Origin of the sequence: Pseudomonas sp. D3-10, from assembly GCF_051132175.1 — a bacterium.
Taxonomy (GTDB): domain Bacteria; phylum Pseudomonadota; class Gammaproteobacteria; order Pseudomonadales; family Pseudomonadaceae; genus Aquipseudomonas.
In genome coordinates this window covers 3,192,537-4,115,282 of sequence record NZ_CP071668.1, presented here as the reverse complement: position 1 = coordinate 4,115,282, position 922,746 = coordinate 3,192,537, and the positions used below count along the sequence as shown (strand labels likewise).

Here is a 922,746-nt window from a genome sequence, read left to right as displayed (position 1 = left end):
TGACGGTCAAAAGGTACATGTCCCGGGGCCGAAGATGGACGTGCTCGGGGCGTCCGGGAAGAATCAGTGCCAGGCCGGCGACAAAAGTAATCATGCTTGACCAGAGGAACGATGGCAGGTCGCCGGTGCGCTCGTAGACCAGCAACGTGGCCATCGGCACGACCATGAAGATCGCCAGGGTGATCAGGAAGATGCCGATGATGAAACCAATGATCCGCAGGGTCGGCAACGCCATGAAGTCCGCTCGGTCTGAAAGAGGAAAGGGCGCCATTCTACCTGCGACAAGCGGCGTGTAAACCGGCGTCCGGCGTTGCCTGTCTCTGAATTCGGGCTAACGGATTGACGGAACAGCCACTAGAATAGCCGAACATTTTTCCAGGAGGTCGCCGATGCAGGCTTTAGATGCTTTGCTCAACCGTGTTTCCGTGCCACGCCTGGTGGACCCGGCGCCCACGCCGCAACAGCGCGAAGTCATGTTCGCGGCCGCGATGCGCGCGCCCGACCATGGCCAGTTGCGCCCGTGGCGGTTCCTGACGGTGGAGGGGCAGGCACGCCATCGCATGGGCGAGCTGTTGGCCGAAGCAGCGCGCTTCAATGATCCGCTGGTGCCCGAAGCCGTCGTGGAGAAAGCCCTCAACGGCCCGCTACGGGCGCCGCTGGTGGTGGTAGTGATTGCGCGGTTGCAAGACCATTTCAAGATTCCAAAGCCTGAACAATTGCTGGCGGCAGGCTGCGCGGCACACGGCATTCTGCTGGCCGCTTATGCACAAGGGATAGGCGGCGTGTGGCGTACGGGTGAGCTGGCTTACTCGCCGCATGTGGCCCGGGGCCTGGGGCTTGAAGACGGCGAGGAGGTGATTGGTTTCCTTTACCTTGGGACGCCGCAGAAAGAGGCGCGCACGGCACCACAGGAAGATATCGGGCGGTTTGTCCGGGCCTGGACGGGGGAATAACTTCTCAAGGGCGGCGGATGACTCGAGGCTGTTTGGATCCATCGTGGCGAGGGAGCTTGCTCCCGCTGGGCGGCGAAGCCGCCCCAAAGTGTCGAGCAGAGACAGCCTGACAATCTTAAGCTTCTACTTTAGGGCTGCTGCGCAGCCCAGCGGGAGCAAGCTCCCTCGCCACGAGACCAGCGGCGACAGAAAGCTACCTGCAAACATCCGCAATCGCCACCGCCAGCGCATCCAGGCGCGTCGCATCGATGCCGGCCACGTTGGCCCGGCCGGTGCCGACCATATAGACGCTGTGGCGCTCGCGCAGCTGCTTGACCTGTCCCGGTGTCAGGCCGGTGTAGGAAAACATCCCGCGTTGCACGCCGATATGGGCAAAGCGCTCACGCAAGCCATGGGGTTCGAGCGCTTCCAGCAGGCCGCTGCGCAGTTGCGCGATGCGCAGGCGCATGGCTTCCACTTCGTCGGCCCATAAACCCTTGAGTTCCGGATTGCCAAGGATCGTCGCCACCACCGCCGCGCCATGATCCGGTGGCGTCGACCACAGGTTGCGGGCGATGTTGGCCAGTTGGCTGCGAATGTCCACCAGCTTTTCGGCATCGCGGGCGCAGACAATCAGCGCACCGGTGCGGTCACGGTACAGGCCGAAGTTTTTCGAGCATGAGCTGGTGACCAGCACTTCGGGCAACGCTTCGGCAAACAACCGCACGGCCCAGGCGTCCTGCTCCAGCCCATCGCCAAAGCCTTGGTAGGCGAAGTCGATCAACGGCAGCAGGTCGCGGTTGCGCACCACATCCAGCACTTGGCGCCATTGGTCGTGGGACAGGTCGAAGCCGGTCGGGTTGTGGCAGCACGCATGCAACAGCACCACATCGCCCTTCGGCACTTGGCCCAGCGTTGCCAGCATGGCCTCGAAATCCAGGCGATTGTCAGTGCCCACATAAGGGTAATGACTGGCCTTGACCCCCGCGGTGGCGAAGATGGTTTCATGGATCGGCCAGGTCGGGTTGCTCAACCACACGCCACGGCCCGGCAGGCATTGGGCAATGAAATCGGCACTCAAGCGCAGGGCGCCGGTGCCGCCCGGGGTCTGGGTGGCGCCGGCGCGCTGGTCGGCGATCAGCGGTGAGCCCGCCCCCAGAACCAGTGCATTGATCAACTGGCCGAACGCGGCGTCGCCATGACCGCCGATGTAAGTCTTGGTGACCTGGCGATCCACCAGCCGCTGCTCGGCCTGTTTCACCGACTGCAGAATCGGCGTCAGACCCTGGGCGTCCTTGTAGACGCCAACGCCCAGGTCGAACTTGCCAGGGTTGCTGTCCGCCCCGTAGGCCTCCATCAGGCCCAGGATCGGGTCGCCGGGCACGCGGCCGATGGCATCGAAATGCATTACTTGCGGCCCCCGGCGGTTTTGGCAACTTCATCGGTGCGGGCGGCCATGATGAAGTCGTTGCGGTGCAGGCCCTTGATCGAATGGCTCCACCAGGTGACGGTGACTTTGCCCCACTCGGTGAGCAGGCCCGGGTGATGACCTTCGGCCTCGGAGATCTCGCCGACGGCGTTGGTGAACGCTAGGGCGTGCTTGAAATTCTTGAACAGGAAGACCTTTTCCAGCTGCATCACGCCGTCGCGCACTTCGATGTTCCAGTCGGGAATCTGCTTGATCAGTACTGGAAGTTCTTCGTCGCTGACCTGTGGGGCATCGGCGCGGCAGGCTTCGCAATGGGCTTGGTTCAAAGTGGTCATGGTGGGTTCCCGGATCGGATATTTGGAAAACGTCGATGCAGCCACGCTAAAGCAAAGTCGCGAGGCGCAACAGACTCAATTGGAATCAAAACCAGCGGTTCACGCGGCTTTCGGTGGAAATTTCGGTGCGTGCAGGCCCAGTTCCCGCCCGCGCTTGACCATGCCCATGATGTCCTCGTGGGCCAGGTCGAACAGGCGCTTGAGCTCGGGCAGCACGAAATACACCGGCTGCAGGATGTCGATGCGATAAGGCGTACGCATGGCTTCCAGCGGGTCGAAGGCTTGATGCTCCGGCTCGTCTGACAGGCAGTACACGGTTTCCTTGGGCGACGAGAGAATGCCGCCGCCGTAGATGCGCCGGCCTTGCGGCGTCTGCACCAGGCCGAATTCGATGGTCATCCAATACAGACGCGCCAGGTAGACGCGTTCTTCCTTAGAGGCCTGTAGGCCGAGTTTGCCGTAGGTGTGGGTAAATTCAGCAAACCAGGGATTGGTCAGCAGAGGGCAGTGACCAAAGATCTCGTGGAAAATGTCCGGCTCTTGCAAGTAGTCCAGTTCTTCACGGGTACGAATAAAGGTCGCCACCGGAAACTGCTTGCTGGCGAGCAACTCGAAAAAGGTCTGGAAAGGGATTAGCGCGGGCACCCGGGCGACCTGCCAGCCCGTGGTCTCGCCCAGCACTTTGTTGACTTCGTCCAGCTGCGGGATGCGGTCATGGGGCAGCCCCAGCTTGTCGATACCGTCCAGGTACTCCTGGCACGCACGACCTTCGATGACTTTCAGCTGGCGGGTGATCAGCGTGTTCCACACTGCGTGTTCTTCAGCGGTGTAGTGGATAAAACCTTGCGCATCGGGCTCGCGGGCCACGTATTGCGTCTGCTTCATGCTGCTCTCCTGCTGATATCCCTCAAGGGGAAGATTTGTTTGTTGTTATCTCCAGCGATGCATAAGGGATAACCCAAACCAGGGGCAGGCGCAGCAGGGCTAGCTGGCCGAACAACCGCCAGTAACGCACAAAATGTAAAGTTTCCGTTACGTATTCTGGCGAGTCTCGGTGTTGTAGGTATTTTCGGCTGGGAAAGGTCCTCAAACTGTCACATAATCTTGACGGCTATTTGCGCCGCAGCGCAGAAAACTGTGGCGAGGAGCTAGCTCCCGCTGGGCTGCGCAGCAGCCCCAAAAAAACAGGGCCGCTTCGCGCCCCAGCGGGAGCAAGCTCCCTCGCCACAATGAATCAAACAAACCTTAAGTGAACAGCATCGGGCCTCTCATGCGTATCAAAGTCCATTGCCAGAACCGCATCGGCATCCTGCGGGACATTCTCAATCTGCTGGTGGAATACGGCATCAACGTCGCCCGGGGCGAGGTCGGTGGCGAGCATGGCAATGCGATCTACCTGCACTGCCCGAACCTGATCAACATCCAGTTCCAGGCGTTGCGTCCGAAGTTCGAAGGCATCGCCGGGGTGTTCGGCGTCAAGCGCGTAGGGCTGATGCCGAGCGAGCGTCGGCACATGGAGCTCAATGCCTTGCTTGGCGCCTTGGAGTTTCCGGTGTTGTCCATCGACATGGGCGGCTCCATCGTCGCGGCCAACCGGGCGGCGGCGCAGTTGCTCGGGGTGCGGGTCGACGAGGTGCCGGGGATTCCCTTGTCCCGCTACGCCGAGGACTTCGACCTGCCGGAACTGGTGCGCGCCAACCAATCTCGGATCAATGGCCTGCGGGTCAAGGTCAAGGGCGATGTGTTCCTGGCGGACATCGCGCCGCTGCAATCGGAGCACGACGACAGCGAGGCGATGGCCGGCGCGGTGCTGACCTTGCACCGCGCCGACCGGGTAGGCGAGCGCATCTATAACGTGCGCAAGCAGGAACTGCGCGGCTTCGACAGTATTTTCCAGAGTTCGAAGGTAATGGCGGCGGTGGTCCGCGAGGCCCGGCGCATGGCGCCGCTGGACGCGCCGCTATTGATAGAAGGCGAAACCGGAACCGGCAAGGAATTGCTGGCCCGTGCCTGTCACCTGGCAAGCCCACGGGGGCAATCGCCGTTGATGGCGCTCAACTGCGCCGGATTACCGGAGTCCATGGCCGAGACTGAACTGTTCGGCTACGGGCCCGGCGCCTTCGAAGGGGCGCGGGCCGAAGGCAAGCTCGGGCTGCTGGAGCTGACGGCGGGCGGTACGCTGTTTCTCGACGGTGTCGGAGAAATGAGTCCGCGCCTGCAGGTGAAATTGCTGCGTTTCCTACAGGACGGTTGCTTCCGCCGCGTAGGCAGTGACGAAGAGGTCTACCTGGATGTCAGGGTAATCTGCGCGACCCAGGTCGATTTATCCGAACTCTGTGCCCGGGGAGAATTCCGTCAAGATTTGTACCATCGCCTGAATGTGCTTTCTCTGCACATCCCGCCGCTGCGCGAATGCCTCGACGGGCTGGCCCCGCTGGTCGAGCATTTCCTCGACCAGGCCAGTCGCCAGATTGGCTGCCCACTGCCAAGACTGGCCCCAGCGGCGATGGACCGGCTCAGTCACTACCACTGGCCAGGCAATGTCCGGCAACTGGAAAACGTGCTGTTCCAGGCCGTTTCCCTATGCGACGGCGGGAAGGTCAAGGCCGAACACATTCGCCTGCCGGACTACGGCGTGCGCCAACCCCTCGGTGACTTTTCCCTCGACGGAGGGCTGGACGAGATCGTCGGCCGTTTCGAGAAGGCCGTGCTCGAGCGCCTGTATTCCGAACACCCGAGCAGCCGGCAACTGGGCAAGCGGCTGGGGGTTTCCCATACGACGATTGCCAATAAGTTGCGTGAGTATGAGGTGGGCAAAGAACCCGGCGTGTGATGATAGACGCTTCGTGGCGAGGGAGCTGCTCCCGCTCGGTTGCGTAGCAATCGCCAAAAGTGTGGGGCCGCTACGCCCGAGGCGTCGGACCGGCCCAGCGGGAGCAAGCTCCCTCGCCACGGGCGTCTATTTGATCAGGTTAGGCGGACACTTGCCGTAAGCGGCACGACACCGCCGGTTTTTCGTCTTCGATACGTTTCCATAATCCCTTTCAATTCCGCCAAGCCCTTTATTTACCGGCCCCACCAGCGTCAGAAATAAGTTGGTCTGCAATTTGCTTAAGGCTGTGCAACACAGCAGTGGGCGGCAAACGTCCGGCATGCAGAGGAACGACAGTGGACAAGTACCTTTATGTGGCAATGACCGGCGCCAGCCAGAACGCACTGGCGCAACGGGCCCATGCCAACAACCTGGCGAACATCTCCACCAATGGTTTTCAGAAAGACCTGGAGCAGGCACGTTCGATGCCGGTGTTCGGCGACAGCTTTCCGGCGCGGGCGTTTGCCATGTCCGAGCGGCCTGCCACTGACTTCACCCCGGGAGCGCTGGTTGAAACCGGTCGCGACCTGGACGTGGCGGTCAGCGGGCCGGGCTGGATGGCCGTGCAGAATCCCGACGGCGGTGAAAGCTACGTGCGTACCGGCAGCCTCAACGTTGACGCCTTGGGTGTGCTGCGGGCCGGCAACGGCATGCCGGTAATGGGCAATGGCGGTCCGATCGCCGTGCCACCAGAGCAGAAAATCGAAATCGGGCAGGACGGCACCATCAGCATTCGCGCCATGGGCGAAGGCCCGCGGGTGATGGCTGAGGTGGACCGAATCAAACTGGTCAACCCTGACCTCAAGAACATGACCAAGGGCCTCGACGGCTCGATCCGTACCAAGGATGGCCAGCCCGCGCCCATCGATGCCAACGTACAACTGGTGTCGGGCTTCCAGGAAGCGAGCAACGTCAATGCCGTGGATGAAATGACTTCGGTGCTGGCCCTGGCCAAGCAGTTCGAGCTTCACGTCAAGATGATGAACACCGCCAAAGAAGGCGATGAGGCCATGGCTCGGGTCTTGCAGATCTAATCACTAATTACAGCGCTGCGCCGAAAAACAGGCGTGAGAGGAGAATCGAATGCTTCCGGCTCTTTGGGTTGCCAAAACAGGTCTGTCCGCCCAGGACACAAACCTGTCCACCATTTCCAACAACCTGGCGAACGTCTCGACCACGGGTTTCAAACGTGATCGCGCCGAATTCCAGGACCTGCTCTACCAGGTAAAACGCCAGCCAGGCGCCCAGTCGACCCAGGACAGCGAATTGCCGTCGGGCCTGCAAGTGGGTACTGGTGTGCGCATCGTCGGCACCCAGAAAAACTTCAACGCCGGCAGCCTGCAGACCACCGAACAGCCGCTGGACATGGCCATCGACGGTCGCGGTTTCTTCCAGATCCTGCAGCCGGACGGCACCACGTCCTACACCCGTGACGGTACCTTCCACCTCGATTCCAATGGCCAGATCGTCAACGCCAGTGGTTTCGCCCTGGAGCCGGCCATCATCATCCCGAACGATGCCCAGACCTTCACCGTGGGCCGCGACGGCACCGTGTCCATCACCGTGGCGGGCAACCCGGCCTCCCAGGTGATCGGCAACCTGCAGACCGCCGACTTCATCAACCCGGCCGGCCTGCAAGCGGTGGGTAACAACCTGTTCATGGAAACCGCTGCCAGCGGCGCGCCACAAGTCGGCACGCCTGGCCTGAACGGCTTCGGCACCACGCTGCAGAACACCCTGGAAACGTCGAACGTGAGCACCGTTGAGGAGATGGTCAACATGATCACCACCCAGCGCGCCTACGAGATGAACTCCAAAGTGATCTCCACCGCCGACCAGATGCTCTCGTTCGTCACGCAGAACCTGTAATCGCGTCGCAACATTCGTCATCACGTAGACAGGGCGGCTCCAGGGTCGCCTGCAACACCAAGAGGTAGGGTCATGAATCGCTTCGTATCTGTTCTGGCATTGAGTGGGATCACCGCATTGGCGGGCTGTGTCGCGCCAACGCCAAGGCCCAATGACCCGTACTACGCTCCGGTGTTGCCGCGCACACCGTTGCCGGCGGCGGCCAATAACGGTTCGATCTACCAGGCCGGTTTCGAGCAGAACCTGTACAGCGATCGCAAGGCTTTCCGGGTCGGTGACATCATCACCATCACCCTGAACGAGCGGACCCAGGCCAGCAAGAACGCCAACTCGCAGATCGACAAGACCAGCGAGACCAGCGTCGGCCTGACATCGCTGTTCGGCTCGGGCCTGACCACCAACAATCCGATCGGCAGCAACGATCTCAGCCTCAACGCCGGCTATGGCGCCGACCGTGCCACCAAGGGCGACAGCAAGTCGGGACAGAGCAACAGCCTGACCGGTTCGATCACCGTGACGGTGGCCGACGTCCTGCCCAACGGCATCATCGTCGTACGGGGTGAAAAGTGGCTGACGCTCAACACCGGTGACGAACTGGTACGCATCGCCGGCATGGTTCGGGCCGATGACATCGCCACCGATAACACCGTTTCGTCCACTCGCGTGGCCGATGCGCGCATCACCTATTCGGGCACTGGTGCCTTTGCCGATGCGAGTCAGCCAGGTTGGTTCGACCGCTTCTTCCTCAGCCCGAAGTTCCCTTTCTAGGTGATCAAGTTGAATCTTAAACAGCTGTTGATCGGTGCCCTGGTGATGTCGGCAGCCTTCAGCGCTCAAGCCGAGCGCCTGAAGGACATCGCCAGTATTTCCGGCGTGCGTTCCAACCAGTTGATCGGCTACGGCCTGGTCGTTGGCCTCAATGGCACCGGTGACCAGACCACACAGACACCGTTCACCCTGCAGACCTTCAACAACATGCTGTCGCAGTTCGGCATCAAGGTGCCGGCGGGCTCCGGCAACGTGCAGTTGAAAAACGTAGCGGCGGTGTCGGTCAGTGCCGATCTGCCGGCCTTCGCCAAGCCCGGCCAGCAGGTGGACATCACCGTTTCGTCCATCGGTAACTCCAAGAGCTTGCGCGGCGGCACCTTGTTGCTGACCCCGCTCAAGGGTATCGACGGCAACGTCTACGCCATCGCCCAGGGCAACCTGGTGGTGGGCGGTTTCGATGCCGAAGGGCGCGACGGTTCGAAGATCACCGTCAACGTTCCGTCGGCCGGGCGCATCCCTGGCGGCGCGTCGGTAGAACGTGCGGTGCCGAGCGGTTTCAACCAGGGCAACAGCCTGACGCTGAACCTCAATCGTTCCGACTTCACCACGGCCAAGCGCATCGTCGACAAGATCAATGACATGCTCGGCCCAGGCGTGGCCCAGGCCATCGACGGCGGTTCGATCCGCGTCACCGCGCCACTGGATCCGAGCCAGCGGGTCGACTACCTGTCGATCCTGGAAAACCTCGAAGTCGACCCGGGCCAGGCGGTGGCGAAAGTCATCATCAACTCGCGCACCGGCACTATCGTGATTGGCCAGAACGTCAAGGTTTCGCCAGCCGCCGTGACCCACGGCAGCCTGACCGTGACCATCACCGAAGACCCGATCGTCAGCCAGCCGGGCCCATTGTCCAACGGCCAGACCGCCGTGGTCCCGCGTTCACGGGTCAATGCCGAGCAGGAAGCCAAGCCGATGTTCAAGTTCGGTCCGGGCACGACCCTGGATGAAATCGTCCGGGCGGTGAACCAGGTCGGCGCGGCACCGGGCGACCTGATGGCGATTCTCGAAGCCTTGAAGCAGGCCGGCGCGTTGCAAGCCGACCTGATCGTGATTTAAGGAAAGCGGTCATGGTGGATATGCGCAAAGGCGCCTTGATCAGTGGGGATTCAGCGTCCTATTCGGACCTCAATCGCCTCAATCAGCTCAAGGTCGGCGACAAGAACAGCGAAGGCAACCTGCGCAAAGTGGCGCAGGAGTTCGAGTCGCTGTTCCTCGGCGAAATGCTCAAGTCCATGCGTTCGGCCACCGAGGCCCTGGGCAAGGACAATCCGATGAACACGCCGGAAGCCAAGCAATACCAGGAGATGTACGACCAGCAGTTGGCCGTTTCCATGTCCCGCGAGGGCGGCGGTATCGGCCTGGCTGACGTGCTGCTGCGCCAGATGTCGAAGAACAAACCGCTGGCCTCGGGCGAGGCGGCCACCTTATCGGCCGCCAAGCAGCAAGAGGCGCTGGACAAGGCCAAGGCGCCAGTACCCACGCCTGTGGCGGCCGGAACGCTGCCCGACGGGCCGTTGTCGCGCAGCAACGGCCAGCGCCCACTCTGGGCGTCGCGTGCCGTGAGCGCGCCGCAAGGTGCCGAGGGCATTCACCGTAACGACATGGAATTGATCAACCAGCGCCGCCTGGCCCTGCCACCGAAACTCGCCGACCGCTTGCTCGCGGGGTTGGTGCCTTCGGCATCGGTCAAGCCTGAAGCGATGGCGCAGAACGTCTTGCCTGATCGCGCCATTGCCGCCGTCAAGCCAGCTTCCGGTGAGCTGGCCAACGGTGACTGGCTGGCCGCGCTCAAGGCTGCCGAGCCCAAAGGCGACATGCAAGTCTATGGCCGCGCCGTGGCCCAGCCACCGCTGGCACCGGCGCGCAAGGCCTTCCGCGATGCCGATGAATTCGTCAACGCCATGCTGCCAATGGCCAAGGAAGCAGCGGACCGTATCGGCGTCGACCCTCGTTACCTGGTGGCCCAGGCTGCTCTCGAAACCGGTTGGGGCAAATCGGTGATGCGCCAGCCCGATGGCAGCAGCAGCCACAACCTGTTCGGCATCAAGGCCAGCGCGAACTGGAAGGGCGATTCGGCGCGGGCGATCACCAGCGAATTCCGCAATGGCGAGATGGTCAAGGAGACGGCCGAGTTCCGTTCCTACGCCTCGTACCGTGACAGTTTCCATGACCTGGTCAATCTGCTGCAAAGCAACAGTCGCTATCAAGCTGTGCTGAAGTCGGCCGATAACCCGGAACAGTTTGTACGCGAGTTGCAGAAGGCCGGTTACGCCACCGACCCGAACTACGCCAGCAAGATTTCGAACATAGCCCGGCAGATGACGAGTTACCAAAACTACGCTTCGGCTGGTGCCACCACGACTTTATAAGGTCTGAACCATGAGTTTGCTCAATATCGGGATGTCGGGTCTGTCCGCAAGCCAGACCGCACTGGTGACCACGGGTAACAACATCGCCAACGTCGATACCGCAGGGTATTCGCGTCAGCAGACCGTGCAGACCACCAAGGCGTCGAACCAGTACGGCAACGTGTTCATCGGCTCCGGCACGACCCTGGCGGACGTACGCCGGGTCTACAACTCCTATCTTGAAGCACAACTGAAGACCACCACCTCGCTCAACAGCGATGCGGCGGCCTACCAGGGGCAGATCACACCGCTTGATTCCCTGCTGTCGGACAGCGGCACTGGCCTCAACGGCGCGCTGACCAAGTTCTTCGCCTCGGTGCAGAACGTCAACGCCAAGCCGGGCGACGACGCCTCTCGCCAGTTGCTGCTCAGCGATGCACAGGCCTTGAGCAACCGTTTCAATTCGGTAGCCAGCCAGTTGACGGCGCAGAGCGAGAACATCAACGGCAACCTGTCGAACATGGTCGAGCAGATCAACAGCCTGGCCACCACCGTCGCCCAGTTGAACAAGAAAATCGCCGAAGTCTCCAACGCCGGCGGCGCGCCGAACGACCTGCTCGATGCCCGCAGCGAGACCATTCGCCAGCTGTCCACCTTCACCGGCACTCAGGTCGTGGAGAACGGCAGCAGCCTGGACATCTACCTGGGATCCGGCCAGCCACTGGTCATGGGCAATATCACCAATAAACTGGAAGCGGTGCCGGACAAGAACGACCCCGGTCGCATTGGCATCCAGCTCAACAGCGGCTCCAGCGTCATGGACATCACCCAGGTGATGACCGGCGGTGAAATCGGTGGCCTGATGCGCTACCGCAGCACCGTCCTCGACCCGGCCATGAACGAGCTGGGCCGTGTGGCGCTGGTCGTCGCCGACCAGATGAACAGCATCCAGGCCTCGGGTATCGACAAGAACGGCGCATTCGGTTCCAACCTGTTCAGCAGCATCAACAGTGCGGCGCAGATGAGCCAGCGCAGCGTTGCCTCGCTGGGCAACAGCGCCGGGTCCGGCAACTTCAACGTGTCGATCGAAGACACGGGCAAGCTGACCACCAACGACTACAAGATCACCTTCACCAGCGCCACCGACTACACCGTCCAGCGTCTGCCCGATAACACGCCGATGGGTGCGTTCAACACCGCGACCACGCCGGCACCGGTGGTCGATGGTTTCTCGCTGACCTTCGCCAACGGCACCGCGGCCGTCGGTGACTCGTTCAAGATCACCCCGACCCGCAACGCCGCGGGCAGCATCAAGACCGAGATGACCGACTCCAAGCGGCTGGCGATTGCCGCGCCGCTGGGCGCCGCCATCACGCCGGGCGGCAGCGGCACGCTGACCATTCCGGCCAGCGGCCAGCCGACCATGACCACCAAGCTGGACATCTACGACGAAGCCACTACCAGCATCATCCAGAACGGCATCAAGAATTCGATGCCGGTCAAAGTGGTGTTTGGCGCGACTTCGGCCGATGGAACCAGCCAGGCTTATCAGTTGCTCGATGCCCAGGGCGGTACGATCAGCGCCGGTACGATCAAGCCAGGCCAGAGCAATACCCTGAGCCTGAGCGTTCCGCTCAAGGACGCCACCGGCGCCCCGATCATGGATTCGTCCGTACCGCCGGTGCAGCGTACCGTCACGTTCGATATGTCCATCGCCGGCGCGCCGTCCGACGGTGCCGGCATCGATATAAGCCTCAGTCAGCCTGGTAGCCTTGATAACCGTAACGGTACCGTGCTCGCTGGCTTGCAGACCGCCAAAACCGTGGATACCGGTTCGGCCAGCAAGGGCATTTCCTTGAACGATGCCTACGGAAAACTGGTGGAAGGCGTCGGTGCCAAGGCCGCCCAAGGCAAGCTGGACAGCGCCGCCACCGGCGCGATCCTGGACAACGCCAAGAATGCCCGCGACTCGCTATCGGGCGTCGACCTGGATGAAGAGACCGGCAACCTGGTCAAGTTCCAGCAGTACTACACCGCGTCTTCGCAGATCATCAAGGCTGCGCAGGAAATCTTCAGCACATTGATCAACAGTCTTTAAGGAGCCGTAGCCCATGCGCATTTCTACTTCTCAGTTTTACGAAAGCACGGCTGCGAACTACCAGAAGAACTTCGCCAACGTGGTCAAGACCAGCGAAGAGGCCAGCAGCCTGGTGCGCGTGAACACCGCCGCCGATGATCCGGTGGGCGCTTCGCGTCTGCTGCAATTGGGTACCCAGGCTTCGATGCTGGCCCAGTACGAAACCAACGCCAACACCATCAAGGCCACCCTGGGTACCACCGAAGCGGTGATGACCAGCATCGGCAACGTGCTGCAGCGCGCCAAGGAACTGGCTGTCGGTGCCGGTAACGCCGGTTACACCGACGCTGACCGTCAGGCCAACGCTTCGGAGCTGGCGCAGATCGAAGAACAGTTGCTGAGCCTGATGAACAGCAAGGACGAAAACGGAAAGTACATCTTCTCCGGTTCCAAGGGTGACACCGTCCCGTTCTCCCGCAACACCGATGGTAGCTACAGCTACAACGGCGACCAGGTGACGCTCGACCTGCCGGTCGGTGACACCATGTCGATGGCCACCAACAGCACCGGCTGGGAAGTGTTCCAGCAAGCCGTCAACACCAGCCGCAGCCAGGTCACTCGGACCGCGCCGCCGGTGGATGACGGGCGCGTGGTCTTGTCCGACGGCCAGGTTTCCTCCAGCGTTAGCTATAACAGCAAGTTCCGCAGCGGCGAGCCGTACACCGTGGAGTTCACCAGCGGCACGCAACTGAGAATCACCGACTCGCTCGGCAATGACGTGACCGCCGAAGCGAGCCAGGGCGGCGCGTTCGACCCTAACAGCAAGAGCGGGCAGGCGGTCCAGTTCCGTGGTGTGGAGCTGACCCTGAACATCAATCTGCAAACGGGCGATGTCCCTGGCACGGTGTTGCCAGGCCATACCTTCACCCTGGCTGCCAAGCCGGACACCTTTGTTCCGATGCGCAGTCCTGGCAACCCGACCGCGGTGCAAGTCACCGGCAGCGAAATCACCGATCCGGTGGCCTACCACGCTAGTTTCCCTACGGGGGCGGCCGTGTTGAAGTTCACCAGCGCCACCGATTTCGACCTTTACGCAGCGCCGCTGACCGCTAACAGCCAACCCGTGTCCAGCGGCACCCTGGCCGGTAACGTAGCCACCGCTTCGGGCGTGAGCTTCACCCTGGACGGCACGCCAGCCGCAGATGATCAGTTCAGCATCGCGGTCAACACCCACGAAACCCAGAACATCCTGGACACCGTGAATCAGCTGAAAACCGCGTTGAACACACCGACCAACAACGATCCGATAGCGTTGCAGAAACTGCAGGCTTCGCTCGCGTCCGGCATCGGCAACCTGGCAAGCGGCACCGATCAATTGTCCAGCGCCCTGAGTTCCGTGGGTGGTCGTGGTGCCGCTCTGGACACCCAGAGCGACACCAACCAGAGCTTGATGCTGGCCAATAAACAGACCCAATCGTCGATCCGTGACTCCGATTCGGCCGAGGTATTAACCCGCCTGACATTGCAACAGACCATGCTGCAAGCCTCGCAACTGGCGTTCAGCAAGATCGCCCAGTTGGGTCTGTTCAACAAGATCTGAGCCGGTATCGACCGAGCCGCCAACCGTCTTTTTTTAAGCGGTTCCGGGGCTCCGGCCTGAAAAGGCCGGGGCCCGCCGCTCGAGAGTTTAAACCGTGAAGTCACTTCCCCTCGTCAGCATCGTCATTCCTGCCTACAACCCGCGGTTCTTTGACCAGGCACTGCTCAGTGCGTTGGCCCAGACCTACGAAAACGTTGAAATCATCGTTTGCGACGATTCGCCTGACGATGAGATTCGCAACATAGTCGCGTCATTCAAACAGCCGGCCCATCCGGTCCGCTATCTGAAAAATCCTCAACGGCTAGGACTGCCGGGCAATCTGTTGCGTTGTGTCGATGAGGCGCAGGGCGAGTTCATCAAGGTCTTGTGCGATGACGATCGTCTATTCGCACCGAGCATTGCGATGCAGGCCCAGGCGTTGATGGATCATGCTGACGTGAGCGTGGTGTTCGCGCTGCGGCTGTTGTGCGACGCAGGCAACTTCATCTTGCCGCCCCGGGTGGATAACTGCCGCTTCTCGCCAAATGACGCCTTGCTCAAAGGCGACGACATGCTGGCAATTTTCGAGAGCACGCCAACCAACTTCATCGGCAATTTCAGTTCCACCCTGATGCGCCGCGCCGATGTGCTGGAATTGTTGCCTGCGTTGATCCAGGACGGTGCCGGTTTTGTCGCGGTGCTCGACTTCGCCTTGTTTGTTTGCCTGATGCGGCGCGGCAATCTGATTGCCTTGAATACCGTGTTGAGTATCGAGCGCCTCTACCCGGAGCGTTTGAGCAAGACCCCGGAAATGCTCAAGGCAGCAAAGACAGAGTGGGAATGGCTGGCGCAGATGCTTGTCGCGCGCAGCGGTGAAGCGGCGCCGGCTTCTGGTTGGGTGCGCTGCATTGATCTGGACAAGATCACCGATGAACCTCACGCCTGGCAGGAGCTCTGCGTAACCCGCGTATTGGGCAACCGCAATACCGTCGTGAATGGTCGAGTCGGGGCGCAAAGCGATAGTTATGCCGACTTCTATCGGGAATGGCTGGCCGTCCGCCGGTTCAGTGAGGTAGAACGACGCGTCATGCCCGCGCGCATCGATAGTTGGCCGTTTCGGCCGAACATCGTGCATTTGGTCATCGACGCGCTCGGCGATGCGGGGTCGCTTGAGGCGACGCTACGCAGCATCAAGGGCCAGCTGTATTCAGCCCAGGCCGTAGTGGTGCTTTCCGATGCTCCTTGCGAAGCGGATGAACGGGTTCTGCAGTTGCCTTACCAGGCGGATTGGCCGAGTCAGCTTAATGCCATCGTTCCACAGCTGGAAGGCGCCCATTGGTTCTACGTGCTGCGCGCGGGCGACGTGCTGCGCGATTCAGCGTTGTTGATCCTGGCCGAGCGCGTTGCCGGGAGGCCGGGCATCCTTTGCGTCTACAGCGATGAAGGCGCTTTGGTGGACGGCGAGTCCTTCGAGCCAGTGTTCAAGCCGGATTTCAACCTGGACCTGATGCGCGCCTATCCCTATGTCGGTCGGACCTTGGCTTTCGAGCGTGAACGATTCATGGCCCTCGGTGGTTTTGAACCGGATCACGGTGAACTGGCGCCCCACGATCTGCTCTGGCGCCTGGTGGAAGAGGCTGGCCCTCAGACCATCGAACACATCGCGGAAATCCAGGTTGAGTCGGTCCTGAGCTTCGCCCAATGGTTGTCGCTGCCCGAGGTGATCGAGGGCAACGCCCGGTTGGTTGGCGCGCATCTGGAGCGTATCGGCATCGATCATGAGATTTCCCCGGACACCTTGCCGTTGATCAACCGCATCAGCTACCGACACGGCGAGCGCCCGCTGGTATCGATCATCATGCGTACCGGTGACTCGCTCGCCGCCTTGCAGCGTTGCGCCGAGAGCCTGATCGAACGTACGGCCTACACCCATTATGAAATTCTGATTGTTGACAGCGGCGTCCGGGACCCGGCAATGCTCGACTGGCTGGATAACATGTCGCAGTTGGGTGCGAGCATGTTGCGCGTATTGCGATACGCCGGTGATGACAGCGATGCAGCGGTGCGCAATTTTGCTGCAGGTCAGGCCCGGGGCGACTATTTGCTGTTGCTCAGTCCGCAAACGGTCATTTGTGAAAATGACTGGTTGGACGAGATGGTCAATCATGCCCAGCGTCCTGAGGTAGCGGTGGTGGGTGCGAGAATACTCAGTCCTCAAGGCACGGTTGTCGGCGGCGGGCAAGTTCTTGGGTTGGCTGGGCCGGTGGGCACGCCGTTCTACGGTGAATCCGCGGCTTCGCGCGGCTACATGCAGCGTTTGCATACGACGCAGAACTGGAGTTCGGTAAGCAGCGATTGCTTGATGGTGCGCAAGCAGGTATTCGATGAACTCGGCTGCCTGGATGCGTCCTTAACCTTCGGCCTCAGCGATGTCGATCTGTGCCTGCGCGCAGGAAAAATTGGCTACCTGGTTGTCTGGACGCCCTACGCCACGGTCATGAAAGTCGACCTGCCGTCGACCGCTGTCCAGCCTGAAGAAACCACGTTGGTGGAGCGCGAGCGCGAAATCTTCTATCGCAAATGGCTGCCGCAGATCGCCCAGGATCCAGGCTACAACCCTGCGCTGAGCCTCGGGGCGTCCAGCTTCAGCCTGGAACCTTCGCTGCGCAACAATTGGAACCCGTTCTGCCGCCGCGCCCTGCCATTGATACTTGGCTTGCCGGTCAACGCCACCGCGGTTGGGCATTATCGCGTCACGGCCCCGTTGGCCGAATTGGAGGCCGCCGGCCGGGTAATCGCTCGGGTCGCCTACGAGTCGCCTCCTACCGTCGAGATTGAGCGCCTGTCGCCGGATACGATCGTATTGCAGGGGCGCTACAGCGAAGGGGCCGCCGGCGATATTCTCAGAATGAAAAAATACTCCGGTGCCTTGCGGATTTTCGAACTCGACGATTACGTCATCCAGGCACCCAAGAAAAACACGCATGCGCGCAACAAGCCGGCCAATATCGAACAGATGCTGCGCGAAGGAATCGGGCTGTGTGATCGTGTGGTGGTGACGACACCTTCGCTCGCTGATGCCTTGTCCAGCATGCACAATGAAATTCGTATCGTGCCTAACATGTTGCCACCTGAGCCGTGGGCAAAGCTGACCAGCCGGCGCGGCACGTCCTCCAAGCCTCGGGTAGGTTGGGGGGGAGGAACCAGCCACAGCGGTGATCTGGAAATCATTGCGGACGTGGTTCGCGAGTTGGCAAACGAAGTGGAATGGGTGTTCTTCGGTATGTGCCCGGATGCACTGCGTCCGTATATTCATGAGTTCCACAGCTCGGTCGGCTTGAACACCTACCCATTCAAGCTGGCCAGCCTGAATCTCGACTTGGCACTGGCTCCCCTGGAGTTCCACATTTTCAACGACTGCAAGAGCAACCTGCGCTTGCTGGAATACGGTGCCTGTGGCTACCCGGTCATCTGCACCGACACCAAGGCCTACGACGGTTTTCTGCCCTGCACCAAAGTGCGCAGCAACAGCACTGAGGAGTGGGTTGAAGCGATCCGCATGCACCTGGCCGATCCGGACGCGAGTTACCGCATGGGTGACGAACTGCGCGAAGCGGTGCTGCGGGACTACATGCTCAACGGCAAGAACCTGCAGCATTGGTTGTGGGGGTGGTTGCCGGATTGAACGTTGCCTGTGCAGCGTTGACACTCGTGGAGAGGGAGCTGGCTCCCTCGCCATAAAGGCCGCATACGGTCGTCTTTTCGCCTTCCTTCCCCTGAAACCGCCTCAACAGAGCTGGCGCGTTTCCTGCAAGCCCCCCCTCATATCGCCATAAAACGAGCGCTCGCGGCCTTTCGCAGCGCCCAAATCGGCATTGAAGGTGTAATCCCCGCGTCCGCAAAGCGAAACAACGCTTGGTCGAGCCCGGTGATGAACAAGAGGGGAGACGATGAAGGCAGTTATCTTGGCAGGTGGTCTCGGCACGCGGATCAGCGAGGAGTCGCACCTCAAGCCCAAGCCGATGATCGAGATCGGTGGCAAGCCAATTCTTTGGCACATCATGAAGCAGTATTCCGCCCATGGAATCCACGACTTCGTGATCTGCCTGGGCTACAAGGGCTATGCCATCAAGGATTTCTTCGCCAACTACTTCTTGCACACCTCTGACGTTACCTTCGACATGTGCAACAACCGCATGGACGTTCACCAGAACTACAGTGAACCGTGGCGTGTGACCTTGATCGACACTGGCGATGACACCATGACCGGTGGGCGACTGCGTCGGGCGGCGCGTTACCTGGAGAATGAAGAGGCGTTCTGCTTCACCTATGGCGACGGTGTGTCGGATCTCAATATTGGCGCGCTGGTGGATTTTCATTTGTCCCACGGCAAGCTTGCCACGGTGACAGCCGTCCAGCCGCCTGGACGTTACGGTGCGCTGGAGCGCAACGGCGATTCTGTCCTCGGGTTTACCGAAAAACCGCGAGGCGATGGCGGTTGGATCAATGGCGGATTCTTCGTGCTTTCGCCCAAGGTGTTGCCTTATATCGCTGACGATCAGACCTCATGGGAGGCCGAACCGCTGGCGACGCTGGCAGCGCAGGAGCAACTCAACGCTTTCCAGCACGACGGTTTCTGGCATCCGATGGACACCTTGCGGGACAAGAACCACCTCGAAGCCCTGTGGCAAAGCGGCGAGGCCCCATGGAAGCAATGGTCTTGAACCCTGAGTTCTGGCGTGGCAAGCGCGTACTGGTCACAGGCCATACCGGCTTCAAGGGCAGTTGGCTGACGCTGTGGCTGCAAAGCCTCGGGGCCAAGGTCAGTGGTTTTTCCCTCGACCCCGCCACCCAGCCGAACCTGTTCGAGTTGGCCCGAGTGAGCGAGGGCATCGATGACCGGCGCGGTGACTTGCGCGACCTCGGCGCCTTGCTGGAACTGCTGGCCGACGTGCAGCCGGAGATCGTCCTGCACCTCGCCGCTCAGCCGCTGGTGCGCGAAGGTTACCGGGACCCATTGGGCACGTATTCCAGCAACGTCATGGGCACTCTCAACCTGCTGGAAGCGGTTCGCCAGGTGGGTGGCGTCAAGGCATGTGTACTGGTTACCACCGACAAGGTCTACGCCAATCAGGAATGGTTATGGCCCTACCGCGAAAACGAGCCTTTGGGCGGTCACGATCCTTATAGCAGCAGCAAGGCCTGCTGCGAATTGCTGGCGCAGTCTTATGCCGCCTCATTCTTTTCGGCTGAGCGCTATGCCGAGCATGGCCTTGCTCTGGCCACGGCGCGGGCCGGCAATGTGCTGGGCGGCGGTGATTTCGCTCCCGAGCGCCTGATTCCCGACGTGCTTAAAGCCTGGTCGGCAGACGAGCCGGTGACGCTGCGTTATCCACAGGCCGTTCGTCCGTGGCAGCACGCCCTGGAACCGTTGGCCGGATACCTATTATTGGCTGAGTGCCTTTATCAGCAGGGACCAGAGTTCGCCGGTGCCTGGAACTTCGGCCCGGGTGAAACCGACATGTGCAGCGTCGGCGAGGTCGTCCAGCTGTTGGCCGAGCGCTGGCCGCAAGCGCCCGGCCTGCGCATCGAGCCGAGCGACTTACATGAGGCCGGCCTGTTGCGCCTGGACAGCAGTCGCGCCCGGCAGCTGCTTGGCTGGCAGCCGCGCTGGTCGTTGCAACAATGCCTGGCCCAGACCCTGGATTGGCACTTGGCATGGCAGGACGGCGATGATATGCGTCAAGTCAGCCTCGGCCAACTGAACCTGTATCGAGGGGCGTTGTGAGCGAGTTTTCCTTGATGGCGTTGCCGCTGGCTGGTCTGTTCAGCGTTCAGCACAAACGCTTCGAAGACCAGCGCGGGCATTTCGCCCGGCTGTTCTGCGAAGGTAGCCTGAGCGCATTTGGCCAGCCATTTCATATCCGCCAGATCAACCATTCCTGCACTCGTGAGCGCGGTAGCGTGCGTGGGTTGCATTATCAGAACGCGGCGCAGCCGGAAGCCAAGTTGATCACCTGCCTGCGTGGCGAAGTCTGGGATGTAGCCGTGGATCTGCGTCCCGATTCCGAGACGTTTTTGCATTGGCATGCCGAGCACTTGAAGGCTGGCGATGGCCGCAGCCTGTTGATCCCGGCCGGGTTTGCCCATGGGTTCCAGACCCTGACCGAAGACGCCGAGCTGCTTTACTTGCACAGTGCCGACTACGCTCCCGAGCACGAGGGCGGCCTGTCGGTGAATGATCCGCGGCTGGCGATTGCTTGGCCGCTGCCTGTCAATAATCTGTCGAGCCGGGACAGCAACCATCCCTTGCTCGACGAGCGTTTCGCTGGAGTGCGTCTATGAACTGTCGAGGTTGCGGAACTGCCCTGGCTTTGCCTTTGATCGATCTTGGTACTTCGCCGCCATCCAACGCCTATGTGCGGGCCGACCAACTGGATCAGGCCGAGCAGTGGATGCCGCTCAAGGTCGCGGTGTGCCAGCAATGCTGGTTGGTGCAGACCGAGGACTACACCCGCGCGGACACATTGTTCGACGCTGAGTACGCCTATTTCAGTTCGTTCTCCAGCACCTGGCTGGCCCACGCCGAGCGCTACGTTGCCGAGATGGTGGAGCGCTTCGAATTGAGTGCAGACAGTCGCGTGGTGGAAATTGCCGCCAATGATGGCTACCTGTTGCAGTACGTGGCCAAGCGCGGTATTCCCTGCCTGGGCGTCGAGCCGACGCGCAGCACCGCCGAGGCGGCTCGTGCCAAAGGCCTGGTGATCCGCGAGTTGTTCTTTGGTCGCGAAACGGCCACGCAACTGATCGGCGAAGGCTGGGCAGCGGATTTGATGGCGGCCAACAACGTGTTGGCCCACGTGCCGGACATCAACGATTTCCTCGCCGGCTTCGCCACACTGCTCAAGCCAACCGGCGTCGCCACGTTCGAGTTTCCGCAACTGCTGACATTGATGGCCGGGCAGCAATTCGACACGCTGTACCACGAGCATTTTTCCTACTTGTCGCTGACCTCCGTGCAAACCCTGTGCGAGCGCAACGGGCTGGAAGTATTCGATGTTGGCCGGTTGTCGACCCATGGCGGTTCGTTGCGAGTCTTCGTCCAGCGTGCCGACGGAGTGCGGCGTTCGATCCAGTCCTCGGTGCAGCAACAATTGCAGGCCGAACAGGAGGCTGGCGTGAAGACCGCCGCGTACTACGCCACCCTGGCGCCGGCTGCCGAAGCGATCAAGCATGGCTTGCTGCGTTTCCTTTTGCAGGCCAAGGCCGACGGCAAGCGTGTGGTGGGCTACGGCGCAGCGGCCAAGGGCAATACATTGCTGAATTATGCGGGGGTCAGGCCCGACCTGCTGGCATGGGTAGCCGATGCCAATCCACACAAACAAGGTAAATACTTGCCGGGCAGTCGCATTCCCATAGTGGCGCCTGAGCGTATTGCCGCCGAGAAGCCTGATTACATTCTCGTCCTGCCTTGGAACCTGCTGAGCGAAGTCAGCCAGCAGTTGGAAGAGGTGCGTGGGTGGGGTGGCCGATTTGTAGTCGCCGTACCTGAGTTGACGCTCCTATGAAGGTGTTGGTGACGGGGGCAACCGGATTTGTGGGTCGACATCTCGTCGAAGCTCTGCTCGCGCGTGGTTGCCAGGTTCGGGCCGTTGCGCGTCGGGTCGAGCCGGCCGAGGCGCTGCCCTGGTTCGACAGTGTTGAATTCGTCGCGGCCGATGTCCATTCCAATGAGCTGGACGTCGCTGCATTGGTCAAGGGTGTCGATGCCTTGGCGCACCTGGCGTGGCCGGGATTGCCGAATTACCAGGCCCTCCTTCATTTCGAACATAACCTGATGGCCGATTATCAGTTCATCAAACAGGTAGTCGTGGCGGGGGTGGGACAGGTGCTGGTCACGGGTACCTGTTTTGAATATGGCCTGCAGAGCGGGCCGCTTGACGAGAAGACTGCGCCACAACCGTCCAACCCTTACGGCTTGGCAAAAAATACCTTGCGCCTGTTTCTTGAACACCTGCAACGCGAGCATTCGTTTACGTTGCAGTGGGTACGCTTGTTCTATTTGCACGGCATCGGTCAGAACCCCAACAGCCTGCTCGCGGCGCTGGACCGGGCCATCGATGCCCAAGCGCCGGTATTCGATATGTCGGGTGGCGAGCAGTTGCGCGATTACCTGGCCATCGAAACAGCGAGTGCTTATATGGCGGGTCTGCTGTCGCGGCGCGAATTCAATGGTGTCGTCAATTGCTCAAGTGGCGAACCGGTGTCGGTTCGCGCACTGGTAGAAGCACGCCTGCGCGAGCGTGGCGCGGCCATTCGCCTGAACTTGGGCCATTATCCCTATCCGACCCACGAACCCATGGCGTTCTGGGGCGTGGCCGAACGTTTGCAAACCTTGTTGGGAGCCGAACATGACGCGTGAGCTGTACCGGGCCGCCGGCCTTCCGGTTCTGCAGAACCGTACCTTCGCCGATGAGCAGTCGGCCAGAGCCTCGGCGAGTGCCGACATGGTGTTGGTTCAGGACGACGTGAGCGGGTTGGTTTTCAACCAAGCGTTCGATGCGGACAAGCTCAGCTATGACAGCGACTACCAGAATGAACAGGCCCACTCCGGTCAGTTCCAGAGGCATCTCGCTGACGTGGAAGGCATCATCGCCAGGCATTTCAGCGGTCAGGACTTGATCGAGGTCGGTTGCGGCAAAGGCTATTTCCTGGAACTGCTCAAGGAACGTGGTTATGCGATCACGGGTATCGACCCTGCCTATGAGGGCGACAACGCCGACGTGATCAAGGCGCCGTTCACTCGCGATCTGGGCCTGTCGGCCGACGCGGTCGTGCTACGTCACGTGCTGGAGCATATTCAGGATCCGGTGGCTTTCCTTGCAGAAATCTCAGCGGCCAACCAGGGCGGACAGATTTACATTGAAGTGCCGTGCCTGGACTGGATCCTGGAGCATCGTGCCTGGTTCGACCTGTTCTATGAGCACGTGAACTATTTCCGCCTCGATGACCTGCGCCGGATGTTTGGCACGGTGCATGAGGCCGGGCACCTGTTCGGCGGTCAGTACCTGTACATCGTTGCCGATCTGGCCACGTTGCGCCTGGAGCCGGAGCAACCCGTTCCAGCCTTGCAAATGCCAGACGAATTCACCGCCAGCCTCAGTCGCGCCGTGCAGATCGTTCAGGCCGCGCCGCAACAAGGCTCGGCGATCTGGGGGGCATCCTCCAAAGGGGTGATCTACTCGCTATTCCTGCAACGAGCCGGTGTAGCGGTGGACTGCGTGGTGGATATCAACCCGGCCAAGCAGGGGCGATATCTGCCGCTGTCGGGCGCCCGGGTGTCTTCGCCGCAAGAAGCCATGAATGCATTGCCCGAAGGCGCCAACCTGTTCGTAATGAATTCCAATTACCTCGAAGAGATCAAGCGGATGACCGGTGGGCGCTACGTCTACCACGCCGTTGACAGCGCTTCGTTCCAATAACCGCGAGATTCGAAAAATGACTGACAACACTATCCATACAGCTTTCGAAGCCCAATGCCAGACCGAAATCGCCGGGCAAGGCCAAGATCAGAAACTCGTCGGCTTGGCCAAGGAGTTTTTCAACGAGTCGGCCCGCCACAAGTACAGCTACCATTTTTCATGGATGGGCCGGCCAATCATCCAACTGCCGCAGGACATGATGGCCATGCAGGAACTGATCTGGCAGATCAAGCCTGACCTGATCATCGAATGCGGTATCGCCCACGGCGGTTCGATCATCTATTACGCTTCGTTGCTGGAGTTGCAAGGCCACGGCGAAGTATTGGGCATCGACCTGGATATCCGCCCGCACAACCGTGAAGCCATCGAGAGCCATCCGATGAGCAAGCGCATCTCGATGATCGAGGGTTCGAGCATCGATCCGGCCATTGCCGAGCAGGTCCATGCAGCGGCCAAAGGCAAGAAAGTTATTCTGGTACTCGACTCCAACCACACCCATGACCATGTCCTCGAAGAACTGCGCCTGTACGCGCCGCTGGTTTCGGTGGGCAGCTACTGCGTGGTGATGGACACGGTGGTGGAAGACATGCCGGCGGACTTCTTCCCGGATCGCCCATGGGGCCCGGGCGACAACCCGAAAACCGCTGTGTGGAAATACCTCGAAGAAAACGACCGCTTCGAAATCGACCAGCAACTGCAGAACAAGCTGCTGATCACCGTTGCGCCGGATGGTTATCTGCGTCGGGTTCGTTAATCCATCCGTTTCAAGTCATTGGCGTCTGGCAGGTTGTGGGGACTAGGAAATATGCAGGTTCGAAATATGCTTCAAAACAACGTGGCACCGCTGAGCGAGCGGTTCACCGTGGTAGTCATCTCCCACAACCGCAGCGCATTTCTGCGCCGCACATTGCATTACTACAGCAGCTATCCGTGTTCGGTACTGGTATTGGACTCGTCGGTGGAGCGCGATGATCGGATCGCCGAGGATTTTCCGTCGGTCGATTACCGCCACTTGCCCCAGTTCACCTACAAAGGGCTTCAGGAAAAATTGACCTACGGTGTCAACCAGGTCAAAACGCCTTATATGGTGTTCGCCGCCGACGACGATTTCCTGCTGCATGATGCCTTGACCGAATCGGTTGAGTTTCTCGAAGCCAACCCCGACTACGGCCTTTGCCACGGCTACGGCATCATGTATTTGTCCTGCGCAACAGAAGTCTGCTACTTCCGTCGTGACCGCAAGGTGCATGAGGACTACGACAGCGAACTGGCCGAGGACCGTGTGATCCGTTTCATGGATCAATTCCTGCCGCCGTTCTACGCCGTGACCCGCACTGACTTGCTGCAACAGTGGTACGGCATGTTGCCGCCTGGCACCAGTTTCGAGTGGCAGGAGATCGGCCATACCTTTTACTTGCTGGCTTGTGCCAAGGCGCGGATCCTGCCGATTCCGTTCGCCGTGCGCGAACTCAACTACGGCGGTTCCGAACACAACACCAACGTCCTGACGGTGTTGAGTTACAAAGACGCCAAAAGCGTCGCCGAGCGTGAGCAGTTCGCCGAGTTCCTGGCATCGGTGCCGACCCAGCTCAGCGAGCAGGCTCCGGAACGCATCAAGCAGATTGCCCTGGACAGTTTTGCGGCCATGGCCGACTGCCTGCAGCAAGGGCGTTCGCTCAAGGGCACGCAGATTATCCGCTCGGCCTGGTTGGAGGCCGGTGGTGAGCCGGTTCGTTCGTTTGGCCCACAGCAATTTGTTGAAATGCCTTTCTACAATCAACGGGTCTTCGATCTTCTGACTCACTTTGAATTCCTGCTGCATGCCATGCCAGCCGGCCGCCTTCAGCTTCAACAATTGGAAGGCATTCTGCTGCGTCAGCATGAGCTGATGCGTGTGCAACCAAACGATAACGAGCGCACCCTACGCAGCCGTCTGTGGGAAGCCCAAGGCCTGTACGCGTTCAACCGCACCGTGATCAAGCGCCTGGCCGAGTCGTTGAAAAGCAGCGATGAGCCTGATGAGGCAGTGAAACTGCAGGCCTGGGCCGAGCGCCTGGACTCGGTGCCGGGTCAGCAAGAGCGCCGGTTACTGGAAAACATGCACTCCGGCCGTTTGTTAAATTGGCTTGAGGCGCGTAATCCAGATGCGCAGCAGCTCAAGTCCATCGCGGCGCACCTGGCCGAGCATCAAGGCGGCCCGCGGTTCGGCATCTTGTTGCTGGACCTGGACGCTGACATGTTCAAGCTGCAGGCTACCTTCGACAGCCTGGTCAACGGTCATAGCAAGGCGTTCAACGTGGTGGTCTTCACCACCGGCGACCTGCCGGCGACCACCACCGTGCGCGACACCGTGCACTTCGTCAAAGTCAGCACTGGCAATTATGTCGAGCGCATCAACCAGATCATCGGGCAGTCCTCCGCCGACTGGATGGTACTGGCCGAGGCTGGCGACCAGTTCACCGAAAGCGGTCTGCTGCGCGCCAGTCTTGAACTGATCGGCGCTGATGGCGTGCGTGCCGTGGCCATGGACGAAATCCAGCGTAAGGCCGACGGCAGCCTGGTCGATGTGTTCCGTCCTGGCGTCAATCTTGACTTCCTGCAATCGGTGCCTTCGCTGATGGCGCGGCATTGGCTGATTCGTCGTGACGTGCTGGTACAGGCACGCGGTTTTACGCCTGAATACACCCAGGCGTTGGAGTTGGACGTGTTGTTGCGTCTGATCGAAGAGGCGGGGCTTGCCGGCCTGGCGCATCTGTCCGAGCCGTTGCTGATCTGCAATGCCCCGGCGCAAGAGGAAAATGCCCAGGAGCGTCAAGTACTGACGCGCCACTTGGCGGCCCGGGGTTATCGTGCCCAGGTCACCTCGGCGCAACCGCTGACCTATCAAATCGACTACCAGCATGCCGAGCGGCCGTTGGTATCGATCATTCTCGAAAGCCGGGACAACTTCGAACAGATTCAACAGGCGCTGGTCAGCGTGCTGCAGCGTACCCGTTATCATCGCCATGAAATCCTGATCGCAGATAATCATAGCCAGTCCGAAGCAATGGCCCAGTGGCTCGACAGCCTGGAAGGCAAAGGCGATCGGATCCGTATCCTGCGCAGCGATCGGCGCTTGAGTGCGTCGGCTCTGTACAACTGGGCGAGCGCCCAGGCGAAGGGTGAATACCTGGTGCTGTTGTCGGCCGAGGTGCAAGTGATCAACGCCAACTGGCTCGACAGCTTGCTCAACCAGGCCCAGCGACCGGAAGTGGGGATCGTCGGCAGCAAACAGATGGATATTCGCGGCATCACCACCCAGGCTGGCCTGGTGCTCAAGCCCGATGGCCAGGTGGCCTCGGTGTTCGTTGGTGAACGCAAGGACGCCAAGGGTTATCTCAATGGCCATCAGGCGGAACAGAACTACTCTGCGGTGTCCGGCGTTTGCCTGATGATCCGTAAGGATTTGTTCGAAGCCGTAGGCGGCCTGGACGAAGAACATTTCGCCGAGGCCTTTGCCGACGTCGACCTTTGTCTGAAAGTAGCTGACGCAGGCTATCTCACGGTCTGGACACCCCAGGCGCAGATGCTGCACGCCGGTACGGTTTCCGCGGCACCCGAGGCGGTGATTGCCTTGCGCGACAAGTGGCAGGCACGCTTCCAACATGACGCGGCCCGTAATCCGAACCTGGCCTTGACCGACACCGGTTTTGCGTTGGGCACCGCCACGGCTGTCGACTGGGCCCGGTTGCTCGCATAAGCCTGCCAGGCAAAAGGAATCAGGTATGTTCAACGGTAAATCGATTTTCATCTCAGGCGGTACCGGTTCGTTCGGGCGCAATTTTATCCGCCGGTTGCTCGAGCAATACCAGCCCAAGCGCGTGGTGGTGTTTTCCCGAGACGAACTCAAGCAGTACGAGATGCAACAAACCTTCAATGCTCCGTGCATGCGTTATTTCCTGGGGGACGTGCGCGACGCCGATCGCCTGCGCCAGGCCATGCGCGGGATTGATTACGTGGTGCATGCGGCGGCGCTCAAACAGGTGCCGGCGGCGGAATACAATCCCACCGAATGCATTCGTACCAACGTCAATGGCGCAGAAAACATCATCGCTGCGGCCATCGACAATGGCGTGAAAAAGGTCGTTGCGCTGTCCACCGACAAAGCGGCCAGCCCGATCAATCTGTACGGCGCGACCAAATTGCTGTCGGACAAACTGTTCGTCGCCGCCAACAATATCGCGGGTGAACAGCAGACCCGCTTCGCCGTGGTGCGCTATGGCAACGTTGCGGGCTCGCGGGGCTCGGTGGTGCCGTTCTTTAGCAAGCTTATTGCCGAGGGGGCCACGGAGTTGCCGATCACCGATGAGCGCATGACCCGCTTCTGGATCACCCTCGATCACGGCGTGCAGTTTGTGCTCGACAGTTTCGCCCGCATGCATGGCGGTGAAGTGTTCGTGCCGAAGATCCCGTCGATTCGCATCGTCGACTTGGCGTCGGGCATGGCCAGGCATCTGCCTCATAAGAACGTGGGCATCCGGCCCGGTGAAAAGCTGCACGAGTTAATGGTGCCGCTGGACGACGCGCGCATGACCATCGAGTTCACCGATCACTATACGATCCAGCCATCGATTCGCTTCACCAGCGTGGACGTGGATTTCGCTATGGACAATTTGGGCGAACGAGGCACGCCAGTTGCGGAAGACTTCGAGTATCGCTCTGACACCAATCCACACTTTTTGTCGGTGGAGCAGATCGCCGATCTGCACGCCCGGCTGTCGGTATGATTCCCTACGGTCGGCAAAGCCTCGATCAAGCTGACATCGATGCCGTCGTCGCCGTGTTGCAGTCCGATTGGCTGACGCAAGGGCCTGCGATCGAGCGTTTTGAACAGGCCATGGCGCGCCGCTGCCAGGCCGGCCATGCCGTGGCGGTGTGCAACGCGACCGCTGCGCTGCACATCGCTTGCCTGGCGGCGGGGCTTGGGCCGGGGGATCGTTTGTGGACCACACCCAATACCTTCCTGGCCTCGGCCAACTGCGGCCGATATTGCGGCGCGCAGGTGGATTTCGTCGATATCGATCCGCTGACCTGGAACCTGGATGCCGTTGCCCTGGCCGCAAAGCTTGAAAAAGCCGAGCGTGATGGGACCCTGCCCAACGTGTTGGTGGCGGTAGCGTTCTCCGGGCAAAGCTGTGACATGCGTGAAGTGGCTCGCTTGTCCGAGCGCTACGGGTTCACGGTCATTGAAGATGCCTCTCACGCGGTGGGCGCGTCTTATGCCGGCAGGCCGGTGGGGTGTGGCGAATTTGCGGACATGACGGTGTTCAGTTTCCACCCAGTGAAAATTATTACCAGCGCCGAAGGTGGGATGGTCTTGACCAATCGCCCGGAGCTGGCGCAGCGCCTGCGACGTCTGCGCAGCCATGGGATGACCCGTGACGCTGAACAGATGAGCGAGCCCAGCCATGGGCCTTGGTACTACCAGCAGGTGGAGTTGGGATTCAATTACCGGATCACGGATCTCCAAGCTGCCCTGGGGCTTTCCCAGTTGGATAAGCTTGAACGTTTCATCGCCCGCCGTCGTGCACTGGCGGCGCGCTATAACCGCTTGCTGAATGGTTTGCCACTGACCTTGCCCGGTTTGCAACCCGAGGCCGAATCGGCTTGGCATTTGTATGTAGTGCGCTTGCGGCTCGACGAGATATCCCTGGATCATCGCCAGATCTTCGAAGGCTTGCGTGCGGCAGGGATCGGCGTGAACCTGCACTACATACCGGTTCACCTGCAGCCGTATTACCGCGAACTGGGATTTGCCCCTGGAGACTATCCACAGGCTGAGCGTTTTTACGCCGAGGCCATCAGCTTGCCGATGTTTCCTTCACTCAGTGATGAACAGCAGGACTATGTGATGGGGCAACTGCAACGATTGCTTGAGGAGTAACGACGCGTGAGCGCAATCGCGATCATTCCCGCCCGTGGCGGCAGCAAGCGCATTCCTCGCAAGAACCTGAAGCCGTTCGATGGCGTGCCCATGATTGCCCGCTCGATTCGCACGGCGTTGGACTCGGGACTTTTCAACGGGGTGATTGTCAGTACCGATGACGAAGAAATTGCTGAATTGGCGATGGCTCATGGTGCGCAAGTGCCGTTCTTGCGACCAGCCGCGCTGGCGGATGATTTCACCGGGACGGCGGCGGTGATGGTTCACGCCCTGGGTGAGCTACGTGAGCGCTCGTTCGATTTCGCCTGTTGCATCTACGCCACGGCGCCGCTGTTGCAAGCGCGGTTTTTACGTGAGGGCATTGACTTGCTGCGCGGCCATCCGGACAAGTCGTTCGCGTTTTCCGTGAGCATTTTCGGTTTTCCCGTACAGCGCGCCTTGACGTTGGATGAGCAGGGCGCGTTGACCCCACTGTATCCGCAATTTCGCGATACGCGCTCCCAGGACCTGGCTGAAGCTTTCCAGGACGCCGGCCAATTCTATTGGGGGCGTCGGGACGCCTGGTTGCGTGGCGATACGTTGTTTTCGTCGAAAAGCCTGCCGGTTGTGCTGCCTCGTCATCTGGTGCAAGACATCGACACAGCCGAGGACTGGAAGCGCGCCGAGTATCTCTACGCCGCTTTGAGAGCGGGCGGTGAATTGCAATGAGAGTGCTGATTCGCGCCGATGCTTCGCCAATCATCGGCAGCGGGCACATTGCCCGTTGCCTGACCCTGGCGCGAGCCCTGCGCGAGCAAGGCGTGCACGTCGCGTTTGCTTGTCGGCTGCTTGTTGGGCATCGTCTGCACGCTCTGACGGCCGAGGGCTTCGAAACGTTCGCCCTGCCGGACCTTTATCGCGGGGAAGATCCGCAACAGGCCATCGAATCGTTGCTGCCCTGGCAAGCGGATATCGATGCGTTGGAACAAGCGTTGGCCGAGCGGCCCGGCTTCGACTGGGTCATTGTTGACCACTATGGTCTGGATCAACGTTGGCAGACTGCGGCCCGGCGCTTCGCGCCTCGGATCATGGCATTGGATGACCTGGCGACTCGGACTTACAGCGCTGACCTCTTGCTCAATCAGAATCTGTCCGGCACGCAAGCTGCGTATGAAGGATTGTTGCCTGAGCATTGCCGGACGCTGCTGGGACCGCGTTACGCGTTGTTGCGCGATGAGTTTCGTTGCGGGGCGATTGAGATAAAAAAGAAGGTCAGGCGCGTACTCGTCAATTTCGGCGGTTTCGATGCGGCGATGCAGACCCATCACGCAATGCTGGCGCTGGTGGCTTACCCCGAGCTGGAAGTGGATTTTGTCGCCGGTGCGGACAACCCGGCCTGGGCTCGGATGCAACGGATGGCGGCGAGCCGACCCCACTGGCGATTGCACAGCTTCGTCAGCGATTTTCATCAGCTCATGCTGGAGGCCGATCTGTTCATCGGGGCCGGTGGCGGAACCAGTTGGGAGCGGGCCGCCATGGGGTTGCCCACGATCTGTATCGCGGTATCGAACAACCAGCAGGCCAACAGCGATGTCATGGCGACGTTCGGTGCCCATGTCTATCTCGGGTGCAGAGAAAGCGTCACCGTTGAACAGTTGCGCCAGGCTATCGGCTTTGTCGTGGATAACCAGGGGTTGCGTCAGAGTCTTGCGCAGCACTCCCGGCAATTGGTCGATGGCCTGGGTGCCTTGCGCGTAGCCGTTGCACTGGCTGGTGCCTTGCTGCGGGTTCGTCCGGCCACGCGAGCCGACGCCCGTTTGCTTTTCGAGGGGCGTAATGCCGAGGTCGTGCGCCGCGTATCGCTGGATCAGTCGCCCGTCGACTGGGATCGTCATTGCCAATGGCTGCAAGCCAGTCTGGTCAATCCACAGCGCTTGTTGTTGGTTGGCGAAGCGTCCGACGGACCCGTCGGTGTATTGCGTTATGACCTGCAAGGCAGCGAAGCGCTGGTATCGATTTATTTGTTCAAGAACCGCCTGGGGTTGGGGTGGGGCAGGGCATTGCTGGCCCGTGGTGAGGCGTTTGCTACCGTCCATTGGCCGCAACTGCGCAGCTTTACCGCTCAGATCCTGCCCGCTAACCAAGCGTCTCTGGCGTTGTTCCGCCAGGCAGGTTTCAGTCAGGGCACATGCGTGTTTACCCGCGTATTGAAGGAAGAAATTCATGAGTAGTTTCAAGATCGGTCAGCGCAGCATCGGGGCTGACGCGCCGCCTTTCATCATTGCCGAGATGAGCGGCAACCATAACCAATCCCTGGAGGTGGCCTTGCAGATCGTCGAAGCCGCTGCCCGAGCCGGTGCTCACGCTTTGAAGCTGCAGACCTACACCGCCGATACCATGACGTTAGATCTGAGCGAAGGGGAGTTCTTCATCAGGGACCCCAGCAGCCTTTGGGCTGGAACATCCCTTTATGATTTGTACGAAAAAGCTCATACGCCGTGGGAATGGCACGCGCCGATTTTTGCCCGGGCCAAGGCGCTGGGGATGCTAGCGTTCTCGACCCCGTTCGACGAAACGGCGGTGGACTTCCTGGAAAGCCTGGATGTGCCGGCCTACAAGATCGCCAGTTTCGAAAACACTGACTTGCCTCTGATTCGCCGGGTCGCTGCCACCGGCAAGCCGTTGATTATCTCCACCGGCATGGCCAGCATCGCCGAACTCGACGAAACCGTGCGTGCCGCGCGCCAGGCTGGTTGCAAGGATTTGGTGCTGCTCAAGTGCACCAGCACCTACCCGGCGACGCCGGCCAATAGCAACGTGCGCACCATCCCTCATCTGCGGGAGTTGTTCGGCTGTGAGGTAGGTTTGTCGGACCACTCCATGGGCGTCGGGGTATCCGTGGCCGCGGTGGCGCTGGGGGCGACCGTCGTGGAAAAGCATTTCACCCTTGACCGTGCCGCTGGCGGCGTGGACGCCAGTTTCTCCCTGGAACCGGCAGAGCTGGCAGCGCTGGTGATCGAAACCGAGCGCGCCTGGCAGGCCATGGGACAGGTGCGCTATGGCGTGACCGAGGCCGAGCAGAAATCGCTGGTCTATCGTCGTTCGCTGTACGCTACGCAGGACATGGCCACCGGCGAAGTGTTCACGTCGCAGAACGTCCGGGCCATCCGTCCGGGGCTCGGGTTGGCGCCCAAACATCTGGATTCCTTAATGGGTCGTCGTGCCCGCCAGGCAATCAAGCGTGGCACGGCGCTGTCCTGGTCATTGGTTGAATAGCTTCTCAATGGGCTTATTCGGCAATTTAGCGTGACCTGCGAGTCATAACGCGCATCTTCACTGTATTGTATTGACCGGGAAGATGGCGCCTGGCCCTTATCAGGACCGGTGATAGCCCTTTACACTTCCCGTTTGTCGGCGCCCCTCGATTCCTTGCGAGCGGTGGTATTGGGCTGTTTTTGATTGGGAAGCCGTAATGATTGGCATAAAAAGCATTGCGAGCTACGTTCCTGTAGCCGGCGTGGACAATTACGCACAAGGTGCAAAATTTGAAAAGGATGAAGAGTTCATCCTCGGCAAGATCGGTTCCGCCTTCTTGCCACGCAAGGATGACGGCCAGGAAACCTCGGATCTGTGCGTCGAAGCGGCCAATGCGCTGTTTGCCAATAATCCCGATCTGAAGCGCGAATCCATTGACGTGCTGATCGTCGTCACCCAGAACGGCGATGAAGAAGGCTTGCCCCACACGGCGGCTATCGTCCAGGACAAGCTCGGCCTGCCCACCAGCGTAGCGGCGTTCGATATATCCCTGGGTTGCTCGGGTTATGTCTATGGCATCTACGCCATCAAGGGCTTCATGGAAGCCGCTGGCCTGAAGAATGGCCTGTTGGTAACCGCCGACCCATACTCGAAAATCGTCGACCCGGAAGATCGCAACACCACGATGCTGTTCGGTGATGCCGCCACGGCGACGTGGATGGGCGAGGATGCGCCGTGGCAACTGGGCAAGGCCAAGTTTGGTACGGACGGTTCCGGTGCGCCGCACCTGAAGGTCAGCGACGGCGTGTTTTTCATGAACGGTCGCCAGGTGTTCAACTTCGCCTTGCTCAAGGTGCCGGCTCATTTGCATGAGCTGCTCGCCGATTCCGATCTGCAACCCAGTGACATCGATGCGTTCTGCATTCATCAAGGCAGCGCCGCAATCGTCGATGCCGTGGCGCGGCGTTTCGAAGGCGAGCCGGAGAAGTTCATCAAGGACATGGTCGAGACCGGCAACACCGTGTCGTCGAGTATTCCGTTGCTGCTCGAAAAGCACGTGCTCGATTCCGACTGGAAACGGGTCGCGTTGAGTGGCTTTGGCGTAGGTCTGTCATGGGGGTCGGCGATCATCTATCGCCCGTGAATCTATAAAACCCAGGCACAAAAATAGCGTCCAAGGTGTAATCTTGGACGCTATTTTTTTGCCTGACGCGAAGGCGAGACACCATGAGCGAGTTCTTCGAGCGCAATCTCCAGATCATCCAGCAGCGTTGGCCGGCCCTGGCCGAGCGCTTGCTGCTGGAAGACGTGGGTAGATTGCAAGCTGATCTGGTGGAGGGCATTGGTTCGACCCTGAGTATCAATGGAATCCAACTGACCAGCCGACATGACCGTCTTGCCGAGGCGGAGCTGCAAGCCGCCAGTCTGCCTTTGGACGCTTGCGTCGTGCACGTCTACGGAACCGGGCTGGGCGACCTGCAAAACCGTTTGCTGGAACGGGCAGGGCTCGAGCGGTTGTATGTTCATGTGCTCAATGGCGCGGTGTTTGCGTTGGTATTGCAGGTGCTGGATCAGATGCCATGGCTTGCCGATCCCAGGGTGGTATTGCTCTACGCGGGAGATCTGACGGAAATCCAGCTGCCATTCTTCGCACTCCCCGCCGAGCTGGTACTGGCCGATGATTACAGTGCCAAGATTCGCGATCGGTTGATCAGTGAAGTTCATCTGGACTTCACCAACCGAACGTTCGACCCCAAGGCTCCCGAGGTCGTCGAGCGGCTGCAATCGACGTTCAATCTTGTACAGGGCGACCGCGATGTTGCCGAGCTGTTCGGCGCATTCCAGGGGCGTGAGGTGTTCGTCGTTGCCACCGGCCCGAGCCTTGAGCACCATTTCGACAGGCTGCGCCGCGTGAGCGAGCGAGCTGAGCGACCGTTGTTGATTTGTGTCGATACGGCTTACCGACCGTTGATCAATCACGGCATCCGTCCTGATGTCGTGGTCAGCATCGACCAGCGTATCTCGGGGCGTCATCTTCCGCCTGAGCAAACCGAAGGCATTGCCCTGGTTTATCTGCCCATGGCCGACCCCTTAGTGATTCAGGCATGGCGGGGGCCGCGCTACGCCGGTTATTCCTCCAGTCCCGTCTACCGCCAGATGCGTGAGCGACTCTGCCGGGCCGAACTTCATGTGGGCGGGAGCGTGATTCATCCAGCGGTCGATTTAGCGGTGCAAATGGGCGCTGCGCAAATCACGCTGTTTGGTGCCGATTTTGCCTTCCCCCATGACAAGACTCACGCAGGATGGGGCGATGGCGATTTGGGGCCGCAGTTGGGGGCGTCAAGGCATTGGGTGCTCGATGGGCATGGACGGCGCGTCAAGACCCAGCTCAACTTTCGCAGCTACCTCTGTGAACTGGAGCGTTTCATTGCCAGGCACCCCAACGTACGCTTCTTCAACAGCAGTCGGGACGGGGCGATGATCGTCGGCACCGATTTCCATCCGGAGTACGTGCAATGACCACGCTTGATGAGGCACTCATTGATGGCCGCGCATGCGCGCGCCTGTTTCGACTAGGGCGGGATGTTGAGGCGGGGTTGGCGATGGTCACGCTGATCGAGTCGGCGCAGCCCCTGGTCGAACGGATGCCAGGCGATGTCGTCTCGTCGTGGAACGCGCTGCTTGCCCTGATGCTCGATGATCAACAGGCGCAGAATTGGATTTCGCTGGCCGATTATCTTGAGTACGAGTGGGTCCAGCTGCTGACCGCTGGTCACTCCATCTAGCTACTTTTCGCAGCTTCCCCGCTGTCAAGCGCTTCCAGCGACGTCAGCGGCGTTTCCCTGACGCCATTTTTTCACCCTTGAATCGCAGCCAAGTCCTTGATTTACGAGGGGTGGCACCCTGATGGCAAAATTTTTGAAAAATCTGCTAAAGCAAGTTCCGAATACGACGATAACTATTACGAAGGTTCTCTAGGCCACACCCGGCGGTTGCCAGGGCCGGAAGCCGCAGTACCCAACCAACGAGGAATTCGTCATGGCTTTAACAGTAAACACCAACGTCACATCGTTGAACGTTCAGAAGAACCTGAACCGGGCTTCCGATGCTCTCTCCACTTCGATGACTCGTCTGTCCTCCGGCCTGAAAATCAACAGCGCTAAAGACGACGCCGCCGGCCTGCAGATCGCTACCCGTATGACTTCGCAAATCCGCGGTCAGACTGTTGCGATCAAGAACGCCAACGATGGTATCTCCATCGCTCAGACCGCTGAAGGCGCTCTGCAGGAATCCACCAACATTCTGCAGCGTATGCGTGAACTGGCCGTACAGGCACGAAACGACTCCAACGGTACTGCTGACCGTGTGGCTCTGAACAAAGAATTTGCTCAGATGTCCGACGAGCTGACTCGTATCGCCGAATCGACCAACCTGAACGGTAAGAATCTGATCGATGGTACTGCTGGCACCATGACCTTCCAGGTCGGTTCCAACACTGGCGCTACCAACCAGATCACTTTGACTCTGGACAGTGGCTTCGATGCTGCAACTCTGAGTGTTGATTCTGCTGCAATCGCGATCACTGGTAACAGTAGCGCCACTGCTGAAGCAAGCACCGCTGCTGCAATCGACGCGATCGACGCTGCTCTGGCAACTATCAACGCCAGCCGTGCTGACCTCGGTGCTGCACAAAACCGTCTGACCAGCACCATCTCCAACCTGCAGAACGTGAACGAAAACGCCGCCGCTGCACTGGGTCGCGTACAAGACACCGACTTCGCTGCTGAAACTGCCCAGCTGACCAAGCAGCAGACTCTGCAGCAAGCTTCCACTTCGGTTCTGGCCCAGGCTAACCAACTGCCGTCCGCTGTACTGAAGCTGCTTCAGTAATAGTCGGATGAGTTTTAGCGGGGGAGTGCGCTTGCGTACTCTCTCGCTTTTTCCGTTCAAGAGGTGATGGACATGGATATGAGCGTGAAGCTGAACTTGTCTTATCCGGCGGCGAAACCGGCGCCTAGTGTGGCCGATAAGCCGGTGGAGAAGCCTCGGGCCGAGATGGCTGTGGTAGCTCCGGTCAAAGAAGTCCCTAAGGATGCTGCTGCCGAGCAGGACAAACTCAAGAAAGCCGTTCAGGAAATCGAGAAGTTCGTTCAGTCGGTCAAGCGTAACCTGGAGTTCTCTATCGATGAGCCTTCAGGCAAAGTAGTGGTCAAAGTAATCGCCAGTGGTTCCGGTGAAGTGATTCGCCAGATCCCGAACGAAGAAGTTCTGAAACTGGCCAACAGTTTGAATGATGCAAACAGCTTGTTGTTCAGCGCTGAAGCCTGACAACCGGCACGAATTCTGTTGTTATGTTCTTTTGGACGTTGTAAAGGTCAAAAGGCCGGCGACACACTGAAGGGAGTCCCACATGGCAAGTCCAATTCTACCTGGCTTGGGTTTAGGCTCTGGCCTTGATACCACTGCTATCGTCAAGGCACTGGTTGATTCTGACAAAGCGGCCAAGCAAGGTCAGATTGATCGTGCCACCAAGATCAATACGGCCAATATTTCGGGGATCGGCACCCTGAAGTCGCTGTTGGCTACCTTCCAATCCACGCTGAAAAGCCTGGGCAGCACGACTACGCCTCAATTTACCGGGGTTTCCGCGACTTCGGCCAACACCAGCGCGTTGACGGTGACAGCCGGCAACTCGGCGGTTAGCGGCACTTACACGGTAAACGTTACTCAGTTGGCAACCTCGTCGAAAGTTGCGACGGCTGCTTTCGCCGGTGGTGCTTCCAGTGCTGTGGAGACCGGTACGCTGACCATCAGTCAAGGAGACACGGATTACACCCTTGATATACCTGCTGATTCGACGCTGCAGTCGGTTCGGGACGCCATCAACAGTAAGTACTCGTCCAGCGGTCTGACCGCCAACATCGTGACCGACAGCTTTGGTTCACGCCTGGTGGTCGGCTCGACTAAAACCGGTGCGGGTAACGATATCTCCCTCAGCGGCATTGCCAGCCTCGCAGCTGATGGCTCCGTAGCCATGGCCTCATCACCCACCGCGACTTCTTCGGGGTCGCTGGGGTTTGCCAAGGACGCTATTTTCACTGTTGACGGCTTGGCAATGACCAGCCCGACCAACAAGCTGGATAACGTGGTCTCGGGCTTGAGCATGACGTTACTCGTCGAGGACACTGGCCCGACAGTCGTTACTGTCGCTACCAACGCCGACGGCCTTAAAGCTTCGATCCAGAAGTTCGTCGACGCTTATAATGCTGTTGCTAAGGCCGTGACGTCCCTGACCAAGCCGACCACAGATGCTGAGGGTAACTCGGTTCCAGCGGCCTTGACCGGTGACTCGTTGCCTCGCTCGCTTTTGGCGGCCATTCGCGCGCCTTTGTCTGAGACCGGGGCAGGTGACAAGCTGACGGTTCTTTCTCAGTTGGGAATCACCACCAATCAGACGACCGGGGCTCTGGATTTCGACAGTGGGAAATTCACCTCTGCGTTGAATGACAAACAGTTGGGTGGGGAGATCCAGACACTGTTTGTAGGTGAGAATGGCCTGCTTGAGCGCATGGATAACGCCATCAAGCCGTACACTGAAGGCAAAACGGGTGTGGGCGGTATCGGGGGCTCAGAGGCTATCCTGACTACTCGCTCCAAGAACCTCGACATCATCAAGACGAAGCTGTTCGAAGATCAGCAGGCTCTTGATCGCCGCATCGAAACCCTCACCGCCGTACTGACCAAAAAGTACAACGACATGGATACCCTCGTCGGCAAGCTGAAAGCCACTGCCAGTAACATCACCTCGATGTTTGAAGCGATGACGGCCCAACAGAAGAACAGCTGATTTTCGACCGATACAAAAAGCCCGGCAGCGTTTTGACAACGCTCCGGGCTTTCGGCTTTTCGGTCTAAAGTTTTTTGACACAGCGTCGATACGCTGTTTATACGAACCGAAGTTTTTGATGAGGTAGAACATGAATCCGATGTTAGCCCTTCGCCAATACCAGAAGATTGGCGCCCAGGCGCAAACCTCCGAAGCAAGTCCCCATCGTCTCGTGCAGATGCTCATGGAAGGTGGGTTGGACCGTATCGCCCAGGCCAAGGGCGCTATGGAGCGCAAGGACATAGCCAACAAAGGCGTACTGATCAGTAAGGCCATCGGTATCGTGGGTGGCCTGCGTGAAGGCTTGGATCTGGAAAACCAGGCCGAGTCGGTAGCCGAGTTGGATGCTCTTTACACCTACATGATGAAACGTCTCGCCGAAGCCAACGCCAAGACCGATCCGAAGATCCTCGACGAAGTCGCTGATCTACTGCGCACGGTCAAGGAAGGCTGGGACGGTATCGCGCCACCTGGCCCGCAATTCTGAGGAATAAGCTCATGAGTCTTGTCTTGCAGCGCATAGAACAAACCCGAGATGCCCTGGTTGATGCCCTGGCTGAGCGCAATTGGGAGGCCATCGGTCAATTGGATCTGGCGTGCCGTTCCTGCATGGAAGACGTCATGGGCGAGTCCGAGGTGGACGAGGCGGCGTTGCGTAACAACCTGGAAGAGTTGCTTGGCGTGTATCGGCAGTTGCTGGATGCCGCGACGGGGGAGCGTCAGGCGCTAGTGAACGAAATGTCGCAGATTCATCAGTCACAGAATGCGGCGAAGGTTTACAACCTGTTCGGATGATTTAATTTTCATTTAATCCGAACAAAGTGCGCCATAAATTTGACTGTGCACGATTTTTTGACTTAACTAGTGGCTGTTTACAGATTTCAGGCGTCTACAGGCATGACAAGTCTGCAAGCGTCTAGCTTGCCCCCAAATTCGGGCACTGAGTTGACTAGGGAAGTTGCTATTGCATGTGGCGTGAAACCAAAATTCTCCTGATCGATGACGATAGCGTCCGCCGCCGCGACCTGGCGGTGATCCTTAATTTTCTCGGCGAAGAAAATTTACCCTGCGGCAGCCATGACTGGCAGCAGGCTGTCGGCTCATTGTCGTCCAGCCGTGAAGTCATTTGCGTCCTTATCGGGACCGTAAATGCCCCCGCATCGCTTTTGGGCTTGCTAAAGACACTCTCAACCTGGGATGAGTTCCTTCCCGTTTTGCTGATGGGCGAAAATTCTTCCCTAGACCTGCCGGAAGACCAGCGCCGCCGGGTACTTTCCACCTTGGAAATGCCGCCCAGCTACAGCAAATTGCTTGATTCGCTGCACCGTGCCCAGGTTTATCGCGAAATGTATGACCAGGCCCGTGAACGCGGCCGGCATCGTGAACCCAATCTTTTCCGCAGCCTTGTCGGCACCAGCCGTGCGATCCAGCACGTGCGCCAGATGATGCAGCAGGTGGCCGACACCGACGCCAGCGTGCTGATCCTGGGCGAGTCCGGCACCGGCAAGGAAGTGGTCGCGCGCAACCTGCATTACCATTCCAAGCGCCGCGAAGCGCCGTTCGTGCCGGTCAACTGCGGGGCGATCCCAGCCGAGTTGCTGGAAAGCGAATTGTTCGGCCACGAGAAGGGCGCCTTCACCGGCGCAATTACCAGTCGCGCCGGGCGTTTCGAATTGGCTAACGGCGGCACGCTGTTCCTCGATGAAATCGGCGACATGCCGCTGCCGATGCAGGTCAAGCTGCTGCGCGTGCTGCAAGAGCGCACCTTTGAACGCGTGGGCAGCAACAAGACCCAGAGCGTCGACGTGCGGATCATCGCCGCGACTCACAAGAATCTGGAAAGCATGATCGAGGTCGGCAGTTTCCGCGAGGATCTCTATTACCGCCTCAACGTATTCCCGATCGAAATGGCGCCGCTGCGTGAGCGGGTCGAAGACATCCCGCTGCTGATGAACGAATTGATCTCGCGCATGGAGCATGAGAAGCGCGGTTCGATCCGCTTCAACTCCGCGGCGATCATGTCCCTCTGCCGCCATGGCTGGCCGGGCAACGTCCGCGAGTTGGCCAACCTAGTGGAGCGCATGGCGATCATGCACCCCTACGGCGTGATCGGCGTGGCCGAGTTGCCGAAGAAGTTCCGCTACGTCGACGACGAAGACGAGCAGATGGTCGACAGCTTGCGCAGCGACTTGGAAGAGCGCGTAGCGATCAATGGCCATACGCCGGACTTCACCAGTAACGCCATGCTGCCGCCGGAAGGCCTGGATCTGAAGGATTATCTGGGAGGCCTGGAGCAGGGCCTCATCCAGCAGGCACTCGACGATGCCAACGGCATCGTCGCCCGCGCGGCGGAACGCCTGCGCATCCGTCGCACGACACTGGTGGAAAAAATGCGCAAGTACGGCATGAGCCGTCGCGAAGGCGATGAACAGGCGGATGATTGACGCCTGTTTTACAACCGCCTGATTTCTGGGCGGTTTTTTTTCGGCACGGGTATTGCTACTGCCCTCGCAACGTTCCGTTTAACTGACGGTCAGCCAAGCGAGAGAGCACGATGACCCAAGCCGCCCTGATGTCTCCTGTCCCTGAGCCGGGACTCATGCCGTCCGCCGAGCAGGCTAGCCGGCTTGGACTTGAGCAGGCGTTTTCGCTGTTTAACCAGGTCTCCAGCCAGTTATCCGACTCCTACAGCCTGCTCGAAGCCCGGGTCACCGAGCTCAAGGGTGAGCTGGCGGTGGTCAGCGCTCAGCGCATGCAGGAGTTGGCGGAAAAAGAACGCCTGGCCAATCGGCTGCAAAACCTCCTCGACCTCTTGCCTGGCGGCGTCATTGTCATTGATGAGCACGGTTTCGTGCGCGAAGCCAACCCGGCAGCGTGCGAGCTGCTCGGCCTGCCATTGGAGGGCGAGCTGTGGCGGCATGTGATTGCCCGCTGCTTCGCTCCTCGCGAAGATGACGGCCATGAGATTTCCCTCAAGGACGGTCGACGCCTTTCTATCTCGACCCGTTCGCTTGACGCCGAGCCCGGGCAGTTGGTGCTGCTCAACGACCTGACTGAAACCCGTCACCTGCAAGATCAGCTGGCTCGCCACGAGCGGCTGTCTTCCCTTGGGCGGATGGTGGCGTCGCTGGCCCATCAGATCCGTACGCCGCTGTCCGCCGCGTTGCTCTACGCCAGTCATTTGACTGAACAGCAACTGCCGATGGATACCCAGCAGCGCTTCGCCGGCCGCCTGAAGGAACGCTTGCATGAGCTGGAGCACCAGGTCCGCGACATGCTGGTGTTCGCCCGCGGCGAATTGCCGTTGACCGACCGCGTGACGCCCAAGGCGTTGCTGCAATCCTTGCAGGCCGCAGCGTCGACCCACGTACAGGGTTTGCCGATCCGCTGGCAGTGTGACAGCCGCGCGGGCGAAGTCCTGTGCAACCGCGACACGCTGGTGGGCGCGGTATTGAACCTGATTGAAAACGCGATCCAGGCGGGCGACGGCGACGTTCGCCTGAAAGTCCACCTATACACCCGTGGCAGCACGTTGCGCCTGTGTGTCAGCGACAACGGCAGCGGCATCGATCCAGCCGTGTTGACCCGCCTGGGTGAGCCTTTTTTCACCACCAAGACCACCGGGACGGGCCTCGGTCTGACCGTGGTCAAGGCCGTGGCGCGGGCCCATCAGGGTGAATTGCAGTTGCGCTCGCGGCCGGGGCGCGGCACGTGTGCGCTGGTCCTCCTGCCGCTGTTTTCCAGTGTGCCAAGGGTGGAGTGAAGGCAATGGCAATCAAGGTTTTGCTGGTGGAGGACGATCGTGCCCTGCGCGAGGCGCTCGCCGATACACTGCTGTTGGCCGGGCATGATCATGCCGTCGTCGGTTCGGCGGAGGAGGCGTTGTTGGCGGTCGCCCGTGAGCCGTTCAGCCTGGTGGTCAGCGACGTCAATATGCCGGGCATGGACGGCCATCAGTTGCTCGGTTTACTGCGGGCGCGCCAGCCTCAATTGCCAGTCCTGTTGATGACGGCCCACGGTGCGGTCGAACGAGCAGTGGATGCCATGCGCCAGGGGGCGGCGGACTATCTGGTCAAGCCGTTCGAGCCCAAGGCGCTGCTGGACCTGGTGGCGCGCCATGCCCTGGGAAGCCTTGCCGTTGAAGGTGAAGGCCCGGTGGCGATCGAGCCAGCCAGTGCGCAGCTGCTGGAATTGGCCGCGCGGGTGGCACGCAGCGATTCAACCGTATTGATTTCCGGTGAGTCCGGTACGGGCAAGGAAGTCTTGGCCCGTTATATTCACCAGCAGTCCCGTCGCGCCAGCGAGCCGTTCATTGCCATCAACTGCGCGGCGATTCCCGACAACATGCTCGAAGCAACATTGTTCGGCCACGAAAAGGGTTCGTTCACCGGCGCCATCGCGGCCCAGGCTGGCAAGTTCGAACAGGCGGATGGCGGCACCATCCTGCTGGATGAAATCTCTGAGATGCCCCTGGGCCTGCAGGCAAAATTGCTGCGGGTGTTGCAGGAGCGAGAAGTGGAGCGGGTCGGCGCGCGCAAGCCCATCAGCCTGGACATCCGGGTGGTCGCGACGACCAACCGCGACCTGGCGGGCGAAGTGGCGGCGGGGCGTTTCCGGGAAGACCTTTATTACCGGCTGTCGGTTTTTCCGTTGGCCTGGCGTCCGTTACGCGAGCGCACCGCCGATATCCTGCCGCTGGCCGAGCGTCTGCTGGCCAAGCACGTCAATAAAATGAAGCACGCAACGGCGCGCCTGTCCGCCGAGGCACAGGCTTGCCTGATCGGGTATCCCTGGCCCGGTAACGTCCGGGAACTGGATAACGCGATCCAGCGGGCGCTGATCCTGCAGCAGGGCGGCTTGATCCAGCCCGAGGATTTCTGCCTGGCCGGTCCGGTGGCTTGTGCGCCTTTGCCGGTACCGCCGCTGGCGCCGGTAGTGCCTCCGGTCGAGGTAGCCGAATCAGCCGGTGCGTTGGAGGACGATCTGCGTCGTCGCGAATTCCAGATGATCATCGACACCCTGCGCGCCGAGCGCGGCCGTCGCAAGGAAGCGGCCGAACGCCTCGGCATCAGTCCCCGAACCCTGCGCTACAAGTTGGCGCAAATGCGTGATGCCGGGATGGATGTGGAGGCTTACCTTTTCGCCAGTTGAATCATTGATCCAAGCAGTTGCACCTCTAAATCTGTGGGAGCGAGCCCTGCTCGCGAAGGCGGTGATTCAGGCGATGTAGATGTTGACTGACAGACCGCTATCGCGAGCAGGCTCGCTCCCACATGAGTCCGGATGAGCTCGCGCATGCATTTGTTTTTTACGGCCATCGAGCTGGCACCCTTGTTGCTAACACCTACGTACCCGCTGAGTAAGTGTCAAAAAAATGCGGGCCGCCAGAGAGAATAGACCATGAGCCAAGGTATTGAATTTAATCGATTGATGTTGGACATGCGGTCCATGCAAATGGACGCCATGGCCCAGCCGAAATCGGTAGCGGTCCCCCAGGTGGGTGGCAGCAGCTTTTCCGACATGCTCGGTCAGGCCGTCAATAAAGTGAACGATACCCAGCAGGCTTCGAACCAGTTGGCCAGTGCTTTCGAGATTGGTAAAAGTGGCGTCGACCTGACGGATGTAATGATCTCTTCGCAGAAAGCCAGTGTCTCGTTTCAGGCGTTGACCCAGGTACGTAACAAACTGGTTCAAGCCTACCAAGACATCATGCAGATGCCGGTCTAAGGAAACTATTGAGTCATGGCAGAAGCAGCCGTTGATAACGTTCCAGCCAAGGCCACTCCGGTAGACGGCAAACCGCCGTTGTTCGGTCTGTCTTTCCTGGAAAACCTCTCCGAGATGACCATGCTGCGTCAGGTTGGCCTGTTGGTCGGCCTGGCTGCCAGCGTGGCGATTGGTTTCGCCGTCGTGTTGTGGTCCCAGCAGCCAGACTACCGTCCGTTGTACGGTAGCCTGGAAGGCATGGACGCCAAGCAGGTCATGGAAACCCTGGCTTCTGCCGACATTCCCTACACCGTTGAACCCAATTCTGGCGCCTTGCTGGTCAAGGCCGACGACGTGGCGCGCGCGCGCCTCAAGCTCGCTGCCGCTGGCGTGACACCGACCGATGGCAACATCGGTTTCGAGATTCTGGACAAGGACCAGGGCCTGGGCACCAGCCAGTTCATGGAAGCGACTCGTTATCGTCGCGGCCTGGAAGGCGAACTGGCGCGCACCATCTCCAGCCTCAACAACGTCAAGGCTGCCCGTGTGCACTTGGCGATCCCGAAAAGCTCGGTGTTCGTGCGCGATGAGCGCAAGCCGAGTGCTTCGGTACTGGTTGAACTGTATTCCGGCCGCTCCCTGGAGCCAGGCCAAGTCGTTGCCATCATCAACCTGGTGGCGACCAGCGTTCCCGAACTGAGCAAGTCGCAAATCACCGTGGTCGACCAGAAGGGCAACCTGCTGTCCGACCAGGCGGAAAACTCCGAACTGACCATGGCCGGCAAGCAATACGATTACAGCCGCCGCATGGAAGGCATGTTCACCCAGCGGGTGCATAACATCCTGCAACCTATCCTGGGCAATGGCCGCTACAAGGCCGAAGTCTCGGCGGACGTGGATTTCAGTGCGGTCGAATCGACCTCCGAGCAATTCAACCCGGATCAACCCGCGTTGCGCAGCGAGCAGTCGGTGAACGAACAGCGTACCGCCAGCAATGGACCGCAAGGCGTGCCGGGTGCCCTGAGCAACCAGCCGCCGTCGCCGGCCAGCGCGCCGCAAACCACCGGTGGCGCCACCGCCGCCGCGGGCATGGTGCAGCCCGGCCAGCCGCTGATCGATGCCAACGGCCAACAGATCATGGACCCGGCCACCGGCCAGCCGATGCTTGCGCCGTACCCGGCCGACAAGCGTCAACAATCCACCAAGAACTTCGAGCTCGACCGTTCCATCAGCCACACCAAGCAGCAGCAGGGCCGTTTGAATCGCCTGTCGGTCGCCGTCGTCGTGGACGATCAGGTCAAGATCAACCCGGCCAACGGCGAAACCAGCCGCGCGCCGTGGAGCGCCGACGAATTGGCGCGCTTCACTCGCCTGGTGCAGGACGCCGTTGGTTTCGACGCCAGCCGTGGCGACAGCGTCAGCGTGATCAACGTGCCGTTCTCCCTGGAGCGCGGTGAAGAAATCGCCGACATTCCGTTTTATTCGCAACCCTGGTTCTGGGATGTGGTCAAGCAAGTATTGGGTGTGTTGTTCATCCTGATACTGGTATTCGGCGTGTTGCGCCCGGTGCTGAACAACATCACCGGTGGCGGCAAGAACAAGCAGTTGGCAGGCTTGGGCGATGTAGAGCTGGGAGGCATGGGCGGCCTGGATGGCGAATTGGCCAACGATCGCGTCAGCCTCGGCGGGCCGCAGAGCATCCTGCTGCCAAGCCCGAGCGAAGGCTACGACGCTCAGTTGAACGCCATCAAGAGTCTGGTGGCAGAAGATCCGGGTCGTGTGGCCCAGGTCGTGAAAGAGTGGATTAACGCAGATGAGTGATAATCGAGCCGCTGTTGCCAAATTGTCCCGGGTCGACAAAGCCGCGATCCTGCTGCTGTCCCTGGGTTCGACCGACGCCGCCCAAGTGCTGCGTCACATGGGGCCCAAAGAGGTCCAGCGCGTTGGCGTGGCCATGGCCCAGATGGGCAATGTCCATCGCGAGCAGGTCGAGCAGGTCATGAGCGAGTTCGTCGACATCGTCGGCGACCAGACCAGCCTGGGCGTCGGTTCCGACGACTACGTGCGCAAGATGCTCACCCAGGCCCTGGGCGAGGACAAGGCCAACGGCCTGATCGACCGGATTCTGCTGGGTGGCAACACCAGCGGCCTGGACAGCCTCAAGTGGATGGAGCCGCGCGCGGTTGCCGACGTGATCCGTTACGAACACCCCCAGATCCAGGCGATCGTGGTGGCGTACCTCGACCCGGACCAGGCCGGCGAAGTGCTGGGCAACTTCGACCATAAGGTTCGCCTCGATATCATCCTGCGTGTGTCGTCGTTGAACACCGTGCAGCCGGCGGCCCTGAAAGAACTGAACCAGATTCTCGAGAAGCAGTTCTCGGGCAACTCCAATGCCTCGCGCACCACCTTGGGCGGTATCAAACGCGCGGCGGACATCATGAACTTCCTCGACAGTTCGATCGAAGGTCAACTGATGGACTCGATTCGCGAAGTCGACGAAGACCTGTCCGGTCAGATCGAAGACCTCATGTTCGTGTTCAACAACCTGGCCGATGTCGACGATCGTGGTATCCAGGCTCTGTTGCGCGAAGTGTCCTCCGACGTTCTGGTCCTGGCCCTCAAGGGTTCGGACGAAGGCGTCAAGGAGAAGATCTTCAAGAACATGTCCAAACGAGCGGCCGAACTGTTGCGCGACGACCTCGAGGCCAAGGGCCCGGTGCGCGTCAGCGACGTGGAAACCGCACAGAAGGAAATCCTCACCATCGCCCGCCGTATGGCCGAAGCCGGAGAAATCGTGCTCGGTGGCAAGGGCGGCGAAGAGATGATCTAAGGTCGTTATGTCTGCCAAGAGTGATGATGCACCCAGCGACCTGATCCGCGCCCGGGACGTCGGAGGTTTCGACGTCTGGTCGCTGCCCAGTTTCGACCCCTTCGTGCCCGAGCCCGAGCCGGAGCCGGTGGAAGAACTGCCGGAGATGGAGGAGGTGCCGCTGGAGGAAGTCCAGCCACTGACCCTCGAAGAAGTCGAGAGCATTCGTCAGGAGGCCTACAACGAAGGCTTCGCCATTGGCGAGAAAGAAGGTTTCCACAGCACGACGATCAAGGTTCGCCAGGAAGCCGACGTGGCGCTGACGGCGAAGCTGCGTGCGTTGGAATCACTGATGCTCAATCTGTTCGAGCCCATCGCCGAGCAGGACACCCAGATCGAAAAGTCATTGGTCGGGCTGGTGCAGCACATCACCCGCCAAGTGATCCAGCGCGAGCTGGCGATCGATTCGAGCCAGATCGAACACGTCATGCGCGAAGCCCTCAAGCTGCTGCCGCTGGGCGTGGGCAACGTGCGGCTGTACATCAATCCTCAGGACTTCGAACTGGTGAAGGCCCTGCGCGAGCGCCACGAGGAAACCTGGCGCATCGTCGAGGACGAGTCCCTGCTGCCGGGCGGTTGCCGCGTAGAAACCGAGCACAGCCGCATCGACGCGACAATCGAGACGCGCATCAGCCAGATCATGGCGAAACTCTTTGACCAACTGCACGAACAGGCCCTGCATCCGGCTCCGGCCGACCTCAGCCTGGATCTGCCGGACGAACCCAAGGCCGCTGTCATCGTCGATCCGGACGGTGACGAACCGCTTGTTGGCGCAACGGACAGCCGCGATGCGCCTTGAGCGAACCAGCTTTGGCAAGCGCCTGGGCAGCTACGCCGAGGCCACCGAACTGGCCGGCCAACCGATCCTGGAAGGTCGCCTGCTGCGTATGGTCGGCCTGACCCTTGAGGCGGAAGGCTTGCGTGCCGCCATGGGCAGTCGTTGCCTGGTGATCAACGATGACAGTTATCACCCGGTGCAGGTCGAAGCCGAGGTCATGGGTTTCTCCGGCAGCAAGGTATTCCTGATGCCGGTGGGCAGTGTCGCCGGCATCGCCCCGGGTGCCCGCGTGGTACCGCTGGCCGATACCGGTCGCCTGCCCATGGGCATGAGCATGCTCGGCCGGGTGCTGGATGGCGCTGGACGGGCCCTGGACGGCAAGGGCGGTATGAAGGCTGAAGATTGGGTGCCGATGGATGGCCCGACGATCAACCCGCTCAAGCGCGACCCCATCAGCGTACCGCTGGACGTGGGCATTCGTTGCATCAACGGTTTGTTGACGGTTGGACGCGGCCAGCGCCTGGGCCTGTTCGCCGGTACTGGTGTGGGCAAGAGTGTGCTGCTGGGCATGATGACCCGCTTTACCGAAGCCGACATCATCGTGGTGGGCTTGATCGGCGAGCGGGGTCGCGAGGTGAAGGAATTCATCGAGCACATCCTCGGCGAAGAAGGGCTCAAACGTTCCGTGGTGGTGGCTTCGCCGGCGGACGATGCGCCATTGATGCGCCTGCGTGCCGCCATGTACTGCACGCGTATCGCTGAATATTTCCGCGACAAGGGCAAGAATGTCCTGTTGCTGATGGACTCACTGACCCGTTTCGCCCAGGCCCAGCGGGAAATCGCCCTGGCCATCGGCGAACCTCCGGCGACCAAAGGGTATCCGCCTTCAGTCTTCGCCAAGCTGCCGAAATTGGTGGAACGCGCCGGAAACGCGGAGAAGGGCGGTGGCTCCATCACCGCGTTCTACACCGTGCTGTCCGAGGGCGACGACCAACAGGATCCGATCGCCGACTCGGCCCGTGGTGTGCTCGACGGCCATATCGTATTGTCCCGGCGTCTGGCGGAAGAAGGACATTACCCCGCCATCGACATCGAAGCGTCGATCAGCCGGGTCATGCCATCGGTGATCAGCCCCGAGCACATGAAGCGGGCGCAACAGTTCAAGCAGTACTGGTCCCGTTACCAGCAGAGTCGCGACCTGATCAGCGTAGGTGCCTATGTGCCTGGCGGCGATCGCGAAACCGACACGGCCATCAACCTCTATCCGGCCATGGCGGTGTATCTGCGCCAGGCGCTGAATGACAGCATCGGCATGGGCGCCAGCGAAGCGCACCTGCAAACCATTTTCGCCCCAGTCTCCGGCACGTAACCGATCATGGCCACGAGTCGTGCGGCGCGCCTGGCACCGGTGGTGGACATGGCGGAAAAGGCTGAGAAAACCGCTGTACAGCGGTTGGCGTATTTCCAGGGGCAAGTGGCTGTTGCTGAAAGCAAGCTGGCTGACCTGGAGAATTTTCGTCTGGAATACCAGGAACAGTGGATTGCCCGTGGCAGTCACGGCGTTTCCGGACAGTGGTTGTTGGGTTACCAGGGGTTCCTGGCGCAATTGGGCACCGCCATCGATCAGCAGCGCCAAAGCCTGGTCTGGCACCAGAACAATCTCGAGAAGGCTCGCCAGAGTTGGCAGGAAGCGTTCGCCCGAGTCGAGGGGCTGCGCAAACTGGTACAGCGTTACATCGACGAGGCGCGGCAATTGGAGGATAAGCGTGAGCAGAAACTGCTGGATGAATTGTCCCAGCGCTTGCCGCGCCAGGACCCGTATTGATATTGGCGGTAGAGTTTTGTCGGGCAGGCGATTTGAAACCTTGCTCAGACCTCTACCAGGTGCTAAACCTTGTACACGTATGTCCACGACAAGGAAGTGAATATGTCTGTCGTTACCGAAGTATCTCCTGATGGGCAAAAACTGACGATCTCGATCAAGGGCCGCTTCGATTTTGGCCGGCATCAGGAGTTTCGTGAGTCCTATGAAAAACTCAACACGAAACCCGAGTCCATCGTGGTGGATCTGAAAGAGGCCACTTACCTAGATAGCTCTGCCTTGGGCATGCTCCTGCTGTTGCGTGACCATGCCGGTGGCGACGAATCGGATATCCGCGTCGTCAACAGCAGCAGCGACGTCAAGAAAATCCTCGCGATTTCCAATTTCGACAAGCTGTTCGATATCAGTTGATCGCCATGCAATCGTCGCCGGAGCCGCTGACGATCCTGATTGCCGAAGACAGTGCCGCCGACCGACTGCTGTTGTCGACCATTGTCCGTCGCCAGGGGCACCACGTGCTCACCGCTGCCGATGGCGCCGAGGCGGTCGACGTCTATCTGGAGCAGCGTCCTCATCTTGTGCTGATGGACGCGATGATGCCGGTCATGGATGGCTTCGAAGCGGCGCAAAAAATCAAGCAATTGGCCGGGGATCAGTTGGTCCCGATCATTTTCCTCACCTCATTGACCGAAAGCGAAGGGCTCGCCCGATGCCTTGAGGTCGGTGGGGATGACTTCCTGGCGAAACCCTATAACCAAGTCATCCTGGCTGCGAAAATCAAGGCCATGGACCGCTTGCGTCGGTTGCAGGCCACGGTGGTCGAGCAGCGCGACCAGATCGCCCGACACCACGATTACCTTCTCAATGAGCAGCGGGTCGCCAAGGCCGTGTTCGACAAGATTGCCCACTCCGGTTGCCTGAGCGCGCCGAATATCCGTTATCTGCAATCACCTTATGCCTTGTTCAACGGCGACTTGCTGCTGGCCGCGTTCAACCCGGCCGGCGACATGCATATCCTGCTCGGCGATTTTACCGGGCACGGCCTGCCGGCGGCGGTCGGCGCGATGCCGCTGGCGGAAGTGTTCTACGGGATGACTGCCAAAGGTTATGGCCTGGCGCAGATCCTGCGGGAGATGAATGCCAAGCTCAAGCGCATCCTGCCGGTGGATATGTTCTGTTGCGCGACGCTGTTAAGCATGAGTTTCCAGCGCTGCACCGTCGAGGTCTGGAATGGCGGCATGCCTGACGGGTATCTGCACGACAGCCTCAGTGGCGTGCGCACGCCGTTGCCGGCGCGGCACTTGCCGCTGGGTGTGCTGACGCCCCAGTTGTTCGACGATCGCACCGAGGTCCACTCGCTGTCGGTGGGTGATCGGGTCTTCCTGTTGTCCGACGGAGTGATAGAAACCAGCGACCACGATGATCAACCGTTTGGCGTGGAGCGGTTGCAGCAGGTGTTCTCGGCCAACCGCGAACCCGACCGTCTCTTCGAGGATATCCAGCAAGCCTTGCGGGATTTTCGCGGTGAGGCCCGTGATGACTTCAGCATGGTCGAGGTGCGGCTGGTCGCGCCGACGCAACTCAACCCGCCGCCACCGGTCTATTCCGATAGTGGCCAGTCCAGTCCGCTGGATTGGTCGTTGAGTTTCGAATTCCGCGCGCAAACACTCAAGCGCTTCAACCCGATGCCTTACCTGCTGCAATTATTGTTGGAGGTCCACGGGCTCAGGGCGCAGAGTGGAGCCCTATACAACGTGTTGTCGGAGCTTTATTCCAACGCCCTGGAACACGGGGTGCTGGGGCTCGACTCCAGCCTGAAGCGTGATGCGACCGGTTTTGCTCGTTACTATCAGGAGCGCGGCGCGCGTCTGGACAAGCTGGACGATGGTCACGTGCGGGTGCATCTGCACGTCACGCCCCAGGGCGACGGTGGCAGACTAATCATTGAAGTCGAAGACAGCGGAAAGGGCTTCGATGTCGCCAAGGTGTTGGCGCGGCCGCTGGACCGGGATCGATTGTCGGGGCGCGGCGTGAGCCTGGTGCGCCAACTCTGTCATCAGGCCTCCTGGTCCGACGATGGTCGTAGTGCGCGCGTGGAGTTTTTCTGGGAGGCTCTGTCATAATCGGGGCCATTCTTGATCAGGGAGCGAACAAGTGAACGAAATTCATCTGGATCTCGACGTGCTGAGCACGTTGAAGGAAGTCATGGAGGACGGGTATCCGGAGCTGTTGGATACTTTCCTCAAGGATTCCGAAGCCCGCCTTCGTGTACTGCACGAGGCGAGGGACGCGCAAATGCTCAGTGCTACTGCCCATAGTTTCAAGGGCAGCAGCAGCAATATGGGCGCCATTCGCCTGGCCGAGCTGTGTGGTGAGCTGGAGCAGCGTGCCAAGGAGCCGTCGCTGCACGGTATCGAGAGCCTGGTCAATGAAATCGATAGCGAATTCGCTCACGTTCGTACGCTTTGTCGAGAAGAGCGCGAAAGCTTTCACTGCTGAAGCATCCCGTTTGCTTCATTGGCCCGTCCCTTGCATTGCCCTGTCTCAACTGCATCTATGATTCCAGTGCAGCGGAGACCATCTTATGCCCGTTACACCCAACACACTGCTCCAGGCCACCGCCCAGGCCAAGCCGCAGGCCGCCGTCAATCCACTGGCAGCAGGTCCGGACGCCGAGAACAGAGCCTCCAGCTTCGCCCAGGTCTTCGCCAAGCAGGCACCCGTCAAATCACCGGCGGTGCCTGAGCCATCGGCAAAACCGGTGCGCGACAAGACCGCCGACAATGCCGCCAAGAAGGACGCGGGCAGCGATACTGCCGCTCCGGAGCCGGCGGTTGCCGATAGCGGCAAACCCTTGCCCGCCGACAAGCCGACCACTGCCGGCAGCAAGACGGCGGATGATGCCGACAGCGATGCGCCAGAAACGCCGGTAGCGGATGCCGCGCCTGTCGATCCGACGCTGGACCCTGCGTTGTTGCCGGGCACCGTTATTCCAGAGGGCGTCGCTGAGGCGCAGCCTGCCGTGGTGCCTACGATCGAGGCCCAAGTCACTGCGGCGGTAGCGGCTCCCGTTGCCCCGAGTGTGGCGGCCAATGCCTCGGCGCCGGTGACGGACCCGGAGTTCGACCCGCAGGCCGATCCGCTCGACGCACTACCGGCGTTGCGGTTGGCGATGGAGCAGAGCGGCCACGTGTCCGCTTCCAGCCAGGCGCAGTCCAAGACCGCTGCGCCGGCGTCTCTCGATGGTGAGCCGACTTCGGCCCAGACGTTCGCCGCCGGTATGGCGAGCATGCTCACCGTGCAAGCCGACCAGGACAGCACCGGTGCCGGCAGCCAGGGGGGTGACAAGGCGTTCAGTGGCCTGATCAGCGAAGGCCTCAAGGATCTGACGGCCGCTTCCAGCGATACGCGCGTGGATGACTTTGCCAACCGCCTGGCGGCACTGACCCAGGCCGCCACACCGAAAACCGCCAACGCGGTGCCGGTCAATCAGCCCATCGCCATGAACCAGGGCGGCTGGACCGAGGAGGTGGTCAACCGGGTGATGTACTTGTCGAGCGCCAATCTCAAGGCGGCCGACATCCAGTTGCAACCTGCCGAGCTCGGACGCCTGGATATTCGGGTGAACATGATTCCAGACCAGCAGACCCAGGTGACCTTCATGAGCGCCCACTCAGGCGTGCGCGAAGCCCTCGAAGGCCAGATGCATCGTCTGCGTGACAGTTTCGCCCAGCAGGGAATGGGGCAGGTCGACGTCAGCGTGTCGGATCAATCCCGTGGCTCGCAGAACCAGGATCAACAGGCCCAGCAGCAAGCCCAGGCTGGACGCACCACGTCCTCCGGCGGCCGAGTTGACTCGCTGGATGAAGAGGTGCCGGCCAGCGTTGCCGAAGTGGCGGCCAGCACCACCAGCGTCATTGGCACCAGCGCGGTCGATTATTACGCCTGATTCAACGCATTAACCTTGTGGGAGCGAGCTGGCTCGCGATAACGATGGATCATTCACCTGCAACGGTGGCTGAAAAACCGGCGTCGCGAGCAAGCTCGCTCCCATAATGGTTTAGGGTGTTCTCGAAATTGCGTCGACCATCGTTTCTCTTCTGGCATAACACTTGCTCCAGCCTAGCCATGCAACAGCGAACCCCCGATTAACGACGGATTATTGGCATGGCGAAGAGCGAAGCAGCAGCTGTAAAAGACCCCGCAACCAAAGGCAAACTCAAGATGATCATCCTGATCGTGGTGGGCTTGCTCCTGGCCGTGGGCGTGTCCGTGGGGGCGACCTGGTATTTCATGCACAACGCCCAGAGCAAGCCGGCCGAGGCGGTGGAAGCTGCTCCGGTGGGCAAGCAGCCAGCGGTTTTCGAGCCGATGGCCCCGGCCTTCGTCGCCAACTACACCCAGAACGGTCGTCAGCGCTACATGCAGGTGAGCATTACCTTGCTGGGGCGCAACCAGGCCGACCTGGAAGCGTTGCGTGTACACATGCCGCTGATTCGCAATAATCTGGTGATGCTGTTTTCCGGACAGAGTTTCGACACCCTGGCCACTCCGGTGGGCCAGGAAATGCTGCGTCAGAAAGCCACGGCCAGCGTGCAGGAAGTGGCCCAGAAAGAACTCGGCAAAGTGGTGATCGAACAGTTGCTCTTCACTAACTTCGTATTGCAGTAGGAACACGACATGGCCGTGCAGGACTTGTTGTCCCAGGACGAAATCGACGCGCTGTTGCACGGTGTCGACGACGGCCTGGTGCAGACCGAAAACGCTGCTGAACCGGGCAGCGTCAAAAGCTACGACCTGACCAGCCAGGATCGCATCGTTCGTGGACGCATGCCGACCCTGGAAATGATCAACGAGCGTTTCGCCCGATACACCCGCATCAGTATGTTCAACATGCTGCGCCGCTCGGCCGACGTGGCCGTGGGTGGCGTGCAGGTGATGAAATTCGGCGAATACGTGCATTCGCTGTACGTGCCCACCAGCCTCAATCTGGTGAAGATCAAGCCGCTGCGTGGCACGGCATTGTTCATCCTCGACGCCAAGCTGGTGTTCAAGTTGGTGGACAACTTCTTCGGCGGCGACGGTCGTCACGCCAAGATCGAAGGTCGCGAATTCACACCGACCGAACTGCGTGTCGTGCGCATGGTGCTGGAGCAGGCTTTCGTCGATTTGAAGGAAGCCTGGCAGGCGATCATGGAAGTGAATTTCGAGTACATCAACTCGGAAGTGAACCCGGCGATGGCCAACATCGTCGGCCCAAGCGAAGCGATTGTCGTCTCGACGTTCCACATCGAGCTCGATGGGGGTGGCGGCGACCTGCACGTGACCATGCCGTATTCGATGATCGAGCCGGTGCGTGAAATGCTCGACGCCGGTTTCCAGTCGGACCTCGACGACCAGGACGAGCGTTGGATCAACGCCTTGCGCCAGGACGTGCTGGATGTCGACGTGCCGATCGGCGCGACGGTCGCCCGGCGCCAGCTACGATTGCGGGACATCCTGCACATGCAGCCGGGGGATATCATCCCCGTCGAAATGCCGGAAGACATGATCATGCGCGCCAATGGCGTGCCGGCCTTCAAGGTCAAGATGGGCTCTCACAAAGGCAACCTGGCGTTGCAGGTGATCGAGCCGATCGAACGCCGCTGAGCGGTGTCAACTTCTTAAGTTTTGGTTTTTAACCGATTTTTGCCCGCCGAGGAAACATGATGGCTGACGATATGAATACCCAGGATGACCAGGCGCTGGCCGATGAGTGGGCTGCGGCCCTGGAAGAAACCGGCGATGCCGGGCAGGCAGACATCGATGCATTGCTGGCGGCTGACACAGGCAACCATGGGTCCAACCGCTTGCAAATGGAAGAATTCGGCAGCGTGCCGAAAAGCAACGAACAAGTGACGCTCGACGGTCCCAACCTGGACGTGATCCTCGACATCCCGGTGTCGATTTCCATGGAAGTGGGCAGCACCGACATCAACATCCGCAACTTGCTGCAGCTCAACCAAGGCTCGGTGATCGAGCTGGATCGCCTGGCCGGTGAGCCGCTGGATGTGTTGGTCAACGGCACCCTGATCGCCCATGGCGAAGTGGTTGTGGTCAACGAGAAGTTCGGCATTCGCCTGACGGACGTGATCAGCCCGAGCGAACGCATCAAGAAGCTGCGCTGAATGAAAGGCTTTCTCGCCGCAGCCCTGATGCTGCCGTTCAGTGTTCTGGCAGCCGAGCCGGTGGCCACGGCTGCCGTTGCGCCGGCGAGTGGCAGCGGCATGGCCGGGCAACTGGCGCAACTGGTGCTGGGCCTGCTGGTGGTGCTCGGGTTGATTTTCTTCCTGGCGTGGATGCTGCGACGCGTTCAGCAGGCGGGGCCTGCCGGCAAAGGGCAGGTCATCGACATTGTCGGTTCCCGCGCGCTGGGGCCACGGGATCGGCTGGTGCTGGTGCAGGTCGGCACCGAGCAGATCCTGCTCGGCCTGAGTCCTGGCAGCATCACTGCGCTGCATGTCCTGAAGGAACCGGTGCAGGTGCCGGTCACGGAGCAGGCCACGCCCGAGTTTGCCCAACGGCTCATGGAACTGCTGGGAAAAGACCAAAAGGATAAAAAGTAATGCCGTTGCGCATTCTCTTGGCGTTGGCCCTGATGCTGGCCGCGCCGTTGGCGTTCTCCGCCGACCCGCTGTCGATCCCTGCGATCACCTTGGGCACCAACGCCGAAGGGGCACAGGAATACTCGGTCAGCTTGCAGATCCTGCTGATCATGACCGCGCTGAGTTTCATCCCGGCGTTCGTCATGCTGATGACCAGTTTCACCCGGATCATCATCGTCTTTTCGATCTTGCGCCAGGCCCTTGGCCTGCAACAGACGCCGTCGAACCAGATCCTCACCGGCATGGCGCTGTTCCTGACCATGTTCATCATGGCGCCGGTGTTCGACCGGGTGAACCAGGACGCGCTGCAACCCTATCTGGCGGAAACCCTCAGCGCCCAGGATGCCGTGGCCAGGGCCCAGGTGCCGATCAAGGATTTCATGCTCGCCCAGACCCGCAGCAGCGACCTGGAGCTGTTCATGCGCCTGTCCAAACGCACCGACATTGCCAGCCCCGACCAGGCGCCATTGACCATCCTGGTGCCGGCGTTCGTGACCTCCGAGCTCAAGACCGCCTTCCAGATCGGTTTCATGATATTCATCCCGTTCCTGATCATCGACCTGGTGGTCGCCAGTATCCTCATGGCCATGGGCATGATGATGTTGTCGCCGCTGATCATTTCGCTGCCATTCAAGATCATGCTGTTCGTGCTGGTGGATGGCTGGGCGTTGATCATCGGCACCCTGGCGGGCAGTTTCGGCGGTGTTTAGACCTCTCACGCGGGTAGCACGATATGACGCCTGAAGTAGCGGTAGACCTGTTCCGCGAGGCCCTCTGGCTGACCACCATGATGGTGGCCATCCTGGTGATCCCGAGCCTGCTGGTTGGCTTGCTCGTGGCGATGTTCCAGGCCGCCACGCAGATCAACGAGCAGACCCTGAGTTTCCTGCCGCGCCTGCTGGTGATGCTGGTAACGCTGATCGTCGCCGGCCCCTGGCTGGTGCAAACCTTCATGGAATACATCCTGCAGTTGTACGGCAGTATTCCGCAGTTGATCGGCTGACGATGTCGATGCTCGCGCTGACGGATACCCAGATCAGTACCTGGGTGGCGTCGTTCATCCTGCCGTTGTTTCGTGTCACGGCCGTGCTGATGAGCATGCCGGTCTTCGGCACGACCTTGGTGCCGGGTCGTGTGCGCCTGTATTTCGCCCTGGCGATTACGGTGGTCATCGCCCCCGGGCTGCCGCCCATGCCGCCGGTCAATGCCCTGGACCTCACCGCGTTGATGCTGGTGGCCGAACAGATCCTCATAGGCGCCTTGCTGGGCTTTTCGCTGCAGTTGTTTTTCCAGGCATTCGTGGTGGCCGGGCAAATCATCTCGATCCAGATGGGCATGGCGTTCGCCTCGATGATCGACCCCACCAACGGCGTGAACACTGCCGTTATCGGGCAGTTCCTGACGATGCTGGTGACGTTGCTGTTCCTCGCCATGAACGGGCATCTGGTGGTGTTCGAAGTATTGACGGAGAGCTTCACCACATTGCCGGTAGGCAGCGCGATGCTGGTCAATCATTTCTGGGACATTGCCAGCAAGCTTGGCTGGGTCCTCGGCGCGGCGATGGTACTGGTGTTGCCGGCGATTACCGCGCTGCTGGTGGTCAACATCGCCTTCGGCGTGATGACCCGGGCGGCGCCGCAGTTGAACATCTTTTCCATCGGCTTCCCGCTGACCCTGGTGCTGGGCATGGTGATTTTCTGGGTCAGCCTGGGGGACATTCTCAATCAGTATCAGCCGTTGGCCACCCAGGCCTTGCAGCTGTTACGCGACATGGCACAGGCGCGCTGAACCATGGCCGAGAGCGAAAGCGGTCAGGATAAAACAGAAGACCCCACCGAGAAACGCAAGAAGCAATCCCGGGAAAAGGGCGAGATTGCCCGTTCCAAGGAGCTCAACACCCTGGCGATCATGCTCGCCGGTGCCGGTGGCTTGCTGATTTACGGTGGCGGACTGGCGTTGGATCTGCTGGAAATCATGCGGTTGAATTTTTCCTTGCCTCGCGAGGTATTGCTCACGCCGGGCGCTATGACGCAGTACCTGTTGCATTCGGGCAAGATCGCGATGCTTGCAATGCAACCGGTGCTCATTTTTCTGCTGTTGGCGGCTTTCATCGGCCCGATTTCCCTGGGCGGATGGCTGTTCGCCGCCGGTAGCCTGGCACCGAAGTTCAGCCGGATGAATCCGGCCGCCGGTATCAAGCGCATGTTTTCCACCACGGCGTTGATGGAACTGCTCAAGGCTTTCGGAAAATTTCTCCTGGTGTTGTTCGTCGCGCTGGCGGTGTTGCAGGCCGATATCGACGATCTGCTGCGCATTGCCCATGAGCCGCTGGAGCAAGCCATCATCCATAGCGTGCAGTTGGTCGGCTGGAGCACCTTGTGGATGGCTTGCGGGCTGATCCTCATCGCCGCCATCGACGTGCCGATCCAGCTCTACCAGAGCAAGCAGAAATTGATGATGACCAAGCAGGAGGTGCGCGACGAGTACAAGGACTCGGAGGGCAAGCCGGAGGTCAAGCAGCGGATCCGCCAGTTGCAGCGCGAGGTTTCCCAGCGGCGGATGATGGCGGCGATTCCCGACGCCGACGTGGTCATCACCAACCCGACTCACTATGCCGTCGCGCTCAAGTACGATCCCGACAAGGGCAATGCGCCGGTCCTGCTGGCCAAGGGCAGCGATTTCCTGGCGTTGAAGATTCGCGAGATCGCCGTCGCCAACGAAGTGATGCTGCTCGAATCTCCGGCATTGGCGCGGTCGATCTACTACTCCACCGAGCTTGACCAGGAAATCCCGGGAGGCTTGTACCTCGCCGTCGCCCAGGTGCTGGCCTACGTCTACCAGATCCGCCAGCACCGCGCCGGCAAGGGCAAGCGGCCAGAACCGCTCAAGGACCTGCCCATCCCGCCGGATTTGCGCCGCGATTCCTGATTCCTGATGATGCGAAGCCTTTGTGGGAGCGAGCCTGCTCGCGAATGCGATAGCTCAGTCGCTACAAATGTTGACTGACAATCCGCAATCGCGAGCAGGCTCGCTCCCACAGGGTTGATGTGCGCCAGGCCGCTCTATTTCAACCTCCCGCAAAAGTTGGAAAGCTTCTTGCAATACCCCGCCTGCGCCCCTTCCGGGCGTCAAAAGTTTGCTTCCAGGAACGGGGAATATTGGTGGATCGCTCTCAGTTACTCAGCACCGCTCGCAGCAACGTCGTAGACCTCAGCAGGGGCAATCTGGGCGTGCCGCTGTTGCTGCTGGTCCTGCTCGCCATGATGATGCTGCCGGTACCGCCGTTCCTGCTGGACGTGTTCTTCACGTTCAACCTCGCCTTGTCGATCGTGGTGCTGTTGGTGTGCGTATACGCCCTGCGCCCATTGGACTTCGCCGTCTTCCCGACCATCCTGCTGGTGGCGACGCTGTTGCGCCTGGCGCTGAACGTGGCGTCCACCCGGGTGGTGATGATTCACGGTCACGAGGGGCACCAGGCCGCCGGTAAGGTGATCCAGGCCTTCGGCGAAGTGGTGATCGGCGGCAACTACGTGGTCGGTATCGTGGTCTTTGCCATCTTGATGATCATTAACTTCGTCGTGGTGACCAAGGGCGCCGGGCGGATTTCCGAGGTGAGCGCGCGTTTCACCCTCGACGCGATGCCTGGCAAGCAGATGGCGATCGACGCCGACCTCAATGCCGGCTTGATCGACCAGAGCCAGGCCAAGCTGCGCCGTCTCGAAGTAGCCCAGGAAGCCGAGTTCTACGGGTCCATGGACGGTGCCAGTAAGTTTGTCCGCGGTGACGCCATCGCCGGCCTGCTGATCCTGTTCATCAACCTGATTGGCGGCATGGCCGTCGGTATCTTCCAGCACGGCATGGCTTTCGGCGACGCCGGCAAGGTCTACGCGTTGCTGACCATCGGTGACGGTTTGGTGGCGCAATTGCCATCACTGTTGTTATCCACAGCGGCGGCGATCATGGTGACCCGTGCTTCGGGCTCCGAAGACATGGGCAAGCAGATCAATCGCCAGATGTTCGCGTCGCCCAAGGCCCTGGCCGTGGCGGCCGGCCTGATGGCGGTGATGGGCCTCGTGCCGGGAATGCCGCATTTTTCTTTCCTGAGCATGGCGGCCTTGGCCGCGGGTGGCGCGTACCTGTTCTGGAAGAAGCAGAACGTGCAGAAGGTCCAGGCGCTGGAAGAGGTCAAGCGCCAGCAGGAACTGCTGCCGTCGCCAGCGCGTGCCATGGAAACCAAGGAATTGGGTTGGGATGATGTGACGCCGATCGACATGATCGGCCTGGAAGTCGGCTACCGCTTGATTCCATTGGTCGATCGCAACCAGGGCGGCCAATTGCTGGCGCGGATCAAGGGCGTGCGCAAGAAGCTGTCCCAGGATCTGGGCTTCCTCATGCCCACCGTCCACATTCGCGACAACCTCGATCTGGCGCCGAGCGCCTATCGCCTGACGCTCATGGGCGTGATCCTGGCGGAAGCCGAGATCTACCCGGACCGCGAGCTGGCGATCAACCCAGGGCAGGTCTACGGTTCGCTCAACGGCATTACCGCCAAGGATCCGGCTTTCGGCCTGGAAGCGGTGTGGATCGAAATCAGCCAGCGGGCCCAGGCCCAGTCCCTCGGTTATACCGTGGTGGACGCGAGCACGGTCGTGGCGACCCACTTGAACCAGATTCTCTACAAGCATTCCAGCGAGCTGATCGGTCACGAAGAAGTCCAGCAACTGCTGCAAGTACTGGCCAAAGGCTCGCCGAAACTGGCTGAAGAATTGGTGCCGGGCGTGGTTTCGTTGTCCCAATTGCTCAAGGTGTTGCAGGCGCTGCTGGCCGAACAGGTTCCGGTGCGCGACATACGCAGCATTGCCGAAGCGATCGCCAACAACGCTTCGAAGAGTCAAGATACCGCCGCTCTGGTGGCTGCGGTGCGGGTCGGCGTATCCCGCGCAATCGTCCAAAGCATTGTAGGCACTGAGTCTGAGCTGCCTGTGATCACTCTGGAACCAAGGTTGGAACAGATATTGCTCAATAGTCTGCAGAAGGCAGGACAAGGCTCGGAAGAGGGTGTTCTGCTGGAGCCAAGCATGGCCGAGAAGCTGCAGCGTTCGCTGATCGAAGCAGCCCAGCGGCAAGAGATGCAAGGCCAACCGGTGATCCTGCTGGTGGCCGGTCCGATACGCGCGATGCTTTCGCGGTTCGGGCGCCTCGCGGTCCCGGGGCTGCATGTGCTGGCGTACCAGGAAATACCGGACAACAAGCAAGTGACCATCGTTGCGACAGTAGGGCCCAACGGCTGAGGTAGTGGTTTATGCAAGTGAAGCGTTTTTTCGCCGCCGATATGCGTCAGGCCATGAAACTGGTTCGTGACGAGCTGGGCGCTGAAGCAGCCATCATCGGCAACCGTCGTATCGCCGGCGGTGTCGAGCTGACGGCAGCCCTGGACTACAAATTGTCGGCGCTGGCCCCTCGCGTTCCGAACATGGAGCTCGAGGACGAGCTGCGCAAAACTCAGTCGCGCATCGCCAGCGCCCAGGCCGAGTTGAGCCTGCGCAGCAGCGAAGGCTCGGCCAGCGCGGGCACCAATCGTCAATTGTTCGCCGGCCAGCCACTGACCGCAGGCCTGCCGCTGACCGCTGCCGAACCGCTGATCGAGCCGACGCCGGCCGAACCGCGTCGTCCGGCACCGGCACCCGTTGCCGCAGCCGCGGGCGTTGATCCCCGTGCCCTGGACTCGATGCGCTTCGAACTCAACAGCCTGCGCGAGCTGATGGAAGTCCAGCTCGGCTCGCTGGCCTGGAACCAACTGCAAGGCAGCCGTCCGGCCCAGGCCAACCTGTGGCGTCGCCTGCAACGCATTGGCCTGTCCGGCCCGCTGGCGCGCGACCTGCTGGCATTGATCAGCGACATCGACGAGCCTCGCCAGGCCTGGCGCATGCTACTTGCGCACCTGGCGCGGATGATCGCCACGCCGGAAGTCGAGCCACTGGAAGAGGGCGGAGTAATCGCCATGGTCGGCCCGGCCGGCATGGGCAAGACCACCACTCTGGCCAAGCTCGCGGCCCGTTATGTACTCAAGTACGGCGCCCAGAGTATCGCCCTCGTGAGCATGGACAGTTTCCGCATCGGTGCCCAGGAGCAACTCAAGACCTTGGGCCGGATCCTCAATGTGTCGGTGACCCATGTGGATCCGGGCCAGTCCCTGGCCCAGGCGCTGGAACCGCTGATGCGCAAGCGCGTCGTACTGATCGACACCGCCGGCCTGCAAGCCAGCGATCCGGCCCTGCGCATGCAGCTGGAAAGCCTGGCCGGGCGTGGCATCAAGTCAAAAAATTATCTCGTGTTGGCAACCACCAGCCAGAAACAGGTTCTAACCGCCGCATACCACAGTTACAAACGCTGCGGGCTGGCCGGCTGCATCCTGACTAAGCTGGACGAAACGGCAAGCCTGGGCGAGGTGTTGAGCCTGGCGATCGGTCATGAACTACCGGTGGCCTACCTGACCGACGGGCCGCGGATCCCGGATGATTTGCATCTGCCGCGCCGTCATCAACTGGTCAGTCGTGCCGTGAGTGTGCAAATGCAGGAAGAACCCAGCGAAGAAGCCATGGCTGACATGTTCGCTGATATCTACCACAGCCCGACCAAGCAGGTTGGCTGAGGTATTCATGAATATTTTTTGTACCTACATCGATGGTCTGCCATGCATTGTTCCGTATGTGAACGCGCAGCCAGTAATGTGGCCTCCGTCTAAGTAAGACAAGGTAAAGAACGAACATGGGCAGCATGCATCCCGTACAGGTGATCGCGGTGACCGGCGGCAAAGGTGGCGTCGGGAAGACTAACGTGTCAGTGAACTTGTCCCTGGCTCTGGCAGAGCTTGGCCGACGGGTCATGCTGCTGGACGCCGACCTGGGCCTGGCGAACGTCGACGTGCTGCTGGGGCTCACACCCAAGCGCACGCTGGCGGACGTGATCGAAGGGCGCTGTGAATTGCGCGACGTGCTGTTGCAAGGCCCCGGCGGGATTCGCATCGTGCCGGCCGCCTCCGGCACCCAGAGCATGGTTCACCTGACCCCGGCGCAGCACGCCGGCCTGATCCAGGCCTTCAGCGACATCGGTGACAACCTCGATGTGCTGGTGATCGACACGGCTGCCGGTATCGGTGACTCGGTGGTCAGTTTCGTGCGCGCCGCCCAGGAAGTGTTGCTGGTGGTCTGCGACGAACCGACGTCGATCACCGACGCCTACGCGCTGATCAAACTGCTTAACCGCGACTATGGCATGAACCGCTTTCGCGTCCTGGCCAACATGGCCCAAAGCCCACAGGAAGGACGCAACCTGTTCGCCAAGTTGACCAAGGTCACGGATCGCTTCCTGGACGTCGCCCTGCAATACGTCGGCGCAGTGCCTTACGACGAAAGCGTACGCAAGGCTGTCCAGAAGCAACGTGCCGTTTATGAAGCTTTTCCTCGTTCCAAATGCGCCCTGGCGTTCAAGGCGATCGCCCAGAAGGTCGACACCTGGCCGCTGCCGGCCAACCCACGTGGGCATCTGGAATTTTTCGTCGAGCGTCTCGTGCAACAAACAGCAGGGCCCGTGTTATGACAGCCAGCGGTTACAACCATCTCTACAAAAAATCGGCACGGGACGCCCAGTACGAATTGATCGAGCGTTACGCGCCACTGGTCAAGCGCATCGCCTACCACTTGCTGGCGCGTTTGCCGGCCAGTGTCCAGGTCGAGGACTTGATCCAGGCGGGCATGATCGGCCTGCTCGAAGTGTCGAACAAATACGACGCGAGCAAGGGCGCCAGTTTCGAGACATACGCCGGTATCCGTATCCGCGGGGCGATGCTCGATGAGGTCCGCAAGGGCGACTGGGCGCCGCGTTCGGTGCATCGCAACACCCGCATGGTCAGCGACGCGATTCGTGCGATTGAAGCGAAAACCGGGCGAGACGCTAAAGATCACGAGGTTGCGGCCGAACTCCAGTTGAGTCTCGATGATTATTACGGGATTTTGAACGATACCTTGGGCAGTCGCCTGTTCAGTTTCGACGACCTGTTGCAGGACGGCGAACACGAAGGGCTGCACGAGGACGGCGCGAGTGCTCACATGGAGCCGTCGCGCGACCTGGAAGATGAACGTTTCCAGAGCGCCCTGGCGGATGCGATTGCCAATTTGCCGGAGCGTGAGCGACTGGTCTTGGCGCTGTACTACGACGAAGAGCTGAACCTCAAGGAAATCGGTGAAGTCCTGGGGGTCAGCGAATCGCGGGTCAGCCAGTTACATAGCCAGTGCGCGGCCCGCTTGCGGGGGCGTTTGGGGGAGTGGCGAGCGCGCTGACGAGCAGTGTGGGGACGCTGCGAGCGGGGCTGGCATGGCGTATGCCGGGCCAGTCTCCATCCGTTGTGCTCCATACCGTTGTCGAGTGTTGTGCCGGATTGATTGAAATGGCGCGTCCAGGTGCTGGGCGCGTTTAAGACTGCTTGGAGGTCGAATTGGACAAGAACATGAAAATCCTCATCGTTGATGACTTCTCAACGATGCGGCGGATCATAAAAAACCTGTTGCGTGACCTCGGGTTCACCAACACGGTCGAGGCCGACGATGGCACAACCGCCATTCCGGTCCTCAACAGCGGGAGCATCGACTTTCTGGTGACTGACTGGAACATGCCTGGCATGACCGGTATCGACTTGCTGCGCCACGTGCGCGCCGACGAAAAACTCAAGCACCTCCCGGTGCTGATGGTCACTGCCGAAGCCAAGCGCGAGCAGATCATCGAAGCGGCCCAGGCCGGTGTGAACGGCTATGTGGTCAAACCCTTCACGGCCCAGGCGTTGAAAGAGAAGATCGAAAAAATCTTCGAACGCATCGGTTAACGGCGCCACGGGGGAGCTATGGACAACGAATCTTCAATGGGCGATTTCGAATCGACCCTGAAAAAACATGCCCGCGAACTGGTAGACAGCCTTGAAAAGGGCCGCTTCGGCGATGCGGTTCAAATGATTCATGAGCTCAACCAGACCCGTGATCGCGGTCTGTACCAGGAAGTCGGCAAGCTCACCCGTGAACTGCACAGCGCGATCGTCAATTTCCAGATCGATCCGAACATGCCGCAGGCCGAGGAAGTCTCGCAGATCACCGACGCCACCGAGCGCCTGGGTTATGTGGTCAAGCTGACCGAAGCCGCAGCGAACCGCACCATGGACCTGGTGGAAAGCGCAACGCCCCTGGTCAACGGCCTGAGCGAGGAAGCCCAGGCGTTGAGCACCGATTGGGGACGGTTCATGCGTCGCGAAGTCGGCGCCGAGGAGTTCCGGGAGCTGGCCCGTCGGGTTGACGGTTTCCTGGCGCGCAGCAGCGCCGAGAATCGCGCCGTGGCCAGCAACCTCAACGACATTCTGCTGGCCCAGGACTATCAAGACCTGACCGGCCAGGTGATCAAGCGTGTGACCCAACTGGTCACCGAAGTGGAAAGCAACCTGCTCAAACTGGTGCTGATGGCTAGCCAGGTCGACCGCTTTGCAGGTATCGAACACGACCGTGAAGCGATGCTTGCCGAAAAAGATCCACAAAAACATCTCTCTCAGGGTGAAGGTCCGCAGATTCATGCCGATAAAAGAGAAGACGTTGTGTCCGGTCAGGACGATGTGGACGATTTGCTGTCCAGCCTTGGATTCTAAGTTTTAGCCCTATTTTAGGAGCAGCCATTAATGAGCTTCGGCGCCGATGAAGAGATCCTTCAGGATTTCCTGGTTGAGGCCGGCGAGATTCTAGAGCAACTATCCGAACAGCTGGTCGAGCTGGAAAGCCGACCTGATGATGCGGATCTGCTCAATGCAATTTTTCGCGGTTTCCACACTGTAAAAGGAGGCGCCGGCTTCCTCCAGCTTAATGAGCTGGTGGAGTGCTGCCACATTGCCGAGAACGTGTTCGACATCCTGCGCAAGGGTGAGCGTCGCGTCGACTCGGAACTGATGGACGTGGTGCTCGAGGCCCTGGATGCGGTCAACAGCATGTTCAGCGAAGTGCGCGAGCGCTCGCCGATCACCCCGGCCACCCCCGAGCTGCTCGCCGCGCTGTCGCGCCTGGCCGAGCCGCAGTCGGCTGACGAGGCCATGCCCGTTGCCGAGCCTGTGGTCGAAGAACCGGTTGCGCAAGAATCGGGCGACATCACCGATCATGAATTCGAATCGCTGCTGGACTCGCTGAACGCCGTCAAGGCCGAAGCCGAGGCTCCGGCCGCGCCCGCTGCGCCAGCCGCCGATGCCGCTGCCAGCGATGAAATTACCGACGATGAGTTCGAATCGCTGCTCGACCAACTGCACGGCAAGGGCCAGTTCGCCCCCGATGCGGTCGTAGCGCCGGCGGCCCCGGCTGCGCCAAAGGCAGCGGGGGATGACTCCGACATTACCGACGACGAATTCGAAGCCTTGCTCGACCAGTTGCATGGCAAGGGCAACTTTGCCGTCGACGCGTTGGATTCGGCCATCGCTTCGGCGCCGACCCCGGCCAAACCAGTGGCAGCGGCAGCCGGAAGCGACTTGATCAGCGACCACGAATTCGAATCGCTGCTCGACGAGCTGCATGGCAAGGGCAAGTTCAGCGAAGTCGGCACGGCCGCCGCCGCGCCTGCCGCTGCCGCCACGGCTGCACCCGCCGCCAAGGCCGCGCCGAAGCCGGCCGCCAAGGCGCCGGAACCGAAAGCCGAAACCCCGAAGCCTGCCGCCGCAGCGGCGCCAGCCCCGGCTCGCGCGCCTTCTGCCGCGCCCGCCGAAAAACCGGCGAGCGAAGCCGAGACCACCGTTCGCGTCGACACCGCGCGGCTGGATGAGATCATGAACATGGTCGGCGAACTGGTGCTGGTGCGTAACCGGCTGGTGCGCCTGGGCCTCAACAGCCAGGACGAAGCCATGTCCAAGGCCGTGTCGAACCTCGACGTGGTCACGGCTGACCTGCAAACCGCGGTCATGAAGACCCGGATGCAGCCGATCAAGAAAGTTTTCGGGCGCTTCCCGCGCCTGGTTCGCGACCTGGCTCGCCAGCTCAAGAAAGAAATCAACCTGGAACTGGTGGGTGAAGAGACCGACCTCGACAAGAACCTTGTCGAGGCCCTGGCCGACCCGCTGGTCCACTTGGTGCGCAACGCGGTCGACCACGGCATCGAGTCGCCGGAAGAGCGCGAAGCGTCAGGCAAGGTCCGCAGCGGCAAGGTGATCCTGGCCGCCGAGCAGGAAGGCGACCATATCCTGCTGTCGATCTCCGACGACGGCAAGGGCATGGACCCGAACGTGCTCCGATCCATTGCGGTGAAACGCGGTGTGATGGACAAGGACGCGGCCGATCGCCTGAGCGACACCGAGTGCTACAACCTGATCTTCGCCCCGGGCTTCTCGACCAAGACCGAGATTTCCGATGTGTCGGGTCGTGGCGTGGGCATGGACGTGGTGAAAACCAAGATTTCCCAGCTCAACGGTTCGATCAACATTTACTCGACCAAGGGCCAGGGCTCGAAGATCGTCATCAAGGTCCCGTTGACCTTGGCGATCATGCCGACCCTGATGGTGATGCTGGGCAACCAGGCGTTCGCCTTCCCGCTGGTCAACGTCAACGAGATTTTCCACCTCGACCTGTCGCGCACCAACGTCGTCGATGGCCAGGAAGTGGTCATCGTACGGGACAAGGCACTGCCGCTGTTCTACCTCAAGCGCTGGCTGGTCAGCTCTGCCGCTCATGTGGAGCAGGGCGAAGGCCATGTGGTGATCCTTTCGGTGGGCACCCAGCGGATCGGCTTCGTCGTCGACCAGTTGGTGGGCCAGGAAGAAGTGGTCATCAAGCCGTTGGGCAAGATGCTCCAGGGCACCCCGGGCATGTCCGGCGCCACCATCACCGGCGACGGCCGCATCGCGTTGATCCTCGATGTGCCTAGCATGCTCAAGCGCTACGCCGCTCGGCGTATTTGATTCTGGAGGGGCGCGGCCCGACGCCGCGCCTTGTCTAACGGAGTGTTTATGGTAGTTAAAGTCCTGGTGGTGGACGATTCGGGGTTTTTCCGCCGCCGCGTCTCGGAAATTCTTTCAGCGGACACGAGCATTCAGGTCGTCGGTACGGCGACCAATGGCAAAGAGGCGATCGATCAGGCCCTGGCGCTCAAGCCGGACGTGATCACCATGGACTACGAGATGCCGATGATGGACGGCATCACGGCAGTGCGGCATATCATGCAACGCTGTCCGACCCCGGTTTTGATGTTCTCGTCCCTGACCCATGAAGGCGCCCGAGTCACCCTCGATGCGCTGGATGCCGGGGCGGTGGACTTCCTGCCAAAGAACTTTGAAGACATCTCGCGCAACCCGGACAAGGTCCGCCAGTTGCTATGTGAGAAGGTCCACAGTATTTCCCGCAGTAACCGCCGCGTCAGTGCCTACAGCGCACCGGCGTCAGTGCCGGCTGCTGCGCCAGCACCAACGCCTGCGCCTTCTGCGTCGAGCAGCTTCAGTTCGGCGCCGGTTCGCAGTGCTCCTGCGCCGGCGCCCGCTCGCCCGGTGCCCGCCAGCCCGTCGTCGCCAGCGCCCAAGCGCAAGGCCTACAAACTGGTCGCCATCGGCACGTCCACGGGCGGCCCGGTTGCGCTGCAACGGGTCTTGACCCAGCTGCCAGCGAACTTCCCGGCCCCGATCGTGTTGATCCAGCACATGCCCGCCGCGTTCACCAAGGCGTTCGCCGAACGTTTGGACAAACTGTGCCGCATCAGCGTCAAGGAAGCCGAGGATGGCGACATCCTCCGTCCAGGCCTGGCGCTGCTGGCACCGGGTGGCAAGCAGATGATGATCGACGGCCGTGGCGCGGTGAAAATCCTGCCGGGCGATGAGCGCTTGAACTACAAGCCTTGCGTAGACATCACCTTCGGTTCCGCGGCGAAATCCTACGGCGACAAAGTTCTGGCGGTGGTGCTCACCGGCATGGGTGCCGATGGCCGCGAGGGTGCGCGCCTGCTCAAGCAGGGCGGCAGTGCGATCTGGGCCCAGGACGAGGCCAGTTGCGTGATCTACGGCATGCCCATGGCAATCGTCAAGGCCGACCTGGCTGACGCGGTCTACAGCCTGGACGACATGGGTAAACATCTGATCGAGGCGTGCCTGTAATGGATGTGCTCAGTCTGATCGGCATCATCATGGCGTTCGTCGCCATCATTGGTGGCAATTACCTGGAAGGCGGTCATCTCGGTGCGCTGGCCAACGGCCCGGCCGCGTTGATCGTGATCGGTGGCACTGTAGGCGCTGCGCTGTTGCAGTCGCCGATGAGCGCCTTCAAGCGCGCCATGCAGGTCCTGGTGTGGATTCTGTTTCCACCTCGGGTCGACCTGGCCGGCGGCATCGACCGCGTGGTCAACTGGAGCCTGACCGCCCGCAAGGAAGGCCTGCTTGGGCTGGAAGGGGTGGCCGATGCCGAACCCGACAGCTACTCGCGCAAGGGCCTTCAATTGCTGGTGGACGGCGCCGAACCCGAAGCGATTCGCAGCATCCTGGAGGTGGATTTCTACACCCAGGAAAGCCGCGACATCGAAGCGGCCAAGGTGTTCGAGAGCATGGGGGGCTACGCGCCGACCATCGGTATCATCGGTGCTGTCATGGGTTTGATCCATGTGATGGGCAATTTGGCCGATCCGTCGCAACTGGGCAGCGGCATTGCCGTGGCATTCGTTGCCACCATCTACGGCGTGGCGAGCGCCAACCTGGTGCTGCTGCCGATCGCGGCCAAGCTCAAATCCATTGCGTTGCGCCAGTCGCGCTACCGCGAAATGCTGCTGGAAGGGATCCTGTCGATTGCCGAAGGCGAGAACCCGCGTTCCATCGAGTTGAAGCTCCAGGGCTTCATGGACTGATGGGGGAAATGGCAGATGGCGCGTCGCAGACATCGTGAAGAACACGTCAACCATGAACGCTGGCTGGTTTCCTATGCCGACTTCATCACGCTGCTGTTCGCCTTTTTTGTGGTCATGTATTCGATCTCTTCGGTGAACGAAGGCAAGTACAAGGTCATTTCCGAAGCGTTGATCGGCGTCTTTACCGATTCGGACCGCGCCCTCAAGCCGATTCCCATCGGCGAAGAGCGTCCGAAGACGACGACCCCGGCCAAGCCGCTGGTCAAGGACAGCGAACAGGTCGACGCCGGCATTGCCGGTGGCAGCGATCCGTTGAAGAGCATTGCCGATGACATCAGTTCGGCGTTCGGCGACCTGATCAGTTCCAACCAGATGACCGTGCGTGGCAACGAGTTGTGGGTCGAGATCGAACTCAACTCCAGCCTGCTGTTCGGCAGCGGCGATGCCATGCCCAGCGACATGGCGTTCAACATCATCGATAAAGTGGCGGCGATCCTGAGACCGTTCGACAACCCTATCCACGTCGAAGGTTTCACCGACGACCAGCCGATCCGCACCGCGCAGTACCCCACCAACTGGGAATTGTCGTCGGCCCGTTCGGCAAGCATCGTGCGCATGCTCGCCATGCAGGGTGTCAACCCGGGCCGCCTGGCGTCGGTGGGGTATGGCGAATTCCAGCCGGTGGCCAATAACGCCACGGCCGAGGGGCGCGCACGCAATCGACGGGTGGTGCTGGTGGTTTCGCGCAACCTCGATGTGCGTCGCAGCCTGACCGGTACCGGCACCGCCAACGCAAAGCCCGATGCGGCATTGAAGCGGGCTGGCACACAAACTGCACCGACCCCGGTCAAGTCGCCGGATAGACAGAACGCCGTCAATTCTCCGTCACCGGCTTTATAACCGAGCTATTTCTCGGTCGAGCCCGTCTCGACCGGGAGGAACGATCCGAATGAGAGTCTGGGCAGTCGCCAATCAAAAAGGTGGTGTGGGCAAAACCACATCCTCCATCGCTTTAGCCGGTTTGCTGGCCGAGGCCGGCAAGCGCGTGGTCATCGTCGATCTGGACCCCCATGGCTCGATGACCAGTTACTTCGGCTACGATCCCGATAGCCTGGAACACAGCAACTACGATTTGTTCCTGCACAAGGGCAGCGTGCCCGAAGGCTTGCCGGGGCAGTTGCTGCTGTCCACCAGCGACGAGCGGATCTCCTTGCTGCCGTCGAGCACCGCCCTGGCCACCTTGGAGCGCCAATCGCCCGGCCAGAGCGGCCTGGGCCTGGTGATCGCCAAGAGTCTGGCGCAGCTGTGGCAGGATTTCGATTACGCGATCATCGACAGCCCGCCGTTGCTGGGCCTGCTGATGGTCAATGCCTTGGCCGCCAGCCAGCAATTGGTCATTCCTGTGCAGACCGAACACCTCGCGGTGAAGGGCCTGGAGCGCATGGTCAACACCCTGGCGATGGTCAACCGTTCACGCAAGCAGTCGCTGGCATTCAATATCGTGCCGACCCTGTTCGACCGTCGTACCCAGGCGTCCCTCGGCACCTTGCGAGTGCTGCGCGACATGTACCCGGACGACATCTGGCAAGGCTACATCCCGGTGGACACCCGTTTGCGCGACGCCAGCCGCGCCGGCGTGACACCGTCGCAATTCGATGGCAAAAGCCGTGGTGTACTGGCCTATCGCGCGCTTCTCAAGCACCTGCTGGCCCAGCAGCTCGTTGCGCAGCAGGTGGCTTGAGTTGATGAAGTTCTCCTTAGACGTTGTGCTTGCTTGCGGGCGCTCAAGTCCTGCCGTATCCATGCCGATAACCTTTTCAAGTGGCGCACAGTTCCCATGAACCGCCCCATCAAGACAACTTCGCGTCCCCAATTGGCCCTGCAGTCCTATCTGGATGGGCTGTTGCAGGAAGCGACCGATGAATTGCCAGCGCAGCCGAGCGCGTTCCAGGCGTTGCCCGAGCCTGTCGAAGCCGAACCCGCGCTCGACGAGTTCCAGGCCGCCGTGCTCGAGGAGCAGGCCCGTGATGCACAGGCTTCAGCGATTGTGACAGCGGTGGAAGCGCCGTTCGTCAAGCCGCAGTTGGCGGTGATGGAAGCACCCGCACCGATCCTGGCGCCGGTCTCCACCGTCGCGCCATTGTTGCAGGGGTTGGTGACGCCGGTAGTGGAAATCCACATGCCGCCGAGCAACACGCCGCCGCCGGCGCCGGGCGATGATCGCCCGGCGTGGGCCGCCGAGCCGTTCGAGTGCTTGTTGTTCGATGTGGCCGGTTTGACGCTGGCGGTGCCGCTGGTGTGCCTGGGATCGATCTACTCCCTGGCCGGGCAGGAATTGACGCCGTTGTTTGGCCAACCGGAGTGGTTCCTCGGAATCCTGCCGAGCCAGGCCGGCAACCTGAAAGTGCTGGACACCGCGCGCTGGGTCATGCCGGATCGTTATCGCGATGATTTTCGCCAGGGCCTGCAGTACGTGATTTCTGTGCAGGGCTACGAATGGGGATTGGCGGTGCATCAGGTCAGCCGTTCGCTGCGCCTGGACCCGAACGAGATCAAGTGGCGCAGCCATCGAGGGCAACGGCCATGGCTGGCCGGTACGGTGATCGAACACATGTGCGCCTTGCTGGACGTTTCCGAACTGGCGGAGCTGATCGCCAGCGGCGGGGCAAAACACCTGGACGGCGCCAAGCCGGTCCGGAAACCGAAATAAGACAACCGGCGGCGCAGGGCGACGCCGGACAGAACACACACCGCCACAGGCGGTTTTTCGAGGGGTCAGGGTATGAATGATAAGGCGTCGTCTCTCAAGGGTTCCGAAGATCCGATCTTGCAATGGGTGACTTTCAAGCTCGATAACGAAACCTACGGCATCAACGTGATGCGCGTGCAGGAAGTGCTGCGCTACACCGAGATCGCCCCGGTCCCGGGTGCGCCAAGCTACGTGCTGGGCATCATCAACCTGCGTGGTAACGTCGTGACCGTGATCGACACCCGTCAGCGTTTCGGCTTGAACTCCACCGAGGTCAACGACAACACCCGTATCGTGATCATCGAGGCGGACAAGCAAGTGGTCGGTATCCTGGTCGACAGCGTTGCTGAAGTGGTTTACTTGCGTCAGTCGGAAATCGAAACCGCGCCTAACGTCGGTAACGAGGAATCGGCCAAGTTCATCCAGGGCGTCTGCAACAAGAACAACGAGTTGCTGATCCTGGTCGAACTGGAAAAAATGATGAGCGAAGAAGAGTGGTCGGAACTGGAGAGTATCTGATTTGATTCTTGAGGTAGCAGTCATTGTCCTGTTCCTTTTCTGGGCAGGCACGCTGGCGATGTTTTTGTCCTACATACGTGGCCAGCGGGAAATCGCCGCTCAACAGGCCCAGGGCGATGCGCTGCGCGATCAGCGCATCCGGGACCTGGCCAAGCGTGTCGACGACTATCAGAACGGCACCGTGCGCATGGGCGAAGCGCTCCATGAGCTGCGTGCCGTCGTCGCGCCATTGCCGGACAAACTGGCGCAACTGGAACAGCGCGACCCCTCCAGCCTGTCCTTTGCCCAAGCCGCCCGGCTGGTCGGCATGGGCGCCAGCATCGACGAACTGACCCAGGCGTGCGGCCTGACCCAGGCCGAAGCCGAATTGATGAGCAAGTTGCACAAGGGCGGCTGATATCTATCCATCCCCCAGAACCCATGCGGGAGCGAGCTTGCTCGCGATAGCGGTGTGACAGTCAGCAAATAGGTTGTATGACCGCCATCGCGAGCAGGCTCGCTCCCACAGGTTTTTCTGGCGTTCAGAAATAATCATTCCAGCCCGGTCCCCGTGGCGAGGGAGCTTGCTCGCGCTGGGTCGCGCAGCGGCCCCAGGTTTTTACGACTGCTTCGCAGCCGAGCGGGAGCAAGCTCCCTCGCCACGGATAGCGTCGTCGCTAGTCGCTGATCATTCCCGCGTTCCGTGACCTCTGTGTGGGAGCGAGCTTGCTCGCGATAGCGGTGTGACAGTCAGCAAATATGCTGAATGTATGACCGCCATCGCGAGCAGGCTCGCTCCCACAGGTTTTTCTGGCGTTCAGAAATAATCATTCCAGCCCAGCCACCGTGGCGAGGGAGCTTGCTCCCGCTGGGTCGCGCAGCGGCCCCAGCTTTTACGACTGCTTAGCAGCCGAGCGGGAGCAAGCTCCCTCGCCACGGATAGCGTCGTCGCTGATCGCTGATCATTCCCGCGTTCCGTGACCTCTGTGTGGGAGCGAGCTTGCTCGCGATAGCGGTGTGACAGTCAGCAAATATGCTGAGTGTATGACCGCCATCGCGAGCAGGCTCGCTCCCACAGGTTTTTTCTGGCGTTCAGAAATAATCATTCCAGCCCGGTCCCCGTGGCGAGGGAGCTTGCTCCCGCTGGGTCGCGCAGCGGCCCCAGCTTTTACGACTGCTTAGCAGCCGAGCGGGAGCAAGCTCCCTCGCCACGGGGTAGCGCCTTCAGCGATTAGTAATCATCCCCACGCTCCGTCACGTCTTTCTCGATGTTTTGCGCATGCGGGTCGAAGCCCTGGGGAAATTTGCCCTTCAGGTTCCAGGCAAACGCAATGATCTCGGCAATCGTGCGGTACAACTCTTCCGGAATGCTGTCGCCCAGCTCCAGCCGTGCCAGCAACTTCACCAGTTCAGCATTTTCGTAGATCGGTACTTCGCTCTCGCGGGCGATGCGCAGGATTTCCTCGGCCAGGGCTTCGTCGCCCTTGGCGGTGAGGGTGGGGGCGTGGTGGCCGTCGTACTTGAGGGCGATGGCCTGGCGGGGTTCGGTGTGGGTTGTCATGCGGTTTCGTCCACCCAGCGTTGTTCCAGCCGGGTCTTGGGTCCTTGGGGCGGGGTGCCGAGGTGGCAGTCGAGGTCGCCGACATTCAACCCGCACGTCACAAGGCGCTCGCGCAATGCGGTCAGGTTCATTTCGATCAGGCCCGCGGTGTACGCTCGTTCTGCCCACAGCTGACTGGACAGGCTGCCACTGAGCAACTGGGCCTGGATCTGCAGCGGCCCCAGCGGTTCCATGTCGAAGGCCAGCTCGACCCGCCAGAGCTGCTGTTTCGGTTCGGTTTGTTCGCGGCGTTCGTCCGGTTGTTCCCGGGCGGCGGTTTCCTCGCGCTGGAACTTGACCTGCAACGGCACGATGTCCTGCAGGTTGCGCATCGGAATCTCCAGTTGCCAAGTGCTCATCAACCGGCCGTCATCGGTCAGCCCGGTTTGCTCCAGGCTGGACAGCTGATGGCTTTGCAGGCGTGACACGGCGGCGGCTGCCAGGCGCAGCAGATGCTCCAGGTCACCTTCTTCATCCTGACCTTTCAATAATCTGGCGGGCAGCGGAAAGCCGGTGGGTTGTGGCTTGGCGCTGACCTGGCCGAGCATCCCCAGGGCGCTGCGCACGAAGCTGGGCAATGCCTGGGCCAGGGTGTTGGCGGCGATGACCGCGGAGAGGTTGGTGGAAGCGGGCAGGGCGGGTGTCAGTTGGGCGATCAGTTTCAGCAGGTCGCCTTTCATGTCCGGGGCCAGGCTTGGCGGTTGGCCGGCCAGCAGCTTGCTTTCCAGGAACACGCCGCTGGCGACCATGGCTTGGGCCAGGCCCTTGGGAGTGCTCAGTTGTTGTACGTCCGGCAGGCCAGCCAGCAGGCGTGTCACCGCCGCGCGCAGTTCGGGGCCGGCGTCATCGCTGGCGGGAAGGTTTTGCAGGGCGGTGAGCAGGCTGTCCAGCGAGCCCTGGCGGCTCACTTGCGTCACCAATTGCTGGCTCACCGCCAATTGCTCCTGGCGATTGCTCAAGGGCAAGAATTTCAATGTCTGAGCATCCTGTACCTGGGCGCTCAACAGCATGCCGATGCGCAGCGGCTGCGGGCTGTCAATGTCCAGGGTGCTGCCGGCCTGGGCGGTGTTGAGCAGGCTTACCAGCGAGCGATACACCGCCGGTTGCCCGGGCTGTTGCGGCAAGGCCTGGCTGGTCAGCACTTTGCCCTGCAACAAAGTGCCCACGGGCAATTGCGCGGTGTCGATCCGGGTCAGGGCGGCGACGCTGGAGGCGAGGGCCTGCTGCACGGTAATCGCCAGGTTGCTGGCCGAAGGCTGAGTCACGGCCAGGCTGGTGCCCTGGGGCAGCGGCTGGGTGCTGGTGGCTTGTACGGTGGCCTGCCGGCCGCTCTCCAGCGTGACCTTGAGCAGCAGTTGGAAAGCCTGGTCCGCCTGCTTGAGCGACAGCACCTCGGCCTTGGCGGTCTGGCCCGGACCGATCAATCCCTCGGCCGGTGCCAGCAGCTTGAGCAACTCGCCCGTGACCGCCGGCATACGTGTCGTTGCCGTGGGCTGGGGCAGCGGCGGGATGTTCATGTCGCCTGTCATCTGCGGTATTACCTTGGGGAAATCAGCGCTCTTGAGAGAAGAACTTCACATGTATAATGCCGCCCGCCTTCCAGAGAGTGGCAAAACCTTGCAATTGTTTGACGCAGCTCTGTGGATCGGGCCGTCAATGCATCTATGCTGCATCACTTTAACGGCTGCCGCACTGCCGACTTGAACCGTATAAGGCTCGTGATCCCTTGACCAGTCCTCTCCTGCAAACCGTCGGCCTCGCCTGTGAGCGAGATCTGCGACTGCTTTTCGAAAATCTCGAATTGAGACTCTCGCCTGGCGATATGGTACAGATCAGTGGCCCCAACGGCAGTGGCAAGACCAGCCTGTTGCGCCTGCTGGCCGGGTTGATGCAGCCCACCGCCGGCGAGATCCTGCTCAACGGCCAGCCGCTGCACAGCCAGCGTAGCGAACTGGCACGCAACCTGCTCTGGATCGGCCATGCCGCCGGCATCAAGGACCTGCTGACCCCCGAAGAGAACCTGAGTTGGCTCTGCGCGTTGCATCGTCCTGCTGGGCTCGAGGCGATCTGGCGGGCATTGGCGGCGGTGGGATTGAAAGGTTTCGAGGACGTTCCGAGCCATACCCTGTCGGCCGGCCAGCAGCGCCGCGTGGCCCTGGCCCGGCTGTACCTGGACAGCCCGCCACTGTGGATCCTCGACGAGCCGTTCACCGCTCTGGACAAGCAGGGCGTGGCGCAACTTGAAGAACACCTGGCCGGCCATTGCGAAAACGGCGGCATGGTGTTGCTCACCACGCACCACACCTTGGCCCGAATACCCTTCGGTTATCGCAGCATCGACCTGGGGAACTGGGCGGTATGAGTGTCTTTGGCTTGTTGCTCGCCCGTGAGGCGCGCCTGTTGTTCCGTCGTCCGGCCGAACTGGCCAACCCGTTGGTATTCTTCGCAATCGTCATCGCCTTGTTCCCGCTTGCGGTCGGCCCGGAGACTCAATTGTTGCAAACGTTGTCGCCTGGACTGGTCTGGGTGGCAGCGCTTTTATCGGTCCTGCTCTCGCTGGACGGGCTTTTCCGCAGTGATTTCGAGGACGGATCCCTGGAACAGTGGGTCCTTTCGTCGCACCCCCTGGCCCTTCTGGTTTTGGCCAAGGTACTGGCACACTGGGTTTTTTCCGGCCTGGCGCTGGTGCTGCTCTCGCCGTTGATGGCGATGATGCTGGGCTTGCCCGCGGCCTGCATGCCGGTGCTGCTGTTGTCGCTGTTGCTGGGCACGCCGGTGCTGAGCCTGCTCGGCGCGGTAGGCGCGGCGCTGACTGTGGGGCTCAAGCGCGGAGGCTTGTTGCTGGCCCTGCTGATTCTGCCGCTGTACATACCGGTATTGATCCTTGGAAGTGGCGCCTTGCAAGCGGCACTGCAAGGCATGCCGGCAACCGGTTATCTGCTGTGGCTTGGGAGCCTGACCGCCCTGGCGATAACCCTGACACCCTTTGCAATAGCCGCTGGCCTGAAGATCAGCGTCGGCGAATAATAATGAGGCCTGGTCAGGAGTTGACCACTTCCCAGGAAGTAAAGGCCGCCCCAGCGGTTCGCGATAGCGAGCCGCAACCGTGATGGAATCTGCAATGAACTGGACCTGGTTTCACAAGCTCGGCTCACCCAAGTGGTTCTACGGCATCAGTGGCAAAATGCTGCCCTGGTTGAGCATCGCCGCCCTGTTGCTGATCGGCATCGGCGTGGTCTGGGGCCTGGCCTTCGCGCCGCCGGACTATCAGCAAGGCAACAGCTTCCGCATTATCTATATCCATGTCCCGACGGCGATGCTGGCCCAGTCGATCTACGTGATGCTGGCGGTATGCGGCGTGGTCGGGCTGGTGTGGAAAATGAAACTGGCCGACGTAGCCCTGCAATGCGCCGCGCCCATCGGCGCCTGGATGACCGCCGTGGCGCTGGTCACCGGGGCCATCTGGGGCAAGCCGACCTGGGGTTCGTGGTGGGTCTGGGATGCACGACTGACGTCGATGCTGATCCTGCTGTTCCTGTACTTCGGTCTTATTGCGCTGGGCAACGCCATCAGCAATCGTGACAGCGCCGCCAAGGCCTGCGCGGTGCTGGCGATCGTCGGGGTGATCAACATTCCGATCATCAAGTACTCGGTGGAGTGGTGGAACACCCTGCACCAGGGCGCGACCTTCACCCTCACTGAAAAACCGGCGATGCCGGTGGAGATGTGGCTGCCGCTGTTGCTGACCGCGCTGGGGTTCTATTGCTTCTTCGGCGCGGTGCTGCTGCTGCGCATGCGCCTGGAAGTGCTCAAGCGTGAGTCCCGGGCCAGCTGGGTGAAAGCCGAAGTACAGAACAGCCTGGAGGCCGCTCGATGAGTTTCGCGTCATTCGGCGATTTCCTCGCCATGGGCCATCACGGCTTGTATGTCTGGTCAGCCTACGGCATCTGCCTGGCGGTGCTGGCTCTCAACGTGGCGGCGCCGATCCTGGCCCGCAAGCGGTATCTGCAACAAGAGGCGCGTCGTCTGCGCCGGGAGAATGGTCAGTGAATCCGCTGCGCAAAAAACGTCTTGTCATCATTCTGGCGATCCTGGTCGGCGTCGGCGCGGCGGTCGGCCTGGCCCTGAGCGCCCTGCAGCAGAACATCAACCTGTTCTATACCCCGACGCAGATTGCCAGCGGAGAGGCGCCCAAGGACACTCGCATCCGCGCCGGCGGCATGGTGGAGCAGGGGTCGCTGGTGCGTTCCGGCGATTCGCTGGACGTGAGGTTCAACGTCACCGACTTCAACAAGACCGTGACCATCACCTACCGCGGCATTCTCCCTGACCTGTTCCGCGAAGGGCAGGGCATCGTCGCCCTGGGCAAGCTCAATGCAGACGGCGTGGTGGTGGCCGACGAAGTGCTGGCCAAGCACGACGAGAAGTACATGCCGCCGGAAGTGACCAAGGCCCTGAAAGACAGCGGCCAATCGGCGCCCGCGCCCGCGAAGGAGGGTTGATAAGATGACCACCGGTATCTTCATCCCCGAGCTGGGCCATCTGGCGATGATCCTGGCCCTGTGTTTCTCCCTGGTGCAGGCCGTGGTTCCATTGCTCGGCGCCTGGCGTGGTGACCGTCTGTGGATGAGCCTCGCCCAGCCAGCGGCATGGGGACAGTTCGCGTTCATGCTGTTTGCCTTCGCCTGCCTGACCTACGCGTTCATGGCCGACGACTTTTCCGTTGAGTACGTCGCCAGCAACTCCAACAGCGCCTTGCCCTGGTACTACAAGTTCAGCGCGGTGTGGGGCGCCCACGAAGGTTCGTTGTTGCTCTGGGCCTTGATCCTCGCCGGCTGGACCTTTGCCGTGTCGGTGTTCTCTCGGCAATTGCCCCAGGTGATGCTGGCCCGGGTATTGGCGGTGATGGGCATCATCAGCACCGGTTTCCTGCTGTTTTTGATCGTCACGTCCAACCCGTTCGAGCGCATCCTGCCCCAGGTGCCGACCGACGGTCGCGACCTGAACCCGTTGCTCCAGGACATAGGCCTGATTGTCCATCCGCCGATGCTGTACATGGGGTACGTCGGTTTTTCCGTGGCCTTCGCGTTTGCCATCGCCGCGTTGCTCGGTGGTCGCCTCGATGCCGCTTGGGCTCGCTGGTCGCGCCCATGGACCATTGTTGCCTGGGCCTTTCTCGGCATCGGCATCACCCTCGGCTCGTGGTGGGCCTACTATGAACTCGGCTGGGGCGGCTGGTGGTTCTGGGACCCGGTGGAAAACGCCTCGTTCATGCCATGGCTCGTCGGCACGGCCCTGATCCATTCCCTGGCGGTCACGGAAAAGCGCGGGGTATTCAAGAGCTGGACGGTCCTGCTGGCCATCGCGGCATTCTCCTTGAGCCTGCTGGGAACCTTCCTCGTGCGTTCCGGCGTGCTGACGTCGGTGCATGCCTTCGCCTCGGACCCGGAGCGTGGCGTGTTCATCCTGATGTTCCTGATGGTCGTGGTCGGCGGTTCGCTGACGCTGTTCGCCCTGCGCGCGCCGGTGGTCAAGAGCCAGGTCGGCTTCAACCTCTGGTCCCGGGAAACCCTGCTGTTGGGCAACAACCTGGTGCTGGTGGTGGCGGCGTCGATGATCCTGCTGGGCACGCTGTACCCGCTGGTGCTCGATGCGTTGTCCGGCGCCAAGCTGTCGGTTGGCCCGCCGTATTTCAACGCATTGTTCATACCGCTGATGGCGATCCTCATGTTGGTGATGGCCGTCGGCGTGCTGGTGCGCTGGAAAGACACGCCGGTCAAATGGCTGATGGGCATGCTGACACCGGTGCTGTTGGGCACGGCTGCCCTGGCCGTGGTGGCCGGGATCGCCTACGGCGACTTCAACTGGGCCGTGTTGGCGACCTTCGTCCTGGCCGCCTGGGTGTTGCTGGCCGGCGTTCGGGACGTCTTCGACAAGACCCGTCACAAAGGCCTGATCAAGGGCCTGCCAACTCTGACCCGCAGTTATTGGGGCATGCAACTCGCCCACCTGGGCATCGCCGTTTGCGCCCTGGGCGTGGTGCTGTCCAGCCAGAACAGTGCCGAACGTGACCTGCGACTGTCGCCAGGCGAATCCATGGACCTGGGTGGCTACCAGTTCGTCTTCGAGGGCGCCAAGCATTTCGAAGGGCCTAACTTCACCTCCGACAAGGGCACCGTGCGGGTCCTTCGCAACGGCCAGGAAATTACCGTGCTGCACCCGGAGAAACGCCTCTACACCGTGCAGAACTCGGTGATGACCGAAGCCGGGATCGATGCTGGTTTCACCCGTGATCTCTATGTCGCGCTGGGCGAATCCCTGGGCGATGGCGCCTGGGCGGTGCGCGTCCACGTCAAGCCGTTCGTGCGCTGGATCTGGTTCGGTGGCTTGCTGACCGGCCTGGGCGGAGTCCTGGCGGCGCTGGATCGTCGTTATCGCGTCAAAGTGAAGACCCGGGTGCGTGAAGCGCTGGGCGTGACAGGAGCCACTGCATGAAACGTTGGTTGATGGTATTGCCGCTGGCGCTGTTCCTGATGGTTGCGGTGTTCCTCTACCGGGGGCTGTTCTTGAATCCGTCGGAGTTGCCCTCGGCGCTGATCGGCAAGCCGTTCCCGGAATTTTCCCTGCCCTCGGTACAAGGCGACAGGACCCTGACCCACGCCGACCTGCAGGGCAAGCCGGCGTTGGTCAACGTGTGGGGTACCTGGTGCATTTCCTGCCGGGTCGAGCATCCGGTGTTGAACAAGCTGGCCCAGAATGGCGTGGTGATCTACGGCGTCAACTACAAGGACGTCAACGCCGACGCCTTGAAATGGCTGGCTGAATTCCACAACCCATATCAGCTCGATATACGCGACGAGGAGGGCACCCTCGGCCTGAACCTGGGTGTGTACGGCGCGCCGGAAACCTTCTTCATCGACGCCAAGGGCATCATCCGCGACAAGTTCGTCGGTGTGATCGACGAACAGGTCTGGCGCGAAAAACTGGCTGGCAAATACCAGGCCCTGGTGGATGAGGCCAAGCCATGAAGCGCTGGTTAGCCGCCGCGGTCCTCGGCTTGAGTCTGTCGGGTGTGACCCATGCCGCCATCGATACCTATGAATTCGCCAATGACGCCGAGCGCGAGCGGTTTCGCGAGCTGACCAAGGAGTTGCGCTGCCCCAAATGTCAGAATCAGGACATCGCCGATTCCAACGCGCCGATCGCGACCGATTTGCGCAAGGAAATCTTCCGGATGCTCGGCGAGGGCAAGGACAACCAGCAAATCATCGATTTCATGGTGGATCGCTACGGTGAGTTCGTGCGCTACAACCCGGCCCTGTCTTCCAAGACCGCGCTGCTCTGGTTCGGCCCCGCCGGGCTGCTGCTGGGTGGTTTCGTGGTGATCGCGGTGATCGTGCGCCGCCGTCGGGTGCAGCGCAGCGCCGCCCCGGATACGCTTTCTGTCGAAGAGCGCCAGCGCCTCGACCAACTGTTGGATAAAACCAAGCATGATTGATTTCTGGCTCGCCGCAGGTCTGCTTCTCCTGGTCGCCCTGAGTTTTCTGTTGATCCCCGTGTTACGTGGCCGTCGCGCCCAATTGGAAGAAGATCGCACCGCGCTGAACGTGGCGCTGTATCAGGAACGGGTTGCCGAACTGCAGGCCGAGCGGGAAGAGGGCGTGCTCAACGCGTCCCAACTGGACACCGGGCGCGCCGAGGCCGCCCGAGAATTGCTGGCTGATACCGAAGGCGCCGATGCGCCGCGTGAATCACGCCTGGGCAAGCCGTTGCCGCTTCTCGCCGCTGTGCTGGTGCCGGTGTTGGGCCTGGCGTTGTACCTGCATTTCGGTGCCATCGACAAAGTCGAACTGACCCGCGAATTCGCCCAGGCGCCGCAGTCCATGGAGGAGATGACCCTGCGCCTGGAGCGTGCGGTGGCGGCACAACCGGATTCCGCCGAGGGCTTGTATTTCCTCGGTCGGACCTACATGGCGCAGGATAGGCCGGCGGACGCGGCGAAGATTTTCGAACGCACCGTGGCGGTCGCGGGTCGCCAACCGGAGCTGTTGGGCCAATGGGCGCAGGCGCAGTACTTTGCCGATGGCAAGAAATGGTCGGATAAAGTCCAGGCCCTGACCGACGAAGCGCTGAAGCTCGACCCCAAGGAAGTGACCAGCCTTGGCCTGTTGGGCATCGCCGCGTTTGAAGGCGAGCGTTATCAGGAAGCGATCGATTATTGGGAACGCTTGCTGGCGCAATTGCCTGAAGGCGATAGATCCCGCGAAGCGTTGCAGGGCGGCATCACCCGGGCCACCGAGAAGCTCCAGGCCAGTGGGGGCAAGCTCGCCCAGGCGCCGACGGCCAAGGCCGTGGCACTGCTCAAGGTTCGCGTCGACCTGGCTCCGGCGCTCAAGGCGAAGGTGCAGCCGGGCGACAGCGTGTTCATTTTCGCCCGCGCCGTTTCCGGCCCGCCGGCGCCGCTGGCGGCCAAGCGCCTGACCGTCGCCGACCTGCCCGCCAGCGTCGAGTTGGGCGACGCGGACGCAATGATGCCGCAGCTGAAACTGTCGAACTTCCCCGAAGTCCAACTGGTGGCGCGTATATCCCGGGCCGGTCAACCGACCGCCGGCGAGTGGATCGGTCGCAGCCAGCCCTTGGCGAGCAGTACCACCGCACCGCAGCAATTGACCATCGACAGTCCGGACCAATGACAGGAACTCGCCCCATGACCGCCATCGCTCGTATCACACTGCTCACGCTCGTCCTGGGCCTGAGCGCTTGTGCGGTCCAGCGTCCGCCCGAACCTTCGGCGCCGCTGCCGCCCATACCGCCGTCGACACCGACCACCAAGCCAGCACCGTCGACCGCCCCCGGCAAACCGGTGACCCCGAACAAACCGGCCAAGCCAGTGCCTCGTACCTCCGCCAGTTTCGCGCCCCCACCCGGCGGCAACAGCCATTGGGATGCCAAGCTCGGGGTCTATGTGCTGGATGATCAGACCAATACCTTCTACCGCCAGCGCACCTACTATCGCTGGAACAATGGCTGGAGCCGTTCCGTCAGCCCGAACGGGCCGTGGGAAGACACCACCATCGAAGGCGTGCCGGCTGGGCTCGGACGCAAATTCAACTAAAAAACCATGGCGAGGGAGCTTGCTCCCTCGCCACAAAGGCTGCGTGTGTCGTCAGACAGTTGAAGGTTCGACCTGTCATCCCCAGCGTCGTAGAATGCGCGCCTTTGCGAGCCTCACTGGCCAACCGCGTATTTATCGGAGCACCTGACCATGACGACCACCCCGACCGGCGATTACCTTGAAACCCTCTACGAAGGCTATGGCCAGCGTTTTCGCATGGACAAGCTGCTGCATGAAGTGCGCACCGAGCACCAGCACCTGGTGATTTTCGAAAACCCGCGCATGGGCCGGGTCATGGCCCTGGACGGCGTGATCCAGACCACCGAAGCCGATGAATATATCTACCACGAGATGTTGACCCACGTGCCGATCCTGGCCCATGGCGCGGTCAAGCGCGTGCTGATCATTGGCGGTGGTGACGGCGGCATGCTGCGGGAAGTGACCAAGCATGTGGGCATCGAGCACATCACCATGGTGGAGATCGACGGCACGGTGGTGGACATGTGCAAGGAGTTTTTGCCGAACCATTCCAAGGGCGCCTATGACGATCCGCGCCTGAACCTGGTGATTGACGATGGCATGCGTTTCGTTGCCACGACCCAGGAAAAATTCGACGTCATCATTTCCGACTCCACCGACCCGATCGGTCCGGGCGAAGTACTGTTCTCGGAGAATTTCTACCAGGCATGCCACCGCTGCCTCAATGAAGGCGGGATCCTGGTCACTCAGAACGGCACGCCGTTCATGCAGTTGGGCGAAGTCCAGACCACCGCCGGGCGCTTGCACGGCCTGTTCGCCGACTGGCATTTCTACCAGGCCGCCGTGCCGACCTATATCGGCGGCGCCATGACCTTTGCCTGGGGTTCGACCAACGCCGCTTACCGCAAGCTCTCCCGCGAAACCCTGCGCGAGCGCTTTACCGGCAGCGGTATCGTGACGCGCTACTACAACCCCGAGATTCATATCGGTGCGTTCGCCATGCCGCAATACGTGCTGCAGGCGATCAACAAGCCGAGCAACGACTGACGTCAGCGACAGTCTGCTCCTGTGGCGAGAGAGCAAGCTCCCTCGCCACTAGGCGCTGGCCCTTTTGTGTTGCCAAATATTCAATCAACAAAATTTTCACGAAACCTTGCAGACAATCCCACGCGCTTTTATTGCGGCGGTTATTAATGGCAATGCCATGACCGTTCGTGCAAGATTTGCGCTTTCGCGCAAGCCCCGGCCTTGAATGGCTCAACAGAGGGCGCGCTGTTGTTCCTACTTTCGACCCCACTTCCAATAGGTCCTAAAACGACATGGCAATCCCGGACGCCCTGAGTCAGCAGCGCACCACGCATCGCCTGCTGCAACCGACCGTCAAATCGCACCTGGCCTACACGCTGCTCTGTGCCCTGGTGATGATGATCATGCTCAGCCTGCTACGCGTGGCGTTGCTGGTCTACAACCGCCAGATGATCCTCGATACCCCAGCCTCGACCTTCGTGGAAGCTTTTATCAATGGGCTGCGTTTCGACTTGCGCCTGGTCGTCTATCTCTGCATTCCGCTGCTGCTGGCATTGTTCAGCGCGCGGGCCATGGCGGCACGTGGGTTCTTTCGTTTCTGGCTGACGGTCACCTCCAGCATCGCGCTGTTCCTGGGCTTGATGGAGATGGACTTCTACCGTGAGTTTCACCAGCGCCTCAACGGCCTGGTCTTCCAGTACGTGAAGGAAGACCCCAAAACCGTGGCGAGCATGCTCTGGTATGGTTTTCCCGTGGTTCGTTACCTGCTGGCCTGGGTGGGCGGCACCATCATCCTGAGCCTGGCGTTCAAGGGCGCCGATCGTGCCACACGGCCGCGTGGGCCTTTCAGTGGCGGCAGCATCGGCACGCGCCAGATCGCGCCGTGGTATGGCCGTGTCGCCGTGTTCCTGGTTTGCCTGCTGGTGGCCGTGGCCGCTGCGCGTGGCACCCTGCGCCAAGGGCCACCGCTGCGTTGGGGTGACGTCTACACCACTGATTCCAACTTCGCCAACCAGTTGGGTCTCAACGGCACGCTGTCGCTGGTGGCAGCGGCGAAGAGCCGGATGTCCGAAGACCGTGACAACATCTGGAAAGCCACTCTTGAGCAGCCGCTGGCGCAGCAGACCGTGCGCGACATGCTGGTGATGGCCGACGACAAGCTGGTGGACGCCGAGACGGCCGCCGTGCGTCGCGACTACACGCCGCCTGCCGACAAGACGCTGCCGATCAAGAACGTCGTCGTGATCCTGATGGAAAGCATGGCCGGTCATTCCGTGGGCGCCCTTGGCGCGCCGGGCAACATCACGCCTTACCTGGACAAGCTGTCCAAGGAGGGCCTGCTGTTCGACCGCTTCTTCTCCAATGGCACGCACACCCACCAAGGTATGTTCGCCACCATGGCCTGCTTCCCGAACCTGCCAGGTTTCGAATACCTGATGCAGACGCCGGAAGGCAGTCACAAGCTGTCGGGCTTGCCGCAGCTGCTCAGCGCCCGTGAATATGACGACGTGTATGTCTATAACGGCGACTTCGCCTGGGACAACCAGTCGGGCTTCTTCAGCAGCCAGGGCATGACCACGTTCATCGGCCGTAACGACTTCGTGAACCCAGTGTTCTCCGATCCAACCTGGGGCGTGTCGGACCAGGACATGTTCGACCGTGGCCTGATCGAGCTCAAGGCACGGGAGAATGGCAAGCCGTTCTATGCGTTGTTGCAAACCCTGTCCAACCACACGCCCTACGCACTGCCAACGCCGTTGCCGGTGGAGCGCGTGACTGACCGTGGCAGCCTGAACGAACACCTGACCGCCATGCGTTACTCCGATTGGGCGCTGGGCCAGTTCTTCGAGAAGGCCCGCAAAGAGCCTTACTTCAAGGAAACCCTGTTCGTGGTGGTCGGCGACCATGGTTTTGGCAACGAGCGCCAGATCACCGAAATGGACCTGGGCCGCTTCAACGTGCCGATGCTGCTGATCGGACCGGGCGTGCAGGAGAAGTTTGGCCAGCGCAATCACACCGTGGGCACCCAGGTCGATATCGTCCCGACCATCATGGGCCGCCTCGGCGGGGAAGTGCGCAATCAATGTTGGGGCCGTGACCTGCTGAACCTGCCGCAAGGCGATACCGGTTTCGGCGTGATCAAGCCGTCCGGTAGCGAGCAGACCACGGCGATCATTCGCGACGACAAGATCCTGGTGCTGCCAAAAGAGAAAGAAATGGCGCCCAAGATGTATCGCTATGAACTCGGTGCGAACCCGCGGGCAGAAGTCATTCCGGATGCACCGGAAACTGCCGAGATGAAACTCAAGCTTGAATCGTTCCTGCAAACCGCGACAAAGAGTTTGTTGGATAACACCGCCGGCGTTATCGACGGCAAGCCGGACTGATAACCGGTGAATAAAAAAGAGGCCTTGAAGGCCTCTTTTTTTTGCGCTTGGGGATCTATATCTTGCCAAGTAACAGCAGGATCAACAGCACCACCAATACTACGCCGATGATACCGGACGGGCCGTAACCCCAACTTCTGGAGTGCGGGAAGACCGGAAGGCCACCGATCAGCAGGAGGATCAGGATGATGATAAGTATAGTGCCCATTGTTGATTTCCTTATTGGTCAGTTCTGGAGTGATGAAACTTTCAACTGCCAGCGCGCATGCATTAAATCCGGGCGGCTTATAAGCTCCGACCGTAACGTCCTGTAAAAAATTCAAAGTTTTTTGTCGTCGCCATTGCGCGCGGGTTGACGCCATCTCTTGCCAAGGTTTCAAACCCATCAACTGTCATGGTTTGCCCTCGCCATTCAGCAAGATGATGGAACGTGGGTCGGGCCGGCTCCTTCGCTACACTCGGCCCATCTCTCCCGGAACAACAAGGCTGTTTCCCTATGCAAAATCGCATGATGATCACCGGTGCTGGCTCTGGCCTGGGTCGCGAAATCGCGCTGCGCTGGGCCCGCGAAGGCTGGCGCCTGGCCTTGTCTGACGTCAGTGAACCGGGCCTGCAGGAAACCCTCAGGCTGGTTCGCGAAGCGGGCGGCGACGGCTTTGTGCAACGTTGCGACGTGCGTGACTACAGCCAGCTCACCGCGTTTGCCCAGGCTTGCGAAGAAAAACTTGGCGGCATCGACATCATCGTCAACAACGCTGGCGTGGCGTCGGGTGGATTCTTCAGCGAACTGTCCCTCGAGGATTGGGACTGGCAGATCGCGATCAACCTGATGGGGGTGGTCAAGGGCTGCAAGGCGTTCCTGCCACTGCTGGAAAAAAGCCGTGGCAAAATCATCAACATCGCCTCCATGGCGGCCCTGATGCAAGGCCCGGCCATGAGCAACTACAACGTGGCCAAGGCCGGCGTGGTGGCGTTGTCGGAAAGCCTGCTGATCGAACTGGCGCAGCAGGAAATCGGTGTGCACGTGGTCTGCCCGTCGTTCTTCCAGACCAACCTGCTGGACTCGTTCCGCGGGCCGACTCCCGCCATGAAAGCCCAGGTCGGTAAATTGCTGGAGAGCTCGCCGATCAGTGCCGCTGACATCGCCGACTACATCTACCAGCACGTTGCCGAGGGCCAGTTCATGATCCTGCCCCACGAACAGGGGCGCGCGGCCTGGACGTTGAAGCAGAAAAACCCACAGCTGCTCTACGACGAAATGACCGCCATGGCAGACAAAATGCGCGCCAAGGCGCGACACTCCCCAAGTTGACCTGCCTTCCCGGCATCCATCAGGATGGCGCCTCGTGCCCTCCTGATGGACCGCTCCATGCTCAATTACCTATGGTTTTTCCTTGCCGCGCTCTTTGAAATCGCCGGGTGCTATGCCTTCTGGATGTGGTTGCGCCAGGGCAAGAGCGCCTGGTGGATCGCGCCGGCGTTACTCAGCCTGACATTGTTCGCCCTGTTGCTGACTCGTATCGAAGCCACGTATGCCGGTCGCGCCTATGCCGCCTATGGTGGGATCTATATCGTCGCGTCCATCGGCTGGCTGGCGGTCATCGAGCGCGCGCGGCCGCTGGCTTCCGACTGGATCGGCGTGGCGCTCTGTGTAATGGGGGCGGGAATAATTCTCTTCGGGCCGCGATTCACGGGACCTTGATCGGCTTCGATAAACGTTTTTTGCAGGACATTTCCTTCAGTTACAAGGATCCCGATGTGTAGGGGAATACTGAATTCGCGCCGGTATCTTGTGCATGGAAAACAGGCCGGGCATGGTCAAGGTCCAGACACTCTTAAGGACAAGAACCATGCTCGTATTAAGCCGCGCAGTGGGCGAGTTGATTTCCATCGGTGACAATATTTCCGTGCGCGTGCTGTCGGTCAGCGGCAGCACCGTGCGTTTCGGCGTGGAGGCGCCTCGACACGTCGAAGTGCATCGTTCCGAAATCTACGACAAGATTCAGAGAAAAAAGGCCCAGGCGGCACGCAAGGCCTGTTCAATCGAATAGATGCTTGGGCACGTCGTGCTTGAGCATCAATTGGCATTGTTCGCTTTCCGGATCGAAGACAATCATTGCCTGGCCTTTGGTCAGGGCCTGGCGGACCCGCAGGACGCGGGTTTCCAAAGGCGTGTCGTCGCCATTGTCGGTCCCGTCACGGGTGACGAAATCCTCGATCAGGCGGGTGAGGGTGTCGACTTCGAGTTGGTCGTGGGGGATCAGCATGATAGGGCTCCGCTAAATATTGGGCGGATGCTACGGCGGATGAGCTGTGGCGGCTAGCCCGGGGTTTCTCATGTCTGCTCTGGCTTCATCGCGAGCAAGCTCGCTCCCACAGGGCCTCAGTGCATTGAAGTCTGTCGTGGGAGCGAGCGTGTTCTTGATGGAATTGTGAGCATGTGGGATCAGCTATCGGAACGCTGCCCAATCAGGCTGTCCACAGAAGGCACCCGGGTGTCGCTTTCCATTTGTGCATCGTGTTCGATCTGATGGCTGAAGCGGTCCAGTGAACCCTGGGCCGGTTGCGCATCGCTGGCAAACACCGGCGGGCTGAGGATGTAGGCGCCGAGCAGACGGCTGAGAGCCGCCAGACTGTCGATGTGGGTGCGTTCGTAGCCATGGGTGGCGTCGCAGCCGAAAGCGAGCAGGGCGGTGCGGATGTCGTGGCCGGCGGTGATCGCGGAATGGGCGTCACTGAAGTAGTAGCGAAACAGGTCACGGCGCGCCGGCAGTTCGTTTTCCTTGGCCAGTTTCAATAAGTGCCGCGACAGATGGTAGTCGTAAGGGCCGCCGGAATCCTGCATCGCCACGCTTACGGCGTGTTCGCTGGAGTGCTGGCCCGGCGCGACCGGTGCGATGTCGATCCCGACGAACTCACTGACGTCCCAGGGCAGCGCGGCGGCCGCGCCGCTGCCGGTCTCCTCGGTGATGGTGAACAGCGGATGGCAATCGATCAGCAGCTCTTCGCCGCTGTCGACGATGGCCTTCAGCGCCGCCAACAACGCGGCGACCCCGGCCTTGTCATCCAGGTGACGGGCGCTGATATGGCCGCTTTCGGTGAATTCGGGCAAGGGATCGAAGGCCACGTAGTCGCCGATGCCCACGCCCAGGGTCTCGCAATCGGCGCGGGTGGCGCAGTAGGCATCCAGGCGCAGTTCGATGTGGTCCCAACTGATGGGCATTTCATCCACGGCGGTATTGAACGCGTGACCGGACGCCATCAACGGCAGGACGCTGCCGCGAATCACGCCCGTATCGGTAAACAGGCTGACCCGGCTGCCCTCGGCAAACCGGCTCGACCAGCAACCCACGGGCGCCAGTGTCAGGCGACCGTTGTCCTTGATGGCCCGGACCGAGGCGCCAATGGTGTCCAGGTGCGCCGACACTGCGCGGTCGGGGCTGCTCTTGCGGCCCTTGAGGGTGGCGCGGATGGTGCCGCGCCGGGTCATTTCGAAAGGAATGGCAAGCTCTTCGAGGCGCTCGGCGACGTAACGGACAATGGTGTCGGTGAAACCGGTAGGGCTGGGAATGGCGAGCATTTCCAGCAAGACTTTCTGCAGGTATTCGAGATTCGGTTCGGGAATCTTACTGATCATGGAAACTCCTCGCGAAATATTGGAACGAGAGACCCGTGGCGAGGGAGCTTGCTCCCGCTCGACTGCGAAGCAGTCGCCTTGAGCTCAAATCGGAGCACTAAGTGAGTCAGCGGGGCCGCCTCGCGCTAGTGGCCGGCCCGGCCCAGCGGGAGCAAGCTCCCTGGCCACAGAAATCTCAGACCACCGCTTGGCTATGGGGAAACAACAAGTCCACAAAACGCTCTGCGGTGGGTTGCGGTTCGTGATTGGCCAGCCCGGCGCGTTCGTTGGCTTCGATGAACACGTATTCCGGTTGATCAGCCGCCGGGACGAGCAGGTCCAGGCCGACCATCGGGATGTCCAGGGCCCGTGCTGCACGAACCGCCGCATCGGCCAGGGTCGGATGGAGGATGGCGGTCACGTCCTCCAGGACGCCACCGGTATGCAGGTTCGCCGTGCGCCGTACGAACAGATGCTCACCCTTGGGCAGCACGCTGTCGTAGGCATAACCGGCCGCGCTCAAGGTGCGCTCGGTTTCGGCATCCATCGGGATCTTGCTCTCACCGCCGGTAGCGGCCTGGCGCCGTCGGCTCTGGGCTTCGATGAGCGCGCCGATGGTGTGCTGCCCGTCGCCGATTACCTCGGCCGGGCGACGGATTGCCGCGGCCACCACTTCAAAACCGATCACGAGGATTCGCAAGTCCAACCCTTCGTGGAAGCTTTCTAGCAATACCCGGCTGTCAAACCGCCGGGCAGCTTCGATGGCGGCCTGTACTTCTTCGATCGTGCGCAGGTCCACCGCCACGCCTTGGCCCTGTTCGCCGTCCAACGGCTTCACGACCACCCGTTCATGCTCATCGAGAAACGCCAGGTTGTCGTCGGCATTGCCCGCCAGCTGTTGGGCCGGCAGGTTCAGGCCAGCGTTTTTCAGCACTTTGTGGGTCAGGCTCTTGTTCTGGCAGAGCGTCATGCTGATTGCGCTGGTCAGGTCGCTCAGCGATTCCCGGCAGCGAATCCGGCGGCTGCCGTGCATCAGGGTGAACAGGCCGGCCTCGGCGTCGTCCACTTGCACTTCGATGCCGCGACGATGCGCTTCCTCGACGATGATCCGCGCATAGGGGTTGAATTGCGCCTCGGGGCCGGGCCCAAGGAACAACGGCTGGTTGATGCCATTCTTGCGCTTGATGGCGAAGGTCTGGAGGCTGCGGAAACCGAGTTTGGCATAGAGGTTTTTCGCCATCCGATTATCGTGCAGTACCGACAGGTCGAGGTAGCTCAAGCCCCGGCTCATGAAATGCTCGATGAGGTGGCGCACCAGCACCTCGCCAACGCCGGGGCGTGAACACTGTGGGTCCACCGCCAGGCACCAGAGACTGCTGCCGTTTTCTGGATCGTTGAAAGCTTTCTGGTGATTGAGGCCCATCACGCTGCCAATCACCGCGCCGGTGTCGTCGTCCTCGGCCAGCCAGTAGACCGGGCCACCTTGATGGCGCGGTGTCAATCGCTCCGGGTCGATGGGCAGCATGCCGCGAGCCTGGTACAGCTGGTTGATGGCCTGCCAGTCGCTGTCGTTCTGGGCGCGGCGGATCCGGAAACCGCGGAATACTCGCGTGGCTTGTCGGTAATCGCTGAACCACAGGCGCAGGGTGTCGGACGGATCGAGAAACAGGTGCGCCGGCTCCAGCCCCAGCACTTGCTGGGGCGCGGCGACGTACAGGGCGATGTCCCGTTCGCCGGGTTGTTCGTTGAGCAGTTCCTGGGCCAGGGTCGCCGGGTCCGGGAACGTATGGCCGATCAGCAGCCGGCCCCAGCCGCAATGCACGGCGATGGGGGCGGCATTGAGTTCGCTGCCGTCTTCGGCCAGGCGTGCCTGCAAGCGTTCGTAGGACGGCGGTTGGCCGCGCAAGAGTCGTTGGTTGTGGAGGGTGGAATGGGGTTTCATCGGTCAGATTCCTTGCTCGCTGAGCCACAGGTTCAGCGCTGCCAATTGCCACAGCCGCGAACCGCGCAACGGCGTCAGCTGGCCGTTGGGGTCGGTCAGCAGGCGATCAAGCATGGTCGGGTTGAACAGGCCGCGATCCTGGCTCGGATCCAGCAGCAGTTCACGGACCCAGGCCAGGGTGTTGCCTTCAAGGTGCTTGAGGCCCGGCACCGGGAAATAGCCTTTCTTGCGGTCGATGACCTCGCTCGGGATCACCCGGCGTGCCGCTTCCTTGAGCACGTGCTTGCCGCCCTCGGGGAGCTTGAATTTGGCCGGCACCCGAGCGGAAAGCTCCACCAGACGGTAGTCGAGGAACGGTGTGCGTGCTTCCAGGCCCCAGGCCATGGTCATGTTGTCGACGCGCTTGACCGGGTCGTCCACCAGCATCACCGTGCTGTCCAGGCGCAAGGCCTTGTCGACGGCGGCATCGGCGCCCGGCTGGTCGAAGTGCTCCTTGACGAAGTCTCCGGCGGCATCGTTGGCCGTCAGCCATTTGGGTTGAACGGTGGCGGCATACTCCTCGTAAGTGCGGTCGAAGAACGCCGCGCGATAGGCCGCATACGGGTCGCTGGCGCCATCCACTTGCGGATACCAATGGTAACCGGCGAACAACTCATCGGCGCCCTGGCCGCTCTGAACCACTTTGCAGTGCTTGGCCACTTCCCGCGAGAGCAGGTAGAAGGCGATGCAGTCGTGGCTCACCATCGGTTCACTCATGGCGCGGAACGCGGCGGGCAACTGTTCAATGATTTCTTTTTCGTCGATGCGCAACTGATGGTGGCGGGTGCCGTAGTGCTTGGCGATCAGGTCTGAATATTGAAACTCGTCGCCGCGCTCACCGCCGGCGTCCTGGAAGCCGATGGAGAAGGTGGACAGGTCGTCAACGCCGACTTCGCGCAGCAGGCCCACGAGCATGCTCGAGTCCACGCCGCCCGACAGCAGCACGCCGACATCGACGGCGGCGCGCTGGCGGATGGCGACCGCTTCGCGGGTGCTGTCCAATACACGCTCGATCCAGTCTTCCAGGTTGAGGTTCTGCTCGTCGGGCCGGGGACCGTAGGGCAGCGTCCACCAGGTTTTCTGCTCAGTGCTGCCATCCGCCTCGACACGCATCCAAGTGGCCGGGGGCAACTTCTCGATACCAGCCAGCAAGGTGCGAGGCGCCGGGACGACCGCGTGGAAATTGAGGTAGTGATTCAGCGCGACCGGGTCGAGCACCGGGTTGATGTCGCCGCCCTTGAGCAATGCCGGCAATGCCGAGGCGAAGCGCAGGCGCTGGCCGGTGCGAGACAGGTACAGCGGCTTCACGCCGAGACGGTCACGGGCGATGAACAGCCGCTTGGCGTCGCGCTCCCAGATGGCGAAGGCGAACATGCCGTTGAGCTTGGGCAGCAGAGCTTCGCCCCAGGCGTGATAGCCCTTGAGCAGCACTTCGGTGTCGCCGCCCGAATGAAAGGCGTAGCCCAGGCCTTCGAGTTCGGCCCGCAATTCCGGGTAGTTGTAGATCGCGCCGTTGAACGCCAGTGACAGGCCCAGTTGATTGTCGATCATCGGCTGGGCCGAGCCGTCGGACAGGTCCATGATTTTCAGGCGTCGATGGCCAAGGGCAATTGGGCCCTGGCTATGAAAGCCCCACGCGTCGGGGCCGCGAGGGGCCAAGTGATGGGTGATGCGCTCTACGGCCGCAAGGTCCGCAGGGTGTTGATCGAAACGTAACTCACCAGCTAATCCGCACATAAGTCCTTACCGGTTTTTCCGTTGGGGAGGGGTCAAGCCATACACGCCAAAAGGGCGGGTACTCTGAAACTGACCGGAGGGATGGCTGTGAGTTTTATATCGATGCGTTATAAGCCGACGGATGGAGGCTGTGGGTCTTGCGACATTTGTCCAGGAAAAACTAGACCTTGTGGGAGCGAGCCTGCTCGCGAAGGCGGTGGTTCAGCCAACTTCTAAGCCGGTTGAACCACCGCTTTCGCGAGCAGGCTCGCTCCCACAGGAGAATGTGGCGAATCGTCAAAGTCCGTCAGGCCTTGCCCCGAATCAACGCCCGTAACGCAAATCGGTTGGGATGACAGGCCTCGGCCACGCTTCGCGGCAGGGGCAGCGGTTCGTTCTCCAGCCACGCGGCGATCAGCTCGCCCGACAGCGGCGCGGTGATCAGGCCTCGGGAGCCGTGGCCGCTGTTGACGTACAGGCCGTCGAGCCAGGGGCAGGGGGCGTCGGGCACTTGACGGGCGTCCTTGGCCAGAACCGAATACGCCTCGATGAAGGCGGAGTGATCGGCCAGTGGCCCGACGATTGGCAGGTAGTCCGGGCTGGTACAGCGAAACGCCGCGCGGCCTTCCAGTTGCGCTGGGTCCAGCGCTTTGGCGTTGAGCCGGTCTACCAGGTCCACGGAAATATCTTCGAGCATCTTAAGGTTGCCGGCATGCTCGGCGGCGGTGGGGGTCAGGTCGTCGCTGTGAAAATCGAAACTGGCGCCCAACGTGTGCTCGCCCATTCGCGGCGGCGCCACGTAGCCTTCGGCACAGACCACCGTTGCCAGGCGCTGGCTGCGGGTGGTTTGCGGCAGGCGAGTGATCTGCCCGCGAATGCGCTTGAGGGGCAGCTCGGCGGCAGGCTCGAAACGTTTGATCTCGGCCGCGCTGGCGAGGATCGCCACCGGTGCGCTGGCCACGCAACGTTCGCCGTCCCAGGCCTGCCATTGGCCGTCGACACGCCGCAGTTCCAACACTTCATGGTGTGGCTGCAAGGTAATCGCCGGGTTCGAAGCCTGCCAGCGACACAGCGCTGGCGGATGCACCCAGCCGCCCTCGGGATAAAACAGGCCCCCGCTGGGCAAACCAATGCCGGCTTGCGCCTCGGCCTCATCGCGATCAAGCACCTTCAACAGACTGCCCGCAAAGGCCTCGGCCAAGCGCGCCTGGCGCTCGGCTTCCTTGGCATCGAAGGCCAATTGCAGGACACCGCAGCCGTCCCAGTCGAGGCTGCGCTGCAGGTGTTCGAGCACGCGCCGCGTGTAGCCGAAACCGCTGAGGATCATCTGCGACAGCGCCGTGCCGTGGGCCGACAGCTTGAGGTACAGCACGCCCTGGGGATTACCGGACGCTTCCTCGGCCAACCCAGCGTGACGCTCCAGCAAGGTCACGTGCCAGCCACGGGCCGCGAGGCTGGCCGCGCTGGCGCAACCGGCCAGTCCGCCGCCGATGACCAAGGCCCGCCGCTCGCCGGTATGCGGTGCGGGCCGGGCGTACCAGGGCTTGATCGGCGCGGGTGACGGCGTCTGCTCCGGCCAACCGAGGAACACGCCGCGAAGAATCTCCCATTTATGGCCGATGCCTGGCGTGCGCTTCATCTTGAAACCCGCCGCGTTCAACCGGCGCCGCACCCAGCCGGTGCTGGTGAAGGTGCTGAGGGTAGCCCCCGGCGCGGCCAGTCGCGCCAGCTCGGCGAACAGCTCGGCGCTCCACATCTCGGGGTTTTTCGCCGGGGCGAAACCGTCGAGGAACCAGGCGTCGATCCGCCCATCCAGTTGCGGCAATTGCTCCAGGGCATCGCCAATCAACAACGTCAGGGTGACCCGGCCGCTCGCCAGGGTCAGGCGCTGGAAACCTGGGTGGATCGCCATGTACTGCCCGAGCAATTGATCGGCCTGGACTTTGAGCGCGGGCCATAAGGCCAGGGCCCGGCGCAGGTCCTCGGGGCTCAGGGGAAACTTCTCGACGCTGACAAAATGCAGCCGTGCCCCGGCCGGTGCGCATTGCTCGAACAACTGCCAGGCGCAGAGGAAATTCAACCCGGTACCAAACCCGGTTTCACCGATCACCAGCCGCCCGCCCTCCGCCAGCCCGGCGAAACGCTCGGCGAGGTTGTTCTGTTGCAAGAACACGTAGCGGGTTTCTTCCAGGCCCGACTGGTCCGAGAAATAGACATCGTTGAACACCCGGGAGCGGGGGCGACCCTGGTCGTCCCAGTCGAGTTGGGCGTGGTGTTGAATGGGCGTCATGACGGGCTCGGCGAAAATGAAGGCGCCATTCTAGCCGATCGGCAAGGCGTTGCTTGATCCAAGGCAAGGGTGCCCGCATCCGGAAGGAATCTGCTGCGCAGGCGCGCATCCAATCCGCTAGTCTTGCCCCATTCCTTGAAGGAGCTGCCCATGTTCGAGTCCGCCGAAATCGGTCACGTCGTTGATAAAGAAACCTATGAGGCTGAAGTCCCGGCACTGCGCGAAGCGTTGCTCGAAGCGCAATACGAGCTGCACCAGCAGGGGCGTTTCCCGGTCATCGTACTGATCAACGGCATCGAAGGCGCGGGTAAGGGCGAGACGGTGAAGTTGCTCAACGAGTGGATGGATCCGCGATTGATCGAGGTCCGCACCTTCGACCAGCAGACTGACGAGGAGCTGGCGCGGCCGCCGGCCTGGCGCTATTGGCGGATGCTGCCGGCCAAGGGGCGCATGGGGATTTTTTTCGGTAATTGGTACAGCCAGATGCTGCAAGGGCGGGTCCACGGCGAGTTCAAGGACCCGCGGCTCGACCAAGGGATCAACGGTGCCGAACGCCTGGAGAAAATGCTCTGCGATGAGGGCGCGCTGATCTTCAAGTTCTGGTTTCACCTGTCCAAGAAACAGATGAAGGCCCGCCTCAAAAGCCTCAAGGACGATCCGCTGCACAGCTGGCGCATCAGCCCGCTGGACTGGCAGCAGTCGAAGACCTACGACAAGTTCGTCAAGTACGGCGAGCGCGTGCTGCGCCGCACCAGTCGCGATTACGCGCCGTGGCATGTGATCGAAGGGGTGGATGCCTGTTACCGCAGCCTTGCGGTCGGACGCATCTTGCTCGAAGGCTTGCGCCAGGCCCTGGATCGGCCGAAGGTCAAGGCGGCCAAGGTCAACGTGGCGCCGTTGCCAGCGCTGGATGACCAGGTGACCTTGATCGATAGCCTGGACATGACGCTACGTCTGGACAAGGCCGACTACGAAGAACAGTTGATCACCGAGCAGGCCCGCTTCGCCGGCCTGCTGCGCGACAAGCGCATGCGCCGGCATGCCCTGGTGGCCGTGTTCGAAGGCAACGACGCGGCGGGCAAGGGCGGTGCCATCCGCCGGGTCGCGGCGGCGCTCGATCCGCGCCAGTACAGCATCGTGCCGATTGCCGCGCCCACTGAGGAAGAACGTGCCCACCCCTACATGTGGCGGTTCTGGCGACATATTCCGGCCCGGGGCAAGTTCACCATGTTCGATCGCTCCTGGTACGGCCGGGTGTTGGTGGAGCGGGTCGAAGGCTTTTGCAGCCGTGCCGACTGGCTGCGAGCCTACGGTGAGATCAACGATTTCGAGGAACAGTTGGCCGATGCCGGCGTGGTGGTGGTGAAGTTCTGGCTGGCGATCGACAAGGAAACGCAGCTGGAGCGCTTCCAGGAGCGGGAGGAAATCCCCTTCAAGCGCTTCAAGATCACCGAGGACGACTGGCGCAACCGGGACAAGTGGGACGCCTATCGTTCGGCGGTCTGCGACATGGTCGATCGCACCAGCACCGAGATCGCTCCTTGGACGCTGGTGGAGGCCAATGACAAGCGCTGGGCCCGGGTCAAGGTGTTGCGCACGCTCAATGACGCGCTGGAGGCCGCGTTCGAGCGTTCCGCCAGGCAAGCGCGGAAAAAGAACTAGCACGATGGGCACGCATACGCGGGGTGAATGATTGTCGCGTTCGGTTATGCGGTGGATTTATCCTCGAATCCACTCTTAACCGATAACAACAATGAGGTGCCGCCATGCGTGAAGTGGTGATCGTCGACAGCGTACGGACCGGATTGGCCAAGTCCTTTCGCGGCAAGTTCAACATGACCCGTCCGGACGACATGGCGGCGCATTGCGTCAATGCGTTGCTGGCGCGTAACGACATCGACCCGGCCAGTGTCGAGGATTGCATCGTCGGCGCCGGTTCCAACGAAGGCGCCCAAGGCTTCAACATCGGGCGTAACGTGGCGGTGCTCTCGCAACTGGGCATCGGCACCGCCGGGATGACCCTTAACCGTTTCTGCTCCTCGGGCCTGCAAGCCATCGCGATTGCCGCCAACCAGATCGCCTCGGGTTGCAGCGAGATCATCGTCGCCGGCGGCGTCGAATCCATCAGCCTGACGATGAAGAGCGTCAACACCGACAACCTGATCAACCCATTGCTCAAGGAACAGGTGCCGGGAATCTACTTCCCCATGGGTCAGACTGCCGAGGTCGTCGCGCGCCGTTATCAGGTGAGCCGCGAGGCGCAGGACCGCTACGCCTTGCAGAGCCAGCAGCGCACGGCCCGGGCCCAGGCCGAAGGGCTGTTCAACGATGAAATCGTGCCGATGACGGTCAAGTACCGGGTCGAGGACAAGAACACCGGCGCGGTTCAGATTCTGGACGGTGTGGTTGACCGCGATGACTGCAACCGCCCCGATACCACCTACGAAAGCCTGGCCGGCTTGAAGCCGGTGTTTGCCGAGGACGGTTCGGTGACGGCGGGCAACTCTTCCCAACTGTCCGATGGCGCCTCGATGACGCTGGTGATGAGCCTGGAAAAAGCCCTGGCCCTGGGGCTCAAACCCAAGGCGTTTTTCCGCGGCTTTACCGTCGCCGGTTGCGAGCCGGACGAGATGGGCATCGGCCCGGTGTTCTCGGTGCCCAGGTTGCTCAAGGCCAAGGGGCTACAGATTGGCGACATCGATCTGTGGGAGCTCAACGAAGCGTTTGCCTCCCAATGCCTCTACAGTCGCAACCGGTTGGAAATCGATAACGAGAAATACAACGTCAACGGCGGCTCGATTTCCATCGGTCACCCGTTCGGCATGACCGGCTCGCGGCAAGTGGGGCATCTGGTGCGGGAGTTGCAACGGCGCAACCTGCGCTATGGCGTCGTGACCATGTGCGTGGGCGGCGGGATGGGGGCGACGGGGTTGTTCGAGGCGGTGCGATAAGCGCCGCCTCAGGAGCTTCGTGGCGAGGGCGCTTGCTCCCACTCGGCTGCGAAGCAGTTGCCCCTTTTTACTGGGTATGAACCATAGAAGGGCCGCTTTGCGGCCCAGCGGGAGCAAGCTCCCTCGCCACGGGAGCTGCAAACTGTTCAGCCACCTTGGGCAACTTCTGCATCCGTTGGATGTATGCCGCAATCTCCTGCTCCGCCGCCTCACGAGTTTCGAACGGACCTTCCTGGGTGCCTTCGCGCGTATTGAAATAAAATTCGCCATTCACCCGGCAGATCCGGTCACTGCGGAATACTGTCTTGGGGGCGTCTGTATCGTTTGCGCGCGTTCCTGGCATTTCGGGTCTCCATGGGGGCTGCGTGGTTGTCTCAATTGAGCATATGTGGTGTCGCAGGTTTGCGCCTGTCCAGCCGATCGACGGCTAGCGACCCGTACAATTGCGTCGGCGCCAAATGCCCGATTGTGCCTGTGCCACCGATCGATCCGAGCCTAGAATGGGCGTTCATATCGAGGGCTTCGAGGGTTGCATGCACATATCGTCCGGTCGCTGGGTCTACGGGCTTCTTCTGGCTTTGTTGACCGCCCTGTTGTGGGGAATCCTGCCGATCAAGCTCAAGCAAGTGCTGCAAGTGATGGATCCGGTGACGGTGACCTGGTTTCGGCTGATGGTGTCCGGCGGGTTGCTCTTCGTGTACCTGGCGGCGACACGGCGCCTGCCCAGCCGCAAGGTGCTTGGCCCGCGTGGCGGCTGGCTGGTGGTGATGGCGGTGTTGGGGCTGGTGGGTAACTACGTCCTGTACCTGATGGGCCTGAACCGCCTGAGTCCCGGTACGGCGCAACTGGTGGTGCAGATGGGCCCGATCATGCTGCTGGTCGCCAGTCTGTTTGTATTCAAGGAGCGTTTCAGCGTGGGGCAGGGCATTGGCCTGCTGGTGTTGCTGATTGGTTTTGCGCTGTTCTTCAACCAGCGTCTCACCGAGTTGCTGACGTCGTTGAGCGACTACACCGCCGGGGTTTTGCTGGTGCTGTCTGCGTCGACGGTCTGGACGTTTTATGCCCTGGGCCAGAAGCAACTGTTGACGGTCTGGAATTCATTGCAAGTGATGATGGTGATCTACCTGTTCTGCGCGTTGTTGCTCACGCCTTGGGTTCATCCGCTGGAGGCGTTGCAACTGACCCCATTGCAGGGCTGGCTGTTGCTCGCCTGTTGCCTCAACACGTTGATTGCTTATGGTGCGTTTGCCGAGGCGCTGGCCCATTGGGAAGCCTCGCGGGTCAGCGCGACCCTGGCGATCACGCCGCTGGTGACGTTCGCCGCCGTGGCGATGGCCGCCTGGTGGTGGCCCGAGTATGTCCATGCCGAACAGATCAACGTTTTGGGGTATGGCGGGGCGGTGTTGGTCGTGCTGGGGTCCGCGCTGGTGGCGTTGGGACCATCGCTCATCGCCGGGCTCAGGGCCCGGCGCGAGCGTTTGGCGGTGGGTCGCTAGATCGCTGAGGGAGCGTAGGTGGGTGTCATGTATGGTGATGTCGAGCCTGCTGGCGCCATCGCGAGCAGGCTCGCTCCCACATGGGTTCGTCTGTGGACTCGACATCAAGGCCCACACCGGCCCCTGTGGGAGCGAGCCTGCTCGCGATGGCGGCCTTCAGGACAACAAACTCAACCCTGCCCACCGGCCTCCAGCATGTTCTCCGGCCGGACCCAGGCCTCGAACTCCTCATCGGTCAGGTACCCCAGCTGCAACGCGGCCTCCCGCAGGGTCAGCCCCTCGCTGTAGGCTTTCTTGGCGATTTCCGCCGACTTGTCGTAGCCGATGTGCGGGTTCAGCGCCGTCACCAGCATCAATCCGCGTTCCAGGTGCGCCGCCATCTGCTCGGCATCCGGTTCGAGGCCGGCGATGCAATGCTGTTGGAAGTTGCTGCAGCCATCGGCCAGCAGGCGGATCGATTGCAGCAGGTTGTGGATGATCACCGGCTTGAACACGTTCAGCTGCAAGTGACCCTGGCTGGCGGCGAAACCGATGGCCACGTCGTTGCCCAGGACTTGGCAGGCGAGCATCGACAAGGCTTCGCACTGGGTCGGGTTGACCTTGCCAGGCATGATGGAACTGCCCGGCTCGTTGGCCGGCAATTTCACCTCGGCAAACCCCGCTCGCGGCCCGGAACCCAGCAGGCGAAGGTCGTTGGCGATTTTCATCAGGGTCACGGCCAGGGTCTTCAGCGCGCCGGACAATGTGGTCAGCGGCTCATGGCCCGCCAGCGCAGCGAACTTGTTCGGCGCGGTAACGAAGGGCAAGCCGGACAACGCCGCCAACTCAGCGGCAATCGCTTCGCCAAAACCATGGGGGGAATTGAGCCCTGTGCCCACCGCCGTGCCGCCCTGGGCCAGCTCGCAGACGGCCGGCAAGGCGGCGCGGATCGCTCGTTCGGCATAATCGAGTTGGGCGATGAACGCGGACAGTTCCTGGCCGAACGTGATCGGCGTGGCGTCCATCATGTGGGTACGGCCGGTCTTGACCAGCTTCATATGGCGCGCCGCCAGTTCCGCGAGACCACCCGACAACTCGCTGATGGCCGGCAGCAATTGCTGGTAGACGGCTTGGGCGGCGGCGATGTGCATCGCGGTGGGGAAGCAGTCGTTGGAACTCTGGGAACGGTTGACGTGGTCGTTGGGGTGAACCGGGCTCTTGCCGCCTCGCGGGTTGCCCGCCAGCTCATTGGCGCGCCCGGCGATGACCTCGTTGACGTTCATGTTGCTCTGGGTCCCGCTGCCGGTCTGCCAGACCACCAGAGGAAACTGGTCGTCATGCTGGCCGGCCAGCACCTCGTCGGCGGCCTGCTCGATCAGGCGGGCGATGTCGGCGGGCAGGTCACCGTTGCGGTCGTTGACCCGCGCGGCGGCTTTTTTGACCAGCGCCAAAGCGTGCAACACCGACAGCGGCATGCGTTCGTTGCCGATGGCAAAGTTGATCATGGAGCGCTGTGTCTGTGCGCCCCAATAGGCTTCATCCGGGACTTCAACCTGGCCAAGGCTGTCGGTTTCAATACGGCTCATCGGGTCAAACTCCTGTAGGTCTGAATGCGCAGTTTAGGCCCTGGTGGGCGCCAGCGGTTCCCTCAATCACCCCTCAATCTAGGAGCGCGCGGTTCTGTCCGTCAATCGGCCCCGCCAAGGGTCGGGGTTGAGCCCCGGCGTTTATTAGGCGCAGAATGGTCGCCCTTGGGGTTTTACCTCGCCTGTTAGAAAAGGAAACTCGATGACCCGTCTTCGTGCCATCTGTACCGCCGTTGCTCTGGTGTGTGCCAGCGGCCCTGTCTTCGCCGATACCGCCAGCCACAACGCCAGTGCCGAAGCGTTCCTGACCCTGGCGCATGCCGACAAGCTGGGTACCCCCGTCTACATGCAAGTACAGCAGATGTTTGCCCAGCGCTTCGAGCAGACCAAAGCTCCCGAGTCGAAAAAGGCCACGCTGGAAACCTACCAGGCCAAGGCCAATGCCGCGCTGGACCAGGCCATCGGCTGGAACAAGCTCAAGCCGGACATGGTCAAGCTCTACACCAGCAACTTCAGCGAATCGGAGCTCAAGGAACTTGTGTCCTTCTATCAGTCTCCCCTGGGCAAGAAAGTCCTGGAAAAAATGCCCCAGCTGACCCAGCAATCGGCGCAACTGACCCAGGCCAAGCTGGAAAGCGCGGTGCCGGTGGTCAACAAGCTGCTGGCGGACATGACCGCCGAGCTCGAGCCGAAAGCCGCTGCCCCGGCCAAGAAAAAGCCATAAGCGGAGCCCTGGCATGAGCATGCAACAACGCATTGAATCGACCCTTGGGCTTCTGCAGCCCGAGCACTTGCAAGTGCTGGACGAAAGCCACATGCACAGCCGTGGGTTGCAGACCCACTTCAAGGCGGTCGTGGTCAGCCGACAGTTCGAGGGGCTCAATCGGGTCAAGCGTCACCAGATGGTCTACGGCACGCTGGGCGAATTGATGGGCGAATTCCATGCACTGGCGCTGCACACCTACACGCCGCAAGAATGGGCCGAGATCGACGCGGCCCCGGCTTCGCCGACCTGTGCCGGAGGCAGCAAGCACTGATTGTCATGGGTGAAGTAGCTTGTTGTGGCGAGGGGATTCATCCCCGCTGGCCTGCGAAGCAGGCCCATCCGGAAGGAAGCCTGGCGCCTGCTTCGCAGCCGAGCGGGGATAAATCCCCTCGCCACAGGGCAGTGTCCGGCCTTGCAATTGCAGCCCTGCAATACATATGTTTTTGCTAGAATCCGCACCGCGCCGCTTACCCGGCGCGTTTTTTTTCGCATCCGGTTCACCCTTTGCGAGGGTAGCCACCTGGAGAAATACCCATGACACCACCCATTGTCGTGGCGGCACTGTATAAGTTCGTCACCCTGGAAGATTACGTCGAGCTGCGCGAGCCCCTGCTCAAGGCGATGCTCGACAACGGCATCAAAGGCACGTTGTTGATCGCCGAGGAAGGCATCAATGGCACCGTTTCCGGCACCCGCGAAGGGATTGACGGATTGATGGCCTGGCTCAAGAACGACCCGCGCATGGATGATATCGACCACAAGGAGTCGTACTGCGACGAGCAGCCGTTCTACCGCACCAAGGTCAAGCTCAAGAAAGAAATCGTCACCCTCGGCGTCGACGGCGTGGACCCGAACAAGCAGGTTGGCACCTATGTCGAGCCGCAAGACTGGAACGCCTTGATCAGCGATCCGGAAGTCCTGCTGATCGACACGCGCAATGACTACGAAGTGGCCATCGGCACCTTCGAAGGCGCCATCGATCCCAAGACCACCAGCTTCCGAGAGTTCCCCGACTACATCAAAGCCCACTTCGACCCAACCCGGCACAAGAAAGTGGCGATGTTCTGCACCGGTGGCATTCGTTGTGAAAAAGCGTCGAGCTATATGCTTGGCCAAGGTTTCGACGAGGTCTATCACCTCAAGGGCGGCATCCTGAAATACCTTGAAGAGGTGCCCCAGGAAGAAACCAAATGGCGCGGCGACTGCTTTGTATTCGATAACCGCGTGACCGTGCGCCACGATCTCAGCGAAGGCGACTACGATCAATGTCATGCATGCCGTACGCCGGTGAGCGTTGAAGATCGCGCCTCCGAGCACTACGTGCCCGGGATCAGTTGCCCGCACTGCTGGGACAAGCTGAGCGAGAAGACCCGCCGCAGCGCCATCGACCGGCAAAAGCAGATCGAACTGGCCAAGGCCCGCAACATGCCGCACCCGATCGGCTACAACTACAAGCAAACACCTTCCGAGGCTTGAGCCATGGCGTCGCGCCTGCTGTATGTGATGGACCCGATGTGTTCCTGGTGCTGGGGCTTCGCGCCGGTGGCCGAGGCGTTGGCCGAGCAGGCGCAGGCCGCGGGCGTGGAATTGCACCTGGTGGTGGGCGGCTTGCGCACTGGCAGCGGTTCGGCCTTGGAGCCGACGACTCGGCGCTACATCTTGGAACACTGGCAGGCGGTCACCCAGGCCACCGGCCAGCCGTTCAAGCTCGAGGGTGCGCTACCGGACGGTTTTGTCTATGACACCGAGCCCGCTTGCCGCGCGCTGGTGACGGCCCGCAGCCTGGCGCCGGACATGGCCTGGACGCTGATGAAGCTGATCCAGCAGGCTTTTTATGCGCAGGGTCGCGACGTGACTCACGCCAGCGTCCTGGTGGAACTGGCGGAGCAGGCCGGGCTGCCTCGCATCGAGTTTGCCGCCGCCTTCGATCGCGCCGATCAGCATGCCGCCACGGCCGCTGATTTCACTTGGGTACAAGACCTGGGCATCGCCGGGTTCCCCACGCTGCTGGCCGAACGGGACGGCCAATTGGCCTTGCTGACCAACGGCTACCAACCTTTGGATCAGTTGGCCCCGCTGCTGGGCCGCTGGTTGGAGCGCGCGGCCTGTGCCTGACCTGCCCGGTGATGGCGTATCCGCCACGCGGCGCATCGATCGGTTGAGCTGGGCGGAAATCCGTCGCCTGGCCCTCAAGCACAAGAAAGCCCTGTGGATCGCCAACGGCGTTGCCGTGCTGGCGACGCTGTGCAGCGTACCAATCCCGTTGTTGCTGCCGTTACTGGTGGACGAAGTCCTGCTGGGTCACGGCGACGCGGCATTGAAGGTCATGAATCATGCGCTGCCGGCGGCCTGGCAGAGTGCGGCCGGCTACATTGGGTTGATGCTGCTCGTGACGTTGGCACTGCGTTGCGGCGCATTGCTGTTCAACGTCTTGCAGGCCCGTTTATTCGCCAGCCTGGCCAAGGACATCGTCTATCGCATCCGTATCCGGCTGATTGAACGCCTCAAACGCATTTCCCTCGGCGAATACGAAAGCCTGGGCAGCGGCACCGTGACCACCCATCTGGTCACCGACCTGGACACTCTCGACAAGTTCGTCGGCGAAACCCTCAGCCGGTTCCTGGTGGCCATGCTGACCCTGGTGGGCACCGCCGGGATCCTGATGTGGATGCACTGGAAGCTGGCGCTGCTGATCCTGTTGTTCAATCCGTTGGTGATCTACGCCACGGTGCAGCTGGGCAAGCGGGTCAAGCACCTGAAGAAGCTGGAAAACGACAGCACCTCGCGTTTCACCCAGGCGCTGACTGAAACCCTGGATGCCATCCAGGAAGTACGCGCCGGTAACCGCCAGGGATTTTTCCTCGGACGATTGGGGATGCGTGCCCGGGATGTCCGGGACTACGCGGTGAATTCACAATGGAAAACCGACGCCTCGAACCGTGCCAGTGGCCTGCTGTTCCAGTTCGGCATCGACATTTTCCGCGCCGCGGCCATGCTCACCGTGTTGTTTTCGGACCTGTCCGTGGGCCAGATGCTCGCGGTGTTCAGCTACTTGTGGTTCATGATTGGCCCAGTCGAGCAACTGCTGAACCTGCAATACGCCTATTACGCGGCGTCCGGCGCCTTGAATCGCATCAACGAATTGCTGGCCCGCGCCGATGAGCCTCAGTACGACGGTGGCGTCGACCCATTCAAAGGGCGGGACACGGTAGGCATCGACATTCAGGGGCTCAGTTTTGGCTACGGCGAGGAGCGGGTGCTCGATCAGATGAACCTGTCCATCTCGCCGGGGGAAAAGGTCGCAATCGTCGGGGCCAGCGGTGGCGGAAAAAGCACCCTGGTGCAACTGCTGTTGGGGCTCTATACGCCACAGGCCGGCAGTATTCGGTTCGGGGGCGCGAGCCAACAGGAAATCGGCCTGGAAACCATCCGGGAAAATGTCGCGGTGGTGCTTCAGCACCCGGCGCTGTTCAACGACACGGTGCGGGCCAATTTGTCCATGGGTCGCGACTGCAGCGATGAGGATTGCTGGCGAGCACTGGCGATCGCCCAGCTCGAATCGACAGTGCGGGCGCTGCCCATGGGGCTGGAGAGTGTCGTGGGTCGATCCGGGGTGAGGTTGTCGGGCGGGCAGCGTCAGCGACTGGCGATTGCGCGCATGGTCCTGGCCGATCCCCGGGTGGTGATTCTCGATGAAGCCACATCGGCGCTGGACGCCGCCACCGAATATAACCTGCACCAGGCATTGGCGAAGTTCCTGCACGGGCGCACCACCTTGATCATCGCCCACCGATTATCGGCGGTGAAACAGGCCGACCGGGTATTGGTATTCGACGGCGGGCAAATCGCCGAAGACGGCGACCATCTGCAACTGATTGCCGAGGGTGGTTTGTACGCTCGACTCTATGGTCACTTGCAACAAATACAGCGACCTTGAGTTTCCTTTGCTTTTCTGTGCTTAGTATCGGAAAAAAATCAGCCAGAGCCCCCGATTCGTCCGAATCTCCACCCCAAGCCAAGCGATCCCGTGATCCATTCGTTCGAAGGATCGAAAACTAGCCTAGGCTGTGGAATCTGGAGCGGAATTCTCGCGGGTGCTCATTGGCAATGCTTGTGCAAGGGACCTCATGAAGCAAAAGCGGACTCTCGGAACGCCACGATTGTTGGGCATTGTCTGGCCCTTTATTGCCGTTGTGCTATTTCAAGCATTGCTTGGCGGCGTCAGCCTGTATGTCTTGTCTGCGGTACGCGGATATGTGGCGGGGGAAAGTCTTTGGTCCAAGGGCCAGAAAGACGCCATTTATTACCTGAATTTGTATGCCGACAGCCGTGACGAATCGATTTTCCGCAAATACCAACAGGCCATCGCCGTGCCTGAGGGCGGCCATGACCTTCGCGTGGCCCTCGACCGCCAACCGCCGGACCTGGAAGCGGCGCGGGCCGGGATCCTCCAGGGCGGGAACCATCCGGACGACGTTTCCAGCCTGATCTGGCTGTACCTCAACTTTCGCCACTTCAGTTATCTGGAAGAAGCCATCGACCTCTGGACAGTGGGCGATGGCTACCTCACCGAGCTGGATAATGTCGCGCGACAAATGCATCGCAGCATCACGGCGGGGGAGGCGACGGAAAACGACGTGCGAGGCTGGAAAGCGCAGATTTTCGCGATCAACGATTCGGTGACGCCGGCCGCCAAGGCTTTCAGCGATGCGCTGGGCGAGGGGTCGCGGTTCATCCTGCGCCTGTTGCTCGTGACCAACTTCGCCACTGCCCTGGGGCTGATCGTGCTGGCGCTGTTGCGCACGCATAAATTGCTGGCCCAGCGACAAGTCTTCGCCAACGCGCTGCAGTTAGAGAAGGAGCGGGCGCAGATCACCCTGCAATCGATCGGCGACGGGGTGATCACCACCGACGTTGAAGGCGCCATTGCCTACATGAACCCCGCGGCCGAAGCGATGACGCACTGGAAAGCCGAGCATGCGGCGGGGCTGCCCCTGGCGGCGCTGTTCAATCTGCTCGACGACAATGCCCAGACCGAGGGGCTGACATTGATCGAGCATATCCTCAGCGGGCGGCTTGGCGGCGGCAGCGAACATTCCAAGCTGATCCAGAGGCTGGACGGCAGCACCGTGTCGGTCACGCTGGTCGGTGCGCCGATCCGCCACGCGGGCAAGGTCAGCGGCGCGGTGCTGGTGTTGCACGACATGACCCAGGAGCGGCAGTACATCGCCAACCTGTCCTGGCAGGCCACGCACGATGCATTGACCGGCCTGGCGAACCGTCGCGAATTCGAATACCGCCTCGAACAGGCCCTGCATAACCTCACTCGGCAAGTGGGCCGCCACGCCTTGATGTTTCTCGACCTGGATCAGTTCAAGCTGGTCAACGACACGTGCGGTCATGCCGCGGGTGACGAGTTGCTGCGCCATATTTGCGCGCTGCTGCAATCGGGGTTGCGGGAAAACGATACATTGGCCCGGCTGGGCGGGGATGAGTTCGGCATCTTGTTGGAAAACTGTTCGCCGGACGCGGCGGAAAAAATTGCCGAAGGTCTGCGCCAGACCGTACAGAACCTGCATTTTGTATGGAAAGGTCGGCCATTCGTGACCACCGTGAGCATTGGCCTCGTGCACATCGCCCAGAGTCCGACCACGCTGGAGGCGTCCCTGCGGGCCGCGGACATGGCGTGCTACATGGCCAAGGAAAAAGGGCGCAACCGGGTCCAGGTCTACCATGCCGACGATTCGGAACTGTCCCTGCGTTTCGGCGAGATGGCCTGGGTCCAGCGCCTGCATATGGCCCTGGAAGAAAATCGCTTCTGTCTCTACGCCCAGGAAATTGCCGCATTGGGTCCCGGTGACCATGGCGGCGGTCACATTGAAATCCTGTTGCGCCTGCATGACGAGGCGGGCCGGATGATCCTGCCGGACAGTTTCATCCCGGCGGCGGAACGTTATGGCCTGATGACTTCGCTGGACCGTTGGGTAGTGGAGAATGTTTTCAGGATCATTCGCCAGTGCCTGAACGAATCAAGGCGGGGTCCGTTGGCAATGTGTGCGATTAATCTGTCAGGCACGACTATAGGAGATCAGGCATTCCTGGACTTCCTGCGTAAACAGTTTGAGACGTACGCCATCCCACCAGAAATGATTTGTTTTGAAATTACCGAGACCAGTGCAATTTCCAATCTGGGCAGTGCGATCCGCTTTATCAATGAACTCAAAGGCTTGGGTTGTTACTTTTCCCTGGATGACTTTTGTGCCGGAATGTCTTCATTCGCTTACTTGAAACATTTACCTGTAGACTTCCTGAAGATCGATGGGAGTTTCGTAAAGGATATGCTGGACGACCCAATTAACCGGGCAATGGTCGAAGTGATCAATCATATCGGCCACGTCATGGGTAAGCGTACGATTGCCGAGTTCGTAGAAACGGTACAGATCGAACAGGCATTGCTTGAGATTGGCGTGGATTACGCTCAGGGGTATGTTATCGAGCGTCCACAAATGTTTACCTGTGACACATTGCAGTGCAGGCCGGCCAGGCCCCAGCCGTTGTTATTCAAGGCCCCCGGCACGTTCCGCTGAAACTCTTGTTGGTCCGCAAAAAATCACAATCAAAAGGAGCCCGACAGTGATCGACACATTCAACCGAACAGGCCCGCTCATGGACGCTAGTAGCTATCCGAAATGGGCACAGCAGCTCATTACAGATTGCAGCGAGAGCAAGCGCCGGGTTGTCGAACACGAGCTGTATCAACGCATGCGTGACAACAAGCTCAGCGCCAAGACCATGCGCCACTACCTCATTGGTGGTTGGCCGGTCGTTGAACAGTTCGCTTTATACATGGCACAGAATCTCACCAAGACCCGCTTTGCCCGCCACCCTGGCGAGGACATGGCGCGTCGCTGGCTGATGCGCAACATTCGTGTCGAACTCAATCACGCCGACTACTGGGTGAACTGGAGCGCCGCCCATGGTGTGACGCTCGAGGATCTCCAGGCACAGCAGGTGCCGCCCGAGCTGCACGCACTGAGCCATTGGTGCTGGCACACCAGCTCGGCGGACTCGCTGATCGTGGCGATCGCGGCGACCAACTACGCCATCGAGGGCGCGACCGGGGAATGGTCGGCGCTGGTCTGCTCCAATGGCGTCTACGCATCGGCCTTCGCCGAGGAAGACCGCAAGCGGGCCATGAAATGGCTGAAGATGCATGCCCAGTATGACGATGCCCACCCTTGGGAAGCGCTGGAAATCATCTGCACACTGGCGGGCATGAACCCGAGCAAGGCGCTGCAGGTGGAGCTGCGGCAGGCCGTTTGCAAGAGCTACGACTACATGTATCTGTTCCTGGAACGATGCATGCAGCTGGAGCAATCGGGCGTAGCCGAGAAGACCCCGCCCAGCCGCGAGCGCCTGGCGTTGGCGGGTAGCTGACACCCGATAGCTTGACCCTCCTGTGGGAGCGGGCTTGCTCGCGAAAGCGGTCTGAACCGTCAACCTTGTGTTGAATGTTCCGGCCCCTTCGCGAGCAAGCTCGCTCCCACAATGGTTTTGTGGGGATCGAAAATCTGATGTACACCGCCAATCCCCTGTGGGAGCGACCTTGCTCGCGATGGCGGGCTGGCAGTTAACCTTGCGTTGGCAGACCCGGCCCCTTCGCGAGCAGGCTCGCTCCCACAGTGGCTTTGTGGTGAGTGAAGATCTTATGTACACCGCCAATCCCCTGTGGGAGCGAGCTTGCTCGCGATGGCGGGCTGGCAGTTAACCGTTGGCAGGCCCGGCCCCTTCGCGAGCAGGCTCGCTCCCACAGTGGCTTTGTGGTGAGTGAAGATCTTATGTACGCCGCCAATCCCTTGTGGGAGCCTGCTCGCGATGGCGGTCTGGCAGTTAACCTTGCGTTGACAGGCCCGGCCCCTTCGCGAGCAGGCTCGCTCCCACAGTGGTTTTGTGGTGAGTGAAGATCTTATGTACACCGCCAATCCCTTGTGGGAGCGAGCTTGCTCGCGATGGCGGTCTGGCAGTTAACCTGAGTTGGCAGGCCCGGCCCGTTCGCGAGCAGGCTCGCTCCCACAGTGGTTTTGTGGTGAGTGAAGATCTTATGTACACCGCCAATCCCCTGTGGGAGCGAGCTTGCTCGCGATGGCGGTCTGGCAGTTAATCTTGTATTGGCAGACCCGGCCCCTTCGCGAGCAGGCTCGCTCCCACAGTGGTTTTGTGGTGAGTGAAGATCTTATGTACACCGCCAATCCCCTGTGGGAGCGAGCCTGCTCGCGATGGCGGTGTGTCGGCGTCGAGCAGATGGGGCTTCAGCCCGCCATCGTCAACCGGTTTCTGCCCTCGCGCTTGGCTACATACAGCGCACTGTCGGCTCGGCGCAAGAGGCTTTCGGCCGACTCGCCCGGCAGCAATGTCGCGCAGCCGAGGCTGACGGTCAGTTCAATCCTCGTCCCGCCGGCGAAATAATCCTGGGTCTGGGCGGCATAACGCAGCCGTTCGCCGACCATGGCCGCGGCATCCCGGCTGGTGTTGGCCAGCAGGATCAGGAACTCTTCCCCGCCAAACCGGAACACCATGTCGACATTGCGCAGATGGCTCTTGATCGAGTCAGCGACGGCCCTGAGCACTTCATCGCCGACACCATGCCCATGGGTGTCGTTGATCCGCTTGAAATGATCGATGTCCAGCATCAACAGCGACAGTGGCTGCATGTGGCGCCGGGCCATGTCGATCTCACGTTCCAGCGTCTGGTCCATCGCGATGCGGTTGCCGGTGCCGGTCAGCGGATCGCGTAGGGCGCTTTGGGTGGCGGCGCGGTAGAGCAAGGCGTTGCGCAGCGGAAAAAACAGCGAAGACAGTGTCGATTCCAGATCGCTCTGTTCCGACTCGGTAAAGCGCTGATTGCGGCGGAACACCAGCTCACCCAGATGTTCGCCCTCATGGCTGAGGTTGTAGCTGAGGTTGTGGTGTCCGCGTTGGCCGAATTCCATACGCAGGTCGCTGGGCTTGTGCTGATACGCCAGCGCGTCCAAGGGCACCAGCCGTTGCACTTCGCGGAAGAACAAGCCAAGGATCCGTTGCGGTTCCAGGCTGGTCTGCAACTGTTGACCAAGTTGTTGGCGCAGCTGGGACAGGCTGACGGGCCGCGCCACGAGTGGAGACGGCTGGGCCAGGCCCAGGCGCTGCAACTTGGCGCTATCAAAGTCGATCGCGTTGGTCTGTGTGGGCGTTTTCATATGGCGTGAGCCCCTGAACTTTATCGATCCTGACCGGCGGGGGTGAGGTGGCCCTAGGCTACGCGTCGTACTGATCCATCAGTCCCGAAGGACACTGAGTTGAGTTTAGTCCGCTTTATCTGGCAGGCATAAACCCTTCGCAATGTTCGCTACTCGCCGGACACGGCGTGTTTAAAAGGGTTAGAGCGAAACTCGTGCCATTCAGTTCACCTTGATAAAAACCACTATTGAATCAAGGCGTTGATGACTGACGGTGGTCGTAATGCGAGCAAGCGGCGGCAACGGCTTGGCGTTTCGGTTGGGTGGCGCATCGAGGAAGGGTGCGTCGCGACGGTAAACCGCCGCGACGCGGATGGCTGTCACTGCGCGTTGAGCGCCTGGCCATTGACGCCCTGGCTGTCAGGTCCCATGAGGTACAGGTAGACCGGCATGATTTCTTCGGGTGTCGGATTGTTGAGCGGATTTTCTCCCGGGTAGGCCTGGGCCCGCATGCTGGTGCGGGTGGCGCCGGGATTGATGCTGTTGGAACGCACTGGCGCTACGGTGTCGACTTCGTCAGCGAGAGTTTGCATCAGCCCCTCGGTGGCGAACTTGGACACGCCATAAGCGCCCCAATACGCCCGGCCTTTGCGTCCGACGCTGCTGGAAGTGAACACCACGGAGGCATCCCTGGACAATTTGAGCAGCGGCAACAACGTGCTGGTGAGCATGAACATGGCGTTGACGTTCACTTGCATCACGCGCATGAAATTCTCGCCGGAAAGCTGCTCCAGCGGCGTGCGCGGACCAATGATCGAGGCGTTGTGCAGCAGCCCGTCGAGGTGACCGAACTCGGCCTCGATCATGGCGGCCAGCTCATCGTATTGATGGGGCAGGGCAGTTTCGAGGTTGAAGGGAATCACCGCTGGTTGCGGATGGCCGGCCGCTTCGATTTCGTCATAGACCTGGGTCAGGTTGGCCTCGGTCTTGCCCAGCAACAGCACGGTGGCGCCATGGGCGGCATAAGCCTTGGCGGCAGCGGCGCCGATCCCGCGGCCGGCGCCGGTGACGAGAATGATGCGGCCTTCGAGCAGGTCGGGGCGGGCGGAGTAATCAAACATAAAGAAACCTCAACAATTGAAAGCTGCGCGGAACCTGCGGCAAGTGAGCTGTTGTGGCGAGGGAGCTCGCTCCCGCTCGGTGACGCAGTCGCCGCCGGTTGACTCAGGGACCGCTTCCCGGTCCAGCGGGAGCAAGCTCCCTCGCCACAAGAGCGGGCCTCAGATCAGCAACTGCACAACGCGTTATCCAGCACTTCACGCAGGGCCAGGGGATGGTCGATCACCACATCCGCGCCCCAGTGCTTGGGATTGTCGTCTGGATGGATATAGCCATAAGTGACCGCACAGGTCTTGGTGCCAGCGCCGCGGCCCGACTCGATATCGCGTAGGTCATCACCCACGAACAGCACGCTGGCCGGATCCAGGTCGAGCATCTTGCAGGCCAGGGTCAACGGTTCGGGATCCGGCTTGCTGTTTTTCACATGGTCGGGGCAGATCAACACTTTCGAGCGCTCGGCCAGGCCCAGCTGCTGCATGATCGGCTCGGCAAAACGTACCGGTTTGTTGGTGACCACGCCCCAGATAAGGTTGGCCGCCTCGATGTCGGCCAGCACTTCGGCCATGCCGTCGAACAGGTGACTGTGAACCGCGCACCCTTTGAGGTAACGGTCGAGGAATTCCTGGCGCAGTTCTTCGAAGCCCGGCGATTCGGGGTCCATCGAGAACGTCGCCGCGACCATCGCCCGGGCACCGCCGGAAATTTCGTCGCGGATGTGCTGGGTGTTCATCGGCGGCAAGCCACGGTCGGCGCGCATGGCCTGGCAGATGGCGATGAAGTCGGGCGCGGTGTCGAGCAGCGTGCCGTCCATGTCGAAGAGAACCGCTTTGAGACGCATCGACTTATTCCTCGCGCAGGGTCTGGATCATGTAGTTGACGTCAACGTCGGCGGCCAGCTTGTAGTGCTTGGTCAGCGGGTTGTAGGTCAGGCCGATGATGTCCTTGACGGTCAACCCGGCCATGCGGCTCCAGGCGCCGAGCTCGGAAGGACGGATGAATTTCTTGAAGTCGTGGGTGCCACGCGGCAGCAGCTTCATGATGTATTCGGCGCCGATGATGGCAAACAGGTAGGCCTTCGGGTTGCGGTTGATCGTGGAGAAGAACACCTGGCCGCCGGGCTTGACCATCTGGAAGCAGGCGTGGATGACCGACGAAGGGTCCGGCACGTGCTCGAGCATCTCCAGGCAGGTGACCACGTCGAACTGGCCGGGCATTTCCTCGGCCAGGGCTTCGGCGGTGATCTGCCGATATTCCACGCTGACGCCGGACTCAAGCTGATGCAATTGCGCAACCGCCAGCGGCGCCTCGCCCATGTCGATGCCCATGACAGTGGCGCCACGCAGGGCCATGGCTTCGCTGAGGATGCCGCCGCCACAACCGACGTCGAGGACTTTCTTGCCCGCGAGGCTGACGCGCTCGTCGATCCAGTTGACCCGCAGCGGGTTGATGTCGTGCAGCGGTTTGAATTCGCTCTCGCGGTCCCACCAGCGATGGGCCAGGGCTTCGAACTTGGCGATTTCGGCGTGGTCGACGTTGCTCATGTGAAGATCCTCGAAAAACTTGAAAAATCAGTGACCCCCGAGCCTTGGCTCAAAGGGCGTGCTATTCGTCCTGGCCGCTCACCCGCCGGCCCCAGGCCTGGGCCGTGGCAGTCAGTTGCGACTCGTCCATGCGAGTCAGGCGACCTTCCTCCAGCAATTGTTTTCCGGCCACCCACAGGTGTTTGACGCAATGCCGGCCCGTGGCGTAGATCAACTGCGAAACCGGGTCGTAGATCGGTTGTTGCGCCAGCCCGGACAGGTCGAAGGCCACCAGGTCGGCGGCCTTGCCGACTTCCAGTGAACCGACCGTCGCTTCGATGCCCAGTGCCCGGGCGCCGTTGAGCGTGGCCATGCGCAGCGCACGGTGGGCGTCCAGGGCGGTGGCCGAGCCCGCAACGGCCTTCGCCAGCAGGGCGGCGGTGCGGGTTTCGCCCAGCAGGTCCAGGTCATTGTTGCTCGCCGCACCGTCGGTGCCGACCGCGACGTTGACGCCAGCCTGCCACAGGCGCTCCACCGGGCAGAAGCCGCTGGCCAGCTTCAGATTGGACTCCGGACAATGGATCACGCTGCAGTTGTGTTCTACCAGCAGGGCCTGGTCCTCGTCGCTGACCTGGGTCATGTGCACCGCCTGGAAGCGTGGCCCCAACAGGCCAAGCCGCGCCAGTCGGGCCATCGGCCGCTCGCCGGTATTATCCACAGCCTGCTGCACTTCGAAGGCGGTTTCGTGAACATGCATGTGGATGGCCGCGTCCAGTTCTTCGGCGATCACCCGGATCTTCTCCAGGTTGTCGTCGCCCACGGTGTATGGCGCATGCGGGCCGAATGCGACTTTGATCCTCGGGTGGTGCTTGAGGTCGCCGAATAATTCGATGCCCTGACGAATGGCGTCGTCGGCGTTGGCGGCGCCGGGGATCGGAAAGTCGAGAATGGGAATGGCTATTTGCGCGCGGATGCCGCTGTTATGGACGCGGTCGCTGGCGACCTTGGGGTAGAAGTACATGTCCGAAAAGCAGGTGATGCCGCCCTGGATCTGCTCGGCGATCGCCAGGTCGGTGCCGTCGCGGACGAAATCCTCATCGACCCATTTGCCCTCGGCGGGCCAGATGTGCTGTTCGAGCCAGGTCATCAGCGGCAGGTCATCGGCCAGGCCGCGGAACAGCGTCATCGCCGCGTGACCGTGGGCGTTGACCAGGCCCGGGCTGAGCAGCATGCCGGGCAATTCGCGGACTTCAGCGGCGTCGCACCTCATGGCTTCGGCCCGTGGCCCGATGAACACGATGCAACCGTCGCGAATGCCCAGGCCATGATCCTTGAGCACGACACCGGCGGGTTCGACAGGCACCAACCAGGTCGGCAGCAATAATAAGTCGAGCGCAACGGCAGGCTTGGGCATCGTGGAACGGTTCCATGAGTTATAAAGGAGGCGAAGTATACCCGAGCGTCTTCGCGGAGGGATCGCTATAATCGGCGGCTTTTGTTTCTGAGTGCGGGGTGAAGGATGCGCAATCGACTGTTGGCTGCGGAGAAGGTGAAGGCCATCGATTGGCGTGATGGCGCTCTTTATCTGCTCGATCAGCGTGTTTTACCGTTCGAGGAGAACTGGATCGGCTACACCAGTGCGGCCGGCGTGGCCGAGGCCATCCGTTCGATGGTAGTGCGCGGCGCGCCGGCCATCGGCATCAGTGCCGCCTATGGCGTGGTGCTGGCGGCGCGGGCGCGGTTGGCCGAGGGCGGTGACTGGCAAGATGCGCTGGAAGCGGATTTCGCCTTGCTGGCCGATTCCCGGCCGACGGCGGTCAATCTGTTCTGGGCGCTTGACCGCATGCGCGACCGCTTGGCGCGCCTCAAAGAGCATGCCGATCCACTGGCGGCCCTGGAGGCCGAAGCCATGGCGATCCACGAAAGCGATCGGGAGGCCAACCTGACCATGGCCCAGCTCGGCGTCGACCTGATTCGCAAGCATCAGGGCAACGCCCAGGCCATCCTGACCCACTGCAACACCGGCGCCCTTGCCACCGGCGGCTTCGGTACCGCGCTCGGGGTGATTCGCGGTGCATTCCTTGAAGGCATGGTCGAGCGGGTCTACGCCGACGAAACCCGCCCATGGCTTCAGGGTTCGCGGTTGACCGCGTGGGAACTGGCGAACGAAGGCATTCCGGTGACCCTCAACGCCGACTCCGCTGCCGCCCACATCATGAAGACCAAAGGTGTGACCTGGGTGATCGTCGGCGCCGACCGCATCACCGCCAATGGCGACGTGGCGAACAAGATCGGCACCTATCAATTGGCAGTCTGCGCCATGCACCACGGTGTGCGCTTCATGGTGGTGGCGCCGAGCTCGACCATCGACATGAACCTGGCCAGCGGTGAAGACATTCCCATCGAAGAGCGTGACGGCCGCGAATTGCTGGAAGTTGGCGGCAATCGGGTCGGGGCCGATGCCGACGCCTTCAATCCGGTTTTCGACGTGACCCCGGCAGACCTGATCGACGCTATCGTGACGGAGAAAGGCATTGTTGAGCGGCCAGATGCGGCGAAGATGGCCCAACTGATGTGTCGCAAGCGGTTGCACTAAGGGCTTCGGCGCCTGAGCTGGCCCCATCGCGAGCAGGCTCGCTCCCACATTGGATGGCGTACGTTGCCCTGTGGGAGCGAGCCTGCTCGCGATGGGGCCGGCAAAGCCTGAAAAAACAGCCAAATCCGGCCACCAATCGCCATTCCCAGCGCCTCTGAGCTTCTCTCGTCCCTTTTCAGCCTGTCATCGGTCAACTAACTACGCACCATGCGCATCTGGGGGATAGGTGCGTGGCGGCTCTTGTGATAACATCCGGCGGTTTCCAAGGCTGCCTCGCGAGGTGGCCTTTACTGCGCAGATCCATGGCATAACTCGTTGATTTGTCGTAAGTCGCTGCTCGGCATTTGTCCTGCAGCGGCGAGCTTCGTTCGTCCCATCTGGACGTGACGAGGTTTCACCAGAAAAAGGAATCAGGCTTCTCATGGGCGAACTGGCCAAAGAAATCCTCCCGGTCAATATCGAAGACGAGCTGAAACAGTCCTACCTCGACTACGCAATGAGCGTGATCGTCGGGCGGGCGCTGCCGGATGCGCGCGATGGCTTGAAGCCCGTGCACCGGCGCGTGCTGTTCGCGATGAGCGAGCTGGGCAACGACTTCAACAAGCCGTACAAGAAATCCGCCCGTGTCGTCGGCGACGTGATCGGTAAGTATCACCCCCACGGCGACACTGCCGTGTACGACACCATCGTGCGGATGGCGCAGCCGTTCTCCCTGCGCTACCTGCTGGTGGATGGCCAGGGCAACTTCGGTTCGGTGGACGGCGACAACGCCGCGGCCATGCGATACACCGAAGTGCGCATGACCAAGCTGGCCCACGAGCTGCTGGCCGACCTGCACAAGGAAACCGTGGACTGGGTGCCGAACTACGACGGCACCGAGATGATCCCGGCGGTCATGCCGACCCGTATCCCGAACCTGCTCGTCAACGGCTCCAGCGGTATCGCCGTGGGCATGGCGACCAACATCCCGCCGCACAACCTCGGCGAAGTCATCGACGGTTGCCTGGCCCTCATCGACAACCCGGAACTGTCCGTCGATGAGCTGATGCAGTACATCCCCGGCCCGGATTTCCCGACCGCCGCGATCATCAACGGTCGCGCCGGCATCATCGAGGCCTATCGCACCGGTCGTGGCCGCATCTACATGCGCGCCCGTTCCACCGTCGAGGACATCGACAAGGTCGGCGGTCGCCAGCAGATCGTCATCACCGAACTGCCGTACCAACTGAACAAGGCTCGCCTGATCGAGAAGATCGCCGAGCTGGTGAAAGAGAAGAAACTCGAAGGCATCACCGAACTGCGTGACGAGTCCGACAAGGACGGCATGCGCGTCGTGATCGAGCTGCGCCGTGGCGAAGTGCCCGAGGTGATCCTCAACAACCTATACGCCCAGACCCAGCTGCAAAGCGTGTTCGGCATCAACATCGTCGCGTTGATCGACGGCCGACCGCGGATCCTGAACCTCAAGGACCTGCTGGAAGCCTTCGTCCGTCACCGCCGCGAAGTGGTTACCCGCCGTACCGTGTTCGAGCTGCGCAAGGCGCGCGAGCGCGGCCATATCCTCGAAGGCCAGGCCGTTGCCCTGTCGAACATCGACCCGGTGATCGCCTTGATCAAGGCCTCGCCAACGCCGTCGGAAGCCAAGGAAGCGCTGGTCAGCACCCCTTGGGAATCCAGTGCTGTAGTGGCGATGGTCGAACGCGCCGGTGCCGATTCGTGCCGTCCGGAAAACCTAGATCCGCAATACGGCCTGCGCGAAGGCAAGTACTTCCTGTCCCCGGAGCAGGCGCAAGCCATCCTGGAACTGCGCCTGCACCGCCTGACCGGTCTGGAGCACGAGAAGCTGCTGGCCGAATACCAGGAAATCCTCAACCAGATCGGCGAGCTGATCCGCATCCTCAACAGCGCCACGCGCCTGATGGAAGTGATCCGCGAAGAACTGGAAGTGATCCGCGCCGAATACGGCGACGTGCGCCGCACCGAAATCCTCGATGCGCGCCTGGACCTGACCCTGGGGGACATGATCCCGGAAGAAGAGCGCGTGGTGACCATTTCCCACGGAGGCTATGCCAAGACCCAACCGTTGGCCGCCTACCAGGCCCAGCGTCGTGGCGGCAAAGGCAAATCTGCTACCGGCGTCAAGGACGAGGACTACATCGCACACCTGCTGGTCGCCAACAGCCACACTACGCTGCTGCTGTTCTCCAGCAAGGGCAAGGTGTACTGGCTCAAGACCTACGAAATTCCCGAAGCATCCCGCGCTGCCCGTGGTCGTCCGCTGGTCAACCTGTTGCCGCTGGACGACGGTGAATACATCACCACCATGCTGCCGGTGGAGGAATACACCGAAGGTCACTACATCTTCATGGCAACCGCCAATGGCACCGTGAAGAAGACCCCGCTGGAATCCTTCAGCCGCCAGCGCAGCGTCGGCCTGATCGCCCTGGAGCTGGACGAGGGCGACGTGCTGATTTCCGCCGCCATCACCGACGGCGAACGCGAAGTCATGCTGTTCTCCGACGGCGGCAAGGTCACGCGCTTCAAGGAATCCGATGTCCGCGCCATGGGCCGTACCGCCCGTGGTGTGCGCGGCATGCGTCTGCCGGAAGGGCAAAAGCTGATTTCCATGCTGATCCCCGAAGAAGGCAGCCAGATCCTCACCGCATCCGAGCGTGGCTACGGCAAGCGTACCGCCATCAGCGAGTTCCCCGAGTACAAGCGTGGCGGCCAGGGCGTGATCGCCATGGTCAGCAACGAGCGTAACGGTCGCCTGGTTGGCGCGGTCCAGGTGCTCGACGGCGAGGAGATCATGCTGATTTCCGACCAAGGCACGTTGGTGCGTACGCGGGTCGACGAAGTCTCCAGCCTGGGTCGTAACACCCAGGGCGTGACGCTGATCAAGCTGGCCAAAGACGAAAAACTGGTCGGCCTTGAGCGCGTCCAGGAGCCTTCGGAAGTCGAAGGCGAAGAGCTGGAAGGCGAGGACGGCGTGGCGTTCGATGGCGCCCTCGGTGCCGATATTGACGACGTCGTCGGCGACCAACCGCTCGATGCTGCCGCAGACGAAGAAGAGCCGCAGGACTAAGCGAGCACGCAGGGGGCGGATGAAAATTCGCCCCCTTGTTGTTTGTTCCGTTTGAAAATTTGCGACACTGCGCAATCCCTATGGGGACTGCCCCTCTCTTGAGGCTTGTTTGATTCATTGTGGTGAGGGAGCTTGCTCCCGCTGGGCCGGCTGGCGCTCCAGTGCGCAGCGGCCCCTATTTTTTGTGAGCGCTTCGCATTCAAGCGGGAGCAAGCTCCCTTGCCACTGATTCAGCCATGTCTTGACTAAGCGGTAGCCCTGTAACGGCGGTGTGCGGACCAAAAGATTTATGTGACCACCAGATCAGAGCGAGATTGGATGTGAGCAAGAGAGCCTATAACTTCTGTGCCGGCCCGGCGGCGCTTCCCGAAGCGGTCCTGAAGCGTGCCCAGGGCGAACTTCTCGACTGGCATGGCAAGGGCCTGTCGGTCATGGAGATGAGCCATCGCAGCGATGAATTCGTGTCCATCGCCACCAAGGCCGAGCAGGACCTGCGTGATCTGCTGAACATCCCGTCCAACTATAAAGTGCTGTTCCTGCAGGGCGGCGCCAGCCAGCAGTTCGCCCAGATTGCGCTGAACCTGCTGCCGGAAAACGGCTCGGCTGACTACATCGACACCGGTATCTGGTCGCAGAAGGCCATCGAAGAAGCGTCGCGCTACGGTCACGTCAACGTGGCGGCCACCGCCAAGCCCTACGACTATTTCGCGATACCCGGCCAGAACGAGTGGAAGCTGTCCAAGGACGCGGCGTACGTCCACTACGCGCCGAACGAAACCATTGGTGGCCTGGAATTCAACTGGGTCCCGGAAACCGGTGACGTGCCGCTGGTGGCCGACATGTCCTCCGACATCCTTTCGCGTCCAGTGGACATCTCCCGTTTCGGCATGATTTACGCCGGCGCCCAGAAGAACATCGGCCCGAGCGGCATTCTGGTCGCGATCATCCGCGAAGACCTGCTCGGTCGCGCCCGCTCTCTGTGCCCGACCATGCTCAACTACAAGGTCGCGGCGGACAACGGCTCGATGTACAACACCCCGCCGACCCTGGCCTGGTACCTGTCAGGCCTGGTCTTCGAGTGGCTGAAAGAGCAGGGCGGTGTCGAGGCTATCGGCAAGCTCAACGAAGTGAAGCAGCGCACGCTGTATGACTTCATCGATGCCAGCGGCCTCTACAGCAACCCGATCAACAAGTCTGATCGCTCCTGGATGAACGTGCCGTTCCGCCTGGCGGATGATCGTCTCGACAAGCCGTTCCTGGCCGGCGCCGACGAGCGTGGCCTGCTGAACCTCAAGGGCCACCGCTCGGTCGGCGGCATGCGCGCCTCCATCTACAACGCCGTGGACATCAACGCAGTCAACGCGCTGATTGCCTACATGGCGGAGTTCGAGAAGGAACACGGCTGATGTCTGAGCAAGAACTCAAGGCGCTGCGCCTGCGCATCGATGCCCTGGATGAGAAAGTCCTGGAGTTGATCAGCGAGCGCGCACGCTGTGCCCAGGAAGTTGCCCGTGTAAAAATGGCGTCCCTGGCCGAAGGCGAAGTGCCGGTGTTCTACCGGCCGGAGCGCGAAGCCCAAGTGCTCAAGCGTGTCATGGAGCGCAACAAGGGGCCGTTGGGCAACGAAGAGATGGCGCGCTTGTTCCGCGAAATCATGTCCTCGTGCCTGGCTCTCGAACAGCCGCTGAAAGTCGCTTACCTGGGCCCGGAGGGCACCTTCACCCAGGCAGCGGCCATGAAGCATTTCGGTCACGCCGTGATCAGCAGGCCGATGGCGGCCATCGACGAAGTCTTCCGCGAAGTGGCGGCCGGTGCCGTGAATTTCGGCGTGGTGCCGGTGGAGAACTCCACCGAAGGTGCGGTCAACCACACCCTGGACAGCTTCCTTGAGCACGACATGGTGATCTGCGGCGAAGTCGAGCTGCGCATTCACCATCACCTGCTGGTGGGTGAGAACACCAAGACCGACAGCATCAGCCGGATCTACTCCCACGCACAGTCCCTGGCCCAGTGCCGCAAGTGGCTGGACGCCCATTACCCGAACGTCGAGCGCGTGGCGGTATCGAGCAATGCCGAGGCGGCCAAGCGGGTCAAGGGTGAGTGGAACTCGGCGGCGATCGCCGGCGACATGGCGGCAGGCCTTTACGAGCTGACGCGCCTGGCCGAGAAAATCGAGGACCGTCCGGACAACTCCACCCGGTTCCTGATGATCGGTAACCAGGAAGTTCCGCCGACCGGCGACGACAAGACCTCGATCATTGTCTCCATGAGCAACAAGCCGGGGGCACTTCATGAGCTGTTGGTGCCGTTCCATGACAACGGCATCGATCTGACGCGGATCGAGACTCGCCCTTCGCGCAGTGGTAAATGGACCTACGTGTTCTTCATCGATTTCGTCGGCCACCACCGCGATCCGCTGGTGAAAGGTGTGCTGGAGAAAATCAGTCAGGAAGCAGTGGCACTCAAGGTGCTGGGTTCCTACCCCAAGGCAGTTCTTTAAGGGCGGATAGCAAATGAGTGGCAACTTCCTCGCCCTGGCCCAGCCAGGCGTTCAACAACTTTCGCCCTACGTTCCAGGCAAGCCTGTGGACGAACTGGCCCGCGAGCTGAATCTTGACCCGGCCAGCATCGTCAAGTTGGCGAGCAACGAAAATCCGCTGGGCGCGAGCCCCAAGGCACTCGCGGCAATTCGCGACGAACTGGCCGAGCTGACGCGCTACCCCGATGGCAACGGCTTCGCCTTGAAAAGCCTGCTGGCCGAGCGCTGCGGCGTCGAGCTGAACCAGGTGACCCTGGGTAACGGCTCCAACGACATTCTCGAGCTGGTCGCCCGCGCGTACCTGGCGCCGGGCCTCAATGCCGTGTTCAGTGAACATGCGTTCGCGGTCTACCCGATTGCCACCCAGGCCGTCGGTGCCGATGCCCGTGTCGTTCCAGCCAAGGCTTGGGGGCACGACCTGCCCGCCATGCTCGCCGCCATCGACGCCAATACCCGCGTAGTCTTCATCGCCAACCCGAACAACCCGACCGGCACCTGGTTCGACGCCCAAGCCTTGGACGACTTCCTGCAGGACGTGCCCGAGCACGTCCTGGTGGTGCTGGACGAGGCCTACATCGAATACGCCGAAGGCAGTGACTTGCCCGATGGGTTGGATTTCCTCGCCGCCTACCCGAACCTGCTGGTGTCGCGCACCTTCTCCAAGGCTTATGGCCTGGCGTCGCTTCGGGTTGGCTACGGCTTGTCCACTGCGGTGGTGGCCGATGTGCTGAACCGCGTGCGCCAACCATTCAACGTCAACAGCTTCGCCCTGGCTGCCGCTTGCGCCGCATTGCAGGACGAAGCCTACCTGGCGCAAAGCCGTCGCTTGAACGAAGCTGGCATGCAGCAACTGGAAGCGGGCTTGCGTGAGTTGGGTCTGGGCTGGATTCCTTCCAAGGGCAACTTCATTTGTGTGGACGTTGGACGCGTCGCGGCGCCGGTCTATCAAGGCTTGCTGCGCGAAGGCGTGATCGTGCGTCCGGTGGCCAACTACGGCATGCCGAATCACCTGCGGGTCACCGTTGGCCTGCCGGCGGAAAACAGCCGTTTCCTGGAGGCGCTGAGCAAGGTCCTGGCTCGTGGTTGATGTCACCTTGCTGCAACCTGCGACACCTATGATCGGTCGCCTGGTGGTGGTCGGCCTGGGGTTGATTGGCGGTTCGTTCGCCAAGGGCCTGCGTGAAAGCGGGCTGTGCCAGGAAGTCGTGGGCGTCGATCTTGACCCGCATTCACGCAAGCTAGCGGTAGAGCTGGGCGTGGTGGACCGCTGTGAAGACGATTTGCAGGTCGCTTGCCAGGGCGCGGATGTGATCCAGCTGGCGGTGCCGATCCTGGCCATGGAGAAACTGCTGGCCCGATTGGCCGGCATGGAGCTCGGGCAAGCGATTCTCACCGACGTCGGCAGTGCCAAGGGCAATGTTGTGCGGGCGGCGACCGAGGCGTTTGGCGGCGTGCCGGCGCGTTTCGTGCCCGGTCACCCGATCGCCGGCTCCGAACAGAGCGGGGTGGAGGCTTCCAATGCCGAGCTGTTCCGTCGGCACAAGGTCATCCTGACGCCGTTGGATCAGACGGACCCGGCGGCGCTGGCGGTGGTGGATCGCCTGTGGCGCGAGTTGGGTGCCGATGTCGAGCACATGCAGGTCCAGCGACACGACGAAGTATTGGCCGCCACCAGCCATTTGCCGCATCTGCTGGCGTTCGGTCTGGTGGATTCATTGGCCAAACGCAATGAAAATCTTGAGATCTTCCGTTACGCTGCCGGCGGTTTCCGCGATTTCACGAGAATCGCGGGTAGCGACCCGGTCATGTGGCATGACATCTTCCTCGCCAACCGTGAAGCTGTCCTACGCACACTCGATACATTTCGCAGCGACCTCGACGCCTTGCGCGACGCGGTCGATGCAGGGGACGGGCACCAATTGCTGGGCGTTTTCACACGTGCCAGGGTGGCCCGCGAGCATTTCAGTAAAATCCTGGCCCGTCGGGCCTATGTGGACGCTATGAACTCCAACGATCTGATTTTCCTGGCACAACCTGGTGGCTCCCTCAGTGGGCGGATTCGTGTACCGGGCGATAAATCGATTTCCCACCGTTCGATCATGCTCGGCTCGCTGGCCGAGGGCGTGACCGAGGTGGAAGGTTTCCTCGAGGGCGAAGACGCTCTGGCGACGCTGCAAGCGTTTCGCGACATGGGCGTGGTCATCGAAGGTCCGCACCACGGCCGCGTGACGATTCATGGTGTCGGCCTGCACGGCCTCAAGCCTGCGCCGGGCCCGATCTACCTGGGCAACTCCGGCACCTCGATGCGCCTGTTGTCCGGCCTGCTGGCCGCCCAGGACTTCGACAGCACCCTGACCGGCGATGCCTCGCTGTCCAAGCGCCCGATGAACCGTGTTGCCAACCCGTTGCGGGAAATGGGCGCGGTGATCGAGACCGCTGCCGAGGGCCGTCCACCCATGACCATTCGTGGTGGCAACAAGCTCAAGGGCCTGACCTACACCATGCCGATGGCCAGTGCCCAGGTGAAATCCTGCCTGCTGCTGGCGGGCCTCTACGCCGAAGGCAAGACGACGGTCACCGAGCCGGCTCCGACCCGCGACCACACCGAACGCATGCTGCGTGGCTTCGGCTACCCGGTCACGGTCGACGGCGCCACGGCGTCTGTTGAATCCGGCAACAAACTGACCGCGACCCACATCGAAGTGCCTGGCGATATCTCTTCGTCGGCGTTCTTCCTGGTGGCGGCCTCGATCGCCGAAGGCTCCGACCTGGTGCTGGAGCATGTCGGCATCAACCCGACCCGTACCGGCGTGATCGACATCCTGCGCCTCATGGGCGCCGACATTACCCTGGAGAACCAGCGTGAAGTGGGCGGCGAACCGGTTGCGGACTTGCGCGTACGAGCGGCTAAACTCAAGGGCATCGAGATTCCGGAAGCGCTGGTTCCCCTGGCGATTGACGAGTTCCCGGTGCTGTTCGTGGCGGCCGCCTGCGCGGAAGGCCGCACTGTGCTCACTGGCGCCGAAGAGCTGCGGGTCAAGGAATCGGATCGCATCCAGGTGATGGCGGACGGCCTGCTCGCGCTCGGCGTCAAATGTGAGCCGACCCCGGATGGCATTATCATCGACGGCGGCCAGATTGGTGGCGGCGAGGTCCATGGGCACGGTGATCACCGTATCGCCATGGCCTTCAGTGTTGCGTCCCTGCGCGCCAGCGCGCCGATCCGCATCCATGATTGCGCCAACGTCGCCACGTCGTTCCCGAACTTCCTGGCGTTGTGCGCGCAGGTCGGTATTCGAGTAGCACAAGAGGCACAGTCGTGAACATCAAGGCACCGGTCATCACCATCGATGGCCCAAGCGGATCGGGCAAGGGCACCATCGCCGGCATGCTGGCCAAGCAACTGGGCTGGAATCTGCTCGATTCCGGTGCCCTGTATCGCTTGCTGGCCTTCGCCGCGGCCAACCATGGCGTCGATCTGACCAACGAAGAGCTGCTCAAGGCCCTTGCCGCCCATCTGGACGTGCAGTTCATCGCGGCCACCGATGGCCAGTTGCAGCGGATCATCCTCGAAGGTGATGAAGTCAGTGATGTCATCCGCACCGAAAGCGTTGGCGCCGGGGCTTCCCAGGTCGCCGCGCTGCCGGCGGTGCGCGAAGCGTTGCTGCAACGCCAGCGGGCTTTCCAGGAGCCGCCTGGGCTGGTGGCGGACGGCCGGGACATGGGCACGGTGGTGTTCACCGATGCGCCGCTGAAGATTTTCCTGACCGCCAGCGCGGAGGAGCGGGCTCGCCGCCGATATTTGCAGTTGAAGGGTAAAGGCGAGGATGTTAGTCTGTCGAGTCTGCTAGATGAGATCCGTGCACGCGACGAGCGTGATACCCAGCGCGCAGTGGCCCCGCTAAAGCCGGCGGCCGATGCGATACAGCTGGATTCCACGGAGTTGTCCATCGATCAGGTGTTGCAACGCATCATGAGTGAAATCGCGCTTCGCGATATCGCCGGGTGACCAGGAAGCTCCGCAGGGGACCAGTCATAGTCCTGCGGTGCTTCTTATATATGAAACTAACCCACATCGTCTGGGGTGTGGAGATGGGCGTTTACTTCGCCCTAATCAACAGGAATTAAAATGAGCGAAAGCTTTGCGGAACTCTTTGAAGAAAGCTTGAAAACCCTGAACCTTCAGGCAGGCTCCATCATCACCGGCGTTATCGTTGATATCGATTACCAGGCTCGCTGGGTAACCGTTCACGCTGGTCTGAAGTCTGAAGCGCTGATCCCGCTTGAGCAGTTCTACAACGACGCTGGCGAACTGAATATCAACGTTGGTGACGAAGTTCACGTGGCGTTGGATTCGGTTGAAGATGGCTTCGGTGAAACCAAACTGTCCCGTGAAAAAGCCAAGCGTGCTGAATGCTGGATCGTTCTGGAAGCGGCCTTCGCAGCTGAGGAAGTGGTCAAGGGCGTTATCAACGGTAAGGTTAAAGGCGGCTTCACTGTCGACGTTAACGGCATCCGTGCGTTCCTGCCAGGTTCCCTGGTTGACGTTCGTCCAGTGCGCGACACCACGCACCTGGAAGGCAAAGAGCTGGAATTCAAGGTCATCAAGCTGGACCAGAAGCGCAACAACGTTGTCGTTTCCCGTCGCAGTGTCCTGGAAGCCGAGAACTCCGCCGAGCGTGAAGCTCTGCTGGAATCGCTGCAGGAAGGCCAGCAGGTCAAGGGTATCGTCAAAAATCTCACCGATTACGGCGCATTCGTCGATCTGGGTGGCGTCGATGGCCTGCTGCACATCACCGACATGGCCTGGAAGCGTATCAAGCATCCTTCGGAAATCGTCAACGTTGGCGACGAGATCGATGTCAAGGTTCTGAAGTACGATCGCGAGCGCAATCGTGTTTCCCTGGGCCTCAAGCAGCTGGGTGAAGATCCATGGGTCGCTATCAAAGCCCGTTACCCAGAAGGCACCCGCGTCACCGCCCGTGTTACCAACCTCACCGACTACGGCTGCTTCGCTGAGCTGGAAGAAGGCGTTGAAGGCCTGGTACACGTTTCCGAAATGGACTGGACCAACAAGAACATCCACCCTTCGAAAGTCGTACAAGTCGGCGACGAAGTGGAAGTCATGGTTCTGGACATCGACGAAGAGCGTCGTCGTATCTCCCTCGGCATCAAGCAGTGCAAGTCCAACCCATGGGAAGACTTCTCTGGCCAGTTCAACAAGGGCGATAAAATCTCCGGCACCATCAAGTCGATCACCGATTTCGGTATCTTCATTGGTCTGGACGGCGGCATCGACGGCCTGGTTCACCTGTCCGACATCTCCTGGAACGAAGTGGGCGAAGAAGCCGTACGCCGTTTCAAGAAGGGCGACGAGCTGGACACCGTTATCCTGTCGGTTGACCCAGAGCGCGAGCGCATCTCCCTGGGTATCAAGCAACTGGAAAGCGATCCGTTCTCCGAGTACGTTCAAGAGAACGACAAAGGCGCAATCGTTAAGGGCATCGTGAAAGAAGTTGACGCCAAAGGCGCCATCATCACCCTGGCCGACGATATCGAAGCGACTCTGAAAGCCTCCGAAATCAGCCGTGACCGCGTTGAAGACGCGCGCAACGTCCTGAAGGAAGGCGAAGAAGTAGAAGCCAAGATCATCAGCGTTGACCGCAAGAGCCGCGTAATCCAGCTCTCCATCAAGTCGAAAGACGACGCTGAAGAGAAAGAAGCAATCCAGAGCCTGCGCGACAAGCCAGCTACTGACATTGCTGCTGGTCCTACCACTCTGGGCGACCTGCTGCGTGCACAGATGGAAAAACAGAACTGAGTTCTGTCAGACCATAAAAAAAGGGCGACTTCGGTCGCCCTTTTTTGTGCCTGCGATTTCTGGTTTGCCAAGGCAATGCAGGGTTGCCCCAGGCGTTCCTCTCGAAGCGTTGCGAAACCAAACGGCCAGCATGGGTGTCTCTTCTATGACACAGCTGGAAAAATTCGGGACAGGGATGCGTCCCTCTAACGAAGGATCTGAATGAATAAGCTCGTTCTGATGTTGGTTGTTCTGCTGCTGGCAGGCTGCGCCACGAGCGCCAAGATCCACGCCGTGCGAGGTGTCAGCGGTATCGAGATCGATTGCTCAGGGCTGGGCTCCGGCTGGGAGAAGTGCCATAAGCGCGCAGCCAAGGAGTGCAAGGGGGCAGGCTACAAGGTGATCACTCGATCCGATGATGCAAAGGACCAGGATCAATACCCCTTTGGCTTCAATCCGGCGGGTTACCTGACTCGCACCATGCTGGTCATGTGCCGCTAACCTGGAAAATATTTTCAGTCTGCGCCAAAAAGGGGCGATCAGGGGGCGCTGAAGATATGTCAAGAGTTGGGCTGTTCAAAATCCTCCGGGCATGCTAAAACCTTTGAAGCGATTTTCCTAGCTGCTTGAAAAAGAAGGGAAAAACATGACGAAGTCGGAGTTGATCGAACGAATTGTCACCCATCAAGGGCTGCTCTCATCCAAGGATGTAGAGCTGGCCATCAAGACCATGCTTGAACAAATGTCCCAATGCCTGGCGACCGGAGATCGTATCGAAATCCGCGGGTTCGGCAGTTTCTCCCTGCACTACCGCGCCCCACGTGTGGGTCGCAACCCAAAAACAGGTCAATCTGTCAGCCTCGATGGAAAATTCGTACCTCATTTCAAGCCGGGCAAGGAGCTCCGAGACCGGGTGAACGAGGAAGAGGGTGACGAGGTCTGAATCGACCCCAAAAAAAGAGGTCTCCATGCGGAACTTTAAGCGCCTTGCGCTTGTCGTACTTGCGGTGCTCGTGGCTTCGGCTATCGTACTGTTCGTGCTTGAAAACAATCAGCCTGTCGCGCTGTTGTTCCTGGGATGGTCGGCGCCGCAACTTCCTGTTTCGGTTTTTGTGTTGCTCGCGCTCCTCTCTGGAATGATGATTGGCCCCTTATTGGCGTGGATCGCCGGGAGAGGTCGGCGGCTGAAATAAATGGATGTGTGAGCCCAGTAGTCTCGTAGTAAGGATCACTGCCGCAAATTTCTGACTTTGGGTATGTTGCATTTGTTTAAGTTTAATAAAAAGACCGCTGTGTCCGTCGGGGACTTGCCCGCCTTACCTTTTAATGCGACCCGTGTGTCTGCAAGCGCAAAGCTAAAAAAAGGGAGCGAGGCTATCCATGCAAGATAATCGTATTGCAACGCGCGACGACGATGAAATCGACCTGATCGCCCTCGCTCGCGGGCTTTGGGCTCAAAAATGGCTGATCCTCGCCATTACTCTTCTGGTCACTGCTGGCGCTGCTGCTTACGCGTTCCTCAGCAAACCTGTCTATGAAGCAAAGCTTTTTATCATGCCGCCGACTCAGAATGAGATCGCTGAGTTGAACTATGGGCGTGGGAAAAGTACGGAGCTGGAAACTTATACCATCAAGCATGTTTACGATGTTTTTGCTCGTAACTTGCAGGGTGAGTCGCTTCGTCAGACTTTTTTTAATGAGGTTTATCTTCCTTCGCTTGATGAGTCGCAACGAGAGGGGGCTCTTGATCGTTTGTATGAGCGGTTCTCTCGACAGCTGGTCGTCAAAGGGCCTGGGAAGGATACGCCAGATCGTTTCTCCGTCACTGTGCAAATCGGCGACCCGGTGAAGGCTACCGAGTGGGCCAAGGCTTACGTAGCCCGCGCCAGTGAGGCTGCCGAGGCAGAGCTCGTCAAGAACGTGACGACTGAAGCTTCGGTGAGAGCGCGCAATCTGGAGCAGCGTATTGTCAGCTTGCGCGAGACTGCTCAGCGGATACGTGAGGACAGGATTCAGCAATTGCGGGAAGCGTTGAAAATTGCCGAGGCGATTGGATTGACTACGCCGACTGTTAACTCTTCTGCTGCGGTGGATATTACCGTTGATACCGGTAGCAAGATGGATTATCAGCGTGGTAGCAAAGCTTTGGCTGCTGAGATCAAAACGTTGGGGTCCAGAACCTCAGATGACGCGTTTATAGAAGATCTGCGGACGTTGCAGATGCGGTATAACTTTTATCGTAAGTTGAATGTTGATCCTGAGCTTATTTCGGTTTATCGGCAGGATGGTAGTGTTGAGGTGCCGGGGGATCCAGTTAAGCCTAAAAAATTGCTTATTATATTTTTAGGACTGGCGGCGGGTTTAATATTAGGTGGGTTTGCTGGGTTGGCTCGAGATATTTGGACGCGTGATTCACTTAAAGCGAAAGGTATCGGGTGAGTTCGGCTCATCTGTCTATGAGCGATTCTTGAAATTTGACCTGTTGTCGGTGGGAATCGGCGATAACAGGTTTTTGGTCTTTTTCAATAGCGGCTAGGGAGCTGATAAGTACTTGTAAAGGATCGCTTGGTTGCATAGCGTCCTTCAGCCGCAAGGCTGTATCTGGTATGGTGACGTCAGATTGGATTTGGCAAGGCAACCTTTTAAAATTGAGGCTTGACGCCTTGCTTGCTGCAAGAGCGGCCAATCGAGATATGCCAGGGATACTAAATTTGGAGTTTTTGATGTGAAGACATTGTGTATTTTTGGCACTCGTCCAGAGGCGATCAAGATGGCTCCCCTCGCGATTGCTCTCGCGGCAGATGTGCGCTTCGAGGCCAAGGTTTGTGTTACGGGCCAGCATCGTGAAATGCTAGATCAGGTCTTGGGTCTATTTTCCATTGAGCCCGACTATGACCTGAATATCATGAAGGCCGGTCAGGATCTGACAGATATTACCACTTCAATTCTGTTAGGGATGAAAGCCATACTAGAAGACTTCCGGCCTGACGTCGTTCTAGTTCATGGCGACACCGCTACCACATTTGCCGCCAGCCTTGCCGCATACTATCAGCAGATATCCGTGGCTCACGTTGAGGCTGGTTTGCGCACCGGTAATCTTTATTCGCCATGGCCTGAGGAAGGTAATCGCAAATTAACCGGTGCTTTGGCCAATATACATTTTGCACCTACGGTAACCTCTAAAGAAAACTTACTGCGCGAAGGTATTAGCTCCGACAAGATCGTGGTAACTGGTAATACGGTTATAGACGCGTTGCTGGACGTTGTGAACCGTATTGACCAGAACGAGAGTCTTAGGGCAACCGCCGCGGCTCCAGCTGCGCTTCTTGATCCTGAACGCAGGATGATTTTGGTTACAGGCCATCGACGCGAGAATTTTGGTGATGGCTTTGAGCGGATCTGCCAGGCACTGACTGAAATTGCCCTAACTCATCCGAACGTAGACATCGTTTACCCCGTGCATCTCAATCCAAACGTGCGCGAACCCGTTAATAGGCTATTGGCGGGATTGAATAACGTTCATCTGATCGAGCCGTTAGAATACCTACCTTTTGTTTATATGATGAGCCGTTCATATATCATACTGACAGATTCAGGAGGTATCCAAGAGGAAGCTCCCTCCTTGGGTAAGCCAGTGCTTGTCATGCGAGACACTACTGAGCGGCCCGAAGCTGTCGCCGCTGGAACGGTAAGGTTGGTGGGTACTCAAACGGTTCGTCTTGTCGAAGAGGTTCAGCGGCTCCTGGAAGATCCCGACGCCTACGCCAGCATGAGTTACGCCCATAATCCTTACGGAGAGGGTGATGCATGCCAGCGTATCCTAGAGGCGTTGCTCACCTTACATAAATAAGGGAGTCTTTCGTCATTCGGGTGCCGCAGCGTCTCCATAAGACTATACCTGCCGAACGTGCCCTGTTAGCTTAGTTCAAGTCGCTCTAAGGACCATCATGTCGTATCAAACTATCTCAGTCGTCGGCCTCGGCTATATTGGGCTTCCTACTGCTGCCGTATTCGCTTCGCGCAGGAAGCAGGTCATTGGCGTGGACGTCAATTCGGATACGGTCGCGGTCATTAATAAAGGCAATATCCACATTGTCGAACCCGATCTTGACATGGTGGTACACGCTGCGGTGACTAGTGGTTATCTTCGTGCTACGACGATACCAGAGCCTGCAGATGCATTTCTGATCGCTGTTCCTACGCCCTTTAATAATGACCACACGCCAGACCTCGGGTACATTGAGTCTGCAAGCAAGGCCATCGCGCCGGTACTGAAAAAAGGCGACCTGGTAATTCTCGAATCCACCTCGCCTGTGGGCGCGACTGAGCAGATGTCGGCATGGCTGGCGCTTGAACGGCCTGATTTGAGCTTCCCACAAGACTGCGGTGAAGAGTCCGATATTCGTATCGCCCATTGCCCCGAACGCGTACTGCCTGGTCACGTTCTACGTGAGCTGGTGCAGAATGACCGGGTGATTGGTGGCATGACTCCAAAGTGCTCTCAGGCAGCAGCGTCGCTCTATCAAACATTCGTTGAGGGCGAGTGTGTCATCACCAACGCCCGAACGGCGGAGATGTGCAAACTGACCGAAAACAGCTTTCGCGATACCAATATTGCGTTTGCCAACGAGCTGTCCATGATATGCGACCAGCTGGACATTAATGTCTGGGAATTGATTCGTCTGGCTAATCGCCATCCGCGGGTCAATATTCTTCAGCCTGGCCCCGGCGTCGGCGGGCACTGCATCGCCGTTGATCCTTGGTTTATCGTCAGCAAGACACCCGACATTGCTCGTTTGATTCGGACCGCACGCGAGGTCAACGACAGCAAGCCCGAATGGGTTTTGGAAAAGACCAAGCTGGCGGTTGCCGAGTTTCTTCAGGCAAACCCACACAAGACGGCCCTCGACGTGAAAATTGCCTGTCTGGGCTTAGCGTTCAAACCTGATATTGATGACTTGCGCGAGAGCCCTGCGGTTGCTATTACGCAGAATATTCTTGCCATTCACCCAGGTCCGGTGGTTGCGGTAGAACCCAATATCGAGGCGTTGCCGAAGCAACTGGCAGGTCAGCTCAAGTTGGTGACTATCGACTCGGCAATTACCGATGCCGATGTAATAGTCCTTCTGGTGGATCACAACGCTTTCAAGGCAATTCCATCCAGTATCCTGACTTCTCATAAGGTCGTTGATACGCGTGGCGTCTGGTCTGCATGAATGTGAACTGGCCGGTTCGCCTGCCAAGACAGCATTTATTCAGATAGACAACAGTGCGTGGAGAGGGGTAACAGGTGACAATGCTAAAATCTGCCCCTTTCCTAAGCACTTGCCTGGCTCCTTCAAGGAAGCTTCTGTATGAAATCGGCTAATTCCAACTCGAAGGTTCGAATTATCATTGCATGTGATCGCCTGCTCGTAAGATGCCGAAAGCCCATAGGATTAAACCGTGCGTCTTAACTCACATCTGACGAACGGTTTGGCGTTGGTGGCCATACAGGGCGCCAACGCTTTGTTTCCGCTGTTGGTATTTCCTTTTTTGCTCACTGTATTGGGCAAAGATGCTTTTGCTGAACTTGTTGTGGCAGAAGCCATGGCATTCTATGTATTGACGGTCTGTCTTTACAGTTTCGACACCAGCGGCGTCCAATCTATAGTCGAGGCCAGGCAACACGGCGGCTTGATTGCCGAAGCGGAATGTTTTTTCAATATCCTCGGTACCCGTATTGCGTTGTTTATTGTCTCGGCAGTACCAATGGCAATAGCCTACTACATCCTGGCGGATGGAAGTTTGTCGGTTATGCTGGCATGGTTGTGTTTTGTACTGGGTATGATTCTTCAATGCAATTACTATTTTCAAGCCATCGAAAGCAACACGCTCTTGGCGGCTTTTGTATTGGCTTCACGTTTTTCTGCCGTGCTGGCAATCTATTTGATTGTTGATGATGCTGCAGACGTATTGACTGCATCATTGATACTCGCCGGTAGCTTTCTGACTTCCGGCCTCGCAGCGTTCATTTTTTTACTTCGGTATTTCGGCGTAAGCGGCATGAGGTCAGCCAGTGTTGGCGGAATGTTCAGCTTTCTTCGTGAGGGGCGTCATCTATTCTTTGGCAATGTGTCCGTGGCTCTATTCCGAGGTGCGAATGTCTTGATTCTGGCTGGCGTTTCCAATAATGCTGCGGTATCAGTCTATGCTGTGGTGGAAAAAATCATCAAAAGTATCCAGGCGTTAGCGCGTCCGCTCAATCAGCTATTCATACCCAAGGCCGTTAAGACTTGGTCGGTGTTGCCGGTTGAGCAAAAAACCTATTCGCATGCCTTTGAAGTCATCTGGAAAAACACCCGCATTCAGATCTATCTCATGTTCATTGCGCTGCCCTTCGGTATGCTCGCGATCTACGCAGGTCGCGCTTTAGGGTATTTGCCAGGGTTTAGCAACGAGGCACTTGTCCTTGTTCTGTTCATGGCGCCAGCGGTTATTTTCGGCGTTGCCAACGCAATGTTCGGAGCCGTTGGGCTGACTTTGATCGGTGCGCAGTCCTATTTCGCGAAAGCGGTATTTACGGTAGGCGTGTCCACTTTTCTATGTTCGATGGCTGCGTGCTATTATTTTGATGCTCATGGTGCTGCGGTCGCTTTTGTTTTTGCGGAGATGTCATTGCTTGTAGCATTTTTATGGAAATACAAACGGAACAAAAAAAATGGATGATTTTTGGATATATAAATTTATTAATTTTTTTCTATCCGTCTTTTTTTTGATTGGGGCATGGAGTTCAAAGAAAGCGTTCAGTGTCTGGTTGAATCCAGTATCTATATTTTCACTTTTTTGGTTTTTTTACACTGCGTTCCCGCTGGTGGTCGCCTTCGAAGCCCCCGTTAATCCACTGGCGATTGTATATATTCTGTTTTTCTGTCTAAGTTTTTCGTTGTCCGGTTATATGTTTCCTTGGCGTGTGGCATTGGCGCGTAATGAAAATAAACCTAATGCGGCCTACTACTTCAATCGGCCGTTGATGGTTGCTGCATTTTATGGGGCGGCGGGTTTCGCTGTTTTGATGAATTTTCTTGGTGTCTTGCAGCAGGGGATTTCAATTGATCAGTTAATAAGTAACCCTATCGCTGTGGGCGGTATTTACGCTGGAAAGCGTTATTCGGGTGAGATTGTATCTAATGTGTTTTCACAGTTAGGACTTCAGAGTAGTTATTATGCTGCGGTGTTCGGAGGGCTGATATATGGTTCCCGTGGGTCAGTAAAGGGCAAGAAAAAATTTTTAGTATTGGCATTTTTGCCAGCACTGCTTGTGATGTTTTTGCAAAGTGCGAAGGGGCTTTTTTTCTTTTCTATTTTTCTTTTTCTTGGCGGGTTGTTGGTAACTCGGCTATATAATAAAAATTACACGTTGATAAATTATTCCGGGCTCCGCGTTTTATCGATGTACGGGTTGCTTGTTTTTCCGGTAGTGCTGGCCTCGTTTTTGTCTAGAGGGATTTACGAGCTTGACGATACATCGCTAATACTCAATCGTCTTAGGTACTATCTTGTAACTTATTCTTCTGTGCATCTGCCGGCGTTTTCAGACTGGTTTTCTGAGCGTTATTTGAATGAGTCATCAATGACTTATAGGCATGACTTCTTAACGATGGGTTTTTATACATTTATGTCATTTTTTCATTTGGCAGGGGATGAGCGTGGTCTTCCCATGGGTATATATGATGAGTTTTACACTTATGGGGATTACGTGAAGGGTAACTTGTTTACAGTTTTTCGTGGTCTTATCAATGATTTTGGTTTGTTTGGAAGTTTTGTGTTTGCATTTGTTGTTGGTGTTTTTTGTAATTTAAGCTATTGGCGGCTTCTGACTTGCCGTAATAGTGCTTATGGAATTATGTTTTTTATATATTTTGTGGCGATTAGTTATCAGACTTACATTATTAGCTCGCTGAGCTGGTTGACTGTTCCTCTGGTTTTCCTGGTGCAGTGGTTTTTGTTGTTCGTTTTAATGAGAGTCGGTTTTGTTGATCGAGGTCTAAATTGAAAGTTTGTATTGTTCCGGTTTGCTACAATGCTCACGAAGATGCGTTACGTTTTTTGGCGTCCGCTGAACTTGCGTTTCGTGCATTCCCTGGTCTCGTTCTTGATGTCGTTCTGGCGGATAATTCGACGGTTCAACCAACGATAGACATGGCTACCCAGAAGTACTCATATTCGTTCAAGTACCTGAAAAACGACAATGTCGGTTATTTTCCTGCGTTCAATAAGGCACTTGCCAGTCTATCGCAAGGCGTTGAAGACTATGATTTCGTTATCGTATGCAACGTTGATCTCGTTGTAGCCGAGGATTTTTTTACGGTCCTTCTGTCCCATTCGGTGGGCGCTGAAACGGGACTGATTGCGCCAGGTATTTTTTCCGACAAAGACGGCCGCGACTTGAACCCAAAAATGATGAGTCGCCCCTCCGCCCGCAAAATCAACTTCATGCGCTTGGTATGCTCTAACGTGGTGTTATTCCGCTGGTATCATAAGTTGGTGCGTATGCGCGAACAAACCCGCTCCCGCGCGCAACAGCGTGATCGTGGAGCCGTGGCCATCAGTCAACCGCAGCCTCGCATGTACGGCGCTCATGGCTCGTTCATGATTTTTACCCGACGTTACTTTACCAAGGGCGCAGACGTTGCCTACCCTCGATTCCTGTTTGGCGAGGAAGGGTTTGTTGCCGAGCAGTTGCGCAGGCATGGTTTGAGCATCGAGCATGTCCCCAGCGTGCGGGTTTTTGACAAGGAGCACGCCTCGACGTCTCAGGTGAGATTGGACTTCATCTGTGCCGAGCACAAGAAATCGTACGACTATTTTTATACGCATTTTTTAAAGGACAGGTCCTAGCATCATGGCTAATACAGGATTGGTTAAAAAAGTCTTTGCCTTGTCGCCACATGTGGAAATGCTCGCTCGACGTTTGTATTGGCGGAACGTGCAGCGCCTGGCCGGCAAGGTCAAAAAAAGTGCCAAGAAGAAACATCTCGTCGAAGAACAGGACGTCAAGCCTTTCGATTATCCTGCGCTTAAACGTTATCTCGGCGATTGCGGTGTGACGCGGGGTTCTCTGCTGGTGGTGCATTCTGCCTTCGCCCCCTTGAAGGGACGCGTGGCCGGGCCAGATGAAGTGATTGATTTTTTTCTCCAGCTTCTTGGTCCCGAAGGGACTTTGGCAATGCCCGCGATGCCGTTGTTCACCAACGCTCGCTCGGTGGAGGAGTATCTTTCGCCTAAGCCCGATGAAAATGTCTATACCTATAACGTGCAGAAATCGCGAATAAAAACCGGGATTTTGCCCACCGCGTTGCACAAGCGGGAAAGTTCGGTAAGAAGCCGCCATCCAATCAATACCATGGTTGCCATCGGTCAGCTCGCAACAACACTCATGGATGGAAACCTAGAGGGCAGTTCGCCGCTTGCCTGTGGTGTCAATTCTTCTTGGAAACGTTGTGTCGAACAGGACGCGTTGATAATCGGCTTGGGCACTGATCTGACCCACAGCCTCACCATGATTCATGTGGCAGAAGATGTAAAAGACACACAATGGCCCGTCAAAGACTGGTATGTAGAGAAAAATTTTGTCATCAAGGATGGTGACTTTGAGGAAACCCGTGTGTTGCGGGAACGGGCGCCTCGCTGGGGAGCATTGCACTTCGGGGAGCGGACTTTGTGCAAGGACCTTATGGCGACCGGTCTGCTCAAGTCCGCAACTATTGATGGGATTATTGTCGAGGTGCTTTCGGCCAAGGCATTGATCGAGTTTCTCGATGCTAGAAACCGTTCTGGTTATCCTTATTTCTGGGTGGGCTCATGAAATCGGAAGCTGTTCTGCCCAAACTGAAGCCTTTATTTTTGGATGATAAGGGACGGCTCGTGCTGGGCAAGGCTAATACGCTCTATCGGCGCACCGTCGATGGCGAGCTTGAGCGACTGGTCTCGGTGCCTGAGTCACGTAAGCGACGCCTCCTGGCCATGTCTCGCTGGGCTTTTCGTCTGGCGCGCTTGGGCTTTGGGACGGGCGCATTTTTTCAAGGACTGTATTTTTTTTCTTATGGCGCCAGGCTCTATAGCTATTGTCCGGAAGGAGCCCTGTTAAGTTGCGAATTTTCTTTCCGAGTCGGTCGAGGGCCGTTGAGCTTTACGGTTGTCGAAGGGGTTCAAGGCGTTGAGGATGGAATCTACTTTGGTGAATATTTCGGAAATCGTCAGCGCGAACCGGTCCATGTTTATAAACGTGATAAAAATAGCAGTTGGGATGTAATTTATTCTTTTGCTGACGGCGAAATTAATCACATACATGGCCTGGTAGCGGATCCGCGCCGTAACTGCATCTGGTTGTTGGCCGGGGATTTTGAACATTCCGCCAGCATATGGATGGTCAAGCAGGATTTTAAAGACGTACAGCCCATACTTCGAGGGGAACAGGCGTATCGTGCCTGTGTCGCGTTCCCGACAGAACAGGGGCTGTTGTATGCAACAGATACGCAGATTAATCGCAACGCTATTAGATTGTTGGCATGCGCCGACGGCGAATGGCGTTCCGATTCGTTGCTGGAAATAAATGGTTCTTGCATTTACGGCTGCCAGTTGCGTGACTATTTCGTCTTTTCGACGGCTACCGAGCCTTCTGATAAAAAATCCAATCCCGTCCTGGCGCTGTTGGACCGCCGGCCTGGTCCCGGAATAATTGAAAATAAGTCAGATGTCCTGGTAGTCAGCAAAACGGACCTGTCTTGCAGTGTGTTGTTTTCTAAAACTAAAGATTTTTTGCCTTATCGGCTTTTTCAGTTTGGTGCAATTCTTTTTCCTCACGGCGTGGCACGTGACAATACCCTGTTCGCTTATTCTATCGGTAACAGGGTAAATGATCTTTCTACCGAAGTTTACAACTTGGGTTCTGAGTAATATTTTGCGTTGAGGGTGATATGAAGCAGATTCTTCAAGATATGGCCAAAGGCGGCACAACCGTAACGGTTGCCCCCGCGCCGCAGGTCTCACGTGAACACGTGATCATCAACAGCAGCGTTTCGCTTATATCAGCGGGTACCGAGCGGATGTTGGTCGGGTTCGGTAAGGCATCCTATTTGGACAAAGCCCGTCAGCAGCCAGAAAAGGTCAGGATGGTGTTGGAAAAGGTCAAGACTGACGGCCTGATGACCACCATTGAAGCGGTGCAGTCCAAGCTTGCTCAGCCACTGCCTCTTGGCTACTGCAACGTAGGTGTCGTCGCTGAGGTTGGCGCTGGCGTGGAAGGTTTCAAGGCGGGAGATCGCGTGGTCTCCAATGGTCCTCATGCTGATGTTGTTAAAGTCGCTAAAAATCTTTGCGCCCGGATTCCCGATACGGTCGACGATGAGTCGGCGGCGTTCGTGGTGGTAGCGAGTATTGGCTTGCAAGGGATCCGCCTGGCGCAACCGACATTGGGCGAAGCTTTCGTAGTGACTGGCGTGGGCCTGATTGGCTTGCTCACTGTGCAGTTGCTGCGGGCGCATGGGTGTCGTGTACTGGCGATCGACTTTGACGAAGCGAAACTTGAGCTCGCCCGAAAGTATGGCGCGCAGGTTTGCAACCCGGGTAAGGGGGAAGACCCGGTGGCTGCAGGTATGGCCTTCAGTCGCGGTCAGGGGGTTGATGGAGTCATTATTACCGCCTCGACCAAATCCACCGACCCGGTGACCCAGGCCGCGCGAATGAGCCGTAAGCGTGGGCGAATCATTCTGGTCGGGGTGACCGGGCTGGAACTCAATCGCGCTGATTTCTACGAAAAGGAGCTGAGTTTCCAGGTGTCCTGTTCTTATGGACCTGGGCGCTATGATCCTGAATATGAAGAACAGGGACGGGATTACCCGTTGGGTTTTGTGCGCTGGACACAGCAGCGTAACTTTGAAGCCGTGTTAGACATGCTTGACAGCGGGCAATTGGAAGTCAAGTCGTTGATTACCCACCGCTTTGCATTCGAGGACGCACCTGACGCTTATGCTGCTCTGACGGATGACAAGTCAGGCCTCGGTATGCTGCTGTTGTATGCAGCCCAAGCTGAAGCGCGTGCTGTGCGCGAGGTACCGCTTTCTGGTTCCGCTACGTTTGATTCCCAGCGTCCGGTCATGGGATTCATTGGTGCTGGCAACTATGCCTCTCGGGTACTGATTCCTGCATTCAAGGCAGCCGGTGCGCAGCTCCATACGATCGTCACGGCAGGTGGCATCAATAGTGTCATCCATGGTGAAAAGGCTGGTTTCGCTCAGGCGTCGACTGACATGGACAAGATGTTGGTGGATCCGGCGATCAACACTATTGCGATTGTGACTCGGCATGACAGTCATGCGCGGTTCGTTTCCAAGGCGCTGTTGGCTGGCAAGCACGTATTCGTCGAAAAACCTTTGGCCATTACGATGCCCGAATTGGAGGAGGTGCGGACGGCCTACCAAACAGTTCATCAGCAAGGAAATGGTCCGCAATTAATGGTTGGCTTCAACCGCCGCTTCGCACCTCAGGTGCAGAAGATCAAGAGCCTGTTAGAAACGGTGAAAGCGCCTAAGACCTTCATCATGACCATGAATGCCGGAGCCATTCCTTCCAGCCATTGGACTCAGGAGATCGCCACGGGTGGCGGCCGAATTATCGGCGAGGCCTGTCACTTCATTGACCTAATGCGCTATTTGGCTGGTTCTCCAATCGTTTCCATCCAGGCTCGGCGAATGGGAGATTCCCCGGCCGTTGAAGTGTGCGAGGACAAAGCGTCCATCACACTGGGTTTTGAGGACGGTTCATTCGGGACCATCTTGTATCTTGCAAACGGCGCCAGCAGTTTCCCGAAAGAGCGTGTTGAGGTGTTCACCGCCGGCAGAGTGTTGCAACTGGATAATTTCCGTAAATTGAAAGGTTTCGGTTGGCCAGGCTTCAGCAAGTTCAATTTGTGGAAGCAGGACAAGGGGCAACGACAATGTGCGGGCGCATTTTTGCAAGCCATCGAAAAAGGAACGAAGTCGGTTATTCCATTCGAAGAGGTTATGGAGGTTGCGCAGGTATCCATTGAAGTGGCAGCGCTCCTGCGCAACCAGAAGAATTGATCGCCACAATGACATTTCAAAAGGCCAGCCGCTTTATCCATACCCTCCGCTACCTCGCGTTGAGGCAGGTGGTGTTTCGTCTCTACTACCGTTTTGCTCGGGTGCGGCCACGTGAGTACCATGGTGTCAGCTCCAGAGCTTGGTCAGTTGGCTGGTCCGCGCCGCAATGGAGTGAATTGTCGACTCAGGATGGCATTGCGTTTACCTTTCTCGGTGTAAAGGGCCAGGTACGTGATCCCGCAGATTGGCGGGCGGGGCACTACGGTAAGCTCTGGCTCTACAACCTGCATTACCTAGATGACTTGAACGCGAAAAATATAGATACAACGCCGGCTCTTGCTGAGACGCTCGTTCGGAGCTGGACTCAAGCCAATCCTCCGATTTCGGGTGATGGTTGGGAGCCCTATCCGCTTTCGTTGCGCATAGTCAACCTCGTCAAATGGTTTGCTCGTACTGAATCCTTGGCAGGCGCTCGATTGGATAGTTTGGCCACCCAGGCAGATGCACTGTCCCAGCAGCTGGAATATCACATTCTAGGGAACCATCTATTCGCTAACGGCAAGGCTCTTGTGTTTGTCGGCGCTTATCTATCGGGCGCCAAGGCGGACGAATGGCTGGCCAAGGGATTGAAGGTACTTGATGAGGAAGTTGCTGAGCAGTTTTTGCAGGATGGAGGACACTTTGAACTTTCACCCATGTACCACGCGACGCTTCTGTGGGATATGTGTGATCTGGTCAATCTTGCTCAACGCTCGGGGTTGCCTGACCTGACCCAGCGTTTGCCACGCTGGCAAGCGGTGATTAGTCGAGGCTTGGATTGGCTGCGCAGCATGTTACACCCCGATGGCAAGATTGGCTTTTTCAACGATGCGGCATTCGGAGTTGCCCCCGATTTCGTGCATATCGAGGAGTACGCAGCGCGCCTTGGCATCTCTGTTGGCCCGGACGCACCGGATCGCGTCGTTTTCCTTAATTCCGCCACTGGCTATGCCGTTGTGACGCCCAAGACAGGGGTGAAGGCGTTGCTTGACCTGGCTCAGGTCGGTCCCGATTATCAACCCGGCCACGCACACGCCGATACACTGAGCTTCGAGCTCAGCGTCTTTGGGCAGCGTCTGGTTGTCAATTCGGGGACATCACAGTATGGGGAAGGTGCCGAACGCCAACGGCAGCGTAGCACCAGCGCTCACAGCACAGTAGAAGTCGCTGGACAGGACTCTTCCGAGGTCTGGGCCGGGTTTCGTGTTGCCAGGCGCGCAAGACCTGCTATCGAGCGCCTCGACCTACAGGACGGCGTTTCCTGCATCCAGGCCAGTCATAACGGTTACCAGCGTCTGAGCAGCAGTCTCCTTCATCGTCGTACTTGGACTTTTAGCGAAGAAGGGCTGGAGATGATCGATCAGGTTACAAGCGATCAGTTCGTCGCGGTCGCTCGTCTTTACATTCATCCTGATGTTTTGTTGTCTCAGGACGCCTCCTGTTTCGTTGCCGACATGGGGACAGGCAAAAAGGTGGTAATCGAGCTATCTGGCGCCGACCAAGTGCGCGTGGTTGCTTCGACTTGGCACCCTGGATTCGGTTGCTCAATAGCCAATCAGTGCATTGAAGCGACATTTAGCGGGCGTCCGCTGACCACGCACATACGTTGGAGTTGATTTTGAAAGTATTGCTGTTGAGTTTTTACTACCAACCTGACTTGTCAGCGGGGTCGTTTCGCACCACGGCGCTGGTGAAGGCGTTGCTTGAAACCCTACCAGAGGATGCCAGCGTCGAGGTCATAACCACTCAGCCGAATCGCTACAGCAGCTTTTCACTTGAGGCGCCGCTGCTTGAACAACACCCAAGGTTGACGATCCGACGCATCGCGTTGTCGGAGCACAACAGTGGGATGGTTGATCAATCGAAGGCTTTCTTTGGTTATCTCAAAGCTGTTTTAAAAATGACCCGTCATCAGCATTATGATGTTGTCTATGCGACGTCGTCGCGCCTGATGACTGCCTCGCTGGGCGCACTGGTGGCCAAACGGGTTGGATGTCCGCTCTATCTGGATATCCGGGATATTTTCGTCGACACCATCAAAGACGTGTTGCCGGCGAAGGTGACATGGTTGCTCAAACCATTGTTTTCCATCATCGAACGCCTGACCATCAACGCTGCAACTCGTGTCAATGTGGTTTCCGCGGGTTTTTTGCCATATTTCAAGAGCCGTTATCCCCGGGGCCAATTTGTCGTTTTTACCAATGGAATCGATGATGAATTCATCGAGGCTCAGCCCTCGGAAGTGAAACCAAGTGGGCAGGGGGAGCTGACAGTCCTTTATGCGGGTAACATAGGCGAAGGACAGGGGCTTCACACAATTATTCCGCACGTTGCCCAACGTTTTGAAGGGCGCCTGAAATTCCGCTGTATCGGTGATGGTGGGCGCCGGACACAACTGCAAAGCGCGATCGAGTCCGGCGCGTGTAAAAATGTTGAAATAACTCCGCCTATTCGCCGTGACGCACTCATCGCAGCGTATCAGGATTCGGATGTGCTGTTTCTTCATTTAAATGACTACGATGCTTTTCGCAAGGTCCTGCCTTCGAAGCTTTTCGAATATGCTGCCCTGGGCAAACCGATCTGGGCTGGGGTGGCTGGCTACTCGGCCGAATTTGTTCGTGAGCATGTGCCTAATGCCGCAGTGTTCAGTCCCTGTAATGTTGAGCAAGCTGTTACAGCGTTCGAGTCATTAAGCATGGTGACCGCGCCTCGACAGGAATTTGTCGAGCGCTTTGCCCGGCAGAAAATCATGCAGGCGCTGGCGCAAGATATTGTGTTGTTGGAAGGCGCGGGAAGAACGTCAAAATGAACGTGTTTTTGACCGGAATTACCGGGTTCGTCGGGCATGCAACGTCTAGACGATTGATGCAAGCGGGTCACCGGGTAAGCGCAGCCTTGCGCGATCCTAATACAGCTTTGGTACAAGGTATTGAGCCGGTGATCTTCGATGACATGGCCACTTATGACTGGGCTCCCTCGCTCGACGGCCAGTCGGTGGTAGTGCACTGCGCCGCACGGGTGCACGTGATGAACGAGCAGTCGGTCGATCCGTTAAGCGAGTTTCGCAAAGTCAACGTGGAAGGAACGCTCAATTTAGCCAGGCATGCGGCTGCTCGCGGGGTTAAACGCTTCATTTTTATCAGTTCGATCAAAGTTAATGGTGAGGAGACACAGCCAGGTAGGCCTTACACGGCCGACGATATTCCTGAGCCTATTGATCCATACGGCTTTTCCAAGGCGGAAGCGGAACAAGGCCTGCGAGAGATTGCCGCGGCGACCGGGATGGAGGTGGTAATTATCCGTCCGGTATTGATCTACGGCCCGGGAGTTAAGGCAAATTTCCTGAATATGGTGCGCTGGTTGGATAAAGGTGTTCCGTTACCCTTTGGTTCAATTTATAACAACCGAAGCTTGGTAGCACTGGATAACCTTATTGATTTAATAATCAAGACTCTTGACCATCCAGCGGCTGCCAATCAAACATTTTTGGTCAGCGATGGAGAGGATCTTTCCACCTCCACATTATTGCGCCGTATGGCAAGCGCGTTGGGACGTCCTGCACGCCTCCTGTCCGTACCTAGCGCGTGTTTATATTTTGCTGCCAATCTGTTGGGCAAGAAAGCACTTGCCCAACGGCTATGTGGTTCTCTGCAGGTGGATATTAGTAAAACTCGCTCCCTCCTTCAGTGGGAGCCGCCCCTTTCAGTGGACGCCGCGCTGAAACTCGTTGCTGAACAATATAGGGAAAGTAAAAAATAATGACTCTCTGGTGGCTGATTCCTGTCGTTCTATTGTTATCTTTTTTGTTGACTGCCGGTTTGCGACGATACGCCCTCGCCAGTAATATCATTGATATTCCCAATGCCCGAAGTTCTCATACAGTTCCGACCCCTCGTGGGGGAGGCGTCGCGATTGTTCTCGCGTTTCTTTTGGCCTTGCCAATATTGGGGTGGGCGCAGCTCGTTGCCCTTGACGTGTTGATCGCAGTCGGAGGGGCAGGAGCCGTAACTGCAGTTATTGGGTTTATGGATGATCATGGCCACGTTGCCGCACGCTGGCGTTTACTGGGGCATTTCTGTGCGGGGGCTTGGGCGTTGTTCTGGTTGGGAGGCTTGCCCCAATTCAGTATCTTCGCGATAACCGTTGACTTGGGCTGGGTTGGCAGCATTCTGGCAGCCTTTTATTTGGTATGGATGCTCAATTTATATAATTTTATGGATGGTATCGACGGTATCGCTAGCATCGAGGCCATTTGTACTTGTTTAGGGGCTTGTTTGATTTACTGGCTGACGGGGATCCAAGAACTGGCTTGGCTTCCTCTGTTGCTTGCAATGGCCGTTTTGGGATTTTTATTTTGGAACTTCCCACCGGCCAAGATTTTCATGGGGGACGCCGGAAGCGGTTTTCTAGGCATCACGTTGGGCGTCTTGTCCATCCAGGCAGCAGGTACTTCATCGCAACTGCTTTGGGCTTGGTTGATTCTGCTAGGCGTATTTATTGTGGACGCATCTCTCACTTTGACGCGTCGTCTACTACGTGGCGAAAAAGTTTACCAGGCACATCGCAGTCATGCTTATCAATTCGCATCCCGGCGATTTGGTAAACATTTGCCGGTGACCCTGGGCGTTGCAGCTATCAATCTGTTCTGGCTATTACCCCTTGCGCTGTGCACGCTGCTATTTCAAGTCGATGGCTCTTGGATGCTTATCCTTGCCTATGTGCCATTGATCCTTCTGGCGGTCAAGTTTAATGGCGGGGGCGTGGAGCTTGCAGGTTCTGGTGCATAGCCTGATGAGACTATGCCGGAAAACAGATGACGCAAGCGGCGCTAGGAAAATCTTGCGCTGTCTGTCCGAATGCGGGGGCTGAAAGTGCTGGGGCGGACGCGATTGTCTGGTAGCTGACGTGATTTAAAAGTACAGGGCAATCCCTAAAAATCTCACGAAGACTGTCCTGTGCTTGAAAAAATCAGATATTATTGCCGCTTATTGTCTTGAAAAAGTGTGCTCAAGTGGAAATTATAGGTGCATTCGCTGCGTTAATAGCAATTTTGGTCGCGTTGTTGTCGACTAGTTTGTTCTTGGACAAGCTGACGGTTTTTTCCTCCCATGGTCGATTTGTAACGCTCGACGGTTTGCGTGGGTATCTTGCATTTTTTGTATTTCTTCATCATTCCTATATATGGCACAACTACATACATTCTAATGTTTGGGCGTTGCCCGCTTCTAGGCTTTTTGTACACTTCGGCCAAATTGGCGTTGCATTATTCTTCATGATCACGGGTTTTCTTTTTTTTAATAAATTACTAGAAGGGCGCGCGCGCGGTATTGATTGGCTCCGCTTGTATGTTTCTCGATTTTTGAGGTTGGCACCACTCTATCTAATTTCCATGGTTGTATTGTTTTTGATTGTATGGGCCCTTACCAGAAATGAGCCGGCGCAACCGATCGGGAAAATTATGGTAGATGGATTGAAATGGATAGGTTTTAGAATTTTGGGTGCGCCTGATTTGAATGGTCTATTAGGTACTAGGTATATCCATGCGGGAGTGACTTGGACGTTACCCTATGAGTGGTTCTTTTATTTTTTTCTTCCTTTTGTTGGACTAATTGTGGGGAGTCGTCCGCCCATTAAATATTTGTGTTTGGCGGCAATCGCATTGTACGTATTCGATGCATACGGTTATAGTCGGAGTTTCGGCTGGCTATTTTTGGGAGGGATGGGTGCAGCTGTTTTAGTTCGTTATGAATGGTTCACTTCTTTTGCTGCTTCAAAATTTGCAACATGTCTGATAGTTGGATGTCTTGCTTGGACCGTGAGTAATTATCCAACAATTTATGATGGCGGTGTGCCAAGGCTGCTGCTGATAGCAGCTTTTTGTCTGATTTCGGGGGGTAATAGCATATTTGGTTTGCTCAAGCTTAAAGTTTCACGTGCTATGGGCGAAATGGCCTATAGTATCTACCTGCTTCATGGTGTCCTATTGTTTGTGGTTTTTAGATTTGTATTCAGTGGCGCCAGTGCTAATGAGTTAACTCCTCTCCAGTATTGGGGGGTTATTGTGCTGACTACTCCTGTTTTGATGGTTATCTGTGGTTTGACTTTTAGATTTATTGAGCGACCTGCAATGACAAGCGTTGACACGCTGACCCACTGGATAAGGGCGCAGAAAAAGGAGCGATTGGACCGTGAAGAGCTTAATTGATTTAGCTGAAGTATGACTGAGTTGCCTAGCAATGATGATGCTGTTTCTATTCTGGCGCACGCCTATTTATCGCTAAAGGGCACCTATGTAATAGGCGTCTCTTAAAAAAAATGAATCGAATATTTGGCTGTGAAAAATCAGATAGTCAGACGCTTCTGACGATAAGTGTGCGGTATCCCAAGCCGTGGGTACAGGGCCGTTTTTTGTGTTCAAATAAGTTAGGCAGCCTTGTTCGGTGCATAACGTTTTTCTAACGGATATGAAGTTTACTCGATATTCTTGGCTTATTTTTCTGATGCCATCGTCAGTTTTCTCGATGTTAACTAAATATTTTTTTTCTCTTTCGGGGATCGGGGTGTTATTTAATAGCGAGTTTTTTAGAAGAATATCGGTGAGTGTCCTATCCCAAATAGGCGTAGGACCGAAGACGGTGATTTTTTTGACACCTGCGGCCTGTAGGAATTCTAACGTACTCCTCAATGACTCCCAGTTATACCTTGACCAGCGAGCGGAAAGAATGACCTCGCCAGGTTGATTGTGAACAATCCAATCTGCCACGAAGTCATTGATGTCTTTACAGTTTTTCCTATCATTAATATCGACCCCGATAAATGGAGGGCAGCCACTAGCTGTGAACTGCGTAATTCCTTTGTTCTCTGGCAGGTTTTTTAGGATGCCAGGGTACAAGTGGGCCGCATGTGAGTCTCCCCAAAGCAGTATGCTCTGGGCAGCATCTATCGCTGGGTCGCTGCAGGTGTTAAAAGCTTTATAAGTCTGCTCGGGGCGTATGAAACATTGTCCATCTCGGTATTCGTTGAGAGAGAACTTATACCTAGCCAAGTCTGATGCTTTTGCTGGGAAACGGTTTGGGTAACCGTCAGCCTTATTAATTATGAAGCTGAGCGAGCCGACAAAAATAATAGGAATAAGTGATGCGTAGAATGCCCGGTTGAGCTTGCTTGGCAGGAATGTAAGTCTTGCTCTTCTCTCGATCAGCCTATACGAGATTTCGGCTAGAGTTAGTGTCAAAAGAATGCCCGCGATTGTGGCGAGGATTGAATTTTGAGGGTTTATAATTCTTATGGAGACCGACAAGGGCCAATGCCATAAATAAATAGAGTAAGAGCGTTCGCCAATGTATTGAATAAGTTTGCCTGAGGTCCAGTACGAATTAGTGTTTGAATAGATGATCATGGCTGCAGCAAGGACAGGGAGGGCTGTTATGATGCCAGGCCATGCTAAAGAGGCGTTTAACAGAGTTGCGGAAAAAATAATTATCAAAAATCCGGTAGTTGCCGGTCTCTTGAGTTCTTTTTTTTCGTGAGATCCAAGAAAATATACTAGGCTTCCTGCTAGCATTTCCCAGGATCGAGGAAATGTCGAATAGAAAGCTGCATCTGGGTTTGAATTCGCAACGTAAACGCAATAAATAAACGATGCGACACATGCGGCACACGTGGCTAGGAGCTGCCAGGTTCTAGTTTTTTGAAAAAATCTAATGGTACTCATGAATAGAGGAAATATAATATAGAACTGCCACTCCACGGATAAGGACCATGTGTGAAGAAGCAGTTTTTGGTTGGAGTTTGTCTCAAAGTAACCACTTTGTTCAAGAAACAAGTTGTTCGAATAGAAGCCTAGTGCCGCGATGACCTGATCGGCAAGTTCGTTATATTGCGCCGGTGATAGATAGAACCAACCTGTAGCTATTGTAATGGCGCACAGCGCTAACAAGGCGGGGAGTATTCTTCTCGCCCTGGCAAGATAAAAGCCGATTATTTCTTTTGGGAGGGCTCGGGCCGAGCTGTTATCTAATTTTTTGGTGAGTATTCCTGCCATTAAGAATCCCGATATTACGAAAAATATATCTACGCCTATAAAACCGCCGCTGAACATAGGGACATTAAAGTGATATAGAACAACCAGCATGACTGCCCACGCGCGGAGGCCATTTATGTCTTTTCTGAATGTCATTTAGAGTATTTTGCCTATTGTTTTTATCTTAATCTGCTAAATAGAAAATTTATCAGTCTGTGGTCATAAGTGCTTTTGGTGATGGCTTACGTGTGAAAATCTTATGATAATTAGTACACAATGAAAATTCGCTGCCAAGACGCTGTGTTTCAATTATAGCTTGGTCAGCGAGGGATGTGGTTTACCTCGCTCGACTGTCTTTCTAGCCCAACAGCACCCATTAAATTAACACTTGGCAATGCTGAAAACCGGCCGAATTAGGTCTATTCTGCCACGCAAGCTGCTTTGATCAATCAGAAATACTGGCGATTGGGCATCAAGAACAGACCGTGGCCAGGAATAGGGCTCCTCTCTTGCTGGAAGTCAAAACGGCGCCACGTGAGTATGATAGAAGGCAGGAGAATATGGTGGTTTCGCTCTGACGCATCGATTTGCATTGGCTTCATCAGTTGAGTCATGTAGACGGCCCGAAAAATCTCTCGCCAATAGATGAGGCCGATACCTTTTCGGGGGCGGTTCTGACGTGGGCCGAGCCCAAGTTAACGTAGATTCAGAAATGGATATTGTTTTAAGGAGCTAGCGAAGGTGCACGAAGGGGTTATGAGCAAATTTAGAACAGTGTTACTGGGATTGCCGAGACGCCACAAGCGCGTGATCCAGCTGGCCACGGACGTTGCACTCGTCTGGGTCGCCCTATGGCTGGCGTTTGTCGTTCGCCTGGGCGTCGAGGCATTGGCCAGCCCAATCGAAACGCATCTGTGGCTCTTCGCATCGGCTCCACTGGTCGCCATTCCAATCTTCATCCGCTTCGGCATGTACCGCGCAGTCATGCGTTATTTCGGCAACGACGCACTGATCACCATCTGCAAAGCGGTCAGCCTTTCCGCCTTACTGCTGGCCTTGGTGGTGTATTGGTACAGCAACCACAAAACGGTAGTTCCGCGCTCCATCATCTTCAATTACTGGTGGTTGAGCCTCATCATGATTGGCGGTTTACGCCTGATGATGCGCCAATACTTCCTGGGCGACTGGTTCACCGCGGCCCAGCATGTGCCCTTTACCAATCGAGACGACGGCCTGCCCAAGGTCGCTATCTACGGCGCCGGCGCGGCAGGCAACCAACTTGTCGCCGCATTGCGCATGGGGCGGGTGATGCGACCCGTTGCGTTCATAGACGATGACAGCAGCATCGCCGACCGTGTCATCGCAGGGCTCCAAGTCTATGAACCCAACCACATTCAAAAAATGATAGACGCGACTGGCGCCCAGGAAATACTGCTCGCTATTCCTTCATCATCACGCGGCCGCCGTCGAGAAATCCTGACCCTGCTCGAAGGCTTCCCACTGCACGTGCGCAGCGTTCCGGGGTTTATGGATCTGGCCAGTGGTCGGGTCAAAGTGGATGACATCCAGGAAGTGGACATCGCTGACCTTCTGGGTCGTGATCCCGTGCCGGCACAGCCTGATCTGCTAGCGCATTGCATTACAGGCCAGTCGGTCCTGGTGACCGGTGCCGGCGGTTCGATCGGTTCTGAGCTCTGTCGACAGATCCTGGCGCTAAAACCCACCACATTGCTGCTTTTCGAGCACAGCGAATTTAATCTCTACAGCATTCTTTCCGAGCTTGAGCCACGAATCGCTCGGGAATCTCTGTCTGTTCGCCTGTTGCCGATCTTGGGGTCGGTTCGCAACCAAGAGAAACTGCTTGATGTGATGAAGACCTGGAATGTTGACACGGTCTACCATGCAGCGGCCTATAAGCATGTGCCCATGGTTGAGCACAACATCGCCGAAGGTGTCTTGAACAATGTAATCGGGACACTGAATACCGCGCAGGCTGCATTGCAGGCGGGTGTATCGAACTTTGTCCTGATCTCGACCGACAAGGCCGTACGCCCGACCAATGTAATGGGCAGCACGAAGCGGCTCGCTGAGCTGACGCTGCAGGCGTTGAGTCGCGAATTGGCCCCGGTGCTGTTCGGTGATCAGGCCAATGTGTCCCGGGTTAACAAGACACGCTTCACCATGGTCCGCTTCGGTAACGTATTGGGCTCATCCGGATCGGTTATTCCGCTGTTCCATAAACAGATCAAATCCGGCGGGCCGTTGACCGTTACCCACCCAAAGATAACGCGTTACTTCATGACCATTCCAGAGGCCGCGCAACTTGTGATCCAAGCAGGATCCATGGGCTTGGGAGGGGATGTGTTCGTGCTGGACATGGGCGAGCCGGTGAAGATTGTCGAGCTGGCTGAGAAGATGATTCACTTGTCCGGACTGAGCGTTCGCTCTGAAAAGAATCCTCACGGTGATATCGCGATCAAGTTCACCGGCCTGCGCCCCGGCGAGAAGCTTTATGAGGAACTGCTGATTGGCGACAACGTGGTCGCGACCCAGCATCCAATGATCATGAGCGCCAATGAAGACTTCCTGCCTTGGGATGTCCTCAAGCTAAGGCTGGCAGACTTGCTGACGGCCATCGAAGAAGATGATTACGCCCGAGTTCGCCAGTTGCTTCGCGACACCGTCAGCGGCTACGCCCCGGACGGCGAAATTGTCGACTGGATCTACCAGCAGCGTCACCTTGAGCCTTGATTGTTACACACCTCGTAACGTACACATTTTTGACAGCTCACCACCATCGCCTAAGTTTGAGAAGCAGCTTCGGAAAAGCTGCTTCTCTCAACGATGTCATGGAGCGTCACCTATGCGTACAGGCTATTTCTACTCGCTGATTTTTGCCTTCCTCACCAGCGCCTCGATTGCTGTTATTGCGGCTCCAACGGTCAAGCCGGAGTCGGTTGCTTCGCCGCAGACGGTGGAGCAGCCAGCGAGAACGCAAGGCGCCAAGGTGGATTTGAACGGGGCGGATGCCGCAACTTTGCAGCGCGAGCTCTCAGGGATAGGCAAGGGCAAGGCTGAGGCGATTGTTGCCTATCGGGAGAGCAATGGGCCTTTTTCGTCGGTGGACGAACTGCTTGAAGTCAAGGGCATCGGCAAGGCGATTCTCGATAGGAATCGTGACAAGCTGGAGGTGAATTGAGGGTTGTTTAAGGGAGGCCAGTCGAATGACTGGCCTTTTTGCCATTCAACGGATGTGCTTCTTGGTTGATCGGCGAAGCTTTACCGTTGTTGGCACAAATACTGATTAGTTAACGCCAACCGATTGTTCAACAATCCAAGGCCCCACCAATGACCAGCCCCCTTTCCCTAGCCGACCAAATCACCCTCGAACTTCGCGCCGACATCATCGGCGGTCGCCTCATCCCAGGCACGGCGCTGGTGGAAAACAACCTGGTCTGCGCCTACAACGCATCTCGCAACACTATCCGCGAAGCGTTACACCGCCTCGGCCAGGAAGGCCTTGCCCGTTACGTGCGTAACAAAGGGGTAACGGTTCGCAGGTTGGGTGTCGATGATGTGCGGGATTTGTTCAAGGTCCGCCGTACCCTGGAGCTGCGGGCCATTCTGAGCAGCAATCCACTGAGCGAATATCAAGCCGACCACATGCTCGAAGCCCTGGAGGCCGCTGAGCTGGCTCGGGATCGCGAAGATTGGCGAGCGGTGGGCACCCACAGTCTGGCCTTTCATCAGCACATCGTGGGACTGATGCGCAGTCCGTTGTTCGATGAGTTTTTTACCAACGTGGTCGCGCAACTACGCTTGGTGTTTTGTTCCGCTCCCGACGAAGCGCGCTTTCAGGCGCCGTGGCTTGCCCGTGACCGGCAGATCCATGACTGGCTCGCGGAAGGTGACAAGCCTGCTGCTCACGACGAGCTGAGCATTTATCTCGACGATTCCGAGCAGTTGCTTCTGCACCTGCTGACTCCCGCCAACACTCACTGATCAAAGGACCTGCGCCATGTACAAAGACTACCCAGCCGCCTACCAGGTCAGCAAAGGCTCCGCCCTCCAAGTGGACAAACCCTTCTACGACCGCATCCGCACCCAGCAGAACAAACGCACCCTGATCGAGCAGTTCGAAGTCCCAATCCGCACCGGCCGCGCCTGGCATGTGCCGGCCGGTCATGTCTTTCGCGTGACAACCCCGGTCGGTCCGCAAGTCGGGGATTTCAACGTCTGGAACGCCCACGATCCACGTGAACGGTTGTGGGCGGCGCGGACGCGGCAGCTGCAGGGCGCTCATGTCAGCACCTATGATCGGTTGTGGTCGAACCTGCCATTTCTGCGGCCTTTGGTAACGATCACCGATGACAGCTTGGCCAACTACGGTATCGACGAACACGGCGGGCGTTTGCATGATTTGCTGGGGACGCGATGTGACCCGTACGTGAACAAGATGCTGACCGGCGAAGATTTCCATCATCACTGCCACTCGAACCTGACGCGTGCGGTGTTGCCCCATGGTTTGACCGAGTTCGATGTGCATGACGTGTTGAACATCTTCCAGTGCACCGGGCTGAATCATGACGACATGTATTTCATGAAAGCCTGTCCGGCGCAGAAGGGCGATTACTTGGAGTTCTTTGCCGAGATTGATTTGTTGTGTGCGCTGTCGACTTGCCCTGGTGGGGATCTGTCGCTGGCGATGTGGGGGCCGGAGGCGCAGGATCCTTTAAGCGTTTGTCGTCCGCTGGGAGTGGAGATTTATCGGTTGGAGGATTCGTTGCTGCAGGGCTGGAGTCAGCCGGAGCTGGCGGCTTACAAAGGGCTGCATGGGTTGCATATTGCCAAGGCGGATTGGGAGAACTAAATACCGCAACGGCGCGAGCGGCTCTTGTGGCGAGGGAGCTTGCTCCCGCTGGGCTGCGGAGCGCCCCCAGATGCGTTGAACACAATAGAACTGCCACACCGGGTCAGCAGGGGGTGGGGGCGCTTCGCGCCCCAGCGGGAGCAAGCTCCCTCGCCACGAAAAGCGGGTCAGCGATCCTTCGCTTCTTTCGCATCCATCTCGGCATTGCGCTCGGCAACACGTTTGCGCTGTTCGTCCGTCAGCTCGACCTTGTTGGCGGTGTCGCGCAGCATCATCAGACCACCCACGATCGAGCCGATGGCGACGATCAGGATTAACCAGGCATACCAGGGCATAGGGCTCTCCTTGAGGGGACAGTGGCCGGGCGAAAATTTCGCTGGCCATTGCCTCTACCACTTATGAGCGAAGACGGTTCGCAGTGGTTCCATACTACGCCGGTTATGCCGGGTACACCTTATAGCCCGGTCAACATCGCATCAGCCGGGGCATCGGCACGCAACTGTGCGGTCAGCACGAAATACACGAAGCCCATCGCCATGAAGCCGAGGAAGATCAACCCGATCAGGGCGTTGAACCAGGCCATTGCCACCAGGCACACCACCGCCAGGGCCAAGGCGATGCCCGGCACGATCGGGTAGCCCGGCGCGCGGAAGGTGCGTTCCAGGTTGGGCTCGGTTTTGCGCAGTTTGAATAGGCTGAGCATGCTCATGATGTACATGACGATGGCGCCGAACACGGCCATGGTGATCATCGCGGCGGTGAGGGTCATGCCGCCGAGGTTGATCAGGCCGTCGCTGTAGATGGCGGCGATGCCGATCACGCCGCCGGCGATGATGGCGCGGTGCGGGGTCTGGAAACGCGACAGTTTGGCGAGGGAGGCGGGCAGGTAGCCGGCGCGGGCCAGGGCGAAGAATTGGCGGGAGTAGCCGAGGATGATGCCGTGGAAGCTCGCCACCAGGCCGAACAGGCCGATCCAGACGAGCATGTGCAACCAGCCGGAGCTTTCGCCGACCACGGTTTTCATGGCTTGGGGCAGCGGGTCGTTGATGTTGGAGAGGGTGCGCCAATCACCGACGCCACCGGCGAAGAACATCACGCCCATGGCCAGCACTACCAGGGTCAGGATGCCGCTGATGTAGGCCTTGGGAATCGTGCGTTTTGGGTCCTTGGCTTCTTCGGCGGCCATGGCCGCGCCTTCGATGGCGAGGAAAAACCAGATCGCGAAGGGGATCGCCGCGAACATCCCGGCGATGGCCGGTGCGCCGAACACGTCGGAACCGGCCCAGCCGTTCAGGGCGAAACTGCTGAAGCTGAACGCTGGCGCGACCACGCCCATGAACACCAGCAGCTCGGCGACCGCGAGTACGCAGACGACCAGTTCGAAGGTCGCCGCCAATTTCACCCCGAGGATGTTCAGGCCCATGAATACGATATAGGCACCGACGGCGGCGTGTTTCGGATCGAGCGCCGGGAATTGCACGTTCAGGTAGGCGCCGATGGCGAGCGCGATGGCGGGTGGAGCGAAGACGAATTCGATCAAGGTTGCCAGCCCAGCGATCAAGCCGCCTTTCTCGCCAAAGGCCCGACGGCTGTAGGCGAACGGTCCGCCGGCATGGGGGATGGCGGTGGTCAGTTCGGTGAAACTGAAAATGAAGCAGGTGTACATGGCCGCAACCATGAACGATGTCACCAGAAAGCCCAGCGTGCCGGCCACGCCCCAGCCGTAGCTCCAGCCGAAGTACTCGCCGGAAATCACCAGGCCGACGGCGATACCCCATAAATGCAGGGTGCCAAGCGTGGGTTTGAGTTGTGTGTTCATTGGTGGCTCCCCTCGATAAGTAGCAAAAGCGCTGGGGGAGGGCAGTGCAGTGGGCGTGCCAGTATGGTTCAGGCGGTCGTAATGGAGAAAATGGTGTCGTATCGGGGATGTTCGCGGCTGGATAGGCTGGGTTTGTGCCCCAGTTCGGAGCGCTGGTGCCTGGGTAGGCCTCATCGCGAGCAAGCTCGCTCCCACAGGGGGATCTTCAGTGGGTCCGAATTTTTGTTCCCAACCCGAGCAATACGGGAGAGAGCTTGCTCGCGATGAGGCCCGCCCGGGCAACCATGAAGCCGATTTTTACAATTTCTTTATCCCCCCACCCAACCCTCGATCTCGCACCTTTACACCCTCCCTACCGACAATCTCTCCACACACGGCACGACGCCGTACCACGGAGAAATCCCATGAGTGTTCTGGACGGGGTGTCGCTGCTGTTGGCAGTGGCGCTGTTCATTTATCTGTTGGTTGCGCTGTTGCGCGCGGACCGGGGTTAGGAGCGGTTATGCACGGCTATGACTACGGGCTGATCCTTGGCTTTTTTGCGCTGGTGCTGATTCCGGCACCGTTCCTGGGGCGGTTCTACTATCGGGTGATGGAAGGCCAGCGCACCTGGCTTTCACCGGTGTTTGGTCCGGTGGAGAGGTGTTGTTACAAGGTGGCCGGTGTCGATCCGACCACCGAGCAGAGTTGGCAGAAGTACACCTTGGCCTTGCTCGCCTTCAACCTGGCGGGTTTCGCTTTGTTGTTCGCGGTTCTGTTGTTGCAAGGGCATTTGCCACTCAACACCGAAAACCTGCCCGGCATGGAATGGACCCAGGCCTTCAACACGGCGGTCAGTTTCATGACCAACACCAACTGGCAGTCCTACAGCGGTGAGGCGTCCCTCAGTTACTTGAGCCAGATGATCGGCCTGACGGTGCAGAACTTCGTCAGCGCCGCCACTGGCCTGGCTGTGCTGGTGGCGTTGTGTCGTGGGATCGGGCGCAAGTCCGCCACGACGCTCGGCAATTTCTGGGTCGACCTGACCCGCGCCACGCTCTACGGATTGTTGCCGCTGTGCCTGGTACTGGCGCTGTTTCTGGTGTGGCAGGGCGTGCCGCAGACCTTCGCGCATTACATACATGGCGTGACGATGCAGGGCGTGGATCAAGTGATCCCGCTCGGGCCGGCGGCCAGCCAGATTGCAATCAAGCAATTGGGCACCAATGGCGGCGGTTTCTTCGGCGTCAACTCGGCGCACCCGTTCGAGAACCCGACGGCCTGGACCAATCTGTTCGAAGTCGCGTCGATCATCCTGATTCCGGCGGCGCTGGTGTTCACCTTCGGCCACTACGTCAAGGACCTGCGCCAGAGCCGGGCGATCATCGCCTGCATGCTTGCGCTGTTCCTGATCGGCGGCGCGACGTCGCTGTGGGCCGAGTACCAACCCAATCCAGCCCTCGACAACGCCGCGGTTGAGCAAGCCGCGCCGCTGGAAGGCAAGGAGGCGCGCTTCGGCACCACTGCCACGGTGCTTTGGTCAGTGACGACCACGGCGGCGTCCAACGGCTCGGTCAACGCCATGCACGACAGCCTCAACCCCCTCAGCGGCATGGTGGCGCTGATGAACATGATGGTCGGCGAGGTGGTCTTCGGCGGCGTCGGGGCCGGGCTCTACGGGATGTTGCTGAATGTGCTGATTGCGGTGTTCCTCGCCGGGTTGATGATTGGTCGCACGCCCGAATACCTGGGCAAGAAGCTCGGTGCCCGGGAAGTGCAATTGCTGGTGGTAACGCTGCTGGTGATGCCCGTGAGCGTGCTGGTGCTCGGCGCTATTGCCGCAAGCCTGCCCGGCCCTGCGGCGGCGGTGAGCAACCCTGGCGCCCACGGTTTCAGCCAATTGCTCTATGCCTACACCTCGGCGGGGGCCAACAACGGTTCTGCTTTCGCCGGTTTTGGCGCCAACACGCCGTTTCACAATCTGATGCTGGGCCTGGGCATGTTGATTGGCCGTTTCGGCTACATCCTGCCGGTGCTGGCGTTGGCCGGTAGCCTGGCGATGAAAAAGCCCGCCCCTGTCGGCCAGAACAGCTTTCCCACCCACGGCCCGCTGTTCGTAACGTTGCTGACCGTGACCATCCTGTTGGTCGGCGGCCTGACCTTCCTGCCAACCCTGGCCCTGGGCCCGATCGCCGAACACCTGAGCCTGGGTTTCTGAGGATTTGAGATGAACATGCCGATGAGCAAGACCGTCGTCGCCAAGGCGCCGGAGCAACCGAAAACCAATCTGTCGGCGCTGTGGCGGCCTGCGTTGGTGCAAGCTTTCGTCAAGCTTGATCCACGCCAGTTGCACCGTGCGCCAGTGATGCTGGTGGTGGAACTCACCGCGATCCTCACCACTGTGCTGTGCCTGATTCCCGACAGCACCGTGCCGACTTTCGTAGCCGCGCAGATTGCCCTGTGGCTGTGGTTCACCGTGTTGTTTGCCAACTTCGCCGAAGCCTTGGCCGAAGGGCGCGGCAAGGCTCGCGCCGACAGCCTCAAGGCTGGCAGTGAAGGCTTGAGTGCCCGCCGCCAGACGGCGAACGGTTTCGAGGTGATACCCGCCACACGCCTGCGCAAAGGCGATGTCGTGCGCGTTGCGGCGGGGGAGATGATCCCCGGCGACGGCGAAGTGATCGAAGGCATCGCGGCGGTCAATGAAGCGGCGATCACCGGGGAGTCGGCGCCGGTCATTCGCGAATCGGGCGGGGATCGCTCGGCGGTTACCGGCAATACGCGGCTGGTCTCCGATTGGTTGTTGGTGCGCATCACCAGCAATCCCGGCGAATCCACCCTGGATCGCATGATCGCCCTGGTGGAAGGCGCCAAACGCCAGAAAACCCCGAACGAAGTGGCGCTGGATATCTTGCTGATTGGTCTGACGCTGATCTTCCTGCTGGTGGTGGTGACGTTGCAGCCGTTCGCCCATTTCGCCAACGGCAGCCTGCCGCTGGTGTTCCTGGTGGCGCTGTTGGTGACGTTGATCCCCACTACCATCGGCGGCTTGCTGTCGGCTATCGGCATCGCCGGGATGGATCGCCTGGTACGCCTGAACGTCATCGCCAAGTCCGGCCGCGCCGTGGAAGCAGCGGGGGATGTGCACGTGTTGATGCTGGACAAGACCGGCACCATCACGTTTGGTAACCGTCGTTGCGCAGCGGTCTATGCCGCCCCGGGCGTAAGCGCCAAGGAGCTGGCCGAAGGCGCGTTGTTCGCCTCGTTGGCCGACGATACGGCCGAGGGCAAGTCCATCGTCGAATACCTGCGTGGGTTGCATCCTCAGGCTGAACCCGCCGCGCAGTTGCTGACAGCCGTGCCATTCAGTGCCGAAACACGCTTGTCCGGCGTGGATTATCAGGGGCGCGTGTATCGCAAGGGCGCGGTGGATTCGCTGCTGACTTTCACTGGCTTGCCCCGTGATGGACTGCCCACCGCATTGGGCCGGGAAGTCGACAAGATCGCCCAGAGCGGCGGCACGCCGTTGCTGGTCTGCGTGGACGGAAAATTGCTCGGCGCCATTCACCTCAAGGACGTGGTCAAGCCCGGCATCCGCGAGCGCTTTGCCGAGCTGCGCAAACTGGGGATCCGCACCGTGATGGTCACGGGCGACAACCCGCTGACCGCTGCCGCGATTGCCGCCGAAGCCGGCGTGGATGATGTGCTGGCCGAGGCCACGCCGGAGAAAAAACTGGCGCGCATTCGCCATGAGCAGAACGATGGTCGACTCGTCGCCATGTGTGGCGACGGTGCCAACGACGCTCCGGCCCTGGCCCAGGCCGATGTAGGCATGGCGATGAACGACGGCACCCAGGCCGCGCGCGAGGCGGCCAACATGGTCGACCTCGACAGCGATCCGACCAAGTTGCTGGACGTGGTGCAGATCGGCAAGGAACTGCTGGTGACCCGGGGCGCGCTCACCACGTTTTCCATCGCCAATGATATCGCCAAGTACTTCGCCATCCTGCCGGCGCTGTTCGCCTCCATCTATCCGCAGCTCGGCGTATTGAACGTCATGCATTTGCAGAGCCCGCAAAGCGCGATCCTGTCGGCCATCGTCTTCAACGCCCTGATCATCGTCGTGTTGATCCCCCTGGCCCTGCGCGGCGTGCGAGTGCAAGCCGCGAGCGCGGCGGCCTTGCTGCGCCGCAACCTGCTGATCTACGGCCTGGGCGGGATCGCGGTGCCGTTCGTGGGGATCAAGGCGATCGATCTGTTGGTGACGGGATTGGGGTTGGTTTGAGCCTGAAGACATCCATCAACTGAGGATTTAGCAATGTTCACCTTGATTCGCCCGGCCTTGAGCCTGTTGCTGCTGATGACCTTGATCACTGGCATCGCTTACCCACTCATCGTCACCGGCGTGGCGCAAATCGCTTTCCCGGACCAGGCCAACGGCAGCCTGGTCCATGATGCCGGCGGCAAGGTCCGTGGCTCCCGGCTGATCGCCCAGGATTTCGTCGGCGATGAGTGGTTTCACCCGCGGCCCTCGGCAGGCGCGTTTGCGACGGTGGCCAGTGGCGCGAGCAACTTTTCGCCGAGCAACCCGGCACTGGCCACGCGGGTGATCGATGGCGCCCAGAAGCTGCAAGTGCCCGGCCAGGGACCGGTGCCCCTGGCGCTGCTGACCACTTCCGGCAGCGGGTTGGACCCGCACTTGCCTCCGGCCGCGATTGCCTATCAACTGACGCGTGTCGCGGCGGCCAGGAATGTGCCAGTGTCGAGGTTGCAGCAGTTGCTCAATGACAACATCGAGCAGCCGTTGGTGGGACCGTCGGTGGTAAATGTGCTGGCGCTGAACATGGCCCTGGAAAAACTGTAGAAACCTGTGGGAGCGAGCTTGCTCGCGATAGCGGTGGGTCAGTCAATGACAGTGACGGCTGAACGACCGCCATCGCGAGCAAGCTCGCTCCCACAGAGGCTAAATTCCATCCCTGAAACAAGAGACATAGCATGAGCGACTCCGGCCGCGCCGATGCACTGCTAGCCAATCTGCCCCGCCACGACCGTGGCCGCCTCAAGGTTTTCCTCGGCGCCGCGCCGGGCGTGGGCAAGACCTACGCCATGCTGCAAGCGGCTCACGCCCGGCTGCGCCAAGGCACGAACGTCGTCGCCGGCGTGGTCGAGACCCACGGGCGCGCCGAGACCGAAGCGCTGTTGAATGGCCTGCTGCAGCAGCCGCTGGTGCGTTCGGAATATCGCGGCGTGGTGCTCGAGGAAATGGACCTCGACGGCCTTTTGTCGTCTCGCCCGAGCCTGGTGTTGGTGGATGAACTGGCCCACAGCAACGCGCCCGGCAGCCGGCATGCCAAGCGCTGGCAAGACATCCAGGAGTTATTGGCGGCAGACATCGATGTCTACACCACGGTGAATGTCCAGCATTTGGAAAGTCTCAACGATCAGGTGCGCGGCATAACCGGCGTGCAGGTGCGCGAGACGTTGCCGGACTGGGTGTTGCAGGAAGCCGACGAGTTGCTGCTGATCGACCTGCCGCCGCGCGAGCTGCTGGAGCGCCTGCGCGACGGCAAGGTTTATGTGCCGGAGCAGGCGCGGGCAGCCATCGATGCGTTTTTTACCCAGACCAATCTCACCGCGCTGCGCGAGCTGGCCATGCAGACCGCGGCGGCGCAAGTGGACGACGATCTGGCGCAAGGTTATCGGCAACTGGGCCAGGCGGCGCCGGCGGTGCGCGGTCGGTTGCTGGTGGGCGTGGACGGCGACTTGCAGGCCGAACGGTTGGTGCGCCACGCCAGCCGCGTCGCCCAGCGCCGGCATCTGCCGTGGAGCGTGGTGCATGTGGATAACGGCGGGGCGCGGGACGAGTCGTCGCGCCAACGTCTGCAGAACGCCCAGCAATTGGCCGAGCGCCTGGGAGGGGAAGTGGTGTCGCTGCGCGCCGGGGAGGTCGCGCGGACGTTGATCCAGCACGCCATGCAACGCCGCGCCACGTTGCTGTTGGTGGGGCAGTCCCGCCGGCGTCTGCGGCGGCGATGGTTTGGCGGTGGCCTGGCCTCACGCCTTTTGCGCAACGCCCGTGGCCTGGAAATCAACGTGTTGGACAGCGATGAATCGCCACCGCCCACGCGCTTGGCCCCGAGCACCCTCGCCACCGGTTTCGACTATGCCCTGGCGCTCGCGGCGACAGGGGCGGCCAGTGCCTTGGCCTGGGGAATCTCAGGGTTGCTGGCGCTGCCGAATATTTCCCTGGTGTTTCTGATGGCGGTGTTGCTGGTGGCGGTGCGCAGCAGCCTCGGCCCGGCCCTGGCCTGTGCGGCGCTGTCATTCCTGGCCTACGATTTTCTGTTTATCCCGCCCAATTTTTCCCTGACGATCCAGCGCGAAGAGGACGTGCTGACGCTGGCATTTTTCCTACTGATGGCCGCCCTGACGGGCAATCTCGCGGCCCGCCAGCGCCGTCAACTACAAGCGCTGCGCGACACCCAGCAGGAAACCGGTGAACAGCTCGACCTGTCGCGCAAGCTGACTGCCGCCACGGATCGCCAGGCCGTGATCAGCGCCGCCGTGCAACACCTCGACAGCGAGGACGATTTGCAGCTGTGCCTGCTCAACCGCGACGGCGGGCATGGTTGGAAGGTCGAGACCGCCGAGCCGTTGACCTTCACCGAGGCCGAGCGCGCTGCCGCCGACTGGTCCTGGCAACACGACCAACCGGCCGGTGCCGGCACCGCGACGTTGCCGTCCGGGCGCTGGTGGTGGTGGCCCTTGTCCAGCGAGGGCGCTCCGCTGGGCCTGCTGGGCGTCTGCCCGAAAGACGGCAAGCCGTTGAGCGGCCATCGTCGACGCTTGTTGGCGGCCCTCAGCCAGCCGCTGGCCCAGGCGCTGGCCCGGGCGCAACTGGCACAGGATCTGGAAGCAGCGCGCCTGCACGGCGAAACCGAACAGTTGCGCAGTGCCTTGCTCGCGTCTGTCTCCCATGATCTGCGCACACCGCTGACGTCCATGCGCGGCAGCATCGACAGTCTGTTGGCGCTGGGCGAGGCGATCCCGCTGCAGGACCGTCGCGAGCTGCTGGAAGGCACCCGCGACGAGGCCGAGCGCCTGGACCGTTATATCCAGAATCTGCTCGACATGACCCGGCTCGGCCATGGCGCGCTGAAGCTGGCGCGCGATTGGGTGTCACCCGCCGACATCGTCGCCAGTGCGTTGAACCGTCTGCGGGCCGTGCTGGCGCCGTTGGCGGTCGATGTCCAGGTGGCGGTCGGCTTGCCGTTGCTGTATGTCCACGCCGCGCTGATCGAACAGGCCCTGGTCAATGTGCTGGAGAACGCCGCGCGGTTTTCCCCGGCCCATGGACGGCTGCTGCTCAACGCCGAGGCGACGGCCGACGAAATCCTGTTCGCCGTGGCGGATGAAGGGCCGGGCATTCCCGAGCAAGAGCGGGAAAAGATTTTCGACATGTTCTACACCGCTGCGCGCGGTGATCGAGGCGGGCAGGGCACCGGGCTCGGATTGGCGATCTGCCAGGGCATGGTCGGTGCCCACGGTGGGCGGATCAGCGTCGGCGACGGCCTCGACGGCCGTGGCACCTGCATCACTTTGCACTTGCCCTTGCAGGCACAACCAGGCATGGACGATGAAGCCTGACCGGCGCTGCGTTATGCTCTCGCCACTTGATTGGATGAATGGACCCCATGAGCCAGAGCGCGACCCTTTTGGTCATCGATGACGAACCGCAGATCCGCAAATTCCTGCGCATCAGCCTGGCCTCGCAAGGCTACAAGGTGCTCGAAGCCGAGACGGGAGCCGAGGGCCTGGCCCAGGCGGCGTTGAACAAACCCGACCTGTTGGTGCTCGACCTCGGCCTGCCGGACATGGACGGCCAGCAAGTGTTGCGAGAGTTTCGCCAGTGGTCGGCGGTGCCGGTGCTGGTCCTCTCGGTGCGGGCCAGCGAGGCGCAGAAAGTCGAGGCGCTGGACAACGGCGCCAATGACTACGTGACCAAGCCTTTTGGCATCCAGGAATTCCTTGCCCGCGTGCGTGCGTTGCTGCGCCAGGCGCCGCCAGGCGAGGCACCGCCGGCGGCGCTGACGTTCGGCCCGCTGACGGTGGACCTGGCGTATCGCCGGGTCCTGCTGAACGGCGCCGAAGTGGCCCTCACCCGCAAGGAGTACGCGGTGCTGGCGCAACTGGCGCGACATCCGGGGCGGGTCATCACCCAGCAACAACTGCTCAAGGACATCTGGGGCCCGACCCACGTTGAGGACAGCCACTACCTGCGCATCGTGGTCGGTCACCTGCGCCAGAAACTGGCCGACGACCCGACCCGGCCTCGGTTTATCGTGACTGAAGCGGGGGTGGGGTATCGGTTGTTGGAGGGTGGGCTTGATCACCGTTGAGATCTAAGGCCAGGCGCTGTCGTGGCGAGGGAGCTTGCTCCCGCTGGGCTGCGAAGCAGCCCTAAAAACCTGAGCATGGGGTGTGTCAGGCAAAAATCATATCTGAAGTTTTCGGGGCCGCTTCGCTGCCCAGCGGGAGCAAGCTCCCTCGCCACGGGAGCTCTGCGATCCTTCAATTCTGCTCACTCTCATACCGATCCAACGTATCCCGGGCGATCTCCCGCCCCAACGCGATCAGTTCCGGCGCCTTGTAGAACTCGAAGAACCGGCACACCCGTTTCGGCACGTTGATCAGCACGTCCGGCGGGTAACCGGCGATTTTGTACTGGGCCAGGGAGGTCTGCATTACTTCGAAACTCTGGTTGATCAAATCCAGCAAGGACGCGGGCCCGACGTTATCGATGATGAACGAGCCGGTGGCGGATCTTGGCGCACCGTCGCTCTCTGGCGCGGCGGCCGGTTGCTGGCCTTCCGGCTCGGCGGATTCGATCCACGGGTTGATATCGGCGGCCTCGGCCTTCAGCGCTTCCTGCTCCAGCAGCAACAGCTGCTCGGCCTGTTTGCGGCGAAATGGCAGCCGTGAGCCCAGGGAGCTGACCAGGGTATCGAAGCGACGCCGGAACGCGGCGGGGCGCTGGATCACTGGCAGCCGATATTGCTTCTGGTTGGTGGCGTTGAGGTTGACCGCAATGATCAGGTCGCAATGGCTCGACACCACTGGCACGATCGGCAGCGGGTTGAGCAGCCCGCCGTCCACCAGCATGCGGTTGCCTTGCATCACCGGGGTGAACAGGCTGGGAATGGCCGCCGAGGCGCGCATCGCCTGGTGCAGGCAACCTTCCTGGAACCAGATTTCCTGCTGGTTGGTCAGGTCGGTGGCGACAGCCGTATAAGGAATGCGCAGGTCTTCGATGTTGAGTTCGCCGACAATTTTGCGGATTTGCCCGAAGACTTTTTCTCCGCGAATCGCCCCGAGACGAAAGCTGACGTCCACCAGCCTCAGCACATCCAGGTAGTCGAGGCTTTCGATCCAGTTGCGGTAATCCTCGAGCTTGCCGGCGGCGTAGATTCCGCCCACGACGGCGCCCATGGAGCAGCCGGCGATGCAGGCAATGTCGTAGCCGCGCCGTTCGATTTCCTCGATCACTCCGATATGGGCATAGCCCCGGGCGCCGCCCGAGCCCAATACCAATGCGACACGTTTTGTCATGAGCCGGCCTCTTATCGAACAGACGTCAACAATGCACTCATCGACGGCCCGGCTCAAATCGTTGTGGCGCAGGTGTCGTTTTTTGACACGCCGCGACGGCATTTGCGTATTCTCGTCCACACTTGAATATAGCGGTGGCGCCGAGGCACTTTTTCCCGGCGAAACCGTCTTACCAGCACGACTGTTGAACTGACTTGAGGTGTTATCGATGAAAGCCCGGATCTGCCTGCCCCTGGTGGCATCCCTGATGGTTCTGGCCCTGGCCGGTTGTGCCGGCAAGACCGCGTACCGCGACAGTTGTGGCAGCCAACTCGACAGCGCCTGGCGCGAACTGGACCTGGCCAAGGCCGAAGGTTTTGCCGGTACGGTCAGCTACTCCAAGGCCCTGTCGCTGCTGACCGGCGCCAAGACCCAGCAGCAATTCGAAGCCTTCGAAGGCTGCACTCAAAAAGCCGAGAAGGCCCGCTTCTACATTCGCGAATCCCGCGCAGGACGATAAACACAGCGGCGAGCTACAAGCTGCAAGCTGTAAGTGGAAGCGAAACTGTTTTCCCTTGCGGCCTGTAGCTCGAAACTCGAAGCTGCGTACGGAGTACGCCCGATGATTGATCGGCTGGTGGCCCGGATACTGGGCCTGGAAGTCCGCCTGTTGGCCTGCCAGGCCCGCTTGAATGCCCAAACCGACAGCGAAGCACTGCATGACCTGCGAACCACGGTCCGCCGGTTGCGCAGCCTGCTTCGTCCGTTGCGTGGATTGCCCGGTGTCGAACAGCTGGAAACGGCCGCGTCGGCAGTAGGAACCCTGACTACGCCCTTGCGCGACCGCGAGGTGCTGGCGGCGTATCTGCAAAAGCACGGCAAGACCGACGCGGCGCAGCGGCGCCAGGTGCAAATGGCCGAAGCCTATCCTGCCGTGGCCAGCAGCCCGGAATTGGCGCAGCTGCTGATGATTCTCGACGCGTTCCCACGCTTCATCCGCGCTGCCCAGCGCCAGGGCCTGCTTGCCGGGCTGCGCAAGCGCATCGAAAAACGCCTCGACAAACAATGGAAAAAACTCGGCGAAGCCTTGCGCGACCCCGCCCATGACCGTCACCGGTTGCGCCTGTTGATCAAGCGCGTGCGCTACGCCATCGAAGCCTATCCTGAACTCGATCGCTTGCCGGAAACGGCCATGCCACGGCTGAAGGCTGCCCAAGGCGCCCTGGGGGATTGGCATGATTGCTGGCAATGGCTGGCGCGGGCCGAGCATGAAGCCGATTTGCAAGCCTGTGTGCCGGTTTGGCAGGTCACCATGGAAAAGGCCGAGGCCAAGTCCGACCGCGTGCTGGATAAACTCATCGCCAGTTGTTTCGATAAATCCTGAGGCTACCCAAAACCTCTGGGGCCATCCGGGGTGGATTCAAGCCCCACGGCTTTTCTGTCAGTCTCTTTGGCCGGAATGAGCGCTGTGTCGCTTGCCCGCGCTGGTTAAGATTCCTTCATCTTTTTCCGCTGCTCTCGAGGTCGACATGCGCTTCTCCGATTTGATCGATGCCGTGCGCCATCAGCCAGGCGCCGTTGTGATCCCTCCTGAATGGGGCCAGGGACGGGCCAGTTTTGGCGGGCTGGTGGCGGCGCTGCAATACGAGGCGATGAGGGCCCAGGTCCCGGCGGATCGCCCGGTGCGTTCGTTGGCGATCACCTTTGTCGGCCCCGTCGCGCCCGACGTCCCCGTCAGTTTTCAAGTGCAGGTGTTGCGTGAAGGCAAGGCGGTCAGCCAGGTCCTGGGGCGTGCGGTACAGAACGGTGAAGTGGTGACCGTGGTGCAAGGCAGCTTTGGCGCGTCGCGATCTTCAACCGTGTCGGTGCAGGCTGACCCCGCGCCTGAATTCAAGGATGTCGAGCAATGCCAGGAGTTGCCCTACATCAAGGGCGCTACTCCTGAGTTCATGCGCCACTTGGCGATGCGCTGGAGCGTGGGCGGGCTGCCATTCACCGGCAATAAATCCCGCAGCATGGGCGGTTGGGTACGTTTGCGCGGCGATGTGAAGGAACAACCCCTGGACGAAGGGCATATCCTGGCGCTTGTGGATGCCTGGCCACCGGCGCTGTTACCGCACCTCACCCAGATGGCCCCGGGCAGTACGCTGACCTGGACGATCGAGTTCGTCCAGCCGTTGCTGGAACTCACGACGTTGGATTGGTGCCAGTATTTGGCTGAGATCGAACACGCCCAGGATGGCTATGGCCATGTCGCGGCGAAATTCTGGAGTGCCGATGGGCGGCTGATCGCCATGAGCCGGCAGACAGTGACCATTTTCGGCTGAGACGTTTCGGCGATTCAGCGGCGGTGGCGCTCCCGCCAGGCGCGCCACCATCCACCGCTTAGAAAAAATCGTGGGAAGGTCAGGAATTGTTCCACCAGCAGGCGCGACATCGCGTCCTTGCGATCACTGAAAGGCCTCCGACGCTTGTGTCTCCAGGCTATGGCCATGGCGTTGCAGCCCGAGTGCGGCAAGCAAGCCGATCACACCGATGGCGACATCCCCCAGGCTCAGGCTGAACACGCCGCAGACAATCAGCAAAAACGCGACGATGAACAACGGCACCGCGATCAGGTGCAGGACCAGATTGGTCGGGTGGCGATGATTGTCAGGGTAGGCGCGCCATTGCCAGGCCGGAAGGTTGGGGTGACGTTTGCCCATGATGCTGTTCCTTGAGTCCGTTTAAACCGAATAAACGAAGGATAGGTCGGGCCGGGCGGGGCGGCGAATCGCGGTTGGCTATCGTGGCGATAGGTGGCGATAGCCATAAGCCTTCTGGACGAGGGGTTCAAAGCTTCAACTGCCCAATCGCCTTGTTCAATTGCCCCGCCAGCGTCGCCAGTTCAGCACTGGTGGCGGCGGAGTCCACCGTCTGGCGCACGGTGTCTTCGGTTACGTCGCGAATACCCAGCACCGCTCTGTTCATCTCCTCGGCGACGTGGCTTTGTTGCTCGGCAGCGACGGCGATCTGGGTATTGCTCTCGCGCATCTGCGCCACCGCCTCGGTGATCTGCGCCAACGCCTCGCCGGCTGCGCAAGCCTGCTGTACGCAGTCATCGGCCTTGTGCGAACTTTCCTGCATGAACTCCACCGCATCCCGGGTGACCGCCTGCAGCGCCGACACCATCGTGGTGATCTCGTCCGTAGAGGTTTGGACCCGCCTGGCGAGGTTGCGGACCTCATCGGCCACCACCGCAAAGCCTCGCCCCATGTCACCGGCCCGCGCCGCTTCGATGGCGGCGTTCAGGGCCAGCAGGTTGGTTTGCTCGGCGATGCTGTGGATGACACCGACCACGCCGTTGATTTTCTGGCTGTCTTCGGCCAGGCGCTGGATCATCTCGGCTGTCTGCTGCACGCCGGTGGACAGGCCGGTAATCGATTGCTGGACACGGCTGACCACCTCGCGGCCGTTGCCGGCGAGGGTGTCGGTGGTTTTCGACAGATCACGGGTGGCGCCAGCATGCTGGGCGATGTGATAAACCGTCGCGGACATCTCGTTGATCGCCGTGGCGGCCTGGTCGGTCTCGCTCTGTTGGCCGAGCATGCCGTGGCGCACCTCGTTCATGCTCGACGCCAGCCGAGCGGCCCCGTTGTCCAACTGCCGCGCGGTGCTGGCGACGGTGTCGACCACCCGTTGGTAACCCGCCTGCATCGCGTTGAACGCGGCGGCCATCTGGCCCACCTCGTCGCGGCAGGCCAAGGGCACGCGGGCAGAAAGGTCACCGGTTTTTTCCACGTGCAGCATCACGTCTTTCAACGTGTCGAGCTGACTGAGCAGGAAGCGGATCAACAGTTGCGAGGCACCCAGCATTGCCAGCATCAACACCATCACCGCCACGGCGTATTGGCTGAAGCGTTCGGCAAAGACCAGACCCAGGCTCACCCCTCGGACCTGCTGTTCCAAATGCATGGCATAGAGCACCAACAGCAAGGTTGTGGCGAATGCGACCGCATTGACCGCCCAGAATTTGTATTTAAGCGAGATATTGCTAAGCCAGGCACCCATGGTAGGTCTTCTCTGATAGCGGAAACAGTTTCGGCAAGGTGCCAGTATTCTGCTGCTATCCAGGGGGCGGGGTTTTGATGTGCGTCAACAGATGCTAAAGAGCCCTTGACCAAGAGCCCTGGGGAGCGAGCTTGCTCGCTCCCCAGGGCCTTTCGGCTCATTCGGAAAGGTTCGGCAACCCAAAAAACGCCCGGGCGCAGGCGGTGGTGTGGGCTGCCAGGTCTTCCTGGGTTTCACCGCGGTGCAGGGCAACTTCGCGAAGGACGTCCGTCAGATACGCCGGCTCGTTGCGACCGTTCTTGGGCTTGGGCCGCAGGGTACGCGGCAGTAAATACGGGGCGTCGCTTTCGAGCATGAGCCGACCGCGTGGGATTTCCCGCATCAATGGATGCAGGTGGGTGCCCCGGCGCTCATCGCAGATCCACCCGGTGATTCCGATGTGCAGGTCCAGATCGAGGTAGCGGAACAGCGCTTTTTGCTCGCCCGTAAAACAATGCACCACCGCGGCGGGCAATCGGTCACGAAAGCCTTGTAGAATTTCCAGCAGACGCTGGTCGGCGTCGCGCTCGTGGAGAAACACCGGCAATTGCAACTCCATCGCAAGGGCCAGGTGTTCTTCCAGGACCTTTTCCTGCTGTGGGCGGGGCGAGAAGTCCCGGTTGAAATCCAATCCGCATTCCCCCACCGCGCGGACGCGGTCTTGCTTGAGCAGATCCTTCAGGTGTCGTGCGCTGTCGGTCGTCCAGTCGCTGGCGCTGTGGGGATGGATGCCGGCAGTGGAAAACAGCCGTTGCCCCTCTTCGTCGAGGTGCTGGCAGAGTTCAAGGGCCTGCTCGCTGCCTTCGATGCTGGTACCGGTCAAGACCAGTTGGCAGACGCCCGCTTCATAAGCGCGCTCGAGCACCGCCTGGTGTTTGTCGGCAAAACTGGGGTTGGTCAGGTTGACGCCGATATCGATGAGTTGCATGGTGCTACCTCGGCCCAAAGGCCGCAAAGCATATCAGAGCTGTAGATTTATAAAAAAAGCCAAGAACTACAACGAGTTGCGGCTGTCTGTTGAGGCCACGAGACCGGTTGGGGTGGTGCGAATGCCATCGCTGTGCCAGTCTTTCGCACTTTTCAGCGCCCCAAGGTGCTCTGTTTTGCCAGTCGGTCCCGTTCCCTGGGATGGCTCGGCACTGTCCTTCCGGAGAGTGGATGGCACGTCCCCAGGTATTGCTTGTGCTGTGTTGTTCGCTGTTTTTGCCGATGCCGGCCGAAGCGCGGCTGCCCGGACCGCTGCAAGCCGTGGCGCCGGGAACCGTCCGGGACCTGGCGCAGATCCGGGACAGCCGGGTGCTGAAAGTCCTGGTCAATCAGAGCCGCAACAGTTCCGGCGAAGTCCAGGGACAGCCCATTGGCGTCGAATATCACCGGTTGCGGGCGTTCGAGCAATACCTCAACGGACATGCCCGGGACGGCCAGGAAATTACCCTCAAGATCATTCCCAAGGCCAAGGATCAACTGCTTGGCGCGTTGCAACGTGGCGAGGGCGACCTGGTCGCTCCCGGCGAACTGCTTGAGCCGCAACCGGGCCAGGCGGTCAGCGCCAGTGATCCGATCCGCAGCGACGTGCCGTGGCTGCTGGTGGGCATCAAGGGGGAGAAGCGATATACCCGCGTCGAACAATTGTCTGGCAAGACCCTGGCCCTGCCCACTGGCAGCGCGGCGGGGGATGCCGTCAGCCAGATCAATCAGAAGCTTGCGTTGCTCAAGTTGCCGGCGGTGAAAATCGAGTGGGTCGATCCCACCCTGGCGGTGGAGGATGTGCTGGAGATGGTCCAGGGCGGGATCTTCCACCTGACCATTGTCGAACAGCCGATCGCAGAACGTTGGGGCAAGATCTTGCCCAAGCTGCGCTTCGACCGCCAATTGCTCATCGGCGAGCCGAGCGATGAGTTCTGGTTCGTGCGTCGTGACGCCGCGATGCTGCGGGCGAGCATCGATCGATTCCTCGTCACCTACAAGGCACCGTCAAACGAGGACGCTGCGTTTCTGCGGATCTACCGTCGCTTGTACCAGGTCCATTATCCGTTGGCCCGGGCCAATCGCCAGCGCCTGGAGAAGCTGCGGCCGGTGCTGCAAAAGCACGCCCAGGCTCAAGGCATGGACTGGCTCAACCTGGCGGCCCTGGCCTTCAAGGAGTCGGCCCTGCAACCCAACGCGCGCAGCGGCAGCGGCCCGACGGGCCTGATGCAGATCACTCCGTCCGCGGCCCAGCGGGTCGGGGTCAATGACATCCGCAACCTCGATGGCAATGTGCAGGCTGGCGCCAAGTACCTGGCCATGATCCGCCGCAAGTTTTTCGCCAGCCCCAAACTCAACGAGCGAGAGCGCATGGCGTTCGTCCTGGCGGCCTACAACATGGGACCCGAGCGGGTGCAAGGGATGCGCGCCGAGGCCCGGCGACGGGGATTGAACCCGAACCAGTGGTTTTTCCAGGTGGAGCGAATCGCCATGGAGCAGGTGGGGATGGGCGCAGTCAGCTACGTTAATAGTGTGAACAAATACTATCTGGCGTTTGACCGGGACCGAGAGTCGCTGGAGTCCCAGGAACGAAAGGTGGTCCTGCGAAAATAATCAAATAACCTGATCGTTATGGCGGAGTTTTTGCGCTAGTTAGATAAGGTTATTCGATTAATATGGCGTCCAACCACACATCACCAAGGAATGATCCATGAGCACTCTCATCAACAAAGTACTGTTCTCCCGTGCTGGCTACGGCCTGACTGTCCTGCGCATCGTCGTCGGTATCATCTTCACTGCCCACGGTGGGCAAAAGCTGTTCGGTCTGTTTGGCGGTTATGGTTTGGCGGGGACGGCGCAGTGGATGGAAAGCATTGGCCTGGCTCCCGGTTACTTGATGGCGACGTTGGCGGGCGGTACCGAGTTCTTTGCCGGCCTGGCGCTGATCATCGGCCTTCTGGCGCGCCCTGCGGCGCTGGGTCTGGCGATTCTGTCGCTGGTGGCGATTTTCTCGGTGCATATCGGCAATGGTCTGTTCATGGCCAACAATGGCTACGAGTTTGGCCTGGCCCTGCTGGCGGGTAGCATCGCCGTGCTGATTGAAGGTGCTGGCAAGCTTTCCGCCGACAACGCCATCGCCCGCTGACCCCTTGCTTGAGTCGTCGAGGCCCGTCCAGTACGGGCCTTTTTTGTGCTCGTCGATTCTTGACACTGGCCGGTCAGCTTCTCTAGGATGCCGCTCATGCGCCGATTTAAACAGCTACTTGCGGGGCGCCAGGTGACTTCCGGTCACCGATAGAAGCCAGGACAACAGGGCTTCGAAATACCGCTAAAGCGCTGGTTCGGTGTTGCCTCTCACCTGCCATGCAGACTTTTGAGGCAGAGACACGACACAATGAACGCATCCAGCCCCCTCGTACGTCTTGCGCCAATCACGGCGAACCTTCTCCAACGCAATCCGAAAATTCTCCTGGGCGGTACCCACCAGCCAACGCTGCTGCGTTATCTGGACGGCTGGCCGCGACGCAACCATGGGCCTGCTGCCTTCCTGATCCAATTTGTCGAAGACGGCGAGTCCCTGGCGCGTTTTGCCAATGACAGCTTCGACCTCGCCGTGATCCAGTCCCCCACCCGGGCGGACGCTGCCGAAACGATCCGGCAGCTGACCCGTGTGGCCAGGCAGGGACTGATCACCCGCCGTTAAGGTCCCCTTTGGCCAGGCCCCGGAACTGGTTGGCGTGCATGCAGTTGAGCACAATGCTGCTTCGCGTCGACCAGTCGGTATTGATGATGTGAAAGCGTTGGATATAGCTATTGATGTCTTGGGACGCGAACCATTCGTCAACTTTGTCGCTGAAATCATCCGGGACGAAGAAGCCTGTATATTTCGCGCATTGGATGGAGCGAAGCGCGTAGGGCCTTTTAGGCTGTGAACTGGCATCGTCCATGAATTTTTTCAGCGTTGAAGTGCTTATATAGTCCTCGCCGGACCATTGGTGCTCGACCCCGGGCCAGTAACCATCCCCGCCACGCCTGTTATAGGAAATGACGATATTCTTTCCTGGCATGCGCTGCCATAGTTCCTGAAGCGTCATATAGCTCTGAGCGTAGTGGATCAGTCGATGTCCGATCGTCTGGTCAATCAGGTCGTGAAGTTCGTTATGTGCCGCATCGGTAAAATTCTTGAACTGATGAAAGTTCAAAACGATGATTTCCTTCCCTCGGGCTGGGTTCGCATAAAACGCGTTGAGCACGTCAAGGACATCACCGGCCACGGTACGGCCCGACGAGGTCAGGTGATAAAGCTGGAAGCGACGCGGGTGCCCGGCAGGCTGGTCGGCGAACAGCTCAACGCGCAGGTCGAGTACGCGAAACCCACGGTTGATCTGATCGCGGATTGGAACGTCTTGGGTGATTTCAAACGGAAACTGCATCTTCGGCGCTTCTCTGTCAGAGCCTGAATCATGGGTGCCGGGAGAATTAGTTCATCGATGCGAAGTTTATAAATTTGCGGTGTGTGGTTCATCCATCGATCACTGAAGTTCGGGTCCATGTTATTCATCCTTGAATATGTACAGATAATAAAAAAGTGCGCTCTCGGCGCACTTTCAATTTCCCGGATGAACCTGTTGATGTCAAATAACAAGTTGCTTGTCGTTGTGCCGCGATATGTCCGCGGATTAATTTTCTTTGGTTTTTACAGGTATTCGATGTGGGTTATATATATAAGTTGCTCGCCGGCAGGCGTTTGGACTCGGGCTTCGGCATCCAGGGCCTTGCCGATCAATGCCCGGGCCAGCGGCGAGTCGATGCTGATCAGGTTCTGTTTCAAATCCAGCTCATCGGGCCCGACGATGCGATAGCGGGACTCGTTGCCTTCTTCATCTTCCACGGTGACCCAGGCGCCGAAATAAACCTTGTTTGGGTCGCTGGGCTTTTCACTGACGACCTTGAGCGCTTCGAGGCGCTTGGTGAGGAAGCGCACGCGACTGTCGATTTCCCGCAGCATCTTCTTGCCGTAAGTGTATTCGGCGTTTTCCGAACGATCGCCCTGGGCCGCCGCCTCGCTGACCGATTGGGTCACCTGGGGACGGCGCACGTGCCAGAGTTCGTGGAGTTCAGCGCGCATCCGCGCCTCACCTTCGGGGGTGATCAGCGCGGTGCCGGCGGTGCGGGGAGGGCGATAGCGACTCATGGCAACTTCTTGTGATAGCGAAGCCGGAAGTCTATCAACCCTCGCGCAACACTGTCAGCGGGCTGGCGTTGAGCGCTCGGCGGGTACCAAATACGCCCGCTGCACCGATCAGCAAAGCGCCCACCAATGGCAGCACCAGCAGCCATGGATGCGGATGCCATGGCAGGTCGAATGCGTACCGGTAAAGCACCAGGCTCACCAACTCCGAGCCCAGGGCGGCCAGCAAGCCGCTGACCGCGCCCAGCAAACCGAACTCGATGCGCCGGGCCTTGGTCAGCAGTGGCCGCTCGGCACCGAGGGCGCGTAGCAATGCGCCTTGGCGAATCCTCTCATCGAGCGTGGCTTGCAAGCCTGAGAACAGCACGGCCATCCCCGCCGCGAGCACGAACAGCAGCACATATTCCACGGCCAGCGTCACCTGGGCGAGGATGCTGCGCAGTTGTTCGAGCAGGGCTTCCACCTGCAGGATCGTCACGGCGGGGAACGCCCGTGACAGGTCGACAATCTGCTGGTCGTGACCGGCTGCCAGATAGAAGCTGGTGAGGTAGGTGGCCGGAAGATCCTTCAAGGTGCCGGGCTGGAAAATCATGAAGAAGTTTGGCTGGAAATTGTCCCAATTGATTTCCCGCAGGCTGGTGACCTTCGCCTCCCGGTTGAGACCCCCGACATTGAACACCAGGCGGTCGCCCAGCTTGATCTTGAGGTTTTCGGCCACCTTGCCTTCCACCGACACTCCTGGAATATCGTCCGGTGGCTGTTGAGGCCACCAGTTTCCGGCGGTCACCACATTGCCCGCAGGCAGATCCGCGGCCCAGGTCAGGCTCAGGTCGCGCTGCAGCGCGCGGTCGCCCGCCGAGTCTTTGGTCACGAATTCCTTGGCCGGCTCGCCGTTGATGCTGATGAGCCGCCCCGGTACCACGGGATACAGCGGGGCCGACTGCGCGGACAGTTCCATCAGCTTGTCGGCGAACGCCTGTTTGTCGTTGGGCAGGATGTTCAGGGCGAAATAGTTCGGAGCGTTCTTGGGCAGCTGGTTTTGCCAGGTATCCAACAACTCGCCGCGCAGCAACGCAATCAATGCCATGGACAACAGGATCAGGCCGAATGCCAGGGCCTGGCCCGCCGCGGCCAGCGGGTGGCGCAGCAACTGGCCGAGCCCCAGGCGCCAGGGCAGCGAGGCGCGGGCCAGCATCCGACGCAGGCTCTGCAATGCCAGCAGCAGCAGGCCACCAAGGACCAGCGCGGCAATCACGCCGCCACCGAGCAGGGCAAACGTGAGCACCAGGTCCAGGCTCAGGCGCCACATGATCAGCCCAAGGGCACCCAATGCGGCGCCGTAGACCACCCAGGTACTGGAGGGGATCGGCAGCATGTCCCGGCGCAGTACGCGCAGCGGCGGGACCCGGCCCAGTGCAGCCAACGGCGGCAAGGCGAACCCCGCCAGCGCCACCAACCCGGTGCCGATCCCGGCGATCGCCGGCAACAGGCCGCCTGGCGGCACGGTGGTCGGCAACAGGTCATGCAGCAAGGCGAACAGGCCCAGTTGGGCGATCCAGCCAAGGAGGGCGCCGCTGATACTGGCCAGCAGGCCCAGCACTGTCAATTGCAGGCTGAACAGCACCATGGCTTCCCGGCGCGACAGGCCGAGACAACGCAACAGCGCGCTGGCGTCGAAGCGCCGGGTGGCGAAGCGGTTGGCGGAGAGGGCGACGGCCACGCCGGACAGCAGCACCGCCACCAGGCTGGCCATGTTCAGGTAGCGCTCGGCCTTGCCCAGGGCGCCTCCGATCTGCCGGTTGCCATCGCGGGCATCCTGCAGACGCTGGTTGGGTTCCAGGCCTGGCTTGACCAGGTCGCGGTAGGTTTGCAGTGCCGGGGCCGGGCCTCGCCACAGGTCGCGATAGCTGACGCGGCTGCCCGGTTGCACCACGCCCGTGGCGTCCAGATCCTTGAGATTGATCATGACTCGCGGTGTAAGGCTGTAGAAGTTGCCGGCGCGATCCGGTTCGTAGGTCAGCACCCGGCTCAGGCGAAGGGTCTTGTTGCCGACATCGATGCTGTCACCGATCTTCAGGTCCAGGGCGGTCAGCAGCCGCGCCTCCACCCAGGCCTCACCCGGGGCTGGACGTCCGCCTGTTTCCTCCTGTGCAAGGGGCGCGGGGGCGCTTTTCAGTTCGCCGCGCAAGGGGTAGATGTCATCGGCTGCCTTGACGCTGGACAGCTGGATACCGTTGTCGGTGGCAACGACACTGGAAAACTCCACCACGCGGGCATGTTCCAGGCCCAGTTCGGTGCCGCTGCGAATCTGTTCCGGGCGGGCGGGGGAGCTGCCTTCGAGCAGCAGGTCGGCGCCGAGGAACTCGGTGGCGCGCATCATCATCGCGCCGTTGAGCCGGGCGCCGAAGTAGCCGATGGCGGTGCTTGCCGCCACGGCCACCAGCAAGGCGAAGAACAGCACGCGCAGCTCGCCGGCGCGGGCGTCGCGCAGCAACTGGCGAATGGCAAGACTGAACAGGCGCAGCAGGGGCAAGCGTGCCATCAAGGCTCCAGGGGCGCGACCATCTGGCCGGCTTCAAGTCGGATCAGGCGCCGGCAGCGATGGGCCAGGCGTTCGTCGTGGGTGACCAGCACCAGGGTCGTACCGCGTTCCTTGTTCAGCTCGAACAGCAGGTCGCTGATGCGTTCACCAGTGTGGCTGTCGAGGTTGCCGGTAGGCTCGTCGGCAAACAGAACGTCGGGTTCGGCGGCAAAGGCGCGGGCGATCGCAACGCGCTGTTGTTCGCCGCCGGAGAGCTGGCGTGGCGAGTGAGTCAACCGCTGGCCGAGCCCGACCCGTTGCAGCAGTTGCGTGGCGCGCTCCCGGGCGTCCTTGCGGCCGTCCAGTTCCAGCGGCAGCATAACGTTCTCCAGCGCGTTGAGGCTGTCGAGCAGCTGGAAAGACTGGAAGACGAAGCCGACATGTTCGGCGCGAACCCGTGCCCGCTGATCCTCGTCCAATGCGCTGAGGGCTTGGCCGGCGAGGGTCACTTCGCCCTTGCTGGGCAGGTCGAGCCCGGCCAGCAGGCCGAGCAGCGTCGACTTGCCGGAACCGGACGCGCCGACGATGGCCAGGCTGTCGCCCTTGTTCAGTTCCAGGCTGAGTTCGTGCAGGATGGTCAGTTCACCTTCCGCGCTGGGAACCACTTTGCTAAGGTCCGTCGCGGTGAGAATGCTTGAGCCCATGGAGAATCCGATGCGTGTGTGGTTTTTGAGTGCCGGCCTGGCCTTGATGTGCATGGTCCAGAACGCAGCGGCGGGTACAGTCCTGATCGTTGGCGATAGTATCAGCGCGGCTTTCGGCCTGGATACCCGGCAAGGCTGGGTGTCGTTGCTAGAACAACGGCTCAAGGCCGAGGGTTTCGACGATAAAGTGGTCAATGCCTCGATCAGTGGCGACACCAGTGCAGGTGGCCTGGCGCGCCTGCCGACGCTGCTTGCGGCCCATAAGCCGGAGGTGGTGGTTCTGGAGTTGGGAGGCAACGATGGGCTGCGCGGACAGCCGCCAACACAATTGCAACAAAACCTTGCAGCGATGATCGAGAGCTCTCGCGCCAGCGGTGCGAAGGTGATCTTGCTGGGCATGCAGTTGCCGCCCAACTATGGGCGGCGCTACACCGAGGCTTTCGCGAAGGTCTACACCACCTTGGCCGAGGAGAAGAAGGTGCCGCTGGTGCCGTTTTTTCTCAAGGATGTGGGAGGTGTCCCAGGGATGATGCAAGGCGACGGGTTGCACCCGTCCGTCGCGGCTCAGGGCAAGTTGCTGGAAAATGTCTGGCCGACGCTGAAACCGCTGCTTTGACGCTTTTCTACAGGCGGTGTTTCGGCTAATGTGGCGCCCCCGATTTGGAGCCCCCGATGCCGCGTCCCGCCTGGTCCCTGTTTGCCTACCAACTGATCGAGCCTGACGAGCAGCTGGATCTGTTCGCCTGCCAGGAAGTACGGGTGCACCTGGTGACCCGGCAGTTGGAACTGGGCGGATCGGCCGACCGGACCCTGTGCGGCAGCCTGTTGCCGGCCCAGCCACGTTGGTCCGGGGTCGATCGCAGGATTTTCCAGGATCACCGCCTGTGTTCCTTGTGCCGGGCGATCCTGGAGTCGCAGAAACGCGGCACCTCGCCAATCTGGCCGGAGTTGCGGTTCGAGTTGTGATCCTTCTGGCCCAGAGTATCGCTTTTGTGGGAGCGAGCTTGCTCGCGATAGGGCCGGCACAGTCCCATACAGTGCAGGCAGGCCCACCGCCAATCGCGAGCAAGCTCGCTCCCACAGGGTTTCAGTTGATCCCCCGGCATGCTGCGCATCGGACACTCCGGTGCCGCTCTCCCCGAAATAACGGGGGGCAGTGTACAATCGCCGTTTCGATACCCCTTGTTCGATCTGCGAAGGATTTCCCGGATGTTGCCGCGCTTGCCTGCCGTCGCCCGCTGCCTGTCTCTTGCCGCCCTGTGTATGGCTGGTCCCGTTGCTGCGTTGGAGTTGCCCCTGCCCCCACCGGGCGAAGACATCGTCGGCCAGGTGCAGGTCATCAAGGCCAAATACGAAGATACCTTCGCTGACCTGGGCACCACCTATGACTTGGGCTATACCGAGATGGTGGCGGCCAACCCCGGGGTCGATCCGTGGTTGCCGGGGGCTGGCACCGAGATTGTCCTGCCGACCCGTTTCATTCTTCCTCCGGGCCCGCGCGAAGGCATCGTGATCAATCTCGCCGAATATCGCCTCTACTATTTCCCCAAGGGTCGGAACGTGGTTTATACGTTCCCGCTGGGGATTGGCCGCGAAGGTTGGGGTTCGCCCATTGCGCACACCAGCATCATCGCCAAGACGCCTAACCCGACCTGGACGCCTCCGGCCTCGATCAAGGCCGAACACGCCGCTGATGGCGACCCGCTGCCGAATGTCGTGCCGGCCGGTCCTGACAATCCATTGGGCCCGTTCAAGTTCACCCTGGGTACGCCGGGCTACCTGATCCATGGATCGAACAAGAAGTTTGGCATTGGCATGCGTACCAGCCACGGCTGTTTCCGTATGTTCAACAACAACGTCCTGGAGATGGCCGGCATGGTGCCGGTGGGCACTTCGGTACGAATCATCAACGATCCGTACAAGTTGGGCCTCAGTGGCGGCAAGGTTTACCTGGAAGCCCATACGCCCCTGGACGACAAGGGCAACCCGTCCGTGGTGGACAAGCACACCGCGGTCATCAATGCGATGCTCAAGCGTGAGGACATCACCAGCAACTTGCGCATGAACTGGGACGTGGTGCGTGACGTGGTAGCTGCCGAAGATGGCCTGCCGGTGGAAATTGCAGTGCCAAGTGCATCGGCCCCGATGGTCTCGAGCGCACCGGTCGACATGCCCCAGTAACTGTCCTGAAGCAAACCGCCGACTTCTTGCGACCTCGGCGGTTTTTTTGCCTTGCAAAAACTCAGGGCAATAAAAAAGCCGACCCAGTAACAGGTCGGCTCGATAACAATCCCGAAGGACTATTACTTGCGGCTAGCTTTTTCCAGCATGCGCAGAGCACGCTCGTTAGCTTCGTCAGCAGTCTGTTGTGCTTTTTGAGCAGCAGCCAGAGCTTCATCAGCTTTACGGTAGGCTTCGTCTGCACGAGCTTGGGCGCGAGCTGCTGCGTCTTCGGTAGCAGTCAGACGGGCTTCGGTTTCTTTCGATGCGCTGCTGCAACCGGTAGCCAGAACTGCGGCCAGGGCCAGAGCAGAGAATTTCAGAACGTTGTTCATCGTGTTCCCCTTCAAGGACTTTCTATTTAATGACTGTCTCCCCAGAGTGAGGAGTTAGCCGGCGTACATACTACTCATTACTTGTAGTAAGTAAACTGACGTAGCGCAAGAAGCAAAAAAATTGTAGGCGGTGATTCTTTTTCAAGCAACTTTTCTGAGTGCTGTTTAAAAAACGCACAGCCCAACCTCCGGAATGGAGCGCGGCGGTGAAGAAAAGTTCCGCTGGGCAGACCAACTCATTGCAGAGCGCTAAAGTCGCTGTTTATTGATTCTCCTAGACTTTTGCTCATTTTTTGCGCAACCGCCGGCACATCTTTTATTGGTAACGGCGGTGACTTTAACAATCGGCGCTCGTCTCAAGACTCAACAACTGGCGATGTTCAGCTATTGCGCCTTGATCGACTACAGGGTGAGCGTGACGCTCAATCGATAAACCCACCGGGGTTTATCCCTTCAGTGACAGGCGTGCCTTGAGCATTTGCGTCATTGGTGCCTACTATTCACGACGTGCTCGGGTTTGAGCGATTGATTTTTTGCGCTCGGTGACCAAGCAGGCACGGGGTGGCGTAGATGTTCCTTCGCCGGAAAAACATCGGTAAGGTAGGGGTCGGCATTCAGACCCGCGAGGAGTAGTGATGAGCGAGGCGGTTACCATCCACCATGACCAGGCTGGTCATCAGTTCGAGACCATTGTGGACGGTCATCGTGCCTATCTGACCTACATGGACCTGGGCAAGCAGACCCTGGATATCTATCGCACGTTCGTGCCCAACGCGTTGCGTGGCAGGGGAATCGCGGCGAAGCTGACTGAAGCGGCCCTGCAGTACGCCGAGGAAATGGGCTACACGGTGATCCCGTCCTGCTCCTATGTGGAGCGATACATGGAGCGTCACCAGCGGCACGCGGCGAAGCTCTGACACCCAACGGTTCCCCAAAAAAACGCCGGGCTGAAAAGCCCGGCGTTTTTTTATGCTGGTGTTTTATCTGTCGAAGCGATCGATCAGCTGCGCTGACGCTTTGGCAGCACGTCCTTGAGTTTGGCGTGCATGCTGCGCAAGGTTTTCTCGGTGGTGCCCCAGTCGATGCAGGCGTCGGTGATGGAGACGCCGTACTGCAAATCGGCGAGGTCTTTCGGGATCGCCTGGCAGCCCCAGTTCAAATGACTTTCCACCATCAGGCCGATGATTGATTGGTTGCCTTCCAGGATCTGGTTGGCAACGTTTTCCATCACCAGCGGCTGCAGCGCCGGGTCCTTGTTGGAGTTGGCGTGGCTGCAATCGACCATGATGTTCGGCTTGACCTTGGCCTTGTCCAGCGCCTGCTCACACAGGGCGACACTGACCGAATCATAGTTCGGCTTGCCGTTGCCGCCGCGCAATACCACGTGGCCGTAGGCGTTGCCCTTGGTGGTGACGATCGAGACGCCACCTTCCTGGTTGATGCCCAGGAAACGGTGCGGGCTGGAAACCGACTGCAAGGCGTTGATCGCCACGGTCAGGCCGCCGTCGGTGCCGTTCTTGAAGCCGACCGCCGAGGACAGGCCGGAGGCCATTTCCCGGTGGGTCTGGGATTCGGTGGTGCGTGCGCCGATGGCCGACCAACTGATCAGGTCCTGCAAATATTGCGGAGAGATCGGGTCCAGGGCTTCGGTGGCGGTGGGCAGGCCCATTTCGGCCAGGTCCAGCAGCAATTGGCGACCGATGTGCAGGCCGTCCTGGATCTTGAAGGAGTCGTCCAGGTACGGGTCGTTGATCAGGCCCTTCCAGCCAACGGTCGTACGAGGCTTCTCGAAATACACCCGCATTACCAGGTACAAGGTGTCGGAAACTTCCGCGGCGAGTACCTTCAGGCGCTCGGCGTATTCGTGGGCAGCCTTGATATCGTGGATCGAGCAAGGCCCGATGACCACGAACAGGCGATGGTCGGTGCCGTCGAGAATGTTGCGGATGACTTCCCGGCCCTTGGTCACGGTGCGCAGGGCAGCGTCGCTCAGGGGGATATCGCGCTTGAGCTGGTCAGGCGTGATGAGGGTCTCGTTGGAGGCGACGTTTAGGTCATTGATCGGTAAATCAGCCATCGTGTTACTCGTCAGGTCACGGGTGCCGGCCGCCAGCGATCCCCGCGCGGCGGTGCACAGCGAAGTTAAGCGCGTCGGGGAGCCGAACCTTAGCGCGTTCGGAGGTGGCTCGACAATGGGCAGGGGCCGCTTTAATTGCGGCGGGCAGGGTCCTCGCCACGAAGCGTGGGTCCTGTGTAATGATGCGCGGGGATTGTCAGAGAGGGGGAGTTGCATGACGCAGGCAGGCGCTAGACCCGGGAGCGGCAGGATCGGCATGATCGGCACCGGGGCGATCGGTGGGTTTTACGGTGTGATGCTGGCCCGGGCCGGTCACGACGTTCACTTCTTGTTGCGCAGCGAATTTGCCGCCGTCGCCGAGGGCGGCCTGCGGATCGACAGCGATGTCCATGGCACGCTGAGCCTCGATCCGGTCCAGGCGTACCGCTCGGCTGAGCAGATGCCGCCTTGTGAGTGGCTGCTGGTGGGCGCCAAGACCACCAGCAATGCCGACCTGGCACCGGCGATCATCCAGGCGGCCGCCGATGGGGCGAAAATCCTGTTGCTGCAGAACGGCCTCGATGTCGAAGACGATCTGCGGCCGTTGTTGCCCGATTCGCTGCACCTGTTGGGTGGCCTGTGCCTGATCTGCGTGAATCGTGTCGGCCCGGGCGTCATCGCTCACCAGGCGCTCGGTGCGGTCAACATCGGCTATCACAGTGGTCCCTGCCAGGACCAGGCTGAGCGTATGGCGATCGTCGAAGAGGCGGCGGGTCTGTTCCGTGACGCCGGCATCGACTCCCAGGCGATGCCCGACCTGCAACAGGCTCGTTGGCAGAAGCTGGTGTGGAACGTACCGTATAACGGCCTGTCGGTGCTGCTGGGCGCCAGCACCTCGCCGTTGATGGCGAATGATCACAGTCGCGGGCTGATCCAGGCGCTCATGGGCGAGGTGGTACGCGGTGCGCAGGCCTGCGGCCATCAGATCGCGCCTGGGTATGCGGATTATCTGTTCACGATGACCGAAAAAATGCCCGACTATTGGCCGAGCATGTATCACGATTACGCCCATAAACGGCCGCTGGAGCTGGAGGCAATCTACGCCCGGCCATTGGCGGCGGCCAAGGCGGCAGGCTGCGAGCTGCCGAAGATCGAAGCGTTGCATCAGGCGCTGGCGTTCCTGGATCGCCGCAACCGTTGACAGGCGAAAGGGGGCAACATGGCAAATAACATCGATGACAAGCTGGTGCTGGCGATTTCATCGCGGGCCTTGTTCGATTTGAGCGAAAGCCACAAGGTCTATCTGTCGAGTGGCGTCGAGGCCTATCGGCAATACCAGATCGAGCATGAAGACGAGGTCCTGGAGCCGGGGGACGCCTTCGCCCTGGTGCAGAAACTGCTCAACCTCAACGAGCACCTTGGGCGCGCCCGTGTCGAAGTCATCCTGGTGTCGCGAAACAGCGCCGATACCGGCCTGCGGGTATTCAACTCGATCCACCATTATGGCTTGGCGATTTCCCGCGCCGCATTCGTTGGGGGCCGCAGTCCATACCCTTATCTGAAGGCCTTCGGCTGCGACCTGTTTTTGTCCACCCATGCCGAAGACGTGCGCAGCGCCCTGGACGCGGGGTTTGCGGCCGCGACAATTCTGTCGGGGGGCGCCAGCCGTGCCGCCAGCGAGGAATTGCGCATTGCTTTCGACGGTGATGCGGTGCTGTTTTCCGACGAGTCGGAACGCGTCTATCAGAGCGGTGGCCTGGAAGCCTTCCAGGCCAGTGAGCGCCAGGCCGCGCGCGAGCCGCTGCGAGGGGGGCCATTCAAGGGCTTCCTGGCGGCGCTCAATGCGCTGCAACGCGAGTTTCCCGAGGATGCTTGCCCGATCCGCACGGCATTGGTGACGGCCCGTTCGGCGCCGGCCCACGAACGGGTCATTCGCACGTTGCGCGAATGGGATATCCGCCTCGACGAGTCGCTGTTCCTGGGCGGCTTGACCAAGTCGGCCTTTCTCGAGGCTTTTGCCGCCGACGTGTTTTTCGACGACCAGACCGGACATTGCGAGCTTGCCCGGGAAGTGGTCGCCACCGGGCACGTGCCCCATGGCATCAGTAACGAAGTGAAGCTCTGACCACCCGTTGCGGGGAGCGTCACGCCGCACGTCGCACTCCTCGGGGCGCTGCTAAGCTGAATCAATCTCCGCCATTCAGGCATTCGAGGAGGTCACATGATTCGTTCGATGCTGTACGCCACAGACCTGGGCCTTTATGCCCCTTATGTGATGCAGCATGCCTTGGCGTTGGCACGGACGTTTGAAGCCGAGTTGTATGTAGTGCATGCGGTGGAACCGATGGGGCTGTTCGCCGAGTCGGTGTTGCAAAGCTACCTCGACGAGCACGCGCTGAACGAATTTCATCGCCAGGGTCTGAATACGGTGATGGCCAATATCGAGCAGCGGGTACTCGACAATTTTCGCGAGGAACTGGGGGAGGGGCAGCAGGACTTGAAGCTGATCAAGTCGGTGAGGGTATTCCAGGGTGATCCTTCCCAGGTCATTCTCGAGCAGGCCGCGAAACTCTCCGTCGATTTGTTGATCGTAGGCAGTCATTGCCAGGGGGCGAATGGCGAGACCCCTTTGGGGAGGACCGCCGCACGGGTATTGCAGTTATCCCGGGTGCCGGTCTACCTGGTGCCGCTGGTGCAGCGCCGGCGCCACGGGGAGACCTAAGGCTAAATGATGGCTTTTTATAAAAAGTTCTAGATTTATTAATACAACCATTCATATAGTTATATGCCGTCGCTGATGCCCGTCGCATCCAACTGCTTTGAGGGATACATATGAAGCTTCAACAATTGCGCTACATCTGGGAAGTGGCGCACCACGACCTCAACGTTTCCGCTACCGCCCAAAGCCTCTACACGTCGCAACCTGGCATCAGCAAGCAGATCCGCCTGTTGGAAGACGAACTGGGCGTCGAAGTCTTCGCCCGCAGCGGCAAGCACCTGACCCGTGTCACCCCGGCCGGTGAGCGCATCATCACCACGGCTGGCGAGATCCTGCGCAAGGTCGAAAGCATCAAGCAGATCGCCCAGGAATTTTCCAACGAGAAGAAAGGCACCCTGTCCATCGCGACCACGCACACCCAGGCCCGTTATGCGCTGCCGCCGGTGATCAGCAATTTCATCAAGCAATATCCGGACGTGGCGCTGCACATGCACCAGGGTTCGCCGATGCAGATCGCCGAAATGGCCGCCGATGGCACCGTGGACTTCGCCATCGCCACCGAAGCCCTGGAGTTGTTCGGCGACCTGGTGATGATGCCGTGCTATCGCTGGAACCGCTGCGTGGTGGTGCCCCAGGGCCATCCGTTGACCAAGCTGCCGAAGCTGACCCTCGAAGCCTTGGCCGAATACCCGATCGTGACCTACGTGTTCGGCTTCACCGGCCGTTCGAAACTCGACGAAGCCTTCAGCCATCGTGGCCTGACGCCGAAGGTGGTGTTCACCGCCGCCGACGCCGACGTGATCAAGACTTATGTACGCCTCGGCCTGGGTGTGGGGATCGTGGCGAAGATGGCCGTCGATACCAAGCTCGACAATGACCTGGTGGTGTTGGATGCCAGCGAGCTGTTCGAATCCAGCGTGACCAAGATCGGCTTCCGTCGTGGCACCTTCCTGCGTGGCTTCATGTGCGATTTCATCGAGAAATTCGCGCCGCACCTCACTCGGGAGGTGATGGCCAAGGCCATCCAGTGCCACAACAAGCAGGAACTCGAAGAGCTGTTCGACGGCGTCGAATTGCCGGTGCACTAAGCTGGATTAAATCGCCTCGGTGACAGCGAACTGTTGCCGGGCGCCCGCCACGACGATCTCCACTTCATCCCCTTCGAATTTGCCCAGCAGGCCTCGGCCCAGCGGCGAGCGAGGGGTGATGACGGTGATCGGCTGACCCACCAGCGACACCTTCAGCCCCGCTGCATCCGGCCCCAGGAACAGCCACTGTTGGCGGCCATCTTCATCTTCCAGTCCGATCAAGGTGCCGACCTGGATGCCGCGTTGCCCATCGTAAGGCCTTAGCGCCAGGTTCTGGCAGAGGGCGAGGGCCTGGCGGATTTCCTCTACGCGCCTGGCCTGCCCCGCGGCAAGGTAGGACGCTTCGAGACCAAGGGTGTCGTACTTGTTTTCGGCGATGTTTTCCTCGTGCGTCGCGGTTTCATAAGCGGTTTGCGCGGCTCGCTCGGCGACGTCGAGGTCAACCTTGAGCTTGTCGAGGATCAATTGGTGAACGGTCTGCTTGTTCATGATCACTCGCAAAATTGCAGGACATTGGCGCGGCTTTTCTCGCTGGGCGCGTTCTGGTCCTGTTGCAGCCAGAACTGGCATTTGGGGTTGGACAGGTTGCGAGTATTGTTGCGCACCTGTTCCAACGCCTGGCGCTGCTCGTTCTTCTGCAGATTTTGCTGGTACTGCTCGAACATCGGGGTGGGCGGCTCGGGCGCCGGTTGCACCGCTGGCGGTTGCGCCAGTTGATGGACCGCGGCGGCCACCGGGGCCAGTTGTTCATCGAACAGGAACCTGGACAGCAACCAGCCCGTCAGAACGATGGCGACAAACCCCAGCCACAGGCCCAGGGCAATACTGACGGTCAATCGCAGGGCTGTGAGGCGCGGGGCGGGGGGATGATCAGGCATGACTGCTTCCTGGCAGGGGCATGGATAGGCGCTGATTGTCGCATGAAGATTAATCGCCGTCGGCCCTTCTGCAATACGGGGCCAATGCGGGACAATCAGGCTTTGCCACAGGGAGTCGGGAATGACCGTGCGCTGGGATATTTTTTGCACCGTCGTGGATAACTTTGGCGACATCGGCGTCACGTGGCGCCTGGCCCGGCAATTGGTGGCCGAGCATCGATGCGCGGTGCGGCTTTGGGTCGATGACCTGCGTGCTTTCGAGCGGCTGTGCCCCGAGATCGACGTCGGCCTTTGTGAACAATGGCAGCAGGGTGTACAGGTCCGACACTGGCCCACGCAATGGTGCGACACCGACGCGGCGGACGTTGTGATAGCAGCCTTCGCCTGCCAATTGCCCAGTGCCTATATGGACGCGATGGCCGAACGCGAGGTGACGCCGTTATGGATGAACCTCGACTACTTGAGCGCCGAAGACTGGGTCATCGGTTGCCATGGCCTGCCGTCGGTCAAGTACAAGCATGTGCAGAAATATTTCTTTTTTCCTGGTTTCCAAGAGGGAACGGGGGGCTTGCTGCGTGAGGCCGGCCTGCTGGAGCATCGTCGGCTGTTTCAACAGGATGACGTGGCGCAGCGAAATTTCCTGCATGGATTGGGCGTCGTGCGGGAACCCGGGGCGCGCCTGATCTCGCTGTTCGCCTATGAGAACGCCGGACTGGCGAGCTGGTTCGAGGCGATGGCGACCGATGCGCGCGCATCCCATGTATTGGTTCCCGAAGGCCGGGTCCTGGGCGATGTGGCGCGCTGGCTGGGCGTGGATGGCTTGGAGTCCGGCGCGCTGCATCGCCGCGGCGCCCTGACGGTGCAGGTGCTGCCCTTTATTAGGCAGGATGATTACGACCGGCTCCTGTGGTGCTGCGATTTCAACGCGGTGCGTGGCGAAGACTCGTTCGTACGTGCGCAATGGGCCGGGCTGCCGTTGCTCTGGCACATCTACCAGCAGGAAGAAGATGTCCATCTGGAAAAGCTCGAAGCGTTTCTCGCGTTGTACACCCAAGGTCTTTCGGCTTCGGCGGAAAAAGCGATCAGCGGTCTTTGGCGGGCCTGGAATGCCGGCCAGGACATGGCCGAGCACTGGAAAGCCACTGGCGAAGCGCGGCGTGAACTGGCCGAACACGCCCAGGCATGGTGCCTGGAACAGGCCTCGCGAGCCGATCTCGCCACGGCGCTGGTGAAGTTTTACCGAAATTGGATATGATACGCGGCCTAGATTTTTGTAAATCCCATCCAAATTCGGATATTCGCAATGAAAACTGGTAAAGAACTCAAACCCGGTACCGTGATTCGTATCGACAACGATCCTTGGCTGGTTCAGAAAGCTGAATTCACCAAGTCGGGTCGTAACAGCGCGATCATGAAGACCAAGCTGAAAAACCTGCTGACCGGCTACAAGACCGAAACCGTCTACGGTGCGGACGACAAGCTGGACGACGTGATCCTGGACCGTAAAGAAGCGACCCTGTCCTTCATCAGCGGCGACTCCTACACGTTCATGGACACCACTGACTACACCATGTACGAACTGAACGCCGAAGACATCGAAAGCGTTCTGCCATTCGTTGAAGAAGGCATGACCGACGTCTGCGAAGCCGTATTCTTCGAAGGCCGCCTGGTTTCCGTAGAACTGCCGACCACCATCGTGCGTCAGGTTGACTACACCGAAGGCTCCGCTCGCGGTGATACTTCCGGCAAGGTGATGAAGCCTGCCAAACTGAAGAACGGTACCGAGCTGTCGGTTGCTGACTTCATCGAAATCGGCGACATGATCGAGATCGATACCCGCGAAGGCGGTTCCTACAAAGGCCGCGCTAAATAAGCGAAGTCTTTTGTACGAAAAAGCCCGACCATTGAGTCGGGCTTTTTCATTCTTGCTCCCAGGGGCCCTGTTACTTCAGGTGTTCCTTGAGTTCTTGGGACGCTTGCAACATCGCCGAGCGCACCGCTGGCACCTGGCTCACGACGTTGAGCAAGCCATAGTCGTGGATCATGCCGTTGTAACGGACAGTCGTGACTGGCACGCCGGCCGCGTCCAGTTTGCGGGCGTAGGCTTCGCCTTCGTCGCGCAGTACGTCAGCCTCGGCAGTCTGCACCAGCGCGGGCGGCAGGCCCTTGAGCTGCGCGGTGGTTGCCCGCAATGGCGACGCATAGATCTCGTTGCGCTGCCCGGCATCGGTGGTGTAGTTGTCCCAGAACCACTTCATCATGTTCTTGCTGAGGAAATGCCCTTCGGCGAACTGGTTGTAGGACGCCGTCTCGAAATTGGCATCGGTCACCGGCCATAACAGCGCTTGGAAGCGGATCGCCGGGGTGCCCTTGTCCTTGGCCATCAGCGCCACGACCGCAGCCATGTTACCGCCAACGCTGTTGCCCGCTACCGCCAGGCGCTTGCCATCGACATTGATTTCCTTACCGTGCTCGGCCACCCACTTGGTTGCGGCATAAGCCTGGTTGATCGCCACCGGGTAACGCGCTTCGGGTGAAGGCGTGTAGTTGACAAACACCGCGACGGCGCCCGAACCCGCCACCAGGTCGCGAACCAGGCGTTCATGGGTTGGGAAGTCCCCCAGCACCCAGCCTCCGCCGTGGAAGAACATGAACACGGGCAGCTCACCCTTGATACCGGCCGGACGAACGATGGTCAGGCTGATCGATTGTCCATCGACCTTGATGGTTTTCTCGCTGACATCGGCCTTGGGCAGCGTCAACTTCACACCGGCCTGGGCGCCGACCAGTACTGCGCGGGCGTCTTTGGGCGACAACTGCTCCAGCGGCTTGCCGGTGCCGGCGTTCAGCGCGTCGAGGAAGGCCTGGGTGTTGTGTTCGACGATGCCGTCGGCGAAAGCGTTGCTAACGCTCAGGGCGAGAAGGGTGCCGGTAAGGGTTTTGCTGACAGTGTTCATGTGCATCTCCTTAAATTCAGGTTCGAGGGGCGAAGATCAAACGGTCACGTGCAGGCGCACATCAACGTTGCCGCGGGTGGCGTTGGAGTAAGGGCACACCTGGTGCGCGGCATCGACGAGGCTCTGGGCGTCGGCCTGGTCGAGGCCCGGCAGGCTGATGTGCAGGTCGATGTCGAGACCGAAACCACCAGGAATCTGGCCGATGCCAACATGGGCAGAGATAGAGGCGTCGTCTGGGATCTTGCGTTTGGTCTGGCTGGCGACGAATTTCAGCGCGCCGATGAAGCAGGCCGAGTAACCGGCGGCGAACAGTTGTTCAGGGTTGGTCGCCGCACCGCCTGCGCCGCCGAGTTCTTTTGGCGTGGCGAGTTTGACGTCGAGAATGTTGTCGCTGGAGATAGCACGGCCGTCACGGCCGCCGGTGGAAGTTGCGATTGCGGTGTAGAGCGTTTTCATGGTGGGCGCCTCGTTTTCAGGTTGGTTGTTTGCGCTAAATGTTTGCGCGCTAAGTAGGTGTGGAGAGAATCTATAGCGCTAATAATTTGCGCGCAAGATAAATTTTTACGGAGAATATGAATTGGCAAGCCGGAAATGGCTGGAGGGGCTGTTCTAGAGCGGTTCGATGGGGTTGAAAATTTTTCGATGCGGGGGGGTTGACGGGAAGGGCGGAAGGTCAAGAGGAGGGGTATTGGATTCGCCGGCGCTTTCGCGAGCAGGCTCGGTCCCACATAGAGCCGGCGGTGTTCCTGAAGTTACAGGCTGTCTTGCAAGTGCCCACGCAACTGCTGGAGATCATGCTGCAGTTTCTTCAGTTGCTCCAACGTCTGGCCGCTGGCGGCGAGGATGCATTGGGGGATGTCGAGGGCCTTTTTCTGCAAGGCGCGGCCTTGCTCGGTGAGCTCGACGATCACCACGCGCTCGTCCTCACGGCTGCGGGTGCGGCTCAATAGGCCCTCGGCCTCCAGGCGCTTGAGCAATGGTGTCAGGGAGCCCGGGTCAGTGAGCAGGCGGGTGCTGATTTCACCGACGGTCAAACCGTCTTTTTCCCACAGCACCATCATCGCCAGATACTGCGGATAGGTCAGGCCCAGGGCTTGGAGCAGTGGCTTGTACACCTTGGTCATCAACAGCGATGTCGAGTGCAGGGCGAAACAGACCTGGTTGTCCAGCAAAAGGGCTTCGCAAGGGTCGGGGGTGTCGCGTTGGGTGCTCATGGCAAAACCTTTCGTCAAAGATGATTACGAATCTAGCGGACGAATCTTTAATGCACCAGATAATTCTGACGACTTGATCAGGTGTTGCGTTTCCTCGGTCTCGGCAACTGCGTAGGATAGGCGCCCTGATTAAGGGGAGAGTGGTCTGTGATCGAGGTCGTGCTGTATTTGCTGTTGGGCGCCGCGTTGGGCACCTTGGGGGGATTGTTCGGCATCGGTGGCGGGCTGATTGCGATACCGGTGCTGGGCGTATGGTTCGGCCTGGACCAGCAGATTGCCCAGGGCACGGCATTGGTGATGGTGGTGCCTAACGTCATGCTGGCGCTGTGGCGTTATCACCAGCGCAATCGCATCGAGTTGCGTCATGTCCTGCCGTTGGCGTCCATGGGATTCTGCTTCGCCTGGCTCGGCTCTATCTGGGCCGTGGGCATTGACGCCGAAAGCATGCGCATCGGCTTCGTGGTGTTCTTGGTTGTTTTGGCTGCATACAACCTTATCCGAATGTTCACCACTACGGCGCCCGCTTCGGCGCAGATGCGCCACGGTTGGCCATGGCTCGGTGTGTTGGGTGCGGCTTCAGGGACGATGGGTGGCCTGTTTGGTGTGGGTGGGGCCGTTGTCGCAACGCCGTTCCTCACCAGTGTGTTCGGCACGACTCAGGTAGTTGCCCAGGGCCTGTCGCTGTCGTTGGCCTTGCCCAGTACCGGCGTGACCCTTGTCACTTATGCGTTTCATCATGAAGTGGACTGGTGGATCGGCGTGCCGCTGGCAGTCGGTGGGCTGATGAGCATCAGCTGGGGCGTGAAGGTCGCCCACGCCTTGCCGGAGCGACTGTTGCGTGGGCTGTTCTGCGGTTTCCTGGTGCTGTGCGCCGTACTGCTCATCTTTAAAGTTTGAAGCCTTCCACGATGTGTTCGGCCAGGCATTCGGTGATCGGCGACGGATTGTGCAGGTTGCGGATCAGCATGATGCTGGCCTCGGGCAGCTCCGGCAGGTTCTCGGCCTCGCCGAGGACGCGCATGTCAGGGGTCAGCAGGCTTTCCAGTTGCGCAGTGATTGCCAGGCCCGCGCCTACCACTGCCATGATCGCCGACAAGCTCGAGCTGTTATAGGCCACGCGGTAATCGCGTCCCATGGCGTCCAGCGCATTGCAGGCCCACTGCCGGCAGAAGCAATCGCTGTTGAACATAGCCAGCGGCAGGGGCGTTTGCTCATGGGTGTTGAAGCACGCCGCTTCGGCCCAGACAAAACGTTCCTTGCGCAGCAACTGGCCTATTTCATCCCCAGGCTTGCGAGTGACGATGGACAGGTCCAGGTCCTGGCGCAGCAGCAATTGCTTGGATGATTCGCAATGCACCTCGATTTCGATCAGCGGATAGAACTGGGCGAAGCGCTGCAGGATGCCTGGCAAAAAGCGCATCACATAATCGTCCGGTGTGCCGATGCGGACCGTGCCGACCATATGGGGTTCGCGCAGGGTATTGAACACTTCGCTGTGCAACTTGAGGATGCGCCGGGCATAACCCAGCAACACCTGGCCCTCGGCGGTGAGCTTTACTTGTCGCCCGTCGCGCTCGAACAGTCGACGCTGCAACACGTCTTCCTCCAGCCGCTTCATCTGCATGCTGACCGCGGATTGCGTACGGTTGACCAATTCCCCGGCACGGGTAAAACCACCCTGATCGGCGATGGCGACAAAGGTCCGCAGCACTTCCGTATCGATGCTCGGGTAACTCGACAATGGATCAATCTCCGAGATGTATTGCATAAGAAACATTCGTTGGATTGATCTTAGCCTTGGCGCGAGACTTGAGCTACCCCCAACGGAGGACATGACGATGAAAGGTCAGAAAGGGTATGTATCGATAGACAAACACTCATTCCACCGGTTTTCCCTCAGCGATCTGCTGCACAAGTTTAGCCGCTGGTATGAATTGCACCATGAACGTGAATTGCTTGCCGGCCTGAGCGACGAGGCGCTCAAGGACATCGGCGTCAGCCGTGCCGACGTGGAAAAAGAAGTGGTCCGGCCATTCTGGGATGACCCAATGCACAAATGAGCCATCCTTCCCTACACAAACCGCTTAGTGGTGAGGTAGGTTGCGAGCAGACAAGGAGATCTCCATGCCCGCGACTCTGTCCTTTACCCTCAAACAGGCCCGGCGTCTGGCGTTGGCCGCCCAAGGATTCAATGGGCGGTTACCGTCGGCGCCGGTCCAACCCTCCCGCCTCAACCGCCTGATCGAACGCCTTGGCGTCCTGCAGATCGATTCAGTCAACGCGTTGGTGCGCTCGCATTACCTCCCGCTGTTCTCCCGCCTCGGTCATTACAATCGCGATTTGCTCGATCAAGCTGCCTGGAGCCAGGGGCGTCGTCGCACGTTGTTCGAATATTGGGGGCATGAGGCTTCGCTGCTGCCGATGAGGATGTATCCGTCGATGCGCTGGCGCATGGCCCGGGCGGCGCGCGGCGAAGGTATTTATCAACAATTGGCGCGTTTCGGCCGCGAGCAGCAAGACGTGATCGGTCGAGTCCTGCAATCTGTTCGGGACCAGGGCGCGATTGGCGCGGGCAGCTTGTCCACGCGCCAGGAAAAGGCTGGGCCGTGGTGGGACTGGAGCGCGGAGAAGCATGCGCTGGAGTGGCTGTTCGCGGCGGGCGAGGTGACGGTGGCGGGGCGCCGTGGCTTCGAGCGCCTCTATGATTTGCCGGAGCGGGTCTTGCCGGCCTCGATCCTGCAGCAACCGCTGCCGGACGAAGCCCAGGCCCAGCGCACACTGCTGATCCATGCCGCCGAAGCCTTGGGGGTTGGCACCGAGAAGGATCTGCGTGACTACTTTCGCTTGAGCCCGGCGGACGCCCGCGAGCGGCTGGCTGAACTGGAAGAGGCCGGAGCACTGCTGCGCTGTCAGGTCCAGGGTTGGAAACAGCCGGCCTGGTGTCGCCCCCTTGTGAAAATTCCACGCAAGGTTGCCGCCAGTGCGCTGCTGTCACCGTTCGATTCGCTGGTCTGGGAGCGCAATCGCACCGAGCGGCTGTTTGATTTTCGCTATCGCCTGGAGATCTACACGCCGGTACACAAGCGGGTGTATGGCTATTACGTCCTGCCGTTTCTACACAACGAGCGAATTGCCGCCCGGGTTGATTTGCGGGCGGAGCGGGCTTTGGGGCAATTGGCCGTGCATGCCGTGCACGAAGAGGTGCCCGGGATGGACGAGGAGGGCATGCTGGCGCTGGCGGCGAATCTGTGGAGCATGGCCCGGTGGTTGGGGTTGGAGCGGGTTCAACTCAATTGCCAGCGGGAGGGTGGGGTTCGGTTGGCGGTGGCATTGGCTGAAATTACCAGTGACTGAGCTGGCCCCCTTCGCGAGCAGGCTCGCTCCCACAGGGATTTGCGGTGACTACAGCCTTTGTGACACAGCAAATCCAATGTGGGAGCGAGCCTGCTCGCGAGGCGATTGAACCGGTGAAGAAGGACCTACAGACTCACCGCCGAACCTGCTTCAAGGTCTCGGCAATCAAGAACGCCAACTCCAGCGACTGGTCAGCATTCATCCGCGGATCGCAGTGGGTGTGGTAGCGGTCCGACAGGCCGTCCTCGGTGATCGGGCGCGCGCCGCCGATGCATTCGGTGACGTTCTGCCCGGTCATCTCGATGTGGATACCGCCGGCGTAAGTCCCTTCGGCTTCATGGACCTGGAAGAATTGCTTCACTTCGCCAAGGATCTGCGCAAAGTCCCGGGTCTTGTAGCCGCTGCTGGCCTTGATGGTGTTGCCGTGCATCGGATCGGAGCTCCACAGCACCTGCTTGCCTTCACGCTGTACGGCGCGCAGCAGTTGCGGCAGGTGATCGCCAACCTTGTTGGCGCCCATGCGCGCGATCAGGTTCAGTCGGCCCGGGTCATTGTCCGGGTTGAGGACATCGATCAGGCGAATCAGGTCGTCAGGGTTCATGCTGGGGCCGACCTTGACGCCGATCGGGTTGTTCACCCCGCGCAGAAACTCGACGTGGGCGCCGTCCAGCTGACGGGTGCGGTCGCCGATCCACAGCATGTGGGCCGAGCAGTCGTAATAGTCATTGGTCAGGCTGTCGCGGCGCACGAAGGCTTCTTCGTAGTTGAGCAGCAACGCCTCGTGGGCGGTGAAAAAACTGGTTTCACGCAGTTGTGGCGAGCTGTCCATGCCGCAGGCGCGCATGAAGGCCAGGGTTTCGTCGATGCGGTCGGCCAGGTGGCTGTATTTTTCCGCCAGGGCCGAGTTGGCGATGAAATCCAGGTTCCATTTGTGCACCTGGTGCAAATCGGCAAAGCCGCCCTGGGCGAACGCACGCAGCAGGTTCAGCGTGGCGGTGGACTGGTGGTAGGACTGCAGCAACCGCTCCGGATCCGGTACACGACTTTGCTCGTCGAAGCCGATGCCATTGACGATGTCACCCCGGTAGGCCGGCAGCGTTACGCCGTCGATGGTTTCATCATTGGCGGAGCGTGGCTTGGCGAACTGGCCGGCCATGCGCCCGACCTTCACCACCGGGCAACCGGCGGCGAACGTCATCACGATCGCCATCTGCAGCAGCACTTTGAAGGTGTCGCGGATCTTGGCGGCGGAGAATTCGACGAAGCTTTCCGCACAGTCACCGCCCTGCAACAGAAAGGCCCGGCCCTGGGTGACTTCGGCGAACTGACGGCGCAACTCCCGGGCTTCACCGGCAAACACCAGTGGCGGATAGCTGGCCAGGGTCTGCTCGACGCGTTGCAGATGCGCCGCGTCAGGGTATCGGGGTTGCTGCTGGATCGGCAGGGCGCGCCAGCTGTCAGGGCTCCAGGGTTGGCTCATCATGATCTCTAGGTGATTTACGCTCGGGCGCTCATGTTATCAGCAAATTAGTGCGTGACCTGCTCCGCTTGCTTCGCGGACAATCGCGCCTTCGCCCCGTATGGGCAGGCCCATGGCCGCCCGGCAACATCAGGAGATGAAATGACAGAGGAGCGCGTCGAGCATTTGCTCGCCGAGGTGCACGACGAGTTCGGCATGATTCGCGTGTTCGAAGTGGCCGACTACCGGTTTCTCGAGTTCGGCGATGCCATCGAGCAGAGCTGCGTGTTCACGGCCGATCCCAGCTGGCTCGAATACGACTACACTCGCGCCATGCTCATCGGTGCGTTGTGTCACGAGCAGCCGGAAAGCGCGCTCTTCCTGGGATTGGGCGCAGGAACCTTGACCCAGGCCTGCCTCAAGTTTCTGCCGCTGGAAGATGTCGAGGCGATCGAGCTGCGCCCCGAGGTGCCGCGCCTGGCCATCGAATACCTGGGGCTGGATGACGATCCGCGCTTGTACATCCGCGTCGGCGATGCCCTGGAACTGCTTGAAACGGCGGAGCCGGCCGATCTGATTTTTGTCGACCTCTATACCGATGTCGGCCCCGGCGTAGGCCATCTGGCGTGGGGTTTTCTGGAAAACTGCCAGAAGCGCCTCAACCCGGGCGGCTGGCTAGTGATCAATCAATGGGCAACCGATGACGGCAAGCCCCTGGGCGCGGCATTGTTGCGTGGCCTGTACCACCGACACTATTGGGAATTGCCGGTGAAGGAGGGCAACGTGATCCTGATCGTGCCGGCGGACCTGGACCAGGCGCTGGACATGCAAGGCTTGGTTGCCCGGGCCGAAGGGCTGGCGCCACGATTGGGGTATTCGTTGCAATCGCTGATCAAGGCCATCCGCCCGGCGACGTGATCAGAACTGCAAGGGCTTTTGTGGCGAGGGAGCTTGCTCCCGCTCGGCTGCGAAGCAGACGCCTGGGTCAGTAGTCTGGAATCGATGGGGCCGCTTCGCGACCCAGCGGGAGCAAGCTCCCTCGCCACAGGGGAACGCCAGCGCAAGTGAACCGTTTTAGCCGGCTGCCCCAAGGCTTTTGGTCGCGAGCCCTACAACAGTGTTTCAGTAAAAAAAGCTCCCTTTTTGGGCGAATTCCGGTATAGTGCGCGCCGGCCTTTAGCCGGGCCGCGTCAAGGTAGCGCAATATTCCGAAGCCAGCTTCGGTTGCATGTCCGCACAACGGATGCTTCCGCGACGTTCTTTTTCATTCATTCGTTTTCGCAAATCCCCGCCGACAAAGCTGCCAGGGCGACTCTTGAGTCTCAACACGGCATGCGCAGCTTTGGAGCATGGGTCTTTGCGGATGCACTTAGAGGCAGACCCATGACCCAGGAAATCGGCGGCTTCGCCGCTCTTGAACTTCATCCCAATATTGTCGCTGCAGTAGTCGCTACCGGCTATGAAGAGCCTTCGGCCATTCAGCAGCAGTCGATCCCGATCATTCTCGCCGGTCACGATATGATTGGTCAGGCGCAAACAGGTACGGGTAAAACCGCCGCGTTCGCACTGCCGATCCTGCACCGCATTGATCCGTCCAAGCGCGAGCCGCAAGCTCTGATCCTGGCCCCAACTCGTGAGTTGGCGCTACAAGTTGCAACCGCTTTCGAAACCTACGCCAAGCAAATGCCAGGCGTGACTGTTGTGGCTGTCTACGGCGGCGCGCCGATGGGCCCACAACTGAAAGCAATCCGTAATGGCGCACAGATCGTTGTCGCCACCCCGGGCCGTCTGTGCGACCACCTGCGTCGCGACGAAAAAGTCCTCGCCACCGTGAACCACCTGGTTCTCGACGAAGCGGACGAAATGCTCAAGCTGGGCTTCATGGACGACCTGGAAGTCATCTTCAAGGCCATGCCTGAGACTCGCCAGACCGTCCTGTTCTCGGCCACCTTGCCACAATCGATCCGTGCCATCGCCGAACGCCATCTGCGCGATCCGAAGCACGTGAAGATCCAGAGCAAGACCCAGACCGTCACCGCGATCGAGCAGGCACACCTGCTGGTTCACGCCGACCAGAAGACTTCCGCCGTTCTCAGCCTGCTGGAAGTCGAAGACTTCGACGCCCTGATCATGTTCGTGCGCACCAAGCAAGCGACCCTGGACCTGGCCAGCGCCCTGGAAGCCAAAGGCTACAAAGCCGCCGCGCTGAACGGTGACATTGCCCAGAACCAGCGTGAGCGCGTGATCGACTCCCTCAAGGATGGCCGCCTGGACATCGTTGTGGCGACCGACGTCGCGGCCCGTGGCCTGGACGTTCCGCGTATCACCCACGTGTTCAACGTCGACATGCCGTACGATCCGGAGTCCTACGTACACCGTATCGGTCGTACCGGCCGTGCCGGTCGCGAAGGCCGTGCGTTATTGTTGGTCACCCCGCGTGAGCGCCGCATGCTGCAAGTGATCGAGCGTGTGACGGGTCAGAAGGTCGCTGAGGTCCGCCTGCCGGACGCCCAGGCCGTTCTCGATGCCCGCATCAAGAAACTGACCAACAGCCTGTCGCCGCTGGTGGCTGACGCCGAATCGACCCACGGTGATCTGCTCGATCGCCTGACCGCCGACATCGGTTGCACCCCACGTGCCCTGGCCGCTGCCCTGTTGCGCAAGGCCACCAACGGCCAAGCGCTGAACCTGGCTGCAATCGAGAAGGAACGCCCACTGGTGCCGAACAACGCACCGCGTGGCGACCGTCCTGAGCGCAGTGGCGATCGTCCGGACCGTGGTGATCGCGAGCGTCGTGCACCGATCCCGTTGGCCGAAGGCCGTGCTCGCTGCCGTACCGCGCTGGGTGCTCGTGACGGCATTGCCGCCAAGAACCTGCTGGGCGCGATCCTCAACGAGGGTGGCTTGGCTCGCGAAGCCATCGGTCGTATCCAGGTGCGTGACAGCTTCAGCCTGGTGGAACTGCCGGAAGATGGTTTGGAGAAGTTGCTGACCAAGCTCAAGGACACCCGCGTGGCCGGCAAGCAGCTCAAGCTGCGTCGCTACCGCGAGGATTGATCGACCTACGGGTTGATTGATCGAGCACGAAAAAATCCCCGACTGGTTCGGGGATTTTTTTGCCTGTCGTTTGGCGCTTTTCAATGCGAGCGGCGGGGAGGCCAATCGCGAGCAAGCTTGCTCCCACAGGGGGTTTTTGAGCGCCGAAGACCCAATGTGGGAGCGAGCCTGCTCGCGAATGGAGCGACTCGGTTTTCGATCAGTCGAACCGATAAATGTCCATCCCCAGCGTCCCCATGGTAAATCCAGCATGGGCAACGCTGAACGTACCACCGGCTCCGCGGGCGAAATACAGCGGCAACAAATGCTCGTCGCTGGGGTGGCTGCGCACGGCATGGGGAGCCTGGCGGCGGTAGTCATGCAGTGCCGTCTCGTCGTTCGACGCCAGCCTGGCAACCATCCAGTCGCGAAACGCCTTGGCCCACGGCTCGATGCTGTCGGGGCCGGCGTTCCAATCCAGGTCCCGCAGGTTGTGGGTGATGCTCCCGGAGCCGATCACCAGCACGCCTTGTTCCCGCAGGCTCGCCAATGCGCGGCCCACCCGCGTTTGCAGTGTTGGCCCCTGACGGCTAGGCAAAGAGACCTGTACCACCGCAATATCCGCCTCGGGATACATCAGTGACAGCGGCACCCAGACGCCATGGTCGGCGGGCCGTCCCGTGTCGAGGCGTGCCGGCAGCTGCGTGGCGTTGAGCAGGTCGGCGACCTGTGTTGCCAACCGAGGATCGCCTGGGGCGGGATATTGCACCTTGTACAGGTCGGGTGGAAAACCACCGAAATCATGCCAGGTGCGTGGCCGTGGGTTGGCGCTGACCAGCAGCTCATCACTCTCCCAATGAGCTGAGACAACGACGATGGCCTTGGGCCTGGGCAACTGCGCGGCAAGGCGAGTCAGGGCCGGACCGCTTTCGCCGGGCTCCAGGGCAAGCATGGGGGAGCCATGGGAGATAAACAGGCTGGGCAGCATCGACGGGCTCCTGAGGGTTAAGATGTGTCATCTTTTGTCAGGTCAATGATCGAAATCTAATACAAGTTTTAAGCTGTTTTGATCGAATTTATGGAGCGAACCCCATGGACCCCGAGTTTTGGCACAAGCGTTGGTCAACCAACCAGATCGGCTTTCATCTGCCTGAAGTGAACCCTTACCTGCGGCGTTTCTGGCCTCAGTTGGGGTTGCCTGAAGAGACGCGAGTGTTGGTGCCCTTGTGCGGCAAGACGCTGGATCTGCTGTGGTTGGCGCAACAAGGTTTTTCCGTACGGGGGATTGAGCTGTCGGAAAAAGCCGTCACTGATTTCTTCCAGGAACATCAGCTCCAGCCGAACGTGAGTGAGGAGGGCGCCTTCAAGATATTTCGTGCCGGCGCCATTGAAATCCGTTGCGGTGATTTCTTTGCGTTGACGCCTTTGGACGTAGCCGATTGCGCGACGTTGTATGACCGCGCTGCATTGATCGCCTTGCCCGAGCCGATGCGTGAGCGGTATGCGGCCCATCTGCAGAGCATAATGCCGGACTGTGTCGGGCTGGTGATCACGCTGGATTACAACCAGGACGAGATGCCTGGACCTCCGTTTTCGGTAGGGCATGACGAGGTGCAGCGGTTGCTGGGTGGGGCTTGGGAGTTGCAGGTCTTGCACGAACAGGATGTGCTGGGCGAGAGTTGGAAGTTCTTGCAGGCGGGCGTAAAGCGGCTGGATGAGCGGGTATATCTGGTATCCAGTCGTGGGGTGCATTCAATGACCCCATCGTTGAAAAGTCCGCCCCCGCGCTTGGAATAGCAAAAAAAAGCCCGCACTGCTGCGGGCTTCTTTTTGAGGCTCTAGCGATCAACCACGGCGACGCAGTGCGTCAATCCGCTCTTCCAGCGGCGGGTGGCTCATGAACATGCGGGCCAGGCCCTGCTTGATGCCACCGTTGATGCCAAAGGCATTCAGGGTGTCGGGCATGTGCACTGGCAAACCTTGCTCGGCGCGCAGGCGCTGCAGGGCGCCGATCATGGCGCTGGTGCCGGCCAGGCGGGCGCCGGCGTCATCGGCGCGGAACTCGCGTTTGCGCGAAAACCACATGACGATCGCACTGGCGAGGATACCCAGCACCAGCTCGGCGAAAATGGTCGCCACGTAGTAGGCGATGCCTTGGCCTTCTTCGTTCTTGAAGATCACCTTGTCGACAAAGTTGCCGATGATGCGGGCAAAGAACATCACGAAGGTGTTCACCACGCCCTGGATCAGCGCCAAGGTCACCATGTCACCGTTTGCCACGTGGCCGATCTCGTGAGCCAGCACCGCCTTGACTTCATCCGGTGAGAACCGCTCGAGCAAGCCCTGGCTTACCGCCACCAGTGCATCATTCTTGTTCCAACCGGTCGCGAAGGCGTTGGCCTCGTAGGCCGGGAATATCCCGACTTCGGGCATCTTGATACCGGCTTCGCGAGACAGTTGCTCGACGGTCTGCAGCAGCCATTGTTCGTGGCGAGTGCGCGGCTGGCTGATGATCTGGGTACCGGTGCTCATCTTCGCCATCCATTTGGAAATGAACAGCGAGAACAGGGAACCGGCGAAACCGAACACCGCACAGAAGATCAGCAGCTGATTGAGGTTGAGGTCAACCCCGTTGGCCGCCATGAACCCGTTGAAGCCGAAAAGGCTCAGGGTGATGCTGGCAATCAGCACGACCGCCAGGTTAGTGGCCAAAAACAGCAGGATGCGCATCATGGTGGTAGCAATCTCCTCATGCTAAAGATGTAGCGTTATGCGGGGTATATAAGGTGCTGCCGCAGGCTATTCAACTCGCCTACTATTTCAAACTGTGTCCTACACGCGTCCTAAATGTTTGAAAGACTTTTCTGAAAGTGATCGTGGAATCGAGATTTGTCGCCCTTGCCCCGTGAACGTTGAGTTTCCTCTTCCTAAGGTCGCTGGTTTCCCAGTGTAGAAGGCCTGCCGGCGCGCAAAGATCGGATATGTTGCTGAATCAGACAGCGTGCGAGGCGAGGGGCCTCGCACGCTGACCGGGCTACTGGCGGTAGGACTTTAGGAAATTGCCGATGCGTCCGATGGCCTGGTCCAGGTCATCGACTCGCGGCAGGGTCACGACACGGAAATGATCCGGCCATGGCCAGTTGAACGCCGTGCCCTGGACGACCAGCAGCTTTTCGGAAAGCAGCAGGTCGAGGACGAATTTCTCGTCGTTGTGGATCGGGCAGATTTTCGGGTCGATGCGCGGGAACGCATACAAGGCGCCCATCGGCTTGACGCAGCTGACGCCTGGGATGTTGTTGAGCAGTTCCCAGGTGCGGTTGCGTTGTTCCAACAACCGGCCCTGGGGCAAGACCAGGTCGTTGATGCTCTGGTAGCCGCCCAATGCCGTCTGGATGGCGTGTTGGCTCGGCACGTTGGCGCACAGGCGCATGTTGGCCAGCATGTCGATGCCTTCGATGTAGCTCTGGGCGTGATGCTTGGGCCCGGAGATGGCGATCCAGCCGGAGCGGAAGCCGGCGACGCGATAGGACTTCGACAAGCCGTTGAAGGTCAGGCAGAGGAGATCCGGCGCCAGGGACGCGGTGCAGACGTGCACGGCATCGTCGTACAGGATCTTGTCGTAGATCTCGTCGGAAAACACTACCAGGTTGTGCTGACGGGCCAGTTCCAGCATGCCCAGCAGCACTTCTCTGGAATAGACGGCGCCGGTGGGGTTGTTCGGGTTGATGATCACCAGGGCCTTGGTGTTCGGGGTGATCTTGGCCTTGATGTCCGCCAGGTCAGGGAACCAGTTCGCCTGCTCGTCGCACAGGTAATGCACCGGGTTGCCGCCGGACAGGCTCACGGCAGCGGTCCACAACGGATAGTCCGGCGCCGGCACCAGGACTTCGTCGCCGTTGTTGAGCAAGGCTTGCATGGACATGACGATCAGCTCGGACACGCCGTTGCCCAGGTAGATGTCCTCGATGCCGATGCCTTCGACCTGCTTCTGCTGGTAGTACTGCATCACGGCCTTGCGCGCACTGAACAGACCTTTGGAGTCGCTGTAGCCCTGTGCGGTCGGCAGGTTGCGGATGACGTCCTGGAGGATTTCATCGGGGGCTTCGAAACCAAAGGGCGCCGGGTTGCCGATGTTCAGCTTGAGGATGCGGTGGCCTTCCTCTTCCAGGCGTTTGGCGTGCTTGAGCACCGGGCCGCGAATGTCGTAGCAGACGTTGGCGAGCTTGTTCGATTTGCTGACCTGCATGGCGATGTGTTCCCGAAAATGAACGATCCAGGCGGCGTGTGAACTACCGTACTGGGGATCCTGCGTCTGTGCCCGGGCCGGACGCGGTAGATGCGCCACAATCCATTTGAATGCGCATGACGTGGCTGCCAGACTGGCGCCTGACGAGGCGCAATCATACGTGCCGCCCGATCTGCGGAAAAGCGTCGGATCGGGCTTTTTCAATTGCCGAGGTAGGACGATGGAAAAGTTGCAGAAAACCCTTGAAGAGTGGCGTGAAATGCTCGACCCGGAGCAATACAACGTCTGTAGGCTCAAAGGCACCGAGCGACCGTTCTCCGGCAAATACAACGGGACCAAGACCGACGGTGTTTACCACTGCATCTGCTGCAACGAGCCGTTGTTCGATTCGATGACCAAGTTCGATTCCGGCTGTGGCTGGCCGAGTTTCTATGCGCCCATCGAAGGCAGCGCGGTGGTGGAAGTGCGGGATGTCAGCCATGGCATGATCCGCACCGAGGTGGTCTGCGCCAAATGCGACGCGCACCTGGGGCACGTCTTCCCCGACGGCCCGCCGCCCACCGGCCTGCGTTATTGCATCAACTCGGTGTGCCTGGATCTCGTGCCTCGGGAGTAAACGTTCTACGCGGTCCTTGTGGCGAGGGAGCTTGCTCCCGCTGGGTGGCGCAGCCGCCCCAACGCTGTTTGCCAGACGGACCGCGTCAGCTGGGTTTACGACGGCTGCGCCGCCGAGCGGGAGAAAGCGCCCTCGCCACAACACCCATGGCTCATCACAACAGTCACAGCAGCATCATGATCCATGAGGTGTTCCGAGAATTAAATTGCACGCAATTTAATTGGTCGCTATCTTCATTCTCCCAACCTCTTCAGGAGCTGCCCTCATGACCGACAATCTGCTAAGCATCCCGTGCACGACCATCAAGGGCGAGCAAAAGACCCTGGCCGATTTTTCCGGCAAGGCCGTGTTGGTGGTCAATACCGCCAGCCAATGTGGTTTCACACCGCAGTACAAGGGGCTCGAGGCGTTGTGGCAGTCCTACAAGGACCGGGGGCTGGTGGTGCTGGGTTTTCCCTGCAATCAGTTCGGCAAGCAGGAGCCAGGCAACGAGGGGGCGATTTCTGAGTTTTGCGAGCTCAATTTCGGCGTGAGCTTTCCATTGTTCAAGAAGGTCGAGGTCAACGGTGCCAATGCCCATCCGTTGTTCGTGCAGCTCAAGCAGCGGGCACCGGGGGTGCTGGGGTCCAAGGGCATCAAATGGAATTTCACCAAGTTCCTGATCGGCAAGGACGGCCAAGTGGTAAAGCGCTTTGCCCCGACCACCAAGCCCCAAGACCTCACCGCCGAGATCGAAGCCCTGCTCAAATGAATGATCTGTCAGTCGATTCGCTGAAGCTCGACAGCCAGTTGTGCTTCAAGTTGTACGCCGCGTCGCGGGCGGTGATTCGGGGTTACAAACCGATGTTGGATCAGCTTGGCCTGACCTATCCGCAATACCTGGCGATGCTCGTACTGTGGGAATGGCAGGTGAGCCCGCCGGAGCAACCGACCGTCAAAGCCCTGGGCGAACGCTTGCTGCTTGATTCCGGCACGCTGACGCCGTTGCTCAAGCGCCTGGAACAACTGGAGCTGGTCCAGCGGCAACGATCGGCACGTGATGAACGCGAAGTGCATTTGAGCCTGTCGGAGCGCGGGCGGACCTTGCGTGAGCAGGTCGGCCCGCTCAAGGCTCGCTTGCTGTGTGACAGCGGTATTGATCTGGATCGCGTGGGAGAGCTGCGTGACGGCCTCGATCATTTGTTGGCCCAGATCAAAGCGCTGACGTAGTGGGCACCCATTGATCCAGCAATGCGGCCAGTTCTTCGCGACGGAACGGCTTGGATAAATAGTCGCTCATGCCGGCGGCCCGACAGCGCTCACGTTCCTCGGGCATGGCGTTGGCGGTCAGCGCGACAATCGGCAGGTCGGGCCAGCGCCCGCTGCGGCGGATCTGCCGGCTGGCTTCGTAGCCGTCCATGACCGGCATGTTGCAGTCCATCAGGACCAGGTCGAATTCCCGCTGTTCGAGCTGATCCAGGCCCTCGGCGCCGTGGGCCGCGACAACCACTTCACAACCCAGTTTGACCAGCATGCCCTTGGCCACCAGCTGGTTGACGGGGTTGTCTTCCACCAACAAGACACGAGCACGCAGGGTGGGCGGCAATGCGTCGATCTGCGCCTCATTGATCGTGGTCGCCTCGCTTTGCAAGGCGCGACGCAGGACCTGATAAAGCGCATGGCGCGCCAGCGGCCGGGCCTGTTGCAGCAATGGGGCGAGGGCGCTCGCTTCTTCGCTGGGCATGAAACTGCCATAGGCGGTAACCAGCAGAATGGTGGCGTCGAAGGTCGGCCGCAGGTTGAACAGGCATTCCGGGCAATCGGTGATCAGGATGTCGGGCTTGAGCCCCAGCAGCCCGTCATCCACGGAACGTTGGACATAATCCAATCCCCAGGCGGGTAGCAACATGCCCAGCAGTTCGGCCAGCCCGCTGTTCGCGGTGGTGATGGCCACGACGTTGCCATGCAAGCGTACGACGGGGACGGCAGGGGTGTGGCAAGGCAACGGCAGGTCGGCACAGAACTGGCTGCCGAAGCCGGCCTCGGAACTGATCGTGAGCCGGCCCTGCATGGCTTCGCAGAGGTTGTAGGTCAATGCCAGCCCCAGCCCGGTGCCGCCGAACTGGCGGGTAATGCCTGCGCCGGCCTGGGTGAACGGCTGAAGGATCCGCGCCTGGGCCTCCTGGGGGATGCCGATGCCCGTGTCGCAGACCTCGATCCGCACGCCGCCCTCATACTGGCTCAAGCGCACATCGACCCGGCCGAAGCGGGTGAACTTCAATGCGTTGGACAGCAGGTTGCTGACGATCTGGCGGACGCGGGTCGGGTCGCCCAGTACCTGCGCGGGAAACTGCGGCTCGATCAGGCACGCCAGTTCGACGCTCGGGGCGGCATTTTGTGAAAGCAGGTTGGCGGTGTCTTCGACCAGGGAACCCAGGTCGAACGGGATGCGTTCGAGCTCCAGCTGGCCGGCATCGAACTTGGACAAGTCGAGGATATCGTTCAGCAACTCGACCAGCACTTTGCCCGAGTCGTGGGCGATCGACAGCTGTTGCTGCTGTTCAGCGGTCAGTGGGCCATCCAGGGACAGGGCGATCATACCGAGCAGGCCATTGAGTGGCGTGCGGATCTCATGGCTCATGTTGGCGAGGAATGCAGAACGGGTGTCGGCCATGTCCAAGGCGGTACGCCGGGCGACCTCCAGTTCTTCGTTGGACTGGCTGAGGCGGGCATTGATGGCCTTGAGTTCGGCGGTGCGCGCCGAAACGATATTTTCCAATTGCGCCAGGTAATCGGTGAGGCGGTTTTCAGCCGTGCGTCGCTGCTGGATCTCGGTGGAGATATTTTCGAACTGCTGGTTGGCGACTGAAACCAGCACGCCGATTTCGTCGTATTGATGGCCGGAAGGGCATTCCAGTGGGCTCTGTTCGCTGCTACTGGGGTCGCGGCTGCTCAGCTCGCGGATGACCCGCACCAAGGGCTTGGTCAGCATGACGTAGAAAAGCGCCAGCAACAGGCCGGTCAGGATCAGGCTACGAGCGAAACCGTTGAGCAGGGTGATCTCGGCCCGGCGCAGGAAGCGACTGCCGAACGAATAGGTGTCGACATCCAGCCGCAACACTCCCAGGGACTCGCCGGGCAGATGGGTCAGGTAGAGCCGGTCTTCGAACTGGCGCTGGGCGCCAAAGAGAAAGTCGCTGATGAACCGATTGTTGCTCTGCAGCTCGGGACGTTTGACGCTGGCCAGGACCGTATTGTTGTTGTCGATGAGTTCGGCACCGATGATGGCCGGCGAGCGCAACAGGCCCAGGGCCAGTTCCTGAGCGAGTTCGGCGTCGATGTTGTAGGCGATGCGCGAGGCCGGGTTGTGGCTGATTTCCAACAGCGAGAGGATTTCACGGTTGATCGATGCGTCTTCGCTGGCATAATCGATGCCGATCTGTCCCAGGCTTAATAAAGTACCCAGCACGAAACCCACCAGGACGGTCAGTCGGGCCTGTTTGTACGACAACCGTTGGGTGAACCTGATGTCCATGGAATGGTGAACCACTTACGTTTCCCTTCGCCGGTCAAGCATAGCTGATCATCTCTGAATATCGGTGCGGCCGGTATGTAGTGTGTGAAACAGACCCGCCATCGGCTTTGTCGTTTCGTCGCTGTAGCGTCATCATTACCGTGAACCTGTCCGAGGAAAAGACGTGGACGCCCGATTGATTGCTTTTCTTGAACGCGCCGATGCGGTGCTGACCCGTATCGAGCCCTTTTTGCCTGCGCCACGGCCCGCCATCGACTGGAACCAGACCCTGGCCGCCCGTTGGCAGCGCGACGGGCGCGGCGGTTTTCTCCTGCCGCTCCAGGTCAGCCTCGATATGCGCTTGTCTGACCTGATCGGCGTTGATCGCCAGGTCGAACAGTTGGGGCGCAACACCCGGCAGTTCATCGATGGCATGCCTGCCAACCACGCCTTGCTGTGGGGCTCGCGCGGCACGGGCAAGTCTTCGCTGGTACGTGCGTTGCTGGCCGAACATGCTGGCCAGGGCCTGCGCTTGATCGAGATCGAACGCGATCATCTGGCCGATCTGCCTCGGGTGGTCGAGCAAGTGGCGAAATTGCCCCAGCGCTTCGTGGTGTTCTGCGATGACTTGTCGTTCGAGTCCGGCGAAGGTGACTACCGCGTACTCAAGAGCGTGCTCGACGGATCCCTCGAACAGGCCCCGGACAACGTGCTGCTGTATGCCACCTCGAACCGTCGTCATCTGGTGCCGGAAAAGGAAAGCGACAACGAGAACTGGAAGCGGGTCGACGGCGAGCTTCATCCGAGCGAAGCCGTGGAGGACAAGATTGCCTTGTCTGACCGTTTCGGGCTTTGGCTGTCGTTTTATCCGTTCACCCAAGAGCATTTTCTCGACGTGGTTGAGCATTGGATCGGCGAGCTCGCGGCGAAGGCCGGGCTGGCCTGGCAGCGTGACGAGGCGCTGGAAATACAAGCGGTTCGCTGGGCGACCGGACGCGGCAATCGCAACGGACGTTGCGCCTATCAATTTGCCCGTTATTGGGTGGGCCTGAAATTGCTGGAGCAAGATGCATGATCGATTTGAAAAGCACTGGCGAAGGCCTCGAAGGCTATGGCTTGTTATCGGCACAGTTGCAATCGCTGCTGGCGGATGAGCGCGATTTCATCGCCAACGCCGCACAGTTCTCGGCGTTCCTGTTCAGTCAGCTGGACGACCTCAACTGGGCCGGTTTTTACCTCAATCGCAACGATGAGCTGGTGCTGGGGCCGTTCCAGGGGCAGATCGCTTGTGTAAGGATTCCCTTCGGTCGCGGCGTGTGTGGCGCCGCTGCGGCGACCCGCCAGACCCAGCGCGTCGAGGACGTGCATGCGTTCCCCGGGCATATCGCCTGCGACAGCGCCTCGAACAGCGAGTTGGTGGTGCCGCTGGTCAAGGACGGGCGCCTGGTCGGCGTGCTGGACCTGGACAGTCCCAAACTGGCGCGCTTCAGCGAGCATGACCAGGCCGGTATCGAACAGTTGGCGGCGATATTCCTGCGCCTGACCGATTGCTGATCATGCTTTCAATCCAGCCCTGAGCAATAGGTCGCCCGGGTCGACTTCATCGATCTGGAGCGGGTCGAGAAACGCCTCGGCGTAGCGCAGGTAGATTCTTTCTTCGATGAACAGCCCGAACAGCTCGGGATCGATATGGGCGTCACGGCACATGGTGGCCATGATGCCCAGGGCTTCGCTCAGCTTCTTGGCTTTTTTATAGGGGCGATCGGCCGCGGTCAGGGCTTCGAAGATATCGGCAATCGCCATCATTCGAGCCGGCAGGCTCATCTGCTCACGCTTCAATCGCTTGGGGTAGCCGGTGCCGTCCATTTTCTCGTGGTGGCCGCCGGCGATTTCCGCAACATTTTCCAGGTGGCTGGGGAAGGGCAACTGGCTGAGCATCAGGATGGTCTGGACCATGTGGTGGTTGATCACGTAGCGCTCTTCGCGGGTCAGCGTGCCACGCGTGATGCTGAGGTTGTAGAGTTCGCCGCGGTTGTATTTCCAGGTCGGCACATCGAGCTGGAAGCCCCAGGGATTGTCCTCTGGAATCAACTCGGCCTCGTGCCGCTCGAACAGATGCTCGGGTTTGTCCATCAACAAGGGTTCATTCACGGGCAATGTCGGCTTGGGCGTGCGCGCCTGGCGGCGGTTTTCTTCCCAGGAAACCCCCAGGCGATCGTCCAGGGTCCGGGTCCACGTGCGGCGGGCGATGGTTTGCAAGCGTTGCAGGTCGGCATCGGCCATGGCTTCGGAGCCCAGGTTGCAGCGTGCGACAAAGATGAAGTCATCGTCGAGGGCGGCCAGTGTCGCGTCGCGTCGCTCTGCCAGGGATGAGGGTTCGCCTCCGGTTGCCAGCGCCTGCCAGTAGTCGACCCAGGCGTCACGCTTGAGGACTTCGAAGCGGGTACGGATCTCGTGGATACGGTCGTTCAGGGTTTCCAGCTTGGTGGCTTTGTCCACCACGTATTCGGGCGTGGTCACCTTGCCACAGTCGTGTAGCCAGGCCGCGATGTGCACCGCCTCCCATTCGTCTTCGGTCGGGCGGTAGCTTTCGAACGCCGGCGCCGGGCTGGCGGCGGCGGCGTGGGGGAGCATCAGCGTCAGGGCCGGTACTCGCTGGCAATGGCCGCCGGTGTAGGGGCTCTTTGCATCGATCGCGCCGGCCAGCAATTGGATGAACGAGTCCAGCAATTGTTTTTGCCTGGCTTGCAGGCGCTGGCTTTCGATGCTCACCGTCGCGGTGCCGGACACGGCCTGCAGGAAGGCGATGCGATCCGGCTGGAGCTTTTCCAGGTCCGCTTCGGTGCCGGTGTCGGTGATCAGCAGAACCAGCGCGCCAACGGTTTCCTGGTGACGATTGCACAGGCGGATGCCGATCAGGTGTACCCGTGGCGCGTCCAGCGCAAGCAGGACACTGCGCAAATCGCCCGCCTGTTCGAAACCCAGGGACGATACAAGGGTTTGCGCGACGGCCAGCTCGCGAAGCCATTGGGGATTGTCCGCAGCGTCCAGTGAGTAACCTCGCAGGGCGAAGGTTTGCGGGTCCCGAGGGGAACCGTCGATGACCAGTCCGCAGGGCTTGATGTGCTCGCCATCGTTTTCGCGCAGGTAGATCAGGCCAGCCTGGGCCTGGCCAATTTTCACGGTCTCGAACAACACTCGCTCCAGTAGCGGGGCGAAGCGGGTTTCGGCGCGCAGGCTGGCGGTGATTTCGAAAAAGCTCGCCAGGGTTTCCTTCATGCGGGCCATTGAAACGCCCAGTTGGTCAACCTCCAACACGGGGGAGCGACGGGACACCGGGTAATGGAAATTGAAACTGCGGATGGCATCGGCCTCTTGCACCAGGGCCCGCAATGGCTTGACCAAAATCCTGGAGGTCAGCCAGCCCAAGGGCAGGCACAGCAGCAAGGTGGCGAGGGTGATCAGCGCGCCTTGCCAGCGCATGCGATAGGCGCCGGCGAGCAGCTCGTCTTCCGGAACCAGCAACGCCAGTTCCAGGCCCTTCGGCCCGCCTTCCTGCATGTGGCTGCGAGAAACGATCCATTCGCGTCCCGCCGCCTCCAGGCGCGGCGTATCAGTGTCGTTGTCGAGCGCGGCGGCAATGGCCGGATGCAAGTCGCGCGCCTTGATCAGGCGTGCCGACTGGCTGTCGGTCACCAGCCGGCCGCTGTCGGGATAACCCACGGCGTTGCCTTGCAGATCCGCCAGGACAATCTCGGTACTGGCGGTTACTTTGTGCTTGGCCAGCGTCTGGGAGAGGGCGGCCAGGGTGAGGTCTGCGCCGATGACGGCCTGATCGCCACTGCGGCGGGCGAGGGTCGTGCCGATGTTGCGGCTGGAAAAAAACACATAGGGTTCGGTGGTGATTTGTTCGGAGGTGTCCATTGCGCTGCGAAACCAGCCGCGGCTGCGCGGATCGAAGGTCTCGCCTGAGTTGTCGCGGCGACCGATGAGCGCCAGGGCCTGATCGTAGAACAATGATTGGGAGAGCACCTGGCCTTCGTCAGCCGTGCGCTCGATGGTCCAGACCTCGTAGCGCGCGGCAGCCGGTGCCTTGATCGCCGTCTTCGAGGCCTCGGAGCCCAAAGGCCGGACCATCAGGAAATTGCCGTCGCGATCGCCCAGGTACAGCGATGCCAGGTTCGGGTTGTCCCGCAGTGCCTGGGTGAAGGGGGCGAGGAGCGTCAGTCGCTGGGCCATCCCCGGTTCGCGCGTCGCCGGGTAGTGGGCCAGCAGGCCCAGCAGATGGCGGATCGGTTCATAAGTGTCGTACAGGTCCAGGCGCACGTCCTGTTCGATTCGATTGAACAGCTGTTCGCTGCCAGACAGGATGATCTGGGTGGTTTGCCGATAGTTGAAGACGCCCAGCACCACACCGGTCAGCAGCAAGAGCAGCGTGAACATCACACTGATATGAACGTGCAGGGGAAACCGGCGTTTTTGCGGACGCGGTGCGCTGGGCATTTCCATCACTCCAAGTGTTGGGGGAGATCGCCCCCGGCTACGCACTGCTGAGCGAACAGCATAGTAAACACCGGTTATTTTGCCTTGGCGATCTCTGTTTCCAGGGCCTGCTCCAGTTCGCTCATCGCCCGGCCCAGGGCATGCGTGCATTCATCGATGCGTTCCGGCGCGAGCCCTTGTTGGCAGGCCTGCTCCAGTGTCTCGCACAGCTGGATCAATGAAGTCGCCTGCACGATACGGGCGACGCCCTTTATCTTGTGTGCTGTCTCGGTGATCGCCTGTGGGTTTGCCCCTCGGGCGACGTCGAGTAGCTCCTGGCGGTCTGCGCGATTGCTGCTGAGCAGTTCCGCCAGCAGACGCTGGATGGAGACAGGGTCGCCGCCAGTCAGCATCTGCAGGCTTTGAACGTTGAAAGCGTGGGCGCGGCCGCCGGGTTTGATCGTGCTCATCCACTGATGCAGGGCGCTCAGGCTGATGGGCTTGAAGAGGCAGTCGTCCATGCCCGCCTCCTTGCAGCGTTGTTTTTCCTCGGGTTGTGCATTGGCGGTGAACCCGAGGATGGTGCAGGGCGGTCGCCGTTGTTCGGCCTCGTGTCGACGGATTGCTCCGGCGAGCTCGTAGCCGCTCATGACCGGCATGTTGCAGTCGGCGATGACCAGGTCGAAATTCCCCTCCTGCCAGGCCTTGAATCCCTGTTCGCCGTCATGGCTGACATGGTGGTGATGACCCAGGTAGTCCAGTTGTTGCGCCATCAACAGGCGATTGGCCGGATGATCGTCCACGACCAGGACGTTCAGCGCGCAGGCGGCTGTTTCAACGACAGGCGCGACGGGGGCGCGAGCCTTTGCGTCGGGCAGGATGGCCAAGGGCAGGCAAACCCGGACCTGGGTTCCTGCGCCCGGTTGGCTGTTCATGTGCAGTTCACCGCCCATGACCTGGCACAGGTGGCGGCTGATCACCAGGCCCAGCCCAGCGCCCTTGCGGGCCATCCGGTTGCCATTGTCGACCTGGGCAAACGGCTCGAACAGGCGTTGCAGGTCGGCGGGGCTGATGCCGATGCCACTGTCGCGCACGTCCAGTTGCATTCGAAGGGAGTCTTCCCCGATCGTGCGGGACAGCCTCACGCTGACATTCACTTCACCTTCCTCGGTGAACTTCAGGGCGTTGCTGATGAGGTTCGAAATCACCTGCTTGAATCGCAACGGGTCCATCAGCACGTCCGGGTTACCCTCGGTTGGCTCGAATCGCAACGACAACGCCAGGTTTTTCTGCCGGGCCAGTCCTTCGAAAACCCGCATGACCGATTGCACCAGCGCCTTGAGGTCGACCCGTTCGGGTGCAAGGCCCAAGTGGCCGGATTCGATACGGGCAATGTCGAGGATATCGCCGATCAGGTCGAGCATGCCGGAAGCCGACTCGTATGCGACTTCAATCGCCGCGCGGTCCATCTGGCCCTTGTCGGCATGCTTGAGCGCCAACTCGAGCATGCCGATCACGGCATTCATGGGAGTGCGGATCTCATGGCTCATGGTGGCCAGGAACGTGCTCTTGGCCCAGTTGGCGTCGTCGGCCTGTTCCTTGGCGGCTCGCAGATCCTCGACAAGCTGTCGCCGTTCGCTGATATCGATCCAGCCGCCGATGATCCCTTGCACCTGGGCCGCGGAGTTACGGTAAGGCAGTATCCAGTGATAGATCGTCAGCTTGCGGTCACCGATGTGCAGGGGCCGATCGATGATCTGTGCGGTGCCCTGGGCCATGACGCGTCGATAATCGGCCTGGTACTCCAGCGCTTCGAAGGCGTTGCTCATGGCCCCGGGCATGATGTCCTTGCCGATCACGTCTTCGCGTCTTGCGTCGAACGTCTCCAGGTAGCTGTCGTTGCAGCTTTGCAGGACCCCGTCCCGGTCTCTTACATAAATGGGATGGGGCGTGCCGTTGAGCAGGGCGTGCATGAACTCGAGCTGGTCGTTGAGGGCCAGTTCCGCCCGCTGGCGTTGGCGGATCTGCCGTTGCATATAGGCGTTCCAGGCCAGTGAGAGCAACAGCAAAAGGCCGGCCCCCGCTACGACCTGGAGAAACAGGCGGTTGTAGGTGCGCCATGTGCTTTCCGCGGCCGGGATATAGCCGCGCCAACGGTTGTCGATCACGCCCAGTTCATCGGGGTCGATGCTGGTCAGGGCTTTATCGAGGATGGCGCTCAGCTCCGTCGCGTTCCTGGCCGTGGCCAGGGAGAACATGGCGTCGCGGGTGCCGACGGTGCTGCTGATCTGCAGCTTGCCCTGCAGCGTATGGGACGCCAGGAAATAGTTGGCCATGACCAGCGCGTTCACGCTGCCGTCGACTTGCCCCTCGGCGAGCGACTGGGCGGCATGCTGCGAATCGACGGTTTCGATAATTCGCAGGTCTGGATACTGGCTGCGTAGCCATTCGATGATGGGGTTGCCTTTGGTAACGGCCAGGCTCCGCGCGCCGAACTGGTCCAGCGTTGCCGGTGTGTCGGACTGCTTGCGCGTAAGCAATACAAACGAGCTGTCCATGTAGGGACGGCTGAATTTCAGCGATTTCTGTCGTTCGCTGCCAGGCAGCAACGCGGCGATCACGTCGGCTTTGCCGCCGAGGACCGCGGCGATCATTTCGTCATCGTCCTGATAACGCTGGATATCCAGGCGCAAGCCGCTGCGCAGGCGGATCAATTCCAGCAGGTCGGCGCTGATGCCGTGGAAATCCCCGTCTGGGTCGAAAAAAGTAAAGGGCGCGAATCTTTCGTTCACCGCCACCCGGACCACCGGGTGCCTAGCCAGCCAGTCCTGTTCGCGGTCGGTCAGCTGGATTTTATGCTCGGCGAGGTACAGGTCGCTGCCTGCCCTCCAGCGCTTGGAGATTGCCGCTTGTTCGGCAATGGGAATCTGGTTGAGCGTGGTATTGACGATGTCCAACAGGCGGGTGTCGTCCTCCCGGAGCGCGAAGCCGAACCCGTGTGCCTCGTGTTTGGCAAAGCTGGCCATGCGGATGTTGTTCAAGTACCCCTTGCTGATCATGTAGTGGGTGGAGATGGCGTCGCCAAGAAAGACATCGGCCTGGCCGAAGGCAACGGCATTGATCGCGTTCTGGTAGGAGGGATACGTGTTGATGCGGGCCGTGGGGTATAGCTGTTTGACGTCCTCCAACGGCAGGTAGTGATAGACCATGCTGAGCCGCAGCCCTTTGAGGTCTTCGTTCAGCGGGCGGCTTTCATTCGTCCGGGTGACCAGCACCGGTTGATCGACAGCGTAGTGTGCCGAAAGAGCGACGCCTGAATTCTGCGCTTCGAACCCGTTGGCAGTGCCGAGCAGGTCGATTTCTCCGGCCTTGAGCGCGGCGATGGCGGCTTCCCGCGAATCGAACCGCAGTACGTTCATTGGCAGGCCGGTCGCCTTGGCGATGACTCCGGCATAATCGGCGGTCATGCCTTCGTAGTCGCGGCCACTGCTGGAAAGGTCGAAAGGCGGATAATCCGGGGCGGAGGTTCCCAGGATCAGTTCGCGACGTTCCTTGAGCCAGGCGCGCTGGGTATCGTCGAGCCTGATCTCGATATGATCCGCGGCCGCGCGACTCAGCAGCGAGTAGGCCTGAGGCACATTCGTTGTCGCCAGGAGGAGCCCTGCATTGAGTCCTGCGGCTAACAACAAAAAGTAGCGGCTTATGCATTTGAGCATTCTGTTGTTTCTCACACCAGTGCGTTGCGTTTTGCCATTTCGATAAGGTCGACGAGGGACTTCACCTTGAGTTTTTGCATGAGTCGTTTTTTATAAGTGCTGACAGTTTTATTGCTAAGGAACATGCCTTTGGCTATTTCCTTGTTGGTCCGACCTTGGGCAAAAAGTTGCAATACCATCAACTCCCGGTCGTTGACACTTTTGAACAGGTCCAACTCGAAACTGCGTGGATCATCTGGACGAACAGGGTTAAGTGCCTGGCTGGGGAAATAGTTGTAGCCGGATAATACGGCTTTGATCGCGCTGACCAGTTCACTGAGATCTTCCTGTTTACAGACATAGCCGGAAGCCCCGGACTGCATGCAGCGAATGCCAAACAGCGTTGGCGATTGCGCCGTCAAGACCAGCGTCTTGAGGGGCGTGGTCATGGCGTTGAAGCGCGAAAGAATTTCCAGCCCGTCAAGTTTCGGAATGCTGATGTCGAGGATGACCAGGTCCGGCATGCATTCACGCACCATTTGCATCGCGTCGACGCCATTGTCAGTTTCTCCGACGACTTTATAGCCTTCATGCTCCAGCAGCATTCGGACAGCGAGGCGGATGACCGGATGATCGTCGACAATGAAAACGGAGTTCATGAATAAAGTCCCCTAGAGCTCTTATAAAGCGCGCACCTTAGCCCAGTTAAGGCTAACTCGTGCGGGGAGACCGGCATGCACGATCAATTTCAGAAGTTTCCTACAAAAAAAGAAGCGGGATACCACGACGTATTTAGGGGGGGCAGGTAGGCAAGTGGAGCGAGGAGGGCATGTTTTACATTTTATTGAATATAAAACCGCGCTTTTAATAGTTGGGGAAAAGAAACTGTGCCGTTATTTCCCAGCGGCAGAAAATGACGAGCTGACAACCGGAAGGCTCCAGGCGCAGGCTGCAAAGCGAGCGCCAGGTCGCGTTTCCCTACCGATCGCCGGCTGCAATCGCCTGCTATTGGCGCGTGCGGCCGGTCATCTCCTGTGCCATGTCGCTTGCATAGCTGTCAGTCATGCCGGCGATGAAGTCGATCATCCGCAGGAAGGCGCTGTGAAGTGAACCTTGAGGATCGGGCGCGTTATTGCCCAGCAAGTCGAGAATCCGGCGATTCTTGAACGACGGCGTACGGCCACCGTGTTGTTCGAGGGCTGCGCCGCAGAAACCGTTGAGCAGGATCTCCAGCGTGGTGTAGGCGCCGATTTCGTTCAGGGTCTTTCGTTTGTCCTGGAAAATTTTCTTGCGGGCCATGTCCTTGGCGTTTAATACGCAACGCTTGGCGGGGCCGTGCATGTGTTCCACCAAATCGCCTTGCAGCGTGCCAGCGAGCAACGCCTCCTGCTGCTCGACGAATGCCCGTGCGGCCGCGTTGGTCAGGTGCTCGATGGCCTTGCCTCGCAGGATCGCCAGCTTTCGCCGTCGCGAATCCAGCGGCCCGAGTTGACGGTACGTCTCTGGCAGATCATCACCCACCAGGTCCAGGAGCAGCGATTCCACCTGCGGATACTCCAGCAGGTCCATTTCGACGCCGTCCTCCAGGTCGATGAGCGCATAGCAGATGTCATCCGCGGCTTCCATCAGATAGACCAGCGGATGCCTTGCCCAGCGCTCATCCTCGATTTGCGGGAGGCCGAGTTTATGGGCGATTTGCTCCAGCAACGGCAGTTCGCTCTGGTAGCAGCCAAACTTGTGCTTCTTGTAGCCCAGGGAATCGGCGTGGCGAGCCGTCCAGGGATACTTCAGGTACGTGCCGAGGGTCGCATAGGTCAGGCGGGTGCCGCCGTCGAACTGGTGGTATTCGAGCTGCGTAAGGACGCGGAAGCCCTGGGCATTGCCTTCGAAGTTGAGAAAATCGTTGCGCTCGGCCTCGCTCATTGCGTCAAGCCAGCCCCGTCCCGCCGCCTGTTGGAACCAGTAGCGGATGGCGTCCTCGCCCGAATGGCCGAACGGTGGATTGCCGATGTCATGGGCCAGGCAGGCCGACTGCACCACCATGCCCAGATCACTGGGCTCACACCAGTCGGGCAGGGCGCCGCGGATGGTTTCCCCTACGCGCATACCCAGGGAGCGGCCGACGCAACTGACTTCCAGCGAATGGGTCAGGCGCGTGTGGATATGGTCGTTGCTGGAAACCGGATGCACCTGCGTCTTGCGCCCGAGGCGGCGGAAGGCACCGGAAAAGATAATGCGATCGTGGTCTTTGTGGAATGGACTGCGGCCCAGCTCTTCCGGGCTGTGCAGCGGTTTTCCCAGGCGTTCGCGCGTCAGCAGGGTGTGCCAATCCAAAGCCGGTTGCTCCGTTTGATAAGTCGAAGTCCTAGCTTCCCGGTTCGAGCGCCGTCCTGCAAGGGCTCAGGACCCCGATCAGTTGTGCCCGAGTGTTGCTGCGTCGACGGTCGAACAGGGCTCTTCGATGGAAGAGCCCGTCGATTCGCCTCAAGGCTTGCGCGCACTCTTGGCCAGTTTGATCAGCGGAAGCACGGCGGTCGCCAGTCGGATCAGGCGCGACAAACCACCGGAGCGGCCACTGCGGGTTCGCTTGCCACCGAGAAAGCCGAGCAGGCTCACCGCGGCGACGCCCCAAAGCGAGGCGTGCTTGAGGCCGAACCCTTCGTGCCAGCTCTGGGTGAATCCTCGTACCCGTTGCAACGGGTGCAGCAATTGTCGCGTTTCCTGACGAATTTCCTGGCGATGCATCTCCATGCGCAGGCGCACCAGTGCCTTGCGCATTTCCTGCCGCGTACGGGCTTGAGGAGCATTAGGGCGACTCATGGCAACAGGCGCTCCCGGTCGTTGGCGAGTTCTTCGAGAGTGGCGTGGAAAGGCGAGGACTCATCAAAAATCGCTGCCTTGAGCCGAAGCCCGCAGAACAGCGCCGCCAGCAGGTAGAACAGGCACAGGCCGATGATGCCCGCTAACCGATAGGTATCCCACACCAGGATCAATACCAGAGCCGACAGCCCCACCAGTAACAGCAGGCCGAAAACCAATGCCAGCCCCGCGAATAACAACAGGCTGACGGTGCGAGCCTTTTGTTCCTGCAGTTCGATACCGAACAACTCGACGTGGCTGTGCAGCAATCCAAGGAATGCCGCGCCCAGGCGACGCGCTGTTGGTTTAGTGCCCGTTTCGGGCGATCCGGATTCGTCGATGCCCATGATCAGCGCCGTGTCGCCAACAATCCGATCAAAAAGCCTACGCCCGCCGCGATGCCGACCGATTGCCAGGGATTGGCCTGTACGTATTCTTCGGTAGCGATCATGGCTGCCTGGCCGCGCTCACGCACTGAATCTTCGGTCAACTTAAGGGTTTCGCGGGCGCGCAGCAGTGTTTCGTGGATCTGGCCACGCAGTTCGTCCGCCTGGTCGCCTGCCAGCGTGGCGGTGTGATCCAGCAATCGTTCGGTGTCTTTGACCAGCGTCTGAAAATCTTCCATCAATGTTTCTTGAGCAGTCTTTGCCTGGGTTCTGGCCATGAGGGTGGATCTCCGTAAGTGACGTCTGAAGCGTTCGAGTATGAGCCCAACCGGAAGGTTCAGTGAAACTGACTGGTACAACTTTTGCTCCGTCCTTTGCCATGTGCTGGTGCGCCGAGGTGTGCCCGTGCGCTGAAGCTGGGCGAAAGCCCGAAAACCTTAACCCAAATAATCAAAACCGGCGAAGCACCTCCAAGCGGGGCGTCATGTTGTCGCGTTTCATGCACCAAAGCGGTTCGGCTGCCCACCTATGGTCGGTCGTTCGGTCTCAACTTGGTGCATGACCGGCTGGGATGAACCATCACGGTGCTTTTTCAACTTCTTCAGGTCTGCCAATACCATGGAAAATCTGCAAAGTGCTGTGGACGGTCTGGTCCATAGCTCCAACACGCTGTTCATCCTGCTCGGCGCGGTCATGGTCCTGGCCATGCATGCCGGGTTCGCGTTTCTGGAAGTAGGAACGGTCCGGCAGAAGAATCAGGTGAACGCGCTGTCGAAAATCCTCAGCGATTTCGCGGTATCGACGCTGGCCTATTTCTTCATTGGTTATTGGATTTCCTACGGCGTGACTTTCCTGCAACCGGCGGCAGTTCTCAGTGCCGACCACGGCTACAGTTTGGTGAAGTTTTTCTTCTTGTTGACGTTCGCCGCCGCGATCCCGGCGATTATCTCTGGCGGGATAGCCGAGCGTGCCCGGTTCGTCCCGCAGTTATGCGCCACGGTGCTGATCGTGGCGTTCGTCTATCCGTTTTTCGAAGGTCTGGTCTGGAATGGCAATTTCGGTTTCCAGGCTTGGCTGCAAGCGCACTTTGGCGCCAGCTTCCATGACTTTGCCGGCTCCGTGGTGGTGCACGCCATGGGCGGCTGGCTGGCACTGGCCGCGGTGCTCCTGCTCGGACCGCGAAACGGGCGTTACCGGGACGGTCGTCTGGTGGCCTTCGCGCCTTCGAGCATTCCGTTCCTGGCGCTGGGGTCGTGGATTCTCATCGTCGGCTGGTTCGGCTTCAACGTGATGAGCGCCCAGACCTTGCCCGGCGTGAGTGGGTTGGTGGCGGTCAACTCGTTGATGGCAATGGTCGGTGGGACCGTGACGGCGCTGGTCGTTGGGCGCAACGACCCCGGTTTCCTGCACAACGGCCCGCTGGCCGGATTGGTGGCGGTCTGCGCCGGCTCCGACCTGATGCATCCGATGGGTGCCCTGGCGACCGGCGCAATTGCTGGCGGTCTGTTCGTCTGGTGTTTTACCGCGGCCCAGGGCAAGTGGAAAATCGACGATGTGCTGGGCGTCTGGCCCCTGCATGGGCTGTGCGGCGTCTGGGGCGGTATCGCCTGCGGGATTTTCGGCCAGGACGCCTTGGGTGGCTTGGGCGGGGTAAGCCTCGCCAGCCAGTTCGTCGGCACCGCCCTCGGCGTGTTGATCGCCCTGGTCGGTGGTTTCGCGGTCTACGGTGTGATCAAGGCGGTGCTGGGCTTGCGGCTGACTCAGGAAGAAGAGTACTACGGGGCCGACTTGTCCATTCACAAGATCGGAGCGGTCAGTCAGGACTGAGCCTGTGCTAGGGCTCCTTGTCCTGATTGCCGGGATAGAAGCCATGGAGCAAGCCATAGCGCTCGTGACGGACTTGATCCACATGGTGCCGCACCCGCTGTTCGGGCAGCCCGAGCATGATCAGCGCATGGGAGGCCAGCATCAGGCTCGATTCCAGCAGTTCTGGAACCACCTCGGTGGCTCCGGCTGCCTGCAACTCGGCCAGTTGGCTGTCGTCCCGGGTGCGCACGAGGATGGGCACTTGCGGGTTGACCCGCCGGGCCTCCCTCAGCACGGTCATCGCAATGTCCGTCTTGTCGACTGCAATGACCAGCAGCCTTGCGCGACCCAGCCCTACGGCGGCCAGCAGGTCGGCTCTGCGTGAGTCTCCGTAATGCACGCATCGTTCGCCGACGGACGCTTCACGAATGATGACCGGGTCATCATCCAGGGCCACGAACGCCAAGCCCTCCCGGCGCAGAAAGCGCCCGATCGATTGTCCTACCCGGCCATACCCGCAGATGATTACGTGACTCGACAAGTCGGCATTGAGAGCGCTGATCTGGTCCAGTTGCGCCTCTTCGTTGGGTTTTCGGTGCAGCCGCGCGGCCAGGCCGGGTGCGGCGCGCAGCAACAGCGGCGTCAACAGCATCGAGCAGAAGGTGGCGGCCAATAGCAGGCCGCCGATATCCCCTGGCATGAGTCGGTTCTGTTGCATCAGCGCCATCAGCGCGAAACAGAATTCACCGCCCTGGGCCAGGGCGAGGCCGCTGCGCCAGGCGGTTTCGCCGTCGCTGCCGCGCCACTTCACCAGGGCGGCCACGACGCTGCCCTTGATGAGCATCAGAGCGAGGGTGAGCCCGAGGATCAACAGGCCATCGTCGACAAACAATTGCAGGTCGATCAGCATGCCAATGCTGACGAAGAACAGCCCCAGCAAGATGTCGCGGAACGGTCGGATATCGGCCTCGATCTGGTGCCGGTAGTGGCTCTCTCCGAGCAGCATGCCGGCCAGGAACGCTCCCAGGGCGGGGGAGAGACCCAGCAGGTGCGTAAGCCATGCCGTCAACAACACGATCACCAGGGCCAGCAGCACGAACAGTTCGGCGGACCGGGAGGCTGCCACCTCATGGAACAGCCGTGGCAGCAATAGTCGGCTGGCCAACAACAGGCCGCCAAACAGCACCAGGGTCTTGCCCAGAGTCAACGGCAACGCCCAATACCACGGGTGTTCGCTGCTGCCGGCAAATACCGGCACCAGGGTCAGGAGCAACACGGCGACGACGTCCTGGAACAGCAACACGCCGATGGCGTTCTGGCCGTGGCTGGTGAAGATTTCCCCCAGGCTGGTCAGTTCCTTGCTGACAATGGCGGTAGACGACAAGGCCAGCCCGGCACCAAGCAACACGGCCGCCGTCATCGGCACACCACTGCTTGCCAGCAGCACGCCCAATAGCAACCCAGAAGCCAGGACCTGGAGGCTGCCAAGTCCAAACACCACCCGACGCAGCTCGAGCATTTTCGATAACGAGAATTCCAGCCCCAAGGAAAACAACAGGAAAACCACCCCAAGCTCAGCCAGGTCCGGCAGCTCTTCGCTGTCGTTGACCCAGTCCAGCGCAGTGGGCCCGACGGCCAGGCCCACGCACAGGTAACCGAGTACCGGCGGCAGGCGCAGTCGCCTGAACAGGGCGATGACCACCAGGGACGAGGCAAGGATGATCAGCAGGTTGGCGTACAAGAGACACTCCGTTTCAGGGCTTGCTGGATCCAGCGTAGAACAGCAAAAAACTTGAGCATCACTGGAAAGTCATTTCAGCACAGTGATTTGCATCAGCGTTTTACCGACATAATCTGCGGCATTTTAGCCGGCTCGACGGTTGCGTGAGGTGGGCCTAGAATGGCGAACTGTCTTTTTTGGGTCTACCTGCCATGCTTCCTGAATGCCAGCTGTTCGGCACCCTGGGTTGCCATCTGTGTGAAGTCGCCGAGAGCGTGCTGATGCCTTTCGTCGAATATGGATTATTGGTGGAGTTGGTGGATATCGCCGAAAGCGAGGCCTTATCCGAAGCCTACGGGCTGCGCATTCCAGTGCTGCGCAGGGTTGATACAGGCGCCGAACTGGACTGGCCCTTCGACGATCCAGACCGGGTTGCTGCATTTTTACGTTGAACCTTCCATCGGCTGGGTCCCTACGTCGCGATTGGCGAAAAGACGTTCTTCGGTTACTGTATGCCCATACAGTTATCTGGAGTGGGTCCCTTGGTCAATGTCGAACAACTGAAAAACAGCGTGAACCGGATGTCCGTGGACGTTGTGCGCGAGGCGGTCCTGGAATTGCGTCTGGACGGGCTGGTGACCGAAGGCAAGACGCCCTTCAATAAACTTCACTTCAACACATGTTTTGCCGAGATCGAGGCGCTGTTCCAGCGCGCCGGCTACCACAAGCAGCTGGATGTGGTGGGTTATCAGGGGCTGCTGTATGCGCTGTACGATCCGGGGCGCTGGGAGGCGGTCGAGGTGCTGCGCTGGCTGAAGGAATTCACCGAGGCCGCGACGAGGCCGGCGCCAATCCTTGCATGAGGCAATCATTGCTGGGCTGGCTCGTGTGACTGTCGGATAATGCCCAGTCCGCAACAGGCTGAAGAATTTTTTAATGTCCGGTCTATCGTTTTCCGCAGCTCAGCATCAGGCCAGCACGCTTTACCTGCCGCCCGGCCCCTGGCAGACGGTATTGGATTGCCTGTGCGATCACTTCAGGGCGATCAGCCGCGAGCAGTGGCTCGATCGCATCGCTCGAGGCCGGGTGCTGGACGCCGAGGGCAAGGCAATCCGCGCCGACCTGCCATACCGGGAAGGCTTGCGCGTCCATTACTTTCGGGAAGTACCGGACGAAAAGCCGATCCCGGTGATGGAGTCGATTCTGTATGTCGATGAACATCTGGTCGTGGCGGACAAACCACATTTCCTGCCGGTCACCCCAGCGGGCGAGTACGTTGAGCAGACCTTGTTGCGACGGCTGATTCATCGCCTGGACAATCCCCAACTGGTGCCTTTGCACCGCATCGATCGGCACACCGCCGGGCTGGTGTTGTTTTCAGCCAATACGGACACCCGCTCGCGTTATCAAGCCTTGTTTCCAACGCGACGGATTGAAAAATTCTACCAAGCCATCGCTCCCGCATTGCCCGGATTGACGTTTCCCCGCATACACAAAAGCCGGATGGTCGATGGCGAACCCTTTTTTCGCATGCAGGAGGGGGCGGGCGAGCCCAACACCGAAACGGCCATGGAAGTGCTTGAAAAAAACGGGGACCTATGGCGCTACGGCCTGTATCCGGTCACCGGGAAAAAACACCAGCTACGGGTCCATATGAACGCCTTGGGCGCGCCTATCTGTAACGATCCGTTCTATCCGGACGTGGTGCGAGACGCCGTGGATGACTTTGCCAATCCGCTCAAGCTGCTGGCTCGAGGTGTGCGTTTCATCGATCCGCTTACGGGGCAGGAACGGGACTTTGAAAGTCGGATTTCGTTGGGGTGGTAGCGAGCCGACGGTTCGAGCAGGCAACAAAAAAGCCCGCAATAACCATTGCGGGCTTTTCTTTATCTGGCTTTGACGCTGAGGATCACAGGTCTTTAACGGTACGAACCTGATCCTTGTTCACGCGAGTCTGCTTGCCGTCCAATTGTTCGAATTCGTAGAAGCCGCTGTCTTCATCATAATGTGGCGTGTCGACGGCCTGGATTTCGCGACCGTCATTCAAGGTAATCACTGTTGGCGATGCGCACCCGGCGAGAGTGGCGAGGCCCAGCGCGAGCATGAAAGTAGCGAGGGTCCGTTGAGTCATGGTGTTTCTCCGAAAGGATTTCTTCAAGTTACTGACCTTCAGACGTATACATCGCGAGCAAGTTCCTGGCTAGTGTCAATCTGACACGCCTTTGTGCTGGGCAAGGAGTTCCGGCGTATTGAGATTGGCCAGCCGGGGATCGTCGGCCGGGCATTGCAATGGGACCGCGTGCAACGTGCGCATGATCCGGCCGGGGCTGCGTTCGCCTTCTTTCCATGCCTGTTCGAAGTCATTGGCCAAGGCTCGCGGGATGACGCACAACAGCGGCTCCCAATGTTCGCCATGACGAACCATCAATGGCTTGTCCGGGTGTCGGCTTGCCGTTTCCCGCATGCCTTCGAGCAGGCTGGTGTCGATTCGCGGCACGTCGCATGGCAACACCAACAGATACGGATGGCGTGCCGTCCTCAGGCCCGCCCGTATGCCTGCCAGCGGGCCGGGGAAATCACCCTCGTCATCATGCACCAACTGATCGGCGTACGCGGCGTAACGCTCCCGGTTGCGGTTGCAGGAAATGATCAAGTCATCGCTCATGGCCCGGGTCTGCCGATGCAGATGAGCAATCAATGGGCTGCCTTGCCACTCCAGCAGTCCTTTATCCTGTCCGCCCATCCGTCGCCCGCGTCCGCCCGCCAGGAGCAGGATGGAGCAGGGCGGCAGGGGATTGTTCAAGGTCATGAGGTGTCTCCACACGGGCGAAAAAATCGGGCGCTGTGATATAACACCAGGCTGTTTCCCCTACAACTGGACGAGCCTATGAAACCCAAGGCTGATGTACCTTTCGTACCGCTCAATATCGCGGTGCTGACTGTCAGCGATACCCGTACCCTGGAAACCGACACGTCGGGCCAGGTCTTCGTCGACCGGCTCTCGGAAGCCGGGCACAATCTCGCGGCCCGGGTGCTGCTCAAAGATGATCTGTACAAGATCCGCGCGCAAGTCGCCGCTTGGATTGCCGACGAGGTGGTGCAGGTGGTGCTGATCACCGGGGGGACCGGCTTTACCGGCCGCGACAGTACTCCAGAGGCCGTTGCGTGTCTGTTGGACAAGCAGGTCGACGGTTTCGGTGAGTTGTTCCGGCAGATATCCGTGGCGGACATTGGCACCTCCACCGTTCAATCCCGGGCACTGGCCGGGCTGGCCAACGGAACGCTGGTGTGCTGCTTGCCGGGCTCCACCAATGCGGTGCGCACCGGATGGGACGGCATACTGGCCGAGCAACTGGATGCGCGGCACCGGCCGTGTAACTTCGTAGCCCATTTGAAACAGGCGGCCCCTTGTGAATCCCGTGGGTAAACCGGGCAAGACCGGTGCCTTGATGGCCGTCGAAGCCGCGCTGGAGCGCTTGCTCCAGAGCGCGGCGGCTTCGCCAATCGTCGAGCGTGAGCGGGTTTCACTGGCGCAAGCGCAGGGGCGGATCCTCGCCGAAGATCTGGTGGCGACGCTCGACCTGCCGCCTTGGCCCAACAGTGCCATGGACGGCTATGCGTTACGCCTGGCCGATTGGCGCGGCGAGCCACTGGTAGTCAGCCAGCGGATTTTCGCCGGGCAGGCTCCGGAGCCCCTGGTCCCGGGAACCTGCGCGCGGATCTTCACCGGCGCGCCGATTCCGGTCGGCGCCGATTGCGTCGAGATGCAGGAAAACGTCGAGCTTGAGGATGACCAGCGGGTGCGGTTCATCCAGCCCCTGGCGATCGGGCAGAATATCCGCCCTCAAGGGCAGGAAACGACCGTCGGCGAACGGGTGCTTTGTGCCGGCACCCGCCTGGGCCCGATTGAGCTTGGGCTGGCGGCCTCCCTGGGATGTGCATCGTTGGAAGTCGTGCGCAGGGTGCGCGTTGCGGTCCTGTCCACGGGCGATGAATTGGTGGAGCCTGGCCAGCCCCTTGGGCCGGGCCAGATCTACAACAGCAATCGCGTGTTGCTCTGTGGTTGGCTGCAACGCCTGGGATGCGAGGTTATCGATGCAGGTATCCTGCCCGATGACCTGCCCACTACCCGCAAATGCCTGGCCCAACTGTCGGATGTCGACCTGATCCTGTCGACTGGCGGTGTATCGGTGGGGGAGGCTGACTTCCTGGGCGTCGCCCTTCGTGAGGAAGGCGAGCTGACGCTGTGGAAACTTGCCATCAAGCCGGGAAAACCCCTGACATTTGGGCATTTTCGCGACGTGCCGGTCATAGGCCTGCCCGGGAACCCTGCTTCGACGCTGGTGACCTTCGCGTTGTTGGCTCGGCCTTATCTGTTGCGACGCCAGGGCGTTCAGTCAGTGGCCCCCCTCAAGTTCAAGGTGCCGGCCGGTTTCGCCTGGCCGAAGGCTGGCAGCCGGCGCGAATACTTGCGAGGCCGCATCGAAAATGGTCGAGCAATCATCTATCGCAACCAGAGTTCGGGAGTCCTGCGCAGCGCAGCTTGGGCCGACGGACTGGTCGAGGTCCTCGAAGAGCGGACGTTGGTCGAAGGCGATGAAGTGGGCTTCATTCCTTTGAGCGAGGTGCTGGGTTAGTCCTGCATCGCATTCATTGGTGACGGCCTGAGCTGGGCTCGGGCCGTTGCGGTTTTGCCTTCATCGCGACAGTAGCATCACCAGTTGATCGAAACGGCTGTTCGCGACCCACCCCAGCAGGCCGACCACCACCGCCGCCGCGCCTGCCAGATAGGCAAGTCGGTGGCGAACCGCCTTGACGTCGGTACGGATTTCATCCATGTCCCTGCGGATGTACTTGAGGTGGGTTTCCAGTTCAACGACGCGCGGTTCCATATCAATTCCTCCAGCGGGATTACTGCAACTTTTGCCTTCGTTTTTGGCGTCGGCCCGCTCGCTCCCGAAGGATACGAAGTGGCGGGGCGACACCTTGCATTCATGGCTGCGCATAGGACGTTCCTTCCCTGTGGCCATGATTAATCGAGCGATTCAGCGGGCCTCTACGGGCCGTGACATATCCATCCATGGGTGACACATCCTTGTCTAAATGATCGTTTGCCGGTTAAACGCAACAGAATGCCAAGGTGTCTCAATATGCCCAGGGGGTCAATTGAGCTGATTCGCCACGTCTTGTAAGAAAATTCTTTGAATAAGAAAAAGCCATGGGAAGGCTGTCCCCACCTTCGTGGCATCGGCCCGAACGCCATGCTTTTTCATATAAATTGAAGGAGGCTGGGCTTTTTCCAGTGAATGAGCGGTCCCATTTCCTGAACCTTCTTTCCAATGACGGAGACAACAATGAGCAAAGGCAAGGCGCTATTGATCCTGCATGGCAAGCAAGCGCTCAACGAAGAGGTTCGCGCCGCAGTGATGCTCAAGCGCAAACAGGGTTGGGACCTCGCGGTCCGGTTGACTTGGGAAGCTGGTGATGCCCGGCGATGTGTGGAGGAAGCACTGGCGGCCGGTTATACCCAGTTGATTGCCGGTGGCGGCGACGGGACCTTGCGCGATATTGCCGAGGCCATTGCCCAGCACTCTGGCGATGCCAGCCTGGTATTGCTGCCGCTGGGCACGGCCAACGATTTTTCCCGGGCCGCCGGTGTCCCGCTGGAGCCGGAGCGGGCCCTGGACTTGCTGGAGGTTGAGCCTCGGGCGGTCGATCTGGGTGAGGTCGGCGGGCGGATTTTCCTTAACATGGCCACGGGCGGCTTCGGTAGCCAGGTAACAGCGAACACCTCGGAAGACTTGAAGAAAATTCTCGGCGGGGCCGCCTATCTGTTCACCGGCCTTTCAAGGTTCGGTGAGCTGAGTGCAGCCTATGGCGAACTGCAAGGGCCTGGTTTCCAATGGCGCGGCGATCTGCTGGCGCTGGGGATAGGCAATGGCCGGCAGGCCGGCGGGGGGCACATGTTGTGTCCGGAGGCGTTGGCCGATGACGGGCTGCTTGATATCAGTATCCTGCCGGCGCCGCAGGAGGTGGTCAGCACGCTGAAGGACCTGCTGGCCGGTGGCCTGGGTATCGACAACATGTTCGTGCGGGCACGCTTGCCCTGGGTGGAAATCAAGGTAGCCCAGGGACTGGATATCAATCTGGATGGCGAACCACTACAGGTCGATGACCTGCGTTTTACCTTGCGTCCCAAGGCACTGCGGGTGCATCTGCCGGTGGACTCGCCGCTATTGGGATCCCCCGGATTGCTCAATCGTCCAGGCTGATGATCTGCTCGCGCACCGCAAACAGCACCAGGCCCGCCACGTCATGGATCTGAAGGCGTTTCATGATCTGGGCGCGGTGGGTTTCCACGGTCTTGATGCTCAGGCTCAAGCCGTTGGCGATTTCCCGGGTGGACTTGCCACGCACGATCAACCGCAGGATCTCCAGCTGACGCGCCGTCAGGTTATGGGTCGGGGCAGGATGGGGCGGCTGTTTCTGCACCCGGGTCAGTGCCTGGTTGATCACGGTATGGGCGATGGCCGGGCTCAGGTAGCGTTCGTTGTTGCGCAGCGCTTCCAGGGCGTGCTCCAGCTCGGTGGGAGTGGCGTCCTTGAGCAGATAGCCATGGGCTCCGGACTCCAGCGCCTGCATGATCACCTCTGGGTCGGTGTGCATGGACAGGATCAACACCTTGCTCTGGGGGCGGACCTGCTTGAGCTGTTGCAAGGCTTGCAGGCCGCTGGTGTCTTTCATGGAAATATCCAGCAGCACGATATCGGGGTTCAGTCGTTCTACCAGCTCCAACAGTTGGGCGCCGTCATTGGCTTCGCCGACCACGGCGTAGCCAGGCAGGTCGAGGACCAGGGCGCGCACACCGGCCCTGATCAGCGAATGGTCATCTACCAGAAGCAAATTACAAGTCAATGGAGAACCTTATTCTTGCTGGCCCGTTCCAGGGTGCGAGGCGCCCAGGGAAAGCGAGCTTCGATATGCGTGCCTTTGCCGGCCTCGCTGGTTACCTTCAGGGCGCCGCCCAGTTGTTCGACCCGTTCCGACATGCCGGCCATGCCGCGTTGCCCTTCGCGGGCGGGATGGATGGCGGGGACAAAGCCCCGGCCGTCGTCGCTGATGAGCAGCGTCAGCCCTTCGGGCAGTCGTTGCAGGCGTACCAGCAGGTTTTTTGCCTGGGCGTGGCGCAGGATGTTGGTGACCGCTTCCTGTGTGATCCGAAAAGCCGCCACTGTCATTTCTTCCGGGATACCCGTCATGCGTTGCTGGCAATCCAGGCTCCAGTTTACGGGGGTATTAGCCAGGGTCTTGAGCAGATGCGCGCGCAGGCTGGCTTCGAGTCCCAGGCTGGTCAGTTGCCTTGGATTGAGGATCGCCGACACGTCGCGCACCTTGTTCAACGTTTCTTCCAGCGTCTCGCTGAGCACGGAGCATTGGCCTTGCAGCTCTTGCGGCATGCGACGCTTGAGCCATTCGCTCTGCAGTTTTGCCGCTGTCAGCAATTGGCCAATGTCGTCGTGCAGTTCGCGACTGAGGCGATGGCGCTCGTTTTCCTGGACCTCAAGCAGCCGGTCAGCGAGTTCCTGCGGCTGGAATTTGATGGATTTTCGTGACAACCGATACTGGATCCAGACACAGGCAAGGGCTGCGACATTCAGTACCAGCAAGCTCAACGGCACCGTGAGGGCCGACAGGTAAGCCAACAGACAACCGAGGGTCGAGCAGATGCACAGCAACAGCGTGAACCGGCGGGCGTTTTCTCGGGAAGGTGGCCAGGAAATGAATGACTTGAAGCTGGCGTACATAGCGGATGGAGCCAATGGGTGTTCGCTGCGGGCAAGCCGGTCAGCGCATCTGACGGGCCGGGTCGGGTAAACGTTTCAGGTCGGGGATTGCTTCAGTTGGCGGCGGCTGGTTGAAGCGAACGACGCGAGACATAGTACCACTTCAAATATCGTTGGTCGCGCTCGGCTTGGCGGCCCGAAAGCTCCGTGCGCCGGGCACATGGCACCAGGCAGCGAGAGGCAGCTTCATGCTTGTTTCTGGGCGTAGGGCACCAATGCCAGCGGGCGCGGTGGTTGTAACGCCTGACAAGGGCTCTGACCCACCTGGAAGGCGAAGGCTTCGATCAGCGACGTCTGTTCGCTGTTGTCCAGGCCCAGTTTTCCGGTGGTGTGGTCGACCAGCTCCAGCTGCCAGGCCATGAGCGTGAAACAATCCTTGAGCGCGACCAGGGCCTGCTCATGCAGTTCCATGTCCTGCGCATGGCTGAGCAAGCCGTGGATATGCAGTGAAAACTCCGAAACGGCCTCCAGCGCCAGCGCATCGGCCTTGTTTGCCAGCTTCAGCAGCGTGCTGAGCATGCAATCAATGGCGTCTTTATCGTTGCTGATCAATTGCAGGTGGCTCAGGCATTCCTCTGACTTGGCCAAGAGGGTCTCGGCTTCGACCAGGAACTCAGGAAGGCGCTGGCTCCAATTCTTGCGATCGTTCGGCATGCTTATCTCCACAACATCATGTCAGGCGAAAAGTAAATCGCGCGTGGCGAACGGTTGGATCTCATGGCCGACAACGAACCAATACGCCCGGCGCGCCCATGCGATCCGGCAAAGGGCTGCTGTTCGCAAACGATTGCACGGGCGGGATCGGCCGAAAGGCTTGAGGTTCGGTGTCCTGCGATGGCGCACAAAAGCCTGACTCCGTTCAGCAATGAGAATGGCGTCACATTAATGGCTATTGGATAGCGCGAATATCAGGTTGGACCTGATTGTGCCTAGGGGAATCCCTTAGGCAGGGGAACTTCGTGCGCATACCGGAGTCGCGCAGCGAAAAAATAACGGATGAAAAACGGAACGCCAGTAAAGCATGATGTTAATGTGACATCAATCCCCGAAGGGAGTATTTCGTGTCGGGGTCAAGATCCGGCCCCGGCAGCCGATAAGCCTTTACAAGATTCATCCGAACAAGCCCAGGAGTCATCGATGGCCGGCATTCTCGACACAGTAGATCAGCGAACCCAACTGGTGGGTGAGAATCGCCTGGAAATTCTCATGTTTCGCCTGGCAGGGCGGCAATTGTTTGCCATTAACGTGTTCAAGGTCCAGGAAGTGTTGCAACTGCCGAAGCTGACCTTGATGCCCCAGCGCCATCCTTTCGTCTGCGGCGTGGTCAACCTGCGGGGCCAGACGTTGCCAGTCATTGATCTGTCCCAGGCCATCGGCATGCGTCCGCTCGTGCCCGGGCCGAACAGCACCATCATCGTCACCGAGTACAACCGCTCGGTCCAGGCGTTCCTGGTGGGGGGCGTGGACCGCATCGTCAACATGAACTGGGAAGCCATCCTGCCACCGCCGACCAGCGCCGGCCGCGAGCATTACCTGACGGCCATCAGCAAGGTGGACGATCAGTTGGTGGAAATCATCGACGTGGAGAAGGTCCTGGCGGAGATCGTCCCCTACAACGCCAAGGTTTCCCGAGACAAACTCGAAGACCCGGTGCTGGAGCGCGCCCGTGGTCGCGAAGTCTTGCTGGTGGACGATTCCAACGTAGCGCTCTCCCAGTTGCGCGATACCTTGGGCCAGTTGGGCGTGAAGATGCACATCGCCAGCGACGGCTTGAAGGCGTTGAACATGCTCAAGGCCTGGGCTGATTCCGGCGAGGTGATGACTGACAAGCTGCTGATGATCTTCACCGACGCGGAAATGCCAGAGATGGACGGCTATCGCCTGACCACCGAAATCCGTAACGACCCGCGGCTGCGTGGGCTCTATGTGGTGCTGCACACCTCGCTGTCCGGTAGCTTCAACGACTCGATGGTCAAGAAGGTCGGCTGTGACAATTTCCTCTCCAAATTCCAGCCGGACAAGCTCGTTGATGTAGTACGCCAACGGTTGATGCTCGACTGAAGCCAATCCGGGTTTGTTTCATCGACCGGCTCGTATAAGGTTGCGTTTTTTCGCCACCAGGAACGTCGATCATGTTGCGGCTGAGTGCGCTTTACCGTTATCCGTTGAAGTCCGGCAAGGGGCAGCAGGTCCAAGGGATTGGCCTGGACAAGCTCGGGCTCGACGGTGATCGTCGCTGGATGCTGGTGGATGAGGCCAGCGGACGGTTCCTGACCCAGCGAGCAGTGGCGAAAATGAGCCAGCTTTCGGCGCTGTGGAACGAGGCGGGTGGCCTTACGCTCAGTGCGCCGGGCCATGGCGTCATCGAAGTGCCGTTGCCGCCTGCCCACGAAGAACAGCGGCGCGGCGTGATCATCTGGCGCGACACGTTGCGCGTGCCGGATGCGGGCGACGAGGCGGCTGCCTGGGTCAGCGCGTTCATCGGCAATCCTACCCGGCTCGTGCATGTGCCAGTGGAGTTGGCCCGCACCACAGCCGCCGGGTATGGCAAGGACGATGACAAGGTGGCCTTCGCCGACGGTTTTCCCTTGCTGTTGATCGGCCAGGCCTCATTGCAGGACCTGTCTGGCAGGGTAGGTCGCCCGCTGGAAATGCTGCGTTTCCGTCCGAACCTGGTGGTCGAGGGCAGCGAGGCGTTCGCCGAAGATGGTTGGAAGCGTATCCGTATCGGCGATATTGAGTTGCGCGTGGTCAAGCCGTGCTCGCGCTGCATCATGACCACGATCGATCCGCAGACCGGTGAGCGCGATCCGCAGCGCGAGCCTTTCGCGACGTTGCTGCAGTACCGTTCGACCCCGGACGGTGCGATGTTCGGGCAGAACCTGGTCAATGACGGTAATGGCAGCCTGGAAGTGGGCATGCCGGTCGAAGTGCTGGAATAAAAAATGCCCGTGTCATTGGACACGGGCATTTCATTTAACACGCAATCGCTTTTGCCGTGGGGGCAAGCGCCCTCGCTACGGTCCGACTCAGCCGCGATATTCGCACAGGTAAGCCGTGTCGACGGCGACCTTGAGCTGGAACTTGCTGTTGGCCGGGACGTTGAACTGGCTGCCGGCCGCGAAGGTTTCCCAGTCGGTGCTGTCAGGCAGTTTCACGGTCAGGGCGCCGGAAACGACGTGCATGATTTCCCGCTGGGCGGTGCCGAATTCGTATTCGCCCGGTGCCATGACGCCGATGGTCGCGGGGCCTTCGGCAGTGCCGAACGCGATCGACTTGACGGTGCCGTCGAAGTACTCGTTGACTTTGAACATGGGCGATTCCTCGAGAAAGGGCTGAAAAAGGCCGGCCAGTATGCACAAGGCCACACGGGCCGTCATCTGCTACGCCGGGTCAGCCCGTCAGCACCAGAGGCAATAGTCGCGCTGTATTGCGGGCGTCCTCGAGCGCGCGGTGCTGTTGTCCGCAAAATTGCAGCCCGGCCAGTTGCAGCGCGCTATTGAGCCCCAACGGTCGTTCCAACCGGCGGGCCTTGGCAAAACGTTGCTTGAGGTTCATGTGCGGCACTTGGCCGAGGAGGCTGTGCAATCGCTGTTGCTGCCATTCCTGAAGAAGCTGCTTGCGATCGTAGTCGCCCCAACTGACCCAGCCTTCCAGGTTGGGGTGGTAGGGCGCCAGCCAATGTTCGAACGCCGGCCAGACCTCGGTCAGAGGTCCGGCACTGTCGATGTTGGCCTGGCTGATGTGGGTCAGCGAGCGACAGAAAGGGGTGAGCAGCGGTCGCCTCAGCGGCCGTACGAACCGCTGGAAATGATCGATTTCCCGGCCGTCTCGATTCACCAGGGTCGCGCCGATTTCGATAATTTCCATTTCGGTTACCGGCCAGCCACCTTCATCGGTGGTGGCCTCCAGATCAATCACCAGCCAGTGAGGCATTGCAGAGTTCCCGGTATCGACGTGCTGATGGGTTTGAGCGTAGTCAAACCCGGCGCTTGCGCCTAGCCCTATCTTGAGGCGCCGACACGAGGGACCGAGCGCAGGTTCTTGCGCCCGAGCGCTTGCTTGGTTGCCCCGGCCAGCTTAAATTGCCGTGTCACTGCGATTCTGAGAGTGGCCGCGCATTGATCGTTCGACTGAGGAGCAAAGTAGGTGAACGAGCAAAAAGCCTTGGACGTGATGCGTGAGCTGGTCGACGCCGGGCAACTGACCGATCCGGACAGCGCTCGCGGCAAACTGCTCCAGACCGCCGCCCACCTGTTCCGCAACAAAGGCTTCGAGCGCACCACGGTGCGGGATCTGGCCAGCGCCGTGGGCATTCAGTCGGGCAGTATTTTTCATCATTTCAAAAGCAAGGACGAAATTCTGTGGGCGGTGATGGAAGAGACCGTCCGCTACAACACCGCGATGATGCGGGCAGCCCTGGCAGAGGGCGGCAGCATTCGCGAGCGGGTGCTGGCGTTGATCCGCTGTGAATTGCAATCGATCACGGGGGAAAACGGCGAGGCGATGGCGGTGCTGGTCTACGAATGGCGCTCTTTGTCCGAGGAAGGGCAGCGGCAAGTGCTGGCCTTGCGTGATATCTACGAACGTGTGTGGCTTGAAGTCCTGGGAGAGGCCAAGGAGGCCGGGTATATTCGCGGGGACGTATTCGTTACCCGACGTTTCCTGACAGGTGCATTGTCCTGGACCTCCACCTGGTTTCGCGCCGGAGGTAGCCTGAGCCTTGATCAATTGGCTGACCAGGCGCTGATTCTGGTATTGCAAGAAAACGATAAACCAGCGGCTGGCCAAGCGCCTGAAACCGCCTAGCGTGAACAAATTGAACGGACTTCTGAGGGAGTGGTTATCTTGACGTTTTCGCCGATGGGGGTGACCTCGCGCGTTCTGGCTGCTCTGGCCTTGTTATGGATGTTGCCCGTCGAGGCGGCGCAGCTGGTCCGGATCGGTGCGGCACATTTTCCGCCCTATACCGTTCGACCCGAAAAAGGTGCGGACACCGGCCTGCTACCGGAACTGGTCGAGGCGTTGAATCGCGCCCAGGCCGATTACCAGTTTGTGCTCGTCCCTACCTCGATCCCGCGGCGCTTCAATGATTTCAAGCAAGGCCGGATCGACATGGCCATCTTCGAAAACCCTGACTGGGGTTGGCAGGATGTGCCGCATACCACGGTGGACATGGGCCTGGAGGATGCGGAGATCTTCGTGACCCAGCGTTTGCCTGACCGCCAGCAGAGCTATTTCGCGGACCTGCGGGCCAAGCGGCTGGCTCTGTTCAGCGGTTATCACTACGCTTTTGCCGAGTTCAATGCCGATCCCAAGTTCCTGATCGGCCAGTTCAACGCCACGCTGACGTATTCCCATGACAGCAATCTGCAAATGGTCTTGCGTGGGCGCGCGGACGTTGCGCTGGTGACCCGTTCGTACCTCAGCGACTATCTGCTGCGCAATCCTCAAGTCGCTCCGCAACTGCTCGTGTCCGAGCGTATCGACCAGATTTATCACCATTTCGCGCTGCTGCGACCCCAGGCGCCGATCTCCGGGGAGGCGTTTGGGCAATTGCTGGGCAAGTTGAGAGACAGCGGGCAGCTGTTGGAGATTTTCAAGCCCTACCAGATCGAGCTCGTGTCGACCCCTCGCCACTGAGGCGACACTAAATTTCCCCTTCCGGCTCACGTCACACGTTGATTACCGACGAATACGTGAGCCTTCAATGCCTGACCTCAATCCTGCAGCGACGCTGCCCTTGCCCGGCGGTCGCTGCCTGGGCGCCGATGAAACCGAACGTCACCTGAGCCTGATGCTCGAAGGCGCGCCGCTGATCCGGCTGCGCCTGGAACGGGGCGCGCCCTTGCACGTGCATTTGCAGGAAACCAACGGGCGCCCGGTGGGGCCGGCGCTTTGGGCGGCCTGCTATTGGCTGTTTACCCGGGATCCGGGCTGCCAGTGCCTGATCTGGCATCTTGACGAGCGTCCTGGTGAAGCGTTGCTCAGCGGCCTGCTGGTGGGCACCGCGCAACCCAACGAATACGCATGCGAACGTACGCTGTTCTGGCAACTACCGCAGCCCTGGCTGGGGGAGTCGTTCAGTGGCAGTTATCCGCAACAGATGATCATCACCGATGGCAAGCGTCATCCTCGCCGGCCCATCAAGCCTCGGGGCGAGGTGTATCGGCGTTTCGACGCGCGGCTGGGTGCCTGGGTGTCCTTGCGAACCCTTGAAATCGAGCAGGACCTGACGCGTTTCAATCGTTGGCAGAACAGCCCTCGGGTCGCCAGCTTCTGGCAGGGGGAGGGTAGCCTGGAGCAGCACCGGGAGTACTTGGGCAACTTGCAGCACGACCCTCGGGTCTTGACGCTGATCGGCTGTTTCAACGACGAGCCATTCGCCTATTTCGAGGCCTACTGGGCCAAGGAGGATCGAATCGCGCCGTTCTACCAGGCCAACGATTATGACCGTGGCATTCACATGCTGGTGGGCGAGGAACAACACCGTGGCCCGCATAAGGTCGCCAGCTGGCTGTCGGCATTGGTGCACTATCTGTTTCTGGACGATCCGCGCACCCAGCGCGTGGTGGCCGAGCCCCGGGCCGACAACGCCCGCATGATCGGGCATCTGCACAACCAGTGTTTCCACTGCGAAAAGGAATTCGACTTTCCGCACAAGCGAGCGGCGCTGATGATCCTGGGGCGCGAGCGGTTTTTTGACCGGTGTTCGTTGATGTAAATCTCACCGCGTTTCTCAAGGCCCCATCGCGAGCAAGCTCGCTCCTGCACTGCGACGACGCTTGCGTGGGAGTGAGTTGCTCGGTCAGCCCACCGCGGAATCACCGCCGAGCGAAGGTATCTCCACGCACCCCGGACACCTTGCGGCAATGCACCAGGGCATCGCGGATCATGAAGTTCACCAACGTCGGTGAGACCCCCAGCTCCTTGGCGATGTCTTTCTGCGGCACGCCGTGCAGGCGATACATCTCGAAGGCATAGCGGGTGCGGCTCGGCAACTCGGTCAGGGCCTCGGCAATGTGCTCGAGCGTGGAGAAGTTGATGTGAGACGTTTCCGGCGAAGCACCCTGGATCACCACGTTCAGCCCTTCCTCTTCCGGCCCCGAGTATTTCTGTTCCAGCGCTTGCTTGCGGTAATGATCGATGGCCAGGTTGCGCACGATCTGGAACAGATAACTGAGCTGGGCCTTGAAGGACGAGGTGATCTGGGGCGCCGACTGCAACCGGAAAAACGCATCCTGGACCACATCTTCGGCCCGGGACCGGCAGCCCGTGATACGCGCTGCGATCTTGACCAGGATGGTTCGGTTATCGACGAATGCCTGGAGTAGCGGTGAGTCGCACCTGCTTGTGGATACTTGTTCCGTCATGGAATTCACCTTGCTGCAAATAGTTAGCAGGACGACCGGTCCGGCGGACATGTCCTACACATCGACGGCCAAATTAGGCGTAATGATAATTATTGTCAATTGAGAAGAAGAATTATTGATGAAAGGAAGTCCAGCCCGATAGCTGCGACCCGTTGTCGCGGCGCGTGATGGCCTGCAGTTCTGCCACCCGCGTGAGGACAAGGTCGCCGACTAATTATTTGCCGGTGTTATCCGTCCCCATGGGTGACCACTTGCAAGCCGAATTTCAGGCAGGAACCCCCCATGACCGACGCGTTCGAACTTCCCCGCACCCTGGCTCACGCACTCCAGCGCCGCGCCGCGTTGACCCCGGATCAGGTGGCCTTGCGCTTCCTGGCCGATACCCCGGAGCAGGGCGTGGTGTTGAGTTATCGCGACCTGGATCAACGCGCCCGGACCATCGCCGCCGCCTTGCAGGCCGAGGCCCGATTCGCTGATCGAGCGGTGCTGTTGTTCCCCAGCGGCCCGGATTATGTCGCGGCATTCTTCGGTTGCCTGTATGCCGGCGTGATCGCCGTACCGGCCTATCCGCCGGAATCCTCCCGTCGGCATCATCAGGAGCGCTTGCTGTCGATCATCGCCGATGCCGAACCGCGGCTGTTGCTGACCACCGCTGACCTGCGCGACACCTTGCAAGCCATCGAATCGGCACCGCCGGTGCTGTGCGTCGATACGCTCGATCCGACCCGCGCCGAGCAATGGCAAGCGCCGCAGCTGCAACGCGATGACATTGCTTTCCTGCAATACACCTCCGGTTCCACCGCCTTGCCAAAGGGCGTGCAGGTCAGCCACGGCAACCTGGTCGCCAATGAACTGTTGATCCGCCGTGGCTTCGGCATCGATGTGAACCCCGACGATGTCATCGTCAGCTGGCTGCCGCTTTACCACGACATGGGCCTGATTGGCGGCTTGCTACAGCCGATCTTCAGCGGCGTGCCTTGCGTGCTGATGTCGCCGGCCTATTTCCTCGCCCGGCCGTTGCGTTGGCTCGAAGCGATCAGCGAGTACGGGGGCACCATCAGCGGCGGCCCGGACTTCGCCTATCGCTTGTGCAGCGAACGGGTCAGTGAGTCCGCCCTGAGCCGCCTCGACCTGAGTGGCTGGCGCGTGGCCTATTCCGGCTCCGAGCCGATCCGCCTCGACAGCCTGGAGCGCTTTGCCGGGAAATTTGCTGCGTGCGGCTTCACGGCCGACCGTTTCATGGCCTCCTACGGGCTCGCCGAGGCGACGTTGTTCGTGGCCGGCACGCCACGTGGCCGAGGCATCCCATCGATGCGCATGGACGATGCAGCCTTGACGCGAAACCGTGCCGAGCCGGGGCAGGGCTGCGCGGTGATGAGTTGTGGCGTGAGCCAGCCGGATCATGCGGTGCTGATTGTCGAACCCAACACCCTGCAACCGCTGGCCGACAGCCAGGTGGGCGAGGTCTGGGCCGCCGGCCCGAGCATCGCCCACGGTTACTGGCGCAACCCCGAGGCCAGCGCCAAGACCTTCGTCCAGCATGACGGCCGCACTTGGCTGCGCACCGGCGACCTGGGTTTTATGCGCGAAGGCGAGCTGTACATCACCGGCCGCCTGAAGGACATGCTGATCGTGCGCGGGCACAACCTCTACCCCCAGGACATCGAGCAAACCATCGAACGGGAAGTGGAAGTGGTGCGCAAAGGACGGGTTGCCGCCTTCGCCGTCGATGAGGCGGGCGAGGAAGGCATCGGCATCGCTGCTGAAATCAGCCGCAGCGTGCAGAAGATCCTGCCCCCCGACGCCTTGATCAACGCGATTCGCCAGGCCGTGGCCGATGCCTGCCAGCAAGCGCCGAGCGTGGTGGTGCTGCTCAACCCGGGGGCGCTGCCCAAGACGTCCAGCGGCAAACTGCAACGTTCGGCGTGCCGCGCCCGGTTGGCGGACGCCAGCCTCGACAGCTATGCACGGTTCCCCTCGGCCAAGGCTGAAACCGGCGATGAAACCGCGCCATCATCCGAGCTGCAAGAACTGATCGGCCGCCTCTGGTGCGAGCAGCTACACGTTGAGCGGGTTCGTGGCGACGATCATTTTTTCCTGTTGGGCGGCAACTCCATCGCAGCCACCCAGGTCATTGCACGGCTGCGTGAAGTGCTTGGTCTGGAACTCAACCTGCGCCTGCTCTTCGAAGCGCCAACCCTGGACGCGTTCGCGACGGCAGTGGCAAATCTGCAACAGGACGGCGGCCAGGCCCAAGGCGCCATCAAAGCGTTGGCGCGCGATGAAGCCCTGCCGCAGTCCCTGGCCCAGAACCGTTTGTGGCTGACCTGGCAGCTGGACCCTGCCAGCCGCGCCTACAACATCCCCGGCGCCCTGCGCCTGCGCGGTGAGTTGGACGAACAAGCGCTGCGCGCCAGCCTCCAACAATTGACCGAGCGCCATGAATCCTTGCGCACACGGTTCCTGGAGCGCGACGGCGTGGCCCTGCAGCGGATCGATCCGGCCGGCGAGTTCAATCTGCAGGTGATCGACCTCAGCGACGTGGCCACCAATCAACGCGAAGCCCAGGCCCAGCGTATCCGCGAAGACGAAGCAGCCACTCAATTCGACTTGGAAAAAGGCCCGCTGCTGCGGGTCGCCTTGCTGCGCCTGGCGGAAGACGATCACCTGCTGTTGGTGACGATGCACCACATCATTGCCGATGGCTGGTCGATGAATGTGTTGATCGAAGAATTCTCGCGACTGTACGCCGCAGCGTCCCAAGGACAAATCGCCGCGCTGGCGCCGTTGCCGCTGCAATACGCCGACTACGGCAGTTGGCAACGGCAATGGCTTGCCCAGGGCGAAGCCGATCGCCAACTGGCGTATTGGAAACAGCAGTTGGGCGACGAGCACCCGACCCTGGCGCTGGGCACCGACCACCCGCGCAGTGCCCAACTGCGTCGCAGCGCCTCGCGCCATAGCCTGCGCGTGGACAAGTCACTCAGTGATGCTCTGCGCCAGATCGCCCAGGCCCATGACGCGACGGTGTTCATGCTGTTGCTGGCGGCGTTCCAGGCCTTGTTGCAGCGCTACACCGGTCAGTCCGACATTCGCGTCGGCGTACCCAACGCCAACCGCCCGCGCCTGGAAACCCAAGGCTTGATCGGTTTTTTCATCAACACTCAGGTGCTGCGTGCGCAAACCGATTCGCGTCAACCCTTCGCCGCGCTGCTGGCCCAGGCCCGGGAGGCGACGCTCGCCGCCCAGGCCCATCAGGACCTGCCCTTCGAACAGCTGTTGGAAGCCTTTCCCCAGGCTCGCGATCAAGGTCTGTTCCAGGTGATGTTCAACCACCAGCAGCGGGACCTCGGCGCGTTGCGGCGTCTGCCGGGACTGTTGGCGGATGAGTTGCCATGGCACAGCCGCGAGGCCAAGTTCGACCTGCAGTTGCACAGCGAAGAAGACCGCAACGGTCGGCTGACACTGTCGTTCGACTACGCAGACGAGTTGTTCGAGGCGGCAACCGTCGCGCGCCTGGCCGAGCACTTTTGCAGTTTGCTGCGGGCGGTCTGCGCTGATCCGCAGCAGGCCCTGGGCGATTTGCCGTTGTTGAGCGCCGATGAACTCGCCCAGCAGCAGCGTTGGGCGGCGGCACCCTGCGCGCCCGCCACGCAATGGCTCCCGGAACTGCTTAATGACCAGGCCCGGCTCACACCGCAACGCAGGGCATTGCAGTGGGATGGCGGCTCGCTGGACTACGCTGAACTGCACGCCCAGGCCAATCGGCTGGCTCATTATCTTCGGGACAAAGGCGTGGGCCCGGACGTGTGCGTGGCGATTGCCGCCGAGCGCTCGCCGCAATTGCTTGTTGGCGTGCTGGCGATCATCAAGGCAGGTGGCGCCTACGTGCCGCTGGATGTCGATTACCCGAGCGAACGCCTGGCCTACATGCTCCACGACAGCGGCGTCGATCTGCTGCTGACCCAAACCGCGCTGCTCGAACGCTTGCCGGCCTGCGAGGGCGTCAGCGTCATCGCCATGGATGCGCTGCACCTGGAGCAATGGCCGAGCAACCCGCCGCGGTTGCACCTGCACGGCGATCATCTGGCCTACGTGATCTACACCTCCGGCTCGACCGGCCAACCCAAGGGTGTCGGCAATACCCACGCGGCCCTGGCTGAACGCTTGCAGTGGATGCAGGCCGCCTATGAGCTGGATGAAACCGACGTGTTGATGCAAAAGGCGCCGATCAGTTTCGACGTGTCGGTGTGGGAGTGCTTCTGGCCGCTGATCACCGGCAGCCGATTGGTCCTGGCCGGCCCGGGGGAACACCGCGACCCGCACCGCATCGCTCAATTGGTCGAACAGTTTGGCGTAACCACGCTGCATTTCGTCCCGCCGTTGCTCAGCCTGTTTATTGACGAGCCGTTGAGCGCCCGTTGCACCAGCCTGCGGCGGATTTTCTCCGGGGGCGAAGCCTTGCCAGCCGAATTGCGTAACCGGGTGCTGGCGCAGTTGCCGGCGGCGCAATTGCACAACCGTTATGGCCCGACCGAAACCGCGATCAACGTCACTCATTGGCACTGCACCGCAGACGATGGCGAGCGCTCGCCCATCGGCCGGCCCTTGGCTAACGTGCTGTGCCGCATCCTCGACAGTGAACTCAATCCCGTGCCCGCCGGCGTGCCGGGTGAGCTGTGCATCGGTGGCCTGGGCCTGGCCCGGGGTTACCTCGGGCGCCCCGGGTTGACCGCGGAGCGCTTCGTCGCCGACCCCCAAGGGCTGGCGGGCGCGCGGCTCTACCGGACCGGGGACCGGGCGCGCTGGGGTGCCGACGGCGTCATCGAATACCTCGGCCGCCTCGATCAGCAGGTGAAGCTGCGCGGTTTCCGCGTCGAACCTCAGGAAATCGAGGCGCGGTTGCTGGCCCAGGACGGCGTCGCCCAGGCGGCGGTGCTGGTGCGCGATACGGCGGCCGGTCCGCAGTTGATCGGCTATTACACCGCAGCAGTCCTTGATGAAGACGATATCGTCCAGGCCGCGCGCTTGAAAAACGCCCTTGCCAGTGAGCTGCCTGACTACATGGTGCCCGCCCAACTGCTGCGCCTGGACGCCATGCCCCTGAGCCCGAGCGGCAAGCTCGACCGTCGTGCCTTGCCCGAGCCGCAATGGCAGGTGCGCGAACACGTCGAACCGGCCAGCGCTCTCGAACAGCAGATCGCCGCGATCTGGCGCGACGTGCTGGGCCTTGCCCGCGTCGGCTTGAGGGACGATTTTTTCGCCCTGGGCGGCCATTCGTTGCTGGCGACCCAGATCATTTCCCGTACGCGCCAGGCCTGCGATGTCGAGCTGCCGTTGCGTGCGTTGTTCGAAGCCAGTGAGCTGGGAGCGTTCGCCGAGCAAGTGCGGTTGATCCAGGCCAGCGGCCGGACCAACCGTCAGCCGCCGATCGAGAAAGTCGACCGCAGCCAACCGGTGCCGTTGTCCTATTCCCAGCAACGCATGTGGTTCCTCTGGCAGATGGAACCGCATAGCCCGGCCTACAACGTCGGTGGCATGGCGCGGCTGCGCGGGGTGCTGGATGTCGGGCGCTTCGAAGCGGCGTTGCAGGCGTTGATCCTGCGCCATGAAACCTTGCGCACCACGTTCCCGAGCGTCGACGGCGTGCCTCGCCAGCACGTACACGACGAGACGGGCCTGCGCATGGACTGGAAGGACTTCTCCATGCTCGACGCCGACATTCGCCAGCAACGGGTGCAGCAACTGGCCGACAGCGAAGCTCACGAGCCCTTTGACCTGGAAACCGGGCCGCTGCTGCGGGCCTGCCTGGTCAAGACCGCCGAGCACGAACATTACCTGGTGCTGACGCTGCATCACATCGTCACCGAGGGCTGGGCGATGGACATCTTCGCCCGGGAGCTAAGCGCGCTGTACGAAGCCTTTATCGATGATCGCGAGTCGCCGCTGGAACCGTTGCCGGTGCAGTACCTGGACTACAGCGCCTGGCAGCGCCAGTGGTTGGAATCCGGCGAGCGCCAACGCCAACTCGATTACTGGACCGCGCAGCTGGGCCGCGAACATCCCTTGCTGGAATTGCCGGGGGACCGCCCGCGTCCGCCGGTACAAAGCCATCGCGGCGAACTGTTCCGTTTCGACCTCAGCGATGACTTGGCCGCACGGGTTCGTGCCTTCAACGCCGAGCATGGCTTGACCCTTTTCATGACGATGACCGCTGCCCTGGCCGTGCTGCTCTATCGCTACAGCGGCCAGACCGACCTGCGCATCGGCGCGCCGGTGGCCAACCGCATCCGTCCGGAAAGTGAAGGGTTGATCGGCGCGTTCCTCAACACCCAAGTGCTGCGTTGCCAACTCGACGGGCAGATGTCCGTTGGCGAGCTATTGGAGCAGGTGCGCCACACCGTGATCGAGGGCCAGTCCCACCAGGACCTGCCGTTCGATCATCTGGTGGAAGCGTTGCAGCCACCGCGCAGCGCGGCGTACAACCCGCTGTTCCAGGTGATGTGCAACGTGCAGCGGTGGGAATTCCAACAAAGCCGCACGCTGGCCGGCATGAGCGTCGACTATCTGGTCAACGATGCGCGGGCCACCAAGTTCGACCTCAACCTGGAAGTCACCGATCTGGATCGGCGCCTGGGTTGCTGCCTGACCTACAGCACCGATTTGTTCGACGAGCCACGCATTGCCCGCATGGCCGGGCACTGGCGCAACCTGTTGGAAGCGCTGCTGGTGGATCCGGCCCGGCGGCTGAGCGAGCTGCCGTTGCTGGAGGCCGGCGAACAGCGGCAGTTACTCGGGAGTCTGGGCGAAGAACCGGGCGAGCATCGCCTGGATCGATGCATCCATTCATTGTTCGAAGAACAGGCCAGGGTGCGCCCGGACGCGCCGGCGCTGACGTTCGCCGAGCAAGCCCTGACCTATGGCGAACTCGAACGCCGGGCCAATCGCCTGGCCTGGATGTTGCGCGAACGTGGTGTCGGGCCTCAGGTTCGCGTGGGCCTGGCCTTGGAGCGCTCGCTGGAAATGGTCGTTGGCTTGCTGGCGATCCTCAAGGCGGGTGGCGCCTACGTGCCGCTGGATCCGGAATACCCGCTGGACCGCTTGCTCTACATGATCGAGGACAGCGGCGTCGGTCTGTTGCTCAGCGATCGGGCCATGTTCCAGGCCCTAGGCCCACTGCCGGAAGGCGTGCAGCGCTGGTGCCTGGAAGACGACAGCGCGGCCGTGGCGGATTACCCCGACCAGTCGCCAGGGCTGATCAATCTGCCGCAACACCAGGCTTACTTGATCTACACCTCCGGCTCCACCGGCAAACCCAAGGGTGTGGTGGTGTCCCACGGCGAAATCGCCATGCATTGCCAGGCGGTGATCCAGCGCTTCGGCATGCGCCCCGAAGACTGCGAGCTGCATTTCTATTCGATCAATTTCGACGCCGCCACCGAGCGCTTGCTGGTGCCCTTGCTCAGCGGGGCCCACGTGGTGCTGCGCGCTCAGGGCCAGTGGGATGCCGAGGAAATCTGCGGCCTGATTCGCCAACACCGCATCAATATCCTCGGTTTCACCCCCAGCTATGGCAGCCAATTGGCGCAATGGCTGGCGACCCAGGGCCAGACGCTGCCGGTGCGCATGTGCATCACCGGTGGTGAGGCCCTGACTGGCGAGCATTTGCAGCGCATCCGCGCCGCGTTCAGCCCGGATCTATTCTTCAATGCCTACGGCCCGACCGAAACGGTGGTCATGCCGCTGGCGAGCCTCGCCCCGGAGCGACTGGAGGAGGGCGCCGGCAGCGTGCCCATCGGCAGCGTGATCGGGGCTCGGGTCGCCTACGTTCTCGACGCCGACCTGGCATTGGTGCCGCAGGGCGCGACCGGTGAGTTGTACGTTGGCGGCGCCGGGCTGGCCCAGGGTTATCACCAGCGCCCGGGCATGACCGCCGAGCGTTTCGTCGCCGACCCGTTTGCCGCCCATGGCGGACGGTTGTATCGCACTGGCGATTTGGTGCGCCAGCGCGCCGACGGCCAGGTGGAGTACCTTGGACGCATCGACCATCAGGTGAAGATTCGGGGTTTCCGCATCGAGCTGGGGGAAATCGAAAACCGTTTGTTGGAGCACGATGCCGTGCGCGAGGCCGTGGTACTGGCCCTGGACATGCCCGGCGGCAAGCAACTGGCCGGTTATCTGGCCACCGACATCGCCGCTCAGGACGCCGCCGGGCAAGCGGCGCTGCGCGAAGCGCTGAAGAACCACCTCAAGGCGCAACTGCCGGACTACATGGTGCCCGCGCACTTGATCCTGCTGGCGAGCATGCCGCTGACCGCCAACGGCAAGCTCGACCGCCGCGCCTTGCCGATGCCGGATCCGGAGCTCAATCGCCAACAATACGTGGCGCCGAGCAATGCCTTGGAGCAAGCGCTGGCGGCAATCTGGTGCGACGTGCTGAACGTGAAGCAGGTCGGCCTCAACGACAACTTCTTCGAGCTGGGCGGCGATTCGATCCTGTCGATCCAGGTCGTCAGCCGGGCCCGGCAACAGGGCCTCCACTTCACGCCACGCGACCTGTTCCAGCACCAGACCGTGCAGGCCCTGGCGGCGGTCGCGACTCGCAGCGAACAGGTGAGCGCCGAGCAAGGGTTGTTGAGCGGTGAGTCGGGGCTGACGCCGATCCAGCACTGGTTCTTGGCCAACGAAATACCCAACCGTGAACATTGGAACCAGGCGTTGTTGCTGGAGCCGACCACGCCCTTGGAAGCGGATGCTCTGGAGCAAGCGTTGCGCGCCGTTTTCGAGCAGCACGACGCCTTGCGCCTGGGCTTTGGCAACAGCGCCGGTCAGTGGCGCGCCGAGCATCAGCCAGTGTTCGAGGGAACGCTGCTGGAGACGGTATCGGTGGGCTCGCCGCACGCCTGCGAAGCCGTGTTTGCCCAGGCTCAGCGTGGCTTCGAACTGGCGACTGGGCCGCTGCTGCGGGCCGTGCTGGCGCAGCTACCGGACGGTCGGCAGCGCCTGCTGATCGCGATTCACCACCTGGTGGTGGACGGTGTGTCATGGCGGGTGCTGATGGACGATCTGCAAACGGCTTACCGCCAATGCGTCGCCGGACAAACGCTGCAATTGCCAGCCAAGACCAGCCCTTTGCGTGATTGGGCCGCGCGTTTGCGGGCCTACGCCGGTAGCGAATCCCTGCGCGAGGAAATGAGCTGGTGGCAAGGTCAGTTAAGTGGCCCGCAGGTGACACTGCCTTGCGCGCGGCCCGACGGCGGGCGGCAGGAACGGCATGCCGACATCGTCAGCCTGCGCCTGGACGCCGAGCGCACCCGGCAATTGCTGCAACAGGCGCCCAGTGCCTACCGCACCCAGGTCAATGACCTGTTGCTCACGGCGCTGGCCCGGGTGCTGTGCCGTTGGAGCAATCACGATTCGGCGTTGGTCCAGCTCGAAGGTCATGGTCGCGAGGCGCTGTTCGATGACATCGACCTGACTCGCACCGTGGGATGGTTTACCAGTGTCTATCCGCTGCGCCTGAGCCCATCGGCCGATGATATCGGCACCTCGATCAAAGCCATCAAGGAGCAACTGCGCGCCGTGCCCCATAAGGGCCTCGGCTATGGCGTGCTGCGTTACCTGACAGACAGCGGCACCCGCGAGGCGATGGCCGGCCTGCCGCAAGCGATGGTCACTTTCAACTACCTCGGCCAGCTCGACCATGCCCTCGGCCAGGACGCGCTGTTCCAACCGCTGGACGAGCCGCTTGGCGCGATTCACGACCCCGACGCTCCGCTGCCCAACGAACTGAGCCTCGACTGCCAGGTCAGCGGCGGCGAACTGGCGCTGCGCTGGACCTTCAGTGCCGAGCGCCATGACCGCCAGAGCATCGCCGTGCTGGCCAACGCTTACCTCGACGAACTGCAGCACTTGATCGAACACTGCTTGACGGACGAGGCGGGCGGCCTGACGCCGTCGGACTTCCCGCTGGCGAAACTGACCCAGGCGCAACTGGACAACCTGCCGGTGCCGGCCGCGGAGATCGAAGACGTCTACCCATTGACGCCGATGCAGGAAGGCATGCTGCTGCACACCTTGCTGGAACCGGGCACGGGCCTGTACTACATGCAGGACCGCTACCGCATCAACAGTGAACTCGACCCTCAGCGTTTCGCCCAAGCCTGGCAGGCGGTGATCGCCCGTCACGAAGCTTTGCGCGCCTCGTTCTGCTGGAATGTCGGTGAAGACATGCTGCAGGTCATCCACAAACCCGGCCGCACGCCGGTGCAATACCTCGACTGGACGCAAGTACCCGACGACGCCCAGGAGCCCAAACTCCAGGCGCTGCTCAAGAGCGAACGGGAGGCCGGTTTCGATCTGTTGAACGAGGCGCCGTTCCACTTGCGCTTGATCCGGGTTGGCGCGGCGCGTTACTGGTTCATGATGAGCAACCACCACATCCTCATCGATGCGTGGTGCCGTTCGCTGCTGATGGACGATTTCTTCGAAATCTACACGGCCCTTGGCGAACAGCGCGAGCCCCACCTGGCCGTGCCGCCGCGCTATCGCGACTACATCGGTTGGCTGCAACACCAGAGCCTGGCCGAAGCCCGGCAGTGGTGGCAGAAGAACCTGCAAGGCTTCGAGCGGACCACGCCGATCCCCGCGGATCGACCGTTCCTGCGCGAGCACGCCGGTGACAGCGGCGGCATGGTCGTCGGCGATTGCTACACCCGGCTCGACGTTCGAGACGGTGCGCGTTTGCGCGAGCTGGCCCAGGCCCATCAGCTGACCGTCAATACCTTCGCCCAGGCCGCGTGGGCCTTGGTGCTGCGTAGGGTCAGCGGCGATCGCGACGTGCTGTTCGGCGTCACCGTGGCCGGCCGTCCGGTGGAGCTGCCGCACATGCAGCGCACGGTGGGGCTGTTCATCAACAGCGTCGCCTTGCGAGTGCAGATTCCGTCGGATGACCAGCGTTGCAGCGTGCGCCAATGGCTCAACGGTTTGCTGGACAGCAACATGCAACTGCGCGAGTACGAATACCTGCCGCTGGTGAGCATCCAGGAGGTCAGCGAACTGCCCAAGGGTCAGCCGTTGTTCGACAGCCTGTTCGTGTTCGAGAACGCGCCGGTGGAAGTCTCGGTGCTGGACCGCGCCCAGAGCCTCAACGCCACCTCGGATTCAGGGCGCACCCACACCAACTTCCCGCTGACGGCGGTGTGTTACCCGGGCGACGATCTCGGACTGCACCTGTCCTACGACCAGCGTTACTTCAATGAGTCGACGGTCCAGGGGCTGCTGGGTGAGTTCAAGCGATTGCTGCTGGCGTTGATCGAAGGTTTCCACGGTGACATGGCCGAGCTGGCGCTGATCGGGTCTGAAGAAAAGACTTTCCTCATCGAGGGCTGCAACCAGAGTGAACGTGCCTATCCGCTGGAGCAGAGTTACGTGGAGCTGTTCGAGGCCCGGGTGGCGGCTCATCCGCAACGCATTGCCGCCAGTTGCCAGGACGACAGCTGGACTTACGCCGCGTTGAACGTACGCAGCAACCGCCTCGGTCATGGGCTGATCGAGGCGGGCGTCGGTCTCGACCAGCCGGTGGCGCTGCTGGCCGAGCGCGGCCTGGACTTGCTGGGCATGATCATCGGCAGCTTCAAGGCCGGCGGCGGTTACCTGCCGCTGGACCCAGGCCTGCCGAGCCAGCGCCTGAGCCGCATCATCGAGCTGAGCCGCACGCCGTTGCTGGTCTGCACGAGAGCTTGTCGCGAACAGGCGTTGGCCTTGCTGGAAGAGTTCGCCTGTGCCGGGCGGCCGAAGCTGCTGGTCTGGGAAGACGTCCAGGCCAGTGATATGGCAGTGGACAATCCTGGCGTTTACAGCGGGCCGGACAACCTCGCCTATGTGATCTACACCTCTGGCTCCACCGGCTTGCCCAAAGGCGTGATGGTGCAGCAGCGCGGCATGCTCAACAACCAGCTCAGCAAAGTGCCGTACCTGGCGCTGGATGAAACGGACGTGATCGCCCAGACCGCGTCCCAGAGCTTCGATATTTCGGTGTGGCAGTTCCTGACCGCCCCGTTGTTCGGCGCCCGGGTGGACATCGTGCCCAATGCCATCGCCCACGATCCCCAAGGACTGTTGGACCATGTGGGTCGTCAGGGCATTACCGTGCTGGAAAGCGTGCCTTCGTTGATCCAGGGCATGCTCGCCCAGGAGCACACCGGTCTGGATGGGTTGCGCTGGATGCTGCCCACCGGCGAAGCGATGCCACCGGAGCTGGCCCATCAATGGCTGGTGCGTTACCCCGACATCGCCCTGGTGAATGCCTACGGACCGGCGGAATGTTCCGATGACGTGGCGTTCTTCCGGGTCGACATGGCCTCGACCCGTGGCACCTACCTGCCCATCGGCACGCCGACCGACAACAACCGTTTGTACGTGCTCGACGGCGCGCTGGAACTGGTGCCATTGGGCGCGGTGGGCGAGTTGTGCGTCGCCGGCACCGGAGTGGGGCGTGGTTATGTCAGCGATCCGTTGCGTACGGCGCCGGTCTTCGTGCCCAACCCGTTCGGCGCACCGGGCGAGCGGCTGTACCGCACTGGCGACCTGGCGCGCCGCCGCAGCGATGGCGTGCTGGAATACGTCGGGCGCATCGATCATCAAGTGAAGATCCGCGGTTACCGCATCGAACTGGGGGAAATCGAAGCACGGCTGCATGAGCAGCCCGAAGTCCGCGACGCGGCGGTCGGGGTGCAGGAGGGCGTCAATGGCAAGCATCTGGTGGGCTATCTGGTTGCTGCCGACTCGACGCTCAGCCCGAGCGAACGCCTGGATCGGATCAAACAGCGCCTGCGCAGCGAGCTGCCCGAATACATGGTGCCGCTGCACTGGCTGTGGCTCGACCGCTTGCCCCTCAATGCCAACGGCAAGCTCGATCGCAAGGGGCTGCCGGCGTTGGAAATCGGCCAGTTGCACGGTCACGACTACCAGGCGCCCGCCAATGCGCTGGAGCAGACCCTGGCGGATATCTGGGCCGAAGTGTTGAAGGTCGAGCGGGTGGGGGCGCGGGACAATTTCCTTGAGCTGGGCGGGCACTCCTTGCTGGCGACACAAATTGCCTCCCGCGTGCAGAAGGCCTTGCAACGCAACGTGCCGCTCAGGGCGATGTTCGAGTGCAGCACCGTGGAGCAATTGGCTGAATACATTGCGGGGTTGCAAGCCAGCGAAATGACCGAGGAGAAAGTGGACCGGTTGAATGATCTGATGGCGGAGTTGGAGGGGTTGTAGTGCTGTGATGCCTGTAGCGGCCTCATCGCGACAGGCTCGCTCCCACAATGGATCGGAGTCCAGAGATCAAAATGTGAGCGAGCCTGCTCGCGATGGGGGGCGAGACTTTTGTCGCGGTTTTGCGATCGAACCGTCGAGCTATCGTCAGTGGCTGCGTTTATCTACTGTCAGACCTTACAGGTCGTTACGAAGCGGTTTAGGCCAGCGGTTGACGCTCAGTGCGGGTCACGGCAGTCTCCCCTGGGCCATTCCATTGCCAAACAAGGAGGTCACCGATGCCCTTTGCAACGATTGACGGACAACCGCTCCATTACCTGGACCAGGGCCAAGGCCCGGTAGTGGTGCTGGGTAGCAGCTATTTGTGGGACCAGAGCATGTGGGCGCCACAGGTCGATGCCCTGTCGAAACACTATCGGGTCATCGTCCCGGAGCTATGGGGCCACGGGCAATCCGGACGACTTCCCGAGGGCATGACCTCACTGGACGACTTGTCCCGCCAGACACTGGCGTTGATGGATCACCTGGATATCGACTGCTTCAACCTGGTCGGCCTGTCGGTGGGCGGAATGTGGGGGGCGCGGTTGGCGCTGGCAGCGCCTAAGCGAGTGAGTTCGCTGGTGTTGATGGACACCTACGTCGGGGTAGAGCCGGAACCGACCCGCCAGTATTATTTTTCACTGTTCGACAAGATCGAGGCCAGTGGCAGCGTGCCCGAGCCGCTGCTGGATATCATCGTGCCGATTTTCTTCCGGCCGGGCATCGATCCGCAGTCGGCGCTCTACCAGCAGTTTCGTGCCACCTTGGCCGCGCTGCCAACGGATCGCCTGAGGGACAGTATCGTGCCGTTGGGGCGGATCATTTTTGGTCGGGACGACGTCCTGTCGCGCCTGCCTGAACTGGATGCCAGGCGCACGCTGGTGATGTGTGGCGACCAGGACAAGCCGCGGCCACCGTCCGAGGCCCTGGAAATGGCCGAGCTGATCGGCTGCGAACACATGCTGATTGCGCAGGCGGGGCATATATCCAACCTGGAGAATCCGGAATGTGTGACTGAAGCGTTGTTGGGATTTCTGAAACGGATGCACTGACTTTGTGGCGAGGGGATTTATCCCCGCTGGGCTGCGCAGCAGCCCAAAACCAGATACCTCGGTGAAGCTGCCAAACCAAGTCGACAGGATTGGGGCCGCTTCGCGACCCAGCGGGGATAAATCCCCTCGCCACAGTTCAGTGTTCCGGATCACTTAGGCCCGAGAATCTTCACCAGTTTGTCCGACGACGGCGCGCCTTGCTGCTGTTGCAGTTCGCCCTGGTCATCGAGGTAGAAAATGGCTGGAGTGGAGGACAGCTCCAACTCGTCCATCAATTGCTGATTGGCGTCCAGTTTCGCCTGGATGGCCGGTGGTATTTCCTTGAGCGGCTTGAGCGAGCTGCCCTTGCCGGCTTTCTCATGGTCGGCCAGCGCCTTTTCCGGCGCCTTGGCCGCGAGCAGGGCGGCCGATTTGCCGGGGCTGTCTTCGCGGATGATGCCCACCATGATGTGACGCAACTGCACCTTGCCGGCCTTGACCCACGGCCGGGCCTGTTCCCAGAACATGTTGCAATACGGGCAATTGGGGTCACTGAACAGGTACACGGTGCGCGGTGCGTCCTTGCTGCCGTCGGCGATCCAGTTGCTGGCCTCCATTTTCGCCCAGATTTCCTTGGCCATCGGGGCATAGACCAGTTTTTGCAGCGGTTCGGCGCTCAAGTCCTTGCCGTCGGCGTCGTACAGGTTGCCCAGCAGGACGTGTTTGCCGTCCGGCGTCAGGTACAGCGCCATCCCACGGTTCTGGTATTGCGCCGCGTAGCCGCGCAGGCCGTCCGGTGCTTGGAAGGTACCGACGATTTTCGCGCCCTTGGCTTCGATCTTCTTGATGGCCGCTGGCAATTCTTCGGCGTGAAGCAGCGGTGCCTGCAGCAACGCGCCGGCGAAAGCCAGGGTCAGCAGGTGGTGGAGGCGGGGCATGGCAGTTTCCTTGTAGAAGGTGGGATCGCCGAGGTTGGACCCGGCGTTTCGAAATTTTCCAGGGCGCGGGCCAGGCTGGCTTCCGACAGTTCACCCAGGTGACTGCCGAGCAGGCGGCCATCGGCGCCGTAGAACAGGGTCGTCGGCAAGGCCATTGACCCGACGGCCTGGGCGAGACGGCCACTGCCGTCGAACAGCACGTTGTGCAGGCTCAGGCCCTGGGTGGCGAGGTAAGTGCTGACGCTATGCATGCTTTCGGCCTGATTGACGAACAGGAAAGTCAAGTCCGGGCGTTCCAGTTGAGCGGCTTCCAGCACCGGCATTTCGCGACGGCAGGGCGGGCACCAGGTGGCCCACAGATTGACCACCAGAGGCCCGCCCTGATAGTCGGTAAGTTTCACCGTTTGGCCGTCGGCGTTGCGCAGCTCGATCTCCGGCAACCGCGTGCCTTGGTCATAGATGGTCAATGACATTGTCGCCACCAGCCAGAACAGCAGGCCGCTGCCCACACCAAAGCCCAATGGCCGGCGCAGGGTCGGTCGGCGCCGCGCCCACAGCAGCGCCGCGGCCAACAGCACCAATATCCCCGGCCATGCAAGGAAACCGCCATCGCGCAGATCGACGATCTGCCAGAGGTCGTCCCGATAATGGTTCCAGTACGCCACGACAAAACCTGTTCGCGCGGCGAGCAGCCCGAGCAAAAACAGCACGAACAGCACCGACTCGGGGTTCTCGCCCCCGCGCTTGGCCACTCGCCAGCCGACGAACGTCGCCAATGCCAGCGCGCTGATCAACAGGAGGTGATGGATAGCGATGGCAAAGGTGCCCAGGGTAAAGGTCAGCATCAGCCTGCATCCCGGGTCAGGTTCCAACGCTCCAGGAAGCCTTTGGCATCGATCTCGCCCGTGATGCGCTGGCCACGGCGTTCTTCTGCGTCGGGCCCGATCCACAGCAGGCTGGGCGGGCCCGGCACCTGGTAGCGCTGGAGCAGCGCTCGGCTGGCGGCGTTGTCGGCAGTGACGTCCAGGCGCAGCAGGCGCACGTCGCTAAGCGCGGCCATGACTTCGGCGCGGCCAAACACCTGTTTCTCGATGATTTTGCACGACACGCACCAATCGGCGTAGTAGTCCAGCAGGACCCATTGGCCCTGGGCCTTGGCGCTGTCCAATTCCCGTTGCAGGGCGGCGGGCTCGCTGACGGTGATGAAGGCGTCGTGGGCCTGGGCAGTCGCATTGCCCTGGGCACCGCTGTAGACCTCCAGCGGCTTGAACAGATCGTCGCTGCCTCCCGCCGCCCCGACCACCAGCAGGCTTCCCCACAACCCGAACAGCAGCGATACGCTGCCCCACAGATAGGGCGCGCGACCGAACCCCTGGGTCTGGCGCCAGGCGCAGTAAGCGGCAATCAGCAGCAGAGCGCCCCAAAGGCCGATCCACAGCGAGCCGTCGATGACCGGGCGGATCATCAGCAACGCGGTACCCAGGAACAGGAAGCCGAATACGCCCTTGAGCAGGTTCATCCAGGCGCCTGGCTTGGGCAGGAAACGATTGCCGACGGTCACCAGCAACAACAGCGGCAGGCCCATGCCGACACCCATGGTGAACAGGATCAGGCCGCCATGCAGCGCGTTGCCGCTCTGGGCGATGTACAACAGCGCGCCGGCCAGCGGCGCAGTCATGCACGGCCCTACCAACAGACCGGACAGGGCTCCCAGAACGCCGGCACCCACCAGGCTGCCACCGCGGCGCTGGCGGCCGGCGTTTTCCAAGCGATCGCGCAGGGCGGCTGGGAGTTGCAGTTCGAAAAAGCCAAACATCGGCAGTGCCAATACAACGAAGATGGCCGCGAAGGTGCCCAGCAACCACGGCTGTTGCAGCAATGCCTGCAGATTGGCTCCCAACAGCGCGGCAAGCACGCCCATGGCGGCGTACACCATCGCCATGCTGATCACGTAGCTGCCGGCCAACGCCAGGCCGCGCCGGGGCCCGGCGCCGCTACCCACCACCAATCCCGCCAGGATTGGCAGCATCGGCAGCGAACAAGGGGTAAACGCCAGCAACAGCCCAAGGCCGAAGAACACCAGCAGGCTCCAGCCCAGCGCGCGCTGCTGCAAGCCGTTGGCCAGCGCCTGGTCTTGCGCCTCGCCAGTGCTTGCCACCGGTGCGGCGCCGCCCAGGTCTACGATTTGGGTCTGGGGCGGATAGCACAGGCCCGCATCGGCGCAGCCCTGGAAACCGACCTTGACCTTGCCGGTAGCCCCGGCGGGAATCTTCAGCTCCAATGCCTGGCGGTAGACTTGCTGGTCGCCGAAGAACTCGTCGCTGTGGGCTTCGCCCTCGGGCAGCTTCGGTTTCTGCGCTTCGGCCAGGCCATCGAACTTGAGCCGCTGCTGATACAGGTAATACCCGTCGGCGATCTGCCAGAACAACTGGGTTTCACCGGAGTCCAGGCGTTCGGAAGTAAAGACGAATGCCTTTTCCACCGGCAGGAAGTCGGGCTTGGTTTCGAAGGGATTGGCGGCCTGGGCCAGGCCCGAGATCAGAAACAGCCACAGCAAAAACAATCGACGCATGGGGTAGAGCCTTAGAACCAGGAGAGTGAGGCGCACAGTGGCGGCTGGCGATTAACCTTAAGTTAACGCCAGCCTACAAACGTGCCGGCACCCGTCGGGCCAATCAGAATTCCTGATAGGTTAACCGGTATTCGGACATCGGGGGATGGCTCAGTTTCCACGCTTGGGCCTGTTGCTTGGCGTCGGTGATTTCTTGCGCGGTCAATTGCGCTTCGAGGTGGGCGAGATTTTTGACAGTATCAGCGTGGCGCTTGAATTGGCGCGTTGTATCACTGACCAGCCAGAGCAGAGCGTAGGCTTTGACAAGGTCTTTTTCGTAGCCGTATTCCTGTTCATCCTCGTCCATGTCGTATTCCGTCGAGATCGCAAAGGCGTAGTCCAGCAAGGCATTGACATCATTGAGCTGAAGCCTCTTTTCCAGCCAGGCACGTCTGGTTGTCTTATCGCGTACTGTTAACAGTCTGGGGTACCACGCCATGGCTTTGGGCAAGCCCGCAATCGCGGCCTCCAGCAGGAGTCTCGTCTGTTCAGCCGTTGGGGTGAGGCCGGAGGGGACGAGTTTTTCATCCCTTCCATACAAGTAAGCCAGGATACATTTGGCCTCGGAGGAACCGGCTCGCTCGGATTTTCTCAACGACTCGATGTCCCCCGTCAATTCGTAAAGCTGTAGCAGGCGCTCAGCCGGGTCTGCGTTGGCTTCAGCCAATGCCTTGGCCTTGGCCAACGACGTTTCGTCCGCCAGTCGCAGCAGGGCGTAGAAATGATCTTGACCAGCAGCCTTTTGGTACCAGTTTCGCGCCTCTTCGGTCATGTTTCCGGCGTCACGCCTCAGCACCTCCGCCAAGGCATATTGCGCTTCTTTGTTGCCATCCGTGGCAGCTATCAATAGATGGAGTTTCGCCCTGTTGAATTCTCCCAGGTTGTATAACTCCAGGCCCTCGTTTGTCGCCATTGTTCGTTGCTTTTTTACATGGTCGACCAGGTTTTGGATCGCGGTGACAAAGTCGGCGTAACTGAGCAGCGCGTTCGTATGCGTATACATGTTGGGATACCTGCTTCAATAAGGAAAATATGTGTCCAGCGGGTACCAAAGTAAAAGCGATGGTCCATTCGGGTGCGGTATATATGTATGGCGATGGATTCGAATGTTTCCAACGGTTACTGGTATGCCTCGCACCCACGGCTTTGCGGGCTGCCATAATTGCGCCTTAATGTTCACTTGGTTCAATCGCGGCTTTTGCCCATGGAGCGTTCATGCACGTATTGGTATGCGAAGATGACGCGCTGATTGCCAGCGGCATCGTGGCCGGGCTCACGGCTCAAGGCCTGACGGTCGAGCACGTCGCCACGGCATCGGCGGCGCGGGCCATGGTCGGCGTGGCGACGTTCGATGTCATGGTGCTGGACCTCGGCTTGCCCGATGAAGATGGCCTCAAGCTGCTCAAGCAATTGCGCCAGCAGGGCCTGGAAATCCCGGTGCTGATCCTGACCGCGAGGGACTCGGTGACCGACCGTGTCGACGGCTTGCAGGCCGGCGCCGATGACTATCTGCTCAAGCCCTTCGACCTGCGCGAGCTGGCGGCGCGCCTGCATACGTTGTTGCGGCGCGTTGCCGGGCGCAGCGTCAACCTGATCGAACATGGTCGCCTGACGTATGACCCCAGCAGCCGGGAAACCACCCTGGACGGCCAGCCGGTTGACCTCTCCCGGCGCGAGCAGGCGCTATTGCAGGCGTTGTTGCACAGCCGTGGCCGGGTGCTCTCCACCGAGCAACTCAAGGACAGCGTCTACGGCTTCAATGACGAGCTGGAAAGCAATGCGCTCAACGTCCATATCCACCACCTGCGACGCAAACTGGGCAATGGCGTTGTCGAGACGGTGCGCGGGCTGGGCTATCGCCTGGGGCCGGCCGACGGCGGGGAATCTTCCAAGTGATGAGCCTGCGACTGCGCTTGAGCCTGACCCTGGGCGCGGCATTTGCCCTGATCTGGGCCTTGGCGGCGGCGTGGATGCTCAGCGACCTGCGCAATCAGATGATGTTTTCTCTCGATCAGCGCCTGGTCGCCTCGGCACAGATGGTCGCCGGGCTGCTGGAGCAATTGCCGCCGGTGCCCAGCAAGGGTGAGGGTACGCATTTCAGCGCCGAACAACTGAGCGTCCCGGGGGGCATGGCTTGTCAGGTTACCTCGTTGCGGGGCGAAATCCTGGCACGCAGCCACGACACCCCGGGACAACCGCTGGAAGCCGAGAAGATGGGCTTTCATGACCAGATGATCGATGGCGCGCCGTGGCGCAGCTTCACCCTGGCCCGTGGCGACTTGCGTATCACCACCGCCGACCGCCAGATTGAACGCGAAGCCTTGAACATGTCGGTGCTGTTGGCGGCGTCGGTGCCGGTCGGCGTGGCGTTGCTCGGTTGCCTGTGCCTGTTGTGGCTAGGCGTCGGCCAGGGCTTGGCGCCGCTCAATCGCATGCGCGATGCGTTGACGCGGCGTAACGCGGACTCCCTGGAGCCGTTGCAGATCCAGCCGTTGCCCAGCGAGTTGCAACCCTTGCTGGAAACCCAGAACCAGCTGCTGCTGCGCATCGGCAAGGCCATCGAACGTGAGCGCCGCCTGACCGGTGACGCGGCCCATGAATTGCGCAGCCCCTTGACCGCCATCAAGACGCACCTGCAGGTGGCGCGCATGACCGACGGCGCCGCTCGCGACCAGTCCCTGGCGCGGGCGGAGGAGGGCGCCGATCGGTTGCACCGTACCCTGGAACAATTGTTGTTGCTGGCCCGGGTCGAGGGCAGCCTGTCGTTCGACGACGGTGTGCAATGCAATGCCGCGCAAGTCGCGCGGCTGGCTATCCAGGACGCGGCCAATGGCGCTCCCCAGCGAATCAGGCTGCATGTCTCGCCGCAATTGTCCGATGCGCCGGTCCAGATGCCGGCGGTCTTGTCCATAGCCGCGCTGCGCAATCTGTTGGACAACGCCTTGCGCCATACCCCGGACGATACTGACGTCGAGCTGAACCTGGAAATGGTGGGCCAGCGCGTGCGTTTCCAGGTACGCGACCACGGGCCCGGCATTGCCGCCGACGATGTCCAGCACCTGACGCAGCGCTTCTGGCGCACTGGGCAGAGCGAAGGTTGCGGGTTGGGGCTGGCGATCGTCCAGGCCATCGTTCAGCGATGCGGCTGCGGCTTGCAGTTCGATAGCCGCCCGGACGGGCTGCGGGTCGAGCTGACCGTGCCGCTGCAAGCCTCTTTGACTCAGTAGATAGCCCGAGGCAGTAAATCCGTGCCTCGCTGATGCGTTCCCACAACAGGAAACCTGCATGTGCGCTGCGAATGCGCACCTGCCCGGTGCGCCGTTTGGTCACTCATTGCGGGGTCGAGAACATGTCAGTCACAAGTCCTATCGAAGCGTCGACAGTACGAGGCGGCTCCACGCCGGTCGAGACGCTTTACCAATTCGACGAATCACCGTTGCTGGCGCGCCAGAACCGCCAGGAATCCAATGCACGCAGTTATCCCCGACGCATACCCCTGGCGCTCAAACGCGCCAAGGGGCTGTACGTCGAAGACGTCGAGGGCCGTACTTTCATCGATTGCCTGGCTGGCGCCGGCACGCTGGCGCTCGGGCACAACCACCCGGTAGTGATCGAGGCGATCCGGCAAGTGCTTGCCGATGAACTGCCCCTGCATACCCTGGACCTGACCACGCCGGTGAAGGACCGCTTTGTCCAGGATCTGTTCGGCCTGTTGCCGGCAGCCCTGGTCGCCGAGGCGAAGATCCAGTTCTGCGGCCCCACCGGCACCGACGCCGTAGAAGCGGCGCTCAAGCTGGTACGTACCGCGACGGGGCGTAGCACGGTGCTGTCGTTCCAGGGCGGCTATCACGGAATGAGCCAGGGTGCGTTGAGCCTGATGGGCAGCCTGGGGCCGAAGAAGCCCTTGGGCGCCTTGCTCAGCAACGGCGTGCAGTTCATGCCGTATCCCTACGATTACCGCTGCCCGTTCGGTTTGGGCGGCGCGGAAGGCGTCAAGGCCAACCTGCATTATCTGCAAAACCTGCTGAACGATCCGGAGGCCGGCGTGCAATTGCCAGCGGCCGTCATCGTCGAAGTGGTGCAGGGCGAGGGCGGCGTCGTACCGGCCGACCTCGACTGGCTGCGTGGCTTGCGGCGGATCACCGAGCAGGCCGGGGTGGCGTTGATTGTCGATGAAATCCAGAGTGGCTTCGGCCGGACCGGTAAGATGTTCGCCTTCGAGCATGCCGGAATCGTCCCGGACGTGGTCGTGCTGTCCAAGGCCATCGGCGGCAGCCTGCCGCTGGCGGTCGTGGTGTATCGCGACTGGCTCGACACCTGGGCGCCGGGCGCCCATGCCGGCACGTTCCGGGGCAACCAGATGGCCATGGCAGCCGGTTGCGCTGTGATGCGTTATCTGGTGGAACACGACCTGCCGGCCCACGCCACCGCCATGGGCGAGCGCTTGAGCGAGCATTTGCTAATCCTGCAACGGGATTTCCCGCAGATGGGCGATATTCGCGGTCGCGGCCTGATGCTCGGCGTCGAGTTGGTCGACCCTGCGGGCGTGCCGGACACCCAGGGTCACCCACCGGTGCATGCGCGTCTGGCGCCACGCTTGCAGCGCGAGTGCCTCAAGCGTGGGCTGATCCTGGAATTGGGCGGCCGACAGGGCGGCGTGGTGCGGTTCCTGCCGCCATTGATTATCACGGCGACGGAAATCGATCGGGTCGCCGACATTTTCCGGCGCGCCCTGGAAGCCGCCGTGGCCGATGCCTAATTTTCCCTCGGCCCGGTACGTTCCTTTCATACCTTGGCTGCGCCCGTGGCGCGGCGAACCTTGAGCAATGACGGAGAAACACCATGACTTCAGTATTCGATCGCGAGGACATCCTCTTCCAGGTCGTGGTCAACCACGAAGAACAATATTCGATCTGGCCGGACTACAAAGCCATCCCGGAAGGCTGGCGTACGGTCGGCAAAAGCGGCTTCAAGAAGGAATGCCTGGCGTATATCGAAGAGGTCTGGACCGACATGCGCCCGTTGAGTTTGCGCAAGAAGATGGACGAGCAGGCGGCATTAGCGCAGTAGACCGCGGACACATGTGGGAGCGAGCCTGCTCGCGATGCAGGCAACTGGGTCTTTCAGTCAGACCAAGGTGATGCTATCGCGAGCAGGCTCGCTCCCGCAGGGCTTTGTGGCGTTGCGGGTTTTATTTGAACCGCCGCTCCACGCCTTTCTCCACCAGGATCTTCGCCGATATCTCTTCCACGGAAAAATGCGTGGAGTTGATATGGGGAATGTTCTCCCGCCGGAACAGGTTTTCCACTTCGCGCACTTCGAACTCACACTGGGCGTAGCTCGAATAGCGGCTGTTGGGCTTGCGTTCGTTGCGGATCGCGGTGAGGCGGTCCGGGTCGATGGTCAGGCCGAACAGTTTGTGCTGGTGGGCGCGCAACGCATTGGGCAGTTGCAGGCGCTCCATGTCGTCTTCGGTCAACGGATAGTTGGCCGCGCGGATGCCGAATTGCATCGCCATGTACAGACACGTCGGCGTCTTACCACACCGCGACACACCCACTAGGATCAGGTCGGCCTTGTCGTAATAATGCGTGCGGGCGCCGTCATCGTTGTCCAGCGCAAAGTTGACCGCCTCGATCCGCTCCATGTAGTTGGAGTTGTGACCAATGGAATGGGACTTGCCGACCGAATAGGAAGAATGTTCGCTCAGTTCCTGTTCCAGGGGCGCCAGGAACGTGGAAAAAATGTCGATCATGAAACCATTGGACGTTGCGAGAATCTCACGGATGTCCTGATTGACGATGGTGTCGAAGATAATCGGGCGAAAACCGTCGTTTTCGGCGGCTTTATTGATTTGCTGTACCATGGCCCGCGCCTTGTCGACGCTGTCTATGTAGGGGCGTGTCAGCTTGGTGAAGGTAATGTTTTCGAACTGCGCCAACAGGCTCTGGCCCAGCGTTTCGGCCGTGATGCCGGTGCCGTCGGAGATAAAGAAAGCAGATCGTTTCATTTGCGCCTTGGGCCTTAAGCTAGTGAGCTAGTCACGATTCTTGGATATGATAGGCGCGATTTGCCGGCCGCCCGTGGCCCGCATTCTCACTTATTTTCCAGGTCCAGGCCATATCGCCGGTGAGCGCTCCCCTGGAGCCGCCGGTACCTTGAGCTTTTCCAACACAGTCAGTGGAGAGATCACCTTGGTAGAGTACGTAGTTTCCCTCGATAAGCTCGGCGTCCATGATGTAGAGCATGTGGGGGGCAAGAACGCATCCCTGGGCGAGATGATCAGTAACCTCGCGGGCGCCGGAGTATCGGTGCCGGGTGGCTTCGCCACGACCGCCCAGGCTTATCGTGACTTCCTGGAACTGAGCGGCCTGAACCAGCAGATCCACGATGCGCTCGACGCCCTGGACGTCGATGACGTCAATGCCCTGGCCAAGACCGGTGCCCAGATCCGCCAATGGATCATGGAAGCCGAGTTTCCCGAGAAGCTGAACAGCGAAATCCGCACGGCTTTTGCCAAGCTCTCCGAAGGCAACCCCGACATCGCTGTCGCCGTACGCTCCTCGGCCACCGCCGAAGACTTGCCGGACGCCTCGTTCGCCGGCCAGCAGGAGACTTTCCTGAATATCCGTGGCGTGGAAAACGTCATCCGAGCCGCCAAGGAAGTCTTCGCCTCCCTTTTCAACGACCGTGCCATTTCCTACCGCGTGCATCAGGGCTTCGACCACAAACTGGTCGCCCTGTCCGCCGGTGTGCAGCGCATGGTCCGCTCCGAAACCGGCACCGCCGGCGTGATGTTCACCCTCGACACCGAGTCGGGCTTTCGTGACGTCGTGTTCATCACCGGCGCCTATGGCCTGGGTGAAACCGTCGTGCAAGGCGCGGTGAACCCCGATGAATTCTATGTCCACAAGGGCACCCTGGAAGCCGGTCGTCCGGCCATCCTGCGCCGCAACCTGGGCAGCAAGGCCATCAAGATGGTCTACGGCGACGAAGCCAAGGCCGGTCGTTCGGTCAAGACCGTCGATGTCGACAAGGCTGATCGCGCGCGCTTCTGCTTGACCGACGCCGAAGTCAGCGAGCTGGCCAAGCAGGCGATGATCATCGAGAAGCACTACAAGTGCCCGATGGACATCGAGTGGGCCAAGGACGGCGACGACGGCAAGCTGTACATCGTGCAGGCCCGTCCGGAAACCGTGAAGAGCCGCACCCAGGCCAACGTCATGGAGCGCTACCTGCTCAAGGAAACCGGCACCGTGCTGGTGGAAGGCCGCGCAATCGGCCAGCGCATCGGCGCCGGCAAGGTGCGGATCATCAAGGACGTCTCGGAGATGGACAAGGTCCAGGCCGGCGACGTGCTGGTCTCCGACATGACCGATCCGGACTGGGAACCGGTGATGAAGCGCGCCAGCGCCATTGTCACCAACCGCGGTGGACGCACTTGCCACGCGGCGATCATCGCCCGTGAGCTGGGCATTCCGGCCGTGGTCGGTTGCGGCAATGCCACCGAACTGCTCAAGGACGGCCAGGGCGTGACCGTTTCCTGCGCCGAAGGCGACACCGGCTACATCTTCGAAGGCGAGTTGGGCTTCGACATCAAGAAGAACTCCGTGGACGCCATGCCGGAGCTGCCGTTCAAGATCATGATGAACGTCGGCAACCCGGACCGTGCCTTCGACTTCGCGCAGCTGCCGAACGCCGGCGTGGGCCTGGCCCGCCTGGAGTTCATCATCAACCGCATGATCGGCGTGCACCCCAAGGCACTGCTGAACTATGACGGCCTGCCACAGGACATCAAGGACAGCGTCGACAAGCGCATTGCCGGCTACGACGACCCGGTCGGTTTCTACGTCGAGAAGCTCGTGGAAGGCATCAGCACCCTGGCGGCGGCGTTCTGGCCGAAGAAAGTCATCGTGCGGCTGTCGGACTTCAAGTCCAACGAATACGCCAACCTGATCGGTGGCAAACTCTACGAGCCCGAAGAAGAGAACCCGATGCTGGGCTTCCGTGGTGCGTCGCGCTACATCAGCGAATCGTTCCGCGATTGCTTCGAACTCGAATGCCGTGCCCTCAAGCGCGTGCGTAACGAGATGGGCCTGACCAACGTCGAGATCATGGTGCCGTTCGTGCGCACCCTCGGCGAGGCGAGCCAAGTGGTCGACCTGTTGGCGGAAAACGGCCTGGCCCGTAGCCAGAATGGCCTGCGCGTCATCATGATGTGCGAACTGCCGTCCAACGCGATCCTGGCCGAAGAATTCCTCGAGTTCTTCGACGGCTTCTCCATCGGCTCCAACGACCTGACCCAACTGACCTTGGGTCTGGACCGCGATTCGGGGATCATCGCCCACCTGTTCGACGAACGTAACCCGGCGGTCAAGAAGCTGCTGGCCAATGCTATCGCCGCCTGCAACAAGGCCGGCAAGTACATCGGCATCTGCGGCCAGGGCCCTTCGGACCACCCGGACCTGGCCAAGTGGCTGATGGAGCAGGGTATCGAAAGCGTTTCGTTGAACCCGGACTCGGTACTGGAAACCTGGTTCTTCCTGGCTGAGGGGCAGGCTGCGGTCTGATCGAGTGAAGGGGCCTGATCGGTAATGTAAGCCGGGGTAATTCCTTGTGGTATCCGGCGGCCAGTCTTCCGGCCCCTTTTGATTTGAAGTAGGGCGGGCTCCATTTGGAAGCCGCCCTTTTTTGTGCAAGAAGATCATGCAAAGCAGCAGCAACCTATTTCCTGTCGCCCTGATCAGCGCCGAGCGGCGTGGCGATCTGAGCGAAGATGTCTATCGTTTGAAACCCGGTAACAGCCCCGACTACAGCGTCGAGCTGGCCGTCACCCGGCTGGGCATGGCCGATGTCGGCGATACCCGGGGTGTCCCGGTGATCCTGTTGCACGGCAGTTTTTCCAACCGTCGCTTCTGGTATTCGCCCAAGGGGCTGGGGCTGGGGGCGCACCTGGCGCGGTTGGGGTTCGATGTCTGGATTCCCGAAATGCGCGGGCATGGCTTATCCCAACGAAACCAGGGCTACCGCAACAACCGCGTGGCCGACTACGCCCGGTATGACTTGCCGGCCATCGGCGCCTTCGTGCGCGAGCAGAGCGGGCAGGTGCCCCATTGGATCGGTCACTCGCTGGGCGGCATCACCCTGGCAGCGGCCTTGGGCGGCCATTACCTGGGCGCGCCTGCCGTTGCATCGGCGGCATTTTTTGGTACACAGGTCAGCCGTACCTATTGGCCACTGAAAATTCCCCCGGTTGAATGGAGCGGGCGCTTCATCCTCAAGCGTTTCGCCCATTTGTCCGGTTCAAGGCTCAAGCGCGGCCCAGAAGATGAGCCCATCGGCCTGGCCCTGGAGAGCCTGCGCTGGTATGGCCTGTTCGGGCGTTTCGGCGATGCCGAGAAAAACTGGTGGGCGGGCCTGGCCGACGTGCAGGTGCCGGTGCTGGCGGTGAGCGCCGCCGGCGATCAGCAGGATCCTACCTGGGCATGCCGCAAACTGTTCGAGCAGATCGGTTCCGAGCACAAGCAATTTGTCTGCCTTGGGCGCGAACAAGGCTTCGGCGATGATTTCGGCCACGTCGAAATGCTCGTCAGTAAAGCCGCCCAGGCCGAGGTCTGGCCATTGGTGGCTCGGTGGCTGGAGGATCAGCGCGGACCGTTGCCGGCGGATCAACCCCACCTGGCGGAGGCGGTTTGACGCGAAGGCTCTGAGGAGGGCATTTCGCTCTGGACTGCTTGCGGCTAAGATATGACGCGTTCCGCTGTTCCGGTCACAAACAGCGGTTCACTTCAGCCCGACGTTCCAGCCCATACAGGAGTTCTTCGATGAACCATTACCTCACGCCTGACCTGTGCGATGCCTATCCAGACCTCGTGCAAGTGGTGGAACCGATGTTCAGCAATTTCGGCGGCCGCGATTCCTTTGGTGGCGAGATAGTGACCATCAAGTGTTTCGAAGACAATTCCCTGGTCAAGGAACAGGTCGAGCTCAAGGGGGACGGCAAGGTGCTGGTGGTCGACGGCGGCGGTTCCCTGCGTCGGGCGCTGCTGGGAGACATGCTGGCGGAAAAGGCCGCGAAAAATGGTTGGGAAGGGTTGGTGATCTACGGTTGCATCCGCGACGTCGACGTCATTGCCCAGACCGACCTCGGCGTCCAGGCCCTGGCCAGCCATCCGATGAAGACCGACAAGCGTGGCATCGGCGATCTCAATGTGGCGGTCACCTTTGCTGGCGTGACGTTCCGTCCGGGTGAATATGTCTATGCGGACAATAACGGCGTGATTGTCTCGCCGAGCCCGTTGAAGATGCCTGAATAAAGCGTTGCAGCCATAAGGGATGAGGATGTTCGAGGAAGAAAACGCGCAATGGGGGCTGGTGCATGCCCTGGTGCTGGATGGTAAAGGTGGCGCGCGTTCGATAGCCCGGACCGAACTTGACGATCTGCAGCTGCAGGCCCATGAAAGCCTGTGGCTGCATTGGGACCGCAGTCATCCGCAAACCCATACGTGGCTGCGCAAATCCAGTGGTTTGAGTGAATTCAACTGCGACCTGCTGCTTGAAGAGAACACCCGTCCACGACTGCTGCCGCTGCCCAACGCCGAACTGCTGCTGTTTTTGCGTGGGATCAACCTCAATCCGGGGGCCGAGCCGGAAGACATGGTGTCGGTGCGCATCTTTGCGGCGGCGCAGCGAGTGATTTCCCTGCGGCTGCGCCCTTTGCGCGCCACCGATGAGCTGCTGGCCGAGCTGTCCGAGGGCAAGGGGCCCCGGACAGCTTCGGAACTCATCCTTTATATGGCGCAGTACCTGACCAATAAGGTGCAGGACCTGGTGACGTGCCTGTCGGAAATCGTCGACACCGAGGAAGAAAAGCTCGATACCGACGAACGGTATACGCCTGAGCACGATGCCATTTTGCACATCCGTCGCCGGGCTGCCGGGCTGAAGCGATTCCTGGCGCCGCAACGGGATATTTTCGGCCAGATGTCGCGAATCAAGTTGCCCTGGTTCGTCGAGGACGACGGTGACTACTGGAATGAATTGAACAACAGCCTGACCCGCTATCTCGAAGAGCTGGAACTGACTCGCGAGCGCGTGGGGCTGGTACTGGAGGCCGAGGACCGGCGCCTTTCAGTGCGCATGAACCGCACCATGTACCGCTTCGGCATCATCACTGGGATCTTCCTGCCGATGAGTTTCCTCACGGGGCTGCTGGGCATCAATGTCGGCGGCATTCCGTTTTCCGAGAGCCACTATGGTTTCCTCGTCGCTTGCCTGCTGATGGTCTGCGTTGCGCTGGGGCAATGGTGGCTGTTTCGCCGTTTGCGTTGGGTGTGATGGGGTTTCATGTGACCCGACGAAATCTGATCGCGTCTTCCACAGACATCACGAGAGGTGCGTATGCACGATCCGTTTGAACAGTCTCTGCGCGACATGCTCAAGGCCTCGCCGTCCAGCCGGGACGACGATGCATGCCTGGGCCGTGTACTCAAAACCGCCAACCGCCAGGTGGGCGCCGGCGATCTGTTCAGCCTGCTGGGCCGTTGGGTGCCAGCGCTGATGATCGCCCTGAACAACGGGTCGGCCCACGTCTCGCCGGTTTCCCGTCGCAAACCTGTTACTCGCACCGCTGATAAGGCTGACTGAATATGGAACTTGATCTCTGGACCCAGAGCCTCGTCACGGCAATGACTGCGTTGTGGACCAAGATAGCTAACTTTATTCCCAATCTCTTCGGCGCCCTGGTGGTGCTGTTGTTGGGTTTTGTCGTGGCCAAGCTGCTGGACACGTTGCTGTCCAAGCTGCTCGCCAAATTGGGCCTCGATCGCCTGATGGGCGGCACCGGCCTGACCAAGCTCTTGTCCCGTGGCGGCATCCAGGTTCCGATCTCGACCTTGGTGGGCAAGATCGTCTATTGGTTCGTGCTGCTTATATTCCTGGTTTCCGCGGCTGAGTCCCTGGGCCTGGAGCGCGTTTCAGCGACCCTGGACATGCTGGCGCTGTATTTGCCGAAGGTGTTCGGCGCTGCCTTGGTGTTGCTGGTGGGCGTGTTGCTGGCGCAACTGGCCAACGGCCTGGTGCGCGGCGCCGCCGAAGGTGTCGGGCTCGATTATGCTTCGGGACTTGGACGGATTGCCCAGGGCCTGGTGATCATCATCAGTATTTCGGTCGCGATCAGCCAGTTGGAGGTCAAGACTGACCTGCTGAACCATGTGATCGTGATTGTCTTGATTACCGTTGGTCTGGCGGTTGCGCTGGCCATGGGGTTGGGAAGCCGGGAAATCGCCGGTCAGATTCTTGCGGGAATCTATGTGCGTGAGCTCTACGAGGTTGGGCAACAAGTGCGTGTTGGAGAGGTCGAAGGCCAGATCGAAGAGATCGGCACGGTGAAGACCACATTGCTGACCGAGGAAGGCGAGCTGGTGTCGCTGTCCAATCGGATTCTGCTGGAACAGCATGTGAGTAGCCGCTAACCCGGCAAATCCTGCTAATGTATGCCGCCGCAAAATGCCTGGTACCGCAGGCTGCGGCGCACATTGACCTAGACTGTCGGCCCGACTTGTTTTGAACAAACCCCAATCGCTATCCACGCGCTACGACCCCCGTGATCTCTCCGATGAGGAGTTGGTCGCGCGCGCGCATTCGGAGCTGTTTCACGTCACACGCGCATACGAAGAGTTGATGCGCCGTTACCAGCGAACATTATTTAACGTTTGTGCAAGATATCTTGGGAACGATCGTGATGCTGATGATGTCTGTCAGGAGGTGATGTTGAAGGTGCTGTACGGCTTGAAGAACTTCGAGGGGAAATCGAAGTTCAAGACGTGGCTATATAGCATCACCTACAACGAATGCATCACACAGTATCGCAAGGAGCGGCGAAAGCGTCGGTTGATGGACGCGTTGAGCCTTGACCCTCTCGAGGAAGCGTCCGAGGAAAAGGCGCCCAAGCCCGAGGAAAAGGGTGGACTCGATCGCTGGCTGGTTTATGTGAACCCGATCGACAGGGAAATTCTGGTGCTACGATTTGTCGCAGAACTGGAATTCCAGGAGATCGCAGACATAATGCACATGGGTCTGAGCGCGACAAAAATGCGTTATAAGCGCGCGCTCGATAAGCTGCGTGAGAAATTTGCGGGCATAGCTGAAACTTAGTTCAGCGCAAATATCTCTTACGTGTAGGCAAGTTCTGATAGACTTGCCGCCGAGTTGTCCCCCGGTTTGCGGGACTGCTTCACAATCACCAGATGGGGATTTAACGGATGAAACTGAAAAACACCTTGGGCTTTGCCATTGGTTCTTTGATTGCTGCCACTTCGTTCGGCGCTCTGGCACAAGGCCAAGGCGCAGTTGAAATCGAAGGCTTCGCCAAGAAAGAAATGTTCGACAGCGCTCGTGATTTCAAGAACAACGGCAACCTGTTCGGCGGTTCGGTTGGTTACTTCCTGACCGACGACGTTGAACTGCGTCTGGCCTACGACGAAGTGCACAACGCACGTACCGACGATGGCACCAACGTCAAGGGCGCGAACACCGCTCTGGACGCTCTGTACCACTTCAACAACCCAGGCGACATGCTGCGTCCTTATGTTTCGGCCGGTTTCTCCGACCAGAGCATCGACCAGAATGGCAGCAACGGTCGTAACCGTTCTACCTTCGCCAACGTTGGTGGCGGCGCCAAGCTGTATTTCACCGACAACTTCTACGCCCGTGCTGGCGTTGAAGCTCAGTACAACATCGACCAGGGCGACACCGAGTGGGCTCCTAGCGTCGGTATCGGTGTGAACTTCGGTGGCGGCTCCAAGCCAGCTGCTGCTCCAGTTCCAGCACCTGCTGAAGTCTGCTCCGACAGCGACAACGATGGCGTGTGCGACAACGTCGACAAGTGCCCTGACACCCCAGCCAACGTAACCGTTGACGCTGATGGCTGCCCAGCTGTTGCTGAAGTCGTACGTGTTGAGCTGGACGTCAAGTTCGACTTCGACAAGTCGGTCGTTAAAGAAAACAGCTACGGCGACATCAAGAACCTGGCTGATTTCATGAAGCAGTACCCATCCACCAGCACCACTGTTGAAGGTCACACTGACTCCGTCGGTCCTGACGCTTACAACCAGAAACTGTCTGAGCGTCGTGCAAACGCCGTTAAGCAAGTTCTGACCAACCAGTACGGTGTTGAATCGTCCCGCGTTCAGTCTGTTGGCTACGGCGAATCCCGCCCAGTTGCCGACAACGCCACTGACGCTGGTCGTGCAGTCAACCGTCGCGTAGAAGCGCAGGTTGAAGCTCAAGCTAAGTAATTAGCCCACAGCACTAGAAAACCCGGCTTAGGCCGGGTTTTTCTTTGTCTGGGATTTAATGGGACGGCTTGTGCAGAACCTGTGGGAGCGAGCTTGCTCGCGATTGCGGTGTATCAGTCACCCTGCAAGTGGCTGATCGATTGCAATCGCGAGCAGGCTCGCTCCCACATTGGTAATCGTCGTAAGTTAGACCGCTAGAGCCTGGGCCATGGTCTGCGCAGAAACGGGCAATTCGGCAACACCCGCCACCGCACCAATCACCAGGATCGCCGGACTCTTGAGTTGAAACGCGCTGGCGTCGGTTTCCATCGATGCCAGGTCGCTGCGGCAGTCGCGCTGGTGGGGCAGGGAGGCGTTTTCAATCATGGCGACCGGTGTATTCGCCGCCATACCGCCCGCCAGCAATTGCTCACGGATCTCGCTCAGTTTCGCCACCCCCATATACACCACAAGGGTCGTCCCGCCCTGGGCCAGGGCTTGCCAGTTCAGGCTGCTGCCGTCCTGGGTATGGGCGGTGACCAGCGTCACGCCACGAGCAACGCCGCGTAAGGTCAGTGGAATATCGCATTGGGTGGCTCCGGCAAGACCCGCCGTGATGCCATTGACCAGTTCCACCTCGACCCCGTGTTCGCGCAGCCACTGCGCTTCTTCGCCGCCCCGGCCGAAAACGCACGGGTCGCCGCCCTTGAGGCGTACCACGCATTTGCCTTGGCGGGCATAACGCAGCATCAGTCGATGAATGAACGCTTGTGGCGTGGAGCGGCAACCGCCGCGCTTGCCCACGGCGATGATGCGTGCGCCCGGACAATGTTCCAGCACTGCCTCGTTGACCAGATCATCGATCAATACGACATCGGCTTCGCCCATGGCGCGCACGGCTTTGAGGGTCAGCAATTCAGGGTCGCCAGGACCCGCACCTACCAGCCAGACTTTTGCGTTCATAGTGTTTTCCTCACGATATCGCGGCCACCGGTTGCGCGGTGGCAACCAGCAGGCGCTTGATTTCCGGTACACAGGAACCACACTGCGTGCCGCAACCCAGTTCTTTTTTCAGGCCCTGCAAATCCAGGCCGCGCTCGATACCCGCGCAAACCGCGCGCTGACTGACATTCATGCAATTGCACAGGGTTTTCCCGCCGCCCATGGCGGCACCGGTGTTGCCCGGTGGCGCGCTCAAGGGGGCCAGCAGCCAGCGCCGCAGTTGCTCATCGGCGCGACCTTCGAGCCACAGGTTCTGCAGCCAATGGCGAGCCAGGGTTTCTCCGGCCAGCCGAATGGCCGTGATGCGGCCGTTTTCGATCCGCACCCGCTTGCCAATGGAGCGGCGCGGATCGTCATAGGCCAAGACGGGCCCGTCGATAAGGCCGAGTTGCTCGTCGATCGCCTGGAGCAGTTGCGGTTCGGGCGCAGCGGCGCTGGCGGCGCGAATCAGCAATGCGGGACGTTCACGTCCGGTAAGGCTAAGGCTGACGTAGGCAAACGCCTCACACAGAGGACGCAAAGTCTCCAGATGCTGTTGAACATCGCCTTCGACCAAGGCGAAAAGCTGCCATGGCAGGTTCACCGGTTCCAGGCGCACGCCGCTGTGCTTGAGCTCCGGCTGCTTCGACAAAGGGTCGAACGCCGGTTGAGTCAGGACGTTGACCCCGCCCTTGAGAAACCGGTCGCCCCAGTGCATGGGCAGGAATGCCTGTCCGGGGCGCACGCTTTCGTCGCTGTCCACCGCCACGATCAGGCTGCCGCGACGGCTTTTGAGGCTGACCAGGTCGCCCGCTTGCAGGCGATGGCGAAGCAGCTCGTCGGGATGCAGGCTGAGCACCGCTTCGTTGACATGGCCAAACAATTGCGCGGCGGTGCCGGTGCGGCTCATGCCGTGCCACTGGTCACGCAAGCGGCCGGTGTTCAGGGTCAACGGATAGCGCGCGTCACGCAATTCCTTGGCGGCGCGATAGGGGTCGGCTACAAACCGAGCCCGGCCGCTTTCCGTAGGAAACACGCCGTCTACGTATAAACGGGCGGTGCCGACCGTAGCGCCCTCGCGGAAAGGCCATTGCTGGGGGCCAAGCTGATCGATCAGCGCGTGGCTGATACCGGACAGGTCCAGGTCGCGACCACGGGTCAGTTGCTTGTATTCATCGAACAGTTGGGCCGGGGTTTCGAAGCCGAACAGGCTGGAGGGGGCCGGACGCAGGCGTTTTTCCAGACGCTGTGCGAAATCCACGGTGATGGCCCAGTCCGGACGTGCTTCACCCGGGGCGTTTATTGCCCGGCGAACGTGTGAAATGCGCCGTTCGGAGTTGGTGACCGAGCCTTCTTTCTCACCCCAACTGGCCGCTGGCAGCAGCAGGTCGGCGAAGGTGGCGGTCTCGGTGGTGCGGAAAGCCTCCTGCAATACCACGAATGGGCAGGCTTGCAGGGCTTCGCGTATGGCGGCCTGGTCAGGCATCGATTGGGCCGGGTTGGTGCAGGCGATCCACAAAGCCTTGATCTTGCCGTTGCGCACTTGCTCGAACAGCTCGATGGCGCTGAGGCCGGGGGTTGCCGGCAATTGTTCGACGCCCCAGTAATCGGCTACTTCAGCGCGATGTTCCGGGTTGGCTACTTCGCGATGGCCGGGCAGCAGGTTGGACAGACTGCCCGTTTCGCGGCCGCCCATGGCGTTCGGCTGGCCGGTCAAGGAAAACGGGCCCGCGCCCGGACGGCCGATCTGTCCGGTGGCCAGGTGCAGGTTGATCAGTGCGCTGTTTTTGGCGCTGCCGGCGGTGGACTGGTTCAGGCCCATGCACCACAACGACAGGAAACTGGGCGAGGTGCCGACCCATTCGGCGCATTGGTGCAGTTGCTCGACACTGATACCGCACAGCTGGGCGACCATGGCGGGCGTGTAGTCGCGTACCAGATTCTTCAGGTCCGCGAGGCCTTCGGTGTGTGCCTTGATGAAACTGCGATCAATCCAGTCTTCCCACAACAGCAGGTGCAAAATCCCATGGAACAATGCGACGTCGGTGCCCGGTAGGATCGCCAAGTGCAGGTCCGCCAGGTCGCAGGTGTCGGTGCGCCGGGGGTCGATGACGATGATTTTCATCTCTGGCCGGCGGGATTTGGCTTCTTCGAGGCGACGAAACAGGATCGGGTGGGCGTAGGCCATGTTACTGCCGACGATCATCACGCAGTCGCTCAGTTCCAGGTCCTCGTAGCTGCAAGGCGGGGCGTCGGCGCCGAGGCTTCGCTTGTAGCCCACCACGGCGGAGGACATGCACAGCCGCGAGTTGCTGTCGATATTGTTGGTGCCCACCAGAGCCCGGGCGAGTTTGTTGAAGGCGTAGTAATCCTCGGTGAGCAATTGACCGGAGATGTAGAAGGCCACGCTGTCGGGGCCGTGCTCGGCGATGGTCTCGGCGAAAATACTGGCAGCGTGATCCAGGGCACTGTCCCAGTCGGTGCGGGCCCGGGCCAGGCCTTTGCCCAGGCGCAGCTCGGGGTAGAGCGCGCGGGCGGCGAGGTCGCCGGTCAGGTGCAGCGTCGAGCCCTTGCTGCACAGTTTGCCGAAGTTGGCCGGATGGGCAGGATCGCCACTGACGCCGAGGATCCGCTCGCCGTCATGCTCGATCAACACGCCGCAACCGACCCCGCAATAACAGCAGGTCGAGGCTGTGGTCTGGCGGCTCATGAGCTTGCTTCCCGCAGGGCCAGCATGACCCGGCCGTTCTCTACCCGGGCCGCATGGTGGTGGGCGCAACCCACGTCCGGGGCTTGGGCCAGGCCGGTTTCCAGGTCGATCTGCCAGTTGTGCAGCGGGCAGGCCACGCGCTTGCCGTAGATCAGGCCTTGGGACAATGGGCCGCCCTTGTGCGGGCAGCGGTCGTCGAGTGCGAAAACTTCATCGTCGCTGGTACGAAAAATCGCGATATCGCCCTTCGGCCCCTGGATGATGCGTGAGCCCAGGGCGTTGATTTCGTCCAACGCGCAGATATCCAGCCAGTTCATGCCGGCACCTCCAGGTTTTTCACGGGGATGGCCTCGAACTCTTTTTTCAGTTGAGGCTGTTCCAGCCGCTGTTTCCAAGGGTCCTGTTCCAGGGACAGGGAAAACTTCAGACGTTCGTTGAGGGCCTTGCGCCGCTCCGGGTCTTCCAATACCGCTTTCTTGATGTGCTCCATGCCGACCCGCTGCATGTAGTGCACGGTGCGTTCGAGGTAGAAGGCTTCCTCGCGGTACAGCTGAAGAAAAGCACCGTTGTATTCGCGTACTTCTTCGGTGGTCTTGAGCTTGACGAAAAATTCGGCGACCTCGGTCTTGATCCCGCCGTTGCCGCCGATGTACATCTCCCAGCCGGAATCGACGCCGATAATGCCTACGTCCTTGATGCCTGCTTCCGAGCAGTTGCGAGGGCAACCGGAGACAGCCAGCTTCACTTTGTGCGGCGACCACATATTGAACAAGTCATGTTCGAGCTCGATGCCAAGCTGAGTGGAGTTCTGCGTGCCGAAGCGGCAGAACTCACTGCCTACGCAGGTCTTCACCGTTCGGATGGATTTGCCGTAGGCATGGCCGGACGGCATGTCGAGGTCTTTCCACACGCCGGGCAGGTCTTGCTTCTTGATGCCCAGCAAGTCGATGCGCTGACCGCCAGTGACCTTGACCATGGGCACGTTGTACTTGTCGGCGACATCGGCAATACGCCGCAGCTCGGACGGGTTGGTCACGCCGCCCCACATCCGCGGCACTACGGAGTAGGTACCGTCTTTCTGGATATTGGCGTGGGCGCGTTCGTTGATCAGGCGCGACTGCGGATCGTCCTGGGCTTCGCCGGGCCAGGTGGAAATCAGGTAATAGTTCAGCGCAGGTCGGCAGGTGGCGCAGCCGTTCGGGGTGCGCCAGTTCAGGTAGCTCATGGTTCCGGCGATGGTCAGCAGGTGCTGGTCACGGATCGCCTGGCGAATCTGGCCGTGGTTGAGGTCGCTGCAGCCGCAGATGGCTTTCTCGCTTTTCGGCTTGACGTCCGCCGCGCCGCCCACGGTGTTGATCAGGATCTGCTCCACCAGGCCGGCGCAGGAGCCGCAGGAACTGGCGGCCTTGGTGTGTTTCTTCACGTCATCGACGCTGAACAGCCCGTGTTCCTGGATCGCCTTGACGATGGTGCCCTTGCACACGCCGTTGCAGCCGCAGACTTCGGCAGTGTCGGCCATGCTCATGGCTTTGTCCTGGCCCTGATGGCCTACATCGCCAAGTGCGTTTTCGCCGAACATGAGGTGGTCGCGGATCTCGCTGATGGCGTGATTCTCACGAATCTGGCGGAAATACCATCCGCCATCCGCCGTATCGCCGTACAGACAGGCGCCGACCAGCACGTCATCCTTAATCACCAGTTTTTTGTAGACGCCGCCAATCGGGTCGGAAAGGGTGATGGTCTCGGTGCCTTCGCCGCCCATGAAGTCGCCGGCGGAGAACAGGTCGATGCCGGTGACTTTCAGCTTGGTCGACGTGACTGACCCCTTGTAAGTGGCGAAACCCAGTTGCGCGAGGTGGTTGGCGCAGACTTTTGCCTGTTCGAACAACGGCGCCACCAGGCCATAAGCGGTGCCACGGTGGCTGGCGCATTCGCCGATGGCGTAAACGCGTGGGTCGTAGGTCTGCATCGTGTCGTTGACCAGGATCCCGCGGTTGCACGGGATGCCGCATTTTTCCGCCAGCTCGGTGTTGGGACGGATGCCAGCGGCCATCACCACCAGGTCGGCGGGAATGACGTCGCCGTTCTTGAACTGTACCGAGCCGACACGGCCATTGCCGGCGTCATGCAGGGCCTGGGTCTGTTCGCTGAGACGGAATTTCAGGCCACGGCTTTCCAGGGCGGTTTGCAGCAGTTGGCCGCTGGTCTTGTCCAATTGCCGTTCCAGCAGCCATTCGCCGATGTGCACGACGGTCACGTCCATGCCGCGCAGCTTCAGGCCGTTGGCGGCTTCCAGGCCCAGCAGGCCGCCACCGATCACCACAGCGTGTTTATGGGTCCTGGCGGTGTCGATCATCGCCTGGGTGTCGGCGATGTCGCGGTAGCCGATCACGCCATTGAGGGTATTGCCGGGGATCGGCAGGATGAACGGCGTGGAACCGGTGGCGATGAGCAAGCGGTCGTATTCGGCTTCGCTGCCGTCTTCGGCGATAACCCGGCGCTTGACCCGGTCGATCTCTACTACCTTGCGGTTGAGCAACAGCTTGATGTTGTTTTCCTGATACCAGTTCAGGTCGTTGAGCACGATTTCTTCGAACGTCTGTTCCCCGGCGAGCACGGGTGAGAGCAGGATGCGGTTGTAGTTGGCGTGGGGCTCGGCGCCGAACACCGTGATGTCGTAGAGCTCATTGCTCAACTTGAGCAGTTCCTCGAGGGTTCGAACCCCGGCCATGCCGTTGCCGATCATTACCAGTTTGAGTTTTTTCATCAGGGTTCTCCGCAAGCTCAGGCCTGTTTCATCACGGCGGTCAGGCTGGCTCGACAATTTTTCGAAAACAAAAAAAGGCGTCCCGCTAGCACAGCTAGCGAGGACGCCTTTGTCCTGGTCCCGTTCTCTCGGGAAGCACCGCCTTCATCGTTGGAAGCGTTGCTTTATGTATGGTGAGAGAGGTTATGCAGTGGTTGTGCCAAGTGCTTCGGGAACGCGGATTTGTTGGGTGATCGGCGGGTCGGGTGAAACCGAGGGGAATTTATTGCACCGAATCAACGCGTGTTGCTCGCTAATGGAGCGTGGGGTCGATAGCTTTGAAGTGGTAGACAGGCCGCCATCGCGAGCAAGCTCGCTCCCACAGGTTTTGTTTCCACTGAGGATCCAGTGTGGTAGCGAGCTTGCTCGCGATGGGGGGCGACCGGATTTCAGCTGTTAAACACCAGGAACAGCAGCACCACATTCACCACCAACGAAACCAGCGCCAACGTCCGCCAGACCTTCAGCGGCTCTCTCTCGAGCAAAGGCCTGGGCCTTACGCTCATGCTGCGCCGCTCGCCCTGTTCCAGAACCAACAGCCATTCCTCGGCTGTTTCAAAGCGCTGCGCGGGGTCTGCCGCCACGGCCCGTTCCAGGCTTTGTCCAAGCCATTCGGCAAGGTCCGGTCGATAGCGGCTGGCGTTGATCGGCACGCCAAAACGCGGGCGCTGGAAGGCTTCGATTTCGCCGTAGGGATAGTGCCCCGTCAACAGGAAATACAAGGTCACGCCGACCGCATACAAATCCTGTTGCGCCGTAGGGGCGTTGCCGCCGAAGGCTTCCGGGGCAATGTAGCTGGGCGTTCCGGGCAGCACGTTGGCCTGGTCCTCGGACAGGCCGGGGCAGTACGCGAGGCCAAAATCCAGCAGGCGCAATTCGCCATCGTCTCCCAGGTGCAGGTTTTCCGGCTTGATGTCGCGGTGGTAGATCTGCCTTCGATGCAGCAGACCCACCGCTCGCACCAACCGCTGCGCCAGGTCTTGCCATTGGGCCAGCGACAGCGGACCGCCCTGGTTGAACAGCTCGGCCAGGGTCGCGCCCGGGTATTCGCGCATCACGTAGTACAGATGCTGGCGCTGAGGCACGCCATGCACCTCCGGAAATTGCCTGCCCGCGACCCGCTTGAGAAACCATTCTTCCGATAGCAGCGCCTGGCCGGCCCGGGTGTCGTCCCGTAACTGCCCGGGCAAGGTTTTCAGCAGCCAGGGTTGGCCCTGGCCATCGCGTACCCGGTAGAGCAACGACTGCTGGCTCTGGCCGAGCGCGCCTTCGATCTGCCAGCCCTCGAACACTTGGCCCGCCTTCAGCGCAGGTGGCAGGGGCCACTGCTGCAATTGGATCAACGCGTCGCCGATGCTCGCTTCGCCCACCGCATCGACCCGCACCAGCAGCGCGCTGGCGTTGTCCTGGCTACCGGCCAGATGCGCGGCGTTGACCAGCGTCTGCGCGGCGAGATTGAGGTCCGGCTGGTCGCGCAGGATGCCGGCGATGGCCGTGTCCCCGAGTACCGCCCAGATACCGTCGCTGAGCAGCACGAAGGTTTCGTCTTCGCGCAGCTCACCGTCCAGGAAATCGAGGATCAGGTGCTGATCCAACCCCAGGGCGCGCTTGAGCACATGCTGCATGCCCTGTTGTTCCCAGACATGGTCTTCGCTGACCCGTTGCAGGTTGTCGGCGTGCCAGCGGTAGACCCGGCAATCGCCGACATGGGCGAGGGTGAAGCGCCGGCCCCGCAGCACCAGGGCACTGACGGTGGTGAGCAGCGGCTGCCCGCCACCGTTGGCCTGCAGCCAGCGGTTCTGCGCCGACAGCAGCCGGTCGAGTGCCTGGGCCACGCCCCAGGTTTGCGGCGTGGCGTAGTAGTCCAGCGCCAGTGCCTGCAAAGTAGAGCGCGCCGCCAACCCGCCATCGGCGCATTGGCTCACACCGTCGGCGATAGCGAACAGGTAACCCTTGCTGGCGGCCAAGGCCGGGGCAGGGGTCACCAGGCGCAGGGCGTCCTGGTTCTCCTCCCGTGGGCCGATGGCACTGGCTTCGGCAAAACTCAATTGCAGGCTCATGATGGGCGGTCAGACCCGAGCAGCGGTGACGGCGGCCGAACCCCAGGTGGTTCTCCAGCGACGCTTGACGCCGTGCAGGCCGAACCAGGCCAGGACACCAAGGCTGGCGAACAACCACAACGCCAATTGGTAGCTGCCGGTGCTCTGCTTGATCGCGCCCATGCCCGCCGCGAGGGCGAAGCCGCCGATGCCGCCGGCCATGCCGATCAGCCCGGTCATCACGCCGATTTCCCGACGGAAACGTTGTGGCACCAGTTGGAACACCGCGCCGTTGCCCGCACCCAGGCCAAGCATGGTGCAGACGAACAAAGCCAATGCCGCATAGGAACTTGGCAGGTTGAACCCCACCGCGGCGATGCAGACGGCCGCGACGGTGTACATGCCGAGCAAGGTGCGGATGCCGCCGAAGCGGTCCGCCAGGGCGCCGCCCAATGGGCGCATGAGGCTGCCACCAAAGACGCAGGCGGCGGTGTAGTAGCCGGCCGTGACCGGGCTCAGGCCATATTGGTCGTTGAAGTAGCCGGGCAGGGCGCTGGCCAGGCCGATGAAGCCGCCGAAGGTCACGCTATAGAAAAACATGAACCACCAGCTGTCCCGGTCGCCCAGGGCCTTGAGGTAGTCGGCCATGGATTTGGCCTTGGGGCGCTCGGGGGCGTTCTTGGCCAGCCAGGCGAAGAGGACAAGGGTCAGCACCAGCGGGATCAGCGCGAAGCCGAACACGTTGGTCCAGCCGAAGGCCACGGCCATGACCGGTGCGATCAATGCTGCGAGTACGGTGCCCGAGTTGCCGGCCCCGGCGATGCCCATGGCCTTGCCCTGGTGCTGCGGCGGATACCACTGGGACGCCAGCGGCAGGGCCACGGCGAACGAAGCGCCGGCCACACCGAGGAACAGGCCTAGCAGCAGCGCTTGCTCATAGCTGTGGATGCCCAGTTTCCAGGCGCAGAACAGCGCACCAATGACGATCACCTGACCGACCATGCCGGCGGTCTTCGGCGAAATCCGGTCGGCCAGCAGGCCCATGAACAGGCGCAGTACGGCACCGGCGAGGATCGGGGTGGCGACCATCAAGCCGCGCTGTTGCGTGGTCAGGTGCAGGTCGGCAGAGATCTGCACCGCCAACGGGCCAAGCAGGTACCAGACCATGAAGCTCAGGTCGAAATAGAGGAAGGCCGCGAACAATGTCGGGGTGTGGCCGGATTTCCAGAAGCTTGAATTCATCGCGCACCTCAGCTGTAAAAGTCTCGAGAAATGAGTCAGTGCTTTGAGCAGTGCGCCGCCTGTGGTCGCACCACCGGTCCCGCGGGACCAAAACAAAAAAACGCCGCAACCCGGATTGCCTGAGTGGCAAGAGGGTGTGCGACGTCTTTGTCGTAGGTGGGGCAACCGCCGTTGGTTACCTGTGGGGTTGCTTAAGCGAGATCTGTGCCAACCCGAGGGAGGGGGATGGCTATCGCGAGCAGGCTCGCTCCCACAGTGGGTCGGGGGCGTTCGCAAAGTGCTGCGTTCACCCTGAGATCAATGTGGGAGCGAGCTTGCTCGCGATGACGGTGGGTCAGTCGATTGAGATGTTGAAAGCGGGATTGCAATCGCGAGCAAGCTCGCTCCTACAGTGGAGCTGCGGTCTATTGTGGGAGCGAGCCTGCTCGCGAATGGGGCAGGCCAGGCACTACAAGGCTTTCAGCCAAGCAATTCATTCATCGCAATGATCTGCTCCGCCACCTGGATCAGCTTCTGCTGGCGGCTCATGGCCTGGCGGCGCATCAGCGTGTAGGCCTGTTCCTCGTTGCACTCTTTCATCTTCATCAGCATGCCCTTGGCCAGTTCGATGCGCTTGCGTTCAGCCAGTTGCTGGTCGCGGGCCAGCAGTTGGGCGCGCAGGGCCTGGTCGCTTTCGAAGCGCGCCATGGCGACATCAAGGATCGGTTGCAGGCGCGCGGCGTGGATGCCTTCGACGATGTAGGCACTCACACCCGACTTGATGGCCTGACGCATCACATCCGGATCGTGCTCGTCGGTAAACATGACGATCGGTCGCGGCTGGTCGCGACTGACCAGCACTACTTGCTCCATCACATCGCGTCCGGGTGACTCGGTATCGATCAGGATCACGTCCGGACGCACCGTTTCGACGCGCGCTGGCAGGTCGATGGTCAGGCCGGATTCGTCGATCACTTCGAAGCCGGCCTCAATCAAGGCCGCTCTAAGGCGGCCGACTTTTTTCGCGGTGTCGTTGATCAGCAGGATACGCAGCATAATCGTGGCTCCTGTCAGCGGCTGGCGAGAAGGGGAGCCGCATCGCTCAAGGCGTGCAGTTTGAAGCTGCGGGCGTACCCGGCCGGGTCCGTGCCGTCCCAGGTGGTGCCGTCGATCAGTTGGCTGCTGCGCATGTCCTGGCCTGGGGGCGTCATGCCCAGTGTCGCAGCGGCTTCACGGTACAGCTGGAGTTGCTGGACCTGGCGCGCGACGGCCAGGTAGTCCGGGTCTTCGCGCAGCAGGCCCCAGCGGCGGAACTGTGTCATGAACCACATGCCGTCGGACAAGTATGGCAGGTTCACCTCGCCGCCTCCGTGGAAGCGCATGGCATGGGGATCCTGCCAGCTGTTGCCCAGGCCGTCGGCGTAGATGCCCAGCAGGCGCGGCTCGATGCATTCCAGCGGCGCATCGAGGTATTCGGGCGCGCTGAGCAATTGCGCGGTACTGCGACGGTTCTCGACGCTTTGCTCGATGAAACGGCTGGCTTCAAGGATCGCCATGACCAATGCCCGGGCGGTATTGGGGTATTGCTCGACGAAAGCGCGGGTGCAGCCGAGGACTTTCTCCGGGTGATCGGGCCAGATCGTCTGGGTGGTCGCCAGGGTAAAACCAAGGTTCTGCTTCACCGCGCTGGCGCACCAGGGTTCGCCCACGCAAAAGCCGTCGATACGACCAGCTTGCAGGTGCGCGACCATTTGCGGCGGCGGCACCACGACGCTGTCGACATCTGATAAAGGATGAATGCCCTGGGCCGCGAGCCAGTAGTAGAGCCACATGGCGTGGGTGCCGGTGGGGAACGTCTGGGCGAACGTCAGTTTCGGGCGAGTTTGGTGCACGTGCTGTTCCAGTGCCTCAGGACTGGTCACGCCTTGGGCCTGGAGGCCGTGGGACAGGTTGATGCTCTGGCCGTTCTGGTTCAGCCCCATCAGCACGGCCATGTCGGTGGGCGCGACGCCGCCGATGCCCAGGTGCACGGCATAGATCAGGCCGTACAGGCTGTGGGCTGCGTCGATTTCGCCACTGACCAGTTTGTCCCGCAGGTTGGCCCAGGACGCCTGGCGCTTGAGGTTCAAGGTCAGGCCGTAGGGTTGGGCGAAGCCTTGGGTGGCGGCCACCACCACCGGGGCGCAGTCGCTCAGGGCCATGAAGCCAAGATTGATCGCGCTTTTTTCCGGGGCATCGCTGCCATTGACCCAGGCCAGGGGCGTGGCTGGAACTTCATTCATCGATATCACCTTCCACATCAAAAAGCGCCGTGTCCGGGCCAAGGAAGGCCGGACGCCGACGCCGTTGTCCTTTGAAACAGTGCGGCACTCATTCCGTCGTTGGCATGGGGCGCTGATGACCAAAAAGGTGCAAGGCATATGCCAGCGCTGCGGTTTTGTGCGAGCGCCTCGCTTGCGACGCCGTTGCGCGGCTATAATCGCGGCCTCATTTCGTCGCCCGAGTCAAAGCCGCCCATGTACACCCTGGCCCGTGAACTGCTGTTCAAACTCTCCCCGGAAACCTCCCACGACCTGTCCCTGGACCTGATCGGCGCGGGCGGGCGCTTGGGCCTCAACGGTCTGCTGTGCAAGGCTGCGGCGAAACTGCCGGTGACGGTCATGGGCCTGGAATTTCCCAACCCGGTCGGGTTGGCGGCGGGTCTGGACAAGAATGGCGCCGCCATCGACGGCTTTGCGCAACTGGGTTTCGGCTTCGTCGAGATCGGCACCGTGACGCCGCGGCCACAGCCGGGCAACCCGAAGCCACGATTGTTCCGTCTGCCTCAGGCCGAGGCGATCATCAATCGCATGGGCTTCAACAACCTGGGCGTCGATCACCTGCTGGCCCGTGTCGCGGCGGCCAAGTACAAGGGCGTGCTGGGCATCAACATCGGCAAGAATTTCGACACCCCGGTGGAGCGCGCCGTCGACGACTATCTGATCTGCCTGGACAAGGTCTACGCCCATGCCAGCTATGTCACCGTAAATGTCAGCTCCCCGAACACCCCAGGGCTGCGTAGCCTGCAATTTGGTGACTCCCTCAAGCAATTGCTCGCCGACCTGGCCCGGCGCCGCGCGGAGCTGGCGGTTATCCATGGCCGGCATGTTCCGTTGGCCATCAAGATCGCCCCGGACATGAGCGACGAGGAAACCGTCCAAGTGGCCCAGGCCCTGATCGAGACCGGCATGGACGCGGTGATTGCCACCAATACCACCCTGGGACGCGAAGGCGTCGAAGGGCTGGAACACGGTGACGAGGCGGGCGGTTTGTCTGGTGCGCCGGTGCGTGACAAGAGCACCCATACCGTGAAAATCCTGGCGGGTGAACTGGCGGGACGCTTGCCGATCATTGCGGCGGGCGGGATCACCGAAGGCCGGCATGCCGCCGAGAAAATCACCGCTGGGGCAAGCCTGGTGCAGGTTTATTCGGGTTTCATCTACAAGGGGCCGGCGCTGATTCGAGAGGCGGTGGATGCGATTGCGGCGTTGGGGTGATTCCTCAGGTTGGTGAGGTCCATTTGTGGCGAGGGGATAACTCCCCTCGCCACACCAGTGTTTTCAGCTCAAATCCGCGAATCCCGGCCATTAAAAAGGGCTCCAGAAGGAGCCCCTTGGGCCGTGGCCCGCCGTCCGGATGGGACGTGCGTGGTTAAATCGGTTTGGATGTCAAGTTGTCGAGTTCTTGAGTAATAAGCCCTGTGTCAGCCGACGGCGTGAAGTTCGTTGAGTCTATGGATACCCGCAGTGCCGGTCATACCGTCCCAGTTGTCGCCGCGTCCTTCCCGCCAGCCATTGATCCAGGCTTGACGTACCGACGGTAGAGTAAAGGGGCAAAGCTCACGGGATTTACCACCAACGCCATATTGGTAACCGCGTAAAAATGCTCTTTCCAACGGATCACGCTTAAGTCTTCTCATAGGGTGTTGCCCTCACTTGTTGACTGTTGCTTAGCGTCGACCTCTATTGAGGCCGGGGCAGAATCATTCTGCCGTTGGCGGCTCGTTGCCGGCGTGACGAGCCGAGGTGTTGACGCCGTTGCGACGTCAACCTGTGGTGAGTTCTAACCAAAGCGTCACACGGATGGAATGATCGTTTTGTCATAAGCACGTAACATTAAAGATGCTAGTGCGATAAGTAACATGATGTTCAACACCCGCTTTTGAGCAAGACCCCTGTATGATCAGCCCTGCGCCGAAAGGCGGTCGCCATGGTCGGATGAGAATGTCCCCCTGTGCACTCGGGTACTATTCGACGAAAGGGGTGACTTTTCACAATTTGTTGCACAGAATTTTTTTATCTGTACACGCATCTAAGCTCTTTGAACCTGAGCGGCGAGTACGGAACGGCACACGCTCGTGCCACGCGGGTGCTCTTGAGAAAAGCACCTGATTGAACCCGGCCCGGCAATGCGTTGCCCGGCCCACTTAGCCAAAGGCTCTGGAAATCCCATGTCCGACCGTTTCGAACTCTTCCTCACCTGTCCCAAGGGCCTCGAAGGCCTGCTTCTTGAGGAAGCCGTCGGGCTTGGCCTTGAAGAGGCGCGCGAGCACACCTCGGCCGTTCGCGGCAGCGCTGACATGGAGACAGCCTATCGGCTCTGCCTATGGTCGCGCCTGGCGAACCGCGTGTTGCTGGTGCTCAAGCGCTTCCCGATGAAGGACGCTGAAGACCTTTACCACGGCGTACTGGATGTCGATTGGCAAGACCACATGCTGCCCGATGGCACCCTGGCGGTGGAATTCAGCGGTCACGGCTCGGGCATCGACAACACCCATTTCGGCGCCTTGAAGGTCAAGGACGCTATCGTCGACAAATTGCGCACCCCTTCGGGCGACCGTCCTTCCATCGATAAGCTCAACCCGGACCTGCGCATCCACCTGCGCCTGGACCGTGGCGAAGCGATCCTTTCCCTGGATCTCTCGGGCCACAGCCTGCACCAGCGCGGCTATCGCTTGCAGCAAGGCGCCGCACCATTGAAGGAAAACCTCGCCGCCGCGATCCTGATCCGCGCCGGCTGGCCGCGCATTGCCGCTGAAGGCGGGGCGCTGGCCGACCCGATGTGCGGCGTCGGCACGTTCCTGGTGGAGGCCGGCATGATCGCCGCCGACATGGCGCCCAACCTGCGTCGTCAGCAATGGGGCTTTACCGCCTGGCTCGGCCATGTGCCGGCGCTGTGGCGCAAGCTCTATGAGGAGGCCACCGAGCGCGCCGCCGCCGGACTGGCCAAGCCGCCGTTGTGGATTCGTGGCTACGAGGCCGACCCACGGCTGATCCAGCCGGGCCGCAACAACGTCGAACGCGCGGGCCTGAGCGAGTGGATCAAGATCTACCAGGGCGAAGTCGCCACTTTCGAACCACGCCCGGACCAGAACCAGAAGGGCCTGGTGATCTGCAACCCACCGTATGGCGAGCGTCTGGGCGACGAAGCCAGCCTGCTGTATCTCTACCAGAACCTCGGCGAACGCCTGCGCCAGGCCTGCCTCAACTGGGAAGCGGCGGTGTTCACCGGCGCGCCGGACCTGGGCAAGCGCATGGGCATTCGCAGCCACAAGCAGTATTCGTTCTGGAACGGCGCCTTGCCCTGCAAGCTGCTGTTGATCAAGGTGCTGCCGGATCAGTTCGTCACGGGCGAGCGTCGCACCCCGGAACAACGCCAGGCCGAGCGTGAACAATCCGCCTACGACCAGGCCCCGGATGTCCCCCAGGAGCGCCAGTACAACAAGAACGGCAACCCCATCAAGCCAGCCCCGGCACCCGCCCCGGTGATCGAGCAGGCGCGCCTGAGCGAAGGCGGGCAGATGTTTGCCAACCGGCTGCAGAAAAACCTGAAGTTGCTGAGCAAGTGGGCCAAGCGTGAGGGCGTGGAGTGCTATCGTGTCTACGATGCCGACATGCCCGAATACTCGATGGCCATCGACCTGTACCACGATTGGGTGCACGTCCAGGAATACGTCGCGCCCAAATCCATCGATCCGGAAAAGGCCTCGGCCCGGTTGTTCGATGCGCTGGCGGCGATTCCCCAGGCCTTGAATGTCGACAAGAGCCGCGTGGTCATCAAGCGCCGCGAGCGCCAGAGCGGCACCAAACAGTACGAGCGCCAGAGCGCCCAAGGCAAATTCACCGAGGTCAGCGAAGGCGGCGTGAAGCTGTTGGTCAACCTCACGGATTACCTGGACACGGGGTTGTTCCTCGACCACCGGCCGATGCGCCTGCGGATCCAGAAGGAGGCAGCCGGCAAGCGTTTCCTGAACCTGTTCTGCTACACCGCGACCGCCAGCGTCCACGCCGCCAAGGGCGGTGCGCGCAGCACCACCAGCGTCGATCTGTCGAAAGCCTACCTGGACTGGGCGCGGCGCAACCTGTCCCTCAATGGCTTTTCGGACAAGAACCGCCTGGAGCAGGGCGACGTCATGGCCTGGCTTGAAGCCAGTCGCGAGGAGTACGACTTGATCTTCATCGACCCGCCGACCTTCTCAAACTCCAAGCGCATGGAAGGCGTGTTCGACGTGCAGCGCGACCACGTGCAACTGCTCGACCTGGCGATGGCGCGCCTGGCGCCGGGCGGCGTGCTGTATTTTTCCAACAACTTCCGCAAGTTCCAGCTCGAAGAAAACCTGGCCGAGCGTTATGCGGTGGAGGAAATCACCGCCAAGACCATCGACCCGGATTTCGCCCGCAACGGCAAAATCCACCGCGCCTGGAAAATCATGGCGCGCTGATCTCGAGGCATTGGATCCAGCGAAGCCTTGAAATACAAGGCTCCCGGGCATCATTGGGGCTGGCTAAAGTGATGGCAGATAGCTATAACTAGGCTGTGGCCGGGGCTGTACATATGCCTGGTCCCTTTCTGAGTTATGTGTATGGCATTACATCAGGTGCGTCCCAGAATCCTGGGCTTTATCAGTGAAGATGTTTCGGCATGGCTAGTGGCGTCCCTGGTCCTGATGACGGGCTTGCTGCTGACCGGTTTGCTGGCCTGGGGCACGCTGAACCTGTTCAACCAGCAATTGCGCCAGCGCTTCGAACTGCAAGCCGAAGAGCGTTATAGCCGCCTCCAGGAACGTTTCCAGGATCAGGAGCAACGCCTCGACAGCCTGAGACGTTTCTTCGCCAACTCCTCCGGGGTTTCCAACAGCGAGTTCCATGGCTACACCGAAGCCCTGCTGCGGCGCACCCGGGCCTTTGCCTGGGCGCCCCGGGTCTTTCGGGACGATCGGCAGCCGTTTGAACAACAGGCGCGGGCCGAGGTGTCTGGCACCTATGCCATTCGCGAACAGGATGAAGCCGGTATGTTGCACCCGGCCATCGAACGGGACGAATACGTACCGGTGCTGTACGTCCAGAGCCAACCGTCCTATGGCTCGCCGCTGGGCCTGGATCTTCTTTCGCAGCCGTTACGCCGTGTGACGCTGGAGCGGGCCCGCCAGCGTAACGCCCTGGTGGTTTCCCAACCGGTTAACCTGATAGGGGTCGACCCGGCCTTTTCCCGCGGGGTCGTGCTCGCAGCCCCCGTGAGTCGGCATCTGGCCGGTGAGCCGTTCGGATACGTGGTGGCCGCCGTCAGCATGCGCCAGCTGGTCGCCGATGACCTGCCTGCGCCGGGCCGCGACAATCTGTCGATGCGTGTGATCGACCTGTCCGATGGCGATCATGGGGAGGTGCTGTACGAGACGTCGGACCAGCCGGGCAAAAGCGATTTGGCAGCGACCCGATTACTGCGCCTCGCGGACCGGGACTTCCGGGTCGAATTGCGTCCCAGCCGCCTGTTCCTGTCGAGCAACCATTCCAGCGTGACAAGCCTGACAGTGCTGGGCGCATTGCTCAGCCTGTTACTGAGCGCGTTGTTTTATACGCTGGTCAGCCAACGGCAGCGGGCCCTGGCACTGGTGGAGCAGCGCACCCGGGAATTGCGGGCCCGGGAGTCGGAACTGCGCGGCACCCACGGCCAACTGCGGGGCGTGCTCGATGCCGCGACCCAGGTTGCGATCATCGCCACCGACCTGCGCGGTGTCATCACTACGTTCAATGCCGGCGCCGAACAGATGCTCGGCTACCGCAGCTGTGACGTCCTGCAAAGCATGACCCTGGAGAGCCTCCACGTTCCCCGCGAGTTGCAACACCGGGCCGCACAACTGGCGGCCCGCTTTGGAAAACCGATCCCGACATGTCACGCGATGCTGCTTGAGGGCGGCGAACAAAGTGGACAACAGGCTCGTGAGTGGACCCTGGTGCGCCGCGACGGCAGTCACCTGACGGTCAACATGTTGGCTACGCCGGTGCTCGATGAGCAGGGATTATGGGTCGGGCACCTGGCGATCTGCATCGACGTCACCGAGCGCAAGCGCGTCCACGAAGCGCTGGCGGCGAGGGATCTGCTGTTGAAGAAACTCAGCGCCCATGTGCCTGGCGGCATCTATCAATTCAAGATGGATTTCAACGGCGGGTTCAGTGTGATCTACGCCAGCGATGGCATCCGCGACATTTATGAGTTGGAGCCTGATGTGCTGGTGCGGCACGCTGATGCGATTTTCTCGCGTATCCATCCATCCGACAGCGCACGGGTACGCGCGTCGATCCGCACCTCGGCCGATACCTTGAGCCCCTGGCGGGAGGAGTACCGGGTGCAACTGCCGCATCGCGGGCTGCGTTGGGTGCGTGGCGAGGCGACTCCCGAACAGTTGCCCGGCGGCGGCGTGTTATGGCACGGCTACATTTCCGACATCTCGGACCTCAAGCGCGTCGAGGAAGAGCTGCGGGCGCTGTCGGTCACCGACGCCTTGACCGGGATTCGCAACCGGCGCTATTTCCAGGAACGCCTGACGACGGAAATGACCCGGGTCGAACGTGGCTCCGGGGAGCTGACGGTGGTCATGCTCGATATCGATCATTTCAAGCGTATCAACGACCAGCACGGCCATGCGGTGGGGGACCGGGTGTTGCAGGCGGTCTGCCAGCGGATCACCCAGCGACTGCGCCGCACCGATGTGTTTTGCCGGCTGGGCGGGGAGGAGTTCGTGGTGCTATGCCCGGATACCGACAGCGAAAGCGCCTACACGCTGGCGTTGGGGTTGTGGGATGGTCTTCGCAGCGCGCCGATTGACGACGTGGGCATCATCACCGCCAGTTTTGGCGTGGCCAGTTGGCGCGCCGGCGAAGGCGCCGATGCGTTGCTGCTGCGGGCTGACGCTGGGGTTTACGCGGCCAAGCAGGCAGGACGGGATCGGGTCGAGGTGCAGTTGGCATAATGGCTTCACGCTAACCGCTGCGGGAGTGAGCTTGCTCGCGATAGCGGTGTCTCAACCAGCATCGATGTGTGCTGGTCGACCGAATCGCGAGCAGGCTCGCTCCCACATTGGGTTGGTGTTGGGGCCTGGCTCAGAGCAGCGACGCTGCCTGTGGCAGTTTCGGCTGGCGATACAGGTCCAGCAGCACCTGGTCCAGCACGGAGGAAGCGCCCCATGGCTTCGGATCGTTGAGGATGGCCACCACCGCCCAGGTATTGCCATTGATGTCACGGCTGTAGCCGGCAATGGCGCGGACGGTGTTCAGCGTGCCGGTCTTGATGTGGGCTTCGCCCGCCATGGCAGTGGTCTTCAAGCGTTTGCGCATGGTGCCGTCGGTGCCGGCGATGGGCATCGAGCTGACGAATTCCGCCGCGTACGGGCTGCGCCATGCCGCTTGCAGCATCGCCGCCATTTCCCGGGCGCTGACCCGTTCCGCGCGGGACAGGCCCGAGCCGTTTTCCATCACCAGGTGCGGCGCCGTGATGCCTTTCTTGGCCAGCCATTGGCGTACCACTCGTTGCGCCGCCTTGGCGTCGTCACCGTCGGCCTCGTTGCGAAACTCCGCGCCCAGGCTCAGGAACAGTTGTTGGGCCATGGTGTTGTTACTGTATTTGTTGATGTCGCGGATGATCTCCGCCAGGTCCGGGGAGAACGCCCGGGCCAACAGTTTGGCGCTCTTCGGGGTCGCGGCCAGGCGGTCGTTGCCCTGGATGCTGCCGCCAAGTTCTTTCCAGATCGCCCGCACTGCGCCAGCGGTGTAGGTGGCATGATCAAGCAGCGACAGGTAGGTCTGGGAACTGCAACCCTCGCCGAGCTGGCCGCTGACGGTCACCGTCATGCTGCCGTCCGCCTGGGCCACCGGGTTGTAGCGCACGCCGCCGGTGCATTGCTTGGAGTTGGCGGCCTTGACCACGTTTTCGATGCGGATGTTGGCAATGGGAGGCTCCACCGACACCAGCACCCGGCCCCCGTCATTGCGGGCCACGAAGCGCAGGGCCTTCAGGTTGACCAGCAGCGAGTCGGGCTTGACCAGGAAGGGCTTGTTCACATCGTTGCCGTCGTCGTTGAACTCGGGCAATTGCGGCTGGATGAAAAAGCTGCGGTCGAGCACCAGGTCGCCGGTGACTTGTTGCACGCCGTTGGCTCGCAAATCGCGCATCAACAGCCAGAGCTTCTCCATGTTCAGCTTGGGGTCGCCGCCGCCCTTGAGGTACAGGTTACCGTTGAGGATCCCGCCGCTGAGGGTCCCGTCGGTGTAGAACTCGGTTTTCCACTGGTGGTTCGGCCCGAGCATTTCCAGGGCCGCGTAGGTCGTCACCAGCTTCATGGTGGACGCCGGGTTCACCGAGACGTCGGCGTTGTAAAGCGTCGGGGTGCCGGGGCCGTTGAGCGGCACCATCACCAGGGAGAGGGCGTTGTCTTGCAGCTTGCTGTTCTTAAGGGCCTTTTGCACATTGGGCGACAGGGCGGTGTTGATGGTGGCGGCGCTGGTGGAGACCGGAAAGGCCAGGGGAAGAAGAAGGCTGGCCAGAAGCAGTGGACGCAAAGATTTGATCATGTGAAGTAAAACCCTGCAGGCGAGGGGAGAAAAGACGAGGACATGAAAATGAACGTCCTCAACGGTCATGAAAGTTCGGCATTATGCCCCAAGGCGCAACGGCTTGTGCCGTGCCCAAGCCCGCCGAAGCGGTATTTTTTTACCGACGGTAGGCACAGATGCCCGATGAGTCGGGCAATCGACGCACCAAACTGGTAAAGTGCCGGCCGTTATTACTTATGAGGATTGTTTCAATGGCGACTAACCGTTCCCAGCGTCTGCGCAAAAAGCTATGCGTGGATGAATTTCAAGAGCTGGGTTTCGAACTGAACCTGGATTTCAAAGAAGATCTGGCCGATGAGGCTATTGACGCTTTCCTCGACGCTTTCCTGAAAGAAGCCATGGAAGCCAACGGCCTGGGTTATGTCGGCGGTGACGACTACGGCCTGGTTTGCCTGCAGAAGCGTGGCTCGGTTACCGAAGAGCAGCGCGCTGCCGTGGAAGCCTGGCTCAAGGCCCGTCCTGAGCTGACCAGCGTTGAAGTCAGCCCGTTGCTGGACGTGTGGTATCCGGAAAAGCCGATCAATTCGAAGGCTTGATGTTAAAAAAACCGGCGACCTTCACAGGTGCCGGTTTTTTTGTGCCTGTCTGTTAAGTAATTGTCGTCCTTCAGGCCGCTTTCGCGAGCAGGCTCGCTCCCACGAGGTTATGTGAGCGACACAAGTCCCCTGGGGGAGCGAGCCTGCTCGCGATGCTTTTAAGCGTTGCGCCAGTTGAGGATAAGCAACGTCAACACCCCCGCCACAATTCCCCAGAACGCCGAGCCGATGGAAAACAGCGTCAGCCCCGACGCCGTGACCATGAAGGTGATCAGCGCCGCTTCCCGTTCCTTCGCTTCGCTCATGGCGATGCTCAGGCCGTTGATGATCGACCCGAACAGGGCCAGCGCCGCGATGGACAGCACCAGTTCCTTGGGCAGCGCCGCGAACAACGCCGCCAGTGTCGCGCCGAAAACCCCGGCAATTCCGTAGAAAACTCCACACCACACGGCCGCCGTGTAGCGCTTGTTGCGATCTTCGTGGGCGTGCGGCCCGGTGCAGATCGCTGCGCTGATCGCAGCGAGGTTGATGCCATGGGAGCCAAACGGCGCCAACAGCAGCGAGGCGATGCCGGTGCTGGTGATCAACGGCGAGGCCGGTACGTTGTAGCCATCGGCGCGCAGCACCGCGATGCCGGGCATGTTTTGCGAGGTCATCGCCACCACGAACAGCGGGATGCCGATGCTGATGGTGGCGGCCAGGGAAAAGTGCGGCGTGGTCCAGACCGGCGTCGCGACTTCCAAGGCAAAACCGCTGAAATCCAGGAGCCCCAGCACGCCCGACAGCGCCGTGCCGACCAGCAGTGCCGCCAGCACCGCATAACGTGGCGACAGGCGCTTGACGATCAGGTAGGTGAAAAACATCCCCAGCACCAGACCGGTGCGGTGCTGGGCCGCGACAAAAATCTCGCTGCCGATCTTGAATAAGATGCCCGCCAGCAACGCCGCCGCCAGGGAGGCAGGAATACGCTTGACCAGGCGCTCGAAGCTGCCGGTCAGGCCGCAGATCGTGACCAGTACCGCGCAGGTGATGTACGCGCCGATGGCCTCGCCATAACTCACGCCGCCGAGGCTGGTAATCAGCAGCGCCGCGCCGGGTGTCGACCAGGCGATGGTGATGGGCGTGCGGTAGCGCAGCGACAAACCGATGGAGCACACCGCCATGCCGATGGAGATGGCCCAGATCCACGAGGAAATCTGCCCGGTGGTCAGGCCCGCCGCTTGTCCGGCCTGGAACATCAGCACCAGGGAACTGGTGTAACCGGTCATCATGGCGATGAAACCGGCAACGATGGCCGAGGGCGATGTATCGGCCAATGGACGAAGTGGCGCGGTCGTGACTTCGGTCATGGTGGGCGGCGGTCCTTGTTGTAGATTGACTGGGCGAGTGGCGCCACAGGTTCGGGTTTAAAGCCTAAACTCAACGCACCGACCGGTCGCGATACAGCCGTGTCCGCAAACAGCCGTACAGTCGTGTTGCCATCAGAGGTTGTGTACAATCGCCGTGTTTTTTACGCGATACTTGCCAGCGACCCGCTGTGCCGTATTACAGTCACGGTTAAATCGCCGCAGTTCTCCCGACTCGAGTGCCCATGAACGAACAGTTGCAGCCCCTCAAGAAACAACCGCGAGCTGGCAAAGCCGGCCGCAGCGGAACCCAGGACGATATTGTCTATGCGCATATTTTCGAGGCCATCCTCGAACAGCGCCTGGCGCCCGGTACGAAATTGAGCGAAGAGGCGCTGGGGGAGATTTTCGGGGTCAGCCGCACGATCATTCGCCGCGCGCTGTCGCGCCTGGCCCATGAAGGCGTGGTGTTGCTGAGGCCCAATCGTGGCGCGGTGGTTGCCAGCCCAAGTGTCGAAGAGGCCCGCCAGGTTTTCTTTGCCCGGCGCATGGTGGAAAAGGCGATCACGGAGCTGGCGGTCCAGCACGCCACGGCCGAGCAGCTTGCCGAGCTGCGGCAGATGGTCAGCGACGAGCGCGACAGTTTTTCCCGTGGCGACCGTGGCGCCGGCATCCGGCTGTCGGGCGAGTTCCACCTGAAACTGGCCGAGGCGGCAAAAAACGCACCGCTGATCAGCTTCCAGCGCAGCCTGGTGTCCCAGACTTCGTTAATCATTGCCCAGTACGAAAGCGGCAACCGCTCGCACTGTTCCTATGACGAACACACCCAATTGATCGACGCCATCGAGGCCCGTGACGCGGCCTTGGCGGTGAACCTGATGATGCATCACATGGACCACATCGACAGCAAGCTCAACCTCGACGAAGAAAGCGCGTCGGATGACTTGCACGCGGTGTTCTCGCACCTGTTGCAGAGCAAGAAGCCGGGGCGTTCGCCTGCCAAGCTCTGAGGGTTGAACCAGTCATACCGCCAATCGCGAGCAAGCTCGCTCCCACAGGGTTATGTGTACACCACAAATCCACTGTGGGAGCGAGCTTGCTCGCGATAGCGTCCTGGCAGGCAATGCAACCTACCGCTGGTGCACCAACCGACCCGCCGCATAAGTCTGCGCCACCGTCCGGTCATCCCCCAGCGTCATCAGCACGAACAACCGCTCGGCAATGTCCTTGGCCTGCTTCAGGCGATAGCTCAGCAATGGCGTGGCGTTGTAGTCCAGCACCAGGAAATCCGCGTCCGTTCCCGGTTGCAACGTCCCGATCTTGTCTTCCAGGCGCAAGGCCCGGGCCCCGCCGAGGGTGGCCAGGTACAGCGATTTGAACGGGCTCAGCCGCGCGCCCTGCAGTTGCATGACCTTGTAGGCTTCGTTCAAGGTTTGCAGCAGCGAGAAACTGGTGCCACCGCCCACGTCCGTGCCTAGGCCCACGTTCACTTTGTGCTTCTCCGTCATCGGCAAGTTGAACAGGCCACTGCCGAGGAAGAAGTTCGACGTCGGGCAAAAGGCGATGGCCGATCCGGTCTCGGCCAGGCGCGCGCATTCGTCGTCACACAGGTGCACGCCATGGGCGAACACCGAACGTTCGCCGAGCAACTGGTAGTGGTCGTAGACGTCCAGGTATCCCTTGCGCTCCGGGAACAATTCCTTGACCCATTGCACTTCCTGCAGGTTCTCACTGATGTGGGTCTGCATGTACAGGTCCGGGTATTCACTGAGTAACTGGCCGGCCAGGGTCAGTTGCTCCGGGGTGCTGGTCGGCGCGAAGCGCGGCGTCACGGCGTAGTGCAGGCGACCCTTGCCATGCCAGCGCTCGATCAGTGCCTTGCTCTGGGTGTAGCTGGATTCGGCAGTGTCGACCAGATAGTCCGGGGCGTTGCGGTCCATCATCACCTTGCCGGCAATCATGCGCAGGTCGAGCTTCTCGGCCACCTCGAAAAATGCATTTACCGATTGGGGATGCACGCTGCCAAACACCAGGGCCGTGGTAGTGCCGTTGCGCAGCAGTTCCTTGACGAAAATATCCGCCACTGCCTCGGCGTGGACCGGGTCGGCGAATTGGCTTTCGCAGGGGAAGGTGTAGGTGTTGAGCCAGTCCAGCAGTTGCTCGCCATAAGCGCCGACCATACCGGTCTGAGGCAGGTGGATATGGGTATCGATGAGGCCTGGAGTGATCAGCGCGTCCGGGTAATGGGCGATTTCGATATCCGCCGCCAGGGTCGGCAGCAGCTCATGGGCGTGGCCGATGGCGCTGATCTGGCCATTTTCCACCACCAGCAGGCCATCCTCGAAATATTCATAGGACGCCTCGATGCCAACTTCGGCCGGGTCGGCGAGGCTGTGGAGCAGGGCGGCGCGGTAGGCTTTGCGTGTCAGGGGCATGGTCTGTCTCGATAAAAAGATTAACGCTGGCTGCGGCGCGAAACCGGCAGCAACTTGGCAATGGGTTCGGCGCGCGAGGTGTGCTGGCCGAAATCCGCGTTATAGGTGGCGATGATTTCGCCGGCGATGGAGATGGCGATCTCCACAGGCAATTTGCCTTTGACTTCGCCAATGCCCATCGGGCAACGCATACGTTGCAGGGTGCCGCTGTCGAAGCCGCGATCACGCAAGCGGTGTTCGAACTTGACCCGTTTGGTCTTCGAGCCGATCAGGCCGAAATAGGCAAAGTCGTTGCGCTTGAGAATCGCGGCGCTCAGTTCCAGGTCGAGCTGATGGTTGTGGGTCATGACGATGCAGTAGCTGCCGGCGGGCAAGTCGTCGACTTCATCCAATGGCTCTTCAGTGACGATCTTGCGCACACCATGGGGTAACTGTTCAGGAAACTCCGCCTCCCGCGAGTCGATCCAGCGGACCCGGCAGGGCAGGCTTGCCAGCAACGGCACCAAGGCCCGGCCGACATGGCCGGCGCCGAACACGGCGATCTGCGCCTGGACCTGCCCCATGGATTCGAACAGCAACACGGTGACGCCGCCGCAGCACTGGCCAAGGCTGGCGCCGAGGCTGAAACGCTCCAGATGCGTGTTCTGCTGGCCGCTGGCGAGCATCTGCCGAGCGATTTCCATGGCCTTGTATTCCAGATGACCGCCACCGATGGTGTCGAACGTCTGGCTGGCGCTGATGACCATCTTCGAACCGGCGTTGCGCGGCGTGGAGCCAAGCTCTTCGATGATCGTCACCAGCACGCAGGGTTCACCGCGGGTTTGCAGGTCGGCGAGGGCGCTGATCCAGTTGTACATGTTCACCTCGACATCTCTGTTGTCTGTTCGGCCGCTTTCGCGAGCAGGCTCGCTCCCACATTTGCAACGCGGTCCCTGTGGGAGCGAGCCTGCTCGCGAAGGCCGCGCCGCGGTTTAAAGTGAAGCCAACTCGACCTCGGCTTGCGCAGGCTTCACAGCCTTCAACTGCCGCATCTGCTCACACCCCCACAACACCCGCTCCGGCGTCGCCGGCGCGTCGATCTTCGGTTGATGCCGGTAATCCCCCAGGCTCGCCACGGCGTCCTTGATGGCGCACCACGCGGCGATGCCGAGCATGAATGGCGGCTCGCCCACGGCCTTGGAGTGGAACACCGTGTCTTCGGGGTTCTTGCGGTTTTCCACCAGCTTGACCCGCAAATCCAATGGCATGTCAGCCACGGCGGGGATCTTGTAGCTGGCCGGGCCATTGGTCATCAGCTTGCCCTTGTCGTTCCACACCAGTTCTTCCATGGTCAGCCAGCCCATGCCCTGGATGAATCCGCCCTCGACCTGGCCGATGTCGATGGCTGGGTTCAGCGAGGCGCCGACGTCGTGAAGGATGTCGGTGCGCAGCATCTTGTACTCGCCGGTGAGGGTATCGACGATCACCTCGGCGCACGCCGCGCCGTAGGCGTAGTAGTAGAACGGCCTGCCACGGGCCTGGCTGCGGTCGTAGTAGATTTTGGGGGTCTTGTAGAAACCGGTGCTCGACAGCGAGACCTGCGCGAAATACGCCTGTTGAACCAGTGCCTCGAAGGTCAGGATGTGATCGCGCACCCGCACGTGGCCGTTGTGGAATTCCACGTCTTCCTCGCTGACCTTGTATTGCCGCGCGGCGAACTCCACCAGGCGCCGCTTGATGGTTTCGGCGGCATTCTGCGCCGCCTTGCCGTTCAGGTCGGCGCCACTGGACGCGGCGGTGGGCGAGGTGTTCGGCACCTTGTCGGTGTTGGTCGCGGTGATCTGCACGCGGTCCATTTCCACCTGGAATACCTCGGCCACCACTTGGGCGACCTTGGTGTTCAAGCCTTGGCCCATCTCTGTGCCGCCGTGATTGAGGTGGATGCTGCCGTCGGTGTAGACGTGAATCAACGCGCCGGCCTGGTTGAGGAAGCTGGCGGTGAACGAAATGCCGAACTTCACCGGTGTCAGCGCCAGGCCCTTTTTCAGGATCGGGCTGCCTGCGTTGTAGCGGCGGATCGCTTCGCGGCGCTCGGCGTATTGGCTGCTTTGTTCAAGCTCGGCGGTCATCTCTTCGAGCATGTTGTGCTCGACGGTCTGGTAGTAATGCGTGACGTTGCGCTCGGTCTTGCCGTAGTAGTTGGCCTTGCGCACCGCCAGGGGGTCGAGCCCCAGGTGCCGGGCGATAGCGTCCATCACCTCTTCGATGGCGACCATGCCTTGGGGGCCGCCGAAACCACGGTAAGCGGTGTTCGAGGCGGTGTTGGTCTTGCAGCGGTGGCCGTTGATCGTTGCATCGCCAAGGTAGTAGGCGTTGTCGGCATGGAACATCGCTCGGTCGACGATCGAGGCGGACAGGTCCGGCGAGCAGCCGCAATTGCCAGCCAGTTCCAAGGCAATGCCGTGCAGACGACCGGTGCTGTCGAAGCCGACGTCGTATTCGATGTAGAAGGGATGGCGCTTGCCGGTCATCAGCATGTCTTCGACCCGGGGCAGGCGCATCTTGGTCGGCTGGCCGGTGAGGTGCGCGATGACGGCGCACAGGCACGCCGGGCTGGCGGCCTGGGTTTCCTTGCCGCCGAACCCACCGCCCATGCGACGCATGTCCACCACCACTTTGTTCATCGACACGCCGAGCACTTCGGCCACCAGCTTTTGCACTTCGGTGGGGTTCTGGGTCGAGCAGTAGACGATCATGCCGCCGTCTTCGGTGGGCATCACCGAGGAAATCTGGGTTTCCAGGTAGAAATGTTCCTGGCCGCCGATGTGCAGTGAACCCTGGATGCGATGTTCGGCGCTTGCCAGCGCCGTGGCTGAATCGCCGCGCTGGTGGGTATGGCTGTCGAGCACGAAATGCCGCTTGCGCAGCGCCTCGACCACATCCAGCACCGGTTCCAGGTCCTCGTATTCGACTATGGCCGCCATGGCTGCCTTGCGCGCCGTTTCGAGATCCCTGGCGGCAACGGCCAGAACGGGTTGACCAACGAACTGCACATCGTCGATCGCCAGCAGCGGGTCACCGGGCAGCAACGGGCCGATGTCCTTCAGGCCCGGGATGTCCTGGTGGGTAATGGCGATGCGCACGCCTTCGAAGGCGTAGCAAGGCGCGGTGTCGATGCGCAGAATCCGCGCGTGGGCGCGGTCCGAGAGCCGGGCATAGACGTGCAATTGGTTCGGGAATTCCAGGCGGTCGTCGATGTACTGTGCCTCGCCTGAAACGTGCTTCGCGGCGCTGTCATGCTTGACGCTGCGGCCCACGCCGGTGGTGAGGTCGCGGGCGAACAGTTGCGCCAGTTCGGCTTGGGTCTTTTCTACGGCGTGATGATTAGACATAAGCGGTCACCCGAGTCTCGATGTGGGGCGTTTGCAGTTCGATGAAATATTTGCGCAGCAGGTTGCGGGCACTGAGCAGGCGATATTCCTTGCTGGCGCGGAAGTCCGACAGGGGCGTGAAATCCTCCGCCAGGGCCGCGCAGGCGCGTTCGAGGGTGCTGTCGGTCCAGGGCGCGCCGATCAGCGCGGCCTCACAGTGCTTGGCGCGCTTGGGGGTCGCGGCCATGCCACCGAAGGCCACACGGGCCTCGCGGACCATGCCGTTGTCGATGCGCAGGTTGAACGCCGCGCACACGGCGGAAATGTCGTCGTCCAGGCGCTTGGAGACTTTGTAGGCGCGAAACGCTTGCTCGGCGCTGGCCCGGGGCACGATGATCTTTTCGATGAATTCGCTTTCCTGGCGGGCGGTGACCCGGTAATCGATGAAATAGTCTTCCAGGGCCAGGGTGCGGCGAGTCTGGCCTTTGCACAGCACAATCTGCGCGCCGAGGGCGATCAGTAGGGGCGGGGAGTCGCCAATGGGCGAGGCGTTGCCGATGTTCCCGCCCAGGGTGCCCTGGTTGCGGATCTGCAACGAGGCGAAGCGCTGCAGCAGTTCGCCGAAGTCCGGATATTCGGCTTGCAGGGCCTCGTAACAATCGGAAAGCGCGGTGGCCGCGCCGATTTCCAGGCGATCATCGAAACGCTCGACGCGCTTGAGTTCGGCGACGTTGCTCACGTAGATCATCACCGGCAGGGTGCGGTGGAACTGGGTGACTTCCAGCGCCAGGTCAGTGCCGCCGGCCAGCAGCCGTGCTTGTGGGTAGGCGTCGTAGAGGTCGGCCAGGTCAGCCACGGTCAGCGGCACCAGGCAGCGTTTGTCGCCACTGTTGAGTTCTCCGGTCTCGGTCGGTGCGATGGCTTTGAGGCGGGCAATGGTCTGGGCCTCACGGGCGTCGAACTGGTCGGGCTGCTTGGCGCAACAGGCCTGGTCGGCGGCGGCCAGGATCGGCCGGTAACCGGTGCAGCGGCACAAGTTACCGGCCAACGCTTCGTGGGCCTTATGGGCGTCGGGCTGCGCGCTGTTCTTTTGCAGGGCGAACAACGACATGACGAAGCCCGGGGTACAGAAACCACATTGCGAACCGTGGCAATCGACCATCGCCTGCTGGACGCTGTGCAGCTGGCCATCGTGCTTGAGGTCTTCGACGCTGATCAATTGCTTGCCGTGCAGCGACGAAACGAAGGTCAGGCACGAATTGAGGCTGCGGTAGCGAATACGCTCGCCACCTTCTGCGTCCGTCTCCAATTCGCCCACCACCACGGTGCATGCGCCGCAGTCGCCGCTGGCGCAGCCTTCCTTGGTGCCGGGTTTACCAACGTGTTCGCGCAGGTAATTGAGCACGGTCAGGTTCGGGTCCAGGGCATGCTCGCTACGGAGTTCCTGGTTGAGTAAAAACTGGATCACGGAAGGCCTCGCAGATTCATTATTGTTGTATCGACGTGAGCTGAATTTAGCAGTTCTGACTTTTCGGTCAATTGTTTTCTGACTTAAAGGTCAAGAAAAGCGGTTTGGTCGATAAACAACTTGCTACCTGAGTATTGACCCTGTGGGAGCGAGCCTGCTCGCGAAAGCGATATATCGGTCAATAAATGCATAGCTGCCCCGGCACCTTCGCGAGCAGGCTCGCTCCCACAGGGATCTGTTCCAGAAAGACGCCAAAAATTTTGCTTATATCGTGCCAAAACCCGGTGGAGGCCCTGCGCCATGACGTATTGAGTGCGCTACACTGCGCCGCTTGTGCAGATCGAAGAGTTTGAAGGACAACCATGACGTTCAAGGCCCCGGACAGCCTCGCCGAGCAAATCGCCCATCATCTCGCCGAGCGCATCATTCGCGGCGAAATGAAGCCGGGAGAGCGCATCCAGGAGCAGAAGGTTACGCTGGCGCTCAATGTCAGCCGCGGTTCGGTCCGCGAGGCCTTGCTGATCCTGGAGCGGCGTCACCTGATCGCCATCTTGCCGCGCCGTGGCGCCCACGTCACCGAGCTCACCGAACACAAGGTGCGCAGCCTTTGCGCATTGATGAGCGAGCTCTATATCCTGCTGGGCAATGCAGTGGCGCATGGTTGGAAAGAGCAGGCCGACATGGCGCCGTTCGTGGCGATCCAGCAGCGCCTCAAGGAAGCCTACGAGCGCCAGGACATCCGTACGTTCGTCGACGATAGCTTCAGCGTGATGCGAGCAGCCTATCCCTTTGCCAACAACCCTTATCTGCAGGAAACCGTTGAAAACCTGCAACCGGCCATGAGCCGCGCCTATTTCCTGGCTCTTGAGCAGCGCAAGGCGGAAATGAGCGAATTCCTCGACCTGTTCCAGCGCCTGCTCGCGGCCGTGCTGGCCCGTGATCTGCCGCAGATCCGCACTGTGCTGACGGCTTACGCCCAGCGCAGTTGCGATCTGGTGGTTTCGGCCCTGACGGCGGCCTGACGTGCGACTCAAGTGCATCAAGCTGGCGGGGTTCAAATCCTTCGTCGACCCGACGACGGTGAACTTCCCCAGCAACATGGCGGCGGTGGTCGGGCCCAATGGTTGCGGCAAGTCGAACATCATCGACGCCGTGCGCTGGGTGATGGGCGAAAGCTCGGCCAAGAACCTGCGCGGCGAGTCGATGACCGACGTCATCTTCAACGGCTCCACCAGCCGCAAGCCAGTGAGCCAGGCCAGCATCGAACTGGTGTTCGATAATTCCGATGGCACCCTCATCGGCGAATACGCGGCCTACGCGGAAATCTCCATCCGCCGCAAAGTGACCCGTGACAGCCAGAACAGCTATTTCCTCAACGGCGCCAAATGCCGTCGCCGGGACATCACCGACATCTTCCTAGGCACCGGCCTGGGACCGCGCAGCTATTCGATCATCGAGCAGGGCATGATCTCCAAGCTGATCGAGGCCAAGCCCGAAGACCTGCGCAACTTCATCGAAGAAGCCGCCGGCATCTCCAAATACAAGGAACGGCGTCGCGAGACCGAGAACCGCATCCGCCGTACCCACGAAAACCTCGCGCGTCTGACTGACCTGCGTGAAGAACTCGAGCGCCAGCTCGAACGCCTGCATCGCCAGGCCGAGGCGGCAAAGAAATACCAGGAATACAAAGCCGAAGAGCGCCAGCTCAAGGCCCAACTGTCGGCCCTGCGCTGGCAGGCGTTGAACGAACAGGTGGGCCAGCGCGAGGCGATCATCGGCAACCAGGAAGTCAGCTTCGAAGCGTTGGTCGCCGAGCAGCGCAACGCCGATGCCGCCATCGAGCGCTTGCGCGACGGGCACCATGAACTTTCCGAGCGCTTCAACCTGGTGCAAGGGCGCTTCTATTCCGTGGGAGGCGACATTGCCAGGGTCGAGCAAAGCATCCAGCACGGCCAGCAGCGCCTGCGCCAGTTGCAGGAAGATTTGAAGGAGGCTGAGCGCGCACGCCTGGAAACCGAATCCCACCTGGGCCACGATCGCACCTTGTTGCTGACCCTCGGCGAGGAGCTGGAGCGGCTCACGCCGGAGCAGGAACTCACCAGCGCCGCCGCCGAAGAGGCAGCCGCAGCCCTGGAAGAGGCCGAGTTGACCATGCATGGTTGGCAAGAGCAGTGGGACAGTTTCAACCTGACCTCGGCCGAGCCGCGGCGCCAGGCAGAAGTCCAGCAGTCGCGCATCCAGCAGTTGGAAACCAGCATGGAGCGCCTGGCCGAACGTCAGCGTCGCCTGTCTGAAGAGCGCGCCTTGCTCGCCGCGGATCCGGAAGACGCCGCGATCCTGGATCTGAGCGAGCAACTGGCGACCAGCGAAGCCACCCTCGAAGACCTGCAGGCCAGCGAAGATGCCCAGGTCGAACGCCTTGAACAACTGCGCCAAGCCTTGCAGCTGGCCTTGCAGAACCAGCAACAGGCCCAGGGCGAATTGCAGCGACTCAACGGTCGGCTGGCCTCGCTGGAGGCCTTGCAGCAAGCCGCGTTGGACCCAGGCACCGGCACCGCCGAATGGCTGCGCGACCAGCACCTGGCCGAGCGCCCGCGCCTGGCCGAAGGTTTGAAGGTCGATGCCGGCTGGGAACTGGCGGTGGAAACCGTGCTGGGCGCCGATCTGCAAGCAGTGCTGGTGGATGATTTCGCCGGGTTCGATCTTTCCGGTTTCAGCCAGGGCGATCTGCGCCTGCTCAGCCCGGCCGGCGACGGCGTGCGGGTGCCAGGCAGTCTGTTGGACAAGGTCGAAGCCCAGGTCGACCTGTCGCCTTGGCTGGGGCAGGTCAAGCCGGTGGACAGCCTTGAGCACGCGTTGGCCTTGCGCGGGCAATTGGCAGCCGGCGAAAGCCTGATCAGCCGCGACGGATATTGGGTCGGGCGGCATTTCCTGCGGGTTCGCCGGGCCTCTGAAGCCGAGAGCGGCATGCTCGCCCGAGGCCAGGAAATCCAGCGCCTGGCCGCCGAGCGCGAAGAGCGCGAGGCCAGCGTCGAAGCCCTGGAAACCGAACTACAGAACCTGCGGGCGCAACAGCGCCAACAGGAAAACGGCCGCGAACACCTGCGTCGGCTGTTGCAAGATGAAGCACGCCAGCAGGGCGAACTGAAGGCGCAGCTGTCTGCCGGCAAGGCCAAGGTCGAACAATTGGCCCTGCGTCGTACCCGTCTTGACGAAGAAATCGCCGAGTTGGGCGAGCAGCGGGCGTTGGAACACGAACAGATCGGCGAGGCGCGCCTGCAATTGCAAGAAGCCCTTGATGCGATGGCGGTGGATACCGAACAGCGTGAATTGCTGCTGGCCCAGCGCGACAGCCTGCGTGAACGCCTGGACCGCGTGCGCCAGGAAGCGCGCCAGCACAAAGACCATGCCCATCAGCTGGCGGTACGCCTGGGCTCGCTCAGGGCCCAGCACGATTCCACACGCCAGGCCCTGGAACGTCTGGAAATGCAGTCCGAGCGCCTGACCGAAAAGCGTGAGCAGTTGAGCCTCAACCTGGAAGAGGGCGAGGCGCCACTGGAAGAACTGCGCCTCAAGCTCGAAGAGTTGCTCGACAAACGCATGAGTGTCGACGAAGAACTCAAGACTGCACAGATTGCCCTGGAGGATGCCGACCGCGAACTGCGCGACGCTGAGAAGCGCCGCAGCCAGGCCGAGCAGCAATCGCAGCTGATCCGTGGCCAGATGGAGCAGCAGCGCATGGAGTGGCAGGCCTTGACGGTGCGGCGCAAAGCCTTGCAGGACCAATTGCTGGAAGACGGCTACGACCTCGACGGCGTGCTCGCCACCCTGGTGGCCGGGGCGAACGAAAAGGACGCCGAGGACGAACTTGAGCGCATCGCCCAGCGCATCCAGCGCCTGGGGGCAATCAACCTGGCGGCCATCGACGAGTACCAGCAGCAGTCAGAGCGCAAGCGTTACCTGGACGCTCAGAACGACGATCTGGCGGAGGCGCTGGAGACCCTGGAAAACGTCATCCGCAAGATCGACAAGGAAACCCGCAACCGCTTCAAGGATACCTTTGATCAGATCAACGGCGGTTTGCAGGCGCTTTTCCCAAAAGTTTTCGGTGGCGGTAGCGCCTACTTGGAACTGACGGGCGAAGATCTACTCGATACAGGGGTGACAATCATGGCGCGTCCTCCCGGCAAGAAGAACAGCACCATCCATTTGCTCTCCGGCGGCGAAAAAGCGCTGACGGCGCTGGCTCTGGTCTTTGCCATTTTCAAACTGAACCCGGCGCCGTTCTGCATGCTCGATGAGGTCGACGCACCACTGGACGACGCCAACGTCGGCCGTTACGCACGGCTGGTGAAGGAAATGTCCGAAACGGTGCAGTTCATCTACATCACCCACAACAAGATCGCCATGGAAATGGCCGACCAGTTGATGGGCGTGACCATGCATGAGCCGGGGTGTTCGCGGCTGGTGGCGGTGGATGTGGAGGAGGCCATGGCCATGGTGGACGCCTGAACAAAGGCTCGCAGGGCTTCTGTTTTGAACGCTGTAGGTGTTTTTTACCCTTGGGGCTGATGTTCAATTCACAGATTGGGCACAAGCCTATGCGACAGACGGTGTAAAGTTATCTTTGGTCGTGCTAGTTTAATGTCAATTTTTCGTATGCGTGGGCAAAACGCCATTCAGAACATAGAGTTGGCGCCACGTTTTAAAGCGGTTTGCAAATAGCTAAGCCCCTTATTTTTCAGCATTTTTATAGAGGCACGGGATTAAATGGAAATCGGTCTGCGCGAGTGGCTGATCGTCATCGGCATCATTGTCATTGCCGGTATTCTTTTCGACGGCTGGCGTCGCATGCGCGGCGGCAAGGGCAAACTCAAGTTTCGCCTGGATCGCAGCCTGTCGAACCTCCCCGATGAGGATGACAGCGCCGAGCTGTTGGGCCCGCCCCGGGTGCTGGACACCCACAAGGAGCCGCAGCTGGACGAACACGATTTGCCGTCCATGAGCGCGCCTGCCCGTGAGCCACGGGAGTCGGGTTCCAAGCGCGGCAAGCGCAACAGCGAACCGTCCCAGGGTGATTTGAACCTGAACCTCGACCTCGATGGCGGGCCGAGCTTCAACAGCCGTGACGGCGATTTCCCGGACGAGAGCAAGTCATCCAGCGGCGACAAGGAACAGGCCCAGGCCGAAGAAGTGCTGGTGATCAGCGTGATCTGCCGCGACCCGGCCGGCTTCAAGGGCCCTGCGCTGTTGCAGAACATCCTGGAAAGCGGCCTGCGTTTTGGCGAGATGGACATCTTCCATCGCCACGAAAGCATGGCAGGCAATGGCGAGGTGTTGTTCTCCATGGCCAACGCCGTCAAGCCTGGCGTGTTCGACCTGGACGACATCGACCATTTCAGCACGCCGGCGGTGAGCTTCTTCCTGGGCCTGCCAGGCCCGCGTCATCCCAAGCAGGCTTTCGACGTGATGGTGGCCGCTGCGCGCAAGCTGGCCCAGGAGCTCAACGGCGAATTGAAGGACGACCAACGCAGCGTGCTGACGGCCCAGACCATCGAGCACTACCGCCAGCGCATTGTCGAATTCGAACGCCGCGCGCTGACCCAGAAGCGTTGAGCGATGAGACCGGCTCCCCTTGGTTGGAGAGCCTCTTGTGGCGAGGGAGCTTGCTCCCGCTGGGGTGCGAAGTACCCCTCAACGTCTTGAGAAAATTGAGCAGCCCAGGCTGCTCTTTTGCTTTATGAGAGAACACCATGAGCGCCGTCGAAACCCGCATCCTAGAGCTGCGCACCGAGCTGGACCAGCATAATTACCGCTATCACGTCCTCGATGAACCTTCCATTCCGGACGCTGAGTACGATCGTCTTTTCCATGAGCTCAAAGCCTTGGAAGAACAACACCCGGAGCTGGTGACGAGCGATTCCCCGACCCAGCGAGTCGGCAGCGTGGCGCTGTCGGCCTTCAGCCAGGTGCGTCACGAAATCCCGATGCTCAGCCTGGGCAACGTGTTCGACGAAACCACTTTGCGCGAGTTCGACCGGCGAGTGACCGAAGGCCTCGACCTGCCCATGGGCGATTTGCTCGGCGGCGGCGCGGCGGTGGAATACAGTTGCGAGCCGAAGCTCGATGGCCTGGCGGTCAGCCTGTTGTATCAAGACGGCATGCTGGTGCGCGGCGCGACGCGCGGTGACGGCACCACGGGCGAAGACATCAGCGTCAACGTGCGCACCGTGCGCAACATTCCTCTCAAGTTGCAAGGCAGCGGCTGGCCACCGGTGCTGGAGGTGCGCGGCGAGGTGTACATGTCCAAGGCCGGTTTCGAGCGCTTGAACGCCACCCAGCTGGAGGCGGGCGGCAAGACGTTCGCCAACCCCCGCAACGCTGCCGCGGGCAGCCTGCGCCAGTTGGACTCCCGGATAACCGCCAATCGTCCCCTTGAGTTTTGCTGCTATGGCATCGGCCAGGTGACGTCGGACATCGCCGATACCCACATTGGCAATCTCAAACAACTCAAGGCTTGGGGCATGCCCATCAGCCGCGAGCTGAAGCTGGCCCACGGCATCGACGAATGCCTGGATTACTACCGTGACATTGGTGAGCGGCGCAGTTCGCTGCCCTACGAAATCGACGGTGTGGTGTTCAAGGTCAACAGTATCGCGTCACAGCGCGAACTGGGTTTTCGCGCGCGGGAGCCTCGCTGGGCTATCGCTCACAAATTCCCTGCCAGCGAAGAGCTTACCGAACTGCTGGACGTCGAGTTCCAGGTCGGCCGCACCGGCGCCGTCACGCCGGTGGCGCGGCTCAAGCCGGTCAAGGTGGCTGGCGTGACGGTGGCCAACGCCACGTTGCACAACATGGACGAGGTGGCGCGCCTGGGCCTGATGATCGGCGACACGGTGATCATTCGCCGAGCCGGTGATGTCATCCCGCAAGTGGTGCAAGTCGTCACCGAGCGTCGTCCAGCCAATGCCCGTCCGGTGGCAGTGCCGCAGCAATGTCCGGTTTGCGGTTCCCACGTCGAACGCACGCAACTGATCAAGCGCAGCAAGGGCCGTGAAACCGTCAGCGAAGGCGCGGTGTACCGCTGCGTCGGTCGCCTGGCCTGTGGCGCGCAGCTCAAGCAGGCAATCATTCATTTTGTCTCGCGCCGGGCCATGGATATCGAAGGGCTGGGCGAGAAGAGCGTTGAACAATTGGTGGACGAAGGCCTGGTGGGGTCGCCGGCGGACCTGTATGCGCTGACGTTCGAGCAGATCGTCGACCTGGAAGGCTTCGCCGAGCTGTCGAGCAGGAACCTGCTGTCAGCGATTGTCGACAGCAAGAGGCCGAGCCTGGCGCGTTTTATCTACGCCCTCGGCATTCCCGACGTGGGCGAGGAGACCGCCAAGGTCCTGGCCCGCTCCCTCGGTTCACTGGAGCGCGTGCAGGCGGCGCTGCCGCAGGTGCTGACGTACCTGCCGGATGTCGGCCTGGAAGTTGCCCACGAGATCCACAGCTTCTTCGAAGACCCGCACAATCGCCAGGTCATCAAGGATCTACTGCGCCATGGCCTGGAGATCCAGGACCAGGGCGAACTGAGCGCGGAATTTTCCGCCAGTACTACCCTGGGAGGCTTCCTCGACAAGCTGCACATTCCTTCGGTCGGGCCGGGCGGCGCGCAGAAACTGGCGGACAAGTTCGGTTCCCTCGAAGCCGTCATGGATGCCGACTGGCTGGACATGCGCCAGGCGTTGCCGGAAAAGCAGGCAAACGCCGTGCGCGAGTTTTTCGCCATCGCCGCCAATCGTGAACAGGCCTTGGCTGCCGAGCAGCAACTGCGGGATTTCGGCATGCACTGGCGGAGCGAGAAGAAAGTTGTCGAGGGCTTGCCTGAAGCGGGGCACACCTGGGTCCTGACCGGTTCGCTGGAGCTGATGAGTCGCGATGTCGCCAAGGACAAGCTGGAAAGCCTGGGGGCGAAGGTGGCCGGTTCCGTGTCGGCGAAAACCCACTGCGTGGTGGCCGGGCCGGGCGCTGGATCGAAATTGACCAAAGCCAATGAACTGGGGCTCAAGGTGCTCGACGAACAAGCGTTTGTCGAGTTCTTGACAGGGCATGGCGTCGCGCTCTGAGGCTTGGCTTTCGTGGCGGGGGCGCAAGCTCCCTCGCCACGGTTATCGGGGTCATGACACAGCGTTTTGGAACGATCATGAGCATCAGGTGATCTAGTCTTGCAGGCTCCTGGGAGAGATCGCCATGTACCGCTTTTTCGAACAACTGAGCTCACGCATCGCGGCGCCGTTCCTGGGTGATCGGTCACGCAACAGCAAAGTCTGGCCGTGCCGCTGCGGCCAGTCATTGTTCTTTCGCAACAGCCAATGCCTGGCGTGCCTGGCGGCGTTGGGGTATCAGCCGGAGCAGAGCCGCCTTTCGTCCCTTCAGCCCGGCGAGCAACCTGATACCTGGCTCCTGGACGTCGACCCGCAGGCCGGACTGTTTCGCCGCTGCGCCAATCTCGACACCCCGGCGGCGTGCAATTGGCTGTTACCAGCCAACGGGCACGACACACTGTGCATCGCCTGCAGCCTGAATCGCACGATTCCTGACCTCTCGATCCCGGAAAACCCCGAGCGCTGGCGCAAGGTCGAAACCGCCAAGCGCCGCCTCGTGGCGCAACTGATTACCCTCGGCTTGCCGGTCATCCCCAAGAGCGCCGACGAAAACATCGGCCTGGCCTTTGATTTCATCGGCGTCGACCCCGACGGGAAACCGCCGACGACCGGGCACGCCAGCGGCCTTATCACCCTCGACATCAAGGAAGCCGACGATGCTCACCGCGAGCACGTGCGGCAGCAGATGCACGAGCCGTATCGGACCTTGCTCGGGCATTTTCGCCATGAGGTCGGCCATTATTTCTGGGACCGGCTGGTTGCCGACAGTCACTGGCTGGAGCCGTTTCGCGCCTTGTTCGGCGATGAGCGCGCAAGCTACTCCGAGGCGTTGGAGCGGCATTATCAACAAGGCGCGCCACTGGATTGGCAGGCCCGTTACGTCAGCGCCTACGCCACCATGCACCCGTGGGAGGACTGGGCTGAAACCTGGGCCCATTACCTGCACATGATGGACGCCGTCGACACGGCGCTCGGCTTCGGCATGAGTGCGCGGGAAATGGATTTCGATTACCAGCCATTTCCTCCCGAAACCCTGTTCGACCCCGAGCACGCGGGCGGCAAGGCGTTCCTTTCATTCGTCAACGCCTGGATCGAACTGGCCGGAATGCTCAACGAACTCTCGCGCAGCATGGGCCAGCCGGATTTCTACCCATTCGTCGTACCGGCGGCAGTAATCACCAAGCTGCATTTCATCCATCTGGTGATCCAGGAGGAGGGTGGCCGGGCGGATGAGGTGCTGTTGTAGGTTCTATCTGAATGGCCGAGGCGATTGCGAAAGAGGTTCTTCCCATAGCAAGTACTTGAACCTCATGGATTTTTTTAATCCGACACGAACGGTTGTAACTTCTTGTCAGATAGGTACAATGGCGCGGCTCGCCGCAAGGCGGGCGTCGTTATGGTGACCCCATCGGTCCCCCCGCAACGATTACCCGTGAACCTGGTCAGATCCGGAAGGAAGCAGCCACAGCGGGAACATTGTGTGCCGGGGTGTGGCTGGTGGGGTTGCCTCCTTAACGCCCCCAGGCCTTCGTTCGCAAGGTTTGCCAGATATCTTCCTGTTCTGCGATATCACGCTCGTGCCGATGGCTGACGAAACCACAGGGCGCCGCCACAGCGCCAAGCCCGGCCCGTTGATCATGGAGACGCATCGCCGTCCCGCAACCCTTCGTTGCGGCCAGTATATAGCTGGATGATCGCGTCGATTTCCCCGGATCTCTTCATGTTCGACAAGGTACGCAGGATGCGCTGTGCGGGAATCTTCGGATCATTGCGCACATAGCAGCTCAACTGTTGTTCCTGCAGGACAGCGACTTGGCGCAGCTGTCGGTCAGCGCTGTGACGCTGGTTGAACCAGTCCAGCGCCCATTGGTTGCTGACCGCATAGCGGTATCGCCGGGCCAGCAGTTTCGCCAGGACCTGATCCTGGCTGCGGGCGTCGTCGCGCCGCAGGTGGCCACTGTCGAACAATGGCTGCAGGGTGGGGTAGCTGTAGCTCAGCACGGTGCCGATGGACTGTTGTGTGAGTGCCGACGGCGTGATGGCAGCGGCAGCGCCGGGCGAACCGACAAGCACATCGCGTTGGAAGAACAGCGGGACGCTCCAGAGATAGTCGCCCTCTATATCCTTCACCCAATCAGGCGAGACATAACAGCGCATGTCTATTTCGCCCTGCTCCATGGCGCTGTCCAGCCGCGCGCGGGCTAGGACATGGAATTGCGCAGGCATGCCCACCTGGGTCGCCAGGCTGGTCATGACGTCCGTCAGAATGCCCTGGGTCGGGCGGCCTCTGTCGATCTGCACCATGGGCATGGCCCAGCCATCGGTGACGGCAAAACGCAAGGGAACCTCATCAGCGAAACACCCCGTCCCCAACAACAGCAAAGCCCCCATGGCCGAACGCATAAACTCTCCTGACTGTACAAAAAACTGTCGACAACCGAGCTGCTGAACCTAGCTTAGCCAGATTAGACGAGCGCACCGGATGCAATTTCGTCCCTGCTCCGCTAGCATTAGCCGCTTATGTTCCTTCGTTGCGACGGTTTTCGATGAGTTATCAGGTTCTTGCACGTAAATGGCGTCCGCGCTCGTTCCGCGAAATGGTCGGCCAGACCCATGTGCTCAAGGCTCTGATCAATGCCTTGGACAGCCAGCGGCTGCACCATGCCTATCTGTTCACCGGTACCCGCGGCGTGGGCAAGACCACCATTGCGCGGATCATCGCCAAGTGCGTGAACTGTGAAACCGGTATTACGTCGACGCCTTGCGGCGAATGTTCGGTCTGCCGGGAAATCGACGAAGGTCGTTTCGTCGACCTGATCGAAATCGACGCCGCCAGCCGCACCAAAGTCGAGGATACCCGCGAGCTGCTCGACAACGTGCAGTACGCCCCGAGCCGTGGGCGCTTCAAGGTCTACCTGATCGACGAAGTGCACATGCTCTCCAGCCATTCCTTCAATGCGCTGCTCAAAACCCTCGAAGAACCGCCGCCCTACGTCAAATTCATCCTGGCGACCACCGATCCGCAGAAACTTCCCGCAACGATTTTGTCGCGCTGCTTGCAGTTCTCCCTGAAGAACATGACGCCGGAACGGGTCGTCGAGCACCTGACCCATGTGCTGGGCGTGGAGAACGTGCCGTTCGAGGACGATGCGCTGTGGCTGCTCGGACGAGCCGCCGATGGTTCGATGCGTGACGCCATGAGCCTGACCGACCAGGCCATTGCCTTCGGCGAAGGCAAGGTCATGGCCGCCGAGGTGCGCGCCATGCTGGGCACCCTCGATCACGGCCAGGTCTACGACGTTTTGACTGCGCTGATCGAAGGGGACGCAAAGGCATTGCTCGAAGCGGTGCGTCACCTGGCCGAGCAGGGGCCGGACTGGAATGGCGTGCTCTCGGAGATTCTCAACGTGCTGCACCGTGTCGCCATCGCCCAGGCCTTGCCCGAGGGGGTCGACAACGGCCATGGCGACCGGGACCGCGTGTTGGCTTTGGCCCAGGCGCTGCCGGCCGAAGACGTACAGTTTTATTACCAGATGGGCCTGATCGGCCGTCGCGACCTGCCACTGGCACCGGATCCGCGCGGCGGCTTCGAGATGGTGCTGCTGCGAATGCTTGCGTTCCGGCCGGCCGATACCGCGGACGCGCCGAGACAAGCGCTAAAGCCAGTGGGGATCAGCCAGGCCACAGCTGATTCCGCCAAGCCAGTGGCTGCCACGCCCGTTGTTGCGTCGGCAGCGGCTCCTGCTCCTACGGCGGTGGCGCCCGCAGCCCAGCCGATTCCGGCCCCGGCGCCTGTTGTCGTCACGCCTGAGCCAGAGCCCGAACCGGTCATCGAGGCGCTCCCCGAGCCCGTCGCCGAAGAAGTCATCGACCTGCCTTGGAACGACCCGGTCGAGCCGCAAGTTGTCCAGCAACCCGCCGTCGAGCCCGTTTTGGAAACCATCGCCGAGCAGCCCGAGTTGCCGCCGATGCCCCTGCCGACACCCGACAGCGTGGTGCCCGATGCACCCGAGTGGGTGGCTGCGCCAATGCCGGAGCCGACGGTGGCCGACGTCGAGGTCGCGACGCCGGGCATCGATCTGGACGATGAGCCGCCGCTGGACGAGGACTACATCGAGCCGGACATCGATTCGGCCTACAGCTACCTGGACGACCTGGCCAGCGAACATGCCGCCGAACCGGCACCGGAGCCAGAACCTGAACCGGCGGCAATGCCCGCCACTGGGCTGGCCCTGCAATGGCTGGAGCTGTTCCCCAAGCTGCAGATCAGTGGCATGACCGGTAGCATCGCCGCCAACTGCACCTTGATCTCGGTCGAGGGCGACCATTGGCTGCTGCACCTGGATCCGGCCCACAGCGCGCTGTTCAACGCAACCCAACAGCGTCGCCTCAACGATGCGCTGAACCAGTACCACCAGCGCACTCTCACGTTGACCATCGAGCTGATCAAGCCCGAGCAGGAAACCCCGGCCCAGGCCGCGTCCCGGCGCCGCGCCGACCGTCAGCGCGAAGCCGAGGAATCGATCCAGAACGATCCGTTCATCCAACAGATGATGCAACAGTTCGGCGCCGTGGTCCGTCACGATACTATCGAACCTGTCGAGGCCCCGGTCACCCAGGGCTCATAACTGAAGGCGCCGGGCCGGGCAGGCCGGGCGCGTTGTTTATCCAAGTACTTTCGAGGTGATTACCATGATGAAAGGTGGCATGGCCGGCCTGATGAAGCAGGCGCAGCAGATGCAGGAAAAAATGGCCAAGATGCAGGAAGAGCTGGCCAACGCTGAAGTCACCGGCAAATCCGGTGGCGACATGGTGACGGTGGTCATGACCGGTCGCCACGATATCAAGCGCGTCAGCATCGACCCGAGCGTGGTCGAAGGCCTGAGCGAAGACGACAAGGAAATGCTCGAAGCCCTGTTCGCCGCCGCCGTCAACGACGCAGTGCGCAAGATCGAAGCGAACAGCCAGGACAAGATGTCCGGCATGACCGCTGGCATGCAGCTGCCGCCGGGCATGAAACTGCCGTTCTGATTCGCCATCGCGCTCGGGATGGGCTACACACAATGCCAGGCATCGCGCCTGGCATTTTTGTTTCTGGCAGGAGCAATGGGGTCTCTGTTCGACTGCTTTCGTCGGAACGCCGTCCGGAGCAGGCTGCACCGTGCTATCCCGGCATAAACATCGAACGCGCCCCCAAGGCAATGGTCTGCTCCCTATACGTGTACGCTCAACGAACTAGGAGACGCCTCCATGTCATCGATTTCCAATCAGCGCATCGTGCTGGCCTCGCGCCCCCAAGGTGCGCCAACCCCTGAAAGCTTTCGACTTGAACACGTGACGTTGCCCGATCTGGCCGAAGGACAAATCCTGCTCAAGACGCTCTTCCTGTCACTGGACCCTTACATGCGCGGGCGCATGAGTGACGCGCCTTCCTACGCTGCGCCGGTGCAGATCGATGAGGTGATGACCGGTGGTGCCGTCAGCCGCGTAGAGCGCTCGATGCATCCGAAATTCCAAGAGGGTGATCTGGTGGTGGGGGCCACGGGTTGGCAGAGCCACTGCATCAGCGATGGCCGCGATGTCATTCCGATCCCTTCCGGCTTGCCCAGCCCCTCGATGGCGCTGGGGGTGTTGGGGATGCCGGGCATGACGGCCTACATGGGGTTGATGGACATTGGCCAGCCCAAGGCCGGGGAAACCCTGGTCGTGGCGGCGGCGTCGGGCGCCGTGGGCTCCGTGGTTGGCCAGGTGGCGAAGATCAAGGGCTTGCGGGTGGTGGGGGTGGCCGGCGGTGGCGAAAAATGCAAGTACGTGGTCGATGAGCTGGGTTTCGACGCCTGTATTGACCATAAAAGCGCGAATTTCGCCGAAGAGCTTGCCAGGGCTTGCGATCAAGGTATCGATATCTATTACGAAAACGTCGGCGGCAAGGTCTTCGATGCGGTCGTGCCGCTGCTCAACGCCAAGGCGCGCGTCCCGCTTTGCGGCTTGATCGCATCCTACAATGATCATCAGCCGCCAAGTGGCCCGGATCGCCTGCCGCAACTACAACGCACGCTGTTGACCAAGCGCGTGCGCATCCAGGGTTTCATCGTGTTCGATGACTACGGTGACCGCCAGCCGGAATTCATCAGCGCCATGGCGCCTTGGGTGCGCGATGGCAAGGTCAAGTTCCGCGAGGACGTGGTCGACGGTCTTGAAAATGCGCCCCAGGCTTTCATCGGCATGTTGGAGGGGCGAAATTTCGGCAAGTTGGTGGTGCGAGTAGCGCGCGATTGAGTATTTGACGCTAATCGGAGGCGCGGGTATAAACCGCGTCTCGTTGTTATGTCGGACGTTTCCCCATGAGCTTCAGCCCTTTGATCCGCCAACTGATCGATGCCCTGCGAACGTTGCCAGGCGTGGGTCAGAAAACCGCCCAGCGCATGGCGTTGCAACTGCTCGAGCGTGATCGCAGCGGCGGCTCGCGCCTGGCCCAGGCGTTGAGCCAGGCCATGGAAGGTGTCGGGCATTGTCGCCAGTGTCGCACCCTGACCGAGGACGATCTTTGCCCGCAATGCGCCGACCCGCGACGGGACGACAGCCTGCTCTGCGTGGTCGAGGGGCCTATGGATGTCTATGCGGTGGAGCAGACCGGCTTTCGCGGCCGTTACTTTGTGCTCAAGGGGCACCTGTCACCGCTCGACGGCCTGGGGCCTGAAGCCATCGGCATCCCGCAGTTGATGGCGCGGATCGAGGAGGCGGGCACGTTTACCGAAGTCATCCTCGCCACCAACCCGACGGTCGAAGGCGAAGCCACTGCGCATTACATCGCCCAACTGCTCAGCAATAAAGGCCTGGTCGCCTCCCGCATCGCCCATGGCGTGCCGTTGGGTGGGGAGCTTGAGTTGGTGGACGGCGGGACGCTGGCGCATTCGTTTGCCGGGCGCAAGCCAATCGCGTTGTAGCCGCAACACGAATCCCTTGTGGGAGCGAGCCTGCTCGCGATAGCGGTGTGTCAGCCAGTATAGGTATCGACAGATCTACCGCCATCGCGAGCAGGCTCGCTCCCACAATGGGTTATGTGATTTGGCCAGGTTATTTTTCGCTGAGGGAGAACTGCGTCAGGCAGAACGTCGGGATGCCCATGTCTTCCAGGCGCTGGGAGCCGAGCAGTTCCGGCAAGTCGATGATCGCCGCGGCTTCATGGACCCTGGCGCCCATGCGGCGGATCAGGTTGGCGGCGGCGATCAACGTTCCGCCAGTGGCGATCAGGTCATCGAACATCACCACCGAATCCCCTTCGCACAGGCTGTCGGCGTGCACTTCAAGAAAGGCTTCGCCGTACTCGGTCTGGTAACCCTCGGCCAGTACGTCGGCTGGCAGCTTGCCCTGTTTGCGAAACAACACCAGCGGCTTGTTCAACTGATAGGCCAGGATCGAGCCGATCAGGAAGCCCCGGGCATCCATCGCGCCAATGTGCGTGAAATCGGCCTCGACATAGCGATGGGCGAAGCTGTCCATGACCAGCCGCAGGGCAGTGGGCGACTGGAACAGCGGAGTGATATCGCGAAAGATCACGCCTGGCTTGGGGAAGTCGATCACGGGGCGGATCAGGGATTTGATGTCGAAGGAGTCGAAGACCATCGTCGAGGTGTCCTGGCTGGCTGCAAACGCGGCAGTATAGCGCGACGGGGCGAAAGCCTCAGCCGCGCGAGCGCATCAGCCTTCGACCGAGCCGCCGGCCAGGGCGCAGAGCTGGATCGGGTCGAGAATATGAATTTCCTTGCCTTCGGCTGCGATCAACGCGTTCTGTTGGAAGCGGGTGAACACCCTGGACACGGTTTCCACGGCCAGGCCCAGGTAGTTGCCCATTTCATTGCGTGACATGCTCAAGCGAAACTGATTGGCCGAAAACCCGCGGGCACGAAAACGCGCCGAGAGATTGACCAGGAACGTGGCGATGCGTTCGTCGGCGGTTTTCTTCGAAAGCAACAGCATCATTTGCTGGTCGTCACGAATTTCCCGGCTCATCACCCGCATCAATTGTCGACGCAGTTGCGGCAGCTGCACCGCCAGCTCATCGAGACGATCAAAAGGAATTTCGCACACCGAAGTCGTCTCCAGTGCCTGGGCCGAGACCGGGTGGGTCTCGGTGTCCATGCCCGACAGGCCCACAAGCTCGCTGGGCAGATGGAAACCGGTGAGCTGCTCTTCGCCACCGTCGCTCAGGTTGAACGTCTTCAGGGCGCCCGAGCGCACTGCGTAAACCGAGTCGAAGCCATCGCCCTGGCGAAACAGGAACTCACCTTTTTTCAGCGGCCGTCCCCGTTTGACGATGTCATCCAGCGCGTCCATGTCCTCCAGATTCAACGAAAGTGGCAGGCATAGAGGGGCCAGGCTGCAATCCTTGCAATGGGCCTGGCTGTGAGCGCGGGATTTGACTGGCTCGGACATTTCTTAAATCCTTGTGGGAAAACACACATAAGACGTAAGGGTAACCCAGCGCACAAACTCCGGCCAGTGCGGTGTCCCCGTCAAATCGTCGCGCTCAGATGACCCGGGAAAAACGTTGGCGGTTTTGTTGCTGCAGATAACCGTCGAACACCATGCAGACAGAACGCACCAGCAGGCGCCCCGCGGGCAGTACGTTGATATGGGTCTGCGTCAATTCGAGCAGCCCATCGGCTGCCATCGTCTGTAGTTGCGGCCATAAAGAGCCAAAATAACCGCGCAAGTCGACATTGAAGTCTCGCTCTATCTCGGCGAACGCCAGCGAGAAATGGCAGATCAACTGCTGGATCACGGCGCGTCGCAAACGGTCGTCGGCGTTGCACATCAGCCCGCGGCTGGTTGCCAGTTGCCCGTCGGCAAGGGTGTTCTGGTAGTGGGTCAGGTCGCTGCTGTTCTGGCAGTACAAATCGCCGACCTGGCTGATGGCTGACACGCCGAGGCCGATCAGGTCGCAATGCCCATGGGTGGTATAGCCTTGGAAGTTGCGCTGCAGGGTCGCTTCTTCTTGGGCGATCGCCAGTTCGTCGTCGGGGAGGGCGAAGTGGTCCATGCCGATGTAGCGATAACCGGCGGCGGTCAGCTGTTCGATGGTGCCTTGCAGCATGGCCAGTTTCTGCACCGGGGTAGGCAGGTCCTGGCCATCGATCCGCCGCTGCGGCATGAAGCGCTCCGGCAGGTGGGCGTAATTGAAAACCGAGAGACGGTCCGGTTGCAGGCTGATGACTTCTTCGACCGTGCGAGCGAAGTTTTCCGGCGTTTGTTTGGGCAAGCCATAGATCAGGTCGATGTTGATCGAGCGGAACTGCAAGGTCCGGGCGGCTTCGATCACCGCCCGGGTTTCTTCCAGGCTCTGCAGGCGATTGACGGCTCGCTGCACGGCAGGGTCGAGGTCTTGCAGGCCGATGCTGACCCGGTTGAAGCCCAGCTCCCGCAGCAGGCCCATGGTTGACCAGTCGGCTTCCCGTGGATCGATTTCGATGCCGTAGTCGCCGGAATCGTCGTCCACCAGATTCATATGCTTGCGCAGGCTGGCCATGAGTTGGCGCAGCTCGTCGTGGCTCAGGAACGTCGGCGTGCCACCGCCCAGGTGCAGTTGTTCCACGCGTTGGGAAGGGGCCAGATGGCAGCCGATCAGTTGGATTTCCTGCTCCAGGCGTCGCAGGTAGGTGTGGGCACGACCGCGATCCTTGGTAATGACTTTATTGCAGGCGCAGTAGTAGCAGATGTTCGCGCAAAACGGCACGTGCACGTACAGCGACAATGGCCTGTGTGCCTTGCGGCTGTCGCGCAGGGCGTGGAGCAGGTCGAAGGTGCCCACCTGGCCGGCGAACTGTGCCGCAGTAGGATAAGAGGTGTAGCGTGGTCCCGCCAGGTCGTAGCGGCGGATGAGGTCTGAGTCCCAACGGATGGCGTCGAGCATGCGGGCGTTCCCCGGATAGGCTGGCATGGTCGCGAGTCTAGGGGGGCGTGGAAAAGGGCGTGTTGATTTGCGTCAACGGGGCTGGCAGTCGTCGAGGGTGATGCTCGTGCAGACAACGCAAAATCCGTGGCGAGGGAGCTTGCTCCCGCTCGGCTGCGCAGCAGACGCAATATCAGTTACATGCGTTTCTGCCTGGGGGTGTAGGGGCCTGCTTCGCAGGCCAGCGGGAGCAAGCTCCCTCGCCACAGGGCTGCGATCATGATGTGCTCATTTCCTCTAAATCTGCTTGAGGAGGAGGCGACTCGGTCAATGGCCCATGAGCCAATGCTGATGCGGCCCCGGCAGTGTCCAGATGCCGAAGACGATCACCAACAACCCACCGGCCATGCGCACGCTGCGTTTACGCAACAGGGCGGTGACACGCTCGGCCGCCAGGCCAGTGGCGAGGAGCACCGGCCAGGTACCCAGGCCGAAGGCGAGCATCAATAGCGCGCTGTCCAGCGCATTGCCCTGGCTGGCGGACCAGAGAAGGGTGCTGTAGACCAACCCGCATGGCAGCCACCCCCACAGCGCGCCGAGCAGCAAGGCCCGTGGCAGGCTTGATACCGGCAGCAGGCGGTTGGCGACGGGTTGGATGTGTCGCCACAAGCCCCGGCCGATCCCCTCGATACGGGTCAGGCCGCTCCACCATCCGGCGAGATACAGGCCCATGGCGATCAGCAGCAGACCGGCCAGCACCCGCATGATCATCGCCGCCGGGCTGTTGGCGACGGCCCAGCCGGCCAGTCCGATCAGCAAGCCCGCCGTGGCGTAACTCAGGATCCGCCCCAGGTTGTACGCCAGCAATAATCGAAAACGCCGGCTGCGCTGTTCTTTGGGAATCGCCAGGGTGAGGGCGCCCATCAGACCGCCGCACATGCCCAGGCAGTGGCCGCCGCCGAGCAGGCCGAGGATAACGGCCGATATCAACAGCGGCGCCAGATCAAGCATGGGGCGGCGCCTTGTCGTCCGGTTTCTGGGCCTCGCCGCTTGCTTCTTCCACCGCGGCCTTATGATTCGGGTCTTGTTCGTCGAACAGGATGCTGTGGGCCGGGCCGTCGAGGTCGTCGTATTGGCCGCTGTCCACGGCCCAGAAGAATATGTAGACGGCGATCGCTACGATCAGCAGCGCGGCCGGAATCATTACGTAAAGAGCTGGCATGTCGGACCTCCATGCCCGCGCGGCTCAGGCCGGCTGCGGACGGGTATCGGGCGTGGCATCAAGAACCTGCACCTTGGGTTGGCGGGTCAGCCTCAGCGCGTTCAAGACCACTGTCAGCGAACTGATGGACATGCCGGCCGCAGCCCACACGGGAGTGATCCAGCCAAGGGCGGCGAACGGCAACATGAGGCCATTGTACAGCCCCGCCCAGACCAGGTTCTCGATGATGACCCGACGGGTGCGCCGGGCGAGGCTGAAGGCGTGAACCAGGGCCTCGAGGCGGTTGGACAGCAGTACCGCGTCGGCGCTGGTCTTGGCCAGGTCGGTGGCCGAGCCCATGGCGACGCTGATATCCGCCGCTGCCAGTACCGGCACATCGTTCACGCCGTCGCCGAGCACCAGCACCTTGCGGCCCTGTTGACGCAACTGCTGCAGCACGGCCAGCTTGTCGTCCGGGCGCAGACCGCCGCGAGCCTCATCGATGCCCAGTCCGGTGGCAACGCTGGCGACCATCGGCGAGCTGTCGCCCGACAGCAAGAGCGTGCGCCAGCCCCGCGCCTTGCAGGCCGCGACAAGGGCCGGGGCATCCGTACGCAGACGGTCGTCGAGGACAAACCAGGCCAGCGGCCCGGCATCATCCCCCAGCAACAGCCATTGCCCAGGTTCGTCCGGCATCACCGGTACGGTGGCGCCACTCGGGTCGCAGACAAAGCCGGGATGGCCGATGCGCAATCGCTGTTCCCCCACCAAGCCCTCAAGCCCAAGTCCCGGAAAACTCTGCACATTCTCAGCGGCCAGTGGCGCCCGGCCGAAGGCGCGGGCAATCGGGTGTTCGGAGCGATTCTCCAAGGCGGCGGCCAAGGCCAGGCACTGATCGCTGTCGAGCGCCGCCAGGGGGCGGATGGCGCGCAACGCCAAGCGGCCTTCGGTAAGGGTGCCGGTCTTGTCGAAAATCACCGTGTCGATCTGGTTCAGGCCTTCCAACACATGGCCGCGGGTCAGCAACAATCCGAGTTTGTGCAGGGTGCCGGTGGCTGCGGTGAGTGCGGTTGGCGTCGCCAGGGACAGCGCGCAAGGGCAGGTCGCGACGAGCATCGCCAGGACGATCCAGAAAGCGCGCGAAGCATCGAGATGCCACCACAACAGGCCGATGGCGGAGGCGGCAACCAGAGAGAACAGCAGGAACCATTGGGCGGCGCGGTCGGCAATTTCCGCCAGGCGCGGCTTCTCGCCTTGGGCGCGTTCCAGCAGGCGCACGATGGCGGACAAACGAGTGTCCTGCCCCAAGGCCAATACCTGAACGGTCAGCGCGCCCTCGACGTTCAGCGTGCCCGCCGTGACTGCATCGCCGGCCTGGCGGGGTTGCGGCAGGTATTCACCGGTCAGCAGCGATTCGTCGACGCTGGACTGCCCTTCGAGAATCCTGCCGTCGGCGGGCAGGATAGCCCCGGGCTGCACCAGCACCCGGTCGCCCGTATGCAGTTCGCTAAGCAGGATGCGCTCGCTCTGGCCGTCATCCGCCAGGCGCAGGCACGAGGCCGGCAACAGGTTCACCAATTGGGCGGTGGCCGCAGCGGTGCGTTCCCGAGCCCGGCGTTCCAGGTAGCGGCCGGCCAGCAGGAACAGGGCGAACATGCCGACGGCATCGAAATACAACTCGCCGACACCGGTAATGGAGGTCCAGATGCCGGCAATGTACGCGCCACCGATGGCCAGGGAGACTGAAACGTCCATCGTCAGGTGGCGAGTGCGCAGGTCACGCATGGCACCCTTGAAAAAAGGTGCGCAGCTGTAGAACACAATGGGCGTTGTCAGGAATAGCGCGACCCAGCGCAGGATGGTGTGCATCTCCGGGCTCAGGTCGATGTTGAATTCCGGCCAGGTGGCCATGGTCGCCATCATCGCCTGGAACCAAAGCAAGCCGGCCACGCCCAGCTGGCGCAGGGCCAGACGGTTTTGCGCGGCGAGCTGTTCGCAAGCCTGGTCGGCCTGGTACGGGTGCGCGGCGTAGCCGATCTGGCGCAATTGCGCGAGCAGGGTGCTCAGCGGCAATTGGCCGTCGGCCCAGCGGACGTGCAGGCGATGGTTGGACAGGTTCAGTCGCGCCTCGGCCACCGCCGGCAAAGCGCGCAGGTGCTTTTCGATCAGCCAGCCACAGGCGGCGCAACTGATGCCTTCCATCAGCAGGGTGGTTTCGCAAAGCTCGCCTTCATGGCGAACGAACGATTGCTGCACGTCAGGGCGATCGTACAGCGCCAGTTCTTCGGTCAGTTGCACCGGCAGGGACTGGGGGTTGGCCGATGCTTCACTGCGATGCTGGTAATAGCTTTCCAAACCGCCGGCCACAATCGCTTCGGCCACCGCCTGGCAACCCGGGCAGCACAGCTCGCGGGTTTCACCGAGGACAACGGCGGTGAAGCGACTGCCGGGCGGGACGGGCAGGGCGCAGTGGTAGCAGGGCCGTGGGGTGGTCATGGTTGCTGCATAAAAGCGGCTTATTTCTTCAGGTCTTCAGCGCCTTGCAGCGGTTCATCACCGAGCAAGATGGCCTGTTCGTGGTTGATCTGCTCTTCTTCGAACAAGCGCCAGGTCTTCTCGTTCTGCGCCCCCAGCAGTTCGACAAAGCGCCGGCCTTCGACCTTGTCTGCCAATTGGCCAACGTAGCGCCCAGGTTCGCTGTCGTTGCGGGTCAGGACGATCTTGCGGTCCTTCTCCGGCTGGGTGGGTGAGATCAGGCTCAGTTCGAGGGTCTGGGGACGGCTATTGCCGTCCAGGCGCAGGTTGACTTCCCCGGTGAGGTCGTCCAGCTGCACATTGGCATGCAATTGCAGGGTCTGGGCCAGCAGTTCGCGCTCCAGGGAGCGGTTGATGCCTTTACCGGCTTCGTAGTAGTTGTCGTTGACCAGGTTATCCGGGTTGTTCACCGCGATGGTCACCATGGTCAGGCTCAGCGTTACCGAGCAGGCAAGGATACCGATGATGATCCACGGCCAGAGGTGCTTGTACCAAGGGCTGGTGGCAGTTGCTGCAGGCATGTTCATTTCTCTCAACGAGTCTGTGGGCCGATGAACCGGCTCTTGGCTTCAACATGGACGCTTTCGTCATCGGCATCCTTGAGGATGAAGGTCACCTCGTTGGTGCTCGATGGCAATTGTTCAGGTGCGCTGGACAATTCGACCGGCTGGCTGTAGATCTCGCCGGCGGCGACCTTGATTTCCCGTCGGCCTTCGAGCTTGAGATCAGGCAGGCCGGCGGCTTCCAGGACGTACGTATGGTCGCGTTGGTCCTTGTTCATGATCTTCAGGCTGTAGACGTTCTCGATCCGACCTTCGGCGTTCTCGCGGTACAGCACGCGGTCCTTGCTGACGTCGAAACCCACCAGCGAACGCATGAAAAACGCCGTTACCAGCAAGCTGATCATGGCCAGCAGCACCAAGGCGTAGCCGATCAGACGCGGGCGCAGTTTATGGGTTTTTTGCCCCGAGAGGTTGTGTTCGGTGGTGTAGCTGATCAGCCCGCGCGGATAATCCATCTTGTCCATGATGTTGTCGCAGGCATCTATGCAGGCTGCGCAGCCGATACACTCGATCTGCAAGCCGTCGCGGATGTCGATGCCGGTGGGGCAGACCTGGACGCACATGGTGCAGTCGATGCAATCGCCGAGGCCCAGGGCCTTGTAATCGATGCCTTTCTTGCGCGGGCCACGGCTTTCACCGCGACGCGGGTCATAGGAAACGATCAAGGTGTCTTTGTCGAACATCACACTCTGGAAGCGGGCGTAAGGGCACATGTAGATGCACACTTGTTCACGCAGCCAGCCGGCATTGCCGTAAGTGGCCAAGGTGAAGAATCCGACCCAGAAATACGACCAGCCATCGGCCTGGCCGGTGAAGAACTCGAACACCAGTTCGCGGATCGGGGTGAAGTAACCGACGAAGGTCATGCCGGTGACGAAACCGATCAGTAGCCACAGGCTGTGCTTGGCGAATTTGCGCAGGAATTTATTGGTGCTCATGGACGTCTTGTCGAGCTTGATGCGCTGGTTGCGGTCGCCTTCGGTGACCTTTTCGCACCACATGAAGATCCAGGTCCAGACGCTTTGCGGGCAGGTGTAGCCGCACCAGACGCGCCCGGCATATACCGTGATGAAAAACAGGCCGAAGGCGGCGATGATCAGCATGCCGGAGAGGAGGATGAAGTCCTGGGGCCAGAAGGTTGCACCAAAAATAAAGAATTTGCGTTCAGGCAGGTTCCACCAGACGGCTTGGTGACCGCCCCAATTCAGCCAGACCGTGCCGAAATACAGCAGGAACAGAAACCCCCCGCCAACCATTCGAAGGTTGCGGAACAGGCCCGTGAAGGCGCGGGTGTAGATTTTCTCCCGAGAGGCGTACAGGTCGACGCTTTTGTTGGCGTCTTTGGCAGGCGGGGTAACGTCATGTACCGGAATCTGGTTGCTCATCAATTGCATCCCACGGCAGTGGAAAAATGCCGAGGCCAGTACGTGCCGACCACGGTCAGAAAGGGTGTTGCAGTGGCGCAATGATACGCCTGTCCCTCTGGCTCAAGGGTGCGACCTTTGGTCGCGTTGGGTGTCTGGGCCGAATGGTGTAGCGGATGTAACAAGTCATGACCTGGATCAATTGACTATAGACAGAGCATGGCATTGGCGGAGATTGGATGGGGGCGGCTTCGCCGCCCAGCGTGAACAAGCTCCCTCGTCAGGGGATCTGCGTTTCGCCTCAAATCTTGTGCTCAGCCAGCGTTCCGCGCTGCCTCTTTCTAGCTGGCATTCAGACGGATAATTTGATGGTTTATGTTATTGCGGTTTATGAAGCCAGGAAGAAAAGTCGGATATGTAAATTTCATCCAGCGTTAGCGTAGGCGGTATGTTTTCGATGCTGTCAGCTATCTCGTCATAAGGTGTTGGCAAGACGTAGCAGAAGCCAAAATCCTCGTTGAGGATTATGATGCCATTAAATATGCGCTGGCGTTCGGTCAGCTTCTTTATCTGGTCAAAAGGCATTCCTGTGGAAAGCGTATTTTGGTAAAGCCCTTTGTATCGCGCGTTGCAGCCGATTGAAAAAATTGTTCCGTCAGGAAGGGTCGAGAGGGTGAGCGTACTATCGATTACGTACGCTGTTCTAGTTTCACCGTCAGGTAGCGTGTAGCTCTTTATCTCGACTTTATGATGCTCATAGAGCTCATTCATGTAGGTCGAGATATTGTCTTGCAATAAAATGTTCGCAATTGAATGCTTGGATTTTATGTCGGCTGCAAAATCAATCATTTAAGTTCCACCGTTCATTAGCGTGCCGTTTACGTATACGGGTCAGTCTTTTATGAGGGTCATAATTTTTAAAGTCACTATGTCCAATCCTGCCGAATACAACATCTTCACCGGCTTTATTGACTTTATAGACCTTCCAATAATCATTTCCATGGACGTTGGGCTGGGTAGGGCTGCCGCCTGGATGGTAGTCAAGCTTGTAGGTGGCTCCGGATTTTGTACTGCGCACATACTGGACGTGCTGAATCGCATCTGGCCGAGGGCGTCGTAGGCGAAGCTCAGGGTTTGCACGTCGCCTTGCAGGTTGGTGAGGGCGGGTTACACGCTTGCTTTTGAGGTGTAGGCGATCCGTGGCGAGGGAGCTTGCTCCCGCTCGGCGGCGCAGCCGTCGTAAACCGGCTGATGCGGTGTGTCTGTAGGGATGCGCCGGTCTGTTTTGGGGCGGCTTCGCCACCCAGCGGGAGCAAGCTCCCTCGCCACGGAGGTGGTGTAGCAGCTATCGTGGGTCGACGTTATCCAGTACACGGCTGGCCAGCATTGAACTCAGTTCGATCAATTGCAGGATGCCGAGGGCGATGTGGCGGCAGGGGCCTTCGAGGTCGAAGGCTAGGTTGCTGATCATCGCGTCAGCGGATGCCAGGTTTTCGCTGAGGTTAGCGAGCAGGCATTCGTTGTCGGCGTTTTTTGCCACGATGAAGAGCAGGTCCGGTTTGGATGCATCTTCGGACTTTTCCGGTTTCGGTAGCAGGTAGTAATCCAAGGCGCGCTTTTCTGCTTCGTCTTGTTTCTTCGTTTTGGATTGAGTGGACGCAGAGATGCGCTCTGTTTCGGGGGGATTCGGTGTAATTTTGAACATGGTGCAGCTCCTTTCGTAAGAGGAACCATCACCGTCTGCCGCCAAGCAGGTGGGGTGACGGGTTACGCAAGGTTGGCGGACCGGCACGAAAGGAACCCGGCATCCCCGAAGGGATCCTTGCGCAACCCGCCATAACATAGGAGTGCCAAATGTCAGAGACATTGCAATCATATTGGGGGCTGTTGCGCCTTTCGTGTACCGGGCCGCCAAGCCCGACCACTGATGGGCAGTGGCAGGGAAACGATAGAACCCATGGGCAAGGCGCACAAGCGGGCGGATTCTGGCGTAGTTGTAGGCAATGGCGCAAGGATTCGTAGCTTGTCGGAAGCATTGCGCAGGGAGAATAAACAAGCCTTCGTAATGCCCTGGATTCGGTGCGAGGGAGCTTGCTTTCGTTCGGTGGCGCAGCGTTTTTTCTGTAGGAATGCGCCTGCCTTTTTGGGGCTGCTGTGCAGCCCAGCAAGGGCAAGCTCCCTCGCCACGGGAATGTGCGCTTAACCTGCGCCTAGTAGTTTTTCGCAAGCGGCAAGTCGAACTGCTTGTTTCCGAATATTGATTTAGTGGCCAGAGCGTTCTTGAGCAAATCCGAATCCAGGCTCAGATTATTTTTGTTCGCTGCAAAGACAATCGTCAGGAATGGGAACGCATAGTTATCCGGCTCGGCCAACACGTCATCGATTAATGTGGGGGAGCCAAGAACGCTGTGCTCTGCCTTGGGCAGGTAAAATTTCTCGAGCCGTTCGCTTATTTTCTTGACGGTTGCGCTGATGGCTTGAGGGGACGGGGTCCTGATGATGCCGCCCGGCTCGTCACCGAATTGTTTTGCTTGCTCCGACAAGGAGCTCTTCGATAAAAACGATGCATTCAGCAGGCGGCTCTCGTAGGGCGGGGATTGCTCTTTGCAGAAGCTGAAGGCCTCGCAGGTATAGAGCTCCAACCCCGCGTAATAGCCGTCGGCCTTGGTTAGGTGTTGAACGTAGATTTCCCCAAATTTTTCCTTGGCAGCGAGCAGGCCAAGTTTGTTTTTGCTGGCCTTCAGGTCCAAGTGGGCTGACGTTGTTTGCTGCAGCGCCGCCAGTAGTTTCACTTCCAGATGCTTGCGAATTTCCATACTCATGGCGCAGACCTGAGCGAGCCTCGTGAGGCTATCGCTTCACGGGCTCGTGTGTAGACTAAGCCTGTCCAGCGATGACGCATGGCTCTATTGACCCGTGAGTTCAGCGAGGAATTCTTCAAATGATTCGCATACGAACGCCAGATCTTCTTCATCCATCAAGTACAGGTAAATATTTCCGAAGTCAGCCTCCTTAACGGATAAGAGGAAGGAATTGCCACCGTGATCGTACGCAAAGGGGATCATTTGCTTTAACGACGGAACGTCGTCCGTCAAGTCTCGATAGACCGTTTCGATAGGGGCTTGTCCGTATTTGATCGGAGTGAATCCACCCAGCAAAAAATCATTCTCGCTATTGCTCTCAGCCAAATCGCCGCCGTTGTGCTTTAGATAAAATTGCCTAAAGGCTGTCGGTAATTCCACATTGAATTTTTCTTGGAACTCATTCAACTCTTGCACAGAGAGGGCGTGTTCGGATTCTTCGAGGGTCAGCCGCATTTGGATGCTCCTTTTGTTCTGCTCTTGAAACGAGCTGGGTGGGTGTAGGCCTTGCCCGTAGCTGCTTTGTATTGAGCTACACCGCCGTTATGGCTTATGCCGCTGTGGGCGTTTTGCTTGATGAGCTGCATCGTGCCTGTGTTGGTCTTCGGGTCGTAATCATCCAAGTGGTGCCATACGTGGCCGGATGGCGTAGTTTTTTGACTCAACTTGGCCGCCTTGTTTGCGGCCTCGAAGTCCTTCCCGTAGTCGCCAGTGTATTCAATCCTAACGACTGGGTTCACGCCGGATTTTTTGTTGTAAAGCGCGTTACTTTCAGAATAGTCGAGACCTCCACCAGGTGTCTTCGTGACGCCGGTGTACCCACGGTCTTTCAGTTTTATCAGCGGGTCGACTGCAAGGCCTAGAGGGTCTGCATAGCCGATAGGGTTGGGCGCATAGGCATAGAAATTTAGGCCTCCAGCCAAGCCTATTGGATCGGGCGTAGTGAAGCGACCCACGTCAGGATCGTAAAACCTGAGAACGTTGTAGTGCAGCCCAATTTCTCGATCGAGATACTGTCCTTGGTACCTCAGGTTTTGCTCTTCAATGAAGTAGGGTTCACGAATTTCCTGAAGAGGGTTACCCCACACCTCAAAGCGAGCTTGCCAGACGCTTCGTCCGTCGACTTCTGTGAGTTGTTCGGGCAGGCCGTTCAGGTCGTTGTGGTAATAACGGACTTTCTGATGCGCACCGTATCCATCTATCCGCGCAAGGGGTTCGTAGGTGTTATCCGTATAAAGATAAAGGCTAGTCTGGTTGTATCGACTTTCCTGCAATAAGCGCATGCCATCCCAGGTGAAGCAGGTTTCGCCCAACGGGTATCCCTTGTTGTCGTGTTCGGTCTTGGCGATGCGCCGGCCCAGCGGGTCGTAGGCCATTTTGACCACGCTGCCGTTGTCATTGCGCACCTCGATCAAGCGGCTTTCGGCGTCGTAGGCAAAGTGCTGCACGCCACGTTTGGCGCTGCGTTTTTCGATCATCCGGCCGAAGGCGTCGTAGCGGTAGCGCTTGTCCTGGTAGGTCAGCAGTTTGTTGTGCACCACCAATCCGGCGCCGGGGGCCGGGCCGTCCAGCAGGTTGGCGGCGGCGTCGTAGGTGAAGGTTTCGCGCTGGCCGTGCAGGCTGTCCTGGCTGGCGATGATGCGACCGGTGGCGTCGTAGTGCAGGAGCTGGCGCTGTTGCGCGGCGGGTTGCTGGTCGAGTTTGCCGATGAGGTTGTCGGCGGGGTCGTACTCGAAGTGTTTTTGCACCGCCGCCGGTAGCAGCGAGGGTTGGCTGCTGTGGCGGCGTTGTCGCGTGCGCAGGCGGCCGCTGCGGTCGTATTCGCTGCGGGTGCTGATCTGGCCTTGGGTGCGTAGCACTTCGCGGTGCAGGCGGTCGCGTTCGAAGTCGCTGATGACCTGGCCGTCGAGGTTGATCTGGTGCAGGTGGCCGCTGCCGTAGTACAGGCGGTTGACCCAGCGGCCATCGGGCAGTTGGGTCTGGATCAGGTTGCCGAGTTCGTCGTAGTGGTGTTGCAGGCTGCCGGCGGCGCTGTTTTCGGCGAGCAACTGGCCGAGGGCGTCGTAGGCGAAGCTCAGGGTTTGCGCGTTGCCTTGCAGGTCGGTGAAGGTGACGGCGGTGAGTTGGTCCAGCGGATCGTAGCTGTATTCAGTGCGGCCATCGTCGGTGACTTTGGCGATCAGCCGACCCACGGCATCGCGTTCCAGGCGATGGACGATGGGCGCCGGCGGTATTTCGGGAATGAGCGCCAGGCCCGTGCCGTACGGTGCAGGCATCGCCGTCACTGCCGCGACGTTGTCGAGGCGGTCATAGTCGTAGCGCTTGGCGCTGCCATCCAGGTCTTGTTGTTCGCTCAACCGATTGGCGATATCCCAGGCAAACCGGTAGCTCTCGCCATTCTCATTGGTCAGCGCTTGCAGCCGGCCGAAGCTGTCGTAGGCGAACTGCACTTGCCGGCCCTGGGCGTCGGTGCGTTGGCGGACCTGACCGCGGCGGTTGTGCTGGTAAAGCGTGGTGTGCCCGGCCGGGTCGGTGTAGCCGGTGAGTTGGCCTGCGGTGTCGCGCTGATAGTGCTCGGTGCGGCCGTCCGGCAATTGGCTGCTGAGCAAGCGCCCTTGGGCGTCGTAGCTGAATTGGGTGCGCTCGCCGAGGGCATCGGTGATGGTTTGCAGGTAGCCTCGCTGGTCATAACTGAAACGCGTCGGATAACCCGAGCAATCGACGTGTTCAACCAATTGCCCAAACGGGTTCCAGCGCAGCTTTTTGTTTTTGCCGGTGGCGTCGATGATTTCCACGACCTGGCCGTGGGCGTCGTAGCGATAGTGGGTGATGTGGCCCCGCGGGTCGGTTTGCGCGGTGCAATTGCCGCGTTGATCGTAGCGGTATTTCCAGCTGTGGCCGGCGGCGTTGGTGTCCACCAGCGGCAGTGCCCAATGTTCGAGCCAGAGGGTGGATTCGCTGCGGCCCATCGGGTCGGTTTCGCTGATCAGATTGCCGGCATCGTCATAGCTGAACTGATACAGGCCACCTTGTGGATCGGTGGCGCTGAGCAACTGACGTTCATCATTCCATTCGAACAGCCACGTCTGGCCGAGGTTGTCGCTGAACCGGATGATCTGGTGCTGGCTGTTCCAGTGCCGAATGCTGACGCGTTGCAGGCTGTCGCTGATGCGAGTGATACCGGCGTGCAGGTCATAGTCGAACTGGTAGGCGTCGCCCTCGTCGGTCCAGTGCCGGACCACGCGCCATTCCTGGCTTTGGATCAAGGCCCACTCATAGAAGCAGCGCAGGCCGGTGGGCAATTGGTGCTCGACCATCCGCTGCCCGGCGTCATAGCTGAAACGCCGTTGCATCTGGTTGCCAGCGTCGCGTACTTCGGCGAGGTTGCATGCGGCGTCGTAGGCGTAGCTGACCAGCACTTCCCGCGATTGATCAGGATAAAGACGTTCGATCCGGCTGACGCGTTCGCCTTCGCGTATCAACTCGACCTGCACCAGATCGAAGGTGTCGCGCAGCCGCACCAGGCGTCCGGCGTCGTCATAGTCGAGGTGGATACGGTTGTCGTTGCGGTCACCCAGTTGGCTCAGGCGCAGGTGTGCCGGGTTGACCGGCGTGGGTTCGAACAAACGGTACAGGCCGTCGTCGCTTTCGATCAGCAATTGCCCGTTCGCGTGACGGCGCACGGCCAGACCCTCGCCGGCGCTGAACACCGCGCCGCCCAATGGGATCGAGCCCATGTCGATGGGGCGCGCCTGTTCATCGGTGTAGACCAGGGTTTCGCCGCCGTCGGGGTGAGGGAGGATTTCGACCTTTACCTCATAGCTCACGCTCCACCCGGCTCCGAACAGGCTGCCGTGACGTTCGTCGCGGCTGTTGTAGAAACGCTGCCAGTTTATCGGCAGGATGCCGGGCAAGACGAAGTCCAGCTCTTCATCACCACCCAGCACCTTGGCGCCGGTGGCGGCATGCACCGGGTTCGGCGAGCCCAGGGCGGCGTTGGCAGCCGCGTTCGCCGCACTGCTGGCGGCCATGGACACCGCGCCGCCCACCAACATGCAGGGCAATTTGCTGAAGAACTTGCCTTTGCCGCCCTTGAGCATCAAAAGCGCCGTGACCGCCAACCCCACGCCCGGGGTCTTGCCGCTGCGGATCTCGCGCACTACCACCGAACCGCCGCCGATGGTCACGTCCGGTGAGATCAGCCCGGACGACACCACCGTCGCGTCGCACGTGCTGCGGTCGCCGCTGCGCACGGCGGGCTGGCCGTTGATGGTGACCTTGTCCGAGCCCTCGGCCATGAATTGCGGGGGCATCGGCGGGTGCTTCGTGCAGATGACCAAGTCTTCGGGCTTGGGTACGGCGCCCGGCGCGGGCGTGGCGACGGTAGGACGCCACATCTGCGAGAAGAATGACCCGGCCATGTCCAGGTAGCTGGGTTCTTCTTCTGGCTCGGAGGCTTCGAGCTCGGTGCCGGCCGGGGCGACATGGGATTGAATCGCTCCGGCGGCGCGGGCGGCGGGTATGTTGTTGGTGAGGGTGTCGGTGGACCCGGTGAGGATGTTGGCCTGCACCGTGGGCGGAAAGAGGGCGTTGCCGATGCCTTCGCATATATTGCTCAAGCCTTTATCGGCCCCGGTCTTGCTCATGGCCAGGCCGACCACCGTTCCCACCACCAGGCCGAGCACGAAGCAGCCCAGGCCGCCAGTGACCACGGTAATGCCCGTGGCGGCGACCACCGCGGCGGTCGCCACGGCAGTGATCGCGATGTTCGCCGCCACCTCCAGCACGCCGCCGAGAATGTCGGCCATCATTGAAGTGTGGTTCAGCGCGTCGCCCAGGCGGGCAGCCCAGAGCGCGTCAGACATGGACGATGCTCAAACTGGCGCTTGTATGCTTGGGTGGTTCGATGCCTTTCATTGCGCCTGTCTCCCTGGCGTTAAGTGGTGAGTCCGTTGTGTTATCAGCTTGACCAAGGGTTGAGCAACGCCACGCCGCTGCTCTGGAAATCCGTCACGTTGCGGGTCACCACGGTCAGCCCGTGAACCAACGCGGTGGCGGCAATCAAAGCATCGCATTCATTGCTGCGGTCGAGAGCGTGAAGACGTGCGCAGCGAAGCGCAACGGCGCGGTCGACGGCGAGAATCCTGCCGGCAAACGTGGGCATGACGTGGTTGTCCAGCCATGCGCGCAGGCGACTGCCTTGCACCGGGTCCTTGCGTTCGATGCGCAAGACGCCGGTTTCCAGCTCCAACACGGTAATGGCCGAGACGTAGAGGCTGGGGGCGGGGACGCTGCGTGCCCAAGCCTGCACGTTCTTGTCGGCTTGGGTTTTGCGCAGCTCCGAGATGACATTGGTATCGAGTAGAAACATTCAGGACAGGTCGACCGATCGGGGAGTGATGACGGCACGTTCGGGATCGAAGTCGATATCCGACGCGTCGGGCATGACCAGCAACTCGACAATACTGGCGCCAATGCCGGTCAGTTTCTGGTACTCCTCAATGCTTAGCAGCACATGGGCCGGCTTGCCACGATCGGTGATGATCACCGGCCCTTCACGGGCGGCTTTTTTGGCACCACTTGTGTCGTGGTTGAATTCGCGGCTGGAAATGGTAGTGACGGACATGGTGGCGTACCCCATGGAAACTGAATGTAGGCACGTTACTACTGGCGCCAAGTGCAGGCAAGGGGAAACAGGCTCGACATGTTTCGAAGGCCGATAAAAAAGGCCCCGCCAAATGGATTGGCGGGGCCTTTCGTGTATCAGGAAGTTGCTTTACTGAGCGTCAGCGGCCGGAGCCTTTTCGCCATGTGACAGGCTATAGACGTAGGCGGCCAACAGGTGGACCTTGTCATTGCCTTGCATGTCGGCCTGGGCCGGCATCTGGCCTTGACGACCGTAGCGGATGGTCTGCTGCAGCTGGGCGAAGCTCGAACCGTAGATGAAGCCGGCCGGGTGCGTCAGGTCAGGTGCGCCCATGGCGGGCGTGCCTTTGCCGGCCGGACCGTGGCAAGCCACGCAGTTGGCTGCGAACAGTTTCTGGCCATTGGCCGGATCCGCCTTGGCGCCTTCCGGCAGTTTGCGACCGTGCAGGCCGGTCACGACGTAGGAAGCCACGTCGGCAACGCCTTGTTCGCCAACCACGGCAGCCCAGCCCGGCATGACGGCGTGACGGCCGCCCATGATGGTGGTCTTGATGGTTTCCGGCTCGCCGCCCCAGCGCCAGTCGGCGTCGGTCAGGTTGGGGAAGCCATAGGCACCCTTGGCGTCGGAACCGTGGCAGACCGAGCAGTTGGAAGCGAACAGGCGGCCACCCATCTTCAAGGCTTGCGGGTCCTTGGCGACTTCTTCAATCGGCATGGAGGCGAACTTGGCGAAGATCGGACCGAACTTGGCATCCGAGCGGGCCATTTCCTTTTCCCACTCATGCACGCCAGTCCAGCCGGTCTGGCCGTTGGCAAAAGGGGTCTGCTTTTCGGTGTCCAGGTAGTTATAGCCTGGCAGCAGGCCCTTCCAGTTACCCAGGCCGGGGTAGAGCACCAGGTAGCCGAGGGCGAAGATGATGGTGCCCACGAACAGCATGAACCACCACTTCGGCAGCGGGTTGTCGTACTCCTCGATCCCGTCGAAGGAGTGGCCGACCGTCTCCTCGGTGGCTTCGCTGCGCTGGCCCTTACGGGTCGACAGCAGCAGCCAGGTCAGGGCGAAGATCGTTCCCAGGCTGAGGACTGTGACGTACAGACTCCAGAACGTAGTCATTCTTTGTTACTCCTAGAAGCTTGCTCGACGTGCTTGATGGCTTCGGGATCGTCCGCGAACGGCAGCAAGGTCGCGTCGTCAAACTCCGACTTGCGCTTGGGGCTGAACACCCACAGAGCCAGGCCGATGAAGGCCACCATCACGACGACGGTGCCCAGGCCACGAATCATCCCGATATCCATCCAGATCACCGTTTGCTTTTGATGATGGTGCCCAGGCCTTGCAGATAGGCCACCAGCGCGTCCATTTCAGTCTTGCCCTTCACGGCATCCCTGGCGCCGGCGATGTCTTCGTCGGTGTAGGGAACGCCCAGGGAGCGCAGGACTTCCATTTTCTTGGCGGTGTCTTTGCCGTCGAGCTTGTTTTCTACGAGGAACGGGTAAGCCGGCATTTTCGACTCAGGCACGACGTTGCGCGGGTTGTACAAGTGCGCACGCTGCCAGTCGTCGGAGTAGCGGCCGCCCACGCGGGCCAGGTCCGGACCGGTACGCTTGGAACCCCACAGGAACGGGTGGTCCCAGACGCTTTCACCGGCGACCGAGTAGTGGCCGTAGCGTTCGGTCTCGGCGCGGAACGGACGGATCATCTGCGAATGGCAGCCGACACAACCGTTGGCGATGTAGACGTCGCGGCCTTCGAGTTCAAGGGCGGTGCGCGGCTTCATGCCTTCGACCGGCTTGTTGGTCACGTCCTGGAAGAACAGTGGGACGATCTGGGTCAGGCCGCCGATGCTGACGGCGATAACCATGAAGAAGGCCAGCAGGCCGATATTCTTCTCTACTGCTTCGTGCTTCATCAGTGAGCTCCAACAACGGCGATCTTGGCAGCGGCTTCAGCTTCAGCCGGGTCAGAGGCACGAACGGTGCGCAATACGTTGTAAGCCATCAGCAGCATGCCGCTGGCGAAGAACGCGCCGCCCAGGGCACGGACAATAAAGCCCGGGTGGCTGGCTTGCAGCGCTTCGACGAACGAGTAGGTCAGGGTGCCGTCATCGTTGATCGCACGCCACATCAGGCCTTGGGTAATGCCGTTGACCCACATCGAGGCGATGTACAGCACGGTGCCGATGGTCGCGAGCCAGAAGTGCGCGTTGATCAGGCCAGTGCTGTGCATCTGCGCGCGACCGAACAGTTTCGGGATCATGTGGTAGATGGCGCCGATGGAAATCATCGCTACCCAGCCGAGGGCGCCGGCGTGTACGTGGCCGATGGTCCAGTCGGTGTAGTGGCTCAAGGAGTTGACGGTCTTGATGGCCATCATCGGGCCTTCGAAGGTCGACATGCCGTAGAACGCCAAAGACACCACCAGGAACCGCAGGATCGGGTCGGTGCGCAGCTTATGCCAGGCGCCCGAGAGGGTCATCATGCCGTTGATCATGCCGCCCCAGCTTGGCGCCAGCAGGATGATCGACATCGCCATGCCCAGGGACTGCGCCCAGTCCGGCAGCGCGGTGTAGTGCAGGTGGTGAGGGCCGGCCCAGATGTACAGAGTGATCAGCGCCCAGAAGTGCACGATGGACAGACGATAGGAGTAGATCGGACGCTCGGCCTGTTTCGGCACGAAGTAGTACATCATCCCCAGAAAGCCGGTGGTCAGGAAGAAGCCCACGGCGTTGTGGCCGTACCACCATTGGATCATCGCGTCGGTGGCGCCCGAATAGGCCGAGTAAGACTTGAAGAAGCTGACCGGCAGGGACGCGTGGTTGACGATGTGCAACATGGCGGTCACGACGATGAACGCGCCGTAGAACCAGTTGCCGACATAGATGTGCTTGGTCTTGCGCTTGACGATGGTGCCGAAGAACACCAAACCGTAGGTCACCCAGACGATGGCCAGCAGGATAGCCAGGGGCCATTCCAGTTCCGCGTATTCCTTGGTGGTGGTGAAACCCATTGGCAAGGTCACGATCGCGCCAACGATCACCGCTTGCCAACCCCAGAAGGTGAAGGCGGCGAGGCTGTCGGAAATCAGTCGCGTTTGGCAGGTTCGCTGCACGACGTAATAAGAAGTGGCAAACAACGCACAACCACCGAAGGCGAAGATCACCAGGTTGGTGTGCAGCGGGCGCAGGCGTCCAAATGTCGTCCATGGCAGATCGAAGTTCAACTCCGGCCAGACCAGTTGCGAGGCGATGAAGACACCGAGCCCCATGCCAAGGATCCCCCAGACCACCGTCATGATGGCGAACTGGCGGACTACCTTATAGTTATAAGCAGTCGGACTGATTGCTGTGCTCATTCTAAGGTTCCACGGTTTGGGTGTTTTATTAGGATAAAAATCGGTCGCAAGTATGGAGAAAGCGGGGGGTCATTGCAACGCGCCATGACCGGGGTCAATGCTTTCCAAAGCTGATTCTGCGGCCTTTCCATGTTCGGTGTAGGGACAAAATTGGCCCTCGGCAAAATGTCGCGACAAAGGAAGGAGGCGAGGGGGTCAGGTCGGTTGTAACGGGGTGTGTTCAAACACGGCGTTCGGGGGGTGACAGGCAACTGTCGCAACAGCCGGTATTCACCTGCCTTTGCGGCCTTTTTGTCGAACGATTGTCGAACGCATCGGGTCGGATCGACCTGAAACCGGCAGTCGCCAGCACACGCAAAGGCAAGCTTAGACCTGATTCCATGGAACCGAAAGAAAGACTAAGGCAGGGTGCGACAATGAGTCGCGCAGGGGCACGGAACGGCCGCATCCAGATGAACGCGGCTGTTCGTGTGGTCAGGATTTATTCGCTTTTGTGTTCCGCTTGCAGGCGCTCGGTGCCGGCACCCTGGGACAGGCTGTAGACGTAAGCCGCGAGCAGTTGCACCTTATCATTGCCAAGCAGTTCATTCTGCGCAGGCATATGGCCTTGGCGACCATGGCGAATGGTCTGCTGCAATTGGGCCAGGCTGGTGCCGTAGATGAAGCCGGCCGGTTGCGTCAGGTTCGGCGCGCCCATGGCTTCGGTGCCCTGGCCGTTGGCGCCGTGGCAGGCGACGCAGGTGGTGCTGAATGCTTGCTGGCCGGCTTGCAGATCGGCACCGCTGTCCGCCGGTAGCGGCAGGCCTGCCAGATCGTGTCGCACATACGCGGCGACGTTCCTGACCCCGGCATCTCCCAACACGTCGCCCCAGGCCGGCATCGCTGCCATGCGGCCGCCCATGATGGTCGCCTTGATGGTTTCGGCATTGCCGCCCCAGCGCCAGTTGCTGTCGGCAAGGTTCGGGAAGCCGAAGGCGCCCTTGGCGTCCGAGCCATGGCAGACCGAGCAGTTGGAAGCGAACAAGCGGCTGCCCATTTTCAAGGCTTGCGGATCCTTGGCGACTTCTTCGATCGGCATGGAAGCGAACTTGGCGAAGATCGGACCGAACTTGGCATCCAAACGGGCCATTTCCTTTTCCCATTCATGGGCGCCGGTCCAGCCGTTGTCGTAGCCGGGCAGGATGCCTTTCCAGTTGCCCAGGCCCGGATAGAGAATCAGGTAGCCAACGGAAAACACCAAGGTGCCGGCGAACAACAGGAACCACCATTGCGGCAGCGGGTTGTCGTATTCCTCGATGCCGTCGAAGCTGTGGCCCATGGTCTGGTCGACGCTGCCCTTGGTCTCGCCCTTGCGGGTGCCGATCAGCAGCCAGGTCAGGCCGATGAGGCTGCCGAGGGTCAGTACGCAGATCCACGTACTCCAGAAAGTGGTCATGACCGGGTACTCCTTGGTTCAGGGTCTTGGGGGATGAGGTCGGCGGGCGGCTCATCGGCAAACGGCAGCAGGCGTGCCTGGGCGAATTCCGGGCCGCGCTTGCTGCTGAACACCCACAGGACCAGGCCGATGAAAGCGATGAACACCACGACGGTGCCCAGGCCGCGGATCATTCCAGTACTCATTTCAAGCACCATGGCTCACCTCTTGCTCTTGATGGCAGTGCCAAGCACTTGCAGGTAGGCCACCAGCGCATCCATTTCGGTCTTGCCCTTGAGCGTGGCCGTCGCGCCTGCGATGTCATCGTCGGTGTACGGCACGCCGAGGGTGCGCATGGCGCGCAGCTTGCCTTCGGTGTGGCTGCTGTCGACGGCTTGGGTGACGAGCCACGGGTAGGCCGGCATTTTCGATTCGGGCACGACGTTGCGCGGGTTGTACAAGTGCGCGCGATGCCAATCATCGGAGTAACGCGCGCCGACCCGGGCCAGGTCCGGGCCAGTGCGCTTGGAGCCCCAAAGGAACGGGTGATCCCAGACGCTTTCGCCGGCCACCGAGTAGTGGCCGTAGCGCTCGGTCTCGGCGCGAAACGGACGAATCATCTGCGAGTGGCAGCCGACGCAGCCTTCGCGGATGTAAATGTCGCGGCCTTCCAACTGCAGGGCGGTGTAGGGTTTCATGCCGTCCACCGGTTTATTGGTCACGTCCTGGAAGAACAGCGGCACGATCTGGGTCAAGCCCCCGATACTCACGGCCAGGACCATCAGCAGCATCAGCAGGCCGACGTTTTTTTCGATTGTTTCGTGTTTCATCGCGGACTCCTCAAGCCATCTGCGCGGCAACGGTGGCTTCGGCAGGCTGAGAGGCCCGCACGGTGCGCCAGGTGTTGTAGGCCATCAGCAACATGCCGCTGAGGAAGATCGCCCCGCCTACCAGCCGCACGATGAAGCCTGGGTGGCTGGCCACCAGGGTTTCGACGAAGGAGTAGGTGAGCGTGCCGTCTTCGTTCACCGCACGCCACATCAGGCCCTGGGCAATGCCGTTGACCCACATCGAGGCGATGTACAAAACGGTGCCGATGGTTGCGAGCCAGAAGTGCGCGTTGATCAGGCCGATACTGTGCATCTGCGTGCGGCCGAAGACTTTGGGGATCATGTGGTACAGCGCGCCGATGGAAATCATCGCCACCCAGCCCAGTGCGCCGGCGTGTACGTGGCCGATGGTCCAGTCGGTGTAGTGGGAGAGGGCGTTGACGGTCTTGATCGCCATCATCGGCCCTTCGAAGGTCGACATACCGTAGAACGCCAGGGACACCACCAGAAAGCGCAGGATCGGGTCGCTGCGCAATTTATGCCAGGCGCCCGAGAGGGTCATCATGCCGTTGATCATGCCGCCCCAGCTTGGCGCCAGCAGGATCAGCGACATCACCATCCCCAGCGATTGCGCCCAATCCGGCAGCGCGGTGTAGTGCAGGTGGTGCGGGCCGGCCCAGATATACAGCGTGATTAGCGCCCAGAAGTGGACAATGGACAGACGATACGAATACACCGGGCGCTCGGCCTGTTTCGGCACGAAGTAATACATCATCCCCAGGAAGCCTGCGGTGAGGAAAAAGCCTACGGCGTTGTGGCCGTACCACCATTGCACCATCGCATCGGTGGCCCCGGCATACACCGAGTAGGATTTGGTCAGGCTCACCGGCAATTCCAGGTTGTTGACGATGTGCAGGATCGCCACGGTCAGGATGAACCCGCCGAAGAACCAGTTACCGACGTAGATGTGCTTGGTCCTACGCTTGGCCACGGTGCCGAAGAACACGATGGCGTAGGCGACCCAGACGATGGTGATCAGAATGTCGATCGGCCATTCCAATTCGGCGTATTCCTTGGAACTGGTGTAGCCCAGCGGCAGGCTGATGGCCGCCAGCAGGATCACAAGCTGCCAGCCCCAAAAGCAGAATGCGGCGATTTTCGGCGCGAACAACGTTGTCTGGCAGGTGCGCTGCACTGAATAAAACGAACTCGCAAACAACGCGCAACCGCCGAAGGCAAAGATCACCGCATTGGTGTGCAACGGGCGCAGGCGGCCGAAGCTGGTCCAAGGCAAATCGAAGTTGAGCTGCGGCCAGACCAACTGGGCCGCGAGAAAAACCCCGAGTCCCATGCCGACGATGCCCCACACCACCGTCATAATGGCGAATTGGCGGACCACCTTGTAGTTGTAGGCGGTACTGATAGAAGTGTTCATGGTTCCCCATCCACGGTTCAGTCGAAGTGAGTGCCTGCGCAAGGCAGTGCGGCGTTCTTCGCCTGGAGTTATAGGCAGACTAAAAGCGAGGCAAGCATGGACAAACAGCACAAGGCCAGTATTGACGGGGATCAATGGGCGCGATGCGTGGCGGAACATGGTTGGTTGTGGACGGCCGCCAATCCAGGTGCCGGCGCCGAGTCGCCGACCCTGATCCTGGCCCATGGCGCCGGCGCACCGATGGACAGCGGTTTCATGGCGCAAATGGCCAGCCGCCTAGGTGCACAGGGCGTCAATGTGTTGCGCTTCGAGTTTCCCTACATGGCCCAGCGGCGCGTGGACGGCGGCAAGCGTCCACCGAACCCTGCGCCAAAGCTGCTGGAATGCTGGCGAGAGGTGTACGCCACCGTGCGGCCTTATGTCGCTGGGCAGCTGGCCATTGGCGGCAAGTCCATGGGCGGGCGGATGGCTAGTTTGGTGGCTGATGAGCTGGGCGCCGATGCGCTGGTGTGCCTGGGCTATCCCTTCTACGCGGTAGGCAAACCGGAGAAACCGCGGGTCGAGCACTTGGCAACGTTGAAGACCCGAACCTTGATCGTCCAGGGTGAGCGGGATGCGTTGGGCAATCGGGAGGCGGTGCAGGGCTACACGTTGTCACCGGGCATCGAGGTCATGTGGCTGGTGGCGGCGGATCATGATCTGAAACCGTTGAAGGCGTCGGGGTTTAGTCATGAGCAGCATCTGCAGGCGGCGGCGCAGGCGGTGGCCGGGTTTGTGTCTCAAGACTGATGCTGCCAGTCATGGCCTCATCGCGAGCAAGCTCGCTCCCACATTGGAATGCATTTGAATGAACGACCCACACCCCCTGTGGGAGCGAGCTTGCTCGCGATAGCGGCCTGCCAGACGACAAAAACCCGGAAGCTTTCGCTGCCCGGGCCTTTGGTTCGCCAATTGAACTCAGCGGTTAAACCGCTCCACCAACGAATACTGCGTGTTGGCCGTGCGGGTCAGTTCTTCGCTCAGCAGCGCCGAGCTGTGGGCCTGCCCGGAGGTCTGGTCAGCCAGTTCCGAGATGTTACTGATGTTGCGGCTGATTTCCTCGGCCACCGAACTTTGTTCCTCGGTCGCGGCGGCGATCTGAGTGGTCATGTCGGTGATGTGTGCCACCGCTTCGCTGATCCCCGCCAGTGCCTGGTCGGCTTCCATGACCCGCGCAACGCCTTCTTCAGCCTGGCGATGACCGGCGTCCATGGTCTGCACGGCGTTGGTGGCGGTCTGTTGCAGTTTGGCGATCAAGGCATGGATCTGCCCAGTGGACTCGCTGGTGCGTTGGGCCAATTGCCGCACTTCATCGGCGACGACGGCAAACCCGCGTCCCATCTCGCCGGCGCGGGCCGCTTCGATGGCGGCGTTGAGGGCCAGCAGGTTGGTCTGGTCGGCGATGCCCTTGATCACGTCAACCACGCCACCGATTTCATCGCTGTCCTTGGCCAACTGGGTCACGGTCTGCCCGGTCTCGCCCACGACGACCGACAGTCGCTCGATGGCCTCGCGGGTTTCGCCTGCAATGTCGCGACCGCGTCCCGTCAGGCGATTGGCCTCTTGGGTGGCGTCGGCGGTGCGCTGCACGTGGCTGGCGACTTCCTGGGTGGTCGCGGCCATCTGGTTGATGGCGGTGGCCACTTGTTCGGTTTCCACCCGCTGGCGCTCCAGGCCGCTGGAGCTGTCGTGGGCCAACGCGCTGGATTGGCGCGCCTGGCCGTTCAGGTGCTCGGCAGTGTCCTGCAGGCGGGTCAGGCAGGTTTTGAGGCGGGCTTCCTGGCTCAGGATCGACATCTCCAGGCGTGCCTGGACGCCGCGGCTATCGGTGAACATCCGTGCGATCAACGGGTCCGAGGTGGTTTGTTCGGCCAGGCGCAGCAGGCGCTTGATACCGCGTTGCTGCCACTGCAGGCCCAGCAGTCCCAACGGCACCGACAGCAGGCCGGCGAGGGCAAACCCCCAAGAAGAGGTGAAAAAAGCGCCGACAACGAAACTCAACTGGCTGACCAGGATGAACGGCAGCCAGTCCTGCAGCATCGGCAGCCATTTATCGCTGCCCGGCACTGCGGATTTGCCTTGGTTGAGGCGCTTATAAAGGGCTTCGGCTCGGGTAATCTGCTCAGCGGTGGGTTTGACCCGTACCGATTCATAGCCTACGACCTGATTGCCTTCGAACACGGGCGTGACGTAGGCGTTGACCCAGTAGTGATCACCGTTCTGGCAGCGATTCTTGACGATGCCCATCCATGGCAAGCCTTGTTTCAACGTGTTCCACATGTGGGTGAACACGGCTGACGGAACGTCGGGATGGCGCACCAGGTTGTGCGGCGAATGGATCAATTGTTCCTTTGTAAAACCACTGATGTCGATGAAAGCATCGTTGCAGTAGGTAATCACACCCTTGGCGTTGGTGGTGGAAATAAGTCGTTGCTGGGCCGGGAAGGTCCTTTCGCGTTGTGTAATAGGCTGGTTGTTACGCATGGTGTGGTAGTCCGCAAGGCTTTGAAAGGTTGTCGGCACCGTCAGCTTTTTGTTGAAATAATTCTTCCCGGCGGTGTCACGCCAGCATCGGGTAGGTAAACAGGGTGAAGTGAAGCAGGTTGAGGCCAAAATGCGTGGCTATCGCTGCACCCAGGCCACCCAATCGATAGGCCAGGCCGTAACCGATCCCGGCCAGCCCCGACAGCAGCACCCATTCCCAACCGGCGCCGGCATGCACCAGGCCGAACACCAGCGAGGCCAGCAGTAACGCGAGGTTGTCGCCATGGCGCAAGTGTTGAAAGCGCCGGCTCAGGCCTCCCTGGATATAGCCACGAAACAGCGCTTCCTCCACCAACGTCACCAGAAGAAGATTATTCAGGACCCACAGCCAGGCCGAGTCTGGCCATTTAGGCGCCCAATTGATCATGCCCAGCAGCATGGCCCCGCCCAGGGCCAGGATCGTACTGATGCACATGCCCAGGGCCGTGGCATAGACAGACAAGCGAAACGGGCGCCGCCCGATGATCCATGGGCAGAACAACAGCAACCAGAAGCCGATCAGTGGCTTGTCCTGGTTCAGGTACATGGCGAATCGCACGGCATCATCGGTAAAACGTTGTGCCGCGATGGCCCTGCCGTTGAAGAAGCCTGGCATCCAGTGCAGGGCCAGCGCGACCGCGAGCACCGCGAACAGGCAATGCCCGAGGAACTGCCCGACCGGCGTCTGCCGCTGGCGAACGGCATACCCGGCGAACAGCAGCAGCGCGACCGAAATAGCCGCTGTCCAGGCCAGGTGGCCATAGACCAGGGCGAAGCCATAGCCGATCGAGAGAAGGGCCAGGTAGGGCCAGGGTAGGGCGGGCATGTCGAATCCTTGGGGCTGGAAAACGGGCGAAGCTCGCAGAGCCGGCGGGGATTATAGGCAGGCCCATACAAAAACACCGCCTATCTGAGGCGGTGTTTTCGTAGGACGCTTCTTTTTATCCTGCAATCAATTGCCGTAGGACAAAGTGCAGGATGCCACCGGCCTTGAAATATTCCACTTCATTCAAGGTGTCGATCCGGCACAACACTTCAATCCGTTCCTGGCTACCGTCTTCGCGGGTAATGACCACGGGCAGGTTCATGCGTGGCGTCAGCTCGGTGTCGCTCAAACCGAGGATGTCCAAAGTTTCCCTGCCGGTGAGGTTCAGGCTCTTGCGATTCTGATCGAGCTTGAATTGCAACGGCAGCACGCCCATGCCCACCAGGTTGGAGCGGTGGATACGCTCGAAGCTTTCGGCGATAACGGCCTTGACTCCCAGCAGGTTCGTACCCTTGGCCGCCCAGTCTCGACTTGACCCCGTGCCGTATTCCTGACCCGCGATCACCACCAATGGCGTGCCGGTGGCCTGGTACAACATCGCGGCATCGTAGATCGACATGCGTTCGCCGTTGGGGATATAGATCGTATTGCCGCCTTCCTCGCCGCCGAGCATTTCGTTGCGGATGCGGATGTTGGCGAAGGTGCCTCGCATCATGACCTGGTGATTGCCCCGTCGCGAACCGTAGGAGTTGAAGTCCCGTGGCTCGACGCCCTGTTCGCGCAGGTAGCGACCGGCCGGGCTGTCCGCCTTGATGTTGCCGGCGGGGGAGATGTGGTCCGTGGTCACCGAGTCTCCCAGCAGAGCGAGGACCCGCGCACCCTCCACGTTTTTGACCACGGGTGGAGGCCCGCCAATATCGTCGAAGAACGGTGGATGCTGGATGTACGTGGAGTCCGATTGCCAGACGTAGGTCGCGGCTTGTGGAACCTCGATCGCTTGCCATTGCTCGTCGCCGGCAAACACGGCGGCATATTCCTTGTGGAACATGCTTGTGTCCACTTGAGCCACCGCGTCGGCCACTTCCTTGCTGCTCGGCCAGATGTCCCGCAGGTACACCGGATTGCCTTCGCGGTCGTTGCCCAGCGGTTCGCTGCTGATGTCGATGCGCACGGTGCCGGCCAGGGCATAGGCGACCACCAGTGGCGGTGAGGCCAGCCAGTTGGTTTTCACCAAAGGATGCACCCGTCCCTCGAAGTTGCGGTTACCCGACAGCACGGACGCCACGGACAGGTCGGCTTTCTGGATGGCTTTTTCAATCGGATCGGGCAGCGGGCCTGAATTGCCGATACACGTCGTGCAACCATAGCCCACCAGGTCGAAACCGAGTTTGTCGAGGTATTCGGTCAGGCCGGCGGCCTTGTAGTAGTCGGTCACCACCTTCGAGCCCGGTGCCAGTGAACTCTTCACCCAAGGCTTGCGGGCCAGGCCTTTTTCCACGGCTTTTTTCGCAAGCAATCCGGCGGCCATCATCACGCTGGGGTTGGAGGTGTTGGTACAGGACGTAATCGCCGCGATGACCACGGCGCCGTTCTTCAGGCGGTGGGTCTGGCCTTCGAATTCATATTCCGCTTCGCCCACCTGGTCGGCGTTGCCCACCGCGACACCGCCGCCGCCTTCGCTTTCGAGGCGACCTTCTTCTTTGCTGGTGGGCTTTATCTGAAGGCCCAGGAAGTCGCTGAAGGCCTGGCCGACATTCGGCAGCGACACCCGGTCCTGGGGACGCTTGGGGCCGGCGAGGCTGGCTTCGACACTGCCCATATCCAATTCCAGCGTGTCGGTGAAAACCGGTTCCTGCCCTGGCAACCGCCACAGTCCCTGGGCCTTGCAGTAGGCTTCCACCAGTTTCACGGTTTCCGTCGGACGGCCGGACAGGCGCAGGTAGTCCAACGTCACATCGTCCACGGGGAAGAAGCCGCAGGTGGCGCCGTACTCCGGGGCCATGTTGGCGATGGTGGCGCGATCGGCCAATGGCAGGTCGGCTAGACCGTCGCCATAGTACTCGACGAATTTGCCCACCACGCCCTTCTTGCGCAGCATCTGCGTGACGGTCAGCACCAGGTCGGTGGCGGTGATGCCTTCGCGCAGTTTGCCGACGAGTTTGAAGCCGATGACTTCCGGAATCAGCATCGATACCGGTTGGCCGAGCATCGCCGCTTCCGCTTCGATACCGCCGACGCCCCAGCCGAGCACGCCCAGGCCATTGATCATGGTGGTGTGGGAGTCGGTGCCGACCAGGGTGTCGGGGAAGGCGTAGAGACGACCGTCTTCCTCTTTGGTCCATACGGTACGGCCCAGGTATTCGAGGTTGACCTGGTGGCAGATGCCGGTGCCCGGTGGCACCACGCTGAAATTGTCGAACGCGCTCTGGCCCCAACGCAGGAAGGCGTAGCGTTCGCCGTTGCGCTGCATCTCGATGTCGACGTTCTGCTCGAAGGCCTGTTGGCTGGCGAACTTGTCCACCATCACCGAGTGGTCGATGACCAGGTCGACCGGTGACAGCGGATTGATCCTCTGCGGATCGCCGCCGGCCTTTTCCACCGCTGCGCGCATGGCCGCCAGGTCGACCACGGCGGGGACGCCGGTGAAGTCCTGCATCAGCACCCGGGCCGGGCGGTATTGAATCTCGCGGTCGGAACGGCGCTCTTTGAGCCAGCCGGCCAGCGCCTTGAGGTCGGTGCCGGTGACGGTTTTGTCATCTTCCCAGCGCAACAGGTTTTCCAGCAGAACCTTGAGGGACATCGGCAACTTGTCCAGGTCGCCCAGGCTTCGCGCTGCGTCCGGCAGGCTGAAATAATGGTAGGTCCTGGCGTCGACTTGCAATGTTTTAAGGGTTTTCAGGCTATCGATGGACGGCATTGAAATCACTCCTTTGAGTCCGCACGGCTACGGACTGACGGAACGGACAGAGCCTTTAACCTAGCCCTGTTTTGAACGTATGACTAATCACTGGACTGTATAGCAAGGTTCGCGGTTCCGAACTCCGCTATCATGCGCCGGTTTTCGTGACAGGCTTTGCTACGGAGTTTCAATGAACACGCTTTTCATGCACTGCCGGCCGGGCTTCGAAGGCGAGGTCTGTTCCGAGATCGCCGAACACGCGGCCCGGCTCAACGTCGCCGGGTACGCCAAGGCCAAGCCGGCCAGCGCCTGCGCCGAATTTGTCTGTACCGAAGAGGACGGCGCCGAGCGGTTGATGCGCGGGCAACGTTTCGCCGATCTGATTTTTCCTCGGCAGTGGGCGCGTGGCACGTTCATCGAATTGCCTGAGACCGACCGAATCAGCGTCATTCTGTCCCACATGACGGCCTTCCCAACGTGTGGCAGCCTGTGGCTGGAGGTAGTTGACACGAACGACGGCAAGGAACTGTCGAACTTCTGCAAGAAGTTCGAAGGCCCGCTGCGCAAGGCCTTGGGCGGGGCAGGGAAACTGCTGGACGACCCGCGCAAGCCGCGCCTGCTGTTGACCTTCAAGAGCGGTCGTGAAGTCTTCCTTGGCCTGGCTGAGGCGGATAACTCAGCGATGTGGCCGATGGGTATCCCGCGCCTGAAGTTCCCCCGGGACGCGCCGAGCCGCTCCACACTCAAGCTCGAGGAGGCCTGGCACCATTTCATTCCTCGGGACCAGTGGGACGAACGCCTGCACAGCGACATGACCGGTGTGGACCTCGGTGCGGCGCCGGGTGGCTGGACGTGGCAATTGGTCAACCGTGGCATGCTGGTGACGGCCATCGACAATGGCCCAATGGCCGAAAGCCTGATGGACACCGGCCTGGTGCAGCACTTGATGGCAGACGGATTCACGTTCAAGCCCAGGCAGCCGGTGGACTGGATGGTCTGCGACATCGTCGAGAAACCGGCGCGCAACGCGGCGATGCTGGAAGAGTGGATCGGCGAGGGCCATTGCCGCGAGGCCGTGGTCAACCTCAAGTTGCCGATGAAACAGCGTTACGCCGAGGTGAAACGCCTGCTCGAACGCATCGCCGAGGGTTTCAAGGCCCGGGGCATCCAGGTCGAGATCGGCTGCAAGCAGCTGTACCACGACCGAGAGGAGGTGACGTGTCATCTGCGGCGGTTGGACACCAAAAAAACGAAGTCCCGTTAGTCCTCGAAAGCCAATGAAGCCCTTGTGGGAGCGAGCTTGCTCGCGATAGCGGTGGGTCAGTTTGCATCGATATTGGATGTGCTGGCGCCATCGCGAGCAAGCTCGCTCCCACAGGGTGCAGTGTTGAACCAGGGGTGACCGAACGCCGACATTGCGCGACAATGCCCGCCAGTTTCAGGAGTAGATCATGAGTGAAATGAACGACACGCCAATCGACGGCACGCTGGATGCCACTGGTCTGAATTGCCCGGAACCGGTAATGATGTTGCACCAGCATATCCGCGACCTGGCCCCAGGTGGCCTGCTCAAAGTCATCGCCACCGACCCCTCGACTCGCCGCGACATCCCTAAGTTCTGCGTGTTTCTGGACCATGAGCTGGTGGCCCAGCAAGAGAACGCCGGCACCTACCTCTACTGGATCCGCAAGAAACTCGCCTAACCCGTCGCACGGCTGATGCGGATCTGCCCTCGCGCGCTGCGTGCCAGGCGAATCGACAGCATCAGCGCCGCGCAGCTCAACCCCACGATCAAGCCTTGCCATAATCCGCTTGGGCCACTGGCGGTGCCGAGCCTGTCGGTCAGGCCCAGGGCGTAACCCACCGGCAAGCCGATGCCCCAGTAAGCGAAGAGCGTCAGGATCATCGTCACCCGGGTGTCCTGGTAGCCGCGCAATGCGCCGGCCGCCGTGACCTGGATCGCATCGGAAAACTGGAACAGCGCCGCGTAGACGATCAGCATCGATGCGACCTCGATCACCCGCGGATCGGCTGTGTAGATCGCTGCGATGGGGCCGCGCAGCGCGAACATCACGCTCGCTGACAGGCACGCGTACGCCAGGGCCGTGCCCATGCCGACGCCCGCGGCGAAGCGCGCCTCTCGAGGCTGGCCACGCCCCAGCGCCTGGCCTACCCGTACCGTCACGGCCATGCCCAGGGAGTAGGGGATCATGAACACCAGCGAGCTGAAGTTCAGCGCGATCTGGTGCCCGGCCACCACCGTGGCGCCGAGGCTGCCGATCAGCAGGGCGATCACCGCAAAGATGCTCGACTCGGCAAACACCGCGATGCCAATCGGCAGGCCAATGCCCAGCAGGCGCTTGATCATCGACCATTGCGGCCAGTCGAAACGGGCGAACAGACGGCTCGATTGATAGATTGGGGCCCGATACGTCCAGATCGCCATGCCCGCTGCCATGAACCACATCACGATGGCGGTGGCCCAGCCGCAGCCAACCCCGCCCATGGCCGGGACGCCCAGGTGCCCGTAGATGAAGATGTAATTGAGCGGAATGTTCAGCGCCAGTCCGCACAGCCCCAGCACCATGGCCGGTCGCGTGCGCCCCAGGCCGTCGCTGAAACAGCGCAGCACGTAATAGAGCGCCACTGCCGGGAGCCCGGTGCCTATACCCCGCAGGTATTCCATGCAAGGGCCGATCAATTCGGGATCGACGTGCATCACATGCAGGATCGGCTCGGCGCTGAACAGCGCCAATGTCGCGGCCAGCCCCACCGCGAGGGCCAACCACAATGCCTGGCGCACCAAGGGGCCAATCTGTTCGAACGTGCCGGCCCCGAAACGCTGGGCAACTTTTGGCGTAGTGGCCAGCAGCGTGCCGGTCATCAACAGGAATACCGGCACCCAGATCGAATTACCCAGCGCCACTGCGGCGAGGTCCCGCGGGCCGACCCGCCCGGCCATCACCGCATCGACAAAACCCATGGCAGTGGTCGCCAATTGCGCCACCATGATCGGCAAGGCGAGGGCGAGCAGCGTCTTGAGCTCCAGGCGAACCCGGGCGGGGCGAGAGAGGACGGAAGGAGTGTCGATTGCAGGATTCACGAGGCAAGCATCCGAAAAAGATAAACGCAAGGCGGCGGATTCTACGCCTTGACGCAGTGGTCAGGAAAAAACCTGTGTTGTGGATTTGTAATCGCTCGCTTAGTCGTACGAATGCTGTTGGGGCGAGGGCGCTTGCTCCCGCTCGACTGCGCAGCAGTCGCCTGCCTTTTGGGCCCGCTTCGCAGGCCAGCGGGAGCAAGCTTCCTCGCCACAAACGGGTTCACTGAAGTAATGGGCTGGCTCATCGAGGCGAGGAACGCCTACACTGCCCGTCCCGCCAAAGGAGCTCTGCCATGCTGATCGTCGCCGACGAAAACATTCCCCTGCTCGATGCATTTTTCCAAGGTTTCGGTGAGATCCGCCGGGTGCCGGGGCGGGGCATTGACCGGGCATTGGTAGAGCAGGCCGATGTGCTGTTGGTACGGTCGGTCAGCCAGGTCAATCGAGCCCTGCTGGAAGGCAGCAAGGTGCGCTTCGTCGGCACTTGCACCATTGGCACTGATCACCTGGACCTGGATTATTTTGCCGAGGCCGGCATCCGCTGGGCCAGCGCGCCTGGCTGCAATGCCCGTGGCGTGGTGGATTACGTACTGGGCAGCCTTATGGCCCTGGCTGAGATCGAAGGCGCGGATCTTGCGCAGCGCACGTTTGGCGTGGTCGGCGCGGGGCAGGTAGGTGGGCGGTTGATCGAGGTGCTCAAGGGCCTGGGCTGGGCTGTGAAAGTCTGCGACCCGCCTCGCCACGCTGCCGAAGGCGGCGACTACGTGAGCCTGGAGCAGATCATCGAGGAATGCGACGTCATCAGCCTGCACACGCCATTGGCTCGCACGGGTGAGCACGTGACTTGGCACCTTTTTGATGAGCATCGCTTGAACAGCCTGAAGCCTGGCACCTGGCTGATCAACGCCGCGCGCGGCCCGGTCATCGATAACTCGGCGTTGCGCGAGGTGCTGTTGGAGCGCGAAGACCTCCAGGCGGTGCTTGATGTCTGGGAGCAGGAGCCGACGGTGGACGTGGACCTGGCCGACCTCTGCGTGATCGCCACCCCGCACATTGCCGGCTACAGCCTTGACGGTCGCCAGCGCGGCACGGCGCAGATCTACCAGGCCCTGTGCGATTTTCTTGGGCGGCCCGCCGAAGTCGATCTGGCCGACTTGTTACCCCGGCCTTGGCTCGGGGGCATCACGCTGGATGCCGATACCGACCCGGCCTGGGCGCTGGCGGTGTTGTGCCGGAGCGTGTACGACCCGCGCCGCGACGATGCGGATTTTCGCCGCAGCTTGATCGGTACGGTGAGTGAGCAGCGCAGTGCGTTTGATGCGTTGCGCAAGCATTACCCGCCACGCCGGGAGATCGACAGCTTGAAGGTGCGTATCGAAGGGCAGTCGACGGCCTTGCAGCAGATCGTGACGGCCTTGGGAGCTACTATCGTTTAAGCCCGGTGAACAGGCATAAAAAACCCGACATCAAGGTCGGGTTCAATTGAAGACGGGCTGTATCACTTTTGTTCGGCAGGTTTGACCAGTCGTTTCTCCAGCTCGCTGCAGGCTTTCTGGATCATGTCTTCGGTGATCGGTACTTCGCGCCCTTGGGCATCGATGAACGAGCAGCCCAGGGACTGGTCCGGTTGCGTGCGGATTACTTGAATCTTGTCGTCGCTGCTGTGTTGCAAGGACATGGCCTGTCTCCTCATCAGGTTGCGTGCCTATTGTAATGTCGTCAGGTGACCGAGCCATGACACTCCTTGAAGGTCCATGACGACAGCTCCACTCAACCAGAAACACACTCGCGTTTCCAGCCAGACGTTAGACCGATAACATCTAGGCATTAGTCTCGGCGGTCATATTTAACCTGACTCATTTCGATTCCACTTGGTTCCGCTGCGTTTCGGTACTGATGGCCAATCTTTTCCTGTTCCATTATCGGACACTCTCGATGCTTTCTTCACGACATCGCCGCGCAATACGCCTGGCCAGCGGCTTCATCGCCCCTTACCGCAAACAGGTCGCCGGTGCTTTGCTGGCCCTGATTGTCACGGCCGGTATCACGTTGTCCATGGGCCAAGGGATCCGCCTGCTGGTGGACCAAGGCTTCATGACCCGTTCGCCGCATCTGCTCAATCAGTCCATTGGCCTGTTCATGGTGCTGGTGGTGGGCCTGGCTATCGGTACGTTTGCACGCTTTTATCTCGTGTCATGGATCGGTGAGCGGGTGGTGGCCGATATCCGGCGGCAGGTCTTCAATCACCTGGTGTATCTGCACCCGGGCTTCTACGAGAACAATCGCAGTTCGGAAATCCAGTCACGCCTGACCGCCGATACGACTCTGCTGCAATCGGTGATTGGTTCGTCGCTGTCGTTGTTCCTGCGCAACGCCTTGATGGTGATTGGTGGCATTGTGCTGCTGTTTTTCACCAACCCCAAGTTGACCAGTATCGTGGTCATTGCCCTGCCATTGGTCCTGGCGCCGATCCTGGTGTTCGGGCGACGGGTGCGCAGCTTGTCGCGCCAGAGCCAGGACCGCATCGCCGACGTCGGCAGCTACGTCTCCGAAACCCTCGGCCAGATCAAGACCGTGCAGGCCTACAACCACCAGGTCCAAGATGAACAACGTTTTTCCGTGACGGTGGAGCAAGCCTTCGACACCGCCCGCAAGCGCATCGCCCAGCGGGCCTGGTTGATCACCCTGGTGATCGTGCTGGTGCTGGGTGCGGTAGGGGTGATGCTCTGGGTCGGCGGCATGGATGTGATCGCCGGGCGGATTTCCGGCGGCGAACTCGCGGCGTTCGTGTTCTACAGCCTGATCGTTGGCAGCGCCTTTGGCACCCTCAGCGAAGTGATCGGCGAGCTGCAACGGGCAGCGGGCGCCGCGGAACGCATTGCCGAGTTGCTGCGTTCGCAGAACATTATCCAGCCACCGGTCACAGGGCTGGTGACGTTGCCGGAGCGAGTGCGGGGTGACCTGCGCCTTGAAGGCGTGCGTTTTTCCTACCCCTCCCGACCGGACAGCTATGCGGTCGATGGCCTCGACCTGAGCATCAAGGCCGGCGAAACCCTGGCCCTCGTCGGGCCATCCGGCGCGGGCAAGTCAACGGTGTATGACCTGCTGCTGCGCTTCTACGATCCGGTGCAAGGGCGGATCCTGATCGACGACGTGCCGTTGACCTCGGTCGACCCTTTGGACCTGCGTCGTCATTTCGCCCTGGTTTCTCAAAACCCGGCACTGTTTTTCGGCACGGTCGAAGAAAATCTTCGCTACGGCAATCCCCAAGCAACATTCGAGCAGGTACGCGAGGCTGCGCAGATTGCCCACGCCCATGATTTCATAGAAAAAATGCCTGACGGCTACCAGACCCACCTGGGCGATGGCGGCCTTGGACTGTCCGGCGGCCAGCGCCAACGCCTGGCGATCGCCCGGGCCCTGCTGGTGGACGCGCCAATCCTGCTACTGGACGAAGCCACCAGCGCCCTCGACGCGCAAAGTGAACACCTGATCCAGCAAGCCTTGCCCAGCCTGATGAAGAACCGTACCACCTTGGTCATCGCCCATCGCCTGGCCACGGTGAAAAACGCCGACCGGATTGCGGTGATGGACCAAGGCAAGGTGGTTGCGGTGGGTAGCCATCAGGAACTGGTTGCAAGCAATGCGCTGTATGCGCGGTTGGCAGCGTTGCAGTTCAGTCAGCAGGATGAGTCGCAAAGCTGAGCTCGAGCCAAGCTATTGTGGGAGCGAGCCTGCTCGCGAAAGCGGTGCGACAGTCAACCCTAAAGTCGCCGGTCTATCGCTTGGCGAGCAGGCTTACTCCCACAGTTTTCTCAAGGATGGGGCTTCCACTCACTGATCATCAAAATACCGCTCATGCCAGTCCACCAGCGGTTGCGGCAAGTTGAGCTTCTGGCCGTAGATGACCGAGTACGACAACACGTTCTGCACGTATTGGCGGGTTTCGTCGAAGGGGATGCTTTCGACCCAGACGTCGAAGCTCAGGTGGTCTGCACCGCGCAACCATTGGCGCACGCGACCGGGGCCGGCGTTGTAGGCGGCGGAGGCGAGGACGCGGTTGCCGTTGAACTGGCTGTGCACCTGGCTCAGGTACGCCGCGCCCAGCTGGATATTCTTGTCCGGGTTGAAGACTTGCTGCGGTGATGCCAGGGGAATATTGAATTTGCGCGCGGTTTCCTTGGCCGTGGCCGGCATCAATTGCATGAGGCCGCTGGCACCGACACCGGAGCGGGCGTCGTCCATGAACGCACTTTCCTGCCGGGTGATGGCGAACGCCCAGCTAGGGTGCAAGCCGCGGATCTTGGCTTCTCGCACCAGCGTGTCGCGGTAGGCCATCGGGAAACGGATATCCAAGTCATCCCAGTATTTGGCCTGGCTGATGGTGCGGATGGCTGGGAAATACCACTTGAGGTCGTAGGCCAGTTTCGCCTGGGCGACCATTTCGTCCCGGCTGAAATGGCGGCTGACGTGATACCACTCGCGGCGTCCGTCGACGATTTGACCACGCGCGTGGAATTCCAGCGCCCGACGTATGCCCGGTGTATTGCGGACTTTGTTGATCAGCGCCTGGCTCATGGGCAGCGGCTTGTTCACCAGCGAATACGGTGACTGGGACCGGTCGGCGGCCAGGAAACCGTAGAAATCACGCTCGCGAGCCAGATGCTTGTAGAGCGTCAGCGCTTCGGGGTTCTGTGGCTGCGCCAATTCCAGGCTACGGGCCTGCCAGTAGCGCCAGCGATTGGTGCTCGCCAGCGATTCGGGCAGCCGGCGGGTCAGTTGGTAGGCGTCGTCCCAGCGGGCGAGGCGCAGGAGCAGGCGCAAGCGCCACTCCGATACGGTGTCGTCCCGAAGCTCCGGGTCATATTTGGTCATGACATCCAGGGCGCGGCTATCGAAGCGCTTGGCCAGGGTCAGGCCGATTTCCCGGGCGATGGCGACCTTCTCGTCCCGAGAGAAACGCATGGTGCTGGCATAGCCCTTCAGCAATGACATGGCTTTTTCCGGGTCCTGGCGGGCCAGGCGGCGCAGGCCAAGACTGACGACATCGGACATGGGCTCATCGGCGGGCATGAAGCGCGAAGGCTGGTTGAGCAGTTCGGGCTTTTGCGCGACGTCAACCAACAGCTTGCCTCGGGGGGCAAGGGTGGTCAGGCCGCTGACCAGGCTATTGGCCAGCGGATAGTTGCGTGCCTGGGCCGCCAGTTTCGCGCGCTCCCAGCGTTTCTGCTCGGTCAACTGGCCTTGTGCGGCCCACATGCCGAACAGCGCGTCGCAAGCCGTCGGCTGGGATTTACCGGTAAGCCATAGTTTCTCGGCGTTGGCATAACCTTCGGCCTTAAGGCCATGGCTCAGTTGATATTGAGCGTTGAGGCAATCCAGCTCGGTGAAGTTGAGCTTGGGATCGTAATACTTGACGAAGGTTGCCCAGTCGCCACGTTCGGCCAACCAGCGCAACCAGCGCAACTTCATCCAGTTGGCCTGGGGCAGGTCGCCATGTTCGGCGAGGAATTTTTCGATTTCGGCGTTGCTCGCGCTCTTGAGTCGCGCAGTCAGTTCGTCATAGGCCAGGTACGGTTCCAGCGGATAATCGCGCAGGGCCTGGCTGTAGCGAAAGTAGGGAGCGGAATCGCCTTTGGCCAGAGCACGCTTGGCCTCGTCGTAGTACTGGCGCTGGGTGGAAATATCCACCGCATGGGCGGTTTGAACGGCAGTGGCACATACAAACAAACAAGATAAAACACTGAAAAGGCGACTGCGCATGATACGTCCGGGCAAAGATAAACATGACAAGCCCAAGGAGAAACCCAGGGTAACTTGCCTGTAGCTTAGCCTTTTGCCAGCAACCGGCGAAAGCTTTGCGGGACTGTTGGCACAACTTCGCAACATTTGTAGTACAGAGTGCTTCGACGACGAAATTGACGGACTTTTGAGGTCTCTTCTCAGGTAGAATGCGCGCCCGGTTTTTGGAGAAGCTCATGACCCTGCTCAAATTCAGCGATGTGTCCCTTGCTTTCGGCGCGATGCCGTTGTTGGACAAGGTGTCCTGGCAGATCGCCCGTGGAGAGCGGGTGTGCATCATCGGCCGCAACGGCACTGGCAAGTCCAGCATGATGAAGCTGGTCAAGGGGGATCAGAAGCCCGATGACGGCTCCGTCTGGCGTGCGCCCGGGCTGAAAATCGGCGAGCTGCCACAAGAGCTGCCGGTAGCCGACGAGCGGACCGTGTTCGACGTGGTTGCCGAAGGCCTGGACGGTGTCGGCGCGCTGCTGGCCGAATATCACCACCTGAGCCAGAACATCGTCACCGATGCCGACCTGGACAAGTTGATGCATGTGCAGCACGACCTCGAGGCCCGTGATGGCTGGCGCCTGCAGCAATTGGTCGATAGCACCTTGAGCCGCCTGCAACTCCCGGCTGACAAGACCTTGGCCGAGCTGTCCGGCGGCTGGCGTCGTCGGGTCCTGCTGGCCCAGGCCCTCGTGTCCGAACCAGACCTTTTGCTGCTCGACGAACCGACCAACCACCTGGACATCGGTGCCATCGCCTGGCTTGAAGAAGCGCTGAAGGATTTCCAGGGGGCGGTTCTGTTCATCACGCACGACCGTTCCTTCCTGCAGAACCTGGCGACCCGCATCCTCGAACTGGATCGTGGCGGCCTGATCGATTGGAACGGCGACTACGCCAGTTTCCTGGTGCACAAGGAAGCGGTGCTGGCGGCGGAAGAAACCGCCAACGCCTTGTTCGACAAGCGCCTGGCCCAGGAAGAAGTGTGGATCCGCCAGGGCATCAAGGCCCGACGGACTCGTAACGAAGGCCGTGTGCGCGCCCTCAAGGCATTGCGCGTGGAGCGTAGCGAACGTCGCGAGCGCACCGGCAAGGCCAATATCCAGCTCGAGACGGCCGACAAGTCGGGCAAGCAGGTCATGGTGCTGGAAGATGTCAGTTTCGCCCATCCGGGCGGCCCGTTCCTGATCAAGGATTTCTCCATGGTCCTGCAGCGCGGTGACCGGATCGGCCTGCTTGGCGCCAACGGTACCGGCAAGACGACCCTGCTCAAGCTGATGCTTGGCGGCCTGGTGCCGACCAGCGGCAAAGTGGAGGAGGGGACAAAGATCGACGTCGCCTATTTCGACCAGTTGCGCCATCAGTTGGACTTGGAAAAAACCGTGATCGACAACGTCGCCGAAGGCCGCGACTTCATCGAAATCGATGGCCAGAGCCGCCACGTATTGAGTTACCTCGGCGACTTCCTGTTCAGCCCACAGCGCGCCCGTACGCCGGTGAAAGCGCTGTCTGGTGGTGAGCGGGCACGGCTGCTGCTGGCCAAGTTGTTCAGCAAGCCGGCGAACCTGCTGGTGCTCGACGAACCAACCAACGACTTGGACGTGGAAACCCTCGAGCTGCTGGAAGAAGTGTTGTTGACGTTCAACGGCACTGTGCTGATGGTCAGCCACGATCGGGCCTTCCTCGATAACGTGGTCACTAGCACGTTGGTGTTCGAAGGCGAGGGGCTGGTTCGCGAATATGTCGGTGGTTATCAGGATTGGCTACGCCAAGGCGGCTCGCCGCGCCTGCTGGGTGTGACAGAGAGCAAATCAGGCAAGGCCGACTTGAACTCCGCGGTCGTCAAGGCCGAGCCGGCGCCGGTTGCCGCCGCTGCCGCACCGGCTCCGACCAAGAAAAAGCTCAGCTACAAGCTGCAGCGTGAACTGGAAGCCTTGCCAGGTGATATCGACGCGAAGGAGCAGCAGATCGCCGCGGTGGAGGCCGAGATGGCTGATGCCGGCTTCTACCAGCGTCCCGCGGCCGAAACCGCCAAGGTAATCGCGCATCTGGAACAGTTGCAGGCTGAGCTGGATGCGCTGGTCGAGCGTTGGGCTGAGCTGGACGCTTGATCCGCTGTTGAGAAGATTCCCGGCATTCAGCAATGAACGCCGGGATTTTTTTATTTGAAACGCAATCCCTTGTGGGAGCCAGCTTGCTCGCTCCCGAAGGTCCAGGGTCAGGTGCGCTTGACCAGGTGCACCGCCAGCACATCGCAAGGCGCGCCATGCAGCACGTCGTTGGCGGTAGAGCCCAGCAGCAACGCCAGGCCATGGCGGCCATGGCTGCCGACCACGATCAGGTCGCAGCCTTGCTCCTTGGCCAGGTGATGGATCTCCTGGCGCGGCTGGCCATAGGTCAGGTGGCTATTTTCCTTTTTCAAGGCGGGGTATTTCACGATCAATCGGTCAAGGCGTTCCTTGGCCTGGTCGAACTGCTGCTGTTGCAACTGGGAAAGATCCATCGGAACGTCACCGCCGAAGGCCATCGCCATCGGCTCGACGATATGCACCAGCGACAGTTTGTTGTCCCGCCCTTCGCAAAGGGCGAGGGCTCGCTTGACGACGGGATCGCATTCTTCAGTAAGGTCGACGGCGACCAGGATGTGTTCGTAGTACATGAAAAGCACTCCAGAGAATGGCGATACGGTAAGTATGGCTGGTTTCAAGCGCATTGATGGCGATACAGGTCAATGGGCTCATCAGAATTCGGGAGTACAGATATGACGGTCTGGATAGTGGTGTCAATCCTGTTGGTGGTATTAAGCCCCCTGGCATGGTTGCGACCGTCCCGCGCACAGAGCGGGCGTATAGCCCTTCGCATGGAGGCGCGACGCCTCGGGCTGGCCATGCGATTGACCCCGCAAGACTGGCCCCATTGGCTTGGCCAGCAGCCACCAAACCCCTGTGCGCAGTACCACCGAGCCCGGCGGGGCAGCCAGCCGGCCAGCTGGAGTTATTGGCAAAAGGCTCCAGGGGTGTGGGTCAACCAATGGCAGGAGGTGTGCCAGGATGAAGCGTTGCTCGGCCACTTCCGAGCATTGCCAGCCAATGTCTATAAGGTCGAGGCCGACCGGCAAATGATCGCCCTGTATTGGGGAGAGAAAGGCGAAGCCAGTGTTTTGCAGGACATTTCTGCCGTATTAAAGGCGTTGGCCTGAGCGTAAAAAAGCCCGACAGCATCATCGGGCGGGTTGGCCAGGCAGGCCGGTAAAACCATTCTTTCCAGGGCGTGCTTCGAAACGTCCTGTTCCCCGCGTACTCAATCATATTGTCACCAGCTTAGTCGGTTGAATCCGGTGCGCCTGGAATTAGGGCGACTTTTCTAATGATTGATTCTATGAATGGTCGCTCATGCAAGGTCGTGTTACGGATCCAGGCGGTACGGTAATGACTGCGGAGTCCCGTTCAAACGCCTGTTTAGGGCGATTGACAATTGTCGGAAATTCCGTGAAGGTGACGTACCCAAATCAAACGGGCGTATGAATTGAGCGTTTGTATTTTCAGAACGTTCCTACAGAACCCGACTATCGCGTTGACGGGTGTGTCTGGCGATTGGCGTAGCATCGGCGGTTATGTCCATGTGGAGCCAGGGCCAGCGTCCAACGTGTACTGTTCAGCTTCCATATCGTGGAGATCAGTTGATGATTTACGAAGGTAAAGCCATCACGGTTAAGGCTCTTGAAAGTGGCATCGTCGAACTGAAATTCGACCTCAAGGGTGAGTCCGTCAACAAGTTCAACCGTCTAACCCTGAATGAATTGCGTCAGGCCGTGGACACTATCAAGGCAGATGCGTCGATCAAGGGTGTGATCGTCAGCAGTGGCAAGGACGTGTTCATCGTCGGCGCCGACATCACCGAATTCGTCGACAACTTCAAGCTGCCCGATGCCGAACTGATCGCTGGCAACCTCGAAGCCAACCGTATCTTCAGCGACTTTGAAGACCTCAACGTACCAACCGTCGCGGCCATCAACGGCATCGCGCTGGGTGGCGGCCTGGAAATGTGCCTGGCGGCGGACTACCGCGTCATGTCCGCCGCGGCCAAAATCGGCCTGCCGGAAGTCAAGTTGGGCATCTACCCGGGTTTCGGCGGCACCGTGCGCCTGCCGCGCCTGATCGGTGCTGACAACGCTATCGAGTGGATTGCCGCTGGCAAGGAAAACCGTGCCGAAGACGCGCTGAAAGTCGGCGCCGTGGATGCGGTGGTCGAACCCGGCAAGCTTCTGGAGGCGGCCCTTGAAACCGTCAAGCGCGCCATCAGCGGCGAGTTTGACTACAAGGCCAAGCGCCAGCCGAAGCTGGAAAAACTCAAGCTCAACGCCATCGAACAGATGATGGCCTTCGAGACCGCCAAAGGTTTCGTCGCCGGCCAGGCGGGCCCGAACTACCCGGCGCCGGTCGAGGCGATCAAGACCATCCAGAAAGCCGCGAATTTCGGTCGCGACAAAGCCTTGGAAGTCGAAGCCGCCGGTTTCGTGAAACTGGCCAAGACGTCTGCCGCCCAGAGCCTGATCGGTCTGTTCCTCAATGATCAGGAGCTGAAGAAAAAGGCCAAGGCCTACGACGAAATTGCCCGTGACGTGAAACAGGCCGCCGTGCTCGGCGCCGGCATCATGGGTGGCGGCATCGCCTATCAGTCGGCGTCCAAGGGCACGCCGATCCTGATGAAGGACATCAATGAACACGGCATCGAGCAGGGGTTGGCCGAAGCCGCCAAGCTGCTGGTCGGTCGCGTCGACAAAGGTCGCATGACCGCCGCGAAGATGGCCGAAGTGCTCAATGGCATTCGTCCGACGTTGTCCTACGGCGATTTCGGCCACGTCGACCTGGTGGTCGAAGCGGTTGTCGAGAACCCGAAGGTCAAGCAGGCGGTTCTGGCTGAAGTCGAAGACAAGGTCAAAGAGGACACCATCCTCGCGTCGAACACCTCGACCATTTCCATTTCGCTGCTGGCCAAAGCCCTCAAGCGTCCGGAAAACTTCGTCGGCATGCATTTCTTCAACCCGGTGCACATGATGCCCCTGGTGGAAGTGATCCGTGGCGAGAAATCCAGCGAGGAGGCGATTGCCACCACCGTGGCTTACGCCAAAAAAATGGGCAAGAACCCGATCGTCGTCAACGATTGCCCGGGCTTTTTGGTCAACCGCGTGCTGTTTCCGTACTTCGGCGGTTTCGCCAAGCTGGTCAGTGCCGGTGTGGACTTCGTGCGCATCGACAAGATCATGGAAAAATTCGGCTGGCCGATGGGCCCGGCGTACCTGATGGACGTGGTCGGCATCGACACCGGCCACCACGGTCGCGACGTCATGGCTGAAGGCTTCCCGGACCGCATGAAAGACGACCGTCGTTCCGCCGTCGACGTGCTCTACGAAGCCAAGCGCCTGGGACAGAAGAACGGCAAGGGCTTCTACGCCTACGAGACCGACAAGCGCGGCAAGCAGAAGAAAGTCGCCGATTCGTCGGTGCTGGAAGTGCTCAAGCCGATCGTCTACGAGCAGCGCGAAGTCACCGACGAGGACATCATCAACTGGATGATGATCCCGCTGTGCCTGGAAACCGTGCGTTGCCTGGAAGACGGCATTGTCGAAACCGCCGCCGAAGCCGACATGGGTCTGGTCTACGGCATCGGTTTCCCTCCATTCCGTGGCGGTGCGCTGCGCTACATCGATTCGATCGGTGTGGCCGAGTTCGTTGCCCTGGCTGACCAGTACGCTGATCTGGGCGCGTTGTACCACCCGACCGCGAAGCTGCGTGAAATGGCCAAGAACGGCCAGCGTTTCTTCGGTTAAGCGCCCAACGACTAGAGCGAGAGAACATTTATGAGCTTGAATCCTAGAGACGTCGTGATTGTCGACTTCGGTCGTACGCCGATGGGCCGCTCCAAGGGCGGCATGCACCGCAACACTCGCGCCGAAGACATGTCGGCGCACCTGATCAGCAAACTGCTGGAGCGCAACGTCAAGGTCGACCCCAACGAAGTCGAGGACGTGATCTGGGGCTGCGTGAACCAGACCCTGGAGCAGGGCTGGAACATCGCCCGCATGGCTTCGCTGATGACCCAGATCCCTCACACCGCTGCCGGCCAGACGGTCAGCCGCCTGTGCGGTTCGTCCATGAGCGCGCTGCACACCGCCGCCCAGGCGATCATGACCGGTAACGGTGATGTGTTCGTGGTCGGCGGTGTCGAGCACATGGGCCACGTGAGCATGATGCACGGTGTCGATCCGAACCCGCACATGTCGCTGTACGCGGCAAAAGCCTCGGGCATGATGGGCCTGACCGCGGAAATGCTCGGCAAGATGCATGGCATCACCCGCGAACAGCAGGACGCCTTTGGCGTGCGCTCCCACCAGCTCGCCCACAAGGCGACGGTGGAAGGCAAGTTCAAGGATGAAATCATCCCGATGCAGGGCTACGACGAGAACGGCTTCTTGAAACTGTTCGACTACGACGAAACCATTCGTCCGGAAACCACCCTGGAAAGCCTGGCGACCTTGAAGCCGGCCTTCAATCCTAAGGGCGGCACCGTGACGGCGGGTACTTCGTCGCAGATCACCGACGGTGCCTCGTGCATGATCGTGATGTCGGCCCAGCGTGCCCAGGACCTGGGCATCCAGCCGATGGCCGTGATTCGTTCGATGGCTGTCGCGGGTGTGGACCCGGCGATCATGGGCTATGGTCCAGTACCGGCTACGCAGAAAGCCTTGAAGCGCGCGGGCCTGAGCATTTCCGATATCGACTTCTTCGAGCTCAACGAAGCTTTCGCCGCACAGGCGCTGCCTGTGCTGAAAGATTTGAAAGTACTCGACAAGATGAACGAGAAGGTTAACCTGCACGGCGGCGCGATCGCCCTGGGTCACCCGTTCGGTTGCTCTGGTGCGCGTATCTCTGGCACGCTGCTCAACGTCATGAAGCAGAACGGCGGCACTTTAGGGGTGTCCACCATGTGCATTGGCCTCGGCCAGGGCATCGCCACTGTCTTCGAACGCGTCTAAGCGTTGCGTTGATGGAAGCCGGGGCCAAGTGCCCCGGTTTTTGTTTTTCGGGTTTAGTAAAAGAAAGATTTTGTTTTTATTTTGAAAAAATTTGAGTGAGGGCCAACGCATGCCGATACAACCTGGGCTCTACCAACATTACAAAGGTCCGCAGTACCGCGTATTCAGCGTTGCGCGGCATTCCGAGACCGAGGAAGAAGTGGTCTTCTATCAAGCCCTGTATGGCGATTACGGCTTTTGGGTGCGTCCGTTGAGCATGTTCCAGGAGTCTGTCGAAGTTGACGGCGAACAGGTGCCGCGCTTTGCTTTGGTGCAGGTCGAGGAGAGCATCTTTTCCAAGTCTTGAGGCCAGTGTGAGGGCGACCCCGCCCTTGACCTCACCTTGCAGCCACTATATATAGCGGTGCCGCGTCAGGCGCCAACCGCCTTTCACTTTTTAGAATTCAGGAATTTTCTGATCCATGGGCAAATCGCTGGTCATTGTGGAATCCCCGGCTAAGGCCAAGACCATCAACAAGTATCTGGGCAACCAATACGTGGTGAAGTCGAGTATCGGCCATATCCGAGACCTGCCCACCAGCGGTTCGGCTAGCGCCAGCAAGGAGCCAGCCGCCAAGCGCGGCAAGGCGGCCGCTGGTGAAGCGCCGGCGCTGTCGCCGAAAGACAAGGCGCGCAAGCAGCTGGTCTCACGCATGGGAGTCGATCCGGAGCACGGCTGGAAAGCCAAGTACGAGATCCTTCCGGGCAAGGAAAAGGTCATCGAAGAACTGCGTCGGCTCGCCAAGGACGCCGACACCATTTATCTCGCGACGGACTTGGACCGCGAAGGGGAAGCCATCGCCTGGCACCTGCGCGAAGCCATCGGTGGGGATGACAGCCGCTACAAGCGCGTGGTGTTCAACGAGATCACCAAGAAGGCTATCCAGGAAGCCTTCTCCCAGCCGGGCGAGCTGGACATCGACCGGGTCAATGCCCAACAGGCGCGTCGCTTCCTTGACCGCGTCGTGGGCTACATGGTCTCGCCATTGTTGTGGGCCAAGATCGCCCGTGGCCTGTCGGCCGGTCGTGTGCAGTCGGTGGCGGTAAAGCTGGTGGTGGAGCGCGAGCGGGAAATCCGTGCGTTCAATCCCGAAGAATATTGGGAAGTCCATGCTGATCTCGGTACCGCCAAGGGCGCTACCGTGCGTTTCGAAGTGGCTCGCGAGAAAGGCGAAGCCTTCAAGCCGCTCAATGAAGCCCAGGCCATGGCAGCGCTGGAGAAGCTCAAGGCTTCCAGCTACAGCATCGTCAAGCGCGAAGACAAGCCCACCAGCAGCAAGCCGTCGGCGCCCTTCATTACGTCCACCTTGCAGCAGGCGGCGAGCAACCGCCTGGGCTTCGGTGTGAAGAAGACCATGATGATGGCCCAGCGTCTGTACGAAGCGGGCTACATCACGTACATGCGTACCGACTCGACCAATCTCTCGGCCGATGCCGTGGCGATGGCGCGTACTTATATAGAAAGCGAGTTTGGCAAGAAGTACCTGCCGGATACGCCGAACGTGTACAGCAGCAAGGAAGGCGCCCAGGAGGCTCACGAAGCGATTCGTCCTTCCGACGCCAATACCGAGCCAAGCAAGCTGTCGGGCATGGAACGCGACGCCGAGCGTCTCTACGAGCTGATCTGGCGCCAGTTCCTGGCATGCCAGATGCTACCTGCGCAATACCTGTCGACCACGGTCAGCGTCGGTGCTGGCGATTTCGAGCTGCGCGCCAAGGGCCGTATCCTGAAGTTCGACGGCTATACCCGCGTCATGCCGCAGATCACCAAGCCGGGGGACGATGACGTCCTGCCGGACATGGCCCAGGGCGACGTGATGAAGCTGATCAAGCTGGATCTGACCCAGCACTTCACCAAGCCGCCGGCACGGTATTCCGAGGCCAGCCTGGTCAAGGAGATGGAAAAGCGTGGCATCGGTCGTCCTTCGACCTATGCGGCGATCATTTCCACCATCCAGGATCGCGGCTACGTGACGCTGCACAACCGTCGCTTCTATTCGGAAAAGATGGGGGACATCGTCACCGAGCGCTTGTCCGAGAGTTTCTCGAACCTGATGGACTACGGCTTCACCGCTGGCATGGAAGAGAACCTGGACGACGTGGCCCAGGGTGAGCGGGACTGGAAAAACGTACTCGACGAGTTCTACGGCGACTTCAAGAAAAAACTGGAAGTGGCCGAAAGTCCGGAAAGCGGCATGCGGGCGAACCAGCCGGTCATGACCGATATTCCATGCCAGACCTGCGGGCGTCCGATGCAGATCCGTACCGCGTCGACCGGTGTATTCCTGGGTTGCTCGGGCTACAGCCTGCCGCCGAAGGAGCGCTGCAAGGCGACGGTCAACCTGGTGCCAGGCGACGAAATCGCCGCGGACGACGAAGGTGAGTCGGAGTCCCTGGTGCTGCGCGGCAAACACCGTTGCCCTATCTGCAGCACAGCGATGGATGCTTACCTGCTGGATGAAAAGCGCAAGCTGCACATCTGCGGTAACAATCCTGATTGTGCCGGCTACGAGATCGAAGAGGGCACCTATCGCATCAAGGGCTACGAAGGTCCGAGCCTGGAATGCGACAAGTGTGGCAGCGAAATGCAGCTGAAAACCGGCCGTTTCGGCAAGTTCTTCGGTTGCACCAATCCGACCTGCAAGAACACCCGCAAGCTGCTCAAGAGCGGTGACGCGGCGCCGCCGAAGATGGATCCGGTGAAGATGCCCGAGCTCAAGTGCGAGAAGGTAAACGACACCTACATCCTTCGTGATGGTGCATCCGGCCTGTTCCTGGCAGCCAGCCAGTTTCCGAAAAATCGCGAGACTCGGGCGCCGCTGGTGATCGAGATCTTGCCGCACAAGGATGAGATCGATCCAAAGTATCATTTCCTCTGCGACGCGCCGCAGAAGGATCCGGATGGCCGCCCAGCGGTGATCCGCTACAGCCGCAAGACCAAGGAGCAATACGTGCAGACCGAGGTTGACGGCAAGCCTACCGGTTGGAAAGCGTTCTACGACGGTGGCAAGTGGACCGTTGAAGACAAGCGCTGATTGATGGCGAAAGGATTTGAATCTGCGCGATCCTCGTGGCGAGGGAGCTTGCTCCCGCTGGGCGATTCAGTCGTTGTTCTAAACGCCGCGTAAGCAAAAGGCCGCATGACAACCCTTGGGTTTTCATGCGGCCTTTCAGTTTTTGGCTTGCAGTAGCTTCGGTTGATCCACGACACTGTCGCACCTGCGTGACGCTTTTATTTCGTTGGGGAGAATGCCGCCATGGCCCACGAACTCTACACCCGTACCAATCAGAAGATTTATTTTGCCGGCCTGTCGCTCGAAGCGCTTGCCAGGGCAGAGGATGGGCGCGCCATGAATGCTCCCGCGCTGGTCCAGGCTGGGCGTGAATCCGTGCTGTTTCATTTGTACGGCGCCTTGCTGGGTCTTTGCCACGAAATTGCCGGGTTCTATCGCTTGCCCCAGGCGAATGCGTCACGGGCCGAACTGATGCTGATGCCAGAAGTACTGGACAGCCTTGCGATTCCCGAGCTGGCGGAAATGGTCGAGTTGGCGCAGAACCGCGAGACCTGGCTGGCCAAGTTGCTGGAGGGTCATGCCGCGTTATTCCAGCCGCCACGGGCCCCGCGTAAACCGAAGGGTGATGTTACCCAGCCGTTGATTGTCGCGGTCAATCTTGACGAGCAGGAACCAGAGCCAGAGCTGAGTCGGGAAGAGTTGGAGAGCTGGCGTCAGAATCTCAAAAGCCTGGCGATTCGGTTCCGTGACGGCTTGAACGAATGCTGACGTGATGGCCGTCGGTAACGCTTGGTCAAGATCCTGAGCGAAGCCTGGCCGATGACTATATAATCCCCGCCTTTCGTGGAGAACAGACTTTTATGCCTACGTCCTTTCTAGAAATTGTCGAACTTCCTGATGGTCGCATTGAGCTGCGCCGGGCTGAAGACGAGGGTTCGCTGGTTACCCTGAACTTCTCCGAGGATGCCAAGGTGTTTCTTCAGGGCCAACATGTCGAGGTCGCCAAGGCGATGCTCAGCGTGGGTGTCCAGATGGCAGGTCGCCTGGTTGAAGGCGAATTCAACAAGGAAGAGGGGCCGCGGGTTCTACATTGATCCCCGTTTGTCGGCTTTTGAAGTAATGTGACTGGTCTGGCTTCTCTGTCCTGGAGAAGCCCTGCGTTTATCCCAATCGAATATTCAGGCTTTGTGCATCGCCGGTGCGCGCGGCGCTGATCAATTGCTGACGCGCGGTCGCGGTCAAGGGATTGAGCCAGCTGACCACCGTATGACTGCGCCCCAGGCGCAACGCTTCGCAGGTCAACTGCTGGGCGCTCTGGCTGCCGCGCGGCTGCAATAGCAGGATTCGCTCGCGATTGAGACCAGCGTCTCGCAACCAAGCCTGCGTTACGCTGGCCGGTGGTGCGATCAGCGTAAGCCAGCGAGCGTCCTGGTCCTGGCTCAGTTCTCTCAGGATCGGCGCTAGCAGGTTCAGGCAATTTCCCGCCGCACCACGCAACGACAGCTCGCTGAAGGCTTCGGGTTCGACGCTCCAGGGCGACTCGATGACCTCGTTCAGGACTGGAACCAGCGGTTGGGCCATGAATGCCTCGAACAGCGGAAGTTGTGTGTGCTGTGGTGTATGAGGAAATTGCATAAAGCCTCCTTTAGCGGCGAATGACGCCAACGCTCAAGCCTTCGATGACCAGGTCCTGGTCTTTCAGGTCCACTTCGATGGGGGCGAATTCCGGGTTCTCGGCGATCAACCAGACCTTGCTGCCCTCGCGCTTGAAGCGCTTGACGGTGACTTCATCGCCGATCCGCGCCACCACGACCTGGCCGTTACGGGCTTCACGGGTGGTGTGGACAGCCAGGAGATCGCCATCGAAGATACCGATGTCCTTCATACTCATACCGTGCACGCGCAGAAGATAATCGGCCCTCGGGTGAAAGAACGAAGGATTGATATTGCAAGACTCCTCGACGTGCTGCTGGGCGAGGATAGGCGCGCCGGCGGCCACGCGCCCGATGATAGGCAGGGTGGTGTCGTCGGCCTTGGCTTCGAAGCCGGGGATGCGAATCCCCCGGGATGCTCCGGGCGTCATTTCTATTGCACCCTTGCGGGCCAGCGCCTTGAGGTGCTCTTCAGCCGCGTTGGGGGATTTGAAACCCAGTTCCTGAGCGATTTCCGCACGGGTCGGCGGATAGCCGTTGTCTTCTAGGCAGCGTTTGATGAAGGCCAGAATCTCTGCTTGGCGTGGCGTCAGCTTTAGCATATCGATCGCTCTGTCTTTTTATACAGTGACTGGGATTATATACAGTACGGGTCAGTTGGCAATCCTCCTTTTTCGCCAGGCTGCCAGACGGTGGATGGAACTGCTGGCAGGGACTGTGCTACAGCTCGCCAAAGGTGTGGTTAAATACCTGACCGGACGTTCGCAAAATGCCCCGACAGGCTTGACAAGCCCCAGGCTGAAACGTATGTTTCAAACAAGTGTTTGTCAGGCGGAGTAGCCATGGCCCAGTCGGAAACCGTTGAACGCATTCTCGATGCTGCCGAGCAATTGTTCGCGGAAAAAGGTTTCGCCGAAACCTCTTTGCGTCTGATTACCAGCAAGGCCGGGGTGAACCTGGCGGCGGTGAACTACCATTTCGGCTCGAAAAAAGCCCTGATCCAAGCGGTATTTTCGCGCTTCCTCGGGCCGTTCTGTATCAGCCTCGATCGCGAGCTGGAGCGTCGCCAGGCCAAGCCTGACGTCAAGCCCACTCTGGAAGAGCTGCTCGAGATCCTGGTCGAACAAGCCCTCGTGGTCCAGCCACGCAGCGGTAACGACCTCTCCATATTCATGCGTCTGCTGGGCCTGGCATTCAGCCAGAGCCAAGGGCACTTGCGGCGCTATCTCGAAGACATGTACGGCAAGGTGTTCCGTCGCTACATGCTGCTGGTCAACGAAGCCGCGCCGCGCATACCACCTATCGAATTGTTCTGGCGCGTGCATTTCATGCTCGGTGCCGCGGCATTCAGCATGTCGGGCATCAAGGCGCTGCGGGCTATCGCCGAGACCGACTTCGGCGTGAATACGTCGATCGAGCAGGTGATGCGCCTGATGGTGCCGTTCCTGGCAGCGGGCATGCGCGCCGAAAGCGGCGTCACCGATGAAGCAATGGCGGCCGCGCAGCTGCGTCCGCGCAGCAAATCGACGCCGGCGCTCGCCAAGGCATAGGCACACGGGTGGGCGCGGATGGCTACATCCGCTAAGCTAGCCGCCCATGCCGATTCTCCTTTTGAATTCGTCTCAATATTCTTCGCCCGCGCGGTCTGCCGGCCCTTCAGCCTGGCGGTGCCGGGGCGGATGCAGCATCGCGCGCGTCCCTCGTTATTAAAAGGAACTGTTATGACTGGTGCCCTTCAAGGCTCGTTGATGGTGGACGTCGCCGGAACCTGGCTGACGGCTGAAGATCGCCATCTGTTGCGTCAGCCCGAAGTGGGTGGACTGATCATTTTTGCCCGCAATATCGAGCATCCCCGCCAGGTGCGCGAGCTGAGCGCCTCGATCCGGGCCATTAGCCCCGATCTGTTGTTGGCGGTCGACCAGGAGGGCGGCCGGGTGCAACGCCTGCGCCAAGGCTTCGTGCGTCTGCCGGCGATGCGGGCCATAGCCGATAACCCGAACGCCGAGTACTTGGCCGAGCAGTGCGGCTGGATCATGGCCACCGAAGTGCTGGCGGTCGGCCTCGATTTGAGTTTCGCCCCCGTGCTGGACCTCGATTACCAACGCAGCGCGGTGGTAGGAAGTCGTGCCTTCGAAGGCGACCCCGAGCGCGCCACACTGCTGGCAGGTGCGTTTATCCGTGGCATGAACGCCGCGGGAATGGCGGCCACAGGCAAGCATTTTCCGGGGCATGGCTGGGCCGAGGCAGACTCCCATGTCGCCATTCCTACTGACGAACGCAGTCTCGAACAGATCCGAGCCTGCGACCTGGTACCGTTTACCAAGCTGAGCAAGAAGCTGGCGGCCGTCATGCCCGCCCATGTCATTTATCCCCAGGTGGATGCCAGCCCGGCAGGGTTCTCCCGTCGTTGGCTGCAAGACGTCCTGCGCGGCGAGTTGCAGTTTGATGGAGTGATCTTCAGCGATGATCTTTCGATGGCCGGCGCCCACGTGGTCGGCGATGCCGCCAGTCGGATCGAGGCTGCCTTGACCGCGGGCTGCGACATGGGGCTGGTCTGCAACGACCGCGCGGCCGCCGAGCTCGCCTTGAGCGCTGCCCAGCGCCTGAAGGTCACGCCGTCGGCGCGGATTGCCCGTATGCGTGGCCAGGCCTTCGCCAGTACCGAGTACCGTCAGGATCCGCGCTGGTTGACAGCGATCGGCGCGTTGAAAGCCGCTCAACTGATTGATTAAGGATGTTTCGATGACTGTTTACGCAATTATCGGCGGCACCGGCCTGACCCAGCTGGAAGGCCTGACCATTCGCCAATCCCTGGCGGTGGAGACGCCCTACGGCGCGCCATCAGCCGAGGTGCAGATCGGCGAATACGCCGAGCGTGAGGTGTTGTTTCTGGCACGCCATGGCCATCCCCACCGTTTCCCGCCGCATCAGGTCAACTATCGCGCCAATCTCTGGGCGCTGAAGCAGGCGGGCGCCGAGGCGGTCCTGGCGGTCAACGCCGTCGGCGGGATCCACGCCGCGATGGGCACCGGTCATTTTTGCGTGCCCCACCAGTTGATCGATTACACCAGCGGTCGCCAGCATACGTATTTCGCCGATGACCTGGAGGCGGTGACCCACATTGATTTCAGCTACCCCTACACGGAATCGCTGCGCCAGCAATTGATTGCGGCCCTGGCTGCCGAAGGCTGCGGCTATAGCAGTCACGGTGTCTATGCCTGCACGCAGGGGCCGCGCCTGGAAACCGTGGCCGAAATCGCACGCCTGGAGCGCGATGGCTGCGATATCGTCGGTATGACGGGCATGCCGGAGGCGGCGCTGGCCCGTGAGCTGGAACTGGACTACGCCTGCCTGGCGCTGGTGGTGAACCCGGCGGCGGGCAAATCCACTGCGGTGATTACCATGGCGGAGATCGAGCAGGCCCTGCATGACGGAATGGGTAAAGTGAAGTCGACCCTGGCGCGGGTGTTGATGGCGGGCTAGAAAGTCCGGTTTATTGGAGAATGATCTTGTGGGAGCGAGCCTGCTCGCTCCCACAATCAAGGAGTTTCAGCGCTTCTCCAGCTTGTCCGGCAGCGGCGCAAATAGCGCCTCGATGTCTTCATTCTGCAGTTTCCAATCCCCAGCCACACGCCCATCCAGCACGCCGGCCGCCAAGTCAGACTTTTCTTTTTGCAGCAGCTGGATCTTTTCTTCCACCGTGCCGCGGGCAATCAGTTTGTACACGAACACCGGTTTTTCCTGGCCAATGCGATAGGCGCGGTCGGTTGCCTGGTTTTCGGTGGCGGGGTTCCACCAAGGATCGTAGTGAATCACCGTGTCCGCTTCTGTCAGGTTCAGGCCCACGCCGCCGGCCTTCAGGCTGATCAGAAAGATTTGACGCTTGCCGCTTTGGAATTCCTTCACTGGCGTGCGTCGGTCTCGGGTCTGGCCGGTGAGGATGGCGTAATCCACGCCGCGTTTTTTCAGTTCATCTTCAATCAGCGCCAACATGGAGGTGAACTGTGAAAACAGCAGCACCCGCCGACCTTCTTCGAACAATTCCTCAAGCATTTCCATCAGGCTGTCGAGCTTGCCCGAGGTGCTGCCGCGGGTGGGCAGGGTGGCATCACTGATCAGGCGCAAATCGCAGCACACCTGGCGCAGCTTGAGCAGCGCTTCCAGGATGATGATCTGGCTGCGCGCCACGCCTTTGCGGGTGATCTCGTCGCGCACCTTCTTGTCCATCGCCAGGCGCATCGTCTCGTAGACATCCCGCTGGGCGTCGCTGAGTTCCACCCAATGGATGATTTCGGTCTTGGGTGGCAGCTCCGTCGCCACTTGCTCTTTGGTACGGCGCAGCAAGAAGGGTTTTATCCGACCGTTCAGGTGTTGCAATCGTACGTCGCTGCCGCGCTTTTCGATCGGTACGCGGTAGTCGCGATTGAAGCTTTTGACGTCGCCAAGCCAGCCCGGCAGCAGGAAGTGAAACAGCGACCAGAGTTCACCAAGGTGGTTTTCCAGTGGTGTACCGGACAGGCACAACCGTTGCCTGGCATCGAGTTCCCGGGCGGCTTGGGCGGCTTTGCTGGTGGGGTTCTTGATGTACTGGGCTTCATCCAGGATCAGTACATGCAGCGGCTGCGCCTTGAGGCGTTCGACATCCTTGGGAAGCAGCGCATAGGTGGTCAGGATCAAGTCGTAATCGGCCAGGCGCTCGAAGTGTTTCTTGCGCCCGGCACCGTACAGCGCCAGTACCTTAAGCTGCGGAGTGAAATGCGAGGCTTCGTCGAGCCAGTTGGGAATCAGGCTCGTCGGCATCACCACCATGCACGGTCGGTCCAGGCGCCCAGCGTTTTTTTCGCTGAGAATGTGCGCCAGGGTCTGTAGGGTTTTGCCCAGTCCCATGTCGTCCGCGAGAATCCCGCCTACTTCCAGCTGTCGTAGCGATTGCATCCAGCTCAAACCTTCGAGCTGGTAGGGTCGCAGCGTGGCGTTCAAGCCCTGCGGGGCGGTGGCGGTGTAGTCCTTGATGTCCCGCAGGCGTTGGGCCAGGCTGCGTATGTGCTCGCCACCTTCCCAGCGCAGCGGCATGTCCTGCAATGGGTTCAGGCGCAGGGCATCGGCGCTGTTGAGGCGCAGTTTGGTGGTGCCGGGCTCTTGCAGGTAGAACTCGCCGAGGGTCGCCAGCACGGGCTTCAACCGCCCGTACGGCAGGGCAACTTGCTGAGGGCCGAATTCCGAGTTGGGCCGGTGCGGCAAGTTAACCAGGATAAGTTCGTCATCGCGGCGCCTGGCCAGTCGTTCCGGGTTGAATAGCTCGATATGCGAGCGCATCAGGTTCAACAGGATAGGCAGCAGGCTCAGTCGCTCGCCGTTGACGATGATGCCCAGCTCCAGGTCGAACCAGTCACGCTCCGGAGTCTCATCGACCGTGGCGTACCACTCATCCACCGCCGTCAGGTCGAAGCCGAAGTCTTCATCAATCTGCAATTCCCAACCCTGGGTGCGCAGCTTTGGCAGGTCATTGAGGGTAAAGGTCAGCCAGGCGCTGTCGTTGACCATTTCGTACAGTTCGCCAGCGCTCTCCGGTAGAGCCTTGCTTTGTCGGGTCGCAACCTTGAATCCAAGAATTCGCAACTGCTCGCGGTAGGACTGTTCCACTTCGATCTGGCGTTTTATCCGCAGCGTCTGGGTTTCCTGGCGAATCAGTACGTCGGTGTTGCGCTGGCCGCTGACGTACTCGTCCAGATAACTGAAGGACAAGGCGGCGCGGTGCTGGATATAACGCTGCATCTTGCCGTTGCGCGGCTCGAAGGCGCTGAACTCGACACTTGCCAGCCAAAGCCGTGGCACCGGCTGCACGTTTTCCACCAGGACTTGCGGCGGGGCCTTGGGGCTGCGGTTGTCCAGCACTGCCTGGAGCTTTTCCAGCAATTGCGCGTCTTTTTCGGCGGCCGGGTAGGCCAGGGTTTCCTGAACTTGCAGCAGCACCGCTGCGCAATGCTTGCAATTGATGCGCACCGGGCAGGAGCACGCGGCGTCTAGCAGGATCAATGTGCCTTTGGCTGACTCCTTGAGGCGAATGGTCTGACGGTAGACGCTGCCGCCCGAGCCTTCGCAGCTGGCGATGATGGTGCTGTCGCCGGCCTCGACGACCCTCACGCGGTTTTCCAGCGCGTATCGGCGCCCACGCTCCAGGCTTTGTTCCTTGAATCGATTGACCCAGGAAGGTGCCAGCGGTTTGCTCAGGGGCGAGGGCATGGGCGCGCCGATCAGTCTGGAATGACGTCAGGTGCCTGCCGAGGCGCAGGCGCAGTCAACGAGGTGACCTTGATCAACAAGCCAAGGTGGCCGTTATCGAGGAAGTTCAGCTGGCCGTTCTTGGTATGGCTCTGTTGTTTCAAGCGCTCGCTGGCCGTGACCAGCCCATTGGCGTCGATCTGGTTGATCCAGAAGTCGGCGTCTACGTCAGTGAAACGGCCCAGTTTCAGTTCCAGGGTGCCCTCGATGGGAAACTGGCCGAACTGCTCGGCGCCATCACTGACGGCAATCTTGCTGCCCTGTTCGCCCAGGTTCTGTTGCCAGGCCTTGTGCATCAGCACGGTGTATTGACCGCTGGCGTTGAGTTTCTCGACGATGTTGCCCATCGCCGGCGTGCGCTGGCTGTCCGCGCCCAGGCGTTGTGCGCCGGCGTCCCAGTCCTCCGGCGCGGCGCGGCTGATAATGGCCGGCTCGGCATTCTGGCGGACCAGAATCATTTCAACCTGGTACAAGTCGTCAGCAACCGCCAGGGGAGCGATCAGCGTCATCAACAACGTCAAGGAGCGAAACAGGCGCATTGGGCGTCCTTCAAGCAGTGGTCGGATTGAGGCGCTCGAACAGCGCCTCTACGGTATTGAAGCGCTCTTCCGGGCGTTCCATGGGCACCATGAACTTGAACATCGTGGCGCCTTCGAATTTGTAGCGTTTGGGTTGGCCCTGGATCAGCTTGATCAGGACCAGCGGATCAACCGGGGTCTGCGCCTCGAACTCGATCCGGCCGCCGTTGGGGCCGCCGTCGACTTTCTTGATGCCCAATTGCTCTGCCTTGAGCTTGAGCAGCGTTGTGCGTACCAGGTTCTTGGTCGGCTCCGGAAGCAGGCCGAAGCGGTCGATCATCTCCACTTGCAGGTCCTTCAGGCCTTCCTCGTCGGTGGCCGAGGCGATGCGTTTGTAGAGGATCAGGCGTGCATGAACATCCGGCAGGTAATCCTCGGGGATCAGCGCTGGCACCCGCAGGTTGATTTCCGGGCCGCCGCCGAGGGGCTGGTCGAGGTTCGGTTGCTCGCCCTTGCGGATCGATTTGACCGCCCGTTCAAGCATTTCCATGTACAGGGTGAAACCCACTGCCTGGATCTGCCCGCTCTGGCCATCGCCAAGCAACTCGCCAGCGCCACGGATTTCAAGGTCATTGGTGGCCAGTACGAAGCCGGCGCCCAGGTCCTGGGTGTTGGCAATGGCTTCCAGGCGTTTTTCCGCGTCCGGGGTGATCTGCTGGCGCGGCGGTGTCAGCAGGTAGGCGTAGGCCTGGTGGTGACTGCGTCCGACCCGGCCACGCAATTGGTGCAACTGGGCCAGGCCGAATTTGTCGGCGCGCTCGATGATGATCGTGTTGGCGCTTGGCACGTCGATGCCGGTCTCGATGATGGTCGAGGCGATCAGCACGTTGAAGCGCTTGTGGTAGAAGTCGCTCATCACCTGTTCGAGCTCGCGTTCACGCATTTGTCCGTGGCCGATGCCGATGCGTGCTTCCGGCACCAGCTCGGCCAGGTCGGCGGCGCATTTCTCGATGGTCTTCACGTCGTTGTGCAGGTAATAGACCTGGCCGCCGCGCAGCAGCTCGCGTAGCAAGGCCTCCTTGACCGTGCTCTTGTTCTGCTCCATGACGAATGTGCGCACCGACAGGCGCCGGGCCGGCGGCGTGGCGATGATCGACAGGTCGCGCATGCCTGAAACGGCCATGTTCAATGTGCGCGGGATCGGCGTGGCGGTCAGGGTCAGGATGTCGACTTCGCTGCGCAGGGCCTTGAGCTGTTCTTTCTGGCGTACGCCAAAACGGTGCTCTTCATCGATGATCACCAGCCCGAGGTTCTTGATCTTCACATCGTCCTGCAGCAGCTTGTGCGTGCCGATGACGATGTCGATCTTGCCTTCGGCCAGGTCGGCCACGGCGGCGTTTACTTCCTTGGCGGATTTGAAGCGGCTCATCACTTCCACGGTCACCGGCCAATCGGCGAAGCGGTCGCGGAAAATGTTGTAATGCTGTTGGGCGAGCAGGGTAGTCGGCACCAGGATCGCCACCTGCTTGCCGCCATGCACGGCAATGAACGCAGCACGCATCGCCACTTCGGTCTTGCCGAAACCCACGTCGCCACACACCAGCCGGTCCATGGGCTTGGGCGCGAGCATGTCGGCGCGCACGGCTTCGATGGTGGTCTGCTGGTCGACGGTTTCTTCGAAAGGGAAGCCGGCGCTGAAGGTTTCGTAGTCGGCTTTCGGGTCCGCGAATGCATAACCTTCGCGTGCGGCCCGGCGAGCATAGATATCCAGCAATTCCGCTGCCACGTCGCGCACCTGTTCGGCGGCCTTGCGCTTGGCTTTCTGCCAGGTTTCCGAGCCCAGGCGATGGAGCGGGGCCAAGGCGTCGTCGCTGCCGGTGTAGCGGGCGATGAGGTGAAGGTTGGCCACCGGCACGTACAGTTTCGCCCCCTCGGCGTATTCGAGGGTCAGGAATTCGGCGGCCTGGTTTTCGATCTCCAGGGTCGCCAAGCCCAGGTAGCGGCCCACGCCGTGGTCGATGTGCACCACCGGCGCGCCTTCACGTAGTTCCGTGAGGTTCTTGATGACTGCGTCGTTGGCTGCGTCGGCGCGTTTTTCGCGACGACGACGCTGCATGACACGCTGGCCGAACAATGGGCTTTCAGCCACCAGCGCCAAGGCCGGATCGTCAAGGATCAAGCCCTCGTTGAGCGGTGCGATGGTGATCGCCAGGCGATCCTTGCCCGCGACAAAGTCAGGCCAGCTGTCGACGGTCTTCGGACGCAACTTCAGGCGTTCGAGCAGCTCCAGCAACACTTCGCGGCGGCCCGCGGACTCGGCGGTAAACAGCACACGGCCAGGGAAACCGTCGAGGAAACCGGCCAGGGCCGCCAGCGGTTGCGTGGCCTTGGCTTCGATTGCCAGGTCGGGCAAGGGCTTGGCGGGGAAGCGCTCACGGCCGGCGCCGGTTTCCACGTCCTGCTGGCTGGCCACCACGCGCGGCCAACTCTTGAGGCGGGCGAAGCAATCTTCCACCGGCAAGAACAGTTCGGCGGGCGGCAGCAAAGGACGGGACGGATCGACACGACGTTCTTCGTAGCGATTGCGCACGTCGTTCCAGAAGTTTTCCGCGGCCTGCTCGATGCCTGGCAGGGAAAACACCTGGGTGTCCTGGGGCAGATAATCGAACAGCGTGGACGTTTCTTCGAAGAACAGCGGCAAGTAATACTCGATGCCGGCCGGCGTGATTCCGCTGCTCAGGTCCTGGAAGATCGGGCAACGGCGGAAATCCACGTCGAAACGCTCGCGAAAACGCGCCTTGAACCGGGTGACCGCGTCTTTTTGCAGCGGGAATTCCTTGGCGGGCAACAGGCGGATCGATTGGACCTTGTCGATGGAGCGCTGGTTTTCCGGATCGAAAGTGCGCAGGGTCTCGATTTCGTCATCGAACAGGTCGATGCGATACGGCAATTTGCTGCCCATCGGGAAGAGGTCGATCAGGGCGCCACGGACCGCGAACTCACCGTGCTCGTAAACGGTATCGACGTAGCGATAGCCACTGGCCTCGAGCCGGCTGCGCATCTGCTCGACGTCAAGCTTCTGGCCGATGTCCAGCACCAGGCTGCTGCCCAGCAGGAACTGAGTCGGTGCGAGGCGATGTAGGGCTGTGGTGATCGGCACTACCAAAACGCCATGACTGAGCTCCGGCAGCCGGTAGAGGCTAGCGATGCGCTGGGAAATGATGTCCTGGTGCGGCGAAAAAAGGTCGTAGGGCAGGGTTTCCCAATCCGGGAAATGCAGCACTGGCAAATCCGGGGCGAAGAAACCCAGCTCCTGTTCCAGCCGCTCGGCGCTCTGGCTGTCGGCGGTCAACAACAGGGTGAAGCGCTTTGCAGCGCTGGCGGCCTCGGCGATAGCCAGGCTCAGGGCGGCACCGGGCAGGTTGCCCCAGTGCTGTTTACCTGCCGCGGCAGGGAGAAGCGGAAGACGCAGAACGGGCACGGAAGGTTGAGCTCCAGCGTTGCGACAAAGTCGACAATTGTAGCGGGGGAAGTGCCCGGCTGTCAGTCGCGGACTACTCTGTCAGAACGCAAAACCACGGCGCGACGGGCGCGCATTGCTCCGCAGAGGACTCGGCGGCATAATGTAGCCCCTTTTTTCAGCCCCTACATGTGGAAGGTTACCGTGACTCAGAAGCCCGACCAGTGTCTTGGTGAATGGATTGATCGTGAAGCACTCGCAGAAGCGATGATCCCTCTCATCGGTCAGCTCTACCGCAATAACAATGTGGTGAGCTCGATCTATGGCCGCAGCCTGATCAACCAGTCTGTCATCGCGATCCTCAAGGCCCACCGCTTTGCTCGCCACCGTTCTTCCGACGACAGCGAACTCTCCGTCCACGAAACATTCCCCCTGCTCAAGGCCATGAGCGAGCTCAAGCTCGGCGCGGCTTCGGTGGACCTGGGCAAGTTGGCGTTCAAATTCCGTAACGAAGGCAATGGCCGTAGCGCCGAGCAGTTCGTTCGCGAAGAGATGGCCGATGTGGTTGGTCAACAGAACGCTTCGCCGCGCAAAGGCACTGACGTCGTGCTCTACGGCTTTGGCCGTATCGGTCGTCTGCTGGCGCGCATCCTGATCGAGAAAACCGGTGGTGGCGACGGCCTGCGCCTGCGTGCCATCGTCGTGCGCAAAGGCGCCGAGAACGACCTGACCAAGCGCGCCAGCCTGCTGCGTCGCGATTCGGTCCACGGTTCGTTCAATGGCACCATTACCATCGACGAAGAAAACAACACCATCACCGCCAACGGCAACCTGATCCAGGTGATCTACGCGAAGAACCCGACCGAGGTGGATTACACCCAGTACGGCATCAAGGACGCGCTGCTGGTGGACAACACCGGCGTATGGCGTGACGCCGATGGCCTGGGCCAGCACCTGGCGTGCCCGGGTATCGACCGCGTTGTCCTGACCGCGCCTGGCAAGGGCAAGCTGAAGAACATCGTTCACGGTATCAACCACAACGAAATCACCGCTGACGACAAGATCGTCTCCGCCGCGTCCTGCACCACCAACGCCATCGTGCCGGTGCTCAAGGCCGTGAACGACAAGTTCGGCATCATCAACGGTCACGTCGAAACCGTTCACTCGTACACCAACGACCAGAACTTGATCGACAACTTCCACAAGGGCGATCGCCGTGGTCGTAGCGCCGCGCTGAACATGGTCATCACCGAGACCGGTGCCGCCACTGCTGCAGCCAAGGCCCTGCCTGAGCTGGCCGGCAAGCTGACCGGTAACGCGATCCGCGTGCCGACGCCGAACGTGTCGATGGCCATTCTCAACCTGAACCTTGAGAAAGCCGCGACTCGCGAAGAGATGAACGACTACCTGCGCTACATGGCGCTGCACTCCGATCTGCATAAGCAAATCGACTTCGTCAACTCGCAGGAAGTGGTGTCCACCGACTTCGTTGGCTCCCGCCACGCCGGTGTCGTCGACGCAGAAGCGACCATCGTCCAGGATAACCGTGTTGTCCTTTACGTCTGGTACGACAACGAGTTCGGTTACAGCTGCCAGGTGGTTCGCGTGATGGAAGACATGGCTGATGTGAATCCGCCTGCATTCCCGCGCTAAGCGTTAACTGCTTGTGAAAACGCCCCGACTTGTCGGGGCGTTTTTTTGCCTGGGATTTGTCAGGCGCCACTAACGGCAGAAGCTTGGGCGGTCCGCAGCTCATGCCGGTTACCCTTGAACAGCACCAAGGTCGCAATCAACCCCAACACCGCCGCGCCACTGAGCCAAATCCCCGGTGCTGCTTTGTTACCCAGCACATGGATCAGATAGGTACAGGCTGCCGGGGTAAACCCGCCGAAGGTGGCGGTGGCGAGGCTATAGGCCAGGGAAAAGCCTGTGGTGCGCACTTCGACCGGCATGATTTCCGTCAAGGCGACCACCATCGCTCCGTTGTAGGATCCGTACAGGAACGACAACCACAACTCGACGATCAACAAATGGCTGAAGCTGGGGTTCGCCACCAGCCAGGACAGCGCGGGGTACGCCGTCAAGATTGCGAGAATGGTCGCACCCAGCAGCAGGGGTTTACGTCCAATCTTGTCGGAAAACGCGCCCATGACCGGCAGCCAGAAGAAATTCGATAAGCCGATACACACCGTGACCAGCAGCGCATCCAGGTCCGACAGGTTCAGCTCTGCCTTGCCAAATGTCGGTGTGTAGGCGGTGATCAGGTAAAACGACACGGTGGTCATCACTACCAACGCCATGCCGGCCAAGACGATGCCGAAGTTCTGGCCGATGGAGCGGACGATTTCCGACAGGGTAGGGCGGTGTTTTCTTGCCTGGAATTCAGGTGTTTCTTCCAGTGAGCGGCGAATCACGAAGATGACCGGCACGATCAGGCAACCGACGAGGAACGGCACGCGCCAGCCCCATTCACCCATTTCCACGGGGCTCAACCAATGATTCAGAGCGACTCCCAGCAAGCCGGCAAACACCACGGCGGCCTGTTGGCTGGCGGACTGCCAACTGACAAAGAAGCCCTTGCGCCCCGGCGTGGAAATTTCCGCCAGGTACACCGACACCCCACCCAGCTCCACGCCAGCGGAAAAACCTTGCAGCAATCGACCCAGCAACACCAGCAACGGTGCCGCCACGCCCAGTGTGGCGTAGCCCGGAACGCAGGCGATGAGCACCGTGCCGGCGGCCATCATCGCCAGCGTGATGATCAGGCCTTTGCGGCGGCCGTGGCGGTCGATGTAGGCGCCGAGGAAAATCGCGCCCAGCGGACGCATCAGGAATCCCGCGCCGAACGTGGCCAGGGACAGCATCAGCGAGGCAAAGGCGCTGTCTGTTGGGAAAAATGTCTTGGCGATGGCCGTGGCGTAGAAGCCGTAGACCATGAAGTCGAACATCTCGAGGAAGTTGCCGCTGACGACGCGGAAAATCGCCTTGCCGTTGCTCGTGTTGGAAGACATGGTTAAGTACCCACTTTGGCAAATCTTGTATGAAAACGCTGTAGCCCCTGTGGGAGCGAGCTTGCTCGTAATAGCGGTGTGTCAGGTAGCGCATTGTCGATGAGCCCCCGCCGCCGCGAGCAAGCTCGCTCCCACAGGTTTTTTGCGCGTGTCTGTAGCCCATAATGGCTGGCGCGGTTTTGTCGGGAGATGAAGATTTGTTAACTGGACGATGGATAGGGGGTGTGATGCTTGCTGGCGTGTTATCCGCTTGCGGCAACGGCGACACCTTGGAGCGCTTCGACGGCCCGACCATGGGCAGCCGCTATTCCATCCAGTACGTCAGGCATGTCGCTACCCCCGGTCCGAAAGTGGTGCAGGGCGAGGTGGAAAAGATCCTGGCCGAAGTAGATAGACAGTTGTCCACCTATCGCAGTGACTCGGACATCGAGCGTTTCAATACGATGCCTGCTGATAGTTGCCGAGTGATGCCGGAGCCAGTGCTCGAGCTGATCCGAGCGGGCGAGCAACTCTCCTCGCAAAGCGCAGGCGCCTTCGATTTGACGGTTGAGCCTTTATTGAACCTGTGGGGGTTCGGTCCGCAGTCCCGGGAAGAACAGGTGCCGAGCGCCGAGGCCCTGGCCGAAACTCGTCAGCGCGTAGGTCATAGACATCTGCGCATTGAGCGCGACCAACTGTGCAAGGACGCCGCGGTGGAAGTCGATTTCAACAGCATCGCGGCCGGTTACGCCGTCGACCGCATCGCCGCCAGGCTTCAGGCCCTGGGCATCGACAGCTACCTGGCCGAAGCTACCGGTGAACTCAAGGCTATCGGGCGCAAGCCGGATGGTTCGCCCTGGCGCATCGCTCTGGAAGAACCACGGGACGACCGGCAAGTGGCGGAGCGGGTCATCGAGGTCAACGGCTACGGGATTTCAACGTCAGGTGATTACCGAAAATACTTCGAGCAGGGCGGCAAGCGTTATTCCCACACCTTTGATGTGCGTACTGGTGCGCCGGTCCTACACAACCTGGCGTCCGTCACGGTGATTCATCCTTCGGCGATGATGGCCGATGGACTATCGACGCTGTTGCTGATTCTCGGTCCTGAACGAGGTTGGGACTATGCCCAGGAACATGGCGTCGGGGTATTTTTCGTATTGCGGGATGGGGAGCGTTTCGTCAGCCGCACCAACGACATCTTTGAACGGATGACCCGTGGAAAAAACCAATGACCATTGAAGTGGAATTACCGTGGCGAGGGAGCTTGCTCCCGCTTGAGTGCGAAGCGCTCACAAAAATGGAGGGGGCGCTACACACCCCAGCGAGAGCAAGCTCCCTCGCCACAATGATCCAAGCGTATTTGAGATAGGTGTCATGCAATGACAGGGTGCTGAAAGGCTCCCGTGGCGAAATAGCGCAGGCAAAGGGGGCATTCTCAGTTAATTTACCCACAACGCGGTGGGGAAACTAATTGAGAACGCCCCCTAGCCTACGACGCGACCAAGGGGTAATGTGCGCGGCGTTGACGCTTCTATAGACTGTGGCCGGGCGCGTGAACCGGCCCCAAATTGTTCCTTCATGCCGCCGGTCGGCATGATTTAGCCGTCGGTGCCAAGCGTGGCATCGCGGCCTGTTCTGAGGAGTACGCATGGCTGTCTACAACTACGACGTGGTAGTACTGGGTTCCGGCCCTGCCGGGGAAGGCGCGGCAATGAACGCTGCCAAGGCAGGGCGCAAAGTGGCGATGGTCGACAGCCGTCGGCAGGTCGGCGGCAACTGCACCCACTTGGGCACCATCCCGTCCAAGGCCTTGCGTCACTCGGTCCGGCAGATCATGCAGTTCAACACCAACCCGATGTTCCGGGCCATCGGCGAGCCGCGCTGGTTCTCCTTTCCGGACGTGCTCAAGAGCGCCGAGAAGGTGATCTCCAAGCAAGTGGCCTCGCGTACCGGCTACTACGCTCGCAACCGTGTCGATGTGTTCTTCGGCACTGGCAGCTTCGCCGACGAGCAGACTGTCGAAGTAGTCTGTGGCAATGGCGTGGTCGAGAAGCTGGTGGCCAAGCACATCATCATCGCTACCGGTTCGCGCCCATATCGTCCGGCTGATATCGATTTCAACCACGCACGTATCTACGATAGCGACACTATCCTGAGCCTGGGTCACACCCCACGTAAGCTCATCGTCTACGGCGCCGGGGTGATCGGTTGCGAATACGCCTCGATCTTCAGCGGCCTGGGCGTGCTGGTGGAGCTGGTGGACAACCGCGGCCAGTTGCTGAGCTTCCTTGACTCGGAAATCTCCCAGGCCTTGAGCTACCACTTCAGCAACAACAACATTACCGTGCGCCACAACGAGGAATACGACCGCGTGGAAGGCGTCGACAACGGTGTGATCCTGCACCTCAAGTCTGGCAAGAAGATCAAGGCCGACGCCTTGCTCTGGTGCAACGGCCGTACCGGCAACACGGACACCCTGGGCCTGGAGAACATTGGCGTAAAGGTCAACAGCCGTGGCCAGATCGAGGTCGACGAGAACTACCGCACCTGCGTACCGAATATCTACGGTGCCGGTGATGTGATCGGCTGGCCGAGCCTGGCCAGTGCCGCCCACGACCAGGGCCGTTCGGCCGCCGGCAGTATTGTCGACAACGGCAGCTGGCGCTTCGTCAACGATGTACCGACTGGCATCTACACCATTCCGGAGATCAGCTCGATCGGCAAGAACGAGCAGGAACTGACCCAGGCCAAGGTGCCTTATGAAGTGGGCAAGGCCTTTTTCAAGAGCATGGCGCGGGCACAGATCGCCGGCGAGCCGCAAGGCATGCTGAAGATCCTCTTCCATCGCGAGACGCTGGAAGTGCTCGGTGTGCACTGCTTCGGCTATCAGGCGTCGGAGATCGTTCACATCGGCCAGGCGATCATGAACCAGCCGGGCGAACTGAACACGTTGAAATACTTCGTGAACACCACGTTCAACTACCCGACCATGGCTGAAGCCTATCGGGTAGCCGCCTATGACGGGCTCAACCGGCTTTTTTGAGCGGCTCCGGCCGGTGGCCTGAGCCGGCCGGGGAGACCGATTTCAGCAATTCTCGAGGGTGGCAGTGGCCAAACCGGGAAAGTCTGTAATCAGGCTGTCAGCGCCAAAGTCGGCGAGCCTGCGCATGAGCGCGGGCTCGTTGACCGTCCACACCGACACATGCAGCCCCTGGCGCTGCGCCTTGATAAGGCGTTCCGGCGTGCACAGGGTCCAGTTCAGCGCCAGAATCTCGCAGCCATAACTCTGGGCGACCTTCAACGGATCGAGCCAGGCGTATTCGGCCACCAGTCCGCGGGAAATGTCCGGGGTCAGGTCCAGGGCCGCCTTGAGCACTTCCCGGGAACTGGAGGTGATGGTGATCTTATCCAGCAGCCCGAAGCGTTGGGCCATCTCGCGAATGCCCAGCACGGTTGCGGCGGCGCGGGTGCGTGACGCGCTTTTCACTTCAAGTTGCCAGTGCTCGAAATCGCATTGCTCGAACAGCTCTTCCAGCCGAGGAATCGGGCACGGCTTGATCCAGCCTGGGCCACCTTTGCGCGCATCGTAGGTCACCAGTTCGGCGGCGGTGTGTTCGACGACTTTGCCCCGGCGATCGGTGGTGCGCTTGAGGGTCGGGTCGTGGATCACCATCAATTCGCCGTCCATGGACAGGTGCAAGTCCAGCTCGCAACGGCGCACGCCGTGCTTGAGGCATTCCTGGAACCCGGTGAGGGTATTTTCCGGTGCTTCGCCCTTGGCGCCGCGGTGGCCATAGATGAGGGTCACGGTTCTTCCTTATTGATGCCAGATTCGTTCAGTTCCCGCGCCAGGCGCCGTTCTTGCGCCTGTTTTTGCAGGATGTAGCGGGCCAGCAATTGGCGCTGGGCGTCGGTCGGGTGTTCAAACTCTGTTCCCACGTCGTAGCCATCGCCCTTGGGATCGCAATGCGTGACGCGGGCTCGGAGCAACAGGCCCAGGGCCTGGGGCATCAGCACCAGCTTGATCGACAGGTGCGCGCCGACCGCAACGGGGGAGGGGTATTGGAAATCAATGCCGCCTTCGGAGATGATCACAGGCTGTGGTTCGCCGATTTCGCCAAGCACGGTCACCGCGATGACCTGGCTGAGCAAGTCGATGCGTTTGTTCATGGCCTTCAGGTAGGCGGCGATGCTGCGTTCGCGCTCGCTGATCTGGCGCAACAGGTGCTGTGACTCGAATTCGCTCAGGTGCAATTCGCTGAGCAGATTGAACAATGGGGACTCATCCTGCAACACTTCCTGGCTGGCGGCTTCAGGAACGGACAGGGGCCGAATTTCCAGTGCGATCGTGTCCTCGATACGGTAGTATTCGCGGCGATCTTCTTCATCTAATGTCGACATGGCGAACCCATGGTAGCGGCGGTGGTCTGAGTGTAAAGCTGGTTTGTGACCCCCGCCACAAGGACGTTCCTTTTCCCTCCGAACAAGCCCCGACATGTTCAGACCTCTCTTCGTATTCATCGGCACGCGTTATACCCGTGCAAAGCGTCGCAATCATTTCGTATCGTTCATTTCCCTGACGTCCATCATCGGACTGGCCCTTGGCGTGGTCGTGATGATCGTCGTGTTGTCGGTGATGAACGGCTTCGATCATGAAATGCGCACCCGCGTACTGGGCATGGTGCCTCACGCGACCCTCGAAACCGGCGAAGCCATCAGCGATTGGCCGAGCCTGGCCGCCAACGTCAAGCGGAACCCGCAGGTGCTGGCCGTGGCGCCTTTCACCCAGATGCAGGGGCTGCTGACCAACGACGGCAAGGTTTCCAAGGTCTTGCTCAACGGCATCGACCCCGGGCTGGAGCGGCAGGTGTCGATCATCGACAACTTCATGAAGCAGGGCAAACTCGACGACCTGGCGCCAGGCAGCTTCGGCATCGTGATCGGCGACAAAGCCGCGGCCAAGCTCGGCGTGGCCATCGGCGACAAGCTGACCTTCGTCGCGCCGGAAGTCACCGTCACCCCGGGCGGCATGTTCCCGCGCATGAAACGCTTTACCGTGGTAGGCATCTTCCACGTCGGCGCCGGCGAGCTGGACGGCTACCTGGGCGTGACCAATCTTCAGGATCTCGCCCGCCTGCATCGCTGGAAACCGGACCAGGTCCAAGGCCTGCGATTGAAGTTCGATGACCTGTTCCAGGCGCCACGTGTTGCCTGGAACATTGCCCAGCAACTCGGCGAAGACCGTTACTACGCCCGCGACTGGACCCGCACACACGGCAACCTGTACCAGGCGATCCGCATGGAAAAAGCCATGATCGGCCTGCTGCTGTTGCTGATTGTCGCCGTGGCGGCGTTCAACATCATCTCGACGCTGGTGATGGTGGTGAACGACAAGAAGGGCGATATCGCCATCCTGCGTACCCTCGGCGCCACGCCGGGGCAGATCATGCGCATCTTCATGGTTCAGGGCACCGTCATCGGCGTTATCGGTACGTTCGTCGGGGCCCTGGTCGGAATGTTCGCCGCGCTGAATGTCAGCGCCGCGATTGCCGGTCTCGAAACCCTGATCGGGCACAAGTTTCTCAACGCCGACGTGTACTTCATCGATTACTTGCCTTCGCAATTGCAGGCCGATGACGTGTTGATGGTCTGCGGCGCCGCGTTGGTCCTGAGTTTTCTCGCCACCCTGTATCCAGCCTGGCGTGCCGCGCGCACCCAGCCTGCGGAGGCGTTACGTTATGAGTGAGTCGGGCATGAGTGAAAAAGCAATCTTGAGTTGCCGCAACCTGGGCAAATCCTACGAGGAAGGCCCGGAGTCGGTGGTGGTGTTGTCGGGCCTGCAGCTGGAGCTGCATCCCGGCGAGCGCGTGGCGATCGTCGGAACTTCCGGCTCGGGCAAAAGCACCTTGCTGAATCTGCTCGGTGGCCTCGATACGCCAACCGCCGGCAGTGTCTGGCTGGCGGGCGAAGAACTCTCGGCATTGAATGAGAAAGCCCGTGGCCTGTTACGTAACCGTTCCCTGGGTTTCGTCTATCAGTTCCACCATCTGCTGCCCGAGTTCACGGCCCTGGAAAACGTCTGCATGCCGCTGTTGATCGGTCGCACGGCGATTCCCGAGGCCCGTCAGCGCGCCACTGCACTGTTGGAGCGGGTAGGGCTGGGGCATCGCCTGGAGCACAAGCCGGCCGAACTGTCCGGTGGCGAGCGCCAGCGCGTGGCGATTGCCCGCGCCCTGGTCAACAAGCCCGGCCTGGTGATGCTCGACGAGCCGACCGGCAACCTCGATTCCCACACCGCCCAGGGCATCCAGGACTTGATGCTGGAGCTCAGCACCTCGATGCGCACGGCGTTCCTGGTGGTGACCCATGATATGAACCTGGCCCGCCAGATGGACCGCGTCCTGCATTTGCAGGAAGGTTGCCTGACGCCCATCTGATCGACCGAAACCCGGCGCTTGCCGCAAGCGCCGGGTCTTTTATTTTCATACGGTGCCCAACGAATGTTCAGACCGTTATCGATTTTCATCGGCACGCGCTATACCCGCGCCAAGCGCCGCAATCGTTTTGTCTCGTTCATTTCCATGACATCGATGATCGGCCTCGCCCTTGGCGTACTGGCGATGATCGTCGTGTTGTCGGTGATGAATGGCTTCCAGCGCGAAATGAGTTCGCGCATCCTCGGCATGGTTCCGCACGCCACCATCGTTGGCGTTAACCCGATCGATGACTGGCAGCCAGTGGCAGCCGCCGCATTGAAAAATCCTGAAGTCCTCGCGGCCGTTCCGTTCACCGAGATGGAAGGCATGCTGAGCCATAAAGGTTCGATGCAGCCGATCCAGATCAGCGGGGTGGACCCGGCCCAGGAAGGCAAGGTTTCCATCGTCGCCCAGCACATCGTCCAGGGCCGTCTCGACGCCCTGAAACCGGGGGAGTTTGGCGTGGTGATCGGCGAGATCACTGCCCGGCGCTTCCGCCTGAACGTGGGCGATAAACTGACCCTGATCGTGCCGGAAGTCAGCACAGCGCCTGGCGGCATCACGCCACGGATGCAGCGGCTGAATGTGGTCGGCGTGTTCAAGGTCGGCGCCGAGCTGGACGGCTCCATGGCGCTGATCCACCTGGCTGACGCCGCGCAGATGCAGCACTGGCAGCCGAACCAGGTGCAAAGCGTGCGCCTGGCGGTGAAGGACTTGTACGCGGCGCCGAAAGTCTCGGGTGATATCGCCACCGGTCTTGGCGCCAGCTACAAGGCCGACGACTGGACTCACACCCAGGGCAGCCTGTTCAGCGCCATGAAAATGGAAAAGACCATGATTGGCTTGCTGTTGCTGATGATCGTCGCGGTGGCGGCGTTCAACATCATCGCCACGTTGATCATGGTGGTGAACGATAAAGGCGCCGACATCGCCATCCTGCGCACCATCGGCGCCACGCCGCGGCAGATCATGGCGATCTTCATGGTCCAGGGAACGGTGATCGGCATCGTTGGCACGCTCATTGGCGGCGTGCTGGGCGTGATCGCCGCGTTGAACGTCAGTGAGTTGGTGGGTTGGCTGGAGCGGGTCAGCGGTCAGCACATCTTCAGTTCCGATGTGTATTTCGTCAGCAACCTGCCGTCTGAGCTTCAGCGTGGCGACGTGGTGCTGATCTGTTCTGCCGGGTTCATCCTCAGCTTCCTCGCCACCGTGTACCCGGCGTGGCGCGCGGCGAAGATCGAACCGGCGCAGGCGTTGCGGTATTCTTGAGGCTGAACCGGCTTACGTGGCGAGGGAGCTTGCTCGCGCTGGGCTTCGCCGCAGCCCAAAAATCTCACTCATCGAAATGATAAGCAGCGTTTGGATTTTGGGAGCGCTTCGCCCTCCAGCGGGAGCAAGCTCCCTCGCCACCGGGATTGAGTCCGGCAGGCGGGTTCGTGGCACAACCTGACAAAGTTGTAATCGAGTTGTAAGCCGACTGGCAGGCCTGCGACGATGGATTTTCCCACACGCTGAATCTGACTGGAGTATGGACATGTTGATGGGAGTACGCTTGATCCTGGCTGTTTGCGCATTGACCCTCAGTGCGCTGTCGTGGGCATCGCCGGGCCATTTTGATTTCGGTCAGCCTGCGCCAGCGGCCAAGGCCGGTCGCAGCATCGATGTGGTGATGGGCGACATGACGTTCGATCCCGGTGCGCTGGGCGTCAAGGCCGGCGAGACGGTTCGATTCGTACTCATCAACAAAGGCCAGCTGCTTCATGAGTTCAACCTCGGCAACGCTGCAACGCACGTGAAGCACCAAAAGCAAATGCTCAAGATGCAGCAGAGCGGCCAGTTGATGCCGACCACGATGAAGCCGGGGTTGGATCATGCCGCCATGGGCCACGGCGAGGCGAAGATGCGCCACGATGATCCCAACAGCGTGCTGGTGGAGCCGGGCAAGACCGCCGAGCTGACCTGGACCTTCAGCAAGGCCACGCGCCTGGAATTCGCCTGTAATGCTCCCGGCCATTACCAGGCTGGCATGAGGGGCGAGCTGACAGTCAGTCAGTAAGCACTCAAAGGCTGCGGCAAAGACTGGTAGAATCCGCTGATTCTTCAGTCAGGTTTCCGTCATGCATCCCGCAGCCGAACATTCGCCGCTGGGCAAATCCAGCGAATACATCGCCACGTACACGCCGTCATTGCTGTTCCCGATTCCGCGCGCCGCGAAGTGGGCGGAGCTGGGCCTGACGGCCGAGACCCTGCCGTACAAAGGCGTGGATTTCTGGAACTGTTTCGAATTGTCCTGGCTGTTGCCTTCCGGCAAGCCGGTGGTGGCCATCGGCGAGTTCGCCATCGCGGCGGATTCGCCGAACATTATCGAGTCCAAATCCTTCAAGCTTTACTTGAACTCGTTGAACCAGACCCCATTCACCGACACCGCGAGCCTGGAAGCGACCTTGCGCCAGGACCTTTCGGCGGCTGCCGGCAAGCCAGTGGGTGTGCGGATCCGCAGTCTCAAGGATGTGGAAAACGAAGGCATCGTGGCGCTGCCCGGTGCGTGCATCGACGAATTGGACATCAGCGTCGATTCCTATGAACACCCGCGCCCGGAACTGTTGCGTTGCGATGACTCGCGCATCGTCGAGGAAAGCCTGCACAGCCATTTGCTCAAGTCCAACTGCCCGGTGACGAGCCAGCCGGATTGGGGCAGCGTAGCGGTGGAGTATCGCGGCGCTGCGTTGGATCATGCGAGCTTGTTGGCCTACATCGTCAGCTTTCGCCAGCACTCGGATTTCCATGAGCAGTGCGTGGAGCGGATCTTCCTAGACCTGCAGCGCTTGCTCAAGCCGGAGAAACTGACGGTGTATGCGCGGTATGTGCGGCGTGGTGGGCTGGACATCAATCCGTATCGCAGCACCGACGAGGTGCAATTGCCGAACCATCGGCTGGCCCGCCAATGACATCTTGATTGTGGGATTGCATTTCAATTCGTAAACATTAAAAAGCCCTGCTGGCGATAGCAGGGCTTTCTGCGTTTCAAGGGTTTAGATCCCCATGCCGCCCAAGGTAATGACGATATTGCGCAGTGTTCCGGCGATCGTTGGGTGCTCCACTTCAAAACGCTCTACGGCCAGGTTTACGCCGTCGACCAGGCTGTTGTCCTGAAGCTGGTTTTCCAGTTCGATCTGAGATTCGATCTCTACCATCAACTTGTGCAGATGTTCGCGATCTGGCTCAGACAGCGGCGGGTCCTGTTCCAATTGCTCGCGCAAGGTATCGAGTTGTTCTTGCAATTCCCGGCTGGCAGGCATTGGCGTACTCCCTTTATTGATAGGCACAGACATGGACCGCGACGCTGCGTCAAAGGTCCTTGGCCTGCCTTAAGAGTAATCCACACTCACGCACCCTGCATGATCCGGCTCAGGGCTTCTCGCCTTTTTGTCTGCGCAGGCTGATGTCGGCCAGGCAAGTGTCCAGTTCGCCCAGGTGGTCGATCACCGAATGCACGCCGAGGCTGAAGAGCTGCACCGTGGCCTTGGCCCGTTTGATTTCCCGTTCCTGCTGGCTCAGGGCTTGCCATTCGGAAGGGGACAGCCCGCACAATGAGCCGCAGGACGCCAGTCCAATGGTCCACAACCCGGCGTTGAGCCCGGACTGCAACAACTTGGGTTCGCCACTGACCAACACGCAGCCGTCCAACTGTTGGACGTTCAGCGCCATGAGGGCTTGCCAGCAGGCATGCGGCGCCGGCCAAGGTTGATTTGTTGCGGGAAGTTGCGGCGCCTTGATGGACGCAGGCAACGAAGTCGCCAGGCCATGGCTGACGGCGGGGGGCAGGTCGTCGAGCCAGGCGCAGGGGATATCCAGATGCTGCAAGCGTTGCAGGCTTTCCAGCGCGCCTGGGGTCGGATGGGCATGATCCGATGGCTGGGTGCCTGGCTGGCGTACGCGCGCCCCGAAATCCACCAGGCATCCACTCAGGCCAAACAGTACGGCGGTAAGGCTGGGGGCAGGGAGGGGCAGTGCTTCGGCGCGCGGCATGGGAACGTCCTTGAAATAACCAGCAGCCTAGCGAGCGCGGATGACAGTCCGGTGACAGCACCATGATGCGAGTTAGTTGTGGAATATTCCTACAGCGAGCTTCTTGCTTCAGTGCTGCCTATCCACGTTTTCCGTCTTATACTAGCGGCCTTACCGCCTGGGCTCGGCGCCCTTGCCTGAATAATCCAAGGAGTTTTCGCTATGCGCTGGAGCCATCGTCTAGCTCAGCTGTGTCTATCTGCCAGTATCCTGCTGGTACCGTTTGCCGCCCAGGCCGCCACGGAAGAAGATCCATGGGAAAGCATCAACCGTCCAATCTTCACCTTCAACGACACCATTGATACCTATGCGCTCAAACCGCTGGCCCAGGGTTATCAGTACGTGACGCCGCGATTCCTCGAAGACGGCATCCACAACATGTTTCGCAACATCGGTGACGTGGGCAACCTGGCCAACGACCTGTTGCAAGCCAAACCGGCCGCTGCGGGAGTCGACACAGCCCGTTTGATTTTCAATACCACGTTCGGTCTCCTGGGGTTTTTCGACGTGGGCACCAAGATGGGCCTGCAACGTAACGACGAAGATTTCGGCCAGACCCTCGGGTATTGGGGGCTGGGCAGCGGACCGTACCTGATGCTGCCACTGCTGGGGCCGAGTACCCTGCGTGACGCGCCGGCCAAGTGGGTCGACAGCTACGCCACCCCTTACCCTTATATCGATAATGTCTCGGTCCGCAATTCGATCTGGGGCCTGAACATCGTCGACACCCGTGCCAGCCTGCTCTCGGCGGAAAAGCTCGTCAGCGGCGACAAGTATGTGTTCATCCGCAATGCCTTCCTGCAAAACCGCGAATTCAAGGTCAAGGATGGTCAAGTCGAAGATGATTTTTGATTTCCAATTGTAAGTTGCGGAGGCGGCCCAGATGGCCGCCTTCTTTGCTTTGGTAGGGTTCAAGCGCAGATTTGTCCTTCCATTGAGTTACGCTTCGCTCGGTTCTTATAACTCTCCGTGCTTTGACAAATAAAGACGGCAAGCGGCGATTCGCATGAGCTTGAAACGCCCCGCGGATGGGAGTACCGTCTGCGCCTTAGAAGGGCACCTCTGGTGTAACCGTGTGTAGGGCGAAGGCCTGAAGCCGGTACGGCAGAGAGGCTAGAAAGCGAATCCAGTAGTGCGCGCAGGCCCAACGCCAAGCCCGCTACGCCAACCTAATTCTGGCGCCGTTTGCCCACATGCCAAAAACCAGTGCCACGCTGCTGATAATCGATGATGACGAAGTGGTGCGAGCCAGTCTCGCGGCCTACTTGGAAGACAGTGGTTTCAGCGTCTTGCAGGCCAGTAACGGCCAACAGGGTCTTCAGGTATTCGAGCAGGAGAAGCCCGACCTGGTCATCTGCGACTTGCGCATGCCGCAGATGGGCGGACTCGAACTCATTCGCCAGGTCACCGAGCTGTCGTCGCAGACCTCGGTCATCGTCGTTTCGGGCGCGGGTGTGATGAACGACGCGGTCGAGGCGTTGCGCCTGGGCGCGGCGGACTACCTGATCAAGCCCCTCGAAGACCTCGCGGTGCTTGAGCACTCGGTGCGCCGAGCCCTGGATCGCTCGCGACTGCTGGTGGAGAACCAGCGCTACAGGGAAAAGCTGGAGACCGCCAATCGCGAGCTCGAAGCCAGCCTGAACCTGTTGCAAGAGGACCAGAACGCCGGGCGCCAGGTGCAAATGAACATGCTGCCGGTGAGCCCCTGGACGGTCGATGGTTTCCGTTTTGCCCATCAGATCATCCCGTCGTTGTACCTGTCGGGGGACTTCGTCGATTATTTTCGTGTAGATGAGCGTCGCGTGGCGTTCTACCTGGCGGACGTTTCCGGGCACGGTGCTTCGTCGGCGTTCGTCACGGTGTTGCTGAAGTTCATGACCACGCGCCTGCTGTTCGAATCCAAGCGCAACGGTACATTGCCGGAATTCAAGCCTTCGGAGGTCCTTGGGCATATCAACCGGGGCCTGATCAGTTGTAAGCTGGGCAAGCACGTCACGATGGTCGGTGGAGTCATCGACGAGGAGACTGGTTTGTTGACCTATAGCATCGGCGGTCACCTGCCGTTGCCTGTGTTATATACACCAGACAGTGTTCGTTACCTGGAAGGGCGTGGTTTGCCGGTAGGCCTGTTCAACGAGGCGACCTATGAGGACCACGTATTGGAGCTGCCACCGACATTCAGCCTGACGCTGATGTCTGATGGCATTCTGGACCTTTTGTCAGAGCCTACACTCAAAGAGAAAGAAGCGGCCTTGCCCGAGCGGGTGAGTGCAGCGGGCGGCAGCCTGGAAGGCCTGCGGCAAGTGTTTGGATTAGCCACGCTAGGGGAGATGCCGGATGATATCGCCCTGTTAGTGTTGAGCAGGAACCTTTGATGAGTACCGGTAGAATCCAGTTCGCCGAGCAGGACGGCACTTTTGTCCTGAAGTTTGTCGGTGAGGTGCGCCTGACCTTGTGTTCGGCGCTGGATGCGACAATAGAAAAGATCTTCACCGCGCTGAATTTCAGCGCCATCGTGATCGACCTGACCGAAACCCGCAGCATCGACAGCACTACGCTGGGCCTACTGGCCAAGCTGTCGATACTGTCGCGGCAGAAAGTCGGCCTGCTGCCGACTGTCGTCACTACCCACAACGACATCACCCGTCTTCTGCAATCGATGGGTTTCGACCAGGTGTTCAACATCGTCGGCGATCCGGTGCCATGCCCCGATTGCCTGGACGACCTGCCTGACCAGGACCAATCCGAGGAAGAAGTGCGGATCAAGGTACTCGAAGCCCACAAGATCCTCATGGGGCTGAACGACTCCAATCGCGAAGCGTTCCATGACTTGGTGAATGCGCTGGAGCGGCCTTGATTCTTGAGCCTGCGTAGGCCGGACTGACGCTTTCGCGAGCCTGCTTGCGAATGGCCTGGTCAGACGCCAGATTTCTCAGGCCGAGCCGCATAAAAAAGGGCGAACCCATCAGGGTTCGCCCTTTTGCATGCCTTGCGAATCAGCTCAAAGCTTGGCTTGCAGCAACGCTTCCAGCTTCTCCTGGTCACGAGCGAACTGACGGATGCCTTCAGCCAGTTTCTCGGTCGCCATGGCGTCTTCGTTGGACAACCAGCGGAACTGGGGCTCATTGAGGCTCAGGCGAGCTTCTCCAGCTTGCCCAGGTGCCAGTTTGCGCTCCAGCTTGCCTTCGTCGGCGGCCAGTTTCTCCAGCAGCTCAGGGCTGACAGTCAAGCGATCGCAACCGGCCAATTGCTCGATCTGGTTGAGGTTGCGGAAGCTCGCGCCCATAACCACGGTCTTGTAGTCATTGGCCTTGTAATAGTTATAGATGCGCGTCACGGACTGCACGCCCGGATCATCGGCGCCGGTGTAGTCGTTGCCGTTGGCCTTCTTGTACCAATCGTAGATACGGCCCACGAACGGCGAGATCAGGAAAACCCCGGCATCTGCACAGGCAGCGGCCTGGGCGAAGGAGAACAGCAGGGTCAGGTTGCACTGGATGCCTTCGCGCTCCAGTTTCTCGGCAGCGCGGATGCCTTCCCAGGTCGAAGCGATCTTGATCAGCACGCGGTCACGGCCAACGCCGGCCTTTTCGTACAGATCGACCAGCCGATGCGCGCGCTTGAGCATGGCTTCGGTATCGAACGAAAGGCGTGCATCCACTTCGGTGGAAATGCGCCCCGGAATCACTTTCAGGATTTCCTGGCCCACCGCAACACCAAAGCGGTCGCTGGCCAGGCCCACGTCGCCCTTGCAGTCCGCCACGCAAGCGTTCAGCAGCTCGGCATAACCGTGGATGGCCGAAGCCTTGAGCAGCAGGGATGGGTTGGTGGTGGCGTCGACGGGTTTGATGCGGGCGATGGCTTCGAAGTCGCCCGTATCGGCCACGACGGTGGTGAACTGCTTGAGTTGTTCCAGCTTGGAAGTCATGAGCGTGCTCTGTCCTATGGGTCCGTTGACATTACCCGAGGGCCGGCAGCCACTCAAGGGCGTGAAGAGGTATCGATGGCCCCAGCGGCAACAACCTGAAAACGGGTGTTTGAAAGGCCGGGGCAACTACCGGTAGATACGATGCCAAAACAGCGCGCAGGTTCAAAGCAAGTGATGGTTAACGCCCTTCCAGCAACTGGCCCGCCTGATCGAGCAAGGCCAACGGATCCTTGGTCTTGTGGATATCCACCGACAACAACTGCCGGAACCGCCGCGCGCCCGGGAACCCAGTGCCCAGCCCCAGCACGTGACGGGTGATGTGGTGCATGGCACCGCCTTGTGCCAAGTGATCGGCAATATAAGGCCGCAGCTGTGCCAAGGCCTCGGCACGAGTAATGAGCGGCGCAGTGCTGCCGAACAACTGTTGGTCCACTTCGGCCAGCAGATACGGGTTGTGGTACGCCTCGCGGCCCAGCATGACACCATCGAACGTTTGCAGATGTTCGTGGCAGGCCTCCAGTGTCTTGATTCCACCGTTGAGTACGATCTCCAGCTCAGGGAAGTCCGCTTTCAATCGGGCCACCACGTCATAGCGCAATGGCGGAATGTCGCGATTCTCCTTCGGCGACAACCCCTCCAGGATCGCAATCCGCGCATGCACGGTAAAACTGTTGCAACCGGCGTCACGCACGGTCCCGACGAACTCGCACAATTGCTCATAACTGTCGCGACCATTGATCCCGATCCGATGCTTGACCGTCACCGGAATCGACACGGCGTCGCGCATCGCTTTCACGCAATCGGCCACCAATTCCGGATGCCCCATCAAGCAGGCGCCGATCATGTTGTTCTGCACCCGGTCGCTTGGGCAGCCGACGTTGAGATTCACCTCGTCGTAGCCATGTTCCTGGGCCATTCGGGCGCAGGCCGCCAGGTCGCCGGGGACGCTGCCGCCCAGTTGCAGGGCCAGCGGATGCTCGGTTTCATGGTGGCGCAGGAAGCGTTCGTGGTCGCCGTTGAGCAAGGCACCGGTGGTGACCATTTCGGTGTAAAGCAGGGCGTGCTTGGAGAGGATGCGTAGGAAGAAGCGACAGTGGGCGTCGGTCCAATCCATCATCGGGGCCACGCTGAAGCGGCGGGAAACGGACTGTCGCAAAGTTTCTTGAAGAGGCATGGGAATCTGGAGGCAAATGCGGAGGCCGCACAGTTTATCAGGTATGGGACTGCAGCGAATGCATTCACCCCGGACTAGGCAGCCCACCCATTCGCTGCGTCATGCCTATGCTGAAAACCGATTGGCTGCCGATTTCCATGAGGCTCAGTGCTCCGTCGGAAAAGGAGCAGCCAGTATCCATGTAGACAACATTGCCGAGACGGGTGACGCGCGGGACTGATGAGTGTCCGACATAAACTTCGTGGATGCCTTTGATTGGAGTCGGGTCCTGCTGTTCGATTTTGTCCCGGGCATAAAGGGCTTGCGCCAAGGCTTGTTGTTCGGACTGCTTTCCTCGCGTTCCGGTAATGGCTTCCTTCGCATTCTGCCATTCATTTTCAAGCCCGACAGCTGGCGCTTGGGCATGTACTATCCCAACTGTTTTATCGTCGGATAACTTAACTTCGATAATGATCGGAAGTTGCTGAAGCGCTGCTAGAAGTTGCTCCTGGGTGGTCGGGCTCAACTCATAGAGCCAGGCGCCGCCGTTGCGGATGTGCCTGTGTCTGTCTCCGTGGCCGCAGATACCATCGATAACCATTTGCTCATGGTTGCCGCGTACCGCATGAAACCAGGGTTGCCCAAGCCAATTCAATACGTCCTCTGAGTCGGGACCGCGATCGATGAGGTCCCCCACGGAAAAAACCCGGTCTACTTCGGTATTGAACTCGAGTTTCGCCAAGGCCCTTTCCAGAAGCTTGAAATGCCCGTGGACGTCGCCCACGACAAAGTCTCGGCCTCGTTCATTCGGGGGGAACGAGGCGGTCTGGTTCATACATCGTCTTTCGGCAGGGTTGGCTGGCACGGAATGTATCGCTTAAGCAAAGAGCGCAGGTAACTTATGGTCGAGATTGTATCGGCTGTCCAATACACTTCTTGAAAACAGTTTCCATGGGATCGAGCACGCAGTTATAAGCTGCGATATTGGCACTGATCCATTCGTCTTTTTCGATTCCCCACCAACTTATTTCGAACCCGGCATTCATGATGAGGTGCTCGAACAGGATGCGTTGGGCGCGGCCGTTGCCTTCTCGAAAGGGATGGATGACGTTGATATCGGAATAGGCGTCCGCCACGGCGACTATGAGTTCATCCCGGCCCATTGCTTCGAACCAGTTCGCTGCCGTCATGCGGGCGAAAATCTTTTCGGCTTCTTTCTCCATGTATTCCGGTTGGCAGAAGCGAGTGTCCTGCTTGGCCATGCCAACGGTCCGCAGCTGTCCGGCCCATTCGAACAGGTCTGCGAACAATGCGTGATGGATATTCTGAAGGTAAGCCAGGCTGTATGGGGGCGGGTTGAATTCGACACTGCTCGCCGCGATGGCCGAGAGCTGTTGTTCGGCTTCGCCCAGGGTGGGTTCGTCGCGGATATCGAGTTTGTTGCGCAGGACCGTGGAGCCGGGATAGCAGTAGGCGTCCTCGCCGACGCCATATTTGTCGGGCATCAGGCTCGGGTCTTGGTGAAGGTCTTCAACACGTCTTCACGGGACGGCAGCTTGCGTTCGCCGTCCTCGAAAGACACCTTGAAGCCCTCCAGGCGCAGGCTCGCTGCGTAGTTGGACCTACGAGTCCTGGCCGCGTAGGCCTTCTTTGTTTCAAGGCTGACAGTGCCCATGGGGTTGGACCTCGAATCACGTGGGTGAGCGGATTATAGCCCATCGCGTAGCCAATGAACCCATCTGTCACTGTCGGTTCGGCGGCTGGATTGACCAACGGAGCTTGCAACACGGCGCATCCGCGAATACTGTTCATGCATCCAGTTTTCGAGTGTTTCCCATGCAACTCATTGCCAAGCTAGGCATTCTTGCCGATGCCGCCAAATATGACGCGTCCTGCGCCAGCAGTGGCGCCCCCAAGCGCAGTTCGCGGGGGCGGGACGGGCTTGGGGCCACGGATGGCATGGGTATCTGCCATAGCTACACGCCGGATGGTCGCTGTGTATCGCTGCTCAAGGTGTTGTTGACCAATTTCTGCCTGTACGACTGCCAGTACTGCGTGAACCGCCGCTCCAGCAATGTGCCGAGGGCGCGATTCTCACCCGAAGAAGTGGTCCGGCTGACCCTGGATTTCTATCGACGTAATTGCATCAGCGGCCTTTTCCTGAGCTCTGGCATCATTCGCTCGGCCGATTACACCATGGAGCAGTTGGTTCGAGTCGCGCGGTTGCTGCGCGAAGAGCACCAGTTCCGTGGATATATCCATCTCAAGACCATTCCCGACGCCGACCCGCTATTGATCGAAGAGGCCGGGCGGCTGGCGGATCGCCTGAGCGTGAATATCGAATTGTCCTCGGAGATCAGCCTCAAGCGCCTGGCGCCGGAGAAGCAACTGGCTACCATCCGTCAGGCGATGGGCACCATCCACGACGGCCAACAGGCGGTGGCGGGCGAGCCGCGGGCGCCTCGTTTTGCCCCGGCCGGGCAGAGCACGCAAGTGATCGTCGGGGCCGATGCCACCGATGACCACGCCATCCTCAGCAACGCCGAGTCGCTTTACCAGGGCTACGGCCTGCGGCGAGTCTATTACTCCGCCTTCAGCCCGATCCCCGAGAGCCCCGCCAGCGTGCCACTGGCCGCGCCACCTTTGCTGCGGGAGCATCGGTTGTATCAGGCCGACTTCCTCATGCGAGGCTACGGCTATAAGGCAGGCGAACTATTGAGCACATCCACCAACCTGGACCTGGACATCGACCCCAAGCTGGCCTGGGCATTGGCCAATCGTGATGTGTTTCCACTCGACCTCAACCGCGCCGAGCCGGCTTTGCTCGCGCGCATTCCCGGCATCGGCCTGCGCAGTGTCCAGCGGCTGGTGACACTGCGCAGGGAGCGGCGGATTCGCTACGACGACTTGGTGCAGTTGCGTTGCGTGTTGGAAAAGGCGCGTCCGTTTATCGTGACCAGCGATTACCGCCCCGCTGACGGCCAAGTGCGCAGCGGGCTGCTCCGAGCGCGCTTGCGCGACCCACAGCGGCCGGTGCAAATGGGGCTGTGGGCATGATCGCCCTCGATTGTGACGACGTTTTCAGCACCTGGCGTGACCAGGCCCGAACGCTGCTGGGCCACGGAATCGACCCCAGCGACGTGACATGGGCCCAGGGCCCGATCGCCGACCTGCTGGCTGTGCCGACGCCGCTGCCACAGGGCCCGGGGCCGTTCCAGACGCGCGTGCCGGCGGGGTTGTTGGGGCAATTGGAACAGGCCAGCCGCTACCAGGGCGAACAACGCTGGAATCTGCTGTACGAAGTGCTCTGGCGCGTCGCCCATGGCGACCGCACCGCAATGCTCGCTGGCGATCGATTGGGCAGCGAATTGCAACGGCGTATCAAACAGGTCAGCCGCGAAGCCCATCACCTTCATGCGTTCGTGCGTTTCGTACCGCTGCCGCCGGCGGTCGCCGAACAACTGCAGTTGGATCTTGTGGCTTTCCACCAGCCCGCCCACGACATCCTTGAAAGCGCGAGCGGGCATTTTGCCGAGCGATTGGGCCGGCAACGCTGGCTGATCGCAACGCCCCGCGATGGCATTCGTTTCGATGGGCATTCGCTGGACTATCAACGCCGTTGCCCTGAGCAATGGCAACAATGGGCCCGCCACGCCGAAGATCCCGGCGCGGAACTGTGGCGCACCTATTATCGACACATCTTCAATCCGGCGAGGCTCAACCCCACCGCGTTGCGCCAGCACATGCCGGGGCGATTCTGGAAGCACTTACCGGAAGGGGGGTTGATTCCTCAGCTGGTGGGGCAGGCGCGGCAGGGCAAGCAGAGGGATGGGCAGGCATTGGAAGTGGGGGAGAAAGTGGGGAAGCGGATAATCGCGGGCAGTGGGGCAGAGGTACGGGGCTGTAGACAGTCCTGAGCGCTCGATCACGGTTCACTTGTGCAGATTCCAAACAAGTTCTGTGCCGTCCGCGCTGTGTTCCGGCGCCAGCCATCCACCTAGGATTCCCTTCATTCACTCCATGAAAGAAGGAACTGCCCATGCAAAGCTTTACCCGTCGATTGCTCACCGCCTGTGTATTCTCAGGCGTTCTCGCCAGTGCCGGCGCCTCGGCCGAGAGTCATCCAACCATTCGTGCAATGTCTGGTGCAGTGCCCGTGAGCCAGTTGCCTGCCGGTAAAACCGCGTTACTGGTGATTGATTTTCAGAATGAATACTTCACCGGTAAGATGCCGATCCCTGACGGCCCGGCAGCGCTGGCCAACGCCCGGAAGCTGATCGAATTCGCCGATGAACACAAAATGCCGGTCTACCACGTTCAGCACATCGCACCCGCCGGCTCCCCTGTGTTTGCCATCGACGGTGAAACCGTGAAATTCCATCCTGATATGCAGCCCAGGCCCAATGACCCGGTCTTGCAAAAAACCACCGTCAGCGTGTTCGGCAGTACCGATCTGGACAAGCGTCTGAAAGCCGGGGGTATCGAGAACGTGATCGTCTCCGGCCTCATGACCCATGCGTGCGTGGCGGGCGCTGCTCGGGATGCGGCACCGCTGAGCTATAACGTGTTGGTGGCGGCCGATGCATCGGCTACGCGTGCGATTACCCGGGTCAATGGGGAATCGATCGACAAGGACGCCTTGCACAGGGCTGCCCTCGCCGAGATTGAGGATACGTTCGGCGATGTGATGAACACCGCCGAAATCGTCAAGCTACCGGTGCGCTAAGCCCCCTATGAATCAGATGCTCGCCATGCGTGTGTTCCGCTGCATCGCTGAGGCCCAGGGATTCTCAGCCGCCGCTGAGCGGCTGAACACCACGCACTCGTCGGTTTCCCGGCATTTGCATCAGTTGGAATCCACGTTGGGCGTGCGTCTGGTCAATCGCAATACCCGCCGCATGAGCCTTACGGCAGCAGGGGAAAGGTACTACGCAGCCTGCGTGGATATCCTTGACCGAGTCGATGCCGCGTCCCAAGCCGTCGCGCTGGAACACGAGCGTCCCTTCGGGCTGCTTCGGATCAGCGCGCCGCTGGTGGTAGGCACCTTGGAGTTGGCGCATTGGTTGCCGGCCTTCCAGGCGCGGTATCCGGAGATCCAGATCGATTTGTCTTGCTCTGATCCGTTGGTCGATCTGGTGGCCGATGGCTTCGACGTCGCGTTGCGGATTTGCGGGCCCTTGGCCGACAGCAGCCTGGTCGCCCGTTTGCTCAGCGTTTCACCGCTGGTGCTGGTAGCGGCGCCGGCTTACGTGTTCAAGTGCGGTTTGCCTCGCAGTGCTGCCGAACTCAACGAGCATCGGTTGCTGACGTATGGGGCGACTCCTCAGTGGACGCTCACCAGCGCCTGGGAAGGCCCCGTCAGTCTGGATTGCCAGGGCATTTTTCATACAGACACCATCACTGCCTTGCACGCTTATGCCTTGGCAGGCGGCGGCATAGCCGCGTTTACCCTGGCGACGGTGCAAGATGACCTGTTGGCCGGCAGGCTGGTGCGAATCCTGCCTGAGCACACCCTTGGGGAACGGCACTACTACGCGCTTTACCCTCATGCCCGGCATCTGCCGGCCAAGGTGCGCGTGTTCGTGGAGTACATGACGCAGTATTACCGCGCAGTGTCAGGCGGATGAGCACAACGAAGCGCGCTCCAAGGTATTCCATGGCTTGCGCATGGTTGGCTTGCGGTTGGTGTAGGTGCAATGCAATCCCCCTGATCCTGGCGCGCAAATGTATTGCGCTGGCGGACCCGTAGGATGAGGCCGAGTCGCCAAGGTGGAGCCGGGCACCACGAGTCAATCAGCTTTAATGGCATTTGCCGGCCTGCGCAACGCCGCGATATCCCGCTTCGGGGACGCGCCGAAGAGACGGCTGTATTCTCGGCTGAACTGCGAGGGGCTTTCATAGCCCACCTGGTAGGCCGCGCTCGCCACGTCCAAGTGCTCGTTGAGCATCAGGCGCTTTGCTTCGTTCAACCGCAGCCATTTCTGGTATTGCAGTGGGCTCATAGCCGTGAGCTGGCGGAAATGGTGATGGAACGTCGGGGCGCTCATCTGCACGCGCGACGCGAGGTCCTCCACACGTACAGACCCGGTGTAGTTGAGCTTCAACCAGTCGATGGCCTTGGCGATCCGGTAGCCTTGGCTGTCGACGGAGGCAATCTGCCTTAGCCGCGCGGCCTGGTCGCCCATCAACAACCGATAGTGAATTTCTCGCTGGATCAAGGGCGCCAGCACCGGGATGGCGTCGGGTTCATCGAGCAGGGCCAGCAGGCGCACGAACGGCTCGAGAAAATCCTGGGTGGCGGTGCCGATCCCCGCACCTATCCCGACGGCGCGCTCGACCCGTGGTATCACGCTGCCCTGGGCGATCAGATCCGCCACCATGCGCAAATCGAGTCGCATGACCAGCCCCAGGCAGGGCTGTTGCGGGCTGGCGGCCAACACTTCCGAGTTCGCAGGCATATCCAGCGAAGTCATAAGGAAACGTGCGGTGTCGTACCCATACGCCTGCCCCCCAATCCACACCTGTTTCATCCCTTGGGCGACGAGGACGATGCTCGGTTCGATCATGCAGGTCATGGGTGGGGCAGGGGCGTCGCGGCGGAAAAAACAAAGACCGGCAATTGACGTTTCAAAGTCGCCCGGTCCTGTCGTCCGGTTATCGATGAGGTTGGCGAGCCTATGTTGGAGCGATCTGTCTTGGGCGGTCATGTCGATATCTGCGGGATTGAGAGCTATAGGCAGAACATTACCCCGCCAAGCGAAGCGTTGCCTATGGGAAACAGGCGGGTTCACAGGATCGGGCAAGAACTCCAGCGAAATGTTCTACCGGTCGCCCTTGCCAGTCGTTAAAACTGCACGTCACATTAAGCTCATCCGGAACGGCGCTCGCTCGCCGGGTCCATGCTCGGTGCAATCACTAGACCCAAGAGAGGGGCTCCGAGCCCATCAAGCAATTTCAGGATTTTCATGACCGATACCTCATTGCCAAAACCACAGGGCAAACCTGCATGGGGCGCTGTGCTCGCCATGTCGTTGGCGGCCTTTGCACTCGTTGCGTCGGAATTCATGCCGGTCAGCCTGCTCACACCGGTGGCCGCAGACCTGCACATCAGCGAAGGACAGGCTGGCCAGGGCATCGCCGTCTCCGGTGCCTTTGCGTTAGTCACCAGCCTGTTCATCGCGTCGATCGCGGCGCGCATCGAACGCAAGTGGCTGCTCTCGGCGCTGACGCTGTTGATGATCGTCTCCGGAACGGTGGCGGCACTGGCGCCCAGTTATCTGGTTTTCATGGTCGGGCGGGCACTGATCGGCGTTGCTATTGGCGGCTTCTGGTCGTTGTCGGCGGCAACGGCCATGCGCCTGGTGCCGCAGGATAAAGTTCCCCGGGCCCTTGCCATCGTCAACGGGGGCAATGCCTTGGCCACGGTCGTGGCCGCGCCGTTGGGCAGTTTCCTGGGAGCGATCATCGGCTGGCGAGGTGCGTTTTTCTGCATCGTGCCCGTCGCTGCGCTCGCCCTGGCATGGCTGCTGATGAGCCTGCCGTCGATGCCCATCCAGGCGAAACGGGGCGCCGCCAATCCTTTCAGGCTGATGGCCCGGGCGCCGGTTGCGTTGGGCATGCTGGCGGTCAGCACGTTCTTCATGGGCCAGTTCATGTTGTTTACCTACCTGCGGCCGTTCTTGGAGAGCGTGACGCGGGTGGACGTCTCGTTGCTTTCGCTGATGTTGCTGGCGATTGGTCTGGCGGGATTGCTCGGCACCTTCCTGATCGGTGCGCTCCTCAAAAAAGGCCTGTATCGCACGCTGATCATCATCCCGCTGCTCATGGCCGCGATCGCCCTGGCCTTGGTGGGGTTCGGCGATTCCGCGTCCATCACAGCCTTACTGCTCGGCCTCTGGGGCCTGGTGGCCACGGCCGCGCCTGTGGGTTGGTGGACCTGGCTGGCAAGGACGTTGCCGGACGATGCCGAGGCAGGGGGTGGGTTGATGGTCGCGATCGTTCAACTCGCCATTGCATCGGGGGCCACGGTGGGCGGCGTGCTGTTTGACTTGAGCGGTTATCGCGCGACCTTCGAGACCAGTGCCGCGGTCTTGGTCGTAGCCGCAATCCTCACCATTCTGGCAGCTCGGGCGGCGGCTCGACCATCGACACAAGCGTCGCCCACCGTGACATACAGCACGGGGCGTTGACTTGGGAGCCGTTGGGCGGCTGCGGTTGGTGGCACATTGATATCTTGGTAGACTTTGGACTCGTTATCTACCGAGTTGGTTAGTTGTGTCTACTGAGAGAATTCAACCCTTGGAGCAGGCCCTTCTGGCGGTAATAGCTGCTGCGGGAAAAATGGGCATCAGTTGCGATGAGTTATGCGCCCAGGCGGTGGGCGGCCTGGTGTCCGAACAACACTGGACCTGGGCGGATGCCCAACATGCGGAGCGTGCCGCCGACGAGATCGACAATGCCATGGCGATCCTCATTGACCGGCAAACAGGGACGCCAATCAAAAGCGGGCCTGATGCGGCATTTGAATCGAATCGACTCTGAGAACGGGCAATCCGTTGAATCCCGTTTGTGCTTAAAGGCCCAAGCCTTCCTCGATGAACGACAGGAAAGTGTCTTCATCGAGGGTCACGGGTTCGGGCTTCTGCTGGCCGGTTGGCCGCAGATGCCAATGGGATTCGCCATGCATCCCCACCGTGCGCAGGATGCAGCGCTCCAATCCCTTCGTATGGATTTCGATGCATCCCTCGGCATCGGGGGAAAAGCGAGCGATCGGGTCGAGCAAGATACGGCGGTGATTGCCCTCGATCACCAATTGGTCGATGGCATAGTTGTAAGTCGACCCGCTGGAATGGCTTTCAAACACATGGGTGGGGTTACGCCGGATAACCAGGCCCGCCTCACAGACCGGCGCCAGCCAGCTTTCAATCTGGCGGTACAGCTCGTACACCTGGCCAGGCCAGTGTTCAATCGCCAGGTCGGCGCAATGGTCAGTGTCGGCCGGCGCGCGTTGGGCCTGCCTCAGCTTTGCTGCGAGTTCGTCTGCCTTGCTCATGTCGATTCCCTGTCGTGGTGATGGGTTGAGCTTAGCCGAAGGGGCAGGGTGGGCGTTTGCGCTGGGTCATGGAAGCGCAATTGACGGTTAATGCTTGGCGCCTGCCCCATCGGTTCGTAGCGGCATCCTTTCACTGTTCCCCCTGGCGAATTGCTCAGGCATCTCCGGCAACGAAGCCACGTGCACGGCGCGGGACGGCATGGCGAAGCGCACGCCGATCTTGGCGAACTCGTCCATCATCCCCAGGTTGATGGCTTGCTGGATGTCCATATAGACGTTGTAGCTGGGGTCCAGCACGATGTAGACCGTTTCGAATTCCAACGTGCTTTCGCCGAAACCGCGAAAGTGCGCGCGGTCGAAGCGGGTTTTCTCCTGGGCCTTGATGATGTTTTCGACGATGACGGGCACTTGCCGAAGTTGTTCGGTCGAGCATTCCTGAGGCAGGGCGAATTCGAAGACGATGCGGCGCTCCTGCAGGCGTTTGTAGTTCTGGATGGTGGTGCTGATCATCCCCGCGTTGGCCATGACGATCTGCTCGCCGCCCAGGCTGCGGATCCGGGTGGTCTTCAGGCCGACATGTTCCACGGTGCCCGCCAGGGAACCGACCACGATGAAGTCGCCGACTTCGAAGGGTTTGTCCACGGCAATGGACAGCGAGGCGAACAGGTCGCCGAGAATGTTCTGCACGGCGAGCGCTACGGCAATGCCGCCAACGCCGAGGCTGGCAACGAATGCTGTGATGTTCACGCCCAGGTTGGAAAGCATCGCCAGCAGCACCACTGCCCACAGGAACACTTTTGCGCCCCAGAGGCTCAAGGTGGCCAAGGCGCTTTTCTGATGGATGTCGCTGTGGCTGTGGCGCGCGAAATAGTGCAGCAAGGCCAGGGCGATCGCCCGGTTTGCCCATAACCCCACCTGCAAGGCGGCGACGACGAACCAAAGGCTGCTGACCCGACCCAGCCAGCGTTCCGGCAGGTCCAGAACACCGATGCCGATCAGAATCGAGGCCAGCAATAGCAGGGTGTTGCTGGTGCTGGACAAGACCTCGACAGCAATATGGCTGACGTAGGCATCGGGCCTTTGCGCCCGTGCCCGTACGTTTTTCAACAGGAAGCCGATGCCGGCTCTGGCAACGATGAAACTCACCGTCATCACGCTGAGTGCCAGTAACCAATTGGCGATGGAAATGCCGAGCAGTTGGGTGTCGGTAAAAATGTCGAGAGAGCTTGAATCCATGGGTCGGGATCACCTGTGCCATTGCTGTTCAGGTTGTGCCCTGGCCGATTCGCGCAAGGCACGGGCCGGGCCATGAACTTTGTTAGTTCATGTGGGCCAGGGGCCGTTCAAATTTATTCTCCGGGCGCGGCGCGTGCCTTGCGCTTGGCTTGTTTTGGATCCATTGCGCCATCCATCGACTTACTCCTAAAGGCAAATTGCCGCCCCCCAAGCGGTACGCTAAGCTCGCGATTATTGGGGGCTTTTGAGCGACTCGCTCACTGTTTTGCCCTCCCCAGGATTTCGCTTGCCTATCCCCATCCACGATCCGAACCATGCGCCTGGCGGTGCCTTGAAACGCCTGCCTTTGCTCAAGGCCGCAGTGATGTTCATCGCAGCCGTGTGCCTGTGCCTCTGCGGTTTGCTCTTCTTGCAACTGGAGCAGTCCCGTCGGCATGACCTGGAGTCGGCGCGCCTCGCTTCGGCCAACCTCACCCGGGCCATGGCCCAACAGGCCCAGGACACATTCCTGCAAGCCGACCTGGCGCTTGCCAGCCTGGCCGACTGGATTCAAAACGACGGGTTCGGTCCGTCGACACGTCCACGCCTGCACCAGACATTTGCCCGGCGGGTGCAGTCCCTGGAGCAGTTGCATGGTCTGTTCCTGTTCGACAAGAACGGCCAGTGGATCATTACTTCTTTCGAACACCTGCACAGGGGGGCGGGGGTGGCCGATCGGGACTATTTCAAGTTCCACCAGCAGAACGCCTCGCTGATCGCCCACGTCGGCCCAGCGGTTCGAAGCCGACAGAACGGTGAATGGATCATTCCGGTTTCCCGTCGATTGAATGACCAGAAGGGCAACTTCCAGGGCGTGCTGCTGGCCGGCATCAAGATGTCCTATTTCGATCAATTCTTTAAAAGCTTCAGTCTCGACGCCAAAGGCGAAATGTCTTTGGCGCTGTCCGACGGTACGTTGCTGGCGCGTCGTCCTTTCGATGAGGGACAGATCGGTCGTCCGCTTGCCGATGAGTACGTTTACGAACACCAGCACGCAAGCATGGGCGCCGGCGATACGGTGCTCCGCCCGGCGCCCGACGGCATCGTCCGGTTATATGGGCACCGGCATCTGCAGGCTTATCCGCTGATGGTGACCGCCGCGATGTCGGAGCATGCGATCCTGGCGGGCTGGTACGACAGGGCGTTCCAGTCCAGCCTTATCGTGGCCTTGGTGGTGTTGGGCGTTTGCCTGTTTGGTTGGGTCTTCGTGCGCCAGGTGCGCAACAGCGAGCGGATCGAGGCAGACTTGCGCAAGGCCCAGGAAGCGCTGGAGCTGATCGCCACCCACGACAGCCTGACCGGCCTGGCGAATCGGCGTTTATTCGAACGTGCCCTGGACATCGAATTCGGGCGAGGCGCTCGCCAGCGCAGCCCCCTGAGCCTGATCATGCTCGACATCGATTTTTTCAAACGCTACAACGACACCTATGGGCATGTTGCGGGGGACCACTGCCTGGCCGAGGTGGCGAAGGTGCTCAAGAGTTGCTGTCATCGCAAGGCCGACCTGGCGGTGCGCTACGGCGGCGAGGAGTTCGCCGTCCTGCTGCCCGACACCAACCTGCACGGTGCCATGGCATTGGCCGAGCAGATCCGCAGCTGTGTCATCGACAAGCACATCAGCCACTCCGCTTCCCCCTCTGGCTACCTGACGGTCAGCCTCGGCTGTTATGCCTTCGTGCCGAGCAGCCTGGACAGTACCGAAGTGTTTATCCAACGGGCGGACGCTGCGCTCTATCAGGCCAAGCACAGCGGTCGCAACTGTGTCGCGGTCCTATCCAGGGAAGGCGCGCTGGATGCGCTGGAGCGTTCCGACCGTTGAGATCCGTTGGAATCATCGGCGGCGGATAACGGTCCATTGGTCAACATGCAGGCTAGGCGTGGGCCCTTTCGTCAAATCTTGTGGGCTCATCATCTGGCTGGACGATGGCTGCTAAGGTTAAGAAAGCGCAACGGTCCGATGCGGTTCACGCCGTGACGTTTGCACGGCGAAGCCAGCGCGAAAGGATAGGAACAGGTCAATGGATACCACTGCCGATACCCCCTCCGATGTCTCGCGTCATACGCCGATCACCCGTCGCCTGGTGGCGGCCCTTGGCGTGTTGTTTGTCCTGGGGGTTCTGGTGGCCGTCGCCGCGCTGTTCAACATCGCGCAAAAGCTGGATGCACAGGATGTGGACGAGACCCGCTTCTATATCCAGCGTGCCCTCGATAATCGCATCACAGCCACGAAAAACTACATCACCAGCTACGCCTACTGGACCACTGCCTACGAGCACCTGAGCGGCGAGGTCGATGTGCAGTGGGCCTATGCCGACCAGAACATGGGCAAGACCCTGTTCACCAACGATGAACTAGAAGGTGTGTTTGTCATTGACCGTGAGCGCACCAAATATGCCGTGGTGCGGGGCCAGCAGGTCCAGGCCGACGCGGCGGCGTTCATGAACATGCCGCTGAAGGACCTCGTGGATGAGCTCCAGGCACAACCTGACCTGACCAGGCCGACGATCCGCTACACCTTGTTCGAAGGCTGGCCGGCCGTCGTCACGGCTTCGGTGATTGTGCCCAACGACGAACGTCCCCAGGTCAACGCCAGGGAGACGTCGATCCTCCTGTTCGTCGACCAACTGACGCCGGTGAAACTGCGCAAGGTGGGCATGGGTTACGGTCTGACCGACCTGAACCTGGTGAAAGACACCACATTGGAGCCCGGCCAGCCGGCGGTGCCGTTGGACAGTACCGGCTACAGCTTGATATCGCAGCTGCAGCGGCCGGGCCAGCATTTGCTGTGGTCACTGGCTCCGCCGTTGGGAGGCGCATTGCTGATCCTGGCGTTGCTCACCGCCTATTTTTTCCGGTATGCCATGCGCACGGCTCGACAGGTGGACGCCAGCTACGACAGCCTTGAAAAATCGAAACAAGCGCTTGAGGCTAGCGAAGAACGTTTTCGCGCCGTGGCCGAGGCGGCGTCCGACTGGATATGGGAGATCGACAGCCAGCAACGCATCACCTATCTATCGGCTCGCTTTAACGCCGTCACGGGTTTTTCCGACCAGCAGTGGCTGGGCCAGGAGATCGAGCAGTTGCTGTTCTGCGACACCCTGCCCATTGCTTCCTGGCTGGGCAACCTGGTCGAAGAACAGAACGCCAGCAACCTGCGCTGCTCTTACCGCGATCATTCCGGGCAATTGCGATTCTGTCGGGTCTCGGCGCGACCGATCCAGGACAAGGCAACCGTGACGGGCTATCGCGGCACGGCCAGCGACATCACCGATGAGGTGGCCGCCCACGCTCAAGTCCAGCATCTGTCGCTGCATGATGCGCTGACCGGACTGCCGAATCGCAACAAGTTGGCGCGACACCTGGACGACGCGTTGATCGCCAAGGAGCATTCCGCGCCGTTGGCCCTGCTGATGGTGGACCTGGACAACTTCAAGCCGATCAACGATTCCCTGGGCCATGCGGCGGGCGATGCTGTGTTGCTGGAAGTCGCCCAGCGCCTGCGCGACAGCACGCGTGAACAGGACCTGGTGGCGCGCCTGGGAGGGGATGAGTTCGTGATAGTGCTCAGTGGCGTGGAGCACTCCGCTGAAATCGACCGATTCTGTACGCGGCTCATCGACAGCCTGCAGCAACCGATCCACTACGAGTCCCATTCCCTGCACATTGGTGCGAGCATCGGCGTTGCCGTGAGCCGACGACAAGGCTACGTACCAGGCGAGTTGATCCGCTGCGCCGACATAGCCCTGTACCAGGCCAAGTCCGAGGGTAAAAAGACCTGGTGCTATTTCGCCTCGCACATGAACGATCAGATCCAGCATCGTCGTCAGTTGGAAAACGACCTGCGCCAAGCGGTGAAGAACAACGAATTCATCCTGCATTTCCAGCCTCGCTACACGGTCGACGGCCAGGAGATCGTCGCGGTGGAATCGCTGGTGCGCTGGCAACATCCAACCCAGGGTCTGTTGAGCCCCGATGCCTTCATTCCGCTGGCCGAGCAAACCGACCTGATCGTCCCGCTGTCGCGCTGGGTACTGCGCGAGGCGTGCGAAACCGCGCTCACCTGGCCGGGATCGCTGATGGTTTCGGTCAACCTGTCACCGGCGCAATTCGAACGCAGCGATGTGGTCGAGGATGTCCGCCAGGTATTGATCGAAACCCACTTCCCGGCGAGTCGCCTGGAGCTGGAGATCACCGAAAACGTCATGCTGAACGACGTGGATGGCGCGCTCCAGGTGATGAATGCGCTCAAGGAATTGGGGGTGCGCTTGAACATGGACGATTTTGGTACCGGTTACTCATCCCTCGGCTACCTGCGCACATACCCGTTCGACGGCATCAAGATCGACAAGCGCTTCATTGCCTCGATGAGCAATAGCAGCAACGACCGCGCCGTGGTCCAGGCGATTATCAACCTGGGCAAGGCGATGGGCTTGACCGTCACGGCGGAGGGCGTGGAGACCCTGGCACAATTGGGTTCATTGGGCACCGATGAATGCCACGAAGTGCAGGGCTATTTCCTTAGCCGGCCAATCGACAAGCAGGCATTTGCTGCCTTGCTTGAAAGCAGCCAGTCCATGTCAAGAACCGGTTCCTGAGCAATGATTGCAACCCCCGAGGCCTGTCGCCGGTCACAACTACGTCTTGGCATTCAGGAATTATTCGCCCATGAAGAACCTGCGGATCGCGACGTTCAACATCAACGGCATTCGGGCGCGGTTGCCTAACCTGCTGGAATGGCTGGAGCGGGAAAAACCCGATATTGCCTGCCTGCAAGAGCTCAAGGCTGCGGACAAGGACTTTCCCGCCGCCGAGTTGGAGTCGGTGGGATATGGATCGATCTGGCATGGCCAGGCTTCATGGAACGGTGTGGCGATCCTGGCCCGTGATGCGCAACCCCTGGAGAGTAGACGCGGGCTGCCAGGAGGAGAGGAAGACAGTCACAGTCGTTATCTGGAGGCGGCGGTGCATGGCGTGCTGGTGGGCTGCCTCTATTTGCCCAATGGCAATCCCCAGCCCGGTCCGAAGTTCGACTACAAGCTGGCATGGTTCGAGCGCCTGATCGACTATGCGCAGGCACTCCAGGCGAGTGATCATCCGGTGGTGTTGGCTGGGGACTACAACGTGGTGCCAACCGACATGGATATCTACAACCCACGCTCCTGGCTCAAGGACGCGTTGTTGCAGCCCGAAAGCCGGGAGTGCTACCAACGACTGCTGGACCAGGGGTGGACGGACTCCCTGCGTCACCTCTACCCAGAAGAGCGGATCTATACGTTCTGGGACTATTTTCGCCAGCATTGGCAAAAGAACTCCGGGCTGCGCATCGATCACCTGCTGCTCAACCCCGTGGCCAGTGCATACCTGAGCGACGCGGGCGTGGATGCCTGGGTCAGGAACCAGGAGCATCCCAGTGACCATGCGCCTACCTGGATTCGCTTGTCTTCGCGCAAGCGACGCTGAAGGGGCGAGCGGACCAAGCACTCGTGGGATTTGTCCGTAGGAAGGAAATGCCTTATACCTGCCCAATCGCAGCGCGCTAACCCAAAGCCCTGCCTTGACAGGAAAGGACATCCCCATGAGCCAACCTCGACTGAGCGACACCGGTCGCTATCTACGACGCCTGGGCTTTGACACGGCGCCGCCTCCAACGCTGGAAACGCTGCGTCAGCTTCAAAAGCGCCATACGGCCGAGTTTCCCTTCGAAACCCTCTCGACACTGTTGCGCCAGCCGGTCGCCATCGACCTTGAATCCGTCGAGCGGAAGGTTTTCGAACAGGGCCGTGGCGGTTATTGCTATGAACTCAACCAGTTGTTCCTGGCGCTGTTGCAAACCCTGGGCTTTGATGCCCAGGGCATCACTGGACGCGTTGTGATGAACGCCGCCGAGGGCGCCTGGACAGCGCGCACCCATCGCTTGAGCGTGGTGACGCTCAGTGGCGTGCGCTATATCACCGACGTCGGTTTCGGCGGTATGGTGCCCACCGCGCCGCTTTTGCTGGATAGCCGCGATATCCAGCACACGCCCCATGAGCCGTATCGCATCGACGTCAACCCGGATGGCTACCTGCTGCGCGCCCAGGTCGGCGATGAATGGCGCCCGATGTACCTTTTCGACCTGCAACGCCAGGAGGAAATCGACTATACCGTGGGCAATTGGTACGTCTGCTCCCATCCCGAATCACCGTTCATGGGAAGGCTGATGGTCGCCCGTACCGGTGAGGGACTCCGTAGGACGCTCAACGGCAACAGCTATGCCGTGCACCGGATCGGGCACGAAAGTGAACGACGCACCATCAACGACGCGGATGAGCTGATCACGTTGCTGGAAAATGAATTCAGCCTCACGGTGCCGCCCCGGGAACTGCTGCGACCCGCAATCGAAGGGCTGTTGGTGTGATGCCTTGAGCGTTTTGGTTTAGCAATTGCATTCCCTGTCAGCGACGGATGCGCAACAAGTTGTATACAACTCTATGGACATTTGTCCTGACTTTTGAATACAGTGTGCGCATAACAAAAAACAGGGAACCCCCGAACCATGAAAACGCCCCATGTTTCACTCCCACGGCCCGAGGACGAAAACCTCGGGGTCGGCGCGAATATGGCTTACGGCCTGCAACATGTCCTGACCATGTACGGTGGCATCGTCGCGGTGCCGTTGATCATCGGCCAGGCGGCCGGGTTGTCCCCGGCCGACATCGGTCTGCTGATCGCGGCTTCGTTGTTTGCAGGGGGGCTGGCGACGTTGTTGCAGACCCTGGGCCTGCCGTTTTTTGGTTGCCAGCTGCCGCTGGTCCAAGGCGTTTCGTTCTCCGGCGTCGCAACCATGGTTGCAATTGTCGGCACCGGTGGGGAGGGCGGCTTCCAGGCCATCCTCGGCGCGGTGATTGCCGCCTCCTTGATCGGCCTGCTTATCACGCCGGTGTTTTCCCGCATCACGCGTTTTTTCCCACCTCTGGTGACCGGCATCGTCATCACCACCATTGGCCTGACGTTGATGCCGGTGGCGGCACGCTGGGCAATGGGCGGCAACAGCCATGCGCCGGATTTTGGCAGCATGGCCAACATTGGCCTGGCCGCGGTGACCCTGGTGTTGGTACTGGTGCTGAGCAAGATGGGCAGCGCGACGATTTCGCGGTTATCGATCCTGCTGGCGATGGTCATCGGTACGGTCATCGCGGTGTTCCTCGGCATGGCCGATTTTTCGTCAGTGGGTGAGGGGCCAATGTTCGGCTTCCCGACACCTTTTCACTTCGGCATGCCAACCTTTCATATCGCCGCGATTCTGTCGATGTGCATCGTGATCATGGTGACGCTGGTGGAAACCTCGGCCGATATCCTGGCAGTGGGCGAGATTATCGACACCAAGGTCGATTCCCGGCGTTTGGGCAACGGCCTGCGAGCAGATATGTTGTCGAGCATGATCGCGCCGATCTTCGGATCGTTCACCCAGAGCGCCTTTGCCCAGAACGTCGGCCTGGTGGCAGTGACTGGAATCAAGAGTCGTTTCGTGGTGGCGACAGGGGGTGTGTTCCTGGTGGTGCTTGGGCTGTTGCCCTTCATGGGCCGGGTAATCGCCGCCGTGCCGACCTCCGTGCTCGGAGGCGCTGGTATCGTGTTGTTCGGTACCGTTGCCGCCAGCGGAATCCGGACGCTGTCGAAGGTCGATTACCGCAACAACGTCAACCTGATCATTGTCGCCACGTCCATTGGCTTCGGCATGATTCCCATCGCCGCACCGAACTTCTACGATCATTTCCCGAGCTGGTTCGCGACGATCTTTCACTCCGGCATCAGCTCATCGGCCATCATGGCCATCATGTTGAACCTGGCCTTCAACCACTTCACCACCGGCAACTCCGATCAACAATCGGTATTCGCCGCCGGCACCGAGCGGGTGCTGCGTTATCAGGACCTGGCGGCGCTACGGGAAGGTGACTATTTCAGCGACGGCAAGTTGCACGACTGCGACGGTAACGAAATCCCCGTCGTAGCCGCACCTGAGCATCCCACTGGGGATCATGGCCCGGTGCGATTGAAAAGCGGTGAGCACGTCTAGCCTTGGCGAAACCCCAGCCCAACAAAAAGCAGCCTGCGATGATCAATCACAGGCTGTTTTTTTGTTTCGCTTTAGAGGGGCCGTTTACCAGCGCCCGTAGTGCCCACGTGGCGGACCGTAGTAATAGCCCCTCGGTGGCCCGTAATACACCGGGGCCGGGCGATAATAGATCGGCTGCTCGATATACACCGGCTGTGGCTGGTAGTAGACCGGTGGAGGTTGCTGCACGTAGACCGGCTGTGGCTGAACGTAGACGGGCTGTTGTACGTAAACCGGCCGGTCTCGGTTGATGAGCGCGGAGCCGACAATGGCAGAGCCGACGATGGCGCCGAACACTGCGGGCCCCTCCCAACCACCGCGACCATGGGCGGATGCCTGGCCGGTGACCGCGAGTGCCCCCACGAGCAGGGCGATGATAGGGAGTTTGCGTTTCATGGCGTTTCCTCGTTCCGACCCCGGCGCCTGTGGCCTGCTACAGACCCGAATAAGGGCGCGGGGATACTTGCTATGACAGCGATTTTCCCAGGATTTGCGGCGCTGTTGGGTAAAGGTTGTGTAAGGTCTGCGACAGATTTTTTTTACGAACACCGAGTCGGTTCGCTGCGCACGGTGTCTGATCATCGATGAACCGGTCGGGACGACACTCCCGTCCATCCGAAAGTGGCTTGAAGGAGACGCACATGCAGATGAACCCCAACAAAGACACCCAGCTATGCATGTCGCTATCGGGGCGCCCGGGCAATTTCGGCCTGCGTTTTCACAATCACCTGTATGAGCAGTTGGGGCTCAACTTCTACTACAAGGCGTTCACCAGCCAGGACCTGGCCGGGGCAGTGGGCGGTATCCGTGCCCTGGGTATCCGCGGGTGCGGTGTGTCGATGCCATTCAAGGAGGCCTGCATTGCCTTGGTCGATGAGCTGGATCCTTCCGCCGCTGCCATCCAGTCGATCAACACCATCGTCAATACCAATGGTCATTTGAAGGCCTACAACACGGACTACATCGCCATCGCGCAACTGTTGCAAAGCCATGCCGTGCCCAAGGAGTCAACATTTGCCTTGCGCGGCAGCGGTGGCATGGCCAAGGCAGTCGCCAGCGCCTTGCGCGACGGCGGCTATACAAACGGCTTGATCGTTGCCCGCAACGAAACCACCGGCCGAGCGCTGGCCGACACGCTGGGTTACGAATGGCAAGCCGAGTTGGGTGACCGACGGCCGCAGATGCTCATCAACGTCACGCCGATCGGCATGACCGGCGGGGCGGAAGCGGACCTGTTGGCATTCGAGCCCGCCGCCATCGCTGCCGCCGACACTGTGTTCGATGTCGTGGCGATTCCTTCGGAAACGCCGTTGATCGTGCATGCCAGAGCGGAAGGCAAACGGGTGATCACCGGCCTTGAGGTCATTGCGATCCAGGCGTTGGAGCAGTTTGTCCTGTACACCGGCGTTCGGCCCAACCTGGAACAATTCGACAAGGCCGTGGCGTTTGCCCGAGCGGTGTAGGCCCTGTCATTCCAATCGTGCCAGCCGTTCTTCCAGCGCTGCGATTCGCGCTTCTAGCTCTTCGATACGCTCCAGCGATACGCCGCCGGCCGCGCTGCGTTCGGTCGGCTGGTGACGCGCGGCGAGGATCGCCTCGATGTCTGCCGGGTCGCCCATGGCATGCATGTAACGGTCTTCCCGTTGGCCGGCCTGGCGCGGCACCAGCAACGCCAGGCCACGAGCGATCAGGCGCTCCAGCTGATGCACCACCTGCTCGGTGTCCTCGAAATCATGCATGCGGCCGCTGCGGGTCAGCAGCTCATTGACGGTCTGCGGGCCGCGCAGGAACAGCAATCCCATCAGGATCACCTGGGCCGGCACCAGTTCCAGCGCCTTGTCGACCCGGTGCTCCCAGCGGTCGGCGCGACTGCCCATCACCAACCGGGTGAAACCACGTCCTTCCAGGGCTCGCAGGCTTTGGCCGACTGGCCCTGGGTTGAGGTTCATCACCGGTTCGCGGCTGGTTTTCTGGTTGCAAGCCAACACCAGCGCGTTGAGGGTGAGGGGGTAAGTCTCGGGATTGGTGGCCTGCTTTTCGATCAGGGCGCCAAGAATGCGGATTTCCGTGCTGTTGAGCCGCGGTTCTTCGGCCGGGCTTTGTTCTTCGATGCTCATCGCGCGTTCCCTATGCTGTGGAAGCCGCCTAGCCTAATCCTTGCGCAATAAAAGACAAGGTGCGCAACAAGCCGTGGCTATAATCGCCCACGTTTGATTCGTTTCCTTCCATTACTCCATGAGATCGCCATGACTATTTCCCTGTACGCTGCCTCCGTCCCGGTTTTCAAGCAAATGCTCAATGCCCTGAGCGATGTTTTGAACAAGGCCGAGGCCCACGCCACCTCCAAGAACATCGATCCGAACGCGCTCTTGCAAGCGCGCCTGTTCCCGGACATGTTCCCGTTGGTACGCCAGGTGCAGATTGCCGTGGACTTCGCCAAGGGCGTGTCCGCGCGCCTGGCGGAGATCGAAGTGCCGAAGTATGACGACAGCGAGACCACCTTCGCTGAGCTGCAGGCATTGATCGCCAAGGTGCTGGCTTTCATCGATGGCATCAATGCCCAGCAGATTGACGGCAAGGAAGGCATCGAAATCGTGACCCGTCCGGGCACGCCGAAGGAAAAACGCTTCACTGGCCAGAATTATCTGCTGACCTACGGCTTGCCGCAGTTCTTCTTCCACGTGACCACCGCATATGCATTGTTGCGTCACAATGGCGTGGAAGTAGGCAAGCGCGATTACATGGGCGCGTTCTAACTCCCGCAGGCATGAAAAAGCCCGGGGCGGTGGAGCCGTCCCGGGCTTTTTTATGGCTGGCTGTCAGGCCACCAAGCGTTTACGCCGCGCCCCGCGCCCGCTCTTCTTCACCCAGGCAAGCCGCCGCCGTGAACAAGACATCGGTGGACGAATTCAACGCCGTTTCAGCCGAATCCTGCAGCACGCCGATGATGAACCCTACGGCGACCACCTGCATGGCGATTTCGCTGGGAATGCCAAACAGGCTGCACGCCAGGGGAATCAACAACAGCGACCCGCCCGCGACCCCGGAAGCACCGCAAGCGCAGACGGCGGCAACGACACTGAGCAGCACGGCGGTGGGGATATCCACCACGATACCCAGGGTATGCACGGCGGCCAGTGTCAGGACCGTGATGGTAATGGCGGCGCCCGCCATGTTGATGGTCGCACCCAGCGGGATCGAAACCGAGTACGTATCCTCATGCAGGCCGAGGCGTCTGCTCAGCTCCAGGTTTACGGGGATGTTCGCCGCGGAGCTGCGGGTGAAGAACGCGGTGATGCCGCTTTCACGCAGGCAGGTAAACACCAGCGGGTAAGGGTTGCGACGCAGTTTCCAGAACACGATGAGTGGGTTGACCACCAGCGCCACGAACAGCATGCAACCGATCAGTACGATCAGCAGATGCAGGTAGCCGAGCAGGGCGCTGAAGCCAGAAGTGGCGAGCGTCGAGGCCACCAGCCCGAAAATCCCCAGCGGGGCGAAGCGGATGACCAGGCGCACGATCACGGTCACGCCGTTGGACAGGTCTTCGAGCACAGTGCGCGTGGGTTGGCCGGCATGGCGAATGGCGATGCCCATGCCGATGGCCCAGGCCAGGATGCCGATGAAGTTGCCGGTCATCAATGCACGGACCGGGTTGTCAACGACGCTCAACGCCAGGCTTTGCAGCACTTCGCTGATGCCACCCGGTGCGGTGACCGCAACGTCCTGGGTGCTCAGCACAAGGCTGGAGGGAAACAGCGTGCTGGCGATGACCGCGACCACCGCGGCCGCGAAAGTACCCAACAGATAAAGGAACAGGATCGGCCGGATATGGGTCTCCTGGCCGTGCTTATGGTTGGCGATAGAGGCCATGACCAGCACGAACACCAGGATCGGTGCCACCGCCTTGAGCGCGGACACAAAAACCTTGCCGATGAATTCAGTGGATTTCGCCAGGTCCGGCGCCAGCCATGCCAGGACAATACCGGCGATCAGGCCAATAATGATCTGCGTGACCAGGCCAGTGCTTTTGAGGCGGTGCAATGGAGAAGGGGAGACAGCTGTCATAACGGTATCTCTGATTTTTTTATGTGTAACGGTCAGCCGAACGGGGCTATAAGCCGGCAGGCCACATGGACGGGACCGAAAGAAGGTAGAGCGTTTGCAGGTCGCGGACTTTATCACAGCCCGACGAAAAATCTGACGGACCCGTGACGATCCGTCACCCCCATGTTTGAGCACGTTTTTCTGACGGGCACATTCTGGTAGGCTTTGTCCTTCTCACTTTTCAATACCGCCAGCGGGCCTATGGCTATCGCTGGTGTCGTCGTTTTCCCCGGAGTCGCGCATGCTGTTACCCATTTTCCTGTTGTCCGCCGCCGGTTTTACGGTGTTGACCACGGAATTCATCATCGTCGGCCTGCTGCCTTCCATTGCCCGCGACCTGCACGTCACCATTCCCCAGGCGGGGCTGTTAGTGACGCTGTTTGCGTTTACTGTCGCGGCGTTCGGGCCGTTCCTCACCGCCTGGTTCGCCCGGGTTGAACGGCGCAAATTGTTTATCAGCGTGCTGGTGATGTTCGCGTTGGCCAACACCCTGGCGGCGCTGGCGCCCAACATCTGGGTCATGGCAGTTGCCCGATTGATCCCGGCCCTAGGCTTGCCTGTGTTCTGGGCATTGGCCAGCGAAACGGCAGTGGACATAGTCGGGCCGCAGTTCGCCGGGAGGGCCATCGCCCGGATCGGCTTCGGTATCGTCTGCGCCACGGTGTTTGGTATCCCGGTGGGTACGCTGATCAGCGATGCATTCGGCTGGCGAAGCGCCTTTGCGATCCTGGCCGTCATTGCGTTCGCCAAGGCGCTGCTGCTGTTCATCTACTTGCCTAGGACAAACCTGCATCAACACCAGGTGAGCTTTCGCTCGCAATTCAAGATCCTGCACAGCCCGTTGATGCAAGGGCATGTGTTGTTGTCGATCCTGGTGTTCAGCGGCATGTTCACCGCCTACACCTACCTCGCGGATATCCTTGAACGCCTGGCCGGCTTCGATGGCACGCTGGTGGGCTGGTGCCTGATGGGTTTTGGCGCGGTAGGCCTGCTCGGCAATTCCCTGGGCGGTCGCGCGGTGGACCGGCATCCCTTGATCGCCTCGATGGTGTTCTGCCTGTTCATGATCGGCGGCATGGTCGCGCTGGTGCCGAGTATCCATTCGACTCTTGGGCTAGCCGCCGCCCTTGGCATATGGGGCGTGACCCAGGCGGCGCTGTTTTTGGTCAGCCATGTCCGGCTGATGAAGGCCGCACCAGAAGCTCCGGCCTTTGCCGCGTCGCTGAATATCGCGGGGGCGAACCTGGGTATAGGCCTGGGCGCGATGGTTGGCGGTCGGGTCATCGATACCCTTGGGCTGGGTAAGGTCGGTTTCGCCGCGGCCGGGTTCATTCTGGTGTCGATCCTGCTGGCGTTATTGCTGATGACGTTCAAGCCCCGCGCCGCCTGTGTGCAGCGCTAAGCGCTGAACAGCTCGCGCCGCGCCCCCTCGGCGATCGCGACGATGCCCGGGTGGCTGACCTTGCGCTCCACGGAGATGGCGTAGAAAGACTCGCTCACCGCATCGGTCTGGCCGATCACCTGTACCCCGTATTGCTGTTGGACTTCTTCAGCGATCACGCTGGGACCGATGAAGATCCCGCTGCCGGATTGCCCAAACGCCTGCATCAATGCGCTGTCATCGAATTCACCGACGATGCGCGGTTGGATCTGCTGTTCAGCGAACCAGCGTTGCAGCCGGCTGCGCACGACTGTCTCCGGCCCGGGGATCAGCAGCGGTGCGTCATGCAGGCCGTGGGGGAAGTCCTGCCCATGATGTTCGGCCAACGCCGGGGTGGCGAAAAAGCTGATTCCGCATTCCCCCAGTTTCTGGCTGTAGCCCTTGATATCCAGATGACTTGGCATCGGACTGTCGGAAATCACCAGATCCAGGCGCTGGATCGCCAGGTCGGCCAGTAGCCGTTCGAGCTTGTCTTCCCGGCAGGTAATGCGCAGCGGCTCGCTCAATTCCATGGTAGGTGCCAACAGCCGATAAACGATGGATTTGGGCACGACGTCCGCCACCCCGACCCGGAACAGCGTTTGCTGCTCGTTGGGTTGAGCCCGCAGCATCAGCTCCAGTTCGCCGCCCAGTTGGAACATGTGCTCGGCGTAAGGCAGCGTCTGGCGGCCGGCCTCGGTCAGTTCCAACTGGCGTCCGACTCGGCGGAACAGCTTGATGTTGTAGGTCTGTTCAAACAATGAGATTTGCCCGCTGATGGTTTGCGGCGTCAGGTTCAGTTGCTCGCAGGCCCGCACGATGCTGCCGGTTTTCGCCACGACCCAGAAATAATGCAGCTGTCGATAATTGAGCATGATTCTCGCCGCTTCGTAAAAACCGAAGTATAGCCGCTGAAAATACGAATTTTCCTGAAGTATTTCCCTCTCTAGAATTCCGGGCCATCGGTGAGCCATCTTTCGTGCTCCCTCTATTCTCTGAGAGGCAATGTGCATGACGTATAGAACCCTGGGGCTTGCAGCCTTGCTGGCATTTTCCTCGATGGCCCTGGTGGGCTGCGAACAAGCGGAAAAAAGCGCCCAACAATTGGCCGAGCAGTTGAAGGAGCAAGCTGTCGAAACGGCAAAGCAGGCCATCGACGATACGCACAAGGCCGCCGAGCAAGCCCTCAGTGACGCCACCGGCGGGCTGATCAGCCCCAAGAAAGCGCCGGAGAAGGACGCTGAAGAATCCGAACCCGCTACCCATACCCTCTAACCCGTCAAATCGAGTCAGGACTGACCCATGGATTATCTGTTACAGCTCGCCGCCAGCCCCACCGCCTGGATTGCTCTGGCAACCCTCGTCGTCATGGAAATCGTGCTCGGCATCGATAACCTGATCTTCATTTCGATCCTGACCAACAAGTTGCCCGAGCAACACCGTGCCAAGGCGCGGCGGATTGGCATCGGCATGGCGTTGATCCTGCGCCTGGGTCTGCTGAGCACCATCGCCTTCATCGTGCAATTGACGGAGCCTGTCATCGAGATTCTCGGCCAGGCGTTTTCCTGGAAGGACATGATCCTGATCGCCGGCGGCCTGTTCCTGTTGTGGAAGGCGACCACCGAGATCCATCACAGCATGGACCCGGCGCCCAATGATCCGAAGTCGGCCACTTCCGGCGTGACCCTGGGGTTTGCCGCTGCGATCGGTCAGATCCTGATGCTTGACCTGGTGTTCTCCATTGACAGCATCATCACGGCGGTGGGCATGACCGAGCACTTGCCGATCATGATTATTGCCGTCGTGGTCTCGGTATTGGTGATGCTGCTGGCCGCCGAGCCGCTGGCGAAATTCATCAACGACAACCCCACCGTGGTCATGTTGGCCCTGGGCTTCTTGATCATGATCGGCATGACGCTGATCGCGGAAGGCTTCGGTGCCCACGTGCCCAAGGGCTATATCTACGCGGCCATGGCCTTCTCGGCGGCTATCGAGGTGTTGAACATGATGTCCCGTCGCGCCAAGCAGAAGGTCTTGGTCGACGAAGCCTGATCCAAGGCAGACAAAAGCCGCCCGGGTTAACGCCCGGGCGGCTTTTTTCATGGTGACGCTCTAGGCCCTATACGAAACGTATCCGCACTCGCCCAGACTGCGTTGAACGAGGTTCGGAATGCTCATGTACTTCAGGACACTGCGCTTCCTCGCCCCGTTTCGCGTTGTCTGGCCTTCGCGATCACATTTCTGCAGGCCCTAGTGCGCGGTGGCGTGGCGCCTGGAAGATTTAGTGGTCTGCTGCATTTCTCGTCTTGGTGCGGGATGGTGGCGACGGGCGATTCGCAACACCCCCCACAACATGGCTGCCGCTACGCTCAACCAGCCGAAAACCAGCATCAGAATAGTCGTCATCAGGCTCATCTGTGCCTCCTTCTGCCCAGACCGGGCAATGCACTCTTACAATGGACAGTCTAGTCGCTCAAGTGTTACGGGCAGTCGATATCTTGCATGTGCAAAGAATCGGTTGGTTCTATCACGGTGTCGAAACTGTCGCTTATGGCTATACCCGGGCCGGCACGCGTCTTATCATCGTCGGCCCAAGCCCGGCCTTGATACCGGGGCTGTCTGAATAAGAGAGTCATCATGTTGCCAGTAATTTCATCTTTTCGATCACTGGTATTCGCGACGGCGTGTCTCGCCGCCCTGGCGGGATGCGCGGGAAGTGTGTCGCCGCAAGTAAAGCGACTGCCTGAACGGGTAGAACTCAACAGCGTGCCGTTCTTTCGTGGCGAAATGTTCCAGGGCGCGCCGCAATCCCTGGCGGCCCTATTGACGTTGCAAGGCACAGTGACTACCCCAGGGTTGTTGGAGAAGCCGCTGCACCTGCCCGGCGGCGAGGCCCGTTTACAGCAGAACCTGCAAACCCTGGCACGTGAACATGGGCTGGTGGTGTATCCCCTGGAGGCTGAGCTTGGCGCGTTGCTCGAACAGGTGGCTGCCGGTTATCCGGTGTTGCTGCGCTATACCGACGGCTCGGCGTTCTGGGCTGAGCCGCGCTACGCAATCCTCGTGGGTTATAACCGGCACAAGCGCACCGTACTGCTGCGTTCAGGGATGAATCGCCGCTCCTCGATGAGTTTCGGTGCGTTCGAATCGGCTTTCAAAGGCGCTGGCGGTTGGGCAGTCTTGGTCCAGCAACCGGGGCAGTTGCCGGCCAATGTCGATTCGAAGCGCTGGTTGAAGGCCGCCGATGAGTTGGCCGGAGCAGGGCAGGAACAGGCAGCCGCGCGCGCCACCAAGGCTTTGGGCACCGCCCGCTGAGCGCTGCCCCGTTCGTCACCTGGCGGGCACGACCCGGCGTGCCTCGGGTTCTTACCGTCAAGGCCTGGAGTTTCCAGGCCATGATCCAAGGAGGCAGCAATGGCACAATCGAAAACACCTTCGGGACCGCATTCTTCCGAACATTCGTCCGGTGACGATGACTTGGGATTCGATCCCGACTCTCCGGACCTCGACGATCCCCAAGTCGATCCGATAGGGCCGGCCAAGGCACCCCAGGATGAGGACGACGAGGAACCGCCTTCTTCCCGGCCTTATGATCCGCTGGGTGATTTGAAGCCCTGAATGCAAATAGCCCCGACGAGTCGGGGCTATTCATGTGTGATGTATCGCGCCTTATTTAGACGCTTCCACCACACCGCTCTGGCGACTCTTGAGGTTCTTAGCGGCTTTGTATTGCAAGGCCACAGCCGGGACGCTGGCGCTTTTTCCGGTCTCGACCCAGCTACGGATGCGGCTTGCGTCGGCGAAGTGGGTGTATTTGCCAAACGCATCGAGGATGACCAGTGCCATCGGACGATTGCCCATCTTGGTCACCAATACGAGGCAGTGACCCGCCTGATTGGTGAAGCCGGTCTTGGTCAGTTGAATATCCCAATTGGCCTTGTGCACCAGGTGATCGGTGTTGCGAAAGCCCAAGCTGTAGACCGGTTTGCGGAACGTTACAGTCTTTTCCTTGGTGGTGCTCAGCTCACTCAGCAAGGGGTATTTGCGCGCGGCGATCAGCAGCTTCGTCAGGTCCCGGGCCGTCGACACGTTGTGGATTGACAGGCCGGTGGGTTCGACGTAATGGGTGCTGGTCATGCCCAGGGCCTTGGCTTTGGCGTTCATCGCCGCGATGAACGCCGCATAACCGCCTGGGTAATGATGGGCAAGGCTGGCGGCGGCTCGATTCTCCGACGACATCAATGCGATCAGCAACGTATCCCGGCGGGACAGTTCGCTGTTGAGCTTGACCCTGGAAAACACGCCTTTCATTTCCGGTGTGTTCGCGATGGTCATGGAAATGTATTCATCCAGGTTCTGCTTGGCGTCCAGCACGATCAGGCCGGTCATCAACTTGGTTACCGATGCAATCGGCACCACGACATCCGGACTGCTGGAATACACCACTTTGTCGGTCTGCAAGTCCAACAGGATGGCGCTGCCGGATGCGACTTGCAGTTTGGAAGTGTCCCGTGGAGCAGCGATAGTTTCCTGGGCACTGACGTTGTGCGCGATGAAAGTCCCTGTAAAGGCGAAAAACAGACTGATGATCGAAAGACGGATTTTCACGCGAGTAGACTCGATTGAGTTAAGGGTGCCGTTGAGCGGGGCGTGTTGAAAAAGCGCCGCATTTTATGAGTATGGGCGATGACAGCGCCATATGCCGCTGCCACCGGGACGCTTGAATAAATAAAGTTTAATGGACGTGGATTCTGGCGAATCGAATCTGAAAAAAATGTAATTCGAGCGTCACGGGTTGGATCGGATGTTGGCAGCTGAAAACACTGTGGGAGCGAGCTTGCTCGCGATAGGTAGGTTTCAGTCAACGGATATGCTGGCTGGTCCACCGCTATCACGAGCGAGCTCGCTCCCACAGGTTGCGTCGAGGCCTTTATCAGCTATGAAGCGTCTCGGCCGCGTACAGCGTGTTTTCCAACAGGCAGGCACGGGTCATCGGGCCGACGCCACCGGGAACCGGTGTGATCCAACCGGCGCGGGGCAGGGCGGTCTCGTAGGTCACATCGCCTACCAGTTTGCCGTCGTCCTGGCGGTTGATGCCCACGTCGATCACGATGGCGCCTTCCTTGATCCATTCGCCTTTGACCAGGCCAGGCTTGCCGGCGGCAACCACCACCAGATCGGCACGGCCGACGTGGCCGGCCAGGTCCTTGGTGAAGCGGTGGGTCACGGTGACGGTGCAGCCAGCCAACAGTAATTCCATCGCCATTGGGCGACCGACGATGTTGGAGGCGCCCACGACCACGGCATCGAGCCCGTAAAGATCCACCCCGGTGCTTTCCAGCAAGGTCATGATGCCCTTGGGCGTGCAGGGGCGCAGCAATGGAATGCGTTGGGCGAGGCGGCCGACGTTATAAGGGTGGAAACCGTCGACGTCTTTGTCCGGACGGATACGTTCCAAAAGCTTGGAGGCGTCCAGGTGTTCAGGCAGCGGCAACTGGAGCAGAACACCGTCGATGTTCGGATCGTCGTTCAGGCGGTCGATCAGATCGGCCAGCGCTTGCTGAGTGGTTTCGGAAGGCAGGTCGTAGGCCTGGGAAAGGAAGCCGACCTCTTCACAGTCTTTACGCTTGTGCGAGACATAAACCTGAGAGGCAGGATCGCTGCCGACCAGGATCACCGCAAGGCCGGGCGTGCGCAGGCCTTGCTGGCGGCGCTCGGTGACTCGTTGGGCGATCTGCTGGCGCAGGCTGGCGGCGATCGATTTGCCGTCGATAAGTTGTGCAGTCATTGCGCGTGGTTAACCATCGAGAGGGGAAAAAAAGAGAGCGCATTCTCGCATGCCGAGGCGTGAGGGCAAAGGCGCTTGGTCTGTAAATTCCCCTAACCCCTTTAATTAAATGAATTTTTTTTAAAAAAGAGTTGACGACCTATCGGGCCGTCTATAACATTCGTCGCACTTGTCGGGCACAGCCTAGCACTGGTTAAGAAGGTGGAGCGGAGTTGGATGTTTCAACTCGGTAAAACTGAAAGCACTTAGTTTGTAATCGTCCAAGAATACAGATTAAAAAGGCGCCCGTAGCTCAGCTGGATAGAGCATCCGCCTTCTAAGCGGATGGTCGCAGGTTCGAGTCCTGCCGGGTGCGCCATTAGGCAGCTTTGGCACAAGTAAGGCAACAAGGCAATATGGTGGGCGTAGCTCAGTTGGTAGAGCACGGGATTGTGACTCCCGTTGTCGTGGGTTCGATCCCCATCGTCCACCCCATATTCTAGAAAGGCGCCAGATTTAACAGTCTGGCGCCTTTGCTTTAAAAGCTTGATACGCGGATGTGGTGGAATTGGTAGACACACTGGATTTAGGTTCCAGCGCCGCAAGGTGTGAGAGTTCGAGTCTCTCCGTCCGCACCATACAAGTCGCTATTTAATTAGCAGAGAACGGCGCAGAACCTGAAAAGGGCTGCGCCGTTTTTGTTTTATTCGCGGACTCATGTCCGGTTTTTTTTCATGCGGGCACAGGGCGATTCGTCGCGATTGTGTTTCGTGATGATGCTTGGCATGTCCGTCGGTCTTTTCGTGGAGGCCTTACGCCAAGTGCTCGAGGGCGGCGCTTCTATATATAGAAGCGCCGTGCAGAGCCCTGGCGAGGATCGACTTTATTTGCAAACCGGGCGGGGCATGACTGATTGCTCCGCTTCTAAACCCGGCGCCTGTTTCCCGCGCGTTTTCAGTAGGGTGACTTCTTGAGTTTGACCTACTAGAATGCATGCCCTTGATTCTGGGGTCGGAAACGCCCGGCCAACGTCTGTGCAACGAGGAATATCCATGCAAGTTTCTGTTGAAAATACTTCTGCTCTTGAGCGCCGCATGAGCATCACCGTGCCAGCTGAGCGTATCGAGACTCAGGTCAACAAGCGTCTGCAGCAGACTGCCCAAAAGGCCAAAATCCCAGGTTTCCGCCCAGGCAAAGTGCCAATGAGCGTGATCCGTCAGCGTTACGAAGCTGATGCGCGCCAGGAAGCCGTGGGCGACGTGATCCAGTCTTCTTTCTACGAAGCAGTGGTCGAGCAGAAGCTGAACCCGGCTGGCGCTCCTTCCGTCGAGCCTAAAGTGCTGGAAAAAGGCAAGGACCTCGAGTTCGTCGCCACGTTCGAAGTGTTCCCTGAGTTCACCGTTGCCGGTTTCGAATCCATTGCCGTTGAGCGCCTGAGCGCCGACGTTTCGGACGCCGACCTGGACAAGATGCTGGATATCCTGCGCAAGCAGAACACCCGCTTCGAAGCGACCGACCGTGCCGCCCAGAACGAAGACCAGCTGAACATCGATTTCGTCGGCAAGGTCGACGGCGAAGTATTCGCTGGCGGTTCCGCCAAGGCTACCCAGCTGGTGCTGGGCTCGGGTCGCATGATCCCAGGCTTCGAAGACGGCCTGGTTGGCGCCAAGGCCGGTGAAGAGCGCGTCCTGAACGTGACCTTCCCCGAGGACTACCAGAACCTGGACCTGGCTGGCAAAGCCGCCGAGTTCACCGTGACCGTCAACAGTGTTTCCGAGCCGAAGCTGCCTGAGCTGAACGAAGAATTCTTCGCTCAGTTCGGCATCAAGGAAACCGGCCTGGAAGGTTTCCGCGCCGAAGTTCGCAAGAACATGGAGCGTGAGCTGCGCCAGGCCATCAAGTCCAAGGTCAAGAACCAGGTCATGGACGGTCTGCTGGCTTCCAACCCGATCGAAGTGCCAAAGGCCCTGCTGGACAACGAAGTGAACCGTCTGCGCGTACAGGCCGTTCAACAGTTCGGCGGCAACATCAAGCCAGACCAACTGCCGGCCGAGCTGTTCGAAGAGCAGGCCAAGCGCCGCGTGGTACTGGGCCTGATCGTCGCCGAAGTGGTCAAGCAATTCGAACTCAAGCCTGACGAAGCCCGCGTGCGCGAGCTGATCCAGGAAATGGCCTCGGCCTACCAAGAGCCTGAGCAAGTGGTGTCCTGGTACTACAAGAACGAGCAGCAGCTGAACGAAGTCCGTTCGGTTGTGCTGGAAGAACAAGTTGTGGATACTGTTCTGCAGAAAGCTAGCGTGACCGACAAAGCGGTCTCTTACGAAGAAGCGGTCAAGCCGGTGGAAGCTCCACAAGCCGATTGATGGTTCTGCGGTAAGAAATACACACCATAAGCCAGCCTTCGCGCTGGCTTATGCGTATTCAAGACATAACTATTTGGGAGTGACTGCGAGACATGTCCCGCAATTCTTTTTATCAGCAGAGCTCTGACATCCAGGCCGCAGGCGGCCTGGTCCCTATGGTTATCGAGCAGTCCGCCCGTGGCGAACGTGCCTATGACATCTATTCGCGCCTGCTCAAGGAGCGCGTCATCTTCCTGATCGGCCCCGTCGAAGACTACATGGCCAACCTGGTTGCGGCGCAGTTGCTGTTCCTTGAGGCGGAAAACCCGGACAAGGATATCCATCTGTACATCAACTCTCCCGGCGGTTCGGTGACTGCGGGCATGTCGATCTACGACACCATGCAGTTCATCAAGCCTGACGTGTCCACCATCTGCATCGGCCAAGCCTGCAGCATGGGTGCGTTCCTGCTCGCCGGCGGCGCAGCGGGCAAGCGCCATTGCCTGCCTAACTCGCGCATGATGATCCACCAGCCATTGGGCGGCTTCCAGGGCCAGGCGTCGGACATCGATATCCATGCCAAGGAAATTCTGCATATTCGCTCGCGCCTGAATTCGTTGCTGGCCCATCACACCGGCCAAAGCCTCGAAACCATTGAGCGTGACACCGAGCGTGACAACTTCATGAGCGCTGAGCGTGCGGCCGAATACGGTCTGATCGACTCTGTGATCAACAAGCGTCAAATGCCTGCCTAAGCCGCTCAAAATGCAGGTGGTTGGGATGACCGGCCGCCTGCGGGCTTGAAAAAGCCCGCAATTGCCTTCATCTTGTGTTGCAAGCCTATCGGATTTGGATCGATCGAATGACTGACACCCGCAACGGCGAGGACAACGGCAAACTGCTTTATTGCTCCTTCTGTGGCAAAAGCCAGCATGAAGTACGCAAATTGATTGCCGGTCCCTCGGTCTTCATTTGCGACGAGTGCGTCGACCTGTGCAATGACATCATCCGCGAGGAGGTGCAGGAAGCCCAGGCCGAAAGCAGCGCGCATAAGTTGCCTTCGCCTAAAGAAATCAGCGGCATCCTTGACCAGTATGTTATCGGTCAGGAGCGCGCGAAAAAGGTACTGGCCGTAGCGGTGTACAACCACTACAAGCGCCTGAACCAGCGTGACAAAAAGAATGACGAGGTCGAACTCGGCAAGAGCAACATCCTGCTGATCGGCCCTACGGGCTCGGGTAAGACCCTGCTTGCAGAAACTCTGGCCCGCTTGCTGAACGTTCCGTTCACCATCGCCGACGCAACCACCCTCACCGAGGCGGGTTATGTGGGTGAGGACGTCGAGAACATCATTCAGAAGTTGTTGCAGAAGTGCGACTACGACGTGGAAAAGGCCCAGATGGGCATTGTCTACATCGATGAAATCGACAAGATTTCCCGCAAGTCAGATAACCCGTCCATTACCCGGGATGTTTCCGGCGAGGGCGTGCAACAGGCCTTGCTCAAGTTGATCGAAGGCACGGTCGCTTCCGTACCGCCCCAGGGTGGTCGCAAGCATCCGCAGCAGGAGTTCCTGCAGGTCGACACCCGTAACATCCTGTTCATCTGCGGTGGTGCGTTCTCTGGCCTCGAAAAGGTCATCCAGAACCGTTCGACCCGTGGTGGCATCGGTTTCAACGCCGAAGTCCGCAGCAAGGAAGAGGGCAAGAAGGTCGGTGAATCCCTGCGTGAAGTCGAGCCTGACGATCTGGTCAAGTTCGGCCTGATCCCTGAATTCGTCGGTCGTCTGCCTGTCCTGGCGACCCTGGACGAGTTGGATGAAGCAGCATTGATGCAGATTCTGACCGAGCCGAAAAACGCCCTGACCAAGCAATACGCCAAGCTGTTCGAAATGGAAGGCGTAGACCTTGAGTTCCGTTCGGACGCGCTGAAGTCGGTTGCCAAACGAGCCCTGGAACGCAAGACCGGTGCCCGTGGGTTGCGCTCGATTCTTGAAGGTGTGCTGCTCGATACGATGTATGAAATCCCCTCGCAATCCGAGGTGAGCAAAGTCGTGATCGACGAAAGCGTCATCGAAGGCAAGTCCAAGCCACTGTATATCTACGAAAACAGTGAGCCGGCTGCCAAGGCTGCGCCGGACGCGTGAGTGTCCCGCAGTTGAAATAAAAGAAGGGGCCTTCGGGCCCCTTTGCTATTAGCGCGTTTTAGACGTGTTAGCGCTTGTTTTTTTTGAAGGCTGCCCCCATCTTGGTTTCAAGCTTACTTCCATCTGTTTACGGCCTTATGGCCGCCGTAGAGGCGAAATCATGAAGACAACCATCGAATTGCCTCTCCTGCCATTGCGCGATGTCGTGGTATATCCGCACATGGTTATCCCGCTGTTCGTGGGGCGCGAGAAGTCCATCGAAGCCCTCGAGGCCGCGATGACGGGTGATAAGCAGATTCTTCTGATCGCTCAGAGAAATCCTGCCGACGATGATCCCGGCGAAGACGCACTTTATCGCGTAGGTACGATTGCAACGGTCCTGCAGTTGCTCAAGCTTCCCGATGGCACGGTAAAAGTGCTGGTTGAAGGCGAGCAGCGAGGGGCGGTCGAGCGTTTCAGCGAGGTGGATGGTCACTGCCGTGCCGAAGTCTCGCTCATCGATGAAGTCGATGCACCAGAGCGTGAGTCCGAAGTGTTTGTCCGCAGCCTGCTGTCGCAGTTCGAACAGTACGTTCAGCTGGGCAAGAAGGTGCCTGCCGAGGTGCTGTCGTCGCTTAACAGCATCGACGAGCCAGGACGCCTGGTCGACACGATGGCGGCTCACATGGCCCTCAAGATCGAGCAGAAGCAGGAAATCCTCGAGATCATCGATCTCTCAGCCCGTGTCGAGCATGTATTGGCATTGCTCGATGGCGAGATCGACCTGCTGCAGGTTGAGAAGCGCATTCGTGGTCGCGTCAAGAAACAGATGGAGCGCAGCCAGCGCGAGTACTACCTGAACGAGCAGATGAAGGCCATTCAGAAAGAGCTCGGCGATGGTGACGAAGGTCACAACGAAATCGAAGAGCTGAAGAAGCGCATCGATGCCGCCGGCCTGCCGAAGGATGCCCTTGCCAAGGCCCAGGCCGAACTGAACAAGCTCAAGCAGATGTCGCCGATGTCGGCGGAAGCCACCGTGGTGCGCTCCTACATTGATTGGCTGGTCCAGGTGCCATGGAAAGCCCAGAGCAAGGTACGTCTGGACCTGGCGCGTGCCGAGGATATCCTCGATGCCGACCACTACGGTCTGGAAGAGGTCAAGGAACGCATCCTCGAATACCTCGCTGTGCAAAAGCGCGTGAAGAAAATTCGTGGTCCGGTGTTGTGCCTGGTCGGTCCTCCAGGGGTGGGTAAAACCTCTCTGGCAGAGTCGATTGCCCACGCCACTAACCGTAAGTTCGTACGCATGGCCCTTGGCGGCGTGCGCGACGAGGCGGAAATCCGTGGTCATCGCCGTACCTACATCGGTTCGATGCCAGGAAGATTGATTCAAAAAATGACAAAGGTCGGCGTGCGCAACCCGCTGTTCCTCTTGGACGAAATCGACAAGATGGGCAGCGACATGCGCGGCGATCCAGCTTCTGCGTTGCTGGAGGTCCTCGATCCCGAACAGAATCACAACTTCAACGATCACTACCTTGAAGTCGACTACGACTTGTCGGACGTGATGTTCCTCTGCACCTCCAACTCCATGAACATCCCGCCAGCGTTGCTGGACCGGATGGAGGTGATCCGTCTGCCGGGCTACACCGAGGACGAGAAGATCAACATCGCCGTCAAATACCTTTCGCCCAAGCAGATCCAGGCCAACGGCCTGAAGAAGGGCGAGCTGGAATTCGACGAGGAAGCAATCCGCGACATCATCCGCTACTACACTCGCGAAGCGGGTGTGCGGGGCCTTGAGCGGCAGATTGCCAAGGTTTGCCGCAAGGCCGTGAAGGAACACGCCCTGGAAAAACGCTTCGCGGTCAAGGTCACTTCGGACCTGCTGGAGCACTTCCTGGGCGTGCGTAAATTCCGCTACGGCCTAGCCGAACAGCAGGACCAGATTGGCCAGGTGACCGGCCTTGCGTGGACGCAGGTGGGTGGCGAATTGCTGACGATCGAAGCCGCCGTGGTGCCCGGAAAAGGCCAGTTGATCAAGACCGGTTCCCTGGGCGATGTGATGGTGGAATCGATCACGGCTGCGCTGACGGTTGTCCGCAGCCGTGCGCGGAGCCTGGGCATCCCGCTGGATTTCCATGAGAAACGCGACACCCACATCCACATGCCGGAGGGGGCAACGCCCAAGGACGGACCGAGTGCCGGCGTGGGCATGTGCACCGCCTTGGTTTCCGCGCTTACCGGCATTCCGGTGCGTGCCGATGTTGCGATGACGGGTGAAATCACCCTGCGCGGTCAGGTCCTGGCAATTGGCGGCTTGAAGGAAAAACTGCTGGCGGCTCACCGGGGTGGGATCAAGATTGTGATCATTCCCGAAGAGAACGTGCGCGATCTGAAGGAAATTCCTGACAACATTAAGCAGGATCTTCAGATCAAACCGGTTAAATGGATTGACGAAGTCCTGCAAATTGCGCTGCAATACGCGCCGGAGCCCTTGCCGGATGTGGCTCCGGAGATTGTCGCGAAGGAAGAAAAGCGAGAGTCTGACTCTAAGGAAAGAATTAGCACGCATTAATACGCATTTGCCTGGGGGGCTTCCTTGACAGTTTTTTAGAGCCCTTGTTATAAAGCGGCTCTTAAGTGTCTGCAGGCCATTCAGCACTCGTTTTTGCTTTCACCAAAAAAACTTAGAATCATCTCAAATAGATATAAGGGGACTTAGAGTGAACAAGTCGGAACTGATTGATGCTATCGCTGCATCCGCTGATATCCCGAAAGCTGCTGCTGGCCGTGCGCTGGACGCTGTAATCGAATCCGTCACTGGCGCTCTCAAGGCCGGCGACTCCGTTGTTCTGGTTGGTTTCGGTACCTTCTCCGTGACTGATCGTCCAGCTCGCACCGGTCGCAACCCGCAGACCGGCAAGACCCTGGAGATCCCGGCTGCCAAAAAGCCTGGCTTCAAGGCTGGTAAAGCGCTGAAAGAAGCCGTTAACTAAGGTTTCACTGAGTTTATCCGGGTCGGGGTCATGCCTGGCTTGGCAGCGGAGCGGTAATGCGTCCGGTAACATCCGGGCTGTCACGCCGAGGCTCGCGGGTTCGAGCCCGGTCCGCTCCGCCAGTTACGAGAAGGCGCATCCTCGGATGCGCCTTTCTTCTATCCGGATTCTACCCACGCTCCACGGTTGCCTAAATTTGAAGTTCAACCGTTTCTGGGGGACGCATGCTGCAGAATATCAGGGACAATTCACAAGGCTGGATTGCCAAGACCATCATCGGGATCATCGTCGCATTGATGGCGTTGACCGGTTTCGAAGCCATTTTTCAGGCCACTTCGAACACTAATGAAGCGGCCAAGGTCAACGGCGAGGAGATCAGCCAGAACGAGCTGAGCCAAGCGGTCGACATGCAACGCCGTCAGCTGATGCAACAGTTGGGCAAGGATTTCGATGCTTCCTTGCTGGACGAAAAGATGTTGCGCGACTCGGCTCTCAAGGGCCTGATCGATCGCAAGTTGTTGCTACAAGGCGCCCATGATGCGGATTTCGCTTTTTCCGAAGCCGCGCTGGATCAAGTGATCCTGCAAACGCCTGAGTTCCAGGTCGATGGCAAGTTCAGCCCCGAGCGTTTCGACCAGGTCATACGCCAGTTGGGTTACGGTCGCCTGCAGTTCCGCCAGATGCTGGCGCAGGAAATGCTGATCGGCCAGCTACGCGCCGGCCTGGCTGGCAGCGGATTTGTCACCGATGCCCAGGTGCTGGCGTTTGCCCGTCTGGAAAAGCAGACCCGTGACTTCGCTACCCTTACCATCAAGGCAGATCCATCGACCGTGAAGCTGACCGATGACGAGGTCAAGGCCTACTATGATCAGCACGCCAAGGAATTCATGACACCCGACCAGGTGGTCATTGACTACGTTGAGCTGAAGAAAGCCTCTTTCTTCGACCAGGTCAGCGTCAAGGATGAGGACCTGCAAGCGGCGTATCAGAAAGAAATCGCCAACTTGTCCGAACAGCGTCGCGCGGCGCACATCCTTATTGAAGTCAACGATAAGGTCACCGAAGCCCAGGCCAAGGCGAAGATCGAGGAAGTCCAGGCGCGCCTGGCCAAAGGCGAGTCGTTTGAAGCCTTGGCGAAGGAATATTCCCAGGATCCAGGCTCGGCGAACAATGGCGGCGATCTGGGCTTTGCTGGGCCAGGGGTCTACGATCCGGAGTTCGAAAAGGTGCTGTACGCCCTGAACAAGGACCAGGTTTCGGCGCCGGTGCGAACCGACTTTGGCCTGCATCTGATCAAGCTGCTGGGTGTTGAAGCCCCTGAGGTGCCGACCTTTGCGAGCCTGAAGGACAAGCTGACTCGCGAACTGAAGGCTCAGCAGGTCGAGCAGCGTTTCGTCGAGGCGACCAAGCAATTGGAAGACGCTTCGTTCGAAGCCTCGGACTTGGCGCAGCCTGCCCAGGACCTCAAGCTGACCGTGCACACCTCGGCACCGTTCGGTCGCGAAGGCGGTGAAGGAATTGCGGCCAACCGCGCCGTGATCACTGCTGCGTTCAGCCCGGAAGTGCTGGAAGAGGGTGCCAACAGCACGGCCATCGAGCTGGACCCGGAAACGGTCGTGGTGCTGCGTGCCAAGGAACACCGCAAGCCTGCGCAAATGCCGCTGGAAAGCGTGGCCGGTCCGATACGCGCCCAATTGTCCAAGGAACATGCCAGCGCAGGTGCCAAGACCCAGGCCGATGAGCTGATCGCCAGCCTGCGCGATGGCAAGGTTGCCCTGGACAAGCCGGTCAATGGCCAGGCGTGGAAAGCTGTAGAAGCGGCGACTCGCAGCCAGGAAGGCATCGATCCTGCCGTGCTGCAGGCGCTGTTCCGCATGTCCAAGCCGCAGACCAAGGACAAGCCGACGTTCGCCAGCGTGACCCTGCCTGACGGCAGCGTGACGGTCTTGCGCCTGAACGGCGTCAACGAAGGTGCGGCACCGACCGAGGAAGAAAAGGCCGAGTACCGTCGCTACCTGGCGTCCCGTGTCGGCCAGCAGGATTTTGCGGCTTACCGCAAACAGTTGGAAAGCGAGGCGGACATCAAGCGCTTCTGAGTGCATTGATGCGTTAGCCATGGACCCCGGCCGAAAAGCCGGGGTCTTTTTGTATCTGTGTATTGCTGTTGACGGGGATGTTCGTCGATTCGTCGAACTTGGTCTTTTTCCTGCCCGCAAGCCCCCGTAGACTTGTACCCCCTTTGAGACACGATTACCCAAGCTGCCTGGTCGCGTTCTGTTGCACAATACGCGCCGGATTGTTTTACCCAGGATGCTCAATGTTCAAATCATTTCACATGCGCACCGTTGGGCTGGCATTGCTGCTGGCTGTCGCGGCCGGCTGCTCCTCCAAGAAGGCCGCCATCTACGAGCACGAGAACTTTGATGATTCGGGCACGTTCTCGCGTACCTATCCGGTGACTGATGTGGCGACCTGCGAAGCAGGGCGCCGGGCGTTGCTCAGCCAGGGCTACATCATCACCAGCAGCGATCCGAAGCTGATCAGCGGCCACAAGAGTTTCCAGCAGACTGGCGATACCCATATGGAGATCAGCTTCAACCTGGTCTGCGCCGAGGATGGCGGTCCCGGCCATCGCGCCACCATGTTCGCCAACGCCTTGCAGGACCGCTACGCCCTGAAGAAAATCAACAACTCCGCCAGCCTGGGCGTGGGCGTGTTGGGATCGGTCTCGATGCCGATCGGTTCTTCGGATGATTCGATGGTCAAGGTCGCCAGTGAAACCGTATCGGCGGCCAAGTTCTATGAGCGCTTCTTCGCGCTGGTGGAGGTGTTCCTGCCACCGGAAGCCAAGAAAGCCGTGGAGAACGCCGATAAGCCAAAAGCGGAGCTTGGCGTTCCGGAACCCAAGGCCGAACCGGCAGCCTTGGCTCCCGCGTCGGCTCCCGCACCCGCCCCTGGGGCCTTGCAAGCGCCTGCAGCGGAACCAGCGCCGGCCCCGGCACCCATCACGCCGGTCGAGCCGGCCCCCGCCGCATCGGAGCCGGTCGCGCCGCCAGTCGAGCCCGCGCCGATCGCACCCAGCGAGCCGGAGTCCTACGCGCCTTCTTCGTCGGACACCATCACACCGCCGCCGGCCAGCTCCTTGCCTGCACCGACCGAGCCAATCCAACCTCTGCCGGCCTCCTGAGCAGCTGTAGCAAGGGCTGTCATTCCTTGCTACATGTCTTGGCTTTAAATCCCCAACGCTGTGCTACGTTTAATTCATGAGGCTGTGGCTTCATGTTTTATTCACAAAGCAGCTTTATGCTGATTCCAAGCCATCAGGCTTCGGTTCAACGATTGGGAAGGACGCGCAATGGATGATTATCAGGAAGAGCTGCTGGAATATCAGGCCTATGAGCTGGACCCGCTGGAGCCAGCCGAGGATGCGACTGAGCTTTAGGGGCATGTCCGCAGGCAGCTAGAGGCCAGTTAGAGGCGACGAGACACGACGGAGCCTGGGCGCTGGGTATCGGGTTCATGTCCCCTTGCGGCTGCGACGAAAGTCTCCGGGCGTTTGGTTGTTCCAGCGCTTGAAGGCACGTTGAAAGGCTTCCGCCGAGGCGAACCCCAGCAAGTAGGCGATCTCACCGAACGCCAACTCCGTGTCGCGAATGTACGTCATGGCCAGGTCTCGACGGGTCTCGTTGAGGATCGCCCTGAACTGCGTGCCTTCCTCCGCCAGTTTGCGGCGCAACGTCCAGGTCGGCAGTTTCAGGCGCATCGCCACTTCTTCAAGATCCGGCTCCCGCCCACCACTGAGCAGCGGACCCAGCAGTTGGATGATACGTTCACGCAAGGTTCGCGTGCGTGTCAGTTGCTCCAGTTCCCGTTCGCATAATTGGACCAGGTGCCGCCAGGTACTGGGACAGTGTTGAGGATTGCGCTGTGCGAGGCTATCCAGGCCCAATCGCAGCTGGTTCTGCTCGGCGCCGAACTGCACCGGGCAGTCGCCAAGTATCTGATAGGCCTGCCCATACTCCGGCTCCTCGAATTCGATGTCGATGCGTTCGGCTTGCAGCCCGATTTCGCTCACACTGGACAACTGCTTGAGCCAGCCGGCAATGATCGAATCCACGACGAAGCGGTTATAGGCGTTATAGGGGCTGATGGAATAGAACCGCAGCCAGGCGCCTCGGGCGTCCTCGTGGAAGCTTGATTGTCCGCGATAATTGGAACCGTACAGCGGCTCGAAGCGGATCATGCAGCGGGCAGCTTCCCGTACGGTGGGCGCCTGGGCGGCAGTCACGCCGGCGAGCCCGGCCTGGCTCAAGCGGCTGAGCTGACCCATGCGCAAGCCCAGTGCCGGATCCTCTGTCAATTGGATCGCGGCGTGGCCCAGGCGCATGTAGCGCGGAATCGACAGCCGCGCCCTGGGTTCGGCCAGGCGTGCAGGATCAAGGCCGTATTGTTCGAGCAACGGCAGCGGATCCCTCCCGTGGCTGGCAATTGCGTCGGCAAGGCTATGGACGAAACCCACGGACAAGTCGCCCAGGCGCATCGGCTGTGGCTTCATGCTCACAACCAGAGGTTCAACAGGCGAGCGCCACGGGCTTCGCCATCGGGGAACTGCTGGCCGCCATGGCTGATGAAACTCTGGCCGGCACTGCCGTTGTCCCAGAACTGGCCGCGTAGAAACACGCTGACGCCCCCCAGGGCCTGGCTGACCGGCAACTGGCTGGTCAATGTCAGGCGACGCCATGCCTGGCCTTCGGTTATCTCGCCGGGCTTGAGGCTCACTTCGCTTGGCGTGGACAGGCCTTTGTAGCCTGCCCAGGGTTCATTCCACGAATCGCGGCCAACCACAAAGGCGGGTACGGCAATCAATTGCACGTCCTGCTCGTCGAGTTGCCGATAATGGAGCGGATACCAACTGTCACTGCCGATTAGTACGCCGAGGCGACCGGCCGGCGTGTCGATGACCGGGGTAGCCTGGGTTTCTTCTGCCCCGAGCACGTCTTGTTGGTCGAATATCGGATGACGTTGACGCAGGGGTTGGCCGATCGGACGACCATCGGGGCCGAAAACCAGGCTGGTGTTGTACAGCGCGCCGCCACTGATCTTCAGCTCGCCTTCGCTGACACTGGGTTCGGGCAGCACGATGGAGCCGGCCACCAGGGTCACGCCGAATTCCTTGGCCAGGCCCCCAAACAGCGTCTGGTAATCCCGGGCCATGGTGTCCGCTTTCATCCGCAGGTAGGCATCGTCCAGGCGGCTGCTGCCCTTGGCGCTTGCCAGGGCGCGAATAAAAGCCAGCGGGTTGCTGGCGGCGAGCCAATGCATGGCTTGCTTCAATGTACTGGCTTGATACACCTCGTCCTTTTCGCCGCTGACCATCAGCCAAGTGCCGATGTGCTCGGGCAGGACCACGATGGTTTTGTCGTTGAGAAACCCTTGGTCGCGCGCCGCTTGCAGATAGGCGGCCAGCTTGCGACGCAGGCGCTGGGGGCTCTGGTAGTCGGTGGGGAAAAGCTCGGGCTGGATGCCGAGCAAGTTGCCGCGATCAGAAGGCGTGCCCTGGTCGACCGCCAGGTTGATGCGCAGGTCTGAAAGGTAATGGCCGACTGGACGGTCCGCTGTCCACAGTGCGTAAGTGATAACGGCGGCCATCAAGGCCAGTGAGAACAGCAGGTACAGAAATTTGCGCATGGGGACAGTCAATGGTCGCTTACAGGTTCGTGATTTTTCACCAGGACACCTGGCAGGGTACGGTAAAACAAAGGATTAGCGAAAGGGCGCACAGCGGTGTGAGGAGGATGTGGGAAGTCTAGGCGAGCCGATTGTCCTGTGCATTTGGATCATCAACTTGTCAGTTTCGGTCATTGAGCGTCCCCATCCCGACTCTTAGGCTGTTACCCATGACTGACGGAAGCCATAGAGCTTCCGCATTTTCCGTGATCGCCCGTAGTGGAGTAACCGATGACCGCCCCTCATTACCCGCATTTGCTGGCCCCGCTGGACCTTGGCTTTACCACGCTGCGCAACCGTACCCTGATGGGGTCGATGCACACCGGTCTTGAAGAAAAGCCCGGTGGCTTCGAGCGCATGGCGGCCTATTTTGCCGAGCGCGCCCGTGGCGGCGTGGGCCTGATGGTCACCGGGGGAATCGGTCCTAACGATGAGGGTGGCGTTTACTCCGGTGCGGCCAAGCTGACCACCGAGGAGGAAGCCCTCAAGCACCAGATCGTCACCCGGGCGGTGCATGAAGCCGGTGGCAAGATCTGCATGCAGATCCTCCATGCCGGACGCTATGCCTATAGCCCCAAGCAGGTGGCACCGAGCGCGATCCAAGCGCCGATCAACCCGTTCAAGCCCAAGGAACTGGACGAAGAGGGCATCGAGAAACAGATCAGCGATTTTGTGACTTGTTCGTTGCTGGCCCAGAAGGCCGAGTACGACGGTGTCGAAATCATGGGCTCGGAAGGCTATTTCATTAACCAGTTCCTGGCGGCCCACACCAACCACCGTACCGACCGTTGGGGGGGCAGTTACGAAAACCGCATGCGCCTCCCGGTGGACATCGTGCGTCGGGTGCGCGAGGCGGTCGGCCCGAATTTCATCATCATCTTCCGTCTGTCGATGCTCGACCTGGTGGAAGGGGGCAGCACCTGGGAAGAGATCGTCCAATTGGCCAAGGCCATCGAGCAGGCCGGTGCAACGATCATCAACACGGGTATCGGTTGGCATGAAGCGCGTATTCCCACCATCGCCACCAAGGTTCCAAGGGCAGCGTTCAGTAAAGTCACCGCCAAGCTGCGCGGTTCGGTGAGCATTCCGTTGATCACCACCAACCGCATCAATACGCCTGAGGTCGCTGAGCAGATCCTGGCCGAGGGCGACGCCGACATGGTGTCCATGGCTCGGCCTTTCCTCGCTGACCCGGAGTTCGTCAACAAGGCAGCCGCTGGCCGGGCGGATGAAATCAATACCTGTATCGGCTGCAACCAGGCCTGCCTGGACCATACGTTCGGTGGCAAGCTCACCAGTTGCCTGGTGAATCCGCGAGCGTGCCATGAGACCGAGCTCAACTACCTGCCAGTGACCCAGGTGAAAAAAATCGCCGTGGTGGGCGCCGGTCCTGCCGGGTTGTCCGCCGCCACCGTGGCGGCCGAGCGCGGCCATCAGGTGACGCTGTTCGATTCGGCCAGTGAAATCGGCGGGCAGTTCAACATCGCCAAGCGTGTGCCCGGCAAGGAAGAGTTTTTCGAAACATTGCGTTATTTCAAGCGCAAGTTGCAGACGAGCCACGTCGAGCTGTGCCTCGATACCCGGGTGGACGTCGCGCAGTTGGTGGCCGGCGGTTTCGATGAAATTATCCTGGCGACCGGCATCGCACCGCGAGTGCCGGCCATCCCGGGCGTGGATCATCCCAAGGTGCTGAGTTACCTGGACGTGATCCTCGAGCGTAAGCCGGTAGGGCGTAGCGTCGCGGTGATCGGTGCAGGTGGGATCGGCTTTGACGTGTCGGAATTCCTCGTACACCAGGGGGTTGCCACCAGCCAGGACCGCGAAGCGTTCTGGAAGGAGTGGGGGATCGATACCCACCTCGAGGCGCGCGGCGGCGTGGCCGGGGTCAAGGCGCAACCTCATGCGCCGGCCCGGCAGGTGTTCCTGTTGCAGCGCAAGAAGTCCAAGGTCGGCGACGGTCTGGGCAAGACCACCGGCTGGATTCATCGCACAGGCTTGAAAAACAAGCAGGTGCAGATGCTCAACAGCGTCGAGTACCTGAAGATCGACGATCAGGGCCTGCACATTCGCATCGGCGAAACGGGCGAGCCGCAAGTGCTGGCGGTGGACAACGTGGTTATCTGCGCCGGCCAGGATCCGCTGCGTGAGTTGCAGGAGGGCTTGGAAGCGGCCGGCCAGACCGTCCACCTTATCGGCGGCGCCGACGTGGCGGCAGAGTTGGATGCCAAGCGCGCGATCAACCAAGGCTCGCGACTGGCGGCGCAGTTGTAAGGCGCAAATCCTCTGTGGGAGCGAGCCTGCTCGCGATGGCGGTCAGTCAGTGTCAGAAGTGTTTGGCTGACGCACCGTTATCGCGAGCAAGCTCGCCCCCACCGTTTTTTCGATGTCAGGACGTTTGCAACCAGCTGTTAATATGCCGGCCTGTTTTCCACCCGACTCGCCGCCATGCTACTTCCCGCTCTCGACTGGCACCCTCAACCTCGCCTCGAACCCCTTCATCTGGACTGGCTCGCCCGGTCCGGCGTCGAGGTGGCAGTGCTACGCCTGGACCGGATCGATCCGCTGATCAGCGGGAACAAATGGTTCAAGTTGCTTCACCACCTGCGCGCAGCCCATCGGGGCGGTGCTGCAGGTGTGATGAGCCTGGGCGGCGCTCATTCCAACCATCTGCACGCACTGGCCGCAGCGGGCCGGCGCTTTGGGTTCGCGACGGTCGGACTGCTGCGCGGTCATCCCCTGGATACGCCCACGGTGCTCGACTTGAAAGCGTTCGGCATGACGCTGCACTGGTTGGGTTACGAGGGATACCGCAGGCGTCATGACGAGGGTTTCTGGACACCCTGGCGGTCGCAATACCCTGAACTCTGGGCGGTGCCGGAAGGGGGGGCAGGCCTGCCCGGCGCGCAAGGTTGCATGAGCTGGGTCGCCTGTGCCCGTGATCAACTGGCGGCGTTGGGCTGGGCGGACTATCACGGCTGGTGGCTGGCCTGCGGCACCGGAACGTCGCTGGCGGGCCTGGTGCTGGCTGAAGCCGGCCAGCGCAAGGTGCATGGCGTCCTGGCGGTGCCCCAAGGCCATGGCGTCAGCCAGAACGTGGAAAACATCGTGAGGGCGGCAGGGCTTGCCGACCCGCTCTACGAGCTGCTCGACGGCAGCCGTGGTGGTTTCGGCCAGGTTGATGCTGATCTCTCCACGTTCATAGAAACCACCCAGGCCATCGAGCTGGAGCCGCTCTACACCGGCAAGGCGTTGATGTTGCTAAAGGCTCAGGTCGAGGCCGGCGCCTTTGAGCCGGGTACTCGGTTGATCTTCGTTCATACGGGTGGCTTGCAGGGGCGTCGTGGGTTTCAGTGAGCCATCAATAAGATCATGTATAGCAATCAATGCTCGCTCTTTCCTACGATCTCCAACATTGTTGTTCAACTCTGGTTGAAGTTTGCAGGTCTGCTGTTGTGCGGTCGAGATTCTGAAATACTTGCCCGGTCATATTTATATGATCTTTTTCGTTTGTACGGTCTTTTCAAGTTCTCTATCGTTGCCTCAATGTTTTTGGATTTATAAATAAGCGAGCCTGGATCGGCCGGGCCGTATTTATAAAACGAGGGGTAGAACATGGATACGTTCAATGGCAACAACGCACAACACGCTGTCATTAACCGGCAGATGGCGAAACCGCCGCGCCCGAGGCCGACGGCGAAGCCTGGCCTTGTTTCAAAACCGGCGGCCAAGCCTGGCCCGGCGCTCAAACCCGCACCCAAGCCAATACCAAAGCCCACCCCAAAGCCGGCACCCAAACCAGCGCCCAAGCCAACACCTAAACCAACGCCAAAACCCAATCCGACACCAGCGACGACACCCGGTCCGTCCATTAAGCCCACCCCGGCGTGGGCATCCATTCCGTGGCCCACCTTGAACGTGGGTATCGATCCCCTGGCGTTCGTAAACCTGGCAAAATCACCCGGGAGTACCCCGAATAACGATGGGACAGTCTCGCTGGCCGATGGCAGTGTGGTGGATGTCGAAGGTGAATCGGTCACGCGTCCCGATGGAACTATTCAATATGGCGACGGCACGTTGGTATACCTTGATGGGCGTGTAGTATTTGCCGATGGACAGATTCAATTTCCGGATGGGAGTGTGCTATTTCCCGATGGCGAATGGTTTGACATGGACGGGAACAAAAAGAACTGAAGATTTGTATTGTTCAGTTGTTAATGTATGAAACGTTCGATTGGAAATGCCGTGAACTATTGCCGCAATCTCCATGGGGTTGCGGCATTTTTTATCGGAAAGAAAACTTTGAATGAAAAGTGCGCATCGACGAGCCGCAATTGGGTTAGGAAAGGATCATGGTGAGATGTCCGGCGGGTTCAAGAGCCAGTTGAACAGCAGCCCGACATCTTTGTCGCCTGGCTCAGGCGGGGGGGCAGACGGAGGGCCATCGCTGTCCACGGCCGGGCCCACCAATCCTGCACACAATACTGGACGGTCTGGGTCGCCCTCGATGAAGCTGACCAGCACTTCGCTGCCGGCAATCAATGGGGGACGGTCATCGGGCATCGGCCAAGACAGGGGCAACGTGATCGGTTCTTCCTCCGGGCTCCAGAGGCTGACCTCGACTTTACCCTGCTCGTTAGGCCTGGCTTGCTGGCCGGGCGGGCCGAACACGTAGGCGACGTGGTAACCGGCGATACATGGCTTGGGATGCTTGAGCGCCGGGCGGAACACCGTGGACCAAGGGATGGCGCAAAACCGGTTGCGATAATGCCGCGGTTGCGGCGTGGCCGGCGGGTTCGCTTCTAGTATGGAAAATTGCCTTCCTCGGTGCTGGACCTCGGTGATCAGCCATTGATCATTGAAGGACGACACCGGGTGATTGCAGATCTGCGCGATGTGACCGCTGCGCAGGGCTGGTTCTGTGGCGTGGCCATGGATTTCCCGATGCCGATAGCGCAACCGTTCAAGGCTGCGGCGACCCGCCTGGTAGCGGTAAGCCTGTGCCGGATCTTCACGCATTTTTTCTGAGGCCGCGCTTCCAGGCGGGAGTGTCGCCCCTCGGTCGTTGTGGCCCACGGGTGGTCTGGCGATGATCGAATGATGGCGCTGGTATAGCCGCCTGATAGTCGGGTGTCTGTCCGCATCCTGGCGCATGACCAGTTCGACCGGCTGTGCCGGGAAGCTCTTTGGGTCTTCCGCGAATACGGCGACGTGGCCCTGGGGCGCGTGTTCGAAGTGATAGTGAATGCCTTCCTCTTCGCATAACCGCTGCAACAGATCCAGGTCGCTTTCTTCATATTGAATGCAGAACGGGCGAGTCGGATACTGCCCGTGCGGCAGCTCGAAACGATAGCTGTCGGAAGGCACGGCGTTACCTTCCAGCAGGCACTGCAGGATCTGGACAACGTTGAGCCGATGAAAAACCCGCCGTCGTGGCCCTTGTTCCAATTGCTGCAGATGAGGGACCAGCGTCAAGCGATAGCCCACGCGGCGCATGGTGTCGGCGGTCAGGCTGACATAATGCACAACCCCATGTACGCCCGACTCGCCATCAAGGCGTAGGAAAGCTGCCTGCCCCAGCAGACTGTCGGGGCTGACCGGCGGCGCCAGGCCGATCAGGTCAAGATCGAAGCGGTAAGGCTGGTTCAGGGCCTCACGGCCATTGAGCCGCAGCACTTGCAGGCGCAGATCGCTTTGAAGGATCGTCAGGCTGAAAGGGTGTTCCGAATCGTTGCGCATTGCGGCCCATGCTGGCTGAAGGATAAGAGTGCAAGGGTACGAAACCCCGGCGCGCAGCGCTGTGCCCGAATCGCTATTTCGGAAACCCCCTACAACACGTTGTGAAAATGTCGATTGGAGGCAGCGATTTTTTGGTCGATCAGCCGGTTTAGGCCGTATAAACTTGCGCCACAGCGCCGGCCAGGTGTCTCGGCGCGTCAGACAAGAGAGTGAGTAATGGGCGCACAGTGGAAGGTTAAACACAAAGAAGCGGCTGCCAACGCCAAGGGCAAGATCTTCGGCAAATTGGTGAAGGAAATCACCATTGCCGCGCGCAACGGTGCTGATGTCGCCACCAACGCGCACCTGCGGCTGGTGGTCGAGCAGGCAAAAAAAGCTTCGATGCCCCGCGAGACCCTGGAGCGCGCGATCAAGAAGGGCTCCGGCCAGCTCGGCGAAACCGTGCAATACCATCGTGTCACCTACGAAGGGTTCGCACCCCATCAGGTGCCGCTGATCGTTGAGTGCGTGACCGACAACATCAACCGTACCGTCGCGGAGATTCGCGTTGCGTTCCGCAAGGGCCAACTGGGTGCCTCGGGTTCGGTGGCCTGGGATTTCAACCACGTGGGCATGATCGAAGCCGCCCCGGACAGCCCCGACGCTGATCCGGAAATGGCCGCCATCGAGGCCGGGGCCCAGGATTTCGAACCGGGCGAGGACGGTGCGACGCTGTTCATCACCGAGCCTGGCGACCTGGACGCCGTGCAAAAGGCGTTGCCGGAGCAAGGCTTCACGGTGTTGTCCGCCAAATTGGGCTATCAGCCAAAAAACCCGGTCAGCGGCCTGACCGATGAGCAAATGGCGGAAGTCGAGGCGTTCCTCGAAGGCCTCGACAACCACGACGACGTGCAGGATATGTTTGTCGGTCTGGCGGGCTAAGCCAAAGTCACTGTGGTGAGGGAGCGAGCTCCTTCACCACTCGCAGCAATTCTTCAATCTCGTCAAACCCCGGCCGCGCCAGTACATCCGGCTGGCAGCACCGCCCCTCGAGGTCTTTCAGTCGTGAAAGATCCTCGTTACCGAGCGCCGGTTCGATCCGCGCCAGCAATTCCCCCAACAGAATCCCGAAGGCCCGCACCTCGATGCGCTGCAACGCCCGTGTTTGCCTGTCTTTTTCGACCGTGGCGTGGAAAGACGCCGCGCCAAAATCCCCCAGCAGGCAATCGCCTTGGTCATTGAAGAGGATGTTGTGGCCGTACAGGTCTCCATGGGTAAGGCCTTGTCGGTGCAAGTGGCACGCCACGCCGGCAATACCCCGGGCGATGCGCAAGGCCACATCGGCGCTCAGGCGCAGTTCATCGGCATACACGTCGCGGGTACAGGATTCCAGGCTCGGCAGCCCGGCCAGGTTGCGGTAATCGGGCCCGATCAGGGCCATCACCAGCCCGGCCTGTTGCTCTGGGTGGCCGTTGACCTGACCCAGTACCTCGATCAGGTTCGGATGCTTGCCGGCGGTGATGCACGCGTGCATTTCATGCAATGGCGAGCCATCGCTGGTCATCTGGCCTTTGTAGAGCTTGACCGCGACGTCGCGCCTGGCCTTGCCGGGCGGTTGCCAAAGTGCATGGTGGATCACGCCCGAAGCCCCTTCGCCCAATGAACGCTGCAAGCTCAACTGCGACCAATCGATCGGCGTGGCGGCATGCAGCGCCTGGGTATCGCCTTGCGCTTGCAATGGATTGCCGGCGTAGGCCAGCCAACTGAGGCTCGGCATTTCCAGCAGCCAGGAGGGCAGTTCGGTCAGTTGATTGGCGCAAACACGCAGCAATTCGAGGCGATGACACCGGGCCAGGCTCGGCGGCAATTGCCGCAGGCGATTACCGGCCAGCATCAATTTCTGCAGATGGGGACGCCGGCCCAGCTCATCCGGCAGCTGGCTGACGCAATTGTCGGTCAAGATCAACCAGCGCAGCAGCGGCGGCAAGGCTGCGCCCGTGACGCGCTCGATGCGGTTGGCCTTGAAGCCGACCATGGTCAATGCGCTGCAAAGGCCCAGGCATTCAGGCAGTTCGGTGAAGCGGTTGTCCGAACAGAACAGTATCCGCAAGCGAGTAAGCCGATGGAGATCCGCTGGCAGCGTTTCGAGTTGATTGCCGCTCAGGTCGAGGATTTCGAGCGAGTCCGCCAGGTCGTAAATTTCCTGAGGAAACTCCGTCAGGCCGCACGACAGCTTCAGTCGGGCAATGCCCGATAGCTGGCCGGTTTGGAGTTGGGTGAGGGTCTGCATAGGGGAAGTCGCTGCTATCAAGGGGCCGAGCGCAATGGTGAAACCCGCGCAGGCCCGCATGATAAACAAAAAGGTTGCGCCAGTGCTTCTAGCGCTCGATGCTGCGGTTCCACCGCGCATTCCACGCCGGACGTTGTTCATTGACCTGATCCCAATCCACCGCGATCGCGGTTTCCAGGTACTGCTTCATCGCGTCCACTTGGCCTCGCGTCTTGTCGGTGGTCGGCGTGTTGGGGTTGGACGGGATCTGGTCGCCTTCTTCAAGGGCGATGGCCTGGGCTTCGGGCGTCAGCAGGAAGGCAGCGAGTTTTTGCGCGAGTTCGGGTTCGCTGTTCTGGGCGACGGCACATTCGGCGACGTTCAGCACCACTGCGCCTTCCTTCGGTTGTGCATACTCGACCGGCATGCCCTTGAGTTTTAACGCGGTGACCTGGGTCGGCGTCAACGGGAACAGCGCCGCTTCGTCCGTCTGCAACATCTCGGAGATTTTCGCCGAGCTTGGAATGTACTCCAGCACGTTGCGCCCGACGGTGTTCGGCCACGCCTTGAAGCCTGGCTCGACGTCAGTTTCGCTGCCGCCCTGGATCCGGTTGAACATCAGAAAACCGTGCAGGCCGAAGGTTGAGGAGGCCATCGATTGAAACACCACCTTGTCCTTGAATCGAGGGTCCGCCAGATCCATCCAGGACGTCGGCGTGTTCCAGCCTTTTTCCTTGAACAGCCGCGTGTTGTAGGCCAGTCCGGTGACGCCGAGGCTGACGGCGACGGCCTGGTCCTTGATGCGGCCCTTGGCCGGAATCTGTGCCAGGGGGGCGCTGTCCTGCAGCTTGTCGCACAGCCCCATGGCGATGGCGCGGTACATGATGCCATCGTCCAGGAACATCACGTGCATCTGCGGGTTGCCCTTGCTGGCCTGGACCTTGGCCAGGATGTCGGCCGAAGTGCCCGGCACGATCACCACCTTGACATTGTTGGCCTTCTCGAAGGCCGGCAAGACCTTGTCGGCATAAAGCCGCTCCATGGTGCCGCCGTTCATGCCCAGGTAAAGCGTCGGCTCGGCCAACGCCTGGGTGACGGGGAGCAGGGCGCCCAGGCAAGCGGAACCCAGCGAGCAGAAGCCGAACAGTGCACTGCGTTTGACGTTATTCATTAGCGCGACCTTCCTCTATCAAGCAACGGAGATGGAGTGGAACCGGGTGATGGAAAACGCATCCAGCGGCGTGGACGAAGCCCCGCTGCAGATGATTTCGGTGAGCGCCTGGCCCACCGCCGGGCCGATCTGGAAGCCCGCGCCGGCGAAGCCGAACGCATGCAAGAGACCGGGTTGGGTGCTGCTGGGGCCGATTACCGGTTGGCGATCGGGCAGGTAGCCTTCGGTGCCGCTCCAGGTGCGGATCGCCTGGGCGCCCTCCAGAAAAGGGTAGAGTTCGACGGCCTGGCGCAGGATCTCGATGACCGCGTGCTGGCCGGGCCTGGCGCGGGCGTCGTCCAGTGCGAAGCCCTGGCCCCCTCCCAGCACGCAATTGCCCCGGGCGACCTGGCGCGCATAAATGCCGCCGCCTTCGACGCCCGTGCTGGCGTCCATCACCACGGGCAGCGGCTCGGTCACCAGCATCGCTGGGTGCCCGGCGTACATCGGCACTGCTTCGCCGAACTGCGCGGCGAAGCGGCTCGCCCAGGCGCCAGCGCAATTCAGTAGCCACGGCGCGCGACATTCGAGGCCGGTTTCGGTGTGCACGGCAAAGCGTTGGCCGTCGTGAGTGACGTGGCTGACCGGGCATTGTTCGTGAATCTGTGCGCCATGCCTGCGGGCCGCCTGGGCAAATGCCGGCGAGACCAGCCGCGGGTTGGCGTGACCATCGTCCGGGCACAGCGAGGCGCCGACCGCGACGATGCCGACCCAGGGAAACCGTCTGCGTAATTCGTCGCGATCCAGCAGTTGCAAATCGAGGCCAAAGCCCTGACTGCTGGCGGCGTAGTTCTGCAATGAACGCAGGTCATCGAGGCTGCGTGCCAACTTCAGATGGCCGCTGCGCTGATACTCGCCGTCGATGCCAATCAACTGCGGCAATTGACCCCAGATTTCATGGGCACGTTGCGACAGCGGCAACTGAGACAAGGGCCGGCCCTGGCGCCGCACGCCGCCGTAGTTCACGCCGCTGGAATGCGAGCCGCAGAAGTCTCGTTCCAACAGCGCCACGCGGCGTCCGGCCTTACTCAAAAACAGTGCGGCCGAGGCGCCGACGATGCCGCCACCAATGATTACTGCATCGACCTCGATCATGGCTCGACCTCCAGGCCAAACGGCACGGGCTTGACTGGGGCCTGTGCCCGCAGGCGCCCGATGTCCCGGATGTCGCGGCCACTTGCGCAAGCGATGATTTCCGCGGCGGCGGCACCGCACATCCGCCCCTGGCAACGGCCCATGCCGACCCGGCAGTGGGCCTTGACCCGGTTGATTTCCCAGTGACCTTCGCCCACGACCTGGCGGATATCGCCGACGCTGACTTCTTCGCAGCGGCAAATCATCAAGTTGTCTTGAGCGAGGCTCGCCCACTCATCAGGGAAGGCAAAGGCCTGCTCCAGGCCTTGGCGGAAATTACCGATGCGTTCGAGAGACTGTTCCAACTGGGCGCAACGTTGCGGGTCGACTCGGTAGCCGAGGTCTTCGAGCAGTGCCAGGGCGGCGCGCTCGCCGGCCATTTCGGCGGCGTCGGCGCCCATGATCCCAGCGCCGTCACCGGCCAGGTAGACCCCGGCCGAACTGCTGCGACCGGCGCTGTCGCGTTGCGGTAGCCAGGCGCGATTGAGCGGGTTCCAGGCAAACTCGCAGCCCAGCAGATCGGCCAGTTGGGTTTCACTGCGCAAGCCGTGGGCGAAGGCGACCGCATCACAATCGAGCGTGTGCTCGCCCTTTTTGTTTCGCCACTTCAACGACTGTACCCGGCGTTTCCCGTTGATGTGCGCAAGGGTGGCGCCTTGATGCACCGGGATACCATGTGTCGTCAGCCAGGCGCGGTAATAGAGGCCCTTGGCGAGCGTGGCCGGTTGTGCGAGCAGGCCGGGCAGAGCGCGGGTCTGCGCGCTCAAGGGCGAACTGTCGAGTACCGCGGCGACGTTCGCGCCGGCCTTGGCGTATTGGTACGCCACCAGATACAGCAATGGCCCGCTGCCCGCGAATACCACCCGTTCACCAATGGCGCAGCCTTGGAATTTAAGGGCGATCTGCGCCGCGCCCAGGCTGTAGACGCCCGGCAGGGTCCAGCCGGGGACCGGCAGAATCCTGTCGGTGGCCCCCGTTGCGACGATCACGTTGGCGTAATCCAGGCGATCGGCGCGGCCCTCATGCAAGGTATCCAACTGACCGGCTTCAGCGTTCCAGACCAGCGTGTCGGGGCGGTAGTCGAGCTGCTCGCGCAACGCATCGAGGGTCTGGTGGATGGCGTTGGCCTTTGTTGCCTCGAAGCCATAAAGCTTGCCCGCAGACCGACTGAAATTGACGGGTTGGCGTCGGTAGATCTGCCCGCCACCGCGGGCGGCTTCGTCCAGCAGGATCGGGTAGATGCCATGGGCGACCAAGGTTTGCGCGGCGCGGATACCGGCGGGGCCGGCGCCGATGATGACGATGGGTTTCATGGCAACCCCACCGGCAGCGGATTTTCGCTGCTGTCGAGGCCGCCTTCGCGAGCAAGCTCGCTCCCACATGGGATCTGTCGTGGATGCCGATCTTGCGTACGCCGCAGGTTCCCAGTGGGAGCGAGCCTGCTCGCGATGAGGCCATCCCGGTCAACGCCATTCATACCTGGCGCCCCGGCTCGCGGCTGACCTGCTGCCCAGCTTCGAGCATCGTCGAACAGGCGCGCACGCGGCGGCCGTCGCCCAGTCGGACCCAGCAATCCTGGCAGGCGCCCATCAGACAGAAGCCGGCACGGGGCTCGGCGCTGAAATCGCTGCCGCGCAGGTGTTCGCCGCAGGTCAGTACCGCGGTGAGCACGGTATCGCCGAGCAAGCCGCTGGCGGGTTCGCCGTCGAGCAGGAAATCCAGGGCCGGGCGGTCGTTTTCGGCCAGTCGTTTCAGCAGAGCCATGGTGCCCTCATTGTTTGCCTACCAGGACTCGATCCAGGCCATACACCCGGTCGAGCAGAATCATGGTCAGCGCCGTCAGCGCGATCACCAGTGCCGACACCGCCGCCATCATCGGATCGATGGATTCAGTGGCGTAGACGTACATGCGCACCGGCAAGGTTTGCGTGGCCGGCGAGGTGACGAAAATCGACAGCGTGACTTCATCGAAACTGTTGATGAACGCCAGCAACCAGCCTCCGGCGACGCCGGGCAAAATCATCGGCAAGGTGATCTGGCGGAACAGGGTGAAACGACCGGCGCCCAATGACTGCGCGGCTTGCTCGGCGCTGCGATCCAGGCCGATGGCCGAGGCCAATACCAGGCGCAGCACATATGGCGTGATCACCAGCACATGGGCGAAGATCAGCCAGCTGAAGTTGCCGTTCACGCCCATCAGTGCAAACAGGCGCAGCAACGCGACGCCCAGCACCAAGTGCGGAATGATGATCGGCGACAGGAACAGGCCGTTGAAAAAATCCCTGCCAGGAAACTCCAACCGGGTGATCGCCAAGGCCGCCGGCACCGCGATCAGTGTCGCCAGCGAGGCCGCGCTGAACGCCAGGATGAGGCTGTTGTAGAACGCATCGACAAAATCCGCGCGCTCGAACACGGCACGAAACCAGCGCAGGGAAAATTCCGTGGTGGGCAAGCTCAGGGTGTTTTCCGGCGTGAAGGCGACCAGGCAGACCACCACCAGCGGCGCCAGCATGAACACCACTACCAAGGCATGAAACAACAGGGCGAAAGGACCGTTCCTGGACATGAAGAATTACCCCAGTGATTTCTTGTAGCGGCCTTCGATCATGCGGTTCCACGACAGCATGATCAGAAGATTGAGCAACAACAGCGCGACGGCAATGGCCGCGCCCATCGGCCAGTTCAGTTCCGACAGGTATTGGTCGTAGATCAGCGTGGCGACCATTTTCAGGCGGCGCCCGCCGAGCAGGCCGGGGATGGCGAACGAACTGGCGGCGAGGCCGAACACGATCAGCGTGCCGGACAACACGCCCGGCATGATCTGTGGCAGCACCACCTTGCGGATCACCGTGAATTGGCTCGCGCCCAGGGATAGGGCGGCCTGTTCGGCGGCGGGATCAAGTTTTTGCAGCGAGGTCCATACCGGAATGATCATGAACGGCAGCATCACGTGCACCAGGGCGATGACCACCGCGAACGGTGTGTAGAGCAGCTTCATGGGTGAACCGCCGAGGGCTTGCAGCGTCTGGTTGATCAGGCCATCGGCGCCGAGCAGCAGGCTCCAGCCGAACGCTCGCACCACCACCGAAATCAGTAGCGGCGTAAGGATCAGGATCAGAAAGATCGAACGCCACGGCGCGCCCATGCGGCTGAGGATGTACGCCTCGGGTACGCCGATCACCACGCACAGCAACGTGGTCAGGGCGCTGATCCAGAACGTGCGCAGGAAGATTTCGTAGAAGTACGGGTCGCCCAGAAGGCTGGTGTAGTGCTCGAAGGTGTAGGCGTCGCTGTCGATACCCGAGCCGTAGTCGAAAACATTGAACGACAGCACGAGCGTCAGACCAAGGGGAATCACCAGCAGGCCCAGGTACAAGGCCAGGGCCGGGGCTGACATCCAATAGCCTTGGCGGCCGCGCCTCATGGCATCGATCAGCTTCATGCCAACACCTCATCCACGCTCAACACACGCAGCAGCGCCGGATCCCAGTCCAGACCCACGGCGGTGCCTTCGGCCAGGGGCGCCGAGCCGTCGTTGCGCCGTACCACGCTGAGTTCGCCCAGAGGGGTGCAGACGCCATACAGCCATTGGCTACCGAGGAAAAAACGCTGGGTGACGGTGCCTTGCAGTCGTCCCGAGCCGGGGGCGCACAGGTCGATCTTTTCGGGACGCAGGCTCAGGGTCAGCTCACCTTTACCGGTGCTGCTGGCTTGCACGACGCCGGCGCTGTCACGTTCGCCGGGCAGCAGATTGGCCTTGCCGACGAAGCCGGAAATGAACTCGGTGCGCGGGTGCTCGTAAAGGGTATAGGGCGCGTCGATCTGGGTGATGCGGCCGGCCTGCATGACCACCACTCGATCGCTTATCGAAAGCGCCTCGGATTGGTCGTGCGTGACCATCAATGTGGTGATGCCGACTTCGCGCTGGATGCGGCGGATTTCGAACTGCATTTCCTCACGCAGGTTGGCGTCGAGGTTGGACAAGGGTTCGTCGAGCAGCAGCACCGGCGGTTCGATCACCAGCGCCCGGGCCAATGCCACGCGCTGACGCTGGCCGCCCGAGAGTTCTCGCGGGTAACGCTCGGCATGCCGGTCCAGGCGCACCAGCTTGAGTACGCGATCGACCCGGGACTGCAATTCTGCGCTGGGCACCTTGCGCATGCGCAAGCCGAAGGCGACGTTGTCTTTGACGGTCATGTGGGGAAACAGCGCGTAACTCTGGAACACCACGCCCAGGCCGCGGCTGGCGGGCTTGGCATGAGTGATGTCGCGCCCGTCCAGCAGGATCCGGCCGCTGCTGGCCTCAACGAAGCCGGCGATCATTTGCAGGGTGGTGGTCTTGCCGCAACCGGACGGCCCTAGCAGAGAGACGAATTCGCCTTTCTCCACACAGAGGTTGGTGGCGACCACGGCGTCCAGGTCGCCATACCGTTTGCTCAAGTCTTGAAGTTGCACGAAAGCCATGACTGCGCTCCACCTGAGATTGTTATGCGTCGCCGCGAGGCGCGCTTTTTTGTATGGGCAGATACGAAAGGATGTCGCGGGGTGCGTTGGCGCTCGACTTACGTCGGCTGCCGCTGTTGTTCGAATCGCCCCTGTATGGACGCAGAGTAGGACGAAGAATAGGATGGGCTCAATGGACTATTTCACTGAAGCGATGACTATTTTCCGTTTCTTTCGGTGAATAAATAACTGAGTAAAAAATCTTATGTCTGATTCCATTGAGCGGAATACCAAAAAGATTGAAGTAGGGGTTGGCTCGGTTTCTCGGTTGTTTGCCGTTTTGCGCAGCCTGGGCGAGACCGCAGAGGGCGGCGAGCGAGTCACGCAACTGGCCCAGCGCATTGGCCTGTCCCAGCCCACAACGCACCGCTTGCTGCGCAACCTGATGGACGAAGGCATGGTCGAGCAGGATGCGCGCAGCAAACGCTACCGCTTGAGCCTGGACTTTTTTGCCCTGGCGGCCCGCGCAGGTAACACCGGCAACCTGCGGGAACTGGCCAGGCCCGCGATGTTGCGGTTGTCGGCGTCGTTGGGGGATTCGCTATTTCTGCTGGCACGCTGTGGCTTCGATGCGATCTGCCTGGACCGCAGCGAAGGGCCGTTTCCGATCCGCACATTCACCGGCGATATCGGTGGCCGCGTGGCCTTGGGCGTGGGACAGGGCAGCCTGGCGATCCTGGCGTTCCTCCCGGAGGAAGAGCGCGACACGGTGATCCATTACAACCTGCCGCGGCTCAAGGATTTTCATTTGTACGATGAGGTTTTCCTGCGCACGGAAGTGGAGAACGTCCGCACGCTGGGTTATGCCGGGCGCAACACCGGGGTGTTGCAGGGCATGGCCGGGGTGGCGGTGCCGATTCTCGATCGTGAGGGACGGGCCGTGGCGGCCTTGAGCGTGGCAACCATCAGCGACCGGCTCGGGCCGGATAGGCTGCCAACGGTGGTGGAGATGCTCAAGCGCGAAGCCGCGATGATCGGCCCGCGAATCAACCCGTTCGATCCGCTGCTGCGCAGGCCTTCGCAGGTGTTCAGGCAGGGATGAATACCGATTTTTGGCCTGTCACAAGACCTCTGTGGGAGCGAGCCTGCTCGCGAAGGCGGTATCTCAGTCGACATCATTTCTAACTGTGCGACCGATTTCGCGAGCAGGCTCGCTCCCACAGGGGAAGGTGGTGGTCAGAAATTCAAGGTCTGCTTGAGCTTCTGCGCCGTCGGCGTATCGCTCGGGATGACCATCGCATAATTGTACCCAGGCCCGGACCAATACTCGGCCTGCAGTTCCCCATCGCGCCGGCTGCCACGGGGCAGCAGGAAATTTTTCGGACCTGGTGGGCGGATATAGAAGCTGATCTTCAGGCCGCTCGAATCCTGGTAAACCACCATCGCCGCCGCGCCTTGGTCAGTGCTGAGCAATCGCCCGCTGACCGGCGTGAAGCCCGCCGCCGAGAGATCCGGTAAGCGGTCGGCTTGGCTGAAGTAACGGTCGAGCCAGCCTTGCATGCTGTGCTCGTCGCCAGTCTGGTAATCGGCCGGGAGCACGCCCTGCTGGGCAATCAACCGGTACGCCTGCAATGCGTCAGCCATGGGCGCTGCTGCGCTGAGCAGGGTTATCTGTCGGGCCTGCCAGCCGCCCACCCCACCGATACCGACGGCCAGCGTCAAGACCGCTGCGCTGGCGAGAAGGCGGCGCGTACGGTGTTTCATGCGTTGACGGATGACAGTCGGGTCGAGGCTGGGATTGGGTGGGAGTTGGAAAGTTGCGCTCAGGGTTGCGCGCAGATGCTGCGCGTCCTGTTGCCAGGCCCGTACGCGTTTGGCGACGGCGGGGTGGCTGGCCAGGTAGGTTTCAACCTGTCGTCGGTCGGCTTCGCTCAGTTGATGATCGACGTAGGCGTGCAGGTCTTTGTCGCTGGGGGGCAGGGTGATCATTTGAGTATTCGCAGGGCAGGGCGGGCGATTTCGCCGTCGCTGAGTTGGCGCAAGGCCTGGCGGGCCCGTGACAGGCGCGACATCACGGTGCCGGTCGGCACGCCCAGGATGTCGGCGACTTGCTGGTAGCTCAAGCCTTCTACTGACACCCACAGCAATAACGCGCGCTGTTCGGTGGGCAACTGGTCAAAAGCCTGGAGCGACGATTGGGCGATGACGCTGCGCTCGGCGGAAGGGTGTGCATCGTCGCGCCCGGTGAAGAATTCCAGCATGCGTGCGTACCGTCGGGAACGACGATGGGCATCGAGGAACTGCCGGTAAAGGATGGAGAACAGCCAGGCCCGCAAATCACCGTCCGGGCGCTTGTCGTTCCATTTCGACAGGGCCCTTTCCAGGCACGCCTGGACCAGGTCGTCGGCGTTGCTGGGGTTGCGTGTCAGCGACACGGCAAAACGTCTCAGCCGTGGAATGAGCAGGCGCAACTGGTCGTCGAGTTCGTTCATGAGGATGCGTGGCTTCGTGGGCAATCACTGCGTTGGAAAGAAAGACGATCCAGGCACAAGATTATTCCAGTGAACGAAAAATAAATATGAAGCGTGGGAATAATCACGTTGGGCTTTCGTCTGACGGGTCCTTTCCACTAACGGCCTCGTGCCTTGGAGTCTCCAAATGGTTGACCCTTCTTCTGAACGTCGGCCGCCGTTGAGCGCCGCCAGCCTGACATTGCGCCTGACGGCCATTGCCGTGGTCGTTGCTGCGCTGGCCGGGGCGTTTGCCTACGTCAATGGCACACTCGACCCACAACGCCTGACGCCCAAGGCCTTGGTCAATGTGCTGGAAACGAACAACGGGGTCCATGCGGGTTTCCGGCGCAATCACTCCAAGGGTGTCTGCGTTGCCGGTTATTTTGAAAGCAGTGGCGAAGCCCGCGCCTACTCCAGCGCCCAGGTATTCAATGAGCCACGCACGCCTGTGGTCGGTCGTTTTGCGCTGCCCAGCGGCAACCCCTACGCACCGGATGGCAGTGTGCCGATCCGAAGCCTGGCGCTGCGTTTTACCCAGGCCGACGGCCAGCAATGGCGCACCGGTATGAACAGTATGCCGGTGTTCCCGGTGGGTACACCGCAGGCTTTCTTTGAACTGCAACAGGCCCAGTCGCCGGACCCGGCCACGGGCAAACCAAACCCTGGCGCCGTGCCGGCGTTTTTTGCAGCGCATCCCGAGGCAGTGCCGTTCTTGCAATGGATCAAGACGGCCAAGCCATCGGCCAGCTATGCCACTGAAACCTACAACGGCATCAATGCGTTCTACCTGGTGGGCCCTGCCGGACAACGCCAGGCCGTGCGTTGGGGGGTGGTGCCGATAAGCAAGGACGCGGTGGATGCGAGCCCACCCCAAGGCGCCGACTTCCTGGAACAGGACCTGACAAAACGCCTGGCTGGCGGACCACTGCGCTGGCAGTTGAACATCACCCTGGCCAACCCGGGCGATCCGGTCAACGACGCCAGCAAGGCCTGGCCCGCCGATCGCAAGGTGCTCAACGCCGGCACCCTGGTGCTGGAGCGCGCCCAGGCGCAGGACAACGGAGATTGCCGCGATATCAACTATGACCCGCTGATCCTGCCCAGTGGGATCGAAGGTTCTGATGATCCGCTGTTGGCCGCTCGTTCGGCGGCCTATGCCAGTTCGTACCTGCGCCGTACCAGCGAAGTCAGCCAGTTGCCCGCCACCCAGGAGTCTCGTCCATGAACGCCCCCCGACATTTCGCGCCGCTGGCTCGGCTGCTGCACTGGATGATGGCCTTGATGATCATCGCCATGTTGTTTATCGGCGCGGGCATGGTCGCCTCCGTGTCCGAGCGCCATGAGTGGCTGCTTCAACTGCACAAACCCCTGGGCATCGCTATTTTGTTGTTGGTGATTGTACGCCTGGTGGTGCGCTTCACCACGCGGATACCGCCGTTGCCGGCCGACCTGCCGAGCTGGCAGGCCTTGTCGGCCAAGGCTTCGCATGTCTTGTTGTATGCCTTGATGCTGGCGTTGCCACTGTTGGGCTGGGGGATGATATCGGCGGCGGGGGACCCGGTGATGCTCAGCGAGTCGCTTCGGTTGCCTTCCATCCTACCCGCGGATGCCCAGACTTTCGCATGGCTGCGCAAGGCTCATGGTTACCTGGCCTATTTGTTATTCCTGACGGTGCTGGTGCATCTGGCGGCGGCGTTGTTTCACGGCTGGGTGCGCCGGGACGAGGTGTTGCACAGCATGTTGCGCGGCCGGGACTGACCGGGAGGCTCGTGGCGAGGGGCTTGCTCCCTCGCCACAGGGGAACGGCGCTAAAGGGACCTCAGCGCAACTCGTCGACCATGGACTCGAGGGTGCTCAGCACGTCCTTGCCCAGTTGCATGGAGCGTTTGCCGGACCAGCCGGTGTGCGGGTTCGGATGGTCGTCGTGGTCCTTGAAAGGCATCTCCAGGGTCAGCGACAGGCAGTCGTATTTCTGGCCGACCGCGTTGCAAGCCAGCGTCATGTTGGCCTGGCCGGGTTCGTCTCGGGTGTAACCGTGGGCGGTTTGGAAATCCTTGGTCTGGCGTTTGAGATGGCTGCGGAAACGTTCTTCGAGCCCGGCTATGCGCGGTGTGTAGCCGGGGTTACCTTCGCAGCCAGCGGTGAAGACGTGGGGGATTTCTTCGTCGCCATGGGCGTCCAGAAACAGATCAACGCCATACTTTTCCATTTGCTGTTGTACGAAAAATACCTCGGGGCTGATTTCCGGGCTGGCGTTCTGCCAAGCCCGATTCAAGTCCTGGCCCATCGCGTTGGTGCGCAGATGGCCATGAAACGCGCCATCGGGGTTCATGTTGGGCACCAGGTACAGGTCGGCCTTGGCAAGCAGCCGGTTCAGTTGGGCATCGTCATGGTGCTGGAGGCGTTCGATGATGCCTTCCATGAACCACTCGGCCATGTGCTCACCGGGATGTTGCTGCGCAATGATCCAGATTTTGCGCCGTCCTTCGGCACCGCTGCCCTTGCGCAGCAATTGAATATCGCGACCCTCGACGCTCTTGCCGGTCGCCAGCAGTTCGGTGCCAGCCTTGTGCTGCGCTTGTTCGATCAGCCAATCGTGGCGGCCGCGGCTGTAAGGTTCGAAATAGGCGAACCAGGCGTGAGGTTGCTCGGCCTCCAGGTGGAAGCGCAGCGCATCGCCTTCAAATTGCGTAGGAATACGGAACCAGTTGACGTGGTCATAGGAAGCAACGGCTTGATAACCGGTCCACGCTTTGTTGTAGGAGGATTGGCTGGCATTGAGCAAGCGGAAGGAATATTCCTGGCCGACGTGCAACCCGCTGGCCTTGAAGTGAAACCACTGGAAATGGCCGCTACGGGTATCAGGTCTGATTTTCAGCAATGATTGCAACGGGTTGCCGATGTCCACCACTTCGATGTTGCCGCTGTCGAAATTGGCGTTGATATCAAAGGACGATTTAGCCACGGTCACGATTCCTGCCCAGGATTTTCATGGCCGTTACTTTACACGCAAAGAAGGAGAAAGCCGGGACGAATTGTTGTTGGGGAAGGGGGCGTCCTCCCTGGACGCATTTGCAGATTAGAGAGTCCCTGATCGATTCTCAAGTGCTGCCTGTCGATCATTCGAACCGGTGCAACGCAGGGGCTTTTGTAAACGAATGTGCATTTGCTATCATCCCCAGCACCGAATTAGCGACACCCAAAGACTTCATTAGCCTGAAGCCATAAGCCGAAAATCGGCAAAAAAAAGACCCGGCAAAAAGCCGGGTCAAAAACCGTGATTAGCCTGATGAGGAGATAATCCAGAAGTCCGACCTAAGGTCTTCTGGCCTATCGACTGATCTCGCGACCAGCTGATGCAATAATAATCATTATCATTTGCAAGTCAAATGTTTTTATTGCGCCCATTGGAAATTATTTCCCATGTGGTTCTGCAGCCGCCTTTTCCAGCGTTACGCCTAGCGAGTAGGGTAACCGTCCAGCGACCGGTCGATCATGACCTTGACCAAGTCGATCATATGCACCACCGAAAATGCCAGGTCGCGGCTCGGGCCGCTGAGTCGAGTGGCAGACTCCTGGGCGGTAGCGGCCGCGCAGCGCAGCAGTTCGCAGGCGTGAACCAGGGCTTCCTCACCGCTGATGTTGCGGTTCACGTCGAAGAAGCGATGTTCTGCTTGGGCGTGCGCAATACCTGGTTTCAAGTAATAGTCCAAGGCGCGCTTCGCCGCAGGGCAATCCTGAAGCGAGGGAAATGGGCTTTCTGAAAGGGTTGCGGGCTCGTCTTTGTTGGGCTTGTCCATGGTGTCGAGTTTCTCCGTGTTGGTGTGAAATCCTGGATCCAGCTTAGTACGCTTCGTAATTGTGACGACGATTTAAATACTACAATTTGTGTTTTGATGGGCGTGGTCATCCACGTATCGTGCCGTTCATGGATAAATGGATAGAGTTGGTCAAGGCCAAGATGAAGGAGCTGCACATCACGCAAGTGGTGCTCGCAGAGCGTTTGGGGATGTCCCAGGGTGGTGTCGGCCATTGGCTGACCAAGCGCCGGCAGCCCAGTCTTGAAGACATGAATCGGGTGCTTCAGGAGCTCGGACTCGAGTTCCTGGAAGTGGCAATGGTGATCCGCGAACCGGACACCTCCACTGACGAGGGCATGGCGCTGGCGCAGAAGTACAACCCGTACTTCCGCTACCCGGTCAATGACTGGCACGACATCGGCGCGGTTCACGAGGGTGATCTGGTCGGGTACGGGCAGCCGCGCTACGAGCTGACGGACTACCATGCCCAGGGAGACGCTTTCTGGCTGGTGGTGGTAGGCGACGCGATGACTGCGCCAAGCGGGCTGAGCATCCCTGAGGGCATGTCGATCCTGGTTGATCCGGCGATCGAGGCCGTGCCCGGCAAACTGGTGGTGGCGAAACTGCCCGGCAGCAGCGATGCGACCTTCCGCAAACTGATCGAAGAGAGCGGCCAGCGTTACCTGGTCCCGCTCAATCCCACTTACCCGAAAAATCTATACACAGAGCATTGCCGCATCATCGGCGTGGTCGTACAGGCAACCATCAGGTTCTGAACTGGATCGGCCCGGCAAACGGGCCGATACCTATTCTTCCAATGCCACCAGCGCGCTGCCCTCGCTGACCATCTCACCTTCCTGGCAATACAACGCCTTGATCACGCCCGCCTTGGGTGCACGGATGCTGTGCTCCATCTTCATGGCTTCCAGCACCACCAACTGCGCGCCGGCTTCCACTGGTTGCCCGACACTCACCAGCACCCGCACGATGCTGCCATTCATAGGTGCGACCAAGCCGCCCTGATGGCCGTGGCTGGCCTCGGCGGCGGCTAACGGGTCGTAGACATCGACGCGATGCAAATCGCCCGCCCATTGCAGATAAAGGCTGTCGCCCTGGCGAACAGCCCGATGGCTGCGACGCAGGCCGTTACGCTCGATGACCAGGTGCTCCCCCTTGAGCTCGGCGCTGCGGGCGGTAACGTCCACCGTTATCGCCCGATCCTGGCCACCACAGACCAGATGCAGGGTGGTTTCCCCTGGCAGCCCCAGGCGCAACCCAGTGCTCTCGGCCCAGGGGGAATTGAGGTCATCCACGCGGACGCGAGGCGTCATGCCCAAGGCAAAGGCAAGGGCCGCCGCGTACCAGAACTCGTCGTCCAATTCGCCAGGTTCGGGCAGTAGTTGCGCTTGGTAGCGTGGGATAAATCCGGTATCGAGTTGCGCCGCTGCAAAGGCCGGGTGGCCGACGATGCGCCGCAGAAAACCGATGTTGGTTCTCAGGCCACCGATGGCGAACTCATCCAGCATCGCGAGCAACCGTAGACGGGCCTGCTCACGGTTTTCGCCCCAGGCGATCAGCTTGCCGAGCATCGGGTCGTAGAACGAAGAAATCTCGTCACCTTCTTCTACGCCGCTGTCGACCCGTCGACCTTCGCCCCCCGCGGATTCACGGTATAACGCCAGGCGTCCGGTGGCGGGGAGGAAATCATTGGCGGGGTCTTCGGCATAAAGCCGTACTTCGATGGCATGGCCCCGCAACGGAACTTGTTCCTGGGTAATCGGCAGCGGTTCGCCTTGGGCCACGCGGATCTGCCAGGCCACCAGATCGAGGCCGGTAATCGCTTCGGTGACCGGATGCTCGACCTGCAGCCGGGTGTTCATCTCCATGAAGAAGAACTCGCCCCGCAAATCCAGCAGGAACTCCACCGTGCCCGCGCCGACATAACCGATGGCCTGGGCGGCGCGCACCGCGGCCTCGCCCATTGCCCGGCGCAGCTCCGGGCTCAGACCCGGAGCGGGAGCCTCTTCGACAACTTTTTGGTGCCGGCGCTGGATCGAGCAATCGCGCTCGTTGAGGTACAGGCAGTGACCGTGTTGGTCGGCGAATACCTGAATTTCCACGTGGCGCGGCTTGAGCAGGTATTTTTCCACCAGCATGCGCGCGTCGCCGAACGATGATTGCGCCTCGCGCTGCGCCGATGCCAGTGCTTCGGCCAGTTGGCTGACGTCTTCCACGACCTTCATGCCCTTACCGCCGCCACCCGCCGTTGCTTTGAGCAGAACCGGGTAGCCGATTCGCTCGGCGGCGGCGCGGAAGGTTTCCAGATCCTGGGCTTCACCGTGATAGCCAGGCACCAGCGGCACGCCGGCGGTTTCCATCAAGGCCTTGGCGGCGGACTTGCTGCCCATGGCGTCGATGGCCGAGGCGGGTGGGCCCAGGAAGATCAGCCCGGCTTTTTCAATGGCCCTGGCGAAGCCGGCATTCTCAGAAAGAAAACCGTAGCCGGGATGGATGGCCTGGGCGCCGCTGGCAAGGGCTGCGGCGATCAGTTTGTCGATTTGCAGGTAGCTGTCGGCGGCCTTGCTACCGCCCAGGTCGACGCGGATATCGGCTTCACGGCAATGGCGCGCGTCACGGTCGGTGGCGCTGTGCACCGCGACGGTAGCCAGGCCCATGGCCTTGGCTGTGCGCATGACGCGGCAGGCGATTTCACCTCGATTGGCGACCAGTAGCGTATTGAGGATAGGGGCGCTCATTGACGCGGCTCCTTGTTGTTCGACTCGGCTTGCCAACTGGGCGGGCGTTTTTGCAGGAAAGCTCGCAAGCCCTCCTGACCTTCAGGGCTGACACGTATCCGGGCGATGGCGTTTTCGGTGTAGCGGCGCAGCGCCGGCGTGAGCGCACCGTTGCCGACTTCACGCAGCAGTTCCTTGCTGGCGCGCATGGCCGCTGGACTGTTGAGCAACAGGTTGTCGATCCATTGCCCGAGCTGATCGTCCAACGTCTCGGCGGGGTAACTTTCCGACAGCAAGCCGATCTCTTTCGCACGTTGTCCGCCGAAGCGTTCGGCGGTCAGGGCGTAACGCCGCGCCGCCCGTTCGCCGATGGCTTGCACCACGAATGGACTGATCACTGCCGGTGCCAGGCCGATGCGCACCTCTGACAGACAAAATTGCGCTTCGTCGGCGCCGATGGCCATGTCGCAGGCGCTGATCAGACCCAGCGCGCCGCCAAACGCGGCACCCTGAACCACCGCCAACGTTGGAATCTTCAACTTGGCGAGGTTGTACATCAGCTCCGCCAGTTCCCGGGCGTCGTCCAGGTTGGTGTGGTAATCGAGTTCGGCGGACTGTTGCATCCAGGCCAGGTCCGCGCCGGCGCTGAAGTGTTTGCCCCGGCCACGAAGCAACAGGAAGCGCAGGTTCGGGTCGCTGCCGACCTGGTCCAGGGCGAGTATCAGCTCTCGGATCATCTCGGCGTTGAACGCGTTGTTTTTTGATTCGCGGCTGAGCCACAGGATGGCGAAGCCGCGCGGGTCGGTTTGCAATTCGAGCGTGCTGTACTGAGTCATGGGCGTTTTCCCGGTTACATCCTGAACACGCCGAAGCGGCTCGGTTCGATGGGCGCGTTCAGCGACGCGGACAGGGCCAGCCCCAGCACATCGCGGGTCTGCGCCGGGTCGATGACGCCGTCGTCCCACAGCCGCGCGCTGGAATAATAGGGGTGCCCCTGTTCTTCGTATTGATCGAGAATCGGTTGCTTGATCTCGGCTTCCTGGCTGGCGCTGAAGGGCTGGCCGCTGCGTTCGGCCTGTTCGCGCTTGACTTGCACGAGCACGCCGGCGGCTTGCTCGGCACCCATCACGCCGATCCGGGCATTGGGCCACATCCACAGGAACCGCGGGTCATAGGCGCGGCCGCACATGCCATAGTTCCCCGCGCCGAAACTGCCACCGATGATTACGGTGAACTTCGGTACCCGGGCGCAGGCCACGGCGGTCACCAGTTTCGCGCCGTGCTTGGCGATGCCGCCGGCTTCGTATTTCTGGCCGACCATAAAGCCCGTGATGTTTTGCAGGAACAACAGGGGAATCCCGCGCTGGCAGGCCAGTTCGATGAAATGCGCGCCTTTCTGCGCGGCCTCGGCGAACAGGATGCCGTTATTGGCGAGGATGGCGATTGGATAACCGTGCAAATGCGCGAAGCCGCACACCAGGGTCGTTCCGAACAGCGCCTTGAATTCGTCGAACACCGAACCATCGACAAGCCGCGCAATGACCTCCCGCACATCGAACGGCTGCTTGGCATCGGCCGAGACCACACCATAAAGCTCGTCACTCGAATACAGCGGGGCGATGGGTGCGCGTTGCTGCACATCGCCAAGCTTGCGCCAATTGAGGTTGGCCACGCTGCGACGTGCCAATGCGAGGGCGTGCTCGTCGCTGTCGGCGTAATGGTCGGCCACCCCGGAAATCTTGCAGTGCACATCGGCACCACCCAGGTCTTCGGCGCTGACCACTTCGCCGGTAGCGGCTTTTACCAGGGGCGGGCCGGCGAGGAAGATCGTCGCCTGCTGGCGGACCATGATCGCCTCGTCCGCCATCGCCGGCACATAGGCGCCGCCGGCGGTGCAGGAGCCCATGACCACGGCAATCTGCGGGATGCCCTGGGCACTCATGTTGGCCTGGTTGAAGAAAATGCGGCCGAAATGCTCGCGGTCGGGGAACACTTCATCCTGGCGTGGCAGGTTCGCGCCGCCGGAATCCACCAGGTAAATGCAGGGCAGGCGGTTCTGTTGGGCGATGGTCTGGGCCCGCAGGTGTTTTTTCACCGTCAGCGGATAATACGAACCGCCTTTGACCGTCGCGTCGTTAGCGACAATCATGCACTCGACGCCTTCCACGCGACCGATGCCGGCGATCACGCCGGCCGCCGGCACGTCTTCCCCGTAGACTTCGTAAGCCGCCAGCGGGCTGATTTCCAAAAAGGGCGAGCCTGGATCCAGCAAGCGATTGATGCGTTCGCGCGGGAGCAATTTGCCCCGGGACGTGTGCCGCTCCTGGGCCTTGGGCCCGCCGCCTTGCTGGATGTGTGTGAGCAAGGTGCGCAAAGCCTCGACCTGTCCAAGCATCGCGTCGCGGTTGGCGATGAACTCGGGCGAGCGGGTGTGGAGCTGGGTGTGCAGCGTGGCCATGGTCAGCTCCGTTAGCGGGTTTCGTTGAACAGTTCGCGGCCAATCAACATCCGACGAATCTCACTGGTGCCCGCGCCGATTTCGTACAGCTTGGCGTCACGCAGAAGACGACCAGCCGGGAATTCATTGATGTAGCCGTTGCCGCCCAATATCTGGATGGCATCGAGGGCCATCTGCGTGGCGCGCTCGGCGCTGTAGAGGATCACCCCGGCGGCGTCCTTGCGGGTGGTTTCGCCGCGCTCGCACGCCTGGGCCACTGCGTACAGATAGGCGCGGCTGGCGTTGAGCTGGGTGTACATGTCGGCGACCTTGCCTTGGATCAACTGAAATTCGCCGATGCTCTGGCCGAACTGCTTGCGGTCGTGGATGTACGGAACGATCAGGTCCATGCACGCCTGCATGATGCCGGTCGGGCCACCGGACAAGACCACGCGCTCATAGTCGAGGCCGCTCATCAAAACTTTCACGCCACCATTGAGCACGCCGAGGATATTTTCCTCGGGCACTTCGACGTCATCGAAAAACAACTCGCATGTGTTGGAGCCGCGCATGCCGAGTTTGTCGAATTTGTTGCTGCGGCTGAAGCCTTTCCAATCGCGTTCGACGATGAGCGCAGTGATGCCATGAGGGCCTTTTTCCAGGTCAGTCTTGGCGTAAATGACGTAGGTGTTGGCATCGGGCCCGTTGGTGATCCAGGTCTTGCTGCCGTTGAGCACAAAGCGGTCGCCACGTTTTTCGGCGCGCAGTTTCATGGAAACCACGTCGGAGCCGGCATTCGGTTCGCTCATGGCGAGGGCGCCGACATGTTCGCCACTGATGAGCTTGGGCAGGTACTTGCTCTTTTGCTCATGGGTGCCGTTGCGGTTGATTTGATTGACGCACAGGTTGGAGTGGGCGCCGTAGGAAAGGGCGACCGAGGCCGAGCCGCGGCTGATTTCCTCCATGGCGACCACGTGGGCCAGATAGCCCAGGCCGGCACCGCCGTATTCTTCCGGCACAGTGATGCCCAGCAGGCCCATGTCGCCGAATTTGCGCCACATGTCGGCAGGGAACAGATTGTCGATGTCGATCTGGGCTGCCCTAGGCGCCAGCTCGGCCTTGACGAAGGACTGGACCTGGTCGCGCAACATATCGATGGTTTCGCCAAGGGCAAAATTCAGGGATGGGTAGCTCATGGGACACCTTTTGTTTTTTTGTCGGGTGCGGAAAGTAGCAGGACTGCTCTCACCTTTACGTTAACGTAAGCTTGTGACGGATGGCTGTCAATCGCTCTTTACGTTAACGTCAACTTGGGCGAGAGTAAGGCCGCTTTCCTACGGAAATTGCCGATACACCCACCGAATAAAGACAAGAGGGGTCGTCATGGATCAACCCGGTTCGCAAGCGCAATCGAGCTACACCCGAGGGAGCCAAGCCAAGTCCTTGTTAGAGCAGACCATTGGCCAAGCATTCGACCAGACCGTGGCTCGATGCCCTGATGGCGAAGCACTGGTGGTTCGTCACCAGTCGCTGCGCTACAAGTGGCACGAACTGGCCGAAGTGGTCGACTTACACGCACGGGCTTTTTTGGCGTTGGGGTTGAAGACAGGCGATCGCCTGGGCATATGGGCGCCCAACTGTGCGCAGTGGTGCGTGAGTCAGTTCGCCAGTGCGAAGATCGGCGTGATTCTCGTCAATATCAACCCGGCGTATCGTGCCTCCGAACTGGAGTACGTACTCAAGCAGTCCGGCTGCCAGTGGCTGGTGTGCGCGGGGTCATTCAAGACCTCGGATTACCATGCCATGTTGCAAGCATTGGCGCCGGAACTGGCAGAGCAACCTATCGGGCATTTGCACAGCGAGCGCCTTGCGGATCTGCGCGGTGTGATCAGCCTCGATCCGCAGCCACCCTCAGGCTTCCTGCCTTGGTCGCAGTTGACGGCCCTGGGTGCCTCGGTGTCGCCAGGGCAACTGGCCGAGCGCCAGGCCAGCCTGCGTTTCGATCAGCCCGTGAATATCCAGTACACCTCCGGGACCACCGGGTTTCCCAAGGGGGCGACCCTTAGTCATCACAATATTCTCAACAACGGCTACATGGTGGGTGAAAGCCTCGGCCTGAGCGCTGGCGATCGCTTGGTGATCCCAGTGCCGCTGTATCACTGTTTTGGCATGGTCATGGGCAACCTGGGTTGCGTGACGCACGCCAGCACCATGATCTACCCCAACGACGCGTTCGATCCGTTGCTGACCCTGCGCACCGTGGCCGAGGAAAAAGCCACCGCGTTGTATGGTGTGCCCACCATGTTCATTGCCATGCTGGACCAGCCGCAACGGGGGGATTTCGACCTGTCCAGCCTGCGTACCGGGATCATGGCCGGCGCTACGTGCCCCATCGAGGTGATGCGGCGAGTCATCAACGAGATGCACATGGCTGAGGTGCAAATTGCCTACGGCATGACGGAAACCAGTCCGGTGTCGTTGCAGACTGGTCCTACAGATGAATTGGAATTACGCGTCACTACCGTCGGCCGCACTCAGCCGCAACTGGAAAGCAAAATCATCGACCAGGCGGGGGAAATCGTCCCTCGCGGCACCATCGGTGAGTTGTGTACGCGAGGCTACAGCGTGATGCTCGGCTATTGGAATAATCCCAAGGGCAGTGCCGAAGCCATCGACTCGCAAGGCTGGATGCACACCGGCGACCTGGCGATCATGGATGGGCAGGGTTACGTGCGTATCGTCGGGCGCAACAAGGACATGATCATCCGTGGTGGAGAGAATGTTTATCCTCGGGAGTTGGAAGAATTCTTTTTCACTCATCCCGCAGTGGCCGACGTACAAGTGATTGGCATACCTTGCTCGCGTTATGGCGAAGAGATCGTAGCCTGGATCAAGTTCCACCCCGGGCACAGCGCCTCCGAGCAAGAGCTGCAAGCGTGGTGCAAGGAGCGAATTGCTCACTTCAAGACGCCGCGGCATTTCAAGTTCGTCGAAGAATTCCCCATGACGGTCACGGGCAAGATCCAGAAATTTCGCATGCGGGAAATCAGCATCGAAGAACTGAGCGATAGCAATGGCTGAGTAACTTCCCTGTGGGGCGAGCTTGCTCGCTCCCGCAGGAAAACCCAAACGCCAGACAGCACAAAGGGGAGCCGAAGCTCCCCTTTAATTTTGTCGTCGCGTGCTCTTTTTTTATTATTGAGGGGCGGCCTGTTGTTGTTTTTGGCAGCCGTGACCCTTTACCGCTGTTTTTGGCGATCCCCATCCGGGATCAAGAGCAAACGTATTTTTTTGAGCGCTGATCTGCTTTTTCGCCTGGCGATCCAACCGATTCGGGCGCTACCTGAAGGTAGTTTTATTGTTCTCTGCCCGGTTGCGGGTTGCTCCTGAAAGCACCCTGAAAAGCACATCTTCTCCAAAAAAATCTGTTAGCTGCGTCTCTGCCGTGTTGTTTTTGTTATGCCAGAGTCGTTTCGTCTTGTTTTTATTGGGTTTGTCGCTTTTTTTTATTCTTGTTGTGCAGGAGATATAGCAGGTGGCGTGCCAACTTTTAAAAATCTATATAGAACAATGACTTGTGATTTTCTCGAAAAAATCAGGACGGCCAATCCCAGACAAATTGTTTCCGTGTTACTCGTTTCACCCCCGTTACAGACGAGGGCGGTAACACCTCACTGCGCCAGCCGCGCCTTTGCAACACGCGAACCGGTGGGGCGGCCCAGCACGTCACAAATCTGCTGGCCCGCGGCAATCAGTGCGTCCAGGTCGATACCGGTTTCGATACCCAGCCCCTTGAGCAGGTAAAGCACGTCCTCGGTGGCGACGTTACCGCTGGCGCCCTTGGCATAGGGACAGCCGCCCAAGCCGGAAATGGAACTGTCGAACACGGCGATACCTTCCAGAAGGCTGGCGTAGACGTTGGCCATTGCCTGGCCATAGGTGTCATGGAAGTGTCCCGCGAGTTTTTCCCGGGGAACGTCACCCGAAACCACTTCAAACATCCTGCGTGTGGCGCCGGCGGTGCCCGTCCCGATGGTGTCGCCGAGGGAAACCTCGTAGCAGCCCATGTCGTACAGCTCCCGGGCGACCCAGGCCACTTGCTCGGGTTCGACCGCGCCTTCATAAGGACAGCCCAGCACACACGACACGTACCCGCGTACGTTGACACCGTTGCGCTGTGCTGCCTCCATGATCGGGGCGAAACGTTCCAGGCTTTCCTTGATGGAGCAATTGATGTTGCGTTGGGAAAATGCTTCGGATGCCGCCGCGAACACCGCAACCTCCTTGACGCCTGCCGCCAGCGCGTCCTCGAACCCCCGCAGGTTCGGCGCCAACGCGCCGTAGGTCACACCGGGCTTGCGCTGAATCTGCGCGAACACCTCGGCCGAGCCGGCCATTTGCGGCACCCATTTGGGCGAGACAAAACTGCCAACCTCGATGTAACCGAGGCCCGCGGCGCTCAAGGCATCCACCAGGCGCACCTTGTCGGTGACGCTGATGGGTTGCGATTCATTCTGCAGCCCGTCGCGGGGGCCGACTTCGATCAGGCGTACAAAAGAGGGCAGGGACATGGGGATTGACCTGTGGTGAATGGGCTCGGTGTGGAAGCGAGCTTGCTCGCTCCCACTGGATAACTGCTGTGTTACTGGACGGTTTCCTCGCCCTTGAGCGTCTGTTCCAGCGCCTGGATGCAACGTTCCTCGGCGGTGTCGAGTTCCAGTTTCATCTGTTCGATGTCCAACAGCTGCTGTTCGAGTTGCTCACGACGCTCGGCAATTTTCGCCAGCATGCTGTGCAACTGTTTCTGATTGCCGCTGGTGGGGTCGTACAGCTCGATCAGCTCACGGCATTCAGCGAGGGAAAACCCAATGCGTTTGCCCCGCAGGATCAGTTTCAGGCTGACTTTGTCCCGTGGCGAGTAAACACGTTCCTGGCCTCGGCGCTCCGGACGCAAAAGACCCTGTTCTTCATAGAAGCGGATGGCTCGAGTGGTGATATCCAACTCGCGGGCGAGATCGGAGATGCTGTAGGTCAGGCTGCTCATGGAAGCGCTCGAAATGATAGGAGTTGGCGCTAAGCTAATTCCAGGTTGACGTTCACGTCAAGCAATGAGCTGTCGACGAAACCTGTGGGAGCGAGCCTGCTCGCGAAAGCGGTAGTCCAGCCAATATGAATAGTGACTGATCCGACGCTATCGCGAGCAGGCTCGCTCCCACATTGGACAGGCTAAACCTTATCGAGCTTCTTCTCATGGGCCGTCACCTGTTGGCACAGTTCGATGATCTGCTCGCGCATCCAACGATTGGCCGGGTCCTGGTCGGTGCTTTCGTGCCAGTAGAGATGGGTTTCCACTGGCGGCACATCGTTGACGGGCACGTGGACCGCATGCAGGTCATGGCGGCGTGTGAAGCGCTCCGGAACAGTCATGACCATATCGGTCTGCTGGAGCACCTGGGACGCCATCAGATAATGCTGCGAACGCAGGGCAATCTTGCGCTGTATGCCCATTTTGCCGAGGGCCAGGTCCACGTAACCCAGGCCGTTGCGGCGACTGGAAATATGCACGTGGGTCTGGGCCAGGTAATCGTCGAGGCTGAGTTTTTCGTTGTTCGCCAGCGGATGGCCCTTGCGCATGGCGCAGACGTAACGGTCCTCCATCAGCTTGACGTGGCGTACTTGTGGGTCGGTGTTGAGCGGGGCGTCCACCGCGAAGTCCAGGCGTCCGGCGGCCAGCTCCTTGGTGGTTTCCCGGCGCTTGGACAGGAAACTCTCGATAGCCACGGTCGGCGCCAGGCGACGCAGGCGCTGGAACAGTGGCGGCAGGATCACGCCCTCGGTGAGGTCGGTCATGCTGATGCGGTAGGTCTTGACGGCTTGCAGTGGGTTGAAGATCCGACTTTCCTGTACCGATACCCGCAGCAGCGACAGGGCGTTGCGCACCGGCCCGATAATATTCTGGGCCATCGGTGTAGGCACCATGCCCTGGGCGGTGCGCACGAACAGCGGATCATTGAAGGTCTCGCGCAAACGCGCCAGGGCATTGGACACGGCCGGCTGAGTGATGCCGACGATCTGCCCGGCACGGGTCAGGTTGGCTTCGGTGTAGATCGCATCGAAGACAATGAAAAGGTTGAGGTCGACCTTGCTCAGATTCATGGCGCTGCACTCTTATTCTTGGGCTTGTATGAGGTGCCGGGTGGCAATGCAAATCAGTGAACCATATATCGGTGATGAATGTTAATACACGCCGAGAATAGGTTAGGTAAATTTTCGTAGCTCAACTAGCATCGATTCCATGACCTAAAAACAACCTCTGCCAAGAAGGTGCTGCCCATGGATTTTGCCTATTCCCCCAAGGTTCAGGAGCTGCGTGAACGCGTTACGGCGTTCATGGATGCGCATGTCTACCCGGCCGAAGCGGTATTCGAACGACAAGTGGCCGAAGGTGACCGTTGGCAACCCACCGCGATCATGGAGGAGCTGAAGGCCAAGGCCCGGGCCGAAGGGCTGTGGAATCTGTTCCTGCCGGAATCCGAACTGGGCGCAGGCTTGACCAACCTTGAATATGCGCCGCTGGCGGAGATCATGGGGCGCTCGCTGCTGGGGCCGGAGCCGTTCAACTGCTCGGCGCCGGACACCGGCAACATGGAAGTGCTGGTGCGTTACGCCAATGAAGAACAAAAGCAGCGCTGGCTGGAACCGTTGCTGCGGGGAGAGATTCGCTCGGCCTTCGCCATGACTGAACCGGACGTCGCTTCGTCGGATGCCACCAACATGGCCGCCCGTGCCGAGCGCGATGGAGACCAGTGGGTCATCAACGGTAAAAAGTGGTGGACCTCAGGCGCCTGCGACCCGCGCTGCAAGATCCTGATCTTCATGGGCCTGAGCAATCCCGATGCACCTCGTCACGCCCAGCATTCGATGATCCTGGTGCCGGTGGACACGCCCGGGGTCAAGATCGTCCGGCCATTGCCGGTGTTCGGTTACGACGACGCGCCCCATGGCCACGCCGAAGTGCTGTTCGACAACGTGCGGGTGCCGTACGAAAACGTCCTGCTAGGCGAGGGCCGCGGTTTCGAAATTGCCCAGGGCCGCCTCGGCCCGGGCCGGATTCATCACTGTATGCGCTCCATCGGCATGGCGGAGCGCGCATTGGAATTGATGTGCCAGCGGGCCATCAGTCGCACCGCCTTCGGCAAGCCACTGGCGCGCCTGGGTGGCAACATCGACAAGATCGCCGATTCGCGGATGGAGATCGACATGGCTCGCCTGCTGACGTTGAAGGCGGCCTATATGATGGACACGGTGGGCAACAAAGTGGCCAAGAGCGAAATCGCCCAGATCAAGGTCGTTGCGCCGAACGTGGCGCTGAAGGTCATCGACCGGGCGATCCAGATTCATGGCGGGGCTGGGGTTTCCAACGACTTTCCGCTGGCCTACATGTATGCCATGCAGCGAACGTTGCGCCTGGCCGACGGCCCGGATGAAGTCCACCGCGCCGCCATCGGCAAGTTCGAGATCGGCAAGTATGTGCCCAAGGAGATGTTGCGCAGCGGGCATTGAAGCTTCTTCACACTGACACGTAATCGCGAACAGGCTCGCTCCCACTGAGTTTGTTGGATGAACGCAGCATTGGCGTTCACCGCAAGCACCTTGGAAGCGAGCTTGCTCGCGACGGCCGTCTCCTGGACGGTGAATGAGCTTATTCCTTGACGCTCATGTATTCCTCGGCCCAACGGATGTACTCCTCGGGCTGGGTGTAGGTGTGGGTCAGTTCGGTGGCGCTCAGGTCCGAGGCCTGGGTAAAGATCTGGCGCTGTTCCCGCAGGCTGTCATAAGTGGCCTTGATCGCGGCGAAATAGGCGCCGTGGCCATCGATGGTGATCCGTACACCCAGCTCGGCCAGGCGTTTGTCGTCACGCAGCAGCGGGTTGCCGTAAGTGACCAGCATCAGCGGCACGTTCAGGTTCTCGCTGATCTTTTCCAGATGCTCGAAGTCCTGTACCCCGACCATGCAGATCCCATCGGCGCCGGCACGTTCGTATTGTTGGGTGCGGCTGATGATTTCCTGAACCGGCAGTATTCCCGCGTTGGTCCGGGCGATGATGGCCATCTCCGAATCGACGCGGGCCTCCAGGGCGGCGCGGATCTTGCCGACGCCTTCGGCCACGCTGATGAGGTCCGTGGACTTGCGGCCGAACTGGGCGGGCAGCAGGGTGTCTTCGATCGTCAGCGCGGCAATGCCGGCGCGTTCGAGCTCGATGATCGTGCGCATCACGTTCAGCGCGTTGCCGTAGCCGTGGTCAGCGTCGGCGATCACCGGCAGCTGGGCCACGCGACCGATGCGGGTAGCCTGTTCGGCAAATTCACTGAGAGTGATCAAGGCAAAATCCGGCGCGGCCAACACTTGCAATGAAGCGACCGAGCCGCCGAGGATCCCCACTTCGAATCCCAGGTCTGCGGCTATGCGCGCTGACATCGGGTCGAATACGGACGCAGTGTGGTAGCACGTGTCGGAAGCCAGCAATTGGCGGAAGTTGCGACGCAAATCTTGATGGGAAAGCCTGGACATATAAGTTCCACCAATGGAATGGAAGGGCTTGAGCAAAAGTGTCAACGCCGAAAAACCAAAGGCTATCATGCGGCAGGCACAAAGATGATGACGAATGTGCATGGGCCATGCTTTGCAGTGCACCAAAAAAGGCCACAGACCGGAAGGCCTGTAGCCTGGCGAGTGCCTACAGCTTAAACGATGTCAGGACAGGGTCGTTTCCCCCCACATCTTCTTGATCTCGTGAATGTTTCCAACGTTGAAGCGGGTCGAGAAGGGAATAGTGCAGAAGACTTCGTTCTCGTTCGTCAATTGGACAGCGGTATCCACCGCATCCGTACCGGCTCGCAGCAAAGGCGCTTGGTCCCAGTTGTTCATCAGGTTATCCATGTTTTTTCCTCTTTTGGTTATAGGGCAGCCAATGACTGCCCGGGGTTGAGCAACGACAGCGTGTCTTTGAATAACGCTGTCTCTTGCGCAGCTACGCCGGGGTAAAACGGCTTATAGTTTTCATCGAAACACCAGGCTTCGTCCGGTCTGATCGAGTGTTCAGGATGAATGAGCAGACTCAACGATGCAGACATTGACCGAGGCGCGATCTGTTTGTGGATCTCTCGAAATGCAGGCATGTATAAAACTTCGCCTGGCGCCAGTTTTACGCTTCGTTCCTTACCTAATCTGGGCACCTTGCCCATTTGTAAGGGAAGTTCATCAAGTATTTCGCGGACAACCGTTGTATAACCATCTCCGCTATAGCCCACCGCATACATGTCGAAGTCATGATTATGGTTCAGGTTGTAGATGAAGGTCTTGCTCTCGTCATGTGTTTCCACGGGTGCCCAGAATCCCAGGCGCAGGGTAAACTCATCGTTGCTGTGCAGTACAAAGGCATAGGCATTGTAGATATTGTTGCGGATGGCGAAACCATCTCTCTGTATTACGTCATGCAGATGGTGACTCAATAAAGAACGATTCGTCGCCAGCTGGCGCATGTCTTCAATGACATCGGCTTTGTCACGCTGCAGATCGTAAGTGTTTATGCGCTCCAGGAAAGTGTCGAGTTTCATGCGGCCTTCTCCAGTGGACGAAGCAAGCTGTCCAGGCGCGCACTTTTGTGTTTTTTCAGCAATGGAGCGTATGCCAGCGCCTTGGGCCGGTCCGCTCGGTAGAGTATCTGGAAGGCTTTCCACACCACAGCGGGATGATAGTGGTAGACCAACTCCTCCGCGACCTTGACGCCATCGAGGTCTTGGATTGTGTCGAGCAGCTCCAGGCTGACCAGATAACGAGAGGCACTTTCATCGTGGGGCAACCACGCTATCTTTTTCAATGTGACACGATCGAATACGCTGATATCGGCCGCTCTGTTTGGCAGATTGATTCGCCCCGTAAGTCTGGCTGGCTTGGGGTCGGTTTGGATGTAGTCGAATAATGTATGACGGCCGTCGATGATCAGCGGGTTTCTTTCGTCAACAATAACGCTGTCGGCCTTTTCGATACACTGTTCCATCAAAGTGTATCGCTGGACCTGGAAGGGGCGGTCAAGCGCGAATAAAATGCTGTGGCCGGGCACTGAGTACAGTGGCGATGAAGTTGAGTCGAATGTAGGTGATTTAACACTTATATTGCCTATATTCGTCTGGTGCAGTATCACGGTTCCCGTATGCGGGTTGGTGGCGTTCATGATTGTTGCCCGCCGGAATTGCTCCCTGGCAAAGTCGGGTGCGGCGGTAAGTTGAGAAACCAGTTGTCTTGTTTCTGAGGTCATGTCCAATGATTTAATTGTTTCCGCAATGTCCGTTGGCGAAACTATCTCGGTAATTAGATTTTTGATCATGATCGTTTTCGTTGCAGTGGGTCGGTGTTGAAAAGTATGGAGTTGGACAGGGTGGGAGGCAACTTGCTAATTGTCGACAAGTATTGCCGGGGAAATATCGAGTTGCTTTCTGGTTAAAGAGGGTTGTTATTGTTTAGTGTTACATCCTCACGTTGCGCGAGGAGTAAATGGAAAGTGCCGGGACAGGGCGGCGGATTTATGCCGCCTCGGCCTGTTCCCGCGGCCTGAGCAACGTCACGGCGCGTACCGTGTCGCCCGGTTGCACTTGCAGACGTTGGGCTGTGGCGCGGTCAACGAGCAGGCTTTGACCATGCAGGTGGGCCCGGGCGCTGGTGACGCGGCAGCTTTCCAGGCGCCGGTTGTGGATCAGCCACACCGGCGCCTGCCCGTCCGGCGTGCCGATCGTCAAGGTCAGTGGCTGGCTGTCGCGTACGCTGCGGATCTTCGAGACAGGTGCCTCGATGACCGGCCCGCCGTCAAAGATGTCCACGTATCCCTTGTGGGCGAAGCCTTCGGCACCGAGGATTTTCAAGGCGGGTTCGGTGTCCGGATGCGCTTTGCCTATCGCTGCCTGGGCCTGCTCGGTGAGTAGGCAGGTGTACAACGGTTGGCGTGGCATCAGCTCGGCGATGAAGGCCTTGTTGCCCATGCCAGCCAACTGGTCGGCGTAGCTGAAGTCCTTGTTGAAGAAGTGTCGTCCCAGGCTATCCCAGAAAGGCGAGCAGCCCTGGTCGTCCGCGCGACCGCGCAATTCTGCAATCAGCTTTTCGCCAAACAGCTGGGAAAACTCGGCCACGAACAGCAGGCGCGCCAGGGACAGCAAACGCCCGTTATGGCCACGGCGCTGATGGGGATGAAGGAACAGCGAGCAGATTTCCGATTGACCGGTCATTTCGTTGTTGAGGAACAGCGTCGGGATCTGTCGCTGGATGCCCAATTCAGGCGCCGAGCTGACGGTCACACCCACGCGGTAGTTGTACCAGGGCTCGCGCACCCCCACCGCACCGGTCAGCGCGCTGATACCCACCACGTGCCGGTCGTCGTCCTCCAGCACGAACAGGTAGTCGGCATCGGCACGTTCCACCTGCCCGGCGAAGGTCCGTTGGGCCCAGCGCACTCGGTGCGCCAGGCGTTCTTCATTGGCCGGCAGGCTGGTAAACCCCGGGCCGGCGCAGCGCGCCAGGTCCATCAACGCAGGCAGGTCGGTCAGGGCGACCGGGCGGACAATCATGGTGTCGCTCCTTGATCATGCCGGGCGCGATGTTGCCATAGACGGGCTCGAAGGCGTCTCATAGGCGGGCCACCCGGATCCGGTCACCCTCTGCAATGCCCAACGCTTGCAACATATCGGGCTGCAATGGGACAGGGCCTTCGCCGTTGACTTCCAGGTCGGCGACAATGGCTCGGTAATGGCCCAGGCGATCGTTGCTGACCAGGTAGCGACCCGTGGCGTCGATATGTCGGCTCTGGCGCGCGATAGCCAAGTGACTCTGGGTGATCGAGCGGATGTTCGCGACCCGGGCGTGCAGCGTGGGGCCACCGTCGAAGATATCCACGTAGTTGTTGGTTTCGAAACCCTCGCGCTCGAGGATGTCGAAGGCTTCCTGGCCGTCCGGGTGGACCCGGCCTATGCAGGCCTGGGCCGCCGGGGGCAGCATCGGGACATAGATCGGGTATTGAGGCATCAGCTCTGCGAGGAAGGTTCGGCTGCGCAAGCCGCACAGACGTTCGGCCTCGCTGTAGGGCAGGTCGAAAAAATGCTGTCCGACGGCGTCCCAGAAGGGCGACTGGCCATCCTCGCTGCTGAAACCGACGATCTCAGTGATCACCGAGTCGGCAAAGCGCCGCGGGTGGGCGCCGATGAACATCAGCCGCGCCCGGGAAAGCAACTCCGACTCCGGCGTGCGTACCCGTGCAGCGTCGATGTGGAAACCGCGCAGCAGCGTCTGACCGTTGAGGTCCTGGCAGAGCGACAGCGCGGGTACGCCGTGCTGGATGTTCAGCTCGCGGGATTCGCTGGAAAACGGCCGGTTGCGCAGGCTGTAGAATGGTTCGCCGCAACCCGTGGTGGCGACAATTTCCGAACAGCCCACGAGGCGACCTGATTCCAGCTCCTGCAAAACAAAAAAATAATTCTCCCCGCCCGGGATGTGCACTTCGGCCTCGAAGGAGGCGCACGAGGCGAGAATTTTTTCCCGCAGGTGATCGACGTCGTCGGGAAGCGAAGTGACGCCTACCAGGCTATCGCGGGCCAGCTGTTGCAGTTGCGGCAAATCGGTCAATTGAACTGGACGTAAAGCCAGCATGGATTGCACTCCTGTTCCAAAGAACCCGCTTATAGGCACCGGGCTTGACGATCACTGTCGTTGTCCACGCGTTGTTGCTTTGCAGCTGAAAACTCTACACCGTCGTGTTTATAGCAGGGGAGCGAGGTATGCGCTCCAGGTCCTTAACGACTCGAGGCTGCGCAGTTGGTCGTTGCGCACTTCGATCAGCACCGAATCCAGGCCGCGGCCGTCGCCATGTACCGGAACCGTCATGTCGCTCAAGGGGCTGACCTTGTAGGGCTGGTTGCCGGCGACCCGCAGCGAGTGCCGGGCCAGCCCTTCGACGATGTGCTGGGCATATTCCCTGGCTTCGCCAAACAGGACGCCGGCCTCGAGTGCGCGCGGCTGGCCGTAGAACACCGGGGTGAAACTATGGATGCCCACTACCCGCACGACCCGGTTGTCAGCCAGGCGGCGGTCGATCAGGGTTCGCAGTTGGTCATGAAAAGGGTGGAACAGGCACTGCTGGCGGTATTCGCGCGTGGCGTCGTCCAGCGAGTGGTTGCCGGGGATCTGGTAGATCTCGCTTTGCGCCGGGATGCTGTCGGGGACGTGCAATGGGCGGTTCAGGTCGATCAACAGTCGCGAGTAGTTGGCCGACAGCAGGGTCGCGCCAAGGGTTTCGGACAGCCGCTCGGCCAAGGCCAGGGCACCGATGTCCCAGGCGATATGTTCCTGGGCCGCCGTCTCATCCAGACCCAGGTCATTGAGCGCGCCTGGGATGAATCGGCTGGCATGTTCACAGACCAGCAGCAGCGGATGGTCCGACTCTTCCCGCAGCAATCTGAAAGCAGGCTTGGTGTACAGACCTGATTCGGCGCATTCAATGGGTTCGCGCATAGTGTTCACAAGGCTCGGCAGATGGCGACGCCTGGGTCAAGGCCGGCTCCCGGGCCTTCAAGGCTGGACAGGCTTCAACCAGCGGGCTGGACGCCGCTTCGAACAATGCCCGACTGCGCAGGGCATCTATGGCCTGGCTTTCCGATGGCGGCAAAACCAGGCATGGATCGCTGGTCTGGTCTCTGGAGAGAGGCATCCGTGCTCCTTGCCTGGATGGGTGTTGGGTTTTTTTCATCATTTCGAAAATAGTATTTGGGTAGCGGGTGCTACGTGTCCAGAGGTTTTTACGTTCCGTTTAAAAAGTCTGAACTTATGTGTAAGCCTTGTAGGGCAAGGCTTTGGTTGAGGTGCCTTTGTATGTCAGGTAATGCTTCTGCCGGTGTCGGACATAACGCCTTTTTGTCCAACGTTATTGGAGTTCATATAAGGTGCTGTACAACAAAGTGCGCCATTGCCCTGTCACTGATCCCCTCCAACCGCCCGAGAATTCCCCGTGCAAGCGACCCGCCTGACCTTGATGTGCCACGCCCGCACCGCCGCTCAGAAAAGCGCTCGCTTGGGCCTGGACGAACCGCTGGATGCCGGTTGGCTGGCGAAGCGCCCCGACATCGGTCGCCAATACCACCATGTCCGGCATCTGCTCTGCGGGCCGGAACTGAGGACGCGCCAGACGGCGGCCTTGTTGGGTGACTCACCCGTGGTGACCCCGGCATTGGCCGATTGTGATTTCGGACGGTGGCGGGGGGCGTCGGTCGACGAGTTGCTCGCGACCGAACCGCAGCACCTCCAGGCGTGGCGCGATGATCCGGACGCCGCGCCCCACGGCGGTGAATCCGTCAGCCAATTGTGTCGGCGCGTCGGTGACTGGCTGGCGTCGCTGGAAAAGACCCCGGGTCGTTGGTTGGCCGTTACCCATCCGTTCGTGATCCGCGCCGCCATGATGAACGTGCTGGGCTGCCAACCGGCCATGTTCAACCGGATCGATATCGAACCCCTTGGCGTCGTTGACCTGCGATTCAACGGGGTTTGGCGCTTGCGAGCCTTGGAGTCACGACCATGAAAAAACTCTTGGTGATCGGCATCGGTGCAGGTGATCCGGACCACTTGACGATGCAGGCGGTGAAGGCCTTGAACCAGGTGGATGTATTTTTCCTGATGGACAAGGGGCCTGCCAAGGACGGGTTGCTGGACTTGCGCCGCGAGATCTGTCGACGCTATATCGCCGACCATTCCTACCGTTTCGTCGAAGCCAGCAGTCCTGAGCGTGAGCGCGGCGATTCGGACTACGCGGGCACTGTCACGGAGCTGAATCGGGCGAAGCAGGCCATTTTCGAAGGGCTGATCGATGAGCAGTTATCGGACGGACAATGCGGCGGTTTCCTGGTGTGGGGCGACCCGTCGTTGTACGACAGCACCTTGCGTATCCTCCAGGCGATCCTTGATTCAGGACGCTGCGCTTTCGAGTTCGAAGTGATCCCTGGCATCACCAGCGTCCAGGCCCTCGCGGCGCGACATAAAGTGTCATTGAATACCATTGGCGGTTCGCTGGAGATCACCACTGGCCGGCGGTTGGCGGCGGGGCAGGTCGGCGACGCGGAGAGCGTGGTGGTGATGCTCGATGCGCAGGACGCGTATCGTCAGGTAAGCGATCCGGACCTGCACATCTACTGGGGCGCCTATGTAGGGACGGCGGACGAAATCCTGGTCGCCGGCCGGCTGGGGGACGTGGCCGATGACATCGAACGCACTCGCCAGGCGGCGCGGCAGGCCAATGGCTGGATCATGGACACGTACTTGTTGCGCAGACGCTGAGCGTCGCGAGCAAACCTGGGCGAAGCTCATGCTGGATTCATCCCCGCCCAAACCGCTCTCGGTAGACCGACGGCGCAACCCCCACCACGCTACGAAATGCCACGCGGAAACTTTCCACCGAGCGGTAGCCGCAGAGTTGGGCAATGATGTCGGTGTTGTCGCTCGTGCTCTCCAGCAGTTCCCGCGCCCGAGCCAGGCGTTCATGTTGCAGCCAGGCCTTGGGTGAAAGGCCAGAGGCCTGGGTGAAGCGGCGCAGGAAGGTTCGTTCGCTCATGGCGGCGTGGCTTGCCAGCTCGCGCACACCCAGCGGCTCGTGGAGACGCTCCCGGGCCCATTGCATGACGCCGGACAAGTCGCTGCGCGGTGTGCGACTGACCGGCGACGGAATGAATTGCGCCTGGCCGCCGGTGCGTTGCGTCGGCATGACCAGCCGGCGTGCCACGGTGTTGGCGACCTGGGCTCCGAAATCCCGCGCAACCAGGTGCAGGCACGCATCGATGCCTGCCGCGCTGCCAGCCGACGTGATCACTTGGCCTGAATCGACATAAAGAACGTCGGGATCCACATCGATGGCGGGGTAGCGCTCGGCGAGCTCGTCGGTGTAGCGCCAATGAGTCGTGGCGCCCAGGCCGTCGAGCAACCCCGTGGCGGCAAGCACGAACGCTCCTGAACAGATCGACAACAAACGGGCGCCGCGTTCATGGGCTCGCCGCAGGGCCTGGAGCAGGGCATCGGAGGGCGGACCGCTGCGAATGCGCCAGCCCGGCACGACAATCGTACGAGCGCTGTCGAGCAGTTCCATGCCGCCATCGGCCAGCACCTGGAAGCCGCCCATGGCGCGCATCGGGCCTTCGTCGACGGCGACGATGCGGTGCTCATACCACGGGAAATCGAACTCGGGCCGTGCCAGTCCGAATATCTCGACGGCGACGCCGAACTCGAACGTGCACAGGCCGTCGTAGGCAAGGATCGCGACGAGGCCGGGTGTAGGATGCATTTGGCGGAAAATTCCCACAGAGTGTCGTATCCGCCACTGTAGCGGTAAGCGCCAGGTCGATAAAGTCTCTTCGAGCCCTTTTGTTCCAGGAGTAAAAATCATGACCAGCCCCGTTAGCGAAGTGCCTGCCGCCTCATCCGACCTGGCCTTGCAACACTTCAGCCGGCGCCTGATGTTCGAAACCGACTGTTCCGATGTCCATGCCAGCCAGGAAACGGGCGATGTCGATTTTGTACTGGTGGATGTACGCGGTCCGCTGGCCTACGAGCGCGGGCATGTGCCGGGGGCGATCAATCTTCCAACCCGCACGCTCACGGCGCACGCACTGGCGGCCTATCCCGAGACGACTCTGTTCGTGGTCTATTGCGCCGGGCCACACTGCAACGGCGCCAACAAGGCTGCGGTCCGCCTGGCGACCCTCGGGTATCCGGTCAAGGAAATGATTGGCGGCGTCATGGGCTGGCTCGACGAGGGCTTTCGCCTGACCGGTTCCGTAGAGCGCGTGGCGGAGAAGATCGTCAGCTGCGATTGCTGAAATTTTCCGGCGGCTTGTTCACGTTGTGGCGAGGCAGCTTGCTCCCGCTGGGCTGCGTAGCAGTCCTGAGCGGTGCAGAACCTCGCCACCAGCGTTTGCCTCTGTCAGGCTTTTCGTAAATTCATGATCCTCAGCCAAGCCTGGGTATTTCTATAACTATTTGTCGCCTCTACGTAATTCCCCTCCCGAGTGCCCCTCTAGACTCCCGCCCACTTCGGTTTCCCAGACCGAACGCTGTTTCCGAATCTGCCAATAACGATCAAAAAAACCTGCGCACTCAGGAGCAAAAATGAAGAAGCTTGTCATGTTCGGTGCCCTGGCACTGTCCGTATTATCCTTCTCAGCCGTGGCCGAAGACGCCAAGCCGATCCGTCTCGGGATCGAGGCCGGGTATCCACCCTTTTCGATGAAAACCCCCGACGGCAAGCTGGCCGGCTTCGATGTGGATATCGGCGACGCGCTGTGCGAGCAGATGAAGGTCAAGTGTGTCTGGGTCGAGCAGGAGTTCGACGGCCTGATCCCGGCGCTGAAGGTCAAGAAAATCGACGCGGTCCTGTCGTCCATGACGATCACGGACGACCGCAAGAAAAACGTCGACTTCACCATCAAGTACTACCACACCCCGGCGCGTTTCGTGATGAAGCAAGGCACCGACGTCAAGGACCCGCTGACCGAGCTCAAGGGCAAGAAAGTCGGTGTACTGCGCGCCAGTACCCATGACCGCTTCGCGACCGAAGTGCTGGTGCCGGCGGGGATCAACCTGGTGCGCTACACCTCCCAGCAGGAGGCCAACCTGGACATGGTTGCCGGTCGCCTCGACGCGATGCTGGCTGACTCGGTCAACCTCGACGAAGGTTTCCTGAAAACCGACGCCGGCAAAGGTTTTGCCTTCGTCGGGCCTACCTATGAAGACGCCAAGTACTTCGGCGGCGGCGCCGGCATTGCGGTGCGCAAGGGTGATAAAGAGCTTGCCGAGAAATTCAACGCTGCCATCGCTGAAATCCGCGCCAATGGCACCTACAAGAAAGTGCAGGACAAATACTTCGCCTTTGACGTCTACGGGCATTAATAGCTGAAGCCCACAGGTGGCCCGCCGCTGACCCGGCCGGCCACCTTTTTCATGGGCGATTGTTTTACCCTGAGCCTGTCGAGAAACCGATATCTGGAGTGCCTATGCAACGCATCGACCATATCCTGCCATGGAGTCACCTGGGCACGGAGCGTTCGCTCAGCGTGTTTCGTTACGGCCACGGGCCGCGCAAGGCGTACATCCAGGCGAGCCTGCATGCCGACGAGTTGCCGGGCATGCGCACGGCATGGGAGCTGAAACAGCGACTGAACGATCTTGAAGCCCGTGGTCTGCTCAAAGGCGTGATCGAGCTCGTGCCGGTGGCCAATCCCATCGGCCTGGATCAGCATCTGCAAAGCGCCCATATGGGGCGTTTCGAGCTGGGCAGCGGCAAGAATTTCAACCGTTCCTTCGTCGAACTCAGCGCCCCGGTGGCGCAACGCATCGGTGACCGTCTCGGGGATGACCCGGCCGCCAACATCACCCTGATTCGCCAGACAATGGTCAAGGTGCTGGAAGATCTGCCGCCGCCACCTTCCCAGCTTGAAGCCCTGCACCGGCTATTGCTTCGCCACGCCTGCGACGCCGATGTCACTCTGGATCTGCACTGTGATTTCGAGGCCGCGATCCACTTGTATGCCTTGCCCCAGCAATGGCCGCAGTGGCGCTCATTGGCCGCGCGGTTGAAGGCCGGGGTGGCGTTGCTGTGTGAAGATTCGGGCGGCAGTTCGTTCGATGAGTCCTGCTCGACGCCCTGGTTGCGCCTGGCTAGGATTTTTCCGCAAGCGGCGATTCCGCCGGCCAACCTGGCGACGACGCTCGAACTGGGCAGCATGGGCGACACCCGGGTGGAGCAGGCCCAGGCCAATTGCGAAGCCATCCTGGGATTTCTCGCGGAACAGGGCCTCATCGCCGGTGACTGGCCGGCCGCGCCGCAAGAATGCTGCGAGGGCTTGCCGTTCGAAGGCACGCAATACCTGTTCGCGCCGCACCATGGCGTGGTGAGTTTCCTGCGGGAGGCCGGGGAGTGGGTGGAGCGCGGCGATCCGCTGTTCGAGGTGGTCGATCCGTTGAATGACCGGGTCAGCGTTGTGCCAGCGGGCACCAGCGGCGTACTGTTCGCCCTGGATCGTGGGCGCTACACCCAGCCAGGTATCTGGCAGGCGAAAGTCGCCGGGCGCGAGCCTATTCGGGCGGGGAAATTGATCAACGACTGATAAGTGCTGTCTACCTCACCGCACGGTCGTTGTCGTGCGGCTATCCAATGATGGAGGAAGACTGATGCTCAAAGCGTTCGCCCTGTTTCTGCTGCTGGTATCGGCCGGCGTGCAGGCCCAACCGTCGCTGCAAACGGATTTGCCCCTCAATTACCTGGCCCGCGCCGACGAGCAGGCCCGAAACCGGCCGCTCGTGATTTTCCTGCACGGTTCGGGCAGCAACGAAAAGGATCTGCTCAGGCTCGCCGATGAACTGCCCAGGCACTACAACTACCTCTCGGTGCGCGCGCCCAAGTCCATGGAACCGGGCCACTACCAATGGTTCGCCAAAAAGGGCGAGGGCGCGTATGACGGTGACACTTCAGACTTGAAGGCCAGTGGCCAGATGCTTATGGAATTCATCGAAAAGGCGCGGGCCAAGTACCCGACCGATGCGGGCAATGTCTACCTGGTGGGCTTCAGCCAGGGCGCGATGATGAGCTACGAAATCGCCTTGCGACACCCGGAAGCCGTCGGGGGCATCGCTGCGATGGGTGGGCGAATCCTGCCGGTGCTGCGGGCCGAACTGACGCCCGACGAGGCACGAAGGGCGCTAGCCGTGTTCATCGGCCACGGCACCGCGGATCCGATCATTCCCTTCCATGACGGCACCGACGCCGACACCTTCCTAAAGACCCTGGCCCTGGAGCCGGAATTCCATGCCTATCCGGGCCTTGGCCATGAGATCAATGCGCAGGAAGTGAAGGATCTGCGGGCCTGGCTTGAGCGACTCAATCCCTGATAGGCACATCAGCCCTCAAAAGGAGATTGTGCTGCGCTTGGGTTTTGAGTCATCCACAAATCCAGTGTGGGAGCGAGCCTGCTCGCGATGGCGGTGTTTCAGTTGATGGGGATGCTGAATGTACCGCCGTCATCGCGAGCAGGCTCGCTCCCACAGGGGGGGTGTGCTGCGCTTGGGTTTTGAGTCATCCACAAATCCAATGTGGGAGCGAGCTTGCTCGCGATGGCGGTGTTTCAGTTGATGGGGATGCTGAATGTACCGCCGTCATCGCGAGCAAGCTCGCTCCCACAGGGGGTGTGCTGCGCTTGGGTTGTGAGTCATCCACAAATCCAATGTGGGAGCGAGCCTGCTCGCGATGGCGGTGTTTCAGTTGATGGGGATGCTGAATGTACCGCCGTCATCGCGAGCAAGCTCGCTCCCACAGGGGGGTGTGCTGCGCTTGGGTTTTGAGTCATCCACAAATCCAGTGTGGGAGCGAGCCTGCTCGCGATGGCGGTGTTTCAGTTGATGAGGATGCTGAATGTACCGCCGTCATCGCGAGCAGGCTCGCTCCCACGGGGGGGTGTGCTGCGCTTGGGTTTTGAGTCCTCCACAAATCCAGTGTGGGAGCGAGCCTGCTCGCGATGGCGGTGTTTCAGTTGATGGGGATGCTGAATGTACCGCCGTCATCGCGAGCAGGCTCGCTCCCACGGGTCAGGCATGCTGCGCCAGTGTTCTCACTTCCCGCTGGCGATCTGCTTGACCAGGGCCTCATGGCCGGCCTGGTCGCTGGCCCTGGAAATGATCTGCACCACGGCCATACGGGTGCCGGAGGCGCCGATCAGCGTGGTGTCCAACGTCGGCCCGCCACCCTGCGTGGCCTTGGTGTCGAGCTGACGCAGGCCCAGACCGGTGGTTTTCTGGATCAGGCTTTGTTCGCCAAGAATTTTGGCATCCGGCAGAGCCTTGGTTTTCTGGACGGCAAAATCGGCAAAGGTGCTGTCCAGGAAGGCCGCGTCGTTGTCCTTCACATTCGCCCCGTCGACCAAGGTGTTTTCAGCCGTGATCACCACTGTCTTGCTCGTGGCATTGCTGTACATCATACCGGTCGCCCCGGCTGTCCCCTGGGCCACTTCGCCCGCGGATAACGGCGTTGCCGTGTAGCCCTTGGGCAGGGTGAAGCTGAACTTGCCGCCCAGCATCGAAATCTTCTGGACCGGTGCCTGGGCCACGGTCTTGGGCTGGGCCGCCATGGCAGGCCATGCGGCCAGGCTGGCGACCGCCGTCAGCAGCACGGCGGCGGCTCGTTTACTCAGCAATGACATTAAAACGCTCCACGCAGGCTCGATCTAAAGCTGGATCATCCCATGGGCCTGGCCTTGACTCCAGCGCCTGACCGTCAAGGACGATCCCAGTAGGGCACCTCGCCGAAACATTCAAGGAAAAAGTCGATCACCGTACGCACCTTCACCGACAGGCGTCGGCTGCCGGGCCAGAGGATAGCGATTTGCTGGGGTTCGAGGCTGTTGGACGCTTCGTAGTCGCTCAGCACCGGCACCAGCGTTCCGCTGCGCACGGCTTCGCCGATGAGCCACGACGGGAACATCACCAGGCCCAGCCCTTGCACGGCGGCCTGGGTCAGGGTGTCGGCGTGGTTGCCGGTGATCGGGCCCCTGACACTGTATGGCGTCCAGGTTTGACCGGGACGTCGGAAGAACCAGCGCTGCTGGCCCGCCACGCCTTTATAGGCCAGGCACTCATGGGCAGCCAGGTCCTGGGGCTTGCGTGGCGTGCCATGACGGGCGAGGTAGTCGGGGCTTGCGGCAATCTGGAAGCGGTGCGGCGCGACGATCCGCGCCTGCATGCTGGAATCGTGCAGCGGCCCGATGCGAAAGAGCAGGTCGGCACCTTGCTGCAGCGGGTCCACATAATTGTCGGTCTGCTGGATGTCCAACTGCAGCTTGGGGTAGCGCTCGCACAACTGGCCCAGCCACGGCGTCAGGTGTCGCTGGCCGAACACCACGGGAGCGTTGATCCGTATCAGCCCGGCCGGCTCGCTGTACTGCTCCTGCAAGGCTTGTTCGGCTTCCTCCAGTTGCACCAGCAACAACCGTGCGTGGTGACCGAGCAGGCGGCCGGCTTCGGTGGGCGAAACGGCGCGCGTGTGGCGATAGAGCAGTTGCTGGTTCAGCGCTTGCTCCATCAATTGGATCTGGCGGGAAATCGAAGAGGGCGCCAACCCCTCACGCCGCGCCACTTCCGAAAAGCTGCCGTGATCGAGCACCGCGACAAACAGTCGGAGTGCCTTGAAACCCAGTTCATCGAGACCTTGCATGGGAAATCCGCTGTGCGTACTGCGCAAAAGTGTTGTGGGAATGCTCACATTTATCGCATAGGAGCGCCAGTTGATAATGCCCGTCGTTTCTTTCCAAGACAGGTATATTCGATGCAACCGACATCACAAGACGCGGCCGCGCCGATAGCGGCGGCGGCGCCACCCCGGCCATTTTTGCGCTGGCTATTGTTGCCCCTGGTCATCCTGGCGGGCATGGGATTGTCGGTGGAGGCCGGTCTGCTGGGACCGTTGGGCATCCAGGTCGGCCATCTATGGGCGACATTGAGCATCTTTGGCGTGGGCGCCGCGCTGTTGTTCCTGCTGCTGTTGCTCAGCGGCCCCCAGCGAGGCCCATCACTGGACACGCTGCCGCGCTGGCAATTGATCGGCGGCTTCCTGGGACCCATCTATGTGGTGGTCCTGACCCTCGCCACCCCTCACATCGGTATTGCGATGACCATGATCGCGATCCTCTCCGGCCAAGTGGGCAAAAGCGTGCTGATCGACCATTTCGGTTGGTTCGGCGCGAGTCGCAAGCGGGTCAATCGCGAGCGTTGGCTGGCGTTGGCGTTGATTGTGGTGGCCCTTGTCCTGATAGCCCGAGGTTGATATGAGCATCATTGTGTTATTGCTGGTGGTCGTCGCCGCCGGCGCGGTACTGAGCGTTCAGGCCGCGATCAACGGACGCCTGGGCGAGACGGTTGGCGTGCTGCGCAGCAGCCTGCTGACCTTTGTGGTGGGCACGGTGGTCACGGGGCTGTTGATCGTGTTTTTCGAGCCGGCCCACGCCATGAGCCTGCTGGAGGTGCCCAAGTGGCAGCTCAGCGGTGCGTTGTTTGGCGTGGTGTACATGATAGTGATGGTCGGCGCGGTGCCACGAGTCGGCACGGCCGTTGCCACCGTGGCGGTCATTGTCGGGCAACTGGGCATGGGCATGCTGATCGATAACTTCGGCTGGCTGGGCAATCCGGCGATCGAACTGTCCAGCAGCCGCTTGCTGGCCATGGCCTGCCTGGCTTTGGCGCTGGTGTTCATGTACCGCAGCAGTACACCGCGCGCCTGAGCGCTTCAGTCCGGTTCGACGTCCAGCTGCAAGCTGTCATCGGCCAGGCGCTCGGAACGCCGGACGATACCGCTGATGCGTCGGCCTTCGGCGCTGAACACCACGATCTGGGCCTTTGCCAGGTCTTCGGGAAGCGGCGGGCGTACATGCAGGGCAAACCACGGCGGCTCGCCGTCGTCCAGACGCTTGACGTCGAACTGGCAGTCGACGCTTTTGGTCTCGCGGCCGAACAGCGTGTCGAGACCGTAATCAAGATGAGTCGTCGCGGGTGGGGTTGGGTCCATCGGCTATCTCCTTGGAAGGCTCGGCTATTGTTCAAGTGAGTCCCGCGACGCCGGAAAAATTCCGTCGGATACGCGGCGATTGATCGCGACGGGCGGTGGGCGGCGGACGTTGCTGGTAGAATTGCCGACCTTGACTTACGAGAGGTATGCCCATGAGCGAGCCGATTCGCCTGACCCAGTACAGCCACGGTGCCGGTTGCGGCTGCAAGATTTCGCCCCAGGTGCTGGAAGTGATCCTGGCCGGCAGCGGTGCGCAGAACCTTGACCCCAAGCTTTGGGTCGGCAATGCCTCCCGGGACGATGCAGCGGTGTATGCCATCGACGAGGAGCGCGGGGTGGTCTCGACCACCGATTTCTTCATGCCGATCGTCGACGATCCTTTCGATTTCGGACGCATCGCCGCGACCAATGCCATCAGTGATATCTACGCCATGGGCGGCGATCCGCTGATGGCGATTGCAATCCTCGGCTGGCCCGTCAACGTACTGGCCCCGGAGATTGCCCGGGAGGTCATTCGTGGTGGCCGCTCGGTGTGCGACGAGGCGGGCATTCCCTTGGCGGGCGGCCATTCGATCGATGCGCCGGAGCCAATGTTTGGCCTCGCGGTGACGGGGCTCCTGCACAAGCGCCACATGAAGCGCAACGACACCGCCGTCGCGGGTTGCCGCTTGTACCTGACCAAACCCCTGGGGATCGGCATCCTCACGACCGCGGAAAAGAAAGGCAAGCTGCGCGCCGCCGACGTGGGCCTGGCCCGGGATTGGATGTGCACCCTCAACAAGCCCGGCAGCCATTTCGGCAAGCTCGACGGCGTGGCCGCAATGACCGATGTCACCGGTTTCGGCTTGCTCGGACACTTGGTGGAGATGGCCGATGGCAGCCAGCTCACCGCACGCATCCGCTACGACGCCGTGCCGCGCTTGCCGGGCGTCGAGTACTACCTGGACCTGGGCTGCGTGCCAGGCGGCACACTGCGCAACTATGACAGCTACGCCAGCAGGGTCGGTCGGGTCCAGGAGTTGCACAAGCGCGTGCTGTGCGACCCGCAGACCAGCGGCGGCTTGCTGGTTGCCGTCACGCCCGAAGGCGAAAGCGAATTCCTGCAGGTTGCCGTTGAGCTGGGCCTTTCGCTGGAGCCGATCGGTGAATTGGTCGAGCGACAGAGCCACGCGGTCGAGGTGTTCTGATGCCCCGCGACATCACCGATTACCGCGATATCTTCCTCAACGACCGTCCGATGATGGACACAAGAGCGCCCGTCGAATTCCTCAAGGGCGCGTTTCCCGGCGTGGTCAACCTGCCCCTGATGACCGACATCGAACGGCAACGCGTTGGCACTTGCTATAAACAACAGGGCCAGCAAGCTGCCATCGTCCTCGGGCATCAATTGGTTAGCGGTGACACCAAGGCCCAGCGCATCCAGGCCTGGTCCGACTTCGCCCGTTCCCATCCCGAAGGAGTGCTTTATTGCTTTCGTGGTGGCTTGCGCTCGCAGATTGTCCAGCAGTGGCTCAAGGAAGAAGCCGGCATCGACTACCCCCGTGTCGGCGGTGGCTACAAGGCCATGCGTACCTTTCTGCTCGAAACCGTCGATCAAGCGGCTGCCCAGTGCGACCTGGTCTTGTTGGGCGGCATGACCGGCACGGGCAAGACCGAAGTGCTGACGCAACTGCCCAACGCACTGGACCTGGAAGGCTACGCGAATCATCGCGGTTCCAGCTTTGGCAAGCGCGCCACCGGGCAGCCGTCCAACATCGATTTCGAAAACCTGCTGGCGGTGGATGTGCTGAAGAAGCGCGCCGCCGGGCTTGAGCAATTCGTGCTGGAAGACGAAAGTCGCATGGTGGGCAGCTGCGCCGTGCCGCTGCCGTTGTACCAGCGTATGCAGCAGGTGCCGATGGTCTGGCTAGAAGACAGCCTGGAGCGACGGGTCGAGCGCATCCTGAGTGATTATGTGATCAACCTCTGCGCCGAATTCATCGACGTGCATGGCGACGAAGGTTTCTCACTGTTTTCCGAACGGCTATTGGCGAGCCTCGACAACATCCATAGGCGGCTGGGGGGCGACCGTCATCGCCGGTTGATGGACATCATGGAGGCGGCCCTGGCCGAGCAGGCCAGTACGGGAGCCGTCGATTTGCATCGCGGCTGGATCGAAGGCTTGCTGCGCGAATATTACGACCCGATGTACGTATTCCAGCGAGAAAAGAAGGGCGGGCGCATCGAGTTCGCCGGGGAGCAGGCGGCGGTATTGCAATACCTGCGTGAGCGCGCGGCTCGGGGCGGGTAGGACGCCATCTGGCATTCAACACACCGTGCCCCTGTGGGAGCGAGCCTGCTCGCGAAGAGGCCGTTTCATGCACCACATCAGTGACTGAGAAACCGCTTTCGCGAGCAGGCTCGCTCCCACATCGGATGTCCAGTCAATAGAAGCGGCCTGCCGCTTACGTCGGGCACGTCTCCTGCCCGTTATCCAGCCCTTGCTTGTAATTCTGGCTGGTGAGGCTGGCCTTGCCGTTGTGCCACGTCAGGGTCAGTACATACAGCGAATCGAAATCGCTCGACGCCCAATCGTCGGTAATCTCTTGCCGTTTGCCCACCGCTTCACCGGCGACCTTATTGATCAGCTCCGGCAGGTAACCATGGGACCAGGCGGTGTAGATGGTGGAGTTGTGGTATTTGTCGTCCAGCAGTTCGTTTGCCAGATCGCTGGTGTCGTTGGCTGAGTATTCGATATTGACCGGCAAGCCCAGCTTGATGGCACTGGGGCTGATGGTCATCAATGGGCGGATGTAACTATAGGAATTGTCCAACTCACCCTCTTCGACGTTTCGGGTAGGGTTGGCGGCGAATACATAGTCAGCTTTGCCGAATTTTTCCGGCAGCAGGGTAGCCAGGTCGATGGCGCGGTTGAGGCCTTGGCAGTTGAGCTGGCCGAGGCCTCCGGCGGGTTTCTCGGCGTGGCGCAAGAACACCAGGGTCTGGACACCGTCGGCTGGCTGCGCGCGGCTGACGCTGGATTCCAGCGACAGCACCAGTCCACAGGCCACAAGCAGCGTCGGCAGCACCAGCCACGAACGGCGTTTGAGGTAACGGGTGAATCTCTGTGGGTTCATCATGGGATAGACGTCTTCGATGCTCTCGATTCAGGCTGACAAACCCCGGCACCGCGAGGCCCTGGGCCCGGGTGTTTTCCTTGTCGTAAAGCCGCTTCGATTTCTCGGGGCCTCTCTCTGAGTCCCTTCTCGCCCTTTGGTTCGATCCTGGCCGATGCGCTGTTTTTAGCGGCATGCCGTCAGGAGATGAAGCGAATGTTAGCGACAGGATGTTGCGGATTTAAGAATGGGCGACGGCCCAAAGCTGGATCAGCTGATTTATGCTTCAGCTTTCTGGCTGACTCTGGAACCCATTTCATGCCCAACCTGACCCCTTTTCCCATCACCCAAAAATGGCCCGCCCAGTACCCGGAGTGGATCCAGCTCTACTCCCTGCCGACCCCCAACGGCGTAAAAGTCTCGATCATGCTCGAAGAGATTGGCCTGCCGTACGAGCCCCATAAAGTCGATTTCGGCAGTAATGACCAATTGTCGCCCGAGTTTCTGTCGCTGAACCCCAACAACAAAATTCCAGCCATTCTCGATCCCCACGGTCCCGGGGACCAACCGCTGGCGTTGTTCGAATCGGGGGCGATCCTGATCTACCTGGCGGACAAGAGCGGCCAATTGCTCGCACAGGAATCGGCGGCGCGCTACGAGACGATCCAGTGGCTGATGTTCCAGATGGGCGGGATCGGGCCGATGTTCGGGCAACTGGGGTTCTTCAACAAGTTCGCCGGCAAGGACTACGAGGACAAGCGACCGCGCGACCGTTATGTCGAGGAGAGCAGGCGCCTGCTCAAGGTGCTCGATGGCCGTTTGCAGGGGCGGGACTGGATCATGGGCGAGCGCTACACCATTGCCGACATCGCGACGTTTCCGTGGGTGCGCAATCTGCTGGGATTCTACGAGGCGGGTGACCTGGTGGGCATCCAGAACTTCCCCAACGTGACTCGGGTGTTGGAGCGTTTCCTGGCGCGGCCGGCGGTGACTCGCGGGTTGAAGATCCCGGAATGACTGGCACCAGGGCTCGCTGACTGAGGGATTATTGCCCGGTCGGTAACACTCTGTTTTCCGAGCGCCGTTTGTGCCCTGGCTGGCCAGGGCATAAGCTTTGCCTCGTGATTCAAACCTGACCCCGGAGTCCCATGTCCAGCCAGTTCCCCGAAGCACGTCCACGCCGTCTGCGCCGCAACGCGAGCTTGCGCAGCCTGTTCCAGGAAACCGAGTTCACATTGAACGATCTGGTGCTGCCAATCTTCGTCGAGGAAGAGATCGACGATTTTGTGCCGATCAAGAGCATGCCAGGTGTGAGGCGTATCCCCGAATCGAAACTGGCCGGCGAAATCGAGCGCTATGCCCGCGCGGGTATCAAGTCGGTGATGACCTTTGGCGTGTCTCATCACTTGGACAACGATGGCAGCGACACGTGGAGCGAGCGTGGCCTGGTATCGCGCATGGCCGGGATCTGCAAGGACGCCGTGCCGGAAATGGTGGTGATGTCCGACACTTGTTTCTGTGAATACACCGATCATGGCCATTGCGGCGTGCTGCATGGCGATGAAGTGGATAACGACCGCACCTTGGTCAACCTGGGCAAGCAAGCCGTGGCGGCGGCGCGCGCCGGTGCCGATGTCATTGCGCCGTCGGCGGCCATGGACGGGCAAGTCCAGGCTATCCGCAAGGCTTTGGACAACGCGGGCTTCAGCCAGACCGCCATCATGGCCTACTCCACCAAGTTCGCCTCGGCGCTCTACGGGCCGTTTCGCGAGGCTGGCGGCAGTGCCTTGAAGGGCGACCGCAAGAGCTATCAGATGAACCCGATGAACCGTCGCGAAGCCTTGCGCGAGTCGTTGCTGGACGAGCAGGAGGGCGCCGATGCGTTGATGGTCAAGCCGGCAGGGGCCTATCTCGATATCATCCGCGACATTCGCCAGGCGTCGAACTTGCCCTTGTCGGCTTACCAGGTCAGCGGTGAATACGCGATGATCAAGTTTGCCGCCCAGGCCGGTGCCATCGACGAGGCCCGCGTGGTACGTGAAAGCCTGGGCGCGATCAAGCGGGCCGGGGCAGACCTGATCTTCACCTACTTCGCCCTGGACCTGGCCTTGAGCGGAATCTAACCCAGCACCGTACTAGAAAGATGATGGACCTGTGTCGAGGGACTTTGCTCCCGCTCGGCTGCGAAGCAGTCGTAAACCGTCGGACTCGGTGTTTCTGTTGCTGCGCATTGGGCGGGTTTTGGGGCCGCTTCACGGCCCAGCGGGAGCAAGCTCCCTCGCCACGGGTTTGCAGGTGGCCTTGAGTGAACGGCGTTGCCTTGTAGGAGCAAGCTTGCTCTCTATTGGATTTCTACCGGCTTTTGGTCGTATGGTTGCTCCCGAACAATGGATCTGATGGAGCACCATGCATTTCACTCGATTGACGATCAGCCTCGCCGCTTCGCTGGCCCTGGCCGGTTGCGGCACTCGCCAGGCCCAGGAGCCTGAACGCCAGCCTGCCGAAGTCAAGGCGCAGATCGTTCGTTTGTTGCCGGCCAAGACCGCTGATCGGGCAGGCTGGGCAACGGATATCTACGTAGCCTTTTCGGCGCAGCAGATCCCGCCCACGACGCAGAACATCTGTTCGGTGCTGGCGGTGACCGAACAGGAATCCACGTTCCAGGCCGATCCGGCCGTGCCCGGGCTGGGCAAGATCGCCCGGCAGGAGATCGACCGTCGCGCGGCCAAGGTGCACATTCCGGGGTTCCTGGTCAGCGGCGCGCTCCAGGTGCGTTCGCCGAACGGTAAAAGCTACAGCGACCGTCTGGACGCGGCGCGAAGCGAGAAAGAACTCAGCGCGATTTTCGATGACTTCATCAGCATGGTGCCGTTGGGCAAGACGTTGTTCGACGGCTTCAATCCCGTGCACACGGGTGGCCCGATGCAGGTCAGCATCGCATTTGCCCAGGCCAATGCCCGGGATTATCCGTACACGGTGGATGGCTCCATTCGGCGGGAAGTGTTCAGTCGTCGTGGCGGCATGTATTTCGGCATCGCCCATTTGTTGGGCTATCCGGTGAGCTACACAGAGCCGCTGTACCGGTTCGCCGATTTCAATGCCGGGTGGTATGCCAGTCGCAACGCGGCGTTTCAACATGCGGTGAGTCGCGCTTCGGGTATTTCTTTGGCCCTGGACGGCGATTTGATCTTGCATGGCTCGATCATGCCGGGCAGAACGGAATTGGCGGTGCGCACCTTGGGCAAGTCCCTGGGGATGCGCAACCCGACCATCCGCGATCAGTTGGAGATGGGCGACAGCCTCGCCTTCGAAGACAGCAAACTCTACAAGCGTGTGTTCGAACTGGCTGAGAAGGCCGAGGGCAAGCCGCTGCCTCGGGCACTGTTGCCGGGCATTGTGCTCAAGAGTCCGAAAATCACACGCAAACTGACCACCGCATGGTTTGCCAAGCGCGTGGACGAACGTTATCAGCGCTGCATGGCTCGGGCTTCGGGGCGCTAAAACTTCTGGCCATGAAAAAGCCCGGCGGTTGAGGCCGGGCTTTCAGGGGGATGACTTGCAAGCGGGTTGGACCGTCATGGCAAGGGGCTGTCCTCGCCATGACTCGTATTGAACGTCGTTTGGAACCGGGTCAGGCATTGCGTGAAAACCACTCATGCACGGTTCTGAGCCAGACGATCGGAGCCACCTTCGGCGACGCGGCGTTCCAGCAAGCGATCGGAGCCACCTTCGGCGACGCGGCGTTCCAGCAGGCGGTCGGAACCACCTTCGGCGACGCGGCTTTCGATCAGGCGGTCGGAGCCACCTTCGGCAACGACGGGTTGGGAAGTGGCGGCGAATGCGTTGGCGGCCAGTACCGAGAAAGCGAAGCTGAGGATGATTTGGCGTTTCATGATGGTGTGCTCCGGGGTGTGTTGTTTGTGTGGGGCCATTGTTGCGCCGGGCAGGGAGCATGAGAACTTCATTGACGTGATGGTGAACATCGACGGCGGTGATAGCTCGTTGCAGGTGTGTCAGTCAGATTGATGGAACACTCACGGACCAGGAAGCTCTACCGGCATAATCCCTTTTGCAGGAGGCAGGTGCATGTACCAGTTATTCGGTCACAGCCAGTCCGGCTCGGCAGCTGTCGAGGTCGCCTTGAACCTATGCGGGGTGCCTTATCGACGCGTCGATACCTATTCGACCGAGGACAACGAGGCCGCGAAAGAACTCGAGGCGTTGAATCCTCAGAAGCAGGTCCCGACCCTGCAACTGCCGGACGGCTCGGTGTTGACCGAGGCGGCGGCGATCCTGATTCACTTGGGGTTGTCTTTCCGAGAATCAAAACTGTTGCCGGAGGATCCGGCCCAGCGCGCGCAGGTCATACGTGGCCTGGTCTATATCGCCGCCAACTGCTACACACCCATTGGCATTCTCGATTTCCCCCAGCGCTGGCTGCCTGATGCGGACGAAGTCACCCAGGAACGTCTGGTGTCGGGCACGAAACAGCGCCTGTATCGCAACTGGGCTCTGTTTGCCGACCAGTTTGCAGCGTCACCCTTTCTCGGCGGCGCCGAGCCTGGCGCGCTGGATATCCTGGCGGCGGTGATCACGAAATGGGTCGAAACCCGGGAAGCGATGCTCAATGCCCGCCCTGAGTTCCATGCCTTGCTGGCGCGTATCGACCACCACCCGCGAGTCGCTCCAGTGCTTTCACTGCATTGGCCCGATTGAATCAGGGGCAGGCGTTGCGCGATGCCGCTTGCCCCACGAGGTCGACCAACTGCCGGACGTTGTTTTGATGCCCCTTCACCAAGTCGTCGATATTGCCCGTGGCCGGTGTTTGCAGGCTGCTGCGACAGGTGAGGGCGTGGGCGTCGCTGCCCAGCGTGCGCAGTCGCCATTGCACGTCCATGCGCGCATACCGACCGGGAATCGAGTCGAAGCGCTGCACGTCGACCCGCAGCAACCGCTTTGGCGCACCGGGGTTGCTCAATTGCTCGTCAAGGCTGCTGCGTAGTTCGTCCGCCAGGCTTGAGCCCCACCATTCGGTTTCGAGGATGGCCAACCCGCTGTCGCCCTGGCGAATCACCATCTGGGTGCGATCCACTTGCGGTGGAACGCTGAGTTGCTCGATCTGGATATCCACGCCCGCATGCACCTGGCCCGCCGGTTGGACCGGGCTCAGGGTGTGATAGTGGATAGGGTCGCTGCGGCAGGCGCCGAGGAGCAGCGCCAGGGCAATCAACGAACATCTCAGCGTCAGCGGCATCGAGCGTGCTCCTGTCATCATTCTTTCACCGGAAAAGTCAGGTTTTGCGCCGGGGCGTCCTTCGGACGGCCGCGAAGCAGCGATTCAGGATGTCGGCTCAGGTAGTCCGACAGCTCGCGCAGCGAACGGGACATGCGGCCCAGGTCATCCAGGGTCTGGGTCAGCTGTTCACGCTGCGGCGAGTCTTCCGCCAACGTAGAATTCGCCGATTGCAGGGTCTTGCTCACGTCCTGCAAGGTGCTTTGCACGCCCGGCAGGGTCTTGTTGTTGAATTGCGAGAGTCCTTTGCGCAGCTCCACCAGATTGCCGTCCAGATTGCTGGCGATGCTCTCCAGCGGCAGCTTGTTGATGCGCTCCACCACCGTTTGCAGCTGTTCCTGCAATTGCTGCAGGCTGCCCGGGATCGTCGGGATCCGCAGGGGGCGGGCGGCGAGGTCGAAGGCGACCTTTTCCGCTTTGGGGTAGAAATCCAGGGAGATATACAACTGCCCGGTCAGCAGGTTGCCGCTGCGAGCCTGGGCGCGCAGGCCCCGTTCGACGAAACTGCCCACCAGCCGGGCAGCGGCGGCTTCGTCTTCCGGATCGTAATCCAGCGATTTGAGCAGTTTTTCGTGGGCCTTTCCCAGCAGTTGGGGGTAGATCACGATGCCGACATTGATAGGGAACGTGCGCTGCTTTTCGTCGAAATCCAGGTTCATGGCGACGACACGGCCGATCTCGATGCCTAGAAACTCCACCGGGGCCCCAACGCGCAAGCCGCGCAAGGCCTGGTCGAAGCGTAAGGCCAGGAATTGCGCCTTGCCACTGGGCGGGGCGAGGGCGCTCTGTTGGTCGGCGAACAGCTCGAAATTCTTGTCTTCGGGCGCGGGCGTGTCGTTGGGGCTGTACTCCGGGGCCCTGAAGGCGATGCCGCCGACCAGCAGGGCGGAGAGGGATTCGGTCTTGACCGCGAAACCGTTGGCGCCGACGTTCACATCGACACCGCTGACGTTCCAGAAGCGGGTGTTCTCGGTGACGTAGGCATCGTTTGGCGCATTGACGAACACTTCGATATTGACCCCCTTGCCGTCGGCGTCCAGGGCATAGGACACCACTTGGCCCACCGGGATCTTGCGCAAGTACACCGGCGAGCCGATGTCCAGCGAACCGAGGTCCTGGGAGTGCAGGGTAAAGCGCTTGCCCGGCTCTCCGTAAGTGATGGGGGGCGGGGCCTCCAGGCCGGTGAAGGACTTGGCGCGCACGGTGGAGTGGCCGGCGTCGGCACCGATGAAATCCCCGGACAGCAAGGTATCGATCCCGGAGATACCGCCGGCGCCGATACGCGGCCGGACCACCCAGAACACCGAGTCTTCATGGGTGAACGTGTCCGCGGTCTTGGCGAGCTTGACGGTGGCGGTCACATTCTTCTGGTCGGCGCTCAGTTGCACGTCGGTGACCTGGCCGATGACCACGTTGCGGTATTTGACCGGGGTCTTGTTCGCGGTGAGGCCCTCGCCCGTCTTGAAGGTGATGGTGATGGTCGGGCCTTCCTGCAGCCAGTTATGGACCACCAGGGACACCCCCACCAGCACGGCGATGATGGGCACGATCCATACCAGCGACACCGTCCAGCGACGGCTGGTGACATGGGCCCGGCCCGGTGCGGGCTGTCCATCAGTGGCTTGCGACTTCATCCATGACCTCCTCGGATGGTTGGGTATCCCAGATCAGCCGTGGATCGAAACTCATGGCCGACAGCATGGTAAACAGCACCACGAGACCGAAGAACAGTATTCCCGGTCGCGGTTCGATGTCGCTCAGGGCCTGGAATTTCACCAGCGCCGCCACCAACGCTACGACCAGCACATCAAGCATCGACCAGTAGCCGATGACCTCCACCAGCCGGTACAGCTTCGCTCGCTGGACCTGGGCCCAGGTGCTGCGCCGCTGCACGGTCACCAGCAGCAGCGTCAGTACGACGAACTTGATGCCCGGTACGGCGATGCTGGCGATGAAGATGATCAAGGCGATGTCCCAGGCGCCACTGTTCCAGAACTCGAGAACGCCGCTGATGATCGTGCTGTCCGCGCCATCGCCGAGCATTTGGGTGTTCATGACCGGCAGCAGGTTCGCCGGGATATAGAACACCAGCGCCGCCAGCATGTAGGCCCAGGTGCGGGTCAGGGTATCGGGTTTGCGCCGGTGCAGGGCGGCATCGCAGCGCGGACACGTCTCGGGCTCGTCGCTCATGTCGCACGCCAGGCCGCAGCTGTGGCACAGGCACAGGTTCAGGTCGCCGGCCCGGGGCGGGTTGCCTGGCAATGGCCCGTTCACAGGGTGTCCCAAAGGTCGCGGACATCGCGGCCGGCAATACGGATCATCAAGAGGCTCAAGGCCGCCAGGGCGAACAGGCCGATGCCGGGCAGTACATCCAGCAGGCCGGCAAGCTTGATCACCGCGACCAACGCACCCAGCAGACACACCTCCAGCATGCTCCACGGCCGCAGGGTTTCCAGGCTGCGCATGCACAGGCTGAAAGCCGGTGCCCGCCGCTTGGAATAGGCGTAGCCCAGCACCCAGAGCAGGAGCGCCAATTGGAAGGCCGGGGCGATGATGATCGCGACGGCGGCGACCAGGGCGATGAAGGTAATGGGGCCCTGGCTCAGGGCAACGACGGAGTCCCACAGCGTCGCGCTGTTGCTCAAGCCCTGGAGGCGGATGCTCATCACCGGATAAACGTTGGCGAAGACCCAAACCACCGCCGCGGTGATGGTCAAGGCCAAGCGCTGTTCGATGGTCAAGCCGTTGTAGCGCTGGATCACGGCGTGACATTGCACGCACGCAGCTTTTTGATGCGGGGCGAGCTCAACCGGCTCGTACACCGCATCGCAATGTTCACAGATGATCAGTCGTTCGGTAACGGCCATGGGGATGCTCGGCGGGGCAACTCCTTCAATATAGAAGTGAGTCGCAAATGAGCAACCCGCCCGAGCCGATCATTCGCCGCGAATGTATTGCTCCAGTTGTCGGATCAGGTCTGCTTGTTCGGCAATGGCCTCTTTCACCAGGTCGCCGATGGACAACAGGCCGACGAGCTTGCCGTCCTCCACGACGGGCAAATGCCGCAAGTGCTTTTCAGTCATGATGCTCAGGCACGTCTCGACGTTCTGATGGGGATCGATGGTGATCACGGGCGAAACCATGATGTCGCTGACTTTCGTGCCCACCGATGAGCGCCCGTGCAAGACCATTTTGCGCGCATAGTCACGCTCACTGATGATGCCCAGCACCTCGTCGTTCTTCACCACCAGCAAGGCACCGACGTTTTTCTCGGCCATGCGCATCAGGGCCTGCAAAACCATGTCGTCCGGTGAAATGGTGTGCACTTGCTGGTTCTTCTCGTCTTTTATCCGGAGCAACTGCGCGACGGTTTTCATGGGGAGGCCTCGGGTGTCGTTTTTTTGCGGGTGGTAAAAGAATCGTAGACCCAACGGCGAAGGGCAAGCGATAAAGCGGCAGTCAGTCGTCCAAAAGCGTCATGGCGGGAGAATTCACTCCTATCTAAAGTCATCCGCCGTTGTGGCGAAGGGATTTAGCGAAGCCTCGCGCCGCCCCGCTGGGCTGCGCAGCAGTCCCAAAAATGTCGACACGACATTCATCTGATGCAAGTTGCTTGAGGGATCTGCTGCGCACCCCAGCGGGGATAAATCCCCTCGCCACAGGTAGAATCAGCGCACATGCAAGTTTTGAGGTTTCAGCGGTGGATCTACAGCAGGGCTTCGTCCTGACCCGGCATTGGCGCGATACCCCGGCGGGCACCGAAGTCGAGTTCTGGCTGGCGACCGATGCCGGCCCCCGGCGCGTGCGCCTGCCGGTGCAGCCTTCGGTGGCGTTCGTGCCGCAAGTGCAGCGCGGCCAGGCCGAAGCGCTGTTGCAAGGGGAGAAGGACATCGAGCTGCGTCCCCTGGACCTGCTGGATTTCGAGCATCGCCCGGTGCTGGGCCTGTATTGTCGACAGCATGGACAACTGATGCGCCTGGACACCACGCTGCGGCGCGCCGGCGTGGACGTGTTCGAAGCTGATATCCGGCCACCGGAGCGCTACCTGATGGAGCGCTTCATCACCGCCCCGGTGTGGTTCGGTGGCACGCCATCGGCCGACGGCGTGCTGCTTGACGCCCAGATGAAACCGGCTCCCGAGTACCGCCCACCGCTGCGGCTGGTGTCCCTGGACATCGAAACCACCGCCCAGGGCGATTTGTACTCCATCGCCCTGGAAGGCTGCGGCGAGCGACAGGTCTATATGCTCGGTCCACCGAACGGCGATGATCGCGACGTTGATTTCCAACTCGAATATTGCGAATCCCGAACGCTGCTGCTCAAGAAGCTCAATGAGTGGTTTGCCCGCTTCGACCCCGACGCGATCATCGGCTGGAACTTGGTGCAGTTCGATTTGCGCGTGTTGCATGAGCATGCTCGTCGGTTGGCCGTGCCGCTGCGCCTGGGGCGTGGCGGCGAGGAAATGCAGTGGCGCGAGCATGGCGCGCGCAACAATCATTTCTTCGCCTCGGCGGCGGGCCGGTTGATCATCGACGGGATCGAGTCCTTGCGTTCGGCGACCTGGAGTTTCCCGTCGTTCAGCCTGGAGAACGTCGCGCAGACCCTGCTGGGCGAAGGCAAGTCCATCGACAACCCGTACCAGCGCATGGACGAGATCAACCGCATGTTCGCCGAGGACAAGCCGGCCCTGGCCCGCTACAACCTCAAGGACTGCGAGCTGGTGACGCGGATTTTCGCCAAGACCGATCTGCTCGAGTTCCTGCTGGAGCGCGCCAGCGTCACCGGCCTGCCGGCCGATCGCAGCGGTGGTTCGGTGGCGGCGTTCACGCACCTTTACATGCCGCTGATGCACCGCCAGGGCTTCGTTGCGCCGAACCTCGGCCAGCGTCCGCCCGAGGCCAGCCCTGGCGGGTTCGTCATGGATTCCCAGCCGGGGCTCTACGAATCGGTGCTGGTGCTCGACTACAAGAGCCTGTACCCGTCGATCATCCGCACCTTTCTGATAGACCCGGTGGGCCTGATCGAGGGGCTGCGCCATCCGGGCGAGCACGAGTCTGTCCCAGGCTTTCGCGGGGCGCGGTTCTCCCGTACCCGACACTGCCTGCCGTCCATCGTGGCGCGGGTCGCTGAAGGCAGGGAGACCGCCAAGCGCGAACATAACGCGCCCTTGTCCCAGGCGCTGAAAATCATCATGAACGCGTTTTATGGAGTGCTCGGCTCCAGTGGCTGTCGCTTCTTCGACCCGCGCCTGGCGTCGTCCATCACCCTGCGCGGTCATCAGATCATGCAACGCACCCGGCAGTTGATCGAAGCCCGGGGGCATGTGGTGATCTATGGGGACACCGATTCAACCTTCGTCTGGCTGCGCCGGCCCCATGGCCAGGAAGAAGCCGCGGCGATTGGCCGGGAATTGGTGGCTTACGTCAACGGGTGGTGGCGCGAGCACGTGCGTGACGAGTTCGGCCTGGAGAGCGCGCTGGAGCTGCAATTCGAAACCCATTTCAAGCGTTTCCTCATGCCGACCATCCGCGGCGCGGAGGAGGGCAGCAAGAAGCGCTACGCCGGCTTGGTGACCCGCGCCGACGGCAGCGATGAAATCATCTACAAGGGCCTGGAAACCGTGCGCACCGATTGGTCGCCCCTGGCCCGGCAGTTCCAGCAGGAGCTGTACGGACGGATCTTCCATCGCCAGCCGTATCAGGATTATGTGCGCGACTACGTGCGCCAGACGCTGGCCGGTACATTCGATGAGCGTCTGGTCTACCGCAAGCGCCTGCGCCGCCCCCTGGATGATTACGAACGCAACGTGCCGCCCCACGTACGGGCCGCTCGGCTCGCCGACGAGTTCAACGAACGCCAGGGCCGGCCTCGGCAGTATCAGAACGGCGGTTGGATCAGCTACGTTATCACCGTGGCCGGCCCCGAGCCGCTGGAAACCCGCAGCGCGCCGATAGATTACGACCATTACGTGACTAAGCAACTACAGCCGGTGGCGGATGCAATCCTGCCGTTTGTGGACGATGATTTTTCGACTTTGATCGGGGGGCAGATGGGGTTGTTCTGATGCCGCGCAGTGATGGGTTGGAGGGCAATGCTCTTGTGGCGAGGGAGCTTGCTCCCGCTCGGTTGCGCAGCAGCCGCCTAAAGCGAGGGCCGCTTCGCACCCCAGCGGGAGCAAGCTCCCTCGCCACAGAACCTTCGATTCCCCAAGCTAAACCATCGCCAACCGCTGCTTGCCCTGGGGCTTGGGAAACACCAGGTCCAGCGCCGCCAGATCCTGGGGCTCAAGTTGCAGATTCGCCGCTTCGGCATTCAGGCGCACATGTTCAGGCTGCACGGCCTTGGGAATGGCGATCACATTGTCCTGGCGCAACAGCCAGGCCAGGGCAATCTGCGCCGGTGTCGCGCGGTGGCGTTCGGCGATTTGTTGCATGGTGTGATCCCTGAGCAGCTGCCCACCCTGGCCGACCGGGCAGTAGGCCATGATCGACATGCGCCGTTGCTGGCTCCAGGGCAGCAGGTCGTATTCGATGCCGCGCTCCTGCAGGTTGTACAGCACCTGGTTGGTGGCGCAGTCGGGCGCGTTCAGTTCTTCCATGTCGTCGACGTCGAAATTCGACACGCCCCAGCGCCCGATCTTGTCTTCTTCGCGAAGTCGTTCAAACGCTTCGACGGTTTCTTCCAGCGGGTATTGGCCACGCCAGTGCAGCAGATAAAGGTCGATGTAATCGGTGTCGAGCCGCCGCAGGCTGCGCTCGCAGGCCAGCGGAATGCCTTTGCGGCTGGCGTTGTGGGGGTAGACCTTGCTCACCAGGAATACTTGGTCACGCAGCCCGGTGATCGCTTCGCCAACGACTTTTTCGGCGCCGCCCTCGGCATACATTTCGGCGGTGTCGATCAGGGTCATGCCCATTTCAATGCCCAAGCGCAGGGCAGCCACTTCTTTTTTGTGATGGGACGGTTCTTCACCCAGGCGCCAAGTGCCCTGGCCGATTACCGGCACGGACACGCCGGCCAACTCCAGAGTTCTCATTCACATCTCCTGTCGTGCGGGTCGATTAAGCTGTGGCAGCAGAATAGACCAGGCGTTCAGGTTTGATTCGCGCCGCAATGCAGCGGGATGCTCTAGGGCCGAAAAGCATGACGCAGAGCGCCACGGGAGGCGTCCCCACGCGCAGCGTGGGAACGCTCGGTTGGCAGGAGGGTTATTCCGCCGAGAACTTCAGCACCATGGCCTGGGTGTAGGTCTGGCCCGGATCCAGCCGCGTGGTCGGGAAGTCCGGCTGGTTCGGCGAGTCGGGGAAGTGCTGGGTCTCCAGGGTAAACGCGCCCCAGTGCGGATAGACCTTGCCTTGCTTGCCCTTGACCGTGCCATCGAGGAAGTTGCTGGTGTAGAACTGCACACCGGGTTCGGTGGTAAAGAGCTGCAGCCGTCGCCCGGACTTCGGATCCTGGACGTCGGCGGCGAGTTTGTTTACGTCACCCTTGGCGTCGAGCACCCAGTTGAAGTCAAACCCACCCTGTTTTGGCTCGGCGAACTTCAACTGCGGATGATCGGCTTTGATATGGGTGCCGATGGCGGTTGGCTTGGTAAAGTCCATCGGCGTGCCGGCCACTGGCGCCAGCTCGCCGGTGGGAATCAGCTTGGCGGTCACCGGTGTGTAGCGGGACGCGTGCAAGGTCGCGACTTGCTTGAGGATGTCGCCATTGCCTGCACCCGCCAGGTTGAAATAACTGTGGTTGGTCAGGTTCAGTACGGTCGGTTTGTCAGTGGTGGCCTTGTAGTCGATGCGCAGTTCGTTCTTGTCGTTGAGGCTGTAGGTGACGTCAGTCTTCAGATTGCCGGGAAACCCCATCTCGCCGTCCTTCGACAGGTAGGTCAGGGTCACGCCGACCGAGTCCTTGTCGTTGCTCGGCTCGGCTTTCCAGACACGCTTGTCGAACCCTTGCGGCCCGCCGTGCAGCGAATTGTCCTTGTCGTTCTGCGGCACCTGGTAGCGCTTGCCATCCAACTCGAACGCGCCGCCAGCCAGGCGATTGCCGAAGCGGCCGATGGTCGCGCCGAAATATACATTGCCATTCTTCTGGTAGCCCTGGACATCGTCGAAGCCGAGCACGATGTCGTCGGTCATGCCGTTTTTGTCCGGCACGATCAGCGACTGGAGAATCCCGCCATAGGTGATGACGGTAGCCTCCATGCCGTTGCTGTTGCGCAGCACATATTTTTCAACCGCCGTGCCGTCGTCGGTCTTACCGAAAGCAACGCGTTCGTTGGTCAGGCCGGCGGCCTGTGAAGAGGTGGCAATCATCAGAGAAACTCCGAGGGCCGAGAGCAGGTGTCTGGATTCAAGCATGAGTGTGACCTTCCTTCCTGTTGTTTTTTTGTTGTTTTAACGCGGGTCGAGTCCGTTAATTGGTCGGACAGCGATGAAGGTTTTTCTGTTCAGTAGTCTTTCTATTTGCGGGTGGATAAGGGATTTATAGCTATAAATTGAGATTTATCAATTAAAAAGTAAGACTAATTGATCGAGGCGAATCGTGACCAGACGTCAACTCTCGGGTAAGGCACTGCACTTTTAGGGTTTTTTCCGCTCTATCCATGGCCAGGAAGCGGCGAGCTCCACCGCTTCCCCATGTCCAGACGAGATTCGATGGCCGGTGTTTTACTTTCCGTGATGGTGTCGCCACGTCGCAGCAACCTGCTGTTGGTGGGCCTGTTGCTGTTGCTCAGCGGCGGCTGCACCCACCAGCAAGGCCAGGACATGGTTACGCAGTTCAGCAACGCCAAGCCCCAGGAATTCTTGCAGACCAGCGTGGACCGGATGGCCACGCTCTCGATGCACGACAACTTGCAGAGCCTTTACCTGCTGATGCACAAACTTTACCTGCGCAACCCGGAAGAATTGCGCAAGTCGGGCTTCCTCGACGTCCGCGTCGCCGTCAAGCAAGTGCGCCAAGCCATCGAGCAACGGCAGCCCCTGCCGACCTTGGGCAATAAAAAGGACCTGGCGGCCCTGAGCTATGCCATGAGCCCCGAGTTCCTTGGTGATAGGGTCGGTGCGTTCATCTACGCCATTGGCAGCATGCTGGTCACGGCCCACGGCAATCGCCTGGAGTTCTACATGACCGACACCATCGATCCGCGCTTCGTCAGCAACGCTGCGCGCAACATCGAAAAGGCAACCTGGTTGCTGGGCCAGCGGCAGAACAAGGACGGCTCGCCGATGCTGTTTTCCAACGAAATCTCGGAGGAGGGCAGCAACCTGAGCTTTGCCGTCGAGTTCGGGAAAATCGTTGCACGCCTGGACCTGCTGACCCAGATGCTCGACGAGCGCTACCGGCGGATAGGGCTCAACTATGCACAGAGCCTGCTGTTCCTGAATTTCCTGCCCGTCCAGTGATCAAATATGGAATAAAGATAGATCACATCGATATAGGGGGTTATAAGAAAAATCGCTATGCTCGCGGCCAGATTTTTCACGCGGTCGCGCTGAGACGGGTTTGATGGATTTCGGTAATTTCGGTTTAGTCGTAGCGGGCCTGGTGGTCGGTTTCATCGTCGGGATGACCGGCGTGGGTGGCGGATCGCTGATGACCCCCATTCTGCTGTGGTTCGGCATCAACCCCGCGACGGCGGTGGGGACGGACCTGCTGTACGCGGCCATTACCAAATCTGGCGGCGTGCTGGTTCACGCCAAGAACCGCAATATCGACTGGTCCATCACCGGTTGGCTGACCTTGGGCAGCGTGCCGGCGGTCGGGCTGACCCTGTGGTTCCTCAGCAGCCTGAACAGCTCGCCAGACGCGATGAACGCAGTCATCAAGCAAGCACTGGGTTTTGTGTTGTTCGCCACTGCCCTGGCGATCCTGTTCAAGAAACGCCTGCTGCAATTCGCCCACGATCGCGCCGGCGGCCACTACAACCCCAGCGGCTCACGGCTCAACGTACTCACTGTGATTACCGGCTTGGTGCTGGGCACGATGGTCGCGTTGACCTCCATCGGCGCCGGCGCCCTGGGCACTGTCGCGCTGTTCATCCTCTATCCGTTCCTGGTCACCAGGCGCCTGGTGGGGACCGAGATCGCCCACGCCGTGCCGCTGACCCTGGTGGCCGGCCTGGGCCACGCAAGCATGGGCAACATGGACTGGCACATCCTCGGCTTCTTGCTGATCGGTTCACTGCCGGGCATTTACCTGGGCAGCCATTTGTCGGGACGTATTTCCGATGAACTCCTGCGCCCTTGCCTGGCGGTGATGTTGGCGATGATCGGCTTCAAACTGGCGTTCTGATTTGCTCGGAGTCATGGGCCGATAGGCATAGTCATACCTGTAAACCAGGTACTGATGAGGCCACGATCCATGAACAGCCCAGCCAGAGATCTGCTGCAACGCCTGCGCCGTCGTCGCGTCGAACCTCGCTCCGACATCGCCGACATTCTGCGTCATCACGCCGAACCGCTGCCCGCCGAGGACAGCCCGGCGTTTGGCGAGATGTTCGATCGCTTTGCCGACGCGAAGGTCTTGCTGATCGGCGAAGCCAGCCACGGCACCCATGACTTCTACCGCACCCGCGCGGCCATCACCCGGCACATGATCGAGCATCACGGCTTCGGGATCGTCGCCGTCGAAGCCGACTGGCCCGACGCCGGGCAAATCGACCGCTGCGTGCGTGACCTCGGACCCTCGGCCTGGAAACAGCAGGCTTTCGCCCGGTTTCCAAGCTGGATGTGGCGCAACACCGACGTACAGTCCTTCGTCCGCTGGTTGCGCGATTACAACCTGGAGCAGCCGGGCGATCGGCGCGTGGAGTTTCGCGGCCTCGACGTCTACAGCTTGCGGCACTCGATCGACGAAGTGCTCAACTACCTCGATAAGGCACACCCCCACCTGGCCCGCGGCGCCCGGCATCGTTATGGTTGCCTGACGCCTTGGCACGACGACCCGGCGCTTTACGGTCATTTCACCGAACGCGGCAACCTGGCGACCTGCGAGGACGCGGTGGTCGAGCAGCTCAATACGCTGCTCGCCGAGCGCCTCGATCCCCTGATCGAGGATGACGAGAGTTTCTTCAGCGCCATCCAGAACGCCCGGGTCGTGCGCGCCGCCGAACAGTACTACCGGGCCATGTATCGCGGCGGAAAATCGTCCTGGAACCTGCGGGACCGGCACATGTTCGACACCCTGCAGAGCCTGATGGAACATCGTGGCCCCGATGCGAAAGCGGTGGTCTGGGCGCACAACTCCCACATCGGCAATGCCGCCGCGACTCGCATGGGTTGGGAAGGTGAATTTAATATCGGCCAGTTATGCCGCATGGCTTACGGCCGCGACGCGGTGCTGCTGGGCATGGGCACCAATCGTGGCAGCGTGGCGGCGGCCGACGATTGGGACTCACCGATGAAAATCAAGCAGGTGCTGCCCGCGCTGGCCGGCAGTTGGGAGCGGGAATTCCTGAATACGGGTGTTCGCGCATCGCTCACGGACTGGCGGACTAATCCTGACGAGGCACTGCTGGACGCATTGTCCGAGCCCCTGCTCGAACGCGCTATCGGCGTGATCTACCGCCCTGAAACCGAACGCCAGAGCCATTACTTCGAAGCCGTATTGGCCGAGCAGTTCGATGCCTGGCTCTGGTTCGAGCAGACCGAAGCGGTCACGCCATTGCCAACACCTCACACGCTTGAGCACGAGGAAGACACCTTCCCATTCGGCCTTTGAGCGCCTCGTGACGCGGTTGCGCTATGGGGCCGGTGGCCTAAGCTTCAAGGCAGGCAGCTGCGGTAACGGGCGACTCTCGCGGAACAATCGCCGCCATGTGCAATCAGTACAGCGTAAATATCAAAAGGAGAGGCGCATGCTTATTCGGTCGTTGACCTTCGCTACCTTGCTGGCCTTTGCTGGCCCCTTGTTCGCCGCTGATGGCGACTCGCCCCTGGTGGCGGAGGTGGGCAAGACCCGCCCCTTGATCATTATCGCGCCCAGCTCCGTCGACCCTGCATGGTCCACGTTGAAAGCAGAGCTCGAAAAGCCAGAGGGCAAGCAGGGATTCTCCGAACGAAACATGATGCTCTACACCGTTTTCAACACCATCGGAAAACGTGATGGCAAGGATCTGGACCCGCAAAGCACCATGGCACTGATCCGTTCTCTCAAGCTGGGAGCCGGTGCGCTGCCCAAGATCATCCTGGTGGGCAAGGATGGGGAAAAGAAGCTTGAGCATTCCGGCGCGATCACATTGAGCGAGCTGTTCGATGCTGTCGACAAATTGCCTGCGGCTGAAAAGGAAGCCGTGGCGCCAACCCCGCTACCCGAGCCAGAACCCGCGCCGGCCAAGGACGCGAAAGGCGCCAAGCCGGGCAAGGCGGCCAAGCCCACCAAGCCCGCGGCCGCGCCGAAGGCGCTGGAGGATTGACCCTCTATAACGCCGAATTTACGTGGCGAGGGAGCAAGCCCCCTCGCCACAAAAGCAGACTTCATTGTCGTTCCAATGCCGCCAGGATTTTGTGCGCGGCCTTTATCCGTTCTTCGATCGGGTAGTTCTTGTTCGCCAACATCACGATCCCCAAATCCTTTCCAGACACGAGCGCCGCGTATGCGCCAAAGCCGTTGGTAGAGCCTGTCTTATTGATCCAGCTGCCGTCCGGCGCCGGGCGGGGCGGGTTGAGCGGTTCGACTTTCTGTGGGGTCAGGGCCATCTGCGGGGTATTGCCGGCGAGCAGGTCATCCACGGTGAACGGGGCAGGGTAGAACTCCCAGCCCAAGCCCTGGGTCATCCCGCCGACCCGATAGAAACCCATGTGGGTCGTGGCGATGGCTTGCTTCAAGGCTTCGTCCAGCTTTTGCGGTCGCAGGTTGGCCTCGACGAAACGAATGAGGTCCGCTGAGCTGGTCTTCACCCCATACGCCTCGGAATCCAAGGCGCCAGGTCCGACCCGCACGGGCTTGCCATCCTTTGCATAGCCCTGGGCGTATCGGCCCGATTGGTCTTGCGGCACCCGTACATAACTGTGTTTGAGGCCCAGCCCCGGCATCAGCGTTTGTTCCATCACGTCATCGAATGACCGACCCAGGGCGCGGGCCGCCAGATGGCCAAACAGGCCGATGCTCGGGTTCGAGTAGAGCCGTTGGGTGCCGGTCGGGTAGAGCGGTTTCCAGGACTTGTAATAGCTGAACATCCTGTCGGCATGGTCTGCATCGTCGGGAAACTGCAAAGGCAGCCCGCCCGCCGTGTAGGTAGCCAGATCGAGCAGGCGGGTGTTTGCCAGCGCTGCTCCGTTCAGCTGCGGGGCATAGCGACCGGCGGGATCCGACAATTGCAACTTGCCTTGGGCCTGGGCATAGGCGCCGAGCGTGGCGGTGAAGGTCTTGCTGATCGAGCCGACTTCGAACAGGGTCTGGTCGGTGACGGGCTTTCTCGTGTCCTTGGAGGCAACGCCATAATTGAAGAACTGGCGCTGGCCGTTGTGGGTGATCGCCACCGCCATCCCCGCGATGTCCTGCTGTTTCATCAGGGGCTGGATAACGGCATCGACAGTTTCTTCAAGGCGTTCCTGGGCGACGCCGGTAAAGGAAAGGATCAGGAAAAAGCTCCCGGCGAGTATCGATTTGGCAATGTGCATGATGGAGCGCTCTCGTTGGCCTTCCTTGAGGGACGGTCAATCTAGGGCGTTTTTTGCTGCCCGGCAATCCGCAGCAACGGATGCAGGCTGGGTTCCGAGCTGTCTGACAGGGACGTGGGAGCGTTCCCACAAAACGGTCCCGTCGGCCGAAGGGTCCTGTCCTCAAGCGAAACGACACAAAGCGGCGGCCGCCGGGTAAACTCGCGACTCTTTCCGAAGGAGTTCCCATGAGTTACTACCAGCCCGGCATTCTCGCCACCCCTGTTCCGCCTCAGGCCCGTCATCTGTTTTTTGCCCTGGAATCGGTCGAGGCACTGCCGGCTGCGATCGATAAATTGTTGCTGCAATTGGATGGCCGCGCGGTTGTCGGGTTTGGCGAGTCGTTGGTGCAAGCGTTGGGCGCCGAGGTCAAGGGGCTGCGGGCATTTCCTGCCCTGGCCGGTGTCGGCGTCGATAATCCCTCGACCCAGCACGCGCTGTGGTGCTGGTTGCATGGCGAGGATCGCGGCGAGCTGCTGCACCGCAGCCGCGCCATCGAAGCGGCCCTGGCGCCGGCCCTGCGCCTGGTGCAAATGAACGAAACCTTCCGCCATATGACCGGCCACGACCTGACCGGCTACGAAGACGGCACCGAGAACCCCCACGATGACGCGGCCGTCGCCGCTGCCCTGGCCCAGGGCGCCGACGGACTGCGCGGTGGCAGCTTCGCCGCGATCCAGCAGTGGCAGCACGATCTGGACGGGTTCGCGGCGATGCAGCCCCACGAACGCGACAACATCATGGGCCGTCGCTTGAGCGACAACGAGGAAATCGAAGAGGCGCCGGAGTCGGCCCACGTCAAGCGCACGGCCCAGGAAAGCTTTGCACCGGAGGCTTTCGTCGTGCGCCGTTCCATGCCGTGGATCGAAGGCGATCGCGCTGGGCTGATGTTCCTGGCGTTCGGTTTCTCCCTGGATGCCTTCGAAGCGCAACTGCGCCGCATGAGCGGCCTCGAAGACGGCATTACCGATGGTTTGTACCGCATGAGCCGGCCGATCACTGGCGGGTATTACTGGTGCCCGCCGCTGCTGGACGGGCGCCTGGACCTGCGCGCACTGGCTCGCCAGTCGGTGTCATCGCCCCGGTAAACCGGCCGCGTTGTGCAAATCGTCGGGTCAACGCTATTCTTGGGCCCGACGTGTTTGCGTGGAACGGGAGAGCAAGCGTGGATAAAGTCATCGTCATCACTGGTGGCGGGCGCGGGATCGGAGCGGCCACGGCGCTGCTGGCGGCGGATCAGGGCTATCACATCTGCATCAACTACCAGTCCGATGAAAACGCCGCTCAGGGCATCCTCGAACAGGTCCGGGCCAAGGGTGCGCAGGCCATTGCGGTGCGGGCCGACGTGAGCATCGAAGATGAGGTGGTCGGCCTGTTCAACCGCGTCGACGCCGAATTGGGCCGTGTCACCGCCCTGGTGAACAACGCCGGTACGGTCGCCCACAAATCCCGGCTCGATGAAATGTCCGAGTTCCGCATTCTCAAAATCTTGAAGACCAATGTGCTGGGGCCGATCCTGTGTGCCAAGCATGCGGTGCTGCGCATGTCGCCCCGCCATGGCGGGCAGGGCGGTAGCATCGTCAACGTCTCGTCGGTTGCCGCCCGCTTGGGCGCGCCGGGGGAATACGTCGACTACGCGGCCTCCAAGGGCGCACTGGATACCTTCACCGTAGGCCTGTCCAAGGAAGTGGCCGGCGAAGGCATTCGCGTCAACGCCGTTCGCCCGGGTTATATCTACACCGATTTCCACGCCCTCAGTGGTGATCCTGAGCGGGTCAGCAAGCTGGAATCGGCGATTCCCATGGCGCGAGGCGGGCGTCCGGATGAGGTGGCGGAGGCGATTATCTGGTTGCTGTCGGACAAGGCTTCGTATGCGACGGGGACGTTTGTTGACCTTGGTGGTGGGCGCTGAGAACTGGGCGGTCTGCCCTGGCCTCATCGCGAGCAAGCTCGCTCCCACAGGGGATTGCGTTCCAAATGTGGGAGCGAGCTTGCTCGCGATGGCGGTAGTGCTGGCAAACCAAATATTAGAACGACCGGATAATCCGCCCCAATGTCTCCATCGCCTTTTCCGACGCCTCAGTCCAAGGCCCGCCATAGTTCAGCCGGATGCAATTCCTGAAACGTTGGGTCGGTGAAAAGATCGGCCCGGGGGCGATGCTGATGCCTTGCGCCAATGCCATCTGGAACAGCTTCAGCGAGTCGATCTGCTCCGGCAGTTCCAGCCAGAGGAAATAGCCGCCCGCCGGCTGGCTGACGCGGGTCTGGGGCGGGAAATAGCGGCCGATGGCGGCGAGCATGGCGCTTTGCTGTTCTTCCAGGGCGTAGCGCAGCTTGCGCAGGTGCCGGTCGTAGCCGCCGTGTTGCAGGTAGTCGGCGATCGCGGCCTGGGCCGGCATCGAGGCGCACAGGGATGTCATGAGCTTGAGCCGTTCGATCTTCTGCGCATAGCGCCCGGCGGCGACCCAGCCGACGCGATAACCCGGGGCCAGGCTCTTGGCGAACGAACCGCAATGCATCACCAACCCTTCGGTGTCGAACGCCTTGGCTGGTTTGGGAGCCTGCTGGCCGTAATAGAGTTCGGCATAGACGTCGTCCTCGATCAACGGTACCTGGTGTTGGCGCAACAGCTCCACCAACGCTTGCTTGCGCGCCTCGGTCATGGTGGCGCCCATGGGGTTCTGGAAGCTGGTCATGCACCAGCACGCCTTGATCGGATGGCGCGCCAGCGTCTGTTCCAGCACGTCCAGGTCGATCCCGTCACGCGGATGCACGGGGATTTCCACGGCCTTGAGCTTCAGCCTTTCCAGCACTTGCAGGCTGGCATAGAACGCAGGGGCTTCGATCGCCACGAGGTCGCCGGGCTCGGTCACCGCTTGCAGGCATAGGTTCAAGGCTTCCAGGGCGCCGTTGGTGACCAGCAATTGCTCCATGGGCAACATCAGCCCACCGACCATATAGCGCAAGGCGATCTGGCGGCGCAGTTGAGGATTGCCCGGTGACATGTCGGTCACCACCACGCGTGGGTCCATGTCCCGGGTCGCGCTGGACAACGAGCGGGACAGCCGCTGCAACGGAAACAGCATGGGGCTGGGGAATGCAGAGCCGAACGGTACGGTGGCGGGATCCTTGATCGAGTCGAGCACCGAAAACACCAGTTCGCTGACATCGACTTCAGTGGACTCTTGCACCTGGCTGCTGATGACCGGCTCGCAGAACGGGCGCGGTGCAAGATTATTGACGAAATAACCGGAACGCGGCCGGGCCCGGATCAGGCCGCGTCGCTCCAACAGGTAATAGGCCTGGAAAACAGTGGACGGGCTGACGCCGTACGTTTGGCTGGCGTAGCGCACCGACGGCACGCGCTGGCCGGGCCCCAGCATGCCGGAGCGGATCAGTTCAGCGATGTCATCGGCGAATTTTTCGTAGCGTTTCATGGCGGGCCCGGTCATAAGGGACATTGCATCTTAAAGGTTCACCGATTCATCGGCGCGACAAAACGGCTCTTGGCCACGCTGTAGACTTGCTGCTCGTCACTGTCGGCAACCTTGAAGGTCATTTCCTGGGAACCGCTGCGTGGCCGTTCGCTGAGCATCGCCACCGAGACTGGCACGTCGACGATTTCCCCCGGCGCCAGGCTCAGGCGTGTCTTGCCTTGCAGGACAAAGCCGTCGCCGTCCACCAGGGACAATTCATACGCCTGGTGTTGCTGGGTCTTGTTGATGATTTTCAGGCTATAGATGTTTTCGATCTGGCCCTGGCTGTTTTCACGGAACAGCCCACGGTCCTTGCTGACATCCAGCGACACCATGGGGCGCTCCGCCAGCGCCACCGCCAGGGCACCGATCATGACCAGCAGCACCGCCGTGTAGCCCACCAGCCGTGGCCGCAGCAGATGTGTCTTGCCTCCTTGCAGTTGATGCTCGGAGGTGTACTTGATCAGGCCACGGGCGTAGCCCATCTTGTCCATGATCGAGTCGCAGGCGTCGATGCACGCCGCGCAACCAATGCATTCCATTTGCAAGCCATCGCGGATATCGATGCCGGTGGGGCAGACCTGCACGCACATCTGGCAGTCGATGCAGTCGCCCAGTCCGACATCGGCGGGATTGACCTCGCGTTTGCGTGGCCCGCGAATGTCACCACGGGCCACGTCATAGGAAATGGTCAAGGTGTCTTTGTCGAACATCACGCTCTGGAACCGTGCGTAAGGGCACATGTGCATGCACACCGCTTCGCGCAGCCAGCCGGCGTTGAGGTAAGTGGCCGCGGTGAAAAACAGCACCCAGAACAGGCTGACGCCGCCGATCTGCAAGGTCAGCAGTTCCTCCGCCAGGGGGCGGATCGGGGTGAAATAACCGACGAATGTCAGGCCGGTGAGCAGGCTGATGACGAGCCACAAAGTGTGCTTGGCCGAGCGCCGCAGGAGTTTGTTCAAGTCCCACGGCGCGGCTTGGAGTTTGATGCGCTGGTTGCGTTCACCTTCGGTGATTTTCTCGACCCACATGAAGATCCAGGTCCATGAGCTTTGGGGGCAGGTGTAGCCACACCACACGCGCCCGGCGAACACGGTGATGGCGAACAGGCCGAACGCGGCGATGATCAGCAGGGCGGACAGCAGAATGAAATCCTGGGGCCAGAAGGTCGCGCCGAAGATGTGGAACTTGCTCTCGGAAAGGTCCCAGAGCACCGCTTGGCGACCGCCCCAGTTCAGCCATACCGTGCCGAAGAACAACAGGAACAGAATGCCGGCACCGCTGATGCGCAAGGTGCGGAACAAGCCGGTAAAGCTGCGGGTGTGGATCAGGTTGTCGGTGGTTCTGGACTTTGTTTTTGTGGGCGTGGGGTCGAAGGTCTGTATCAGTTGGGCGGGGATTCTTTCGCTCATGGTCGGTCGCTCATCAGCCGCTATCTGGCTGGGGCACTATGACCATTGAACTGTTTGCATAACAGGCTCAGGTGGGTTGATAAAAACCGGATCAGATGGGGTGAAGAGCCTTGCGCTGCGCCAGTTTGACGCACCTCACAGATTGTGGGCTTCGTTCTTGGGATGGTGTTTATATCCGTTGCTGCGGTAGTCGCTACTGACGGTTCCGCCCTTACGGCGGCTTACTTTTTTTCAGACGCCAAAAAAAGTAAGCAAAAAAGGCTTCGCCCCACCACTCGGCACCTCGCCTAGGCTCGGCGTTCCCTCACTCCGGCATTGCTCCGTGGGCCCGCCGCGATGGGCCATCCATGGCCCTGCGCGGCTATCCCGGCATCCATGCCGGGATACCCACTACGCAATACCTGCGTTCGGCCAGCGTGGTTAACGGGGCGTTCAAGATCAAAAGCCGAAGCGAGATCAAGAGCAACGCAAGATCAAAAGCGAGGCAAAATCAAAAGCAACGCAAGATCAAAAGCAACGCAAGATCAAAAAATAAGAGCCAAACGAGCCGTCAGATGACCGAATCCCCGTCCGTTGCCTTCAGATTCTGCCGCCCGTCAGCCGCCCCAGCCACGATCAGGGCATCGACCTGCGCTTCGGTCAGGTAGACCCGCCCGCCATTGAGCTCCACCGCCGACATGGCCTTGTCCGGGTCGGTGATGATGGTCAGCTCGCTGGCCGGGCGAAGTTCCGGCCCGTTGGCGGTGTCGAAATGGCAGGTCTGGTGGTCATCGATACGTACAGTCATGGTACTGCTCCTTCCTGTATGCCTAAACGTTAGGCGCCTCCCGATCGGCAGGGTTCTTCGTGGCTGATCAGCGGTCGCACGTCTCGCATCGCTTGCGGTCAATCGTTTATCGAGTGAAGAGAGGAACGTTCATGGATTCGTGGTGGGATGAAGTCTGGATGACCCTGCAAGCGGAGTTCGCCGACATCGCCGATGCCCAGCAAATGACGCGGGTGACGGTGCGCCTGGTAATGGCTGCACTGTTGGGAGGCATTTTGGGGTTCGAGCGTGAGCACAAGGGCAAGGCCGCCGGGGTGCGCACCCACATGCTGGTGGCGCTGGGCGCCGCGCTGTTCGTGCTGGTGCCGCAAATGTCGGGGTCAGAGGCCGATGCGATGAGCCGGGTGATACAGGGCGTTGTCGCCGGGATCGGTTTCCTCGGCGCCGGTACCATCTTGAAAAACGCGGATGCAGATGAAAGCCACGTCAAAGGCCTGACCACCGCGGCGGGCCTTTGGATGACCGCCGCCATCGGCGTCGCCGCCGGGCTCGGCCGGGAAGCGACGGCGGTGCTCAGCACCGTTCTGGCGCTGGCAATCTTCAGTGTGATGCCAGTGATTGTTCGGGCACTGGAGAAGGATGAGAAGCTGTAAGGCATTCGCCGGGGCTGTGCGCAAGGTCCTTGTGGGAGAGCTAGCTCGCCATAACGATGTGTCAGTCACCTCTGGCTTCGCTGACCTGACGCTATCGCGAGCAAGCTCGCTCCCGCAGGTTCACTGCGGCTAGGCTTTCAAACCCGCTCCGGCGGCGCCTCGCTTGGCGGATCGCCCTGGGGCGGCTGCGGGTCCAGCGGCGGGTCTTTTTCCGGAATCGGCTCGGGATCGGGACCCGGTGGCGGCAGGTTGGGGTCGTCGATGTTCGGATCGGGTGTTTCGGCCGGGATGGGAATGGTCATCGGGTGGTGCCTCCAGGACGCAAGTGGCTTGAGTCGTGCTTGTCTGGTTGACCACCGTTGGACGGGTTTGATTCCCCGCTGCCGGCCAGCAAATCCCGCTGAACTTTTGGCTGCCGGTCCGGTTCGGAGCTTAAGTGAGTTAATCAGGACCCGTTGGGCCTTTACCGCCACAAACGCGTCCATGGGGCGTAAAAGGAGCGATGCTCGATGACTGCCGAACAGCCGACCGACCTGGAATACAACCCGCATCTGCCGTTGTCCCAGGCCTTGTTGTTGCCGCGTATTGCGATTGAAGACACCACGCCAGTGATTGACGGCGGGCAATTTGCCGCCAAGGCCCTCGCCGGACAGGACGTGACGGTGACCAGCAAGGTGTTCGCCGATGGACACGATAAATTGGCCGTGCGAATCCGTTGGCGTGCCTTGGAAGATGACATCTGGAACAGCGAGGTCATGGCCGAGCTGGGTAATAATGGCTGGCGTGGCCAGTTCACGGTACCGGCCGTCGGACGCTACGTGTTCTGTATCGAAGCCTGGTTCGACCAGTTCGCCAGCTTCCGCTATGAATTGGAAAAAAAATACGCCGCCGGTGTGCCCATCAGCCTGGAGCTGCAGGAGGGGCGCAACCACGTGCAACAAGCCGCCGAGCGTAGCGACGGCGAATTGAGCGAACAGCTGGCCGCGTTGCACCACGAGCTTTCGGGCCTGCTGCCTGAAGAGCAAGTGGCGTTGTTTCTCGCGCCACGCAGTGCCGACTTGATGTCCCTGGCCGATCACCGGCCTTACCTGAGCATCAGTCCCGAATATCCACTGGACGTGGAGCGCCAACTGGCCGAATTCGCCAGTTGGTACGAACTGTTCCCCCGTTCGATCACCGATGATCCCAAGCGTCACGGCACGTTCAACGACGTGCATTCGCGCCTGGCGGTGATCCAGGACATGGGCTTCGACGTGCTGTACTTTCCGCCGATCCATCCGATCGGCCGCAGTTTCCGCAAAGGGCCGAACAATTCCCTGACCGCCGGTCCGGACGATCCAGGCAGCCCATATGCCATCGGCAGCGAGGAGGGCGGCCATGAGGCGATCCATCCTCAGCTGGGCACCCGCGAAGATTTCCGGCGCCTGGTGGCCGCGGCCGCCGACCATGGCCTGGAGATCGCCCTCGATTTCGCCATCCAGTGTTCCCAGGACCACCCCTGGCTGCAGCAGCATCCGGGCTGGTTCAGCTGGCGGCCGGACGGCACGATCAAATACGCGGAGAACCCGCCGAAGAAATACCAGGACATCGTCAACGTCGATTTCTACGCCGCCGATGCAATCCCCAGCCTGTGGCTGGAACTGCGGGATATCGTCGTCGGCTGGGTCAACGAAGGCGTGAAGATATTCCGTGTCGACAATCCTCACACCAAGCCATTGCCGTTCTGGCAATGGCTGATCGCCGACGTTCGTGCGCAGCACCCAGAGGTGATTTTCCTCGCGGAAGCGTTCACCACTCCAGCGATGATGGCGCGACTGGGCAAGGTCGGTTATTCCCAGAGCTACACCTACTTCACCTGGCGTAACACCAAGGCCGAGCTGGCGGCGTATTTCACCGAGCTCAATGAGTCGCCTTGGCGCGAATGCTACCGGCCGAATTTCTTCGTCAACACACCGGACATCAACCCAGCGTTCCTCCACCACTCGGGACGCGCGGGTTTCCTGATTCGTGCGGCGCTGGCGACCATGGGGTCGGGCCTGTGGGGCATGTATTCGGGCTTTGAACTGTGCGAATCGGCGCCGGTGCCAGGCAAGGAGGAGTACCTCGATTCGGAGAAATACGAAATCCGCCCGAGGGATTTCACCGTGCCGGGCAACATCATCGCCGAAATCGCCCAGCTCAACCGTATCCGTCGCCAGAACCCGGCGTTGCACACGCACCTTGGCCTGAAAATCTACAACGCCTGGAATGACAACATCCTGTACTTCGGCAAGCGCACACCGGACGGCAGCAATTTCATCCTGGTGGCGGTGAGCCTCGATCCGCATAACGTCCAGGAAGCGAATTTCGAATTGCCGTTATGGGAGATGGGCCTGCCGGACGACGCCCAGACCCAGGGCGAGGACTTGATGAACGGCCACCGCTGGACTTGGTATGGCAAGTACCAGTTCATGCGCATCGACCCGGCTTACCAGCCGTTCGGGATCTGGCGGATCAGCGTGGCATAAAACAAAAGTGAGCGGATGAAGTGCTTTGGTGGCGAGGGAGCTTGCTCCCGCTGGGTCGCGCAGCGGCCCTCTAAAAGCGATGAGCGCTTCGCACTCAAGCGGGAGCAAGCTCCCTCGCCACGTACGTCTCGCCAGCCAGCTCAACGGCTTTATAGAATCAGCAGGAGTTGCAAATGGCCAAGAAACCCCGGTCTGCCACCTTCATCAACGACCCGCTCTGGTACAAGGACGCGGTCATTTATCAGGTTCACGTCAAATCCTATTTCGACTCCAACAATGACGGAATCGGTGATTTTCCCGGTCTGATCGAGAAGCTCGATTACATCGCCGACCTGGGCGTCAACACCATCTGGCTGCTGCCGTTCTATCCTTCGCCCCGGCGCGACGACGGCTACGACATCGCCGAGTACCGGGGGGTCAGCCCGGACTATGGCACCATGGCCGACGCGCGGCGCTTCATTGCCGAAGCCCACAAGCGCAACTTGCGGGTGATCACCGAGCTGGTCATCAACCACACCTCCGATCAGCACCCCTGGTTCCAGCGGGCACGCAAGGCCAAGAAAGGCTCCAAGGCGCGGGATTTCTACGTCTGGTCCGATGACGATCACAAATATGACGGCACGCGGATCATCTTTCTCGACACCGAGAAGTCCAACTGGACCTGGGACCCGGTCGCCGGCCAGTACTTCTGGCACCGTTTCTACTCGCACCAGCCGGACCTCAACTTCGACAATCCGCAAGTCATCAAGGCAGTGCTCTCGGTGATGCGCTACTGGCTCGACATGGGCATCGATGGCCTGCGTCTGGACGCGATCCCCTACCTGATCGAGCGCGACGGCACCAACAACGAGAACCTGCCCGAGACCCACGACGTCCTCAAGCTGATTCGTGCCGAGATCGACGCCAATTACCCTGACCGCATGTTGCTCGCCGAGGCCAACCAATGGCCGGAAGACACCCAGCTCTATTTTGGCGACGTCGATGCCCAAGGCCTCAATGGCGACGAGTGCCACATGGCGTTCCACTTCCCTTTGATGCCGCGCATGTACATGGCGTTGGCCCAGGAAGATCGCTTTCCCATCACCGACATCCTGCGCCAGACGCCGGAGATTCCGGCCAACTGCCAGTGGGCGATTTTCCTGCGCAACCATGATGAGCTGACCCTGGAGATGGTCACCGACAAGGAGCGCGACTACCTATGGAATTACTACGCCGCCGACCGTCGCGCGCGGATCAACCTCGGCATTCGTCGACGTCTGGCTCCCCTGATGGAGCGCGACCGCCGCCGCGTGGAGTTGCTCAACAGCCTGTTGCTGTCGATGCCTGGCACGCCGACCTTGTATTACGGCGATGAGATCGGCATGGGCGACAACATCTACCTGGGCGACCGCGATGGCGTGCGCACGCCGATGCAGTGGTCCATCGACCGCAATGGCGGCTTCTCCCGCGCCGACCCGGCGAGCCTGGTGTTGCCGCCGATCATGGACCCGCAATACGGCTATCTGTCGGTGAACGTCGAGACCCAGTCCGGCGACCCTCATTCGCTGCTCAACTGGACCCGTCGCATGCTCGCAGTGCGCAAGCAATCCAAGGCCTTTGGCCGGGGCACGTTGAAAATGCTGTCGCCGAGCAACCGGCGGATCCTGGCGTATACCCGTGAGTACACCGGCCCGGACGGCAAGCACGAAATCATCCTTTGCGTGGCCAACGTATCGCGCAGTGCCCAGGCTGCCGAGCTGGATCTGTCGGCCTATGCGGGCATGGTCCCGGTGGAAATGCTTGGTGGCAATGCATTCCCGCCCATTGGCCAGTTGAATTTCCTGCTGACCCTGGCGCCGTACGGTTTCTATTGGTTCGCCCTGGCGGCGGAAAACCAGATGCCGAGCTGGCATGTGGAGCCGGTCCAGAGCCTGCCGGATTTCACCACGCTGGTGCTGAAAAAACGCCTGGAAGAATTGCTCGAGGCGCCATCGCGCGCCACGTTGGAGCAGAGCATCCTGCCAAGCTGGCTGCAAAAGCGCCGCTGGTTCGCCGGCAAGGACAGCGCCATCGAGAACGTCGACATCGTTTATGGCGTGCGCTTCGGCGATCCGCAACACCCTGTGCTGTTGAGCGAAATCGACGTCACCAGCGCCGGCCAGACCTTGCGTTATCAACTTCCATTTGGCCTCCTCGCCGAAGAGCACGTCGGCCCGGCGCTGCCCCAGCAACTGGCCTTGTCGCGGGTTCGTCGGGGTCGCCAGGTCGGCTTGATCACCGATGCGTTCACCCTGGAAAACTTCATTCGCGCGGTGCTCCAGGGCATTCAGGCCGGTTCGGTGCTGCCGTGCGCTGACGGTGAATTGCGCTTCGAACCCACCGAAGGTCTGGCGGCGCTGAACCTGGGCGCCGAGCCGGAGGTACGCTACCTGTCCGCCGAGCAGTCCAACAGTTCGGTGGTGGTAGGTGGCAGCCTGGTGCTCAAATTGATTCGCAAGGTCGCGTCCGGCGTTCACCCGGAACTGGAGATGAGCGCTTACCTGACCGCGGCAGGCTTCAGCAATATTTCGCCGCTGCTGGGTTCGGTGATTCGCCGCGATGCCCAGGGTGAAGATGCCTTGCTGATGATCGCCCAGGGTTACCTGAGCAACCAGGGCGATGCATGGGAATGGACCCAGAACAATCTCGAACGCGCGTTGCGCGACGAATTGGCCGACGCCGTGTCGGAGCAGGAACAGCATTACAACGCCTTGGGCGAACTGAAGGATTTCGCCGGCATGCTCGGCCAGCGCCTCGGGGAGATGCACCAGGTGCTCGCCCAGCCCACCGACAATCCGGACTTCGCGCCCCAGCCTACCAGCGCCAAGGAGGCCCAGGCCATCGGCAAGGACGTGGCCGCTCAGGTGGAAAATGCCTTGCGTCTGCTCAAACAGAACCAGGACCAATTGAACCCAGCGGACCAGGCGATGGTCGCACGCTTGCTGGAACACAGCAAAACCGTGCTGGCCCACGTCCAGGAGCTGGCCGGCAAGGCCGCTGGCGGCTTGCGCATCCGCGTGCATGGCGACCTGCACTTGGGGCAGGTGCTGGTGATCAAGGGCGATGCCTACCTGATCGACTTCGAAGGGGAGCCGGCGCGGCCGTTGCATGAACGACGTGGCAAGCACAGCCCGTACAAGGACGTCAGCGGTGTGTTGCGCTCGTTCGATTACGCGGCGGCGATGGCGGTCCAGTTGCACACCGTCGACAGCACGGCCGATGCCGATGCGGCGCGCAAGCGAGTCGCCGACCGTTATCTGACCGAGGCTCGCCAGGCATTTGTCCAGGCATATCGGCTGGCGGCAGCTAGTCTTGCCCATGAGTGGAAGGATGCTGAAGGCGAGGACGCCGCATTGGCGTTGTTCGGCCTGGAGAAGGCGGCCTATGAAGTGGCTTATGAAGCCGAGAATCGCCCTGCCTGGCTGCCCGTGCCGCTGCACGGCCTGTACGGGTTATTGAGTGGGCTTGAACCCTTTTCCGATTTAGCCGGACCGATTTAGTGGAGAGAATCATGAGCGTCTCGAACAAGGAATCACAGGGGCAGGCCAAAGAGTCTTTGCTGCCGGCCCCCCACGACATCGACGCGCTGGTGCGCGCCGAACACCACGACCCGTTTTCGATCCTGGGTCCTCATGGCGATGGCGCCGGAGGGCAATTCATCCGGGCCTATCTGCCCGGCGCGTTGAGTGTGCATGTGCTCGCCCGTGACGGCGGCGAAGAGCTGGGCGAGTTGCAGATCACCGAAACCCCGGGCCTGTTCGTCGGCCATTTCGACCGCGCCCAACCGTACCTGCTGCGCACCCGTTGGGCCGGTGGAGAGCAGGTTGCCGAGGACCCGTACAGCTTCGGACCGCTGCTGGGGGAAATGGATCTCTACCTGTTTGCCGAGGGCAATCACCGCGACCTCAGTGCCTGCCTCGGTGCTCAACTGAAAACGGTGGATGGCGTCGATGGCGTGCGCTTCGCCGTCTGGGCGCCGAATGCGCGCCGGGTCTCGGTGGTGGGGGATTTCAACGTCTGGGACGGGCGCCGGCACCCGATGCGCATTCGTTACCCGTCTGGCGTGTGGGAAATCTTCATCCCGAGGCTGGGTCCCGGCGAAGGCTACAAATATGAAATCCTCGGTGCCCACGGCATCCTGCCGCTCAAGGCCGACCCGGTGGCCCTGGCCACGCAGATGCCGCCTGATACGGCGTCCAAGGTCGCCCCGCCCCTGAAGATCGAATGGCACGACGACGAGTGGATGCAGAGCCGTCGTGAACGCCAACTACCGGGCGCGCCGCTTTCGATCTATGAGTTGCACGCCGGTTCCTGGCAGTGCGAGATCGACGAGGCGGGGGAGGTGTCCCGGCAGTACAACTGGCATGAGCTGGCTGAGCGGTTGATCCCTTACGTCAAGGACCTGGGCTTCACCCATATCGAGCTGATGCCCATCATGGAGCACCCGTTCGGTGGTTCGTGGGGCTATCAACCCCTTTCGCAGTTTGCCCCCACGGCGCGTTTTGGTTCGCCCGATGATTTCGCCGCGTTCGTCAACGCCTGCCACAAGGCTGACATTGGCGTAATCCTGGACTGGGTCCCGGCGCACTTTCCCACCGATACCCATGGCCTGGCCCAGTTCGACGGCACGGCGCTGTACGAGTACGGCAACCCGCTGGAAGGCTTCCATCAGGATTGGGACACGCTCATCTACAACCTGGGCCGCACCGAAGTCCACGGCTTCATGCTGGCGTCGGCGTTGCATTGGCTCAAGCATTTCCACGTCGACGGCCTGCGGGTGGACGCCGTGGCCTCGATGTTGTATCGCGACTATTCGCGCAAGGCCGGCGAATGGGTGCCTAACCGCCATGGCGGACGGGAGAACCTGGAAGCCATCGATTTCCTGCGGCATCTCAACGACGTGATCGCCCTGGAAACGCCTGGTGCGCTGGTCATCGCCGAAGAGTCCACCGCCTGGCCTGGCGTCAGCCAGAGCACGCAGCAGGGCGGTTTGGGTTTCGCCTACAAGTGGAACATGGGTTGGATGCACGATTCGCTGCATTACATCCAGCAGGATCCGGTGTACCGCGCCCATCATCACAACGAGTTGAGTTTTGGCCTGGTGTACGCCTGGTCCGAGCGTTTCGTTCTGCCGATTTCCCACGACGAAGTGGTCCATGGCAAGCGTTCGCTGATCGACAAGATGCCCGGTGACCGCTGGCAGAAATTCGCCAACCTGCGGGCTTATCTGAGTTTCATGTGGGGCCATCCCGGCAAGAAGCTGCTGTTCATGGGTTGCGAGTTCGGCCAATGGCGCGAATGGAATCATGACCAGCAACTGGATTGGTACCTGTTGCAGTACCCGGAGCACCGCGGCGTGCAAAGGCTGGTCAGCGATCTGAATCGACTCTATCGCGAAGAGCCGGCGCTGCACGATCAGGACGACGCACCCCAGGGCTTCCAGTGGCTGATCGGCGACGATGCGCTCAACAGCGTCTATGCTTGGTTGCGCTGGAGCAAGGACGGTCGGCCAGTGCTGGTGGTCGCCAACTTCACACCGGTGCCGCGCGAGGCGTATCGGGTGGGCGTGCCGTTTGGTGGTCGTTGGGTGGAGTTGCTCAATAGCGATGCCGACACCTACGCCGGTTCCAACTATGGCAACGGCGGCGGTGCCTCGACCGAGGCAATCCCCAGCCATGGCCAGGCGCTTTCGCTGGAACTGAACCTGCCGCCGCTGGCGGTGCTGATCCTGCGGCCGGAGGGTTAGCCCCGGATTCAGATCGAATGTGGGAGCGAGCAAGCTCGCTCCCACATTACGGTGCCGAGCTAAAAGTTCTTAGCGTCTCAGCGAACCAGGCACGGCTGCTTGTTGTTGAACGTCCAGCCCGGGATCAGGTACTGCATCGCCACCGAATCGTCCCGCGCCCCAAGCCCCATGCCTTTGTACAGCTCGTGAGCCTTGGCCAACTGGTCCATGTCCAGTTCGATCCCCAGCCCAGGTTTTTTCGGCACCTGCACGCAACCCCCCTTGATCTGCAAAGGCGCCTTGGTCAGGCGTTGGCCGTCCTGCCAGATCCAGTGGGTGTCGATGGCAGTGATGTCGCCCGGTGCGGCGGCTGCCACGTGGGTGAACATTGCCAGGGAAATATCGAAGTGGTTATTGGAATGTGAGCCCCAGGTCAGGCCCCACTCATTGCACATCTGCGCGACCCGTACGGAACCCTGCATGGTCCAGAAGTGCGGGTCGGCGAGGGGGATGTCCACCGATTGCAAGGTAATGGCGTGGCCCATCTCGCGCCAGTCGGTGGCAATCATGTTGGTGGCGGTCTTGAGGCCGGTGGCCCGACGGAACTCGGCCATCACCTCGCGGCCCGAATAGCCATTCTCCGCTCCGCAAGGGTCCTCGGCGTACGCCAGCACCTTGTGCTGATCACGGCACAAGCGGATCGCTTCCTTGAGTGACCAGGCGCCGTTCGGGTCCAAGGTGATGCGCGCCTGGGGAAAACGCTCGGCCAATGCGGTCACGGCTTCGATTTCCTCGTCGCCCTTGAGCACGCCGCCCTTGAGTTTGAAGTCCTGGAAACCGTAGTGCGCATGGGCCGCTTCGGCCAGGCGCACCACCGCTTCGGCATCGAGGGCTTTCTCGTGACGCACGCGGAACCAGTCGTTATCGGCGTCCGGTTCGCTGCGGTAGGGCAGGTCGGTCTGTTGCCGATCACCGACATAGAACAGATAGCCAAGCATCTTCACTTCGTCGCGCTGCTGGCCTTCGCCGAGGAGGGCCGCGACCGGGACATCCAGATGCTGGCCGAGCAGATCCAGCAATGCGGCTTCCAGGCCAGTGACGGCGTGGATGGTGATGCGCAAGTCGAACGTTTGCAGGCCACGGCCACCGGCGTCGCGGTCGGCAAAGGCCTGGCGCACGCTGTTGAGGATTTTCTGGTAGGTGCCGATGGGGCTGCCGACTACCAGCGAGCGCGCATCTTCCAACGTCTGGCGAATGCGTTCGCCACCGGGCACCTCGCCCACGCCGGTGTGCCCGGCATTGTCCTTGAGGATGACGATGTTGCGGGTGAAGAACGGGCCATGGGCGCCGCTGAGGTTCAGTAGCATGCCGTCGTGGCCGGCCACGGGCACGACCTGCATGCTGGTGATGATCGGGGCTTTGCTGGTGTCTGGCGTAGTCATCGTGTACGTATCCTTGAATTATTGTTGTGGTCAGGCGTGGCTGGTAACCGGGTCGGTAGAGGTCGTGGCGGATTTCTGCTTGGGTGTGTTGCGTGCGGCGAATACGATGATCGCGGCAATGATCGACGTGGCGGCGAGGCCATACAGACCGCCCTGGATCGAGCCGGTGTGCTGTTCCAGCAGGCCGAAGGTGGTCGGCGCGACGAAGCCGCCGAGGTTGCCCACCGAGTTGATCAACGCGATCACGCCGGCGGCAATGCGTGCGTCCAGGTAGGCCTGGGGAATCGGCCAGAACAGCGAAGACGCCGATTTGAAACCCAGGGCCGCGAAGCAGATCGCGACGAAGGCGAAGATGGGCCCGCCGGTGGTGGACATGAACATCCCCGCCGCGGCGATCAGCAGGGCCGCAGCGACCCAGGCCTGTTGGAACTTCCATTTGGCCGACAGCGAGGCGAAGGCGTACATGCCGACAATCGACAGCAACCAGGGAATCGAATTGAACAGCCCGACCTGAACGTCGCTGAGCTCGCCCATCTTCTTGATGATGCTCGGCAGCCAGAAGGTGGCGGCATAGATCGTCAATTGAATGAAGAAATAAATCACGCAGAACAGAATGATCTGGCGATCCTTGAGCAGTTGCCCGATGGACAGCTTGATCGGCGTCGCGGCTTCACGGGCTGCCTGTTCATCATCGATGGCCTTGACCAGCGCGTCCTGTTCAGCACGGTCCAGCCACTTGGCGTCGTGGGGCTTGGAGTCGAGCCAGAACCAGACGAAGAAGCACAGGCCGACGGAAAACATCCCTTCGATAAAGTACATCCACTGCCAACCGTGCATGCCCAGGCCGTTGATCTGCAGGAGCAATCCTGACAATGGGCCGGAAATCAGCGAAGCGATCGCCGAGCCGCTGAGAAAGATGGCGATGGCTTTGCCGCGTTCGACTCCGGGCAACCAACGGGTGAAGTAGTAAATCACGCCAGGGAAGAAGCCAGCCTCGGCCACGCCCAGCAGGAAACGCAGGATGTAGAAGTGGGTTTCGTTCTGAATGAAGGCCATGCCTGCCGCCACCAGGCCCCAGGTAAGCATGATGCGCGTCAGCCAGATTCGGGCGCCGATGCGTTGCAACAAGATGTTGGAAGGGACTTCGAACAGCGCGTAGCCGATGAAAAACAGGCCGGCGCCAAAACCGTAGGCGGCTGCACCGATGCCCAGGTCATGCTCCATATGGGAGCGGACGAAGCCGATGTTCACCCGGTCGATGTAGTTGACGATGAACATGATGACGAACAGCGGCAAGATGTGGCGCTTGACCTTGGATATAGCCGATTGCAGCACCGGATCCGCGCCGGCATTCGCCCTGAGGCTGGAGGTATTCACTGATTTTTCTCCCACTCTTTATTTTTATGCGGGGCATCGTGCGGGTGCCGATGTTGATAGACATCATACAAGTGGGTTTTTTTGTCTGACAAGCAGTTTTTGAGCACGATTGGATTGGGTGGGAAGGGTTTTTATGCCGTATTTGTGGGTTTGTAAGCCACTAAAGGCGCTTCTACCCTATCTGAACGGTTTTGAAACGGGTGTCGAATACATCCCCCTTTATGCGGTTTTAAAGGGCTATCCTGCCTGTTGTCATACAAGTAAAAGCCTCGCCGATGCACAAATCCAACCCTGCCAGTGATAGGATCGACACGCCTGTCTTCAAGGAACCCTGGCACATGCAGCAAGACATTGAAGCGCCCCTGCGCAAGCGCGCCCACAACCTGGCCCATGACTTGGTGGCGAAGTTGAGCCAGAGCATTTTGCTTGGGCAGTTGAAGCCGGGGCAGAAGTTGCCGTCCGAGGGCGCCATCGTGCAAGAGCATGGCGTCAGCCGCACGGTGGTGCGCGAGGCGATTTCCAAGTTGCAGGCCTCGGGGCTGGTGGAGACACGCCACGGCATAGGCACTTTCGTGCTGGAACAAACGGGAGAGCAAGGGCTGAGGCTCAACGTCGATACCGCGGCGGGCGTTCGGGGAATCCTGGAATTGCGCTTGGGGCTTGAGACCCAGGCCGCGGCGTTGGCTGCCCAGCGTCGCAGCGAACGGCAGTTGCAGCAGATGCGCGAGGCCTTGGATGACTATCAGCGGTTGCTCAGCAGCAATGACAGCTGCGTCGAGGCTGACCGGCGTTTCCACCTGTTGATCGCCGAAGCCACGGACAACACCTGTTTTGTCGAAATCATGCAGCACTTGGGCAGTGCGATGATTCCCCGTACGCGGGTGAACATGGCCGAACGTGGCCAGGCGGACCTGGGCAGGCTTGCGCAATTTGCCAACCTGGAGCACGAAGCGATTTACAACGCCATCAAGCGCCAGGACCCCGACGCCGCCCGCGCGGCCATGTGGCTGCACCTGACCAACAGCCGTGACCGGTTGGGTGCGGGGGGCTGACGGATCATCGTCACGTGACCCACCGCCATCGCGAGCAAGCTCGCTCCCACAGGGGATTTGGGGTGAACAGTGCGTCTGCGGATACCAAAGCACCCTTGTGGGAACGAGCTTGCTCGCGATGGGGCCAGATTGGACAACCCAAACTCAAGGCATAAAAAAACCGGCGCAACCAAGGTCGCGCCGGTGGTGGTGCCGGTGACTGCGCGAATGTCGTGGGTCCGCGCGGCCACCGTTGTGCCTGTTGTCGGTTACGCCCGTTCCAGCGCGAGGGCAACGCCTTGGCCGCCGCCGATGCAGAGTGTCGCGAGGCCTTTCTTGGCGTCGCGCTTGATCATTTCATGCAGCAGCGTCACCAGCACTCGGCAGCCCGAAGCCCCGATTGGATGGCCCAATGCGATGGCGCCGCCGTTGACGTTGACCTTGTCCATGTCCCATTCCAGCTCCTTTGCGACGGCCAAGGACTGGGCGGCGAAGGCTTCGTTGGCCTCGATCAGGTCCAGTTGGTCAAGCGACCAGCCGGCCTTGTCCAGGCAACGGCGAGTGGCCGAGACCGGGCCGATGCCCATGATCGCCGGGTCGACGCCGGCGTTGGCGTAGGCACTGATCTTTGCCAGCACCGGCAAACCCAGCGCCTTGGCTTTTTCTGCGCTCATCAGGATCACGGCGGCGGCGCCATCGTTCAGCGAGGACGCATTGCCCGCCGTGACGCTGCCGTCTTTCTTGAACGCCGGCTTGAGCTTGCCCAGGGATTCGGCGGTGGTGCCGGCGCGCGGTTGTTCGTCGACGGCAAAGGCCACCGGATCGCCCTTGCGCTGGGGAATCAGAATCGGCGTGATCTCATCGGCGAAGCGGCCGCCTTCGATGGCGGCGACGGCTTTCTGCTGGGACGCGGCGGCGAAGGCATCTTGCGCCTCGCGGCTGATGCTGTACTTGTCCACCAGGTTCTCGGCGGTGATGCCCATGTGGTAATCGTTGAACGCGTCCCACAAACCGTCGGTGATCATGCTGTCGATCATTTTCGCGTGGCCCATGCGCAAGCCGGTGCGGGCGGCTGGCAACACATAGGGGGCCAGGCTCATGTTTTCCATGCCGCCAGCGATGATCACGTCGGCATCGCCGCAGCGAATCGCCTGGGCGCCCAGGTGCAGCGCTTTGAGGCCTGAGCCGCAAACCTTGTTCAAGGTCAGCGCCGGCACGGCGTGGGGCAGGCCGGCGAGGATCGACGCCTGGCGCGCCGGGTTCTGCCCGGAGCCTGCGGTCAGCACTTGGCCGAGGATCACTTCATCGACCTGTTCGCCAGCCAGACCGGTCTGTTCCAGCAGCCGACGAATCACTGCGGCACCGAGCTCCGGCGCGGGAATGGAAGCGAGCGAACCCTGGAAACTGCCGATGGCGGTACGGGTAGCGGCGACAATCACGACTTCTTGCATCGAATCTCTCCTCACTGGGCAGCGAACTGCATTTCAGGGACGTGGTCCGGCACGATCAGTTTGCCGGCGGTCTTGGCGACGATTTCCTCGACGCTGACGCCCGGGGCGCGTTCCTTGAGAATAAAGGCGCCGTCCTGGATTTCCAGGTAGGCCAGGTCGGTGAGCACGCGCTTGATGCACCCGGCGCCGGTCAGCGGCAGGCTGCAGCGAGGCAGCAATTTCGACTCACCGTCCTTGGACGCGTGGGTCATGGTGACGATGATGTTCTCGGCACCGGCCACCAGGTCCATTGCGCCGCCCATGCCCTTGACCAGCTTGCCGGGGATCATCCATGAGGCGATATTGCCTTCGACGTCCACCTCGAACGCGCCGAGCACGGTCAGGTCGATGTGGCCGCCGCGAATCATCGCGAACGATTCGGCGGACGAAAAGATCGACGCGCCGATGCGCGCGGTGACGGTTTGTTTGCCGGCGTTGATCATGTCAGCGTCGACTTCTGCTTCGGTGGGAAACGCGCCCATGCCGAGCAGGCCATTTTCCGATTGCAACATGACTTCCATGCCTTCGGGGATGTAGTTGGCGACCAAGGTCGGGATGCCGATACCGAGGTTTACGTAATAGCCGTCTTGCATTTCGCGGGCGACGCGCTGAGCCATTTGTTCGCGGGAAAGTGCCATGGTGTCATTCCTTCATTCGGGCCGGGGGCAGGGGATCACTTACGCACGGTGCGCTGTTCGATGCGCTTTTCAAACGTGCCGCAGATGACCCGGTCGACGTAGATGCCGGGGGTATGGATCTGTGCCGGGTCCAGCTCGCCGGGCTCGACGATTTCTTCGACTTCCACCACGGTGATCTTGCCCGCCGTGGCGGCCAGGGGATTGAAGTTCTGGGCGGTGTGGCGATAGATCACATTGCCGAAATGGTCGGCTTTCCAACCTTTGACGATGGCGAAGTCGCCAGTGATGGATTCTTCCATCAGGTACTGGCGACCGTGGAACTCGCGTACTTCCTTACCTTCGGCCACGGGGGTGCCGACGCCGGTGGCGGTGAAGAACGCCGGGATGCCTGCGCCGCCCGCACGCATTTTTTCGGCGAGGGTGCCTTGGGGGGTGAGCACGACTTCGATTTCGCCGCTCAGCAATTGCTGTTCGAACAGGGCGTTTTCGCCCACGTAGGAAGCCACCACCTTGCGAATCTGCCGGTCCACCAGCAGGACGCCGAGGCCGAAACCGTCAACGCCGCAGTTGTTGGAAACCACGGTAAGGTCGCGGGTGCCCTTGCGCTTGATCTCGGCGATCAGGTTCTCTGGAATGCCGCATAGACCGAAGCCGCCGGCGATGACGGTCATGCCGTCCTTCAAGCCGTCCAGCGCCTCTTCGTAAGAGCTCACGCGTTTGTCGAAACCTGCCATAGACACCTCTTTTATTCTTGAATGGGGTCGCAATGGAATGCAGTGTTGCGCCAAGTCATATATTTGTTAAGTTGATTTTTACGTTGCATTGATTGATAAAACTCAATAAAGGCTGGCATAAGCTTGCAGCTCGAAACTGACCACTCGCCGCTGGGAGCGTTAGCGACTATGACCCTCAAGCAAATCCGCGCTTTCCTTGCCGTCGCCCAAAGCCTGAGCTTCGCCGTGGCTTGCGAGCGGTTGCACCTCTCTCAATCGGCCCTGAGCCTGACGATCAAGGCGCTGGAAGAGGGCCTCGGTGGCCGTCTGTTCAGTCGCAATACGCGTAACGTCGCGTTGACCCCCGAAGGCGAATCACTGCTGCCACTGGCCCGCCGGCTGGTGGCCGATTGGGATAACGCCGAAGACGAAATGCGCCAGCGTTTCACCTTGCAGCGTGGCCGTGTGACCTTGGCCGCGATGCCATCCTTCGCCGGCAACCTGCTGCCGCCGATCCTCAAGACCTTCCGCGCGCGGTTCCCAAATGTCAACGTCACGGTCAACGACGTGATCAATGAACAGGTGCTGGAAATGGTCCGCGATCGCCACGTGGAGCTGGGGGTGGCGTTCGAGCCGATGCAGGGTTCGTCGCTGGTGTTCACGCCGTTGTACCTGGACCGTTTCGTCGCGGTGGTGCCGCTGGATTCGCCATTGGCCCAGCGCGACGAACTCCAGTGGGAGACTTTATTGGAACAGCCGTTCATCACCTTGCAACGGCCCTCTACCGTGCGGGTGATGCTGGAGGAGCATCTGCAATCCCGAGGCATGAAACTGCCCGTGGAATTCGAGAGCCACCAACTGGCGACGGTCGGGCGGATGGTTGCCAGCGGCCTGGGCGTGAGCGCCGTGCCGGCCCTGTGCGTCGGCCAGATGCACGAGCTGGGCGCCCGCTGCATCACCCTTGGCGAGCCAGTCATAGAACGAGCAATCGGCGTCCTGACCAAGCCGGGCTACGAGCTGTCGGCGGCGGCCCAGGCATTGTTCGATACGTTCAAGGATCAGGACCTGTGGGAGCGAGCTTCAGGTCAGCAGCGGCAATAGCTGCTCACACGGCATTTCAACCTTCAAATCCAGCAACTCATCGGCCCGGGTCTTGCCCCGGTTGATCGCCAGCAGCGGCTTGCCCTGGTCCTTGATTGCCCGGCACAGGCGAAACGCCGAATAGGCCATCAATGACGACCCCACCACCAACAATCCATCCGCTTGTTCAACGGCTTCCATGGCGCGAGCGGCGGTGGGCGCGGCGACGTTTTCACCGAAAAAAACCACATCCGGTTTCAGGCGTTCACCCGCGCAATGGGGGCAACGCGGAACCTGGAAGCGTGCCTCGAACGCCGGGTCCAGCAGCGTGTCGCCATCGGGCGCCTGCACTGCGTCGACACCGGTCAGGTAGGGATTCTCGGTTTCCATCAAGGCCTGGATGTGCTGCCGCTCGCTGCGCTGGCCGCAATCGAGGCACAGCACTCGATGCAAGCTGCCGTGCAGCTCGATGACCTGGCGGCTTCCGGCCCGGTCGTGCAGGGCGTCGACATTCTGTGTGATCAGCGCGCTGATGCGCTCCGCCGCCTGCAACGCTGCAAGGGCCTCGTGGGCCAGGTTCGGGCGCGCTTGGCGCAGGCGTGGCCAGCCCAGCATGGCCCGCGCCCAGTAGCGTCTTCGCGCCTCGGGTTTGGCGAGAAACTCCTGGTACATCATCGGTTGCCGGCCCCGACGAACGCCGTCGCTGTCACGGTAGTCGGGGATGCCGGAAGGGGTGCTGATTCCCGCGCCCGTCAGCACCAGGAAACGGCGCCCGGACAGGTATTCCTGTAGTTGTTCGATGGGTTCACGGTGAAGATCGTCGGGCATTGCTGTGCTCCGCTGGCCTTGAATCGTAGAGGTTAGCATCGGGTCCGCGGTACGCCTTTCGTCGCCCTCCGATGCTGTTTCTTCAAACTTTCCCGGCGCGGCGGACATCCACCCTATGTGCGGTATTTCAGAGCTTTCGCACTGCAGTGCGCCAATGACACTGAATAAGGAGAACGCAATGGCAACCCCTAAAGAGAACCTGCTGGATTGGCTCAACGATGCTCACGCCATGGAACAGCAAGCGGAGAAAATGCTCAAGGCCCAGGCCGAGCGCCTGGAACATTATCCGGTGCTCAAGGCCCGAATCGAACAGCACATCGAAGAGACGCTCGGGCAGCAGAAGTTGGTCGAAGGGTGCATCCAACGCCTGGGCGGCAGCCCCTCGATGCTCAAGGACATGGCCGGCAAGCTGATGGCGTTCGGTCAGGCCATGGGCGGCATGGCGATGAGTGACGAAGTGGTCAAGGGTGCCATGAGTGGCTACGTTTTCGAAAACCTCGAGATTGCTTCCTACACGGTGCTGATCGAAGCGGCGAAAGTGGCCGGCGACGTGGAAACCCAAAGGGCTTGCGAGCAGATCCTGCCCCAGGAAATCGCGATGGCCGATTGGCTGCGCGAGCATTTGCCGGAAATCACCCAGGCATTCCTGGAGCGTTCGGCCAACCCGCATACCGAAGCCAAGCGCTGAGGTTGGAGCTTGCATGAAAGGCGCGGCCGGTTGCTCCGGCCACGTCACAACCTGCCGTCAAAACGATAGAGGACAGGTATGAAGCAGACCACCGGAGAGGTAAGAGCCATCAATCGACAAAGCGCCAGGGTCGGCGTCTACGTGGCGCAAGAGGATGGCCACACGGTGCTCGAACTGGGCCCCGCCAACGACGTTGACATCGGCGACATCATTGAATGGGACAGCGGCACGGCCGTGGGCACCCAGACTTATCGCAACCTGACCAAAGGTTGGGTTGATGAAGTGTATGTCGCCAAGCATGGCGTTGCGGCAGCGAACCTTGAGGTGCAGTTGCTGGTGGGATCCTGATAGCGCGAATGCAGGAGGAGGAGCATGAGTGAATTGAAATGTGGCTGCCCCGGCTGTCACTGCGACGTCGATCCCGAGCGGGTGTTCAATCACGACGGCGAGGCTTATTGCAGCCAGGCCTGCGCGGAACAACACCCCAACGGCGAGCCGTGCCCGGCGCAGGATTGCCATTGCGAACGCAGTGGCAAAGTTGGCGAACGGGACATTACCAACGATCAACTGGATGAAGCGCTGGAAGAGACGTTCCCGGCCAGCGACCCGATCTCGCCCTGAATAACGCTTTATCCGGGTATCGGCGACAGGGTACCCGGACACCGCAAGCCGGTCAGTGCGGTGGTGCAAGACAACACCGGCAGCCCGCGAGTTTTGGCTTCCTGGAACGGCGCGAGGCCAGGGTGACGAGACCGGTGCAATGGGGTGCCGGCGCCACTCGGCCCTTGGCGGACAGCGTGGAAAGACACGCACTGTATTTAGATGTTCAGCGTAAAGCCATTGTGAGAGCGAACCTGTTCGCGAAGCAGTTCAAAGTTCGATATTCATATCGACCGGGACATCGCATTTGCGAGCAGGTGGCTCCTATAAAGTTGAGCATCTTGATGGCATTAATTGATCGCCGCTTGGGTGATAGCGAATTTCAATTCATTCCAAGCGCAGCGGTATATAAATTAAGCATTGACCGTTCGTCGCCGTTTGAAGCACTTTCTTCAAACCTTGGATGCGGCATGTTTTCCGAATAAGTACGAGCCAACGGGGTTCGCAAATAGCAACTAACGAGGTGAATGAAATGGCAAATACAGGTAATAACAACCCTGGCAATTTCGCTAACGATCGTGAAAAGGCATCGGAAGCCGGCAAGAAAGGCGGCCAAGCATCGGGTGGCAACTTCGCCAACGATCCGGAACGCGCAGCCGAGGCCGGTCGTAAGGGTGGCCACATGTCGGGTGGCAATTTTGCCAACGATCCGGAACGTGCCGCAGAGGCGGGCCGCAAAGGTGGACAAGCCTCGGGTGGCAATTTTGCCAATGACCCTGAACGGGCATCGGAAGCCGGCAAGAAAGGTGGCCAGGCGTCTGGCGGCAACTTTGCAAATGATCGGGAAAAAGCCTCCGAAGCTGGCAAGAAAGGCGGTGAAAACAGCCACGGTGGCGGTCGTAAATCGTAATGCCCCGTGGTCTACGGGCCTCATGTCGCTGGCATGAGGCCTGTACCAGCCGCTTATTAAAGTGTGTTTACAGTCGGGCATGTCATGCCCGGCTTCGCTTAATTATTCATTATTCAAGGCGGGTTGGTTTTTGTATAACCACAGTGACCGTTCGTCTTATGTCGTGAATAAAAAATAAATTTTATCTGTTTAACTTCTTCTGACTTTCATGGGCCTGTCGTCGGCAGGGTTTCCCATGAACTGTGTCCTGACCGAGGAGTTCAATCATGTTCATTCATAACAAACGATTGCAATATACCGTGCGCGTCGCCGAGCCCAATCCAGGACTCGCTAACCTGTTGCTCGAACAGTTTGGTGGCGCCCAAGGCGAACTGGCCGCAGCGTCCCGTTATTTCACCCAGGCCCTGTCCGAAGATGATCCAGGCCGCAAGGACCTGCTGATGGACATCGCCACCGAGGAGCTCAGCCACCTGGAGGTGATCGGCTCGATCATCGTGATGTTGAACAAGGGCGCCAAGGGCAAGATGGCCGAAGGTGTCGAACAAGAGGGCCAGCTGTATCGCGAGATCAACGGCGCCGGCAACGATTCCCACATCACCAGCGTGCTGTATGGCGCAGGCTCGCCGCTGACCAACTCGGCCGGTGTGCCTTGGACCGCGGCCTACATCGACACCATCGGTGAGCCCACGGCGGACATGCGTTCGAACATCGCCGCCGAAGCCCGGGCGAAAATCGTTTATGAGCGGCTGATGAATGTCACTGATGACCCGGGTGTAAAAGAAGCCCTGGGCTTCCTGATGACCCGTGAAATCGCCCACCAGCTGTCCTTCGAAAAAGCCCTCCATTCCATCCAGCCCAACTTCCCACAAGGGAAATTGCCTGGCATGCCGGAGTTCACCAATGTGTACTTCAATATGTCCCAGGGCGAACCCTCGGTGCGCGGTCCTTGGAATCAGGGCGACGATTGGGAATTCGTCGAGAACCCAACGCCAGCGGTCGATGGCGGAGATGGCATGGCCACTGTGCAGTTGAGTGAGAAAGACGAAGCTCTGCTGATGGACATGAAGGCGCGGACGATGTCCAACCCTGAAAGCGATCCTACGACAGGCGCCGACTTGGGTTCGGGGATGCAAGGTGACAAACTGTAATAAACCGGCGAGGGGGCTTGGGCCCTCTCGCCTGAACATATCGCCCGCCCGTCCCGCCATCATGGGGGACGGGCGGGCTTCGCGCGGCTAATCGACAAGGACATTAGATGGACCAGCCCACCTCCCGGATTCGATCGCCCTGGCGTACCTGGCTTGATCCTGTGCAAAACAATCTGCTGCTGGGGGTGACCTTCTGGCTTGGATTGGCGCTGGTCGCGGTGCTGTTGCTGTATAGCGGCTATAACGCGCTGGTGGGCGCCGACCGCCAGAACCTGGGCTATGCAGCGCTGGGCGGAACCTCCGGCTTCGCCGCCACCGCCCTGGGGGCGCTGATGGCGGTGGTGCTGCGCGATATTTCATCGCGCACCCAGGACATCATGTTGGGTTTCGCGGCCGGCATGATGCTTGCGGCGAGCTCCTTTTCGTTGATCCTGCCCGGCATTGAAGCGGCGCAAATCATATGTGGCAACCAATTGCTTGCCGCCCTTGTGGTCGTGATCGGCCTTGGGCTGGGGGTTTTGCTGATGGTCGGCCTTGACCGTTTCGTCCCCCATGAGCATGAGCTGAGTGGCCGGCGTGGCCCCGAGGCCAAGCGCATCAACCGGGTCTGGTTGTTTGTCCTGGCGATCACCTTGCACAACTTGCCTGAGGGCATGGCCATAGGCGTGAGCTTCGCCAACGGCGACCTCAAGGTCGGCTTGCCCTTGACCACCGCCATTGCGATCCAGGACATTCCCGAAGGCCTCGCCATCGCCATGGCGCTGCGGGTGACCGGGATCAGCACGTTGCGCGCCGCACTGATTGCGGTCGGCTCAGGGTTGATGGAGCCGCTGGGCGCGGTGATCGGCCTGGGCATGTCTTCTGGCGTGGCCGTGGCGTACCCCATAAGCCTGGGGCTGGCGGCGGGTGCGATGATCTTTGTGGTGTCCCATGAAGTGATTCCCGAAACCCACCGCAACGGCCACGAAACGCCAGCGACCCTCGGGCTGATGATGGGGTTCGCGGTCATGATGTTTCTGGATACCGCGCTGGGTTGAGGCTGGATAGGAGCGTCGGTTGGTCTGTTGGACCAGGGTTGGATCGGGCATTGGTGTACGCACCAATGCCTTTTTTTTTAACGAAACCCAACCCAACGGCGTCGGCGACCACACGGCGTGCAACCCTCAAACTCGTTGGAACTCGGCTCCCATGCGTCCCGTCACTTGTTCTGAGAGGCACTGATCCAGGCATCTGCCCAGGCAGTGCCTGATGTTGAGTTTTTCATCACGGAGGCGATGGACAGACATGACTATCCCGGACAACAACCCCGAGCGACAAAGCGGCACCGCAAGCCAGGGGCGAGCTGAAGAGCCCCTGAACCACATCAAGGATGACGTGAACGAAGCCATCGGCAGCGCCCGAGAGCAGGCCGATGCGCATTTTGGCCAGTACCGCGATACCGCGGCGGACCAGATCGATGCATTGGCGCGTAGCGCCAAGTCGGCCATGTCGGAACTCGAAGCCAACGACACGCTGGGCTTGTCGCATTACCTGGCGGACATGGCCGATAACATGAGCGGCCTGGCCAGCAAACTGCGCAACAAGAGCGCCGAGCAGCTGCTGCACGATGGCTCGCGGCTGGCGCGAGAGAACCCCGGCCTGTTCCTCGCTGGCAGTATTGCCGTGGGTTTCGGACTGTCGCGGTTCCTCAAGGCCGGCACCTCGCCGGTCGCCACCGAAGTCGACAACCCTGCCGCCGAACAGGCGGAGCCACCGACCGGAGGGTCCGGCACTCAGCCTTTCGACCCGATACCTGATCCTATCGGTCCGGGTGCCGCGACAAGCAGCAGCGGCCTTGCCACCGGCGTTACCCCGACTTCACCCAGCGTGCAGGACCATCCCAGTGATTCAGCCACCGGCTCGCTGCCGGGCTCGGCCAATACCAGAGGAGAATTGTGATGAATCGACCAGACCCGGATATCCAGCGTCCCGCAGGGGCCCCGGCGCCCGAAAGCGATGCCTCGGTCATGGGCCTGCTCCGGCAGTTGACCCACGAGGTGCCCTCACTGTTCACCAAGGAACTGGCCCTGGCCAAGGCGGAATTCCAGGCCAGCCTCAACACCTTGAAAGCCGGTATCGCCGGTGTGGCGGGCGGCGCAATGGTGCTGATGGCCGGCTTCATCATCTTGCTGATGGCCGTGGTGTATGGCCTGAGCACGATGATGGCGCCCTGGTTGGCCGCGCTGATTGTTGGCGTCGTGGTGATGATCATCGGTTTCGTCATGGTGCAGTCCGGCAAGAAGCAATTCGAACCGTCCCATTTCAAGCCTGACCGAACGCTCGACGCCTTGAACAAAGACCAGGAAGCCCTGCGGAGGAAAGCCTCATGAAGGATGAATTCAAAACAGAATCGGAAAAGAGCCCGGAGGCCATCGAGCGCGAGATCGACGAGCAGCGTGCCCATATCAGCCATATCGTCGATGCCCTGGGCAGCAAATTCACCCCGGGCCAGATGCTCGACCAAGCCTTGGGCCTGGTGAAGGGCAACGGCGCGGAGTTCTTCGGCAACCTGGGCACCACAGTACGCAACAACCCCGTGCCGACGGTACTGACCACGGTTGGATTGTGCTGGCTGATGCTCGGCCAGAACCACCCGCCTCGGGTTGGCTATCGCGTCGGACCCGACCAGGACACCGGCGGCTGGACCGAGGGGCTCGTCAGTGGCGTGGGCAGTGCCCGGAACCATCTGCACGACACCACCGACTCCTTGCGTGAGGGTTTCCACCATCTCAAGGACAAGGCCTCGCATCTGGCCGAAGGTTTGGGCTCCGGTGCCCGTCAAGCCCGGCGCAGCGCCCATGAAACGGGTGAGCGCATGACCCAGGGCTCCCACGACCTGGGCGATCAGTTCAGCCGCTTGCTCAAGGAGCAGCCGTTGATGATGGCGGCGGCGGGTATAGCCTTGGGCGCGATGTTGGGAGCGGCCTTGCCCAGTACCACCACCGAACAGCGAGTGATGGGCAAGACCAGTGCCGACCTGGCCGACAAAGCCAAGCAAAAGGCGCGCGAGGGGTATGAAACGGTGCGTGACACGGTAAGCAAGACCACCGAGCATCGTGATGAACCCGGCGTCGAGCCGGCCAACGGACGTGTGCATTCAGGCGCGGACCTGTCCGGTGGACTGGGGACTTCATAGGCGAACACAGGGCGCGGCGCGGGTCGAGCCGCGCCGCACCTGTCAACATTGACAGTAGCTTCGGTCGTCGTTCGGTTATTTCATGGGAAATACACCGTCTTCAAGGAAGCAGCACATGAAACATCAGGTCCCGTTCACCGGCCATCTGGTCTTCATCGGCTTCGGCTCCATCGCCCGGGCCACCTTGCCCTTGCTGCTGGGGCAGGAGCACATCGAGGTCCGGCAGATCACTGTTATCGCACCGGTCATCGAGCAGAACATCTGGTTCAAGGAGCGGGGCATCCATTTCGTCCGCGAAGCATTGACCGAGCCGGATTTCGCGCAAATCCTGGATCGCTTCGTCGAGCCGGGTGACTTCATCGTCAACCTGTCAGTGGAAGTCAGCTCCCTGGCAGTCATTGCGTATGCCTTCGACAAAGGCGCTTTTTACCTGGACACCTGCGTCGAGCCATGGGCGGGGGGCTACACCGATCCGCAGTTGGACCACGCGTTGCGCACCAATTACGCGTTGCGCTATCAAGCCCTGAATTTGCGCAAAAAACTGGGCAGGGGCCCGACGGCGATCATTGCCCACGGGGCAAACCCAGGCTTGATTACCCACCTGCTCAAGGCCGGCCTGGTGGAATTGGCCATGCAGCTGAACCATCCGCTGCCCGAGGATCGCCAGGGCGTCGATTGGGCCCGGTTATGCATGGAAACGGGCATCAAGGTCATTCATTTCGCCGAACGCGATACGCAACGGTCCCAGCGTCTCAAGGAAGACGATGAGTTCGTCAACACCTGGTCGGTCCACGGCTTTATCAGTGAGGGCACCCAGCCAGCGGAGCTGGGTTGGGGCAGCCATGAGCGTGTCTGGCCGCCATCCGCGCGGCGGCACCGTTTCGGTAGTCGGAACGCGATCTATCTGGAGCGACCGAGCGCCAGCGTGCTGGTAAAGACCTGGACGCCCCTGGGCGGCCCATGCCTGGGGATGCTGATCACCCACCATGAGACCGCTTCGACAGCCGACCTGCTGACCTTGAAGGATCAGCGCAAGTTGCTTTATCGACCCACCCTTCATTACGCCTACCATCCCTGCAACGATGCCTTGCTGTCGGTGCACGAACTGATCGGCCGAGGCTGGCAGGCACAAACCCGGCAGCGCATCCTCAACGGTGAAATCGACAGCGGCGGCATAGACGCCTTGGGCGTTTTGTTCATGGGACATGAGCTTAACGCCTACTGGTTCGGCTCGCTGTTGAGTATCGACGAAGCCCGCGCGCTGGTGCCGTTCAACAACGCCACCAGCCTGCAAGTAGCGGCGGGTGTGCTGTCGGGGGTTGTCTGGGCGGTCGAGCATCCGGACCGAGGCATCGTCGAGCCCGAACAGATGGATCACGAGCGCGTGCTGGAAATCGCCAGGCCTTACCTAGGCACACTGGCCGGGCAGCGCACTGACTGGACACCGAGTGGCGCCAGCCCCAATCCATCAGCGGACGACCCAGCGCAGGACTGGCAGTTCGCGCATTTCACTCGGTTCTAACTGCTGCGACCCTCTCCACGGAAACCGACCCGATTCCAACGCCTATACTCAAATCCCTGGAACCCTTGGTGCCCGGGTGGCGCAATGGTGCTGCGTTCGCTGATGCTGGTCGTGATGCTCGTTCTGGCGGGGTGCGCCACGTCTCAGCGCGGCCAGCCGGTGGCCACGGTCGCGATTGCCCAGGACACGTGGCGACAGGTTGACCGACAAATCATCGTCGCGTCGAAAAGCGCCCTTGAACAGGCTCAGCTGTATGCGCGTGGCTCAATGGAGCATTGGCGGGTGCTGGTCTACGAGCGCACGGAGGCCGAGTTCATCCCCTGGTTCAGCAGTTACTGGACCCAGGAATGGCTGGCCCTGAAAGTCAGCTGGTATTCGGCCAGCGCCGAGGGCGAGGCGGATTCGGCGGCCAAGCGGCTGTCGGTGTACTTGCAGGCGCAATATCGCGAGCAGGTGTTGGAACCCGTGGCGGTGGAAATCGATCCCGAGGCAATCAGGGCCAATGCGACGGGTTATTACTTGCGCCTGCTCAATCAGCAGATCCAGGTGATCGCCCAGCGACATCGCATCCCACCCGAAGTGATGAACCGGCGTCTGCACAGCATCACGGCCATCAACCTGGGCCCGCCAGCGGCACGCAATGCGTCGTTGTACGAAATGGTCCACACCGAACCGCTCAATACACTGCCGGCCTACGCGGCGTTGATCGATCATGTCGACAAGGCGGCAGACACCGGTTCAGGTCCGTCGGACGCGGTGATCGCCACGGTGGCGCAACGCACCAGCGAAAAGATCGAGGCCCAATTCGCCACCCGAGGGGCGGCCGGTGCGGCGGCGGCCATGGCCGGAAAGGCGGCCGGGGCGCTGATTTCAGTGGGCGTGGCGGGCATCCGAGCGATGATCCACGAGGGCGAACGGGAAGAAATGGAAGGGCACATCCGCAAGAGCCTGAGTGCCGCGTTCGACGAAGCCTGGTTCAAATCTCTCAAGCATCCCCTCAGCGGGGTGATGGCTGCGGTGTATTACCTGGCCGGGGAAATCGATGGCAACCTGGTGGAAGCGGACCTTGCCGATCGGCCGGTGGAACTGCGCGCCATTGTTCCATGACCGGTGTCTGTTCCCTAGTCAGACCCCAGAGTGACGCGACAGCCCTTGCGATGGCGGATCTGTTCGTCCGTGGGACGCTCCTTGATAAATTCGAAGCGCGGCTCGCCTTCGCTGTAGATCACCAGCCAGCCCCATTCCAGTTCGTTTTCATCCTGCCCAGGCTGGGGCGGCGCGGCCCACCAGGGTTCTTTTTGCATGATCTGGCGCATCGTTTACCTCCTGCCGGTTGATCCTTGACTATAGACCGTTGGATCTTGCGACTAGCGCCCCCGCAACTTTTAGAAAGTCATGGCCGGACGCTGTTTTTGTGGCGAGGAGGCTTGCCCCCGCTGGGCCGCGCAGCGGCCCCTCATTCCATCGCTCGGTCTGTCCGGTTGCGGCGACCAGCAATGGGGCTGTAGCACAGACCAGCGGGAGTAAGCTCCCTCGCCACGTTTTTTGGATCGAGCCAGTGTGCTCTGAACCTCCCCGTCGGCGTCTAGCGTCTGTATCCCCGCACTCGAATGGGGAATGATCGGACCCCTGCGCACATGCAAGCACTGTTGAACGAGATCCTCGATACGGTTCGTCCCCTGATCGGCCAGGGCAAGGTGGCCGACTACATCCCCGCCCTCGGCACCGTGGCGGCCAATCAGTTGGGCATTGCCGTGTACAGCAATGATGGCGAGATATATTGCGCGGGCGACGCCGAGACAGCGTTCTCGGTGCAGAGTATCTCCAAGGTATTCAGCCTGGTTCAGGCCATCGAGCATTCCGGGGAGGCCATCTGGGAACGCTTGGGCCATGAGCCCTCCGGCCAGCCCTTCAACTCCCTGGTGCAACTGGAGTTCGAACGCGGCCGTCCGCGCAACCCGTTCATCAACGCCGGCGCGTTGGTAATCTGTGACATCAACCAGTCACGCTTCGCCGCTCCGGCGCTGTCGATGCGTGATTTTGTACGGCGGCTGTCGGGTAACCCCCAGATACTGGTCGACGGCAAGGTCGCCGAGTCGGAGTACCAGCACCGTGCCCGCAACGCGGCGATGGCCTACCTGATGCAATCGTTCGGCAACTTCCATAACGACGTGGAAGCGGTGCTGCGCAGTTATTTCAGCCACTGCGCGCTGCGAATGAACTGCATCGACCTGGCCCGGGCGTTCTGCTTCCTGGCCAACGACGGTTTCTGCAAGCACAGCGGCGAGCAGATTCTCAGCGCTCGCCAGACCCAGCAAGTCAATTCCATCATGGCCACCAGCGGCCTGTACGACGAGGCGGGCAATTTCGCCTACCGTGTCGGCCTGCCGGGCAAGAGCGGCGTCGGCGGCGGGATCGTCGCGGTGGTGCCAGGACAGTTCACCGTGTGCGTCTGGTCGCCGGAGCTCAACGCGGCTGGCAACTCGCTGGCCGGCATGGCGGCGCTGGAATTGCTCAGCCAAAGGATTGGCTGGTCGGTGTTCTAAGGCTCTGTACGAAATGTATCCGCACTCACCCATACTGCGTTGAAACGGGGCTCGGAATGCTCATGTACTCCAGTACACTGCGCTTCCTCGCCCCGTTTCGCCTTGTCTGGCCTTCGCGCGAACACATTTCATACAGACCCTCGGGGCCAAAAAAAGGGCCCGCTCCTGAGTCAGGAGCGGGCCCTTTTTTATGTGTGATATCAGCAGAGGCGGTCGACGACCCGGACCTCGGCAGTGTCCTGCACCGATTGCCAGGTTTGGGTCAGCGTTTGCAGCACGCGGCCCATGAAGTCCTTGTCGGCTGCGGCCTTCTTGCCCACGTAGCCTTGGCCACGGCGGTACATCTTCAGCCGCGCACACAAGTCTGCCTGGCTCTTCTCGAATTCGTCTTCCTGGGTGAAAGGCGAGAGGCAGTCCATATGGACCTGGCCGGTCTTGCTGATCCACAGGATATGGCTGTCCAGGCTGTCCTTGTGTGCTGCGAACATGCGAGCCAGTTCATCAATAGATGGTTGATTATTCAGATTCATGTGTAAGCCCCTTGACCATTTGGTTGATCTGTCTGGTGGTTCGCAAAACTTCGCTGTTCGGTAAGTGCCTGCCTGATACCGAAATCAGGCCGTCAGCATTCGTCCGCCGGACTTCTGCGGGGTCGTGCATCGGTTGTGTAGTGTTAATCGAAGGGCTGCTACGCAAATGCGCTACAACGAAGAGAAACAGCGAAGAATCTTCAGGCCAGTGTCGACTTTCGAGGGTCGAGCCCATGCGTCATGAGGATTGATTCGCCAGCGTTTCTCGTCCTTGTCACCGGACGGTCATGCCAGGTCAGCACCTTCAATCTGCCTTGTGGGCAGTCCCTTATCCAAAAAAACAGCTCGGCGGTCAGACGAGCTTGCTCAAACATTTGCCTGTACTCCCGATCGGGGAGACGTCTGCATCATGCAAGGGCAAATCGGAGGCGTCAACGGTTTTGTAGTGATTATTTTCGGTCACTACATATTGTCGGACAAAATGGTTTGGGTATGAAAAAAGGCCGCGAGTCATTACCTGTGGCAAGGGATCTCATCTGACAGTCAGGTGGCCTTGGCCTTGGTTTTGCGCGGCGCGCCCCCAGCCTTGCGCTTGGCCGGCTTGCGCTTGTTCTTCCACGGCGTGGCGCCTCGCCCGGCGGGGCTGGCCGGGCCGCTGATGGTCAAGCTCATCCCCTGGCAGCGGGCGACGTGCTTGCTCATCCAGGCGGCCTGCCGGGTGACGAATTCCTCTAGGCTCATCTCGCCGCTTTGCACCATGTCCAGCGCCTGTTCCCAGATGGCGGTGGTGCCGGGGTCAGCGATCGCCCGAGGCACGGCGTCGATCAGGCTGAAGGCGGCTGGGGTAGCCGACAAGGCCTTGCCGTTTTTCACCAGGTAACCACGGTCGAGCAGGCCCTGGATGATCGATGCACGGGTCGCCTCGGTGCCGATGCCGGTGGTGTCCTTGAGCTTCTGTTTGAGCAGCGGATCCTCCACCAGCTTGGCGACGTTTTTCATCGCCTTGATCAGGTCGCCTTCGGTGAAGGGCTTGGGCGGCTGGGTCCACAGGTCCTTTGGCGTCACCGCGTCGACCTTGCAATCGCGGCCCTCGGCCAGTGGCGGCAAGGTTTGCGGCGTGGGGGCTTCGCGACCTCGTGCGGGCGCCAATGCTTCGGGCAGGGCGCGTTTCCAGCCGAGTTCGACGATCTGCTTGCCCACCGCGCGCAGGTCTTGCCCAGCGCAATCGAAGTCGGCCTGGGTCCGGTCGTATTCATGATTGGGCAGGAATTGCGCCAGGTAACGTGCGCGAATGAGCGTATAGACGGCCCGTTGCTTTGCGGCGAGCTTGTCGAGGTTCTTCGCCGCCGCCGTGGGAATGATTCCGTGGTGTGCGCTGACCTTGGCGTCGTTCCAGGCCCGGGACTTGCGCTGCGGCTGCAGGTGATCGTGCAGCGGGGCAAGGGCCGGGTCGGCCTGGGCGAGGGCGGCCAGGATCGCGGGTGCTTCGCTGTGCTGGCTCAAGGGCAGGAAACCGCAATCGCTGCGGGGATAGGTGATGAGCTTGTAGGTCTCGTAGAGCGATTGGGCGATGTCCAGGGTTTCCTGGGCGCCGAGTCCAAGTTTCTTCGAGCAGACTTCCTGCAAGGTGCCGAGGTCGAACGGCAGCGGCGGGGCCTCGCGCAGGCGTTCGGTGCGAACCTTGGTCACCCGCGCGGTCGCGGCGTTGCCCATGGCCTGGGCAGCATTGCGCGCCAGGGCCTGGTTCAGGCAGCGCTCCTGATCGTCGCAGGCATCCGGGTCGGCGCGCCACTGGGCGGCAAACGCCGTACCGGCATGGCTCAGTTGCACGTCGATGGCCCAGTAGGCGACCGGTACGAAGTTGGCGATGCTGCGGTCGCGATCCACCACCAGTCGCAGGGTCGGTGTCTGCACGCGGCCCACCGGCAGGACGCCTTGATAACCGGACTGGCGCCCCAGCAGCGTGAACAGGCGGCTCATGTTCATGCCGATCAGCCAGTCGGCCCGGGAGCGACCCAGTGCCGAGTGATACAGGTTGAAGGTTTCCGCTCCCGGCCTGAGGGCGGCGAGGGCCTTGCGGATCGAGGCTTCGTCCAGGGCCGATAGCCAGAGGCGCTGGATAGGTCCGCGATAGCGGCAATGCTCCACCAGCTCCCGAGCGATCATTTCGCCCTCGCGGTCGGCATCGGTGGCGATGACCAGTTCCTTTGCTTCACCCAACAGGCGCTTGACCGCTTTGTACTGGCTGGCGGTTTTCGGCTTGACGGTCATCTTCCATTGCGCCGGCACGATGGGCAGGTCGGCCAGCACCCAGCGCTTGTAGCGGGCATCGTAGGCGTCGGGCGGCGCGGTCTCCAATAGATGGCCGATGCACCAGGTCACCGTGACGTTCGCGCCCAGCCAGCAGCCATCGCCGCGCCGGGTGGCGCCCAGCACCGCGGCGATGTCCTTGGCCTGGGACGGTTTTTCACACAGGTACAGCCGCATCGCGCCTCTTCCTAAGCAGGTTTCATGGGGCGCTAGCATGGTCAGGGATTGGCGACGGGGCAAGCTTTATCTGTATGGATATACAGATAAAACATTGCGCTGCGTTGCAACGACCCCCTTGGCAAGACAGCCCGGCGACTGGATGGGCAAGCAGAATGAATTTATCGCAAGGGCATCGCTCATAACTTTCAGAGCGGCTCAAACCGCAAAGCATGTTAATGGAATCAAGGAGAGTCACTTCATGAATTCGATGCCGAAGGGCAACGGACAGGCGAGCACACGTTTGATTCTCGTCGTCGAGGATGATCCGACCATCCTGGAATTCCTCTGCGAGATCCTGGAGGACGAAGGATTTGTCGTCGAGCCCAGGGAAAGCGCCGATTCGGCGCTGACATTTCTGGAGGAAAGCGCCGATTACGTGGACCTGTTACTCACCGACATCACCATGCCCGGCGAAATGGACGGGGCCGACCTGGCCAACCTGACCGGGGATCGTTGGCCGCAGATACCGCTGCTGATCATGTCGGGCTTCGAAACCCCGGAAAGCGCCGGGATCAAGCACCAGGCCTCGTTCATCGCCAAGCCATGGGCGCTGGGGCAGATGCTGGATCTGGTGGAGAGCACGGTCAAGAGCCACTCGGTACACTGAGCTGACGACAGCATCCGTGGCGAGGGGATGGATCCCCTCGGCACAAAGGGTCCAATGAGTGCTCAGTTGGTGTCCAGGTCCACGTTGCGCGTTTCCCGCAGACAGATCATCCCCACTACCAGGCTCACCCCCGTAATCACGACCGGGTACCACAGCCCGTAGAAAATGTCCCCGGTATAAACCACTAGGGCGAACGACACCGTGGGCAGGAAACCGCCGAACCAGCCATTGCCGATGTGGTAGGGCAAGGACATGGACGTATAGCGGATCCGGGTTGGGAACAGTTCGACCATCAGGGCCGCCAACGGGCCGTAGCACATCGCCGAAATGATGATCAGCGCGACGATCAGGGCCACGATCATCGGCCGATTGATCTGTTGGGCGTCGGCTTGTTGCGGGTAGCCGGCCAGGGTCACCGCGCCACGCAGGGCGGCTTCGTCGTAACCTTCGAGCTTCACGTCTCCGACGCTGACCTGCACGGTGCTGCCGGCCGGTGCCGCGACGCTGCTGTAGGGCAGGCCTTGCTTGACCAGGAAGGTCTTGACCTTGTCGCAAGGGCTGTCGAAACGGGCCTTGCCCACCGGGTCGAACTGGAAGGTACACGTGGCCGGGTCGGCGACTACCGTGATCGGCGCCTGACGGCTCGCCAGGTCGATGGCGGGGTTGGCGTAATGGGCGAGCGTCTTGAAGATCGGGAAGTACAGCGCCGTCGCCAACAGCAGGCCGATCATCAGCACCGGTTTGCGCCCGACCTTGTCCGACAGCCAGCCAAAGAAGATAAAGAACGGCGCGCCGATCACCACGCTGACGATCAGCAGGCTGTTGGCGAGGGCCGGGTCCATCTTGAGGAACTGGGTAAGGAAAAACAGCACGTAGAATTGCGCTGCATAGAAGGTGACCGCTTGCCCGGCGTTGATACTGAACAGGGCGATCAGCACCACTTTCAGGTTTTCCCATTTGCCGAACGATTCGCGAATCGGCGCCTTGCAGCACTTGCCTTCTTCTTTCATTTTCAGGAAGGCCGGCGACTCGTGCAGGCTCAGGCGGATCCAGGTGGAAATGCCCAGCAGCAGGATCGACAGCAGGAACGGAATGCGCCAGCCCCAGACTTCGAACTGATCGCCGGTGAAGTAGCGGCAACCCAGTACCACCAGCAGCGACAGCAACAGCCCCAATGTTGCGGTGGACTGAATCCAGCTGGTGTGGAACCCACGCTTGCCCATCGGCGCATGCTCGGCGACATAGGTCGCCGCGCCGCCGTATTCACCACCCAGGGCCAGGCCCTGGAGCATACGCAGCACCACCAGGATGACCGGCGCGGCGATGCCGATGCTGGCGTAGTTGGGGAGCAGGCCGACGCAGAACGTGGCCAGGCCCATGAGGACGATGGTCGCGAGGAAGGTGTATTTGCGCCCGATCATGTCCCCCAGCCGCCCGAACACCAGCGCACCGAACGGCCGCACGATGAAGCCGGCGGCGAAGGCCATCAGCGCGAAAATGAACGCCGTGGTGTCATTCACTCCGGCGAAGAACTGTTTGCTGATGACCGCCGCAAGGGCGCCGTAGAGGAAAAAGTCGTACCACTCGAACACCGTCCCGAGGGACGAGGCAAAGATGACTTTCTGGGTTTCCTGGCTGGTGCCGGCGCTGCGCGTGGCTTCCAGGGGCTGAACATGTTCAGACATAGCGGTATCCCTCACAGTGATTGTTTTTGTTGTTCCACTGCGACGCCGGGTGGGGGCGTCTCCTGATGTGACACACTTTCTTGATCCAAATGTTTTCCTTGTGGGAGCGAGCCTGCTCGCGATAGCGGTGTGGTGGTCGACATGAACGTTAGCTGATACACCGTCATCGCGAGCAGGCTCGCTCCCACAGGGATCTCCAATGTTTTTCAGACTGTGGCCGGCTCCTTTTGGCTTGTGATGCTGACGGTGATGGGTTCGAGGATCATCCGCGCTGCCTTCTCGGCGATCATCAACGTCGGCGAGCAAGTGTTTCCCGAAATGATGCGCGGCATGATCGAGGCGTCGGCGATGCGCAGGCCCTTGATGCCGTGCACGCGCAGTTGCGCATCCACCACGGCGTCGCCGTCCTGGCCCATGCGACAGGTGCCCACCGGGTGGAAGATCGTCGTGCCGATGCGGGCGGCGGCCTGGTGCAGTTCCTCTTCGGTCTGCAGGCTGGGTCCCGGCAGGTATTCCACTGGTTTGAAGGCGCCGAGGGCCGGGGAGGCGACGATTTTTCGGGTCAGGCGGATCGCGTCGGCCGCGACCCGCAGGTCTTCGGGGTGGCTCAGGTAGTTGGGTTGGATCAACGGCGCTTCACTTGGATCGGCTGAGCGGATGTCCACGCGGCCGCGGCTCATCGGGCGCAAGTCACATACCGATGCGGTGAATGCCGGGAAGCTGTGCAAGGGTTCGCCGAAGCGTTCCAGAGACAATGGCTGCACATGGTATTCGAGGTTGGCCGAAGTCTGTTCCGGCCCCGAGCGGGCGAAGGCGCCGAGTTGGCTGGGCGCCATGGACAGCGGGCCGCTGCGGTCATACAGGTAGCGCAGGCCCATGCCCATCTTGCCCCACAACGTACCGGCGATCTGGTTCAGGGTGCGGGCGTTTTCCAGTTGATAGATCAGCCGCAGTTGCAGATGGTCCTGCAAGTTGCCGCCCACGCCCGGCAACTCGTGCGCCACGCCAATGCCCAAGCGTTGCAGCAAGCTGCGCGGGCCGATCCCGGAGCGCTGCAGGATGCCCGGCGAACCGACGGCCCCGGCGCACAGGACGATTTCCTTGCGAGCCTTGAAGCTCATGGCCTTGCCTTGCCAGCGAGCGCTGACAGCGTGGGCGCGGTCATCGCGCAATAAAACGCGGTCGACTTCGACTTCGGTCAAGACCGTCAGGTTGGGGCGAGTGCGTATCGGCTTGAGGAAAGCCTTGGCCGCGTTCCAGCGTATCCCGGCTTTCTGGTTGACCTGGAAATAGCCACAGCCTTCGTTGTCGCCGCCATTGAAATCCTCGACGTTGGGGATGCCGCTCTGCTCGGCGGCGGTGCGAAAGGCGTCGAGGATCGGCCATGACAGGCGCTGGCGCTCGACGCGCCATTCGCCGGCCGCGCCGTGAAGTTCGGAGTCTCCGGCGAAGTGGTTTTCGCTTTGCCTGAACAACGGCAGGACGTCCTTCCAGGACCAGCCAGCGTTGCCTTCGGCGGCCCAGCCATCGTAGTCCGCGGCCTGGCCACGCATGTAGATCATGCCGTTGATGGACGAGCAGCCGCCCAACACCTTGCCGCGCGGATAGCTCAGGGCGCGGCCCTGCAGGCCCGGTTGCGCTTCGGTCTTGAAGCACCAGTCGGTGCGCGGATTACCGATGCAGAACAGGTAGCCGACCGGGATGTGAATCCACGGATAGTTGTCGCGCCCGCCGGCTTCGAGCAGCAGCACCCGGTGTTGCGGGTTGGCCGACAGCCGATTGGCCAGCAAGCACCCGGCAGGGCCGGCGCCCACGATCACGTAATCGTATTCATCGACGACAGGTTGCATTCGCGACCTCATTTATTGTTCTTGTTGGCTCATCGTAGTTGTTAGTTTTCGTCAAAAGAATGTTAGTTTTTGCGCACCTGCTGAGCGTTTATAAACAATCCCGGGTTCAGGCGTTTTCAAGGATGGCTCATGTTCGACTGGAATGACTTGCGCTACTTCCTGGAACTGCAACGCAGCGGCCGCTTGCTGACGGCCGCGCGACGGCTCAACACCACCCATGCCACCGTGGCCCGGCACATCGAGGCCATCGAAAAAAGCCTGGGCACGGCTTTGTTTGTCCAGCACGCCCAGGGTTATGAACTGACCCCGGCGGGCGAGGCGCTGCTCAAGCATGCCGAGGCCATGGAAAACGTTGCGTTGCTGGCCCAAGAGGACATCACCCAATCCAGCGCACCCTTGGGCAAGATCCGGTTGGGCGTGACGGAAGGGCTGGGCATCATGTTCCTGGCCAGTCGCATGGAGGGGTTGTTCCAGCGCTATCCGGGACTTGAGGTGGAACTGGTGGCGGTGCCGCGCTTCGTCAGCATTCTCAACCGCGAGGCGGAAATCAGTATCCACCTCGAACGACCGGCGGCCGACCTGCTGGTGACACGCAAGCTCACCGACTACAGCCTGGCGCTGTATGCGAGCCAGGCCTACCTGGATCGCTCGCCGCCCTTGCGCAGCCGCGAAGATCTAGGCCGTCACGCCTGGATCGGCTACGTCGACGATCTGTTGTTCAGCCAGGAGCTCATGTTCCTCAACAGTTTTTGCCGCAAGCCCCGGGTGGTGTTCCACAGCACCAGCGTCATCGCCCAGCAGCAAGCCGCGCGATCGGGCCTGGGCATCGCCGTGTTGCCGTGTTACATGGCCGGCAGCGACCCGACGCTGGTGCCCTTGCTCCCGGACGAAACCATCTGTCGCAGCTACTGGATCAGCACCCGCCGCGAACTGCATAAATCCGTGCGGCTGCGGGTGCTGTGGGATTACGTGGTGCAGCTGTGCGAGCAGGAGCAGGGGCTGCTGTTGCCCTGAGCCGACTCTAAGGATATGTCCAAACGGTATTTCTCAAGACTCGGGAGGTTTCCTTAAGATCACGTCATAACTCGTTATGACAAGTGACTGAAGCCATGCCTGACAACGTTCTTTCCCTCAGCAGCGTGCCGCTGCACCTGCAACTGCGCGACCTGTTGCGCACGCGCATTCTCGACGGTGAATACCCCCAAGGCAGCCAGATGCCTTCGGAAAGCGAGCTGGGTGCGTTGTTTCGCGTCAGCCGAATCACCGTGCGCCAGGCCTTGGGGGACCTGCAAAAGGAAGGTCTGATTTTCAAGATCCATGGCAAAGGCACCTTTGTCGCGAAACCCAAGACCTTCCAGAACGTCAGCACCCTCCAGGGCTTGGCCGAGTCCATGACCGGCCGCGGCTTCGAGGTGATCAATCGTCTTCGCAGTTTCAAATTCATTCCTGCCGACAAGCCGGTGGCCGAGCGGTTGAAGGTTGCGGAGGGGGATGTGGTGGCGCAGATCAAACGGGTGCGGCTGATCAACCGCGAACCGGTGTCGTTGGAGATTACCTACCTGCCCAAGGACCTCGGCGAGCGCCTGGAAAAAGCCGATCTGGTTACACGGGACATTTTCCTGATTCTGGAAAACGATTGCGGCCTGGCCCTCGGCCACGCGGACCTTGCCATCGATGCGGTGCTGGCCGACAGCGAGCTGTGCCAAGCCCTGGAGGTCGAGCCAGGGTCGCCCGTGATGCGCATCGAACGCCTGACCCATGGCGCCGATGGGCGACCGCTGGATTTCGAATACCTCTACTACCGCGGCGATGCTTTCCAGTATCGCTTGCGGATCGACCGGCAAAAAGGGACGCAGGCATGACCCAACGCTCAACGAATACCCTCGAACAGGAATACGACATCGTCGTCATCGGTGGTGGTACCGCCGGCCCCATGGCGGCGATCAAGGCCAAGGAACGCAACCGGAACCTGCGCGTCCTGCTGGTGGACAAGGCCAACGTCAAGCGCAGCGGCGCCATCAGCATGGGCATGGACGGCTTGAACAATGCAATTATCCCGGGCCATTCGACGCCCGAGCAGTACACCAAGGAAATCACCATCGCCAACGACGGCATCGTCAACCAGGCGGCGGTGTACGCCTATGCGACGCACAGCTTCGAAACGATCGAGCAACTGGATCGCTGGGGCGTGAAGTTCGAGAAGGACGAAACCGGCGACTACGCGGTGAAAAAAGTCCACCACATGGGCGCCTATGTGCTGCCGATGCCGGAAGGGCACGACATCAAGAAAGTCCTGTACCGGCAGTTGAAGCGGGCGCGGGTGAGCATCACCAATCGTCTGGTCTGCACGCGCTTGCTGACTGACCAAGCGGGGGCGGTCAACGGTGTGATGGGCTTCGATTGCCGCACCGCCGACTTCCATGTGATCAAGGCCAAAGCGGTCATCCTCTGCTGCGGCGCCGCGGGACGCCTGGGGTTGCCGGCCTCGGGCTACCTGATGGGCACCTATGAAAACCCGACCAATGCCGGCGACGGCTACGCCATGGCCTATCACGCCGGTGCCGAGCTGGCGAACCTAGAATGCTTCCAGATCAACCCGTTGATCAAGGATTACAACGGCCCGGCGTGCGCCTACGTCACCGGTCCCCTGGGCGGCTACACCGCCAACAACAAGGGCGAGCGCTTTATCGAATGCGACTACTGGAGCGGGCAAATGATGTGGGAGTTCCACCAGGAACTCGAAGGCGGCAATGGCCCGGTGTTCCTCAAGCTCGATCACTTGGCCGAGGAGACCATCCAGAACATCGAAGAGATCCTGCACAGCAACGAACGCCCCAGTCGCGGCCAGTTCCACGCCAACCGTGGCACCGACTACCGCACGCAGATGGTAGAGATGCACATTTCCGAAATCGGTTTTTGCAGCGGTCACTCAGCCTCGGGCGTGTGGGTCAACGAGCGGGCGCAAACCTCGGTCAAGGGGTTGTACTCGGCGGGTGACATGGCGGCGGTGCCGCACAACTACATGCTCGGTGCGTTCACCTACGGCTGGTTTGCCGGCAACAACGCCGCGGATTTTGTGGCGGGGAAGGATTTCTCGGTGCTGGACGTCAGGCAGATCGAACGGGAGAGGACGCGCGTTTACGCGCCACTGGAGCGCGAGCACGGCCTGCCGCCGGCCCAGGTGGAATACAAGCTGCGACGTTTCGTCAACGATTACCTGCAGCCGCCGAAGGTCACGAAAAAAATGCAGATCGGCTTGCAACGCTTCAGCGATATCCAGCGCGACCTGGATCAGATCAAGGCTCACAACGCCCATGAGCTGATGCGTGCCATGGAGGTCAGCGTCATCCGCGACTGCGCCGAAATGGCCGCCCGCGCCTCGCTGTTTCGCGCGGAAAGCCGTTGGGGGCTGTACCACTATCGGGTCGACCACCCGCAGCGCAACGACAGCGACTGGTTCTGCCATTGCCACCTGAAGAAAGGCGAGGACGGCCAGATGACTTCCTTCAAGAAGGCGGTCGAGCCCTACATCATCGCCCTCGATGCCGACGAGCTGCAGGCCTATGACCGGCTGCGGGTCGGTGCCGACGCGGCTTGAACCCTTCACTCAAAGAGAACGCCCATGGCCTACCAACCCCAGGAAATCTTCTTCCGCTCCAACGCCCCCGTCACCGTGGACGAGGACAAATGCATCGCCCACAAAGGCTGCACGGTCTGCGTCGATGTCTGCCCCATGGACTTGCTGGCGATCAACCCGGCAACGCAGAAGGCCCACATGGCGTTCGATGAGTGCTGGTATTGCATGCCCTGTGAAAAAGACTGCCCGACGGGGGCGGTGAAAGTCGAGATTCCGTATCTGTTGCGCTGATTGCGACGACGCCATCGCGAGCAGGCTTGCTCCCACAGTGGACTGAAGCCATTCGCGATAGTTGTGTACACCGATAAACCCTGTGGGAGCGAGCCTGCTCCGGGCGGCGTTCCGACGAAGAGGCCACCACAGACACCACAAAACGCCATCCGGCCACCCCGGACGCTAAACCCACAACACCCCTCGTTTCCCACCGCGCCCTGATCGCGGCGGAGACGAAATACCCATAAACGATTCGAGGGGACACACCCATGTTATTGCGTGCAGCATTGGCCGGTCTGGTACTGGCTTCATTGACCCTGCCTGCCCAGGCAGAAACCATCCGCATCGCCATCGGCACCCAGGACACCACCATCAACTGCGCCGCCGGTGGGTTGTTGATTCGGGAGTTGGGCCTGTTGGACAAATACCTGCCCCACGACGGCGCGTACAAGGATACCCAATACGACATCCAGTGGAAAAACTTCACCAGCGGCGCGCCACTGACCAACGAGATGGTGGCGGGCAAGCTCGACTTCGGCGCCATGGCCGATTTCCCCGGCGCCTTCAATGGCGTGGCGTTCGAAACCGCCGGCAAGCACAGCCTGTTCATCAGCGTGTTGTCGGGCAGCACCCAGGGCAGCGGCAATGGCATCGTCGTGCCGAGCGCCTCGGGCGTTCAGTCCCTGGCCGAGCTCAAGGGCAAGACCATTTCCGTGCCCTTTGCCTCCACCGCCCACGGCATGCTACTGCGCGCCGTCGCGGCCCAAGGCTGGGATCCACTCAAGGATGTGAACATCATCGCCCAGCCACCGGAGGTCGCCGGCTCGGCGTTGCAGGCCGGCAAGATCGACGCCCACGCTGATTTCGTGCCGTTCGCCGAACTGTTCCCCAGCCGTGGTTTTGCCCGCAAGATCTACGATGGCGCCCAGGCCAAGACGCCAACATTCCATGGCGCCCTGGTGGACCAGGCCTATGCCAGGAAGTACCCGGAAATCGTCGTCGCCTACCTGCGTGCATCCATCGAAGCCAACCAGTTGCTGGCCGCCGAGCCTGAGAAGTACAGCGAGCTGATCGCCAAGGTCACCGGCGTGGATGCCGAGGTCAATTATCTGTTCCACGGGCCGCTGGGCGTGCAGACCCGCGACCTGACCTGGAAACCGGAATACCGCCAGGCCGTGGGCACCGCCATCGACACCCTTAAGCTGCTGAAGAAAGCCGATCGCGGGCTGGACCTCAACACCTTCATCGATGACCAGTACATCCGCGCCGCCTTCAAGGCTTCGAACCTGGATTACACCGCGCAACTGGCCAACTACGCTCAGACCCCGCTGGGCAGCGCCGATACTGCGACCGGCCAGGCCATCACCGATGCCCGCCACGTGGCCGAAATCTGGGTACGCGGCGAGCCGAAAGTGCGCCATTACGCCTCGGCGCAGTCAGCCTTCACCGCGCTGGCGAGCCTCAAGCAGGAAGGCAAGGGTATCCGAGCCGTCTACGCCCAGGCCAGCGACAGCGGGATCAAGCTGCTGGCCGAGCAGGCGTGGTTCGCCAGCGATGCCAAGGGCCAGCTCAGCGCGTTCCTGTTGAAAGGGCAGGCCGAGCAGTTTGCCACGGCCCAGGGTGGCAAGGTCTTGGATTTCACCGAGGCGACGACCCAGGCGGTCGCCGCCCGTTGACCTGACACCGTCCCCTGTGGGAGCGAGCTTGCTCGCGATAGCGGTGTGTCAGCCAATTCGATTTCAACTGACCTGACGCCATCGCGAGCAAGCTCGCTCCCACAAGGATTCCACTCCGGAGGAAGATTTGTGTACCCATCACCCAAACGCTGGCTCCTGCGAGCCGCTTCACTGCTGCTCTGCCTGCTGTTCTGGCAGCTCGCCGCCGACGGTCATTGGGACCTCGGCCTGGTGACCTTCGCCAACGTCCCGGCCCCATTGGCGGTACTCCAGGCCGCGCTTGGCCTGGGGGAATCGGGCAATCTTGCGCGGCACCTGGGCAGCAGCCTGGGGCGGGTCTTTGCCGGGTACGGTGCGGCGCTGCTGATTGGCGTGGCGCTGGGCGTGGCCATCGGTCGTTCGAAATGGGCCGAAGACTTGCTGTTGCCGCCACTGGAAGTCCTGCGGCCGATCCCGGCGGTGGCCTGGATTCCGTTGGCGATTCTGATGTTCCCGTCGTCGGAATTGTCGATGGTGTTCATCACCTTCACCGGCGCCCTGTTCCCGATCCTGCTCAACACCGTGCACGGCGTCGAAGGGGTGGACCGGCGGCTGGTCGCGTCAGCGAAAAGCCTCGGGGCGGGACGCCGGGCCATCCTGCTGGAAGTGATTCTGCCGGGCGCCGCGCCGAGCATCATCACTGGCCTCGCCATCGGCATGGGCACGTCCTGGTTCTGCCTGGTGACGGCGGAAATGATCGCCGGCCAGTACGGCATCGGCTACTACACCTGGGCGTCCTACACCGTGCAGAACTACCCCGACATCGTGGTCGGCATGTTGCTGATCGGCGTGCTGGGGATGGGCAGTAGTTTGTTGATCAAGCGCCTGGGCGGGTTGTTCACGCCTTGGCACCGGCCCCGAGGAAAAGCCTGATGCGTGCAATGCAAACGCCTGAAGGGCGGATCGACATCCGCCAGTTGTCCATTGTCCTGGGCCAGGGTGCCCAGGCCTTCGAAGCGGTGCAGGGGCTTGATTGCCAGATCGAGGCGGGCCAGTTCGTCTGCATCCTGGGGCCGTCCGGTTGCGGCAAATCGACCTTGCTCGGTGCCCTTGCCGGGCATCTGCAACCGAGCACCGGTACGCTGAACGTCGACGCGGTGCCGGTGGCCGGTCCCTCGCCTCAGCGCGGCATGGTGTTCCAGCAGCACACTTTGTTTCCATGGCGCAGCGTGCGCGACAACGTTGCTTTTGGCCTGAAGATGCGTGGCCTGGGCAAAGTCGAACGACAACGAGCCGCCGATGAGATGCTCGCCTCGGTGGGCCTGGAGGGGTTTGCCGGGCACTGGCCGGACCAGCTCTCCGGTGGCATGCAGCAGCGAGTGGAGATCGCACGGGTGCTGGTGAACCGCCCGCGCTTGTTGCTGATGGATGAACCCTTCGGCGCGCTGGATGCACTGACGCGCTTGAACATGCAGGAGTTGTTGCTGGACATCTGGACGCGCATCCGCACCACCGTTGTGTTCGTCACCCACGACATCGACGAGGCGCTATTCCTGGCCGATCGCTTGCTGGTGATGAGCCCACGGCCGGGTCGCATCATCGAGGATCTGCGCCTGGATTTTCCTCGGCCACGCACGACTGAGCTGGTGACGAGCCCTGAATTCTCCCGATTGAAGCGCCACTGCCTTGAGCTGCTGCGTCATGAAGATGGGCAGCAATTGCCGCGCCTCAATCCTCTCGGGTTGCCCCCTGAAACCTCCTTGCCGCGATTTGCCCTATGACCTCTCTATTTGAAAATACCGACAACCAAGACATTCTCGCCCTGCAACCGCGTCTTACCGACGAGGACGCCGGTGTACGCCGCATCGCCCTTATCGAACTGGCCGACCTTGAAGAGCCCGAAGGCCTGTTGTGGCTTGTGGATCGCCTGGCCAGTGACCCCAGCGCCGAGGTGCGCGCCGAAGCCGCGCGATTGCTCGAAGCCTGGGAGGACGAGCCGGTGGTCGCAGGCTTGTGCGAAGCCCTGACCGATCGATCACCGACGGTGCAGGCCGCTGCTGCCCAAAGCTTGAGCCTGCTCAAGAGCGAGGCGGCAGGAAGAGTGATCCTGCCTTGGACGACACATGCCGACGCCGGTGTCCGCGTCGCGGCCTTCCGGGCCTTGCGCGAGTTGCGCCTGGGCGATGCCGCGCCAGCATCCATCGCCGCCCTGGCCGATGACGATGCTGGCGTGCGCCGCGAAGCGGTTGGCGTTCTGGGCTGGCTCAAGCACCTCGGCGCCTTGCCAGCCTTGGCCCGGCTCGCCAGTGATGACCCGGACAGCGAAGTACGCCGCGCGGCCACCGGTGCCCTTGGCCTGGCTTCGGATGAGCAAGTGTTGCCAGCCCTGCGCCAGGCCTTGCGGGACCCGGCGTGGGCGGTTCGCGAAGAAGCCGCTACAACGCTGGGCAAGGTCGGTCACGCCGATGCCGGCCCGGCCCTGATCGATGCCTTGGCGGACGACTACTGGCAAGTGCGCTTGCGGGCGACCCGCAGCCTGGGTCGTTTGCGCTACGCCCCGGCCCTGGCGGCATTGATCGAAACCCTGGGCCACCGCATCAGCAATCTGCGCAAGGAGGCAGCACTGGCCTTGGGCGAGTTGAACGATCCTGCTGCCATTGCGGCGTTGCAGGCCGCCCAGCAGGATGGCGATCCGGAGGTACGCAAGGCTGTGCGCATTGCCTTGGGCCAACTGCAATGAGCCCGCTGGCGATTGGCAATTCACGGGAGAAGGGGCTGTTGCGCCTGAGTTGGCCTGATGGGCGCGAACAACAGTTGGACCATGCCGAGCTGCGCCGGCAATGCCCATGCTCGCGGTGTCGAGCGTTTCGCCTGCAAGGCGTGGCGGTGCAGGTTGATTCGCGGGTCCGGGTGGTTGGGGTCAATAGCCAGGGTTATGGGGTGCAGTTGGTCTTTAGCGATGGCCACGAGCGGGGGATTTTTCCCTGGGCTTATCTGGCGGGTCTGTAGCTTTATGCCTATCCCTTGTGGGAGCGAGCTTGCTCGCGATGACGTCAGTATATTCAACCTGTTTGCAAGCTGACCCACCGCCATCGCGAGCAAGCTCGCTCCCACAGGGATACGCTGGTTACTTGAGCAATAGGGTGAACCCGTGGCGAGGGAGCTTGCTCCTGCTCGGCTGCGTCGGCAGCCCCTAAATCATTCAACACGGTCAATTTGATTTTGCGCAGTCAACCCGTGAACTGACTGGCGGCGCTTGTAAGAAAAATCCCATAAGAGTACAAATGTACTCCATGACGACTCTCACTCCCCGCCGTACCGCCATCCTGACCTTTATCCGCGAACGCATCGCCGAACAGGGCCAGCCTCCCAGCCTCGCTGAAATCAGCGAGGCGTTTGGTTTCGCCTCTCGCAGCGTGGCGCGCAAGCATGTGCTGGCGCTCACCGAAGCCGGTTTCATCGAAGTCAATCCGCACCAGGCCCGGGGCATCCGGCTGTTGAACCAGCCGCCGCGTCCCGAACTGTTGGATGTGCCGGTGTTGGGACGGGTGGCCGCCGGCCTGCCGATCGGTGCCGATGCCGAGGTCCACAGCCGTCTGTTGCTGGACCCGGCGATCTTCACCAAAGCGCCGGACTACCTGCTGCGGGTCCAGGGCGATTCGATGATTGAGGACGGTATCCTCGATGGCGATCTGGTGGGTGTGCAACGCACGCCCCAGGCTTCCAACGGGCAGATTGTCGTGGCGCGCCTGGACGGTGAAGTGACCATCAAGCGTTTTGAGCGAGTCGGCGAGCGCGTACGCCTGTTGCCACGCAACCCAGCCTATCAGCCGATCATCGTCGAAGCCGACCAGGACCTGGCGATAGAAGGCGTGTTCTGTGGCCTGGTGAGACAAGGCTGATGGGCGCCGTCGTTGCGCTGGACACGCTGTTCAATGGCGGCCAGGTCTGGAAGGGCCGGCCTGCGCCGCCGGCCGCCAGTCCACAGCCCACCGGCCACGCCGTACTGGATGCGGCACTGCCCAGTGGTGGCTGGCCGGAAGCGGCGTTGACGGAAATTCTCATCGGCGCGCCGGGCGTGGGCGAATTGCAACTGGTGTGGCCGACCCTGGCGCGGCTATCGGCGGCGGGGGAGCGGATCGTGTTGGTGGCGCCGCCGTTCGTGCCCTATCCCCAGGCCTGGCGAAACGCCGGGGTGGACTTGCGCCAGTTGTCGATCATCCAGGCCGATCCACGGGAGGCCTTATGGGCCACCGAGCAATGCCTGCGCTCGGGCAGTTGCGGCGCGGTGTTGTGCTGGCCGCGCCAGGCGGATGACCGGGCCTTGCGCCGTTTGCAGGTCGCGGCGGAAACCGGCCAGACGCTGGCGTTCGCCTGGCGCTCGATCCAGGAAGCCATCAACCCGTCCCCGGCGGCCCTGCGCATCGCCATCGATGCCCGGCCCGCACAATTGCGGGTGCTCAAGTCCCGGGGCGGGCTGGCGCGTTCGGCGCCGATTGCGTTCCCCCCACAAACAGGGCATTGAGGTTGCGATGCGCTGGGTCTGTATTCTCTTCCCGCAATTGGCGCTGGATGCCGCGCTGCGCCAGCGCCCCGACCCCAGCGAGCCCCTGGCGCTGCTGACCGGCCCGGCCCAGCGCCGGGTGCTGCAAGCGGTCAATGAACCGGCGCGCGCCCTGGGCCTGCGCCCCGGCCAGACCATGACCGCGGCCCAGGCCTTGAGCAAAGGGTTCGCCACCGCCGAGTACGACGCGGCGCAGATCGAAAACTGGCAACGATTCCTGGCGGCCTGGGCCTATCGTTTCAGCTCCCAGGTGAGCGTGCATTATCCACGCACGGTGCTGTTCGAGATCGAGTCGAGCCTGGGGCTGTTCGGGCCGTGGCCGGTGTTCGAGGCGCGGTTGCGGGCCGAATTGACTGAGCTGGGTTTTCGTCATCGCATCGTCGCCGCCCCCAATCCCGTGGCGGCGCGGATGCTGGCCAATGCTTACGACGCCCTGGTCGTGCCCGATAACGAGACCTTGCAAGCGTACCTGGGACAGATGCCAGTGGACCGAGTCGGCCTGGCGCCCGAAGCTGCCACGGCCTTGTCGCGCATGGGCCTGCGCCGGCTCAGCCAAGTCCAGGCCTTGCCCCGGCACACCCTGGCGCGGCGCTTCGAAGCCGACATGCTCAAGCACCTCGATGCGCTGGTGGGCAGCCGCGCCCTGGCGCTGTCGTTCTACCTGCCCCCGGACCGTTTCGATGTGCGCATCGAACTCAACTACGACGTGCAGTCCCACCAGGCATTGCTGTTTCCTCTGCGACGTTTGACCGGTGACCTGTCGGCCTACCTGTGCGGCCGCGACAGCGGCGTGCAGCGTTTTGATTTGCACCTGGAACACGCCGGTTTGCCGGACACGGTGATCAAGGTCGGCCTGCTCAGCGCCGAGCGGGATGCTTCGATGCTGTTCGAGCTGGCCCGTGGCCGTCTCGAGCAGGTGCAGGTCGAGGCGCCCGTGCGCGGTTTTCGCTTGTGTGCCGAAGACCTGCCGAGCTTCGTGCCCCAGCGCCTGGAATTGTTCGACGAGCGTCCCCAGCAGTCCTTGCCGTGGGAACAACTGCGCGAACGGCTGCGGGCGCGCCTCGGTGACGAAGCCGTGCAAGGGTTGGGATTTGGCGATGACCACCGCCCCGAGTGCGCCTGGCAGATGAAACCCCAGCCGCAACAACAGATGTGTCCGCTGCGCGATGATGTCCAGCGTCCCGGCTGGCTGCTTGGCGAGCCCCAGGTCTTGCCTGAAGGCCAGGCGCGAATCCTCATGGGCCCGGAGCGCATCGAGTCCGGCTGGTGGGACGGCGCCGATGTGCGCCGTGATTACTACCTGATCGAAACCCGCGCCGGCCAACGCGGCTGGGCCTATCGACCGGTGGGCGAGGGCGGACCGTTGTGGCTGCAAGGTTGGTTCGCATGAGCGTCGAATATGCCGAGCTGCATTGCCTGTCGAACTTCAGCTTCCAGCGCGGCGCCTCCAGCGCCCTGGAATTGTGCCGTCGCGCCAAACAGCAGGGCTATCGGGCCCTGGCGGTGACGGATGAATGTACCTTGGCCGGCATCGTCCGGGCCTGGCAGGCAGCCAAGGAACTGGACTTGCAATTGATCGTCGGCAGCGAAATCCAGGTCGAGAACGGTCCGAAGCTGGTGCTGTTGGTGGAAAACCTCGAGGGCTACCAAACCTTGTGCCGGCTGATCACCCGCGCACGGCGGCGCAGCGAAAAGGGCCGTTATCGCATCGTCCCAGAAGACTTCGACGAGCCGCTGCCAGGGCTGCTCGCCCTGTGGGTGCCCGATGGCAAGACGCCCGAGGCGCAAGGGCGCTGGCTCCGACAGGTGTTCAACGAAAGACTCTGGCTGTCCGTGCAGTTGCATTGCGGTCAAGACGACCAGCGCCGGCTCGCGGACTTGCTCGCATTGGCCGAACGCCTGGGTCTTCCTGCCGTCGCCACGGGCGACGTGCATATGCATGTGCGGGGTCGCCGCGCCTTGCAAGACACCATGACCGCCATTCGCCACCACGTCACCGTTGCCGAGGCCGGTCAGCGTCTGCACCCCAACGGCGAACGCCACTTGCGCAGCCTCCAGGCCCTGGCCGATCTCTACCCCCGCGCCTTGCTCGATGAAACCCTGGACATCGCCCGGCGCTGCACGTTCGACCTCGGTCAGTTGCGCTATGAATACCCCCGCGAGCTCGTGCCCGAGGGCCATGATCCGGCGTCCTGGCTGCGGGAACTGACCGCGCGCGGCATGCGCGAGCGCTGGAAGAACGGCGTCACAGAAAAGGTGCGCGTGCAGATCGACAAGGAATTGGAGTTGATTGCCGAACTGGGCTACGACAGCTACTTCCTCACCGTGCAGGACATCGTCAGTTTCGCCCGTAGCCGTCACATTCTCTGCCAGGGCCGGGGCTCGGCGGCCAACTCGGCGGTGTGCTACGCCCTGGGCATCACCGAAATCGACCCGGCACAGACGGACATGTTGTTCGAACGCTTCCTGTCCCGCGAGCGCAATGAGCCACCGGACATCGACGTCGATTTCGAACACGAACGTCGCGAGGAAGTCCTGCAGTACGTGTTCCAGCGCTACGGCCGGCATCGCGCGGCGTTGACGGCCGTGGTCAGCAGCTATCACGGCGCCGGGGCGGTACGCGACGTGGCCAAGGCCCTGGGCCTGCCGCCGGACCAGGTCAATGCACTGGCCGACTGCTGCGGGCGCTGGAGCGATGAGGCACCGCCGCTGGAGCGTTTGCGCGAGGGTGGTTTCGACCCGGAGAGCCCGGTGCTGCGTCGGGTGTTGAGCCTGACCCAGCAACTGATCGGCTTCCCCCGGCACCTGTCCCAACACCCCGGCGGCTTCGTGATTTCCCAGCAACCCTTGGACACCCTGGTGCCGGTCGAGAACGCCGCGATGGCCGAACGCACCATCATCCAGTGGGACAAGGACGACCTCGATGCGGTCGGGCTGCTCAAGGTGGACATCCTGGCCCTGGGCATGCTCAGCGCGATTCGTCGCTGTTTCGACTTGATCGCGCATTACCGGGGCGTGCGTCATACCCTCGCGTCGTTGCCCAAGGATGATCGGGCCACGTTCGAGATGATCAGCCGCGCCGACACCATCGGCGTGTTCCAGATCGAATCCCGGGCGCAGATGGCGATGTTGCCCAGGCTCAAGCCCAAGGAATACTACGATCTGGTGATCGAGGTGGCGATCGTGCGACCGGGACCCATCCAGGGCGGGATGGTGCATCCCTACCTGCGGCGGCGCAATGGAGAAGAGAAGATCACTTATCCATCGTCGGAATTGAAAGAAGTGCTGGGCCGCACCTTGGGCATTCCGCTGTTCCAGGAACAGGTCATGCAGATCGCCATTGTCGCCGCTGGCTACAGCCCGGGCGAAGCGGACCAGTTACGTCGTTCCATGGCCGCCTGGAAGCGCCACGGCGGGCTCGAACCGCACAAGAAAAGATTGGCCGACGGGATGGCGGCCAAAGGGTACAAACCTGAATACGCCGCGCAGCTCTTCGAACAGATCAAGGGCTTCGGCAATTACGGCTTTCCTGAATCCCATGCCGCCAGTTTCGCCTTGCTGACCTACGCCAGCAGTTGGCTCAAATGCCACGAGCCGGCGGCGTTCGCCTGTGCCCTGATCAACAGCTGGCCCATGGGTTTCTACAGCCCGGACCAGATCCTCCAGGATGCTCGCCGGCATCAGTTGCAGATCCGTCCGGTGGACGTGCGGGCCAGCGACTGGGAATGCAGCCTGGAACCGATGGAAGGCCGCCAGCCGGCGATTCGCATGGGCTTGCGTCTGATCAAGGGGTTTAGAGAGGACGATGCCCGGCGTATCGAGGTGGCACGCGGGCAGCGGGCTTTCAGCGATGTGGCCGACCTGGGCGAACGGGCTCGACTCGACGCCCGGGCCCTGGAGCAACTGGCGGACGCCAACGCTTTGCGCGGCCTGGCCGGCGACCGCCATCGCGCCCGTTGGGAAATTGCCGGAGTGGAAAAACAACTGGGCTTGTTCGCGGGTCTGCCCAGCCCGGAAGAGCCCACCGTGGCCTTGCCGACACCCACGGTGGGGGAAAACCTGTTCGCCGACTACGCCACCCTGGGCACGACGCTGGGGCCTCATCCGCTGGCCTTGCTGCGTTCCGAATTGCGCGCCCGACGCTGCCGCAGCTCCCGGGAATTGCAGGCTGTCGAGCATGGCCGCCACGTCAGCGTCGCGGGGCTGGTCACTGGTCGCCAACGTCCAGGCACGGCCAGCGGGGTGACCTTTGTCACTCTGGAAGATGAGTTCGGCAATCTCAACGTAGTGGTCTGGCGCGACTTGGCCGAACGCCAGCGCAAGGTCCTGGTAGGGTCGCAATTGCTCAGGGTGGACGGGCGCTGGGAAAGTGTCGGCGAGGTCCGTCATCTGATTGCCGGGCGCCTGAGCGATTTGAGCGGTTTGCTGGCGGGCATCAATGTGCGCAGCCGGGATTTTCGCTGAATGTTTGGTTGAAATCTGTGGCGAGGGGATAAATCCCCTCGCCACAAAGGGTTGGCGTCGTCAGTCTGCATGAAACCAATTGCCAACCTCGCGCTCGAAGCACTAGCACAAGGGACTTGTGGTATGCCGCTTCCCTGCTGGTAGCTTGAGGTGAGAGACGTTCCATGAAGTTCTTATCCCAAAGTAACGGGTGTCCCGGTTGGGACGGAGAAATGGCCCGGCGCATCCGGGCCTACGATTGGCGTCGCACGGAGCTGGGTGCGATCGAGCACTGGTCCGCCAGCCTGCGCAGCGCGGTCCAACTGATGCTCGCTTCACCATTGCCGATGGTCATGCTGTGGGGCCGCCAGGGCTACATGATCTATAACGACGCCTATGCCGAATTCGCCGGCGGCCGCCATCCCTACCTGCTGGGGAGCGCGGTGGAGCTGGGATGGCCGGAGGTGGCCGAATTCAACCGCCACGTATTGGACGTGTGCCTGGGCGGCGGCACCTTGTCCTACCGCAACAAGGAGCTGGTGCTGCTGCGCGACGGCAAGCCTGAAGACGTCTGGTTGGATCTCTACTACAGCCCGGTCCCCGACGATGATCATTCGCCTGCCGGCGTGTTGGCTATTGTCGTGGAAACCACCGAGCTGGTGCTGAGCGAGCGGGCCCGGCAAGAGGCCGAGCGCAGCTACCGTGCGGTCAATGAGCGTATCCAATTGGCGCTTTCGGCCGGGCCGTTGCTGGGGTCGTTCGTCTGGGATATCGCCACCGACACGCTGTCTGGCGATGAACGTTTCGCCCGTACTTTCGGTTATCCGCCCGAGTGCCCGCTGGATGCACTGCCCATCCAGATCGCTCGCCAGCGCATCCATCCCGACGACATCGACGACGTCGAACAACGGGTCGACCTGACCGTGCGCACGGGCGCTCCCTACACCGCCGAATATCGCTTGCGCCGTGGCGAGGGCGATTACCTTTGGGTGCTGGCCAGCGGGCGATGCGAGTTCGATGCGTTGGGCAAGCCCCTGCGGTTTCCCGGCGTACTGATCGATATCAACGAGCGCAAGACCGCCGAAGCGTCGCTGCTCAAGTTCACCCGCGACCTGGAACAACGCGTCGCCAGTGAAGTGCAGGCGCGGTTGGCGGCCGAGGAGCAGTTGCGTCAATCGCAGAAACTCGAGGCCATCGGCGGGCTCACGGGAGGCGTGGCCCATGACTTCAACAACCTGCTCCAGGTGATCGCCGGCAACCTGCACTTGCTGGCTCGCCACGAGCCTGACAATCCCAATGTCCAGCGGCGGGTCGGTGCATCCATCGAAGCCGTGGAGCGGGGCGCCAAGCTGTCGTCGCAGTTGCTGGCTTTCGCCCGTCGCCAGCCGTTGTCACCGGCGGTCTACAACCCTCGGCGCATCTATGAAGGCCTGGGTGAATTGTTGCAGCGGGCCCTGGGCGAAACCATCCGCATCGAGGTGGCGTTGCCTCCTGAGCCTTGGTGTATCCACGTCGATTGCAATCAGCTGGAAAACGCCCTGTTGAACCTGGCGATCAATGCCCGCGACGCCATGGGGGGCGAAGGTGTCATCAGAATGCTCGGGGAAAATATCGTCCTGGACGAATCGTCCTGTGCCGGCAAAGGAGTTGCGGCAGGGGATTACGTGCGACTGTCGGTGATCGATCATGGCGCGGGTATGGCGCCCGAAGTCCTGAACCAGGTCTTCGAGCCGTTTTTCACCACCAAGACCGACGGCCAAGGCACGGGGCTTGGATTGAGCATGGTGTTCGGGTTCGTCAAGCAGAGCGGCGGGCACATCGAAATTGCCAGCCACCCGGGCGAAGGCACTCAGGTGCATATGTATTTTCCCCGCAGCCACAAGCCCGAGTCCCCGGAACAGGCACCACCCCGCGAGCTTCGATCCGGCCTGGAGGAAACCATCCTGGTGGTCGAGGACAACGACGATGTACGCGGCGCCTCGGTGGAGTTGTTGGAGCAGCTCGGCTATCGGACCCTGACCGCCGCCAACGGCGACGAGGCCATGAAATTGTTGCTCGATGGCGTCTCGGTGGACCTGATCTTCACCGATGTGGTCATGCCCGGCCTGATCAAGAGCTCCGACCTGGCGGCCTGGGCGAAGGTACAGACCCCGCCGGTGCCGGTCCTGTTCACGTCGGGACACACCCGGGACATCATCTCGCGCAATCACCAACTGAGCCCCGATACCCACCTGCTGAGCAAACCCTACACCCCGGATGCATTGGCGCGGATGGTCAGTTCGGCACTGGACGAGTGAGCCCGACGCGGTAAAAGAATGGAACCCAAGCCGCCGTTTTGCCTTCGAATAAGCAGGGCCGATCACTATTCGGCCTGGTCATGAACGAGGTGTCTAATGAGCGACTCTGCAAATACTCAGCAACAAGGCCAGACGCAAACCCCGGCCTCGCGTAACGATCCGGCAATCGATCCTCAAGTGACGGATAACCAGCCTGCCAATCCGGCTGAAACACACGAGGCTCACAGTGCTGCCCGTGAGGTCGATCAGAAGAAAAATCATCAGGACAACGACAACACCTACAGCCCCGGTTTCAAGCCGGAACCGGATCGGCCTGGACCCGGTGACAAGACTGACGCTGATATCGACACAGCCGACAGCTGATCAATAAAAAAGCCCGACTCGAGAGTCGGGCTTTTTTATTCACGATGGCGTTATTTACTAGGGTGGGCCGCTTGAAGCTTCTTCGCCATTTCCAGGTGATGCTGCAGGTCCGGCAGCATTTTCTGGGCAAATGCCTTCAGTTCGGTACTGCCAGGCTTCTTATCGTCAGTGACGGTCTCAGCCTCTTTCTTGAACAGGGCGACGGTCTCTTCGTGAGCCATCACTTGGTTATTTGCATAGGCCGGATCGAAGGACTCATCGCGCACGTCAAGAATCTTGGCCTTGGCCTTTTTCATCAACGTGGTGTCGTCTGGTACTTCGATGTCATGTTTTTTCGCCAGCGCCTTCAGCTCTTCGTTGGCTTTGGTGTGGTCGGCAATCATTTTGTTGGCGAACTCCTTGATGTCCGCCGATTGGCTTTTTTGCAGCGCCAGTTTGCCGGTTTCGATCTCCGCAATGCCGCCGGCCGCCGCGTTGTCGACAAAGTCGCTGGAAGTCGCGGCCCATGCCATGCCCATGCTGCTACTCAGGGCAACAGCCAGGCCGAGTTGACGCAGGGTAAATCTGTCCATAGGTCAGTCTCCACACAGGTTGTACAGGTGATTCTCTGGGTACTGATCAATGGAGGGAAAAGCTCGGGGGAAGGTTTTATCGGAACGCGTCGTGGCACGACGAACGGTCACCGCTGGTCGGATTGGCGGTCGACAGAACCCGATCGGCAAGGCCATGCTGCTGACAGGCAGTGCCCAGAAAAGCACTTGTCACCGAACTCACGAAGGAGGTGCTCCATGCCGGTGTCCCATGATCTCTGCCAGGATCTGAAGTGCACAGAAGACGACATTCAGAAAAAACGCGAAAAGGACAAGGATCTCGACGCGCTGATCACTCGATATTCGAAAATCGATACAAAAGTCGTGAAGGCTGAAAAACCCACCGCCGTAGTGACCGACGACGACCTGGATAAGCTCAAGAAAGAACGGTTGCGGATCAAGGACGACATCGCCGCGCTGATGCAAAAGTAGCGATGACGGTTATCCCCTGAGCGCTTTTTGTAGCGAGGGAGCTTGCTCCCGCTGGGCCGCGAAGCGGCCCACCCAATCCTTTATCCCAGCGGATCCCAGCGCTGGGACCAGTCGCTGCCAGTCTTGACGATGTCCCGCAGCACGTCGAACGCCTGCTGCAACGCGGCCGAATCCCGGTCCCTTGAATACACCAGGTAGGTCGGGTAATTGAATTCCGGCGCCTTGGGCACTCGCTCCAGAATGCCGCTGTCCAGGTAGCTCTGCACGACCCGAGTGCGGAAATAACCGCTGCCGCCGTTTTCCAGGATGTACTGCAACGCCAGGGGCCCGAGATTGAAGGTCACCGCGGCCTTGGCCTTGTCCGGCAGCGCCGTGTCGTGCTGGCGACGGAAATCGGCACTCCAGTCGATGTACACGTAAGGTTCGGGACGAGCGGCCAGGCGCACCAGGATCAGTTTTTCTTCCAGCAACTGCTCAACCTGGAGCCGCGGCCAGTACTCGGGCTGATACACCACCGCCGCGTCCAGCAGGCCCAGCTCCAGTTGCTGCAGCAGGTTTTCGCCGTCGCGGATGTCCATGCGCAGGGCATGGCCGGGAATTTTCTGGCGCAGCTCGCCGGCCCAGGCGAGCATCAAGGGGTTGCACAAGCTGACTTCGCCGCCCAGGTGCAAGACGTTGCGATAACCCTCTGGCAGCGGCAGGTCACGGCGGGCGGCCTCCCACGTCTGCACGAGCTGGTTGGCATAGACCACGAAGGCTTCGCCATCACTGGTCAGTCGCGCGCCGGCCCGATTGCGCACGAACAACCCGCAGCCAAGTTGGCTTTCGAGCTTCTGGACCCGGGCGGTGATCGCCGTCTGGGTGACGTGCAGTTTCTCTGCCGCGGCGGCGAGGCTGCCGTGGCGGACGATTTCCAGGAAAGTGCGAGCGAGGTCGATGTCCATGTTCAGGCCGAGGCGGGGTGAACGGGCATTGTAAGAGTTTGCGGCGAGAAACAAAAAATCCCGCCACAAGGGCGGGATTTGGTTACAGCCAGGGCGACCTGATCTCAGGACGGGAACAGCTCGGACAGTTTCATCGACAGCATCATGTCGCCTTCAACGCGCAGCTTGCCGCCCATGAATGCTTGCATGCCATCGGTTTCGCCGCTGACGATGTCCTTGAGGGTCTGACTGTCCAGGACCAGCGTGCAGTTGGCGTCTGGATTCTCGCCTTCCTGGATGTCGCAGGTGCCGTCCTTCACGATCAGGGCGTACTGCTTGTCTTCGTCGGTGATGTTGAAACCGAATACCAGGTCCAGGCCGGCAGCGGCGGCTGGGTTGAACTTGGCTTGCATGGCTTTTACGGCGTCGGCTACGGAGGTCATGGTTTCGATCCTTATTCGGGGTAATACAGCAGGGGTCTACAGCAAACCGGACTCAGCGGAAGGTGATGAGGTCCGGGATCTTCAGCAGTTGCAGGTGCGCATGACTGTTGAAGGAAGCCAGGGCCACCTCGCGGCCCCTGAATTTCAGTTGGTTGAGCGAGGTGTTGACGATCTGCCAGTTCAACTCGAAGGCCTGCCTGGCGGGCATCTGGGTAATCAGGTGGAGCAGGGCGGTGATGGTCCCGCCGGAGGTGAACACGGCGATCTTGTGCGTCTTGTCGGCATTGTCGAGGATGCGGTGCAGGCCAGCCTGGACCCGTTCGACGAAACCCAGCCAGCTCTCCAGTCCCGGCGGGTCGTAGCGGCCGCTGAGCCAGCGCTCGACGATCAAGGCGAAGATGCGCTGGAACTCGGCGCGGTTCTGCGCGGCGTTGCGCAAAATGTCGAGGGCCTCGGGCTCCTGGAGGAGCATGTCCGGGAGCAGGGCGCGAATGACCGCGTCGGCATCGAATTCGTTGAAGGCGGCGTCGATTTCCAGTTCCGGAACCGGCAGGCCGGCTGCGCTCATCTGGCCCAGCGCGCCAGTGGCGGTGTCCTGTTGGCGACGCAGGTCGCCCGAGAGGCAGCGATCGAACACGACACCGAGCTGCGCCAGGTGGCTGCCCAGCACTTGTGCCTGGCGTATGCCGTTGGGCGAGAGGACATCGTAGTCGTCCGCACCAAAGGAGGCCTGGCCATGTCGAATCAGATAAATGCTGCCCACGTCCGCGTCATCCCGGTACGTTGAAGGTTTGGCGAGGTTATGAGGATGGCGATGGCGTGTCAATGAAAAAACATACGCTTGTTTGAAATGGCCGTTACAGCGTTATCCAGGCTCGTCCGAGCTAACGTAACCACAGATTTCATGGCTGGTAGCAGGGCAAGCGCATGGGTATGCTGGCAGCGTTACGCGCCTGCGTTCAAATGGCGCATTGCATTTAAGGAGTCGCTGTGGAGTTTTTCGTCGAATACGCCGGTTTCCTGGCCAAGACGGTCACACTGGTCATCGCCATCCTGGTGGTCATGGCCAGTTTCGCTGCGCTGCGCAGCAAGGGGCGGCGCAAGTCGGTGGGGCAGCTGCAGGTCAGCAAGCTCAACGATTTCTACAAAGGGTTGCGCGAGCGCCTGGAGCAGACGCTGCTGGACAAGGAGCAGCTCAAGGCCCTGCGCAAGAGCGAAGGCAAGGCTGAAAAGGCCGAAAAAAAGCAGAAGGACAAACCGGCTGCCAAGCCTCGGGTCTTCGTGCTGGATTTCGACGGTGACATCAAGGCCTCCGCCACCGAAAGCCTGCGCCATGAAATCACCGCCCTCCTGACCCTGGCGACGCCCAAGGACGAGGTCGTGCTGCGCCTGGAAAGCGGCGGCGGCATGGTCCACAGCTACGGCCTGGCCTCGTCGCAGCTGGCGCGGATCCGCCAGGCGGGCGTACCGTTGACGGTGTGCATCGACAAGGTGGCGGCCAGCGGCGGTTACATGATGGCGTGCATCGGCGAGAAGATCATCAGCGCCCCGTTTGCGATTCTCGGTTCCATCGGCGTCGTGGCGCAGTTGCCCAACGTCAATCGCCTGCTGAAGAAACACGACATCGATTTCGAGGTGCTGACCGCCGGCGAATACAAGCGAACGTTGACGGTGTTTGGCGAGAACACGGAAAAGGGCCGGGAAAAATTCCAGGAAGACCTGGACATTACCCATGCGCTGTTCAAGAACTTTGTCGCCACGTACCGCCCGCAGCTGGCGATCGATGACGTTGCCACAGGTGAAGTGTGGTTGGGTGTCGCGGCGCTGGAAAAGCGCTTGGTGGACGAGCTGAAAACCAGCGACGAGTACCTGGCCGAAAGGGCCAAGGGTGCCGAGCTGTACCACCTGCACTATGCCGAACGCAAAAGCCTGCAGGAACGCATCGGCATGGCGGCAAGCGGTTCGGTGGATCGTGTGCTGCTCAGTTGGTGGAGCCGCCTGACCCAGCAGCGGTTTTGGTAGTTCGAGGCGGGTGGCCACCGCTAAACCCCGTGGGAGCGAGCTTGCTCGCAATGGCGGCGGTACATTCAACATCACCTGCCCAGGCAAACCGCTAGCAAGCTCGCTCCCACATGGGGCCAAGGCGGGCTGAAGATTAGGTTCTGCTCTCAATATCCATCAACAAAAAAAGCCCTGAACCGGTCACCCGGTCCAGGGCTTTTTTGTGTATCAGGTATCAGCGACGACGAAACAGCGGCAGCGGTTCGTCACTGGCCGCCTGATAAGTCACCGAGAAGTCCTTGAGGCTTTCGAGGGCTTCGTACGGATCTTTATCGGCGCGAAGGGCAAAGGCGTCGAAACCGCAGCGGCGCATGTAGAACAACTGGTCGCGCAACACGTCGCCAATGGCCCGCAGTTCACCCTTGAAGCCGTAGCGTTCACGCAACAGACGGGCGTTGGAGTAGCTGCGCCCGTCGGTGAAGGCCGGGAAGTTCAGGGCGATGACCTGGAGCTGATTGGCGTCATCTCCGATTTCCTCGGCTTCCTCGTCGGCGTCCAGCCACACACCCAGGCCGCCATCGCGGGCCTTGAGGGCGTGGGCGTGATCGCGCCACAGGGCCAGGGGCACGATCAGGTCGTCGCAATTGGAAATGCCATCGAGGGTCGCGTCCTTGGGCAGCAGGTGCCAGGTCTCGTCGATGACTTCGTTGTTCTTAATGATTCGCTGCATAGACGCGTTCCTTGAAGAGGTCGATGCCGATACGTTGATAAGTGTCGATGAAACGCTCGTCTTCGGTACGTTGTTCAATGTACACGTCGATCAGTTTCTCGATCACATCCGGCATGTCGTCCTGGGCAAACGATGGCCCGAGGATCTTGCCCAGGCTGGCGTCGCGGCTGCCGCTGCCACCGAGGGAGACCTGGTAGAACTCTTCGCCTTTCTTGTCCACGCCCAGGATGCCGATGTGGCCAACGTGGTGGTGACCACAGGCGTTCATGCAACCGGAAATGTTCAGGTCCAGCTCACCGATATCGAACAGGTAGTCCAGGTCGTCGAAGCGGCGCTGGATCGATTCGGCGATCGGGATCGACTTGGCGTTCGCCAGGGAGCAGAAATCACCGCCCGGGCAGCAGATCATGTCGGTCAGCAGGCCGATGTTCGGGGTGGCGAAACCTTGTTCGCGCAGTTCGCCCCACAGGGTGAACAACTGGCTCTGTTCAACATCGGCCAGGATGATGTTCTGCTCGTGGGAGGTGCGCAGTTGGCCGAAACTGTAGCGATCGGCCAGGTCGGCGACGGCGTCCAGTTGCTTGTCGGTGATATCGCCTGGCGCCACGCCGGTCGGTTTCAGCGACAGGGTCACCGCGACATAGCCGGGCTTCTTGTGAGCCAGCGTGTTGCGGGTACGCCAGCGGGCGAAACCTGGATGCTCCTTGTCGAGGGCGGCGAGTTCCGCATCCTGGTTGCCCAGGGCCTTGTAGTCCGGGTCGACGAAGTGCTTGGCCACACGGTGGACTTCGGCTTCGGTCAGGGTGGTCTGGCCGCCGCGCAGGTGGACCATTTCGGCCTCGACCTTTTCGGCGAACACTTCAGGCGTCAGGGCCTTGACCAGGATCTTGATCCGCGCCTTGTACTTGTTGTCGCGACGGCCGTAGCGGTTGTATACCCGCAGGATGGCGTCGAGGTAGCTCAGCAGGTCCTGCCATGGCAGGAACTCGTTGATGAACGCACCGACCACCGGCGTACGGCCCAGGCCACCACCCACCAGTACACGGAAGCCCAGCTCGCCGGCGGCGTTGTAGACCGTTTCCAGGCCGATGTCATGGACTTCGATGGCCGCGCGGTCCGAGCTCGAGCCGTTGATGGCGATCTTGAACTTGCGCGGCAGGTAGGCGAATTCCGGGTGGAACGTGGTCCATTGACGGACGATTTCGCACCATGGACGTGGGTCGATCAGCTCATCGGCCGCGACGCCGGCAAACTGGTCGGTGGTGACGTTGCGCAGGCAGTTGCCGCTCGTCTGGATCGCGTGCATCTGCACGGTGGCCAGTTCGGCGAGGATCTCAGGCACGTCTTCCAGCGCCGGCCAGTTGTACTGGACGTTCTGCCGGGTACTGATGTGGGCGTAGCCCTTGTCGTAGTCGCGGGCAATCTGCGCCAGCTTGCGCACCTGGCGCGAGGTCAGTTGGCCATAAGGCACGGCCACGCGCAGCATCGGGGCGAAGCGCTGGATATACAGGCCATTCTGCAAGCGCAGAGGGCGGAATTCTTCTTCGCTCAGCTCGCCTGCCAGATAGCGTCGGGTCTGATCACGGAACTGCTTGACGCGGTCCTCGATGATCCGCTGATCGTACTCGTCATATACGTACATATAAGTCTCGGTCTCAGGCTTGGGCCGATCAGAAACAGCTGCGTCTTGGCTCGCTGGAATCGGGTTCTGCCTCGGCAATTCTGCGCGCACGGCCGCGCACTCCTAGAGGAGCCGGTGCAAGATACCTGTTTTGAGTTATGCGCAAAAGTGATGTTTGAGTATATGTAAAGAACGAAATCGACTAATGAGATAAGTTATCGGCTAATCCACATTTGTCGTGCGGGCAATCATCGTCTTAACTGTGGTCGAGTCCCTATGCAATCACCTACAAAACCGACAAGAGGCGGTGCAATGAGCAATTCGACCAAAGCAAGGAAAAGCGACAGTACCGTTGATGCCTGGGCCATTCTGTTCCTGATTATCCTGGTGGTGGGCACGGCGGTGTTCTGGGTCAGTCATCAATAATTTTCAACTCAACGCGCAACCCAATGTGGGAGCGAGCCTGCTCGCGATAGCGGTGTGTCAGTCGCTTCATGCTTGACTGAACAATCGCTATCGCGAGCAGGCTCGCTCCCACAGGGTCATGTATGGTGTTGAAGGGAGCTACAACCCCGCCAGATGCACCACCAGCTTGACGATGCCAAACAACGTCAAGGCGAAGATCACCGTGAAAGCGATCCCCAGTATCACGAAGTGGCTTGGTTTGCCGTGGGTGAAATCCCGGGCGCGATTCTTGCCGCTCTGCACACCAAAAGCCGCGGCGAGCACGCTGTGCATCATCTGCAACAGGGTGGGCGGCTTGTTGTCGACTGGATCGTCCATAAATCCCTCGCTGAAAATCGGTTCCCACCCAGCATAGTCAATCTGCGCCTTCGTGGAGGGTTCGGCCATGCTTGGGGATTCGTTACGATGTTTTCCGACGGCCTATAACTATCTACCGCCGATGCGGCTCGCCGAACGGGTCTGCTGTCGCTTCATTCAAAGGAGCGATGTATGCCACCGAATTCCACACGCAACCCGAAGAAAAAACCACAGCCAGGGTCACGGGCCACGGAGAGTGTGCACGCAGACTTTCTGGAGACTGCCATGCCTGCATGGCTTATCGAAGCATCGACACAACGCCGGCAGGCGCTGAAACAAGCCGGAACGCAAAAGCCCGCCTGGTATACGAATGCTTCGCCAGACCAGCGTAAGGTCGTGGACGCCTGCTTCAAGGAAAGTGCTGCCGCACGGATTCATCTGGATAAGACGATGTCGTCGTTCCAGGACATCGACACGTTCGCCAAGCCGTTGTTGGTCCAGGCATTAAAAGATCAGTTCGGAGTCGAGGCGGATGTCGACAAGACCTGGCTATGCCTCAGAAGAGCAATGGAAATGGGGTTGTTCAAGACGGAACTGAGCACGTTCGAAGTGTTGGCGTTGCCCATGCTACAGGCCGCGCTGCACAACTTCGAAAGCTGGGAGTGTGACCCCCATGCCTACCATCACAGTTCTGGATTCGTCATGAAAGCAGGCACACACGGCACAGGCTCTTCCGTGGTACTGAACGTGTCGGTCGGTCAGTTCCTCAAGCTGTGCCGCAGCCTGGATATCGGTACGAAGTACCAGACCTATCTCAAGTCTTTTTTCTATCCGGCTGACGCCGCGACCGAAACGACGCTTCGCGAGCATTTCATTGCCAACCAGAAAGCCGCGATGAGGGCCGCCGCCGAGCAAGCGTTGTTGGCGAAGGATATCGAGCCCAAGGATCACGCGATGATCCTCTCGGTCATCAATGGCGAGAACAATCCTCGGATAGGCAATACGCCGGTCTGGTTCGAGGACATGACGTTGATGAAGCAGAGGATGGTGGGCTGCGTCGCGTTTACTCCTTGCGAAATAGATCGCTACAGCGACGAAGTCATTCTCTACGTTCCCCATGACCCCAAGCATCCGCTAAAGCGATACAACGGCGATCAACTGAAAACCCGTTTCAAGCAATTGCTCACCACCCCGGATACGGCGCGACCAGACACCGGTCCCACGCCTTACCAGCGTTTTTTCAGTCAGTTCGTTCCCTACGACAAGCGACCTTATTTCTTCAGCCAGTTTGTCCGGGAGGCTGCCGGATCCCCACGAGATAAATTGCGCTGGATCGCTGAGCCCATGAATGACTGGGCGGTTATCCTGGGGCCTGTCAGGCATTTGGTGAGCGTGAATGAGTTCCCTCCTAAGCATCCCAAAATGGAGCGCGAACCCAACCCCTACATCGCGCCCTCGTCGGTGGGCCAGAAAGGCCGCGTAGCGTGGGCCGACAACCTCGACCCATGGCAATACCTCTATGACCGGTACCGTGATCAGGTACTGGCCGATGCGCGCAGCCATGCGGTCCCCACGAATGATGTCGACGCCAAGGCGAGGGCAGCGAAACTGGCCAGCCTCCTGCAGCTAGGGCTGTTTGCCGTGAACATCGCGTCCATGTTCGTTCCGGTGCTGGGCGAGGTGATGATGGTTTTCATGGCCGAACAGCTGCTGTACGAAACCCTTGAAGGTGCGGTGGAGTGGGGCGAGGGTGACAAACGGGCAGCCAAGGCCCACTTGGTCGATATCGCCGAGAACCTGGCAATGATGGCCGTGATGGCCGGTGCGGGCGCAGGAATCGGCAAGCTGGCCGCGATCAAGGCGGAGCCGGTGATCGAGCGTCTTGAGCCCGTGACATTGCCCAATGGCGAAACACGCCTGTGGAAACCCGACCTGAGTCGCTATGAGCGTGAGGTCACACTCGACAGCACGAATGTTCCGAACGCGTTGGGCCAATACCAAATCGATGGGAAGACCTATATCCGTCAGGGTGACAAGGTCTACGAGCAGTTTTTTGATGCATCGGTGCACAAATGGCGCATCAGACATCCGACCGACGATGCGGCCTATCAACCCATCCTCTTGCATAACGGCGCTGGCGCCTGGCGCCATTCCCTGGAGCGCCCGATGACCTGGGATCGCCTGACGCTGCTCAGGCGCATCGGTCATGAGACTGCGGTATTTTCCGATGACGTGCTGCTCAGGCTCGCGGACATCAGCGGTGTCAGCGACAACACACTACGCAAAATGCACATGGACCTAGCGCCGCCGCCTCCCGAACTGAAGGATGCGATGCGCCTGTTCAAGACGGATGCCGAGGCAGGCCGCGTGATCGGCCAGCCGCAAGACGCAACGGAATCTGTCACCCGTTCGCAGGTATTCGACAGGCTGTACAAGGGCACGGAAGCTGCGGACGCTCGAATTCGCACGTTGCAGCTTGAGTGCCCGGGCCTTAGCGAGGCCGCCGCCCAAGAGGTGATCGCCCATGGCCGGGCTGCGGATCTCGCCCGTCTGGACGCGACGCGACGCGCGCCGCTGAACCTGTTGGAAGAGGCGCGTTGGTATGCGCGACAAGGACGCCAGGTGCGGGCGTACGCAGGGTTGCGCAGCGAAAATATCCCTTCGGCCGACAGTCGGCGACTGGCATTGCGAGCCCTGGAAAAACTGCCGGGATGGCCGGATACGCTGCGTCTGGAAGTGCGTGAGGGAGGCGTCGAAGGGGCTTTGCTTGACAGCATCGGCGCTGAAGATGCACCGCAGAAAAAATACCTGATCAAAAACGGACCTCGTTATCAGGCGCTCAACGAATTGGGGCAGCTCCCTGACACGGGCGGCAACTTCTACCGTTCGATTCTCCGGGCGCTGCCTGAGGAGGCGTCTTCTGCACTGGGGCTGTCGGATGTCGAGCAAGGCGCCGTACTGCAACGCAAGGTCATCGAATACGCAGACGTGCACCACAAGGCAATGACATCGTTCCTTGAACCTCATGCCAAACGTTTCAAGCCGCCGATCCGCGTAAGCGCGACGCTCAAGGGTTACTACGCGAGTGGACGAGGGCAGGGGCTGGATCCGTCCCTTAGGGCACGGGTGGAAGAGCTTTATCCAGGCGCGGAGCAAGCCGATGCCTTTTTCAGGCAACAGCAGGGCAAAACAGATCGACAGATCTATTCGCTATTGCAAATTCGCCAGCGTGAGTGGCTGTCGCTCAATGACACGCTCGACCTTTGGCGGGGGCCTTCTACAGGCAGCCCTGCCGATTTCCATAGGCGTCAATTTGTGCAGGCGCTCAGGGAGAGCTGGCGCAATGGACCGCTGGCGCAAGACTCGGCCGAAGCGGCGCGACTGTCGCTTTCCACCGAGGTGCCGCCGCCTGAAATGCCCCTCGATTTTCCCCACGTGCGTGAATTGTCGTTGGTCGGCAATGGCCTGACAGACGCTAACGCGGATGCGTTCCTGGCGCGCTTCCCTGGCGTCACGAGATTGTCGATTGGCGGGCGGGAACGCCAATACATCGGTTCTCTTTTCGCCCAAGCGCAGCACTTGACTACCTTGCCGCAGGCGGTGAACCAGATGCCAGGGCTCACCAGCCTGCGATTCTCTACGGCTGCTTCCTCACTGGCAGAGGATTTCCCGGCGACGCTCACCAGGCTGACCTCACTGGAGACGTTACATCTCGATTATTCAGGTTTCGATGCAGCGGTCATCGGTGATCTGGACCTGACACCGTTGAATCGTTTGCGGAGTTTGACCATCGAGGCGCCCCAGGCCCTGACGCAATGGCCCGAATATGTGCAGCGTCTTCCTCTGCTCGAACGGTTGGACCTGGTGCGCACATCGATCCATACGTTGCCTGATTGGATATACGAAGGTCGTGAAGCGCTGTGGCCAGGCATGTCGCTCAATTGGTCGGCGCTGACCCCGGCGTCGTTCGCGCGTGCCTACCGGTACGTCCGCGATTATGCCGGTGAGCTCGGCCATCTGACCGATGTGGACCAGATGGTCGACGGGTACTGTCGCGGGCAATTGCGATTGCTCATTGGTGAGGCGGAATTCTATGGACGCCTGCCGGAGCGGTTCGACAGCACTCTGCATACTCACCAGGCACGCTTTGACGCGGTAGAGGCCATCAGGGCGGAACACGATGAAATTTTTGCGCAGTATGAGGTGACAGGGCCGCAAACATCGACGCCTTCGATGCCTTCGACACTGTGGTGGCGGGGCGGTGGACCCCTGTTCCGAGCCTTGCGAGACAGCTGGCGTCGTGCGGTTCGCCAACGTCTCGATTTACCGACGACTGAAATCGCAACGTTCGAATTGCCGCCATCCGAATCGAGTCTTCCCGCTAAAAAGCTGACAACGCTCCCGGTGCTGCCGGCCGGTAGCTTTTCCCATGTGGAAACGTTGCGCCTGGGATCGTTGGATGTTCCTGCCGCGCAGGCACGCAGCTTCTTTAGAGCGTTCACCGGTACGCGGACATTGGATATCAGCGGCAACGGCTTCAGCGAATTGCCTTTTGCCGCCGAAGACTTGCCAGTCTTGAAACAACTCGACCTGCGCGATAACAACCTGCTCGCCACGCCTGCGGTCCAGGCGCAGTTCAACGGCTTGCAGACACTTGAACAACTGAACCTGGAGAACAATCCCCTCAATGTCTTTGATGTCAGTGCCTTGACCCAACTCAGGGCCTTGAACCTCCGGTCAACCCGGCTGCAAGCTTGGCCAACCGGTGCCGAGAGCTTGCCGAACCTGTCCTGGCTCGACTTGCGGGACAACCAGATCCAATCGCTCCCACCCGCGGCGCTGGCCAGTGACGACATCCTGCTGAAGGTCGATGTGACCGGTAACCCCTTCAATCCCGAAGGCGAGGCGGCGCTGGGCGCGGCACAACGACGGGTCGAGGATGCGAGAGGGCTTCCCCATGGCGCTTTGGCTCGATTCTCCGGGGGGACTGTACCGTCCAAGTTCCCGCCGACAGAAACGAGTTGGTCCACGGCTCGACATCTATTGGCGCTCCCCGAGGCGTCGGCAGTGGTCGAGGGCGATGCCGGGCGGCAGCTTCGCCTGAGGCGGCTGGATCCGCTCCTGACACAGCGACAGTCGGTCCTGGTGCTGGAGCGATGGCGTGAACAGGGCATGACCGACGGGCAAATCGACAGTCAGATCAACCAGTGGCACCAGGCGTATATTTCGCTGACGCGTCGATTGAATGGCTGGCTTTTTATCCGGGAAATACGCGTAGCCAGGGGCTCCGTGTCCGCGCAAAGCCGCGCCCTTGCGGCGGGGAGCATTCGCGAGGCGTGGCAAAGAGAATTGATGCGTTACGGTGGCCCAGGGCAGACACTCAGCCTGCATGGCCTGCAGCTAGGCGACTTGCCTGAGCTGGTCGATTCGATTCCTGGGGTGACGATGCTGGATCTTTCAGGCGTCCTGATAACCGAACAAGGTTCAAACGGTTTCCTCGGGGCTTTTCCTCAGCTGAGACACCTGGACCTGGGCAGCAATGAACTGAGCGCCGTACCGGATGCCGTCCTGCAAATGCCGCAATTGGAGCACTTGGGGTTTGGGTACAACAATTTGCCGTCGGGGGCGGCTTACCCGTTATTGACCCATGGGCGCCTGCGTTCGCTGAACCTCAGCACCAACGGATTGAGAGCATTCGATCCACCGGACTTTGGTCGGATCGAATCGCTGGATCTCAGTTATAACGAGTTATCAGACTGGCCCAGCCATCTGCTCGATGCGCAAGACCTGAGGGAGCTGAACGTGAGCGGCAACGAGTTCACGGACCTTGCGCCGGACTTGCTCGATGGCAGTCATGAAACACTCGTGGCCGGAATGGACCTGAGTGATAACGAAGACCTGTCGCTTCCCACCCTTCAAGCACTGAGGGATTACCTGGAAGAAAATAACCACGAAGAAGTCATGGGCCTTTCCCGAGAAGAACTCGATGAATGGATCGCCGGATTGGAAGCGCCGCAAGGCAATGTTTCTGATTTTGATGACGACTCGGATGGCGGTGGAGGCGGCAACTTCCATCAGGATCCTCATGCCGTCTTCCCTGAGGCCGAGCCTGTTCTCGATCCTGCAGGCGATACGTCGGCGCAGGCGCTGGAGCAATGGTTGGTCGGCTCCAGCGATGATCAGATGACGGCTCGGAAGAAAATCTGGACGCAACTGGCCGAGGAAAGCGACCGCGAACGGTTCTTCCAGTTGCTCGCCCATTTGCGTAACACCATCGATTTCAGGCGTAGCCGCGCGGCACTGACGCAACGGGTGTGGAACGTCCTGGAAGCGGCCAGCGAAAACGGCGAACTGCGCCAGTTGCTGTTTCAGAGCGCCGAAACCCACGGCACCTGCGTCGACGGACGCATCTTGACGTTCAGCGAGCTGGAGGTTCGTGTGTTTGTCTATCAAGCGTTGCGCGACATTCCTCTCGGCAGCCTGGAGCGCAGGGGGCGGGCGCTGCTGCGCTTGTCCCGTCAGCTGTTTCGGCTGGACCGGGTCGATACGTTGGCCGAAGCGAACGGGCAAGGCATGGACCGGGCAGAGGTCCGCCTGCGTTATCGCATTGGCCTGACGAGAGATTGGGGCGATGGAATCGATTTGCCAGGACAGCCTGAACACATGGCCTATGGTGTGCCGGTCACCGAAGCGCAACTGGAGCAGGTGCGCGACTCGGTACTTGAGGCGGAGCAGGGCGATGAACTGCTCAAGGACATGTTGTCGCGTGAATACTGGACGAGCTACCTCCGGGAGCGTTACCCAGAACAAATGCGCGAAATAGATGATGCGACCTACCAGCGGCGCGAGGATCTTCTGAACGAACTGGAGGACCGTCGCGACGAAGGTGCTATCGATGCGCACGAGTATGGCCGGCAATTGAATGCCAAGAGCAAGGAAATCGACGATCTTGAAAGGCAAACGTTGGTCGAGCTGACCCGAAAAGAGATGGGCGTATTGGAGGGCGTCGCCGAAGAGTCGGAGCCACCGCGCAGCGGCTCGCCTCAGCCCGGACCCTCACGCCGTAACTGATACGCAGCCGTGGCGATGAAGCCGGCCGGTCGACATCAGCGCGTCGACCGGTCGGTATTTTCCGCTTAGTTGTCGTAACCCAGGTTAGGCGCCAGCCAGCGTTCAGTCACGCTCAAGTCCTGCCCCTTGCGCGCGGTGTAGCTCTGGACCTGATCCTTGTCGATCTTGCCTACGGCGAAGTATTGCGCCTGAGGGTGGGCGAAGTACCAGCCGCTGACCGCCGCCGCCGGGAACATGGCGTAGTGTTCGGTGAGGAACACGCCGCTGCGTCCGGCTTTCAGTTCGCTGGCTTCTGGGTCGAGCAGGCGGAACAGAGTGGCCTTCTCGGTGTGATCCGGGCAGGCCGGGTAGCCGGGGGCAGGGCGGATGCCGGTGTATTGCTCCTTGATCAGCGCCTCGTTGTCCAGGCTTTCGTCCTTGGCGTAACCCCAGTGTTCCTTGCGCACCTGTTGGTGCAGCCACTCGGCGCAGGCTTCGGCCAAACGGTCGGCCAGGGCCTTGACCATGATCGAGTTGTAGTCGTCGCCGGCTTCCTGATACGCCTTGGCGACTTCTTCGGCGCCGATGCCGGCGGTGGTGATGAAGCCGCCGACGTAATCGGTGACGCCGCTGTCCTTCGGCGCGACGAAGTCGGCCAGGGAAAAGTTCGGCTTGCCGTCGGTCTTGATGATCTGCTGGCGCAGGTGATGCAGGCGCGCCAGTGGCTTGCCGTCGTCGCCATAGACTTCCAGGTCATCGTCATGCACCTGGTTGGCCGGCCAGAAGCCGAACACGGCGCGGGCGCTGATGAGTTTTTCGTCGATCAGCTTGCGCAGCATCGCCCGGGCATCGGCGTACAACGCCGTGGCCGCTTCGCCGACCACTTCGTCGGTGAGGATGCGTGGGTATTTGCCGGCCAGGTCCCAGGAAATGAAGAACGGCGTCCAGTCGATGTATTCGGCCAGGACGTTCAAGTCGATGTCGTCCAGCACCCGTGCGCCAGTGAAGGTGGGCTTGACCGGCTGGTAACTGCTCCAGTCGAACTGCGGCTTCTTCGCCACGGCCGCCGGGTAGCTCAGGCGCTCGGTGCGGGCGCTGCGGTTGGAGGTGCGTTCGCGCACCTCGATGTAGTCCTGGCGGGTTTTCTCGACGAACGCCGGCTTGAGCTCCTTGGACAGCAACTGGGTCGCCACGCCCACGGCGCGGGAAGCGTCGGTGACATAGATCACCGCGTCGTTGCTGTACTTGGGCTCGATCTTCACCGCCGTGTGAGCCTTGGAGGTGGTGGCGCCGCCGATCATCAGCGGCAGGTGGAAATCCTGGCGCTGCATCTCGCGAGCCACGTGCACCATTTCGTCCAGGGACGGGGTGATCAGGCCGGACAGGCCGATGATGTCGCACTTCTCGTCCTTGGCCACCTGGAGGATTTTCTCCGCCGGCACCATCACGCCGAGGTCGACGATGTCGTAGCCGTTGCACCCGAGCACGACGCCGACGATGTTCTTGCCGATGTCATGCACGTCGCCCTTGACCGTCGCCATGAGGATCTTGCCCTTGGCCTCCGGCTTGTCGCCTTTTTCCGCCTCGATGAACGGGATCAGGTGCGCCACCGCCTGCTTCATCACGCGGGCGGACTTGACCACCTGGGGCAGGAACATCTTGCCGGCGCCAAACAGGTCGCCAACGATGTTCATGCCGGCCATCAGCGGGCCTTCGATCACTTCGATCGGCCGGGCGAACGACAGCCGCGACTCCTCGGTGTCTTCAACGATATGGGTGGTGATGCCTTTGACCAGCGCATGCTCCAGGCGCTTGTTCACTTCCCAGCCGCGCCATTCCTCGGTTTCCGCTTCCTTGACGCTGCCGTCGCCCTTGTACTTGTCGGCGATGGCGAGCAGGGCATCGGTGCCCTCGGGGGTGCGGTTGAGTATCACGTCTTCCACGGCGTCGCGCAGTTCCACCGGGATCTGGTCGTAGATCTCCAATTGGCCGGCGTTGACGATGCCCATGGTCAGGCCCGCACGGATCGCATGCAACAGGAACACCGAGTGGATCGCCTCGCGCACCGGGTTGTTGCCGCGGAACGAGAACGACACGTTGGACACGCCGCCGGAGGTCAGCGCGTAAGGCAGTTCGTCGCGGATGTAGGCACAGGCGTTGATGAAGTCCACGGCATAGTTGTTGTGCTCTTCGATGCCGGTGGCGACGGCGAAGATGTTCGGGTCGAAGATGATGTCTTCTGGGGGAAAGCCGACTTCATTGACCAGGATGTCGTAGGAGCGCTTGCAGATTTCCTTCTTGCGCGCCTCGGTGTCGGCCTGGCCGGCTTCGTCGAAGGCCATCACCACCACGGCGGCGCCGTAGCGCTTGCACAGCTTGGCGTGGTGAATGAACTGCTCGACGCCTTCCTTCATGCTGATGGAGTTGACGATACCCTTGCCCTGGATGCACTTGAGGCCCGCTTCGATCACTTCCCACTTGGAGGAGTCGATCATGATCGGCACCCGGGAAATGTCCGGTTCGCCAGCGATCAGATTGAGGAAGGTCACCATGGCCTTCTTCGAATCGAGCATGCCCTCGTCCATGTTGATGTCGATCACCTGGGCGCCGGCCTCGACTTGTTGCAAGGCCACTTCCAACGCTTCGGTGTAGTTGTCCTCGCGGATCAGCCGGGCGAACTTGGCGGAACCGGTGATGTTGGTCCGCTCGCCGACGTTGACGAACAAGGAGCTGCGGTCGATGGTGAACGGTTCCAGCCCCGACAGGCGGCACGCCCGGGGAATCTCCGGAATCTGCCGCGGCGCATAACCGGCCACGGCCTTGGCGATCGCTTCGATGTGCGCCGGAGTAGTGCCGCAGCAGCCGCCGACGATGTTAAGGAAGCCACTCTGGGCAAACTCTTCGATGACTTTGGCGGTGTCCACCGGCAGTTCATCGTATTCGCCGAATTCGTTGGGCAGGCCGGCGTTCGGGTGGGCCGATACGTGGGTGCTGGCCTTGTTCGACAGCTCTTCCAGGTAGGGACGCAATTCGCTGGCGCCGAGGGCGCAGTTCAGGCCGACCGAGATCGGCTTGGCGTGGGCTACCGAGTTCCAGAAGGCTTCGGTGGTCTGGCCGGAGAGGGTGCGGCCGGAGGCGTCGGTGATGGTGCCGGAGATCATGATCGGCAGTTCGACGCCCAGTTCTTCGTAGACACCTTGCACGGCAAAAATCGCGGCCTTGGCGTTCAGCGTGTCAAAAATGGTTTCGATCAGGATCAGGTCGGCGCCGCCTTCGATCAGGCCCTTGGTGGCTTCGGTGTAGTTCTCCACCAGTTCGTCGAAGGTCACGTTGCGGTAGCCGGGGTTGTTCACGTCCGGCGACAGCGAGCAGGTACGGCTGGTCGGGCCGAGCACGCCGGCGACGAAGCGCGGCTTGTCCGGGGTTTCCAGGGTCTTGGCGTCGGCGACCTGGCGGGCCAGGCGCGCGCCTTCCAGGTTCAATTCATAGGCCAGGCCCTGCATGCCATAGTCCGCCTGGGACACCTGGGTGGCGTTGAAGGTGTTGGTTTCGAGGATGTCGGCGCCGGCATCCAGGTAGGCTTTTTCAATCGAGCCGATCACGTCGGGGCGGGTCAGTACGAGCAAGTCGTTGTTGCCCTTGACGTCGCTTGGCCAGTCGGCGAAACGCTTGCCCCGGTAGTCCTGTTCTTCCAGTTTGTAGCTCTGGATCATCGTGCCCATGCCGCCATCGAGAATCAGGATGCGTTCCTTGAGGGCTTGCTGGAGAAGATGGAGGCGAGCGCTGCGATCGGACATAGGACTACCTGGAAAAAAAGACCATTACGAAAGCCGAAATCATAGCAAACCTGTGCGGTATTTGATCATGCTGGGCTTTTGCATGAATATCGCTCATGTTTGCAAGGTGATACCGGCCCGGTAGAATCGCCGGAGAATTCTTAGGGACCGAGACATGCCGTACCGCTTCTTATCCGGCAGTCTGTTGCTGCTGTTGTCCTTTACCGCAGCCGCCGGAGGTCCCGCTCCCGCGATTTCCTATACCCGCGACATCCAGCCGATCTTCACCGAAAAATGCGTGGCCTGCCACGCCTGCCATGACTCTGCCTGCCAGTTGAACCTGGGCAGTGATCCGGGCGTGCTCAGCAGCTATCCGAATTTCATCTTCAACATCCCCGCCGGGCAGGTGCCGGCATTTGTCGACGCCATGGAAACCGACCCCATGGAAGCAGGGTGCTGGACATGAATCGCTACCAGAATCTCTGATCGAGGCGCCTGGCGATGTGCCTTCACATCGTCGGGTTCTTTCCTGACAAAAATACTAGGACTTTGTCCGGCGCGATGATTGGCGTAAACTGCCGGCAAGCCTGCGAGGAGTTTCCATGACCGCCATTACCATTACCGATGCCGCCCACGATTACCTGGCCGACCTGCTGTCCAAGCAGAACACCCCGGGTATCGGGATCCGCATCTTCATCACCCAGCCCGGCACCCAGTACGCAGAGACGTGCATTGCCTACTGCAAGCCGGGAGAAGAAAAACCTGAAGACACCGCGCTGGGGCTCAAAAGCTTCACCGCGTACATCGATTCGTTCAGCGAAGCTTTCCTGGACGATGCGGTGGTCGACTACGCCACTGACCGAATGGGCGGCCAGCTGACCATCAAGGCACCGAACGCGAAAGTGCCGATGGTCAACGCCGACAGCCCGGTCAACGAGCGCATCAATTACTACCTGCAAACCGAAATCAACCCGGGGCTGGCCAGCCACGGCGGCCAGGTATCGTTGATCGACGTGGTGGAAGACGGCATCGCCGTGCTCCAGTTCGGCGGCGGCTGCCAGGGCTGCGGCCAGGCCGACGTCACCTTGAAGGAAGGCATCGAGCGCACGTTGCTCGAGCGCATCCCGGAACTTAAGGGCGTACGCGACGTGACCGACCACACGCAGAAAGAAAACGCCTACTACTGATAGGTGTTCGCTGCGCGCAGAACACTGTGGCGAGGGAGCTTGCTCCCGCTCGATTGCGAAGCAATCGCAAGGCAACCGGCGCGTTCTCCGTGATGGGTGCGTGGGTTACCCAGGGACCGCTTCGCGGTCCAGCGGGAGCAAGCTCCCTCGCCACAACAGCTTCGGTGATCGGCGCGTAACCTGTGGGCACCTGCCGAACCCTGTGGGAGCGAGCTTGCTCGCGATAGCGGTGGGTCAGCTTGCGATGATGTTGAATGTGCCTTTGTCATCGCGAGCAAGCTCGCTCCCACAAGGGACAGTGATGAGTCAGGGTCGGTAGAGATGCGCATGTCCAGCGCGGTACAGCGATGATTCGCTGAATACATCATTGGCCAACACCCGTCCCACCAGAATCAACGCCGTACGCCGATAGCCCTTGGCCCGTACCTTTTCGGCAACATCCTCCAGCGTCCCCACCACCCAATCCTGATCGGGCCACGTCGCCCGGTGAATTACCGCAATCGGACAATCGCCGCCGTAGTGGGGCAGCAGCTCATCGATGATTTTTTCCAGATGGTTGACGCCCAAGTGAATCGCCATGGTGGCGCCGTGTTGCGCCAGGCTGACCAGCTCTTCTCCCGTGGGCATGGCGGTTTTGTCCGCGTAGCGGGTCAGGATCACGCTTTGGGATATGTCTGGCAGCGTCAGCTCGGCACCGAGCAGAGCGGCGCAGGCTGAAGTGGCGGTCACGCCCGGGATGATTTCGAAAGGAATGTCCAGCTCCCGCAGGTAGCGGATCTGCTCGCCGATCGCGCCGTAAAGGCTTGGGTCGCCGGAGTGCACTCGCGCTACATCCTGACCGTTGAGGTGTGCCGACTTTATCAGATCGATGATCTGTTCCAGGTGCAGCTCGGCGCTGTTGACCACTTGTTCGGCGCGGTGGCCTTCCAGCACGGCCGTTGGCACCAGGGAGCCGGCGTAGATGATCACGGCGCAGCTGCGAATCAGCCGCTGGCCCTTGACGGTGATCAGCTCCGGATCGCCAGGGCCGGCGCCGATGAAGTAAACGGTCATGACCGGTTCCTATGCAAAGATGAGGGCGTGCATGAGCAATGCTCATGATTCGGCGAGCGATTATCGAGTGTTACAAAGCCATCGCCAATGCCAATGTCGCCTGCGGGCCTTTCTGGCGGGTAACTCGCAATCTTGCGGGCGAAACACCCAGTTGATCGGCCAGGGCGAGGGCGGCGCTTTCGGCGACGCCATGGCAACCCATATGCTCGAAAGCGATGGCTGAGCGATGGCTGAGCTGTGCTTGATAACCCGCCAGTTGTTCAGCGCTGAAACACGTCAGCGGCAGCGATAATTGCGCTGCCAACTCCAGCAGCCCCGGCTCGTCACGCTTGCGGTCAATGCTCGCCAATGCCCTTATTTCGTCGAGCGCGATACCGTGGGCCAGCAGCGCCTGCTCAAGCAATGCCCGCAACGTGCTGGCCGGGCAACCGCGCTGGCAGCCGAGGCCGACCACCAGGATCGGCCCGCCACTCATGCTTGGTCGTGAGCCTGTGCACCACGGCGGAACAGCCAGGCGCTGATCAGGCCCAAGGCCAGCCAAAACGCAACATTGGTCAATTGCGAAGCGAGCTTGAACTCACTTTCCAGCGCCTCGGGCGCGAGCATGGAATGCACGTCCGGCTGCGGGGCGCCAATGACGTGAGGAATCAGCAAGGTCGCAAGGCCCAACACTTTCAACAGCCAATGCCGACCGAACGCAATCAGGGCGATGCCCACCGCCGTGCACGCAGCGGTGCCGATCCACCACATCTGCCGTTGGGCCAGATCCGCCGCAGCAGTGCCCGGCAGTTCCGGGGGCAAGCCCAGCGTCGGCGCCAGGACGAAGGTGGCATGGCCGGCCAGGCCCCAGAGCAAACCCTGGGATGTGCGCGTCGGTTCACGCAAGGTGTACAGGCCCGCGAGCATCAGCGCAAAACCCACCGCGACCACCAGGTTGCCGCCGGTGGTGGAGAGCACGCGTTGCCAGCCGTCCTCCGGCTCCCAGGCTTGCGCGTCATGGCTGTGTGCAACCCCAGCGGCGTGTTCATGGACCTCGGCGGCCGGGGCCTTTTCGTAGGTCTCGGCTTGCTGGATCAGCGGCGATACCCAAAAACTTTGTAGAAGAGTCAGCAGCAGGGCGGCCAACAATCCACTGAAACCGGCGGTTTGCGCGATACGCTTGATCATGGTGTCGGCGCTCAATGGCACGGGAACGCGGCGCTGTGCCGTGTGTCGTGGGCTGCGTTGTGCACCGCTTCGATGTGGGAGAAACCGGCGAAATACACCAGGCCCGCGCCGAGAATCGAGGCAAGGACCGCGGCGCTCAAGCGCTGGCTCAGGGTGACGGTGCTACTGTTCGTGCGGGCGGTGCTGCTGATGGTCGACATGGCGCTTCCCTCTGGTGTCAGCGGGCGGACCGAGCGCAATGAAAACCCAGGCGAAGACTCGCCGGGATTCGAACAGCGCCCGCCCACCGCGGGTTTGTTGAAAAGAAGTCATGGGCCGGTCTCCGGGCTCACGAGGGGCAGGGCCTGAGCCTTGCCTGAAAGCGTCCCCTTCCCATGCGCATGCACAGTGGTTTCGACGCTTCACTCGCTTACCGTTGCGGGGGCAGCACCGGACTGACGTGGCCTTGAAGTAAAGCACACGATTCACCGGTTTCCCGTTTCACCCTGTGAAGGGCACCCAAACTGGCGTACAGCAGACCATGGGCGAGGGCCGGGCGTCAATGCGCAAGGCCATCCAAACGGTGGCGCGCTTCGGGATTTGAGATAGGGTTGAGCTCAATACCGCGACTCACAAGGAAATGACATGCGCTTTTCAGCCCTGACCCAACGCATCACTGGCGACGGCGCTGCCGCCTGGGCCATTCATGACCGGGCACTGGCCATGCGCGAGGAGGGCAGGGACGTGCTGTTGCTCTCGGTGGGCGATCCGGATTTCGACACACCGCCCGCCATTGTCGAGGCCGCCGTCGCCAGCCTGCGTGCCGGCGATACCCACTATTCGGACACCAGCGGCTTGTACAGCCTGCGCGCCAGCATCGCCCGGCGGCACCAACAACGCTGCGGCCAACCAGTGGGCGCGGGCCACGTTACGGTGCTGCCCGGCGCGCAATGCGGCGTCTATGCCGTCGCGCAATGCCTGCTCGACCCTGGCGATGAAGTGATCGTCGCCGAACCGATGTACGTCACCTACGAAGCGGTATTCGGTGCCTGCGCAGCGAAAGTGGTGCCGGTGGCGGTGACGCCGGAGAACGGCTTCCGAGTCCAGCCGGCCGACGTCGCCCGGCTGATCACCCCGCGCACCCGTGCGATGCTGATCAACAGCCCCAACAACCCCTCCGGCGCCAGCCTGCCGCTGTGCACCTGGCAAGCCCTGGCGCAACTGTGCATCGAACACGATCTGTGGCTGATCAGCGATGAGGTCTACAGCGACCTGCTCTACGAAGGCGAGCACATCAGCCCGGCCGGCCTGCCGGGCATGGCCGAGCGCACCGTCACCATCAACAGCCTGTCCAAATCCCATGCCATGACCGGTTGGCGCATCGGCTGGGCCATTGGCCCCGAACCTCTCGCTGAACACCTTTCCAATCTGTCGCTGTGCATGCTGTTTGGTTTGCCGGATTTCGTCCAGTGCGGTGCCCTGGTTGCCCTTGAACGGGATCTGCCGGAAGTGGCGCAGATGCGCGCGGAGTATCGCCAACGTCGGGACTTGGTATGCGCGGCGCTTGAGGGCTGTCCAGGGCTCAAACCTGTACGACCCGATGGCGGCATGTTCGTAATGGTCGATGTGCGTGAGACGGGGCTGGATGCCCAAACGTTTGCCGAGCGGCTGCTGGACGGGTATGGCGTGTCGGTGTTGGCGGGGGAGGCGTTTGGGCCGAGTGCGGCGGGGCATATTCGGATTGGGTTAGTGATAGGTCGGATGGAACTGGCGAAGGCGTGCCAGCGAATTGCCCACTGTGCTGTGGAACAACTTAGAGAAGCCCAAGGCGTACCCGCCGAGACGCCGGCCCGATGAACGGTAGGTTGACCTGTCAGATATGACAGTAGGCAAACATATATACCCGGCGCTTAATTGAATCGTGGACTTCGTTAGGCAATGTGCGCCCGCAGCGCACTTATCCGGAGCACGATACAAATGGCACAGCCGAACGGTCAAATCACAGCTGTACCTTTGCGCATAGATGGCGTGAGTGAACTGGACCCGGAAGGCCGTATTCCGTTAGAACAACTGACTAACGGAACGACCGGAAGAATAACGCGCTGGACCGATTTTCCGGGGCAGCCCGGAATATATACGGAGCTTACGGTTTATTGGAAGCAGCCAATAAATCCACCAACAGAAACGGTAATTTTTAACAACAGATACTATCAGGTAGATGATCGACCGGAGTTTACATTTCCAATAACGCCTCAAATGATGAGCGTCGACGGTACTGCCGAAATTCGCTATCTGTTAGAGCATAGTGTTAACGGAAATTTCGATCCTTCACCGATTCGCAAACTGACGATCGATCATACACCGGTGCTTGTACCAACCTTGGCGGAGCCGACCTTTCCGGACAGCAACTTATGGGGTTATCTCAATTGCACTTCGCCCGTGCCAATCTGGGAAAAGGTCAGGGTGGCGATAGCGCCTGAATCGATTTTCAATGGGCAGGACGAATGTGTTCTTGAGTGGCAGGGATTTAGCACTTTGAATGGCAGCCCTCCGGCACTGACGCCCATCTACGAGTTTCGCAAAACGATAAGTGACAGCGAAGCGGCCTATGGATTTGTCATGGAAATCCCTTTCGTACCCTATGTAAAGCCTATGGTGGATAGCGATTCCGGCATTGCTCAGTACACGATTTATCGAAATGGAATTCCTAAAGGTCGGTCGAAGAAAGGTTTGGTCAAGATCGATCGAGTCATTCCGGGCGAGACGGAGCCTTGTGGCGGATTTGTCTAAGATAGCAAAGGTGCATGAGGTATGAGGTAGACGGAACTTCGAGAGCGGTGCTTTCTTTTATAGTCTCGGCAGACGTTAAGGATTTGCGCTGCATTCGATTCGGTGGCGTGGTGACGATTGAATCTCTTTGAGATTTGAAGATGTCTCGTTCAGTTCAGTTCAGTTCAGTTTATAGTTTATGGAGAAATAAAAATGACCAGTACAAGTACAAGTCCCAACGGTGAAGTATTAACGCTGAAGCAGATTGCTGAGCGCTCGCGGACAGCCTTACGCACGAAAAATTCTGACTCCGGCGTTCTGCTGAATCCCCCCGAAATTGTCGGACAGATCATAGACGACCTGATCCCCAAATCGGTGCTGGACACCCGGACGATGACGGTTCGATTCCATACCGGTGATATTGCAAGCCCGCATGACAGTGACGAATGGGAGTTGTATGAGCGGAAGGCGCCAGATACGGGGGACGGTACCATGGTCGCTGACGGCCAGTTTGGCCCTGTAACAGGTCGCCCGACGGAACTCAATATTCCGGTATCCACTATTGCGCTCGCGGATGATGACGCATCGAAAGCGTCAACGACTTACGAATATCAATTTGTCCACTACAAAGGCGCGGACGGCAACGCGGACATGCCGCCATGGTTCCCAGCAGAAATTGACCGGTATGCACCTGAGCATGACAAACCGTCGAATATGAGGCTGAAGCCGGAGGCCGCCATATTTGTAAATTTGGCTCCGGGTCAAGAAATTGATGATGATTGGCTCGCCAATAACAGCACGCTGGAGCTGGCCATCAATGTTAGCTATGACTTTCATCGTGATGACGATGTCATTCACGTCTATGCGGGGGACAGTTACGGTGTCGGGACGCCTGTACATACCCAAGATCTAACGTCATCTGGGGAGGTGTCGGTACCAACGGCAGCTATTCCGCAATTGGACGGGCAATATTACGTCTGGTACGTATTAGAAGATGTGGTTGGAAATATCAGCGAGGACGCGTTGGCGAGTGGCTACTATGTCCGTCGCCGGCCACGGCCTCAACTGCATGACTCTTATATTCCGAAAGGCATCTTGCCGGACGTTGTCGACTTGGAGGACCTGACCAGCCCAGTGTATGTAGAAGTACCCTATACCACTAATGGCCAAGACACGGACCGGATCATTCCGAAGATTATTAACGGTAACGGTAGTACAGAGTTTGCTTTAGGCAGTCAGCAGTTAGGCCAGGAGGCACCTAATAAAGTACTCCAATTTCCGGTGGCCACGAACAAGCTGCTTGCGCTTTGGGGAAGCTCTACCGCGCAAGCGGCTGTATTTACTGAATATCAATTTTCCCGAACAACAGAAAACCCAGTTCCATCCGTTCCAGCAGAGTCCGCTCTTGATTTTAGCTATCGTGGCCCCGAGAATCCGATTTTTCCCTCGTTGGAAAATCCGGATATGGTGAAGGTCACGGTGGTGGCCGTTGGTGGCTCTGGCACTCCAAACCATATAACGCCAGAGGATCGTGGAAAGGAGGCGACTATCAGCACGCCCCTCGTCGATGCAGCAAGCGCGTGGGTGCCGATTGGCGATGAGGTCGCCCGGTTGTGGTTCAACGGCGTGGAAGTGTATAGCGAAAACCTAACGGCCGGGACCTTGACACCATTGACCTTTAACATGTCAGCCGCTGACATCGATGGCGCCGGGGTTGGAAAGAAAATTGCCTATTGGACGATTGAGGAAGATGGCGGTCGGAATGTAATGCGATCGTACCCCACCGAGGTTCAGGTCGATGCGGTTCGGGTTGTACTGCCAGCTCCAACGGTTCGGTTGTTTAACGGTCTTGTTTCATGCCGATATTTGGACAGGAGCACATACGTGTTGCCCGTTACGGTCGACATAGATGCAACGCATATGCCTCCCGGCACGGTTGTTACGCTTAAATCCGTTGGAACCACCGATGCGTTGGGACTTGATGAAATCCCTGGCACGGACTATCTCGGAACTTACCAAATTACCGGAGCGGAGACGGGTGGGCAGTTTGTCAAGAATATCGAGCCCTACTTGACAAAGCTCAAACCTATCCAGCCGACACACGCTTCCGGCTTGCCTAATGGTTATATAAAAATTTGGTATGAGGTGGATATCGGTGGGGTGCTTACATCGTCGCTTGAGTTTCTAAACGAGGTTTCACTGCTGAATAACAGCTTTAATTATTGTGAAGGAACACCGACTCAATAGGTGGGGGCGGGAATCGGGGGATGCTACGTTGTCCCCCGACGTCGTCGCTATAACAGAGTGCAAAGAAAACTCGTGCTGTTTATTGGGATTTATCCTACATAAAATTGCGAAACTGAGGTGTAGATTATCGGCCGTCTGTGAGAGGGGATGCTCATAAAAATTAGCCTTGTCATTTTTATTCGAAATGACGAAACGCGGGTAGCGATATGCAATTGGTTAAATTCGACAGAGGATCACTTGGAATGTCAGGCCAGGTGGGTAGTTCGTTATTATTATGTTTATTGTTCCTGGCTGAGCCGTCGCTTGCCGGGACGTTAGTCGGCCAGGAGCAGACACTCACAAACGGTTCTCCGGTGGAAGCCTGGACGCTTGCGCAGACGTCAACGTTGAACGTCAATGGCGCAGACACGCTCGATATTTCGGCCTCTGAATCTACGTTGAATGCCAGCGGAGCTACCACTGGAAGGATTACAGGAAGTAATGGTTCTACCATCAACTTATCTGACACTACCGTCGCTGGTGGGAATGCGCCCTCTGCGTTGCGACTTGACAACAGTACCGCGACGATCAATGGCAGTACCATCACCGGGGATAGATTGGGATTATCAGCCGCGCGTGCCGTCACTTCGACAACCGGTTCAACGGTAACGGCAACCGACAGTACCATTACCGGCACCACAGGTGGCGCTCGTGCGTCGGCCTATAGCACCCTGACTTTTTCGAAATCGACCATTGAGGGCACAGGAGCAACGAGTTTTGGTCTTTCGCTGCTGGGCGCCTCGGCGTTTGCAAGCAACGGAACACGCATTATCGGCGGTCAGAATGGCGTCACGTTGGGGCTCGAAAGCGGTGTATCGGTTGGCAATCGCTTAGAGCTTGATCGTTCGAGCATCGAGGGGAAGAACGGTTCTGCCATTGTTGTGGATTACGCGGGTAGCTCGGCACCGGTCACGCGGATTGACGTGCTCAACGGTTCGACGCTGACCGGGAGCAACGCAACGATCCTGGAAGCAAAGGGCGCCGCTGACGTAGCCATGAATGTAGGACTGAGCGACTTGACGGGTAACATTCAAGTTTCCGACAACAGTGTCGCGGCGCTGACTTTTACCCAGGGGTCGTTGACCGGTGACATAACAGCTGATAGAGGCAGCACGGCAGCAGTAGCGTTGCAGCAAGGCTCGCAATTGACCGGCGTCATGACTAATGTTGCGACGGTCGGTATTGATGCTCAATCGAGTTGGACCATGACGGGCAACAGTCAGGTCGGCGATTTGTCTTTAAACGGCGGTACGGTGAGATTCGGTGCCGATAATGCTTTTTATCAACTGAATGTAGAAAACCTGTCCGGTAACGGTCTGTTCATGATCGGCACCGATTTTGCGACAAACCAGACCGATGTACTCAATGTCACCGGGTCCGCCACCGGCAACCATCAGCTTATGATCGCCAGTAGCGGCATCGACCCCGCCAGTGGCCAACCGGTCCAGGTCGTAAATACTGCCAGTGGGGACGCGACCTTTACCCTGGCGAATGCCGGTGGTGAAGTCGATCTGGGCGCATTTACTTATGGATTGAAGCAAAGTGCCTCCGGTAACGATTGGTTCCTGGATCCTACGGCTCGTGGGGTCAGCCCTTCCACTCGGGCAGTCATGGCACTGTTCAATACCGCACCGACGGTGTGGTATGGCGAGCTGACCTCGTTGCGCAGTCGCATGGGGGAATTGCGCTTCAATCCACAGAAGTCCGGTGCCTGGATGCGGGCGTATGGCAATAAATACAACGTGTCGGATAGCTATGGGGCTGGATACCGGCAGGCCCAGCAAGGTTTCTCGCTCGGCGCCGATGCGCCTTTGCCAATGGGAGATGGGCAGTGGCTGGTGGGGGTAATGGCGGGTCACAGTACTTCAGACCTTGATTTGCATCGTGGAACTTCCGGTACGATCAAAAGCTACTACTTAGGTACTTACCTGACGTGGATGGATGAGGCCAGTGGTTATTACGTGGACAGCGTTCTCAAGCTCAACCGCTTCCAGAACGATGCCAAGGTTGGTATGAGCGATGGCAAGCGGGTCAAGGGTGATTACGACAACACCGGCTTGGGCGGTTCGGTAGAGATTGGACGCAATATCAAGCTTGACGATGGCTATTTTATCGAGCCCTTTACCCACTGGTCTGCGGTGGCGATAGGTGGCAAGGATTATCGACTGAACAACGGCCTGCGTGCTGAGGGCGACACTACTTACTCATTGCTCGGCAAGGCAGGTATGACAGCTGGGCGCGATATCCAGCTACGCAACGGAGCGATGGTGCAACCCTACGTTCGTGCGGCGTTGGTGCACGAATTTGCCAAGAATAACGAAGTCAAGGTCAACAACAACGTATTCAATAATGATCTTTCTGGATCCCGTGCCGAGTTAGGGGCCGGCGTGGCCATCAATTTGTCGCAACGCTGGCAAGTTCACGCGGAGGTGGAGTACATGAATGGTAAAGGTATTGAAATGCCAGTGGGGGGAACGGTAGGCCTGCAATTTAAATGGTAAGCCTGTGTTGGTCAGGACCTAGATTTTTATAGTTTGTAGAATGTGTAGCCCCGGCTTGACGCCGGGGCTATTTCTATTAACTAAGCTCTGTGTCATATGTCCCCGAGCATAGAAAGCGGCCCGTGCCGTCAGCTTTGTCCATGTTCACTTGAAAAGACCCTGAGAAATTTAAACTTGTGCGATTTAAATGGTAAGTGATCGTTCCTGACCTGGCTTTTTGTAGCGTCGGGTTTTGCGGATCCTCATAATTATTGAAATGCACAGTTGCATGTTGGTCGTGGTCCGTCACCGGTTCATTGGTTGCGTCTTTCCTATCTTTGGAGAACGTAATGGTGAACGTTCTGGGACGACCGTTTGCCCATTCGGTGGCAACCACCATCCATATATCGCCGCGGCCTGGCGTAACGGAGCTTTTAAGTTCGGTTACGGAGGCACGAAAGGGGGAGCCGTCCTCAAGAGTGGCGGTGAAGTCAACGTCCGTTGCACGTAAGGCAGATTTACTGGCTGCTTTGTTCATAGGTGAACTCCATAGGTTGATGAGAAGACCCCAGTCGGCACGCTACGCCATGCGTCTGGTTTCCTTATATAGAGCCCATGCTGCACTTTTGTATACTGTCAAGTCTTACAGGTGTCCAGGCTGGAGTTCTGTGGTGGGGAAGATGGTTGTGAAATTATGTAAGGGTTTTGCTCCGCGGCGGATGAGGGCGTATATCCTTCGCGGCTTGAGATTCCCAGTGCCTCGTACCTTTGGATACACCCCATGCCCAACATCCTCCTCGTCGAAGACGACGCCGCCCTCTGCGAACTCATCGCCAGCTACCTCGAACGCAACGGCTATCACGTCAGCGTGCTCAACCGTGGCGACCATGTACGTGAGCGGGCGCGGGCGAATCCGCCGGACCTGGTAATTCTCGACCTGATGCTGCCGGGCCTGGACGGCTTGCAGGTGTGCCGTTTGCTGCGGGCCGATTCGGCGACGTTGCCAATCCTGATGCTCACGGCGCGGGACGACAGCCACGACCAGGTGTTGGGCCTGGAAATGGGCGCCGATGATTACGTCACCAAGCCCTGCGAGCCACGGGTGCTGCTGGCGCGGGTGCGCACCTTGCTGCGGCGCAGCAGCCTGACCGAGCCGCAGGCGGTCAATGATCGCATCGTCATGGGCAACCTGTGCATCGATCTGTCCGAACGCACGGTGACCTGGCGCGGGCAGCCGGTGGAGTTGTCCAGCGGCGAGTACAACCTGCTGGTGGTGCTGGCCCGTCATTCCGGCGAAGTGCTGAGTCGCGACCAGATCCTGCAACGGCTGCGCGGCATTGAGTTCAACGGCACCGATCGTTCGGTGGATGTGGCGATTTCCAAGCTGCGACGCAAATTCGACGACAACGCCGGCGAGGCGCGCAAGATCAAGACCGTGTGGGGCAAGGGTTATCTGTTCAGCCGTTCCGAGTGGGAATGCTGATCGATGTGGAAGCTGCTGATTCGCCTTTATCTGGTCACCATCGTTTCCTACAGCGCGGCAATCTATTTGATGCCGGAACTGGTGATCCGCCTGTTCCACGAGCGTTTCCAGGCCTACAACCTCGACTATTCCCGTGGCCTGCAAACGTTGATGGTCAAGCAGTTCCGCGCCGTGCCCAGCGAGCAATGGCCGGCGCTGGCGGCGCAGATGGACAAGGAGTTCGAGCCGTTGCGCATCGAGTTGGCGACCACCGAGGACGCCGGTTTCACCGCAACCGAACAGGCGCGTCTCAAACGTGGCGAGAACGTGGTGCGCGTCGGTGACTGGGGCTGGCGAACCCTGGCGGCAGCGCCGCTGGACGAGCACACGGCGGTGAAGATGATCGTGCCGCCCGACCCGGCGGATGTCAGTTGGTTGTATTGGAGCATCAACGTGTTGATCGGCGCGACGATGCTGGGCTGCCTGCTGCTCTGGTTGCGGCCGCATTGGCGCGATCTGGAGCGTCTGAAGCGCACCGCCGAGCGTTTCGGCAAGGGGCATTTGAGCGAGCGCACGCACATTGCGCCGCGCTCGAACATCGGCAGCCTGGCCCACGTATTCGACACCATGGCCGGGGACATCGAGAATCTGCTCAACCAGCAGAGGGACCTGCTAAACGCCGTGTCCCATGAACTGCGCACGCCCTTGACCCGGCTCGATTTTGGCCTCGCTCTGGCGTTATCGGAGGAGATGCCGACGGCCAGTCGCGAGCGTCTGCAAGGGTTGGTGGCGCACATTCGCGAACTGGACGAGTTGGTGCTGGAACTGCTGTCCTACAGCCGCTTGCAAAATCCGGAGCGGTTGCCGGAGCGGGTCGAAGTGCCGCTGGACGAGTTCATCGACAGTATCCTGGGCAGCCTCGACGAAGACCTGGCCGCGCCGGAGGTGGTGATCGACGTGCTGCTGCACGGGGCGCTGGAGCGTTTTGTACTGGACCCGCGCCTCACCGCCCGGGCTTTGCAGAACTTGCTGCGCAATGCGATGCGCTACTGCGAAAAGCGCATCCAGGTCGGCGTGCTGGTCAGCGAGCAAGGCTGTGAAATCTGGGTCGACAACGACGGCATCGGCATTCCCGACAGCGAGCGCGAGCGCGTCTTCGAGCCGTTCTACCGCCTGGACCGCAGCCGCGACCGCGCGACCGGCGGCTTCGGCCTCGGCCTGGCAATCAGCCGCCGCGCCCTGCAAGCCCAGGGCGGCACGCTGACGGTCGAGAATTCGCCGCTAGGGGGGGCACGCTTCCGGCTGTGGCTGCCAACACCTGAAGCCTGACACCATCCCTGTGGCGAGGGAGCTTGCTCCCGCTGGGCCACGAAGTGGCCCCATACAGTCATCCAAACAACCCCGCCGCAATATTGATCGAAAACCCCAATATCGCCGTATTGAACACAAAACCGATCAACGACTGCGCCAACACGATCTTGCGCAACTGCCGCGTGGCAACCCCCACGTCCGAGGTCTGCACCGCCACCCCGATGGTGAACGAGAAGTACAGGAAATCCCAGTAATTGGGTGTGGCCAGGCCTTCGGCAAAACGCAGCGCCGGTTCCTTGCCGTTCCAGGTGTAATACAGCCGGGCGTAGTGAACGCTGAAGATCACTCCGATCAGCAACCATGAGCCGATCACGGTCAACGCGGTCGCGCCATAGTGCAGCCACTTGCCGGCCGTTTGCAGGTCGCGGCTGCCGGCCAGTTCAAAGGTGATGGTCGCCAGGCTGGCCAAGGCTGCGATGCAAACCATCAACAACACGAGCCCGGCGTTTTCGTCTTCCATTTCGGCGATGCGCTTCACGTCCGGTGCCTTGGCTCGCACCGTGAGCCAGAACATCAACAGCAGATAAGTCCAGACCCCGACGTTCCAGCCGATCAGGATCTTGCCGATGACCGAGTCAGCGGGAATCGACAAACCCGCGGCCAGGCCAATGATCGTGGCCCAGGAAAGGCGCGGGTGAGTGCGGGTGAGGCGGGGCATGGGAACTCACTGTGACAAGGGAATACGGGTAGTAACAGTCATCCGGCAAACGCCGGGCTGGCGATGTCGCTGGATTGAATCAGCCGCACGCCGGCCTCCTGCATGCGCCGCATGGCCGCGTCCATCGAACCGTCGATATCGATGCCCCGGCAAGCGTCCAGAACGACGATCGCGTTGAAGCCAGCCATTCGTGCGTCCAGCGCCGAGTACATCACGCAGAAGTCCAGGGCCAATCCGACCATGTACACCGTGTCGATGCCGCGTTCCTTGAAGTAGCCGGTCAGGCCGGTCGGGGTCTGGCGGTCGGCTTCCATGAAGGCCGAGTAACTGTCGATGGCCGGGTTGCACCCCTTGCGAATGACCAATTGGGCATGAGGCAAGTCGAGGTCAGGGTGCAGCGCGGCGCCCGGGGTATCCTGGACACAGTGATCGGGCCAGAGCTTTTGTTCGCCGTAGGGGAGCTGGATGAGGTCGAAGGGTTGCTTGTCTTCATGGCTGGAGGCGAACGAGGCGTGCCCGGCGGGGTGCCAGTCCTGGGCGCAGACGACGTTCAGGAACGAACGGCCGAGTCGGTTGACCAGCGGCACGATTTCGTCGCCACCCGGCACGGCCAGTTGGCCGCCAGGGATGAAGTCGTTCTGGATGTCAATCACGAGTAAAGCGGTGGTTGTGGCTTTGGTATCCGCTAGGGTCATGCCGGCTGCTCCTGGGGGGAACTGAAGAGCTTAGCCGAATCGGTTCCGGCTCAGGTGGTTGTTTGTGCCGGGCACCGCATCGCGAGCAAGCTTGATTCCACATGGGCCGGTGGACGACGCCCTGCGGATAAGGGCCGCTACAGGGGAGCCCAGTGTCTTTCGTCGCAAATATTTTTTGTATGATGGCTTTTTGATGCACTTCTGTAGCGACTGTGTAGAATCGCCAACTTTCAACCGGGCATGGAAGCAGTACGGCCTTAAGGTCACGAGAAAAAACCCATGCTCATCGGCAGCTATTCACCCGCTCTCGTTTCGTTTTCCCTGTTTGTTGCAATCCTGGCGTCCTACACCGCGCTGGATCTGGCCGGGCGTATCGCCACCGCTCAGGGGCGCGCCGTTCACTTCTGGATGGCCGGTGGTGCGTTGGCGATGGGGGTGGGCATCTGGTCCATGCATTTCATCGGCATGCTCGCTTTCACCTTGCCGGTAGAGCTCGGCTACGATTTGGCGATCACTGCGCTGTCTTTGCTGATTGCCGTCCTTTCCAGCGGCTTTGCGCTGTGGTTGGTCAGCCAGCCACAACTGCGCGCCTGGCATTTGGCGTTCGGCGCGTTGGTGATGGGTACCGGCATCAGTGCCATGCATTACACCGGCATGGCCGCGTTGCGGATGCAACCGGGCATCGATTACGACCCGACGCTGTTCGGGGCTTCGTTGTTGATTGCCGTCGTAGCGTGTGCGGCGGCGTTATGGATCGCCTTTCATCTTCGCCAGAATACGCCTCACGTACGCCTGGCTCGTGCCGGCGCCGCCGTGGTGATGGGCGTCGCCATCGTCGGCATGCACTACACCGGCATGGCCGCGGCGCAGTTCCGCGAAGGCAGTTTCTGCGGGGCCCTGGATGGCTTGAGCGGCAAGGGGCTGGACAATGTGGTGCTGATTACCACCCTGGCAATCCTGGCGATTACCTTGCTGACTTCCATCCTCGACGCGCGCCTTGAAGCGCGTACGGCGGAGTTGGCCAGGTCGCTGACCCAGGCCAACCGGGAGCTGACTCAACTGGCCTTGCACGACCCCCTGACCGGACTGCCCAACCGTGTTTTGCTGGCCGATCGCATTGGCCAAGCCATGCACCGCGTGCAGGAACAGGGCGGGTGTTTCGCCTTGATGTTCATTGACCTGGATGGCTTCAAACCGGTGAACGACGCGTTTGGCCATCACATGGGCGACCTGTTGCTGCGGGACGTGGCCCTGCGCCTGCGCGAGGATCTGCGCAACCAGGACACCCTCGCACGGATCGGTGGCGACGAGTTCGTCCTGCTGGTGCAACTGGCCGAGCCGGACGACGCCCTGCGCCTGGCCGCTCGGCAGGTTGCATTGATCGGCGGCACGTTCCGGGTCGCCGACCATGACCTGCAGATCTCCGCCAGTGTCGGCATCTCGCTTTATCCGGGCAACGGCCAGAGCGCCGATGAACTGTTGATGAACGCGGACGCGGCGATGTATCACGCCAAGGGCGCCGGCAAGAACGGCTACAGCTTCTTCGACGCCTCGATGAACAGCAACGCCCGCAAGCAATTGCAACTGCTGCAAGACTTGCGCATCGCCGTCGAGCAGCGGCAGTTCAGCCTGCATTACCAGCCCAAGTTCGACGCCGCGAAGGGCCGTCCGGTAGGTGCCGAAGCGCTGCTGCGCTGGACTCATCCAACCCAGGGCCTGCTGATGCCCGACACCTTCATCGACCTGGCGGAGAAGACCGGGTTGATCATTCCGATCGGCGAATGGGTGCTCAACGAAGCCTGCCGGCAGATGCGCGAATGGTACGTGCTGGGCTACACCGACTGGCGCATCGCGGTGAATCTCTCGGCCTTGCAGTTCTGCCATGCGGGCCTGGTGCAGAGCGTGGCCAAGGCGCTGGAAACTCATCATTTGCCGGCCAACAGCCTGACGCTGGAAATCACCGAGACCACTGCCATGAGCGACGCGGACGCGAGCATGACGGTGCTGCAACAGCTGTCGGACATGGGCGTGGACCTGTCCATCGACGACTTCGGCACCGGCTATTCGAGCCTGATGTACCTCAAGCGCCTGCCGGCCAACGAGTTGAAGATCGATCGCGGTTTCGTGCGCGACCTGGAGCACGACAGCGATGACGCGGCCATCGTCTCGGCCATCGTCGCCCTCGGCCAGGCCCTGGGGCTGCGGATCGTCGCCGAAGGGGTGGAGACCGATGTACAACAGGACTTCCTGACGCAGTTGGGCTGCGATTCACTGCAAGGTTATCTGCTGGGGCATCCGCAACCGGCCGAGCATTTCCTCAAGAACATCCGCCAATTCCCGCGCGTGGCGATCGCCTGAGGCGATTGCTCAGGGGACGATGTCGAACGCGGTGCTGCCCAGCCGCTCGCCATTGATCAGCACATGTACCGCATGCCGGCCCTCATAGTGTCGGCGCGTGGTCAGCTCGCGGATGTGCTGGGAGCGGCTGAGGTTGGCGCACGCCAGGGCGGGCAGGTCGAAGGTCCTGAGTTTGAACACCTTGGCCGACGTACCGCCCGAGGCTTTTACGTAATCGATCGCATAATCGATCACCAAGCGTTGGTTCTCGGGACAAGTCGATTGCACCTTGAACGACAACGTGACCTGCTCGCCCAGGCGAATCACCGCCGGCAGCACTTGCAGATCCGAGACCTCGACCTGCGCCTTACCTCCCGCTCCGATGACCGCCAGCGCCCGGGGGTTACCTTGCTTGATCAAGCTGCGCAGGGCATGCCGGGCGATCCAGGCGGTGTGGCGCTCCTGGAGCGGCCAGCCTTCGATGCGGTCAAGGACCCAGTCGGGATGCTGCTTGGTCACATCGTTCAGGTGGTTGGCGACGGATTTGCGCACGTACAGGCTGTCGTCGGCCTTGAGCGCATCGAGGATGGCGGCGGCGAGTTCCGGGTTGGCCTGGATCGGCTCCAGATGGAATGACCAGGGCAGGCGCGGGCGGCTGCCTTCGCTGGCGAGGCGGCGCACGTGCTCGTTGGCGTCCAGTGCCCATTCATGCATCACTTCTAAAGTACCTGCCAGGTCATCGCGCAGGAAATGCCGCACGGCGAATTCCGCGGAGCCGAACCGGGTGAAATACTTGAGCGCGTCCATGGACGCCTCGAAGGCATGCCGACCGTACGACGCCACGTAGTGCGGCAGGAACATGCTCACGAACATGCTGTTCAAACGCGGCGCCAGGGCACGCAGTACTTCCAGCGATGATTCGTAATCCAGCGGCAAGACCGTATGCAGACACTCGCTGACCCGCGCCATGCGCTGCATCACCGACAACTGCGCCAGCCCATCGTTGGTCATGTCCAGGAACGCCTTGGCATCGAACGCCGGGTACACCGCGCGCATTTCGGTGGCGATGTGTTCCAGGCGGGCGTTGTCGAAGATTTCCTTGAGGGCTGGGGAAGAGGTGGTGGTGCTCATGTTGGGTCCGTCCGGCGGGTGTTGGGCCAAGGCTCGCCACTATGCCATAGCCGGCACATGGGAATGGGGCCTTCAGAAGCAACAGTAAAAGGAATGATTCGCCGTCGCCGAAGTCCCAGATTCAGTACCTTGAATTAATTGGAGTTCTTCTATGCGCAAACCCACCCTCATCGCCAGCCTCGTCTTGATCGCCGGCCTCGGAGCCTTTGGGCCTGTCGCGCAAGCCGTCGAGAAAACCGGAGACGCCCTGGAGCATTCGCCAAGCAATGGCCGCCGGCTGGTGGAAAACGACCGGGTCCCGGCGGACTACCAGCGCTCGGACAGGGCCATGAAAGACTGGAAGCAGAAAAAGCTCGAGCAGCCGACAGAAGAGCAGCAATGGGTGCATATCGACGACAAGTACCTGCTGATCGAAACCGTGTCCGGCGCAATCGTCAAGATCGTCCCGGCGACACGCTAAAGCACTTCGCCTTTATCCCACAGATGAACCAACTCGCCAGGTGCCCGGTCCTCGGGCACTTGCAGCACCATTTCGTCGTCCCGGTCGTTGGCCCGGTAACGCACCTCGATCTGGAAATAACGCTGGTCGCCGCGGCCAGGGGTGGAAGAGGTGAGCGGCAGGCACCCCTCCAGCACCGAGCAGATGCGCGTGCGTTGGTCGATGTCGCATTGGGCGAACTCGATTTCCCGGGGCCGGGTCAGGGCATGGATGGCTGCCACGCCGCCCTGGCGCGACAGCTTTACGACCGCTTTGTCATCAAGGTCTGGCAGGGTTTTCATCCGTTCTCCTCGTTCAGGTCGACACCCACCTGTGCCCAGCCATCCTGGACGGCTTTGACTTCCCGTTCGCCGAAACGCTGGCGGGCGTGCTCAATGGTCAGGCGAGCAAACGCGCTAAAGGACGCGTCGTTGGCCAGTTGCCTGTCGCACAAGGTGTCATACCAGATTTTCCCGGCCTTTTCCCAGGCGAATCCGCCCAGCGCGGTCGCCACCAGATAAAAGGCCCGGTTGGGAATGCCGGAGTTGATGTGCACGCCGCCGTTGTCCTCGCGGGTGATGACGAACTCGCGCATGTGCGCCGGCTGGGGATCCTTGCCCAGCAGCGGGTCATCGTAAGCGGTGCCGGGGTTGGACATGCTGCGCAAACCATCACCGTTGATCCTGTCGGTGAGCAGGTCCGCGCCGATCAACCAGTCGGCCTGCTCGGCGGTCTGGCCCAATACGAATTGCTTGACCAGTACCCCGAACACATCGGAAATCGATTCGTTCAATGCGCCGGACTGGTTGGCATAGATCAAGCCCGCTTCGCTTTCGGTGACGCCGTGGGCCAACTCGTGGGCCACGACGTCGAGGGAGCGGGTGAAGCGCTGGAAGATCTCGCCATCGCCGTCGCCGAACACCATCTGCGCGCCGTTCCAAAAGGCGTTTTCGTAGTCCTGGCCGTAATGCACGCTGCCGACCAGGGCAAACCCCTTGTTATCGATGGAGTCACGCTCCAGCACCCTCCAGAAAAAGTCATAGGTCGCGCCGAGGGCGTCGTACGCTTCGTCCACCGCCGGGTCGCCACTGGGCGATTGACCCTCCAGGCGCACCGGTTGGCCTGGCAGTTCCATGCCGTTCTGGGCGTCGTGGATGCTGCGCTGTGGTTGGCCGGCCTTGCCGGGCTTGGGCAGCTTGGCGGACGCGGGTGGGTTGCTGGGAGGGCCTGGGTTGTGGCGCAGGTTCTTGACATGAGTCAGGGTGCCGAGGGCGCTGGAACGCTGCTGCTCGGAGCCATGGGCGATAATGCGGTTGAGGATGTAAGGCGGAATGAAGCCGTGGAGCGGGCGTGAGTCGATCATCAGAAAATCCTTATCTGAAATGCAGGGTCGATACCCATGTGAACCACAGTGGTTGTTGCGGTTCCCTTTGCCGCAAAAGGTTGCCTGTCGCGCAGATATCTGCGAAAACCCCGCGCCTGGATCACACGGGAATAACGCCATGAATGACGAGTTGCAAATCATCGACTTAAAAGAGGGCGACGGCAAAAGCGTAGTCAAAGGCGCGCTGATTACCACCCAATATCGCGGCACCCTCGAAGACGGTACAGAGTTCGATTCATCCCACAGTCGCGGCAAACCCTTCCAATGCGTGATCGGCACTGGCCGGGTCATCAAGGGCTGGGATATCGGATTGATGGGCATGAAGGTCGGCGGCAAGCGCAAACTCTGGGTACCGGCGCACCTGGCCTACGGTGAACGGTCCGTGGGCGCCCACATCAAGCCCAACGCCAATCTCAGCTTTGAAATCGAGTTGCTGGAAGTCCTGACGCGGGACGATTGAGACGCCTTCGTTCATGACCGGTCGCTGAACAGCGGGATCCGTCCGTTGGTCGAGGGGCGGTAGTGCCAGGCCAGTTGATCCAGGCACGGCGTGCGTTCCAGGATTGCCTCCAGGGATGCGCGGGCGATGTCCATCGCCAGGGCCTGGCCTGGACATTCGTGGCGGCCGCTGCCGAAGCTGAAACTGCGCCGATTCGGGCGATCCAACAGCAGGGTATCGGGCGCTGGGTTGAGCTGCGGGTCGCGGTTGGCCGCGGCTAGCAGCACCAGGACTGCGTCTCCCTGGGACAGCGCAGCGCCAAGGATCTCGCAGGGCGCGGCGATGAAGCGTCGGGTGTTCTGCACGGCTGGGTCGAAACGTTGGACTTCGGCCAATAATGAGTTGATCTGCGTGGGGTCGTCCCGGAGCACTTGATGTAGCGCGGGATCACGGATCAACGCCAACAATGCGTTACCGATCAGGCCTGCGGTGGCCTCATGGGTTTGCGAAAGCAAGCCGATCAGGTTGGCGGTCCGGCTGTCTGGGTCGGCGTCTTCGAAGCCCTGGCAGATGCCGTTCAATAACTGACTGTCTCGCGCGACGATCCGCTCCTGGAGAAGCCTTGCCAGTTGCTCGCTGGCCCGGTGGGCGGCCTCCCGTTGTGGAGCTTGGCTCAGGGGCGACAGGCAGGCGACGAAATCACCCGTCAGCTCGCTGATCAGATGACTGTCCGTCGGATTGAAACCCAGCAGTTGCGCCACCACGCTGACCGGGCCGCTGAACTGCGCCTGGCGCACGCCTTCGGCGCCATGCCTGAGCAAGCGCGCCTTCACCAGCGCCTCGACCTGGCGGGGATCGATGTCCTGCAACCTCGGCGCGATGGCCGCCTTCGGGCAGCGTTGTCGTTCACCTTCGTTCATCCGCATCAGTCGCCCGAACACTCGGCCGGCAGGCCCCTCGGCAATCGCCTTCGGCACCGGCTCGTGGGCGGGGCGCACGTGGCAGTCGGGATGATGCAAGACCGCGCACACCGCTTCGGCGCTGCTAGCGACCCAGATATTCAAGTGTGGGTTGAAGTCCAGCCCGCCGTTGGCGCGAAGGGTCGAATAATATGGGTAGGGATCGGCGTGTGTCGCGGCGGTGATCGGGTCCATGATGGTTGCCTCGTTCGTGCGGGGAGAGTGCTGCTACTATCTCCAGTCGACGCATGGCTTGATTCGTCCGGGAGCGAAATATGAACGCAGAGCAACACGATGTGGGCGTGTCCCAGGTAGCCGCGGCCATTGCCGAACCGGCCCGCACTCGAATGCTCTGCGCGCTGATGGACGGCCACGCCCGCACCAGCACGGAGCTGGCAAGCATCGCCGATGTCAGTGCCTCCACCGCCAGCGCCCACCTGGCGAAGCTCAAGGAGTCGGCGCTGGTGCGCTTGCATGTGCAGGGCCGTCATCGTTATTACAGCCTCGCCGACAAACGCGTGGCCGCTGCCCTCGAGGCGTTGATGGTGATTGGCCAGGACGCCGCGCCGACCTTCACCCCACGTACGCCGGATCGCCTGCAGTTTGCTCGCACCTGTTACGACCATATGGCGGGCACCCTAGCGGTGCGGCTGCACGACCGCTTGCTCGAAGCCGGGTGGCTGGTCGAGGTGGACGGCCAAGGGTATCGGCTGAGTGAAACGGGTGAGGCGCTGTTCGAAGGCTTGGGTATCGATGTGCAGGCATTGACGGCCCAACGACGCCGTTTCGCCTGCCCATGCCTGGACTGGAGCATGCGCCGGCCGCACCTGGGCGGTGCCTTGGGGGCGGCGTTGCTGCAACTGGCGATCAAGCGCAAATGGCTGGTCCAGGACCTGGACAGCCGGGCGCTGGGGTTGACGGCCAGCGGTCGCAAGGAAATGGCAGGGCGGTTTGGGATCGATGCGGAATTCGATGCCATATCGACTGGCGCCATCGCGAGCAGGCTCGCTCCCACAGTGGATTTGCGCTGAACACAACACTCAAGACCACCCGAGATCAACTGTGGGAGCGGGCTCGCCCGCGATGACGGCGGCGCATTCAATCCTTGTGCAAGCTGACCCACCGCCATCGCGAGCAGGCTCGCTCCCACAGTGGTTTTGCGCTGAGCACAACACTCAAGACCACCCGAGATTTCCTGTGGGAGCGAGCCTGCTCGCGATGGCGGCCGCTCATTCATGCAGTCATATGGCGGCGCCGATATTCATCCGGCGTGGTGCCCGTCATTTTGCGGAACATGCTGATGAACGCCGAGGCGCTGCTGTAGCCCAGGTCCAGGCCAATGGTTTCCACGCTCTGACCACGTTCGAGCAGGGCCAGGGCCTCGATGACTTTCAGGCGCTGGCGCCATTCCACCAAGGACATGCCCAGGTCCCGCTGGGCCCGGCGCATCAGTGTGCGCTCGGTGGTGTTGGCGGCGCGAGCCAGTTGCGGCAAGGAGCGCGGGTCGCTGGGATTGGCCTCCAAGGCCCGCAACACCGGACCCAGCAGCGGATCATCCGAAGAGGGCAGGTAACTGCCGACGTGGGGCGCCTGCGTCAACTTGTCCACCAGCACTTGCAACAAGCGCTGCTGTTCGGGCGTCTGTGGCTGGCTCGGCGGGTCGCTGCGCAGTTCTTCCAGCAACGCGCGGATCAGCGGGCTCAGGGTCAGCGCGCAGGGGACGGCTGGCAGCGCACCGCACAGCTCGGCCGCCAGGTACAACGAGCAATGGCAGGCTTCATGCCGATTGAATCCCACATGTTCCATGTCCGGCGGCAGCCAGATGCCGTATTGCGGGGGCGCCAGGTAATGGTGCTGGGCGATTTCGATTTCCATCACGCCACTGTAGGAATAGACGAACTCTCCCCAGGCATGCCGGTGCCGGGGATACGTGGCGTGGGCCGGCATGCAGGCGCTGCGGAAGAAAATCGCCGAGGGTAGCGCCGCGTCGAACGGAGGAATCTTCAGGTGTTGGGCTGGTGGCTGCATATCGACCGCAATGGCGGATTACCGGGATGGCTTGTCGGGTAATCACTATATCCAGCAAAGCTGTCAGGCCGACAATCCTTTCGTCTCTTTTCTGCCCGAGGACCTTTTCCATGAACACCCGCCGTGCCCTGGATGGCCAGGTCATCGCCCTGATGACCGGCCTCTGTGCCATCTGGGGTTTCCAGCAAGTCGCGATCAAGGCCGGCGCCGCCGACATGGCGCCGATGTTGCAACTGGGGGTGCGCTCGGCCATCGCCGCGGTACTGGTCTGGCTGTTGGTGCTGGCGCGCGGTGAACGCCTGTCCCTGACCGACGGCAGTTGGCGCCCGGGCCTGTTGGTGGGGTTGTTGTTCGCCCTGGAGTTCGTGATGGTGGGTGAGGGCCTGCGCCACACGACGGCTTCGCACATGGTGATTTTCCTCTACACCGCACCGATGTTCGCCGCCCTCGGTTTGCACTGGGAGTTGCCAAGCGAGCGTCTCAAACCGGCGCAATGGCTAGGCATCGCCGTTGCCTTCGGCGGCATTGTGGTCGCCTTTAGCGGCGGTTCGGGCGCGGCGAACGGCAGTTCGTTGCTCGGCGATGGCATGGGCTTGCTGGCCGGCGCGCTGTGGGGCGCGACCACCGTGACGGTACGCTGTTCGCGGCTGACGGACTTGCCGGCCAGCCAGACGCTGCTTTACCAGTTGGTGGGCGCCGGGGTGCTGCTGATCGGCATGTCGGCAGCGCTGGGACAAACGACAATCAACCCCACGCCATCCCTTATTGCGAGCATGGCGTTCCAGGTGTTGCTGGTGTCCTTCGCCAGCTTCTTGATCTGGTTTTCGCTGCTACGCCGGTATCTGGCGTCGCAATTGGGGGTACTGTCGTTCATGACGCCACTGTTCGGCATCGGGTTTGGCGTCTGGTTGCTGAATGAGCCGCTGGAGCCGAACTTTATCGTTGGCGCGGCTTTGGTATTGAGTGGAATCTTGCTGGTCAGCGGTTATGGATGGTTTCGCCAGCGATGGGGACGGTGGCCGGTTTTGCGGCGAGAGTAACTGAACGCAGACGTAAAAAAGCCCACCCCCGCAATGGCAGGGGTGGGCTTTTTGCTGACACTTCAGCTGCCCAGAGGGGCTTGGATCAAACCTTGACGATCCAACCCGCCGGCGCTTCCACATCGCCGGTCTGCACGCCGGTCAACTCTTTGTAGAGCTTCTGGGTGATCGGGCCGACTTCGGTTTCGCTGTGGAACACGTGCAGCTTGTCCTTGTAGCTGATACCGCCAATCGGCGTGATCACCGCAGCGGTACCGCAGGCGCCGGCCTCCTTGAAATCCGAGAGCTTGTCGATGAACACGTCGCCTTCGATCACCTCCAGGCCCAGGCGCGATTTCGCCAGTTCGATCAGCGACAGGCGGGTGATGCCCGGCAGGACCGAAGGGGAGTTGGGGGTGATGAATTTGTTGTCGTGGGTGATGCCAAAGAAGTTGGCCGAGCCGACTTCTTCGATTTTCGAATGGGTCAGCGGATCCAGATAGATGCAGTCGGCGAAGCTGGCCTTCTTGGCCTGGGAACCGGGCATCAGGCTCGCGGCGTAGTTGCCACCGACCTTGGCCGCGCCGGTGCCCTGTGGGGCAGCGCGGTCGAAGCTGGAGATCAGGAAGTTGTGCGGGGTCAGGCCGCCCTTGAAGTAGGCGCCGACCGGGATGCAGAAGATCGAGAAGATGAACTCGGGCGCGGTGCGCACGCCGATGTTGTCACCCACGCCGATCACGAACGGGCGCAGGTACAGCGCGCCGCCAGTGCCGTACGGCGGGATGAAGCGCTCGTTGGCGCGGACCACTTGCTTGCAGGCTTCTACGAACTGCTCGGTGTCGACATGCGGCATCAGCAGGCGGGCGCAGCTGCGCTGCATGCGGGCGGCGTTCTGGTCCGGACGGAACAGGTTGATCGAACCGTCCTTGCAGCGATAGGCCTTCAAGCCTTCGAAGCATTGCTGACCGTAGTGCAGGGCGGTGGAGCCCTCGCTGATGTGCAGCACGTTGTCGTCGGTCAGGGTGCCCGCGTCCCAGGCGCCATCGCGCCAATGCGACAGGTAGCGCTTGTCGGTCTTGATGTAGTCAAAGCCCAGTTTGTCCCAATTGATGCTCTCGTTACCCATGACACCCTCTATTTCCTGACAACCGTCGAAACGGTTCAAGCTTCTGACGTTTTTGAATGGGGACAACAATACTTCATTCCGGGGGTGTTTCGCAGCTTGCTCGATGAGGAGCAGGAGATATTTCCAGCCGACTCCCCCGTGGCGAGGGAGCTTGCTCCCGCTCGGCTGCGAAGCAGTCGTAACCCGTCAGACGCGGTGTGACTGAATAAACCCGTCGCCAGATTCAGGGCCGCTTCGCGGCCCAGCGGGAGCAAGCTCCCTCGCCACGGGATAACTGCCGTTAACAATGCAACGCATGCCCCAACGCCCGCAACGCCGCTTCCTGCACCGCTTCGCCCAGCGTCGGATGGGCGTGGATAGTGCCGGCGATATCCTCCAGGCGCGCGCCCATTTCCAGGGACTGGCCGAACGCGGTGGACAGCTCCGACACCCCCACGCCAACCGCTTGCCAGCCGACGATCAAGTGATTGTCCCGGCGCGCCACGACGCGCACGAAACCGCTTTTCGATTCCAAGGTCATCGCCCGGCCGTTGGCGGCGAACGGGAAGCTCGACACGATGCAATCGAGCCCGGCAGCCTTGGCCTCGTCCGGCGTCTTGCCTACAACGACGACTTCCGGATCGGTGAAGCACACCGCCGCGATGGCCGTCGGGTTGAATTCGCGATGCTGGCCGGCGATCAGCTCGGCGACCATCTCGCCCTGGGCCATGGCCCGGTGGGCGAGCATCGGTTCGCCGCTCAGGTCGCCGATGGCCCAGACGTTGCGCATGCTGGTCTGGCAATGGTTGTCGATCTTCACCGCCGAGCCGTTCATCGCCAGGTCCAGGGCTTCAAGGTTCCAGCCTTGGGTGTTGGGTTTGCGTCCAACCGCCACCAGCACCCGGTCAGTGTCCAGGTTTAACGTGTCGCCGTTGGGATCACGCACCTGCAAAGTGCTGCCCTGGGCATCGAAACCTTCGACGCTGTGCTTGAGGTACAGCTTCACGCCCAGCTGCTTGAGCGCCTCGTGTACCGGTTGGGTCAGTTCGCCGTCATAGGCCGGCAGGATCCGCTCCTGGGCCTCGACCACGCTGACTTGCGCGCCGAGCTTGCGATAGGCGATGCCCAGCTCCAGGCCGATATAACCACCGCCGACCACTACCAGGTGCTTGGGCACCGAGGTGGGGGCGAGGGCTTCAGTGGACGAGATGATCGGCCCTCCAATCGGCAGCATGGGAAGTTCTACGCTTTTCGAGCCGGTAGCCAGCAGCAGGTGCTCGCACTGGATGCGCGTGTCGCCGACCTCAACGGTCTTGCCGTCGATGACCCTGGCCCAGCCGTGGATGACCTGGACCTTGTTCTTCTTCAGCAACGCGGCGACACCAGTGGTCAGGCGGTCGACAATGCCGTCCTTCCATTCCACGCTCTTGCCGATGTCAAGGGTTGGCGCCGACACGGTGATACCCAAGGCCGAGCCCTGGCTGTGGTGGTGAGTCTGGTGAAACTGCTCGGCCACATGGATCAATGCCTTGGACGGGATACAGCCGATGTTCAGGCAGGTACCGCCCAACGCCTGGCCCTCCACCAGGATCGTTTCAATGCCCAGCTGGCCGGCGCGAATCGCCGCAACGTAGCCGCCGGGACCGCCGCCGATGATCAATAGCTTGGTGTTCAAAGTCTGCATCGCCTACTCCACAAACAGGGTGGCAGGTTGTTCGAGCAAGCCGCGCAGGGCCTGGATGAATTGCGCCGCGTCCATGCCGTCGACCACCCGGTGATCGAAGGAACTGGAGAGGTTCATCATCTTGCGGACCACGATCTGCCCCTTGATCACCACAGGCCGCTCGACGATCTTGTTCACGCCGACGATCGCCACTTCCGGCAGGTTCAGCACCGGTGTGCTGACGATGCCGCCGAGCGCGCCGAGGCTGGTCAGGGTGATGGTCGAGCCGGACAGCTCATCGCGACCGGCCTTGCCATTGCGGGCGGCCGTGGCCAGGCGCGAGATCTCCGCCGCGCTGTCCCACAGGCTGCGGGCTTCGGCGTGACGCACCACGGGCACCATCAGGCCGACATCGCTCTGGGTCGCAACGCCGACATGCACTGCGCCGCAGCGATGGATGACCTGGGCTTCGTCGTCATAACGGGCGTTCATCTGCGGGAAGTCTCGCAGGGCCACGACCAACGCGCGAACGAGGAAGGGGAGCAAGGTCAGCTTGCCGCGACTGGCGCCGTGTTTTTCGTTCAGGTGAACCCGCAGCTCTTCCAGCGCGGTGACGTCGATTTCCTCGACGTAGCTGAAATGGGCGGCGCGTTGAGTTGCTTCCTGCATGCGCTGGGCAATCTTGCGGCGCATGCCGATCACCGGGATCTGCTGCTCGTCATGGCGTTCGGCGTAACCCGAACCGCCCTTGGCCTGGGTCGACGGCCCCTGGGCCAGATAGGCTTCCAGGTCTTCATGCAAAATACGCCCGGCAGGGCCGCTGCCCTGGACCAGGCGCAGCTGGATACCGAGGTCCAATGCGTGCTTGCGCACGGCCGGCGAGGCCAGTGGACGCTCGTCGGGGTCACGTGCCACTGGGGCTTGCGGGGTGCAGCGGGGTGCGGCGGTTTTTGCCATCACCGGTTCAGGCGTTGCCACTGGCGCTGGCTTCGGTGCTTGCGCAGCAGCAGCCGCAACCGGAGCCGGAGCCGGTTGCGCGGACTCCTTCAGGTTGCCCGCACCTTCCACTTCAATGCGGATCAGCTCGCTGCCCACCGCCATGACTTCACCCGGCTCGCCACCCAGGGCGATGACCCGGCCATGCACTGGCGAGGGGATATCCACCATCGCTTTGTCGGTCATGACGTCGGCCAGTACCTGGTCCTCGACGACCATGTCGCCCACCTTGACGTGCCACACCGACAACTCAACTTCCGCGATGCCTTCGCCGATGTCCGGCATCTTGATAACGTGCGTGCCCATTCAGACCTCCATGACCCGTTTCAACGCCGCGCCCACACGGGACGGCCCAGGGAAATACGCCCACTCCTGCGCATGCGGGTAGGGGGTGTCCCAACCGGTGACACGCTCGATGGGCGCTTCCAGGTGGTGGAAGCAGTGTTCCTGCACCAGCGAGACCAGCTCTGCGCCGAAACCGCAGGTGCGGGTGGCTTCGTGGACAACCACGCAACGGCCGGTTTTCTTCACCGATTTGACAATGGTGTCCAGGTCCAGCGGCCAGAGGCTGCGCAGGTCGATGACTTCCGCGTCGATGCCGGTCTCTTCGGCCGCCACTTGGGAGACATAGACCGTGGTGCCGTAGGTGAGCACCGTCACGTCCTTGCCCGGACGGGTGATGGCGGCGACGTCCAGTGGCACGGTGTAGTAACCGTCCGGCACTTGCGCCTGCGGATGCTTGGACCATGGCGTTACAGGGCGGTCATGGTGGCCGTCGAACGGGCCGTTATACAGGCGCTTGGGTTCGAGGAAGATCACCGGGTCATCGTTCTCGATGGAGGCGATCAGCAGACCCTTGGCGTCGTAGGGGTTGGACGGCATGACGGTGCGCAGGCCACAGACCTGGGTGAACATCGCCTCGATGCTCTGGCTGTGGGTCTGGCCGCCATAGATCCCGCCGCCGCAGGGCATGCGCAGGGTCATCGGCGCGGTGAACTCGCCGGCCGAGCGATAGCGCAGGCGCGCCGCTTCGGAAATGATCTGGTCCGACGCCGGGTAGACGTAGTCGGCGAACTGGATCTCGGCCACCGGCCGCAGCCCGTAGGCGCCCATGCCCACCGCCACGCCGACGATGCCGCTTTCGGAAATCGGTGCGTCGAACACCCGTGAAGTGCCGTACTTGTTCTGCAGGCCTTCGGTGCAGCGGAACACGCCACCGAAATAGCCCACGTCCTGGCCGAACACCACGACGTTATCGTCGCGCTCAAGCATCACGTCCATGGCCGAGCGCAGAGCCTGGATCATGGTCATGGTGGTAGTGGTCATGGCGGTGTCCAACGCAATATTGTTGTTGTGATCGTTCATGTCAGATCCCCAACTGCTGACGCTGGCGCTTCAAGTGCTCCGGCATCTCTTTGTAGACGTCTTCGAACATGGTCGCGGCGCTTGGAATCTGCCCGCCGGCGAGGGTGCCGTACTGCTCGGCTTCTTTCTGCGCGGCGATCACCTCGGCTTCGAGTTCGGCGGTGACCGCCGCGTGCTCTTCTTCGGACCACTGGCCGATCTTCACCATGTGCTGCTTGAGGCGGGCGATCGGATCGCCCAGCGGGAAATGGCTCCAGTCATCGGCGGGGCGGTATTTGGAAGGATCGTCGGAAGTGGAGTGCGGGCCGGCGCGGTAGGTGACCCATTCGATCAGCGCCGGGCCGAGGTTGCGGCGGGCGCGTTCGGCGGCCCAGCGCGAAGCGGCGTAGACCGCCATGAAATCGTTGCCATCGACGCGAAGGGAGGCGATGCCGCAGCCGACGCCGCGCCCGGCGAAGGTGGTGGCTTCACCGCCGGCAATGGCCTGGAAGGTGGAAATCGCCCACTGGTTGTTGACCACGTTGAGAATCACCGGGGCGCGGTAGACGTGGGCGAAGGTCAGGGCGGTGTGGAAGTCCGATTCGGCGGTGGCGCCGTCACCGATCCAGGCCGAGGCGATCTTGGTATCGCCCTTGATCGCCGAAGCCATGCCCCAGCCCACGCCCTGGATGAATTGCGTGGCGAGGTTACCGGAAATGGTGAAGAAGCCGGCGTCCTTGACCGAATACATGATCGGCAATTGCCGGCCTTTGAGCGGGTCGCGCTCGTTGGACAGCAGTTGGCAGATCAGGTCCACCAGCGGCACTTCCCGGGCCATCAGGATGCTTTGCTGGCGGTAGGTGGGGAAGCACATGTCGTCAATGTTCAATGCCAAGGCCTGGGCGCTGCCGATGGCTTCTTCGCCAAGGCTTTGCATGTAGAACGACATTTTTTTCTGACGCTGGGCGACGACCATGCGGTTGTCGTAGATGCGCGTCTTGAGCATGGCCCGCATGCCCTTGCGCAGGATCTCGACGGGGATGTCCGCAGCCCACTCGCCCAAGGCATTGCCCTGGTCATCGAGCACGCGGATCAGGCTGCGGGCCAGGTCAGCGGTGTCGGCGGGTTCGACGTCGATGGGAGGTTTGCGCACCGTGCCGGCATCGGACAGATGCAGATAGGAAAAGTCGGTCTTGCAGCCGGGACGGCCCGAGGGTTCTGGGACGTGCAGGCGTAGCGGTTCGTACGCTGGGTTCATGGCTTTCTACGCTCGATCTTGTGAATTTCTTGTAGTGGGCGCGCTAGCTGACGAATTTCCCTGGGTAGGTGGGAAATTGTCCTACAACAATCATAGGCTCGACGAAGAAGAATATTTTTCTCTGTTGCCTTGCTGTTCAGATCATTTGCAGATAAAAAATCTGCACAACGATAAAAAACAGGAAATTTTGCCTCATGCGCAAATTGGATCGCACCGATATCGGCATTCTGAACAGCCTTCAGGACAACGCCCGGATCACCAACGCCGATCTCGCTCGCTCGGTCAATCTGTCACCGACGCCATGCTTCAACCGCGTCCGAGCCATGGAAGAGCTGGGGGTGATCCGCGAGCAGGTCACGCTGCTGGACGCCGACTTGCTGGGGTTGCACGTCAACGTGTTTATCCATGTCAGCCTGGAGAAGCAGGTGGAAGAGGCGTTGCAGCACTTCGAGGAAGCGATCTCCGACCGGCCGGAGGTCATGGAGTGCTACCTGATGGCCGGCGATCCTGATTACCTGATCCGTGTGTTGGTGCCGACCATTCAGTCGCTGGAGCGGTTCATGATGGACTTTTTGACCAAGGTCCCGGGCGTGGCGAACATCCGCTCGAGCTTTGCGCTCAAGCAGGTGCGCTACAAGACTGCGTTGCCGTTGCCGGCCAATGGGTTGACCTTGGGTACCTGAAAATCAAAGGATCGCAGTCTTCGGCAGCTCCTACAGGGGAGTTGTGGGTTTCTGACGGCTCATTGTTGCCTGACCCACCGCCATCGCGAGCAAGCTCGCTCCCACATCGGATTGTACTGTTGGTCGAGTTCTGCGATCACCGCTGAACCCTGTGGGAGCGAGCCTGCTCGCGATGGCGTCGGCATATTCAGCTCTGATGTAAGCAGACCCACCGCTATCGCGAGCAGGCTCGCTCCCACATTGGATAGGTGGCGACCTTAGAGCTGGTTGATCGGAATCTTCAGGTAGGTCACGCCATTGCCCTCGGCCGGCGGCAGGTGGCCGGCTCGCACATTCACCTGGATCGCCGGCAACAGCAGCGTCGGCATGCCCAGTGTCTTGTCGCGCTGGGTACGCATGGTCACGAACGCGGCTTCATCAATCCCATCGCGGACATGAATATTGTGCTGGCGTTGTTCACCCACGGTACTTACGCACTGGGGCTCGCGTTCCTCCGGTGGATAGTCATGACACACATACAGCCGCACGCCCGCCGGGAAGGCCAACAGCTTGCGGATCGAGGCGTAAAGCTGACGGGCATTGCCGCCCGGGAAGTCGCAACGGGCGGTGCCCACGTCGGGCATGAACAGCGTGTCGCCCACCAGGATCACGTCGCCATCGATCAGGTAGGCCATGTCCGCCGGGGTGTGGCCAGGCACGTGCAGGGCGGTGGCCTTGAGATTGCCGATCAGGAAGGACTCGTCGGCCGCGAACAGGTGGTCGAACTGCGAACCGTCGACGGCGAAGTGTGGTTCCAAGTTGAACAGGGCCTTGAACACGTCCTGCACCTGGCCGATGGATTCGCCGATGGCAATCTTGCCGCCCAGTTCCCGGCGCAGATAAGGCGCGGCGGACAGGTGATCAGCATGGGCATGGGTTTCCAACAGCCATTGCACCGTCAATTGATGTTCGCGCACATAAGCGATCACTCGATCAGCCTGTGCGGTACCGCTGCGGCCCGATGCCGGATCGTAGTCGAGCACCGGGTCGACCACCGCGCATTGCCCGCCGTCGTGTTCGTAAACCACGTAGGTGTAGGTCTTTGAAGCGGGATCGAGGAAGCTTTGGATCTGCGCGGGCATGGCAGCGGACCTGTGCAAGAAGAAGCGGTTGCAATGCGCAAGATTTACGACATATGGTCCGCAGCTTAAGTGAGGGCCACCGCGTCCTGCAAATGCGATCACGCCTGACAACAGACGTGCGCGCCTTGAGAGACCCCTATGTTACTGGCAAGTTTTTTCGGTGTGGTGATGGGCCTGGTTCTTGGCCTGACGGGGGCGGGCGGAGGTATCCTGGCCGTCCCGGCCCTGGTGTTGGGCCTGGGCTGGAGCATGACCCAGGCCGCGCCGGTGGCGCTGTTCGCCGTGGGCAGCGCGGCGGCGGTGGGCGCCATCGATGGCTTGCGCCATGGCCTGGTGCGTTACCGCGCGGCGCTGTTAATCGCCTTGCTGGGCGCTGTGTTCTCGCCAGTGGGCATTTACTTCGCCCACCAGCTTTCGGAAAAAATCCTGATGGTCCTGTTCAGCCTGCTGATGGTGCTGGTGGCGGCGCGCATGCTGCGCCGGGAAACCTCGCAGCCGGGCCCCAGCGATCACGGCGCGGCCAGCTGGGGCCAAAAGAATTGCATGCTCGATCGCCAGACCGGGCGGCTGGCCTGGACACCGCGCTGCACCGCCACGCTGTCGGCATTGGGCGCGGTCACGGGAATGGTCTCAGGTTTGCTGGGCGTGGGCGGCGGTTTCTTGATCGTGCCGGCATTCAAGCAACTTACCGACGTGCAGATGCGCGGCATCGTCGCCACATCCTTGATGGTCATCAGCCTGGTTTCGTTGATTGGCGTGGTCGGCGCGTTTCATGCCGGGGTGAGCATCGACCGGGTTGGGGCGGCGTTCATTGCGGCGAGTATCGTCGGGATGATCCTGGGGCGACGGTTCTGCGCGAAGGTGCCGGCGCGGGCCTTGCAGGTGGGGTTTGCCGGGGTTTGCCTGGGGGTGGCGGTGTTCATGCTGGTGCGGGCGTAGCGATCTGGTCAGGGGGCTTTTGTGGCGAGGGAGCTTGCTCCCGCTGGACCGGTCCGACGTCTCGGGCGCAGCAGGCCCATACGGTCTTGAGCCAGGGCGTCTGCTTCGCAGCCGAGCGGGAGCAAGCTCCCTCGCCACGGGGATCGGCGCGCCTTACAACTCTCGGCACTGCATCGAAAACCCCAACGCCACCGATTGCCCTTGCTCCAGCAAACGCAGCCCCGGCCGTCCTGGCAGGTGATGGGCATTGACCGGGTGACTTACCGGTTCGATGCAGAAAAAATCCAGCCCCACGGGGCAGTACAGCAGGAAGTAATCGCTGCCGCTGGCGCGGCATTCCAGTTCATAACCCAGGTCTGGTTGCTGGATCAGGCACTGGCCATCCCAACCACCGAAGCCGTTGTCGACGAGGGTATCCGGCAGTAACCGTGCGTGTTGGAAATCCCACTCCGAGGGAACGTCCTTCAGTTCCGTTGGCAGTTTCGTGGCGTCGCACATCCAGACTTCGCTGGCGCGGGTTTGCAGGCGGGTATCGGCTGTGCGCGGGAAATACGGATGCAAACCCAACCCGTGCCAGGCGGCCTGTTCGGCCATGTGGGTGACGTGCAGCGCCATCTGCAATTGGCCGCCACTGAGGCGGATCCGCAAGCTGGCGCAATAGGCAAACGGGGTTTGGCAGTCGAGTTGCAACAAGACTTCCCCGGCACTCTGTTCGGCGACTTGCCAGGGCTGCTGCCAGGCACTGCCATGGATCGGAAACGGATCGTTGGGGCTGTTGCCTTCCAGGGCGAGCCAGCCGCCGGGGCAATCGAAACCGCCATGGGCGATTCGGTTCGACCACGGGATCAACGGGAAGCAGCCGAGCTTGCCTGGCAGGCCATTTTCCAGCGCTTGTGGCGCGGGTGGGCGTAGGAGGGGAGCGCCGGTGCTGCGCAAGGTCCATTCAACGAGGCTGGCGCCCAGGTGTGGGGCCAGGGTGAGGCGGGTCAGTTCGTCTTCGAGGTGGAGGAGTGGTGGTGTCATGGCGGCGTCTGATGGGTTGGCAAAGCTGGAGGGGAATACGCCCAAGTGTGGCGAGGGGATTTATCCCCGCTGGGCTGCGAAGCAGCCCTAAAGGCTTCAATCTCGGTGTATCAGACAAATCGAGATGGCTGGTTTTGGGGCCGCTGCGCAGCCCAGCGGGGATAAATCCCCTCGCCACAAGGGGACCTATTGTTTTCTGTTACAACACCAAATGTGGCAACCACAGCGAAATGGCGGGCACGTACGTCACCAGCAGCAGAACCAGGAACAGCATGCCGTAGAATGGCAGCAGGGCCTTGACGGTGCTTTCGATGCTGACCTTGCCGATGGCGGAGCCGACGAACAGCACCGCGCCCACCGGCGGCGTGATCAGGCCGATACCCAGGTTCACCAGCATGATCATGCCGAACTGCACCGGGTCCACGCCGATGCCGACGATGACTGGCATCAGGATTGGCGTGAGGATCAGGATCAGCGGTGCCATGTCCATCACGGTGCCCAACAGCAGCAACATCACGTTGATGCACATCAGGATCACGTAGCGGTTATCCGACAGCGTCAGGAACGCGGTGGTGATCTTCGCCGGGATTTCCATCAGCGTCATGATGTAGCCGAAGCTGGCGGCGAAGCCGATCAGGATCATCACAATGGAAATGGTGCGCACCGTACGGTGCATCAGTTTCGGTAACTCGCTCCACTTGTAGTCGCGATAGATGCACATGGTCACGAAGAACGCCCACACCACGGCGATGGCGGCCGATTCAGTGGCAGTGAACACACCCGAGAGAATGCCGCCCAGGATGATGAACAACGTCATCATGCCCCACATGGCTTCCTTGCAAATCTTCAGCGCTTCTTTGAGCGGAATAACCTCGCCCTTGGGGTAATTGCGCTTTTTCGCGAAGACCAGGCACAGCGCCATCAGGCAGAGGTTCATCATGATGCCGGGGACGATGCCGGCCATGAACAGCGAACCAATGGAGACGGTGCCGCCAGCGGCGAGAGAGTACAGCACTGCGTTGTGGCTTGGCGGTGTCAGCAGCGCTTGTACCGAACCACTGACGGTGACGGCGGTGGCGTAATCACGTGGATAGCCCCTGCGTGTCATTTCCGGGATCAGTACCGAACCGACCGAGGCGGTGTCAGCCACCGAGGAACCGGAGATCGCGCCAAAGAAACTCGAGGCCACGAGGTTGACCAGGGACAGGCCACCACGGACGAAACCTACGAGCACGCTGGCGAAGGCCACCAGCCGGCGAGACATGCCGCCCTCGGCCATGATCGCGCCGGCCAGGACGAAGAACGGAATGGCCAGCAGCGAGAATTTGTTCACGCCGCCCGTGATCTGAATCATCATGGCCTGGAACGGAATGTCGATCCACCATGCCCCGATCAGGGCGGCGGCGCCCAGCGCGTAGGCGACCGGCATGCCGATCAGGATCAATACCAAAAAACTGCCCAGCAGAATCAGAGCGTCCATTAAGCGGCACCTTCGTTTTCTTCTACCAGGTCGAACTGCACGACCCGACGCTGGCTTTGATCACCCAGCAAGAGTTTTTCCAAGACAAAAATCAGGGTCAGGAACCCACCGATCGGGATCGGCATGTAAGTGATGCCGACTCGCAGGGTAGGGATGGCGCTCATGAACTGGTTCCAAGTGGTCATGCACAGCTTGGCACCCCAGATGGTCATGAAAATGCACACCGCTGCCATCATCAACTGGGTGAACACCGAAGCCACGTTTTGCCAGTGCTGGGGCAGGCGGCTGGTGACCATGTCCACAGCCATGTGCGACCCGGAGCGGTAGCTGGCGGCGGCGCCGATGAAGGTGAAGACGATCATCAGCAAGATCGCGGTGGGCTCCGGCCAGCTTGAGCCGGTGCCAAGGACGTAGCGGGCGAACACGCCCCAAGGGATCATCAGCGCAACGGCAAGGACAGAGAGGCCGGCCACCCAGATGCAAGTCATGTAAATCTTGTCGTTGATACGCAGCAGCAAATTCTTCATCGGGTTCCACCGTTACCGGGCGCGCCTTCTAACCGCAGGCGCGCCCAGCCGTTTCATGAGTACAGATTAAGAGGTCTTACTGGACAGCTTCGATGCGCTTGATCAGGTCGGCGTACGGTGCACCGTATTTGGCTCGGACCGGCGCGGTGGCGTCGTAGAAGGGTTTCTTGTCGACGGTGATGAACTCGACGCCGGCTTTCTTGAGTTTTTCTTCACTGGCGGCCGATTTCTCGTCCCACAACTTGCGCTCTTCAGCCTGGGCAGCCTTGGCCGCTTTTTTCACCATGTCCTGCTGCTCTGGGGTGAGCTTGTTCCAGGTGATTTTCGACATCACGATCGGCTCAGGCAGGATCAGGTGCCCGGTCAAGCTGTAGAACTTGGCGTTCTGGTAGTGGTTGTGCTCGAGCATGGTCGGCGGGTTGTTTTCCGCGCCGTCGATCACGCCAGTCTGCAACGCGCTGAAGATCTCGCCAGTGTCCATCGCGATACCGTTGCCGCCCATGGCGTTCATCATTTCAATGAACATAGGGTTGCCTTGGACGCGGATTTTCATGCCCTTGAGGTCTTCCGGCGTGCGCACGGGCTTCTTGGTGTAGAGGTTGCGCGTGCCGCCGTCCATCCAGGCCAGGGCCACCAGGCCGAATTCGGAGTTGGTGATCCGGTCCAGGATCGCATCGCCGACCTCACCGTCGATCACGGCGCGCATGTGCGCCTGGTCGCGGAAGATGAATGGCATGTTGAAGACGTTCACGTCCGGCACCACGGGGCCGACGATGCCCAGGCTGACGCGGGACATCTGGATTGCGCCGGCTTGCATCTGCTCGATCACTTCTTTTTCAGAGCCCAGTACGCCCCCCGGGAAGTACTTGAACTTCAGTTCGCCTTTGCTCTCCTTTTCCAGGGTTTTACCCATGGATTCCTCGGCGACCACGGTTGGGTAGCCCTTGGGGTGGATGTCGGCGATCTTGATGTCCAGAGCCTGCGCCGCCTGTGCCAGGAAGGCCAGGGGCAAGGCCGCGATCAGAAGTGTACGTTTGAAATTCATGGTCAATCTCCAGTGTTGTTGTTTTTATGTCTATCGATGTGAAGCGGCAAAGCAGATCAGTTCGCGGAGTGTTTCCATCCTCCGAAAGCAGGTTCAGCGAGACCCTTGACGCCGGGGTTCAGCGCGAACACGCCACCGGCCAGGGATTGCGGATCGTTGTCGTCTCCAGGACGGATCGAGGTCACGAAAAGGGTGTCCAGCTGGCTGCCGCCAAAGGCGCACATGGTCGGTTTTTTCACCGGCACTTCCAGGGAGCGGTCGAGACGTCCATCCGGCGTAAAGCGATGGATCAAGCCGGCGTCGTTGGCGCAGATCCAATAGCAACCATCGGCGTCGACTGCCGCGCCGTCCGGGCGACCGGCCAGGGGCATCATGTCGACGAACAGGCGGCGGTTGGATGGGGTGCCGCTGTCGATGTCGTAGTCGAAGGCCCAGATCTGCTGGATCAGCGGGTGTGAATCGGACAGGTACATCGTCCGGCCGTCGGGGCTGAAGCCCAGACCATTGGGCACGATGAAACCACTCAGTTGCGCCTCGACCGGGCTGCGTTGTCCGGCTTCATAACGGTACATCTTGCCTTCATCCGCATTGGCGCCCATGTTCAGCACCATGCTGCCGGCCCAGAAACGGCCCTGGCGGTCGCAACGGCCATCGTTGAGGCGCATGTCGGCGCGGCTGTGCTCGACGTTTGCACAGAGCTCGCTGTCCAGGCTGCCGTCGTCATGTGGATGCAGGCGGAAGAAACCGCTTTCCATCCCCGCGATCCAGCCACCGTCCTGGTGACGGGCAATGCAGGCGAGCATTTCGGGGGCTTCCCAGCTCTGGATCTTTGCGCTGCTGGCGCTCCAGCGCTGCAGGCCGCCGCTGGGGATGTTCACCCAATACAAGGCGTTTTCCTCGGGCACCCACACAGGGCTTTCCCCGACGGCGTTGCGTGCGTCGACAATCAATTCGGCTTGCATGGTGATTCCTTGGTTCGTTTGTATCCCACGGACAACAGGCGGATCAGTCGAACGGGCCGGCGGCCACAAAGGCGCCACCTTGGTAGACCATGGCCGGATCATCGGCGGCCGGCATCGGTTGCGCTTCGACCTTGGCGCGGAAGATTTCCGAGGTGTCGTTGGGCTTGTAGCCCAGGTGCGCGGCGTGGCTGTTGTCCCACCAGACGTCACGGTTGGCGGAGACGCCATAAACGATGGTGTGGTCGACTTTGGGTGTGTAGAGCGAGCATTCGATCAGTTGGGTGAGGTCGTCGAAGCTCAGCCAGGTGCTCATCATCCGGCGGTTCTGCGGTTCCGGGAACGACGAGCCGATGCGGATGCTGACGGTTTCGATGCCGTAGCGATCGAAGTAGAAATTGGCGACGTCTTCGCCGTAGGACTTGGACAGGCCGTAGTAGCCATCCGGACGGCGAGCGCAGTGGGCGTCGAGGGTTTCGTCTTGTTTGTAGAAACCGATGACGTGGTTGGAACTGGCGAAAATCACGCGTTTGACACCGTGCTTACGCGCGGCTTCGTAGATGTGGAACACGCCGCTGATATTGGCGCCGAGGATCTCCTCGAATGGACGCTCAACCGATACACCACCGAAATGCAGGATGGCATCGACACCTTCAACCAGTTGATGCACGGCCTGCTTATCCGACAGGTCGCACGGCACCACTTCCTCGCTTTCATCGATGGCCGGGGCCATGTTGGCAATGTCAGACAGGCGAATGTGGCGGGCATAAGGCTTGAGGCGTTCGCGCAAGACTTTACCAAGGCCGCCGGCGGCGCCGGTCAACAGCAGGCGATTGAAGGGATGGCGAATCTGTGTGGTGGTCATGGCATTACCTGAGCAAACAGTGAGAGGTACAGTTGTTATAAGTTGTCGTACGACCGAGAGGGAATATCCTTATCCTTCCGCTACCTTGTCAACGTTTGATCGACGAACCGCTCTGGGTCGGCATCCTTGCCGGGGCTCGCCATGGCGCTGGCAGGCGTTCATGGCAAGTGTTCCATGGGTCTTACAGGAGCGAAATCGGATAGCTGATGAAGATACGGTTCTCGTCGAATTCGTTGGTGCTGAAGTCGCGACGAATCGATGCGTTACGCCATTTCACGTTGAGACTCTTGAGTGCGCCGCTCTGCACGGTGTAGGCCAGTTCAGTTTCACGGCCCCATTCCTTGCCGTCGTCGACCGTGGCGGTGTGAACGTTGTCACCGCTGATGTAGCGGTTCATCAGGGTCAGGCCCGGCACGCCGACGGCGGCGAAGTTGAAGTCGTGGCGCAGTTGCCAGGATTTTTCCTTGGCGTTGTCGTAGCTGGAGTTGTAGCTGTCGTTCGCCAGGGTGCCGCCGCTGGTGCCGTTGACGCGCATCCAGGCATCGTCGCCGCCGACTTTCTGCAGGCCGACGTAGAAGGTGTTGCCGCCGTATTTGGCGGAAAGCATGGCGAAGGCGGTTTTGTTGTCGAGGTCGCCGGCCAGTGCGCTGCCGTCTTCCTTGCCGGTGAAGTAACCGAGGTTGGCGCCCAGGGTCCAGTCGCCGATCGGCTGGCTGTGGGTCAGGTTGAAATATTGCTGTTGGTAGATGTCGGACAGTTCCGCGTACCAGACGCCGACCTGGGTGCGTTTTTCGTTGAAGGCGTATTCGCCGCCACCGAAGTTGAAACGGTCGGAGGTGAATGCACCGCGGCCGTTCATCGACATGTCTTCCATGCTCGCGTCGTTACGCGGGCTGTTGGCGCGGAACTGGCCGCCGTAGAGGCTCAGGCCGTTGATCTCGGTGGAGGTCACCTGGCCGCCACGGAAGGTTTGCGGCAGGGAACGGCCATCGTCGGAACGCAGGATCGGCAACACGGGCATCCACTCGCCGACTTTCAATTCGGTCTTCGAGACCTTGGCCTTCAGGGCCACGCCCAGGCGACCGAAGTCATCGGCCGGGCGGCCGTCGTCGTGCACCGGCAGCAGCTGGGTGCCGGCCGTGCCACGACCGCCGTCGAGCTTGACCGAGTACAGGCCCAGCACGTCTACGCCGAAACCGACGGTGCCCTGGGTGAAGCCGGACTTGGCGTCGAGGATGAAGCTCTGGGTCCATTCCTCGGCTTTGCCCTGGGTGGCGTTGTCGTTGACGAAGTTGCGGTTGAAATAGGCGTTACGCAGGTTCAGCGTGGCTTTGGCATCATCGACAAAGCCTTCGGCACCAGCGGTCATGGGCATGAACAGCGCCAGACCGGTGCAGCCGAGCAGTGACAGCGCGGGCGTGGATTTGAGAAGGGTACGGCGGCTGGGGCGGTTACTGGACGAAAAACGGGCACGAGTGCTCACTCTGACGCTCCTACTTTTTGTTGTTTTTATTTGTCATACGTCGTCGTACAACATGGAGCGGATTATTTGTGGAGCGTTCCTCGTTGTCAACTGGCCATTACCGCAAATTTTCATCGAGAATGATCCGGCCATGGGCTATTTCAACGCTTTCGCCTAACAAAACGCAGGCAAGCGGGCCGTTGCGGCAAGGAAAAACGGTGCCCCCAGGATAGCGACGAGCGGCGCAGGTCATGCGATGACCGGCGTAAGACATTAGTCGAATGGCCTCGAAAAAGGCAGTGGGTGGCGAGGGAGATTGCTCCCGCCGGGCTGCACAGCAGCCCCATCCCAGGCGACTCTCTACGGCGTATTCCGTTTACAGGGGAGGCTGCTGCGCAGCCAGCGGGAGCAAGCTCCCTCGCCACGCAAATGCCCCGGGCACTTCTTGCACCTTCCCATCGTCGAACGGGAATTGACCCGTGGCAAACGAGCCGACATGTCCCTGCAAGGTCTCTGAATGGATCAATACACCCCACGCGCCTGGGAGCCCCACGAAAGGCCGACGCTGCCAGGCTCCCCGTCGACGCCACTGCATCCCACGCCCAAACGGCTCGCCTTTGCGCTGGTGGGCGTGCTGGTGGCGTTGACCGGGGGGTTGGGCAATTCGCTGGTGATCGCCAACTTGCCTTACTTGCAAGGGGCCCTCGGCGCCACCACCGCCGAGATGGCCTGGTTGCCCGCCGCCTACGTCATGACCAACGTCTCCATGAACCTGCTGCTGGTGAAGTTTCGCCAGCAGTTCGGCTTGCGCGCGTTCACTGAGGTGTTCCTGGCGCTGTACGCCCTAGTGACGTTCGGTCATCTGTTCGTCAACGACCTGAACTCGGCGATTGCCGTGCGGGCGGCCCATGGCATGGTCGGCGCTGCCCTCAGCTCCTTGGGCCTGTATTACATGGTCCAGGCTTTCCCGGCGAAGTGGCGGCTCAAGGCGCTAGTGCTGGGCCTGGGGACTTCGCAGCTGGCCTTGCCGATGGCCCGGTTGTTCTCCGAAGACCTGTTGCAAATTGCCGAGTGGCGGGGCCTCTACCTGTTCGAACTGGGGATGGCACTGCTCTCGTTGGGTTGCGTGCTGCTGCTCAAGTTGCCACCGGGCGACCGCTTCAAGACGTTTGAAAAACTCGATTTCCTGACCTTCACGGTGCTTGCCAGCGGCGTCGCCTTGTTGTGCGCGGTGCTGTCGTTGGGGCGCATCGATTGGTGGCTGGAGGCGCCATGGATCGGCGTGGCCTCGGCGCTGTCCATCGTGTTGATCCTGGCGGGCCTGGCGATCGAGCATAACCGCAGCAACCCGATGCTGATGACGCGCTGGCTGGGCAGTGGGGTGATGATCCGCCTGGCCCTGGCGGTGATCCTGATTCGCATGGTGACTTCGGAACAATCCACTGGAGCGGTGGGGTTTCTGCAAGCGCTGAACATGAGCAGCCAACAGATGCACAGCCTTTATGTGGTGATGCTGGTCGGCAGCATCGCCGGGCTGGTGACCAGTGCCTTGACGATCAACCCGGCGCACCTGTTCATGCCCCTGATCATTTCCCTCGCGTTGATGGCGACAGGCTCGGTCATGGACAGCTACTCGAACAACCTGAGCCGCCCGCAAAACATGTATTTCAGTCAGTTTCTGCTGGCGTTTGGCAGTACGTTTTTCCTGGGGCCGACGATGATTCTCGGCGTGCGCAATGTACTGACCAACCCGCGCAATCTGGTGAGTTTTTCCGTGTTGTTCGGGATTTGCCAGAACCTCGGTGGCCTGGTGGGGGCCGCGGTGCTCGGTACCTTCCAAGTGGTGCGCGAGAAATTTCATTCCAGCCACCTCGTGGAAAACATCAACCTGTTCGACCCTCGCGTGGCCGCGCGGGTGGACAGCGGTGGCTCGGCGGTGGGTTCGCTGATCGCCGATCCGGGCCTGCGGCACCTGCAAGGCATTCGCAGCCTTGCCGCGGCCGCCACCCGCGAAGCCAACGTGCTGGCCTACAACGATGTGTTCATGCTGATCGCGGTGATCGCCGTGCTGACCATGATCTGGATCTCCCTCCGCGCCCTGTGGCTGATGACTACCACCCAGCACGTCGCCACAGCGCCTGCCCCTTCGACACAACCAAGCGGTGCCACTTCTTCATGACCGAGCCGACCTCCACGACCACCAACGCCATCGCCGATACGCCTGAGGACCAGGCGCCACCCGCCGTTCCAGCGACAAAACCGCGTTCCCTGCGGATAAGAGTTCTTTCATCCCTGGGGTTCGCGGCAGTGGCGATCGTCGGTGTGCTGGTGGTGCTTTATGCCTGGCAATTGCCGCCGTTCGGTAGCGCCGTGGAAACCACAGAAAATGCCTTGGTGCGCGGGCAAGTGACGATCATCGGGCCGCAGTTGAGCGGCTACGTGCATGAAGTGCCGGTGCAGGATTTTCAGTTCGTGAAGGCTGGCGATCTGTTGGTGCGGCTCGACGACCGCATCTATCGACAACGTCTCGACCAGGCACTGGCGGAACTGGCCGTGCAGCAAGCGGCCCTCGCCAACGTCGTGCAACAACGCAACAGCGCCGAAGCCACCATCAAGCTGCGTCAGGCCGCGCTGGCGGACAGCCAGGCCCAGGCACGAAAAAACGCCGCCGACCTGCGCCGCAACGAGGAACTGATCAAAGACGGTTCGGTGTCCCAGCGTGAGCTGGACCTGAGCCGCGCGGCCAGCGCACAAACCCAAGCCGCCGTGGCGCAAGCCCAGGCCAGCCTGGAAATCGCCCGCCAGGATTTGCAAACGGTGGTCGTCAACCGTGGCTCCCTCGAAGCCGCCGTCGCCAGTGCCGAGGCGACGGTGCAACTGGCGCGCATCGATCTGTCCAACACCCGAGTCGTGGCGCCCCGGGACGGTCAGTTGGGGCAGATCGGCGTACGCCTCGGGGCCTACGTCAACTCCGGTGCACAGCTGATGGCCCTGGTCCCGAACCAGAAATGGGTGATCGCCAACCTCAAGGAAACCCAGATGGATAAGGTGCGTGTTGGCCAGCCGGCAAGTTTCACCGTGGATGCCCTCGGCCATCGCCGATTCCATGGGCATGTCGAACGGATCTCCCCGGCCACCGGTTCTGAGTTCAGCCTGTTGCAGGCCGACAACGCCACGGGCAACTTCGTCAAGATCGCCCAGCGCGTACCGGTTCGCATCACAGTCGATCCAGGCCAGCCGGAAAGCGAACGCCTGCGGCCGGGAATGTCGGTGGTGGTGAGTATCGATACGGCGGGTAATGCAGAAAAAACAGAATAATTGTGGGAGCGAGTCTGCTCGCGATGGCGGTACCCCAGGCGATGAAGATACTGGATGTGCCGGCCTCTTCGCGAGCAGGCTCGCTCCCACAAGGGTATGTGGATTATGTGAGTTCTATGGCTACCAAAAATCCAATGTGGATTATGTGAGTTCTGTGGCTACCAAAAATCCAATGTGGATTATGTTAGTTCTGTGGCTACCAACAAATCCAATGTGGGAGCGAGCCTGCTCGCGATGGCGGCACCCCAGGCGATGAAGATGCTGGATGTGCCGGCCCCTTCGCGAGCAGGCTCGCTCCCACAAGGGTATGTGGATAATGTGAGTTCTATGGCTGCCAAAAATCCAATGTGGATTATGTAAGTTCTGTGGCTACCAAAAATCCAATGTGGGAGCGAGCCTGCTCGCGATGGCGGCACCCCAGGCTATGAAGATGCTGGATGTGCCGGCCTCTTCGCGAGCAGGCTCGCTCCCACAAGAACCCGGTGCAATCCCGAATTCAGTGCCTGGCGCTCATCTCACGACGTAGACCTTGCGCACATAGACGCTGCTTTTCCAGGCGCAAGGGGCATCCAAGGGAACGAACACTGTATCGCCGGTGCCGACGATCAGCTCGGTGCCGTCGGCCAGTTGCAAGGTGACGCTGCCTTCGAGCAGGTGCATCAGTTCATGCAGCTTGTGCGGCCGTGACTTGCGTGTGTAGGGGGTTGAATCCCAGATGCCGATGCGCAGGTTCGTCGCTTGCTCGACGAACAGGTTGTGCGAGCGGCATTGCGGCGCCGGGCTGAGCAGGATCTCTTCGTCGGGCGCCGCGGAGGGTGCAAGCAAGGTCGGCGCGGGCAGGGCGGTGAGTCCCGGTTGATTGGCCTCGACGGATTGGGTATCGGCACAAAAGGCCCACAGCGAAGCCGGTTGCGCATCAATTTCGAGGGCGGTGCCACGGGCTATCACAGCGCTTTCGCCCGGATTGAGCCGCAGCGTTTGCGCCTGGCTGCGCAGCGTGACCGCCCCGGCATGGACGACGATCGTTTCGCTGAACGGATACTCCTCGACGCTGATTCGTCCGCCGGCCCGGACCACGCCGGCGGCCATGCCATCAACCCCAGCGTAGGCAATGAGCCGGTCGAAGGGGTCGTTGGCACCCAATGAACCTGGCTTGAATGAGGTGGAGGCGGGGCTGCCATCGGCGCGCGCCAACAGCATTGCAGTGGGTTCAAGCATGAAACATTGCTCCGGAATTAAAGGCATGGAATGAAGAGTCTGTCAGCCGATGGCCTGGGTCACCGGTGCGAATTGGCGCACGCCGCCACTGGCCTGGGGCGCAGTGCCTTGTGCCATCTGGGCAACGGTGTCGACGTGCTTGAGGCCAATCTCTTCGAGCCAGGGTCCCAAGCCGCAGTCGGCGGGAATATCGATGCGCACGAACGCCTCCGGCACGTGGGCCAGCAATGCCGCGACCAGGTGCCGGGCCTGCGTGGCGTCCTGGGCGATGACCGGGCCGATGCAGCGTCCGCGTCCGTAAGGGCGAAGCAGGGCGAAGGCGCGCAACTGGCCGTCCTGCTCGATGCCCACGCCCTGTTCAACGACATCGAACAGATCGTTCAGCACGGCCTCGCGATCCAGGCCGCTGCCAAGGTTGGCCAGCCTGATCAACTCGGCCCGATCGGCCGGTGCCAGCGCACGGCAGCGTTGGCCGTTGCCCAGGGCCGGCGGGACAGGTGACGATGTGTGCCCTTGATGTTGCTGGATCTGCCCGAACTCAACGAAGCCCTGGCTGGCGTATAGAGGCGTGCCGGCCAACGTGGCATTGAGAACGGCGGTCCGCGAACCGCAAGCCTCGATCGCCAACTCCATCAACTTGCGACCGATGCCCCGGCCCTGGTATTCATCGTCGACAATAACCAGGCCGATGGTGGCGTAGTTGCCCTGGGCGCAGGAGAACGCAGTGCCGATCAAGCGATCCCCATCCAGTGCGACGAAACCTTGGGCGAGCCGCTGCAACATGGCCCAATCCTCCAGGCGATGGGGCCATTTCAGCTGCACGGACAAGGCATGCGCCGAGGGAACATCAGCGTCGGTCATGGCGCGATAAACGTAAGCAGGGCGTTGCGAAATGGACATGGCGGGTCCCCTGGAAATTGACGTGGAGCCGGACGCAATTGTCCGTGCAGAATGGTTGTATCTCACCTGTCGCCTGGGCTGACAATAGCCGCCAGTGAATTCGGCAGCTTCGATAAGCCGCAGCGGCGCCGGCCGAATTTCTTGCCCCAACGGGGCGTCAGCCCAGCAGGAAATACCGAGCCGATTTGCGCGATAGCCATGTCAATAATTGCGCTCGCGATCCACCAGGCCCAGCATCGATTCGCCCCGCTGGTGCCGTCGAATGTTCTCCAGCAGTCCGTCAAAGGCTGTCTCCGGCTGGGTCATCGCCGCGATATGAGGCGTCAGCAGGATCTGCGGGTGGTTCCAGAAAGGATGCCCGGGATCGGCCGGTTCCTGCGTCAGCACGTCGAGCACTGCCGCGCTCAGTTGCCCGCTGGCGAGTGCGTCGAGCAAGTCCGCCTCGACGAGGTGACCCCCCCGGCCCATGTTGATCAAGGCTGCCCCCTTGGGCAGATGCTCCAATAGCTGGCGGTTGAGGATGCCTTGGGTCTGTTCGGTGAGCGGCAGCACGCACAGGAGGATGTCGCACTGGCCGAGGAAAGCGGGCAATTGCTCGGCGCCGGCGTGACAGGTCACGCCATCGATGTGATGTTCGCTACGGGCCCACCCCGACAAGGCAAAGCCGAATGGCTTCAAGGTGGCGAGTATCTGTCGCGCCTGCAGACCAAGACCCATGACACCCACCCGACGTTGCCGGGCCGGCACCAGGCGATGCGCCTGCCAGCGACGTTCGGCCTGTTGCTGGCGGTAGCGCATCATGTCTCGATGAAGGCTGAGCACGGCGAAACTGGCGTATTCGCACATGCCCTGGCTGATGCCTGGATCCAGCAGCCGCACCACGGGCAGCGTGGGTGGCAAACGTGCGAGGTCGAGTTGGTCGACGCCGGCCGAGAGGGCGAACAGCACCTCAAGGTTGGGCAGCAGCGTCTCGAGGTCATCCGGTGCCTGCCAGGCGGCGAGGTAGCGGATATCCCGAGGATCGCCGATGTCTGGCCAGGCCCGCCATTGGATGTCGGGTGCCTGTTCGGCGAACAGGCGTCGCCACTGTTCGCCGCGTATCGGGTCAGCTTTATAGAGCAGGGCCATGGACAGTTCTCGCGTCAGATTCCAGAGTGTTCAGCATGCCTGAATGGCGAAGCAGGATCTGTCGAAAGGCATGCGCAGGGGGGCACGGGGCGGTGCTGTAGCGCGCCCATGGCGGCAGAATCGTTGGGGCGCGAGGCCGTTGGCGGATTCTGCTGTTTGCCGGGGTGTAAACAGTCGATCCGGATTTCTCAACGAGCAAGTTCGGCGTAGACCGTTGCGTCGAACGCTTAACCTGTGAACACACCGCAGCCGCTTCCTGGTTGCGCGGCTCACGATGGGAAATGCCAATGAACAGTAAAGTCGAAGAAACCCCGAGTCTGCTCCGTCAGCGTGATCAATTCGTGCCCCGTGGGCTGGTGACCGCGCACCCGTTGGTGATCGATCGGGCCCAGGGTTCGGAGTTATGGGACGTGGACGGTAAGCGCTACCTGGACTTCGTCGGTGGCATCGGTGTGCTCAACATCGGCCACAACCACCCGAAAGTCGTCGCGGCGGTGCAGGCTCAATTGCAGAAAGTCTCCCATGCCTGTTTCCAGGTCGTGGCCTATAAGCCGTATCTGGATCTGGCTCAGCGCCTGTGTGAAATGATCGGCGGCCAGCACGACTATAAGGCAGCGTTTTTTAGCTCCGGCGCCGAAGCCGTGGAAAACGCCGTGAAAATCGCCCGTGCCCACACTAACCGCTCGGCAGTTATTGCCTTTCGTGGCGGCTTCCATGGCCGCACGTTGCTTGGCACCACCCTGACCGGCATGAGCCAGCCCTATAAACAGAACTTCGGGCCGTTCGCGCCGGAAGTCTTCCACACGCCTTATCCAAACGCGTATCGAGGCGTCACCGGCGAAATGGCGCTCCAAGCGCTGGACGAGCTGCTAGCAACCCAAGTGGCGCCCGAGCGAGTGGCGGCGATCATCATCGAGCCGGTGCAAGGTGACGGCGGTTTCCTCTCGGCGCCCACCGAGTTTCTCCAGGGCCTGCGCGCGCTGACGGACAAACACGGGATTGTACTGATCCTCGATGAAATCCAGACCGGCTTCGGACGTACCGGCAAATGGTTCGGTTTCCAGCATGCCGGCATCCAGCCAGACGTGGTCACCGTCGCCAAGAGCCTGGCCGGTGGCTTGCCACTGTCGGGCGTTGTCGGCAAGGCCGCGATCATGGATGCGCCGCTGCCCGGTGGCTTGGGCGGCACCTATGGCGGCAACGCGTTGTCGTGCGCGGCGGCGCTGGCGGTGATCGACGCCTACGAGCAAGAACAGCTTTTGGCCCGCGGCGAGGCGTTGGGTGAACGGTTGCGCCAGGGCCTGTTGGCGTTGCAAACGCGCTATCCGCGCATTGGCGATGTGCGGGGCAAGGGTTTCATGCTGGCGATCGAGCTGATCAAGCAGGACGATGCGCGTACGCCGGATGCGGAGCTCAACCAGCGGCTGATCGACGAAGCCCGTGCCGGTGGGCTGCTGGTGATCAAGTGTGGGGTGTACCGCAACGTCCTGCGTTTCCTCGCGCCGCTGGTGACCACCGAAGCGCAGATCGACGAAGCGTTGCAGATTCTCGAAGGCGCCTTGGCACGGGTCTGTGCCGTTTAGGGAGCGTTGATCGATGGGACATCATCGGAGGCTTACAGATGAAGCTGACTGAATACCAGGCGTTGCTGATCGACTGCGATGAGGTCCTGGTGGATCGTGATTCAGGTGTCTGGGCGGCCTTGCAGCCGTTGTTGGAAAACCATGCCGGACCATTGGACAAAGCCGCGCTGCTCGCCGATTTCAACGAGGTGCTGCAATCCCTGTATCCGCGCTTCGGCGAGTTGGGCTTCAGTGGCCTGCTGTGTTTCGCCCACCGTCAACTGGCCGAGCGCTGGAAGCTCAAGGCCAGTTGGGAGGAGGGCATGAGCTTCGCCCGCTCGGCCGCGGGCTGGACGCTGTTCGAGGACGCACCGGGAGCGATGCTTTACTTGCGCAAGTTCTATCGGTTGTTGGTATTGGGCGACCGCGACGCCGAGGACCGTGGCGTGTTGTGCGGGCGCCTGGGCATCGAGCCGGAGGATTTCATTTCGCTGGCGAGCGCGCCGCTGCAGGATCGTGACTGGCTGGACGCCAATGGGCTGGACGCGGCGGCGATCCTTCACGTGACCCGCCCTGGCACAGGGTCGCGGGCGGTTGGGGCGGTGTGCCTGATCTGTCGCGACCTCGACACCTCCCCGGCACCCTGCGCGGCGGACTACTGCATCAACAGTATGGCGGACCTGGTGGCTCAGCATCAGCTGTCTTTACGGCGCTGATTTTGTTAGAAGATTGTCTTACAAACGGCAGGCGAGGGGTATGCGATGGAAGGTTTAGCGAAACTGGACCGGATCGACATCAGCATTTTGGTCGAGCTTCAAAAAGACGGTCGCATGACCAACGTCAGCCTGGCCGACGCTGTGGGGCTGTCAGCCAGCCCATGTCTGCAACGGGTCAAGCGCCTGGAGTCGGCGGGGTATATCTCCAGCTACAAGGCCCATCTCAATCTTGCCAAGATCACCGATTCGGTGACGGTGTTCACCGAAGTCACCCTGAGCGACCACAAGCGTGAGGACTTCGCCAAGTTCGAGTCCAATATTCGCCTCGTCGACGAAGTGCTCGAATGCCACTTGATCAGTGGCGGCTACGATTACCTGGTCCGTTTCATGACCCGCAGCATCCAGGATTACCAGGACGTGATGGAAAGCCTGCTGGACAAGAACATCGGCATCTCCAAGTACTTCAGCTACATCGTCATCAAGTCGCCGGTTCGCAAGGATGAGATTCCGTTGCGCAAACTGTTGCGGCATTGAAGGCGTTCGTCCAGAACCACTGGCCTTTGTCTGCAGTCACTGCCAGGTAACCCTCGCTGATGGAGGACCTGGACATGGACCTGGCCGAGCAATACCGCAACTACATCGCCTGCCTCAATGCCCGTCGCTGGCAAGACCTGGGCAGCTTCGTCGACGACAGCGTGCACTACAACGGAGACCCGGTGGGCCTGGCGGGTTATCGGGCGATGCTGGAAAACGATGTGGGCACGATCGCGGACTTGCGTTTCAATATCGACCTGCTGGTGGTCGAACCGCCGAATGTCGCGAGTCGTTTGCTTTTTGATTGCTCGCCGCGCGGACGTTTCCTCGGATTGGACACCCACGGTCGGCGGATTCGATTTTCCGAGAACGTGTTTTATACCTTCGAGCAGGGCAAGATCGTTCGGGTGTGGTCGGTGATCGATAAGGCGGCGGTGGAGGCGGCGCTGCAACGCCAAAGCCCTTTCGAAGAAGGGCCTTGAGCAAAATCATGTGGGAGCGAGCAGGCTCGCTCCACAGGGGTTACCGTCCAGGGCGATCCGAGCCTCATTCCTTGAGGAAAGTCAGCAGGTCCTGATTGAGACGGTCCTTGTGTGTCTCGGTCAGCCCGTGCGGCGCACCGGGATAGACGAGCAACCGGGCACCCTTGATCAGCGCTGCCGAGGCGCGGCCTGCAGCGTCGATGGGCACGATCTGGTCATCGTCGCCGTGGATCACCAGCGTCGGCACGTCGAATTTCTTCAAGTCGCCACGGAAGTCGGTCGCCGAGAATGCCGCGATCGAGTCATAGGTGTTCTTGCTGCCGCCCTGCATGCCTTGAACCCAGAACGATTGGATCAGGCCTTGGGATGGCTTGGCGCCTTTGCGGTTGTAGCCGTAGAACGGACCGGACGCGATGTCCAGGTACAGTTGCGAGCGGTTCTCCAGGGAGGCCTTGCGCAGGCCGTCGAAGACTTCGAGCGGCAAGCCGCCGGGGTTGGTATCCGTCTTGAGCATCAGCGGTGGAACCGAGGACACCAGCACGGCTTTTTTCACCCGGGCTGTGCCATGGCGACCGATGTACCGAGCCACTTCACCGCCCCCCGTCGAGAAGCCGACCAGGGTGACATTCTTCAGGTCCAGCGCTTCGATGACCGCCGCGAGGTCGTCGGCGTAGTGATCCATGTCGTTGCCTTCCCAAGGTTGGCTGGACCGCCCATGACCGCGGCGGTCATGGGCGATCACGCGGTAGCCCTTGGACGCGAGGAACATCATCTGTCCTTCCCAGCTGTCGGAATCCAGCGGCCAGCCGTGGCTGAAGGTGACGACCTGGCCATTGCGCGGGCCCCAATCCTTGTAATACAGCTGGACGCCATCTTTGGTGGTGATGTAGCTGGCGGACTGCACCACGCTGCCGATTGCCGAGGCGCTGGCGCCGGCCTGGACAGGTGTCGCCGCTTCGGCGCCGAGGGTGGCCAGGGCCAGGGTTGCGACAGCCAGGGTGCGGTTGATTGTGTTCATCGTTTCTCTCTCCATAAGGGACGGTTTGATCTGCCGAGATCGTCGTCGATCCCGTTGGTGGGCAGATTAGAGAGGGCGCAGCGGAACGAGAACGGCGCTGGCGTCGATAGCAACTATGGGGATTTCAGATACCCGTGTTCTGCTTCCTGGGTGTGCAGGGTTTTGTGGCAAGGGAGCTCCCTTGCCGCAAAACAGCAGGATCAGCATTTGTAGACGATGCCCAGCCTGCCCATGATTTCCAACGCATTGGCCAGGCCCAGACCGTTCATCGGCAGGCATGCAAACGCTTGGTACTCGTCGAAATGCGTGCCGATGGCCAACAGCTTCAGATCGTGGATTTCCAGTCGTGCATTGAAATACTGGAGCAGCGCCCGCTCCCAATCGTCGGCGTGATTGACTGCATCGACGACTGTGCCGTCGGGCGTGGGGATTTCAATGCCCCGTTCGCGCAGGGGGGCGAGGGCGTTGATGGCGTAGACGCCAGACAACGACCATTCCTTCCACTCGAACTCAGCCATCCGATGCGTGCTGACAAGGGCCGATTGCAGCTGAGTCCACGCCCAGTCCCATCGGCCGGTAGCCGCCGGCATGTTTTCGATCAGCGCTTGCGCGTGTGTCTCGTCGAACAGGCAGTCGAACAGGTCCGCCAGCGTATCGGCCGGATCCGGTGGTGGCGTTTGCCCCTGAGTGTCCAGGTCACGACTCAGACGCCGCCACAGACTGCCCAATTCCAGCCAATCGTCCTCGTCCATGGCATCGTCGATCACCTGGGCCTTGTGGCCTCGGTGGTGGTTATCCAGCCGCGTCTTGCGCACACGTACCGCGCCCGCGGCCAGGTCGACCTTATAGCTGCTGTGGTCCAGGTAGTTGGTCTGGAGAACGATGCGATCCACGAATATGTCGTGGACGAGGCTTTCCTCTGCGTCGAAATAGGCCGCGCCTTCGAGTGTGCCGTGGGCGGTGATGACGCGTTGAAGCGACAGGAGGTCGATGGGGTTCAAAGAATCAGCTCTCAGGGGAAACGGTCGAGTCCGGTCCGGCTTCAGCCGCCATTTTCAGTCGGTCGGCTTTGCTGATGTATCGGTCTTTGCTTTTCGGTGCCAGCTTGGCACTGGCTTTTTTGGCGTTGGCCTTGAGCAACTGGTTTATTTTCTTGCGACGATTCATGTTGTTCCACTTGGGCGCGTAAGAGGCTGGGGGTCGATCATACCGCCAGTCGAATAAGTTATCGCCGAAAGTGTAGCGCTGATTTTGAGCCGTGCATCAACGCACCCGGCTGCGACTCTGCACCGAAAGATCCAGCGCCTTTTGCATGTCCAGCCGTGCCGAACGCCCTACGTCCTTGTCGTTGAGCTGGTAATTGCGCTCCGACGGCAGGATGGGTGCGGTGAGGTCTTCGCCGTCCATTTGTTCGAAGTCGTGATTGTCGCCAATGGTCATGGCGCTGCGGCGCAGGAGCATGCGCAGCTGTTCGGGGTGAAGTTGCGGGTTGATCGACAGCATCGCTGCCAGCAGGCCGGTGACCATGGGTGTGGCGTACGATGTGCCGCAATGCACCGCGCCATCCTCGCCGGCATTGGGCGTCGAGGCGTGGGTGCACGCGGCGGCGGTGATGTCGACGCGCATGTCGATATTCGAGGAGTTGCGCTTGACCGCGTAGCCTGGGTCATCGACGGCGACGCCGGCCCGTTCGCTGCGCTGGTGTCCGCCGACCACCAATAACTGTTCGGTAATGAACGAGGAGGGCAGGCGGTATTCATCGGTGCCGGAAAATGACGACCCATTGCCAGCGGAGTTCACCACCACCACGTCGGGATGTTCCTTGCGCAGCCACAGGAAAAACTCTTCCAGCAGTTCTTCGTAGCCGCTCATGGCAATACCCGAACGCAGCAGCGAATCGACGTCATCGCCCTTGACGTCTTTCGCTCCCACGCGGTGGATGCCCCAGCTCCAGTTCAGCACACGCACGCCATCCTCGACGAGGTTCACCGAGGCGGCGATGTTGGCTGTGATCCCTGCGTCCGAATTTCGCTCGACGATCACTTCGAAGCCGCCGCTCGCCTTGTCCAGGCCCCGCAGCAAACCGGTGTTGCCACCATCGTTCCAGCGCGCGGCGAGAATGCCGGCGACAGTCGTGCCATGGTTGTCGGGTTTGTTCGCATCACGGGCGTACACGCAGGTGCGCGGCATGGAGCAGGGGCCAAGATAGTCGGCAAAATCCGCCGTGTCGAAATCCACGTCACGCTCGATCAAGCCGATGCGCACCGGCTGCGGTTGGATCGGCGCCTGCTGCCCGGGGATACGCCGCTGGTAGTAATGCACCGCGTCGAGAAAGCGATTCGCGGCCCATTCATCGGAGCCCTGGGCCGGTTTCTTGGGCTCTTCGGGCTGGGTGGGCGCTTGCTCGGTTTCTTCGGCCCCGGACTCTTCGATCACTACGGCATCGACGCTGGTTTCGCCGCCCAGGCGCAGCACCAACGCGTCGCGCTGCATCAGGTCCCTGGCCGGCAGGCGCAATTGATACACGTTGAGCGGCGCGATGCTGCCGACCACCCTGGCCCCGTACTTGTTGGCGAGACGTTCCGCCTCCTGGCGGCCATCGTGGCTTTCCTCGATCAACACGCTGACCAGATCCACATAGGTGGTCAGGCCGTCCATGTTCTTGGTCACCTCATCCGGCCCGGCCGCGACGATGACTGCTGCGCAGGGTCAACCAGACGGCATTGCTGGCGCGCGGACCGTCTTCCAGCCAGAGCGGCCCGCTTTGGTAGTCGGCCTTGTCCAAATGCAGACGCAGGCGTTGGCCGTCACGCTGGACCCTGTCAGCGGGAATCGCTTTTTCACCGAGTTTCAGTTGCGGCGTTGCTTCACCCAGCCCTCGCGCGGTCAAGCACCACTCCTGGCGCTCGATTTCGAGCAAGTCGCCGCAGCGCTTCAGGCTTTCCAGGCGCAACGGCTCTTGCGCCATTGCAGACGTGCCGGCAGACAACGCGATCAAGGTGACGAGGACAGCGGATCGTAAGGGCATGGGTGAGGTTTCTTTGCCGGGGTTTGCTGTTCCGACCGCTGTGTCGATGGCTTCGTTCAGGCAATGGCGCCAGCCGTCATCAAAATTGAACAACCGAACCCGCGCCGAAATCCGATCCATAGGCAACTGAAAAACGGGGAACCCTATGTCTCGTCCACCCATGATCGGAATCATCGCCTGTTCAGGCAAGGTCGGCCCACACACCGTCCAGCTCAGCAACGACAAATACGCACAAGCCGTCGCGACCGCCGCCGAGGCACTGCCGGTGATCCTTCCGGTGGTTGCGTCACTGATCGATCCGGCTGACGTCATCGCTGGCCTGGACGGGCTGCTTTTCACCGGCTCGCCTTCCAATATCGAACCCCATCACTACGGCGGCCCACCCAGCCCGCCTGGCACCGAGCACGACCCGGCCCGGGATAACCTGGCGCTGCCGCTCTGGCGCGCCGCTGTCGAGGCCGGTCTTCCGGTGCTTGGCATCTGCCGCGGCTTCCAGGAAATGAATGTCGCTTTTGGCGGCACGCTCCATCAACAACTCAACGGCCCCGGCGCCGAGCACGAGCCGCCGAGCAACGAGCCGGTCCAGGACCAATACGCCCGCAACCATGCACTGACCGTGCGACCGGGCGGGGTGTTGGCGCGGTTGGGGCTCAAGGAACAGATCGAAGTCAACTCCGTCCACGGCCAGGGCATCGCACGGGTGGGGCAGGGTTTGCGCATCGAAGCCGTGGCGGAGGATGGCCTGGTGGAGGGGCTTTCGGTGGAGGGCAGCCGGGCGTTTGCGTTGGGGGTGCAATGGCACCCGGAATGGGAAGTGACGGAGCATCAGGATTATCGGGCGATCTTTCGCGCGTTCGGAGAGGCGTGCAGGCAGCGGGCGAGCTAACCCGGTTCGTGACACAGACGCAGATCTTGTTGCCTTGCCGGCCCACACCGTCTGAGGAAAACGGAACGGGCAATTCGAGAAGCCTCTGACAGCGCCGCATGAGTCCCTTGCGATAGCGTCCGTCCTGAATTTTCAGGATGAGAATCGCGATTCGTGACGCGCCCAAACAATCTGCCAAAAGTCAAAAATCCACGTTCCGGCGAAGGGCACAACATTTCCTACCGGGACATGACGTCCAGCGAGCTGGCCGAGTACGAGGCACTCCAGCGCAGTCATGACGCCATGCTTGCGCGACAGGCCGCCTACGAAAAGGAAAGATGGGGCAAGGTCGAAAAAAAATCCCTGCCCATCACCGGGTCCGTTTTCGCTAAATGCTGCGAGCTCCCCAACGGCATCATCGACTACAACAACCCCCATGGTTTCATTCCGCCGGAGCTGGTCAAGCAGTACGGCGACTTGAAGTGGCTTGGCGGCCGCGAGGCCGACGATTCCGGGACTGTCCCCCTCAAGCAGATCGGCTCAACTGCAATTCCCGCTACATTGGGCAGACTCGCCCTGGGCGGCTGCGCCGCGACAACTGCGGGAGCCGCTGCAGGCACGGTTGGCGCGGCGCTGTTAACGGGGATCGTCGCCTTGCTTTGGCCTTCCAGCCTGGGCGACAGCGCGCTCTACAGCGAAGACCAGCTACGCCAGCTAAAAAAGGCCCGCAGCCGCATGCGCTTGAGCATCGAGCAACAGGCCGACGGCAGTATCAAGGGTTACGGTTTCTACACCGGTCAGAACCGCGGCTGGGAAATGGTCGACGTCGTCCACCTGACGCCGCGCGCCGACCAATACATCGCCGACCTGGGCGATGGCATCGAACTGATCTGGACCCCAGCCACCGACCCCTCCGAAACCCTCGGCATCCCCGCCCTGGAAGCCGCCCCCCAAACCCCGCATATCTGGATCTACCCGTCGACGCCGATGGCGGACAGCATCATCGTCAATCCGATCTATCCGCCGGAGTACAAGGATTTCATTCTGGTGTTCCCGGTGGACTCGGGGGTTCGGCCGGTTTATGTGGTTTTGAGCATCCGCCGAAAGGGTCTGGCCGAGGCGGGCCACGACTATCATCCTGCTCCGAAGACACATGAAATTACGGGCTTCTCTGGTCTGAAGAAAGGCAAGAAGAAAACTCCGGTGCAAGGAGGCGGAGGCTTAAGAGATCGCTGGCTCGACGCCAAAGGCCGGACCATTTACGAGTGGGATGCCTCGCACGGTGAACTGGAAGCTTACCGAGCAAGCGACGGAAGTCATTTAGGTGCATTCGATCCAATTACTGGCGAGCAGACAGATGGCCCTAAGAAAAATCGCAGCATAAGAAAGTATTTGTGAGGATCAAAAGATGGGACTCAAATTGCGACTTGAGTGGTATAGCAAGCAAACGGAATCCTTCGAAGGAGAAGAATATACAGAGGATCTGGGTGATGATGGCTCGGTCGTGGAGGCTTTAGGCATCCCGTTCGATAACAACATAAATAACGGGGGGTTTGATCTCCTGTTGGACTGGGTAGGAATTATCCAGCCGTACTTTCAGCATTCAATCGATTGGGCGAACTACGACTATCAAATAGCTTTTGATTATCTAGATAGCTGGTAATCGAGAGGAGAAAACGGGACAGATCTATTTTGACTTCAACCGCCCCTCGATCGCCACGCGCACGCAGCCCCAGGCGATGACGCCGATGATAAGCAGCTCTGCCAGGCCGATAACCAAGTGGAATGAAAAGGCCACGGGCTGTTCGGTCCAGTAGAAGATCGTCGGGCGAGTGCTGCCGATGCGTATCCGTCCGGTAAACAGCGACGGCGTCCATGCGATCAGACGGGTCAGCTCCAGCACAATCAAGAAAGCGCCAATCAAGGCGAGCAGGGCGCGTGCGGGGATGCCTAGTTGTTCGGTCGACTCAGCCGAAGGCGTGAGTGCCTTCGCTTTGTGTTGCCTGGCGATCTTCGCCGGCGTTGGAGTAGGCCTGTAGGGCACTTTCGAAACGGCCGTCGAACCGACAGCAACCTCCGTGGGCATCGGTACCTGCAGGTAGTCGCTCAGCTCACGCAGCCACCGCTCGGTGCGTTCACTGCCCGGCACCACCGCAACGTTGTCACTTGTCAGGCGGTGGGTGGCGCCATCGCGCATCACCAGCCACAGTTGGGTGTTGGCTGGTTTGGCCTGTTGATGGCGGCGGAGCTCGAGGTGCTTGACGGCGTCGAACCTAAACACCGAATGCACCCGTTCGCGGCGTGCAAAGAAGTTCCAGGTACGGCGCTTGCCTTCACCGTCGATACGCGACAACAGCAAGGTTTCGCGGGTGCCGGTGTAAAGCATCAGCGCCAAGCCTAGGGCAGCAATCAGCAGCAGCCCGAGCACGAGCAGGAGTGAGGCCAATGGATCCATGCCTGTCGGCGACAAGTCGGCATCTGTGATTGCGAGCACGGCCGCCACTGGAAAAATGAAAGTCATCGCGCTTGTCAGCAGCACGAATCCGCCCTGCACCCAATTGATCGAGTGGATATGCAGGTCATCCCGCGCGGTACGCTCGAATCGATATCCAATCAACATGCAGACCTCCTGGCGCACCACTTTCAAGACCGCTTCAAGTTGCGAACAGCCGTTGGCCATGGCTGTTTTCTAGCCGCGCAGAATACCTCTTTCGGCGGGTTCTCGGCATGCTTGATGGTCTGTGCGCGTAGGCATAACCACCGCCGACCAGTTTTCGGTCGATCCGGAACACCGCCAGGCAGGCATTCGGAATGAATTGGGGCCTAAGTCAAACGCCCAAACGCCCGATACGGTGTATCGGGCGTTTGGGTGGGGATGTCCATCTGTCCTAAAAACTGCCTCCCTCGATGTGGTAGACCTTCGGTTCATCCGAAAAATATTCCTCCAATCCCATCATGAATATCCGATGGTCTTCACTCTCTTCGAAACCCGGCGTGTGATCTTCAAGTGACTGCCATCTCACGATCAGGTTGAATTGTTCAGGGGTTTCAATCCCGGGCGCCAGCAAGTGACCGCCGTATCCCTTTGCACGGGTGAGCAGAGGAGCGACCTCGGCAAACGCACGTCGGAACATTTCAATGCGGTCCTTGTGAACGGGGAGCAGGGCGATCTCGTAAATCATGGCGTACCTCGAAATGACATGAACGGTTAAAAGTACGGGCTTATGAGATGAGCGATGGCTCAACGGCGATCGCGATTTTTCCTAGAACGCCGTTGTTGGGACTTTCCAGCCGTGCATGGGCGAGCGGGATGTCGGCAAGGGAATAGACGGCGCCAATGTGTGGCCGCAACTGACCTCGTGCTATCAATGCACTCAACTCATCGAGTTTGCCTCGGTTCTGCCTTGTGAAAACGAAGTGATAACTCGCGTTCTTGCCCCAGGCCTGAACCAGGTTTTGCGGTTGTGCAATGTCCACGATGCTGACTACGCGACCAAGCTGTGCAAGTGTGTCGGGGCTGCGTGACAGTGCATTGCCGCCGATGGTGTCAAACACGACGTCAACCCCACGGCCTTCTGTTTCTCGCATGATGGCCTCGACGTAGTCCTCCTTCTCGTAATCAATGACGACATCGGCCCCCACACTGCGCGCGAATTCGAAGTTCGCCTCGCGCACGGTCGTGTATACCCGTGCTCCGATGGCTTTCGCCAACTGGATCGCCACGTGACCGACACCTCCCGCGCCGCCGTGTATCAGAATGCTTTCTCCCACTCTGAGCGACGCACGCACGACCAGTGCTTCCCACGCCGTCCCGCCAACCAATGTCAGGCTCGCCGCCTCAAGGTGGCTTAGCAACGGAGGCTTTTTGCCGATGATGCTCTCAGCAGCTACGTGGTACTCGGCGTAACTTCCTGGGCCATCGAATATTTGCGGGGTGTACCAGACTTCGTCTCCGGGAGCGAAAGCTGTCACGCCCGGCCCAACTGCTTCGACAACGCCCGAAATGTCGTGTCCGGTGATGGCCGGCAGTGGCACCAGGTCCGGATAGTCGCCGCGTCGGACCTGGTAATCCAAGGGATTGATGGAGGTGGCATGCACCCGGACCAGGACTTGCCCTGCATGCGGCACGGGTTTGGGCACATCGCGAAGTTCAAACGATTCCGCCCCGCCAAATGATTTCAATACCATCGCTTTCATAATGATACCTCATATCTATAAAAAGGGATATCGAGATATCTCGATATCTTACGGCAAAAAATTAGAGCTCTTTCCCTATGATTTCAGCAAGGGTGCTGATGGCCGCTTCATTACGCTTGTAGTAAGTCCACTGACCGATGCGCCTGACTTCCACCAGGCCCACTCGTTGCAGCGTCGCAAGATAACCAGACACCGTGGACTGGGACAATCCGATGCCTTCCTGGATACTGCTGACGCAAACGCCCACCGTGAGAACGTCACCTTCATCCTGCGGAGGGAAGTTCTTTGTCGGGTCCTTCAGGCCTTTCAAGATTTGAAGGCGTGTAGGGTTCGATAGGGCTTTAAATACTTCGATCAATTCCATGGAGTGGATAATATCGAGATTTACCGATATGTCAATACGATTTTCAATGAGTCCTTTGGGCGGTAGAGAACTCCGCGCTTTGGGTCACCCCCAGCACAATCCCTGCGCTTTGAACGTTTCAAGCGCCGCCACCGCGCCGGCATCGAGAAAGGGGCAGGTTTATTGACTAAATAAACCTGCCCCTTTTCGCTTAGAATTCCAGCGAAGCACCGTCCTCCGGAATGTCTACACGCCCCTCAATCCCTTGCTTCTTAACATAGGCGCGCAGTTCTTCACGAGTGAGGGACATATGGTTGATCGCGTCCATGTGCACCGCGACAATGTGTGCGTTTTTCGCGGCTTTTGAGGCGCGAAGCACATCATCTTCACCCATGATGATCGAACCTTCGAATCCCGCCATTTTTGCTTTGCCGGCGTTGAGCACGATTACTTCCGGACGGTACTGGTTGATGGCCTGGTCTACCTCGTTACGCCAAATCGTGTCACCGGCAAGGTAGAGAGTCTTATAGCCTGGCGCCTGGAAAACCACGCCCATGGCTTCGCCCAGAGGTTTTGCGAGCGCTGGCACGGCATACATTTCGTCAGTGCCATGCTGGCCGCCGGTCTTGGTGATTTTGACGCCGCCGAATTCCGCTTCGTCAGTTAGTACGCGTACGTCCTTGAAACCTTGGGAACGAATCAGTTGCGCATCTGCTTCATGTTGAGCGAACAACGGAATGTCTTTAGGCAGCGCTTTTTGTGCGGCATCGTCCCAGTGGTCCAGGTGTGTATGGGTGACGATGACGGCGTCGACCCCGGCGATAACCTTCTCCGGCGATTGGGTGAGATCAACCAAGGGGTTGCGAAGGTTGCTTCGATAGGTGTTTTCAAAACCCGGATAGGCGCCTTTTTTTGCCAGCATCGGATCGATCAGGAAGGTGGTGTCACCGAAGGTGATTTTTACCGTCGCGTTGCGGACCTGCTGCAAATCCAGTTTATGAGGGGCGCCAGGCGCCTTGGGAGTAGTTGAACCGGCGTACGAAGGGGTAGCGGCCACGGCGCAAGCAATGCTGAGGGCAAGCTGTAACGTTCTGAGTTTCATAAAAATCATTCCTGTTGTTTACCACGAGGGGTCCATTCTTGCCGAATGTCTCGGGGGTCAACAGTGGCCCGAACGACACATTTCGATATAATCGGGCCAACTGATCAACGTTGTTCACCTTGAGCCCTACGGGGCGAACCGAGGCTGCCCCCATGCTCTCCGTACGCGTTGCTGTTTTAGCTTTCGAAGGCGTCAGCCTTTTCCACCTTTCGGTGCCGGGAATGGTATTGGGAACCGCCCAGCCTGCGCCCGATGGGCCTCGGTATGAAATCAATTACTGCGCAGAAGTGCCCGGAATGGTCGGTACCGACCAAGACATTGGGTTGTCGGTAAGCCTCGGCCTGGAGCTGATGGAAACCTGCGACGTCATCATCATCCCGGCGTGGGGCGATCAATCCCTGATTGCATCGCCCCAGCTCGTGGAAGCGCTGCAGCTGGCCAACACGCAAGGCAAGCTCATTGTGGGATTGTGTTTGGGGGCATTCGTCCTCGGCGATGCCGGGCTGCTCGATGGAAAGGAAGCCACTACCCACTGGGCTGCCCGTGACCAGTTTGCGCAACGTTTTCCCAAGGTTCGATTCAAACCCGAGGTGCTTTACGTCCGTGCCGATAACATCGTGACGTCCGCGGGCACCGTAGCGGCAATCGATTGTTGCTTGCACCTGGTGCGCGAGCGCCTCGGTGCGGACGTGGCGAATCGCACCGCGAAAATGCTGGTGACGCCACCTCACAGGCCGGGAGGCCAGGCGCAGTATGTTGAACACCCAGTGCCAGCATTCGCTGGCGAGACTCATTTATCCGACGTCCTGACATGGGCCCGAATGAATCTGTCCAGTGACCTGTCTCTCGACGCTCTGGCAGACACGGCGAAGATGAGCAGGCGAACGTTTACCCGTCGGTTCAAGGAGGCGACGGGCACAACCGTGTCCAAATGGTTAACTGCTGAACGAGTGGCCAGAGCGCAGGCATTGCTGGAAACGACTGAGTTGCCCATCGAATGCATCGCAGGGGAGGTGGGGTTTGGGACGTCATTGTCGTTGAGGCAGCACTTTGGCGCGCATCTGGGGACGTCGCCTTCTGATTATCGGAAGATGTTTTGTCTTGGGGTGGGGCGCAAGCGTTGATGGAGATGTATCTTTCGATGGTCTTGCTCACCCCCAACGCGTTCCCAACACAATCCCCTGCGCCTTGAACCCCTCAAGGGCCGCGACCCCCACCGGCATCAACTCACGCACCGTCACTCCTGCCGCCTCGGCCAACGCAACCAGATGCTCCCGCCCGCTGCGCCTATGCTCCGTCAGCGAAACCAGCAGCGCATAAGCCATTGGCGCAAGGCGTGAAAACGTCACGTGCCCACCACGGCGCTGAAGCAGGACCAACGTCGGGGCCGTTGGTTTGTCGATGGGCCGATGATCCGGCCCGATGTCGCACACCGGCCATTCATAGGCGTGTGCCCACGCTAGTTCCGACATCACGGGCGTGCCTTCAACCAGATTGCCGTGGGGATTGTGTGCGGGCTCCACCGCATCATTCAGCAACAGGGCGCTTTCGCTCCATTCGTGTTGCGCCAGCTCGGGCAGCCAGGCGGGGTGGTTCTGCGAGCTGGCACGTTGTTCCAGATAGCTGACAAACTCCCCGCCCAGCTGCGTGAACAGTGGCGTCTGGCAACGGTAGTTCGCGTAAAAATCGTGGACCAGCCATCGCCAGTCAGCGTCTGGCAGGGTTTGGTGGATGACCGGGAAGCTGGCGGCCAGCAGCGATTCGATGCTGCCGATGAACAGTTGCCGGTAGACGGCCAGGCGTCGGGTTTCAATTCCCGGCGGTGGTGGGTTTTGAGGATTGCGGACGTAATTGGCCATGCAGTTGAGTTGGTCGAGCAGTTGTTCAGGCATGGCGGGCCTCCGGTGTTGCCGGGCAAGCGAGTTTTTGAAGGTGTTTGATCTGCCCGACTTCAGCGAGCAGTTCCGACAAGGGTGGGAAGTTGTAGTCGCGTTCCAGCAGGGTTGGTACCGAGCCGAATCGTTGATACGCCTGGTGTAGCAGCGTCCAGACGTCTTGCTTGACGGCCGCGCCGTGGGTGTCGATTTTCAAATCCTCGGCTTCGTCAAAATGGCCTGCGACGTGCAGGTAGGTGACGCGTTGGGCCGGGATGGCGGCGAGGAACTTCTCGGCGTCGTAACGGTGATTGATCGCGTTGACGTAGAGGTTGTTGACGTCCAGCAGCAGGTCGCAGTCGGCTTCCTGTAGCACGGCGGTGATGAAGTCGATCTCGCTCATGGCCTGGAAGGGCGCGGCGTAGTAGGAGATGTTTTCCACCGCGATGCGCTGGCCCAATACGTCCTGAGCCTGACGAATGCGGGCGGCGACGTGATGGACGGCTTCTTCGGTAAAGGGGATCGGCAAGAGGTCGTAGAGGTGACCGCTGTCGGAGCAGTAACTCAAGTGTTCGCTGTAGAGCGCCACGGCGTAGCGATCGAGGAAGCGGCGAGTACCACGCAGCAGTTCAATGTCGAGGGGCTGCGGACCGCCGAGGGACAGGGACAGGCCGTGGCAGGTGATGGGGTGCCGTGCGGCGAGTTGGTCGAGTTGTTCGGCGTAGACGCCGCCGACACCGATCCAGTTGTCCGGGGCGCACTCAAGGAAATCCACGGCGCTGGGGGCCATTTCCAGTAGGTCGCTTAGCAGGGCACGGCGAAGGCCGAGTCCGGCGCCGGAGGGTGAAGTGAACGTGCTCATCGCGCTTCTCCAGGGGATGGCCAAACCCTCCCGGCCTGGGCGGCCGGGAGGGAGGAGCGAACGGGGATTTACTCCTTGGCCTGGCTCATATGGATGAACAGTTCGGTCGGTACTTTCTTGCCATTGGCTGTGTATTGGCCGGTGCGGTACTTGTAGGTTTCCGCCTCGGAGAGGTAGCCGTCGTGGTTACTGTCAATCTTTTCGAACTCGGCTTGCTGGGTCGGCGCGACGGTGAGGAATTCCTTCAGCGACACACGAGCATCGTCGTCAGTGTCGGTACGAGCGAAGGACGCGTCGCCACATTTGCCTTCACCGCACTTGCCTTCTGCCGCGGTGACTTTTTTGCCCGATTCGGCGGCACCGCATTTGCCTTCACCGCATTTGCCTTCGGAGGTCTTTTCAGCCGAAGCCAATTGATAACCCTGGGCCAGGGCGTCAACGGCGAAAGCGGACTGGGCCAGGCCCAAACCGCCGGACAAAGCCAGGGCGGCGAGGGCGAGGCGAGCGGAGTTCGAATTTTTTGTACGCGTCATGAGATTTCTCCAGATAAGAGCTGTGTGGCCCCTGGCAAGCGTTGCGCGGGGCGTGTGCCGTGGCGGTGTCACGTTGCTTGCCCGGTGCTCGGCACGTCGGGTCGAAGCAAGGCGGGACTGGCCTGTTCGGACGGGGCCATTTGGCGCTTGTCGTGTATCTGGGATGTGTCATGCGGCGGTGTGTTTGTATTGCTGTGTGTCGTGGATACAGAGCGCTGCGAACCTTTTTCCGCTGATCCGTATTTTTCGCTTACAGGTGCGTCTGTAACGGTCTCAGTTCTCGTCCCACAATTCGATCGTGCCGCAATGGCTCTATTGGGAGAAAGCTCATGGCGAAGATGGCGATTTTTTTGGGTGGTTTCCTGGCGCTGACGCTGCTGATTGGCGTGCTGGCGACGATCTCGCCTGTTTAAGACAGCTTTTGTGTGGCGAGGGAGCAAGCTCCCTCGCCACACAGCTTTCGCTTGAGAAAAGATGCGCGGATCAGCGGTGCAAGATCACCTGCGCAATGTCCAGCAACGGCATCACCCGTTGGGCGGCGTTGAGTTTGATCGCTTCCTTGGGCATGCCAAAAACCACGCAACTGGCCTCGTCCTGGGCAACGGTGGCGCTGCCGGCATCGAGCATTTCCTTGAGGCCGCGGGCGCCGTCGTCGCCCATGCCGGTCATGATGATGCCCGTGGCGTTACGGCCGGCGAACTTGGCCACCGAGCGAAACAGCACATCCACCGAAGGGCGATGGCGATTGACCAACGGGCCGTCCACCACTTGCACGTGATAGAACGCGCCGCTGCGGGTCACCATCATGTGCTTGCCGCCGGGGGCGATGAGCGCCAGGCCCGGGTGGATGCGGTCGTTGTTCTTCGCTTCGCGCACTTCGATCTGGCACAGGCTGTTGAGCCGGGCGGCGAATGAGGCGGTGAATTTTTCCGGCATGTGCTGGACGATGACGATGCCCGGGCACACGCGCGGCAGGGCCGTCAGCACCGCCTCCAGGGCCTGGGTGCCGCCGGTGGAGGTGCCCATGGCGACGATGCGTTCGGTGGTCTGGGCCATGGCGTGGCCGTTGGCGGCGGGCAGCATCGCGTCAGCGCTGAGTTTGGCCGCCGGGGTCAGCGGGGCGGTCGGGGCCGGGCGTTTGCCCAGGTTGCGGACGTTGACCTGGGCGGCGGCGCGGATGGCCGAGACCAGTTCCGACGCCGAGTCCAGCAAGAAGTTCTTCAGGCCACTAGTGGGCTTGGTGATGATTTCCACCGCGCCGGCGGCCATGGCTTGCAGCGTGGTTTCCGCGCCCTTGGGCGTCAGGGAAGAACAGATCACCACGGGCGTGGGCCGTTCGCTCATGATTTTTTTCAAGAAGGTAATGCCGTCCATGCGCGGCATTTCCACGTCCAGCACGATCACGTCGGGCCATTCCTTCGCCAGTTTATCCATGGCGAAGATCGGATCGGACGCCGCGCCGATAACGTTGATGTCCGGCGTGTCACTCAGGATCGCCAGTAATACCTGACGGACCACGGCGGAATCGTCCACCAGCAATACATTGATTTTTCTGCCTGGCATGGTTAATTCAAGGTCCTTATCGGTTGGTGCCTGACCCAGACATCGCCATTGCACAGGTCGAAAACAATACTTCGGTAGCCAGTGCTACCCATGTCCTGGGCAATCAGGTCCAGGCGATAGAGGGCGGCCATTTCCAGCGCGGCGTTGACGTTCAACCGCGCCACGTCGCCGAACGCCACGTGGCGTTGCAGCTCGGGAAACATTTCGCCGCCGCCGAACAGCTTGAGCTGGTATTCCTCGGGTTCGGTGCGATGGGCCCGCGCCTGGCGGACGAACAACTCAAAGGCTTCATCGGCGTACATCCCATTCAGCGCCGTGGAGCAGCGTACCCGGTTGGGCAACATGAAGTGGCACATGCCGCCGATCTTGCGCCGTGGATGCCAGAGGGTGATGGCAACGCATGAGCCAAGGATCGTGCGCAGCCGGGTCGGGCAGGTCGCAAAGCGAAACTCCCCAGGCCCCAGATAGACTTCGGCGACTGGCTTTATCGCGGCGTTCATGGCTTGCGATAAATCGAAGGCGCGACCAGCTTTAACGCATCGCAAACGCCGTTGAGGCTCTCCGAATGGCTGACGATGAAATACCCACCGGGCTTGAGCCGGGGGATCAGTCGGGCAACCACTTTGCTTTTGGTGGGCTGGTCGAAATAGATCATCACGTTGCGCAGGAAAATCACATCGAACTCCCCCAACTCCGGAAGCGTGTCGTTGAGATTGACCTGGATGAAGTTGACCCGGTTGCGCAACGCCCGATCGATGAGGAAGGTGCCTTGCTGATTGCCGGTGCCCTTGAGGCAATATTTCACGAGTAACGAATGGGGCAGGTTGCGGGCGCGCTCCATCGGATAGTGCCCGGAACGGGCCTTCGCCAACACTTGCATGCTGATGTCCGAGCCGATGACTTCCCAGGGCGTGGTGCCCAGGCTTTCGGCCAGGGTCATGGCGAGGCTGTAGGGCTCCTCGCCGGACGAGCTGGCCGCGCTCCACAGGCGAAAGGTCTTGCCGGGTGTCGCATGGGGCAGCACGTGATCGCGTAGAAAATCGAAGTGCTTGGGCTCACGGAAAAAGTAGGTTTCGTTGGTCGTGAGCAGGTCCAGCGCCACTTGTAATTCGTCGCTGCGCTGGCCGCTCATGATCAGCTTGAAATACTCGCCGTAGCTGTCCAGCTCATAGTGCTTGAGGCGCTTGAACAGGCGCCCGGCCACCAGGGCTTTCTTGGCCGGCGACAGGTTGATGCCGGCGGCCTGGTACAACCAGGATTGAAACTGGCCGAACTCCCGGTCAGTGAGCGCCATTGAATTCACTGTGCGTTCCTTGCAAGTGTCCGTGCTCATGAGTCTGGCGCTTCCAGTGCGGCGGGGCTGGCTTGGGCGAGTTCGGACATTTCGTCGATGGACAGCACCCGATCCACCTCCAGGACGATGACGAACTTGCCCTCGACCTTCGCCATGCCGCTGATGAAGTCGGCGCGAATTTTCGCGCCGAAACTCGGTGGCGGTTCGATCTGCGAGGCCGGGATTTCCAGCACCGCCGATACAGTGTCCACCAGCAGCCCGATGTCCTGGGCCAGGCCGTCAGCGCTGGCGGCCTCGATGATCACTACGCAACTACGGCGGCTGATGGTGGAGTTCGGCCGGCCAAAACGGGCCGACAGATCCACCACCGGCACGACCGCGCCGCGCAGGTTGATCACTCCGCGAACGAAGGCCGGCATCATCGGTACGACGGTCAGGTTGCCGTACTCGATGATTTCCTTGATGCACAAGATGCCGATGGCGAACATCTCTGTGCCGAGCATGAACGTCAGGTACTGCGCTTCTTCCTCGACCGCGCTGGCGGTCTGACGTGTGGTCGCGATGGCGCCCATTGCCTTTTCTCCTTTAAGCAAGCCTATGGAACCGAGCCATCAGAACCGGGTGAATTCCGATTCGTCCGGCGCGCTGGCCATGTTGTAGGCAAACGCCTTGGGCATCACCGGTGCCGGTGCCCGGGCCGGTTTACGGCTGGACGGGCCGGGCGTGTTATCGACCCGGGCGACCTGGAGGGCGGCCTTGGGCGGCGTGTCCAAGGTGAAGAAGCTCATGGCCTGTTGCAGTTGTTCGGCCTGGCTGCTCATCTCTTCGGCGGTGGCGGCCAGCTCTTCGCTGCTGGAGGCGTTCTGCTGGGTCACCTGGTTGAGTTGGGTCATGGCGGTGTTGATCTGCGCCACACCGGCGGCCTGTTCTTCGGACGCGGCGCTGATTTCCTGCACCAGATCCGAGGTCTTGTTGATGGACGGGACCATCTCGTTCAGCAGGTTGCCGGCCTTCTCGGCCATCTCGACGCTGCTGGACGACAGCTCGCCGATCTCCTGTGCCGCGACCTGGCTACGTTCGGCCAGTTTGCGAACTTCGGCAGCGACCACTGCGAAGCCTTTGCCATGTTCCCCAGCGCGGGCCGCTTCGATGGCGGCGTTGAGCGCCAGCAGGTTGGTCTGGTAGGCGATGTCGTCGATGATGCTGATTCGCTGGGCGATTTTCTTCATCGCCACCACGGTCTGCTGCACCGATTCGCCGCCGTCGGTGGCCTCCTTGGCAGCCTTGCTGGCCATGCCATCGGTCACCTTGGCGTTTTCGGTGTTCTGGTTGATGCTGGCGCTCATCTGCTCGATGGATGCGCTGGTTTCCTCGACGCTGGCCGCCTGTTCGCTGGTGGCCTGGCTCATCGATTGGGCGGTGGCGCTGACTTCTTCGGAAGCGCTGGCGAGGTTGTCCGCCGCGTTGCGCACTTCACCGATGATGTGCGACAGCTTGCCGACCATGTTCTGCATGGCGTTGAGCACCATGCCGGTTTCGTCCTTGGAACCGCCATCGATTTTCGCGTTCAGGTTGCCCTCGGCCAGTTGCTCGGCCACCACCGCCGCCTGTTTCAACGGACGGGAAATGATGCGTGAGACGAACAGCGCCAATCCCAGGCCCACCAGCAGGGCCGCGACCAGCACGGCGATGATCGACAGGCGTGCGTTTTCATACAAGCGGGTGCCGTGCGCACTGGCGACGTCAGCGCCGGCCGCGTTGAGCTCGACAAGTTTTTGCAAGTCGTTGGTCACCAGGTCGAAGCGATTCTTGGATTCGCCCTTGAGCATCGCCTGGGCTTGCTCGGTCAGGTTCTGCCGGGACAATGCGAGCAGGTCTTTGCTGATTGCAAGGTAAGAAGCCCAGTCATCGCGGGTGGTTTCGAATGCCTGACGATCCTCAGCGCTGGAGAGCAGTTTCTCGTAAGTGCCCAGGCGCGTTTCGAAGGCCTTTTTGGCTTCCTCGGCTTCTTGCTCGAGGGTGACGCGCTCCTGTTCGGAGTCGGCGGCAATATGGCGATTCTCCTTGAGGCGATAGCTCGCCGCAAAAAAGCGCATGCCTGAAGCGGCGCGCATGGACGGCATCCAGTTCTCACGGATATCAAGGGCGGTGCCGTTCACCTGGCCCAGTTGGATGATCGAGAACACGCCCATGACGGCGGTCAGCGCCAACACCACGAGAAATGAAGCGATCAGTTTGGTGGCGATTCTAAGGTCGTAGAACCATTTCATTGGGGAATACCTCTCCATGGAGTGTTGAAGCGTCAGCGAGCGTTGGCTTGTTGTAATGGGGTCGAGTTGTAGCGGTTTTCTATTTGTGCGATCTGGGTGAGCAGGGCCGGTACGTCGAGGATCAACGCCACGGCGCCGCTGCCCAGAATGGTCGAGCCGCTGATGCCGCGCAGTGCGCCGAACAGCTTGCCCAGGGGCTTGATCACGGTCTGGAATTCACCCAGCAGGTCATCCACCACCAGCCCGGCCTTGAGTTCGGCGTAGCGCACCACCACCACGTTCTGCCGGCGCGAGGCCGGACCTTCGTGATGAAAGTGATCGCGCAAGTACACCAATGGCAGCACCTCGCCCCGCAGGTCGAGGTAGCCTTGTTCGCGGCTGGCGATGCCATCGTCTTCGCTCAGCTCGATGCATTCCTGGACCATGTCCAGCGGAATGACATAGGTGGACTGGCCGATGCCGACCAGGAATCCGTTGATGATCGCCAGGGTCAGCGGCAGTCGGATGCGCACCACGGTGCCCTTGCCCGGCTGGCTGTCCAGGTCGACCGTGCCGCGCAGCAGCGTGATGTTGCGCTTGACCACGTCCATGCCCACGCCGCGCCCGGACAGATTGGTGACGGCCTGGGCGGTGGAAAAGCCCGGTTCGAAAATAAGGTTGTAGATTTCCTGGTCGGTCAGGTTCGCGCCCGCTGCGATCAGCCCACGTTCGTGGGCTTTTTCCAGGATGCGGTCGCGGTTCAGGCCGGCGCCGTCGTCGGCGATTTCCAGCACGATGCTGCCCGAGTCGTGGTAAGCGTTGAGGTGCAGATGCCCCTTGGCCGGTTTGCCTGCCGCCAGCCGCGCCTCAGCGGTTTCGATGCCATGGTCCATGGCGTTGCGCAACAGGTGCATCAGCGGGTCGCCGATCTTTTCCACCACGGTCTTGTCCAGCTCGGTTTCCGCGCCGCTGATGATCAGGTCGATGTCCTTGTCGAGCTCCTGGCTGACATCGCGCACCACCCGACGAAAGCGGTTGAAGGTCTCGCCGATGGGGATCATGCGCAGGCGCAAGGCGCCGTCTAGGATCTCCTCCACCAGCCCGGATACCGACGAGGTGGCTTCCTGCAATGGGTCGTTCTGGCAGTTACGGGCCAACAGGCTGGCGCCGGCGCTGGCGATCACCAATTCACCGACCAGGTTGATAAGTTCGTCGAGTTTGTCGGCATTGACCCGGACGTACGCGCCGTCCTTGGTTTTACTGTCACTGACCACGGCCTGCTTGTCAGGCGCGACCTGGGCAGGCATGCGCGGGCTCTTGCGTTGGTCCGGCATCAGCTCGCCCGTGGTGACCATGGCGGTGCTTTCGTCGCTCTGTGCCTGGGATGTCGCGACCTCGCCGATGCTTGCCTGGGCCTCGACGTCTTGGGCGACGATTTCGATCGCACAGTCTTCTCGGACGAAATCGAACACTTCATTGATCGCGGTATAACCGGCGGCGGAGCGGAACGCGATGTCGAAGCCCAGGTAGCAGGATTCGGCATCCCAGGTGTCGATGGCCGGCATCGCCTCGGTGAGCGTGGTGATGTCGACGATTTCACCCAGGGTCTGCAAGTAGCGCAGGAACGACAAGGGGTCCATGCCGTTGCGGAACACGTCCTGGCCGAAGCGCAGGGAGATGTGCCAGAGGCACGCTTCGGCTGAGCCGGTTGGCTCGGCTTGGGTTTCCCGATCCGGTTCTGTCGCGGTCGGGGGCGCCTGGTACTCCTGCAGGAGCTGGCACAGTTCCATTTCCCGCGCCAGGGCAGGGGGCTGCAACGTCGAGCCCTGGTTGGCGACCACGTCGATTAATTCGAGCATGTGGTCGCCGGACTTGAGCAGCACCGCGATCAAGCCAGGGTCCACCGCGACGCTGCCCTCGCGCAGGCGATCGAGCACGTCCTCGACGATGTGGGTAAAGCTGACGATCGGCTCCAGGCCGAACAGTCCAGCCGACCCTTTGATCGTATGGGCCGCTCGGAAAATCGCGCCGATGGCGTCATCGTCGCCGGGGTCGTTTTCCAACTGCAGCAACGATTCTTCCATCGCCTGCAGTTGTTCACGGGCCTCGACGATGAAGGTTTGTTGTGCCTGATCGAGATTGATGCTCACGCTCATATCCTTTGTCGTGTCCGACGTGTTGCAAAGGGACTATGCAACCAGGTTGCACAGCGCCAGTGTTTCGGTGACGGCTTTGCTTGGGTCGGCCACCGTCAGTTGGGTCCCGGCCTTGGGCGCCTCGCGCTGTACCATCAGCAGCAATTGCAGGCCGGCGCCATCCATCTCGGTGATCTGCGACAGGTCCAGTACCATGGCGGGCGTGGCCCCCAACCGTGGCAGCAATTGCGCGGCCAGGTCGGCGGCGGTGTAGATCGTCAGCTCGCCGTCGATCTGCACCTGCGCGGTGTCATTTTCTACTTCGTACAGCAGCGGCATTGAAGCCTCCAGCCATCAGGGAAGAATCAGCTTGGACACCGCCGCCAGCATCTGCGCTGGCTGGAACGGCTTGACCACCCAGGCCTTGGCGCCTGCGGCCTGGCCCTCTTGCTTCTTCGATTCCTGGGATTCGGTGGTGAGCATGATGATCGGCGTGAACTTGTAGCTGGCCAGTTTCTTGACCTCCTTGACGAAGGTGATGCCGTCCATGTTCGGCATGTTCACGTCGCTGATGATCAGGTGCACTTTCTGGCCGTTGAGCTTGCCCAGTGCATCCTTGCCATCGCTGGCCTCGATCACGTCGTAGCCGGCACTTTTCAACGCGATGCCGACGACCTGCCGAACGCTCGCGGAGTCGTCGACAACCAATACATTTTTCGCCATGAGGGGCTCCTAGAAGAAGGTTATTTCCTGTGAAGTCTGTTGCGCGGCCGAGTCGCCGTGATGGTTGCGGCGTTGCTCGTCGGTGGCGTAGGTGGTTTCCATGCGCGCCAGCCATTGGCGGGCGTCGATGGAGCTGGCCTGTTCGGGCGACTGGCTGGCTTGCTGCATGTGCACATGCAGGTCCTCGATGTTGTCGCGCACGTGGCTGAGGATCTGGCTGACCCGATCCTGGAATTGCAGGCTGACCAGCACTTGGGTGAGTTCGTCTCGAATACCGAAACTCTCCCGTTGCAACATGTCGGCCGAATCGGCGAGGCGCCCGGTGACGCTCTGGAAGCGTTCGAGCACGCGTTGGATGCTGCCTTCGGACACGGCCACGGACTGGCTGTCCTGGTCGGCGCCGCTGGAAGCCGCCTGCACCAATTGGGTGATGGCGGTGTTGATGACATCGACCTTGGCCGACATCTGTTGGCCGGTCTCGCTGGACTTGCTCGACAGGGCGCGCACGGCGTCTGCCACTACCGCAAAACCGCGTCCGGCTTCGCCTGCGCGGGCGGCTTCGATGGCGGCGTTGAGGGCCAGCAGGTTGGTCTGGGCGGCAATCGCCGCGACGTCGGCGGCCATGGTCCGTAGCTCGCCGGTGTAGGCGGTCAGATTACGCACCTGGGCCAAGGTTTCATCACGGCTGGCCTGGGTGGACTTGAGCGAATCGATCACCTTCACCAGTTCGCCTTCGCTCTGTGCCAGCACCTGGACGGCACCGCCGCCACCACTGCCAGCCAACTCGCCAGCGGCCAGTTGCGAGGCTTGCACGGTCTCTTCAAGGCGCGAGGAAATGCCGGTGAAGCGGCTGGTCAACGAGACGATCGCGGTTTCTGTCTGCTGGCGTGAGCTTTCGACTTGCTTGGCCCAGATCGGCATCGCGCCGAGGATCACTTCGTTGAGTTGCGCGCTGCTTTTGTGAGCGCCATGGTCGGCTGCTTGCAGTTCATGATGGGCGATGGCCGCTGCGGCCACCTTGTCCAATTGCAGGCGCTGCGAGCGCGCGCCCCAGATACCGGCACCCACGCCAAGGACCAGAAGCACAGCACTGAAACCGATGTTTTGAGCGCTCGTGCCATTGAGTACCAGCAGCCCTGCGCCGGCGATGATGGCAACGATCAAGGCGTGCCAGGAGGTGTGCGTCTGGGATGTGGCAAGGGAATGGTCGTGGGAATACGACATCATGGTTCGGTCCTTGAACAGTATTGCTGACAGGATATTTGCGAATAACTGGTTATCTGCAAAGTCGACCCGGTCTTGAGGACCAGTCGTCCGGTTTTGGAAAAAAAGTGGCACATTGCTATCGCAGAATAGACGAGATCCTGGAAATGTCGAGGTGGCCTGACCTGTGGAAGAAATCACGGTGAACCTCAACAGTGTTCGTCAGATCATTCTCTGAAACACAATGAAAGGATTGAGCTAAATTACCCGCACCAGTTTTCGAACCTGCCATCGAGCCCTCATGCCCACCCAGCCTCTCTGGAAAACCTACCTGCTGTTCTTGGCCCCCATGGTCTTGTCCAATTTCCTGCAATCGATGTCCGGTACGCTCAATAGCATCTACATCGGCCAAATGCTCGGCACCCAGGCCCTGGCGGCAGTATCGGGGATGTTTCCCATCGTGTTTTTCTTCATCGCGTTGGTGATTGGCCTGGGCGCGGGGGCAGGGGTCTTGATCGGGCAGGCCTACGGCGCCGGCGAGACGGGAACCGTGAAGGCGATTGCCGGCTCGACGCTGCTGCTGGGGGCAATCATCGGACTGACGGCGGCGATCCTCGGCAGTGTTTTTGCCCGCGAGGGGCTGCAAGGCCTCGGAACGCCCGCCGACGTGCTGGAGGATGCGGTGTCGTATGCGCGGGTGATGATGTGGATCCTCCCGATGCTGCTGGTGTTTGTGCTTTTCACCCAGCTATTGCGTGGTGTCAGCGATACCGTTTCGCCGTTGCTGGCGTTGCTGGTGTCCACCAGCGTCGGGATGGCGCTGACGCCGGCGTTGATCCGTGGCTGGCTGGGGTTGCCGCAGATGGGCATCCAGAGCGCGGCGCTGGCGGGGCTGGTGGGCACCGCGTCGGCGATGGCGATGCTGGCGTGGCGCCTGAATCGACGGGCCCATGCCTTGGCGCCGGATCGGGCGCTGTTCGCGGCGATGCGCCTGGACAGGGACATCCTCGGCAAAGTGCTGCGCATCGGCCTACCCACCGGATTGCAGATGGTGGTGATCTCGCTGTCGGAGTTGGTCATCCTGGCCCTGGTCAATCGCCACGGGTCCCAAGCCACGGCCGCCTATGGCGCGGTGACGCAGATTGTCAATTACGTGCAGTTCCCGGCGCTGTCGATTGCCATCACCGCGTCGATCCTCGGCGCCCAGGCCATCGGCGCCGGACGCCTGGAACGCCTGGGGCCGATCCTGCGCACCGGGATGCTGATCAACGTCTGGTTGACCGGTGGGCTGGTGCTGCTGGGGTACCTGTTGTCCCACTGGTTGCTGGGCCTGTTCATCACCGACCCGGCGGCGCGGGTCCAGGCCGAGCACCTGTTGCACATCATGCTATGGAGCCTTTTGGTGTTCGGCTTCCAGGCCATCATCGGTGGCATCATGCGCGCCAGCGGCACGGTGCTGATGCCGGTGGCGATCTCGATTTTCTGCATCATCGGCGTGCAAGTTCCGGTCGCCTACCTGCTGGACGCACACTTCGGCCTGCAAGGGGTGTGGATGGCGTTTCCGGTGGCTTACCTGAGCATGCTGTTGCTGCAGACGCTGTATTACAAACGGGTCTGGCAGCACCAGCGGATCGAGCGGTTGGTGTAACCGGCCCGACATGGAACCCTTGGGAGGCAAGCTCGCTCCCACAGGGTTAGTCACCTTTTCCGATTTACGAGGATCCCGATGTCCGCAGAACTCCCCACCGTCGCCTACCGCGCCTTACTCTTCGACATGGACGGCACGCTGCTCAATTCCGTCGCCGCCACCGAGCGGATCTGGACCCGCTGGGCCATGCGCCATGGCCTGGACGTGGCTAAATTCCTGCCGACTATCCATGGCGTGCGCGCCGTCGACACCGTTGCCCGCCAGAACCTGCCAGGAGTGGATGCCCAGGCCGAGGCCGCGCAGCTCACCATCGAAGAAATCGAGGACGTGGAAGGGGTGGTCGAGGTGCCCGGTGCGCTGGCCTTTCTCAAGAGCCTGCCGCCGACGCAATGGGCGATTGTCACCTCGGCGCCGATGGCCTTGGCTTTGCGTCGCATGGAAGCGGCCGGGATTCCGCGCCCCGACGTGATGGTGACCGCCGAGGACGTGAGCGCCGGCAAGCCGAATCCAGCGTGCTACCTATTGGCCGCACAACGCTTGCAAGTTGCTCCGCAGGAATGCCTGGTGTTCGAGGACGCAGAAGCCGGAATCAAGGCTGGCGAGGCGGCGGACATGGACGTAATGGTAGTGACGGCCACGCATACGCACCCGGTGGTGACGGTGCATTCGCAGATCGCGGATTACCGTGGGCTGAGTGTCGCGGTGGATGATGGATTGCTACGCTTCTCAAACCAACGCTAGCCCCCTGTGGGAGCGAGCCTGCTCGCGAAGGCGTCATGTCAGTCATATCAATAATGGCTGAACCACCGCATTCGCGAGCAGGCTCGCTCCCACATTTTTAACCTCAGCGATTTCGGGATCAGGTCACTACCCGATAGCACGGCACATACGCCGCGCCGCCCGGCAGTTTCATCCGGTGTTGCGCGACAAAGGCCTGGAGCAGGCGATCCAGCGGCTCCATGATCGCGGGATCACCATGGATCTCGTACGGGCCGTGTTCTTCGATCAGGCGGATGCCCTTGTCCTTCACGTTCCCGGCCACGATCCCCGAAAATGCCCGGCGCAGATTGGCGGCCAGTTCGTGGGAGGGCAGGTCGCGGCTCAAGCCCAGGCTGGCCATGTTGGCGTGGGTAGGGTCGAACGGGCGTTGGAAACCTTCGTCGATTTTCAGCAGCCAGTTGAAATGAAAGGCGTCGTTGCGCTCGCGGCGGAACTGCTTCACTTCTTTGAGCCCCTGGGTCATCTGCCGCGCCACTTCGGCCGGGTCGTCGATGATGATCTGGTAGTGCTTCTGCGCGGCTTCGCCCAAGGTCGCGCCGACGAACGCGTGCAACTGCTCGAAATACGGCGTGGCGCTTTTAGGCCCGGTGAGGATCACCGGGAACGGCAGGTCCTGGTTTGCCGGGTGCATGAGAATGCCCAGCAGGTAGAGAAATTCTTCCGCCGTACCGGCGCCGCCCGGGAAGATGATGATGCCGTGGCCGACGCGCACGAAGGCTTCCAGACGCTTTTCGATATCCGGCAGGATCACCAGTTCATTGACGATCGGGTTCGGTGCCTCCGCGGCAATGATGCCCGGCTCCGTCAGGCCCAGGTAGCGGCCACCCTGGATGCGTTGCTTGGCGTGGGCGATGGTGGCGCCTTTCATCGGGCCTTTCATCACGCCGGGACCGCAGCCGGTGCAGATGTCCAGGCTGCGCAGGCCCAGTTCGTGGCCGACTTTCTTGGTGTACTTGTATTCTTCGGTGTTGATCGAGTGGCCGCCCCAGCACACGACGATTTTCGGTTCCACGCCAGGGCGCAAGGTGCGGGCGTTGCGCAGCAGGTGGAACACGTAGTCGCTGATACCCTGTGACGAGCTCAGGTCGATGCGCTGGCTGTCCAGCTCGTTCTCGGTGTAGACGATGTCGCGCAGGGCGCTGAAGAGCATTTCCCGGGTGCTGGCGATCATCTCGCCGTCGACGAACGCATCGGCCGGCGCGTTCAGCAGCTCCAGGCGTACACCACGGTCCTGTTGGTGGATGCGAATCTCGAAGTCCTTGTAGGCTTCCAGGATGGTCTTGGCGTTATCGACATGGGCGCCGGTGTTGAGAATCGCCAGGGCGCACTGGCGGAAAAGATCGTAGATGCTGCCGGAACCGGCTTCGCTCAGTTGCTGCACTTCGCGCTGGGACAAAGTCTCCAGGCTGCCCTTGGGGCTTACCGAAGCGTTGATTACATGTCTTTGAGTCATTCAGCTTTCCTTGAAAACGATGCCGCTCGCACGACGGCGGCATCTTGAAAAAAACGTCCACGCAGGAAGATCGCACGATCCTTGCGGTATCGCCATGGACTTTGATCCGGATCCATCGGGTCGGTTGCAACACAAAATGAGCCCCAGCATAGCTAAATCGACCGGGCAGGCGATAATGCGCGAGTCTTTTCACGCCATACAAGGAAATTGCGACGCGATGTTCGAGATCAAACCGTGGGACGCCGCCGACTACCGGCAACAGACCCGTCGCAGCACCCTCATCGTGGCCGTGGTGTTTCTGGCGCTGGCAATGCTGTTGTCCAGCCTGGCGGTGATGCTGTTCGGTACACCCGGGGGCGATAATTTTCGCTTCAATGTCGGCGGCGTTTTCGCTGCCGTGCTGGTGATGGTCGGGCTGATGCGCGGCTATTTCTGGTCGCAGCCGTGGATGGCCGCTGCGGTGTATGGCTGGCAGCTCAAGCGCAGCCTGATGAGCGTCACCAACGTGATGCACCAGGTAAAGGCCGGTGTGCAGGCCCGGGATCCGGCAGCGATGAAGCTACTGCGTTTCTATCACCTGGGCCTGGCCCAGATGCACCGGCTGGATGCCAATTCCAGCGACCACGCCTCGTTGGTCCGTGAGGCCGACGAGCATCTGGAAAACATGCAGGCGCTGGGCCTGGATTCAGAGCAATCACGCCTGGACCCGGCCTGGATAGACTCGGTCAAACAGGCCTACGGCGAGCGCCGCTAACGGCCGCTCATCGGTTGCCTCGGGAAAAAAATAAACCCCGGTCTTCCAATGCCTTTCTCATGAGCAGTCATGGAAAGGAGAGTCGAGATGACTGGAAAGATGGTTCATGGAACCTGGGCCCTGTTGTGTGTGGCTACAGTGGGATTGGCGGGCTGCGCGGGCGGTAACAGCCACTCACCGGTAGACGCGCCAGGCGCCGCGAAAAGCCCAACCACCGCGACGCTGGAAGCGGGGGCCGGGATCATGCAGAACAAACCCCCTTTGCAAGCGTTGGATACCTACCTGGACGGCTTTCATTTTTATAACGGCCGGATGTCCGGGCAAATGGAAGCGCACCATTACTGCACGGCACTGAACGAAGAAGTGTTCCAGTGCGCCATCTTCGATGCCAACAGCGCCAAGGCCAAATTGGTGGGCGTGGAATACATCATCAGTAAGCGCCTGTTCGAAAGCTTGCCCGCCGCCGAAAAGCAGCTGTGGCACAGCCATGTGCATGAGGTGAAGTCTGGACAACTGGTCGCGCCGGGCATACCGGAGGTGGCGGAAACCCGCTTGATGAAGAACCTGGTCAGCACTTACGGCAAGACCTGGCACACCTGGCACACCGAGCAGGGCAACGCTCTGCCTTACGGCGTTCCGCAGTTAATGATGGGGTTCACCGCCGATGGGCAGATCGATCCGCAATTGGTGCGCGAACGCGACCGCCGGTTGGGCATCGACAGCGAAGCGAAGAAACACGCCCGCGAATCGATCAGCGCACCGGACATCGATCCTGGCGCGGATGCGTGGCGCAAAGGGCAGGTGTGGCAGATAAAGGATCCGACGGGGCATACCCATTAAAATCACTTGAACAAATGCTTTGTGGCGAGGAAGCTAGCTCCCGCTGGGCTGCGAAGCGGCCGAGGGCAAACCATCTAGATATATATGTTCTGTTAATACGAGTTGGGCTGCTGTGCAGCCATCGGGAGCAAACTCCCTCGCCACGGGGGCAGGGAGTTGAAAAGAAAGGTTATATACGCTACGGCTGTTTGAAATGCCCCGGAACATCATGTTCCGTTTCGTTTGGCTTGGTTCTTTTCTGAACTTGAACATCGCTGATCTTGACGCTCTTTAATTCAGTAAAAGACACTCTCAGAAGTGCCTCGGCTTCTTCGGTGGTAAGCGTCTCGGTGTCGCCTGCCAATACCCGGCTATCGGGTTGGCCGTCGGCGATGAAACTGACGATGAATCGATCCTGGCTCATTCGTTACCTCGACAAGTCAAGCGCCAGGACGCAGCAGAGCTGCGCCCCAACGGTTCTCGGGTTACGACTTCCTGCCGCCGCCGTGGCTGCGTTCGCCACCTTTCTTACCGGCTTCAGAGGCTTTTTCCCGATCATTTGCAAAATTGCCGCCGGAAGCGTGTCCGCCTTTCTTGCCGGCTTCGGATGCTTTCTCACGGTCGTTTGCGAAATTACCTGGATTTTTGTTTCCGCTATTAGCCATTTCGAGAATCCTCATTTTGGTTAAGCGAGTAAATCGTGCCTCGCAGTATTGTGAAAGAAAACCGCGGATGGAAGTTTAGAAAAAACGTTTCGCTGGCGACGAACGGTAGTGAGTTGAAAAGTGCTGCCGAAAAAAACTTATACAGCCGTTTCGCTTGAGCTTTTACAACATCGAAAAGATTAATTAACAAAGCGGCGGCAAATGATATTTATTCATCGAATAACTCAGTCCTCGCCGCCGCTCACTTTCCAATGCTTGGCTTCGGGTGGAAACACCACTTGTTCAACCCTGTGGGCAATGCCAAAGGCCAGTGAGTTTTCCGCCGGGATCACACGCTCCTCGGCGCACAGGCACTTGAAGATATCCAGTTGCGTGGCGGCACCGGCGGTTTCCTTGACGTAGATTTCCACATACCGCGCCACGTCGTTGTCCAGGCTGGACAGGTATTCGCGCAAGCGCGAGTGATCCACCGACTTCTGGCCGAAATACCAATTCATCGGGTGGATCAGGAAGCGCGAGTGGGGCGTGGTGGTGCGGTCGCTGGCGGCCAGGTACATGACGATGCCCATCGACTCGATGTTGCCGGCGTTCACGGCGCGCACCGGCACGGGAAGAGACTTGATGAAGGTGTATAGGGTGAAACCGAAGTTCGTGCTACCGCCGACCGTAGAGAGGTTGAGCATCAGCGAGTCGGCGCCTTTTTCAATGGCTTCCAGGCAATTGTCCCGAAAGCGCTCGGTGGTTCCTTGATCGATCTGGCAATGGAAATGGACGATGTGTTCGGACATCTGAAACTCCTCTCGACTTACGCGTTGACGAGTCTGCGGATCAGCGGCTCTGTACAGTTGGGAGTCCGCCGGCTGTCGGATGTTCCACTTCCGTCACTCGCTTATCGAGGCCCGCAGCGCTCGATTGCTTCGGTCAACAGGCTTCGACGGCTTGGGCCATGCGCTGCAGGAACATCGTCAGCGCAGCTTCTTGGGCACTCAGGCCTTTGCGAACCCGGGGCTTGGGCAGTTCGTGCAGGACGCCGCGCATGAAACCTTCCACAACGGCGGGGTGGATATAGCATTTACGACAGACGGCGGGCGTGTTGCCCAACTGTCGGGCGACCTGCCTGACCATCTCGGCCACGTGCCGCTTGGCCTCGGTTTCGGTTTCCCACTGCAGTGTGCGCAGGCCGTCCAGCGCCGCCGCGCTGCCTGCCCAGGTGCGGTAGTCCTTGGCGGTGAAATCGGCGCCGGTGAGGGTCTTGAGGTAGGCGTTGATATCCGAAGAAGTGATGGCGTGGCGCTCGCCGTTTTCATCCAGGTACTGGAACAGGTTCTGCCCGGGCATTTCCTGGCAGCGCTTGACGATCCGCGCCAGGCGCCGGTCCTTCACGGTGATCTGGTGTTCGATGCCGCTCTTGCCCCGGAACTGGAAAGCGATGGCGCTGCCATTGACCGCGACATGCTTGTTGCGCAGGGTGGTCAGGCCGTAGGAGCGGTTGTCCCGGGCGTATTGTGTATTGCCGACGCGAATAAGGGTGACGTCGAGCAAGGTGATGACCGTCGCCATGACTTTGTCGCGGCTGAAGCCGGGGGTGGCGAGGATCTCTTCCAGGCGTTTGCGCAGCCGGGGCAGGGTGCGGCCGAATTCCAGCATGCGTGAATACTTGTCGGCATCGCGCACTTCGCGCCAGCGCGTGTGATAACGGTACTGCTTGCGCCCACGGGCATCGCGCCCGGTGGCTTGGAGGTGGCCGCGCGGGTCGCAGCAGATCCAGACGTCGGTGTAGGCCGGCGGAACGGCCAGGGAATTGATGCGTTGGATTTCGGCCGCGTCAGTGATGCGCTGGCCCGAAGGATCGAAATAGCAGAATTTGCCTCGCAGTTTCCTGCGGGTGATGCCCGGCGCAGTGTCATCGACATAGTGCAAGTCGGCCGGGAGTGCATCGGGCAGCGGGGTGTCGGGCATGGTTGATCCTTGGCGATGAATTCAAATGGCCTGTGAACTCATTGACCTCTGCCCGTTGCGGTCGTGCCGAGATTCTCATGTCACTTGGGACGCTTGTGTGCTGGCCCTACAGGCGCGAAGGCTACGCCAACACCGCCACCGCCTTGATCTGTGCCCACACGATCTGTCCGGGATGCAGCTTCAACTGATCGCGCGAATACCGAGTGATCCGCGCCAGCAGCGGTGTGCCGGCGGCCTCCACGCGGATCAGCACATGGGCGGCATTGTCGCCGGCCAGTTCGCTGACGACCGCCACTGGCAGGCGATTGAGGATGCTGGTCTGCCCGTCGTTCGCCAGGCTCAGGCTGACGTCCCGGGCCTGGACCTTGAAGCGCAGCGGCTGCCCGACCGCCAGCGCCGTGTGGGCAACCCGCACGTTCAACTGGCTGTCGGGCAGGGTCAGGGTGAGCAACTGATAGTCCGGGTCGTAGCCGGCGACTTTTCCGTTGATTACCACGCCTGCGTCATCCCCCAACGCCAATGGCAGGTCGAGCCGGGCGAGGGTCTCGCCGATTGGCCCGCTGGCCAAGGCCCGCCCAGCGTCCAGCACCACGATATGATCGGCCAGCCGCGCCACTTCGTCTTGGGAATGGCTGACGTACAGCACCGGGATATCCAGCTCATCGTGGAGCCGTTGCAGGTAAGGCAGGATCTCGTTTTTGCGGCGTGTATCGAGGGCGGCCAGAGGCTCGTCCATCAGCAGCAGGCGCGGGCTGGTCAGCAAGGCGCGGGCGATGCCGACGCGCTGGCGTTCGCCACCGGAAAGGTTGTGGGGTTGCCTGTCGAGGAGATGGCCGATGCCGAGCAGTTCCGTCGCGTGGTTGATGTCCACGCGCCGTTGCGCCGCGGCAACGCGCTTGAGGCCGAACAGAAGATTGTCGCGCACCGACAAGTGATCGAACAGGCTCGCCTCCTGGAAAACATACCCCAGCGCTCGCTTGTGAGGCGGGACGAACACCTCACGCTCACTGTCTTGCCAGACCTCGCCATTGACCTCGACGAAACCCCGCGTCGGTCGGTCCAGCCCGGCCATGCAGCGCAGGCAGGTGGTCTTGCCGGATCCGGACTCGCCGTACAGCGCCGTCACCCCACGGCCGGGCAATTGCAGGTCCAGGTCCAGGGAAAAATCGCCACGGTCGAGTTGAAACCTTGCCTCGATCATCGATCAGCTCCAACCGGCGCGAGTTCGGCGGCTAGAGTACAGCGCCAGCAGCACCAGGAAAGAAAACACCAGCATCGCCGCCGCCAGCCAATGGGCCTGGCTGTACTCAAGGGCTTCGACGTGGTCGTAGATTTGCACCGACACCACCCGGGTCTTCTCGGGGATGTTGCCGCCGATCATCAACACCACGCCAAACTCACCCACCGTGTGGGCGAAGCCGAGGATTGCGGCGGTGATGAAACCCGGTCGGGCCAAAGGCAGGATGACGCTGAAAAAGGTATCCCACGGCCCGGCCCGCAGGGTGGCGGCGACTTCCAAAGGACGACTGCCGATAGCGGAAAAAGCGTTTTGCAGCGGCTGCACCACGAAGGGCATTGAGTAGATCACCGAGCCAATCACCAGTCCGGTAAAGCTGAAGGTGAGGGTGCCCAGCCCGAGGGCTTGGGTGAATTGGCCGATCCAGCCGTTGGGTCCCAGCGCCAGCAGCAGATAGAAGCCAATCACGGTAGGCGGCAGTACCAGCGGCAGGGCGACCACCGCACCCACCGAACCGCGAAGCCGCGATTGGGTGCGCGACAGCCACAGGGCGATGGGCGTGCCGATGAAAAGCAGGATCACCGTGGTCAGCGACGCCAGTTTCAGGGTCAGCCAGATGGCGGCGTAATCGGCGTCGGTCAGTGGCATCAGCGTTGGTAACCGTAGGCCTGGATGATGGCGGCGGCTTTCGGGCCCTTCAGATAGCTCATCAATGCCTGGGCGGCGGGGTTGCCCCGTCCCTTTGCCAGGATCACCGCGTCCTGCTTGATCGGATCATGCAGTTCGCCCGGGACAACCCACGCGGAACCGCTTGTCAGCTTGCCGTCCTTGAACACCTGGGACAGGGCCACGAAACCCAGTTCGGCATTGCCAGTGGAAACGAACTGATAGGCCTGGGTGATGTTCTGGCCCTCGACGATCTTGCCCTTGGCCTGATGGGTGAGCCCCAGCTTTTCCAGCACCTGTGTGGCGGCCAGGCCATACGGCGCGGTTTTCGGATTGGCAATGGACAGGTGTTGGAAGGCATTGTCCCGCAGGACTTGCCCCTTGGCGTCGACGTAATCGGTCTTGGCCGACCACAACGCCAACGTACCGATGGCGTAGGTAAAGCGCGAGCCCTGCACGGTGTCGCCTTCGCTGTCCAGCCTCGCCGGCGTGGTGTCGTCGGCAGCCAGGAACACCTCGAATGGCGCGCCGTTCTTGATCTGGGTATAGAACTGCCCGGTCGCGCCGTAGGCGGCAATCAGTTTATGCCCGGTGTCCTTCTCGAAGCTGGCGGCGATGGCCTGGATCGGGGCGGTGAAGTTGGACGCGACGGCGACTTGCACTTCATCGGCTTGGGCGGCGTTGATACAAAAGCAAGTAGCAAGCAGCAGGACGAGCGGGGTCAGGCGCATGGGCAGGGTTCCGTGGAAATGGTTTCGCTATATAGCGGAATATATAGCGAAAGGCTGACAAACGGAACGTGGCTTTTTGTCAGAAGTCAGCGGTGGCAGGGCTGCCGTCATCGCGAGCAAGCTCGCTCCCACAGGATTTCGGGATGAATGCATGATTGATATTCACACTGAACCCCTGTGGGAGCGAGCTTGCTCGCGATAGCGTCCGGTCAAGCGCCGGAGACTGTCAGGCTAGCGCTCAGCCCTTGAACCGAGCCAGAGCCTCCTCAGCCAGGCGCCGCGTCAGCTCGCCACTGGGCAGCTCCCGCCCCAGGGGAAACGCCTGGCCGGCCCAAAGGTTGGCGAAGTCGGCTTCATCCTTCGCGCGAAGGGGCATCAACGCGCCGCCCGCCAGCGGAAATGCTGGCGCCAGTGGGCTCATCGGGCCGACCTCGCGCATCACCCGGTTGACGATCCCTCGGGCCGGCCGACCGGTGAACAGGTTGGTGATTGCAGTCTGGCTTTCCTTGGCCGTGCGCAACGCCCGGTGATGGGAAGGCGTGATCTTCGCTTCCGGGGTAAACAGGTAGGCGCTGCCCAGCTGCACCGCCGACGCACCCAGGGCAAATGCGGCGACGATGCCCCGCGCATCGCCGATACCGCCGGCGGCGATCACCGGCACGGTCACCGCGTCCACGACTTGCGGCAGCAAGGCGAACAGGCCCACCTGAGTATCGAGGTCGTCGCTGAGGAACATCCCTCGATGACCGCCGGCTTCATAACCCATGGCAATGATCGCGTCGCAGCCGTGTCGCTCGAGCCAGATCGCTTCTTCCACGGTGGTGGCCGAAGAGAGGACTTTCGCCCCGGTGGCCTTGACCCGATCGAGCAACGATTTTTCCGGCAGGCCGAAGTGGAAGCTGACCACCTTGGGTCGCATCTTCTCCAACACCCGGCAGGCCGTATCGTCGAACGGCGTGCGATTGGATACGGGCGTCGGCGCGTCGAAATCCACCCCCAGTTCTTCGTAATAAGGCTTGAGGCGCTGTTTCCAGGCCTCGGCCCGTTGTTCGTCGAAAGCGGGCGGCTGATGACTGAAAAAATTGACGTTGAACGGCTTGTCGGTCTGCTCGGCGATGGTCGTCAGTGCCTGGCGCAGTTGCTCCACGTCGAGCATCGCCGCGGGCATCGAGCCCAGTCCGCCGGCATTGCAAGTGGCGACCACCATCGCCGGACCGGTCACCCCGGCCAGCGGCCCCTGGATGATGGGATGCTCGATGCCGAGCAGGTCAAGAATGCGGGTGTCTGGCCACTGACTCATGTTCGGGTGTCTCCGACGGCAGAAGGAAACGGTGTTTTTAGCAGGTGTGACCCGGCCAGGGCCAGTCGAGTTTTTCAATCGCTGCCCGGGTTTGATACCAACGGCGGGATGGGTACCATGGGACACCACTTATCAAGGAGCCGAACCCATGGACGTGAAACTCAAGACCGTCGAACCTTTCACGGTCGCCGGTTTGCAGGTACGCACCCGCAACGCCGAGGAGCAACAGGGCGATACGGCGAAAATCGGCCCGATGTGGCAGCAATTCTTCACCGAAGGGTTGTTCGAGCGAGTTCCGGCGCGGCAGTCGGAGTCGTTCGTCTACGGTGTGTACTCCGGCTACGAGTCCGATGCCACCGGCTACTTCAATGTGACGGCGGGCGTACAGGTCGACGCCACGAGCGCAGGCTACCCTGCCGTGGAAGTCGAAGGCGGGGATTACCTGATGTTCTCGGCCAAGGGCGAAATGCCCGATTGCGTGATCCAGACCTGGGGGCTGATCTGGGCGTACTTCGCCGACAACCCGCAGGCCGTGCGCCGGTTCAGCACCGATTTCGAGGTCTATAACGCACCCGACTCGGTGGCGATCTATATCGGTGTTCAATCCTCGGGCGAGCGTTCCAGCGCCAACAGCTGACGCTTGCGCTCAACGCCCCAGCGGTAGCCCGACAGGTTGCCGTCGCTGCGCACCACTCGATGGCAGGGGATCGCCACGGCGAGGCTATTGGCGCCGCAGGCCTGGGCCACCGCGCGCACCGCTTTGGGCATGCCGATGCGCTGGGCGATTTCGGCATAGCTGGCGGTGCTGCCGGGCGCGATCTCTCGCAGGGCTTGCCAGACCCGTTCCTGGAACGCCGTGCCACGCAAGTCCAGTGGCAGGTCCAGGCCCAGCGCCGGTGCCTCGATGAAGCCCACCACTTGGGCAATCAGTTGCTCGAATTCCCGGTCGGCACCGATGAGGTTGGCGCGGCGGAACTTGTCTTGCAGGTCACGCAGCAGCGCATCCGGGTCGTCCCCCAGCAGGATCGCGCACACGCCACGCTCGCTTTGCGCCACCAGGATCGCTCCCAGGGAACACTGGCCGAGGGCGAAGCGAATATCGGTGTTCAGCCCGGCGGCGCGATACTCGCCAGGTTTCATACCCAGGACTTTGTCGGCGGCTTCATAGAAGCGGCTGTTGGAACCGAAGCCTGCGTCGTAAAGCGCTTCGGTCACCGTTCCGGCGTCGGCCAGGCGTTCGCGCACTTTGCGCGAGCGATGGGCGGCGCCGTAGGCCTTGGGGGTCAGGCCGGTGATCGACTTGAAGACGCGATGAAAATGGAAGGGACTCAGGCCGGCGCTTTGTGCCAGTTCATTCAAGCCTGGCAGTTGCTCGGCCGCCTCGATCTGCCGGCAGGCCGCCGCCACCCGCGCCGCTTGTTGCGCGGCGATCTGGGTCTGGTCCCTGGCCATCCGTTTGCTGGGACGATAACCGGCTGCCTGGGCCTGTTCCGGCGTGTCGAAGAATTCGACATTGCGCGGGTTGGGCAGGCGCGACAGGCTGCTGGGGTGGCAATAGATGCCGGTGGTCTTCACGCCGTAGACAAAGGTGCCATCGGCGCGCGGATCCCGGGCGAGTACGGCGGCCCAGCGAGGGTCCTGATCAGGGGCGAGCGTACTTGAAGTGCTGTTCATGGTCGTGATTCCTTTGGCCCGTTTTGGCTAGATTACTGAGCCACCCAGGTGACGACACTCCGGGTCTTGCGGTTGAATTCTGCATTGTCATCCGGCCATGCGGAACGTCATGTTGATGCGTTGGGCGCCCAGACGTGTATGTTGTCCCGGCTTGAGCGGCAGCACGCCGTGGTAGCGCAACCGATCCACGCCGCCCCAGATTGCGATGTCGCCATGAAACAACGGAATGCGCTGGCTTTTGTCGCTGCGCTCGAATCCACCAAACTGGAATGTCGCCGGCAGGCCAAGGGAAAGCGAGACGACGGGGGCCGTCAGGGAGCGCTCGTTCTTGTCCTGGTGCAGCGACATCCGCGCGCCGGGCACGTAGCGGTTGATCAGGCAGGCATCGGGCTCGAAGTGCTCGAAGCCCGCTTGCCGGGCGGCGGCCTGGGCCAGCTCGCGAAACACTGGCGGCATGGCGGGCCAGGGATCGCCTGTCTGTGGATCATGGGCGGTGTAGCGATAGCCGCTGCGGTCGGTGGTCCAGCCGAGTGCGCCGCAACTGGTCAGGGCGACCGACATGGTAAAGCCACCGGGCGTGACCATCTGCCGGAACGGTGCGGCCTGCAAGACTGTTTCCAGCGCTGGCAACAAACGGTCGAGCCAGGGCAGGGCAAACCCGCGTAGCACGAAGGATTGCTGGCCGATCTGTTCGACCTGGCCAGGCGTGGTGGGCGCCTGGTCGGCGAACAGGTCGAGAGTGACGGGGGTGTCGTCATTGCGCATCATGAAAAATGATCCCGAGTGTATGCCGGCGACCGCTGTGTACGCGGCTGACGCCATGGCGCAAGTTAACCCGATAATACCCGCGAACGCCTTTGACCGGCCGCTGGTGTAAGGCGAACACCACGGCGTCGCCTTGTTTCAAGTCGATGACTTGGGGGCGTGACTGCATGCGCGGGCGTTGCTCGGTGAGGACGAACTCGCCCCCGGTAAAGTCGTCTCCCGGTTCCGACAGCAGGATGGCTACCTGTAACGGGAACACCTGTTCGCCATAAAGGTCCTGGTGCAGGCAGTTGTAATCCTGCGGGCCGTATTGGAGGAGCAACGGTGTGGGACGCTGCTGCCCGGCGGCATGGCAACGGCGGATGAAATCCGTGTGCTTGTCGGGGTATCGAGTTTCCAGGCCCATGCAATCGTTCCAGCGATTAGCCACTGGGACCAGCATCGGATAGAGCGACTGGCGCAAATGCTGGACGATCTCAGGCAGCGGATAAGCGAAATACTGGTACTCACCGCGTCCGAATCCGTGGCGCCCCATTATTACCCGCGAACGAAAAACCCCGGCGTCCTCATACAAACCGCTCAACTGCCGGCATTGTACGGTCGGCAGCAGGTTGCGAATGATCGCGCAGCCGTCCTCATCGAGGCTATCCACCATGGTGGGCCAATCGAGGTGGGGGAGGTGTTGGGTCAATAGAGGCGTTGAGGACATGATTGCAATCCTGGATAAAAGGACTGTTCAGCCTGAAGAGTGCAGCGCTGCCGGGCACTCCGATTCTTGCGATGTGAAGCGCTTTTTGTAGAAAGGGAGCAAGCTCCCTCACCACAAAAAGCCAGCTGGCAGGCTTTAGAGTGCCTTGCTGACCTTGAGATCGGTGATCTGATCATCGGTCTCGCCATGCAACTTTTGCAGCGCGACCAGCGCTTCTTCCTCGGTGCCGGTCTGCAGTTGCGCGAACTCGAAGCGGCGCTCGCCGTTGAGTTTGTACTTGATAACGTATTTGGTTGTCTGGGCCACGGTTTTACCTATCTTGGACGGGGGGCTCAACTCAGCTTCGAACTGGAGCGCCGGATGATCTTGATCTTGTGGGTCAGGGTCGGCTTGCGGGTAACGCTGATGGCGCGACGGTTGACGGTGTCGATGGTGATATTCCAGAAGCCGGTGCTGGGGGCCGTGATCCTGGCCGGGAACGTGTCGAACGCGCCGCCGTGGTAGGTGTGGCGGCCACCATTCTTGAAGCTACGGAAATTGGCGTCGTTCATCAAACGGATGTTGCACATTTGGGAGCATTCGATCACGACGATATCGTCTTCGTTGAGGTGCTCGCGCTGGTGGATGAATTTCATGGGCGCCTCCAGAAGGGCATTTCTTGCAAATCAGGACAGTAAGATGAAGCAATGATAATGGAGCGCAGTTTATCAGCACCGCGGGTTAATATCCGGCCCCTGTCCTGGGTGTCATTCATTTATCAGGCGGTGGCGAATAAAAAATGAGAGGACGTTGGAGAAAATCGACGTTTGCATTGTCGGAGGGTCTTTATTGGAGGATTCATATGAAGCGCAGCGTGTGGGTATTGGCCTTGGCCTTGGGTGGATGTGCATCGGTATCGGACATCAACCAGACGCCGCCCACCATGAGCGTCATCTCCGGCAAAAAACCTCATGAATACGCCAAGTGCGTTGCCGACAAGCTTCTGGAGAGCCGTGGTCCGCTGCAAATGGAGCCGCATAAGAATGGCGTGCGGGTGATCGTCCCCGGCAAGCTGTCGGCGCTACCGGCCGCGGTGTTCGACATCGACGAACGCTCCAGCGGCTCCAGCATCAAGCTGCACGAAAGCCTCTCCAACGTACCGGTGCGCCCGGGCGACGTTCAGGACGCGGCCAACGCTTGTATATCCGGTTAAGCAGGGCCCGTCCTTTATTTACAGACGACCACCACGCTGCGGCTGGTGAAGTTGCCCACGTCCACACCGAGGGTCTTTTCGCTGTCGTTGGCCTGTGGCGTGCCATCCGTGCCGACGATGCGGTAGCCCGTACCGGCGCAGGAAGCTTCCGCTTTCTCGTAACACGTCGCCCAGGAATTGGCTTCGCCTGAACAGTCGATGGCCAAGCCTTGTTCACCGGTATCCAGATAGGTTTTTTCGGCTGAGGCACAGCCTGCCAGGGCCAGAACTGCAAACAGCGCCAGGATTGTCTTCATGGGGGTTGTCATCAGGATGGGGAGGAATGGCGCGAGATTATAGCGAATGGCCATTCCGGTACAGCTAAACCCGCGGCCCCTTCCGAGCACCAGGGCTTCGGCGGGGCCGTCTGTTTATTTCTTGCGGCGAGTATTGCGCGCTGGCGCCTGTTCACGTTCCCGGGGCGCCGGGGCGGAACGTTCGTCCTGAAAGACCGCGGCGACTTCCACCGCCATTGTCTTGGTGGGCAAGGGACCGGCGACCTGCTCGCCGTGGTAGTTGATAATCCACCACTGGCCGTCCTTTTCCTGGCTGACCGAATAACCGTTTGCGTTCTGTGTTGCCGACATCTAGCTGCCTCGTTGGCGGAATCAAGGCGGCCATGATACGCCAAATGCTCGCAAACCGTGCTGATGGGCGTACAGTGGGGACCGCTGGAAGCATCGAAGCGAAAGGCGATTGAACTATCCGCCGGTTTATTTCTCTATGATGGCATCGGTTGGCCAGCGCAGGCATTGTAAGGTGCCTGCCGGCTGATTAGACTTCGCCGAAACTTGTACACACCGCCTTTTCAAGGACTTATATGATCAAGAAATGCTTGTTCCCAGCAGCCGGTTACGGTACTCGCTTCCTGCCAGCGACTAAAGCCATGCCCAAAGAAATGCTGCCGGTGGTGAACAAGCCACTGATCCAGTACGGCGTCGAAGAAGCCCTGGATGCGGGCCTGACGGAAATCTCCATCGTCACCGGCCGTGGCAAGCGCGCCCTGGAAGACCATTTCGACATCAGTTACGAGTTGGAAAACCAGATCAAGGGCACCGACAAGGAAAAATACCTGGTCGGCATTCGCAAGTTGCTGGACGAGTGCTCGTTCTCCTACACCCGCCAGACCGAAATGAAAGGTTTGGGCCATGCGATCCTGACCGGCCGCCCGCTGATCGGTGACGAACCGTTCGCCGTGGTTCTGGCGGACGACTTGTGCGTGAACCTGGAAGGCGACGGCGTTTTGACCCAGATGGTCAAGCTGTACAAGCAATTCCGTTGCTCCATCGTGGCGATCCAGGAAGTGGATCCGCAGGAAACCAACAAGTACGGTGTCATCGCCGGTGAAATGATCCGCGAAGACATCTACCGCGTTCACAGCATGGTTGAAAAACCAAAACCTGAAGATGCGCCGTCGAACCTGGCGATCATCGGCCGCTACATCCTGACTCCGGACATCTTCGACCTGATCGAACAGACCGAGCCAGGCAAGGGCGGTGAGATCCAGATCACCGACGCCCTGATGAAACAGGCCCAGAACGGCTGCGTCATGGCCTACAAGTTCAAGGGCAAGCGCTTCGACTGCGGTGGCGCCGAAGGTTACATCGACGCAACCAACTTCTGCTTCGAGAACTTCTACAAGACCGGCAAGGCTTACTGATTCAGCCTGCGTCGCGCCTTGAAAAAACGCCCCGACTGGTTCGGGGCGTTTTTTTTTCTGCAAAAAAACCTTCCGCCAATCATCAATCACACAAACAAAGTCGCTGTTTGCGCTGCAACGCTGCCTCAAGTGAAAACAGCAGGTATGCTGACAACCTGCCGAAGGAGATAGATGATGGCCTACGATTTTGATCTGTATGTGATTGGCGCCGGTTCCGGCGGTGTGCGGGCGGCGAGGTTTGCCGCGGGTTTCGGCGCGAAAGTGGGCGTGGCGGAAAGCCGCTACCTGGGGGGGACCTGCGTCAACGTCGGCTGTGTGCCGAAAAAACTGCTGGTCTACGGCGCGCATTACGCCGAGGATTTCGAACAAGCGTCGGCCTACGGCTGGACGGCGGGCGAGGCGAGTTTCGACTGGGCCACGCTGATCGCCAACAAGGATCGTGAGATCAATCGCCTCAACGGCATCTACCGCAACCTGCTGGTCAACAGCGGTGTGACCTTGCATGAAGGCCACGCCAGGATTACCAGCCCTCATGAAGTCGAGATCAACGGCGAGCGCTACACCGCCAGGCACATCATGATCGCCACCGGCGGCTGGCCGGTGATTCCGGATATTCCCGGGAGCGAGCACGCCATCGGTTCCAACGAAGCGTTTTTTCTCAAGACGCTGCCCAAGCGCATGCTGGTGGTGGGAGGCGGCTACATCGCCGTGGAATTCGCCGGGATCTTCCACGGCATGGGCGCGCAGACATCCTTGCTCTATCGCGGCGACCTGTTCTTGCGCGGTTTTGATGGCGCGGTGCGCAAGCATCTGGCCGAAGAGCTGCAGCGTCGTGGCTTGGACCTGCAATTCAACGCAGACATCCAACGCATCGACAAAGAAGCCGACGGCAGCCTGAAAGTGACGCTCAAGGACGGTCGCACGTTGTCGACCGATTGTGTGTTCTACGCCACCGGCCGCCGGCCGATGCTGGACAATCTTGGGCTGGAGAACACGGGCGTCAAGCTGGACGAGAAAGGCTTCGTGCAGGTCAACGAAAAATACGAGACGGCTGAACCGTCGATCCTGGCCATTGGCGATGTGATCGGCCGTGTGCAGCTCACGCCTGTCGCCCTGGCCGAAGGCATGGCGGTGGCGCGGCGCCTGTTCAAGCCTGAGCAATACCGCCTGGTCGATTATCGAATGATCCCCACGGCGGTGTTCAGCCTGCCGAACATCGGCACGGTAGGTTTGACTGAAGAACAGGCTCGGGAAGCCGGCCATGAGGTGCAGATTTTCGAAAGCCGTTTCCGGCCGATGAAGCTGACCCTCACTGACTGCCAGGAACGCACCCTGATGAAATTGGTGGTCGATGCCAAGACCGATAAGGTCCTGGGCTGCCACATGGTCGGGCCGGACGCCGGTGAAATTATCCAAGGGCTGGCGATTGCCCTCAAGGCCGGTGCTACCAAGCGCGATTTCGATGAAACCATCGGCGTGCATCCAACCGCAGCCGAAGAATTCGTCACCATGCGTACGCCTACCGCCTGATCAGGCTTTTCGTCCATGGGGCTGTGATCCGTTGATCCAGCCCCGTGAACTGTCAGGCAGCTGCCACGATCAATTGATCGCCGCCTTCGGCAGCTTCCACAGATTTCTTCTATCTATATAGATTCCTGATAGTCAAAACCAATCATTTGCATGAGCTTTGGCAATGAGCCAACAGCGCAATGAATGGCTAAGATTCACCCCATCAACTTTTCAACCACTGACGGAGAGTCAACGATGCCTATCATCAACAGCCAAGTTAAACCGTTCAAAGCCACCGCTTTCAAAAACGGCGCTTTCGTCGAAGTATCGGACGCCGACCTGAAAGGCAAGTGGTCTGTCGTGTTCTTCTACCCAGCTGACTTCACCTTCGTTTGCCCAACCGAGCTGGAAGACCTGGCCGACAACTACGCCGAGTTCCAGAAGCTGGGCGTCGAAATCTACAGCGTGTCCACCGACACTCATTTTGCCCACGCTGCCTGGCACAACACTTCGCCAGCCATCGGCAAGATCCAGTACACCATGATCGGCGACCCGACCCTGGCCATCTCCCGCAACTTCGACGTGCTGATCGAAGAAGCTGGCCTGGCTGACCGCGGTACTTTCGTGATCAACCCTGAAGGTCAGATCAAGATCGTTGAAATCAACGACGGTGGTGTAGGCCGTGACGCTTCCGAGCTGCTGCGCAAGATCAAGGCAGCCCAGTACGTTGCCGCTCACCCAGGTGAAGTCTGCCCAGCCAAGTGGAAAGAAGGCGAGGCCACCCTGGCTCCGTCCCTGGACCTGGTCGGCAAGATCTAAACCAATGCGTTACCCGAGGGCGATCCGCTCTTAGCCAAGTAAGCCGCTTCGCCCCAAAAAACGCCCGGGCGAGATTCGCCTGGGCGTTGTTTTTTCTGAAATTCAAAAATGGAAATCGCCCGTATGTTGGACGCCAATCTTAAAGCTCAGTTGAAGTCATACCTGGAACGGGTCACCCAGCCGATCGAGATCGTTGCATCCCTCGACGACGGTGCGAAATCCCAGGAAATGCTTGCGTTACTCAAAGACGTTGCCAGTCTTTCCATCCAGATTACCTTGCTCGACAACGGCACCGATGCGCGTAAGCCATCGTTTTCGTTGAACCGCCCGGGAGCCGATATCAGCCTGCGTTTCGCCGGCATTCCCATGGGGCATGAATTCACTTCGCTGGTGCTGGCCCTGCTGCAAGTCGGTGGCCACCCTTCGAAGGCCAGTGTCGAAGTGATCGAACAGATCCGCTCGCTCAAGGGCGATTTCAACTTCGAGACGTATTTTTCGCTGTCGTGCCAGAACTGCCCGGACGTGGTCCAGGCGCTGAACCTGATGGCGGTGCTGAACCCGAACATCAAGCACGTCGCCATCGACGGCGCGCTGTTCCAGGCTGAAGTCGATGAACGCCAGATCATGGCCGTGCCAAGCGTGTACTTGAATGGTGTGAACTTCGGCCAGGGTCGCATGGGCCTGGAAGAAATCCTCGCCAAGATCGACACCAGTGGCATCGAGCGCCAGGCTGAGAAGATCAGCGCCAAGGATGCCTTTGACGTGTTGGTGGTGGGCGGTGGCCCGGCCGGTGCCTCGGCGGCCATCTATGCGGCACGAAAAGGCATCCGTACCGGTGTGGCGGCCGAGCGTTTCGGCGGCCAGGTGCTCGACACCATGGCCATCGAGAACTTCATCTCGGTCCAGGAAACCGAAGGGCCGAAACTGGCTGTCGCCCTGGAAGAACACGTCAAGCAATACGACGTCGACATCATGAACCTGCAACGCGCCGACGCACTGGTGCCAGGCACGGCCGGTGGGCTGCATGAAGTCAAGTTCGCCAGCGGCGCGAGCCTCAAGGCCAAGACCGTGATCCTGGCGACCGGTGCCCGCTGGCGCGAAATGAACGTGCCGGGCGAGCAGCAATACCGCAACAAAGGCGTGGCGTACTGCCCGCATTGTGACGGTCCGCTGTTCAAGGGCAAGCGGGTCGCGGTAATCGGCGGCGGTAACTCCGGCGTCGAAGCGGCCATCGACCTGGCGGGTATCGTGTCCCACGTCACGTTGCTGGAGTTCGATGTGCAATTGCGTGCCGACGCGGTGTTGCAGCGCAAACTGCACAGCCTGCCGAACGTGACGGTGATCACCAACGCCCAGACCACCGAAGTGACGGGTGACGGGCAGAAGGTCAACGGCCTGCGCTACAAGGACCGTCCGAGCGGTGAAGTGCGCGACGTGGCGCTGGAGGGGATCTTCGTGCAGATCGGCCTGTTGCCCAACACCGATTGGCTCAAGGGCACCGTCGAGCTGTCGCCGCGTGGCGAGATCATTGTCGATGCTCGTGGCGAAACGTCGATCCCGGGTGTGTTCGCTGCCGGTGACGTGACCACCGTGCCGTACAAGCAGATCGTGATCGCCGTGGGCGAGGGCGCCAAGGCTTCGCTGAGCGCCTTCGATCACCTCATCCGCACCTCCGCACCGGCCTGATAGCCGGTCGCTGGAAAAATAAAACCCCATGGGCCTTGGCTCATGGGGTTTTTTTGTGACCGCAGAACTTACAACGGTGCAGGCTGGATGATCTCGACCCAATAACCGTCCGGGTCTTTGATGAAGGCCAGGCTTTTCATGCGGCCATCACTCAAGCGTTTCTGGAAGTCACAGCCCAACGCTTCGAAGCGCTCGCAGGCGGCGACCACGTCTGGCACGGAGATGCAGATGTGGCCGAAACCGCGCGGGTCGGTGTTGCCGTTGTGGTAGGTGAACGCCGGATCGTTTTCGGTGCCGTGGTTATGCGTCAGTTCGAGGATGCCGGGGATCGATTTCATCCACTCGGTACGCGCCGCCGCGTCCGCCGGGATCTGGTTCTTGTCGACCAGGGCAAGGAAATACAGGCTGAATTCGGCCTCTGGAAAGTCGCGCTTTTCCACCAGGGAAAAACCCAGCACACGGGTGTAGAAATCAAGGGACTTGGTAATGTCCTTGACCCGCAGCATGGTGTGGTTGAAGACGAATTTGGCCGTTGCGGCATCGGGTTGAGCGGTGACGCCAGGGAAAGTATTGAGTTCTTGCAGGCTCATGGGCCCTCCGAAAAATAAGTGGGGCTTGTGCTAGCTTCCTTGCAGGTGCGTCCATGATACGCAAGGGGCGTGGCATCGCCAAACGTGCCTATTGCCTGGTGGTGCGTCGCGCTTCAGACTTCACGATCAGTCCTTGAGTGCAACGCAATGTTTCGACCGCTTTCTTCGCTGTTCGTCCTGTTGTTTGCCGTCGCGTCGAGCGTCGATGTGGGGGCGGCCGAACCACAGGTAACCTGGCCCTCGGGATGGATCATCGAATCGCTGCCCGCCGACGCACCGGCCCCGGCCAAAGGTACCAGTCGGCAGCGCGCCACCAAAAGCGACCGTTCGGGCAATGCCGTGATGGTGATGGAGTTGACCGCGTCGGCTGTCGAGCCCGACCATCAAGTAAACTTGCAAGGCGTGCTGTTGGAAATGAGAAAGTCCATTCAGAAGGATTTTTTCCAAGGCGGCTATCAAAGTGTCTGCAATAAGATTCACGCGTCCGTATTGGGCGGCGTAAGCGCTTTGGAAACCACTTGCACGATCACGCAAAACGGGCGTCATGTATTGTCGCAGACCCTCGTCGCGGCACTTAATGAGGGTAATGCCTACGTGTTGTCCTATGCGGGGCAGGCGCAGGTATTTGTAGAAAGCCAGGATGAAATACAGTCGGTACGAAATAGCCTGAAATTATAAGGCTTTCAGCGTAATACTCTTGGGCCAATACGAAAGTTCGGCCCATAAAAAAGCCCTGGGTGCAGGCCAGGGCTTTTTTCGTTGTAGTGCTTTCAACCGCGCAGCCAGGAATCGACGGTGCTCGCACCGTATTTTTCCTTCCAGGCTTTCAAACCGCGATGGTTGCCGCCCTTGGTTTCGATCAGTTCGCCCGTGTGCGGGTTCTGATAGACCTTGACGACGCGGGCACGGCGGGTCTTTGGCGTCTTGCCCGACGACAGGCCTGATTTGGACGGGCTCGGGTCGAGGATCGCAACGATGTCGCGCAGGCCCTTGCCGTAGGTTTTCATCAGCCCTTGGAGCTTTTCTTCGAATTCGATTTCTTTCTTGAGCCCGGCGTCATTCTTCAAAGCTTCCAGCTGCGCGAGCTGCTCTTGAAGGGCCTTTTCGGCTTTGCGAAATTCAGCGAGTCTGGACAATATAATTACTCCAATCAAAATATAAGGCTGATACCAACCGCAAACAAAGCTATAAGCCAGGCGCCTTGTAGCGACTCGGTGACTAATGACTCTCCTGCTATCTGGTAGAGGCAGAAAAAATTGTAGTAGTTAAACCGAAAAGTGTAAATCGTAACTTTTTCGTTATGTAACAGCTGTTGGCGTTTTACCATCAGTCGGGCCGATGACGTCAAGCGACTGGCGACGAGATTAGCTGTTAGCAGTACTAGGCGGTGTAATGCAATCGCGTGCTCTAGTCCGTTGGGCTAATAGATAACCCTATCGAAAGTTAAGCGCAATCAAGTCGGCTGAACGGCCTGTGCCAGCTCGATAAATGCCAGGGTTGCCGGCGAGGCCTGGCGGCTATCGAGTACGGCCAGGCCGATCTGTCGTGGGACGGGAGGCGACAGAGGACGAACAACGAAGCCAGGATTATCGAACAGGGGCAACGAGCCTTCGGACACTACGCTCACCGCGTCGCCACGAGTGACGAGGTCGAGCGTACTGAGCAGTTGCGAGCAGCGATAACGGACATTGGGTGTCAAGCGCGCGGCATTGAACAGTCGCCAGACCAGTTCCGACGAGCCGGCCTCGGTGAGAATGAAAGGGTCGTCGCACAAATCCTTGAGTTGCACGTGGGTTCGATCCCCGAGGGCGTGAGCAGCAGGGAGCAAGGCGACCATCTGGTCGGTCACCAACGCGAACGTATCGAAGCGTTCCTCCGGCAAGACTACGAAACCGACGTCGATCCGGCGTTCGTCCAACCATTGCAGAACCTGCCGGTCCGGCCCCTCGTCGACATGCACTTCGATCCCCGGGTGCAAGGTCCTGAAGCGTTCCAGGATAGCGGGCAACAGCTTCATCGAGGCTGTCGGGCCGAACGAGCCGATGCGCAAGGTTCCGCGGCGCATGCCTCGGGCATCCGCGGCTTCCTGGCGCAGCGTGTTGGCCAAGCCGAGCATGGCTCGGGCCCGCAGCAGCAATTGCTGGCCGATGTCGCTGGGCTCCACCAGGGTCTGATGACGCCTGAACAGCTCGACGCCCAGTTCGTTTTCCAAGGACCTGATTGCGTGCGACACCGCTGATTGTCCGATGCCCAACCGTGTCGCGGCTGCCGTGAAGCCGCGCAGCTCGGCGACCAGCGAAAAGATTTCGAGTTGGGTCAGGGTCATGAGTAAAAGCTCATTTTACGATGACAAGATATGAGGCGAATAATACGGCACTTGAGCGACAGAGAAAACCGTGGCGAGAGAGCTCCCTCGTCACTGGCATCCGAACGACCTTGAATGAGATGAAAGCAATGAAACCCATGGAACATTCCATGCCGATCGCTTCCGACCTGCCGGTCTACCTGAAGCTCGCCATGGTCACAATGATCTGGGGAGGGACGTTCGTGGCCGGGCGGATCCTCTCCAATGCATTGGCGCCCATGCTGGCCGCCAGCCTGCGCTTTCTGCTGGCGAGTCTCGCGCTGCTGGTGTTTCTCGGGGTGGCCGGCATTCCTCTGGCCAGGCCCAGCCTGAAGCAGGGCTTGCAACTGGCGATGCTGGGGTTCTTCGGTATTTTCTTCTACAACCTGTGTTTCTTTTATGGTTTGCAATACATCAGCGCGTCGCGGGCCTCGTTGATCGTGGCGTTGAACCCCGCGGTGATCGGGCTGGCCTCCTGGTGGTTATTCAAGGAGCGGCTGAGCCGCTTGAAAGTCGCCGGCATCGTCTTGTGTCTCGGCGGGGCGGGTCTGGTGATCGTGGGTCGTGACCCGGCCTTGCTACAAACAACGGAGCAAGGGTGGGTAGGCGACGTGCTGATTTTCGGCTGCGTGCTCGGCTGGGGTATCTACTCGCTATTTTCCAAAAGCCTGAATGAAAGCCTTGGCCCCTTGCAAACGGTGACCTGGTCGATCCTGCTGGGCACGCTGATGCTCTGGGGAGCGTGCGCGGCCGGGGGAGAGATTCGCTTCGCGGCGCTGACCGCACTGGATGCCGGGCAATGGCTGAGCCTGTTGTACCTTGGCGTACTGGGCTCGGCGCTGGCCTATATCGCCTGGTATGACGGCATCCGCCGGATTGGCGCGACCCGGTCCGGCGTGTTCATCGCGCTCAATCCACTGACGGCGGTCCTGCTGGGCGCCTTGCTATTGGACGAACGGCTTACGGCCTTGATGTGCGGGGGCGGGGGACTGATCCTGATGGGTATTTTCCTGTGCAACAAACCCCTTGCACGCTCGGCCAAAAAGGCGATTTGATACCCAAGGCGGACAAATGTGGTTACGCTGTGTAGAATCGATTTACGCATATAAGAATAACGTCTTCTGGCAGCAGAAGCCTCGCCCGCAAGAGCCTTGGGTCGACAATGAAGATACTTGGGTTTCAACTGATCTATGGCGATTTCCTCGCCCGCAGCGTCCGCGGTATTTCCTGCGCGCCGCCGCGCGCCCTCAGCATCACTGGCAACTAACGTTTCTTGTTAATTGATAAGCATGATGAGGCGCCGACATGGCAGATCTATACGAAAACCCGATGGGCCTGATGGGCTTTGAATTCATCGAATTTGCATCCCCTACGCCCAACACCCTGGAGCCGATCTTCGAGATCATGGGCTTTACCAAGGTAGCGACCCACCGCTCCAAGGACGTGCACTTGTATCGCCAGGGCGCGATCAACCTGATCCTCAACAACGAGCCCAATAGCGTGGCGTCCTACTTCGCCGCCGAACACGGTCCGTCGGTTTGCGGCATGGCGTTCCGCGTCAAGGACTCGCAAAAAGCCTACAAGCGCGCCCTGGAACTCGGTGCCCAGCCGATCCATATCGAGACCGGCCCGATGGAGCTGAACCTGCCTGCGATCAAAGGCATCGGCGGCGCGCCGCTGTACCTGATCGACCGTTTTGGCGAAGGCAGCTCGATCTATGACATCGACTTCGTGTTTCTCGAAGGTGTCGACCGCAATCCGGTGGGTGCGGGGCTCAAGATCATCGATCACCTGACCCACAACGTGTATCGCGGGCGCATGGCGTACTGGGCGAACTTCTATGAGAAGTTGTTCAACTTCCGCGAGATCCGCTACTTCGACATCAAGGGCGAATACACCGGTTTGACCTCCAAGGCCATGACCGCGCCGGACGGCATGATCCGCATTCCGCTGAACGAAGAGTCCTCGAAGGGCGCTGGCCAGATCGAAGAGTTCCTGATGCAGTTCAACGGCGAGGGCATCCAGCATGTGGCGTTCCTCACCGACGACCTGATCAAGACCTGGGATGGGCTGAAGAAAATCGGCATGCGCTTCATGACCGCGCCGCCGGACACCTACTACGAAATGCTCGAGGGCCGTCTGCCGAATCATGGCGAGCCAGTGGCGGAGCTGCAATCGCGTGGCATCCTGCTCGATGGCGCTTCCGAGCAGGGCGACAAGCGTTTGCTGCTGCAGATTTTCTCGGAAACCCTGATGGGCCCGGTGTTCTTCGAATTCATCCAGCGCAAGGGCGACGATGGCTTCGGCGAGGGCAATTTCAAGGCGCTGTTCGAGTCGATCGAGCGTGACCAGGTGCGCCGTGGTGTGCTGACTACTGACTAATGCCTGAGTGTCACAAACACCGCCCGGCCTGATGCCGGGCGGTTTTTTTTGCCCGGCGCAAGCTACGCTGGCGATCCATCCGCCCGTGGTGGCGCTATCGCCAGCAAGCTCGCCCGCGCCCTGGATATTGGCCAGAGCAGGTCCGGCATCAATGCTTGACCGGTGCTGTTTGTCAGGCGCTTTGCACGCGTTTCAACCCAATCGCTTCATCCAGATGGGCCGTGAGGGCGTCCAGGTTGTCAAACAGACGAAGCTCGGTAAGCCCCCATTCCGGTCGATTGATATAAAGCTTGCCCGACAACTGATCCTTGCTGACCAGCGTTCTTTTGATCGAGCTGTCCTTGGAACGGTGGAAGATCATGGTGCCTTCCGGTCTGGTTTCGACAAGGTACATGCCAGGATCGGTCAGCCGTGGGTGCCTATCCATCAGGCGCAGCGGCGAGACGGGAATCACCGTCGTGCCGCTGACCTGTTTAAGACCGGCAGTCTTGAGCGCCCACACCAGCCCATCGATGTCCTTGAACTTCACTCTGTTGACTTGCCACACCCGGTGGTAATGCTGGGACAGGTCGGGAATGTCGACCGATAGCTGGTCAGCGGCCATAAGCAGGGGGTACACGCTGAAGTCCCCCAGCTGATGTTTCGCCAGGTATAGCTGAAACCCATCTTCCGAGCGTTCGATGAGGAATTCGTTCGGCTTGTTCAACAACTTGCCAGGGCTGACGGGCGCCCGCCGTATCAGCTGGGTGCCGGTACTTATCTCCAGCAGCAGATCTGACTTCACAAAAAGGTACCCGGCGCCGGAGGGCGTACGGTGAGCGGCTGGTCGTGCGATGGGCAAGAGACTGGAAACGATCTCTCCTTCATCGGGCAGCACTCGCGTGGGTTGACTGCCGGCATCGACCACGCGTACCCCGACGGCACCTTGCAGTTCAGCCAATCCGGGGGTGTTTCGAGCGGTATTGGCGTGGCCGCTCTCTACCAGCGCCACCCATTTGTGCGGGCCCCGGTGGGCCTGGTCGGTCTCGATGAGGGTATGGGCCACGTACTTGAAGTTCCTGGAGCGCTCGGGGGCGTGCCGCCTCATTTCGTCCCTGAAGGTGATCGACGTGTCGAGCGCCTGCACCTTGATGCCGTGCTGGTGAGCAACAGTGATGAGGTTGACCAACGAATGGGCGCTGGAGGGATGTATCTGCTGGAGTTCGTCCTGGCGCCAGAGATTCGCCCTCAGAGGATCGGACATCGCACCGCTGGAGGCAAATGCATCCAGCCGGGGTTGATCGTATTCACTGATCAGGTTTTCCATGTAGAGCGTCTTGACCTGCTGCTCCTTCAGGGCGGGCATGTTGTCGATCAAGAACTTCCTGGCGCCGATGGCGTTGTAGGCCGCTCCCAAGACCAGGCCATTGGATACACGGTAAATGCTTTCAAGCACAGCGGGGGGTGGGCTGTAAGGTCGCAGTGCCGGCGTGCGCGGCCTGGGGCGGGTGACCGGTTGGCCTTCGAAGAAGTACTGGCTGGCGCTGATGGTATCCCTGGCGCGCTGGAAACGTTCCCTCTGGGCGGTTTCGACATCGAGACCACGCTGCACCGGTATTGTCGCAAAAAGGCTATGGGGGTCCTGCGTAAGGTTGGCACTTCGAATGTCTTGTTCCAGAACGCGTCGGTAACGAACGGGCAGCTCGAATGGCTTCATGCCCTGGCCCCCTACGTTCAGGTTCAAATCAGCGGCCCCGAGCGACGGGTCCTGGATGATCTGCAGGTTCGGGCCATGGGCAAGGTCCTCGACATGCAAGCTCATCACACCTTGCACTTGGGCCAGGCCAGGCGTGTTGGGGTAGCTGAAAGTCACCGTGGCGTGCTGCTCCTGTTCAAGAGCGATGTTCCTTTTACGATACTGGGACGCTCCCACCAGGGCGACCCACTTGCCTTGCGGACGATTAAGGCGGTCGGCGTTGATCACTTGGCTGGCGTGATACGTGAACAGGCCTCGGAAACCGTCGTCTCCGGACAGTTCCGCCTGGGCCCTGGCGGCGCAGTCCAGGGCCTGGACCCTTATGCCATTTTCCCGCGCCGCGATGATCAGGTTCTGATAGGTGTAGGGCGTTGGCGGGACCGCGTCATCATTCACGTCGAGAGCGTGCAGGCGACGCTTCAGTCTGGCGTCGAGGACACCGGTCCTGGCGAACCCGTCCAGGACGACCTGGTCGATGTCGATTCGCAAGCGATCCAGGTACAGCGTCGTTACACCGCTTGCGACCAGTGCCGGCATCGCGTCGATCAGTTGCATCTTGCTGCCGGTGCCCGAAAACCGCTCCGTCATGACCAGGCCTTGGGAGTGTTCGAAGATTTTCTCGATGAGCTTGGAAAATGTCTCCACGCCAAGCAACGAAGGAGCGGCGGAACGAGGGATCCGTTGGGCGTTTTGAAGGAATAACCGGGCGTCCTCTTTCAGTTGGTTCTGTTGGGTCCGGTAAATAGGGCCTAAAGCAGCGTCGCGCTCTTTGATGGACTGGCTCGATAGCCCCTCGTTCCTGCGATCGAATACTGCTCGCTGGTCCTTGCCCAGTTGGTAGGCCCGCAGCTTCGTGGCGAAGGCGTTTTCGCGCCAGGACACCGCGCCTGTTGGCCGATAGAGTGCCGGGCCCGAAGGTGACAGTTCATTCAGGCCCCACGCGTAATAAGCGTTCAAGGCAGGGTCATGGACGACCCGGGCGACTTTCCCGTCGTCCAGATCGACGTAGCTGCCGTTGCCGTTGACCCGAAGACCATCGGCGCGGGCCGGTGGCAACCCTTCGGGTGGATTGAGCGCGTAGCGATCCAAGGACCTTGGCGAAGGCTGCGCAGCCGTTGGGGCGCCACTGGTCGGGTCCGTCAGCTCGACGGGTGGCGGCGGGCTCTTCTGGGATGAAGCCCCGGCAGAGCCACTGGGCTCGGACGTCGACGTGTGGGGGCGTGGCGGGATGCCGGTCCCAGGCAATGCAAGATGAGGCGGCAGCCTGACGTCGGGTAGGGTAATCGTGCCCGGATCGGTGCCTGGCGTGTCTGTGCCCTTCGGGCGCACAGGTTTTTTTGGAGACATGTTCTCTTCCTTGATAGGTGTCGTGTTGCAGCGGCCAGCCGGTGCCGACGCGTGCGGACGGGTTGGTCTTGGCTGCTTGGACGTGTTGAGGGAGTGCCGTTCAGTGCTGGGCAACGGTCCCGATCATCAGGTCCGAGCTGTTCACTTCTTGCGTGTCGTCGCTATCGAGAATCCAGCGCTGGTCCAGTACGTCATAGAAGATCGCGCCTGGCGTGCCGTCAGCGAGGCGAACGCCAGCGACGCTGAGAAATGTCGTCGCCAGGCTGCCATCAGCTTCATGGGCCTGGATTTCTCGCAGGAGCGTGGCAATGTCGGCATGGAACCTGGCATTGATGCTCAACAGTCGCGCTTTCGCCAGATCGGTGTCGATCTGGTAACGGGTGCCGGACACGAGTTCCACATGCACAATTTCCGGTGGTTTCCGGTCATCGGACGCTGGCGTGAGCAACAACCGCACGTCACCGAGCAGGACCCAGGTCCTACCGACACGGATATCGCTGCGGGCCAGATCCATGTCAAAGCTGTCGGCGTGAATATTCCACACCGACGAATCGGTTGCGCTGGTCGTATACAGGCGCAGGGTGGCGCCAGGGCTGGGGTGTACTTCGTAAGTGGAGGCGTTGCCCTCCAGCTCGTAAATGCTGGTGTGCTGGCGTTCAGGCAACCTGATTTTTTGCGGTCTGGAAGGCAGGCGTATGACTTCACGGGACGGGGACCGGAAGACAGCACGACCAGGGCGTCGGCGCAGTACATGGCGCCCCTCGACCACGCGTGTTCCCGGGTTCTGATAATCATCGTGGAATGACGGCCGTACCGTACCCACCCGGTAGGAGGTGCCGTCACGAAAGACCAGAGTGATGGCGCGCGTGAGCGATACGCCAGTGGACATCAACATGCCCGTGACATTCGACACAACACCCTGGTTATGCTTCATCCAATGATCGAGCGTCAGCCGCGTGCCGTTGGTGAATTGCAGCACCAGCTTCATGTCGCTGTAGGTCAGCCAGTTCCAATAACCGATGGTGCAAACCTCCACGCGATAATGAGCGTGGACGGCTTCCAATTCGCTGTCGTCATGGTCCAGGAACAGCGTGGTGGTTGCGTTGGCCGGTTGCTGCGGGATATCGAAGATAGGGTCGGGGCATTCCCTGGCAACGAAATAGTTTTCGGAGACGAGATCCCGTGAGGCGACTTTTTCACCATTGAAAATGACCGGCGCGGGCGGCGATTTGCCTTGATGCACCATGATCGCGCTGACGGGGTGATCTTCCGGGGCGAGCAAAGCGTCTGGCAGATCCGGCTTGAAAGTGAAGCCATCTTGCGTCACGAACAGCAGAGCGTCATTACGCAGGACCCGTTGAGTCCCAACCTGGCAATACGTATCGACAATGCACAGCTCGCGAAATAAATCCGTTGTCTGCGCATCATGGGATAACGTCACCTTCAATGACGTGCCCTGGATTTCCCAACCCTTGATCCCTTCCGCTGGATAGCCGAGTTCAATGATGCTCGGCTCCGTCCCATCCTCGGTGATATGGATGTCGCCAGTGTTGATGGCGACGTAGTAACGGTCCGTGCCGGGGCCACCGTCGACCCGACTGGAGTTGCCCATCAGCCGGAACACATCATCGCCGCGTCCACCGGTGGCTCGGTCATCCATACCATTGAGCGTGATGTGGTTGGGGTGCCGGTCACCGATGACTCGGCTGTAGCCACGGGGCAGTGTCTCGACGTTTTCAATCGAGGTGATCGTTGCGTAGTGGGCAGGGTGGGTGTCGTCGTGGGACTTCAACAGGGAGAGTCCGCCGGGCAGATCGATTTCAAGGCCGAGATAGGCGTAAGAGCCGTTGACGTCCGGGAGTCGACCCTGCAACGACAGCGTGTCGTTGCCCGCGCCGCCATGCAGCGCGTTCCTGGCATCCACGACCGGCGTCTTGAGTGTCTCGTTCACATGGAACATGAACGCATCATCCTCCGAACCTCCCGTCAGGCTCTTTTTACCCGTTGAGAAGCTGAAGTAGTTGGGTTTGTCGTATACGCCGAAGACCTGGTCGTTGCCGCCACCCAACTGCCAATAGATGCCCTTGCCCTTGCCCGGTTCACCGACGGTCACCCTGGGAGCCTTGTCCAGCCCCCGAGATGCGTCGATTACATCGTCGCTTTCCACTACCTCTGGTGTGCTCACTTCCCGGTAAGGCTGCTCGCCGTCATCCCAGTGCAGTCTCCAGTGCTTGAGCGGTTGCATGTTGACTTCGAAGCGGCCGCTGACGAGGGCTTCCACGCTGGGTTTCAGCTCGCCGTCCAGCAGCTTGCGCGCCTGGTCCACCAGCGCCTGGGTGTACCCGACACGGGTGCGCGCAACCTCGTAGCGTCCCATCACTTGAGTATCGAGCGCTTGCCCAGTGAACGCGAACCAACCCGAGCGCCAGCGTTCGTTGATGCTCAGCTCAATGTAATCGTCAATGTCATCGACCTGGCGTGCTGCGCCGTAGACCCTTGCGCCCACCATCAGGACGGCGCACGCCACCAACCCAACCGCGCCGGTCAGACCGAACCCCGCCATTGCCGCCGCCCCGAGCGCGACCGAGAGGCCTGCGCTCGCCACGCTCATGCCGGCCGAGACGTAATGGTCCATGGCTTCCTTGCCCGTGGATCTGGCGGCGGCGTCGAAGGCATTGATGGCGTGGTAGATATCGAAAGGGAGCGTGAGGATGCCGGCCATCAGGCCCGCGCTGCGGATCAGCCATTTGCCCACGGCGGTGGCCTTGAAGCCCATGAGCACCCGGTCAGCCTGGCGCAGCATTTGTTTTCCGGTCTTCAACAGCCCGTGCTCCACCATGACCGAAGTGAGCTCACCGCCGATTTCCCCGGAGCTGACCGCTATCTCGGCCAGATCGCTGTTTCTCAGGCCATCACGGATCCCCACCAGACCACCGTAGATTCCGTAGATCTGCATGCCCAGCGCAGCGGTGAGCATACCGTGGCTCTTCAGGTTGTTGACCCAGGTTGGCATGCCCGGTGCGAAGGGTTGGCCCTGCAACGCTTGCATCGCCTGCAACGCATCGAGCAATTTGCCGAACGTGTCCATCGACCCGCTGGGGACGTGGCCTGGTGTTGGCTCAAGAATCGCGGGGGAGCTGGAGGATCGGACGGACGCGAGCTCGAACAACAGAGAGGTCGCATCGGGGGCGTTGCCCGAAGGGTGCGCCTTGATGTAAGTCTCGATCATCAGTGGATCGAACCGGACGGCATCGATCAGCGCTCCGTCCGGTTGCGAAAGAAGTGCCGAGTCTGTTGCGGTCCCGTCGTCGCCCAGGCGTGCGCCCATGCGATAAAGGTCGACGCGGCTTATGCTCAACTCGCCAATCTTCACCGGCCCCAGGCGTTCATCCAAACGCGTGAGCCGTTCCCGGGGCGTTGGTTTTTTATCCGGTTGCGTGTCGTTATGTTCGGGCAGACGTTGCAGCGGATGGGACGTGATATCGGTGATCACCACAGGTGGAATCCGTTCCACTCCTGGTTGGGCGGATCGCCCTTGGGAAGGTTCTGACATCGATAATTCCTTTATCGTAAGGTCTGCCGAGCGCCCTCCTGGCGTTCGTGCGGGCATGATAAAGGAGCTGGACCTGGCGCGTGGGCGCAGAGTGTTTCGTGATGCAAGCTGGGGCAGTCAGGCCCGGCGCCGTTGCCGCACCATATGCTTGGACCCTTCGAATACCAGAACCGCCACGGCCATCCAGATGGGGATATAGGTCAGCCATTCTTCAGCCTGGATGCTTTCACCCAGCAGCAGCGCGACCCCCAGCAACAACACCGGCTCGACGTAGCTCAACAGCCCGAACAGGCTGAAGGGCAGCAACCGGCTGGCAACGATATAGGCCACCAGGGCCGAGGCACTGATGACGCCGAGCAGCGGGATCAGCAGCGACAGCCACGGGTGTTGATTGAAAACCTTGAAACCTTGTTCGCCGCTCTGCACGAACCAGAGCGCCAACGGCAGCATCAACGTCATGTCCAGCCAGAGCCCACCCAGGTTGTCGGTGCGCAGGCGTTTGCGCAGGATGAAATAGATCGGATAGCCCAGCACCACCAGTAACGTCGCCCAGGAAAACCCACCCACCCGGTACAGCTCGTTGAGCACGCCGAGAGAAGCGAAAAACACCGCGGCTTTCTGCAGACGCGAAAGGCGCTCGCCATAGGCGATGCGCCCCGTCAGGACCATCGATAGCGGCAGCAGGAAATAGCCCAGCGACACGTCCAGGCTGTAGCCGTTGAGCGGCGCCCACATGAACAGCCACAACTGCGCCCCCATCAGTGCCGATGACGCCATTGCACCCAGCAGCAAGCGCGGCGTGGCGATCAGGCGTGCGACAAGATCCGAGACGAGTTTCCATTCACGGGAGATCAGCATGAACGCAGTCATGCACGGCATCGTCAGCAACATGCGCCAACCGAAAATCTCCAGGCCCGTCAGCGGCGCGAGCAGCGAGGTGTAGTAGTACATGACGGCGAACAGGGCGGATGCCGAGACCGATAGAGCGATGCCTTTGGACACGGATGCCTCTTGTTATTGGAATTGCAGCACGATACGGAAAGCCGTTTACCCGTGGCGAGGGAGCTTGCTCCCGCTGGGCCGCGTAGCGGCCCCAAAGAGCGACTGCTGCGCAGCCGAGCGGGAGCACGCTCCCTCGCCACGGTGATCTCAGTGTAAGTTACGACGTACGCGGCACGCGCCCCGGCACGAAATGGCCGACATCATTGAACCCCGGCGTCGAGGCATGGCCCGGTGTCACCAGCGAATCGATGAACGCTTCATCCTCCGTCGTGATTTTCACCGCCTGCGCCTTGGTGTACGAATCCCACTGCTCCTCGGTGCGCGGCCCGACGATGGCCGAGGTGACGGCATTGTTGTTCAGCACCCAGGCGATGGCGAACTCGACGATGCCCACGCCCCGGCCCTGGGTGTATTCCAGTATCTGCTGGGCGATGCGCAGCGACTCGACCCGCCATTCGGTTTCCAGGATGCGCTTGTCCTGGCGTCCGGCACGGCTGTTGGCGTCCGGTGCGACGTCTGGCGCGTACTTGCCGCTGAGCACGCCGCGAGCCAGGGGGCTGAATGGCACCACGCCAAGGCCATAATTCTGCGCCGCTGTGATCTGCTCGGTTTCCGCCTGGCGGTTGACGATGTTGTACAGCGGTTGGCTGATGACCGGGCGGTCGATGCCCAGGCTGTCGGCAATGCGGATCACCTCGGCGATGCGCCAGCCTCGGTAGTTCGACAGGCCCCAGTAGCGGATCTTGCCCTGGCGAATCAGGTCGCCGATGGCCGACACGGTGACGTGCAGCGGGGTGTTGTGGTCTTCGCGGTGCAGGTAATAGATATCCAGGTAATCGGTGCCCAGGCGCGTCAGGCTGGCCTCGATCCCATTGAACAGATGCTTGCGGCTTAGGCCGCTGCGGTTAGGCATACCGTCCGGCGGGCCGAAGCCGACCTTGGTGGCGAGCACCCATTCATGGCGACGATGGGCAATCGCCTCGCCGACGATTTCTTCGGAGCGACCGCCGGTGTAGACGTCCGCGGTGTCGATGAAGTTGATGCCCTGGTCCCAGGCCTTGTCGATGATCCGCAGCGAATCTTCGGTGCTGGTCTGTTCGCCGAACATCATGGTTCCCAGGGTCAACGTCGAGACTTGCAACCCTGAATGGCCTAGCGTGCGGTAGCTCATGACAAGATCCCTTTATTCATGGGGAAAGGTTCAATCAAATACCAGAACCGCCGCAAGGATCAAACAGAATTCTCAAACCACCACAAATCAATTGTGGGAGCGAGCAAGCTCGCTCCCACAGGGTAAAAGAGGTGTCAGGCCCGCAAGGTGCGGGTCATGCGCAGCGCCAACAGGCTGCCGCAGACGATCACGCCGGCCAGCAGGTACAGCGCCGCATCGGTCGAGCCAGTGGTGTCCTTGACCCAGCCCACCAGGTATGGGCTGAGGAAACCGGCCATCTGGCCCATGGAGTTGATCAACGCCAGCCCGCCGGCCGCCGCGCCCGCGCTGAGCAGGGCGGTGGGCACCGGCCAGAACATCGGCAGGCCGGTGAGGGCGCCCATGGTGGCGATGGACAGGCCGAGGATGGCGATGGCCGGCGTGGTGTCGAAGTTCACCGCGATCAGCAGCCCCACCGCGCCCATCAGCATCGGCACGACCAAGTGCCAGCGACGCTCCTTGTGCAGATCCGCCGAGCGCCCCACCAGCAACATGAACACCGCCGCCAGCAGATAGGGAATCGCACTCAGCCAGCCGATCACCAGGTTATCGCTGAAACCGAGGTTCTTGATGATTGACGGCAGCCAGAAATTGATCGCATACACGCCGCTCTGGATGCAGAAGTACACCAGGCCGAAGGCCCAGATCGCCGGGTTCTTGAACACGGCGGCCAGGGAGTCTGTGGTGGTTTTCGGTTTGTTGGCCAGGTCTTCGGCGTGGTCGGCGGTGAGCACGGCGCGTTCATGGTCGGTCAGCCAGGTGGCCTTGGCGAAGGTGTCGCTGAGCAGGAAGAACGCCAGGGCGCCGAGAATCACTGTCGGGATGCCTTGCAGCAGGAACATCCACTGCCAACCCGCCAGGCCGCCCTGGCCGGCGGCGAAGTGGTTCAGAATCCAGCCGGAAAACGGGCTGCCCAGCAGCCCCGACACTGGGATGGCCGACATGAACAGCGCCATGATCCGGCCACGGCGGAACGTCGGGAACCATTGCGAAAGGTACAGCACGACGCCAGGGAAGAACCCGGCTTCAGCCGCCCCGGTGAACAGCCGCAAGGTGTAGAACTGGGTTGGGGTGGTGACGAACAGCAGGCAGGTCGACAGCGTGCCCCAGGTGATCATCATCAGGGCGATCCAGCGCCGAGGGCCGAATTTGGTCAAGGCCAGGTTGCTCGGCACGCCGCACAGCACGTAGCCGATGAAGAAAATCCCAGCGCCGAGGCCGTACACGGTTTCGCTGAACTTCAACGCGTCGAGCATCTGCAACTTGGCGAAGCCAACGTTCACCCGGTCGAGGTAGTTGAACAGGTAGCAGATGAAGATGAACGGGATCAAACGCAGGGTGATGCGCTTGTAGACGGTATTCTTTTCGTCGGGGGTAGCCAGGAGGGCTGCTGCGCTCTGGGACATGACGGGGCTCTCTTTATTATGATTTTGGCGTGCCAAGGGGTAACGTTGACCGCCCCTTGAGTCTCGGCCAGCCCAAGGTCCCGTGTCTTTGTGCCGCAGCACAACGTTTGCAATCCGACCCTGTGCGCCTGACCAATCCCCTGGGTGACGCACCTCAAAACAACAATCACGCCGCTTGCAAGGAACACCGCCCATGTTCGAACTCGATCACGACCTGGCGCAGGACATCGTCGACCGGGCGATGGCGATTCTGCCCTATAACGTCAACGTCATGGACAACCAGGGCTTGATCCTCGGCAGCGGCGAGCGCGAGCGCATCAATACCCGCCACGAGGGCGCGCAACTGGTCCTCGCCAACGGACGGGTGGTGGAAATCGACGAGCACACCGCCGTCCACCTCAAGGGCGTACAGCCGGGAATCAACCTGCCATTGATGCTCGACCAGCGCTTGATCGGCGTGCTGGGCATTACCGGCGAACCCGCGCAATTGCGCACTTACGCCGAACTGGTGCGCATGACCGCCGAAATGCTGCTCGGCCAGCGCAACCAGCAGGCCGAGCAGCAATGGCGCCGTCAGCGTTGCGATGACTTGCTGGCATTGCTGCTAGGCGATGCCGGTGATTCGCCAAGGTTGCTCGATGAAGCGCAGCAGATGGGCCTCAAGCCGCAGCTGTCGCGCGTACCGTATCTGTTCGAATTGGGCTTGGAGCATGGCCCTGGTCAAACCGTCGAATCGCTGAGCGCCTGGCTGATGTCGCGCTACCCGGACAGCTGGTGCCTGACGTCGTCCAAATCCTCCTTGCTCTGGTGCCGGCCGGTCACGGCCTCGGTGGAGAACGAGCGGCTGCTGGGCAAGCTCGATGGCCTGGGCTGGAGCATCCTGCGAGTTGCTGTGGGCGGTCAGGCCGAGGGGCTGGCGGGGCTGCGCCGTTGCTACCGGCGGGTGGCGGATCTGCTGGCGTACGGGCGCGATGTCCTGCCGCAGTCGCGCTTGCTGCTCCTCAATCGCTATCGACTGCCGGTGCTGCTCTGGCGGCATCGCAGCGATGATGCCCTCGACGAACTGCTCAGCCCGTTGCGCAAAGTGATCGCCAAGGACAGCAACGGCCAATTGCTCGCTACCTTGCGAAGCTGGTGCGAACACGACGGCCAGAGCCAGGCCTGCGCCGACGCCCTGGGCATCCACCGCAACAGCCTGCGCTATCGCATGGAACGCATCGCCGAACTCAGCGGCGTCGACCCGCTCAGGCTGGATGGGATGCTGGCGTTGTACCTGGGGGTTCAACTGTTGCCACATAATCAAGATTTTCCGGAGTGACCCCCTTCGCGAGCAGGCTCGCTCCCACCATTGATCTCCAGTGATTACAGAATATGCGACCACAGCAGTTCCCATGTGGGAGCGAGCCTGCTCGCGAAGAGGCCAGCAATGCCAACCCATCCTTTGTGAATTTGACCAATAATGCCCAAGGTCTTTTGTGCGGTGGACCGGCGTCAGAATCGCGGTCAGCTGGCAGCATGCTGTACATCGGAACCGGAGAACAAAAATGAAAATAGTCATCGCCCCCGACTCGTTCAAGGACAGCCTCAGCGCCCAGGCCGTGGCGGACGCCATCGCAGGAGGGCTGGCCGAGGTCTGGCCGGACGCGCAGCTGATCAAGTGCCCAATGGCCGATGGCGGCGAGGGAACGGTGGCGGCGGTGCTCGCGGCCTGCGATGGCCAATGGCGCGAGGCGCGGGTCCGTGGCCCGCTGGGCGCCGCTGTCCAAGCCCGCTGGGGCTGGTTGCCCGACAGCCGCACGGCGATCATCGAGATGGCCGAGGCCAGCGGCCTGCAACTGGTGCCGCCGGGACAGCGCGACGCTTGTTCCAGCAGCACCTATGGCACTGGCGAACTGATCCGCGCCGCTTTGGATGAAGGGGCGAGCCGAGTCATCCTGGCGATCGGTGGCAGCGCCACCAACGACGGCGGCGCCGGGGCGATGCAGGCACTGGGCGCGGCATTGCTGGACGACCAGGGCCAAGCCCTGCCGCCCGGCGGCCTGGCCTTGGGCAAACTGGCGCGTATCGACCTGGGCGACCTGGACCCGCGCCTGGCCGGCGTGTGCTTCGAGATTGCCGCCGATGTCGACAACCCCCTTTGCGGTGCCCATGGCGCTTCAGCCGTGTTCGGCCCGCAGAAAGGCGCCTCCGCCGAGCAGGTGCAACAACTGGACCGGGCGCTGGGGCACTTTGCTGAACATTGTGCCCAGGTGTTGAACCGCGACGTTCGCGACGAACCCGGCAGCGGTGCCGCTGGCGGCCTGGGGTTTGCCGCCAAGGCGTTCCTCCAGGCGCAGTTTCGTACCGGCGTGGAAGTCGTCGCGCAATTGACCGGCCTGGCCGCTGCGATCGACGGCGCCGACCTGGTGATCACCGGCGAAGGCCGTTTCGACGCCCAGACCCTGCGTGGCAAGACGCCGTTTGGCGTGGCCCGTATCGCCCAGCGGCGCGGCGTACCGGTGGTGGTCATCGCCGGCACGCTGGGGGAGGGCTACGAAGCGCTTTATGAGCACGGCATCGATGCCGCGTTTGCCCTGGCGAATGGGCCGATGACGCTACAAGAAGCTTGCGCCGATGCGCCACGCCTGCTGGCCGAGCGGGCCCGGGACATCGCCCGGCTCTGGCGAGTGGCGGCGCGCTGACCTGCCCTTGGGGCAGTCGCCAGGGCGCATCAGTCGTCGGAGATTGCCTTGGGACATTGACCCGCCCGCACACCCTGCGTAGCCTTGCGCCTTCGAGGTTCTTCGGCACGCGCCGAAGCTAGGGTCTGTATGAAATGTTCGCGTACAGAGCCTGAGAAGGGAACGCGGTCCAAGCCGCGGCTGCCCCCGCAACTGTGAACGGTGCTGTTTCTGCAAGGCCACTGTGCTTGCCCTATACAACGGGCGCACGGGAAGGCGCAGCAAAATGTCAGTCCCGGCTTTGAAAAAAGCCGATTTGGCCCGCCGTCAGCCAGGAGACCTGCCTCGACAACAGATTCTCACTACAACCGGGCGGGGTGATCCGGTGGCGAAATCTTCCGCGCGCGCCTGTGCCAGTGGTTGTCGTCCCGTTTGCCCGCCACCTTGCCAAAGGGCATCCGATGAAAACACTGGCCAAACTCCCCGTCACCATCGTCACCGGTTTCCTCGGGTCGGGTAAGACCACCTTGCTGCGGCACATGCTCGACAACGCCCAAGGCCGACGTATCGCGGTCATCGTCAATGAGTTCGGCGAACTGGGCATTGACGGGGAGATCCTCAAGCAGTGCTCCATCGGTTGCACCGAAGAAGAAGCCAACGGCCGCGTCTATGAACTGGCCAACGGCTGCCTGTGCTGCACCGTGCAGGAAGAGTTCTTCCCGGTGATGCGTGAGTTGGTGGCGCGTCGCGGCGACCTCGACCACATCCTCATCGAAACCTCCGGCCTGGCCTTGCCCAAGCCGCTGGTCCAGGCCTTCCAATGGCCGGAAATCCGCAGCGCCTGCACCGTCGATGCGGTCATCACCGTGGTCGATAGCCCGGCCGTGGCCGCGGGCACCTTCGCCGCGTTCCCGGACAAGGTCGATGCCCAGCGCAAGCTGGACCCGAACCTGGACCATGAATCACCGCTGCACGAGCTGTTCGCCGATCAACTGGCGAGCGCCGACCTGGTGATCCTCAACAAAGCCGACCTGATCAACCCCGAGGACCTGGCCAAAGTCCGCCTGGAAGTCGCCGAAGAGCTGCCGCCAGCGGTCAAGGTCATCGAAGCCAGCAACGGTCGCCTGCCGCTGGACGTGTTGATCGGCCTGGGCGCGGGCTCTGAGGAACACATCGACAGCCGCCACAGCCATCACGACCACCACCATGACGGCGATGACGACGACCACGATCACGATGCCTTCGATTCGATTTCCATCGAACTGCCCCAAGCTGACGAAAGCCTGCTGCTGGACGCGCTGACGCAACTGGTAATTCAGCATGACGTGTTGCGGGTCAAGGGCTTCGCGGCCATCCCGAACAAGCCGATGCGCCTGTTGATCCAAGGTGTGGGCACGCGCTTCGACAAGCACTTCGACCGCCAGTGGGGCGCCGATGAAGCGCGCGTCACACGTCTGGTACTGATCGGCCAGGCCCTGGACGCCGGGCTGCTCGAAGCGCAGTTGCGCGCCGCCCTCAGCGTCTAAACCATGCACCTGCTCAGGACCCAGCCCGGTGGTTTCGTGTCGGATGACAACATCGCCGACCTCGGGCAAACCCCCGCCGAGCTGGTGATCCTGTGCAGCGGCGATTCCAGCCTGGCGCTGCTGGCAGAAGCGGCGCGGCAGTTGCCGGACGATTTTCCGCAGTTTCGCCTCGCCAACCCGATGCAAGTGCAGAACCACGCCTCGGTGGATCTGTACGTTGAAGATGTATTGCGCCACGCCAAGGTCATCCTGCTGTCGTTGCACGGAGGCATCGGCTATTGGCGCTACGGCGTCGAGCGCCTGGTGGAACTGGCCGGGCGCGGGGTGAAACTGATCCTGGTGCCGGGGGACGACCGTCCGGACCCGGAGCTCAGCGACCTGAGCAACGTGTCCGCCGAGCACCGCGATCGGCTCTGGCAGTTTCTTCGTCAAGGCGGATTGGAAAACGCCCTTAACCTGTTCCGTCACCTGGGCAGCCAATGGTTTGCCCGCGATTATCCGTGGGGCGAGCCCCAGCCCCTGGCGCGCACGGCGATCTATCACCCGGAAAAAACCAACGCGACCCTGAATGATTGGCAAGCGGACTGGCGGGCAGGCGATCCCGTCGCGGCGCTGTTGTTTTATCGCTCCCACCTGCAAGCCGCGAACACCGCGTTCATCGACGTGTTCTGCCAGCGGCTGCAAGCGGCGGGACTCAACCCTTTGCCAATCGCCGTGGCGAGCCTCAAGGAACCCGGTTGTCTGGCACAGGTGGAAGACTGGCTGGACGAAGTGGCAACGGGGGTTATTCTCAACACCACCGGCTTTGCACAATCGAGTCCGGAAGCGCCGCACTTGCGGCCGTTTCGCCGCGATATCCCGATGATCCAGGCGATCTGCGCCCAGGACAACGAACCCGGCTGGCGCGCCAGCGAACAAGGCCTGGGCCCACGGGACCTGGCGATGCACATCGCCTTGCCGGAACTGGACGGGCGAATCATCAGCCGGCCCATCAGTTTCAAGGACCTGGCCTGGCGCAGCGAGCGCAGCCAGAGCGATGTAGTCTGCTACCGGGCGATACCCGAACGCATGGATTTTGTCGCTGGACTGGCCCGCCGCTGGACCACCCTGGCGCGCCTGCCCAACGGCGAAAAGCGCGTGGCGCTGATCCTGGCCAACTACCCGACCCGGGACGGACGCATCGGCAACGGCGTCGGCCTGGACACGCCAGCGGCGGCGCTGAATATTCTGCGGGCGATGCAGGCCGAGGGTTATCCGCTGACCACCGAGCTGCCGGCCAGCGGCACCGCGCTGATCCGGCAGTTGCTCGGCGGCGTCACCAACGACCTGGACAGCCTCGACCTGAGGCCTTGTCATCAGAGCCTGGCCGTCGACGCGTACCGGGCCCTGTTCGACGCGCTGCCCGAGGCCAATCGCCAAGCGGTGCTGGAACGTTGGGGCGCACCCGAGCAGGACCCGATGTTCCGTGACGGCCGCTTGATGATCGCCGGCCTGCGCCTGGGCCTGACGTTCGTCGGCATTCAGCCGGCGCGGGGGTATCAGGTCGATCCGAGCGCGGTGTACCACGACCCGGACCTGGTGCCGCCCCATGGCTACCTGGCGTTCTATTTCTGGTTGCGCCACACCTACGGCGCTCACGCCGTGATCCACGTCGGCAAGCACGGTAACCTCGAATGGCTGCCGGGCAAGGGCGTCGGGCTGTCGGAAAACTGCTGGCCGGACGCGCTGCTTGGGCCGCTGCCAAACATCTATCCGTTCATCGTCAACGACCCGGGCGAGGGCGCTCAGGCCAAGCGGCGTACCCAGGCGGTGATCATCGACCACCTGATGCCACCGCTGACCCGCGCCGAAACCTACGGGCCGCTGCGCAACCTGGAGCTGCTGGCTGACGAATACTACGAGGCGCAATTGCTCGATCCGCGCCGCGCCAGGGAATTGCAACGGGACATCCTGGCCCTGGTGCGCGAGACGCATATCGACCGCGAGCTGCAACTCGACGCCGGCCTCGACAGCGACGCCGACGCGGCGATCTGGCTGCCGCGCCTGGACACCTACCTGTGCGACCTGAAGGAATCGCAGATTCGCGATGGCCTGCATATTTTTGGCGAGTCGCCGAGCGGACGGCTGCGCATCGACACCTTGCTGGCATTGCTGCGCATTCCCCGTGGCGACGGCAAGGGCGCCCAGTCGAGCCTGCTGCGGGCCCTGGCCAAGGCGTTCGGGTTGGGCTTCGATCCGCTCGATTGCACCTTGGCCGAGCCTTGGGCCGGCGAGCGTCCCGAGGCTTTGCGCGACGTCAGCGATGAGCCCTGGCGCACCGTCGGCGACAGCCGTGAGCGTCTGGAGCTGTTCGCGGCGCGACTGATCGAGCAAGCCTTGGCCGGCGATATCGCGCAGCTCGACGCGCCGGGTTGGGAGACGGTGCACGGCATCATCGACCACCTGCGTGCCGTCGTCGCGCCACGCCTGGATGCCTGTGGCTCGGCGGAAATGGGCGGCTTGCTCGACGCATTGGGCGGGCGTTTCGTACCGGCCGGCCCCAGTGGCGCGCCGAGTCGCGGACGCTTGGATGTGCTGCCCACCGGGCGCAACTTCTTCTCCGTCGACGTGCGCAACTTGCCCACCACCACGGCGTGGCGCATCGGTTTTCAGTCGGCGAGCCTGATTCTGGAGCGGCACCTGCAAGACCACGGCGATCACCTGCGCCAGCTCGGCCTGTCGGTGTGGGGCACCGCCACCATGCGCACCGGCGGCGACGACATTGCCCAGGCCATGGCGCTGATGGGCGTGCGTCCGGTGTGGGCCACGGGCAGCCAGCGGGTCGACGATTTCGAGATCCTGCCGTTGAGCCTGCTGGACCGGCCTCGGGTGGATGTGACGTTGCGGGTGTCCGGGTTCTTCCGGGACGCCTTCGCCAATCTGATCCGCTTGTTCGATGCGGCGGTGCAAGCCGTAGCGGCCCTGAATGAACCCGATGACATGAACCCGCTGGCGGCCAAAGTGCATGCCGAGCGCGAAGCCTTGCTGCAATCGGGCTTGCCCATGGAAGACGCGGCGCGCCAGGCCGGCTGGCGGATTTTCGGCGCCAAGCCCGGCGCCTATGGGGCGGGCGTACAGGGGGCCATCGACGGTCGACTCTGGCAGAGTCGCGAAGACCTCGCCGAGGTGTACCTCAACTGGGGCGGTTATGCGTATGGTGCGGGCGACGAAGGCACCGCCGCCCGGGCGCAATTTTCCCGGCGCCTGAGCCAGGTGCAAGCGGTGTTGCAGAACCAGGACAACCGTGAGCACGACCTGCTCGACTCCAACGATTACTACCAATTCCAGGGCGGCATGCTCGCAGCCGTGGAAACCCTCAGCGGCGAAACCGCCGCCAGTTATCACGGCGATCACAGCCAACCGGATCTGCCGAAGATCCGTACCTTGAAAGAAGAACTCAACCGAGTCATCCGTTCCCGCGCGGCCAATCCGAAGTGGATCGACGGGGTCAAGCGTCATGGCTACAAAGGCGCGTTCGAACTGGCGGCGACGGTGGACAACCTGTTCGCCTTCGACGCCACCACCCAGTTGATCGAAGACCACCAGTACGCCTTGCTGGCCGATGCCTATTTGCTCGATCCGCATACCCGTGACTTCGTCCGGCAGCACAACCCCGACGCCCTGCGGGACATGACCGAGCGGATGCTCGAAGCGCAGCAGCGGGGGATGTGGCAGGCGCCGGGGGATTATCGCGAGGCGCTGGAAAACCTGCTGCTGGACATCGAAGAAGATGGCTGACTTACCGACGGATGACGGCCGCTGGTGGCGAGGGAGCTTGCTCCCGCTCGGCTGCGAAGCAGTCGTCATCCAGAACAGCAGCGTGACCAAAGGTTCTTGGGGCCGCTGCGCGGCACAGCGGGAGCAAGCTCCCTCGCCACAGGGGACCTCCTTACATTCATGAGATATCTCATATGACCGACACCCCACATTTCCCCCTCGCCGCCGTGGTCGGCGCCGATGCGCTGAAACTGGCCCTGTGCCTGGCGGCCATTGATCCGAAGATCGGCGGCGTGCTGATCGAAGGCCCGCGCGGGATGGCCAAGTCCACCCTGGCCCGGGGCCTTGCGGATATGTTGGCCAGCGGTCAGTTCGTGACCTTGCCCCTTGGCGCCACCGAGGAGCGGCTGGTGGGCACCCTCGACCTGGACGCGGCATTGGGGCAAGGGCGCGCGCAGTTTTCCCCGGGGGTGCTGGCCAAGGCCGACGGCGGCGTGTTGTACGTCGATGAGGTGAACCTGTTGCCTGATCACCTGGTGGACCTGCTATTGGATGTCGCCGCCAGCGGCACCAACCTGATCGAGCGCGACGGTATTTCCCACCGGCATCCGGCGCGTTTCGTGTTGATCGGTACGATGAACCCGGAAGAAGGCGAACTGCGTCCGCAACTGCTCGACCGCTTCGGCCTCAACGTGGCCCTCGATGGCCACACCGCACCGGCCGAGCGCGGGCAGATCATCCGTCGCCGCCTGGATTTCGACAACGACCCGGCGGCGTTTTGCGCCGAGTGGGAGCCGGCCCAGCAGCGGTTGCGTGAACGCTGCGAACAGGCCCGCGCAGGCTTGGCCAAAATCCCCCTGGATGACGCGGCGCTGGGGCAGATCACCGAGCGTTGCTTTGCCTGCGGAGTCGATGGGTTGCGCGCCGACCTGGTCTGGCTGCGGGCTGCCCGCGCGCATGCCGCCTGGCGTGGCGCGCACGCCATCGCAGCTGAAGACATCGATGCCGTTGCCGAATTTGCCCTGCGTCATCGCCGCCGCGAGCACGCCGCTCCGGCCCCCGCGCCAAACCAGGCCCCACCTTCGAACCCGAATGAAACCAGCCAACCCAGCGAAGGCCAAGGCCAATGGGGCGACCTGCCGCCCCGGGCGTTGCCGACCGGCGCCCGACGAGACGTGCCGAGCTGGCCAAAAAAGCCCTAGGCATTCGCCCCCGTTCGCCGTCGGGGGCGAATGCCAGACCCCGTCCGGGACGTCTGGACCATGGGCGCCAAGGCCACGGCAAAGCAGCGTCCAACGGTGTGGTGGACTGGCCGGGCACGCTGCTAAAGGGGCGTCCGCGCCTGGCTGCGGACCTGCGTTTCAAATCGCGGCAGCGTTCAGCCCATGAACTGTGGTTGGTAATCGTCGACGCATCGGCCTCGACCCGTCGCCATCGGGCCTTGAGCGACGGCAAGGGCCTGCTGGCGCAACTGTTCGACGAGGCCTACCGACAACGCGCACGGTTGGCGCTGTTGACGGCCAGCGGCGCCACGCCGACCTGGCAAGTGCAAGGGCTCAAGGCCTCCCACGGCCTGGTGCAGTGGCTCGACGCGCTGGGGGCCGGTGGTGGTACGCCGTTGCTGGCGGCGATCGGCGAGGCGCAGCGCTGGCTGGCCTCCCGTCGCAAGCGCTTCCCGGCGGAGCGACAGCGGGTGTTGCTGATGACCGACGGCCGGGTGAGAGACGGGCAACCCATGCCGCCCCTCGATTGCCCCAGCCTGCTCATCGACATCGAGCGCGGGCCGATCCGCCTGGGTCGGGCGCGGCAATTGGCGGGGCAGTTGGGGGCTGAGTATCGGCATATTGATGAAGGCACTTGAAATGAGCTGTGGCTGTCTGGGCCCTATCGCGAGCAAGCTCGCTCCCACATGGGTTTCGCTGTGAACACATAACTGCTGAACACCCCAGCTCCCTGTGGGAGCGAGCTTGCTCGCGATGGCATCACCCCGGTTCCAATGCTCTGCCCACCCAACCCGCATCACTGCTCTATGCTCAGGCAACCTTCAAAGGAATGAACCCATGCGCGTACTCGTCACCAACCCCCAGGACGATTTCAGGGTCAAGGCCTACGCAGGCACCAACGGTGTGCTGCTCGCCATGGACCTCGCCGAGCCACGGCGCAAGGGGCTGTTGGGCTTCGCCATCGAGAAGCAGCACGGTGACAAGCCGTGGCTGTTCCTGTTCAACAGTCTGACCTTCCCCGACAAGGCCCACACCTTCCCGCAGTTCCATGCCACGCCCAGCGACAAGGCGCCGTTGCAGAAATTTCGCTGGGCCGATTACGCGGTCAACCCTGGCACGACGATCCATTACCGCGTGCACCTGGCCTACGGCAGTCCCGATGCGCCGCAGTTGGGCGAGGCCCTTGAGTTGACCGTCACCAGCGATGACGGCCAGCCTGCCAACCAGAGCGTCATCTTCAATCGCGCGGTGGCCGCCAGCCAGGCGTTCCAGCGCAAGTTTCCGGAACTGGACAGCCTGATCAGCGCCAATCGGAGCCTGTCCATCGAAGACTGGCCGGATGCGCCGCGTCGCTGGCTGGAAAACGGTTTGCTGGGGCGCCTGGTCGGCTTCATCGACCGGGCCCTGGATGCAAGCTGGGCGTTGGACGTGGCCATTTATGAATACGAACTGCCGGTGATTGTCGAGGCGGTCAACGCGGCCCATGCGCGCGGCGCTCGGGTGAGGGTGCTTTACCATGCCCAGCCGGAGGACGACGCGACGATCAGCAATGAAGCCAGCCTGCAAAAACTGCCGGCGGCGAACAAGCGTGGTCGAGTCACCCATAGCATTTTCCACGACAAGTTCATCGTCCTGAGCAGAATCGACCGGCATGGAGTGCCGACCCCCGAGGCCGTATTGTGTGGCAGCACCAACTTCACCGCCAACGGCGTCTATCGCCAGGCCAACGTCATCCATGTGCTGGACGATCCACGCATCAGTGACAGTTATCGCCAGGTGTTCGAGCAGATCTGGGCCAACCCCGGGGACGTCGACGCCACCCGCGATTGGCTGACGCTCAGCAATCCCATGGACGGCGACGAAAAACTCTTCGCCGGTTTTTCGCCCCGCAACGGCAAGGGCGATCTCGATCGCTTTGTCGAGATCATCGCGGCCGCGCGCAAGGACCTGCTGTTCGTCACCGCATTCGTCTTGCCCGAGCGGATTCTCGATGCCTTGCTCGGCCAGCCGAACGACGACGTGTTGCGCTACGGCCTGCAAAACACCACCAGCCGCATCACCGGTTTCCATGCCGACCGCACCGCCGAATTCGCCGCCACCGCGCTGCTCAATACCGGCCTGGAGGGTTGGCTGCGGGAAAACATGAAAGGCCAGAAGGGCAACCTGCTGGTCCACACCAAGGCCGTGGTCACCGACTTCACCAGTGACTCGCCGACCATCATCAGCGGCAGCCACAACCTGAGCGCCGCCGCCAGCGCCAGCAACGACGAGAACTATCTGATCATCCAGGGCGACACCGACCTGGCCGACCGCTACGGGCTGGAACTGCTGCGCTTCTATGAGCACTACCGGTTTCGCTATTTCGCAAAAAAGCTCGCCCTCAAGCAGGTCCAGCCCCTGGCGCCGGACGACAGCTGGAGCGATGACTATTACCGCGAGGGCGATCTGCGGATGTTGTCCAGGATCAGGTTTTGCGGCCGTTGAAGCGGCCGTCGAAAACGTTTCCACGTTGTGCTGCCAATCGCTGCGCCACGGCGCAGATCCTGCCGTAAACCTCTCGGCAAAACGTCGCCTGGCGCACCATAACTGCCCCCAAACCCTCAGAAACACGGGCGCAGCGCCCGTGTCTGGAGCATCCCGCAAAGTCTGCTGAGCGGGCCCCGCAAAACGGTGGTTTGTACCAAGCGGCGACTATTTTTAACGGTTTTTCCACGGTCTCATGGTGTTGTAATGAAAACGTGATGCAGCGTTGCCGCGAGCCTCACGAATGGCGTCAATGTTTGCTTCGTCATGCCTTCAACAACAAATCCAGGACCGCACTCATGAGCTTTCTTCGACCCAAGTACATCACCTTCGACTGCTACGGCACGTTGACCAACTTCCAGATGGGCAACATGACGCGCGAGCTGTTCGCCGACCGTGTCGATGCCGGGCAGATGGACCAATTCGTCAAGGACTTCGCCGCTTATCGCCTGGACCAGGTGATGGGTGACTGGCGGCCTTATGATGAGATCATCAAGACCTCCCTGATGCGGGTCTGCAAGCGTTGGAACGTCGAATACCGCGGCGAAGGCCAGCTCTATTACGACGCCGTGCCAACCTGGGGCCCCCACGCCGATGTGCCGGCGGGCCTGTCGAAGATCGCCGACAAGATCCCCCTGGTGATTTTTTCCAACGCGATGGACGAGCAGATCATGTCCAACGTCGACAAGCTCGGCGCGCCTTTCCATAAAGTGTTCACTGCCCAGCAGGCCCAGGCCTACAAGCCGCGGCTGGCCGCGTTCGAATACATGCTCGATAACCTCGGCTGCGGGCCGGAGGATGTGCTGCATGTGTCGTCGAGCTTCCGTTACGACCTGATGCCGGCCAATGACATGAAGATCAAGCACAAGGCCTTCGTTGCTCGTGGTCATGAGCAACCGGGCAACTCGATCTACAACTACCACCAGATCCCCGATATCGGCGGGCTGCCTGGACTGGTCGGGCTCTGAAACCGAGCGAACGCTTCAAGGCGAAAGGGGTTTAGACATGGGCAGTGAGTCTTATTGGCTCGATACCGCACCGGCCTTCACCGGTGCCCAGGTCGGCGGGTTGCCCGACCAGGTCGACGTCGCCATCGTCGGTGGCGGTTTCACCGGTCTGGCGGCGGCCCGGGCCCTGGCCTTGAAGGGCGCCCGGGTGGCGGTGCTGGAGGCGGGAAGGGTGAACGGGCAGGCGTCCGGGCGCAATGGCGGGCAGTGCAACACCGGCGTCGCCCAGGACTATGCGGCATTGTCAGCAAGCCTGGGTGCCGATAAGGCCCGCGCTTATTACCTGGCCTACGAAAGCGCCGTGCAGAGCGTCGTTTCGTTGGTCGAGCAGGAAGGGATTGCCTGCGACCTGACGCGTCACGGCAAGCTCAAGCTGGCCGCCAAGCCGATGCACTACGAAGGGTTGGCGCGCACCTGTGAACTGATCCGCAAGGAGGTCGATGCCGAGGTTCAATTGTTGTCTGCGCAGCAGGTTCGCGCCGAGGTCAATTCGGACCAGTTCCACGGCGGCCTGCTGCAGCGCAATGGCGTACAGATGCATGTCGGGCGCTTTGGTGTCGGCCTGGCCGAGGCGGCCGCCCGTCATGGCGCGTTGATTTTCCAGGGCGTCGAGGTGAAGGACTGGAAGACCCGCGGCAGCGGCTATCAGGTCAACACGAACAAAGGCGTGCTGCATGCCTCGCAAATTCTGCTGGCCACCGGTGCGTGCCAGCAAGGCGGGCTGGGTTGGTATCGGCGACGCATCGTCCCGGTGGGCAGTTTCGTGGTCGCCACCGAGGTACTGCCACAGGCGCTGATCGACAGTTTGCTGCCGGCCCGTCGCTCCTACGTCACCAGTCGCATGATCGGCAATTACTTTCGCCTGACCCCGGACAACCGCTTGCTGTTTGGCGGCCGTGCGCGGTTTGCCATGTCCGACAGTGTGTCCGATGCCAAGAGCGGCAAGGTGCTGCAAGCGACGATGGTGCAGATGTTCCCGCAGTTGGCCGACGTGAAAATCGACTATTGCTGGGGCGGGCTGGTGGACATGACCTCTGACCGCTTGCCCCGCGCCGGCCAGCATGGCGGCATCTACCACTCCATGGGCTACAGCGGCCACGGCGTGCAGATGTCGGTGCACATGGGCCAGGTCATGGCCGACGTCATGGCCGGCAAGGTCGAAGCCAACCCTTGGCGCGAGCTCGACTGGCCGGCGATTCCCGGGCACTTCGGCAAGCCCTGGTTCCTGCCGTTTGTAGGCGCGTATTACCGCCTGCAGGACTACCTACACTGATTCATAAGGCGTTGTTTGGCGTTTCAACCGTTGCGACGACCGTGCGCAACCGAGCCCCTATCACTTGCGGAAGGTAGAACTGACATGACTGACAATAAGAACAGCATCGACGGCCAGTTGATTACGGGCGAAGAAAGTCTGCGGGTTTTCGAAGGGCTCAATCGCGGCATGTCGCGCCGCCACGCCTTGCAAATGCTCGGGCTGGCCGGGGTCGCCGCGGCCGGGGCCGGCAGCCTGTTCGGCGCCGCCGGCAAGTTGTGGGCCGATGACACCACGAGCCCAGGCAAGGGCAAGCCCGGCGGACGTATCCGAGTGGCGGGCATCACCAGTTCCACCGCCGATACCCTGGATCCGGCCAAGGGCTCATCGTCCACCGACTACGTGCGCCACTACATGTTCTACAACGGCCTGACCCGTTTCGACAGCCACATGGTGCCGCAACTGGAGCTGGCCGAACGCATCGACACCACCGATGCGACGCTGTGGGTGATCACCCTGCGCAAGGAAGTCACCTTCCACAACGGTAAAGGGCTGACAGCGGCGGACGTGGTGTTTTCCCTGCTGCGGCACAAGGATCCGGTCACCGGTTCGAAGGTCCTGCCGCTGGCCTCGCAATTCGAGGAGGTCAAGGCCAAAGGTACCCACGAGGTGCAGATCCGCTTGAGCGGCCCGAATGCCGAACTGCCGTCGATTCTGGCCGTGTCCCACATGCTGATCGTGCCCGAGGGCACCACGGATTTCAGCCAGGGGGTCGGCACCGGTCCGTTCAAGGTCAAGGAGTTCAAGCCGGGAGTACGCTCGATCGGCGCCCGCAACACCAATTATTGGAAGCCCGGCTTGCCCTACCTGGACGAGATCGAGTTCATTGGCATCGGCGACGAGCCGTCGCGGGTCAACGCGCTGCTGTCGGGCGATGTGCAGATCATCAACGAGGTCAACCCGCGCTCGACGACCCGCATCAAGGACAGCGCAGGCCACCGTGTCGTCGATTCGCCCTCGGGCAACTACACGGACCTGATCATTCGTCAGGACCAGATGCCAGGCCAGAGCCCCGAATTCACCCAGGCGATGAAACTGTTGCTGGACCGCGAGCAGGTCAAGTCGGCGATTTTCCGTGGCTTTGCCAGGGTCGGCAACGATCATCCGATTGCGCCGGGCGCGCGCTTCTTCAACGCCGACCTGCCGCAACGCACCTATGACCCGGAAAAGGCGCGTTTCCTGCTGAAGAAAGCCGGCATGGAAAACATCAGCATGCCGGTGATGTGCTCGCCGGCCGCCACCGGTTCGGTGGACGTCGCCGTGCTCTTGCAGCAGTCGGCGAAGGAGGCCGGGCTCAAACTCAACGTCAATCGGCTGCCGAGCGACGGCTACTGGTCCAACCACTGGGCCAAGCACCCGCTGAGCTTCGGCAACGTCAACCCACGGCCGAACGCCGACATGCTGTTCTCGCAGTTTTTCCAGTCCTCGGCGCCGTGGAACGAGTCCGGCTGGAAAAACCCGCAATTCGACCAACTGCTGGTGCAGGCCCGTGGCGAAACCGACGAGGCCAAGCGCGGCAAGATGTACGCCGACATGCAGACGCTGGTGCATGAGCACAGTGGCATCGGCATCCCGGTGTTCATCAGCAACATCGATGGCGTCGACCAACGCGTCAAGGGCTACGGCACCAATCCGCTGGGTGGCTTCATGGGCTACATGTTCTCCGAGCAAGTCTGGCTGGACGCTTGATGAGCGTGGTCTGGCTCCGTGACATGGCAAGAGGATCGGGTGATGAATAGCAACACATTGTGGTTGATCGGCCGGCGCCTCGGCGCCGCGATCGTGACCCTGCTGATCGTCTCGATGGTGGTGTTCGCCATCACGGCGGTATTGCCGGGAGACGCGGCGCAACAGTCCCTTGGACAGTTCGCGACGCCTGAACAAGTGGCGGCCCTGCGGGTGAAGATGGGCCTCGACCAGCCAGGCGCATTGCGCTACCTGCACTGGCTGACCAGCCTGCTCAGCGGCGACCTCGGCGTATCGATTTCCAATGCCGTGCCGGTCAGCGAGCTGATGGCCGGACGAGTGCCCAACACCTTGATGCTCGCGGCCGCCACGGCGCTGGTATCGGTGCCGGTGGCGCTGATCCTCGGAATCGGCTCGGCGATGGGCCGAGGGGGGCGCATCGACAGCGTCCTGAGTTTCTTCACGCTGACGATGGTGGCGGTGCCGGAGTTCCTGGTGGCGACGCTGGCCGTGTTGATCTTCGCGGTCAACCTGGGCTGGCTGTCGGCGCTGTCCTACTCCAGCGAAATCACCTCGCCGCTGCAATTCATGCGCACCTATGCCTTGCCGGTCATGACGCTGTGCTGCGTGATCGTTGCGCAGATGGCGCGCATGACCCGGGCGGCGGTGATCGATCAGCTCGACAGCCCCTACGTTGAGATGGCTCGCCTCAAAGGCGTGAGTCCGGTGCGGGTGGTCTTGCGCCACGCCTTGCCCAATGCCATCGGGCCGATCGCTAATGCCATCGCCTTGAGCTTGTCCTACCTGCTGGGTGGCGTGGTGATCGTCGAGACGATCTTCAACTATCCCGGCATCGCCAGCCTCATGGTCGATGCCGTGACGAACCGCGACATGGCATTGGTCCAGGCCTGCACGATGCTGTTTTGCACGGCGTACCTGATGCTGGTGTTGATTGCCGACCTGTGCGCAATCCTGTCCAACCCGAGGCTGAGAAACCAATGAACAATCTCATTGCGAAGTCCCCGCCTGCTGCGCCCGAACTGGCCTATGGCAAGGTTCCCAACGGCGCCTCCTGGCTCGGCCTGCTCGGCGCCGCCATGTGCGTCATCTGGTTGCTGGTGGCCATTTTCGGACCTTGGCTGGCGCCGCACCCGGTGGGCGAAGTGGTGTCCGACAACGTCTTCGACAGCTTCAGCGCGGCGTACCCGCTGGGCACCGACTACCTGGGCCGCGACATGCTCAGCCGGATCATGGTGGGCGCAAGGTTCACCGTCGGCCTGGCCTTGGTCGCGGCGGTCCTGGCGAGCGGCTTGGGAACCACTTGTGCGTTGTTGTCAGTGGTCTCGCCGAAGTGGCTGGACGAGCTGATCAGCCGCCTGATGGACGCCTTCATTTCTATCCCGAGCAAGATGCTTGCGTTGATCATGGTTTCGGCCTTCGGCTCCTCGGTGACCTTGTTGATCTGCACGGCGGTGCTGAGCTTCACGCCGGGCGCATTCCGGATCGCCCGCAGCATGGCCGTGAATATCGAGGCTTTGGAGTACGTGCAGGTGGCCCGTACCCGTGGCGAGCGCAGGTTGTACATCGCTTGTGTGGAGATCCTGCCGAACATGCTCAACCCGGTGCTGGCCGACTTGGGGTTGCGCTTTGGCTTTATCGTGCTGCTGCTCAGTGGCATGAGCTTTCTCGGCCTGGGCGTGCAGCCGCCGGACGCAGACCTGGGCTCCCTGGTGCGCGAGAACATCGGCGGTCTCAACCAGGGCGCGCCAGCCATCGTGATTCCGGCCCTGGCCATTGGCACCCTGACGATCGGCGTGAATCTGTTTATCGATCGCCTGTCTTCGCGGCGCAATCGACGCACGGGAGGTCATTGAAATGAGCGAATTGATTCGAGTCGAAAACCTGCGGGTAGTCGCCTGTGGCGAACGCGGCGAGGTGGAGATCGTCAAGGGCGTCAGTTTTTCTCTGGCAAAAGGCGAAGTGCTCGCATTGATCGGCGAGTCCGGCTCCGGCAAGACCACCATTGCCCTGGCGCTTCTGGGTTATGCCCGACGCGGCTGTCGCCTGGCCGGTGGCGTGGTGCGCATCGGCGAGCACGACATGCTGGCCTTGAGCGAAGGCGAGCTGCAAGGCTTGCGCGGCAATCGCGTCTCGTACATTGCCCAAAGCGCCGCGGCGGCATTCAACCCAGCGAAAAAGCTCATCGACCAGGTGGTCGAGGGCGCGCTGATCCATGGCCTGGGCAGCCGGGCGGTGCTCGAAGCCAAGGCCATCGAACTTTTCCGTGACCTGGCGTTGCCGAACCCCGAGCGCATCGGTCAGCGGTATCCCCATCAAGTCTCCGGCGGGCAATTGCAACGGGTCATGGCGGCAATGGCGCTGATCAGCGATCCGCTGCTGGTGGTGCTCGATGAGCCCACCACCGCCCTGGATGTGACGACCCAGATCGATGTGCTGCGCGCTTTCAAACGCGTGGTGCGCGAGCGGGGCGCGACGGCGGTGTACGTGTCCCATGACTTGGCTGTCGTCGCGCAGATGGCCGACCAGATCGTAGTACTCAACGGCGGCGAGATATTCGAGCAGAGCGCGACCGCGCCGTTGCTCAAGGGGCCCGCCCATGCCTATACCCGAAGCCTGCTGGCGGCGGCGCGTCCGGACACAACGATCCGTCCGCCCTGCGGCCTCGCGGAGGACGCTCCGCTGTTGACCATCCGGGGGCTGACCGCCGGCTACGGCAACAAGAACCCGCAAGGCATGCCGGCGATTCGCGTGCTGGAGGACATCGACCTCACCGTGCGCCGGGGCCAGGCCATCGGGGTGATCGGTGAGTCCGGTTCAGGTAAATCGACCTTGGCCCGGGTGGTGGCGGGGTTGCTGCCTCCGGCCCTTGGCGGGTTGACCTTCGACGGCCAGCCATTGGGCGGTAGCTTGCAGGAACGCACTGCTGACCAGTTCCGCCGCATCCAGATGGTTTTCCAGAACGCCGACACCGCCCTTAACCCCATGCACAGCATCAGCGCCATCCTGAGCCGGCCGTTGAAGATGTATTTCGGCCTCAAGGGCGCGGCCCTGCGCGAGCGCATCGGCGAGTTGCTCGACCTGGTCCGTTTGCCCCGGGACTTGGCCGAGCGACGTCCGAGCGAGCTGTCCGGCGGTCAGAAACAGCGGGTCAACCTGGCCCGGGCGCTGGCGGCCAAGCCGGACCTGATCCTCTGCGATGAAGTGACGTCGGCCCTCGATACCGTGGTCGGCGCGGCGATCCTTGAACTGCTGCGCGACCTGCGCCAACAACTGGGCGTGTCGTACCTGTTCATCAGCCACGACATCTCCACCGTGCGAGCGCTGTGCGACGACATCGTGGTGATGTACAGCGGCCACAAGGTCCAGTCGGGGTCTCGGCAATCGTTCGCCCAGGCACCGTTTCATCCCTACACGGACCTGCTGATCCATTCGGTGCCAGAGCTGCGCCAGGGCTGGCTGGAAACCTGCGGCGCGACGACTTGCGGTACGTTGCCGGCGTTGGGGCCAACGGCCAATGAACCGGATCTGTGCACATTCCTCGGTCGCTGCCCGGTACGGGTCGATGGGGTGTGCAACCATATCGCGCCACCCCGGCGCATCATCGATGGCGGCAGCGAGGTGCTCTGTCACCACGACAGCGGCGAACTGCTGAAAAGCCAGCGGGATTCAAACAGCATGATCGTGGGAGCCTACGCATGAACGCGCGTTTCGTGAGGTTGGCCGAACAGGGTCGACCCGTCGTCAACCTGAGGGTCGATGGCGTGCCCATCACGGCGTTGCAGGGCGATACGTTGATGGTCGCCTTGCTGACCCACGGCCCAGCGTTGCGCCAGTCGGAATTCGATCCCGGCAGCCGCGCCGGCTTTTGCCTGATGGGCGCCTGCCAGGATTGCTGGGTCTGGACCCGCAGCGGCGAACGCTTGCGCGCCTGCTCCAACGAAGTCCGCGAAGGGCTGGATATCATCACCACGCAACCGGAGGCGATATGGCCACTGCGCGGATAGTCATCGTCGGCGCCGGACCAGCCGGCGTACGCTGTGCCCAGACGTTGGTCGCGGCGGGGTTCAGGCCGATCCTGATCGACGAAAACCGTCGCGACGGCGGGCAGATCTACCGGCGCCAGCCCGAAGGGTTCATCCGGGACTACGGGACGCTGTACGGCACCGAAGCGGCCAAGGCCCGTGATTTGCACGAAAGCTTCGATCGCCTGCGCCCCAACCTCGACTATCGTCCGGATACGCTGGCGTGGAACCTGACGCCGGGTCAATTGAGCTGCGTCAGCCAGGGTCGCCATACGACAGTGGATTTTGACGCACTGATCCTCTGTACCGGTGCCACCGACCGCTTGATGCCGGTCGAGGGCTGGCAGTTGGGCGGCACCTATAGCCTCGGTGGGGCGCAGATTGCCTTGAAGGCTCAGGCGGTGTCCATTGGGCACCGGGTGGTGTTCATGGGCAGCGGGCCGTTGCTGTACCTGGTGGCCAGCCAATACGTGAAGGCTGGCGCCCAGGTCGCGGCGGTGCTGGACACCTCGCCATTGGTCAAGCGCATCCTGGCCTTGCCCAAGCTCATGGCGCGTCCTGGCCTGCTGTTCACGGGCATGAAACTGCTGGCGCAGCTGTACCGGGCGAAGGTTGCGGTACACCTGGGTATTTCGCCGCTGCAAGTGCTCGGCGAAGCGACCGCCGGAGTGAGCGGCGTTCGGGTACGTCGCGCAGACGGCCAGGAACTGACGGTGGATTGCGACGCGGTGGCGTTGGGGTATCACCTGCGTCCCGAAACCCAGCTGGCCGACCTGGCGGGCTGCCGCCTGCGCTTCGACGAGGCTTCCGGGCAATGGCTGCTGGACACCGACGAAGAAGGCCGGACGTCGGTCAGTGGCATCTATGCGGCGGGGGACGGCTCGCGAATCCGGGGTGCCGACGGCGCCGAGCATGCCGGGCGGCTGGTGGCCATGGCGCTACTGAATGACTTGCAGCAACCGGTGGATGCGGCCCGATTGGCCGAACAGCGCGGGGCGTTGAAGGTGATGGACGAGTTCCGCCTCGGCCTCGCCCAGGCGTTTCCCTGGCCGGCCGCGCAAGCCAAGGCCTTGCCGGACGAAGCCATCGTCTGCCGCTGCGAAATGATCAGCGCCGGTGAGCTGCGGCGTACCGTCAGCGAGAAGGGGGCCTGTGAAGTCAATCGGGCCAAGGCTTTCAGCCGGGTCGGCATGGGTCGCTGCCAGGGTCGCTATTGCTCCCAGGCCGGGGCCGAGGTGATTGCCGCGGCGGCGGGCGTGCCGGTGCAAGAAGTCGGACGCCAGCGCGGACAGGCACCGGTCAAACCGCTTTCCATGCTGACTCAGGAGGTCACGCCATGACCGTTGAAAAGGCCGATGTATTGATCGTCGGTGGTGGTTTCATGGGCGCGGCGTCGGCGTTTTTCCTGCGCCAGCGGGGCCGGTCGGTGATCCTGCTGGAGCGCGACCAGATCGGCCAATATGCCAGCGGCGTCAACTTTGGCAACGTGCGACGCCAGGGCCGTTTTCTCGGGCAGCTGGAATTGGCGAACCGTTCCTGGGCGCTGTGGAAACGCCTGCCGGAACTGATCGGCGAGGACCTGGAATTCATTCCCAGCGGACACATGCGCGTGTGTTACCGGGAAGAGGAAATCGAGGAGCTGCAAGCCTACGCCGATGCCCCCGAAGCCCGGCAACTGGAACTGCAGATTTATCGGGGCAGTGAACTGCACGGGCGCTTTCCGTTCCTGGGCAAGGACGTCAAGGGCGGCTCGTACGCCCCCCATGACGGTCACGCCAACCCGCGTCTCGCAGCACCGGCATTTGCCCGGGCGGCGCGGCGCCTCGGTGCCCGCATCGAAGAACGCACGGAAGTCGCCGAGGTGTACAAGGCCAATGGCGAATTCAGCGTCACCACGACCGATGGCCGCCAGTTCCGCGCCTCCCAATTGCTGATCACAGCCGGTGCCTGGGGGCAAAAACTTTCCGGGCAGTTCGGTGAGCCGGTGCCGCTGGCACCCAACGGTCCGCAAATGGCCGTCACCGAGCCGGTGCCCTATGCCTTGCCGACGGTGATCGGGGTGTACACGAAGATTCCCGAAGAAGTGATCTACTTCCGGCAGATTCCACGGGGCAACATCATCATCGGCGGTGGCTACCGTTGCGAGCCGGACATGCTCAACCGCCGCGCCCATGTCGAACCGCGCAGCCTGCTCAACCAACTGGACCAGATGCGGCGCCTGGTGCCGGGCATTGGCAACCTCAACATCATCCGCGTGTGGAGCGGTATCGAAGGCTACCTGCCCGATAACCTGCCGGTGATGGGCGCCAGCGGCAACGTCGACGGCCTGTACTACGCCTTCGGCTTCAGCGGCCATGGTTTCCAACTCGGTCCGGGCGTCGGCGACGTCATGGCCGAACTGATCAGCACCGGCACCACCAGCACGTCGATCGAACCGTTCTCCATCCGCCGGTTCACCCCGTCCGAACAACGGAGCAAAGCCTCATGAAACCTCGCGTCCTGGCTATTTTCGAGCGCCTGTTGGCGTTCGAAACGGTTTCCTCGGAATCGAACATGGCGCTGATCGAATACGTCCGCGATGTGTTGGCGGGCAAAGGCATCGAATCGTTGATCGTCAAGGACGAGAGCGGCAAGAAAGCCAACCTGTTCGCCAGCACCGGCCCCCGTGAGGTGCCAGGGGTCCTGCTATCCGGCCATACCGACGTCGTGCCGGCGGCGGGGCAGGCCTGGACCGTTCCGGCATTCCAGGCGACGGTGCGCGATGGCCGGGTCTACGGGCGCGGTAGCTGTGACATGAAAGGCTTCATCGCCCTGGCGATCGACGCCATGCTTGACGCGGCCGACCAGCCGTTGAGCCGGCCGCTGCAATTGGCGATTTCCCATGATGAAGAAATCGGCTGCGTGGGCGTTCGCCGCCTGCTCGACGTGCTGCACCTGGCGCCGGTGCGGCCGTTCCTGTGCGTGATCGGCGAGCCGACCAACATGCAATTCGTGTTGGGCCACAAGGGCAAGGGTTCGTATCGCACCTACTGTCGAGGCCTGGAAGCGCACTCATCCCTGGCCCCACGCTCGGTCAACGCCATCCACGTGGCGTGCGACTTCATCGCGGCGTTGCGCCAGAGTCAACGGCAGTTGCAGGAGCAGGGCGCCCAGGACAGCGACTATGACGTGCCCTACAGCACGGTGCATGTCGGGCAGATCGTCGGCGGCAAGGCACTCAATATCGTGCCGAACCTGTGTACGCTGGACTTCGAAGTGCGCAACCTGCCGGCCGACGATCTGGATCGGTTTCTGGAGCAACTGCACGAGCACGCCGAAGTGATCGTCCGCGAGGCGAAAAAGCTCTCGAACGTAGCGGACATCCAGATCGAGACGCTGAATGTCTATCCGGGTCTTGATACGCATCCGAGCGTCGAAGCGGTGCGGTTTCTCAAGCATTTCGCTGAGCCGGATACGGGGACTGCGAAGGTCTCTTTCGGCACCGAGGGTGGGTTGTTCAAGCAGCGGCTGGACGTGCCGGTGGTGGTGTGTGGGCCGGGCTCCATCGAACAGGCGCATAAGCCGGATGAGTTTATCGAGGTGGCTCAGATGGAGGCGGGGGAGCGGTTCCTGGCTGGGTTGCTTGGGGCTTTGAAGGTTTAAACCGCGTCCACCGCAAGCCCCCCAGATTTAGCCGCGCCAAAGAGACCTGTGGGAGCGAGCTTGCTCGCGATGGGCCCAGCACATCCGACTCACTCATGGGCTTATACGCCGCCTTCGCGAGCAAGCCCGTTCCCACGCACCAAGCAAGAACAAAGCAGTCGCAGTCCTATCGGTATAGCCTGCCGCTTCACCCCAAAACTTCAGCATCCAACACCGCCCAACCTCCGCTTTCAGCATCCTGCGCCGCGGCACCTCCTTAGACTGGAACTACCTCGGAACAGGACGCGACCATGCTCACTCAACTTCTGAAAGACCCCAGCCTGCTGGCGGAACTGGCTTATATCGACGGGCAGTGGGTGGGGGCCGACGATGGCGCCACCCTCGACGTCATCAACCCGGCCACCGGCCAAACGCTCGCCCGCGTCCCCGCGATGCAAGGCAGCGAAACCCGACGCGCCATCGAGGCAGCGGACGGGGCCTGGGCGGCATGGCGCGCGCGTCCGGCGGCGGAGCGGGCGGCGATGTTGGAGCGCTGGTATCAGGCCATGATGGACAACCTCGAAGACCTCGCGCTGATCATGACCCATGAACAGGGCAAGCCACTGAATGAAGCCAGGGGCGAGATTCGCTACGGCGCCGGCTTCGTCAAATGGTTCGCCGAAGAGGCCCGTCGGGTCTATGGCGAGACCATTCCGGCCCCCAGCGGCGACCGTCGCCTGCTCACCCTGAAGCAACCGGTCGGCGTCTGCGCCGCCATCACACCGTGGAACTTCCCCAACGCGATGATCACCCGCAAGTGCGCTCCGGCGCTGGCGGCGGGGTGCCCGGTGATCGTCAAGCCGTCGGACCTGACACCGTTGTCCGCCCTGGCGCTCGCCGTGCTGGCCGAGCGGGTCGGGATTCCGGCCGGGGTCTTCAATGTGGTCACGGGCATGCCCGCTGGCATCGGCGAAGAGCTGACCGGCAACCCGACGGTGCGCAAGATTTCCTTCACCGGCTCGACGGCGGTCGGCCGCCTGTTGATGCGCCAGAGCGCCGAGCACATCAAGCGCCTGAGCCTGGAGCTCGGTGGCAATGCGCCGTTCATCGTGTTCGACGATGCTGATCTGGAACAGGCCGTGGCCGGCATCATGCAAAGCAAGTTTCGCAACGCCGGCCAGACCTGCGTCTGCGCCAACCGCATCCTGGTGCAGGAAGGCATCTACGAACGTTTTGCCGAGCGGCTGGTGCAGGAAGTGCGCAAGCTGAAGATCGGCGATGGGCTCGAAGCCGACGTGATGATCGGCCCATTGATCAATCCTGCTGCGGTGAGCAAGGTCGCCCGGCATATCGACGACGCGCTGAGCCAGGGCGCGCGCCTGCTGTGTGGCGGCATTCCTCAAGGCGACAGCCAGTTCGTCGAGCCGACGGTGCTGGGCGACGCCCACGCCGGGATGTTGCTTGCCAATGAAGAAACCTTCGGCCCGGTTGCACCGCTGATGCGCTTTTCGACGGAGGACGAGGCACTGGCCTTGGCCAATGCCACGCCTTATGGCCTGGGTGCCTATTTCTTTACCCAGGACCTGCGGCGCTCGTGGCATTTTGGCGAGGCGTTGGAGTTCGGGATGATCGGGCTCAACACCGGGATCATCTCTATGGAGGTGGCGCCTTTCGGTGGCATCAAGCAGTCCGGCCTGGGGCGCGAAGGCAGCAAGTACGGCCTGGATGAATACCTTGAAGTGAAAGCTTTCCATATCGGTGGGCTGTGATGCGGCCTTCGTTTGAACAGACAACCGGGAGTCAGGACTGATGAGCAAACCCTTTAGAATCGCCGCGATTGCCGGCGATGGCATTGGCAAGGAAGTATTGCCCGAAGGCCTGCGAGTATTGGAGCAGGCCGCCAGGCAATGGCAGTTGGACCTGGACATCCAAGTGTTCGATTGGGCTCACTGCGATTATTACCTGGAGCACGGGCAGATGATGCCCGTCGACTGGTTCGAGCAACTCAAGGGCTTCGACGCGATCTACTTCGGCGCCGTGGGATGGCCGGACAAGGTCCCGGACCACATTTCCCTGTGGGGCTCGTTGCTCAAGTTCCGCCGCGATTTCGACCAGTACGTGAACATCCGCCCGGTGCGGCTGTTCCCGGGCGTGCCCTGTCCGCTGGCCGGACGGGAGGCGGGGGATATCGATTTCGTGGTAATCCGCGAAAACACCGAGGGTGAATATTCCTCGGTCGGCGGCAAGATGTTCGAAGGCACCGAGCATGAATTCGTCCTGCAGGAATCGGTGTTCACTCGCCGAGGCGTCGACCGGATTCTCAAGTTCGCCTTCGACCTGGCCCAATCCCGACCGCGCAAGCGCCTGACGGCCGCGACCAAGTCCAACGGGATTTCCATCAGCATGCCGTACTGGGACGAACGCACGGCCTTGATGGCCGAGCAATACCCCGAGGTGACATGGGACAAACAGCACATCGACATCCTGTGCGCCCGTTTCGTCCTGCAACCAGACCGCTTCGATGTGGTGGTCGCCTCGAACCTGTTCGGCGACATCCTTTCCGACCTCGGCCCCGCCTGCGCCGGCACTATCGGCATCGCGCCGTCGGCGAACCTGGATCCGCAGCGGCGCTTTCCCTCGCTGTTCGAACCGGTGCACGGCTCGGCGCCGGATATCTATGGGCAAAACATTGCCAACCCGATCGCGATGATCTGGTCGGCAGCGTTGATGCTGGATTTCCTTGGCAACGGCGATGAGCGTTATCGCGCGGCCCATGACGGGATCCTGCGGGCCATCGAGCAGGTGATCGCACACGGGCCGATAACCCCGGACCTGGGCGGACAAGCCTCGACCCAGGACGTCGGCAAGGCTATCGCCGCGGGGCTTTGAGGGCCTGGCGCACTATCGCAAGCCCATGTGGTCGTAACCTTCAACGCATCCATGCCTGAACGTCACGACCCATGGAGACCCAATGAATCAGGACGTCCCGAACACCGATACCAATCGCCGCCAATTGCTGCAAATCATCGCCGGATTGTCTGACGGCGTGATACTGGTCGAGGTCGACCAGACCATTGCCTGGGCCAATGAAGCCGCCCTGACCATGCACGGCGTCACGGAGCTCGGCGAGTTGGGCGCCAATGCCAAGCAATACGCCAAGCGTTTCCACCTGCGCTATCGCAATAACCATTCGTTGCCCGAAGACAATTACCCCATCGCCCGCGTCGCTCGTGGCGATGAATTCAGCGATGTGCTGGTGGAAGTCACGCCAGACGCCGACCCGGATCGGACCTGGGTTCACCGCATCCGCAGCATGGTCCTGAGTGACCGTGCCGGCGAGCCGGAATACCTGGTGCTGATTCTCAGCGATGCCACTGAATGGGCCAGCGCTGAGCAACGGTTCGAGAGAACCTTTGGTGCCAATCCGGCGCCTGCGGTGATCTGCCGCCTCAGCGACCTGCGCTATATCAAGGTCAACGCGGGCTTCCTGGAAATGACCGGCTACAGCCGCGAGCAGGTGATCGGCCGTTCGGTGTATGAGTTGGATGTGCTCGAAGCGGCCGAGAAGCGTGACCTGGCCATCGAGCGCCTGGGCCAGGGTGCGACCATTCCGCAGATGCAGGCCGAAATGCGTTTGCCGGACGGTAGCAGCAAGCAAGTGATCGTCGCCGGCCAGCCCCTGGACCTGCACGATGAAGACTGCATGCTGTTCTCCTTCATGGACATGGAGCCCCGGCGCAAGGCCGAGACGGCGCTGCGTCAAAGCGAGGAGCGCTTTGCCAAGTCATTCCGCCTGTCGCCGGTGCCAACGCTGATCTGTAGCGCTGAGCAGCAATTGCTGGAAATCAACGAAGCCTTCCTCCAGGCGACCGGTTATGCCAGCGAAGAGTTGTTGGGCAAGACCGTCGAGGAAATCGGTTTTCTCGAAAAGGACGCAGGCGCGACGCTTTTTGCGCGGTTGGAAAAGACCGCCACTGTGTCCGGCGTCGACATCAAGGTTCACAGAAAGGGGGGCGAACAGATCGACTGCGAAGTGGCGGCCGACACTGTGGTCATCCAGGACAAACCCTGCTATTTGCTGGTGCTGATGAACATCACCGAACGCAAGCGTTCGGAGTTGGAACTGGTGGCGGCCATCGAGGAAGTGATGAAGGACGCCTCGTGGTTCAGTCGGACCTTGATCGAAAAACTCGCCAATGTGAAAAGTATCAACGCGCAAAGCCCCACGACATCGTTCACCGAGCTGACGGCCCGGGAACGCGATGTGCTTGGCCTGATCTGCGAAGGCCTGGCGGACAAGGAAATCGCCGCGCGGCTCAAGCTCGCGCCAAACACCGTGCGCAATCACGTGGCTACGCTGTATTCCAAACTGGACGTGCATAGCCGCAGCGAAGCGATTGTCTGGGCGCGGGAGCGGGGGTTGTACGCAAATGAATGGCGGATGAAGGCACCATAGTAGCCAGTGCATATGCACCTGCCGTGCTAGTGCAAATTCGGGTTCTTCGCGGGCGCCTCCTTCCTTAGGCTGAGAGGGTGCGGCATAGCTGTTGATGTCGCGTCCCCCACGAAACAGTCAAGGAATACGCCACAATGCGCAACAAGCCCTTCAAGTGCGAGATCGACAGGAAGTCTGCGGGAGCCAGGAGGCCGGGTGTGTCCAACGGTCATTTGCGACTTCGAAGCTGAGGTGCGAACGATGACCCATCTTGCTCCGCTTCGCGCCCGCCTCGAAAAAAGTTTTGCTCCGCTGTCCTGCGCATGCAACCTCAATGGCGATGGCACGCTGACTATTCGTCTGTATCACCAGGAAAGCGGCGAGGTCGACCTGGTGGTGAGCGGCATGAGCGTCGAGAGCATCCGCTCTGAAGAGGGCCTGGAAAAGCTGATTGACGAGCTGCGCTACGAACTGCAGAACACGCCGTTGCACCGCAGTGATCCTGCCTGATTTCCTGGTCCGCTAAGACGCGCTCCCTCGCCACGGGCCAACGAATCAGAGCAATGTCGCCCGGCAATCGAGCACCAGCCGGGCGCCGCCCGACTCGCTGCGATCCACTTCCAGGGTAAATCCGTGCAAATTGACAATCGCCGCGACAATGGACAGGCCAAGGCCGAATCCGCCGTGCTGGCTGCTGCCCTCGGCGCGGTAGAAACGGCGAAACACCGCCTTGCGCTCTGCCTCCGGGATGCCAGGGCCGGAGTCGAGCACTTCGATGCGGGTGCTATCGCCCTGGTCGACGCCGCGCAGGATCACCTCACCGCCCGGTGGGGTGAATTTGATGGAATTGCTCAGCAGGTTCGACACGGCCTCGAACAGCAACGCCCGGTCGCCGTTGAGCAGGGGCAGGCTGGCGGGCACCTCCAGCTTGAAAACCAGCTCGCGCTCTTCGGCGAGGGGCAGGTAGAAATCGTGCAGTTCTTGCAATAACTGCAAGGGATCGAGGCGCATGAAGCCGGAGCGACGCTGCTGGTCCTCCAACTCCGATATCCGCAACAGCCCGCGAAACCGCGCCATCAGCGTATCCGTCTCGGCGATCACCTGATCCATCTGCAAGGCTTCGGGCGAGCCGTCCGCCGCTTCCTGCTGGATGCGATAGAGCTGGGCCCGCAGGCGGGTCAGTGGCGTGCGCAAGTCATGGGCGATGTTGTCGCAGACGCCCTTGACCTCGTTCATCAGCCGTTCGATGCGGTCGAGCATGGCATTGACGATGGCCGCCAGCATGTCCAGTTCATCGCGGCGGCTCGACAGCGGCAGGCGATGGGTCAGGTCACCGGCGACGATGGCTTCGGCGCTGGCTTGCAGCTTGCGAATCCGCCGCAACGGCCGGCGCCGCAGCAGGTGCCAGCCGAAGATGCCCGGCAGGATCGTCAGCGATACGCCCCAGAACAGCGCGTGTGAAATGATGCGTGTCACGGCGAACAACGAGCCGTTGTCCCGCGCCAGCACCAGCCAGCGACCATCCTGGGTCCGGGTCGCTATCGCGTCGCAACTGTCGGACGGCACGCCCGGGTCGTCGGAATCGACGCAACCGCCGAGCATATGGATCTTGCCATCGAGCGGCAGATCGGCGGGGATGCGTTGGATCGGTCCGCTCAGATGGCGCAACTGCGGATCGAACAGGCCGTAGGCGTCGACGCCGCGTTCGTCCAACGTCAGGCTGGCCATCAGCGCGTCCTCCAGCTGGTCGCCGTGGATGCGCGCGAACAGGTGCTGGCGTTGCATCAGGGAATGTTTGGCGAGGCTGTCGAGGTAGCCAAACACTTCGTAATACATCACCCCCATCAGGATGGCGCTCCAGATCACGAACAGCGCGCTGTAGAGCGCCAGCAGGCGGCTGCTGGAGGATCGCCAGCCCTTAGCGGGGTTCAGCAATGACATAGCCGGACCCTCGTACCGTGCGAATCAGCGGCTCCAGGCCCGGCGGGTCGATTTTTTTGCGCAGGCGACCGATGTGGACGTCGATCAGGTTGGTGCCGGGGTCGAAGTGATACCCCCAGACCTCTTCGAAAATCATCATGCGCGACAGGATCTGGCCGCTGTTGCGCATCAGGAATTCCAGCAGTTTGTATTCGGTGGGCAAGAGGCTGAGCAGTTGCCCGTTGCGGCTGGCTTCGCGGCTGATCAGGTTCAGCTCCAGGTCCGCCACCCGCAGCGCGGTCTCGGGTTCACGGGCACCGTTGTTGCGGCGCAGCAACACCTCGACCCGGGCGGCCATTTCATCGGTGGCGAACGGCTTGGTCAGGTAATCGTCGCCACCGGCGCGCAGGCCGCGGACGCGTTCGTCGACATCGGACAGGGCGCTGATCATCAGAATCGGCGTGGCCACGCCCATGGTCCGTAGCGTGGTGACAATCACCAGGCCGTCCAGTTCGGGGAGCATGCGGTCGAGGGTGATCAGGTCGTAGTCACCGCTGACCGCGCGCTCCAAGCCTTCGCGGCCATTGTCGACCCAGTCGACGTCCAGGCCGTTGCGGGTCAGTTCGGCGACAATTTCCCGAGCGGTCACGGCGTCGTCTTCGATGGTCAGGATGCGGTTCATGGTCAGTACCGGGTGAGTAATTGGAGCGACTGCGCAGCATTCTGCCAAAGAATACCTGTCGGCTTTCTGAAAAAAAGTTCATGGGCGCGGACGTGCGCATTGATTGGCCTGGATCAACACTTCGTCACAAATAATCCCTAACATCATTGCGCCGCGCACCAGCATGCTGCGCCTGTTGCCCTGTTTTGGCGCGCAGTCGCCGATGGGCATCGCCGCAAGGCGGGTGGTGGCGTGCCGCAAGGAGCCAAGACCGACTGAACCTTCAAGGAAGAGCTGCATGATGCAACCTCAAGACCTCATACACCGACAATACGATATCCAGCCGCTCGAGGCTGACATGACCGTGCTCCTGGACGGACAGGCTGTCAATGCCGCCCAGGGCGAAACCGTGCTTACCGTGATCCAGGCCCTGGGTCGCCGGCAGGTGGCCCGCAACGACCACGACCAGATCAGTGGCGCCTATTGCGGCATGGGGGTTTGCCATTGCTGCCTGGTCAAGATCGATGGTCGCCATAAGCGCCGCGCCTGCCAGACTCTCGTGCGCCCCGGCATGCAGATCGAGACCCGGGCCAACCGCATTGCTGAAACGGAGGCGCCATGAACCTCGATCCGGTCATCGTCGGCGGCGGGCCGGCGGGCATGGCGGCGGCTACCGAGCTGGCCTCCCACGGGGTGCGCTGCACCTTGCTCGAAGAGGCGCCGCGCCTCGGTGGCGTGGTTTATCGCGGCCCCTTGCGCGATGGCGTATGCCTGGATTACCTGGGGGCCCGCTACAGCGAAGCGTTGGAGAAGCTCCACGGGGACTTCCAGCGCCACGCCGACCTGATCGACGTGCAATTGGGCTGCCGTGTCATCGGGGCGGAGGGATTCCGGGCGCTGACGCTGCTCGATGCGCACGAGCGCTTGCGGTCGGTTGCCTATTCGCAGTTGATCCTGGCAGCGGGGTGCCATGAACGCAGCGTACCGTTCCCTGGCTGGACCCTCCCGGGCGTGATGATGCTTGGCGGCTTGCAGCTGCAGATCAAGAGCGGCGTGGTCAAGCCGCCTAGCCCGGTGGTGATCGCCGGGACGGGCCCGTTATTGCCATTGGTGGCCTGTCAGCTTCACGCCTCGGGCGTCACCGTGGCGGGTGTCTATGAGGCGTGTGCGTTCGGCAGGATCGCCAAGGAAAGCCTAGCGCTGCTGAACAAGCCGCAACTGTTCCTCGACGGCCTGGGCATGCTCGCGTACCTCAAGCGCCATCGCATTCCCGTGCGCTATGGCTGGGGCGTGGTGCGTGCCGAAGGCGAGGGCGAGTTGAGCGCCGTGACCGTAGCGCCGTACTCCGTAAATTGGGAACCGGACCTTGCGCGCGCCGAACAGGTGCCGGCCCAGACGTTGGCCGTCGGCTACGGGTTTATCCCGCGCACCCAGCTGAGCCAGCAGATGGGCCTGGAACATGGTTTCAGCGACGACGGCTATCTGCGTGCCGAGTCCGATGCCTGGCAACGGGGCAGCGAGGCGCATGTCCATCTGGCGGGCGACATGGGCGGGATTCGCGGGGGAGAGGCAGCCATGCTGAGCGGGCGCATCGCGGCGCTGTCGGTGCTGGTGCAACGCAACGTCCTGGATGAGGCGGCAGCCCTCGGGCGTCGCGAGCGGTACCAGGCACAACTGGACCGCATCATTCGTTTTCGCGCCGCGGTCGATCGCTACACCCAGCGTGGGGCGGGCCAAACGGCGCTGCCTGCCGCCGACACGGTGATCTGCCGCTGCGAACATGCCACCCGCGCCGACATCGACCGGGCCCTGGCGCAGGGCGTGCAAGACATGGCCAGCCTGAAGATGCGCACCCGCGTGAGCATGGGCGACTGCCAGGGGCGCATGTGCGTCGGTTATTGCAGCGACCGGTTGCGCGAGGCCACCGGGCGCGCTGATGTAGGGTGGCTGCGGCCACGTTTCCCCATAGATCCTGTTCCTTTTTCAGCGTTCCAGTACCTCGGCACGGAGGCCGTTTCCCATGATTAGGCATTACGATGTTGTGATTGCCGGTGGCGGCGTGATCGGCGCCTCCTGCGCTTACCAGCTGTCCAAGCGCAACCATCTGAAGATCGCCTTGATCGACGCCAAGCGTCCAGGCAACGCCACCCGCGCCTCGGCGGGTGGCCTCTGGGCCATTGGCGAATCGGTGGGCCTGGGTTGCGGGGTGATTTTCTTCAGGATGATGTCAGCCAATCGCAAGCGCCAGGCCCAGGGCGCCGCCGTGGCGGTGGATGCCAGCACGCCGCACATCCTGCCCGACTCGTTTTTCGAATTCGCCTTGCAGTCCAACGCGATGTACCCGCAATTGCACCGGGAACTGTTCGATCGTCATGGCATGGATTTCAAGTTCGAACGGACCGGGCTCAAGTTCGTGATCTACGACGATGAAGATCGGTTGTATGCCGAGCATATTGTCGCCTGCATTCCTCATCTGGCCGATCAGGTGCGCTGGCTCGACCAGGCGGCATTGCGCGAGACCGAGCCGAACGTCAGCTACGAGGCCCGGGGTGCCCTGGAGTTCCTGTGCGACCATCAGGTCAGCCCATTCCGCCTGGCAGACGCCTACACCGAGGGCGCGCGGCAGAACGGTGTCGACCTGTTCTTCAACACCAACGTGACTGACGTGTTGCGAAGCGGGACGCGGGTCACCGGCGTGAAGACCGCCGAGGCCGGTACATTCACTTGCCAGACCTTGATCAACGCCGCCGGCGCCTGGGCGGCGGACCTGAGCGAGCAGGCAACGGGCGTGCGGATCCCGGTCAAGCCAGTCAAGGGCCAGATCCTCTTGACCGAGCGCATGCCCAAAATCCTCAATGGCTGCCTGACCACCAGCGACTGCTACGTGGCGCAGAAAGACAACGGCGAAATCCTCATCGGCAGCACCACGGAGGACAAAGGGTTCGACGTGACCACCACCTACCCGGAGATCGAAGGGCTGGTACAGGGTGCCGTGCGCTGTATCCCGCAACTGGCCGACATCAACCTGAAGCGCACCTGGGCCGGCCTGCGTCCAGGCTCACCCGATGAGCTACCGATCCTGGGGCCGATGCGCGGTGTCGAGGGCTACCTCAACGCCTGCGGGCACTTTCGCACCGGTATCCTGACCTCGGCCATCACCGGCGTGCTGCTGGACAAACTGGTGAACCAGGAGCCGCTGCCACTGGACATCACGCCATTCCTGGCCGACCGCTTCGAGGTAGCGCCGACTCCAGAGCCTAGAAAAATGGAACCGGCCTGAACCCTGTGGGAGCGAGCTTGCTCGCTCCCACAAAGGCATGTATCCAGCCGTCATTCCACCGGCGTGCTGACAAAGGCTTCCAACCCTTCGGCATAGGCGGTGAATGCGCTGATCTGCGGGAAGGACTTGCCCTGTACTTGATCCGCCACCAACAGGTTGGTGAAGGTCCACGCCACGGCGACGGTGATGCCGGCCTGATCGATGGAACCATCGGTGGGCAGCGGTTGTTTTGCCAGGGCTTGCTCCAGCTCACCGTAGGCGGCCAGCAACTGGCCCGAAATTCGTGACAGCCACGGAGCATGTTGGATATCCGCCGGTCGCAGGGTGCGTTCGTAATAGATCTGCACCGACTTTTCGCACGCCGCCAGCGCCAGCCCGACCAATTGCAAGGAGCGCAATCGTTGGGCTGGATCGGACGGCATCAGGCTGTTCGCCGGGCCGGCCAGTGCCTCCAGGTAATCGATGATCAAGGTGGAATCCATCAACACCGAGGCATCATCCATCACCAGCGTGGGGGCCTTGACCACCGGGTTGATGCTCTGGAAATGCTCGAATTGCCGGAACACCGACACCGATTCGTGTTCCAGGGCAATCCCTAGGCATTTGGCGGAAATGGCGACGCGTCGCACGTAGGGCGAGTCCAACATGCCGATCAGTTTCATGGCTTCTCCTTCAGCGGTTTGGCAGGTCGGGTATCAATCCTCGAAGCCGACCTGTTCATGGATTTCATCGACTTTGAGTTCGAGTCGGTAGGCCACGGCGATGAACAGCGCTTGGCACAGGCACAACGTGGCGCTCAACGAGCGGAACGCGAACGAGCTGCCTTCGTTGACCAGCAACACCGCGTTGGCCCGCTTGGCCAGCGGCGATAAGTTGCTGTCGGTGATGATCAGTGTCTTCGCCTGGTGATGCTGGGCAATGCGTAGGCAGTGCTGGGTTTCCTTGCCGTAAGGCGTAAAGCTGATGGCAATCACCAGGTCGTTGGCCCGCACGCTGCGCATCTGCTCGCGATAACTGCCGCCCAGGCCGGAGACCAGGTGAATGCGCTTGTTGGTGTGCTGCAGGTTGTAGACCAGGTAATCGGCCACCGCGAATGAACGCCGCACACCGACCACATAGATGTTGTCGGCATTCACCACCAGGTCCACGGCTTTTTCGAACGCCTCGTCTTCGAGCTCCAGCCCCAGGCGTTCGATACCCGATAGGGTCGCGTTGACGCATTCCCGGGCCAGGTCGCCGGCACTGGCCTTCTGGGATTTGTTGGCGATCATGCTGCGAATGCGTTGCTGGTAGTTCTGTACCGGCGTGGTTTTGTGGGTGTACGCCTCGCGGAACAAAGCCTGCATTTCGCTGAACCCGCTGAAGCCGAAGCGCTGGGAGAAGCGCACGATGGCCGAGGGATGCACTTCACATTCCCGGGCGATGTCGCTGATGCGATCAACCATGATCCGGTCGCTTTGCTGGCTCATATAGCTGGCAATGCGCTTGAGCTGGCGCGGCAGGCCTTCGTATTCCTCGGTGATCAGTTGCAACAGCCGCTCGGCGTTGATCGGTGGGCTGGGGAGGGCGGCTTCGGACGCGCTCTCGGACGGCGCCTGCAGATCGGGGCGGGTCATAGGAAATCCTTCTGGCTTGTTCTTATAGGACGCCCCTGAAAAACGGGCCGATCCTCGACAATAGGTTGGCTGGTCGCAGTCTACAGCGTAGGCGGGAGGAAAATCATGGGTGAACGAAGTTGTCGCGCCTGCTGAAACGATGCACCGCGTCTGGCCCGGTTGAGCAATAGCATATTGGAAAAAATATTCCATGATAAAAATATATGGAAAAAATATTGATTCTTGGCGCTTGCTCGTTTTAGTCTGCATTCACCAAAGCGTTGGCGTCGGTTCCGACGGCAAGCGCAGGCTGATAAAAATAACAGGAGCCAGCATGGGCCAGACTCGTTTTGCCAGTGGGCGTCAATTGGATGTCATCTGCCTGGGACGCCTGGGCGTCGATCTCTATGCGCAGCAGGTCGGCGCGCGGCTGGAAGATGTCAGCAGTTTTGCCAAGTACCTGGGTGGATCGTCGGCCAACATCGCCTTCGGTACGGCCCGCCTGGGGCTGAAATCGGCGATGTTGAGCCGTGTAGGCGACGATCACATGGGGCGTTTCCTGGTGCAGTCCCTCGCCCGGGAAGGCTGTGACGTCAGCGGCATCAAGGTCGATGCCGAGCGCCTGACCGCCATGGTCTTGCTGGGTATCAAGGATCGCGAGACCTTTCCCCTGGTGTTCTACCGGGAAAACTGCGCGGACATGGCGCTGCGGGCCGAAGACATCGACGAAACCTTTATCGCTTCCAGCAAGGCGCTGCTGATCACCGGCACTCATTTCTCTACCGAAGGCGTCTACAACGCGAGCATCCAGGCGCTGGACCATGCCCGAAAACACAACGTCAAATGCGTTCTCGACATCGATTACCGCCCGGTCCTCTGGGGCCTGGCGAGCAAGGCCGACGGTGAAACCCGTTTCGTTGCCGACCGCAAGGTCAGCCAGCACGTGCAAGGCATCCTGGCGCGTTTCGACCTGATCGTCGGCACCGAGGAAGAATTCCTCATCGCTGGCGGCAGCGAGGACCTGCTGGCCGCGCTGCGTACGGTGCGCGCGCTGACGGCGGCAACCCTGGTGGTCAAGCTCGGCCCACAAGGATGCACGGTGATCCACGGTGACATCCCGAACCGATTGGAAGACGGCGCCATTTACCCGGGCGTTAGGGTCGAAGTCTTGAATGTGCTGGGTGCCGGTGATGCGTTCATGTCCGGGTTCCTCGCCGGTTGGCTGGAGGACGCCGACGATGAGCGCTGCTGCCAGTTGGCCAATGCCTGCGGTGGCCTGGTGGTTTCGCGCCATGCCTGCGCTCCGGCGATGCCGACCCGGGCCGAACTCGACTATTTGTTCAACAGCCCGGTGCCCATCACCCGACCGGACCAGGATGCCGCGCTGCAACGGCTGCATCAGGTGAGCGTGCCGCGCAGGGCCTGGAAGCAGTTGTTCATCTTCGCCTTCGACCATCGCTGGCAACTGGTGGAACTGGCTCAGCGCGGCGGGCGTGGCCTCGACAGTATCAGCGAGCTCAAGCAACTGTTCATCCAGGCTGTGCAGCGGGTCGAGGTCGACCTGCAACGCCAGGGTATCGCCGCCGATGTCGGTTTGCTGGCCGACCAGCGCTTTGGCCAGGACTCCCTCAACGCGGCCACCGGGCGTGGCTGGTGGGTGGCGCGGCCGGTGGAAGTGCAGGGCTCGCGGCCGCTGGCGTTCGAGCACGGGCGCTCCATCGGCAGCAACCTGATTGCCTGGCCGCAGGAGCAGATCATCAAATGCCTGGTTCAATTTCACCCCGACGACGAACCGCTGCTGCGCCTGGAACAAGAGGCCCAGTTGATGGGCTTGTACAAGGCGTCCCAGGTCAGCGGTCATGAGTTACTGCTGGAAGTCATCCCGCCGAAGGATCATCCATCAGCCCATCCGGACGTGCTCTATCGCGCCCTCAAGCGCCTCTACAACCTGGGTATTTTCCCGGCGTGGTGGAAGATCGAAGCGCAGACGGCCCAAGAGTGGAAGCAACTCGACGAGTTGATCCAGCAGCGCGACCCGTACTGCCGTGGCGTGGTGCTGCTGGGCCTCAACGCCCCGGCCGCCGCATTGGCCGAGGGCTTCCGCCAGGCCAGCCAGAGCACCACCTGCCGGGGCTTTGCCGTGGGCCGGACGATTTTCCAGGAGCCGAGCCGGGCCTGGATGGCCGGGGAGATCGATGACGAAACGTTGATCCGGGACGTGCAGGGGCGGTTTGTGGAATTGATCGAGGCGTGGCGCAGTGCCCGGGCTTGATGACAGGGCCCTTGTGGCGAGGGAGCTTGCTCCCGCTGGACTGCGAAGCAGTCCCAAATCCAGCCACCCTCGATTTGACAGGTAAAACCGCATCCATAGTTTTGCGACTGCTTCGCAGCCGAGCGGGAGCAAGCTCCCTCGCCACAGGTGATCGGCTGAACATTAGGGACAACAATAAAAGGTGCAGCCATGCCCGCTATTCGAATTGGCATCAACCCGATTTCCTGGAGCAACGACGACCTGCCGTCCCTTGGCGGCGAGACGCCCTTGAGCACGGCGCTGAGCGAAGGCAAGGAAATCGGCTACGAAGGGTTTGAGCTCAACGGCAAGTTCCCCAAGGACGCCAAGGGCGTCGGCGATGTGTTGCGCCCGTACGACCTGGCGCTGGTTTCCGGCTGGTATTCCAGTCGATTGGCGCGGCGTTCGGCGGCCGAGGAAATCGACGCCATCGCCAGCCATGTCGAACTGCTGGCGCAGAACGGCGCGACGGTATTGGTCTATGGCGAAGTGGCTGACTCCATCCAGGGCCAGCGCATCCCGTTGATCGAACGCCCGCGCTTTCACACCGACGAAGCCTGGCAAGCCTACGCCGACAAGCTCACCGAACTGGCGCGCTTCACCCTATCCCAGGGCGTGCGACTGGCCTATCACCACCACATGGGCGCCTACGTAGAATCGCCTTCGGACATCGACAAGCTGATGGCCCTGACCGGCAGCGAAGTGGGCCTGCTGTTCGACTCTGGGCATTGCTACATGGGCGGTGGCGAACCGCTGCAAGTCTTGCGCAAGCACATCGAGCGCATCTGTCACGTGCATTTCAAGGACGTGCGCAAACCCGTGGTGCAGCTGGCGCGCAACAACCTCTGGAGTTTCCCCGACTGCATCATCAATGGCACCTTCACCGTGCCGGGGGATGGCGACATCGATTTCGCTGCGTTGCTCGACGTCCTACTGGCTGCCGACTACCAAGGGTGGCTGGTGGTGGAAGCCGAGCAGGACCCCGCCGTGGCGCCGAGTTATGTCTACGCCAAGAAGGGCTACGACACCTTGCGTGCCCTGCTGCAAGAGAGGATGCCGGCATGAGCCTGTTGATCAAGAGCAATCCCGGCGGCCAGAAACTGGTCGAACTGCCCCATGGTGCGTTGGATTACGTGGGCTTCGCGGCCTACCGCCTGAGCCTCGGAGAAACCCTTCCGGTGATGGCCGGTGACAAGGAGTTGTGTGTGGTCTTGCTCAGCGGGCGTATCGACCTCAAGGGCGAAGCGCCGGGGCAGGGAACGTTCAACTGGGACAACCTCGGTGACCGCCACTCGGTGTTCGAGGATAAATCCCCCTACGCCGCATACCTGCCACCCGGCAGCCAGGCCCAGGTGACGGCCTTGAGCGACGTGCAAGTAGCGGTGTGCGCCGCGCCGGGCGCGGCCAGCAATGAATACGGACCACGGCTGATCCGCCCGCAAAGCATGAAACGCAGCGTTCGCGGCAAGGGCGCCAATACTCGTTATGTCTGCGACATCCTGCCCGACAGCGAACCGGCCCACTCGCTGCTGGTAGTGGAAGTGCGCACGCCGTCCGGTCATTCGTCCAGCTATCCGCCCCACAAGCACGACACCGACGACCTGCCGCACCAGAGCTTTCTCGAAGAGACCTACTACCACCAGGTCAACCCGTCCCAGGGCTTCGTGTTCCAGCGGGTCTACACCGACGACCGCAGCATCGACCAGGCCATGGCCGTGGAAAACAGTGACCTGGTGGTGGTGCCCAAGGGTTACCACCCGGTCAGCGTGCCCTACGGGTACGAGTCGTATTACCTGAATGTCATGGCCGGTCCGAAGCGGGTCTGGCAGTTCCATAACGACCCGCAGCACAGCTGGCTGCTCGACCTCTGAATTCGAACATTCCAACGGAGAACCAGCACAATGAGCGACACCCCGGTAATAGGCCATTACATCAACGGCCAAGTGCAGGATGGCGACACCGCTCGCTCCAGCAATGTCTTCAACCCGGCCACCGGCGCGGTGCAGGCCCGGGTGGCCCTGGCCGAGCCGAGTACCGTCGAGGCAGCGGTGGCCTCGGCGCTGGCGGCGTTCCCGGCCTGGTCCGAGCAATCGTCGTTGCGACGGTCGCGGGTGATGTTCAAGTTCAAGGAATTGCTCGACCGCCACCATGATGAGTTGGCGCAGATCATCAGCCGTGAACACGGCAAGGTGCTGTCCGACGCCCACGGCGAAGTCACCCGCGGTATCGAAATCGTCGAGTACGCCTGCGGTGCGCCGAGCCTGCTCAAGACCGATTTCAGCGACAACATCGGCGGCGGTATCGATAACTGGAATTTGCGCCAACCGCTGGGCGTTTGCGCTGGCGTCACGCCGTTCAACTTCCCGGTCATGGTGCCGTTGTGGATGATTCCCCTGGCGCTGGTTGCCGGCAACTGCTTCATCCTCAAGCCTTCGGAACGCGACCCGTCCGCCAGTTTGCTGATGGCCCGCTTGCTGACCGAAGCCGGCCTGCCGGACGGCGTATTCAATGTCGTCCAGGGCGACAAGGCGGCCGTGGATGCGCTATTGCAGCACCCGGACATCGAGGCGATCTCCTTTGTCGGCTCCACGCCCATCGCCGAATACATCCACCAGCAGGGTACGGCGCACGGTAAGCGCGTGCAGGCCCTGGGTGGGGCGAAGAACCACATGATCGTCATGCCCGATGCCGACCTCGACCAGGCGGCGGACGCGCTGATCGGCGCGGCCTACGGTTCTGCCGGCGAGCGCTGCATGGCGATTTCCATCGCGGTGGCGGTGGGCGACGTGGGCGATGAGCTGATCGCCCGACTGTTGCCACGTATCGACCAACTGAAAGTCGGCAATGGCCAGCAACCCGGCACCGACATGGGGCCGTTGGTCACCGCCGAACACAAGGCCAAGGTAGAAGGCTTCATCGATGCTGGCGTGGCCGAGGGTGCGCGACTGATCGTCGACGGCCGGGGCTTCAAGGTGCCGGGGGCCGAGCAGGGATTTTTTGTCGGCGCGACGCTGTTCGACCAGGTCACCGCCGAGATGAGCATCTACCAACAGGAGATTTTCGGCCCGGTGCTGGGCATCGTTCGTGTGCCGGATTTCGCCACGGCGGTGGCGCTGATCAATGCCCATGAGTTTGGCAACGGCGTGTCGTGCTTCACCCGTGATGGCGGCATCGCCCGGGCGTTCGCCCGCAGCATCAAGGTCGGCATGGTGGGCATCAATGTGCCGATCCCGGTGCCCATGGCCTGGCACTCCTTTGGCGGCTGGAAGCGTTCGCTGTTCGGGGATCACCATGCCTATGGCGAGGAAGGCCTGCGTTTCTACAGCCGCTACAAGAGCGTGATGCAGCGCTGGCCCGACAGCATCGCCAAGGGCCCCGAGTTCAGCATGCCCACTGCCCAATAACTCATTTCATGAATGCCGGAGGGAGAACAACAATGAACAAGCCCCTGCGTTTCGCCTTGAATCGAATGGTTGCCCCGCGCCTGTCGCTGCCTGCTTTCATCGACCTGGCGCTGGCGTTGAAGACCGATGCCATCGAGATTCGCAATGACCTCAAAGGTGTCGAGATCGAAGACGGCATGCCGCCGGCCCATGTCCGCGAGTTGTGCGAGGCGCGCGGCATCAAAGTGCTGTCGATCAACGCCCTGTACCCGTTCGATGTGTGGAACGAAGAGCGCCGTGCCCAGGCCGTGCGCCTGGCCGATTACGCCCGCGAGTGTGGCGCCGAGGGATTGGTGATGTGCCCGCTCAACGATCGCGCCGATCCGCGCAGCGAGGTCGAGCGAGCGGCGGGTTTGCGTACTGCCTTAAGTGAACTGGCGCCGATCCTGCGCGCCTTCGGCATCTACGGTTTCATCGAACCCTTGGGTTTTGCAGAATGCTCGCTACGCCGCAAGCGCACGGCGGTGGAAGCGATCAAGGCCACCGACGGGCTGGATGTGTTTCGCCTGGTGCATGACACCTTTCATCACCATCTGGCCGGCGAGCAGGAGTTCTTCCCTGAATTGACCGGGCTGGTTCACATCTCAGGGGTCGAGGATGCCCAAGCGCCACTGGCGACCATTCGCGACGGCCACCGAGTGCTGGTGGGCGAGGGGGATATTCTCGGCAATGCCGGGCAGATCGAGGCGCTGCTCCGCGGCGGCTATGACGGTTACCTGTCCTTCGAGCCGTTTGCCGAAAGTGTTCATGAGTTGGCCGATATTCGCCAGGCATTGGGGGCGAGCATGAATCACTTGCAGAAGTCCCAGGCCTGAGCTGATTTTGACTTGATGAAGATCCCCTTGTGAAAGCGAGCCTGCTCGCGAAGGCGGCAGTACGTCCAACACTGATGTCGCCTGACAGGCCGCTTTCGCGAGCAGGCTCGCTCCCACAGGGGGTGAGTAAATTTGCCGGATTTGCATTCCAATAAGGTGCAAGCATGACCACAACAAGACTGACCATGGCCCAGGCCCTGGTGAAATTTCTCGATAACCAGTACGTCGAGGTCGATGGCGTCCAGAGCAAGTTCGTCGCCGGGGTGTTTACCATTTTCGGCCATGGCAATGTGCTGGGCCTGGGCCAGGCGCTGGAGCAGGACAGCGGCGACCTAGTGGTTCATCAGGGCCGCAACGAACAAGGCATGGCTCATGCCGCCATCGGGTTTGCCAAGCAGCATCTGCGGCGCAGAATCTACGCCTGTACCTCGTCGGTTGGTCCCGGCGCGGCGAACATGCTGACCGCCGCCGCCACCGCGACGGCCAATCGCATCCCGCTGCTGCTGTTACCTGGCGATGTCTATGCCAGTCGTCAGCCGGACCCGGTGCTGCAACAGATCGAGCAATTCCATGACCTGAGCATCAGCACCAACGATGCCTTCAAGGCCGTGAGCAAATACTGGGATCGCATCAACCGCCCCGAGCAATTGATGACTGCCGCGATCCAGGCCATGCGCGTGCTCACCGACCCGGCCGAGACCGGCGCGGTGACCCTGGCGCTGCCCCAGGACGTCCAGGCCGAAGCCTACGATTACCCGGATTATTTTTTGCAGAAACGCGTGCACCGCATCGACCGCCGGCCAGCCACCGAAGCGATGCTCGGCGATGCCCTGGCGTTGTTCAAGGGCAAGCGCAAGCCATTGATCATCTGCGGTGGCGGGGTGAAGTACTCCGGGGCCAATGCTGCATTGCAAGCCTTTGCCGAGCGCTTCGAGATTCCCTTTGCCGAGACTCAGGCGGGAAAAAGCGCCATCGTCTCCAGCCACCCGCTGAATGTCGGTGGCGTTGGCGAGACCGGCTGCCTGGCGGCGAACCTGCTGGCCAAGGAAGCGGACCTGATCATCGGCATCGGCACCCGCTACAGCGATTTCACCACAGCGTCGAAATGGCTGTTTCAGCATTGCGACGTGCAATTTCTCAACCTCAACATCAGCCCGTGCGATGCGCTGAAACTCGATGGCGTGCAACTGCTGGCCGACGCCCGTTCGGGCCTGGAGGCGCTGGCCGACAAGCTGGGGGACTACCGTGCCGAATGGGGCGCGCAGATCGCCGACGCCAAGGCCCAGCTCGACGCCGAAGTGGACCGGATCTACCAGGCAGATTTCCAGACCCAGGACTTCGTCCCGGAAATCAACGACCCCATGGACCCCGCAGTGTTTCGTGAATTCATCGAGCTCACGGGGTCCTGCCTGACCCAAAGTCGCGTGCTTGGCACCCTTAACGAAACCCTGGCGGACGACGCCATCATCGTCGCCGCCGCCGGCAGCCTGCCCGGCGACCTGCAGCGCAGTTGGCGCAGCAAGGGCGTGAATACTTACCACGTCGAATACGCTTATTCATGCATGGGCTATGAGGTGAATGCCGCCCTGGGGGTGAAACTCGCCGAGCCCGATAAAGAGGTCTACGCGCTGGTGGGCGACGGCTCCTACATGATGCTGCACTCGGAACTCGCAACCTCCATCCAGGAGCGGCGCAAGATCAACATCGTGCTGCTGGACAACATGACCTTCGGTTGCATCAACAACCTGCAAATGGAACACGGCATGGACAGCTTCGGCACCGAGTTCCGCTTCCGCAACCCCGAGACGGGCAAGCTCGATGGCGGCTTTGTGCCGGTGGATTTCGCCATGAGCGCGGCGGCCTATGGCTGCAAGACCTACACGGTCAAGACGTTGGACGAGTTGTACGCGGCATTGGCCGACGCCCGGCGCCAGACGGTCTCGACCCTGTTCGACATCAAGGCCCTGCCCAAGACCATGATCCACAAATACCTATCCTGGTGGCGGGTCGGCGTGGCGCAGGTCTCCACCAGCGCCCGCACCGATGCCGTCGCCAAGACCCTCAACGAACGACTGGCCAAGGCCCGTCAATACTGATTGCGCCAACACCTACATAAGGAGTTCAACATGTCTTTGAAGCTGGGCGTCATCGGCACCGGGGCCATCGGCCAGGACCACATCCGTCGTTGCAGCCAGACCTTGCTCAACAGCCAGGTGGTGGCAGTGACTGACATCAACCTTGCCCAGGCGGCGAAAGTGGTGGCCGACCTCAAACTGACCGCCGAGGTCTATCCGGACGGCCACGCGTTGATCGCGGCGCCGGACGTCGAGGCGATCCTCGTCACCTCCTGGGGGCCGAGCCATGAAGAGTTCGTGCTGGCGGCCATCGCGGCAGGCAAACCGGTGTTCTGCGAAAAGCCCCTGGCGGTCACGGCCGAAGGCTGCCGCAAAATCGTCGACGCCGAAGTGGCCCACGGCAAGCGCCTGGTGCAGGTGGGCTTCATGCGCCCTTACGATGAAGGTTACCGCGCGCTCAAATCGGTGATCGACAGCGGCCAGATCGGCGAGCCGTTGATGCTGCATTGCGCCCACCGCAACCCGAGCGTGGGGGAGAACTACAAGACCGACATGGCGATCACCGATACCCTGATCCATGAGCTGGACGTGCTGCGTTGGCTGCTGGCCGACGACTATGTGTCGGTACAGGTGGTGTTCCCGCGCAAGAGCAGCAAGGCTTTGGCCCACCTGCGGGATCCGCAGATCGTTCTGCTGGAAACCGCCAAGGGCACGCGGATCGACGTCGAGGTGTTCGTCAACTGCCAGTACGGTTACGACATCCAATGCGAAGTGGTGGGGGAGACCGGCATCGCCAAGCTGCCGGAACCGTCCCAGGTGCAACTGCGCAGCGGCGCCAAGCTGTCCAATGCCATCCTGATGGATTGGAAGGATCGCTTCATCGCCGCTTATGACGTCGAGTTGCAGGCGTTCATCGACGGCGTGCGTGCCGGGCAAGTAGGCGGGCCGTCGGCCTGGGATGGTTTCGCCGCGGCGGTGGCGGCGGATGCCTGTGTCCAAGCGCAGCAGAGTGGGCAGATCATCAAGGTCGAGCTGCCGGAGCGGCCACGCTTTTACGGCTGACCACATTCCCTCTGTGGAATGCAGTCAATTGTGGGAGCGAGCCTGCTCGCGAAGGCGTCAGGCCAGTCAATATTCATGTTGGTTGACACACCGCTTTCGCGAGCAGGCTCGCTCCCACAGGGGCCCGGCGTTATTTCCAGATAAGGAGTGTTCATGCGAATCGGACTAGTGGGCTATGGCAAGGGCGGGCGGTTTTTTCATGCGCCGCTCATCAGCAGCCTGCCGGGCGCTACGTTTGTCGGGGTGGTGACCCGTTCCGCCGAGCGACGCCAGCAATTGGCAACCGAGCATCCGCGGGTCCAGGCCTTCGATAGCCTTGAGCAACTGGTGGCGGCCGGCGTCGATGCGGTGGTGGTGTCCACGCCGCTGCAAGCGCGCCCTGCCATTGTGATGGAGGCCATCGAGCACGGCGTGGCGGTGGTCAGCGACAAGCCATTCGCCCTTGATGCCGGGCAGGCCGAAGCGATGGTGTTGGCTGCCGAACGACGCAACGTACCGTTGAGCGTGTACCAGAACCGCCGCTGGGATTCGGATTTCCTGACGGTGCGCAAATTGCTTTCATCCGGTGCCCTGGGGCAGGTCATTCGTTTTGAGTCCAGCGTCGAACGTTACTCGCCGACCTCGGTGGGCAAAGCCAGTGGCGGGGGCTTCCTGCGGGATTTGGGCAGCCATCTGGTGGACCAGGCGCTGCAATTGTTCGGGCCGGTGGCCCGGGTGTATGCCGAGCTGGATTATCGACAGCCAGGCCAGGCCTACGACAACGGTTTTTTCATGTCGTTGGTCCACGCAAGCGGTGTGGTCTCGCACTTGAGCGGCAATTGCCTGCAAAGCGCTCCGCGCCCAAGGTTTCGGGTCAGTGGCAGCGAAGGCTGCTATACCGTCGAAGGCCTCGATGGTCAGGAGGCCCTGGCGTTGGCGGGACTGAGCCCCGCCACCGAGGGCGAACGTTGGGGCACGGAAGAACATCGGCGCTGGGGCTGGTTCGAACACGGTGCCGAGCGCGAGCGGGTAGCCTCGGAACGGGGCTGCTGGCTCGCGTTCTATCAGCGTCTACAGACAGCGTTGCAGGGCGACGGCCCGCTGCCCGTTGCGGCCCGCGACGCCTTGGCCACGACACGCCTCCTGGACGCGGCAAGACAGAGCGCGGAGCAGGGTCAGGTGGTCTGTTTATCTGAGCCTGTAGGACATGGAACAAAAAACGAATAAAATTCTAAAATGAGTTGATATGGAAAATATTTTCCAATAAAGTCGATTCCAGGTTACCGACAACCCTGTCCGCGTTTATCCAGGCTCGCCCTGAATGGACGAAGGACGAAACAAAAACAAGAAACACAGCCAGGTACCGTCGATGAAAACCTTCAACCGCTCTGCGTTTCACCTGCCATTGTCCTTGCGCCTGTCCGCAATCCTTCCCTTGTTCGAAGCCCTGTGCATCCAGCGCAGGGGCGCCGTGGTGTGCTGCATGCCCGGCGCACCGATCGTGCGTTTACCACGTTCCTGAAGTCCGTTACGCCTTATCCATAAGACCAACAAAAAAGTGGAGAAAGAACGTTCATGAACACCAAGACCCGTATTGCCTCGCTGGCCCTGTCATTGATGTTTGCCAGCGGCGCTGCCCTGGCGGACCTGAAGATCGGCGTCAGCATGTCCCAGTTCGATGACACCTGGTTGACCTACCTGCGCGAGTCCATGGACAAGAAAGCCAAGGCCCTGCCGGACGGCGTCACGTTGCAGTTCGAAGATGCGCGCAGCGACGTGGTCAAGCAATTGAGTCAGGTAGAAAGCTTCATCAGCCAGAAGGTCGACGCGCTCATCGTCAACCCGGTGGACACCGCCGCGACCCAACGCATCACCAAGGCCGCCGTGGCCGCCGGCATTCCGCTGGTGTACGTCAACCGCCGTCCAGACGACCCGAAACTGCCGGAAGGCGTGGTCACCGTGGCCTCGGATGACCTTGAGGCCGGGCGCATGCAGATGCAGTACCTGGCCGACAAGATGGGCGGCAAGGGTGAGATCGTGATCCTGCTGGGCGATTTGGCGAACAACTCCACCACCAACCGCACCAAGGGCGTCAAGGAAGTCCTCGCCAAGTACCCGGACATCAAGATCGAGCAGGAGCAGACGGGCACGTGGTCCCGGGACAAGGGCATGACCCTGGTCAATGACTGGCTGACCCAAGGCCGCGAGTTCAACGCCGTGGTGTCCAACAACGATGAAATGGCCATTGGCGCCGCCATGGCCCTCAGGCAAACGGGCGCCAAGAAGGGCAGCGTGTTGATCGCAGGGGTCGACGGCACGCCGGACGGCTTGAACGCCATCAAGAAAGGCGACATGGCGGTCTCGGTGTTCCAGGACGCCAAGGGTCAAGCCGACGGCTCGATCGATACCGCGGTGAAAATGGTCAAGAAGCAGCCGGTCGAGCAATCCGTCTGGGTGCCATATCGCTTGATCACGCCGGAGAACGTCGATCAGTTCAAGTAACGCTTCACCTGTTTCATCACAACAATAAACAGGCAAGGTCGCCGCGCCGACCTTGCCCAGGGAGTACCCACCATGTTCGCATCAGCGACTGCTTCGAGCGCCCCGGCGGCAACGTTCCGGCCGGACGCATTACCTGACGAACCGTACCTGTTGGAGGTCGTCAACGTCAGCAAAGGCTTCCCTGGCGTCGTGGCCCTGTCAGACGTGCAATTGCGGGTACGCCCCGGCTCGGTGCTGGCCTTGATGGGGGAAAACGGTGCGGGCAAATCCACGCTGATGAAGATCATCGCCGGCATCTACCAGCCCGACGCCGGCGAGCTGCGCCTGCGGGGCAAGCCGGTGACCTTCGACACCCCCCTGGCGGCCTTGCAGGCCGGGATCGCCATGATCCACCAGGAACTGAACCTGATGCCCCACATGAGCATCGCCGAAAACATCTGGATCGGCCGCGAACAGCTCAACGGCCTGCACATGATCGATCATGGTGAAATGCACCGCTGCACCGCCCGGTTGCTGGAGCGCTTGCGCATCAAGCTTGACCCGGAGGAGCAGGTGGGCAACCTGAGCATTGCCGAACGGCAGATGGTGGAGATCGCCAAGGCCGTCTCGTATGACTCCGACATCCTGATCATGGACGAACCGACTTCGGCCATCACCGAGACCGAAGTCGCCCATTTGTTCTCGATCATCGCCGACCTCAAGGCCCAGGGTAAGGGCATCATCTACATCACCCATAAAATGAACGAAGTCTTCGCCATCGCCGATGAAGTGGCGGTGTTTCGCGACGGCGCCTACATCGGCCTGCAACGGGCCGACAGCATGGATGGCGACAGCCTGATTTCGATGATGGTCGGGCGTGAATTGAGCCAATTGTTCCCCGAGCGGGACAAGCCAATCGGCGATCGGGTCCTGTCGGTACGGGACTTGAGCCTGGCGGGTATTTTCAAAGGGGTGTCGTTCGACCTGCACGCCGGGGAAATCCTCGGCATCGCGGGGTTGATGGGCTCGGGCCGGACCAACGTCGCCGAGGCGATTTTCGGCGTCACCCCTGCCACTGGCGGCGAAATCTTGCTGGACGGCCAGCCGGTCCACATCAGTGATCCGCACATGGCGATCGAGAAGGGCTTCGCGTTGTTGACCGAGGATCGCAAGCTCAGCGGCTTGTTTCCCTGCTTGTCGGTGCTGGAAAACATGGAAATGGCCGTGCTGCCTCATTACGTCGGCAACGGTTTCATCCAGCAAAAAGCCCTGCGCGCCTTGTGCGAGGACATGTGCAAGAAGCTGCGGGTCAAGACACCGTCCCTGGAGCAGTGCATCGACACTCTATCCGGCGGTAACCAGCAGAAGGCCTTGCTGGCCCGCTGGCTGATGACCAACCCGCGCATCCTGATCCTCGACGAACCGACCCGCGGCATCGATGTCGGCGCCAAGGCCGAGATCTACCGACTCATTGCCTACCTCGCCAGCGAAGGCATGGCGGTCATCATGATTTCTTCGGAGCTGCCTGAGGTGCTGGGCATGAGCGACCGCGTCATGGTGATGCACGAAGGCGACCTGATGGGCACCCTCGACCGCAGCGAAGCCACCCAGGAACGAGTCATGCAACTGGCGTCGGGCCTGTCCTGATGCCTGCCCGGCGAATCAATAACGTCGAGCAATAATCCCGTGGCGAGGGAGCAAGCTTCCTCGCCACAGATAAAAAAGGTGATTGGCTATGAACGCGATATTGGAAAACAAACCCGCCGCCGCACCGGCCAGGACGCGTCGGCGGCTGCCCACGGAACTGAGCATTTTCCTGGTGCTGATCGGCATCGGCCTGGTGTTCGAGCTGTTCGGCTGGATCATGCGCGACCAGAGTTTCCTGATGAACTCCCAGCGCCTGGTGCTGATGATCCTGCAAGTGTCGATCATCGGCCTGCTCGCCATCGGCGTGACCCAGGTGATCATCACCACCGGCATCGACTTGTCGTCAGGTTCGGTGCTGGCGTTGTCGGCGATGATTGCCGCGAGCCTGGCCCAGACTTCGGATTTTTCCCGGGCGGTGTTTCCTTCCCTGACGGACCTGCCCGTGTGGATACCGGTGGTGGCGGGCCTCGGCGTGGGGCTGCTGGCGGGGGCGATCAACGGCAGCATCATCGCCGTTACCGGCATCCCGCCTTTTATCGCCACCCTCGGCATGATGGTCTCGGCCCGTGGCTTGGCGCGTTATTACACCGAAGGCCAGCCGGTGAGCATGTTGTCCGATTCGTACACCGCCATTGGTCATGGCGCGATGCCGGTGATCATCTTCCTGGTGGTGGCGGTGATCTTCCACGTCGCCTTGCGCTACACCAAGTACGGTAAATACACCTACGCCATCGGCGGCAACATGCAGGCGGCGCGGACCTCGGGCATCAACGTCAAGCGCCACCTGGTGATCGTCTACAGCATCGCCGGGCTGCTGGCAGGCTTGGCCGGCGTCGTGGCCTCGGCGCGGGCGGCGACCGGGCAGGCCGGCATGGGCATGTCTTACGAGCTCGACGCGATCGCCGCGGCGGTCATTGGCGGCACCAGCCTGGCCGGTGGAGTGGGGCGCATCACCGGGACGGTGATCGGTGCGCTGATCCTCGGGGTAATGGCCAGTGGTTTTACCTTTGTCGGTGTCGATGCCTATATCCAGGACATCATCAAGGGTCTGATCATTGTCGTCGCGGTGGTGATCGATCAGTACCGCAACAAGCGCAAACTCAAACGCTGACATGCCTGAGGTTGCGACAAAGCGCCACGCCTGACCCGCGTGGCGTTGCCATTTGTCTTCTTGATACAGCCATCGCAGCGAATTTCTTGTTATAAACGCACTCCGACGGCCGGCAGAAGCCTGTCAGACAGCATTTGAAGCGGTTGTCGGACATTTTCCCCATGTTTTCGGTTGCTGACGCCCCGACTCGGCCTTAGACTGCCGCCCCTCGTAAATTGAGTGCCGGGTGGCGCTTGGAATAAACGGCGCCTTCCCGATGAGCGTGGCTGCTTGATGCGGGACGCTCCATAATTCGCCTTAATGCACGTTTTTTTATAGAGAAATCAATGACAAAGGAAAAGTTGCTGGCCATGCCGGCGGATGACTACATGAATGCCGAGCAACTGGCTTACTTCACCAAGCTGTTGCAGAACATGAAAGTCGAAACCCACGAGCGCATCGAACAGAACCGAATCGCCATTGAGAGCCTGGACAGCCCGGCCGACCCGGCGGACGCAGCTTCCGTAGAAGAAGAGCGCACCTGGCTGGTCAACGCCATCGATCGCGACCAGCGCATGCTGCCGCAACTGGAGCAGGCCCTGGACCGTATCAACGACGAAAGCTTCGGCTGGTGCGACGACAGCGGCGAGCCGATCGGCCTCAAGCGCCTGTTGATCAGTCCGACCACCAAATACTGCATCGAAGCCCAGGAACGTCACGAGCAGATCGACAAGCACCAGCGCCAGGCCTGATACCGTTTTCGAAAAAGATCGCAGCCCTTCATCCGAAGCTGCGGTCTTTTTGCTTTTTGGTCATCACGCTTCTCGTTTTTTTGCCGAAAACACGACTAATGGACCATGGATAATGGCTCGATAGTGGCGTTTAATGCGGCCATAACAATGAGAAAAGTGGGTGACGAAAATGGCGACAGAAGGATCTCTGGCGGCGACAGCGTCGGCCTCGGTGCCAGTAGCGCGCGTTACAGCGCGCTGGCTTGCGCCGACTCTGCAAAGCCTGGCGCTGGTTTCGCTGCTGTGTGGCATGACCTTGGGCGGTTGGTCGTTGTACCTGGCGTTGCCGCTGGCGCTGCTCATCGTCTGGTTGCCACGCCTGCGCTCGCGGCTGAACAGCACACCGGTGCCGACGGCAAGCGACAGCCTGGCCGAGCTCACCCGCGATCTTTCCTACACCACCAGCCATAATGCACTGTCCGCCGCTGGCGTTGCCTATTCGGTCAAGCAGCTGGCGGGCAAGGTCCAGTCACAGCTCGGGGCCGCGGCGCAGATCGTTGGCAACGCCGAAGCGATGATCGCGACCGAGCAGGCCACCTCGCAGCTCAGTCAACAGGCCCTGGGCGCGGCCAGCGAGGCCCATCGCAGCAGTGTCGCCGGACGCAGCGAGTTGGTTGAATCCATCAGCCGCATGCATCAGCTCAGTCAGCGCGCCAATGAAAGCCGCGAACTCATCGAGGCGCTGAGCGTGCGCAGCGACGAGATCCAGCGGGTGACCCTGGTGATTCAATCGATCGCCAGCCAGACCAACCTGTTGGCCCTTAACGCTGCGATCGAGGCGGCCCGTGCCGGGGAACATGGTCGCGGTTTTGCGGTGGTGGCCGACGAGGTGCGTGGGTTGGCCGGGCGCACTGCCGCGGCGACCGGCGAGGTCGGCGTGATGGTCGCGGATATCCAGCAGCGCACCGCGCAGGTCGTCGAGCAGATCCGCCAATTGGCCGGTGACCTGGACAGCGGTGTGCAGCAAGTCGAGCACACCGGCCAGCACCTCGAAAACATCGCGCGGCTTGCGGCCGGTGTCGAAACCCAGGTCAGCGCCATCGCCCAGGGTACCGACACTAACCGTGGACAACTCGATAGCCTGTTTCATGCGATCGAGCAAATGCGCGGTGACCTGGCGATCAGCGACCAGCAGACCCAGCGCCTGGCCGAGGCCGCTGTGCAGATGGAAGGCCAGGCCGAGACCATCAGCGAGCGCCTGGCCGAGGTGGGCCTGGACGATTATCACCAGCGGGTCTATGACTTGGCGCGGGAAGGGGCAAGCCGGATTGCCGCACAGTTCGAGGCGGATATCGACCAGGGGCGCGTCAGCCTGGAGGATCTGTTCGATCGCAGCTACCAACCGATCCCCAATACCCATCCGGCGAAGTTCCAGACCCGTTTCGACCGCTACACCGACCAGGTGCTGCCAGCGATCCAGGAACCGTTGCTGGCGCGGCATGAGGGGCTGGTCTTCGCGATTGCCTGCACTCAGCAGGGCTACGTGCCGACTCACAACAATGCGTTCTGTCAGCCGTTGACCGGCGATCCGCAAGTGGACACGCTGAACAATCGCACAAAGCGCAAGTTCTCCGATCGCACCGGGATCCGCTGCGGCAGTCATCAACAGCCGGTGTTGCTGCAAACCTATACGCGGGACACGGGCGAGCTGATGCATGACCTGTCGGTGCCAATCATGCTCAAGGGACGTCATTGGGGTGGGTTGCGGCTGGGCTATAAGCCCGAGAAACCGCGCTGAGTCTCGACGGAGCCTGTATGACGAGCAAGCTTTCGTGGCGAGGGAGCAAGCTCCCTCGCCACGAAAGCTTGCTTGCCGTTCTGGGGTTATTTACCGTCGTGCAGGCGTACGTTCAGTTGATCCACCAATACCGCCTCTTCGCCGTCGGCAAGCAGCCATTCGCGAAGCAGATCTTGTTGCTGATTCGACCAGAAAGGCGCATCGACCAACTTGGTGTTCGGATCCAGCGGGTGCGCCATGATGAAATCATCGATGGCGTTGCCGTCCGAAGGCAGGCCAAGTTGGTCAAACAGGGTGCTGAGTTCGTGGGATGGTTGTTCCATTTTGTAGGACTCCTCTGGACTACCGCCGTCATGGCGCCTCGGTTGCTTCCCTCTATCTGAGGCGAGCAGTCGTCAGGAGTTCGATTGGCTTCAGGCTTTCAGCGCACCTTCGTCCACCGCGAGCTTCAGGGCCCGGGCTGACTCCTTGGCGGCCTCGGCCGCAAGTTCCGGCGTCTTGAACCAGCGATCCCTTTCTACCTGGTGATAGGTGACCGCAGTGGCGGCGGTTTTGGCGCGCATGACGATGACCGCTTGGAATTCGCCTTCTACCTCTCTGGCTTCGCCGCGGATGAAAAAATCGCCGATGTCTAGTTCCGTCACGTCGCGCCTTCCCTTCAAGTCATATTGTTGTACGAGCACCGCCGATGGAGGCGCTCGCTGGGAAGGCAGTATGGCAGCAGTTGCCGGTCGGCGGCTGAGTTAAGTCATGGCGCCTGCCGTTGAAGGGTTCTGTTCGAGGGTGCGGGCGAGATAGCAGGCTTCGTTATGGTCGGCGCGGAAACCTCTTACGCGCCCGGTAGAGGTTTCTTCGATATGAAAAAAACACTTGCCGGCAAGAACGACCCGGTATCTGGGCTGGATCAATGCAATCGGTGCGTAACCGTCGTCATGAGTGGCGTCCTGCGCCAGGGCGACACATGAGATGGCGGGGCGGATCAGGGTTGGAAACGTAGCCATGTGAATTCCTTTTCTATGGTTACCGACGAATTGCCGGCTGTTTTAAGTAGTCTGCGCGTCAGCGGCTGCTCTAGAATCGGCAGCACCGTGTGTACGGTTGCGCCTATCTAAAGCAATTTTTTTTGGCCTCGATGTCAGAAAAATGCTTTTCTAAGTGAGAAATTTCCCTAAAGTTAGTAGTCCCACCTTTTCCGATGCTCAGAGTGGTGTTTTCCTTCAGCCTCTGACGACCGCCGGGAAAGACGGCGAGAGTAGCGATCCTTTAGTCTTCTCCCGCCCTGGGTCAGGGCGCACCGTTCACTTTCGAATTCAATGACAGGCCCATGGGGCCGTGCGGGTTCTCGTGGTCCATTCTCAAAGAGTGGGCCGTTTAAAGATGGGGATGTTTCCTTGGCAGTAAGTAATCTCGACATGCATGCGTTATTTGTACTGGGCGACCTGCGGGCAAAACTGGTCAAGCAATTCCAGTCACGGTTTGTCTATATCACCGAGCAGACCGCCGAAGGTATCTATATTGCCGAAATCGACACCGAGTCGGCATTGGTCGTCGATGACAAACCCCGGCTGGAACTCAAGGTTGGCGACCATTTTCGCGCGGCGGTACTTCCCAGTCGCGAGGGAGGCAAGTTTGAAATCCGGTTTCGTGAAATCAAGTTGACGGTCTACGGCCTGGGTGACTACGCGTTCGTCACGACCGCCGAGGGCCACGCCATTCTGTTCAAGGAAGGGCACAGCGTAGTGACCGTATTGGCCGCCAACGAACAGTTGCAGGAAGGTTTGACCAAGACGTTGAAAGCAGTCACCGCCAAGGCTGCCAAATGGCGCAAGGGTGAACTTGTGACATTCAAGGCCAGCGAGTAGGAAGGGGCTTTCATCCTTGGATGACGAATCGGGTTGATGTCCTTTGTTCTTTTTATACTCGTAACAGTTTTAAAACGCTCCTGCTGGAACCTTGGCTACAGTCAATTGACTGAACTAGTCACAGGCTTGCGTTCGCTTCGCACGCCGTTCGGCTATTGCTGCATCCGGCATGAGGTATCAAACATGAAACGAGTTCGACAGTGGCTGGCTGCCTGGGCCACCCTCGCTGTGTTGGTTTCACCCCTTCCGGCATCCGCTGCATCGACGCCGATCCACTTTGCCGACCTGAACTGGGAAAGCGGCAGCCTGATCACCGACATCCTGAGGGTCATTGTCGAAAAGGGCTACGGGTTGCCGACGGACACGTTGCCGGGCACCACCATTACCCTGGAAACCGCCCTGGCCAATAACGATATCCAAGTGATCGGCGAGGAGTGGGCAGGTCGCAGTCCGGTGTGGGTCAAGGCCGAGGCCGAAGGCAAGGTGGTTGCCCTGGGCGATACGGTCAAGGGCGCGACCGAAGGCTGGTGGGTGCCGGAATACGTCATCAAGGGCGACCCTGCCAAGGGCATCAAGCCCCTGGCGCCGGACTTGCGCAGCGTCGAGGACCTTGCGCGCTACAAGCACGTGTTCAAGGACCCGGAAAGCCCCAGCAAGGGACGCTTCCTCAACAGTCCCATCGGTTGGACTTCCGAGGTGGTCAACAAGCAAAAGCTCAAGGCCTACGGTCTTTCCGACAGCTATGTGAACTTTCGCAGCGGCTCAGGGGCCGCGCTCGATGCCGAGATCACTTCGTCGATTCGCCGTGGCAAGCCGATCCTGTTCTACTACTGGTCGCCCACGCCGCTGCTCGGGCGTTTCAAACTGGTGCAGTTGCAAGAGCCGCCATTCGATGCCGAGGCCTGGAAAACCCTGACCGATGCCGACAACCCCAACCCCAGGCCGACGCGGTCCCTGGCTTCGAAGTTGTCCATTGGCGTGTCCGTACCGTTCCAGAAACAACACCCGGACATTGCCGAGTTCTTCAGCAAGGTCGACCTGCCGATCGACCCGCTGAACAAGGCCCTGGCCGATATGAGCGAGAAACGCACGCCCTCCCGCGAGGCCGCCGAAGCCTTCCTCAAGGCTCACCCCGAGGTTTGGCAGGCCTGGTTACCCAAGGAGGTCGCCGACAAGGTGACCGCGGGGCTGTAGCGCGTTAAGGCCAGTCAATTGAACAGTTGATCCTGGGCAAGTCGTCATTCACTGGAATCCGGCAACCTGCGCCCGTCCAGCGAAATGCCAGATTCCAGCTAGGATGATTGTTCAACCTTTTTCAGGAGGCTGGCGAATGACGCTTGTATTGGCTCGGTCGCTGGTCGCGGTGTTTGCGACCATCAGCTTGATTCATTTGTATTGGGCCCTGGGCGGGCAGTGGGCGGCGCTGGCGGTGGTGCCGCAGGTGCCGGTGAAGCAGGGCGGCACACTGCAACCGGCGTTCAACCCGTCGGGATGGCTGACGCTGTTGGTGGCGCTGGCGCTGCTGATGATTGCGGTGCTGGTGTGTCTGCGGGTCGGCCTGATCGCGCCTCCCGTGACCCATCGTGCCTTGCAATGGCTGATCAGTGCGATTGCCCTGTTGATGTTTGCCCGGGCCATTGGCGAGTCGAACCTGGTGGGCTTCTTCAAGGAGGTCAAGGGGTCGACGTTCGCCCGGCTCGATACCTGGGTCTACTCGCCGTTGTGTGTCGTGCTGGGGGCAGGGTTGCTGACGGTGGCGTGGGCTTGAGCGAACCAGAGGCGAACGCCGTTGTGGCGAGGGGATAGATCCCCTCGCCACAACAAAGCCTGTCTCAAGCTTCCTTAACCATCGCTCCCGGTCCTGGGGCTGCTTATTTCCGCCGGTACATCATCCCCCGCCATGCGCTTGCGGAACAAAGCCGCCCGGGCCAACAGCAGGGTCGTCACCGGCACCGTGATGGACAGCAGGATCGGTATCAGCCAGGCATGCAGCACCGGGCCCGACTTGAGCGCCGAGAAATAAATGATCGAGGCCAGCGCAACGCACCAGGCCCCCAGCGTCGAAGCCAGGGCAGGCGGGTGCATGCGCTGAAAATAATCCTTGAGCCGCACCAGGCCGATCGCCCCGGTCAGGGCGAAAAGACTGCCGAGCACCAGCAGGATCGCCACTGGGATCTCGACCCACATCGACAGTTCTCCCGTCATTCGATCACCTCGCCACGCAACAGGAACTTGGCCAGGGCAAACGAGCCGACAAAGCCGAACAGGGCGATCAACAGCGCCGCCTCGAAATACGTGTCGCTGGCATACCGAATGCCCAGCACCAGCATCATCAGCATCGCGACGATGTACAAGTAATCGAGGGCCAGGACCCGGTCCTGTGCCGAGGGGCCCTTGAACAGGCGCACCAGGGTCAGCACCATGGTCAGCGAGAACAGGAACAGACTCAGCAGGATCGCATTGGACAGCAGCGCGCTCATTCGAAAATCTCCATCAGCGGACGCTCGTAGGTGGCCTTGAAATGGTCGATAAACGCCCCTTCGTCCTCCAGATCGAAAATGTGTATCAACAGGATGCTGCGATCCAGCGCCAACTCCGACCAGACCGTCCCTGGAATCACCGTGGTGATCATCGAAAGCACCGCCAGCCCATTGGCGTCGTGCAGGTCCAGCGGCACCTTGATAAACCGCGAGCGAGGCGGGCGGCGCCCGGCGTTGAGTACGCGCCAGGCGACGGCCAGGTTGGACACCAGCACGTCCCATCCCACCAGCAAGAGCAGTCGCAGCATGACCCCGGGACGCCGGATGCGGATGGGTCGTGGCCGCAGCGGACGCATCATCAGTGGCGCGAGGAAACCCAGCGCGGCGCCCAGCAGCAGGTGGCCGGCACTCAGGGACAGGTTCAACAACAGCCAGAGCAACCCCAATGCCAGGGACAGCCACGGTGCGGGAAACAAATGCTTGATCATGGCTGCACCGCCTGCAATCGAGTGTTGCCTTCAGGGTTGGGGACGGCGCGGGTGGAAAAAACCGCTATCACATAATGTTCAGGCGTATTCAACCCATCGGCGGCGGATTGGGTGTAGCGCAGCAATGGCTCGGCCTTGAACGTCAAGACGATCCCCAGCCCCAGTAACGCGAGGATCGGCAGGCATTCGAACGGCCGCAACAGCGGGGAGGGCCGTTCCTGCGGTGTCCAGAAGCGCTGGATACCCAAGCGCGAAAAGGCGATCAACGAGGCGAGCCCGGACAGGATCAACAGCGCCAGCAGGCCCCAGGCGGCGGCCGATACGGGCACGTCGGCACTCGCCCCCAGGCCCTCGGGGTTGAGCAGCGCGCTGAGCAGCCCCAGCTTGCCGATAAACCCCGACAAGGGAGGCATGCCGACAATCAACAGTGCACAGGCGATGAAACTCAGACCGAGAAAGGCCATGGTCCAGGGGATCACTTGCCCGACCACGGCTTTCTGTTCGTCATCGAGGTTGATGCCCTTGGGCGGCTGCAGCGATTCCAGGGGGCGCGGCAGGGTGTCGAGGTCATCTTCCAGCGGCAGGTCATTGGCGGAGCGTGAGCGCTCGATCAGTTCGGCCAGCAAGAACAGCGCACACAGCGCCAGGGTCGAGCTCACCAGGTAAAACAGCGCGGCCCCTATCAGGTTGGGCTGTGCGAAGCCGATGGCTGACAACAGGATGCCGGCCGAGACCAGGATACTCAGGCTGGCCATGCGTTCCAGGCGCTGGGCCGCGAGGATGGCGATGGCCGCGCAGGCGATGGTCGCCATGCCGCCGTAGACCAGCCAGTCGCCGCCAAAATACGCCGACGCGCCGGCTTGCCCCGAGAACAGCAGGGTCCACAACCGCAACACGGTGTAGACGCCCACCTTGGTCATGATCGCGAACAAGGCCGCCACCGGGGCGCTGGCCGCGCTGTAGGCCGGCACCAGCCAGAAATTCAGCGGCCACATGCCAGCCTTCGCCAGGAACGCCACTGCCAGGATCGCGGCACCGGCGTGCAGCAGGCCGCGGTCCGCTTCTGGCACCAAAGGCACTTTCAAGGCCAGGTCGGCCATGTTCAAGGTGCCGGTGACGCCATAGATCAACGCCGCGCCAATCAGGAACAACGACGACGCCAGCAAGTTGATGGCGATGTAATGCAGCCCCGACGAGACGCGGGCCCGCCCTGATCCGTGGAGCATCAAGCCGTAGGACGCGGCCAGTAACACTTCGAAAAACACAAACAGATTGAACAGGTCCGCCGTCAGGAAAGCGCCGTAAAGGCCCATCAGCTGAATCTGGAACAGCGCATGGAAACTGGCGCCGGCCCGATCCCACCGCGCCATCGCGAACAGCAGGGCGCAGACGCCGATGATGCCCGTCAGCACGAGCATCAGCGCCGACAGGCGATCGACCACCAACACGATTCCGAACGGCGCTTGCCAGTTGCCCGGCAGGTACACGCCAAAGGACGCGGGCAATGCCTGGTCCTGGGTCCAGTCCAACAGCAGCACGGCGATGCCCAGGCCCAGCAGGCTGGAAAACAGATTGATCCGCGCTTTGAGCGGGCGATGTTTCTCGCCCAGCATCAGCATCAACGCGGCGGTCAGCAGCGGTAGCAGGATGGGCGCGGCGATCAAGTGAGGCGTCAGCATCATTCCTTGGGCTCCCGGCCGTCCACATGGTCGGTGCCGGTCAGCCCGCGGGACGCGAGCAAGACGACGAGAAACAGCGCGGTCATGGCGAAGCTGATCACAATGGCGGTCAACACCAGGGCCTGGGGCAGCGGATCGGTGTAGTTCAGCAGGTCCTGGGGCACGCCGTCCTTGATGATCGGTTCCTTGCCGATGAACAGGCTGCCCATGCTGAAGATGAACAGGTTGACGCCATAGGACAGCAGGCAAAGCCCCATGACCACCTGAAAGGTCCGGGGCCGCAGCACCAGCCAGACGCCGGAGGCGGCCAATACGCCGATTGCGATTGCGATGACTTCTTCCATCAGGCGTTGGCTCCTTTGAGGGGGGCGACGGGTTTGGCGTGCAGCCCCGGTTTATGGGCCCGCACCGACTGGTGAGCCAGGGCGGTAAGGATCAATAGCGTGGAGCCGACCACCACGGCGTAGACGCCGATGTCGAAGAACAGCGCACTCGCCAGATGGAGGTCACCCAGCAGCGGCAACTCGAAATGCCAGGTGTGAGTGGTCAGGAACGGATAACCCACCGCCATCGCCCCCAACCCCGTCGCGGTGGCGAACAACAGCCCCGTGCCCATCCAGCGCAGCGGTCGCAGGCTCATTTGTGCTTCGACCCACTGGGTGCCGGCGACCATGTACTGGAGGATGAACGCCACCGACATCACCAGGCCGGCGACGAAACCGCCACCCGGTTGGTTGTGGCCGCGCATGAACAGGTAGAACGACACCACCAGGGCAATCGGCAACAGCAGGCGCACCAGCACCGACGGCACCATCATGAAGCCCAGCGCGGTGTCGCTGGCGTGACGCGGGTTGACCAGGTCGGTCACCACGTCCGGCGCCAGCAGGCGCTGTTGCGCCGGGAGCTGCATGCTTTCCTTGGGTGGCCGGAAGCGCCGCAGCAGGGCGAATACCGCCAGCGCAACCGCCACCAGCACGGTGATTTCGCCCAGGGTGTCGAAGCCGCGGAAGTCCACCAGCATCACGTTTACCACATTGCTGCCGCCACCTTCGGGCAAGGCCCGGCTCAGGTAAAACGACGAAATGTCGTTGGGTGTCTGGCGCGTGAGCATCGCATAGGACAGCAACGCCATGCCGCCGCCCACTGCGATGGACAGCAGCAAGTCCCGCAGACGACGGATGCGCGCGCGGCGTTCGCTGTTGGGCAGCGGCGACACCTCTTCGATCCGCCGTGGCAACCAGCGCAGGCCCAGCAGGATCAGCACCGTGGTGACCACCTCCACGACCAGTTGAGTCAAGGCCAGGTCCGGGGCCGAGAACCAGACAAAAGTCACGCACGTCATCAGGCCGCAGACACTGACCATCGTCAGCGCCGCGAGGCGGTGATATTTGGCCTGCCAGGCAGCGCCCAACGCGCAAGCGATGGCCAGCACCCACAGCGTGACGAACACCACGGAGCCGGGAATCCTGGGGCGGTCGCCCCAGGCCAGCGTGCTGCTGAGCATCGGAATCAGCCCGGCCATTACGGCCGCCAGTACCAGCAGGAACAACTGAGCCTGCAAGCGCCGGGTACTGATCTTGCGCTCCAACCGCCGGCCCTGGCGCATCATCAGCACCAGGCTGCGCTCGAACAAACGCTTGCCGCTGAGACGCCCCATCAGCGGTGGCTGCTTGATATGGCCTTGCTTGAATTGCTTGCGCAGCAGCAGGTACAGGACGATCCCACCCGACATCGCCACCAGGCTCATGATCATGGGCGCGTTCAGGCCATGCCAGATCGCCAGGCTGTACTGGGGCAGCGGACCGCCCACCACCGGCAGCGCCGCCGCCGCCAGCAACGAACCAACCACCTGTGCCGGAAAGATGCCCACCAACAGGCAGGTAAACACCAGAAGCTCAACCGGCGCGCGCATCCAGCGCGGCGGTTCATGGGGCGTGTGGGGCAGGTCGGTGGCAGTGGGGCCGAAGAACACGTCGACGGTAAAACGCAGGGAATAGGCGACGCTGAACGTGCCGGCAATGGTGGCGACGATCGGCAGCGCCAGCTCGACCCAGGCCGTGGCGGAAATGAACACGGTCTCGGCGAAGAACATTTCCTTGGACAGGAAGCCGTTGAGCAACGGCACCCCGGCCATCGCCGCGCTGGCAACCATCGCCAGGGTGGCGGTGTACGGAATCAGCCGCACCAGGCCGCTGAGCTTGCGGATGTCCCGGGTGCCACTTTCGTGGTCGATGATGCCGGCGGCCATGAACAGCGAGGCCTTGAACGTGGCGTGGTTGAGGATATGAAACACGGCCGCGACCGCCGCCAGCGGGCTGTTGAGGCCAAGCAGAAGCGTAATCAGCCCCAGATGGCTGATGGTCGAATAGGCAAGGAGGCCCTTGAGGTCGTTCTGGAACATCGCGCAATAAGCGCCCAGCATCAATGTGAACGCCCCGGCGCCGCCGACGATATAGAACCACTGTTCACTGCCCGAGAGCGAGGGCCACAACCGTGCCAGCAGGAAAACACCGGCCTTGACCATGGTCGCCGAGTGCAGGTACGCCGACACCGGCGTGGGCGCGGCCATGGCGTGGGGCAGCCAGAAATGGAAAGGAAACTGGGCGCTCTTGCTCAAGGCGCCGATCAGGATCAGCGGCAACAGGACTGGATAGAGGGCGTGCTGGCGAATCATGTCGCCGGCGGCCAGGACCTTGTCCAAATCATAACTGCCCACCACATGGCCAAGCAGCATCACCCCGGCCAACAGGCACAGCCCGCCGGCGCCGGTCACCATCAACGCCATATAGGCGCCGCGCCGCGCGTCGGCGCGGTGATGCCAGTAACCGATCAGCAGGAATGAGAACAGGCTGGTCAATTCCCAGAAGAACACCATCTGGATCAGGTTGCCGGAAATCACCAGCCCGAGCATCGCGCCCATGAAAGCCAGGAAAAACGCAAAGAACCGCGGCACCGGATCGTCCGGCGACATGTAGTAGCGGGCATACAACGACACCAGCGTGCCGATGCCCAGCACCAGCAACGAAAACAGCCAGGCGAAGCCGTCCAGGCGCAGGACGAAATTCAGGCCCAGGCTGGGCAGCCAGGCATATTGCTCTTGGATAACCCCGCCGTCGGCGATCTGCGGGTACCACAAAGCCACCTGAACGGTGCCCACCAAGGCCACAAGACCTGCCAGCAATGATTCGGCATTGCGCGCGTTATGCGGCAGCAACGCCGCGACACAGCTGCCGACGAAGGGCAAAAGCAATAGAACTATCAGCGACATAGGCTTCTATTCGGCAAAGGTTGTTCGGGATCATACGTGGCGTATTCCCGATCACCAACCGCGAGGGTGTCGCAGAATCCTACAAGGAGGGGGAAGTTTTCCTGTTTGGAGTCATTTTGCGAGCGCCGGGTCGTCGGGATCGACCATGGTTATCAAGGCACTCGTACCACACGAACCCTGCTCGGGTGCGGTAAGTATGTACTGCACCCGAGCAGGGCTTCATCGCCATCCTGCGCCATACAGAAAAGGAGATGTCGTTCGGCGCCTTCGACCAGGCGCTATGGCGGACCCTCTCTGAACATCCGGCTCTGTGGGCAAACACAGACGAACTCAACCGCAAACGCATCGAACGCGGCTTTGCGCCCTATGCGCCAAAAAACATATGGGTGGGAGAGCGTCGAGAATTCGAGCTGCGTTATCGGGAGCGTGCGGAGCTGGGTGAGAATCCATTCAACCTCGACCGGATCAGCTTCACCACACCAAACAGCCTGCTCGGCAGGCCGGGCATCGTCCCGGCGGTCATCCCCTGGCCGGCGCCTCCCATCGGCCACGGTACCCGAACGCCTTTGGTTCCGCCGGGCATCGAACAACTTGGCCCGACCACGCTGCCCGTCACGCCACCGTTTTCGCAGATTTATCCGGGCAAGCCTGTCATCCCCGTCCTACCGGAAAACGAGACGCTTCCGGCTGTTGATCCGGTGCTGGCCGGTGCGAGTATTCCCGGGTACCCGGGTGATATGGAGTTGCCCTCGCCGGATGCGCTGTTTTATGACCGGCGAGATGATCCCGGGATGGCCCTCGGCTTTGGGCAGTCAGTTTCAGGCATTTGGTTGGGGGAGGCGGCGAGAACGACTGGGGCGGCGATTCCTGATCGGATTGCGGATCAGTTGAGGGGCAGAGAGTTTGCGAACTTTCATCGGTTCAGGGAGGCGTTTTGGAGGGCGGTGGCGGCGGATCGTGATTTAAGTAAGCAGTTTAATGGCTCAAATCTGCGAGAGATGACCAAGGGAGCGCCGCCGTTCGCTAGTCGATTGGATCAGGTTGGCGGGAGAAGGAAGTTTGAAATCCATCATAAGCACGAAGTTGCGAAAGGCGGCGCAGTTTATGACTTGGAAAATCTGCTAGTTATGACTGCAAGGCGGCATATTGATTTTCACAAAGGAGAGAAGCCATGAGCGTGCTCAAAGAACGGCTGGAAGATTATACGGAGGCTGAATTTCTGACATTTCTTCGAAAATTTTTTGATTACTCCGTTGCTTTGGAGGGGGATGCGTTGAGCCAATATACCGATAGGTTGGTGGACCATTTTGAACTGATTACTGAGCACCCTGATGGCTCAGATGTTCTCTTCTACCCAAAGGAAGGCCAAGAAGACAGCCCCGCTGGAATCCTGAAAGAAGTCAAGGAATGGCGAGCCCGCAATAACAGACCAGGTTTCAAACCCGAATAAATCATCGTTTCGTACGCATCAGCTCGACCCGTCGCGAGCAGGTGCGTCATCCACGTCGCACGCTTGAGCAAGGAAAAACCAAAGATGGAACTTAAACCCAAACTCCAGGATTACACCGAGTCCGAATTTCAAACTCTTGTCGACAAGATCTGGAATGTGGAGGCCTGCAGGGACAAGAAAGAGCATGACAGACTGATCAAACACTTCGATCTGATAGTTGGTCATCCGGATGGTGCGGATCTGTTGTTTTACCCGGAGGATACCTCCAACTTTCATTCCCCAGGCGCAGTCACCTTCCAGCTCAAGCATTGGTATCACCAGAGGAGACTCATTCCTTTCAGGGACGGTGTGCTTCCAGCACCGTTCACGCCGGTCGACGGGTCGAGCCTTATTGGACACACCACGGCGAGAGCCAGGCACGAACTTGCGAACGCTCAGCGAATGGCTGGGGACATCGCCTCTGCGGAGCAAACGGTCGATGCAGCATTCTCTCTGCTTGAAAGCGCTATCCAGCATCTGCCAATCCAACAGCATTCGAACGCGACGCTGGAGGCACTGGAAAAAGGTATCCGTCGGGTTGAACATGCACAGCACGAGGTGCTGATGGCGGTTCGTGCATTCGAAGGTAAAAAAATGCGTGTCGAGTTCGACAAAGCCGCGGCACAGCGAAATCTTACCTACAGCCAGGCGGAGAGGCCCCTCTGGCAAGCCGTTTTGCAGCAGGCCACTGCCAATCAGGCTGGTTATCTGGCGCGTCTGCCCTCCAACACCCAGCGCCATGCCGAACTCCACACCAACGCCGAAGCCTTGGTTGATCATGCCTGGCAGCAACTGGTGCGCCTACGGACTCCCGACCGATACCCAAGCGAGTTTCGCCTGTCTGTCGTCGCTAACCTGGAACGACCGGATCTTTTGATCAGCGACGCACAGCCGTTGATGTCGGTACAACGAGTGGACTTGCATAAGACCCTGCGTTCCGCAGTCGCCGAATTCAATTGGTCATTGACCGACGGTGCGCAGGAGCATCTTGGACAGTACGCCGGCGTGCTGCACTTCAGGTTCGCCAGCCGCGCCAAGGCCGTGCGTTTTGGCCTCTGCGTTGCGCTGAATGAGCTTTCTCTGATCGATCTTGATTGGCAACTATTGGCCGCCCAGCAAGGCGAAGTAGAACTGCCGCTGCGAATGAGCACCTCGACAGTCCCCGTGAAGGTCGGCAGTCTGTCGTATGGATTAAAAGAAATACGCGAACTCTTCGAAGTCTTTATCACTCCCTGCGCCGGGGTTTTGCCAGCGAAGGTTCGTGTCAGGCTCGCCGTCTGGCAGGAAGGCGAGAGGGCCTATCGGTTCACGAGCGATGGCCCGCAGCCCTCCGTTATGGAGTGGGCAGTACCCCATGGCCTGGAAGCGCCGGTGGCGCCAAAACCGGATCGGCTCGATTCCGTTGGTTTCGTCCGGTCATCGCCAGTGCCCGAATTGGCCACGTTCGAATCTATCGAAGAGGTGCGATTCGATGATTATGTGGTGGTGTTTCCGCGGGAGTCAGGGCTTGAGCCGGTCTATGTGCTATTCAATGACCGTCGGGATTGTCCAGGTGTCGTCAGTGGAGAAGGGCACGCGGAGGCTGACGATTGGCGAACGCAAGCCTTGAGCAGCCAGGGAGCGTCGGTCCCTGCGTCAGTCGCCGATTCATTGCGCGGGCAAGTTTTCGAGCGTTTCGATCTGTTCAAACTTGCATTCTGGAGGGCCGTTGCGGCCGTACCGACCTTGAATGCACAATTCAATATCGAAAATAGGGTGTTACTGCTCAACGGTTCAGCGCCCCGCAGCGAGGAGCCCGACGATCATCGTTCGCTGCGCATTCTGCACCGCGTCGACATCACGCAGGGCGGTGGGGTCTACGATCTCGATAATCTGATTATTCGCTACTGAAACCCGAGGGCTGACGCATGGACGGTCAGCCCTCGCGCTCAAGCGCTTCATCCGCCCCTACGACACCTTTGTTCCGCGTTTTCAACTCGCTGACGATCACCGCCGCCACGATCAAGCCCGCCCCGAGCAACGCAATCGCCGGCAACCGCTCACCCGCCAGGCGCCCGGCGATGCCGGCCCATACCGGTTCGCCGGCATAGATAAGCGTGGCGCGGGTCGGCGAGACGCTTTTCTGCGCCCAGTTCATCGCCACCTGGATCGCTGCGCTGGCGGCGCCCAGGCCCACCGCGCTGATCAGCAACAGCCAGGAAAAGCCTGGGATGACCTCTTGCGTCGGCACCACCATGAGGAATGCCAGCACCGCCGTGCTTGCCAGTTGCACCACGGTTACCCGCCGTACATCGACCTGGCCCGCATAGGCACTGATCAGAATGATCTCCGCCGCAATCGCGATGGCGCTGATCAGCGTGGCGATTTCACCGGGGCTGAAGTTCAGCGAGGCCCCAGCCGGCCCGGACACCAGCATGAGCCCAGTGAACGCCAACATGATGCCTATGCTTGGCATCAACCCCGGCCGCCGGCCCAGCACGAGCCATTGCAACAGCGGCACGAAAGGTACATACAGGGCGGTGATAAAGGCCGATTGGCTGCTGGGAATGGTTTGCAGGCCTACGGTCTGCAGGCCGTAGCCGAGCATGATCGCCACGCCGATGAAGGCCCCGGCCTTGAGCTCGAACAGGGTCAGGTCACGCAAGTGGCGCCACGAGAACAGCGCGACAAAAGCCGCCGCGGCGGCAAAGCGCAGGCCCACGAAGAACATCGGTCCGCTGACCGTCATGGCGTGTTGCACCAGCAGGAACGTGCCGCCCCAGATCATGGTGATCAGTACGAGCACGCATTCGGCCTTGCTGAACCTGGGCAGATGGGAGGAAGTTTGCGGGGAGTTCACCGATGCCATGACCTTGCGCACTACTTGAGGCGGACGCACAATGCGCCCGAAGTTGGGCAGTATAATGCGCAACCCCGGCAGATGAGCAATATAGTGCACAAAGAAAATGGCCAGCGGGCGTCCGTCCTGCAACACGTCAGCCAGAACGTCCGCCGCCTGCGGCATGCCGCGCAGCTCAGCCAGACGGCGCTGGCCGAATTGTCCGGTGTTAGCCGGCGGATGCTGGTTGCCATCGAAGCGGGCGAAAAGAATGTCAGCCTGACCACCCTGGACCGCGTTGCCGAAGCCTTGGACGTGGCTTTCAGCGACCTCATCCAGGCGCCTGACGCCCGCGATCCGAGCCGGATCAATGAGCTGGCCTGGGCCGGTGTGATTCCCGGCAGCAAAGCCATCTTATTGGCCAAGGCCACCGCCAACCGAGAGGTGGAGCTTTGGGAGTGGCGCCTGGAACCAGGCGAGCATTACCATTCAGAACCCGACGCGGACGGTTGGAGCGAACAGCTCTACGTATTCGAGGGCTGCCTGACATTGTTGTTGGGCAGCGAAGAACGTCGAGTCGGGGCCGGCGAGTTTTTCATGTTTGCCAGCAACCAGCCCCATGCTTATCGCAACGATGGTCCGGTGGCGGTGAGATTCGTCCGCAACGTGGTGATTTGACTCCTGGAGAGCGGTATGGACACAGCGCTGGAGCAATCTGTGATCGGCACCGCCCGCCAGGCCGATATCCTGATTATCGGCGGCGGCCTGAGCGGAACCCTGTTGGCGGCGCAACTGCTGCGGCTGCCGGGCCGGCGCGAGGTATTGATTGTCGAGCCGCGCAGCGAGTTGGGCCGGGGCGAGGCCTACAGCGCCGTGGAACTGGGCCACACCCTCAATGGCAATGCGGCACGCATGAGCGTCGACCCGGACAATGCCGATGATCTCACGCAATGGCTCGCTGCGTTCATCGTGGCCGGTGGTTGGCCTGAGTCCGATCAGCAACATGTGCCGGTCAGCGAGTTGTTTCCTCCGCGGGGGATGTTCGGCCTGTATGTGCAACAGCGTCTGGCCGAGGCTCGTGCGTTGGGCGCGCGCCATGGATCGGTGGCGGAGCATGTGCGCGGGGAGGCCGTCGATTTGCGGGTCATCGATGATGCCGTGCAAGTGACGCTCGGCGATGGCCAAGTATTGCAAGGACGCTTTGCCGTGCTCGCCACCGGCATGTTCCCCGCGGCACGAACCCCGCAGACCGAGTCGAGCGGCTTGAACGCCGCGGCGCTTGATCCGTGGGACGTGGCTGCGATGCGCCAGCTTGATCCGCTAGCGACGGTCATGATCATCGGTTCGGGGCTGACCATGGTCGATGCCGTGGTATCGCTGGAACAGGCCGGGCATCGCGGGCCTATCGAAGTATTTTCCCGTCACGGTTTGTTGCCCCATGTACGTCGGCAGCCACCGGCCTGGGTGGACTTTCTCGCCGATGATCACAGCCTGTGTTCGCCACGCCAGTTGATGCGCGCGTTGCGTGGGCAATGCCGCTTGGCCCAAGCCCAGGGCATCGATTGGCAGGCCCCGCTGGACACGGTCCGTGCCCATATCGGGCGTTTGTGGAGTCAGGCCAGCGATGTGCAGCGCCGACAGTTCGTGCGGCATGTGCGACCTTGGTGGGAAAGCCATCACCATCGCTCGCCTCCGTTGAGCGCGGAACTGGTGGCGCGTCTGCACGGGGAGGGACGGTTGCGGATCCAGGCGGCGTCGTACAAGGGGCTTGTATCTTCTTGCGACGGATCGGTAGCAATCAATATTCGTCGACGGGGCGAGGCGGGGCTGGAAGTGGTGCAGGGCGCCGCCTTGATCAATTCCAGCGGCATTGAATATGACTGGCGCCGTGTTGCCCGGCCGTTGCCGCAGCAGTTGTTGGCCCGAGAGTTGGTCCAGCCCGGTCCGTTGGCGCTGGGTATTGCAGCGCGTGCCGACGGCGCAGTGCTGGACGCCCAAGGCGAGCCGGCCAGCCGCCTGTTCGCCATGGGTCCGCCGTTACGCGGGATGTGGTGGGAAAGCACGGCGGTGACTGATGTGGCGAGCCAGGCGAAGGCGTTGGCGAGGCGGTTAGCTGAACTCCAAGCCCAGCGTTGAATCCTGTGGCGAGGGAGCTTGCTCCCGCTGGGCTACGAAGTAGCCTTAAAACCATTCACCTCGGTGTGTCAGGTCAACTACCTCCGACTTCTTTGGTGTTGCTGCGCAACCCAGCGGGAGCAAGCTCCCTCGCCACAGAAGCGTGTTTCATTGCTACCGCACTTGCACCCAACGCTCCTCACTCGCCGCCACGCGAATCGCCGCCGCCAGCCGCTCCACTTCCCAGGCCTCTTCGAAATCCGTCCCGCTGCCACCTTCACCTGCCAGCGCCATGATCAACTCCTGCACCTCCAACGTCTTCAGTTCGTTGTAGCCCAACTGGTGCCCGGCGGCAGGGCTGAACGCGGCATAGCCGGGTAGATCCGGGCCGGCCAGCAGTCGCTGGAAACCCGCCTGGCCGGCGCGGCACACCCGCAGCTCGTTCAGCCTTTCTTGGTCGAACGCCAGCGTGCCGAGTGTGCCGCTGATTTCGAAGCTCAGGTGATTCTTGCAGCCGTGCTTGAGCCAACTGCTGCTCACCGTGCCCCGGGCGCCGCTGGCAAAGCGCAGCAGTGCATTGACCTGGTCATCCACCGCGATCGCGCGTTGTTCGGTGCTGCCAACCTTGGCAGGACGCTGTTTGTGCACGGTTTGGCTGTCGGCACACACAGCCTCTACCTCGCCCAACAAATGCCGCGCCATCGCCAGGAGATGGCTGCCCAGGTCCGCCAGCGCGCCACCGGCATGCGCGGCCTCGCAGCGCCACGACCAGGGTGAGGCCGGGTCGGCCATGAAATCTTCGCTGAATTCGCCCTGGAAACTGATGATCTGTCCAAGCTCTCCGCGCTGGATCATCCCCCGCGCCAGTTGGATGATCGGGTTGTGCTGGTAGTTGTAGCCGACCCGCGTCACCACGCCAGCCGCCTTAGCTGCCTGGCGCATCTGCTCGGCCTGTTCCAGGGATACCGCCAACGGCTTTTCACAATAGACCGGCTTGCCCGCCGCCAACGCGGCCATGGCCATCGGAAAGTGCAAATGATTAGGCGTGGTGATGGCGACCAAATGAACCTTCGGGTCGTCGATCAGCCGTTGCCAGTCACTGTGAGCCGTCTCGAACCCCCAGCTCTGGGCGCATTGCCGGGCACGCTGCGGATCGGCGTCGGCCAAGGCCGCCAGTTTCAGGTTCAAGGGGAGGTCGAACACCGCCTTGGCATTGTGGAACGCCAAGGCATGGGCACGGCCCATGAAACCAGTGCCAATCAGACCGATGCCGAGTTCACGCATGAGAAGAGCCCTTTGAATTCTTATTTTCAGGAGGGCTCTTTATGGAATAAATATTCGCTAATTGCAAATACTGGAATAAATATTCATTCTGTTGCCGCTCAGCGTCCCTTGTGGGAGCGAGCTTGCTCGCGATTGCGGTGGATCAGCCGGTACTGTTGTGCCTGATGCAACGCTATCGCGAGCAAGCTCGCTCCCACAGGAATTCCAAAGGTCTGCCTCGCGGCTCGTTGTCAGGAAAGGAACCCGCCATCCACATTCAACGCCACGCCCGTGGTATAGCTCGACGCATCGCTCGCCAGGTACAACACCGCGCCGGCCATTTCGCTCGGGTCGGCCACCCGCTTGAGGGGAATCTGCGCCAGGGCGGTTTTGAGGATGGCGTCGTTCTTGACCAGCGCTGAGGCAAACTTGGTATCGGTCAGGCCCGGCAGGAGGGCGTTGCAGCGGATGCCGAACTGCGCGCATTCCTTGGCGAAGACCTTGGTCATGTTGATCACCGCGGCCTTGGTGACCGAGTAGATGCCCTGAAAGATTCCCGGGGAAATGCCGTTGATCGACGCCACGTTGATGATGCTGCCGCCACCGTTTTCGCGCATCAGCTTGCCGGCCTCCACCGACATGAAGAAATAGCCGCGAATGTTCACGTCCACGGTTTTCTGGAACGCGCCCAGGTCGGTGTCCAGCACGTTGCAGAATTGCGGGTTGGTGGCGGCGTTATTCACCAGGATATCCAGACGCCCGAACTGTTCGCGGATGCCGGCGAACACCTGGCTGATCTGCTCCATTTCACCAATGTGACAGGCAATGGCGGTGGCCTTGCCGCCGGCAGCGATGATGGCGTCAGCGACATGCTGGCAACCATCGAGCTTGCGGCTGGAGACGATCACGTGGGCGCCTTGCTGGGCCAGCAGTTTGGCGATGGCTTCGCCGATGCCGCGGCTGGCGCCGGAAACGAAAGCGATTTTACCGTCGAGGTCGAACAACTGGGTCTTGGACATGCTGTTTCCTTGTTATAGGTGCGCTCAGAGCGTGGATTTGCTGATGACTTGCAGGCTCATCTGCTCCAGCAGCTTGTTCATCTGAACGAACTGCGCGAAGCGTTTGTCCTGGGTCTGGCCATGGAAAAAGCGGTAGTAGATCTGCTGGACGATACCGGCCAGGCGGAACAGTCCATAGGTGTAGTAGAAGTCGAAGTTGTCGATGCGAATCCCGGACCGTTCGGCGTAGTAATCGACGAACTCACGGCGGGTCAGCATGCCCGGCGCGTGGCTTGGCTGACGCCGCATCAGTTGCACGGGCGCCGGATCACCGGCTTCGATCCAGTACGCGAGGCTGTTGCCCAGGTCCATCAACGGATCGCCGAGGGTGGTCAGTTCCCAATCCAGCACGCCGATGATCTGCATCGGGTTGTCCGGGTCCAGGATGACATTGTCGAAGCGGTAGTCGTTGTGGACGATGCTCGATGTTGGATGATCGGCGGGCATCTTGTCGTTGAGCCAGGCCTTGACCGTCTCCCATTTCGGCGCATCGGGCGTCAAGGCCTTGTCGTAGCGGTCGCTCCAACCACGGATCTGCCGGGCCACGTAGCCCTCGGGCTTGCCCAGGTCGGCCAGGCCGCAAGCGGTGTAGTCGACGCGGTGCAGCTCGACAAGCCGGTCGATGAAGCTCTTGCACAATGCTTCGGTGCGGGCGGCGTCGAAGCCCAGTTCCGGTGGCAGCTCGGAGCGCAAAATGATGCCCTTGACCCGCTCCATCACGTAAAACTCGGCGCCCATCACCGACTCGTCGGTGCAATGGACGTAGGCTTTCGGGCAGTACGGAAAACCTTCACGCAATTGATTGAGGATGCGGAACTCACGGCCCATGTCGTGGGCCGATTTGGCCTTGTGACCGAACGGGGGCCGGCGCAGGACGAACTCCTGTTCGGGGTATTCGAGCAGGTACGTCAGGTTTGACGCGCCACCGGGAAACTGGCTGATCACCGGCGTGCCGGTCAAGCCAGGAATGTGGGCCTTGAGGTACGGGTCGATCAGGTTGGCATCGAGTTCTTCACCGTCGCGCACGCGGGTGGACTGATCAGTAACTGCCATGCTTATCCCTTCTGCTTATTTTGGAGGCCATCGATCATTGGCTAATCTAATGGCGTGCGACAGCCGTCACAAGCACGCCGGGGTCTTATAGGTTAGCGTGTTGCTGGGTGATCAGCGGATTTGATGAGCCGTGGTTGCGTCTGGCCTACCGGTCAACGCAAGCCTGCGCATCGGGTAGCTGCACTGGCGTCAGCACCGGCTTGCCGGAAAAGAACGCGTTCAGGTTCTCACCCACCAACTCCACCGTGGCGCGTGTCGCTTCCGGCGACAGGCCGGCCACGTGAGGCGTGAGCACGACATTGGGCAAGTGTTTCAGGGCGTCAGGCACTTCGGGCTCGTGATCGAACACATCCAGCGCAGCCCCGGCAATTCGCCGGTGTTCAAGGGCGCTGATGAGTTCGGTCGTGGCGACCACGCTGGCCCGGGCGATATTCACCAAGAAACCGTGGGGCCCCAGGGCATCGAGGGCTTGCTTGTTGATCAATTGGCGGGTGTCCAGGCCTCCGGGCGTGGCGACAATCAAGAAGTCCGACACCCTGGCGAGCTCGGTGGGGGTGGCGCAGAAGGCGTAGGGCACATCGCTGCGCACGCGACGGTTGTGGTAGCTGACCTTCATGTCGAAACCTAGGGCGGCCCGCTTGGCAATGGCCATGCCCACGGCGCCGAGCCCCAGGATGCCCAGGTGCTTGCCCGCGAGGGAAGGGCGCATGGTTCGCGGCCACTCGCCACGGCGCAGGGCCGCGTCGGATCGAGGCACATCGCGCACCAACGCCAGCAACAACGCCATGGCATGGTCGGCCACCGAGGAGGCATTGACCCCGGCACCGTTGGTGACGACGATGCCTCGCTCGCTGGCGCCTTGCAGGTCCACTTGCTCATAACCGGCGCCGATTACACAGATGATCCTGAGGTTTGGCAAAGCCGTCATTTCTTCAGGCGTCAAACCGAGGGGGCCACGGGTCAACACCGCGCTGAACCGGTCGCCGTGTTCGAAAATCGCTGTCTTGCGTTCGGCGGGCGTGGGCGCCAATTCCAAGTGATAACCCTGGCGCTCCAGGATTGGCAGGTATTCGTTGACGGTTTCAACCAGTACCAGAACGGTTGCGGTCATGCTGGGCTCCTGTAGGCGCTTTTCGATCATCGATATTCAACCTGATTGTAGGAGCCGGCGGGAGGGATGGCCTGGGCTTTTTTATGATCATTTGTCCTGCTGCGCTGTTCTTGTGGGGGCGAACTGGAAAACGCTGCTCCGCAGAACCGCTCCTCAGCTAAGTCTTTGCTTCTGCACGTTAATCCCGGACAATCGCGCCCCTGTTTCGGCCAGGGGCGCTGCCTGTCGGGTTTTTCCGACTCGTCCCGGCCGGGTGCATGTGACCGGAAAGCGGAGACCCGACCGGATGAATGATCAGGCCAACAGCGTCGAAGAGCGCTTTGAAACGACAGCCCCAGCCACCCTCAGCCAATGGAGTCGCCAAGACACGACCTGGATGCTGGGCCTGTTTGGCACCGCCATTGGTGCCGGCACGCTGTTCTTACCGATCAATGCCGGCCTTGGCGGTTTCTGGCCGCTGCTGGTGCTGGCGGTGCTGGCGTTCCCCATGACGTTCTATGCGCATCGGGGCTTGACCCGTTTTGTATTGTCCGGCCGCGACGGCGCGGACATCACCGAGGTGGTGGAGGAGCATTTCGGTATCAAGGCCGGTGCGCTGATCACGCTGTTGTACTTCCTCGCCATCTTCCCGATCTTGCTGATCTACAGCGTGGCGCTGACCAACACGGTCGGCAGTTTCCTGGAACACCAGCTGCACGTGCAGCCGCCGCCCCGGGCCTTGTTGTCGCTGATGCTCATCCTCGGCCTGCTGGCCGTGGTCCGCTGCGGCGAGCAGGTCATCGTCAAGGCCATGAGCCTGATGGTCTATCCCTTTATCGTGGCGCTGTTGTTTCTGGCGGTGTTCCTGGTGCCCCATTGGAACGGCGGGATCCTGAGCACGGCGTCGACGGTGCCGCAGCCTTCGGCGTTGCTGCATACCTTGTGGCTGGCGATTCCGGTGATGGTGTTCTCATTCAACCATTCGCCGATCATCTCGGCATTCGCAGTGGACCAGAAACGCCGCTACGGCAATGACGCTGAAAAGCGCAGTGCGCAAATCCTGTCGCGCGCCCATGTGCTGATGGTCGTAATGGTGCTGTTCTTCGTGTTCAGCTGCGTGCTGACCCTGTCCCCGGCACAACTGGCCGAGGCCAAGGCGCAGAACCTGTCGATCCTGTCGTACCTGGCCAACCACTTCAGCAACCCGACCATCGCCTTCGCGGCGCCGTTGATTGCTTTCGTGGCGATCGCCAAATCCTTCCTCGGGCATTACATCGGCGCCAGCGAAGGCCTCAAGGGCTTGATCGTCAAGAGCGGCCGCCGCCCAGCCCCCAAGACCCTGGACCGCCTCACGGCAGCGTTCATGCTGGTGGTGTGTTGGGTTGTCGCCACTCTCAACCCAAGCATCCTGGGCATGATCGAAACCCTGGGCGGCCCGGTGATCGCGGCGATTCTGTTCCTGATGCCGATGTACGCCATCCGCAAGGTCCCGGCCATGGCTCGTTATCGCGGACAAGCGTCGAATGTCTTTGTGGTGGCGGTGGGTTTGGTGGCGATTACTGCGTTGGTCTATTCCCTCTTGGCCTGACCTTTTTTTGTGGGAGCAAGCTTGCTCCGGGCGGCGTTCCGGCGAAAGCGGCGAGTCAGCTTTCATCAAATCCCAGGCATAAAAAAACGCCGCCCCTCGTGAGAGGGGCGGCGTTTTTAGGCGGGCGTCTTAAGCGTTACGCTTGGACGACCGGGATGTTGGCGTTTGCAGCCGCTTCACGGAACTCGGCGATCTGGTCGAAGCTCAGGTAGCGGTACACGTCCGCTGCCATGCTGTCGATCTTGCCGGCGTATTCCATGTACTCCTCGACGGTCGGCAGGCGACCCAGGATGGACGCTACGGATGCCAGTTCGGCCGAGGCCAGATAGACATTCGCGCCGTCACCCAGACGGTTCGGGAAGTTACGGGTCGAAGTCGACACCACGGTGGAGTTCGGCTCGACGCGTGCCTGGTTACCCATGCACAGCGAGCAGCCTGGCATTTCCATCCGAGCACCGGCCTTGCCGTAGATGCCGTAGTAGCCTTCTTCGGTCAGTTGGTGAGCGTCCATCTTGGTCGGTGGCGACAGCCACAGACGGGTTGGCAGCTGACCCTTGACCTGATCCAGCAGTTTACCGGCAGCGCGGAAGTGACCGATGTTGGTCATGCACGAACCGATGAACACTTCGTCGATCTTCTCGCCAGCAACGCTGGACAGCAGACGGGCGTCGTCCGGGTCGTTCGGCGCGCAGAGCACAGGCTCGCTGATGTCGGCCAGATCGATTTCGATGACTTCGGCGTATTCGGCGTCGGCATCGGCTTCCATCAGTTGCGGGTTGGCGATCCAGGCTTCCATCGCTTGGGCGCGACGTTCCAGGGTACGCGCATCACCGTAGCCTTCGCCGATCATCCAGCGCAGCAGGGTGATGTTGGACTGCAGGTACTCGGTGATCGACTCTTTCGACAGCTTGATGGTGCAACCGGCAGCCGAACGTTCGGCCGAGGCGTCGGACAACTCGAACGCCTGCTCCAGGGTCAAGCCTTCCAGGCCTTCGATTTCCAGGATGCGGCCGGAGAAGGCGTTTTTCTTGCCTTTCTTCTCGACGGTCAGCAGACCGTTCTGGATAGCGAAGTAAGGAATGGCATGAACCAGGTCACGCAGGGTGATGCCAGGTTTCATCTTGCCTTTGAAGCGCACCAGGATCGATTCCGGCATGTCCAGCGGCATGACGCCGGTGGCAGCGGCGAACGCGACCAGGCCGGAACCGGCCGGGAACGAGATGCCCATCGGGAAACGGGTGTGCGAGTCGCCACCGGTGCCCACGGTGTCTGGCAGCAGCATGCGGTTGAGCCACGAGTGGATGATGCCGTCGCCCGGACGCAGGGAAACGCCGCCGCGGGTCATGATGAAATCAGGCAGGGTGTGGTGGGTGGTGACGTCGATCGGCTTTGGATAGGCCGCGGTGTGGCAGAAGGACTGCATCACCAGGTCAGCCGAGAAGCCCAGGCACGCCAGGTCTTTCAGTTCGTCACGGGTCATGGGACCTGTGGTGTCCTGGGAACCCACGGTGGTCATTTTCGGTTCGCAGTAGGTGCCAGGACGAACGCCTTGGCCTTCTGCCAGGCCGCAAGCCTTGCCGACCATCTTCTGCGCCAGGGTGAAACCCTTGGTGCTTTCAGCAGGTGCTTCAGGCTTCTTGAACAGGTCGAACGGTGGCAGGCCCAGTTCGGCGCGAGCCTTCTCGGTCAGGCCCCGGCCGATGATCAGCGGAATGCGGCCACCAGCGCGGACTTCGTCCAACAGCACCGGGGTCTTCATTTCGAAGGTGGTGATGACTTCGTCGGTGCCGTGCTTGCAGACTTTGCCGGCGTGCGGGTACAGGTCGATCACGTCGCCCATGTTCATGTTCGACACGTCGAACTCGATCGGCAGTGCGCCGGCATCTTCCATGGTGTTGTAGAAGATCGGTGCGATCTTGCTGCCGAAGCAGAAACCGCCTGCGCGCTTGTTCGGCACGTAGGGAATGTCGTCGCCGAAGAACCACAGCACCGAGTTGGTGGCCGATTTACGCGAGGAGCCGGTACCCACCACGTCGCCGACGTAGGCGATCGGGAAGCCCTGGCCGCGCATTTCTTCGATCTGCTTCATCGGGCCGGTCTTGCCTTGCTCGTCCGGAACGATGCCGTCACGGGCCATTTTCAGCATGGCGAGGGCGTGCAGCGGGATGTCAGGACGCGACCAGGCGTCCGGGGCAGGGGACAGGTCGTCGGTGTTGGTTTCGCCGGTGACCTTGAACACGCGCAGGCTGATCTTGTCGGCCAGCACCGGGCGCTTCTTGAACCACTCGCCGTCAGCCCAGGATTGCAGGACGGCCTTGGCGTGAACGTTGCCGGTCTTGGCTTTTTCAGCCACGTCGTGGAAGGCGTCGAACATCAGCAGGGTGTGCTTGAGTTCTTCGGCGGCGACTGGCGCCAGCTCGGCGTCGTCCAGCAGCTCGACCAGGGTCACGATGTTGTAGCCACCCTGCATGGTGCCGAGCAGTTCTACAGCGCGCTTCTTGTCCAACAGAGGGGATTGGGCCTGGCCCTTGGCCAGGGCGGACAGGAAGCCGGCCTTGACGTAGGCGGCTTCGTCGACGCCTGGCGGAACACGATTGGTGATCAGGTCAACGAGGAAGGCTTCTTCGCCAGCCGGAGGATTCTTCAGCAGCTCGATCAGGCCTGCGGTTTGTTCGGCGTTAAGCGGCTGGGGAACGATACCCAGGGCTGCACGCTCTTCGATATGTTTGCGGTAGGCTTCAAGCACAGTTATTACCCTCATCAGTGGTCCCAAATGGGTGTCCGGGACGCTCATCCAGAAACTCACGGCACTCATGCGCGACAGGGGCTTTTTGGGCCTCCACGCCAGAGTTGACGGAGTTCCTCACAGAAGCTGCTTTCAAAGTTTTACGCCTGCAGAACGGGGAGCTGATGAGGGTTGGCGTTGGGCTTTCCCCGCTGGAAAGACCCTTCGCCAACACCGCTCTGAAGGAACGACTGTGCTCGTGACGCTTTGAAAACAGCTTCTAACGGACATTGGCGCCTTAAAAGGCTGGCTGATTCTACGGGAAAAAAAAATTAAAGGTAAGTTGGGCTTCCAGGTTTGAGGGGTGATCAATCTTAGACAAAGGGCTAACATGCCCGTCTGTCCTGTTTTTGCGTGTGCGTTGCCTTATGCCCAACCAGCTCATCAAGACCCCCTGCGTCGGCCTCTGTTCCACTGTCTACGGTGATCTGGTCTGCCGTGGCTGCAAGCGGTTCCACCATGAAGTGATCCACTGGAACGGCTACAACGAGGAAGAAAAACGCGCGGTGTGGATGCGGCTCGAGCAACTGCTGGTGCAGGTAATGGTGGCGAAGCTGGAGGTTTTCGACCCGGCGTTGCTGCGTCAGCAACTGGAGGCGCGCAAGATCCGCTTCGTGCCGCACCAATCGGAATATTGCTGGGCCTATCAACTGATCGCCCGGGGCGCGCGGGTGATCAATAACCTGGAAGCGTACGGCATGGTCCTGTTGCCGGAGTTTCGCGATTGGGACCTGCCGGACCTGCGAGATGCCATTGATCGGGAATTCTTCCTCCTGTCCGAAGCGCATTACCAACGTTATATCGCGCCGGGGTTCCTCAAGGATGCGATGGACGGCTGACAGCCTGTCATTCGGACCAGATAGCTTTTGTGGCGAGGGAGCAAGCTCCCTCGCCACGGAAACTCGGCTGAATCCACAAAGCCTCAACCCTTGTACGCCAACTCCACCAAGTGGTCTTCGACTTCCTGTGGCTTGAGCACCAGCACATCGCTTTCCAGCGCATCGAGCACGGCTTCGGCGGTGTTGCCGATCAACACGCCTGACAAGCCGGAGCGCGCCACGGTGCCAATCACGGTGACCGCGGCCTGAAGCTTGTGGGCCATGTAGGGAATCAATACGTCCGCCGGGCCTTCCTGGATGTGCAGATGCTGGTCATCGATGTCGAACTCGGCCTGGAACGCCCGGCATTGTTCGCGATAACGCGCTTCGATGGTTTCCTTGAGCTGGAAGGTCGGGTCGGCCGACGAGAGCATCGGTGACGGGTGGGCGCTAATTACATGCAGGTGCGCCTTGGCCAGGAGGGCAATGTCATAGCCGTGATCGATGATGGTCGAGTGCAGGTGACGATGCTCGCCATCGGCATTGCCGACATCGACTGCCGCCAGGATGACCCGGTCTTTCCAGGAACCGCACGTCTTGACCAGCAGCACCGGGGTCGGGCAATGGCGCAGCAACTTCCAGTCCGCCGGGGTCAGCAGGGCTTTTTTCAATGGGCTGTCCGGGAAGTGTTGCTTGATGACCAGGCCACAGCCTTCGGCCTGCTGCACGTCGATGATGGTTTCGTAAAGGCTTTCGTTCCAGGCCTGTTCGGTGGTGACGCTATAGCCGTCGGCCAGCAATGCGCTTTTCAGCACGCTGAGCAGGCCGGTATGATCGTGGTGTTTGTCGCATGCCAGCAGATGCAGATGAGCCTGGGTTACTCCGGCGATCAATTTGGCGCGCTTGAGCGCAAGGCTTTCCGAATGTTCGGGTTCGATGACCACCAGGATGCTGCGAATGGCTTGCATGATCGGCGTCTCCAGCAATAAAGAGGCATGGCGTTGCTCAACTATAGTTGCTATGGATGGCGCGTCGACTTGATGCATATCAATCGGTGTGACTGGTGGTCTGTAGGCAGGCCGGTATAATCGGCGCCCTTTGCTCGACTACCTTTTCCGTGAGCCCCATGATCCTTCCCGAAATTCACGAGTTCCTCGGCTGCCGCACCCCCGATGCCTGGGTCCAGGCTGCGCTGGCCGATCAGGAAACGCTGCTGATCGACCACAAGAACTGCGAGTTCAAGGCCGCCAGCACTGCCCTGAGCCTGATTGCCAAATACCACTCCCACGTTGACCTGATCAATATGATGTCGCGCCTGGCCCGGGAAGAGCTGGTGCATCATGAGCAGGTCATGCGCCTGATGAAAAAACGCAAGGTAGGTCTTCGCCAGCTCTCCGCCGGGCGCTATGCCTCGGGCTTGCGCAAAGTGGTGCGCAGCCACGAGCCGGTGAAACTGGTGGACACCCTGGTGGTCGGCGCCTTCATCGAAGCCCGCAGCTGCGAGCGATTCGAGGCGCTGGTGCCGCATCTGGACGAGGAACTCGGCAAATTCTATTTCGGCTTGCTGAAAAGTGAGGCCCGGCACTTCCAGGGTTATCTGAAGCTGGCTTATCAGTATGGAGACGCCAAGGACATCGCCCAGGTGATCGACAAGGTTCGCGAGGCCGAGCGCGAGCTGATCGAGTCGCCGGATGGGGAGTTCCGGTTTCACAGCGGCGTGCCGGCCTAACGGGTCAAACCCAACCGTTCATGCCACTGGGCAATCGATTCCTCGGGATATACCTCGAACTGCTGGTCGCCCGGATGCGCCTCGACTTCCACCCACGGCGCCTTGGAACCCAGCATCAGGTGGGTGTGCTCCGGCGGTACCGGCAACGGCGTGTCGATGGCTGAGGCAAACGGATGGATCAGCTCCGGCCACTCGGGGCTGAACAACCACAACCCCGAACCGCAAAGCGAACAGAAATGCCGTTCGGCGCTGCTGCGATGGGCGCGTTTATCGCCTTCATCCTTGAGTCGCGCATGGTAGACCGTGATGTGCTTGCGGCCTTGCACCTTGAGACTCTTCGCATCGCCCCCCAGGTTGACCGCAAAACCGCCGCCGCCCATGGTCTTGCGACAGATCGAACAATAGCAGCGCTGGTAAGGGTAGGGATGGGTGCTGTCCAGGCTGAACGAAACGGCGCCGCAGTGGCAGGATCCTTCGAGGTGCATGGGGGAACCTCCGGTTAGGGACTGAATAATCTGGACAACCTCGATGGGGTGATGTTCTCAACTTTTGAGTTGATGCGCCGACGTCAGTGGAAGAGCTTGCCGGCGATGAACGATCATGCGGACTTGATTTTGGGCACCCGCCACAAATACCAAGCCGCCACCGTCCGATAAGGACTCCAGGCCTGGCCGATAGCGATGATCTGCCGGCGATTCGGCTGAGTCTCCAGACCTTTTAGCCGTCGATATCCTTCGCGAACCCCAAAGTCATCCGCCGGCAAGACATCCACTCGTTCCAGGCTGTAGATCAACAGCATCTCCACGGTCCAGCGCCCGACGCCGCGCAGGCTGACCAGGCGCTTGATCAGTGCTTCATCGTCCATGGCCCGGGCCGTGGCGTAATCCGGCACGATCCCATCCAGTGTCGCCTGGGCGATGCCCTGGAGGGTCGCGAGCTTGCTCGCGGAGAATCCGCAACTGCGCAGTAGCGTGCTGTCTGTTGCCAACAGTTGTTCGGGGGCGGGAAACGCGGCGGGGGCAAACAGCGCGACAAGCCGCCCGAGAATGGCGTCCCCGGCCTTGGCGTGCAGTTGTTGGTAGGCAATCGCCCGCACCAGTGCCTCATAGGGATCGCGGGCCGGCTTGGGTTGCAGCAGGCACGGGCCGACGGACGCGATGTGACGCCGCCAGTCTTCGTCAAGATTGGCCAGGAAAGTACTCGCTTCGTCGTAAGGCGTGCTCATCCGGATCTCTGTTCGGGGCTGATCAAAACGCCAAGGGCAACGAAACCTGCACCGCGGCTTTTTCCAGCCGCAACAGAAACGCCTTGCGCGGCTGGCCGCCACCGTAACCGGTCAGCGCGCCGTCCGCGCCGATCACCCGATGGCAGGGAATGACGATCGCCAGGCGATTCTGCCCGTTGGCCAAGCCCACGGCGCGGCTGGCGCCAGGGCTGCCCAGGGCGCAGGCGACGGCGCCGTAGCTGCGGGTTTCGCCATAGGGGATCTTTTGCAGTTCGGCCCAGACCCGGACTGCAAAGGCACTGCCAGGCATGTGCAGCGGCACGTGGAAAATCGTTTGTTTGCCGGCGAAATAATCCGCCAGTTCGGTTTCGATCTGTTGCAAATGAGCGTTATGCCCCGGGGCGACCGTGTAGCCGTAGCGTTGCTGCAGTTCTTCCAATTCTTTGGTCAAGGCCGGGCGGTCGAGAAATTCCAGCAGCACCAGTCCGCGACGTTCGGCCATGGCCAGCATCGGCCCCAGAGGGGTTGTCAGTCGGGTGAACAGCAACGGTTCGCTGAGGCCGGCGCGGCCGGGGGTGATATGAAAAGACTTCACGAACGCATCACGAAAACCGCTCAGGGATTCATAGCCGGAATCGAACGCGGCGTTGTCGATCGAGGCGCCTTCCTTGATTCCGCCCAAGGCGATGCCCAGGCGCCGGGTGCGCAGGTAGGCGTGAAAAGTCATGCCGAAATGCTGTTTGAACCAGCGGCGCAGCTTCAGCGGTTCGATGCCCTGTTCGTGCAGCAGCGCATCGGTCCAGCGCACGTCGGGCCCGGCATCCACGGCTTTGAGCAGCGCCTGGATCCAGGCCGGTGCGATGGCCGCGGCATCCAATGGCTTGCAGCGCAGGCAGGCTCGATAGCCGGCCGACATGGCCTCGTCGGCGTGGGCGAAGAACTCCACGTTCTCCGGCTTCGGCTTGCGTGCCGTGCAGCTGGGACGACAGAAAATGCCGGTGGTCTTGACCGCGGTGAAAAACACCCCCTCGTAGGCGGTGTCTCGTTCGAGCATGGCGCGGACCATTTCGGCGTGGGGCGGGAGCAGCGAGTCTTGTAGGTTCATGGGAGGAGCATAGAACCGTGGCCCAAAGCCCTCCACCGAAAAATCGACAGTGAATTTGCCGATATCAATATTTCCAGAACACTGGCGTGAACAACACCAGCACCGTCAGGATCTCCAGACGTCCCAGCAGCATGCCGAGGGTCAGCAGCCATTTCGCCGCGTCCGGCAGGGTCGAGAAGTTGCCGGCCGGGCCTATGATATTGCCCAGGCCCGGGCCGACGTTGCACACGGCGGTGGCGGCGCCGGTCAAGGCGGTCGTCCAATCCAGGCCGATCAGCGCGAGGCCCAGGGCGATGGCGCCGATGGTGATCGCGAAGAAGAACGAAAACGTCAGCAGCGAGCGAACGATTTCCTCGTCGATGGGGTGGTTGTTGTACTTCTTCTGGATCACCGCCCGGGGGTGGATCAATTGCTTCAAGCTGCCCATCAACAGGACCTTGGCGACCTGAAACCGAAAGATCTTCAGGCCCCCGGCCGTGGACCCCGAACAGCCGCCGACGAACGTCAGGTAAAAGAACAGCAGCAGGGCGAAGCTGCCCCACAACGTGTAGTCCCCCAGGGCCACGCCAGTGGTTGTGACCACGGAGGTGACGTTGACCGCGACGATACGGACCGCGTCCCACCATGCATGGTCGCTGTTCAGGCTCAGCCAGGTGCCGACCGCGAGCCAGGTGACCACCAGAAAGCCTATGAATCCCCTGACTTGCTGGTCCTTGAGCAAGGCGCGCCGGTGGCCTCGCAATGTCGCCACATACAGCGTGAAGGGCAGCGCCCCCGCCATCATGACCACCACCGACACCCAATGGACCGCCGGTTGCGGCCAATGGGCGAGGGACGCATCGGAGGTGGAGAATCCTCCGGTGGAAATCAGCGACATCGCATGGTTGATCGCCTCGAAAGGCGTCATGCCGGCAAGCCACAGCGCCAACGTCGAGAGCGCGGTCAAGCCTACGTAGATCCACAGGATGTAGTTGGCCGCGACATGCGAGCGCGGCGTGACTTTCTCCGACCAATCCGAAGATTCGGTCTGGAACAGCCGCATGCCACCGACCCGCAATAACGGCAGGACCGCCACGGCCATGCCGATAAAGCCGATTCCACCGAGCCAGTGCAGCATCGAGCGCCATATCAACAGGCCGGGCGATGCCGTGTCCAAACCGGTCAGGATGGTCGAGCCGGTGGTAGTGATGCCGGACATGGTCTCGAAAAACGCATCGGTGTAGCTGATGTGCTGAATGAGCACCATTGGCAGGGCGGCGAACGCACAGACGAATACCCAACTGGCGGTGGTCAGCAGGTACATTTCCCGGGGCCGCATCTGGGCCTGTTCCGGTCTTCCACGGGCGACCAGTGCCACACCGCAGACAAAAGTGATCAGGCTCGACCAGAGAAACGCCGACAAGTCATCGTTGCGCTCGTAGAACATCAGCGTGAACAGCGGAATCGCCATGCTGACCGCGAGGGTGATCAGGAAAATCCCAAGGATGAAACCGATGAGACGCAGAACCGCTATGGACATGGATAACGCCTGATTCAAAAGCTGCACAGTATCGATTTGGCGAGTCGGTCAGCGCGTAAAGTTTGCGTAAAAAAAAGAAGCGGGCGTGCTTGATGACGAAGGCAGTTTTCTTCAATACCCGTGCGGGCAACCCGTTTAACTTGGGGCCTCTTTCCTCAAACGAAGAAGATATGTGATGAGCTTGATATTATCCATGGCGACCTTTGCGCTGGTCGCGTCCATTACGCCGGGCCCGGTCAATATCGTAGCCCTCAGTTCCGGCGCTCGGTACGGTTTGCGCGCCACCTTGCGCCACGTCGCCGGCGCCACCCTGGGGTTTGTCCTGCTGCTGGTCTTGATGGGGTTGGGGTTGCACGAAGTCTTGCAGCGCTGGCCGGGGCTCACCCGCGTGGTGCAACTGGCGGGGGTGGCGTTCCTGTTGTTCATGGCCTGGAAGCTGGCGATGGACAACGGCGAGCTGGGTGAGCGGGACGAAGGGCGCGCGCCGTCGATGATCTACGGCGCACTGATGCAGTGGCTCAACCCCAAGGCCTGGCTGGCCTGCGTGGCGGGGATGGGCGCTTTCGTCGCCGATGGCGAGGCATCGCTGGTGTGGCAGTTCGCGGCGATCTATTTGGTGATCTGCTACCTGTCCGTGGGCTGCTGGGCATACGCCGGCAGCTTCCTGCGTACCTGGCTGGGGAATCCGGTGACCATGCGCCTGTTCAATCGGGCCATGGCGGCGTTGCTGGTGGCGAGCGCGGTGTATCTGTTGTTGCCGTGAGCAACCCGTCCTTGGGGTTGGAACGCTGTCGGGGCGAGGCAGTGTCAGCCTCGGTATTGCCCGGGCGTGGCGGCCAGGTGTTGCTTGAATGCCCGTTGGAAATGCGCCTGGTCGGCAAAACCGCTTTGCAGCGCGACATCGGCAATCAACTTGCCCTCGCGCAATTGGCGACGGGCGAATTGGATCCGGCGATTGATCAGGAAAGCGTGGGGCGTCATACCGTAGTGACGCTTGAAGGCCCGGCTCAAGTAGGACGGCGAGAGCTGTGCAAACGCGCAGATATCCTCGAGCTTGAGGGCTTCGGTGCAATGGTCATGGATGAACTGCGCGGCCCGCATCAAAGCAGGGTGACTGCCCCGGTCCGGGCGCCCGGCCGGATTGAGCCGATGCTGGAGGTCGGTGAAAAACGCCTCGACGGCATCTTTTTTGGCGCGGGTATCGACCTGTTCATCCACCAGTATTTCGTAGAGCGCACACAGGCCGGAGAAAAGCGCGGCATCGCGGCTGTGGGTGGTGTCGAACGCCTGGAACTCCATGGACGGATCAAAGCCGATCCGCCGTTGCAGGTCCCTTAGCCATTGGGTATCGACATACAGCATCACGTAGGACCAGGGTTGATTGTCGATGGGATTGCAGGCGTGGACGTCGCCAGGATTCATCAGCACCACCGTGCCACCCTCGACCTGGAAGCTCGACTGCTCATGCAGATACGTGCTGCGCCCGGCGGTGATCGCACCGATCGAGAAATGGTCGTGGGAGTGACGCGAATAACAGACCTTGCGCCCATCGGCGATGGCCCGGGCTTCGATGAAAGGCAGCGCCGCGTCGTGCCAGAAACGTGGGGCAGCGTCATGGTTGGCGGGCTTCATCGGTCGATGTCCTGTTTTATTGGCTGTGCCTGAGTGTATTCGCCTGCGCCCAAAAATGCCCGTTCGAGATCGGTGCGGGTCTGGACTGGGTTGCAAGTTCGTTCCACAGATAATGTGCAGAGCAAAAAAACGCCGCTTGACCTTTCTAGGCCAAGCGGCGTTTTTGTGCAACTGAAGGGCGTATGGATGCTCATCCAAGAGGCATCTGCAAAGGAGGTCGCGGCCCGTTCTAGAGGTGGCCACGTAGGACGGTGAGTTTTGCACAAAGCGCCACGTTGCCAGTCGGCGCAACGCTATAAATATGTACCGCACGAGGGGCACCTGGAATGCGCAAGATGGGTTTTGCATTCCGTAATGCTGAGTCAAAACCGCAGCATTACAACTATTTGACTTGGTTAGGTGCCTCCATGAACAACGAACTCCCCCTGACATATGTTTATCCCGAAACATACGGCACGTCACGCGGAAGCGGGAGAGGCCTTCCTTCCCCTGCTCCAATGGCGATGATTGGGAAAATGATCCAAGAGCGCAACGTGGCGTACGAACGGGGTCATTGGCCTCAGATGCTGGGCCGCCATCTTGTAGCGATGCGTAATAATTCACCTGTCCGGTATGGACTGGACGGGATAATCATTGGTGAATTGAAGGTCGCACATGGCGCTGATTTATTGGTGCTGAGAAACCCCAAGCTCGACACCGCCAGCGCCTGGAAGCTCGGGATAAAGGAGGGGGCGAAAATCAAAAATACGGAACAGCTGGCGACCGAACAGGAGTTTTCTGGAGGCGTTTTCACTCCTTTCAAAGCTATAAGCCACTGGCTACTCGGAAAAGGCAAACCTGTCAGCGTTCGACTCGACAGAACTGGTATCAGCCCTGCGCCGAACAAAATTCCTGATTTAATGGCGATTATCAACACGGCAGGAATTGGAGTAACCACCGTTAATCTAAGGGTTCCTTACTCCACGGCTCAGGACTCGAATATCGCGAGGATCTCTCTCGGAAACATCACGCTTCAAATTACCGGTAAGGTAATCCGTAACACATCGGGTAGCCTTAAATTCACCGGTACTGCCAAGGCTTTTTCGGATCGCTACGACGCGAACGCCAGCAATCATCGTGGGGTATTTGATGAAAAAGCGACGACTGCGCTGCGCCAGGTGGGGCGAGTTGCCCGAGCGCAGGATTATGAAATACGAATGACTGGCGAGCTTCCCATTGATTTCTCAAGGTAATCCTCGATGATGCGCGAAGAGAAGAGACTGGCGGGAGCTATCTTTTGCATGGTGGCAGCGTGTGTGAACTGGTCAAGTAATCTTGGACACCGATTAAGGTTCACGCCGCCAACCTTTCCTTCGCGACCGGCGACCGGTAGTCGTTGTAGCTGTGAGGCCTGCTGATGTTGTAGCGCGAGACATAGCGCTGCACGTCTGCCCGGGCCTCATGTTCCAGTTTGTAGCCCGTTTCAGGAACCCACTCTGATTTCAAACTACCAAAGAAACGCTCCATGGGGGCGTTGTCCCAGCACTCGCCTTTACGGCTCATACTTTGCCTAAACCCGTGTTTCACAAGCTCGTTTCGGAATTTATGACTGGTGTACTGACAACCTTGGTCTGAATGAAACAACACATCCTGGGGGTGGCCGCGTAGCTCAACCGCCATGCGTAGCGCTTCGCAGGTCAGGTTGGCATCAGAAATCATCGAGAACGACCAACCCACGATCCTCCGAGCGTACAGATCCAGAACGGCGGCGAAGTACATCCACCGCTTGCCGACCTTGATGTAAGTCACGTCGCCACACCACACCTGGTTAACCGCCGTTACATCAAATTTTCGCTTGAGCACGTGCGGCGCCACCAATGCCTCAACGCCCGGCGACTTGTACTTATGGCGCCTGCGCTGACGACTAGCGATGCCAGCTTCGCGCATCAAACTGCGAGCCATATAACGTCCGATACGATGCCCTTTGGCTTTTAGCTCCTTGGACAAAGTACGTGCGCCGGCCGACTCTCTGGACGCCCTGTGGTGCCTGACCAGCGCGGCTTTGAGCTTGTCCCGTTCAGGATTTGCTCTGCCTTGGCGCTGGCGCCAGGCGTAGAAACTACTGCGGTTGATCCCAAACGCCCGGCAACACCTTTTAACGCCGTATTGCTCGTCCAGCTCATCGATCAGCGTGAATGATCTTTGGCGTCCAAAAGCAGGAGAGCACTGGCCTTTTTTAGGATTTCAATGTCCAGGTCTTTCTCCCTGAGTAGGGCTTTGAGCCTCTGGATTTCTCGCTGATCAGCGGTAATCGCCTTGGCCCCTACCGGGGTCGAACCCAGGCGTTCTTTTTGCACTTGATCGACCCAGCGGCGCAGAGCAGTGGGGCCGATATCTAGGCTGGCACAGACCTCGGTAACCGGCTGGCCTTCATCCAGCACCATGCTGGCAGCCTTGAGCTTGAACTCACTCGAATAAGATTTACGCATATCCAAACACCTCAGATTTGGGCGCTATCATAGCGCCCGATTGAAGTGTCCAAAATCATTAGGCCAGTTCAGTGCGGCGCTGTTTTTATTCCCGGCGGACACTGTGATGGAGAACCCTGGGAATCCCAACGATACCCTAGGTGTTCCGGCAGTTGCGATGTACCTGGTTGTGTTGATCGTGCTGACCGCGACGTCTGCCGCCCTGACGGGGCTAGGCAGTTTTGCCCAACAGTTTTTAACGCGACGGTCTTTCACGCTGCGTATTGGGGTGTATGCGTTTGCCAATGCTCCCCTTTTTGTAACGTCACTCTTGGGGGCGTTGGTCTCCTTGGCCTACTTGTATGACGCGGTATCCGGGGTGTTGGCGGCATTGTTGTTTCTGCTTTCCTTCGCCTTGCTGCTGCTGGCCAGTCCACGAAGATTGAATTGAAAACGCCGCTTGACCTTTCCAGGTCAAGCGGCGTTTTTGTTGCAACGCGAAGATTATTCTTCGATGTTGCCCATGGCGGTGGTGTTGAAGCCGCCGTCCACGTACATGATTTCACCGCTGATGCCCGACGCCAGGTCAGAGCACAGGAAGGCGCCGGCGTTGCCGACTTCTTCGATGGTGACGTTGCGACGCAGCGGGGTTTGCGCTTCGTTGGCGGCCAGCATCTTGCGGAAATTCTTGATGCCGGAAGCGGCGAGGGTGCGGATCGGGCCGGCCGATACGCAGTTCACGCGGGTGCCGTCCGGGCCCAGGGAGCCGGCCAGGTAGCGAACGCCCGCTTCCAGGGAGGCCTTGGCCATCCCCATGACGTTGTAGTTCGGCATGGTGCGCTCGGCGCCCAGGTACGACAGGGTCAGCAGGCTGCCGTTGCGGCCTTTCATCATTTCACGGCCGGCTTTGGCCAGGGCCACGAAGCTGTAGGCGCTGATGTCGTGGGCGATGCGGAAGCCTTCGCGGGTGGTGGCTTCGGTGAAGTCGCCGTCCAACTGGTCGCCCGGGGCGAAGCCCACGGAGTGCACGATGCAGTCCAGGCCATCCCACTTCTTGCTTAGTTCTTCGAAGACCTTGGCGATTTCTTCATCGCTGGCCACGTCGCATGGGAAGCACAGCTCCGGGCTCGAACCCCAGCCTTGCGCGAACTCTTCGACACGACCCTTGAGTTTGTCGTTCTGATAAGTGAAGGCAAGCTCAGCGCCCTCGCGATGCATGGCGGCAGCGATGCCGGATGCGATGGACAGCTTGCTGGCGACACCGACGATCAGTACGCGCTTACCGGCGAGAAAACCCATGTGTTGCTCCTCTTTCAGGTTATTCGGCAGTTGTTGGGGCCAGGAAGGCGGCCTCCAGCAACTGCTGTGTATAGGGGTGTTGCGGCGCGGCGAATATGCTGCGGGCATCACCTTGTTCGACCACTTGGCCATGCTTGACCACCATCAGCTGGTGGCTCAGCGCTTTGACGACAGCCAGGTCATGGCTGATAAACAGGTACGTCAGGTTGTACTTGGTTTGCAGCGACCGCAACAGCTCCACCACCTGGCGTTGCACGGTACGGTCCAGGGCCGACGTCGGCTCATCCAGCAGAATCAACGCCGGCTTGAGCACCAGGGCCCGGGCAATGGCGATGCGCTGCCGTTGCCCTCCGGAAAATTCATGGGGGTAGCGGTTCCGGGTTTCCGGGTCCAGGCCTACCTCCTTCAATGCCGCGATTATCGCTTGTTCCTGTTCTGCCGGGGTGCCGATCTTGTGGATCCGCAACCCTTCGCCGACGATCTGGCTCACACACATCCGTGGGCTCAGGCTGCCGAACGGGTCCTGAAACACCACTTGCATCTCCCGGCGCAGCGGCCGGACCTGCTGCTGTGACAGGCAGTCGAGCTGCTTGCCCTCGAAGCGGATCGCGCCCTGGCTGCCGATCAACCGCAAGATCGCCAGCCCCAGGGTCGACTTGCCGGACCCACTTTCGCCGACGATGCCCAAGGTCTGGCCCTGGGGCAGGCTGAAGCGGATTCCGTCCACCGCCTTGATGTAATCCACCGTACGCTTGAACACGCCTTTCTTGATCGGGAACCAGACTTTCAGGTCCTCGACCTGCAACAGCGGCGGGCCGACGACGTTGTTTGCCGGGTTGCCGCTGGGCTCGGCGGCCAGTAATTCCCGAGTGTACGGATGTTGCGGCGCGCGGAACAACTCTGCGCACGATGCCTGTTCGACGATGCAACCGCGCTGCATGACACATACGCGATGCGCAATTCTTCGCACCAGGTTCAAATCGTGGCTGATAAGCAGCAGCGACATGCCCAGGCGTGCTTGCAAATCCTTGAGCAGTTCGAGGATTTTCAGCTGCACGGTGACGTCCAGCGCGGTGGTCGGTTCGTCGGCGATCAGCAGTTCCGGCTCATTGGCCAAGGCCATGGCGATCATCACCCGTTGCCGCTGGCCACCGGACAGTTCATGGGGCAGGGCCTTGAGGCGCTTGTGCGGATCAGGAATGCCGACCAGCTCCAACAGTTCAAGGGAGCGGCGGGTAGCGACCTTGCCAGTCAGGCCCTTGTGGATGCCGAGCACTTCGTTGAGCTGTTTTTCGATGCAGTGCAAGGGATTCAGCGACGTCATCGGCTCTTGGAAAATCATCGCGATCCGGTTGCCGCGAATATGGCGGATGGTTTTTTCCTTCAGGCCCAGCAGGTCCTGGCCCGCGTACTGGATGGTTCCGGTGGGATGATGGGCCAGCGGATAGGGCAGCAAGCGCAGGATGGAGTGGGCCGTCACGGACTTGCCCGAACCGCTTTCGCCCACCAGGGCCAGGGTTTCGCCTCGCTTGATGTCGAAGCTGACGCCTTCGACCACCCGCTGGCGGCGTTCGCCGACGACGAACTCCACCGCCAGGTCGCGTACTTCGATCAGATTGTCCTGGTTCATTTCACTTCCTCGGATCGAAGGCATCGCGAGCGGACTCGCCGATGAACACCAGCAGGCTCAGCATGATCGCCAGTACGGCGAACGCGCTGATGCCCAGCCACGGCGCCTGGAGGTTGGACTTGCCCTGGGCTACCAGCTCGCCCAGGGAAGGCGCGCCCGCCGGCAGGCCGAAGCCGAGGAAATCCAGGGCGGTGAGGGTGCCGATGGCGCCGGTGAGGATGAACGGCATGAACGTCATGGTCGAGACCATGGCGTTGGGCAGGATGTGGCGGAACATGATCGCGCCGTTCTGCATGCCCAATGCGCGAGCGGCGCGCACGTATTCCAGATTGCGGCCGCGCAGGAACTCGGCGCGCACGACGTCCACCAGGCTCATCCAGGAAAACAGCAGCATGATGCCCAGTAGCCACCAGAAGTTGGGCTGGACGAAACTGGCGAGGATGATCAGCAGGTACAGCACCGGCAACCCGGACCAGATCTCCAGGAAGCGCTGGCCGGCCAGGTCCACCCAGCCCCCGTAGAAACCCTGCAGGGCACCGGCGATCACCCCGATGATCGAGCTGAGCACCGTCAGCGTCAGGGCAAACAGCACCGAGATACGAAAACCGTAGATCACCCGCGCCAGCACATCGCGCCCCTGGTCATCGGTACCGAGCCAGTTCACCGAGGAGGGCGGCGCCGGTGCCGGGACTTTCAGGTCGTAGTTGATGCTCTGGTAGCTGAACGGAATCGGTGCCCACACCACCCAGGCGTCCTTGGCGGCCAGCAACTCACGGATGTACGGGCTCTTGTAGTTGGCCTCCAGCGGGAATTCGCCGCCAAAGGTGGTCTCGGGGTAGCGCTTTAGGGCCGGGAAATACCAGCCGCCGTCGTAATGCACCACCAGCGGTTTGTCGTTGGCGATCAGCTCGGCGCCCAGGCTCAGCACGAACAGCACCAGGAACAGCCACAGCGACCACCAGCCGCGCTTGTTGGCCTTGAACAGTTCGAAACGGCGGCGATTGAGAGGGGACAGGTTCATCTCAATGCTCCCGGCTTTCGAAATCGATGCGCGGATCGACGAAGGTGTAGGTCAGGTCGCCAATCAATTTCACCACCAGCCCCAGCAAGGTGAAGATGAACAGTGTGCCGAATACCACGGGGTAGTCGCGGTTGATCGCGGCTTCGAAACTCATCAGGCCCAGGCCGTCGAGGGAGAAGATCACTTCCACCAGCAGCGAGCCGGTGAAGAAAATGCCAATGAAGGCCGAAGGAAAGCCGGCGATCACCAACAACATTGCGTTGCGAAACACATGGCCATACAGCACGCGGTTGCGGGTCAGGCCCTTGGCCTTGGCGGTGACCACATACTGCTTGTTGATTTCATCGAGGAAGCTGTTCTTCGTCAGCAGCGTCATGGTGGCGAAGTTGCCGATCACCAGCGCGGTCACTGGCAAGGCCAGGTGCCAGAAATAGTCGAGGATCTTGCCGCCCAGGGTCAGTTCATCAAAGTTGTTGGATGTCAGCCCACGCAGCGGGAACCAGTCGAAATAGCTGCCGCCGGCAAACACCACGATCAACAAGATGGCAAATAGGAACGACGGGATCGCATAGCCGACGATGATCGCCGAACTGGTCCACACATCGAAATGACTGCCGTGCCGCGTCGCCTTGGCGATCCCCAAGGGGATGGACACCAGGTACATGATCAGTGTGCTCCATAGCCCGAGGGAGATGGACACGGGCATCTTTTCCTTGATCAGGTCAATGACCTTGGCGTCGCGGAAGAAACTGTCACCGAAGTCCAGGCGGGCGTAGTTCTTGATCATGATCCACAGGCGCTCCGGGGCGGACTTGTCGAAGCCGTACATGCGCTCGATTTCCTTGACCAGCGCCGGGTCCAGGCCCTGGGCGCCGCGGTAAGAGGAGGAACCTGCCACCGATACCTCGGCACCGCCGCCAGCGATGCGGCTGGTGGCGCCTTCGAACCCTTCGAGCTTGGCGATCATTTGCTCCACCGGGCCGCCGGGCGCGGCCTGGATGATGACGAAGTTGATCAGCAGGATGCCGAACAGCGTCGGGATGATGAGCAACAGCCGCCGAAAAATATAAGCCAGCATCGGGTTACTCCACACTCTCGGGAGCGGCGATTTGCTGCTCGATGACCTGCTTTTCTACCTCATCGGCTGGCTTGACCTCCGGCTTGACCCACCATGTAGTGGTGCCGATGTCATAGGTCGGCGTGACTTTCGGGTGGCCGATGTGGTTCCAGTAGGCCACGCGCCAGGTCTTGATGTGCCAGTTGGGAATTACGTAATAGCCCCATTGCAGGACCCGGTCCAACGCCCGGGCATGGGCCACCAGGCTCTTGCGCGAGTCAGCGTTGATCAACTGTTCCACCAGTTGGTCCACGGCAGGGTCCTTGAGGCCCATGGTGTTGCGGCTGCCGGGTTTGTCCGCAGCGGCCGACATCCAGAATTCGCGCTGCTCGTTTCCTGGCGAGCTGGATTGCGGAAAGCTGCCCACCACCATATCGAAGTCCCGCGAACGCACGCGGGTGATGTATTGCGACACGTCGACGCGGCGGATCACAAGTTCAATGCCCAGGTCACTCAGGTTGCGTTTGAACGGCAGCAGGATCCGTTCGAATTCGGTCTGGGCCAGCAGGAACTCCAGCACCACCGGCTTACCTTGGGCATCGACCATCTTGTCATCGACGATGCGCCAGCCGGCTTCCTGCAACAGCTGATAGGCCTTGCGTTGCTGGTCGCGGATCATGCCGCTGCCGTCGCAGACCGAAGGTTGGAAGGCTTCGGTGAAGACTTGCTCGGGAATCTTGCCGCGCAAGGGTTCGAGAATCTTCAGCTCGTCTTCGCCGGGCAACCCGGTGGCGGCCATTTCCGAATTCTCGAAATAGCTGCGGGTGCGGGCGTAGGCACCGTTGAACAACTGCTTGTTGGTCCATTCGAAGTCCAACAGCAGGCTCAGGGCCTGGCGCACCCGTACATCCTGGAACACCGGGCGGCGCAGGTTGAAGATGAAGCCTTGCATGCCCGTAGGGTTGCCGTTGGGAATCTGTTCCTTGATCAGGCGGCCTTCGGTCACGGCGGGGATGTTGTAGGCGTTGGCCCAGTTCTTCGCGGTCATTTCCAGCCAGTAATCGAACTGTCCGGCCTTGAGGGCTTCCACCGCCACGGTGTTGTCGCGGTAATAGTCGGTGGTCAATACGTCGAAGTTATAGAAACCGCGGTTCACCGGCAGGTCCTTGCCCCAATAATCCTTCACCCGCTCATAGCGGATCGAACGTCCGGCCTTTACTTCGGTGACCTTGTAGGGCCCGCTGCCCAGGGGAATTTCCAGGTTGCCCTTGCTGAAATCGCGGCTGGCCCACCAATGCTTGGGCAATACCGGCAGTTGGCCGAGGATCAGCGGCAGTTCACGGTTATGGGTGTGCTTGAACTTGAACAGAACCTTGAGTGGGTCTTCGGCGATGACCTCGGCCACATCGTTGTAATAGCCGCGGAACATCGGCGCGCCATCCTTGGTCAGGGTCTCGAAGCTGAACACGACATCTTCGGCGCGCATGGGGTGGCCGTCGTTGAAGCGCGCTTCGGGGCGCAGGTAAAAGCGCACCCAGCCGTTGTCCGGCGCTTTCTCGATTTTTTCCGCGACCAGGCCGTATTCGGTGAAGGGCTCATCCAGGCCTTGCTTGGCCAAGGTGTCGTAGATCAGGCCGATGTCATCGGCAGGTACGCCTTTGCTGATGAATGGGTTGAGGCTGTCGAAGCTGCCAAAGCCACCCTGACGGAATATTCCGCCCTTGGGGGCATCGGGGTTCACGTAGTCGAAATGCTTGAAATTGGCCGGGTACTTTGGTGGCTCGTTGTACAAGGTCACGGCGTGCTGCGGCGCGGCGCAGGCCAGCCCGGCGAATAACAAACTGCCGGCCTGCAGAAGCAGGGCGCGTAGAGGCTTCATTGATCTTTCTCCGAAGATTTCAGCCACCACGCGCTCAGGCCCAGGGTGTAGGGCGGCGTGGTGACAAAGGCGAACCGGTTGCGATACGCCAGGCGATGGTAATTGATATACCAGTTGGGAATGCAGTAATGCTGCCACAGCAGGACCCGGTCCAGGGCCTTGCCGGCGGCGACTTGTTCGTCGCGGGTCTGGGCGGAGAGCAGTTTTTCCAGCAGATGGTCAACCACTGGATTGGCGATTCCCGCGTAGTTCTTGCTGCCCTTGATCCCGACCTGGCTGGAGTGGAAATACTGCCATTGTTCAAGACCCGGGCTGAGGGTCTGGCCCAGGGTCAGCAAAATCATGTCGAAGTCGAACTGGTCCAATCGCTGCTTGTACTGGGCACGATCCACTGTGCGCACTCGGGCCTGGATGCCAATGCTGGCCAGGTTTTCGACGTAGGGCTGCAGGATGCGCTCCAGGTTCGGGTTGACCAGCAGGATCTCGAAGCGCAGGGGTTGGCCGGCGGCGTTGAGCAGGTGCTGGCCGTTGAGGGTCCAGCCGGCTTCCTTCAGCAGGCCAAGGGCCCTGCGCAGGGTTTCCCGGGGAATGCCGCGCCCGTCGGTTTGGGGCAGGCTGAAGGGCTCGGTCAGTAATCGAGGGGGCAGTTGTTCACGGTAAGGTTTGAGCAACAGCCACTCGTGGCCGACGGGCAGGCCAGTGGCGGAGAATTCGCTGTTGGGGTAATAGCTGAGGGTTCGTTTGTACGCGCCGCTGAACAGGGTGCGGTTGGTCCATTCGAAATCGAACATCAACCCCAGGGCTTCTCGGACCTTGACCTCGCCGAAGGTGGCGCGCCGGGTGTTCATGAACAGGCCCTGGGTCTGGGTCGGAATCTGGTGGGGAATCTGCGCCTTGATCACATCGCCACGGTTCACCGCCGGAAAGTTGTACCCGTTGGCCCAGTTCTTGGCCTGGTGCTCGATGTAGATGTCAAACTCACCGGCCTTGAAGGCTTCGAAGGCGACGCCGCTGTCTCGGTAGAAATCCACTTCCATTCGATCGACGTTGTACTTGCCACGATTGACCGGCAGATCCTTGCCCCAGTAGTCCTTGACTCGCTCGAACACCAATTGGCGACCTGGCTGCACTTTGGTGATGCGATAAGGCCCGCTGCCCAACGGCGGCTCGAAGGTGGTCGCCTTGAAATCGCGGTCTTTCCAATAATGCTGCGGCAACACCGGCAGCTCACCCAGGCGCAGGATCAGCAGCGGATTGCCCGAGCGCTTGAACACGAAGCGGATTTTCAGCGGGTTGAGGACATCCACCCGCAGCACTTCCTGCAAATTGGTCCGGTATTGCGGATGGCCATCTTTGAGCAGCGTTCGGTAGGAAAACGCTACGTCATAGGCAGTGATCGGCACGCCATCATGAAAGCGCGCTTCGGGCCGCAGGTTGAACACCACCCAGCTGCGGTCCTCGCTGTACTCCACCGACTGGGCGATCAAGCCGTAACTCGACGTTGGCTCATCCCCTGAGGGCGCATATTGGCCAGTGCCTACCATGAGCGGTTCGTTCAGCTCATTGATGCCGTATTGCAGGAAGTTCGGCGTGGAAACCGGGCTGCTGCCCTTGAATGTATAGGGATTGAGGGTATCGAAGGTGCCAAACGCCATGATCCGCAAGGTGCCGCCCTTGGGCGCTTGCGGGTTGACCCAGTCGAAGTGGGTGAACCGGGCCGGGTATTTCAGCGTGCCGAATTGCGCATAGCCATGGCTTTCGCTGATGGTAGCGTCGGCGGCAGGGCTCGATGCCAGGCTGATCAGGAGCAGGAGGAGGGGGCGTATCAAGTCTGGGATCCGATCCAGGCGGCTTGGGCATTTATGGCCTGTACAGTAACAGCTTGTATGGGCGGGAAAAAGGCGGTGGGCCAAAGCCTCTCAGATTAGGCGAAGCCGGGGCGAGCATGCATTCGTGGCGAGGGAGCAAGCTCCCTCGCCACGAATGCTGCTCGGGCACAGCCCTTCAGCCATCGATAAGCTTAGTGTGGGGAATAGACCGTCAACATCTGCCCAGGCTTGAGCGCCTTGCCCATGCGCGGGTTCCAGCGCTTGAGGTGCTGCATTTCGACATTGAAGCGCTTGGCGACGACGTACAGCGAGTCACCCTGCTTGACCTTGTATTGGGTCTGCTTCTTTTGTTCCTTGCCCTTGGCGGCCACGACGGTGTTGATGCGCTTGCCGCGGGCCTTGGTGGCCTTGACGTCCTGCATCACCAACGTTTGACCGACCTTGAGCTTGTTGCCGCTGAGCTTGTTCCAGCGCTGCAAGTCCTTGGTCTGGACCTTGTTGGCCTTGGCGATCTGGGCCAGGTTGTCGCCGCGCTTGACGCGGTAGGTGCGCCTTGCGCCTTCCACTTCGCTGTCATCGGCGGTCTCGAAGACTGGCTTGAGCGAGCGAGGGCTGATCAGTTCTTCCGGGCGCATGGTCGACAGGCTGGCGGTCAGCAGTTGCGCCTTGGAGGTCGGCACCAGCAGGTGCTGCGGGCCGTCGATGGTGGTGCGCTGCTTGAAGGCCGGGTTGAGCTGGAACAGCTCGTCCTCGTCGATGTTCGCCACCGCCGCGACCTTCGACAGGTCCATGCGCTGGTTGATCTCGACGACCTGGAAGTACGGCTCGTTGGCGATCGGGTTGAGGTTCACGCCATAGGCGTCCGGAGCCAACACGACCTGGGACAGCGCGAGCAGCTTGGGCACGTAGGCCTGTGTTTCGCTGGGCAGCGGCAGGTTCCAGTAGTCGGTGGGCAGGCCAAGCTTCTCGTTGCGCTCGATGGCGCGGCTGACCGTGCCTTCACCAGCGTTATAGGCCGCCAGTGCCAGCAACCAGTCACCGTTGAACATGTCGTGCAGGCGCGTCAGGTAGTCCATCGCGGCGGTGGTGGACGCGGTAATGTCACGACGGCCGTCGTAGAAGCGGGTCTGGCGCAGGTTGAAATAACGCCCGGTGGAAGGGATGAATTGCCACAGTCCCACTGCATTGGCCCGGGAATAGGCCATGGGGTTGTAAGCGCTTTCGATCACCGGCAACAGCGCCAGCTCCAGCGGCATGTTGCGTTCTTCAAGACGCTCGACGATGTAGTGGATATATAAGCTGCCGCGCTCGCCGGCATTTTCCAGGAATGAAGGGTTGCTGGCGAACCACAAACGCTGCTGCTCGATGCGCGGGTTGACGCCGGCGGTTTCCTGGAGCTGGAAGCCCTGGCGCATGCGTTCCCACACATCCTGGGGCACCTGGGGGGTAGGCTTTTCCGTGAGCCACACAGGTTTTTGCTTGGCCCGCGCGGCGACATTCGGCTTATGCGCAGCATCGCTCTGTGGCACCTGGCCGGTGCTCTGACAGCCCGCCAGCGTGGCGGACACTGCCACCGCGATGGCCTGGGCCAAGCGGGTCAGTGTGTCTGACTGGACGGACCTGCGAATAGATGACGACATTGGCTGGAAGTAAGTTCCGGGCAAAAATGTCGGCCGATTCTAGGAAGCGCACCCCAGCAGGTCAACCATTCAGAATTTTTGTATCAATCGGTAGCTGCCTTAGAACTTATCTTTCCAGGCCCTCAAGGCCGCAAAAACCTCACTCGCCGTCTGGTTGGGTTGACCGTTCCGTTCGTCTGCTTTTTGTTTAACGGATGTTTCAGCGGTGCGCAAAAACGGATTGGTGAGTTTTTCCAGAGCCAGGGTCGAGGGCAGGGTGATGATGCCCTGGTTGCGCTGCTGGGTGACTTTCTCCAGGCGGGCGGCAACGTCTGGGTTGGACGGCTCGATCGCGGCGGCGAATTTCAGATTGCTCAAGGTGTATTCATGGGTGCAGTAGACAAGCGTATCTTCAGGGAGCGCGGCGAGGCGGCCCAGGGAGTGGTGCATCTGTTCGGGCGTGCCCTCGAAAAGCCGTCCGCAACCGGCGGCGAACAGCGTGTCGCCACAGAACAGCAGGCCACGGTGGTAGTAGGCGATATGCCCCAATGTGTGCCCGGGAACCGCATAAACATCGAAGTCCAGGCCCAGCACATTGACTTTCGCGTGGTCGTTAAGGGCGATGTCTCGCGCCGGGATGTTTTCGCTGGCCGGGCCGTAGACGGTGGCGCCGGTCGCGCTTTTCAGCGCGGCGACACCGCCGACATGATCGTGGTGATGGTGGGTGACCAGGATGTCGCTCAAGACCCAGTCGGGATGAGCCTCGAGCCACCCCTGCACTGGCGCGGCGTCGCCTGGATCGACCACGGCGCAAGTCTGCGTCGAGTGGTCTTGTAACAACCAAATGTAGTTATCGTTAAACGCGGGTAGGGCAGTGATCTGTATCATCGTCGAATTCGCCAAGCTCAAAACAAAGGCGCATCTTAGAACTTCCTGACGCGTTGGAGAATGCAATGACCGATGAAGCGTTCGCTCAGGCCGATCCTGACTGGCTGGCATTGATCAGCTCTGCCCGTGAGTGGCTGTCCGGCCCTGTCGGGCAATTTCTGCTGGAAGAAGAACGGCGCATGCTCGAAGACGAGTTGGGCCGGTTCTTTGGCGGCTATCTGGTGCATTACGGTCCTTCGGCGCAAACGCCACCGTCGGCGCCTCAGGTCCAGCGCAACGTGCGCTTGGGGGCGCCGTTGCCGGGCGTCGAGATCGTTTGCGAGGAGCAGGCCTGGCCCTTGAGCGAGCATGCCGCCGATGTGGTGGTGATGCAGCACGGCCTGGATTTCTGCCTGTCGCCCCATGGGCTGTTGCGCGAAGCCGCCAGCAGCGTGCGGCCCGGTGGGCATCTGTTGATCATCGGCATCAACCCCTGGAGCAGTTGGGGATTGCGCCATGTATTTGCCAGCGATGCGCTGCGCCAGGCCCGTTGCATTTCGGCCTCGCGGGTCGGCGACTGGCTCAACCTGCTGGGTTTCGCGCTGGAGAAACGCCGCTTCGGGTGCTATCGTCCGCCGCTTGCGTCGCCCAAGTGGCAGGCCCGATTGGCTGGCTGGGAGCGCAAGGCGGGTGACTGGCAATTGTCCGGTGGCGGCTTCTATTTATTGGTGGCGCGCAAGATCGCGGTCGGGCTGCGCCCGGTGCGTCAGGCGCGACGCGAGCCGATGGGCAAGCTGATTCCCTTGCCGATGGCCAAGGTCAACCGTCGCCACATCGAGCCGTAATCCCTTTATCGATGGTTCTGGCCGTATCCGGCTCCGGGCGCTGATCGGCCCTGGGCGGCGGCCTTTTGTTTTTTGGATTGATTGGCATGAGCGATAGCGTGGAACTCTTCACTGATGGCGCCTGCAAGGGCAACCCTGGCCCGGGTGGCTGGGGTGCATTGCTGGTGTGCAAGGGCGTGGAAAAGGAGCTCTGGGGCGGCGAAGCCAATACCACCAACAACCGCATGGAGCTGATGGGCGCCATTCGGGGGTTGGAAGAGCTCAAGCGTCCTTGCGACGTGCTGCTGGTGACCGACTCGCAGTATGTAATGAAAGGCATCAACGAGTGGATGGCGAACTGGAAGAAGCGCGGCTGGAAGACGGCGGCGAAAGAACCGGTCAAGAACGCCGACCTCTGGAAATTGCTGGACGAGCAGGTCAACCGCCACAACGTCACCTGGAAATGGGTACGTGGCCACATTGGTCACCACGGAAACGAACGGGCCGACCAGTTGGCCAATCGAGGAGTGGATGAGGTGCGCGGCTACAAGCAGTCCTGATCCGGCCGGATCTGATTTTTGGCAAATGGAAATAATCGTGGCGAGGGAGCTTGCTCCCGCTGGACCGGTCCGGCGCCTCGGGCGAAGCAGGCCCCTTTCGGCGGTCGCTGCGCAACCTAGTGGGAGCAAGCTCCCTCGCCACAAATGCGGTCCCAGGCTAATCCCACCTCATAGCATGGTAAGATCCGCGCTTTTGCAAGACTGCCCGTTGAGAATTGAACACTGATGGCCAACAGATCTGTAGTACTGGATACCGAAACCACCGGCATGCCGGTGACCGACGGTCACCGGATTATTGAAATCGGCTGTGTCGAGCTGATGGGTCGGCGCCTGACCGGCCGTCATTTCCACGTTTACCTGCAACCGGACCGCGAAAGTGACGAGGGTGCCATTGGCGTGCACGGCATCACCAATGAATTTTTGGTGGGCAAGCCGCGTTTCGCCGAGGTGGCCGATGAATTCTTCGAGTTCATCCAGGGCGCCCAGCTGATCATTCATAACGCGGCGTTCGACGTCGGGTTCATCAACAATGAATTCGCCCTGTTGGGCCAGCACGACCGCGCCGATATCACCCAGCACTGCACCATTCTCGACACGTTGATGATGGCCCGCGAACGGCATCCGGGGCAGCGCAACAGTCTCGACGCCTTGTGCAAGCGCTACGGCGTCGACAACTCCGGCCGTGAGCTGCACGGCGCCTTGCTCGACTCCGAAATCCTTGCCGACGTCTACCTGACCATGACCGGCGGGCAGACCAGCCTGTCCCTGGCCGGTAACGCCTCGGACGGCAACGGTACCGGCGAAGGTTCGGGCAACCAGGCGACCGAAATCCGTCGCTTGCCTGCGGACCGCAAGCCGGCCCGGATCATCCGCGCCAGCGAAAGCGACCTGGCCGAACATGCCGCGCGTCTGGAAGCGATCGCCAAGTCCGCGGGCGCCCCGGCATTGTGGACGCAACTGGCTGAGGCGCAGGCCGCCGCGAATTGATCCGGATCCACGGTTCATACCGATCATTTCTCGCGACAATCGCCAGTACCTTCTAACCTGAAGCAAGGCAGGCCATGGATACCCGCTTGATGTGTGAAGATTCGAGAGGCAAGGGCAATGGATGGCACTGTGCCGTTGATTGCCTCAAGGAATGAGGACCTTTCCCTGTATGCAACCGGTCAAGAATCCCAAGCATCCCGGCCTCTCGGTACGCGTCGTCGACGACGGCTTTGCCGTGTATGTCTGGGGCAGTGATTTCAGTTTTGACGTCAGCGCCTACGGTACGCCGCAGATCGGCCGGCCGGTGAGCCAATGGCCGGTGACGCCGATCGTTCCCTACCGCAAGTGCTACGGTATCGATCCTGAAGAATTCGCCAGTTTCCGGGATGCCCCCGACAGCGAAATCTTCATGGCCTACCTGGACGACCAGCCAGTGGGTCACCTGGTGATCAGCACCAACTGGAATGGCTATGCCCATATCGATGAGTTGGCGGTGCATGCCCCGGCTCGCCGGCATGGGGTGGCCAAGGCACTGTTGGACGTGGCCCAGTTCTGGAGCCGCAAGAAAAAACTGCCGGGCATCATGTTGGAAACCCAGAACAATAACCTGGGTGCCTGCCGTCTCTACGAACGTTGCGGCTACGTGCTCGGCGGGATCGATCATTTGCGCTATCGCGGCATCGATCGGCATACCGCCGAGGTGGCGCTGTTCTGGTACCGGTTGTTCGACGATCCGCTGGGCATGACGATCAGTGGTTCAGCAACGCCTCGGCTTGTTCCGTAATTCGTTCCAGCAGCGCTTGGACCGTCGGCGAGGGCTGCACACCGTTCAGGCTCAGTGCGTAAAGGCAGATCGGAACGGCTGGTGACACCGGGCAGATATCCAGCCCGCTGCCCTTGGCGCCCGAGGCGGTGAATGGATCGACGATGGCGAGGCCTTCGCCGGCTTCGACCATCGCGCGCATCATCTGGTGCGTCTGCACACGAATCTGGATCACCGGTGTGGGGCGCAGCGCCGCGAGCTTGTGGTCGAATGCCGGGCTCAGCGGGTCATGACCATCAAGCCCCACCAGCGACTGGCCCGCCAAGTCCTGTATTGAAATGTATTTCTGCCGAGGTTGCAGCCAGCCGTGGGGCGCCAGCAATTGCAGTTTGCCTTGGGCGATTGTCTGGCAGTGGATGTCCGGGTGTTCCGGATCGTGCAGGCTCAGGCCCAAGTCGCTTTCACGCAGCAACAGGCTCTTGACGATATCGCGGGTTGGTTCGCTGAGCAGGGTGCAAGGCGCATCCGGATGGCGCCGACGCAGGGCGGCGATGCCCAGGGGCAGCAACTGTTGCGCCAGCGGCGGGGTGCAGATGATGCGCAGGGGCGGGGCCTGATGATGTTTCAAGCTGCTGGCCAGCCGCTGTATTGGCTCGAGGGTGTCGTAAAGCTGCGTAATGCCTTCGCGCAACTCCAGGGTTTCGCGGGTGGCCTGCAATCGTCCGCGAACGCTGGCAAACAGCATGAAACCGAGCTGGGCTTCTGCATCGCGCAGGATCGACTCGACTTCGGCCACCGGCAATTGCAGCCATTCGGCCGCGGTTGCGAGGTGGCCGGTCTGCAGCAGCGCCTGGATCACTTCGATGTGGCGTAAACGCATGCAAGAAGTCCGTTTTAGGCAGGTAAGCCATTGGGAGGCTGAATCCTAACCCAATTACGGGTGCGACTTCTGCTCAAGAAACCGGGTTACAGCGCTATTTGCGGTTCGGGTTCGCGGATCAGTTCGATGCCGGACTGCACCAGGAGAAATTTCTCCTCATCCAACTTGCTGACTCGATCGCCAATGGCCAGCTTATAGGTGATGACATCCTTGCCAATGCCGTCCTGGGACGGGTCTGATTCTTGGAATTCATGCACAGAATAGACGCGTCCTTCAGCGTCCCGCGCATGAAACTGTCCGACAAGTACTGTTGCCATTGCTTAGAACCTCTGGAAATAGATCACTCGATTTGCGGTTCTGTAGACCTTTGCCGAGCGCGGTAAGTTTTCCTACAAGAAAAAAATAGTCCGTGCGGCAGGTTTTCGACGCTCCATTGGTCCAATTGTCGTGCCGATCATCTATAACTACAGGCTTCCTATGAGCCGACAATTGAGAACCTCTGATGAGTAATGTCTACAACGTTGCCGTTTTGGTGGGCAGCCTGCGCAAGGCGTCGATCAACCGCAAGATTGCGTTGGCGTTGGCGGAGCTGGCGCCAACCAACCTCAAGCTGAATATCGTCGAGATAGGCGAACTGCCGCTGTACAACGAAGACATTGACGTGACACCGCCCCAAGCCTACGCCAGGTTTCGCGAGCAAGTAGGCGCCGCCGACGCGCTGCTGTTCGTAACCCCGGAATACAACCGCTCGGTGCCGGCCCCTCTGAAAAACGCCATCGACGTTGGCTCGCGCCCTTACGGCCAGAGTTGCCTGAGTGGCAAGCCAGGCGCGGTGATCAGCGCTTCACCCGGTGCGATGGGTGGTTTCGGCGCCAACCATCATCTGCGCCAATCCCTGGTGTTTCTCGATGTGCCCTGCATGCAACAACCGGAAGCCTACCTGAGTGGCGCGGGGACCGCGTTCGACGAAGCGGGCAACCTCTCGGATTCGGTCAGGCCGTTTTTGCAGAAGTTCATCGATAGCTATAGCAAGTGGGTCGAGCAGCACAAGAAGCTTTGATCTGTGTTGACGGTGCCGGCGTTGGTTGTGCGGTTGTCCCTTAGATGGCGTCGGCCTCAATCGCAAGCAAGCTCGCTCCCACAGGAAATTGCATTCCAAATGTGGGAGCGAGCCTGCTCGCGATGGTGCCCAGAAGGGCATTTCAAAGCTTAGCCGTTGCCCGGCACATCCGGCCAAAGATCCGCCACAAGGAACGCCCGCTCGGCTTCTTCCCATTCGCCCTCGGCATTTTCCGTCAGGCGCACCATCAGTTGTGCCGGCGCCATGGGGTCGAGTGCGGTTCGCCAGGCGTCCAGTTGCGCGGCAGTCCAGACCTGGTCCGGCGGATAATGGGCCGGGGCCAGCCAGGCGGCGCGGGGCAGGGGCTGCCAGCGGCCCGGAGGCCGTTGGCCGATGAACCCAGGCCAATCGCGTTGATGCAGCCAACGGCCGCGCAAATGCCTGGGGTGCGCGCCGCTCGGTGGTTCGGCCTCGCCGGGCCAGGGGTAGAGCAGATAACCGCCGAGCCATAGGTGTGGGCGAAACGATTCGATGCCCAGCGCAGCCAGGGCCTGACGACTTTCCGGGCGGGCTGAAATCGGCAGTTGGTGCTCGCGCAGGTGCGCCAGCTTGCGGTCGAGACGGTCATGGCAGCCGGGGCCGAGCCATTGCGCAGTGTCGTGGCCGTTGCCCTGTTGCGGGCCCAGGTATAGCTTGATCGCCAGTTCCAGGTGGTGCACACCTTCGCCATCGCGCAGCAACAGGTCCAGTTCCCCCAGCGTATGGCCTTCGCGACGGATCGGCAGGTTCGCCGCGATCAGTTCGATGCCCGGCGCGTGTTGCACGGCAAACTGCCACAGCCTTTCGTAATACAGGCCCAGGCGCCGCGTCCGACCTTGGGACAGGCATTGCAGCAACGGGTAGCTGTCGCGGTCCAGCTGGCGAAGCCAATGCTCCAATCGATGGGGTTGCTGCACCCAGTCGCTGCCCGCCAGCGGGTGACGCTGGGGCCAAGGGGTGTCGATGAGCATCGGTGGGGCGACGATCACCCACGCCAGATCCCGCACTTCGGGATGGCGCAGGCGGCGGGGCAGGTCCAGCAACTCAGGGAACAGGATCATCTTGCGAGCATAGCCGTTGCGCTGGAGGCTTAAAGAATTTTGTCTACGGAGCGCTTTCGCCCATAATCGTATTTTTCGCCCGTCGCAGACCCTCGCAGGAGCCTCATGGAGCAATTTCGCAATATCGGCATCATCGGTCGCCTGGGCAGTTCACAGGTGCTGGACACCGTTCGCCGTCTCAAACGCTTCCTCCTGGAGCGGCACCTGCATGTGATCCTCGAAGACACCATCGCCGAAGTGCTGCCGGGCCACGGTCTGCAGACATCGTCGCGCAAGATGCTCGGCGAAGTCTGCGACATGGTCATCGTCGTCGGCGGCGACGGCAGCCTGCTGGGCGCCGCCCGGGCCTTGGCACGGCACAACATTCCGGTACTGGGCATCAACCGTGGCAGCCTTGGCTTCCTTACCGATATCCGCCCGGACGAGCTGGAAATCAAGGTTGCCGAGGTACTGGACGGCCATTATCTGGTGGAGAACCGCTTCCTGCTGCAAGCCGAGGTCCGTCGTCACGCCGAGGCCATCGGCCAAGGCGATGCCCTCAACGACGTGGTGCTGCACCCCGGCAAGTCCACCCGCATGATCGAATTCGAGCTGTACATCGATGGCCAGTTCGTCTGCAGCCAGAAGGCCGACGGCCTGATCGTCGCGACGCCCACCGGTTCCACCGCCTATGCGCTGTCGGCGGGCGGGCCGATCATGCATCCCAAGCTCGACGCTATTGTGATTGTGCCCATGTACCCCCATACCTTGTCTGGGCGACCCATCGTGGTCGATGGCAACAGTGAACTGAAAATCGTCGTGTCCAAGGATATGCAGATCTACCCGCAAGTATCATGCGACGGCCAGAACCATTTCACCTGCGCGCCAGGTGACACCATCACCGTCAGCAAAAAGGCCCAGAAGCTGCGCCTGATCCACCCGTTGGATCACAACTACTACGAAGTCTGCCGGACCAAGCTCGGCTGGGGCAGTCGTCTGGGGGGTGGAGGCGACTGATGCTCGATCCCGCGCGCAGTTACGACCTGATCGGCGACGTGCACGGATGCGCCTTGACCCTGGAACACCTGCTTGACCGGCTCGGTTACCACAAGCAGGGCGGGGTCTGGCGGCATCCGTCGCGCATGGCTGTGTTCCTTGGAGATATCATCGACCGTGGCCCGCGTATTCGCGAGGCGCTGCACATCGTCCACGACATGGTGCAGGCCGGCCAGGCGCTGTGCATCATGGGCAACCACGAATTCAATGCGCTGGGTTGGAGCACGCCGGCACTGCCGGGCAGCGGCCAGCGCTACGTGCGTGAACACACGCCGCGCCATGCCCGCCTGCTCAACGAGACGCTGAGCCAGTTCGAGCAGCACCCTGGCGAGTGGCGCGATTTCCTCAAATGGTTCTATGAGCTGCCGTTGTTTGTCGATGCCGGCCGTTTCCGGGTCGTGCACGCTTGCTGGGATGCCGGCCTCATCGAACCCTTGCGTGGCCTGTTTCCGAATGGCTGCGTCGACGAGCATTTTCTCCAGGCGTCGGCCGAATCCGGCAGTTTCGCCTGTACGGTCTTCGACCGCCTGCTGCGGGGCACCGACATGCGCCTGCCCCATGGCATGACCCTGACGGGTGGCGATGGCCTGACGCGGGCATTCTTCCGCACCAAGTTCTGGGAAGACAACCCGCAGACCTACGGCGACATCGTGTTCCAGCCTGATGCATTGCCAGAACCTGTGGCCCGCACGCCATTGTCCCCGGATGAAAAAAACAACCTGCTGCGTTATGGCGTCGATCAGCCGATGTTGTTCGTCGGCCATTATTGGCGCAGCGGCAAGCCTGCGCCGATCCGCTCGAACCTGGCGTGCCTGGACTACAGCGCGGTGCTCTATGGCAAGCTCGTTGCGTATCGCCTCGACCAGGAAACCCGCCTGGATCCGCACAAGTTCGTCTGGGTCGATGTCGAGCGACCGGAGGTGGTGCAATGAGCGTCGTCGCGGTCCTGCGCCTGCCCCTGGCGGTAGACCTCAGCGGTTTCGTCAAACTGCTGCAACGCATGCAGGTCCCCCATCGCGTCAGTGAAGAGGCGGGTGAGCAGGTGCTCTGGGTGCCGAACGAGATCAGTGAAGACGTGCGCTCGTTGTATGCGCGATTCCCTGCTGGCGATCCCGAGCAGCAGCTGGAACTGCCGGACAAGGGCAGCACTTCCCGGCGAACCGGGTTCGTGCAACAGCTGACCCGCAGTCCGGTGACGGCCCTGGTATTGCTGCTGAGCCTGATCGTCAGCGCCGTGACGCTGCTGGGGGACAATCTTGAAACCTTGCGCTGGCTGACCTTCCTCCAGTTTCGCATCGTCGGCGAGTACATCCAGTTCACACCGCTGGCCGATAGCCTGGCGGCGGGGCAGTGGTGGCGCCTGGTGACGCCGATGCTGATTCACTTCGGCTTCCTGCACATCGCCATGAATGGCATGTGGTATTGGGAGCTGGGGCGGCGGATCGAAGCGCGCCAGGGCGGCATCAACCTGTTGGGGCTGACGCTGCTGTTCAGCCTTGTCTCCAATTTCGCCCAGTACTTTTTCAGCGGCCCGACGCTGTTCGGCGGGTTGTCGGGAGTGTTGTACGGCCTGCTGGGGCATTGCTGGATCTACCAACTGCTCGCACCGAACCCGGCCTATCATTTGCCCCGAGGGGTGCTGGTGATGATGCTGGTGTGGTTGCTGCTGTGTCTGTCCGGGCTGGTTTCGCTGATCGGTTTCGGCGAGATCGCCAACGCGGCCCATGTCGGTGGGCTGCTCGTCGGCTGCTTCACCGGGCTGTTGGGCGGGCTGTTCGCTCGCCGTAAAATGTCTCTTTGACAGGCGCCTGTGTCTTTTGAAAATGCGCGATTGCGCGGAGAATCCATGTCTTCCTTCAACGAAATGATCCAGAACATCACCCCCGACATCTACCGCAGCCTGAAGTTGGCCGTGGAGATCGGTAAATGGGCCGATGGCAACAAGCTCACCGCCGAGCAGCGCGAGCTGTCGCTGCAGGCGATGATCGCCTGGGAAATCCAGAACCTGCCCGAGGAAGAGCGCACCGGCTACATGGGCCCGCAGGAATGCCAGTCCAAAGCCATCGAAGTGCCCAATATCCTGTTCAAGTCGGATGCCATCCATTGATCGAGATTGGCCGCGGTGCAATCAGCAAGATGTCGGCGCGCCTTGACGGGCCGACTGTTCAATATGCCTTTCGCCTGGGTGACGTCGAGGTGCCGGTCAATCCGTTGATCGGCAGCACGATTCGCCTGCAATACCTTGGTGCGATCCACTGCACCCATTGCGGACGCCGGACCAAGACCAGTTTCAGCCAGGGTTATTGCTACCCTTGCATGACCAAGCTGGCCCAGTGCGACCTGTGCATCATGAGCCCCGAGCGCTGCCATTTCGACGCGGGCACCTGCCGCGACCCAGCGTGGGGCGAGCAGTTCTGCATGACCGATCACGTGGTCTACCTCGCCAATTCGTCGGGCGTGAAAGTCGGCATCACCCGCGCCACGCAGTTGCCGACCCGCTGGCTCGACCAGGGTGCGAGCCAGGCGCTGCCGATCCTGCGGGTCGCCACCCGCCAGCAGTCGGGGTTCGTCGAGGACCTGTTCCGCAGCCAGGTGGCGGACAAGACCAACTGGCGCGCCTTGCTCAAGGGCGACGCGGCGGCGGTGGACTTGCCCGCCTCCCGCGATTCCCTCTTCGAAAGCTGCGCCCCGGGCTTGCAGGGCCTTCAGGAACGATTCGGCTTGCAGGCGATCCAGACCATAGCGGACGTCGAACCCATCGAGATCCGTTACCCGGTGGAGCAATACCCGGCCAAGATCGTCAGCTTCAACCTGGACAAGGACCCCATCGCCGAGGGCACGCTGTTGGGGATCAAGGGCCAATACCTGATTTTCGACACCGGCGTGATCAATATTCGTAAATACACGGCTTACCAGCTCGCCGTGCATCAGTAGAAGGATTCGACCCATGCGCACCGAACAACCGAAGATGATCTACCTCAAGGACTATCAGGCCCCCGAGTACCTGATCGACGAAACACACCTGACCTTCGAGTTGTTCGAGGACCACAGCCTGGTCCATGCGCAACTGGTGATGCGCCGCAACCCCGAGCGCGGTGCCGGACTGCCGCCGCTGGTGCTCGATGGCCAGCAGTTGGAATTGCTGTCGATCAAGCTCGACGACGCCGACCTGGGGCAGGGCGACTACCAGCTCGATGACAGCCACCTGACCTTGCAGCCCAAGGCCCAGGCGTTCACGGTCGATACCACTGTGCGGATCCATCCGGAAACCAATACAGCGCTGGAAGGCCTCTATAAATCCGGCAGTATGTTTTGCACCCAGTGCGAGGCCGAGGGGTTCCGCAAGATCACTTACTACCTCGACCGCCCTGATGTGATGAGCAAGTTCACCACCACGGTGGTGGCCGAGCAGCACAGCTATCCGGTGCTGCTGTCCAACGGCAACCCGATTGCCAGCGGCCCCGGCGAGGACGGTCGGCACTGGGCGACCTGGGAAGATCCGTTCAAGAAGCCCGCCTACCTGTTTGCACTGGTGGCCGGTGACCTGTGGTGCGTCGAAGACACGTTCACCACCATGACCGACCGCACCGTGGCGCTGCGCATCTACGTCGAGCCAGAAAACATCGACAAGTGCCAGCACGCCATGACCAGCCTGAAGAAGTCGATGCGCTGGGACGAAGAGGTGTACGGTCGCGAATACGACCTCGACATTTTCATGATTGTGGCGGTCAACGACTTCAACATGGGCGCCATGGAAAACAAGGGCCTCAATATCTTCAACTCCAGCGCCGTGCTGGCCCGTGCCGAAACCGCCACCGACGCCGCGCACCAGCGGGTCGAGGCGATCGTTGCCCACGAATATTTCCATAACTGGTCGGGCAACCGCGTGACCTGCCGCGACTGGTTCCAGTTGTCGCTCAAGGAAGGCTTCACGGTGTTCCGCGACGCCGGCTTCTCGGCGGACATGAACTCGGCCACCGTCAAGCGTATCCAGGACGTGGCGTACCTGCGTACCCACCAGTTTGCCGAGGACGCGGGGCCAATGGCCCACCCGGTGCGCCCGGACAGCTTCATCGAGATCTCCAACTTCTATACCCTGACCGTGTACGAAAAGGGCTCGGAAGTGGTCGGCATGATCCACACCCTGCTGGGGGCCGAAGGCTTCCGCAAGGGCAGCGACCTGTATTTCGAGCGTCACGACGGCCAGGCCGTAACCTGCGACGATTTCATCAAGGCCATGGAAGATGCCAACGGTGTCGACCTGAGCCAGTTCAAGCGCTGGTATAGCCAGGCCGGTACCCCACGGCTGGTGGTGAGCGAGTCCTACGACGCAGCGGCCAAGACCTACAGCCTGACCTTCCGCCAGAGCTGCCCGCCAACCCCGGACAAAGCGGAAAAGCTGCCGTTCGTGATTCCCGTCGAGTTGGGCCTGTTGGACAGCCAGGGCGGTGAAATGCCGCTGCGCCTGAACGGCGAAGCGGCGGCCAGCGGCACGACCCGAGTGATCTCGGTGACCGAAGCCGAGCAGACCTTCACCTTCGTCGATATCGCCGAGAAGCCTCTGCCTTCGTTGCTGCGCGGTTTCTCCGCACCGGTGAAACTGAGCTTCCCATACGACCGCGACCAACTGATGTTCCTGATGCAGCACGACAGCGATGGCTTCAACCGCTGGGATGCCGGCCAGCAGTTGTCGGTGCAGGTGTTGCAGGAACTGATCGGCCAGCACCAGCGGGGCGAGAGCCTGGTGCTGGATCCACGGCTGGTCAGCGCATTGCGCACCGTGCTGTCGGATGAATCGCTGGATCAGGCGATGGTCGCGGAAATGCTCTCGCTGCCAAGCGAAGCCTACCTGACCGAAATCAGCGAAATCGCCGACGTCGAGGCGATCCACGTCGCCCGCGAGTTTGCCCGCCGGCAATTGGCGCAGGACCTGTTCGAAGCCTTATGGCTGCGCTATGAGGCCAATCGCGACCTGTCCCGGCGCACGCCTTACGTGGCCGAGGCCGAACACTTCGCCCGTCGCGCGTTGCAGAACATTGCGCTGTCGTACCTGATGCTGACCGACAAACCGCAAGTGTTGAGCGCGACGCTCGATCAGTTCGACACTGCCGACAACATGACCGAGCGCCTCACGGCGCTGGCGGTGCTGGTCAACTCTCCGTTCGAAACCGAGAAGGCTCGCGCCCTGGAAGTGTTCGCGGAAAACTTCAAGGGCAACCCACTGGTCATGGACCAATGGTTCAGCGTACAGGCGGGCAGCCCGTTGCCGGGTGGCCTGGCGCGGGTCAAGGCGCTGATGGAGCACCCTGCGTTCAACATCAAGAATCCGAACAAGGTGCGGGCGTTGATCGGCGCGTTCGCCGGGCAGAACCTGATCAACTTCCACGCCGCCGACGGTTCGGGCTACCGCTTCCTGGCGGATCTGGTCATCCAGCTCAACGGTTTCAACCCGCAGATCGCCTCGCGGCAACTGGCGCCGCTGACCCGGTGGCGCAAATACGACAGTGCCCGCCAGGCACTGATGAAGGCCGAGCTGGAGCGCATCCTGGCGTCTGGCGGGTTGTCGGCCGATGTGTTTGAAGTGGTGAGCAAGAGCCTGGCTTGACTAGGCTTCGCGCTGCCTTTTGTGGCGAGGGAGCTTGCTCCCGCTGGCCTGCAAAGCAGGCCTGCCCTTGATTCGTTTCGCCACTGAAGGCGCGTGAACCAGGAAAAGGGAGTCCGCCGGCCTCCAGCGGGAGCAAGCTCCCTCGCCACAGTCATCATTCTCACGAATATCTTCTGATTCACCCCTTCCCGTTATCCCCATGGTTAACAAAAGATAACGTGGCGTCGATTGTCAGACCTTTCGAAAGCCCGATAGGATAGGTTCCGCTTGCGAGTGGCTCTAGATTGCAGGTTTCAGGGCTATGCTCCAAGCCTGGCAACGTACCAAGCCATAACAATAATAATGGGGGAAAGGTCTATGAATGAGCCTGTCATGGCTGTGGGCCGCTGCCGGCCGCCGATGCTGCGCCGTGTGGCGTTGCTGGCCTCGGCGCTCTCACTGCTGGGCTCCGCCGTCTTGTCGGCACCCGTGCTGGCGGTGGCCGCATCGACATCCGATGTCATCTATTCCGTCGAGTCGGCAAAGGCCAGCAAGACCCTGATGCTTGATGTGGTCCAGGCCGGCCAGCGACTGGTGGCGGTCGGTGACCGTGGCCACATCGTCTATTCCGATGACCAGGGTAAATCCTGGACCCAGGCCAAGGTTCCGACCCGCCAGCTGCTCACTGCGGTGTTCTTCGTGGATGACAAGCATGGCTGGGCCGTAGGACACGACGCGCAGATCCTCGCCAGCGTCGACGGCGGCACCACCTGGACCAAGCAATTCGAAGACCTGCCTCGCGAGGCGCCCTTGCTGGACGTCTGGTTCCAGGACCCCAGCCATGGGTTCGCCGTGGGTGCCTACGGTGCGCTGTACGAGACCAACGATGGCGGCAAGCACTGGGAAGACGCCAGCGACCGCCTCGACAATGAAGATCAATACCACCTCAATGCTGTTACCGCCGTGAAAGATACAGGGCTGTTCATCGTCGGCGAGGCCGGCAGCATGTTCCGTTCCTCCGATTGGGGGCAGACCTGGGAAAAAATCCAAGGCCCTTATGAAGGCTCGCTGTTTGGCGTCGTTGGCACAGCCCAGCCTTCGACCCTGTTGGCCTACGGCCTTCGCGGCAATCTTTATCGTTCCACCGATTTTGGCACGACCTGGGAGCAGGTCGAGCTCAAGGCCGCCCGTGGCGCGCTGGAGTTCGGCTTGTCGGGTGCAACGCTGTTGCCGGACGGCTCGATCGTCATCGTCGGCAACGGTGGCAGCGTGATCCGCAGCACCGACGATGGCGTGACGTTCAGCGTGTTCAACCGTCCGGATCGAATTTCCGTGGCGGCCGTCACGTCGGCGGGCAACGGTAACCTGATCTTGGCGGGACAGGGCGGTGTTCGCGCCACCACGTCCACTGGCGCCGAATTGAGCAAATGAGCCGGACCTGTCAGACGGGCACAATAACAACAAGGCGGACCCCATGAGCAGTCATCATCAAGACAAGGCGACGTTTCTCGAACGCCTGATTTTCAACAACCGCCCGGCAGTGATCGTCATTTGCCTGCTGGTCAGCATCTTCCTTTTCTGGCAAGCGACGCTGATCCGGCCCTCCACCAGTTTCGAAAAAATGATCCCCCTCGAGCATCCTTTCATCGAAAAGATGCTCGAACACCGCAACGATCTGGCGAACCTCGGCAACACGGTGCGGATCTCCGTTGAAGCCACTGACGGCGACATTTTCTCCAAGGAATACATGGAGACCCTGCGCCAGATCCACGATGAAGTGTTCTATATCTTCGGCGTTGACCGCTCCGGGCTCAAGTCGCTGTGGAGCCCGAGCGTGCGCTGGACCGAGGTGACGGAGGAGGGCTTCGCCGGCGGTGAGGTGATTCCCCAGAGCTACGATGGCTCGGCGGACAGCCTCGACTTGTTGCGCAACAACGTGCTCAAGTCCGGCCAGGTCGGGCGCCTGGTGGCGAACGACTTCAAATCGAGCATCATCGATATCCCGCTGCTGGAGTCCTACCCGGACCCGCAAGACCAAGGCAAGTTGCTCGCCCTGGATTACCGCAAGTTTTCCCATGAGCTTGAAGATAAGATCCGCAACAAGTTCGAAGCCCAGAACCCCAATGTGCAGATCCATATCGTCGGTTTCGCCAAGAAGGTCGGCGACCTGATCGACGGCCTGGTCATGGTGGTGATGTTCTTTGGCGTGGCCTTCGTGATTACGTTGATCCTCCTGTACTGGTTCACCAACTGCATGCGCAGCACCGTGGCGGTGTTGAGCACCACATTGGTGGCGGTGGTCTGGCAGTTGGGGCTGATGCACGCGGCGGGCTTTGGCCTTGACCCCTATTCGATGCTGGTGCCGTTCCTGATCTTTGCCATCGGCATTTCCCATGGCGTGCAGAAAATCAACGGCATCGCCTTGCAGTCCAGCGAAGCGGACAACGCGCTGACGGCTGCCCGGCGTACCTTCCGCCAGTTGTTCCTGCCGGGGATGATCGCGATCCTGGCCGATGCCGTCGGCTTCATTACCTTGTTGATCATCGACATCGGCGTGATTCGCGAACTGGCCATCGGCGCCTCCATCGGTGTGGCGGTGATCGTGTTCACCAACCTGATCCTGTTACCGGTGGCGATTTCCTATGTAGGCATCAGCAAGCGGGCCGTCGAGCGCAGCAAGAAAGACGCGACCCGCGAGCATCCGTTCTGGCGCCTGCTGTCGAAGTTCGCCAGTGCCAAGGTCGCGCCGGTGTCGATTGCCTTGGCGGTACTCGCTTTCGGCGGCGGCCTCTGGTACAGCCAGAACCTGAAGATCGGCGACCTGGACCAGGGCGCACCCGAGCTGCGACCGGATTCGCGCTACAACCAAGACAACAATTTCATCATCAGCAACTATTCCACCAGTTCCGATGTGCTGGTGGTGATGGTCAAGACCAAGGCCGAAGGCTGCTCGCGCTATGAAGCCATGGCGCCGATCGACGAGCTGATGTGGAAGATGCAGAACACCGAGGGCGTGCAATCGGCGATTTCCCTGGTGACCGTGTCCAAGCAAATGATCAAGGGCATGAACGAGGGCAACCTGAAATGGGAAACCCTGTCCCGTAACCCCGATGTGCTCAACAGCTCCATTGCCCGGGCCGATGGCCTGTATAACAACAGCTGTTCCCTGGCGCCGGTGCTGGTGTTCCTCAACGACCACAAGGCCGAGACCCTGGACCGCGCGGTGAAGGCGGTGCAGGACTTCGCCAAGGAGAACAACCGCGATGGCCTGGAATTCATCCTGGCCGCCGGTAACGCCGGCATCGAGGCCGCCACCAACGAAGTGATCAAGGAATCGGAGCTGATCATCCTCATCCTGGTTTATATCTGCGTCGCGACGATGTGCATGATCACCTTCCGCTCCTGGGCGGCGACGCTGTGCATCGTCCTGCCGCTGGTGCTGACGTCGGTGTTGGGCAACGCGTTGATGGCCTTCATGGGGATTGGCGTGAAGGTCGCGACCCTGCCGGTGGTGGCCTTGGGTGTAGGGATCGGCGTGGACTACGGCATTTACATCTACAGTCGCCTGGAGAGTTTCCTGCGGGCCGGCCTGCCGTTGCAGGAAGCGTATTACCAGACGCTGAAGTCCACCGGCAAAGCGGTGCTGTTCACCGGGCTGTGCCTGGCGATCGGGGTGTGCACGTGGATCTTCTCGGCCATCAAGTTCCAGGCTGACATGGGCTTGATGCTGACGTTCATGCTGCTGTGGAACATGTTCGGCGCGTTGTGGCTGCTGCCGGCCTTGGCGCGCTTCCTGATCAAGCCGGAAAAACTGGCGGGGCAGAAGGGCAATTCGTTGTTTGCCCATTGACCGATGGCAGAACCTTCAGCACAGCCCCAGGTGGTGAATTGATGTGGGAGCGAGCTTGCTCGCGATAGCGGTGTGACAGTCAATTAAGGTGTTGAATGTCCATCCGCCATCGCGAGCAAGCTCGCTCCCACAGGCTTTCATGTGCCTCGATCACGGCGCCAACGGTAGAAACCTGCCTTGTGCCAGCGACCGGCCTATCTGGCCACGATGCACGTTTACAACTGCATAAGGGCTGTCGGCCTTGGCAAGCAGCGAATGATAGTGTTCGTGGCGTTGTTCCTTGGTCTTGAGATGGGCGACGGTGTAGTCAGCTTTCGGCGAATCCACCGTTTCATAGTGAAAATGCCCATACCAGAGTGGAAAGCCTTTGCGGTCGTTGACGGCGTACTCCTGGAGGAAATCCTTGCGGGTGCCTTTCAAGGCCTGGCGCTTGCCAAGCAGCGCGACTTGAATCAGGTTTTTATCGAACAAGTAACGAAGGTTGCCGTCGGTGGGCGGCAGATGCAGGCTCAGCTCGGTGCGCAACGCATTGCCTTTGCTGCCCAAGCTTGAAATCGCATCCGACAATTGTTTGCCTAGCGCCTGGTCCGCCGCTGTGCGAGATGTTTTCGAGGCGGCGAACGCGCGGTCCAGTTCATCGACCAGGACACGGAAGCGACTCGCTTCGTTGCTCATGATTTCTTCGATCTCCTGGGGGTGTCGGCAGCGCTTTTTGTAGTCCTCGGCGCGGCGCAGGCGTTCCGACAACTGTTCCAGCAGCTGCTGCGCATCGGCCTTGATTGCCTTGATGGAGCGCGTTCGGGGCGCGGGCTGCGGCCGACGTACTTCAACGACATCCCAGACATCGTCGTGTTGCGAATACGTGGAAAGCACCTCGTCATTGGCTTGCGAGCGCAGCTCGACGACTTCGATCGGCAAGCTGGTACCCGCAGGCTTCAGGTCGCCAATCAGCACGCCGTTCTTTCGCGTCTTGATCACCTTCTTCTGAGGACGGCCGGAGGGCGATTTCGGGCGTTTTGACGGGCGCTTGCGAGGTTTAGGCTCGGGTTTGACTTCGGCGGCGAGCTTGCTGGAGGCGTCTTGGTACAGGCTGTCGACCAGGGAGATCAGCTTGTCGAAGTACGCTTCGTTGATGTCATCTATATAGAGCGTCTTCATGCCAAGCAAGGCATCCAGCGTCTTGGCGTATCGTTCGGTCAGGCTCTCCAATACCTCCAGATGCTCAAGCGCAGGCAGGTCGTACATGGCCAGTTCTGAATGCGAGCGCACCTGCTCGCCCAAGGGCTGGAGAATGCGAAACAGGCTGTTGGGCAGGTCGGTCTCCGGGCGCTTGATCGACAGCAACGGCAATGTCGCCAGTTGCAGGGCCTTGGAGCCCAAGGCATTTCTCTCGTCCAGGGGACGGTCTTTGACCAGGCGCTCGTAGGCCTGGGCGCCTGCGCTGTCCAGGTTCAATAGCCTGTCGAGGTATTCATCCTTGAGCTCCAGCCAGTGGATGGCCCGCTCATTGATCTCGGCTGTTTGGTCGAGGAACTTCAGATAGTCCCTCATGTTGGAAATGACGGCCGTCAGCACCAATTCTTCCGCATAGTTCGGGTTGGCTGCATTGAGGGCGCGTTGTTCCATATCAGTGACCAATACCGCCCTGCGGGCATTGATGACTACATTTTCCATCAGCACGCGGAGTTCCTTGGTGGGTATATCGATACCCAGCCTGGCGTGTTCAGGCGCGCTGCCTAGCAACTTCAGGTAGATATCGACCTGTTCTTTATTCAGGTCATAAAACACTTTGCGCCTGGGGCCACGCTGGTTTTCGGTTTTGGTGCTGTCATTTTCTACTCTGTTGAGTATCTGTTGAGCGACGTCCAGCTCCGTTTGCAACCTATCAATGCGCTTCCTCATCGCATTTGTCTCTTCGATCAAGGTGATGGTTCTTTTAACGTTCAGTTGCCGTTGCTCGGCAATGCGTTTAGGCGGCATGCCCCCCCTGAGGCGCAGCCCCAGGTCGATGGACCAGTTGCCTTGGCCATCCGTTTGCAGCGCCGGGCCCATCCTGAGCCGGTCGAGCGGGTCGACGATCCTGGTGCTGCCGTCCGCTTCCGGGCTGATTCGATACAAGTTTTCGTTCACCAGCGCGTGCCATTTGTTACCGATCACATAGAGGCCCTTGAAGGGACCGTAGTGGATCGGTTCGGGGAGAGATTCGGGGCGGGGTACTTGCATGCGTGCCAGTTGGGTGCGTTGCTGCGACGTCAGGCGATGACGGGCGCCGGTGAAACTGAAATCGAGAATGCGGTCGAGGGCGCCGGAATGCGCGTCGGGCAGGGAAACGGATCCTTCCAGGATGGCCGGCACCGGCGGCGCCGGCCATTGTTCGGCCGTGGCACGTGGAGCAGGGGCCTGCATGGCCTGCTCCTTGACCGTTTCGGCGATGGGCACGCGTGGTGGCGCCGGGCTGGCGTGCAACTGGCTGGTCAGCATGGCGAGGTTGACCAGGAAATCGACGGCAGCCAGTTCCCGTGTCGTGGGGTCTTCGCTGATCAGAGCGGGAATGTCGCGACTGGCGCTGGCCATCAAGCTCCATAACCAGACCGCGGACATGGCCGGGCCGCGCAACAACGGGAACAGCAACGTGTTGAACAACAGGCTGCCGCCTTCCAGCAATGCCGCCCAGCGGCTTTCGCTGTTCGAGACGGAGTTTCGGTCGGCCTGTGTGATCAAGGCCTGGGCGTTGCAGCCATACAGGTACTGGAGCAGTTCGCCTCGGTGCAGGTACTGCAGCAACTCGTCATTCATGCCATCGGTGGCAAGCGTGGCCGGGACGGGTTTTTCGGGGGCGCTGAATTCGTCGCCCTGGAAAAAGCGCACGATGTGCGGCTCCGTAAAGCCACCGTTGGCATACACCGAGCGCGCCGCGTCGGACATCCAGGTCAGGACGCTGGTTTGCAGGTCGCCCGTAGTGGCGATGGCCTGTTGCAGCGCCAGACGGGTGGGAAACTCCATCAGCGAGGGCACGTACAGCGGACGGTACAACAGATGCGGGCCGGTGCTGGCGTCCTGTGCTTCGACGATAAACATGTTGCTCGCGATGTCGGGCTGGGCCTGGGGTTTGCGCAGAAAGGCCAGGTGACGCATGACAACGGGTTGCCCGTCGACTTGTCGACCCTCGGTGTCGGGTTGGAAAACCGCTTCGATGAGGCGCAGCCCTTGGCGGGTCATGCCGTTTTTTTCGGTGAGCACCTGCCGCAGCGCTTCGAGCGGTAACTGCGCCGGGACCTGTTCGGCAAATATCTTTTGCTGCTCACGGGCTTGGGACGAGTCGCCCAACAGCTCTTGTTGCAGGTAGCGAGGATAGGTCGTGCCGATGTCGACTTGCTCGATCAGCCCGTTCTTGCGGGTGATGAAATCTGTTGTCAGCCAGGCCGGCAATGACAGGCCCTGCCGGTGGGCGAGTTGCAAATGGCCGCTGGGACGGGCGACAAGATTGTCGATGGCCAGGCGGGTCAGGCTCATCGTCCTGCGTTCGCTGATACCGGCCGTTCCGGGATATCCCGCGGATACTGTGAAGATCAGCTCGATGTCATCGGGTTGGTACTGGCTGGGGTCGGCCTTGTCCGGGCTGATGTCGTTGGTTTTGTTCATTTGCGTGAGCAGCGCCTCGGCGGCAAAGGCCTTGATGTCGCTGGGGTGGCTTGGGCCTTGAATCCGACTACTGATACTGGCCAGCGCCAGGCTGTATCGCTGGAATCGGCCGCAATCGGCCAGGGATGCATTTTTCAACCAATCGGGGAGTAGCGGCGCGAGTCGAGCCGATGTCTCAGGCGTCAGCCTTGGTGCATCGCGCAGGCATCGCGTCGGGTCGCTCAAGTCGCTGTACAGCGCACTGAGGTTCGCCAGGCCGATTTTTGACGGCAGTTGCACGGCCTTCAGCTCGGTGAGTTGTTGCTCCAGGATCAGCGCGGCCTGGGTGTCGAAAAGGTCGCCGTCGAGCTCGTAGCGTTGGCAAGTGATCGTGTCGACCACATAGCGATTGGCGATCTGTTCGCGCCAATGGCGATTGAAGGCGTCTAGCGATTCGAAAGGTCGGATGGCGGCGCCCGGGCTGCATAGCAAGAGCGTAAGCCCGTACTCGGTGTAATGCATGAGCAGAAGATCGCTGCTCGGCAACACCGAGGACACGGCGCCTTCGGTCAGCACGCTGTTCAGGCCATACACGTATACCGCAGAGGCATTGCGCTGGAAACGTTGCTCGCGGTCCGGCCACCGGACGATCTGGTCCAGCGCCTCGCAGGCGGGCACCGTCAGGCCCGGTTGCTGAAGCCTGCGGATATGCAACGAGATCCTCAGCGTATCGCCCAGCCAATGCCAGCGGCTGGTGCGGGCAGCCACCCGGGTGTGGGAGATGGTTTCGGCATCGCCGTTCCAATAGCGGGTCAATGCTTCTTCGAGCCCGATCGGCACGGTCCAGGGCAGCTCATGCAGCAGTTTCTCGACAACCTTCATGTCGAGCCTGTCGTTGCCCGACCAGAGACGGCTGGGGACCGAGTCGGACAGATAACAGTCCAAATTGCCCCGTGAACTGAAATCCACCGGCGTGCCGAGGGCCAGGTAATCGAGCACCAAGGGCATGAAGGGTTGGTAGTTCCAGCCTTGGGCGGCCTCGTTCGGTGTCGCCAGTCGGGTCTTGTCGAGGTCGATGGCCAGCGCGGGGTATTTTTCCCTGAGGGCTTGCCCGAGCACCTGCTGGACAACCTGCTTGAAGGTCGGGCGGGCGGACATCGGGTTGATGGTGTGCGCGGCGGCCGGCGGGCTGCCGGCCGAGGAGAGCGTGTTCATGAGAATTCCTTTTCTGGACGCATGGCCGTCGGGATGACGGCGAGAGTCAAGTGTCGGGATTCTCTTTCCCTGCGTGCGGTATATAGGTACCACCCGCTGGGGATGGCTTGTGTCAGGCCGGGGCGGGATCGCTGCCCAACACCACGTTCAAGGCGCTGCGGGCATCATCCAATTGCACCAGGGTGGCGTGGCGTGCGCCGAGGGCGTCGCGGTTCTCGATGGCGGTGAGGATCGCCTTGTGTCGCGGCATCGCCAGTTCATGCAGGTTGGGCCGCTGGTTGGAGTGCTTGAGCGCTTCGGCAATGGCCACGGACAACATGTTGCAGAGGTTGGCGAGCAGGTCGTTGTGGGTGGCGTCGGCGATGCGGCTGTGGAAATCCAGGTCCGGTTGCAGCAGCGCTTCGGGAGTCGGTGCCGCTTCCATGCGTTGGTAGGCTTCGCTGATGGCGGCAATGTCTTCGTCGGTGGCGAACTGCGCGGCGAGCGCGGCGGCGGCCGGTTCGATGATGCTGCGCACGCTGGTAAGCAGGCCGAAGAATTCATTCTGCGGGCTGCTTTGCATCAGCCAGTGCAGTACGTCCGGGTCGAGCATGTGCCATTCCCGACGGGCCTTGACCACCGTGCCCACTCGCGGCCGTGAATACACCAACCCCTTGGCGACCAACACCCGCGTGGCTTCGCGCAGCACGGGGCGGCTGACGGCGTACTCTTCGCACAGCAACGCTTCGGCGGGTAGTTTGTCGTCGGGCTTGAAGCGGCCGGAAACGATCTGTCTGCCCAGTTCCTGGACGATGCGCGCATGCATGCTTTTGCGGTCGGAGGGTTTACGGTAATCCATGGGACGCGGCGCGATCCTGTGTGCGTGGGGTGCTGCGCATGATAGCAGGCGCGGCGATGACGGGTCGCTAGTGCGATTTCGTTGGGGCAGATACAGGCCCCTTGTGGGAGCGAGCTTGCTCGCGATGGCGTCGGATCAGCCGGATCATTGCTGACTGGCCCACCGTTATCGCGAGCAGGCTTGCTTCCACAGGGAGGGGCGGGGTCAATGGGAGTGACGCGGCACCTCGGCGCCGCGGCAGCCCACCAGGAAGTCGAAGTCGCAGCCCTGGTCCGCTTGCAGCACATGGTCGATGTACAACTGGCGATAGCCGCCCACCAGCAATTGTTGCGGTGGTGCGAGGTCGGCCAGGCGCGCGGCGAGTTCGGCGTCCGGGATGTCCAGGTGCAAGCGGCCACTGGCGCAATCGAGTTCGATCCAGTCGCCTTCTTTCACGGCGGCCAAAGGTCCGCCAGCCGCGGCCTCCGGCGCCACGTGCAGCACCACGGTGCCGTAGGCGGTGCCGCTCATGCGCGCATCGGAAATGCGCACCATGTCTGTCACGCCCTGGGCCAGCAGCTTGGCCGGCAAGCCCATGTTGCCCACTTCAGCCATACCCGGATAACCCTTCGGCCCGCAGTTTTTCATGACCAGGATCGAGTCGGCATCGACGTCCAGTTCCGGGTCGTTGATCCTGGCCTTGTACTCGTCGAAGTTCTCGAACACCACCGCGCGACCACGATGTTGCATCAGTTGCGCCGTGGCGGCGGATGGCTTGAGCACTGCGCCCAATGGCGCCAGGTTGCCGCGCAGCACGCAGATACCGCCGTCGGCGCGGATCGGGTTGTCGAGGGTGCGGATGACTTCGTCCTGGCCGTAGATCGGCGCGTCCTTGGTGTTTTCACCGAGGCTCTTGCCGTTGACTGTCAGCGCGTTCGGGTGAGGGATCAGGTTGGCTTCACCCAGGCGACGCAGGACGGCGGGCAGGCCGCCGGCATAGTAGAACTCTTCCATCAGGAAGCGCCCGGATGGCTGCAGGTCGACGATGGTCGGCATGCCACGACCGATGCGGGTCCAGTCGTCCAGGTCCAGTTGCACGCCGATGCGTCCGGCGATGGCCTTGAGGTGAATGACCGCGTTGGTCGAACCGCCGATGGCGGCGTTGACGCGGATGGCGTTTTCGAAGGCTTCCTTGGTCAGGATCTTCGACAATCTCAGGTCTTCACGGACCATTTCCACCGCGCGCATGCCGGACATGTGGGCCAGCACATAACGACGGGCGTCCACGGCCGGAATCGCCGCGTTGTGGGGCAGGGAAGTGCCGAGGGCTTCAGCCATGCACGCCATGGTCGAGGCCGTGCCCATGGTGTTGCAGGTGCCGGCCGAGCGGGACATGCCGCCCTCGGCGGCGAGGAAGTCGTCAATGGTGATGGTGCCGGCCTTGACCTGCTCGCTCAACTGCCAAACCACCGTGCCTGATCCGATGTCCTGGCCCTTGTGCTTGCCGTTGAGCATCGGGCCACCGGTGACGACGATGGCCGGCACGTCGCAACTGGCGGCACCCATCAGCAAGGCCGGGGTGGTCTTGTCGCAACCGGTGAGCAGTACCACGCCATCGATCGGGTTGCCGCGAATCGCCTCTTCCACGTCCATGCTCGCCAGGTTGCGGGTCAGCATGGCGGTCGGGCGCAGGTTCGATTCGCCGTTGGAGAACACCGGGAATTCCACCGGGAAACCCCCAGCCTCGATCACGCCGCGTTTGACGTGCTCGGCGATCTGGCGGAAGTGCGCATTGCACGGCGTCAGCTCCGACCAGGTGTTGCAGATGCCGATGATCGGCTTGCCGTGGAACTGATGGTCGGCGATGCCCTGATTTTTCATCCAGCTGCGGTACATGAAGCCGTTCTTGTCGGCAGTGCCAAACCATTGGGCCGAGCGCAGGGAGGGTTTCTTATCAGACATGATCGATTCTCTTATTGTATGACTATATTGTTCGAGCTGAAGCGTAACATAAGCGCAATTTGCGCGGTTTGGAAGTGTTGTTGAGTAAATAGTATTACTATATAGTCCGATTCAACGGAGGGGTTGTCCTGGCGTTCGTTCGCGAGAGAAATCCCCCAAGGTTCTATAACAACAACAATCGGAGACCGGCCCCATGAGCCAGGAATTGCGGCTTATTCGTCGCATCACTCTCAAACTGATTCCCTTCCTGATCCTGCTGTACTTGATCGCCTACGTGGACCGCTCTGCGGTGGGCTTCGCCAAGTTGCACATGGGTGCCGACATCGGCATCGGCGACGCCGCCTATGGCCTGGGCGCAGGACTTTTCTTCATTGGTTATTTCCTGCTGGAAATCCCCAGCAACCTGATGCTCGAACGCTTCGGTGCCCGGCGCTGGTTCGCCCGGATCATGATCACCTGGGGCGCCATCACCATTGGCATGGCGTTTGTACAAGGGCCTCACAGTTTCTACGTGATGCGCTTTTTACTGGGTGCGGCCGAAGCCGGGTTCTTCCCGGGCGTGCTGTACTACATCACCCAATGGTTCCCGGTGCGCCATCGTGGCAAGATCCTCGGGCTGTTCATTCTTTCCCAACCCATCGCGATGATGATCACCGGCCCTGTGTCCGGTGGCTTGCTGGGCATGGATGGCATCCTTGGCCTGCATGGCTGGCAGTGGCTGTTCATCGTCATCGGCCTGCCGGCGGTGCTGTTGACCTGGCCCGTGCTGCGCTATCTGCCAGATGGCCCGCAACAAGTGAAGTGGATGGACCAGGCCGAGAAGGACTGGCTGACCGGCGAGCTGCAAAAAGACCTCGAGCAATACGGCCAGACGCGCCACGGCAATCCACTGCATGCGCTGAAAGACAAGCGAGTCTTGCTGCTGGCGCTGTTCTACCTGCCAGTGACCTTGAGCATCTACGGCCTGGGCTTGTGGTTGCCGACACTGATCAAGCAGTTTGGCGGCAGTGACCTGGTGACCGGTTTTGTGTCTTCCGTACCGTATATCTTCGGCATCATCGGCCTGTTGATCATTCCCCGCAGTTCCGATCGCTTGAATGATCGCTACGGTCACCTGGCCGTGTTGTATGTACTGGGCGCCATCGGCCTGTTCCTCAGTGCCTGGCTGTCGGTACCGGTGTTGCAACTGGCCGCGCTGTGCCTGGTGGCATTCGCGCTGTTCTCCTGCACAGCGGTGTTCTGGACCTTGCCAGGACGTTTCTTCGCTGGCGCCAGCGCGGCGGCGGGCATTGCGTTGATCAACTCGGTGGGCAACCTGGGTGGCTACATCGGGCCGTTCGTGATCGGTGCGCTGAAGGAGTACACCGGCAACCTGGCTTCGGGGCTTTATTTCCTGTCGTGCGTGATGGTGTTCGGCCTGGTGCTGACCGGCGTGGTCTATCGCCTGCTGGAGCGCAAGCATGTGCTGCCGGCGGATCAGTTCGCGGCGAGCGCCCGGGGGGCGACGCGTAGCTGAACTTATTGCAATTGTGAACGAGAGCTTTTGTGGCGAGGGAGCTTGCTCCCGCTCGACTGCGCAGCAGTCGCAAAAACATACGCTGTGTTTGCCTAAATGAACTCGGCGCCAGAAGTTGGGGGTGCTTCGCCCCCCAGCGGGAGCAAGCTCCCTCGCCACAAAAAGCCTGCTTCGCCTATTCATGTTTTGTTTACAGGGAGAAAACCCATGCGTTTAGTTCAGTTCGAATTGAGTAACGGCGAGCGCCGCGTCGGTGTGGTCGAGGGCGATCAGGTACGTGAAGTGCAGGGCGCCGCCACTGTGCGGGAGCTGGCGCTGGCCGCGATCGAGGCGGGCGTGAAGCTTGAGCAGCAGGTCAACGGCTTGGGCCTGGGGGCGAGCCATGACTACGCGCAACTGCTCGGCGAACTGCGGATCCTGCCGCCGCTGGACCACCCGGACCCGGCGCACTTGCTGGTCAGCGGCACCGGCCTGACCCACCTGGGCAGCGCTTCGGCCCGGGACAAGATGCACCAACAGGCCGGCGACGAAGCCGCGATGACCGACACCATGCGCATCTTCAAATGGGGCGTCGAGGGCGGCAAACCACAGGCCGGGCAGGCCGGCGTGCAGCCGGAATGGTTCTATAAGGGCGACGGCAGCATCGTGGTCCGCCCGGGCCATCCGTTCCCGTTGCCACCGTTTGCCGAAGACGCCGGCGAAGAGCCGGAGATCAGCGGCCTGTACGTCATTGGACACGATGGCAAGCCGTATCGACTGGGCTTCGCGGTGGGCAACGAATTTTCCGATCACGTCATGGAGCGCAAGAATTATCTCTACCTGGCCCATTCGAAACTGCGCAGTTGCAGCTTTGGGCCGGAACTTCGCGTGGGTGAATTGCCTCAACATCTGTCCGGGACCAGTCGTATCCTGCGCAACGGCGAAGTGTTGTGGCAGAACGAATTCCTCAGCGGCGAGGCGAACATGTGCCATAGCCTCGAAAACCTGGAATTCCACCACTTCAAGTACAGTCAGTTCCTGCGCCCGGGGGACGTTCACGTCCACTTCTTCGGCACCGCGACGCTGTCGTTCGCCGACGGCATCCGCACCCAGCCGGGGGACGTGTTCGAAATCAGCCAGGCCGAGTTCGGCGCGCCGCTGGTCAACGGCATTGCCCCGGTAGACGCGGTATTCAATCCGGGTACTATCGGCACACTTTAAGAGGAGACTTGCGATGAACCAGATCCTTGGTCACAACTACATCGGCGGTGCGCGCAGCGCGGCCGGCCAGACTCGCCTGCAGAGCGTCGACGCCAGCACCGGCGAAGCCTTGCCCCATGAATTCGTCCAGGCCACGGAGCAAGAAGTCGACGCGGCCGCCAAGGCCGCTGCGGCGGCGCATCCGATCTACCGCAGCTTGAGCGCGGCGCGCCGGGCCGAGTTCCTCGACGCCATCGCCGATGAGCTGGACGCCCTGGGCGATGATTTCGTCGCCGTGGTCTGCCGCGAAACCGCCTTGCCAGCGGCCCGCATCCAGGGCGAGCGCGGTCGCACCAGCGGCCAGATGCGCCTGTTCGCCAAGGTCCTGCGCCGTGGCGATTTCTACGGTGCGCGTATCGATCGCGCCTTGCCGGAGCGCACGCCGCTGCCGCGTCCGGACCTGCGTCAGTACCGCATCGGCCTGGGTCCGGTGGCCGTGTTCGGCGCCAGCAACTTCCCGCTGGCATTTTCCACCGCCGGTGGTGACACCGCCGCCGCCCTGGCCGCCGGTTGCCCGGTTGTGTTCAAGGCCCACAGCGGCCACATGGCGACCGCCGAGCACGTGGCCGATGCGATCATTCGCGCAGCGGAAAAAACCGCGATGCCGGCCGGCGTGTTCAACATGATCTACGGCGGTGGTGTTGGCGAATGGCTGGTCAAGCATCCGGCGATCCAGGCCGTCGGTTTCACCGGCTCCCTCAAGGGCGGGCGCGCCCTGTGCGACATGGCGGCCGCTCGGCCCCAGCCGATTCCGGTGTTTGCCGAGATGTCGAGCATCAACCCGGTAATCGTATTGCCGCAGGCCTTGAAAAATCGCGCCGACAGCGTTGCCCGCGACTTGACCGCCTCGGTGGTGCAGGGCTGCGGTCAGTTCTGCACCAACCCTGGCCTGGTGATCGGCATCCGCTCGCCGGAATTCACCGCGTTCACCCAGCAGGTAGCTTCGCTGATCGGCGACCAGGCGCCGCAGACCATGCTCAACGCCGGCACGCTGCAAAGCTACGGCAAGGGCTTGCAGAAGCTCCTGGCTCACCCGGGCATCGAACACCTGGCCGGTCGCGATCAGCAGGGCAACCAGGCCCAGCCGCAATTGTTCAAGGCCGATGCCAGCCTGCTGATCAACAGCGACGAAGCGTTGCAGGAAGAAGTCTTCGGCCCGACTACGGTGTTCGTCGAAGTCGCGGACCAGGCGCAACTGACCGCAGCCCTGAACGGCCTTCATGGCCAGCTCACCGCCACGATGATTGGCGAGCCGGAGGACTTCGAACAGTTTGGCGAGCTGACGCCGTTGCTGGAGCAGAAAGTCGGGCGCATCTTGCTCAATGGCTATCCAACCGGCGTGGAGGTGTGTGATTCGATGGTCCATGGCGGGCCTTACCCGGCGACATCCGATGCCCGTGGCACGTCGGTGGGTACGCTGGCGATCGACCGGTTCCTGCGTCCGGTATGCTTCCAGAACTACCCGGACAGCCTGCTGCCGGAACCGCTGAAAAACGCCAATCCGCTGGGTATCCTGCGGTTGGTGGATGGGGTGCCGGGGCGCGAGGCGCTTTGAGGGTTGCGGTGAGGCCGTTACATTCGAGTTGAATGTGCCGGCCTCTTCGCGAGCAGGCTCGCTCCCACAGTTGGATTTTCAGCGAACACAAATTTTGCATTCACTGGAGATCCCCTGTGGGAGCGAGCCTGCTCGCGAAAGCGATATGTCAGGCAACACTGCTTTCGAACCTTATGGCCCAAGGCTCACTCCTACATTGGGTTATCATGCCGCCTTTCCCAATGAACGTTGACCGCCATGATTGCCTTGACCGACACCCTGCTGCATGCCCTCGAACACTGCGACATGCTGATCATCGACGGGCTGCACGCGTTCGATTTCTCCCTCGACGAGCAAGACCAATTGCACGTCGAGTGCATGAACGGTCGCACCCGCGAGCATTGGCGTTTCACTGAGGCGCAGATGCAGGCCGCGACCTTCGACGAAGCCCTGAAGCATTGGATCATCACCAGCGATTCGGGCGATCACCACTTGGAATGCGTGGAAGCGACCAGCGGCCACGACGATGAGGACTCCGATCATGAAGATGCGTAGTTTCTGGCCCTTGTTGATGGCCGGCAGCGTCGGCGCCATGGGCGTCCAGGCGGACACTGGCGAGCGCCATCAGTTATTGGTGGGTTCCTACACGGCGGACCAGAGCCAGGGCATCTACCGCCTGCGATTCGACAGCCGCACCGGCCAGATCGATGCCAACCCATTGCAAGTGATCAAGACGCACAACCCTTCCTGGCTGACCCTTTCCAAGGACATGACCCGGTTGTTCGTGGTCAACGAAAACGGGCCGGGCCAGAAAGACCCGGTGGGCAAGGTCAGCAGCTACGCCATCGACCCGAAGACCTTTGAACTGAGCCTGATCAACCAGGTGCAATCTTTGGGCAACGAGCCGACCCACTCCAGCCTGAGCCATGATGGCCAGCATTTGCTGGTGAGTAATTATTCCGTCCTGGAAAACCCGGGCGGCACCTTGGTGGTGTTGCCGGTGGGCGCGGACGGTAGGTTGGCGCCGGTGGTGCAGATGGGCAGCCATCAGCCGAGTCGGGTCAATTCCGAGCGGCAGAAGTCGGGTCATGTGCATTCCTCGGTGTCGTCACCCGATGGCAAATATGTGTTCGCCAACGACCTGGGGGCAGACAAGGTGTTTGTCTACCGTTACGACCCCAAGGCCAACCCCGAAATGCCGCTGACGCCTGCCGATCCGCCGTTCGTGCAGTTGCCACCGGGCAGCGGACCGCGCCATCTATTGTTCAGTGGGGACGGCAAGCACGCCTGGCTGACGATGGAAATGACGGCCCAGGTGGCCGTGTTCGATTACCAGGACGGTCGTCTGACCCAGCGCCAGCTTGTCGCGCTGGCCGATGGAAAGCCGCAGCCAGGTAAAGCCGCGGCAGCGCTCCATGCTTCCAAAGACGGCAAGTTCCTGTACGTCAGCAATCGTGGCACCACAAACGAGATGCTGGTGTTCGCCGTCGACCCGGCTTCCGGCACCTTGAAAGAGCTGCAGCGACGCTCCGTCGAGGGTGATCATCCTCGAGAGTTCAGCCTGGACCCGAGCGAAAAATTCGTTCTGGTCGCCAATCAGAAAAGCAATCAGATCGTGGTCATCGAGCGCGATCCGAAGACCGGCCTGCTGGGCAAGACCGTCCAGAAGCTGCCCATGGACGCACCGAGCGATGTGAAATTCCTCGTTCGTCAATAACCCGAGGCCCCGATTTTCGGGGCTTTCGGAGTTGTATCAACGAGACTGATAGTCGCTAGTATTACAAAGCATTTCAAGACGAGACGCCTCGGCGCGTAAGTTTGCTTCACGGCCCCACCGGGCAAGTCAGCCAACTGAATCCGAGGATTACCGCCATGAACATGAATCTTTTTTCCGTGATCGCCGCTTCCGCCATCTCCGCCACCGTGGCATTGCCCGCCAGTGCCAGCATCGAGATCAGCGACAAGAAAAACCGCACCCAGAGCTACACCGAAAAATACCTGCAACAGAGCGCCAACTTCTACGCGGCGCTGGATCACAAGACTCAACACTGAGCACGCTCACACTGAAGCCTGCGATCTTTTCATCTCCTCATCGAATACGGAGAGACAAGATCGCAGGCTTCGTGCGTTCAGAAGGAAAGTTTTGTTGTGATGTCACATAGCCATGTGGTTAAATTTGACGCTAGTTAATTGACTCCTTGCTAATAAGGATCGACACCATGGCGATGCGTCTGGCAGTGATGTTGCTGTTCCTTTATTCCACCCCGATTGTTTCGGCGGCCCAGCCGATTCCCGGTGAATTGGAAGTGGCTCGCGAGCGATTGTTGAGCTTGTTGAGCGACTGAGCGGATACCTTTTATCGATCAATTAAACTGATGGTGACTATGCATATTTGTCGCTACTCATAACGGTTTATTTGATTGATTCTGTGGGCATTCAAACATGCCCACGGAGCCTCCCATGGCCAGTGCAATCCTAATCTGCGCCAAGCGCGGCGCCTACCTGGCCATCGGCCTCTACGTAACGCTGGTGCTGGTAGTCAGTCTCGGCACCCAATACCAAAACGTTGCGGAACCCTCCCTCCAGGCTTCAGCCGTGAGCGTCACGCATGCCGTCGCGAAAGGAGCGTCCGGAGCATGAGCAGGTGCAAATTCTGGGTGATCGCCTTCCTGGCATTCATCACCAATGGCTTTTCATTGCTTGGATTGGGTCAGGCGTCGGCGGGGTCGTTGGCGCGGACCATCGAATGCAACCACAACATCGCCCACAACATCCTCACCGCCAGGGCGCTGGGTGTGTTGGTGGGGAACCCGCCGGTCAAGCCGAGGGCGGCGGTGTTCGGGCCGTTTCAAATTGATTGCGCCCAAGCGCCCATGTGCAGCGCTGGATAAATACCTATTTGGCCATGATCGCCACAAACAGCTCTGAATCCAGTAAACCCTGCAACCATTCCCGAAGCCGAGGGTAGGGCGACTGGGCAAACCACTCGCGATCTACATGGGCGAACTGGCGCACGAACGGCATCAGCGCCACGTCCGCCAGGCTCAGGTGATCCGTGGCCAGGAACTGGCGGTTTTCAAGCAATCCGTCCAGCTTGCGCAGGAACGCTTCACCCTCGCTCCGGTAATGCAGCGCCGAGTGGTCCGGATGGCGCTCCGGATATTTGTAACGGTTGAGGTGAAGCTTGAAAACCTGGTCGTTTTCTTCGATCAAGGTCGCCGTCAGAGCACGACCGTCGGGATCATTCAGCAATGTCCAATCCTGCGGATCATGCAAGCCCAAGGCCCAGTGCATGATCTCGAGGCTTTCATCGATGACCCGTCCATCGGCATGCAAGACCGGCACCGTGCCTTTGCTCGACAGCGCGAGCATTTCCGGTGGTTTGGCCTTGAGGCTCACTTCGACGATGTCCAGCGCGATACCGCTGTAGCGCAACGCCATGCGGGCGCGCATGGCGTAGGGGCAACGGCGGAACGAATACAGCGTGGCGCGGCTCATTTCACCTCCACCGTGCTCAATCCGTTGCCTTGGCGCCGGACCTGGATTTGCACCGGGATGCGCTCGTGCATTTCCTGCACGTGGGAAATGACCGCGACCTTGCGCCCCTGGGCCTGCAACCCATCCAAGGCGTCCATCGCCAGTTGCAGCGACTCGGGGTCGAGGCTGCCGAAGCCTTCGTCGATGAACAGCGACTCGATTCTCAACGTGTTGGACGCCATCGAGGCCAGGCCCAGTGCCAGGGCAAGGGAGACAAGGAAGGTTTCGCCGCCGGACAACGAATGCACCGAGCGCAATTCATCGCCCATCTCGGTATCCATCACCAGCAGGCCGAGCATGCTGCCGCCGCGCTTGAGGCGGTAGCGGCGAACCAATTGTCGCAACTGGGCGTTGGCGTGGTGGACCAACAAGTCGAGGTTGTACGCCTGGGCCAGTTTGCGGAAGCGATCGCCAGTGGCCGACCCGATCAATGCGTCCAGGCGTGCCCAGCGCTGGTACTCGGCGTAGGCTCGTTCGATTTGTTGGGCCAGGGCCTGGTTGGCAGTCTGCCTGCGCTGGTCCTCGGCCTGTTCGGCACGCAGCTCTGCGCAGCGTTGTTCGCTGGCCGCGAACTGCCCGTGAAGCGTGGCGAGGGCTTCGGCCAATTGTTCCGCCGGCAGGTTGCCGTTGTGTTGCGACTGGTGGTTTTGCAGCCGCTGCTCCCGTTCGGTGAGCAATACGCGGGCCTGCTCGATGGCTTTTTCGCTGTTGAGCAAGCGTTGCCGCAGGTGAGCGACCTGTTGGTCGTCGAGACCAAGCAACGCGCCCAGCGCGGCGTCGTCCAGTTCCGGATGAGCTGCGCGCCACTGGGCGATACCCGCGGCCAACGCCTGCTGTTCGGCCTCCAGGGATTGGGCCTGCTCATGGCGTGCCTGGAGTTCGGCAGCCAGTTGCACGAGGCTGTTGCGCAGATCCTGCAATTGTTGATTGGCCGTCGTCTCGGCATGGCGAGCCTGTTCCAGGGCCAGGTCGATTTGGTGCTGCCATTGTTCGGCGCTGGCGTGTTTACCGAGTAGTTGGTGAAGCTTTTCCTCGCACGCCTGTCGTTGCGCGTTCAACGCGCTGAACTGGCGCTGCGCCGATTCCAGTTGCTGTGTGCGTATCTGCTGGCGATCCTGTTCTTTCTCCAGGGCTTGCTGGCGCTGGACTTGGTCGGCGAGCTCTTCGCGTTGCTGTTCCAGTTGCGCGAGGCGCTGGCTGATCCGCTGGTCGAGTTGCATGAACGTGGCGGCAGGTTCGCTGCGCAGGGCCTGCAACGTGTCGGCCGGCAACAGTGCGCTGAAGTGCTCAAGCTCCTCGTCCAGGCGCTGACGATCCCGGGCCAGTGCCTGTAGCTGGTTGTTCAGGTGCTGCGAGGCTTGTTGGCTGGCTGTTTCTGCATCGCGCAGTTGCTGCGCCAGCTTGGCGGCGTCCTGTTGCAGCGTAAGCAGGGCGGCCTGGCGATGTTCGTCCTGGCTGATGAGTTGATTCAGCTGTGCGGTTTGCTGGGCCAGCCAGGCGTCGCGCTTGGATGAATCCTGGGCCAGCAGCTGCGCCGACAGCGGGTGAGCTTCAAGGCTTGGCGCCACGCTCCGTTGTTGGTCGGTGAGTTGTTCTTGCTGCTGCTTGAATTCCTTGAGCTGAGCAATGACCCCGCTGTACTGGGCCCGCAGTTCGATGACTTTTTCATTGAGCAGGTCGACGGCCTTTCGAGCGTTGGCCTGTTCGCTTTCATCGAAGCGCCCGAGGCTTTGCAGCAGCGCTTCGGGTTGGTGGTAGGGATGTTCGACACTGCCACACACCGGGCAGGGCTGGTTGTCCTGCAATTGTTCGCGCAGTTGCTCGACGCTTTCGCTACGGGCCAGGCGCTGGCGTTCCAGCAGCTCGCGGGTCACGGTCAGCGTCTGTTCGGCGACCGCCAGCTCGGCCTTGGCTTCGCTGCCTTCACGCACCAGTCGGTCGCGTTGCTGCAAGGCTTGCTGCTGGCGCTGTTCCAGTTCGGCGACACGCTTGTCCAAATCCTGCTGGCTGGCCCACAACCGAGCAAGGTCTTCGAATGCACGTAACTGCTTGCGGTTGTCTTGCAGCAGGTTGCCAAGCAGTTGGATCTGTTCGGCCACGGCTTGCGGTTCGGCACCGGCCTCCTTGTAGAGCACCTCAAGACTTTGTCGGCGGGTTGCGAGGTCTTCGGCGGCACGAGCGGCGGTTTGTTCCAGCAGCGCAAGTTCTTCCTGGCCCTGGTTCAGTCGATTGCCGATCAGCATCAGTTGCTGGAGGCGATCGCGGTAGGCGCCCCATGCATCACTCAGTGTTGCGAGGTCTGTGCTTTGTTCCAGTTCGCCGGCAATCCGTTCAAGCCGTTCGCCAACCTGCTGCTGTTGTTCCAGCAAGGTGTCGATCGTGCGCTGGCCGTCGGTGCTTGCCTGCTGGGCCTGCTGCAACTGTTCAGCGCCTTGCTCGGCCTCCCTGGCCAGGCGGGCAAGGCTGCTTTGTTCGTCGAAGGCCTGACGCAGCAGTGGCGTGCTGTCGGTGCTCTGCTGGCGGGCGGCGGCCACGGCCAGCTGCGCGATGCCGAGGCCTTTTTCCAGTTCGGCCTGCCGTTCATGCAACTCGACGTGTTGCTGCGTCAGCTGTTGGATCCTGGCCGCGAGCGGGTCCAGCTGCCGGGCCAGTTCCGCCTGACGGATGAACTGATGCCGCTGGGGTGCCAGCTGTTCCAGGCGCGTCAGTTTCAGGCGTTCGTCTGCCAGCGCCTCCCAATCGGCCTGGGCCCGTTGCAACTGCTCGGCGGCGCTGGCCTGTTCGTCCTGCAGATGGCGCAGGTCCTTGAGCCAGGCTTGTTGCTGCTCCAGTTGCTTGAGCTGCGCCTGTTGGGTTTTGAGTTGCTGCTGGGCTTCGTTGAAGTGCTGATCCAGCTCGGCGCGGGCTTCGGGCGATAGCGGTGTGACGCCCGTGGCCTGGTCCTGCAATTGCTTGTGGGTTTCCTTGGCCTGCTTGGCTTTGTCGAAGGCACGACGACCGAGGCGTGTATACAGCGCGGTGTCGGTAAGCTTTTCCAGCAATTCGCTGCGGTCGTTGTCGTCAGCCTTGAGGAAGGCGCTGAACTCGCTCTGGGCCAGTAGCACGGCACGGGTGAACTGCTCGAAATTCAAACCGAGGACGGCTTCCAGTTGCGCTTTGTATTCGCCTTTCTGGCTGGCCAGCAGTTGGTCATTGTCCAGGTCACGCAGGCTCTGGCGGCTGGCTTGCAGCTTGCCGGAGGCTTTTTCCCGGGCACGATTGGCCTCCCAGCGAGCCCGGTAGCGGCGACCATCGATGCCGCGAAAATCCACTTCGGCATAACCCTCGCCGGTCCCACGACGCAGCAGCGTGCGTGGATCGCCCGTGCCGATTTCGCCGTCGGCGTCGGGCACCTTGGCGTCACGACCGGTGTTGTTCAGCCGTGGCACCGCGCCGAACAGCGCCAGGCACAGGGCATCGAGCAAGGTGCTCTTGCCGGCGCCCGTGGGGCCGGTGATGGCGAACAGACCGGCGCTGGCCAAGGGTTCGGCGGTGAAATCGATTTCGAACGGCCCCGCCAGGGAGGCGAGGTTCTTGAGACGGATCGCGAGGATTTTCATGGCTGTTCGCTCTCCATCTGTACATCCTGCAACAGCACGGCAAAGTCCTTGAGGGTCTGGTCATCGACTGGGTTGCCGTAGGTGTCCTGCCAGGCGCGGCTGAACAGTTCCTGTGGGCTGAGCTGGTCGAGTTCAATCAGCGCCGCGCCTCCATCGGCATCGCCGGAGCCACCGCTGCCGGCATACTCGGCTGCGATCCGCACCAGTCGCACGGCTTTGCCTTGCAGGGCGGTTTCGACCTGATTGCGCAGGTCCGGCTGCGGTTCATCGAGGCGCACCCGGACTTCCAGCCAGGGCTGGCGATGGATGTCGGCCAGCAAGTCGATGTCCGGCAAGTCCTTCAGTTGCACCAGGATGTCGGCCAGGGGCGCCGGGCCCAGGCGTTGCAAGTTGACGGCGCGGGGAATCAGCCGTGGTTCGACGCTGACCAGGGTTTCGCCGTTTAGGGCGATGTCGAGGATCTGGTGCCGGTAGCCGATTTCGGAAAACGACAACGGAATCGGCGATCCGCTGTAGCGGATGCGTTCTTCACCGTTGACCTTTTGTGGCTTGTGCAAGTGACCGAGGGCGACATAAGTGATGCTTGGGCCGAACAGGCTGGCTGGCAGGGCTTCGGCGTTGCCGATAATCAGGCTGCGCTCGGAATCCTCCGATACCGAGCCGCCGGCCATGTGTGCATGGCTGACGGCAATCAGCGCCTGGCCCTTCTTGCGCTTGGCGTTGGCGGCGGCAATCAGCCATTCGTGGACCTGGCCGATGCCGCGCAAATAATCGTCCCCCAGTTGCGCGCCCGTGACCTCGGCCGGCCGCAGGAACGGCAGGGCCAGGCACCAGGCCCGGACCTTGCCCTTGGCGTCGGGCAGCGGCAGCAGCAGGCGCTCGACGTCCAGCTGCCCATCGTCCAGCCACAGGACGCGGCCCAGGGCATGGGTGCGCAGGCGGCGCATCAGCGGCGCCGGCAATTCGATGCGCGAACCGGAATCGTGGTTGCCCGCGATCATGACGATGGTCAGGTTGGCGTTTTGTTCATGGGCGCTGACGATGAAGTCGTACAGACGCTCCTGGGCTTTGACGGGCGGGTTGACCGTGTCGAAAATGTCGCCGGCGATCAATAGAACGTCGGGTTTTTCGCTGGCCAGCTGACGCAGCAGCCAATCAAGGAAACAGGCGTGTTCGAAGTCGCGATCCTGGCCGTGGAGGTTTTGCCCCAGGTGCCAGTCGGAGGTGTGAAACAGACGCAAGGCAGACTCCAGAAAACAGACGATGGCCGCGGGAAGAGAGGCGGCGCAAAAATGCAGAGTTTACTGGGAAACGCGGGGGAGGGGGCGGCTCAACTTGGCGAGCACTACAGCTGAGCCAATTGTGGCGAGGGGATAAATCCCCTCGCCACAGAAAGCGGTGCTATCCCGGCTATTTGGGATAAAGCGGCGGCAAGCTGGAATCACCCGCCGCGTCCGGCGTTCCCTCGAGCGGCGGAATGGCGCGGATGGCGCGCCACAGGTCTTCGCCTTGCCAATATTGGCCGGTTTCGCTGTAGAGGGCGCCGTTCAAACCGTCGAGGGCATCGGACAGCGGCACGAAACGCGCCGCCATGTCGGCCAGGGTTTCCGGTTGCTGCCGGGCCCAGGCGTCCAATGCCTGGCGAGTAGCGTGGGAGTCGTTGGCCAGGCAGGCACGCTTGAGGTCATCGAGCAGGGTGCGCGGGCTTGGCCCGGCCTGGGTCGAGCGCAGGACCGCGGGTTGCCAGCGGGCGCGCCACCACAGGCCGAAACCGAGCAGCGTCGTACACGCCAGAATGAGCGTGCTCAACTGCCAATACCAAAGTGTCTCGCTGTCGACGGTCGTGACGATCTGCGCAGTGCCCGCCGGCGTGTCGACCATCAAGCTTGGATTATTCGCCACTTGCAGCGTGCGCGCGGGCAGGCTGGTGCGGTCCAGGTGATCTTCCAGCGTGTTCCACCAGACCACTTCAACCGGCGGCAGCTCGATAGTGCCGCTGCGGTTGGGTACCAGTGCCTCGCGGTCTTCGCGGCTGCCCACCAGGCCACGTTCGCTGCTGCGGCTGCTCAGCACCGGCTGGTCGGGGTAACGGCGCAGGCCGTTGATTTCGGTAGCAGGCAGTGGCGGCAATTGGGCGCTGGTCAGACCCTCGGCTTCCAGGGTCAAGCTGCGGGTCAATGAGTCGCCGACCTGGCTGTGGGTCGGTTCCGGGCTCCAGCTTTCGCTCAAGGACAGACTGCGGGCCGGCAGCCAGGGAAGGTCGGCCGGGTAGCTGGCGGGTTTTGGCTTGACGGTCAGCAGCAACTGCGTGGAGCTTACGCGCATCAGTTGGCCGGGCTTGGCGACGGGCGATGCGCCGCCCTGGGCGGTGGGTTCGACCAGCGTGGCGCTGAAGGTCTGTGCCGGGACCGCCAGCTCGCCGCTGCGCTGCGGATAAATGCCATAACGCAGTTCGATCACGCCGTGGCGCACGTCATTTATGACTTTCTCGTAGGTGCGCGATTCGCCCAGTTGCTCGGTGCGCGCATCGGGGATGTGCAAGGGTGTCAGGCTGCTGTCGTCGTAGAGCGACACCGAATGGTAGATGCGCAAGGTCAGGATCGCCTGGGCCTGCACGTACACTTCGGCCTGGTCGAGGCTGGCTTCGATGAACACCGGTGCGAGGGTGCCGGAAGCGTTGCGGGTTTCGCTTTCGATCACCTGCAACGTGATCGGCTGGCTGGTCACTTCCCCCAATTTCAGGGCCGGGATCACCACGGTGCCGCTCTGGCGGGGAAGCAGTGTGACGATCCAACGGGTCGTGGCACGATTCTCGCCGTCGAGGGTGGTCAGTTGGTTGACCTGGCGGGTGCCTCGTACGTCGAACAATTCCTGGAGTGGGCTCAGATCGGGTTTGCCGAACAGCGTGGCGTCGTTGGATTCCAGCGTCAGTTCCACGGTCTCCCCCGAATTCAGGCGGCTGCGATCCACGCTGGCAGTCAACTGCGCAGCCTGGATCCCGGCAGTCCAGAGCAGCAAGGCGAGGAGGTAGACGGTGAAGCGGGTCATTGATCTTTTTCCTGGGCCTGGTGGCTTTGCTGTTCATACCAGAATTTACGCCTGAGCAGCTCACCCGGGTTGTCCGGGATCTGGCGCAGCCATTGTTCCAGCGCCTGGCGTTGTTCTTCTTCGTTGCGTTGACCCGCGGCCGGGCGAAGCGGCGCGGTGGTGGTCTGCTCGTCGGGCAACTCGCTGCCCGGCACATCCTGGGCGCCGGGCGGTGGGGCCTCGGACGCCTGGGAGTCGTCCGGCGTGGCTGTCGCTTCGGAGGAGGGGTGGCCCTGCTCGGACGACTGGCTCGGCCTGTCGGTCTCCTGCGGTTGCTCCGAGGGAGGCGGTTCCTGGTTTTCGGCAGGTTCGGGCTCGTCCGGTGGCGCAGTCTGTTCTTTGAACAGGCTTTCCACCAGGGCTTTGTTGGTCTGCGCCGGACGCAGGTCCGGTTGCAACTCCAAAGCCTGCTCATAGGCATCGATCGCCGCCTCCAGCTCACCGCTGCGGGCCAGTGCATTGCCGCGATTGTAGTGGGAGCGGGCGTCGTTGCCTTCGGCGAATCGCCGAGCCGCTTCGCTGTACTCGCCGGCTTCGTAGAGGGCGACGCCTTGCCATTGCCTGTCCTCGAAACGGGCGGCGGCCTCGGCCGGGCGTTTTTGCTTGAGCAGGTGCTGGCCTTGCTGGTCGGGACGCAACCACAAATCCTGGAATTCGAAGGCATGGCCCGTTTGCGGCAAGACGAACAGCAGCGGCAGGCAGAAAAGCCAGCCGCGCCGCCCCGCGCACGCCGCCAGTAGCAACAGCGGCAGAAGCAGCCAATAACCCTGGTCAGCCCAAGTGTCCAGGCGCAATGTCTGGCCATCGCTGCGCAGTTGGCGCGGTGCGTCCATCAGGCCCAGGCCGCGCAGGTCGCTGTCGTCCACATGCGTGGGGCGGTAACGGCCGTCCAGCTCATTGACGAACGACTTGAGGCTCGGACTGTCCAGGCGCGGCACGAGGATAGCGCCCTGGGCGTCCTTGAGGTAACTGCCGTCGTCCTGGGCCACCGGCGCGCCTTCGCGGGTGCCAATGCCCAGCATCAGCAAGCGGGTGGCGGAACCGTCCAGGACCTGGCGAATGCCCATGCGTTCCTGCTCGTTCAGCGACGAAGCGATCAGCAGGATACGCCCGTGGCCGAGCCCGGCCTGGTTCAGCAGGGCCATGGCCTTGTTGACGGCAAGGTCGGCGCGGTGGCCGCCTTGGGGCATGATCGATGGCGCCAGGGCTTCGAGCAGGTTGGCGCTGGTGGCCAGGTCATCGGACAGCGGCACCAGGGTGTGGGCACTGCCGGCGTAGACGATGATCGCGGTCTGGGCGTCGCTGCGGTTGTGCAGCACGTCCAGTATTTTGCGACGGGCTTGTTCCAAACGCGTGGGCGGGACGTCAGTGGCAAGCATCTCCGGGGTCAGTTCGAGGATAACCACCAGCGGATCGGCGGGTTTCTGGCTGGTCTGTTCGACCCGTGTCCAGCTGGGGCCAAGCAAGGCCAGCACCATCAGCAGCCAGCCCAGGCCCAGGGCAATCCAGGGCAGTTTGCTTTCACTTCCGCTGCCGCCGCTGAGCAGCACCCCATGGAATGCCGGGGGCAGGATCATCTGCCAACGGCCCACCCGTTTCTGCCGATGCCACAGTTGCCAGAGCAGCCAGCCCAGCAAGGGCAGCAGCAGGATGAAACCGGGGCGCAGCCAGTGCGGCCAGAGCGCGATCATCGGCGCCTCCGCAGTCGCAGGCGCTTGAGCCGCTGGCGCCATTCGGAAGGGTGCGCAGGTTGAAACAGCGGCTGGGTGAACAGGCGCTGCAATGGATTGTCCGGCCAGCGCTCCCGTGCCACCAGCAACATACTCAACACCAGTGCGACGGCTAGCGGCCACTGATACAGCGCGTGGGCCGGGCGGGCCTGGGTCGGTTGCTGGGACACCGGTTCGAGCTGGTCAAGCGTTGTCTTGATCGCCTGCAGTTGCTCGCCGTCCTCGGCCCGGAAATACTGGCCGCCGGTCACCTGGGCGATTTCTCGGAGTGTCGCTTCGTCGAGGTCCAGGCTCGGGTTGACGCCCAGGAACCCGGCGGTGCCACTTTGTTCCGGATCGGCGCCCACGCCGATCGGATAGATTTTCACGTTTTCATCGGCAGCCAACCGCGCGGCGGTCAGCGGGTCGATCTCGCCGCCGTTGTTGGCGCCATCGGTCACCAGAATCAATACTCGGCTCTGCGCCGGGCGTTGACGCAGGCGCTTGAGGGCCAGCCCGATGGCGTCGCCAATGGCGGTGTTTTTGCCGGCGATGCCTACGCGCGCTTCGTCGAGCCAGCGCCGCACGGTGTGGCGATCGAACGTCAGGGGCGCTTGCAGATACGCCTGGGTGCCAAACAGAATCAGGCCGACCCGGTCACCTTCGCGGCTTTCGAGGAAATCGCCGAGCGTGCGCTGGACCAACGCCAGACGGCTGACGTCTTCGTCCTTCCATTGCATGTCGGGAAAGTCCATCGACCCTGACACATCCACCGCCACCAGCAGGTCGCGACCGCTCGCGGCGATCGGCAACGGCTCGCCCAGCCACTGCGGGCGGGCGGCCGCGATCAACAACAGAAGCCAAAGCAGGATGAAGGGGGCCTGCTGGCGCCACGTCGGTAGATTGGCCCGGGCCCGGCGGCCCACCAACCCTTCGAGTTCATCGAGGAAGCTGACCTTGAGCGCCGGCTCGCCACTGTCTGCAGCCGGCAGCACCAGGCGCATCAGCCAGGGCAGCGGCAACAGGACGAAGATCCACGGCCAGGCGAATTCAAACATGTTTGCGAATCCAGATTTCGACGGCTTGGGTCAGGCCGGCGATGGCTTTGTCATCGAGCTTGCATTCGGGTTTGTAGGCGCCCTCCACGAGGATCATCCATCGGGTCAGGCCGGCGGCCGGGCAGCGGTTATCGAGGAAGGCCAGCCATTTGCGCCCATTGAGTGTGTGGCTCTGGCTGTACGGATAGTGATTGCGGCACAAGCGCTTGAGCAGCCCGTTGAGTTGTTGCAACCAGGCGCCGGCCGGTGCGCCGTCGTAGGGCTTGGGCAGCAGCGCGAGCTCGGCCAGTGCGGCCAGACGCACCGGGTCCAGCGGTTGTTCGGCCCGGGCGCTGCTGCGTTTGATGGGGATGAATCGGCGTAACTGCCACAAGCCCAGGCCCAGCATCGGCAGTAACAACAGCAACAGCCACCAGCCCGGCGCGGGCGGCCAGAATCCGATGGGAGGCGGGGCCATCAGTGGCTGCAACTGATCCAGGCTGCTCATCGGGCTTTCCCCGGGCGCTTGGGATTCAGGTATTCACGCAGTTGTTCGACCATGTCGCCTTGAGTGCTCAAGGGGAGCATCAGGATCCGCAGCTTCTGGGCCAACATCTCCCAGCGCTCCAGCCGTGCTTCGGCCTTGGCGCGATAGGTCTGGCGTAACTCCAGGTTCAGCGTGTCGAGTTCCAGTTGCTCGCCGCCCTGGGCAAAACGCAGCAATCCGGCAGCGGGGAGGGCGTGATCCAGCGGGTCGGACAATGGCAACAGCAGCAGGTCGCAATGGCGCGAGAGAAGGGTCAGTTGCTGCTCGGCGCTGTCGGACAAGGCGCGCTCGTCGCAAATAATGATCGCCAGGCTGCCGGGGCGCAGCACCTCCCGGGCCCGGCGCAAGGCAACGCCGAAGGAGTCGCGGTCCGACTCGCCGTCGGGCTGGAGGGACTGATTGACCCGGACCAGACGGTTGAGCAATTGCAACAGGCTCTGCTTGCTGCGCCGTGGTTTGACTTCGTAATGGGCGTTGTTGCCGAACACCAGTCCGCCAACCCGGTCGTTGTGCCCCAGCGCGGCCCAGCCGATCAGGCTTGCGGCCCGAGCGGCCAGCACCGACTTGAAAATCAGCCCGGAGCCAAAGAACAGGCGGTGGCTCTGCTCGATCATGATGAAGATCGGCCGCTCGCGTTCTTCGTGGAACAGTTTGGTGTGGGGTTCCTGGGTCCGCGCGGTGACCCGCCAGTCGATGGTGCGCACGTCATCGCCGGCCTGGTAGACCCGCACCTGATCGAAATCCACCCCGCGCCCTCGCAGCTTGGAATGGTGCAGGCCAATCAGTGGGCTGCGCTGGCCAGGCGTGGAGAACAACTGCACTTCGCGCACGCGATGGCGCATCTCGATCAGCTCCGAAAGGCTGACGCGGATGCCCGGGACGGGCGCCAGTGGGTTATTCATTGTCGATACTCAAGCGACGGCGACGACGTCGAGAATCCGCTGCACGACCCGGTCCTGATCGATGCCGGCGGCTTCGGCCTCGAACGACAGGATGATGCGATGGCGCAGCACGTCGAACAGCACGGCCTGGATGTCCTCCGGGCTGACGAAGTCGCGCCCGGCCAGCCAGGCGTGGGCGCGGGCGCAGCGATCCAGGGCAATCGAGCCCCGTGGGCTGGCGCCGTAGGCGATCCACTCGGCCATTTCCGGATCGAACTTGGCCGGGTTGCGGGTGGCCATGATCAGTTGCACCAGGTATTCCTCCACGGCATCGGCCATGTACAACCCGAGGATTTCCTTGCGCGCCGAAAAGATCGCCTGCTGGCTGACGCGCCGCTCCGGCTTGGTCTCGCCGTTCAGTGCCTCGCCTCGGGCCTGTTGCAGGATGCGGCGTTCCACCGCAGCGTCGGGGAAACCCATCTTGACGTGCATCAGGAATCGGTCGAGTTGGGCTTCGGGCAGGGGGTAGGTGCCTTCCTGCTCGATCGGGTTCTGTGTCGCCATTACCAGGAACAGCGGCGACAGTTCATAGGTGCTGCGCCCGACGCTGACTTGCCGCTCGGCCATCGCTTCGAGCAAGGCGGACTGGACCTTGGCTGGGGCCCGGTTAATTTCATCCGCCAGCACCAGGTTGTGAAAGATCGGCCCTTGCTGGAACACGAAACTGCCGGTTTCGGGACGATAGATCTCAGTGCCCGTGATGTCGGCCGGCAACAGGTCGGGGGTGAACTGTATGCGATGGAACTGCGCTTCGATCCCCTCGGCCAGCTCCTTGATCGCCTTGGTCTTCGCCAGCCCTGGCGCGCCTTCCACCAGCATATGCCCATCGGCGAGCAAGGCGATGAGCAGGCGCTCGATGAGTTTTTCCTGGCCGAGAATCTGCGTAGAAAGAAAGGTTCGCAGCGCCAGCAGCGCTTCACGATGTTCCATCGATGACTGTTCCTGGAAAGGGTGGCCCAGGCGTTCGGATAACGCCGGGGCTGGGGGCGTTACTTTAATGCATGGCGGGGGGTGGCGACTAACGGGATTTTGATCGGCCGTGTGAATTGTGATCGGCTTGGAAACATTGGGGGGTGGGTTTGCTTGCCAAGAATCCCACCCGGACAGGCGCACTTACCCCGTGGCGAGGAAGCTTGCTCCCGCTTGAGTGCAACGCACTCTCAAAATGAAGGGGTGTTTATCCGGACGTAGGAGTGCTCTGGAACAGGCTACGTTGTCTTGCGCCATTGCCTACGACTGCGCCAGAATCCGCCGGCTTGTGCGCTTGGAAGGCAGGTTCTATCGTTTCCGGGTCGTTGAGGAATCAGCGATCGGGTTTGGTAGCCCGGTTTTCTGGCGCAGGTGCAGCCTGATATAGGGGGCTTTTCGTCCTCTGTTTTATGGTGGTCATGCGCAGGGCGTCCTTGGACGCGCCGGGTTGCCAGATAACCGGTCTACCAACCTTCGTATGGCCACCTCCCTTCGTTTGGTAGCGAGAGAGATGGCTCCAATTTTCTAATCTGGAGTTTCATCTATGTTCAAAGTAACGCCCAACCCACCGAACACCGATTCGTCCTCACCGCGCCCAAAAACCAAGTCCCAAAAACACGACGAAGTCACCGACCGAGTCCTCGACCATTACCTAAAACGCAAACCGGCCAAACCCGGAGCAGAACCTGCCCCCGGCCAACTCTTTACCGTCAACAAGGACATCGACACCGAAAGCTTGCTTGCCTACCTCAGCGAAACCCTGGTTTCGGCCAATGCCATGGCCAATGACTTGGCTTTCGACCTGGACGGTTCACGCCGGCATTTCCTCCTGGGCATTCAGCAACTGATCGAACTGGGCAGCCTGCTGGCGAACCGTGCACTGGACAACATCGAAACCCGTCAGCCGACATAACCCCGTGGCGAGGGAGCTTGCTCCCGCTGGGCTGCGCAGCAGCCCCAAACCGAGCCGGCGCGGTTCCCCATACACACCGCGCCCGCCGGGCCTGCGACTGCTGCGCAGCCGAACGGGAGCAAGCTCCTTCGCCACAAGGGACTTGTGTCATTCCTTAAATTTGGGCAAACGGCAAAACCTTGGGACCGAGCCTGCTCCGGCGGCGATCCGACGATGACGGCAGCAGATCCAGCACCATATTTCGCTAGTTCTGCATCCGAATCTCATCCACCAGCAGCTTGATTGCTGGCCTGTCGATAAGATCCAGCCAGCGACCATCCTCCACGATTGCCCCGTCATGCATCACAATGACCCGGTCAAATCGATGCAGGTGGTCAATGTCATGGGTGACACATATCAACCCTTGCCCGGCAAAAACGTCGAATAACAGGTCCCATAGAGGCGTGGTCAGCCTGGGTTCGATGGATGCGCTTGGCTCGTCGAACATATTGAATTTTCCGGGTTTGTTGATAAGGCGCAGCAGTGATAGGCGTTTAGCTTCGCCTCCGGAGATATTCGATGCACTTTCGCTGACCTGCCGTGTTGTCACAATCTCATCCAGTTCCAATTGCCGTATGGCTCTAGACAACATCGGCGATGCGCTGCCTCCGAACAGAACCGATTGTTCAAAAGAACCCTCCAGAAATCGCGGTTGTTGGGGGCAGTATCTCAAGGCGTCCAAGTGGGCTTGGCCGGTCAAAAGTGAGACCGGTACCAAGTCGATGCTCAGTAGGTCTCGCTTTGATGCATCAAGCCCGGCGAGGACTTCCAGAAAAGTGGTTTTGCCTGCGCCGCTAGGGCCCGTAACGGCCACTGACTGCCCTTGAGCAAATGCCAGGGAGCGCTTGATCGACAGGCGAAGCGGTCCCGTTCCCGTCACTTCGCAGGGGCCGAGTTCCAGAACTGAGGAGCGCTGGGAATCAACCAAGGCCAGCCGATTGCTGCGATCGAAGTCCGGGAGTGATAGCAGACCCTGAAATTGACCCTGGTCTGCAAGGAACTGATCAAGAACACGATACCCGTCAGTCAAGGTTGAAATACTGAGCAGATAACTCCCCGCGATTGAAAAAATGGCAACCAACTGCCCGACACTGATACTGGGCTGACCCGAAAGCTGGTCCAAGACGCCCCAGTAGAGCAATCCCCCAGTGGAGAGGCTTACGAACAATATCTTGGCGGTGCTCAGCAGGCCGCCAGAGGATGCGGTAGTCACAGCAGCGCTGGCATAACGTCTGAACGCCGCGTTCAACGGGTGCAGGGCAGTAGGTATGGCACCTTCCAGCTTTATGTTTTTCCCCGCGTTGAGGGTGTTGTAGAGGTGTGCACTTAACTCATCTTCCTGTTCGTTGACTGCATCGATGTGCTTTCTTCGCCATTTGATAATTTGGTGGGTGGTAGCCAGATAGATAACTCCGGATGCCGTCATGCTCAAAAAAATTTCACCGCCCCCAATGTAAATAAAAGCAGTCCCAACAACTATGAATTCCAGGAGTACGGGAAGCGCAATGGTTATAGTGAAAGTGAGTAGTTGTTCGTGGGCAGTAATTCCGCGCTCGACCGATTTGATGAAGTGGCCGATTCTCCAAGAGTTAAATAACGAAAATTCTTTACCTATGAGTTCGGTGATCCACTCAATGGAAGCGCTCATGATAATGCCCTGTACCAGCTTGGACAGCGCATGGAGCTGCAGAGGCGTGATGACGGCATGAATACATCCCGCGACAATCAGGCCTGTCGTCATTGCAAGTAGATTGCTCGATGCTGGATTGCTATTGTCTTGCAGGGTATCGATAATGGTTCCGAGTAACAGCGGGGGGGCAAGTGTGATGAGCTTGAGTGCGATAATTGTGATTACGGTTATTGCTAGAAGCTTGGCGTGTTTTTTATAGGCGGTTTTTATCATTGCTCGGATGCTGTGCATGTACTCGCTCCTGGTTGCTTTGCGTTCGATAATTCAACCGCGTAACACGTACTGAGGCACCACCAAGCGACCGTTCTGATGATGTTGAAGCGCTCAAGTCCTGGGATATGGATCTGGGTGACGATGCTGTTGCCTGAGAAGCGGGCTACCGTTCGGTCGAGTATTTCATTCGTTTAATGGATAGTTTTTTTGCAGTCAGTGACGCGAAAAAATCGGCTTCCGTTGCGAGCAGATCTTTTGAAAGGCCTAAAGCCTGCGGCAGGCCGAAAAAGGTATGATTTATTTTAGAGCGTTTCCTACCCATATCGATTACTCCAATGTAATTAATGGGCGTCGCGATGCGAGCGCCCAACTTGCGTTTGTTCGCAAGTGATTAATTAATAGCATTGGGTGATGTGAAGGCTATTGCGTGACTTCCGAGGCTGACGTAGGTTTGTTCTTGCCGTTGAGTAGGAGGGAGATGTAGGAATGTAGCTGTTTTGCTGGAAGTGTGGTTTCTCTCTACTGTTTTCGCCGTTTGGTATGTTTATATTATTTAAGGAAGGATCAAAAAGGATAATTCGGCAGCGGCGCTCTAAGGCGGGTGTGCCCGGAAAGGTTGTGTTGCGTGCACATCTAAATGAATACAGGTGCCATCGCGATCTTGCTTGCGATGGCACATTTTGAAGGCGGCAATGTCAGCGCTTCCACGCCCCCGGATTGACCAGGTTCGCTGGCCTTTCACCCGCCAGCGCCGCCAGCAGGTTCTCCACGGCACAACGCGCCATCGCTTCCCGGGTCTCGTGGGTGGCGGAGCCCATGTGCGGCGTCGCCACTACGTTGTCCATCTGCAACAGCGGCGATACCGGGTCCAGGGGCTCGCGCTCGAAAACGTCCAGCCCGGCACCACGGATCTGCCCGTTGCGCAAGGCGTCGATCATTGCCGCTTCGTCGACGACTTTGCCTCGGGAGATATTGATAAAGATGCTGTCAGGGCGCATCTGCGCAAACGCCCGTGCATCGATCAGGTCTTCGGTTTCAGCGGTCAACGGCAAGGTCAGGCATATGAAGTCGGCCTGTTGCAACAGCGTATCCAGATCGCAATAGCGCGCATTGAAACGCTGCTCCACCGCAGGCTTGGGCGAGTGACTGTGATAGAGCACCGGCATGCCGAAGCCAAAGTGCCCGCGCTGGGCCAGGGCTTCGCCGATGCGGCCCATGCCGACGATGCCCAGGGTCTTGCCGTGGACGTCGCTGCCGAAATGTCGGGGGCCGATGCTCTGTTGCCAACCGCCTGCGCGGACAAGGTTGGCCAGCTCCACCACGCGTCGGGCGGTTGCCAGAATCAAGGCGAAGCCGGTGTCGGCGGTGGTTTCGGTCAACACATCCGGCGTATTGGTGAGCAGGATCCGGCGTTCGGTCAGGTAATCGATATCGTAATTGTCGACGCCCACCGAAACGCTGGCGATCGCCTCGAGATGCGGCGCCAGGTCCAGCAGCGACGGATCGAGTTTCAGGCTTGCGCCCAGCAGGGCATGAGCGCTGGGCAGGGCGGTGCGCAGTTGCGCCAGGCCCTGGGCGTCCAGGTTTTCGATGAGGGTGACCTTGGCCTGTGCTTGCAAGCGATCCATCAGTTGCGCTGACAGCTTTTTGTACAACACCACGTGCTTTTTCATAGGGGGTTCCCGATTCGTTAACGGACAGGCGCCGGATGGGGCGTCGCGGTTTTGGTCACGACCCGGTCGCTGGCGCCGGGTTTGAGGGCAAGGGTCAGCAACACCGACAGCAGCAGCGCGCCGCTCATCAACAGAAAGGACATGCCGGTGGAGCCGGTGGAACCGTTGAGGTAGCCCACCAGATAGGAGCCGCCGAACGAACCCAGCGCGCCCATGCTGTTGATCAGCGCCATGGCGCCACCCGCGACATTGGCCGGGAGAATCTCCGGAACGATGGCGAAAAATGGCCCGTAGGGCGCGTACATGCAGGCGCCGGCAATCACCAGCAAGGCATAGGACCACCAGAAGTGTTCAGCTCCGAGCAGATAGGAGGCGTAAAACGCGATGGAGGCGATCAGCAGCGGCGGCCAGACGAAACGCTTGCGTTTCTGGACCTTGTCCGACGCCCAGGACACGATCAGCATGGCGATAACTGCCGCCAGATAAGGCAGCGATGACAGCCATCCGGCCTCGACCATGTTCATCTTCAGGCCTGCCTTGAGGATCGACGGCAACCACAGCACGAATCCGTAGACGCCAATGCTCCAGAAAAAAAACTGCAACGCCAGGATGATCACTTTCGGCGAGCGGAAGGCCTCGGCATAGTTCTTCACGGCCTTGATACCGACCTGCTCGGCGGCCAGCACGCTTTCCAGGTCCTTCTTCTCCTGCTCGCTGAGCCACTTGGCCTGGGCTGGACGATCATCGGCCAGGCGCCACCAGACAAAAGCCCAGAGCACCGCCGGCAGGCCCTCGATGATGAACATCCAGCGCCAGTCGAATTGCTCGACGAGGTACCCCGAGACCACCGACATCCACAGCATGGTGACCGGGTTGCCAAGGATCAGGAAGGTGTTGGCCCGCGAGCGTTCGGCCCGGGTGAACCAATGGCAGAGATAGACCAGCATCGCCGGCATCACGGCGGCTTCCACCACGCCGAGCATGAAGCGGATCACGATCAGCCAATACGCATTGGAGACCACGCCCGTGAGGGTCGCCAGCGAGCCCCAGAGGATCAGGCTGACGAAGATCAGCTTTTTCACGCTGTGTTTCTGCGCGTAGATTGCCCCGGGCACCTGGAAGAAAAAGTAGCCGAGGAAGAACAGCGCGCCCAGCAACGAGGACAGCCCTGGCGTGATCATCAAGTCCTCGGCCATGCCCGAAGCCGCGGCGAAACCATAGTTGGCCCGGTCCAGGTAGGCCAGACTGTAGGTGATGAAGACGATGGGCATGATGTACCACCAGCGGCGGGTGGCGAGGTTGAGCGTTTGCATGTCGTTGACTCCTGAGCTTGTTGTTTTTATGCAGCAGGTGCGTTTAGCGGTGGATTCAATCGCGAGCGAGCTCGCTTCCACAGGGGTAACTCGAATCTTTGTGGGAGCGAGCTTGCTCGCGATGGGCGGTTTCAAATTCAGCCGACAATTCCAGGCGCGTCGGCAGCCCTTCCATGTCTCCACGGTTCTGCACCGCGCGGCTGCCAATCCAGTTCGCCCGCCGTACCGCCTCGGTGATGTCGCGGCCTTCGAGCAATGCGCTGATCAGGCCGACGGCGAAGCCATCCCCGGCGCCCACGGTGTCCACCACCCGGGCCACCGGCACGCCGGCGATGAATCCCTGGTCACGCGAGGTGCGGTAATAAGCGCCGTCCGGGCCGAGCTTGATCACCACGGCTTCGGCGCCCTGGTCCAGGTAGAACGCGGCGATGTCGGCCGGGTCGTCAAAACCGGTCAACAACCGACCTTCACCGAGGCCGGGCAAGACCCAGTGGGCGAGGGCGGCGTGGCGATTGATCTCATTGATCATCGTCGCTTCGCTGGACCACAGGCTCGGGCGCAGGTTGGGGTCGAACGACAGGCTGCGGCCGGCCTCGCGCATGCGGGTCATCAATTCGAAGGACATCGCCCGTGCAGTCACAGACAGCGCTGGCACGATACCGGTGGCATGCAAATGACGGGCGGCGAGCAATGGCGGTGCGATGGAGTCCACGGACAAGTGACTGGCCGCCGCACCACGCCGGAAATATTCGACTTGCGGGTCGCTGCCATCGTCGGTACGGGACTTGAGCTGGAACCCGGTGGGGTGCGCCGGATCAACCGCCACGTGACGGCAATCCAGGCCTTCCTTTTCCAGCGTCTGCACCACGAAACGGCCCAGGGAGTCGGCGCCGACCCGACTGAGCCACGCGACTTGAAAACCCAGCCGCGACAAGCCGATGGCCACATTGCTGTCGGCCCCGGCGATGCGTTTGTGGAACTGGTTGACGGCCGCCAGGTCGCCGGTCTCGTCGGCCACCAGCATGGCCATGGTTTCACCGAACGACAGCACATCGATCTCAGACATGAGTGGCCTCCCGGCGCGATTGCCCCAGGCGGGACAGGGTGGCGACATGTTCAGCGGTCAGTTGCAGCAGGTCATCGCCTTCTAGCGGGTACTCGGCGGCGCGCATCACGCCGACCGGCATGTGCTTGAGCAATTGCTCCCACAGATGCAGGTCGGTCGCGGCTGGCGGCACCGCGACCAGCTTGCCATCGGCGCGTCGGGCCACGGCCTTGCAATGCACATATGCCACGTGCCGTCCGAGTTGCCGGGCGGCCACGGTGGCTGATTGGTCCTGCCATTGCCAGTTGCCGATGTCGAAGGTCATGCCGATGGGTACCCCGCGTTCTTCCACCGCCGCGAAGAAGCGTTGCAAGGGCTCGATCCGCCCGCCTTGCAAGGTCTGGTCGTTTTCCACCAGCAGTTGCACCGGGCTTGCCGATAGGGCATCCGCCAGGGCTGATACATCGTGGGAGTCAGTGAAGTGGCCGAGGGAAACCTTCAGCCAAGCCGAGCCGAACGCTTCGCAACGTTGCAGGGTGGACGACAGGGCGGGATTGGGCCTGGGCTGGCCGGGGAGCCAGAGTTCGATCGGCGATGAAAAGATACTTTCCAACCCCTGGGCCCGCGCCCCAGCGGCCAGTTCGGCGGGTTGTTCGGTAGTGAGCAGCTCTTCGCGCCATTCGATGCGCGACGCGCCGGCGGCGGCCAGCAGGGCGATGAAGCTGCCTTGACCATGCTGGCGTACGAGGTCGGCGCCGTAACTGGAGAGGCTGATTGAAACGGCTGGTTTGGTCATTGTTGTTGTACCTCTGAAACCGGTTTCAGTTTTGGTCAAAAAAATTATGGAATGTGTTTGAGGGCCTCATCGCGAGCAGGCTCCCTCCCACAAGGGATCTTCAGTGCGACGCAAGTCCAGTGTGGGAGCGAGCCTGCTCGCGATGGGGCCAGCCCGATCACCGAAAGACTCCAAGCGTCGACCCACGCTCAATCAACCGCGCCGAGAAATCCAAGGTCTGCACCGGCCCGTTATCGCCGCGCAGACGCTTGAGCAGGCATTCGAACGCGCGGGCGCCGATTTCAGCGGTGGGTTGGGCGAGGGCGGTAATGCCGCTGCCCACCAAGGGATACCAGTCCAGGTCATCGAGGGCGATCAAACCGATATCGTCGAACAAGTGGCAACCCAAATCGCGTAATGCCTGGGTCGCAGCCAGCGCGGCGATACCGTTAGCGCAAAACAACGCCTTGGGGCCACGGTCCGGCTGGGCGAGAAAGGTCTTGATGCGCGGGAGCAGTTCATCGCAGGTTTCCACCACGGCGCCGGCCAGGGCAGGGCGTCGTTCGATGCTGGCCTTGAAACTGTCGACCCGCTCGATCCGCGAACTGGTGCCATCGTACGGCTCGGTGACCAACAGCAGGTCGCGGTAGCCGCGCTGTTCGAGGTGATCGAGGGCCATCTCGACGGCGGCCGGGTTGTCCAGCCCGACGAGGTCGGCTTCGAGTCGATCGACCTTGCGATCCACCAGCACCATGGGCATCTCGCTGCGCAGTTCGACCAGCTCATCGCGGTGATGACCCAGCGTGTTCACAATCAGCCCTTCGACGTTATAGGCGCGCAGCAGCGCCAGGTGTTGGCGCTCCTGCTCATCGTCGCGGTCGGTGTTGCACACCACCAGGCTGTAGCCGTAGCGCCGGCAGGCGGTTTCCACGCCATGCATCACGGCAATCGAATAGGGGTTGCGGATATCGGCCATGAGCATGCCGATCAGGCGCGTGCGCCCGCGCTTGAGGCCGCGGGCCATCTGGTTCGGCCGATAGCCCAGCTCGCTGATCGCCTGCTCGATGCGCCGGGCGATGGCTTCCGAGAGCAGGGCGCGGTCCTCGCCAATGAAACGCGAGACACTGGCCTTGGAGACCCCAGCGCGTTCGGCGACGTCGAGCATGGTCACGCGGCTGCGCTGGGCGGCGGAGAAAGAATTCACGGATTGAAACCTGCTTTTTAGATTTATTGAGGCTCTGAAACCGGTTTCAGGAAACACCAGAACTCATTCGGTCGTCAAGGGCGGCGCGTCACAGGTACGACCGACGGTGCTTCGCACCACTCGGACAGACGCGACGATCCAAGCAGGCCTTCAACAGAACCGGGCCAGCCAGGCGATTTGCAGCGCGCCAGGCCGTGTGGTTAGCTGCCTGCCTTTCCCAGCCCTTAGACTACCAAAGCCACTATGAACTTTACCCAGCCTCGTTTGAGATTGCTGTCGATACTGAGTGTGGCCCTGTTGGTGGTGGGTTGTGCGTCCTTCTATTGGCTTCGCCACGGCGGTGCGCCGGTCGATGAAGGTTTCGGCGCCGAAGAACTGAATGAAGGGGGCATCGAGGACATCAGCGCGCTGGCGCCGTCCGAGGTGCAGAAGCGCCTTAATTACTTGATCCAGGATACCGGTGAAACCCTCAGGTCCCTGGAGCGGCTCAGTGACGTGCAATTGAGCCTGACCCACTCGACGAGCGAGCCTGCCGGCGAGCAGCCGTTGCAATACGAGTCGCTGTTTGTTCCGTACACCAGCGCGCAGTTGAAAGCTGAATTGGCGTCGATCCAAGGCCTGCGTTTTGCCCAGAGGCTGTTTGCCGATGGTTCTGAGGTGCGGCTCGATACCAGCACGCTTGATCCGCTCTGGAAGCGCGCCGCCATGCCGGATGAGCCGACGGCCGAGCAGTATCTGCCGCAGCGCTTGGTTTTTCGCGATGGCAGCGAAAAAACCTTCGCCGAGTTCAAGGCGCCGCCCAAGGTCGAGTCCGAGGACATGATCGCGTCTCATGATGCCTTCGCACTTGCGGTGAACAAACCGCTGGCGAGTCTGGGTCTGACGGTCGCTTACCGCAGTTATCCCGCGTTCCGGAAAGTGGTGCTGGATAAGGATCAGCCGAAAGTGACCCTGGACGGCCAGTCCTTCCAGCTCATGGCCCTGGGTGATGGCAGCGCCTCCGTGCGCTTGAGTACGCCGAAACTATCGACTTTCGTGGTGCAGGGGCTGGACGATAAGGGCAGGGCGCTCTACAGCAACGGGAACAGCTCCCGGGCGTTCCCCTCCGATGGCGACATCGCGGCGTTGCACGACTATTACAACGCGCTGCTACAGACCAAGGACGACTTCAAGCAGCTCAAGACCGGCCAGGCGGTGCAACAGCAGTTGGAACGCCTGAGCGAGGCGCTGGCCGCTCAGGCGGGGCCATTGAAAAACACCGAGGTCGACTATCGATTTGAAGCCACCCCGCAACGTATCGTCATCCATGTGCTCGACCCGATGGAGGACTACACCGTTGAGTTCACCCAGGTCGACAACGTCCTGGCAGCTCAGGCGCGGTACATCGCCTTGGACCGCAAGGCCGAGCGCTATGGCTTCATCGACCAGACCGGCCAGTGGCTGATCAAGCCCCGTTGGGTGCAGGTACAAGATACCCAGGTAGCCGATACCTACACGTTGTTTTTTCCGGAGAAGCCCAGCGACCCAGAGTCGCAGTGGCAGGCGTTGCGCAGCCAGCTGGCCTATTTCCCCGCCGGTAGCAACAAGCTTGTCGACCTGCCGTTCGAACACATCACCGAGGCGCTGAGCGATGGCCTGCTGCTGGTGGAGCGTGAAACCAACGGTCCTTATGGGCTCTACGATGCCAGGCATCATCGGTTCGTGTTGCCGATGAAATTCGTCAACCCCACCGTAACGGACAGCCTGTTCATTGCCCGTATTGGCAAGCGAACTGATCTCATGGAAGGCCTGTACGGCGCTTATACCCTGGACGGCAAGGAGATCCTGCCGACGCAATTCTCGGGCATCGAGCACAGCGCGGGTCTGCTCTACGCCAGCTCCGCCGATAGGAGTCGTGAGGATGTTTTCGACCTGGAAGGTAGACGGATCAACCTTCAGGGCTACAACGTGATTGGTCGGTTCGCGGGGCAGCAGCCGCTGCTGGTGCAGGACACCAAAAGCAGGAAGTTCGCTTTTATCGATCGCCAGGGCGCGCGGCTACCGATCAAGTTGCCCTATGACGAAGTGACGCCGTTCTCCAACGGTATGGCGGTGGTGGGACGTGATGGCAGCTACGGTGCCATCGACCTGGCGGGGCGGTTGAGAGTGCCGCTGGATTACGACCAGATCAACGCGTTTCAGACCCGTTATGCAGCGGCGATCCGGGCCGGTGGGGGTACCTCGTTGGTCTTGATCAGTCAGGAAAACAAACTGTTCAAGGAACTCGGTTCGTACACCAGCATGAAAGTGCCGGAGAACGGCAACGAGGCCCGTTATTACGTGAGGGATCGGAATAACATTGACGAGTACCTGGTCTATGACGCCGATGGCAATCTGGTGCAGAACGACGAATAACAGCTGACGCACTGATCTTGTGGCGAGGGGATTTATCCCCGTTGGGCTGCGAAGCAGCCCTAAAGCAGTGAACTCAATCCTCCTGGCGCACCGAGTTGCCTGGTTTGGGGGCCGCTTCGCAGCCCAGCGGGGATAAATCCCCTCGCCACAGAGGTGCGGTCGCCTTGGGCGTCAGAGCTGGCTTATATAGGTCCCCGTGCCCCTGAGGATGTTCTGCAAGGTCAGCTCCACTTCCGCCACGTCCGTCACCTTGGGATCGAAGGTTATTTCCAGCACATCATCGCCATTGAGCGCATCGGCGTCCGTCGCGGCGATTTCGATTTTCAGCAGGGTCGGGCTGAGGATGACCTTGACGCCGTCCAGCGTCGAGGGCTCGCCGTCCAGGGTTATCTCCAGTTCGTCTTCGTCCGGATAGCGCGTCATCAGGAACATTTCGCCCTGGGCGCTGTGGCAGCAGAGCATGGCCATGTTGTCTTCTTCGTCATCGCATGGGTTGGCGATCAGCAGGGCGGTGGTCATTTGCATGGGAAGGCTCCTGGCTCCGATGAGCCTTGCGGGGGCAAAAACGGGATTCTGCCAGTCCCGGCGAATTTCTGCTGGATTACCACCGCAGGGTGCCGTTTGGCCCTGGGACTGCTAGGGTCTGTATGAAATGTGCTCGCGCACATTTCATACACAGCCTAGGGTTGTTCGATGCCTGGCGAGCGGGGGAGCTAGCCGATGACCGAATATGTCGCAGCGCTGCAAGCAGGCACGTTGTCGCACTCGTTAAGCTGCGCAACGGATGTGTACCTGCAAAGAGCATCGCGGAGTGTTTTTTGCAGGTGGTCATTACGTTGCAATTAGGTGAGAAAAGGATGTGACCCGCGGGTCGCGTCCAGCTTCACCCACCTGTCATCCTGTTTCCTCTGCCCGAGAATCAGGAACGGGATGGCCGACGGCCCCGAAAGGGGCTGCACGCGACGCTTTCATCAATAACAAGCCCAAGCGGAGTACCACAGATGGCGTTCTTCACCGCAGCCAGCAAAGCCGACTTCCAGCATCAACTGCAAGCGGCACTGGCGCAGCACATCAGTGAACAGGCACTGCCACAAGTGGCGCTGTTCGCTGAACAATTTTTCGGCATCATTTCCCTCGATGAACTCACCCAGCGCCGGTTGTCCGACCTCGCCGGCTGCACCCTGTCCGCTTGGCGCCTGCTTGAGCGCTTCGACCACGCGCAACCGCAGGTGCGCGTCTATAACCCCGATTACGAACGCCACGGCTGGCAATCGACCCACACCGCCGTCGAAGTGCTGCACCATGACCTGCCGTTCCTGGTGGATTCGGTCCGCACCGAGCTGAACCGTCGCGGCTACAGCATCCATACCCTGCAAACCACCGTCCTGAGCGTGCGTCGCGGCAGCAAGGGCGAGTTGCTGGAGATCCTGCCGAAGGGCACCCAGGGCGACGACGTGCTGCAAGAGTCGCTGATGTACCTGGAAATCGACCGCTGCGCCAACGCCGCCGAACTCAACGTCCTGAGCAAGGAGCTTGAGCAGGTGCTGGGCGAAGTGCGCGTCGCCGTGGCTGATTTCGAGCCGATGAAAGCCAAGGTGCAGGAAATCCTCGCGAGCCTGGACAACAGCGCCTACGCCACCGACGCCGACGAAAAGGCCGAGATCAAGAGCTTCCTGGAATGGTTGGTGGGTAACCACTTCACGTTCCTGGGCTATGAAGAGTTCGTGGTTCGCGACGAAGCCGATGGCGGTCACATCGAGTACGACCCCGAGTCCTTCCTCGGCCTGACCAAATTGCTGCGCGCCGGCCTGACCGCCGAAGACCTGCGCATCGAAGACTACGCCGTCAACTACCTGCGCGAACCGACCCTGCTGTCGTTCGCCAAGGCCGCGCACCCGAGCCGCGTACACCGTCCGGCCTACCCGGACTACGTATCGATCCGCGAGATCGACGCCAACGGCAAGGTCGTCAAGGAATGCCGCTTCATGGGCCTTTACACCTCCTCGGTGTATGGCGAGAGCGTGCGGGTCATTCCGTACATCCGCCGCAAGGTCGAAGAAATCGAACGTCGCTCGGGCTTCCAGGCCAAGGCGCACCTGGGCAAGGAACTGGCCCAGGTGGTTGAAGTGCTGCCCCGCGACGACCTGTTCCAGACCCCGGTGGACGAGCTGTTCAGCACCGTCATGTCGATCGTGCAGATCCAGGAACGCAACAAGATTCGCGTTTTCCTGCGCAAGGACCCGTACGGCCGTTTCTGCTACTGCCTGGCCTACGTGCCCCGTGACATCTACTCCACCGAAGTTCGCCAGAAGATCCAGCAAGTGCTGATGGATCGCCTGAAAGCCTCGGACTGCGAGTTCTGGACCTTCTTCTCCGAATCCGTGTTGGCCCGTGTGCAGTTAATCCTGCGCGTCGATCCGAAGAACCGCATCGACATCGACCCGCTGCTGCTGGAAAAAGAAGTCGTGCAGGCCTGCCGCAGTTGGAAGGACGACTACGCCAGCCTGGTCATCGAGAGCTTCGGCGAAGCCCAGGGCACCAACGTGCTGTCGGATTTCCCGAAAGGCTTCCCGGCCGGCTACCGCGAGCGCTTTGCCGCGCACTCCGCCGTGGTGGACATGCAACACCTGCTGAGCCTGAGTGAAACCAACCCGCTGGTGATGAGCTTCTACCAACCGTTGGGCCAGGTCTCCGGCCAGCGTGAGCTGCATTGCAAGCTGTATCACGCCGACACGCCGTTGGCGTTGTCCGACGTGCTGCCGATCCTGGAAAACCTCGGCCTGCGCGTGCTGGGCGAGTTCCCGTACCGCCTGCGCCACACCAATGGCCGCGAGTTCTGGATCCATGATTTCGCCTTCACCGCCGCCGAAGGCCTGGACCTCGACATCCAGCAACTCAACGACACCTTGCAGGACGCGTTCGTCCACATCGTGCGTGGTGATGCCGAGAACGATGCGTTCAACCGCCTGGTGCTGACCGCCGGCCTGCCATGGCGCGACGTGGCGTTGCTACGTGCCTACGCCCGCTACCTGAAACAGATCCGCCTGGGCTTCGACCTCGGCTACATCGCCAGTACCCTGAATAACCACACCGACATCGCTCGCGAATTGACCCGGTTGTTCAAGACCCGTTTCTACCTGGCGCGCAAGCTCAGCGGCGACGACCTGGAAGACAAGCAACTGCGTCTGGAGCAAGCGATCCTCTCGGCCCTGGACGAGGTGCAGGTACTCAACGAAGACCGCATCCTGCGTCGCTATCTGGACCTGATCAAGGCCACCTTGCGGACCAACTTCTACCAGACCGACGCCAACGGCCAGAACAAGTCGTACTTCAGCTTCAAGTTCAACCCGCACCTGATTCCGGAACTGCCGAAGCCGGTGCCGAAGTTCGAAATCTTCGTCTACTCGCCACGGGTCGAAGGCGTGCACCTGCGCTTCGGCAACGTTGCCCGTGGCGGTCTGCGCTGGTCGGATCGTGAAGAAGACTACCGCACCGAAGTGCTGGGCCTGGTAAAAGCCCAGCAAGTGAAGAACTCGGTGATCGTGCCGGTGGGCGCCAAGGGCGGTTTCCTGCCGCGTCGCCTGCCATTGGGCGGCAGCCGGGACGAGATCGCGGCCGAGGGCATCGCCTGCTACCGCATCTTCATTTCGGGCCTGTTGGACATCACCGACAACCTGAAGGACGGCGCGCTGGTACCGCCGGCCAACGTTGTGCGGCATGACGACGATGACCCGTACCTGGTGGTCGCGGCGGACAAGGGCACCGCAACCTTCTCCGACATCGCCAACGGCATCGCCATCGACTACGGCTTCTGGTTGGGCGATGCGTTCGCCTCCGGCGGTTCGGCCGGCTACGACCACAAGAAAATGGGCATCACCGCCAAGGGCGCGTGGGTCGGCGTGCAGCGCCACTTCCGCGAGCGCGGCATCAACGTCCAGCAAGACAGCATCACCGTGGTGGGCGTCGGCGACATGGCCGGCGACGTGTTCGGCAACGGCTTGTTGATGTCCGACAAGCTGCAACTGGTCGCGGCTTTCAACCACCTGCACATCTTCATCGACCCGAACCCAGAGCCTGCCAGCAGCTTTGCCGAACGCAAGCGTCTGTTCGAGCTGCCGCGTTCGGCCTGGACCGACTACGACACCAGCATCATGTCCGAGGGCGGCGGCATCTTCTCGCGCAGCGCGAAGAGCATCGCGATCTCGCCGCAGATGAAAGAGCGCTTCGACATCAAGGCCGACAAACTGACCCCGACCGAACTGCTGAACGCCTTGCTCAAGGCGCCGGTGGACCTGTTGTGGAACGGCGGTATCGGCACTTACGTCAAGGCCAGCACCGAAAGCCACGCCGATGTCGGCGACAAGGCCAACGATGCACTGCGCGTGAACGGCAACGAATTGCGCTGCAAGGTGGTGGGCGAGGGCGGTAACCTGGGCATGACCCAACTGGGTCGCGTCGAGTTCGGCCTCAATGGCGGCGCCACCAACACCGACTTCATCGACAACGCCGGTGGCGTGGACTGCTCCGACCACGAAGTGAACATCAAGATCCTGCTCAACGAAGTGGTGCAGGCCGGCGACATGACCGACAAGCAGCGCAACCAGTTGCTGGCGAGCATGACCGACGAAGTCGGTGGCCTGGTGTTGGGCAACAACTACAAGCAGACCCAGGCCTTGTCCCTGGCGGCACGCCGCGCCTTCGTGCGGATCGCCGAGTACAAGCGCTTGATGAACGACCTGGAAGCCCGTGGCAAGCTGGACCGCGCCATCGAGTTCCTGCCGACCGAAGAACAACTGGCCGAACGTGTCGCGGCGGGCCACGGCCTGACCCGTGCCGAACTGTCGGTGCTGATCTCTTACAGCAAGATCGACCTCAAGGAAGCGCTGCTCAACTCCCTGGTGCCGGACGACGATTACCTGACCCGTGACATGGAGACGGCTTTCCCGCCAACGCTGGTGAGCAAGTTCTCCGAGGCCATGCGTCGCCATCGCCTGAAGCGCGAGATTGTCAGCACCCAGATCGCCAACGACCTGGTCAACCACATGGGCATCACCTTCGTCCAGCGGTTGAAAGAGTCGACGGGCATGAGCCCGGCGAACGTGGCGGGTGCTTATGTGATCGTGCGGGATATCTTCCATCTCCCACACTGGTTCCGCCAGATCGAAGCCCTGGACCACCAGGTTTCCGCCGACGTGCAGCTGGAGCTGATGGATGAGCTGATGCGCCTGGGTCGTCGCGCCACGCGTTGGTTCCTGCGCAGCCGCCGCAACGAGCAGAACGCTGCCCGTGACGTCGCTCACTTCGGTCCTCACCTGGCGGCGTTGGGCCTCAAGCTCGACGAACTGTTGGAAGGCCCGACCCGCGAAGGTTGGCAGACTCGCTACCAGGCCTACGTGGCGGCCGGCGTGCCGGAACTGCTGGCGCGCATGGTTGCCGGTACTACGCACCTGTACACCTTGTTGCCGATCATCGAGGCGTCCGACGTCACCGGCCAGAACGCCGCCGACGTGGCCAAGGCTTACTTCGCCGTGGGCAGCGCGCTTGACATCACCTGGTACCTGCAGCAAATCAGTGCCTTGCCGGTTGAAAACAACTGGCAGGCCCTGGCCCGTGAAGCGTTCCGCGATGACATCGACTGGCAGCAACGGGCGATCACCATCTCGGTCCTGCAGGAAGGTGACGGTAGCCAGGACGTGGAAACCCGCCTGGCGCTGTGGCTCGAGCAGCATCGTGAAATGGTCGAGCGCTGGCGCGCCATGCTGGTGGACATCCGTGCCGCCAGCGGCACCGACTACGCCATGTATGCGGTGGCCAACCGCGAGCTGCTGGACCTGGCGCTGAGTGGTCAGGCGGTCGTGACGGCCAACTGATTCACCGTTGAATAAAAAGCCCCGCATCGAGAGATGCGGGGCTTTTTTATGGGTGATGTTCCAGCCCATGAAGGCCAGAAAGCTCTTGTGGCGAGGGGATTTATCCCCGCTGGGCTGCGCAGCAGACCCAAATCAGGCAGCTCGGTGGGCCTGTAAGACAGAGGCGAAGGCTTTAGGGCTGCTGCGCAGCCCAGCGGGGATAAATCCCCTCGCCACAGAAAAGCGCTCTCAGACAGGGCTGCGTTCACGCAGCTCCTGCAACCGATCAGCCCCGCCTTCGGCTACGCGATTCTCGATCAGGCGATCGGAGCCGCCTTCGGCTACGCGATTCTCGATCAGGCGATCGGAGCCGCCTTCGGCTACGCGATTCTAGATCAGGCGATCGGAGCCGCCTTCGGCTACGCGATTCTCGATCAGGCGATCCGATCCACCTTCGGCCAACTGATGTGCAGCCTGTTCGTAAGACGACGGTGCGCTTTTGGCCGCGGCGATGTTCGATAGGCCGACGCCGCCAACCAGGGTCAGGGCGATTGCCAGGGACGAGAGTTTCGAGAAGTTGATCATGGTAGTTCTCCTTGCGCTTGATTGAGTGGGCCAGTGCAGCGGGTGTGTGCTGCTGTCCGGTGTGTGCAGTTAAGCGCCCGGGTGTATCGAGGATGTGTGCCGCAAAGGACCGAAATCGGCGGATTCGTATCAATCGGCTGCTCCTATACAGACCGATACAAAACGCCTTCGGAAAATCCCTCGCCCAACCGGGAGGCTGCGGGGCGCCTCGCAACGGTGACCGATAATCGCACGGTAGTTCCGCCTGGATCGGTCAACCGGTCAAGCAAGGTTATTGACCGGATTAACTGGGTAGTACATTTTAGCGGTCACCCAGCCTTGCCATGTCCAGGCGAGGCCATAATAAAAACAGAGGATCCCCTCATGCGTGCCCGTCAACCGAACTTGTCCTCATTGCGTACCTCCCTTTGCGGTGCTTTCCGGAATATTCCAGCGTCGATCCGATAGCGCTCGCCCTGTCGCCGGCTACACGGCCGGTGTCTGGATCAACCTGGAGGTGTTCAAGATGACAAAAGTCGTCGATCTGTATTTCAAGCTGCTCAAGTTGCTGATCGTGCTGTGCATGGTCGCGATGATCGTGCTGGTGTTCGGCAATGTAGTGCTGCGCTATGCCTTCAACTCCGGCATCAGTGTGTCGGAGGAACTGTCGCGCTGGTTCTTCGTCTGGATGATTTTTCTAGGTGCCCTCGTGGCGCTCAAGGACCGCGCGCACCTGGGCATGAACAGCCTGGTCAAGCGCTTGCCGCCAGCAGGCAAGCGTGCCTGCCTGGTCATCGGGCATCTGCTGATGCTCTACATTTGCGGACTGATCGTCAGCGGCAGTTGGCAGCAGGCGGTGATCAACCTCAACGTGGTCGCGCCGGCTTCGGGCCTTTCGATGGCGCTGTTCTACGCCGCCGGGCTGGTGTTCGGGGTCAGCGCCACGGCGATCCTGCTGTACGAACTGTACCTGACACTGTTCGGCAAACTGCGGGATGACGATCCTTTGTCAGTCGAGGAAAGCGAAGCCGCCGGCCTCAACCCTGACACCCTCAAGAGTACCCGCCCATGACGTTGGCTATTTTCCTCGGGTCGCTGCTGGGCAGCATGGCGTTGGGTATCCCGATTGCCTTTGCCTTGCTGGTGGTCAGCGTCGCGTTGATGTTTTACCTGGACTTGTTCGACGCGCAGATCATTGCGCAGAATTTGCTCAATGGCGCCGACAGCTTTCCGCTGATGGCCGTGCCGTTCTTCATGCTGGCCGGCGAAGTCATGAATGTCGGCGGGTTATCCAAGCGCATCGTCAACATTGCCATGGCGCTGGTTGGGCATAAGCGCGGCGGCCTGGGTTACGTCGCGATCATTGCCTCCTGCCTGCTGGCCTCGCTTTCCGGTTCGGCGGTGGCCGATGCGGCGGCGTTGGCGGCGTTGCTGGTGCCGATGATGGTGTTGGCGGGGCACAACCGGGGACGTTCGGCCGGGCTGATCGCCGCCGGCAGCACCATTGCGCCAGTGATTCCGCCCAGCATCGGCTTCATCGTTTTTGGCGTGGCGTCCGGCGTGTCGATTTCCAAGCTGTTCCTGGCCGGTATCGTGCCGGGGCTGATGCTCGGCGTCGGGCTGGCCATCGCCTGGTGGTTGATCTCCCGGCGCGAGAACGTCGAGACGGCGCCCAAGCGTTCCCGAGCCGAGGTACTACGCACGTTGCTCGATGGCAGTTGGGCGATGGGCTTGCCGTTGATCATCATCCTGGGCCTCAAGTTCGGCATCTTCACGCCAACGGAGGCAGCAGTGGTCGCGGCAGTCTATTCGCTGTTCGTGTCCCTGGTGATCTACCGGGAGATGAAGATCAGCCAGCTGTACGAAGTGATCCTGTCTTCGGCCAGGACCACCTCGGTGGTGATGCTGCTGGTGGCAGCGGCCATGGTTTCATCGTGGCTGGTGACCATCGCCGACCTGCCGGGCCAGCTGGCGGAACTGCTCGCGCCGTTCATGGACAACCAGACGCTCCTGCTGCTGGTGATGATGGCGTTGATCATCCTGGTCGGTACGGTGATGGACATGACCCCGACCATCCTCATCCTGACGCCGGTATTGATGCCAGCGGTGATCCAGGCGGGGATCGACCCGGTGTATTTCGGCGTGCTGTTTCTGATCAACACTGCGATTGGGTTGATCACGCCGCCCGTGGGCACGGTGCTGAACGTGGTCTGCAGCGTGGCGAAGCTGGAGTTCGAGGAAATAGTCCGGGGGGTCTGGCCGTTCATGATTGCGCAATTTGTGGTGCTGTTGCTGTTGGTGCTGTTTCCGCAACTGGTACTGGGACCGTTGAAATTCTTCACCGGCTGACACCGGTGCTCGCTGGCTCGACCTTTAAAAACAATAACGATCGGAGAGTGACATGGGAAAACTGATGAAAACCTTGCTGGCCGGGGCGTGCGCGACGGGCTTGCTGCTGACCGGCGTGGCCAGCCACGCGGACGAGATCCGTGAGCGGACCTTGCGATTCGCGTTCCAGAACGTCAAGGAACATCCCCAGGGCCAGGGCGCGCAGAAGTTCGCCGACCTGCTCAGTGAAAAGAGCGGCGGCAAGATAAAGGTCCGCCTGTTCCCTGGCGGAACCCTGGGCGGCGACGTGCAAACGGTGTCGGCATTGCAGGGCGGCACCTTGGACATCACCGTGCTCAACTCCGGCATCCTGGCCGCCCAGGCACCGGATTACGCCATGCTCGATTTCCCCTTCCTGTTCAACGACGTCAAGGAGGCCCATGCCGTCATCGATGGGCCGGTCGGGCAGAAACTGGCGGCACAGCTGGACAGCAAGGGGCTGGTAGGGCTGGGTTATTGGGACCTGGGGTTCCGTAACCTGACCAACAGCAAGCACCCGGTGACCAAGCTCGAAGACCTGCAGGGCTTGAAGCTGCGCGTCATCCAGTCACCGATCTACCTGGAAACCTTCTCAGCCCTGGGCGCCAACCCGGTGCCGATGGCGTTCCCCGAGGTGTACACGGGCCTTGAGCAGCACACCATCGACGGCCAGGAAAACCCGTTCACGGTGATCGAGGGCAACAAGTTCTACGAGGTGCAGAAATATCTTTCCGTCACCGGCCACATCTTCAACCCGCAGTCGTTGATCATCAGCCAGAAAACCTGGAACCGCCTCAACGACGACGAAAAGGCAATGATTCGCGCAGCCGCAGCCGAGGCGCAGACCTTCCAGCGTGAAGTCACCGAGACGAGCATGGAAAAAGCCAAGGCGACGCTGGCCGGTGCGATGACCGTCAATGAAATCACCCCGGCCGAGAAAGACCGCTTTCGCGAGCGCGTGAAGCCAGTCGTCGACAAGTTCGCCAAGTCGTTGGACGGGGATCTGGTGAAAATGATGTACGACGAAATCAACAAGGTGCGTGCCGCGCAGTGAGTTGAAGCACCCCCACGGACGGTCCATACGAAGGGCGCCCGGACACTGTCCCGGCGCCCTTCGTTTTGCCTGGGGCGGATGACTTCGATGCGCAACCAGTACGGTGGCGGCGTCTCGTAGGCCCAACCTGATGTCGTTTGTGGAACAGTCATGGCCGGTCGATGTCACAGGCATGCCTCCAGACTTGTTAGGCTATGGCACTTACTCTCGTTTTCACTTGGAACAGCGGGGCTTTTCAGACCATCACGCGCGCGTGCGTGTTGCATAATCAAAGGAGGTTCACGTGGGTAAAGATCCTGTAGACGATCTATCAGGAAAATCCCAGACGCCCGGTACGGAGGGGATACCTGCCCCTAGCGGCGAGGCAAATCTCATCGAAACAGACTACGTCATCGGACAGGACAATTTCCGCGGTGAGTTTTCTTTCTCCCTGGACATCCATGGCAAGGTTTTCCTCATCTCTGCCGCCACCGTTTTGTTGTTCGTCATCGTGACGCTGGCGCTGCAAAATGAAGTCGAGCCGCTTTTCAGCGCCATGCGCGGATGGCTGACCCGGCACCTGGCCTGGTTCTTCATGAGCGCAGGCAATATTTTCGTTCTGTTGTGCCTGGCGTTGATCGTTTCGCCACTGGGCAAGGTGCGATTGGGCGGTCGCGATGCCACGCCCGATCATACCTATGTGGGTTGGTTCTCCATGTTGTTCGCCGCCGGGATGGGCATCGGGCTCATGTTCTACGGCGTAGCGGAGCCCATGTCGCATTATGCCGCCGCGATGGGGGGCGTGACGCTCGATCCCAGCGGGGTACGCACGGACTGGGCCCCCCTCGATGGCGCAGCGGGCGATATGAAAGGCGCTGCGGACCTGGCGATGGCTGCGACGATTTTTCACTGGGGTCTGCATCCCTGGGCCATCTACGCCATCGTGGCGTTGTCCTTGGCCCTGTTCTCGTTCAACAAAGGCTTGCCGCTGTCGATTCGCTCGATTTTCTATCCGTTGCTGGGGGAGCGCGTCTGGGGCTGGCCAGGGCATATCATCGATATCCTGGCGGTGTTCGCGACGCTGTTCGGGCTGGCGACCTCGCTGGGCATCGGTGCCGAGCAGGCCGCGGCGGGGATTGAACATCTGTTCGGCATTCCATCGTCCAACGTCAGCAAAGTGGTACTGATCATCGGTATCACGCTGATTGCCCTGTGGTCGGTTCTGGCCGGGCTGGAGAAGGGCGTCAAGCTGCTCTCGGAAATTAATATGGGCCTGGCGCTCCTGTTGCTGCTCTTCATCATCGTCGTCGGTCCCACCTTGGCCATTCTTACCGGCTTCTTCAAGAACGTGGTGACCTACGCTGAATACCTGCCCGCATTGTCCAATCCTTTCGGCCGTACGGACGCCGAGTTCACCCAGGGCTGGACAGCGTTCTACTGGGCCTGGTGGATCAGCTGGTCGCCCTTTGTAGGCATGTTCATTGCGCGGGTCAGCCGGGGCCGGACCGTCCGGGAATTTCTGATTTCTGTCTTGCTGGTGCCTTCGCTGGTGTCGGTGCTATGGATGACCACTTTTGGCGGGACGGCCATCGACCAGGCCACCTTGCAGGGATTGAGTGGGGTAAAGGATGCAGTGTTGGAACTCAAGCTGTTCGCGATGCTGGAGGCGCTGCCCCTCAAGGAAATTTCCTCGTTGCTGGGCATCGTGCTGGTGATCGTGTTCTTCATCACTTCGTCGGACTCCGGCTCGCTGGTAATCGACACCATCACGGCCGGCGGCAAGGTCGATGCGCCTGTGCCCCAACGGGTTTTCTGGGCGGTCATCGAGGGCGTGATCGCGATTGCGCTGCTGTTGGGTGGGGGGCTGGTCGCCTTGCAGGCCATGGCGGTTTCGACCGGGCTTCCCTTTGCCATCGTTCTGCTGCTGGGCTGTATTTCCCTGGTGAAGGGATTGATGTCAGAACCGCGATCCTGATCGCCTGAAGATTGGCTGGGGCGAGGCGCGCCCCAGCGTTCAATCCCAGAGCTGCCCGACCGCCACGGACGGGCTGTAATGGGTGGCTACCTGCGCTTGCAACAGCTCGGCCGTGGCCAGTGCATCGGTCAATGCATGGTGGGCGTGATAGGTGGGCAGTCGATAACGCAGACGCGTATCGGCCAGCCGGATGGAGGCCGGTGGCCGCCGCAACAGCCGGTCCAGCCAACGGCGACGACCCCTGACCCGCCATGCCTCCAGCTGCATCGTATCAATGACCGGAAACTGCAGGCCCTCTCCAAGGTGACGCCGAAACGCCTCGTCCAGAAAGTCGCGCTCGATGGCCCGGTAATGCACCACCATGATTCGCCCCGCCAATGCTTCCAGCAGGTTGTCCATGATGTCGGGGAATCGAGGGGCATGACGGATGTCGGCATGGGTAATGCGATGGAATGTCACCGACTCATGGGTCAGCGTGGAAGGTTTGATGACCCAGTACATGGCTTCGCCGCAACGTATTCGCTTGAGGGTGAAAGGCATCAGGCCAATGCTGACGATGCTGTCGCTGCGGGCGTTCAAACCAGTGGTTTCCAAGTCCATGGCCAGCAGTTCCACTTGTTCCAACGCGGTCTGGCCGTCGATCACCCCTGTCTGGTAGAAACGCTGCAGCAGGGGATGGCGTGCTTGTCGCGCCAGTTGTTCGAAGCGCGCCGCCCAGTCCGGCATCGTCCGTTCGGTCGCTACTCGTGGGGCGTTCATCGGGATGGCCGGGCGTGACCGGGATAGCGGAAACGCAGGAATTTCTGGGCATTGCTCAACACCTGGAAGGCTTCCTTGAGGTTGTGCCGCTCAGCGGTTGAGAAGCGCTCGGGCTCGATGTAATTATCCGGTTTGCGACCCTGTTCGATGGCATCGACCTGGTGCCTTATGCGCACCATCGACAGGAACTCCAATGCGTAGCGCAGATGCTCGATGGCCTCGGGTGGTACCCATTGCGTTTGGCCGATGGCATCGAGCCGATCGAATGAATTTTGCGCCGTGGTGCCACACGCCAGCGCGTGGATGCGGATCAGGTCGGTGAGGGGCGCCGTGCCACGGCCCTTGAGGTTGATGATCTGTTTTTGTTCCCCATCCGTTTCCATGACAAATGTGCGAAAGAAACCCAGGGGCGGCGTGCGATTCAATGCGTTGCGCGCCATCGCCGCCAGGAAAGCCGGAGTATCCCTGGACTTCTGCGCGCAAAGCGTCTTGAGCGATTCGACCATGTCCAGCGCGCCATAGACCCCGTCCAAGTCAAAAAAGATGCAGCTGTTGAGCAGGGTGGCGGCGTTCGGTTTCTCGATCCACTGGCTGAAATAGCCACGCCACACTCGCAATGGCTGGCGCCACTGGACGTTGGTCGCCATGATCCCGCCCTTGCAGTAGCTGTAGCCGCATTGGGCGAGCCCGTCGCTGACGAACGCAGCCAGCTTGCGAAAGTAATCGTCATGCAGCGCTGGGTCGAAACGATCGTCCAGCACCAGGGCGTTGTCCTGGTCGGTGACAAGCAATTGTTCGTCACGGGCCATCGAGCCCAGCACCATGAAGCAATACGGAACCGGTGGTGGTCCCAGTTCGCGTTCGGCCAGTTCAAGCAGGCGCTGGGTGAAGGCACGACCAATGCCCGAGATGGCGCTGCCGATCATGTGGGCGGTCGCGCCGTCGCGGACCATGCGAATGTAGGTCCCGCGTAGGTCGCGCAGCAATGAGCGAAGACCCTCGACACTGGTCTGGTTGGAAATACTGTTTACCAGGTACAGGCTGCTCTGAGACTCGTGTCGGATGATGTCCGACAGATTGATCAAGCCCAGCGTGCGGCCCTTGTGCATCACCGGAAGGTGATGGATGTTGCTCCTGAGCATGCACAGCATCGCCTCGAACAACGAGTCATCGGCCTGGATGGCCACCGGGTCGATCGACATCACTTCGCCGATGGTGGTTTCGCCGCTGCGGTTGGCGGCCACAACGCGGGTGCGCAGGTCCCGGTCGGTCACGATGCCGAGCATCTGCTCGGGGTGTTTCCCGGCTGGCTCAAGGACCACGACACAGGAAACGCTTCGTTCGGTCATCAACTGTGCGGCTTCCCGGACGCTGGTTTGCGGCGTAACCCAGACCAGATCCCGGGAAATCAATGCACGGGACTTGAGCTGGATCAGCTCGCTCGCACGGCCTTGGGCCTCGACGGCTGACTTGAGCCTGGAATGCCCCTCGGCTTCGACAAAGTCGGCGAAACTGTCGTGCCGCTCGCATAACTGGGCGAATACATCCGCCGGAATGAAATAGATCAGGCTGTCTTCCAAGGCCTTGGCCGGGAAGCGCACCCGGTTGCTGCGCAGCAAGCCCGCCTGGCCAAAGATATCGCCCTCGACCAGCCGGTTGTACAGTTCGCCGCTTCGCCGATAGATCTCGACCGCGCCGCTGCGTACGTAGTGCAGGTCATGAATGGCCGCACCTGCTTCCAGGATCGGGCTTGAGGCCTTGAAATACGCGACTTCGACGCGCCGGGCAATTTCCTCCAGGGTCTCCTGAGGAAGGGCATCGAATGGCGGAAAACGATGAAGGTGCTCACTGATTTCCAGTAATTCGATCTGCATGGGGCCTCGTGACAGTTCTGTTTGAAGGCCCAACATGCCAGACCATGGCGCCGCACACAAACCTGGGAGCGTGTACGGCCACCGGTTCGTTATTGAGCTTGAGGCACGGCCAGCCACTGCCCGATGACTTTCTGATAGCTGCCGTTGGCCTTGCTCAGATGCAACCACTGGTCGACGTACATCTTCCAGGTGTTGTCGTCACGGGGCAGCAGATAGGCTTTCTCGCCATATTGCAGGTAGCGGGTCGGGTTGACGGCGCACAGGCCCGGCTTGAGTTTCTGCTGGTAGAGCGCTTCCGAGGCATCGGTGATCATGACGTCGGCGCGTTTGTCCAACAGCTCCTGGAAGATCGTCACGTTGTCATGGAAGGCGAGCTGGCCCTTGGGCAGGAATGCCCGCACGAAGGCTTCGTTGGTGCCACCGGCCGGCTCGACGAGGCGCACCGAAGGCTGGTTCATCTGCTCGATGGTCTGGTAGCGCGACTGGTCTTCGCAACGCACCAGCGGGATCTTGCCATCCACGTCCAGGGTGTTGCTGAAATAGGCTTTCTTCTGTCGTTCCAGGGTCACCGAAATCCCGCCCATCCCGATGTCGCACTTGCCCGCCAGCATGTCGGGCATCAACGTTTTCCAAGTGGTCTGGACCCATTGCGCCTTGACGCCCAGGCTGGCGGCCAGCGAGCGGGCCATGTCGATGTCGATGCCTTCGTATTCCCCCGATTCGGCCTTGTAGGTGTAGGGCTTGTAGTCGCCGGTGGTGCACACGCGCAGTTCACCTTGCTGGATCACTTTGTCCAGATGCGAAGCCGTTGGTTCGGCCAGGGCGCTGCCGCAGAATGCCAACAGGCCAAAGAGCGTCATCGTGCTTGTTATGATTTTCATGGGATGGGACGCCTCGCAAGGGAAGGGGACAAGACGGGGGAGTGTAGTAAAACTGCCGGCGGGCTGTCACTGGAACGTCGACGCGAATGCTCAGCCTGCCGTGCTCTCGCACGCCTGGAGGTTTTTCAGGTAGGCGCAGAACATATCTGCCATGGCATCGGCATAGCTCTGGACTTCTTGCCGAACGCGAGGCGTTGCCGAAAACCGTTTCCCCACGGAGCTGAGGGTGGCGATGATCAGCTCACCGGCCAGGGCGCGGGTTTGCATACTCGCGTCCGGCAGCACTTGCTGCATGAACGCATCCACCGATGCCTGCACTGAAGTACGTGCCGCCTGGTGCTCAGGCGCATCCCGATAAAGTGGCGCAGCGTCGTTGAGCGCGACGCGAATCTGCGCTTCGTCGCACTCGGACTGGATGAACGCCTGCACAAGGGTTCGTAACCGCGAGAGGGGCGGTGTGGAGGGATCTTCCAGAATGTCTCGCAACATATCGCTGGTCTGCCGCCATTCATCACTTTGCAGCCGAAACAGGATCGCTGCCTTGTTCGGAAAGTACTGATACACCGATCCGACGCTCACACCCGCTCGCTCGGCAACGCGGGCAACGGTGAAGCGTTGGGCGCCCTGACTCGCCAAAACCTGAACAGCCGCTTCCAGGACTGCCGCCACAAGCTCGGTGGACCGTGCCTGTTTTGGCTGCTTGCGTGAGGAAATCTGCGGGCTTGGGCGATCGGACATGGCGGCATCGGCCTTGGAAAAGGAATGCGAATAGGAAATACGACGGATTATTCGTATCTTGAATGCGACTAATTGATCGCATTCTAGGCGGCTGCGCAAGCGGCATTCAACTTCACTTCGCGTCCCTTTCCATGGGTAGGGTTATGACTCAAGAAAATATTCATCCGGGTGCCTCTGTGGCGCCCCCGGCAGCCGTCGATACCAATCCGGTATTCAAGTTGTTGCCGCTCACGTTGACCGTGTTCATTGGCTTTCTCACCATCGGCATGCAACTGCCAGTTTTGCCGCTTCATTTGCACGACACGCTGGGGATGGGCACGTTGGTGATTGGCCTGGTAGTGGGTGCACAGTTCGCCGCGGCGCTGCTGTCGCGATCCTGGGCCGGCAATTTCGCCGACCTGCGCGGCGGCAAGCGCGCGGTCATGGTCGGGCTGGTGACGGCGGCGGTTTCCGCTTTGGTCTATCTGCTGTCCCTGGCGTTCGTCGCTACGCCGGTGTTGTCGGTCTGGCTGTTAGTAGGCGGTCGCGTGCTGCTGGCGATCGGTGAAAGCCTGATCGTCACCGGGGCGTTGGGGTGGGGCATCGGTCTTGTAGGGGGGCAGCATGCCGGCAAGGTCATGGCCTGGAATGGCATTGCCATGTATGGCGCGTTCGCCCTGGGCGCCCCGCTTGGCGTGGCGCTCGATTCGGCTTGGGGATTCATGGGCATCGTTGTGGCGTCGGCGTTTATTGCGCTGTTGGCCTTGGCGGTTGTCGCCGGCGTCCGCGGCGTAGCCCCTACGGCGACCCGGCGCACACCGTTCTACAAGATGTTCGGCGCGGTATGGGTTCCCGGCATGGGCCTGGCGTTTTGCAGCGTCGGCTTTGGTGTCGTGACAGCGTTCATTGCCTTGTTATTCGCGGCCAGGGATTGGGGCAACGCTTCGCTCGCGTTCACGGCGTTCGGTCTGGCCTTCATCGGCGCGCGGCTGTTGTTCGGGCATCTTCCGGACAAGATCGGTGGCGCGCGTGTCGCATTGGTCTGCGTCGTGATCGAGGCCGTTGGGCTGCTGCTCATCTGGGGCGCCGATACGGCATTCATCGCCTATCTCGGCGCCGCGTTTACCGGCTTCGGTTATTCCCTGGCGTTTCCCGGTTTTGGCGTGGAAGCAGTGCGGCGTGCTCCGCCGCAGTCACGTGGCCTCGCCATGGGCGCCTATGTTGCCTTCCTGGATATTTCCCTGGGCATGACCAGCCCGCTGGCTGGTGTGCTGGCCAGTGGTTGGGGCATCGAGGCGGTTTACCTGGGTGGTGCTGTTGCGGTTGCGTTGTCGTTCGGGGTGGCCTTGATGTTGCTCCGAAGTCGGGAAATACAAGTTCAATACAAATCCTGAGCCTTGTTCAGGTTATAGAAGACTTTCTATCTCGCTTTTCCAGACAGGAGCGTTGCTCATGCGCGTATTCGTTACCGGTGCCACGGGCTGGGTTGGGTCGGCCGTGGTGCAGGATTTGCTCGGCGCCGGGCATCAAGTCACCGGCCTGGCCCGTTGCGAAGAAAAGGTTGCCGCGCTCGCCGCCACCGGCGCGAGAGTAATTCAAGGGACGTTGGATGATCTGGATGTCCTGCATCATGCAGCGTCGGCGGCGGATGCGGTTATTCACACCGCTTTTAATCATGATTTTTCACGATTTGCCGAAAATGCCGAGCAAGACCGTCGCGCGATTATGGCACTGGGCGGCGCGTTGCAAGGCTCCGAGCGACCGCTATTGGTGACCTCGGGCTTGTTCGGATTGACCCGGGGCGCCAGTGAGCTGGAAGTGGTCAGCCCGGCCTCGCCTCGCAAGACCGAAGCCACGGCTAGGGATCTGACCGAGCGTGGTGTGCGCGTGGCGACGGTTCGGTTGGCGCCATCGGTCCATGGCGTCGGCGACTATGGATTCGTACCGATCCTGATTCGTCTGGCCCGTGAGCAGGGCGTATCGGCTTATCTCGGCGACGGTAACCATTGCTGGTCGGGCGTGCATCGACTGGATGCGGCACGGGTCTATCGATTGGCGCTTGAGCAGGGCGTGACCCAGTCCGTCTACCACGCCGTCACCGACGAAGCTGTACCCTTCAAGGACATTGCCCAGGCGATAGGACGTGGCCTGGGAGTGCCGGTCGAGTCCCGAGAGCGCGAGCATTTTGGCTGGTTCGCTCACATGGCGGGCGCGAACATGGCGGTGTCCAGTGAGTACACCCGCGGTTTGTTGGGTTGGGTGCCGAGCGGGCCGGGGTTGTTGGATGATCTTGAACATCCTGGTTACTACATCAGCGCGGAATGATCCCGTGGTCGATCGCGTATTTCACCAGGGCCGCGGGCTTGTCGATGTTGAGCTTTCGGCGAATGCTCAGGCGGTGGGTTTCGACGGTGCGGACGCTGATGTCCAGCTCGCGGGCCATTTCCTTGTTGTTGAAGCCCTGGACCATTTTCTTCAGCACCTGGGTCTCGCGCGGCGTCAGCTCGCTGTCGGTGTGCGGGTCGGTGGCGAGGCGCTGGGCGATCTCGGCGCTGTAGAAGGTGCCGCCGTTGATGATGGCCTCGATGGCGGCGATGATTTCCTTCGACGGCGAGTTCTTCAGGACATAGCCGCTGGCGCCGGCGCGCACCGATTCGCTGACGTACTCATGATTGTCATACATGCTCAGGATCAGGATCTTCAAGCCTGGGTGCTGCCTGCCCAGCAGCCGGGTCAGCTCAAGGCCGTTCATGTCCTTGAGGCCGATGTCCATCAACAGGAGATCCGGCTGGCAGCGTTCGACCATTTCGATGGCCTGTACACCATTCTCCGCTTCGCCAACCACATCCAGCCGGGGCATGACGGACAGCAGGGCGCGGATGCCGTCCCGGACCAGGGAATGATCGTCGACCAGGGCGACGCGTATGGCTGGAGACAGGGTCATCGACAAGGGCTCTTGTTGAATTCAAGGCGCATCAGCTTTCCGTGGTGGGCATGGTCATGGGCAAGAGGATATCCAGTTCGCTTCGTCCTGGCACCGATGTCATGTCCAGCCGCCCGCCGAAATGCTCGACCCGTTCGCGGATATTACGCAAGCCGATGCCCGTATGGCCGCGCTCGACCTGTGGAACGTTGAAGCCCATCCCGTCATCCACAACGGTCAGGCGCAAGGACTGGCCGGAGCCGAACAGGGTGATGGCGACACGCTTCGCCCCGGCGTGACGCTCGATGTTGGTCAGCGCTTCCTGGGCGATGCGAAACAGCGAGACCGGTGCGCCGTTTTCCAGGCGACAGTCGAATTCGTTGCTTCGGTAGGACACTTCCAGGCCGCTGCGTTGCTCGAATTCGGCCGCAAGCTGGCCGATGGCGGCAGGCAGGCCCAGGGTGTCGAGCAAAGACGAGCGCAGGTCGTGGGAGATGCTACGGATTTCACCGATGGCTTCACCCAGTCGGTCCGTGGCGTTTTTCAAGATGCCCACTCCATTTTCCTGGCCGTTCTCGATGACGTGGCTGGCCAGCTCGAACTGGAACTTGATCGACACCAACAGTTGGCTGATGCCGTCATGCAATTCACGGGATACCCGGGAGCGCTCTTCCTCTTGCAAGCTGACAATGCGCTGGTTCAAGCGCTGCAGTTTCTTGTCGGCCAGGCGATGCTCGCTGACGTTGAGGGTAATGCCGCCGGCGAACACCAGTAGCACTGCGATCAGTGCAATGGCGGCGATTGCCTGCATCGTGGTGTGGATGCCTTGGGCCACTTCGGCGCGGGCTTGTTGGGTGGCACGCTCCACGTCCTCCAGGTAAATCCCGGTGCCGAGCATCCAGCCCCAGCGATCGAGCATCACGACATAGGCCAGTTTGTCGGTCACCTGGCCGGAGGAAGGCTTGTTCCAGGCATAACGCTGGAAGCCTTCACCCGATTCGGCGCTCTTGAGCAACGCCTGGATGACGGGCAGGCCCTGGGGATCTTTCATGTCCCAAAGGTATTGCCCGACCAGTTCCGACTGCCGGGCGTGCATCAGGCTGCGACCCTGGCGGTCGTACACGAAGAAATATCCGTTGATACCGAAGCTGAGCTTGCGCAGCTCTTCCAGTACCTGCTGCTGTGCCCGCGCGTCGCCCTGGCCGTTGTCATACAGCGGCGCGATCAGGCTCTGCGCCATCTCGACATAGTTCTTCAATTCGGCGCGCTTGCTCGCCAGGATGCTGTCTTCGATCAGTTGCGCCTGTTGATCACCCAACTGGCGGTTGAGCGAGATGACCAAGGCACCGATGACAGCAATCGCCAGGACCAGCGGCAGGATCCCGAGAGCAACGATTTTGTGTTTGAGCAGCATCTTTACTCCAGTCCGGGCGCGGCGGGGAGGCGAATGGCGGCATCATATGCCAAACCTGTGCGCGCGGCATAAGACCTGTGGGAGCGAGCCTGCTCGCGAAGGCGATGGGGCAGTCAAATCATCATTAACTGACACGCCGCTTTCGCGAGCAGGCTCGCTCCCACAAGGGAATCGAGGTTCTACGTAGTACTACGGATTTATTTATTGACGGCATGCAGGGATATTGGGCCGGCTCCGAATAGCCGGGGCACACTATAAAAACAATCGCCGCAATCCATTGGATATCGGCAGGAGACACGCAATGACAACCCGTCTGGTTAAACACCTCGCCTGGTTTGCCGTGGCTGTTCTGGGAGCTTGTGCGCTGAGTGTCGTGGCCTTGCGCCGCGGAGAGCCGATCAACGCCCTCTGGATCGTCGTCGCAGCCGTGGCCATTTACCTGGTCGCCTATCGCTACTACAGCCTCTTCATCGCCAACAACGTGATGCAACTCGATGCGCGCCGGGCCACGCCTGCCGTGCTCAACAACGATGGCCTGGACTACGTCCCGACCAACAAGCACATCCTGTTCGGCCACCACTTCGCGGCCATTGCCGGCGCGGGGCCGCTGGTCGGGCCGGTGCTGGCCGCGCAGATGGGCTACCTGCCCGGCACGCTCTGGCTGATCGCCGGCGTGGTGCTGGCCGGTGCGGTGCAGGACTTCATGGTCCTGTTCCTGTCCACCCGCCGCAACGGTCGCTCCCTGGGCGACATGGTGCGCGAGGAAATGGGCCGCATTCCCGGCACCATCGCGCTGTTCGGCTGCTTCCTGATCATGATCATCATCCTCGCGGTGCTGGCGCTGATCGTGGTCAAGGCCCTGGCCGAGAGCCCGTGGGGCATCTTCACGGTGATGGCGACCATCCCGATCGCGATGTTCATGGGCATCTACATGCGCTACATCCGCCCGGGCCGCATCGGCGAGATCTCGATCATCGGCGTGCTGTTGCTGTTGGGTTCGATCTGGCTGGGCGGGCAGATCGCCGCCGATCCGGTCTGGGCCAAGGCCTTCACCTTCACCGGAATCCAGATCACCTGGATGCTGATCGGCTACGGTTTTGTCGCGGCGGTCCTGCCGGTGTGGCTGATCCTGGCGCCACGGGACTACCTGTCGACCTTCCTCAAGATCGGCACCATCGTCGCCCTGGCGATCGGCATCCTGGTCACCATGCCCGAACTGAAAATGCCCGCGCTGACTCAGTTCACCGACGGCACCGGGCCGGTGTGGAAGGGCGGCTTGTTCCCGTTCCTGTTCATCACCATCGCCTGCGGCGCGGTCTCGGGCTTCCATGCGCTGATCTCCTCGGGCACCACGCCCAAGCTGCTGGATAACGAAACCAACGCCCGCTACATCGGTTACGGCGGCATGCTGATGGAGTCCTTCGTGGCCATCATGGCGATGGTTGCCGCCTCGGTGATCGAGCCGGGCGTGTACTTCGCCATGAACAGCCCGGCGGCGATCGTCGGCACTGACGTGGTGGCCGTGGCCCAGACCGTCAGCAGTTGGGGCTTTGCAATCACCCCCGACGCGCTGCAAGCGGTGGCCAAGGACATCGGTGAAACCACCATCCTGGCCCGTGCCGGCGGTGCGCCGACCCTGGCGGTCGGTATCGCGCAGATCCTGCACTCGGTGCTGCCGGGTGAGAACACCATGGCCTTCTGGTATCACTTCGCGATCCTGTTCGAAGCGCTGTTCATCCTCACCGCGGTGGACGCCGGCACCCGTGCCGGGCGGTTCATGCTGCAGGATCTGCTCGGCTCGTTCGTGCCGGCCCTCAAGCGAACCGAATCCTGGACCGCCAACCTGATCGCCACCGCCGGCTGCGTCGCGCTGTGGGGTTATTTGCTGTATCAGGGCGTGATCGATCCGCTGGGCGGCATCAACACCTTGTGGCCGCTGTTCGGCATCTCCAACCAGATGCTGGCCGGTATCGCCCTGATGCTCGCCACCGTGGTACTGATCAAGATGAAGCGCCAGCGCTACGTCTGGGTCACGCTGCTGCCGGCGAGCTGGCTGCTGATCTGCACCACCACCGCGGGCCTGATCAAGCTGTTCGACGCCAACCCGGCGATCGGCTTCCTGGCCCTGGCGCGCAAATACAACGATGCCCTGGCCGCCGGCCAGATCCTGGCCCCGGCCAAGAGCATCGAGCAGATGCAGCACGTGGTGTTCAACGCCTACACCAACGCAACGCTGACGGTATTGTTCCTGTTCGTGGTCTTCAGCATCCTGTTCTACGCGCTCAAGGTCGGCATCGCCGCCTGGGGCACGAAAGAGCGCACGGACAAAGAAGCGCCATTCCAGGCCCTGCCGGACGCTTGATAGAGGATTGCAACGATGTTCAATGACTTGAGTCGCCTCGGTAAATACCTCGGTCAGGCCGCCCGCCTGATGGTCGGCATGCCCGACTACGACAACTACGTCGAGCACATGCAAACCAAGCACCCGGACAAGCCGCTGATGGACTACGAGGCGTTCTTCCGAGAGCGCCAAGAGGCCCGTTACGGCGGCAAGGCCGGGCCCAAGTGCTGTTGAACTGAGGCCCATCCCTTGTGGGAGCAAGCCTGCTCGCGATGGCGGTGGGTCAGTTAATGATGAATTGACTGACCCGACGCCATCGCGAGCAGGCTCGCTCCCACAGTTGTTTTGGGCTGGCCTCAGGACTTTCTGTACACCACCGGTTCCCTTGTGGGAGCGAGCCTGCTCGCGATAGCGGTGGGTCAGTTGGTGAGGAATTGACTGACCCGACGCTATCGCGAGCAGGCTCGCTCCCACAGTTGTTTTGGGCTGGTCTCAGGATTTTTGTACACCACCGGTTCGCTTGTGGGAGCGAGCCTGCTCGCGATAGCGGAGTGTCAGTTGGTGATGAATTGACTGACCCGACACCATCGCGAGCAGGCTCGCTCCCACAGTTGTTTTGGGCTGGTCTCAGGATTTTTGTACACCACCGGTTCCCTTGTGGGAGCGAGCTTGCTCGCGATAGCGGTGGGTCAGTTGGTGATGAATTGACTGACCCGACGCCATCGCGAGCAGGCTCGCTCCCACAGTTGTTTCGGGCTGGTCTCAGGATTTTTGTACACCACCGGTTCCCTTGTGGGAGCGAGCCTGCTCGCGATAGCGGAGTGTCAGTTGGTGATGAATTGACTGACCTGACGCCATCGCGAGCAGGCTCGCTTCCACAGTTGTTTTGGGTTGGCCTCAGGATTTTTGTACACCACCGGTTCGCTTGTGGGAGCGAGCTTGCTCGCGATAGCGGTGGGTCAGTTGGTGATGAATTGACTGACCCGACGCCATCGCGAGCAGGCTCGCTCCCACAGTTGTTTTGGGGTGGTCTCAGGATTTTTGTACACCACCGGTTCGCTTGTGGGAGCGAGCCTGCTCGCGATAGCGGAGTGTCAGTTGGTGATGAATTGACTGACCCGACGCCATCGCGAGCAGGCTCGCTCCCACAGTTGTTTCGGGCTGGTCTCAGGATTTTTGTACACCACCGGTTCCCTTGTGGGAGCGAGCCTGCTCGCGATAGCGGAGTGTCAGTTGGTGATGAAATGACTGACCTGACGCCATCGCGAGCAGGCTCGCTCCCACAGTTGTTTTGGGCTGGTCTCAGGATTTTTGTACACCACCGGTTCCCTTGTGGGAGCGAGCTTGCTCGCGATAGCGGAGTGTCAGTTGGTGATGAATTGACTGACCTGACGCCATCGCGAGCAGGCTCGCTCCCACAGTTGTTTCGGGCTGGTCTCGGGATTTTTGTACACCACCGGTTCCCTTGTGGGAGCGAGCCTGCTCGCGATAGCGGAGTGTCAGTTGGTGATGAATTGACTGACCTGACGCCATCGCGAGCAGGCTCGCTCCCACAGTTGTTTTGGGCTGGTCTCGGGATTTTTGTACACCACCGGTTCGCTTGTGGGAGCGAGCTTGCTCGCGATAGCGGTGGGTCAGTTGGTGATGAATTGACTGACCCGACGCCATCGCGAGCAGGCTCGCTCCCACAGTTGTTTTGGGCTGGCCGTGGGATTGCGTACACCACAGATCGCCTTGTGGGAGCGAGCCTGCTCGCGATAGCGGAGTGTCAGTTGACGAGGATTTGATTGACCCGACGCCATCGCGAGCAGGCTCGCTCCCACAGTTGTTTCGGGCTGGTCTCAGGATTTTTGTACACCACCGGTTCCCTTGTGGGAGCGAGCCTGCTCGCGATAGCGGTGGGTCAGTTGGTGATGAATTGACTGACCCGACGCCATCGCGAGCAGGCTCGCTCCCACAGTTGTTTTGGGCTGGTCTCAGGATTTTTGTACAGCACCGGTTCCCTTGTGGGAGCGAGCTTGCTCGCGATAGCGGAGTGTCAGTTGGTGATGAATTGACTGACCTGACGCCATCGCGAGCAGGCTCGCTCCCACAGTTGTTTTGGGGTGGTCTCAGGATTTTTATACACCACCGGTTCGCTTGTGGGAGCGAGCTTGCTCGCGATAGCGGTGGGTCAGTTGGTGATGAATTGACTGACCCGACGCCATCGCGAGCAGGCTCGCTCCCACAGTTGTTTTGGGCTGGTCTCGGGATTTTTGTACACCACCGGTTCCCTTGTGGGAGCGAGCCTGCTCGCGATAGCGGAGTGTCAGTTGGTGATGAATTGACTGACCCGACGCCATCGCGAGCAGGCTCGCTCCCACAGTTTTTGGGGTGGCCTCAGGATTTTTGTACACCACCGGTTCCCTTGTGGGAGCGAGCCTGCTCGCGATAGCGGAGTGTCAGTTAATGATGAATTGACTGACCTGACGCCATCGCGAGCAAGCTCGCTCCCACAGTTGTTTTGGGCTGGTTTCAGGATTTTTGTACAGCACCGGTTCCCTTGTGGGAGCGAGCCTGCTCGCGATAGCGGTGGGTCAGTTGGAGATGAATTGACTGACCCGACGCCATCGCGAGCAGGCTCGCTCCCACAGTTGTTTTGGGGTGGTCTCAGGATTTTTATACACCACCGGTTCGCTTGTGGGAGCGAGCTTGCTCGCGATAGCGGAGTGTCAGTTGGTGATGAATTGACTGACCCGACGCCATCGCGAGCAGGCTCGCTCCCACAGTTGTTTTGGGCTGGCCGTGGGATTGCGTACACCACAGATCGCCTTGTGGGAGCGAGCCTGAACTGGTCAAGTAATCTTGGACACCGATTAAGGTTCACGCCGCCAACCTTTCCTTCGCGACCGGCGACCGGTAGTCGTTGTAGCTGTGAGGCCTGCTGATGTTGTAGCGCGAGACATAGCGCTGCACGTCTGCCCGGGCCTCATGTTCCAGTTTGTAGCCCGTTTCAGGAACCCACTCTGATTTCAAACTACCAAAGAAACGCTCCATGGGGGCGTTGTCCCAGCACTCGCCTTTACGGCTCATACTTTGCCTAAACCCGTGTTTCACAAGCTCGTTTCGGAATTTATGACTGGTGTACTGACAACCTTGGTCTGAATGAAACAACACATCCTGGGGGTGGCCGCGTAGCTCAACCGCCATGCGTAGCGCTTCGCAGGTCAGGTTGGCATCAGAAATCATCGAGAACGACCAACCCACGATCCTCCGAGCGTACAGATCCAGAACGGCGGCGAAGTACATCCACCGCTTGCCGACCTTGATGTAAGTCACGTCGCCACACCACACCTGGTTAACCGCCGTTACATCAAATTTTCGCTTGAGCACGTGCGGCGCCACCAATGCCTCAACGCCCGGCGACTTGTACTTATGGCGCCTGCGCTGACGACTAGCGATGCCAGCTTCGCGCATCAAACTGCGAGCCATATAACGTCCGATACGATGCCCTTTGGCTTTTAGCTCCTTGGACAAAGTACGTGCGCCGGCCGACTCTCTGGACGCCCTGTGGTGCCTGACCAGCGCGGCTTTGAGCTTGTCCCGTTCAGGATTTGCTCTGCCTTGGCGCTGGCGCCAGGCGTAGAAACTACTGCGGTTGATCCCAAACGCCCGGCAACACCTTTTAACGCCGTATTGCTCGTCCAGCTCATCGATCAGCGTGAATGATCTTTGGCGTCCAAAAGCAGGAGAGCACTGGCCTTTTTTAGGATTTCAATGTCCAGGTCTTTCTCCCTGAGTAGGGCTTTGAGCCTCTGGATTTCTCGCTGATCAGCGGTAATCGCCTTGGCCCCTACCGGGGTCGAACCCAGGCGTTCTTTTTGCACTTGATCGACCCAGCGGCGCAGAGCAGTGGGGCCGATATCTAGGCTGGCACAGACCTCGGTAACCGGCTGGCCTTCATCCAGCACCATGCTGGCAGCCTTGAGCTTGAACTCACTCGAATAAGATTTACGCATATCCAAACACCTCAGATTTGGGCGCTATCATAGCGCCCGATTGAAGTGTCCAAAATCATTAGGCCAGTTCAGCCTGCTCGCGATAGCGGAGTGTCAGTTGACGAGGATTTGATTGACCTGACGCCATCGCGAGCAAGCTCGCTCCCACAGTTGTTTTGGGCTGGTTTCAGGATTTTTGTACAGCACCGGTTCCCTTGTGGGAGCGAGCCTGCTCGCGATAGCGGTGGGTCAGTTGGAGATGAATTGACTGACCCGACGCCATCGCGAGCAGGCTCGCTCCCACAGTTGTTTTGGGCAGGCCTCAGGATTTTTGTACACCACCGGTTCCCTTGTGGGAGCGAGCTTGCTCGCGATAGCGGAGTGTCAGTTGATGATGAATTGACTGACCTGACGCCATCGCGAGCAAGCTCGCTCCCACAGTTGTTTTGGGCAGGCCTCAAGATTTGTGTACATCACCGCTCCCACACGGCTCGTCGAAACGCTTAGTCCGCCAACAACACCGCCGCATCAAACCCCACCCGCAAATTGCCCCAGTGACGGCCGCCGAAGAAGAACGGCACGTCGATCTCGGTCATGATTTCCCCGGTGTCGCGCAGGTAGGTCTGGAGCAGGAAGCGCTGGACGTTGCCCGCAGCGCGCAGGCCGATCGGGTCGTTGAAGATCCGCTTGTTGCGGCACACCGGCAGGTCAACCGCGCGGTCGCCGGTGGGTTGCTTGGACACCCAGCTGTTATTGACCGGGCAATACCCCTTCGTATCGACAATGAAAGAGACCTTGCCGCCCGGCGTGCTGCGGGTGAGCTTGTCGCATTCTTCCTGGCAGACCCGGGCAAAGCGTTCGGTATAACTGGTCATGTATTGCTTGGGATCGGTGCCGGGAATCAATTGGTAATTCTGGTCGAACAGGTTGACACCTTCATCCTGCAACGCCTGCAAATGAACCTGCAGCGTGTCGCGGCATTCGCTGGCACGGGTGATGGCGGCGTCCAGCTTGCCGTGGCCAAGCACGAAGCGGCCCAGTAGCGTCTGGACTTTCTCCGCCACGCCAGACAGGTCGCGGGTAGCGGTCGCCGATTGCTGCATGCGTTGGTCGATCGACTGGCTGTCGGCGTGGATCTGGGTAACGCGTTCGTTGATGCCAGTGTTGGTATCGGCGAATTGCTGGATATGGTCAGCGATGTCGGCCAACTTGCCGTTGGTGGATTCGAAGTCGACGATCATGCTCTCGAAATGGCCAGAAGCACGCTCCACCACTTTCTGGGTTTCCCGGGCGCTGTGGCTGATCTGGGTGGTCTGTTCGTGGGTCGAGCTGACTTCCTGCAACATGGCGTCGATGTTACGGGAGATATCGTCGGTGGCGCGGCTGACGTTCTGCGCCAAGGTGCGCACTTCATCGGCGACCACCGCAAAGCCACGGCCACTTTCCCCGGCACGCGCGGCTTCGATGGCGGCGTTGAGGGCCAACAGGTTGGTCTGGGCGGAAATCTGCTGGATCAGGCCGACAATCGACTTGATGCTCGAAGAGCGCTGGTTGAGGGCGTCCACCAGCCCGGCGAACTCGCCGAGGCTGCTGGAAATCTCGCTGATGTTGCCGGTCACTTCCAGCAATTCGGCGTAGGAGTCCCGGGCCATGCTCAGGTTCTGCGCGGTGGTGCCGGATATGCCCTGGGTCTGGCGCGACACCTCTTCGATACGGCCCACGGCGGTATTGCTCTGCTCCATCACTTCCTTGGCGAAGCGCGCCTGGTGCGTCGCGCTGTCGCTGGAATCACTGATGTTCTTCAGCGAGCGGGCCGATTCGACGGCGATATGGACGGTCAATGCCTGGACGTTGCTAATGATCTCGCGCTGCTTGGCCAGGAAACGGTTGCAGGTGGCGGCCAGCGTGCGGATCTCGTCGTGGGTCACCAGCGGCAGGTCCTTGGACAAGTCGCCTTCGCCGTTGGCGATCTCTTCCAGGGCTTTGGTCATGGCGGTAACGGGGCGCACGATGAGGTGGCGGAAGTACCAGACCATGAAACTGACCATGGCCAGCGTCAAAAGCGCGCCGAAGAGCAGCGCATGGGTGAGGCTGTCGAGGCGGTCTTGAATCTGTCCCAGCAGCGCGGCGTCAAGCTGGGCAGTGCGCAACTGCAGGACGATATCGGCGCGGGCGCTGAGGGCCACCCAATAAAGCAAGGCACTGACCGCGACCAAGAGGAAAAGGCTTGAAAGCTTTTTGGTGAGGGTATCGAAAAATTGCATTTCGATAGACTCATACAAGGCCTTTAACGTCTGCATCACAGCTCCAGGGAAAAAATAGATTCGATGGCATACATTCGACCGAGAACGGCAAAGCTTTAGGGGGTTGGGGCGATTTGATATCACCCTGGGATTCTGACGCGGCCTGGCCCTGTCTTTTCGGTGCGAAAGGGATGTCAATAACTGTTGTTACGAATTAGACGAAAGTCGTACTAGCGCCTTGCCCGGCGACTGCTACGGTTTGAAGTGCAAAACAATAACAACAAAACAAGAGGGCGCTTCGATGTCCACTGAAAAACAACAGGCTGCGCGTGCCTACTGGACGGAAAATCTACGCTGGATGCTGGTGTTGCTGGTCATCTGGTTCGTGGTGTCGTTCGGTTTCGGCATCTTGCTGGTCGACTCACTCAACACCATCAGTTTCTTCGGCACGCCCCTGGGGTTCTGGTTTGCCCAGCAGGGGTCCATCTACGTCTTTGTGCTCGAGATCTTCTTCTATGTCTGGAAGATGAATCAGCTTGATCGCAAATATGACGTTCACGAAGACTGAGGGCGGCGCACATGGACACAAAAACCCTGATCTACCTGGTCGTAGGCGCCACCTTTGCGTTGTACATCGCGATCGCGATCTGGACGCGGGCCGGCTCCACCAGTGAATACTACGTCGCCAGCAAGGGCGTGCACCCCGTGCTCAACGGCATGGCGACCGGTGCGGACTGGATGTCGGCGGCGTCGTTCATTTCCATGGCGGGGATCATCGCCTTCGCGGGGTACGACGGTTCCGTCTACCTGATGGGCTGGACCGGCGGCTACGTCCTCCTGGCGATGTGCCTGGCGCCGTACCTGCGCAAATTCGGCAAGTTCACCGTGCCCGAGTTCGTTGGGGCGCGTTATTACTCGCAGACGGCGCGGGTGGTGGCGGTAATCTGCGTGATCTTCATTTCCTTTACCTACGTGGCGGGGCAGATGCGCGGCGTAGGCATCGTGTTTTCCCGCTACCTGGAAGTGGACATCAACACCGGCGTCATGATCGGCATGGCCATCGTGTTCTTCTATTCGGTGCTGGGCGGCATGAAAGGCATCACCTACACCCAGGTGGCGCAGTACTGCGTGATGATCTTCGCCTACATGGTGCCGGCCATTTTCATCTCGATGATGATCACCGGCAATCCGATCCCGCAGCTGGGCTTCATCAGCGAAGCCGCAGGCTCGGGGCAGAGTGTGATCGAACGGCTCAATGGTCTGGGCGCCGAGTTGGGCTTCTCTGCCTATACCAATGGCACAAAGTCGACCATGGACGTGTTTTTCATCACCATGGCGCTGATGGTGGGGACCGCGGGCCTGCCCCATGTGATCGTGCGGTTCTTCACCACCCCCACCGTCCGGGACGCACGCAAGTCTGCCGGCTACGCGTTGCTGTTCATCGCGATTCTCTACACCACCGCACCGGCAGTGGCAGCGTTCGCTCGTACCAACCTGCTGACCTCCATCCCCAACGTCAGTTATGCCACCGCGCCGGACTGGTTCAAGGCCTGGGAAAATTCCGGACTGATTGCCTGGGCGGACAAGAACAACGACGGCATCATCCAGTACAGCCCTGGGGCGGCGCTGGTCGGGGCGCCGAGCTTTACCGGCGAACGTGGGGCGCATGAGCAGCGGTTGCTCAAGAACCAGCTTTCGCCGGTGCCCAACGAGCTGTATGTCGACAACGACATCATGGTGTTGGCCAACCCTGAAATCGCCGGGCTGCCCGGTTGGGTAATTGCCTTGATCGCTGCCGGTGGGCTGGCGGCGGCGCTATCCACGGCGGCGGGGCTGTTGCTGGTGATCTCCACCTCGATCTCCCATGACCTGCTCAAAAGCAACATCATGCCCAGGATCAACGAGAAGCAAGAGTTGCTCGCGGCGCGTATCGCGGCCGGTGTGGCGGTGTTGATCGCGGGATTGTTCGGCATCTACCCACCCGCATTCGTCGCCCAGGTGGTGGCGTTCGCCTTCGGGTTGGCGGCGTCTTCGTTCTTCCCGGTCATCGTCATGGGGATTTTCTCCAAGCGCATGAACCGCGAAGGCGCGATCGCCGGGATGATCGTCGGGCTGACCTTCACGTTCACCTACATCGTCTATTTCAAATTCATCAACCCGACGATGAACACGGCTGAACATTGGTGGCTTGGTGTGTCCCCTGAAGGCATCGGCACATTGGGCATGGTATTCAACTTCCTGGCGGCCCTGGTGGTGTCACGCTTCACCGCGCCGCCACCGGAGCACATCCAGCATCTGGTCGAGGACATCCGCGTACCGAGGGGTGCCGGCGCCGCCATCGATCACTGACCTTCAACGAGCCCCAAAAAGGAGAGGGGACCGATAAAGGGCGCCGGAGTCATCCTCCGGCGCCCTTTAATGCATTCAGAGTCAAGCGTGGAAATGTTGGAAAGATTTACTGGGAATCATTCTCAAAGTATATTCGCTCTCATTTCCAACCCTCTGTGAGTGCGCGTCTTGAATCGTTTCACCCCTTTCGCCTACCGCAACGCCCTCGTCAAATGTGTTTTACCTGCGCTGTCCTGTTGTTTCATGGCCAGTCCCTTGAGGGCACAGGACACCCTCGAACTGCCCACTACGGATGTGCAAGGCAGTCGGATCATTCAGGACGAGGGCTACACGGCGACGCAAGCCAGCACGGCGAGCAAGAGCGATGTACCGATCAAGGAAGAGGCGCAATCGATCAACGTAGTCACTCAGCAGACGCTGGCGGACTATCAGGTGCGCTCGCTGGAGGACGCGATGAAGTTCGTCAGCGGCGTCAGCCAGGGCAACACCCTGGGCGGCTCGCGGGACTCATTGGTCAAGCGCGGCTTCGGCACCAACGACGACGGCTCGATCCTGCGCGACGGCGTGCGTTCCAACCTGGGCCATAACTTCAGCGCCACCACCGAGCGGGTCGAAGTACTCAAGGGGCCGGCCTCGATGTTGTACGGCGCGCTGGAACCTGGCGGCCTGATCAACGTCATCAGCAAGAAGCCGCAATACACCCAGAGCACCACGCTCAGCGGTTCCGCCTACAGCGAAGGCGGCGGCACCATGGCCCTGGACACCACCGGACCGCTGGGCGATACCGGATTGGCCTATCGCCTGATCGCCGAGCGCGGCCATGAGGATTACTGGCGCAATTACGGGGTTAACGAGAGCACGCTGGTGGCGCCGTCGTTGGCCTGGACCGGCGAGCGGGCTTCGTTGAATTTGAGTTATGAGTACAACGAATATTCCAACCCGTTTGACCGGGGGACGATGTTCACCAATGGACATCCGGCCGACATCGACTATGACAAGCGCCTGGATGAACCTTGGGCCAAAAGCGTTGGCATCCGCGAAACCGCCACCGCGCGGTTCGAGTATGAACTGAGCGAGGCGTGGAAGACGCGGGTGACCTACGGCTGGAACAATGACCGTTACAGCCTTTCGATTGCCCAGCCGCGCCTGTCGAATGGTGTCCTTCAGCGCGCCGCCAACGGTGCCCATTATGACGATGAAACCCGCTACGCCAGTTGGGACTTCATTGGCAATCAAGAATTGTTCGGCCAGCGTCATGATCTGTTGGTCGGGGTCGACAACCAGGTTTCAGACCAGTTTCGGGGCAAGACTTACCGTGGCGCTAACCAAGCAGGTTTCGACCCTACGACTCCGGTGTACGGTGGCCTGGATGAGCCAAGTCGTGTGAATGCTGCGCAGAGCAACCTGAGCAACAAGCTGACCTCCAGTTCGGTGTATCTGAAGGACAACTGGCACCTGGACGACCGCTGGATCCTTGTATTTGGCGGTCGTTATCAGCATTACGATCAATACACGACGCAGGGACTCGTCCCTGCCAAGCCAGTTCGCGACGATAATGGAGACGCCTTCGTCCCATTCCTCGGCCTGGTCTACAAAGCCACGGAAGAACTGTCGCTATATGGCAACTACAGTCGCTCGTTCAAGCCTAACGACGTGGTGGACGAGGGTAGTCATACCTTCAAGCCGGAGGAGGGCCGCAGCTACGAAGTCGGCGCGAAATACGATCCGCTGCCGGGCCTGAATATCAACCTCGCCCTGTTCGATATCGTGAAGAAAAACGTCGTGACGTCCTCTACGGTCAACGGCGTAACGTTGGCAGAAGCCGCTGGCAAAGTTGGCTCCCAAGGCCTCGAACTCGATATCACCGGTCGCCTCGCCGAACGTTGGGACTTGATCGGCACCTACGCCTATACCCACACGGAGATCCTTGATGATCCGGACGATGAAGGCCATCGTCTGGCCGACGCCCCCAAGCACACCGCCAGCCTGTACCTGAGCCACCACCTGAACGTCCCGGCCGAATTCGGTGCCTGGCACGCCGGTGCCGGTGCGCGTTATGTCGGCGAGCGCGCCGCCAACAACGCCAACGATTTCTGGCTCAGCAGCTACACCGTCGCCGACGCTTTCCTGCGCTGGGAGTCGCCGGTGTTCGGGCACAAGACGTCGTTGCAGTTGAACGTCGATAACCTGTTCGACAAGCAATACTACCCGTCATCCACCGGCAGCGAACTTCAGGTCGCCGTCGGCGAGCCGCGTACCGCCAGGTTGAGTGCCAGCGTGACGTTCTGATCGCAGCGCGCCAACAAAAATGCCCGGACAACCATGTCCGGGCATTTTTGTTTCTGGCTTCAGGCCATCTTCGCGCAAGCTCGCTTCCAACGAAGCGCTCTTTCAGCGAAGTCTTCGCCCGTGAGCTATGGTTGAGCCAAGCGCAGCGCTTTAGCGGTGAGTAATAATTTCCCCTTTTCGGGGCGTTCGGCTTCGACTTCCCGTCTGTTTGCACCGATTCGACCCGTTTGCTGTGCCGGCGCTTGAAACTGGAGTCAGCGTTTCAGGGCTCGAATCTCTTTTCGTCGCGAAATCAAAAATAAATTTCGCTTTTTCACCGCTTTGCGCCGGTTTTTCCAGCATTGCTTCAATCCGCCGCACTTAGGCACAGCCCTTGCTACGGCTCCACGAGACCCAGCAGAAAGGAGTTTCGATACGCAAATATAAAAAAGGGGCGCACGTCATCCAGACGCAAAGGCCTGATCAGAGACCCATGCCTGACGAGGTATTCAAAGAACCAGGGCTCATAAACGAGGCAAGGCCGTACTTGGTGGAATGACGACGTAATAAGAAATGCCGTGTACGACACGGCTGGGAGTTGGCTATGCCCCACGCTTTTTTCAATGAAATGTACGACGCGAAGGGTGACTGCCGCCCGCACTACCAAGCATTCTCGCGCTGGCTGGCGGACACGCCGCTGGAACTGCTGGAACAACGCCGCCGTGAAGCCGACCTGCTGTTTCATCGGGCGGGCATCACCTTCACGCTTTATGGGGACGAGCAGGGCACCGAGCGCTTGATCCCGTTCGATATCATTCCGCGCAGCATCAAGGCCAGCGAATGGCAAATTGTTGAACGCGGCTGCATCCAGCGGGTCCAGGCCCTGAACATGTTCCTGGCCGACATCTACCATGGCCAGCGCATTCTCAAGGAAGGCATCATCCCCGCCGAGCAGGTGCTCGCCAACGAGGGTTATCAAATTGCGATGCAGGGCCTGGACCTGCACCGAGGCATCTATGCCCACATCGCAGGCGTCGACCTGGTCCGCGATGGCGATGGCAGCTATTACGTGCTGGAGGACAACCTGCGCACGCCAAGTGGCGTGAGCTACATGCTCGAAGACCGCAAGATGATGATGCGCCTGTTCCCCGAACTCTTCGCCGCCCAGCGCGTAGCGCCCATCGATCATTACCCGAACCTGTTGCTCGACACGCTCAAAAGCTCAAGCCCGTTGGACAACCCGACCACCGTGGTCCTGACGCCGGGGCGTTTCAACAGCGCCTATTTCGAGCACGCGTTCCTTGCCCGGGAAATGGGAGTGGAGCTGGTGGAAGGTGCGGACCTGTTCGTGCGTGACGACCATGTCTATATGCGCACCACGGCCGGGCCCCAGCAGGTGGATGTAATCTACCGTCGCCTGGACGATGCCTACCTCGATCCGCTGTCCTTCAACCCTGATTCCATGCTCGGCGTGCCGGGGCTGATCGCGGTCTACCGTGCAGGCAATGTGGTGCTGGCAAACGCCGTCGGCACGGGCGTGGCGGATGACAAGTCGATCTATCCCTACGTCGACGACATGATCCGTTTCTACCTGACCGAAGAACCGATCCTGAAGAACGTCCCAACCTGGCAGTGTCGCAAGCCCCAGGACCTGTCCCACGTACTGGCGAACCTGCCCGACTTGGTCGTCAAGGAAACCCAGGGTTCCGGCGGCTACGGCATGTTGGTCGGGCCAGCTGCCACCGCAGCGGAGATCGAAGATTTTCGGGCCCGCCTCAAGGCCAGGCCCGAGGCCTATATCGCCCAGCCGACCTTGAGCCTTTCCACCTGTCCGACGTTCGTCGAAAGCGGCATCGCGCCACGCCACATCGACTTGCGTCCCTTCGTGCTGTCCGGCAAGGAAACCCGTCTGGTGCCCGGCGGCTTGACCCGCGTGGCGCTGCGCGAGGGCTCGCTGGTGGTGAACTCGTCCCAGGGCGGCGGTACCAAAGACACTTGGGTCGTGGAGGACTAAGACATGCTTTCAAGAACCGCATCGGACCTCTACTGGATGTCCCGCTACCTGGAGCGCGCCGAGAACCTGGCACGCATGCTCGAAGTCAGTTATTCGCTGTCGCTGATGCCCCAGGCCGGACGCGGCGATGGTCAGGCCGAGCTGGCGATGTCGTTGCTGGCGGCCGGTACGCTGGATGACTACAACGCCCGTTATGACACCCTCAACACCGAGCGCATGCTGAATTTCTTTGCGTTGGACGAAACCAACCCCGGCAGCATCTACAGTTGCCTGCGGGCGGCGCGGACCAACGCCCATGCCGTGCGCGGACGCATCACCGCGGACATGTGGGAGAACATCAACGCCACCTGGCTGGAGATGCGCAGCATCGCCAGCAACGGCCTGGGCCGTTATGGCATCAGCCATTTCTGCGAATGGGTGAAGGAGCGTTCGCACCTCTTCCGTGGCGCGACGTCGGGCACGATCATGCGCAACGATGCCTACTGTTTCATTCGCCTGGGGACATTCATCGAACGCGCCGACAACACCTTGCGGCTGCTGGATGCGCGCTACGAGATGTTCGGCGAAGAATCGGAAGAGGTAAGCGACAACTCGGCGCGCGGTTACTACCAGTGGAGTGCGTTGCTGCGGGCGTTGTCTTCGTTCGAGGCGTTCAACGAGATCTACCGTAACGCGCCGAATGCCGAGCAGGTGTCCGAGATGTTGCTGCTGCGGGCCGACGTGCCACGCTCGCTGCACGCCTGCATTGAAGAACTGGACCATATTCTCGCCAGCCTGCCGGGCAATAACGGTCGGCCGGCGCAGCGGCTGGCCGCCGAGCTGAATGCGCGGCTGCGTTATTCGGGGATCGACGAGATCCTCGCGTCGGGCCTGCACCAATGGTTGACCGAGCTGATTGGCCAGATCCGCCACTTGGGCCAGACCATCCATGACGCCTATCTGGAGGTCGTATGAAACTGTCCATCCGCCACGACACGACCTATAGCTATGCCGACGAGGTCTGCACGAGCATCCAGTTCCTGCGCCTGACGCCCAAGGACACCCGACGCCAGACCATCCTGCAATGGCATCTTGAATTGCCGCGCCTGGTGCGCAGCCAGCTCGACCCGTACGGCAATATCCTGCACGTCATGACCATGGACGAGCCTCACGGCGCCCTGATCCTGACCGCTTATGGTGAAGTGCAGATCGACCAGACAGTGGAAATGGAGCCCGATACCCAATCACCGCTGCCGTTCCTGCGCACCAGCCGCCTCACCCTGGCTGACGACACCCTCAGCGCTTTCGCCGTGGCGCAATGTGGCGCACGCCGTGACCGCGCTGCGTTGGCCGACTTGATGAATGGCCTTGCCGATCGCATGCCCTACAGCCCCGGCACTACTGCCGTCAGCAGTACGGCGGCAGAGGCGTTCGCCGGTGGCGCCGGGGTCTGTCAGGACCATGCCCATGCGTTCGTGGCCTGCGCCCGCAGCCTCGGCGTGCCGGCGCGTTATGTGTCCGGCTACCTGTGTACCGAGGACGAGAGCCATCTGGCAAGCCACGCCTGGGCCGAGGCTTGGCTGGATGACGGCTGGTACAGCTTTGACGTGACCAATCGCTTGCTTCGTCCCGACCGCCATTTGAAGTTGGCGATTGGCCTGGATTACCTTGACGCCTGTCCGGTTCGCGGCATGCGCCGTGGTGGCGGGGCGGAGCAGATGCACGCGCGGGTGCAGGTAAGCTCGATGGTTCAGGTGCAGCATCAGTAATTTGACCATTGAAGCCTAAGGCCTCTTCGCGAGCAGGCTCGTTTCCCCAAAGGTTCGAGTTAACCCTGGGGGAGCGAGCTTGCTCGCGATGAGGCAGGCATATCCAACCTCTATACGGCTACTGAACAGGCAAAACCCTGCGCATTGGCTATACCTGTAGTTCCGCCCCTCCTCAGGTGTGGCCTACAGGAGTAACAGCATGAAACTCGCGTCCATGATCGGCACTGTCTGCATCGCTTCGCTCGCGCTGATGGGCTGCTCGAGCAAAGTCACCCAGCCGGACGAATACTCCGGCTTCCTGGGAGACTACAGCCGCCTCAAGGAAGAAAAGTCGCCTTCGGGGGCCGAAGTGATGCGTTGGGTCGATCCGCAGATCGATCTGGCTAAATACTCCAGTGTGTATATCGAGCCGACGCAGCTCTATCCCAAGCCGCAACCGACCGTGAAGATTCCCGCCGGCACGTTGGCCGGCATTACCAGCTACTACGACCAGGCGCTCAAGCGGGAGGCGGGCAGGTCGTTGCCTCTGGCGACCAGTCCCGGGCCGGGTGTGTTGGTAGTACGGGCGGCCATCACCGCGGTCAGCAGCAAGACCGAGGGGCTCAAACCTTATGAAGTGATTCCGATTGCCTTGGTGGCCGCCGCGGTCAGTACGGCCAGCGGCATTCGCGATCAGGAAACCACGCTGGGCACCGAAGCGGTGTTTCTGGACGGTGGCAATAATGCGGTGGTCGCACAGGTGGTGCGCAAGGGCACGGGTAAGCCGTTGTCGAACGAGTCCCAGGTCATGAAGCCCGATGATGTCAAAGGGGTGATCGACGGCTGGGCCTCAGATCTGCATCAGTCGTATTTGCAGCTCAAGGCTAAATAGCGGGCCCCGCCACTCGTGACTTTTTGTGTGCAGGCATAGGTCGGAGCTCCATTTCATGGTTAACTCCGGCCTCACTGTTTTCAAACCTGTCAGAAGGAATCCGTTCATGGCTCAAGTCACCCTCAAAGGCAACCCAGTCCAAGTCAACGGCCAATTGCCACAAGCCGGTTCCAAGGCGCCAGCCTTTTCCCTGGTTGCCGGCAATCTGTCGGACGTGTCCCTGCAAGACTTCGCGGGCAAGCGCAAAGTGCTGAACATTTTCCCAAGCGTCGACACCCCGACCTGCGCCACTTCCGTGCGCAAGTTCAACGCCCAGGCCAACGACCTGGATAACACCGTGGTGCTGTGCATTTCCGCCGACCTGCCGTTCGCCCAGGCCCGCTTCTGTGGCGCCGAAGGCCTGGAAAACGTACAGAACCTGTCCACGCTGCGCGGTGCCGAGTTCATCGAGAACTACGGCGTCGCCATCGCGGACGGCCCGCTCAAAGGCCTGACTGCCCGCGCCGTGGTGGTGCTGGACGAAAACGACACCGTGCTGCACAGCGAGCTGGTCAAGGAAATCGCTGAAGAGCCGAACTACGACGCGGCGCTCGCAGCCCTGAAATAACTGTTCCGAAACAAAGTATTTATTACAATTGTTAACGGCCTGGCCTGACCAGGCCGTTTTCATTTGTGTTTCAAGGCCTTAGCCGAGTATGAGAAAGGTAAGCCCAAGGTAAATTGCCGGTAAAGGCGCTTTGCTAAATACCCGCCAGTGCTTATCGTTCAGCCTCCTGTAGAAGAAGCCCACGCGCCCAATGGTTGACCATTCAATGCAATCCTCTGTTTCCCGTAAATCTCGTCGCTGGCTGTTCGGCCTGCTCATCCTATTGGCCGTTGCGTTGCTGGCTTGGAAATTCTGGCCTGCCGGCACCGGCTCAAACAACGAAGCAGGGCAGAAAGGCGCGGCCGGGCATATGGGGCGTTCGGGCGGCATGCGGCCAGGCTTTGGCGGTGCGACGGGCCCGATCCCGGTACGGGTGGCGCCGGCGGTGACCGGGGATTTTCCGCTGTATTACAAGGCGCTGGGCACGGTTACCGCGCTCAATACCATCAATGTTCGCAGCCGCGTGGGCGGCGAATTGGTAAAGATCGCCTTCGAGGAAGGGCAGATGGTCAAGGCCGGGGACCTGCTGGCCGAGATCGACCCGCGTCCGTACCAGAACGCCTTGCTCCAGGCCGAAGGCACGTTGCTGCAGAATCAGGCCCAATTGAGGAACGCCCAGGTCGACCTCGAGCGTTATCGCGGCTTGTATGCCGAGGACAGCATCGCCAAGCAGACCCTCGACACCGCCGCTGCGCTGGTGGGCCAATACCAGGGCACGGTCAAGACCAACCAGGCGGCGGTCAACGACGCCAAGCTCAACCTGGAATTCACCAAGATCCGCGCGCCGATCAGCGGGCGCGTAGGGTTGCGTCAACTGGACATCGGCAACCTGGTAGCGGCCAATGACACCACGGCCCTGGCCGTCATCACCCAGACCCAACCCATCAGCGTTGTCTTCACGCTGCCTGAGAACAACCTCGAAACCGTGCTCGCCCGCTACCGTGGCGGGGCGAAACTGCCGGTCGAGGCTTGGGATCGTGGTGATGTGAAGCTGCAGGCCAGCGGCGTCTTGCAAAGCCTGGACAACCAGATCGACATCACCACCGGCACCTTGAAATTCAAGGCTCGCTACGAGAACCGCGACCAGTCGCTGTTTCCCAACCAGTTCGTCAACGTGCGCCTGCTGGCCGACACGCTCAAAGGCGTGGTCCTTGCGCCGACCGCCGCCATCCAGTTCGGCACCAACGGCACGTTTGTCTATGCCTTGGATGGCGACAAGAAAGTCACCATCAAGAAGCTCAAGATCGGCGCCAGCGATGGCGACAGGACGGTCGTCACCGAGGGGCTTGCCGCTGGCGACAGGGTGGTGCTCGAAGGCACCGACCGCCTGAAAGAGGGCAGCGAAGTGGAAGTGGTCAACGACAGCCAGGAGGTGCCGACCACGCCGACCGAGCATTTGCAGGGCAAGACCGCCGCGGCCCCGACTGAGCCGGCCATGGCCGACAAGGCGAAAAAGGGCGGCGCATGAATCTCTCGCGGCTGTTCATCCTTCGCCCGGTCGCCACCACGCTGAGCATGCTGGCCATTGTCCTGGCCGGCCTGATTGCCTATCGGTTGCTGCCGGTGTCGGCACTGCCCCAGGTCGATTACCCGACCATCCGCGTGATGACGCTGTACCCGGGCGCCAGCCCTGACGTGATGACCAGCGCCGTGACCGCGCCGCTGGAGCGTCAGTTCGGGCAGATGCCGGGCCTGACGCAGATGGCGTCCACCAGTTCCGGCGGCGCATCGGTGATCACCCTGCGTTTCAACCTGGACATCAACATGGATGTCGCCGAGCAGCAGGTGCAGGCCGCGATCAACGCCGCTACCAACCTTTTGCCCACCGACCTGCCGGCGCCGCCGGTGTACAACAAGGTCAACCCGGCCGACACCCCGGTGCTGACCCTGGCGATTACCTCCAAGACCATGCTGCTGCCCAAGCTCAATGATCTGGTGGACACGCGCATGGCGCAGAAGATTGCGCAGATCAGCGGCGTTGGCATGGTGACCATCGCCGGTGGCCAGCGCCAGGCCGTGCGGATCAAAGTCAATCCGCAAGCCCTGGCGTCCGCGGGCTTGAACCTGGCGGATGTGCGCACCTTGATCGGCGCTTCCAACGTCAACCAGCCCAAGGGCAACTTCGACGGTCCGACCCGAGTCTCGATGCTCGATGCCAACGATCAGTTGACCTCGCCCGAGGACTACGCCGAACTGATCCTGGCCTACGCCAACGGCGCGCCGCTGCGGCTCAAGGACGTCGCAGAGATCGTCGATGGCGTTGAGAACGAACGCCTCGCCGCCTGGGCCAACGAAAACCAGGCCGTGCTGCTCAATATCCAGCGCCAGCCAGGGGCCAACGTCATCGAGGTGGTGGACCGGATCAAGGCGATGTTGCCGAGCATCACCGACAACCTGCCGGCCGGCCTGGACGTTGCCGTGCTAACGGACCGCACCCAGACCATCCGCGCCTCGGTCACCGACGTTCAGCATGAATTGCTCATCGCCATTGCCCTGGTGGTCATGGTGACGTTCCTGTTCCTGCGCCGGGTCAGTGCCACGATCATCCCGTCGGTGGCCGTGCCGCTGTCATTGATCGGTACGTTCGGCGTCATGTACCTGGCCGGTTTCTCCATCAACAACCTGACCCTGATGGCCCTCACCATCGCCACCGGTTTTGTGGTGGACGATGCCATCGTCATGCTGGAGAACATCGCCCGCTACATCGAGGAGGGCGACAGCCCGATGCAGGCGGCGCTCAAGGGTGCGAGGCAGATCGGCTTCACCTTGATTTCCCTGACACTGTCGCTGATCGCGGTGCTGATTCCGCTGCTGTTCATGGCGGACGTGGTCGGTCGCCTGTTCCGCGAATTCGCCATCACCCTGGCGGTGGCGATCCTTATCTCGCTGGTGGTGTCCCTGACCCTGACGCCGATGATGTGCGCGCGGCTGCTCAAGCGTGAACCCAAGGAAGAGGAGCAGGGCCGCTTCTACCGCGCCAGCGGCGCCTGGATCGATTGGTTGATCGCCGCCTACGGGCGCAAGTTGCAATGGGTACTCAAGCACCAACCGCTGACGCTGTTGGTGGCGGTGGGTAGCCTGGTGTTGACCGTGGTGTTGTACCTGGCCGTGCCCAAGGGCTTTTTCCCGGTGCAGGATACGGGCGTGATCCAGGGCATTTCCGAGGCACCGCAATCGATCTCCTTCGCTGCCATGAGCGAGCGCCAGCAGCAATTGGCCAAGGTCATCCTCGCCGATCCCGCCGTGCAAAGCCTGTCTTCCTACATAGGCGTGGACGGTGACAACGCCACGCTCAACAGCGGCCGCCTGCTGATCAACCTCAAGCCCCACAGTGAACGGGACGACAGCGCCAGCGCGATCATCGCCCGCCTGCAACCGCAACTGGACCGACTGGTGGGCATCCGGCTGTTCATGCAACCGGTGCAGGACCTGACCATCGAAGACCGGGTCAGCCGTACCCAATACCAGTTCAGCCTGTCGTCGCCGGATGCCGAATTGCTCAGCCTCTGGAGCGGGCGGCTCGTCGAAGCCCTGGTGCAACAGCCGGAACTCACCGACGTCGCCAGTGACTTGCAGGACAAGGGCTTGCAGGTCTACCTGGTGATCGACCGCGACGCCGCATCGAGACTGGGCGTGTCGGTGTCGAACATCACCGATGCGCTTTACGACGCCTTCGGCCAGCGGCAGATTTCGACCATCTATACCCAGGCCAGCCAATACCGCGTGGTGCTGCAGGCTCAGGCGGGGGAAAAGATCGGCCCGCAGGCCCTTGAGCAGATCCATGTCAAGACCACCGACGGCGGGCAAGTCCGCCTGTCGAGCCTGGCCCGGGTCGAAGAACGTCAGGCGCAGTTGGCGATTGCTCACATTGGCCAGTTCCCGGCGGTGATGATGTCGTTCAACCTGGCACCGGGCGTGGCCCTTGGGCACGCTGTCGATATCATCGAGAAAGTGCAGAAGGACATCGGCATGCCGGTCGGCGTGCAGACCGAATTCCAGGGCGCGGCGCAGGCGTTCCAGGCGTCGCTGTCGAGCACCTTGTTGTTGATCCTGGCGGCGGTGGTGACCATGTACATCGTGCTGGGCGTGCTCTACGAGAGCTACATTCACCCGATCACGATTCTTTCCACCTTGCCCTCGGCGGCCATCGGCGCGTTGCTGGCATTGATGCTGACCGGCAATGACCTGGGCATGATCGCGATCATCGGTATCATCTTGCTGATCGGTATCGTCAAGAAGAACGCGATCATGATGATCGACTTTGCCCTCGACGCCGAGCGCAACCAGGGCATGGACCCGCAGACCGCCATCTACCAGGCTGCGTTGCTGCGCTTCCGGCCGATCCTGATGACCACCCTCGCTGCGCTGTTCGGCGCCGTGCCGCTGATGCTCGCCACCGGCTCCGGCGCCGAGTTGCGCCAGCCCCTGGGCCTGGTGATGGTGGGCGGCTTGCTGGTGAGCCAGGTGCTCACGCTGTTCACCACGCCGGTGATCTACCTGTACTTCGATCGCCTGGGGCGGCGGTTCGTCAGGCCTGAGGCCGATGAGGTGCGGGTATGACGGCTTTCGTGCCGTGCCAGGGCTTTTCGTGGCGAGGGAGCTTGCTCCCGCTGGGCTGCGCAGCGGCCCCTTTTGTGAGCGCTGCGCACTCAAGCGGGAGCAAGCTCCCTCGCCACGAAAGCCTGTCCATTGAAGCATGGGGCTGCGGTCGATGAACCTCTCCGGCCCCTTCATCCGCCGTCCAGTGGCGACCATGCTTCTGAGCTTCGCGATCATGCTGCTCGGCGGCGTGTGCTTTGGCTTGCTGCCGGTTTCGCCGTTGCCGCAAATGGATTTCCCGGTGATCGTGGTCCAGGCCAACCTGCCGGGGGCGAGCCCGGAGGTGATGGCTTCCACCGTGGCGACGCCGCTGGAGCGCTCGTTCGGCGCCATCGCCGGGGTCAATACCATGAGCAGCCGTTCGAGCCAGGGCTCGACCCGGGTGATCCTGCAATTCGACTTGGACCGCGACATCAATGGCGCGGCGCGGGAAGTACAGGCGGCAATCAACGCCTCGCGCAATCTGCTGCCCAGTGGCATGCGCAGCATGCCGACCTACAAGAAGGTCAACCCGTCCCAGGCGCCGATCATGGTGCTTTCGCTGACCTCCGACGTGCTGGAGAAAGGCCAGCTCTATGACCTGGCTTCCACCATCCTGTCCCAGAGCCTGTCCCAAGTGGCGGGGGTAGGGGAAGTGCAGATCGGCGGCAGTTCGCTGCCGGCGGTGCGTATCGAGCTGGAGCCACAATTACTCAACCAGTACGGCGTGGCGCTCGACGACGTCCGCACGGCGATCGCCGACAGCAATGTCCGCCGGCCAAAAGGGTCGGTCGAAGACGACAAGCGCATGTGGCAAGTCCAGGCCAATGACCAGTTGGAAAAGGCCAAGGACTACGAAACGCTGGTCATCCGCTACCAGGACGGCTCGGTGTTGCGGCTCAAGGACGTGGCGAAGGTCAGCGACAGCGTGGAGGACCGCTACAACAGTGGGTTCTTCAACGACGATGCCGCCGTGCTGCTGGTCATCAACCGCCAGGCCGGCGCCAACATCATCGAAACCGTCAACGAGATCAAGAACCAGCTGCCGGCCCTGCAAGCGGTGCTCCCGGCCAGCGTCAAGCTCAACCTGGCCATGGACCGCTCGCCGGTGATCAAGGCCACCCTGCACGAAGCGGAAATGACCCTGTTGATCGCCGTGGCGCTGGTGGTGCTGGTGGTGTTCCTGTTCCTCGGTAATTTCCGTGCGTCGCTGATCCCGACCCTGGCGGTGCCGGTGTCGTTGGTGGGCACGTTCGCGGTGATGTACCTCTACGGTTTTTCCCTGAACAACCTGTCGCTGATGGCGCTGATCCTCGCCACCGGGCTGGTGGTGGACGATGCCATCGTGGTGTTGGAGAACATTTCCCGGCACATCGACGAGGGCGTGCCGCCGATGAAAGCGGCCTACCTGGGCGCCGAGGAAGTGGGCTTCACCTTGCTGTCGATGAACGCCTCGCTGGTGGCGGTGTTCCTGTCGATCCTGTTCATGGGCGGGATCGTCGAGAGTCTGTTTCGCGAATTTTCCATCACCCTGGCGGCCGCCATCGTGGTCTCGCTGGTGGTGTCCCTGACGCTTACCCCGATGCTCTGCGCCCGGTGGCTAAAGCCCCACGTGCCGGGGCAGGAAAACCGCTTGCAGCGTTGGAGCCACGGCCTCAACGAGCGCATGGTCCGGGGGTACGCCCGCAGCCTGGATTGGGTGCTGCGCCATCGGCGCCTGACCTTGCTCAGCCTGCTGGTGACCATCGGCGTGAATATCGCACTGTACGTGGTGGTGCCAAAGACGTTCATGCCCCAGCAGGACACCGGCCAATTGATCGGCTTCGTGCGCGGTGACGATGGGCTGTCGTTCAACGTGATGCAGCCGAAAATGGAAATCTTCCGTCGCGCGGTGCTCAAGGACGAAGCGGTGCAGAGCGTGGCGGGTTTCATCGGCGGCAACAACGGCACCAACAATGCTTTCATGCTGGTACGCCTCAAGCCGATCAAGGAACGCGGGATTTCCGCGCAAAAGGTCATCGAGCGCTTGCGCAAGGAAATGCCCAAGGTACCCGGTGCCCAATTGATGCTGATGGCCGACCAGGACCTGCAATTCGGTGGCGGTCGCGAGCAGACCACGTCGCAGTATTCCTACATCCTCCAGAGCGCCGACCTGGCGTCGCTGCGCATCTGGTATCCCAAGGTCGTCGCCGCCTTCCGCGCCTTGCCGGAACTGACCGCCATCGACGCCCGCGACGGTGGCGGGGCGCAGCAGGTGACGCTGATCGTGGACCGCGACCAGGCCAAGCGCCTGGGCATCGACATGGACATGGTCACCTCGGTACTGAACAACGCCTATAGCCAGCGGCAGATCTCGACCATCTACGACAGCCTGAACCAGTATCAGGTGGTCATGGAGGTCAATCCCAAATATGCCCAGGACCCGAATACGCTCGAGCAGGTCCAGGTGATTACCACCGATGGCGCGCGGGTCCCGCTGTCGGCGATTGCCCATTATGAAAACAGCCTGGAGGACGACCGGGTCAGCCATGAAGGCCAGTTCGCTTCAGAAGGTATTTCGTTCGACATGGCCGAAGGCGTCACGGTGGAGCAGGGCACCGCGGCGATCGAGCGGGCGATAGCCAAGCTCGGGATGCCCGAAGATGTCATCGCGAAAATGGCCGGCACCGCCGACGCGTTCGCGGCGACCCAGAAAAGCCAGCCGTTCATGATCCTCGGCGCGTTGCTGGCGGTGTACCTGGTGCTCGGCGTGCTGTACGAAAGCTATATCCACCCGCTGACCATCCTGTCCACCTTGCCCTCGGCCGGGGTGGGCGCGTTGTTGTCGATCTATGTCCTGGGCAGCGAGTTCAGCCTGATCTCGCTGCTGGGGTTGTTCCTGCTGATTGGCGTCGTGAAGAAAAACGCCATCCTCATGATCGACCTCGCATTGCAATTGGAGCGCGCCGGCCAAACGCCGTTGGAGTCGATCCGCAGCGCTTGCCTGTTGCGACTGCGGCCTATCCTCATGACCACGCTGGCCGCGATCCTCGGAGCCCTGCCGCTGTTGCTCGGTGGCGCCGAAGGCTCGGAAATGCGCCAACCGCTGGGCCTGACCATTATCGGCGGGTTGGTATTCAGCCAGGTCCTGACGCTCTACACCACCCCGGTGGTCTACCTCTATCTTGATAACCTGCGCCATCGTTTCAACCGCTGGCGTGGGGTGCGCACTGATGCTGCCCTGGAAACTCCGCTATGACCGATCGTTCGTTGTTCAACCTTGTCGCTGCGCTGGCGACTGCCCGTGGTTCGCGTGTCTTGAGCCTGGCGCTCTGCGTGGCACTGCTGAGTGCCTGCGCAATCGGTCCCGATTACCAGCGCCCGTCAGCCGCCGCGCCGTCGCAGTACAAGGAGGCCCAGGGCTGGCGCCAGGCCAACCCCAGCGACGCCCTGGCCCGTGGCGCCTGGTGGGAACTGTACGCTGACACCCGGCTCAACGACCTGGTGGAACAGCTCAACGCCTCCAACCAGACCGTGGCCCAGGCCGAAGCCCAGTACCGTCAGGCCCAGGCTTTGGCGCGCAGTGCTCGCGGGGCGTTCTTTCCGACGGTCGACCTTTCGGTCGGCAAGACCCGCTCCAGCCAAGGCACGGGCAGCAGCAGTTCGAGCCTGAGCAGTTCCTCCAGCGGCATCCGCGACACTTACAGCGCCCAGGCCGGCGTGAGCTGGGAAGCGGACGTGTGGGGCAGGTTGCGCCGTACCTTGGAGGCCGATGAAGCCAGCGCCCAGGCCAGCTTTGCCGACCTGGCGGCGATGCGTCTGAGCCAGCAATCGGAGCTGGTGCAGAACTACCTGCAGTTGCGGGTGATCGACCAGCAGAAGCGCTTGTTGCAGACCACCGTCGACAACTACCAGCGCTCTCTGAAAATGACCGAAAACCAGTACCGCGCCGGGGTGTCCGGCAAGGATGCGGTGGCCCAGGCGCAGAACCAGCTCAAGACCACCCAGGGCGACCTGATCGACCTGATCTGGCAGCGTGCGCAGTTCGAAAACGCCATTGCCGTGCTGATCGGTCTGCCGCCGGCCGAATTCAGCCTGGCCGAAACCCAGGATGTCCCAGCGCTGCCGCAAGTCCCGGTGGCCGTGCCGTCGCAACTGCTCGAACGCCGTCCAGACATCGCATCGGCGGAGCGCTCGGTCATGGCGGCGAACGCCAACATCGGCGTGGCGAAGGCCGCCTATTACCCGGACCTGACCCTGAGCCTGAGCGGTGGCTACAGCAGCAGTACCTACGATAACTGGGTGAGCGTGCCGAACCGCTTCTGGTCGGTCGGCCCGCAACTGGCGATGACCCTGTTCGATGGCGGCCAGCGCTCGGCGGAGGTCGACCGCAGCGTGGCGGCGTATGATCAGACGGTCGCCACCTATCGCCAGACCGTGCTCGACGGTTTCCGCGAAGTCGAGAACTACATGATCCAGCTCAAGGTGCTCGAAGACGAAGCCCGCGTGCGCCAGGAAGCCCTCGACGCCGCCCGCGAGTCCCTGCGCCTGACGCAGAATCAGTACAGGGCAGGGCTGATCGGCTATCTCGACGTGGTGTCTGTCCAGGCTACAGCTCTGAGCAACGAGCGCAGCGTGTTGAGCCTGCAACAGAGCCGGTTGATTGCGAGTGTGCAGTTGATTGCCGCGTTGGGCGGTGGTTGGGATGGGCGGTTGGAGGCGTCCGAGCAGCCGGCAACGGACTGATACCCGCCCCAGACCTTGTGGGAGCGAGCCTGCCCGCGAAAGCAGTGGTTCAGCTTATGAAAATGTTGACTGACCTGCCGCCTTCGCGAGCAGGCTCGCTCCCACATTAGATTGCGCAGCGTGATGCAGTCCCGCTTTTGGCCGATGCGCTGCCTACGTCCGGTCGTGATCGCTTGTTATAGTTCAGGCCTCTTCCAGCCGGTCAAAGGATACTGCCATGTTGCAATACCAAGCGTTCAACGTCGAACTTGCAGACAACATCGCCCATGTGCAGATCAACCGACCGGACAAGATCAACGCCATGAACGCGGCGTTCTGGAGCGAAATCGTCGAGATTTTCCAATGGATCGACGACACCGACGAAGTGCGGGTGGTGGTCCTGAGCGGTGCCGGCAAGCACTTTTCTTCAGGCATCGACCTGATGATGCTGGCTGGCGTGGCGAACGAACTGGGCAAGGATGTGGGCCGTAACGCCCGCGTGCTGCGACGCAAGATCCTGCAGCTGCAAGCCTCGTTCAATGCCGTGGACAACTGCCGCAAACCGGTACTCGCGGCGGTCCAGGGCTATTGTCTCGGCGGTGCCATCGACCTGATTTCCGCTTGCGACATGCGCTACGCCGCCGAAGACGCGCAGTTCTCCATCAAGGAAATCGACATCGGCATGGCGGCCGATGTTGGGACATTGCAACGCTTGCCCCGGATCATCGGGGACGGCATGCTGCGTGAACTCGCTTATACGGGGCGCACCTTCGGTGCCGACGAAGCGCGCAGCATTGGCTTGGTCAATCGTGTCTACAATGACACCGCCAGCCTGCTCGACGGCGTGATGGGCATTGCCCGGGAAATCGCCGCCAAGTCGCCGATTGCCATCACCGGCACCAAGGAAATGATCAGCTACATGCGCGACCACCGCATCGACGACGGCCTGGAATATGTCGCCACGTGGAATGCCGCCATGCTGCAATCCAATGACCTGCGCGTGGCCATGGCCGCCCATATGAGCAAACAGAAACCCGAATTTCTGGATTGATCGATCATGATTTCACGCTGGACCACCGCAGTACTCGACACCGACCTTCCCGGCGGCTGGGCCGTGGCCCGCAGCCCGGAAGGTTTTTTGTACGACGATAACGGCGCGCTGTTTCCTCGCGACTGGCTCAAGCGCCAAGACCTGTCGATCCTCGCCGAGCACGGCATCGGCCATTTCGATGGCGAGCCGGTCTACCTGCTGGAACTGCACAGCCCCCTGGATATTCCCGGTTGCAGCTGGAAAGGCTTGCGCGCGTTCATGCTCGAGGAAGATCACACGCTGTTCAAGGTGTTGGGTTATGCCGCTCAGGTCGGGACCTGGGCCCGGGAACACCGCTTTTGCGGCAGTTGCGGCCAGCCCATGAGCCAGGTGCCGCGCGAGCGGGCGATGCATTGCCAGGCGTGCGATCTGCGGCATTACCCGCGGATCTCACCAAGCATGATCGTACTGATCACCCGTGGCGATGAAGTCCTGCTCGCACGTTCGCCCCGTTTTGTCTCGGGTGTCTACAGCACCTTGGCAGGATTTGCCGAGCCGGGTGAGTCGGCCGAGGACTGCCTCGTCCGGGAAGTCCGCGAAGAAGTCAGTATCGAAGTGAAGAACATCCAGTACGTGGGCAGCCAGTGCTGGCCGTTTCCCCATTCGATGATGCTGGGCTTCCACGCCGAATACGCCAGCGGCGACATCGTGCCCCAAGAGGACGAGATCGAAGACGCGCAGTGGTTCAGCATCCACGATCTGCCACCGCTTCCCGCCTCGCGCTCGATTGCCCGGTATCTGATCGACCTCTACGTGGCGCGGCGCTTAGGCCATGCTGAACCAGTGTTGCCAGGCTAGGCGCACGGTCAGGGCCAGCACCACGGTGATGAACACTGGCCGGATGAACTTCGCGCCGCCGCTGATGGCGGTGCGCGCGCCAAAGAAAGCACCGACCATCACCGACAGGCCCATGCTCAGGCCGATGATCCAGTCCACCTGGCCCGAGACGATGAACACCGTCAGCGCCGCGATGTTACTGACGAAGTTCATGCTGCGGGCCACGCCGCTGGCCTTGACCAGGTCGATGGGGTAGAGCAGCAGGCTGCTGACGGTCCAGAACGCACCCGTGCCCGGGCCGGCCACGCCGTCATAGAAACCGAGGGCGAAGCCTTGCGGCGACTGCCAGGTCTTCTTGATCGGCGCATTGCTGTCCAGCGGTGCCTTGGGCGTGCCGCCGAACAGCAAGTAGAGGCCGCAGGCAAAGACAATGACCGGCAGCATCTTGTTCAGCCACTCGGCGGGCAGGTAATGGGCAACGACGGCACCGGCCAGGGCACCGATCAGCGTGCCGACGAGGGCGTGGGTCCACTGCCGTGGGTGAAACAGCTTGCGCTTGTAAAAGGTAAAGCTGGCCGTGGCCGAGCCAAAGGTCGAGCTGAGCTTGTTGGTGCCTAGCACCAAGTGTGGCGGCAGGCCGGCGGTCAACAGGGCCGGGGTGGTGAGCAGCCCGCCACCGCCGGCAATGGCATCGATGAAGCCGGCGATGAACGCCACAACGGCCAGGATCGCGAGGGTGGAAAGTTCAACGCTGAGTTCGAAAGGCATGGAATGGACTTAGTCGGCAGGGCGCAGGAGGGCTGCGGGAAAGGCCGGTATGTTACCGATTATGACGGCGCGCCGCGACTGTCCGGTGAGGCCCTGCAATCCCGGTGGCGAGGGAGTTGCTCCCTCGCCATGGAGTTTGATCTATTCCGGCCGGAACACCGCCCGTAGGCAATCCTGGCGTTTGTCCTTGAACATTGCGTAGCCCTCAACCGATTGCTCCAGGCCCATGGGATGCGTTAGCAGATAGGAGGGGTCCAGGTCACCGTTCTGGATGTGTTCGAACAGACGCTTCACATAACGCTGTCCCGGTTGCTGGCCGGAACGCAGAGTCAGTGACTTGTTCACGATCGCGCCCATCGGGAATTTGTCCAGCAAGCCGCCGTACACCCCGACCACCGACACCGTCCCGCCTTTACGACACGCGCGAATCGACTGGCGCAGCACGGTCCCGCGCTCGGTGTGCAGGCGTAGCATCTGTTTGGTCTTGTCGTAGAAATAATCGACTTCCGTGCCATGGGCCTCCATGCCGACGCAATCGATGCAGCGATCTGGGCCACGGCCGCCGGTCAGTTCCAGCAGGGCGGCATGCACGTCGGTGGTCTCGTAGTTGAGGGCGATGGCGCCGGCCTTTTCCTCGGCCAGGCGCAAACGATCGGCAAAGCGGTCGATGGCAATCACCCGTTCTGCGCCTAGCAAGTAGGCGCTGGACATCGCCATCAGCCCAACCCCGCCGCAACCCCAGACCGCCACCGTATCGCCGGGTTGGATATCGGCGTTGTCGGCGGCGAAATAACCGGTGGGCACCGCATCGGAGACGAACACGGCCTGCTCATCCCTGACGCCATCGGGGATCGTGAACAGGTTGACGTCGGCAAACGGCACGCGGATATAGGTGGCGTGGCTGCCGGCATAACCACCGAACGCATGGCTGTAGCCAATGATGCCGCAGGCGGGTTGACCGTAGGCGATGTCGGTGGCGGTGGGGTTCGGATTGGAGTTGTCGCAGCAGGAAAAGTCCGAACGCTGGCAATGCTCGCATTCTCCGCAGCCGACAATCGACACTGTGACGACCCGGTCGCCTTTCTTCTGCGTGACAGCCGAGCCGGTTTCCACCACTTCGCCCATGAACTCATGCCCAATGATGTCGCCGGCCTGCATGGTCGGCACGTAGCCGCCCAGCAGATGCAGGTCCGAGCCGCACACCGAGGACAGGATCACCCGCACGATGGCGTCGCGGGGATTCAGGATGGAGGGATCGTCCACCGTCTCGACCTGCAGTTTGTTAGGGCCTTGCCAAGTCAATGCGCGCATCAGACGGTACCTCCATTGAGTTCGGGTTTGTCAGAGGATGAGTCGTTGGCTGGAGCTTGCGTCGCGTGGGTAGCCGGGTGGACAAACAGAAAGTCCTTGGTATGCGGATCGCGCATCTTGTTGGTGCTGACTTCGCCCGTTTCCAGTTGCTGCTTGATGCTGCGCAGCACATTGAGCAGGGCCTTGTCGGAGAACCGGGAAATAGCGGCGGCGAGCGCATAGCCGGCCGCGCCGAGAGGCGTCTCGCAAGCCACGATGACTTTGATCTGCGTACCGCGACCGGCGGGCGCATCGCTGAAATGCATCTGGATGTCATGCTTGAAGCGTCGGTCCGGACCGGCAATCCAGTGCAGCTTGCGGCCTTCCTTGGGTTCGCAGTGTTCGAGGTCACACTGCAACGTCTTGTCCATCGGGCCATGGGCGACCCAGCGATAAGTTCGTTCGCCCGTCTGTTCGATGGCGTCCACCCATGGCATGAGCGCTCCCAGATTGGCCGGTTCGCTGCAGAACGCGTAGACCTCGTCCCTCGGCTTGCCCACCGTGATGCTGCGGGAAATGACCTTGCTGCCGTCCCAATCGCGATCCTGTTCGAATGTTTGTTCGAAAGGGCTGTGGGTCAGGGCTTGCTTGATCCGGCATGTGCCTGAATAGGCTCGCCAGGCAGCGCACGCGCCGAGCAGCACCTGCGGCCAGCCCTTTAGACCGCCCTGGCGCAAACCATTGGCAAGCAATAACGAGCCGGCCACCAGCGACACCAGGCGCTCCGGCGTGCCAAGATTGGGGCGTGATGAGGTGGGCACCGGAGCCCGGCTCGCCACCAGTTTTGGGCGTTCAGTCATGATGGTTCTCCTTGCTGATCCAGGGGACGACATAACGAATGAACCGAGGGCAACGGCGGTTGTTCCGTTGGTGTGAGTGGTTTCCCGATGAGCCGGTTGGCAGAGGTTTCGGCCCGTCGTGTTGCCCAGGAAATACATCCGAAGGTCTCACCGCCAGGCAAATTTTTTTTGAAATCAAGGGGTTGTCAGCTTAGGCAAATGAGTACATAATTGCGCCCATCGAATGCATCGAGGCGTAAAAAACTTCAATGTTTTCAAGGAGATAGCTCGCTATTAGCGGCTTTGTCCGGATAAGTTTTTATCCGTTTGATGCGGTTTCATTGCATCAGGCGTATTGAGGCCGAATAGCAAAATGGTTATGCAGTGGATTGCAAATCCACCTACGCCGGTTCGATTCCGACTTCGGCCTCCACTTCTAAAAAGCTCTGTAGATTCATGATCTACGGAGCTTTTTTATTTAGGGGGCGGTGAAAGGTTTTGTCTTGAAAAGGGCAATGGCCGCCTTGCTTCACCCAGGAGGGATGTATATATTTCCCCCTCTGTTGCACCAGCCTCGATCCTGTGGGATGCCTATCCGACAGTGTCACATGGCTTGACCGCGCTACCGCCCGAATGGCGAAACTGGTAGACGCATGGGACTTAAAATCCCCCGCTCGTAAGGGCGTGCCGGTTCGATTCCGGCTTCGGGCACCATCTAATATCAAGGGTTTGCGAGCGAAAGCTAATGCAAACCTTGTTTGTTTCTGGTCCGTAAAAATTGTTCGTCAGGTTTTAAGCGGTCTACAGCCTGCGCCGAAACGCTTCCAATATTTCCCGCATCCCTTTTTTCATCTGCAACTGCGCAATGGCGTCCAACGGGTGCCATACACAGTCGCTGATCTCATTCTGTGGCCTGGCGGCCGTCGAATCGTTGACCGCCGCCTCGAACACGTGATGCTCGGTACCGCCGTCATTGATCCGCATCAGGTAAAGCAGGCTTTCGGCGCTCAGCCCCGTTTCTTCCGCCAGTTCCCTTAGGGCGGCGTCGGCGTGGGTTTCGCCGCGCTCGACAGTTCCGCCAGGCAACGCCCAGCGGCTCTTGGGCTTACGTACCAGCAGGATGTGGCGGTCTTCTTCGCAGATGACGGTCGCTCGAATCTTCATACCTGGTCCAATTCCGACTGTCATTAAAATGCAATATAACTGCAATATTTGAGCCTCGCGCCATTTCGGCGTTCAAAAAACGAAATGTTTCGTTTCTGTCCATGGGATCGCGCCCCCATGGAAAAGGCTTCGTTTATTTCGCGGACGGTTGGAAAACGTCGAGGCAGGGCCGTTGTCGACGACCGATCATCGCCAAAAATGAATCAGCGCCGGAAAAACGCATCAATGTTGGGTGGACGAGCCGGCCCCGATGGGGGGAGCGAGGAATGATGACCACCGTTGAAGACTTCAAAGTCAGATCCCACGAGCTTCTGGTTGAGCTCGACGCAGCAACGTCGGAGATGATGGCGCTTATCTGTGTCCGTCAAATGTCGGGAACCGCCTGGGACGAGGCGGTCCGGCGTCAGCACGAGGCCTATGAGCAATGGGTCGCCTACCTCAACGAGCGCTTGTAGCTGCACGATCGTCAACCGTAACAGCAAGTCAGATTCTTTGAACGGAGTTGGCGCGGCCATGCCTAATCCATAGACCGACAAGAGGATTGAGGCCATGTCTGAACTAGCCAGTTATTTCTGGATCGCCGTAGCGGTGTTGCTGTTGCTTGTGGACTTGTGGGCGATCGTCAGCGTCTTTCGCAGCGACAAGTCGGCCGGTACCAAGGCGGGCTGGGCGCTGTTGCTGATTATCTTGCCTGTCTTGGGCTTGATCATCTGGGGCGTGGCCGGGCCACGAGGCGTCAAGAACCCGCCTTCTTCCCCAGAACACAGCAAGGGCTGACGCCATGTGATGCGAACCACCCGGTCAGCGGTTCTTCCATTGGCCGCCGGTGGTTTCGCAATCCTTTTGTGCTTGCTGCACTTGTTGCGCGTCGTAGTAGTACCAGGTGACTTGGGCGTTGTCCGGGATATTCGCCGAGCCGCCGCTGCGATCCTTGCTGGTGGAATGGGGATTGGCCAGGGCTTCCTGAGTCAGTCTTGCCTGACACGTTGCCACGTAGCCCTCGGCGCAACGCTCGACGGGTTTCTTTTGAGTGCTCAGGGTCCCTTTGCTTTCGTTGCTGCAGGACCAGCCGATGGCCTCCGAGGGGACGCCCTTGTACTCATAGCAACTGCGGGTTTCGATTTCCTGTACCGCCTGGCTTTGGGATCGGGTAAGGACCTCGCAACCCTGCGCCATGACGATGGCGGGGCAGGCACAGGCAATCAGCAGCAGGACTCTGGCATTCATGTTGGTTCTCCCTTATGACGGCTCTTGCATCGATACCTATCAATATCGAGGTGCAAACGTACGCCGTCGTTCCATCGGGTTTACAACCGGTGGAGCTCAGGGAAACCGGTGCGGCAAGCGTCGTTGACGAAGCTTTCCATCAACGAAACATATAGCGAAACCTATTAGCGAAATCTTGGCAACGGACGTTCCACAGGTTTGAGTGAAGAGAGGGCGCTCTGGATCGACGGGGCATCCTTTTCGATATCGTTGAGCCGATCGCGGATGCGCACTGCAGCGGGATGGCCGCCCTGATGGTCGACCCAGTCGGCAATTTCCTTACAGGCCGCGGTCAGCCCCGCCTGGCGCGATTCCAATAAAGTGAGCAGGGTGGTGATGGACTCTTTTTCGGACATGTCACACCTCCATTCAACGTTGGATGAGGCAGCACGAAACCCATCGCTATGGACGGGTAAGGCTGCAATAAGGGTAGTTGAGATATTTCTGCGGCGTTGGATATCCGGCGCACGACTGGACAGTCGGTGCGCCGGACCCTTTCATGTCTTGTTCAGCCAGACTCCTTGACCCAGGATGGCGCGACGGAGGCTCGCCAGCGCACATCGGTAATGCCATATTTTTCTGCCATGGGTTTTGAAACCCGCTTGACCTTCTCCCTGCCGAATTTGGGGATGCGCCCAACACCCGCGTCGCAACTGGCCCAATGCCAAGCTTCGGAGTTATTCATCACTTCGGCGCGAATGATGAAAGACTTGGGCTCGCCATGGAGCATGTAGTCGATGATGTAAAGCGATGGACCGCCCATAAATCCTCCCTAATTGATCCTATACGGATGGATACGGAGGCGTTCGGAAAATTCCATTGGATTTCCGGACGGTCAAGAATGGGGTCTACAGGGAGAGTGTCGAGGGTTGCTGAACACCGTGCTCACGGTGCGGAACCAAACCCGGGTAACCTTCTCCAAGGTGAGCTTGAAAGCACCGGTGCCAAGGATCAAAGGCGACGTAACGTGGCACTGAATAAAGGCAAGACATGAACAATTTCGCCAGGGCGCTGGTCGTGGCGCTGTTTGCCCTGCACTTGTCGGGCTGCATCGGCCCGCCCATCGAATTGACCCCGCAAACCGAGGAACGCCTGCGCGTCCAGGCCCCGATCCGTTTCCTGCTGACATTCGATGATGGGCCTAGCGCATCGTCTTTCTGGAATCCGAGCGCCGACGTGCTGGACGCATTGGACCGTAATCCGGTGCAGCCTGGGATCAAGGCGGTTTTTTTCGTCCAGACCCGAGCGCCACGGGCCGGTGGCAGCGAAATCGGCCGCTCGCTCATGCGTCGTGAGCATGCGAACGGACACTTATTGGGATTCCACACGGCTACCTATTGGCATACCAATCATCGATTCCTGGATCCGGATGAGTTGGAGCAGTCCCTGTTCAATGGCGCCAACGATATCGCTGTGATCACAGGCGCATCGCCAAACCTGGTACGACCGCCATTCTGGAGTTTCGACAAGCGCACGTTTGCCGCTTATCAACGACACGGTATGCACGTATTGCTGACTGACTTGAGCGCCAATGATGGCAAGGTTTGGGGCATTACCGTGAGCCCACGACGGCGGATGAGCCTCACGCGCCAGCTCTCCGAGGTCCGCGAGCGCATCGCGGATGGTCAATTGCCCACAGTGGACGGTGTGATACCGGTCGTCGTGACCTTCCACGACCTCAACCGATATACCGCCCGCCACGCCCGTGAATACCTACAGATCCTTTTGGACAGTGCCAGGGAGACCGGGCTCAGGACCGATGCGAAGCCGTTCTACGACGACAGCCGCGCCCTGGAACGAGCGGCGCTGGCTCGCACGGTTCGCGACACGTCCCAGCCCGTGCATCTGCCCGGTTTATGGGATTGGCTGTGGGATTCGGACTCCCATTGAATTGCATGGACGATGAACTGTCGCGACGCCCGGTAGGCACCGACGGGTGAACCGGGAGTATGGTAGGCAGCGTAACTCGGTACTTTGCAGGAGGTGATCACCATGAGTACTGCGATGCTGACGAAAATGCACATCAATGGCTATGACGTACTGAGCGTCAACAGCGGCCCTTGGCGAGTCTGTACCCAGGCTGATCGGCTGGGTTCCTTCGCCTCACGGGAGGAAGCGCTGGCCTACGCCGCCGCATTACCCGCCAGGAGACGCCGTAACGCCCCGTCCGGGAACGTCAAGTAGGGCCGCGTTCTGTTGACTGCGCGCAGGCACGGATGCCAGCCGCGCAGTCAAAGCGGGTCATGAGGCTGCCAGCTCCAGGGGCAGTTCTAGGGTAAACAGGGCGCCGTGCCCCGGTCCGTCACTGTAGGCCAAGAGACGGCCGTTCATTTCGACTGCCGCTAGGGCGCAACTGTGCAGGCCAAAGCCATGGCCGTCCTTGCGGGTCGTGAAGCCATGATTGAAGATCCTCGCCTGGTTTTCCTTGGAAATCCCTTCGCCACGGTCCTTGACGCTGACGCATAACGTCGTCTGGTCGACGATGCGGATTCCCAGGGTCATCTCCCGTGGGTGCTCAACGCTGGACATGGCGAACTTGGCATTGCTGATCAGGTTGATCAGGATCAGCAGCAGCCGGTGCTTGTCGCCGAGAATCACGGGAGCGTCCTGGTAATCCTTGATCACGGTGACATGATGCCGGCTCAGCGCCCCTGAATTCATGCGCAGGGCATCCTCGAACAGATCGGCGACGTTCAGCGGCTCGATCAGCCTCGCAGCCCCGGCGTAGGTTTGTTGGGTAGTGACGATGTCCTTGATGTGATCGATGCTTTTGGTCAACTGCGCCAGTTCTTCGATGAGCAGTGCTTGTTCGCCTGCAACAGAGTCCACCAGTTCATTGAAGTAGCGGGGCAACAACTTGCCTTTTTCGTCCTCGGTGATGAAATGACCCAGGTCGTCGGCATGTTCGTTCATCATTTTCACGGCTTTGCCCAACCCTTGCGTCTTGCTGTTTTTCAACTTGCGAGTGACCAGGTCCGCGGAAATATTCACGCTGTTGAGGACATTGCCGACGTTGTGTAACACGTTCGTTGCAATCTCGGCCATGCCTGCCATGCGAGCGGCATCCACCAACTCCCGTTCGGCCTCCTTCAACTCGCGAGTGCGTTCCTGGACGCGTTCTTCCAGTTTGTCATTGGAAGTTTGCAGCTCATGGTTGATCTGGTTGATGACTGAATAACTGCGCACCAGCCGTACGGCCAGATAGATCATCAAAAGCGCCATCAGGCCGGCGCACACCGCCAGGTATATATGGTACTTACGGTCCGTGGCGGCGGTCCTGCGCTGCGTTTCGTTCAACAGCTCGTTGATGCTGTCCAGCTCCTGGGCCACTGGGATGACGCTGATGCGGTCCAGCAGGTCGTTGACCTGGGGCTGTTCGTGGATGATGGTCTTGACGTGGTGTATCAGTGACACAAACGCCGGCCGATAGAGGGCAGGCAGTTGGTCAATCTGATGTTCGAGTTCGCTTAACTGGTCCCGCACTTCCCGTTCTTTATCCGCCGTGACGTAAAGGGCGAACTCCAGGGTGGTCAACGCCAGGTCCAGGACATTCGAGGCCGCGGTCAGGCGCGCGATCTCGCCGTTCGCCTTCATCTCCTGCAACAGGTTTTGTATTTCGTCTTCAACCGTCGGCAACTCATCCAGGGACGCCCGCAGCGTGGCGTTGTGCTGCTCGAACTGCTCGACCAGCAGATTCTTGTTCTTGACCGCATCCACGTATCCCTGGCGCCTTGACGCCCAGAGCGCCGCCAGCGGGCCGGAACTGTTCAAACGCTCCAATTGCTCCCAGCGAGTCTGCGCTTCGGGCGGTGGGGTGAGTGACAGGTTATTGTTGACGCCGATTTTCTTCCTGAGGATTTTTACGTTCCAGTTGGCGTCGGCTTGCTTGAGTTGGCGAATGAAGTCCCGTGATTCGAAATAGGTCGCTGAGTCGTATGTATAGGATTTTATTAAAAAGAAGATCAATGCGGAAAAGACAACAAGCGCCGCGGCCAACAGGACGGGCCACTTGTATTTATTGATCAGAATGGTCACAGGTTTCTCCTGCGCGGAACGGATGCCGAAACCGGACCTGGCGAGTGTGAGCAATTATCGGGATGACGGGCGGAGAATGGGATACAGGAGGGGAGTTGCGTTGTTTGTTTGCCTGGGTACACGGTGAGCTCCCTGCTAACGGTGAACGTCTGGTCATCAGTGAAGCAAGTGTAGCGTCAACCACCGGCGTCGACGTATCTGTCCAGACGCTGCACGGGAAAATGGCGCGGCCGGAATCGACCGCGCCGAGGGAGGTTACTTCAAATCGATAAAAGGCAGCGCGCTGTTCGGCAGCATGGTGGTGGGCAACTCACCGTTCCAGCGCTCGGCCTTGGTCAGCTCCACCAGGTTCTGGTTGCTGGCCAGCGCCTGGGCGCGGGCCTTGATCGCCTCGGCTTCAGCCTTGCCACGCAGTTCCGTTGCCAGGGCATCGGCCTTGGCCTGGGCCACTTGCGAATCGGCTTCCGCCTGGGCCTGGGTCACCCGAATCTGCGCCTGGACCTGTTCGGTGGCGAGCTGCTGCTCACGGGTCTTGACCTGGACCTCGGCGGCCATGCGCGCTTCGATGGCCTTTTCGTAGGCATCGCTGAAATCGATGTTTTCAACCTGGACGCTGTCGATGATCACCGGCCCGGTAATCGTCGATTTGATCGCAGCGGAGATATCGTTGACCAGTTGGACGCGGTTCTGCACGGCGGCCACGGCGTTGAACTTGCCGAACACATTCTCCACCTGCGTCGGCACCTGCCGGCTGATCATCCGGTCGCGGATGCCTTCCAGATCCTTGAACTGGGTATAGACCTTCGCCACGTCGGAAGGCGCGATGTGCCACGACACCGACACTTTGAGCTCGGCCGATTGCTGGTCTTTGCTGTAGGCCTGCAAGTCGTCGTAGGAGGTAACCTGGCTCTGCGTGCTGATCAGGCGTACCGATTCGATAAATGGCGTCTTGAACGACAGCCCCGGCTCAACCACCCCGACCAGCGCGCCATTGCGCAGGAGCACGCCGCGCTCGGTTTCATCAACCGTGTACCAACTTCCGAAGAACACGCATAACAGGACCACGCCGACAATTGCAGCAGCGATCGAACCGATTGTTTTACGGGGCACTTTACTTTCCTTGAGTAGGCTAGGGGATGGCATGCACTGTTTCCTTTGTGAAGACCGTCACTGTTTTTTCAAACGCCAGACACGAAAAAGCCCTGACAAGTCAGGGCTTTAACGTAGAAGATGGCGGAGGCGATGGGATTCGAACTCATGGACCTGTTACAGTCGACGGTTTTCAAGACCGTTGCCTTAAACCACTCGGCCACACCTCCGTATTGCGTTGCGGGCGCCATAATACCCGAATGAAACACACTGTCAAACTCTCCACGTAGCTTGTTACAGAGCGTCTGTTATGATCCTTGCCACTGAATGTTTCAAAACCGGAGGAGTGTCGCCATGCGCGAACAGGATTACGCAGTGAACAACAGCGTGCAGGCTGAGCAGCTAGAAGTTAGCCGCGTCCTGCGCAACACTTATGGCCTGCTGGCACTCACGCTCGCTTTCAGCGGTGTGATGGCCTTCGTCGCACAACAGATGCGCGTCGGTTACCCGAACATCTTTGTCGTGCTGATCGGTTTCTACGGCCTGTTTTTCCTTACCAACAAGCTCCGCGATTCGGCCTGGGGCCTGGTTTCGGCCTTCGCCCTGACCGGGTTCATGGGGTTCCTGCTCGGCCCTATCCTCAACCGTTACCTGGGCATGCAGGGCGGCGCAGAAGTGGTCAGTTCGGCCTTCGCAATGACCGCGTTGGTGTTCGGTGGCCTGTCGGCGTACGTACTGATCTCCCGCAAGGACATGAGCTTCCTGAGTGGTTTCATCACCGCCGGTTTCTTCGTGTTGCTGGGTGCGGTGGTGGCTAGCTTCTTCTTCCAGATCAGCGGCCTGCAACTGGCGATCAGCGCCGGCTTCGTGCTGTTCTCGTCGGTCTGCATCCTGTACCAGACCAGCGCCATCATCCATGGCGGCGAGCGTAACTACATCATGGCGACCATCAGCCTGTATGTGTCGATCTACAACCTGTTTGTCAGCTTGCTGCAGCTGTTTGGGTTGATGGGACGTGATGACTGATATTGCCGGAGTGTCCGGCTTGAGCTGTTGATTTGAGAAACGGCGCTTTTCCTGAAGGAAAGGCGCCTTTTTTTTGTCTGGGGCTTGCACCAGGTCGGCGTCCATCAACGGCTCTCACCCCATCGGAGGCAACCGCCGCTTCACCGGCGTCTTCTTGACAATAGCCGTATTGGTTTCTGCAAGAACATTCAACTTATCCAACAAAACATCCAACTGTTCCATCGACCGCACATGCAGCCGCGCGATGAAACAATCCTCGCCAGTCACCTTGTCGCATTCAGTGAACTCGCCAATGGCCTGGATCTGCCGCTCCACCTCTTGCAACTGCCCTGGCAATGGGCGAATGCGCACGATGGCCTGGAGTTGATAACCAAAACACTTCGGATCGACTTCAACGGTATAGCCCCTGAGCACGCCACGCTCCTCGAGTCTACGCAGGCGTTCGGCAACGCTGGGGGACGACAGGCCGCTCAGGTTCGCCAAAGCCTTGAGCGAGCGTCGGGAATCTTCCATCAGCGCCTTGATGAGGATCTGGTCGATGTCGTCAGTCATAACGGCTCCGTTAGGTAAATGGTCAAAATGGCCTTTATAAAAAAGGTCAAAAACCAGTTTAGCCTTTTTCAGGCCATGGAGAAGCGGCCCGGCGGCTCGGCATACTGTAGCCACTTACCGAAGGAGCCTGAAGATGGACAAGACCCTACGCCGCGGTTCGCTCGAAATGACCGCCGCCATGCTGATTTCCGGAACCATAGGTTGGTTTGTACTGGTGGCGGGCCTGCCCGTACTGGATGTGGTGTTCTGGCGTTGCGTATTTGGCACCGTCACGCTGCTGCTGATTTGCGCGGGATTTGGTTTCCTGCGTCGGGATGTGCTGACGCGCACAACGTTCCTGCTGGCGGTACTCAGCGGCGTGGCAATCGTGGGCAATTGGGTATTGCTGTTCGCTTCCTATTCCCGCGCTTCGATTGCGATCGGTACGGCGGTGTACAACGTCCAACCGTTCATGCTGGTCGGGCTGGCGGCGTTGTTCCTGGGCGAAAAGATCACCGCGCAAAAGCTCTTCTGGCTCGCGGTTTCGTTCCTTGGGATGCTGGCGATCGTCAGCGCCCATGGCGAACAAGGGCAGGGTGGCGAGGACTATCTGGCGGGCATCGCCCTGGCGTTGGGTGCGGCTTTGCTGTACGCCATTGCGGCGTTGATCATCAAGCGGCTCAGCGGCACGCCACCCCATTTGATCGCGCTGATCCAGGTCAGCACCGGGATACTGCTGTTGGCGCCATGGGCGAATCTCTCGACGTTGCCGCAGCAACCCGAGGCCTGGGCCAGCCTGCTGACCCTCGGCATGATTCACACCGGTATCATGTACGTGCTGCTATACAGCGCGATCCAGCGGTTGCCGACAGCCGTGACCGGCGCGCTGTCCTTTATCTATCCGATCGCGGCGATCTTCGTCGACTGGTTCGCCTTCGGTCATCGCCTCGAACCGCTTCAGTGGCTGGGGGTGGCGGCGATCCTGCTGGCTGCTGCCGGCATGCAACAGGGCTGGGGCGTCAAATGGCGGCGCCCGGCCCTGTCGTAACCAGCGAGCGGTCTCAGAAAATGTAGTCGGTGGTCAGGAAATTCGAATCCCGCTCACGGATGATGTCGCTGATAAGCGCCTTGTTGCTCTCCTGGAATTTGGTTGCCACCAGCGTACGGATCGAAAAAGTGCGTAGCGCATCATGGACCGACAATGTGCCTTCGGCGGAATTTTTCCGGCCGTTGAAAGGGAAGGTGTCTGGGCCGCGTTGGCACTGGGCGTTGATGTTGATGCGCCCGACCTGGTTGGCGAAGGTGTCCACCAGCTTGCCGACTTCAGCTGGGTGGGTGCCGAAGATACTCAGTTGCTGGCCGAAGTCGGATTCGAGCACGTAATCGACCACGGTGTTCAGGTCACGGTACGGCACGATGGGCACGACGGGGCCGAACTGTTCTTCGTGATACACACGCATCGCTGTGTTCACCGGGTATAGAACCGCCGGATAGAAGAACGAAGCCCGGGATTCGCCACCGTGCTGGTTCATCACCCCCGCACCCTTGGCGATGGCATCGGCCACCAGGGCGTGCAAATAATCGACCTTGCCGGCTTCGGGCAGTGGCGTCAGCGCCACGCCATCTTCCCAAGGCATGCCGGGTTTCAGCGCGGCGAGTTTGGCATTGAATTTCTCGATGAACGCCGGGGCGACGTCTTCATGAACGAACAGGATCTTCAGAGCCGTGCACCGCTGCCCATTGAAAGAAAGCGAACCGGTGAGCGCTTCGCTGACGGCATTGTCCAGGTCGACATCGCGTAACACCAGGCCGGGGTTTTTTGCATCCAGCCCCAGGGCGGCGCGCAGGCGATGCGGGCGCGGGTGGAGTTTCTTGAGGTCGCTGGCAGCCTTATTGGTGCCGATGAAGGCAAATATGTCGATCTTGCCGCTGGCCATCAGTGCGCTGACGGTCTCTCGGCCGCTGCCGTAGATCACATTGATGACGCCCGCAGGAAAGCTGTCGCGAAAGGCTTCCAGCAGCGGACGTATCAGCAGCACGCCGAGCTTGGCCGGCTTGAAGACCACGGTGTTGCCCATGATCAGCGCGGGAATCAGCGTGGTGAAGGTTTCGTTCAGCGGATAGTTGTACGGGCCCATGCAGAGGGCGACGCCGAGGGGCACGCGGCGGATCTGCCCCAGCGTGTCCTGTTCCAGCTCGAAGCGGCTGGAACGACGATCCAGCTCCTTGAGGGCGTTGATAGTGTCGACGATATAGTCGCAGGTCCGGTCGAATTCCTTTTGGGAGTCCTTGAGATTTTTGCCGATTTCCCACATCAGCAGCTTGACCACTGCTTCACGTCGTTCACGCATGCGCGCCAGGAAGCTCTCGACATGGCGGATGCGTTCGGCGACGCGCATCGTCGGCCATGTGCCTTGGCCGCGATCATAGGCCCGTACGGCGGCGTCAAGCGCGGTGAGCGCCGTCTCGGCGTCCAGCAGCGGCGTGCTGCCGAGGATCACTTGTTCATCGCCGTTCGGGCCGGCCAGGTAAACCGGGCTGCGCACGGTGGCCAGTGGTCCTTGCCAGGTTCTCAAGACGCCATCGACCAGGTATTCCCGTTGTTCGACGGGATCACCGAGACGGTAGGCCTCTGGGATATCCGCGGCGCTGGGAAATAAATGGGAGAGCAGGGTGGCGGTGGTCATATCGTTACTCCATCAATGAAATGAGCCATGGGCTGACAGTCTGCGGCGCTTCTAGCGTTATACGCCTTAATGAAGGTGATTTCGAAGTGGCAAGGGCGTGCGGCTGTCCTGCCGACGCCCCTGCCACCATTGCGTTGAATGCATGAAGCCGGTGTTTACCAACGCATCCGCACGCCCAGGCTGGCGATGACGCCGTTGAGGTCGTTGTCGTCGACGTCACTGCTGTAGTCGGCGCTGACATACAGGCTCACCACTGGGGTGACCCGGGCAACCAGGCCCAGGCCGACTTCGACGGTCGAAGATTTGCGGCTGCTGCTGATCTTGTCGACTTTGTCCAGGGTGACGGTGTCGGCGCTCTGGACCGTGTGCCACAGGTTGGTGCGCACGTACGGCTCGACGCCCAGGCCGTTGACTTGGTAGGCACCTTTGAGCCGGGCGCCGACGCGACCGCTCCAAGTGCTCAGTTCGCTGCTGTCGCCATTTTCGCCGTTCGGCGTATCGAGGCTGATGCGCTGGTTGATCAACTGCGCCTGGGGTTCGACCACCCAGTTTTCGCTGATGCCGATGGGGAAGCCGCCTTCGACCGACAGCGTGACGGCGCTGCCCTCGGTGGCTTGACGTTGACCCTGTTCGTTCAGGCTGAAACCGTTGACCCGCCCCCCGCTGGCACTCAGGTCCACGTGCCAGCCCGCGGGGCCGGTCAGGCTCCAGTAGGCTCCAAGATTCTGCCCCTCCAGGCTCAGGGTCTCCTGGCCCGGCTTGGCGAGAGCCGGCGCGACCAGCATTGCGCTGCCATTGGCTGTGATCCGGCTCTGGCCGCTGATCAAACCGACGCGCTGGGTATGGCCATTGTTGTTGCGAAGCGTGAAGAGCGCGGGACTTTTGCCCGACGCGGGGTCGTTGCCCGTTGGGTGGTCGGCGGGTGTTCGGTCGTACCAGGGGGCAGTGAGAGGGTCTTCCAGTTCGGCCAGCACTTGCATCGACGAACACAGCAACAGGGAGGTCGAGACGGTGCAGAGGGTGGTTTTGAGTTCCTGCGGGCGGGGGGAAGTTTTCATGGGGGTCTGCCTTGCAATCGCATGCATTTCTCGCTTAGGGCGTCTCTCCTACCCCGAATGAGGGGCGACCGAATGGATGAGGCAAACCTCTGGCGACCCGCGATGGCGGGGTTCCAGAGGCCTGCCCCTGACTGTGTTTCCGGGGGTAGTACGTTGTATTCAAGAAGACCAAAGCGGTTGCGTCAAGAAATTGGCCGACAAATGGCATAGTGAAATCATGGAGCGCTAACCCAATGATTTCACGCGGATAAAAACGATCCTATTTAGGCGTCAATTCATCGTCGTCTGCGCCTCACCAACTGATTCTCACGCCCACATTGCCCGCCACGCCGCGTTGCTGGTTGCTGTCCAGGTTATTGCTGTAGTCCACGCCGGCATAGGCGCTGACGCTAGACGCCAGGCTCACGACCAAGCCAACGCCCAGGTCCGCCGTGGAGGCGCGTTGTTCGGTCTCGATCCGTTGGGTGTCGTCGAATGTCACCGTGTCGGTGCCGGAAAAGGTGTGCCAGATATTGGCTCGCAGATAGGGCTCCACCGGCAAGCCGCTGACTTGATAGCTGCCCTTGAGCCGGGCGCCTAGGCGGCCAGTCCAGGCGCTGTCGGAGTCGAATTCGACCTTTGAAATCCCATCGTCCTGGCTGTCCAGGCTGATCTTCTGATGGATGATCTGGGCCTGGGGTTCGAAGACCCAGTCGCGAGCTACCGCAAACGGATAGCCGGCCTCCGCCGATAGGGTCAAGGCGTGCCCGCGATTGTCGATTTTGACGCCACGTTCGGAGCGGTTATCGCCATTCAGGCGGGTGCCCATGACCACCGCATCGACGTAGCCACCCGAGCGGTCGATGAGGGTCCAGTAAAGGCCATAGCTGTCGCCATCGAGCTCGATCTTGCCAGCGCGCCGGCCTTGGAACCCGAGGTTGAAGCCGTCAACGTTGCCGTTCAGTTCGGTGTGGCCGACAAAAAAACCGATACGCTGGGTCCGATCGTCGGACGTTGGGGCGGCGTACAAGTCATGGCCGACCTGGAAACCCTTGATGGAACCGTCGAACCGGGGCGTTACCGTGCCGGCCCAGGTTTGATCGAGGTCTTTGCCGTAGGCCCGGCCCCAACCCGCGCCGAACGCGCCGGTTTCCGACAGCAGGCGCTGGTCGCCTTGCCGATCGTGAAACGTACCCAGGGCCATCAGCGTCAATTGCGCGGCGGCTGGGGGCAGTACTGACCAGGTAGGGACTTCGGGGCGGTACAAGGGAATCGGCGCAGCGCCCGGCACGGCGGCCGGCAGCGGCGGCAGCGTCGGGCTGGGCGCTGCGACCGGGCCCGCCACTACCGTGGAGCGCAGGTACCAGTTGTTGGCGTTGCCGGCCACGCCGCCCTTGAACAGGCGATAGTCGAATGCACCGGCCGAGACGGATTGCGCCAGTGAAAAGGCGCTGCTATCACTGACGGCTCCGCTCTGGGCCTGGACCAGTTCGATGCCGTCCTGGGTAGTCAGGCCGCCGGCGCCACCCAGATTCGTGACGGTGATGGCGGTGCCGCCTGTCAGGGTGCCACCGTTGACCACCAGTTTGTCACTGGGCGAATCATCGGCCCCAAGCACCGTTTGCAGGCGTAGCTGGCCGCCATTGCCGGCGTAATTGCCTTGCACGGTGAGGGTGTCATTGGTGCGGGTGTTGCCGTCGGCGAGATCAATTGCTCCGGCATTGTTGAGCGTGGTCATCTGACCTGAAGTAAACGGCGCGATGACGCCTTGGGTCGAGGTCAATACGCTGCTGCTGTCGATGTTGAACACACCCGTGCCGGTGGCGTTGTCGCCCAGCAGCAGCGTGTCGCCCAAGTCCAGGCGCGAGTCTTGGGTCAGGCTGACGGTTTCCCAGTTGTCATAGCGGGCTCCGGTACTGGACGTGCTGCCCTCGAAGGTCAGGTTGTCCTGGCCCAAGCCTCCGTCCAGGCTGGGCGTGGGGGCGAGTCCCGCCTCGGTGAGGTTCTGCAACAGAGCGGTGTCGATGCCGTCGCCCATCAGGATGGCTGAGCGGATGGTGCCGCCGCTCCATTGGAATCGATCGTCGCCGGCACTGGTCCGGACCTCGCCGCCGATTTCCCCGCCACTGACGGTCACGTTGTCGTTGCCACCGCTGACGCTGACATTACCGCCGATGCGTCCTTCGGACAGGATGATGGTGTCCCTGCCGAAGCCAGTGACGAGGTTGCCGATGATTTCCCCACCTGACATGTCGAAGACGTTGTCATCGAGCTTCATGTCGACCCTGCCGATGGTGCCGCCGGTCATCTGGGCGATGTCGCCATCTTCGAACGCGTCGACGATGGTGCCGCCAGTCATCAGGAACGTATCGAGGCCATCGCCTTGGGAGATCGATAGAATCCGGCCGCCATTCATTTCAAACGCGTCGGCTTGCGAGCCTTGCTCGACGTCGCCATCGATGACACCGTTGGCGTTGATTTCGATGCGGTCGGTTCCGGCATCGAACACGACGTCACCCTGAACGAGGCCACTGCCTGA

At 60.9% G+C, this 922,746-nt stretch carries 809 protein-coding genes, 6 tRNA genes, 1 other RNA gene, 6 pseudogenes and 2 riboswitches (2 of these 824 running past the window's edge); of the genes and pseudogenes, 463 read left to right on the top strand and 359 right to left on the bottom strand.

What is annotated here, in order from left to right:
• Window positions 1-235, bottom strand: the 5' end (the start) of a protein-coding gene (locus J3P90_RS18430; protein WP_420767407.1) for a TrkH family potassium uptake protein. 1,220 nt of this gene lie to the left of the window's left edge; 235 of the gene's 1,455 nt are visible here — the first part of the coding sequence; it begins with the start codon at window positions 233-235; its stop codon lies beyond the left edge, outside the window.
• Window positions 236-389: 154 nt separating this feature from the next.
• Between J3P90_RS18430 and J3P90_RS18425 the strand changes: the two genes are divergently transcribed.
• Window positions 390-953, top strand: a complete 564-nt coding sequence (locus J3P90_RS18425) for an NAD(P)H nitroreductase (RefSeq protein ID WP_434562958.1) — start codon at window positions 390-392, stop codon at window positions 951-953.
• 193 nt (window positions 954-1,146) lie between these two features.
• Here J3P90_RS18425 and J3P90_RS18420 read toward each other — a convergent pair whose 3' ends face one another.
• From J3P90_RS18420 to phhA, 3 genes are all read right to left on the bottom strand, one after another.
• A complete protein-coding gene (locus J3P90_RS18420) occupies window positions 1,147-2,340 on the bottom strand; it encodes an amino acid aminotransferase (RefSeq protein WP_434675183.1) in 1,194 nt (397 codons plus the stop codon).
• Complete coding sequence (locus tag J3P90_RS18415; RefSeq protein WP_434675182.1) at window positions 2,340-2,696, bottom strand: 4a-hydroxytetrahydrobiopterin dehydratase; 357 nt, start codon at window positions 2,694-2,696, stop codon at window positions 2,340-2,342. The genes J3P90_RS18420 and J3P90_RS18415 overlap by 1 nt, the downstream gene beginning before the upstream one ends.
• Before the next feature lie 99 nt (window positions 2,697-2,795).
• Complete coding sequence (gene phhA, locus J3P90_RS18410; RefSeq protein ID WP_186704640.1) at window positions 2,796-3,581, bottom strand: phenylalanine 4-monooxygenase; 786 nt, start codon at window positions 3,579-3,581, stop codon at window positions 2,796-2,798.
• A gap of 385 nt (window positions 3,582-3,966) precedes the next feature.
• Here phhA and J3P90_RS18405 point away from each other — a divergent pair, with 385 nt between their 5' ends.
• The 65 genes from J3P90_RS18405 (at window position 3,967) to J3P90_RS18085 (ending at window position 74,166) form a co-directional block, all read left to right on the top strand.
• Window positions 3,967-5,529, top strand: a complete 1,563-nt coding sequence (locus tag J3P90_RS18405; protein ID WP_420767403.1) for a sigma-54-dependent transcriptional regulator — start codon at window positions 3,967-3,969, stop codon at window positions 5,527-5,529.
• A 335-nt stretch (window positions 5,530-5,864) separates the two neighbouring features.
• On the top strand, window positions 5,865-6,602 hold the full coding sequence (locus tag J3P90_RS18400; RefSeq protein ID WP_003199043.1) for a flagellar basal body rod protein FlgF: 738 nt from the start codon (window positions 5,865-5,867) through the stop codon (window positions 6,600-6,602).
• A gap of 49 nt (window positions 6,603-6,651) precedes the next feature.
• Window positions 6,652-7,437, top strand: a complete 786-nt coding sequence (flgG, locus tag J3P90_RS18395; protein WP_186610404.1) for a flagellar basal-body rod protein FlgG — start codon at window positions 6,652-6,654, stop codon at window positions 7,435-7,437.
• 72 nt (window positions 7,438-7,509) lie between these two features.
• Window positions 7,510-8,205 carry a flagellar basal body L-ring protein FlgH gene (flgH, locus tag J3P90_RS18390; protein WP_420767402.1) on the top strand — a complete coding sequence of 232 codons (696 nt, stop codon included), beginning with the start codon at window positions 7,510-7,512 and terminating at the stop codon, window positions 8,203-8,205.
• A gap of 45 nt (window positions 8,206-8,250) precedes the next feature.
• Complete coding sequence (locus J3P90_RS18385; protein ID WP_170847652.1) at window positions 8,251-9,321, top strand: flagellar basal body P-ring protein FlgI; 1,071 nt, start codon at window positions 8,251-8,253, stop codon at window positions 9,319-9,321.
• 14 nt (window positions 9,322-9,335) lie between these two features.
• A complete protein-coding gene (gene flgJ / locus J3P90_RS18380; protein WP_420767430.1) occupies window positions 9,336-10,634 on the top strand; it encodes a flagellar assembly peptidoglycan hydrolase FlgJ in 1,299 nt (432 codons plus the stop codon).
• Between the two features lie 10 nt (window positions 10,635-10,644).
• Window positions 10,645-12,711 (top strand): flagellar hook-associated protein FlgK, encoded by a 2,067-nt coding sequence (gene flgK / locus J3P90_RS18375; protein WP_434675181.1) that lies wholly within the window; start codon window positions 10,645-10,647, stop codon window positions 12,709-12,711.
• 13 nt (window positions 12,712-12,724) lie between these two features.
• A complete protein-coding gene (locus J3P90_RS18370; RefSeq protein ID WP_434675180.1) occupies window positions 12,725-14,290 on the top strand; it encodes a flagellar hook-associated protein 3 in 1,566 nt (521 codons plus the stop codon).
• 94 nt (window positions 14,291-14,384) lie between these two features.
• A complete protein-coding gene (locus J3P90_RS18365) occupies window positions 14,385-17,954 on the top strand; it encodes a glycosyltransferase (protein ID WP_434675179.1) in 3,570 nt (1,189 codons plus the stop codon).
• Between the two features lie 265 nt (window positions 17,955-18,219).
• On the top strand, window positions 18,220-18,993 hold the full coding sequence (gene rfbF, locus J3P90_RS18360) for a glucose-1-phosphate cytidylyltransferase (protein WP_420767398.1): 774 nt from the start codon (window positions 18,220-18,222) through the stop codon (window positions 18,991-18,993).
• Window positions 18,975-20,057 carry a CDP-glucose 4,6-dehydratase gene (rfbG, locus tag J3P90_RS18355; RefSeq protein ID WP_434610249.1) on the top strand — a complete coding sequence of 361 codons (1,083 nt, stop codon included), beginning with the start codon at window positions 18,975-18,977 and terminating at the stop codon, window positions 20,055-20,057. Before rfbF ends, rfbG begins: the two co-directional genes overlap by 19 nt.
• The gene (gene rfbC, locus J3P90_RS18350) at window positions 20,054-20,614 is read left to right on the top strand and encodes a dTDP-4-dehydrorhamnose 3,5-epimerase (protein WP_434562972.1); all 561 of its coding nucleotides are present in this window, start codon (window positions 20,054-20,056) and stop codon (window positions 20,612-20,614) included. The genes rfbG and rfbC overlap by 4 nt, the downstream gene beginning before the upstream one ends.
• The gene (locus J3P90_RS18345; RefSeq protein WP_434675178.1) at window positions 20,611-21,837 is read left to right on the top strand and encodes a methyltransferase domain-containing protein; all 1,227 of its coding nucleotides are present in this window, start codon (window positions 20,611-20,613) and stop codon (window positions 21,835-21,837) included. Before rfbC ends, J3P90_RS18345 begins: the two co-directional genes overlap by 4 nt.
• Window positions 21,834-22,691, top strand: a complete 858-nt coding sequence (locus tag J3P90_RS18340) for an NAD-dependent epimerase/dehydratase family protein (protein ID WP_434675177.1) — start codon at window positions 21,834-21,836, stop codon at window positions 22,689-22,691. Before J3P90_RS18345 ends, J3P90_RS18340 begins: the two co-directional genes overlap by 4 nt.
• Window positions 22,681-23,751 carry a class I SAM-dependent methyltransferase gene (locus J3P90_RS18335; RefSeq protein ID WP_434610254.1) on the top strand — a complete coding sequence of 357 codons (1,071 nt, stop codon included), beginning with the start codon at window positions 22,681-22,683 and terminating at the stop codon, window positions 23,749-23,751. Before J3P90_RS18340 ends, J3P90_RS18335 begins: the two co-directional genes overlap by 11 nt.
• Window positions 23,752-23,767: 16 nt before the next feature.
• Entirely contained in the window at window positions 23,768-24,505 is a 738-nt protein-coding gene (locus J3P90_RS18330) for a cephalosporin hydroxylase family protein (protein ID WP_434675176.1), read from the top strand.
• 51 nt (window positions 24,506-24,556) lie between these two features.
• Window positions 24,557-27,490, top strand: coding sequence for a TIGR00180 family glycosyltransferase (locus tag J3P90_RS18325; RefSeq protein WP_434675175.1), 2,934 nt, complete (start codon window positions 24,557-24,559; stop codon window positions 27,488-27,490).
• 25 nt (window positions 27,491-27,515) lie between these two features.
• Complete coding sequence (gene pseB, locus J3P90_RS18320; protein WP_434562982.1) at window positions 27,516-28,517, top strand: UDP-N-acetylglucosamine 4,6-dehydratase (inverting); 1,002 nt, start codon at window positions 27,516-27,518, stop codon at window positions 28,515-28,517.
• Complete coding sequence (pseC, locus tag J3P90_RS18315) at window positions 28,514-29,674, top strand: UDP-4-amino-4,6-dideoxy-N-acetyl-beta-L-altrosamine transaminase (RefSeq protein WP_434675174.1); 1,161 nt, start codon at window positions 28,514-28,516, stop codon at window positions 29,672-29,674. The genes pseB and pseC overlap by 4 nt, the downstream gene beginning before the upstream one ends.
• Before the next feature lie 6 nt (window positions 29,675-29,680).
• Window positions 29,681-30,382 (top strand): pseudaminic acid cytidylyltransferase, encoded by a 702-nt coding sequence (gene pseF, locus J3P90_RS18310; RefSeq protein ID WP_434675173.1) that lies wholly within the window; start codon window positions 29,681-29,683, stop codon window positions 30,380-30,382.
• Window positions 30,379-31,884 carry a UDP-2,4-diacetamido-2,4,6-trideoxy-beta-L-altropyranose hydrolase gene (pseG, locus tag J3P90_RS18305; RefSeq protein WP_434675172.1) on the top strand — a complete coding sequence of 502 codons (1,506 nt, stop codon included), beginning with the start codon at window positions 30,379-30,381 and terminating at the stop codon, window positions 31,882-31,884. The genes pseF and pseG overlap by 4 nt, the downstream gene beginning before the upstream one ends.
• A complete protein-coding gene (pseI, locus tag J3P90_RS18300; protein ID WP_434562990.1) occupies window positions 31,877-32,929 on the top strand; it encodes a pseudaminic acid synthase in 1,053 nt (350 codons plus the stop codon). The genes pseG and pseI overlap by 8 nt, the downstream gene beginning before the upstream one ends.
• A gap of 196 nt (window positions 32,930-33,125) precedes the next feature.
• Window positions 33,126-34,052 carry a ketoacyl-ACP synthase III gene (locus J3P90_RS18295; RefSeq protein ID WP_217860066.1) on the top strand — a complete coding sequence of 309 codons (927 nt, stop codon included), beginning with the start codon at window positions 33,126-33,128 and terminating at the stop codon, window positions 34,050-34,052.
• Between the two features lie 83 nt (window positions 34,053-34,135).
• Window positions 34,136-35,428 (top strand): motility associated factor glycosyltransferase family protein, encoded by a 1,293-nt coding sequence (locus J3P90_RS18290; RefSeq protein ID WP_434675171.1) that lies wholly within the window; start codon window positions 34,136-34,138, stop codon window positions 35,426-35,428.
• The gene (locus J3P90_RS18285) at window positions 35,425-35,694 is read left to right on the top strand and encodes a hypothetical protein (RefSeq protein ID WP_434675170.1); all 270 of its coding nucleotides are present in this window, start codon (window positions 35,425-35,427) and stop codon (window positions 35,692-35,694) included. The genes J3P90_RS18290 and J3P90_RS18285 overlap by 4 nt, the downstream gene beginning before the upstream one ends.
• 253 nt (window positions 35,695-35,947) lie before the next feature.
• Entirely contained in the window at window positions 35,948-36,799 is an 852-nt protein-coding gene (locus tag J3P90_RS18280) for a flagellin domain-containing protein (RefSeq protein ID WP_434562996.1), read from the top strand.
• Window positions 36,800-36,871: 72 nt separating this feature from the next.
• Window positions 36,872-37,237, top strand: a complete 366-nt coding sequence (locus J3P90_RS18275) for a flagellar protein FlaG (protein ID WP_434650321.1) — start codon at window positions 36,872-36,874, stop codon at window positions 37,235-37,237.
• Window positions 37,238-37,319: 82 nt separating this feature from the next.
• A complete protein-coding gene (gene fliD, locus J3P90_RS18270; protein ID WP_434563000.1) occupies window positions 37,320-38,756 on the top strand; it encodes a flagellar filament capping protein FliD in 1,437 nt (478 codons plus the stop codon).
• Window positions 38,757-38,886: 130 nt separating this feature from the next.
• Complete coding sequence (fliS, locus tag J3P90_RS18265) at window positions 38,887-39,282, top strand: flagellar export chaperone FliS (RefSeq protein WP_092222857.1); 396 nt, start codon at window positions 38,887-38,889, stop codon at window positions 39,280-39,282.
• 11 nt (window positions 39,283-39,293) lie between these two features.
• Window positions 39,294-39,590, top strand: a complete 297-nt coding sequence (fliT, locus tag J3P90_RS18260; protein ID WP_434675169.1) for a flagellar protein FliT — start codon at window positions 39,294-39,296, stop codon at window positions 39,588-39,590.
• A gap of 173 nt (window positions 39,591-39,763) precedes the next feature.
• Window positions 39,764-41,239 carry a sigma-54 dependent transcriptional regulator gene (locus J3P90_RS18255; RefSeq protein WP_434563002.1) on the top strand — a complete coding sequence of 492 codons (1,476 nt, stop codon included), beginning with the start codon at window positions 39,764-39,766 and terminating at the stop codon, window positions 41,237-41,239.
• A gap of 110 nt (window positions 41,240-41,349) precedes the next feature.
• Window positions 41,350-42,558, top strand: a complete 1,209-nt coding sequence (locus J3P90_RS18250) for a sensor histidine kinase (RefSeq protein WP_434563004.1) — start codon at window positions 41,350-41,352, stop codon at window positions 42,556-42,558.
• 5 nt (window positions 42,559-42,563) lie between these two features.
• Window positions 42,564-43,946: a sigma-54-dependent response regulator transcription factor FleR gene (gene fleR / locus J3P90_RS18245; protein WP_420767381.1), complete on the top strand. Its 1,383-nt coding sequence runs from the start codon at window positions 42,564-42,566 to the stop codon at window positions 43,944-43,946.
• A gap of 249 nt (window positions 43,947-44,195) precedes the next feature.
• Window positions 44,196-44,522: a flagellar hook-basal body complex protein FliE gene (gene fliE, locus J3P90_RS18240; RefSeq protein ID WP_003184044.1), complete on the top strand. Its 327-nt coding sequence runs from the start codon at window positions 44,196-44,198 to the stop codon at window positions 44,520-44,522.
• A gap of 15 nt (window positions 44,523-44,537) precedes the next feature.
• Window positions 44,538-46,322 carry a flagellar basal-body MS-ring/collar protein FliF gene (gene fliF, locus J3P90_RS18235; protein ID WP_258648065.1) on the top strand — a complete coding sequence of 595 codons (1,785 nt, stop codon included), beginning with the start codon at window positions 44,538-44,540 and terminating at the stop codon, window positions 46,320-46,322.
• A complete protein-coding gene (fliG, locus tag J3P90_RS18230; RefSeq protein ID WP_007958288.1) occupies window positions 46,315-47,334 on the top strand; it encodes a flagellar motor switch protein FliG in 1,020 nt (339 codons plus the stop codon). Before fliF ends, fliG begins: the two co-directional genes overlap by 8 nt.
• 7 nt (window positions 47,335-47,341) lie before the next feature.
• Window positions 47,342-48,172: a flagellar assembly protein FliH gene (gene fliH, locus J3P90_RS18225; RefSeq protein WP_434610273.1), complete on the top strand. Its 831-nt coding sequence runs from the start codon at window positions 47,342-47,344 to the stop codon at window positions 48,170-48,172.
• Window positions 48,162-49,520 (top strand): flagellar protein export ATPase FliI, encoded by a 1,359-nt coding sequence (gene fliI, locus J3P90_RS18220; RefSeq protein WP_420767378.1) that lies wholly within the window; start codon window positions 48,162-48,164, stop codon window positions 49,518-49,520. The genes fliH and fliI overlap by 11 nt, the downstream gene beginning before the upstream one ends.
• Window positions 49,521-49,526: 6 nt before the next feature.
• Window positions 49,527-49,976, top strand: a complete 450-nt coding sequence (fliJ, locus tag J3P90_RS18215; protein ID WP_003184033.1) for a flagellar export protein FliJ — start codon at window positions 49,527-49,529, stop codon at window positions 49,974-49,976.
• Window positions 49,977-50,078: 102 nt separating this feature from the next.
• The gene (locus J3P90_RS18210) at window positions 50,079-50,384 is read left to right on the top strand and encodes an STAS domain-containing protein (RefSeq protein ID WP_258648063.1); all 306 of its coding nucleotides are present in this window, start codon (window positions 50,079-50,081) and stop codon (window positions 50,382-50,384) included.
• 5 nt (window positions 50,385-50,389) lie between these two features.
• Window positions 50,390-52,096, top strand: a complete 1,707-nt coding sequence (locus J3P90_RS18205; protein WP_434675168.1) for an ATP-binding SpoIIE family protein phosphatase — start codon at window positions 50,390-50,392, stop codon at window positions 52,094-52,096.
• A gap of 31 nt (window positions 52,097-52,127) precedes the next feature.
• Window positions 52,128-52,472 carry an Hpt domain-containing protein gene (locus tag J3P90_RS18200; RefSeq protein WP_420767375.1) on the top strand — a complete coding sequence of 115 codons (345 nt, stop codon included), beginning with the start codon at window positions 52,128-52,130 and terminating at the stop codon, window positions 52,470-52,472.
• A gap of 85 nt (window positions 52,473-52,557) precedes the next feature.
• Entirely contained in the window at window positions 52,558-53,922 is a 1,365-nt protein-coding gene (locus tag J3P90_RS18195; protein ID WP_434650326.1) for a flagellar hook-length control protein FliK, read from the top strand.
• Window positions 53,923-54,140: 218 nt separating this feature from the next.
• Window positions 54,141-54,644 (top strand): flagellar basal body-associated protein FliL, encoded by a 504-nt coding sequence (fliL, locus tag J3P90_RS18190; RefSeq protein ID WP_420767373.1) that lies wholly within the window; start codon window positions 54,141-54,143, stop codon window positions 54,642-54,644.
• A 9-nt stretch (window positions 54,645-54,653) separates the two neighbouring features.
• Window positions 54,654-55,622, top strand: coding sequence for a flagellar motor switch protein FliM (gene fliM, locus J3P90_RS18185; RefSeq protein ID WP_003184019.1), 969 nt, complete (start codon window positions 54,654-54,656; stop codon window positions 55,620-55,622).
• A 59-nt stretch (window positions 55,623-55,681) separates the two neighbouring features.
• On the top strand, window positions 55,682-56,140 hold the full coding sequence (gene fliN / locus J3P90_RS18180; protein ID WP_420767372.1) for a flagellar motor switch protein FliN: 459 nt from the start codon (window positions 55,682-55,684) through the stop codon (window positions 56,138-56,140).
• The gene (gene fliO, locus J3P90_RS18175; RefSeq protein WP_434610286.1) at window positions 56,141-56,578 is read left to right on the top strand and encodes a flagellar biosynthetic protein FliO; all 438 of its coding nucleotides are present in this window, start codon (window positions 56,141-56,143) and stop codon (window positions 56,576-56,578) included. It begins immediately after the preceding gene.
• A complete protein-coding gene (gene fliP / locus J3P90_RS18170) occupies window positions 56,578-57,327 on the top strand; it encodes a flagellar type III secretion system pore protein FliP (RefSeq protein ID WP_420767370.1) in 750 nt (249 codons plus the stop codon). The genes fliO and fliP overlap by 1 nt, the downstream gene beginning before the upstream one ends.
• A 23-nt stretch (window positions 57,328-57,350) precedes the next feature.
• Complete coding sequence (gene fliQ, locus J3P90_RS18165; RefSeq protein WP_003184009.1) at window positions 57,351-57,620, top strand: flagellar biosynthesis protein FliQ; 270 nt, start codon at window positions 57,351-57,353, stop codon at window positions 57,618-57,620.
• A 2-nt stretch (window positions 57,621-57,622) separates the two neighbouring features.
• The gene (gene fliR, locus J3P90_RS18160) at window positions 57,623-58,405 is read left to right on the top strand and encodes a flagellar biosynthetic protein FliR (protein ID WP_420767369.1); all 783 of its coding nucleotides are present in this window, start codon (window positions 57,623-57,625) and stop codon (window positions 58,403-58,405) included.
• Between the two features lie 3 nt (window positions 58,406-58,408).
• The gene (flhB, locus tag J3P90_RS18155; protein WP_420767368.1) at window positions 58,409-59,545 is read left to right on the top strand and encodes a flagellar biosynthesis protein FlhB; all 1,137 of its coding nucleotides are present in this window, start codon (window positions 58,409-58,411) and stop codon (window positions 59,543-59,545) included.
• Window positions 59,546-59,778: 233 nt separating this feature from the next.
• Window positions 59,779-61,908: a flagellar biosynthesis protein FlhA gene (flhA, locus tag J3P90_RS18150; RefSeq protein WP_420767367.1), complete on the top strand. Its 2,130-nt coding sequence runs from the start codon at window positions 59,779-59,781 to the stop codon at window positions 61,906-61,908.
• Between the two features lie 11 nt (window positions 61,909-61,919).
• Complete coding sequence (flhF, locus tag J3P90_RS18145) at window positions 61,920-63,269, top strand: flagellar biosynthesis protein FlhF (protein WP_420767366.1); 1,350 nt, start codon at window positions 61,920-61,922, stop codon at window positions 63,267-63,269.
• Between the two features lie 116 nt (window positions 63,270-63,385).
• Window positions 63,386-64,216 carry a flagellar synthesis regulator FleN gene (gene fleN, locus J3P90_RS18140; RefSeq protein WP_003184001.1) on the top strand — a complete coding sequence of 277 codons (831 nt, stop codon included), beginning with the start codon at window positions 63,386-63,388 and terminating at the stop codon, window positions 64,214-64,216.
• On the top strand, window positions 64,213-64,956 hold the full coding sequence (gene fliA / locus J3P90_RS18135; protein WP_003184000.1) for an RNA polymerase sigma factor FliA: 744 nt from the start codon (window positions 64,213-64,215) through the stop codon (window positions 64,954-64,956). The genes fleN and fliA overlap by 4 nt, the downstream gene beginning before the upstream one ends.
• A 167-nt stretch (window positions 64,957-65,123) precedes the next feature.
• Window positions 65,124-65,495, top strand: coding sequence for a chemotaxis response regulator CheY (locus tag J3P90_RS18130; protein WP_003183998.1), 372 nt, complete (start codon window positions 65,124-65,126; stop codon window positions 65,493-65,495).
• Between the two features lie 18 nt (window positions 65,496-65,513).
• Window positions 65,514-66,299, top strand: a complete 786-nt coding sequence (locus J3P90_RS18125; protein ID WP_420767365.1) for a protein phosphatase CheZ — start codon at window positions 65,514-65,516, stop codon at window positions 66,297-66,299.
• 30 nt (window positions 66,300-66,329) lie between these two features.
• Entirely contained in the window at window positions 66,330-68,579 is a 2,250-nt protein-coding gene (locus J3P90_RS18120) for a chemotaxis protein CheA (protein WP_434563018.1), read from the top strand.
• A 48-nt stretch (window positions 68,580-68,627) separates the two neighbouring features.
• Window positions 68,628-69,761 carry a protein-glutamate methylesterase/protein-glutamine glutaminase gene (locus J3P90_RS18115; RefSeq protein WP_434675167.1) on the top strand — a complete coding sequence of 378 codons (1,134 nt, stop codon included), beginning with the start codon at window positions 68,628-68,630 and terminating at the stop codon, window positions 69,759-69,761.
• Window positions 69,761-70,501 carry a flagellar motor protein gene (locus tag J3P90_RS18110; RefSeq protein WP_305499634.1) on the top strand — a complete coding sequence of 247 codons (741 nt, stop codon included), beginning with the start codon at window positions 69,761-69,763 and terminating at the stop codon, window positions 70,499-70,501. Before J3P90_RS18115 ends, J3P90_RS18110 begins: the two co-directional genes overlap by 1 nt.
• A gap of 15 nt (window positions 70,502-70,516) precedes the next feature.
• Window positions 70,517-71,401, top strand: coding sequence for a flagellar motor protein MotD (motD, locus tag J3P90_RS18105; RefSeq protein ID WP_420767362.1), 885 nt, complete (start codon window positions 70,517-70,519; stop codon window positions 71,399-71,401).
• Window positions 71,402-71,450: 49 nt separating this feature from the next.
• Window positions 71,451-72,242: a ParA family protein gene (locus tag J3P90_RS18100; protein ID WP_420767361.1), complete on the top strand. Its 792-nt coding sequence runs from the start codon at window positions 71,451-71,453 to the stop codon at window positions 72,240-72,242.
• A 96-nt stretch (window positions 72,243-72,338) separates the two neighbouring features.
• Complete coding sequence (locus tag J3P90_RS18095) at window positions 72,339-73,211, top strand: CheW domain-containing protein (protein ID WP_434675166.1); 873 nt, start codon at window positions 72,339-72,341, stop codon at window positions 73,209-73,211.
• 72 nt (window positions 73,212-73,283) lie between these two features.
• Window positions 73,284-73,769, top strand: coding sequence for a chemotaxis protein CheW (locus tag J3P90_RS18090; RefSeq protein ID WP_024778681.1), 486 nt, complete (start codon window positions 73,284-73,286; stop codon window positions 73,767-73,769).
• 1 nt (window position 73,770) lies between these two features.
• A complete protein-coding gene (locus J3P90_RS18085; protein ID WP_420767359.1) occupies window positions 73,771-74,166 on the top strand; it encodes a DUF2802 domain-containing protein in 396 nt (131 codons plus the stop codon).
• Window positions 74,167-74,979: 813 nt separating this feature from the next.
• On the opposite strand, the gene J3P90_RS18080 is transcribed toward J3P90_RS18085, so the two are convergent.
• Both J3P90_RS18080 and J3P90_RS18075 read right to left on the bottom strand, forming a co-directional pair.
• Entirely contained in the window at window positions 74,980-75,309 is a 330-nt protein-coding gene (locus J3P90_RS18080) for an EscU/YscU/HrcU family type III secretion system export apparatus switch protein (protein ID WP_420767903.1), read from the bottom strand.
• Complete coding sequence (locus tag J3P90_RS18075) at window positions 75,306-76,877, bottom strand: flagellar hook-length control protein FliK (protein WP_434675165.1); 1,572 nt, start codon at window positions 76,875-76,877, stop codon at window positions 75,306-75,308. Before J3P90_RS18075 ends, J3P90_RS18080 begins: the two co-directional genes overlap by 4 nt.
• 197 nt (window positions 76,878-77,074) lie before the next feature.
• On the opposite strand from J3P90_RS18075, the gene ccmA reads away from it, so the two are divergent.
• The 12 genes from ccmA (at window position 77,075) to J3P90_RS18015 (ending at window position 87,855) form a co-directional block, all read left to right on the top strand.
• The gene (gene ccmA / locus J3P90_RS18070; protein ID WP_434675164.1) at window positions 77,075-77,710 is read left to right on the top strand and encodes a cytochrome c biogenesis heme-transporting ATPase CcmA; all 636 of its coding nucleotides are present in this window, start codon (window positions 77,075-77,077) and stop codon (window positions 77,708-77,710) included.
• The gene (ccmB, locus tag J3P90_RS18065) at window positions 77,707-78,375 is read left to right on the top strand and encodes a heme exporter protein CcmB (protein WP_420767900.1); all 669 of its coding nucleotides are present in this window, start codon (window positions 77,707-77,709) and stop codon (window positions 78,373-78,375) included. The genes ccmA and ccmB overlap by 4 nt, the downstream gene beginning before the upstream one ends.
• 94 nt (window positions 78,376-78,469) lie before the next feature.
• Window positions 78,470-79,225 (top strand): heme ABC transporter permease, encoded by a 756-nt coding sequence (locus J3P90_RS18060; RefSeq protein ID WP_420767899.1) that lies wholly within the window; start codon window positions 78,470-78,472, stop codon window positions 79,223-79,225.
• A complete protein-coding gene (ccmD, locus tag J3P90_RS18055; protein WP_007939192.1) occupies window positions 79,222-79,398 on the top strand; it encodes a heme exporter protein CcmD in 177 nt (58 codons plus the stop codon). The genes J3P90_RS18060 and ccmD overlap by 4 nt, the downstream gene beginning before the upstream one ends.
• On the top strand, window positions 79,395-79,850 hold the full coding sequence (gene ccmE / locus J3P90_RS18050; protein ID WP_434563028.1) for a cytochrome c maturation protein CcmE: 456 nt from the start codon (window positions 79,395-79,397) through the stop codon (window positions 79,848-79,850). The genes ccmD and ccmE overlap by 4 nt, the downstream gene beginning before the upstream one ends.
• Window positions 79,851-79,854: 4 nt before the next feature.
• Window positions 79,855-81,843 carry a heme lyase CcmF/NrfE family subunit gene (locus J3P90_RS18045; protein ID WP_434675163.1) on the top strand — a complete coding sequence of 663 codons (1,989 nt, stop codon included), beginning with the start codon at window positions 79,855-79,857 and terminating at the stop codon, window positions 81,841-81,843.
• Entirely contained in the window at window positions 81,840-82,376 is a 537-nt protein-coding gene (locus tag J3P90_RS18040) for a DsbE family thiol:disulfide interchange protein (protein WP_420767896.1), read from the top strand. The genes J3P90_RS18045 and J3P90_RS18040 overlap by 4 nt, the downstream gene beginning before the upstream one ends.
• On the top strand, window positions 82,373-82,846 hold the full coding sequence (locus tag J3P90_RS18035) for a cytochrome c-type biogenesis protein (protein WP_434650335.1): 474 nt from the start codon (window positions 82,373-82,375) through the stop codon (window positions 82,844-82,846). Before J3P90_RS18040 ends, J3P90_RS18035 begins: the two co-directional genes overlap by 4 nt.
• The gene (gene ccmI, locus J3P90_RS18030; RefSeq protein WP_434610306.1) at window positions 82,839-84,041 is read left to right on the top strand and encodes a c-type cytochrome biogenesis protein CcmI; all 1,203 of its coding nucleotides are present in this window, start codon (window positions 82,839-82,841) and stop codon (window positions 84,039-84,041) included. The genes J3P90_RS18035 and ccmI overlap by 8 nt, the downstream gene beginning before the upstream one ends.
• 14 nt (window positions 84,042-84,055) lie before the next feature.
• The gene (locus J3P90_RS18025; protein WP_434563034.1) at window positions 84,056-84,463 is read left to right on the top strand and encodes a hypothetical protein; all 408 of its coding nucleotides are present in this window, start codon (window positions 84,056-84,058) and stop codon (window positions 84,461-84,463) included.
• A 150-nt stretch (window positions 84,464-84,613) separates the two neighbouring features.
• On the top strand, window positions 84,614-85,489 hold the full coding sequence (speE, locus tag J3P90_RS18020; protein ID WP_434563036.1) for a polyamine aminopropyltransferase: 876 nt from the start codon (window positions 84,614-84,616) through the stop codon (window positions 85,487-85,489).
• Between the two features lie 272 nt (window positions 85,490-85,761).
• Window positions 85,762-87,855, top strand: a complete 2,094-nt coding sequence (locus J3P90_RS18015; RefSeq protein WP_420767891.1) for an LTA synthase family protein — start codon at window positions 85,762-85,764, stop codon at window positions 87,853-87,855.
• 55 nt (window positions 87,856-87,910) lie between these two features.
• On the opposite strand, the gene J3P90_RS18010 is transcribed toward J3P90_RS18015, so the two are convergent.
• On the bottom strand, window positions 87,911-88,063 hold the full coding sequence (locus J3P90_RS18010) for a DUF3309 family protein (RefSeq protein ID WP_018606531.1): 153 nt from the start codon (window positions 88,061-88,063) through the stop codon (window positions 87,911-87,913).
• A 288-nt stretch (window positions 88,064-88,351) separates the two neighbouring features.
• Between J3P90_RS18010 and J3P90_RS18005 the strand changes: the two genes are divergently transcribed.
• The 3 genes from J3P90_RS18005 (at window position 88,352) to csrA (ending at window position 89,906) form a co-directional block, all read left to right on the top strand.
• On the top strand, window positions 88,352-89,167 hold the full coding sequence (locus J3P90_RS18005) for an SDR family oxidoreductase (RefSeq protein WP_434610309.1): 816 nt from the start codon (window positions 88,352-88,354) through the stop codon (window positions 89,165-89,167).
• A 57-nt stretch (window positions 89,168-89,224) separates the two neighbouring features.
• Complete coding sequence (locus J3P90_RS18000; protein ID WP_434563038.1) at window positions 89,225-89,557, top strand: YnfA family protein; 333 nt, start codon at window positions 89,225-89,227, stop codon at window positions 89,555-89,557.
• Window positions 89,558-89,705: 148 nt separating this feature from the next.
• On the top strand, window positions 89,706-89,906 hold the full coding sequence (gene csrA / locus J3P90_RS17995; protein WP_420767888.1) for a carbon storage regulator CsrA: 201 nt from the start codon (window positions 89,706-89,708) through the stop codon (window positions 89,904-89,906).
• On the opposite strand, the gene J3P90_RS17990 is transcribed toward csrA, so the two are convergent.
• The 5 genes from J3P90_RS17990 to mnmC form a co-directional block, all read right to left on the bottom strand.
• The gene (locus tag J3P90_RS17990; RefSeq protein ID WP_024778700.1) at window positions 89,895-90,122 is read right to left on the bottom strand and encodes a YheU family protein; all 228 of its coding nucleotides are present in this window, start codon (window positions 90,120-90,122) and stop codon (window positions 89,895-89,897) included. The two genes, csrA and J3P90_RS17990, sit on opposite strands and share 12 nt — an antisense overlap.
• A 179-nt stretch (window positions 90,123-90,301) precedes the next feature.
• Window positions 90,302-91,492, bottom strand: a complete 1,191-nt coding sequence (locus J3P90_RS17985; RefSeq protein WP_434675162.1) for an osmoprotectant NAGGN system M42 family peptidase — start codon at window positions 91,490-91,492, stop codon at window positions 90,302-90,304.
• 175 nt (window positions 91,493-91,667) lie between these two features.
• Window positions 91,668-93,413 carry an N-acetylglutaminylglutamine synthetase gene (gene ngg, locus J3P90_RS17980; RefSeq protein WP_420767886.1) on the bottom strand — a complete coding sequence of 582 codons (1,746 nt, stop codon included), beginning with the start codon at window positions 93,411-93,413 and terminating at the stop codon, window positions 91,668-91,670.
• 3 nt (window positions 93,414-93,416) lie between these two features.
• Complete coding sequence (locus tag J3P90_RS17975; protein ID WP_434675161.1) at window positions 93,417-95,189, bottom strand: N-acetylglutaminylglutamine amidotransferase; 1,773 nt, start codon at window positions 95,187-95,189, stop codon at window positions 93,417-93,419.
• 286 nt (window positions 95,190-95,475) lie between these two features.
• Entirely contained in the window at window positions 95,476-97,458 is a 1,983-nt protein-coding gene (mnmC, locus tag J3P90_RS17970) for a bifunctional tRNA (5-methylaminomethyl-2-thiouridine)(34)-methyltransferase MnmD/FAD-dependent 5-carboxymethylaminomethyl-2-thiouridine(34) oxidoreductase MnmC (RefSeq protein ID WP_434675160.1), read from the bottom strand.
• A 150-nt stretch (window positions 97,459-97,608) separates the two neighbouring features.
• On the opposite strand from mnmC, the gene pap reads away from it, so the two are divergent.
• Together pap and J3P90_RS17960 are read left to right on the top strand one after the other, a co-directional pair.
• Window positions 97,609-99,120, top strand: a complete 1,512-nt coding sequence (gene pap, locus J3P90_RS17965; protein WP_434675159.1) for a polyphosphate:AMP phosphotransferase — start codon at window positions 97,609-97,611, stop codon at window positions 99,118-99,120.
• Between the two features lie 104 nt (window positions 99,121-99,224).
• Complete coding sequence (locus tag J3P90_RS17960; RefSeq protein WP_434675158.1) at window positions 99,225-100,409, top strand: thiolase family protein; 1,185 nt, start codon at window positions 99,225-99,227, stop codon at window positions 100,407-100,409.
• Between the two features lie 148 nt (window positions 100,410-100,557).
• On the opposite strand, the pseudogene J3P90_RS17955 reads toward J3P90_RS17960, so the two are convergent.
• A pseudogene (locus tag J3P90_RS17955) lies at window positions 100,558-100,752 on the bottom strand (DUF6316 family protein); the annotation flags it as partial.
• A 190-nt stretch (window positions 100,753-100,942) separates the two neighbouring features.
• On the opposite strand from J3P90_RS17955, the gene J3P90_RS17950 reads away from it, so the two are divergent.
• Complete coding sequence (locus J3P90_RS17950; RefSeq protein ID WP_434675157.1) at window positions 100,943-101,905, top strand: DMT family transporter; 963 nt, start codon at window positions 100,943-100,945, stop codon at window positions 101,903-101,905.
• A 170-nt stretch (window positions 101,906-102,075) separates the two neighbouring features.
• Here the strand turns inward: J3P90_RS17950 and J3P90_RS17945 are convergent, their stop codons facing one another.
• Window positions 102,076-103,470 carry a class II fumarate hydratase gene (locus J3P90_RS17945; protein ID WP_030141034.1) on the bottom strand — a complete coding sequence of 465 codons (1,395 nt, stop codon included), beginning with the start codon at window positions 103,468-103,470 and terminating at the stop codon, window positions 102,076-102,078.
• A 202-nt stretch (window positions 103,471-103,672) separates the two neighbouring features.
• On the opposite strand from J3P90_RS17945, the gene J3P90_RS17940 reads away from it, so the two are divergent.
• The 7 genes from J3P90_RS17940 (at window position 103,673) to J3P90_RS17910 (ending at window position 111,673) form a co-directional block, all read left to right on the top strand.
• Window positions 103,673-104,194 (top strand): DUF2059 domain-containing protein, encoded by a 522-nt coding sequence (locus tag J3P90_RS17940; protein WP_420767909.1) that lies wholly within the window; start codon window positions 103,673-103,675, stop codon window positions 104,192-104,194.
• A gap of 13 nt (window positions 104,195-104,207) precedes the next feature.
• The gene (locus J3P90_RS17935) at window positions 104,208-104,507 is read left to right on the top strand and encodes a BolA family protein (protein ID WP_434675156.1); all 300 of its coding nucleotides are present in this window, start codon (window positions 104,208-104,210) and stop codon (window positions 104,505-104,507) included.
• 263 nt (window positions 104,508-104,770) lie between these two features.
• Window positions 104,771-105,712 (top strand): rhodanese-related sulfurtransferase, encoded by a 942-nt coding sequence (locus J3P90_RS17930; protein ID WP_420767907.1) that lies wholly within the window; start codon window positions 104,771-104,773, stop codon window positions 105,710-105,712.
• Window positions 105,713-105,748: 36 nt separating this feature from the next.
• On the top strand, window positions 105,749-106,351 hold the full coding sequence (locus tag J3P90_RS17925) for a DsbA family protein (protein ID WP_420767913.1): 603 nt from the start codon (window positions 105,749-105,751) through the stop codon (window positions 106,349-106,351).
• Window positions 106,344-108,173: an ABC transporter ATP-binding protein gene (locus J3P90_RS17920; RefSeq protein ID WP_434563050.1), complete on the top strand. Its 1,830-nt coding sequence runs from the start codon at window positions 106,344-106,346 to the stop codon at window positions 108,171-108,173. Before J3P90_RS17925 ends, J3P90_RS17920 begins: the two co-directional genes overlap by 8 nt.
• A 190-nt stretch (window positions 108,174-108,363) precedes the next feature.
• Entirely contained in the window at window positions 108,364-110,823 is a 2,460-nt protein-coding gene (locus J3P90_RS17915; protein WP_434563052.1) for an EAL domain-containing protein, read from the top strand.
• A 79-nt stretch (window positions 110,824-110,902) separates the two neighbouring features.
• Entirely contained in the window at window positions 110,903-111,673 is a 771-nt protein-coding gene (locus J3P90_RS17910) for a TenA family transcriptional regulator (RefSeq protein ID WP_420767904.1), read from the top strand.
• An 872-nt stretch (window positions 111,674-112,545) separates the two neighbouring features.
• Here the strand turns inward: J3P90_RS17910 and J3P90_RS17905 are convergent.
• The 5 genes from J3P90_RS17905 to J3P90_RS17885 all read right to left on the bottom strand — a co-directional run bounded on the left by J3P90_RS17905 (window position 112,546) and on the right by J3P90_RS17885 (window position 117,504).
• On the bottom strand, window positions 112,546-113,472 hold the full coding sequence (locus J3P90_RS17905; protein ID WP_420767781.1) for a GGDEF domain-containing protein: 927 nt from the start codon (window positions 113,470-113,472) through the stop codon (window positions 112,546-112,548).
• A gap of 359 nt (window positions 113,473-113,831) precedes the next feature.
• Window positions 113,832-114,572, bottom strand: a complete 741-nt coding sequence (locus J3P90_RS17900) for a YciK family oxidoreductase (protein ID WP_434610331.1) — start codon at window positions 114,570-114,572, stop codon at window positions 113,832-113,834.
• Between the two features lie 164 nt (window positions 114,573-114,736).
• Window positions 114,737-115,408 carry an N-acetylmuramic acid 6-phosphate phosphatase MupP gene (mupP, locus tag J3P90_RS17895; RefSeq protein WP_420767783.1) on the bottom strand — a complete coding sequence of 224 codons (672 nt, stop codon included), beginning with the start codon at window positions 115,406-115,408 and terminating at the stop codon, window positions 114,737-114,739.
• 4 nt (window positions 115,409-115,412) lie between these two features.
• On the bottom strand, window positions 115,413-116,111 hold the full coding sequence (ubiG, locus tag J3P90_RS17890) for a bifunctional 2-polyprenyl-6-hydroxyphenol methylase/3-demethylubiquinol 3-O-methyltransferase UbiG (protein ID WP_434675155.1): 699 nt from the start codon (window positions 116,109-116,111) through the stop codon (window positions 115,413-115,415).
• Between the two features lie 61 nt (window positions 116,112-116,172).
• Window positions 116,173-117,504: a TRZ/ATZ family hydrolase gene (locus J3P90_RS17885; protein ID WP_434675154.1), complete on the bottom strand. Its 1,332-nt coding sequence runs from the start codon at window positions 117,502-117,504 to the stop codon at window positions 116,173-116,175.
• Between the two features lie 105 nt (window positions 117,505-117,609).
• On the opposite strand from J3P90_RS17885, the gene mtnA reads away from it, so the two are divergent.
• From mtnA to J3P90_RS17760, 25 genes are all read left to right on the top strand, one after another.
• A complete protein-coding gene (gene mtnA, locus J3P90_RS17880) occupies window positions 117,610-118,686 on the top strand; it encodes an S-methyl-5-thioribose-1-phosphate isomerase (RefSeq protein WP_434675153.1) in 1,077 nt (358 codons plus the stop codon).
• 421 nt (window positions 118,687-119,107) lie between these two features.
• Window positions 119,108-121,771, top strand: a complete 2,664-nt coding sequence (gyrA, locus tag J3P90_RS17875) for a DNA gyrase subunit A (protein ID WP_434675152.1) — start codon at window positions 119,108-119,110, stop codon at window positions 121,769-121,771.
• Between the two features lie 320 nt (window positions 121,772-122,091).
• Window positions 122,092-123,177 carry a 3-phosphoserine/phosphohydroxythreonine transaminase gene (gene serC / locus J3P90_RS17870; protein ID WP_420767787.1) on the top strand — a complete coding sequence of 362 codons (1,086 nt, stop codon included), beginning with the start codon at window positions 122,092-122,094 and terminating at the stop codon, window positions 123,175-123,177.
• Window positions 123,177-124,271 carry a prephenate dehydratase gene (gene pheA / locus J3P90_RS17865; RefSeq protein WP_434675151.1) on the top strand — a complete coding sequence of 365 codons (1,095 nt, stop codon included), beginning with the start codon at window positions 123,177-123,179 and terminating at the stop codon, window positions 124,269-124,271. The genes serC and pheA overlap by 1 nt, the downstream gene beginning before the upstream one ends.
• A gap of 13 nt (window positions 124,272-124,284) precedes the next feature.
• Window positions 124,285-125,397: a histidinol-phosphate transaminase gene (hisC, locus tag J3P90_RS17860; RefSeq protein WP_434675150.1), complete on the top strand. Its 1,113-nt coding sequence runs from the start codon at window positions 124,285-124,287 to the stop codon at window positions 125,395-125,397.
• Between the two features lie 28 nt (window positions 125,398-125,425).
• On the top strand, window positions 125,426-127,633 hold the full coding sequence (locus J3P90_RS17855; protein ID WP_434676590.1) for a bifunctional prephenate dehydrogenase/3-phosphoshikimate 1-carboxyvinyltransferase: 2,208 nt from the start codon (window positions 125,426-125,428) through the stop codon (window positions 127,631-127,633).
• Window positions 127,630-128,319 carry a (d)CMP kinase gene (cmk, locus tag J3P90_RS17850; RefSeq protein ID WP_030141014.1) on the top strand — a complete coding sequence of 230 codons (690 nt, stop codon included), beginning with the start codon at window positions 127,630-127,632 and terminating at the stop codon, window positions 128,317-128,319. The genes J3P90_RS17855 and cmk overlap by 4 nt, the downstream gene beginning before the upstream one ends.
• Window positions 128,320-128,439: 120 nt before the next feature.
• On the top strand, window positions 128,440-130,131 hold the full coding sequence (gene rpsA, locus J3P90_RS17845) for a 30S ribosomal protein S1 (protein ID WP_030141013.1): 1,692 nt from the start codon (window positions 128,440-128,442) through the stop codon (window positions 130,129-130,131).
• 201 nt (window positions 130,132-130,332) lie between these two features.
• The gene (locus tag J3P90_RS17840; RefSeq protein ID WP_434675149.1) at window positions 130,333-130,611 is read left to right on the top strand and encodes a hypothetical protein; all 279 of its coding nucleotides are present in this window, start codon (window positions 130,333-130,335) and stop codon (window positions 130,609-130,611) included.
• Between the two features lie 145 nt (window positions 130,612-130,756).
• On the top strand, window positions 130,757-131,053 hold the full coding sequence (ihfB, locus tag J3P90_RS17835; protein WP_420767791.1) for an integration host factor subunit beta: 297 nt from the start codon (window positions 130,757-130,759) through the stop codon (window positions 131,051-131,053).
• Window positions 131,054-131,078: 25 nt separating this feature from the next.
• Complete coding sequence (locus J3P90_RS17830) at window positions 131,079-131,303, top strand: lipopolysaccharide assembly protein LapA domain-containing protein (protein WP_420767792.1); 225 nt, start codon at window positions 131,079-131,081, stop codon at window positions 131,301-131,303.
• Between the two features lie 187 nt (window positions 131,304-131,490).
• On the top strand, window positions 131,491-132,549 hold the full coding sequence (locus tag J3P90_RS17825; protein WP_434675148.1) for an LPS O-antigen chain length determinant protein WzzB: 1,059 nt from the start codon (window positions 131,491-131,493) through the stop codon (window positions 132,547-132,549).
• Between the two features lie 331 nt (window positions 132,550-132,880).
• On the top strand, window positions 132,881-133,960 hold the full coding sequence (gene wecB / locus J3P90_RS17820) for a non-hydrolyzing UDP-N-acetylglucosamine 2-epimerase (RefSeq protein ID WP_434676589.1): 1,080 nt from the start codon (window positions 132,881-132,883) through the stop codon (window positions 133,958-133,960).
• A 97-nt stretch (window positions 133,961-134,057) separates the two neighbouring features.
• Window positions 134,058-135,326 carry a UDP-N-acetyl-D-mannosamine dehydrogenase gene (wecC, locus tag J3P90_RS17815; protein WP_434675147.1) on the top strand — a complete coding sequence of 423 codons (1,269 nt, stop codon included), beginning with the start codon at window positions 134,058-134,060 and terminating at the stop codon, window positions 135,324-135,326.
• A 229-nt stretch (window positions 135,327-135,555) separates the two neighbouring features.
• A complete protein-coding gene (locus tag J3P90_RS17810) occupies window positions 135,556-136,818 on the top strand; it encodes an oligosaccharide flippase family protein (RefSeq protein ID WP_434675146.1) in 1,263 nt (420 codons plus the stop codon).
• On the top strand, window positions 136,811-138,145 hold the full coding sequence (locus J3P90_RS17805; protein ID WP_434675145.1) for an O-antigen polymerase: 1,335 nt from the start codon (window positions 136,811-136,813) through the stop codon (window positions 138,143-138,145). Before J3P90_RS17810 ends, J3P90_RS17805 begins: the two co-directional genes overlap by 8 nt.
• Entirely contained in the window at window positions 138,142-138,990 is an 849-nt protein-coding gene (locus tag J3P90_RS17800) for a glycosyltransferase family 2 protein (RefSeq protein WP_434675144.1), read from the top strand. The genes J3P90_RS17805 and J3P90_RS17800 overlap by 4 nt, the downstream gene beginning before the upstream one ends.
• Before the next feature lie 4 nt (window positions 138,991-138,994).
• Window positions 138,995-139,957, top strand: a complete 963-nt coding sequence (locus J3P90_RS17795) for an AAC(3) family N-acetyltransferase (protein ID WP_434675143.1) — start codon at window positions 138,995-138,997, stop codon at window positions 139,955-139,957.
• On the top strand, window positions 139,954-141,048 hold the full coding sequence (locus J3P90_RS17790; RefSeq protein ID WP_434675142.1) for a hypothetical protein: 1,095 nt from the start codon (window positions 139,954-139,956) through the stop codon (window positions 141,046-141,048). The genes J3P90_RS17795 and J3P90_RS17790 overlap by 4 nt, the downstream gene beginning before the upstream one ends.
• Window positions 141,049-141,068: 20 nt before the next feature.
• Window positions 141,069-143,213 (top strand): bi-domain-containing oxidoreductase, encoded by a 2,145-nt coding sequence (locus J3P90_RS17785; RefSeq protein ID WP_434675141.1) that lies wholly within the window; start codon window positions 141,069-141,071, stop codon window positions 143,211-143,213.
• A gap of 8 nt (window positions 143,214-143,221) precedes the next feature.
• Window positions 143,222-144,868, top strand: a complete 1,647-nt coding sequence (locus J3P90_RS17780; protein ID WP_434675140.1) for a heparinase II/III family protein — start codon at window positions 143,222-143,224, stop codon at window positions 144,866-144,868.
• Between the two features lie 2 nt (window positions 144,869-144,870).
• A complete protein-coding gene (locus J3P90_RS17775) occupies window positions 144,871-146,061 on the top strand; it encodes a glycosyltransferase family 4 protein (RefSeq protein WP_434675139.1) in 1,191 nt (396 codons plus the stop codon).
• Entirely contained in the window at window positions 146,058-147,011 is a 954-nt protein-coding gene (locus tag J3P90_RS17770; RefSeq protein ID WP_434675138.1) for a UDP-glucose 4-epimerase family protein, read from the top strand. The genes J3P90_RS17775 and J3P90_RS17770 overlap by 4 nt, the downstream gene beginning before the upstream one ends.
• On the top strand, window positions 147,011-148,039 hold the full coding sequence (locus J3P90_RS17765; RefSeq protein WP_434675137.1) for an MraY family glycosyltransferase: 1,029 nt from the start codon (window positions 147,011-147,013) through the stop codon (window positions 148,037-148,039). The genes J3P90_RS17770 and J3P90_RS17765 overlap by 1 nt, the downstream gene beginning before the upstream one ends.
• A 224-nt stretch (window positions 148,040-148,263) precedes the next feature.
• Window positions 148,264-149,457 carry an acyltransferase family protein gene (locus tag J3P90_RS17760; protein ID WP_434675136.1) on the top strand — a complete coding sequence of 398 codons (1,194 nt, stop codon included), beginning with the start codon at window positions 148,264-148,266 and terminating at the stop codon, window positions 149,455-149,457.
• A 72-nt stretch (window positions 149,458-149,529) separates the two neighbouring features.
• Here the strand turns inward: J3P90_RS17760 and J3P90_RS17755 are convergent, their stop codons facing one another.
• Entirely contained in the window at window positions 149,530-151,431 is a 1,902-nt protein-coding gene (locus J3P90_RS17755; RefSeq protein WP_434675135.1) for an acyltransferase family protein, read from the bottom strand.
• 600 nt (window positions 151,432-152,031) lie between these two features.
• Between J3P90_RS17755 and J3P90_RS17750 the strand changes: the two genes are divergently transcribed.
• From J3P90_RS17750 to J3P90_RS17735, 4 genes are all read left to right on the top strand, one after another.
• Window positions 152,032-154,026, top strand: coding sequence for a polysaccharide biosynthesis protein (locus J3P90_RS17750; RefSeq protein ID WP_434675134.1), 1,995 nt, complete (start codon window positions 152,032-152,034; stop codon window positions 154,024-154,026).
• Between the two features lie 112 nt (window positions 154,027-154,138).
• Window positions 154,139-154,474, top strand: a complete 336-nt coding sequence (locus J3P90_RS17745) for a ComEA family DNA-binding protein (protein ID WP_420767818.1) — start codon at window positions 154,139-154,141, stop codon at window positions 154,472-154,474.
• Window positions 154,475-154,623: 149 nt separating this feature from the next.
• A complete protein-coding gene (locus tag J3P90_RS17740) occupies window positions 154,624-155,277 on the top strand; it encodes a GntR family transcriptional regulator (RefSeq protein ID WP_434675133.1) in 654 nt (217 codons plus the stop codon).
• 16 nt (window positions 155,278-155,293) lie between these two features.
• The gene (locus tag J3P90_RS17735) at window positions 155,294-156,145 is read left to right on the top strand and encodes an urea carboxylase-associated family protein (RefSeq protein WP_434675132.1); all 852 of its coding nucleotides are present in this window, start codon (window positions 155,294-155,296) and stop codon (window positions 156,143-156,145) included.
• Window positions 156,146-156,312: 167 nt separating this feature from the next.
• Here the strand turns inward: J3P90_RS17735 and J3P90_RS17730 are convergent, their stop codons facing one another.
• Together J3P90_RS17730 and eat are read right to left on the bottom strand one after the other, a co-directional pair.
• Window positions 156,313-156,480, bottom strand: a complete 168-nt coding sequence (locus J3P90_RS17730; RefSeq protein ID WP_003183831.1) for a DUF2897 family protein — start codon at window positions 156,478-156,480, stop codon at window positions 156,313-156,315.
• Between the two features lie 119 nt (window positions 156,481-156,599).
• Entirely contained in the window at window positions 156,600-157,964 is a 1,365-nt protein-coding gene (gene eat, locus J3P90_RS17725; protein ID WP_434675131.1) for an ethanolamine permease, read from the bottom strand.
• Between the two features lie 404 nt (window positions 157,965-158,368).
• On the opposite strand from eat, the gene kdpF reads away from it, so the two are divergent.
• The 6 genes from kdpF (at window position 158,369) to J3P90_RS17695 (ending at window position 166,339) form a co-directional block, all read left to right on the top strand.
• Window positions 158,369-158,458: a K(+)-transporting ATPase subunit F gene (gene kdpF, locus J3P90_RS17720; protein WP_032863112.1), complete on the top strand. Its 90-nt coding sequence runs from the start codon at window positions 158,369-158,371 to the stop codon at window positions 158,456-158,458.
• A gap of 8 nt (window positions 158,459-158,466) precedes the next feature.
• A complete protein-coding gene (kdpA, locus tag J3P90_RS17715) occupies window positions 158,467-160,161 on the top strand; it encodes a potassium-transporting ATPase subunit KdpA (protein ID WP_434675130.1) in 1,695 nt (564 codons plus the stop codon).
• Window positions 160,162-160,170: 9 nt separating this feature from the next.
• Entirely contained in the window at window positions 160,171-162,225 is a 2,055-nt protein-coding gene (kdpB, locus tag J3P90_RS17710) for a potassium-transporting ATPase subunit KdpB (protein ID WP_434675129.1), read from the top strand.
• A gap of 33 nt (window positions 162,226-162,258) precedes the next feature.
• Entirely contained in the window at window positions 162,259-162,804 is a 546-nt protein-coding gene (gene kdpC, locus J3P90_RS17705) for a potassium-transporting ATPase subunit KdpC (RefSeq protein WP_434675128.1), read from the top strand.
• Window positions 162,805-162,935: 131 nt separating this feature from the next.
• The gene (locus J3P90_RS17700) at window positions 162,936-165,587 is read left to right on the top strand and encodes a DUF4118 domain-containing protein (protein WP_434675127.1); all 2,652 of its coding nucleotides are present in this window, start codon (window positions 162,936-162,938) and stop codon (window positions 165,585-165,587) included.
• 47 nt (window positions 165,588-165,634) lie between these two features.
• Window positions 165,635-166,339 carry a response regulator gene (locus J3P90_RS17695; protein WP_420764825.1) on the top strand — a complete coding sequence of 235 codons (705 nt, stop codon included), beginning with the start codon at window positions 165,635-165,637 and terminating at the stop codon, window positions 166,337-166,339.
• Between the two features lie 172 nt (window positions 166,340-166,511).
• Here J3P90_RS17695 and J3P90_RS17690 read toward each other — a convergent pair whose 3' ends face one another.
• On the bottom strand, window positions 166,512-167,549 hold the full coding sequence (locus J3P90_RS17690) for a patatin-like phospholipase family protein (RefSeq protein WP_420764824.1): 1,038 nt from the start codon (window positions 167,547-167,549) through the stop codon (window positions 166,512-166,514).
• A 208-nt stretch (window positions 167,550-167,757) separates the two neighbouring features.
• Between J3P90_RS17690 and J3P90_RS17685 the strand changes: the two genes are divergently transcribed.
• The 3 genes from J3P90_RS17685 to J3P90_RS17675 all read left to right on the top strand — a co-directional run bounded on the left by J3P90_RS17685 (window position 167,758) and on the right by J3P90_RS17675 (window position 169,855).
• Window positions 167,758-168,048: a hypothetical protein gene (locus J3P90_RS17685; protein WP_420764823.1), complete on the top strand. Its 291-nt coding sequence runs from the start codon at window positions 167,758-167,760 to the stop codon at window positions 168,046-168,048.
• Between the two features lie 102 nt (window positions 168,049-168,150).
• On the top strand, window positions 168,151-168,912 hold the full coding sequence (locus J3P90_RS17680; RefSeq protein WP_434650417.1) for a CHAD domain-containing protein: 762 nt from the start codon (window positions 168,151-168,153) through the stop codon (window positions 168,910-168,912).
• A gap of 145 nt (window positions 168,913-169,057) precedes the next feature.
• Entirely contained in the window at window positions 169,058-169,855 is a 798-nt protein-coding gene (locus tag J3P90_RS17675) for an acyl-CoA thioesterase (RefSeq protein WP_420764821.1), read from the top strand.
• A 14-nt stretch (window positions 169,856-169,869) separates the two neighbouring features.
• On the opposite strand, the pseudogene J3P90_RS17670 reads toward J3P90_RS17675, so the two are convergent.
• The 3 genes and pseudogenes from J3P90_RS17670 to J3P90_RS17660 all read right to left on the bottom strand — a co-directional run bounded on the left by J3P90_RS17670 (window position 169,870) and on the right by J3P90_RS17660 (window position 172,545).
• Window positions 169,870-170,233, bottom strand: a pseudogene (locus J3P90_RS17670) (terminase).
• A gap of 127 nt (window positions 170,234-170,360) precedes the next feature.
• Window positions 170,361-171,578: a methyl-accepting chemotaxis protein gene (locus tag J3P90_RS17665; protein WP_434675126.1), complete on the bottom strand. Its 1,218-nt coding sequence runs from the start codon at window positions 171,576-171,578 to the stop codon at window positions 170,361-170,363.
• A 157-nt stretch (window positions 171,579-171,735) separates the two neighbouring features.
• Window positions 171,736-172,545 (bottom strand): TatD family hydrolase, encoded by an 810-nt coding sequence (locus J3P90_RS17660; protein WP_434610401.1) that lies wholly within the window; start codon window positions 172,543-172,545, stop codon window positions 171,736-171,738.
• A 230-nt stretch (window positions 172,546-172,775) separates the two neighbouring features.
• Here J3P90_RS17660 and J3P90_RS17655 point away from each other — a divergent pair, with 230 nt between their 5' ends.
• The 3 genes from J3P90_RS17655 to J3P90_RS17645 all read left to right on the top strand — a co-directional run bounded on the left by J3P90_RS17655 (window position 172,776) and on the right by J3P90_RS17645 (window position 175,287).
• Window positions 172,776-174,197 (top strand): transglycosylase SLT domain-containing protein, encoded by a 1,422-nt coding sequence (locus J3P90_RS17655; protein WP_434675125.1) that lies wholly within the window; start codon window positions 172,776-172,778, stop codon window positions 174,195-174,197.
• A 97-nt stretch (window positions 174,198-174,294) separates the two neighbouring features.
• Window positions 174,295-174,729: a DoxX family protein gene (locus J3P90_RS17650; RefSeq protein WP_434563116.1), complete on the top strand. Its 435-nt coding sequence runs from the start codon at window positions 174,295-174,297 to the stop codon at window positions 174,727-174,729.
• A gap of 249 nt (window positions 174,730-174,978) precedes the next feature.
• A complete protein-coding gene (locus J3P90_RS17645; RefSeq protein WP_420764815.1) occupies window positions 174,979-175,287 on the top strand; it encodes a class I SAM-dependent methyltransferase in 309 nt (102 codons plus the stop codon).
• Here J3P90_RS17645 and J3P90_RS17640 read toward each other — a convergent pair.
• From J3P90_RS17640 to J3P90_RS17625, 4 genes are all read right to left on the bottom strand, one after another.
• Window positions 175,274-176,017 (bottom strand): hypothetical protein, encoded by a 744-nt coding sequence (locus J3P90_RS17640; RefSeq protein ID WP_434675124.1) that lies wholly within the window; start codon window positions 176,015-176,017, stop codon window positions 175,274-175,276. The genes J3P90_RS17645 and J3P90_RS17640 overlap by 14 nt on opposite strands.
• 263 nt (window positions 176,018-176,280) lie before the next feature.
• Complete coding sequence (gene greB / locus J3P90_RS17635) at window positions 176,281-176,778, bottom strand: transcription elongation factor GreB (protein WP_420764813.1); 498 nt, start codon at window positions 176,776-176,778, stop codon at window positions 176,281-176,283.
• Between the two features lie 34 nt (window positions 176,779-176,812).
• A complete protein-coding gene (locus tag J3P90_RS17630) occupies window positions 176,813-179,317 on the bottom strand; it encodes an ABC transporter permease (RefSeq protein WP_420764812.1) in 2,505 nt (834 codons plus the stop codon).
• Window positions 179,317-180,000, bottom strand: a complete 684-nt coding sequence (locus J3P90_RS17625) for an ABC transporter ATP-binding protein (protein ID WP_039588896.1) — start codon at window positions 179,998-180,000, stop codon at window positions 179,317-179,319. Before J3P90_RS17625 ends, J3P90_RS17630 begins: the two co-directional genes overlap by 1 nt.
• A gap of 10 nt (window positions 180,001-180,010) precedes the next feature.
• Between J3P90_RS17625 and J3P90_RS17620 the strand changes: the two genes are divergently transcribed.
• From J3P90_RS17620 to J3P90_RS17610, 3 genes are all read left to right on the top strand, one after another.
• Complete coding sequence (locus J3P90_RS17620; protein WP_434563121.1) at window positions 180,011-180,616, top strand: arylesterase; 606 nt, start codon at window positions 180,011-180,013, stop codon at window positions 180,614-180,616.
• A 56-nt stretch (window positions 180,617-180,672) separates the two neighbouring features.
• Entirely contained in the window at window positions 180,673-180,966 is a 294-nt protein-coding gene (locus tag J3P90_RS17615) for a hypothetical protein (protein WP_041020059.1), read from the top strand.
• Window positions 180,967-181,209: 243 nt separating this feature from the next.
• Entirely contained in the window at window positions 181,210-182,181 is a 972-nt protein-coding gene (locus J3P90_RS17610) for a L,D-transpeptidase family protein (protein ID WP_420764810.1), read from the top strand.
• Between the two features lie 122 nt (window positions 182,182-182,303).
• Here the strand turns inward: J3P90_RS17610 and oprI are convergent, their stop codons facing one another.
• Window positions 182,304-182,555, bottom strand: coding sequence for an outer membrane lipoprotei OprI (gene oprI, locus J3P90_RS17605; protein WP_011335311.1), 252 nt, complete (start codon window positions 182,553-182,555; stop codon window positions 182,304-182,306).
• A 635-nt stretch (window positions 182,556-183,190) separates the two neighbouring features.
• Between oprI and J3P90_RS17600 the strand changes: the two genes are divergently transcribed.
• Complete coding sequence (locus tag J3P90_RS17600; protein WP_420764809.1) at window positions 183,191-183,472, top strand: GNAT family N-acetyltransferase; 282 nt, start codon at window positions 183,191-183,193, stop codon at window positions 183,470-183,472.
• Between the two features lie 83 nt (window positions 183,473-183,555).
• Here the strand turns inward: J3P90_RS17600 and J3P90_RS17595 are convergent, their stop codons facing one another.
• Complete coding sequence (locus J3P90_RS17595; RefSeq protein WP_420764808.1) at window positions 183,556-184,632, bottom strand: 3-deoxy-7-phosphoheptulonate synthase; 1,077 nt, start codon at window positions 184,630-184,632, stop codon at window positions 183,556-183,558.
• A 214-nt stretch (window positions 184,633-184,846) separates the two neighbouring features.
• Between J3P90_RS17595 and J3P90_RS17590 the strand changes: the two genes are divergently transcribed.
• The 4 genes from J3P90_RS17590 to cysB all read left to right on the top strand — a co-directional run bounded on the left by J3P90_RS17590 (window position 184,847) and on the right by cysB (window position 188,418).
• Window positions 184,847-185,812, top strand: coding sequence for a putative 2-dehydropantoate 2-reductase (locus J3P90_RS17590; RefSeq protein WP_434675123.1), 966 nt, complete (start codon window positions 184,847-184,849; stop codon window positions 185,810-185,812).
• A gap of 18 nt (window positions 185,813-185,830) precedes the next feature.
• The gene (locus J3P90_RS17585) at window positions 185,831-186,736 is read left to right on the top strand and encodes a 5'-nucleotidase (protein WP_434675122.1); all 906 of its coding nucleotides are present in this window, start codon (window positions 185,831-185,833) and stop codon (window positions 186,734-186,736) included.
• A 96-nt stretch (window positions 186,737-186,832) separates the two neighbouring features.
• Complete coding sequence (locus J3P90_RS17580; protein WP_420764805.1) at window positions 186,833-187,333, top strand: universal stress protein; 501 nt, start codon at window positions 186,833-186,835, stop codon at window positions 187,331-187,333.
• Window positions 187,334-187,443: 110 nt separating this feature from the next.
• A complete protein-coding gene (gene cysB / locus J3P90_RS17575; RefSeq protein WP_003183769.1) occupies window positions 187,444-188,418 on the top strand; it encodes an HTH-type transcriptional regulator CysB in 975 nt (324 codons plus the stop codon).
• A 6-nt stretch (window positions 188,419-188,424) separates the two neighbouring features.
• Here the strand turns inward: cysB and J3P90_RS17570 are convergent, their stop codons facing one another.
• Both J3P90_RS17570 and J3P90_RS17565 read right to left on the bottom strand, forming a co-directional pair.
• Window positions 188,425-188,907, bottom strand: a complete 483-nt coding sequence (locus tag J3P90_RS17570; protein ID WP_420764804.1) for a GreA/GreB family elongation factor — start codon at window positions 188,905-188,907, stop codon at window positions 188,425-188,427.
• Between the two features lie 2 nt (window positions 188,908-188,909).
• Entirely contained in the window at window positions 188,910-189,296 is a 387-nt protein-coding gene (locus tag J3P90_RS17565) for a cytochrome b/b6 domain-containing protein (RefSeq protein WP_434650425.1), read from the bottom strand.
• Between the two features lie 121 nt (window positions 189,297-189,417).
• Here J3P90_RS17565 and earP point away from each other — a divergent pair, with 121 nt between their 5' ends.
• Window positions 189,418-190,551 carry an elongation factor P maturation arginine rhamnosyltransferase EarP gene (gene earP / locus J3P90_RS17560; protein ID WP_434610414.1) on the top strand — a complete coding sequence of 378 codons (1,134 nt, stop codon included), beginning with the start codon at window positions 189,418-189,420 and terminating at the stop codon, window positions 190,549-190,551.
• 48 nt (window positions 190,552-190,599) lie between these two features.
• Window positions 190,600-191,169 carry an elongation factor P gene (locus J3P90_RS17555; protein ID WP_007955690.1) on the top strand — a complete coding sequence of 190 codons (570 nt, stop codon included), beginning with the start codon at window positions 190,600-190,602 and terminating at the stop codon, window positions 191,167-191,169.
• A gap of 70 nt (window positions 191,170-191,239) precedes the next feature.
• Here J3P90_RS17555 and J3P90_RS17550 read toward each other — a convergent pair whose 3' ends face one another.
• The 3 genes from J3P90_RS17550 to J3P90_RS17540 form a co-directional block, all read right to left on the bottom strand.
• Entirely contained in the window at window positions 191,240-192,253 is a 1,014-nt protein-coding gene (locus tag J3P90_RS17550; protein ID WP_434675121.1) for an alpha/beta hydrolase, read from the bottom strand.
• Window positions 192,254-192,289: 36 nt separating this feature from the next.
• Window positions 192,290-192,709, bottom strand: a complete 420-nt coding sequence (locus J3P90_RS17545; RefSeq protein WP_434563132.1) for an organic hydroperoxide resistance protein — start codon at window positions 192,707-192,709, stop codon at window positions 192,290-192,292.
• Window positions 192,710-193,005: 296 nt separating this feature from the next.
• Window positions 193,006-193,467 carry a MarR family winged helix-turn-helix transcriptional regulator gene (locus tag J3P90_RS17540; protein ID WP_434563134.1) on the bottom strand — a complete coding sequence of 154 codons (462 nt, stop codon included), beginning with the start codon at window positions 193,465-193,467 and terminating at the stop codon, window positions 193,006-193,008.
• A gap of 147 nt (window positions 193,468-193,614) precedes the next feature.
• On the opposite strand from J3P90_RS17540, the gene J3P90_RS17535 reads away from it, so the two are divergent.
• Complete coding sequence (locus tag J3P90_RS17535) at window positions 193,615-194,364, top strand: sulfite exporter TauE/SafE family protein (RefSeq protein WP_434563136.1); 750 nt, start codon at window positions 193,615-193,617, stop codon at window positions 194,362-194,364.
• On the opposite strand, the gene J3P90_RS17530 is transcribed toward J3P90_RS17535, so the two are convergent.
• Window positions 194,354-195,208, bottom strand: a complete 855-nt coding sequence (locus tag J3P90_RS17530; RefSeq protein WP_420764840.1) for a LysR substrate-binding domain-containing protein — start codon at window positions 195,206-195,208, stop codon at window positions 194,354-194,356. The two genes, J3P90_RS17535 and J3P90_RS17530, sit on opposite strands and share 11 nt — an antisense overlap.
• Before the next feature lie 97 nt (window positions 195,209-195,305).
• On the opposite strand from J3P90_RS17530, the gene J3P90_RS17525 reads away from it, so the two are divergent.
• The gene (locus tag J3P90_RS17525; protein ID WP_420764797.1) at window positions 195,306-195,527 is read left to right on the top strand and encodes a DUF1127 domain-containing protein; all 222 of its coding nucleotides are present in this window, start codon (window positions 195,306-195,308) and stop codon (window positions 195,525-195,527) included.
• Window positions 195,528-195,591: 64 nt separating this feature from the next.
• Complete coding sequence (locus tag J3P90_RS17520) at window positions 195,592-196,821, top strand: winged helix-turn-helix domain-containing protein (protein ID WP_434675120.1); 1,230 nt, start codon at window positions 195,592-195,594, stop codon at window positions 196,819-196,821.
• Window positions 196,822-196,954: 133 nt separating this feature from the next.
• On the opposite strand, the gene J3P90_RS17515 is transcribed toward J3P90_RS17520, so the two are convergent.
• The gene (locus J3P90_RS17515; RefSeq protein ID WP_420764795.1) at window positions 196,955-198,301 is read right to left on the bottom strand and encodes a class II 3-deoxy-7-phosphoheptulonate synthase; all 1,347 of its coding nucleotides are present in this window, start codon (window positions 198,299-198,301) and stop codon (window positions 196,955-196,957) included.
• A 141-nt stretch (window positions 198,302-198,442) separates the two neighbouring features.
• Here J3P90_RS17515 and J3P90_RS17510 point away from each other — a divergent pair, with 141 nt between their 5' ends.
• Complete coding sequence (locus J3P90_RS17510) at window positions 198,443-199,198, top strand: spermidine synthase (RefSeq protein ID WP_434610425.1); 756 nt, start codon at window positions 198,443-198,445, stop codon at window positions 199,196-199,198.
• Window positions 199,199-199,663: 465 nt separating this feature from the next.
• Window positions 199,664-201,337 carry a DEAD/DEAH box helicase gene (locus J3P90_RS17505; protein ID WP_030141884.1) on the top strand — a complete coding sequence of 558 codons (1,674 nt, stop codon included), beginning with the start codon at window positions 199,664-199,666 and terminating at the stop codon, window positions 201,335-201,337.
• A 199-nt stretch (window positions 201,338-201,536) separates the two neighbouring features.
• Here J3P90_RS17505 and J3P90_RS17500 read toward each other — a convergent pair whose 3' ends face one another.
• Window positions 201,537-202,304: a DODA-type extradiol aromatic ring-opening family dioxygenase gene (locus J3P90_RS17500; protein ID WP_434563140.1), complete on the bottom strand. Its 768-nt coding sequence runs from the start codon at window positions 202,302-202,304 to the stop codon at window positions 201,537-201,539.
• 104 nt (window positions 202,305-202,408) lie between these two features.
• Between J3P90_RS17500 and J3P90_RS17495 the strand changes: the two genes are divergently transcribed.
• On the top strand, window positions 202,409-203,113 hold the full coding sequence (locus J3P90_RS17495) for a thiopurine S-methyltransferase (protein ID WP_434650433.1): 705 nt from the start codon (window positions 202,409-202,411) through the stop codon (window positions 203,111-203,113).
• 48 nt (window positions 203,114-203,161) lie between these two features.
• Here J3P90_RS17495 and htpX read toward each other — a convergent pair whose 3' ends face one another.
• Window positions 203,162-204,049 (bottom strand): protease HtpX, encoded by an 888-nt coding sequence (gene htpX / locus J3P90_RS17490; protein WP_003183732.1) that lies wholly within the window; start codon window positions 204,047-204,049, stop codon window positions 203,162-203,164.
• A gap of 301 nt (window positions 204,050-204,350) precedes the next feature.
• Window positions 204,351-205,562 (bottom strand): pyridoxal phosphate-dependent aminotransferase, encoded by a 1,212-nt coding sequence (locus tag J3P90_RS17485; RefSeq protein ID WP_420764791.1) that lies wholly within the window; start codon window positions 205,560-205,562, stop codon window positions 204,351-204,353.
• Window positions 205,563-205,782: 220 nt separating this feature from the next.
• On the opposite strand from J3P90_RS17485, the gene msrB reads away from it, so the two are divergent.
• The 3 genes from msrB (at window position 205,783) to J3P90_RS17470 (ending at window position 207,387) form a co-directional block, all read left to right on the top strand.
• Window positions 205,783-206,178, top strand: coding sequence for a peptide-methionine (R)-S-oxide reductase MsrB (gene msrB, locus J3P90_RS17480; RefSeq protein WP_420764790.1), 396 nt, complete (start codon window positions 205,783-205,785; stop codon window positions 206,176-206,178).
• A 265-nt stretch (window positions 206,179-206,443) separates the two neighbouring features.
• On the top strand, window positions 206,444-206,929 hold the full coding sequence (locus tag J3P90_RS17475; RefSeq protein WP_420764789.1) for a glutathione peroxidase: 486 nt from the start codon (window positions 206,444-206,446) through the stop codon (window positions 206,927-206,929).
• Complete coding sequence (locus J3P90_RS17470) at window positions 206,926-207,387, top strand: MarR family winged helix-turn-helix transcriptional regulator (protein WP_434563144.1); 462 nt, start codon at window positions 206,926-206,928, stop codon at window positions 207,385-207,387. The genes J3P90_RS17475 and J3P90_RS17470 overlap by 4 nt, the downstream gene beginning before the upstream one ends.
• Here the strand turns inward: J3P90_RS17470 and J3P90_RS17465 are convergent.
• The gene (locus tag J3P90_RS17465; protein WP_434563146.1) at window positions 207,371-209,692 is read right to left on the bottom strand and encodes a response regulator; all 2,322 of its coding nucleotides are present in this window, start codon (window positions 209,690-209,692) and stop codon (window positions 207,371-207,373) included. The genes J3P90_RS17470 and J3P90_RS17465 overlap by 17 nt on opposite strands.
• 163 nt (window positions 209,693-209,855) lie before the next feature.
• Here J3P90_RS17465 and J3P90_RS17460 point away from each other — a divergent pair, with 163 nt between their 5' ends.
• On the top strand, window positions 209,856-210,746 hold the full coding sequence (locus tag J3P90_RS17460) for an ATP-binding protein (RefSeq protein ID WP_434563148.1): 891 nt from the start codon (window positions 209,856-209,858) through the stop codon (window positions 210,744-210,746).
• Complete coding sequence (locus J3P90_RS17455; protein WP_434563150.1) at window positions 210,743-211,225, top strand: GAF domain-containing protein; 483 nt, start codon at window positions 210,743-210,745, stop codon at window positions 211,223-211,225. The genes J3P90_RS17460 and J3P90_RS17455 overlap by 4 nt, the downstream gene beginning before the upstream one ends.
• Here the strand turns inward: J3P90_RS17455 and J3P90_RS17450 are convergent, their stop codons facing one another.
• The 7 genes from J3P90_RS17450 to J3P90_RS17420 form a co-directional block, all read right to left on the bottom strand.
• Entirely contained in the window at window positions 211,226-214,174 is a 2,949-nt protein-coding gene (locus J3P90_RS17450) for an HD domain-containing phosphohydrolase (protein WP_434675119.1), read from the bottom strand. It lies immediately after the preceding gene.
• A gap of 74 nt (window positions 214,175-214,248) precedes the next feature.
• Entirely contained in the window at window positions 214,249-217,869 is a 3,621-nt protein-coding gene (locus tag J3P90_RS17445) for a transporter substrate-binding domain-containing protein (protein ID WP_434675118.1), read from the bottom strand.
• 11 nt (window positions 217,870-217,880) lie between these two features.
• The gene (locus J3P90_RS17440; protein ID WP_420764782.1) at window positions 217,881-218,507 is read right to left on the bottom strand and encodes a response regulator; all 627 of its coding nucleotides are present in this window, start codon (window positions 218,505-218,507) and stop codon (window positions 217,881-217,883) included.
• 346 nt (window positions 218,508-218,853) lie between these two features.
• Window positions 218,854-220,182, bottom strand: coding sequence for a deoxyguanosinetriphosphate triphosphohydrolase (locus J3P90_RS17435; protein ID WP_434563156.1), 1,329 nt, complete (start codon window positions 220,180-220,182; stop codon window positions 218,854-218,856).
• Window positions 220,183-220,332: 150 nt separating this feature from the next.
• A complete protein-coding gene (locus tag J3P90_RS17430; RefSeq protein WP_420764780.1) occupies window positions 220,333-220,668 on the bottom strand; it encodes a hypothetical protein in 336 nt (111 codons plus the stop codon).
• Entirely contained in the window at window positions 220,665-221,054 is a 390-nt protein-coding gene (locus J3P90_RS17425) for a phage holin family protein (RefSeq protein ID WP_434563160.1), read from the bottom strand. Before J3P90_RS17425 ends, J3P90_RS17430 begins: the two co-directional genes overlap by 4 nt.
• 2 nt (window positions 221,055-221,056) lie before the next feature.
• On the bottom strand, window positions 221,057-221,371 hold the full coding sequence (locus tag J3P90_RS17420) for a DUF883 family protein (protein ID WP_434610441.1): 315 nt from the start codon (window positions 221,369-221,371) through the stop codon (window positions 221,057-221,059).
• Between the two features lie 340 nt (window positions 221,372-221,711).
• On the opposite strand from J3P90_RS17420, the gene J3P90_RS17415 reads away from it, so the two are divergent.
• A complete protein-coding gene (locus J3P90_RS17415; RefSeq protein ID WP_434675117.1) occupies window positions 221,712-222,920 on the top strand; it encodes an ammonium transporter in 1,209 nt (402 codons plus the stop codon).
• A 7-nt stretch (window positions 222,921-222,927) separates the two neighbouring features.
• Here J3P90_RS17415 and J3P90_RS17410 read toward each other — a convergent pair whose 3' ends face one another.
• Complete coding sequence (locus J3P90_RS17410) at window positions 222,928-224,640, bottom strand: cation:proton antiporter (protein WP_434563164.1); 1,713 nt, start codon at window positions 224,638-224,640, stop codon at window positions 222,928-222,930.
• 191 nt (window positions 224,641-224,831) lie between these two features.
• Between J3P90_RS17410 and J3P90_RS17405 the strand changes: the two genes are divergently transcribed.
• The 3 genes from J3P90_RS17405 (at window position 224,832) to J3P90_RS17395 (ending at window position 226,446) form a co-directional block, all read left to right on the top strand.
• Complete coding sequence (locus tag J3P90_RS17405) at window positions 224,832-225,071, top strand: glutaredoxin family protein (protein ID WP_420764775.1); 240 nt, start codon at window positions 224,832-224,834, stop codon at window positions 225,069-225,071.
• A 90-nt stretch (window positions 225,072-225,161) separates the two neighbouring features.
• On the top strand, window positions 225,162-225,482 hold the full coding sequence (locus J3P90_RS17400) for a transcriptional regulator (RefSeq protein WP_420764774.1): 321 nt from the start codon (window positions 225,162-225,164) through the stop codon (window positions 225,480-225,482).
• Window positions 225,483-225,555: 73 nt separating this feature from the next.
• Window positions 225,556-226,446 (top strand): pseudouridine synthase, encoded by an 891-nt coding sequence (locus J3P90_RS17395; protein WP_434675116.1) that lies wholly within the window; start codon window positions 225,556-225,558, stop codon window positions 226,444-226,446.
• A gap of 82 nt (window positions 226,447-226,528) precedes the next feature.
• On the opposite strand, the gene J3P90_RS17390 is transcribed toward J3P90_RS17395, so the two are convergent.
• Together J3P90_RS17390 and mobA are read right to left on the bottom strand one after the other, a co-directional pair.
• The gene (locus tag J3P90_RS17390) at window positions 226,529-226,750 is read right to left on the bottom strand and encodes a YgdI/YgdR family lipoprotein (RefSeq protein WP_039588986.1); all 222 of its coding nucleotides are present in this window, start codon (window positions 226,748-226,750) and stop codon (window positions 226,529-226,531) included.
• A 75-nt stretch (window positions 226,751-226,825) separates the two neighbouring features.
• Window positions 226,826-227,428: a molybdenum cofactor guanylyltransferase MobA gene (gene mobA, locus J3P90_RS17385; RefSeq protein WP_434675115.1), complete on the bottom strand. Its 603-nt coding sequence runs from the start codon at window positions 227,426-227,428 to the stop codon at window positions 226,826-226,828.
• Between the two features lie 78 nt (window positions 227,429-227,506).
• Here mobA and moaB point away from each other — a divergent pair, with 78 nt between their 5' ends.
• On the top strand, window positions 227,507-228,046 hold the full coding sequence (gene moaB, locus J3P90_RS17380) for a molybdenum cofactor biosynthesis protein B (RefSeq protein ID WP_420764771.1): 540 nt from the start codon (window positions 227,507-227,509) through the stop codon (window positions 228,044-228,046).
• A 22-nt stretch (window positions 228,047-228,068) separates the two neighbouring features.
• Window positions 228,069-229,256: a molybdopterin molybdotransferase MoeA gene (locus J3P90_RS17375; RefSeq protein WP_434676588.1), complete on the top strand. Its 1,188-nt coding sequence runs from the start codon at window positions 228,069-228,071 to the stop codon at window positions 229,254-229,256.
• A gap of 60 nt (window positions 229,257-229,316) precedes the next feature.
• Here J3P90_RS17375 and J3P90_RS17370 read toward each other — a convergent pair whose 3' ends face one another.
• Window positions 229,317-229,625: a hypothetical protein gene (locus J3P90_RS17370; protein WP_434675114.1), complete on the bottom strand. Its 309-nt coding sequence runs from the start codon at window positions 229,623-229,625 to the stop codon at window positions 229,317-229,319.
• Between the two features lie 348 nt (window positions 229,626-229,973).
• Between J3P90_RS17370 and yegS the strand changes: the two genes are divergently transcribed.
• On the top strand, window positions 229,974-230,891 hold the full coding sequence (yegS, locus tag J3P90_RS17365; RefSeq protein ID WP_420764769.1) for a lipid kinase YegS: 918 nt from the start codon (window positions 229,974-229,976) through the stop codon (window positions 230,889-230,891).
• Here the strand turns inward: yegS and J3P90_RS17360 are convergent.
• From J3P90_RS17360 to J3P90_RS17350, 3 genes are all read right to left on the bottom strand, one after another.
• Window positions 230,875-231,534, bottom strand: coding sequence for a response regulator (locus J3P90_RS17360; RefSeq protein ID WP_420764768.1), 660 nt, complete (start codon window positions 231,532-231,534; stop codon window positions 230,875-230,877). The genes yegS and J3P90_RS17360 overlap by 17 nt on opposite strands.
• Window positions 231,531-232,424 (bottom strand): sensor histidine kinase, encoded by an 894-nt coding sequence (locus tag J3P90_RS17355; protein WP_434564091.1) that lies wholly within the window; start codon window positions 232,422-232,424, stop codon window positions 231,531-231,533. Before J3P90_RS17355 ends, J3P90_RS17360 begins: the two co-directional genes overlap by 4 nt.
• Window positions 232,425-232,649: 225 nt before the next feature.
• On the bottom strand, window positions 232,650-233,117 hold the full coding sequence (locus J3P90_RS17350) for a hypothetical protein (RefSeq protein WP_420764767.1): 468 nt from the start codon (window positions 233,115-233,117) through the stop codon (window positions 232,650-232,652).
• A 483-nt stretch (window positions 233,118-233,600) separates the two neighbouring features.
• On the opposite strand from J3P90_RS17350, the gene J3P90_RS17345 reads away from it, so the two are divergent.
• Window positions 233,601-234,524, top strand: a complete 924-nt coding sequence (locus J3P90_RS17345) for a chemotaxis protein CheV (RefSeq protein WP_039588994.1) — start codon at window positions 233,601-233,603, stop codon at window positions 234,522-234,524.
• A 71-nt stretch (window positions 234,525-234,595) separates the two neighbouring features.
• The gene (locus J3P90_RS17340) at window positions 234,596-235,405 is read left to right on the top strand and encodes an MOSC domain-containing protein (protein WP_434610452.1); all 810 of its coding nucleotides are present in this window, start codon (window positions 234,596-234,598) and stop codon (window positions 235,403-235,405) included.
• A gap of 87 nt (window positions 235,406-235,492) precedes the next feature.
• Here the strand turns inward: J3P90_RS17340 and J3P90_RS17335 are convergent, their stop codons facing one another.
• Together J3P90_RS17335 and J3P90_RS17330 are read right to left on the bottom strand one after the other, a co-directional pair.
• On the bottom strand, window positions 235,493-235,777 hold the full coding sequence (locus tag J3P90_RS17335) for a pyrimidine/purine nucleoside phosphorylase (protein ID WP_003183665.1): 285 nt from the start codon (window positions 235,775-235,777) through the stop codon (window positions 235,493-235,495).
• A 79-nt stretch (window positions 235,778-235,856) separates the two neighbouring features.
• On the bottom strand, window positions 235,857-236,399 hold the full coding sequence (locus tag J3P90_RS17330; RefSeq protein ID WP_434563176.1) for an exonuclease domain-containing protein: 543 nt from the start codon (window positions 236,397-236,399) through the stop codon (window positions 235,857-235,859).
• A gap of 213 nt (window positions 236,400-236,612) precedes the next feature.
• On the opposite strand from J3P90_RS17330, the gene J3P90_RS17325 reads away from it, so the two are divergent.
• From J3P90_RS17325 to J3P90_RS17315, 3 genes are all read left to right on the top strand, one after another.
• A complete protein-coding gene (locus J3P90_RS17325) occupies window positions 236,613-237,272 on the top strand; it encodes a TetR/AcrR family transcriptional regulator (RefSeq protein ID WP_434610455.1) in 660 nt (219 codons plus the stop codon).
• 39 nt (window positions 237,273-237,311) lie between these two features.
• A complete protein-coding gene (locus J3P90_RS17320; protein ID WP_434675113.1) occupies window positions 237,312-238,106 on the top strand; it encodes a substrate-binding periplasmic protein in 795 nt (264 codons plus the stop codon).
• 67 nt (window positions 238,107-238,173) lie between these two features.
• Window positions 238,174-239,187, top strand: coding sequence for a GNAT family N-acetyltransferase (locus tag J3P90_RS17315; RefSeq protein ID WP_434675112.1), 1,014 nt, complete (start codon window positions 238,174-238,176; stop codon window positions 239,185-239,187).
• Window positions 239,188-239,287: 100 nt separating this feature from the next.
• Here J3P90_RS17315 and J3P90_RS17310 read toward each other — a convergent pair whose 3' ends face one another.
• Window positions 239,288-239,836 (bottom strand): RNA polymerase factor sigma-70, encoded by a 549-nt coding sequence (locus tag J3P90_RS17310; protein ID WP_039589001.1) that lies wholly within the window; start codon window positions 239,834-239,836, stop codon window positions 239,288-239,290.
• Window positions 239,837-240,118: 282 nt separating this feature from the next.
• Here J3P90_RS17310 and J3P90_RS17305 point away from each other — a divergent pair, with 282 nt between their 5' ends.
• Complete coding sequence (locus J3P90_RS17305) at window positions 240,119-253,105, top strand: non-ribosomal peptide synthetase (protein ID WP_434675111.1); 12,987 nt, start codon at window positions 240,119-240,121, stop codon at window positions 253,103-253,105.
• A 275-nt stretch (window positions 253,106-253,380) separates the two neighbouring features.
• Window positions 253,381-254,193 carry an alpha/beta fold hydrolase gene (locus tag J3P90_RS17300; protein WP_434650455.1) on the top strand — a complete coding sequence of 271 codons (813 nt, stop codon included), beginning with the start codon at window positions 253,381-253,383 and terminating at the stop codon, window positions 254,191-254,193.
• Between the two features lie 149 nt (window positions 254,194-254,342).
• On the opposite strand, the gene dsbG is transcribed toward J3P90_RS17300, so the two are convergent.
• The 4 genes from dsbG to J3P90_RS17280 all read right to left on the bottom strand — a co-directional run bounded on the left by dsbG (window position 254,343) and on the right by J3P90_RS17280 (window position 258,724).
• Window positions 254,343-255,110 carry a thiol:disulfide interchange protein DsbG gene (gene dsbG / locus J3P90_RS17295; RefSeq protein WP_420764760.1) on the bottom strand — a complete coding sequence of 256 codons (768 nt, stop codon included), beginning with the start codon at window positions 255,108-255,110 and terminating at the stop codon, window positions 254,343-254,345.
• Window positions 255,086-255,955, bottom strand: a complete 870-nt coding sequence (locus J3P90_RS17290) for a TlpA family protein disulfide reductase (protein ID WP_434610468.1) — start codon at window positions 255,953-255,955, stop codon at window positions 255,086-255,088. The genes dsbG and J3P90_RS17290 overlap by 25 nt, the downstream gene beginning before the upstream one ends.
• The gene (gene dsbD / locus J3P90_RS17285; RefSeq protein WP_434675110.1) at window positions 255,955-257,682 is read right to left on the bottom strand and encodes a protein-disulfide reductase DsbD; all 1,728 of its coding nucleotides are present in this window, start codon (window positions 257,680-257,682) and stop codon (window positions 255,955-255,957) included. The genes J3P90_RS17290 and dsbD overlap by 1 nt, the downstream gene beginning before the upstream one ends.
• A gap of 103 nt (window positions 257,683-257,785) precedes the next feature.
• Entirely contained in the window at window positions 257,786-258,724 is a 939-nt protein-coding gene (locus tag J3P90_RS17280) for a sel1 repeat family protein (RefSeq protein WP_420764757.1), read from the bottom strand.
• Between the two features lie 212 nt (window positions 258,725-258,936).
• Between J3P90_RS17280 and J3P90_RS17275 the strand changes: the two genes are divergently transcribed.
• The 4 genes from J3P90_RS17275 to J3P90_RS17260 all read left to right on the top strand — a co-directional run bounded on the left by J3P90_RS17275 (window position 258,937) and on the right by J3P90_RS17260 (window position 262,791).
• Window positions 258,937-259,617: a response regulator gene (locus J3P90_RS17275; RefSeq protein WP_420764756.1), complete on the top strand. Its 681-nt coding sequence runs from the start codon at window positions 258,937-258,939 to the stop codon at window positions 259,615-259,617.
• Entirely contained in the window at window positions 259,617-260,948 is a 1,332-nt protein-coding gene (locus tag J3P90_RS17270) for an ATP-binding protein (protein ID WP_434610473.1), read from the top strand. Before J3P90_RS17275 ends, J3P90_RS17270 begins: the two co-directional genes overlap by 1 nt.
• A 122-nt stretch (window positions 260,949-261,070) precedes the next feature.
• Window positions 261,071-262,480, top strand: a complete 1,410-nt coding sequence (locus tag J3P90_RS17265; RefSeq protein WP_434563195.1) for an aspartate aminotransferase family protein — start codon at window positions 261,071-261,073, stop codon at window positions 262,478-262,480.
• 83 nt (window positions 262,481-262,563) lie between these two features.
• Entirely contained in the window at window positions 262,564-262,791 is a 228-nt protein-coding gene (locus J3P90_RS17260) for an MbtH family protein (RefSeq protein WP_434610477.1), read from the top strand.
• A 121-nt stretch (window positions 262,792-262,912) separates the two neighbouring features.
• On the opposite strand, the gene ppsR is transcribed toward J3P90_RS17260, so the two are convergent.
• Window positions 262,913-263,731, bottom strand: a complete 819-nt coding sequence (gene ppsR, locus J3P90_RS17255) for a posphoenolpyruvate synthetase regulatory kinase/phosphorylase PpsR (protein ID WP_420764752.1) — start codon at window positions 263,729-263,731, stop codon at window positions 262,913-262,915.
• Between the two features lie 184 nt (window positions 263,732-263,915).
• Here ppsR and ppsA point away from each other — a divergent pair, with 184 nt between their 5' ends.
• The 8 genes from ppsA (at window position 263,916) to J3P90_RS17215 (ending at window position 272,018) form a co-directional block, all read left to right on the top strand.
• Window positions 263,916-266,291, top strand: a complete 2,376-nt coding sequence (gene ppsA, locus J3P90_RS17250; protein WP_434676587.1) for a phosphoenolpyruvate synthase — start codon at window positions 263,916-263,918, stop codon at window positions 266,289-266,291.
• A 136-nt stretch (window positions 266,292-266,427) separates the two neighbouring features.
• Window positions 266,428-267,417 (top strand): alpha/beta fold hydrolase, encoded by a 990-nt coding sequence (locus J3P90_RS17245; RefSeq protein WP_434675109.1) that lies wholly within the window; start codon window positions 266,428-266,430, stop codon window positions 267,415-267,417.
• Between the two features lie 128 nt (window positions 267,418-267,545).
• Window positions 267,546-268,037 (top strand): ribonuclease E activity regulator RraA, encoded by a 492-nt coding sequence (gene rraA, locus J3P90_RS17240; RefSeq protein WP_420764750.1) that lies wholly within the window; start codon window positions 267,546-267,548, stop codon window positions 268,035-268,037.
• Window positions 268,038-268,062: 25 nt separating this feature from the next.
• Window positions 268,063-269,058, top strand: coding sequence for a zinc transporter ZntB (locus J3P90_RS17235; protein ID WP_434675108.1), 996 nt, complete (start codon window positions 268,063-268,065; stop codon window positions 269,056-269,058).
• A gap of 63 nt (window positions 269,059-269,121) precedes the next feature.
• Complete coding sequence (locus J3P90_RS17230) at window positions 269,122-269,367, top strand: CrfX protein (RefSeq protein ID WP_420764748.1); 246 nt, start codon at window positions 269,122-269,124, stop codon at window positions 269,365-269,367.
• 2 nt (window positions 269,368-269,369) lie between these two features.
• On the top strand, window positions 269,370-270,194 hold the full coding sequence (locus J3P90_RS17225; protein ID WP_045155488.1) for a mechanosensitive ion channel family protein: 825 nt from the start codon (window positions 269,370-269,372) through the stop codon (window positions 270,192-270,194).
• Window positions 270,195-270,285: 91 nt separating this feature from the next.
• Window positions 270,286-270,876 (top strand): RNA polymerase sigma factor SigX, encoded by a 591-nt coding sequence (sigX, locus tag J3P90_RS17220; RefSeq protein WP_420764747.1) that lies wholly within the window; start codon window positions 270,286-270,288, stop codon window positions 270,874-270,876.
• Window positions 270,877-270,983: 107 nt separating this feature from the next.
• Window positions 270,984-272,018, top strand: coding sequence for an OmpA family protein (locus J3P90_RS17215; protein WP_186609887.1), 1,035 nt, complete (start codon window positions 270,984-270,986; stop codon window positions 272,016-272,018).
• Window positions 272,019-272,204: 186 nt separating this feature from the next.
• Here the strand turns inward: J3P90_RS17215 and cobA are convergent, their stop codons facing one another.
• From cobA to J3P90_RS17175, 8 genes are all read right to left on the bottom strand, one after another.
• Entirely contained in the window at window positions 272,205-272,960 is a 756-nt protein-coding gene (gene cobA, locus J3P90_RS17210; protein WP_434675107.1) for a uroporphyrinogen-III C-methyltransferase, read from the bottom strand.
• Window positions 272,961-272,970: 10 nt separating this feature from the next.
• The gene (locus J3P90_RS17205; RefSeq protein ID WP_434675106.1) at window positions 272,971-275,688 is read right to left on the bottom strand and encodes a nitrate reductase; all 2,718 of its coding nucleotides are present in this window, start codon (window positions 275,686-275,688) and stop codon (window positions 272,971-272,973) included.
• Entirely contained in the window at window positions 275,685-276,005 is a 321-nt protein-coding gene (gene nirD, locus J3P90_RS17200) for a nitrite reductase small subunit NirD (protein ID WP_420764744.1), read from the bottom strand. Before nirD ends, J3P90_RS17205 begins: the two co-directional genes overlap by 4 nt.
• Window positions 276,002-278,455, bottom strand: a complete 2,454-nt coding sequence (nirB, locus tag J3P90_RS17195; RefSeq protein ID WP_434675105.1) for a nitrite reductase large subunit NirB — start codon at window positions 278,453-278,455, stop codon at window positions 276,002-276,004. The genes nirD and nirB overlap by 4 nt, the downstream gene beginning before the upstream one ends.
• Window positions 278,456-278,883: 428 nt before the next feature.
• Entirely contained in the window at window positions 278,884-280,554 is a 1,671-nt protein-coding gene (locus tag J3P90_RS17190) for a protein kinase domain-containing protein (RefSeq protein WP_434675104.1), read from the bottom strand.
• Between the two features lie 9 nt (window positions 280,555-280,563).
• Complete coding sequence (locus J3P90_RS17185) at window positions 280,564-281,775, bottom strand: nitrate/nitrite transporter (protein ID WP_025212688.1); 1,212 nt, start codon at window positions 281,773-281,775, stop codon at window positions 280,564-280,566.
• Window positions 281,776-282,234: 459 nt separating this feature from the next.
• Entirely contained in the window at window positions 282,235-282,810 is a 576-nt protein-coding gene (locus J3P90_RS17180) for an ANTAR domain-containing response regulator (protein ID WP_420764740.1), read from the bottom strand.
• Window positions 282,811-282,824: 14 nt separating this feature from the next.
• Window positions 282,825-284,036, bottom strand: a complete 1,212-nt coding sequence (locus J3P90_RS17175) for a CmpA/NrtA family ABC transporter substrate-binding protein (RefSeq protein WP_434675103.1) — start codon at window positions 284,034-284,036, stop codon at window positions 282,825-282,827.
• A gap of 234 nt (window positions 284,037-284,270) precedes the next feature.
• Between J3P90_RS17175 and J3P90_RS17170 the strand changes: the two genes are divergently transcribed.
• Complete coding sequence (locus J3P90_RS17170; RefSeq protein WP_434610490.1) at window positions 284,271-285,290, top strand: quinone-dependent dihydroorotate dehydrogenase; 1,020 nt, start codon at window positions 284,271-284,273, stop codon at window positions 285,288-285,290.
• Between the two features lie 206 nt (window positions 285,291-285,496).
• Here the strand turns inward: J3P90_RS17170 and rmf are convergent, their stop codons facing one another.
• The gene (gene rmf / locus J3P90_RS17165; protein ID WP_003223300.1) at window positions 285,497-285,712 is read right to left on the bottom strand and encodes a ribosome modulation factor; all 216 of its coding nucleotides are present in this window, start codon (window positions 285,710-285,712) and stop codon (window positions 285,497-285,499) included.
• 531 nt (window positions 285,713-286,243) lie between these two features.
• Between rmf and rlmKL the strand changes: the two genes are divergently transcribed.
• Window positions 286,244-288,514 carry a bifunctional 23S rRNA (guanine(2069)-N(7))-methyltransferase RlmK/23S rRNA (guanine(2445)-N(2))-methyltransferase RlmL gene (rlmKL, locus tag J3P90_RS17160; RefSeq protein WP_434675102.1) on the top strand — a complete coding sequence of 757 codons (2,271 nt, stop codon included), beginning with the start codon at window positions 286,244-286,246 and terminating at the stop codon, window positions 288,512-288,514.
• Window positions 288,515-288,655: 141 nt separating this feature from the next.
• On the top strand, window positions 288,656-291,040 hold the full coding sequence (locus J3P90_RS17155) for a sensor domain-containing diguanylate cyclase (protein WP_434675101.1): 2,385 nt from the start codon (window positions 288,656-288,658) through the stop codon (window positions 291,038-291,040).
• 130 nt (window positions 291,041-291,170) lie between these two features.
• On the opposite strand, the gene dacB is transcribed toward J3P90_RS17155, so the two are convergent.
• Window positions 291,171-292,637: a D-alanyl-D-alanine carboxypeptidase/D-alanyl-D-alanine endopeptidase gene (dacB, locus tag J3P90_RS17150; RefSeq protein ID WP_434675100.1), complete on the bottom strand. Its 1,467-nt coding sequence runs from the start codon at window positions 292,635-292,637 to the stop codon at window positions 291,171-291,173.
• Window positions 292,638-292,870: 233 nt separating this feature from the next.
• Between dacB and J3P90_RS17145 the strand changes: the two genes are divergently transcribed.
• Entirely contained in the window at window positions 292,871-293,215 is a 345-nt protein-coding gene (locus J3P90_RS17145) for a YggL family protein (RefSeq protein ID WP_249875505.1), read from the top strand.
• 158 nt (window positions 293,216-293,373) lie between these two features.
• Here the strand turns inward: J3P90_RS17145 and J3P90_RS17140 are convergent, their stop codons facing one another.
• Complete coding sequence (locus tag J3P90_RS17140) at window positions 293,374-294,564, bottom strand: benzoate/H(+) symporter BenE family transporter (RefSeq protein WP_434563216.1); 1,191 nt, start codon at window positions 294,562-294,564, stop codon at window positions 293,374-293,376.
• 242 nt (window positions 294,565-294,806) lie between these two features.
• Here J3P90_RS17140 and J3P90_RS17135 point away from each other — a divergent pair, with 242 nt between their 5' ends.
• Complete coding sequence (locus tag J3P90_RS17135; RefSeq protein WP_420764733.1) at window positions 294,807-295,571, top strand: GntR family transcriptional regulator; 765 nt, start codon at window positions 294,807-294,809, stop codon at window positions 295,569-295,571.
• A 120-nt stretch (window positions 295,572-295,691) separates the two neighbouring features.
• Here the strand turns inward: J3P90_RS17135 and guaD are convergent, their stop codons facing one another.
• The 4 genes from guaD to xdhA all read right to left on the bottom strand — a co-directional run bounded on the left by guaD (window position 295,692) and on the right by xdhA (window position 301,814).
• Window positions 295,692-296,996, bottom strand: a complete 1,305-nt coding sequence (guaD, locus tag J3P90_RS17130; protein ID WP_434675099.1) for a guanine deaminase — start codon at window positions 296,994-296,996, stop codon at window positions 295,692-295,694.
• 20 nt (window positions 296,997-297,016) lie between these two features.
• Window positions 297,017-297,853 carry a xanthine dehydrogenase accessory protein XdhC gene (gene xdhC, locus J3P90_RS17125; RefSeq protein WP_434675098.1) on the bottom strand — a complete coding sequence of 279 codons (837 nt, stop codon included), beginning with the start codon at window positions 297,851-297,853 and terminating at the stop codon, window positions 297,017-297,019.
• Window positions 297,854-297,967: 114 nt separating this feature from the next.
• Window positions 297,968-300,367 carry a xanthine dehydrogenase molybdopterin binding subunit gene (gene xdhB / locus J3P90_RS17120; RefSeq protein ID WP_434675097.1) on the bottom strand — a complete coding sequence of 800 codons (2,400 nt, stop codon included), beginning with the start codon at window positions 300,365-300,367 and terminating at the stop codon, window positions 297,968-297,970.
• The gene (gene xdhA, locus J3P90_RS17115) at window positions 300,360-301,814 is read right to left on the bottom strand and encodes a xanthine dehydrogenase small subunit (RefSeq protein ID WP_434675096.1); all 1,455 of its coding nucleotides are present in this window, start codon (window positions 301,812-301,814) and stop codon (window positions 300,360-300,362) included. The genes xdhB and xdhA overlap by 8 nt, the downstream gene beginning before the upstream one ends.
• A gap of 362 nt (window positions 301,815-302,176) precedes the next feature.
• On the opposite strand from xdhA, the gene J3P90_RS17110 reads away from it, so the two are divergent.
• The 6 genes from J3P90_RS17110 to ffs all read left to right on the top strand — a co-directional run bounded on the left by J3P90_RS17110 (window position 302,177) and on the right by ffs (window position 311,467).
• A complete protein-coding gene (locus J3P90_RS17110) occupies window positions 302,177-302,836 on the top strand; it encodes a GntR family transcriptional regulator (RefSeq protein WP_420764728.1) in 660 nt (219 codons plus the stop codon).
• Window position 302,837: 1 nt separating this feature from the next.
• Entirely contained in the window at window positions 302,838-306,326 is a 3,489-nt protein-coding gene (gene smc, locus J3P90_RS17105; RefSeq protein ID WP_434675095.1) for a chromosome segregation protein SMC, read from the top strand.
• A gap of 258 nt (window positions 306,327-306,584) precedes the next feature.
• On the top strand, window positions 306,585-307,430 hold the full coding sequence (gene zipA / locus J3P90_RS17100; RefSeq protein ID WP_420764726.1) for a cell division protein ZipA: 846 nt from the start codon (window positions 306,585-306,587) through the stop codon (window positions 307,428-307,430).
• Window positions 307,431-307,567: 137 nt separating this feature from the next.
• Window positions 307,568-309,925, top strand: coding sequence for an NAD-dependent DNA ligase LigA (gene ligA / locus J3P90_RS17095; protein ID WP_434675094.1), 2,358 nt, complete (start codon window positions 307,568-307,570; stop codon window positions 309,923-309,925).
• 124 nt (window positions 309,926-310,049) lie between these two features.
• On the top strand, window positions 310,050-311,210 hold the full coding sequence (locus J3P90_RS17090) for a zinc-binding metallopeptidase family protein (protein WP_420764724.1): 1,161 nt from the start codon (window positions 310,050-310,052) through the stop codon (window positions 311,208-311,210).
• 160 nt (window positions 311,211-311,370) lie between these two features.
• Window positions 311,371-311,467, top strand: an RNA gene (gene ffs / locus J3P90_RS17085) — signal recognition particle sRNA small type.
• 132 nt (window positions 311,468-311,599) lie between these two features.
• Here the strand turns inward: ffs and J3P90_RS17080 are convergent.
• The gene (locus tag J3P90_RS17080; protein WP_434675093.1) at window positions 311,600-312,367 is read right to left on the bottom strand and encodes a substrate-binding periplasmic protein; all 768 of its coding nucleotides are present in this window, start codon (window positions 312,365-312,367) and stop codon (window positions 311,600-311,602) included.
• Between the two features lie 143 nt (window positions 312,368-312,510).
• Here J3P90_RS17080 and dnaX point away from each other — a divergent pair, with 143 nt between their 5' ends.
• The 4 genes from dnaX to recR all read left to right on the top strand — a co-directional run bounded on the left by dnaX (window position 312,511) and on the right by recR (window position 316,911).
• On the top strand, window positions 312,511-314,592 hold the full coding sequence (gene dnaX, locus J3P90_RS17075; protein ID WP_434610518.1) for a DNA polymerase III subunit gamma/tau: 2,082 nt from the start codon (window positions 312,511-312,513) through the stop codon (window positions 314,590-314,592).
• A gap of 64 nt (window positions 314,593-314,656) precedes the next feature.
• Window positions 314,657-314,995, top strand: a complete 339-nt coding sequence (locus tag J3P90_RS17070; RefSeq protein WP_003183512.1) for a YbaB/EbfC family nucleoid-associated protein — start codon at window positions 314,657-314,659, stop codon at window positions 314,993-314,995.
• 219 nt (window positions 314,996-315,214) lie between these two features.
• On the top strand, window positions 315,215-316,243 hold the full coding sequence (locus J3P90_RS17065) for an NADP-dependent oxidoreductase (RefSeq protein WP_434675092.1): 1,029 nt from the start codon (window positions 315,215-315,217) through the stop codon (window positions 316,241-316,243).
• 65 nt (window positions 316,244-316,308) lie between these two features.
• On the top strand, window positions 316,309-316,911 hold the full coding sequence (gene recR, locus J3P90_RS17060; protein ID WP_181286939.1) for a recombination mediator RecR: 603 nt from the start codon (window positions 316,309-316,311) through the stop codon (window positions 316,909-316,911).
• Window positions 316,912-317,041: 130 nt separating this feature from the next.
• Here the strand turns inward: recR and J3P90_RS17055 are convergent, their stop codons facing one another.
• From J3P90_RS17055 to ccoN (J3P90_RS16945), 23 genes are all read right to left on the bottom strand, one after another.
• Entirely contained in the window at window positions 317,042-317,590 is a 549-nt protein-coding gene (locus J3P90_RS17055; RefSeq protein ID WP_434610522.1) for an adenine phosphoribosyltransferase, read from the bottom strand.
• Between the two features lie 75 nt (window positions 317,591-317,665).
• Window positions 317,666-318,400 (bottom strand): fumarate/nitrate reduction transcriptional regulator Fnr, encoded by a 735-nt coding sequence (gene fnr, locus J3P90_RS17050; RefSeq protein ID WP_420764719.1) that lies wholly within the window; start codon window positions 318,398-318,400, stop codon window positions 317,666-317,668.
• A gap of 94 nt (window positions 318,401-318,494) precedes the next feature.
• Window positions 318,495-319,877 carry an oxygen-independent coproporphyrinogen III oxidase gene (gene hemN / locus J3P90_RS17045; protein ID WP_434675091.1) on the bottom strand — a complete coding sequence of 461 codons (1,383 nt, stop codon included), beginning with the start codon at window positions 319,875-319,877 and terminating at the stop codon, window positions 318,495-318,497.
• Between the two features lie 306 nt (window positions 319,878-320,183).
• Window positions 320,184-320,867: a sulfite exporter TauE/SafE family protein gene (locus J3P90_RS17040; protein WP_434563238.1), complete on the bottom strand. Its 684-nt coding sequence runs from the start codon at window positions 320,865-320,867 to the stop codon at window positions 320,184-320,186.
• On the bottom strand, window positions 320,860-321,078 hold the full coding sequence (gene ccoS / locus J3P90_RS17035) for a cbb3-type cytochrome oxidase assembly protein CcoS (protein ID WP_420764716.1): 219 nt from the start codon (window positions 321,076-321,078) through the stop codon (window positions 320,860-320,862). Before ccoS ends, J3P90_RS17040 begins: the two co-directional genes overlap by 8 nt.
• A gap of 24 nt (window positions 321,079-321,102) precedes the next feature.
• Window positions 321,103-323,553: a heavy metal translocating P-type ATPase gene (locus tag J3P90_RS17030; RefSeq protein WP_434675090.1), complete on the bottom strand. Its 2,451-nt coding sequence runs from the start codon at window positions 323,551-323,553 to the stop codon at window positions 321,103-321,105.
• Window positions 323,554-323,573: 20 nt separating this feature from the next.
• Window positions 323,574-324,113: a FixH family protein gene (locus tag J3P90_RS17025; RefSeq protein ID WP_420764714.1), complete on the bottom strand. Its 540-nt coding sequence runs from the start codon at window positions 324,111-324,113 to the stop codon at window positions 323,574-323,576.
• An 11-nt stretch (window positions 324,114-324,124) separates the two neighbouring features.
• Entirely contained in the window at window positions 324,125-325,540 is a 1,416-nt protein-coding gene (ccoG, locus tag J3P90_RS17020) for a cytochrome c oxidase accessory protein CcoG (protein WP_434610530.1), read from the bottom strand.
• 357 nt (window positions 325,541-325,897) lie between these two features.
• Complete coding sequence (locus J3P90_RS17015) at window positions 325,898-326,368, bottom strand: hypothetical protein (protein WP_434610532.1); 471 nt, start codon at window positions 326,366-326,368, stop codon at window positions 325,898-325,900.
• Window positions 326,369-326,864: 496 nt separating this feature from the next.
• Window positions 326,865-327,224: a DUF6124 family protein gene (locus tag J3P90_RS17010; RefSeq protein ID WP_434675089.1), complete on the bottom strand. Its 360-nt coding sequence runs from the start codon at window positions 327,222-327,224 to the stop codon at window positions 326,865-326,867.
• A gap of 505 nt (window positions 327,225-327,729) precedes the next feature.
• The gene (locus J3P90_RS17005; protein WP_434675088.1) at window positions 327,730-328,341 is read right to left on the bottom strand and encodes a hypothetical protein; all 612 of its coding nucleotides are present in this window, start codon (window positions 328,339-328,341) and stop codon (window positions 327,730-327,732) included.
• 84 nt (window positions 328,342-328,425) lie between these two features.
• Window positions 328,426-328,836: an SMI1/KNR4 family protein gene (locus J3P90_RS17000; protein ID WP_434563250.1), complete on the bottom strand. Its 411-nt coding sequence runs from the start codon at window positions 328,834-328,836 to the stop codon at window positions 328,426-328,428.
• Complete coding sequence (locus J3P90_RS16995) at window positions 328,827-333,245, bottom strand: RHS repeat-associated core domain-containing protein (RefSeq protein ID WP_434675087.1); 4,419 nt, start codon at window positions 333,243-333,245, stop codon at window positions 328,827-328,829. Before J3P90_RS16995 ends, J3P90_RS17000 begins: the two co-directional genes overlap by 10 nt.
• A 95-nt stretch (window positions 333,246-333,340) precedes the next feature.
• The gene (locus tag J3P90_RS16990; RefSeq protein WP_434610540.1) at window positions 333,341-333,751 is read right to left on the bottom strand and encodes a type II toxin-antitoxin system VapC family toxin; all 411 of its coding nucleotides are present in this window, start codon (window positions 333,749-333,751) and stop codon (window positions 333,341-333,343) included.
• Window positions 333,752-334,006, bottom strand: coding sequence for a type II toxin-antitoxin system Phd/YefM family antitoxin (locus J3P90_RS16985; RefSeq protein WP_420764706.1), 255 nt, complete (start codon window positions 334,004-334,006; stop codon window positions 333,752-333,754).
• 150 nt (window positions 334,007-334,156) lie between these two features.
• Window positions 334,157-335,140, bottom strand: coding sequence for a cytochrome-c oxidase, cbb3-type subunit III (gene ccoP, locus J3P90_RS16980; protein WP_434563254.1), 984 nt, complete (start codon window positions 335,138-335,140; stop codon window positions 334,157-334,159).
• Window positions 335,137-335,322, bottom strand: a complete 186-nt coding sequence (locus J3P90_RS16975) for a CcoQ/FixQ family Cbb3-type cytochrome c oxidase assembly chaperone (RefSeq protein ID WP_003183474.1) — start codon at window positions 335,320-335,322, stop codon at window positions 335,137-335,139. The genes ccoP (J3P90_RS16980) and J3P90_RS16975 overlap by 4 nt, the downstream gene beginning before the upstream one ends.
• 5 nt (window positions 335,323-335,327) lie before the next feature.
• Window positions 335,328-335,936, bottom strand: a complete 609-nt coding sequence (gene ccoO, locus J3P90_RS16970) for a cytochrome-c oxidase, cbb3-type subunit II (protein WP_039589059.1) — start codon at window positions 335,934-335,936, stop codon at window positions 335,328-335,330.
• Entirely contained in the window at window positions 335,936-337,378 is a 1,443-nt protein-coding gene (ccoN, locus tag J3P90_RS16965) for a cytochrome-c oxidase, cbb3-type subunit I (RefSeq protein WP_420764704.1), read from the bottom strand. The genes ccoO (J3P90_RS16970) and ccoN (J3P90_RS16965) overlap by 1 nt, the downstream gene beginning before the upstream one ends.
• A gap of 481 nt (window positions 337,379-337,859) precedes the next feature.
• A complete protein-coding gene (gene ccoP, locus J3P90_RS16960; protein ID WP_434675086.1) occupies window positions 337,860-338,813 on the bottom strand; it encodes a cytochrome-c oxidase, cbb3-type subunit III in 954 nt (317 codons plus the stop codon).
• Window positions 338,810-339,010, bottom strand: a complete 201-nt coding sequence (locus J3P90_RS16955) for a cbb3-type cytochrome oxidase subunit 3 (protein ID WP_420764702.1) — start codon at window positions 339,008-339,010, stop codon at window positions 338,810-338,812. The genes ccoP (J3P90_RS16960) and J3P90_RS16955 overlap by 4 nt, the downstream gene beginning before the upstream one ends.
• Window positions 339,011-339,013: 3 nt before the next feature.
• Window positions 339,014-339,622 carry a cytochrome-c oxidase, cbb3-type subunit II gene (gene ccoO, locus J3P90_RS16950; protein WP_181286923.1) on the bottom strand — a complete coding sequence of 203 codons (609 nt, stop codon included), beginning with the start codon at window positions 339,620-339,622 and terminating at the stop codon, window positions 339,014-339,016.
• A gap of 10 nt (window positions 339,623-339,632) precedes the next feature.
• Window positions 339,633-341,057 (bottom strand): cytochrome-c oxidase, cbb3-type subunit I, encoded by a 1,425-nt coding sequence (ccoN, locus tag J3P90_RS16945; RefSeq protein WP_434563260.1) that lies wholly within the window; start codon window positions 341,055-341,057, stop codon window positions 339,633-339,635.
• A gap of 96 nt (window positions 341,058-341,153) precedes the next feature.
• On the opposite strand from ccoN (J3P90_RS16945), the gene J3P90_RS16940 reads away from it, so the two are divergent.
• Window positions 341,154-341,846, top strand: a complete 693-nt coding sequence (locus J3P90_RS16940; protein ID WP_434675085.1) for an alpha/beta family hydrolase — start codon at window positions 341,154-341,156, stop codon at window positions 341,844-341,846.
• A gap of 168 nt (window positions 341,847-342,014) precedes the next feature.
• Here J3P90_RS16940 and J3P90_RS16935 read toward each other — a convergent pair whose 3' ends face one another.
• From J3P90_RS16935 to acnA, 3 genes are all read right to left on the bottom strand, one after another.
• Window positions 342,015-343,580 carry a methyl-accepting chemotaxis protein gene (locus tag J3P90_RS16935; RefSeq protein ID WP_420764698.1) on the bottom strand — a complete coding sequence of 522 codons (1,566 nt, stop codon included), beginning with the start codon at window positions 343,578-343,580 and terminating at the stop codon, window positions 342,015-342,017.
• Between the two features lie 76 nt (window positions 343,581-343,656).
• A complete protein-coding gene (locus tag J3P90_RS16930) occupies window positions 343,657-344,445 on the bottom strand; it encodes a CPBP family intramembrane glutamic endopeptidase (protein WP_420764697.1) in 789 nt (262 codons plus the stop codon).
• 115 nt (window positions 344,446-344,560) lie between these two features.
• Complete coding sequence (gene acnA / locus J3P90_RS16925) at window positions 344,561-347,302, bottom strand: aconitate hydratase AcnA (protein ID WP_434675084.1); 2,742 nt, start codon at window positions 347,300-347,302, stop codon at window positions 344,561-344,563.
• Between the two features lie 172 nt (window positions 347,303-347,474).
• On the opposite strand from acnA, the gene rlmM reads away from it, so the two are divergent.
• Together rlmM and tusA are read left to right on the top strand one after the other, a co-directional pair.
• Window positions 347,475-348,548 (top strand): 23S rRNA (cytidine(2498)-2'-O)-methyltransferase RlmM, encoded by a 1,074-nt coding sequence (gene rlmM / locus J3P90_RS16920; RefSeq protein ID WP_434675083.1) that lies wholly within the window; start codon window positions 347,475-347,477, stop codon window positions 348,546-348,548.
• A 187-nt stretch (window positions 348,549-348,735) separates the two neighbouring features.
• The gene (gene tusA / locus J3P90_RS16915; RefSeq protein ID WP_434675082.1) at window positions 348,736-348,987 is read left to right on the top strand and encodes a sulfurtransferase TusA; all 252 of its coding nucleotides are present in this window, start codon (window positions 348,736-348,738) and stop codon (window positions 348,985-348,987) included.
• On the opposite strand, the gene J3P90_RS16910 is transcribed toward tusA, so the two are convergent.
• Window positions 348,984-350,387 (bottom strand): MATE family efflux transporter, encoded by a 1,404-nt coding sequence (locus J3P90_RS16910; RefSeq protein WP_434650518.1) that lies wholly within the window; start codon window positions 350,385-350,387, stop codon window positions 348,984-348,986. The genes tusA and J3P90_RS16910 overlap by 4 nt on opposite strands.
• 293 nt (window positions 350,388-350,680) lie before the next feature.
• Between J3P90_RS16910 and pdxB the strand changes: the two genes are divergently transcribed.
• Window positions 350,681-351,823: a 4-phosphoerythronate dehydrogenase PdxB gene (gene pdxB / locus J3P90_RS16905; protein WP_434650520.1), complete on the top strand. Its 1,143-nt coding sequence runs from the start codon at window positions 350,681-350,683 to the stop codon at window positions 351,821-351,823.
• Between the two features lie 62 nt (window positions 351,824-351,885).
• Here pdxB and J3P90_RS16900 read toward each other — a convergent pair whose 3' ends face one another.
• Entirely contained in the window at window positions 351,886-352,065 is a 180-nt protein-coding gene (locus tag J3P90_RS16900; protein ID WP_003199629.1) for a PA1571 family protein, read from the bottom strand.
• A gap of 218 nt (window positions 352,066-352,283) precedes the next feature.
• Between J3P90_RS16900 and J3P90_RS16895 the strand changes: the two genes are divergently transcribed.
• A complete protein-coding gene (locus J3P90_RS16895; RefSeq protein ID WP_434675081.1) occupies window positions 352,284-354,092 on the top strand; it encodes an ABC transporter transmembrane domain-containing protein in 1,809 nt (602 codons plus the stop codon).
• A 129-nt stretch (window positions 354,093-354,221) separates the two neighbouring features.
• Here the strand turns inward: J3P90_RS16895 and J3P90_RS16890 are convergent, their stop codons facing one another.
• A complete protein-coding gene (locus tag J3P90_RS16890) occupies window positions 354,222-356,150 on the bottom strand; it encodes a transglycosylase SLT domain-containing protein (RefSeq protein WP_434675080.1) in 1,929 nt (642 codons plus the stop codon).
• A gap of 215 nt (window positions 356,151-356,365) precedes the next feature.
• Here J3P90_RS16890 and J3P90_RS16885 point away from each other — a divergent pair, with 215 nt between their 5' ends.
• Window positions 356,366-358,285 (top strand): ATP-binding cassette domain-containing protein, encoded by a 1,920-nt coding sequence (locus tag J3P90_RS16885; protein ID WP_420764689.1) that lies wholly within the window; start codon window positions 356,366-356,368, stop codon window positions 358,283-358,285.
• A 107-nt stretch (window positions 358,286-358,392) separates the two neighbouring features.
• On the opposite strand, the gene J3P90_RS16880 is transcribed toward J3P90_RS16885, so the two are convergent.
• Window positions 358,393-358,833: a universal stress protein gene (locus J3P90_RS16880; RefSeq protein ID WP_420764688.1), complete on the bottom strand. Its 441-nt coding sequence runs from the start codon at window positions 358,831-358,833 to the stop codon at window positions 358,393-358,395.
• A gap of 102 nt (window positions 358,834-358,935) precedes the next feature.
• Between J3P90_RS16880 and J3P90_RS16875 the strand changes: the two genes are divergently transcribed.
• The 7 genes from J3P90_RS16875 to J3P90_RS16845 all read left to right on the top strand — a co-directional run bounded on the left by J3P90_RS16875 (window position 358,936) and on the right by J3P90_RS16845 (window position 367,357).
• The gene (locus tag J3P90_RS16875) at window positions 358,936-359,373 is read left to right on the top strand and encodes a hypothetical protein (RefSeq protein ID WP_420764687.1); all 438 of its coding nucleotides are present in this window, start codon (window positions 358,936-358,938) and stop codon (window positions 359,371-359,373) included.
• Between the two features lie 483 nt (window positions 359,374-359,856).
• Window positions 359,857-362,004, top strand: a complete 2,148-nt coding sequence (gene fadB, locus J3P90_RS16870) for a fatty acid oxidation complex subunit alpha FadB (RefSeq protein WP_434675079.1) — start codon at window positions 359,857-359,859, stop codon at window positions 362,002-362,004.
• A 30-nt stretch (window positions 362,005-362,034) separates the two neighbouring features.
• The gene (gene fadA, locus J3P90_RS16865) at window positions 362,035-363,210 is read left to right on the top strand and encodes an acetyl-CoA C-acyltransferase FadA (RefSeq protein ID WP_420764685.1); all 1,176 of its coding nucleotides are present in this window, start codon (window positions 362,035-362,037) and stop codon (window positions 363,208-363,210) included.
• Window positions 363,211-363,319: 109 nt separating this feature from the next.
• Complete coding sequence (locus J3P90_RS16860) at window positions 363,320-363,556, top strand: DUF1653 domain-containing protein (protein WP_420764684.1); 237 nt, start codon at window positions 363,320-363,322, stop codon at window positions 363,554-363,556.
• A 115-nt stretch (window positions 363,557-363,671) separates the two neighbouring features.
• Window positions 363,672-366,284, top strand: coding sequence for a type I DNA topoisomerase (gene topA, locus J3P90_RS16855; RefSeq protein ID WP_434675078.1), 2,613 nt, complete (start codon window positions 363,672-363,674; stop codon window positions 366,282-366,284).
• A 222-nt stretch (window positions 366,285-366,506) separates the two neighbouring features.
• A complete protein-coding gene (locus J3P90_RS16850; protein ID WP_434675077.1) occupies window positions 366,507-367,031 on the top strand; it encodes a DUF6586 family protein in 525 nt (174 codons plus the stop codon).
• 92 nt (window positions 367,032-367,123) lie between these two features.
• Window positions 367,124-367,357, top strand: coding sequence for a hypothetical protein (locus J3P90_RS16845; protein ID WP_003183419.1), 234 nt, complete (start codon window positions 367,124-367,126; stop codon window positions 367,355-367,357).
• Between the two features lie 67 nt (window positions 367,358-367,424).
• On the opposite strand, the gene sulA is transcribed toward J3P90_RS16845, so the two are convergent.
• Complete coding sequence (gene sulA / locus J3P90_RS16840) at window positions 367,425-367,898, bottom strand: SOS-induced cell division inhibitor SulA (RefSeq protein ID WP_420764681.1); 474 nt, start codon at window positions 367,896-367,898, stop codon at window positions 367,425-367,427.
• Between the two features lie 10 nt (window positions 367,899-367,908).
• The gene (gene lexA, locus J3P90_RS16835; RefSeq protein WP_420764680.1) at window positions 367,909-368,517 is read right to left on the bottom strand and encodes a transcriptional repressor LexA; all 609 of its coding nucleotides are present in this window, start codon (window positions 368,515-368,517) and stop codon (window positions 367,909-367,911) included.
• 240 nt (window positions 368,518-368,757) lie between these two features.
• Between lexA (J3P90_RS16835) and J3P90_RS16830 the strand changes: the two genes are divergently transcribed.
• The 3 genes from J3P90_RS16830 (at window position 368,758) to J3P90_RS16820 (ending at window position 371,398) form a co-directional block, all read left to right on the top strand.
• Entirely contained in the window at window positions 368,758-369,465 is a 708-nt protein-coding gene (locus J3P90_RS16830; RefSeq protein ID WP_420764679.1) for a TetR/AcrR family transcriptional regulator, read from the top strand.
• A gap of 171 nt (window positions 369,466-369,636) precedes the next feature.
• The gene (gene nagZ, locus J3P90_RS16825; RefSeq protein WP_434675076.1) at window positions 369,637-370,647 is read left to right on the top strand and encodes a beta-N-acetylhexosaminidase; all 1,011 of its coding nucleotides are present in this window, start codon (window positions 369,637-369,639) and stop codon (window positions 370,645-370,647) included.
• Between the two features lie 10 nt (window positions 370,648-370,657).
• On the top strand, window positions 370,658-371,398 hold the full coding sequence (locus J3P90_RS16820) for an S-methyl-5'-thioinosine phosphorylase (RefSeq protein ID WP_434675075.1): 741 nt from the start codon (window positions 370,658-370,660) through the stop codon (window positions 371,396-371,398).
• Window positions 371,399-371,464: 66 nt separating this feature from the next.
• Here the strand turns inward: J3P90_RS16820 and J3P90_RS16815 are convergent, their stop codons facing one another.
• From J3P90_RS16815 to mfd, 3 genes are read right to left on the bottom strand one after another with little or no spacing between them, the layout of a single operon-like run.
• Window positions 371,465-374,158 (bottom strand): DEAD/DEAH box helicase, encoded by a 2,694-nt coding sequence (locus J3P90_RS16815; RefSeq protein WP_434610580.1) that lies wholly within the window; start codon window positions 374,156-374,158, stop codon window positions 371,465-371,467.
• Window positions 374,159-374,169: 11 nt separating this feature from the next.
• Window positions 374,170-374,736: a CsiV family protein gene (locus tag J3P90_RS16810; protein WP_434675074.1), complete on the bottom strand. Its 567-nt coding sequence runs from the start codon at window positions 374,734-374,736 to the stop codon at window positions 374,170-374,172.
• 10 nt (window positions 374,737-374,746) lie between these two features.
• Window positions 374,747-378,196: a transcription-repair coupling factor gene (mfd, locus tag J3P90_RS16805; RefSeq protein WP_434675073.1), complete on the bottom strand. Its 3,450-nt coding sequence runs from the start codon at window positions 378,194-378,196 to the stop codon at window positions 374,747-374,749.
• A 168-nt stretch (window positions 378,197-378,364) separates the two neighbouring features.
• Here mfd and J3P90_RS16800 point away from each other — a divergent pair, with 168 nt between their 5' ends.
• Window positions 378,365-379,828, top strand: coding sequence for a glyceraldehyde-3-phosphate dehydrogenase (locus J3P90_RS16800; protein WP_420764673.1), 1,464 nt, complete (start codon window positions 378,365-378,367; stop codon window positions 379,826-379,828).
• A gap of 59 nt (window positions 379,829-379,887) precedes the next feature.
• Here J3P90_RS16800 and J3P90_RS16795 read toward each other — a convergent pair whose 3' ends face one another.
• The gene (locus J3P90_RS16795; protein WP_434675072.1) at window positions 379,888-381,186 is read right to left on the bottom strand and encodes an MFS transporter; all 1,299 of its coding nucleotides are present in this window, start codon (window positions 381,184-381,186) and stop codon (window positions 379,888-379,890) included.
• 227 nt (window positions 381,187-381,413) lie between these two features.
• Between J3P90_RS16795 and J3P90_RS16790 the strand changes: the two genes are divergently transcribed.
• Both J3P90_RS16790 and sthA read left to right on the top strand, forming a co-directional pair.
• Window positions 381,414-382,400 (top strand): FAD:protein FMN transferase, encoded by a 987-nt coding sequence (locus J3P90_RS16790; protein WP_434676586.1) that lies wholly within the window; start codon window positions 381,414-381,416, stop codon window positions 382,398-382,400.
• A 416-nt stretch (window positions 382,401-382,816) separates the two neighbouring features.
• Window positions 382,817-384,211, top strand: coding sequence for a Si-specific NAD(P)(+) transhydrogenase (gene sthA / locus J3P90_RS16785; RefSeq protein ID WP_304553302.1), 1,395 nt, complete (start codon window positions 382,817-382,819; stop codon window positions 384,209-384,211).
• 42 nt (window positions 384,212-384,253) lie between these two features.
• On the opposite strand, the gene J3P90_RS16780 is transcribed toward sthA, so the two are convergent.
• Both J3P90_RS16780 and J3P90_RS16775 read right to left on the bottom strand, forming a co-directional pair.
• Window positions 384,254-384,976 (bottom strand): glycerophosphodiester phosphodiesterase, encoded by a 723-nt coding sequence (locus J3P90_RS16780; protein ID WP_434563286.1) that lies wholly within the window; start codon window positions 384,974-384,976, stop codon window positions 384,254-384,256.
• Window positions 384,973-385,569 carry a PilZ domain-containing protein gene (locus J3P90_RS16775; protein WP_434563288.1) on the bottom strand — a complete coding sequence of 199 codons (597 nt, stop codon included), beginning with the start codon at window positions 385,567-385,569 and terminating at the stop codon, window positions 384,973-384,975. The genes J3P90_RS16780 and J3P90_RS16775 overlap by 4 nt, the downstream gene beginning before the upstream one ends.
• A 94-nt stretch (window positions 385,570-385,663) precedes the next feature.
• On the opposite strand from J3P90_RS16775, the gene J3P90_RS16770 reads away from it, so the two are divergent.
• From J3P90_RS16770 to queF, 5 genes are all read left to right on the top strand, one after another.
• Window positions 385,664-386,914 carry a lipoprotein-releasing ABC transporter permease subunit gene (locus tag J3P90_RS16770; RefSeq protein WP_434675071.1) on the top strand — a complete coding sequence of 417 codons (1,251 nt, stop codon included), beginning with the start codon at window positions 385,664-385,666 and terminating at the stop codon, window positions 386,912-386,914.
• Between the two features lie 7 nt (window positions 386,915-386,921).
• Window positions 386,922-387,605 carry a lipoprotein-releasing ABC transporter ATP-binding protein LolD gene (gene lolD, locus J3P90_RS16765; RefSeq protein WP_162843734.1) on the top strand — a complete coding sequence of 228 codons (684 nt, stop codon included), beginning with the start codon at window positions 386,922-386,924 and terminating at the stop codon, window positions 387,603-387,605.
• A 63-nt stretch (window positions 387,606-387,668) separates the two neighbouring features.
• The gene (locus tag J3P90_RS16760) at window positions 387,669-388,913 is read left to right on the top strand and encodes a lipoprotein-releasing ABC transporter permease subunit (protein ID WP_434675070.1); all 1,245 of its coding nucleotides are present in this window, start codon (window positions 387,669-387,671) and stop codon (window positions 388,911-388,913) included.
• Window positions 388,914-389,178: 265 nt separating this feature from the next.
• Window positions 389,179-389,700, top strand: coding sequence for a copper-resistant cuproprotein CopI (gene copI, locus J3P90_RS16755; protein ID WP_434675069.1), 522 nt, complete (start codon window positions 389,179-389,181; stop codon window positions 389,698-389,700).
• Window positions 389,701-389,761: 61 nt separating this feature from the next.
• Entirely contained in the window at window positions 389,762-390,592 is an 831-nt protein-coding gene (gene queF, locus J3P90_RS16750; RefSeq protein WP_434675068.1) for an NADPH-dependent 7-cyano-7-deazaguanine reductase QueF, read from the top strand.
• A gap of 84 nt (window positions 390,593-390,676) precedes the next feature.
• Here queF and J3P90_RS16745 read toward each other — a convergent pair whose 3' ends face one another.
• Window positions 390,677-390,943, bottom strand: a complete 267-nt coding sequence (locus J3P90_RS16745; protein ID WP_434675067.1) for a DUF4404 family protein — start codon at window positions 390,941-390,943, stop codon at window positions 390,677-390,679.
• Between the two features lie 109 nt (window positions 390,944-391,052).
• Entirely contained in the window at window positions 391,053-391,673 is a 621-nt protein-coding gene (locus J3P90_RS16740; protein WP_420764664.1) for an HAD family phosphatase, read from the bottom strand.
• Window positions 391,674-391,874: 201 nt separating this feature from the next.
• Here J3P90_RS16740 and J3P90_RS16735 point away from each other — a divergent pair, with 201 nt between their 5' ends.
• From J3P90_RS16735 to rssC, 3 genes are all read left to right on the top strand, one after another.
• Entirely contained in the window at window positions 391,875-392,564 is a 690-nt protein-coding gene (locus J3P90_RS16735; protein WP_420764663.1) for an MlaA family lipoprotein, read from the top strand.
• 341 nt (window positions 392,565-392,905) lie between these two features.
• Window positions 392,906-394,087 (top strand): two-component system response regulator RssB, encoded by a 1,182-nt coding sequence (gene rssB / locus J3P90_RS16730; RefSeq protein WP_434675066.1) that lies wholly within the window; start codon window positions 392,906-392,908, stop codon window positions 394,085-394,087.
• Window positions 394,087-394,569: an anti-sigma factor antagonist RssC gene (rssC, locus tag J3P90_RS16725; protein ID WP_420764662.1), complete on the top strand. Its 483-nt coding sequence runs from the start codon at window positions 394,087-394,089 to the stop codon at window positions 394,567-394,569. Before rssB ends, rssC begins: the two co-directional genes overlap by 1 nt.
• A 144-nt stretch (window positions 394,570-394,713) precedes the next feature.
• Here rssC and tal read toward each other — a convergent pair whose 3' ends face one another.
• The 5 genes from tal to J3P90_RS16700 form a co-directional block, all read right to left on the bottom strand.
• Window positions 394,714-395,640, bottom strand: a complete 927-nt coding sequence (gene tal / locus J3P90_RS16720; protein ID WP_420764661.1) for a transaldolase — start codon at window positions 395,638-395,640, stop codon at window positions 394,714-394,716.
• Between the two features lie 178 nt (window positions 395,641-395,818).
• A complete protein-coding gene (dusA, locus tag J3P90_RS16715; protein WP_434650538.1) occupies window positions 395,819-396,814 on the bottom strand; it encodes a tRNA dihydrouridine(20/20a) synthase DusA in 996 nt (331 codons plus the stop codon).
• A gap of 64 nt (window positions 396,815-396,878) precedes the next feature.
• Window positions 396,879-397,628, bottom strand: coding sequence for a metallophosphoesterase (locus J3P90_RS16710; RefSeq protein ID WP_434675065.1), 750 nt, complete (start codon window positions 397,626-397,628; stop codon window positions 396,879-396,881).
• 64 nt (window positions 397,629-397,692) lie between these two features.
• Window positions 397,693-398,298, bottom strand: coding sequence for a putative adenosine monophosphate-protein transferase Fic (locus tag J3P90_RS16705; RefSeq protein WP_434675064.1), 606 nt, complete (start codon window positions 398,296-398,298; stop codon window positions 397,693-397,695).
• Window positions 398,298-398,468: a YhfG family protein gene (locus tag J3P90_RS16700; RefSeq protein ID WP_085987050.1), complete on the bottom strand. Its 171-nt coding sequence runs from the start codon at window positions 398,466-398,468 to the stop codon at window positions 398,298-398,300. Before J3P90_RS16700 ends, J3P90_RS16705 begins: the two co-directional genes overlap by 1 nt.
• A gap of 161 nt (window positions 398,469-398,629) precedes the next feature.
• Here J3P90_RS16700 and J3P90_RS16695 point away from each other — a divergent pair, with 161 nt between their 5' ends.
• The 4 genes from J3P90_RS16695 to J3P90_RS16680 all read left to right on the top strand — a co-directional run bounded on the left by J3P90_RS16695 (window position 398,630) and on the right by J3P90_RS16680 (window position 402,420).
• The gene (locus J3P90_RS16695; protein ID WP_434563302.1) at window positions 398,630-399,850 is read left to right on the top strand and encodes a putative DNA modification/repair radical SAM protein; all 1,221 of its coding nucleotides are present in this window, start codon (window positions 398,630-398,632) and stop codon (window positions 399,848-399,850) included.
• On the top strand, window positions 399,841-400,710 hold the full coding sequence (locus J3P90_RS16690) for a TIGR03915 family putative DNA repair protein (RefSeq protein WP_434610610.1): 870 nt from the start codon (window positions 399,841-399,843) through the stop codon (window positions 400,708-400,710). Before J3P90_RS16695 ends, J3P90_RS16690 begins: the two co-directional genes overlap by 10 nt.
• 122 nt (window positions 400,711-400,832) lie before the next feature.
• The gene (locus J3P90_RS16685) at window positions 400,833-401,519 is read left to right on the top strand and encodes a cysteine hydrolase family protein (RefSeq protein ID WP_434675063.1); all 687 of its coding nucleotides are present in this window, start codon (window positions 400,833-400,835) and stop codon (window positions 401,517-401,519) included.
• A 7-nt stretch (window positions 401,520-401,526) separates the two neighbouring features.
• Window positions 401,527-402,420, top strand: coding sequence for a LysR family transcriptional regulator (locus J3P90_RS16680; protein WP_434610614.1), 894 nt, complete (start codon window positions 401,527-401,529; stop codon window positions 402,418-402,420).
• Window positions 402,421-402,582: 162 nt separating this feature from the next.
• Here the strand turns inward: J3P90_RS16680 and J3P90_RS16675 are convergent, their stop codons facing one another.
• A complete protein-coding gene (locus tag J3P90_RS16675; protein WP_434675062.1) occupies window positions 402,583-403,500 on the bottom strand; it encodes an AraC family transcriptional regulator in 918 nt (305 codons plus the stop codon).
• Window positions 403,501-403,758: 258 nt separating this feature from the next.
• On the opposite strand from J3P90_RS16675, the gene J3P90_RS16670 reads away from it, so the two are divergent.
• Window positions 403,759-404,982, top strand: a complete 1,224-nt coding sequence (locus tag J3P90_RS16670; RefSeq protein ID WP_434675061.1) for an MFS transporter — start codon at window positions 403,759-403,761, stop codon at window positions 404,980-404,982.
• A 109-nt stretch (window positions 404,983-405,091) separates the two neighbouring features.
• Window positions 405,092-405,334: a hypothetical protein gene (locus J3P90_RS16665; protein ID WP_434610621.1), complete on the top strand. Its 243-nt coding sequence runs from the start codon at window positions 405,092-405,094 to the stop codon at window positions 405,332-405,334.
• Between the two features lie 31 nt (window positions 405,335-405,365).
• Here the strand turns inward: J3P90_RS16665 and J3P90_RS16660 are convergent, their stop codons facing one another.
• Both J3P90_RS16660 and J3P90_RS16655 read right to left on the bottom strand, forming a co-directional pair.
• On the bottom strand, window positions 405,366-405,845 hold the full coding sequence (locus J3P90_RS16660; RefSeq protein WP_420764651.1) for a hypothetical protein: 480 nt from the start codon (window positions 405,843-405,845) through the stop codon (window positions 405,366-405,368).
• Window positions 405,846-405,932: 87 nt separating this feature from the next.
• The gene (locus tag J3P90_RS16655) at window positions 405,933-407,081 is read right to left on the bottom strand and encodes a mechanosensitive ion channel family protein (protein ID WP_434563318.1); all 1,149 of its coding nucleotides are present in this window, start codon (window positions 407,079-407,081) and stop codon (window positions 405,933-405,935) included.
• 286 nt (window positions 407,082-407,367) lie between these two features.
• Between J3P90_RS16655 and J3P90_RS16650 the strand changes: the two genes are divergently transcribed.
• From J3P90_RS16650 to J3P90_RS16630, 5 genes are all read left to right on the top strand, one after another.
• Window positions 407,368-408,939 (top strand): sensor domain-containing diguanylate cyclase, encoded by a 1,572-nt coding sequence (locus J3P90_RS16650; protein ID WP_434675060.1) that lies wholly within the window; start codon window positions 407,368-407,370, stop codon window positions 408,937-408,939.
• Between the two features lie 199 nt (window positions 408,940-409,138).
• Window positions 409,139-411,715, top strand: a complete 2,577-nt coding sequence (locus tag J3P90_RS16645; RefSeq protein ID WP_434675059.1) for a bifunctional diguanylate cyclase/phosphodiesterase — start codon at window positions 409,139-409,141, stop codon at window positions 411,713-411,715.
• Window positions 411,716-411,785: 70 nt separating this feature from the next.
• A complete protein-coding gene (gene xth / locus J3P90_RS16640) occupies window positions 411,786-412,580 on the top strand; it encodes an exodeoxyribonuclease III (RefSeq protein ID WP_420764647.1) in 795 nt (264 codons plus the stop codon).
• A 115-nt stretch (window positions 412,581-412,695) separates the two neighbouring features.
• Window positions 412,696-413,517, top strand: coding sequence for an arylamine N-acetyltransferase family protein (locus tag J3P90_RS16635; RefSeq protein ID WP_434610630.1), 822 nt, complete (start codon window positions 412,696-412,698; stop codon window positions 413,515-413,517).
• 138 nt (window positions 413,518-413,655) lie between these two features.
• Complete coding sequence (locus tag J3P90_RS16630; protein WP_420764645.1) at window positions 413,656-415,176, top strand: nucleobase:cation symporter-2 family protein; 1,521 nt, start codon at window positions 413,656-413,658, stop codon at window positions 415,174-415,176.
• An 84-nt stretch (window positions 415,177-415,260) separates the two neighbouring features.
• Here J3P90_RS16630 and J3P90_RS16625 read toward each other — a convergent pair whose 3' ends face one another.
• Entirely contained in the window at window positions 415,261-415,611 is a 351-nt protein-coding gene (locus J3P90_RS16625) for a hypothetical protein (RefSeq protein WP_039589121.1), read from the bottom strand.
• Between the two features lie 245 nt (window positions 415,612-415,856).
• On the opposite strand from J3P90_RS16625, the gene J3P90_RS16620 reads away from it, so the two are divergent.
• Entirely contained in the window at window positions 415,857-416,678 is an 822-nt protein-coding gene (locus tag J3P90_RS16620; protein ID WP_420764644.1) for a shikimate 5-dehydrogenase, read from the top strand.
• 6 nt (window positions 416,679-416,684) lie between these two features.
• On the opposite strand, the gene J3P90_RS16615 is transcribed toward J3P90_RS16620, so the two are convergent.
• Window positions 416,685-417,332: a YceH family protein gene (locus J3P90_RS16615; protein WP_420764643.1), complete on the bottom strand. Its 648-nt coding sequence runs from the start codon at window positions 417,330-417,332 to the stop codon at window positions 416,685-416,687.
• A 129-nt stretch (window positions 417,333-417,461) separates the two neighbouring features.
• Here J3P90_RS16615 and J3P90_RS16610 point away from each other — a divergent pair, with 129 nt between their 5' ends.
• Entirely contained in the window at window positions 417,462-417,971 is a 510-nt protein-coding gene (locus J3P90_RS16610) for a DUF1993 domain-containing protein (RefSeq protein ID WP_434650554.1), read from the top strand.
• Window positions 417,972-418,050: 79 nt separating this feature from the next.
• Here J3P90_RS16610 and sstT read toward each other — a convergent pair whose 3' ends face one another.
• Window positions 418,051-419,283: a serine/threonine transporter SstT gene (sstT, locus tag J3P90_RS16605; protein ID WP_434675058.1), complete on the bottom strand. Its 1,233-nt coding sequence runs from the start codon at window positions 419,281-419,283 to the stop codon at window positions 418,051-418,053.
• Window positions 419,284-419,563: 280 nt separating this feature from the next.
• On the opposite strand from sstT, the gene J3P90_RS16600 reads away from it, so the two are divergent.
• A complete protein-coding gene (locus tag J3P90_RS16600) occupies window positions 419,564-420,724 on the top strand; it encodes an MFS transporter (RefSeq protein WP_434610638.1) in 1,161 nt (386 codons plus the stop codon).
• Here J3P90_RS16600 and nhaR read toward each other — a convergent pair.
• On the bottom strand, window positions 420,721-421,617 hold the full coding sequence (nhaR, locus tag J3P90_RS16595; protein ID WP_420764639.1) for a transcriptional activator NhaR: 897 nt from the start codon (window positions 421,615-421,617) through the stop codon (window positions 420,721-420,723). The two genes, J3P90_RS16600 and nhaR, sit on opposite strands and share 4 nt — an antisense overlap.
• 136 nt (window positions 421,618-421,753) lie before the next feature.
• Between nhaR and J3P90_RS16590 the strand changes: the two genes are divergently transcribed.
• Entirely contained in the window at window positions 421,754-422,017 is a 264-nt protein-coding gene (locus J3P90_RS16590) for a hypothetical protein (protein ID WP_420764638.1), read from the top strand.
• Window positions 422,018-422,044: 27 nt separating this feature from the next.
• Window positions 422,045-422,794, top strand: a complete 750-nt coding sequence (locus tag J3P90_RS16585) for a TerC family protein (RefSeq protein WP_420764637.1) — start codon at window positions 422,045-422,047, stop codon at window positions 422,792-422,794.
• 198 nt (window positions 422,795-422,992) lie between these two features.
• Here J3P90_RS16585 and J3P90_RS16580 read toward each other — a convergent pair whose 3' ends face one another.
• On the bottom strand, window positions 422,993-423,157 hold the full coding sequence (locus J3P90_RS16580; RefSeq protein ID WP_420764636.1) for a hypothetical protein: 165 nt from the start codon (window positions 423,155-423,157) through the stop codon (window positions 422,993-422,995).
• 222 nt (window positions 423,158-423,379) lie between these two features.
• Between J3P90_RS16580 and J3P90_RS16575 the strand changes: the two genes are divergently transcribed.
• Complete coding sequence (locus J3P90_RS16575; RefSeq protein WP_434610642.1) at window positions 423,380-424,057, top strand: peptidase C39 family protein; 678 nt, start codon at window positions 423,380-423,382, stop codon at window positions 424,055-424,057.
• A gap of 99 nt (window positions 424,058-424,156) precedes the next feature.
• Window positions 424,157-424,360 (top strand): DUF6021 family protein, encoded by a 204-nt coding sequence (locus J3P90_RS16570; RefSeq protein WP_420764633.1) that lies wholly within the window; start codon window positions 424,157-424,159, stop codon window positions 424,358-424,360.
• A gap of 51 nt (window positions 424,361-424,411) precedes the next feature.
• Here J3P90_RS16570 and pbpG read toward each other — a convergent pair whose 3' ends face one another.
• Both pbpG and folD read right to left on the bottom strand, forming a co-directional pair.
• Window positions 424,412-425,350, bottom strand: coding sequence for a D-alanyl-D-alanine endopeptidase (gene pbpG / locus J3P90_RS16565; protein WP_420764632.1), 939 nt, complete (start codon window positions 425,348-425,350; stop codon window positions 424,412-424,414).
• Window positions 425,351-425,675: 325 nt separating this feature from the next.
• Entirely contained in the window at window positions 425,676-426,530 is an 855-nt protein-coding gene (gene folD, locus J3P90_RS16560; RefSeq protein ID WP_420764631.1) for a bifunctional methylenetetrahydrofolate dehydrogenase/methenyltetrahydrofolate cyclohydrolase FolD, read from the bottom strand.
• A gap of 281 nt (window positions 426,531-426,811) precedes the next feature.
• On the opposite strand from folD, the gene J3P90_RS16555 reads away from it, so the two are divergent.
• From J3P90_RS16555 to J3P90_RS16510, 10 genes are all read left to right on the top strand, one after another.
• Window positions 426,812-426,888, top strand: a tRNA-Arg gene (locus tag J3P90_RS16555).
• Window positions 426,889-426,928: 40 nt separating this feature from the next.
• Window positions 426,929-427,004 (top strand) — tRNA-His (locus J3P90_RS16550).
• Window positions 427,005-427,062: 58 nt separating this feature from the next.
• Window positions 427,063-427,147, top strand: a tRNA-Leu gene (locus J3P90_RS16545).
• 414 nt (window positions 427,148-427,561) lie between these two features.
• Complete coding sequence (tig, locus tag J3P90_RS16540; protein WP_420764630.1) at window positions 427,562-428,872, top strand: trigger factor; 1,311 nt, start codon at window positions 427,562-427,564, stop codon at window positions 428,870-428,872.
• A gap of 92 nt (window positions 428,873-428,964) precedes the next feature.
• Window positions 428,965-429,606, top strand: a complete 642-nt coding sequence (gene clpP, locus J3P90_RS16535) for an ATP-dependent Clp endopeptidase proteolytic subunit ClpP (protein WP_003183177.1) — start codon at window positions 428,965-428,967, stop codon at window positions 429,604-429,606.
• Between the two features lie 107 nt (window positions 429,607-429,713).
• Window positions 429,714-430,997 (top strand): ATP-dependent Clp protease ATP-binding subunit ClpX, encoded by a 1,284-nt coding sequence (gene clpX / locus J3P90_RS16530; RefSeq protein WP_024778305.1) that lies wholly within the window; start codon window positions 429,714-429,716, stop codon window positions 430,995-430,997.
• 160 nt (window positions 430,998-431,157) lie between these two features.
• A complete protein-coding gene (lon, locus tag J3P90_RS16525) occupies window positions 431,158-433,554 on the top strand; it encodes an endopeptidase La (RefSeq protein ID WP_039589135.1) in 2,397 nt (798 codons plus the stop codon).
• Window positions 433,555-433,702: 148 nt separating this feature from the next.
• Window positions 433,703-433,975, top strand: a complete 273-nt coding sequence (locus tag J3P90_RS16520) for an HU family DNA-binding protein (protein WP_003183171.1) — start codon at window positions 433,703-433,705, stop codon at window positions 433,973-433,975.
• Window positions 433,976-434,199: 224 nt separating this feature from the next.
• Window positions 434,200-436,071, top strand: coding sequence for a SurA N-terminal domain-containing protein (locus J3P90_RS16515; protein ID WP_434610648.1), 1,872 nt, complete (start codon window positions 434,200-434,202; stop codon window positions 436,069-436,071).
• 221 nt (window positions 436,072-436,292) lie between these two features.
• The gene (locus tag J3P90_RS16510) at window positions 436,293-437,162 is read left to right on the top strand and encodes a DUF2242 domain-containing protein (RefSeq protein WP_420764628.1); all 870 of its coding nucleotides are present in this window, start codon (window positions 436,293-436,295) and stop codon (window positions 437,160-437,162) included.
• A gap of 330 nt (window positions 437,163-437,492) precedes the next feature.
• Here the strand turns inward: J3P90_RS16510 and J3P90_RS16505 are convergent, their stop codons facing one another.
• A complete protein-coding gene (locus J3P90_RS16505) occupies window positions 437,493-438,530 on the bottom strand; it encodes an AraC family transcriptional regulator (protein ID WP_434650562.1) in 1,038 nt (345 codons plus the stop codon).
• 2 nt (window positions 438,531-438,532) lie between these two features.
• On the bottom strand, window positions 438,533-439,663 hold the full coding sequence (locus J3P90_RS16500; protein ID WP_420764626.1) for a nitrilase-related carbon-nitrogen hydrolase: 1,131 nt from the start codon (window positions 439,661-439,663) through the stop codon (window positions 438,533-438,535).
• Window positions 439,664-439,933: 270 nt separating this feature from the next.
• On the opposite strand from J3P90_RS16500, the gene J3P90_RS16495 reads away from it, so the two are divergent.
• Complete coding sequence (locus J3P90_RS16495; protein ID WP_420764625.1) at window positions 439,934-441,973, top strand: FAD-dependent oxidoreductase; 2,040 nt, start codon at window positions 439,934-439,936, stop codon at window positions 441,971-441,973.
• A 174-nt stretch (window positions 441,974-442,147) separates the two neighbouring features.
• Window positions 442,148-443,056: a 1-aminocyclopropane-1-carboxylate deaminase/D-cysteine desulfhydrase gene (locus tag J3P90_RS16490; RefSeq protein ID WP_420764624.1), complete on the top strand. Its 909-nt coding sequence runs from the start codon at window positions 442,148-442,150 to the stop codon at window positions 443,054-443,056.
• 65 nt (window positions 443,057-443,121) lie between these two features.
• Here the strand turns inward: J3P90_RS16490 and J3P90_RS16485 are convergent, their stop codons facing one another.
• A complete protein-coding gene (locus J3P90_RS16485; protein ID WP_434675057.1) occupies window positions 443,122-443,598 on the bottom strand; it encodes a hypothetical protein in 477 nt (158 codons plus the stop codon).
• A gap of 13 nt (window positions 443,599-443,611) precedes the next feature.
• Between J3P90_RS16485 and J3P90_RS16480 the strand changes: the two genes are divergently transcribed.
• Entirely contained in the window at window positions 443,612-443,893 is a 282-nt protein-coding gene (locus J3P90_RS16480) for a hypothetical protein (RefSeq protein ID WP_434563347.1), read from the top strand.
• Between the two features lie 156 nt (window positions 443,894-444,049).
• Here J3P90_RS16480 and J3P90_RS16475 read toward each other — a convergent pair whose 3' ends face one another.
• The gene (locus J3P90_RS16475; protein WP_434610659.1) at window positions 444,050-445,438 is read right to left on the bottom strand and encodes a type VI secretion system Vgr family protein; all 1,389 of its coding nucleotides are present in this window, start codon (window positions 445,436-445,438) and stop codon (window positions 444,050-444,052) included.
• Between the two features lie 216 nt (window positions 445,439-445,654).
• On the opposite strand from J3P90_RS16475, the gene J3P90_RS16470 reads away from it, so the two are divergent.
• Entirely contained in the window at window positions 445,655-446,359 is a 705-nt protein-coding gene (locus tag J3P90_RS16470) for a YebC/PmpR family DNA-binding transcriptional regulator (RefSeq protein WP_420764620.1), read from the top strand.
• 7 nt (window positions 446,360-446,366) lie between these two features.
• Here J3P90_RS16470 and J3P90_RS16465 read toward each other — a convergent pair whose 3' ends face one another.
• From J3P90_RS16465 to J3P90_RS16430, 8 genes are all read right to left on the bottom strand, one after another.
• Window positions 446,367-447,707 carry a leucine-rich repeat-containing protein kinase family protein gene (locus J3P90_RS16465; RefSeq protein ID WP_434675056.1) on the bottom strand — a complete coding sequence of 447 codons (1,341 nt, stop codon included), beginning with the start codon at window positions 447,705-447,707 and terminating at the stop codon, window positions 446,367-446,369.
• Between the two features lie 88 nt (window positions 447,708-447,795).
• Entirely contained in the window at window positions 447,796-448,857 is a 1,062-nt protein-coding gene (locus tag J3P90_RS16460; protein ID WP_434610664.1) for an ABC transporter substrate-binding protein, read from the bottom strand.
• A gap of 18 nt (window positions 448,858-448,875) precedes the next feature.
• Window positions 448,876-449,991, bottom strand: coding sequence for an NAD(P)/FAD-dependent oxidoreductase (locus tag J3P90_RS16455; protein WP_434675055.1), 1,116 nt, complete (start codon window positions 449,989-449,991; stop codon window positions 448,876-448,878).
• Window positions 449,988-451,343 carry an FAD-dependent oxidoreductase gene (locus J3P90_RS16450; protein ID WP_434675054.1) on the bottom strand — a complete coding sequence of 452 codons (1,356 nt, stop codon included), beginning with the start codon at window positions 451,341-451,343 and terminating at the stop codon, window positions 449,988-449,990. Before J3P90_RS16450 ends, J3P90_RS16455 begins: the two co-directional genes overlap by 4 nt.
• Before the next feature lie 160 nt (window positions 451,344-451,503).
• Window positions 451,504-451,794, bottom strand: coding sequence for a (2Fe-2S)-binding protein (locus J3P90_RS16445; protein ID WP_420764615.1), 291 nt, complete (start codon window positions 451,792-451,794; stop codon window positions 451,504-451,506).
• A gap of 7 nt (window positions 451,795-451,801) precedes the next feature.
• Window positions 451,802-452,596 (bottom strand): ABC transporter permease, encoded by a 795-nt coding sequence (locus J3P90_RS16440; protein ID WP_030140057.1) that lies wholly within the window; start codon window positions 452,594-452,596, stop codon window positions 451,802-451,804.
• Between the two features lie 6 nt (window positions 452,597-452,602).
• Window positions 452,603-453,472, bottom strand: a complete 870-nt coding sequence (locus tag J3P90_RS16435; protein ID WP_434675053.1) for an ABC transporter permease — start codon at window positions 453,470-453,472, stop codon at window positions 452,603-452,605.
• Window positions 453,469-454,494 carry an ABC transporter ATP-binding protein gene (locus J3P90_RS16430; RefSeq protein ID WP_434610675.1) on the bottom strand — a complete coding sequence of 342 codons (1,026 nt, stop codon included), beginning with the start codon at window positions 454,492-454,494 and terminating at the stop codon, window positions 453,469-453,471. Before J3P90_RS16430 ends, J3P90_RS16435 begins: the two co-directional genes overlap by 4 nt.
• A 244-nt stretch (window positions 454,495-454,738) precedes the next feature.
• On the opposite strand from J3P90_RS16430, the gene J3P90_RS16425 reads away from it, so the two are divergent.
• Window positions 454,739-455,575: an IclR family transcriptional regulator gene (locus J3P90_RS16425; RefSeq protein ID WP_434610677.1), complete on the top strand. Its 837-nt coding sequence runs from the start codon at window positions 454,739-454,741 to the stop codon at window positions 455,573-455,575.
• Between the two features lie 134 nt (window positions 455,576-455,709).
• On the opposite strand, the gene J3P90_RS16420 is transcribed toward J3P90_RS16425, so the two are convergent.
• Complete coding sequence (locus J3P90_RS16420) at window positions 455,710-456,462, bottom strand: anti-sigma factor family protein (RefSeq protein ID WP_434675052.1); 753 nt, start codon at window positions 456,460-456,462, stop codon at window positions 455,710-455,712.
• Window positions 456,459-456,965 (bottom strand): sigma-70 family RNA polymerase sigma factor, encoded by a 507-nt coding sequence (locus tag J3P90_RS16415; RefSeq protein WP_420764610.1) that lies wholly within the window; start codon window positions 456,963-456,965, stop codon window positions 456,459-456,461. The genes J3P90_RS16420 and J3P90_RS16415 overlap by 4 nt, the downstream gene beginning before the upstream one ends.
• A gap of 166 nt (window positions 456,966-457,131) precedes the next feature.
• Between J3P90_RS16415 and J3P90_RS16410 the strand changes: the two genes are divergently transcribed.
• Both J3P90_RS16410 and J3P90_RS16405 read left to right on the top strand, forming a co-directional pair.
• The gene (locus J3P90_RS16410; RefSeq protein ID WP_420764609.1) at window positions 457,132-458,211 is read left to right on the top strand and encodes a catalase family peroxidase; all 1,080 of its coding nucleotides are present in this window, start codon (window positions 457,132-457,134) and stop codon (window positions 458,209-458,211) included.
• The gene (locus J3P90_RS16405; RefSeq protein WP_434675051.1) at window positions 458,208-458,744 is read left to right on the top strand and encodes a cytochrome b; all 537 of its coding nucleotides are present in this window, start codon (window positions 458,208-458,210) and stop codon (window positions 458,742-458,744) included. The genes J3P90_RS16410 and J3P90_RS16405 overlap by 4 nt, the downstream gene beginning before the upstream one ends.
• A 61-nt stretch (window positions 458,745-458,805) precedes the next feature.
• On the opposite strand, the gene J3P90_RS16400 is transcribed toward J3P90_RS16405, so the two are convergent.
• Window positions 458,806-459,957, bottom strand: coding sequence for a M14 family metallopeptidase (locus J3P90_RS16400; protein WP_420764607.1), 1,152 nt, complete (start codon window positions 459,955-459,957; stop codon window positions 458,806-458,808).
• Window positions 459,958-460,444: 487 nt separating this feature from the next.
• Window positions 460,445-460,786 carry a DUF6124 family protein gene (locus tag J3P90_RS16395; protein WP_434675050.1) on the bottom strand — a complete coding sequence of 114 codons (342 nt, stop codon included), beginning with the start codon at window positions 460,784-460,786 and terminating at the stop codon, window positions 460,445-460,447.
• 128 nt (window positions 460,787-460,914) lie between these two features.
• Between J3P90_RS16395 and J3P90_RS16390 the strand changes: the two genes are divergently transcribed.
• On the top strand, window positions 460,915-461,562 hold the full coding sequence (locus J3P90_RS16390) for a LexA family protein (protein ID WP_434563369.1): 648 nt from the start codon (window positions 460,915-460,917) through the stop codon (window positions 461,560-461,562).
• A 30-nt stretch (window positions 461,563-461,592) separates the two neighbouring features.
• Here the strand turns inward: J3P90_RS16390 and J3P90_RS16385 are convergent, their stop codons facing one another.
• The 4 genes from J3P90_RS16385 to J3P90_RS16370 are packed head-to-tail and all read right to left on the bottom strand — an operon-like array spanning window position 461,593 to window position 467,154.
• Complete coding sequence (locus J3P90_RS16385) at window positions 461,593-463,542, bottom strand: acetyl/propionyl/methylcrotonyl-CoA carboxylase subunit alpha (protein WP_434675049.1); 1,950 nt, start codon at window positions 463,540-463,542, stop codon at window positions 461,593-461,595.
• Window positions 463,539-464,357: a gamma-carboxygeranoyl-CoA hydratase gene (locus J3P90_RS16380; protein ID WP_434675048.1), complete on the bottom strand. Its 819-nt coding sequence runs from the start codon at window positions 464,355-464,357 to the stop codon at window positions 463,539-463,541. The genes J3P90_RS16385 and J3P90_RS16380 overlap by 4 nt, the downstream gene beginning before the upstream one ends.
• 14 nt (window positions 464,358-464,371) lie before the next feature.
• Entirely contained in the window at window positions 464,372-465,979 is a 1,608-nt protein-coding gene (locus tag J3P90_RS16375) for a carboxyl transferase domain-containing protein (protein WP_434610695.1), read from the bottom strand.
• A gap of 11 nt (window positions 465,980-465,990) precedes the next feature.
• The gene (locus tag J3P90_RS16370) at window positions 465,991-467,154 is read right to left on the bottom strand and encodes an isovaleryl-CoA dehydrogenase (protein ID WP_434650592.1); all 1,164 of its coding nucleotides are present in this window, start codon (window positions 467,152-467,154) and stop codon (window positions 465,991-465,993) included.
• A 187-nt stretch (window positions 467,155-467,341) separates the two neighbouring features.
• On the opposite strand from J3P90_RS16370, the gene J3P90_RS16365 reads away from it, so the two are divergent.
• Window positions 467,342-469,039 carry an AMP-binding protein gene (locus J3P90_RS16365; RefSeq protein WP_434563377.1) on the top strand — a complete coding sequence of 566 codons (1,698 nt, stop codon included), beginning with the start codon at window positions 467,342-467,344 and terminating at the stop codon, window positions 469,037-469,039.
• A gap of 590 nt (window positions 469,040-469,629) precedes the next feature.
• On the opposite strand, the gene J3P90_RS16360 is transcribed toward J3P90_RS16365, so the two are convergent.
• From J3P90_RS16360 to J3P90_RS16350, 3 genes are all read right to left on the bottom strand, one after another.
• Window positions 469,630-470,529 (bottom strand): hydroxymethylglutaryl-CoA lyase, encoded by a 900-nt coding sequence (locus tag J3P90_RS16360; RefSeq protein ID WP_434563379.1) that lies wholly within the window; start codon window positions 470,527-470,529, stop codon window positions 469,630-469,632.
• 71 nt (window positions 470,530-470,600) lie between these two features.
• Window positions 470,601-471,002 carry a MerR family transcriptional regulator gene (locus tag J3P90_RS16355; protein ID WP_420764598.1) on the bottom strand — a complete coding sequence of 134 codons (402 nt, stop codon included), beginning with the start codon at window positions 471,000-471,002 and terminating at the stop codon, window positions 470,601-470,603.
• Window positions 471,003-471,184: 182 nt separating this feature from the next.
• Window positions 471,185-472,114, bottom strand: a complete 930-nt coding sequence (locus J3P90_RS16350) for a LysR family transcriptional regulator (protein WP_434675047.1) — start codon at window positions 472,112-472,114, stop codon at window positions 471,185-471,187.
• A gap of 177 nt (window positions 472,115-472,291) precedes the next feature.
• On the opposite strand from J3P90_RS16350, the gene J3P90_RS16345 reads away from it, so the two are divergent.
• Window positions 472,292-473,521 (top strand): acyl-CoA dehydrogenase, encoded by a 1,230-nt coding sequence (locus J3P90_RS16345; protein ID WP_420764596.1) that lies wholly within the window; start codon window positions 472,292-472,294, stop codon window positions 473,519-473,521.
• A 139-nt stretch (window positions 473,522-473,660) separates the two neighbouring features.
• Here J3P90_RS16345 and J3P90_RS16340 read toward each other — a convergent pair whose 3' ends face one another.
• The 8 genes from J3P90_RS16340 to J3P90_RS16305 all read right to left on the bottom strand — a co-directional run bounded on the left by J3P90_RS16340 (window position 473,661) and on the right by J3P90_RS16305 (window position 479,709).
• The gene (locus tag J3P90_RS16340; RefSeq protein WP_420764595.1) at window positions 473,661-474,530 is read right to left on the bottom strand and encodes an isocitrate lyase/PEP mutase family protein; all 870 of its coding nucleotides are present in this window, start codon (window positions 474,528-474,530) and stop codon (window positions 473,661-473,663) included.
• Between the two features lie 183 nt (window positions 474,531-474,713).
• Window positions 474,714-474,899 carry a hypothetical protein gene (locus tag J3P90_RS16335; RefSeq protein ID WP_420764594.1) on the bottom strand — a complete coding sequence of 62 codons (186 nt, stop codon included), beginning with the start codon at window positions 474,897-474,899 and terminating at the stop codon, window positions 474,714-474,716.
• A 17-nt stretch (window positions 474,900-474,916) separates the two neighbouring features.
• The gene (locus tag J3P90_RS16330; RefSeq protein ID WP_434563381.1) at window positions 474,917-475,576 is read right to left on the bottom strand and encodes a transposase; all 660 of its coding nucleotides are present in this window, start codon (window positions 475,574-475,576) and stop codon (window positions 474,917-474,919) included.
• The gene (locus tag J3P90_RS16325; protein ID WP_434650596.1) at window positions 475,573-476,346 is read right to left on the bottom strand and encodes a hypothetical protein; all 774 of its coding nucleotides are present in this window, start codon (window positions 476,344-476,346) and stop codon (window positions 475,573-475,575) included. Before J3P90_RS16325 ends, J3P90_RS16330 begins: the two co-directional genes overlap by 4 nt.
• Window positions 476,347-476,542: 196 nt before the next feature.
• Window positions 476,543-477,577 (bottom strand): arginine N-succinyltransferase, encoded by a 1,035-nt coding sequence (gene astA, locus J3P90_RS16320; protein WP_434563385.1) that lies wholly within the window; start codon window positions 477,575-477,577, stop codon window positions 476,543-476,545.
• A gap of 58 nt (window positions 477,578-477,635) precedes the next feature.
• Window positions 477,636-478,652, bottom strand: a complete 1,017-nt coding sequence (locus J3P90_RS16315) for an arginine N-succinyltransferase (protein ID WP_434675046.1) — start codon at window positions 478,650-478,652, stop codon at window positions 477,636-477,638.
• Between the two features lie 108 nt (window positions 478,653-478,760).
• On the bottom strand, window positions 478,761-479,513 hold the full coding sequence (locus J3P90_RS16310) for an N-formylglutamate amidohydrolase (RefSeq protein WP_434610710.1): 753 nt from the start codon (window positions 479,511-479,513) through the stop codon (window positions 478,761-478,763).
• Complete coding sequence (locus J3P90_RS16305; RefSeq protein WP_434675045.1) at window positions 479,497-479,709, bottom strand: hypothetical protein; 213 nt, start codon at window positions 479,707-479,709, stop codon at window positions 479,497-479,499. Before J3P90_RS16305 ends, J3P90_RS16310 begins: the two co-directional genes overlap by 17 nt.
• A 297-nt stretch (window positions 479,710-480,006) precedes the next feature.
• On the opposite strand from J3P90_RS16305, the gene J3P90_RS16300 reads away from it, so the two are divergent.
• Window positions 480,007-480,573, top strand: a complete 567-nt coding sequence (locus J3P90_RS16300) for a histidine phosphatase family protein (protein WP_434675044.1) — start codon at window positions 480,007-480,009, stop codon at window positions 480,571-480,573.
• On the top strand, window positions 480,570-481,325 hold the full coding sequence (gene cobF, locus J3P90_RS16295; RefSeq protein WP_434675043.1) for a precorrin-6A synthase (deacetylating): 756 nt from the start codon (window positions 480,570-480,572) through the stop codon (window positions 481,323-481,325). The genes J3P90_RS16300 and cobF overlap by 4 nt, the downstream gene beginning before the upstream one ends.
• Window positions 481,326-481,362: 37 nt before the next feature.
• Here the strand turns inward: cobF and ftrA are convergent, their stop codons facing one another.
• Window positions 481,363-482,322 carry a transcriptional regulator FtrA gene (ftrA, locus tag J3P90_RS16290; RefSeq protein ID WP_434563395.1) on the bottom strand — a complete coding sequence of 320 codons (960 nt, stop codon included), beginning with the start codon at window positions 482,320-482,322 and terminating at the stop codon, window positions 481,363-481,365.
• Window positions 482,323-482,422: 100 nt separating this feature from the next.
• Between ftrA and J3P90_RS16285 the strand changes: the two genes are divergently transcribed.
• The 4 genes from J3P90_RS16285 to J3P90_RS16270 all read left to right on the top strand — a co-directional run bounded on the left by J3P90_RS16285 (window position 482,423) and on the right by J3P90_RS16270 (window position 485,924).
• Window positions 482,423-482,857 (top strand): rhodanese-like domain-containing protein, encoded by a 435-nt coding sequence (locus J3P90_RS16285; RefSeq protein WP_420764584.1) that lies wholly within the window; start codon window positions 482,423-482,425, stop codon window positions 482,855-482,857.
• 289 nt (window positions 482,858-483,146) lie between these two features.
• A complete protein-coding gene (locus J3P90_RS16280; protein ID WP_420764583.1) occupies window positions 483,147-483,926 on the top strand; it encodes an ABC transporter substrate-binding protein in 780 nt (259 codons plus the stop codon).
• 104 nt (window positions 483,927-484,030) lie between these two features.
• Window positions 484,031-485,143 (top strand): succinylglutamate desuccinylase/aspartoacylase family protein, encoded by a 1,113-nt coding sequence (locus J3P90_RS16275; RefSeq protein WP_434675042.1) that lies wholly within the window; start codon window positions 484,031-484,033, stop codon window positions 485,141-485,143.
• A gap of 64 nt (window positions 485,144-485,207) precedes the next feature.
• Complete coding sequence (locus tag J3P90_RS16270) at window positions 485,208-485,924, top strand: alpha/beta hydrolase (protein WP_420764581.1); 717 nt, start codon at window positions 485,208-485,210, stop codon at window positions 485,922-485,924.
• Between the two features lie 716 nt (window positions 485,925-486,640).
• On the opposite strand, the gene J3P90_RS16265 is transcribed toward J3P90_RS16270, so the two are convergent.
• Both J3P90_RS16265 and J3P90_RS16260 read right to left on the bottom strand, forming a co-directional pair.
• Entirely contained in the window at window positions 486,641-487,228 is a 588-nt protein-coding gene (locus J3P90_RS16265; RefSeq protein WP_434610725.1) for a hypothetical protein, read from the bottom strand.
• 74 nt (window positions 487,229-487,302) lie between these two features.
• Window positions 487,303-488,238, bottom strand: a complete 936-nt coding sequence (locus J3P90_RS16260) for a LysR family transcriptional regulator (protein WP_420764579.1) — start codon at window positions 488,236-488,238, stop codon at window positions 487,303-487,305.
• 111 nt (window positions 488,239-488,349) lie between these two features.
• On the opposite strand from J3P90_RS16260, the gene J3P90_RS16255 reads away from it, so the two are divergent.
• Complete coding sequence (locus J3P90_RS16255) at window positions 488,350-488,847, top strand: DMT family transporter (protein ID WP_420764578.1); 498 nt, start codon at window positions 488,350-488,352, stop codon at window positions 488,845-488,847.
• 1 nt (window position 488,848) lies between these two features.
• Window positions 488,849-489,301: a DMT family transporter gene (locus J3P90_RS16250; RefSeq protein ID WP_420764577.1), complete on the top strand. Its 453-nt coding sequence runs from the start codon at window positions 488,849-488,851 to the stop codon at window positions 489,299-489,301.
• A gap of 5 nt (window positions 489,302-489,306) precedes the next feature.
• Here J3P90_RS16250 and J3P90_RS16245 read toward each other — a convergent pair whose 3' ends face one another.
• Window positions 489,307-489,585 (bottom strand): hypothetical protein, encoded by a 279-nt coding sequence (locus J3P90_RS16245; RefSeq protein WP_420764576.1) that lies wholly within the window; start codon window positions 489,583-489,585, stop codon window positions 489,307-489,309.
• Window positions 489,586-489,737: 152 nt separating this feature from the next.
• Between J3P90_RS16245 and selD the strand changes: the two genes are divergently transcribed.
• Window positions 489,738-490,772, top strand: a complete 1,035-nt coding sequence (gene selD, locus J3P90_RS16240) for a selenide, water dikinase SelD (RefSeq protein ID WP_434563405.1) — start codon at window positions 489,738-489,740, stop codon at window positions 490,770-490,772.
• Entirely contained in the window at window positions 490,772-491,875 is a 1,104-nt protein-coding gene (mnmH, locus tag J3P90_RS16235) for a tRNA 2-selenouridine(34) synthase MnmH (protein WP_434675041.1), read from the top strand. Before selD ends, mnmH begins: the two co-directional genes overlap by 1 nt.
• Before the next feature lie 154 nt (window positions 491,876-492,029).
• Here the strand turns inward: mnmH and J3P90_RS16230 are convergent, their stop codons facing one another.
• Entirely contained in the window at window positions 492,030-492,704 is a 675-nt protein-coding gene (locus tag J3P90_RS16230) for a histidine phosphatase family protein (RefSeq protein WP_434563409.1), read from the bottom strand.
• Between the two features lie 294 nt (window positions 492,705-492,998).
• On the opposite strand from J3P90_RS16230, the gene J3P90_RS16225 reads away from it, so the two are divergent.
• From J3P90_RS16225 to J3P90_RS16215, 3 genes are all read left to right on the top strand, one after another.
• Window positions 492,999-493,697 carry a glutathione S-transferase family protein gene (locus J3P90_RS16225; protein WP_434563411.1) on the top strand — a complete coding sequence of 233 codons (699 nt, stop codon included), beginning with the start codon at window positions 492,999-493,001 and terminating at the stop codon, window positions 493,695-493,697.
• A gap of 131 nt (window positions 493,698-493,828) precedes the next feature.
• Window positions 493,829-494,803 carry a porphobilinogen synthase gene (gene hemB / locus J3P90_RS16220; protein WP_434563413.1) on the top strand — a complete coding sequence of 325 codons (975 nt, stop codon included), beginning with the start codon at window positions 493,829-493,831 and terminating at the stop codon, window positions 494,801-494,803.
• Window positions 494,804-495,086: 283 nt separating this feature from the next.
• Window positions 495,087-496,181, top strand: coding sequence for a DUF1615 domain-containing protein (locus J3P90_RS16215; protein ID WP_434675040.1), 1,095 nt, complete (start codon window positions 495,087-495,089; stop codon window positions 496,179-496,181).
• Window positions 496,182-496,339: 158 nt separating this feature from the next.
• On the opposite strand, the pseudogene J3P90_RS16210 reads toward J3P90_RS16215, so the two are convergent.
• Window positions 496,340-496,573: pseudogene (locus tag J3P90_RS16210) on the bottom strand (hypothetical protein); the annotation flags it as partial.
• 193 nt (window positions 496,574-496,766) lie between these two features.
• On the opposite strand from J3P90_RS16210, the gene J3P90_RS16205 reads away from it, so the two are divergent.
• The gene (locus J3P90_RS16205) at window positions 496,767-497,396 is read left to right on the top strand and encodes a glutathione S-transferase family protein (protein WP_434675039.1); all 630 of its coding nucleotides are present in this window, start codon (window positions 496,767-496,769) and stop codon (window positions 497,394-497,396) included.
• 1 nt (window position 497,397) lies between these two features.
• On the opposite strand, the gene J3P90_RS16200 is transcribed toward J3P90_RS16205, so the two are convergent.
• The 5 genes from J3P90_RS16200 to J3P90_RS16180 all read right to left on the bottom strand — a co-directional run bounded on the left by J3P90_RS16200 (window position 497,398) and on the right by J3P90_RS16180 (window position 501,350).
• Entirely contained in the window at window positions 497,398-497,934 is a 537-nt protein-coding gene (locus J3P90_RS16200) for a PqiC family protein (protein WP_434563419.1), read from the bottom strand.
• Between the two features lie 17 nt (window positions 497,935-497,951).
• Entirely contained in the window at window positions 497,952-499,607 is a 1,656-nt protein-coding gene (locus J3P90_RS16195; protein WP_434563421.1) for an intermembrane transport protein PqiB, read from the bottom strand.
• The gene (locus J3P90_RS16190; RefSeq protein WP_434563423.1) at window positions 499,588-500,247 is read right to left on the bottom strand and encodes a paraquat-inducible protein A; all 660 of its coding nucleotides are present in this window, start codon (window positions 500,245-500,247) and stop codon (window positions 499,588-499,590) included. The genes J3P90_RS16195 and J3P90_RS16190 overlap by 20 nt, the downstream gene beginning before the upstream one ends.
• The gene (locus J3P90_RS16185) at window positions 500,244-500,840 is read right to left on the bottom strand and encodes a paraquat-inducible protein A (protein ID WP_434650619.1); all 597 of its coding nucleotides are present in this window, start codon (window positions 500,838-500,840) and stop codon (window positions 500,244-500,246) included. The genes J3P90_RS16190 and J3P90_RS16185 overlap by 4 nt, the downstream gene beginning before the upstream one ends.
• Before the next feature lie 69 nt (window positions 500,841-500,909).
• Window positions 500,910-501,350, bottom strand: coding sequence for a CBS domain-containing protein (locus J3P90_RS16180; protein ID WP_030138503.1), 441 nt, complete (start codon window positions 501,348-501,350; stop codon window positions 500,910-500,912).
• Window positions 501,351-501,673: 323 nt separating this feature from the next.
• On the opposite strand from J3P90_RS16180, the gene J3P90_RS16175 reads away from it, so the two are divergent.
• The gene (locus J3P90_RS16175; RefSeq protein WP_434675038.1) at window positions 501,674-504,037 is read left to right on the top strand and encodes a DNA polymerase II; all 2,364 of its coding nucleotides are present in this window, start codon (window positions 501,674-501,676) and stop codon (window positions 504,035-504,037) included.
• A gap of 147 nt (window positions 504,038-504,184) precedes the next feature.
• Here J3P90_RS16175 and J3P90_RS16170 read toward each other — a convergent pair whose 3' ends face one another.
• Entirely contained in the window at window positions 504,185-505,006 is an 822-nt protein-coding gene (locus J3P90_RS16170; RefSeq protein WP_434675037.1) for an aldo/keto reductase, read from the bottom strand.
• 172 nt (window positions 505,007-505,178) lie between these two features.
• Window positions 505,179-506,327, bottom strand: a complete 1,149-nt coding sequence (locus J3P90_RS16165; protein ID WP_434610751.1) for an aldose epimerase family protein — start codon at window positions 506,325-506,327, stop codon at window positions 505,179-505,181.
• Between the two features lie 297 nt (window positions 506,328-506,624).
• Between J3P90_RS16165 and J3P90_RS16160 the strand changes: the two genes are divergently transcribed.
• From J3P90_RS16160 to J3P90_RS16145, 4 genes are all read left to right on the top strand, one after another.
• Window positions 506,625-507,374 carry a hypothetical protein gene (locus tag J3P90_RS16160; RefSeq protein WP_434675036.1) on the top strand — a complete coding sequence of 250 codons (750 nt, stop codon included), beginning with the start codon at window positions 506,625-506,627 and terminating at the stop codon, window positions 507,372-507,374.
• A 103-nt stretch (window positions 507,375-507,477) separates the two neighbouring features.
• A complete protein-coding gene (locus J3P90_RS16155; protein WP_434563435.1) occupies window positions 507,478-508,263 on the top strand; it encodes a sulfite exporter TauE/SafE family protein in 786 nt (261 codons plus the stop codon).
• A gap of 69 nt (window positions 508,264-508,332) precedes the next feature.
• Window positions 508,333-509,691, top strand: a complete 1,359-nt coding sequence (locus J3P90_RS16150; RefSeq protein WP_434610755.1) for an erythromycin esterase family protein — start codon at window positions 508,333-508,335, stop codon at window positions 509,689-509,691.
• A 136-nt stretch (window positions 509,692-509,827) separates the two neighbouring features.
• The gene (locus tag J3P90_RS16145; RefSeq protein ID WP_420764833.1) at window positions 509,828-510,385 is read left to right on the top strand and encodes a DUF4174 domain-containing protein; all 558 of its coding nucleotides are present in this window, start codon (window positions 509,828-509,830) and stop codon (window positions 510,383-510,385) included.
• A 61-nt stretch (window positions 510,386-510,446) separates the two neighbouring features.
• On the opposite strand, the gene ampC is transcribed toward J3P90_RS16145, so the two are convergent.
• Window positions 510,447-511,592 (bottom strand): class C beta-lactamase, encoded by a 1,146-nt coding sequence (gene ampC / locus J3P90_RS16140; protein WP_434650627.1) that lies wholly within the window; start codon window positions 511,590-511,592, stop codon window positions 510,447-510,449.
• Window positions 511,593-511,819: 227 nt separating this feature from the next.
• On the opposite strand from ampC, the gene J3P90_RS16135 reads away from it, so the two are divergent.
• Both J3P90_RS16135 and J3P90_RS16130 read left to right on the top strand, forming a co-directional pair.
• Window positions 511,820-512,719: a Dyp-type peroxidase gene (locus J3P90_RS16135; RefSeq protein ID WP_434610760.1), complete on the top strand. Its 900-nt coding sequence runs from the start codon at window positions 511,820-511,822 to the stop codon at window positions 512,717-512,719.
• 77 nt (window positions 512,720-512,796) lie between these two features.
• Window positions 512,797-513,543 (top strand): SDR family oxidoreductase, encoded by a 747-nt coding sequence (locus tag J3P90_RS16130; protein ID WP_434675035.1) that lies wholly within the window; start codon window positions 512,797-512,799, stop codon window positions 513,541-513,543.
• A gap of 115 nt (window positions 513,544-513,658) precedes the next feature.
• Here the strand turns inward: J3P90_RS16130 and mapR are convergent, their stop codons facing one another.
• The 3 genes from mapR to J3P90_RS16115 form a co-directional block, all read right to left on the bottom strand.
• Entirely contained in the window at window positions 513,659-515,068 is a 1,410-nt protein-coding gene (mapR, locus tag J3P90_RS16125) for a GntR family transcriptional regulator MpaR (RefSeq protein ID WP_434675034.1), read from the bottom strand.
• 38 nt (window positions 515,069-515,106) lie between these two features.
• Window positions 515,107-516,519, bottom strand: coding sequence for a cytochrome c oxidase accessory protein CcoG (gene ccoG, locus J3P90_RS16120; RefSeq protein ID WP_420764555.1), 1,413 nt, complete (start codon window positions 516,517-516,519; stop codon window positions 515,107-515,109).
• 550 nt (window positions 516,520-517,069) lie between these two features.
• Complete coding sequence (locus J3P90_RS16115) at window positions 517,070-517,306, bottom strand: DUF3203 family protein (protein ID WP_420764554.1); 237 nt, start codon at window positions 517,304-517,306, stop codon at window positions 517,070-517,072.
• Window positions 517,307-517,437: 131 nt separating this feature from the next.
• On the opposite strand from J3P90_RS16115, the gene J3P90_RS16110 reads away from it, so the two are divergent.
• Window positions 517,438-517,938: an MgtC/SapB family protein gene (locus J3P90_RS16110; protein WP_434563448.1), complete on the top strand. Its 501-nt coding sequence runs from the start codon at window positions 517,438-517,440 to the stop codon at window positions 517,936-517,938.
• Window positions 517,939-518,075: 137 nt separating this feature from the next.
• Here J3P90_RS16110 and J3P90_RS16105 read toward each other — a convergent pair whose 3' ends face one another.
• A complete protein-coding gene (locus tag J3P90_RS16105; protein WP_434563450.1) occupies window positions 518,076-518,240 on the bottom strand; it encodes a hypothetical protein in 165 nt (54 codons plus the stop codon).
• 207 nt (window positions 518,241-518,447) lie between these two features.
• Between J3P90_RS16105 and J3P90_RS16100 the strand changes: the two genes are divergently transcribed.
• The 3 genes from J3P90_RS16100 (at window position 518,448) to glgB (ending at window position 526,209) form a co-directional block, all read left to right on the top strand.
• On the top strand, window positions 518,448-520,445 hold the full coding sequence (locus J3P90_RS16100; RefSeq protein WP_434675033.1) for an alpha-1,4-glucan--maltose-1-phosphate maltosyltransferase: 1,998 nt from the start codon (window positions 518,448-518,450) through the stop codon (window positions 520,443-520,445).
• Window positions 520,446-520,618: 173 nt separating this feature from the next.
• Window positions 520,619-523,963 carry a maltose alpha-D-glucosyltransferase gene (gene treS, locus J3P90_RS16095; RefSeq protein ID WP_434650633.1) on the top strand — a complete coding sequence of 1,115 codons (3,345 nt, stop codon included), beginning with the start codon at window positions 520,619-520,621 and terminating at the stop codon, window positions 523,961-523,963.
• An 11-nt stretch (window positions 523,964-523,974) separates the two neighbouring features.
• On the top strand, window positions 523,975-526,209 hold the full coding sequence (gene glgB, locus J3P90_RS16090; protein ID WP_434563456.1) for a 1,4-alpha-glucan branching protein GlgB: 2,235 nt from the start codon (window positions 523,975-523,977) through the stop codon (window positions 526,207-526,209).
• A 77-nt stretch (window positions 526,210-526,286) separates the two neighbouring features.
• On the opposite strand, the gene gudD is transcribed toward glgB, so the two are convergent.
• Together gudD and J3P90_RS16080 are read right to left on the bottom strand one after the other, a co-directional pair.
• Complete coding sequence (gene gudD, locus J3P90_RS16085; RefSeq protein ID WP_420764542.1) at window positions 526,287-527,630, bottom strand: glucarate dehydratase; 1,344 nt, start codon at window positions 527,628-527,630, stop codon at window positions 526,287-526,289.
• Window positions 527,631-527,660: 30 nt separating this feature from the next.
• Window positions 527,661-529,007 carry an MFS transporter gene (locus tag J3P90_RS16080; protein WP_434563460.1) on the bottom strand — a complete coding sequence of 449 codons (1,347 nt, stop codon included), beginning with the start codon at window positions 529,005-529,007 and terminating at the stop codon, window positions 527,661-527,663.
• Window positions 529,008-529,345: 338 nt separating this feature from the next.
• Here J3P90_RS16080 and J3P90_RS16075 point away from each other — a divergent pair, with 338 nt between their 5' ends.
• Complete coding sequence (locus J3P90_RS16075; protein ID WP_420764540.1) at window positions 529,346-530,059, top strand: FadR/GntR family transcriptional regulator; 714 nt, start codon at window positions 529,346-529,348, stop codon at window positions 530,057-530,059.
• 248 nt (window positions 530,060-530,307) lie between these two features.
• Here the strand turns inward: J3P90_RS16075 and J3P90_RS16070 are convergent, their stop codons facing one another.
• The 3 genes from J3P90_RS16070 to J3P90_RS16060 are packed head-to-tail and all read right to left on the bottom strand — an operon-like array spanning window position 530,308 to window position 532,900.
• Entirely contained in the window at window positions 530,308-531,489 is a 1,182-nt protein-coding gene (locus J3P90_RS16070; protein ID WP_420764539.1) for an acetyl-CoA C-acetyltransferase, read from the bottom strand.
• 11 nt (window positions 531,490-531,500) lie between these two features.
• Entirely contained in the window at window positions 531,501-532,166 is a 666-nt protein-coding gene (locus J3P90_RS16065; RefSeq protein WP_003180355.1) for a CoA transferase subunit B, read from the bottom strand.
• Window positions 532,167-532,201: 35 nt separating this feature from the next.
• Complete coding sequence (locus tag J3P90_RS16060) at window positions 532,202-532,900, bottom strand: CoA transferase subunit A (RefSeq protein ID WP_420764538.1); 699 nt, start codon at window positions 532,898-532,900, stop codon at window positions 532,202-532,204.
• A gap of 168 nt (window positions 532,901-533,068) precedes the next feature.
• Here J3P90_RS16060 and J3P90_RS16055 point away from each other — a divergent pair, with 168 nt between their 5' ends.
• Entirely contained in the window at window positions 533,069-533,980 is a 912-nt protein-coding gene (locus tag J3P90_RS16055; RefSeq protein WP_420764537.1) for a LysR family transcriptional regulator, read from the top strand.
• Here the strand turns inward: J3P90_RS16055 and J3P90_RS16050 are convergent.
• Window positions 533,960-534,787, bottom strand: a complete 828-nt coding sequence (locus tag J3P90_RS16050) for an NAD-dependent protein deacetylase (protein WP_420764536.1) — start codon at window positions 534,785-534,787, stop codon at window positions 533,960-533,962. The genes J3P90_RS16055 and J3P90_RS16050 overlap by 21 nt on opposite strands.
• 178 nt (window positions 534,788-534,965) lie before the next feature.
• On the opposite strand from J3P90_RS16050, the gene J3P90_RS16045 reads away from it, so the two are divergent.
• The 12 genes from J3P90_RS16045 (at window position 534,966) to J3P90_RS15990 (ending at window position 543,937) form a co-directional block, all read left to right on the top strand.
• Window positions 534,966-535,475 (top strand): ferritin-like domain-containing protein, encoded by a 510-nt coding sequence (locus tag J3P90_RS16045; protein WP_434675032.1) that lies wholly within the window; start codon window positions 534,966-534,968, stop codon window positions 535,473-535,475.
• 78 nt (window positions 535,476-535,553) lie between these two features.
• Window positions 535,554-535,823, top strand: a complete 270-nt coding sequence (locus tag J3P90_RS16040; protein WP_420764534.1) for a hypothetical protein — start codon at window positions 535,554-535,556, stop codon at window positions 535,821-535,823.
• A gap of 24 nt (window positions 535,824-535,847) precedes the next feature.
• A complete protein-coding gene (locus tag J3P90_RS16035) occupies window positions 535,848-536,096 on the top strand; it encodes a metallothionein (RefSeq protein WP_420764533.1) in 249 nt (82 codons plus the stop codon).
• Between the two features lie 176 nt (window positions 536,097-536,272).
• Window positions 536,273-536,560 carry a hypothetical protein gene (locus J3P90_RS16030; RefSeq protein ID WP_434675031.1) on the top strand — a complete coding sequence of 96 codons (288 nt, stop codon included), beginning with the start codon at window positions 536,273-536,275 and terminating at the stop codon, window positions 536,558-536,560.
• A 47-nt stretch (window positions 536,561-536,607) separates the two neighbouring features.
• Window positions 536,608-536,985 (top strand): general stress protein, encoded by a 378-nt coding sequence (locus tag J3P90_RS16025; RefSeq protein ID WP_434564093.1) that lies wholly within the window; start codon window positions 536,608-536,610, stop codon window positions 536,983-536,985.
• Window positions 536,986-537,251: 266 nt separating this feature from the next.
• A complete protein-coding gene (locus J3P90_RS16020; protein WP_420764532.1) occupies window positions 537,252-538,133 on the top strand; it encodes a manganese catalase family protein in 882 nt (293 codons plus the stop codon).
• 107 nt (window positions 538,134-538,240) lie between these two features.
• The gene (locus J3P90_RS16015) at window positions 538,241-539,170 is read left to right on the top strand and encodes a ZIP family metal transporter (protein WP_420764531.1); all 930 of its coding nucleotides are present in this window, start codon (window positions 538,241-538,243) and stop codon (window positions 539,168-539,170) included.
• Window positions 539,171-539,417: 247 nt separating this feature from the next.
• Window positions 539,418-540,071: a hypothetical protein gene (locus J3P90_RS16010; RefSeq protein WP_434610786.1), complete on the top strand. Its 654-nt coding sequence runs from the start codon at window positions 539,418-539,420 to the stop codon at window positions 540,069-540,071.
• Window positions 540,071-540,502, top strand: coding sequence for a phage holin family protein (locus J3P90_RS16005; protein WP_420764529.1), 432 nt, complete (start codon window positions 540,071-540,073; stop codon window positions 540,500-540,502). The genes J3P90_RS16010 and J3P90_RS16005 overlap by 1 nt, the downstream gene beginning before the upstream one ends.
• The gene (locus tag J3P90_RS16000) at window positions 540,499-541,308 is read left to right on the top strand and encodes a DUF3618 domain-containing protein (protein WP_434675030.1); all 810 of its coding nucleotides are present in this window, start codon (window positions 540,499-540,501) and stop codon (window positions 541,306-541,308) included. Before J3P90_RS16005 ends, J3P90_RS16000 begins: the two co-directional genes overlap by 4 nt.
• A 115-nt stretch (window positions 541,309-541,423) precedes the next feature.
• Window positions 541,424-542,830: a saccharopine dehydrogenase C-terminal domain-containing protein gene (locus J3P90_RS15995; protein WP_434675029.1), complete on the top strand. Its 1,407-nt coding sequence runs from the start codon at window positions 541,424-541,426 to the stop codon at window positions 542,828-542,830.
• A gap of 84 nt (window positions 542,831-542,914) precedes the next feature.
• Window positions 542,915-543,937, top strand: a complete 1,023-nt coding sequence (locus J3P90_RS15990; protein ID WP_434675028.1) for a hypothetical protein — start codon at window positions 542,915-542,917, stop codon at window positions 543,935-543,937.
• Window positions 543,938-543,951: 14 nt separating this feature from the next.
• Here J3P90_RS15990 and J3P90_RS15985 read toward each other — a convergent pair whose 3' ends face one another.
• Entirely contained in the window at window positions 543,952-544,146 is a 195-nt protein-coding gene (locus tag J3P90_RS15985) for a hypothetical protein (RefSeq protein WP_420764526.1), read from the bottom strand.
• Between the two features lie 321 nt (window positions 544,147-544,467).
• Between J3P90_RS15985 and glsB the strand changes: the two genes are divergently transcribed.
• Complete coding sequence (gene glsB / locus J3P90_RS15980) at window positions 544,468-545,376, top strand: glutaminase B (RefSeq protein ID WP_420764525.1); 909 nt, start codon at window positions 544,468-544,470, stop codon at window positions 545,374-545,376.
• Between the two features lie 200 nt (window positions 545,377-545,576).
• Here glsB and J3P90_RS15975 read toward each other — a convergent pair whose 3' ends face one another.
• Window positions 545,577-545,906 carry a hypothetical protein gene (locus tag J3P90_RS15975; protein ID WP_434563474.1) on the bottom strand — a complete coding sequence of 110 codons (330 nt, stop codon included), beginning with the start codon at window positions 545,904-545,906 and terminating at the stop codon, window positions 545,577-545,579.
• Between the two features lie 543 nt (window positions 545,907-546,449).
• Window positions 546,450-548,393, bottom strand: a complete 1,944-nt coding sequence (locus J3P90_RS15970) for a DNA topoisomerase III (RefSeq protein WP_434675027.1) — start codon at window positions 548,391-548,393, stop codon at window positions 546,450-546,452.
• A 241-nt stretch (window positions 548,394-548,634) separates the two neighbouring features.
• On the opposite strand from J3P90_RS15970, the gene J3P90_RS15965 reads away from it, so the two are divergent.
• Window positions 548,635-549,042 carry a response regulator gene (locus J3P90_RS15965; protein ID WP_420764522.1) on the top strand — a complete coding sequence of 136 codons (408 nt, stop codon included), beginning with the start codon at window positions 548,635-548,637 and terminating at the stop codon, window positions 549,040-549,042.
• Between the two features lie 62 nt (window positions 549,043-549,104).
• On the opposite strand, the gene J3P90_RS15960 is transcribed toward J3P90_RS15965, so the two are convergent.
• Entirely contained in the window at window positions 549,105-550,727 is a 1,623-nt protein-coding gene (locus J3P90_RS15960) for an MFS transporter (RefSeq protein ID WP_434650651.1), read from the bottom strand.
• Window positions 550,728-550,933: 206 nt separating this feature from the next.
• Complete coding sequence (locus J3P90_RS15955) at window positions 550,934-552,577, bottom strand: GMC family oxidoreductase (RefSeq protein ID WP_434675026.1); 1,644 nt, start codon at window positions 552,575-552,577, stop codon at window positions 550,934-550,936.
• A gap of 129 nt (window positions 552,578-552,706) precedes the next feature.
• Between J3P90_RS15955 and J3P90_RS15950 the strand changes: the two genes are divergently transcribed.
• The 15 genes from J3P90_RS15950 to J3P90_RS15880 all read left to right on the top strand — a co-directional run bounded on the left by J3P90_RS15950 (window position 552,707) and on the right by J3P90_RS15880 (window position 569,749).
• Window positions 552,707-553,591 carry a LysR family transcriptional regulator gene (locus J3P90_RS15950; protein WP_434610803.1) on the top strand — a complete coding sequence of 295 codons (885 nt, stop codon included), beginning with the start codon at window positions 552,707-552,709 and terminating at the stop codon, window positions 553,589-553,591.
• A gap of 95 nt (window positions 553,592-553,686) precedes the next feature.
• The gene (locus tag J3P90_RS15945; protein ID WP_420764518.1) at window positions 553,687-554,439 is read left to right on the top strand and encodes a GntR family transcriptional regulator; all 753 of its coding nucleotides are present in this window, start codon (window positions 553,687-553,689) and stop codon (window positions 554,437-554,439) included.
• Window positions 554,436-556,175 carry a fumarate reductase/succinate dehydrogenase flavoprotein subunit gene (locus J3P90_RS15940; protein ID WP_434675025.1) on the top strand — a complete coding sequence of 580 codons (1,740 nt, stop codon included), beginning with the start codon at window positions 554,436-554,438 and terminating at the stop codon, window positions 556,173-556,175. Before J3P90_RS15945 ends, J3P90_RS15940 begins: the two co-directional genes overlap by 4 nt.
• A 24-nt stretch (window positions 556,176-556,199) precedes the next feature.
• Window positions 556,200-556,445 (top strand): 4Fe-4S dicluster domain-containing protein, encoded by a 246-nt coding sequence (locus J3P90_RS15935; RefSeq protein ID WP_434675024.1) that lies wholly within the window; start codon window positions 556,200-556,202, stop codon window positions 556,443-556,445.
• Window positions 556,446-556,696: 251 nt separating this feature from the next.
• Window positions 556,697-558,103 carry an ABC transporter substrate-binding protein gene (locus J3P90_RS15930; RefSeq protein WP_434675023.1) on the top strand — a complete coding sequence of 469 codons (1,407 nt, stop codon included), beginning with the start codon at window positions 556,697-556,699 and terminating at the stop codon, window positions 558,101-558,103.
• Between the two features lie 129 nt (window positions 558,104-558,232).
• Window positions 558,233-559,015 carry an ABC transporter permease gene (locus J3P90_RS15925; protein WP_420764515.1) on the top strand — a complete coding sequence of 261 codons (783 nt, stop codon included), beginning with the start codon at window positions 558,233-558,235 and terminating at the stop codon, window positions 559,013-559,015.
• Window positions 559,015-559,863: an ABC transporter ATP-binding protein gene (locus J3P90_RS15920; protein WP_434675022.1), complete on the top strand. Its 849-nt coding sequence runs from the start codon at window positions 559,015-559,017 to the stop codon at window positions 559,861-559,863. Before J3P90_RS15925 ends, J3P90_RS15920 begins: the two co-directional genes overlap by 1 nt.
• Entirely contained in the window at window positions 559,860-560,822 is a 963-nt protein-coding gene (locus J3P90_RS15915) for a HEAT repeat domain-containing protein (RefSeq protein WP_434675021.1), read from the top strand. Before J3P90_RS15920 ends, J3P90_RS15915 begins: the two co-directional genes overlap by 4 nt.
• Window positions 560,819-561,091 (top strand): DUF971 domain-containing protein, encoded by a 273-nt coding sequence (locus tag J3P90_RS15910; protein ID WP_420764512.1) that lies wholly within the window; start codon window positions 560,819-560,821, stop codon window positions 561,089-561,091. Before J3P90_RS15915 ends, J3P90_RS15910 begins: the two co-directional genes overlap by 4 nt.
• A gap of 275 nt (window positions 561,092-561,366) precedes the next feature.
• Complete coding sequence (gene lexA, locus J3P90_RS15905; protein WP_420764511.1) at window positions 561,367-561,984, top strand: transcriptional repressor LexA; 618 nt, start codon at window positions 561,367-561,369, stop codon at window positions 561,982-561,984.
• Window positions 561,984-562,607: a translesion DNA synthesis-associated protein ImuA gene (imuA, locus tag J3P90_RS15900; RefSeq protein WP_434650660.1), complete on the top strand. Its 624-nt coding sequence runs from the start codon at window positions 561,984-561,986 to the stop codon at window positions 562,605-562,607. Before lexA (J3P90_RS15905) ends, imuA begins: the two co-directional genes overlap by 1 nt.
• Before the next feature lie 7 nt (window positions 562,608-562,614).
• Window positions 562,615-564,036, top strand: a complete 1,422-nt coding sequence (locus J3P90_RS15895) for a Y-family DNA polymerase (RefSeq protein WP_434675020.1) — start codon at window positions 562,615-562,617, stop codon at window positions 564,034-564,036.
• Window positions 564,012-567,110 (top strand): error-prone DNA polymerase, encoded by a 3,099-nt coding sequence (locus J3P90_RS15890; RefSeq protein ID WP_434675019.1) that lies wholly within the window; start codon window positions 564,012-564,014, stop codon window positions 567,108-567,110. Before J3P90_RS15895 ends, J3P90_RS15890 begins: the two co-directional genes overlap by 25 nt.
• 164 nt (window positions 567,111-567,274) lie before the next feature.
• A complete protein-coding gene (locus J3P90_RS15885) occupies window positions 567,275-569,386 on the top strand; it encodes an ATP-binding protein (RefSeq protein ID WP_434610823.1) in 2,112 nt (703 codons plus the stop codon).
• A gap of 96 nt (window positions 569,387-569,482) precedes the next feature.
• A complete protein-coding gene (locus J3P90_RS15880; protein WP_420764506.1) occupies window positions 569,483-569,749 on the top strand; it encodes a hypothetical protein in 267 nt (88 codons plus the stop codon).
• A gap of 50 nt (window positions 569,750-569,799) precedes the next feature.
• Here the strand turns inward: J3P90_RS15880 and J3P90_RS15875 are convergent, their stop codons facing one another.
• A complete protein-coding gene (locus J3P90_RS15875) occupies window positions 569,800-570,321 on the bottom strand; it encodes a DUF4142 domain-containing protein (RefSeq protein WP_420764505.1) in 522 nt (173 codons plus the stop codon).
• Window positions 570,322-570,537: 216 nt separating this feature from the next.
• Between J3P90_RS15875 and J3P90_RS15870 the strand changes: the two genes are divergently transcribed.
• Window positions 570,538-570,771 (top strand): YdcH family protein, encoded by a 234-nt coding sequence (locus J3P90_RS15870; RefSeq protein WP_420764504.1) that lies wholly within the window; start codon window positions 570,538-570,540, stop codon window positions 570,769-570,771.
• Window positions 570,772-570,851: 80 nt separating this feature from the next.
• Here J3P90_RS15870 and J3P90_RS15865 read toward each other — a convergent pair whose 3' ends face one another.
• The 3 genes from J3P90_RS15865 to J3P90_RS15855 form a co-directional block, all read right to left on the bottom strand.
• Window positions 570,852-571,715 (bottom strand): LysR family transcriptional regulator, encoded by an 864-nt coding sequence (locus J3P90_RS15865; protein WP_420764503.1) that lies wholly within the window; start codon window positions 571,713-571,715, stop codon window positions 570,852-570,854.
• A gap of 104 nt (window positions 571,716-571,819) precedes the next feature.
• Window positions 571,820-572,137 carry an SCP2 sterol-binding domain-containing protein gene (locus tag J3P90_RS15860; RefSeq protein WP_016774477.1) on the bottom strand — a complete coding sequence of 106 codons (318 nt, stop codon included), beginning with the start codon at window positions 572,135-572,137 and terminating at the stop codon, window positions 571,820-571,822.
• Window positions 572,138-572,189: 52 nt separating this feature from the next.
• On the bottom strand, window positions 572,190-572,900 hold the full coding sequence (locus J3P90_RS15855) for a histidine phosphatase family protein (protein WP_434650671.1): 711 nt from the start codon (window positions 572,898-572,900) through the stop codon (window positions 572,190-572,192).
• Window positions 572,901-573,127: 227 nt separating this feature from the next.
• On the opposite strand from J3P90_RS15855, the gene sohB reads away from it, so the two are divergent.
• Window positions 573,128-574,159, top strand: a complete 1,032-nt coding sequence (gene sohB / locus J3P90_RS15850) for a protease SohB (RefSeq protein ID WP_420764501.1) — start codon at window positions 573,128-573,130, stop codon at window positions 574,157-574,159.
• 214 nt (window positions 574,160-574,373) lie between these two features.
• On the opposite strand, the gene J3P90_RS15845 is transcribed toward sohB, so the two are convergent.
• The 3 genes from J3P90_RS15845 to J3P90_RS15835 all read right to left on the bottom strand — a co-directional run bounded on the left by J3P90_RS15845 (window position 574,374) and on the right by J3P90_RS15835 (window position 577,272).
• Window positions 574,374-574,868 carry a DUF934 domain-containing protein gene (locus J3P90_RS15845; protein ID WP_420764500.1) on the bottom strand — a complete coding sequence of 165 codons (495 nt, stop codon included), beginning with the start codon at window positions 574,866-574,868 and terminating at the stop codon, window positions 574,374-574,376.
• The gene (locus J3P90_RS15840; protein WP_420764499.1) at window positions 574,852-576,510 is read right to left on the bottom strand and encodes a nitrite/sulfite reductase; all 1,659 of its coding nucleotides are present in this window, start codon (window positions 576,508-576,510) and stop codon (window positions 574,852-574,854) included. The genes J3P90_RS15845 and J3P90_RS15840 overlap by 17 nt, the downstream gene beginning before the upstream one ends.
• 543 nt (window positions 576,511-577,053) lie before the next feature.
• On the bottom strand, window positions 577,054-577,272 hold the full coding sequence (locus J3P90_RS15835) for a DUF2970 domain-containing protein (protein ID WP_024781254.1): 219 nt from the start codon (window positions 577,270-577,272) through the stop codon (window positions 577,054-577,056).
• Window positions 577,273-577,536: 264 nt separating this feature from the next.
• On the opposite strand from J3P90_RS15835, the gene J3P90_RS15830 reads away from it, so the two are divergent.
• Window positions 577,537-584,322 carry an NEL-type E3 ubiquitin ligase domain-containing protein gene (locus J3P90_RS15830; RefSeq protein ID WP_434675018.1) on the top strand — a complete coding sequence of 2,262 codons (6,786 nt, stop codon included), beginning with the start codon at window positions 577,537-577,539 and terminating at the stop codon, window positions 584,320-584,322.
• Window positions 584,323-584,387: 65 nt separating this feature from the next.
• Here J3P90_RS15830 and metH read toward each other — a convergent pair whose 3' ends face one another.
• Complete coding sequence (gene metH / locus J3P90_RS15825) at window positions 584,388-588,098, bottom strand: methionine synthase (RefSeq protein WP_434610837.1); 3,711 nt, start codon at window positions 588,096-588,098, stop codon at window positions 584,388-584,390.
• A gap of 154 nt (window positions 588,099-588,252) precedes the next feature.
• Here metH and J3P90_RS15820 point away from each other — a divergent pair.
• Both J3P90_RS15820 and nfuA read left to right on the top strand, forming a co-directional pair.
• Window positions 588,253-588,435, top strand: a pseudogene (locus tag J3P90_RS15820) (hypothetical protein); the annotation flags it as partial.
• Window positions 588,436-588,679: 244 nt separating this feature from the next.
• Window positions 588,680-589,264 carry a Fe-S biogenesis protein NfuA gene (gene nfuA / locus J3P90_RS15815; RefSeq protein WP_003182850.1) on the top strand — a complete coding sequence of 195 codons (585 nt, stop codon included), beginning with the start codon at window positions 588,680-588,682 and terminating at the stop codon, window positions 589,262-589,264.
• A 306-nt stretch (window positions 589,265-589,570) separates the two neighbouring features.
• On the opposite strand, the gene cobM is transcribed toward nfuA, so the two are convergent.
• The 4 genes from cobM to J3P90_RS15795 all read right to left on the bottom strand — a co-directional run bounded on the left by cobM (window position 589,571) and on the right by J3P90_RS15795 (window position 591,684).
• Window positions 589,571-590,317 carry a precorrin-4 C(11)-methyltransferase gene (cobM, locus tag J3P90_RS15810; RefSeq protein WP_434675017.1) on the bottom strand — a complete coding sequence of 249 codons (747 nt, stop codon included), beginning with the start codon at window positions 590,315-590,317 and terminating at the stop codon, window positions 589,571-589,573.
• Window positions 590,318-590,387: 70 nt separating this feature from the next.
• Complete coding sequence (locus tag J3P90_RS15805) at window positions 590,388-590,792, bottom strand: cobalamin biosynthesis protein (RefSeq protein ID WP_434610841.1); 405 nt, start codon at window positions 590,790-590,792, stop codon at window positions 590,388-590,390.
• Window positions 590,789-591,484 (bottom strand): CbtA family protein, encoded by a 696-nt coding sequence (locus J3P90_RS15800; protein WP_434650683.1) that lies wholly within the window; start codon window positions 591,482-591,484, stop codon window positions 590,789-590,791. Before J3P90_RS15800 ends, J3P90_RS15805 begins: the two co-directional genes overlap by 4 nt.
• Before the next feature lie 11 nt (window positions 591,485-591,495).
• Window positions 591,496-591,684: a CbtB domain-containing protein gene (locus J3P90_RS15795; protein WP_434610845.1), complete on the bottom strand. Its 189-nt coding sequence runs from the start codon at window positions 591,682-591,684 to the stop codon at window positions 591,496-591,498.
• A gap of 96 nt (window positions 591,685-591,780) precedes the next feature.
• Window positions 591,781-592,001, bottom strand: a riboswitch (cobalamin riboswitch).
• A 107-nt stretch (window positions 592,002-592,108) separates the two neighbouring features.
• Here J3P90_RS15795 and J3P90_RS15790 point away from each other — a divergent pair.
• The 4 genes from J3P90_RS15790 to J3P90_RS15775 all read left to right on the top strand — a co-directional run bounded on the left by J3P90_RS15790 (window position 592,109) and on the right by J3P90_RS15775 (window position 599,019).
• Window positions 592,109-593,320, top strand: a complete 1,212-nt coding sequence (locus tag J3P90_RS15790; protein ID WP_434628441.1) for a pyridoxal phosphate-dependent aminotransferase — start codon at window positions 592,109-592,111, stop codon at window positions 593,318-593,320.
• Window positions 593,321-593,440: 120 nt separating this feature from the next.
• The gene (locus tag J3P90_RS15785) at window positions 593,441-594,253 is read left to right on the top strand and encodes a hypothetical protein (protein WP_434610847.1); all 813 of its coding nucleotides are present in this window, start codon (window positions 593,441-593,443) and stop codon (window positions 594,251-594,253) included.
• 192 nt (window positions 594,254-594,445) lie between these two features.
• The gene (locus J3P90_RS15780; protein WP_434675016.1) at window positions 594,446-596,479 is read left to right on the top strand and encodes a hypothetical protein; all 2,034 of its coding nucleotides are present in this window, start codon (window positions 594,446-594,448) and stop codon (window positions 596,477-596,479) included.
• A 242-nt stretch (window positions 596,480-596,721) separates the two neighbouring features.
• Window positions 596,722-599,019 carry an autotransporter outer membrane beta-barrel domain-containing protein gene (locus tag J3P90_RS15775; protein WP_434610852.1) on the top strand — a complete coding sequence of 766 codons (2,298 nt, stop codon included), beginning with the start codon at window positions 596,722-596,724 and terminating at the stop codon, window positions 599,017-599,019.
• Window positions 599,020-599,095: 76 nt separating this feature from the next.
• On the opposite strand, the gene J3P90_RS15770 is transcribed toward J3P90_RS15775, so the two are convergent.
• Window positions 599,096-599,536 (bottom strand): hypothetical protein, encoded by a 441-nt coding sequence (locus tag J3P90_RS15770; RefSeq protein WP_434610854.1) that lies wholly within the window; start codon window positions 599,534-599,536, stop codon window positions 599,096-599,098.
• A 243-nt stretch (window positions 599,537-599,779) separates the two neighbouring features.
• Between J3P90_RS15770 and J3P90_RS15765 the strand changes: the two genes are divergently transcribed.
• Complete coding sequence (locus J3P90_RS15765; protein ID WP_434675015.1) at window positions 599,780-600,481, top strand: response regulator transcription factor; 702 nt, start codon at window positions 599,780-599,782, stop codon at window positions 600,479-600,481.
• Between the two features lie 3 nt (window positions 600,482-600,484).
• Window positions 600,485-601,789, top strand: a complete 1,305-nt coding sequence (locus J3P90_RS15760) for an ATP-binding protein (RefSeq protein ID WP_434675014.1) — start codon at window positions 600,485-600,487, stop codon at window positions 601,787-601,789.
• Window positions 601,790-601,847: 58 nt separating this feature from the next.
• Here J3P90_RS15760 and J3P90_RS15755 read toward each other — a convergent pair whose 3' ends face one another.
• Together J3P90_RS15755 and pncA are read right to left on the bottom strand one after the other, a co-directional pair.
• Window positions 601,848-602,489, bottom strand: coding sequence for a DUF1345 domain-containing protein (locus J3P90_RS15755; protein WP_434610862.1), 642 nt, complete (start codon window positions 602,487-602,489; stop codon window positions 601,848-601,850).
• Window positions 602,490-602,527: 38 nt separating this feature from the next.
• Entirely contained in the window at window positions 602,528-603,184 is a 657-nt protein-coding gene (gene pncA, locus J3P90_RS15750) for a bifunctional nicotinamidase/pyrazinamidase (protein ID WP_434563519.1), read from the bottom strand.
• 279 nt (window positions 603,185-603,463) lie between these two features.
• Between pncA and J3P90_RS15745 the strand changes: the two genes are divergently transcribed.
• Window positions 603,464-605,542, top strand: a complete 2,079-nt coding sequence (locus J3P90_RS15745; protein WP_434563521.1) for a putative bifunctional diguanylate cyclase/phosphodiesterase — start codon at window positions 603,464-603,466, stop codon at window positions 605,540-605,542.
• Window positions 605,543-605,551: 9 nt separating this feature from the next.
• Here the strand turns inward: J3P90_RS15745 and J3P90_RS15740 are convergent, their stop codons facing one another.
• Window positions 605,552-606,652 carry a DNA alkylation repair protein gene (locus tag J3P90_RS15740; RefSeq protein ID WP_434675013.1) on the bottom strand — a complete coding sequence of 367 codons (1,101 nt, stop codon included), beginning with the start codon at window positions 606,650-606,652 and terminating at the stop codon, window positions 605,552-605,554.
• Between the two features lie 151 nt (window positions 606,653-606,803).
• On the opposite strand from J3P90_RS15740, the gene J3P90_RS15735 reads away from it, so the two are divergent.
• Window positions 606,804-607,112: an RcnB family protein gene (locus J3P90_RS15735; protein WP_434563525.1), complete on the top strand. Its 309-nt coding sequence runs from the start codon at window positions 606,804-606,806 to the stop codon at window positions 607,110-607,112.
• Here the strand turns inward: J3P90_RS15735 and J3P90_RS15730 are convergent.
• Together J3P90_RS15730 and J3P90_RS15725 are read right to left on the bottom strand one after the other, a co-directional pair.
• Complete coding sequence (locus J3P90_RS15730) at window positions 607,109-607,432, bottom strand: protealysin inhibitor emfourin (protein WP_434610866.1); 324 nt, start codon at window positions 607,430-607,432, stop codon at window positions 607,109-607,111. The two genes, J3P90_RS15735 and J3P90_RS15730, sit on opposite strands and share 4 nt — an antisense overlap.
• Window positions 607,429-608,493, bottom strand: a complete 1,065-nt coding sequence (locus tag J3P90_RS15725; protein WP_434610868.1) for a M4 family metallopeptidase — start codon at window positions 608,491-608,493, stop codon at window positions 607,429-607,431. The genes J3P90_RS15730 and J3P90_RS15725 overlap by 4 nt, the downstream gene beginning before the upstream one ends.
• A 139-nt stretch (window positions 608,494-608,632) precedes the next feature.
• Here J3P90_RS15725 and J3P90_RS15720 point away from each other — a divergent pair, with 139 nt between their 5' ends.
• Window positions 608,633-608,974 (top strand): FKBP-type peptidyl-prolyl cis-trans isomerase, encoded by a 342-nt coding sequence (locus tag J3P90_RS15720; protein WP_434610870.1) that lies wholly within the window; start codon window positions 608,633-608,635, stop codon window positions 608,972-608,974.
• An 11-nt stretch (window positions 608,975-608,985) separates the two neighbouring features.
• Here J3P90_RS15720 and J3P90_RS15715 read toward each other — a convergent pair whose 3' ends face one another.
• Window positions 608,986-610,107 carry a cytochrome P450 gene (locus J3P90_RS15715; protein ID WP_434675012.1) on the bottom strand — a complete coding sequence of 374 codons (1,122 nt, stop codon included), beginning with the start codon at window positions 610,105-610,107 and terminating at the stop codon, window positions 608,986-608,988.
• Between the two features lie 80 nt (window positions 610,108-610,187).
• Between J3P90_RS15715 and J3P90_RS15710 the strand changes: the two genes are divergently transcribed.
• Window positions 610,188-610,943, top strand: coding sequence for an ArsR/SmtB family transcription factor (locus J3P90_RS15710; protein WP_434675011.1), 756 nt, complete (start codon window positions 610,188-610,190; stop codon window positions 610,941-610,943).
• 202 nt (window positions 610,944-611,145) lie between these two features.
• Here the strand turns inward: J3P90_RS15710 and J3P90_RS15705 are convergent, their stop codons facing one another.
• Window positions 611,146-611,940 carry a helix-turn-helix domain-containing protein gene (locus J3P90_RS15705; protein WP_434675010.1) on the bottom strand — a complete coding sequence of 265 codons (795 nt, stop codon included), beginning with the start codon at window positions 611,938-611,940 and terminating at the stop codon, window positions 611,146-611,148.
• A gap of 110 nt (window positions 611,941-612,050) precedes the next feature.
• Here J3P90_RS15705 and J3P90_RS15700 point away from each other — a divergent pair, with 110 nt between their 5' ends.
• Window positions 612,051-612,980 carry a DMT family transporter gene (locus J3P90_RS15700; protein WP_434675009.1) on the top strand — a complete coding sequence of 310 codons (930 nt, stop codon included), beginning with the start codon at window positions 612,051-612,053 and terminating at the stop codon, window positions 612,978-612,980.
• A gap of 85 nt (window positions 612,981-613,065) precedes the next feature.
• On the opposite strand, the gene J3P90_RS15695 is transcribed toward J3P90_RS15700, so the two are convergent.
• The 5 genes from J3P90_RS15695 to J3P90_RS15675 all read right to left on the bottom strand — a co-directional run bounded on the left by J3P90_RS15695 (window position 613,066) and on the right by J3P90_RS15675 (window position 619,325).
• Window positions 613,066-614,085 (bottom strand): branched-chain amino acid aminotransferase, encoded by a 1,020-nt coding sequence (locus tag J3P90_RS15695; protein ID WP_420764472.1) that lies wholly within the window; start codon window positions 614,083-614,085, stop codon window positions 613,066-613,068.
• A 280-nt stretch (window positions 614,086-614,365) separates the two neighbouring features.
• Window positions 614,366-615,748 (bottom strand): dihydrolipoyl dehydrogenase, encoded by a 1,383-nt coding sequence (gene lpdA / locus J3P90_RS15690; protein ID WP_434675008.1) that lies wholly within the window; start codon window positions 615,746-615,748, stop codon window positions 614,366-614,368.
• Window positions 615,749-615,751: 3 nt separating this feature from the next.
• The gene (locus J3P90_RS15685) at window positions 615,752-617,029 is read right to left on the bottom strand and encodes a dihydrolipoamide acetyltransferase family protein (protein ID WP_434610884.1); all 1,278 of its coding nucleotides are present in this window, start codon (window positions 617,027-617,029) and stop codon (window positions 615,752-615,754) included.
• Window positions 617,030-618,088 (bottom strand): alpha-ketoacid dehydrogenase subunit beta, encoded by a 1,059-nt coding sequence (locus J3P90_RS15680; RefSeq protein WP_305500321.1) that lies wholly within the window; start codon window positions 618,086-618,088, stop codon window positions 617,030-617,032. It lies immediately after the preceding gene.
• Window position 618,089: 1 nt separating this feature from the next.
• On the bottom strand, window positions 618,090-619,325 hold the full coding sequence (locus tag J3P90_RS15675; protein WP_434610886.1) for a 3-methyl-2-oxobutanoate dehydrogenase (2-methylpropanoyl-transferring) subunit alpha: 1,236 nt from the start codon (window positions 619,323-619,325) through the stop codon (window positions 618,090-618,092).
• Window positions 619,326-619,519: 194 nt separating this feature from the next.
• Here J3P90_RS15675 and bkdR point away from each other — a divergent pair, with 194 nt between their 5' ends.
• Window positions 619,520-620,008, top strand: a complete 489-nt coding sequence (gene bkdR, locus J3P90_RS15670; protein WP_420764468.1) for a Bkd operon transcriptional regulator BkdR — start codon at window positions 619,520-619,522, stop codon at window positions 620,006-620,008.
• 257 nt (window positions 620,009-620,265) lie between these two features.
• On the opposite strand, the gene J3P90_RS15665 is transcribed toward bkdR, so the two are convergent.
• Window positions 620,266-621,129: an MBL fold metallo-hydrolase gene (locus J3P90_RS15665; protein WP_434675007.1), complete on the bottom strand. Its 864-nt coding sequence runs from the start codon at window positions 621,127-621,129 to the stop codon at window positions 620,266-620,268.
• A gap of 138 nt (window positions 621,130-621,267) precedes the next feature.
• Here J3P90_RS15665 and J3P90_RS15660 point away from each other — a divergent pair, with 138 nt between their 5' ends.
• A complete protein-coding gene (locus J3P90_RS15660) occupies window positions 621,268-622,068 on the top strand; it encodes a sulfite exporter TauE/SafE family protein (protein WP_434563549.1) in 801 nt (266 codons plus the stop codon).
• Between the two features lie 153 nt (window positions 622,069-622,221).
• On the opposite strand, the gene J3P90_RS15655 is transcribed toward J3P90_RS15660, so the two are convergent.
• The 7 genes from J3P90_RS15655 to J3P90_RS15625 form a co-directional block, all read right to left on the bottom strand.
• Window positions 622,222-623,091 (bottom strand): aldose 1-epimerase, encoded by an 870-nt coding sequence (locus J3P90_RS15655; protein WP_434628447.1) that lies wholly within the window; start codon window positions 623,089-623,091, stop codon window positions 622,222-622,224.
• Window positions 623,092-623,290: 199 nt separating this feature from the next.
• Window positions 623,291-624,571, bottom strand: a complete 1,281-nt coding sequence (locus tag J3P90_RS15650) for a TRAP transporter large permease (protein WP_420764464.1) — start codon at window positions 624,569-624,571, stop codon at window positions 623,291-623,293.
• A complete protein-coding gene (locus J3P90_RS15645) occupies window positions 624,571-625,098 on the bottom strand; it encodes a TRAP transporter small permease (protein ID WP_420764463.1) in 528 nt (175 codons plus the stop codon). The genes J3P90_RS15650 and J3P90_RS15645 overlap by 1 nt, the downstream gene beginning before the upstream one ends.
• Window positions 625,099-625,174: 76 nt before the next feature.
• Window positions 625,175-626,143 carry a TRAP transporter substrate-binding protein gene (locus tag J3P90_RS15640; protein WP_420764462.1) on the bottom strand — a complete coding sequence of 323 codons (969 nt, stop codon included), beginning with the start codon at window positions 626,141-626,143 and terminating at the stop codon, window positions 625,175-625,177.
• A gap of 56 nt (window positions 626,144-626,199) precedes the next feature.
• The gene (locus J3P90_RS15635) at window positions 626,200-627,105 is read right to left on the bottom strand and encodes an SMP-30/gluconolactonase/LRE family protein (RefSeq protein ID WP_434675006.1); all 906 of its coding nucleotides are present in this window, start codon (window positions 627,103-627,105) and stop codon (window positions 626,200-626,202) included.
• Window positions 627,106-627,148: 43 nt separating this feature from the next.
• Window positions 627,149-627,967 (bottom strand): NAD-dependent epimerase/dehydratase family protein, encoded by an 819-nt coding sequence (locus tag J3P90_RS15630; RefSeq protein ID WP_434675005.1) that lies wholly within the window; start codon window positions 627,965-627,967, stop codon window positions 627,149-627,151.
• A gap of 181 nt (window positions 627,968-628,148) precedes the next feature.
• The gene (locus J3P90_RS15625; protein WP_434563553.1) at window positions 628,149-629,450 is read right to left on the bottom strand and encodes an OprD family porin; all 1,302 of its coding nucleotides are present in this window, start codon (window positions 629,448-629,450) and stop codon (window positions 628,149-628,151) included.
• 496 nt (window positions 629,451-629,946) lie between these two features.
• On the opposite strand from J3P90_RS15625, the gene J3P90_RS15620 reads away from it, so the two are divergent.
• Together J3P90_RS15620 and J3P90_RS15615 are read left to right on the top strand one after the other, a co-directional pair.
• On the top strand, window positions 629,947-631,608 hold the full coding sequence (locus J3P90_RS15620; protein WP_434563555.1) for an MFS transporter: 1,662 nt from the start codon (window positions 629,947-629,949) through the stop codon (window positions 631,606-631,608).
• Window positions 631,605-632,747, top strand: coding sequence for an HlyD family secretion protein (locus J3P90_RS15615; protein WP_434563557.1), 1,143 nt, complete (start codon window positions 631,605-631,607; stop codon window positions 632,745-632,747). Before J3P90_RS15620 ends, J3P90_RS15615 begins: the two co-directional genes overlap by 4 nt.
• A gap of 510 nt (window positions 632,748-633,257) precedes the next feature.
• On the opposite strand, the gene J3P90_RS15610 is transcribed toward J3P90_RS15615, so the two are convergent.
• The 3 genes from J3P90_RS15610 to J3P90_RS15600 all read right to left on the bottom strand — a co-directional run bounded on the left by J3P90_RS15610 (window position 633,258) and on the right by J3P90_RS15600 (window position 635,993).
• Complete coding sequence (locus J3P90_RS15610) at window positions 633,258-633,965, bottom strand: cupin domain-containing protein (protein ID WP_434563559.1); 708 nt, start codon at window positions 633,963-633,965, stop codon at window positions 633,258-633,260.
• 42 nt (window positions 633,966-634,007) lie between these two features.
• Window positions 634,008-634,865, bottom strand: coding sequence for a GNAT family N-acetyltransferase (locus J3P90_RS15605; RefSeq protein ID WP_434563561.1), 858 nt, complete (start codon window positions 634,863-634,865; stop codon window positions 634,008-634,010).
• Between the two features lie 201 nt (window positions 634,866-635,066).
• Window positions 635,067-635,993: a 2-hydroxyacid dehydrogenase gene (locus J3P90_RS15600; RefSeq protein WP_434610902.1), complete on the bottom strand. Its 927-nt coding sequence runs from the start codon at window positions 635,991-635,993 to the stop codon at window positions 635,067-635,069.
• Between the two features lie 287 nt (window positions 635,994-636,280).
• Between J3P90_RS15600 and gabT the strand changes: the two genes are divergently transcribed.
• The 4 genes from gabT (at window position 636,281) to J3P90_RS15580 (ending at window position 639,287) form a co-directional block, all read left to right on the top strand.
• Entirely contained in the window at window positions 636,281-637,576 is a 1,296-nt protein-coding gene (gene gabT, locus J3P90_RS15595) for a 4-aminobutyrate--2-oxoglutarate transaminase (RefSeq protein ID WP_434610904.1), read from the top strand.
• Window positions 637,577-637,614: 38 nt separating this feature from the next.
• Window positions 637,615-638,271, top strand: coding sequence for an HAD family hydrolase (locus J3P90_RS15590; RefSeq protein WP_434610906.1), 657 nt, complete (start codon window positions 637,615-637,617; stop codon window positions 638,269-638,271).
• A gap of 45 nt (window positions 638,272-638,316) precedes the next feature.
• Window positions 638,317-638,805 carry an Lrp/AsnC family transcriptional regulator gene (locus J3P90_RS15585; protein WP_420767674.1) on the top strand — a complete coding sequence of 163 codons (489 nt, stop codon included), beginning with the start codon at window positions 638,317-638,319 and terminating at the stop codon, window positions 638,803-638,805.
• 74 nt (window positions 638,806-638,879) lie between these two features.
• On the top strand, window positions 638,880-639,287 hold the full coding sequence (locus J3P90_RS15580) for an ester cyclase (protein WP_434676585.1): 408 nt from the start codon (window positions 638,880-638,882) through the stop codon (window positions 639,285-639,287).
• A gap of 64 nt (window positions 639,288-639,351) precedes the next feature.
• On the opposite strand, the gene J3P90_RS15575 is transcribed toward J3P90_RS15580, so the two are convergent.
• The 4 genes and pseudogenes from J3P90_RS15575 to J3P90_RS15560 all read right to left on the bottom strand — a co-directional run bounded on the left by J3P90_RS15575 (window position 639,352) and on the right by J3P90_RS15560 (window position 643,333).
• Entirely contained in the window at window positions 639,352-640,305 is a 954-nt protein-coding gene (locus J3P90_RS15575) for an alpha/beta fold hydrolase (protein ID WP_434610909.1), read from the bottom strand.
• 200 nt (window positions 640,306-640,505) lie between these two features.
• Entirely contained in the window at window positions 640,506-641,306 is an 801-nt protein-coding gene (locus J3P90_RS15570; protein ID WP_434675004.1) for a DUF6630 family protein, read from the bottom strand.
• A 4-nt stretch (window positions 641,307-641,310) separates the two neighbouring features.
• Window positions 641,311-641,472, bottom strand: coding sequence for a DUF2986 domain-containing protein (locus J3P90_RS15565; protein ID WP_420767676.1), 162 nt, complete (start codon window positions 641,470-641,472; stop codon window positions 641,311-641,313).
• Between the two features lie 96 nt (window positions 641,473-641,568).
• Window positions 641,569-643,333: pseudogene (locus J3P90_RS15560) on the bottom strand (S8/S53 family peptidase).
• Window positions 643,334-643,478: 145 nt separating this feature from the next.
• Between J3P90_RS15560 and J3P90_RS15555 the strand changes: the two are divergent.
• The 3 genes from J3P90_RS15555 (at window position 643,479) to J3P90_RS15545 (ending at window position 645,861) form a co-directional block, all read left to right on the top strand.
• Window positions 643,479-644,219, top strand: coding sequence for a gamma-glutamyl-gamma-aminobutyrate hydrolase family protein (locus J3P90_RS15555; RefSeq protein WP_434675003.1), 741 nt, complete (start codon window positions 643,479-643,481; stop codon window positions 644,217-644,219).
• A 153-nt stretch (window positions 644,220-644,372) separates the two neighbouring features.
• Complete coding sequence (locus J3P90_RS15550) at window positions 644,373-645,596, top strand: colicin E3/pyocin S6 family cytotoxin (RefSeq protein WP_434610915.1); 1,224 nt, start codon at window positions 644,373-644,375, stop codon at window positions 645,594-645,596.
• A gap of 10 nt (window positions 645,597-645,606) precedes the next feature.
• Window positions 645,607-645,861, top strand: coding sequence for a colicin E3-like toxin immunity protein (locus J3P90_RS15545; RefSeq protein WP_434610917.1), 255 nt, complete (start codon window positions 645,607-645,609; stop codon window positions 645,859-645,861).
• Between the two features lie 24 nt (window positions 645,862-645,885).
• On the opposite strand, the gene J3P90_RS15540 is transcribed toward J3P90_RS15545, so the two are convergent.
• The 5 genes from J3P90_RS15540 to J3P90_RS15520 all read right to left on the bottom strand — a co-directional run bounded on the left by J3P90_RS15540 (window position 645,886) and on the right by J3P90_RS15520 (window position 649,840).
• Window positions 645,886-646,818: a hypothetical protein gene (locus J3P90_RS15540; RefSeq protein ID WP_434676584.1), complete on the bottom strand. Its 933-nt coding sequence runs from the start codon at window positions 646,816-646,818 to the stop codon at window positions 645,886-645,888.
• A 268-nt stretch (window positions 646,819-647,086) separates the two neighbouring features.
• Entirely contained in the window at window positions 647,087-647,380 is a 294-nt protein-coding gene (locus J3P90_RS15535) for an antibiotic biosynthesis monooxygenase family protein (RefSeq protein WP_420767681.1), read from the bottom strand.
• A 40-nt stretch (window positions 647,381-647,420) separates the two neighbouring features.
• Window positions 647,421-648,395, bottom strand: a complete 975-nt coding sequence (locus J3P90_RS15530; protein WP_434675002.1) for a zinc-dependent alcohol dehydrogenase family protein — start codon at window positions 648,393-648,395, stop codon at window positions 647,421-647,423.
• A gap of 61 nt (window positions 648,396-648,456) precedes the next feature.
• A complete protein-coding gene (locus tag J3P90_RS15525; protein ID WP_434563579.1) occupies window positions 648,457-648,759 on the bottom strand; it encodes an ArsR/SmtB family transcription factor in 303 nt (100 codons plus the stop codon).
• Window positions 648,760-648,949: 190 nt separating this feature from the next.
• Complete coding sequence (locus tag J3P90_RS15520; RefSeq protein WP_434650737.1) at window positions 648,950-649,840, bottom strand: MBL fold metallo-hydrolase; 891 nt, start codon at window positions 649,838-649,840, stop codon at window positions 648,950-648,952.
• Between the two features lie 152 nt (window positions 649,841-649,992).
• Here J3P90_RS15520 and J3P90_RS15515 point away from each other — a divergent pair, with 152 nt between their 5' ends.
• Window positions 649,993-650,964: a GlxA family transcriptional regulator gene (locus tag J3P90_RS15515; RefSeq protein ID WP_434610928.1), complete on the top strand. Its 972-nt coding sequence runs from the start codon at window positions 649,993-649,995 to the stop codon at window positions 650,962-650,964.
• A gap of 27 nt (window positions 650,965-650,991) precedes the next feature.
• Here the strand turns inward: J3P90_RS15515 and J3P90_RS15510 are convergent, their stop codons facing one another.
• The 12 genes from J3P90_RS15510 to J3P90_RS15455 form a co-directional block, all read right to left on the bottom strand.
• Window positions 650,992-651,732 carry an HvfC family RiPP maturation protein gene (locus tag J3P90_RS15510; protein WP_420767686.1) on the bottom strand — a complete coding sequence of 247 codons (741 nt, stop codon included), beginning with the start codon at window positions 651,730-651,732 and terminating at the stop codon, window positions 650,992-650,994.
• Window positions 651,725-652,576: an HvfB family MNIO-type RiPP peptide maturase gene (locus tag J3P90_RS15505; RefSeq protein ID WP_434610933.1), complete on the bottom strand. Its 852-nt coding sequence runs from the start codon at window positions 652,574-652,576 to the stop codon at window positions 651,725-651,727. The genes J3P90_RS15510 and J3P90_RS15505 overlap by 8 nt, the downstream gene beginning before the upstream one ends.
• A gap of 68 nt (window positions 652,577-652,644) precedes the next feature.
• Window positions 652,645-653,109, bottom strand: coding sequence for an HvfA family oxazolone/thioamide-modified RiPP metallophore (locus J3P90_RS15500; RefSeq protein WP_434675001.1), 465 nt, complete (start codon window positions 653,107-653,109; stop codon window positions 652,645-652,647).
• 483 nt (window positions 653,110-653,592) lie between these two features.
• A complete protein-coding gene (locus J3P90_RS15495; RefSeq protein WP_434675000.1) occupies window positions 653,593-654,672 on the bottom strand; it encodes a protein-glutamate methylesterase/protein-glutamine glutaminase in 1,080 nt (359 codons plus the stop codon).
• A 2-nt stretch (window positions 654,673-654,674) separates the two neighbouring features.
• Entirely contained in the window at window positions 654,675-655,172 is a 498-nt protein-coding gene (cheD, locus tag J3P90_RS15490) for a chemoreceptor glutamine deamidase CheD (RefSeq protein WP_434563593.1), read from the bottom strand.
• On the bottom strand, window positions 655,169-656,005 hold the full coding sequence (locus J3P90_RS15485) for a CheR family methyltransferase (protein WP_420767691.1): 837 nt from the start codon (window positions 656,003-656,005) through the stop codon (window positions 655,169-655,171). Before J3P90_RS15485 ends, cheD begins: the two co-directional genes overlap by 4 nt.
• Complete coding sequence (locus J3P90_RS15480) at window positions 656,002-656,538, bottom strand: chemotaxis protein CheW (RefSeq protein WP_420767692.1); 537 nt, start codon at window positions 656,536-656,538, stop codon at window positions 656,002-656,004. Before J3P90_RS15480 ends, J3P90_RS15485 begins: the two co-directional genes overlap by 4 nt.
• Window positions 656,539-656,577: 39 nt before the next feature.
• Complete coding sequence (locus J3P90_RS15475) at window positions 656,578-658,236, bottom strand: methyl-accepting chemotaxis protein (RefSeq protein WP_434563595.1); 1,659 nt, start codon at window positions 658,234-658,236, stop codon at window positions 656,578-656,580.
• Between the two features lie 32 nt (window positions 658,237-658,268).
• Window positions 658,269-660,365 (bottom strand): chemotaxis protein CheA, encoded by a 2,097-nt coding sequence (locus J3P90_RS15470; RefSeq protein ID WP_434674999.1) that lies wholly within the window; start codon window positions 660,363-660,365, stop codon window positions 658,269-658,271.
• Between the two features lie 39 nt (window positions 660,366-660,404).
• On the bottom strand, window positions 660,405-660,689 hold the full coding sequence (locus J3P90_RS15465; RefSeq protein WP_420767695.1) for an STAS domain-containing protein: 285 nt from the start codon (window positions 660,687-660,689) through the stop codon (window positions 660,405-660,407).
• Between the two features lie 15 nt (window positions 660,690-660,704).
• Window positions 660,705-661,073, bottom strand: a complete 369-nt coding sequence (locus J3P90_RS15460) for a response regulator (protein ID WP_003180343.1) — start codon at window positions 661,071-661,073, stop codon at window positions 660,705-660,707.
• Between the two features lie 9 nt (window positions 661,074-661,082).
• A complete protein-coding gene (locus tag J3P90_RS15455; protein ID WP_434676583.1) occupies window positions 661,083-661,994 on the bottom strand; it encodes a methyl-accepting chemotaxis protein in 912 nt (303 codons plus the stop codon).
• 583 nt (window positions 661,995-662,577) lie between these two features.
• Between J3P90_RS15455 and J3P90_RS15450 the strand changes: the two genes are divergently transcribed.
• Together J3P90_RS15450 and J3P90_RS15445 are read left to right on the top strand one after the other, a co-directional pair.
• Window positions 662,578-663,924 carry an MATE family efflux transporter gene (locus J3P90_RS15450; protein ID WP_434563601.1) on the top strand — a complete coding sequence of 449 codons (1,347 nt, stop codon included), beginning with the start codon at window positions 662,578-662,580 and terminating at the stop codon, window positions 663,922-663,924.
• 78 nt (window positions 663,925-664,002) lie between these two features.
• Window positions 664,003-664,665, top strand: coding sequence for an HAD family hydrolase (locus J3P90_RS15445; protein WP_434674998.1), 663 nt, complete (start codon window positions 664,003-664,005; stop codon window positions 664,663-664,665).
• A 118-nt stretch (window positions 664,666-664,783) separates the two neighbouring features.
• Here the strand turns inward: J3P90_RS15445 and ppnN are convergent, their stop codons facing one another.
• Complete coding sequence (ppnN, locus tag J3P90_RS15440; protein ID WP_420767699.1) at window positions 664,784-666,157, bottom strand: nucleotide 5'-monophosphate nucleosidase PpnN; 1,374 nt, start codon at window positions 666,155-666,157, stop codon at window positions 664,784-664,786.
• Between the two features lie 217 nt (window positions 666,158-666,374).
• Here ppnN and J3P90_RS15435 point away from each other — a divergent pair, with 217 nt between their 5' ends.
• Together J3P90_RS15435 and J3P90_RS15430 are read left to right on the top strand one after the other, a co-directional pair.
• Window positions 666,375-666,911 carry a DUF3087 family protein gene (locus tag J3P90_RS15435; RefSeq protein WP_434610951.1) on the top strand — a complete coding sequence of 179 codons (537 nt, stop codon included), beginning with the start codon at window positions 666,375-666,377 and terminating at the stop codon, window positions 666,909-666,911.
• 87 nt (window positions 666,912-666,998) lie between these two features.
• Complete coding sequence (locus J3P90_RS15430; RefSeq protein ID WP_434674997.1) at window positions 666,999-667,751, top strand: OBAP family protein; 753 nt, start codon at window positions 666,999-667,001, stop codon at window positions 667,749-667,751.
• A gap of 178 nt (window positions 667,752-667,929) precedes the next feature.
• On the opposite strand, the gene J3P90_RS15425 is transcribed toward J3P90_RS15430, so the two are convergent.
• The 8 genes from J3P90_RS15425 to J3P90_RS15390 all read right to left on the bottom strand — a co-directional run bounded on the left by J3P90_RS15425 (window position 667,930) and on the right by J3P90_RS15390 (window position 674,288).
• Window positions 667,930-668,154, bottom strand: coding sequence for a hypothetical protein (locus J3P90_RS15425; protein WP_420767702.1), 225 nt, complete (start codon window positions 668,152-668,154; stop codon window positions 667,930-667,932).
• A 61-nt stretch (window positions 668,155-668,215) separates the two neighbouring features.
• Window positions 668,216-668,395, bottom strand: a complete 180-nt coding sequence (locus tag J3P90_RS15420; protein ID WP_186614672.1) for a general stress protein — start codon at window positions 668,393-668,395, stop codon at window positions 668,216-668,218.
• Window positions 668,396-668,619: 224 nt separating this feature from the next.
• Entirely contained in the window at window positions 668,620-669,183 is a 564-nt protein-coding gene (locus J3P90_RS15415) for an ATP-dependent Clp protease proteolytic subunit (protein WP_030142235.1), read from the bottom strand.
• Window positions 669,184-669,316: 133 nt separating this feature from the next.
• The gene (locus J3P90_RS15410; protein WP_434563609.1) at window positions 669,317-670,354 is read right to left on the bottom strand and encodes a DNA topoisomerase IB; all 1,038 of its coding nucleotides are present in this window, start codon (window positions 670,352-670,354) and stop codon (window positions 669,317-669,319) included.
• A gap of 121 nt (window positions 670,355-670,475) precedes the next feature.
• Window positions 670,476-671,555 carry a molybdenum ABC transporter ATP-binding protein gene (modC, locus tag J3P90_RS15405; RefSeq protein WP_434674996.1) on the bottom strand — a complete coding sequence of 360 codons (1,080 nt, stop codon included), beginning with the start codon at window positions 671,553-671,555 and terminating at the stop codon, window positions 670,476-670,478.
• Between the two features lie 3 nt (window positions 671,556-671,558).
• The gene (modB, locus tag J3P90_RS15400; protein WP_434674995.1) at window positions 671,559-672,239 is read right to left on the bottom strand and encodes a molybdate ABC transporter permease subunit; all 681 of its coding nucleotides are present in this window, start codon (window positions 672,237-672,239) and stop codon (window positions 671,559-671,561) included.
• Window positions 672,239-672,988, bottom strand: coding sequence for a molybdate ABC transporter substrate-binding protein (gene modA / locus J3P90_RS15395; RefSeq protein ID WP_434610957.1), 750 nt, complete (start codon window positions 672,986-672,988; stop codon window positions 672,239-672,241). Before modA ends, modB begins: the two co-directional genes overlap by 1 nt.
• Window positions 672,989-673,226: 238 nt before the next feature.
• A complete protein-coding gene (locus J3P90_RS15390; protein WP_434610959.1) occupies window positions 673,227-674,288 on the bottom strand; it encodes an NAD(P)H-dependent flavin oxidoreductase in 1,062 nt (353 codons plus the stop codon).
• 148 nt (window positions 674,289-674,436) lie between these two features.
• Between J3P90_RS15390 and J3P90_RS15385 the strand changes: the two genes are divergently transcribed.
• Window positions 674,437-674,925 carry a GyrI-like domain-containing protein gene (locus J3P90_RS15385; RefSeq protein WP_434674994.1) on the top strand — a complete coding sequence of 163 codons (489 nt, stop codon included), beginning with the start codon at window positions 674,437-674,439 and terminating at the stop codon, window positions 674,923-674,925.
• Here the strand turns inward: J3P90_RS15385 and ada are convergent.
• From ada to J3P90_RS15360, 5 genes are all read right to left on the bottom strand, one after another.
• Window positions 674,889-675,962 (bottom strand): bifunctional DNA-binding transcriptional regulator/O6-methylguanine-DNA methyltransferase Ada, encoded by a 1,074-nt coding sequence (ada, locus tag J3P90_RS15380; RefSeq protein ID WP_420767709.1) that lies wholly within the window; start codon window positions 675,960-675,962, stop codon window positions 674,889-674,891. The two genes, J3P90_RS15385 and ada, sit on opposite strands and share 37 nt — an antisense overlap.
• Window positions 675,963-676,049: 87 nt before the next feature.
• Window positions 676,050-676,730: a DNA oxidative demethylase AlkB gene (gene alkB, locus J3P90_RS15375; RefSeq protein ID WP_420767710.1), complete on the bottom strand. Its 681-nt coding sequence runs from the start codon at window positions 676,728-676,730 to the stop codon at window positions 676,050-676,052.
• Entirely contained in the window at window positions 676,717-677,436 is a 720-nt protein-coding gene (locus J3P90_RS15370) for a 2OG-Fe(II) oxygenase (protein ID WP_434674993.1), read from the bottom strand. The genes alkB and J3P90_RS15370 overlap by 14 nt, the downstream gene beginning before the upstream one ends.
• 135 nt (window positions 677,437-677,571) lie before the next feature.
• Window positions 677,572-677,742: a hypothetical protein gene (locus J3P90_RS15365; protein WP_420767712.1), complete on the bottom strand. Its 171-nt coding sequence runs from the start codon at window positions 677,740-677,742 to the stop codon at window positions 677,572-677,574.
• A 26-nt stretch (window positions 677,743-677,768) separates the two neighbouring features.
• Complete coding sequence (locus J3P90_RS15360; protein ID WP_003182962.1) at window positions 677,769-678,071, bottom strand: DUF1883 domain-containing protein; 303 nt, start codon at window positions 678,069-678,071, stop codon at window positions 677,769-677,771.
• A 206-nt stretch (window positions 678,072-678,277) separates the two neighbouring features.
• Here J3P90_RS15360 and J3P90_RS15355 point away from each other — a divergent pair, with 206 nt between their 5' ends.
• Window positions 678,278-678,628 (top strand): hypothetical protein, encoded by a 351-nt coding sequence (locus J3P90_RS15355; RefSeq protein WP_420767713.1) that lies wholly within the window; start codon window positions 678,278-678,280, stop codon window positions 678,626-678,628.
• Window positions 678,629-678,642: 14 nt separating this feature from the next.
• Here J3P90_RS15355 and J3P90_RS15350 read toward each other — a convergent pair whose 3' ends face one another.
• Both J3P90_RS15350 and J3P90_RS15345 read right to left on the bottom strand, forming a co-directional pair.
• Window positions 678,643-678,924, bottom strand: a complete 282-nt coding sequence (locus J3P90_RS15350; protein WP_420767714.1) for a hypothetical protein — start codon at window positions 678,922-678,924, stop codon at window positions 678,643-678,645.
• A gap of 114 nt (window positions 678,925-679,038) precedes the next feature.
• Window positions 679,039-679,254 carry a hypothetical protein gene (locus J3P90_RS15345; protein WP_434674992.1) on the bottom strand — a complete coding sequence of 72 codons (216 nt, stop codon included), beginning with the start codon at window positions 679,252-679,254 and terminating at the stop codon, window positions 679,039-679,041.
• 233 nt (window positions 679,255-679,487) lie between these two features.
• Between J3P90_RS15345 and galU the strand changes: the two genes are divergently transcribed.
• The 4 genes from galU to ahpF all read left to right on the top strand — a co-directional run bounded on the left by galU (window position 679,488) and on the right by ahpF (window position 684,341).
• Complete coding sequence (gene galU, locus J3P90_RS15340; RefSeq protein WP_039592970.1) at window positions 679,488-680,327, top strand: UTP--glucose-1-phosphate uridylyltransferase GalU; 840 nt, start codon at window positions 679,488-679,490, stop codon at window positions 680,325-680,327.
• Between the two features lie 174 nt (window positions 680,328-680,501).
• Window positions 680,502-681,857 carry a glutathione-disulfide reductase gene (gorA, locus tag J3P90_RS15335; RefSeq protein ID WP_434676582.1) on the top strand — a complete coding sequence of 452 codons (1,356 nt, stop codon included), beginning with the start codon at window positions 680,502-680,504 and terminating at the stop codon, window positions 681,855-681,857.
• Window positions 681,858-682,091: 234 nt separating this feature from the next.
• A complete protein-coding gene (gene ahpC / locus J3P90_RS15330) occupies window positions 682,092-682,655 on the top strand; it encodes an alkyl hydroperoxide reductase subunit C (RefSeq protein WP_011061677.1) in 564 nt (187 codons plus the stop codon).
• Window positions 682,656-682,778: 123 nt separating this feature from the next.
• Window positions 682,779-684,341, top strand: coding sequence for an alkyl hydroperoxide reductase subunit F (gene ahpF / locus J3P90_RS15325; protein WP_434674991.1), 1,563 nt, complete (start codon window positions 682,779-682,781; stop codon window positions 684,339-684,341).
• A 68-nt stretch (window positions 684,342-684,409) separates the two neighbouring features.
• Here the strand turns inward: ahpF and gloA are convergent, their stop codons facing one another.
• Complete coding sequence (gene gloA / locus J3P90_RS15320; RefSeq protein ID WP_420767718.1) at window positions 684,410-684,931, bottom strand: lactoylglutathione lyase; 522 nt, start codon at window positions 684,929-684,931, stop codon at window positions 684,410-684,412.
• Between the two features lie 147 nt (window positions 684,932-685,078).
• Here gloA and J3P90_RS15315 point away from each other — a divergent pair, with 147 nt between their 5' ends.
• Window positions 685,079-685,609 (top strand): DUF4946 domain-containing protein, encoded by a 531-nt coding sequence (locus J3P90_RS15315; protein ID WP_434650759.1) that lies wholly within the window; start codon window positions 685,079-685,081, stop codon window positions 685,607-685,609.
• 92 nt (window positions 685,610-685,701) lie between these two features.
• Here the strand turns inward: J3P90_RS15315 and J3P90_RS15310 are convergent, their stop codons facing one another.
• Both J3P90_RS15310 and J3P90_RS15305 read right to left on the bottom strand, forming a co-directional pair.
• Window positions 685,702-686,067 (bottom strand): histone-like nucleoid-structuring protein, MvaT/MvaU family, encoded by a 366-nt coding sequence (locus J3P90_RS15310; RefSeq protein WP_420767720.1) that lies wholly within the window; start codon window positions 686,065-686,067, stop codon window positions 685,702-685,704.
• Between the two features lie 317 nt (window positions 686,068-686,384).
• Window positions 686,385-687,257 carry a LysR family transcriptional regulator gene (locus J3P90_RS15305; RefSeq protein ID WP_420767721.1) on the bottom strand — a complete coding sequence of 291 codons (873 nt, stop codon included), beginning with the start codon at window positions 687,255-687,257 and terminating at the stop codon, window positions 686,385-686,387.
• Between the two features lie 128 nt (window positions 687,258-687,385).
• Between J3P90_RS15305 and J3P90_RS15300 the strand changes: the two genes are divergently transcribed.
• Both J3P90_RS15300 and hppD read left to right on the top strand, forming a co-directional pair.
• Window positions 687,386-688,330, top strand: a complete 945-nt coding sequence (locus J3P90_RS15300; protein ID WP_434674990.1) for a DMT family transporter — start codon at window positions 687,386-687,388, stop codon at window positions 688,328-688,330.
• Window positions 688,331-688,580: 250 nt separating this feature from the next.
• Window positions 688,581-689,657, top strand: coding sequence for a 4-hydroxyphenylpyruvate dioxygenase (gene hppD, locus J3P90_RS15295; protein ID WP_434610981.1), 1,077 nt, complete (start codon window positions 688,581-688,583; stop codon window positions 689,655-689,657).
• Window positions 689,658-689,829: 172 nt separating this feature from the next.
• On the opposite strand, the gene J3P90_RS15290 is transcribed toward hppD, so the two are convergent.
• The 5 genes from J3P90_RS15290 to J3P90_RS15270 form a co-directional block, all read right to left on the bottom strand.
• Window positions 689,830-692,739 (bottom strand): hypothetical protein, encoded by a 2,910-nt coding sequence (locus J3P90_RS15290; RefSeq protein WP_434674989.1) that lies wholly within the window; start codon window positions 692,737-692,739, stop codon window positions 689,830-689,832.
• Between the two features lie 100 nt (window positions 692,740-692,839).
• The gene (locus J3P90_RS15285) at window positions 692,840-696,292 is read right to left on the bottom strand and encodes a hypothetical protein (protein WP_434674988.1); all 3,453 of its coding nucleotides are present in this window, start codon (window positions 696,290-696,292) and stop codon (window positions 692,840-692,842) included.
• A 117-nt stretch (window positions 696,293-696,409) separates the two neighbouring features.
• Window positions 696,410-697,294, bottom strand: a complete 885-nt coding sequence (gene rarD / locus J3P90_RS15280) for an EamA family transporter RarD (RefSeq protein WP_420767726.1) — start codon at window positions 697,292-697,294, stop codon at window positions 696,410-696,412.
• Between the two features lie 157 nt (window positions 697,295-697,451).
• Window positions 697,452-698,465, bottom strand: coding sequence for an aldo/keto reductase (locus J3P90_RS15275; protein WP_434674987.1), 1,014 nt, complete (start codon window positions 698,463-698,465; stop codon window positions 697,452-697,454).
• A 134-nt stretch (window positions 698,466-698,599) separates the two neighbouring features.
• Complete coding sequence (locus J3P90_RS15270) at window positions 698,600-699,910, bottom strand: MFS transporter (protein WP_434563637.1); 1,311 nt, start codon at window positions 699,908-699,910, stop codon at window positions 698,600-698,602.
• A 193-nt stretch (window positions 699,911-700,103) separates the two neighbouring features.
• Between J3P90_RS15270 and J3P90_RS15265 the strand changes: the two genes are divergently transcribed.
• The 21 genes from J3P90_RS15265 to J3P90_RS15165 all read left to right on the top strand — a co-directional run bounded on the left by J3P90_RS15265 (window position 700,104) and on the right by J3P90_RS15165 (window position 728,212).
• Window positions 700,104-701,228, top strand: coding sequence for a sugar diacid recognition domain-containing protein (locus J3P90_RS15265; RefSeq protein ID WP_434674986.1), 1,125 nt, complete (start codon window positions 700,104-700,106; stop codon window positions 701,226-701,228).
• A 226-nt stretch (window positions 701,229-701,454) separates the two neighbouring features.
• Window positions 701,455-702,591 carry a glycerate kinase gene (locus tag J3P90_RS15260; protein ID WP_434674985.1) on the top strand — a complete coding sequence of 379 codons (1,137 nt, stop codon included), beginning with the start codon at window positions 701,455-701,457 and terminating at the stop codon, window positions 702,589-702,591.
• Window positions 702,592-702,695: 104 nt separating this feature from the next.
• Window positions 702,696-702,932: riboswitch (cobalamin riboswitch) on the top strand.
• A gap of 99 nt (window positions 702,933-703,031) precedes the next feature.
• A complete protein-coding gene (cobW, locus tag J3P90_RS15255; RefSeq protein WP_420767731.1) occupies window positions 703,032-704,096 on the top strand; it encodes a cobalamin biosynthesis protein CobW in 1,065 nt (354 codons plus the stop codon).
• Between the two features lie 3 nt (window positions 704,097-704,099).
• Entirely contained in the window at window positions 704,100-707,873 is a 3,774-nt protein-coding gene (gene cobN / locus J3P90_RS15250) for a cobaltochelatase subunit CobN (protein ID WP_434674984.1), read from the top strand.
• 173 nt (window positions 707,874-708,046) lie between these two features.
• Window positions 708,047-709,054: an ATP-binding protein gene (locus tag J3P90_RS15245; protein WP_434674983.1), complete on the top strand. Its 1,008-nt coding sequence runs from the start codon at window positions 708,047-708,049 to the stop codon at window positions 709,052-709,054.
• Complete coding sequence (locus tag J3P90_RS15240; protein WP_434674982.1) at window positions 708,979-709,713, top strand: vWA domain-containing protein; 735 nt, start codon at window positions 708,979-708,981, stop codon at window positions 709,711-709,713. The genes J3P90_RS15245 and J3P90_RS15240 overlap by 76 nt, the downstream gene beginning before the upstream one ends.
• Before the next feature lie 199 nt (window positions 709,714-709,912).
• Window positions 709,913-711,559 (top strand): phospholipase D-like domain-containing protein, encoded by a 1,647-nt coding sequence (locus J3P90_RS15235; protein WP_434650779.1) that lies wholly within the window; start codon window positions 709,913-709,915, stop codon window positions 711,557-711,559.
• A 338-nt stretch (window positions 711,560-711,897) separates the two neighbouring features.
• Complete coding sequence (locus tag J3P90_RS15230; RefSeq protein WP_420766630.1) at window positions 711,898-712,566, top strand: haloacid dehalogenase type II; 669 nt, start codon at window positions 711,898-711,900, stop codon at window positions 712,564-712,566.
• A gap of 37 nt (window positions 712,567-712,603) precedes the next feature.
• Window positions 712,604-713,878 (top strand): NAD(P)/FAD-dependent oxidoreductase, encoded by a 1,275-nt coding sequence (locus J3P90_RS15225; RefSeq protein WP_434674981.1) that lies wholly within the window; start codon window positions 712,604-712,606, stop codon window positions 713,876-713,878.
• 84 nt (window positions 713,879-713,962) lie between these two features.
• The gene (locus J3P90_RS15220) at window positions 713,963-715,606 is read left to right on the top strand and encodes an ABC transporter substrate-binding protein (protein ID WP_434674980.1); all 1,644 of its coding nucleotides are present in this window, start codon (window positions 713,963-713,965) and stop codon (window positions 715,604-715,606) included.
• 42 nt (window positions 715,607-715,648) lie between these two features.
• The gene (locus J3P90_RS15215; protein WP_420766627.1) at window positions 715,649-716,605 is read left to right on the top strand and encodes an ABC transporter permease; all 957 of its coding nucleotides are present in this window, start codon (window positions 715,649-715,651) and stop codon (window positions 716,603-716,605) included.
• Window positions 716,602-717,477: an ABC transporter permease gene (locus tag J3P90_RS15210; RefSeq protein ID WP_434674979.1), complete on the top strand. Its 876-nt coding sequence runs from the start codon at window positions 716,602-716,604 to the stop codon at window positions 717,475-717,477. Before J3P90_RS15215 ends, J3P90_RS15210 begins: the two co-directional genes overlap by 4 nt.
• A gap of 1 nt (window position 717,478) precedes the next feature.
• On the top strand, window positions 717,479-719,323 hold the full coding sequence (locus J3P90_RS15205) for an ABC transporter ATP-binding protein (RefSeq protein WP_420766625.1): 1,845 nt from the start codon (window positions 717,479-717,481) through the stop codon (window positions 719,321-719,323).
• Window positions 719,320-719,628 carry a (2Fe-2S)-binding protein gene (locus J3P90_RS15200; protein WP_434674978.1) on the top strand — a complete coding sequence of 103 codons (309 nt, stop codon included), beginning with the start codon at window positions 719,320-719,322 and terminating at the stop codon, window positions 719,626-719,628. Before J3P90_RS15205 ends, J3P90_RS15200 begins: the two co-directional genes overlap by 4 nt.
• The gene (locus J3P90_RS15195) at window positions 719,610-720,986 is read left to right on the top strand and encodes an FAD-dependent oxidoreductase (RefSeq protein ID WP_434563653.1); all 1,377 of its coding nucleotides are present in this window, start codon (window positions 719,610-719,612) and stop codon (window positions 720,984-720,986) included. Before J3P90_RS15200 ends, J3P90_RS15195 begins: the two co-directional genes overlap by 19 nt.
• Window positions 720,983-722,134, top strand: coding sequence for an NAD(P)/FAD-dependent oxidoreductase (locus J3P90_RS15190; RefSeq protein ID WP_434563655.1), 1,152 nt, complete (start codon window positions 720,983-720,985; stop codon window positions 722,132-722,134). Before J3P90_RS15195 ends, J3P90_RS15190 begins: the two co-directional genes overlap by 4 nt.
• Window positions 722,131-723,288 carry an acetylornithine deacetylase gene (gene argE / locus J3P90_RS15185; RefSeq protein ID WP_434674977.1) on the top strand — a complete coding sequence of 386 codons (1,158 nt, stop codon included), beginning with the start codon at window positions 722,131-722,133 and terminating at the stop codon, window positions 723,286-723,288. The genes J3P90_RS15190 and argE overlap by 4 nt, the downstream gene beginning before the upstream one ends.
• A 290-nt stretch (window positions 723,289-723,578) precedes the next feature.
• On the top strand, window positions 723,579-725,036 hold the full coding sequence (locus J3P90_RS15180; RefSeq protein WP_434563659.1) for an NAD-dependent succinate-semialdehyde dehydrogenase: 1,458 nt from the start codon (window positions 723,579-723,581) through the stop codon (window positions 725,034-725,036).
• 40 nt (window positions 725,037-725,076) lie between these two features.
• Window positions 725,077-726,156: a tartrate dehydrogenase gene (locus tag J3P90_RS15175; protein WP_420766619.1), complete on the top strand. Its 1,080-nt coding sequence runs from the start codon at window positions 725,077-725,079 to the stop codon at window positions 726,154-726,156.
• A gap of 82 nt (window positions 726,157-726,238) precedes the next feature.
• Window positions 726,239-727,723: a PAS domain S-box protein gene (locus J3P90_RS15170; RefSeq protein WP_434628470.1), complete on the top strand. Its 1,485-nt coding sequence runs from the start codon at window positions 726,239-726,241 to the stop codon at window positions 727,721-727,723.
• 240 nt (window positions 727,724-727,963) lie between these two features.
• Window positions 727,964-728,212: a DUF1652 domain-containing protein gene (locus J3P90_RS15165; RefSeq protein WP_420766617.1), complete on the top strand. Its 249-nt coding sequence runs from the start codon at window positions 727,964-727,966 to the stop codon at window positions 728,210-728,212.
• 45 nt (window positions 728,213-728,257) lie between these two features.
• Here J3P90_RS15165 and J3P90_RS15160 read toward each other — a convergent pair whose 3' ends face one another.
• The 3 genes from J3P90_RS15160 to J3P90_RS15150 form a co-directional block, all read right to left on the bottom strand.
• Entirely contained in the window at window positions 728,258-729,643 is a 1,386-nt protein-coding gene (locus tag J3P90_RS15160; protein WP_420766616.1) for a sensor histidine kinase, read from the bottom strand.
• On the bottom strand, window positions 729,621-730,304 hold the full coding sequence (locus J3P90_RS15155; protein ID WP_047230191.1) for a response regulator transcription factor: 684 nt from the start codon (window positions 730,302-730,304) through the stop codon (window positions 729,621-729,623). Before J3P90_RS15155 ends, J3P90_RS15160 begins: the two co-directional genes overlap by 23 nt.
• Window positions 730,305-730,382: 78 nt before the next feature.
• A complete protein-coding gene (locus tag J3P90_RS15150) occupies window positions 730,383-730,583 on the bottom strand; it encodes a hypothetical protein (protein ID WP_420766615.1) in 201 nt (66 codons plus the stop codon).
• A 1-nt stretch (window position 730,584) separates the two neighbouring features.
• Between J3P90_RS15150 and hcnA the strand changes: the two genes are divergently transcribed.
• Genes hcnA through hcnC form a run of 3 tightly spaced genes read left to right on the top strand, consistent with a single transcriptional unit; the run spans window position 730,585 to window position 733,563 of the window.
• Complete coding sequence (gene hcnA / locus J3P90_RS15145) at window positions 730,585-730,905, top strand: cyanide-forming glycine dehydrogenase subunit HcnA (protein WP_420766636.1); 321 nt, start codon at window positions 730,585-730,587, stop codon at window positions 730,903-730,905.
• The gene (hcnB, locus tag J3P90_RS15140) at window positions 730,902-732,311 is read left to right on the top strand and encodes a cyanide-forming glycine dehydrogenase subunit HcnB (RefSeq protein ID WP_434674976.1); all 1,410 of its coding nucleotides are present in this window, start codon (window positions 730,902-730,904) and stop codon (window positions 732,309-732,311) included. Before hcnA ends, hcnB begins: the two co-directional genes overlap by 4 nt.
• Window positions 732,304-733,563, top strand: coding sequence for a cyanide-forming glycine dehydrogenase subunit HcnC (hcnC, locus tag J3P90_RS15135; protein ID WP_434674975.1), 1,260 nt, complete (start codon window positions 732,304-732,306; stop codon window positions 733,561-733,563). The genes hcnB and hcnC overlap by 8 nt, the downstream gene beginning before the upstream one ends.
• A 50-nt stretch (window positions 733,564-733,613) precedes the next feature.
• Here the strand turns inward: hcnC and J3P90_RS15130 are convergent, their stop codons facing one another.
• Window positions 733,614-734,225: a glutathione S-transferase N-terminal domain-containing protein gene (locus J3P90_RS15130; RefSeq protein WP_420766612.1), complete on the bottom strand. Its 612-nt coding sequence runs from the start codon at window positions 734,223-734,225 to the stop codon at window positions 733,614-733,616.
• A 33-nt stretch (window positions 734,226-734,258) separates the two neighbouring features.
• Window positions 734,259-735,179 (bottom strand): MurR/RpiR family transcriptional regulator, encoded by a 921-nt coding sequence (locus J3P90_RS15125; protein WP_434650799.1) that lies wholly within the window; start codon window positions 735,177-735,179, stop codon window positions 734,259-734,261.
• A gap of 313 nt (window positions 735,180-735,492) precedes the next feature.
• Between J3P90_RS15125 and J3P90_RS15120 the strand changes: the two genes are divergently transcribed.
• From J3P90_RS15120 to J3P90_RS15055, 14 genes are all read left to right on the top strand, one after another.
• Window positions 735,493-737,430, top strand: a complete 1,938-nt coding sequence (locus tag J3P90_RS15120; RefSeq protein ID WP_420766610.1) for a bifunctional 5-dehydro-2-deoxygluconokinase/5-dehydro-2-deoxyphosphogluconate aldolase — start codon at window positions 735,493-735,495, stop codon at window positions 737,428-737,430.
• A gap of 189 nt (window positions 737,431-737,619) precedes the next feature.
• Window positions 737,620-738,513 carry a myo-inosose-2 dehydratase gene (iolE, locus tag J3P90_RS15115; RefSeq protein ID WP_434563673.1) on the top strand — a complete coding sequence of 298 codons (894 nt, stop codon included), beginning with the start codon at window positions 737,620-737,622 and terminating at the stop codon, window positions 738,511-738,513.
• The gene (gene iolB, locus J3P90_RS15110; RefSeq protein ID WP_434611041.1) at window positions 738,510-739,319 is read left to right on the top strand and encodes a 5-deoxy-glucuronate isomerase; all 810 of its coding nucleotides are present in this window, start codon (window positions 738,510-738,512) and stop codon (window positions 739,317-739,319) included. Before iolE ends, iolB begins: the two co-directional genes overlap by 4 nt.
• 30 nt (window positions 739,320-739,349) lie before the next feature.
• Window positions 739,350-740,852 carry a CoA-acylating methylmalonate-semialdehyde dehydrogenase gene (locus J3P90_RS15105; protein WP_420766607.1) on the top strand — a complete coding sequence of 501 codons (1,503 nt, stop codon included), beginning with the start codon at window positions 739,350-739,352 and terminating at the stop codon, window positions 740,850-740,852.
• A 32-nt stretch (window positions 740,853-740,884) separates the two neighbouring features.
• Window positions 740,885-741,706, top strand: coding sequence for a TIM barrel protein (locus J3P90_RS15100; protein ID WP_434611047.1), 822 nt, complete (start codon window positions 740,885-740,887; stop codon window positions 741,704-741,706).
• A gap of 164 nt (window positions 741,707-741,870) precedes the next feature.
• Window positions 741,871-743,802, top strand: coding sequence for a 3D-(3,5/4)-trihydroxycyclohexane-1,2-dione acylhydrolase (decyclizing) (gene iolD / locus J3P90_RS15095; protein ID WP_434674974.1), 1,932 nt, complete (start codon window positions 741,871-741,873; stop codon window positions 743,800-743,802).
• Between the two features lie 30 nt (window positions 743,803-743,832).
• Window positions 743,833-744,843, top strand: a complete 1,011-nt coding sequence (locus J3P90_RS15090; RefSeq protein WP_420766604.1) for a Gfo/Idh/MocA family protein — start codon at window positions 743,833-743,835, stop codon at window positions 744,841-744,843.
• A gap of 153 nt (window positions 744,844-744,996) precedes the next feature.
• Entirely contained in the window at window positions 744,997-746,049 is a 1,053-nt protein-coding gene (locus J3P90_RS15085; protein WP_434674973.1) for a Gfo/Idh/MocA family protein, read from the top strand.
• Window positions 746,050-746,143: 94 nt separating this feature from the next.
• Window positions 746,144-746,344 carry a hypothetical protein gene (locus tag J3P90_RS15080; protein WP_420766602.1) on the top strand — a complete coding sequence of 67 codons (201 nt, stop codon included), beginning with the start codon at window positions 746,144-746,146 and terminating at the stop codon, window positions 746,342-746,344.
• 53 nt (window positions 746,345-746,397) lie between these two features.
• The gene (locus tag J3P90_RS15075) at window positions 746,398-747,324 is read left to right on the top strand and encodes a sugar ABC transporter substrate-binding protein (protein ID WP_420766601.1); all 927 of its coding nucleotides are present in this window, start codon (window positions 746,398-746,400) and stop codon (window positions 747,322-747,324) included.
• A gap of 72 nt (window positions 747,325-747,396) precedes the next feature.
• Window positions 747,397-748,950 carry a sugar ABC transporter ATP-binding protein gene (locus J3P90_RS15070; RefSeq protein ID WP_434563689.1) on the top strand — a complete coding sequence of 518 codons (1,554 nt, stop codon included), beginning with the start codon at window positions 747,397-747,399 and terminating at the stop codon, window positions 748,948-748,950.
• Window positions 748,951-749,038: 88 nt separating this feature from the next.
• Window positions 749,039-750,061 (top strand): ABC transporter permease, encoded by a 1,023-nt coding sequence (locus J3P90_RS15065; protein WP_420766599.1) that lies wholly within the window; start codon window positions 749,039-749,041, stop codon window positions 750,059-750,061.
• 326 nt (window positions 750,062-750,387) lie between these two features.
• Window positions 750,388-750,792: a TraR/DksA family transcriptional regulator gene (locus J3P90_RS15060; RefSeq protein WP_030141286.1), complete on the top strand. Its 405-nt coding sequence runs from the start codon at window positions 750,388-750,390 to the stop codon at window positions 750,790-750,792.
• 169 nt (window positions 750,793-750,961) lie between these two features.
• Window positions 750,962-752,569 (top strand): methyl-accepting chemotaxis protein, encoded by a 1,608-nt coding sequence (locus J3P90_RS15055; RefSeq protein ID WP_434650814.1) that lies wholly within the window; start codon window positions 750,962-750,964, stop codon window positions 752,567-752,569.
• 86 nt (window positions 752,570-752,655) lie between these two features.
• Here J3P90_RS15055 and J3P90_RS15050 read toward each other — a convergent pair whose 3' ends face one another.
• The 3 genes from J3P90_RS15050 to J3P90_RS15040 all read right to left on the bottom strand — a co-directional run bounded on the left by J3P90_RS15050 (window position 752,656) and on the right by J3P90_RS15040 (window position 753,570).
• Window positions 752,656-752,892 (bottom strand): DUF2789 family protein, encoded by a 237-nt coding sequence (locus tag J3P90_RS15050; RefSeq protein ID WP_420766597.1) that lies wholly within the window; start codon window positions 752,890-752,892, stop codon window positions 752,656-752,658.
• Window positions 752,893-752,982: 90 nt separating this feature from the next.
• Complete coding sequence (locus J3P90_RS15045; protein ID WP_420766596.1) at window positions 752,983-753,213, bottom strand: hypothetical protein; 231 nt, start codon at window positions 753,211-753,213, stop codon at window positions 752,983-752,985.
• Between the two features lie 99 nt (window positions 753,214-753,312).
• Window positions 753,313-753,570 (bottom strand): hypothetical protein, encoded by a 258-nt coding sequence (locus J3P90_RS15040; RefSeq protein WP_420766595.1) that lies wholly within the window; start codon window positions 753,568-753,570, stop codon window positions 753,313-753,315.
• A gap of 411 nt (window positions 753,571-753,981) precedes the next feature.
• On the opposite strand from J3P90_RS15040, the gene J3P90_RS15035 reads away from it, so the two are divergent.
• From J3P90_RS15035 to J3P90_RS15025, 3 genes are all read left to right on the top strand, one after another.
• Entirely contained in the window at window positions 753,982-754,431 is a 450-nt protein-coding gene (locus J3P90_RS15035; protein WP_420766594.1) for a hypothetical protein, read from the top strand.
• Between the two features lie 183 nt (window positions 754,432-754,614).
• A complete protein-coding gene (locus tag J3P90_RS15030) occupies window positions 754,615-755,625 on the top strand; it encodes an ABC transporter substrate-binding protein (protein WP_420766593.1) in 1,011 nt (336 codons plus the stop codon).
• Window positions 755,626-755,761: 136 nt separating this feature from the next.
• Entirely contained in the window at window positions 755,762-756,199 is a 438-nt protein-coding gene (locus J3P90_RS15025) for a DUF3995 domain-containing protein (protein ID WP_420766592.1), read from the top strand.
• 74 nt (window positions 756,200-756,273) lie between these two features.
• Here J3P90_RS15025 and J3P90_RS15020 read toward each other — a convergent pair whose 3' ends face one another.
• Genes J3P90_RS15020 through J3P90_RS14995 form a run of 6 tightly spaced genes read right to left on the bottom strand, consistent with a single transcriptional unit; the run spans window position 756,274 to window position 762,346 of the window.
• Window positions 756,274-756,636: a Na+/H+ antiporter subunit G gene (locus J3P90_RS15020; protein ID WP_420766591.1), complete on the bottom strand. Its 363-nt coding sequence runs from the start codon at window positions 756,634-756,636 to the stop codon at window positions 756,274-756,276.
• A complete protein-coding gene (locus J3P90_RS15015; RefSeq protein ID WP_420766590.1) occupies window positions 756,633-756,911 on the bottom strand; it encodes a K+/H+ antiporter subunit F in 279 nt (92 codons plus the stop codon). The genes J3P90_RS15020 and J3P90_RS15015 overlap by 4 nt, the downstream gene beginning before the upstream one ends.
• Window positions 756,908-757,396 (bottom strand): Na+/H+ antiporter subunit E, encoded by a 489-nt coding sequence (locus J3P90_RS15010; protein WP_420766635.1) that lies wholly within the window; start codon window positions 757,394-757,396, stop codon window positions 756,908-756,910. Before J3P90_RS15010 ends, J3P90_RS15015 begins: the two co-directional genes overlap by 4 nt.
• Complete coding sequence (locus J3P90_RS15005) at window positions 757,396-759,081, bottom strand: monovalent cation/H+ antiporter subunit D (RefSeq protein ID WP_434674972.1); 1,686 nt, start codon at window positions 759,079-759,081, stop codon at window positions 757,396-757,398. Before J3P90_RS15005 ends, J3P90_RS15010 begins: the two co-directional genes overlap by 1 nt.
• Window positions 759,078-759,422: a Na+/H+ antiporter subunit C gene (locus J3P90_RS15000; RefSeq protein ID WP_005789164.1), complete on the bottom strand. Its 345-nt coding sequence runs from the start codon at window positions 759,420-759,422 to the stop codon at window positions 759,078-759,080. Before J3P90_RS15000 ends, J3P90_RS15005 begins: the two co-directional genes overlap by 4 nt.
• A complete protein-coding gene (locus J3P90_RS14995) occupies window positions 759,422-762,346 on the bottom strand; it encodes a monovalent cation/H+ antiporter subunit A (RefSeq protein ID WP_434674971.1) in 2,925 nt (974 codons plus the stop codon). The genes J3P90_RS15000 and J3P90_RS14995 overlap by 1 nt, the downstream gene beginning before the upstream one ends.
• A 251-nt stretch (window positions 762,347-762,597) precedes the next feature.
• Here J3P90_RS14995 and J3P90_RS14990 point away from each other — a divergent pair, with 251 nt between their 5' ends.
• The 3 genes from J3P90_RS14990 to J3P90_RS14980 all read left to right on the top strand — a co-directional run bounded on the left by J3P90_RS14990 (window position 762,598) and on the right by J3P90_RS14980 (window position 765,725).
• On the top strand, window positions 762,598-763,521 hold the full coding sequence (locus J3P90_RS14990; protein WP_434674970.1) for an HNH endonuclease signature motif containing protein: 924 nt from the start codon (window positions 762,598-762,600) through the stop codon (window positions 763,519-763,521).
• Window positions 763,518-763,796: a bacteriocin immunity protein gene (locus J3P90_RS14985; RefSeq protein WP_434611066.1), complete on the top strand. Its 279-nt coding sequence runs from the start codon at window positions 763,518-763,520 to the stop codon at window positions 763,794-763,796. The genes J3P90_RS14990 and J3P90_RS14985 overlap by 4 nt, the downstream gene beginning before the upstream one ends.
• A gap of 84 nt (window positions 763,797-763,880) precedes the next feature.
• The gene (locus J3P90_RS14980) at window positions 763,881-765,725 is read left to right on the top strand and encodes a bacteriocin immunity protein (protein ID WP_434674969.1); all 1,845 of its coding nucleotides are present in this window, start codon (window positions 763,881-763,883) and stop codon (window positions 765,723-765,725) included.
• A 25-nt stretch (window positions 765,726-765,750) separates the two neighbouring features.
• Here the strand turns inward: J3P90_RS14980 and J3P90_RS14975 are convergent, their stop codons facing one another.
• Complete coding sequence (locus J3P90_RS14975) at window positions 765,751-766,773, bottom strand: DMT family transporter (RefSeq protein ID WP_434611558.1); 1,023 nt, start codon at window positions 766,771-766,773, stop codon at window positions 765,751-765,753.
• On the opposite strand from J3P90_RS14975, the gene J3P90_RS14970 reads away from it, so the two are divergent.
• On the top strand, window positions 766,768-767,331 hold the full coding sequence (locus J3P90_RS14970) for a helix-turn-helix domain-containing protein (RefSeq protein ID WP_420766583.1): 564 nt from the start codon (window positions 766,768-766,770) through the stop codon (window positions 767,329-767,331). The two genes, J3P90_RS14975 and J3P90_RS14970, sit on opposite strands and share 6 nt — an antisense overlap.
• 15 nt (window positions 767,332-767,346) lie before the next feature.
• Window positions 767,347-768,789 (top strand): FAD/NAD(P)-binding protein, encoded by a 1,443-nt coding sequence (locus J3P90_RS14965; protein ID WP_434674968.1) that lies wholly within the window; start codon window positions 767,347-767,349, stop codon window positions 768,787-768,789.
• Window positions 768,790-768,942: 153 nt separating this feature from the next.
• On the opposite strand, the gene J3P90_RS14960 is transcribed toward J3P90_RS14965, so the two are convergent.
• The 4 genes from J3P90_RS14960 to J3P90_RS14945 form a co-directional block, all read right to left on the bottom strand.
• Complete coding sequence (locus tag J3P90_RS14960; protein WP_434563711.1) at window positions 768,943-770,052, bottom strand: Gfo/Idh/MocA family protein; 1,110 nt, start codon at window positions 770,050-770,052, stop codon at window positions 768,943-768,945.
• A gap of 230 nt (window positions 770,053-770,282) precedes the next feature.
• Window positions 770,283-771,050 carry an SDR family oxidoreductase gene (locus J3P90_RS14955; protein WP_003180553.1) on the bottom strand — a complete coding sequence of 256 codons (768 nt, stop codon included), beginning with the start codon at window positions 771,048-771,050 and terminating at the stop codon, window positions 770,283-770,285.
• A gap of 24 nt (window positions 771,051-771,074) precedes the next feature.
• Entirely contained in the window at window positions 771,075-772,142 is a 1,068-nt protein-coding gene (locus tag J3P90_RS14950; RefSeq protein WP_434611075.1) for a phosphotransferase family protein, read from the bottom strand.
• 145 nt (window positions 772,143-772,287) lie between these two features.
• Window positions 772,288-773,253: a 2-hydroxyacid dehydrogenase gene (locus J3P90_RS14945; protein ID WP_434674967.1), complete on the bottom strand. Its 966-nt coding sequence runs from the start codon at window positions 773,251-773,253 to the stop codon at window positions 772,288-772,290.
• 286 nt (window positions 773,254-773,539) lie between these two features.
• Between J3P90_RS14945 and J3P90_RS14940 the strand changes: the two genes are divergently transcribed.
• Complete coding sequence (locus tag J3P90_RS14940; RefSeq protein WP_434674966.1) at window positions 773,540-774,820, top strand: serine/threonine transporter; 1,281 nt, start codon at window positions 773,540-773,542, stop codon at window positions 774,818-774,820.
• Window positions 774,821-774,956: 136 nt separating this feature from the next.
• Here the strand turns inward: J3P90_RS14940 and acnB are convergent, their stop codons facing one another.
• Window positions 774,957-777,566, bottom strand: a complete 2,610-nt coding sequence (acnB, locus tag J3P90_RS14935; RefSeq protein ID WP_434676581.1) for a bifunctional aconitate hydratase 2/2-methylisocitrate dehydratase — start codon at window positions 777,564-777,566, stop codon at window positions 774,957-774,959.
• A 407-nt stretch (window positions 777,567-777,973) separates the two neighbouring features.
• Here acnB and J3P90_RS14930 point away from each other — a divergent pair, with 407 nt between their 5' ends.
• Window positions 777,974-778,444, top strand: coding sequence for a DUF1289 domain-containing protein (locus tag J3P90_RS14930; protein WP_420766577.1), 471 nt, complete (start codon window positions 777,974-777,976; stop codon window positions 778,442-778,444).
• Between the two features lie 83 nt (window positions 778,445-778,527).
• Here J3P90_RS14930 and J3P90_RS14925 read toward each other — a convergent pair whose 3' ends face one another.
• Window positions 778,528-779,391 (bottom strand): universal stress protein, encoded by an 864-nt coding sequence (locus tag J3P90_RS14925; protein ID WP_434611078.1) that lies wholly within the window; start codon window positions 779,389-779,391, stop codon window positions 778,528-778,530.
• A gap of 158 nt (window positions 779,392-779,549) precedes the next feature.
• Here J3P90_RS14925 and J3P90_RS14920 point away from each other — a divergent pair, with 158 nt between their 5' ends.
• Window positions 779,550-780,152, top strand: coding sequence for a tRNA-(ms[2]io[6]A)-hydroxylase (locus J3P90_RS14920; RefSeq protein ID WP_420766575.1), 603 nt, complete (start codon window positions 779,550-779,552; stop codon window positions 780,150-780,152).
• On the opposite strand, the gene J3P90_RS14915 is transcribed toward J3P90_RS14920, so the two are convergent.
• From J3P90_RS14915 to J3P90_RS14900, 4 genes are all read right to left on the bottom strand, one after another.
• Window positions 780,149-780,637, bottom strand: a complete 489-nt coding sequence (locus J3P90_RS14915; RefSeq protein WP_434674965.1) for a GFA family protein — start codon at window positions 780,635-780,637, stop codon at window positions 780,149-780,151. The two genes, J3P90_RS14920 and J3P90_RS14915, sit on opposite strands and share 4 nt — an antisense overlap.
• 113 nt (window positions 780,638-780,750) lie before the next feature.
• Entirely contained in the window at window positions 780,751-781,377 is a 627-nt protein-coding gene (locus J3P90_RS14910) for a DNA-3-methyladenine glycosylase family protein (RefSeq protein ID WP_434674964.1), read from the bottom strand.
• Between the two features lie 22 nt (window positions 781,378-781,399).
• On the bottom strand, window positions 781,400-782,482 hold the full coding sequence (locus tag J3P90_RS14905) for a bifunctional transcriptional activator/DNA repair enzyme AdaA (RefSeq protein ID WP_434674963.1): 1,083 nt from the start codon (window positions 782,480-782,482) through the stop codon (window positions 781,400-781,402).
• Between the two features lie 64 nt (window positions 782,483-782,546).
• Window positions 782,547-784,001 (bottom strand): TrkH family potassium uptake protein, encoded by a 1,455-nt coding sequence (locus J3P90_RS14900; protein WP_420766571.1) that lies wholly within the window; start codon window positions 783,999-784,001, stop codon window positions 782,547-782,549.
• 175 nt (window positions 784,002-784,176) lie between these two features.
• Between J3P90_RS14900 and J3P90_RS14895 the strand changes: the two genes are divergently transcribed.
• Entirely contained in the window at window positions 784,177-784,764 is a 588-nt protein-coding gene (locus tag J3P90_RS14895) for a LysE family translocator (protein ID WP_420766570.1), read from the top strand.
• A gap of 44 nt (window positions 784,765-784,808) precedes the next feature.
• On the opposite strand, the gene J3P90_RS14890 is transcribed toward J3P90_RS14895, so the two are convergent.
• The gene (locus J3P90_RS14890; RefSeq protein WP_434563727.1) at window positions 784,809-785,633 is read right to left on the bottom strand and encodes an AraC family transcriptional regulator; all 825 of its coding nucleotides are present in this window, start codon (window positions 785,631-785,633) and stop codon (window positions 784,809-784,811) included.
• A gap of 335 nt (window positions 785,634-785,968) precedes the next feature.
• Here J3P90_RS14890 and J3P90_RS14885 point away from each other — a divergent pair, with 335 nt between their 5' ends.
• Window positions 785,969-786,865: a lipid II-degrading bacteriocin gene (locus J3P90_RS14885; protein WP_434674962.1), complete on the top strand. Its 897-nt coding sequence runs from the start codon at window positions 785,969-785,971 to the stop codon at window positions 786,863-786,865.
• Between the two features lie 100 nt (window positions 786,866-786,965).
• Here the strand turns inward: J3P90_RS14885 and J3P90_RS14880 are convergent, their stop codons facing one another.
• Window positions 786,966-787,790, bottom strand: a complete 825-nt coding sequence (locus J3P90_RS14880) for an IS3 family transposase (protein ID WP_434611621.1) — start codon at window positions 787,788-787,790, stop codon at window positions 786,966-786,968.
• A gap of 8 nt (window positions 787,791-787,798) precedes the next feature.
• On the bottom strand, window positions 787,799-788,101 hold the full coding sequence (locus J3P90_RS14875) for a transposase (RefSeq protein ID WP_014717988.1): 303 nt from the start codon (window positions 788,099-788,101) through the stop codon (window positions 787,799-787,801).
• Window positions 788,102-788,207: 106 nt separating this feature from the next.
• On the opposite strand from J3P90_RS14875, the gene J3P90_RS14870 reads away from it, so the two are divergent.
• The gene (locus J3P90_RS14870; RefSeq protein WP_434674961.1) at window positions 788,208-788,531 is read left to right on the top strand and encodes a hypothetical protein; all 324 of its coding nucleotides are present in this window, start codon (window positions 788,208-788,210) and stop codon (window positions 788,529-788,531) included.
• A gap of 53 nt (window positions 788,532-788,584) precedes the next feature.
• On the opposite strand, the gene fabI is transcribed toward J3P90_RS14870, so the two are convergent.
• The 8 genes from fabI to gloB form a co-directional block, all read right to left on the bottom strand.
• Window positions 788,585-789,379, bottom strand: coding sequence for an enoyl-ACP reductase FabI (fabI, locus tag J3P90_RS14865; protein ID WP_003202751.1), 795 nt, complete (start codon window positions 789,377-789,379; stop codon window positions 788,585-788,587).
• 19 nt (window positions 789,380-789,398) lie between these two features.
• Window positions 789,399-791,009 (bottom strand): ABC transporter ATP-binding protein, encoded by a 1,611-nt coding sequence (locus tag J3P90_RS14860; RefSeq protein ID WP_434674960.1) that lies wholly within the window; start codon window positions 791,007-791,009, stop codon window positions 789,399-789,401.
• Between the two features lies 1 nt (window position 791,010).
• Window positions 791,011-792,030 (bottom strand): ABC transporter permease, encoded by a 1,020-nt coding sequence (locus J3P90_RS14855; protein WP_434563729.1) that lies wholly within the window; start codon window positions 792,028-792,030, stop codon window positions 791,011-791,013.
• Window position 792,031: 1 nt separating this feature from the next.
• A complete protein-coding gene (locus J3P90_RS14850; protein WP_420766566.1) occupies window positions 792,032-793,108 on the bottom strand; it encodes a microcin C ABC transporter permease YejB in 1,077 nt (358 codons plus the stop codon).
• 4 nt (window positions 793,109-793,112) lie between these two features.
• Complete coding sequence (locus J3P90_RS14845) at window positions 793,113-794,966, bottom strand: extracellular solute-binding protein (protein WP_434611095.1); 1,854 nt, start codon at window positions 794,964-794,966, stop codon at window positions 793,113-793,115.
• A complete protein-coding gene (locus J3P90_RS14840; RefSeq protein ID WP_434676580.1) occupies window positions 794,963-796,792 on the bottom strand; it encodes an extracellular solute-binding protein in 1,830 nt (609 codons plus the stop codon). Before J3P90_RS14840 ends, J3P90_RS14845 begins: the two co-directional genes overlap by 4 nt.
• A 194-nt stretch (window positions 796,793-796,986) precedes the next feature.
• Window positions 796,987-798,435: a transglycosylase SLT domain-containing protein gene (locus tag J3P90_RS14835; RefSeq protein WP_420766564.1), complete on the bottom strand. Its 1,449-nt coding sequence runs from the start codon at window positions 798,433-798,435 to the stop codon at window positions 796,987-796,989.
• Between the two features lie 99 nt (window positions 798,436-798,534).
• Entirely contained in the window at window positions 798,535-799,302 is a 768-nt protein-coding gene (gene gloB, locus J3P90_RS14830; RefSeq protein WP_434674959.1) for a hydroxyacylglutathione hydrolase, read from the bottom strand.
• Between the two features lie 65 nt (window positions 799,303-799,367).
• On the opposite strand from gloB, the gene J3P90_RS14825 reads away from it, so the two are divergent.
• The 4 genes from J3P90_RS14825 (at window position 799,368) to J3P90_RS14810 (ending at window position 802,436) form a co-directional block, all read left to right on the top strand.
• The gene (locus J3P90_RS14825) at window positions 799,368-800,126 is read left to right on the top strand and encodes a class I SAM-dependent methyltransferase (RefSeq protein ID WP_420766562.1); all 759 of its coding nucleotides are present in this window, start codon (window positions 799,368-799,370) and stop codon (window positions 800,124-800,126) included.
• A gap of 86 nt (window positions 800,127-800,212) precedes the next feature.
• Entirely contained in the window at window positions 800,213-800,665 is a 453-nt protein-coding gene (gene rnhA, locus J3P90_RS14820) for a ribonuclease HI (protein ID WP_420766561.1), read from the top strand.
• A gap of 225 nt (window positions 800,666-800,890) precedes the next feature.
• Window positions 800,891-801,652, top strand: a complete 762-nt coding sequence (dnaQ, locus tag J3P90_RS14815) for a DNA polymerase III subunit epsilon (protein ID WP_420766560.1) — start codon at window positions 800,891-800,893, stop codon at window positions 801,650-801,652.
• Between the two features lie 169 nt (window positions 801,653-801,821).
• Window positions 801,822-802,436: a GNAT family N-acetyltransferase gene (locus J3P90_RS14810; protein WP_420766559.1), complete on the top strand. Its 615-nt coding sequence runs from the start codon at window positions 801,822-801,824 to the stop codon at window positions 802,434-802,436.
• Here the strand turns inward: J3P90_RS14810 and J3P90_RS14805 are convergent.
• Window positions 802,402-803,295 carry a LysR substrate-binding domain-containing protein gene (locus J3P90_RS14805; protein WP_434674958.1) on the bottom strand — a complete coding sequence of 298 codons (894 nt, stop codon included), beginning with the start codon at window positions 803,293-803,295 and terminating at the stop codon, window positions 802,402-802,404. The genes J3P90_RS14810 and J3P90_RS14805 overlap by 35 nt on opposite strands.
• Window positions 803,296-803,381: 86 nt before the next feature.
• Entirely contained in the window at window positions 803,382-803,612 is a 231-nt protein-coding gene (locus J3P90_RS14800) for a hypothetical protein (RefSeq protein WP_420766557.1), read from the bottom strand.
• A gap of 185 nt (window positions 803,613-803,797) precedes the next feature.
• Between J3P90_RS14800 and J3P90_RS14795 the strand changes: the two genes are divergently transcribed.
• Entirely contained in the window at window positions 803,798-804,355 is a 558-nt protein-coding gene (locus J3P90_RS14795; RefSeq protein ID WP_420766556.1) for an NADPH-dependent FMN reductase, read from the top strand.
• 149 nt (window positions 804,356-804,504) lie between these two features.
• Here the strand turns inward: J3P90_RS14795 and J3P90_RS14790 are convergent, their stop codons facing one another.
• Complete coding sequence (locus J3P90_RS14790) at window positions 804,505-805,455, bottom strand: DUF1853 family protein (RefSeq protein WP_420766555.1); 951 nt, start codon at window positions 805,453-805,455, stop codon at window positions 804,505-804,507.
• A 105-nt stretch (window positions 805,456-805,560) separates the two neighbouring features.
• On the opposite strand from J3P90_RS14790, the gene J3P90_RS14785 reads away from it, so the two are divergent.
• The 8 genes from J3P90_RS14785 (at window position 805,561) to J3P90_RS14750 (ending at window position 815,924) form a co-directional block, all read left to right on the top strand.
• Complete coding sequence (locus J3P90_RS14785; protein WP_003180647.1) at window positions 805,561-806,451, top strand: NAD(+) kinase; 891 nt, start codon at window positions 805,561-805,563, stop codon at window positions 806,449-806,451.
• Window positions 806,448-807,422, top strand: coding sequence for a metallophosphoesterase (locus J3P90_RS14780; protein WP_420766633.1), 975 nt, complete (start codon window positions 806,448-806,450; stop codon window positions 807,420-807,422). Before J3P90_RS14785 ends, J3P90_RS14780 begins: the two co-directional genes overlap by 4 nt.
• Window positions 807,419-808,291 carry a rhomboid family intramembrane serine protease gene (locus J3P90_RS14775; RefSeq protein WP_434563737.1) on the top strand — a complete coding sequence of 291 codons (873 nt, stop codon included), beginning with the start codon at window positions 807,419-807,421 and terminating at the stop codon, window positions 808,289-808,291. The genes J3P90_RS14780 and J3P90_RS14775 overlap by 4 nt, the downstream gene beginning before the upstream one ends.
• Window positions 808,292-808,336: 45 nt before the next feature.
• The gene (locus J3P90_RS14770) at window positions 808,337-808,597 is read left to right on the top strand and encodes a YeaC family protein (protein WP_420766553.1); all 261 of its coding nucleotides are present in this window, start codon (window positions 808,337-808,339) and stop codon (window positions 808,595-808,597) included.
• Window positions 808,594-809,424: a DUF2797 domain-containing protein gene (locus J3P90_RS14765; protein ID WP_434674957.1), complete on the top strand. Its 831-nt coding sequence runs from the start codon at window positions 808,594-808,596 to the stop codon at window positions 809,422-809,424. Before J3P90_RS14770 ends, J3P90_RS14765 begins: the two co-directional genes overlap by 4 nt.
• Window positions 809,425-809,437: 13 nt before the next feature.
• Window positions 809,438-812,095: an aminopeptidase N gene (gene pepN / locus J3P90_RS14760; RefSeq protein WP_434674956.1), complete on the top strand. Its 2,658-nt coding sequence runs from the start codon at window positions 809,438-809,440 to the stop codon at window positions 812,093-812,095.
• 357 nt (window positions 812,096-812,452) lie between these two features.
• Window positions 812,453-813,505: a WD40/YVTN/BNR-like repeat-containing protein gene (locus J3P90_RS14755; protein WP_420766550.1), complete on the top strand. Its 1,053-nt coding sequence runs from the start codon at window positions 812,453-812,455 to the stop codon at window positions 813,503-813,505.
• Window positions 813,506-813,548: 43 nt separating this feature from the next.
• Window positions 813,549-815,924 carry an efflux RND transporter permease subunit gene (locus tag J3P90_RS14750; protein WP_434674955.1) on the top strand — a complete coding sequence of 792 codons (2,376 nt, stop codon included), beginning with the start codon at window positions 813,549-813,551 and terminating at the stop codon, window positions 815,922-815,924.
• Between the two features lie 150 nt (window positions 815,925-816,074).
• Here the strand turns inward: J3P90_RS14750 and J3P90_RS14745 are convergent, their stop codons facing one another.
• From J3P90_RS14745 to J3P90_RS14735, 3 genes are all read right to left on the bottom strand, one after another.
• The gene (locus J3P90_RS14745; RefSeq protein WP_434674954.1) at window positions 816,075-820,760 is read right to left on the bottom strand and encodes a dermonecrotic toxin domain-containing protein; all 4,686 of its coding nucleotides are present in this window, start codon (window positions 820,758-820,760) and stop codon (window positions 816,075-816,077) included.
• Between the two features lie 112 nt (window positions 820,761-820,872).
• A complete protein-coding gene (locus tag J3P90_RS14740) occupies window positions 820,873-821,598 on the bottom strand; it encodes a FadR/GntR family transcriptional regulator (RefSeq protein WP_434563751.1) in 726 nt (241 codons plus the stop codon).
• A gap of 204 nt (window positions 821,599-821,802) precedes the next feature.
• On the bottom strand, window positions 821,803-823,539 hold the full coding sequence (locus J3P90_RS14735) for an IlvD/Edd family dehydratase (protein WP_420766546.1): 1,737 nt from the start codon (window positions 823,537-823,539) through the stop codon (window positions 821,803-821,805).
• 193 nt (window positions 823,540-823,732) lie between these two features.
• Here J3P90_RS14735 and J3P90_RS14730 point away from each other — a divergent pair, with 193 nt between their 5' ends.
• The 9 genes from J3P90_RS14730 (at window position 823,733) to J3P90_RS14690 (ending at window position 830,719) form a co-directional block, all read left to right on the top strand.
• Window positions 823,733-825,055, top strand: a complete 1,323-nt coding sequence (locus J3P90_RS14730; RefSeq protein ID WP_420766545.1) for an MFS transporter — start codon at window positions 823,733-823,735, stop codon at window positions 825,053-825,055.
• A gap of 207 nt (window positions 825,056-825,262) precedes the next feature.
• The gene (araD1, locus tag J3P90_RS14725; protein WP_434563753.1) at window positions 825,263-826,255 is read left to right on the top strand and encodes an AraD1 family protein; all 993 of its coding nucleotides are present in this window, start codon (window positions 825,263-825,265) and stop codon (window positions 826,253-826,255) included.
• Window positions 826,256-826,268: 13 nt separating this feature from the next.
• Complete coding sequence (locus J3P90_RS14720; protein WP_434674953.1) at window positions 826,269-827,849, top strand: aldehyde dehydrogenase (NADP(+)); 1,581 nt, start codon at window positions 826,269-826,271, stop codon at window positions 827,847-827,849.
• Window positions 827,850-828,086: 237 nt separating this feature from the next.
• Window positions 828,087-828,383: a DUF5629 family protein gene (locus J3P90_RS14715; RefSeq protein ID WP_420766542.1), complete on the top strand. Its 297-nt coding sequence runs from the start codon at window positions 828,087-828,089 to the stop codon at window positions 828,381-828,383.
• Window positions 828,370-829,545: a lactonase family protein gene (locus tag J3P90_RS14710; RefSeq protein ID WP_434563759.1), complete on the top strand. Its 1,176-nt coding sequence runs from the start codon at window positions 828,370-828,372 to the stop codon at window positions 829,543-829,545. Before J3P90_RS14715 ends, J3P90_RS14710 begins: the two co-directional genes overlap by 14 nt.
• Window positions 829,546-829,700: 155 nt before the next feature.
• Window positions 829,701-829,880: a hypothetical protein gene (locus J3P90_RS14705; RefSeq protein ID WP_420766540.1), complete on the top strand. Its 180-nt coding sequence runs from the start codon at window positions 829,701-829,703 to the stop codon at window positions 829,878-829,880.
• Window positions 829,881-830,047: 167 nt separating this feature from the next.
• Entirely contained in the window at window positions 830,048-830,173 is a 126-nt protein-coding gene (locus J3P90_RS14700) for a hypothetical protein (protein ID WP_434563761.1), read from the top strand.
• Window positions 830,174-830,288: 115 nt separating this feature from the next.
• Window positions 830,289-830,468: a hypothetical protein gene (locus tag J3P90_RS14695; RefSeq protein ID WP_434611121.1), complete on the top strand. Its 180-nt coding sequence runs from the start codon at window positions 830,289-830,291 to the stop codon at window positions 830,466-830,468.
• Window positions 830,465-830,719, top strand: a complete 255-nt coding sequence (locus J3P90_RS14690; RefSeq protein WP_434674952.1) for a hypothetical protein — start codon at window positions 830,465-830,467, stop codon at window positions 830,717-830,719. The genes J3P90_RS14695 and J3P90_RS14690 overlap by 4 nt, the downstream gene beginning before the upstream one ends.
• Window positions 830,720-830,723: 4 nt before the next feature.
• Here the strand turns inward: J3P90_RS14690 and J3P90_RS14685 are convergent, their stop codons facing one another.
• The 9 genes from J3P90_RS14685 to J3P90_RS14645 form a co-directional block, all read right to left on the bottom strand.
• Complete coding sequence (locus tag J3P90_RS14685; protein WP_434674951.1) at window positions 830,724-831,326, bottom strand: glutathione S-transferase; 603 nt, start codon at window positions 831,324-831,326, stop codon at window positions 830,724-830,726.
• On the bottom strand, window positions 831,323-834,964 hold the full coding sequence (locus tag J3P90_RS14680; RefSeq protein ID WP_434674950.1) for an AAA family ATPase: 3,642 nt from the start codon (window positions 834,962-834,964) through the stop codon (window positions 831,323-831,325). Before J3P90_RS14680 ends, J3P90_RS14685 begins: the two co-directional genes overlap by 4 nt.
• Window positions 834,961-836,205, bottom strand: a complete 1,245-nt coding sequence (locus J3P90_RS14675) for an exonuclease SbcCD subunit D C-terminal domain-containing protein (protein ID WP_434611130.1) — start codon at window positions 836,203-836,205, stop codon at window positions 834,961-834,963. Before J3P90_RS14675 ends, J3P90_RS14680 begins: the two co-directional genes overlap by 4 nt.
• Before the next feature lie 169 nt (window positions 836,206-836,374).
• The gene (locus tag J3P90_RS14670; RefSeq protein ID WP_420766536.1) at window positions 836,375-838,012 is read right to left on the bottom strand and encodes a BatD family protein; all 1,638 of its coding nucleotides are present in this window, start codon (window positions 838,010-838,012) and stop codon (window positions 836,375-836,377) included.
• Window positions 838,009-839,742 (bottom strand): tetratricopeptide repeat protein, encoded by a 1,734-nt coding sequence (locus J3P90_RS14665; RefSeq protein ID WP_434674949.1) that lies wholly within the window; start codon window positions 839,740-839,742, stop codon window positions 838,009-838,011. The genes J3P90_RS14670 and J3P90_RS14665 overlap by 4 nt, the downstream gene beginning before the upstream one ends.
• Entirely contained in the window at window positions 839,739-840,818 is a 1,080-nt protein-coding gene (locus J3P90_RS14660) for a vWA domain-containing protein (RefSeq protein WP_420766534.1), read from the bottom strand. Before J3P90_RS14660 ends, J3P90_RS14665 begins: the two co-directional genes overlap by 4 nt.
• A complete protein-coding gene (locus J3P90_RS14655; RefSeq protein WP_420766533.1) occupies window positions 840,811-841,305 on the bottom strand; it encodes a DUF4381 domain-containing protein in 495 nt (164 codons plus the stop codon). The genes J3P90_RS14660 and J3P90_RS14655 overlap by 8 nt, the downstream gene beginning before the upstream one ends.
• On the bottom strand, window positions 841,302-842,246 hold the full coding sequence (locus J3P90_RS14650; RefSeq protein ID WP_420766532.1) for a DUF58 domain-containing protein: 945 nt from the start codon (window positions 842,244-842,246) through the stop codon (window positions 841,302-841,304). The genes J3P90_RS14655 and J3P90_RS14650 overlap by 4 nt, the downstream gene beginning before the upstream one ends.
• Before the next feature lie 9 nt (window positions 842,247-842,255).
• Window positions 842,256-843,215, bottom strand: coding sequence for an AAA family ATPase (locus tag J3P90_RS14645; RefSeq protein WP_420766531.1), 960 nt, complete (start codon window positions 843,213-843,215; stop codon window positions 842,256-842,258).
• A gap of 583 nt (window positions 843,216-843,798) precedes the next feature.
• Here J3P90_RS14645 and J3P90_RS14640 point away from each other — a divergent pair.
• Window positions 843,799-844,167, top strand: coding sequence for a DUF6124 family protein (locus tag J3P90_RS14640; protein WP_434674948.1), 369 nt, complete (start codon window positions 843,799-843,801; stop codon window positions 844,165-844,167).
• Between the two features lie 244 nt (window positions 844,168-844,411).
• Here J3P90_RS14640 and J3P90_RS14635 read toward each other — a convergent pair whose 3' ends face one another.
• The 6 genes from J3P90_RS14635 to J3P90_RS14610 form a co-directional block, all read right to left on the bottom strand.
• Entirely contained in the window at window positions 844,412-846,127 is a 1,716-nt protein-coding gene (locus tag J3P90_RS14635; RefSeq protein WP_434674947.1) for an ATP-binding cassette domain-containing protein, read from the bottom strand.
• A 677-nt stretch (window positions 846,128-846,804) separates the two neighbouring features.
• Window positions 846,805-847,782, bottom strand: a complete 978-nt coding sequence (locus J3P90_RS14630; protein WP_434674946.1) for a 2-hydroxyacid dehydrogenase — start codon at window positions 847,780-847,782, stop codon at window positions 846,805-846,807.
• Between the two features lie 17 nt (window positions 847,783-847,799).
• Complete coding sequence (locus J3P90_RS14625) at window positions 847,800-849,095, bottom strand: MFS transporter (protein WP_434674945.1); 1,296 nt, start codon at window positions 849,093-849,095, stop codon at window positions 847,800-847,802.
• Between the two features lie 55 nt (window positions 849,096-849,150).
• On the bottom strand, window positions 849,151-850,161 hold the full coding sequence (locus J3P90_RS14620) for a sugar kinase (RefSeq protein WP_434674944.1): 1,011 nt from the start codon (window positions 850,159-850,161) through the stop codon (window positions 849,151-849,153).
• On the bottom strand, window positions 850,154-850,936 hold the full coding sequence (locus tag J3P90_RS14615) for a sugar phosphate isomerase/epimerase family protein (protein WP_434674943.1): 783 nt from the start codon (window positions 850,934-850,936) through the stop codon (window positions 850,154-850,156). The genes J3P90_RS14620 and J3P90_RS14615 overlap by 8 nt, the downstream gene beginning before the upstream one ends.
• Window positions 850,937-851,093: 157 nt before the next feature.
• Complete coding sequence (locus J3P90_RS14610) at window positions 851,094-852,119, bottom strand: LacI family DNA-binding transcriptional regulator (protein ID WP_434674942.1); 1,026 nt, start codon at window positions 852,117-852,119, stop codon at window positions 851,094-851,096.
• A gap of 243 nt (window positions 852,120-852,362) precedes the next feature.
• Here J3P90_RS14610 and J3P90_RS14605 point away from each other — a divergent pair, with 243 nt between their 5' ends.
• Complete coding sequence (locus J3P90_RS14605) at window positions 852,363-854,513, top strand: WG repeat-containing protein (protein ID WP_434674941.1); 2,151 nt, start codon at window positions 852,363-852,365, stop codon at window positions 854,511-854,513.
• A 171-nt stretch (window positions 854,514-854,684) separates the two neighbouring features.
• On the opposite strand, the gene J3P90_RS14600 is transcribed toward J3P90_RS14605, so the two are convergent.
• Window positions 854,685-855,038 (bottom strand): hypothetical protein, encoded by a 354-nt coding sequence (locus tag J3P90_RS14600; protein ID WP_434611154.1) that lies wholly within the window; start codon window positions 855,036-855,038, stop codon window positions 854,685-854,687.
• A gap of 476 nt (window positions 855,039-855,514) precedes the next feature.
• Here J3P90_RS14600 and J3P90_RS14595 point away from each other — a divergent pair, with 476 nt between their 5' ends.
• Window positions 855,515-860,383: an NAD-glutamate dehydrogenase gene (locus J3P90_RS14595; protein ID WP_420766522.1), complete on the top strand. Its 4,869-nt coding sequence runs from the start codon at window positions 855,515-855,517 to the stop codon at window positions 860,381-860,383.
• A gap of 228 nt (window positions 860,384-860,611) precedes the next feature.
• On the opposite strand, the pseudogene J3P90_RS14590 reads toward J3P90_RS14595, so the two are convergent.
• A pseudogene (locus tag J3P90_RS14590) lies at window positions 860,612-860,947 on the bottom strand (hypothetical protein).
• A gap of 505 nt (window positions 860,948-861,452) precedes the next feature.
• On the opposite strand from J3P90_RS14590, the gene J3P90_RS14585 reads away from it, so the two are divergent.
• The 4 genes from J3P90_RS14585 to J3P90_RS14570 all read left to right on the top strand — a co-directional run bounded on the left by J3P90_RS14585 (window position 861,453) and on the right by J3P90_RS14570 (window position 866,301).
• Window positions 861,453-861,998 carry a TRAP transporter small permease gene (locus tag J3P90_RS14585; protein WP_434611162.1) on the top strand — a complete coding sequence of 182 codons (546 nt, stop codon included), beginning with the start codon at window positions 861,453-861,455 and terminating at the stop codon, window positions 861,996-861,998.
• Window positions 861,995-863,275: a TRAP transporter large permease subunit gene (locus J3P90_RS14580; RefSeq protein ID WP_420766519.1), complete on the top strand. Its 1,281-nt coding sequence runs from the start codon at window positions 861,995-861,997 to the stop codon at window positions 863,273-863,275. Before J3P90_RS14585 ends, J3P90_RS14580 begins: the two co-directional genes overlap by 4 nt.
• A 52-nt stretch (window positions 863,276-863,327) precedes the next feature.
• Complete coding sequence (locus J3P90_RS14575) at window positions 863,328-864,347, top strand: TRAP transporter substrate-binding protein (protein WP_420766518.1); 1,020 nt, start codon at window positions 863,328-863,330, stop codon at window positions 864,345-864,347.
• Window positions 864,348-864,630: 283 nt separating this feature from the next.
• On the top strand, window positions 864,631-866,301 hold the full coding sequence (locus J3P90_RS14570) for a BCCT family transporter (protein WP_434611164.1): 1,671 nt from the start codon (window positions 864,631-864,633) through the stop codon (window positions 866,299-866,301).
• A 39-nt stretch (window positions 866,302-866,340) separates the two neighbouring features.
• On the opposite strand, the gene J3P90_RS14565 is transcribed toward J3P90_RS14570, so the two are convergent.
• The 4 genes from J3P90_RS14565 to J3P90_RS14550 all read right to left on the bottom strand — a co-directional run bounded on the left by J3P90_RS14565 (window position 866,341) and on the right by J3P90_RS14550 (window position 870,553).
• Complete coding sequence (locus tag J3P90_RS14565) at window positions 866,341-867,060, bottom strand: 3'-5' exonuclease (protein WP_434674940.1); 720 nt, start codon at window positions 867,058-867,060, stop codon at window positions 866,341-866,343.
• The gene (locus J3P90_RS14560; RefSeq protein WP_434563804.1) at window positions 867,057-868,934 is read right to left on the bottom strand and encodes a DUF294 nucleotidyltransferase-like domain-containing protein; all 1,878 of its coding nucleotides are present in this window, start codon (window positions 868,932-868,934) and stop codon (window positions 867,057-867,059) included. The genes J3P90_RS14565 and J3P90_RS14560 overlap by 4 nt, the downstream gene beginning before the upstream one ends.
• Before the next feature lie 89 nt (window positions 868,935-869,023).
• Window positions 869,024-869,815 carry a transporter substrate-binding domain-containing protein gene (locus tag J3P90_RS14555; protein WP_434611168.1) on the bottom strand — a complete coding sequence of 264 codons (792 nt, stop codon included), beginning with the start codon at window positions 869,813-869,815 and terminating at the stop codon, window positions 869,024-869,026.
• Window positions 869,816-869,905: 90 nt separating this feature from the next.
• Complete coding sequence (locus J3P90_RS14550) at window positions 869,906-870,553, bottom strand: TetR family transcriptional regulator (protein WP_420766632.1); 648 nt, start codon at window positions 870,551-870,553, stop codon at window positions 869,906-869,908.
• Window positions 870,554-870,696: 143 nt separating this feature from the next.
• Here J3P90_RS14550 and J3P90_RS14545 point away from each other — a divergent pair, with 143 nt between their 5' ends.
• Window positions 870,697-871,926 carry an arabinose transporter gene (locus J3P90_RS14545; RefSeq protein WP_434674939.1) on the top strand — a complete coding sequence of 410 codons (1,230 nt, stop codon included), beginning with the start codon at window positions 870,697-870,699 and terminating at the stop codon, window positions 871,924-871,926.
• Between the two features lie 58 nt (window positions 871,927-871,984).
• Window positions 871,985-872,857, top strand: coding sequence for an SDR family oxidoreductase (locus J3P90_RS14540; RefSeq protein ID WP_434674938.1), 873 nt, complete (start codon window positions 871,985-871,987; stop codon window positions 872,855-872,857).
• Here J3P90_RS14540 and J3P90_RS14535 read toward each other — a convergent pair.
• Entirely contained in the window at window positions 872,844-873,476 is a 633-nt protein-coding gene (locus J3P90_RS14535; RefSeq protein WP_434674937.1) for a response regulator, read from the bottom strand. The genes J3P90_RS14540 and J3P90_RS14535 overlap by 14 nt on opposite strands.
• Before the next feature lie 31 nt (window positions 873,477-873,507).
• A complete protein-coding gene (locus J3P90_RS14530; protein ID WP_434611177.1) occupies window positions 873,508-874,869 on the bottom strand; it encodes a cache domain-containing protein in 1,362 nt (453 codons plus the stop codon).
• A 301-nt stretch (window positions 874,870-875,170) separates the two neighbouring features.
• Here J3P90_RS14530 and J3P90_RS14525 point away from each other — a divergent pair, with 301 nt between their 5' ends.
• The gene (locus tag J3P90_RS14525; protein ID WP_045156376.1) at window positions 875,171-877,231 is read left to right on the top strand and encodes a carbon starvation CstA family protein; all 2,061 of its coding nucleotides are present in this window, start codon (window positions 875,171-875,173) and stop codon (window positions 877,229-877,231) included.
• A gap of 15 nt (window positions 877,232-877,246) precedes the next feature.
• The gene (locus J3P90_RS14520) at window positions 877,247-877,444 is read left to right on the top strand and encodes a YbdD/YjiX family protein (protein ID WP_072390895.1); all 198 of its coding nucleotides are present in this window, start codon (window positions 877,247-877,249) and stop codon (window positions 877,442-877,444) included.
• A 2,628-nt stretch (window positions 877,445-880,072) separates the two neighbouring features.
• Here the strand turns inward: J3P90_RS14520 and J3P90_RS14515 are convergent.
• The 3 genes from J3P90_RS14515 to J3P90_RS14505 form a co-directional block, all read right to left on the bottom strand.
• Window positions 880,073-880,897, bottom strand: coding sequence for an IS3 family transposase (locus tag J3P90_RS14515; RefSeq protein WP_434611621.1), 825 nt, complete (start codon window positions 880,895-880,897; stop codon window positions 880,073-880,075).
• Window positions 880,898-880,905: 8 nt separating this feature from the next.
• Window positions 880,906-881,208 carry a transposase gene (locus tag J3P90_RS14510; RefSeq protein ID WP_014717988.1) on the bottom strand — a complete coding sequence of 101 codons (303 nt, stop codon included), beginning with the start codon at window positions 881,206-881,208 and terminating at the stop codon, window positions 880,906-880,908.
• Between the two features lie 482 nt (window positions 881,209-881,690).
• A complete protein-coding gene (locus J3P90_RS14505) occupies window positions 881,691-883,487 on the bottom strand; it encodes a methyl-accepting chemotaxis protein (protein ID WP_420766768.1) in 1,797 nt (598 codons plus the stop codon).
• 244 nt (window positions 883,488-883,731) lie between these two features.
• On the opposite strand from J3P90_RS14505, the gene J3P90_RS14500 reads away from it, so the two are divergent.
• The 14 genes from J3P90_RS14500 (at window position 883,732) to nudC (ending at window position 904,496) form a co-directional block, all read left to right on the top strand.
• Window positions 883,732-883,998 carry a DUF4212 domain-containing protein gene (locus tag J3P90_RS14500; RefSeq protein ID WP_420766769.1) on the top strand — a complete coding sequence of 89 codons (267 nt, stop codon included), beginning with the start codon at window positions 883,732-883,734 and terminating at the stop codon, window positions 883,996-883,998.
• 11 nt (window positions 883,999-884,009) lie between these two features.
• Window positions 884,010-885,779 carry a sodium:solute symporter family protein gene (locus J3P90_RS14495; protein WP_420766770.1) on the top strand — a complete coding sequence of 590 codons (1,770 nt, stop codon included), beginning with the start codon at window positions 884,010-884,012 and terminating at the stop codon, window positions 885,777-885,779.
• Window positions 885,780-886,022: 243 nt separating this feature from the next.
• On the top strand, window positions 886,023-888,068 hold the full coding sequence (locus tag J3P90_RS14490) for a TonB-dependent siderophore receptor (RefSeq protein WP_434611183.1): 2,046 nt from the start codon (window positions 886,023-886,025) through the stop codon (window positions 888,066-888,068).
• 583 nt (window positions 888,069-888,651) lie between these two features.
• A complete protein-coding gene (locus tag J3P90_RS14485; RefSeq protein ID WP_420766772.1) occupies window positions 888,652-890,061 on the top strand; it encodes a circularly permuted type 2 ATP-grasp protein in 1,410 nt (469 codons plus the stop codon).
• Between the two features lie 3 nt (window positions 890,062-890,064).
• Window positions 890,065-891,015 carry an alpha-E domain-containing protein gene (locus J3P90_RS14480; protein ID WP_434674936.1) on the top strand — a complete coding sequence of 317 codons (951 nt, stop codon included), beginning with the start codon at window positions 890,065-890,067 and terminating at the stop codon, window positions 891,013-891,015.
• Window positions 891,012-891,809, top strand: coding sequence for a transglutaminase family protein (locus tag J3P90_RS14475; protein ID WP_420766774.1), 798 nt, complete (start codon window positions 891,012-891,014; stop codon window positions 891,807-891,809). Before J3P90_RS14480 ends, J3P90_RS14475 begins: the two co-directional genes overlap by 4 nt.
• A 199-nt stretch (window positions 891,810-892,008) precedes the next feature.
• Complete coding sequence (locus J3P90_RS14470; RefSeq protein ID WP_434611188.1) at window positions 892,009-892,680, top strand: DUF3313 domain-containing protein; 672 nt, start codon at window positions 892,009-892,011, stop codon at window positions 892,678-892,680.
• Between the two features lie 106 nt (window positions 892,681-892,786).
• Window positions 892,787-893,287: a thiol peroxidase gene (tpx, locus tag J3P90_RS14465; protein ID WP_434674935.1), complete on the top strand. Its 501-nt coding sequence runs from the start codon at window positions 892,787-892,789 to the stop codon at window positions 893,285-893,287.
• 190 nt (window positions 893,288-893,477) lie between these two features.
• Window positions 893,478-894,794: an MdtA/MuxA family multidrug efflux RND transporter periplasmic adaptor subunit gene (locus J3P90_RS14460; RefSeq protein WP_434674934.1), complete on the top strand. Its 1,317-nt coding sequence runs from the start codon at window positions 893,478-893,480 to the stop codon at window positions 894,792-894,794.
• Window positions 894,791-897,886: an MdtB/MuxB family multidrug efflux RND transporter permease subunit gene (locus J3P90_RS14455; protein WP_434674933.1), complete on the top strand. Its 3,096-nt coding sequence runs from the start codon at window positions 894,791-894,793 to the stop codon at window positions 897,884-897,886. The genes J3P90_RS14460 and J3P90_RS14455 overlap by 4 nt, the downstream gene beginning before the upstream one ends.
• A gap of 151 nt (window positions 897,887-898,037) precedes the next feature.
• Window positions 898,038-901,142, top strand: coding sequence for an efflux RND transporter permease subunit (locus J3P90_RS14450; RefSeq protein WP_434674932.1), 3,105 nt, complete (start codon window positions 898,038-898,040; stop codon window positions 901,140-901,142).
• Window positions 901,139-902,629: an efflux transporter outer membrane subunit gene (locus J3P90_RS14445; protein ID WP_434611196.1), complete on the top strand. Its 1,491-nt coding sequence runs from the start codon at window positions 901,139-901,141 to the stop codon at window positions 902,627-902,629. The genes J3P90_RS14450 and J3P90_RS14445 overlap by 4 nt, the downstream gene beginning before the upstream one ends.
• Window positions 902,630-902,846: 217 nt before the next feature.
• Window positions 902,847-903,659 (top strand): crotonase/enoyl-CoA hydratase family protein, encoded by an 813-nt coding sequence (locus J3P90_RS14440; RefSeq protein WP_434674931.1) that lies wholly within the window; start codon window positions 902,847-902,849, stop codon window positions 903,657-903,659.
• A gap of 6 nt (window positions 903,660-903,665) precedes the next feature.
• Window positions 903,666-904,496, top strand: coding sequence for an NAD(+) diphosphatase (gene nudC, locus J3P90_RS14435; RefSeq protein WP_434563828.1), 831 nt, complete (start codon window positions 903,666-903,668; stop codon window positions 904,494-904,496).
• Here nudC and J3P90_RS14430 read toward each other — a convergent pair.
• From J3P90_RS14430 to J3P90_RS14420, 3 genes are all read right to left on the bottom strand, one after another.
• Entirely contained in the window at window positions 904,464-905,243 is a 780-nt protein-coding gene (locus J3P90_RS14430) for a TSUP family transporter (protein WP_434611200.1), read from the bottom strand. The genes nudC and J3P90_RS14430 overlap by 33 nt on opposite strands.
• Before the next feature lie 141 nt (window positions 905,244-905,384).
• Window positions 905,385-906,554: a zinc-dependent alcohol dehydrogenase gene (locus J3P90_RS14425; RefSeq protein ID WP_434674930.1), complete on the bottom strand. Its 1,170-nt coding sequence runs from the start codon at window positions 906,552-906,554 to the stop codon at window positions 905,385-905,387.
• On the bottom strand, window positions 906,554-907,393 hold the full coding sequence (locus J3P90_RS14420) for an SRPBCC family protein (protein WP_434563832.1): 840 nt from the start codon (window positions 907,391-907,393) through the stop codon (window positions 906,554-906,556). The genes J3P90_RS14425 and J3P90_RS14420 overlap by 1 nt, the downstream gene beginning before the upstream one ends.
• 338 nt (window positions 907,394-907,731) lie before the next feature.
• Here J3P90_RS14420 and J3P90_RS14415 point away from each other — a divergent pair.
• Window positions 907,732-907,805, top strand: a tRNA-Cys gene (locus tag J3P90_RS14415).
• Window positions 907,806-907,999: 194 nt separating this feature from the next.
• Window positions 908,000-908,086: transfer RNA gene (locus tag J3P90_RS14410), tRNA-Leu, on the top strand.
• 87 nt (window positions 908,087-908,173) lie between these two features.
• Here J3P90_RS14410 and J3P90_RS14405 read toward each other — a convergent pair.
• Entirely contained in the window at window positions 908,174-908,536 is a 363-nt protein-coding gene (locus tag J3P90_RS14405) for an NUDIX hydrolase (protein ID WP_434611568.1), read from the bottom strand.
• 266 nt (window positions 908,537-908,802) lie between these two features.
• Here J3P90_RS14405 and J3P90_RS14400 point away from each other — a divergent pair, with 266 nt between their 5' ends.
• Entirely contained in the window at window positions 908,803-908,991 is a 189-nt protein-coding gene (locus tag J3P90_RS14400) for a hypothetical protein (RefSeq protein ID WP_434674929.1), read from the top strand.
• 94 nt (window positions 908,992-909,085) lie between these two features.
• Window positions 909,086-909,313, top strand: coding sequence for a PLD nuclease N-terminal domain-containing protein (locus tag J3P90_RS14395; protein ID WP_420766788.1), 228 nt, complete (start codon window positions 909,086-909,088; stop codon window positions 909,311-909,313).
• A 24-nt stretch (window positions 909,314-909,337) separates the two neighbouring features.
• On the opposite strand, the gene J3P90_RS14390 is transcribed toward J3P90_RS14395, so the two are convergent.
• From J3P90_RS14390 to J3P90_RS14380, 3 genes are all read right to left on the bottom strand, one after another.
• Window positions 909,338-909,763, bottom strand: coding sequence for a hypothetical protein (locus tag J3P90_RS14390; RefSeq protein WP_434674928.1), 426 nt, complete (start codon window positions 909,761-909,763; stop codon window positions 909,338-909,340).
• A 164-nt stretch (window positions 909,764-909,927) separates the two neighbouring features.
• Window positions 909,928-910,158 (bottom strand): hypothetical protein, encoded by a 231-nt coding sequence (locus tag J3P90_RS14385; RefSeq protein ID WP_420766790.1) that lies wholly within the window; start codon window positions 910,156-910,158, stop codon window positions 909,928-909,930.
• Between the two features lie 152 nt (window positions 910,159-910,310).
• Window positions 910,311-910,565 (bottom strand): DUF6555 family protein, encoded by a 255-nt coding sequence (locus tag J3P90_RS14380; protein ID WP_039588765.1) that lies wholly within the window; start codon window positions 910,563-910,565, stop codon window positions 910,311-910,313.
• Between the two features lie 227 nt (window positions 910,566-910,792).
• On the opposite strand from J3P90_RS14380, the gene J3P90_RS14375 reads away from it, so the two are divergent.
• Window positions 910,793-911,692, top strand: coding sequence for a polysaccharide deacetylase family protein (locus J3P90_RS14375; protein ID WP_434674927.1), 900 nt, complete (start codon window positions 910,793-910,795; stop codon window positions 911,690-911,692).
• 102 nt (window positions 911,693-911,794) lie between these two features.
• Window positions 911,795-911,986, top strand: coding sequence for a DUF2188 domain-containing protein (locus J3P90_RS14370; protein ID WP_420766792.1), 192 nt, complete (start codon window positions 911,795-911,797; stop codon window positions 911,984-911,986).
• 57 nt (window positions 911,987-912,043) lie between these two features.
• On the opposite strand, the gene J3P90_RS14365 is transcribed toward J3P90_RS14370, so the two are convergent.
• The 3 genes from J3P90_RS14365 to J3P90_RS14355 all read right to left on the bottom strand — a co-directional run bounded on the left by J3P90_RS14365 (window position 912,044) and on the right by J3P90_RS14355 (window position 915,156).
• The gene (locus tag J3P90_RS14365; RefSeq protein ID WP_434674926.1) at window positions 912,044-913,837 is read right to left on the bottom strand and encodes a DAHL domain-containing protein; all 1,794 of its coding nucleotides are present in this window, start codon (window positions 913,835-913,837) and stop codon (window positions 912,044-912,046) included.
• Between the two features lie 255 nt (window positions 913,838-914,092).
• The gene (locus J3P90_RS14360) at window positions 914,093-914,947 is read right to left on the bottom strand and encodes a prohibitin family protein (protein WP_420766794.1); all 855 of its coding nucleotides are present in this window, start codon (window positions 914,945-914,947) and stop codon (window positions 914,093-914,095) included.
• A gap of 121 nt (window positions 914,948-915,068) precedes the next feature.
• Window positions 915,069-915,156 (bottom strand) — tRNA-Ser (locus J3P90_RS14355).
• A 124-nt stretch (window positions 915,157-915,280) separates the two neighbouring features.
• On the opposite strand from J3P90_RS14355, the gene J3P90_RS14350 reads away from it, so the two are divergent.
• A complete protein-coding gene (locus J3P90_RS14350; RefSeq protein ID WP_039588756.1) occupies window positions 915,281-915,952 on the top strand; it encodes a Bax inhibitor-1/YccA family protein in 672 nt (223 codons plus the stop codon).
• A 114-nt stretch (window positions 915,953-916,066) separates the two neighbouring features.
• Here J3P90_RS14350 and J3P90_RS14345 read toward each other — a convergent pair whose 3' ends face one another.
• On the bottom strand, window positions 916,067-916,504 hold the full coding sequence (locus tag J3P90_RS14345; protein ID WP_420766795.1) for an Lrp/AsnC family transcriptional regulator: 438 nt from the start codon (window positions 916,502-916,504) through the stop codon (window positions 916,067-916,069).
• A gap of 133 nt (window positions 916,505-916,637) precedes the next feature.
• Here J3P90_RS14345 and J3P90_RS14340 point away from each other — a divergent pair, with 133 nt between their 5' ends.
• Window positions 916,638-917,531 (top strand): DMT family transporter, encoded by an 894-nt coding sequence (locus J3P90_RS14340; RefSeq protein ID WP_434674925.1) that lies wholly within the window; start codon window positions 916,638-916,640, stop codon window positions 917,529-917,531.
• A 13-nt stretch (window positions 917,532-917,544) separates the two neighbouring features.
• On the opposite strand, the gene J3P90_RS14335 is transcribed toward J3P90_RS14340, so the two are convergent.
• The 3 genes from J3P90_RS14335 to J3P90_RS14325 form a co-directional block, all read right to left on the bottom strand.
• Window positions 917,545-919,170, bottom strand: a complete 1,626-nt coding sequence (locus tag J3P90_RS14335) for an NADP-dependent glyceraldehyde-3-phosphate dehydrogenase (protein WP_420766797.1) — start codon at window positions 919,168-919,170, stop codon at window positions 917,545-917,547.
• A 155-nt stretch (window positions 919,171-919,325) separates the two neighbouring features.
• Complete coding sequence (locus J3P90_RS14330; RefSeq protein ID WP_420766798.1) at window positions 919,326-920,228, bottom strand: autotransporter domain-containing protein; 903 nt, start codon at window positions 920,226-920,228, stop codon at window positions 919,326-919,328.
• Window positions 920,229-920,520: 292 nt separating this feature from the next.
• On the bottom strand, window positions 920,521-922,746 hold the 3' portion of the coding sequence (locus tag J3P90_RS14325) for an autotransporter outer membrane beta-barrel domain-containing protein (protein WP_434674924.1). 195 nt of this gene lie beyond the right edge of the window; the window shows 2,226 of its 2,421 coding nt (coding positions 196-2,421); the start codon falls outside the window, past its right edge — the gene reads right to left on this strand; the stop codon is at window positions 920,521-920,523.

Coding starts and splice junctions, on each gene's coding strand:
- J3P90_RS16490 (WP_420764624.1), top strand. CDS start 442,148: ATGCTACTTCCCGCTCTCGACTGGCACCCTCAACCTCGCCTCGAACCC.
- J3P90_RS17595 (WP_420764808.1), bottom strand. CDS start 184,632: ATGGCTGATTTACCGATCAATGACCTAAACGTCGCCTCCAACGAGACC.
- glgB (WP_434563456.1), top strand. CDS start 523,975: ATGAGCGTCTCGAACAAGGAATCACAGGGGCAGGCCAAAGAGTCTTTG.
- J3P90_RS16010 (WP_434610786.1), top strand. CDS start 539,418: ATGACTATCCCGGACAACAACCCCGAGCGACAAAGCGGCACCGCAAGC.
- J3P90_RS17500 (WP_434563140.1), bottom strand. CDS start 202,304: ATGCTGCCCAGCCTGTTTATCTCCCATGGCTCCCCCATGCTTGCCCTG.
- rlmKL (WP_434675102.1), top strand. CDS start 286,244: ATGTCCGACCGTTTCGAACTCTTCCTCACCTGTCCCAAGGGCCTCGAA.
- J3P90_RS15195 (WP_434563653.1), top strand. CDS start 719,610: ATGGCCACTGCGCGGATAGTCATCGTCGGCGCCGGACCAGCCGGCGTA.
- J3P90_RS17010 (WP_434675089.1), bottom strand. CDS start 327,224: ATGTTCAAAATTACACCGAATCCCCCCGAAACAGAGCGCATCTCTGCG.
- J3P90_RS16985 (WP_420764706.1), bottom strand. CDS start 334,006: ATGTCCGTCACTACCATTTCCAGCCGCGAATTCAACCACGACACAAGT.
- J3P90_RS16305 (WP_434675045.1), bottom strand. CDS start 479,709: ATGCCTCTCTCCAGAGACCAGACCAGCGATCCATGCCTGGTTTTGCCG.
- J3P90_RS16450 (WP_434675054.1), bottom strand. CDS start 451,343: ATGAAACCCATCGTCATCATCGGCGCCGGCCCCGCCGGTATCCGCGCC.
- flgK (WP_434675181.1), top strand. CDS start 10,645: ATGAGTTTGCTCAATATCGGGATGTCGGGTCTGTCCGCAAGCCAGACC.
- J3P90_RS15975 (WP_434563474.1), bottom strand. CDS start 545,906: ATGAATCTGAATAATCAACCATCTATTGATGAACTGGCTCGCATGTTC.
- J3P90_RS14665 (WP_434674949.1), bottom strand. CDS start 839,742: ATGATCGCGCTCTGGCCGCACTGGCTGCGCCCCGGTTTCATCCTGCTG.
- J3P90_RS17225 (WP_045155488.1), top strand. CDS start 269,370: ATGGAACTTGATCTCTGGACCCAGAGCCTCGTCACGGCAATGACTGCG.
- J3P90_RS16795 (WP_434675072.1), bottom strand. CDS start 381,186: ATGTCTTCCAACACGAGCAACGGCAAGGCGATTTTCCGCGTCGTCAGC.
- gyrA (WP_434675152.1), top strand. CDS start 119,108: ATGGGCGAACTGGCCAAAGAAATCCTCCCGGTCAATATCGAAGACGAG.
- ligA (WP_434675094.1), top strand. CDS start 307,568: ATGAGCGCCGTCGAAACCCGCATCCTAGAGCTGCGCACCGAGCTGGAC.
- J3P90_RS16340 (WP_420764595.1), bottom strand. CDS start 474,530: ATGTCCAGGCTTTCCCATCAAGATTTGCGTCGCAACTTCCGCCAATTG.
- J3P90_RS14560 (WP_434563804.1), bottom strand. CDS start 868,934: ATGCAGATCGAATTACTGGAAATCAGTGAGCACCTTCATCGTTTTCCG.
- J3P90_RS18330 (WP_434675176.1), top strand. CDS start 23,768: ATGACTGACAACACTATCCATACAGCTTTCGAAGCCCAATGCCAGACC.
- flgH (WP_420767402.1), top strand. CDS start 7,510: ATGAATCGCTTCGTATCTGTTCTGGCATTGAGTGGGATCACCGCATTG.
- cobN (WP_434674984.1), top strand. CDS start 704,100: ATGCACCTGCTCAGGACCCAGCCCGGTGGTTTCGTGTCGGATGACAAC.
- flgG (WP_186610404.1), top strand. CDS start 6,652: ATGCTTCCGGCTCTTTGGGTTGCCAAAACAGGTCTGTCCGCCCAGGAC.
- ccoP (WP_434563254.1), bottom strand. CDS start 335,140: ATGACTACGTTCTGGAGTCTGTACGTCACAGTCCTCAGCCTGGGAACG.
- J3P90_RS17280 (WP_420764757.1), bottom strand. CDS start 258,724: ATGTATACGCATACGAACGCGCTGCTCAGTTACGCCGACTTTGTCACC.
- J3P90_RS18075 (WP_434675165.1), bottom strand. CDS start 76,877: ATGACAGGCGACATGAACATCCCGCCGCTGCCCCAGCCCACGGCAACG.
- J3P90_RS16415 (WP_420764610.1), bottom strand. CDS start 456,965: ATGAACGAACTCGACGACCAGTTGCGCCTGCTCATTCCACGGCTGAGA.
- J3P90_RS18005 (WP_434610309.1), top strand. CDS start 88,352: ATGCAAAATCGCATGATGATCACCGGTGCTGGCTCTGGCCTGGGTCGC.
- J3P90_RS16585 (WP_420764637.1), top strand. CDS start 422,045: ATGGATTATCTGTTACAGCTCGCCGCCAGCCCCACCGCCTGGATTGCT.
- J3P90_RS14810 (WP_420766559.1), top strand. CDS start 801,822: ATGCAACCGGTCAAGAATCCCAAGCATCCCGGCCTCTCGGTACGCGTC.
- J3P90_RS15165 (WP_420766617.1), top strand. CDS start 727,964: ATGACCCATCTTGCTCCGCTTCGCGCCCGCCTCGAAAAAAGTTTTGCT.
- J3P90_RS14955 (WP_003180553.1), bottom strand. CDS start 771,050: ATGTCCAAGACCCAGTTGTTCGACCTCGACGGTAAAATCGCTTTCGTT.
- J3P90_RS17630 (WP_420764812.1), bottom strand. CDS start 179,317: ATGGCACGCTTGCCCCTGCTGCGCCTGTTCAGTCTTGCCATTCGCCAG.
- J3P90_RS15865 (WP_420764503.1), bottom strand. CDS start 571,715: ATGGACATCGACCTCGCTCGCACTTTCCTGGAAATCGTCCGCCACGGC.
- J3P90_RS15275 (WP_434674987.1), bottom strand. CDS start 698,465: ATGAGCTACCGCACGCTAGGCCATTCAGGGTTGCAAGTCTCGACGTTG.
- J3P90_RS16315 (WP_434675046.1), bottom strand. CDS start 478,652: ATGCTGGCTTTACGTCCAGTTCAATTGACCGATTTGCCGCAACTGCAA.
- J3P90_RS16380 (WP_434675048.1), bottom strand. CDS start 464,357: ATGACTCAGTACAGCACGCTCGAATTGCAAACCGACCCGCGCGGCTTC.
- J3P90_RS16770 (WP_434675071.1), top strand. CDS start 385,664: ATGTTCAGACCTCTCTTCGTATTCATCGGCACGCGTTATACCCGTGCA.
- J3P90_RS16180 (WP_030138503.1), bottom strand. CDS start 501,350: ATGAAAACCGTCGCGCAGTTGCTCCGGATAAAAGACGAGAAGAACCAG.
- J3P90_RS16695 (WP_434563302.1), top strand. CDS start 398,630: ATGCAACTCATTGCCAAGCTAGGCATTCTTGCCGATGCCGCCAAATAT.
- pseC (WP_434675174.1), top strand. CDS start 28,514: ATGATTCCCTACGGTCGGCAAAGCCTCGATCAAGCTGACATCGATGCC.
- J3P90_RS16160 (WP_434675036.1), top strand. CDS start 506,625: ATGGCCGGTGTTTTACTTTCCGTGATGGTGTCGCCACGTCGCAGCAAC.
- fliP (WP_420767370.1), top strand. CDS start 56,578: ATGCCGTTGCGCATTCTCTTGGCGTTGGCCCTGATGCTGGCCGCGCCG.
- J3P90_RS17900 (WP_434610331.1), bottom strand. CDS start 114,572: ATGTTTGATTACTCCGCCCGCCCCGACCTGCTCGAAGGCCGCATCATT.
- J3P90_RS17265 (WP_434563195.1), top strand. CDS start 261,071: ATGTCAGTCACAAGTCCTATCGAAGCGTCGACAGTACGAGGCGGCTCC.
- J3P90_RS18045 (WP_434675163.1), top strand. CDS start 79,855: ATGACCACCGGTATCTTCATCCCCGAGCTGGGCCATCTGGCGATGATC.
- sstT (WP_434675058.1), bottom strand. CDS start 419,283: ATGACAGCTGTCTCCCCTTCTCCATTGCACCGCCTCAAAAGCACTGGC.
- J3P90_RS15000 (WP_005789164.1), bottom strand. CDS start 759,422: ATGGAAGAAGTCATCGCAATCGCAATCGGCGTATTGGCCGCCTCCGGC.
- J3P90_RS15245 (WP_434674983.1), top strand. CDS start 708,047: ATGACCGACACCCCACATTTCCCCCTCGCCGCCGTGGTCGGCGCCGAT.
- J3P90_RS17270 (WP_434610473.1), top strand. CDS start 259,617: ATGAGCCTGCGACTGCGCTTGAGCCTGACCCTGGGCGCGGCATTTGCC.
- J3P90_RS15555 (WP_434675003.1), top strand. CDS start 643,479: ATGTCTCGTCCACCCATGATCGGAATCATCGCCTGTTCAGGCAAGGTC.
- J3P90_RS15935 (WP_434675024.1), top strand. CDS start 556,200: ATGGCCTACCAACCCCAGGAAATCTTCTTCCGCTCCAACGCCCCCGTC.
- J3P90_RS16465 (WP_434675056.1), bottom strand. CDS start 447,707: ATGCAGACCCTCACCCAACTCCAAACCGGCCAGCTATCGGGCATTGCC.
- J3P90_RS17190 (WP_434675104.1), bottom strand. CDS start 280,554: ATGAGCCTGCAATTGAGTTTTGCCGAAGCCAGTGCCATCGGCCCACGG.
- J3P90_RS16420 (WP_434675052.1), bottom strand. CDS start 456,462: ATGATCACCCTGCCCCCCAGCGACAAAGACCTGCACGCCTACGTCGAT.
- ccoN (WP_420764704.1), bottom strand. CDS start 337,378: ATGAGCACAGCAATCAGTCCGACTGCTTATAACTATAAGGTAGTCCGC.
- J3P90_RS14785 (WP_003180647.1), top strand. CDS start 805,561: ATGGAGCAATTTCGCAATATCGGCATCATCGGTCGCCTGGGCAGTTCA.
- J3P90_RS14875 (WP_014717988.1), bottom strand. CDS start 788,101: ATGCGTAAATCTTATTCGAGTGAGTTCAAGCTCAAGGCTGCCAGCATG.
- J3P90_RS17945 (WP_030141034.1), bottom strand. CDS start 103,470: ATGAGCCGTATTGAAACCGACAGCCTTGGCCAGGTTGAAGTCCCGGAT.
- J3P90_RS17230 (WP_420764748.1), top strand. CDS start 269,122: ATGCACGATCCGTTTGAACAGTCTCTGCGCGACATGCTCAAGGCCTCG.
- J3P90_RS14400 (WP_434674929.1), top strand. CDS start 908,803: ATGATGACCACCGTTGAAGACTTCAAAGTCAGATCCCACGAGCTTCTG.
- ahpF (WP_434674991.1), top strand. CDS start 682,779: ATGTTGGACGCCAATCTTAAAGCTCAGTTGAAGTCATACCTGGAACGG.
- J3P90_RS17375 (WP_434676588.1), top strand. CDS start 228,069: ATGGCCGTCGAAGCCGCGCTGGAGCGCTTGCTCCAGAGCGCGGCGGCT.
- J3P90_RS16930 (WP_420764697.1), bottom strand. CDS start 344,445: ATGCCCGCCCTACCCTGGCCCTACCTGGCCCTTCTCTCGATCGGCTAT.
- J3P90_RS14980 (WP_434674969.1), top strand. CDS start 763,881: ATGGAACTTAAACCCAAACTCCAGGATTACACCGAGTCCGAATTTCAA.
- J3P90_RS16710 (WP_434675065.1), bottom strand. CDS start 397,628: ATGAACCAGACCGCCTCGTTCCCCCCGAATGAACGAGGCCGAGACTTT.
- J3P90_RS14800 (WP_420766557.1), bottom strand. CDS start 803,612: ATGGCAACAGTACTTGTCGGACAGTTTCATGCGCGGGACGCTGAAGGA.
- hcnB (WP_434674976.1), top strand. CDS start 730,902: ATGAACCTCGATCCGGTCATCGTCGGCGGCGGGCCGGCGGGCATGGCG.
- fliG (WP_007958288.1), top strand. CDS start 46,315: ATGAGTGATAATCGAGCCGCTGTTGCCAAATTGTCCCGGGTCGACAAA.
- folD (WP_420764631.1), bottom strand. CDS start 426,530: ATGACTGCACAACTTATCGACGGCAAATCGATCGCCGCCAGCCTGCGC.
- J3P90_RS18010 (WP_018606531.1), bottom strand. CDS start 88,063: ATGGGCACTATACTTATCATCATCCTGATCCTCCTGCTGATCGGTGGC.
- J3P90_RS16820 (WP_434675075.1), top strand. CDS start 370,658: ATGACTGTTTACGCAATTATCGGCGGCACCGGCCTGACCCAGCTGGAA.
- J3P90_RS14565 (WP_434674940.1), bottom strand. CDS start 867,060: ATGAACGCCCCACGAGTAGCGACCGAACGGACGATGCCGGACTGGGCG.
- J3P90_RS14670 (WP_420766536.1), bottom strand. CDS start 838,012: ATGACCCGCTTCACCGTCTACCTCCTCGCCTTGCTGCTCTGGACTGCC.
- oprI (WP_011335311.1), bottom strand. CDS start 182,555: ATGAACAACGTTCTGAAATTCTCTGCTCTGGCCCTGGCCGCAGTTCTG.
- J3P90_RS14720 (WP_434674953.1), top strand. CDS start 826,269: ATGAACCAGATCCTTGGTCACAACTACATCGGCGGTGCGCGCAGCGCG.
- J3P90_RS17805 (WP_434675145.1), top strand. CDS start 136,811: ATGGATGATTTTTGGATATATAAATTTATTAATTTTTTTCTATCCGTC.
- J3P90_RS17135 (WP_420764733.1), top strand. CDS start 294,807: ATGAACGAACAGTTGCAGCCCCTCAAGAAACAACCGCGAGCTGGCAAA.
- lpdA (WP_434675008.1), bottom strand. CDS start 615,748: ATGCAGACTTTGAACACCAAGCTATTGATCATCGGCGGCGGTCCCGGC.
- glsB (WP_420764525.1), top strand. CDS start 544,468: ATGCAAGCACTGTTGAACGAGATCCTCGATACGGTTCGTCCCCTGATC.
- J3P90_RS14890 (WP_434563727.1), bottom strand. CDS start 785,633: ATGAAGCCCGCCAACCATGACGCTGCCCCACGTTTCTGGCACGACGCG.
- J3P90_RS17915 (WP_434563052.1), top strand. CDS start 108,364: ATGAAGCAAAAGCGGACTCTCGGAACGCCACGATTGTTGGGCATTGTC.
- J3P90_RS16050 (WP_420764536.1), bottom strand. CDS start 534,787: ATGCCCGACGATCTTCACCGTGAACCCATCGAACAACTACAGGAATAC.
- J3P90_RS15025 (WP_420766592.1), top strand. CDS start 755,762: ATGACGCTTGTATTGGCTCGGTCGCTGGTCGCGGTGTTTGCGACCATC.
- cheD (WP_434563593.1), bottom strand. CDS start 655,172: ATGAACGCCGCGATAAAGCCAGTCGCCGAAGTCTATCTGGGGCCTGGG.
- J3P90_RS15345 (WP_434674992.1), bottom strand. CDS start 679,254: ATGTCGGCAACACAGAACGCAAACGGTTATTCGGTCAGCCAGGAAAAG.
- J3P90_RS15940 (WP_434675025.1), top strand. CDS start 554,436: ATGACCCAACGCTCAACGAATACCCTCGAACAGGAATACGACATCGTC.
- J3P90_RS17755 (WP_434675135.1), bottom strand. CDS start 151,431: ATGACATTCAGAAAAGACATAAATGGCCTCCGCGCGTGGGCAGTCATG.
- J3P90_RS14440 (WP_434674931.1), top strand. CDS start 902,847: ATGTTGCAATACCAAGCGTTCAACGTCGAACTTGCAGACAACATCGCC.
- J3P90_RS15315 (WP_434650759.1), top strand. CDS start 685,079: ATGTTTCGACCGCTTTCTTCGCTGTTCGTCCTGTTGTTTGCCGTCGCG.
- J3P90_RS17425 (WP_434563160.1), bottom strand. CDS start 221,054: ATGGGCATCGACGAATCCGGATCGCCCGAAACGGGCACTAAACCAACA.
- J3P90_RS15660 (WP_434563549.1), top strand. CDS start 621,268: ATGTTACTGGCAAGTTTTTTCGGTGTGGTGATGGGCCTGGTTCTTGGC.
- J3P90_RS15020 (WP_420766591.1), bottom strand. CDS start 756,636: ATGACGGGAGAACTGTCGATGTGGGTCGAGATCCCAGTGGCGATCCTG.
- J3P90_RS16510 (WP_420764628.1), top strand. CDS start 436,293: ATGTTCAAATCATTTCACATGCGCACCGTTGGGCTGGCATTGCTGCTG.
- J3P90_RS16940 (WP_434675085.1), top strand. CDS start 341,154: ATGGACAAACAGCACAAGGCCAGTATTGACGGGGATCAATGGGCGCGA.
- J3P90_RS17340 (WP_434610452.1), top strand. CDS start 234,596: ATGTTGCGGCTGAGTGCGCTTTACCGTTATCCGTTGAAGTCCGGCAAG.
- J3P90_RS16860 (WP_420764684.1), top strand. CDS start 363,320: ATGCCGATACAACCTGGGCTCTACCAACATTACAAAGGTCCGCAGTAC.
- J3P90_RS15495 (WP_434675000.1), bottom strand. CDS start 654,672: ATGCCAGGCAGAAAAATCAATGTATTGCTGGTGGACGATTCCGCCGTG.
- J3P90_RS15425 (WP_420767702.1), bottom strand. CDS start 668,154: ATGAGCCAGGATCGATTCATCGTCAGTTTCATCGCCGACGGCCAACCC.
- J3P90_RS17495 (WP_434650433.1), top strand. CDS start 202,409: ATGGACCCCGAGTTTTGGCACAAGCGTTGGTCAACCAACCAGATCGGC.
- J3P90_RS16735 (WP_420764663.1), top strand. CDS start 391,875: ATGCGCTGGAGCCATCGTCTAGCTCAGCTGTGTCTATCTGCCAGTATC.
- J3P90_RS15155 (WP_047230191.1), bottom strand. CDS start 730,304: ATGAACCGCATCCTGACCATCGAAGACGACGCCGTGACCGCTCGGGAA.
- J3P90_RS17185 (WP_025212688.1), bottom strand. CDS start 281,775: ATGAATTCAAGCTTCTGGAAATCCGGCCACACCCCGACATTGTTCGCG.
- J3P90_RS14795 (WP_420766556.1), top strand. CDS start 803,798: ATGAGTAATGTCTACAACGTTGCCGTTTTGGTGGGCAGCCTGCGCAAG.
- J3P90_RS15800 (WP_434650683.1), bottom strand. CDS start 591,484: ATGATCAAGCGTATCGCGCAAACCGCCGGTTTCAGTGGATTGTTGGCC.
- argE (WP_434674977.1), top strand. CDS start 722,131: ATGAAACCTCGCGTCCTGGCTATTTTCGAGCGCCTGTTGGCGTTCGAA.
- J3P90_RS14585 (WP_434611162.1), top strand. CDS start 861,453: ATGACAAAAGTCGTCGATCTGTATTTCAAGCTGCTCAAGTTGCTGATC.
- J3P90_RS14915 (WP_434674965.1), bottom strand. CDS start 780,637: ATGCACCTCGAAGGATCCTGCCACTGCGGCGCCGTTTCGTTCAGCCTG.
- J3P90_RS15265 (WP_434674986.1), top strand. CDS start 700,104: ATGTTCGAACTCGATCACGACCTGGCGCAGGACATCGTCGACCGGGCG.
- J3P90_RS17070 (WP_003183512.1), top strand. CDS start 314,657: ATGATGAAAGGTGGCATGGCCGGCCTGATGAAGCAGGCGCAGCAGATG.
- J3P90_RS15465 (WP_420767695.1), bottom strand. CDS start 660,689: ATGCCGCTGCTGTACGAAGTAGAAAATGACACCGCGCAGGTGCAGATC.
- J3P90_RS14480 (WP_434674936.1), top strand. CDS start 890,065: ATGCTTTCAAGAACCGCATCGGACCTCTACTGGATGTCCCGCTACCTG.
- bkdR (WP_420764468.1), top strand. CDS start 619,520: ATGCGCAAATTGGATCGCACCGATATCGGCATTCTGAACAGCCTTCAG.
- J3P90_RS16515 (WP_434610648.1), top strand. CDS start 434,200: ATGCTGCAGAATATCAGGGACAATTCACAAGGCTGGATTGCCAAGACC.
- dusA (WP_434650538.1), bottom strand. CDS start 396,814: ATGCCTCTTCAAGAAACTTTGCGACAGTCCGTTTCCCGCCGCTTCAGC.
- J3P90_RS18290 (WP_434675171.1), top strand. CDS start 34,136: ATGAGCGAGTTCTTCGAGCGCAATCTCCAGATCATCCAGCAGCGTTGG.
- J3P90_RS18090 (WP_024778681.1), top strand. CDS start 73,284: ATGAATGATAAGGCGTCGTCTCTCAAGGGTTCCGAAGATCCGATCTTG.
- ihfB (WP_420767791.1), top strand. CDS start 130,757: ATGACGAAGTCGGAGTTGATCGAACGAATTGTCACCCATCAAGGGCTG.
- J3P90_RS18405 (WP_420767403.1), top strand. CDS start 3,967: ATGCGTATCAAAGTCCATTGCCAGAACCGCATCGGCATCCTGCGGGAC.
- J3P90_RS16265 (WP_434610725.1), bottom strand. CDS start 487,228: ATGTCATTGCTGAGTAAACGAGCCGCCGCCGTGCTGCTGACGGCGGTC.
- J3P90_RS17145 (WP_249875505.1), top strand. CDS start 292,871: ATGGCGACTAACCGTTCCCAGCGTCTGCGCAAAAAGCTATGCGTGGAT.
- J3P90_RS18295 (WP_217860066.1), top strand. CDS start 33,126: ATGATTGGCATAAAAAGCATTGCGAGCTACGTTCCTGTAGCCGGCGTG.
- J3P90_RS14635 (WP_434674947.1), bottom strand. CDS start 846,127: ATGCACAGCATCCGAGCAATGATAAAAACCGCCTATAAAAAACACGCC.
- J3P90_RS17055 (WP_434610522.1), bottom strand. CDS start 317,590: ATGGTCTTCGACTCCTTCGACATCAAATCCCTGATCCGCCCCGTGATC.
- flhF (WP_420767366.1), top strand. CDS start 61,920: ATGCAAGTGAAGCGTTTTTTCGCCGCCGATATGCGTCAGGCCATGAAA.
- J3P90_RS17395 (WP_434675116.1), top strand. CDS start 225,556: ATGTCCGGTCTATCGTTTTCCGCAGCTCAGCATCAGGCCAGCACGCTT.
- fliO (WP_434610286.1), top strand. CDS start 56,141: ATGAAAGGCTTTCTCGCCGCAGCCCTGATGCTGCCGTTCAGTGTTCTG.
- J3P90_RS16055 (WP_420764537.1), top strand. CDS start 533,069: ATGACCCTCAAGCAAATCCGCGCTTTCCTTGCCGTCGCCCAAAGCCTG.
- J3P90_RS15590 (WP_434610906.1), top strand. CDS start 637,615: ATGAAGCTGACTGAATACCAGGCGTTGCTGATCGACTGCGATGAGGTC.
- J3P90_RS14835 (WP_420766564.1), bottom strand. CDS start 798,435: ATGTCGTCATCTATTCGCAGGTCCGTCCAGTCAGACACACTGACCCGC.
- J3P90_RS14525 (WP_045156376.1), top strand. CDS start 875,171: ATGACAACCCGTCTGGTTAAACACCTCGCCTGGTTTGCCGTGGCTGTT.
- J3P90_RS16935 (WP_420764698.1), bottom strand. CDS start 343,580: ATGCGTAACAACCAGCCTATTACACAACGCGAAAGGACCTTCCCGGCC.
- sulA (WP_420764681.1), bottom strand. CDS start 367,898: ATGCAATTTCCTCATACACCACAGCACACACAACTTCCGCTGTTCGAG.
- J3P90_RS16745 (WP_434675067.1), bottom strand. CDS start 390,943: ATGCCTGCCAGCCGGGAATTGCAAGAACAACTCGATACCTTGCGCGAG.
- J3P90_RS18130 (WP_003183998.1), top strand. CDS start 65,124: ATGAAAATCCTCATCGTTGATGACTTCTCAACGATGCGGCGGATCATA.
- J3P90_RS15960 (WP_434650651.1), bottom strand. CDS start 550,727: ATGTCTGAACATGTTCAGCCCCTGGAAGCCACGCGCAGCGCCGGCACC.
- J3P90_RS15510 (WP_420767686.1), bottom strand. CDS start 651,732: ATGCCTGAACAACTGCTCGACCAACTCAACTGCATGGCCAATTACGTC.
- J3P90_RS15475 (WP_434563595.1), bottom strand. CDS start 658,236: ATGAAATGGTTCTACGACCTTAGAATCGCCACCAAACTGATCGCTTCA.
- J3P90_RS16470 (WP_420764620.1), top strand. CDS start 445,655: ATGGGCGCACAGTGGAAGGTTAAACACAAAGAAGCGGCTGCCAACGCC.
- guaD (WP_434675099.1), bottom strand. CDS start 296,996: ATGCCCCTGACACGCAAAGCCTACCGCGCCGCCCTGCTCCACAGCCTC.
- J3P90_RS14540 (WP_434674938.1), top strand. CDS start 871,985: ATGCGCGTATTCGTTACCGGTGCCACGGGCTGGGTTGGGTCGGCCGTG.
- pap (WP_434675159.1), top strand. CDS start 97,609: ATGTTCGAGTCCGCCGAAATCGGTCACGTCGTTGATAAAGAAACCTAT.
- alkB (WP_420767710.1), bottom strand. CDS start 676,730: ATGATGCGCAATGACGACACCCCCGTCACTCTCGACCTGTTCGCCGAC.
- J3P90_RS17350 (WP_420764767.1), bottom strand. CDS start 233,117: ATGCCGAACGATCGCAAGAATTGGAGCCAGCGCCTTCCTGAGTTCCTG.
- moaB (WP_420764771.1), top strand. CDS start 227,507: ATGAAACCCAAGGCTGATGTACCTTTCGTACCGCTCAATATCGCGGTG.
- J3P90_RS17905 (WP_420767781.1), bottom strand. CDS start 113,472: ATGAAAACGCCCACACAGACCAACGCGATCGACTTTGATAGCGCCAAG.
- J3P90_RS16455 (WP_434675055.1), bottom strand. CDS start 449,991: ATGATCGAGGTCGATGCAGTAATCATTGGTGGCGGCATCGTCGGCGCC.
- J3P90_RS15635 (WP_434675006.1), bottom strand. CDS start 627,105: ATGCAAGCCGAATTGATTGTCGACGCACGCAACGCCGTCGGGGAAAGC.
- J3P90_RS16505 (WP_434650562.1), bottom strand. CDS start 438,530: ATGAAGCCACAGCCGATGCGCCTGGGCGACTTGTCCGTGGGTTTCGTC.
- J3P90_RS14775 (WP_434563737.1), top strand. CDS start 807,419: ATGAGCGTCGTCGCGGTCCTGCGCCTGCCCCTGGCGGTAGACCTCAGC.
- J3P90_RS15775 (WP_434610852.1), top strand. CDS start 596,722: ATGTCAGGCCAGGTGGGTAGTTCGTTATTATTATGTTTATTGTTCCTG.
- J3P90_RS17660 (WP_434610401.1), bottom strand. CDS start 172,545: ATGCAACTCATCGATATCGGCGTCAACCTGACCAACCCCAGTTTTGCC.
- mapR (WP_434675034.1), bottom strand. CDS start 515,068: ATGAAACGCTACGAAAAATTCGCCGATGACATCGCTGAACTGATCCGC.
- J3P90_RS14905 (WP_434674963.1), bottom strand. CDS start 782,482: ATGAACCTACAAGACTCGCTGCTCCCGCCCCACGCCGAAATGGTCCGC.
- J3P90_RS16645 (WP_434675059.1), top strand. CDS start 409,139: ATGGATACCACTGCCGATACCCCCTCCGATGTCTCGCGTCATACGCCG.
- J3P90_RS18110 (WP_305499634.1), top strand. CDS start 69,761: ATGGATGTGCTCAGTCTGATCGGCATCATCATGGCGTTCGTCGCCATC.
- J3P90_RS14505 (WP_420766768.1), bottom strand. CDS start 883,487: ATGCAGACGTTAAAGGCCTTGTATGAGTCTATCGAAATGCAATTTTTC.
- J3P90_RS16475 (WP_434610659.1), bottom strand. CDS start 445,438: ATGCGCAACGATTCGGAACACCCTTTCAGCCTGACGATCCTTCAAAGC.
- J3P90_RS17065 (WP_434675092.1), top strand. CDS start 315,215: ATGTCATCGATTTCCAATCAGCGCATCGTGCTGGCCTCGCGCCCCCAA.
- J3P90_RS16760 (WP_434675070.1), top strand. CDS start 387,669: ATGTTCAGACCGTTATCGATTTTCATCGGCACGCGCTATACCCGCGCC.
- J3P90_RS14680 (WP_434674950.1), bottom strand. CDS start 834,964: ATGAAAATCCTCGCGATCCGTCTCAAGAACCTCGCCTCCCTGGCGGGG.
- J3P90_RS14655 (WP_420766533.1), bottom strand. CDS start 841,305: ATGAGCAGCCTGGATCAGTTGCAGCCACTGATGGCCCCGCCTCCCATC.
- J3P90_RS17735 (WP_434675132.1), top strand. CDS start 155,294: ATGTACAAAGACTACCCAGCCGCCTACCAGGTCAGCAAAGGCTCCGCC.
- J3P90_RS16895 (WP_434675081.1), top strand. CDS start 352,284: ATGGCCAATCTTTTCCTGTTCCATTATCGGACACTCTCGATGCTTTCT.
- fliR (WP_420767369.1), top strand. CDS start 57,623: ATGTCGATGCTCGCGCTGACGGATACCCAGATCAGTACCTGGGTGGCG.
- J3P90_RS17930 (WP_420767907.1), top strand. CDS start 104,771: ATGACACCACCCATTGTCGTGGCGGCACTGTATAAGTTCGTCACCCTG.
- J3P90_RS15080 (WP_420766602.1), top strand. CDS start 746,144: ATGGACGAAGGACGAAACAAAAACAAGAAACACAGCCAGGTACCGTCG.
- J3P90_RS17000 (WP_434563250.1), bottom strand. CDS start 328,836: ATGCGGCTGACCCTCGAAGAATCCGAACACGCCCTCTCTGTGCAAGAG.
- J3P90_RS18095 (WP_434675166.1), top strand. CDS start 72,339: ATGAACCGCCCCATCAAGACAACTTCGCGTCCCCAATTGGCCCTGCAG.
- ampC (WP_434650627.1), bottom strand. CDS start 511,592: ATGCACATTGCCAAATCGATACTCGCCGGGAGCTTTTTCCTGATCCTT.
- J3P90_RS15725 (WP_434610868.1), bottom strand. CDS start 608,493: ATGATCGACTCACGCCCGCTCCACGGCTTCATTCCGCCTTACATCCTC.
- J3P90_RS17465 (WP_434563146.1), bottom strand. CDS start 209,692: ATGGACATCAGGTTCACCCAACGGTTGTCGTACAAACAGGCCCGACTG.
- J3P90_RS17580 (WP_420764805.1), top strand. CDS start 186,833: ATGATTCGTTCGATGCTGTACGCCACAGACCTGGGCCTTTATGCCCCT.
- J3P90_RS17450 (WP_434675119.1), bottom strand. CDS start 214,174: ATGCCCAGCGCACCGCGTCCGCAAAAACGCCGGTTTCCCCTGCACGTT.
- metH (WP_434610837.1), bottom strand. CDS start 588,098: ATGTCCGATCGCAGCGCTCGCCTCCATCTTCTCCAGCAAGCCCTCAAG.
- hppD (WP_434610981.1), top strand. CDS start 688,581: ATGGCAGATCTATACGAAAACCCGATGGGCCTGATGGGCTTTGAATTC.
- J3P90_RS15120 (WP_420766610.1), top strand. CDS start 735,493: ATGGGCCAGACTCGTTTTGCCAGTGGGCGTCAATTGGATGTCATCTGC.
- J3P90_RS15805 (WP_434610841.1), bottom strand. CDS start 590,792: ATGAGTGGCGGGCCGATCCTGGTGGTCGGCCTCGGCTGCCAGCGCGGT.
- fliA (WP_003184000.1), top strand. CDS start 64,213: ATGACAGCCAGCGGTTACAACCATCTCTACAAAAAATCGGCACGGGAC.
- rpsA (WP_030141013.1), top strand. CDS start 128,440: ATGAGCGAAAGCTTTGCGGAACTCTTTGAAGAAAGCTTGAAAACCCTG.
- J3P90_RS17770 (WP_434675138.1), top strand. CDS start 146,058: ATGAACGTGTTTTTGACCGGAATTACCGGGTTCGTCGGGCATGCAACG.
- pepN (WP_434674956.1), top strand. CDS start 809,438: ATGCGCACCGAACAACCGAAGATGATCTACCTCAAGGACTATCAGGCC.
- lon (WP_039589135.1), top strand. CDS start 431,158: ATGAAGACAACCATCGAATTGCCTCTCCTGCCATTGCGCGATGTCGTG.
- J3P90_RS15480 (WP_420767692.1), bottom strand. CDS start 656,538: ATGGGCGCCATCGCGACCACACGTCAGACCGCCAGCGCGGTCGAGGAA.
- rssB (WP_434675066.1), top strand. CDS start 392,906: ATGCCAAAAACCAGTGCCACGCTGCTGATAATCGATGATGACGAAGTG.
- J3P90_RS15005 (WP_434674972.1), bottom strand. CDS start 759,081: ATGATGCTGACGCCTCACTTGATCGCCGCGCCCATCCTGCTACCGCTG.
- J3P90_RS17675 (WP_420764821.1), top strand. CDS start 169,058: ATGCGCTTCTCCGATTTGATCGATGCCGTGCGCCATCAGCCAGGCGCC.
- J3P90_RS15620 (WP_434563555.1), top strand. CDS start 629,947: ATGGATCAATACACCCCACGCGCCTGGGAGCCCCACGAAAGGCCGACG.
- J3P90_RS16975 (WP_003183474.1), bottom strand. CDS start 335,322: ATGGATATCGGGATGATTCGTGGCCTGGGCACCGTCGTCGTGATGGTG.
- J3P90_RS17030 (WP_434675090.1), bottom strand. CDS start 323,553: ATGACCACCCCACGGCCCTGCTACCACTGCGCCCTGCCCGTCCCGCCC.
- J3P90_RS15125 (WP_434650799.1), bottom strand. CDS start 735,179: ATGACCCGCCCCGATCTGCAGGCGCCGTCCGAGAGCGCGTCCGAAGCC.
- J3P90_RS14405 (WP_434611568.1), bottom strand. CDS start 908,536: ATGAAGATTCGAGCGACCGTCATCTGCGAAGAAGACCGCCACATCCTG.
- J3P90_RS16675 (WP_434675062.1), bottom strand. CDS start 403,500: ATGACCGCCCAAGACAGATCGCTCCAACATAGGCTCGCCAACCTCATC.
- modC (WP_434674996.1), bottom strand. CDS start 671,555: ATGATCGAGGCAAGGTTTCAACTCGACCGTGGCGATTTTTCCCTGGAC.
- ccoG (WP_420764555.1), bottom strand. CDS start 516,519: ATGAGCGAAAGAATCCCCGCCCAACTGATACAGACCTTCGACCCCACG.
- J3P90_RS18345 (WP_434675178.1), top strand. CDS start 20,611: ATGAACTGTCGAGGTTGCGGAACTGCCCTGGCTTTGCCTTTGATCGAT.
- J3P90_RS17730 (WP_003183831.1), bottom strand. CDS start 156,480: ATGCCCTGGTATGCCTGGTTAATCCTGATCGTCGCCATCGGCTCGATC.
- ccoS (WP_420764716.1), bottom strand. CDS start 321,078: ATGCCAGCTCTTTACGTAATGATTCCGGCCGCGCTGCTGATCGTAGCG.
- J3P90_RS15830 (WP_434675018.1), top strand. CDS start 577,537: ATGCCTGCATGGCTTATCGAAGCATCGACACAACGCCGGCAGGCGCTG.
- J3P90_RS14860 (WP_434674960.1), bottom strand. CDS start 791,009: ATGAACCAGGACAATCTGATCGAAGTACGCGACCTGGCGGTGGAGTTC.
- J3P90_RS18255 (WP_434563002.1), top strand. CDS start 39,764: ATGTGGCGTGAAACCAAAATTCTCCTGATCGATGACGATAGCGTCCGC.
- J3P90_RS15630 (WP_434675005.1), bottom strand. CDS start 627,967: ATGACCACCACACAGATTCGCCATCCCTTCAATCGCCTGCTGTTGACC.
- tig (WP_420764630.1), top strand. CDS start 427,562: ATGCAAGTTTCTGTTGAAAATACTTCTGCTCTTGAGCGCCGCATGAGC.
- J3P90_RS16625 (WP_039589121.1), bottom strand. CDS start 415,611: ATGAAACGCAAACTCCCTATCATCGCCCTGCTCGTGGGGGCACTCGCG.
- J3P90_RS18385 (WP_170847652.1), top strand. CDS start 8,251: ATGTCGGCAGCCTTCAGCGCTCAAGCCGAGCGCCTGAAGGACATCGCC.
- fliE (WP_003184044.1), top strand. CDS start 44,196: ATGAGCCAAGGTATTGAATTTAATCGATTGATGTTGGACATGCGGTCC.
- hcnA (WP_420766636.1), top strand. CDS start 730,585: ATGCAACCTCAAGACCTCATACACCGACAATACGATATCCAGCCGCTC.
- J3P90_RS15860 (WP_016774477.1), bottom strand. CDS start 572,137: ATGACCTCCGTAGCCGACGCCGTAAAAGCCATGCAAGCCAAGTTCAAC.
- tusA (WP_434675082.1), top strand. CDS start 348,736: ATGAGTGAAATGAACGACACGCCAATCGACGGCACGCTGGATGCCACT.
- J3P90_RS14385 (WP_420766790.1), bottom strand. CDS start 910,158: ATGTCCGAAAAAGAGTCCATCACCACCCTGCTCACTTTATTGGAATCG.
- J3P90_RS17170 (WP_434610490.1), top strand. CDS start 284,271: ATGTACACCCTGGCCCGTGAACTGCTGTTCAAACTCTCCCCGGAAACC.
- J3P90_RS18425 (WP_434562958.1), top strand. CDS start 390: ATGCAGGCTTTAGATGCTTTGCTCAACCGTGTTTCCGTGCCACGCCTG.
- J3P90_RS15700 (WP_434675009.1), top strand. CDS start 612,051: ATGAACACCCGCCGTGCCCTGGATGGCCAGGTCATCGCCCTGATGACC.
- xdhB (WP_434675097.1), bottom strand. CDS start 300,367: ATGTCTAATCATCACGCCGTAGAAAAGACCCAAGCCGAACTGGCGCAA.
- J3P90_RS15485 (WP_420767691.1), bottom strand. CDS start 656,005: ATGAGCACGGACACTTGCAAGGAACGCACAGTGAATTCAATGGCGCTC.
- J3P90_RS17685 (WP_420764823.1), top strand. CDS start 167,758: ATGAAAGCCCGGATCTGCCTGCCCCTGGTGGCATCCCTGATGGTTCTG.
- ubiG (WP_434675155.1), bottom strand. CDS start 116,111: ATGAGCAACGTCGACCACGCCGAAATCGCCAAGTTCGAAGCCCTGGCC.
- mobA (WP_434675115.1), bottom strand. CDS start 227,428: ATGACCTTGAACAATCCCCTGCCGCCCTGCTCCATCCTGCTCCTGGCG.
- J3P90_RS17275 (WP_420764756.1), top strand. CDS start 258,937: ATGCACGTATTGGTATGCGAAGATGACGCGCTGATTGCCAGCGGCATC.
- fnr (WP_420764719.1), bottom strand. CDS start 318,400: ATGTCCGAGCCAGTCAAATCCCGCGCTCACAGCCAGGCCCATTGCAAG.
- J3P90_RS17330 (WP_434563176.1), bottom strand. CDS start 236,399: ATGCCTCACTGGCTGGTGATTGATCTGGAGGCCACCACCGATGAAGGT.
- J3P90_RS16145 (WP_420764833.1), top strand. CDS start 509,828: ATGCTTATTCGGTCGTTGACCTTCGCTACCTTGCTGGCCTTTGCTGGC.
- kdpC (WP_434675128.1), top strand. CDS start 162,259: ATGTTCACCTTGATTCGCCCGGCCTTGAGCCTGTTGCTGCTGATGACC.
- J3P90_RS16445 (WP_420764615.1), bottom strand. CDS start 451,794: ATGGCTCTGCTGAAACGACTGGCCGAAAACGACCGCCCGGCCCTGGAT.
- J3P90_RS15710 (WP_434675011.1), top strand. CDS start 610,188: ATGAACGCAGAGCAACACGATGTGGGCGTGTCCCAGGTAGCCGCGGCC.
- J3P90_RS15745 (WP_434563521.1), top strand. CDS start 603,464: ATGCTCATCGGCAGCTATTCACCCGCTCTCGTTTCGTTTTCCCTGTTT.
- J3P90_RS16775 (WP_434563288.1), bottom strand. CDS start 385,569: ATGTCGACATTAGATGAAGAAGATCGCCGCGAATACTACCGTATCGAG.
- ppsR (WP_420764752.1), bottom strand. CDS start 263,731: ATGAAACGATCTGCTTTCTTTATCTCCGACGGCACCGGCATCACGGCC.
- gudD (WP_420764542.1), bottom strand. CDS start 527,630: ATGACTACGCCAGACACCAGCAAAGCCCCGATCATCACCAGCATGCAG.
- J3P90_RS14660 (WP_420766534.1), bottom strand. CDS start 840,818: ATGTTTGAATTCGCCTGGCCGTGGATCTTCGTCCTGTTGCCGCTGCCC.
- J3P90_RS16630 (WP_420764645.1), top strand. CDS start 413,656: ATGAAAACGCCCCATGTTTCACTCCCACGGCCCGAGGACGAAAACCTC.
- J3P90_RS15665 (WP_434675007.1), bottom strand. CDS start 621,129: ATGCCCGCGCAGATCCAAAGCTTCCTCGATCCCGCTTCAAAGACCTAC.
- J3P90_RS16110 (WP_434563448.1), top strand. CDS start 517,438: ATGGATTCGTGGTGGGATGAAGTCTGGATGACCCTGCAAGCGGAGTTC.
- J3P90_RS15735 (WP_434563525.1), top strand. CDS start 606,804: ATGCGCAAACCCACCCTCATCGCCAGCCTCGTCTTGATCGCCGGCCTC.
- J3P90_RS16655 (WP_434563318.1), bottom strand. CDS start 407,081: ATGGATTCAAGCTCTCTCGACATTTTTACCGACACCCAACTGCTCGGC.
- lexA (WP_420764511.1), top strand. CDS start 561,367: ATGTACTCCATGACGACTCTCACTCCCCGCCGTACCGCCATCCTGACC.
- J3P90_RS17040 (WP_434563238.1), bottom strand. CDS start 320,867: ATGCTTGATCTGGCGCCGCTGTTGATATCGGCCGTTATCCTCGGCCTG.
- J3P90_RS14910 (WP_434674964.1), bottom strand. CDS start 781,377: ATGAGCACGCCTTACGACGAAGCGAGTACTTTCCTGGCCAATCTTGAC.
- imuA (WP_434650660.1), top strand. CDS start 561,984: ATGGGCGCCGTCGTTGCGCTGGACACGCTGTTCAATGGCGGCCAGGTC.
- J3P90_RS16035 (WP_420764533.1), top strand. CDS start 535,848: ATGAGTGAATTGAAATGTGGCTGCCCCGGCTGTCACTGCGACGTCGAT.
- gloA (WP_420767718.1), bottom strand. CDS start 684,931: ATGAGCCTGCAAGAACTCAATACTTTCCCTGGCGTCACCGCTCAACCC.
- J3P90_RS18125 (WP_420767365.1), top strand. CDS start 65,514: ATGGACAACGAATCTTCAATGGGCGATTTCGAATCGACCCTGAAAAAA.
- J3P90_RS15300 (WP_434674990.1), top strand. CDS start 687,386: ATGAAACCCATGGAACATTCCATGCCGATCGCTTCCGACCTGCCGGTC.
- lexA (WP_420764680.1), bottom strand. CDS start 368,517: ATGCTAAAGCTGACGCCACGCCAAGCAGAGATTCTGGCCTTCATCAAA.
- J3P90_RS16360 (WP_434563379.1), bottom strand. CDS start 470,529: ATGTCCCTGCCCTCTTTTGTACGCCTGATCGAAGTCGGCCCCCGCGAC.
- J3P90_RS17510 (WP_434610425.1), top strand. CDS start 198,443: ATGACAGAGGAGCGCGTCGAGCATTTGCTCGCCGAGGTGCACGACGAG.
- J3P90_RS16335 (WP_420764594.1), bottom strand. CDS start 474,899: ATGGATAACCTGATGAACAACTGGGACCAAGCGCCTTTGCTGCGAGCC.
- J3P90_RS16670 (WP_434675061.1), top strand. CDS start 403,759: ATGACCGATACCTCATTGCCAAAACCACAGGGCAAACCTGCATGGGGC.
- J3P90_RS15270 (WP_434563637.1), bottom strand. CDS start 699,910: ATGTCCCAGAGCGCAGCAGCCCTCCTGGCTACCCCCGACGAAAAGAAT.
- J3P90_RS15205 (WP_420766625.1), top strand. CDS start 717,479: ATGAGCGAATTGATTCGAGTCGAAAACCTGCGGGTAGTCGCCTGTGGC.
- J3P90_RS14855 (WP_434563729.1), bottom strand. CDS start 792,030: ATGAACCTGTCCCCTCTCAATCGCCGCCGTTTCGAACTGTTCAAGGCC.
- J3P90_RS15360 (WP_003182962.1), bottom strand. CDS start 678,071: ATGAAATTCATCCACCAGCGCGAGCACCTCAACGAAGACGATATCGTC.
- J3P90_RS17475 (WP_420764789.1), top strand. CDS start 206,444: ATGACCGACAATCTGCTAAGCATCCCGTGCACGACCATCAAGGGCGAG.
- J3P90_RS17005 (WP_434675088.1), bottom strand. CDS start 328,341: ATGAGTATGGAAATTCGCAAGCATCTGGAAGTGAAACTACTGGCGGCG.
- gabT (WP_434610904.1), top strand. CDS start 636,281: ATGAACAGTAAAGTCGAAGAAACCCCGAGTCTGCTCCGTCAGCGTGAT.
- J3P90_RS16270 (WP_420764581.1), top strand. CDS start 485,208: ATGCTCAAAGCGTTCGCCCTGTTTCTGCTGCTGGTATCGGCCGGCGTG.
- J3P90_RS15210 (WP_434674979.1), top strand. CDS start 716,602: ATGAACAATCTCATTGCGAAGTCCCCGCCTGCTGCGCCCGAACTGGCC.
- J3P90_RS16705 (WP_434675064.1), bottom strand. CDS start 398,298: ATGCCCGACAAATATGGCGTCGGCGAGGACGCCTACTGCTATCCCGGC.
- J3P90_RS15420 (WP_186614672.1), bottom strand. CDS start 668,395: ATGGCTAATAGCGGAAACAAAAATCCAGGTAATTTCGCAAACGACCGT.
- mtnA (WP_434675153.1), top strand. CDS start 117,610: ATGCGCAATCGACTGTTGGCTGCGGAGAAGGTGAAGGCCATCGATTGG.
- iolD (WP_434674974.1), top strand. CDS start 741,871: ATGACCACAACAAGACTGACCATGGCCCAGGCCCTGGTGAAATTTCTC.
- J3P90_RS18335 (WP_434610254.1), top strand. CDS start 22,681: ATGACGCGTGAGCTGTACCGGGCCGCCGGCCTTCCGGTTCTGCAGAAC.
- J3P90_RS15215 (WP_420766627.1), top strand. CDS start 715,649: ATGAATAGCAACACATTGTGGTTGATCGGCCGGCGCCTCGGCGCCGCG.
- pncA (WP_434563519.1), bottom strand. CDS start 603,184: ATGACCCTAGCGGATACCAAAGCCACAACCACCGCTTTACTCGTGATT.
- J3P90_RS15200 (WP_434674978.1), top strand. CDS start 719,320: ATGAACGCGCGTTTCGTGAGGTTGGCCGAACAGGGTCGACCCGTCGTC.
- J3P90_RS15610 (WP_434563559.1), bottom strand. CDS start 633,965: ATGCTTGAACCCACTGCAATGCTGTTGGCGCGCGCCGATGGCAGCCCC.
- J3P90_RS16365 (WP_434563377.1), top strand. CDS start 467,342: ATGGATCAACCCGGTTCGCAAGCGCAATCGAGCTACACCCGAGGGAGC.
- J3P90_RS17545 (WP_434563132.1), bottom strand. CDS start 192,709: ATGAAAACGCTCTACACCGCAATCGCAACTTCCACCGGCGGCCGTGAC.
- J3P90_RS14700 (WP_434563761.1), top strand. CDS start 830,048: ATGGCGATGCGTCTGGCAGTGATGTTGCTGTTCCTTTATTCCACCCCG.
- ngg (WP_420767886.1), bottom strand. CDS start 93,413: ATGAAACCCCATTCCACCCTCCACAACCAACGACTCTTGCGCGGCCAA.
- J3P90_RS16250 (WP_420764577.1), top strand. CDS start 488,849: ATGAGCATCATTGTGTTATTGCTGGTGGTCGTCGCCGCCGGCGCGGTA.
- J3P90_RS14535 (WP_434674937.1), bottom strand. CDS start 873,476: ATGACCCTGTCTCCAGCCATACGCGTCGCCCTGGTCGACGATCATTCC.
- J3P90_RS14885 (WP_434674962.1), top strand. CDS start 785,969: ATGGGTTTTGCATTCCGTAATGCTGAGTCAAAACCGCAGCATTACAAC.
- J3P90_RS15910 (WP_420764512.1), top strand. CDS start 560,819: ATGAGCCCGCTGGCGATTGGCAATTCACGGGAGAAGGGGCTGTTGCGC.
- J3P90_RS14380 (WP_039588765.1), bottom strand. CDS start 910,565: ATGGGCGGTCCATCGCTTTACATCATCGACTACATGCTCCATGGCGAG.
- J3P90_RS14960 (WP_434563711.1), bottom strand. CDS start 770,052: ATGCGTGAACTCGGCATCGGTCTGATTGGCACTGGTTTCATGGGCCGT.
- J3P90_RS14335 (WP_420766797.1), bottom strand. CDS start 919,170: ATGACCACCGCCACCCTGCTCTCCCATTTATTTCCCAGCGCCGCGGAT.
- fliM (WP_003184019.1), top strand. CDS start 54,654: ATGGCCGTGCAGGACTTGTTGTCCCAGGACGAAATCGACGCGCTGTTG.
- J3P90_RS15260 (WP_434674985.1), top strand. CDS start 701,455: ATGAAAATAGTCATCGCCCCCGACTCGTTCAAGGACAGCCTCAGCGCC.
- dsbD (WP_434675110.1), bottom strand. CDS start 257,682: ATGCGTCGATTGTTTTTGCTGTGGCTGTTTCTGATCTCGGGCCTGGCC.
- J3P90_RS15585 (WP_420767674.1), top strand. CDS start 638,317: ATGGAAGGTTTAGCGAAACTGGACCGGATCGACATCAGCATTTTGGTC.
- J3P90_RS15065 (WP_420766599.1), top strand. CDS start 749,039: ATGAACGCGATATTGGAAAACAAACCCGCCGCCGCACCGGCCAGGACG.
- J3P90_RS18025 (WP_434563034.1), top strand. CDS start 84,056: ATGACCGCCATCGCTCGTATCACACTGCTCACGCTCGTCCTGGGCCTG.
- J3P90_RS16740 (WP_420764664.1), bottom strand. CDS start 391,673: ATGCCGCGCGCCGAAGCACTGCCCCTCCCTGCCCCCAGCCTTACCGCC.
- J3P90_RS16620 (WP_420764644.1), top strand. CDS start 415,857: ATGCAGATGAACCCCAACAAAGACACCCAGCTATGCATGTCGCTATCG.
- J3P90_RS17790 (WP_434675142.1), top strand. CDS start 139,954: ATGAAATCGGAAGCTGTTCTGCCCAAACTGAAGCCTTTATTTTTGGAT.
- J3P90_RS16230 (WP_434563409.1), bottom strand. CDS start 492,704: ATGATGAACCCACAGAGATTCACCCGTTACCTCAAACGCCGTTCGTGG.
- topA (WP_434675078.1), top strand. CDS start 363,672: ATGGGCAAATCGCTGGTCATTGTGGAATCCCCGGCTAAGGCCAAGACC.
- J3P90_RS14685 (WP_434674951.1), bottom strand. CDS start 831,326: ATGAGCCGCGCCACGCTGTATTCGTTCCGCCGTTGCCCCTACGCCATG.
- yegS (WP_420764769.1), top strand. CDS start 229,974: ATGAGCAAAGGCAAGGCGCTATTGATCCTGCATGGCAAGCAAGCGCTC.
- J3P90_RS15180 (WP_434563659.1), top strand. CDS start 723,579: ATGCTCACTCAACTTCTGAAAGACCCCAGCCTGCTGGCGGAACTGGCT.
- copI (WP_434675069.1), top strand. CDS start 389,179: ATGTTGATGGGAGTACGCTTGATCCTGGCTGTTTGCGCATTGACCCTC.
- J3P90_RS14345 (WP_420766795.1), bottom strand. CDS start 916,504: ATGACTGACGACATCGACCAGATCCTCATCAAGGCGCTGATGGAAGAT.
- J3P90_RS14545 (WP_434674939.1), top strand. CDS start 870,697: ATGACTCAAGAAAATATTCATCCGGGTGCCTCTGTGGCGCCCCCGGCA.
- J3P90_RS17140 (WP_434563216.1), bottom strand. CDS start 294,564: ATGACCGAAGTCACGACCGCGCCACTTCGTCCATTGGCCGATACATCG.
- J3P90_RS17455 (WP_434563150.1), top strand. CDS start 210,743: ATGATCGATTTGAAAAGCACTGGCGAAGGCCTCGAAGGCTATGGCTTG.
- J3P90_RS15500 (WP_434675001.1), bottom strand. CDS start 653,109: ATGACGCGTACAAAAAATTCGAACTCCGCTCGCCTCGCCCTCGCCGCC.
- J3P90_RS15050 (WP_420766597.1), bottom strand. CDS start 752,892: ATGGAACAACCATCCCACGAACTCAGCACCCTGTTTGACCAACTTGGC.
- ftrA (WP_434563395.1), bottom strand. CDS start 482,322: ATGCATCCTACACCCGGCCTCGTCGCGATCCTTGCCTACGACGGCCTG.
- J3P90_RS16575 (WP_434610642.1), top strand. CDS start 423,380: ATGTTGCCAGTAATTTCATCTTTTCGATCACTGGTATTCGCGACGGCG.
- J3P90_RS17175 (WP_434675103.1), bottom strand. CDS start 284,036: ATGAATGAAGTTCCAGCCACGCCCCTGGCCTGGGTCAATGGCAGCGAT.
- J3P90_RS14605 (WP_434674941.1), top strand. CDS start 852,363: ATGAACTTTACCCAGCCTCGTTTGAGATTGCTGTCGATACTGAGTGTG.
- J3P90_RS15515 (WP_434610928.1), top strand. CDS start 649,993: ATGCTCTCCGTACGCGTTGCTGTTTTAGCTTTCGAAGGCGTCAGCCTT.
- J3P90_RS17940 (WP_420767909.1), top strand. CDS start 103,673: ATGACCCGTCTTCGTGCCATCTGTACCGCCGTTGCTCTGGTGTGTGCC.
- J3P90_RS18100 (WP_420767361.1), top strand. CDS start 71,451: ATGAGAGTCTGGGCAGTCGCCAATCAAAAAGGTGGTGTGGGCAAAACC.
- J3P90_RS15540 (WP_434676584.1), bottom strand. CDS start 646,818: ATGTTGATTGGATATCGATTCGAGCGTACCGCGCGGGATGACCTGCAT.
- J3P90_RS17415 (WP_434675117.1), top strand. CDS start 221,712: ATGGAAAATCTGCAAAGTGCTGTGGACGGTCTGGTCCATAGCTCCAAC.
- ccmD (WP_007939192.1), top strand. CDS start 79,222: ATGAGTTTCGCGTCATTCGGCGATTTCCTCGCCATGGGCCATCACGGC.
- pheA (WP_434675151.1), top strand. CDS start 123,177: ATGTCTGAGCAAGAACTCAAGGCGCTGCGCCTGCGCATCGATGCCCTG.
- J3P90_RS15370 (WP_434674993.1), bottom strand. CDS start 677,436: ATGTCCTCAACGCCTCTATTGACCCAACACCTCCCCCACCTCGATTGG.
- J3P90_RS16885 (WP_420764689.1), top strand. CDS start 356,366: ATGACCCTGCTCAAATTCAGCGATGTGTCCCTTGCTTTCGGCGCGATG.
- J3P90_RS15770 (WP_434610854.1), bottom strand. CDS start 599,536: ATGAACAAAGCAGCCAGTAAATCTGCCTTACGTGCAACGGACGTTGAC.
- J3P90_RS16580 (WP_420764636.1), bottom strand. CDS start 423,157: ATGAGCCTGATGACGACTATTCTGATGCTGGTTTTCGGCTGGTTGAGC.
- J3P90_RS15305 (WP_420767721.1), bottom strand. CDS start 687,257: ATGACCCTGACCCAACTCGAAATCTTTTCGCTGGTCGCCGAGCTGCGC.
- J3P90_RS16875 (WP_420764687.1), top strand. CDS start 358,936: ATGACGGTCTGGATAGTGGTGTCAATCCTGTTGGTGGTATTAAGCCCC.
- J3P90_RS15985 (WP_420764526.1), bottom strand. CDS start 544,146: ATGCGCCAGATCATGCAAAAAGAACCCTGGTGGGCCGCGCCGCCCCAG.
- dnaX (WP_434610518.1), top strand. CDS start 312,511: ATGAGTTATCAGGTTCTTGCACGTAAATGGCGTCCGCGCTCGTTCCGC.
- J3P90_RS14430 (WP_434611200.1), bottom strand. CDS start 905,243: ATGCCTTTCGAACTCAGCGTTGAACTTTCCACCCTCGCGATCCTGGCC.
- J3P90_RS14995 (WP_434674971.1), bottom strand. CDS start 762,346: ATGTCGCTGATAGTTCTATTGCTTTTGCCCTTCGTCGGCAGCTGTGTC.
- J3P90_RS15285 (WP_434674988.1), bottom strand. CDS start 696,292: ATGTCAGAACCTTCCCAAGGGCGATCCGCCCAACCAGGAGTGGAACGG.
- J3P90_RS16115 (WP_420764554.1), bottom strand. CDS start 517,306: ATGACTGTACGTATCGATGACCACCAGACCTGCCATTTCGACACCGCC.
- J3P90_RS15605 (WP_434563561.1), bottom strand. CDS start 634,865: ATGTCCATTTCGCAACGCCCTGCTTACGTTTATCGCGCCATGACCGAC.
- ccoP (WP_434675086.1), bottom strand. CDS start 338,813: ATGACCACTTTCTGGAGTACGTGGATCTGCGTACTGACCCTCGGCAGC.
- J3P90_RS15565 (WP_420767676.1), bottom strand. CDS start 641,472: ATGAATCGTCGCAAGAAAATAAACCAGTTGCTCAAGGCCAACGCCAAA.
- J3P90_RS16680 (WP_434610614.1), top strand. CDS start 401,527: ATGAATCAGATGCTCGCCATGCGTGTGTTCCGCTGCATCGCTGAGGCC.
- J3P90_RS15240 (WP_434674982.1), top strand. CDS start 708,979: ATGGGGCGACCTGCCGCCCCGGGCGTTGCCGACCGGCGCCCGACGAGA.
- modB (WP_434674995.1), bottom strand. CDS start 672,239: ATGCCACTGACCGACGCCGATTACGCCGCCATCTGGCTGACCCTGAAA.
- J3P90_RS14575 (WP_420766518.1), top strand. CDS start 863,328: ATGGGAAAACTGATGAAAACCTTGCTGGCCGGGGCGTGCGCGACGGGC.
- J3P90_RS14965 (WP_434674968.1), top strand. CDS start 767,347: ATGGACACAGCGCTGGAGCAATCTGTGATCGGCACCGCCCGCCAGGCC.
- ccmB (WP_420767900.1), top strand. CDS start 77,707: ATGAGTGTCTTTGGCTTGTTGCTCGCCCGTGAGGCGCGCCTGTTGTTC.
- J3P90_RS14550 (WP_420766632.1), bottom strand. CDS start 870,553: ATGTCCGATCGCCCAAGCCCGCAGATTTCCTCACGCAAGCAGCCAAAA.
- J3P90_RS14370 (WP_420766792.1), top strand. CDS start 911,795: ATGAGTACTGCGATGCTGACGAAAATGCACATCAATGGCTATGACGTA.
- earP (WP_434610414.1), top strand. CDS start 189,418: ATGACCGTGCGCTGGGATATTTTTTGCACCGTCGTGGATAACTTTGGC.
- J3P90_RS14620 (WP_434674944.1), bottom strand. CDS start 850,161: ATGTCTGAGATCGATGTGCTGTCGTTCGGTGAAACCATGGCCATGCTG.
- J3P90_RS15615 (WP_434563557.1), top strand. CDS start 631,605: ATGACCGAGCCGACCTCCACGACCACCAACGCCATCGCCGATACGCCT.
- J3P90_RS17245 (WP_434675109.1), top strand. CDS start 266,428: ATGCAAAGCAGCAGCAACCTATTTCCTGTCGCCCTGATCAGCGCCGAG.
- J3P90_RS15840 (WP_420764499.1), bottom strand. CDS start 576,510: ATGTACGTATATGACGAGTACGATCAGCGGATCATCGAGGACCGCGTC.
- J3P90_RS17740 (WP_434675133.1), top strand. CDS start 154,624: ATGACCAGCCCCCTTTCCCTAGCCGACCAAATCACCCTCGAACTTCGC.
- J3P90_RS14730 (WP_420766545.1), top strand. CDS start 823,733: ATGAGCCAGGAATTGCGGCTTATTCGTCGCATCACTCTCAAACTGATT.
- J3P90_RS17830 (WP_420767792.1), top strand. CDS start 131,079: ATGCGGAACTTTAAGCGCCTTGCGCTTGTCGTACTTGCGGTGCTCGTG.
- J3P90_RS16255 (WP_420764578.1), top strand. CDS start 488,350: ATGCAACCGACATCACAAGACGCGGCCGCGCCGATAGCGGCGGCGGCG.
- ccoO (WP_181286923.1), bottom strand. CDS start 339,622: ATGAAACACGAAACAATCGAAAAAAACGTCGGCCTGCTGATGCTGCTG.
- kdpA (WP_434675130.1), top strand. CDS start 158,467: ATGCACGGCTATGACTACGGGCTGATCCTTGGCTTTTTTGCGCTGGTG.
- J3P90_RS17620 (WP_434563121.1), top strand. CDS start 180,011: ATGCGTGTGTGGTTTTTGAGTGCCGGCCTGGCCTTGATGTGCATGGTC.
- J3P90_RS16285 (WP_420764584.1), top strand. CDS start 482,423: ATGACCAGCCCCGTTAGCGAAGTGCCTGCCGCCTCATCCGACCTGGCC.
- J3P90_RS17745 (WP_420767818.1), top strand. CDS start 154,139: ATGCGTACAGGCTATTTCTACTCGCTGATTTTTGCCTTCCTCACCAGC.
- sthA (WP_304553302.1), top strand. CDS start 382,817: ATGGCTGTCTACAACTACGACGTGGTAGTACTGGGTTCCGGCCCTGCC.
- J3P90_RS15895 (WP_434675020.1), top strand. CDS start 562,615: ATGCGCTGGGTCTGTATTCTCTTCCCGCAATTGGCGCTGGATGCCGCG.
- J3P90_RS16810 (WP_434675074.1), bottom strand. CDS start 374,736: ATGCGCCTGTTTCGCTCCTTGACGTTGTTGATGACGCTGATCGCTCCC.
- J3P90_RS15730 (WP_434610866.1), bottom strand. CDS start 607,432: ATGAAAACCCTGCCAGACCTTGATGACAAAGCGGTCGTAAAGCTGTCG.
- J3P90_RS15505 (WP_434610933.1), bottom strand. CDS start 652,576: ATGAGCACGTTCACTTCACCCTCCGGCGCCGGACTCGGCCTTCGCCGT.
- J3P90_RS14390 (WP_434674928.1), bottom strand. CDS start 909,763: ATGAATGCCAGAGTCCTGCTGCTGATTGCCTGTGCCTGCCCCGCCATC.
- lolD (WP_162843734.1), top strand. CDS start 386,922: ATGAGTGAAAAAGCAATCTTGAGTTGCCGCAACCTGGGCAAATCCTAC.
- J3P90_RS17180 (WP_420764740.1), bottom strand. CDS start 282,810: ATGCTGCGTATCCTGCTGATCAACGACACCGCGAAAAAAGTCGGCCGC.
- ccoN (WP_434563260.1), bottom strand. CDS start 341,057: ATGAACACTTCTATCAGTACCGCCTACAACTACAAGGTGGTCCGCCAA.
- J3P90_RS14985 (WP_434611066.1), top strand. CDS start 763,518: ATGAGCGTGCTCAAAGAACGGCTGGAAGATTATACGGAGGCTGAATTT.
- fliI (WP_420767378.1), top strand. CDS start 48,162: ATGCGCCTTGAGCGAACCAGCTTTGGCAAGCGCCTGGGCAGCTACGCC.
- J3P90_RS14755 (WP_420766550.1), top strand. CDS start 812,453: ATGAATGAGCCTGTCATGGCTGTGGGCCGCTGCCGGCCGCCGATGCTG.
- J3P90_RS15695 (WP_420764472.1), bottom strand. CDS start 614,085: ATGGGTAACGAGAGCATCAATTGGGACAAACTGGGCTTTGACTACATC.
- J3P90_RS16155 (WP_434563435.1), top strand. CDS start 507,478: ATGGATTTCGGTAATTTCGGTTTAGTCGTAGCGGGCCTGGTGGTCGGT.
- J3P90_RS16460 (WP_434610664.1), bottom strand. CDS start 448,857: ATGAATAACGTCAAACGCAGTGCACTGTTCGGCTTCTGCTCGCTGGGT.
- J3P90_RS16995 (WP_434675087.1), bottom strand. CDS start 333,245: ATGTCTGACGCGCTCTGGGCTGCCCGCCTGGGCGACGCGCTGAACCAC.
- J3P90_RS15450 (WP_434563601.1), top strand. CDS start 662,578: ATGCCCACCCAGCCTCTCTGGAAAACCTACCTGCTGTTCTTGGCCCCC.
- J3P90_RS16635 (WP_434610630.1), top strand. CDS start 412,696: ATGAGCCAACCTCGACTGAGCGACACCGGTCGCTATCTACGACGCCTG.
- J3P90_RS15780 (WP_434675016.1), top strand. CDS start 594,446: ATGACCAGTACAAGTACAAGTCCCAACGGTGAAGTATTAACGCTGAAG.
- J3P90_RS17665 (WP_434675126.1), bottom strand. CDS start 171,578: ATGGGTGCCTGGCTTAGCAATATCTCGCTTAAATACAAATTCTGGGCG.
- J3P90_RS16205 (WP_434675039.1), top strand. CDS start 496,767: ATGTACCAGTTATTCGGTCACAGCCAGTCCGGCTCGGCAGCTGTCGAG.
- fadB (WP_434675079.1), top strand. CDS start 359,857: ATGATTTACGAAGGTAAAGCCATCACGGTTAAGGCTCTTGAAAGTGGC.
- J3P90_RS17765 (WP_434675137.1), top strand. CDS start 147,011: ATGACTCTCTGGTGGCTGATTCCTGTCGTTCTATTGTTATCTTTTTTG.
- J3P90_RS15720 (WP_434610870.1), top strand. CDS start 608,633: ATGAATGACGAGTTGCAAATCATCGACTTAAAAGAGGGCGACGGCAAA.
- J3P90_RS14640 (WP_434674948.1), top strand. CDS start 843,799: ATGTTCAAAGTAACGCCCAACCCACCGAACACCGATTCGTCCTCACCG.
- motD (WP_420767362.1), top strand. CDS start 70,517: ATGGCGCGTCGCAGACATCGTGAAGAACACGTCAACCATGAACGCTGG.
- J3P90_RS16260 (WP_420764579.1), bottom strand. CDS start 488,238: ATGCAAGGTCTCGATGAACTGGGTTTCAAGGCACTCCGACTGTTTGTC.
- J3P90_RS16005 (WP_420764529.1), top strand. CDS start 540,071: ATGAATCGACCAGACCCGGATATCCAGCGTCCCGCAGGGGCCCCGGCG.
- J3P90_RS16195 (WP_434563421.1), bottom strand. CDS start 499,607: ATGAAGTCGCAAGCCACTGATGGACAGCCCGCACCGGGCCGGGCCCAT.
- J3P90_RS16000 (WP_434675030.1), top strand. CDS start 540,499: ATGAAGGATGAATTCAAAACAGAATCGGAAAAGAGCCCGGAGGCCATC.
- araD1 (WP_434563753.1), top strand. CDS start 825,263: ATGCGTTTAGTTCAGTTCGAATTGAGTAACGGCGAGCGCCGCGTCGGT.
- J3P90_RS14630 (WP_434674946.1), bottom strand. CDS start 847,782: ATGAAAAAGCACGTGGTGTTGTACAAAAAGCTGTCAGCGCAACTGATG.
- fleN (WP_003184001.1), top strand. CDS start 63,386: ATGGGCAGCATGCATCCCGTACAGGTGATCGCGGTGACCGGCGGCAAA.
- J3P90_RS15410 (WP_434563609.1), bottom strand. CDS start 670,354: ATGCCCGACACCCCGCTGCCCGATGCACTCCCGGCCGACTTGCACTAT.
- J3P90_RS16700 (WP_085987050.1), bottom strand. CDS start 398,468: ATGGGCACTGTCAGCCTTGAAACAAAGAAGGCCTACGCGGCCAGGACT.
- J3P90_RS15650 (WP_420764464.1), bottom strand. CDS start 624,571: ATGGACGCTCTGATTCTGCTGGGCAGTTTTTTGGTATTGATCCTGATC.
- J3P90_RS16600 (WP_434610638.1), top strand. CDS start 419,564: ATGCTGTTACCCATTTTCCTGTTGTCCGCCGCCGGTTTTACGGTGTTG.
- J3P90_RS17520 (WP_434675120.1), top strand. CDS start 195,592: ATGCCCGCGACTCTGTCCTTTACCCTCAAACAGGCCCGGCGTCTGGCG.
- J3P90_RS15870 (WP_420764504.1), top strand. CDS start 570,538: ATGCCGGTGTCCCATGATCTCTGCCAGGATCTGAAGTGCACAGAAGAC.
- mupP (WP_420767783.1), bottom strand. CDS start 115,408: ATGCGTCTCAAAGCGGTTCTCTTCGACATGGACGGCACGCTGCTCGAC.
- recR (WP_181286939.1), top strand. CDS start 316,309: ATGAGCTTCAGCCCTTTGATCCGCCAACTGATCGATGCCCTGCGAACG.
- J3P90_RS17655 (WP_434675125.1), top strand. CDS start 172,776: ATGGCACGTCCCCAGGTATTGCTTGTGCTGTGTTGTTCGCTGTTTTTG.
- speE (WP_434563036.1), top strand. CDS start 84,614: ATGACGACCACCCCGACCGGCGATTACCTTGAAACCCTCTACGAAGGC.
- nagZ (WP_434675076.1), top strand. CDS start 369,637: ATGACTGGTGCCCTTCAAGGCTCGTTGATGGTGGACGTCGCCGGAACC.
- J3P90_RS16990 (WP_434610540.1), bottom strand. CDS start 333,751: ATGTTTCTACTCGATACCAATGTCATCTCGGAGCTGCGCAAAACCCAA.
- J3P90_RS18015 (WP_420767891.1), top strand. CDS start 85,762: ATGGCAATCCCGGACGCCCTGAGTCAGCAGCGCACCACGCATCGCCTG.
- phhA (WP_186704640.1), bottom strand. CDS start 3,581: ATGAAGCAGACGCAATACGTGGCCCGCGAGCCCGATGCGCAAGGTTTT.
- J3P90_RS14710 (WP_434563759.1), top strand. CDS start 828,370: ATGAAGATGCGTAGTTTCTGGCCCTTGTTGATGGCCGGCAGCGTCGGC.
- xth (WP_420764647.1), top strand. CDS start 411,786: ATGAAGAACCTGCGGATCGCGACGTTCAACATCAACGGCATTCGGGCG.
- J3P90_RS17370 (WP_434675114.1), bottom strand. CDS start 229,625: ATGCGCAGCCATGAATGCAAGGTGTCGCCCCGCCACTTCGTATCCTTC.
- J3P90_RS16025 (WP_434564093.1), top strand. CDS start 536,608: ATGGCAAATACAGGTAATAACAACCCTGGCAATTTCGCTAACGATCGT.
- J3P90_RS16100 (WP_434675033.1), top strand. CDS start 518,448: ATGACTGCCGAACAGCCGACCGACCTGGAATACAACCCGCATCTGCCG.
- J3P90_RS15075 (WP_420766601.1), top strand. CDS start 746,398: ATGAACACCAAGACCCGTATTGCCTCGCTGGCCCTGTCATTGATGTTT.
- J3P90_RS16355 (WP_420764598.1), bottom strand. CDS start 471,002: ATGAGCAGCCTGACCTACAGCATCTCCGATCTCGCCCGCGAGTTGGAT.
- J3P90_RS15390 (WP_434610959.1), bottom strand. CDS start 674,288: ATGAGTCAGTGGCCAGACACCCGCATTCTTGACCTGCTCGGCATCGAG.
- J3P90_RS14770 (WP_420766553.1), top strand. CDS start 808,337: ATGTCTTCCTTCAACGAAATGATCCAGAACATCACCCCCGACATCTAC.
- nirB (WP_434675105.1), bottom strand. CDS start 278,455: ATGAAAAAACTCAAACTGGTAATGATCGGCAACGGCATGGCCGGGGTT.
- J3P90_RS14705 (WP_420766540.1), top strand. CDS start 829,701: ATGAACATGAATCTTTTTTCCGTGATCGCCGCTTCCGCCATCTCCGCC.
- wecC (WP_434675147.1), top strand. CDS start 134,058: ATGTCGTATCAAACTATCTCAGTCGTCGGCCTCGGCTATATTGGGCTT.
- J3P90_RS16045 (WP_434675032.1), top strand. CDS start 534,966: ATGGCAACCCCTAAAGAGAACCTGCTGGATTGGCTCAACGATGCTCAC.
- J3P90_RS17525 (WP_420764797.1), top strand. CDS start 195,306: ATGAAAGGTCAGAAAGGGTATGTATCGATAGACAAACACTCATTCCAC.
- J3P90_RS14445 (WP_434611196.1), top strand. CDS start 901,139: ATGACCGATCGTTCGTTGTTCAACCTTGTCGCTGCGCTGGCGACTGCC.
- rnhA (WP_420766561.1), top strand. CDS start 800,213: ATGAGCGATAGCGTGGAACTCTTCACTGATGGCGCCTGCAAGGGCAAC.
- J3P90_RS15350 (WP_420767714.1), bottom strand. CDS start 678,924: ATGAAGACAATCCTGGCGCTGTTTGCAGTTCTGGCCCTGGCAGGCTGT.
- fadA (WP_420764685.1), top strand. CDS start 362,035: ATGAGCTTGAATCCTAGAGACGTCGTGATTGTCGACTTCGGTCGTACG.
- J3P90_RS17205 (WP_434675106.1), bottom strand. CDS start 275,688: ATGAGCCGCCAGACCACAGCCTCGACCTGCTGTTATTGCGGGGTCGGT.
- J3P90_RS16200 (WP_434563419.1), bottom strand. CDS start 497,934: ATGCCGCTGACGCTGAGATGTTCGTTGATTGCCCTGGCGCTGCTCCTC.
- J3P90_RS15100 (WP_434611047.1), top strand. CDS start 740,885: ATGAACAAGCCCCTGCGTTTCGCCTTGAATCGAATGGTTGCCCCGCGC.
- ppnN (WP_420767699.1), bottom strand. CDS start 666,157: ATGACTCAAAGACATGTAATCAACGCTTCGGTAAGCCCCAAGGGCAGC.
- J3P90_RS16245 (WP_420764576.1), bottom strand. CDS start 489,585: ATGGACCCAACCCCACCCGCGACGACTCATCTTGATTACGGTCTCGAC.
- fliH (WP_434610273.1), top strand. CDS start 47,342: ATGTCTGCCAAGAGTGATGATGCACCCAGCGACCTGATCCGCGCCCGG.
- fliL (WP_420767373.1), top strand. CDS start 54,141: ATGGCGAAGAGCGAAGCAGCAGCTGTAAAAGACCCCGCAACCAAAGGC.
- J3P90_RS16015 (WP_420764531.1), top strand. CDS start 538,241: ATGGACCAGCCCACCTCCCGGATTCGATCGCCCTGGCGTACCTGGCTT.
- J3P90_RS14695 (WP_434611121.1), top strand. CDS start 830,289: ATGGCCAGTGCAATCCTAATCTGCGCCAAGCGCGGCGCCTACCTGGCC.
- kdpF (WP_032863112.1), top strand. CDS start 158,369: ATGAGTGTTCTGGACGGGGTGTCGCTGCTGTTGGCAGTGGCGCTGTTC.
- J3P90_RS15445 (WP_434674998.1), top strand. CDS start 664,003: ATGTCCGCAGAACTCCCCACCGTCGCCTACCGCGCCTTACTCTTCGAC.
- J3P90_RS18415 (WP_434675182.1), bottom strand. CDS start 2,696: ATGACCACTTTGAACCAAGCCCATTGCGAAGCCTGCCGCGCCGATGCC.
- J3P90_RS17485 (WP_420764791.1), bottom strand. CDS start 205,562: ATGCAGGTCAGCAAATCGAACAAGCTCGCCAACGTCTGCTACGACATT.
- selD (WP_434563405.1), top strand. CDS start 489,738: ATGAGCGAGCCGATTCGCCTGACCCAGTACAGCCACGGTGCCGGTTGC.
- J3P90_RS17885 (WP_434675154.1), bottom strand. CDS start 117,504: ATGCCCAAGCCTGCCGTTGCGCTCGACTTATTATTGCTGCCGACCTGG.
- J3P90_RS16215 (WP_434675040.1), top strand. CDS start 495,087: ATGCATTTCACTCGATTGACGATCAGCCTCGCCGCTTCGCTGGCCCTG.
- J3P90_RS14850 (WP_420766566.1), bottom strand. CDS start 793,108: ATGCTGGCTTATATTTTTCGGCGGCTGTTGCTCATCATCCCGACGCTG.
- J3P90_RS17680 (WP_434650417.1), top strand. CDS start 168,151: ATGATTGATCGGCTGGTGGCCCGGATACTGGGCCTGGAAGTCCGCCTG.
- ccoO (WP_039589059.1), bottom strand. CDS start 335,936: ATGAAGCACGAAGCAGTAGAGAAGAATATCGGCCTGCTGGCCTTCTTC.
- J3P90_RS17080 (WP_434675093.1), bottom strand. CDS start 312,367: ATGCGTTCGGCCATGGGGGCTTTGCTGTTGTTGGGGACGGGGTGTTTC.
- J3P90_RS17600 (WP_420764809.1), top strand. CDS start 183,191: ATGAGCGAGGCGGTTACCATCCACCATGACCAGGCTGGTCATCAGTTC.
- J3P90_RS16135 (WP_434610760.1), top strand. CDS start 511,820: ATGAGTTACTACCAGCCCGGCATTCTCGCCACCCCTGTTCCGCCTCAG.
- J3P90_RS14870 (WP_434674961.1), top strand. CDS start 788,208: ATGGAGAACCCTGGGAATCCCAACGATACCCTAGGTGTTCCGGCAGTT.
- ccmI (WP_434610306.1), top strand. CDS start 82,839: ATGATTGATTTCTGGCTCGCCGCAGGTCTGCTTCTCCTGGTCGCCCTG.
- J3P90_RS16060 (WP_420764538.1), bottom strand. CDS start 532,900: ATGGCAGGTTTCGACAAACGCGTGAGCTCTTACGAAGAGGCGCTGGAC.
- acnA (WP_434675084.1), bottom strand. CDS start 347,302: ATGCCGTCCATCGATAGCCTGAAAACCCTTAAAACATTGCAAGTCGAC.
- J3P90_RS16900 (WP_003199629.1), bottom strand. CDS start 352,065: ATGTCCTTGCAACACAGCAGCGACGACAAGATTCAAGTAATCCGCACG.
- J3P90_RS14715 (WP_420766542.1), top strand. CDS start 828,087: ATGATTGCCTTGACCGACACCCTGCTGCATGCCCTCGAACACTGCGAC.
- J3P90_RS17645 (WP_420764815.1), top strand. CDS start 174,979: ATGAACGCATCCAGCCCCCTCGTACGTCTTGCGCCAATCACGGCGAAC.
- hcnC (WP_434674975.1), top strand. CDS start 732,304: ATGATTAGGCATTACGATGTTGTGATTGCCGGTGGCGGCGTGATCGGC.
- J3P90_RS17155 (WP_434675101.1), top strand. CDS start 288,656: ATGGCATTACATCAGGTGCGTCCCAGAATCCTGGGCTTTATCAGTGAA.
- J3P90_RS14790 (WP_420766555.1), bottom strand. CDS start 805,455: ATGATCCTGTTCCCTGAGTTGCTGGACCTGCCCCGCCGCCTGCGCCAT.
- J3P90_RS15845 (WP_420764500.1), bottom strand. CDS start 574,868: ATGCAGCGAATCATTAAGAACAACGAAGTCATCGACGAGACCTGGCAC.
- J3P90_RS14395 (WP_420766788.1), top strand. CDS start 909,086: ATGTCTGAACTAGCCAGTTATTTCTGGATCGCCGTAGCGGTGTTGCTG.
- J3P90_RS16790 (WP_434676586.1), top strand. CDS start 381,414: ATGCTTGCTGGCGTGTTATCCGCTTGCGGCAACGGCGACACCTTGGAG.
- msrB (WP_420764790.1), top strand. CDS start 205,783: ATGGAAAAGTTGCAGAAAACCCTTGAAGAGTGGCGTGAAATGCTCGAC.
- J3P90_RS14450 (WP_434674932.1), top strand. CDS start 898,038: ATGAACCTCTCCGGCCCCTTCATCCGCCGTCCAGTGGCGACCATGCTT.
- J3P90_RS14455 (WP_434674933.1), top strand. CDS start 894,791: ATGAATCTCTCGCGGCTGTTCATCCTTCGCCCGGTCGCCACCACGCTG.
- J3P90_RS15175 (WP_420766619.1), top strand. CDS start 725,077: ATGAGCAAACCCTTTAGAATCGCCGCGATTGCCGGCGATGGCATTGGC.
- J3P90_RS16845 (WP_003183419.1), top strand. CDS start 367,124: ATGCCTACGTCCTTTCTAGAAATTGTCGAACTTCCTGATGGTCGCATT.
- J3P90_RS14735 (WP_420766546.1), bottom strand. CDS start 823,539: ATGTCTGATAAGAAACCCTCCCTGCGCTCGGCCCAATGGTTTGGCACT.
- J3P90_RS15220 (WP_434674980.1), top strand. CDS start 713,963: ATGACTGACAATAAGAACAGCATCGACGGCCAGTTGATTACGGGCGAA.
- J3P90_RS17690 (WP_420764824.1), bottom strand. CDS start 167,549: ATGACAAAACGTGTCGCATTGGTATTGGGCTCGGGCGGCGCCCGGGGC.
- ahpC (WP_011061677.1), top strand. CDS start 682,092: ATGCCTATCATCAACAGCCAAGTTAAACCGTTCAAAGCCACCGCTTTC.
- J3P90_RS15920 (WP_434675022.1), top strand. CDS start 559,015: ATGCGTGCAATGCAAACGCCTGAAGGGCGGATCGACATCCGCCAGTTG.
- J3P90_RS17935 (WP_434675156.1), top strand. CDS start 104,208: ATGAGCATGCAACAACGCATTGAATCGACCCTTGGGCTTCTGCAGCCC.
- J3P90_RS14375 (WP_434674927.1), top strand. CDS start 910,793: ATGAACAATTTCGCCAGGGCGCTGGTCGTGGCGCTGTTTGCCCTGCAC.
- J3P90_RS15575 (WP_434610909.1), bottom strand. CDS start 640,305: ATGAACACAATCAACCGCACCCTGGCTGTCGCAACCCTGGCCCTGGCC.
- J3P90_RS14925 (WP_434611078.1), bottom strand. CDS start 779,391: ATGCAAGCCATTCGCAGCATCCTGGTGGTCATCGAACCCGAACATTCG.
- gorA (WP_434676582.1), top strand. CDS start 680,502: ATGGCCTACGATTTTGATCTGTATGTGATTGGCGCCGGTTCCGGCGGT.
- J3P90_RS15675 (WP_434610886.1), bottom strand. CDS start 619,325: ATGAACCCAGCGTACGAACCGCTACGCCTGCACGTCCCAGAACCCTCG.
- J3P90_RS15525 (WP_434563579.1), bottom strand. CDS start 648,759: ATGGAATTGATCGAAGTATTTAAAGCCCTATCGAACCCTACACGCCTT.
- J3P90_RS15970 (WP_434675027.1), bottom strand. CDS start 548,393: ATGCGGCTGTACCTGTGTGAAAAACCGTCCCAGGCCAAGGACATCGCC.
- J3P90_RS15640 (WP_420764462.1), bottom strand. CDS start 626,143: ATGAATTTCAAACGTACACTTCTGATCGCGGCCTTGCCCCTGGCCTTC.
- J3P90_RS16410 (WP_420764609.1), top strand. CDS start 457,132: ATGGTTGACCCTTCTTCTGAACGTCGGCCGCCGTTGAGCGCCGCCAGC.
- J3P90_RS14745 (WP_434674954.1), bottom strand. CDS start 820,760: ATGAACACGCTCTCCTCGGCCGGCAGCCCGCCGGCCGCCGCGCACACC.
- fleR (WP_420767381.1), top strand. CDS start 42,564: ATGGCAATCAAGGTTTTGCTGGTGGAGGACGATCGTGCCCTGCGCGAG.
- flhB (WP_420767368.1), top strand. CDS start 58,409: ATGGCCGAGAGCGAAAGCGGTCAGGATAAAACAGAAGACCCCACCGAG.
- J3P90_RS16435 (WP_434675053.1), bottom strand. CDS start 453,472: ATGAAGCTGATCGATGCCATGAGGCGCGGCCGCCAAGGCTATTGGATG.
- J3P90_RS14600 (WP_434611154.1), bottom strand. CDS start 855,038: ATGCAAATGACCACCGCCCTGCTGATCGCCAACCCATGCGATGACGAA.
- fliD (WP_434563000.1), top strand. CDS start 37,320: ATGGCAAGTCCAATTCTACCTGGCTTGGGTTTAGGCTCTGGCCTTGAT.
- J3P90_RS15190 (WP_434563655.1), top strand. CDS start 720,983: ATGACCGTTGAAAAGGCCGATGTATTGATCGTCGGTGGTGGTTTCATG.
- J3P90_RS17215 (WP_186609887.1), top strand. CDS start 270,984: ATGAAACTGAAAAACACCTTGGGCTTTGCCATTGGTTCTTTGATTGCT.
- J3P90_RS14580 (WP_420766519.1), top strand. CDS start 861,995: ATGACGTTGGCTATTTTCCTCGGGTCGCTGCTGGGCAGCATGGCGTTG.
- J3P90_RS15170 (WP_434628470.1), top strand. CDS start 726,239: ATGAATCAGGACGTCCCGAACACCGATACCAATCGCCGCCAATTGCTG.
- dacB (WP_434675100.1), bottom strand. CDS start 292,637: ATGATCAAATCTTTGCGTCCACTGCTTCTGGCCAGCCTTCTTCTTCCC.
- J3P90_RS14845 (WP_434611095.1), bottom strand. CDS start 794,966: ATGAAGCCTCTACGCGCCCTGCTTCTGCAGGCCGGCAGTTTGTTATTC.
- J3P90_RS16275 (WP_434675042.1), top strand. CDS start 484,031: ATGCAACGCATCGACCATATCCTGCCATGGAGTCACCTGGGCACGGAG.
- iolE (WP_434563673.1), top strand. CDS start 737,620: ATGCCCGCTATTCGAATTGGCATCAACCCGATTTCCTGGAGCAACGAC.
- J3P90_RS18035 (WP_434650335.1), top strand. CDS start 82,373: ATGAAGCGCTGGTTAGCCGCCGCGGTCCTCGGCTTGAGTCTGTCGGGT.
- nirD (WP_420764744.1), bottom strand. CDS start 276,005: ATGAACTGGCTGGATATCTGCGCGTTGGACGAAATCAACGCCCTGGGC.
- wecB (WP_434676589.1), top strand. CDS start 132,881: ATGGCTCCCCTCGCGATTGCTCTCGCGGCAGATGTGCGCTTCGAGGCC.
- J3P90_RS15235 (WP_434650779.1), top strand. CDS start 709,913: ATGCGCGTACTCGTCACCAACCCCCAGGACGATTTCAGGGTCAAGGCC.
- hemB (WP_434563413.1), top strand. CDS start 493,829: ATGTCCAGCCAGTTCCCCGAAGCACGTCCACGCCGTCTGCGCCGCAAC.
- J3P90_RS14595 (WP_420766522.1), top strand. CDS start 855,515: ATGGCGTTCTTCACCGCAGCCAGCAAAGCCGACTTCCAGCATCAACTG.
- J3P90_RS16150 (WP_434610755.1), top strand. CDS start 508,333: ATGAACAGCCCAGCCAGAGATCTGCTGCAACGCCTGCGCCGTCGTCGC.
- fliN (WP_420767372.1), top strand. CDS start 55,682: ATGGCTGACGATATGAATACCCAGGATGACCAGGCGCTGGCCGATGAG.
- J3P90_RS17640 (WP_434675124.1), bottom strand. CDS start 176,017: ATGCAGTTTCCGTTTGAAATCACCCAAGACGTTCCAATCCGCGATCAG.
- J3P90_RS16330 (WP_434563381.1), bottom strand. CDS start 475,576: ATGAAACTCGACACTTTCCTGGAGCGCATAAACACTTACGATCTGCAG.
- pdxB (WP_434650520.1), top strand. CDS start 350,681: ATGCTGATCGTCGCCGACGAAAACATTCCCCTGCTCGATGCATTTTTC.
- J3P90_RS17615 (WP_041020059.1), top strand. CDS start 180,673: ATGCCGCGTCCCGCCTGGTCCCTGTTTGCCTACCAACTGATCGAGCCT.
- J3P90_RS16185 (WP_434650619.1), bottom strand. CDS start 500,840: ATGGCCGTTACCGAACGACTGATCATCTGTGAACATTGCGATGCGGTG.
- J3P90_RS16020 (WP_420764532.1), top strand. CDS start 537,252: ATGTTCATTCATAACAAACGATTGCAATATACCGTGCGCGTCGCCGAG.
- J3P90_RS18115 (WP_434675167.1), top strand. CDS start 68,628: ATGGTAGTTAAAGTCCTGGTGGTGGACGATTCGGGGTTTTTCCGCCGC.
- J3P90_RS15040 (WP_420766595.1), bottom strand. CDS start 753,570: ATGGCTACGTTTCCAACCCTGATCCGCCCCGCCATCTCATGTGTCGCC.
- J3P90_RS15930 (WP_434675023.1), top strand. CDS start 556,697: ATGTTATTGCGTGCAGCATTGGCCGGTCTGGTACTGGCTTCATTGACC.
- clpX (WP_024778305.1), top strand. CDS start 429,714: ATGACTGACACCCGCAACGGCGAGGACAACGGCAAACTGCTTTATTGC.
- J3P90_RS17540 (WP_434563134.1), bottom strand. CDS start 193,467: ATGAGCACCCAACGCGACACCCCCGACCCTTGCGAAGCCCTTTTGCTG.
- J3P90_RS16610 (WP_434650554.1), top strand. CDS start 417,462: ATGACTATTTCCCTGTACGCTGCCTCCGTCCCGGTTTTCAAGCAAATG.
- galU (WP_039592970.1), top strand. CDS start 679,488: ATGATCAAGAAATGCTTGTTCCCAGCAGCCGGTTACGGTACTCGCTTC.
- J3P90_RS17430 (WP_420764780.1), bottom strand. CDS start 220,668: ATGAGTCGCCCTAATGCTCCTCAAGCCCGTACGCGGCAGGAAATGCGC.
- J3P90_RS16170 (WP_434675037.1), bottom strand. CDS start 505,006: ATGAGAACTCTGGAGTTGGCCGGCGTGTCCGTGCCGGTAATCGGCCAG.
- J3P90_RS15055 (WP_434650814.1), top strand. CDS start 750,962: ATGGCGACAGAAGGATCTCTGGCGGCGACAGCGTCGGCCTCGGTGCCA.
- J3P90_RS18250 (WP_434563004.1), top strand. CDS start 41,350: ATGACCCAAGCCGCCCTGATGTCTCCTGTCCCTGAGCCGGGACTCATG.
- nfuA (WP_003182850.1), top strand. CDS start 588,680: ATGACCGCCATTACCATTACCGATGCCGCCCACGATTACCTGGCCGAC.
- ada (WP_420767709.1), bottom strand. CDS start 675,962: ATGAACAGCACTTCAAGTACGCTCGCCCCTGATCAGGACCCTCGCTGG.
- J3P90_RS15150 (WP_420766615.1), bottom strand. CDS start 730,583: ATGCAGCTCTTCCTTGAAGGTTCAGTCGGTCTTGGCTCCTTGCGGCAC.
- csrA (WP_420767888.1), top strand. CDS start 89,706: ATGCTCGTATTAAGCCGCGCAGTGGGCGAGTTGATTTCCATCGGTGAC.
- J3P90_RS15655 (WP_434628447.1), bottom strand. CDS start 623,091: ATGACACCACCACTCCTCCACCTCGAAGACGAACTGACCCGCCTCACC.
- nudC (WP_434563828.1), top strand. CDS start 903,666: ATGATTTCACGCTGGACCACCGCAGTACTCGACACCGACCTTCCCGGC.
- J3P90_RS17505 (WP_030141884.1), top strand. CDS start 199,664: ATGACCCAGGAAATCGGCGGCTTCGCCGCTCTTGAACTTCATCCCAAT.
- kdpB (WP_434675129.1), top strand. CDS start 160,171: ATGAACATGCCGATGAGCAAGACCGTCGTCGCCAAGGCGCCGGAGCAA.
- J3P90_RS15070 (WP_434563689.1), top strand. CDS start 747,397: ATGTTCGCATCAGCGACTGCTTCGAGCGCCCCGGCGGCAACGTTCCGG.
- J3P90_RS16350 (WP_434675047.1), bottom strand. CDS start 472,114: ATGAATCTGAGCAAGGTCGACCTCAACCTTTTCATTGTCTTCGATGCG.
- J3P90_RS17925 (WP_420767913.1), top strand. CDS start 105,749: ATGTGTTCCTGGTGCTGGGGCTTCGCGCCGGTGGCCGAGGCGTTGGCC.
- J3P90_RS14420 (WP_434563832.1), bottom strand. CDS start 907,393: ATGACTGAACGCCCAAAACTGGTGGCGAGCCGGGCTCCGGTGCCCACC.
- J3P90_RS14895 (WP_420766570.1), top strand. CDS start 784,177: ATGAGCTTGATATTATCCATGGCGACCTTTGCGCTGGTCGCGTCCATT.
- fliS (WP_092222857.1), top strand. CDS start 38,887: ATGAATCCGATGTTAGCCCTTCGCCAATACCAGAAGATTGGCGCCCAG.
- J3P90_RS16070 (WP_420764539.1), bottom strand. CDS start 531,489: ATGCAAGAAGTCGTGATTGTCGCCGCTACCCGTACCGCCATCGGCAGT.
- J3P90_RS14750 (WP_434674955.1), top strand. CDS start 813,549: ATGAGCAGTCATCATCAAGACAAGGCGACGTTTCTCGAACGCCTGATT.
- J3P90_RS17405 (WP_420764775.1), top strand. CDS start 224,832: ATGCTTCCTGAATGCCAGCTGTTCGGCACCCTGGGTTGCCATCTGTGT.
- J3P90_RS15760 (WP_434675014.1), top strand. CDS start 600,485: ATGTGGAAGCTGCTGATTCGCCTTTATCTGGTCACCATCGTTTCCTAC.
- J3P90_RS15995 (WP_434675029.1), top strand. CDS start 541,424: ATGAAACATCAGGTCCCGTTCACCGGCCATCTGGTCTTCATCGGCTTC.
- htpX (WP_003183732.1), bottom strand. CDS start 204,049: ATGATGCGCATCCTGCTGTTTTTGGCCACTAACCTGGCGGTCGTGCTG.
- J3P90_RS15885 (WP_434610823.1), top strand. CDS start 567,275: ATGAAGTTCTTATCCCAAAGTAACGGGTGTCCCGGTTGGGACGGAGAA.
- J3P90_RS14825 (WP_420766562.1), top strand. CDS start 799,368: ATGACCGATGAAGCGTTCGCTCAGGCCGATCCTGACTGGCTGGCATTG.
- J3P90_RS15160 (WP_420766616.1), bottom strand. CDS start 729,643: ATGTCATTGCTGAACCCCGCTAAGGGCTGGCGATCCTCCAGCAGCCGC.
- J3P90_RS17910 (WP_420767904.1), top strand. CDS start 110,903: ATGGACGCTAGTAGCTATCCGAAATGGGCACAGCAGCTCATTACAGAT.
- J3P90_RS15835 (WP_024781254.1), bottom strand. CDS start 577,272: ATGGACGATCCAGTCGACAACAAGCCGCCCACCCTGTTGCAGATGATG.
- J3P90_RS14645 (WP_420766531.1), bottom strand. CDS start 843,215: ATGGAACATCGTGAAGCGCTGCTGGCGCTGCGAACCTTTCTTTCTACG.
- zipA (WP_420764726.1), top strand. CDS start 306,585: ATGGAAATCGGTCTGCGCGAGTGGCTGATCGTCATCGGCATCATTGTC.
- J3P90_RS16500 (WP_420764626.1), bottom strand. CDS start 439,663: ATGCGCAAATTTCTGTACCTGCTGTTCTCACTGGCCTTGATGGCCGCC.
- J3P90_RS16660 (WP_420764651.1), bottom strand. CDS start 405,845: ATGAGCAAGGCAGACGAACTCGCAGCAAAGCTGAGGCAGGCCCAACGC.
- J3P90_RS15430 (WP_434674997.1), top strand. CDS start 666,999: ATGACTGGAAAGATGGTTCATGGAACCTGGGCCCTGTTGTGTGTGGCT.
- J3P90_RS14740 (WP_434563751.1), bottom strand. CDS start 821,598: ATGGATTACCGTAAACCCTCCGACCGCAAAAGCATGCATGCGCGCATC.
- J3P90_RS15130 (WP_420766612.1), bottom strand. CDS start 734,225: ATGAAACTGATCGGCATGTTGGACTCGCCCTACGTGCGACGCGTCGCC.
- J3P90_RS14805 (WP_434674958.1), bottom strand. CDS start 803,295: ATGCGTTTACGCCACATCGAAGTGATCCAGGCGCTGCTGCAGACCGGC.
- nhaR (WP_420764639.1), bottom strand. CDS start 421,617: ATGCTCAATTATCGACAGCTGCATTATTTCTGGGTCGTGGCGAAAACC.
- J3P90_RS18040 (WP_420767896.1), top strand. CDS start 81,840: ATGAAACGTTGGTTGATGGTATTGCCGCTGGCGCTGTTCCTGATGGTT.
- J3P90_RS17555 (WP_007955690.1), top strand. CDS start 190,600: ATGAAAACTGGTAAAGAACTCAAACCCGGTACCGTGATTCGTATCGAC.
- J3P90_RS16385 (WP_434675049.1), bottom strand. CDS start 463,542: ATGAGCGCCCCTATCCTCAATACGCTACTGGTCGCCAATCGAGGTGAA.
- hisC (WP_434675150.1), top strand. CDS start 124,285: ATGAGTGGCAACTTCCTCGCCCTGGCCCAGCCAGGCGTTCAACAACTT.
- J3P90_RS16225 (WP_434563411.1), top strand. CDS start 492,999: ATGCCCAACCTGACCCCTTTTCCCATCACCCAAAAATGGCCCGCCCAG.
- J3P90_RS17015 (WP_434610532.1), bottom strand. CDS start 326,368: ATGATTGATTTTGCAGCCGACATAAAATCCAAGCATTCAATTGCGAAC.
- J3P90_RS16850 (WP_434675077.1), top strand. CDS start 366,507: ATGGCCCACGAACTCTACACCCGTACCAATCAGAAGATTTATTTTGCC.
- cobA (WP_434675107.1), bottom strand. CDS start 272,960: ATGAACGCAAAAGTCTGGCTGGTAGGTGCGGGTCCTGGCGACCCTGAA.
- J3P90_RS17695 (WP_420764825.1), top strand. CDS start 165,635: ATGAGCCAGAGCGCGACCCTTTTGGTCATCGATGACGAACCGCAGATC.
- dnaQ (WP_420766560.1), top strand. CDS start 800,891: ATGGCCAACAGATCTGTAGTACTGGATACCGAAACCACCGGCATGCCG.
- J3P90_RS17335 (WP_003183665.1), bottom strand. CDS start 235,777: ATGTTCAAAGTCAACGAGTACTTCGACGGCACCGTCAAGTCGATCGCG.
- pseI (WP_434562990.1), top strand. CDS start 31,877: ATGAGTAGTTTCAAGATCGGTCAGCGCAGCATCGGGGCTGACGCGCCG.
- cobW (WP_420767731.1), top strand. CDS start 703,032: ATGAAAACACTGGCCAAACTCCCCGTCACCATCGTCACCGGTTTCCTC.
- rfbF (WP_420767398.1), top strand. CDS start 18,220: ATGAAGGCAGTTATCTTGGCAGGTGGTCTCGGCACGCGGATCAGCGAG.
- J3P90_RS15945 (WP_420764518.1), top strand. CDS start 553,687: ATGCCTGACAACGTTCTTTCCCTCAGCAGCGTGCCGCTGCACCTGCAA.
- J3P90_RS17305 (WP_434675111.1), top strand. CDS start 240,119: ATGACCGACGCGTTCGAACTTCCCCGCACCCTGGCTCACGCACTCCAG.
- fliQ (WP_003184009.1), top strand. CDS start 57,351: ATGACGCCTGAAGTAGCGGTAGACCTGTTCCGCGAGGCCCTCTGGCTG.
- J3P90_RS15230 (WP_420766630.1), top strand. CDS start 711,898: ATGAGCTTTCTTCGACCCAAGTACATCACCTTCGACTGCTACGGCACG.
- J3P90_RS15880 (WP_420764506.1), top strand. CDS start 569,483: ATGAGCGACTCTGCAAATACTCAGCAACAAGGCCAGACGCAAACCCCG.
- J3P90_RS16040 (WP_420764534.1), top strand. CDS start 535,554: ATGAAGCAGACCACCGGAGAGGTAAGAGCCATCAATCGACAAAGCGCC.
- J3P90_RS14920 (WP_420766575.1), top strand. CDS start 779,550: ATGATCCTTCCCGAAATTCACGAGTTCCTCGGCTGCCGCACCCCCGAT.
- astA (WP_434563385.1), bottom strand. CDS start 477,577: ATGATTGTCCGCCCGGTCGCCCTGACCGACCTGCCTGCGTTGATGGAC.
- J3P90_RS16425 (WP_434610677.1), top strand. CDS start 454,739: ATGTCTGATTCCATTGAGCGGAATACCAAAAAGATTGAAGTAGGGGTT.
- J3P90_RS18080 (WP_420767903.1), bottom strand. CDS start 75,309: ATGACAACCCACACCGAACCCCGCCAGGCCATCGCCCTCAAGTACGAC.
- J3P90_RS17855 (WP_434676590.1), top strand. CDS start 125,426: ATGATCGGTCGCCTGGTGGTGGTCGGCCTGGGGTTGATTGGCGGTTCG.
- J3P90_RS16375 (WP_434610695.1), bottom strand. CDS start 465,979: ATGGCCACGCTGCACACCCAGCTCCACACCCGCTCGCCCGAGTTCATC.
- J3P90_RS15790 (WP_434628441.1), top strand. CDS start 592,109: ATGCGCTTTTCAGCCCTGACCCAACGCATCACTGGCGACGGCGCTGCC.
- J3P90_RS16590 (WP_420764638.1), top strand. CDS start 421,754: ATGACGTATAGAACCCTGGGGCTTGCAGCCTTGCTGGCATTTTCCTCG.
- J3P90_RS17985 (WP_434675162.1), bottom strand. CDS start 91,492: ATGATCAGTAAGATTCCCGAACCGAATCTCGAATACCTGCAGAAAGTC.
- J3P90_RS14330 (WP_420766798.1), bottom strand. CDS start 920,228: ATGAAAACTTCCCCCCGCCCGCAGGAACTCAAAACCACCCTCTGCACC.
- J3P90_RS15685 (WP_434610884.1), bottom strand. CDS start 617,029: ATGGGCACGCACGTTATCAAGATGCCGGACATCGGCGAAGGCATCGCG.
- J3P90_RS14690 (WP_434674952.1), top strand. CDS start 830,465: ATGAGCAGGTGCAAATTCTGGGTGATCGCCTTCCTGGCATTCATCACC.
- J3P90_RS18285 (WP_434675170.1), top strand. CDS start 35,425: ATGACCACGCTTGATGAGGCACTCATTGATGGCCGCGCATGCGCGCGC.
- J3P90_RS16830 (WP_420764679.1), top strand. CDS start 368,758: ATGGCCCAGTCGGAAACCGTTGAACGCATTCTCGATGCTGCCGAGCAA.
- J3P90_RS17785 (WP_434675141.1), top strand. CDS start 141,069: ATGAAGCAGATTCTTCAAGATATGGCCAAAGGCGGCACAACCGTAACG.
- cobM (WP_434675017.1), bottom strand. CDS start 590,317: ATGACCGTTTACTTCATCGGCGCCGGCCCTGGCGATCCGGAGCTGATC.
- J3P90_RS16165 (WP_434610751.1), bottom strand. CDS start 506,327: ATGCTTGAATCCAGACACCTGCTCTCGGCCCTCGGAGTTTCTCTGATG.
- J3P90_RS14470 (WP_434611188.1), top strand. CDS start 892,009: ATGAAACTCGCGTCCATGATCGGCACTGTCTGCATCGCTTCGCTCGCG.
- cobF (WP_434675043.1), top strand. CDS start 480,570: ATGAAAAAACTCTTGGTGATCGGCATCGGTGCAGGTGATCCGGACCAC.
- J3P90_RS15520 (WP_434650737.1), bottom strand. CDS start 649,840: ATGAAACTCAGAACGTTACAGCTTGCCCTCAGCATTGCTTGCGCCGTG.
- J3P90_RS15225 (WP_434674981.1), top strand. CDS start 712,604: ATGGGCAGTGAGTCTTATTGGCTCGATACCGCACCGGCCTTCACCGGT.
- fliF (WP_258648065.1), top strand. CDS start 44,538: ATGGCAGAAGCAGCCGTTGATAACGTTCCAGCCAAGGCCACTCCGGTA.
- J3P90_RS16075 (WP_420764540.1), top strand. CDS start 529,346: ATGCAGCAAGACATTGAAGCGCCCCTGCGCAAGCGCGCCCACAACCTG.
- J3P90_RS15545 (WP_434610917.1), top strand. CDS start 645,607: ATGGGACTCAAATTGCGACTTGAGTGGTATAGCAAGCAAACGGAATCC.
- J3P90_RS15460 (WP_003180343.1), bottom strand. CDS start 661,073: ATGGCGAAAAATGTATTGGTTGTCGACGACTCCGCGAGCGTTCGGCAG.
- J3P90_RS17345 (WP_039588994.1), top strand. CDS start 233,601: ATGGCCGGCATTCTCGACACAGTAGATCAGCGAACCCAACTGGTGGGT.
- J3P90_RS17840 (WP_434675149.1), top strand. CDS start 130,333: ATGAATAAGCTCGTTCTGATGTTGGTTGTTCTGCTGCTGGCAGGCTGC.
- xdhC (WP_434675098.1), bottom strand. CDS start 297,853: ATGTACAACTGGATCAGCGCCCTCGCCGACCTGCAAACCCGCGGTGAA.
- J3P90_RS14950 (WP_434611075.1), bottom strand. CDS start 772,142: ATGGCAGTTACTGATCAGTCCACCCGCGTGCGCGACGGTGAAGAACTC.
- J3P90_RS17585 (WP_434675122.1), top strand. CDS start 185,831: ATGGCAAATAACATCGATGACAAGCTGGTGCTGGCGATTTCATCGCGG.
- J3P90_RS15290 (WP_434674989.1), bottom strand. CDS start 692,739: ATGTCTCCAAAAAAACCTGTGCGCCCGAAGGGCACAGACACGCCAGGC.
- J3P90_RS14940 (WP_434674966.1), top strand. CDS start 773,540: ATGAATGATCAGGCCAACAGCGTCGAAGAGCGCTTTGAAACGACAGCC.
- J3P90_RS14555 (WP_434611168.1), bottom strand. CDS start 869,815: ATGAAAATCATAACAAGCACGATGACGCTCTTTGGCCTGTTGGCATTC.
- hemN (WP_434675091.1), bottom strand. CDS start 319,877: ATGCTCGACGCCATCCGTTGGGACTCAGACCTCATCCGCCGCTACGAC.
- J3P90_RS15915 (WP_434675021.1), top strand. CDS start 559,860: ATGACCTCTCTATTTGAAAATACCGACAACCAAGACATTCTCGCCCTG.
- pseG (WP_434675172.1), top strand. CDS start 30,379: ATGAGAGTGCTGATTCGCGCCGATGCTTCGCCAATCATCGGCAGCGGG.
- J3P90_RS16890 (WP_434675080.1), bottom strand. CDS start 356,150: ATGCGCAGTCGCCTTTTCAGTGTTTTATCTTGTTTGTTTGTATGTGCC.
- fliT (WP_434675169.1), top strand. CDS start 39,294: ATGAGTCTTGTCTTGCAGCGCATAGAACAAACCCGAGATGCCCTGGTT.
- J3P90_RS17515 (WP_420764795.1), bottom strand. CDS start 198,301: ATGAGCCAACCCTGGAGCCCTGACAGCTGGCGCGCCCTGCCGATCCAG.
- J3P90_RS18060 (WP_420767899.1), top strand. CDS start 78,470: ATGAACTGGACCTGGTTTCACAAGCTCGGCTCACCCAAGTGGTTCTAC.
- J3P90_RS17625 (WP_039588896.1), bottom strand. CDS start 180,000: ATGGGCTCAAGCATTCTCACCGCGACGGACCTTAGCAAAGTGGTTCCC.
- J3P90_RS15385 (WP_434674994.1), top strand. CDS start 674,437: ATGGACGTGAAACTCAAGACCGTCGAACCTTTCACGGTCGCCGGTTTG.
- J3P90_RS18340 (WP_434675177.1), top strand. CDS start 21,834: ATGAAGGTGTTGGTGACGGGGGCAACCGGATTTGTGGGTCGACATCTC.
- J3P90_RS14500 (WP_420766769.1), top strand. CDS start 883,732: ATGTCCACTGAAAAACAACAGGCTGCGCGTGCCTACTGGACGGAAAAT.
- J3P90_RS15795 (WP_434610845.1), bottom strand. CDS start 591,684: ATGTCGACCATCAGCAGCACCGCCCGCACGAACAGTAGCACCGTCACC.
- J3P90_RS14490 (WP_434611183.1), top strand. CDS start 886,023: ATGGCCAGTCCCTTGAGGGCACAGGACACCCTCGAACTGCCCACTACG.
- J3P90_RS16815 (WP_434610580.1), bottom strand. CDS start 374,158: ATGCCCTCGCCCCTGAGCAAACCGCTGGCACCTTCCTGGGTCAATCGA.
- J3P90_RS15950 (WP_434610803.1), top strand. CDS start 552,707: ATGTTCGACTGGAATGACTTGCGCTACTTCCTGGAACTGCAACGCAGC.
- fliJ (WP_003184033.1), top strand. CDS start 49,527: ATGGCCACGAGTCGTGCGGCGCGCCTGGCACCGGTGGTGGACATGGCG.
- dsbG (WP_420764760.1), bottom strand. CDS start 255,110: ATGCCCCGCCTCCACCACCTGCTGACCCTGGCTTTCGCCGGCGCGTTG.
- J3P90_RS14475 (WP_420766774.1), top strand. CDS start 891,012: ATGAAACTGTCCATCCGCCACGACACGACCTATAGCTATGCCGACGAG.
- J3P90_RS18280 (WP_434562996.1), top strand. CDS start 35,948: ATGGCTTTAACAGTAAACACCAACGTCACATCGTTGAACGTTCAGAAG.
- J3P90_RS15705 (WP_434675010.1), bottom strand. CDS start 611,940: ATGCAGCCACCAGCCCAACACCTGAAGATTCCTCCGTTCGACGCGGCG.
- J3P90_RS14495 (WP_420766770.1), top strand. CDS start 884,010: ATGGACACAAAAACCCTGATCTACCTGGTCGTAGGCGCCACCTTTGCG.
- J3P90_RS17315 (WP_434675112.1), top strand. CDS start 238,174: ATGCCTGACCTCAATCCTGCAGCGACGCTGCCCTTGCCCGGCGGTCGC.
- J3P90_RS17565 (WP_434650425.1), bottom strand. CDS start 189,296: ATGCCTGATCATCCCCCCGCCCCGCGCCTCACAGCCCTGCGATTGACC.
- J3P90_RS15645 (WP_420764463.1), bottom strand. CDS start 625,098: ATGAAGAATTTGCTGCTGCGTATCAACGACAAGATTTACATGACTTGC.
- J3P90_RS17795 (WP_434675143.1), top strand. CDS start 138,995: ATGGCTAATACAGGATTGGTTAAAAAAGTCTTTGCCTTGTCGCCACAT.
- J3P90_RS18195 (WP_434650326.1), top strand. CDS start 52,558: ATGCCCGTTACACCCAACACACTGCTCCAGGCCACCGCCCAGGCCAAG.
- J3P90_RS14425 (WP_434674930.1), bottom strand. CDS start 906,554: ATGCGCGCATTGACTTGGCAAGGCCCTAACAAACTGCAGGTCGAGACG.
- rmf (WP_003223300.1), bottom strand. CDS start 285,712: ATGAGAAGACTTAAGCGTGATCCGTTGGAAAGAGCATTTTTACGCGGT.
- J3P90_RS15105 (WP_420766607.1), top strand. CDS start 739,350: ATGAGCGACACCCCGGTAATAGGCCATTACATCAACGGCCAAGTGCAG.
- J3P90_RS17700 (WP_434675127.1), top strand. CDS start 162,936: ATGAGCGACTCCGGCCGCGCCGATGCACTGCTAGCCAATCTGCCCCGC.
- J3P90_RS15715 (WP_434675012.1), bottom strand. CDS start 610,107: ATGGACCCGATCACCGCCGCGACACACGCCGATCCCTACCCATATTAT.
- J3P90_RS15355 (WP_420767713.1), top strand. CDS start 678,278: ATGAAGCGCAGCGTGTGGGTATTGGCCTTGGCCTTGGGTGGATGTGCA.
- rraA (WP_420764750.1), top strand. CDS start 267,546: ATGAACCATTACCTCACGCCTGACCTGTGCGATGCCTATCCAGACCTC.
- J3P90_RS15755 (WP_434610862.1), bottom strand. CDS start 602,489: ATGCCCCGCCTCACCCGCACTCACCCGCGCCTTTCCTGGGCCACGATC.
- gloB (WP_434674959.1), bottom strand. CDS start 799,302: ATGATACAGATCACTGCCCTACCCGCGTTTAACGATAACTACATTTGG.
- J3P90_RS15435 (WP_434610951.1), top strand. CDS start 666,375: ATGTTCGAGATCAAACCGTGGGACGCCGCCGACTACCGGCAACAGACC.
- J3P90_RS17390 (WP_039588986.1), bottom strand. CDS start 226,750: ATGACTCAACGGACCCTCGCTACTTTCATGCTCGCGCTGGGCCTCGCC.
- J3P90_RS15035 (WP_420766594.1), top strand. CDS start 753,982: ATGCATGCGTTATTTGTACTGGGCGACCTGCGGGCAAAACTGGTCAAG.
- cysB (WP_003183769.1), top strand. CDS start 187,444: ATGAAGCTTCAACAATTGCGCTACATCTGGGAAGTGGCGCACCACGAC.
- J3P90_RS16390 (WP_434563369.1), top strand. CDS start 460,915: ATGGATAAATGGATAGAGTTGGTCAAGGCCAAGATGAAGGAGCTGCAC.
- J3P90_RS15015 (WP_420766590.1), bottom strand. CDS start 756,911: ATGAGCGCGCTGCTGTCCAATGCGATCCTGCTGAGTCTGTTCCTGTTC.
- rlmM (WP_434675083.1), top strand. CDS start 347,475: ATGAACACGCTTTTCATGCACTGCCGGCCGGGCTTCGAAGGCGAGGTC.
- J3P90_RS17090 (WP_420764724.1), top strand. CDS start 310,050: ATGTACCGCTTTTTCGAACAACTGAGCTCACGCATCGCGGCGCCGTTC.
- J3P90_RS18420 (WP_434675183.1), bottom strand. CDS start 2,340: ATGCATTTCGATGCCATCGGCCGCGTGCCCGGCGACCCGATCCTGGGC.
- J3P90_RS14615 (WP_434674943.1), bottom strand. CDS start 850,936: ATGACCAAACCAGCCGTTTCAATCAGCCTCTCCAGTTACGGCGCCGAC.
- J3P90_RS17110 (WP_420764728.1), top strand. CDS start 302,177: ATGACGTTCAAGGCCCCGGACAGCCTCGCCGAGCAAATCGCCCATCAT.
- J3P90_RS18000 (WP_434563038.1), top strand. CDS start 89,225: ATGCTCAATTACCTATGGTTTTTCCTTGCCGCGCTCTTTGAAATCGCC.
- J3P90_RS18370 (WP_434675180.1), top strand. CDS start 12,725: ATGCGCATTTCTACTTCTCAGTTTTACGAAAGCACGGCTGCGAACTAC.
- greB (WP_420764813.1), bottom strand. CDS start 176,778: ATGAGTCGCTATCGCCCTCCCCGCACCGCCGGCACCGCGCTGATCACC.
- J3P90_RS14510 (WP_014717988.1), bottom strand. CDS start 881,208: ATGCGTAAATCTTATTCGAGTGAGTTCAAGCTCAAGGCTGCCAGCATG.
- J3P90_RS17975 (WP_434675161.1), bottom strand. CDS start 95,189: ATGTGCGGATTAGCTGGTGAGTTACGTTTCGATCAACACCCTGCGGAC.
- pseB (WP_434562982.1), top strand. CDS start 27,516: ATGTTCAACGGTAAATCGATTTTCATCTCAGGCGGTACCGGTTCGTTC.
- J3P90_RS18325 (WP_434675175.1), top strand. CDS start 24,557: ATGCAGGTTCGAAATATGCTTCAAAACAACGTGGCACCGCTGAGCGAG.
- J3P90_RS15680 (WP_305500321.1), bottom strand. CDS start 618,088: ATGAACGATCACAACAACAATATTGCGTTGGACACCGCCATGACCACT.
- mnmC (WP_434675160.1), bottom strand. CDS start 97,458: ATGACGCCCATTCAACACCACGCCCAACTCGACTGGGACGACCAGGGT.
- ccoG (WP_434610530.1), bottom strand. CDS start 325,540: ATGAGCAACCAGATTCCGGTACATGACGTTACCCCGCCTGCCAAAGAC.
- J3P90_RS16325 (WP_434650596.1), bottom strand. CDS start 476,346: ATGATCAAAAATCTAATTACCGAGATAGTTTCGCCAACGGACATTGCG.
- J3P90_RS16370 (WP_434650592.1), bottom strand. CDS start 467,154: ATGAGCTACCCATCCCTGAATTTTGCCCTTGGCGAAACCATCGATATG.
- J3P90_RS17570 (WP_420764804.1), bottom strand. CDS start 188,907: ATGAACAAGCAGACCGTTCACCAATTGATCCTCGACAAGCTCAAGGTT.
- J3P90_RS16065 (WP_003180355.1), bottom strand. CDS start 532,166: ATGGCACTTTCCCGCGAACAAATGGCTCAGCGCGTCGCCCGCGAAATG.
- J3P90_RS16880 (WP_420764688.1), bottom strand. CDS start 358,833: ATGTACTACGAACACATCCTGGTCGCCGTCGACCTTACTGAAGAATGC.
- J3P90_RS14990 (WP_434674970.1), top strand. CDS start 762,598: ATGTCGTTCGGCGCCTTCGACCAGGCGCTATGGCGGACCCTCTCTGAA.
- J3P90_RS14485 (WP_420766772.1), top strand. CDS start 888,652: ATGCCCCACGCTTTTTTCAATGAAATGTACGACGCGAAGGGTGACTGC.
- J3P90_RS18205 (WP_434675168.1), top strand. CDS start 50,390: ATGCAATCGTCGCCGGAGCCGCTGACGATCCTGATTGCCGAAGACAGT.
- J3P90_RS17750 (WP_434675134.1), top strand. CDS start 152,032: ATGAGCAAATTTAGAACAGTGTTACTGGGATTGCCGAGACGCCACAAG.
- J3P90_RS15090 (WP_420766604.1), top strand. CDS start 743,833: ATGTCTTTGAAGCTGGGCGTCATCGGCACCGGGGCCATCGGCCAGGAC.
- fabI (WP_003202751.1), bottom strand. CDS start 789,379: ATGGGTTTTCTCGCCGGTAAGCGCGTACTGATCGTCGGTGTCGCCAGC.
- J3P90_RS17470 (WP_434563144.1), top strand. CDS start 206,926: ATGAATGATCTGTCAGTCGATTCGCTGAAGCTCGACAGCCAGTTGTGC.
- J3P90_RS16345 (WP_420764596.1), top strand. CDS start 472,292: ATGGATTTTGCCTATTCCCCCAAGGTTCAGGAGCTGCGTGAACGCGTT.
- J3P90_RS18120 (WP_434563018.1), top strand. CDS start 66,330: ATGAGCTTCGGCGCCGATGAAGAGATCCTTCAGGATTTCCTGGTTGAG.
- J3P90_RS17445 (WP_434675118.1), bottom strand. CDS start 217,869: ATGCTCAAATGCATAAGCCGCTACTTTTTGTTGTTAGCCGCAGGACTC.
- J3P90_RS17025 (WP_420764714.1), bottom strand. CDS start 324,113: ATGCCTGCAGCAACTGCCACCAGCCCTTGGTACAAGCACCTCTGGCCG.
- J3P90_RS17420 (WP_434610441.1), bottom strand. CDS start 221,371: ATGGCCAGAACCCAGGCAAAGACTGCTCAAGAAACATTGATGGAAGAT.
- rfbG (WP_434610249.1), top strand. CDS start 18,975: ATGGAAGCAATGGTCTTGAACCCTGAGTTCTGGCGTGGCAAGCGCGTA.
- J3P90_RS14350 (WP_039588756.1), top strand. CDS start 915,281: ATGCGCGAACAGGATTACGCAGTGAACAACAGCGTGCAGGCTGAGCAG.
- J3P90_RS14460 (WP_434674934.1), top strand. CDS start 893,478: ATGGTTGACCATTCAATGCAATCCTCTGTTTCCCGTAAATCTCGTCGC.
- J3P90_RS16800 (WP_420764673.1), top strand. CDS start 378,365: ATGTGGAAGGTTACCGTGACTCAGAAGCCCGACCAGTGTCTTGGTGAA.
- rssC (WP_420764662.1), top strand. CDS start 394,087: ATGAGTACCGGTAGAATCCAGTTCGCCGAGCAGGACGGCACTTTTGTC.
- J3P90_RS18275 (WP_434650321.1), top strand. CDS start 36,872: ATGGATATGAGCGTGAAGCTGAACTTGTCTTATCCGGCGGCGAAACCG.
- treS (WP_434650633.1), top strand. CDS start 520,619: ATGGCCAAGAAACCCCGGTCTGCCACCTTCATCAACGACCCGCTCTGG.
- J3P90_RS14520 (WP_072390895.1), top strand. CDS start 877,247: ATGTTCAATGACTTGAGTCGCCTCGGTAAATACCTCGGTCAGGCCGCC.
- J3P90_RS15600 (WP_434610902.1), bottom strand. CDS start 635,993: ATGGCCCTGCTCTATAAAGCTGACCCGATACGCGGCGAACAGTGGCGA.
- queF (WP_434675068.1), top strand. CDS start 389,762: ATGCATCCCGCAGCCGAACATTCGCCGCTGGGCAAATCCAGCGAATAC.
- J3P90_RS16570 (WP_420764633.1), top strand. CDS start 424,157: ATGGCACAATCGAAAACACCTTCGGGACCGCATTCTTCCGAACATTCG.
- J3P90_RS16615 (WP_420764643.1), bottom strand. CDS start 417,332: ATGAGCATCGAAGAACAAAGCCCGGCCGAAGAACCGCGGCTCAACAGC.
- mnmH (WP_434675041.1), top strand. CDS start 490,772: ATGCCCCGCGACATCACCGATTACCGCGATATCTTCCTCAACGACCGT.
- J3P90_RS17440 (WP_420764782.1), bottom strand. CDS start 218,507: ATGAACTCCGTTTTCATTGTCGACGATCATCCGGTCATCCGCCTCGCT.
- J3P90_RS17950 (WP_434675157.1), top strand. CDS start 100,943: ATGCACATATCGTCCGGTCGCTGGGTCTACGGGCTTCTTCTGGCTTTG.
- J3P90_RS18210 (WP_258648063.1), top strand. CDS start 50,079: ATGTCTGTCGTTACCGAAGTATCTCCTGATGGGCAAAAACTGACGATC.
- J3P90_RS15060 (WP_030141286.1), top strand. CDS start 750,388: ATGACAAAGGAAAAGTTGCTGGCCATGCCGGCGGATGACTACATGAAT.
- J3P90_RS15785 (WP_434610847.1), top strand. CDS start 593,441: ATGGCACAGCCGAACGGTCAAATCACAGCTGTACCTTTGCGCATAGAT.
- J3P90_RS16685 (WP_434675063.1), top strand. CDS start 400,833: ATGCAAAGCTTTACCCGTCGATTGCTCACCGCCTGTGTATTCTCAGGC.
- J3P90_RS17310 (WP_039589001.1), bottom strand. CDS start 239,836: ATGACGGAACAAGTATCCACAAGCAGGTGCGACTCACCGCTACTCCAG.
- J3P90_RS16405 (WP_434675051.1), top strand. CDS start 458,208: ATGAACGCCCCCCGACATTTCGCGCCGCTGGCTCGGCTGCTGCACTGG.
- J3P90_RS15030 (WP_420766593.1), top strand. CDS start 754,615: ATGAAACGAGTTCGACAGTGGCTGGCTGCCTGGGCCACCCTCGCTGTG.
- clpP (WP_003183177.1), top strand. CDS start 428,965: ATGTCCCGCAATTCTTTTTATCAGCAGAGCTCTGACATCCAGGCCGCA.
- J3P90_RS16495 (WP_420764625.1), top strand. CDS start 439,934: ATGACCGCCCCTCATTACCCGCATTTGCTGGCCCCGCTGGACCTTGGC.
- J3P90_RS14340 (WP_434674925.1), top strand. CDS start 916,638: ATGGACAAGACCCTACGCCGCGGTTCGCTCGAAATGACCGCCGCCATG.
- J3P90_RS17550 (WP_434675121.1), bottom strand. CDS start 192,253: ATGAACACTGTCAGCAAAACCCTTACCGGCACCCTTCTCGCCCTGAGC.
- J3P90_RS15455 (WP_434676583.1), bottom strand. CDS start 661,994: ATGCCGATCTGGGCCAAGCAAGTCGAAAGCTCACGCCAGCAGACAGAA.
- J3P90_RS17610 (WP_420764810.1), top strand. CDS start 181,210: ATGTTGCCGCGCTTGCCTGCCGTCGCCCGCTGCCTGTCTCTTGCCGCC.
- J3P90_RS14930 (WP_420766577.1), top strand. CDS start 777,974: ATGCCCAACCAGCTCATCAAGACCCCCTGCGTCGGCCTCTGTTCCACT.
- J3P90_RS17260 (WP_434610477.1), top strand. CDS start 262,564: ATGACTTCAGTATTCGATCGCGAGGACATCCTCTTCCAGGTCGTGGTC.
- J3P90_RS15765 (WP_434675015.1), top strand. CDS start 599,780: ATGCCCAACATCCTCCTCGTCGAAGACGACGCCGCCCTCTGCGAACTC.
- J3P90_RS16485 (WP_434675057.1), bottom strand. CDS start 443,598: ATGGATGCCCACGCCGGGGTGGGCTTAATGGACGGACCGGGTGTCGTC.
- J3P90_RS17650 (WP_434563116.1), top strand. CDS start 174,295: ATGAGCACTCTCATCAACAAAGTACTGTTCTCCCGTGCTGGCTACGGC.
- J3P90_RS15530 (WP_434675002.1), bottom strand. CDS start 648,395: ATGAAAGCGATGGTATTGAAATCATTTGGCGGGGCGGAATCGTTTGAA.
- J3P90_RS14900 (WP_420766571.1), bottom strand. CDS start 784,001: ATGTCCATAGCGGTTCTGCGTCTCATCGGTTTCATCCTTGGGATTTTC.
- J3P90_RS14650 (WP_420766532.1), bottom strand. CDS start 842,246: ATGAATAACCCACTGGCGCCCGTCCCGGGCATCCGCGTCAGCCTTTCG.
- J3P90_RS17960 (WP_434675158.1), top strand. CDS start 99,225: ATGCGTGAAGTGGTGATCGTCGACAGCGTACGGACCGGATTGGCCAAG.
- J3P90_RS14625 (WP_434674945.1), bottom strand. CDS start 849,095: ATGCAAACGCTCAACCTCGCCACCCGCCGCTGGTGGTACATCATGCCC.
- J3P90_RS15965 (WP_420764522.1), top strand. CDS start 548,635: ATGAATTCGATGCCGAAGGGCAACGGACAGGCGAGCACACGTTTGATT.
- J3P90_RS15990 (WP_434675028.1), top strand. CDS start 542,915: ATGGTGCTGCGTTCGCTGATGCTGGTCGTGATGCTCGTTCTGGCGGGG.
- J3P90_RS17300 (WP_434650455.1), top strand. CDS start 253,381: ATGCCCTTTGCAACGATTGACGGACAACCGCTCCATTACCTGGACCAG.
- J3P90_RS15955 (WP_434675026.1), bottom strand. CDS start 552,577: ATGCAACCTGTCGTCGATGAATACGATTACGTGATCGTGGGCGCCGGC.
- eat (WP_434675131.1), bottom strand. CDS start 157,964: ATGAACACACAACTCAAACCCACGCTTGGCACCCTGCATTTATGGGGT.
- J3P90_RS16105 (WP_434563450.1), bottom strand. CDS start 518,240: ATGACCATTCCCATCCCGGCCGAAACACCCGATCCGAACATCGACGAC.
- J3P90_RS15740 (WP_434675013.1), bottom strand. CDS start 606,652: ATGAGCACCACCACCTCTTCCCCAGCCCTCAAGGAAATCTTCGACAAC.
- tpx (WP_434674935.1), top strand. CDS start 892,787: ATGGCTCAAGTCACCCTCAAAGGCAACCCAGTCCAAGTCAACGGCCAA.
- J3P90_RS15415 (WP_030142235.1), bottom strand. CDS start 669,183: ATGTCCGAACACATCGTCCATTTCCATTGCCAGATCGATCAAGGAACC.
- modA (WP_434610957.1), bottom strand. CDS start 672,988: ATGCGCCTGACCCCGCTCGTCCTGCTGCTTGCTACTTGCTTTTGTATC.
- iolB (WP_434611041.1), top strand. CDS start 738,510: ATGAGCCTGTTGATCAAGAGCAATCCCGGCGGCCAGAAACTGGTCGAA.
- J3P90_RS14530 (WP_434611177.1), bottom strand. CDS start 874,869: ATGCTGCTCAAACACAAAATCGTTGCTCTCGGGATCCTGCCGCTGGTC.
- J3P90_RS15535 (WP_420767681.1), bottom strand. CDS start 647,380: ATGATTTACGAGATCGCCCTGCTCCCCGTTCACAAGGACCGCATTGAA.
- J3P90_RS17780 (WP_434675140.1), top strand. CDS start 143,222: ATGACATTTCAAAAGGCCAGCCGCTTTATCCATACCCTCCGCTACCTC.
- J3P90_RS15580 (WP_434676585.1), top strand. CDS start 638,880: ATGGACCTGGCCGAGCAATACCGCAACTACATCGCCTGCCTCAATGCC.
- tal (WP_420764661.1), bottom strand. CDS start 395,640: ATGACTTCCAAGCTGGAACAACTCAAGCAGTTCACCACCGTCGTGGCC.
- J3P90_RS16430 (WP_434610675.1), bottom strand. CDS start 454,494: ATGGCTTTCGTGCAACTTCAAGACTTGAGCAAACGGTATGGCGACCTG.
- J3P90_RS16395 (WP_434675050.1), bottom strand. CDS start 460,786: ATGGACAAGCCCAACAAAGACGAGCCCGCAACCCTTTCAGAAAGCCCA.
- J3P90_RS17355 (WP_434564091.1), bottom strand. CDS start 232,424: ATGTACGCCAGCTTCAAGTCATTCATTTCCTGGCCACCTTCCCGAGAA.
- J3P90_RS16440 (WP_030140057.1), bottom strand. CDS start 452,596: ATGTCCAGGAACGGTCCTTTCGCCCTGTTGTTTCATGCCTTGGTAGTG.
- J3P90_RS16310 (WP_434610710.1), bottom strand. CDS start 479,513: ATGCGCGAACCCATTGAATGCGCCGAATCAGGTCTGTACACCAAGCCT.
- J3P90_RS15085 (WP_434674973.1), top strand. CDS start 744,997: ATGCGAATCGGACTAGTGGGCTATGGCAAGGGCGGGCGGTTTTTTCAT.
- J3P90_RS17590 (WP_434675123.1), top strand. CDS start 184,847: ATGACGCAGGCAGGCGCTAGACCCGGGAGCGGCAGGATCGGCATGATC.
- J3P90_RS15875 (WP_420764505.1), bottom strand. CDS start 570,321: ATGGACAGATTTACCCTGCGTCAACTCGGCCTGGCTGTTGCCCTGAGT.
- J3P90_RS17825 (WP_434675148.1), top strand. CDS start 131,491: ATGCAAGATAATCGTATTGCAACGCGCGACGACGATGAAATCGACCTG.
- J3P90_RS17290 (WP_434610468.1), bottom strand. CDS start 255,955: ATGCTGACCTTTACCCTGGGCACCTTTGCCATCGCTATCCATCACCTC.
- J3P90_RS14945 (WP_434674967.1), bottom strand. CDS start 773,253: ATGACCGCAACCGTTCTGGTACTGGTTGAAACCGTCAACGAATACCTG.
- J3P90_RS17990 (WP_024778700.1), bottom strand. CDS start 90,122: ATGCTGATCCCCCACGACCAACTCGAAGTCGACACCCTCACCCGCCTG.
- J3P90_RS17235 (WP_434675108.1), top strand. CDS start 268,063: ATGTTCGAGGAAGAAAACGCGCAATGGGGGCTGGTGCATGCCCTGGTG.
- J3P90_RS16280 (WP_420764583.1), top strand. CDS start 483,147: ATGAAGAAGCTTGTCATGTTCGGTGCCCTGGCACTGTCCGTATTATCC.
- J3P90_RS16955 (WP_420764702.1), bottom strand. CDS start 339,010: ATGGTGCTTGAAATGAGTACTGGAATGATCCGCGGCCTGGGCACCGTC.